A 922,746-nucleotide genomic window follows, 5' to 3' on the forward strand; every position below is an offset into this window, starting at 1 on the left:
CCGGCGAGAACGACGTGACGTCCCGGGGCCCGATGTGAGCGTGACCGCGGGGCCCGTACGACACCGTCCGACCCCGGTGCACTTCCGGCGGCGGCGGCTCGCCCTGCTGGGGTCGGCGTTGCTGGCCGGCGCGGTACTCGTCGCCGTCGGCCTGTACCTGCGCGGCGCCGACGACTACGCCGGTTCCGGGAGTGGATCGGTCGTGGTGCTGGTCGAGTCGGGCGACTCCACCAGCGCGATCGGGGAGACCCTGGTCGGGCTGGACGTGGTGAAATCCCGGGCCGCGTTCGTCGAGGCCGCCGCCGAGGAGCCCGACATCCAGCGGGTCCAGCCCGGCTACTACGAGCTGCGATCGCAGATGTCCGGCGACTCCGCGGTGGAGGGGCTGCTCGACCCGGAGCGGCGCGTCGGGTTCTTCGACGTCAAGGGCGGCGTCCAGCTCGACGACACCCGCGCCCCGGACGGCACCGTCTCCCCGGGCGTGCTGTCCCAGATCTCCCGCGCCACCTGCCTCGGCGCCGCCGACGGGGACGCCCGCTGCACCGGCGTCGACGCGCTGCGCGCCGCGATGGCCGACGCCGACCCGGCCTCGATCGCCGTCCCCGGATGGGCTCGCGCGGGCTACCGGGCGGCCGCCCCCGAACGGCGGATGGAGGGACTGGTCGCCCCCGGGCCGTACGACCTGGACCCGCGCGGCACCCCGGAGCAGGTGCTGCGCCAGGTGCTCACCGCGTCGGCGACCAGGCTGGAGGCCGCCGGGCTGGGTGGGGAGAACGCCTACCGCACCCTCGTCCTCGCCTCCGTCGTGGAGAAGGAGGCGCTCGTGCCCGACATGCCGAAGGTGGCCCGGGTGATCGAGAACCGGCTCGCGGTGAATCAGCGCCTGGAGATGGACTCCACCGTCAACTACCCGCTCGACGTGCAGGCGCTGCGCACCACGGCCGAGGCCCGCAGCACCCCCGGGCCGTACAACACCTACCTCAACACCGGGCTGCCGCCGACGCCCGTCGCCTCGGTGTCCACCGCGGCGCTGTCGGCCGCGGAGTCCCCGGCCGCGGGCCCGTGGCTGTTCTTCGTGCGGTGCACCACCGAGGGCGCCTCCTGCTTCGCCACGACCTACCCCGAGCACCTCGGCAACGTCGACCGCGCCCGCGCCGCCGGAGCGTTCTGACCCATCACCGGGCGCGCATGCAACCTGGGCCCAACCCGTGACGGCGCTCACCCCCCGCCGGTAGACCGGGACCCGACAGCGACGTCAGGCGAGAGGAGCCAGCGATGCGTGCGGTCGTCTACCGGGGACCCGGGGACCTCGACATCACCGATGTGCCCGAGGGCGAGGTGGGTCCCGGCGAGGTCCGGCTGAGGGTCGGGTTCAACGGCATCTGCGGCTCGGACCTGCACGAGTACTACGCGGGCCCGATCTTCATCCCGAACGGGGAGAAGCACCCGCTGACCGGCCGCGAGCTGCCGCTGACCCTCGGCCACGAGTTCTCCGGGACCGTCGTCGAGATCGGGGCCGGGGTCGAGGGCGTCACCGAGGGCGACCGGGTCGCGGTGATGCCGCTCTACACCTGCGGGACCTGCTCACGCTGTTCCGAGGGCCGCTACAACGTGTGCGCGCAGATCGGCTTCCACGGTCTGATGGCCGACGGCGGCATGGCCGAGACCACCGTCGTCCCTGCGCACATGCTGCACCCGCTGCCGGAGAACGTGTCGCTGGAGATGGGCGCGCTCGTCGAGCCCATGGCCGTGGCCTACCACGCGGCGAAGCTCGGCGGGGTGAACCCGGGCGACACCGCGCTGGTGTTCGGCGCCGGGCCGATCGGGATCGGCCTGTGGTTCGCGCTGCGCGGCATGGGCGTGGAGGACGTCCGCGTCGTCGAGCCGTCGGCGACCCGGCGCGGCGCGATCGAGCGGCTCGGCGCGCAGACCCTCGACCCGACCGCGCAGGACGTGCCGGCGATCGTCGCGGACCTGACGAACGGACGCGGCGCCGACGCCTGCTACGACGCCGCCGGTGTCGCCCCGGCCGTCGCGACCGCGCTGGAGTCGCTGGGCGCCGGCCGCCCCATGGTCAGCGTCGCGATCTACGAGACGCCGCTGGTGACCCCGCTGCTCAACCTGGTCCTCGGGGAGTCCCGCATCCAGGGCTCGCTCTGCTACACCCACTCCGACTACCGGGCGGTGATCGAGCTGATGGCGAACGGTCACTACGACACCACCGGCTGGATGGAGAAGATCGCCATGCGCGACGTCGTCGAGGAGGGCTTCGAGGCGCTGCACGCGGGCCGGAAGATGAAGGTCCTGGTCGACCCGTCCCTGGCCTGACCCGGGGGTCACTGCCCCCAGAAGCCCTCCGGGGGCCGGGGCGAGGGTGCGGCGCACGCGTCGGTGACGACGCCCGCGCCGCGCACGAGTGCGCGGGTGTCGGCGTCGTCGAGGACCCGGGCCGGGAACGGGTCCCCGGCCGCCCGGCGGGTCACCCCGGGTACCGGCAGCTCCCGGTCCGACGCGGCGAGCACGAGGTTGCCGAACCGGCGTCCGTGCAGCACGTCCGGGGCGGCGACGAGCGCGAGCTCGGCGAACGCCGCCCCGGCCGTCGCGATCTGGCCGGGCAGGAACGGCCAGGGGGCGCCGTCGCCGAGGTTCGCCACGTGCATCCCGGTCGGCGCGAGCACCCGGCGGACGGCGGTGAGGAACTCCGCCGTCGTGACCTGGGCCGGGGTGCGGGCCCCGGCGAACACGTCGACGACCACGACGTCGAACGACGCGGGCGCGAACCGGCCGAGGGTGGCGCGCGCCTCCCCCGTGACCACGGCCAGCCCGTCGGCGACCCCCGGGCCCGGCAGTCGGTGCGCGACCAGGGCGGCCAGCTCACCGTCGAGCTCGACGACGGTCTGGGCCGACCCGGGGCGGGTCGCGGCGACGTAGCGGGCCAGCGTCCACGCCCCGCCGCCCAGGTGCAGTACCCGCAGCGGCACCGCGGGCGGCGCGGCGAGGTCGACGAGGTGGGCGATCCGGCGGACGTACTCGAACTCGAGGTGCTCGGGGTCGTCGAGGTCCACATGGGACTGGGCCGTCCCGTCGAGCAGCAGCGTCCACGACGACGGCCGCGCCGCGTCCTGCACCAGCTCGGCGACACCGTGGTCGACCTCGGCGCGGACCACCGTCCCGGCCCGGCGGTCACCCTGCGGCGCTCTGGAACCCATTCCGGTCATCCTGCCTGCACCGGGCGGGTTGTCCACAGGCGGGCAACCCGTCGTTCCGGACGGCCCGGCCCGGCCCAGGCTCGAGGCATGGTCACCGTCACCGTCGCTGTTCCCGTCCTGGTCGCCGCCGTCCTCGGCGGGGGCGCCGGCGTCGCGACCCGGCGGTGGCTGGCCCGGCTGCCGCGCGGCGCACCGGTCCCGGCCGGGTGGTGCGAGGCGGCGCTGGCGCTGTGCGGGGCGGTGACGGCGGGGCTGGTCGTCTCGGGGCTGCTCGACCCGCGGTGGACGGCGCTGCTCGCGGTGCTGTCCTGGCTGGCCGTGGCGGGATCCGCGACCGACCTGCTGGTGCGGCGGCTGCCGAACGCGCTCACCCTGCCCGCGCTCGCGCTGGTGCCCGCGGCGCTCGTGCCGGCCGGGGGTGCCGCGGTGGGGCGCGGCCTGGCCGGGGCGGTGCTGCTCGGCGGGGCCTACCTGGTGGTGCACCTGGTCTCGCCACGGGCGATGGGCGGCGGCGACGTGAAGCTCGCCGGCCCGGTGGGCGCCGCGGCCGCCGGTGCGGGATGGGCGGTGCTGCCGGTGGTCGCGGTGCTGGCCGCGGTCGTCTCGGCGGCGGTGGCGCTCGTCGCGGTCGGGGCCGGGCGGGCCGGGTGGGGGAGCAGGCTGCCGCACGGCCCGGTCCTGCTCGGTGCGGCACTGGCGGTCGTGGTGCCCGCGGTCGTGGTGCTGTCGGGGGCCCGGATCCCCGGGTGAGAGGATGGTCGCCGTGCTGCGATGGATCACCGCCGGGGAGTCCCACGGTCCGGCCCTGGTGGGCGTGCTGGAGGGCATGGTCGCCGGGGTCTCGGTCACCACCAAGGAGCTGCAGGCCGAGCTGGCCCGCCGCAAGCTCGGCTACGGCCGCAGCCCGCGGATGGCGTTCGAGGCCGACGAGCTGGAGGTCATCGGCGGCCTGCGGCACGGCCTCACGCAGGGCGGGCCGGTCGCGGTCCGCATCGCCAACACCGAGTGGCCCAAGTGGGAGACGGTGATGGCCGCCGACCCGGTGGACCCGGAGCTGATCGCGCACCGCGCCCGCAACGCACCGCTGACCCGGCCCCGTCCCGGCCACGCCGACCTCGCCGGCATGACCAAGTACGGCTTCGACGAGGCCCGCCCGGTCCTGGAGCGCGCCAGCGCACGCGAGACCGCCGCCCGCGTCGTGCTCGGCACCGTCGCCAAGGCGTTCCTGCAGCAGGCCCTCGGCGTGACGATCGTGTCCCACGTCGTGGGCATCGGCGCCGTCGACGCCCCGGACGACGAGCCGCTGCCCGGCCCCGCCGACCTCGACCGCATCGACGCCAACCCGGTGCGCGCCTTCACCGACGCCACCGGCGCCGCGATGGCCGCCGAGATCGACGCCGCGCACGAGGCGGGCGACACCCTCGGCGGGGTCATCGAGGTCATCGCCTACGGGATGCCGGTCGGCGTCGGCACCTACGTGCAGGCCGACCGCCGGCTCGACGCCCGGCTCGCCGCCGCGCTGATGGGCATCCAGGCGATGAAGGGCGTCGAGATCGGCGACGGCTTCCGCACCGCGCACCGCCGCGGCTCCGTCGCCCATGACGAGATGGTCCCCGCCGGTTCGCCCGGGCAGGGTCCGGCGGGCACCGTGCCGGTCACCCGGCTCACCAACCGGGCCGGCGGCATCGAGGGCGGCATGACCAACGGTGAGCCGGTCCGGGTCCGCGTCGCGATGAAGCCGATCTCCACCGTCCCCCGGGCGCTGCGCACCATCGACACCACCACCGGCGAGGAGGCCACCGCCATCCACCAGCGCTCCGACGCCTGCGCCGTGCCGCGTGCCGGGGTCGTCGTCGAGACGATGGTGGCGCTGGTGCTGGCCCAGGCCGCACTGGAGAAGTTCGGCGGCGACTCGCTCGACGAGACCCGCCGCAACCTGGCCTCCTACCTGGCGGGGCAGCGGTGACCGCGCCGGCCCCCACCCCGGCCCCCGACGCCGAGGGCCGCCCCTGGGTGGTGCTCGTCGGCCCGCCCGGATCCGGGAAGAGCACGGTCGGCTCGCTGCTCGCGCAGCGGCTCGGGCTGAACTTCGCCGACACCGACGCCGCGATCGTCGCCCGCATCGGCAAGCCGATCGCGGAGATGTTCGTGCAGGAGGGCGAGGCCGCGTTCCGCGCGCTGGAGCGCGAGGTCGTCGCCGAGGAGCTGCGCGCCGGGCACGGCGTCCTCGCCCTCGGCGGCGGCTCCGTGCTGGCCGCCGAGACCCGCGCACTGCTCGCGGGGCACCGCGTGGTCGCCCTCGAGGTGGACCTCGCCGACGGGATGCGCCGCACCGGGATGTCCACCGCGCGCCCGCTGCTGGCCGGGGTGAACCCGCGGGCGACGTTCCGGGCGCTGCTCGCCGAGCGGGCCCCGCTCTACGCCGAGGTCGCCACCGTGGCGGTCACGACGGTGCGCCGCAGCCCCAACCAGGTCGTCGCCGCCGTGCTGGCCGAGCTCGGGCACGGCCCGTCCGCGCTGCCCGAGGCCTCCCCGGACGCCGCCGACCCGTTCGACCGGCCCACCCCGCGCCAGGACTCGACACTGCCGGCGCCCGGCTTCGGCTCGCCGCAGCACGGGGCCGGCACCGAGCGGGCGGAGGCCTGATGACGTCCACACCGTCCGGCACGCTGCCCGACACCTCCGGCACCACCGAGTCCGACGGCTCGGTCCGCATCGACGTCCGCACCGAGCAGCCCTATCCGGTGCTCGTCGGCGCCGGGGTGGCCGCGCGGCTGGCCGAGGTCGTCGTCGGTACCGGGGCCGGCCGGGTCCTCGTGCTGCACCCGCCGACGCTCGCCGACCGCGCCGGTGCCGCCCGCGCCGAGCTGGAGGCCGCCGGGCTGGCCGCGTTCACCCACGAGGTGCCCGACGCCGAGGACGGCAAGTCCCTGGCCTCGCTGGCCGACTGCTGGGACGCCTGTGCCGGTGCCGCGCTGACCCGGGCCGACGTGGTCGTCGGGTTCGGCGGGGGAGCGGTCACCGACCTGGCGGGGTTCGTCGCCGCGACCTGGATGCGCGGGGTACGGGTCGTGCACGTCCCGACCACGCTGCTCGCGATGGTCGACGCCGCCGTCGGCGGGAAGACCGGCATCAACACCGCCGCCGGGAAGAACCTGGTGGGCGCCTTCCACGAGCCGTCCGCGGTGCTCGTCGACCTCGACACGCTGCGCACGCTGCCGCGTCCCGAGCTCGTCGCCGGGTCCGCGGAGGTGTGGAAGGCCGGGTTCATCGCCGACCCGGTCATCCTCGACCGCGTCCGCGCCGACCCGGCCGCCGCGCTGGACCCGGCCGGGCCGGTGCTCGGCGAGCTGGTGCGCCGCGCGATCCGGGTGAAGGCCGACGTCGTCGGGGCGGACCTGCGCGAGTCGCACCTGCGGGAGATCCTCAACTACGGCCACACCCTCGGCCACGCCGTGGAGCGCCGCGAGCGCTACCGGTGGCGGCACGGCAACGCCGTCGCGGTCGGCCTGGTGTTCGCCGCCGAGCTGGCCCGCGCCGCGGGGCGGCTCGACGACGCCACCGCCGACCTGCACCGCGAGGTGCTGGAGCTGGTTGGGCTGCCGACGCGCTACGAGCCCGGCGTGCTCGACGAGCTGACCGAGACCATGCGCGGGGACAAGAAGTCCCGGGCCGGGACGCTGCGCTTCGTCGTGCTCGACGGCCTCGCCGAGCCGGGGCGGCTGGAGGGCCCGGACCCGGCGCTGCTGGAGACCGCGTACGCCGCGATCTCCGGCTGAGACCGCGGTCGGTACACCTCAGCCGAGGGCGGGGTGGGTACGCGACCCGAATGCCTGCACGAGCAGCAGCACCCCTGCGGCCAGGGCGAACGCCCCGACCAGCCACAGCATCGCGAGGATGCCGGACGCCGGCCACACGAGCAGCAGGACGCCGAACAGCACGTCGAGCACGGCCCGTCCGGCGATCCACCCCCACGGACCGCCGTGCCGGCGGACCTCGTTGGCCGAGACCGCGGTGACGACTCCGGCGACGATCGCCCAGAACGCGACCACGTACAGGAAGAACAGCGCCGCGGTCCCGGGCAGCGCGAAGGCCGCCAGACCGGCGACGACCGACACCACGCCCTGCGCGACGGCACAGCCCCAGCCGGGTCGCTCGCCCCGGTGCCGGATCCCGAGCACGACCGCGACGACGCCGTCGACCAGCGCGTACGCGGCGAAGACGTAGATCAGCACCAGCAGGGCCAGGCCAGGGGTCACCAGCACGGCCAGCCCGAACAGCAGGACCAGGACACCGCGGAGTACGACGAGTCCGCGGACCCCGTGTGATGTGGCGTCCTCGGCGGTGGGCGCCCGTCCCGTTCCGTCACTCGCGTCGACCATGGTCGTGCTCCGTCCGGGTGGAGGGGTTGTGGCGGGTAACGGTCCCACCCGCACCGGAGCCGCGACCGGGGCGAAGGTCCCCCCGTGGCACCGGCGCTCCGGCGCGGATCGCGATGGGGGCCGTGGGAGAGGATGACCGGGTGCGCGACGTGATCCGGGACGGCCTGCGACGGCTCCGTGAGCTCCCCGCCCGGTCGTCCCTGGTGGGGCACGCCCGCCGGGCCGCCGACCGCTACCGCCACCAGCGCGGCAACCACCTGTCCGCCGCGGTCGCGTTCTACACCGTGATCGCGGCGGTGCCGCTGCTGCTCGTCCTGTTCTTCGCCCTCGGGCTGCTCGTGTTCTGGCGCACCACCTCCCGCGACGACCTGGTCCTCGCCGTCGAGGCGGCGTTCCCGGCCGGGCTGACCGGCGCCGTCGCCCCCGCCGTGGAGGCCGCCGCCGACCGCAGCGGGTCGCTCGTCGGGATCGGTGCGCTCGGGGTGCTGTGGGCCGGGTCGACGTGGACGTCGTACCTGCGGGAGGCGCTGTCGGCGCAGTTCCGGCTGCCCGCCGAGCGGATCGTCTCGCCGCGCCGGGTCCTGTGGGACCTGGGCGCGCTGGCCGTGCTCGGCGTCGCCGTCCTCGCCTCGGTGGTGGTGACGTTCGCCGTGACCGGGCTGGCCGGGTTCACCCTGGAGCTGGTCGGCGTCCGCGACGCGCTCGGCGGCCGGGTCGCGCTGCGGGTGCTCGGCGCCGTCGTGGTGCTGGTCCTGGACTGGGCCGTGTTCTGCTTCGTACTGGCCCGGCTGCCGCGCCGGCCGGTCCCGCCGGGCCGGGTCGTGCGTCCCGCCGCCGTCGGCGCGGTCGCGCTGGAGCTGCTCAAGCTCGGGGTCGCGCTCGTCGTCGGCGCCGTGTCCGACACCGCGGGCGGGGCCGTGTTCGGCACCGTGCTCGCGACGCTGTTCTTCCTGTTCCTGCTGTCGCGGCTGCTGGTGTTCTCCGCGGCGTGGATCGCGACCGACGGGACCGACCCCGCACCCCGGTCAGAGACCGACGTCGTCGAGGACCCGGCGCAGCGGGTCCGGTAGCCCCCGCAGGTCCAGCTCGGCGGCGAACAGCGCGTGCAGGGCGACGATCACCACGTCGGCGGGCGGGTGCCGCGACGCCGCGCGGGGGCCCCGAGCACCGCGGCGTCGCTGGCCCCCTCGACGAGCACCACCGCGGCCGGGGTCACGACCCGGCCGTCACGGTCCGACCGTCATGAACCGAACGCGGCCACGAACTGCTCGGCCGAGGTCGCCCGGTAGACGGTGTTGGTGGCCCGCACGTCGTCGAGCGGGGCGTTCGACGCCGGGGAGTACCGGTGCCCCGGGTAGACCGTCGGGTTGCCCTTCAGCGCGGCCAGCTGCTGCAGCGAGTGGTACATCTGCGCGGTGTCGCCGCCCGGGAAGTCGGTGCGCCCGCAGCCCTGCAGGAACAGCGTGTCCCCGGCGACGAGCCGGTCGCCGTCCGGGCCGGGCACCAGGAAGCACTGGCTGCCCGGGGTGTGGCCGGGGGTGTGCAGCAGCCGGATCGCGACGTTCCCCACCTCGACGACGTCGTCGTGGTCGTGCGGGGTCAGGTCGGTGGCCGACAGCCCGGTCACCCGCGTCACGTAGTCGGCCTCGGCGCGCTGCACGTGGATCGGCACCGGGTGCGACCCGATCAGCTGCGCGACGCCGACGAGGTCGAAGCCCATCATCGTGCCGCCGACGTGGTCGGGGTGGTGGTGCGTGGCCAGCACCCCGGTCAGGCGCATGCCGTCGGCGTCGAGGGTCGCGAGCAGCTCGTCGGGGGAGTAGGCCGGGTCGACGACGACGGCCTCGCGGGTCTCGTCGTCGCCGATCAGGTACGAGAAATTGACCATCTGGGTGGCCACCGGGTCACCCACGGCGTAGTCCTGGCCCGACAGCAGCTGGCGGAAGTAGAGACCCATGCCGGAGACCCTAGACAGCCGCGACACCGCACATAGGGTTCGGGCCATGTCCCACCCCGCCCGGCGCGACGCCCTGCGCGCCCTGCTCCCCGCCGCCGGACTGGACGCACTGTTGGTCACCGACCTGATCGACGTCCGGCACCTCACCGGGTTCACCGGCTCCAACGCCGCCGCGGTGATCGCCGCCGACCCGGGCGGCGACCTGCTCTGCACCGACGGGCGCTACCGGGTGCAGGCCGCGGAGCAGTGCCCCGGCCTGGAGGTCCTCGTCGACCGGCCGAGCGCGCCGGCCGCCGCGGCCCGGGTCCCCGCCGGGCTGACCCTCGGCTACGACTCGGCGACCCTCACCGTCGACGGGCTGGCCGCGGTCCGTGACGCCGTCCCCGGCCGCAGGTTGCGCCGCGCCCCCGGCCTGGCCGGGCGGCTGCGCGCGGTCAAGGACTCCGGCGAGGTCGAGCGGATCGCCGCGGCCTGCGCGCTGGCCGACACCGCGCTGCGCGCCCTGCTCGACGACGGCGGCCTGCGCCCGGGACGCACCGAGGCCGACGTCGCGCTCGACCTCGACGACCGGATGCGCCGCCTGGGCGCCGACGGCCCCGCCTTCGACACCATCCTCGCCGCCGGTCCGCACTCCGCGGTGCCGCACCACCGCCCCACCGGCACCGAGCTGCGTCGCGGCGACCTCGTCAAGATCGACTTCGGGGCGGCGCTGGACGGCTACCACTCCGACACCACGCGCACGTTCTGCCTGGGCCCGGCCGTGGACTGGCAGCGTGAGCTGCACGCCCTGGTCGACGCCGCCGCCGCGGCCGGGCGGGCCGCACTCGTCCCCGGGGCGTCGGTGACCGCCGTCGACGCGGCCGCCCGGGACGTGATCACCGCCGCCGGGCACGGCGAACGGTTCCCGCACGGCCTCGGCCACGGGGTCGGGCTCGCGGTGCACGAGCCGCCGTGGCTCGGGACCACCGCCACCGGTCGGATCGGCGCCGGCAACGTCGTGACCGTCGAGCCGGGCGTCTACCTCGACGGACGGGGCGGGGTGCGGATCGAGGACACCCTGCACGTCGTCGCGGGCGGCCCGGCCGTGCCGCTGACCGGGCTGCCCCGCGAGCTCATCGAGATCTGAGCGCCTCCCGCCACGGCACGGTCGCCCCGATCCGCAGCACCGACCGCTCGTAGACCCGGGCGCCCGCCTTCGCCAGCAGGACCAGCGCCACCAGCATGACCAGGGCCGACCCGGCGACGTGCCAGGCGGTCGCGGACCCGTCGGCGATCATGAGCGGCATCAGCATCGCCGGGAACGGCGGGATCCACGACAGCACGCCGAGCACCGCGGAGTCCGGCGAGCCCAGGAACCAGAACGAGACGCCGTACATCGCGAACAGCAGCATCATCAGCGGCCCGGTGGTGGTGTTGACGTCCTCCTGGCGCGACACGAGGGACCCGGCCGCGGCGTAGAGCACCGCGAAGAACGCGTAGCCGAGGACGAACCAGCCCAGCGCGGCGCCGAACACCCCGAGCGCGGTGCCGGTGATCGTCAGCAGCCCGGTGGCGATCCCGGCGCCGATGCCGACGACGCCGTAGAGCAGCAGCTGGACCAGCCCGACCGCGCCGATGCCCAGCACCTTGCCCCACAGCAGGTGCAGCGGGCGGATCGTCGACAGCAGCAGCTCCACCACGCGGCTGGACTTCTCCTCGACCACGCCCATGGCGACGGTGAGGCCGAAGCCCACGATCTGCATGAACATCACGATCAGCACGGCGAACGACAGCGCGGTGCGCTGTCCGGCCTCGGAGTCGGCAGGATCCAGCGCGTCGACGGTGAGCCCGGCGGGCGGGGTCGCGGCGGCCAGCTCGGCCGGGGTGAGTCCCACCGTCTCCAGGGCGGCCGCGGTGGCCCGGTCGGCGAGCGCGGCGTCGAGCACCGCGCGGGTCGCCGACGGCACGTCCGAGTCGACGACGGCGACCGCGCCCGCCGGGCCGTCCGCGGTCAGGGCGACGTCGAGGTCCCCGGCGGCGACGGCGTCGCGCCCGGCGGCCGCGGACGGCACGTCCCGGACCTCGACGGGCAGGCCGAGCCGCTCCCCGGCGGTCGTGACCGCCGCGGCGAGCGAGGCGTCCCCGGCGACCCCGACGGTGGGACGGTCGTCGCCGCCGGAGCCGAACACCGCGTAGGCGACCATGCCGCCGACGATGACCAGCACCATGATCGCGTTGCTGATCCAGAAGCTGCGCTTGTGCACCTGCACCCGGAACTCGCGACGCGCGACGAGCGCGACCGCGCGGTGCGCGGGCAGGGTGGCGGGCCCGGTCATGCGACGACCTCCCGGTACAGATCGGTCAGCGACGGCGTGGTGACGGTGAAGCCGCGCACCGGCCCGGTGGCGAGCGCCGCGGCGAGGACCCGCTGGTCGTCGGCGCCGTCGCCGAGCGCCAGGACGGTGCGGCCGCGGTCGTGGGTGAGCACGGTGACCCCGGGCAGGCCCTGCGCCCAGCCGGCTGCGGCGGCGGGGGCGTGGACCTCCAGCCGGGTGCCGCCACCGCGGCGCACCTCGCCGACGGTGCCGACGGTCCGCATCCGGCCGGCCACGAGGATCCCGACCCGGTCGCACAGCCGCTGCACCAGGTCGAGCTGGTGGCTGGAGAACAGCACCGGCACCCCGGCGCGGGCCTTCTCCCGCAGCACCTCGCTCATCACGTCGACGGCGACCGGGTCCAGCCCGGAGAACGGCTCGTCGAGCACCAGCACCGCCGGGTCGTGCACGAGCGCGGCGGCCAGCTGCACGCGCTGCTGGTTGCCCAGGCTGAGCGCGTCGACGGTGTCACCGAGCCGGTGGTCCACACCGAGCTGCTCGGCCCAGCGCAGCACCGCCCGGCGCGCCGCGGCCCGGTCGACGCCGTGCAGCTCGGCCAGGTAGGTGAGCTGCTCGCCGACCTTCATCTTCGGGTACAGCCCGCGCTCCTCGGGCATGTAGCCGATCGTGCGGCGCACGTCGAGATCGACCGGGCGCCCGCCGAGGCGGACCTGCCCGGAGTCCGCCGCCAGCACCCCGAGGGCGATCCGCATCGTCGTCGTCTTCCCGGCGCCGTTGGAGCCGACGAAGCCGAAGATCTCGCCCGGGCGGACGTCGAAGCTCACCCCGTCCAGGGCGACCGTGCCGCCGTAGCGCTTGGTCAGCGCGTCGATCTCGAGCGTCGCGCCGGTGCCGGTCACCGGCCCGGCCCGGAGCTGCTGCTGTGCTGTCATCGGTCCCTCCCCGCTCGTGGGGGCCGACGCTACGAGCCGGGTGCCCCTTCGCGGATCGGCGCGCAGGACGAGATCGGCGACGCGGCGGGGTCGTCCTCGCGGACGAGCGGGCTGCGGGGCAGCACCGCGCGGACCGTCCACCCCGGACCGTCGCCGGGGCCGGTGCACAGGTCGCCGCCGAGCAGCGCGACCCGCTCCCGCATGCCGAGCAGGCCCAGGCCGGAGCCGGTCCCGTCGGGCCGGTGGCCGGGCACCGGGCCGTCGTCGTCGACCTCCACGACGACGGGGTCGCCGTCGCCGCCCCGGGTGACCCGCACCCGGGTGGGGGTGGGCCCGGCGTGGCGCAGGGTGTTGGTCAGGGCCTCGGTGACGATGCGCCGCGCGAACAGCTCCGCCTCACCGGGCGTCCCCGCCGGAGCGCCCTCGACCGTCACCTCGACCGGCAGACCCGCCGAGCGGGACGGCGCCACCAGCGCCTCCAGCGCGGCGGGGGACAGGTCCGCGCCGTCCGGGTCCGGACCCAGGTCGGCCAGCGCGGGCAGCGCCTCGGCGACCCGGCGCACCGAGTCGGCGATGTGCCCGAGCGCCTCGGCGCGCGTCGCCGGGTCGGCGGCGAGCCGCGCGGCCCCGGCCTGCACCGCCACCGCGGAGACGTGGTGGGCGACGACGTCGTGCAGGTCGCGGGCCACGCGCAGGCGTTCGCGGGTGAGCGCGTCGCGCACGCCCGCCTCGGTGAGCGCGCGCCGCCGGGCCGCGGTGTCGAGCCGGTGGTGGCGGACCGCGACCCCGGCCGCCCACAGCGGCACCACGGCCAGGAAGTTCAGCACCACCACCGACTCCGGGTAGCCGAGCCGGTCCCACACCCCCGTCAGGACACCCCCGGCGACGACGACGAGCGTCGACACCACCACGGCCACCGCGGACGTCACGACCGGCGCCGTCGTCGCCGCGCCCCAGACCAGCAGCACCCAGCCGGACTCGGCGAACACGTTGGCGCCGTCGAGCAGCCCTGCGACGAACGATCCGGCCCCGGCGAGCAGCAGCGCGGGCACCGGCGCGGACCGCCACCATGCGATCAACGCGAACTGCACCGCGAGCACGACCGCCGCGACCGGATCGCGCCACGGCAGCTGCAGCATGCGCAGGAACCCGTCGACGACGGGCTGCCCGGTGTCCAGGCCGGCCACCGGGGCGACCAGCGCCCCCATCAGCAGTGCCGGGACCACGAACGCGACGAGCGCCCACAGCCCGGCCCGGTCGGGTACCGGCAGCCGGCGCCGCCGCGAGGGAACGGCGGGCTCCGGCACCGCGACGGCGACGGGACCCGGCTCGACGGCGGCGGGCGCGCGGAGCACGCCCAGGACCCGGCGCATCGCGGCCAGCACCGACCGGGCCCGTTCCCGTACGGCACGCAGGTCGGCCTCGGTCGCGCCGGGGCCCAGCGCCCCGGCCTGGGCGACCAGGCCACGCAGACCGCTGAGCACCCCGCCGCCGATCTCCTCGGCGATCCGGGACCGCTCGGCGTCCAGCGCGGTGCCGTGCCGCAGCCGGTCGGTCTCGGCCCGTTCCCGGTCGGCGCGCAGCGCGGCGGACCGGCTCCAGCGCCCTGCGAGGGCGGCGATCACCAGCAGCGGCGCCACCACCGTCGAGCCGCCGACGAGCATCCCCGCCTCGGTCGCCGGATCCGGCGACACCGGGACGCGCAGCAGCCCGGCCAGGCCGAGCGCCCCGAGCCAGGGCAGCGTCACCCAGGCCGCCGCGCCGGCCGGTCCGCGCTGCGGAGCCCGCGCGACGGAGAAGGCCAGCAGCGGCCACAGCAACGTCGCGAACCCGCCGAGGAACGCCATCGCCGGGGCGGCGAGCACGGCCAGGACCAGGTAGGCGCGCCGCGGCCGGTGGCGGCGCAGCAGCACGGTGGCGGCCATCGCCGGGCTCAGCACCGCCGCCAGCGCCACGGACAGCGGCAGGGGGAGCCGGTGGGTGTAGCCGGGGATCTCCAGGACCAGGGCGGTGACCAGCTCCTGGGCGACCAGGATCAGCGCCAGCACCGCCAGCGCGACGTCCCCGGCGCGCGTGCCGGGCAGCGGCGTGGGAGCGGGAGCGGGGGCGTCTGTGCCGGGCTCAGCCGTCGGCACCGGCGGCTCCCACCAGCCCGTGCTCGTAGGCGAACACCACCAGCTGCACCCGGTCGCGCAGCCCCAGCTTGGTGAGCAGGTTCGAGACGTGGGTCTTGACCGTCGTGCCGCCCAGCACCAGCCGGTCGGCGATCTCGGCGTTGGACAGCCCGGCGGCGACCAGCCCGAGCACCTCCCGCTCCCGCTCGGTCAGCCCGGCCGCGGGCCCGGCCGGGGCGGGCGGGTCGGCCGGGACGAACGAGCCGACGAGCCGCCGCGTGACCGACGGCGCGAACAGCTCGTGCCCGGCGTGCACGGTGCGGACCGCGACCTGGAGGTCCTCCGGCTCGACGTCCTTCAGCACGAAGCCGGACGCGCCGGCCCGCAGGGCGTCGTAGACGTGGCGGTCCAGGTCGAACGTCGTCACCACCAGCACACGGATGCCGGGGTCGCGCAGCGCGCGGATCCGCCGGGTCCCCTCGATGCCGTCGGTGCCGGGCATCCGGACGTCCATCAGCACGACGTCCGGGCGCAGGGTCTCGGCCAGCTCGGCGGCCTCCGCGCCGTCCCCGGCCTCCCCGACGACGTCGATGTCCGGCGCCGCCGCGAGCACCGTCCGCAGCCCCGCCCGCACCACCGCCTGGTCGTCGGCCACCACCACCCGCACCGTCATGGCGCCCATCCTGGCAGGTCGCCCGCCCCTCGGGCGGGCCGGTGAACCGGGTGGCGGTACCCTGACCGACGCACGAATCCGAGATCCGAGCAGGAGAGCGCGCACGTGGCGACCACGAACGACCTGAAGAACGGCCTGGTCCTGAACATCGAGGGCCAGCTGTGGACCGTGACGGCGTTCCAGCACGTCAAGCCCGGCAAGGGCGGTGCGTTCGTTCGCACCACGCTGAAGAACGTGATGTCCGGGAAGGTCGTGGACCGGACCTTCAACGCGGGCACCAAGGTCGACACCGCGACGGTGGACCGCCGCGACATGACCTACCTGTACCGCGAGGGCACCGACTTCGTCTTCATGGACGGCGACACCTTCGACCAGATCCCGATCCCGGAGAAGGCCGTCGGTGACGCCGCGCGCTACCTGCTGGAGAACGCCTCCGCCCAGGTGTCGCTGCACGAGGGCGAGCCGCTGTTCATCGAGCTCCCGACCTCGGTCGAGCTGGTCATCTCCCACACCGACCCGGGCCTGCAGGGTGACCGCTCCACCGGCGGCACCAAGCCCGCGACCCTGGAGACCGGCGCCGAGATCCAGGTGCCGCTGTTCCTGGAGAGCGGCACCAAGGTCAAGGTCGACACCCGGGACGGCCGTTACCTCGGCCGCGTGAGCTGAGGTGCGCGCACGCACCAAGGCCCGTAAACGGGCACTGGACATCCTCTTCGAGGCCGAGGCCCGCGGTGAGGACGCCCTGTCCGTGCTCGCCGCGCGCCGCGAGACCGACGACGCGCCGCCCGTGCAGGACTACGCGGCGCGGCTCGTCGAGGGCGTCGCGACCCACCGGGACCGGATCGACCAGCTGATCGCCGAGCACGCCGAGGGCTGGGACGTCGACCGGATGCCCGCGGTCGACCGCGGCCTGCTGCGGCTCGGGATCTACGAGCTGCTGTGGGTGGACGACGTCGACGACCCGGTCGCGATCACCGAGGCCGTCGAGCTGGCCCGGACGCTGTCGACCGACGACTCCCCGCGCTACGTCAACGGGGTGCTCGGCCAGATCTCCGACATCGCCGAGCACCTGCGCGCGACCCTCTGACCAGGGCCTGAACGCACGAAGGGCGGTGGCCGGGGGACTGTGCAGACCCCGGCCACCGCCCGACCGGTCGCGTCACCCTTCCCCTGGGACGCGGCCGGTGGAACAGATCATCCCACGTGCTGCCCGGGACGCGCCTCGGGCGGGAGCACTCCCCAGTCGATGAGCTGGTCGGTCAGCTCGCCGGGGGACATGTCGTAGATGATCGCGAGCGAACGCAGGTCCTCGGCGCGGATCGAGAGCACCTTGCCGTTGTAGTCGCCGCGCTGGCTCTGGATGGCCGCGGCGTAGCGGGCCAGCGGCCCGACCTTGTCCGCGGGGAGCTGCTGCAGCCGCTCCAGGTTGATCACGATCTTCGTCGCGGGCTCGCTGCCGGAGGGGATGCGGCCCTCGGGGAGCAGCTCGGCCACCGGGACGCCGTAGAAGTCGGCCAGCTCGGCCAGCTTCTGCACGGTGACCGCACGGTCCCCGCGCTCGTAGGAGCCCACGACGACCGCCTTCCAGCGTCCGCCCGACTTCTGCTCGACGCCGTGCAGGGAGAGCCCCTGTTGCTGCCTGATCGCCCGGAGCTTGCCCCCGAGCGCCTTGGCGTAGTCGCCCATCGATCTCCTCGTTCCTGACGGTCCGTACCGGTGTGGCCGGACCGGCCGGTCACCGGCGGTGCACCGGTGGCGTTGTCGCGCCTGCCGCGTCGTCGCCCCTGTGGGTGGTCCCGTTCGGGGCGGCAGCTCCGGCGGGTGCCGGCGTCCCGACCGTCCCGCTCGTCGCGGCACTGCTGCACGCGTGCTGATTGATACGGAGAGTAATCCTCCGGGTCCGGTCCGGCACCGTCAAGTTCGACCCCCTGCTCGGGGGGTTGACGAGCGGTTTCCCACACGAACGGGGCAGTCCACGTCCCTCGTCAGCGGTAGCGCAGGGTGTGGGTACGCGATCCCACCACCCGCCCCTGTGGGTGCGCATGGGCAGAATCGGGTATCGCAAGGTGTCGTGCCGGACGGCCGTCGGTCATCGCGCATCGTGACGGGAACGTGACCTCGAACGGGTGACGCGGCTGTGGCGCGGCTCGCGGTGTGACGCGCTGCGGCCGTCCCGCGCGGGCACCCGCCGAGTTGCTAGGTTGGCGCACAGCTCGTGTACGACCGTCCTTTAAGACCCGTCCGGTGAGGCGGGGAAGGAGACCACCTCGTGGCGCAGAACCGCCGCGGGGACGCCGACGCACAGCAGCCCGCACGGGAACTGCTGTCCGCCGCCGACGTCACCCGCACCGTCGCGCGCATCGCGCACCAGATCATCGAGAAGACCGCCTTCAGCGCCGAGAACCCCGACGGGCTCGTGCTCCTGGGCGTCCCCACCCGCGGCGTGCACCTGGCCCACCGGCTCGCCGCCGCGATCACCGACTTCGCCGGCGCCGCACCGGCCGTCGGCTCGGTCGACGCCACCCTCTACCGCGACGACCTGCGCCGCGGCCCGGCCCGTGCGCTGGAGTCCACCGCGGTGCCCGAGGGCGGCGTGGACGACCGGCTCGTCGTGCTCGTCGACGACGTCCTCATGTCCGGGCGCACCACCCGCGCCGCGCTCGACGCCCTGCGCGACGAGGGCCGTCCGCGCGCGGTGCAGCTCGCCGTGCTGATCGACCGCGGCCACCGGGAGCTCCCGATCCGCGCCGACTACGTCGGCAAGAACGTCCCGACGTCGCGCTCGGAGCAGATCCTGGTCTCGCTGACCGAGATCGACGGCAGCGACGGCGTCTGGATCACCCAGGGAGAGGGGGACAGGTGAGACACCTGCTCTCGGTCGCCGACCTCGACGCCGCCGAGGCGACCGCGCTGCTCGACACCTCCGACCGGCTGCGCGAGGCGCTGCTCGGCCGCGAGGTGCGCAAGCTGCCGACGCTGCGCGGCCGCACGGTCATCACGATGTTCTACGAGAACTCCACCCGCACCCGGGTGTCGTTCGAGATCGCCGGCAAGTGGATGAGCGCCGACACCGTGAACGTGTCCGCCTCCGGCTCCTCGGTCTCCAAGGGCGAGTCGCTGCGCGACACCGCGCTGACCCTGTCCTCGATGGGCGCGGACTGCGTGATCGTGCGCCACCCCGCCTCGGGGTCGGCGCACCGGCTCGCGCACTGGGCGGACGCCGACCGCGAGGTCACCGGCACCCCCACCGCGATCGTCAACGCCGGTGACGGCACCCACGAGCACCCCACCCAGGCGCTGCTCGACGCCGCGACCCTGCGCGACCGGCTCGGCGGCATCGCCGGGCGGCGGATCGGGATCGTCGGCGACGTCCTGCACTCCCGGGTCGCCCGGTCCAACGTGCTGCTGCTCGCGACCCTCGGGGCCGAGGTCGTGCTCGTCGCGCCGCCGACGCTGCTGCCCACCGGCGTCGAGTCCTGGCCGTGCCGGGTGTCCCACGAGCTGGACGCCGAGCTGCCCGCGCTCGACGCGGTCATGATGCTGCGCGTGCAGTCCGAGCGGATGCACGGCGGCTTCTTCCCCTCCGCGCGCGAGTACGCGGTGCGCTTCGGGCTGTCCGAGGACCGCGCGAGGCTCCTGCCCGACCACGCGGTCGTCCTGCACCCCGGCCCGATGATCCGCGGCATGGAGATCGCCCCCGCGGTCGCCGACGCCCCCAACTCCGCCGTCCTGGCCCAGGTGCGCAACGGCGTGCACGTGCGGATGGCCGTCCTCTACCACCTTCTCGCCGGAGCTCCCGAATGACCGACCTGCTGATCCGCAACACCCGGCCCTACGGCGGGGACCCGGTCGACGTGCTCGTCGCCGACGGCGTCGTCGCCACCATCGGCACCGGCCTGACCGCGCCCGAGGGCACCGAGGTCCTCGACGCCGACGGCGCCGTGCTGCTGCCCGGCTTCGTCGACCTGCACGTGCACCTGCGCGAGCCGGGCGGCGAGGAGTCCGAGACCATCGAGACCGGCAGCCGTGCCGCGGCGCTCGGCGGGTTCACCGCCGTGTTCGCGATGCCGAACACCACCCCGGTCGCCGACTCCGACGTCGTCGTCGAGCACGTGCGCCGGCGCGGCGAGGAGATCGGGCTGGTCGACGTGCACCCGGTCGGTGCGGTCACCGTCGGCCTCGGCGGCGAGAAGCTCGCCGAGCTCGGCACGATGGCCGCCTCCCGCGCCGCGGTGCGGATGTTCTCCGACGACGGCCGCTGCGTGAACGACCCGCTGATCATGCGCCGCGCGCTGGAGTACGCCTCCGCGCTCGACGTCGTCATCGCCCAGCACGCCGAGGACCACCGCCTCACCGGCGGCGCCCAGGCGCACGAGGGTGCCGTGGCCGCGCGCCTCGGGCTCGCCGGGTGGCCCGCCACCGCGGAGGAGACGATCGTCGCCCGCGACTGCGCGCTGGCCCGCGAGGCCGGCGCGCGCCTGCACGTCTGCCACATCTCCACCGCCCGCACGATCGACGTGCTGCGCGCGGCCAAGGCCCAGGGCGTGCGGGTGTCGGCCGAGGTCACCCCGCACCACCTGCTGCTCACCGACTCCCGGCTGACCGGCTACGACCCGGTGAACAAGGTCAACCCGCCGCTGCGCACCGCCGACGACACCCGCGCGATGCGCGAGGCGCTGGCCGAGGGCGTGATCGACGTCGTCGCGACCGACCACGCCCCGCACGCCGCGCAGTACAAGGACACCGAGTGGCAGGCCGCGAAGCCGGGCATGCTGGGCCTGCAGACCGCGCTGTCGGTGCTGGTCGAGACGATGGTGGAGCCGGGCCTGCTGGACTGGCACGGCGTCGCGCGGGTGCTGTCGGAGCGCCCCGCGGAGATCGGGAACCTGCCCGACCAGGGCCGTCCGATCGCGGAGGGGGAGCCGGCGACGTTCGCGCTGGTCGACCCGGACGGGGTCTGGACGGTCCGCGGTGCGGAGCTGGCGAGCAAGGCGGCGAACACGCCGTACGAGGGAATGCGGCTGCCCGGAACGGTGGTCGCGACGGTGCTGCGGGGACGCATCACCGCGCAGGACGGGAAGGTTGTGCAGTGACCGCGCTTTTGGTTCTCGAGGACGGGCGGATCTTCCGCGGTGAGGCCTATGGCGCCACCGGGCAGACCCTGGGTGAGGCCGTGTTCACCACCGGCATGACCGGCTACCAGGAGACCCTCACCGACCCGTCGTACCACCGCCAGATCGTGCTGCAGACCGCACCGCAGATCGGCAACACCGGCTGGAACGACGAGGACGACGAGTCGCGGGCGATCCAGGTCGCGGGCTACGTCGTGCGCGACCCCGCCCGGCGGGCGTCGAACTGGCGGGCGACCGGCTCGCTGGAGGACGCGCTGCGGGCCCAGGAGGTCGTCGGGATCGCCGGGATCGACACCCGCGCCGCGGTGCGCCACCTGCGCGAGCAGGGCGCCATGCGCGCCGGGATCTTCTCCGGCACCGCCCTCGCCGCCGACGACGAGCTGGTCGAGCGGGTCAGGCAGGCCCCGCAGATGGAGGGCGCCGACCTCTACGGCGCCGTCACCACCGCCGAGACCTACGTGGTGCCCGCGGTGGGGGAGCGGCGCTTCGTCGTCGCCGCCCTGGACGTCGGCATCAAGTTCAACACCCCGCGGATGATGGCCGCCCGCGGCATCGAGGTGCACGTGCTGCCCGCGTCGAGCACCATCGAGACCGTCGAGTCGCTGCGCCCGGACGGCTTCTTCCTGGCCAACGGCCCGGGGGACCCGGCCACCGCCGACGGCCCGGTCGCACTCGCCCGGCAGGTCCTGGAGCGGCGCATCCCGCTGTTCGGGATCTGCTTCGGCAACCAGATCCTCGGCCGCGCGCTCGGCCGGTCCACCTACAAGCTGCGCTACGGCCACCGGGGCATCAACATCCCGGTCGTCGAGCACGCCACCGGGCGGATCGCGATCACCTCGCAGAACCACGGCTTCGCGGTGTCCGGCGAGGCGGGCGAGGAGTTCGACACCCCCTACGGCCGCGCGCAGATCACCCACACCTGCCCCAACGACGGCTGCGTCGAGGGCATGGCCGGGCTCGACTTCCCGGCGTTCTCCGTGCAGTACCACCCGGAGGCCGCCGCGGGCCCGCACGACGCGTCGGACCTGTTCGACCGCTTCGTGGAGCTCATGACCGAGTACCCGGTCGGCTACGCCGGCGTCGCCGGGCAGCGGCCCGAGGGCACCGCGCCCGCGCCGTACCCGCGGCCCGAGGCCGAGAACCACTCCGGCGTCGAGGCCCGGCCCGGGACCGAGCCGGCGCCCGCGCCGGCGATGACCGCCCAGCCCGACCCGGCCACGCCGCCGACGGCGACTGCGGCCCCGTCGGTCGACCTGCGGCCCACCCCGCCCGCCCCGACCCCGGCCCCGGCCGCGGGCGGGTTCGAGCCGGGCAGCCCGGAGGGCCCGCACGGCGGTGCCGACGCCGGACCGGACGCCGCCGACGAGCACACCACCCGGCTGCCCGTCACCCCGCCGGCCGGCTCCCCGGCCACCGGCCGCGACGAGGTCGAGCCGCCCACCAGCCGGATGCCCGCCGTGGGCCGCCCCGGCACCCCGGACCCGCTGACGGCGCCGTTCTCCGACATCGAGGACGCGCTGCGCCGCGACGGCGGTACGTCCGCCCACCCGGGCGCCGCCGCCGCCCCGGACGCCGAGGACACCCCGGCCGACCCGGCACCGGGCGGCGACCCGGTGTCCGGCCGTGCCCGGCCCGTCGACGACCGCCCGTGGCCGCCACCGCCCACCGGATCCCCATCCACCCCGCAGCACCCGGACCGGCACGACCAGGCCCGGCAGGAGGACCACTGATGCCCCGCCGCGACGACATCGACCACGTCATGGTGATCGGCTCCGGGCCGATCGTCATCGGTCAGGCCTGCGAGTTCGACTACTCCGGCACCCAGGCGTGCCGGGTGCTGCAGTCCGAGGGCATCCGGGTCTCCCTGGTCAACTCCAACCCGGCGACGATCATGACCGACCCGGAGTTCGCCGATGCCACCTACGTCGAGCCGATCACCCCGGAGTTCGTCGAGAAGGTCATCGTCGCCGAGCGCGACAACGGCACCCCGGTCACCGCGATGCTCGCGACCCTGGGCGGGCAGACCGCACTGAACACCGCGATCGCGCTGCACGAGAACGGTGCCCTGGAGCGCCACGGCGTCGAGCTGATCGGCGCCGACGTCGACGCCATCGAGCGCGGCGAGGACCGGCTCAAGTTCAAGGACATCGTGATCGGGGTCGGCGGCGACGTCCCCCGCTCCCGGGTCTGCCACTCCATGGAGGAGGTCCGCTCCGCCGCCGACGAGCTGGGCCTGCCCGTGGTCATCCGGCCGTCGTTCACCATGGGCGGGCTCGGCTCGGGCATGGCGCACTCGGCGCAGGACCTGGAGCGCCTCGCCGGCGCCGGGCTCGCCGCCTCCCCGGTCACCGAGGTCCTCATCGAGGAGTCGGTGCTCGGCTGGAAGGAGTACGAGCTGGAGCTCATGCGCGACCACCACGACAACGTGGTCGTCATCTGCTCCATCGAGAACATCGACCCGATGGGCGTGCACACCGGTGACTCGATCACCGTCGCCCCGGCGATGACCCTGACCGACCGCGAGTACCAGCACATGCGCGACGTCGGCATCGCCGTGCTGCGCGCGGTCGGCGTCGACACCGGCGGCTGCAACATCCAGTTCGCGATCCACCCCGAGACCGGGCGCCTGGTCGTGATCGAGATGAACCCGCGCGTCTCGCGGTCCTCCGCGCTGGCGTCGAAGGCCACCGGCTTCCCGATCGCCAAGATCGCCGCGAAGCTCGCCGTCGGCTACACCCTCGACGAGATCCGCAACGACATCACCGGTGAGACCATCGCCGCGTTCGAGCCGTCGCTGGACTACGTGGCGGTCAAGATCCCGCGGTTCGCGTTCGAGAAGTTCCCCGGCGCCGACCCCGAGCTGACGACGACCATGAAGTCCGTCGGCGAGGCGATGGCGCTGGGCCGCTCGTTCCCGGAGGCGCTGGGCAAGGCGCTGCGCTCGATGGAGCGGGAGCGGGCCGGGTTCTGGACCGCTCCCGACCCGGAGGGCGAACCGCAGTACACCGTCCCGGTCGACGGCCGCATCTACGAGGTCGAGCGCGCGCTGCGCTCCGGCCAGTCGGTCGACGACGTCGCCAAGACCTCCGGCATCGACCCCTGGTTCGTCGACCAGATCGCGCTGCTCGGCGAGATCCGTGCCGAGCTCGAGGCCGCACCCGTCCTCGACGCCGACCTGCTGCGCCGGGCCAAGCGCCACGGCCTGTCCGACCGTCAGCTCGCCGCGGTGCGCCCCGAGTTCGCCGGTGAGGACGGCGTGCGCACCCTGCGCCACCGCCTCGGTATCCGGCCGGTCTACAAGACCGTCGACACCTGCGCCGCCGAGTTCGCGGCGAGGACGCCGTACCACTACTCGGCCTACGAGACCGACCCCGCGGCCGAGTCGGAGATCGCCCCGCAGACCGAGGAGCCGAAGGTCCTGATCCTCGGCTCCGGCCCGAACCGCATCGGGCAGGGCATCGAGTTCGACTACTCCTGCGTGCACGCGGTCATGGCGCTGCGTGCCGCCGGGTTCGAGACCGTCATGGTCAACTGCAACCCGGAGACGGTGTCCACCGACTACGACACCGCCGACCGTCTCTACTTCGAGCCGCTGACCTTCGAGGACGTCCTGGAGGTCGTGCACGCCGAGCAGGCCTCCGGCACCGTCGCGGGCGTCATCGTGCAGCTCGGCGGGCAGACCCCGCTGGGGCTGGCCCAGCGCCTCACCGACGCCGGGGTGCCCGTCGTCGGGACCTCCGCGGCCGCGATCGACCTGGCCGAGGACCGCGGCGCGTTCGGCGAGGTCCTGCGCAAGGCAGGCCTGCCCGCCCCGGAGTTCGGCATGGCCACCTCCTTCGAGCAGGCCCGGGGGATCGCCACCCGGATCGGCTACCCGGTGCTGGTGCGGCCGTCCTACGTGCTCGGCGGACGCGGCATGGAGATCGTCTACGACGAGGCGACCCTGGCCGGCTACATCGCCCGCGCCACCACCATCTCCCCGGACCGCCCGGTGCTGGTCGACAAGTTCCTCGACGACGCCATCGAGATCGACGTCGACGCCCTGTGCGACGGCGAGGAGATCTACCTCGGCGGCGTGATGGAGCACATCGAGGAGGCCGGGGTCCACTCCGGGGACTCCTCCTGCACCCTGCCGCCGATCACGCTGGGCTCCTCGGTGCTGGCGAAGGTCCGCGAGGCCACCGCCGCCATCGCGCACGGCGTCGGCGTGCGCGGGCTGCTCAACGTCCAGTACGCCCTGCACGGCGACGTGCTCTACGTGCTGGAGGCCAACCCGCGGGCGTCGCGGACGGTGCCGTTCGTGTCCAAGGCGACGTCGGTGCCGCTGGCCAAGGCCGCCGCCCGGATCATGCTCGGCGCCACCATCGCCGACCTGCGCGGCGAGGGCCTGCTCCCGGCGACCGGCGACGGCGGCGCGCTGCCCGCCGACTCCCCGGTCGCGGTCAAGGAGGCGGTACTGCCGTTCAACCGGTTCCGCAACACCGCGGGCCAGGGCGTCGACCCGCTGCTCGGCCCGGAGATGAAGTCCACCGGCGAGGTCATGGGCTTCGACTCCGCCTTCGGCCCGGCGTTCGCCAAGTCGCAGGCCGCCGCCTACGGCTCGCTGCCGACCTCGGGCACGGTGTTCGTGTCCATCGCCGACCGCGACAAGCGGGCGATGGTGTTCCCGATCCGCCGCCTGGCCGACATGGGCTTCGAGGTCCTCGCCACCGAGGGCACCGCGGAGATGCTGCGCCGCAACGGGATCGATGTCACCGTGGTGCGCAAGCACAGCGAGGGATCCGGACCGGAGACCCCGACGATCGTCGACACCATCCTCGCCGGGGACGTCGACCTGATCGTCAACACCCCGGTCGGGAACCCCGGTCCGCGCGTCGACGGCTACGAGATCCGCGCCGCCGCGGTGTCGCGCGGGGTGCCGTGCATCACCACGGTGCAGGGGACCGCGGCCGCGGTGCAGGGCATCGAGGCGCTCGCCTCGGGCGGGCTCGGCGTGCGGTCGCTCCAGCAGGCGCACGCGGCGCTGAAGGCGAAGGCGTGAGCTTCGCCGCCCGGCTCGACGGGGCCGTCGCCGCCCACGGGCCGCTGTGCGTCGGGATCGACCCGCACCCGGCGCTGCTGGCGGCCTGGGGCCTCACCGACGACGCCGACGGCCTCGCCGCGTTCGCCGACCGCTGCCACGCGGCGTTCGCCGGGGCGGTGTCGGTGGTCAAGCCGCAGGCGGCGTTCTTCGAGCGGCACGGCTCGGCGGGCGTCGCGGTGCTGGAACGGCTGCTCGCCGGGTTCGCGGGCTCGGGCACCCTGACCCTGCTCGACGCCAAGCGCGGCGACATCGGCTCCACCATGGACGGCTACGCCGACGCCTATCTGCGCGTCGGCGCGCCGCTCGCGGCGGACGCGCTCACGCTGTCGCCCTACCTGGGTTTCGGGTCGCTGGAGCCGGCGCTGACCGCCGCCGACGAGGCCGGGCGCGGGGTGTTCGTGCTGGCCCGCACGTCCAACCCGGACGGTGCCGCGGTGCAGTGCGCCACGACGGCGGACGGGGTGAGCGTCGCCCAGCGGATGGTCGACGACGCCGCCGCCCGCAACGCCGGTGCGCAGCCCCGCGGCGCGGTGGGCGTCGTCGTCGGCGGCACCCACGAGCACGGCCTGGACCTGACCGCGTTGAACGGCCCGGTGCTGGTGCCCGGGCTCGGTGCCCAGGGCGCGAGCCCGGCCGACGTGGTGTCGCGGTTCGCCGGCACCGCGGGCCCGGTCCTGCCGGTGTCGGCGCGCGGTGTGCTGCGGGCCGGCCCCGACACCGTCGCCCTGCGGGACGCGGCACACCTGCTCGCGGAGGAGCTGGCCTCCACCGCCGCCGGGGCGCACTGAGCGGGCGCCGGTCCCGATGATCGTCTGCTGTGAGGTGTCCGGTGCCGGATCCGGCACCGGACACCTCACGCGTCGCGATCATGGACTCCGGGACGGCACGGGTCCGGTGGTGGGCAGGCGACGCCGGACCCGCGCCGGGCGGTCCACTCCACCCGCCGGGCGCCCCCGGGCGCACCGGGACGTCGATCGGGCGCGTCCGGTGGCGGGCCGGCTGCCCCGTCCGGCGGGCAGCACTGCGCCGACCCGCCCTACGGGGGAGCCGGATGGCACTCCTGTCGTGGTTCGAACAGGGTGCCGTTGATCACCTCCTGACGGCCGAAACCGGAGGTGGGACCCCCATTGACGCCTCCGTGGAGGTCGTGGGTACGTTCGAATACGACGCCGGGGACGTCCCCCGGACGGGTCGGTGCGACCCACCACCCGATCGCTGACGCGACACCCCGGCGCGAGCCGGGATCACGGCGGCGAGAACGACGAGAACGACACAGGAAAGTACGGAGGAACCAACCGTGGCCCTTCCCCAGCTGACCGAGGAACAGCGCGCCGCCGCGCTGGAGAAGGCCGCGGCCGCGCGCCGGGCCCGGGCCGAGCTGAAGGACCGCCTCAAGCGCGGCGGCACCACCCTCGAGGAGGTGCTGAAGAAGGCCGAGACCGACGAGGTCCTCGGCAAGATGAAGGTCTCGGCTCTGCTCGAGGCCCTGCCGAACGTCGGCAAGGTCCGCGCCCAGCAGATCATGGAGGAGCTGGAGATCGCGACCAGCCGCCGTCTGCGTGGCCTGGGTGACCGGCAGCGCAAGGCGCTGCTCGAGCGCTACCCGAGCTGATCCGGGCGTCCCGTGACCGACACCTCCTCCGTCATGCCCTCCGGCCGGACCGGCCCCGCCCGCGGGCGGCTGCTCGTGCTGGCCGGGCCGTCCGGGGTGGGCAAGAGCAGCGTGGTCGCGGGACTGCGCGAGGCGCTGCCGGAGCTGCTGTTCAGCGTGTCCGCCACGACCCGGCCCGCGCGGCCGGGCGAGGTGGACGGCCGTGACTACCGCTTCGTGTCCCGCGAGGAGTTCGACGCGCTCATCGAGCGCGGCGAACTCCTCGAGTGGGCCGAGGTGCACGGCGGGCTGCAGCGCTCCGGCACGCCCCGGGTGCCCGTCGAGCAGGCTCTCGACCGGGGCCGTCCGGTCCTGGTCGAGGTCGACCTGCAGGGCGCCCGGTCGGTCAAACGGGTCCTGCCCGAGGCCGTCACCGTCTTCGTCGCGCCACCCTCGATGGAGGAGCTGGCCCGCCGGCTCACCGACCGCGGCACCGACACCCCCGAGCAGCGCGAGCGCCGGCTGCGGACCGCCATCGAGGAGATGGACGCCCAGGGGGAGTTCGACGAGGTGGTCGTCAACGACGACCTGCAGGCCGTGATCGGCCGGTTGGTAGCATTGGCGGTCGACCGCGGCGCCGTCTGAGCGCCCCAGGTCCCCCTCGTTCTTCAGGAGTCCACCACGTGAGCACGCCCACCGGCACCGCCACCGCCCCCGAGGGCATCACCTACCCGCCGATCGACGACCTGCTCGGCCAGGTCAGCTCGAAGTACGCTCTGGTCATCTACGCGGCCAAGCGCGCCCGGCAGATCAACGACTACTACTCCCAGCTCGGTGAGGGCCTGCTCGAGTACGTCGGCCCGCTCGTCGAGCCGGGCCCGCGCGAGAAGCCGCTGTCGATCGCGATGCGCGAGATCCAGGCGGGGATGCTCGAGCACACCGAGGGCGAGTAAGACCTCTCGATGGCTCCTCCCGAGGTGCTCCTCGGCGTCTCCGGCGGCATCGCCGCCTACAAGAGCGCCGAGGTGCTGCGTCGCCTGACCGAGTCCGGCCACGCGGTGCGGGTGATCCCCACCGAGTCCGCGCTGCGGTTCGTCGGGGCCGCGACGTTCGAGGCCCTGTCCGGCCGGCCCGTCGCCACCGGGGTGTTCCACGACGTCCACGAGGTGCCGCACGTGGCCCTGGGCAAGGGCGCGGACCTCGTCGTCGTCGCCCCGGCCACCGCGGACCTCATGGCCCGCCTCGCGCACGGCCGCTCCGACGACCTGCTGACCGCGGCGCTGCTGACCGCCCGGTGCCCGGTGGTGCTGGCGCCCGCGATGCACACCGAGATGTGGGAGCACCCCGCGACGGTCGACAACGTCGCCCTGCTGCGCGCCCGCGGCACGGTGGTGATCGAACCCGCCGCGGGCCGGCTGACCGGCGCGGACACCGGCAAGGGCCGGCTGCCCGACCCGGCCGAGATCGTCGACCTGGCCCGGCTGCTGCTGGAGCGCCCGGACGCGCTGCCGCGGGACCTGGAGGGCCGCCACGTGGTCGTCAGTGCCGGTGGGACCCGGGAGGACCTCGACCCGGTCCGCTTCCTCGGCAACCGGTCCTCGGGCCGGCAGGGCTGGGCGCTGGCCCGGGTCGCCGCCCAGCGCGGCGCGCGGGTGACGCTCGTCGCCGGGCACACCGCGGACCTCGGCGCCCCGGCGGGGGTGGACGTGGTCGCCGCGGGGACCGCCGTCGCCATGGAGGCCGCCGTCCGCGGTGCGGCCGTGGACGCGGACGCCGTGGTGATGGCCGCCGCCGTCGCGGACTTCCGGCCGGTCGACACCGCCGCCGACAAGATCAAGCGCGGCGACGCGGAGCCGGCGCCGCTGCGGCTGACCCAGAACCCCGACATCCTCGCCGGGCTCGTGGCCGACCCGCCGCGGTCGGGTCAGGTCGTGGTCGGGTTCGCCGCCGAGACCGGCGACGCCGACGGGGACGTGCTCCACCACGGCCGCGCCAAACTCGCCCGCAAGGGCTGTGACCTGCTGGTGGTGAACGCGGTCGGCGACGGCAAGGCCTTCGAGACCACGGACAACGCCGGCTGGCTGCTCGCCCGCGACGGCGGCGAGGACGAGCTGCCGTTCGGCTCGAAGGCGCTGCTCGCCTCCCGCATCTGGGACGCGGTCGTCCCGCGCCTGCGCTGAGCACCCCCGGACACGACGACGGGCCCGCACCGGAGAACCCCCGGTGCGGGCCCGTCGTCGTGTGCGACCGGACTCAGTCCTCGTCGAAGAAGGAGCTGCGCGTCGGCTCCGCCTCGTCGGAGGAGGAGTCGGACCCCTCGCCCGACCCCTCACCCGACGTGGACGGCGTGGCCGACGAGGTCGACCGCGGCGAGGACGTGGACGGCGTCGCCGAGGAGGTCGAGCGCGGGCTCGACGTGGACGGCGACGAGGTCGACGGGGCCGACCGCTCGGCGCTGCTCGGGGTCAGCGAGTCCTCCGACGACCCGTAGCCCTCGGAGCCGGAGGTCGAGACGTACCGGGTCATCGCCCAGCCGCCGTACTCGGGGAGCTCGACGAACCCGTCCTGGGTCTCTCCGGTCGAGGTGGACTCACCCCGCTCGCACACGCCGACGATCGGCGCGTCGGCCTCGGGCTCGGAGCGGACGTTGACGCTCTGGGTGCAGGTGCCGGTACCGGCGGCCGACGCGGTGCCGGCGACGATGCCGGTGGTGGTGACGCCGGCCACGGCCAGTGCGCCGAGGACGGCTGCGACGCGTCGCGAGTTCGGCTTCATGGTGGAACAACCTCCGTGCCGCCGGGGCCGGGGAGGCCACCGTGCGGATCCGTTCGTGGGCGACCCCGCGGGGCGTGCGAGGTGTTGTCCCGCCCAACGAGCCGACGCCCGTTCGATTCGTGAGCAGAGGGTCAATCACCCCATCCGGCGACACCGGGTAGCGGATTCTCCGGGTGTTGTCACGCTCCGTGTGTGAGTTCCCTCGTGCGAGTCCCGTACGGGCGGCCGGTCTGGACTACCCTGCATCCGAGGGGCGCTCGCGATCATGGTCGTGCGTCCGAGCGAGCGCGACGACGTCGTCGCGCCGGAGCGGAGAACGTTTCCAACGGGATGGAGAAACTGCGCGTGTCCAACACGAGCCGTCGCCTGTTCACCAGCGAGTCGGTCACCGAGGGCCACCCCGACAAGATCTGTGACGCGGTCAGCGACACGATCCTCGACGCCATGCTCGCGCAGGACCCGAGCAGCCGGGTCGCCGTCGAGACCCTGGTGACCACCGGTCAGGTGCACGTCGCCGGTGAGGTCACCACCAACGCCTACGTCGAGATCCCGCAGCTGGTGCGGGAGAAGATCCTCGAGATCGGCTACGACTCCTCCGCCAAGGGCTTCGACGGCTCCTCCTGTGGCGTCAACATCGCCATCGGTGCGCAGTCGCCCGACATCGCCCAGGGGGTCGACACCGCCTACGAGAAGCGCGTCGAGTCCGCCGAGGACGAGATCGCCAAGCAGGGCGCCGGCGACCAGGGCCTGATGTTCGGCTACGCCTGCGAGGACACCCCCGAGCTGATGCCGCTGCCGATCGCGCTGGCGCACCGCCTGTCGCGCCGGCTGACCGAGGTCCGCAAGAACGGCACGCTGCCCTACCTGCGCCCGGACGGGAAGACCCAGGTCACCATCGAGTACGACGGCGACAAGCCGGTCCGGCTCGACACCGTGGTCCTGTCCTCCCAGCACGCCGCGGACGTCGACCTCGACGGCATGCTGGCTCCCGACATCCTCAAGCACGTCGTCACGCCCGAGGTGGAGGCGCTGGGCTGGGACCCGTCGCAGCCGCGGCTGCTGGTCAACCCGACCGGCCGCTTCGTGCTCGGCGGCCCGATGGGTGACGCGGGCCTCACCGGCCGCAAGATCATCGTCGACACCTACGGCGGCATGGCCCGCCACGGTGGCGGCGCCTTCTCCGGCAAGGACCCGTCGAAGGTCGACCGCTCCGCCGCATACGCCATGCGGTGGGTCGCCAAGAACGCCGTCGCCGCCGGGCTCGCCGGGCGGATCGAGGTCCAGGTCGCCTACGCGATCGGCAAGGCCGCCCCGGTCGGGCTGTTCGTGGAGACCTTCGGCACGGAGAACGTCGACCCGGCGCGGATCCAGGCCGCCATCGAGGAGGTCTTCGACCTGCGCCCGGCCGCGATCATCCGCGACCTGAAGCTGCTGCGCCCGATCTACGGGCCGACCGCCGCGTACGGCCACTTCGGCCGCACCGACGTCGAGCTGCCGTGGGAGGACACCTCCCGCGCCGACGCCCTGAAGTCGGTCGCCGGCGGCTGAGCGCCGAGCACGTGCCCCGTGGCCGTCGACCGCCCCGCGCGGTCGGCGGCCACGGGCGTCTCCGGGTGGCGTCGGTGCCGCGTGGTAGACCCTCGACGTGAGCTCTCCGCGTACGGCACCGGCGGCCCGCGCCCGCCGCCCGGGGCGCGACCGGGGGCAGTGGCAGCCCGCCCCGGCCCGTCCGGTCGCGCGGGTGCTGGTCGACGTCGCGCTGCCGCACCTGGACCGGACCTTCGACTACCGCGTCCCGACCCATCTCGACGACGCCGCCGTCCCCGGTGTGCGGGTGCGGGTGCGCTTCGCCGGCCGCCTGGTCGACGGCTTCCTGCTGGAGCGCTCCGACGACACCGCCCACGCCGGGAAGCTCGCCTGGGTCGACAAGGTCGTCTCGCCCGAACCGGTGCTCACCGCCGAGGTGGCCGGGCTGGCCCGGGCCGTCGCCGACCGCTACGCCGGGGTGATGGCCGACGTCCTGCGCCTCGCGGTGCCCGCCCGGCACGCCCGCGTCGAGTCCGAGAGCCCGCGGGAACGCGGCGCCGCCGAGCCTGCCCCGGTCGACCGTGCGGGCTGGGAGGCCTACCCGCGCGGCGGGGCGTTCCTCGACGCGCTGGCGGGCGGGCGCGCCGCGCACGCCGTCTGGCAGGCGCTGCCGGGGGAGGAGTGGGCGGCCCGGCTGGCCGAGGCCGCCGTCGCCACCCGGTCGGCCGGACGCTCGGCCCTGCTCGTCGTGCCCGACCAGCGTGACGTCGCCCGGCTGCACGGCGCCTGCGCGGCGCTGCTCGGCGAGGACGGGGTGGTCGCCCTGACCGCGGAGCTCGGGCCCGCCGAGCGCTACCGGCGCTGGCTGGCGGTGCGGCGGGGGAGCGTGCGGGTCGTCGTCGGCACCCGGTCCGCGGCGTTCGCCCCGCTCGGCGAGCTCGGCCTGCTGGCCGTCTGGGACGACGGCGACGACTCCCACTCCGAGCCCCGAGCCCCCTACCCGCAGGTCCGCGACGTGCTGGTGCTGCGCGCGCACCGCGAGGGCGCCGCGCTGCTGCTCGCGGGGTTCGCCCGGACCGCCGAGGCGCAGCTGCTCGTCGAGACCCGCTGGGCCAGTCCCATCGCGGCCGACCGTGCCGGGGTGCGTGCCCGGATGCCGCGGGTCACCGCGATCGGGGAGACCGACACCCAGCTCGTGCGGGACCCGGCCGCCCGCGCGGCCCGCGTCCCGGGCGTCGCGTTCGAGGCCGCCCGCGCCGCGCTGACCGCCGGGCGCCCGGTGCTGGTGCAGGTGCCGCGGTCGGGCTACCTGCCGTTCCTGGCGTGCGCGTCCTGCCGCGACGCGGCCCGCTGCCGGCACTGCGCGGGCCCGCTGGGCCTGCCGCGTTCCGGCGCGGGTTCCGAGGGTGCACTGCCCGCCTGCCGCTGGTGCGGCCGGGCCGAGCCGGCGTTCCGCTGCGGGCACTGCGGGTCGCGACGGCTGCGGGCCGGGGTGGTCGGCGCCGGGCGCACCGCCGAGGAGCTCGGCCGCGCCTTCCCCGGTGTCACCGTGCGGACCTCCGGCGGGGGCGCCGAGGTGCTCGACACCGTCCCGCCCGGGCCCGCGCTGGTCGTCGCCACGCCGGGGGCGGAGCCGGTCGTCGACGGCGGCGGGGCCGGCTACGGCGCCGCGCTGCTGCTCGACGGCTGGGCGATGCTCGCCCGGCCCGACCTGCGCGTCGCCGAGGAGACGCTGCGCCGCTGGTTCGCCGCGGCCGCCGGGGTCGTGCCGCACACCGACGGCGGACGGGTCGTCGTCGTCGCCGAGGCGTCGGTGCCGACGGTGCAGGCGCTGGTGCGGTGGGACCCGGCCGGGCACGCCGAGGCCGAGCTCGCCGAACGCGCCGAGGTGGGGTTCCCGCCCGCGATCCGGATGGCCTCGGTGGAGGGGCCGCCCGCCGCCGTCGCCGAGATCTGCGACGCGGTGCTCGGCACCGGGCGCGTCGACCCGTCCCCGCCCGAGGGGGTGGAGCTGCTCGGACCGGTCGAGATCGACCCGCCGGACCGGCCCGGCGCCGGTCACGGCACCGCCGACGAGGTCCGCGAGCGCGCGCTGCTGCGGGTCCCGCGCCGCGCCGGTCGCGACCTGGCCCGTGCCCTGCACGACGCGCAGGCCCTGCGCACCGCCCGCAAGGCCCCCGAGACCGTCCGGGTCCGGCTCGACCCCGACGAGATCGACTGAGCGGTGCGCCGCGTCACCGCCGTGACACCGGACGGGACCGGCGGTGCCGCAGTGGCACAATGGAGCGCTGACCACCGCACTCGTCCGCCGTGAGGGGAAGCCCGTGCCCATCCAGCCCGTCCGGCTGTTCGGCGACCCGGTCCTGCGCACCCGCGCCACCGAGGTCACCGACTTCGACGCGGAGCTGCGCAAGCTCGTCAGCGACCTGACCGACACCATGCACGACGAGGGCGGTGCCGGTCTGGCCGCGCCGCAGATCGGCGTCGGCAAGCGGGTGTTCGTCTACGACTGCGACGGTTTCTCCGGGCACCTGGTCAACCCGACCTGGGAGGCCGTCGGTGAGGACGAGCAGTTCGGCATGGAGGGCTGCCTGTCCATCCCCGGGCTCGGCTGGGACTGCCGGCGCAAGCTGCACGTCGTCGCGCGGGGCTGGGACATGCACGGTGAGCCGCAGGTGGTCGAGGGCTCCGAGCTGCTGGCGCGGGCCATCCAGCACGAGACCGACCACCTCGACGGCGTGCTGTTCGTCGACCGGCTCGACGCCGAGACCCGCAAGCTGGCGATGCGCGAGATCCGGGAGGCCGCCTGGTTCGGCGAGCCCGAGCCGGTCGTCAAGGCGAGCCCGCACCCCATGTTCGGCAAGGCCCGATGAGGCTGCTGTTCGCCGGCACCCCCGACCCGGCGGTGCCGTCGCTGCGGGCGCTGCTGGAGCACCCCGGCCACGAGGTCGTCGCGGTGCTGACCCGCCCGGACGCCCCCGCCGGGCGCGGCCGCAGGCTCACCCGCTCCCCGGTCGGCGAGCTCGCCGACGCGGCGGGGATCCCCGTGCTGACCCCCGCGAAGCCGTCGGGCCCGGAGTTCCTCGACACCCTGCGCGCGCTCGCCCCGGACTGCGCACCGGTCGTCGCCTACGGGGCGCTGCTGCCCCGCCCGGTGCTGGACGTGCCCGTCCACGGCTGGGTCAACCTGCACTTCTCGCTGCTGCCCGCCTGGCGCGGCGCGGCCCCGGTGCAGTCCGCGATCCGGCACGGCGACGACGTCACCGGCGCCACCACGTTCCGGCTCGAGGAGGGCATGGACACTGGGCCCACCTACGGCCTGGTCACCGAGACCGTCGGCGCGACCGACACCGCGGGCGACCTGCTGGGCAGGCTCGCCGAGTCCGGTGCCCGGTTGCTCGCCGCGACCCTGGACGGCATCGCCGACGGCACGCTGACCGCCGTCCCGCAGCCCGCCGAGGGGGTCTCGCTCGCGCCGAAGGTCACGACCGCCGACGCCCGCGCCGACTTCACCACCCCGGCCGCCGCGCTGGACCGGCTGATCCGCTCGGTCACCCCCGAGCCCGGCGCGTGGTGCGGGTTCCGCGACGACCGCCTCGGGCTCGGCCCGGTCCGCCCGTTGCGCACCGGTGAGGTCGAGCTCGCGCCGGGGGAGCTGCGGGTCGAGCGCCGCCGGGTGCTGGCCGGGACCGCGACCGTCCCCGTCGAGCTGGGCGAGGTGAAGCCGAAGGGCAAGCGGTTCATGCCCGCACCGGACTGGGCCCGCGGCGCCCGGATCGACGGCGTCGAGTACCTGGGCTGACCCGCCGCCACCCGCCGCGGTCCGGCGCACCGACCTCCCGACACCACACCGACTTCCCGACATCCCGGACGACGGCCGGCCCCCGGCCACGGCGGACCCCGCCGAGGAGACCACGTGAGCGAGCAGGACCCCCGACCCGACCGCGACCGGCCCGACCGGTCCGACCGCCCCGAGCGGCGCGCCGGCGACGACCGGCACCGCGGCGGCGACAGGTCGGGCGGTGACCGGGCCCGCGGGGACCGGTCGCGCGACGACCGCGGCCCGCGCACCGGGTCCGGCTGGGGCGGCGGCCCGGGGTCCGGCGACCGGCGCGGCGGGTCCGGCTCCGGTGGTCCGGGCGGCTCCGGGGAGCGCCGTGGTGGTGGGTGGCGCGACTCCGACCGGCCCAGCCACTCCCGCTCCGGCGGCGACGTGGCCCGACCGCGCGACGGCGGGGACCGGTCGCGCGACGACCGTCCCCGCGGCGACCGCCCGTTCCGGGGCCGTGACGACCGGCCGCGGGGCGACGACCGCGCCCGCGGCGGGGACCGCTCCCGCGACGGTCGGCCCCGTGGGGACCGGCCCCGGGACCGTGACAACCGCTCCCGTGACGACCGCCCGCGCGGCGACCGCCCCGGCGGCGACCGTGCCCACGGCGACGGGCCCCGCCCCGACCGACGTGACGACCGCCCCCGCGACGACCGCCCCCGCGGTGACCGTCCGCCGTACGACCGTGACGACCGCCCGCGTGGCGACCGGCCCCGGGGCGACCGACCCCAGGGCGACCGCGCCCGCAGTGACCGTCCCCGCAGTGACCGCCCGCAGGGCGACCGTCCCCGCCCCGACCGCGGGGACGACCGCCGCGGCGGTCGCGACGACCGTGGGGACCGTGGCGGCGACCGCGGCCCCCGCCGCGAGCGCACCTCCGGCCCCCGCAACTCCGGCCCGCCCCGCGGCCGCAGCGGCCCCGGCAGGCCCCCGGCCGTCGACCCCGCCCGGCAGGCGGCCTACGAGCTGCTGACCGCCGTCCGCGAGCGCGACGCCTACGCCAACCTCGCACTGCCCGGCATCCTGCGCCGCCACCGGCTGCGCGACCGCGACGCCGGCCTGGCGACCGAGCTCGGCTACGGCACCCTGCGCGCCCAGGGCCTGCTCGACACGATCATCGACGCCTGCACCGACCGCCCGCTGGCCAAGATCGAGCACGCCCTGCTCGACGCGCTGCGCCTGGGCGCCTACCAGCTGCTGCGCACCCGGGTGCCCGACCACGCGGCCGTCACCACCTGCGTCGAGCTGGTCCGGTCCGATCACGGTTCGCAGTCGGCCGGGTTCGTCAACGCGGTGCTGCGCCGCATCGGCGAGCACACCGAGGCCGAGTGGCTCGACCGCCTCGCCCCCGACCCCGCCGAGGACCCGGTCGGCGACGCCGCGCTGCGCCACGCCCACCCGCGCTGGATCGCGCAGGCCTTCGCCGACGCGCTCGGCGGGACCGGTGAGGAGCTGACCGCCGCCCTCGCCGCCGACGACACCCGACCGCGCGTGCACCTGCTCGCCCGGCCCGGCGAGATCACCGCCGAGGAGCTGGCCCTCGCCACCGGCGGCGAGCAGGCGCCCTACTCGCCCTACGGGGTGCACCTGGAACCGGGCAGCGGCGACGTCGGCGAGCTCGACGCCGTCGCCGAGGGGCTCGCGATCGTCCAGGACGAGGGCAGCCAGCTCGTCGCCGCCGCGCTCGCCCGGGCCGAGCTGCGGGGCGAGGACACCGGTCGCTGGCTCGACCTGTGCGCCGGGCCGGGCGGAAAGGCGTCGCTGCTGGGCGGGCTCGTCGCCGCCCGGGGCGGGACGCTCGACGCGGTCGAGTCCAGCCAGCACCGCGCCGATCTCGTGCGCCGGTCCGTCGCGGAGCTGCCGGTCACCGTGCACGTCGCCGACGGCCGGGAGGCCCCGCTGCCCGACGGCGGCTACGACCGGGTGCTCGTCGACGCGCCCTGCACCGGGCTGGGCGCGCTGCGCCGCCGCCCCGAGGCCCGCTGGCGGCGCCGCCCCGAGGACATCGCGACGCTGACCCGGCTGCAGCGCGAGCTGCTCGTCGCTGCGCTGCGTCATGTCCGACCCGGCGGCGTCGTCGCCTACGTCACCTGCTCGCCGCACGTGTCGGAGACCGCCGGCGTCGTCGGCCGGATCGTCGGCCGCGACGGACGCCCCGGCCCGGCCGGTGCCGTCGAACAGCTCGACGCGCGCGCCTGGCTGCCCGGCGAGGTCCCCGGCCTCGGGGACGGGCCGACCGTCCAGCTGTGGCCGCACGTGCACGGCACCGACGCGATGTTCCTGGCGCTGCTGCGCCGCCCGCTCGACGACTGACCGCGGTGTGACGGCGGCCTCGCCCACGGGTGCGGGGCCGCCGGCGAGCGGCCAGTAACCTCCTCGGCGTGCACCCGATGATCGCGCCCAGCATCCTCTCGGCCGACTTCGCCCGACTCGGCGAGGAGGCCGCCGCCGTGGGCGGCGACGGGACCGGGAACGGCGCGGACTGGCTGCACGTCGACGTCATGGACGCGCACTTCGTGCCGAACCTGACGCTCGGCCTGCCGGTGGTGCAGAGCCTGCGCGCCGCCACCGACATCCCGCTCGACTGCCACCTGATGATCGAGGACCCGGACCGCTGGGCCCCGGGCTACGCCGAGGCGGGCGCCCGCAACGTCACCGTGCACGCCGAGGCCGCCCACGATCCGGTGATGCTCGCCAAGAACCTGCGCGCCGCCGGGTCCCTCGCCGGGCTGTCGATCAAGCCCGGCACCCCGCTCGACCCCTGGGTCGAGGTGCTCCGCCACTACGACACGTTGCTGGTCATGAGCGTCGAGCCCGGCTTCGGCGGGCAGAGCTTCATCCCCGAGGTCCTCGACAAGGTCCGCACCGTCCGCAACCTGGTCGACACCGGGCACCTCACCGTGCTCGTCGAGATCGACGGCGGCATCAACGCCGACACCATCGACGCGGCCGCCGAGGCCGGCGTCGACTGCTTCGTCGCCGGGTCGGCCGTCTACGGCGCCGAGGACCCGGGCCGCGCCGTCGCCGCGCTGCGCGACAGCGTCCGCCGCGCGAACCCGCACCGCTGGGCCGGCTGAGCCCGCCCCGGCCCCGGAGCGAGGAGCAGTGGACGGCTCGACCGGCCCGGACCGCCGCACGGTGGCGGCGATGCGCCGTGCCCTGGCCGCATCCGTGGAGGTCCACGGCACCACCAGCCCCAACCCGGCGGTCGGCTGCGTCATCCTCGACCGGCACGGCGAGGTGGCAGGTGTCGGCGCCACCGCACGACCCGGCGGCCCGCACGCCGAACGGGTCGCGCTCGCCGCGGCGGGCCCGCGGGCCGCGGGCGGCACCGCGGTGGTCACCCTCGAACCGTGCAACCACACCGGCCGCACCCCGCCGTGCGTGGAAGGTCTCCTGGAGGCGGGTATCGCCCGCGTGCACGCCGCGGTCGCCGACCCGAACCCCGTCGCCGCGGGCGGTCTGGACCGGCTGCGCGCCGCCGGAGTAGATGTGACACTCGGCACGCTCGCCGACGAGGTCGCGCTCGGTCCGCTGCGCGGCTGGCTGCACCGCACGCGCACCGGACGCCCCCACGTGACCTGGAAGGTCGCCACCACGCTCGACGGCCGCGTCGCCGCCGCCGACGGCACCAGCCGCTGGATCACCGGCCCGGCCGCGCGCGGCACGGTGCATGACCTGCGCCGCAGGATGGACGCGATCGTCGCGGGCACGGGTACCGTCCTGTCCGACGACCCGGCGCTGACCGCCCGCCGGCCCGACGGCACCTTGTTCTCCCACCAGCCCCTGCGGGTGGTGGTGGGACACCGCGACGTCCCGCCCGGCGCCCGGCTGGCCCGGACCGACGAAGCCGGCACCGCCGACGTGCTCCACCTCCGCACCCGCGATCCGGGGGAGGTGCTCGCCGAGCTCAGCCACCGGACCGTGGTGGACGTGCTCCTCGAGGGCGGACCGACCCTCGCCGGTGCGTTCGTCGCCGCAGGACTCGTCGACCGGGTGCTCGTGCACCTGGCCCCGGCCCTGCTCGGCGCGGGACCGCACGCCCTCGGTGACGCGGGCGTGGTAACGATCGCCGACATCGTTCGGTTGCACGTGGACGAGATCCACCGCGTCGGCGACGACGTGGTCATCGACGCACGACCGGCATCCGGCCCGACCGGGCCGGACGTGCCGCAGTAGGAGGGACGGGCGATGTTCACCGGGATCGTGGAGGAGGTCGGCGAGGTCGTCGACGTCCGCACCGACGACGACGTCGTCGTGCTGACCGTGCGCGCGGCACTGGCCGCCGAGGTCGGGCACGGGGAGTCGGTCGCGGTGAACGGCTGTTGTCTCACCGCCGTCGTCACCGGGCAGGGCGCGGCCACGCTCACCCTGGAGCTGGTGCCCGAGACGCTGAAGCGGACCTCGCTCGGCGCCGTCGGTGCCGGGTCCGGGGTCAACCTGGAGCGCGCCGTGCCCGCCGGTGGCCGGCTCGACGGCCACATCGTGCAGGGGCACGTGGACGGCATCGGCACCGTGGTCTCCCGCACCCCCGGCGAGCGCAGCGACGAGGTCCGGTTCTCGCTGCCCGCCGAGCTCGCCCGCTACGTCGTCGAGAAGGGCTCCGTCGCCGTCGACGGTGTCTCGCTGACCGTCGCCACCGTGTACCCGGACGGGTTCGGGGTGGCGCTGATCCCGACGACCCTCGCCGAGACCACACTGGGGTCGCGCGCCCCGGGGGACCCGGTCAACCTGGAGGTCGACGTGATCGCCAAGTACGTGGAACGCATGACCGCGGGGTACCTGCAGGGGCCCGGGTCCGGACAGGAAGGGGTCGCCCGGTGAGCGAGCCGTTGACGTCGCCGGTCACTCCGGCAGGCCAGGGGTCGGGCAAGTTGCCGGACGCCCCGCACACCGCGATGTCCCCCTCGGAGCGGGCCGAGCGCTTCGCCCAGATCGAGAAGGCCATCGCCGACATCGCCGAGGGCAAGCCGGTCGTCGTGATGGACGACGAGGACCGCGAGAACGAGGGCGACCTGATCTTCGCCGCGTCGAAGGCGACCGCGGAGCTGCTGGCGTTCACCGTCCGCTACACCTCCGGCTACGTCTGCGTGGCCATCACCGGTGAGGCCTGCGAGCGGCTCGACCTGCCGCCGATGCACCACACCAACCGCGACTCCTTCCGCACCGCGTACACGGTCACAGTGGACGCGAAGGAGGGCGTCACCACCGGCATCTCCGCCCAGGACCGTGCGCACACGATCCGCACGCTCGCGGACCCGGGGACCGACCGGCACGACCTGGTCCGGCCCGGGCACGTCGTGCCGCTGCAGGCCCGTGAAGGCGGGGTGCTGCGCCGTCCCGGGCACACCGAGGCCGCGGTCGACCTCGCCCGGATGGCGGGCCTGCCCGCCGCCGGCGCGCTGTGCGAGATCGTCTCGGAGAAGAACACCGGAGAGATGGCCCGCGGCGAGGAACTCGGCGTGTTCGCCGCCGACCACGACCTCACGCTGATCACCATCGCCGACCTCATCGCCTACCGGCGCCGCTACGAGAAGCACGTCGAGCGGGTAGCTACCGCGCGGATCCCCACCGGCCACGGTGACTTCCTCGCGCACGGCTACGACTGCACCCTCGACGGTACCGAGCACATCGCCATGGTGATGGGCGACGTCGCCACCCCCGCCGACGACGGCGAGGACGTGCTCGTCCGGGTGCACTCCGAGTGCCTCACCGGAGACGTCCTCGGCTCGCTGCGCTGCGACTGCGGCCCCCAGCTCGACGCGGCCCTGGAGGCCGTCGCCAAGGAGGGCCGCGGCGTCGTGCTCTACATGCGTGGACACGAGGGCCGGGGGATCGGCCTGCTGCACAAGCTGCAGGCCTACCAGCTCCAGGAGGCCGGCGCCGACACCGTCGACGCCAACCTCGCGATGGGGCTGCCCGCCGACGCCCGGGACTACGGCATCGGCGCCCAGATCCTCGCCGACCTCGGCGTGAAGTCGATGCGGCTGCTCACCAACAACCCGGACAAGCGCGCCGGGCTGGAGGGCTACGGGCTGCGCGTCGTCGGTCGCGAGCCGATGCCGGTGCGCGCGACCCCGCAGAACCTGCGCTACCTGCGGACCAAGCGCGACCGGATGGGCCACGACCTGCCCGACCTCGGCGAGGTCGCCGACCCGGCGCTCTGACCCGGCCGCGCACCGCCCACCGGGAGACCCCGTGGCGCGGCGCGCGGGCCGAGAGGCGAGAATCGGCCCATGAGCGGTGAGGGCCGGCCCTCCGGGGCCACGCAGCTGGACGCGAGCGGACTGCGGGTCGGGGTGGTGGCGGCCCGCTGGCACGCCGAGATCGTGGACCGGCTGCTGGAACGGGCCGTCGCCACGGCTCGGGAGGCCGGTGCCGAGCCCACCGTCGTGCGGGTGCCCGGCACCGTCGAGCTGCCGGTCGTCGCCCAGGAGCTGGCCCGTGGCCACGACGCCGTCGTCGCGCTCGGTGTCGTCGTCCGCGGCGGCACCCCGCACTTCGAGTACGTCTGCGACGCCGTCACCGCGGGCCTCACCCGCGTGGCGCTCGACGAGTCGACCCCGGTCGGCAACGGCGTGCTCACCACGGACACGGTGGACCAGGCGATCGACCGCTCCGGCGCGCCGGGCGCGGCCGAGGACAAGGGGACCGAGGCCTGCATCGCCGCACTCGAATCGGCGCTGGCGCTGCGCGACCTGCGCGCCGGCGCCCCGACCCGCTCGTGACCCCGACCCGGGTCAGCACAGGGAGACTCCAGTGACCGAGCAGCCGACCGACTCCACCGCCCCCGCCGCCCCGGTGGCGCAGACCCGGACCGGACCCGGACCGGACGCGGTGACCCTGCGCCCGCGGGTCATCCGCTGGACCGCCTGGCTCAGCGCCGCCGGCGTGATGGTGTTCTTCTTCATCGCGGCCTACTTCATGCCCGCCGAGGACACCGGGGTGATCTTCCAGCCGGCCGACCAGGTCGCGATGATGGTCATCGGGGCGTTCGTCGCCGGCGGGCTGCTGCTCATGGCCCGCCCCCGGGTGCGCGCCGACAGCCACGGCATCGAGGTCCGCAACGTCATCACCGCCCGGTGGTACGACTGGGCCGACGTGCACGGCGTCTCGTTCCCCGACGGCGCCGCCTCGGCCCGCCTGGAGCTTCCCGACGACGAGTACCAGTCGGTGCTCGCCGTGCAGGCCGTCGACCGCGGGCTGGCCGTGCGCCACGTCCGGACCCTGCGCACGCTGCACCGCGCCGCCGTCCTGGGGGAGTAGGCCGGCTCAGGCGCCGATGCCCGGCGCCCCGGCCCGGCGGTCCAGGACCGGGCCGCCCAGGTCGGCCCGGTCGGCCGCGGCGGCCCCGTGCCGGAAGCCGCTGCCCGACACCTGCGGGCGGCGGGCGCGGCGCAGCCTGCCGAACTCGGCGTCGTAGGCCCGGTCGACCTCGGCGCCGCGGTCGGCCAGCACCAGTTCGGTCGATGCGGCCGCCCGCCCGGTCTCGGCCTCGGTCTCGCCCAGTGCGGAGCGCTCGGCCTCGCACAGCCGCTCGTACACCCGGCCCGCGAAGCCGTAGATCCAGGACCGCCGGTAGGCCGCCACCGACTCGCCGGGGTCCGGCGGGCGGACCGCGGCCAGCGCGGCCGTGGCCTGCAGCAGCAGCGACGTGTAGAGCAGCTCCACCCGCTCCCGGTCGGAGGCGAACCCGAACACGGTGACCGCGGCGACCGAGCCGCCTCGCTGGTCGTGCATCACCCACCGGCACCGCAGCGCCGACGCCGTCCACCCCAGCAGCCGCGCCTTCGCCCCGCTGTAGGGGTTGTCGACGGTGATCCGGCTCCGGCCGATCGGGTCGGCCCGCGACGGCCCGGCGCCGGGCGCCGCCGCCAGCAGCGCCTCGTCGATCCCGTGCCGTGCCATCAGCGCGAACGCCTTGTCGGTGTAGATCTCGGCCTCGTCCGGGGTGCCGGCCCGCTCCGCCTTCGCCAGCAGCTTGCGGATCCGGTCCAGCCGGGCCCCGGGCACCTGCTCACCCGGCGCGGTGCCGATGTCGGTGCGGGGGCCGGTCTCCTGCGCGGTGCTCACGGCGGTCTCCTCGGGCTCGGTAAGGTCGAACTCGTGTTCGAGGGCGAGGTGTACCGGACCCTACCGACAGTTCCGGTGCGCTCGTGCGCGGTCCCCGGCCGACACGCGTCCCTACACCTCGTCCGGGGCCCGCGCCGAGGCCGGGGCCGGGCCGGAACCGTCGGTGCCCGCAACTACCCTGGGAGTCACCATGGCCGACCCCAGCACCTACCGTCCGGCGACCGGGACGATCCCGGAGTCGCCCGGGGTGTACCGCTTCTCCGACCCCCGTGGCCGGGTGATCTACGTCGGCAAGGCCAAGAGCCTGCGGCAGCGGCTGAACTCCTACTTCGCCGACCTGTCCGGCCTGCACCCGCGCACCCGGCAGATGGTCACCACCGCGGCGAAGGTGGAGTGGACGGTCGTCGGGACCGAGGTCGAGGCCCTCCAGCTCGAGTACAACTGGATCAAGGAATACGACCCGCGGTTCAACGTCCGCTACCGCGACGACAAGAGCTACCCGGTGCTCGCGGTGACGATGCACGAGGAGTACCCGCGGCTGCACGTCTACCGCGGCCCGCGCCGCAAGGGCGTCCGCTACTTCGGCCCGTACGCCCACGCCTGGGCCATCCGGGAGACCCTCGACCTGCTGCTGCGGGTCTTCCCCGCGCGCACCTGCTCGACGGGGGTCTTCAAGCGGCACGGCCAGATCGGGCGGCCCTGCCTGCTGGGCTACATCGACAAGTGCTCCGCCCCCTGCGTGGGCACGGTCACCGCCGACGAGCACCGTGACATCGTCGAGAACTTCTCCGACTTCCTGTCCGGACGCACCGACCGGATGGTCCGCCAGCTCGAACGCGAGATGGCCGAGGCCTCGGAGAACCTCGAGTTCGAGCGCGCCGCCCGGCTGCGCGACGACCTCGGGGCGCTCCGCCGCGCGCTGGAGAAGCAGGCCGTCGTGCTGGGCGACGGCACCGACGCCGACGTGGTCGCCTTCGCCGAGGACGAGTTGGAGGCCGCGGTCCAGGTCTTCCACGTCCGCGGCGGCCGGGTCCGCGGCCAGCGCGGCTGGGTGATCGACAAGGTCGAGCCGACCGACACCGAGCAGCTCGTCGAGCGGTTCGTCTCGCAGTTCTACGGCGAGCAGCACGCCCTCGCGGGCGCCGCCGACGACGCGGCGCAGCCGGTGCCCAAGGAGATCCTGGTCCCGGTGCTGCCCTCCGACACGCCCGCGCTGGAGCGCTGGCTGACCGGGCTGCGCGGCTCCAAGGTGCAGATCCGGGTGCCCCAGCGCGGTGACAAGCGTGATCTGGCCGCGACCGTCGCGCGCAATGCGAAGGAGGCGTTCGCCCAGCACAAGCTGCGCCGCGCCGGGGACCTCACCGCCCGCTCGGCCGCACTGCAGGAGATCCAGGAGAACCTGGAGCTCGACCAGGCACCGCTGCGGATCGAGTGCATCGACATCAGCCACGTGCAGGGCACGAACGTCGTCGCGTCGCTCGTGGTCTTCGAGGACGGGCTGCCCCGCAAGTCCGAGTACCGCCGCTTCGAGATCCGCGACGCCGCACACGAGGGTGACGTCGCCTCGATCGCGGAGGTGGTGCGCCGCCGGTTCCGCCGCTACCTGGCCGAGACCGCCGACGAGCCCGCGCCCACCGAGGGCTCCGGGGAGGTCGCGCCGGGTGACACCGTGCGCACCGGGATCGACCCCGAGACCGGGCGGCCCAAGAAGTTCGCCTACCCGCCGAACCTGCTCGTCGTCGACGGAGCGAAGCCGCAGGTCGACGCGGCGGCCGCGGAGCTGGCCGGGCTGGGGATCACCGACGTCGCGGTGTGCGGTCTCGCCAAGCGCCTCGAGGAGGTCTGGCTGCCCCACGACACCGACCCGGTGATCCTGTCCCGGACCAGCGAGGGTCTCTACCTGCTGCAGCGGATCCGGGACGAGGCGCACCGGTTCGCCATCACCTATCACCGCCAGCGTCGTTCGCAGGGCATGACGGCGTCCGCTCTCGACGGGGTCCCCGGGCTCGGCCCGGCCCGCAAGCAGGCGCTGCTCAAGCACTTCGGATCGGTGCGCAAGCTGCGCGCCGCCGACGTCGACGAGATCGCCGGCGTGCCCGGCTTCGGTCGCCGGACCGCCGAGTCCGTGGTCGCGGCCCTGCACGCCGGAACCGAGGGGGAGAAGGCATGACCGACGACAACGGCGAGGTGACCGCGGGCCCGGGGATCGAGGTCGCGGTGGTCAGCGGCCTGTCCGGGGCCGGGCGCAGCACCGCGGCGAAGGTCCTGGAGGACCTGGGCTGGTTCGTGGTGGACAACCTGCCGCCCGAACTCATCGCCACGATGGTCGAGCTGGGGTCGCGGGCCCGGGGCGAGGTGGCCCGGATCGCGGTGGTGATGGACGTGCGCTCCCGCGCGTTCACCGACGATCTCGGAGCCGTCATCAAGGACCTCGACGGCCGCGGCTACCGGCCGAAGCTGCTGTTCCTGGAGGCCTCCGACGCGGTGCTGGTGCGCCGCTTCGAGCAGAACCGCCGCTCGCACCCGCTGCAGGGCGCCGGGCGCATCACCGACGGCCTGGGCGCCGAGCGCGAGGTGCTGCGTCCGCTGCGCGAGGACGCCGACCTCGTCGTCGACACCTCGAACCTGTCGGTGCACGACCTGCGCACCCGGATCGAGGGCTCGTTCGCCCAGGAGAGCGCGCACGCCGCGACCCGGGTGACGGTGCTGTCGTTCGGCTACAAGTACGGGCTGCCGCTGGACTCCGACCTCGTCGTCGACGTGCGGTTCCTGCCCAACCCGCACTGGATCCCCGAGCTGCGCCCGTTCACCGGCCGCGACCGGGAGGTCAGCGACTACGTGCTGTCCCAGGAGGGCGCGGAGGAGTTCGTCGACCGCTACCTGGAGCTGCTCGACCTCGTCGGCGCCGGGTACCGGCGCGAGGGCAAGCGCTACCTGACCGTGGCCGTCGGCTGCACCGGCGGCAAGCACCGCTCGGTGGCGATCTCGGAGGAGATCGGGCGCCGGCTCGCCGACCGCGAGGGCATCCAGGTCAACGTCGAGCACCGCGACATGGGGCGCGAGTGAGCCCACGCCCACCCGAGCGCACCGGGGGACTGCGGGTGGTCGCGCTCGGCGGTGGGCACGGCCTGCACGCCACGCTGACCGCGCTGCGCCGCTGCCCGCCGGTCACCGACATCACCGCGGTGGTCACCGTGGCCGACGACGGCGGGTCCTCGGGGCGGCTGCGCCGCGAGCTCGGCCTGCTCCCGCCCGGCGACCTGCGGATGGCACTCGCGGCGCTGGCCGGCGACGACGAGCGGGGCCGCTTCTGGTCCGGGCTGGTCCAGCACCGCTTCGGCGGGACCGGCGCCCTGGCCGGGCACGCGGTGGGCAACCTGCTGATCGCCGGGCTGCTGGAACGCGACGGCGACCCCGTGCGCGCACTGGCGACCGTCGGCGAGCTGATGGGCTGCGCCGGACGGGTCCTGCCGATGGCCCGGGTGCCCCTGGACATCGAGGCGGAGGTCGCGCTGGACGGCGTCGACGGCGCCCACCTGATCCGCGGCCAGGTCGCCGTCGCTTCCACCCCGGGCCGGGTGCGCCGGGTCTGGCTGCGGCCCGCCGACCCGCCCGCCTGCGACGAGGCCGTCCGCGCGGTGCGCGACGCCGACGTCGTGCTCCTCGGACCCGGCTCGTGGTTCACCAGCGTGCTCCCGCACCTGCTCGTGCCCGGGCTGCGCGACGCGCTGCTGGAGACCCCGGCGGCCCGGGTCGTGCTGCTCAACCTGGCCCCCGAGCCGGGGGAGACCGCCGGTTTCTCCCCCGAACAGCACCTTGAAGTACTGTCCGGGCACGCTCCCGGTCTGCGGGTGCACGCCGTCCTGGCCGACGCCGGGTCGGTGAGCCTGCCGGACCGGCTGGACGCGGCCGCCGCCGACCTGCTGGTCCCCGGCGGACGGGTGTGGCCGGCCGCCGTCGCCGACGCCCGGGCGGCGACCCCGCGGCACGACCCGGACGCACTGGCCGGGGCGCTCGCCGACGTGTTCGGCGCCCTGACCCCCGGCCGGGTCCCGGCGGAGAACGGCACGCACGACAGGCCGCAGCACGACAGCCCGCAGCGCGGAAGGAGCTCCCGATGGCCATGACCGCCACGGTGAAGGACGAGCTGAGCCGGCTCACCGTCACCAAGCAGTCGTCGCGGCGCGCGGAGGTCGCCTCGCTGCTCCGCTTCGCAGGCGGCCTGCACATCGTGGGCGGCAGAGTGGTGATCGAGGCCGAGGTCGACACCGGCTCGGTCGCCCGCAGGCTGCGCCGCGAGATCCACGAGCTCTACGGCCACACGGCCGACGCGCACGTGATCACCGCGGGCGGTCTGCGCCGCAGCGCCCGGTACGTGATCCGGGTGATCCGCGACGGTGAGGGACTCGCCCGCCAGACCGGGCTGCTCGACAACCGTGGCCGCCCGGTGCGCGGGCTGCCGCCGCCCGTGGTCTCCGGTGACCTGTCCGACGCCGAGGCCGCCTGGCGCGGCGCGTTCCTCGCGCACGGGTCGCTCACCGAGCCGGGCCGCAGCTCCGCACTGGAGGTCACCTGCCCCGGCCCCGAGGCCGCGCTGGCCCTGGTCGGCGCGGCACGCAGGCTGGGCGTCGCGGCGAAGGCCCGCGAGGTCCGCGGCGCCGACCGGGTCGTGGTCCGCGACGGCGACGCGATCGGCGCGCTGCTGACCCGGATGGGCGCCCACCAGAGCGTCCTGTCCTGGGAGGAGCGTCGGATGCGCCGCGAGGTCCGGGCGACGGCGAACCGGCTCGCGAACTTCGACGACGCCAACCTGCGCCGCTCGGCGCGGGCCGCGGTCGCCGCGGCGGCCCGGGTCAGCCGCGCCCTGGAGATCCTCGGCGACGAGGTGCCCGAGCACCTGCAGGCCGCCGGGCGGCTGCGGGCCGAGCACACCCAGGCGTCGCTGGAGGAGCTGGGCCAGCTGGCCGACCCACCGATGACCAAGGACGCCGTGGCCGGCCGGATCCGGCGGCTGCTCCAGACCGCGGACAAGAAGGCCGCCGAGCTGGGCATCCCCGACACCGAGTCCGCCGTCACCGCCGAGATGCTGGAGGAGGAGGGCGGCGGGCGCTGACCGCGGTCACACCCCGTCACGAGGGGGGTGCGGGGTGTCGGGCATGATGCCGCCGTGACGATCCCGGGCTCCACCCTCCTCGCCGTTCATCTCGATCGATCCAGCATGCTGCGGCCGCTCCTGCCCGCGCTGCGCTCCGGTCTCGCGGACCTGCTCGCCGAGCAGGACGCCCACGACGGTCACCTGCAGGTCGTCGTCGCCACCGGGGACGACCTCACCCGCTCGCTGCCCGACGGCACGCACCCGCCCGCCGTCCCGGTCGGTGCCGCCGAGGCCCGCACCGCACTGCCCGCGAAGCTGCGCCCGCTCGGCGGCCCGGACCTGCGCGGCGGCGCGGCCCGGCTGCTCGGCGCCGTCGGCGACGAGCTCGCCGCCCGCGACGAGGCCGACCGCCCCGAGCGGGTGGTCGTCCTGCTCGTCGGGGAGGGCGCCGTCGGCGACACCTCCGCCGTCCGCGAGCGCATCGTCGACCAGCAGAGCACCTACGCCTGGGAGTTCGTGCTGGTCGACGTGACCACCGGCACGATCCCGGCCGCCGCGGGTGCCCGGGCGGCCGCGTCCGGGGAGAACCGGGGCGAGGGCGGGGACGCCGCCGTCGCCGTCGCCGAGCGGCCCGCGGGCGACGGGGCCGAGCGCTTCGGTGTGCCGGTCACCGCCACCATCACCGCGGGCCCGGGCGCGACCGGCGTGACCGCCGCGCTGTCCGCGGCCTCGGCGTTCGTGACCCGGGCCCGCGACGGGCGTCCGCACGAGCCGGTCGAGGGCTTCTCCGACGACGAGCGCGCCGCCGCCGGCGTCCCCGACACCCGTCCGGGCTGGCGCCGCCTGCTCCGCCTGGCCTGAGCACCCCGCGACGATCCCGTGACCCGCCCGGGCACGGGGCCGTCGCGTGTCCGGATACCGGCCGGTACCGGTCCGTCCCCACACCGGGGACCGTCCGGAGCGGCCCGACCGCGCCCGATCCCCGAGCGCGGCGCAGGTCACGGGCCCTACGGGGGTCGCGACGGCCGATGCGCCGATAGGGTGGCTGCCGAGCACGGCACGCGCCGGCGCCCGCCACGGGCGCCGACCCGCGATCGACCTGCCACACCCCACCGCCGGGACCCGGCGGGCCGGGGGAGAAGACGACAGGCACGACGAGCCCTGGAGGCATCTGTGACGGTCCGCGTAGGAGTCAACGGCTTCGGCCGCATCGGCCGGAACTTCTGGCGGGCGGTGGACGCCCAGCGCGCCGCCGGCACCACGGACATCGAGATCGTCGCGGTGAACGACATCACCGACAACGCGACGCTCGCGCACCTGCTCAAGTACGACTCGATCCTGGGGCGCCTGCCCTACGAGGTCACCACCTCGGGCGACGAGATCGTCGTCGACGGCAAGGGCTTCAAGGGCCTGGCCGTCCGCGACCCCGCCGAGCTGCCCTGGAAGGACCTGGGCGTCGACGTCGTCGTCGAGTCGACCGGTATCTTCACCAAGCGCGAGGCCGCGGCCAAGCACCTCGACGGCGGCGCCAAGAAGGTCGTCATCTCCGCCCCGGCGACCGACGAGGACATCACCATCGTCAAGGGCGTCAACGACGGCGACTACGACGGTTCGCAGACCATCGTCTCGAACGCGTCCTGCACCACCAACTGCCTCGCGCCGATGGCGAAGGTGCTCGACGACCTGGCCGGGATCGAGAAGGGTCTGATGACCACGATCCACGCGTACACCCAGGACCAGAACCTGCAGGACGGCCCGCACAAGGACCTGCGCCGCGCCCGCGCCGCCGCCCTGAACATCGTCCCCACCTCCACCGGTGCGGCGAAGGCGATCTCGCTGGTCATGCCGCACCTCAAGGGCAAGCTCGACGGCTACGCGCTGCGGGTGCCGATCCCCACCGGCTCGGCCACCGACCTGACCGTCGAGGTCCGCAAGGAGGTCACCGCCGCGGAGATCAACGCGGCGATGAAGGCGGCCGCGGAGGGCCCGCTCAAGGGCGTCCTCAAGTACACCGAGGACCCGATCGTCTCCTCCGACATCGTCACCGACCCGCACTCGTGCATCTACGACTCGGGCCTGACCAAGGTCATCGGCAACCAGGTCAAGATCGTCGGCTGGTACGACAACGAGTGGGGCTACTCCAACCGCCTCGTCGACATCACCGGTCTGGTGGCGTCGAAGCTGTGAGGACCCTCGACGACCTCGTCGCCGAGGGCGTACAGGGCCGGACCGTGCTGGTCCGCTCCGATCTGAACGTTCCCCTCGACGACGACCGGAACATCACCGACGACGGCCGCATCCGCGCGTCGGTGCCGACGATCAACGCCCTCTACGAGGGCGGCGCCCAGGTCGTCGTCACCGCGCACCTCGGCCGTCCGAAGAACGGGCCCGACGAGAAGCTCTCGCTCGCCCCGGTCGCGCAGCGGCTCGGCGAGCTGCTCGGCGCCCCGGTGCGCCTGGTCGAGCTCGGCACGCCGCTGCCGTCGATGGCCGCCGGTGACGTCGTGATGCTGGACAACATCCGGTTCGACGCCCGCGAGACCAGCAAGGACGACGCCGAGCGCGGCGCGTTCGCCGACGAGCTCGTCGCCCTGGTCGGCGACGACGCGGCGTTCGTCTCCGACGGGTTCGGCGTGGTGCACCGCAAGCAGGCGTCGGTCTACGACGTCGCGCAGCGGCTCGACGCCTACGCCGGCGGGCTCGTCCTGTCCGAGGTCGAGGTGCTCCGCACTCTGACCGGCTCGCCGGAGCGGCCGTACGCGGTCGTGCTCGGCGGCTCCAAGGTCTCGGACAAGCTGGCCGTGATCGAGGCGCTGCTGCCGAAGGTCGACACGTTGCTCGTCGGCGGCGGGATGTGCTTCACGTTCCTCGCCGCGCAGGGCCACGGTGTCGGCTCCTCGCTGCTGGAGTCCGATCAGGTCGACACCTGCCGGACGCTCCTGGAGTCCGGCAAGATCGTCCTCCCGACCGACGTCGTCGTCGCCGACGCGTTCTCCGCGGACGCGAACACGAGGACCGTGCCGGTGGACGGGATCGACGACGGCTGGATGGGCCTCGACATCGGACCCGACTCGGTGCGGGAGTTCGCGGCCCGCATCGCCGACGCGAAGACGATCTTCTGGAACGGCCCGATGGGCGTGTTCGAGCTGGCACCGTTCGCCGAGGGCACCCGCGGTGTCGCGCAGGCGATCGCCGACGGCGACGCCTTCTCCGTCGTCGGCGGCGGGGACTCCGCCGCCGCGGTCCGGGCGCTCGGCATCGCCGAGGACGCGTTCTCCCACATCTCCACCGGGGGCGGCGCGTCCCTGGAGTTCCTGGAGGGCGCGACCCTGCCGGGCGTCGCCGTGCTGGAGGAGGACGCCTGATGGCCACCCGCAAGCCCCTCATCGCGGGCAACTGGAAGATGAACCTCAACCACCTCGAGGCCATCGCGGTGGTGCAGAAGCTCGCCTTCGCCCTGCCCGACCGGTACCTCGACAAGGTCGAGGTGGCCGTCCTGCCGCCGTTCACCGACATCCGCAGCGTGCAGACGCTGATCGACGGCGACAAGCTGCGCCTCGTGCACGGCGCCCAGGACCTCTCCCCGCACGACTTCGGTGCCTACACCGGTGACGTGTCGGGCGTCATGCTGGCCAAGCTGGGCTGCACCTACGTCGCCGTCGGGCACTCCGAGCGGCGCGAGATCCACGGCGAGGACGACGCGGTCGTCAACGCCAAGGTGCTCGCCGCGCTCAAGCACGGGATCACCCCGATCCTGTGCGTCGGCGAGGGCCTGGACGTCCGCGAGGCGGGCACCCACGTGCAGCACTGCACCGACCAGCTGCGCGGGGCGCTGAAGGGCGTCACCGCCGAGCAGGCGGCCGGTCTCGTGCTCGCCTACGAGCCGGTCTGGGCGATCGGCACCGGCAAGGTGGCGGGCCCGGCCGACGCGCAGGAGGTCTGTGCCGCGCTGCGCGCGACGCTGGCCGAGCTGTACTCCGACGAGGTCGCCGGGACGGTCCGCGTCCTCTACGGCGGCTCGGTGAAGTCGTCGAACGTGGGCGAGATCGTGGCCCAGACCGACGTCGACGGCGCACTCGTCGGCGGCGCCAGCCTCGATGCCGAGGAGTTCGCGAAGCTGTCGGCGATCGCCGCGGGTGGCCCGCTGCCGTAGGCGGCTCCGTACCCGTCCCGCGGCCCCGGTCCCCTGTCAGAGGGGCCGGGGCCGCTGGAGTATTCTCGGCCACTCCGGCGAGCGACCACTGATGGGGAAGCGCACGTGATCCTGACCCTCCAGATCATCCTGATCGTGACCAGCCTCCTGCTGATCGCGATGGTCCTGCTGCAGCGCAGCAAGGGTGGTGGTCTGACCAGTCTCTTCGGTGGCGGCGTGCAGTCGAGCCTGTCCGGCTCGGCGGCGGCGGACCGCAACATCGCTCGCTACACGGTCTTCGTCGGCCTCATCTGGCTCATCGCGGTGGTCGGCAACGGCCTGCTGCTGGCCACCGGCTGACGGTCGGACGGACGAGAGGGAGCGGGACATGGCAGGCGGCAACGCGATCCGCGGTACCCGGGTCGGTGCGGGACCGATGGGCGAGAACGAGCGGGGCGAGACCGCCCCGCGCGAGCGCATCCCGTTCTACTGCGCGAACGGGCACGTCAACAACACCTGGTTCGCCGCGGAGGCCGAGGTCCCCGAGACCTGGGACTGCCCGCGCTGCGGGCTGCCGGGCGGACGCGACGCGGAGAACCCGCCCGCCGCGCCCCGCACCGAGCCGTACAAGACGCACCTGGCGTACGTGAAGGAGCGGCGCAGCGACGCCGACGGCGAGGCCATCCTCGAGGAGGCCCTCGGCCGGCTGCGGGCCTCCCGGGAGCTCTGACCCGGTCCCACGGCGCGCCCGGGTCGTGACCGGGCGCACGTCCGGGTTAGATTCGGTGGTCATGAGCCGCTGGACGCTGCCCCCGGACCGGATCCCCTCGGCATGGTTCAACGTCGTGCCGCACCTGCCGACGCCGCCGCAGCCGCCCCTGCACCCCGGGACCCGCGAGCCGGTCGTCCCCGAGGACCTGGCGCCGCTGTTCCCGACCGCCCTGATCGAGCAGGAGGTCAGCGCCGAGCCCTGGATCGACGTCCCCGGTGAGGTCCTCGACATCCTGAGGCTGTGGCGGCCCACGCCGCTGGTCCGCGCGACCCGGCTGGAGAAGGCGCTGGGCACCCCGGCGCGGATCTACTTCAAGGACGAGTCCCTCTCGCCCTCGGGCAGCCACAAGACCAACACGGCCGTGGCCCAGGCGTTCTACAACGCCCGCGAGGGCACCACCCGGCTCACCACCGAGACCGGCGCGGGCCAGTGGGGGACCGCGCTGTCGTTCGCCGCTGCCCAGTTCGACCTGGACCTGAAGGTCTACATGGTGCGGGCGTCCTACGGGCAGAAGCCCTACCGGCGGATCGCGATCGAGACCTGGGGCGGCGAGGTCGTGCCGTCGCCCGTCGACGAGCCCGACCACCCCGGCTCGCTGGGCTCGGCCATCTCCGACGCGGTCCGCGACTGCGTCGGCCGCTCCGACACCCACTACGCGCTCGGCTCGGTGCTCAACCACGTGCTGCTGCACCAGACCATGATCGGTCTGGAGGCGAAGGAACAGCTCGCGCTGGCGGGGGAGCGGCTGCCCGACGTCGTCATCGCGCCGTGCGGCGGCGGCTCCAACCTGGGCGGGATCGCCTTCCCGTTCGTGCCGGACTCCGGCGTGCGGCTGCTCGCCGTCGAGCCGCTGTCGTGCCCGACGCTGACCCAGGGCCGCTACGACTACGACTTCGGCGACACCGCGGGCCTCACCCCGCTGATGCCGATGTACACCCTGGGCCACGACTTCGTGCCGCCGTCGATCCACGCCGGCGGGCTGCGCTACCACGGTGACTCGCCGCTGGTGTCCTCGCTGGTCAAGGACGAGCGGATGGAGGCCGTCGCCTACCCGCAGGGAAAGGTGTTCGAGGCCGCCATCCAATTCGCCCGCACCGAGGGCAAGATCCCGGCGCCGGAGTGCGGGCACGCCATCGCCGCCACCATCGACGAGGCGCTCGCCGCGAAGGAGACCGGGGAGGAGAAGGTGATCCTCTTCAACTACTGCGGTCACGGCTTCCTCGACCTGGCCGCCTACGACGACTACACGAACGGCCGGCTCGACGAGATGGGCTGACGGGATCGGCTGAGCCCCACCCGCACCACGACGGCCCGTCCCCCGGACCAGGGGACGGGCCGTCGCCGTGCGGGCGGTCAGCGGCGCAGACCGCGCAGCAGGGCCGCGGTGTCGCGGCGGCGGGCCCACGCGACCACGCACACCGCCACCAGGGTCAGCGCCGGGAACGCGACCATCGCGGGCATCAGCACCGCGGTGACCGCGGTGGCCCCGACCATCAGCGCGACCTGGCAGACGGCGGCGAGCCCGCACAGCCGCGGGACCAGCAGGGCGACCGCGCCGGCCAGCTCCAGCCAGCCGACCACGACCATGCCGACGGTCCCCAGGCCCAGCAGGTCGAACCCGGCGACCGCGACCGGGTCGGCGTTCACCTTCGGCAGCGCCGCCATCACGAAGACCCCGGCCAGCAGCACCTGCAGCACCCACAGGCCGACGGTGGCGGCCCGCGGACGACGGGTGGCGGAGGTGGTGGACGCGGTCCCGGTACGGGTGGTGGTCATGGCGGGCTCCCCGGTGCTCGCGGTCCCGGGCCGGGGCCGCCGTTGCAGAGGAGACCGGGGCCGTCGCCGGAACTCATCGGTGCGCCCGGTCCGGGTTCGGACCGTCGGTCCCGGCTGCGTCGGGTGTCGCGTCGGCGGTGTCTGCGCGGGCCGTGCCGGATGCCCGGACCCGACACCCACCGGAAACCGCGCTCGGTTGCTCCACGAAACACCGCGGGCGAACCATCCCTGCCGGGGTCGGGGAACTGCGACGACGGAGGACGCGTGGGCGTGAATGCGGGAGACACCGCGTGGGTGCTGGTCAGCGCCGCGCTGGTGATGGTGATGACGCCGGGACTGGCGTTCTTCTACGGCGGGATGACCCGCAGCAAGTCCGTGCTCAACATGCTGATGATGAGCACCGTCTGCCTGGCCGTGGTCAGCGTCCTGTGGGCGCTGTACGGCTACAGCTGGGCCTTCGGCAACGACGTGGGCGGCGGCCTGATCGGCGGCGGGGAGTTCGCCGGGCTGGCGAACACCGTCGGCGCGATGGTCGGCGTCGGCAGCGACTCGGCCCCGTGGCCGGGCACCGACGCCCTGCCCGCGCCGGCGTTCGTGATGTTCCAGCTCATGTTCGCGGTCATCACCCCGGCGCTGATCTCCGGCGCCGTCGCGGACCGCACGAAGTTCTGGGGCTGGACGGCGTTCGTCGTGCTGTGGGTGACCATCGTGTACTTCCCGGTCGCGCACTGGGTGTTCGCCTTCGACGGCTTCACCGGCCCGGACAACGTCGGCGGCTGGATCGCCAACACCCTCAAGGCCGAGGACTTCGCCGGTGGCACCGCGGTGCACATCAACGCCGGTGCCGCGGCGCTCGCGCTGGCGATCGTGCTCGGCAAGCGGCGCGGCTGGCCGCGCGAGCCGATGCGTCCGCACAACCTCCCGTTCGTGCTGCTGGGCATGGCGCTGCTGTGGTTCGGCTGGTTCGGCTTCAACGCCGGTTCCGCGCTCTCCGCGGGTGACCTCGCCGCGACCGCGTTCACCAACACCATGCTCGCCACCGCCACCGCGCTGATCGGGTGGCTGCTCGTCGAGCAGGTCCGCGACGGGCACCCCACCACCCTCGGTGCGGCCTCCGGCGCCGTCGCCGGGCTGGTCGCGATCACCCCGGCGTGCGGGTTCGTGCAGCCGGTCGGGGCGCTGGCCATCGGGCTCATCGCCGGTGCGGTGTGCGCGCTGGCCGTCGGGCTGAAGTTCCGCTTCGGCCTCGACGACTCCCTCGACGTCGTCGGCGTCCACCTCGTCGGCGGCATCGTGGGCACCCTGCTCATCGGCTTCTTCGGCGACAACAGCGTCAACTCCGCCGCCGCCGGCGACAACGGCCTGTTCTACGGCGGCGGGCTGGTCCAGCTGGGCCGCCAGGCGCTCGCCGCGGGTGCGGTGCTGCTGTACTCCTTCATCGTCGCGCTGGTCCTCGGCTACCTGATCAAGGTGACCATCGGGTTCCGCATCGACGAGGAGAACGAGGCCACCGGCATCGACGAGACCGAGCACGCCGAGACCGCCTACGACTTCTCGTCGCTGGGCAGCCGCGCGCTCGCCGGGGCCTCCCGCCCCGCGACGCCGGCCACCCGTGAGCCCGTGGGGGAGAGCCGATGAAGCTCGTCACCGCCATCGTCAAGCCGTTCGCGCTGGAGGACGTCCGCGGTGCGCTCGAACACCTCGGTGTGCTCGGGCTGACCGTCGGGGAGGTCCGCGGGCACGGCAGGCAGAAGGGACACACCGAGATCTACCGCGGCGCGGAGTACTCGGTGGACTACGTGCCGAAGGTGCGTATCGAGACCGTCGTCGACGACGAGATCGCCGACACGGTCGTCGACGCCATCGTCGAGGCGTCCCGCACCGGCAAGATCGGCGACGGGAAGATCTGGGTGCAGCCGGTCGAGACCATCGTGCGCGTCCGCACGGGCGAACGCGGCAGCGACGCGGTCTGAGCCGTCAGCGCGCCGCCGGACGGGCCGTCCGGCGGCGCGCCGCCCCGCCCTCGGGGGCGACGGCGCGCGCGGCGTGCGCCGCGCCCAGGTCCGCCGCTGCGGCGGCGAACACCGGGTCGAAGAACAGGAAGCTGAGCAGCTCCGCGCCGTGGGTGGTGTCGGCGTCCGGTACCGCGCCGCCGACCAGCCGTTCCAGCACGGCCAGCGACGGGTTCCGCAGCGCACGCAGCCCGCCGTACTCGTGGCGGCGCACCGCGTCGGCCAGCTCCGCCAGCTCGGTGGCCCGGTCGGCGGGCGGCCCGGCGAACCAGGTCGCGATCCGGCGGTGCCGCCGGTCCTCGCCGCGGTCGACCAGCGCGTTGACCGCGCGCAGGGTCCGCAGGTCCTCGGTCACCCCGGCGCCCAGCACGATCCGCAGCGCCAGCGCGGCGACCGCGTACACGTCGGGCACCCGGTCCGCCGGGGACAGCGCCGCGGCGGACTCGCCGAACGGGACGTCCGGTGTCGTCGCGACGACACCGACCCGGTCCGCGCCCAGGCGCAGTGCGGGCTTGAGCGGGGTGTTGAGCCGGACCCCGCCGTCGAGATACCAGCCGGCCGCCTCGCCCTCGATGCGACGCGGCGCGAACAGCACCGGCACCGCGGCCGAGGCGAGCAGGTGGTCCGGGCCAAGCCGGGCGTCGACGTAGCGGATGTCGCGACCCGGGTCGTACGGCGGCAGCGCCACGTCCGGCCCGCGCTCGACGAACACCGTGGTCCCGCCGGTGCCGGCGGCGGTGCACGCCACCCCGACGGCGTCGACCCGGCCGCGGGCGACGGCGTCGTGCAGCCGGTCCCAGTCGACGACCCGGTCCACCACCGGGCGCAGCCGGTCGGCGTCGAGGAGGCGGGTCACCCGGTCCGGCACCAGCAGCAGCCTCCGCAGCCACGACGGGACCCCGGCGAGGTCCCCGAGGTAGGCCGCGGTCGCCTCCACCGCCGACGACGGCAGCGCCACGACCTCCTCGGTGCGCACCGACGACCAGCGGGCGACGAGCTCGGCGGCCGCGGCGTCCGGGGCGACGTCGGACAGCCCGGCCAGCGCGGCCACGTTCAGCGCGCCCGCACTCGTGCCGACCAGCACCGACGGCGCCGACCACCGCCGCGCCATCCGCGGCAGGAGCTCGGTCAGCGCACCCGCCTCGTAGGCGCCGCGCGCTCCCGCGCCCGCCACGACGAGTCCGGTCCGTGCCGCCACCCGGACCAGGTTACCCGCGGTACGCCTTCTCCAGGGCGACGGCGTCGAGCTTGCCGTGGGTGGCGTACACGGCCCGCGCGACCCGGGACCGGGCCTCGGCGTCGGGCGAGGTCAGCCACTCCCGCACCCCCGGCGGGATCACCTGCCAGGACACCCCGTAGCGGTCCTTGAGCCACCCGCAGGGCTGCTCGACGCCGCCGTCGACCAGGGCGTCCCAATAGCGGTCGACCTCCTCGACGGACTCGCAGTGCACCTCCATCGAGATCGCCTCGGAGAGGGTGAACACCGGCCCGCCGTTCAGTGCGGTCCAGGGCTGGCCGTTGAGCCGGAACCCCACGGTCAGGACCCGGCCCTCCTGGTCGGGGACCTCCGGGCCGTAGTGCACGACGGTGTCGATGCCCGAGTCCGGGAAGATGCCGGTGTAGAACCGGGCCGCCTCCTCGGCGACTCCGTCGAACCACAGGCACGGCGTGATCGGCTTCATGGTGTCGTCCCCTCCCCGCGACGCCGGCTCTCGGCGTCACACGGGGGAGACCGGCGCGGTGCGCCCGACTCATCGCTCCCGGGGGACCGGGCGCACGAGCCCGGCGGCGCGGGTCGCGCGCTCCCGGGCGGTGTCGGCGTCGTCGGCGTGGGCGACCGCGACGCCCATCCGGCGCCGCTCGGTCGCGGTGGGCTTGCCGAACAGCCGCAGGTCCGCGCCCTCGACCGCGAGCGCGTCGGCGACGCCCTCGTAGGCAGGGGCGTCCATCTCCGTGCCGCCGTAGACCACCGCCGACGCACCGGGGGAGCGCAGCGCGGTGTCCACCGGCAGGCCCAGCACGGCGCGGGCGTGCAGCTCGAACTCCGAGAGCCGCTGGGTGGCGAGGGTGACCAGGCCGGTGTCGTGCGGGCGGGGGCTCACCTCGGAGAACAGCACCTCGTCGCCGCGGACGAACAGCTCCACCCCGAACAGGCCCCACCCACCGAGGGCCTCGGTGATCCGGGCGGACACGTCGCGGGCGGCGGCCAACGCGGCGTCGGACATGGGCTGGGGCTGCCAGGACTCGACGTAGTCGCCGTTCTCCTGGCGGTGCCCGATCGGCTCGCAGAACGCGGTGCCGCCGGCGTGCCGGACGGTGAGCTGGGTGATCTCGTAGTCGAACTCGACGAAGCCCTCGACGATCACCCGCGGGTTCGACACCCGGGCGCCGGTACGGGCGTACTCCCAGGCGGCGTCGGCGTCGTCGGCGCTCTGCAGGACCGACTGGCCCTTGCCGGAGGAGGACATCACCGGCTTGAGCACGCACGGCAGCCCGACCGTCGCGACGGCCTCGCGGACCTCGTCGAGGGTGTCGGCGAACACGTAGGGGGAGGTGGGCAGGCCCAGCTCCTCGGCGGCGAGACGCCGGATGCCCTCGCGGTCCATGGTCAGCTTCGCGGCCCGCGCGGTGGGGACCACGGTCGTCCCGGCCGCCTCGATCTCGGCCAGGGCGCCGGTGGCGATGGCCTCGATCTCGGGAATGACGAGGTCGGGCGCCTCCTGCTCGATGAGCGTCGCCAGCGTGACCGGGTCGGTCATGTCGATCGCGTGCCACCGGTGCGCCACCTGATGGGCGGGGGCGTGCGGGTAGCGGTCGACGGCGACGACCTCCACGCCGAGGCGCTGGAACGCGATCGCGACCTCCTTGCCCAGCTCACCCGAGCCGAGCAGCAGCACGCGGGTGGGGTCCGGGCCGAGCGGGGTGCCGATACGCATGACGGGGACCCTAACCGCAGGTCCACGTGCGACACCCCGCCCGGGCGCGGCATCTCACATCCGGGGGCCGCCGTCAGGAGACCCGGGCGACGAACCCGTCGGGCAGGTCCGAGGCGGCCTCGGTGTCGAGCAGCCAGCGGGTCGTGACGGTGCCACGGGCCCCAGCGACCGGCAGCTCGGTCTCCGGCGTGCCGGTGAGCGCACCCGCGACGGCCGGTGCCTTGCCCGCCCCGGCCGCCACCACCCACACCTCGCGGGAGCGGCGCGCCGCGGCCAGGGTCAGCGAGATCCGGGTCGGCGGCGGCTTCGGGCAGTCGAAGACCGCGACGACCGTCGCCGCCTGCTCGTGCACGGCGGGGGAGTCGGGGAACACCGACAGGGTGTGGCCCTCCTCGCCTATCCCGACCAGGGTCACGTCGAACGCGGGGACGCCGTCGTCGTCGGGGCCGGCCAGCTCGGCGAGCAGCCGGGCGTAGTCGGCGGCCGCGGCGAGGGCGTCGTCGCGGGTGCCGCCGCCCGCCGGGGCTGCGGGCATCGGGTGCACCCGGGCCGGGTCCAGCGGGAGTGCGTCGAGGAGGGCCTCGCGGGCCTGGCGGTCGTTGCGCTCGTCGTCGTCGGCGGGGACGAAGCGCTCGTCGCCCCAGAACAGGTCCACCCGGGCCCAGTCGACGGCGTCGCGCGCCCCGGAGGCGGCGACGTCGCGCAGCAGCTGGATCCCGACCCCGCCTCCGGTGAGCACCAGCCGCGGGACCCTGCCCGCGGCCTGGAGGTCCACCAGCGCGGTGAGCAGCCGGGCCGCGGTCGCCGCGGCGAGTGTGTCCTTGTCCGGGTGCACCGCCACCTGCACCTGCGTCGCGGCGCTCACGCGCGCACCTTCACCGGGGTGCGGCCGCGGGTCACCTTCGCCACCCCGGCGAGGGCCTCGGCGTAGACCTCGTCCGGGTCGAGCCTGCGCAGCTCCTCGGCGAGACAGTCCGACACGTGCCGCCGGGCCAGTGCGATCAGCCGTTCCGGCTGGCCGGGCTGGGTCAGCCGGGCGGTCTTGCCGTCCGGGCGTGCCAGCTCGACGTCACCGGACGGGCGAGTCAGCCGGACCAGCGAGAGCCCGTTGTCCTTCTCCGACGGAGAGCGCTTCACCTTCACCCCCAGGCTCGCGGCGAGCCAGCCCGCGATCAGCTCGGTGGACGGCGACACCGCCTCCCCGGCGACGACCGCGGAGCTGATGTCCTCGTACGGCGGCACGTCCAGCGCGGCCGCCAGCTGGGCCCGCCACTGCGTGAGCCGGGTCCAGGTCAGGTCGGTGTCGCCGGGCGCGTAGTCCTTGCGGCGCGCCTCGAACGCCTTCACCGGGTTCTTCGACGACAGCGCATCGGTGATGCGGCGCTGCGCGAGGCGGCCCACCGCGTCCTCCGACGGCGAGGCGGGCGCCTCGTTCGGCCACCACGCGACGACCGGGGCGTCCGGCAGCAGCAGCGGCATGACCATGCCCGCGCCCGCCTCCTCGGCCGCCAGCGGGCCGTAGCCGCGCAGCACGATGACCTCGCTGGCGCCGGCGTCGCCGCCGACCCGGATCTGGGCGTCGAGCCGCGGCGAGGCCCGCCGCTGCCCGCGGGCCAGGACGATCACCCGGCAGGGGTGCTCGCGGCTGGCCGCGTTGGCGGCGTCGATCGCGCGTTCGAGCTCCGGGCCGTCGTCGGTGACGACGACCAGGGTCAGCACCCGGCCCAGCGCGAACACCCCGCCGGACTCGCGGAGCTCGACTAGCTTGCGGTTGACCGCCGAGGTGGTGCTCGACGGGAGATCGATGATCACGATGGGGTCTCCGTCTTCTCCGCGACTGCCGTCCGTGCGCTCACGGCCGCCTCCAGTGGCGCCCGGTGCGGGCCAGCATCTCCTCGGCCGACGCCGGGCCCCAGGACCCGGCGGGGTAGGAGTCCGGGCCGCGCGCGTCGGCGGCCCAGTGCTCCAGGACCGGGTCCAGGATCTCCCAGGACCGCTCGACCTCCTCGTTGACCGGGAACAGCGACGGCTCGCCGAGCAGCACGTCGAGGATGAGCCGCTCGTAGGCCTCGGGGGAGGCCTCGGTGAAGGCGTTGCCGTAGCCGAAGTCCATCGTGACGTCGCGGACCTCCATCTGGCTGCCCGGCACCTTGGACCCGAAGCGCATGGTGACGCCCTCGTCCGGCTGCACCCGGATCACCAGGGCGTTCTGCCCCAGCTCCTCGGTCATCGTCGCGTCGAACGGCAGGTGCGGGGCCCGCTTGAACACCACGGCGATCTCGGTGACCCGGCGACCCAGACGCTTGCCGGTGCGCAGGTAGAACGGCACCCCGGCCCAGCGGCGGTTCTCGACCTCGCAGGTGATCGCGGCGAAGGTCTCGGTGGTCGACTCCGGGTCGAACCCCTCCTCCTGGGCCAACCCGGGCACCTCCTCGCCGCCCTGCCAGCCGCCCTCGTACTGGCCGCGGGCGGTGGTGGCGTCGAGCGGGTGCGCGAGCTTGACCGCCTTGAGAACCTTGATCTTCTCGGCGCGCAGCTCGTCGGAGGAGAACGACGTCGGCTCCTCCATCGCGGTGAACGCGAGCAGCTGCAGCAGGTGGTTCTGGATGACGTCGCGGGCGGCGCCGATGCCGTCGTAGTAGCCGGCCCGCCCGCCCAGGCCGATGTCCTCGGCCATGGTGATCTGGACGTGGTCGACGTAGTTGGCGTTCCAGATCGGCTCGAACAGCTGGTTGGCGAACCGCAGCGCCAGCACGTTCTGGACGGTCTCCTTGCCGAGGTAGTGGTCGATGCGGAACACCGAGTCCTCGGGGAAGACGTCGTTGACGATCGCGTTCAGCTCGATGGCCGAGGCGAGGTCGTGGCCGAACGGCTTCTCGATGACGACCCGGCGCCACACGTCCGGGTCCTCCTGCGCGGACAGCCCCGAACGGGCGAGCTGCTTGCAGACCACCGGGAACGCGCCGGGCGGGATCGACAGGTAGAAGGCGTGGTTGCCCCCGGTGCCGCGCTTCTCGTCGAGCTCGCGCACGGTGCGCTCCAGCTCGTCGAAGGCGGCGTCGTCGTCGAAGGAGCCCTGGACGAACCGCAGGCCCTCGGCGAGGCGGTCCCACACCTCCTGCCGGAACGGCGTGCGGGCGTGCTCGCGCACGGCCTCGTAGACGACCTGGCCGAAGTCCTGCTGGTCCCAGTCGCGGCGGGCGAACCCGGTGAGGGCGAAGCCCGGCGGCAGCAGCCCCCGGTTGGCGAGGTCGTAGATCGCGGGCATGAGCTTCTTGCGGGACAGGTCCCCGGTCACTCCGAAGATCACCAGTCCGCAGGGGCCGGCGATCCGGGGGAGCCGCTTGTCACGGGGGTCGCGCAGCGGGTTGGTCCGTCCGCCGTTCGCGGTGGGCATCGCCCCTCCTAGTACTGGTGTTCTCGTGATCGGGGCACCGGGGTCACGGCTCTGTCGACGTCTGTGTCGATGTCACAGCCCTGGCCAGGGTGACCAGTCCGGCGAGCCGGTCGGTCAGGTGCAGCCGGAGCACCGGACGTCCCCGGCGTCGCTGGTCGTCGATGACCGCCCGGGCCTGTGCCGCGTGCAGGCTATCCAGTCCCGGCCCGGGCGGCACGGTGTCCGCGCCGACGGACCCCGGAAGATCACCGCCGGGCCCGTTCCCGGTCAGGTGACAGTGCACCGCGACGTCCGGTGCGCCGGTGTCGCCGCTGCGGCAGGCCGGGGCCCAGCCGAACGCGACGGGGAGCCCGAGCCGGGCCACCAGCGGCCCGCGCAGCACCGCGACCGAGGCGTCGGACTCCGGGTCCAGCCAGGCCGAGACGACCGCCGGGGCCCCGTCGGCGACGGCGGCCAGCGCGTCGAGCGCACCGGCGACGGTGCGGGTGCCGGGCGGGAGCCAGTCCCCGGCGTGCACGGCGATCCCGCCGTCGACGAACGACGGCTCGGGGTCGGGACCCTCGGCGGGCGCGGGCGGTGCGGGCGCGAACGGGTCGGTGTCGAGGACCCGCCCGGCCAGCGCCGCGGCGGCCTGCCACAGCACGACCGCGGCACCCGGGCCGGCGTCCAGCCGTACCGCGCCCTGGCCCGGCCCGGGCCGAGGGCCGGTGCCGTCGGCGTGCACGTCCACGACGCCCGCGGGTGCGGTGGGCTCCTGCGGGGCGGGGCCCGCGCCGACCGGCTCGTCGGGCGGCACCGGCACGACGGTGAGCCCGGCGGCGGTGAGCAGCGGAGCCAGCCAACCGGTGAGGGCGGGGGAACGCTCGGCGTCGCGCAGGGCCAGCAGCGAGCCGCGGCCCGCGGCCAGTGCGCCGGCCAGCAGCAGCGCCGGGTTGTCCGGGTCGTCGGCGGCCAGCGAGCGCTCGGCGGCGACGGCGTCGCCCAGGACGGCGGGCACGTCCGCCCCGGCGAGCCCCGCGGGGACCAGCCCGAGCGGGCCCAGCACGCCGAAGCGGCCCGGCACGTCCGCGTCGAGGGTGACCACGACCGGGCCGGGGTCGCCGGGTGTGTCCAGCGGTGAGCCGGGCTCGGTCAGGTGCACGGTGCGCGCGGCGAGGGCGTCGGCGCCGACCTCCTCGGCGATCGCGGCGGCGACCACCCGGGTGACGGCCGCGACGACGGGGTCGGTGCCCGCCGCGTCGGCGACGACGAGGACGGTCTCGGCGAGCTCCCCGGACAGCGCCTCCGCGACCTGCACCGGGTCCGCGGAGTCCAGTGCGGTCAGCCGGGCCCCACCCGGGTCGGTGCCGGCGACGACGCGGGCCGCGGCGACCGCGTCGGGCGTACCGACGAGCAGCACCCGGTGCGCACCGGCGACGGCGAACCGTTCGCGCAGCGCGGCGACCTGCCCGACGAGGGGCCGGCTGCGGGCGGCGAGCCCGGTCCAGCCGGTACGGGGCGGGGCCCCCGCGGCGCGGGGCCCCCAGACACTGGGGTCGGCGTCGGCGAGCCGGGAGGCGACGGTATCGCCGGCCAGCTCGGCGGCGATCCGCCGGGCCGCTCCGGCGAACGGCTCACCGGCGAGCCGCACCCGCACCGGGGACGGTGCGGGTGCGGACGGGCCGCCGGTGGCGGCGGAGCCGAGGTCGGCCCCGTCGCCACCGGGAGTGGCCTCGTTCAACTACTTCGCGGAGTCGAGCTGGCTGCGGACGGTGTCCTGCAGCTCGGTCCAGGACTTCTCGAACTTCTCGACGCCCTCGTTCTCCAGGGTGAGGAACACGTCGTCGAGGTCGATGCCCTGGCCCTCCAGGTCGGTGAAGACCTGCTGCGACGCCCCGGCCGTGTCGGTGACCTTGTCCCCGTCGACCTCACCGTGGTCGGCGAAGGCCAGCAGGGTCTTCTCCGGCATCGTGTTGACGGTGTTGTCCACGACCAGCGCGGACACGTACAGCGTGTCCGGGTAGTCCGGGTTCTTCACCCCGGTGGAGGCCCACAGCGGGCGCTGGGCGTGCGCGCCGTGGGCGGCGAGGGCGTCCCAGCGGGCACCGGAGAACGCGTCGCGGTAGGCGGCGTAGGCCAGCCGCGAGTTCGCGACGGCCGCCTTGCCACGCAGGCCGAGCGCGGTGTCGCCACCGATCTTCTCCAGCCGGCCGTCGATCTCGGAGTCCACCCGGGACACGAAGAACGAGCCGACCGAGTGGATCCGGGACAGGTCCTGCCCGTTCGCCTTCGCCTGCTCCAGACCGGTCAGGTAGGCGTCCATCACGAGCTTGTAGCGCTCGACGGAGAAGATCAGCGTCACGTTGACGCTGATGCCCTCGGCGGTGGCCCGGGTGATGGCCGTCAGGCCCTCCTCGGTCGCCGGGATCTTGACCAGCAGGTTCGGCCGGTCGACGGCCTTGAAGAGCTCGCTCGCCTGCGCGGCGGTGCCCTCGGTGTCGTGTGCGAGGCGCGGGTCGACCTCGAGCGACACCCGGCCGTCGACGCCACCGGTGCGCTCCCAGACGCCGGAGAACACGTCGCAGGCGTGCTGGACGTCGGCGACGGTGATCTCGCGGATCGCGGTGTCGATGTCGGCACCGCGGGCGGCCAGCTCGCGGACCTGCTCGTCGTAGGCGGCGCCGTCGGACAGCGCACCGGCGAAGATCGTCGGGTTGGTGGTCACCCCGACGACGTGCTTGTCCTCGATCAGGGTGGCGAGGTTGCCGCTGGTCAGGCGCTCCCGGGACAGGTCGTCGAGCCAGATGGACACCCCGGCCGCGGACAGTGCAGCCAGTCGATCGTTGCTCATGATTCTCTCCTTGCGATCGGGTGCCGTCGGTTCAGGAGGACTTCTCGGTCGCGGCGAGGGTCTCCCGCGCGGCCGTGGCGACGGTGTCGGCGGTGAAGCCGAACTTCTCGAACAGGGTGGCCTGGTCGGCGCTGGCACCGAAGTGCTCGATGGACACCGACCGGCCGAGCTCACCGACGTAGCGGTACCAGGGCATCGCGATGCCGGCCTCGACCGAGACACGGGCCGTGACCGCGGTCGGCAGGACAGACTCCCGGTACTGCTCGTCCTGGGCCTCGAACCACTCGACGCACGGCATCGAGACGACCCGGGTGCCGACGCCCTCGCCCTCGAGCTGCTCGCGGGCGGCCAGCGCCAGGTGCAGCTCGGAGCCGGTGGCGATGATGATCACCTGCGGGACGCCGGACGCGGCCTCGGCGATGACGTAGCCACCGCGGGCGACGCCCTCGGCGGAGGTCCCGGCGACGGTCGGGACGTTCTGCCGGGTCAGCGCGAAGCCGATCGGGCCGCCGTCGGGCCGCTCGAGGGCCGCCTTCCAGGCGTACGCGGTCTCGTTGGCGTCGCCGGGGCGCACGACCGACAGACCGGGGATGGCCCGGAGCGACGCCAGGTGCTCGATCGGCTGGTGGGTCGGGCCGTCCTCGCCCAGACCGATCGAGTCGTGCGTCCACACGTAGATCGGGTTGGTCTTCATCAGCGCGGCCAGCCGGACGGCGGGGCGCATGTAGTCGGAGAAGACGAGGAACGTGCCGCCGTAGACCCGGGTCGGGCCGTGCAGCGAGATGCCGTTGAGCACCGCGCCCATGGCGTGCTCGCGGACACCGAAGTGCAGCGTGCGGCCGTAGGGGGAGGTGGTCCACATACCCGTCGACGCCGACTTGGGCCCGAAGGAGTCGGCGCCCTTCATCGTGGTGTTGTTCGACTCGGCCAGGTCGGCCGAGCCGCCCCACAGCTCGGGCAGCACCTCGGCGAGAGCGCCGAGCACGGCACCGGAGGCCTTCCGGGTGGCCATGCCCTTCTCGTCGATGTCCCAGTGCGGCAGGGAGTCCTCCCAGCCGTCCGGCAGCCGGCCCGCCTTCAGCCGCTCCAGGAGCTGCTTGCGCTCGGGCTCGCGCTCCGCCCACTCGTCGAAGGTGCCCTGCCAGGAGTCGTGCGCGTCGCGCGAGCGCTCGCCGACCGCGCGGGTGTGGGCGAGCACGTCGTCATCGACGTCGAACTCCTTGTCCGGGTCGAAGCCCAGGACCCGCTTGACCTCGCGGACCTCGTCGTCGCCCAGCGCGGAACCGTGCGCGGCCCCGGTGTTCATCTTGTTCGGCGACGGGAAGCCGATCACGGTCTTCAGCACGATGATCGACGGGCGCCCGGTCTCGGCCTTCGCTGCCTCGAGCGCGGCGAGGATGCCGGTGACGTTCTCGCCGCCGTCGACGACCTGGACGTGCCAGCCGTAGGACTCGTACCGCTTCGCGGTGTCCTCGTTGAAGGCGATGTTGGTGTCGTCCTCGATGGAGATCTCGTTCGCGTCGTAGATCACCGTGAGGTTGCCCAGCTCCTGGCGACCGGCCAGCGACGACGCCTCGGAGGTGACGCCCTCCTCGATGTCGCCGTCGGAGGCGATCACGTAGATCTGGTGGTCGAACGGCGAGGCACCCTCGGGGGCGTCCGGGTCGAACAGGCCGCGCTCGCGGCGGGCCGCGATCGCCATGCCGACGGCCGAGGACAACCCCTGGCCCAGCGGGCCGGTGGTCATCTCGACGCCGCGGGTGTGCCCCCACTCCGGGTGGCCCGGGGTCAGCGAGCCCCACTTCCGGAGCTGCTCCAGGTCCTCCCGCTCCAGGCCGTAGCCGGCCAGGAAGAGCTGGATGTAGAGGGTGAGGCTGGAGTGCCCGGCGGACAGGACGAACCGGTCACGGCCCATCCAGTCGGGGTCGGCCGGGTCGTGCCGCATGACGCGCTGGAACAGCGTGTACGCCAGCGGGGCCAGGCTCATCGCGGTGCCGGGGTGTCCGCTGCCGCACTTCTGGACCGCGTCCGCGGCCAGTACACGGACGGTGTCCACGGCCCTGCGGTCGAGGTCGGTCCAGTCGTCGGGGACGTGCGCGCGGGTGAGCGCGGCGACGGCGCTGTCCCCGGCGTGGGGGGACGTAGCGGTGTCGGACAAGGCGATGGCTCCTGTACTCGCGTCGACGAATGTCGGTCTGCCGGTCGTGGATCCGGATGCCCGCCCGGTGGTCGCGGCCGTTCCGGTGGCGGCGACGTCGGCGGGTGTGTGGTGCGACCCGGATCACCTGGCGGCATCGTCGCCGCCCCGACGCGGAACACCCTACTGCTCACGCCCGCGGCCTGCGGCTTTGCGCCTCGTGGCGATCGGCCGACCGGGCCGCCGGTGACGGCGTACCCGGCGGGCCCGCGACGCATGCCACCGGTTAGCATCGACGCGCTGTAGAACTAGGGAGGCCGCCACCGCGGCGACCACCCCGTGTCCACGGCACCGAGCCGGTGCGGCCCCTCGGGTGGCGCGGCACGGGATCACTACGTCGAACCGAGCGAGGTACGGACAGGTGAGCGCACCCGCGTCAGGGCGGAGCCGGGCCGACGAGGCCGGGATCCCGGCCGAGCACGTCCCGGCCGGACCGGACGCCGCGCCGGCGGCGACGCCCCCCGCGACGACCGTGGTGGTGCCGGCGGCACCGGTCGGGCGTCTCGCGCGCGTCCGCGCCACGGTGGCGGCGTATCTGGGCCTCACCAAGACGCGGATCATCGAGCAGCTGCTCGTGGTCACCGTGCCCGCCATGTTCCTGGCCCAGCGCGGTGTGCCGTCACTGTTGCTGATCGCGGCCACCCTGGTCGGCGGCGCGATGGCCGCGGCCGCGGCGCACGCGCTGAACTGCGTCGTCGACGCCGACATCGACCAGAAGATGGCGCGCACCGCCCGCCGCCCGCTGGCGAGGGGACAGGTCCCCACCCGCAACGCGCTGGTGTTCGGTCTGGTCCTGGCCGCGCTGAGCTCGGTGTGGCTGGGTCTGACCACGAACTGGCTGGCCGCCGTGCTGTCGCTGGCGGCGATCGCGTTCTACGTGCTCGTGTACACGATGCTGCTCAAGCGGCGGACCTCGCAGAACATCGTGTGGGGCGGCGCCGCGGGCTGCATGCCGGTGGTGATCGGCTGGGCCGCGGTGACCGGCACCGTCGAGTGGCCCGCGCTGGTCATGTTCGGTGTGATCTTCTTCTGGACGCCGCCGCACTTCTGGGCGCTGGCGATGCGCTACCGCGAGGACTACGCCGCCGCCGGGGTGCCGATGCTCCCGGTCGTGGCGCCCGCGCCGGCGGTGTCGGTGCGGATCGTGGTCTACAGCTGGGTGATGGTGGCCTGGAGCCTGCTCCTGCTGCCGGCGACGTCGTGGGTGTACCTCGCGGTGGCGCTGCTCGGCGGGGCGTACTTCGTGTTCCGGGCGCACCGGCTGCACCACCAGGTGAAGTCCGGCGGCGAGATCTCCCCGATGCCGCTGTTCCACCTGTCGAACATCTACCTGTGCGTGCTGTTCGCGGCGATCGCCGTCGACGCCGCGCTGGGGCTGCCGGTCCTGTTCTGACCGGTCACCCACGGCCCGGCGCGGGGGCGACCGCCGCGGGCGGGACCACCCGCTCGACCAGGTCCAGCAGCGCCGCATCCGCCCCGTGCCGGGCGACGATCTGCAGCCCGACCGGGCAGCCGTCGGGTCCTGTCCCGGCGGGAACGCTCACCGCCGGGTGGCCGGACAGGTTGAACGCCCACGTCAGAGCCACGTTCATCCGGCCGCCGGGACCGTCGTGGCCGTGCGGGCCGGCGGGCGTGGTCGGGGTCAGCAGCAGGTCCGCCGCCGCGAACACCGTGGCGGGCACGGCCTCGCCGGGTGTCCGCGGCGCGGCTCGTCCCGCGCGCCGCGCCGCCCACACCGGGGCCGGGTCGGGCAGCCGGACCGGCGTCGCGATCTCGGTGATCCCGGCACGGGCGAGCAGGTCCCGGGCGGCCGTCGCGGCGACCGCGACCACCACGGGGTCGGCCGACGGGACGAGCCCCGCGGTCGGCTTATAGCCGAGCACGCCGCACCAGGCCGCGGGGATGCGGACCGACCCGGCGCCGTCCGAGCCGGTGGCCATCCCGACGACTCCGGCGGCGACGGCGGCCGCGGATCCGGCGGAGGACCCACCGGGGGAGCGGTCGGCCCGCCACGGGTTGCGGGTGGGGCCCCGGTCGGTCCATCCCCACGTCTGGTGGCCGCCCGGACGCGGCACCGAGGTCGCCCCGATCGGGACGGCACCGGCGGCGAGCAGCGCGCGCACGGCCGGGGTGCGGTGCCCGTGCAGCCCCTTCACCGCGATCGGCAGGCCGGCGAGCGGACCCGGTACGGCGGGGCCGGGGACGGGCACGTCGTGGTCGTCGTGCCGCAGGAACGCCCGCAGCCAGGGCTCGGTGCGGTCGCGGCGGTCCCGTGCCACCGCGACCGCGCCCGGACCGGTGCTCACCGCAGCAGGTCCGGGGTCTCCCACTCCTCGCCCAGCACGTGGTGGTCCAGGAACGCCCACACCGTCCGGTACCAGACCTTCGCGTGGTTCGGCGCGAGCACCCAGTGGTTCTCGTCGGGGAAGTACAGGAACCGGTGCGGGTTCGCCGCCGGGTCGGCCTGCCGCGACACCAGGTCCCACCAGAGCCGCAAGCCCTCGCCGATCGGGACGCGGTGGTCGCGGTCGCCGTGGATCACGAGCATCGGGGTGACGATCGCGTCGGCGTGGTGGTGCGGGCTGTGGGCCTGCGCCATCTCCGGGGTCATCTCGGTGAGCCAGTAGTCGGCGTGGTCGGTCGTGGGTCCGAACTGGTCGAGCGCCCACAGGCTGGCGTGGGTGACGACCGCGGCGAACCGGTCGGTGTGCCCGGCGACCCAGTTGGCCATGTAACCGCCGAAGGACCCGCCCATCGCCGCGGTGCGGGTGCCGTCGATCTCCGGCCGGGCGACGGCGGCATCGGTGGCCGCCATCAGGTCGGTGAACGGCGTCCCGCCCCAGGCGCCCCAGCCCCGCTGGACGAAGTCCTGGCCGTAGCCGGTCGAGAGCGCCGGGTCGGGCAGCAGCACGGCCCAGCCGCGGGCGGCCATCAGCCACGGGTTCCACCGCCACGACCAGGCGTTCCAGCTGGCCAGCGGGCCGCCGTGGATCCACAGCAGCAGCGGCACCGGGTGCGCGGCGTCGGCGCCGTCGGGCAGGACCAGCCAGGCGCGGACCCGGGTGCCGTCGGCGGCGGTGGTCTCGAGCTCGGTGAGGGTGCCCGGCAGCGCGGGCGCCTGCGCCGGCGCGGGCAGCAGCTCCGGCTCGGCGTCGCGGCCGTCGGCGGACACCCGGACCGGGGTCGGGGGAGCGTCGTAGGCGTGGCGCACGGCGTAGACCCACCGCCCGTCCGGCGACGGGCACGGGTCGGAGTAGGTGCCGTGGTCGCCGGTCAGGCGGGTGACGGTGTCGTCCTGCGGTGTCGGGCCCGGCACGACCCGGAACAGCGGGCCGCGACCGTCCTCGTCGGCGGTCACGACGAGCGCGGCCGAGTCGTGCGTCCAGCGCGCCGAGGTGGGCCAGCGGTCCCAGCCGGGCGCGACCGGGCGCGGCTCGCCGCCGTCGAGCGGGATCAGCACGAGCTCGATCCGCGGCGCGGTCTCCGGGGTGGACACCCGCTCGCGCAGGGCGACGACGGTGCGCCCGTCGGGGCTGATCCGGGGCGCGCCGTACTCGTGGCCGTCGTCGGTGGTGAGGTCGGTGCGCGCGCCGGTGACGGTGTCGACGACGACGAGCCCGGGGCGCCAGGTGCCGTGCCCGTGCGCCCGGTGCCAGCCGGTGACCACGCGCGCCCCGTCGGGGGAGACGGCGAAGGAGGTCTCGTCCAGTGCACGGCCGGGCGCGGGGGTGAGGTCCGTCCAGGGGTCGGCGTCGGTCCCGTCCGGTTCCCCGGAGCCGCCACGGGGGACATCGGCGCGGGGCGGGGCGAGCAGCAGCCGCTCCTCGTCCGGGCCGAGGTCGTGGTCCCAGTGCCGCACCGGGTAGCCGGTGTGCAGGATCGCGGTGACCTTGCCCTCGGTGCGGGCGGTGCGCCGCCGCTCGTCGTCGGCGGTGGTGACCGACCCGGGCAGGGTCGGTGCGGAGACGACCACCGTCCCCGCGTCGGCCGCGACGGCGACGTCCGAGATGCCACCGGGGCGCGACCCCGCCGGTTCGGCCTCGCCGCCGGCGGCCGGCAGCCGCCACAGCGAGGTCGGCGGCTCGGCCTCGCCCGTCGTGTCCGGGTCCGGCCGGGCCGACCGGAACAGCAGGTCACCGTCGGGGGTGAAGACCGGCCCGGACTCGCCGGCCGCGCCCCGGGTCAGCCGCCGCGCCGGGGCCTCGCCCGCGGGGTCGACCTCCCACAGCGCGGTCCGGTAGCGGGTGCCGTCGGCGTCGAGCTCGGCGACCCCGGTGACCAGCCGCGTGCCGTCGGGGGACAGGGCGAGCCCGCCGAGGCGGGGGAGCGCGACGTAGGCGTCGAGGTCGTGGAAGGGGGTGTCGGTCACGCCGTCGGTTCTACCGCACACCGCGCGGCGGACCGACCCCGTTCCGGACCCGTCAGGGGACGAGCAGCACCTTGCCGGTGGTGCGGCGGCCCTGCAGGTCGTCGTGCGCGGTGCGGGCGTCCGCCAGGTCGTAGCGGTGCCCGATCCGCACGTCGAGGCGGCCCGCGGCGACGTCGCCGTAGACGGCGGCGGCGCGGGTGCGCAGCTCGTCGGTGGTGGCGACGTAGTCGAACAGCTTCGGGCGGGTCAGGTACAGCGACCCGGCCGCGTTGAGCCGCTGCGGGTCGAACGGCTCGACCGGGCCGGACGCGGCGCCGTAGAGCACGAGCGTGCCGCGGGGGCGCACCGAGGCGAGGCTCGCGTCGAAGGTGCTGCGCCCGACCGAGTCGAACGCGGCGTGTACTCCCGCGCCGCCGGTGAGGTCGCGGACGGCGGCGGCGAGGTCGTCGACGGCGGTGTAGTCGATCACCTCGGCGGCGCCGGCGCCGCGGGCCAGCTCGGCCTTCTCCGGCGTCGACGTCGTCGCGATCACCCGGGCGCCCTTCGCGACGGCCAGCTGGGTGAGCAGCAGCCCGACGCCACCGGCGGCGGCGTGCAGCAGGATCGTCTCCCCGCCGTGCAGCGGGAAGCAGTCGTTGACCAGGAAGTGGGCGGTCATGCCCTGCAGCGCCGCACCGACCGCGACGTCGTCGGCGACGCCCTCGGGCACCGGGACGGCCTTCGCCCAGGGCACGGCGACCTGCTCGGCGTAGCTGCCCAGGGTGTTGGCCCAGGCGATGCGGTCCCCGACCGCGACACCGTCGACGTCCGCGCCCAGCGCGGTGACCCGGCCCGCACCCTCCAGTCCGGCGACGTACGGCGTCTCCATCGGGTAGATGCCCTCGCGCTGGTAGGTGTCGATGAAGTTCACCCCGGCCGCGGCGACCTCCACCAGCACCTCGCCCGGACCCGGGACCGGGGCGTCGGTGTCGACCACCTCCAGCACCTCGGACCCGCCGGGCTCGCTCACCCGTACCGCACGCATGTGTCCTCCTCGTCGCTCGCCGCTGCTGACGGGCCCGATCATGCCCTCACGCGTCGCGGCGGAGCATCCGGGACACGAGCACGACCGCGGCGGCGGCGAACCAGCCCGCCGCGAGCCCGGTGCTCGACACGAGCCCGGCGGTCGGCAGCGGGTCGCGCAGCACGTCGACCCCGGCGGCCCAGCCGTCGGTGAGCAGGAACGGGCGGATCGGCTCCAGGGCGGGGATCGCGCCGAGCACCCCGGACAGGATGATCCCGCCGAGCACCGAGGACAGCACCACCAGCGGGTGCTCGGTGAACGACGACACCGCCAGCGCCACCGCGCCGACCGCGGCGAGCTGACCCAGCGTCCACAGCGCGGCCAGGGCGATCCGGCCGGCCGCTGACGTCAGGTCCAGCACCGAGCCGGACATCGTCAGCAGCGCGCCGCCGTCGCCGACGACCGCGGGGGGCCCGATCAGCGCCCACCCCGCCACCAGCCCGACCACGCAGACCACCGCGACCGCGACCGCGGCCACCACCAGCACCCCGAACGCCTTCATCGCGACCAGCCGCAGCCGCCCCACCGGAGCCAGCAGCAGCCCGCGCAGGGTGCCGTGCTGGGCCTCCCCGGCGATCGCGTCCGCCGCCGCGACGGTGACCACCAGCGGCAGCAGCAGCGCCATCAGCAGGGTCAGCGCCGCGACGGGCAGGGTCAGCCCGTTGCCGACGGCCTCCGAGAGCAGGCCACGGCGCGGCCCGTCGGCCAGCACGAGCCCGACCGCCATCAGGACCGGCACCGCCCCGAGCAGCGCGACCATCACCCAGGTCCGGGGCCTGCGCAGCACCCAGCGCAGCTCGGCACCGAGCAGCCGACGCCACGACACCGGCCGGGGCGGGGCGCTCACGCGTCGCCCTCGGTGATCCGGGTGAACAGCTCCTCCAGGCCGGTGCGGCGCCGAACCAGCCCGTGCACCGACACTCCGGCCCCGACGAGGCCGGCGAACAGCCGCGGCCCGTCGGCGTCGGCGGCCAGGACGACGGCCGCGCCCTCGGCCCGGGCGTCGGCGCCCGCGGCCCCGAGCTCCCGCAGCGCCGTCGCCGGGTCGGTGGTCGCGATCTCCCAGTCGCCGTCGGCGGCGCCGAGCAGCCGGTCCAGCGGTCCCGTCGCGAGCAGCGTCCCCTGCTTGAGCACGGCCACGTGCGTGCACACCGCCTCGACCTCCGGCAGCAGGTGCGACGACAGCAGCACCGTCGCCCCGCCCGCCCGCAGCTCGGCGACGATCGTCCGGATCTCCCGTGTCCCTGCCGGGTCGAGGCCGTTGGTGGGTTCGTCGAGCACGACGAGCCGCCGCGGGACGAGCAGCGCCGCGGCCAGCCCGAGGCGCTGCTTCATCCCGAGGGAGTAGCCGCGGAACCGGCGCCCGGCGGCCGCGGCCAGCCCGACCCGCTCCAGTGCCGCCTCCACCGCGGGCCGCACCTCGCCCGGCGCGAGCCGCGGCTCGGTCGCCGCGACCCGGCGCAGGTTCTCCCGCCCGGACAGGAACGGGTGGAACCCCGGCCCCTCGACCAGCGCGCCCACGTCGGGGAGCGTCGTGGCGAGCCCACCCGGTACCGGGAGCCCGAGCAGCTCGACGCTGCCCGAGGTCGGCGTGGTCAGCCCGAGCAGCATCCGGATCAGCGTCGTCTTGCCCGAGCCGTTGGGGCCGAGCATCCCGAACACCGACCCGGCCGGGACGTCGAGGTCCACGCCGTCGACGGCGGTGACCCGCCCGAACACCTTGCGCAGGTCCCGGACGCGGGCGGCCGGGTGCTGCTCGTCCGCGGCCCCGTCCGCCACGTGGCCGGCGGGGGCGGTGCGGGTGGTCGTCACCGGGCCAGGGCCTCGCCGAGGACGTCCGGGCCGACGGCACCGGCGGCGACGCGGCCGTCGCCGGCCAGGATCGCCGAGCCCGCGTTCGTGGTGATCTCGCGGCCGGAGCCCCACGGTCCGGACACCGGGGTGCCGAGCCCGGACAGGTCCGGGCCCCGCTGGTCGCCGGAGCGCTGCGGGACGCGGCCGACGACCACGGTGTCCCAGCCCTCGCCGACGACGGTCGGCGCGGCGGCCCGTGCGGGCGTGCCGCCGGGGCCCCCGGGGCCGGGCTGCTCCACCGTCCCGGCGGTGCCGTCGCGGACGGTGGCGCCGGGCGGCGGGGTGAAGGTGAACAGGGCCGGGTCCTGCGGGCCGAACGTGACGTCGTCGAACCCGATCCGCAGCACCGGGTCGGTCCCGGCGCCGAGGACGGTCAGCTCCAGCGGGGTCCGGGTCTGCGCGTCGACGGCGGCGCGGACCTCGCGCAGCACGGTGCGCTCACCGGGCTCCGGCGCCAGGACCAGGGTGTAGGCGGGGCGGCCGGCGACCTCGGTGGTGCCGTCGACCCGCAGCACGCTGGTGGCGCCCAGCCGCGCCACGACGGTCCGGGCGACCTCGGCCGGGTTTTTCGCGGCGTCGGCGTCCGGGGTGTGTCCCCGGCTCGGGAACCGGGTCGCGGTGCGGTCGGTGGAGTCGTAGGCCCAGGTCGTGGCGCCGTCGCGGACGTAGGTGCGCTCGCCGTCGTCGTTGGGGACGGCGAGGCGGCCGTCGCCCGTCCCGTCGGACCAGACCCGCGCGGTGGAGGTGCCGTCGGTCAGCCCGTCGGAGGGGAGTCCCGGCACGGCGGGAAGCCCCAGCCGGTTGTCGACGGCGACGGTGCCGGCCAGCGCGACCGGCTCCGCGGCGACGACCGAGGCGACGAGCTGCTCCGGGGTGACGGGCGGCAGCTCGGGGGCGGCGGAGGCCCGCGTGGTGAGCAGGCCCGCCGACAGCGACGCGGTGAGGGCGACGGCGAGGGCGGCCGCGAGGACCACGGCGATCCCGCCGCGTCGCAACCGGGATGCGGAGGTCATGGCTCCAGAGTGCCCGAGTGTCACCCGATCGTGCAGCGGCCGGTCGGACCGACTCAGACCGACGCGGCGGCGGGCTCCGGCGCGGCGGTGTCCGCCGGGTCGCCGGTCGGGGTGGCGCGGGGGTCGACGGGGGCCGGGCGGGTCGCGGTACCGGCCCACACCCAGGCGGCCGCGGCGGCGGTCAGCCCGGCGCCGAGCACGTGCAGCGACACCAGCAGCTCCGGGACCCCGAGGGCGTACTGGACCCCGCCGAGCGCGCCCTGGGCGAGGACGACCACGACGAGCACCCGGAACCGGCGCACCAGCGCCCGCGGGGCGGACACCGCGTGCAGCAGGAACCCGAGCCCGACCAGGGTGCCGAGGTAGAGGAACAGCGTGTCCACGTGCAGCTGCGCGAGCGCGGGGATCGGCACGTCCAGGCGCGGGGTCTCCGGGTCTCCGCCGTGCGGGCCGGCCGCGGTGACCAGGGTCCCCGCGACGAGCAGGACGCCCAGCACGGCGGTGGAGAACAGCACCAGCCCACGCCCGCCGGCGGGCACGGTGCGGGTCACCGGGCCGTCGGCCTCGCCTGCGGCTCCGACGAGCAGCACCGCGAACCAGACCAGCACCATCGAGGCCAGGAAGTGCAGCATCACCGTCCACCAGGCCAGCCCGAGCAGCACGGTGATCCCGCCGATGACGGCCTGCGCGACGACGCCGAGCGGCATCGCCAGGGCCAGCCCGGTGAGGCGGCGGCGGCGCGGCCGGGTGTACAGCGCGCCGAGCAGCGCCGCGCCCGCGGTGAGCACCACCAGGATGCCGAGCAGCCGGTTGGAGAACTCGATCCACATGTGCAGCGGCGCGATCTCGGCGTGGTCGACCGGGATCATGCTGCCCGGCTCGCACTGCGGCCAGGTCGAGCAGCCGAGGCCGGAACCGGTGACCCGGACCACCGAGCCGGTCACGCCGATCCCGATCTGGGCGACGAGGTTCGCGATCGCCAGCCGGCGCATCAGCACCGGCGGGGTGGAGGGCACGCGCGACAGCAGCACACTACGCATCGTAGAAGACGGGGCTCAGGTCCAGCGCACCAGCCGCGACGCCGCCACCCCGGCGACGACCGCCCAGCCGGTCAGCACCAGCAGCGGCCCGGCCGCGGGGAACTCGCCCGCGCCGAGGGCCGAGCGCAGCGCCTCGGCCAGCGCGCCCGAGGGCAGCCACGGCGCGAGCGCCGCCAGCGGCCCCGGCAGGTCCGCGACCGGCACGACGATCCCACCGGCCAGGAGCAGCGCGAACCACACCAGGTTGGCGACGGCGAGCACGATCTCCGCGCGCAGCGTCCCGCCCAGCAGGATGCCCAGCGCCCCGAACGCGGCCGCGCCCAGCAGCACCGCCAGCGCGGCGCCGTCGAGCCGGGCACCGGCCGGGGACCACCCCAGCAGCGCCGCCAGCACGCCGAGCAGCACCACCTGGATCACGACGACGGCGGCGACCGCGGCCAGCCGCCCGCACACCAGCAGCCAGCGGGGCAGCGCCGTCGCGGCCAGCCTGCGCAGCGCCCCGTAGCGGCGGTCGAAGCCGAGCGCGATGGCCTGGCTGGTGAACGCCGAGCTCATCACGGCCAGCGCCAGCATGGAGGCGAACAGCCACGCCACCCGCGGCTCCGGGGCGGGCACCGCCGGGACGAGCGTGAGCCCGGCGAGCAGCGCCGCCGGGATGAGCAGGGTCAGCAGCACCTGCTCGGCGTTGCGCAGCGCGAGCCGGGTCTCCAGGCCGCCCTGGGCCCGCAGCATGGTCAGCGCGTTGCCGCGGCCGGGGGCGGGGGTGAACAGGCCCTCGGGGAAGGGGGTCGTCACGAGCGCAGCTCCCGTCCGGTGAGGTCGAGGAAGACGTCCTCCAGGCTGCGGCGCACGACCTGGACGTCGTCGGCGAGCACGCCCTGGTCGGCACACCACGAGGTGATGGCGGCGAGCGCGCCCGGGTCGATCCGGCCGCGGACCCGGTAGCGGCCGGGGGAGGTCTCGCAGCTGGCGTAGCCGGCGGGCAGCCGGGCGTCGAGACCGGCGACGTCCATGCCGGGCCGGGCCCGGAACCGCAGCTCGGTCTGGTCGCCCGCGGTGAGCTGGGCGGGCGAGCCGTGCGCGACGACCCGGCCGTGGTCGATGATGACGACGTCGTCGGCGAGCTGCTCGGCCTCGTCCATCAGATGGGTGGTGAGCAGCACCCCGACGCCGTCGCGGCGCAGCGCCCGGACCAGGTCCCACACCAGGTGGCGGGCCTGCGGGTCCAGACCGGCGGTCGGCTCGTCGAGGAACACCAGCTCGGGGCGCCCGACGACGGCGCAGGCCAGCGCCAGGCGCTGCTGCTCCCCACCGGACAGCCGCTTGTACGGGGTGCCCGCCCGCGGGCGCAGGCCGAGCACGTCGATGAGCATGTCGACGTCGAGCGGGTGCGCGGCGCAGTCGGCGACCAGGTGCAGCATCTCCCCGGTCCGCACGGCCGGGTAGGCGCCGCCGCCCTGCGGCATGACGCCCACCCGGGGGCGGACGGCCTCGTCGGCCGGGTCGTGACCGAGGACCCGCACCCGTCCGGCCGAGGGCGCCCGGAACCCGGTGCACACCTCGACGGTCGAGGACTTGCCGGCGCCGTTCGGGCCGAGCAGGGCGAGCACCTCGCCGCGGGCGAGGTCGAGGTCGATGCCGTCGACGGCGGTCGTGGGTCCGTAGCGCACGACGAGGCCGCGGATCTCCAGGGCGGCGCTCACCGGGCGGGCTCCGGGTCCGACGGCGCGCGGGTCCCGGCGGTGGCGTCGCCCGGGGTGCCGGTGCCGTCGTCCGGGCGGGCCGGGTCACCGGCGTCACCGGCGTCACCGGGGGAGCGGATCAGCCGGGCGACCACGTACAGCGCGAGGGTGTACATGGCGGCGCCCGCGGTGATGGCCAGCGGCAGCTGGAACCCGCGGAAGAAGAAGTCGGCGCCGGTGGGCGGCACGGCCAGCGCGAGCACGACCGACAGCAGCAGCAGGCCGCGGCGGTAGAACGGCATCGCCCGGGTCACGACCAGCGGCAGCAGCGCCCAGAACAGGTACCAGGGGTGCACGACCGGGCCGAGCAGCACGACGGCGCCGAGCCCGAGGCCGGTGCCGGTGACCGGGTCGACCTTCCCGCGCAGGCAGCCGAGCAGCAGCACGACCACGATCACCGCGATCGGCAGCACGAACAGGCTGCGCATCAGGCCCATCGTGGTCTCGGTGTGGTCGCCGAGCCCGGCGAGCCGGCCGACCTGCCCGGCGAGCAGCCCCAGGTTGGTGCTGATCGACATGGGCGAGATGAGCACGCTGGGTGCGGACAGCCCGCGCACCCAGTTGAACCCCAGCCCGGTGGCCAGGCTGAAGAAGGTGAGCACGGCCGCGGCGATCGCGGACAGCCAGGCCGTCATCACGGCCCAGTCGAGGAGCCTGCCGCCGCGCCTGCGGACCAGGTACACGCCGACGAAGCCGAGCGCGAGCAGCGCCGGGAGCTTCACCGAGGCCGCGGCGACGATCAGCGCGGCACCGCCGGTGATCCGCCACCACGGCCGGACGGTGTCGTCGCGCCCGAGCATCACCCAGAGCCCGAGCAGCAGCAGCGGCAGCATGATCGACTCGTTGTGGATCCCGCTGACCATGTGGAACAGCACCAGCGGGTTCGCCGCGCCGAGCCACAGGACCAGGCCGGCGTCGAGGTCGAACCGGGAGGCCAGCCGGGGCAGCACCCACACCATCAGGGCGACGCCGAGCAGCGCGAGCAGCCGGTGCTCGAGGATGCCGAGCACCACGTTCTCCCCGGACAGCGCGGTGATCCCGCGGCCGAGGCCGAGGAACAGCGGGCCGTAGGGCGCCGGGGTGTCGCGCCAGACCGTGGGGATCCCGCGGACCAGCGGGTCGTCGATGCCGAGCGCCTGCGCGGGACCGATCGAGTACGGATCGATCCCGCGGGCGAGCGTCGCGCTCTGGGCGAGGTAGCTGTAGATGTCCTTGGAGAACATCGGCGGCGCCAGCGCCAGCGGCACCCCCCACAGGATCGCGGTGCGGCCGAGCTCGCGGCGCTCGGGCGCGGGGTGGTGCGCTCCGCGGGTGGTGAGCATCCGGGCGATCCACAGCCAGGCCGTGACCACCATGAGCAGGCCCGCGTAGGTGACGGCGATCGCGAGGGTGACGTTGCGCGAGGGGAGCCCGATCACGCGCAGCCCGTTGAGCGGGTTCGGTACCGGGAACGCCCCGGAGCCCAGCGCGCTGATCCCCATCAGCAGGGCGCCGGTCAGACCGAGGATCCGCGCGATCCGGGCCTGCTCACGCAGGCCGCGCCGGGCCGGGTGGCCGGTCGACGGCGGTGTGGCGGGGGGATCGGACGGCGCCGCACGCGTCGGGGGGTCGTCGCGCCCGGGCGGGGCGACCTCGGGCGTCACCATGGGAGGAGAGGTTAGTGGTGCGGTGACGGGGGGTCCGGTACCGGCCCTCACCTGCGATCGGAGTGAGCCCGGTCACCACGGCGGGGGGTCTGTTTTGCCGTGCCGGGCCATATACGCAACACTGATGTTGTGAAAACGGACCGGACAGCGCCGCGGCGCCTCGACGACCCTGCCTGCGGGCACGGCGTCGGCGGCGACGCCGTGGTGCCCGTCGGGTCCGGGACGGGTACCCGCGCCCTCGTGGCGCGGGTGCTCATGGAGCAGGGTCCGGTCACGGCCGCCGTCGTGGCGGCCGAGCTGGAGCTCACCGAGGCCGCCGTGCGCCGGCACCTCGACGCGCTGATCGCCGACGGCGAGGCGGAGGTCCGGGCCCCGGCCCGGTCCGCCCGTCCGCGCGGCCGGGGCCGTCCGGCCCGGGAGTACCTGCTCACCGACACGGGCCGGGTCCGGTTCGGGCACGGGTACGACGACCTGGCCACCCAGGCACTGCGCTTCCTCGCCGAGACGGCGGGGGAGGAGGCGGTCGACGCCTTCGCGCGGCACCGGGTGCGCGAGCTGCTCGGGTCCGACCTCGATGCGGTGACCGCCCCGGCGGAGCCCGCAGAACGCGTCGAAGCGCTGGCCCGGGTGCTCAGCGCCCGCGGCTACGCTGCGCAGGCCCGCCACGGCGGCTTCGGGGTGCAGCTGTGCCAGCACCACTGCCCGGTGGCCCACGTGGCCACCGAGTTCCCGGAACTCTGCGAGGCCGAGACGCGTGCGTTCGCCGAGCTGCTGGGTACGCACGTGCAGCGGCTGGCCACCATCGCCCGCGGCGACGCCGCGTGCACCACACACGTCCCGCTCGAGGATCCCGAACTCCTCGCGCGGGCGAGAGGTAAGAAGCAAGGCCGTTCCGTCACCGTGAGTGGGAGACCCACTGCGCAGGTGCGGCAGGTGCAAGAAGAAGGGGGCTCCGCCGACGGCGGGACCCTCTCCCACCACGGTCCCCGAAAGGGAGGCAGTCCTTATGACGACCACTCCTGATGTGCGCACCGAGCTCACGCAGGAGGAGACGATCGCGGCGCTCGGCCGGTACGACTTCGGCTGGGCCGACTCCGACGAGGCGGGCTCCATCGCGAAGCGTGGCCTGTCCTCCGAGGTCGTCGCCGACATCTCCCGCCTGAAGAGCGAGCCCGAGTGGATGCTGGAGTTCCGGCAGAAGGCGCTCGACATCTTCGGCAAGAAGCCGATGCCGCGCTGGGGCTCCGACCTGTCCGGGATCGACTTCGACAACATCAAGTACTTCGTGCGCTCCTCGGAGAAGCAGGCAGCCACCTGGGACGACCTGCCCGAGGACATCAAGAACACCTACGACAAGCTGGGGATCCCGGAGGCCGAGAAGGCCCGCCTGGTCTCCGGTGTCGCGGCGCAGTACGAGTCCGAGGTCGTCTACCACTCGATCCGCGAGGACCTCGAGCAGCAGGGCGTCATCTTCCTGGACACCGACACCGCGCTGAAGGAGCACCCGGAGCTGTTCCGGGAGTACTTCGGCTCGGTCATCCCGTCCGGTGACAACAAGTTCTCCGCCCTGAACTCCGCGGTCTGGTCCGGTGGCTCGTTCATCTACGTGCCGCCGGGCGTGCACGTGGACATCCCGCTGCAGGCCTACTTCCGGATCAACACCGAGAACATGGGCCAGTTCGAGCGGACGCTGATCATCGTCGACGAGGGTGCCTACGTGCACTACGTCGAGGGCTGCACCGCGCCGATCTACAAGACCGACTCGCTGCACTCGGCCGTCGTCGAGATCGTGGTCAAGAAGGGCGGCCGCTGCCGCTACACCACGATCCAGAACTGGTCGAACAACGTCTACAACCTGGTCACCAAGCGCGCCAAGGCCGAGGAGGGCGCGACCATGGAGTGGGTCGACGGCAACCTCGGATCCAAGGTGACCATGAAGTACCCGGCCGTGTGGCTGATGGGCGAGCACGCCAAGGGCGAGGTCCTCTCGATCGCGTTCGCGGGCGAGGGCCAGCACCAGGACGCCGGCGCCAAGATGGTCCACCTCGCGCCCAACACCTCCTCGACGATCGTGTCGAAGTCGGTGGCGCGCGGCGGCGGGCGCACGTCCTACCGCGGCCTGATCCAGGTCAACCCGCGGGCGCGCAACTCCCGCTCGACGGTGAAGTGCGACGCGCTGCTGGTCGACACGATCTCGCGCTCGGACACCTACCCCTACGTCGACATCCGCAACGACGACGTGTCGATGGGGCACGAGGCCACCGTCTCCAAGGTCTCCGACGACCAGCTCTTCTACCTGATGAGCCGCGGTCTGACCGAGGACGAGGCCATGGCCATGGTCGTGCGCGGGTTCGTCGAGCCCATCGCGCGCGAGCTGCCGATGGAGTACGCGCTGGAGCTGAACCGGCTGATCGAGCTGCAGATGGAGGGTTCCGTCGGATGACGACGAGTGACGTTGCCGGCCTCGCGCCCGAGCTGAAGGGCGCCAAGGAGGGGCAGGGCGAGGTCCCGATCGCCTCGGCCGGCGAGCGCTTCCAGTCCTTCGACGTGGAGGCGTTCGAGGTCCCCGGTGGCCGCGAGGAGAACTGGCGGTTCACCCCGCTGCGCCGGCTCAAGGGCCTGCACGACGGCAGTGCCGCGTTCGAGGGCACCGCGCCGGTCTCGGTCACCGAGGCCGCCGGGGTGACCGTCGAGAAGGTCGGCCGCGACGACGCCCGGATCGGCGAGGGCGGTGTCCCGTTCGACCGGGTCGCCGCAGCGGCCTGGTCCGGGTTCGGCGAGGCCACCCTGGTCACCCTGGACGGGGAGAAGCTCGATCCGGTGACCGTCACCGTGGACGGCCCCGGCGAGGGCGTCACGGCGGCCGGCCACCTGCACATCCGCACCACCCCGCACACACAGGCGACGGTCGTCGTCGTGCACCGGGGGTCGGGCGTGCTGGCCGACAACACCGAGGTCGTCCTGGGCGACGGCTCGCAGCTGACGCTGGTCGTGACCGAGGAGTGGGCCGACGACGCCGTGCACGTGGGCGCCGAGCACTACTCGATCGGGCGCGACGCCACCCTGCGGGCCACCACGGTCCAGCTGGGCGGCGACCTGGTCCGGGTCTCCTCGACCGTGCGCTACGCCGGCCCCGGCGGCGACGCCGAGCTCATCGGGCTCGGCTTCACCGACGCCGGCCAGCACCTCGAGCAGCGGCTGCTGGTGGACCACGCGGTGCCGAACTGCAAGTCCAACGTGCTCTACAAGAACGCGCTGCAGAGCCTGACGAAGGACTCCTCGCACGTGGTGTGGATCGGCGACGTGCTGATCCGGGCCGCCGCCGAGAACACCGAGACCTTCGAGTTCAACCGGAACCTGGTGCTCACCGAGCACTGCCGCGCCGACTCCGTGCCCAACCTGGAGATCGAGACCGGCGAGATCGTGAGCGCGGGCCACGCCAGCGCCACCGGCCGGTTCGACGACGAGCAGCTGTTCTACCTGCGCAGCCGCGGCATCCCCGAGGACCAGGCGCGTCGCCTGGTCGTCCGCGGGTTCTTCGGCGAGGTCCTGAACAAGATCACGCTGCCGGAGCTCAAGGAGCGCCTCGAGGCGGCCGTCGAGGCCGAGCTCGCGCTCACCGGCGTCTGAGCGCAGCTCGGCACCGATTCCGCACACTTCCCGAATACGGAGCGACCACCACCGATGTCCACTCTGGAGATCAAGGACCTGCACGCCTCGGTCGAGACCGAGGACGGCCCCAAGGAGATCCTGCGCGGTGTGAACCTCACCGTCCGCGCGGGCGAGACGCACGCGATCATGGGGCCGAACGGCTCCGGCAAGTCCACGCTGGCCTACGCCATCGCCGGGCACCCGAAGTACACCGTCACCGGTGGCGAGGTGCTGCTGGACGGCGAGAACGTCCTGGAGATGTCGGTCGACGAGCGGGCGCGGGCCGGGCTGTTCCTGGCCATGCAGTACCCGGTCGAGGTCCCGGGCGTGTCGATGGCGAACTTCCTGCGCTCGGCGGCCACGGCCACCCGCGGCGAGGCGCCGAAGCTGCGGACCTGGGTCAAGGAGGTCAAGGAGGCCATGGCCGGCCTCGACATCTCCCCGGAGTTCGCCGACCGCTCGGTCAACGAGGGCTTCTCCGGCGGTGAGAAGAAGCGCCACGAGGTGCTCCAGCTCGAGCTGCTGAACCCGAAGTTCGCCGTGCTCGACGAGACCGACTCCGGCCTCGACGTCGACGCCCTGCGCGTCGTGTCCGAGGGCGTGAACCGGTACCGGTCGGGCGGCGAGACCGGCGTCCTGCTGATCACGCACTACACGCGGATCCTGAACCACATCAAGCCGGACCGCGTGCACGTGTTCTCCGGCGGCCGCGTCGTCGAGTCCGGCGGCCCCGAGCTGGCCGACGAGCTGGAGAAGAACGGCTACGTCCGGTTCACCCAGGCCGACAAGGCGGCGGCGGGCCAGAAGGCACTGGCCTGACCATGACCCTCACCCACGGAACCGGGACCACGGCCGGCCTCGACGCCGACGCCGTGGCCCGGATCCGGGCGGACTTCCCGATCCTCGCGCGCACGGTGCGCGAGGAGAAGCCGCTGGTCTACCTCGACTCCGGTGCGACCTCCCAGCGGCCGCGCCAGGTGCTCGACGCCGAGCGCACGTTCCTGGAGCGGCACAACGCGGCCGTCCACCGGGGCGCGCACCAGCTCGCCGAGGAGGCCACCGACGCCTACGAGTCCGCCCGGGCACGCATCGCGGCGTTCGTCGGTGCGAACGACGACGAGGTCGTGTTCGTCAAGAACGCGACCGAGGGCATCAACCTGGTCGCCTACGGCCTGGGCAACGCCTCGGTCCGGACCGGGCTCGACGCCGCCTCCGAACGGTTCGCGCTCGGCCCCGGTGACGAGGTCGTCGTCACCGAGCTGGAGCACCACGCGAACCTCATCCCCTGGCAGGAGCTGTGCCGGCGGACCGGCGCGACCCTGCGCTGGTACTCCGTCACCGACGACGGCCGGATCGACCTCGACTCGCTCGAGCTCACCGACCGGACGCGGGTCGTGGCCTTCACCCACCAGTCGAACGTCACCGGCGCCGTCGCGCCGGTCGCGCAGCTGGTGGAGCGGGCCGCCGCGGTCGGCGCGCTGACCGTGCTCGACGCCTGCCAGTCGGTGCCGCACATGCCGGTCGACCTGCACCGGCTCGGGGTGGACTTCGCGGTCTTCTCCGGGCACAAGATGCTCGGGCCCTCCGGGGTCGGCGTCCTCTACGGCCGCCGGGAGCTCCTCGAGGCGCTCCCGCCGTTCCTCACCGGTGGCTCGATGATCGAGACGGTCCGGATGGAGGGCGCGACCTGGGCGCCGCCGCCGCAGAAGTTCGAGGCCGGGGTGCCGATGACGTCGCAGGCCGTCGGCCTCGGCGCCGCGGTCGACTACCTCGAGGCGATCGGGATGGACACCGTCGCCGTGCACGAGGCGTCGCTGACCGCGGCCGCGCTCGAGCAGTTGTCCGCGATCGACGGGCTGCGCATCGTCGGGCCGTCCGGAGCGGAGCTGCGTGGGGGAGCGGTGTCGTTCGTCGTGGACGGCATCCACGCCCACGACCTGTCCCAGGTGCTCGACGACGCCGGTGTCGCCATCCGCGTGGGTCACCACTGCGCGTGGCCGCTGCACCGGCGCTTCGGCATCGTGGCCAGCGCCCGGGCGTCGTTCGCGGTGTACAACACCCTGGACGAGGTCACCGCGCTGGCCGACGGGGTGCGCGCCGCCCAGAAGTTCTTCGGGACGGTGTGACGTGCAGCTGCAGCAGATGTACCAGGAGATCATCCTGGACCACTACCGCGACCCGCACGGCGCCGGTCTGCGCGAGCCCTACGACGCCGAGACCCACCACGTGAACCCCACCTGCGGGGACGAGGTCACGCTGCGGGTCAAGGTCGACGGGGACGTGGTCACCGACGTGTCCTACGAGACGCTGGGCTGCTCGATCAGCCAGGCGTCGGTGTCGGTGCTGCACGACCTCGTCGCCGGGAAGCCGGTCGGCGAGGCGTGGAAGATCATGGCGTCGTTCCAGGAGATGGCCCAGGGACGAGGCAGGGTCGAGCCCGACGAGGACGTCATCGGCGACGGCGTGGCCTTCGCCGGCGTCGCCAAGTACCCGGCGCGGGTCAAGTGTGCTCTCCTGGGCTGGATGGCATTCAAGGACGCGGTGAGCCGCACCGACGCCCGCATCGAGAACTCCGAGGGGAGTCCGGCATGAGCGAGACCACCGAACAGAGCACCTCCGAGGACGTGGTGCGCGGCGCGGCGGGCATGCCCGAGCCGCCCGCCCGGGCCGACGCCGGTGACGGCGCGACCCTCGAGGCCCTGGAGGAGGCGATGAAGGACGTCGTCGACCCCGAGCTGGGCATCAACGTCGTCGACCTCGGCCTCGTCTACGGCATCGACCGGGACGGCGGGACCGCCGTCATCGACATGACGCTGACCTCGGCGGCCTGCCCGCTGACCGACGTGATCGAGGAGCAGACCCGCTCCGCGCTCACCGCCGGTCCCGACGGCGGCCTGGTCGACGACGTCCGGATCAACTGGGTCTGGATGCCGCCGTGGGGCCCCGAGAAGATCACCGAGGACGGCCGCGAGCAGCTGCGGGCCCTCGGCTTCCGGGTCTGACGACCCCGCACCGACCCCGACGGGCCGGATCCCCACCAAGGGGGTCCGGCCCGTCGTCGTCTCAGGGGAAGTAGACCTCCCGCAGCCGGTCCTCCAGCCCCGCGACGGCGCCGGTGTCGACACCGAGGTGCTCCTCCAGCGCGTCCCGGACCCGCGCGGGAGAGGTGAGGTCGTGCCGCGCCACGTCGCCGTCGGCGGTGCGCACGGTGAGCCGGGTCCCGTCGAGGGTGGTCCGGTGCTCCGGGGTGGTGCGCGCGGCGACGAGCCCGGTCCGGAAGTGCGACGCCGGGTGGTGGGTCAGGTACCAGGAGCCCATCGCGAAGTCGACGTCCGGCGCGGGGACCAGGTCGACGACGTACTGGTCGGCCCAGTCACCGCTGCCGCGCCGCTGCAGGACCCAGGCACCGTGGTCGTCGCGGGCGTAGCGGTAGGTCGCCTGCGGGGTCGGCTGCTCCAGCCCGGCGACGAGCCGCAGCGCGGTGGTCGGCACCGTCGAGCCGAACCCGGCGTCGACGGTGAAGCGGCCCTCCGTGGTGTCGACGAGGGTGAGCCGGTGGGTGCGCGACGTCGGCGGGTCCGCCGGGGCCAGGCCGAGGCGGACCCGGCCGACGAGCGGGGTGACCTGGTACCCCACCGCCGCCAGCACGTCGTACAGCAGGCGGTTGTGCTCGAAGCACCAGCCGCCGCGCCGGCCGTGGACCAGCTTCGCCGCGACCCCGTCGGAGGTGGTCGGCGGCTCGACGCCGGTGAACGGGTCGAGGTTCTCGAACGGGATGGTCGCGTTGTGCGCGGTCACGACCCGGTCGAGCAGCGCCCGGTCCGGTGTCGACCGGTCGACCGCGAGGAGGTCGAGGTACGCGGCGGCGGAGGTGGTCACCGTGCTCGTCATGGTGCCCGAGGCTGTCACCTCGACCCGGGTTCAGGTCAAGGATCAGCGTTCGCGGGCGCCGCGCAGCGCCCACGCCCGCAGGTGGGAGTAGCCGCGGGTGTGCAGTGTCGCGATCCGCCGCAGGTCGAAGCGCGGGTCGTCGCGCAGCGACTCGAACATCTCCTTGTCGACGAGCACCGTGTCCGGGCGGGCCTCGGAGGTGAGCCGGGCCGCGACGTTGACGACCTCGCCGTAGACGTCGCCGTAGCGGGCCAGCACCATGCCGTGGGCGAGGCCGATCCGCAGCTGCGGCAGCGCCGGCTCGGTCCGGACCCGGTCGCGCAGGCCGAGCGCGATGGCCGCGGCGTCGGCGGGGTGCTCGGTGACGTAGAGGACCTCGTCGCCGACGGTCTTGATCACCCGGCCCCGGCCGTTCGCGATGACCTCGGTCGTCACCGAGCCGAACCGCTCGATCATCTCGCCGAGCTCGTCCATGGAACGGCGGCGGGTGGTGCGGGTGAAGCCGACCATGTCGGCGAACCCGACCGACAGCGGCCAGGTGTCGGCCGCGATGTGCGCGGCGTCCAACCGCTGCGCCCCCGCGACCCAGCGCGACGCCGTCGCCGCGAGGTGGCGCCGCCACACGTAGGACTGCAGCGACTCCAGCTCGGGCAGCACGTCGGCGGCGAGCCGGGCCGCGTCGCGCGGGGTCAGCTCGCCGATGTGTGCGGCGGCGACCTGGGCGAGCATGCCGATCTGCCACTCGGCGAGCCGTGACAGCGACTGCGCGACCGCGCGGGCGACCGCCTCGCGGGCGTTCTTGTCGGGCAGCCAGTCCCGGGTGAGGCGGGCGACGGTGCTGGCCGCCTCCAGGTCGGCGCGGGTGTAGACGCGGTCCTCCGGATCGGAGTCCGCGAACCCCAGCGCCCGCCAGAGCCGCCCCGACTCCTCCGGGTCGAGCCCCGCGGCCTCCACCAGCTCGTCGCGGGTGAACTCGCGGGGCGCGCCCAGGATGAACTCGTCCAGCGCCCCGTCGTCGATCTCGCTCCAGTCGATCGAGGCGGGGTCGGGCAGCGGACGGGGTGGTCCGGGTTCGGACGTCACGCGATCACGTGGTGTGCACGACGAGCACGTCCACGCCGGCACGGCGGGTCGCGTCGGCGGGCACCGAGCCGAGCAGCCGCCCGGAGAAGGTGTTCAGACCGCGGTTGCCGATCACGAGCAGGTCGGCGCTGTGCTCCTTGACCGCCTTGCGGAGGACGTCGACCGGCGCGCCGTCCTCGGCGAAGGTCGAGACGTCCTTCGCGCCGGCGGCGGCGGCCCGGTCGGAGGCCTCGCGCAGCGCCTCCTCGGCGGGGGTCCAGCCGGTGACGAGGAAGGCCTCGTCCTTCAGCGCGTCCTCGGCGGCCGAGGTGTCCTCCCGGCTGGCCGGGGTGTAGGCGGAGACGATGACCAGTTTCGCGCCGCTGTCCGCGGCCACCCCGGCTGCGCGCTCGACGGCCGCGAACGACGTCGACGAGCCGTCGGTGCCGACGACGATGGTCTTGTATGCGGACACAGGTGCCTCCCGGGGAACGGTCGCGCGTCGCCGGTCCTGCGGCCGGCGTCACCGCGTGCGACGACGTTACTACGTGGTATCCGATCAACTTGTCCTGAGTCCCTCCCGTCATCGCCCTTTCGAGTGAAATGCGGCGGCTGATCGCAGCATGTGCGCTCGTACGGGTGGCGGGGCGGCCCGGAACACGCCGGCCATCCCGGCAAGGGTGCCGGTCAGGTCGTCGCGGCCGGTGAGGAACGCGCGGCCGCTGCGGCCGGCGAAGAACGCGTCGAAGAAGTCCGGCACCAGCTGCGGCGGCATCTCCAGCACGGTGCGCAGCCCGTGGCGGCGCAGGCGGTGCACCGCGCGGGCCGAGCGGGGCCAGAGCAGCCGGCGGGCCGCCGTCGTCGCGGCGGCGGGGTCGTGCGGCAGGTGCCGGGCCAGCTCGGCGGCCAGCCGCGGGGCCAGTCCGAGCGCGGGGGCGACGCTGAATCCGGTCGCGGGGTGCACCAGCGGGGTCGCCGCCCCGAACCCGACGGGGTGCCGTGGACCGCGCGGGGTGTCGACCGGGAAGCGGACGCGCTCGACGGGGGCGGCGTCGGGCACGGCGACGCCCGCCCCGGCGAGCCGGGCCGCGAGCCGGTCGCGCAGCTCGGGCAGCCCCAGCCCCGGCCGTCGCGCCAGAGAGGTCTCCTCCAGCAGGACGGTGCCGTCGCCATAGGGGACGGCGTAGAGGAACGTCGGCCACTCCGTCCACCCCGGGCGGTGCGGGCCGGGGGAGCGCCAGTCCATGAAGACGGCCTCGCCGGGCCCCACCACCGGCGCGGCCACCCGCTCGTCGACGACGACGCCCCACGCGGTCTGCTCGGTCCCGCCCGCCGGGCCGGGGCGCAGCCGCGACGGGGCCCCGGTGGCGTCGACGACCAGGGCCGCGTCGACGACCCGCGCCGCGTCGTCCCGCGGGGACCCGCCGTCACCGGGGCCGCCACTCCCGCCCCGGCCGCCCGGAGGGTGCAGCCGCACCCGGTACCGGTGGCCGTCGGGCCGGACGTCGTCGGCGGCGGCGCGCCCGGGCAGCACCGTGACCCCGGCGAGCCGCGCGTCGAGGTGGGCGCGCAGCCCGGCGGTGTCGAGCACCGCGTACGGGCCCAGCGCGCGGGTGCCACCACCGGGCAGCACGGCCACCGCCTCCGGCCGGGTCGCGATCATCGCCGCAGGCAGGTGCGGGGGCAGCTCCTCGGGCCACGCGCAGTAGGTCGCCGTCCACGCCCGCTCCGGGGCGGGGTCGGCGAGCGTGGTGCGCAGCCCGGTCTCCGCGCACGCCGCCGCGAGCGCCCGCCCGGCCGGACCACCGCCGAGGACCAGCACGTCGGCCACCGTCGTGCCGGGGGCACCCGACCGGCTCGACGACGCCGTCCCGCTCCTCGTCCCCGTCATCGCGGGCCCGGCCGGTGCCGGCCGGCGGACAGGCTGCCGCCGTCGATCCGCAGGGTGGCCCCGGTGACCCAGGACGCGGCGTCGGAGACGAGGAACGCCACCGCCTCGGCGACGTCCGCGGGCTCGCCGAGGCGCCCCAGCGGATAGCCCGCGACGACGGACGCCTCGTCGTGGGCGTAGAGCGCCTCGGCGAACCTCGTCCGCACCACGGCGGGGGCGACGGCGTTGACCCGGACGCCGGGGCCGAGCTGGCCGGCCAGCTCCTCGGTCAGGGTGAGCAGTGCCGCCTTCGACGCCCCGTAGGCCCCGATGACGCCGGTGGGCCGCAGCGCCGCGACCGAGGCGACGTTGACGACGGCGCCGCCGTGCGCACCCATCCACACCCGGTGCGCCTGCTGGACGAACCCGAGGGCGGCGACCACGTTGACGTCGAGGATCCTGCGGACGGCGTCGAGGTCGGCCTCGACCAGCGGCCCGTGCTGGGGGTTGATCCCGGCGTTGTTGACCAGCACGTCCAGCGAACCGAACGCGGCCACCGTCGTCTCCGCCGCGGCGGCCCGGTGCGCCGCGTCCCCGACGTTGCCGGCGACGGCGAGCACCCGGCCGGTGCCGACCCCCGCGCCTGCCGCGAGCTCCGACGCCGCCGCGTCGAGCTCCGGGGCGCGCCGGCCGGTGATCGTCACCGACGCGCCGCGCGCCAGCAGCGCGGCGGCGACGCCGTACCCGATGCCCCGCGAGGCGCCGGTCACCAGTGCCGCCCGACCGGCCAGGGAGGTGAGATCGGTCATGGGACCCGACCCTACGTGGGGAATCGGGTGGACCCGGCCGGTAGCCTGGTCGCGTGGTCCTGATCGAGTAGACCGGCGTCCGGGCACGACTGTGCCCGCATCCGGTCCTCTCAGCGTCACTCCTCGTCCTCCGTCTGGAGCTCTTCCACGTGATCACCACGACCGACCTCGAACTGCGCGCCGGGTCCCGCATCCTGCTCTCCGGTGCCACCCTGCGAGTGCAGCCCGGCGACCGGATCGGTCTGGTCGGGCGCAACGGCGCCGGCAAGACCACCTCGATGCGGGTGCTGGCCGGAGAGGGCGAGCCGTACTCCGGGCAGCGGAGCGCGAACTCACCGGTCGGCTACCTGCCGCAGGACCCGCGCGAGGGCGACCTGTCGGTCACGGCGAAGGACCGGGTGCTCTCGGCCCGCGGCCTGGACGTGCTGCTGGCGAAGATGGAGAAGGCGCAGACGGCGATGGCCGAGCTGGCCGACCCGGCCGCGAACGACAAGGCGGTCCGCGAGTACGGACGGCTCGAGGAGCGGTTCTCCGCCCTCGGCGGCTACGCCGCGGAGTCCGAGGCCGCGCGGATCTGCACGCACCTGGGTCTCCCCGAGCGGGTGCTGGCCCAGCCGATGCGCACGCTCTCGGGCGGTCAGCGCCGGCGCGTGGAGCTGGCCCGGATCCTGTTCGCCGCCTCCGACGGCGGGTCGCAGTCGGCGACCACGCTGCTGCTCGACGAGCCCACCAACCACCTCGACGCCGACTCGATCACCTGGCTGCGCGGGTTCCTGCAGCAGCACGAGGGCGGTCTGGTCGTCATCAGTCACGACACCGACCTGCTGGCCGCGGTGGTGAACAAGGTCTGGTTCCTCGACGCGACCCGCGGCGAGGCCGACCAGTACAACATGGACTGGAAGCGGTACCTGGAGGCGCGCTCCACCGACGAGAAGCGTCGTCGCCGCGAGCGGGCCAACGCCGAGAAGAAGGCGTCCGCGCTGCACGTCCAGGCCGCCAAGATGGGCGCGAAGGCCACCAAGGCCGTCGCCGCCAAGAACATGGCCCGCCGGGCCGACGCCCTGCTCGCCGGTCTCGACGACGAGCGTCAGGCCGACCGCGTCGCGCACATCCGGTTCCCGACCCCGGCGCCCTGCGGGCGCACCCCGCTCACCGCGGAGAACCTGTCCAAGGCCTACGGGTCGCTGGAGGTGTTCACCGGGGTGGACCTCGCGGTGGACCGCGGGTCGAAGGTCGTGGTGCTGGGCTTCAACGGCGCCGGCAAGACCACGCTGCTGCGGATCCTGGCCGGCACCGAGGAGTCCGACTCCGGCGGGGTCGTGCCCGGCCACGGGCTGCGACGGGGCTACTTCGCCCAGGAGCACGACACGCTCGACATGGACGCCTCGGTCTGGGACAACATCCGCCACGCCAGCCCGGACGCCGCCGAGCAGCAGCTGCGGACCCTGCTCGGGTCGTTCATGTTCTCCGGGGAGCAGCTCCAGCAGCCCGCCGGGACGCTGTCCGGCGGTGAGCGGACCCGGCTCGCCCTGGCCGGTCTGGTGTCCTCGGCGGCGAACGTGCTGCTGCTCGACGAGCCGACGAACAACCTGGACCCGGCCAGCCGCGAGCAGGTGCTCGACGCGCTGCGCCGCTTCGAGGGCGCCGTCGTGCTCGTCACCCACGACCCGGGTGCGGTCGAGGCGCTGGAGCCGGACCGGGTGATCGTCCTCCCCGACGGCACCGAGGACCACTGGTCGGCCGACTACCTGGAACTCGTCCAGCTCGCGTGACCGGTCACCGCACGCAGCGGTGATCACCCGACCGGACCACCAAGATCATCGGAAGTGTCCGGGCCGTACCGCGTGTGGCTCCCGGAATCGTGCACTACCCGTTCCGACGGGGTAATCCTCTGCGCTGCTCGACGGATGACGATTCCGAACGGTACGCGCGGTGCTGCGCCGTTCGGGGTAACCGTTCGCCGATCGCATTTTCCGCGTTCTGGTCATAAATGGTCAACTGGATCATCATGGCCTGATCGTCGCGCCAGATGCGGCGGTCCGCGGGGGCATCCGCGGAGGGGATGAGGAGGGCCGATGGCCGAGCTCAAGAAGGGCGCCCGGATCACCGGGACGCAGCGGGGCAAACTCGCCGCCGACCTGAAGAAGAAGTACGAGAAGGGCGCCAGCATCCGTTCGCTGGCCGAGCAGACCGGGCGGTCGTACGGCTTCGTCCACCGGGTCCTGTCCGAGACGGGTGTGACGTTGCGCGGGCGCGGCGGCGCCACCCGTACCAAGAAGAAGTAGTCCTCTCGTCGGCGCCGCCGACCCGGGTCGAGCAGCGAGCCCGGGGCGGCGTCGTCGTGTGTCCGGGGCGTGTCGCGGGGCGCCGCGCGCGGGACCACCGCGCCCGCCCGCCGTACGCGCCGTAACGTGAACCCTCGCCGTCCACCACCGGCGAAGGGGAACACCGTTGGATCGCCCGCTCGCTCTGATGCGCGGGGTCATCCGGGGGGCGGACTCGACGTCCATCCGCCGTGGCTCCATCGCGCGGGGCACCTGGCCCCGGATCTGGGGCTTCGTCCGGCCCTACCGCCGCTGGCTGCTGTCCTACCTGGCCCTGACCACCGTCACCGCCGTGATCGGCGTCGCGACACCGGTGCTGGCCGGGCGCGTGGTCAACACGATCGTCGCGGCGAACGAGCTGCCCGACGCCGCCCGCGTCGTGATGGTGATCGCCGGGGCGATCGCCGGGATGGCCGTCCTGGAGGCGGTGGTCGGGCTCGCCGGCCGCTGGTTCTCCGCGCGGCTCGGCGAGGGACTCATCGAGGACCTGCGGGTGGCGGTGTTCCGTCACGTCCAGTCGATGCCGCTGGCGTTCTTCTCCCGCACCCGGACCGGGGCGCTGGTCAGCAGGCTCAACAACGACGTGATCGGCGCCCAGACCGCCATCACCGGCACCCTGTCCACGGTGCTGTCCAACAGCATCCAGCTCGTGCTTGCCATCGCGGTCATGATCGGTCTGGCCTGGCAGGTCACCGTGCTGGCGATGCTGCTGCTGCCGGTGTTCGTGCTCCCTGCCCGGCGGATGGGGACCTGGCTCGCCGAGCTGCGCCGCGAGGCCGCCGAGCTCAACGCCACCATGGGCAACCAGATGACCGAGCGCTTCTCCGCGCCCGGCGCCACCCTGGTGAAGCTGTTCGGCGACCCCGACTCCGAGGCCGCCGTCTTCCGGGACCAGGTGTCGCGGGTGCGCGACATCGGTGTCCGGTCGGCGATGGTGTCGCGGTTGTTCGTCACCGCGCTGCAGCTGGTGTCGGCGCTGGCCCAGGCCATGATCTACGGCCTCGGCGGCTACCTCGCGGTGACCGGGGCGATCCCGGCGGGCACCGTCGTCGCGCTCGGGCTGCTGCTGACCCGGCTCTACACCCCGATGACGGCGCTGGCCAACGCCCGCGTCGACGTGATGACCGCGCTGGTCGCCTTCGAGCGGGTCTTCGAGGTGCTCGACCTGCGCCCGATGCTGACCGAGCGGCCCGACCCGGCCGCGCTGCCCGACGGCCCCGTCGACGTCGCCCTGCGCGGGGTCCGGTTCACCTACCCCAGCGCCACCGACGTCTCCCTGGCCTCGCTGGAAGAGGTCGCGGTGCTCGACCAGCGGGTCAACACCGAGGTGCTGCACGGCGTCGACCTGCACGTCCACGGCGGCGGGCTGCTGGCCCTGGTCGGGTCGTCCGGGGCCGGGAAGTCCACGCTCGCCTCGCTGGTCCCACGTCTCTACGACGTCGACGCCGGCTCGGTCGAGCTGTCCGGGGTGGACGTGCGGGACCTGTCGTTCGCCACGCTGCGCGGCGCCGTCGGGATGGTCACCCAGGACGGGCACCTGTTCCACGACACCATCGCCGGTAACCTGCGCTACGCCTCGCCCGACTCCACCGACGACGAGATGATCGACGCGCTGCGCCGCGCCCGGCTCGGCGACCTGCTCGACACGCTGCCCGACGGTCTCGACACCGTGGTGGGGGAGCGCGGCTACCGTCTGTCCGGTGGTGAGCGCCAGCGGCTGACCATCGCCCGTCTGCTGCTGGCCCGCCCGCGGGTGGTGATCCTCGACGAGGCCACCGCGCACCTCGACTCGGAGTCCGAGGCCGCAGTGCAGGAGGCACTGGCGGAGGCGCTGGTCGGGCGGACCGCGATCGTCATCGCGCACCGGCTGTCCACCGTGCGTGCGGCCGACCGGATCGCGGTGCTGGAGGGTGGGCAGGTCGTCGAGTCCGGCACCCACGACGAGCTGCTGGCCGCCGACGGCCGCTACGCCACGCTCTACCGGACCCAGTTCCTCCCGGCGGCGACGACCGCGGGCTGAGCGACTCCGGCGGGGCCGGTGCTCAGGCCCGGCCCGCCAGCGGGTCCGCCACCTCGGCGCCGGGCTCGGCCACCGCGGCGACGGCGGCGAACAGCAGCGCGACGCCGACCGCGCCGGGGTCCGGCGCGCCCTTCGCGCGCTCGCCGACGTAGGACGCGCGGCCGTGCCGGGCCGCGAGCTCCGCGGTCCGCTCGGCGCCGTCGAGGGCCGCGGCCGCCGCGGCGGCGTACCCCGAACGGTCGAGCGCGGTCACGGCCGGGGCCAGCGCGTCGACCATCGTCCGGTCGCCCACCTCGGCCTCGCCGACCCGCTGGATCGCGGTCAGCCCGGCCCGGGCGCCCGCGGCGAACGCGGCCGTGTCGGCCGAGCCGTAGGACAGCGCGCGGGCGATCTCGGAGAACAGCAGGCCCAGCAGCGGGCCGCTGGTGCCGCCGACCTCGTCGAGGAAGACCTCGCCGAGCGCGCCGAACCCGCGCTGCGGTCCGCGCCCGGCCAGCGCGACGGCCAGCCGGACCCCGGCGCGCAGGTTGTCGCCGTAGTCGCCGTCGCCGGAGTGCTGGTCGAGGTCGGTGAGCACACCGTGGCCGTCCTCGACGGCCCGGGCGAAGCGGGCCAGCACGGCGTCCTGGTCGAGGGGGTGGTGGCCGGTCATGAGGTCTCCGTCCGAGGGAAGGCGGCCGTCTGCGCCGGCGCGGCCCACAGGCCCGTCCATTCCGGGCGCATCCGGGTCAGGGTGAGCGAGAACCCGGCCATGTCCAGGGCGGGCACGAACGTGCCGACGAGCAGGCCCACCCGCTCCAGCCCGCGCGCCTCCAGCCCGGCGGCGGCCAGCTCGGCGAGCACGTAGAGCTCCAGCAGCGCCGTGCCCCCCATGCCGTTGACGACCAGGACGACCTGGTCGGGGCCGTCGGGCAGGCCCGCGACGACCTGGTCGAGCATCCGGTCGACGAGCTCCTCGGTGGGTGGCCGGTCGACCGAGCGCCGGGCCCGCTCGCCGTGGATGCCGACGCCGTAGTCGAGCCGCCCGTCGAGGGCGAACGCGGGCTCCCCGGTGCGCATCGAGGTCTGCGCACGGGAGGCGACGGCGAGGCTGCGCGAGGCGGCGGCGACGTCCGCACCGAGCGTCGCGAGCTCGGCCAGCCCGGCACCGCTGTCCGCGGCGGCGCCGAGGATCTTCTCGACGACGACGGTCGCCGCGGTCCCGCGCCGCCCGGTCGCGGTGTCGAGCCCGTCGGTGGCCAGGTCGTCGTCGACGAGGACGCGGGCGACGTCGACGCCCTCCATCCGCAGCCGCTCCGCCGCGATGCCGAAGTTGATCCGGTCGCCGGTGTAGTTCTTGACGATGTGGATCACCCCGTCCGGGCCCGCCGCGGCCCGGGACGCGTACAGCACGGCCTTGTTGTGCGGCGAGGTGAACACCGGTCCGGGGGCGACGGCGTCGAGCATCCCGCGGCCGAGGAACCCGGCGTGCAGCGGCTCGTGGCCGGAACCCCCGCCGGAGACCAGCCCGACCCGCCTGCCGGGGGCCCGGTGGCGCGCGAGGAGGTGGATCGGGTCCTCGTGCAGGGCGACGAGGTCGGCGTGGGCCCGGGCGAACCCGCGGACGGCGGCCGGGACGGGGTCGTCGCCCGCCGGGTGGAAGGGGAACGGCATGGCGCCGATCATGCTGGCCGTGGGCGGTCAGCGCATCAACGGCGCGCGGACGGCGTTCTCCACGAGGTCGAGCACCGGGCCGAGGTCGTCGGCGGGCAGCCCCATCGCCAGGTGCGAGACCAGCCCCTCCAGCACCAGCTCCAGGTACTGGGCGAGCACCGGCACCGGCACGTCGTCGCGCAGCGCGCCGGCCGCGGCCTGACGTTCCAGCCGCGCCCGGGTCGCGGCGGTCAGCGCGCCGGAGTGCTCCTGCCAGCGGGCCCGGAACTCCGGCTCGGTGCGCAGCCGTCGGGAGACCTCCAGGCGGGTGCCCAGCCAGCTGCGGTCCGAGCCGCCGCGCAGCAGGTCGCGCATGACCTGCACCAGGCCCTGCTCGGCGACGACGTCGGCCATCCGGGTGGCGTCCTGCTCGGCCAGGGCCAGGAACAGCGCCTCCTTGTCCCGGAAGTAGTGGAAGATCGCGCCACGGGACAGCCCGGTGTACTCCTCGAGCCGCCGGACGGTGGCGCCCTCGTAGCCGTGGTCGGCGAAGCAGGTCCGGGCACCGGTGAGGATCTGCTGCCGGCGTGCGGCGAGCTGGTCGGTGCTGACGCGGGGCATGGTCCCCAGTATTCCGTACGCTTGTCCTGCATGTGTGGACGGTCGTGTCGCCGGTCACCGGCGGCACCGACGACCACGGTTTCATCGCGTGCGGGTGTCACACCTCGGGGGTAGCGTCGACGTGGTGACCCTGGACGACCAGAGCACCGACGGTGTGCTCCGCAGCGTGGGGGAGGCCGAGGCCTACGTGGCCTCGGTCTGCTTCAAACACGGCCCCCCGACCCTGGCCGGTGTCGAGATCGAATGGATGCTCCACCGACCCGGTCGACCGGCCGACCCGGTCGACCTCGACGCCGTGCGTGCCGCTCTCGGCCCGCACCGCCCGGCCTCCCTGGACCCCGCCTCGCATGCGGCCCCGCTCCCCGCGGGCGGCACCGTGACCGTCGAGCCGGGCGGCCAGATCGAGATCTCCAGCGCTCCCGCTGACTCGCTCGAGGCCCTCCTCCGCGCCCTCGGCGCCGACGCGGCCCACCTCCACGGTCTGCTCGCCGAGCACGGCCTGCGCCCGCACGACCGCGCCGCCGACCCGGTCCGGCCCGCCCGGCGGCTGCTGGACCTGCCGCGCTACGCGGCCATGGAGTGCGTGTTCGACGGCGTCGGCCCGCACGGACGCAGCGGGATGTGCTCCACGGCGGCGGTTCAGGTCAGCCTGGACGCCGGCCCGGCCGCGGGGATCGCCGAACGCTGGGCGGTCCTGCACGAGCTGGGCCCGGTGCTGCTCGCAGCGTTCGCGAACTCGCCGGTGCAGCACGGCCGCCGCACCGGCTGGAAGTCCTCCCGGCAGGCGTGCTGGCTCAGCCTCGACCCCGCGCGGACCGCGCCGCCGCCCACCGCGACGCCCGGTACCGACCCGGCCGCCGCCTGGGCGCGCCGGGTGGTCACCACCCCGCTGCTGTGCGTGCGCGGCACCGGGACCTGGTCGGTGCCGGCCGGGGTCACCTTCGCCGACTGGGTGTCCGGCCGCGCCCGCGGCGGGGTCCTCGACCGGCCGCCGACACTGGCCGACCTCGACTACCACGTCTCGACCCTCTTCCCGCCGGTGCGCCCGCACGGCTACCTCGAGGTGCGCTACATCGACGGTCAGGCCGGCGACGACTGGGCGCTGCCGACCGCGGTGCTGCTGGCGCTCACCTCCTCCGGCCCCGTCGTCGACCGGGTCCGGGAGCTGTGCGAGCCGGTCCGCGACGAGTGGGTCGCCGCCGCCCGTCACGGGCTGGACCACCCGGATCTGGCCGCGGCGGCCGCCGGTCTGTTCCCGCTGGCCTGGGACGTGCTGGCCGCCGCGGACCATCCGCTGACCACTGGGCCGGGCCCGCTGCTGGCCCGGCTGCGCGAGGTCACCGAGCGGCACGTGCTGCAGGGGCGCTGCCCCGCCGATGACATCGACCCCGCCGAGCAGGGTGCGGGCCCGACCGCCGATCCGTTCCCGCCGGGGCTCCATCTGGGTTCCGCCCTGCCCGGCGCGCCCGCCGCACGAGAGGTGACCGGTCGAGAACCCGGCCGGTCCGCCGTCGACACCGCCGACCAGGCTGCCCAGGAGGACGTGGCATGACCGCCGATCCCGCCGTTCCCGCCGGACCGCTGACCGGCCCCGCAACCCCGGGGGAGAGCCCGGAGACGATGCGTACCCGCGTCGCCGCACTGCTGGGCCGCTCCCGCGACCGCAGCACCGCGCTCACCGCCCTCGACGACGGCGAGCTGGCCGCCCAGCACTCGCCGCTGATGTCGCCGCTGGTCTGGGACCTCGCGCACATCGGGTCGATGGAGGAGCTGTGGCTCGTCCGCGACGTGGGCGGCCGCGAGCCGCTGCGCCCGGAGATCGACGGCCTCTACGACGCGTTCCAGCACTCCCGTTCCTCGCGGGTCGAGCTGCCGCTGCTCACCCCGGCCGAGGCCCGCGGCTACGTCGCCGAGGTGCGGGACAAGGCGCTCGACGCGCTGAACCGCAGCCCACTGCGCGGTCGCCGGTTGGAGGCCGAGGGCTTCGCGTTCGGGATGATCGTGCAGCACGAGCAGCAGCACGACGAGACCATGCTCGCCACCCACCAGCTGCGCTCCGGGGGGCCGGTGCTCGACGCCGCCCCGCCGCCTCGCCCGGCCGGAGCGGTCGACCCGGCCGCGGAGGTGCTCGTCCCGGCGGGCCCGTTCGAGATGGGGACCTCGGCCGAGCCGTGGGCGCTGGACAACGAGCGGCCTGCGCACGTCGTGGACCTGCCCGCGTTCCGGATCGACGTGCACCCTGTCACCAACGGCGCGTTCGCGGCGTTCGTCGACGCGGGCGGCTACGACGACCCCCGGCTGTGGACCGACGCCGGGTGGGCGCACCGCACCGACGAGGGACTGGTCGCGCCACGGTTCTGGTCCCGCGACAGCGACGGCACCTGGTGGCGGCGCCGGTTCGGCGTCGTCGAGCGGGTGCCCGACGACGAGCCCGTCGTGCACGTGTCCTTCCACGAGGCGCAGGCCTACGCCCGCTGGGTGGGCAAGCGCCTGCCCACCGAGGCCGAGTGGGAGAAGGCAGCCCGGCACGACCCGGCGACCGGCCGCTCGCGGCGCTTCCCCTGGGGCGACGACGAGCCGCGCGCCGAGCACGCCAACCTCGGACAGCGCCACCTCCAGCCCGCCCCGATCGGCTCCTACCCGGCGGGGGCGTCCGCCCTGGGGGTGCAGCAGATGGTCGGCGACGTCTGGGAGTGGTGCGACTCCGGCTGGCACCCCTACCCGGGGTTCAGCGTGTTCCCGTACCCCGAGTACTCCGAGGTGTTCTTCGGCGGGGACTACGCGGTGCTGCGCGGCGGGTCGTTCGGCACCGACCCGGCGGCGATCCGGGCGACGTTCCGCAACTGGGACCACCCGATCCGCCGGCAGATCTTCGCCGGATTCCGGCTGGTCCGCGACGCCGGTGTGTAGGCACCTCGCGTACCTGGGTGAGCCGGCCACGCTGGCGTCGCTGGTCCTGGAGCCGGAGCACGGGCTGCTCGCCCAGTCCTACGCCCCGGCCGACATGCGCGGCGGCGGCACGATCAACGCCGACGGCCACGGCACCGGCTGGTACCCGCCCGGCAGCACGACGCCGGTACGGGTCCGGTCGGCGTCACCGCTGTGGTCCGACACCTCCTACGCCGCGCTGGCCGCGGCGACGACGTCGGGAGCCGTACTCGCCGCCGTCCGCTCGGCGACGGTCGGGATGCCGGTGACGGCGACCGCCGCCGCCCCCTTCACCGACGGGCGGTGGCTGTTCAGCCACAACGGCGTCGTCCGCGGCTGGCCGGACTCCCTCGCGGCCGCCGCGGCGGCGCTGCCCGTCACCGACCTGATGACCCTCGACGCCCCCACCGACGCCGCGCTGCTGTGGGCGGTGGTCCGGCGCGGTCTCGCCGACGGCGCCGACCCCGCCGACCTGCTGGCCCGGGTCTGCGCCGACACCGAGCGGAGCGCACCCGGCTCGCGGCTGAACCTGCTGCTCACCGACGGCACGACGATCTGGGCCACGGCCTGGCGGCACGCACTCGCCGTCCGGGCCGGACCGGCGGGCGTCACCGTCGCCTCCGAACCCACCCATGCGTTCCCCGACTGGACCCGGGTGCCCGACCGGCACCTGGTGGTGGCCCGACCGGGCCACCACGAGAGTCATGACCTAGGAGCTCCGTGAGCACTCCCGGCGCCATCCAGCTGGACGTCCACCTCTCCGACACCGATGCCGACACCGCGCTGCGGTCCGACGTGCGCCGCGGCCTCGCCGCGTCGCCGAAGGAGCTGCCGCCGAAGTGGTTCTACGACGCCCGCGGGTCCGAGCTGTTCGAGCGGATCACCGAGCTGCCCGAGTACTACCCGTTCCGCACCGAGCGGGCTCTGCTCACCGACTCCGTCGACGACATCGCCCGCTCCTCGGGCGCCGACACCGTCGTCGAGCTGGGGTCGGGGTCCTCGACCAAGACCCGGCTGCTGCTCGACGCGTTCACCCGCGCCGGGACGCTGCGCCGCTACGTGCCGCAGGACGTGAGCGAGTCCGCGCTGCGCGGCGCCATCGACGAGCTGCACCGTGACTACCCGCAGCTGGAGCTGCACGGCGTGGTCGGCGACTTCACCCGCGACCTGGACCGGCTGCCCGGGGCCGACCCCGGCGGGAAGCGGATGATCGCCTTCCTCGGCGGCACCATCGGCAACCTGATGCCCGGCCCGCGCCACGACTTCCTGGTCCACGTCCGCTCGGTGCTGCAGCCCGGTGAGCAGCTGTTGCTCGGCACCGGCCTGGCCACCGACCCGGCGGTGATGGTCCCCGCCTACGACGACGCCGCCGGGGTCACCGCGGAGTTCAACCGCAACGTGCTGCACGTGCTCAACCGCGAGCTGGACGCGACCTTCGACGTCGACGCGTTCGACCACGTCGCCGTCTGGGACGCGGAGAACTCCTGGATCGAGATGCGGCTGCGCGCCACCCGCGACATGCGGGTCCGGATCGCCGACCTCGACCTCGACGTCGCGTTCGCCGCGGGGGAGGAGCTCGCCACCGAGATCTCGGCGAAGTTCACCCCCGCGACGGTCGACGCGTTCGCCGCCGCCGCCGGGTTCGCCACGACGCGGCGCTGGGTCGACCCCGACGCGCGGTTCGCGCTGACGCTGCTCACCGCCGCCTGAGGTCCGGCGGTGCTGCGCCGGCCGGGCGCAGCACCGCCGACGGCGTGGTCCCGGTCTCCCGGCGGAACGCCGTGACGAACGCCGAGGGCGTCGCGTGGCCGAGGTGCCGGGCGACCACGCCGACCGGGCGCCCCGCGACCAGCGGCTCCACCGCGAGCACGCACGGTGCGGGCCGGTCGATCGGGCAGCGGCCGGGCCACAGGTAGATCCCGCGCATCTCGGCGACACGATCCGGCAGCCCAGCGGTTCCCGGCCACCGCGGGTGGCGCCTAGCGTCGCGGACATGGCGATGAACGCGCTGCACCGACGGATCTGCCGCTCCGACTCCTGGGCCGACCGGATGCACGGGACGACGTTGCCCTGGGCCACCCGCGGCGTCGACCTCACCGGCGAGGTCCTGGAGATCGGCCCGGGCTACGGCGTCACCACCCGCTGGCTCGCGGCGCGCACCGGGGCGCTGACCGCGCTGGAGGTCGACCCGGTGCTGGCCGAGGACCTGCGCGCGGGCCTCGGGGGTGAGTTCGGTGTCGACGTCCGGCACGGCGACGGCGCCGCCCTGCCCTTCCCGGACGGCAGCTTCGACGCCGTCGTCTGCTTCACGATGCTCCACCACGTCCCGACGCCCGGCGAGCAGGACCGGCTCTTCGCCGAGGCCGCGCGGGTACTGCGTCCCGGCGGGACGTTCGCGGGCATCGACTCCCGGATGACGCTGCGGTTCCGGACGATCCACATCGGGGACACCCTGACCGCGGTCGACCCGGCGACGCTGCCGCGGCGGCTCGGGGCGGCCGGGTTCGCACGGCCGGAGACCGAGCTGGGTGCGCGGTCGTTCCGGTTCCGGGCCGGCCGCGGCTAGGGTCGGGTGCATGAGCACCGACTGGCGCCACGACGGCGTCCGGGTCATCCCCGGCGACATGCTGGACGCCAACACCCCGCAGACGCCCGGCATGCACCGCGCCGCCGCCGTCACCGGGGACCGGGTCGGCGCGCAGCGGCTGTGGGCGGGCACGGTGACCATCCACCCCGGCGCCCGCACCGGTGCGCACCACCACGGTGAGCTGGAGAGCGTCATCTACGTCGTCCGCGGCCGGGCCCGGATGAAATGGGGCGAGAATCTGGAGTTCATCGCCGAGGCCGGGCCGGGCGGGTTCATCTTCGTGCCGCCGTTCGTGCCGCACCAGGAGATCAACGCCCTCGACGACGAGCCGCTGGAGTGCGTGCTGACCCGCTCCGGTCAGGAGCCGATCGTGGTCAACCTCGACATCACCGGGGTGCCCGACCCCGAGCACGTCCCCTGGGTCGACCCCCTGCACCCACGGCGCTGAGCAGCGTCACCGCGAGGGCGACCGCGAGCAGCGTCCCCAGCACGACGTCGATCACCGGCCACGTCCGCACCGACGGGTCCAGCCCCAGGGTGAACACGGCCAGCGGATCCACGAGCCGCCCGCGGTAGGCGAGCAGCGTCGCCGGTCCCAGCGCGAGCAGCAGCCCCACGACCCGGCCCACGGTGCCCGCCGGCCCCGGGTGCCGGCGACCCCACAGCGCCGCGAGCGCGAGCAGCACCAGCCCCGCCAGGATCGGCGGGAGCCAGGCCCGCCACAGCCCGACCGGCAGCACCGGGACCGGCGTCCCCTGCCGGAAGACCAGGCCCGGAACCTGCTGGAGGACCACCAGGACGGCGACCACCGCGGCGACGACCGGCGTCGCCCGGCACGGCCCTCCGGACGGCTTCCCGCCGGGCGGCTCCTCGGACGGCACGGCGCTCACGGTGGCCGACGATACGGGGCCGTCCCGGCCGTCCGGCCGTCACCGCGTCGGGTGGGCGCCCGCGGGGCGCTCCGACCGGTAGCGTCGGTGCCGATGCGGCGGCGGACGGACGAGCAGGCGGCCGCCCCGGTTCCGGCCGGGGCCCGCGACTCCGGGGCAACCCCGGGGTGCACCGGCACGATGCAGCACGGCGTCCCGCGCGCGGGTGGCAGGACAGCGCTGCCGGCGGCGCGCGGCGGACGGAGAACACCGGTCGACCCCCGCCGCCGCATCACCCCGCTGTCCGTGGGCCGCCGCACGGCACGGGGCCGCTGATGGCGCCGGACCCGGTGGCGATCGCCGCGGCCGCCTGCGCCGGGCGCTGGGGAACGGACCCGCTGACCGAACGGCTCGCCCGGCTCGGCGGCTGGTCGGGCCCCGACGAGCTGGCCGGCGTCGTGGGCGCCCTCGTCGCCCGGCGGCGCCGCGCCCCGCGTGGATCCCCGGCCGGTGTCGAGGCCGAGGTCGCCGCGCTGCTGGCGGGGCCGCGCAGGCACCGGCCGGTCGTCCAGCCCGACCCGGTGTGGCGCCTGCCGGTGCCGCGCTGGACGGACCTGCCCGCCCTGGCCGCCGCCCTGCACCTCGACGACGGCGAGCTCGCCTGGTTCGCCGACCCCGGCGGCTGGCTGCGGCGTACCCCGGACGGCCCGCTGACCCGCTACCGGCGGCACTGGACGCCGTCGCGCTCCGGGACGCCGCGCCTGGTCGAGGCACCCGCCCCGCGGCTCGCCGAGCTGCAGCGCCGGATCGTGCGCAGCGTGCTCGACCGGATCCCGGTGCACCCGGCCGCACACGGCCACGTCCGCGGCCGCAGCCCGCACACCCTCGCTGCGGAGCACCGGGCCCGGCCGATGGTGCTGCGCCTGGACCTGGAGGGCTTCTACTCCCACGTCACCGGCGGCCGGGTCGCCGGACTCCTGCGGGTCGCGGGGTACCCGCCCGCCGTCGCCGCCGCCGTCGCCGGGCTGCTCGTCACCACCACCCCGCCCGGGGTGCTGCGCGTCTGCCCGCACCGGGGCGACCCCGCCCCACGACGGCGGCTGCTCGACCGCCTCGCCGCACCGCACCTGCCGCAGGGGGCGCCGTCGTCGCCGACGATGGCGAACCTGCTCACCTACGGGCTGGACCGGCGGCTGAGCGGCCTGGCCGCCGCGGTCGGCGCCGCCTACGGCCGCTACGCCGACGACCTCGTGTTCTCCGGCGGCGCGACACTGCCGGTGCAGGGCCTGGCGCAGCGGGTGGCCGCGATCGCCGCGGAGGAGGGCTTCCGCGTCCGCCCGGACAAGACCCGGATCATGCCCGCGCACCACCGCCAGCGGATCGTCGGGCTCGTCGTGAACGGCGGCGAGCCCGCGGCGTCGCGTCGCGACCACGACGAGCTCCGCGCGATCCTGCACAACGCGGCCCGTACCGGCCCGGACGCCCAGAACCGGGCCGGGCACCCGGCCTTCCGCGAGCACCTGCTGGGACGGATCGCCTGGGTGGGGCACGGGCGCCCGGCCCGGGCGGCGCGACTGCGGGAGCTGTTCGACCGCATCGTCTGGTGAGCGGCCCGGGAGCGGAAACGGCGGGCGCCGGGGGAGCGCGGCGGCTACGGTGACGGCCGTGAGCAGCCCGGAGTCGAACAGGCGGTAGCCACCGGTCCCCACCGGTGGCGGCGACCTCCCCTGCCCGCTCCCGGTGACGAGGCCGGACCGGCGTCCGTTCCACGACCCCGTCACCCACGGAGTTCCACCGTGCTGCTCGTCGTCCTCGCCTGCGCCGTGTTCGCGCAGACCACCTCGGAGTTCATGCTCGCCGGGCTCGTCCCGGACATCGCCGCCGATCTCGGTGTCACCCCGCTCGCCGCCGGGTCGCTGACCGCGGCGTTCGCCGTCGGGATGGTCGTCGGCGCGCCGCTCGTGGCGCTCGCCGCCCGCCGGCTGTCACCGCGGCTCGCGCTGCGGGGGTTCCTCGCCGCGTTCGTCGCCGTGCACGTCGCCGGGGCGCTGGCCCCCGGACTCGGGGTCCTGCTGGTCACCCGGGTGCTCGCGGCGCTGTGCACCGCCGGGTTCCTCGCCGTCGCCCTGTCGGTCGCGGTCGCCGCCGTGCCCCCGCAGCGCACCGCCCGCGCGACCGCGACCCTGCTGTCCGGCACGACCCTCGCCCTGATCGCCGGCGTCCCGGCCGGAGCGCTGGTCGGGCAGGCGTTCGGCTGGCGGGCGACGTTCTGGTCGGTCGCGGCGGTGGCCGCCGTCGCGCTGGTGGGGGTCGTCGTCGGCGTACCCGCCGGCGACGGCGGCCGGGCACCCGCGCCCGGCCTGCGGGCCGAGCTGACGGTGCTGCGCCGGGGCCCGGTCGTCCGGACACTCGCGCTCTGCGCGCTGGTGAACAGCTCGACGTTCGCCGCGCACACCTATCTGGCCCCGCTGCTGGCGACGGCGGGCGGCCCGCCCGTGGTGCCCGCCGGGCTGCTGCTGTTCGGGGTCGGCGCCGTCGCCGGAGTGGGCGTCGCGGGCCGGTTCGCCGACACCCGCACTCGTCCGCTGCTGCTCGTCGCGGGCGGTGCGCTGCCGGTGGGCTGGGCCGCGCTCGCGCTCGGTTCCGGACATCCGGCGGCGGTGCTCGCACTGGTCGGGCTGGTGGGTGCGCTCGGGTTCGCGGTCGGGTCGACGCTGGTCGTCCGGGCACTGACGCTCGCCCGCGAGGCGCCGACCGTCGGCGGCGCCGTCGCCACCGCGTCGCTGAACGCCGGGGCGACGGTGGGCCCGCTGCTGGGCGGTGCGGGACTCGCCGTCGCCGGGCCCACCGGTCCGGTGTGGACGGCGGCGGCGCTGGCCCTGGTCGCTTCGCCAATGCTGGCTTCGGTCGCCCGCCCGGCCGGCGTGCCGGACCCCGTCATCACTTCCGATGAACGGCCGTCCGGACGATAACGACGTGCTCCGTCCGGAGCGATCCACCGGGCGTACGGGCCGTGTCGGGCGGCCCCGAGGTCGACCGGGGAGACCGCGCGATGATCCTGCACCGCCGCGCACGCCGTTCCGTGCCCCGCCTCGTCCTGGCCGCTGTGGTGCCGGCGACGACGGCTGCCGCGCTCTGCGTCGCGTCGTTCGCGTCGGCGGCGCCGGTGATCGCCGGGCCGACGGCCCTGCGGGCGGCGGCGTCGGGGCCGAGCGCGGTGACGCGGGACTTCCCGGCGCCGGTGGTCCCTGACGGGATAGTGCCCGCCGCGCCACTGGAGTCGTTCGTCCAGGAGCCGGTGGTCTACACCTGTGAGCCGTGGGCCGACGCCGAGTTCGGGGACCCGGCACACCCGGACGACATCACCAACAAGGCCTGCCCCGAGCTGAACGCCGCGAAGGAGCAGGCGCAGCGGGAGTACCTCGAGCAGCAGCGACGGCAGAGTGGCGAGTACGTGGACCCGGCCGAGCTGGTCGCTCGCGGCCAGTACAAACCGGGCGCGGGCTACCCGGTGGGCTCGGCCGAGCGGGCGAGATGTCTGCAGAACCCTCTCGACCCGATCTGCGGGGGCTGAGCCGTGCACGCGACGCTCCTACGGTGGCTCTCACTGGTCGGGGTCCTCGTCGTACTCACGACCGGCGTGGTCACCGCGTTGGTCGTGATGCCTGCCTCGAATCCGGTCGCCGCACCGCCCGCGCCTCCCGCGGTCGCCGTGGTCGTTCCCCCACCGGTCGCCACCGCGGCGTCGGCGACGGGGGTGGACGCGGTCGAGCAGACCCCGCGCACGACGGCTCCCGCCGCGACCCCGGCGCCCGTCCCACCGTCGGCCGTGGCCGGGACGGACCTCGACGGGCTCTGGGCGCGCTGGCAGCAGCTGAACGACGTCTGCCGCGGCGAGACCGGCCCGGACAGCGACCGGGCCTGCGTCGACCGTGCCGAGGTGCAGGAACGCCATGCGCGACGCAGCGCCGACGAGTTCCTGACCGCGTGGCGGGCCGGTGACGCCACCGGGATGCGCCGGCTCAGCGCCGACGACGCCACGGACAACGTTGGCCGCCCCCTGGTGCCGAACCTGGTCGCGTTCATCCCCGCCGAGTCGCGTGTCGAGCTGAACTACGACGTCGTCGGCTCCGGCCGGGTGTCCGCCTTCATGACGACGACTGGCGGCGGCCCCGCCCTCTATCTGGAGTGGGACATGGACTACGAGCGCGGATGGGTCGTGGCGAGCTACGCACCCGACGTGGGCTGACCACCGAGCCGCTCGTCGCCGTACACCGTCCGCGCAGCTCAACGGGCACTCATCGAACGCATGGTCGAGTAGAATCAGATGCGTGGACGAGCTCTGGAAGACCGACGACGAGGACCTTCTCGTCGCGGTCGCGGCCGTCCAGGAACGGATCAACCGCGAGTCCGCGTCCCTGGTCGCCCTCGTCGCCGAGGTCGCCACCCGCGGTCTGGCCGGGGCGAAGGGGTTCCGGGACACCGCGGACCTGCTGCGCACGGTGCAGAACGTCGGGGCGTCCACCGCCCGTGCCCGGGTCGACGCCGCCCGGAAGCTCTCGCCGCTGTTCCTGATCACCGGTGACCAGGTCGACCCCGAGCTGCCGGTGCTGGCGGAGGCGTTCGAGCAGTGCGCGGTGACCCCCGAGCACGTGCGCGTGATCATCCGGGTGCTCGCCTCGCTGCCCCCGCATCTCGGCGAGCACCGGCCGGTGCTGGAGGCCGACCTCGTCGCCCACGCCGGGACCCTGGATCCCGATGCGGTGGACACGCTCGGCAGGCGGGCCGTCGCGCTGCTGGATCCCGACGGGCCGCGTCCGCGGGAACCGAAACCGACCCGCAACCGGCTCGCGTTGCGTCCGCAAGGGTCGGGGTTCGAGGCGCGGGGCTGGCTGGACACCGAGTCCGCCGCGGTCCTGCGCAGCGCGCTGTCGCCGCTCACCGCCCCGGTCCCGCCCGACGGCGCCGGGCAGGCACGGGACGAACGCTCCACGGCCGAGCGCAACGGGGACGGTCTGGTCGAGCTGGCCCGTCGGTTGCTGGCGGTCGGGGACCTCGGCGTCGAGAACGGGCTGCCGGTGGCGCTGACCGTGACGGTGCCCCTGGAGACCCTGACCTCGGGTGCCGGGGCGGGGTTGCTCGGGTTCGGTGCGGGTGGGTTGTCCGCGGCGATCGCGGCGCAGGGCGCTCTGCGGTTGGCGTGTGATGCGCGGGTGGTGCCGATCGTGCTGGCGTCGACGGGCGAGCCGTTGTTCGTCGGCCGGGAGCAGCGGCTGGCGAACCGGGCGCAGCGTCGCGCGCTGGCCCAGCGCGACGGCGGGTGCGCGTTCCCGGGGTGCGAGGCGCCGCCGCAGTGGTGCGTGGCCCACCACGTCCGGCACTGGGCCCACGGTGGATGCACCGACCTGACGAACCTGGTGCTGCTGTGTCCGCACCACCATCGCATGATCCACATCGGGGACTGGGCGGTCGAGATCGACGGCGGGTTCCCGGTGTTCCATCCACCGCCCTGGGTGCCGGGCGGGCCCCGGCGCAACCCGCTCCACCGGCCCGACCTGCCCGTCCCACGAACCCCTCGGCACAGTGCTCCGGTGCTGCTCGACGCCGTCCTGGCCTCGTCGTGAGTGGCCTACGCGCGCGCCGCGGTCACAGCGACTCCCACTCCAGCTCCGGGCCGGGCGGCCGCTCCCACCCGCCCAGTCGCAGCACCGCGTCGACGACGTCGCCGGTGAACCCCCACACCACGTCGTCGCCCACCCGGAACCCGGGGCCCCGCCAGGCCCCGCCGCCGGCCCGGAGCCGGAACCGGTGCGCCGAGCCGGCCAGCACCGCCGGCGGCACGTGCAGCACCGCCTCGGTCTCGGCCGGGTCGACCGCGTGCAGCCGGGTCGGCGTCCGCCAGTGCCCGAGCACCGCGGTCACGTGGAACCCGGTCAGCAGGATCAGACGCGGCAGCATCGCGACGACGTCCACACCGGACGGGTCCAGCCCGGTCTCCTCGGTAGCCTCCCGCAGCGCCGTCGCGGCCGGGTCGGCGTCGCCCGGGTCCGCGCGGCCCCCGGGGGAAGGAGATCCCCCCCCCCGGAGTGGCGCAGCCGCCGGGCCCCACCGCTGCAGGACGACCTCCGGGCCGTCCGGGCCCTGCCCGAGCAGCACCAGCACGGCCGACTGCCGTGGCCCGACGTGGTCGGCCGGCAGGTCGTTCGTGCTGATGTCGCGCGGCCCGGCGTGCTCCAGCCCGCGCAGCAGCGGACCCATCCAGTCCGGGGCCAGTCCGGGGCCCGGCCGGGGTCGGGCCGGGCGGCGTCGAGCCGGCGCCGGGCCGCGGCCACGTCACACGTACGGCCGGGTGATCATCTCCAGATAGTGGCCGGCCGGGTCGAGGAAGTACACCCCGCGCCCGCCGTGACCGTGGTTGATCTCCCCGGGACGCGTGCGCTGCGGGTCGGCCCAGTGCTCCGTCCCATCCTCGACGAGCCGGGCGTACGCGCGGTCGAACAACGCGTCGTCGACGAGGAACGCGTAGTGCTGCGGCTGGATCTCGGGCACCACGTCGAGCGGCAGGTCGGCGAACTGGACGAGGACACCGCCGTCGAGGGCGATGTTGGTGAACGGCCCCCAGGACGGCGCCTGCGCCGCCTCCAGGACGTGCCGGTAGAACGCGGCGGAGGCCACCCGGTCCCGGGTGGCGATGATCGTGTGGTTGAACGTGCAGGCCATACGGGTCTCCTGACGACAGCGGGGACCACGCGAACGACCTGCGGTAGGAGCTGCGCCCGCGGGCCCGTGCGGGACTGGCGAGAACTCCTTCCGGCTGGGCCCATCGGGGGCGCAACGCGGAGGTTATCAGCGCAGGGCCGCGTTGCCGACGTCCTGCGCGGCCCGCAGCCCCGGGCCGACCGGGACCCGGCCGGCGAACAGCTCGTCGAGCGCGGGCTCCATCGCCGTCGTCGCCGCGCCGACCTTCGGGCCGGACGGGGCCGGGGTCGTCGGGCCGTCCGCGACGAACTCCCGGGTGTCGACGCCGCGCCGGGCCCAGTAGTCGAACCAGCCCCGCTGGGCCGCCGTCACCGCGGGCAGCCCGGCGCCGCTGTCGCCCACCGGGGCGGCCCCCTCGGGAGAGCCCAGCCAGCGCAGCACCCGCAGGATCTCCGGGCGCCTCGGGCTGTCGGCGTTGCCGGCGGCCACGATGCTCGACACCACGCTGACCCGGCCCCGCGGACCCTCGACCATGGGGGCGACGCCCCACTCGAACGGGGCGCCCTCGGCGATGTTGGCCAGGTTGTAGGTGCCGCTCTGGAACAGCGCCATCCGGCCCTGCAGGAACTGGTCGCGGCTGAAGTCCGGGTTCTGGTTCGTGTCCGCCGCGGACGGCGCCACCCGCTCGGTGTTGATCATGTCCACCAGGTAGCCGAACGCCTGCTCGCCCGCGGGTGTCGCGACGTCGAAGGTCTCGTCGGGCGCCTGGAGCCGCCCGCCTGCCGAGCCGAGGAAGTCGAGATAGATCGCCTGCAGGTCCCGGGCGGCGTTGAAGCCGTACTGGCGCACGGTGCCCGGGTCGAATCCGGGCGTGCCGGCGCTGCGTCCGGCGGCGTCGCGGGTCAGCCTCCGGGCCGCGGGGAGCAGGGTGTCGCGGGCCGGGTCCGTGGGGTCCCAGCGCAGCGCGGCCGGGTCGACCCCGGCGGCGCGGACCAGGTCCTTGTTGTAGAACACGGCGATCCGGCCGTCGGTCACCACCGGGACGCCCCACAGGGTCCCGCCGCGGGTGTACTGCTCGGCGGCGGCGTCCACCCAGCCGGCGCGCTGGTCGGCGAGCGCGGCACCGACGTCGATCAGTCTCCCGGCGTCGGCGAACGCCCCGAAGTTCGAGGAGTTGACCCAGTAGATGTCGGTCGCGGTGCCGGACGCGACGTCCAGCGGCAGCGAAGTGAAGTAGTCCGAGAACGGAACCTGCACGAGCTCGACCCGGATGTCCGGGTTGGCCCGCGAGAACGCCGCGAACGAGCGCTCGTAGGCCGCCGCGACCTGAGTGTCCCACAGCCTCAGCGTCACCGTGGTGACGCCGTCGTCGTCGAAACGGGACGCCGGCGAGCACGCCGCCAGCAGCAGCACCCCGACCAGCGCCAGGGCGGCGCCCATCCGCCGTCTCACCGGAACCCCGTGATCGTGATCGAGCGGACCACGCTGCGCTGGAACACCAGGAACAGCACGATCAGCGGGACGATCGCCACCGTCGTCGCCGCCATCACGACCGGCCAGTTCCCGTTGTACTGCGTCTGCAGCCCGGCCGTCGCCACCGTCATCACCTGCCAGGTCCGGCCGGAGGTGATGACCAGCGGCCACAGGAAGTTGTTCCAGTGCGTCACCACGGTGATCACCGCCAGCGTCGTGAGGATCGGCCGGCTCACCGGCACCACGACGTGCCGCAGGATCCCGACCGTCCCGGCGCCGTCGAGCCGGGCGGCGTCGATCAGGTCCTGCGGGATGGTCCGGAAGTGCTCACGCAACAGGAAGATCGCGAACGGCGACCCGAGCACGTAGGGCAGCACCAGCGCCCAGAACGTGTTCCGCAGCCCCACCTCGGTCATCATCAGGTACAGCGGGATCACCGTCACCGCCTGCGGCACCATCAGCGTCCCCAGGTACACCCAGAACAGCGCGTCCCGGCCGGGGAACTCCAGCCGCGCGAACGCGTACGCCGCCAGCACCGAGAACAGCAGCTGCCCCACCAGGACGACGACCACCACCTGGGCGGTCACCGCGATCGGGGTCACGAAGTCGTAGTCCCGGCCGAACAGGGTCACGATGTTCTCCACCGTCGGCGGGGCCGGCGGTGACAGCACCGGCGTCGACGCGAACTGCCGGGTCGTCTTCAGCGCCGTCGTCACGCTCAGCACGAACGGCGCCAGCGTCGCCACCGCGCCCACCAGCAGCGCGACCAGCACGGCCGCGTCGACGAGCCTGCCCCGCCTCACGTGTCGAGCTCGTAGGTCGTGCGACGGCTGAACCACCGCTGCTGGGCCACGGTCACCACCACCAGGATCACGAACAACACCACCGCCATCACCGCGGCCTGCCCGACCGCGCGGTTCTCGAACGCCTCGTAGTAGATCCGCCCCGCGACGACGTCGGTGACACCCTGCGGGCCGCCGTTCGGCGTGAGGGCGTACACCGAGTCGAACACCTGGAAGCTGGAGATCACCCCGGTGACCAGCACGAAGAACAGCGTCGGGCGCAGCAGCGGCAGCCGGATCCGCCACAGCAGCTGCCACGCCGAGGCCCCGTCGAGCCGGGCCGCCTCCACGATCGTGTCCGGGATGGCGCGCAGTCCGGCCAGGAAGAACAGGGCGACGTAGCCGACCTGGGTCCAGGCGGTCACCGCGGCGACCGACGGCAGCGCCAGCGCCGGGTCGGCCAGCCACTCGACGCGGATCCCGAGCAGCGCGTTGAGCGCGCCGTCGGTGGGGGACAGGATCCACCGCCACACCACGCCCAGCACCAGCGGCGCGCAGATCCACGGCAGCACGAAGACCACCCGGAACACCGTCGTCCCGGGCAGCCCGCGGTCCAGCAGCAGCGCCGCCGCCAGCCCGAGCACGGTCTGCACCGGGATGACGATGAGTACGAAGAACGCCGTCACCAGCAGGGACCGCGCGAACCGGCCGTCCGCGGCGACCGCGACGACGTTGTCCAGCCCGACGAAGGTCCGCGGCCCGACCAGATCCCACCGGAACAGCGCCAGCCCCAGCACGATCAGCACCGGGACCAGCAGGAACAGCAGCACGCCCACCAGGCTGGGGGCCAGCAGCAGGTACGCGGTGCGGGTGTCCCGCCGGGACCGGCTCACGTCCCGTGGGCGAAGCCCGCGGCCTCGCTCCCGCGGACGGGACCGGCCTGGCGGCGCAGCCGCTCCCGCACCCGCGTCAGGTCGTCGAGCAGCAGCGCGGCCAGGTCGTGACTGAACCCGTTGCGGACCACGATCCGCAGCGCCGCCAGGTCCTCCCGGTTCTCCGGGAACGTGTACGCCGGGACCAGCCACCCCGTCTCGCGCAGACCCGCCGACACGTCGAACACCGAGAACGGCTCGCCGTCGGCGACGGTGAACGCGAACACCGGCAAGTGCGAGCCGTCGGTGAGCAGCCGGAACGCGCCCGTCGCCTCGATCCGCCGGGCCAGCCCGGTCGCGATCTCCCGGCAGGTGCCCTGCACCCGGGCGTAGCCCTCGTGCCCCAGCCGCAGGAAGTTGTAGTACTGGGCGATCACCTGGCCGCCGGGGCGGGAGAAGTTCAGCGCGAACGTCGGCATGTCACCGCCGAGGTAGTTCACCCGGAACACCAGGTCCTCGGGCAGCGCGTCGGTGTCGCGCCACACCGCCCACCCGACGCCCGGGTGCACCAGGCCGTACTTGTGGCCGGAGGTGTTGATCGACGCCACCCGCGGCAGCCGGAAGTCCCACTCCAGGTCCGGGTCGCAGAACGGCGCGACCATCGCCCCGGACGCGCCGTCGACGTGCACCGGCACGTCCAGCCCGGTGCGGGACTGCAGGTCGTCGAGCGCCGCGCACAGCTGCGCGACCGGCTCGTAGCTGCCGTCGAAGGTCGACCCCAGGATCGCCACGACGCCGATGGTGTTCTCGTCGCACAGCGCGACGGCCTCGTCGACGCCCAGGTGCAGCCGGTCGCCCTCCATCGGGACCAGCCGCGGCTCCACGTCCCAGTAGTTCGCGAACTTGTCCCAGCAGATCTGGACGTTCACGCCCATCACGATGTTCGGGCGGTCCGTCGGGAGACCCGCCGCCCTCCGCCGGTGCTGCCAGCGCCGCTTGAGCGCCAGCCCGCCGAGCATGCAGGCCTCCGACGAGCCCGTCGTCGAGCAACCGATCGCGCGGCCCGGGTCGGGGGCGTGCCACAGGTCGGCGAGCATCCGCACGCACCGCTGCTCCAGGTCCGCGGTCCGCGGGTACTCGTCCTTGTCGATCATGTTCTTGTCGAAGGACTCGGCCATCAGCCGCTCGGCCTGGGGCTCCGCCCACGTCGTGACGAACGTGGCCAGGTTCAGCCGGGCGTTCCCGTCGAGCATCAGCTCGTCGTGCACCACCTGGTAGGCGATCTCCGGGTGCATCCCCGTGTCGGGGATGCGGAAGCGGGGGATGTCGACGGGCTCCGCGGCGAAGACCGGGTTGACCGGGACCGCGCGGTCGTCGCCGCGGTCCTCCGAGGGTGAGTGCGCACCGGGCATGATCCGAACCTAGAACCGGACGGCCCGGTCCGCTCAGGTTCCCAGCAGCTTCTTCTGGACCTTGCCCATCGGGTTGCGGGGCAGGCCGTCGAGGAACACGACCTCGCGCGGCCGCTTGTGCCAGGACAGCTGCCCGGCGACGTGGTCGATGAGGACCTGGGCGTCGTGGCCGTCGCCGACGACGTAGGCGACGATCCTCTGGCCGAGGTCGGGGTCGGGGACGCCGACGACGGCGACCTCGGACACGGCGGGGTGGTCGAGCAGGACGGCCTCGATCTCGCCGGACCCGATGCGGTAGCCGCCGGACTTGATCAGGTCGGTGGACTCGCGGCCGACGATGCGGTGGAACCCGCCCGCGTCGCGGACGGCGAGGTCACCGGTGCGGAACCAGCCCTCGCCGGCCCAGCACTCGTCGTTCGCGTCCGGGCGGTTCAGGTATCCGTCGAACAGCATGGGGCCGCGGACCTGCAGGCGGCCGACGGTCTCGCCGTCGTCGGGGACGGTGTCGGCGTCGGTCGGGTCGTCGGTGGCGGGGAGCAGGCGGGTCTCGGCGCCGGGGACGGGGAGTCCGACCCAGCCGGCGCGGCGTTCTCCGGAGGCGTGCGCGGACAGGGTGATCATGGTTTCGGTCATGCCGTAGCGCTCCACCGGCGCCTGCCCGGTGAGCGCGGCGATCCGGTCGAACAGCGATGCGGGCAGGGGCGCGCTGCCCGACACCAGCAGCCGGGCGCGGGACAGGGCGCGGGCGGCGTCGGGTTCGTCGACGATGCGGTTCCACACCGTCGGCACCCCGAAGTACATCGACGCCCCGACCGCGGCGTAGCGGGCGGGCTGCGGCTTCACGGTGTGCACGACGCGGGAGCCGCGGCGCAGTGATCCGAGGACGCCGAGGATCAGGCCGTGGACGTGGAACAGGGGCAGGCCGTGGGCGACGGTGTCGTCGGGGGTCCAGTCCCAGACCTCGTAGAGGGCGTCGAGGCCGTCGGCGATCGCGGCGCCGGAGAGCTGGGCGCCCTTGGGGCGTCCGGTGGTGCCGGAGGTGTAGAGCAGCATCGCGGTGGCGGCGGGGTCGACCGGGCGCGGGCCGATCGGCTGCGCCCCCGGTAGGACCACGGGGAGGTCGACGTCGTCGGGGCGTTCCCCGGCCCAGGCGGTGGCGCCGGAGTCGGTGAGGACGTGGCCGCGCTCGGCGGGCCCGGAATCCGGCGGCACGGGCACGACCGGCACGCCGGCGAGGATCGCGCCGGTGACGGCGACGACGGTGTCGATCGAGGCGGTCGCGTGCACCGCGACCGGGCCGTCGCCGGGGATGCCCGCGGCGAACCGGCCCGCCCGGTCGACGAGCTCGGCGCGCGAGAGCACGTCGTCGCCGACGGTGACGGCGCGGTCGAGGTCGTGGCTGTCGGTGAGCGAGGTGAGGAACAACGTCGTTCTCCTGGTGGTGACGGGGTCAGACCGCCATGGCGGGCAGCACGAGGGCTCCCACCAGCGCGATCGGGCCGATGACGACCATGGACAGGCCCCAGCGGGTCAGCAGCGCGGTCATGCGGGGGCGTTCCTGCTCGTCGACGGTCGTGGCGACCAGCGTCGCGCCCACCGTCGAGAAGGGTGACACGTCCACGATGGACGAGCAGACCCCCAGTGCGCAGATCAGTGCCCAGCCCGGGATCCCGCCCTGCTGGACCAGCGGGATCGCCAGCGGCACCAGCGCGGCGAGGATGCCGGTGGTCGACGCGAACGCCGACACCAGCCCGCACACCGCGCAGACCACCAGGGCGGCGAGCAGCGGGACGGTGAGGCTCGCTGCGAGGTCACCCAGCAGGTCGACCGAGCCGATCTCCTGCAATACACCGACGTAGGTGATGATCCCGCCGACCAGCAGGACGGTGGACCAGTCGATCTCCTTCAGGGCGCCGCGGCCGCTGTCCGGGTCGATCAGGGTGAGCGCCGCGCCGAAGGCGAAGGCCAGCACCCCGACGTCGGGCTCGGCGCCGAGCACCGCCAGCACGACGACCGCCGCGACCAGGCCGAGCATCGCGACGACGGTGATCCAGTGCGTCACGCGGAACGGCTCGCGGGCCGGGGGCTGCTCGTCGCCGGGCACCCCGGGCCCGGCGCCGCCGCCCGTCGTGACCGGGACGCGGCTGCGGGCGGAGAACATCAGGTAGGACGCGCCCAGCAGCACCAGGTTCGCGATGATCGCGACCGCGAACAGGGTCAGCGGGTTGAGGGCGATGCCCGCCGCCGACGCCGTCCCCCAGGTGACGATCCCGAACAGCGACGTCGGCGCGAACCCGCCCGCCGACAGCCCGGTGCCGATCGCCAGCGCCATCAGCATCGGGTCCATCCCGCGCCGGTGCGCCACCGTCATCCCGATCGGCGCCATGACCAGCCCGCCCAGTGGCGAGCCCATCGCCGACACCACACCGGTGAGCAGGAAGAACGTCAGCGGCAGCGCCGCGGTCCGGTCGCCGACGACGACCAGCGCCCGGTCCACCAACCGGCCGATGGTGCCGTTGGACTTCGCGATCCCGAAGAAGAACGTCACCCCGACCAGCAGGACCAGGATGTCGACCGGGAAGCCCGCGACGATGTCGTCGAGCGGCAGGCCCGCGACGAGCAGCCCCATGCCGGCGGCGGCCGCGAACATGACGATCCCGATGTGGGACCGGCGGACCTCGGCGATCACGAAGACCGCCGCGAACACCACCAGCGTGATGACCTGCACCGCCATGCCTACCCCCGTTGGTACGCGCTTGTCGTATCGGTCCATCTGGTGGCACAGTGGTGCGCACAGTGGACCGCCCGGAGCGGACACTAGGTCGCCCGAACGGGGGAGGTCAACACCGACGATGGCTCCGACGAACAGCGTGGTGACCGCGGTCCGCGTCCTGGAGGCGGTGGGGGAGCGTCAGCCCGTCGGGCTGTCGGACCTGGCCCGGGCGGTCGCGTTGCCCAAGAGCACCGTGCAGCGCACCCTGCGCACGCTCGCCGAGGTCGGGTGGTGCGTCACCGACGACACCGCACGCTGGCGGCTCACCTACCGCGCGTTCGCCGTCGGCAACCAGGCCCGCGACGCCCGCGGCCTGCGGGCGGTGGCGGTCCCGGTGCTGCACGAGCTGCAGCTCGCGACGGGGGAGACCGTGCACCTGGCCGCCCCGGACGGCCGCGAGCTGGTCCTGCTCGAACGGCTCGACACCGCGCACCGGCTGCGCGCGTTCCTGCCGTTGGGCCACCGCATCCCGCTGCACGCCTCGGCCACCGGCCAGGCCTACCTCGCCGCCTGCACCCCGGCGGAGGTCGACGCCTACCTCGCCGGCCCGCTGGAACCCTCCACCCGGCACACCGTCGTCGACCCCGACCTGCTGCGGGCCCGGATCGCCGAGGTGCGCGAGCGCGGGTGGTCGGTCAATCCCGAGGGGCTCTCCGACGGCATCGCCGCGGTCGGCGCCCCCGTCCTCGGTCCCGACGGCCGTCCGGTCGGGGCGCTGTCGGTGTCCGGCCCCACGGTGCGCATGTCCGAGGAGGTCTTCGACGACCACGGCCGCGCCGCCGCCGACGCCGCCCGGCGCATCTCCCGCGACCTGGGGGCCCGCCCGTAGGAACGACCCGCAGGAACGACGGAGCCCGCCCCCTCGGTGAGGGGACGGGCTCCGTGTGGTGGTGGGTGCTGTGCGCGTCAGCTCTTCAGCATGCCCCGCAGAACGTACTGCAGGATGCCGCCGTTGCGGTAGTAGTCAGCCTCACCGGGGGTGTCGATGCGGACCTTCGCGTCGAACTCGACGGTCTCGCCGGAGTCCTTCGTCGCGGTCACGTGCACCGACTTCGGGGTCTTCCCGTCGTTCAGCTCGGTGATGCCGGCGATGTCGAAGGTCTCGGTGCCGTCGAGCCCGAGGCTCGTCGCCGACTCGCCGTCCGGGAACTGCAGCGGGACGACGCCCATGCCGATCAGGTTCGAACGGTGGATCCGCTCGAAGGACTCGACGATGACGGCGCGCACGCCCAGCAGCGCGGTGCCCTTGGCCGCCCAGTCACGCGAGGAGCCGGAGCCGTACTCCTTGCCGCCCAGCACGACCAACGGGGTGCCCTGCGCGGCGTAGTTCTGCGCGGCGTCGTAGATGAACGACTGCGGCGCCCCGTCCTGGGTGAAGTCGCGGGTGTAGCCACCCGAGACGTCGTCGAGGAGCTGGTTGCGCAGCCGGATGTTCGCGAACGTGCCACGGATCATCACCTCGTGGTTGCCGCGCCGCGAGCCGAAGGAGTTGTAGTCCTTCTTCTCGATGCCGTGGGAGTCCAGGTACTCCGCGGCCGGGGTGCCCGGCTTGATCGCACCGGCCGGCGAGATGTGGTCGGTGGTGACCGAGTCGCCGAGCAGCGCGAGCACGCGGGCGCCGGAGATGTCGGTGACCGGGTCCGGCTCGCCCTTCATGCCCTCGAAGTACGGGGGCTTGCGGACGTAGGTGGACTGCTGGTCCCACTCGAAGGTCCGGCCCTCGGGGGTGGGCAGCGCGCGCCAGCGGTCGTCGCCGCGGAACACGTCGGAGTAGCTCTTGGTGAACATCTCCGAGGTGATGGAGGAGTCGACGACGTCGTTGATGTCCTCGGTCGAGGGCCAGATGTCGCGCAGGAAGACGTCGTTGCCCTCGGAGTCCTGCCCCAGGGGCTGGTTCTCGAAGTCGAAGTCCATCGTCCCGGCCAGCGCGTAGGCGATGACCAGCGGCGGGGACGCCAGGTAGTTCATCTTGACGTCGGGGTTGATCCGGCCCTCGAAGTTCCGGTTGCCCGAGAGCACCGAGACGACGGTGAGGTCGTTGTCGTTGACCGCGGCCGAGATCTCCTCGGGCAGCGGGCCGGAGTTGCCGATGCAGGTGGTGCAGCCGTAGCCGACCAGGTTGTAGCCGAGCTTGTCGAGGTAGGGCCAGAGACCGGCCTTCTCGTAGTAGTCGGTGACGACCTGGCTGCCCGGGGCCATCGAGGTCTTGACCCACGGCTTGGTGGTCAGGCCCTTCTCGACGGCGTTCTTGGCCAGCAGCGCCGCGCCGAGCATGACGCTGGGGTTCGAGGTGTTGGTGCAGGAGGTGATCGAGGCGATCACCACGGCGCCGTGGTCGAGCACGAACTCACCGCGCGAGTCGGACTTCACGGTGACCGGCTTGGACGGGCGGCCCTCGCAGCCGTCCGCGGCCGACATGACGACCGGCGCGGCGTCGTCGTCGGCGAAGGAGAGCGCCGGGGCGTCGCTGGCCGGGAAGGACTCGTTCGACGACTCGTCGACGCCGGCGAGCGGGCTGGGGGCCACGTCGTCGTCGGTGTAGTCGTGCACGGTCTTGCGGAACGCCGGCTTGGCGTCGGTCAGCTCGATGCGGTCCTGCGGGCGCTTCGGGCCGGCGATCGACGGGACGACCGTCGAGAGGTCGAGCTCGAGGGTCTCGGAGAAGACCGGCTCGTGGTCCGGGTCGTGCCAGAGGCCCTGCTCCTTGGCGTAGGCCTCGACCAGCGCGATCTGCTCGGCGGAGCGACCGGTGAGCTTCAGGTAGCGGACGGTCTCCTCGTCGATCGGGAAGATCGCCGCGGTCGAGCCGAACTCCGGGCTCATGTTGCCGATGGTGGCGCGGTTGGCCAGCGGCACCGCGCCGACGCCGGCGCCGTAGAACTCGACGAACTTGCCGACGACGCCCTGGCGACGCAGCATCTCGGTGATCGTGAGCACCACGTCGGTGGCGGTGACGCCGGTCGGGATCTCCCCGGTCAGCTTGAAGCCGAGCACCTGCGGGATGAGCATCGAGACCGGCTGGCCGAGCATCGCGGCCTCGGCCTCGATGCCGCCGACGCCCCAGCCCAGCACGCCGAGGCCGTTGACCATCGTGGTGTGGGAGTCGGTGCCGACCAGGGTGTCCGGGTAGGCCTGCCCGTTGCGGGGCATGACTACGCGCGCCAGGTTCTCGATGTTGACCTGGTGCACGATACCGGTACCGGGCGGGACGACCTTGAACTCGTCGAAGGCGCCCTGGCCCCAGCGCAGGAACTGGTAGCGCTCCTTGTTGCGCCCGTACTCGAACTCGATGTTCTTCTCGAACGCGTCCGCGGTGCCGAAGAAGTCGATCATGACCGAGTGGTCGATGACCAGCTCGGCGGGCGCGAGCGGGTTGACCTTGGACGGGTCGCCGCCCATCTCGGTCACGGCCTCGCGCATGGTCGCCAGGTCGACGACGCAGGGCACACCGGTGAAGTCCTGCATGATCACCCGGGCGGGGGTGAACTGGATCTCGGTGTCCGGGTCGGCCTGCGGGTCCCAGTTCGCCAGGGCGGTGATGTGGTCCGCCGTGACGTTCGCACCGTCCTCGGTGCGGAGCAGGTTCTCGAGCAGGACCTTCAGACTGAACGGCAGGCGCTTCGAGCCCTCCACCGCGGAGAGCCGGAAGATCTCGTAACCGGTGCCCCCGACGTCGAGTTGTCCTCGGGCGCCGAAGCTGTCGGTGCTGGCCACTTGGTGGTCCTCCCGTGGTGGTGGGCGGTCGCTATGTCCGGTGCGGTGAACGCACCCCGCCCCGCGGGCCGGGGGTGCTCACCTGCGTCGTGCCGGAGTCTCGCGCACCGCCGTGCCGGCAGCAGCGCGGACCCTCGTACCGCAAATAGTACGCCTGTCCTATAAGCCTGGCGAGGCGGGTGTGGCCGGGGTCGCGGCGCCGTCGCGCGGGTGGCGTCCCCCGTGCGGTGGACGGGTCCGGTGTGTCGCACGGGGTTCGGGTGACACGAGTGGCACTGTTCCCAGTCGATTCCCCGTCGATCCCGCCCGCCCCATGGAAGGACCTCCCCGTGACGCGCCAGCCGTCGGCGACCCTCGTCGTGGTGGCCGTGCTCGTCGCGGTCGCGCTGGCCTCGCCCGGGGTGGGCGCGGCCGCGACCGTCGTCGTGCCCGCCGCCGCGGTGCTCCCGGCCCAGCCGCCGCCCCCGCCTCCGCCGAACCCCGGCGACGACGAGCTGGAGCGCAGCCGCCAGTCGGTGCAGGACCGGGCCGCCGAGGTCGGCCGGCTCACCGCCCGCCTCGCCGAGCTCGACGCGCAGGCCGAGCAGCTGCAGATGGAGGTCGCGGGGCGCAACGAGGAGGCGCTCGCCGCCCGGGACACCGCCGACGCCGCCGGTCGTGAGGCCGAGACCGCCGCGGCCCGGGCCGCCGACGCCCGCGCCGCGACCGAGGCCGCGGGCCGCGCCGTCGACGACGCCCGGACCCGGATCGACGCCTTCGTCGGCGACGTCTACACCCACGGTCTCGACCTGGGTCCGCTCGGGCTGCTCTCGCGGGCGACCGACCCGCAGGACCTGATGGACCGGGCCCGGCTCACCGACGCGCTGAGCGAGGACCAGGCCGCGGTCCTGGAGCAGCTCCAGCAGGCCCGTATCGCCCAGGCCAACGCCGACTCCCTCGCCCGTGCGGCGCAGGAGGAGGCCGACCGGCGCCGCGCCGACGCCGAGCAGGCGTCCGCGGCGGCCGACTCCGCCGTCGACGAGGCCGTCGCGGCCGCCGACGCCCAGCAGATCCGGCTCGACGCGGTGCACACCGAACGCACCGACGTGCAGTCCCGGCTCGACGCCGCCGAGAACGCCGACGCCGGGCTGCGCGCCCAGCGTCAGCGCTACGAGGCGTGGCGGGCCGAGCAGGCCCGGCTCCAGGCCGAGGCCGACCGGCGGGCCCGGGAGGAGGCGGCGTCGCGGGTCGCGCAGGAGCCCGCGCCGTCGGACGGCCCCGCGCCGCGGCGCACCGGGTCGGCGGCGATCGAGACCGTGATCGACCGGGCGATGGCCCAGCTCGGCACCATCTACGCCTGGGGTGGCGGCAACTCGCGCGGACCGACCCGCGGGATCCGCGACGGCGGCGTCGCCGACGCCCACGGCGACTTCCGCAAGGTCGGCTTCGACTGCTCGGGGCTGATGCAGTTCGCCTTCGCCGGGGTCGGCGTCGACCTGCCCCGCTACAGCGGCAACCAGGCGAACGCCGGCCGGCTGGTGCCGATCTCGGACATGCGGCGCGGGGACATGCTGTCCTGGGCCGACGGCGGCCGCACCCACCACATCGCCATCTACCTCGGCGACGGGAAGATGCTCGAGGCCCCGTACTCGGGCGCGAGTGTGCGGGTCACCTCGGTCCGCTATGACGGCCTGAACAAGGTCACCCGGCTGCTCTGACGGCCGCGGCCTCGCCGGTCAGCTCGTCGAGCACCAGCCGCACCGCGGGCCGGGTCACCGCACCGCGGGTCACGGCCCGCACCAGGCGGGCGGCCCGCACCCCGGCGAGCGGGCGCAGTGCGAGCCGGGCGCCGTCGCGGTGGTCGGTGGAGTAGCGGGGCAGCAGCGCGACGCCGTGCCCGTGGGCGACGAGCTCCTCGGTGACCGAGAAGTCGTTGATCCGCTGCACCACCCGCGGCACGGTGCCGGTGACCAGTGCGAGCGAGCTGAGCACGTCGTCGACCGGCCACCCGACGGCGACCGAGATCCAGTCGGCGTCGACGAGGTCGGACAGGTGCACCTCGGCGCGGTGGGCCAGCGGGTGGTCCGGGGGCAGGGCGACGTCGAGGGGCTCGCGCAGGAGCGGGTGCACGGTGAGCCGGCCCGTGCGCAGCGGGTCGAGTCGTTCGTCGTGGTGGGTGACGACGACGTCGGCGTCGGCCGCGGCGGCCGGTACCTCCTCCGGGCGCAGGTCGAGGTCACGGCAGGACAGCGCCAGCCCGGGGTGGGCCGACGCCCGGCGCAGCAGCCCGGGCAGCAGCAGCCGGGCCGCCGACGGGAAGAACACCACCCGGACCGTGCCCAGCGGCTGCTCGCGCAGGCCCGCGGTGGTCTCCTCCAGCCGGCCCAGCGCGTCGAGCACCTCCTGCGCTCCGTCGACGACGGCCCGCCCGGCCGCGGTGAGCCGCAGCCCGCGCCCGTCCGGTGCGGTCAGCTCCAGGCCCGCCTCCCGGGACAGTGCCTTGAGCTGCTGGGACACCGCGGACGGGGTGAAGTTGAGCGCCGCGGCGACGGCGGTGACCGAGCCGCGGTCGGCGAGCTCGCGCAGGATCCGGAGCCGCCGCACGTCCATGCAGGAAAGCTACAACATCGTTTCAGTTGTTGTCGCTGGTCTGCACGGTCTCGGGACGGCAGCGTGGACGCCGTGACCGTTCGTGACCGCCTGCTCGCCGTCGTCGTCGCCGTGTTGTGGGGCGCCAACTTCATCGCCATCCACGTCGGGCTCGAGCACTTCCAGCCGCTGTTCCTGGCCGGGCTGCGGATGCTCGTGCTGGCGGTCCCGACGGTGCTCCTCGTGCCGCGGCCGCGGGTTCCGCTGCGCTGGCTCGTCGGCTACGGGCTCGGGTTCGGCACGGTGCAGTTCCTCTTCCTGTTTCTGGGGATGTACGCCGGGATGCCGACCGGGCTCGCGTCGCTGGTCCTGCAGGCGTCGGGACCGTTCACGCTCGTGCTGGGTGCGCTGCTACTGCGCGAGAGGGTGACGCCGCGGCAGTGGGCCGGGATCGGCGTCGCCGTGCTCGGGCTGGGGTGCATCGCCCTCGCCCGAGCCCAGTCCGCGGCGCTGCTGCCGGTCGTGCTGACCCTGCTCGGCGCGCTCGGCTGGGCGGCCGGGAACCTGTGCAGCCGGCTGGCCCAGCGCGACGGCGAGGCGGTCGACCCGCTGCACCTGACGCTGTGGATGACCGTCGTGCCGCCGGTGCCGATGCTGGCCGCCTCGGCCGTGGTGGAGGGTCCGGGCGCCTGGGGCGACGTCGTCGCGATGGTGACCCCCGACGGCGTCGCCGGGCTGGTCGCGCTCGTGTACCTGTCGCTGGTCGCGACCGTGCTCGCCGCCGGGATCTGGACCGGGCTGATGCGCCGCTACCCGGCGGGGCTCGTCGCGCCGCACTCGCTGCTCGTGCCGGTGGTCGGGATGAGCCTGGCGATGGTGCTGCTGGGGGAGCGGCCGTCGGTGACCGAGCTGGTCGCCGGGGTGGTGGTCGTCGGCGGGGTGCTGGTGGCCTCCGCGCCGGCCCGGCGTCGGGTAGAGGTGAGGGTATGAGGCTGCGCTACACGACGCTCGTGGTCGACGACTACGACGCCGCGATCACCTTCTTCGTCGACGTGCTCGGCTTCGAGCTGGTCGAGGACTCGCCCGCGACGACCTCGACGACCGGGGCGGCGAAGCGCTGGGTCGTGGTGCGTCCGCCCGGCGCCGACACCGGCCTGCTCCTGGCCCGCGCCGACGGCGACCGGCAGCGGGCCGCCGTCGGTGACCAGTACGCCGGGCGGGTGGGGCACTTCCTGGAGGTCGACGACGCCGCCGCGGAGTACGAGCGGCTCGTGGCGCTCGGGGTGGAGTTCGAGGGACCGCCGCGGGTGGAGGCCTACGGCACGGTCGCGGTGTTCCGCGACGTCGCCGGGAACCGGTGGGACCTGCTCTCCGGGCCGTGAGTCAGGCGCGCCGGCGCCGTCGGCGGTTGCGGCGACGGCGGCTCGGGACGAGGAACGCCGCCGCGGTCCCGACCAGGACGACGACCCCGAGCGCGACGAGGGCGGTCACGAACGCGCCCGCCGACACAGTGGTCGCCGGAGGCCCGGGCGGTACCGCGGGCGCGGCCGCGACCTCGTGGGTGGCGGTGCAGATGTTGTCCTCGTACGGGCTCGCCGGGTTCAGCGGACGGAACTCGTAGCGGGTCCCGGTGGCGTACGACCGGTCGACCGAGGTCGCGGTGTTCGGTCGGGGGGTGGGGGAGCCGACGACCTGGACGTCGCGGCCGTCGTCGGTACGGACCTGCGCGACGCGGCCGTCGGCGGAGGTCGAGGCGACGGTGCCGGTGAACGCGTGGGCGGAGCGGGGTGGGTCGGCGATGCACGAGGCCCTGGCCGCCGGGCTCGTCGTCCCGCTCGCCGCGGTCGCCGCACCCGTCGCGCTCGTCGGGGCGAGGAGCGCCAGGGCGGCGAGCAGCGGGACGGCGAGACGGGGCACGGGGTCATCCTCGCGCGTGCGGGGGTCGCGCGCCTCCGCCGTCCAGCCGAGTGGTCGGGTCAGGGACGCCGTCTTCGGAGCGGAGCTCGAGTCGTGGTGGGACGGCCTGGCCGTCGAGGCGCGACCGCTGTGCTCCGGCGGGCGCGTCGGTCGGGGGCTCGGGGAGTGGCCGCGGGGGCGCGAGGCCCAGGCGTGATGAGGTCGGGGAGGCGGCGGCGCGAGCCGGTGCGCGGGGATCGTCCGCTGCCGGGCTGCGGCGGACGGGCGGATGCGAGCGCCGAACGACCTGGAAAGGTCCAGCTAGGAGATCTATAATCGAACATATGATCGATCAGGTGGACGTGCTGGACGTGCTGAGCCACACCGATCCCGCCGACGACCCGGCCTGGCTCGAACACCGGCGCCGTCGTGAGGCGGTGGAGGAGGCGATCCGGTGCCCGCACGGTCTCGCGATCGACCTGTGCGGCGAGATGTGTGGTCCCGAGCCCCCGCCCGACCCCTCCGGCGGGATCGACGACGTCGCCTGGGAGGCGCTGCGGTGCCTGGTCGCCGGAGCCCCGCCCGACCGGCTCACCGATCTGCAGGTGCTCGACGTCCTGGAGGGCGCCGAGCACTGGGTGCGGCGCTCGACCGCCCTGCGGATGCGGTCGGTCGCGCAGATCGCGGAGCGCCACCCGGCCGGGAGCGGCGCCGCGCCGCCGGGCGCGGACCCGCGTGCGGTGCAGCCCGTCTCGCGCTGGCTGCCGGACCAGGTGGCGATCGTGCTGCGGGTCCCGCGCGACCACGCGCGGTCGCTGATCGGGCAGGCGCAGCGGTTCGCCCAGGTGCTGCCGGAGACCCTGGCCGCGTGGGAGTCGGGGGCGATCGACCAGGGCGCCGCCGAGGCGATCTCGTCGTCGACACTCGTCCTCGACGACGAGCGCGCCCGCCGGGTGCAGGCCGCGGTCCTCCCGGGGGCTCCGGAGGCGCACCGCCGGTTGCTGCGGGACCGGCTGCGCCGCCACATCGCCCGCGTCGACCCGGACGGCGCCCGCGAGCGCCACGAGCGGGCCCGGTCGGAGCGGCGGATGTCGCTCTCCCCGGGTGACGACGGCATGGGCTCGCTGTGGCTGGGCGGCACCGCCGCGCAGGTGGAGGCGTCGTGGCAGTGCGTCGACCGGCTCGCGCGCTCCCTGGACGACCCGTGCGACGACCGCACCCTGGACCAGAGGCGCGTCGACCTCGCCCACCAGCTGCTGCAGGGCACGCTGACGCTCACCGACGTCGGCACGGTCCGGGACGCGCTCGGGGCGGGCACCGACGAGGACGGCCTGCTCGCAGCGGTCGCGCGGGTGCTCGCCGCGAAGCCGGACCCGGAGGAGGCCGTGGGCCGACACCCGCTGATCCAGGTCGTCGTCCCGCTCAGCACGCTGATGGGCGGCGCGGCACCGGGCGAGCTGGTCGGGCACGGCCCGATCCCCGCCGACCTCGCCCGGGCCCTCGCCGCCGGCGGGGTGTGGCAGCGGCTGGTGACCGACCCGCTGTCGGGCACGCTGCTCGACGTGGGGCGGACCCGCTACCGCCCGCCGGTCGCGATGGCCGACCACGTCCGGGCGCGGGACTGCACCTGTCGCGGCCCGGCGTGCAGCCGACGGGTCCGCGACCTCGACCACCACGTGCCGTGGGCGGCCGGGGACGGGCCGACCAGCGCCGAGAACCTGTTCGGGCTGTGCCGGGCCGACCACGCGCTGAAGGACGCACCGGGCTGGCAGGTGCTCGCCAGGACCGACGGCAGCCTGATCTGGGTGGCACCGTGCGGCCGCCGGGCGACGACGCGGCCGTTCGACCACCGGGTCTTCACCGATCCGCTGCCGGACGCGGCCGACCACGACCACGACCACGACGCCGGCGCCGTCGTCGCGCCCTTCTGATCACCGTGCCGAACGGGCAGGGCGGGGTCGTGGAGCGTCACCGGGAACGCAGTGAGGTCCAGGCGGTCGAGACCGTCCGGGCGGTGCTGCTCGGTGTCCTGGTCGCCGGTGTCGTGCTCACCCTCGTGTGGGCCGTGCGGGCAGGGCTCGACGTCGTGCACCCGTGGTGGTCGTTCCGCACCGGGTTCCCGCTCCCGGTGGCCGGGGCGGTCGCGTTGGTCGTCGTGCTCGTCGTCCTCCTACGGGCGCGTCGCCGGGGGATCTGAGCGCTGCTCAGGCGGCCGGGGCGGCGAGCTGCCAAGACACGCCGAAGCGGTCCTCGACCCAGGCGAAGGGGCCGAAGCCGTAGTCGTCGAGCGGCATGAACTCCCGCCCACCGGTCGCGAGCGCCGCCAGCAGCCGCTCCTGCTCGTCGCCGGACTCGCAGTCCACCCACAGCGAGACGGCGGGGGAGAAGTCCCACTGGTGCACCGGCGGGCTGTCGCTGCACCGCAGGCGCTGCCCGGCGACGACGAACTCGGCGAGAACCACCGCGTTCGGATCGTCGGGGCGGTGGGTGACCGAGACGATCTCGCCGTCGTCGAACAGGGATGTCCAGAACTCCATCGCCTCGCTCGCGCTCGGGCCACGCGGCGGCTGGAAGGTCAGGAACGGCACGGCTCGGGCGGTCATCGGGTCCTCCTGCGCGGGGCGGGGTCGACGGTGCACGGAAACCGGACGACACGGCCGTGCGCCGATGGCTAGGGTCGACACCATGGCACGAGGCATCTGGTCGCAGAAGGTCCGCACCGCCCGCTGACGGCGGCGCCCTTCACCCCTTCCGAACCGCGTCCGCCGTCCCGGTCCCCGCCGGGCGGCGCATCCCGTGCTGCCCGGCTCCGATCTCGGATGCCGTGGAGCCCTCTCGTGCACACCACCCCCGAACCGTCCTCACCCCTGCCCGCCCTCGACGTCGGCGCGGCCGCCCACGTGCGTGCCGAGGACGTCGTCGTCACCCGCGGGTCGCACCGCGTCCTCACCGGCGTGACGCTGACCGTCTCCGCCCGCTCGCGGCTCGCCGTCGTCGGGGAGAACGGGCGCGGCAAGTCCACGCTCCTGCACGTCCTCGCGGGCCTGCTCGCGCCGGACGCCGGGATCGTGCACCGCGCCGGCACCGTCGCCCTGGCCCGCCAGGAGGTGCCCGCCCGCGACGGCGAGACCGTCGGCACCCTGACCGCGGAGTCGCTCGCCGCCCCGCGGACGGCGCTGCGCGAGCTCGACGCGGCGACCGCGGCGCTCACCGACGGCGCGCCCGGCGCCGACGACCGGTTCGCCGCAGCCCTGGACACCGCGACCCGCCTCGACGCCTGGGACGCCGAACGCCGCGTCGACGTCGCCCTCGGTGCGATCGGCGCCTGCACCGACCGCACCCGGCCGCTGGAGACGCTGTCGGTGGGACAGCGCCACCGCGTGCGGCTGGCGTGCCTGCTCGGTGCCCGCCACGACGTCCTGCTCCTCGACGAGCCCACCAACCACCTCGACGCCGCCGGCCTCGACTTCCTGACCCGCACCCTGCGCGCGCACCCGGGCGGGCTCGCCGTGGTCAGTCACGACCGGGCCCTGCTGCGTGACGTCGCCGACGAGTTCTGCGACCTCGACCCGACGCGCGACGGCACGCCCCGGCTCACCGCGGGCGGCTACGACGCCTGGTGGACCGCGCGGGACCGGGCCCGCGCCGCGTGGGAGGCCGAGCACGCCGAACAGCAGGCCGAGCACCGCCGCCTCGCCGACGCCGTCGCCACCGCGCGGGACCGGCTCTCGACCGGCTGGCGTCCGGACAAGGGGACCGGCAAGCACGCCCGCCAGTCCCGGGCCCCGGGGGTGGTGCAGGCGCTGCACCGGCGCCGGGCCGAGCTCGACGCGCACCGGATCGACGTACCGGTACCGCCGTCGTCGTTGCGCCGGCCCGACCTCGACGTGCGTCCTGGCGCGCCCCAGCTGCGCGCGCACGGAGTCGGCGTGCGGGGGCGGCTCGCCGGTCCGGTCGACCTGGTCCTCGACGCGGGCGACCGGCTGCTCGTGACCGGGCCGAACGGGGCCGGGAAGTCGACGCTGCTCGCCGTGCTGGCCGGGTCGCTCGCTCCGGACGCCGGGTCGGTGCGCACCGCGAGCGGCGCCCGGGTCGTCCGGCTGGGGCAGGAGACTGCGGTGCTCGACCCGCGGCGGCCCGCGCGCGCCGTGCTGGAGCACGTCGGTGGTGGCGCACACGGCCTGCTCGACGCGGCGGCGCTGCGGACCCCGGTGGGTCGGCTGTCGGAGGGCCGGCGGCGCCGGCTCGACCTGGCCCGCGCCCTGGCGGAGCGCCCGACGACGCTGCTGCTCGACGAGCCGACCAACCACCTGTCCGCGCGGCTCGTGGACGAGCTCACCGCGATGGTCCGGGACACCTCGGCGGCCGTCGTCGTCGCCACCCACGACCGGCAGCTGCTGCGCGACCTGGCCGACTGGCCGCGGCTGGAGCTCGACCCGGCCGGGTGATCACGGCCGGAGCCCGGCCTCGACGGCGTCGAGGGTGCGGCGCAGCCCGGAGTCGAACAGCGGCTCACCGCCGCCGGGCCCGCGCACGACGGCGCCGCCGAGGAGCCGGGACAGCACCGGCAGGCGCTCCGCCCGGCCGGAGCGGCGGACGTCGTCGAGGGTGGGGAGGCGGTCCCCGGCCAGGGCCGCCGCGCCCCGGACGTAGCCGTGCAGCAGGTGCAGCACCTCGACGGCCGCGTGCAACGGGTGCCCCGCCCCGACGACGTGCGCCAGCAGCGCCTCCGACCACGCGCACTCGGCGGGGCCGGTGGCGCGAGGACCGGCGAGCAGCCCGACGGTCCACGGGTGCTCGTCGAGCACGTCGCGCAGGGCGGCCGCCCAGATCTCGCAGCCCAGCCGCAGCCCGCAGCCCGACAGGTCCGGCGGCTCGCCCAGTGCGACGTCCAGGACGAGGTCGACCAGCGCGTCCTTGCCGGGCACGTGCCGGTACAGCGACATCGGCGCGGACCCCAGCTCGCGGGCCAGCCGCGGCATCGACACCGCGGCCAGCCCGTCGGCGTCGGCGAGGCGCAGCGCCGTGGCGACGATCGAGCCGCGGTCCAGCGTCCGGCGCGCCGGGGCCGGGGGAGCGGCCCAGCGGGGGTCGTCGGCGGCGGTCACGCGTCGATCATGCCACGCATTTCGTAGGAGGCCCTACGCGCACAGCGTAACCCCTACGCGTACTGCGCCCGGAGGAGTGCCGGTGCGCGGTTCGTAGGGTGTCCCGATGGAGTTGTGGGAGGTCGGGGTCATCGCGCTGGCCGGGCTCTGGGCGGGGCTGATCAACACCGTCGTCGGGTCGGGGACGCTGGTGACCTTCCCGGCGCTCGTGGCGCTGGGCTTCCCTCCGGTGACGGCGACGACGTCGAACGCCATCGGGCTGATCACCGGCTCGATCACCGGCGCCGTCGGCTACCGCAAGGAGTGGGCCGGGCACGGCCGCCGCCTCGCGAAGTACGGTGTCGCGTCGTTCCTGGGGGCCGTGGTCGGTGCGGCGCTGCTGCTGTCGCTGCCGCCGGACGCGTTCGAGACGATCGTGCCGGTCCTGGTCGGCACCTCCGTGCTGCTGGTCGCCGTGCAGCCCCTGCTGGCCCGCCTGCTGCGCGACCGCCCGCGTCCGGACCGGACCGGCTCGCCGGTGCTCTACGTGCTGGTGTTCCTGGTGGGCGTCTACGGCGGCTACTTCACCGCCGCCCAGGGGATCATGCTGGTCGGGGTGATGGGGCTGCTCGTCGCGGACCCGCTCCAGCGGCTCAACGCCTTCAAGAACACCCTCGCCTCGGTCGTGAACATCGTCGCCGGGGCGATCTACGCCGTCGTCGCGCCGGTCGACTGGACGGTCGTCGGGATCATCGCGGTCAGCTCGATCGTCGGCGGGCTGCTCGGTGCGAAGGTCGGCCGCAGGCTGCCGCCCGCGGTGCTGCGGACCGTGATCGTCGTGATCGGGGTCGCGGCGATCGTGTTCCTGCTGGTGGAGTGAGCGCCCCGAACTGTCGGGGGTGTCTGCTCTCCTGAGGGCGTGGACGACGACCGCGCTACCGAGCTGGCCGTGGCCCTCGCCTCGCTGGCCGGCCGCGAGATCGGCCCGGACGAGGCGCGTGCCGTCGTCGCGCACGCCCACACCCTGAGTCCGGGCCGCGCCAACGTCATCTGGTCCCGGCACCGGCGCGCCCCGCGCACCGTGCCGCTGCGCGACTACCTGGCGATGACCCTGCGCTTCGTCGACCGGGGCCCGCCGTGAGCTCATACGCCGACGGCCGCGAGCGCCGCGTCGAGGGCGTCGTCGTCGCCGACGTTGCCCGGCACCACCACCTGCACGACCGCGCGCCCGCCCGGCGTCATCAGGTCCCACACCGACACCCCGGGCAGCACCTGCCCGCGCACCCGCGCCGACACCGCGCCGAGGCCGTCGCGGGCGACCTGGGCCCCGGTGATCCCGCCCTTGGTCACCACGACGTCGACCTGCTCGCGCAGGGCCGCGACCGCTCCGACCACCGCCCGCATCACCGACTCCCCGTGGGCCAGGGTGTCGTGCTCGGCGCGGCGCTCCCGCTCGCTGGCCAGGGCCGCCCAGCCGCCGGCGGACAGGTCACCGGCCAGGTCACGGACCAGCCGGGCCGCGGTCGCGTCCGGGTCGGCGAGTGCGTCATCGGTGCCGACCACCACGGGCGCACCGCGCCCGGCGCAGGCGTACGTCAGCTGCCGGCCCGCGGCGGCGGTGTGCGAGCCGCACACCAGCAGCGTGCGGCCCGGGCCCGCGACGGGGGCGTCGAGCAGCCCGTCGCTGCTCACCCGGCAGACCGCGGCCGCCAGCGGCGCCCCGCCGCGCGCGACGATCTCGCGGGTCGCCCACGCCGCGCGCAGGGCGTCGGCGACACGGGCGACGTCGGTGTCGTCGTGCACGTCGGGCAGCACCACGTCGATGTCCCCGGCGCCGGTCAGCACCCCGGTGAGCGCGCCGGAGCGCACGTCGTCGATGCCGACCGTGACCGGTGTGCGCGCGGACTTCTCCCGGACGTAGCCGGGCAGGTGGCCGTCGCGGTAGCCGAACACCGGGTCGCGGGCGAACTCCGTCTCGTGCGCCGGGAGGATCTCGCCGCCGACGCGTACCCGGTGCGTGCCGTCGACGGTCGTGCGTCCGCCGCCGGGGAAGGCGGGGACGAACAGCACCGGCGCGGCCGGGTCGACGGCGTCGCACTCGGCGAACACGTGCCCGCGCAGCGTCGAGTCGCCCCGCAGCACCAGCCGGACCCGCTCGCCGAGCCGCCCGCCCGCGACGTCGGCGTCGGCGCGGATGCCCGACACCAGTGCGACGGCGGCCTGTTCGTCGAGCGCGCGGGTGTTGGTCAGCAGGTACACCGCGTCGGCCCGGCGCAGGGCGTCGGTGAGCACGTCGGCGTCCCACCGGAGCAGGACCTCGACCCCGGTCGCGGACTGCGTGCCGGTCGGGTCGTCGTCGCAGACGAGGATCTTCACCGCTCCCGCCCCGGGGAGTCGAGCAGCGCGTCGGCGCGGGTGCGGAACAGCGCCGTGCCCCACATCATCGCCGCGGCGAGGAAGGCGAGAATTCCCAGCGAGACGACGCCCCACGTCCCGGCCTCGGTCGGGACGGCCTCGTTGATCGCGGTCCGCATGATCGGCGCGACGAAGCCGCCGAGGTTGCCGATCGAGTTGATCAGACCGATGCCGGTGGCCGCCGCGGCTCCGGTGAGGAACGCCGTCGGGAACGACCAGCTGATCGGACCGGCGCACAGGAACGCCGACACCGCCACGGTGATCGCGACGATGCCCAGCAGCGCCTGTCCGTTCGCCCCGGCCCAGGCCGAGGCGAGGATCGCGGCCCCGGTCAGGAGGAAGGCGATGCCGCCCCAGTGGCGGCGCCGCGCGACGGTGTCGGCGTGCCGGCCGACGACGTAGCAGAAGACCAGGCCGACCGCCCAGGGGATCGCCGCGACAAGCCCGACCTGCCAGCCGACGTCGCGCCCGAGCAGGCCCGCGACCTGCTGGGGCAGGTAGAACGTGGTGCCGTAGACGGCCACCTGCAGGCAGAAGTAGATGACCGTGAAGTACCAGACCTTGCCGTTGAGCATCGCCGGGACGATCCCGCGCGGGCCGTCGGCGTCGCGCACGGTGTCCTCGTGCGCCATGACCTCGCGCATCGCGGCCTTCTCGCGCTCGTCGAGCCAGGTCGCCTTCTGCGGGGAGTCGGTCAGCAGGAAGTACGCCGCCACGCCGGCGACGATCGCCATGACGCCCTCGACGAAGAACATGACCTGCCAGCCGTGCCAGGGCGTGAGGGTGTCGCCGAAGCTGATCAGCCCACCCGACAGCGGCGCCCCGAGCATCTGGCTGAACGGCTGGGCCAGGTAGAAGATCGCGAACATCTGCACGCGCTTCTTGTTCGGGAACCACTGCGACAGGAACATGATCACGCCGGGGAACAGCCCGGCCTCGGTGACGCCGAGCAGGAACCGCAGGAACACGAACATCGTGTCGTTCGTGGTGAACGCGAACGCGCTCGCGACCACGCCCCAGGTCACCGCGATCCGGGCCAGCCAGAACCGGGCGCCGAAGCGGTCGAGCAGCAGGTTGCTGGGGATCTCGAAGATCGCGTAGCCGATGAAGAAGATGCCCGCGCCCAGGGCGAACGCCCCGGCGCTGATGCCGCGGTCGACCTGCAGCCCCTCCTCGGCGAAGCCGACGTTGGTGCGGTCCAGGAACGCGACGAAGTAGAGGACCACCAGCATCGGCATGAGCCGGGTGGTGGCCTTGCGGATGCCGGACGCGAGGTGCGGGCTGTCGAGCAGCGCGCGCGGCGTGCGGTCGCCGGTGGTGGGTTCCACGATCTCCCCTTCGAGGTCGTGTGCGGGCGGACGGGTCAGAGGACCAGCACGAGGCCGATCGCGACGAGGACGAGGCCGATCGCGAGGAACGCGACGCGCGACCACGACCAGCCGGGGAACGGTTCACGGGGCACGCGGGCTCCTAGTGCATGTAGAGGCCGCCGTCGACGTTCAGGGTCTGGCCCGTCACGAAGCCGGAGTCGGGCCCGATGAGGTACGCCGCGGCGGCGGCGACGTCGTGCGGGGTGCCGATGCGCGCCACCACGCCGTCGGCGGCCATGGCCGCCTTGCGCTCGGGCGAGAGGGTGCCGCCCATGATGTCGGTGTCGATCGGGCCGGGGGCGATCACGTTCGCGGTGATCCCGTGCGGGCCCAGCTCGCGGGCGACCGAGCGGATGAAGCCCTGGATGCCGGCCTTCGCCGCGGAGTACGGGGTCTTGGAGTAGGTGCCGCCGCCGCGCTGGGCGGAGACCGAGGAGATGCCCACGATGCGTCCGACGCCGTGGGCGACCAGGCTGCGGGCGACCCGCTGGGTGACCCAGTGGGTGCCGTCGAGGTTCACGGCCACGACCCGGCGCCACTCCTGCTCGTCGACGTCGAGGTAGGGGACCGGGGAGGCGACCCCGGCGAACGCGACCAGCGCGACCAGCTGCGGCAGCTGCTGCTCCAGCGCGTCCACCGCGGCGACGGCGGCCTCGCGGTCGGCGACGTCGGCGCCGACGCCCGCGGCGCACACCCCGTGCCGCTCGGCGATCCCGGCGGCGGTCGCCGCGGCCGCGTCGCCGTCGATGTCGATCAGCCCGACGTGCCAGCCGGCCGCGGCGAGGTGGTCGGCCGCATAGCGCCCGATCCCGCGCGGCGAGCCCGCCCCGGTGAGGATCACGGTCCGTTCGGCGGGGAACCCGGTCATCGGTCGCCCTCCTTCCCGAGCGGGGCCGGGCCCAGCTCGTCGATCAGCTGCGCCATCCGCGCGTAGGCCTTGTTGCGGTACGCGACGAGCTCGGGCACCCGCTCGGCGGGGACGTCGAGGAACCCGCCGCCGGACTTGGTGCCCAGCCGGCCGTTCTCGACGTGCTCGGCCAGCGCCCGCGGGGTGGCGAAGCGCTCGGGCCAGCGGCCCTGCAGCGACTCGAAGCAGAACCGGTAGACGTCCAGGCCCGCCATGTCGGCGATCGCGAACGGGCCGAAGAACGGCAGCCGGAACCCGAAGGTGGTCCGGACGATCGTGTCGACGTCCTCCGCGCTCGCGACGCCCTCGTCGACGAGCTGGGACGCCTCGGAGAACAGCGCGTACTGCAGACGGTTGAGGACGAAGCCGTCGGCGTCGGAGATGCGCGCGGGCTGCTTGCCGACCGCGCGCACCAGCTCCTCGACGCCGGGCAGGATCGCCGGGTCGGTGCCGGCGTGCGCGATGACCTCGACGCCGGGGATGAACGGCGCGGGGTTGGAGAAGTGCACGCCCAGGAACCGCTCCGGCCGCGCGACGGCCTCGGCGATCCGCCCGATGAGGATGGTGGAGGTGTTGGACCCGATGACGGTGTCCGGCGCGGCGGCGGCCGAGACCCGGCGCAGCACCTCGTGCTTGATGCCGATCTTCTCCGGCACCGCCTCCTCGACGAAGTCGGCGCCCTCGACGGCGGCCTCGAACGACTCCGCGGCGTGCACGCGCCCGGCGATCGTGTCGGGGGCGTGGGCGGGGAACAGGTCCTCGGCGGCGAAGGCGCGGGCCTCCGCGACGAGCCGGTCGAGGTTGGCGCGGGTGGTGTCGGCGTCGACGTCGGCGATGCGGACCTCGGCCCCGGCCAGGGCCAGGACCTGGGCGATCCCGCCGCCCATGTAGCCGCTGCCGATCACCGCGACGGTGCGTCCCTCGAGAGTCATGAACGGTCCTTCCGGATGGTGGCGAGCAGGCCGCGCAGGTAGTCGCGGTTGGTGGCGCAGACGCCGAGCGAGTCGCCGCCGTACTGCTCCATCAGGAACGGCCCGCGGAAGCCGAGCTCGACGGCGTCGCACACGACCTGGCGGTAGTTGATGAGCCCGAGCTCCATCGAGGTCGGCGTGGAGCTGAACCACGAGCCGTCGCCGGCCTCGTCGCGGGCGTAGTTCTTCACGTGCCAGTACTTCGCGTACGGCAGCGTCCTGGCGTGCATCTCGCGCCAGTCCTCGATGGGGCGGTGCAGCCGGACGAGGTTGCCGATGTCGGGGTTGAGCCCGACGTTGTCGAGCCCGATCTCGTGCACCAGCGCCACGGCGGAGTCGGCGGTGCCGAGGTAGGTGTCCTCGTACATCTCCAGCGCCATCGGCAGGCCGACCGACGCCGCGTGCTCGCCGAGCTCGCGCAGCCGCGCGACGGCGGTGGCCCGGGTCGCGGCGTCGTCGGGGTCCTTCCAGCCGGGCGCGGTCCAGAACCACAGCGCCTTCTTCTGCGCCTCGGAGAACGGGTGGTGCAGGCCGGTGGAGAACACCGTCATGCCCAGCTCGGCGGCCGCGTCGATGGTGCGGTGGGCGTAGTCGAGGTTGCGCTGTTCGCGGCCGGGCTGCAGCACGCTCTGGCGCTGCACGTGCACCGAGATCATCGCGACGCCGTGCTGCGTCGCGATCGCGCGCAGCTCCTCGCGGCGCGAGGGCTCCAGGTCGGCGGGCCGGATGTGGGAGTCGGCGATCTCCAGCTCGGTGAACCCGAGGGCGGCGACCTGGGCGAACACGTCGTCCCAGCGCTCGGCGGGGGCGTCGTGCAGCGCGACCCCGTCGGGTCCCACGGGGGCGAACCCGTGCATGCAGACGGCGATCGGCCAGTCCTCCGGCGCGGGGACCGGGGGCGTGGTGGGCATGGCGGCTCCTTCGGTGCACATGCGATCTTGGATAGATCCTATAGGATTGACGAGCGAGGTCAACCGTTCGGGGGATGTCGATCGGGACGGGCGGGTCAGACCCCGCGCTCGAAGCGCAGCGAGCGCTCGCGCACGTTGTCGAGGTGGCGGCGCAGCGCGGCCACCGGCTCGTCCACGCCGCCGGAGGCGAACGCGTCGACGACGCCGCCGTGCTCCGCGACCGCCTCCTCGACGTCGGGGACCCCCTGCAGCGCGGTCTGGCGCATCCGGTGCACCTGGGCGCCGAGGGTCTCGGACATCTGCACGAGGTAGCGGTTGCGGGCGTGGTGGAGCACGACGTCGTGGAACTCGGTGTCGGCGGCGAAGTACTCCGCGGTCAGCGACGGGTCGACCCGGCCCTGCGCGAGTGCGGCGGCCACGCGCTCGCCGGCCGCGGCGTGGCGGGCGTGCGCGGACCGCAGCTCGGCGAGCATGGCCGGGGTCGCGGGGGCGGCCATGCTCGCGGCGGTGGTCTCCAGCATCAGCCGGGCGTCGAAGAGCTCGGCGAGCTGGTCGGCGGCCAGCGGCGGCGCGACCCGGTAGCCCTTGAGTGCCTCGCGGGTCACCAGGCCGGTCCGCTCCAGCTGGACCATGGCCTCGCGCACCGGGGTGGGGGAGACGTCGAGGTCGCGCGCGATGGTGTCGATGCCCAGCCGCGTGCCCGGCTCGAGCCCGCCGGAGAGCAGCAGCTCGAGGATGCGCTCGTAGACGTGGTCGCGCAGGCCGCGGCGCTCGATCCCGCCGCGCAGCCCCGGGGTGCTGGCGCTCATCGGGCTCCCTCCAGGTCGGCGACCTCGTCGAGGATCGCGGCGACGGCGCGCGGGTCGTGGGCGAAGCGGCCCAGGAACATGCCGTCGACGCCGTCGGCGATGCGGGGCAGCAGGCCCGGCCCGGCACTCCCACCGTAGATCACCGCGGCGCCCGGGCGCCCCGCGACGTGCGCACGCAACGCCGACCCGACCGCGCTGACGTGCGCGGCCGGGGCCGGTTCGGGGGCGCCGATCGCCCAGACGGGCTCGTAGGCGACGATGACCGGACCCGTGTGCCCGGCCGCGAGTGCCGGAGCCAGCGCGTGGTCGACCTGGGCCCGCACGGCGTCGGCGGCCCGCCCCGCCCCGGACCGGTCGGTCTCGCCGACGCACAGGACCGGGGTGAGGCCGTTGCGCAGTGCGGCGAGCGTCTTCGCGGCGACGACGTCGTCGGTCTCGCCGAAGTGGGCCCGGCGCTCGGCGTGCCCGACCTCGGCCAGCGTGGCGCCCACCTCGACCAGCACGGGCGCGGTGACCTCCCCGGTCCACGGGCCGTCGTCGTGCACGGCCACGTCCTGGGCGCCGACGGCGATCCCGGCGGGGCGGGCGATCTCCACGGCCGCGGGGATGGACGGGAACTGGGGGAGCGCGAACAGCGTCGCCGCCCCGGAGGCGACGGCCCGGTGCCCGGCGGCGATCGCGGCGACCGCCCGCAGCCAGTCGCAGGTGCGGGCGTGGCCGAGGTAGGTCTTGAGGCTCGACCCGATCAGCACAGGTGCTCCCCGGCCGTGCGTACGACCAGCGCGAACGACACCGCGCCGGGGTCGGGGGTGCCGACGCTGCGCTCACCGTGGGCCCGCGCGCGGCCCAGGCGGGCCGTGAGCCGTGCGGTGTCCTCGGCGGCCCGCCCGGCGGCGTCGGCGGCGTCGGCCCAGGCGACCGGCAGGTCCTCGCCCGCGCCGACGCGCTCGTCGAGGACGGTGGCGAACGGGACGAGGGCGTCGACCATGGTCTTGTCCCCGACGGCGGCCCCGCCCGCGGCGGCGACGGCCCGCTCGGCGGCGCGGACCGCGGCGGCGACGGCGGCCGTGTCCGGGGTGCCGGTGTCACCGAGCGCGGTGCCGAGCGCGTCGAGCAGGGCGGCCCAGATCGCCCCGGAGGTGCCGCCCGCGCGGTCGCCCCAGGCGTCGGCGGCGTGGCGGAGCACGGTCCCGGCGCCGGCCCCGCGGGCGGCGGCGTCCGCGGCGGCCTCCCGGGCGGCGCGTCCGCCGCGCTGCATGCCGATGCCGTGGTCGCCGTCGCCCGCGACGCGGTCGAGCCGCCCGAGCCGGTCGGCCTCGGCGTCGAGCACCGCGGCGACCGCGTCGAACGCGGCGGCGACCCGCGCACCGCAGGCCCGCGACCCCGGCGATCCCTCGAGCACCGCGGCCGGCGCGCCGGCCGCGGTGTCCTGCGGTGCGGCGGTGGTGCCGTGGTGCCCGGCGACCGCCCCGCGGCGGAACGCGGGGGTGTCGCACGGGGCGGTCCACAGCCGCTCCAGCTCGCCGGGGGCGTCGTCGAGCCAGAGCAGGGTCAGCGAGGCGCCCGCCATGTCGAAGCTGGTGCAGAACTCGCCGACCTCGGGGTCGACGACGGTGAGCCCGGCCTCGCCGAGCAGCCGGTGCACGGCGCCGTAGACGACGTAGAGCTCCTCGTACTTGACCGAGCCGAGGCCGTTGAGGATCGGGACGACGCGGTCACCGGCCCCGGCGGGCCGCTCGGCGAGCAGGCCGCGGACCAGAAGCTCGGCGAGCCCGGCCGCGGTGGGCACGTCGGTCTCGTCGATGCCCGGCTCGCCGTGGATGCCCAGCCCGACCGCCATCCGCCCGTCCGGCACGGTGAACAGCGGCGAGCCCGCGCCGGGCAGGGTGCAGCCGTCGAAGGCGACGCCCAGCGACCGGGTCCGCTCGTTGGCCAGCCGGGCGACGCGCTCGACGCCGTCGAGGTCGTGACCGGCTTCGCAGGCCGCGCCGGCGACCTTGAACACGCACAGGTCCCCGGCGATCCCGCGGCGCAGTGCCGGGTCGGCGGCGCTGGAGACGTCGTCGGTGACCACCACGGTGCGGCAGTCCACCCCGGCATCGCGCAGCCGGGCCTGGGCGGCGTCGAAGTTCAGGACGTCGCCGGCGTAGTTGCCGTAGGACATCAGCACCCCGCGGCCCCGGTCCGCCGCGGCGGCGACGGAGTGGATCTGCTGGGTCGAGGGCGAGGCGAACAGGTTGCCCATCGCCGCGCCGTGCGCGAGCCCGGGACCGACGAGCCCGGCGAAGGCGGGGTAGTGCCCGGACCCGCCGCCGACGACCAGCGACACCGTCGGCCCGTCGGCCTCGGTCGATCGCACCACCCCGCCCGGGACGGCCCGGAGCCAGCGCGCGGAGGCCGCGGCGAGCCCGGTGGTCATCTCGGCGGCGAAGTCGTCCGGGTCGTTGAACAGGCGCGTCATCGCGGTCCCCTCGTCCTGGCGGTGCGGAGGTCATCGATCCTATAGGAAGTAGGACTACCGCGACCAGGCCCGGCGGCCGCCCGCGCGTTTCACCGTCGTCACACGGGCCGCACGGTGGGATGGCTCGGTGAGCACGACTGCCTCGACCGGTCCGGACCCGATCACCCCCGCCCGCGACGCCGAGCGGCTCGAGCGTGCGGTGCTCGAGGTGAAGCGGGTGATCGTCGGCCAGGACCGCCTCGTCGAGCGGATGCTGGTGGGGCTCCTCGCGAAGGGGCACCTGCTGCTGGAGGGCGTTCCCGGCGTCGCGAAGACCCTCGCCGTGGAGACCTTCGCGACGGTCGTGGGCGGCAGCTTCTCCCGGCTGCAGTTCACCCCCGACCTGGTGCCCGCCGACATCCTCGGCACCCGCATCTACCGGCAGGGCCGCGAGGAGTTCGACGTCGAGCTCGGTCCGGTCGTCGCGAACTTCGTGCTCGCCGACGAGATCAACCGCGCGCCGGCCAAGGTGCAGTCGGCGATGCTCGAGGTGATGGCCGAGCGCAAGCTCTCCCTCGCCGGTCGCGACCACCCGATGCCCGACCCGTTCCTCGTGCTCGCCACCCAGAACCCGATCGAGAACGAGGGCGTCTACCCCCTGCCCGAGGCGCAGCGCGACCGCTTCCTGTTCAAGCTGATCATCGAGTACCCGGGCGTCGAGGAGGAACGGGAGATCATCTACCGGATGGGGTCCACCCCGCCGGTGCCCTCCCAGATCCTCACCCCCGAGGAGCTGGTCCGGCTGCAGCGCACCGCGGCGGACGTGTTCGTGCACCACGCCCTGGTCGACTACGTCGTGCGGCTGGTCGTCGCGACCCGGCTGCCGTCCGAGCACGGCCTGTCCGACGTCGCGTCCTGGATCGCCTACGGCGCCTCGCCACGTGCGTCGCTGGGCATCGTGTCCGCCGCCCGCGCGCTGGCCCTGGTCCGCGGCCGGGACTACGTGCTCCCGCAGGACGTGCTGGAGGTCGCCCCGGACGTGCTGCGCCACCGCCTGGTGCTGTCCTACGACGCGATCGCCGACCAGGTGCCGGTCGACCACATCGTCACCCGGGTCCTGCAGACCGTGCCGTTGCCGCAGGTCAGCGCCCGGCCCGGGGGAGGGCCCGAGGGCGCGTCGACGGCGTGGCCGTCCGCACCGGACGCCGGCCAGGGCCCGGCGTGACGGCGGGGTCCGCCGACCTCGTCCGGCTCGAGGCCTCCCTGCGGACCCTGGAGCTCACCGTCCGGCGCCGGCTGGACGGGCTGCTCCAGGGCAACCACGTCGGTCTGCTGCCCGGGCCCGGCACCGAGCCCGGTGACGCGCGGCCCTACCAGCCCGGCGACGACGTCCGCCGGATGGACTGGTCGGTCACCGCCCGCACCACCGCGCCGCACGTGCGCGAGACCGTCGCCGACCGCGAGCTGGAGACCTGGGCGGTGGTCGACCTGTCGCGCAGCATCGACTACGGAACCGCCCGCACCGACAAGCGGCACCTGGCGCTGGCCGGGCTCACCGCGGTCGCCCAGCTGACGACCGGCGGCGGGAACCGGCTCGGCGCCGTCGTCGCGAACGGGGAGTCGACGCAGCGCCTGCCCGCCCGCGGCGGCCTGGCGCACGCCCGCGGCCTGGTCCGCCGGGTCGCGACGATGCCGCCGGCACCCGAGGGCACCCGCGGCGACCTGTCCGGTGCGCTCGACGAGCTGCGCCGCCCGCCGCGCCGGCGCGGGCTGGTCGTCGTGGTGTCGGACTTCCTCGGCGAGCCCACCTGGGAGCGCTCCCTGCGGGCGCTCTCGGCCCGCCACGAGCTGCTCGCGATCGAGGTCGTCGACCCGCGGGAGCTGGAGCTGCCCGACGTCGGGACCGTCGTGCTCGCCGACCCCGAGACCGGGCGCCAGCGCGAGGTCGACACCACGCCGCTGCTGCGCCGCGAGTTCGCCGCCGCCGCCTCCGAGCACCGCGACCGGGTGGCCACCGCGCTGCGCCGCTGCGGGGCCGGGCACCTGACCCTGCGCACCGACACCGACTGGGTGGCCGACATCGTGCGGTTCGCCGTCGCGCGCAAGCACGCCGCTGCTCCGCGGAGGCTCGCGTGACGTTCACCGCCCCCTGGTGGCTGCTCGGGTTGCTCGTCGTCGCCGCGCTCGCGGTGGCCTACGTGTGGCTGCTGCGGCGGCGCCGTCGCGACGTCGTGCGGTTCACCAACCTGGAGCTGCTGGAGTCGGTCGCCCCGAAGCGGCCGGGCCGGTGGCGGCACCTCCCGGCGATCGCGCTGATCGCGGCGCTGGCGGTGCTCACCGTGGCGCTCGCCGGGCCGCAGGCCATGGCGAAGGTGCCGCGCAACCGGGCCACGGTGATGCTGGTGATCGACGTGTCGCTGTCGATGAAGGCCACCGACGTCGCCCCGACCCGGCTCGCCGCCGCGCAGGCCGCGGCCAAGCAGTTCGCCGACCAGCTGACCCCCGGCGTCAACCTGGGGCTGGTGTCCTTCGCCGGGACGGCGGCGGTGCTCGTCTCGCCCACGACCGACCGCAGCGCGGTCAAGAACGGCGTCGACAACCTGCAGCTCGCCGAGTCCACCGCGACCGGTGAGGCGATCTTCACGGCGATGCAGTCGATCGACACCTTCTCCCGCTCGCTGCAGGGCGGCCCGGACGCGGCGGGTGTGCCGCCACCGGCGCGGATCGTGCTGCTCTCCGACGGCACCCAGACCGTCCCGGGGCCGGACGGGGAGACCGAGCCGCGCGGCTCGTTCACCGCGGCCGCCGAGGCGAAGAACCGCGGCGTGCCCGTCTCGACGATCTCTTTCGGTACCAGCTACGGCACGATCGAGCTCGACGGCGGGCGCACCCCCGTCGCCGTCGACGACGCCTCCATGGAGCGCATCGCTCAGCTCTCGGGCGGCCGGTTCTTCACCGCCGCCACCGAGTCCGAGCTGCGCGCGGTCTACTCCGACCTGTCCGAGGAGCTCGGCTACGAGGAACGCGAGGTGGACGCGAGCAGGCCCTGGATGATCGGCGGGTTCGTGCTCCTGATCAGCGGGCTCGGCGCGGGCATCCTGCTCGGCAGGCGACTGCCGTGAGGGTGATCTCCGCTCGCGGGTACCGGCCGGTAGTGCGTTAGGTTCACCCCCCGTGGGACGTAGCGTGCTCGTGACCGGAGGAAACCGCGGCATCGGCCTGGCGATCGCACAGGCGTTCGCGGCGGAGGGCGACCAGGTGGCGGTGACGTACCGCTCCGGGAAGGACGACATCCCCGGCGGGCTGTTGCCGGTGCACTGCGACGTCACCGACGCCGAGTCCGTCGACGCCGCGTTCACCGAGGTCGAGGCCGCACACGGCCCGGTCGAGGTGCTGGTGTCCAACGCCGGCATCACCGACGACGGCCTGCTCATGCGGATGGCCGAGGAGTCCTTCACCAAGGTCGTCGACGCCAACCTCACCGCGGCCTACCGGGTCGCGAAGCGGGCCTCGCGCGGGATGCTGAAGGCCAAGAAGGGCCGGATGATCTTCGTCTCGTCGGTCGTGGGCCTCTCCGGCTCGGCCGGGCAGGTCAACTACGCCGCCTCGAAGTCCGGGCTCGTCGGCCTGGCCCGCTCGGTCGCCCGCGAGCTGGGCAGCCGCGGCATCACCGCGAACGTCGTCGCCCCCGGGTTCGTCGACACCGACATGACCCGCGCGCTGCCCGAGAAGCGGCGCGAGGAGATCCTGGGGACCATCCCGCTCTCCCGCTACGCCGACACCGGCGAGATCGCCTCGGTCGTGGCCTTCCTCGCCTCGCCCGGCGCCGGCTACGTCACCGGAGCGGTCGTCCCGGTCGACGGCGGCCTGGGCATGGGGCACTGAGCGAGGTCCGCGGAGCGGACATCGACGCCGTGCCCACCGGCCCGGGCACGCAGAACTCTCGAAAGGACGTCATGGGACTGCTCGACGGCAAGCGGCTGCTGATCACCGGTGTGATCACCGACGCCTCGCTGGCCTTCCACTCCGCCAAGATCGCCCAGGAGCAGGGCGCCGAGGTCGTGCTCACCGGTTTCGGCCGGATGCGGCTGGTCGAGCGGATCGCGATGCGGCTGCCGAAGCCCGCACCGGTCGTCGAGCTGGACGTGTCGGACCAGGAGCAGCTGGACTCGCTCGTCGAGCGGGTCACCCCGCACCTGGGCGACGAGCCCCGCCTCGACGGCGTGCTGCACTCCATCGGGTTCGCCCCGCCCGGCGCGCTCGGCGAGGGCGCGTTCCTCAACGCGCAGTGGGAGGACGTCGCCACCACGATCCAGGTGTCGGCGTACTCGTTGAAGTCCCTGGCGATGGCGTGCAAGCCGCTGCTCGGCCCGGGCAGCTCGATCGTCGGCATGGACTTCGACAACCGGCAGGCCTGGCCCGCCTACGACTGGATGGGCGTCGCGAAGTCCGCGCTGGAGTCGGTCACCCGCTACCTGGCCCGCGACCTGGGCCGCGACGGCATCCGGGTCAACCTGGTCGCCGCCGGCCCGGTGAAGACGATGGCCGCCAAGTCGATCCCGGGCTTCTCCGCGTTCGAGGACGTGTGGGACAAGCGTGCCCCGCTCGGCTGGGACATGAACGACCCGGTGCCGGTCGCCAAGACCGTGTGCGCCGCGCTGTCGGACTGGATGCCGACCACCACCGGTTCGATGATCATGGCCGACGGCGGGGTGCACGCCGTCGGCGTGTGAGCCGGTACCGGCCCGCGCGCGTCGGCGCGGGCCGGGGTCGATAATCGGGGTCGTGCCCGAACAGTTCGACGCGATACTGCTGCTCAGCTTCGGCGGCCCCGAGGCCCCCGACGAGGTCCGACCGTTCCTGGAGAACGTGACCCGGGGGCGCGGGGTCCCGCCGGAGCGCCTCGACGCCGTCGAGGAGCACTACCAGCACTTCGGCGGGGTCTCGCCGATCAACGCCCGCAACCGCGAGCTGGTCGCGGCGATCGCGGCGCGCACCGAGCTGCCGGTGTACTTCGGCAACCGCAACTGGCGGCCCTACGCCGAGGACACCGTGCGCGAGATGGCCGAGGCCGGCGTCGAGCGGGCGCTGGTGTTCGCGACCAGCGCCTACGGCGGCTACTCCGCCTGCCGCCAGTACCACGAGGACATCTCCCGGGCCCGGGACGCGGTCGGCGACGCGGCCCCCGAGCTGGTCAAGCTGCGCCACTTCTACGACCACCCGGACTTCGTGCGCGCCAACGCCGACGCCGTGCGGACCGCGTGGGCCCAGCTGCCCGAGGACCGTCGCGAGGCGGCGCGGCTGGTGTTCACCGCGCACTCCATCCCGACCTCGGCCGACGCGGCCGCCGGGACCCCGGCCGACGGCGGGCACCGCTACTCCCGCCAGGTCGGCGAGGCCGCGGCGCTGGTCGCCGCCGAGGTGGGCGTCGACGAGTTCGACGTCGTCTGGCAGTCCCGCTCCGGTCCGCCGCAGGTGCCGTGGCTGGAGCCCGACATCGTCGACCACATCGACGACCTGCACGCCAAGGGTGTGCCCGCGGTCGTCGTCGCGCCGGTCGGGTTCGTGTCCGACCACGTCGAGGTCGTGTGGGACCTCGACAACGAGGCGGCCGAGCGTGCCGCCGAGCACGGCATGGGCTTCGCCCGCGCCGCCACCGCCGGACCCGACCCACGCTTCGCCGACATGGTGGTCGAGCTCGTGCGGGAACACTCCGACGGCGTGCCCGCCCGGCGGCTGGGCACCGGCCCGTCCGCGGGGTGTACCCGCAACGGGGCGCCCTGCGCGGTCGACTGCTGCGTGCCGCAGCGGCGGCCCGCCCGGCCGAGCTGATCAGCGCCGCCGCACCCGGGCCAGACGGGCGGGGACCTCGACCCTGGTCCCGGCCGGCTCGCCGTACGACCCGGCCAGGCCGGCGGTCACGCCCTCCGGTAGGAGGCCGGTCCGACGGTCTCCACCGTCGGGAGATTCCGGGCGACCCCGACCTCGTTCGAGGTCGTGCTCCCGGGCCGAAATCGACGATCCGGTAACCGTTTGTCCGTATTCTTGTGATTCGTGCTCACATGGGGTGAGGTTCGGCTCCATGACCTCCGTACCGACCTCGGCACCGCCGCAACCCGGCGTGCTCGAGAGCATCGAGCTGTCCATCAACTCGGTGTTCGACCCGATCTCGACCGGGCTGTCGAACATCGTCTTCTACGAGGTGACGGTCCTCGGTGCCGACTTCCCGCTGATCGTGGGCTGGCTGATCCTGGCCGGGGTGCTGTTTACCCTCTACTTCGGGTTCGTCCAGTTCCGCAGCATCGGGCTCGCCCTGCGGATCGTCCGTGGCCGCTACACCCGGCGCGACGAGCCGGGGGAGATCACCCACTTCCAGGCTCTGGCCTCCGCGCTGTCGGGCACCGTCGGTCTGGGCAACATCGCCGGCGTCGGCGTGGCGGTCACGATCGGTGGTCCCGGCGCGACGTTCTGGATGATCGTCGCCGGGCTGCTCAGCATGGCCACCAAGTTCGTCGAGTGCACCCTCGGCGTGAAGTACCGCGACGTGCACCCCGACGGCACCGTGTCCGGCGGTCCGATGCACTACCTGCGGATCGGTGTCGCCGAGCGCATCCCCAACGCGTTCGGCCGCGGCCTGGGCAAGGTCCTGGCCGCCGGTGCGGCGGTGATGATCCTCTTCTTCGGCGTCGCCGGCGGGAACATGTTCCAGGCCAACCAGACCTTCGCCCAGCTCCGCAACGTCACCGGGGGCGAGACCGGTCTACTCGGCAGCGGCGGCGCCGCGTTCGTCTTCGGTCTGCTGCTGGCCGCGCTCGTCGGGGCGGTCGTGTTCGGGGGCATCAAGTCCGTCGGTGCGGTCACGGGTCGTCTCGTCCCGGCGATGGCGATCGTCTACGTGACCGCATGTCTCCTGGTGATCGCCGTGAACATCGCGCAGGTCCCGACGGCGTTCGGGCTCATCCTCTCGGGAGCGTTCTCCGCGGAGGGCGTGGTGGGCGGTGCGCTCGGCGCCATGATCGTCGGTTTCCAGCGGGCGGCCTTCTCGAACGAGGCGGGCCTGGGCTCCTCGCCGATCGCGCACTCGGCGGTGCGGACGAAGAACCCGGCCACCGAGGGGTACGTGGCCCTGATCGAGCCGTTCGTCGACACCGTGGTCATCTGCACGATGACCGCGCTGACCATCGTGATCGCCGGTACGCCCTTCTGGCAGCAGGCCCAGGCGACCGCCTTCGCCAGCGGCGGCTCCGACGTGGCCGACGGCGTGCTCATCACCTCCGACGCGTTCGCCACGGTGCTGCCGTGGTTCCCCTACGTGCTCGCGGTCGCGGTGTTCCTGTTCGCCGTCTCCACGATCATCACGTGGGGCTACTACGGGCAGAAGGCCTGGACCTACCTGTTCGGCAGGAACATGGTGTCCGAGCGCGTCTACCAGGTGATCTTCTGCTTCTTCGTGGTCGTCGGCTCGGTGCTGACGCTGGGCAGCGTGCTCGACTTCGCCGACGCGGTGCTCTTCCTGCTCGCGTTCTTCAACATCCTGGGCCTCTACGTGCTGGCCCCGGTGGTCAAGAAGGAGGTCCGCGAGTTCCGTGCGAAGCTCGCCTCCGGCGAGGTCGCCGAGGTGGAACCGTCCGAGCGGGCGATGCTCTGATCCGTCGCGTGGGCCCGGTCAGACCCGGGCCCACGCCCGGGCGAGCAGCTCGTAGGACCGCAGGCGGTCGTCGAGAGTGGGGGCGACGGTCTCGACGACGAGCTCGTCGGCCTCCGCGGCCTCGACGATCGCGGCGAGACGGCGCGCGACGGCGTCCGCCCGGCCGACGACGCGGGTCCGCAGGCGGTCGTCCAGCGCGACGTGCTCGTCCGGGTCCAGCGGGGGGAGACCGGCCCGCTCGTCGGCGGTGGGGTAGTGGTGCGCGCCCGCGTCGAGGGCGAGCCCGCGCAGCCAGACGTCGTAGCCGGAGCCCAGTGCGGCGGCCTCGTCCTCGGTGTCCGCGGCCAGCGCCGACACCGCGATCGCGACGTGCGGGCGGTCCCGGTAGGGGCCCGGTACGAACCGCTCGCGGTACAGGTCGATCGCCTCGAGCACGGTGGTCGGCCGGGAGAAGTAGGCGACACCCATCGGCAGCCCGTTGCGCGCGGCGTACTCGGCGCTCTCGCCCGCACCTGCCGCGTGCACCCAGACCTGCGGGGTCACGGCGTCGAGCAGGTCGACCGGCGTGCCCTGCAGCCCCGGCTCCTTGCCGGCGAGCAGGCGCAGGAGCTGGTCGCAGCGTCCGGTGAAGGTGCCCAGGCCGCGTTCGAGCAGCCGGGCCTCGACATGCGGGCGGTCGTGGTCGAGCCCGACGGTGCGCGGCGTGCGGGCGGCGACCGACCGGCCCAGCCCGAGGTCGGTGCGGCCACCGGACAGGGCGGACAGCAGCGTCGCGTCCTCGGCCAGGCGTAGCGGCGGGTGGTAGGCGACCAGGGTGGCGGCGACGCCCAGCCGGATGCGTCCGGTCCGGGCCGCGAGGTGCGAGAGCAGCACCATCGGGCTGGTCGATCCGAGCGCCGGGTTGAGGTGGTGCTCGCCGACCCAGTAGCGCAGCATGCCGAGCGACTCGACGTGGCGTGCGAGCACGATCGCGTCGGAGACGACGTCGGTGGCGGTTCCGCCGGGCCGGACCGGGTTCAGGTCCAGGCACGACAGCGGGATCGTGGACAGGGTGCACTCCTGCGACAGGCGGGGTGCACGGAGTCGGCACCGGGATCGCTCGAATCTAGAGCCGCTGCGGACAGAGGGTCAACGTGTCGGGGGCCGAAGCGCCGCGACTCACGTTGTCAAGGAATCATTGACGCCGACGTGCGGTCAACCGAGCGGCGACACCCGCCGGCTGCGGAGCCGGGGGAGAGGAGACCGGCTCGCGCTGTCGGGCCGGAACGGCCGTGACCGGGCCGGCCGTGCCGGCGGTACCCGGCCGGCGCGAATCATCAGGAGGTCCGGTCCGGTCCGGTCCGGTGCGAGGCCGGGGGCGCGGGTCTGGCCTCGGCTCCCCGGCCCGGCCGGTTGTCGACGCCCGTGCCCGTGTGTCGTCAGGACACGTGGGCGTGCCGCCGGGAGTGGACGGGTTCTCACGTCGATCGCGTCCAGGGCGGAGGCGAGGGCCGTGCGGACGAGCGGCCGCCGGCGGCCCCCGGCCCGGCGTGACGTCGCAGTCTTCGCCGTCAATGAAACATTGACGCCGACGGATCGTCGACGAAACGACGACGACCGAACCGCCCGGACCCGGAGGAGCCGGCGCCGGCCGGGGAGGATCCGGTGGCCCGGCCCGGTGGCCGGTGTGCGGCCGGTGCAGACGCCGGGTCAGCGGGGTCGGTCGACGGCCCGGTCGAGCGCATCGACGACGGCGTCGGTGAACGCCCCGGCGCCGCCGTGCCCGGCGTCGTCGATGATCCGCAGCTCGCTGCCCGGCCAGCGCCGGTGCAGGTCCCAGGCGATGTCCGGGGGACCGCTGACGTCGTACCGGCCGTGGACCAGGGTCCCGGGGATCCCGGCGAGCCGGGTCACGCCGCGGAGCAGGGCGCCGTCGGGGAGGAACGCGGCGTGCCGCCAGTAGTGCGTGACCAGCCGGGCGAAGACGAGCCGGAACTCCGGGTCCTCGTAGCGTCGGCTCGGTCGGTGGCCCGGTGCGAGGAAGACATGGGTGTCCTCCCAGCGGCACCACTCGCGGGCGGCGTCCTCGCGGACGGCCGGGTCGGGGTCGGCTAGCAGGGTCGCGTAGGCGTCCACGAGGCGGATGCCACGCAGGTGGACGGGCACGGCGCCGGCGAAGCGGTCCCACGCGGCGGGGAAGATCCGGCGCATGTCCTCGGTGATCCAGCGGACCTCCCGCTCGGTCGTCGTGGTGACCGCGGCGAGGACGAGCGCGTCGACGCGCTGCGGGTGGGCCTGGGCGTAGGCGAGGGCGAGGGTGCTGCCCCAGGAGCCGCCCCGCACGACCCAGGAGGGGACGGCCAGCAGCTCGCGGAGCCGCTCGATGTCGTCGATGAGCAGCTGCGTGGTCTGGGTGCGCCCCAGGTCGACGGCGGGGTCGGAGGCGAGCGGCCTGCTGCGGCCGCAGCCGCGCTGGTCGAGCAGCACGATCCGGTACCGCTCGGGATCGTAGTACCGGCGGGCCCCGGCCGAGGCACCCGATCCGGGGCCGCCGTGCAGGTCCAGCGCGGGTCGACCGTCGGGGTTGCCGCAGGTCTCCCAGTGGAGGGCCTGGCCGTCGTCGGTGGTGAGGGTGCCGGCGTCGTGGGGCTCGATCGGCGGGTGGAGGGGCACGGCTACAGACCTGCCAGCAGGGCGGCGGAGTTGTCCTCCCAGGCGTTGTCGATGCGGATGTAGGCGCCGACGGTGGCCAGGGAGCGGTGCCGGGTCTGGTGGGCGATGGCCCGGTCGGAGGCGCCGCGCTGGTGGGCGTAGGTGACGTGGCCCGCGCGCAGGGAGTGCGCCGACCAGGGGCCGGGGCCGATGTCGGCACGGGCCACCGCGCGCTGGACGATCTCGTTGACCGACTCCGGGTGCAGCGGCCGGTCGGTCACCCGGTTGCCGCGGGTGACCTTGCGCAGCACCGGGCCCTCGGTGATCCCGGCGGCGTCGAGCCAGGTCCGCAGCGCGGTGACCGGGCAGCGTGCGGACCGGTGCGCGTGCGGGAGGACGACGAGCTCGGGCTCGGTGCCGTACGGGTTGGTCTTGGACCGGGGGATCGACAGGACGCGGCCGCGCGGGTGGTCGGCGACGTCGGCGACGGTGAGCGCGGCCAGCTCGGAGCGGCGCAGCGCGGAGAAGAACCCGACCAGCAGCAGGGCCCGGTCGCGCAGGCCGGCGAGGTCGTCCTCACCCGGGCGGGTCGCGTAGCTGCGCGTGGTGGGGCAGGCGCCGACGACGTCGTCGAGATCGGGGGGCATCAGCGGCCGGGCCTGGACCGGCGGGGCGCCGTGGGTGCGGCGGATGCCTTCCCAGACGGCGGTGACGCGGCGGGCGTCGGTGGGGTCGGGCAGGTCGCGCATGACGTGCACGAACCGGATCGAGGACAGCCGGCGGCTGATGGTCCCGACCTTCGCCCCGGCCCCGGCGAGCTCGGTGATGTAGCCGGACAGCGCCTCGGGGGCGGCAGGCAGCGCCTCGTGCCCGTGCCGGGCGCACCAGCTGCTGAACTCCCGCCAGTCCGAGGCGTAGCCGCGACGGGTGTTGGCCGACCGGGCGGCCGCGACGTAGGCGGCCTCCTGCTCGGTCAGCGGGAGGTCCACCTGCGGCGCGAGCAGCTCGGCGCCGGGGACGCCGGTGGGGGCGGGGTCGGTCACGGGGTCATCCTGCCGGTCCCGGTGCCCGCGCCGTGATCACCACGCCCGGGCCGGTCCGCTCGTCGGGGTGCAGGAGGAGCTCGGCCTCGGGGTGCAGCCCGGCCCGCCCGAGGAGGTCGCGCAGCTGTTCGGGCCGCCACAGGTGGGTGGTCCAGCGGACGGGCACGCCGCCGTAGCACTCGGTGCGTTCGAGCTCGCCGTCGCCGACGTGGGTCGCCAGGATCAGCCGCCCACCGGGGGCGAGGGCGCGGGTGAAGGAGGCCAGGACGTGCGGCAGGACGTCGCGGGGCAGGTGGAACAGCGACCACCAGCCCAGGACTCCGGCGAGCGAGGCGTCGGGGACCGCCAGCTCGGTGGCCGAGCCGACCGAGAACCGGCAGTGCGGGTACAGGCGCCGGGCGTGGGCGATCATGGCGGGGGAGAGGTCCATCCCGGACGCGTCGACGCCGCGCTCCACGAGGTGGGCGGTGACCTGCCCCGGCCCGCAGCCGACGTCGAGGACCGGCCCGCGGCCCGCGACGGCGTCGGCGAAGGTGTCCATGGCGGCCCGGAGCCAGGGGTGGGTGCGGACGTCACCGAGGCCGGTGGCGACGACCATGTCGACGTAGTTGTCGGCGACGCGGTCGTAGGAGTCGCGGACGGCGTCGAGGTCGGGGGGGCGCGGGACCGGGGGCACGGTCAGTGCCCGACCGCGGCGACGACGAGCAGTGCGGCGGCGAACGCCGCCGTCACCACCCGGCCCTGCCAGGTCCGCGGGCGCAGTCCCCACCCGGCCCGCTCCGGCCCGAACCACGGTGTCCTGCCCATCGCTGCTCCTCCCGCCCGGTTCCCGGCCAGGCTATCGTCGGGGATCGTGGCCCGGGTCTGCGCGGCTACGCTCGGCCTCCTCCGCCGCCGGGAGGGCCGGCTCCAGTACTTCCTCCAGCGGGGCCACCCCTGCGCTGCTGCGCACCGAGCAGGAGGCCTGTCCGGGGACTTCCTCGACCGGACCCCGTTGTACCGGCAGCTCCGGGCCCACTGGTCGGCCTACGCCGGGGGAGCGGCCGGGCCCGTCGAGCACCTGGATCTGCCCGCCGCCGGCCGGGCGGGGAACAGCCACATGCCGATGACGGACACCGACAGCGACGTGGTCGCGGCGATGATCGCGCAGTGGTTCGGCGCCTCCGCGCCGGCCTGACCGCACACCCTCCACCGCCCCGGCGGTCCCCCTCCACGACGGTGCCCCGTGTGCTCCCGCGCGCCCCGGCGTCGGTCGGAGCACCCATGGCGCGGACAACCCGGGATTCTCTGCATTATCCCGTGTTGTACAAGTTCAGATTAACAAACCTGAAACCAGGTATCAGTTCGTATAACCGGAACCGCTAGCATGGTCGGCGTGACGGACACGGTGGTGCGGTGCGGATACAGCCGGTGCCGGGCGGAGCTGCCCCCGCCCGGGCCGCAGGGCGGCCGTCCGCGGTCGTTCTGCCGGGACACCCGGTGGGAGCAGGGGCGGACGTGCGCGCAGATGGCCCGCGCCGAGCGGGAGGCCCTCGGTGCTCTCGGCCTCGACACCGGGACCGGGGCGTTCGCGCTCGACGCGGACCGGCTCCGCGAGCACGTCGGCGCGCTCGCCGGGCCGGTGGCCGAGCTGTCCGGGGCGCTGACCGCTGTGCTGGACCGGCTCGACGAGATCGAGCGCGACGCCCTGGCCGCCACCGAGGCCGCCCGCGCGGGCGCCGCCGAGTCCGACGCCGCCCGGCGGCAGGCCGACACCGCCCGGGAGACGGCCGAGCACCGGGCCCGCGAGGCGGAACGGGCCGCGACCGAGGCCCGGCAGGAGCGGGCGGAGGCGGTGACCCGGGCCGAGGAGGCCGCCGCCACCGCGCTCGCTGCGACCGAGGCCCTCGGAGCGGCGCGGCAGCAGGCCGCGGACGCCGTCGCTGCCCGGGACGCCGCCGTCGCCGACGCCCGCGAGGCCCGGGACACCGCCGCGACCGCCATCCGGGACCGGGAGGCCGCGGTGCTCGCCGCCCGGACCGCGGAGCACGAGCGCGATGCCGCCCTCGCCCGCGCCGACGCCGCCACCCGCGACCGGGACCGCCTGGGCGCCGACCTGACGGCGCTGCGGGCCGACCACGCCGCGGTCGTCGCCGACCGGGCGGGTCTGGTCGAGACCGTCGTCGAGCAGCGCAGCCGGCTCGCCGCGCAGCGCGACCTGCTGACCGAGGCCCGCGCCGTCGCCGAGGGGCTGCGCGCGCAGCACGAGAACGCCCGCACCGCGGCCGAGGAGCTGACCCGCCGGCTCGACGACACCCGCCGGGAGCGGGACGGGCTCGCCGCGGAACGGGACCGGCTGCGCGCCGCGGCACCGGAGCCGGGCCCGGCCCGGATGCACCCCGACGACCTCGCGGCCCTCGCAGCGGCGGTGCGGGGGTGAGGCCCGGCGGCCGGCGACCGGGACGGCCGGGCTGCTGGAACTGACCACTACCTGGAGCTCGCGACCGGGGTGACGGTGCTGGTGCCGGCCCTGTTCGCCGTGCTCGCGCACGGCTGACCTCAGCCGCCCGGGACCGCCCCGGGACGGGTGGTGGCCCGCGGCGGTGTGCACACGGTGCCCGCCGCCGGCAGCGTGGTGTCGAGCAGCGTGGCCTCCACCGCGGCGTCGACACAGGGGTCGGTGCCGTACGAGCCGTGCCCGACACCCTCACGGGTCAGCAGGACCGCCCGGTCCAGGGTGTCGGCCGTCCGCTCCGCCCAGGTGTGGGGGGTGACCGGGTCGAGCCGGCCGCCGACCACCAGCGCCGGCGGCGCGCCCGCGCCGGTCAGCGGCGCGGTGACCCGGTCGGTGTTCGGCGCGGGCCACACCGCGCAGGCCAGCGCGCTGTAGGCGGCGCGGGTGCCGATCCGCGGTGCGTGCTCGACCGCGCGCTCGGCGGCCGCGGTGTGCGCGGCGACGTCGGCCGGGGTGGTCCAGTCCGCGCAGCGCACCGCGGTGTGCTGCTCCTGCGTCGCGGTCGGGACACCGAACGGCGAGACCGTCAGGGTGCGGTAGAGCAGGTGGGTGAGGGTGCCGTCGCCCTGCTGCGCGGTCGTCAGCGCCGTCGTCAGCACCGGCCAGAGGGCGCGGTCACCCGCCGCGCCGCGGGCGGTCTCCAGCAGCATCGCGCCGTCGACGACGCCGGCCGGGGCGAGACCCTCCACCGCCCGGGCCGGGGCGGGACGGCGTTCCAGACCGGCGACGAGGTCGTCGAACGCGGCGGCCGGGTCGCCGTCGCCGAACGGGCAGGCCGCGGTGCCCTCCGCGCGGCAGGTGTCGAACCAGGCGTCGAGGGTCCGCTCACTGGCGACGGCGACCTCGTCGAGGAACTCCAGGGAGTCCCCGGTCCACAACGTGGTGTCGACGGGCGCGTCGAGGACCATCTGCCGGACCCGGTCCGGGAACAGGGTGGCGTACATCGGGCCGACGACGGTGCCGTAGGAGATGCCGTAGTAGGTGATCGTCTCCTCACCGAGCGCGGCGCGGAGCCGGTCCAGGTCGCGGGCGACGTTGTCGGTGGACAGGCTCGCCAGGAACGCCGGGGTCCGGTGCGCCGCGCAGCCCTCGGCCAGCGCCCTCGCCTCGGCGATCAGCGTCGGCAGCGGGGCGCCGCCGGGGACGGCGGGGTCGGCGGCGGTGCTCGCGGCGGCCGTGGCGCGCTCGGCGTCGGTACGGCAGCGCACCGCCGACGAGGCGCCGACGCCGCGCGGGTCCATCGCGACGACGTCGAAGCGCGCCAGCACCTCCGGCCCGAACGTGCCCGGCGACCCCGGGGTGGCGGGCATCGCGCGCAGCGTGTCGGTCGTGGCGACCCCGGGCCCTCCCGGGTTGAACAACAGGGTGCCGATCCGGCGCTGTGGATCGGTGGCACGGTGCCGCATCACCGCGAGGGCGACCCGGGGGCCGTCGGGATCGGTGTACTCCTGGGGGACCTCGAGGGTGCCGCACTCCAGGCCGGGACCGCACCCGGTCCAGGCGACCGGGTCGGGCGGCGGAACCGCGGGCGCGGACGGCACGGCGGGTGCGGCGGCGCAGCCGGTCAGGGTCACGGCGACGACGGCCGCGAGGACGGCGAGCGGCCGGAGGAGTCGGTGCAGGGCGTGCATGCGGTGGAGTCTCGGGCGGCCGTCCGGCCGTCCGGATCCGTCCGGGGGAGAGTTCTGCCCGGCCGGGGTCCGTCCGAAGGATGAGCGCGGCCGGGTCGTGGGACGGAGGCGTCCGCGCCGGTACGGGCCCTAGCCTCGGCGTCATGACCGATGTCGCGGCGTACCGGCGGTGGGGCGTCGACGGCCTGGTGGTCGTGGTGACGGCCCTGATCGGGCTGCTCATGGCCCGGTTGCGGGTGGTGTCGTCGCCGGGCGGGCCCGAGGTGCTGCTGGGTGTCGACGTCGCGGCGGGGATGCTGGCCTGCGTCGCGCTCTGGTGGCGGCGCCGGTACCCGCTGCCGGTGGCCGTGGGCGTCGTCGTGCTGTGCACGTTCTCCGAGGTCGCCTCGGTCCCGGGGCTGGTCGCGCTGTTCGCGGTCGCCGCCCGCTGCCCGGCCCGGGTCTCGGCCGCGGTGTTCCTGGGCAGCGTCGCGTCGTTCGCGGTGTACTACTCCTGGCGGCCCGCGCCGGAGGCCCCGTTGTGGCTGCTGGTCGGGGCGTTGGTGGCGGGACACGCGGCGGTGTTCGGCTGGGGGCTGCTCGTGCGCAGCCGCCGGCTGCTGGTCGAGTCGCTGCGCGAGCGGGCCGCGATGGCCGAGTCCGCCGCGGCGCTGCGGGCCGAGCACACCGCGCACGAGGCGCGGGAGGCGCTGGCCCGGGAGATGCACGACGTGCTCGGGCACCGGCTGTCGCTGCTCAGCGTGCACGCGGGGGCGCTGGCGTTCCACCGCGACGCGCCGGCGGAGGAGACCGCGCGGGCCGCCGAGGTCGTGCGGGCGAACGCCCACCGCGCCCTGCAGGACCTGCGGGAGGTCATCGGGGTGCTCCGGGCGCCGGTGGGGGAGCTGCCGCTGCCCGGGATCACCGACGTCGGGGAGCTGCTCGAGGAGACCCGCCGGACCGGGACCGCGGTCGTCCTGCACGACGGGCCCGGCGTGACCACCGGGGAACACCCGGTGCCCGAGACCGCGGGGCGCACCGCCTACCGGCTGGTGCAGGAGGCCCTCACCAACGCGCGCACGTACGCGCCGGGTGCCCCGGTCACGGTGACGGTGACCGGCGGGGCCGGGGACGGGCTCGTCGTCGAGGTGGCGAACCCGGCACCGGCCCGGCCCGCCCGCGCCGACCGGCCGGCGGCCGGGCAGGGGCTGCGGGGGCTGGCCGAGCGGGCGACGCTCGTCGGGGGCCGGCTGGACCACGGCCCGACCCCGGACGGGGGGTGGCGGACCGGGATGCGGCTACCGTGGCCGTCGTGACCGCCTCCGACCCCGTCGCGGTGCTCATCGTCGACGACGACCCGGTCGTCCGCTTCGGACTGTCGATGATGCTGCGCGGCGCCGACGGCCTGACCGTGGTCGCCGAGGCCGGGGACGGTGCCGAGGGGGTCGCGCTGGCCGAGCGGCACCGGCCCGACGTCGTGCTGATGGACATCCGGATGCCGGGCACCGACGGGCTCACCGCCACCGAGACGCTGCGCCGCCGCCCCGGCGCGCCGCAGGTCGTCGTGCTCACCACCTTCGACGCCGACGCCCACGTGCTGCGCGCGCTGCGGGCCGGCGCCGCCGGGTTCCTGCTGAAGGACACCCCGCCCGACGAACTCGTGCTCGCCGTCCGGCACGCCGCCGCGGGCCGTCCGGTGCTCTCGCCGGAGGTGACCCGCCGGCTCATCGACCGGGTCGCCGAGACCGACCGGGACAGCACCCGGGCCGCGGCCCGGCGACGGCTGGAGTGCCTCGCCGAGCGGGAGCGCACCATCGCCCTCGATCTCGGCGCGGGCCGGTCCAACGCCGAGATCGCCGCCCGTCACCACATCAGTGTGGCGACGGTGAAGACCCATGTCTCGGCGATCCTGACCAAGCTGGACCTGAACAACCGGGTCCAGGTGGCGCTGCTGGTGCACGACGCCGGGTTGTCCCCGCCGGTCTGACGCGGCGTCAGCCGGGCGGCTGGCCGGGGGCCGCCTCCAGCTCGTCGAGGCGGGAGCGCAGCCGACGGAGCTCGGCGAGGAGTTCGGCCCAGGTGGCCGGGTCGGGGGCGCCCGGCCCGGCGGGGTCGGGCTCGTCGTGGCGGGCGGCCTCCGTACGGGACCGCTCGATCTGCTCGGTGAACCAGCTGGCGATGGTCGCGGTCACGGTGCCCAGCACGGCGATCCCGGCGATCATCAGGCCGGCCGCGACGAGCCTGCCCTCGGTCGTCACCGGGTAGCGGTCGCCGTAGCCGACGGTCGTGATCGTGGTCAGGACCCACCACAGGGCGTCGGCGAAGGTCGTGATCGTTGCGTCGGGCACGTCGCGTTCGGCCTGGTAGACGCCGAGCGCCGCGACGAACCCCAGCAGCGACACGGTGACGACGAGGTAGGCGCTCACCCGGCCGCGCAGGTCGTCCCGCAGCGTCCGGGTCAGCACCGACACCGCGCCGACGAGCCGGACCAGGCGCAGGAACCGCAGGAACGGGGCGAGCAGGACCAGGACGTCGAGCGGGTTGTCGAGCAGGAACCGCCACCGGTCGCGGGCCAGCGACAGCCGGACCGCGACGTCGGCGACGAACACCGCCCAGAGCACCCACAGGAGGGTCTCCAGGGTCCGCCACGCCGGCGACCCGGTGCGGGTCAGCAGCACCTCGCAGGCGTAGAGCAGCAGGAACCCGGCGGAGAGCACCGTCAGACCGACATCGGTCCGTGCTTCCCACGCCCGCAGGCGCGGTTCCGGTCCGGGCGCGGCACGCGTCATGGGCGGAGACTACGAGGCCGGGACACCGCGGGGCGGTCCGAACCGGAACGCCGGGTGCGACCGCCCGCGGGTCGCGCGGGCGGCGAACCCGTCCAGGAGGCTCGACGTCGCCGTGCTGGGGTTTCCGCACGCCCCGCCCGACGACCTCGACGGACGGGTGCTGGTCGAGTCCCCACTGGTCGCGGCGGTGGCGGCGGACGACCCGTTCGCCGGTCGGGCCGCGGTGACCCTGGACGAGCTCGCGGCCCGGGCGCTGATCTGCCTGCCCCGCGGGCACGGCCTGCGCGCCGCGCTGGACGCGGCACTGGCGGCCCGGTCGCTCACCGCCCGGGTGGGGTTCGAGTCCGGCGCGATGACGCTGCTGCTGCGCCTGGCCGCGCGCGGGGCGGGGGTGGCGGTGGTCCCGGAACCCGCGCTCGGCGCGGCCGGGATGGCGGCCCTGGCCCGGCCGCCGGTCGCGGTGCCGATCACCCCGGAGATCCGGACGCGGCTGCACCTGGTCTTGCGCTCGGGCGGGCCCGGCGGACCGGCGGCGCAGGCGCTGCTGGAGTCCCTGCTCCGGTGGCGCCCGGCGCGGGGATCAGCGGGGGACCGACACCAGGACCCGGACGGCCTCGGCGACCGCGGCGCGCCGCGCGACCCGCACCGCGGTGGCGATGGGGCGGAGCGCGTCGGAGCGGGCGACGGCCGCCGACGCCGACAGCGCGCCGCCGGGCTCGTCGCCGGAGGCGGCGGACAGGATCGCGTCCACCTCGTCGGCCTGCTGCAGCACCCGCAGCGCCTGCGGGGGCATCCCGCCGGGCCACAGCGCCTGCGGACGGCGGCGCAGCCAGGCCGCGATCTCCTCGCGCACGCCGGGCCGGTGCCGGGCCACGCCCAGGTCGGTCAGCGCCGCGGCGGCGGCCCGCACCTGGCCGCGCAGCTCCCGTTCGGCCTCGTTCAGCGCCACGTACTCGGGAACCGGGCCGGGGTCGGCGACGGCGTGCGCGGTCCAGCGGACCACCCCGTCGGCGATCGGTGACGGCACGACGCCGAACCCGGCGTCGGCGAACAGCACGCCCTCGCCCGCGGTGATCGCGGCGTCGGAGAACGGGCCCGGGCCGGGCAGGCCGCGCACGTCCCCGGGGGCCGGCAGCACCAGCCGGGCCTGCCCGCGCGGGGCGCCGCGGCGGACGGCGGCCAGCAGCATCGCCGTCGAGGTCGGCGCCGATCCGGGTCCGGGCAGTCCGGTCGTGGCGGCGGTGACGTCGTCGGCGGCGAGCACGTCGTGCGCCTCCGACCACGGCGCGAGCGCGTCGAGGACGTCGTCGGGTGCGGCGGACCCGGCCAGCCAGGCCGAGGCCCACACGGCGAAGGTCGTGGAGGCACAGGACACGGCGGTCAGGCTAACGGCCCGTCCGGCGTCGCACACCCGGCACGTGGGTGACGCAGCGCTACGAGGGTCACGCTGTGCGTGACCACCGGAGTGTGGGCGTGTCGTGCCGCGGTCACCGACCGGCGTCGACCGATACTGGCTCACCATGAGCCGGACCCACGATTACCGGGGCATGTTCGACACCGCGGGCACCCGTGCGCCGCGGGAGAGCCGGGTGACCGAGGTCGCCGCCGAGCCGGGCCTGGTCGTCGAGGACCCGGCCAGCGGTTTCTGCGGTGCCGTGGTGACCGTCACCGGCTCGGAGGTGACGCTGGAGGACCGCTTCGGCGGCCGGCGGATCTTCCCGCTGCGCCCCGCCGGTTTCCTGTACGAGGGCCGCCCCGCGACGCTGGTGCGGCCGCAGGCCGCCCCCGCGGGCCGCACGTTGTCCGCGTCCGGCTCCGTGCACGTCGCGAACCTGAAGGCGCGCACCGCGCGCGCCGCCCGGATCTGGGTCGAGGGCCTGCACGACGCGGCACTGGTCGAGCAGGTGTGGGGGCACGACCTGCGCGTCGAGGGCGTGGTCGTGGAGCCGCTGCACGGCGTCGACGACCTCGCCGCCGCGGTCCGCGACTTCGCCCCGGGCCCGCACCGGCGCCTCGGCATCCTCGTCGACCACCTGGTGGAGGGCACGAAGGAGACCCGCCAGGCCCGCGAGGCCTACCGGGCGACCCGCGACGCGCAGCAGCACGTCCTGGTCACCGGCCACCCCTACGTCGACGTCTGGCAGGCCGTGAAGCCCTCGGTCGTCGGGATCCGCGAATGGCCGGTGATCCCGCGCGGCACCGACTGGAAGACCGGGGTCTGCGCGGCGCTGCGGTGGGGCGAGCCCGCCGACGGTGCCCGCCGGGTGCTCGGCGCGGTCCGCAGCTACCGCGATCTGGAGACCCCGATGATCGGCGCGGTCGAGCGCCTCATCGACTTCGTCACCGCCGAGGGGGCCTGACCCCGACACCGCGGGCGAACTCCGGCACCGACCGGTAACGATCTGGTCGACCGGTGCGGAGCATCCCGACGAAACGCCGACAGGGAATCGGACATTCTGGCACCCTGGAGCCATGGATCCGGCACTGATCTGGCTGCTCATCGGTCTCGTACTGATCGGCAGCGAGGTCGTGTCCGGAGAGCTGTTCCTGGTCATGCTCGGCGGCGGCGCACTCGCCGCGGCGGCCGGGGCCGCACTCGGGTTGACGCTCCTCCCGGCCGCCGGGGTGGGCGGCGCCGTCGCGGTACTGCTGCTGCTGGCCGTGCGACCGGTGGCGAAACGCAGGCTGCAGGAACACATGGGCACGCTCGAACGCCACCAGGACCGCTTCGTCGGCGCCTCCGCCGAGGTCGTGCAGCGCGTCGACGGCGAGCGCGGGCAGGTGCGGATCGGACGCGAGGTGTGGTCGGCGCGGTCGATGGACGGGGTGGAGGTCCTCGAGGCCGGCGCCACCGTCACGATCCTGCAGGTGACCGGGGCGGCCGTGCTCGTCACCGGTCGGGGGGAGCTACCGCCGTCCTGACCCGCCACCGCGGTGGGACGGCACGACGCCCCGGGGACTCCGGGGCGACACGGGCGCCGGTTCTCCGGCGCGCAGGAGGGGAGAGCACATGGGCGCCGAGTTCATCATCGGCATCATCCTGCTCGTGCTGGTCGTGACGATCGTCGTCAAGTCGGTCGTCATCGTCCCGCAGGAGTGGGCCTACATCATCGAACGGCTGGGCCGCTACCACAGCATCCGGGAGGGCGGCCCCGCCATCCTGGTGCCGTTCGTCGACCGCACCCGCGAGCGGGTCGACCTGCGTGAGCAGGTCGTGTCGTTCCCGCCGCAGCCGGTCATCACGCAGGACAACCTGACCGTCAACATCGACACGGTCGTGTACTTCAAGGTCAACGACGCCAAGGCGGCGGTCTACGAGATCGCCAACTACATCGCCGGTGTCGAGCAGATCACCACCACCACGCTGCGCAACGTGGTCGGTGGCATGACGCTGGAGCAGACGCTGACCTCGCGGGACCGGATCAACACGGCGCTGCGCGGCGAGCTGGACGAGGCCACCGAGCGCTGGGGCATCCGGGTCGCCCGGGTCGAGATCAAGGCGATCGACCCGCCGCCCTCGATCCAGAACTCGATGGAACAGCAGATGAAGGCCGACCGCGAGAAGCGGGCCATGATCCTCACCGCGGAGGGCCAGCGGGAGTCGGCCATCCGCAGCGCCGAGGGCAACAAGCAGTCCCAGATCCTCACCGCGGAGGGCGCCAAGCAGGCGGCCATCCTCGCCGCGGAGGCCGAGCGGCAGTCGGAGATCCTGCGGGCGCAGGGCCGCCGGGCCGCGCTGTACCTCGAGGCGCAGGGTGAGTCGAAGGCGATCGAGAAGAAGTTCGCCGCGATCAAGGCCGGCAAGCCCACCCCGGAGCTGCTCGCCTACGAGTACCTGCAGACGCTGCCGCAGATGGCCGAGGGCGAGGCCAGCAAGCTGTGGGTCGTCCCGTCCGACTTCGGGAAGGCCCTGGAGGGCTTCACCCGGATGCTGGGTGCGCCGGGCGAGGACGGCGTCTTCCGCTACGAGCCCAGCCCCGACGACGGCACCGTCTCCCGGCCCGCCGAGGACGACGGCGTCGAGGACTGGTTCGACACCTCGTCCGACCCGGAGATCGCCAAGCAGGTCGCGGCGGCCACCGCGGCGGCCCAGCAGGAGGTCCCGCCGGTCGGCTCGGACGTCCCGCCGGTCCCCGGCGCCGAGACCGGCAACGGCGGCGGTGCGGCCCCGGCCCGGCTGGAGGCCTCCCGCGAGGTCCCCGGCATCGGCGCCCCGGGCGCGGCGCAGGGCCACCCGAACGGCCAGGAACAGCGCGGCTGACCCCCGGCCGCACCTCACCGTCGAACGGTGACCGCACCGCCCCGTCCGGCTCGCCGGGTGGGGCGGTGGCGCGTCCGGAGCATGCGCGATCTCCCTGGGCGCCCCACTCAGGCAAGGACGAAGCCGTAGGGCAGCTCCAGGCGGTGCCGGGCGAGCAGCTCGGTGTCGGCCAGCAGCTCGCGGGTCGGCCCGTCGGCGACGACGGTGCCCCCGTCCAGCACGACGCTGCGGGGGCACAGCTGCAGCGCGTACGGCAGGTCGTGGGTGACCATGAGCATGGTCCGGCCCAGCCCCAGCAGCACCTCGGCCAGCTCGCGGCGGGCCACCGGGTCCAGGTTCGACGACGGCTCGTCGAGCACCAGGATCTCCGGGTCGCACGCCAGCACCGTGGCCAGCGCGACCCGGCGGCGCTGCCCGCCGGACAGGTGCAGCGGGGAGCGGTCGGCGGCGTCGGCCATCCCCACCGCGGCCAGGGCCTCGTCGACCCGCTCGCGCAGCGCGGGCCCGCGCAGCCCGAAGTTCGCCGGGCCGAAGGCCACGTCCTCGGCAACGGTGGGCATGAACAGCTGGTCGTCGGGGTCCTGGAAGACGATCCCCACCCGGCGGCGGATCTCGCGCAGGTGCCGCTTCTCCACCCGGAGCCCGCCGACCTCGACGGTGCCCGCGGCGCCGTCCCCGCCGCCGAGGATCCCGTTGAGGTGCAGCACCAGCGTGGTCTTCCCGGCGCCGTTCGGGCCGAGCAGCGCGACCCGCTCGCCGGGGGCGATCGTCAGGTCGACGCCGAACAGCGCCTGGTGGCCGTCGGGGTAGGCGAAGGCGAGGTCGGTCAGCCGCAGCGACGGCGGGCTCATGCGGCCACCCAGCCGGACCCGGCCAGCAGCACCGCGACCCCGGCGACGGTCAGCCCGGCCAGCCACTGCCGTGAGGTGGTCGGGGCGTCGCCCGACGGCGGCATGGTGCCGGTCCAGCCGCGCGACAGCATCGCCAGGTGCACCCGCTCGCCGCGTTCGTAGGACCGTACGAACAGCGAGCCGATCCCGCGGGCGGTCGCCCCGGCCTGCCACAGGAACCGCGGGTCGTGGCCGCGGGAGATCCGGGACAGCCGCATCCGGCGGGCCTCGCCGGTGATCACGTCGGCGTAGCGCAGCATCAGGGTGGCGATCGTGGTGACGATCGCCGGGGCGTGCAGGCGTTGCAGGCCGACGAGCAGGTCGCGCATCGGCGTCGTCGCCGCGAGGGTCAGCGAGGTCAGGACGCCGAGGGTGCCCTTGACCAGGATGTTCCACGCCCCGAGCAGCCCCGGCTGGGACAGCGTGAGGCCGAGCCAGTCCAGTGTCGGCGCCGGGCCGGTGAACGGCAGCAGCACCGCGAGCACCACGAACGGCAGCTCGATCACCGAGCGCCGCAGGATCCAGCCCGGGCGCACCCCGGCCAGGGCCCACACCGCGGCCAGCAGCAGCGCGAACCCGCCGAACACCGCGAACGCCTCGCGCGGGGTCGCGACCACGCACACCACCACCAGCAGTGCCGAGACGACCTTCACCTCGGGGGGGAGCCGGTGGACGGGGGAGTCGCGGTGCAGGTACAGCGGGTGCGCGTGCCCGGCGCCCATCAGCCGTCCCGGCGGCGCAGCAGCAGGAACACCCCGCCCGCGACGACGACCGTCACCAGCACCCCCGCCACCCCGGCGACGCCGGTGGTGCCCTCGCCGCCCACGACCGAGTACCCGGCGAGCGGGCTCGATGCCATGGCGTGGTCGCTCTCGTGGGTCGCGATGCAGGTGCCCTCCAGCCGCTCCTCGCCGTCCGGGGTCGCGACGGCGGTGCAGCCGTCCCGGGCGACGGTGTCCAGGCCGTCGGGGTCGGGGGAGGCGAAGGACGAGACCAGCCCGGCCACGACCAGGGACACGATCAGGAACCCGGCGAAGAACAGCAGCGGGCGACGGCGGGCGGTGGCGCTCATCGCGCACCCTCCTCGGAGGTCGAGCGGCGGGCCAGCGGGCGCCCGGTGCCGCGCAGCAGGTACACCAGGTCCGGCCGGGCGGCGGCCACTGCGCCCACGGTGGCCGCGGTGATCACGCCCTCACCGATGCCGATCAGCACGTGCAGCCCGCCCATCAGCGCGAACACCGTGCCGAGGGTGGCGCCGCCGGCGCCTCCGATCGCGTACTCCAGGACGAAGCCCATCGACGCGACGACGGTGTTGAGCAGGGCCGCGACGAAGGCGACGGCGACCAGCCCGCCGCGGGAACGCACCGCGAACCGGCGCAGCGAGCGCGCCACCAGCCAGCCGACGACCACCCCGATCACGGCCATGTTCGTGATGTTGAGGCCCAGTGCGGTGATGCCGCCGTCGGCGAACAGCAGCGCCTGCACGACGAGCACGATCGAGATCGCGATCATGCCCACCCACGGGCCGACCAGGATCGCGACGAGCGCCCCGCCCAGCAGGTGCCCACTGGCCCCGGGCAGGATCGGGAAGTTGATCATCTGGACGGCGAAGACGAACGCCGTGACCAGTCCGGCCATCGGCGCGGTGCGGTCGTCGAGGTCCGCGCGGGCGCGCAGGACGGCCACCGTCAGCGCGATCACCGCGACGACGGCGAACAGCAGCGCCGTCGGGCCGTTCACCAGTCCGTCGCTCATGTGCATGGCGACCGCGTGCGTCTGCATCGCGCCCCCTCACCGGTCGGACCGGCCGCCACCCGGCCGGGTGAGGGGATTCAACGCGACGGCGGTGCTGCCGCAAAGGCCTGGCAGTAGATAGGCGACTGCATGTCCCGGATGTCCGGTATCGACCCCGCCGATCGGGGAGTCCGGGATGCCGTCCGTCCGGACGGCGCGCGGTCGGGCGCCCGCGGTCAGCGGGCGTCGGCCGACGCGGCCTCGTTGCGCTCGGCGATCAGCTTGTCGTCCTTGCGGGCGGCGATGCGCGAGACCTTGAACAGCGCCTTGCGCCGGGCCCGGCCCAGCGGCAGGGCGAGCCGGCCGATCCGCACGTCGATCGGACGGACGTCGAACACCCCGGAGTCGCCCAGCTCGTCGAACAGCAGCTGCTGCTCCTCGGAGATCTGCTGCTCGAACTCCGAGGAGACCGAGCCGCGAGCGATCCGGAACGCGGCCAGGGTCTCCGGGACGCCGAGGAAGTCGCCGTACTGGAGCAGGCGCATCCAGAGGTCGAGGTCCATGATGAAGCGCCGCTCCGGGCGCCATCCGCCCGCGGTGACGAACTGCTCGCGCCGGAACAGGACGTTGCCCGGCTCGCCGATCGGGTTCGCGCCGTTGCGGATGACCCGCCGCGCGACCTCGCTGCCCGAGTGCAGTCCGACCAGGCCGCCGCCGAGGCCGCGGCGCGGGACGATGACCCGGCTCTGCTCGTCGATCATGTGCCGGCGCGAGGCCACCACCGACAGCGACGGGTCGTCGCGCATCGGCGGAACCTGCAGCTCCAGGCAGCGCGGGTGCAGCAGGTCGTCGGCGCAGACCAGCTTCACCAGCGGTGCGCGGCAGAGCTCGACGGCGCGGTTCCAGTTGTCGCCCTGCGGCAGTGTCTGGCGGTTGCGCTCGACCCGGATCCGCGGGTCGCGGAACGAGGTCGCGATCTCCCAGCTCGCGTCGGTGCTGCCGTTCTCCAGCACGACGAGCTCGAAGTCCCGCCAGGTCTGCTCCAGCACGCTGCGGATGGTCTCGGCGAGATAGGTCTCGCCGTTGTGGACCGGGATGCAGACGGACACGCTGGGCACAAAGCCGCCGGGCCTCATCGGGTACCTCGCAGGGGTGGAACGGATCGGACGAGCAGGCGGCGAGCCACGCTACCCGTCCCGGCCGGCGGGCCGGACGGCGGCGCGGACGAGCGACGTCCGAAGGGGACCATCGGGACGGAACGGATACACACCGTGATCATCGGCCGGACGTCCCGCCGCTCGCCGCCCGACGATCACCGCTCGTCGGGCGGGGTCCCGGTGGGCCGGTCCCGCACCGCGGCGGCCCGGACGACGTCCGTAGTATCGGTCGTCGTGTTCGCGTGATCGGTCCACGCCGCGGCGACGGAGTCCGGAGGCCTTGCGTCGTCCGGGCGACACCCGATGCGGTGCGGGTCACGTAACGCGACCGACGGCGCCGGAGATAAGCCGGATGACCCCCGTTGTGGGGTAACGGATCCGGTCGATGTCGGCATCGTCGTCACGACCGGACACGCACTGCTCGCCAACCGCGCGCCAGGACCGATCGATTCGGGGGAGAGACCGGTGAACAAGCGCCCTGACCACGGACCACGTCGTCCGAACCAACCGAGGGTGTCGGTGATCGTGCCGACCCGCAACGAGGCACGGAACCTCGAGGTGGTCCTGCCGGCCGTCGCGGCCGTGCGTCCCGCCGTGTACGAGGTGATCGTCGTCGACGGCGACTCCCAGGACGGCACCGTCGAGACCGCACGCCGTGTCCTGCCCGGCGTCCGGATCGTCCGCCAGACCCGCAAGGGCAAGGGCAACGCGATGGCCTGCGGTTTCGCCGCGGCCACCGGCGACGCCATCGTCATGTTCGACGCGGACGGCTCGGCCGACCCGCAGGAGATCCCGCGCTTCGTCGCCGCGCTCGTCGAGGGCGCCGACTTCGCGAAGGGCAGCCGGTTCACCAAGGGGGGCGGCAGCGACGACATCACGTTGCTCCGCAAGGGTGGCAACGCCGGTCTGAACCTGATCGCGAACACGCTGTTCGGGACCCGCTACAGCGACCTCTGCTACGGCTACAACGCCTTCTGGGCCGACATCCTGCCGCTGCTGGAGCTGCCCGCGGTCGACATGCCGCCGCACCCGGACGGCGGGATGTACTGGGGCGACGGGTTCGAGATCGAGACGGTCCTGAACTGCCGCGTCGCCGCCGCCGGTCTGTCGATCACCGAGGTCCCCTCGGTGGAGAAGGAGCGGATGTTCGGCGAGACGAACCTGCGCACCTTCGCCGACGGCACCCGCGTCCTGCGGACCCTCGCCGCCGAGCGGCGGCGGGCCGGTCGCGACGACAGGCCCGCCGGGCCCGGCACAGCCGGCCCCGGCACGGCCGTCCCCGGCCCCGCCGCGGTCGTCCCGCCCGCCGGGCACCCGGCGGTGCCCGCCACCCCGGCCACGGCGCCGGTGCCGCCCGCGGTGCCCGACCGTGCCGTCCCGGCGGCGCAGCCGCAGCGCCCGGCCCCGCGGCCGCACGCCGACGCACCGCCCCCGCAGCGCCCGCAGCAGCAACCGTCGCGTCCGGCCCCGCAGCCGCAGCCCGGTGCGGGCCGGCCCGCACCGCAGCAGCCGGCCCCGTCGCCGGTCGCCCGCGAGCAGCGCCCCGTCGGCGCCGAGCGCGACGGGTCCGCCCGTCCCGAGCGGACCGGTGTGCGGTACGCATGGGGGGAAGAGGCGTCCTGAGCGCCCCGGGACCGGATCGGGCCCGGTCCGTGCCCCACCGGCCCACGCCCCACGAGGGGCGTGGCGCCGGGAGAACCACCAGTGAAGAGGAGTGAGCCGCGGTGAGCGTGCAGTCCGCAGCTGAGCTGACCCGCGCGAGGACCGCGCGGCGGTACGTGGCGATCCTGCTCGTCGTCGCCGGCGTCATCGCCTGCGGCCTGAGCATCGCCGGGATCAGCGGGGGCGCGCTGGGCGAGTTCCGTCTGCTGGTCACCATCGGCTTCCTGCTGCTCGGTCCCGGCTGGGCCGCCGCGGGCTTCCTGCGCCGCGCGCCCGCCGCGCACGTCTGGCTCCTGACCCTCGGGGTCGGCACCGCCGTCACCCTGATCGGCGGCCAGCTCATGGTCAGCCTGGGGCTCTGGTACCCGAGCGTCGCCCTGTTCGTCGTCACGCTCCTGTCGGTCCCGTTCCTGCTGCGCCACGCCGTGGTGGCCCAGTGAGCGGGACCTCCCGGTGAGGCCGGTCGGGCCGGCGCGTCCCCGCCCCGCCGCGGGTACGGCCGGTCCCGGCCCCGTCCCCGGACCGCAGGCGGCGGGCGTCGATCCGGACGCCCCGACCCAGCGTCTCGCCACCGCCCACGCCCGGGCGCACTCGCGCCGCAACGCCGAGCAGCACACCGAGTACCTCCCGCCGCTGGTCGGGTTGCGCGGGCCCGGCGAGAACCCGCCGACCCCGCCGCCCACCCGACCACCCGGAACGGGCGGTGGCGACGGCGGTGACGACGGCGAGCAGGTCCCGGACCGCAACGGCGGCATCGGCGACGGCATCGCCCTGACCCTGTGCTCGGGCTTCGGCTCGGTCGCCGGGCTGCTCGGCGTGCTGATCGCGACCCGGCTCATGCCCCAGGCCGAGGTCGGCCGGGCCTCGGAGTTCGTGTCGGCCTTCCAGCTGATCGGCGGCGTCGCCCAGCTGAACCTGGGGCTGGCGTTGCTGCGCTGGCTCCCCGGGGCCGGCCGCAGGTCGGTCCGGCTCACCTTCGGCTCGCTGCTGCTGATCATGCCGCTGTCCGGGCTGATCGGCCTGATCTACGGCACGCTCGTGCCCCGGGTCGCGGAGGCCGCGGGTGGCGGATCGTTCGGCTGGGGCCTGGTCGTCCTGGTCCTGACCTGCGCCGGCTGGTGCGTGTTCGTCGTCCACGACTTCGTCATGGTCGCCATCGGGCGGCCGTGGGTAGCGGTGTGGCGCAACGGCACCTTCGCCGTGACCCGGATCGTGCTGCTGCTGGCACTGGGCAGCACGCTCGCCTCCGAGGCGCTGGTGCTGTCCTGGGCGATCCCGGTCGTGCTGTGGATCGCCGCGGGCACCGTGCTGCTCTGGTTCATGGTGCGGCGCTTCGCCCGCGCCGGTGGGCCGGGCACGCTGCCGTCGCGCCCGGAGATGATCGCGTTCCTGGCGCCGACCGCGCTGGCGCAGTGCGGCAACGCGCTGCTCTACAACCAGGTCCCGCTGTTCGCGAACTTCCGGATGGGCAACGAGATCGGCGCGGTCTTCTTCATCTGCTGGCAGGCGGTGACCGTCATCGACCTGGCCGCGACGTTCTTCACCAACTCGCTGACCGTGCAGACCGCCCGGGAGCCGCACCGCGCCGAGGAGTTCGCCCGCGTCGCCCGGCGCCGGATGCTCCTGCTGTTCGTCCCCGCGCTCGGGCTCGGGGCGGCACTGGGCTACCCGGTGCTGTCGCTGCTCGGTGAGGGCTACGCGCCCGGCGCCCCGGCGCTGGCCGTGCTCATGGGCGGCCTGTTCTTCCGGCTGATCGTCGTGTTCGAGCTCGCCCGCCGCCAGGCCGACGGCGACGGAATGGGCTACGCGAAGATCCAGCTGCTCAACACCGGCCTGGTCGTGGTCTTCGCCGGTCTGGTCCCGCTGCCGGACCCCGGAACCGCATCGGTCAGCATGACCATGCTGCCGGTCGTCCTCGGCTACGTCGGCGCGCAGATCCTCTGCGCACTGGCACTCAGATTCGTCCCGGCGTGGAACCGCCGGAGCACACCGGAGGTGAAGTCGTGACGTCGGAGACCCGCCGGACGGGCGGCCCCGACCCGTCCACCCGCGGCCACCGCGGCGAGGAGCCCGCCGTCGCGCGGACCCGCGTCGCGGAGGAGAGCGCGAGCGAGCGGACCCAGTTCGTCACGCCGCCCGGCCCGGACTCGCCGACCACGGCCGTCCGCGGCCCGGTCCCGCGCCCGCCCGGTGACGGCCCGCCGCCGCCCCCGCCGCCCGCACCCGAGACCGCCGAGCCGCTGTCCCCGCTGTGGGTCTGGGGCGCACCGGTCCTGGCCGTTCTCGCGGTGCTGCTGCTGCCCGTCGCCGCCGCGACGACCGACCTGTCCGACCTGGGCGGCTGGGGCCTCGCCCCGGCGCTGAGCCCGTTCGCGTGGGTCGCGCTGCTGCTCGCCATCGGCGCCTGCCTGCTCGAGCTCTGGTCGCGCCGCCCGCGCATCCCGATGCTGGGTGCCGCGACGGGTGTGCTGCTGCTGTGCTCGACCGGCCTGCCCTCGGTCGTGCAGCCCCAGGCCCGGTTCACCACCGCCTGGCTGATCTCCGGGTTCGTCGACGCGGTCGCCAGCAACAACGGCGTCCCGCCCACCGGCGTGGACGCGCGGTTCTACTGGCCCGCGTTCTTCGCCCAGTGGGCGTGGATCCGCGACGCCGCCGGTGCCGACCAGCTCGACACGATCCTGCGCTGGTACCCGCCCGCGGTCACCGCGGTGTGGGCGATCGGCGTCTACGCCCTGGCCCGCTCGATGCTCGGGGGCACCCGCGCGCCGTGGGTCGCGGCCTGGCTGTTCATCGGCCTGAACTGGATCGAGCAGGACTATTTCTCCCCGCAGGCGACCGCGATCGTGCTGCTGCTGACGGTGCTGACCTTCGCGCTCGGCCCGCTGGCGACCCGCCGCGTCGACAACGCCGGGGTCCCGGGCTGGCCGCGGGCCCACCGCGGGGCGCCACCGCTGCCCCGGTGGCGGCGCTGGCTGGTGTCGGCGCTGACTCCGCCGAACACGCCGACGCTGCCCGCCCGGCAGCTGCTGCTGATCTACTTCTGCGCGGCGCTGTGCGTCATCGCCGTCGCCCCGGCCCACCAGCTGACCCCGTTCGCCATCATCGGCCAGCTGGCCGTGCTGGCCGTCGTCGGCCGGTTCCGCGGACGCGGGCTGGTGATCGTCGCGATCGCCGCGGTGACGGTGTTCGTGCTGATCGGCGCCCGCGACTTCTGGATGAACCAGATCAGCATGATCATCGGTAGCGGCGACGACGGCAGCGCGCTGCAGGCCGGTGTCGCGGACCGCTTCCAGGGCGACACGGGCCAGCTCGTCGGCAAGGGGTTCCGGGTCGTGATGACCGGCCTGACCTACGTCCTCGGCTTCGCCGGGGCCTGGGTCTACTGGCGCCGCCGCCGCGACCTCGTGCCGATCCTGCTGGCGATCATCCCCATGGGGATGGCGGTCGTGCAGAGCTACGGCGGCGAGCTGCTCCTGCGCGTGCTGCTCTACGGCCTGCCGATCCTGTCGATCCTGGCCGTCGACGCGCTGCGGGCCTTCGCCCGCGTCGACCGCAAGCGCGAACGGCTGCTCGCGGTGGGCATGGTGGTCGTCTTCGGTCTGCTCATCTTCATCCGCGGCGGTAACGAGGCCTACACCGACGTCACCACCGAGGATGTCCAGATGACCCGCAAGGCCTACGCCGAGGCGCCGCCCGGGGCGACGGTGCAGCCGTTGTCGACGGTCGGGCCCTACGCCCTGGAGGGCGTCGGCGAGAACAACAACATGGCCTCGGGCGGTCAGGGCTGCGCGGTCCTCGCCGCGGACCCGTTCCGCTGCATCGACCAGGTCCAGCCGCAGACGATCCTGTTCTACCCGGCGATCGAGAAGCAGGGCGTCGTCCTGAACGACCGCGAGCCGGGCTGGACGATCGAGATCCGCAACCAGCTCATCGCGTCGGGCCAGTACCGCGCGACCTACGAGAGCGGCTTCGACGCCATCCTGGTGCGCAACGAGCCGCTCCCGGCGCCGGGCGTTCCGGCACCGGCGACGGCCCCGGCCCCGGCGGCCGGTGGGGAGGTGCCGAACCCGTGAACGGATTCCTCCTGACCTGGCTCGCGTTCGGTCTGATGCTGGCCGTGTTCGCCGCCCGCGCCTGGGTGGTGGAGACCAGCCGTGGCCGGTTGGTCGCCAGCGGGTCCGCGCAGCGCGGGCTCACCGCGGCCGCCGTCGCCTCGGTGGCGCTGCTGGTCGTGATGCTGACCCTCAACGGCGGCGTCGAGCTGGTCGAGCTCGTCTCGGGGGGCCGGGCCGACGTGACCCAGCCCGCCGAGCCGGTGCCCGGCCAGGACCCGGCGGTGCCGATCCAGCCGCAGGCCCCGGCCCCGGCGGCACCCGCGGCCCCGGCCAACTGACCGACCCGCGACACACGAGGGCCCCGGCGCCGTACGGCACCGGGGCCCTCGGTCGTGCGTGGGGTCAGCCGCTGTAGCCGATGGCCACGTACTTGGTCTCCAGGAACTCGTCGATGCCGACGGTGCCGCCCTCGCGGCCCAGCCCGGACTCCTTGACGCCGCCGAACGGGGCGGCCGGGTTCGACACCAGACCGGTGTTGAGCCCGATCATGCCGCTGTCGAGGTTCTCGGCGATGTGCAGCGCCCGGTTCAGGTCGCGCGTGTACACGTAGTTGACCAGGCCGAACTCGGTCGCATTGGCCGCGGCCAGTGCGTCGTCGGCGCTGTCGACGACGGTGATCGGCGCGACCGGGCCGAAGATCTCCTCGTGGTTGAGCCGGGAGTTCACCGGCACGTCGGTGAGCACGGTCGGCGGGTAGAAGTAGCCCGGCCCGTCCTGGGCCCTCCCGCCGATCGCGACCGAGGCACCGGCGGCGACGGCGTCGGCGACCAGGTCGGTGACCTTGTCCAGGCCCTTCGCGTCGATGAGCGGGCCCACGTTCACGCCCTCCTCGGTGCCGCGGCCGACCTTGAGCGCGCCCATCCGCTCGGCGAGCTTCGCGGTGAACTCCTCGGCGACGCCGCGCTGGACGTAGAACCGGTTCGCGGCGGTGCAGGCCTCGCCCATGTTCCGCATCTTGGCGATCATGGCGCCCTCGACGGCGGCGTCGACGTCGGCGTCGTCGAGCACGATGAACGAGGCGTTGCCGCCCAGCTCCAGCGACGACCGCATGACCTTGTCCGAGGCCTGGGACAGCAGCAGCTTCCCGACCGGGGTGGACCCGGTGAACGACATCTTGCGGGCGCGGCCGTCGCGCAGGATCGGCTCCATCACCGCGCCGGCGTCGGTGGCGTTGATGACGTTCAGGGCGCCGTCGGGCAGGCCGGCGTCGGCCAGCACCTGCGCGAACGCGAGCATGGTCAGCGGCGTCTGCGGCGCGGGCTTGATCACCGAGGCACAGCCGGCGGCGACCGCCGGGGCGATCTTGCGGGTGCCCATGGCCAGCGGGAAGTTCCACGGGGTCACGAACACGCAGACCCCGACGGGCTGGCGGATGGTGAGGAAGCGGGTCTGGCCGTTCGGGGCGACCTGGTAGCCGCCGTCGATGCGCACGGCCTCCTCGGAGAACCAGCGCAGGAACTCCGAGGCGTAGACGACCTCGCCCTTGGCCTCGGCGAAGGGCTTGCCCATCTCCAGGGTCATGAGCAGGGCCAGGTCGTCGATCCGCTCGTGGAGCAGGTCGTAGGCGCGGCGCAGGATCTCGCTGCGCTCCCGCGGCGCCATCGCGGCGATCGTGGGCTGCGCGGCGTGCGCGGCGGCGAGGGCGTCCATGCCGTCGGCGGGGGAGGCGTCGGCGACCTCGGTCAGCACCTCTCCGGTGGCGGGATCCTCCACCTTCGCGGTCGCGCCGTTCTCCGCCGGCCGCCACCGGCCGCCGATGAACAGGCCGGTGGGGACGGCATCCAGCACCCTGCGCTCGTCAGCATTGGTGGTCATGCCCGGAACGTACCCCGGTGAGTCGGCCCATAGACACCGGCGGCGCCGGCGGGGCTGGGTCATGATGAGGCCCGTGGCAGCGACATCGACACCGGCAGCGGCCCTGCCCGAGCTCGTGCCCGACCCGGTCGAGCTCCCCGCCGGGCTGGCGGACCTGCGGGCCGAGGTCCGGTCTTTCCTCGACGACGAGCGCGGCGCCGCCCGCTGGACCCCGCGTGCGGACGTGTGGCTCTCCGGCTGGGACGAGTCGTTCTCGCGGCGGCTGGGGGAGCGCGGCTGGCTCGGGATGACCATCCCCACCGAGTACGGCGGGCACGGCCGGACCGCGCTGGAGCGCTACGTCGTCACCGAGGAGCTGCTCGCCGCGGGCGCACCGGTGGCGGCGCACTGGATCGCCGACCGCCAGATCGGGCCGTCGCTGCTGCGCCACGGCACCGAGGAGCAGCGTCGCGCGTTCCTGCCCGGGATCGCCCGCGGCGAGGTGTACTTCGGCATCGGCATGTCCGAACCGGACTCGGGCTCCGACCTGGCGTCGGTGCGGACCCGGGCGACCCGCGTCGACGGCGGGTGGCGGCTCTCGGGCACCAAGGTGTGGACCTCCGGGGCGCACCACGCGCACGCGTTCTTCGCGCTGGTGCGCACCGAGCCGCGCGACGACGCGCACCGGCACGCGGGGCTGTCCCAGTTCCTGGTGGAGCTGGACTCGCCCGGGGTGGAGATCCGCCCGATCCCGTTGCTCACCGGGGCGCACCACTTCAACGAGGTCCGCTTCGACGACGTGTTCATCCCCGACGCGCGGGTCTTCGGCGAGCTGGGGAACGGCTGGGCCCAGGTCACCGGCGAGCTCGCGTTCGAGCGCTCCGGACCGGAGCGGTTCCTGTCGACCTACCCGCTGCTGGCGTCGCTGGTCGGCGAGCTCGCCGGGGCGGACCGTGCCGACGCCGGCACCCGTCGTCGCGTCGGGTCGCTGGTGTCGCGGCTGTGGACGCTGCGGGCCATGTCGCTGGCCGTCGCCGGGGCGCTGGAGTCCGGCCGGGCCCCCGAGCTGGCCGCGGCCCTGGTCAAGGACCTCGGTACCCGCTACGAGAACGAGATCGTCGACGCCGCCCGGCTGCTGGTCGACATCCCGCCGGACCCGGGTGCGGAGTCCGGGTTCGCCCGGCTGCTCGCCGACGCCGTGCTGCACGCGCCCGGGTTCACCCTGCGCGGCGGCACCAACGAGGTCCTGCGCGGCATCGTCGCGCGGGGGATGGGACTGCGCTGATGGCCCGCAACAGCGACCTGGCCGACCTGGCCGCCTCGATCCTCGCGGCCGGGTCCGACGACCGTGACGGGACCGGCCTGGACACGGCGGCCTGGAAGGCGTGTGCCGGGGCCGGGCTGACCTCGCTGACCGACCCGGACACCGGCGGCACCCTCGACGACGCCGCCGTGCTGCTGGAGGTCGCCGGCGCCGACGCGGCCCGCCTGCCGCTGGCCGAGACCGACCTGCTCGCCGGGTGGCTGGCCCGCGCCGCCGGGCTCGCCGTGCCGGACGGGCCGTTGGCCGCCGTCGTCACCGACGCGACCGGCGGGGACCGCCCGGCCGGGACCGCCGGGGGGACGGTGACCGGCAGCGGCGGCACGGCCGGCACGGTGTCGGCGGCCCTGACCCGGGTGCCGTGGGGGCGTTCGCTGGCCGCGGTCGTCGTCCTCGACGGCGATCGGGTGCTCGTGCTCGACACGGGCGCGGCGGCGGTCACCGAGGGCGCCAACCTCGCCGAGGAGCCCCGCGACGGCCTCACCCTCGACGGGGTCACGCCGCTGGCCACCGGCTCCGCCCCCGCCGGGGCGGCGGCGGAGCTGACCCTGCGGGCGGCGCTGGCGCGGTCGCTGCTGCTCGCCGGCGCGGCCCGCGGCGCACTGGCCCGCTCGGTCGCCTACGCCGGGGAGCGCACCCAGTTCGGTCGTCCCATCGGCCGCTTCCAGGCCGTGCAGCAGATGCTCGCCGAGGCGGGCGCCGAGGTCGCCGCCGCCTCCGCCGCCTCCGCCGCCGCGACCTCGACCGCGCGGCGCGCGGGGTTCGCCGCCCCGGAGACGGCGTTCGCCGTCGCCGCGGCGAAGGCCCGCTGCTCGGAGGCGGCGACGGCGGTCGCACGGATCGCCCACCAGGTGCACGGGGCCATCGGGTTCACCCGCGAGCACGCGTTGCGGCTGGTCACGACCCGGCTGTGGGCCTGGCGCGACGAGGACGGTGACGAGGCGTTCTGGAACGACCGGGTCGGGGCGGCCGCGCTGGACGCGGGCGCCGACGGGCTCTGGCCGTTGGTGACCGGGCGGCCCTGAACGCCGCCGGTGCGTGCCGGCCGGTCAGGACACCCCGAACTCGCGCAGCTTCCGGTAGAGGGTGTTGCGCCCGATCCCGAGCGTGCGGGCGGCCCGGGTGCGGTTCCCGCCCGCCGCACGCAGGGCGTCGGCCACGGCGTCGCGTTCGGCGGCCTCCAGCAGACCGAGTTCCCGGCGGGCGGTGCGCAGGCGGTCGGGGAGGTCGGCCTCGTCGACCGGTCCGCCGCCGGCGCGGCGGGCCGCCGCCGTGACCACGGTGCGGAGCTCGGCCAGGTCACCGGGCCAGTGCCAGGCCCGGAGCCGATCCAGGGCCGCGCCGGACAGCCGGGACCCCGACGCGGGCGGGGGCAGCTCCGCGAGCAGCGTCTCCACCAGCGCCGGGAGGTGCTCGCGGCCCGCCGCCAGCGCCGGGAGGCGGACGGTGGTGGCGACCTGGCCGAGGAGGGCGGGGGTGGTGTCGTCGGTGGGGTCGGCGTCGGCGGTGAGGACGAACGGGACACCGGTCGCGGCCAGGTCCCGCAGGAGCTCCGGTCGCGGCCCCGGTGACAGGTGCACCCGCCGCAGGACGAGCCCGCGACCCGCGGCCAGCGCCGCGCGGGCCGTCTCCCACCACTCGCGCTCCCGGTGCGGCTCGACGACCACGGCGCCGTCGTGGCCCAGGCGGGACAGCACGCGGCGGGCGGTCCGCAGCTTCCCGCTGCCCCCGGGGCCGGTCACGGCGACGGTCTCCCGGTGGGAGACGGCCTCGCGGAGCCGGTGGTCGACCTCCGGGTCGTGGTGGAGCGCGGCTCCCCGGACGGTGGCCGGGGCCGCCACCGCGGGTGCCGCCCGGCGGGGCGCCAGCCGGACGCTGAACGCGGTCCCCCCGGTGCCCTCGACCGGGGCGACGACCGCGTCGTGCGGGCCGTCGGGCATCGGCACCCGCATCCGGCGTGGCCGGTCCGGACCCCCGTCGCGCAGCAGCTCCCACAGCAGGGCGTGCAGGTCCGGGCCGGCGTGGGCCAGCGCGTGCCGGTCGGCCAGGACGGTGTCGGCGTCGACGACCAGCGCCCCGGTCGTGGCCCGCTCCAGCGCGAGGTAGGCCCGTACCAGCCTGCGACGGTGTTCGCCCGCCTCGTCGAGCAGCCGGGCCTCGATCTGGCGGCCGATGTCGGCGGCCATCACCGCCATGAGCGGGTGCACGTCGCGCACCGCGCAGGCCAGTGAGAGCGAGCCCACCGTCCGGCCGGTCCCGGGCTCGACCAGCGGGGTGCCGGCGCAGGTGAGGTTCTCCAGGAGGGCGTTGTAGTGCTCGGGGCCCCGGACCAGGACCGGGCGTCGTTCGACCAGCACCGTGCCGATGCCGTTGGTGCCCACCGACCGCTCGGAGAAGTCCGAGCCCTCCACCGCGCTCGCCCGGTCCATCAGCGTGCGCTGGCGCCGGACGCCGACGTGGCGGCGGACGATGCGCCCGGTCGCGTCGGACAGCACCATGGCCACCGGGACGTCGGCGAAGCTGTCCACGAGCCGCTCCAGCACGGGCGCCGCGGCCCGGCGCAGCGCGGTGTGGTCGTCGCCGGGGTCGGCGTAGCCGATGCGGTCCGGCGCCGTCGGCACCGCCTCGCCGATGCAGCGCCGCCAGCTCTGCTCGATCAGCGGCGGCACGCCCGCGTGGCCGGGCGGCAGCGCGAGCAGCCCCCCGTCGACGAGCGTCTCGCGGCTGCGCCGGATGCGCAGGCGCTGCCCGGCCGACAGGGCCGGCACCGCCGTGTCCTCGTCCCGACGCGTCATCGCCCCGATCCGCCCCTCGCCGCCCGTTGCGGACACGTCCACGGTGCCCCAGGTCACACCATCCTGGCCAGGGGGAGTGGCCGGTGGGCGTTCCAGAACGGAACACCCGCGGTGCCTCCGCGGTGCCCACCATCGACGGCCACGCCACCGCCGGCGCGGCGCCCGTCGTCGCTCCGGCCGACCGGAGGAGGACCGCGATGACGACGGCACCACCGACCCGCCCGACGGGTGCGTCCACGGAGTCCGACGCGCTGCGCGCGCTCTACGCCGACTGGTCCGCCGTCATCGCGGCGACCCCGGACCTGACCACGCGGCTGTTCCGCAGCATCTTCGACGAGTGGCACCAGGCCACCCGTGAACCCGAGGACGTGACCTACCGGGAGGAGTCCCTCGGGGGTGTCCCGGGGATCTGGGCGCTGCCGGCCGGGGCGGATCCCGCGCAGGTCCTGCTCTACACCCACGGCGGCGGGTTCGCCGTCGGCTCGGCGTCGAGCCATCGCAAGCTCGCGGGGCACGTCGCGCGGGCGGTCGGCGCCACGGCGTTCGTGGCGGACTACCGTCGCGCGCCGGAACACCGGCACCCGGCACAGGTGGAGGACACCGTCGCGGTGTTCGAGGCGCTGCTGGCCCGGGGGACCGCCCCCGCGGACGTGACGACCATCGGTGACTCCGCGGGCGGGAACCTGGCGGTCGCCACCGTGCTCGCCCTGCGCGACGCGGGCCGACCGCTGCCGGGCCGGGTCGTCGCGTTCTCGCCGTGGCTGGACATGGAGAACACCGGCGCCACGCTCGTCACCAACGCCGCCTCGGACGCCCTGGTCACGGTGCCCCTGCTGGAGGGGATGATCGCCGGCGTCCTGGGGGAGGGGCACGTCGACCGGCGGGCACCGCTGGCGAACCCGTTGCACGCCGACCTCACCGGCCTCCCCCGGCTCTACGTCGACGCCGGGGGTGCCGAGGCGCTCCTCGACGACGCCGTCCGGCTCGCCGACCGGGCCCGGGCCGCCGGTGTCGACGTGACGCTGTCGGTCGTCGCGGGCATGCAGCACGTCTTCCCGTTCCTCGCCGGCACCGCGCCCGAGGCCGACGAGGAGCTCGCCGCCCTCGCCGCCTGGTACCGCGGCTGATCCCTCGACACCCACCGGGAGCACACCATGACCACCTCCACCACCCCCGATGTCGACGCCGTCGTCGTCGGCGCCGGGTTCGGCGGCATCTACATGCTGCACACGCTGCGGGACCGGCTCGGCCTGAGCGTCCGCGCCTTCGAGAAGGGCGACGGCGTCGGCGGCACCTGGTACTTCAACCGGTACCCCGGCGCGAAGTCCGACACCGAGGGGTTCGTCTACCGCTACTCGTTCGACCGGGACCTGCTGCAGGAATGGAACTGGAGCACCCGCTACCTGGACCAGCCCGACGTCCTGGCCTACCTCGAGCACGTCGTCGACCGGTACGGGCTGCGCCGGGACATCACGCTCGGCACCGAGGTGACCGCCGCGGTCTACGACGAGGACGCCGGTCTCTGGCGGGTGCGCACCTCCGGCGGCGAGACGGTGCGGTGCCGCTATCTGGTCAACGCCCTGGGGTTGCTGGCCCGCAGCAACGTCCCCGACCTCCCCGGGCTGGGCACCTTCGCCGGGCGCACCGTCCACACCAACGCCTGGCCCGACGACCTCGACATCGCCGGGCGGCGGGTCGGCGTCGTCGGGACCGGCTCGACCGGCGCCCAGTTCATCGTCGCGGCGGCCCCGCGCGCGGCTCACCTCACCGTCTTCCAGCGCAGCCCGCAGTACAACGTGCCCTCCGGCAACCGACCGGTCACCCAGGACGAGGTCGACCGCACCAAGGAGCACTTCCCCGAGATCTGGGACCAGGTGCGCGGCTCGGTCGTGGCCTTCGGGTTCGAGGAGAGCGCCGTCGAGGCGATGAGCGTGTCCGCGCAGGAGCGCGAGCGCGTCTTCCAGGAGAACTGGGACGCCGGCAACGGGTTCCGGTTCATGTTCGGCACGTTCTGCGACATCGCCACCGATCCCGACGCCAACGCCGCGGCCGCCGCGTTCATCCGGCGCAAGATCTCCGAGATCGTCGTGGACCCGGAGACCGCCCGGAAGCTCACACCGACCGACCTCTACGCCAAGCGCCCGATCTGCAACGAGGGGTACTACGAGACCTTCAACCGCGACGACGTCGAGCTGGTCTCGATCCGGGAGAACCCGATCGCGGAGGTCACCCCGGCCGGGGTGCGCACCGCCGACGGTGTCGTGCACGAGCTCGACGTGCTCGTCCTCGCGACCGGTTTCGACGCCGTCGACGGCAACTACCGGGCGATGGACCTGCGCGGCCGCGGGGGCCGCCACATCGACGACCACTGGACCGACGGGCCGTCGAGCTACCTCGGGGTGTCCAAGGCGGGCTTCCCGAACATGTTCATGATCCTCGGGCCGAACGGGCCGTTCACCAACCTGCCGCCGAGCATCGAGGCCCAGGTCGAGTGGATCGGTGAGCTGATCGGGCACGCCGAGCGCGGCGGTATCGGCACGATCGAGCCGACGGCCGAGGCCGAGCAGGGCTGGTCCCGGCTCTGCCGGGAGATCGCCGACGCCACGCTGTTCCCGAAGGCCGACTCGTGGATCTTCGGGGCGAACATCCCCGGCAAGCCGAACGCGGTGATGTTCTACATGGCCGGGCACAAGGCCTACCGCGAGGAGCTGTCCACCGTGGCCCGCGACGGGTACCGCGGGTTCGCGATGCACGGCTCGGGAGGCTCCCGGTGATCACATCTTGCGGAAGTCCCAGCTGGTGATCTTCTCCGGGCGCAGCCGCAGCCACGCGTGCCTTCCGTCGATCACGACCTGGTCGCCGGTGTAGCGCGCGGCGAAGGCCTGCTCGACCCGCTCCAGCTCCGGGTTCGGCTCGCCGGTGCGGGGCACCTCGCCGACGACCTCGACGGAGCCGCGCAGCTCGACCCCGCGCAGCTCGGTGTAGTCGTGCCCGGCGTCGACGACCACGGCGATCCGCGGGTCGCGCTGCAGGTCCGCCCACCGCTGCGAGCGCGAGAGCGAGGTCAGCCAGAGCGCCTCGCCGTCCCACAGGTACCAGAGCGGGGTGGCGTGCGGGCCGTTCACGCCGTTGGTGGCGACCCGGCAGGTGCGCTCGGCGTCGAGGAAGGCGGTGACCTCCTCCGGGGTCATCGCGATCTTCCGGGCGCGGCGCTGCGGCTTCGGTGCGGTCATGGGTCGAACCTAGATCAGCGGCCCGGCGCCCGGAGCGGTCCGGCCGGGCCGGTGCGGGCCCCGGCGGGTCGTGCCCCGGCGGTGGCACGCCACCCGGCCCGGGAGACGATCCCGGTGTGCCCGACACCCTGAGCCCCGGTCTGGAGCGGCTGCTCGCCACCGACCGTCCGACGCCGTACCTGGCGCTGGACCCCGCCGTCGCCGGGGAGCGGTACCGCGCGCTGGCCGCCGCGTTCGGCGACGCCCGGATCCTCTACGCCGTCAAGGCCTGCCCGGAGCCCGCCGTGCTGCGCGCCCTCGTCGCGGCCGGGGCCGGGTTCGACGTCGCCTCCCAAGCCGAGATCGACCTGTGCCTGGCCGCCGGTGCGGACCCGGCGACGCTGCAGCACGGGAACCCGGTGCGCGGCCCCGGTGCCGCCGCCCGGGCCGCCCGCGACGGCGTCACCCGGTTCGTCACCGACAGCGCCGAGGACGTCGACGCCCTCGCCGCCGAGGTCCCCGGCGCCCGGGTGCAGGTCCGGCTCTCGGTCGACGACACCGGCTCGGCGACGCCGTTCCACGGCAAGTTCGGGGCGCCGCCCGACGCGGCCGTCGCGCTGCTGGGGCGGGTCGCCGACCGCGGCCTGGTCGCCGCCGGGGTCACCTTCCACGCGGGCTCCCAGCAGACCCGCCCCGCCACCTACGCCGGGGCCGTCACGCTCGCGCTGGCGACCGCCGGGCGGGCCGGGCTGCGGCGTCCCGAGCTCGACCTGGGCGGCGGCTGGCCGGTGGCCTACCGCGCCGCCGTCGCCCCCGCGGAGGACTACGTCGCGGCCGTGCGCGCCGCGGTGGCCACGGCCGTCGACGCCGGGCACGTGGACGGCGCGACGCTGCTGCTGGAACCGGGCCGCGCGCTGGTCGCCCCGGCCGGGGTGCTGCGCGCCCGGGTGCTGCGCGTGTCCCGCCGCCCGGGCGTGGACCACCGCCGCTGGGTCTACCTCGACGTCGGCCGCTACCAGGGTCTCGCCGAGACCGAGGGCGAGGCGATCGCCTATCCGCTGCGCGTGCCCGGGCGCAGCGGCCCGCGCGGACCGGTCGTCGTCGCGGGCCCCACCTGTGACGGCGACGACGTCCTCTACCGCCGCACCCCGGTCGCGCTGCCGCTGGACCTGGCCGCGGGCGACGTGGTCGACCTGCTCGGGGCCGGCGCCTACACCTCGAGCTACGCCTCGGTCGGGTTCAACGGGTTCGGCCCGCTGGAGGTGCTCGTCGCGGGGGAGGGGGCGTCGCTCCCACATCCCGGTTAACGTGTCCGGACGTGTCATCCTCCACCTCGCCGATCATGTCCGTGCCCGCCGCCGCGGCCGGAGAACTGCATCCGGCCGTCGGGCTCGGGACGGGCGCACCCGCGCTGCCCAGCACGTCGTCACCGGTCGGCAGACACGTCCTGGCCGAGCTCGGTGGCATCGCCCCCGAGATCCTCGACGACTGCGACCGCCTGCGCAGCGACCTGACCGCCGCGCTGACCGAGGCCGGGGCCCAGGTCCGCCAGGTGGTCGTCGAACGGTTCGAGCCGCAGGGGGCGACCGTCGTCGCGGTCCTGGCCGAGTCGCACGCCTCGATCCACACCTGGCCCGAGCACGGCGGCATGCACGTCGACGTGTTCACCTGCGGCGAGAGCGCCGACCCGGTCGACGCCGTGCGCCGCCTCGCCGAGCGTGTCGGCGCGACCGACACCGCGCTGCAGGTCGTGGACCGCGGCGGCGCCCCGCGCACCGTCACCGAGCCCCTCTCGCCCGGCCTGACCCGGCGCTGGGACCTCGGCCGGGTCCACCACGTCGCGCACACCGGGTTCCAGCACGTCGTGGTCGCCGACACCGCGCACGGCGTCACCCTCTTCTGCGACGACGAGCGCCAGTCCACCGAGCACACCCAGCTCACCTACCACGAGGCGCTGGTGTGGCCCGGCGCCCTGCTGGCCCGCGAGCTGGACCGGGTGCTGATCGTCGGCTCCTCCGAGGGTGTCGCGTCGGAGATGGCGGTCGCTGCCGGTGCGAGCCGGGTCGACCACGTCGACATCGACACCGAGGCCGTCCGGATCTGTGCCGAGCACCTGCCCTACGGCTACACCCCCGAGTCCCTCGCCGCGGCCGAGCGCGGCGACGGCCCGGTGCACCTGACCTACGGCGACGGTCGGCAGTTCGTCCTGGAATCCGACGAGCACTGGGACCTGGTGGTCGTCGACCTGCCCGACGAGCGCCCCGACGAGCCCGACGCCCAGATCAACCGGCTCTACGAGGAGGACTTCGTCCGCGCCTGCGCGCAGCGGCTCACCCCCGGCGGGGTCCTGGTGTTCCAGGCGGGCAGCCCGGCGGTGTGGCGGGACGCGACGCTGCGCTCGGCCTGGCAGCGCTTCGCCGCGGTGTTCGGCGAGACCGGCGGGCGCGGGGTCTACATCGGCTGCGAGGAGCACGAGTGGGCCTTCCTCGCCGGTGTCCGCGAGCCGATGGACGACCCCGGCGCGGTCGCCGCCGGGCGGCTCGCGTCGATGCCGTCGCAGCCGGAGCTCTGGGACGCGACCGCGCTGCGGCACCGCCTGGTGGCACCGCTGTCGCTGCGCAGGCTCACCGACTGAGCGAGCCCCGCCCACGGTGCGTGACGGGCCGGGTCGGACCCGGCCCGTCACGTGCGCCGAACGGGGCGTAACCGGTCGGCGACGATGATCGTTGGTCGGTCAGGACCGGCGTGCCCACGCCGGCGACGTCCGACCGGAGGTCCGAGAGCCCGTGCGCCGTCCCCGTCCGTCCCGGTGGCTCGCCGTGGCGACCATGACCCTGCTGAGCTCGGCGGGGATGAGCGCCCTCGCGCCCGCGCAGGCGGAGGCGCCGACCACGTTCGCCGAGACCACGCTGTCCGCGCGCAACCTCGACACCGCCCCGGTCGGGCGCTTCGTCGCCCTGGGCGACTCCTACGCCGCAGGCCCGCTGGTCCCGGTGCAGCAGGGCACGCCGTCCGGGTGCCTGCGCTCCAACCAGAACTACCCGTCGGTGCTCGCGCGCTCGGCCGGCATCGGCCGCTTCACCGACGTGTCCTGCAGCGGCGCGACGACCGAGGACATGACCGCCCCGCAGCAGGTCCAGGCCGGGCCGAACCCGCCGCAGCTCGACGCCCTCGACGGCTCCGAGTCGCTGGTCACCCTGACCATCGGCGGCAACGACATCGGCTTCTCCGGGATCATCGGCGAGTGCGTGCGCCGCTCCTCGGCGAACCTGTTCGGCGCGGCCTGCAAGGACTTCTACACCGCGGGCGGCACCGACCAGCTCGCCGAGCGGATCGACGACACCGAGTCCAAGGTCTCCGACGTGCTCGCGACGATCCGCGACCGGTCGCCCGCCGCACGGGTCGCCGTCGTCGGGTACCCGTCGATCCTCCCGGACACTGGTCCCGGCTGCTACCCGGTCATCCCGTTCAGCCCGGGCGACACCGCCTACCTGCGCGAGACCGAGAAGAAGCTCAACGCGATGCTGGCCGACGCCGCCCGCGACGCCGGTGTCGACTACGTCGACACCTACACCCCGACCATCGGTCACGACGCCTGCACGCTGCCCGGCGTGAAGTGGGTCGAGGGCCTGGTCCCGACCTCGCCCGCCGCGCCGGTGCACCCCAACGCCCAGGGGATGCGCGCGATGGCCGCGGCCGCCGGTGACGTGCTCGGCATCCGGGTCGCCCGGCCCACCTCGCAGCCGGTCCCGGGGGCGACCAACCCGGTGCCGACCGAGTCGCTGCCGCCGCAGGCCCGCACCGCGAACTGAGGTAGGGACCTCCGGCACGCGGTGCGTGTCAGACTCGCACCGTGACGGGGACGGTCGAGCGGGGACGACGTCTGCCGGTGCCGGCCCGGCGGGGCGAGCTGCGGACGTGGGCGGCCGCGGTCGACCCGGGCCACACCCGGCTGCACCTGGCCGCGGTCGCGACCGCGGCGATGCTGCTGGCCGCGGTCGCCGCGAGCGTGCTGCGTGCTCTGACCGGGCAGCCGATCACGATCGTGCTGTTCTCCGTGGTGCTGGCGATGATCAGCAACCTGGCGGTGAACGAGAACGACCTGCGGCGACGGCGGGTCACCACCGCCCTGATGGTCGTGCCCGCCGCGGCGTCGGCGACGGTGTCCGCGCTGCTGTCGACGAACCGGGTCGCGGCCGACGTCGTGTTCGTCCTGGTCATGATGGTCGCCGTCGCGGTCAGGCGGTACGGGCCGCGCGGGGTCGCGCTCGGCATGGCGGCGTTCATGCCGTTCTTCTTCGTGCAGTTCCTGCACGCCGGCCCCGGCGAGCTGCCGTTCCTGCTGGCCGGGGTGGTGATCGGCATCGGCAGCACCTTCCTGCTGCGCTGCCTGGTGTTCACCCGCCGCTCCGAGGCCGTGCTGGACGCGCTGTTCCGGGCGTTCGAGGCGCGCCTGCACGCGCTGCTGCTCACCGCCGTCGAGGCGGTCGAGAACGCCGACGGCGAGCCCGACCTCGACCCGCTGGTGCGCGCCCAGGCCCGGCTCAACGAGACCGCGCTGCTGGTGACCGACCGGCTCGACGACACCGACAGCGGCACCGACACCGGCCCCGACGCCGTGGCCGGGCCCGTCGCGGGCCTGCGGCAGTGGATCATCGACTCCGAGCTCGCCGCCGAACGGGTCGCCATGTCGGTCCGCCGGTCGGTCGAGCACCAGGACCCGATCCCTGACGGCGACCGCGCCGAGCTGGCCGAGGGGTTGCGGGCCCTCGCCGCGGCCACCGCCGTCGGGACGCCCGGCGCGATCGCCGCCCGCCTCTACGACGGCGCACGGTCCGCCGTCGCCGACATCGTGGACCGGCCGGCCGGGGTCGGGCCCGCCGCGCGCGAGCAGCGCATCGGGTTCGCCGTCGTCCGGCTCGCCGACGCGATGCAGACCACCGTCGAGCAGGCCCGCCTGCGGATCGCCGAACACCACGACACCGACCGGGAGACCGCGGGCGGCGACCCGGCACCCGGGCCCGTCCCCGAACAGGTGCCGCCGCCGGCGGGCCGGGACCGGTTCGGCGGGCTCGCGCTGCACACCCGGCAGGCCGTGCAGGTCGGCGTCGCCACCAGCCTCGCGATCGTCGTCGGCGAGCTGATCTCCCCGGCCCGCTGGTACTGGGCGGTGATCGCCGCGTTCGTGGTGTTCGCCGGCACCGCCAGCCGCGGCGACGTCCTGAGCCGCGGCTGGGCCCGCGCGGTCGGCACCGCGGGTGGGGTCGTGGCGGGGATGCTGCTGGCACTGCTGGTGGGCGGCAACGTCGTCGCCAGCCTGGCGCTGCTGTTCGTCTGCGTGTTCCTCGCCCTGTACCTGGTGCGGATCTCGCAGGCGATGATGGCGTTCTGGATCACCGCGGTGCTGGCCCTGCTCTACGGAGTGATCGGCCAGTTCAGCGTGCAGACCCTGGTGCTGCGGGTCGAGGAGACGGTCGTCGGCGGCGCGCTGGGCATGCTCGCCGCCTACCTGGTCCTGCCCACCCGGTCGCGCACGGCCTTCGCCGAGGCCCTCGACGACGCCCTCACCGCCGTCGACGTCTCCCTGCGCACCTCGGTCGACGCGGCGCTGGGCCGCCCCGGCGCCGGTGACCCGCTGGAGAAGGCCCGCGCCGTGGACACCGCGGTGGCCACCGTGCGGACCCGCGCGGTGCCGCTGCAGCACCCCGTCGCCCGCAGGCCGCTGCGCCGCGGGGTGCACCACACCGTGCGGGTCGTCGGCGCCGTCGACCACTACACCCGCCAGCTCGCCGCCCAGGCCGCGACCGCGTCGGTGCCCGGCTGGGCCGCGACCCTGGGCCCCGCGGCCGAGCGGGTCCGCGCCGACCTCGACGGCCTGCGCCGCATCCTCGACGACGCCTGGGGCCCCGCCGACCGGCGCGAGCACCCGAGTGGCGCGGGCCCCGCCGACTACGGCGTCGGCTCCGCGGAGGAGCTGCTCGACGCCGCCGAGGCGGACGCGGCGTCACGGACCGCCGCCGGTCCCGGGACCGAGCGGACGCGTCGGCTGACCGCGGCGCGGCTGCTGCGCCGGATCGACCAGCTCGCCGTCGGGCTGGCCCGCGAGCTGTGCGGGCAGACCTGGAGCGAGCCCTCTCCCGCCGCGCGCGGCGCCGGTCACGCGGACGGGTCCGGGGCCGCGGCGGCGGGTTAGGGTCCGGCAGTGATCTCCGTGAGCACCCACGACGACGTCGGTCTGATCGAGCTGAACCGCCCCGAGCGCCGCAACGCCCTGGACATCGCGACCTGCCGGCAGCTGGTCGACGCCGCGGCCGAGGTCCGCGCGGCCGGCGCGCGGGCGGTGGTCGTCGCCGGGAACGGGCCGGCGTTCTGCTCGGGCGCCGACTTCGGCGAGGTCTACACCGACGAGTTCCTCGACGCGCTCTACACCGGGCTGCACGCGGTCGCCGACCTGCCGATGCCGACCGTGGCCGCGGTGACCGGGCCCGCGATCGGCGGCGGGCTGCAGCTGGCCCTGGCCTGCGACCTGCGGGTCGCCGCCCCGGAGGCGGTGTTCGGGCTGCCGACCGCGCGGCTCGGTCTGGCCGTGGACCCGTGGACGATCGAGCGCCTGGTGCAGATCGCCGGCGGCGGCACGGCCCGCAGCCTGTTGCTGGCCTGCGCCACCGTCGACGCCGTCACCGCCCACGCCCGCGGTCTCGCCGACACCCTCGGCGACCGCGACGCCGCCCACGCCCTGGCCCGGGACATCGCGACCATGGCCCCCCTGACCCTGGCCTACAACAAGCGTTCGGTGGACACGTTCGGCCGTGGCGGCCACACCGACCCGGCGGTGGTCGACGGCCTCACCGAGGAGTTCCGCGGATGCTGGGCCGCCGAGGACATCGCCGAGGGGCGCGCCGCCCGCACCGAGAAGCGCGCACCGGTGTTCCGGGGCCGCTGACCGCGGGACCGGACGACGCAGCGACCGTCCGACGCATCTCGTGCACCGCCGATCGGCGGTATCGGACTCGCCCGTTCAGCTCAAGATCATGTTGGGCTACCGTGGGGAACCAGCCGGTCGCACTGTGCATCCGGTCGGTCCCGACGGGCCGGGGACGTGGGCCGTGCGCCCGGCGGAGGGGCGGACGGATGCGGGCACGGGGACGGAGCCGGACCACCGGACTCCTCGCGGTGGGCGTCGCCCTGACCGGCGCCCTGACCGCCGGGCTCCTGGCGGGCCCCGCCCTGGCCGAGCCGTCGGAGCAGCCCGATCCCACCGACCGGCAGGTCGCCACCGGCGAGCTCGTCCCGGGCACACCGTGCACCTCCTCGGCGCGGGCATGTGTGGATCTGGAGAGCCGCTCCACCTGGCTGTTCGACGCCGGTCGGGTCGTCGCCGGACCGGTCGCGATGCGCCCCGGCGACCCGGAGGCCCCGACACCGACCGGGACCTTCGCCGTGCAGTGGAAGGCCGAGCAGTGGACCAGCCGGGAACGGCTGACCCAGATGCCGTGGTCGGTGTTCTTCGCCCAGGGCGGCATCGCCTTCCACCAGGGCGACCTCTCCACCCCGTCGGCCGGCTGCGTGAAGCTCGCCGAGACCGATGCGCGCCGGTGGTTCGACCACCTGCAGGTCGGCGACCAGGTGCAGATCCACTGAGTCGCGCCCCGGGTGTGTGAGTCATCTCCCGGAGGGGTTCTACGCGCAGTAGAAAGGTTCGCGTAGGATGACCTTCGTGACGAGTCTGGGCGAGTTGGAGCGGGCGGTCATGAACGTTCTGTGGGAGACCGACCGGGACATGACCGCCCGTGAGGTGCAGGACCAGCTCGCCGACCGCGACCTGGCCACGACGACCGTGCTCACCGTCCTCGGCCGGCTCGAGCGCAAGCAGCTGGTCCGGCGGATCCGCGACGGCCGCGCCCACCACTACCGCCCGGTGGCCAGCCGGGAGGACCACGTGGCCGAGCTGATGACCGACGCGCTCGACGACGCGTCAGACCGGGGTGCCGCCCTCGCGCGGTTCCTCGGCTCGATGTCGGAGGAGGAGCGGTCGCGGTTGCGCGACCTGCTCGGCTGAGCCGCCGGCGTTCCACGAGCCCGTCCGGTCGCGGGGGTGATGCAGCGCCGCGCCGCGCACTCCGCGACGATGTGAGGCGATGCAGCTGACCGCGCTCGGACTCGGACTGCTCGGCGTACTGCTCGCCGAGCCGGTCAGTCGTGCCCTGGCCCGGGCGCGCTGGCCCGGCCGCGACCCCGTCGGAGCGCTGCTGCTGTGGCAGGCCGTCGGGCTCGGCGGCGGAATCTCGCTGTTCGGTGCGGGGCTGGCCTACGGGCTGTCGCCGATGGGGCACAGCCTGCCCACCGCGGCGGCGGCGCTGTCGGCATCGGTGGCGGCGGGCGAGTGGCCGGACCGGATGGACCCGCTGCACGTGGGTGCCCTGTTGATCGCGCTCGGGGTGCTGGTGCGGCTGCTGTCGGTCCTGGTGATCACCACGGTGCGGACGCTGCGGGCCCGCCGGCGCCACCGCGACCTGCTCGACGTGCTCGCCACGCCGTGGCCGCACGCCTCCGGTACCCGTGTCCTCGACCATCCCGTCCCGGTGGCCTACTGCCTGCCCGGGCGCAGCTCCCGGCTCGTGGTGTCGGCGGGGGTCTTGGACACCCTCGACACCGCCGGGGTTGTCGCGGTGCTGGCCCACGAGCGGGCGCACCTGCGTGAGCGGCACGACCTGGTCGTGCTCCCCTTCGTCGCGTGGGGGGCGACGGCGCCGTTCGTGCGCGGCATGGTGCACGCCCAGCTCGCGGTGGCCCGGCTGATCGAGATGCGGGCCGACGACGTCGCCCGCAGGCTGTGCGACCCGACCGAGCTGGCGACCGCGCTCAAGGCCGTCGGCGGGTCCGCGCCGGCGGCGGCGCTGTCGTCGTTCACCGACGCGTTGGAGGCCCGCATCGACCGGATCACCGCCCCGCCCCCCGCGCTGCCGCGCGTCGTGCACGGGCTGATCCGGCTGGTCGCCCTCGCGCTGGTCGCGGTGCCGGTGTGGCTGCTGGTCGCCCCATGAGCACTCCGGTGCCCGGCCCGGTCCGTGCGTTCCCCGGGGCGGAGGCGCTGCTGCGGGTGCACGCGGCGTCGCTGCCCCAGCCCGACCAGCTGGCCGGGCCGTTCGTCGCCCGGCTGCTGGTCGCCGCGCTGTCGTCGCTGCCGGCACCGACGGTGGCCGCCTTCGCGCACGCGGCGGGCACCCGGGTGCGGGTCGGCGACGACGTGTCGTCGCGGCCGCCCGGGGCGCCGGCGGACGCCGACTACCTGCGGGGCCTGCCGGTCGCCGCGGACGACGAGCGGGCGGGCACCCCGGTCGCCGGTCTCGGTCGTGCGGTCGAGGAGTTCTCCGGGGAGTCGCTCGCCGCGGTCCCGGCCACGGGGGACTGGACCGCTGCGCGCCTGACCGCGCTGCTCGACGCCGTCACCGCCGTCACCGCCGACGGCCCGGTCGGCGTGCTGGCCGCCCTGTGGACCGGGGAGCTGGTCGCCGCGGCCACCCCGGTCGCCGACCTCGACGCCGGGGTCCGGCCGGGGCCGGACTGGTCGGTCGCGCACGTCGTCGCGCTGTGGGGGAGCCGGGACGGGCCGGGCGGGCCGCTGCTCGCCGTCGCCGACACCTACCCGCAGCTCGGCTCGCCGGACCTCGGGCCGGGGCTGCACCTGCAGCCGACCGACCGGGTCGCGGTCGCGCTGGGCCACGGCGGCGGCCTGGTCCTGGTCGGGCCGGACCGGCGCCGCGACGCGCTGACCGCGGCCGTCGGGGCCGCCGGGCTGTCCCCGTGCTGGTGGGACGACCCGGCCTGACCTCAGGCGCCGTGCGTCTCGAACAGGGAGGGGCCGCCGCGGTCCTCGGCGAGCAGCGCCCGGGTGGCGGCGACGTTGCGGATCCGCGCGGCCTCCAGCGACGCCGGGCTGCGCCGGACCCACCGGCGCTGCACCGCGATCACCCGTCCCAGGACGGCGACGGCCGCCTCCCAGCCGGGGCTGCGCCGCAGACCCAGCCCGGTGGTCACCGCGGCGCCGTGGAAGCGCCGGGCCAGCGCCTGCAGCAGACGGCGTCCCTGGGGCACGGGCAGGCGCAGCGGCTGGACGAGCAGCGCGGCGACGGCCCCGATCAGCGCCCCGGCCAGCGCGCGTGACTCGGGGGCCGGCGGTCCGGTGACGGCGGTGACCAGCGCGTCGAGCTCCTCGGCGTCGGCGTGCGAGGCGACGTCGCGGACCAGCTCGGGATCGATGCCGAGCTGGTGGGCCAGCAGCTGCCAGCAGGCGTAGACCTCGGCGGTCTCGGCGGGGGTGAGCCCGAACCCGATCGTCGCCTCGGCCCGCATCGAGACGAGGGTGAAGTCCAGCCAGGTCCGGACCAGGTCGACCTGGTTGACCGGGGTGCCGTGCACGGCCTCGTCGAGGCCGCGGTCGCGGGCGAGCACGCGCATGTGGGCGTGCAGCATGCGGACCTGCAGGGTGCCGACGTAGCCGGGGCTGCCCGGGCGCATGCCGCCGGGCAGGGTGGCGGCGAGCAGCCAGGTGCCGGTCTCGGTGAGGCGGCGCTCGGCGGACTCCACCAGCCGTCCGGTGGTGCCGAGCAGCACCGCGATCGACGGGGAGCCGTAGGTGCGCAGCAGCGCCCCGGCCGACAGGGACAGGGTGTGCACCGCGGGCGGTGCGGTGAACATGGGCCGGATCCCGGTGTCGAGGATCGCGGGGTCGGTGCCCGCGGGCACCGACTCGGCCGAGGTGAGCAGGGCCGCGAGGGCGGGGGAGGGCCCGGTCAGCGAGGCGAGCCCGTCGCGGATGCCGCGCTGCAGCGCCGCGGTGAGCGCACGGCCGCCCTCGCGGCCCGCGGCGCGGATCTCGGCGACCACGGCGTCGGCGAGCGGGTCGCCCGCGGTCCGGGCGCGCACCGCGAGGTCGGCCCGCCGGGGCTCGAAACGGGCGGCGAGGGCGTCGCGGTCGGGCGCGCCGGGGGATCGGGTGGCGGTCACGGGAACCGGTCCTCCTGGGTCTCGTGCGGGGTCTCCTGCGGCACGGCGTGGTCGTCGTGGGTGGTGAGCCCGGCTCCGGCGAGCAGCCGGGCCATCCGGGCCCGCAGCTCGGGCTCGTCCGGCGGGACGGGGGCGAACACGGCCAGCGCGGACAGCCCGAAGACCCCGGCGAACAGCTCGCGGGCCCGTTCCCGGTTCCCGACGTGGTCCTGGATGAGGTCGACCAGCGCCGCGTCGGGTTCTGCGGCGGCCGGGCCGGTGGCGGTGCCGCCGTGGCCCCGGGCGACGCGGACGCGCAGCTCCAGCATGGTCAGGAACTCCGGGCGGCGGGGGCCGAGCAGGTCGACCAGGTAGGCGGTGCAGGCGTCGAGCAGGGTCAGGTCACCGGAGCGGGCCCGGCGGGTCAGCTCGGCCAGCCGTGCGACGGCGTCGTGCTCCAGCTCGACGGCGACCGCCTCCAGCAGCGCGTCGAGGGTGCCGAAGTGGTAGGTCGCCGACGCGGCCGACGCACCGGCGCGGTCCGCGACCTGGCGCAGCGTCAGCCGGTCGAAGCCGTGCGCGGTGACGACGTCGACGGCGGCCCGCACCAGCGCGCGACGGGTGTCGGCGCCGCGTCGTCGTCGCCCGTCGGGGGTGGGATCGGCCATTCCGACAAACTATCTGTACAACCAGACAGATTCCAGTCCGGCCCGCGGAACACGGTTCCGCGACGACGCGCTGCAGTCCGGAACCGGGCGTAGCGTGGAGATCGTGCCCGTCACACCTGACCTTCCCCGTACCGTCGGTGCGCTGCGTGCGTCCGGTCACGTACAGCGACCCGTGAAGCACGAGATCCGCGACAACCTCCTGGCGGCCCTGCGTGAGGGCCGCGACCCCTGGCCCGGCATCGTCGGCTTCGACGACACCGTCGTCCCGCAGCTCGAGCGGGCGCTGCTCGCCGGCCACGACCTCGTCCTGCTCGGTGAGCGGGGCCAGGGCAAGACCCGCCTGCTGCGGTCGCTGGCCGGCCTGCTCGACGAGTGGACCCCCGTCATCGAGGGCTCCGAGATCGGCGAGCACCCCTACGAGCCGATCGTGCCCGCCTCGATCCGGCGCGCCGCCGAGTTCGGCGACGACCTGCCGGTCGCCTGGGTGCACCGCGACCACCGCTACACCGAGAAGCTCGCCACGCCCGACACCTCGGTCGCCGACCTGATCGGCGACGTCGACCCGGTCAAGGTCGCCGAGGGCCGCTCGCTGGGCGACCCCGAGACCATCCACTTCGGGCTCGTCCCGCGGTCCCATCGCGGCATCGTCGCCATCAACGAGCTGCCCGACCTGGCCGAACGCATCCAGGTCGCGTTGCTCAACGTGATGGAGGAGCGCGACATCCAGGTCCGCGGCTACACGCTGCGGCTGCCGCTGGACGTGCTGCTCGTGGCCAGTGCGAACCCCGAGGACTACACCAACCGCGGGCGGATCATCACCCCGCTCAAGGACCGGTTCGGCGCCGAGGTCCGCACCCACTACCCGCTGGAGCTGGCCCCCGAGGTCGAGCTCGTCGCGCAGGAGGCCGACCTCGTCGCCGAGGTGCCGCGGCACCTGCTCGAGGTCGTCGCCCGGTTCACCCGGCACCTGCGCGACTCGTCCGCGGTCGACCAGGGCTCGGGGGTGTCGGCCCGGTTCGCCGTGGCCGCGGCCGAGACCGTCGCCGCCGCGGCGCTGCGCCGTGCCGCGCTGACCGGCGAGGAGACGGCCTACGCCCGCCCGGTCGACCTGGAGTCGGTCCCGGCCGTGCTCCGCGGCAAGATCGAGTTCGCGTCGGGGGAGGAGGGCCGCGAGGACGAGGTGCTCGAGCACCTGCTGCGCCGCGCGACCGCCGACACCGCCCGCTTCGCGCTGCGCGGCGTCGACCTCGACGAGCTGGCCGTGGAGGTGTCCACCCGCCCGGTCCGCACCGGCGAGCGCATCCCCGCCCGCGACGTCGTCGCCGCCCTGCCGCGGGTCGACGCGCTGACCGAGATCGCCGCGAAGCTCGGCGCCGCGGGCACCGAGGACCCGGGCCCGATGGCCTCGGCCGCGGAGCTGGCGCTGGAGTACCTGTTCCTGACCCGCAAGCTGGCCAAGGACTCCTCCGACGACGGTGACACGGTGTCGTATGGCTGATCCCCGGCGTCGTCGCCGCCGTTACGCCTACGGCCCCTACGCCGGCGGGCCCGACCCGCTGGCACCGCCGTACGACATCCGGGCGGCGATGGACCAGATCGGCCGCGACGTCATGGAGGGCTCCTCGCCGCGTCAGGCGTTGCAGGAGCTGCTCCGTCGTGGCCTCGACGGGCGGCGCGGGCTCGACGACCTCACCCGCCGGGTGTGGGAGCGGCGCCGGGACCTGCAGCGCGACAACCGCATCGACGGGACGCTGCAGGAGGTCCGTGAGCTGCTGCAACGGGCCCTCGACGCCGAGCGCGAGGCGCTGGGCAACGAGGACTCCGACGACGCGCGGTTCCGCGAGATGCAGCTCGACGCCCTGCCGCCCGACACCGGCGGCTCGGTGCGGGAGCTGAACTCCTACGACTGGCGCTCCTCCGACGCCCGCGAGGCCTACCAGGAGATCCGCGACCTGCTCGGCCGGGAGCTGCTCGACCAGCGCTTCGAGGGCATGAAGCAGGCCATGCAGAACGCCACCCCGGAGGACGTCGAGCGGATCAACGCGATGCTCGACGACCTCAACGACCTGCTCGACCGGCACGCCCGCGGCGAGGACACCACCGAGCAGTTCGCCGAGTTCATGGGCAAGCACGGTGAGCACTTCCCGGAGAACCCGCAGAACACCGAGGAGCTGGTCGACGCGCTCGCCGCCCGGGCTGCCGCGGCCCAGCGCATGATGAACTCGATGTCGGCCGAGCAGCGCGCCGAGCTGGCCGAGCTGGCCCAGCAGGCGTTCGGCGACCCGCGGCTGTCGGAGTCGCTGGCCCGGCTCGACGCCCAGCTGCAGGGCCTGCGCCCGGGCGAGGACTGGTCGGGGGAGGGCGACTTCCGCGGCGAGAACCCGATGGGCATGGGCGAGGCGACCCGCGCGATGGAGGAGCTGGGGCAGCTCGACGCCCTGGCCGAACAGCTCGCGCAGAGCTACCCCGGCGCGCGGATGGAGGACATCGACCTCGACGCGCTCACCGAGATGCTCGGCCCGGAGGCCGCCGCCGACGCCCGCACCCTCGCCGAGCTGGAACGCGAGCTGCAGCGCCAGGACCTGTTCCGCCGCGCCCCCGACGGCTCGCTGATGCTCTCGCCCAAGGCGCTGCGGACACTCGGGCAGTCGGTGCTGCGCGACGTCGCCGACCGGATCTCCGGGCGGCAGGGGCAGCGCGACACCCGGCGTGCCGGGGCGGCGGGCGACGCGACCGGGTCGACCCGGCCGTGGGCCTTCGGCGACACCCAGGCCTGGTCGGTGCCGCGGACGCTGCTCAACGCCCAGCTGCGCCGCGCCGGCGGCGACGACCGGGCACTCGACGTGTCCGACGTCGAGATCGTCGAGACCGAGCAGCGCACCCGGGCTGCGGTGACGCTGCTGGTCGACACGTCGTGGTCGATGGTGGCCGAGGGCAGGTGGGTGCCGATGAAGCGCACCGCGCTGGCGCTGCACCAGCTCATCTCCACGCGGTTCCGCGGCGACGACCTGTCGCTGATCACCTTCGGGCGGCACGCTCAGACCGTGGACCTGGCCGAGCTGATCGGGCTGGAGGGCGTGTACATGCAGGGCACCAACCTGCACCACGCGCTGCTCCTGGCCCGGGAGCGGCTGGCCCGCCAGCCCGACGCGACACCGGTTGTCCTGGTGGTGACCGACGGCGAGCCGACCGCGCACCTGGAACCCGACGGCGAGGCGTTCTTCGACTACCCGCCCAGCCCGCACACGCTGCGGGCGACGGTGGACGGCCTGGACCGGCTGATCGGGATGGACGCGGCGTTCACGTTCTTCGTGCTCGGCGACGACCCGGGGCTGCTGTCGTTCGTGAACCGGCTCGCGCGCCGCGCCGGGGGACGGGTGGTGCAGCCCGACCTCGACGGCCTCGGCGCGGAGGTGGTCTCGGACTACCTGCGCCGCCGCACCGGCTGACCGCGCGGCGACCCGTCGCGTGCCCCGGCACCCCACCCGTGGGTCGCCGCGGTACGCGACGGGGCGCCACGGCACGTGACAGGTCACCGTCGGACACGACGGGACGCTGCGGGCACCGGTGGACCCGTGGGATCAGGCGGGACCGGGGGTCAGGTGTTCCGCGGCCCAGGCGCGCAGCGTCGTGGGGGTCGTCGACACCGCGTCGCGGCGCTGCTCGTGGAGGTACCCGGGGGCCGAGAGGCGTTCGGCCATCCCGGCGACCGCGTCGATCTCCGGTGCCGTCATGCCGAGGCCGGCCAGCATCGACCGGAACCCGGCGCGGGGCAGGTGCACCGCGCGGACCGGGTGGCCGAGTACCCCGGTGAGCACTGCCGCGGCGTCGTCGAACGTCAGGTCCGCCGGCCCGTGCACGGCCTGCACCAACCGCCCCGACCACACCGGCCCGAGCAGCCGCACCGCGGCGACGGCGGCGACGTCACCGGGCGCGACCCAGGGCAGCGGGTGGTCGAGCGGCCACGGCGTCGACAGCGTCCCGCCGGCGATCTCGTCGGCCGACATCAGCAGGTTCGACATGAAGTAGCCGCACCGCAGGTGCAGCACCGGGGCGCCGGTCGCGTCGAGCGCCTGCTCGGTCGCGGCCAGGCCGTCGATGTCCCCGGCGCCGCGGCGCACCTCCGCGCCACCGCTGCTCTGCAGCACCGTCGCGCCGATCCCGTTGCAGCGCACGGCCTCCGCGACGACTGCGGCGCAGGCTCCCTGGTGGGCGAGCGGGTCGGTGCCGGGCGGTGCGGGCGGGTTCACCCAGTACAGCCGGTCCGCGCCGAGCGTGGCGCCGACGACGGCGTCGGCGTCGGTCTGGTCCGCGACCACCGGCTCGACCAGCCCGGCGAGGTCCGGGGGCAGCCGGGCCGGGTCGCGGAGCAGGGCCACCGGGTGCAGCCCGGCCTGTACGAGCAGGCGCACCAGCAGGGAGCCGACGGTGCCGGTCGGTGTCGTCACCACGATGCGCATGCCCGCACCGTCGCACAGGGGGCCGACAGCCACACCCGTTCCCCGGCGGCCACACCTGGCGTGACGGGTGTGGCCGCCCGGCAGGGGGTGTGGACTCAGCCGAGCCAGGGGCGGGCGAGGCGGTCCCAGGTGCCGTCGGTGCGCGCCGCGCGCAGCCAGGTGTTCACCCGCTCGGTGAAGGACGGGTCGCCGGCCGGGGTCAGGTAGGCCTTCTCCGACGTGGTGAACGGGGCGTCGGGGTGCACCGCGCAGAGCACCCCGGGGTGCTGTGCGGCCTGCCAGCGGGTCTCGATCGCGTCGGTGACCATCAGGTCCGCGCGGCCGGCCACGATCTCGTCGAAGATCGTGGAGTTGTCCGGGTGGTCCACGAGCGTCGCGCGGGTGAAGGTCTCCCGGGCGAAGCGCTCGTTGGTCCCGCCCGGGTTCACCACGACCCGGACGCCGGGCCGGTCGATGTCGGCGACCGTGCCGTAGCGGGCGACGTCGGGGCAGCGCGCGATCGGCGTCTTGCCGTCGCGCAGGTAGGGCTCGGTGAACACGGCCCGCTCCGCGCGGTCCGGGGTGACCGAGACGCCACCGACGGCGATGTCGCAGCGCCCGGCGACGACGTCGTCGAGCAGGGTCGCCCAGGTCGTGCGGACCAGCTCCGCGCGAGCACCGAGCTCGGCGGCGAGGTCGCGGGCCATGTCGACGTCGATCCCGGACCAGGTGCCGTCCGCGGCCAGTGCGGTCAGCGGCCGGTAGTCCCCGGTGGAGCAGACCCGCAGCACGCGCGACGACGCGACCCGGTCCAGCGTCGGGGACCCCGGTGCGGCGGGCGAACCGCACCCGGCGACCAGCATCGCGAGCAGCAGGACGATCGGCAGGCGGCGCACGGCCCGGGACCCTAGCCGCCGTTCGGGGGTGTCCACGACTCCGGACGGAGGTCTGCGGTGCGGATGCTGCGGACCAGTGCCTCGGCCGGGTCGCTGTGCCGCCGCCCGTGCGCGAGCACCAGCTCGACCGGGCCCAGCTCGGGCAGCCCGGCACGGTCCCCGACGACCTCCAGCCCGTCGGGGACCAGCGTCGCGGCGTGCGCGAGCACACCCAGCCCGGCGAGGGCGGCGGCCCGCAGGCCGGACAGGCTGCCGCTGGTGCAGGCCATCCGCCACGGCCGCCCGACCGCCTCCAGGGCCCCGACGGCGGCGGTGCGCGACAGGCTCGGCGGGGGATAGGCGACGACCGGTACCGGGTCGCCGGGGCCGAGCGGAAGTCCGGGCGCCCCGACCCAGACGAAGCGGTCGCGGCGGACGACCAGCCGGCCGTCGTCGGGGCCGGGGAGACGCTTGGCGAACATCAGGTCCAGTTCCCCGGCGTCGAGGCGGTGTTCGAGCCCGCCGGCCAGACCGACGGTCAGCTCCAGGTCGACCTCGGGGTGGCGGCGGCGGAAGTCCGCGAGCACCGCGGGCAGCCGGGTCAGGACCAGGTCCTCCGACACCCCGAACCGCACCCGGCCGTGCACCCGCGACGCCCGGAAGTGCGCCATCGCCCGGTCACCCGCGTCGAGGATGGTGGCGGCGAACTCCAGCATCGCCTCGCCGTCGACGGTGAGCGACACCGAGTGGGTGTCGCGGTCGAGCAGCGGGCGGCCGACCGTCGCCTCCAGGCGCCGCACGTGCTGGCTCACGGTGGACTGGCCGACTCCGAGCGTGGCGGCGGCCCGGGTGAAGCTGCGGGCACGCGCGACGGCGGCGAACGACCGCAGCTGGACGGGGTCGAGCACCCGGTCATCATAGATCGCGGACACAGTCATGGTGATCAGTCGGTTTCCCGATGGGCGGACGGCTTGCAGGATGGAACCCATGCGAGTCCGTCCCGATCCGTTCCTGGCCTTGCTCCTCGTGACCGTCGGCGTCGCGTCGCTCTTCCCCGCGCGCGGCGCGGCGGTCGGGGTCGTCGACGTCGCCGTCACCGCCGCGATCGCCCTGCTGTTCTTCCTCTACGGCGCCCGCCTCTCCGCCGCCGAGGCGCTGGGCGGGCTGCGGAACTGGCGGCTGCACGGCACCGTCCTGGCGGCGACGTTCGTGCTGTTCCCACTGATCGGCCTGTCGGTGCTGCTGCTGCCGGAGTGGCTGCTGCCCGCGCCGCTCGCCGCCGGCGTCGTGTTCCTGTGCTGTCTGCCGTCGACCGTGCAGTCCTCGATCGCCTTCACCGGCATCGCCCGCGGCAACGTGCCCGCCGCGATCGTCGCGGCGTCGGTGTCGAACGTGCTCGGGGTGGTCCTCACCCCTGTGCTGGCCGCGCTGCTGCTGGCCACCAGCGGCGGGTTCGACGCGTCGAGCTTCGGTGACATCGCGCTCCGCCTGCTGGTGCCCTTCCTCGCCGGGCAGGCCGCACGGCCGCTGATCGGCCGATTCGTGGCCCGGCACAGGAAGCGGCTGTCGCTGGTGGACCGCGGGTCGATCCTGCTCGTCGTCTACGCCGCGTTCAGCGAGGGCGTCGTCGCCGGGATCTGGGGACGGCTCACCCCGGTCTCGCTGCTCGTGCTGCTCGGGATCTGCCTGGTGCTGCTCGCACTGGTGCTCGTGGTGACCTCGCTCGGGGCCCGCGCGCTCGGTTTCGACGACGCCGACCGCATCGCCATCGTGTTCTGCGGGTCGAAGAAGTCGCTGGCCAGCGGGCTCCCGATCGCCGGCGTACTGTTCGGCGGCCCCGCCGGGGCGTTGGTGGTGCTGCCGCTCATGCTGTTCCACCAGATCCAGCTGATGGCGTGCGCGATGATCGCCGACCGGGTCGGCCGGCGCCGCGCGGCGCTCGACACCGACCGGGCCGCCGGAGCACCATCGCGGGCGTGACGCCGACCGCCTGCCGTCTCTGCGGCGCCCCCGGTCCCGACGACGCCGGGGACGCCGCCGTCGCGGGCTGGGTGACCGGCCGCGACGAGCGCGGCCGCGACGGCCGGCTGTGCCCGACCTGCGCACGCCGGCACGTCCGCGACATCGAGGCCAAGCTCGACGTCGAGTGGTGGTGACCGGCACCCCGTCCCGCACCGGAATCTGCGACGGACGCCGCGCGTTCGCATGCGTGACCGCTTCCGAGAGCTAGGTAGGTTTGACCGCATGGAGACCTGGGCCCCGACCGACGTCCCGGCACTGGAGGGCAGCGGCCCGCCGCTGCGCCTGCACGACACCGCCACCGGCCGGGTCCGGCCCACGGCGCCGGGCCCGGTCGCGACGATGTACGTCTGCGGGATCACCCCCTACGACGCGACCCACCTCGGCCACGCCGCCACCTACCTGACGTTCGACCTGGTCAACCGCTACTGGCGCGACCTCGGCCACGACGTGCACTACGTCCAGAACGTCACCGACATCGACGAGCCGCTGCTGGAGCGCGCCGAGCGCGACCAGGACGACTGGGTCGTGCTGGGCCTGCGCGAGACCGCCCTGTTCCGCGAGGACATGGAGGCGCTGCGCGTTCTGCCGCCCCGCCAGTTCGTCGGTGCCGTCGAGGCGATCCCCGAGATCGCCGAGCTGGTCGAGAAGCTCGTCGCCGCCGGCGCGGCCTACCGGATCGACGACCCGGAGTACCCCGACGTCTACCACGACGTGACCGCCACCGGGCACTTCGGCTACGAGTCGAACTACGACCTCGACACCATGCTGAGGTTCTCCGCCGAGCGCGGCGGCGACCCGGACCGGCCGGGCAAGCGCAACCGGCTCGACCCGCTGCTGTGGCGCACCGCGCGCCCCGGCGAGCCCGCCTGGGACTCCGGCCTCGGCCGCGGCCGCCCCGGCTGGCACGTGGAGTGCGCCGCGATCGGCCTGAACCGGCTCGGCCCGCAGATCGACCTCAACGGCGGCGGCTCGGACCTGATCTTCCCGCACCACGAGTGCGGCGCCCTGCACACCGAGTCCCTCACCGGTGAGCACCCGTTCGCCCGGCACTACGTGCACACCGGCATGATCGGCCTCGACGGCGAGAAGATGTCGAAGTCCAAGGGCAACCTGGTCTTCGTCTCCAAGCTGCGCAACGCCCGCGTCGACCCGAACGTCATCCGGGTCGCCCTGCTCGACGGGCACTACCGCACCGACCGGTCCTGGACCGACGAGGTGCACGCGAAGGGCGACCGACGGGTGACCCGCTGGCGCGAGGCCGTCGGCCTCGACGCCGGGCCGGACGCGGCCGAGCTGGTCGCGAAGCTGCGGACCCACCTCGCCGACGACCTCGACACCCCCGGTGCGCTCGCCGCCGTCGACGCCTGGGCCGAGGAGGCGCTCACCCGCCGCGGTACCGACACCGCGGCCCCGCAGCAGGTGCGCACCGCGCTGGATGCGCTGCTCGGCGTGAACCTGTAGCCGGTCCGGTACCCGTCCCGACCGGCAGGGCGGGCGCCCGGCCGGGAGACTCCACGGATGGCCCTCAACGTGCTGGGCGGTGAGCTGGAGACCTGCGGGACCGATCCGGTCACCGGCTTCTACCGCAACGGATGCTGCGACACCGGGGGCGAGGACGCGGGCGTGCACACCGTCTGCGCCCGCGTCACCGCCGAGTTCCTCGACTTCTCCCGCGAGCAGGGCAACGACCTGACGACCCCGAACCCGCGGTTCGGGTTCCCCGGCCTGGTGCCGGGGGACCGGTGGTGCCTGTGCGCGAGCCGCTGGGCCGAGGCGCTGCGGGAGGGCGCCGCACCGCCGGTGGTGCTCGAGGCGACGCACGCCCGCACCCTCGAGTGGGTCGACCTCGACGACCTGCGGGCGCACGCCGCGCGGCACTGACCGGCTCGCCCGGTCAGGTGCCGAGACCCGCCGCGCGTGCCCGGCCCGCGGCGTCGACCCGGTGCGCCACATCCGGGTCCCGGCCGGGAGGGTCGGTCCGTCCGGGCCCGTCGGGACGATCGCTGCGTCCCGGGCCGGGTCAGGACGGTTCCGGGGGCCCGGATCCGTCCGGGCGGCGCCGGGTGCGGACCCCGGTGAGCACCGTCGGCACCCCCGCGGCGAGCAGCGCCGCCGGCACGAGGAATCCCGCCAGCGGATCTGCGTGGTAGACGGGCGTGACCACCACCGGCGACGCCGCGGTCCCGGCGAAGCGCACCGCCTGCACCACCGACACCGCGCCGCCGCTGTTCGGTCTGCCCGACCCCAGGACCAGGGCGTTCACCCCGACGAGGATCAGCTGGCTGCAGATCCCGCCCAGTGCCCAGAGCGCCACGACGACGCCCAGCACCGGCACGGCGCCGATCAGGGCGACCAGCACCCCGCCGCCGATCGCGCCGGTCAGGACGCAGCGCCGCGGCCCGACCCGGTCCACCGCGCCACCGATCAGCCGAGCGGTGAGGATCCCGGCGATGCCGAGCGCGGTCAGCACCAGCCCACGCGGCCCGGCACCGAGCCCGAAGAACTCCTCCAGCCGCAGCGCGAGCAGGAAGTTGAGCCCGGCGAGACAGCCCCAGCCCAGCCCGGCGACGAGCCCCAGCCGCAGCACCGGCCCGGTCCAGGCCGACCGCAGCCGGGGGCGTTCCCCGGCGTGCCCCCGGGACTCGCCGGACGGGATGCCCACGACGGCGAGCAGCAGAGCCACGGCGGCGGCTCCGCCGAACGCCAGCCGCCAGTCCACCTCGGCGCCCAGCCCGCCCACCAGCGGCGCCGAGGTCTGCCCGGCCGCCTGCAGCGACCCGAACCAGCCCAGCGCCCGGCCGAGCCGGTCCGGCTCCACCGCGGCGGCCAGCGCCGCCAGCAGAACCGGGGTGGTGAACGCGTTCGCGACACCCTGCAGCGCCCGCCCGGCCAGGAAGACCGGCCAGGACACCGCCAGCACGCAGGCCAGCGAGGCGACGACGTAGAGCGCGTACCCGGCGACGACGGTGCGTCCCCGTCCCCAGCGGTCTCCGAGGGTGCCCGAGACGAGCATGACCCCGGCGAACGGCAGCAGGTACGCGGTGATCGACACCGACGCCGTCGCCGTCGGGACGCCGAAGTCGGCGCCCAGCTCCGGCAGCATCGCCGCGGTCAGGCCACCGCCGAAGGGCCCGAGGAAGGCGCCCAGGTACAGCGCCGCCCGGCGCAGCGCCACCACGAGCCGCGGCCCGTCAGGAGTTGGGGCCGCGGCGGCGCAGGTAGCGCTCGAAGTCCGCCGCGATGGAGTCCCCGGAGGTCTCGCGCAGCTCGGTGCGGGCCTCCTCGTCGTCGGACTCCGAGGCCTGCTCCTCCAGCTGGCGCACGTACTCGCGGACCTCGTCGTCGGCGTCGGCCATCTCCGACACGGTCCGCTCCCACTCCTCGGCCTTCTCCGGCAGGACGCCGAGCGGCACCTCGACGTCGAGGGACTCCTCGATCCGGTGCAGCAGCGCGACCGCGGCCTTCGGGACCTGGGCCTGCGAGACGTAGTGCGGCACCTCGGCCCAGTAGGAGACGGCCGGGATGCCGGCCTGCACGCAGGCCTGCTGGAAGACCGCGACGATCCCGGTCGGGCCCTCGTAGTTCGACGGCTCGGTGCCCATCGCCTTCTGCGACTCCGCGTCCCAGGAGGTGCCGTTCACCGGCGTCGGTCGGGTGTGCGGGACCTCGGTGAGCAGGGCTCCCAATGTGATGACCTTCGTCACGCCGAGACGCTCCGCGTGGCCCACCAGTTCCGCGCAGAACGTCTTCCAGCGCAGGTTCGGCTCGATCCCGTTCACCAGGACGACATGCCGGTCGGTGCCCGGCAGCGTCGCCCACGACAGCCGCGTGGTCTGCCACTCGATCCGCCGGGTGACGCCGTCGGAGAGCTTGACGTGCGGGCGCGTGACCTGGAAGTCGTAGTATTCCTCGGGATCGATCGAGGTCAGAGGCTTCGCGTCCCAGCTGAGCTCGAGGTGCTCCAGCGCGGTGCTCGCGGCCTCACCGGCGTCGTTCCAGCCCTCGAACGCCGCGATGAGGACCGGGTCGACCAGGTGCGGAGTGCTGTCGCCGCCCGTGGTGCTCGGCTCTCGGTCGGTCATCGCCCCAGCCTACGACCCCGCGGGCGCACGGCCGGGTTCCCTCCCCGTCACCAGGTACCGTGGTTGATCGTGTCAGCTACGACGGGAGCGGATCACTCGGTGGGCATCTCTTCGGACGACCACAGCACGACCCGCCCGATCGACCCCGAACGGGTCGATCGAGCGGCCCGGCGGACCGAGCAGCTGACGGAGCTGCTGGGTCGGCGCATCGGCGTCATCGACGGGGCGTGGGGCACCGTCATCCAGGGCCTCGGCCTGACCCCGGAGGACTACTCCGCGGACTGGCTGCACGGCCACCCCAAGGACACCAACGGCGACCCGGACCTGCTCAACCTCACCCGTCCGGACCTGATCCTCCAGGCGCACCGCAACTACTTCGACGCGGGCGCCGACCTGACGACGACCAACACCTTCACCGCGACCACGATCGGCCAGGCGGACTACGGCCTGGAGTCGAAGGTCGACGAGATGAACGTGGCCGCGGCGCGGCTGGCCCGCGAGGCCGCCGACGAGGCCGAGAAGGCCACCGGCGAGCCCAAGTGGGTGGCCGGCTCCATCGGTCCGCTGAACGTCACGCTGTCGCTGTCGCCGAAGGTCGACGACCCCGCCTACCGTGCGGTGTCCTACGAGCAGGTCTACGACTCCTACGCCCAGCAGATCGCCGCGCTGGACTCCGGCGGCGTCGACGTCCTGCTGATCGAGACCATCTTCGACACGTTGAACTCGAAAGCCGCGTTGCAGGCCGCGCACGACGTCGCCCCGCACCTTCCGGTGTGGATCTCGGTGACCATCGTCGACCGCTCCGGGCGCACCCTGTCCGGGCAGACCGTCGACGCGTTCTGGACCTCCGTGCGCCACGCCGCGCCGCTCGTCGTCGGGCTGAACTGCGCGCTGGGCGCCGACGAGATGCGCCCGCACGCCGTCGCGCTCGCCGAGATCAGCGACGCGTTCGTCGCGACCTACCCCAACGCGGGCCTGCCGAACGCCTTCGGCGGCTACGACGAGACCCCCGAGCAGACCGCGGACTTCCTCAAGGAGTTCGCCGAGTCCGGGCTGGTGAACATCGTCGGCGGCTGCTGCGGCACCGGGCCGGAGCACATCCGCCACATCGCCGACCGGGTCAAGGGGCTGCCGCCGCGGGTGCCGACCGAGGCCCCGCAGCGCACCCGCTTCTCCGGCCTGGAGCGCTTCGAGATCGGCCCCGACACCGGGTTCGTGATGATCGGTGAGCGGACCAACGTCACCGGCTCCAAGCGGTTCCGCAGGCTCATCGAGTCGAAGGACTACAACGGCGCGCTCGACGTCGCGCTGGACATGGTCCGCGGCGGCGCGAACATGCTCGACGTCAACATGGACGCCGACCTGCTCGAGTCCGCCGACGAGATGCGCACCTTCCTCAACCTGCTGGCCACCGAGCCCGAGGTCGCCCGACTGCCGATCATGATCGACAGCTCGCGGTGGTCGGTGATCGAGGCGGGCCTGCAGTGCGTGCAGGGCAAGGGCGTCGTCAACTCGATCAGCCTCAAGGAGGGCGAGGAGCCCTTCCTGGAGCAGGCCCGCAAGGTCAAGGCCTACGGCGCGGGCGTGGTGGTCATGGCCTTCGACGAGACCGGCCAGGCCGACACCGCCGACCGCAAGGTCGAGATCTGCGGCCGCGCCTACGACCTGCTCGTCGAGAAGGCCGGGCTCGACCCGCACGACATCATCTTCGACCCGAACATCCTCGCCATCGCCACCGGCATGGAGGAGCACAACGACTACGCGAAGGACTTCATCGAGGCCTGCCCGCGGATCAAGGAGCGCTGCCCCGGCGCCCACATCTCCGGTGGTGTCTCGAACCTGTCCTTCGCCTTCCGCGGCAACAACGTCGTCCGCGAGGCCATGGACTCGGCCTTCCTGTTCCACGCCATCAAGGCCGGCCTGGACATGGGGATCGTCAACGCCGGCCAGCTCGCGGTCTACCAGGACATCCCGGCCGACCTGCTCGAGATGGTCGAGGACGTCCTGTTCAACCGCCGCCCCGACGCCACCGACCGGCTCGTGGAGAACGCCGACCGGTTCAAGGGCGAGGGCACCCAGCGCAAGGTCGACCTGTCCTGGCGGGAGGCCGACGTCCGCGCCCGCCTGTCGCACGCGCTCGTGCACGGCATCGTCGACTTCGTCGAGGCCGACACCGAGGAGGCCCGCGCGCAGGCCACGCGGCCGCTCGACGTCATCGAGGGCCCGCTGATGGACGGCATGAAGGTCGTCGGCGACCTGTTCGGCGACGGCAAGATGTTCCTGCCCCAGGTCGTGAAGTCCGCCCGCGTCATGAAGCGCGCCGTCGCCTACCTCGAGCCCTTCATGGAGAAGGAGAAGGAGGAGGCCAAGGCCCGCGGCGAGATCGACGCCCGCGGGCACGGCAAGGTCGTCATGGCCACGGTCAAGGGCGACGTGCACGACATCGGCAAGAACATCGTCGGGGTCGTGCTGGGCTGCAACAGCTACGAGGTCATCGACCTCGGCGTGATGGTGCCCGCGCAGACCATCCTCGACACCGCCGTCGCCGAGGGCGCCGACGTCGTCGGGTTGTCCGGCCTGATCACCCCCTCGCTCGACGAGATGGTGAGCGTGGCCACCGAGATGGAGCGGCGCGGCCTGAAGCTGCCGCTGCTCATCGGCGGGGCCACGACCTCCCGCCAGCACACCGCGGTGAAGATCGCCCAGCAGTACCAGGGCGACGTCCTGCACGTCCTGGACGCCTCCCGGGTCGTCGGGGTCGTGTCGGACCTGCTCGACGACGACCGCGCCGAGGTCCTGTCCCGGCGCAACGACGCCGACCAGCAGCGGCTGCGCGAGCAGCACGAGGGCCGGCAGGCCAAGCCGCTGCTGCCCTTCGCCGACGCCGTCGCCAACCGCGAGAGCATCGACTTCGGTGAGCTGCCCGTCCCCGAGTTCACCGGGGTCCGCCCGTGCGAGCCCACGATCGCCGAACTCCGCGAGCTGATCGACTGGCAGTTCCTGTTCCTGGCCTGGGAGCTGAAGGGCAAGTTCCCGCAGATCCTGAACTCGCCCGTCGCCAAGGAGCTCTACGACGACGCCAACGCGCTGCTCGACCAGATCATCGCCGAGGACCGGTTCACCGCCCGCGGCGTCTACGGCTTCTGGCCGGCCCGCGCCGAGGGCGAGGACATCGTGATCTCCCCCGACGGCGGTGACGTGCGGCTGCCGATGCTGCGCCAGCAGACCGTCAAGCCGAAGGGGCGGGCCAACCGCAGCCTCGCCGACTACGTGGCGCCCGACGGGGACCACCTCGGCGCGTTCGCGGTGTCCATCCACGGCGCCGAGGACATGGCCGCCGAGTTCGAGACCGCGCTCGACGACTACAAGGCGATCATGGTGAAGGCGCTGGCCGACCGGCTCGCCGAGGCCTTCGCCGAGTACGCCCACCGGCAGGCCCGCCGCGAGTGGTTCGAGCCCGACGCGAACCAGGCCGTCGAGGACCTGCACGCCGAGCGGTTCCGGGGCCTCCGTCCCGCGTTCGGCTACCCGGCCTGCCCGGACCACACGCTCAAGCGGCCGCTGTTCGACCTGCTGGGCGCCGAGGAGACCGGCGTGGGGCTCACCGAGTCCTTCGCCATGACCCCGGCGGCCGCGGTCAGCGGCATGATGTTCGCCCACCCGGAGTCGCGGTACTTCACCGTCGGCCGGATCGGGTCCGACCAGGTCGCCGACTACGCCGGCCGGCTCGGCGTGGACGTCGCCGTCGTCGAGAAGTGGCTGCGCCCGAACCTGGGGTACACCCCCGATGCCTGAGCCGACGACGACCCGGCCCGCGGGCGTGCTGCTGGACATGGACGGCACGCTGATCGACTCGGAGAAGGTGTGGGAGGTCGCCCTCAACGACCTCATGAAGCACCTCGGCGCCCCGGAGCTGAGCCTCGAGGCCCGGCTGGAGTCCGTCGGCGGCTCGCTCGACTCGTCGCTGCGGATCTGCTTCCGGGAGGCCGGGCGCGACCCCGGCACGATCCCCGCCGACGAGTACCGCGAGACCGGCGAGTGGCTCTACGACCGCGCCGGGGAGCTGTTCTCCCACGGCGTGCCGTGGCGGCCCGGTGCCCGGGAGCTGCTCGGCGCCCTGCGCGAGGCGGGCATCCCGACCGCGCTCGTCACCAACACCATCCGGGTGCTGGTGGAGCGGGCGCTGGGGACCCTGGGCCGGGAGCACTTCGCCGCCGTCGTGCCCGGCGACGAGGTGCGCGAGCCCAAGCCGCAGCCCGAGCCCTATCGGCGCGGCGCCGAGCTGCTCGGGGTCGAACCGCGCGACTGCGTCGCGGTGGAGGACTCGCCGACGGGTGCGCTGTCGGCCGAGCGGGCCGGCTGCGCGGTGCTGGTGGTGCCCTGTGAGCTCGAGGTGCCCGCCGGTCCGCGCCGGGTGCTGCGCGAGACCCTCGCCGGGATCGGGCCGGCCGAGCTCGGGGCGGTCCTCGCGGAGGTCCGGGCCCGCTGAACGGCCCAAGGGCCGGTGTGAGCGGGCCGTTCGCGGCGACGAGCGGCACCCCGACCTGGTCTTGCTCACTCCGGGTGAACCATCCGGCGCGGTCCGTTGCCCACACGGCTTACCGCCCCGGATGCGCCCGGCGTGCGGCGTGGGTCACCGTTCACACTGGTACCCGTGAAGACATTCGACGACTTGTTCGCCGAGCTGCAGGCCAAGGCCCAGGAGCGGCCGGCCGGTTCGGGGACCGTCGCCGCGCTGGACGCCGGGGTGCACGCCCAGGGCAAGAAGGTGCTCGAGGAGGCCGGTGAGGTCTGGATCGCCGCCGAGTACCAGGGCGACGACGAGCTGGCCGAGGAGATCTCGCAGCTGCTGTACCGGCTGCAGGTGATCATGCTCCAGCGGGGGCTCACCCTCGAGGACGTGTACAAGCATCTGTAGGTCGACCCGACCCACCGACACCACCACCGACGACGACCGTCAGGAGAGCGGAAATGCTCCGCGTGGCACTGCCGAACAAGGGCACCCTGGCCGAGCCCGCCGCGACGATGATGCGCGAGGCGGGGTACCGCCAGCGGACCGACTCGCGCGACCTCAGCGTGGTCGACGACGAGAACGAGATCGAGTTCTTCTACCTGCGGCCGAAGGACATCGCGACCTACGTCGGCAAGGGTGACCTGCATCTGGGCGTCACCGGCTTCGACCTCATGGAGGAGTCGGGCAGCCAGACCCAGGAGATCATCCCGCTCGGCTTCGGCAAGTCGCGGTTCCACTTCGCGGCCCCGGCCGACGCCGACTGGAAGATCGAGGACCTCGACGGCCGCAAGATCGCGACGTCCTACCCCCGTCTGGTCCGCTCGTACCTCTCCGGCAAGCGGATCGGCGCGGAGATCGTGAAGCTCGACGGCGCGGTGGAGATCTCCATCCAGCTGGGTCTGGCCGACGCGATCGCCGACGTCGTGTCCTCCGGGCGCACGTTGCGCCAGCACGGTCTGCAGATCATCGGCGAGGCCATCGCCACCTCGCAGGCCACGCTCATCGAGCGGGAGAAGCGGCACGACCGCGCCGAGGACGCCGAGACCACCCGCCTGAAGAAGGTCTTCGCCGACCGGCTGCAGGGCGTCGTCGTGGCCCGCGAGTACCTGATGATGGACTTCGACTGCCCGGAGGGGCTGCTGGAGGCCGTGGAGAAGGTCGCACCGGGCCTGCAGGCGCCGACGGTCTCGCCGCTGTCGAAGAAGGGCTGGGTCGCGGTCCGCACGATGGTGCGCACCAAGGACACGAACCGCGTGATGGACAAGCTCGCCGACATCGGCGCCACCGCGATCCTCACGTCGGAGATCCGGTCCTGCCGCGCGATGACGGTCAACGGCCACGGCCACTGAGCCCCCCCGTCCGACGTCCGTTCCCCCCACGGCGGCCCGCCCCGGTGACTCCGGTGGCGGGCCGCCGTCGTGCGGCCGGGGCGGTGCCGGCGGCCGTACGGCTAGCGGGCCCGGACGGTCAGGGCCTGGGCGATCCGGCCGGTGTGCCCGTCGTCGTCGAACAGGGTGGCCGAGCAGGTGCCCAGCCCGTCCGGCCCGACGACGGTCGCGGCGTCGACGCCGATCCACCCGCCGGCCGGGGCCCGGTGCAGGTGCACCGTCAGCTCGGTGTTGACGAACAACCAGCGCGTCACGTCCAGCGGTGCGGCGAGCCCGTTCGCACAGTCCGCGGCGACCATCAGTCGCTGCGCCGGGCTCGGATCCTCACCCTCGACGAGCGGGACCCGCATCCGGATCCAGCCGCGCCCCGGGCCCTCGTCGCCGAGGCTGCCCCCGTCGAGCCAGGCCCACTCGATCGCGTCGAGGAACCCGGGCAGCCAGCCGTCCGGCCGCTCGGTGCGCACGACGGCGGCGTCCCGCCCGGGCAGCGCGGCTGCCTGCCCCTGCGCGACGACGGCGGTGTCGGACGAGGCGAGCCGCCAGGCCCGGGCCCGGAGCACGTCCCGGTCACCGGCGCGCATCGTCGCCGACAGCAGCTCGATCGTCCGCCCGGGCCGCTCGACGCCCGCGGTGACCGTGACCGGCCCGGCGGGCACCGCCCCGAGCACCTCGACGGTGACGCGGGCGATCCGCCACCCCGCCTCGGCGCCGCCGGGGCGGGACTCGGGCAGCCGTTCGAGGGCGCGGACCAGCAGCGCCGAGGGCGGGCCCATGTGCTGGGCGTCGGCGAACCAGGGGCCGGTCGTCGACGGCGTCGCCTCGAAGGCGGCGTGGGTGACGCCGTCGGCGGTCTGCTCGCCGCGGGGCAGGTAGAACGGGCCGGGCGGGATAGGGGGCGGTGCGCTCACCCGTCGATCATGCCGCGCCGCCCGGCCAGCCGGGATACGGCGGGGGAGTACCGCCCCACGCGGGGCAGTGGGCCTTGTGGTCGCAGGTGCGGCAGGCCGGGCCGGTGCGGGGCCGGAAGTCCCCGGTGGGGGCGGCGAGCCGGATGGCGGTCCACACCGCCTCGAGCAGGCGCCCGAAGCGGGTGAGCTCCTCGGCGTCGGGCCGGTAGGTCAGGGCGGTGCCGTCGGCCAGGTAGAGCAGGCGCAGCTCGTCGGGGACGCGGCCGTGGGTCAGCAGGACGGCCAGTGCGTAGAACTTGAGCTGGAACAGCACGCCGGACTCGTAGCCCTCGCCGGGCGTCGCGCCGGTCTTGTAGTCGACCACCCGCAGCCCGTCGGGACCGTCGTCGAGCCGGTCCAGGATGCCGCGAAGCGGCACCGGCGCCGCGTCGCCGGCGCCGGGCAGGGCCGCCTCGATGCGGGTCTCCACCGCCGTCGCGGAGACGCCGGCCGGGTCCTCCAGGGCGAAGTAGCGGTCGAGCAGCGCGGAGGCCGAGTCCAGCCAGAGCGCGAGCTGCGGGTCCTCCGGGCCGCTGAACAGCGCCGCCGCGGCGGGCTCCGCGGCCGCGAGGTCGTCCCAGCAGGGGCCGAGCAGCTCCCGCGCGGCCTGCGGGGTCCGGTCGGCCGGGTCCCGGGCGAACAGCCGCTCCAGCACCGCGTGCACCAGTGTCCCGCGGACCTGCGCCTGCGACGGCGGCTCCGGGAGCCGGTCGACGGCACGGAACCGGTAGAGCAGTGGGCAGCGGCGGAAGTCCGCCGCACGCGACGGGGACAGGGCGGGGGGACGCCGGGGTGCCGCGACGGGTACGGGGATGACCGTGGGGCCCGGTGCGGCCGGGCCGGGCTCGTCGGCGGGGGCGGCGGTCATGGCGGCAGGCTAGCCGCGACCCCCGACGGTTCCGGGCGCCCCGGGGAGCCCACGTGCCCCGGCGTCGGGGCCGGGGGCGCGCGCGGATAGCGTCGTCGCCCGTGCACGACGCCCCGACGCCCGACGCGCCGACCGAGTCCGCGCCCCTCGACAGCCCGCACGCCGAGGAGCCCGTCGACGCGGACCTCGTCGACGGGGAGCCCGTCGACCCGGAGATCCCTGACACCGTGCCCGCCGCCGCCGAGCCTGCCGACACCGGGTCCACCGACACCGGGACGGCCGACAGTGGCACGCCCGACAGCGGGACCGCCGAGACCGGATCCGCCCCTACGGGGACCGCCGGGACCGAGCCGGCCACCTGGGTGCCCCCGCGCCGCGGCGGGCCGTTCCGCGAGGGCGACCGGGTGCAGCTCACCGACCCCAAGGGGCGCCGCTACACCGTCGTACTCCAGGCCGGCGGGGCGTACCACACCCACCGCGGCCAGATCGACCACGACGACATCATCGGCTCGCCCGAGGGCGGGCTCGTGCACTCCGCGGCGAACACGCCGTACCTGACCATGCGTCCCCGCCTGGCCGACTACGTGCTGTCGATGCCCCGCGGCGCCCAGGTGATCTACCCCAAGGACTCCGCGCAGATCCTCATGTGGGGCGACGTGTTCCCCGGCGCGCGGGTACTGGAGGCCGGCGCCGGGTCCGGCGCGCTGACCTGCTCGCTGCTGCAGGCCGTCGGGCCGACCGGCAAGGTGGTCTCCTACGAGGTCCGCGACGACCACGCCCCGCACGCGGTCACCAACGTCGAGACCTTCTTCGGCCACCGGCCCCCGCACTGGGAGCTGACCGTCGGTGACGTCAGGCAGCACCGCGGCGAGGTCGACCGGGTCGTGCTGGACATGCTCTCGCCGTGGGACGTGCTCGACACCGTCCGCGACTGCCTGGTGCCGGGCGGGATCCTCGTCGGCTACGTCGCGACCACCACCCAGCTGTCGGTGCTCACCGAGGCGCTGCGGGAGATGCAGTGCTGGACCGAGCCCGAGTCCTGGGAGGCGATGGTCCGCCCCTGGCACGTGGTGGGTCTGGCCGTCCGTCCGGAGCATCGGATGATCGCCCATACGGCCTTCCTGCTGACCACCCGGCGGCTCGCCGACGGCGTCACGCCGCCCCGGCAGCAGCGACGGCCGACCGGCCGCTGATCCGGGCGTTCTGTCCGGTTTCGACCGGATCGCCACCGCGACGCGCCGGACCGCGGAACGAGAACGTTACGAACTACCCTCCGTGTGGACGTGGCGGTGACGCCCGTGAAGCCGCAGAGTGACCACATGGTGCCGACCGGCTGAGGCCCGGATCACCGGTTCGACGCACCGTCGCGGTCACCCGTCACGGGTACCGTGGTGAGACGGAACACGGAGGGAGGCTGCCGTGAACCACCCCTACGACGACGGTCCCGGCAACCAGGGTTTCCAGTCTGACCGCGACCTCAGCCCCGCTGAGGCCGCCGAGCACATCCGTCACCTCGAGCACGAGATCTCCTCGCTACGTCAACGGCTGACCGAGACGCCCCGGCACGCCCGAGTGCTGGAACAGCGGCTCGCCGAGACCACGAGCCGGCTCTCCGCGCTCAACGCTCGGAACGAGAAGCTGACCGAGACCCTCAAGGAGGCCCGCGGCCAGCTGGTCGCACTCCGCGAGGAGGTCGACCGGCTCGCGCAGCCGCCGTCCGGCTACGGGGTGTTCCTGGGCCGGTACGACGACGACACGGTCGACGTCTTCACCTCCGGCCGCCGGATGCGGGTCCCCGTGTCCCCGGCGGTCGAGGGCGAGACGCTGCGCAGCGGTCAGTCCGTCCGGCTCAACGAGGCGCTCACCGTGGTCGAGGCCATGGGCTTCGAGCAGGTCGGTGACCTCTACTCGCTGCGGGAGATCATCTCCCGTCCGGGTGAGGACGGCTCGGCCGGTCGCGGCCTGGTCGTCGGCCACTCCGACGAGGAGCGCGTCGTCTGGCTGGCGGCGCCGCTGTTCGAGCTCGGACAGGAGGAGGGCACCAGCCCGCTCAAGTCCGGCGACTCGGTCATGGTCGACTCGCGGGCGGGCTACGCCTACGAACGGGTCGCCAAGGCCGAGGTCGAGGACCTCGTGCTCGAGGAGGTCCCGGACATCGCCTACTCCGACATCGGCGGCCTGTCCCGGCAGATCGAGCAGATCCAGGACGCGGTCGAGCTGCCGTTCCTGCACACCGAGCTGTTCACCCAGTACGAGCTGCGTCCGCCCAAGGGCGTGCTGCTCTACGGGCCGCCCGGCTGCGGGAAGACGCTCATCGCGAAGGCCGTCGCGAACTCGCTGGCGAAGAAGATCGCCAAGCAGCGGGGCGACGACCCGGACGAGGGGCGCGCGTTCTTCCTCAACATCAAGGGCCCCGAGCTGCTCAACAAGTTCGTCGGCGAGACCGAGCGGCACATCCGGCTGATCTTCCAGCGCGCGCGGGAGAAGGCGAGCGCCGGCACCCCGGTGATCGTGTTCTTCGACGAGATGGACTCGATCTTCCGGACCCGTGGCTCGGGTGTGTCCTCCGACGTGGAGACGACGATCGTCCCCCAGCTCCTCGCCGAGATCGACGGCGTCGAGGGCCTGGAGAACGTCATCGTCATCGGTGCCTCGAACCGTGAGGACATGATCGACCCGGCGATCCTGCGGCCGGGACGGCTCGACGTGAAGATCAAGATCGAGCGTCCGGACGCCGAGGGCGCGAAGGACATCTTCTCGAAGTACCTGACCGAGACGCTGCCCATCCACGCCGACGACGTCGCCGAGTTCGGCGGCAGCCGCAAGGCCTGCGTGGACGGGATGATCCAGCGGGTCACCGAGCGGATGTACGACGAGTCCGAGGAGAACCGGTTCCTGGAGGTCACCTACGCCAACGGCGACAAGGAGACGCTCTACTTCAAGGACTTCAACTCCGGTGCGATGATCCAGAACATCGTCGACCGCGGGAAGAAGTCCGCGATCAAGGCGGTGCTCGAGTCCGGCCAGCCGGGGCTGCGGGTCCAGCATCTGCTGGACGCGATCGTCGACGAGTTCGCCGAGAACGAGGATCTCCCGAACACGACCAACCCCGACGACTGGGCGCGGATCTCGGGGAAGAAGGGGGAGCGGATCGTCTACATCCGCACCCTGGTCACCGGCAAGAACGACGCCACCGGCCGCGCGATCGACACCGCGTCGAACACCGGCCAGTACCTGTAGGCAGGCTCCGCACGCACGGGCCCCGCCGCATCCTGCGGCGGGGCCCGTCGTGTGTCCGGGGATCGTCACCCGGTGGAATGATGTCCGGACGAAACGGGCATCCTGTGCACGGAGCCGTGCACGTCCGTGTCGCGGCCCGCCACCACGGAGGTCCTCATGGCCGGCATCATCGGGCGCATCAGCGCATTCCTGAAGAGCCCGCAGGGGCGTCGCTACAGCGACCAGGCCAAGCGGATGGCGAGCGATCCGCGCAACCGCCGGCGGGCGCAGGACATGCTGCGTCGCTTCCGCGGCAAGCGCTGACCGGAGTCCGATCCGTTCACGACGCCGGGCTGCCCGCGGCCTAGCGTGGTGGGCATGGACACCTCGATCGGCGCCGAGCTCGACATGATCGGCATCGTGGTCACCGACATGACCCGCTCGCTGGCCTTCTATCGCCTGCTGGGGCTGGAGTTCCCCGAGGGCTCCGAGACCGAGGCGCACGTGGAGACCACGCTGCGCGGCGGCGTGCGCCTGGCCCTGGACCTGCAGTCGATGGTGGAGGGCTTCCACCCGGGTGTCACCCCGGACGGCCACGGCCGGGTCGGGCTGGCGTTCCGGCTGCCGACCGCCGCGGCCGTCGACGACGCCTGGCGCCGGGTCACCGCGGCCGGTCACACCTCGGTGCTGGACCCGTTCGACGCGCCGTGGGGGCAGCGCTACGCCACCGTCGCCGACCCCGACGGCTCATCGCTGGACCTGTTCGCCTGGACCTGACCTCGCACACGTTCCCCCGACGTCGCCTACCCCGCAGTGGCTGCGACGTCGGGGGAAGCCGTGCGAGGTGCGAGGGACGCCGGCGACACGCCGGCGAGTGCGCGGACCTCGCGGGACAGGTGGGGCTGGTCGGCGTAGCCGGTGCGGGCGGCGACCGCGGCGGGGGAGACGCCGTCGTACAGCAGCGCGGCCGCGGCCCGGAAGCGCAGCACCCGCCGTGCGACGGCCGGTCCGTACCCGAGGGTGGCGACGCAGCGGCGGTGCAGGGTGCGTCCGGTGACGCCGAGCCGGTCGGCCAGCTCCGCGGCGGACATGCCCCCTGCCAGGGCGCGCAGCGCGGGGTGGGGGAGTCGGGTCGGCGTCCGGTCGTCCACGGCCGCCGCGTGCAGGGCGAGGGCCAGCCGGGCGAGCCACGCGCCGTCGCCGTCGTCGCCGGCGGGGGTGGGCCGGAGCAGCCGACGCCGGCCGGGGTCGAGCACGTCGGCGAGCGGGACCCGGCGGTCGCGCAGCTCGTCGGCCGGGACGCCGAGCAGGGCCGGGAGGGCGCCGGGCCGGAAGCGCAGACCGGTGGTCACGCCGCCCGCGGGCGAGGCGGCGAGGTGTGCCGTGGTGTCGGGGCCCGCGACGACCAGCCGGTCCCCGGACAGGAGCAGGTCCATGCAGCCGTCGGGGAGCACCCGCTGGGTGTGCGGCGCGGTACCGGCGTGCGCCCGCCAGGTCACCTCGACGACCGCGCGCAGCGGTCCGGCGGGGGCCGTCTCGGAGTAGCTGCGCACGGCACCAGCCTACGGACGCGGCACGGCCCCGGTGCCGGCGTCGCCGGTCCGGGGCCGTGGCTGCGGGCGCGGGGTCAGGAGGCGCGCAGGACCGCCTGGATCTCCAGCTCGACGCCGACCTTCTCGCTGACGACGACGCCGCCGCCGTCCATCGGCAGCTCGATGTCGACACCGAACTCCGACCGCTTGACGGTGGTCTTCGCGGTGAACCCGGCGCGGGTGCCGCCCCAGGCGTCGGGGCCGAAGCCGTTCAGCTCGAGGTCCAGCTCGACGGGCTTGGTGACGCCCTTGAGGGTCAGGTCGCCGGTGAGCACGTAGTCCTCACCCTTCGCGGCGATCCCGGTGGACCGGAAGGTCCACTCCGGGTACTTCTCGACCTCGAAGAAGTCGGCGGAGCGGATGTGGCCGTCGCGCTGGTCGTTGCCGGTGGTGATCGAGGAGGCGTCGATGGTGGCGGTGACTGTGGAGTCCTCGAGCCGCTCCGCGGTCACGAGCTCGCCGGAGACCTTCTCGAAGCGGCCACGGACCTTGCTGACCATCATGTGACGGACGACGAACGCCACGTCGGAGTGCACCGGGTCGATGTCCCAGGTGCCGACGACGTAGCCGGGGATGGTGGTGGCAGCGGTCATGGTGGTGACTCCTCGGGATAGTTGAACTCTCACTTGTTGAGAGCGATACTAGGTTCAACGAATGCCACGCCCCAATGTTTCGGAGGGTGCTATGAGTCACACACGCTGGCTGGACGACGAGGAGCAGCGCACCTGGCGCGCCTTCCTGGCCGCGCAGCGGCTGGTCTCGGAGAAGGTGGAGCGACGCCTGCAGGCCGGGGCGGGGATGCCCCAGGCGTACTACGAGATCCTGGTCCGGCTCTCCGAGGCGCCGGACCGCACGCTGCGGATGAGCGTCCTCGCGGACTCCGCGCTGTCCTCGCGCAGCCGGGTGTCGCACGCGGTGGCCCGGATGGAGGAGGCGGGCTGGATCGAGCGGCGGTCCTGTCCCACCGACCGGCGCGGTCAGCTGGCCCGGCTGACCGACCGCGGCTTCGAGGTGCTGGCCGGTGCGGCCCCGGACCACGTCGAGAGCGTCCGCGAGGCGGTGTTCGACGGGCTGACCCCGGCCCAGCAGGCCGGGCTGCGCGAGGCGTGCGAGGCGGTCGTCGCGCACCTGTCCGGTGGCGGGGAGTGGCCCGTGACCCGGGACTCGGGACCGGACGGCCCGGACCCGGCCCAGGCGTCCTAGGCTGGGCACATGCCTCATTTCGACGTCGTCGTACTCGGAGCCGGACCCGGTGGATACGTGGCGGCCATCCGTGCTGCCCAGCTCGGCCGCAGTGTGGCGGTGATCGAGGAGAAGTACTGGGGCGGTGTCTGTCTCAACGTGGGCTGCATCCCCTCCAAGGCGCTGCTGCGCAACGCCGAGATCGCGCACATCGTCACCAAGGAGCAGAAGACCTTCGGTCTGTCCGGTGAGGTGTCGCTCGACTTCGGCGCCGCCTTCGACCGCAGCCGTTCGGTCGCGGACGGGCGCGTCAAGGGCGTGCACTTCCTGATGAAGAAGAACAAGATCACCGAGCTCGACGGGTTCGGCCGGTTCACCAAGCCCGGCGAGATCGAGGTCGAGCTGTCGAAGGGCGGCAACGAGACCGTCACCTACGACGACGTGATCATCGCTGCGGGCTCCACCGTCAAGCTGCTGCCGGGCACCGAGCTGTCCGACCGCGTCGTGACCTACGAGGAGCAGATCCTCACCCGCGAGCTGCCGGAGAGCGTGATCATCGCCGGTGCCGGTGCGATCGGCGTCGAGTTCGCGTTCGTGCTGGCCAACTACGGCGTCGACGTCACCATCGTCGAGTACCTGGACCGGCTGCTCCCGCTCGAGGACGCGGACGTGTCCAAGGAGCTGCTCAAGGCCTACAAGAAGCTCGGCGTGACGGTGCGGACCTCCACGAAGGTCGAGTCCATCACCGACGACGGCAAGGGTGTCACCGTCTCGGTCTCCTCGTCCAAGGGCAGCGAGGACCTGCGCGCGGACAAGGTCGTGCAGGCGATCGGCTTCGCCCCGCGGGTCGACGGGTACGGCCTCGACAAGCTCGGCGTGAACCTCACCGAGCGCGGCGCCATCGAGATCGACGACTACATGCGCACCAGTGTGGAGCACGTCTACGCCATCGGTGACGTCACCGCGAAGCTCATGCTCGCCCACGTCGCCGAGGCGCAGGGCATCGTCGCCGCCGAGACCCTGGCGGGCGCCGAGACCCAGGAGCTGAACTACAAGATGATGCCGCGCGCGACCTTCTGCAACCCGCAGGTCGCGTCGTTCGGCTACACCGAGACCGAGGCCCGCGAGCTGGCCGACGAGAAGGGCTGGAAGGTCAACACCGCGACCTTCCCGTTCACCGCGAACGGCAAGGCGCACGGCATGGCCGAGCCCGCCGGCTTCGTCAAGCTGATCGCCGACGACACCTACGGCGAGCTGCTGGGTGGGCACATCATCGGCGCCGAGGCGACCGAGCTGCTGCCCGAGCTGACCCTGGCCCAGAAGTGGGACCTGACCGTCCACGAGATGGCGCGCAACGTGCACGCGCACCCGACCCTGTCGGAGTGCCTGCAGGAGGCGATCCACGGCCTGGCCGGCCACATGATCAACTTCTGATCACGGCCGCGACGGCCCGCATCCCGCTCGGGGTGCGGGCCGTCGCGCTGTCCGGCCCCGCCGCCGGGCCCACGGGAAGCCGCCGGCGGGGCGGGGAGGGTCAGGAGTGGCGGGAGTCCGGCTCGCGGCGGGCGGTGTGCTCGCGACGCGTGGTGGAGCCCGCGGCGCGCTGCTCGTGGCGCTCGGCGGCCAGTGCCGCCTCCACCGCGGCCTGCACGGCGGCGGTGTTGACGTCGGGATCGATCAGCCTGGCGGCGGCGAGGGAACGGGCCGAGACCGAGATGCTGACCATGGGTGACTCCTGGAACTGTCGCGTGGTGGGCGTGGTGGGCGTCGGGGAAGGCCCCACGCTGGGCCCTTCCCCGGGTGGCGTCGCGCGACCCGCCGGGTAGTGACCGATTCAGGTACCGATGTGGGTGACGTATGTTACCCACTGGTAAACGCGCTGGCCCGAGGACCCTAACGGACGAGGTCGGCCAGCAGCAGGCGGGTGACGTACAGGCCGTCGGGGACCCAGGCCCGGTCCGGCGCGCCGATCCGGGCCGCCAGCTCGTCGAGGGTCCACCAGCCGCCCTCGGCCACCTCAGAGGGCTGGTGGGTCACCGGGCCGTCGGAGAAGGCGCGGTAGACGTGCACGTGGGCCCGCAGACCGTCCGGGCCGGTGCCGGGCCCGGTGTCGACACCCAGCGCGGCGGCGTCGAAGGCGACCACGGCCAGCTTCTCCAGCGGCACGCCGGTGACGCCGAGCTCCTCGCCGAGCTCGCGGGCGGCGCACGCGTCGGGGGTCTCGCCCTCGTCGAGGACCCCGCCGGCGAGGCAGTCCCACATCCCGGCCATGACCAGCTTGGTGTCGGTACGACGGTGCACGTAGACCCGCGTGCCGTCGGCGGAGCGGAGCAGGACCGCCGTCGTGGCGTGCCACAGCGAGCGCGCGTAGACCTCGCCGCGCTCGGCGACGCCGGTGGGCGCGCCCCCGGCGTCGAAGACGGTGATGCGCTCACGTGCGGGATCGGTCACGCCACGATCATCCCGCCGGGCCGCGGTGCACCCCGACCGGGGGCGCGGACGGTTAGTCTCGTGCAATGCACTCTCGCGCAGGGGGCCGGTCGTGACGGCCCGCCGGATCATGGGCACCGAGGTGGAGTACGGCATCGCCGTGCCCGGTGACCCCACCGCGAACCCCGTCGTCACCTCGACGCAGGTGGTGCTGGCCTACGCCGCTGCGGCGGACGTGCCCCGCAACCGCCGGGCGCGCTGGGACTACGAGGTGGAGTCGCCGCTGCGCGACGCCCGGGGGTTCGACCTGTCGGCGCCGTCGCTGGCGCCGCAGCTCGACACCGACCTCGACGACCTCGGCGCGGCGAACGTCATCCTCACCAACGGCGCCCGGTTCTACGTCGACCACGCCCACCCGGAGTACTCCACTCCGGAGGTCCTGTCCCCGCGCGACATCGTGACCTGGGACAAGGCCGGCGAGCGGATCATGCTGGAGGCGGCGAACCGCGCAGCCACCGTGCCGGGCGCGCCGCGGATGCAGCTCTACAAGAACAACGTCGACGGCAAGGGCGCCAGCTACGGCTCCCACGAGAACTATCTGATGGCCCGGACGACGACGTTCCCGTCGATCGTCACCGGCCTCACCCCGTTCTTCGTGACCCGCCAGGTCGTCTGCGGCGCCGGCCGGGTCGGCCTCGGCCAGCAGGGTGACGAGGCCGGCTACCAGATCGCCCAGCGCTCGGACTACGTCGAGGTCGAGGTCGGCCTGGAGACCACGCTCAAGCGCGGGATCATCAACACCCGCGACGAGCCGCACGCCGACGCCGACAAGTACCGCCGCCTGCACGTCATCATCGGCGACGCGAACCTGTCCGAGATCTCGACGCTGCTCAAGGTCGGCACCACCGCCCTGGTCCTCGACATGATCGAGAAGGGGCGCTCGTTCGAGGACCTGCGCCTGGCCGAGCCGGTGAAGTCGGTCTCGCGGATCAGTCACGACCCGACGCTGCAGCGGACCGTCCCGCTGGCCGACGGTCGTCACCTCACCGCGGTGCAGATCCAGCAGGAGTACCTGGCCCGCGCGGTCGAGCACATGGAGCAGACCGTCTCCCCGCGCCGCGAGGAGTGGGACCCCGACACCCGCGAGGTCGTCGAGGAGTGGGAGTCGGTACTGGTCGACCTGGAGCGCGACCCGATGCTGACCGCCGACCGGCTCGACTGGACGGCCAAGCTCAAGCTGCTCGAGGCCTACCGCGAGCGCGACGGCCTGACCTGGGGGTCGGGCCGGCTCGGGATGGTCGACCTGCAGTACTCCGACGTGCGGCTGGCCAAGGGCCTCTACAACCGGCTCGTCACCCGCGGGTCGATGCGCCGGCTGGTCACCGAGGAGCAGGTCGCCGCGGCGATGACCGAGCCGCCCGAGGACACCCGCGCCTACTTCCGCGGTACCTGCATGGGCCGGTTCCCGGTCGAGGTCGCCGCCGCGTCCTGGGACTCGGTGATCTTCGACCTGGGCCGCGAGTCCCTGGTGCGGATCCCGACGCTGGAGCCGCTGCGCGGTACCCGCAAGCACGTGGGGGAGCTGTTCGAGGCGGTGTCGACGGCCGAGGAGCTGGTCGACAAGCTCACCGCCTCCTGAGCCCGCCCGCCGGGGGAGCGGATCACACGCCGCTGCGCAACAGGCGATTTTGTCGCCCCCGGTGGGTAGGGTGAACCTGCAGGCAACTCTGCGAGGAGGAGGCGTCATGTCCCAGGAGCAGACCAAGCGCCAGGGTGGCGGCGACGGAGACGACGAGTCCGGGGAGAACGCGTCCGGATCCGGTCAGGAGCGCCGCGAGAAGCTCGGTGAGGACGTCGACACCATCCTCGACGAGATCGACGACGTGCTGGAGGAGAACGCGGAGGACTTCGTGCGGTCCTACGTGCAGAAGGGCGGTGAGTGAGCCCCACGGGGCCACTCACCCTGCCGCACCCCGGCACCAGCAGTACCGTCCCGGCCGGGTCCGCACCTGCGGGCCCGGCCGTGCCGGAAGGGCCGCAGACCCCGCCGACGCGGGGGAGCGGGACCACCGGCGCACGCAGTTCGAACGAAAGGCACGTCCGAGAGATGGAGTTCCGGCCGTCGGTCACCTCCGGGCTGGTGCCCGGGCACCACACGGGTCAGCTCGGCACCTTCCTGACCGGGTCGCAGTCGTTCTCCGACTTCGTCGGCGGCGCGGCCCCGCACCTGCTCCCCGGCGCGGGCCTGGACCGGACAGCCGGTCCCGGCACCTCCGCCGACGCCCTGGGTGTCCCGCACGGCACCACGATCGTCGCGCTGCTGTTCTCCGGCGGCGTCGTGATCGCCGGTGACCGGCGCGCGACCGCGGGCAACGTGATCGCCCAGCGCGACATCGAGAAGGTGTTCGTCACCGACACCCATTCCGCCGTCGGCATCGCCGGCTCCGCGGGGATCGCGCTGGAGATGGTCCGGCTGTTCTCGGTCGACCTCGAGCACTACGAGAAGCTCGAGGGCGTCCCGCTCTCGCTCGACGGCAAGGCCAACAAGCTCGCCGGCATGGTCCGCCAGAACCTGGGCGCGGCGATGCAGGGCTTCGTCGTCGTCCCGCTGTTCGCGGGCTACGACACCGACGCCGCCGACCCGGCGCAGGCCGGCCGGATCGTCACCTTCGACCCCACCGGCGGCCGGTACGACGAGAACCTCGGCTTCCACGCCGTCGGGTCCGGCTCGGTGTTCGCGAAGTCGTCGCTGAAGAAGCTGCACGACCCGGCCGCGGACCTCGACGGCGCGGTGCGCACCGCGGTCGAGGCGCTCTACGACGCCGCGGACGACGACACCGCCACCGGTGGGCCGGACACGGTGCGGCGCATCTACCCGGTGGTCGTCGGCATCACCGCCGAGGGCGCCGTGCGCCGCGACGACGCCGAGATCGCCGCCGTCGTCGACCAGGTGATCGCCGGGCGCCGGGAGCGCCCCGGCGGTCCGGCCCGCTGACCCCCTCCCCGCACGAAGCACGAGCCTGGAGCGCCTCCCCATGACGATGCCGTTCTACTCCTCCGTCGACCAGCTGCTGCGCGACCGTTCCGAGCTGGCCCGCAAGGGCATCTCGCGCGGCCGCAGCGTGGTCGTGCTGACCTACGCCGGTGGCGTGCTGTTCGTCGCGGAGAACCGGTCGACGGCGCTGCACAAGGTCTCCGAGATCTACGACAAGATCGGCTTCGCCGCGGTCGGCCGGTACAACGAGTTCGAGAACCTGCGTACCGGCGGGATCCGGATGGCCGACTTCCGCGGGTTCACCTACGACCGGCGCGACGTGACCGGCCGGATGCTGGCCAACGCCTACGCCCAGGCGCTGGGCACCGCGTTCGTCGAGCAGCAGAAGCCCTTCGAGGTGGAGCTCTGCGTCGCCGAGGTGGGCGTCGAGGCCGCCGGGGACCAGCTGTACCGGATCACCTACGACGGGTCGATCACCGACGAGCCGCGGTTCGTCGTCATGGGCGGTCAGACCGAGCCGATCTCGCAGAAGCTGTCCGAGACCTACGAGCACGGGCTGGAGCTGGGCGCCGCGATCGAGGTCGCGCTCGGCGGGCTGCAGGTGCCCGGCGCGGACCCGGCCACGCCGGGCAACGGCGCGAACGCCCAGCCGCGGGTGCTCGGCGCCGAGGCGCTGGAGGTCGCGGTGCTCGACCGGACCCGGCCGCGGCGGACCTTCCGCCGTCTCGAGGGTGCGGCGCTGACCGACCTGCTGCCGACCGCGAACCGCGGCACCGAGGAGCCCGAGCCCGACGTGGCGGGTGGCGACGACACCCCCGCCGCCGGTGGGGCACTGGGCGGGGACGGGGCGTCCTGACCCGCTTCTCCGCGACCACCGCGTCCGAGGCCGTCGTGACGGCCTCGCGCGACGACGTCTGGCGCGTCCTGACCGATCCCGATGTGCTGCCGACGCTGACGCCGCTGCTCAACCGGATCGACGCCGACTCCGCGTGGGACGCGGCCGTCGACGGCTACGAGCTGTGGCGCTGGCACATGGTGCGGATCGCGGTGCTCGGGGTGGGCATCAAGCCGGTGTTCACCGAGCGGATGACCTTCGTCGAGGGCAAGCGGATCGAGTTCACCCACGCGCCGCCCACCGGGGTGACCGAGTGGGCGGGCGCGGAGGGCTACTACGCGCTGAGCGACGCGGACCCGGAGCCGGACGGCTCGCCGGCGACGCACCTGGAGATCTCGCTGACCGTCGACGTCGACATGCCGCTGTCGCGGCTCGCGGCGCCGGTGGTCACCCGCACGATGAAGGCGACGATGGACGCGACAGGGGACCGGTTCGGGGCGAACCTGCTCCGCCGTCTCGGCGCCCGGGAGCGCTGAGCGAGCTCACCTGCCGTCGGGGTTGTCGACCGGCAGTTCCAGGGTCACGGACCCGGCCCGTTCGAAGGTCAGGGTGACCGGGTAGGTCGGGCCGACCGACAGGGCCTGGCGCAGGTCGTCGAGGGTCACCGCGGCCCGGGTGACCGACGCCGCGCCGGCGGGGACGGCGGACCCGGTGTCACCCACCAGCAGCGTCGCGCCGCCGAGCAGGGACTGCTCGCCGCTGACGTCGACGTCCTCGGCCAGTGGGGAGCTCGCGGAGACCAGCCGGTCGGCGGCGTCGCCGTTGTTGACCGCGACGAGGCGCAGCCCGACGTCGGAGCCCGCGGGGTGGGCGATCCCGCCCTCGGCGTCGTCGGCGGGTGCGATGGCCGCGTCGCGGATGTCGATCGCGCCGATCGAGGTGGCCGCGTCGCCCGCGGTGCCCATCGGGTCGTCCAGGTCGATGGTGGGTGCGGCCGTGCCGCACCCCGTGAGCAGGAACAGGGCCAGCAGCGCGGGCGCGGTACGTCGCATGTGCCCGGGTTCCCCGTTCCGGGCCCCGTCCACGCACGGTCCGCCTCCGTGGCATGATGGTTGAAGAATCAACCATATTGGGGGAGCGGATGAGCGACATCGTCTTCGGCATGGACACCTTCGGCGACGTGCCGGTGGGCGACGACGGCACGCCGCTGTCGCACCCGCAGGCCATCCGCCAGGTCGTCGACGAGGTGGTGCTGGCCGACGGGGCCGGCGTCGACGTCGTCGCGCTGGGGGAGCACCACCGCCCCGAGTACGCCATCACCACCCCGGAGACGGTGCTCGCCGGGATCGCGACCCGCACCTCCCGGATCCGGCTGTCCTCCGGCGTCACCGTGCTCAGCTCGGACGACCCGGTGCGGGTGTACCAGCGCTTCGCCACCCTCGATGCGCTGTCCGACGGCCGTGCCGAGGTCATCGTGGGTCGCGGCTCGTTCACCGAGTCCTTCCCGCTGTTCGGCTACTCCATGAACGACTACGAGCAGCTGTTCGAGGAGAAGCTGGAGCTGTTCGTGCAGCTCCTCGACGAGAAGCCGGTGACATGGCGGGGCGCCACCCGCGCCGCGCTCGACGGCGTCGAGGTCTTCCCGACGACCGGCCGCCGGCTGCCCGTGTGGGTCGGTGTCGGCGGCTCGCCGGAGTCGGTGGTCCGCACCGCCCGCCACGACCTGGGCCTGATGCTCGCCATCATCGGCGGCCCGGCCGGACGGTTCGCGCCCTACGTCGACCTCTACCACCGCGCCGTCGAGCAGTTCGGGCACGCGGCGAAGCCGGTGGGCATGCACTCGCCGGGCTTCGTCGCCGACACCGACGAGGAGGCGAAGGAGATCTTCTTCGCCCCGTACAAGGCGCAGATGGACCGGATCGGCGCCCAGCGCGGCTGGCCGCCGCTGGACCGCGCCCGGTTCGAGGCCGAGGTCTCCGGCGGTGCGCTGCACGTCGGGTCCCCCGAGACGGTGGCCCGCCGCATCGCCGACTCGATCCGCTCGCTGGGCGCGCAGCGCTTCGACCTGATCTACACCGTCGGGCCGCAGCCGGTGTCGGCCCGGCTGCGCGCGGTCGAGCTGTACGGCACGCGGGTCATCCCGATGGTGCGCGACATGCTCGCCTGAACGGATCCACACCCGGTTCCGGGCTCCCACACCCGTTGCGACGGGTGTGGGAGGCGGCCAGGGGGTGTGGTTGCGGACGCGGGGGTCAGGCGGGGGAGATGCGGGCCGCCGCGGTGCGCAGGCCGTCGACGAGGGCGCGCAGGGCGGGGAGGTCGGCGTCGGACCCGCGGGTGGCCAGGACCAGGGAGCGGCCCGCAGCGGGCCGGCAGGACAGCAGGCGGACGCCGTCGTCGGCGGTGGCGGGGACCGGGCCGGTGCCTCCGGGCACCGCCGAGCCCGCCACCGCCATCGCCGGCACGAGCGCGACCGCGAGCCGCGCCCGGACGAGGGACAGCTGGGTGGAGAAGTCCCCGACCCGGTAGCGGATGTCGGGCTCGAACCCGGCGCTGCGCAGCAGCTGCAGCAGCGCCTCGTACGGCTCGGTCCCGATCGGGCCCGACGCCCACACCCGCCCGGCCAGGGTGCGCAGCGGCACCGGGTCGGGCCCGGTGAGCGGGTCGTCGGCGGGGACGGCGAGCATCGCGGGCTCGGTGGCCAGCGCGGTCACCCGGATCCCCGCGGGCAGCCGGGCCGGACGTTGGGTCCAGCTCTCCATGAGCACCGCGTCCAGGTCGCGGTTCTGCAGCGCGGGCAGCAGGTCGACGACCTCGCCGTCGTCGACGGTGGGGACCAGCCGGGGGTGCGCGGCGGCCAGTCCGTCGATGACCTCGGGCAGCAGTGTCCGCAGGGCGCTCGCGACCGAGCCGATCCGCAGGGGTCCGGCGGCGTCGTCGTGCAGGGCGGCGAGGTCGCGCTCGGCGCCGGCGACGGTCGCCGCCGCGGTGGCCGCGTGCCCGGCCAGCACGTGCCCGGCCGCGGTGAGCCGGATGCCCCGCCCGTCCGGTTCGACGAGCCGGGTGCCGGTCTCGCGTTCGAGCTTGCGCAGCTGCTGGGTCACCGCGGGTCCGGTGATGTGCAGCGCGGCCGCGGCGGCGCCGACCGAGCCGTGCTCGGCGACGGCGTCGAACACGCGAAGCCGGTCCCAGGAGATCACACAGCACAGCTTAGCGGTACCAGGTAGGAACAATCATTGGAGCTTCGCGGTTGCGGCGGGGATCGTGGATCGGGTGAACGTACGCACCACCCCCGATCCGCACTCCGCCCTCCTCCTCGTCGCCGGCGCCTCGGTCCTGGCCTGGACCGGCATCCTCGTCGCGCTCGCGGGCGCCGACCCGGCGACGGCGTCGGTCTGGCGGTGCGTGCTCGCCCTGGTCGTGCTGGGGCCGTGGGCACTGGCCGAGTACCGCCGCGCGGGCGGCCTCCCGCTCGCGACGGTCGGCTGGTCCCTGCTGTCCGGGGTGTTCCTGGGGACGGACTTCCTGCTGTGGACCCGCGCGGTGCTCGACGCGGGCGCCGGGATCGCGAACGTCGTGCTCAACATCCAGGTGCTGGCGCTGCCGCTGATCGCCTGGGTCGTCGCGGGGGAGCGGGTCCCGCGCCGGCTGGTCTACGCGGCGCCGCTGCTGCTGGGCGGCATCGCGCTGGCCGGCGGGGTGCTCGGCGCCGGGGTCGGCGGACCGGAGCCGGTGCGTGGTGCGGTGCTCGGCACCCTCGCCGGGGTCGCCTACGCCGGCTTCCTGCACCTGAACCGCTCGGTGTCGCGGGGCCGTCCGCGTCACCTGGTGACCCCGGTCGCGCTGGCGACCGTCGGGGCCGGGGTGACCTGCGGGATCGTCGGCGTCGCCGGGGGCGGGATCGTGGTCGCGCTGCCCGCGACGACGTGGGCCTGGCTGATCGTGCTGGCCCTGGCCGGGCAGGTGGTGTCCTGGGTGCTGATCGGGCGCGGCTCGGCCGGGCTGGCGCCGGGCACCGCGGGTGCGCTGCTGCTGGTGCACCCGGTGCTGTCGGTGGTGCTCGGCATGCTGGTGCTCGGGGAGACCCTGACCGCGTGGCAGGTCGCGGGCTGCGCGCTGGTGGTCGCCACCGTCGCCGCGCTGGTCGGCCCGGCCGGGACCGCGGGGCGGCTGCGCCGGGTGGTGGACCGGCACGAGCGGGCCTGGGCCACGCTCACGCCACGGGCCTGACGCACCTCCCGGCCCTACAGGTCGATGCGCTCGGCCCCGGTGTAGACGTTGCCGGTCCGCCCGCGCAGGAACCCGACCAGGGTCATCCCGGACTCCTCGGCCAGCTCGACGGCCAGCGACGACGGCGCCGACACCGCCGCGAGCATCGGCACCCCGGCCATCACGGCCTTCTGCACCAGTTCGAACGACGCCCGTCCCGACACCATCAGCACGGTGCCGGCGGCGGGCACGCGGCCGTCCATCACCATCCGGCCCAGCACCTTGTCCACCGCGTTGTGCCGGCCCACGTCCTCGCGGGCGGCGAGCAGGCCGCCGTCGGCGTCGAACAGGGCGGCGGCGTGCAGCCCGCCGGTGGAGCCGAACACCTTCTGGTGCTCGCGCAGCCGGTCGGGCAGCTCCAGCAGCAGCTCCCGGTCGATCCGCAGCGGGTCCGCCGCCGGGGAGTGGCGGGTCTTGAGCTTCACCGCGTCCAGCGAGGCCTTCCCGCACACCCCGCACGACGAGGTGGTGTAGAAGTTCCGCTCCACCGACGCGTCCGGCGGGGCGACGCCCTCGGCCAGGTCGACGTCGAGCACGTTGTAGGTGTTGCGGCCCTGCTCGTCGACCGAGTTGCAGTAGCGGGCCCCGGCCAGGTCCAGCCCGGAGCCGATCACACCCTCGGTCAGCAGGAACCCGTGCGCGAGCTCCACGTCGTGGCCCGGGGTGCGCATCGTCACCGACAGCGCCTTCCCCCCGACGCGCAGCTCCAGCGGCTCCTCGGCCACGAGGGTGTCCGGCCGCGAGCGGGTGCTGCCGTCCCCGTTGAGGTGCAGCACCGGGCGCCGCACGGTGAGCCGTCCCATTCCGATCCCCTCCCGCTGTCCACCCTCCAGGGTAGGAGGAGGATCGGCCACGTGCGCGGGTACGGGGGTCGTCGGCCGGGGGCGGGAATCGTGCCGGCGGGCGGTGCGTCCTCGCGGATGGGGACGGCGAAGGCGTCGCTGGACTGGCACGGGGCGGCGCTGCTGACCCGCACCGTCGCCGTACTGGGCCGGGCGGTGGACGGGCCGCTGGTCGTGGTGCGTGCCGCCGGGCAGGAGCTGCCGGAGCTGCCGCCGGGCACCGAGGTCGTCGACGACCCGGTACCCGGGCTCGGCCCGCTGCCCGCGATCGGCGCCGGGCTGGCCGCCGTCGCGGGCCGGGCGCAGGCGGCGTTCGTCGCGTCGGTCGACCTGCCGCTGCTGCACCCCGCCTTCGTCGCCCGCGTGCTGGATCTGCGCGGGGAGCACGACGTCGCGCTGCCCGAGGCGTTCGGGCACCACCAGCCGCTCGCCGCCGCCTACGCCACCGCACTCGCCCCGGTGATCGACGGGCTGACCGCGTCCGGGCAGGGCCGCCCGCCGTCGCTGTTCGACCGGGTCGCGGTCCGCCGGATCGGCGAGCAGACCCTGCGCAGCGACCCGGTGCTGGCCCGCCTCGACCCGGACCTGGCGTCGCTGACCAACGTCAACACCCCCGCCGAGCTGGCCGCGGCCCGGGCCCGCCCGCTGCCCGCGGTGCGGCTGGTCGAGGGGGGCGTGATCCGCACCGTCCGCGCCCGCACGGCGGGGGAGCTGGGGCGCCCGGTGGCCGTCGCGGGCGGGACGGGGCCGCTGCCGCCGTGGTTCCCGCTGGTGACCGGCGACGAGCTCGAAGGGGTGTGACGGGGGTCTCGACCTTGCTACGGTGCGGGGGCCGAAGGTCACCACCACCCCGGAGGTCGACGATGACCGCCACCCGCCCGCAGGGATCGCGCCGGGGCTTCCGCCCCCGCCACGTCCGCCTCACCGAGCCGCTGGTCCGCGAGAACGGGGTGCTGCGCCCGGCGTCCTGGGACGAGGCCCTCGACCGTGCCGCGGCCGGGTTCGCCGGTGTCCCGGGCGACCGCTTCGGCATGTTCAGCTGCTCCAAGGCGACGAACGAGATGAACTACGTCGCGCAGAAGTTCGCCCGGGCGGTGATGGGCAGCAACAACGTCGACAGCTGCAACCGCACTTGACACGCTCCCAGCGTCGTCGGTCTGACGGCAGTGTTCGGTGCCGGCGGCGGCACCTCCGCCTACGTCGAGGCGGAGAACGCCGACCTCCTCGTCCTGTGGGGCAGTAACGCCCGCGAGACGCACCCCATCTTCTTCCACCACGTGCTGCAGGGGATCCGCAAGGGCGCCCGGATGTTCTCGGTCGACCCGCGCCACACCTCCACCGCGCACTGGGCGGACTCGTGGCTCGGTCTCGACGTGGGCACCGACATCGCGCTGGCCAACGCAGTCGGCCGCGAGATCATCCACGCCGGACTGGTCAACCACGCGTTCGTCGAGCGCTCCACCACCGGGTTCGAGGACTACCGGGCCGCGGTGGAGCCGTACACGCTCGAGCGCGCCGAGGAGATCACCGGGGTCCCGGCGTCGTCGATCCGGGAGCTGGCGCACGCCTACGGCCGCGCCGACCGCGCCCAGATCTGCTGGACGCTGGGCATCACCGAGCACCACAACGCCGCCGACTACGTCTTCGCCCTGATCAACCTCGCGCTGCTGACCGGGCACGTCGGCCGCTACGGCTCCGGCCTGGTGCCGCTGCGCGGGCAGAACAACGTGCAGGGCGGCGGCGACATGGGCGCCATCCCGGCCAAGCTGCCCGGCGGCTACGACGTCGGCGACGCCGAGGCCCACGCCCGCTTCCACGCCGTCTACGGCGGCGCGGAGTTCCCCGACCGTCCCGGCAGGCACCTGTCGCAGATGTTCGAGGCGATGGAGGCCGGCCAGATGAGCGCGCTGTACTGCATCGGGGAGAACCCGGCCGAGTCCGAGGCCGACGCCACCCACGCCCGGCACCTGCTGTCCTCCCTCGACCACCTCGTCGTCCAGGACATCTTCCGCACCGCCACGGCCGAGCTCGCCGACGTCGTGCTGCCCGCCGCCGCGGACTGGTGCGAGTACGAGGGCACCGTCACCAACTCCGAGCGCCGCGTCCAGCGGGTCCGCAAGGCCCTCGACCCGCCGGGCCTGGCCCGTCCCGACACCCACATCATCTGCGGCGTCGCGCAGCGCCTCGGGCACGACTGGGGCGAGCCGACCGCCGAGCAGGTGTGGGACGAGCTGCGCTCGGTGTCGCTGAACTGGCACCACGGCATGAGCTACGACCGCCTCGACACCCTCGGCGGCATCCAGTGGCCCTGCCCCGCCGAGGACCACCCGGGCACCCCGCTGATGCACACCCGGCTGTGGGCCGACGACCCGGACGAGCGCGGCGCGCCGGCGCCGTTCACCCCGGTCGAGCACGTCCCACCGGCCGACGAGCTCACCGAGGAGTATCCGATCCGGCTCACCACCGTGCGGCTGCTCGACGCCTACAACTCGGGGGTGCAGACCGGCGGCTACGCCTCGCCGCTGCGCCGCCGCGAGTCGCTGCGCATCGACGCGGCCGACGCCGCCGCGCTCGGCATCACCGACGGCGACCGGGTGCGGGTCACCAGCCGTCGCGGCAGTGTCGAGGCGCCGGTGTGGGTCGACCGGTCGCTGCGGCCGGGGCTGGCGTCGTTCACCCCGCACTTCACCGAGCAGGTCGACGTCAACGTCCTCACCAACGACGCCTGGGACCCCAAGTCGGGGACCTCGGAGTTCAAGGCGACCGCGGTGCGGATCGAGAGGCTGTGAATGGATCTCCACATCTCCACCGCCGCACCGACCGCGGCCGAACGGGACACGATCGACGCCGCGTTCGGGTTGCTCGCCCCCACCGCCGCGGACGCCACCGCCGGGGACCGGCCGACCCGGTCGGCGCACGCCGGGCACGCCGCCCGCTCGCGGCGCCACCTCCTGCTGCCGCTGCTGCACGCGGTGCACGACGCGGCGGGCTGGCTGTCGGAGGGGTCGCTGAACCACGTCGCGCGGACGCTGCAGGTCCCGCCGGCCGAGGTGTACGGCGTCGCCACCTTCTACGCGATGTTCTCGGTGGAGCCGCGCGCCCCGCGGGTGGTGCACGTCTGCGACGACGTGGCGTGCGGCCCGTCCGGCGGCGAGGAGATCGTCGCGGCGCTGGAGCGCGACCTCGACGGCGGGCGCGCCTGCGTGGTGCGCAGCCCCTGCCTGGGACTGTGCGAGCGGGCACCCGCGGTGCTGCACCAGCGCGCGGGCGAACCCGACCTGTCCCAGGCCCCCGCGACCCCGCAGGCCGTCCTCGCCGCGGCGCACGCGCCCGCCGACCCGGCCGGGGAGCAGGCGGCCGACGCCGACCGGGCCTTCGCCGACACCACCGTCTCGGCCCCGCAGACCCGGACCGGGGAACACCTGCGGCTGCTGCGCCGGGTCGGCGTCGTCGACCCCACCTCGCTCGACGACTACCGCGCCCGCGGCGGCTACGCGGCCCTGCGCCGCGCGGTCCGCCTCGGCGCCACCCGGGTCATCGCCGAGCTGAAGGACGCCTCGCTCACCGGGCGCGGCGGCGCGGCGTTCCCCACCGGCGTCAAGTGGGAGGGTGTGGCGCAGTCCCCGGAGCGTCCGCACCACCTCGTCTGCAACGCCGACGAGTCCGAACCGGGCACCTTCAAGGACCGGGTGCTCATGGAGGGCGACCCGTTCGGGCTGGTCGAGGCCATGACGATCGCCGGCTACGTCACCGGCGCCACCGTCGGGCACCTCTACATCCGCGGCGAGTACCCGCTGGCGACCCGCCGGCTGCAGGACGCGATCGCCGCGGCCCGGGCGCGCGGCCACCTCGGCGACGACGTCATGGGGGAGGGCTTCGCCTTCGACATCGACCTGCGCCGCGGCGCGGGCGCCTACATCTGCGGTGAGGAGACCGCGCTGCTGGAGTCGATCGAGGGCTACCGCGGCGAGCCGCGGAACAAGCCGCCGTTCCCGGCCACCTCGGGGCTGTTCGGGAAGCCGACCGCGATCAACAACGTCGAGACCCTCTACAACGTGCTGGAGGTGCTCAACATCGGCGGCGGGGCCTTCGCCTCGGTCGGCGGGGGCCGGTCCACCGGGTCCAAGCTGTTCTGCGTCTCCGGTGCCGTCGGCGCCCCCGGGGTGTACGAGGTCGACTTCGGCACCACCCTGCGCGAGCTGCTCGACCTCGCCGGGGGCACCCGCGGCACGCTGCGCACCGTGCTGCTGGGCGGCGCCGCGGGCGGGTTCGTCCTCCCGCAGGACCTCGACGTGCCCCTCACCCTGGAGGGGGCCCGCGACATCGGCGCCACCCTCGGGTCCGGTGTCGTGCTCGTGTTCGACGACCGCGCCGACCTCACCGCCACCCTCCGCCGGATCGCGGCCTTCTTCCGCGACGAGTCCTGCGGGCAGTGCGTGCCGTGCCGGGTCGGGACGGTCCGCCAGGAGGAGGCACTGGCCCGGCTGGAACGCGGTGCCCCGCTCGGGTCGCGGGAGACCGAGCTGGCCCTGCTCGACGACCTCGCGCGGGTCATGCGCGACGCGTCGATCTGCGGGCTCGGGCAGACCGCGCCGTCGGCCGTCGCCTCCGCACTCGACCTGGGGCTGATCGCGGCGCCGTCGCACTCGTCGAACGGACACGGAGGGCGTCGATGACCACGACCAGCGGGAAGGGCCCGATGGGGCCGGGCGGCGGCTCGCGGGCACCCCGGGCCGGGGAGGTCGACGGCGCACCCGAGGCCGACGCGTCGTCCGGCGACGGCACCCCCGGCGGCGGCCCCGGCGCGGGCGAGGGCGTCGCCGCCCTGCACCGCACGAACGGGGCCGGCGCGGTCGGCGTGACCGTCGCCGACCCGGCGGGCTCCGGTCCCGGACCGGCCGAACGGCTCGCCGGCGGCCCGGTGATGCTCGGCGCGATCCGGCGCACCGTCACCGTCTCCCTGGACGGCACCGAGGTCCGTGTCCCGGAGGACGCGACGATCCTCGACGCCCTGCACCGCGAGGGTTCCCCCGCCCAGGCCGACACCCCCACCCTGTGCTGGGCGCCGAACATGGACCCGATCAACGCCTGCCGGGTCTGCGTGGTCGAGGTCGAGGGCTCCCGCGCGCTGGTGCCCTCCTGCGCGCGGCGCTGCGAGGACGGCATGGAGGTGCGGACCGACACCGACAAGGTCCGGCACAGCCGCCGGATGGTCCTCGAACTGCTGGCGTCGTCGGTGGACATGACCCAGGCGAGCGCCGACGTGGCGCGCTGGATGACCGACTACGGCGTCGACCCCGACCGCTACGGTCCGCCCGCGCCGCCGGCCGCGGCGGGGGAGCGCGACCGCCGCCACGCCGGGCACCACCCGGCCCCCGACGGCGCGACCCGGGCGACGGTCGCCCAGCCCGTGAAGATCGACAACGAACTCTACGTGCGGGACTACTCGCGGTGCATCATGTGCTACAAGTGCGTCAACGCCTGCGGGACCGACGCCCAGTTCACGTTCGCGATCGCCGCCGCGGGCCGCGGGTTCGACGCCCGCATCGCCACCGAGCACGACGTCGAGCTGCCCGGGTCGGCCTGCGTCTACTGCGGCAACTGCATCGGGGTCTGCCCGACCGGGGCGCTGAAGTCCGTCGCCGAGCACGACCGCCGCGAGGCAGGCGACTGGCACCCCGACGAGGAGACCGTCACGACGACGATCTGCTCGTTCTGCGGGGTCGGCTGCAACCTGGAGCTGCACGTGCAGCGGGGCGAGATCGTCAACGTCACCAGCCCGGCGGACCACTCGGTCACCCACGGGCACCTGTGCATCAAGGGCCGGTTCGGGTTCCGGCACGTGCAGAACCTGCCGGAGGCGTGAGCACCGCGGACACGAACCGGGTCAGCTCCCGCTCCACGTGCTCGGCCACCGGCAGCCGGGGGTCGAAGCTCCACCACAGCAGGGTGCCCTGCCAGTGGGTCGCCAGGAGCGCGCCGGCGCCGTCCGGGGCGCCCGGGGTGCCGGCCAGGCACGCGTCGAGGACGTCGGTGAGCGCCTGCCGCCAGGCGGCGCCCCGTCGTCGTACGTCGGGGTCGAGGAGGTCCTCGCGCAGGACCAGCAGCGCGTCGGCGTAGCTGTCGATCCCGCCGTACTGCCCCGACAGCCCGACCAGGAACGCGACGGCGCCCTCCGGCGTGCGCTCCGCCTCGGCCCCGCTCCGGGCGGTCTCGCGGTCGAGCCGGTCCCACGCGTGCAGCAGGGTCCGGCGCAGCAGGTCGGACTTCCCGCCGAAGCGCTGCACGAGCGTCGCCGGGGCGAGCCCGCTCGCCCCGGCGAGCGCGGCGAAGGTGAGCGCCTGCGGACCGCGGGCGTGCAGCACGTCGAGGGCGGCGTCGAGGACGTCCGCGTCGGGGACCTGCTTGCGACGGGGCACGGCTCACCCTCTCAGGCGGGCGGCGCCGTCGACGCCGCGGACCCGGCGAGGCCGGCCGGGTCGGGGCTGTAGGCGACCATCCAGGTCGGCTCGATCCGGTAGAAGACGACCTCGTCCCAGACGAACCCCTCCGGTCCGTAGCAGCGCTGCAGGTGGTCGAGGGTCGCGGGCCACCGGGGGTGCGCGGGCGCGCCGGCCGGGTTGAGCGGGTGCGCGGTCCCGTGCGTGAAGATCCCGAGGTCGTCGCCGCGCAGGTGGGCGGCGCTCACCGCGGGGCGGTCCGCGAGGTGACGTGCCTTCACGGCGCCGGGGTCGGTGCCGACGACCCACGCGCCGTGCAGGAAGTGTCCGTCCACACCACTGACCCGGGGTTCGCCGCGCCGCGTGGTGGTGGCCAGCGCCAGGGTGCAGATCCCGGTGGCGACCCGGACGAGCTGCTCGGCGGTCAGCGTCCGCTCCCCGGGGGTGACGATGCTGCGCAGGTGGTCCCCGGCTCCGGAGACGGAGGCGTCCAGCAGCCGCTGGAGGTCGGTGATCTCGGTGGTCGTCTCGAACATGCCGGCAGTCGGTCCCCTCGTCGGCTCGGATCGGCTCCGGCGAACATAACCGAATGCTCGTTTACAAACAATCCGGTCCCTGCGACGCTGGCCGGTATGACGGACCTGAGGGACAGGGTGGCGCTGGTGGCGGGCGCGACGCGCGGCGCCGGGCGGGGGATCGCGGTCGAGCTGGGCGCGGCCGGCGCGGTCGTGTACTGCACCGGCCGCAGTACCCGCGCGGCCCGGTCGGAGTACGACCGGCCGGAGACGATCGAGGACACCGCCGATCTCGTCACCGCCGCGGGCGGCACCGGCATCGCGGTGCCCACCGACCACCTCGACCCCGGGGCGGTCGGGGCGCTGGTGACGCGGGTCGAGCGCGACCACGGCCGGCTCGACGTGCTGGTCAACGACATCTGGGGCGGCGAGATGATGGTCGAGTGGGACGTCCCGGTCTGGGAGCACGACCTGGACAACGGGCTGCGCACGCTGCGCCTGGCGGTCGAGACCCACCTCGTCACCGCCCACCACGCCCTGGGGCTGCTCTCCCGCACACCCGGCGGCCTCGTCGTCGAGGTCACCGACGGCACCGAGGCCTACAACGCCGAGCACTACCGGCTCAACGTCTTCTACGACCTGGCCAAGATCGCGCCCATCCGGCTGGCCCGGTCCTGGGCGCACGAGCTGCGCGGGCACGGTGGGACCGCGGTCGCCGTCACCCCGGGCTGGCTGCGCTCGGAGATCATGCTGGAGCAGTTCGGGGTCACCGCCGACACCTGGCGTGACGCGTGCGTGGCCGAGCCGCACTTCGCGATCTCGGAGAGCCCGCGGTTCGTCGGCCGCGGGATCGCCGCGCTGGCCGCCGACCCCGACCGGCACCGCTGGAACGGCCGCTCCACCTCCTCGGGCGAGCTCGGGCGGGTCTACGGGGTCGACGACGTCGACGGGTCCCGGCCCGACGCCTGGCGCTACGTCACCGAGGTCCAGGACGCGGGACTGCCCGCCGACACGACCGGTTACCGGTGAGGCTCACACGGACGCGCGCGCGTCGCGCCGCTGGATGACCAGCAGCGCCGCCAGCGCCAGCAGCGCGAGCACCGCGGCCGCGACGCAGAACACGATCCCCGCGGTCCGCAGTCCCCACGCCTGGCTCGACGCCCCCAGCCCGACGACCGGCAGCGAGATCGCCACGTAGACCACCACGAAGTACGACGACGTCGTCCCCGCCCGCTGGTGGGCCTCCACCCGCGCGTTCACCGCGGCCAGGCCCTTGGAGAACGTCATGCCCTGACCGGCCCCGGCGACCACCGCGCCGGCCACCAGCTCGGCCATCGACCCCTGCGCCACCGACAGTGCGACGAGCGCGAGACCGGCCGCCAGCAGCACACAGCCCAGGGCAAGGACCCGCTCGGTGGGCGCGGTGCGGACCGCGAGCTGCGCGAGCACCGAGGCGCCCAGCAGCAGCAGCGACATCGCCCCGGCGACGGCATGGTTCGGGATCCCGATCAGGTCCGACACGATCCGCGGGGACAGCGCGGTGAACAGGCCCAGCACCGCGAACCCGGCGAACCCGGCCGTCGCCGCCGGCACGAACACGGCGCGCACCGCGGGCGGCACCTCGGGGACCTGCGGCCGCAAGGCCGGGTGCGCGGGCCGCCCGGTCACCGTCTCCGGGGCGCCCAGCACGAGCAGCCCGCACAGCGCGACGGCGACCGCGTGCACCGCGAAGGACAGGTGCAGCGGCGCGGGCAGGTACTCCACGGCCACCCCGGCGAGCGCCGCGCCCAGCCCGAGCCCGCCGATGTTCGCGACGGTCGCGACCGCGGCCCCGCGTTCGCGCCAGGACTCCGGCGCGGCCTCGATGACCGCGGCGGTCGCCGCCCCCGCGAAGATCCCGGCCGAGAAGCCGGACAGCAGCCGACCCACCAGCAGCACCCACACCGGACCCGCGACCAGGAACACCAGGCTCGACGCCAGCGACAGCGCCACCCCGGCCAGCAGCACCGGTCGCCGCCCCAGCTGGTCCGACCACCGGCCGGTGACCAGCAGCGCGGCGAGCACACCGACCGCGTAGAGCGCGAAGATCACGGTCTGGACGGTGGGGGAGAACCCGAGCTCGCGCTGGTAGAGCGCGTACATCGGGGTCGGCATCGTCGCCCCGAGCATGACCACGGCGAACGTCACGGCCAGGCAGGCGAAGGCGGCGGCCCGAGGCAGGCGGAGGATGGCGGGACCCCTTCCGGAGGACGTTGCACGGTGCACCGGCCATGATCGCAGCCGGCCGGTGCGACGGCATCCGCACCTGCGCCGCCCCCGGCCGGACGGTCAGGGGCGGCGCAGGACGTGCAGGTCCACCCCGCCCGGCAGTCTGCCGGATGTGACCGTCCAGGTCTCCCGGGCCGCGTCGAGCCAGCGCGGCGCCTCGGGGCGCCCCGGGTCGGCCAGCCACACCTGCCCGTCCGGGCCGGTCACCCGCGGCAGCAGCGCGGTGAGCGCGTCCGCGGCGGCCGCGCCGTAGAGCACGTCGGCGGCCAGGACCAGGTCCCAGCCGCGGCCGGTGAGGGCGTCGCCGGTGCCGTCGAACGCGGCGACCGCCGTCGCGACCCGCAGCCCGGCGCGGCGCGCGGTCGCCGCCACCCACCCCGGTGCGACGGGCGAGCGGTCGGTCGCGAGCACCGGGTGTGCCCCGGCCCGGGCGGCCACCAGCGACGGCAGACCCAGCCCGCAGCCCAGCTCGAGCACCGAGCGTCCGGCCAGCAGGTCGGGACCGGCGTCGTCCAGCGCCGTCGCCAGCGCCCGCCCGGACGGCCACAGCCGTGCCCAGTGCGGCGGGTGCAGCTCCTCCACACCCTCGCCGACGGCGACCGGGTCGAACGCGACGGCCTCCGGGTCGGCGGGACGCAGCAGGTCCAGCGGCCCGCCCGGGAGCCCGACCCGCTCGTGCACCCCCGGGTCAGACACCGGCGCGGTGGGTGAACCGGCCGCCGACGAGCGTCGCCGCGACCGGCATGGCCCGCAGTGTCGCCGGGTCGCAGGAGGTCGGGTCGGCGTCGGTCAGCACGAGGTCGGCGGGCGCGCCCACGACGACCGCGGCGGCCGAGCCGTCGACCACCCCGAACGACGCACCCAGCGCGATCGCCCGGTCGATCTCCTGCTCGGGGTGCCAGCGGTCCCGGTCGTCGGCGGTGCGGTGCACGGCCGCGGCGAGCGCGATCCACGGGTCCAGCGGCGCCACCGGGGCGTCGGAGCCGAGCGCGAGGCGGGCCCCGGCGCGATGGAGCGTCGCGAACGCGAACGCCCGGCCGGTGCGGCCCGCCCAGAGCCGGTCGGCGACGTCGCGGTCGTCGAGGGCGTGCTCGGGCTGCACGCTCGCGACCAGGCCGAGCCCGGCGAAGCGGGGCACGTCGTCGCCGGTGAGCAGCTGGGCGTGCTCGACCCGCCCGCGGGCCCCGGTCCCGGCGAACGCGTCGAGGACCAGGGTGTTGGCGTGGTCGCCGATGGCGTGCAGGGCCGCGGTGAGCCCACCCGCGTGCGCCCGGGCCAGCAGCGGCCGCAGCTGTGCCGGCGGGACCAGCAGCAGCCCGCACGGGTGCTCGAGGGGATTCTCCGGCGGCGCGGGGTAGGGGTCGTAGCAGTAGGCGGTGCGGGTGTTGAGCGACCCGTCGGTGATCACCTTCAGCGGGCCCGCGGTGAGCAGGCCCCCGGTGCCCTCGACGACGTCGCCGCTGCGCAGCCCGGTGGCCAGGGCGTCGTCGAGGCGGTCGGGCCACACCGACGCCTCGACCCGCAGCCCGGTCGTGCCGCCGGCGATCCGGCGCCGCCAGTCCGGCAGCGACCACGGCGCCTCGAAGTCGACGACGCCGACCACCCCGCGCGCCGAGGCCGCGGTGACGGCGTCGGCGACGAACCCGTCGAGGGCCTCGGTCGGTGCGTCCTGGAGCGCGGGGGAGACGACGGCGAAGAACTCCGACTCCCGGATCCGGCCGGTCGGGTGCCCGCCGTGCCCGAAGCGGGCCAGCGCGGCGCCGTTGAGCCACCCCTGGTGCAGGTCCCCGGACACCAGCACGACCGGGGTGTCACCGGTGACCGGGTCGAGCAGCGAGCGGTGCGCCTCGTCGGGCCACAGCGCGTCGCGGAACCCGAACCCGACCAGCACCTCACCGGCGGCGGGCGGTGCGGTCGCCATCCGGGCCGCGACGAGTGCCACGGCGTCGGCGGCCGAGCGGGCGCCGGACACGTCGAGCCTGCGGCGGGCCAGCGCCCACTGCGCCATGTGCACGTGGTGGTCCCACAGCCCGGGGAGCAGCGCCCGCCCGTCGCACCCGACCACCTCGGCGCCGCCCGGGTCGAGCCCGGCGCCCACGGCGCGCACCCGGCCCCCGTCCAGGAGCACGTCGACGGGGTCGCCCAGGCCGTCGCAGCCGGGCCGCAGCGGCCGCACCGACCGCAGCAGCACGGTGCCTCCCGTCGGCACGCCGCTCATCCCTGGAACGGGCGGTCCCGCCCGGTCCAGCGGTCCTCGTCGCGGCGGTAGACCGGGATCGGCTTCTCGGCGACCCGGAAGGTATAGCGCCCGGCCTCCTCGACGACCTCGCCGTCGGTGGCCAGCATGCTCGGCTCCAGCAGCTCGACGTCGAGGCTGGGCACCTCCCGCTGGTGGTAGACCCGGCTGTGCCCCAGGGCCCCCAGGATCAGCGCGAGGACGACCCGCAGCCGGGAGAACCGCACGTCGGCGCGCAGCCAGCGGACGTCGAGCAGGCCCGAGTCCAGCGTCGGACGCCAGGCGGGCACCGCGCCGCGCGGGTGGTACGGGCCGTTGCCCACGAACAGGAACCAGACCTTGTACCAGCGGTCCCCGAGCCGGACCGAGATCTTCTCCGAGCGCTGCAGCACCGTGATCAGTGCCGCGGCGAACGCCGGCCACTTGCCGTAGCGCGGCTGCCACTGCTCGCGCAGCCGCACCAGCTCCGGGTAGGAGCCGATCGAGGCGGTGTTGATGAAGTAGCGGGTGCGGGTGACCGAGACGTCCTCGGGGTCGTCCAGGCGGCCCGGATGGGCCTCGACCAGGGCCAGGTCGACCGCGACGGCCTCGCCGGCCTGGGTGGCGTCGACGGCCTCCTGGGTGTCGTAGACACCGACGTCGCGGGCGAAGTGGTTCAGGGTCCCGCCGGGCACGACGACCAGCGGCAGGCCGTGCCGGTCCGCGACCGCGGCGGCGGTGGCGACGGTGCCGTCCCCGCCCGCGACGCCGACCGCCTGCACCCAGGAGCCGAGCCGGTCCAGGGCGTCGGTCAGCATGTCCTCGACCTTCACCCCGTCACCGACGACGAGGTGGTGCGCGGCGGGCAGCCGCTCGCGGACCTCCTCGGACACGTCCTGGTCGGGCGGCCCGGAGAACGGGTTCGAGACGATGACCAGGCCCTCGCCCTGCGGCAGGACCGGGACGGTGTCGATCGGGCGGGCGCGGGCCTCGTCGCTGGGACGCACCGGCCACCAGCGGTTCGTCAGTTTCGCCACGCCGGTGCCGATCGCCGCCCCGACGAGCACGTCGGAGGTCCAGTGCACGCCCACGTGCACCCGCGACCAGCCCACCAGCGCCGCCAGCGGCACCACGACCGGTGCGGCCCGGCGGTTCTCCATCACCACCGCGGTCGCGAACGCCGCGGCCGAGGCGGCGTGCCCCGACGGGAACGACGACGACGACGGCGGGTCGGCCACCGTCCGGTAGACGGGCAGCTCCGCCGCGGCCGGCCGCCGGCGCGGCAGCAACGGCTTGAGCAGCGCGTTCGCGGTGAGGCTGGTCAGCGCGATGGAGGCGACCCCGCGCATCGCCGCCTTGCGCCCGGCGCCGCGGCGCACCGCCATCAGCGCCGCGATGGTGAACCACAGCACGCTGTGGTCGGCGGTGCGGGTGAGCCGGCGCAGCGAGGTGTCCACCCGGCTCGGCGGACGGCTCGCGATGTAGTCGGTCACCGCCCGGTCGGCCCGGGAGACCGAGTCCACCCCGCGGTCCAGACGACGGGACCTGCGGGCGACGCGTTCGAACCATCCACTCACAGTCGTGACAGTAGAGGGGGTCGGGCGCCTACCCTGAACGGCATGCAGCGTCGGATCTTCGGGGTCGAGACGGAGTTCGGTGTCACGTGCACCTTCCACGGGCAGCGCCGACTGTCCCCGGACGAGGTGGCGCGCTACCTCTTCCGCCGGGTGGTGTCGTGGGGCCGGTCCTCCAACGTCTTCCTCCGCAACGGTGCCCGTCTCTACCTCGACGTCGGGTCGCACCCCGAGTACGCCACCGCGGAGTGCGACTCGCTGACCCAGCTCGTGTCGCACGACAAGGCCGGTGAACGGATCCTCGAGGACCTGCTCGTCGACGCCGAGCGGCGCCTGGTCGACGAGGGCATCGGCGGGGACATCTACCTGTTCAAGAACAACACCGACTCCGCGGGGAACTCCTACGGCTGCCACGAGAACTACCTCGTCGCGCGGCAGGGCGAGTTCTCCCGGATCGCCGACGTGCTCCTGCCGTTCCTGGTCACCCGCCAGCTCATCTGCGGTGCCGGGAAGGTCCTGCAGACCCCGCGCGGCGCCGTGTACTGCCTGTCCCAGCGGGCCGAGCACATCTGGGAGGGCGTCTCCTCGGCGACGACCCGGTCCCGGCCGATCATCAACACCCGCGACGAGCCGCACGCCGACGCCGAGCGCTACCGGCGGCTGCACGTGATCGTCGGCGACTCGAACATGTCCGAGGTGACGACCCTGCTCAAGGTCGGGTCGGCCACCCTGGTGCTGGAGATGATCGAGGCCGGCGTCCAGTTCCGGGACTTCACCCTGGACAACCCGATCCGCGCGATCCGCGAGATCAGCCACGACCTCACCGGGCGCCGCCCGGTGCGGATGGCCGGCGGCCGGGAGGCCTCCGCGCTGGACATCCAGCGCGAGTACCACGCCCGCGCCGTGGAGTACCTGGAGGCGACCGGGCACCCGGACCCGGCGATGGCGCGCGTCGTCGAGCTGTGGGGCCGCACCCTCGACGCCGTCGAGTCCCAGGACCTGTCGAAGATCGACCGGGAGATCGACTGGGCGATCAAGCACCGGCTGGTGGAGCGCTACCGGGCCAAGCACGACCTGGAGCTGTCCAGCGCCCGCGTCGCCCAGCTGGACCTGGCCTACCACGACGTCCGCCGTGGTCGCGGCCTGTTCGACATGCTGCAGCGCAAGGCGCTGGTCGACCGGGTCACCGACGACGGCGAGATCGAGGCCGCCAAGGACACCCCGCCGCAGACGACCCGGGCGAAGCTGCGCGGGGACTTCATCGCCGCCGCGCAGGCCGCCGGGCGGGACTTCACCGTCGACTGGGTGCACCTGAAGCTGAACGACCAGGCCCAGCGCACCGTGCTGTGCAAGGACCCGTTCCGTGCCGTCGACGAGCGGGTGGACCGCCTGATCGCCTCGCTCTGACCGCGGCCCCGGGGTGGGTGGACACCCACCCCGGGGTACGGCTCAGTCGGGCTGGGCGATCCGACCGAACCGCGATTCCTCCGGATCGGCGAACACGTGCAGCCCGAACCGTGACGACAGCTCCCGGCAGACCGCGACGCCGCGCACCGAGTTCCCGTGCCGGTCCAGGCCGGGGGAGTACACCCCCAGCCCGAACCAGCTCGGCAGCACCCCCATGATCCCGCCGGACACCCCGCTCTTGGCCGGGATGCCGACGTCGTGCGCCCACTCGCCTGCGGCGTCGTACATCCCGCACATGCTCATCACACTGATCACCGTGCGCAGGTGCTCGCGGGGCAGCGCCCGTTCCCCGGTCAGCGGGTTGACCCCGCCGTGGGCCAGCGTGGCGCCCATCGTCGACAGCTCCGGTGCGGTGACCGTGATCGAGCAGGCGGCGAGGTAGACGTAGAGGGTGTCGTCGATGTCGCCGTGCAGCATGCCCAGGCTCCGCATGAGGTAGCTGAGCCCGAGGTTGCGGTCGTTGGAGACCAGCTGCTCGTCGAGGACCGCGCGGTCGATCTCCAGCGACGGGTTGCCGGTGTAGACCCGGTTGCGCTCCAGGAGCCGCTCGGCGCGTTCCTCCTTGGTGGCCCCCTTGACCATGTTCGCCGCGACCAGCGCCCCCGCGTTGATCATCGGGTTGAACGGGCGGTGGTGCGTCTCGTCGAAGGAGATGGAGTTGAACGGGTCCCCCGACGGCTCGACCCCGACCCGGCGCAGCGTCTCGGCCAGGCCGTTGTCCTCCAGCGCGAGCCCGTAGGTGAAGACCTTCGAGATCGAGTGCAGCGGGAAGCGGACCTCGCAGTCGCCGACCTGCCACTGCGTGCCGTCGACGTTCGTACCGGCCAGGCCGAACTCCTCGGCCCGGGCCTCCATCTCGGGCGGGTAGTAGCTGACGACCTCCTCGCCGGGCAGCAGGATCCCGCTGCCGGCGGTGCAGGTGCTGCGGAGGTCCTCGAACTGCTGCTGGACCAGTTCGCGTTCGGCCTGCGCGACCATCGGTGTCCCTTTCGTCGGGGGTGTCCGGTCGCACCGTAGCGAGCGCGCGGCTCAGGTGTGGCGCAGCGGCCAGGTCGCCCACACGACCGGAGCGTCACCCGGGCCGGCGCACACGGTCGCCCCACGGCCGTCGGACGTGGCGTCGGCGACGGTCTCCCCGGACGACGACCTGCCGCGGTGCGGTCCGAGCGCGTGCCCGACCCACGTGACGCCGTCGCGACGGGTGCACCACTCCCGGAACGTCCCGGCGACGACCGCCGCGACGGTGTGCTCGAGCTCGTCGGCGACCTGCGACCAGGTGTCGTCGCAGGCGTCGCACCCGCACGGCGGCAGGTGCGCGGACAGCAGGTGCCCGGCCCGGACGACGACGCCCGGGAAATCCGTCCACACCAGGGTCACCGTGGCCGCGTCCGGGTCGCGCGGGCGCAGCGTCGCCACCCGGACCGCGCCCGGCTCGTCCCGGACGGGGGCGTCCTCGTGCTCGACATCGACGTCGTAACGGGCGGCCAGGTGCGCGACGACGGCGTCGGCGACGGTGTGCAGCGGCCGGAACCGCTCGGAGTGGGTCACCACCGAGTAGCTGTCCTCCGGCGGGCCGTCCGGACCCCAGCGGCTCCCGTGCGGGACGACCGTGCCGGTGGCGTCGTGGAACACGGCGGCCGGCACGTCGGGTCGCCGGTAGGTGTCCATGCCCCGCAGGGTGCCGGACCCCGCGGGGCGGCCGCACCCGGATTTCCCTGGCCCGGCTCGGCCATGACACCGGAGCGTCGTCCCCCGGCCGGGGGCGTCCGGCGACCGAACCTACGGGCCGGGCCGCCGCGGGGCCGGGATCCGGGCCGCGGGTCGCCACAGCCGTTCCCAGCCCATGTCCGCGAAGCAGGGGCCCTGGGTGGCCTCGGAGAACTTGATGTCGTTGTGTCCGGCGTTCCACTCCAGTACGACGGGCCGTTCGTCGGCGTCGACGGCCAGGTCCCACCCCACGCAGCGCGCGAACGGCATCCCCCGGTGCAGCTCCAGCACCGCCGCGACGCACCCGTCGAAGCCCGGCACGGTGGTCCCCGTGAACTCCGCGCCGGAGTCGGGGTGGGCATCGACGCGCGTCCAGCGCGGGGTCAGGCCGTGGTCGGCGAGCCGGCCGGTCGTGGTGTCCACGGCGACGCGCACGTGGCTGGCGGAGCGCACGTGGGTGTCGGCGGCGCGCCCGAACCGCAGGTAGGCGGCCCGGACCGAGGCGACGCCGTCGTCGGTCACGACGGTGGTGACCCGCATCGTCGCCACCGAGTCCGGGGTGAACCCCGCGAGCAGCGGGTGCTGGTCGACCCAGCTCTGGAACACCCCCGACGGCAGCCCGCCGAGCTGGTCGGGGTCGAACCCCGACCGGTGCAGCACCCGTACCCCGGCGCCCTGGATCGAGTCGTCGGACTTGAACACCGCCCGGTCGGAGCCGGCGAACAGCACCGACGCGAGCCCGGCGTGGTCGAGGTGGCGCAGGTCGCGGTCGTAGAGGCCGCCGTTGACCCAGTAGGCGACGTCGGCGAACAGGTCGGACTGCAGCACCCGCCGCGACAGCGGCTTGAGCTTCGAGACCTCGCCGTAGGGCCCCTGCACCGCGGGGAGCACGACCCGGCCGTAGTAGTTGTCGGGGATCCAGCCCTCCCGGAACTCCCCGGCCACCGCGGCGTAGACCCGCAGCCAGGGGGCGTAGCCGCGCCAGCCCAGCACGTCGCCGGCCCAGGCGTCGCACGCCCGGGCCGGCGCCGGGTCGGACGGACCGCGCTCGGCCTCGATCGCGGCGAGGATCGCCGCCGCCTCCCCGCGGTGGCGGCGGTGGAACCGGATGGCCCCGGCCCGGCGCAGCGCCCGGTCCGCGACGACGTCCAACGTGGCCATGCGTGCCCTGCTCCCGGTGTCGACGACGATGTCCCGCAGAGGACTCGTCCGCCGCGCCGGATCGTTAGAGCCCGTCGGGTAGCCAGCCGTCGCCGGAGGGGTACATCTCGGTCGCCTCCTCCCGCCGGCCCGGGCGCACGATCCGGCCCAGCCGCGACTCCGACGGGTCGGCGAACACGTGCAGCCCGAACCGGTCGGACAGCTCCCGGCACACCGCGATCCCGCGCACCGAGTTGCCGTGCCGGTCCAGCCCGGGGGAGTAGACGCCGACCCCGATCGCGTCCGGGATCGCCGCCAGGATCGCCCCGGACACGCTCGACTTGGCCGGGATGCCGACCTCGTAGGCCCACTGCCCGGCGGCGTCGTACATGCCGCACATGCTCATCACGCTGAGCACGTCACGGGTGTAGCTCCGCGGCAGCGCAGGCACCCCGGTGAACGGGTTCGCCCCGCCCCGGGCCAGGGTCGCCGCCATCGTCGACAGCTCCGCGGCGGTGACGGTCACCGAGCAGGCCGCCAGGTAGACGTACAGGTTGTCCTCGATGTTGCCGTGCAGCATCCCCAGGCTGCGCATCAGGTAGGACAGCGCGACGTTGCGGTCGTTGGAGACCAGTTGCTCGGCGAGGATGTCCTCGTCGACGGCCAGGTCGGGGTTGCCCGCGTAGATCCGCAGCCGGGTCAGCAGCCGCTCGACCTTCTCCTCCTTGGTGGCGCCGTGCACCAGGTTCACCGCGACCAGCGCCCCCGCGTTGATCATCGGGTTGAACGGGCGGTGGTTGACCTCGTCGAAGCTGATCGAGTTGAACGGGTCGCCGGAGGGCTCGACCCCGACCCGCAGCAGGACCTCCTCGCGGCCGTTGTCCTCCAGCGCCAGGCCGTAGGTGAACACCTTGGAGATCGAGTGCAACGGGAAGCGGACCCCGGCGTCGCCGACCTCCCACTGGGTGCCCTCGATGTCGGTGGCGGCCAGCCCGAACAGCTGCGCCTGCCCGGCCATCGACGGCGGGTAGTACGCGACGACCCGCCCGTCGGGCACCCTGCCGGGGCTCCCGACCGCCCGGTGCAGCTCCTCGAGCTGCCGCTGCACGATCGCGCGCTCGGCCTGCTGCTCCATCGGCGCCCCTCCTCGCGGACCGGTCCGTCCGGTGCGGAGCGCAAACTAGATCACCGGTGCCGGATCACTCGATCCCGGGCATGATCCGGCGGCGCAGCTCGGCCAGCTCGTCCTGTACCTCCGGGTCGGCCGGGCCCGCCTTCTCCGGCGCCGGGGCGATCCCCATCGACCGCAGCAGCCCGGTCGCGGCCGCGGCCGGGTCCCCGGTCTCCCCGAGCACCGGGTGCAGACCCTGGTCGGCCAGGTGGTGGAACACCAGGTTCACCACGGTCCACGGGTTGAACGTCTCCTGCTCACCGGACATGCGCCACCTCCACGTGCCGGTGCGGCCGCGGCGCCGCACCCGGGGTCGAGCCTTTTCCGTACGCGCGTCGCCGTCAACGACCCTGTCGCAGGATGAGACACCCCGGCGCGGTCCCGGGTGCCCGCGGCCCGGGGCGCCCGATCCCTCCCGTCCGGCCTGGCTACGATGCCCGTCGTGTCCTCCGCCCGCGCCGAGCGACTGGTCAACCTGGTGCTCTGCCTGATGTCGACGCGCCAGTACCTGTCCGCGGAGCGGATCCGGTCCATCGTCCCCGGCTACGCCGACGGCACCGGCGACGAGGCGTTCTTCCGGATGTTCGAGCGGGACAAGGCCGAGCTGCGCGAGCTGGGCGTGCCCCTGGAGACCGGCCACAACTCGGTGTTCGACACCGTCGAGGGCTACCGGATCGCCCGGGCCGACTACGAGCTCGGCGAGATCCACCTCGACCCGGACGAGGCGACCGTCGTCGCGCTGGCCGGGAACCTGTGGGACTCCCCGGAGCTGGCCGGCGCCGCGCACGGGGCGCTGGTGAAGCTGCGCGCCGCGGGCGTCGAGGTCGCCGAGACCCCGGCCGCGGCGATCCGGCCGGGCGCCGCCGCGGGCGAGCCGGCCCTCGCGCCGCTGCTGGGCGCGGTGCGCACCGGCCGCGTGGTCACCTTCGACCACCGCCGCGGCGGCCCCACCGGGGAGCTGGTGCGGCGGACCGTCGAGCCCTGGGGCGTGGTGTCGTTCCGGGGCCGCTGGTATCTGGTGGGCCACGACCGCGACCGCGACGACGTGCGCTGCTTCCGGCTCTCCCGCGTCGAGGGCCCGGTGCGTGCCGTCGGACCGGAGGGCGCGGTCACCGTGCCCGACGGTGTCGACCTGCGGGCGCTGGTGCGTGCCTCGGCGGGACCGCAGCCGGTGTCGGGCACCGCACGGGTCTGGGTCGCGGCGGGCCGCGCGGCCGGGCTGCGCCGCACCGGCCGCGAGCGCGGGCCACGCGAGCACGCCGGACGGCCGGGCGTGGAGATCGAGCTGGACCTGCGCGACCGGGGCACCGTCGCGCGGTGGCTGGCCGGGCACGGCCCGGACGTCGCCGTCCTCGACCCGCCGGAGCTGGCCCGCGCGGTGCGCGAGCTGTGGGAGGCCGCGCTCGGTGCCGATGCCCTCAGGACCCGCACGTGAGCCGCCAGGGCGTCGCCCAGCGCCTGCCCCGGCTGCTGTCGCTGGTGCCCTACCTGCGGGCGCACCCCGGGGTACCGGTCGCCGAGGCCGCCGCGGACTTCGGCGTCGACGAGCGGCAGCTGCGCAAGGACCTGGAGCTGCTGTGGATGTGCGGGCTGCCCGGTTACGGGCCGGGTGACCTGGTCGACCTGTCCTTCGCCGGGGACACCGTCGACGTCGTCTTCGACGCCGGGCTGACCCGGCCGCTGCGCCTGACCACCACCGAGGCGACCGCGCTGCTCGTGGCGCTGCGGATGCTGCACCAGACCGCCGGGGTGGTCGACTCCGACGCCGTCGGGCGGGCCATCGCGAAGGTCGAGGCCGCGGTGGGGGAGGCGGCCGGTCCGGGCGGTCTGGTCACCGTCGAGTCCGGGATCGGCGAGCGCGACACCACCGCGGTCGTGCGCCGGGCGCTCGACCGCGGGCGCGCGCTGCGCATCGTCTACTTCACCGCGGGCCGTGACGCGGTGTCCCGCCGCGACGTCGACCCCATGCGGCTGGTGGTCAGCGGCGGGCGCGGCTACCTGGAGGCGTGGTGCCGCCGCGCCGAGGACGTGCGGATGTTCCGCCTGGACCGGGTGGAGCAGGCCGAGGAGCTCGACGAACCGGCCCGCGCCCATCCCGAGGCCCGGCCCGTCGACGTCTCGCACGGGCTGTTCAGTCCGCGCGCCGAGCACCGGTACGCGGTCCTGGAACTCGGCCCGGACGCGCACTGGGTCGCCGAGTACTACCCGGTCGACGAGGTGCGCACCGGCGCCGGTGCGCTGGTCGAGGGCGACCCGCCGCCCGGCGCGCCGGACCCGGTGCCCGCCGCGGCGGGCGGCGACGACCGGCTGCGGGTGCTGCTCCGCTTCGCCGACGACGACTGGCTGGTCCGCCTGGTGCTGGGGCTCGGCGGCGCGGCCCGCATCGTCGAGCCCACGGAGCTGGCGACGGCGGTGCGCGAACGGGCCCGCGAGGCCCTCCGGATCGCCGACGCATCACCCTGAGTCACACCGGCCCCCCCCGGGAGGGGGAATGCGACAGGATGGCGACGACGGCATGAACACCGGGTGACCGGAGCCACGTCCCAGGACGGGGGGACCGGGCGACCGATTCGCCCGTGTCTACACTCGGTGTCGACCCGGCCCGATCGACGCGAGGTGGACCCATGCCCGGTGGCTACGAGTGGCTGATCATCATCGCCGTTCTGCTCCTGCTGTTCGGCGCGAAGAAGCTGCCCGAGATGGCGCGGTCGGTCGGTCAGTCCGCCCGCGTGTTCAAGGGTGAGATGAAGGGCCTCAAGGACGACGACGCCCGCAGCCGGCAGGCCGAGGAGCCCAAGCCCGCCCAGGAGCTGCCCGCCGCCGCACCGGCGCCGCAGCAGACCGCCCCGGCCCCGCAGCAGACGCCGCAGCAGCCGCCGGCACAGGCCACCGACCGGCCCGCCGGTCCGACCGCCTGAGGCACTCCATCCCGTGAAGGCACCGTTCCGTCGGAAGCGCAGGCTCAACCCCGACGGGACCATGACCCTGATCGAGCACCTCTACGAGCTGCGCAACCGGCTCGGCATCTCGCTCGCCGCGATCGTGGTGACGACGGTGTTCGGCTACATCTGGTTCGAGGTCTCGTTCTTCGGTTTCCCGAGCCTGGGTGAGCTGCTCAAGGAGCCGTACTGCTCGCTGCCGCCCTCGGCGCGCGCGTCGCTGACGGCCGACCCGAACGCCTGCACCCTGCTCGGCACCACCCCGTTCGACCAGTTCATGCTGCGCCTGAAGGTCGGGGCGACGGCCGGGGTGATCCTGGCCTGCCCGATCTGGCTCTACCAGCTGTGGGGCTTCATCACCCCGGGCCTGCTGAGGAAGGAGCGCCGCTACGCGCTGGGCTTCGTCTCGGTGGCCGCGGTGCTGTTCGTCGCCGGCGCGGTGCTCGCCTACCTGATCATCCCGCAGGCGCTCGGCTTCCTGCTGACCATCGGTAGCGAGATCCAGACGACGGCGCTGACCGGCACGTCGTACTTCTCGCTGGTCGTGAATCTGATCGTCATCTTCGGGGTCAGCTTCCTGATCCCGCTGCTGGTCGTCGCGCTCAACGCGGCCGGGGTCGTGTCCTACGACCTGCTCCGCCGCTCCCGGCGCGGTCTGATCTTCGGGCTGTTCTGCTTCGCCGCGATCGCCACGCCCGGCCAGGACCCGATCTCGATGCTGGCGCTGGCGTTCGCGCTGACGCTGCTGTTCGAGGGCGCCATCCAGGTCTGCCGGATCACCGACCGCCGCCGGGCCCGCCGCCGCGCCGCCGAGGGCTGGGACTCCCTGGACCCGGACGAGCCCTCGCCGCTGGACACCACGCCGTCGCCGCTCGAGGGGCCGTCCCGGCTCGAACCCCCCGCGCCGGTGTCGACCACCCGGGCCCCCGTCGTCGCCCCGGACCGCGGCACCGCGGGTGCGGGGAACGGCCGCACCGGGGGTGCCGGGACGAACGGGACCGCCCCCGAGCCGCCCCGCTACGACGACATCACCTGACCGGGGCCGGTGCCGCGGATCCCCCCGCGGCCCCGTCCGGCACGGCTCCGTAGGCTTGCCCACCGGATCGGGTCGGGCGGCACTGAGGAGCGGGTCGGGACAGATGAAGTACAACCGGGTGGTCATCAAGCTCAGCGGACAGGCGATGGCCGGTGCCGACGGCTTCGGGTTCTCCGCGCAGGCCCTGTCCCACCTCGCCGACCAGATCCGGCAGATGCGTGCGCTGGGGGTGCAGGTCGCGGTCGTCGTCGGCGGCGGGAACGTGTTCCGCGGCAACCGCTCCGAGACCTGGGGGATCGACCGCGTCGAGGCCGACAACATCGGCATGCTCGGCACCGTGATCAACGGTCTCCTGCTGCGCGGCAAGCTCTCCGCGGGTGGTGAGGAGAACGTCCGCGTCATGACGGCGATCCCGATCAACGCCGTCGCCGAGCCGTTCCTGCGGCTGCGCGCCAAGCGGCACCTGGAGAAGGACGCGATCCTGATCTTCTCCGGCGGCAACGGGCAGCCGTTCATCACCACCGACTACCCGAGCGTGCAGCGCGCCCTGGAGATCGGCGCGGACGCGCTGCTGGTGGCCAAGCACGGCACCGACGGCGTCTACGACACCGACCCGCGCACCAACCCCGACGCGCGCCGCTACGAGCGCCTGCCCTACGACGAGGTGCTGTCGCGCCGGCTGGCCGTGATGGACCAGACCGCGTTCATCCTGGCCCGCGACCACGGCCTGCCGCTGCACGTGTTCGACATCGAGAAGGACGGCCTGATGGCCGCGATCTGCCGTGGTGAGCACCACGGCACGGAGATCAACCCCGACATCGTCGAGGCGGAGTTCGCCCACCCGGAGTAGCCCGGCGGTGCCACGTGGCCCGGCTCACCCTGTGACGGAGCAGGGTGTCGGTGCCGTGTGACAGCCTGGGGCCGTGAATGGTTCCGCCGCCGACCCGGCCGCCGCGTACGCGGCGGCGAAGGCCCGCGCCGCCTATCCGCGGCTGGCCGAGTTCACCGGTCTGATGCCCTTCGACCTGGACCCGTTCCAGCGCGAGGCGTGCGAGGCACTGGAGGACGGCCACGGCGTCCTGCTCTGTGCGCCCACCGGCGCCGGCAAGACCGTCGCGGGTGAGTTCGCCGTGCACCTGGCCCTGTCCGAGGGCCGCAAGTGCTTCTACACCACGCCGATCAAGGCGCTGTCCAATCAGAAGTACGCCGACCTGGTCGCCCGCTACGGCGCGGACGCGGTCGGCCTGCTCACCGGTGACACCGCGGTGAACGGTGATGCCCAGGTGGTCGTGATGACCACCGAGGTGCTCCGCAACATGATCTACGCCGACTCCGACAAGGCGGCGAACCGGCGGCTGGACCACCTCGGCTACGTGGTGATGGACGAGATCCACTACCTGGCCGACCGGTTCCGCGGCGCGGTATGGGAGGAGGTCATCCTCCAGCTGCCCGAACACGTCGCGGTCGTCGGGCTCTCGGCCACGGTCAGCAACGCCGAGGAGTTCGGTGACTGGCTGGTCGAGGTCCGCGGCGACACCCGCGTGGTGGTCGACGAGCACCGCCCGGTGCCGCTGTGGCAGCACATGATGGTCGGGAACCGGCTGTTCGACATGTTCGGTGAGCGGAGCACCCCCGGCGGGCCCGGTGAGGTCGTCGTCGACCCGGAGCTGGTCCGCTACACCCGCGAGATGGCCCGGCGGGACTTCACCACCTCACGAGGCTCGGACCGGGCGGGCGACCGCGGGCCGCGCGGCCGGGGTGGTCCGCAGCGCGGCCGCACCCGGGGCGGGAAGACCGACTCCACGGCCGTCGTCGGGCGGGGGCCGCGCGGGGGCGGCCCGTCGCGCGGTGGGTTCCGGCCGCCGTCGCGGGTGCAGGTGATCGACCGGCTCGACCGCGAGGGGCTGCTGCCCGCGATCACGTTCGTCTTCTCCCGCGCCGGCTGCGACGCCGCGGTCGGCCAGTGCGTGCGGGCCGGGGTGCGCCTGACCGTGCCCGAGGAGGTCGACGAGATCCGCCGGATCGTCGAGAAGCACACCGGCGACCTACCGCAGGCCGACCTCGGCGTGCTCGGGTACTGGGAGTGGCGCGAGGCCCTCGAACGCGGCGTCGCCGCCCACCACGCCGGGCTGCTGCCGGCGTTCAAGGAGACCGTCGAGGAGCTGTTCGTCGCCGGCCTGGTGCGCTGCGTGTTCGCCACCGAGACCCTGGCGCTGGGCATCAACATGCCCGCCCGCACCGTCGTGCTGGAGCGGTTGGTCAAGTACAACGGCGAGGCCCACGTCGACCTCACCCCCGGCGAGTACACCCAGCTCACCGGGCGAGCCGGGCGGCGCGGCATCGACGTCGAGGGCCACGCCGTCGTGCTGTGGGCACCCGGCATGGACCCGGAGCAGGTCGGCGGGCTGGCCTCCACCCGCACCTACCCGCTGCGCAGCTCGTTCCGGCCGGTCTACAACATGTCGGTCAACCTGGTCGGGCGCCTGGGCACCGACGCCGCCCGCGAGCTGCTGGAACGCTCCTTCGGGCAGTTCCAGGCGGACCGGTCGGTGGTCGGGCTGGCCCGGCGGATCGACCGCAACACCGAGGCCCTGGACGGCTACCGGGAGGCGATGAGCTGCCACCTCGGCGACTTCGCCGAGTACGCCGACCTGCGTAGGCGCATCGCCGACCGGGAGAAGTCGCTGCGCCGCCAGAACACCGTCGCCGCCCGCGACGAGGCCTCGGCGTCGCTGCGCGAGCTGCGCCCCGGCGACGTGATCGCGGTGCCCTCGGGCAAGCGCGCCGGGATCGCCGTGGTGCTCGACCCGGGGATCGGGGCGCTGTCGGCCGCGGGCCGCGACGCCGAGGTCCGGCCGCTGGTGTGCACCGAGGACCGCTGGGCGGGACGGTTGTCGGCGGCGGACTTCCCGGACGCGGTAGAGGTGCTGGGCCGGATCACGCTGCCGAAGCGGGTCGAGCACCGGTCCCCGCAGGTCCGCCGGGACCTGGCCTCCTCGCTGCGTGCCTCCCGGCTGGGGGAGGGGCGCGCCCTCGGGCGTCGTCGCCGGCCCGGGGTGCAGGACGACCCGGAGCTGTCGACACTGCGCCGCGCCCTGCGCGCGCACCCCTGCCACGGCTGCGACGACCGCGAGGCGCACGCCCGCTGGGCGGAGCGGCACGCGAGGCTGGAGCGGGAGACCGAGACGCTGCGGCAGAAGGTGCGGGCCACGACGCACTCGTTGGCCCGGGCGTTCGACCGGATCCGGGCGCTGCTCGCCGAGCGCGGCTACCTCGTCCCGGCAGGGGAGGCCGAGCCCGGCGAGGAGGAGATCACCGCACACGGCCGGGTCCTGGCCCGGCTGTGGGGCGAGTCGGACCTGCTGGCCGCCGAGTGCCTGCGGCACGGCGCGTGGGAGGGCCTGGAGCCCGACGAACTGGCCGCGGTGGTCTCGGCGCTGGTCTACGAGTCCCGCCGCGACGACGCACCGATGCCGCGGCTGCCCACCGGCCCGGTGTCCGACGCGCTGGAGCGGACCGTGCGGCTGTGGGAGGAGCTCGACGCCGACCAGCGCCGGCACAAGGCCGAACGCACCCGCGCACCCGACCTGGCCTTCGCCTGGCCGATGCACCGGTGGGCGCGCGGCGAGTCCCTGGCACAGGTCCTGGAGGCCGCCGAACGGAACGGGCACGAGCTGTCCGCGGGCGACTTCGTACGCTGGACCCGGCAGGTCCTCGACCTGCTCGACCAGATCGCCGGGGTCGCCGGGCGGTCGAGCGCGGTCGGCAAGGCGGCCCACCGGGCCTCCGGTGCGGTCCGGCGCGGCGTGGTCGCGGCCGGTATGCAGTAGCAGTCACGAGCAGCACCAGCAGTCACGACGGCACGACGAGAGAGACGGGCGGACGAGTAGGCGATGAACAACCCGCAGGGACCGGACCGGCATCCCGAGGATGCCGCGGAGCGGACCGGGGAGATCCCCGCCTGGGGCACGCCACCGCCCGTCGGGTGGGGCGCCGACCCCGAGACCACCGGAGCCTGGTCCCCCGACCGCGACGACCGCGACGGCTGGGCCGCCCCCGGCGCCGGCGGCGCACCCGTGCAGGGCACCGGCGGCTGGGACGCCGTCCCGCCCGCGGGCGGACGCCACGGCGGCGACACCGGCGGCTGGGCCGCCCACGACGGAGCCGCCGGGGACCCGGCCCGCGGCGAGTCGCTGTGGGGCGACGAGGCGGGCTCCGACACCGGCACCGACGGCGGATGGGCCGTCCCGACCGGGCGCCGCGCCCGTCGCCGGGTCGTCGAGACCGGAGCCCCCACCGACGCCGTCCCCACGTCGTCACCCGGGTCGCCCTGGGCCGATGCGCAGACCACCGCGGCCGTCCCGGCCGACGGCGGGTCCGGGCCGGGCGGGTGGCAGAACCCCGGGCCCGGTGAGGACGAGCCCTGGGTCTCCCGGGACGCGGTCCGCTCCCCGTCGCGGACGCGGCTGTACATCCTGGCCGGGGTCGGCGCCGTGGTGGTGGCCGCACTCGTGGTCGGTGCCCTGTTCTGGGCGGGCGTGCTCGGCAGCGACCGGCTCGACCGCACCGCGCTGCAGGCCGGGGTCAACCAGGTCCTCACCCAGGACTACGGCCTGCAGGTCGGTGCGATCGCCTGCCCGGAGGACGTCGAGGTGTCGGCCGGCACGCAGTTCACCTGCCAGGCCGTCGTCGACGGCGAGCAGGTCGAGGTCCCCGTGGTCGTGACCAGCGACCAGGGCGACTACCAGGTCGGGCGGGTCTGACCGGGCTGCGGTGGCGGGCCGGGTAATCGGCTGGCGCACGGGGCGCGCGGACGCGAGGCTCGTCGGATGTGAGCCCCGATGACCCGTTCGCCCCGTACCCCGCCCCGCCGACCGTCGCCCCTCACACGGTCCGGACCCTGACCGACCCCGCCGACCGGCGCCGCGCGTTCGACCTGTTCCTGGGCACCCTGCACCACGGCCCGGTCACCGACGACGCGTGGGAGGCCCACGGGCAGGCCCCCGACGAGCACTGGCTCGGCGTCGCGGACCCCTCCGGTGCGCTCGTCGGGTCGGCGTACTCCTTCCCGACCCGGCTGACCCTGCCCGGCGGGGCCCGGGTCCCCGCCGCCGCGGTGAGCGGCGTCGGGGTGCGACCCGACCGGACCCGTGCCGGGCGCCTGACCGCGCTCATGCGCGCCCAGCTGACCGCGGCCCGCGACCGCGGCGACGTCGCCGCGGTGCTCCGCGCCTCGGAGGCCGGCATCTACGGTCGCTACGGCTACGGCGTCGCCTCCCGCGCCGACCAGGTCCGCGTCACGGCGGGGGCCGCGTGGCGCCCGGAGGCCCCGGCCGGGGGCACGGTGCGGATGCTCGACCCCGACGAGGCGACCGCGCTGCTGCCCGGCCTGCAGGAACGCCTCGCCGCGGACCGCCCGGGCGGGATGACACGCTCCGCGCGCTGGTGGCGGCGGGCGCTGCGCCCCGCGGGCCCGCCCGCCGGCGAGTACAAGGGCGTGGCGGTGCACACCGGCACCGACGGCGTCGACGACGGGTTCGTGGTGTGGGGTGTCGCGGAGGGCGACCTGGCCACCGGCGGCACGGACGAGGTCCGGCTGCAGCAGCTCTGGGCCGCCGGGCCCTCCGCGACCGCCGGGCTGTGGCGGTTCCTGACCGGCCTCGACCTGGCCGGCGCGGTGACGAGCTGGGCACGTCCCCTCGACGAGGACCTCGATCTGGTGCTGGCCGACTCCCGGGCCCACCGGGTCACCGGCCGCGGCGACGACCTGTGGCTGCGCCTGCTCGACCCGGACGCCGCGCTGCGGGCCCGCGCCTGGGGCCCCGGCGGACCGGTCGTGCTGCGGGTGCACGACGCGTTCCTCGGCGACACCGGCACCTGGCGTCTCGCCGACGGCGCCGCCGAGCCCGCCGCCGGCACCGATCCCGACCTGGAGTGCACCGTCGACGCACTGGCGGCGGCGTTCCTCGGCGACCGGTCGCCGTCGTCGCTGGTGGCGGCGGGCCGCTGGCGCGAGCACACCCCCGGCGCCCGGGTCCGGGCGGACGCGCTGTTCTCGGTGCCCGGACCGGCGCCGTGGTGCGGCACGTTCTTCTGAGCGTCCCCGCCCGCCACGCGGACGCTCAGGCCCGGCGGCGGGCCCGGACGACCGCGTCGTGGCCGGTCACCGTGCTGCCGTCGGGCAGCGTCACCGGCCGCGGCCGCGCGTCGGTGACCAGCACCTCCCACCGGTCCGGGTCGAGCGCACCGGCGAGCTCGTGCTCGTCGGGGAACAGCTCCGGCTCCGGCGGGCGCGGGATCCCGGCGGCCAGGTCGCGCGGGTGGTGCAGCACCAGCAGCAGCGTCCCACCGGGTGCGACGGCGTCGGCGAGCGCGGCGTACAGCGGGCGGCGCACGTCCGGGGGCAGGTGCAGGAACTGGGCGTTGACCAGGTCGTAGACGCCCGCGGCGGGCGGGTCGGAGCGCAGATCGGCGGCGGTGAGGGTGACCGCGTCGGCCCACCCGGCCCGCTGCACGGCGGCCCGGGCCCGCTCCACCGCGACGGGGGAGACGTCGACGGCGTCCACCCGCCAGCCCCGCGCGGCGAGCCAGACCGCGTCGCCGCCCTCCCCGCAGCCGACGTCGAGCGCCCGCCCGGGCGGCAGGTCCGCGGCCTCGGCGACGAGGGCGGCGTTGGCGTCGCCGCTCCAGATCTGCGGTCGGGTGTCGTAGTGGGCGTCCCAGAACGCCGCGGACCAGCGGTCCTCGGTCACGGTGGCTCCTCCGGTGGGTCGGGTGGGCGGGATGGGCGTCGCGGCAGCGGTGGTGGCGGTGGCGGTGGCGAGTCCGTGCACCCGGTCGTCCGCGACGAGCGCGGCGACCCGGCGCTCGGACGCGGCACCGAACGGGTCTGCGGGAGAGGAGGTCATGGCACCACCCTGCGCGCCGCAGCGCGGCACTGGCAAACATCGTTGCCGGGATGGCAAACTGTCGGAGTGGACGAGGCGATCGCGGACACCCTGGCCGGCGTCGGCCCCCGGCTGGCCGGGCTGCGCACCGCGCACGGCATGACCCTGGCCGACCTGTCGGAGGCCACCGGCATCTCGGTGAGCACGCTGTCGCGCCTCGAGTCCGGCGGGCGCCGTCCGACCCTGGAGTTGCTGCTCCCGATCGCGGCCGCCCACCAGGTGCCGCTCGACGAGCTCGTCGCCGCCCCACCGGTCGGCGACCCGCGGGTGCGGCTGCGGCCGCGCCGGGCCAACGGGATGACCGTCGTCCCGCTGACCGAGCGCCCCGGCGGGCTGCAGGCGTTCAAGATGCTCATCCCGTTCCGCGGCGACGAGCCCGACCCGCGGGTGCACGAGGGCTACGAGTGGCTCTACGTCCTCGACGGCAGGCTGCGCCTGGTCCTCGGCGGGCACGACGTCGTGCTCGGCGCCGGGGAGGCCGCCGAGTTCGACACCCACGTCCCGCACTGGTTCGGCTCCGCCGACCGCGACCGCGCCGTCGAGCTCCTCAGTCTGTTCGGCCCGCAGGGCGAGAAGATCCACACCCGCGCCGCGCCGCGTGAGCGCCGCACCGCAGGCCACGGAGGCTGAGCCTCAGTCGAAGAACGCGGGCACGTCCACCGGGCCGCCCGCCTCGGCGAACTCCGCCGCGACCGCCCCGCGCAGCGCCTCGTCGTACAGCAGGTCGGCCACCACCGTCGCCAGCCCGGCGGCGCCGTCGAGCACCGCGCGGTCCCCGGCCGCGCCCGCCGCGGCCTCGGCGAACCCGGTGGTGTGCAGCGCGGTGCCCGGCTCCGCGATCGCGATCATCGGATGGATCGACGGCACCCGCAGCGAGACGTTGCCCAGGTCGGTCGACCCGGTCTCGGACTCCGGCACCACCCCGCGCGGGTACACCGTGCGCCCCCGCCCGGCCTGGTGCACCGCCCAGCGCGCGGCGAGGGTCCGGTTGTGGCGGATCGGCAGGTACGGCGGGCGCGGGTCCCACTCCAGGGTGTGGCCGCAGCCGGTCATCGCCGCCGCCGCGACGGCGATCGCCTCCACCCGCGTGGTCAGGTCCCGCAACGTCTCCGGGCGCTGCGAGCGCAGGTAGTAGCGCGCCGACGCCCGCTCCGGCACGACGTTGGGCGCCTGCCCGCCGTCGACGACGACGCCGTGCACCCGGTCGGCGTCGGGGATGTGCTGGCGCAGCATCGCGATCCCCTGGTAGCCCAGGACGACCGCGTCCAGGGCGTTGCGGCCCCGGTGCGGCTGGGCCGAGGCGTGCGCGGCGACCCCGTGGTAGATGACCTCCAGCTGGCGGCGCCCCAGGAACGGGTGGTCGGCGATGTCGTGGGCGAACGGGTGCAGCATCACCGCGGCGTCGACGCCGTCGAACGCACCGTCGCGGGCCATCGTCTCCTTCCCGCCGCCGCCCTCCTCCGCCGGCGTGCCGAGCAACACCACGGTGCCGCCCACCGGGTGCGCGGCGAGCACCCGCGCCAGCGCCAGGAACGCGCCCACCGCCGCCGAGCAGATCACGTTGTGCCCGCAGGCGTGCCCGATGCCGGGCAGCGCGTCGTACTCGGCGAGCACCGCGACCGTCGGGCCGTCCCCGGAGCCGAGCGTCGCCCGCAGCGCCGTGTCCAGCCCGTGCACGCCGACGGCGGCGTCGACCCCGTGCCCGGCCAGCAGCGCGGCCACCGCGGCGACCGAGCGGTGCTCGGAGAACGCGGTCTCCGGGTGGGCGTGCAGGTCGTGCGACAGCGCCAGCAGCTCGTCCCGCAGCTCCTCGACCGCGGCCGCCACCGCCTCCCGCACCGCGGCGGGGGCGCCGTCGTGGGGGGAGGTGATCGGGTCGGCCGCCGCCGCGCGCACCGCGGTCTCCCGGGCCACGGCCTCGTCGTACGCCGACGACGGCGGGACCGGCAGCCCGTGGTCCGGGCAGGTCACGACGACGCCGCCGCGTCCAGCGCCTTCCGCAGCCGGCCCACCGACGACTCCAGACCCCACCGCCGTGCCAGCTCGTCGAGCCGGTCCGGGTCGGCGAACGACGCCGGGAGCACGTCGTCGCGGCTCAGGTCGACCTCGGCGTCGGTCCGCACCCGCACCACCGGCTCGACGACGTCGAGGTAGTCCCGCGCCGCCGCCAGCTTCGCCCGCGGCCCCGCCCCGATCCGGGCGTCGCCGTCGCCGACCGCGGCCAGCAGCTCCGCCCACGAGCCGAACCGGCCGACCAGCGTCGCCGCCGTCTTCGCACCGACCCCGGGCACGCCGGGCAGCCCGTCGGAGGGGTCCCCGCGCAGCATCGCCATCTCCGCGTACGCCGCGCCCGCCCGCTCCCGGGGCACCCCGAACTTCTCCGCGACGTCGTCCGGGCCCAGGTTCTCGGCCTTGTTCAGCCCGCGGCCGATGTAGAGCAGCCGCACCGGCGGGGCGTCGCGCACGATCTGCATGAGGTCCCGGTCCCCGGACACCCCCAGCACCGGGTCGGAGGCCTCCCGGTGGGCCAGGGTCCCGATCACGTCGTCGGCCTCGCAGCCCACGGCCCCGCCGGTCGCGATCCCCGCCGCGGCCAGCACCTCCATGATCAGCGGTACCTGCGGGGCGAGGGTGTCCGGCACCTCCTCGGGCACGCCGGCCGGCACCTCGTCGCCGGCCCGGCCCGCCTCCACCCGGTGCGCCTTGTACGACGGCAGCGCGTCCACCCGGAACGCCGGCCGCCAGTCCAGGTCGAGGCAGGCCACCAGCCGCACCGGGCGGTGCTCGGTGACCAGCCGCGCGATCATGTCGGTGAACCCGCGCACCGCGTTCACCGGCGTCCCGTCCGGCGCGGTGACGCTCTCCGGCACGCCGAAGTAGGCACGGAAGTACATGCTCGCGGAGTCCAGCAGCATCAGCGGGCGCTCACTCATGCCGCGAGTCTGGCACCGTCGCCGTACCCGGGTGGGCGCCGCACCCGCGCGGACCGTGCAGAATGCCCGGTGTGGAGAACAGCGGAACCACCACGAACAGCGGACCTGCTGCGGTCACCGGGCGCGACGACTGGACCGCCGAGCGGGACCTGTTCGTCGTCACCGAGCAGCGCGGTGGCCCCGCCGAGGACGCCCTGGCCGACACCGGCCCGCTCGCCCGCGAGTTCGCCGCCCTCACCGGCGCCCTGCTCGCCTCCGGCTCGGTCGCCGACGTCCTCGCCCGGGTCGTCGCCGCGGTCCGCCGGGTCGTGCCCGGCGCGGACATGGTCAGCGTCACCCTCCGCGACGACGACGGCCGCTTCCACACCCCCGTCGAGACCGACCCCGCCGCCTCGTCGATCGACGAGGCCCAGTACACCAGCGGCCGCGGCCCCTGTGTCGAGGCCGCCCGCGCCGACGGCCCCGCGCTGGCCTCCTCCGACGACCTCGCCGCCGAGAGCCGCTGGAGCGACTTCGCCCACGCCGCCGTCGAGCACGGGTTCCACTCGGTGCTGGCGGTCTCGCTGATCCCCGACGCCGAGCCGCCGCGGCTGCCCGGCGCGCTCAACGTCTACGCCACCGACCGCCGGGCGTTCACCTCCGCCGACCGCGACCGCCTGATGCTGCTCGCCACGCACGCGTCGCTGGCCCTGGCCACCTGCGTCGCCGTGTCCGACGCCGGGCTCCAGGAGACCCAGCTGCGCCAGGCGATCGCCTCGCGCGACGTGATCGGCCAGGCCAAGGGCATCCTGATGGCGCGCCGCGGGCTCACCGCCGAGGAGGCCTTCGACGTGCTCCGCCGCACCTCCCAGGACCTCAACGTCAAGCTCGTCGAGCTCGCCGGGACCGTCACCGCGCACCCCACCGCACTCGACACCGACTGACCCGCGCTCCGGCTCCGCAGGCGTCCGGTCACGCAGCGCGTCCGGACGCCCACCGGCCTCCGCCCGGCCCACGCCGCGGTGCTCCGGGTGGCGGTCGTGTACCCCCCGTGCCCGCCTACGCTCACGGTCATGACCGATGCCGTCCCCACCGAGCTGCTCGCCGACCGGCTGCGCCGTGCCGGTGAGCACGCCGCCGAGCAGGGCACCGACGTGCTGTTCCTGACCCCGGGAACCGACCTGCGCTACCTGACCGGGTTCGACGGGTCTTCGCACGAGCGCCTGACCTGCCTGATCGTCCCGGCCGCCGGGCACCGGGCGCCGCCCGCGCTCGTCGTCCCGTCGCTGGAGGCGCCCGGGTTCGCCGGTGTGCCGCTGGAGGCGCTCGGCATCGACCTGGTCACCTGGACCGACGGCGAGGACCCGTACCTGCTGGTCAGCGACCTCGCCGGCGGCCCCACCCGGATGTCGGTCGACGACGACATGCCCGCCCGCCACGTCCTCGGCCTGCGCCACGCCTTCCCCGACGTCCCGCAGTACCTCGGCGGCACCGTGCTGCGCGAGCTCCGCATGCGCAAGGACCCGGCCGAGATCGACCGCCTGCGCGAGGCCGGCGCCGCCATCGACCGGGTGCACCGGCGGATGGGCGAGTTCCTGCGCCCCGGCCGCACCGAGGCCGAGGTCGGCGCCGACATCACCGCCGCGATCATCGCCGAGGGCCACGCCGAGGCCGCGTTCGTCATCGTCGGCTCCGGCCCCAACGGCGCCAGCCCGCACCACGACGTCTCCGACCGCGTGATCGAGGCCGGCGACGTCGTCGTCATCGACATCGGCGGACCGCTGCCCGGCGGCTACAACTCCGACTGCACCCGCACCTACGCCGTCGGCGGCGAGCCCGGACCGGACGTCAAGGAGACCTACGCGGTGCTGCAGGAGGCCCAGGAGCGCGCCGTCGCCGCCGTCCGGCCCGGTGCCACCGCCGCCGACATCGACGCCGCCGCCCGCGAGCACATCGCCGCCGCCGGGCACGGTGAGCACTTCATCCACCGCACCGGGCACGGCATCGGCCTCGACGTGCACGAGGAGCCCTACATCGTCGGCGGCAACGACCTCGTCCTCACCGAGGGCATGACCTTCTCGATCGAGCCCGGCATCTACCAGGCCGGCAGGTGGGGCGCCCGGATCGAGGACATCGTCGTCGTGACCGCCGACGGCGTGGAGCGGCTCAACACCACCGCCCGCGACCTCGTCGTCCTGTAACGACCCCCGGGGCGCGTTCGGGGTCACCCTCCGGGTGTTCCCCGAGCGCGCCGGGCCCCGGTGGTGCCAGGGTGGGGGAGGTCCCACCCGCACCACGAAGGAGCACCCCGTGAACATGCCCGTGACCCAGCGTCTCGTCCGTCCCCGCAACGGGAAGGTGATCGCCGGGGTCTGCGCCGGGCTGGCCGACCGTTTCGGGATGGGTCGCAACACCGTGCGGTTCCTGTTCGTGCTGTCCTGCCTGCTGCCCGGCCCGCAGTTCGTCATCTACCTGGCGCTCTGGCTGATCATGCCGAAGAGCACCGTCTGACCGGTGTGAGCGCCGTCGCGGGGCCCCGGTGTGGACCCGTGACGGCGCCCCTGCCATCATCTCCCGCGTGATCGAGCCGACGACCGCCGCCGCCGCGCGCCCCGTGCGCGCCGCCGCGTGTCGCTGTCGTCGGGGTCCGTCCCCGCGCGGCTGACACCGCCGTCCCGGCTCACCGTCCGTGGACCGCTCGCGCCGCCCGGGTACCGACCCGCTCCGGACCCGTGTCCGTACCGGCCGCCCCGGCCCCGCACGCGAAGCGATCACCAGGTGCACACCCTCTCCGGCCAGACCGTCCTGGCCCTGCACGCCCACCCCGACGACGAGTCGATCTTCACCGGCCTGACCCTGCGCCGCCTCGCCGACGCGGGCGCCCGCGTCGTCCTCGTCATGGCCACCGGCGGCGACCTCGGCGGGTCCCGTCTCCCCCTGGAACCCGGCGAGACCGTCCCCGACCGCCGCCGCCGCGAGCTCACCGACGCCGCCGCCCTGCTCGGCGTGCACCGGCTGGTGCTGCTCGGGCACCGCGACTCCGGCCTGCCCGGCGGCCCCGGCCTGCGCCACCCGCGCGCCCTCGCCGGCGCCGACCCCGTCGCGCTCGGCCGCGCCGTCGCCGAGATCATCGACGCCGAGGGCGCGGGCACCGTCCTGCACGACGACGACGCCGGCATCTACGGCCATCCCGACCACCGCGCCGCACACGCCGCGGGCGCCATCGCCTGCTCGCTCACCGGCGCCCACGGCTACCGGATGACCGTCGACCGGGAGCACCTCGCGCTGGCCGCGCGCGACCGGCACCTCGTCCACGGCGCCGCGCACGCCGCGGGCGTCGGCTACGGCCGGGTCACCGCCGAGATCGCCGTGGCCGTCGGGGGCGGCCCGGCCGAGCTCGCCGTGAAGCGGGCCGCGATGCTCGCCCACGCCAGCCAGATCGCCCCGGACGCGGTCGACGAGGCGGGCTTCGCCGCCGCCTACGGCTACGAGTGGTTCCTCCCCGGCGAGAACACCGGCGGCCGGGCCCGCGGCGGTGTCCTGGAGGCGCTGGGCAACGCCCATCTGCTCGCCGGGACCCGCTGACCGCCGCCCCCGTCCCGTGCCGGGTCCGGTCCCGCGTCCGATGCCGCCGCGTCGGGCGGTCGCGGCGCTCCACTACGCTGTCCGCACGACCGCGCTCCGCCGCAGCACGACGAGCGGTGACCGAGCAGGTGCGGTCGGTACGGGTAGGGTCGCCCGGTCGACACCGATCGGGCGGGGGAGAGGACGAGCATGGTCGAACCGCCGGGCCCGGTCCTGGTCGTGGTTCCCACCTACGACGAGCGGGAGAACCTCGGTCCCGCCGTCGCGCGGCTGCACGCCGCGCTGCCCGACGCCGACGTGCTCGTCGTCGACGACGCCAGCCCCGACGGCACCGGAGAGCTCGCCGACGCCCTCGCCGCCGCCGACGAACGCGTCCGCGTCCTGCACCGCTCCGGCAAGGACGGCCTCGGCGCCGCCTACCTCGACGGCTTCCGGCACGCGCTGACCGGCGAGCACCAGGTCGTCGTCGAGATGGACGCCGACGGCTCGCACGCCCCCGAGGACCTTCCCGCGCTGCTCGCCGCCCTGACCGACGCCGACGTCGTCCTCGGCTCCCGCTACGTGCCCGGCGGGCGCGTCGTGAACTGGCCATGGCACCGCGAGCTCCTCTCCCGCGGCGGCAACCTCTACTCCCGCCTCGCACTCGGCGTGCCGCTGCGCGACATCACCGGCGGCTACCGCGTCTACCGGCGCACCGTGCTCGAGCAGCTGCACCTGGACGCGGTCGCCTCCCAGGGCTACTGCTTCCAGGTGGACATGGCCTGGCGGGCCCTGCAGGCCGGGTTCCGGGTCAGCGAGGTCCCGATCACCTTCACCGAGCGCGAGCGCGGCGCCTCCAAGATGAGCGGCGGCATCGTCGCCGAGGCGCTGTGGCGGGTCACCTGCTGGGGCCTGTCGCACCGGCTCGGCCGCGGCACCCCCCAGCGCCCCGCGGGGCCGGTCACCGAGGGCGCCGCACACGGCTGAGCCGCGCGGCGCCCCCGGGTGCGCTCAGGCGCGCGCCGGCAGGGCCGCCAGCTCCGGCACCAGGTCGTCGAGACCCAGCGTGCCCTGCGCGAGCGCGGCGGCGTGCCACGCGGCGAGGTCGAACTCCTCCCCGCGGGCGGCGTGCGCGGCCCGGGCCCGCTCCCGCCCGGTCAGCCAGGCCCGCTCGCCCAGCTTGTAGCCGATCGCCTGGGCCGGTCCGCCGAGGTAGCGCAGCAGCTCCGAGTCGGCCATCGCGTCCCCGCCGCCGACGTGCCGGCCGAAGAACTCCCGCCCCAGCTCCGGGGTCCACCGCTGACCGGCACCGACCGGGGAGTCGTCGGGGACCGGCAGCGACAGGTGCATCCCCAGATCGATCACCACACGCACCGCGCGCAGCATCTGGGCGTTGAGGTAACCCAGCCGCGACCCAGGGTCGGAATGGTGGCCCAGCTCGTCCATCAGCCGCTCCGCGTAGAGCGCCCAGCCCTCCACGTCCGCGCTCACCGCGCCCACCAGCGACGTCTGGAACGTCGACAGCTCCCGGCTGCGCACCGCCCACGACGCCAGCTGCAGGTGGTGGCCCGGGACGCCCTCGTGGTACCAGGTGCTGATCAGGTCCCACAGCGGGTAGCGGTCGTCCTCGCTCGCGGGCAGCCAGGTCCGGCCCGGCCGCGAGAAGTCCAGCGCCGGTGGTGTGTAGTACGGCGCCGCCGCGCTGCCCGCCGGCGCCAGCCGGGACTCGACCTCCCGAAGCCGGCCGGACAGGTCGAAGTGGACACCGTCGAGCTCGGCGATCGTGTCGTCCATGATCTTCTGCAGGTGCGCCCGGGCGGCCTCCCCGCCCACGACGACCCCGGTCGAGCCCCCGTCGGTCTCCAGGAACTCCATCGCCTCGCGCACGCTGCCGCCGGGCACGATCCGCGCGGCCTCGACGGCCATCTCCTCGCGGATCCGGCGGAACTCCGACCAGCCCCACTCGTAGACCTCGACGGTGTCGATGTCGGCGCCGTTCCAGAACCGGTTCGCGATCCGGTACCGGTCGGGGCCCAGGCCGTCCGGGGTCCCCTCCGCCGCCGGCAGGTACTCCGCGGCCAGCCAGTCCCGCAGCTCGCCCAGCGCCGCCGTCGCCTCCCGCGCACCGCGGTCCAGGTCGGCGCGCACGGCGTCACCGACGGAGGCGTCCGCGGCGAACCCGGCGAACCAGCCACTGCCGCCCGCGTCGCCGTTCCAGGCGTCGATCTGCTCGGTCACCCGCACCACCTGGCGCGGTGCGGCGAACAGCCCGCGACGGCGGCCCTCGGCCAGGGACGCCCGGTACCCGGCGAGTGCCTCGGGGACCCGCGCCATCCGCGCGGCGACGGTGGCCCAGTCCTCGTCGCCGTCGACCGGCATGAGGGTGAACGCGGTCCGCAGGGTCGCCAGCGGTCCGAACAGCTCCTGCACCGCGCGCAACGGCTCCCCGGAGGCCAGGTGGTCGAGCTGGGCGCCGAGGCGCTCACGCAGCAGCCGCGCGCAGCGACGCTCGTCGGGGTCGGCGGGCTGCCGGGCGCCCGTGGTGGTGTCCAGCCGCTCCAGGGTCTCCCGGCAGGCGGCGACGAGCGCGGCGGTGCCGTCGGGGGAGAGGTCGGGCAGCTCGTCCTGCCGCTCGGTCCAGCCGAGGTCGCCGGCGAGGACCGGGTCGAGCTCGGCGAGGCGCCGGACGTGGTCGTCGGCGAGGTCGCGGACCGCTCGGGCGGGGCGGGAGGGGCTGGCGGTGCCGGTCTGCTGATCGTTCATCACCGGTCATCATGCCCGCACGCGACGGAGCCCGGACCCCCTGAGGGATCCGGGCTCCGTGGTCACCGGGTGGTGGTCCGGTGTGTGCCTGCGGTGCGGCCGGGATCAGGCGATCTCGGCGCGCCGCTCGCGCAGCAGCTCCAGGCGCTCGTCGAGCAGCTCCTCGAGCTCGGCGATCGACCGGCGCTCGAGCAGCATGTCCCAGTGCGTACGCGGCGGCTTCTGCTTCTTCTGCTCCGGCTCGGTCCCGTCCACCCGACGACCGACGCCGCCCTGCGGGGACTCCCACGTCGCGGGAGCCTCGGCGTCGTTCGCGAACGGCACCTGGAACTCGTAGCCGGACTCGGACACATAACGGACCATCTGCCGCGGCGCCAGGTCGTGGTTGCGGTCCGTCTCGTAGCTGACAGCCCCGAGCCGGCTGCCACGCAGAACGCGGTCGGCCATGCGTCACCCTCCTGTAGCGCGATGTCGAGGGAGCACCTCGACGGTTACGTCTTCGCCACCGGGTGTAACGTACGTGGAGCTACGGTATTCCGGCGGCAGGGCAGAACAGACCCGCTCGAGTTACCTCGCGGTAACCCGCTCTGCGCCCGATGGGCCAGTGTTCCCTATCGCCGCCCGTTACACACTCCGATGTGACGTGTCAGCCATGTGTGACGGTGCCCACCGGGGTGTCGACGAGTGTTCACACAGCCGACCGGAGCGGTGCACGGCCGGGGGAGCGCACCGGCAGCAATGCGACCAGTCCCGCCGCCAGGACCAGCACGATCCCGATCGTCCCGGCCCGGTCCGAGCCGAACACGTAGGTGAACAGGCCGATGAGCGCCGGCGCCAGGAACGACACCGCGCGCCCGGTCGTCGCGTACAGACCGAACAGCTGGCCCTCCTGCTGCGCCGGGCACACCCGCAGCAGGTACGACCGCGACGACGCCTGCGCCGGCCCCACGAACAGCCCCAGCACCAGCCCGAAGATCCAGAACATGGTCGGCCCGGACACGAACAGCAGGATCACACCCACCGCCACACTCCCGGCGAGCGACCCCACCACGACGGCCTTGGGCCCCAGCCGGTCGTCCAGCCGGCCGCCCATCACACAGCCCAGCGCCGCGACCACGTTGATCGCCACACCGAAGATCAGCACCTGGCCCGGCTCCAGCCCGTACACCGTCACCGCCAGGACCCCGCCGAAGGCGAAGACCGCGTTGAGGCCGTCCCGGTACAGCGCGCTCGCCCCGAGGAAGTACACCGTGTGCGGGCTGGCCCGGTAGAGCGCGCGCAGGTCGGTCACCAGTCTGCGGTAGGAACCGGCCACGCCCAGCTTCGGGGCGTCCGGCGCCACCGGTGGAGTCTCGGGCAGCAGCAGGAACATCGGCGCGGCGAACACCGCGAACCACACCGCCGCCACCAGCACCGCGATCCGCACGTCCAGCCCGTCGGCGGTGGGGACACCGAGCAGCCCGCCGTCGCCGGACAGCAGGAACGCGTACACCCCGAGCAGCAGCACGATCCCGCCGATGTAGCCCAGCGCCCAGCCGAAGCCCGACACCCGCCCGACCGTCGTCGGCGTCGACACGTGCGCCATCAGCGCGTAGTACGACACGTACGCCAGCTCGACGAAGATCGACGCCATGCCCAGCAGCAGCAGACCGAGCCACAGGTAGGACCAGTCGTCGCGGACGAAGAACATCCCGGCCATGCAGAGCACGACCAGCGCCGTCCACACCCCGGTCGCCCGCAGCCGCCGCCCCGTGCGGTCCGCGCTCTGCCCGACCACCGGCGCCATCAGCGCGATCAGCACCCCGGCGGCCGCGGTCGACCACGCCAGCCAGCTGTTCGCACTGACCGAGCCCGGCAGGTCCGCCCCGACGGCGTCGGTCAGGTACACCGAGAACACGAAGGTCAGCGCGATGTGCTGGAACCCCGAGGAGCCCCAGTCCCAGAGCCCCCAGGCCCACAGCCGGGATCGGCGGGGCGGGGCCGGCTCTGCGGTCGGAGCGGTCGAGGCGGTCACGGCGCGAGCGTATCGACGCCCGCGGGACCCGGCCTCCGATCATCTACGCAGGCGCCCACCCGGTCAGCTCCCGACGACGTCGAGCAGCCGGTCCGGCCGGTCGGACAGCAGCCCGTCCACCCCGAGGGTCAGCAGCCGTCGCATCTGCTCGGCCTCGTCCACCGTCCACACGTGCACCTCGTGCCCGGCCCGGTGCGCCGCCTCGACGAACCGGCGGTCCGACGCCACCGGGATCGGCCCGAACATCGGCGGGACCTGCGCGAACACCCCCGCCGACGCCGGCAGCAGCCGGCCCGGGACGCCCCACGCACGGGCCCGCAGCGCCACCACCTCGGCCTGCCCCATCGACGTGCACAGCCTCGGCCCGGCCAGCGCCCGGGCGACGCCCAGCCGGCGGACGGAGAACGAGCCCAGGCACACCCGGTCCCAGGCGTCGGCGGCGTCGAGCACCGCCAACGTCGGAGCGACGACCTCGGCCGACTTCAGCTCGATCGTCACCCGCACCCCGGGGACCGCGTCGAGTACCTCGGCCAGCCGCGGCAGCGGCTCGGTGCGCTGTGCCCCGGTGACCCGCACGGTGTCGAGCTCCGCGGCGGGGCGCGCGTCGATCCGGCCGGTGCCGTCGGTGGTGCGGTCCAGCGTCGGGTCGTGGTGCACGAACGGCACCCCGTCGGCGCTGGCGTGCACGTCCATCTCGACGTAGCGCAGACCGTGGTCGGCGGCGGCGATGAACGCGGCGACGGTGTTCTCGCAACCGGACAGCTCCCCGATGTGCCAGCCACGGTGGGCGTAGGCGCGGGGGTGCGGACCGTCGAGGTACGGGTGGTGCACGGCGGTCAGCCTGGCACCCGTCCGATCACGCCACCACGGGGGAGCCGGAAACCCTCGGTGTCGATCAGGGGGTGCATGAGGTCCCCGTGCGTGTCCAGCCGGGCCGGCAGGTCGTCGAGGGTGAACACCAGGTCCGCGGGCTCGCGGCAGCCCTCGACCTCCGCCCACGTCACCGGGGTCGCGACGGTGGGGCGCTCACGGCCGCGCAGCGAGTACGAGGCGATGGTGGTCTTGGCGGTGTTGTTCTGGCTCCAGTCGACGAAGACCTTCCCGCGCCGACGGGCCCGGGTCATCACCGCGATCACCTCGCGACGGTGCTCCTCGGCCAGCCGCTCGGCCACCTCGCGGGCGAATTCACTGGTCCGCTCCGGATCGGTGACCCGCGCCGGCAGGTAGAGTTGCATGCCCTTGCCGCCCGACGTCGACGGGTACGCCACGAGTCCGTGCTCGTCGAGCAGGTCCCGCACCCACAGCGCCACGCGGCAGCACTCCACGATCGTCGTGCCCTCACCCGGGTCCAGGTCGAACACCACCCGGTCCGGCGGGTGGCGGCCGTCGCGCGGGCCGAGGCGCCACTGCGGCACGTGCAGCTCCAGCGCGGCCAGGTTCGCCGCCCAGGCCAGCCCCTCGGCGTCGGCGAGGACCGCGAAGTCCGCGGACTCCGACCGGCCGCCGGGCGTCCCGACGCGGGCGGTGCGCAGCCAGTCCGGCGCGTGCCGGGCCACGTTCTTCTCGAAGAACGACGACCCCTCCACCCCGTCCGGCCAGCGCTTGAGCGTCGCCGGCCGGGCGTCGAGGTGCGGCACCATCGCCTCGGCGACGGCCAGGTAGTGCCCCAGCACGTCGGCCTTGGTCGTGCCGGTGGCGGGGTAGAGCACCTTGTCCGGGTTGGACAGCGACGCCCGCCCGTACCCCTCGCGCCGTGCGGTCCCGCGCTGTGCCGCCCTCCGGCTCGCACCGTCCACCCGGACCTCCCGCCAGTCGTCGCCCGCGCCCTCGGGGTACCGGGAACCGGTCCGGACCGCGACCACCCCGGGCAGGCCCTGGTCGCGCACCGCGTCGAGCAGCCGGGCGCCCGCGTTCGGGTACGACGGCGCCGCCCGCCGGTGCGGCCCGTCCAGGGGCAGCTCCTCCAGCAGCGCGCGACGCTCCTCGGCGGGCAGCGCCCGGACGTCGCGGCCGCCGGTGTGCAGGACGTCGGCCACCCACAGCTCGCCGCGGCCGGTCAGCTCGGCGTCGAGCAGGTGCCCGCCGGCACCCAGCGCGGGCCCCAGGCCCCGCAGCGCACCCGGCGGGTCGAACGGCTCCCCGGCCCGGCCGTCGCCGTCCACGGGACGCAGGGAGAGCCGGCCGCCGTCCACCCGCACCAGTACCCGGCGGCCACCGAAGACCGGGCGGACCGTCCAGCCGTCCCCGGTGGGCAGCCGGTCGGCGGGGCGGGGGACGGCCAGGACGACGTCGTGGGGGAGCGGCTCACCCCCGGCGTCCATGCCGTCGGGCTGGTCCCGGGTGCGGCGCAGCAGCCAGTTGTCCTTCCGTCCGCCGGAGCTGCGGTGCAGCAGCACGAACCGGCCGCGGACGCGCCTGCCGTGCAGGACGAACGCGATCTCGCGGTCGTTCCACTTCTCGGTGTCGTAGCGGCCGTGGTCCCAGATCGCCATCCCGCCGCCGCCGTACTCGCCGCGCGGGATCTCCCCGGAGAACTCCAGGTACTCCAGCGGATGGTCCTCGGTCCGCACGGCCATCCGGATGGTCTCGGAGTCCTCCGGCAGTCCCTTGGGGACCGCCCACGACGCCAGGACGCCGTCGCGTTCGAGCCGCAGGTCCCAGTGCAGCGCCGTCGCATGGTGCTCCTGGACGACGAACCGGTCGCCGACGGTGCCCGGCGGCCCGGCGTCGTGCTCGGGCACCGGCTCGGGCGTGCGCCGCGCGTCGCGCCGGCGGCGGTACTCGTCCAGGGGCACAGCGGCAGCGTAGTGACCGGCACCGACACCGACCGGGTCGCCGTTATGACAGTTCCGGTGGGGCGGGGACGGCTCGACGTGCGGGGAGTGCTGGTCGAAGATACGTTCGACCCATGACCAACGACCACAGCACCGGCGCCGTCGACCCCGGGACGGCCGAGAAGGACCCCGCGGACTGGACGACCGGCGACGAGCCGATGACCGGCCCGCAGCGTTCCTACCTGGAGACGCTGCTGCAGCAGGCCGGGCAGGACGCCCCGGAGAACCTCGACGCGATGACCAAGGCCGAGGCCTCGAAGCGGATCGACGAGCTGCAGGACGCGACCGGCCGCGGGAACTGAGCCGCGCACGCCACGGCGTCACGGTCGCGCGCCGGCGACCGTCGCCGTCGGCGCGCTCCTCGTCGCCACGGCAGCGGTCACACCTGGGCCATGCCGCCGTCCACGCAGAGTTCGGCACCGGTCATGAAGGTGCTGTCGTCCGAGGCGAGGAACAGGGCCGCACCGGCGAGCTCCTCGGGCCGGCCGAGGCGGCCCAGCGGGACGTGCGTCGCCATCCGGGCGCGCAGCGCGGTGGGGTCCTCGCCGAAGTACTCGGCCTGTCCGTCGATGATGGAGGTGTCGAAGGGGCCCGGGGTCAGCACGTTGACGCGCAGACCGCGACCGCCGAACTCGGCGGCCCACACGCGCGCGTAGGACCGCACCGCCGCTTTCGCGGCGCTGTAGGTCGTCGACCCGGGAAGACCCTTGGTGCTCTGGATCGACCCGACGAGGACGATCGACCCGCCGACCGGCATGAGAGGCACCATCGTCTGGACGGTGAACATCGTCCCGCGCGCGTTGATGTCGAAGGTGCGGTCGAAGTGGTCCTCGGTGACCTCGCCGAGGTCGGCTCGCTCGATCATGCCCGCATTGGCGACGAGGGCGTCGAGGCGCCCGGCCTCCCGGCGGATGGTCTCGGCGAGATCCGCGAGGTCGGCGGCCGACGTGGAGTCCGCGGGAACCACCGTGACCTTGCCGGCGATCGACGCGGCCGCGTCGTCGAGTACGTCCTTCCGGCGACCCGTGATGAACACGTGGGCACCCTCGGCCGCGAATCGCGCGGCGATGGCATGACCCAGCCCCGCCCCTCCGCCGGTGACGAGGGCGACCTTGTTGTCGAGACGCATTCCCGTTCCTTCTCCGTTCGACCGAGCAGTAGACACGGACCGAACGGTGACACCGCATTGCCATAGGCACAACTGGCCTGTCACTATGTTTGCCATAGAGAGTATCTATCGAGGTGGTACGGCGTGAACCTGCGGCAGTACGAGTACGCGTTGACCGTGGCCGAGGAGGGCAGCATCACCGCCGCCGCCGAACGGCTGGGCATGGCCCAGCCGTCGCTGTCCCAGCAGATCGGCACCCTGGAGAAGCAGGTCGGGGTGCGCCTGTTCACACGCACCCCGCAAGGCATGAGTCCGACCGTGGCGGGGCGGGCGTTCCTGGCCGAGGCGGAGGTCGCCACGACGGCCTCCCGGCGGGCCTTCATCGCCGCCCGGGCTGCCGGCGGTGATCTGTCGGGCGAGCTCGTGATCGCCGTCTATCTGGGGTTCGGGGCTCGTCAACTTCCTCGCGCGCTCGGCGAGCTGCGCCGCCGGCATCCGCGCCTGCAGGTCACCATCCACGAGGAACCCGACCCGGCGGAGATGGAGCGACTCGCCCGCCAGGGCACGCTCGACATGGTCCTGGTGCACGAGATCCCGCCGGGCTGCCTGTTCGACGTGCGGGAGCTGGGAGAGGAGTCCTACGTCGCCGTGCTGCCCCCGGACCATTCGTTGCTGCGACGCGCCGAGCCGATCGCCCTCGACGACCTCGCGGGTGAGGGATGGGTGCGTTTCCGCCGTGCCAGCAAGCTCGACGAGTACCTGACCGGTCTGTTCGCCGACCACGGGCCGGCCCCGCGAACTGTCGGCCGGGCCTCACAGATCTCGACCGCGGTCAGACTCGTCGCAGAAGGTCTGGGGGTCACGGTGGTGCCGTTCTCCGCGGTACCCGACGGCTGGGAGCACCTGACGCGGCCGCTCCGGCCGGCCCTGTCGGAGCCGGTGCTCGCCGGCGTGCGACGCGCCCCGGGCGGAGCGGAGACGGCGTTGCTCGACCAGCTTATGCAGCAGGACTGGGGACGGACGGTTCACACGGCGCCGGACGCACTGATCCGTTGAGCCGATAATGCACGTTATGACAGTTCGGCCGTTGCGGGCCTGCCCACCGGAGACGATCGTTCTACCCCCCGTACGGCGTCATGCCGCAAGGATCACCCGGCCCCGGTGCCTCCGAGACCTCCCGGCGTCCTAGGTTGGACGCGTGAAGGTCCTGTTGCTGGAAAACATCCACCCCGGCGCCGCCGAGGCGTTCCGACGCGACGGCTTCGAGGTCGAGACCCGACCCGGGTCGCTCGGCGGCGACGAACTGCACGACGCGCTCGCCGGTGTGCAGCTGCTCGGCATCCGCTCCAACACCACGATCACCGCCGAGGTGCTCGACGCTGCCAAGGACCTGCTGGCCGTCGGCTGCTTCTGCATCGGCACCAACCAGGTCGACCTCACCGCGGCGGCCGAGCGCGGCATCGCCGTGTTCAACGCGCCGTACTCGAACACGCGCAGCGTCGTCGAGCTGGTCATCGGTGAGATCGTGGTCCTGGCGCGGCGGCTGACCGAGAAGACCCAGCGGATGCACGAGGGCGTCTGGGACAAGTCCGCCAAGGGCGCGCACGAGTTCCGCGGCCGCACCCTGGGCATCGTCGGCTACGGCAACATCGGCACCCAGCTCTCCAACATGGCCGAGGCCATCGGGCTGCAGGTCGTGTTCTACGACACCGCCGACCGGCTCGCCCACGGCAACGCACGGCGGATGCCGAGCCTGGACGCGCTGTTGGCCGAGTCCGACGTCGTCTCCATCCACGTCGACGGCCGCCCCGGCAACGCCGGCCTCTTCGGCGCCGAGCAGTTCGCCCGGATGAAGCCCCGCTCGATGTTCATCAACGCCTCGCGCGGCATGGTCACCGACGAGCACGCCCTGCGGGAGAACATCCTGTCCGGGCACCTCGCGGGCGCCGCCGTCGACGTGTTCCCGGTCGAGCCCAAGGCCCAGGGCGACGAGTTCGACTCACCGCTGCGCGGCCTGGACAACGTCATCCTGACCCCGCACATCGGCGGGTCGACCCAGGAGGCGCAGGAGGGCATCGGCACCTTCGTCTCGCGCAAGCTGCTCGACTTCGTGCAGCTCGGCGCCACTCCCCTGTCGGTGAACCTGCCGAACGTGGGCGCCCTGAACCCGCCCGGGGTGTTCCGGACCGCCTACCTGCACACCAGCACCCCCGGTGTGCTCGCCGACATCAACCGGCTGCTGGCCGACGCCGGCGTCAACGTCGTCGGGCAGTCGCTGTCCACCGGCGGCGACCTCGGCTACGTGCTGACCGACACCGACCAGGTCCTGCCCGAGGACGTGCTCTCGGCGCTCCGCCGGGCCGCCCAGACCGTCTGGCTGCGGTCCTACCGGCTCTGAGCGCTCAGGCGCAGGCGTTCGCGCCGTACTCCTCGACGTCGGAGGGGTGCATCGGGCCGTGCACCCCGTGGAAGACGACGAACTCGACGCCGGTCGGGCGGTGGAACAGCCCGCCCGTCCGGCGCCGGTACACCAGCGGCGCGCAGCGGTACCCGAACAGGGCGCGCGCCCACCCCTCGGCCTCGCCGCGCGCCAACGGCTCCGACCCGGTGACGGCGAGCTCCCAGATCCCCACGCCGGTCGCCGGGGAGCTCCGGTCCGGTGCGGTCGAGGCCACCAGTGTCAGTTCGCCGGTCCCCCGCATCGCCGGGACGACGGTCTGCGCGCGGTGCCAGTCGGCCACCGGGTGCGGGTACGGGTAGGTCAGCAGACCCTCGCGCAGCGCCGTCACGGGTCCCCCGTGCTGCTCGTGGATCAGCTGCGCCAGGTCCACCGACCGCTTGCGGCGCAGGTCGGCGTTGACCAGACCGGCTTCGACCGTCATCCCCGTGGCCTCATTTCCGTCCCCGCGTCCCGGGACGGACCTCCGGCGCTGAGGCGGCGCGGTGGGGCCCGACGCCCGGGTGGGAGGACCCTCGAACGGTCCGGCGTCGGCACCGTGTTCTACGGCTCGTAGAGCATTCTAGATCACGTCCGGCATCCGGGCGAGAGCGGGATCACATGATCGTCGGATCACACGAGGCGTCGGTAGTGCACGCTCAGCGGATCGACCGGGTGGTCGGCGAACGGCGGGCAGACGGCGAACCTGGGCCCTCCCCCGGCGGGCACGGCCCGAGAATTGCTCGAATACCGCGCCGACCCATTCGGCACGCTCCTATCGTCGGTACATCGCACTTTCACCGGCGGCGGGTGGCCGCGTACCGACCGGCGAGGAGAACACCGTGGGCGCAGTCGTCGCAGTACTGCTGGTCATTGTCCTGATCGGCCTCGCCGTCCTGATCGGAACGCTGCGTGAGGTGCGTCCGACCAGGCCGAGTGTGGTCCGGGCGCGGGAGTTCCGCCGTTCCGCCCGGCCGGGCGCCCACGATTAGGAGAACCTCCGTCGTTATGCTTCCGGCGACCCCGGGTGAATCCGGGGCGGCGAACCGGGAGGAAGTGCAGTGGCGAAGGTCGAGACGATCCGGCTGGTCGACGACATCACCGGCGGCGACGCCGACGAGACCGTCGATTTCGGGCTCGACGGCCGCCGGTTCGAGATCGACCTGACCGCGGACAACGCCGCGGCGCTGCGGGACGCGCTCGCCCCGTTCGTCGGGGTCGCGCGTACCGCGGGGTCCCCGCGCACCGGACGCAACGCGGGCGTGTCCGCGCCGTCGGCCGGGCGCAGCGGTGCGGACGGCTCGGACGCCGCGACCCGCGAGCACAACCGCGCGGTGCGGGCCTGGGCCCGGGAGAACGGCTGGACGCTGTCCGAGCGGGGCCGCATCCCGTCCGAGGTCGTCGAGGCCCACCGCCGCGCCCGTGCCGGCGAGGCCGCGGGCGTCACGCCGCAGGGACCGGCCACCGACGAGCCCGCCACCGAGGCCGTGCCGGCAGCCCGGGCCGTCCCGGACCGCGAGACCGGGGACGAGGGGCCCGCGGAGCGCAGGCAGTCCTCCGCGGCGCCCGCGGTCGAGTTCAGCGGCTGACCCCGTTCCCCGGGCCGTCACCGGCCCGGGCCCGCCGTCACCGGCTCGGTGACGGGATGCCCGGCGGCGGCGCCGGCAGCGGACCGGAGCTGTAGAGCCCGGAACGGTCCACGTCGCGACGTTCCAGGGTCGGGGTGACCGCGTTCGGCCGGTACGGCTGGATCGCCTGCACCTTGCCCCAGTCCCGCCCCGGGTCGCCCTCGAGGTAGGTGGGCAGCTCGGTCTGCTTGCCGATCACGGTGATCCAGCCCAGTGGGCCACCGGCCTGCGGGGACGACCACCCCTCCCCGTCGGCACGCATCTGGCTGCCGTCGGCCTGCAGCCGGTAGGCGGGGACCTCGGCGATGCCGCCGGAGGTCCGGAACGGGTGCAGGCACGGGCTGGCGAGCGACACCGGGTACTCGAGGAACATCGGCTGGTCGCCCACGACCTGTGACAACGGCGCCAGCTGGGGCGCCCGCAGCGGCGCGATGGCGAGCCAGCCGTCGGCGCCGAGTGAGTTGTCCTGCACGACCATCCGGACCTCGGTGGCCGCTCGGGCGGTCTCGGGCAGGTCGAACCGCAGCTCGCGCCACGGCATCTCCTCCACCCGGCCGTCGTCGAGGGTGGTCTGCTCGACGACGCGGACCCGCCCGTCCGACAACCGTGTCGCGTACTGGACGGTGAGCCGGTTCCCGTTGCCCAGGCGCCCGGCTGCCGTGACGACCAGCGGCGTGGTGCCGGCGCGCTGCTCGGCGGTCAGCATCACCCACGGGGTGCGCAGGGTGCCGGTGTTGCGGTCGCTGCGGGGCACGTAGCTGCCGAACGCGGGTGCCGCGTCGCTGCCGAGCCCACCGGACAGGACGTACTCGAACCCGGAGGCGCCGGTGCCGCCGCCGGTCGGCGGGATCCCGTCGCGGACGAAGCCGCTGCCCCCGCTGTTGGGGTCGAGCAGCTGCGCGTCGGGGCTGTTGGCGGGGACCACCCCCGGGGCCAGCGGTGCCGGGGTCGAGGTCGGCTCCCCCGGCGGGGGCGGCGGCGCGACGGTCGGGAGCAGCCCGGAGCGGGCCGGCGCGGCCATCCCGGTCGGTTCCGGGGCGGGGGGCAGCACGCCGTCGACGGGCCTGCGCTCGGCGAACACCTGGCTGGCGAGCCCGCAGGACCCGCCGAACGGGTGCGACAGCGCGTCGGCACCCATCGTCCACGTGCCGGAGCGGTCCTGGACGGCCGAGACCATCGACCACACGTTGAACGTGACGAGCAGCCCGCACAGCACCGCCAGTGGCGCCGAGGTCAGCCGCAGCCGCCGGGTCGCCCGCAGCGCCGATGACGCGTCGCGGCGCCAGTCCCGGGCACGGACCCAGCGCCCGAGCAGCGGGATCCGGCCCAGCGCGCGCTCGACACCCGCCAACTGGTCGGGGTGCCGCTCCTCGCGGATCCCGCGCAGGTGCTCGACCCCGGCCCCCGCGGCGAGCAGCAGCGCGACGAGCAGCAGGATCGTGGAGAGCTCGTAGCCGGCGACGGTGACCTGCTCGCCCGCCCAGGGCACGCCCCAGTTGTTCGTGTACCACCACAGGTTCGGCCCGGCCGCGGACAGCGCCGCCACCAGGAACACCGCCGACAGGAACGCGAGCCGGTTGCGCAGCGAGCGCAGGACGTCCGAGCCGGTGGCGATAGCGGCGAGCGCCACCATGCCCGAGCCCAGACCGACCAGATCCCCGAAGTGGTGGGTCCACTTGGTCGGGGTGAGCGCGAAGATCAGCAGCGCGATCACGGTGCTGCCGATGAGGCGCTGGGCGGGCCCGAGCGCGGCACCGGGGATCCGGTTGCGCCGGATCAGCACGACGACGCACGCCAGCAGGCAGAGGATGACCAGCAGGATCGGGAACCGACGGGCGATGGATCCGTCCGCGAGCCCCTCGAACAGGGGCGCGTAGCGCTGGGCGATCTCGGTGTACCAGGGCCAGTCCGGGCCGATGTCGGACCGCAGTCGGGTGGAGTCGACCACCGCTGCCCAGCTCTGGTCCGCCCAGGCGATCATCAGGATCGCGGTGCCGGAGGCCAGCAGCGGGGCGAGAACGGGGACGGCGCCGGCCGCCCGCACCCGGGCCGACAGCAGGTGCCACAGCGGACGCACGCCGGCGATGAACGGCGCGATCGCGATCAGCCCGGCCGGGTTCGCCCCGACCGCCATCGACGCCGCGAACAGCCCCAGGGCGACCGGCAGCAGCCGCTGCAGGGCCAGCGCCCGCTCCACGCACACCAGGGCGAGCAGCGAGCACACGACGACGACCGGCTCGGGCCGCAGCCCGGAGTTGTAGGCCATCCAGAACGCCAGGAACACCATCCCGGCGGCCCAGGTCGCCGCCCGCGAGCGGCGGGCCTGACGGCCCAGGCGCGGCAGCAGGCCCCGGGAGACCAGCCACCAGGCCATGATCCCCATCAGCACCGAGGGAAGCCGCAGCCACAGCAGCGAGTCCGAGACCCGCACCCACAGCGCGTAGAGATCGTAGAACCAGCCGAACGGCGCCTCCGCGGCGTCGTACCAGCGGTAGTAGTTGCCGACGTAGCCCGAGGTCGGGACGTCGCGGACGATGCCGAGGGTGAACCCGTCGTCGGAGGTCTGGCCCCCGATCGCCGCCCACCCGACCAGCACCACGGTGACGATCAGGTCGATCGGCCGGGGCCTCGCACGGGACCACCAGCGGCGCAGCCGCGGCGGCCACCGCCCGGCGAGACCGCCGATGGCGTCGCGGCCCGCCCGGTGCGGGCTGCGGCCCAGGTGCCGGTCGACGCCGGCCAGCGCGAGCAGCGAGCCCAGCAGCGCCACCGTGGCGACGACGGTGGCCGCGGTCTTCCACACCGACGGGCTGGTGTCGAAGCGGGTGTCCGGGGTGATCCGGACCGCGGTGCCGGCCGTCGGGTCGAGCGCGGTGTCCAGGTCGGAGTAGATCCCCACGACCTGCGGCCGCAGGTCCCCCTCGAAGGTCTGCGCCCCGGAGCCCAGGTCGATCGTGGTGGACGTGCCGTCGGAGGTGATCCGGACCTCCGACGGGCCGGCCCGCAGCGGCGCCGTCGCGAGCTGCTGGCCGCGGTCGACCAGCGCCAGCTGGCCGTCGGCGACGGTCAGGACCATCCCGGAGCGGGCGCCCTCCGGCGACTCCGGCGGGACGGTCGACAGCACCGTGGCGGAGCCGTCGGCGCGGTCGTCGAGGCTGCGGATCGCGTCGGCGGGGACGACCACCGACATCGTCTCCGGGCGCAGCGCGACCAGCGGCGCGTTGACGTCGGCGGTGCCGTCCGCCACCGACGGCCAGACGATCGTGGTCGTGTGCTGCACCACGGGCAGGAAGGGCACCGCGACGGCGAGCACGAACGCCAGGAGACCGAGCCGGCCCGCCCAGTGCAGGCGTCGACGGTCGCGGAGCGTGTCGACCGGAGCCGGCGCGGCGACCGTCGCTTCGGAGGTGAGCACCGAACGACGGTAGCGGCCTCGCTCCGCGTGATCCGGGGAGCCCCCGGGGGTGATCAGCCCACCGGGACGCGGTGCCGGTCGCGGAACCGCCTGCCCTGCAGCCACCACCCCAGCACACGGGTGATCCAGGGCAGCATCACGTACACCATGACCGGGGTCAGGACGATCGTCGTGACCGCCAGCCGCGGCACGACGGGCCAGTCCGCGAGCAGCGCGCCGAGGGTCACCGTGGCCAGGAGGTTCATCGGGAAGAAGACGAGCCAGATCGTCGTCGCCTGCTTCCAGCGCGGCGGTGTGACCTGGGGCGGGCCGGCCGTCTCCACCGCGGTGGGCTGGTCGAACCAGCCCTCGATCCCGGTGCGGCGCTCGGCCCGGGTCATCTCCGCCAGGCCCTGGGCGGACCCGAGCCACCAGCGGCGCTCGGGGCTCGCCTCCCAGCGCCCGAGCGACTCCGGGGAGTCGAAGCGGGCCAGCATGTGCCACTCGTCGGAGCCGTCGCGGCTGCGGACCCAGCCGCCGCCGAGGAAGCCGGGGAACCCCTCGGCCATGAGCAGGCCGGAGCGGATCCAGGCGGTCATCTCCGCGGCGTGACCGGGGTCGGCGCGACGGGTGAACGAGACCGTGACGGGGTCGCCGCCGGTCGGAACGGGAGCGGACGCGGCGGCGGGGGTGGTGCCGTCGGCCCGGTCGCGGGTGTCGAGGGACATGCCCGTCATGGTGACCGCTGACCCGGCGGACTCCCAGCCCGGCCGCACGACATCACTCCGGGACACTCTCCGGAGCCCGCTCCCCCGCCGTCCCGCGGCGAGAGGTCCCGCCGTGCCCGTACCCGTCCTGCGCCGGGCCACGGCCCGTGACGTGCCGGCCGTCGTCGCGCTGCGGGCACGGATCGAGGCCGGCCGGCGCGGCGACGGGCTCGGGGCGACTATGGTCCGGTACGCCGTCGACGAGGCCCGTCGACGTGGCGCGGCGCTCGTCCAGCTCACCTCCGACCGGTCCCGTACCGACGCCCACCGGTTCTACGAGCGCCTCGGGTTCCTCCGGACCCACGACGGCTTCAGCCTCCCCCTGATCTGACGGCCGCTCCCCCGGGGCGGCCTCCGCCTGGTCGCGGCGGTTCGTGTGTCGTCCTTTCGTCGACGTGAAGAGCGCGTCAATGAAACATTGACCGTAGAAGGGACAGGCCACCCCGTTGTCCGGCCCCGGGACCAGCAGCACCACCGGTGCCTCGAAGCCACGGGCATCCACCTCGCCTCGCCCTGCCCTCCTCCGGTACATCGGTCCGCGGGCCCGGCGCCGTCCGCCGCATCCGGGAGGTTCAGCGGGCACAGGACCGGTCTGGTCGTGCGTGTCCGCCGGGGATGCCCGGGCCCCCACCGCGGCGGTCCGCACAGGGCCGTACAGGGCGCTGCCAGCGCCTCCTGGGCCGCCCGCCGGCGACGACCGGCACTCCGGTGTCGCCGGCGGGCGGCATCGCGGCCGTCGTGGCCCACTCCCCCGCGACACGCCGGTGTCGCGCAACGGTTGACCGCGCGTACGCGTCAATGAACCATTGACATCATGAGGTACGAGGAAGCGCAGCGCTGGCTGGAACGGGCCGACCCCTCGATCGCGAAGAAGCGGGAGTCCATCACCGAACAACTGGACGGGATGAAGGGACGGGCGGCCGACGGCGTCCTCACCCACGACGGGGCGGCCGCCTGGTACGCCCTGGTGCAGGAGATGCGCCGGCTGGCCGACTACTACGAGCGCGACCTGATCCGCACCCTGCGGGCCGGCGGGATGACCTGGAAGGAGGTCGCCGACGCCGTCCAGGCCCAGCTGTCGAGCCGACAGGCGGCCCAGGCCAAGTGGAAACGCCTGGTCGACCCGACCCGGCGGACCACCAACGGGAACATGCGCCGCGGCGGACGTCCCCGCCAGGACCAGGTTCCCCGGCACGACGGGACCACGGAGCCGGACGGGAGCACCGGGCAGGATCGGACGGAGTAGCCACCCTTCCCCCGGACGGCCCTGTCCGGTGACGGTGCGCAACCTCCGGTGACCGTCGTCGTTGATCCTCGTGACGACGGCATCCGAGGAGGCGGCTGGTGGCTGGACAGGGCAACGACCGGCGCAGGTGGGCGGCGGTCGTCTCGATCGCGGTCGCGGTGTGCACGGTCGGCCTCGCGCTGGTCCCGCCCGCCCAGGCGGCGGCACCGGAGCCCGAGCAGGTCGCGTCGTTGCAGGACCTGCTGGACCCCTCCCCGCCCGGGTCGAACGACTGGGGCTGCCGGCCGTCGGAGGCGCACCCGGAGCCGGTCGTCCTCGTCCACGGCCTCTCGGCCAACCAGGGGAACAACTGGGCCTACATGGCCCCGCAGCTGGCCCAGCGCGGTTACTGCGTGTTCTCCCTGACCTACGGCCGCAACCCCCTGGCGCCGCCGCCGCTGACCCAGGTCGGCGGGCTCGCCCCGATGGAGGACAGCGCCGCCGAGCTCGCCGCGTTCGTCGACCGGGTCCGCGGGGCCACCGGTGCCGCGAAGGTCGACATCGTCGGCCACTCCGAGGGTTCGCTGATGCCGAACCACTACGTCCGGTTCCTCGGGGGCGCCGACAAGGTCCGGCGCTACGTCGGCCTGACACCGCTCTGGGACGGCACGAGAACCGCCGGGCTGGCGTTCCTCAACCGCACCGGCGAGCAGCTCGGCCTCGGCCCGGCCGTCGGCACCGTCCTCGACCCGCTGTGCGCGTCCTGCCGTCAGTTCCTGCACGGCTCGGACTTCCTGCAGCGCATGAACTCCGACGGCGGACCCCGCGCCGGCGGCGTCGACTACACGATGATCCTCACCCGCTACGACGAGCTGGTCGTCCCCTACACCTCGGGCCTGCTCGACGGCGCGCACAACATCGTCCTGCAGGACGGCTGCCCCACCGACCTCGCCGAGCACGTCGCCGTCGCGTTCGACCCGGTCACGCTGCAGCACGTGCTCAACGCGCTCGACCCCGCCCACGCGAACCCGGTGCGCTGCCTGCCGGTGGGCCCGGACGCACCCGCCGCGTCCTGACCGTGCCACGCTGTCGCCCGTGACGGCGGTGACGACGGCGGAGGACCTGCTCGCGGCGGCCCGGGACGGCGTGGAGGTCGACTCGGCCGTCCTCGACGAGACCGACCTGCGGGAGACCGACCTCGCCGGACTGGTCCTGCGGGGCGGTTCGCTCGCCGGGGCGGATCTGCGCGGCGTGCGGCTGGACCGGGCGCGGATCACCGGGACGTCGCTGGCCGGGGCCGATCTGCGTGAGGCGGACCTGACCGACGCCGTGCTCGGCGGGGTCGACCTGTCCGGGGCCCGGCTGGCCGGGGCGACCCTCGGCGACACCCGGTTCACCGGCTGCCGGATGATCGGCACCGTCCTGCGCGGACTGCGTGGGCTGTCGGCGTCGTTCGTCCTGGACGACTGCTCGCTGCAGCTGGCGGACCTGCGCGACGTGGCGATGCGGGGACTGCGGATCGCCGACTGCGACCTGTCCGAGGCCGACCTGTCCGGCGCCGACCTGCGCGACGTCCGGTTCGAGCGGTGCCGGCTGCGCGGCACGGTGCTGCGGTCCACCCGGCTCGACGGCGCCGACCTGCGGGGCTGCGACCTCGGCGAGGTCACCCCGGACACCCCGCGCGAGCTGCGCGGGGCGATCGTCTCCCCCACCCAGGCGGGCGCGATCTGCGCGGCGCTGGGACTGACGGTGCTCGAGCCGTAGGCCGGGTCAGCCGACGGGGCGGTCGAGGCCGCCGCGGCGCATCGCGTCCTCGACCTGGCCGGCGATCCACGGGTCGTCGTCGCACTGCGGTCCGGCCGCGGTGAGCGGGCCGAGCCGGACGACGTCCGCGGCGCGGCAGAGCGGCGAGGTGCCGGTGAGTTCGTCGTCGCCGGTCTGCTCGTCGGGGACGACGGGGCGCGAGGCGTCCGCGACCCGGTCCTGCCGGGCCGCCTCGTCGCGGTGGTAGGCGGCGAGCTCGGCGTCCCCGGCGGCGCGGGCCGCGTCGGCCCGGGCCCGTGCCTGGTCGCGCAGCTCGGCGGCCACGGTGCTGACCCGGCCCGCGGTCCGTGCGTCGCCCGCCCGGGTGGCGGCGTCGCGGGCCCCGCCGACGGCGTCCAGCACGATCTCGCCGCCTCCGGGGACAGCGACGGCGTCGGTCGCATCGGCCGCTGTGCCGTCGACCGCTGTGCCGTCGGCGGCTGCGGCGGTGGGGGTGATGTCCCGGGCCGGGTCCGTGTCGTCGGCGCCACCGACGAGGGCGGCCGCCAGACCGGCACCGCCGACCAGCGGGACGGTGCCGAGCAGGGCCAGGCGGCCCGGCGTGGTACGAGGACGTCGGTGCCGTGCGCTCATCGTGATCGCCTCCTGCACTGTCGGTAGCCGGAGCCGGAGGGGCTCAAACCTGCCTAGCCCGGCCGGGCCTCAGCAGGGGACGATCACGAACCGGACGACACGACAGACGACGCCCTCGGTGCGCGGGGCGTCGTCGGTCGGGGCGGGGGTCGCGGTCCGGGCGTCGTCGGGCGCGGTGCCGGTCGGCGGGGCCGGGGTGGTGGTCGGGGCGGGCGGGGTCGTGGGTGCCCCGGTCGGGGGGACGGCGGCGCGACGGCGCGCGTCGGCCTGCTCCCGGGCCCGTTGCGCGGCACGGTCCTGCGCCGCGCGCTGCTCCGCGGCCCGGCGCTCCTGTGCGGCGGCCTCGGCGGCCCGGCGCTCCTCGGCGATCCGGCGCTCCTCGGCGATCCGGGCCGTGGCCGCCCGCACCGCCCCGTCGGCGACGGCGGCCGCGCGCGTCTCGCGGGCCGCGACCGGTGCCGTGGTGGGCGCGATCCCGGTGCCGGAGCCGTACCAGCGCGACGGCATCGGGATCGACGAGGCGTCGTCGACGGACGGGCCGGACGCGAAGGTCGGTACCGGGACGTGGTCGTCGACCCGCTGGTCCGCCGGAGCGACCCCGCCGAGCACCCCGGTCCCGAGGAGACCGGCGACGGTGACGGACGCGACCAGCACCACCGGGACGACCCCGGCCAGGGTGACGCGGAGACGCCGGCGGCCCCGCGGCGGCCGGGCCCGGCCCTCGACCGATCGTGGCACCTCCCTTGGGCCGACGGGTGCCGTCGCGGTCGCGCCCCGGTAGCGGGCAGCGGAGCTCGGCCACGCCTCGGGCCCGACGGGGTCCGGGCCGGCCGGGCCGGGCCCGCCCGGCATCCGGTGCCGGCCGGTCACGTGGTGGAGCCGCTCGCCGTGCGCATGGGGTGATCGTCACCGGCGGACGGCGGTACGGCCATGCACCGAACGGGTGCGTCGCCTTCGCGGGCCGTCCCGGTGGGGTGAACTGTGCGCCGCCCGGACGGGCGGCCGGGCTCAGCCCCCGAGCAGCGACAGCGCGGGTCCGGGCACCCGGACGTCGACGGGCGGGGTCTCGGCGATCCGCAGGCGCAGCCGCAGCAGCGCCCCGTCCGCGGCGCCGGTGTCCGGGTCGGCCGGTGTGACGGTGCCCGGGGAGACACCGGAGGAACCGCTGCCGGCCGGGTCGTCGTCCGGCGGCGCGGCGGACCGTGGGGCGGCCTGGGGCGGGACGGCCCCGCGCGGAGCGGGCACCACCGGCCGCGGGACCGTCGGCCGGGACGGGGCGGACCACCCGGTGTCGTCGCCGGGAGCGGCGTCGTCACCGGGAGCGGGGTCGTCGTCGGGTGCGGTGTCGTCGGCCGGGGGCGTGTCGTCGGCCGGGGCGGTGTCGTCCGGAGCGGTGACCTGGCCGGGTGCCGGCGCAGGGCCCGTGCCGGGCGCGACGGCGAGGGGTCCGGGCGCGGTGCGGTCACCGGCCGTGCCGCCACCCGGGCCCGCCGCAGCGGGGCCGTCCGCGCCGCCGGTCGTCGACGGCGGTGCGGCGGAACGCGACGCACCACCCCCGCCGGACCGGACCGGGCCGGACGCGCCGGTGGCCGCACCCGGCGCCCCCGGCTCCCGGGGCGAGCCCGCCGTGGGGTTCCGGGGCGCGGCGGCCGCGGCCGCGGCGGCCGCCCGCACCGGTGCCTGCGCGAGCGGTGCCGGGTCGGCCATCCGCGCCGGGGAGCCACCGCCGGGCACCGCGGGACCGGCGGCGAGCGGCGCGGCCGGGCCGGGGCCGGTCTGCTCCCCCTGCTCTCCCTGCGCCGCGACGGGCTGCTCCCCCGGCGTCACGGTGACGACGACCGCCGCGGCGAGTGCGATCGCCCCGACCACGGGGACCGTCACGGCCAGGACCCGCCTGACCAGTCCGGCCCCCGCCGCCCTCCGGTGCCTGCCGCTCATCGCTCGGCCCTCCCCCACGTCCGGTACCGCCCCGCGTCACCGAGCGTCGAGTCTGGACCAGACGGCGCTGCGGGGCCAGCCCGAACGGGTGAGCGGGAGCGGTGTCACCGCTCCAGTGCGCTGTGCATCCGCGCGAGCCGGTCCTTCCGCTCGGCCCGCAGCGACAGCGCCGTCTCCAGGTCGACCGCCACGAACCGGGTGCGGGTGCGCGGCGCCGACTGGGCGACGACGTCGAGGTCCCCGGAGATCACCGTCGCCACCATCATGTAGCCGCCGCCGGACACCGCGTCCCGGTGCAGCACGATCGGCTCCACACCGCCCGGGACCTGGATGGAGCCGATCGGGTAGGGCGAGTCGACGATGTTCGACGGGTCCTGGCCCGCCCCGAACGGCGGCTCACGGTCGACGGTCTCCAGCTCCCCGCCGGTGTAGCGGAACCCGATCCGGTCCGCGACCGGGGTCAGCGTCCACGTGGTGTCGAGGAAGGTGGCGCGGCCCCGGTCGGTGAGCCGGTGGTCGTAGAGCCCCATCACGACCCGGACCTCGACGTCCTTCGCGAGCGACGGCCGCAGGTCCTCGGGTACGACGAGCCCGGCCCGGCCGGTGCCGGACCCGACGGGCAGGACGTCGCCCTCGGCCAGCGGCCGGCCGTCGAGCCCGCCCAGGGCGCCGAGCGCGTACGTGGCGCGGCTGCCGAGCTTCTCCGGCACGTCGATCCCGCCGGACACCGCGAGGTAGGCCCGTGCGCCGGCCTTGAGGTAGTCGAAGGCCAGCACGTCGCCCTCGGCGACGTCGAAGGACTCCCAGACGGGCACCGCCGACCCGTTGACCTTCGGGGCGATCGTCGCCCCGGCGACGGCGAGGGTCGCCGGGCCGGTGAACACCAGCTCCGGGCCCATGTAGACGATCTCCAGTGCGGCGGCGCCGTCCGGGTTCCCGACCAGCGCGTTCGCGCAGGTCAGCGAGTACTGGTCCAGCGCGCCCGACGGCGGGATGCCCAGGTGGTAGTAGCCGGAGCGGCCACCGTCCTGCACGGTGGTGGACAGACCGGGCTTGCGGACCTCGATGCGTGTCACGCGAGCACCTCCAGCAGGCGCTTGTTGTAGCCGTCGGGGTCGTCGAGGAACGGTTGCAGGTCGAACGCCACCGGACGGGCGGTGATCCGGTACTCCCCCGCCTCGGCGGCGGCGTGGAGCTGGTCGTACTCGTCGCGGTCGATGCCGCGGAACTTGACCATGTCCCCGGGCCGCATGAACACCATGTGCTCGGTGAAGTCGGGCTTGGTCTGGGTCGGGTCGTAGATCGGCGCCGGGGTGATGCCGAACATCTGGTAGCCCCCGGCGCCGCGCACCGAGTAGATGCAGGAGAAGCAGCCGCCGTAGCCGACGGTCTGCTTGGGGGTGTCGGTGCGCGGACGCAGGTACTTCGGCACCACGATCTGCCGGTCCCGGGGCACCATCTGGTACTTGAACGGCAGCCCGGCGACGAAGCCGACCATCGAGGTGAACCAGGGCGAGCCGGAGTGCGCGGCGATGAACTCGTCCACCCCGGCGTAGCCGTTGATGCGGGCCGCGTACTCGATGTCGGTGGCCTCGGGGTCCTGGTGGCGGTCGCGGAACCGCATCAGGGTCTCGGTGGTCCACGGGTCCTGGTAGAGCACCGGGATCTCGACGACCCGGCAGTCCAGGGTGACCCCGAGCGCGTCGCCGACCCGGGTCTCCAGCTCCGTCAGCTGCGCCATCAGGGCGTGCGGGTCGAGCACGTCCGGGTCGTAGCGCACCTGGTAGGAGGCGTTCGCCGGGCAGATCTCCAGGATGCCGTCCGGACGTTCGGAGCGGAGCAGGTTGGTGATCGCGACGGCCTTGAAGTTGGCCTGCAGGCTCATGTCCTCGGCCAGCTCGACGAACACGAACTCGTCGCCGCCCCAGCTGTAGCGGGCGCTCATGAGGTCCCCTTCCCTTCGGCCAGCCAGTGTTCGAGGGTCCCGGTGTGGAAGTCGGCGTCGGCGACCCACGGCTCCCCGGCCAGGGTGCGGAGCAGCCCGGCGGTGGTCGGGATCCCGGCGACGGAGAACTCGTCGAGCGCACGCCGGGACCGGGCCAGCGCCTCGGTCCGGTCGGCACCCCACACCACGACCTTCGCCAGCAGCGAGTCGTAGTACGGCGGGACCGTCCCGTCCGGCTCCAGCCAGGTGTCGCAGCGCACCCACGGCCCCGCCGGCAGCGTGACCCGCCCGACGCCACCGGGCTGGGGCAGGAAGTCCCGTTCCGGGTCCTCCGCGCAGACCCGGAACTCGATCGCGTGCCCGCGCCGGGAGATGCCGTCCTGGGTGAACCGCAGCGGCTCCCCCGCGGCGACGCGCAGCTGCTCGGCGACGAGGTCGATGCCGGTGACGAGCTCGGTGGTGGGGTGCTCGACCTGGATGCGGGTGTTCATCTCGATGAAGAAGAACTCGCCCGTCTCGTCGTCGACGAGGAACTCCACGGTGCCGGCCGAGGTGTAGCCGACCTCGCGGCACAGCGCGACCGCCGCGGCCGTCATCGCCTCGCGCGTCGCCCCGGTGATCCCCGGCGACACCGCCTCCTCGACGACCTTCTGCCTGCGGCGCTGCAGCGAGCACTCCCGCTCGAACAGGTGGACGGCGTCGCGGCCGTCGCCGAGGACCTGCACCTCGACGTGCCGGGCGCGCTCGACGAACCGCTCCAGGTACATGGTGCCGTCGCCGAACGCCTTCTCCGCCTCGGTCGAGGCCTGGCCGAACGCGGTGCGCAGCGCCTCGGCGTCGGCGACGACCCGGATGCCCCGGCCTCCGCCGCCCGCGGCGGCCTTGAGCATCACCGGGTAGCCGACCTCCTGGGCGGCGGCGACCGCGGCGTCGGCGTCGGCGACCCCGCCGGGGGTACCGGGCACGGTCGGGACCCCGGCGGCGCGGGCGACCTCCCGGGCGGCGACCTTGTCGCCCATCCGCTCGATCGTCGCCGCGTCCGGGCCGACGAAGGTCAGGCCCGCACCGGCGACGGCGGCGGCGAACGACGCCCGCTCGGACAGGAACCCGTAGCCGGGGTGGACGGCGTCGGCGCCGGTCTCCTCCGCCGCGGCCAGGATCGCGTCGGCGACCAGGTAGGACTTCGACGCGGGCGAGGGCCCGATCGCCACGGCGGTGTCGGCCAGGCGCACGTGCAGGGCGTCGGCGTCGGCCTCTGAGTGCACCGCGACGGTGCCGATGCCCAGGTCGCGCGCGGCCCGGATGATCCGGACGGCGATCTCGCCGCGGTTCGCGACGAGCAACCTCATGCCGTCTCCACCACCGCCACGGGCTGGCCGGCGTCCACCTCGTCCTCGTCGCCGACCAGGAACTCGACGACGGTGCCGGTGGCGCCCGCCGGGATCTGGTGGAAGGACTTCATGACCTCGACCAGGCCGATCGCCTGGTCGTCGGTGACGGCGGCGCCGTCCTCGGCGAACGGCGGGCTGCCGGGGTCGGGACGGCGGTAGAACACGCCGGGGATCGGGGAGACGACCTCGTGTCGGGGCACTGCGGGTACTCCTTCTCAGCTGCTCAGGTGGGGCTTCAGCGCGTCGTGCACGGCACGGGCGAGCTCGACGGCGTTCGGGGTGTCGGAGTGCACGCAGACCGAGTCGGCGCGCACCGTCAGCTCCTTGCCGTTCTCCGAGGTCGCCTTCCCCTCGGTGACCGCGCGCAGGGCGCGATCCGCGGACCGCACCGGGTCGAACGCCTCGTGCTCACGGGTGATGATCAGCGAGCCGTCGTCGCGGTAGTCCAGGTCTGCGTAGTACTCGGCGACGAACCCCGCGGGCCGGTCACCCCAGACCTGCTCGTGCACGGTGCCGACCATGCCGACCAGCGGGGCGCCGAAGACGTCGGCGGCGTCGGCGATCGCGGCGGCGACCTCCGGGTCCCGGGCGGACATGCCGTAGAGCGAGCCGTGCACCTTGACGTGGTTCAGCTCCATGTCGTGCGCGCGCAGGAACCCCGCCAGCGCACCGATCTGGTAGACGACGCCCGCGGTCAGCTCCTCGCGGTCGAGCCTCATCTCGCGGCGGCCGAAGCCCTCCCGGTCGGGCAGCGACGGGTGCGCCCCCACCTTCACCCCGTGCCGCTTGGCCAGCGCCACGGTCCGGGTCATGACCCGGGGGTCGGAGGCGTGGAAGCCGCACGCCACGTTGGCGACGGTCACCCAGGGCATCAGGCCCTCGTCGTCGCCGCAGTGGTAGATCGAGTACGACTCGCCCATGTCACAGTTGATGTCCACCATGTCCGGTCTCCCTCCCGGTGGGTTCAGGCAGTCTGGCCGGACGCGGCGTTGATCGCCCGCCAGACCGCCTGTGGCGTCGCGGGCATGTCCACATGGGTCACACCGAGGTGGGCGACGGCGTCGATCACCGCGTTCACCACGGCGGGCGAGGAGCCGATCGCGCCGGACTCGCCGATCCCCTTGACCCCCATCGGGTTCGTCGGCGACGGCGTGACCAGCTGCTCGAGCTCGAAGTGCGGCAGGTCGGTCGCGGCGGGCACGGCGTAGGACGCCAGGTTGCCCGCCGTCGGGTTGCCGGCCTCGTCGAAGGTGGCGTGCTCGTAGAGGGCCTGCCCGATGCCCTGGGCGATGCCGCCGTGCAGCTGCCCCTCGACGATCGTCGGGTTCACCACGACCCCGCAGTCGTCGACGGCGACGTAGCGGCGGATCCGGGTGAACCCGGTCTCGGTGTCGACCTCGGTGACGCACACGTGCGTCCCGAACGGCCAGGTGAAGTTCGGCGGGTCGAACGCCGAGTCCGCGGTCAGGTTGGGCTCCATGCCCTCGGGCAGGTCGTTCGCCAGCGACGCCGCGCCCGCCACCTCCTGGATGGTCACCGACGGCCCGGCCGTCCCCGCCACCGAGAACCGGCCGCCGGTGAACTCCAGGTCCTTCTCGTCGGCCTCCAGCAGGTGTGCGGCGATCTGCATCGCCTTGTCCAGCACCTTGCCCGCGGCCAGGTGCACCGCGGTGCCGCCGACGGCGAGGCTGCGCGAGCCGTAGGTGTCGCGCCCGAACGGCGCGACGAGGGTGTCGCCGTGCAGGACCTCGACGTCGTCGGGGTGCACACCGAGGCGGTCGGCGACGATCTGCGACCAGGCGGTCTCGTGGCCCTGCCCGTGTGGGGAGGTGCCGGTGACGACCTCGACCTTGCCGCTGGTCGTCATGCGCACGGTGGCCTGCTCCCAGCCGCCGGACTGCAGCCGGACCCCCGCCGCGACCTTCGACGGCGACAGCCCGCCGGACTCGGTGAAGTTGCCGAACCCGATCCCGATCTGCACCGGGTCCGAGGAGGAACGGCGGCGGGCCTGCTCGGCGCGCAGCTCGTCGTAGCCGACCAGCTCCATCGCCCGGCGCATGCAGGTCTCGTAGTCCCCGGAGTCGTACTGCACCCCGGACGGGACCGTGCGCGGCTCGAGGAACGTGGGGTGCAGGTTGCGCAGCCGCACCTCGGCGGCGTCCATGCCGAGCTCGCGGGCCAGGTCGTCCATGATCCGCTCGTGGCCGTAGGCGGCCTCCGACCGGCCGGCGCCGCGGTAGGCGTCGGTCGGGGTGAGGTTGGTGAACACACCCTTCGCGGTGAAGGAGTAGTGCCCGAAGTCGTAGAGCCCGCAGAAGGTGAACGCGCCGAACACGGCGATGCCCGGGGTGAGCAGCTGCAGGTAGGCGCCCATGTCGGCGAGCAGCTCCACCTTCATCCCGAGGATCTTCCCGTCGCGGGTGGCGGCGACGGAGACGTCCTGGATCTGGCCGCGGCCGTGCGTGGTGGCCTGGTGGTGCTCCGAACGGGTCTCGGTCCACTTCACCGGGGTCCGCAACCGGCGGGCGAGGACGAGGGCGAGGAACTCCTCGGCGTAGACGTTCAACTTCGCGCCGAACCCGCCGCCGACGTCCGGGGCGACGACCCGGATCCGGGTGTCCGGGATGCCGGTGACCGCGGCGAGGATGTCACGCACGAAGTGCGGTACCTGGGTGGCGGTGTAGACGGTGAACCCGGCGCCGACCGGGTCCGGCACGCACACCACCGCGCGCGGCTCCATCGGCGAGGGGACGACCCGCTGCTGCAGGTAGCGCCCGGACACGACGACCTCGGCCTCGGCGAAGGCGGTGTCCACGTCGCCGGTGGCCAGCGGCCAGGTGTAGCAGTGGTTGGTGCCCATCTCCTCGTGCACGACCGGGGCGCCGTCGGCGAGGGCGTCGGCCATGTCGACCACGGCGGGCAGCTCGGCGTACTCGACGTCGACGAGGTCGGCGCCGTCGCGGGCGGCCGCGGCGCTGGTGGCGAGGACGACCGCGACACCGTCGCCGACGTGGTTGACCTCGTCGCGGGCGAGCGGGCGGTGGTCGGGGATCCGGATGTCCTCGGTGACCGGCCAGCCGCACGGGATGCCGGCGAGGAACTCGTCGTCGACGTCGGCGGCGGTGAGCACCGCGCGGACCCCCGGGACGGCGGCCGCGGCGGCGGTGTCGACCGCGACGATCCGGGCGTGCGGCAGCGGGCTGCGCACGACGACCATGTGCAGGGTGCCGGGCGGGGCGATGTCGTCGGTCCAGGTGGCCCGGCCGGTGAGCAGCGCCTGGTCCTCCTTGCGCTGCATGCGGGTTCCCACCCACGGTGCCGCAGCGGTACCGGTCTCCTGCGTGGCGGTCACAACGCTCCTTCTGACGACGACTGCGGTCCGTGCCGGACAGCGTGATCCGGAACACGCCGGCGCGGTAGTGTCCGCACTGTCCAGTTCGATGTCCGGTACACGCCGATCCGGCAGGGGGCCAGATGGCGCTGACGCTGCGCACGCTGTGTGCGAGCCGCAGTCTCGGACTGCGGCTCGCGTGTCCGTCCGCGGATCAGGATCGACCGCTCACGTGGGTGCATTCGAGCGAACTGTCCGATCCGACGCCCTATCTCGACGGCGACGAACTGCTGCTGACCACCGGGCTCGGACCGGCGCCCGACCCGGCCGGCTACGTGGACCGGCTCGTCGCGCACGGCCTCGCCGGGCTCGGGTTCGGCTGCGGTCTGGGACACGACGACCTGCTCCCCGCGCTGCGCGAGGCGTGCGCGCGGGCCGGGCTGGCGCTGCTGGAGATCCCCGAGCGCACCCCGTTCCTGGCGCTGACCAAGGCCGTCGCCGAGGCCCGCGCCGCCGACCGCTACGCCGAGGTCGTCCGCACCGACGAGGCGCAGCGGGCGCTCACCGCCGCCGCCCTGGGCGAGGACGACCCCGACACCGGCACTGCCCGGGTGCTGGACCGGCTCACCGACCGCCTCGGCGCCTGGGCGCTGATCTCCGGGGCCGACGGCCGGGTCCGCCGGTCCGCGCCCGCCGGGGCGGCCCGGCGCGCGGTCCTGCTCCGCGCCGAGATCGACCGGGTGCGGGACCACCCCGGGCCGTCCAGCGTCACCGTCGCCGTCGGGGACGGGCAGGTCGTGCTGCAGCCGGTGCGCCTGATCGGGCCCGCGGTGCTCGTCGTCGGGCGGGACCGGCGCTTCACCCCGGTCGACCGGCAGCTCATCGGGTCCGCGGTGTCGGTGCTGACCCTGGCCCACGCGCGCAGCGCCGCGGCCGGGCGGGCCGAGCGCCGGGTGCGGACCGCGGTGCTGCGGGCGCTGGCCTCGCTGCCGGGATGCGGCGCCGAGGACGTGCTCGCCGAGACCTGGGGCCCGCTGCCCGGCGGGGACCTGGTCGCGGTCGCGCTCGGCGGGCGGGCCACCGGTGCGCCGCCGCACGTCCTGCTCGACGCCCTGGAACGGGCCCCCGGGGTCGCCTTCCACGCCGAGCTCGACGGGCAGGTGGCCGCACTCGTCGGCGCCGGCTCGGTGCCCGCGGTGCTGGAGGCCGCCGGACAGGTGCGCGGGGTGCGGGCCGGGGTGTCGACGCCGGCCCCGGTCGGTGAGCTGGGCCGCGCACTGCGCGAGGCGGGCCGGGCGCTCGACGCCGCCGAACGCCGCGACCGGACGGTGCTGCGCTTCGCCGACCTCGCGGGCAGCGGGCTCGCCTCGCTGGTGCGCCCCGAGGACGCCACCGCCTTCGCCGACGCCGTGCTGGCCCCGCTCGTCCGCCACGACACCGAGCGGCGCGGCGACCTGGTCGCCTCCCTGCGGGAGTGGCTGGCCCACCACGGGCAGTGGGACCCGGCCGCGTCCCGGCTCGGGGTGCACCGCCACACCCTGCGGGCCCGCATCACCCGGGCCGCCGCGCTGCTGGAGCGCGACCTCGACTCCCCCGGCGTCCGCGCCGAGCTGTGGTTCGCCCTGCACACCACCGACCCCGCCTGACCGGGCTCCCCGCCGATCCCTACCGGGCGGCGACCGACCCCACCGTGGCCTGCGGCGGCGCCGGGTCGGCGGAGCACACCGGGCCGGGGCGCGGCACGAACGTCCCGCCGCTGCCCCCGGGCGGGGCGACCCGCAGCCCGCGCGCCTGCTCCGGGACGCAGTCCGCCTCCGGGTACGACGTGGTCGCCCGAACCCGCAGGGGCGCCGTCGCCGCGGCCCCCGGCGCCAGCCGCACCCGCGCCCGGGGCCCGTCGATCGCGGCCCGCGGCCCGACGCGGGTCCCCTCGTTGCCCGCCACGAACGCGACCCCGGGATAGCCGTCGAGCATGCAGGGGGCGCTGCCGGTGTTGCGGAACACCAGGTCGGCGACGGCGGCCGGCCCGTCGGTGCGTGGTGCGGTGGCGGACACGTCGAGGGTGTCGCCGGTGCACGGACCGGCCGGGCCGCCGTCGTCGGCCGGGGCGGACGGGGTGGTCGCCGGGGGCGGGGTCGTCGCGGCCGTGAGGGCCGGGACGGGCGGGCGGGGGGCAGCGACGTCGGGGCCCGCGTTGCCGCAGCCCGCGAGCAGGAGCAGCAGGGCGGCACCCACCCCGGCCTCGCGCGGCCCCACCACCGTGACCCCCGTTCCGACGCAGTTCGCTGCGCCGATCGGCGCCATTGTGACGTGGTCGTGCCCCTCACCGGGCGGCGGGTAGGGTCCTGTGCATCGACAACGAGATGCACCGTCCGTGACCCCGTGGCAGCTGCTCACGCTGTTCGGTGCCGGCATCGCGGCCGGCCTTATCGGCGCCGTCGCCGGCCTCGCGTCGTTGTTCTCCTACCCCGCGCTGCTGGCCGTCGGGCTCCCCGCGACGACGGCGAACATCACCAACACCGTCTGCATGCTGTTCCAGGGGGCGGGCGCGGTCGCCGGGTCCCGCCCGGAGCTGCGCGGCGCCGGGCCGCAGCTGCGCCGCTGGATCGGCCCGGCGCTGCTCGGCGGCGCGGCCGGGGCCGGGCTGCTGCTGCTCACCCCGGCCGGTGGCTTCGAGCGGATCGTACCGTTCCTCGTCGCGGTCGCGGCACTGCTGCTCCTGCGCCCGCCCCGGCCCGCGGCCGAACCGCGACCGCCCGGGCCGGGCGTCGCGGTGGGGGTGTTCGGCGTCGCCGTCTACGCCGGGTACTTCGGCGCCGCGGCCGGGGTGATGATGCTGGCGCTCACGCTGTCGCTGCCGGGCGCGACCCTGCTGCGGGCCAACGCGCTGAAGAACGTGCTGACCTGGGCGGCGAACGCCGTCGCCGCGGTCGGCTTCGCGGTCCTCGGCGACGTCGCGTGGGCCGCGGTGCCCGCACTGGCCCTGGGCCTGCTCATCGGCGGCCGGCTCGGCCCGGTCGTGGCCCGGCGTCTCCCGGCTCGCCTGGTCCGGATCGGCATCGCGGTCGCGGGCCTCGGCCTGGCCCTGCGGCTGTTCGTCCAGGCCTGGCTCTGAGCGGTCCGCCCACGGCCCTGCGCAGCGCCGTGGGCGGACCGGGCCCTCAGCCCCGGCGGTACTCCAGCATCGCGGTGACCGGGCCGTCGGCGCGGTGCCCGTGGCGGCGCAGCCAGCCGTCGAGCTTGCCCTGCACCGTGGGCAGGTCCGGGCGCCGGTGCGGCTCGGTGCGCATCGCCTGCTTGAGCAGCGCCAGGTGCGCGGTCCGGCTCGGCAGGTGGGTCAGCTTCGCCCCCGCCGCGGCCGCCCGCAGCCCGGCGACGGCGTCGGCGGACTCCCCGCGCGGCGGGTGCCCGCTCAGCGCGAACGACACCGCCGCCGCGAGCTGCCAGGCGTCGGAGGCGGGCGAGGCGGGCTTCCCGGCCGCGGCCTCCGGCGCCAGGTAGTCCGGCGTGCCCAGGACGTAGCCGGTCTGGGTCAGCGTGGAGTCGCCCTGCTTGCGCGCGATCCCGAAGTCGATCAGGTGCGGGTGCCCCTGCGGGTCGACGACGATGTTGCCCGGCTTGATGTCGCGGTGCAGCACCCCGGCACGGTGCGCGGTGTGCAGGGCCCCGGCGATGCCGGTCCAGATGCGGGCCGCGGAGATGTCGTCCACCGGGCCCTGCTCGCCGACGAGCTGGCCCAGGGACATGCCGTCGACGTACTGCATGACGATGACCAGCCCGTCCATGCCCTGCAGGCCCGGGTCGGACGAGGCGTGCAGCAGGTCGTGGATCTGCACGCAGCAGGGGTGGCGCAGCGCGCCGAGCGCGGCGGCCTCCCGGCGGATGCGCTCCTCGGTCTCCGGGTCCGCGGCGTGCGCGGACTTGACCGCCACGGTGTGGCCGAGCTTGGCGTCGTGGGCCAGCCAGACCCCACCGAAACCACCGGCACCGAGGCGGCGCATCAGCCGGAACCGGGGCGCCCGCGGCGGACCGCCCGCCACGGGTGCGACGAGCGTGGGCCGGCGCGGCGGCCCCGCCGGGGGCCGTCCCGCACCGGAGACCGGGCCGCGGGCCGCTCCCGGCACCGGGCCGCGCAGCGGACCCGCGGCGGGGTGTGCCGCCGGGCCCGTGAACGGCGGCGGTCCGGCGGGCGGGCGCCCGGCCGGGCCGGGGGCGTACCCGGCGGGCGGCAGCGCGCCGTACCCGGACGGCGGGCGGGGCGCGGCGGCGAACCCGGCGTAGGGCGCGGACTGCTCGACCGAGGACGGCCCGCGGGCGCCGTTGGTCCCGGCGGTGCCCGGGGTCTCGCGGGCGGAGAAGCGCTGGGCGAGGCGCTCGGCGACGCTGGGCGTCGCGGCGGCGCCGGACTGCGGGGCGAGCCCGTCGCCGCCACCGCGCCCGGCCCGCGACGACCCGGTGCCGGTGCGTCCCGCGGCGGGCGGCTCGGCGCGGCGCGGCGGCGCGTCGCGCCCGGCGCGGATCCGCTCGACCGTCGCCCGCGACGGTGCGGGGAACAGCGGGACGATCAGCACCCCGGCCAGGCTCGCGGCGAGGATGCCGACCCACAGGTGCTCGGCGGTGCCCGCGGGGACCCCGCCGGTCAGCACGATCAGCGCGAAGAGCGGGAGCCAGAAGAACTTGGCGGGCCAGCGGGGCCCGCGACGCAGCGCGGTGCGCGCCTGGACCGCGACGAGCACGGTCGCGAGCAGCGGCACGACGCCGAGCAGGGCGACGGAGGTGACCGAGGTGACGACGTCCCCGCCGATGGACCCGGCCACGGTGCCGCGGCCCAGGTAGCTGCTCTGGGTCCCGACGACGCTGCAGGTCTCGACCCGGATCGACGACGTGGCCGACGGGCTCAGCCCGGGGACGGCCGGCACGCCGGCGGTGGCACGGCTGAACACCCCGCCCGCCCCGACGAACACCGCCAGCGGGAGCAGGCCCGCCGACAGCACACCGATCCCGGCCAGCAGCACGGACTCGGCCGAGCCGTAGCCCGACGAGGACCCGGAGCCGATCCCCCGGCGCAGCAGCGCGACCAGCGCCGCACCCGCGGTGGGCAGCAGCCCCGTCAGCGCGCCGAGCGCGGTGACCGACCAGGCCCAGTCCCCCGGGCACACGTCCGGCACACCGAGCCCACGGATGCCCTGCAGAACCCCGGCGACGAGCGCCACCAGCGCGTCCACGCCCGTCCTCACCCCCGAACTCGCTCCGGGTGCGGCCACCCGGACTGCCCACTATCGCATCACCCGGGTGGGGCCCGGCGGAGCAGCGGGTGCACGGGGGCGCGCGCGGTCAGGTGCAGCGGGGTCAGCGCACGAAGAGGTCCAGGTCGGTGTTGAACCGGTCGAGCAGCTCGGCCAGGGAGTCGCGGTCGTGGGTCGGCCAGTGCGCGATGACCTCGCGCAGCGGCGCCAGGCGGGCCTCGCGGACCTGCTCCCGGGCGGCGAGGCCGGCCGGGGTCAGGGTGACGCTGACCGAGCGGGGGTCGCGCTCGTGCGGGGACACGTCGACCAGGCCGGCCCGCGACAGGCGCGAGACCTGGCGGCTGGCGGTGGGCTTGGAGACGCCCAGCTTGCCGGTCAGCGCGGTGAGCGAGAGGGCGCCCTCGTCGTCGAGCAGCATGAGGACCGGGTAGGTGTAGCGGTCCACGGCGTCGTTCGCGCCGTAGCCGTGGGACCACACCGACTCCATGGTGCGGCGGACCAGCAGCGTGATCTGCTTCTCCAGCGAGTGCAGCGGGTCCTGGGTCGCCGTGGCGAGACCGCCGGTCGCCACGGTTGCGTCGTCGTCAATCGGGCCAATCGGACGTTCCGTCATGTTTCGCATGCTACACACGTTGCGGACTGCAACATTGACGATCGCAATCACGTAAGCGGATCGAAAGGTTCGTGCGCCTTCACGCAATGATGCTGCGCCGAACGGGTGTGATCAGCGACGCCCGTCGTCGAAAGCGCTGGACGAACCGCCCATCACCGGACGGAGCGGCCACGTCGTGTTACCCACGTGTTGCGGCTCGCAATCATTAGCGTTGCAATCGATCTTACCGGGCGGCGCGGCCCGGGCCACGAGATCGAGGAGGCGCTCAACCGTGTGCGGAATCTGCGGCTGGATCGACTACCGACACGACCTGGGGGCGGACGAGCACGCCCGCACCCTCGCGGCGATGAACGAGACGATGTCCTGCCGCGGACCGGACCAGCAGGGCGTGTGGGCCCAGGGTCCCGCGGCGCTGTGCCACCGCAGGCTCGCGGTCATCGACATCGAGGGCGGCCGCCAGCCGATGACCCTCGACGAGGGCGGGGCCCCCGCCCTGCACATGGTCTACTCCGGCGAGACCTACAACTTCCGCGAGCTGCGCGAGCAGCTCGCCGCCGCCGGGCACCGGTTCCGGACCTCCAGCGACACCGAGGTCGTGCTGCGGGCGCACCGCGAGTGGGGTGCGAAGGACCCACGGGACGTCGCCCGCCGGCTCAACGGCATGTTCGCCTACGCCCTGTGGGATTCCGGCACGAACGAGCTGGTGCTGGTGCGTGACCGCCTGGGCATCAAGCCGCTGTACTACTACCCCACCCCGCACGGGGTGCTGTTCGGCTCCGAGCCCAAGGCGATCCTGGCCAACCCCGAGGCCGAGCGGGTCGTCGACGCCGAGGGCCTGCGCCGGGCGCTGGCGTTCGTCTCCGACATGTCCAACGCGGTGTTCCGCGGCATGCGCGAGGTCGCGCCCGGCTGCGTCGTGCGGGTCTCGCGGGACGGCGGCGTCCGCGAGGAGCGCTACTGGCAGCTCACCGACACCGGGCACACCGACGATGTCGACACCACCGTGCACCACGTCCGCGAGCTGCTCGAGGACACCGCGCTGCGCCAGCTCTACGCCGACGTCCCGCTGTGCACGCTGCTCTCGGGCGGGCTGGACTCCTCGGCGCTCACCGCGCTGGCCGCGAAGCACGTCGACGGCACCGTGCGGTCCTTCGCGGTGGACTTCGTCGGCTACGCCGACAACTTCGTCGCCGACGACGCCCGCGGCACCCCCGACTCCCCCTACGTGCACGAGGTCGCCGAGTACGTCGGGACCTCGCACCGCGACATCGTGCTCCGCACCGAGGACATGATGGACCCGGCCGTGCGCCGGGCCACGGTGCACGCGCGCGACCTGCCCGCCGGCATCGGCGACATGGACTCGTCGCTGTACCTGCTGTTCTCCGCGATCCGCACGGAGTCCACGGTCGCGCTGTCCGGGGAGTCCGCCGACGAGGTGTTCGGCGGCTACCGCGACTTCCACGACCCGGAGACCGTCGCCGCGGACACCTTCCCCTGGCTGGCCGGGCGGATGATGAACGCCGACCAGTCCGACCCCGGGCTGTTCGACCGGGCCCTGTGGGACAAGCTCGACGTCCCCGGCTACCTCGACGACCAGTACCGGGCCGCGCTCGCCGAGGTGCCGGAGCTGACCGGCCCGGCCGCCGACGACCCGCACGAGCGCCGGATGCGCGAGATCTGCTACCTCTACCTGACCCGCTGGCTGCCGGTGCTGCTGGACCGCAAGGACCGGATGAGCATGGCCGTCGGGCTCGAGGTGCGGGTCCCGTTCTGCGACCACCGCCTCGTCGAGTACGTCTTCGGCACACCGTGGGCGCACAAGACCTTCGACGGGCGCGAGAAGTCGCTGCTGCGCCACGCCACCTCCGATCTGCTGCCCGAGTCGGTGGTCCAGCGGGTCAAGAGCCCCTACCCCTCCACCCAGGACGACTCCTACGAGAAGTCGCTGCGCGACCAGGTCGCCGAGATCGTCGGGCAGGGCGACGACGCGCCCGTCGCGCCGCTGGTGGACCGGGCGGCGGTGCGGCGCCGGCTCGACGAGGGCGGTGGGCACGAGGCCAACTCGATGGGCCGCCGGATGCAGCTGGAGCGCATCATCGACCTGAACACCTGGATCGGCGACTACGACGTGCAGCTCTCGCTGTAGCCCCGTGGCAGGTTCGCCCCGTGGGTGGTTGTGTGGGTACCGACCCGCACGACCACCCACGAGGTGAGGCCACATGGGACTGACCCGCACCGACGGCCCGCTGTCGCCGTACGCGCCGACCACGGTGAACTACGCGATCGACGGCCCGCCGCACAAGCTGCTCATGCATCCGTTCCCGAGGCGGGTGCGGGCGGAGTTCGCCGGGCGCACCGTGCTCGACACCCGCGGTGGGTTCCTCGTCCACGAGTCGAACCTGCTGCCCGTGCTCTACGTCCCCGAGACCGACCTCGACCAGGACGTGCTGGTCGCCACCGGCCACACCACGCACTGCCCGTTCAAGGGCGACGCGTCCTACCGGTCGCTCGTCGTGGGCGACCGGACCGCCGAGAACGCCGTCTGGCACTACCCCGAGCCCGTCGCGGCCGCATCCTGGCTGCGCGGGCTCGCCGCGGTGTACTGGAACGCCGCCGACGCCTGGTACGACGAGGACGAGCAGGTCTTCGCCCACCTCACCGACCCCTACACCCGGGTCGACGTGCGCCCGACCCACCGCGAGGTCGTGGTCACCCACGTCGCGACCGACGGCGTCGAGACGGTGCTGGCCCGCTCGGAGCACCCGTGGGTGCTGTCGGAGACCGGGCTGCCGAACCGCTGGTACCTGCCCGCCGCCGACGTCGCCGTCCCGACCACGCCGAGCGGGCTGCGCACCCGCTGCCCCTACAAGGGCGAGGCGCACTACGAGCACGCCGACCTGCCCGGCGGGACCCGGCTGGCCGAGGTGTTCTGGCACTACCCCGACCCGCTGCCGGAGTCGGCGCGGGTCGCGGGACTGCGGTCCGTCGCGGGCGGCAGCCGGGACGACGGCTCCCGGGTCGTGGTCACCGTCGACGGCGCCGAGGCCTGAGGGGACCCGGCAGCGCTCAGTCGTCGTCGGCGACGATCAGGGCCTCGATCGCGGGCAGCGCGGCCTCCAGCGCGGCGCGCTGGGCGGCGTCGAGCCGGTCGAGCCGGCGGGCGACCAGCGCGGTGCGCTGGCTACGGACCTCGCGCAGCCGGTCGAGTCCGTCGGCGGAGATCGAGATGAGCACGCCACGGGCGTCGCCCGGGTCCGCCGCCCGCTCGACCATGCCCTGGTCGTCCAGCGCGGACAGCACCCGGGACATCGTCGGTGCGGTCACTCCCTCCCGGCGGGCCAGCTCCGACAGGCGCAGCGGGCCGTGCTGCTCGACGGTGACCAGGGTCGACAGCTGCAACGGCGGCAGCGACTCGGAGCCGTCGATGCGGATCCGGCGGTTCAGCCGGCCCACGGCCAGCCGCAGCCGGGATGCCACCTCGTCGTCGCTCGTCTCGAAGCGGCTCGACACCACGGTGCCGCCGGAGCCGCCGGACTCGCTGCCCGATCCCTCACCCATCGCCCCATTCTGCCAAAGAAGTGATGAGCAATGGCATCGGCCCTCGGAGGCGGCGGGGTCGTGGAAGGGTCGCGGAGATGGAGACCCCCGACCCCGTCGCACTCGCCGGCTCGCTGATCACCCTCGACACCCGCGGCGGCGGGGAGCGCGCGGCCGCCGACCTGCTCGCCGGCCTGCTCGACGACGGCGGCTTCACCGTGCGGACCGAGCCCGACCCGGCCGATCCGGCGCGGGCGAACCTGGTGGCGCGCCGCGGCGACGGCCGCCCGCCGGTGACCCTCACCGGGCACCTCGACACCGTCCCCGCCGACCCGGCGGGCTGGTCGTTCGACCCGCACGCCGGTGACGTCGTCGACGGGCGGCTGCGTGGGCGCGGCAGCACCGACATGAAAGCCGGGGTCGCGGCGCTCGTCGTCGCGGCGCTGCGCAGCGACCCGGCCACCCCGCTGCAGCTGGTGTTCACCTTCGGCGAGGAGACCGGCGGCGACGGCGCCCGCCTGCTCACCGGCCTGGAGCCGTCACCGCTGCTGGTGGTGGCCGAGCCGACCGCCAACCGGGTGCTGCACGGCCACAAGGGCGTGCTGTGGCTGCGGCTGGTGCAGCACGGGGTCGGCGCCCACGGGTCGCGCCCCGAGCTGGGCGACAACGCACTCGTCGCGCTCGGCCGGGTCGCGGCGGCGCTGCACGACCACACCTGGCCCGTCAGCGCGACGCACGGCGCCGCCACGGCCAACCCCGGGACGCTGCACGCCGGGCTGCAGCCCAACCTGGTGCCCGACCGCGCCGAGCTGGAGGTCGACCTGCGCCTGGTCCCCGGCCTCGACGCCGCCACCGCCCGCGACGAGGTGGCCGGGATCGCGCGCGCCGCGCTGGCCGCCACCTCCCACCGCGGCGTCCCGGACGTCGAGGTCCGCCTGGACCTGCCCGCCGTCGGGACCGACCCGGCCGACCCGCGGGCGGCCGCGGCCGCGACGGCGCTCGGGTACGGCGGGCCGGCGGCGTTCGCGTCCTACTTCACCGACGCGTCGGTGCTCGTCCCGGCGCTCGGGGACCCGGCGGTGCTGGTGTACGGGCCCGGCGACCCCGAGCTGGCGCACGTCACCGACGAGACCTGCTCCGCGGCCCGGGTCGGCGAGGCCGCCGACGCCCTGGTCCCGGCGCTGGTCAGAGCTTGCGCAGCCGCACCCGCGTGACGTCGTGGTTCGGCCCCTTGGTCAGCACCGCGCTGGCCCGTGAGCGGGTGGGCAGCACGTTCTGCTCCAGGTTGGGCTGGTTGATCGTCGCCCAGATGTGCTCGGCCCGGGCGACGGCCGCGTCGTGGTCCAGCTCGGCGTAGCGGCGGAAGAACGACTGCGGGTCCCGGAACGCGGTCTCGCGCAGGCGCAGGAACCGCTCCACGTACCAGCGGCGGACGTCGGCGGTGGCGGCGTCGACGTAGACCGAGAAGTCGATGAAGTCCGACACGGTCAGCGCGCCCGCGACCGCGGGCTGGAGCACGTTGAGGCCCTCGACGATGAGGATGTCGGGGCTGCGGACCACGAGCTGCTCGTCGGGCACGATGTCGTAGACCAGGTGCGAGTAGACCGGGGCGGTCACCTCGGGGCGGCCCCCCTTGATCTCGGAGACGAACCGCAGCAGCTTGCGGCGGTCGTAGGACTCCGGGAAGCCCTTGCGCTCCATCAGCCCGCGGGCCTGCAGCTCGGCGTTGGGGTAGAGGAACCCGTCGGTGGTGACCAGCTGCACGTCGGGGTGCTCCGGGGAGCGGGCCAGCAGCAGGCGCAGCAGCCGCGCGGTGGTCGACTTGCCGACCGCGACCGAGCCCGCGATCCCGATCACGAACGGGGTGCGGGCCCCGCCCGAGCCGAGGAAGCGCCGGTAGGCCCGGTAGAGCCGCCCGCCCTCCTCGACGTGCAGGTTGAGCAGCCGCGACAGCGGCAGGTAGACCTCGCGGACCTCGTCGAGGTCGACGAAGTCGCCGTAGCTGCGCAGCTGCTCGAGTTCCTGGGCCGACAGCGGCACCGTGGTCGAGGACGCGAGCTGCGCCCAGGAGCGGCGGTCGAAGTCCACGAACGGTGAGGCGCTGCCCCGGGCCAGCCCGGAGCTGCGCCGGCCGCCGTACTGCGCGACCCCCGCGGCCGCGGGGGTCGCGCGCTCCGACGGGGGCGTCGGCTGCGGGGCGCTCACCGCTGCGCCGCGGTCGGGGCCCCGGCCACCGGCCCCCGGCGGCCGTCCGGGGGACCCGGTGGCGCGGGGAGCGGTGCGGAGGGCGACGTCGCCGTGGTCATGGCTGACCAACCTAGACCCCGGTCGCGGCCCGGATCACCGTCGGGACGCCGTGAGATCACTCGCAGCTCCCGTCGGGCGGGCCGGGCGCGGCCGCCGTATCGTCGTGCACCGTTTCTCCCTGATGGAGGCCCTGAGCTCCGTGTCCGTCCTGCTCTCCTGTCTCGGGCTGCTCGCGGTCGTCGCGCTCACCCTGGGAACCGCCGTCTCCGTCGCCTCGGAGTTCTCCCTCACCGCGCTCGAGCGCAGCCGCATCGACGCCGCCGTGGCCCGCAGCGACGACCGGCGGACCCGCTCGGTGCAGCGGGCGCACGCCGGACTGTCGTTCCAGCTGTCGGGCTGCCAGCTCGGCATCACCGCCACCACCCTGGCCACCGGCTACATCGCCGAGCCCGCCGTCGCCGAGCTGATCCGGCCGGTGCTGGAGGCCGTCGGGCTGCCCGCCGGGATCGCCTCGGGCACTGCCACCGTGCTGTCGCTGGTCCTGGCGACGGTGCTGTCGATGGTGTTCGGCGAGCTGGTCCCGAAGAACCTCGCGATCGCCCACCCGATGGAGGTGGCGCGCTCGGTGGTGTGGCTGCAGGCCGGGTTCGCCGCGGCGTTCCGCTGGCTCATCACCGGCCTGAACACCGCGGCCAACGCCATCGTGCGCCGCTTCGGGATCGAGCCCGCCGAGGAGCTGCGCTCGGCCCGCTCCCCCGGCGAGCTGAGCTCGCTGGTCCGGGCCAGCGCCGAGAGCGGCAGCATCGACCCGGGCACAGCGGTGCTGCTGGAGCGCTCGCTGCGCTTCACCGACCGCGTCGCCGAGGACCTGATGACCCCGCGCGTGCGGGTGGAGACCATCGACGCCACCGACACCGTGACCGACCTGGTGGCGCTGGCCCGCCGGTCCGGGTTCTCCCGGTTCCCGGTCGTGGACGGCGACCCGGACGTCCCGCTGGGGCTGGTGCACGTCAAGCAGGCGTTCTCGGTCCCGCCGGCCCGCCGCGCCGAGACCGCCGTGCGGGACCTGGCCCGGCCGGTCGAGACCGTGCCGTCGTCGCTGGACGGTGACGAGCTCATGACCCGGCTGCGGGCGGCCGGGCTGCAGACCGCCGTCGTCGTCGACGAGTACGGCGGCACCGCGGGCCTGGTGACCATGGAGGACCTGGTGGAGGAGATCGTCGGCGACGTCCGCGACGAGCACGACCGCGGCGAGCAGAACCGGGTGCGCCGCCTCGGCGACGGGGTCTGGGCACTGTCCGGGCTGATGCGCGACGACGAGGTCGACGAGGCCACCGGCTTCCGGATGCCGCACGGGGAGTACGAGACCCTCGCCGGGCTGGTCGTGGCCCGCCTCGGCCGGATCCCCGACGTCGGGGACACCGTCGTGGTCGACGGGTGGACCCTCGAGGTCCTGCGCCGCGACCGCAACCGGGTCGCCGAGGTCCGCGTCACCCGCGGCGCCGACGAGCGCACGGCCGCGTCCGGGGCGGTGCCGGCGTGAACGACCTGCTCGCACTGCTCGCCGCCGTCGCCCTGCTCGGGGTGAACGCGTTCTTCGTCGCCGCGGAGTTCGCGCTGATCTCGGCCCGCAAGGACCGCCTGGAGGCCATGGCCGACGACGGGTCCGCCGGGGCGCGGCGGGTGCTCGACGCCTCGCACGACCTGTCCCGGATGCTCGCGGCCTCCCAGCTGGGCATCACCATCGCCTCGCTGCTGCTCGGCCGGCTCGGCGAGCCCGCCGTCGCGCACCTCATCGACGGGCCGCTCGCCGCCGTCGGGGTGCCGGAGGCGTTCGCCTACCCGGTCGCGTTCGCGGTGTCGCTGATGATCGTGGTCGTCGCGCACATGATGCTCGGCGAGATGGTGCCGAAGAACATCTCGATCGCGGGCCCCGAACGCGCGGCGATCCTGCTGGTCCCGCCGTTCCTGGTGTGGACCCGGGTCACCCGCCCGTTCATCGACCTGTTCAACGCGATGGCCAACGGCACCCTGCGCCTGGTCGGGGTGACCCCGCGCGACGAGCTGGAGACCGCGTTCACCACCGGTGAGCTCGCCGAGATGCTGGGCGACTCGCGCCGGGAGGGCCTGCTCGACGACTCCGAGAGCTCCCGGATCGAGCGGACCCTGTCCTCCGCGGAGGCGACCGTCTCCGACGTCGTCGTCGCGCTGGAGGACCTGGTCTGCCTCGACGCGGGCCCCGGCGGGTCGACGACGGTCTCCGCGCTCACCGAGGCCGTGGAGCGGACCGGGTACTCCCGCTTCCCGATCCGCGGCGCCCAGGGCAGGCTCACCGGGTACCTGCACGTCAAGGACGTGCTGGACCTCGCCGACTCCGAGTCGGCGACGATCCCGCCGCAGCGGGTCCGCAGCCTGCCCTCGGTCCCGGCCTCGGCCCGCCTGGACGAGGCGCTGGCGACGCTGCGGGCGGCCCGGGCACACCTGGCCCGCGCCGTCGACGAGCGCGACACCACCGTCGGCGTGGTCACCATGGAGGACCTCACCGAGGCGTTCGTCGGCAGCGTCCGCGACGCCACCCACGCCCCCGGCACCCCGGCCTGACCCGGGCGGGTCGTACCGTCGGACACCGTGCCGACCCCGTCCGCGCCCACCACCGCCGTGCCCGTCCTCGACGGCGCCGCGTGGCGGGCGCGGGCGGCGGCGCACCGGGAGCGGGTCGCGGTGTGGACCGTGCCGCACCGCGAGCGGCGCCGGCGCGGCGAGCCGCACCCGGTGTGGGACTTCCTGTTCACCTACTACTCCCACCGCCCCGCCCAGCTGGAGCGCTGGGACCCGGGCCCCGGCGTGGCGCTGGCCGACGCCGCGGAGCTCGCCGACCGCCCCGGCCACGTCACCCGGCCCGACGGCACGGTGCTGTTCGACCCCGCGGCGGCGCCGGCGCGGCTGCGGACGACGGCGGCGTTCGTGCACCGGCTGCTCACCGCGACCCGCTCCCGGGCGCCCCGGCTGGGCTGCTTCGGCCTGCACGAGTGGGCGATGGTCTACCGCACCGACGACGCCCGGCACCGCGACACGGTGCCGCTGCGCCTCGGGCGGGCGGGCACCGACGCCGTCGTCGAGTCGGCACGGATCAGCTGCACCCACTACGACGCCTACCGGTTCTTCACCGACGCCGCGGCCCCGCGCAACGAGCTCGTCCCGACCCGGGAGCGACAGGCCGAGATGGAGCAGCCGGGCTGTCTGCACGCGACGATGGACCTCTACAAGTGGGCCTACAAGCTCGCCCCGGCGGTGCCGTCGGAGGTCGTGGCCGACTGCTTCGCCCTGGCCGCGGACGTGCGCGAGCTGGACATGCGGGCCTCCCCTTACGACCTGTCCGCCCACGGGTTCGACCCGGTGCCGATCGAGACCCCCGCCGGGCGCGCCGAGTACGCCCGCGCCCAGGCCGGGTTCGCCGAGCGGGCGGCGCCGTTGCGCGAGGAGCTGATCGACCTCGCGGGACGCCTCGCCAGGGCCGATGACCGTCCCGGGAACGACGACGGGGCCGCCGGGGAGGTCCCCGGCGGCCCCGCGACCGCCTAGCTGTTCAGCTCGCGACGAGGTCGTCCAGCAGGCCGTTGCGGGCCGAGGCGACCAGGTCGGCGAACTGGTCCACGCTCATCTGCACGCGCTGGCCGAAGTCGTCGGTGACCACGATGCGCTTCTCCGGCGCGGCGGCGTCGTCGACGTACAGCTCGGGGCATCCGCAGTTGCAGCTGCCGCAGAAGGTGGCGATGTGTCGCACTCGGGTGCTCCTCGTCGTCGGTCCGGGGTGGCCGGACGGGTGCCCGCGCCGTCGTGAGGGGTCGCGCACCCGGTCCCGCCGGTTCCGGGCCTCACCCGATGGGGTCAACCGGTCACCGTCGGAGCACTAGTGCGCCGGGAGGTCGGCCGGGTCGGTGCCCTCGATGAAGAAGTCGATGTCGTTGTGCTCGGAGTCGCCGTACGGGGCGAGGTCGGTGACGCCGTGTGCGGCGAGCACCTCGTCGTCGAGGAAGGTCTGCCCGGTGGGGCGGGCCGGGTCGGTCAGGACGGCCACTGCGGCGTCGGCCATGATCTCCGGGGTGCGGGCCCGCTTGCCGGCGTCGTCGCCGCCGAGCAGGTTGACCACGGCCGCGGTGGCGATGGTGGTGCGCGGCCACAGGCAGTTGGCCCGGATGCCGTCGCCGGCGAACTCGTGCGCCCAGCCCAGAGTCAGCAGCGACATGCCGTACTTGGAGAGCATGTAGGGCGGGAACTCCCCGAGCCACTTCGGGTCGAGGTTGATCGGCGGGGACAGGGTGAGGACCTGCGCGTCGTCGGAGGCCTTCAGGTGGTCCAGCGCGGCCCGGGTCAGCAGGTAGGTGCCGCGCGAGTTGATCGACTGCATGAGGTCGTAGCGCTTGGGCGTGACGTCGGCGGTGCCGCTCATGTTCAGCGCACTGGCGTTGTTGACGACGATGTCGACGCCGCCGAAGGTCGAGACGGCGGTCGCGACGGCGCGGTCCACGTCCTGTTCGACCCGCACGTCGCCGACGACGGCGACGGCCCTCCCGCCGGCCTGCTCGATCTCGGCGACCGCGGTGTGCACGGTGCCGGGCAGCCGCGGGTCGGGCTGGTCGGTCTTGGCCAGGATGACGGAGTTGGCGCCGCGGCGGGCGGCCGCGAGCAGGATCGCGAGGCCGATGCCACGGCTGCCGCCGGACATGACGATGGTGCGGCCGTTCAGGTCCCGCTGGGCAGGCTGGGTCATGGGGTCCTCCGGTGACGGTGCGTCGGTGCACGTGCTCGGAGCGCACTGTAACAGTCAGATCTGACCGTTTCTGTGGAGGTGGGTCACACGCGCCGGTCGCAGTCGGTTCAGGGCGGCCGCGACCTCGTGCCGCCGCGGGACCGCGACGTCCACGGGGGCGCCCCGGGTGATCGCGTCGGGCCCCTCGCGGCGCACCGCCTCCTCCAGCCGGTCCAGGGCCTGTGCGAGGGTGACCCCGCGCAGGTCGAGGGCGGCCAGGGCGCACCCGACGCCGGTGGTCTGGCCGGGGTCGGCGAGCTGGGCGATCGCGGACAGGTCGATGTCGTCGGCGCCGAAGGTGAGCCGGCCGCGGCCACGGGCGGTGACCCGGCGCCGGCCGCGCACCGAGGCGTCCACGCTGCGGGGGTCGAACTCGCGGCGCGCGAACGCCGGGAACGCGGTGTCGCCCGCCTCGTCCGCCCGCCCGGCGATCTCCCGGGCCCGCCCGGTGACCTCGGAGGCGGTGTAGTCCTGCAGCAGGACCACCGTGTCGGCGCGGTCGAGGTACTCCCCCGACCCGCCCATGACGAGCACGGTGGACACCCCGTGCCCGCGGTGCAGCGGCCGGACCCGCTCGACGAACGGGACCAGCGGCTCGGCCGGGATCAGCGCGCGCATCCGGTCGTCGCGGATCATGGCGTTGGTGGCGGCGGTGTCCTCGTCGATCAGCAGCACGCCGGCACCGGCCTCCAGCGCCTCGACCGTGGCGGCGGCCTGGGAGGTCGACCCGGACGCCGACTCCGTCGAGAAGTCGTCGGTGGGATTGCCGGACGGCAGGCCGGTGACGAAGGCCGACACGTCGACGCGCTGCACCGAGCGCTCGTCCTCGGCGCGTACCGACACCGTGTCGGCACGGGCGACGACGAGTTCACGGCCGTCGCCGGGGACGTGGTCGTACACGCCGCTCTCCAGCGCGCGCAGCAGCGTGGACTTGCCGTGGTAGCCACCGCCGACGATCAGCGTGACCCCCTCGGGGACGCCCATCCCGGTCACCGTGCCGCGGTGCGGGACGTCCAGGGTCACCCGCAGCTCGGGCGGGGAGACGAACGGGACCCCGCCGGCCAGCGGCCGGTCGTCGACACCGGAGAGCCGCGGCAGCACCGCGCCGTCGGCGACGAACCCGACCAGGCCACGACCGGCCAGCGCGTCGCGCAGGGCACCCGCGTCCTCGACCGTCTCCACGAACTCCTGCGCCGCGGCGGTGTCGGCGGTCTCCCAGCGCAGCGCGCCGAGCACCGCGCGGGGCAGCACAACCGTCAGCGCGGCGGCCGCGGCCCCGCCGTCGATCCGGCGACCACGGCCGGGCAGCGGGACCGACAGCTCGGCGACGACCGTGCCGTCGGGCCGGATGCGGACCGCGCTGCGGTCGAGCACCTCCTGGCCGCCCGTGTCGACCCGCAGGGTGCTGTGCTCCACGGCGCGGCGCAGGGCGCGGGCGAGGAACCCGCCGAGGGCACGCGCGCGGACGGCGCCGCGGTGCAGGCCGGGCGGCAGTCCCGCGGTCCGGGCGGGCACGGTCACCCGCAGCCGCGACGGCGGCGCGAACGGGTCGGCCTGCACCGTCCGGATCTCGAGGTCGTAGCCGTCCTCACCCGACCAGACGCCGGTGAGGCCCTTGTAGGAGCGGTAGGAGGCTCCGTCGAGGTCCTGCAGCCGGTGACCGAGCGCGGCGACGTCGCCACGCCGGCGGGGCGCGTCCGGGCGGTCGTACGGGGTCATGCGGGGTTCTCTCCTCCACCGTCGTGGCGGTCACCCGCGGACCCCGCCGGGCCCGGTCCGCGGCGGACCGGGCCCGGGTGCGGGTCAGCGCGCGGTGAACGCCTGGATCACCAGCTGGTCCCCGGGCGGGGTGGCGGCACAGCCGGTGCCCTCCATCGGGACGAACAGCGAGTCGGTCTCGCCGGGCGGGTAGACGCGCAGGCCGCGCACGGCCGTCGGGCGGCAGGCCGCCTCGTCGAAGTTGCGCACGTTCACCACCCGCAGTGTCGCACCGGTGGTCCCGCCGGGGGCGAGGCGCACCGGGTCGCCGTGCCCGCCCTGCATCGCGGCGGCCGGGCCGATCTGGTGGCCGTCGCCGCCGCCGACGTAGGACACACCGGGGAAGCCCCGCACGTAGCAGGTGCGGCCGCCCTGGTTGCGCAGCGTCAGGGTCACGTACGACGAGCCCGCGGCGCCGCCGCCCGGGTCGGCCGCGACCGAGCCGGCGAGCTCGGAGGTGTGGCAGCGCTCGTCGCCGCCCGCCTCGGCGCCACCGGTGCCGGTGTGGGTACCACCGTTCCCTGCTCCCCCGGCCGATCCGGCACCCCCGGCGTCGGACACCGGGGCGCTCGTCGTCGGCGCGGCGGCACTCGGGGTGGCGGAGGCGCCACCGGACCCGGCGGCCGCCGGCCAGTCACCACCACCCCCGCAGCCGGCCAGCACGGCGCCGCAGGCGGCGATGGTCACGGCCCAGCGGGCGGTGCGGTGCAGGACGTACCCGTCCATGTCAGTCCCCCGATCGTCATGGTCTGTACGTCTCTTCGGACGTATCGGCACGCAACCGGTTGCCCCGATCCTTCGTGATGCGAACGAGAGTTCACCCGTCCGTCCCCGATCGTCGCCCGGTCGGTACCGTCCTGTCCTGTGTTGTCGCGTATGTCCGGTGTTCATCTGGCCCGTGGGGCCGCGATCGGCGTGGTCGAGACCGTCCCGGGGGTCAGCGGCGGGACCATGGCCCTGGTCGTCGGGATCTACGAGCGCCTGATCGCCCAGGGGGCCCACCTCGTCGCCGCGGCCCGGGGTCTGCTCCCGGGCGCGGCGGGCGGTGACGTGGCGCCCCGCGAGGAGCTGCGACGGCTGGACTGGGGCCTGCTGCTCCCCGTCGCACTGGGCATGGTGCTGGCGGTCGTGGCGGCGTCGCAGGTGCTCCCGGGGCTGATCGAGGACCACCCCGTCGGCGCCCGGGCGGTGTTCCTGGGGATGGTCGCCGCGTCGGTGGCGGTACCGCTCCGGATCACCGGGCGGCTGCGCGGGCTGCGCGAGTGGGCGCTGGTCGTCCTCGCGTTCGCGGCGACGTTCGCGGTCAGCGCGCTCCCCCCGGCCGCCGGCGAGGGCCGCCCACCGATGCCGCTGGTCGGACTGGCCGCGGCGATCGCGGTGTGCGCACTGGTGCTGCCGGGCTTCTCCGGGTCGTTCCTGCTGCTGGTGTTCGGGCTCTACGAGCCGACCCTGCGCGCGGTGCGCGACCTCGACCTGGCCTACATCGCCGTGTTCGGGCTCGGCGCCGTGCTGGGGCTCGCGAGCTTCGTGTCGGTGCTGACCTGGCTGCTGGAGCACCACCGCCGCACCCTGATGGTGATCATGATCGGGGTACTGCTGGGGGCGCTGCGGGCGCTGTGGCCCTGGCAGGACGACGCCCGCGGTGTGCTGGCGCCCGACCCGGGCTGGTGGTGGATGCTGCTGCCGGCCGCGGCCGGCGCGGCGGCCGTCCTGGCGATCATGGCCGTCGAGCGGCGGGTGGACGGGTCGGCGGCGCCGGCCGCCCCGGACGACACCTCCGGCCGCGCCCCCGAGCACACCCCTGACCAGGCCACGACCCAGGTCATGGACCGCGTCCCGGGTCCCGTGTCGGACCCGGGCGCGCACCGCGCCGTGGACCGGACCGCGGACCCGGCCGTGGACCACGCCGACGTGACCCGCCCGATCCCCCGGGTGGAGCCGCCGCCGCGCCGCGACCGCTGAACGGCGGGCCCGGGATCCCGGCGCCCGGGCGCCCGGCTCAGCTCCCCAGCCACTCCGGGCGTCCGGAGCCGCGGGGGACGAGCACCGTGCGGTACTCCCCCGGCGTCGCGCTCATCGTGACCTGGTCGGTCACCCCCTGGTAGTGCCCCAGCGGGGTCTGCGCGGTGAACGTCTCCGGGGCGGGGTAGGCGTGGCGCTCGCCGGTGCCCGCGACCTCGCGGGCGTAGCCGAGGTCAAGGACCCCGAGTTCCAGCATCCACAGCGCGGCCCGGGCCAGCGACACCTCCACCGCCCAGGAACCGCCCTCCACCGCGCGGCGGCGCAGTGCCGCCGCGACCCCGGCGGCGGTCAGCCAGGACACGATGTAGTCGTTGACGACCAGGATCGGTGAGAGCCGGGGCGCCACCGTCGGGTCGGTGGCCGAGCCGCCCTCCAGGGTCATCATCCCGACCAGGGTGCCCGCGGACTGGTCGAACCCGACGCGCTGCGCCCACGGCCCGACCGGCCCGTGCAGGGTGTTCGAGGCGTGCACGATGCCGGGCCGCACCGCGGCGGCCTCCTCGGCGGACAGCCCGAGCCGGGCCAGGTAGCCGGGGCGGCGGTTGGCGTAGAACACGTCGGCGTCGGCGAGCAGCCCGCGCAGCAGCGCGGCGCCGTCGGCGGCGTGCGGGTCCACCGTGGCGGACCGGACGCCGACGTTCGCGGTGACGTAGGTGCTGTCGTGCTCGAACTCCGTGGGGCGCCAGATGTTGAGCACGTCCGCGCCGTGCAGGGCCAGCGCCCGGCCGGTCCCGGCGCCGGCGATGACGTGGCCCATCCCGAGCGCGCGCAGCCCGTCCAGCGGCAGGTCGGCGCGGCGGCGCCGCGGGAACGGCTCGGGCGGGGCGTCGCCGATGCGGCGCAGGGTGATCGGCGGGGTGCCGGCCAGCGCCGCGTGCTGCTCGGTCGCGAGCCACTCGGCGGGCGTGCGGGCCATCGGCATGACGATGCCGGCGTCGCTCGCGGCCGCCTCCAGCTCGGCGGCGTCCCACCGGACGACCGCGTCGGCGACGCCGCTCTCGGGCACCCCGAGGAAGGTCTCGGCCCGGGCACGCAGTGCCGGGTAGGGGTTGAGCGGCATCACCCAGCGGTCGTCGCGGGTGCGGTGGAAGGAGAACCCGAGCGCCTGCGAGGTGATCGCCGGGCTGGCGGCGGGATGGCCGTTCACCAGCTCCCAGCGGCGGTCGTAGAACGGGCAGAGCCGGTGCGGGGCGCGGCGCACGTCGACGGTGACGTCCTGGCCGTCGCCGCCGCGGTCGCGGTGCACCGCGGCCAGCGCGACCGACTTCGCGGCGAGCGCGACGGCCGCACCGCCGCCGAGGCGCAGCGCGCTGGGCACGACCGGGTCGGCGCCGACGAAGCCGACCCGCCCGCCGGCGTCGGCGCCGCTCATCCCGACGCAGCCCAGCAGCCCGTCGAGGGCCGCACCGGGGTCGAAGGCGTCGTCGGTGGCGGGGGACGCGACGTTCGCGAGGATGCGCTCGGCGGTGGCGTCGCCGGTCGTGGCGGCGGGGGTGGTCATGCGGTGGGTCCTTCCACGTGCCGGGCCCGCAGGTACTCGCCCACGGACTTGCCGATCTGGTCCACGCGCAGGTTGGCCGAGCCGCCCGAGCCGAGCAGCCCGACGAGCACCAGGTGCACCGCGCGCAGGTGCGGGAACTCGTGGCGGACGATGCGGCCCCCCGCCTCGGGGAGCAGCGCGGCCGCCCGCCCGGTGGTCAGGGTGGCACGCAGCCACTCCCAGTGCGCGGGGTCGCGGCACCAGACGCCCACGTTGGCGTTGCCGCCCTTGTCCCCCGCCCGGGCCCACGTGTACTCGCCCAGCTCGGCGCGCGGGCCGGTCGGTGCGGGCAGGTCCGGCTCCGGGTGCACCGGCTGCACGGTCTCCTCCGGAGTGGCGGTCCGGGTGGCGCGCGGGACCTCGACCCGGCTGCCGTCGTCGAGGACGGCGTGGTGGTCGAGCAGCGCGGACTCCAGCAGCGCGGGCCAGTACTCGACCCGCGGCCACGGCTGCGACGCCCGTGGCGCGTGCCCGTCGTGGTGGAAGCCGGGGAAGCCCTGCAGGTACAGCGACCCGACGGCCGGTGCGAACCGGAGCAGCGGTTCCTTCTCGCGGGCGGTCGCGATCACCCGGATCGGGACGGTCGCCGCCCACTGGGTCGGCGGGTCGACCGCGGCGACGCCGAGCGGGGTGACCTCGAGGGAGTCGACGTGCCCCTCCAGCGCGGCACGCAGCTGGGTGCGCAGCAGCTCCACCTTGCCCTCGACGTCCGGGGCGGTGCAGAACAGCATCGTGGAGATCTCGTAGCCGATCGGGGCGAACACCGCGACCTTCGCCGTGGGCGGCGGCGGGGACCCGGTGACGGGGCCGATCGCGACGCGGTCCGGGCCCTCCTGGCTCAGCCGCACGGTGTCGAGGTGCACGGTGACGTCGGGATTCAGGTAGCGGGGGCCCTGGATCTCGTAGAGCAGCTGCGCGGTGACGGTGTCCACGGTGACGGTGCCGCCGTCGCGGGCGTGCTTGGTGATCACCGAGGAGCCGTCGGCGGCGACCTCGGCGATCGGGAAGCCGGGGCGCAGCATGCCGGGCACCGACCGGAACCCGGAGAAGTTGCCGCCGGTGGCGTGCGCGCCGCACTCGATGACGTGCCCGGCGGTGACCGCGCCGGCCAGCGCGTCGAACTCGTCGGGGCCCCAGCCGTGCCACCAGGCGGCCGGGCCGGCGGTGAGCGAGGCGTCGGTGACCCGCCCGGTCACGACGACGTCGGCACCGGCGGCCAGCGCGGCGGCGATCCCGAAGCCGCCGAGGTAGGCGTTCGCGGCGATCGGGGCGAAGCCCCAGTCCTTGAGCGGGGCGCCGGTGTCGAGGTGCTCCAGCCCGTGGCCGTCGGTGTGGAAGTCGGCGAGCCGGTCGAACACCCCGTCCCCGGCGACGTGCGCGACCCGCAGCGACAGCCCGGCCGCCGCGATCCGGCCGCGCAGCTCCTGCGCCATCCCGGCCGGGTCGAACCCGCCCGCGTTCGTGACGACCCGGATCCCGCGCCGGGCGATCTCGGGCAGGTGCGGGGTGAGCTGGTCCAGGGCGTACGCGACGTAGCCGGGGCCGCCGCGCCCGGCCGCGGCGGCGAGCGCGGCGAGGGTGATCTCGGCGAGGTAATCGCCCATCAGGACGTCGACCGGGTCACCGGCCATCGCCTCGTCGACGGCGGTGTACCGGTCGCCGAGGTAGCCGGAGACGTTCGCGATGCGCACGGGACGGGAGGCCATGCCGGTCACGGTAAGGCGCCGGTCAGCGCCGCCACCAGGACCGATACGTGCAGGCGGACGTGACCTCTAGGGTCATGCTCCGTGGAGCTGTTCCATCTGCGGTACTTCCTCGCCGTCGCCGACGAGCTGAACCTGACCCGGGCGGCGGCCCGGCTGCACCTCGCCGCGTCGCCGTTGTCGCGACGGGTCCGCGACCTGGAGCGGGAGCTCGGCGCGCCGCTGTTCACCCGGTCCGCGCGCGGGATGGCGCTCACCGCGGCCGGACGGGCGCTGCTGCCGCGGGCCCGCGACATCGTGGCCCGGGTGGAGGCGCTGCCCGGGGCGCTGGCCGCCGCGGACGGGCACCCGGTCGTCGTGGTGGGGATGGCGCCGGACGTGACCGCGGCGGTCCGCGACGGGTTCCTGGAGCGGCTGCGGGCCGCCCGTCCGGAGCTGGCGGTGCGGATCCGGCCCGGGACCAGCGCGGAGCTGGCCCGCGCGGTGGCGCGCCGCGAGCTGGACCTGGCGTTCGTGCACGGCGGGAGCGACGACCCCGGGCTGACCGTGCGGCGGGTGGACACCCGGCCGGCGGCCGTCGTCGTCGGGCACGGGCGCGGCTTCGACGACCGCACCGAGGTCCGCCTCGAGGAGCTGGCGGAGCTGCCGTACGTGTCCATCCGCTACGACGCCGCCCCGGCGGTCTACCGGGCCACCGGGGAGCTGCTCGCCCGGCACGGCGTGCACCGGCGGATCGAGCTCGACACCCACAATCCGGGCGACCTCACCCACGTCGTCGCCGCCGGGGAGGCGTTCACGCTGGTCGGGCTGGGGTCCGGCGCCACGCACAAGGCGTTCGTCGGGGAGCCGGTACACGTGCTGCCGGTGACCGGGGCGCAGGTGCGGCTGGGCACCGACGCGGTGTGGCGCGGCGACCGGGCCGCCGACCCCGGCGACGTCGTCGGGGTGCTGGCGGCCGCGGCCGGGACGCCGGCGGGCCCCGTGGCGTGATGCCACGGGGCCCGGCTGCGGGACGGGTGCGGTCGGGGTCAGACGCGGGCCGGGGCCCGGTCACGGGCCTCGAAACCGGCCTCGATCTCGTCGAGGGACAGGTGCGCGGTCTCCCGGGCCGACCAGGCCGACGCCGCCGCCACCAGGCAGATCACACCGCCGAACACGGCGACCGGCAGCCAGCCGCTGACGCTGTTCGCGGCCAGCGCGGCGGCGATGGTCGGGGCGAACCCGCCGAACGCGAAGCCGATCTGGGTGCCGACGGCCGTACCGGTCAGGCGGACCCTGGCCGGGAACATCTCGCCGTAGAACGAGGGCCACACGCCGTTGGCGGCGCTGTAGACGACGCCCGACAGGAGGATGCCGACGCCGAAGACCAGCAGGTACTCACCGGTGGACACGGCCCACAGGTAGAAGGCGAGCAGCACCGCGCTGCCCAGCGCCCCCGCGATGAACACCGGGCGCCGCCCGATCCGGTCGGCGAGCGTGGCGAACAGCGGGATGGCGGCGAGGGCGACGACGTTGGCGCTCACGACGACCCACAGCATGGTCGAGCGCTCCAGGCCGACGGTGTTGACCGCGAACGACAGTGCGAACACCGTCATCAGGGTGCTGACCGAGGCCACCGTCGCGGCGAGGGTGACACGCAGCAGGTTCGGCCAGTGGCCGCGGAACAGCGCGGCAATCGGGAGCTCGTCCTTCGCCTTCGGTGCGCCCTCGGTGTCGGCGACCTCGGTGGTGAACACCGGGGTCTCGTGCAGCGTCCGCCGGATCAGCACACCGGCGACCATCACCAGCACGCTCGCCCAGAACGGCACCCGCCAGCCCCAGGACAGCAGCGCGTCCTCGGGCAGCAGCGCGATCGGCAGGAACACCGCGGTCGCGATGATCTGCCCGCCCTGGGTGCCGGACAGGGTGAAGCTGGTGAAGAACGCGCGGCGTCCCTGCGGGGAGTGCTCCAGCGTCATCGAGTTCGCGCCGGCCTGCTCACCGCCCGCGGACAGGCCCTGCAGCAGCCGGCAGGTCACCAGCAGCGCCGGGGCGAGCACCCCGACCTGGCCGTAGGTGGGCAGGAAGCCGATCGCCAGCGTCGCGACCCCCATCATCATCAGGGTCGCGACCAGTACCTTCTTGCGCCCCAGCCGGTCACCGATGTGACCGAAGAGCACCGCACCGAGCGGGCGGGCGACGTAGCCGAAGCCGAAGGTGGCCAGCGACAGCAGCGTGCCGGCGACCGGGCTGGAGTCGGGGAAGAACACCTTGTTGAACACCAGCGCCGCGGCGGTGCCGTAGATGAAGAAGTCGTAGTACTCCAGGGCGCTGCCGATCCACGCGGCCAGGGCGGCCCGTGTCGGTTGCGCCTGCGGCGCGGTGGGCGCGGCGGACGGTTGCTGGCTCACGGTGGCTCCCGGCGTGTGCGACGTTGCAGGCACTGGTGTGGACGACGGCTCCCGGGCGGCGGGCCGCTCGCTTATGTACCGTCTGGTTACGTACCGAATAGTGAGTTGCGCAGCGACACCTGTCAAGAGCCGGAGGGACGCCGGTCCCGTCAGTCCTGTCCGACGCGGGCGGTCAGGTACTCCACCACCAGGTCACCGACCATGCGGCGGTAGTGCGCCCGGCGGGCCGGGTCCAGCAGGTCGCGGCCGAAGATGGCCGAGACGGTGTGCCGGTTGGCCACCCGGAACACGCAGAACGAGCTGATCAGCACGTGGACGTCGAAGGCGTCGACGTCGTCGCGGAACATGCCGGTCTCCCGGCCGCGGGCGAGGATCGGCTCCAGCACTCCGACCGCGGGCCCGGCCAGCCCCTCGCGCAACGGGGAGGACCGCAGGTGCTCGGCGTGGTGGATGTTCTCGATCGCCACCAGCCGGATGAAGTCCGGGTGCGCCTCGTGGTGGTCGAAGGTGAGCTCGGCGACCGCACGCACCGCCCGCGCCGGGTTGAGGTCCGACACCGACAGCTGCTGCTCCAGTGCCCGGATCCCGGCGTAGGCCCGCTCGAGAACCGCCAGGTAGAGACCCTGCTTCGAGCCGAAGTAGTAGTAGAGCATCCGCTTGGTGGTCCGGGTGCGCGCGGCGATCTCGTCGACCCGCGCCCCGGCCAGTCCCCGGTCGGCGAACTCCGCGGTCGCCTCGTCCAGGATCTCGGTGCGGGTGCGCTCGGCGTCGCGCTGCCGGACGCCGTCCTCCGGTGCCGCTGCCACTGCGGTACCCCCTCCGCCGGTCCGCGCCGCCGGGATCCCGGCGGCGTCCCCGGACTCTACGGATCACCGGCCGTCTCCCCTGGCCGAGCCGTGCACCGTCCGGTACAACTAACCGTACGGTACATAGATCCGAGGAGGGATCCGTGCGGAGCAGCAGCGAGACCCGGCGCGACACCGGAACCGGCACACGGGTGCGGACGGGGTTGATCGGCGCCGGCATCGGTCCGTCGCTGTCGCCTGCCCTGCACGAGCGCGAGGGCGTCGCGCACGGCCTGGACCTGACCTACCGGCGCTTCGACCTCGACGTCCTCGGGGTCGCGCCGGACGGCGTCGGCGACCTGCTCCGCCGGGCCCGCGCCCAGGGCCACGCGGGGCTCAACATCACCCATCCCTGCAAGCAGCGCGTGATCGGCCACCTCGACGCCCTCGCCCCGGACGCCGCCGCCATCGGCGCGGTCAACACCGTCGTCCTCGGCACGGACGGGTCGATGACCGGGCACAACACCGACTGGACCGGGTTCCGCGACGGCTGGCGGGCCGGGCTGCCCGGCGCCGCGACGGGCCGGGTCGTGCTGCTGGGTGCCGGGGGCGCCGGCGCCGCGGCCGCCTACGCCATGGCCCGCGAGGGCGTCGGCGTCCTGCAGGTCGTCGACGTCGACGGGGACCGCGCCGCCGCGCTCGCCGCGTCGGTGACCCCGCACCTGGTCCCGGGCGCGCAGGCCACCGGCCACCCGTCGCCGGAGCTGGCCGCGCTGCTCCCCGGCGCCGACGGGCTCGTGCACGCCACACCGGTGGGGATGGCCGAGCACCCCGGCCTGCCGTTCGACCCCGCGCTGCTCGCGACCCGCCCGTGGGTCGCCGAGATCGTCTACCGGCCGCTGGACACCGCGCTGCTGGGTGCCGCGCGCGCCGCGGGCTGCCGCACCGTCGACGGCGGCGCGATGGCCGTGCACCAGGCCGCGGAGGCGTTCCGGCTGTTCACCGGCGTCGCACCGGACCCGGCGCGGATGCTCGCCCACCTCGCCGAGCTGATCACCGCCGAGCAGGAGGCCGCCCGTGTCGCCTGAGACCGCGCCCACCGGAACCGCGCCCACCGGAACCGTGCCCACCGGAACCGTGCCCACCGCGACCCCGGCCACCGGGACCGCGCGCCTGTCCCTGGCCACGGTCTGCGTGTCCGGCACGCTGGAGGACAAGCTCGCCGCCGCCGCGACCGCGGGGTTCGACGGCGTCGAGATCTTCGCGCCGGACCTGCTCGCCGACCCCGGGTCCCCGGCGGCGATCGGCGCCCGCTGCCGCGACCTGGGCCTGTCGGTGGACCTCTATCAGCCGCTGCGCGACATCGACTCGACCGACCCCGACCGGTTCGCGGCGAACCTGCGCCGCGCGGACGCGACGTTCGAGGTCATGGCGGGGCTCGGCGCCGACACCGTGCTGGTGTGCTCCTCGGTGTCCCCCGACGCCGTCGACCCCGCCGCCGACGCCGACCTGCTCGCCGCCAGCTGCACACCCTCGCAGCCCGCGCCCACGAGCGCGGGCTGCGCATCGCCTACGAGGCGCTCGCCTGGGGCAGGCACGTCGACACCTGGGACGCCTCCTGGGACGCCGTGCGCGCCGCCGACCACCCCGCGCTCGGCCTCTGCCTGGACTCCTTCCACGTCCTGGCCCGCGGCTCGGACCCGGCCCGGATCGCCGAGGTCCCCGGCGGGAAGCTGTTCTTCCTGCAGCTCGCCGACGCCCGGGAGCTGTCGATGGACGTGCTGTCCTGGAGCCGTCACCATCGGCTGTTCCCCGGTCAGGGCGGGTTCGACCTGCCCGCGTTCCTCGCCCCGGTGCTGGCGGCCGGGTACGCCGGGCCGCTGTCGCTGGAGGTGTTCAACGACGTCTTCCGCCAGTCCGACCCGGTCCGCACCGCCGTCGACGCCCGCCGCTCGCTGATCGCCCTCGCCGAGGCCACCGCGCTGGCCGGTGCCGGGACCGACCCGGTCGCCACCGCGGCGCCGTCCCTCGACGGGACCGCGTTCGTCGAGCTGACCGCGGGCCCGGAGCTGGGCCGGGTGCTGCGTGCACTGGGGTTCAGCCGTACCGGGGTGCACCGCACCAAGCAGGTGGAGCGCTTCGAGCAGGGCGGTGCCCGGCTGCTCGTCAACGCGGCGGGCACCGGGTCCGGTGCGGTCGCGGCGATCGCCGTCGAGTCCCCCGACCCGGACGCCTCCGCCCGCCGGGCCGCCCGGCTCTGTGCCTCCCCGGTCCCCCGCGCGACCGGGCCGGGGGAGGCCGAGTTCGCCGAGATCCCCGCACCGGACGGCACCGCGCTGTTCCTGTGCCGCACCTCCGGCGACGCGGGCCCGGACGCCACGCACGGCCCGCCCTGGCCGCACGACTTCGTCGGCGTCGACGAAGCGCCCGCCCCCGGGACCGGGATCACCGGGATCGACCACGTCGGCCTGACCCAGCCCTACGACGCGTTCGACGAGGCGGTGCTGTTCCACCGTGCCGTCCTCGGCCTGGACCCGGTCGGCGACGGGAAGTACGCGGCCCCGTTCGGGCTGGTCCGCAGCCGGGCGCTCGCCGACCCCCGGCGCCGGGTCCGGCTGGCGCTGACCGTGTCGGTGCTGCGTCGCGGGGACTGGAGCCCGGCCGTCGCCGACCCGCAGTACGTGGCCCTGGCCTGCGACGACGTGCTCGCCACCGCGGCCGCGGCACGGGCCGCCGGGGTGCCGCTGCTCGCGGTGCCCGCCAACTACCACGACGACCTGGCCGCCCGGCTCGACCTGCCCGCGGACACCGTCGCCGCCTACCGGGAGCTCGGGGTCCTGCACGACCGCGACGCGCACGGCGACTACCTGCAGGTCTGCACCGAGCTGCTCGGCGGACGGCTGTTCCTCGCCCTGGTGCAGCGCACCGGCACGCACGACGGGCACGGCTGGCCGGACGCCCCGGTCCGGATGGCGGCCCACCGCCGGTCCCGGCTCGCCCGTGGCTGAGCGGTCCCGCCGGCGTCGCGGCCCTCGTCGGGGAAGTCCCGGCCCCGCGCACGCCGCCCCGCTGCCGGGGACCTGATCGCCCGGTCTCAGGTCGACTGCTCCGGCGACGGCTGCGCGGCCAGGCGCGCCGAGTAGATCGAGTACCCGTCGAGCCACCGGGCCACCGCGGTCGCCACCAGCGTCGCGGCGACCAGCGGGACGGCGATCCCGAACCCGGTGCCGGTCAGTTCCAGCACCAGCACCAGGCCGGCCAGCGGCGCCTGCATCCCGGCCCCGATCATCGCGGCCGCCCCGACCAGGGCGAACGTGCCGACCGGGGTGCCCGGCCACAGCGCCGACCAGGCCACGCCGAGCGCGGCCCCGAGCAGCGCGCCGGTGCACAGCGTCGGGGTGAACAGCCCGCCGGACGCGCCGCTGCCCAGGCACATCGCCGTCACCAACGGCTTCAGCACGGCCAGCGCCGCGAACAGCAGCAGCGCCCCGCCGCCGAGGAAGGCCTGCTCGGCCAGGTCCGCGCCGTTGCCGTAGAGCTGCGGGAACGCCAGCCCGGCCACACCGAGCAGCCCGAACGCGACGACCGGGGCGGCGATCCGCCACCACGTCCGCCGGGGCCCGTGGTGCGACACGAACCCGATCAGCCGGACCCAGCCGGTCGCGAGCACCCCGATCAGCACGCCCGCGGGCACCGCCCACACCAGCAGCGACGGCGTCGCCACCGGGACCGGGAGGCCGGGGTAGACCGGCCCGGTGGGCAGGTACAGCCAGGCGACGACGGTGGCGGTCGCGGTGCAGGCCAGGGCGGGCAGCACCACCGGCAGCCGCACGGTGCCGACGAGCACCTCGGCGGTGAACAGCGCTCCGCCCAGCGGCACGTCGTAGACGCAGGCCAGCCCGGCGCCCGCGCCGCAGGCGACCAGCAGCCGTCGCTGCTCGAGCGACAGCCCGCCCCAGCCGGCCAGGACCGCGCCCCACACCCCGCCCATCAGCTTGGGCGCGGCCTCCCGGCCGAGCGAGGCGCCCAGCCCGACGACCACCTCCGACAGCGCCGCGGTGCCGGTGCTGCGGCGCACCCCGAGCCGCGCGTCGCCGGTCCAGATCGCGTCGTCGACGTCGGTGCGGCCGGGCACGAACCGGCGCAGCAGGTACCCGCCGACCCCGGCGACGAGCCCCGCCACCAGCAGCGGCCACACCCGCCCCCAGGCGTCGGCCCGCTCGACCGCCGCCTGGAACCCCTCCGCCGCCCCGGACCCCCAGGCCCACTCCGACACCGCGTGCAGCAGCGCCATCAGCACGATCCCGGACAGCCCGGCGGCGACCCCGGTCACGACGAGCAGCAGCCAGAACCGGACGGTCAGCGGCGACGCGCCGTCGCCGGTGACGTTGGGCTGGTCGGTGGCGGCCCGCTTCGACCCGACGCGCGTCCGCAGGACGGGGGCGGGGACCCGGAGGCGCTCACTCGGTCGGCGTGACACCCCGCCATGATCCCCGCCCTGTCCGGACATTCGCCCGGCGGGCCGGTGCCCGATCAGGCGAAGGCATCCGGCGGCGGGCAGGAGCAGACCAGGTTCCGGTCGCCGTGGGCGCCGTCGATCCGGCGCACCGGCGGCCACACCTTCCGGTCGTGCACCCCCGGGGTGACCCCGGTCGGGTACGCGGCCAGCTCCCGCGGGTACGGGTGGTCCCACTTGTCGTCGGCCAGGCAGGCCGCGGTGTGCGGGGCGTTCCGCAGCGGGTTGTCCTCGGCGGGCCACTCCCCTGCGGCGACCCGGTCGATCTCACCGCGGATCGACACCATCGCGGCGACGAACCGCTCGATCTCGGCGAGGTCCTCGGACTCGGTGGGCTCGACCATCAGCGTCCCGGCCACCGGGAAGGACATGGTCGGGGCGTGGATGCCGTGGTCGATGAGCCGCTTGGCGACGTCGTCGACGGTCACCCCGGTCTCCTTGGTCAGCGTGCGCAGGTCGAGGATGCACTCGTGGGCGACCGTGCCGTCGGCGCCCGCGTAGAGCACCGGGAAGTGCTCCCGCAGCCGGGTGGCGACGTAGTTGGCGGCCGCCACCGCGGTCAGCGTGGCGCGGCGCATCCCGTCCAGGCCCATCATCCGCAGGTACGCCCAGGAGATCGGCAGGACGCCGGGCGAGCCGTGGCGGGCGGCCGACACCGGGCCGACGCCGCCGTCGGACCGCGGCGTGCGCCCGGGCAGGAACGGCGCCAGGTGCTCGGCCACGGCGACCGGGCCGACGCCGGGCCCACCGCCGCCGTGCGGGATGCAGAAGGTCTTGTGCAGGTTGAGGTGGCTGACGTCGCCGCCGAAGGCCCCCGGGCGGGCGACCCCGACCAGCGCGTTGAGGTTGGCGCCGTCGACGTAGACCTGGCCGCCGGCGTCGTGCACGGCGGCGCACACGTCGCGGACCCCGGCCTCGTAGACGCCGTGCGTCGACGGGTAGGTGATCATCAGCGCAGCGAGCCGGTCGCCGTGCTCGGCGATCTTCGCGTGCAGGTCGTCGAGGTCGACGTCGCCGCCCGGTGCGGTCCCGACGACCACCACCCGCAGCCCGGCCATGATCGCCGAGGCGGCGTTGGTGCCGTGCGCGGAGGCCGGGATCAGGCAGACGTCGCGGTCGGTCGCCCCGCGGCTGCGGTGGTACGCGGCGATGGCGAGCAGCCCGGCGAGCTCGCCCTGGCTGCCCGCGTTGGGCTGCAGCGACACCGCGGCGTAGCCGGTGAGGTCGGCCAGCCAGGTCTCCAGCTGGTCGATCATCTCCCGGGTGCCGGCGGTGTCGGACTCCGGCGCGAGCGGGTGCAGGTCGGCGAACTGCGGCCAGGTCACCGCCTCCATCTCGGCGGCGGCGTTGAGCTTCATGGTGCACGAGCCCAGGGGGATCATCGTGCGGTCCAGTGCGAGGTCGGCGTCGGCGAGACGGCGCAGCCACCGCATCAGCGCGGTCTCGGATCGGAACTCGTGGAACGTCGGGTGCGTGAGGTACTCGCTCGCGCGGCGCAGGCCCGCGGGCAGCGCGTCGGCGGTGTCCCCGTCGAGCGCGGCGACGTCCACCCCGGTGACGCCGAACGCCGCCCACACCGCGTGCAGGTGCGCCACGGTGGTGATCTCCGAGGTGGCGACGCCGACCTCGTCGTCCGAGGCGCGGCGCAGCGCGATCCCGGCGTCGTGCGCGGCGGCGACGACGGCGTCGGCGCGGCCGGGGACGCGGGCGAGCACGGAGTCGAAGAACGCGTCGTGGACGATCTCCACCCCGCCCGAGCGCAGACCTGCGGCGAGCACCGCGGCCATCCGGTGGGTGCGGGTGGCGATGTCGCGCAGCCCGTCCGGGCCGTGGTGCACCCCGTAGCAGGCGGCCATGACCGCGAGCAGGACCTGCGCGGTGCAGATGTTGGAGGTGGCCTTCTCCCGGCGGATGTGCTGCTCGCGGGTCTGCAGCGCCAGCCGCAGGGCGTAGTGGCCGTCGGCGTCGCGGGAGACCCCGACCAGGCGTCCCGGCAGCTGACGGGCGTGGCGCTGCCCGACCGAGAGGTAGCCCGCGTGCGGGCCGCCGAAGCCGAGCGGCACCCCGAAGCGCTGGGTGGACCCGACCGCGGCGTCCGCGCCGAACTCCCCGGGCGGGGTGACCAGGGTCAGGGCCAGCAGGTCCGCCGCGACGGCGACGAGTGCCCCGCGCCCGTGCGCGGCCTCGACCAGCGCCGACGGGTCGGCGACCCGGCCCGACGCGCCCGGGTAGGACAGCAGCATCCCGAAGAACTCGCCCTCGGGCAGCACGCCGTCGCCGAGGTCGGCGACGACCAGCTCGATGCCGAGCGGCTCGGCGCGGGTGCGCAGCACGTCCACGGTCTGGGCCACGGTGTCGGCGTCGACGACGAACCGCGGGCTCGTCGAGCGGTTGGCCCGGCGCAGCAGCGTCATCGCCTCGGCGGCGGCGGTGGCCTCGTCGAGCAACGAGGCGCCGGCGACCGGCAGCCCGGTCAGGTCGGACACCATCGTCTGGAAGGTCAGCAGGGCCTCGAGCCTGCCCTGGCTGATCTCGGGCTGGTACGGCGTGTACGCGGTGTACCAGGCCGGGTTCTCCAGCACGTTCCGGCGGATCACCGACGGGGTGCGGGTGCCGTGGTAGCCGTAGCCGATCATCGGGACGGTGACGGTGTTGCGCCCGGCCAGCTCGCGCAGCTCGGCCAGCATCTCGGCCTCGCCGACCGGCGCGGGCAGCGAGGCACCGACCGGTGCGTCGTCGCGGATGGTGTCGGGCAGCGCGCGGGCGGCGAGCGCGTCGAGGGAGTCGACGCCCAGCACCTCCAGCATCCGGGCCAGGTCATCGGGGCGGGGCCCGATGTGGCGCTCGGCGAACGGGAGCCCCCGCTCCAGCTCGGCGAGGGTGGGACGGTGCTCGGACGTCGGGCTCACGGCGCCTCCGGAGGTCGTCGGGCGGATCGGGGCAGGGCGACTGGCCCCTCCCCCTCTGTCCGTACCCGCAGACCGGGCGCCTGAGAGATTCACCGGAGGCTTCCGGCTTTCCCCGTCGGCGGACGGGCGCCCCGCGTGCGTGTGCGGCCCGTCGCTTTCCAGAGGCGCCTCGACCGCGCGGTCCGTGTGCCTGAGAGATTCCGGGAAGGGGTTGCTCCTTCGGCGCCCGGGCTCGTTCCCCGGGGCTCTCCCGCGCGGCGTCGACGACTACCGGGCCAGCCTACCTGCGTAGTTCTGCGGCGTCGCCGCCTGCGCCGGCTCGTCACACTTCCTGCCATGTCGAACACCAGCGCTCCGAACACCACTCCGGCCACCACCGCCGCGTTCCACACGCAGGCGATGCTGTCCTTCGGCGTGTCGCTCGCGGCCGTCGTCGTCGGAACCGTCTACCTGCCCGTCGACGGGTGGGTGAAGGCGTTCCTCGCCATCGCCGTGCTGTACGCGATCACCTCGGCGTTCACCCTGGCGAAGTGCGTCCGGGACCGGCAGGACAGCCTGACCGTGGTCAACCGGGTCGACCAGGCGCGGATGGAGAAGCTGCTGGCCGAGCACGACCCGTTCCGCGCCGTCGCGTAGGCCTGCCGGAGCGGCCCGTCGACGCCGTCGCGTAGGCCTGCCGGAGCGGCGCATCGACGCCGTCGCGTAGGCCTGCCGGAGCGGCGTCAGGAGATCGCGCGGCGCGCGCGGCGGCGGGCCAGCTCGTCCTCGGGTGCCTCGTCGACGGTGCCGCCGTCGGCCCGCTCGGCCGGGAAGTCCTTGATGACGCCGGAGATCTCGCGCATCGCCCCGGACACCGCGATCCCGAACACGCCCTGGCCGCCCTGCAGCAGGTCGACGACCTCCTCCGGGGAGGTGCACTCGTAGACGGTGGTGCCGTCGGAGAACAGGGTGATGCCGGCCAGGTCGCGTATCCCGCGCCGGCGCAGGTGCTCGACGGCGATCCGGATGTTCTGCAGCGAGACACCGGCGTCGAGCAGCCGCTTCACGATCTTGAGGACGAGGACGTCCTTGAAGGAGTACAGCCGCTGGCTGCCCGACCCGGCGGCGCCGCGGATCGACGGCACGACCAGCCCGGTGCGGGCCCAGTAGTCCAGCTGCCGGTAGGTGATGCCGACGACCTGGCACGCGGTGGGCCCGCGGAAGCCGACCAGGCGGTCGGTCACCCCGTCGAGCCCCTCACCGACGAGCGGGTCCGGGAACAGCTCTCCCTGACCCGGCCCCTCGGGTGGTGGCGTCTGCACCGCGCGTTCTCCCTCGGTCGGGACCGTGACCTCTCCTACCAGGTGACTCTGGGTAGTGGATGAGTTCCACGGATGTCATCAGTCGTGATGACGGTAGGCCCAGTGGCCGAGGCGGTCAACGCGGCTCGCCGACCCGGGCGTACCGGACACCCGCCCGGGTTGCCGGGTACGGAGGGCGTACAGCCGCCGAACGGTCGGTGACGTCGGTGAACGGTCGGACCGTGGTCCATCCGGTTCCACCGCCGGGTCACGGCGGTGGTCACCCGGACGGATCAGCCCGGCTGGGCCCCGCGGAAGTCCTCCGGCGACACGGAGTCGAGGAACTCGCGGAACTTCTCGACCTCGTCCTCCTGCTCGTCGGGGATGACCAGACCCGCCTCGGCGAGGACGCTCTCGTCGGCGTGCACCGGGACACCGGTCCGCAGCGCCAGCGCGATCGAGTCGCTCGGCCGCGCGGACACCGTGACGCCGCCGTCGAAGATCAGCTCGGCGTAGAAGGTGCCCTCCTGCAGGTCGGTCACCCGCACCTGCTCGAGCCGCCGCCCGAGTGCCCCGATCACGTCCTTGAGCAGGTCGTGGGTCAGCGGCCGCGCGGGCTTGACCCCCTGCTGCTCAAGGGCGATCGCCGTCGCCTCCACCGATCCGATCCAGATCGGGAGGTATCGGTCGCCGTTCGTCTCCCGCAGCAGCAGGATCGGCTGGTTCGCCGGAAGTTCGACCCGGACGCCCACGACGCGCATCTCGCTCATCAGCCCGCCTCCCCGGCCCTGTCGGGCCTGTCGGGCCACCCGGGTGGACACGCCACCCCGGCCGCCCTGATCGCCTTGCTCGCCCTGACCCGTGCGGCGGACCCGACGGGCTCCGTGTCGTTGCCACCGCACTGCCACCGACACCTGATGACGCTACACGGCGGTCCGCCCCGACGCGCGCCTCCGGACGGGGAGTGACGGGGTCCGTTCGACGATCGTCACACGCCCGTCGCGCACGGCGTGTCGGCTCGACACCCGCCGGTCCCCGTCCACGCAGAAGGCCCGTCGCACCAGAGGGTACGGGAGCACCCCTGGTGCGACGGGCCGGTCGTCCGCGGGGGTCCGTGAACGGCACCGACGGCGCCGCCGCAAGGACCCGGGATCAGCCCTGGGCGCCCGTCTCACGGGGCCCGGTCAGGAAGACCAGGCGGAACTTGCCGATCTGCACCTCGTCGCCGTTGGCGAGCACCGCCGTGTCGACCGGCTCGCGGTTGACGTAGGTGCCGTTGAGGCTGCCGACGTCGACCACGACGAACTCACCGGCGTCGCGGCGGAACTCCGCGTGCCGCCGGGAGACGGTGACGTCGTCGAGGAAGATGTCGCTGTCGGGGTGCCGGCCGGCGCTGGTGGTCGGCACGTCCAGCAGGAAGCGCGAGCCGGCGTTCGGACCGCGCCGGACGACGAGCAGCGCCGACCCGGCGGGCAGCCCGTCGACACCCGAGACGGCGGGCTCGGCGGCCGGCTGCTCGACGTCGGCGAGGAAGTCCGCCCGGAAGACCGACGTGGTCTCCGGTGCGCGCTCCGGTGGCACGTCGCGCGGGTCGTTCGTGGTCACCTCGGGGACTCCTCCTCGCGGATGCGGTACCCGGACGGTGTCCGGGCGGTCAGGGCGGTGCGGGGCCGGTGTCCCGGTCCCTTCCGGACGGCACGTCCAGGGGATGTGAACCTACCGGTCGGAGCGGCCGGGGCGATACGGAGGGCGGCGCGCCGTGCCGCGTGGTGCGGCGGGCGGACCGGCTCAGGCGCCGTCGGCCAGCTGGCGGTAGGCCTCGGCGTCGAGCAGGCCGTCGAGCGAGGCCCCCTCGGCCAGGCGGATCTCGACGATCCACCCGTCGCCGTAGGGCGCGGAGTTCACCAGCTCCGGGCCCGCGTCCAGCCCGTCGTTCACGGCGACGACCTCGCCGCCGACCGGGGCGTAGATGTCCGACACGGACTTGGTCGACTCGACCTCGCCCATGGCGTCGCCCGCGGCGAGGGTGTCACCGACGGCCGGCAGCTGCACGAAGACGACGTCACCGAGCTGCGACTGGGCGTGGTCGGTGATGCCGACCCGGACCACCCCGTCCCCGCTGCGGCGCACCCACTCGTGGGCCTCGGTGTAGGACAGGTCCGACGGAATCTCCGAGCTCACACCGGGGAGCCTATCCCCCGGCGCCGCCGTGATCGAACCGGGTCGACGGGGCCGGGGCGCCCGGCGCCGGGCGCCGCAGCGCCAGCCGGAACTGGGCCAGGTACAGCAGCCCCGACCACAGGTAGAGGGCCACGCCCCAGATGGCGAAGGCGTTCGCGACGACGCCGACCACGGCCTCGGCGGGTGAGGGGCCGTCACCGAGCAGGAGCAGCGGGAAGGCGTAGAGCAGGACGAAGGTGGCGGCCTTGCCGAGGTAGACGACCTCGAAGGGGCCGTAGCCGCGGTGGCGCAGCACGAACACGCAGACGGCGAGGACGACGTCGCGGGCCACCAGGGCGACCACCGCCCACCACGGGACGATGTCGCGCGCGGCCAGCCCGACCAGCGCGGCCAGGATGTACAGGCGGTCCACGGCCGGGTCGAGCATGGCGCCGAACCGGCTGAACTGGTCGAGGACGCGGGCGAGCTTGCCGTCGAGCCAGTCGGTGAACCCGCCGATCGCCAGCACCGCGACGGCCCAGCCGTCGGCCTCCGGGCCGAGCATCAGCCACAGGAACAGCGGCACCCCGGCCAGGCGCAGCATGCTGAGCGCGTTCGGGACGGTCCAGAGCCGGTCGTCGTCGGTGGGCGGGCCGACGGTGTCGTGCACCGAGTCCCGGACGGTGTCGCGCACCGTGTCCCGGACGGTGTCGCGGGCCTCGCGGACCGAGTCGGCGGCCTCGCGGGCGCTGCGGCGCACCGCTGCCGCCCGTCCGGTGTCGCTCTCCCCGCCCACATCGGGCACCCTAGTCGTCGGGTCGGGGTGTGCGGGCCGCCCCGTCGGGGTGAGGATGGGGACATGACCGATACCAACATCTCCCTGCGCGACATCCAGGCCCCGCTCAAGCAGCAGTACCGCGACGACCCGGAGTCGGCGGTCATCACCCTGAAGGCGGACGGGGAGCTCGGCTCCGGTGTGGCGTGCAAGGTCTCGACCGGCCAGGCGATGGCCGAGGCGGGCCTGCACCCGGCCACCGGCGGCGACGGCACCCAGCTGTGCTCGGGCGACATGCTGCTGGAGGCGCTGGTGGCCTGTGCCGGGGTGACCCTGCGCGCGGTGGCCACCGCGCTGGAGCTCGAGGTGCTCGGCGCCGTGCGCGCCGAGGGCGACCTCGACTTCCGCGGCACCCTCGGCGTCGCGAAGGACGCCCCGGTCGGTTTCCGGGAGATCCGCCTGTCCTTCGACGTCGACGTCCGCGACGGCGGCGCGCCCGCCGCCGAGGACAAGGTCGCGACCCTGGTGAAGCTGACCGAGCGGTACTGCGTCGTCCTGCAGACCGTCCAGGGCAGCGCGACCACCTCGGTCGCGGTCAACCCGGCCGCCTGACCCGCCCGTGGCGCGCCGGACGGTGACCACCCGGACACCGGGTGCCACCGCCGTCCGGCGTGCACCGGGCAGCGCCGAACGGCCGTACGTCCTGGTCGGACCGGGTCCGCCGACCCTGGTCGCCCGCCGGTGGCGATCCGCTCGTCGCGTGTCACCGTCGGTTCGGCGCCCCACACACTCCGAGGTCTCCGGTCCCCGCCGAGGGCCTCCGTACGGTTGATCCGTCCAGGAGTTCGTGACGGGGTGTGCCCGGCGCCGCGACGTGCGGCGGCGGGGCGCACGCGGCAGGTGAGACGTGATCAAACTGGCGGACGCGCTGACGTCCGGCGATCACGTGTGCGCGGTCCCGGACAGTACGGAGCACCTCGGCGAGCTCGCCGCCGCCTACGTCGCGCACGGTCTCGACCGGGGCGAGCGCATCCTCTACTTCGACGACGACGGCGCCGCCGACGTCCTGCTCCGCCGCCTCGTCGAGGACGGCGTCGAGGTCGACGACCCGCTGCGCCACGGCCAGCTGGAGATCCTGCCCGCCGAACGGACCCGGCGCACCTTCCGCACCCCGCTGTCCGAGGTGCACGCCGGGATGTCCGGCGAGGTCGCCCGCTCCCGCGAGCTCGGCTGGAACGGCACCCGGATGACCGGCCAGATGCACTCGGTGCTCGAGGCGGGCGCCGCGGGCACCCTGCCCGAGTACGACGGCCTGCTGGCCCGGCTGATCCGCGAGAGCGCGGGCGGGCTGACCGCGCTGTGCACCTACGACACCGAGCACTTCCCGGCCGAGCAGATCGACATCATGCGGGCGCTGCACCGCGACCACGTCCCCTGCTCCACCGCCTACGACGACGGCCTGCTCCGGATCGTGCGCCTCGGTACCGGCCACGCCCGGCTGGCCGGCGAGGTCGACCACAGCAACCGCTCGAAGATCACCTCGCTGCTGCACTCGGCCCTGGACGCCGCGCTGCGCTCCGCGGACGCCTCCACCGACATCGGCCTGGACCTGGCCTCGGTGCGGTTCGTCGACGTCGCCACCGCGGTCGCGCTGGTGCACGCCGCCGAGAGCTTCCCGGCCACCCACCGCCTGGTGCTGCACCGGGTCCGGCCGCGGGTGCTGCGCGTGCTCGAACGCTGCGGCGCGGCCTTCTCCCCCCAGCTCGTGTTCGACGACCACCCTCCGGCCCCCGAGGTCGTGTACCCGGGAGGACAGCTCCGGTGAAGGTCAACGCCGCACCCCGCCCGCCCGGCTTCCGGCACGCCCTCGTGCACGCCGACGACCCGGTGGAGCTGCTCGCCGCCGTCGCGCCGGCCGCCCGGGCCGCGGCGCGGGACACCGGCGCCCGGGTCACAGTGGACCTGCCCGCACCGCTGGAGCAGGCGCTGCACGACGAGCTCGGCGACGAGGTCGAGCTCGGCAGGCTCACCTCGCTGACCAGCTCGGCCCGGGAGTCCGGACAGACCGTCGCCGCCTGGCGGGCCCGGGAGCTGCGGGCGCTGACCTCCTCGGGCCGCCCGGTGTTCGTGGTGAGCGCGCACGACCCGGACCTCGACGGCGTCGACGGCGGGTTCTGGGTCGAGCTGGAGGCCGCGCTCAACATCTCCCTCGCGGGGCTACCGGTCCTGCAGGTGTGCGCCTACCCCCGGCTACCGCTGCACGGCGCGGTCGGCGAGTCGGCGGTGGTGAACCACCCGCTGGGGCTGCGCGTCTCCGGGCTCACCGAGAACCCGCGGCACCGCCCGCCCGCCGAGGTGCTCGCGGCCCTGCCGATCGCGCCGCCGCACCTGCTCGGACCGCCGGACGTCACGTTGTCCTACAACACCTTCGAGCTGTCCCGGGTGCGCGACGCCGTCGAGGAGGCCGCCCGGGTGTGCCGGTTCGACACCGCACGCGGCGAGGACATGGTGCAGGCGGTCAACGAGGTCGCCACCAACGCGGTCGAGCACGGCTCCCCGGAGGCGGGGCTGTCGGTGTGGGCGCGCGACGGGGAGCTGGTCTGCGAGGTGCAGGACAGCGGGGCGATCGCGCTGCCGCTGATCGGGCTGGCGCCGCCGCACCCGTCGCAGGCACGGGGGCGCGGGACCTGGATCGCCCGGCAGCTCTGCGACAGCCTGCACGTCTGGCGGGCCCCGGACGGGACCCACGTCCGGCTGCTCTCCCGGGCCTGACGCAGATCCCACCATCCGGCCGTACCCGGATCTCACACCGTGGGCACTGCTGGGCTATCCTCGTCCCACGACACCACACGGAGACGCCGCCCGCCGTCCGTGTCGGTGCGGTTCCGTCGTGCCTGCTCCGCGATCCGAGGCCCTCCCGCCCGGCGCGCCCCGGCTCCGTACGGAGCCGATCGCGGGCCGCACGTCACGACCGATCCGGGGAAACGGCCATGTCCGACGATCACTGTCGATCCAGTGAGCAGAGCACTCCCACCTCCACCCCGCACGTGCGGGTGCTGGGCTCGTTCGGGCTGCGCGCGGGCGACCGCGCCGTCCCGCTGCCGGTCGACTCCCGTCGCCTGGTCGCCTATCTCGCCGTCCACCGGCGGCCGCAGCCGACCGCGGCGCTCGCCGCGACGCTGTGGCCCGGAGTCGGTCCCGTCCCCGCGGCCCGGCTGCTCGACGAGGCCGTCGCCGGCGTCGACGTACCGGGCCTGCTCGACGCCGACCACCTCGGCCGGCTGCAGCTCGGCGACGACGTGGTCGTCGATCTCACCGAGGCCATGCTCCTGATCCGCGGGCTGTCCGCGCCCAGCATGCTGCGCACCGTGCGTGAGATCGGCGCGCCGGAGACCGCGCTGCTGGAGGCCGACATCCTCCCGTCGTGGACCGCGGCGTGGATCGCCGTGGAGCGCGAACGGTTCCGCCAGCTGCGCCTGTCCGCCCTGGAGGGACTGGCCGGCACGCTCACCGCCGCCGACCGGCACGACGACGCCGTCGTCGTCGCGCGCCGGGCCGTCGCCACCGCGCCGAGCCGCGAGCGGTCGCGCCGCGCCCTGGTCGAGGCCCTGCTCGCCGGCGGGCACGTCGCCGACGCGCTCGCCGAGTACGAGGAGTTCCAGCGGCTGCTGCGCAACAGCGTCGGCGCCACCCCGGACTCCGAGCTGGACCGCCTGCTCGCCCCGCTCGACGCGGGCTGGCCGCTCGGCCCGGGCCTGCACCGCCCGGCCCGGCGCTTCGCCGTGGGCAGGCCCGGCACCGGCCGCGGCCCGCAGCGCTCGCGCCGGGTCGTCGCGGGGAGCCCGGCCAGCGGGCGCTGACCGAGAACACACACGACGAGGGGGCGCGACCGGACGGTCGCGCCCCCTCGTCGTGTGCGGTGGCTAGTGGAACTGCGGGCGGCGCTTCTCGCCGAACGCGGCGAGCCCCTCGGCACCCTCCGGACCCGCGGCGCAGGTCGCGATGGAGTCCGCCTCGGCCGCGAGCTGCTCGTCGAGCCCCCGGTCCCAGGTCACGCTCAGGAGCCCGCGGATGCGGCCCAGCGCGGCCGTCGGTCCCTGGGCGAGCCGGTGCGCGACCGCGGCGGCCTCGTCGGCCACCCGGTCGTCGTCGACGACAGAGGCGAGCAGCCCCAGCTCGGCCAGCGTCTCGGCCTCGAGGACCTCGTCGGTGAGCAGGACCCGCCGCGCCCGCGCTGCGCCGATCAGCCGCGGCAGCGTCCAGGTCATCCCGCCGTCCGGGGAGAACCCGATGCCGGGGTAGGCGGGGCGCATCCGGGTCGAGGTCCCGCCGACGGCGAGGTCGCAGGCCAGCGCGATGCTCATGCCCGCACCGGCGGCCCAGCCCGGCACGGCAGCGACCGTGGGCACCGGGGAGGCGGCCAGCGGGCGCAGCATGGAGTGGAAGGTGTCGGCGAGGCCGTGCACGTAGGCGTAGCGGTCCTCGGCCCCGGCGAAGGCCCGCACGTCACCGCCGGTGCAGAAGTTCTCGCCGTCGCCGTGCACCAGCACCGCTCCGGTCTCGGCCGGGTCGAGCGCCAGCAGCGCCTCGGTGACCTCGGCCATGGCGGGCCCGTCGAGGGTGCCGTGACGGCCGGTGGAGACCCGGCAGCGCAGCACCCGCCCGTCGCGGGTGACGGCGGCGGCGCCCGTCGCGGCGCTCACGCGAGCGCCCGCAGCTTCGGCGCGACGTCCTCGGTGAACTGCGTCAGGAACCGGCGCTGGTCGTGCCCCGGTCCGTGCACGACGAGGTGGTTCAGGCCCGCGTCGAGGTAGGGCTTGATCTGCTCGACGGCCTCGTCGGGGTCCGACGCGACGATCCAGCGCTTCACCACCTGCTCGATCGGCAACTCGTCGGCCAGGCGCTCCATCTCCTGTGAGGAGTCGACGGAGTTCTTCTGGTCCGCGGTCAGCGACAGCGGCGCCCAGAACCGGGTGTTCTCCCGCGCGGCGTCGGGATCCCGGTCGTAGCTGATCTTGATCTCGATCATCTTGTCGATGGCGCCCGCGTCGCGGTCGGCCTTGCCCGCGCCCTCCTCGACCCCCGGGAGGAGCTTGTCGGTGTAGAGGTCCATGCCCTTGCCGGAGGTGCAGATGAACCCGTCGCCGAACCGGCCTGCGAACCGGGCGACCATCGGGCCCCCCGCGGCGACGTAGATCGGCACCGGCTGCTCCGGCCGGTCGTAGATCATGGCGTCGACGAAGGTGTAGTACTCGCCCTCGATGCTGACCGACTCCTCGGTCCACAGCGCCCGCATCATCTTCACGGCCTCGCGCAGCCGGGCGAAGCGCTCCTTGAACTCGGGCCACTCCCGCCCGGACACCGCGATCTCGTTGAGCGCCTCGCCGGTGCCGACGCCGAGTGCGACCCGGTTGCCGGTGAGCAGCGCCATCGTGGCGAACTCCTGGGCCAGCACCGCCGGGTTGTAGCGGAACGTGGGGGTGAGCACGGAGGTGCCGATCTGCACCCGCTTCGTGCGCTCCCCCACCGCCGCCATCCAGGGCAGTGCGGCCGGGGCGTGCCCACCCTCGTGCCGCCACGGCAGGAAGTGGTCCGACGCCCAGACGCTGTCGAGCCCGAGCTCCTCGGCCAGCACCGCGTACTCGACGAGGTCGCGGGGGCCGAACTGCTCGGCCGACGCCTTGTACCCGATCTTCAGATCCACGGATCCGTCCTTCTCGCGTGATCGCCCGGCGCCCGGTCTGCGAACGCCGCTGGTCCTGCAGGTCTTGCTACACCCCGGGGCCGTCCGGCGCAGCACCGCGGCGCCCGCGACACACGGGCGGTGACCGGGGCCACGCCCCTGGCCCGGGCCCGGGCGCGGTCGGCGGTGCCGCGAGGTGAGTGCCGGGCGGGGCGCACGCGGCGGGGCTCGTACGATCGACGACGTGTTCGACGCCTCCGACCCGGACGAGATCCCGCTCCCGCCCGAGCCCGAGGACGACTACGGCGACGAGCCCCCACCGGAGGACGCCTGGGCCGCCGTGCCCGCCGGGCCGGGGCGGCTGCCGGAGCCGGAGCCGGTCCCGGAGCGGGTGCACAGCAGCGACCCGCACGAGATCCTGCGCCGCGTCTTCGGCTACGACGCGTTCCGCGGCGAGCAGCAGGCGATCGTCGAGCAGGTCACCGGTGGCGGGGACGCGCTGGTGCTCATGCCGACCGGCGGCGGCAAGTCGCTGTGCTACCAGGTCCCGGCGCTGGCCCGGCCGGGCACCGGGGTCGTGGTGTCGCCGCTGATCGCACTGATGCAGGACCAGGTCGACGCGCTGCGCGCGCTCGGGGTGCGGGCCGGGTTCCTCAACTCCACCCAGGACGCCGACGAGCGCCGCCTCACCGAGCAGGAGTTCCTCGCGGGCGAGCTGGACCTGCTCTACCTCGCCCCGGAGCGGCTGCGGGTGGAGTCCACGGTGCGGCTGCTGGAACGCGGCCGGATCGCCCTGTTCGCGATCGACGAGGCGCACTGCGTCGCGCAGTGGGGGCACGACTTCCGGCCCGACTACCTGTTGCTCTCCGAGCTGCCGAAGCGCTGGCCGGACGTCCCGCGGATCGCACTCACCGCGACCGCGACCGACGCGACCCGCACCGAGATCGCGCAGCGCCTGGAGCTGACCGGGGCTCAGGCCTTCGTCGCGAGCTTCGACCGGCCCAACATCGCGTACCGGATCGTCGCGAAGAACGAGCCGCGTCGCCAGCTGCTGGAGCTGCTGCGTGCCGAGCACGCCGGGGACGCCGGCATCGTCTACTGCCTGTCACGGCGCAAGGTCGAGGAGACCGCGGAGTTCCTCACCGCGCAGGGCATCCGGGCGCTGCCCTACCACGCGGGGCTCGACGCGTCGGTGCGCCGGGAGAACCAGTCCCGGTTCCTGCGCGAGGACGGGCTGGTCATGTGCGCGACGATCGCGTTCGGCATGGGCATCGACAAGCCCGACGTCCGCTTCGTCGCCCACCTCGATCTGCCGAAGTCCGTGGAGGGCTACTACCAGGAGACCGGGCGTGCCGGCCGCGACGGCGAACCGTCGACGGCGTGGCTGGCCTACGGGCTCGCCGACGTCGTGCAGCAGCGCAAGATGATCGACGACGGCGAGGGCGACGCCGCGCACAAGCGGCGCCTGGCCCAGCACCTCGACGCGATGCTCGCGCTGTGCGAGACCACCGAGTGCCGCCGGGCGCAGCTGCTGCGCTACTTCGGGCAGAGGCCCGATGCCCAGCGGTGCGGGAACTGCGACACCTGCCTGACGCCGGTGTCGTCGTGGGACGGCACGGTCGCGGCGCAGAAGGTGCTGTCGACGGTGTGGCGGCTGAAGAAGGAGCGCAACCAGGAGTTCGGCGCCGGGCAGGTCGTCGACATCCTGCTGGGCAAACGCACCCCGAAGGTCGACCAGCACCGCCACCACGAGCTGTCGGTGTTCGGCGTCGGGACCGAGCTGACCGACGTCGCGTGGCGCAACGTACTGCGCCAGCTCGTCGCGCGCGGGCTGCTGACCGTCGGCGGGAACTACTCGACGCTGCGGTTCACCGAGGAGTCCCCGGCGGCGATGCGCGGCGAGCAGAAGGTCATGCTGCGCAGTGAGCCGGAACGCGCCGCGCGGTCGTCGCGGTCGCGGGGCGGGTCGAAGCCGGCCGTGGAGATGCCGGCCGAGCTCGCGCCGGTGTTCGAACGGCTCCGGGCCTGGCGGGCGGCGACGGCGAAGGAGCAGGGCGTTCCCGCCTACGTGATCTTCCACGACGCGACGCTGCGGGAGATCGCGACCCGCGCCCCCGCCGACCGGGCCGCGCTGGGCACGATCTCCGGGATCGGCGAGGGCAAGCTCGCGCGCTACGGCGACCAGGTGATCGACGTGCTGCGCGGGGCGGACTCGTGACGCGCCCGCTGATCGGCATCAGCTGCTACAGCGAGCGGGCCGACTACTGGATCATGCGCGACGACGACGTCGTGCTGGTCCCGCGCACCTACGTCGAGATGGTGCTGGACGCGGGCGGGGTCCCGGTGCTGCTCGCCCCGACCGACGGCGCCGTCGAGGCCGTCGACGCCCTCGACGGGCTCCTCCTCACCGGCGGCCAGGACGTCGACCCGGCCCGCTACGGGCAGGTGGCCGGCGCGCACACCGACACACCGCGCACCGGACGGGACGCCGCCGACGTGGCGGCGCTGCACCGGGCGCTCGGCCGCGGGATCCCGGTGCTGGGCGTGTGCCGCGGGCTGCAGCTGCTCAACGTGGCGCTCGGCGGGACGCTGCACCAGCACCTGCCCGACGTGGTCGGTGCACAGGTCGCCGGAGCGCACTCGGCCGGACCGGGGGTGTACGCGCCGGTGCCGGTGCTGACCGAGCCGGGGACCCGGGCCGCGGAGATCCTGGGTCCGGGCCCGGTGACGGTGCGCTGTCACCACCACCAGGGGGTGGACCGCGTCGCCCCCGGGCTGCGGGTGTCCGCCCGCGCCGGGGACGTCGTCGAGGCGCTGGAGTGGAGCGACCCGTCGGGCCCCGGCGGCACCGACGCGCCCTGGGTGGTCGGTGTCCAGTCCCATCCCGAGCGCGACGGCGAGGACCTTCGCCTGGCCGGTGCCCTGGTCGCCGCCGCCACCCGGGCCCGCAGCCGCGCCGTCCGCCCGGCCCGCCTCGCCGGCTGACCCGGATCCACACCCCTGTCCGGTGTCCACACCTGCCGCAACGGGTGTGCCGACCGGACAGGGGGTGTGGACGCGGGCAGTCGGTGTCCGCGATCGGGGCCAGACTGTGGGGTCATGACGGAGATGGGGACGAGGACGGGTGTCGAATGGAACGGCGAGCTGCTCGCGCAGCTGACGTTCCACTGGGAGACCGCGCTGCGCCCGCGGCTGGCCGGGCTCACCGACGACGAGTACCACTGGGAGCCGGTTCCCGGCTGCTGGGGCGTGCGCCGCCGCGGGGAGTCGGTGACCCCGCCGGGCGCCGGGTCCGGCGCCTGGGTGATCGACTTCGCGTTCCCGACGCCGGAGCCGCCGCCGGTCACGACGATCGCCTGGCGGATCGGGCACGTGCTGGTCGGGGTGTTCGCGATGCGCTCGCACTCCCATTTCGGCGGGCCGGCCGTCGACTACGACTCCTACGCCTACCCCGGTACCGCGGCGGCGGCCCTGGACGCCCTGGACACCGAGTACGCCCGCTGGACCGCCGGGGTCGCCGCCCTCGGCGCCGAGGGCCTCGCCCGGCCGTGCGGACCGGCCGAGGGTCCCTACGCCGACGCGCCGCTGGCGACGCTGGTGCTGCACATCCACCGGGAGGCCATCCACCACGGGGCGGAGATCGCGCTGCTGCGCGACCTCTACCGGGCCGGCTGAGCCGAGCGCCGAGCCGAGCTCAGCCGGCCCGCCCGATCCGCTTGAGCACCGGGGGCAGGTCCCCGGAGTGGAGCACCCCGAGCCGCTGGGTGGCCCGGGTGATCGCGACGTAGAGGTCGTTGAGCCCCCGCGGGGACTCGTCCAGCATCTCCTGCGGCTCCACCACGACGACCGCGTCGAACTCCAGGCCCTTGGAGGCCGCGACCGGCAGCACCACGACCGGGGCGTCCAGCTCGGACTCCCCCTCCGCGGGCCCGGGGGTGGTGAGCCCGGCGGCGTCGAGGGCGGCGCGGACCCGGTCCAGTCGGGCCAGCGGTGCGAGGACGACGGTGCGGCCGTCGCCCACGGCGTCGCGCTCGGCCCGCACCCGCTCGGCCAGTACCCGGTCGCCGTCGGCCCCGGCGGGCAGCGCGGCCGCCCACGGCGGCACCCCGGTCGAGCGCACCGACGACGGCGGCCGCAGCGAGGCGTCGATCTCGGCGAGCACGTCGTCGGCGACGTCGGCGATCTCCGACGGCGTCCGGTAGTTGACGGTGAGCTGCTCCAGGCGCCAGCGACGGGCCACGAACGGCGACAGCACCTCGTCCCACGACCCGGCGCCGCCGCGGTCCCCCGTCTGGGCGATGTCCCCGACCAGGGTCATCGAGCGGGCGGGGGCGCGACGCATGACCATCCGCCAGGCCATCGCCGACAGCTCCTGCGCCTCGTCGACGATGACGTGGCCGTAGGTCCACTCGCGATCGGCGGCGGCCCGCTCGGCGGTCGAGTCGTAGCGCGAGACCTGCATGCGCTCGGCCAGCCGGTCGGCGTCGATGATGTCGGTGGCACGCAGCAGCTCGGGGTCGAGGTCCTCCTCCAGGTCGAGCACGTCGAGCACGCCCTGGGCGTACTCGACCTCCTCCCGCAGCGCCGCGGCCTCGGCGGCGGCCCGGGCGGCGCCGTCGTCGCCGAGGAGCTCGGCGGCCTCGTCGAGCAGGGCGACGTCGGCCGGGGTCCAGCGCAGGTCCGGGGGCACGTCGGCGTCGGGCGCCGGGCGCTCCAGCAGGGCCCGCTCGGGTGCCGGGATCCGCCGGGCCACCGAGTTGAGCCGGCGACGGTCGGCGAACAGGTCGGTGAGCAGCTGCTCGGGCGACAGCGTCGGCCAGAGCTCCTCGAGCTGCGTCGCGACCTCGGCGGACTCGGCGAGCTCGTCGCGGATGTCGTCGACGTCGCGCCGGTCCAGCAGGCCGGACTCGCCGCCGCCGACGCGACGGGCGACCTGCTGGGCGAGCAGCCGCAGCAGCTCCTTGCGGAAGATGCGGCGGGCCTCGTTGTGCGGCTTGCGGGAGCGCCGGGCCCGGGTGCGGGCCTGGGCGACGGTGTCCCGGTCGAGGACGACCCGCTGCTGCTCCACGACGAGCTCGACCGGGGTGCGCGGCAGCTGCTGCCGGTCGCGCACCGCGGCGGCGATCACCGGCGCCATCTCGGCGCGGCCCTTGAGCTCAGCGGCGGCCGCGGACTCGGTGCGCCGCGCGTCGAGCCCCGGGAACAGCTGGGCGACGGTGCCGAGCACGACGCTGGTCTCCCCCAGCGAGGGCAGTACCTGGCCGATGTAGCGCAGGAACGTCGGGTTCGGCCCGACGACGAGCACACCGCGCCGGGCGAGCCGGTCGCGGTGGGTGTAGAGCAGGTACGCCGCGCGGTGCAGCGCCACCGCCGTCTTCCCGGTGCCGGGCCCGCCCTGCACGACCAGCACCCCGGACGGCTTCGACCGGATGATCCGGTCCTGCTCGCCCTGGATGGTGGCGACGATGTCGCCCATCCGCCCGGTACGGGCCGAGGAGACCGCCGCCAGCAGCGCGGCCTCGCTGGTGAGCCCCGAGCCCGAGCGCGCCCGCTCCGCCTCGGTCATCTCGGCCAGGTTGAGCGGCTCGTCGTCGACCGCGACGACCTGCCGCAGCCGGGTCCGCAGGTGCCTGCGCCGCCGCATCCCCTCGGGGTTCGCGGCGGTGGCGGTGTAGAACGGCCGGGCGGCGGGTGCCCGCCAGTCCATCAGCAGCGGCTCGTACTCGTTGTCCTCGTCGAGCAGGCCGATGCGGCCGACGTAGCGGATCTCGCCGTCGTCCGCGTCGAGCCGGCCGAAGGCCAGCCCGTGCTCGGCGGCACGCAGACCGGCGAGCCGGTCGGTGAGCATCTCCGCGGCGGCGTCGCGCTGGGTGATGGCCTGCGGGGTGCCGACGGTCTCCTCGCGCAGCGTGTCGGCCAGCCGGCGCGCGGTGTCGCGACGGCGGTCCTCGAGCTGCTCGTAGAGCATGGCCACGTAGGACTGTTCGTGGGCCAGCTCCGGGTCGACCGGCGCGGCGGGGTCGGCCGCGGCAGCCGGGGAGCCGGCAGCGGAAGTGGGTTCGGGCACGGCGCGGGGATCCTCCACCGGGGGGACGTACACGAGGGGTCCGCGCGGTGCCAGGACGAGCCTGTCGCCGACGGAGCGACTGGCCAGGCTACCAGTGGTGGACGGCCTTCCGGTACGTGACGGACCGGGATCAGCCGGCCGGGCCCGGCACCCCCGCCCGCACCCGGAACGTGGCGGTCAGCCGCGGACCCGCGGGGCCCGTCCATGGGGCTGTTCCACCGGCTCCACCCACTCCGGGGTGGGGGTCGGCGCGGTGGCCGGGCTCTCGTCGTCGAGCGCGATGGGCTCGCCGTGGTGGCGCAGCCGCATCGGGGTGCCGTCGGTGAGCCGGTACTCGGTCTCCTCGGGGGTGATCGAGACCCGGATCCGGCGCCCCTGCCACTTCAGGCCGAACGAGATCCGCGACAGCGACGCCGGCAGCACCGGAGCGAACGACAACCCGTCGGCCTCGCAGCGCATCCCGCCGAAGCCCAGCACGACCGCGGTCCAGGTCCCGGCCATCGACGCGATGTGCATGCCGTGGTCGGTGTTGCCCGCCAGGTCCTGCAGGTCGACCAGGGCGGCCTCGGCGAGGTACTGGTGGGCCAGCTCCAGGTGCCCGGTGCGGGCGGCCATCACCGACTGGGTGCACGCCGACAACGACGAGTCCCGCACCGTGATCGCCTCGTAGTAGGCGAAGTTGCGGCGCTTCTGCTCCTCGGTGAACGCCTCCGGGAAGATCTGCATCGCCAGCACGAGGTCGGCCTGCTTGATGACCTGCTTGCGGTACAGGTCGAAGTAGGGGTAGTTCAGCAGCAGCGGGTACCGCTCGGCCGGGGTCTCCTCGAAGTTCCACCGCTGGTGGTCGGTGAAGCCCTCGGACTGCGGGTGCACGCCCAGGCGCTCGTCGAACGGGATGAACATGGCGCCGGCGGCATCGCGCCAGGACGCGATCTCCTCGGAGTCCACTCCGAGCCGTGACGCCGACCTCGGGTGCTTCGCGGCGACCTCGGCGGCGTAGCGCAGGTTCTGCTGGGCCATCAGGTTGGTGTAGACGTTGTTGTCCGCGATCGAGGAGTACTCGTCGGGGCCGGTGACGCCGTCGATGCGGAAGTTGCCCGCCGAGTCGTGGCTGCCCAGCGAGCGCCACAGCCGCGCGGTCGCGACCAGCAGCTCCAGCCCGACCTCCAGCTCGAACTTGGTGTCGCCGGTGGCGTGCACGTGCCGCTTCACCGCGTCGGCGATGTCGGCGTTGATGTGGAACGCCGCGGTGCCCGCGGGCCAGTAGCCGGAGCACTCGTGGCCGCGGATGGTGCGCCACGGGAACGCCGCGCCCTTGAGGCCGAGTGTCTCGGCGCGCTCGAAGGCCAGCGGCAGGATCGACTTGCGCCAGCGCAGGGCGTCCGCCGCCGCCTCCGGGGCGACGAAGGACAGCACCTGCAGGCAGAACGTCTCGGTGTCCCAGAAGGTGTGGCCGTCGTAGCCGTCGGCGGTCAGCCCCTTGGCCGGGATGCAGCGGCGCTCGGCGCGGGCGCCGGCCTGCAGGATGTGGAAGGTCGCCAGCCGCACGGCCTGCTGCAGCTCGGCGTCGCCGTCGATCTCGACGTCGGCGGTGGCCCAGAAGTCGTCGAGGTAGTCGCGCTGCTCGGCGACCAGGCCGTCCCAGCCGGTGTACCGGGCGGCGGCGATGGCGGCGCGCACCTGGTCGTAGACGGCGGGCAGGCTGCGCCGCGAGGACCAGCCGTAGGCGAGGTACTTGACCACGCGCAGCGACTGGCCGGGCTTGACCCGGGCGATGACGGTGGTGCGGGCGAGGTCCTCGTTGGCGTCGGTGGACACCTGGACGCCGTCCGGGCCGAACACCTCGTGCTCCATCGCCGCGCCGCAGCGCAGCTCCGACTTGCGGGTGCGGTGCACCAGGGTGGCCCCGGCGTCGCCGGCGCGGGACTGCTCGGGCTCCAGCACGTTGTCCAGCGCGGTGTCCAGGCGCGGGTCGTCGGCGTCGCGGCCGGGCAGCTGCTCGTTGGCGACGAGCTCGGACTGCAGCACCAGCAGGGCGGCGTCACCGGCGGCGCCGCTGCCGTCGTTGCCGTTGCTGACCAGCTCGACCTCGTAGGAGATCGCGGCGACCGCGCGCTGGGTCAGCGAGACCAAGCGGGTCGAGCGGACCCGGACCCGGCGCCCGGCCGGGGACTCCCACTCGACCTCGCGGTGCAGCGTGCCGGCCTGCATGTCCAGCACCCGTTCGTGCCGGTGCAGGGTGCCGTAGCGCAGGTCGAACGGCTCGTCGTCGACCAGCAACCGGATCAGCTTGCCGTTGGTCGTGTTGATGATCGTCTGCCCGGACTCGGGGTAGCCGTAACCGCCCTCGGCGTACGGCAGCGGCCGGACCTCGTAGAAGGAGTTCAGGTAGGTGCCGGGCAGGACGTGCGGCTCGCCCTCGTCGAGGTTGCCGCGCAGCCCGATGTGGCCGTTGGACAGCGCGAAGACCGACTCGGTCTGGCCCATCGCGTCCAGGTCGAGGCGCGGTTCGCGGACCACCCACGGCTCGACGGTGAAGGTGGGCAGGTGGTCGGGCTTCACGAACGCTCCAGCAGGTCGGCGAGATCGGTGACGACGACGTCCGCGCCGTGCTCACGCAGCGCGTCCGCCTGGTCGAGACGGTCGACGCCGACGACGGCGCCGAAGTCCCCCGCGTGGCCGGCCTGCACGCCGGCCAGCGCGTCCTCGAACACCACCGCGGCGGACCGGTCCACCCCGAGGTCGGCCGCGGCGGCGAGGAAGGTGTCGGGAGCGGGCTTGCCGGGCAGGCCGCGCTCGCGGGCGGTGACGCCGTCGACGCGGTGGTCGATGAAGGTCTCGAGCCCGGTGACCCGCAGGATCTGCTCGGCGTTCGCGCTGGAGGACACGACGGCGGTAATGAGCCCGGCGTCCTTCACCGCCTCCAGGTAGCGGCGCGACCCCGGGTAGACCTCGACTCCGTCGGTGCGGATCCGCTCCTGCACGAGGTCGTTCTTGCGGGTCGACAGGCCCCACAGGGTCTCGGTGTCCGCGGTGTCGTCCGGGGACCCCTCGGGCAGCTCGATCCCGCGCGAGGCGAGGAAGCTGCGGGTCCCCTCGAGACGAGGCTTCCCGTCGACGTACGGACCGTAGTCGGCGTTGACGTCGAACGGGGTGTACCCGTCACCGTCGCGGGAACGGAGGTACTCGTCGAACATCTGCGTCCACGCCGCGGCGTGGACGCTCGCGGTGTCGGTGAGTACGCCGTCCAGGTCGAACAGGCACGCGCGTGTGCCGTCGGGCAGCCCCAGCATGGCGCGCACGCTATCCGGATCGATGAAGGTCCGTCGCCCCGGGCGGTGCACGCCACTCCCCCGCCGGCGGGTGTCACACGACGGGCACGCCCAGCGGCAGGACCAACAGGACGAGCGGGGCGCGGGCGGGCCGCTCGGCCGGGCCCGCCGGATGGACCTCCACCCGGGCCGCGGGCCCGTCGGGGGCGTCCGGGTCCAGCCGCACGTGGACCGCGCCGCCCGCGCTGTGCGGCTCGATCTCCTCGGCCACCCCGCGGCGGACCGCGGCGAGCACCGACAGCGGCGGCACCGCCGACGACGGGTCGACACCGGCCCCGGACGGGTCGTCGAGCTCGGTGGTCAGCCGGGCGCCGAAGCGGGTCCGTTCGATCTGCAGGTACGCCCGCACGGCGGCGAGCTCCTCGTCGAGCCGGATCGAGGGCTCCCCGGCCCGGTCCGCGGCCCGGGACAGGTCGGCGAAGCCGAGCAGCAGCTCCCGGGCCCGTGGCGGGTCGGTGCGCACCAGCGAGGCGATGGTGTTGAGGGTGTTGTAGACGAAGTGCTGCTCGAGCCGCCGCGACAGCGGCCCGTGCCAGGGGCCGTCCGGGGCGGTGGCCGGCGGCACGGGGTCCACGGGGGCGCGCGGGACGGCGTCGCGGACCCGGATGCGGACGGTCTCGTCGGGGGCCGGGGCGCGGTGCGCGCCGGGCCGGGCCGGGCGGCCCTCGTCCGGCGGGGTGTCACGGGCGGGCCGGTCGGGGGCCGCGGTGCCGGCGGGGCCCGGGGCGCGGGCGTCCGGCGGGGCGTCCCCGTCCTCGGAGGCGGGCCGGGTGCCCGGTGCGGCCACGGCACCGGCGCGGGGCAGCACGACGGTCTCCGGGCCGTGCCCGGGTGCGTGCCCGGTCCCGCGGCCCGGGCGGCGCAGCGCGACGGTCGGGCGGACCGCCGACGCCGCCCGGCGCGCCGCGTCGATCGCGGTGGCCAGGTCGTCGTCGTGCTCGGCGGGCGCCACCAGACCGCGCCAGGACGGCAGGGTGAGCCGTCCGGCGGCCGTCCGGCCCCGGTGCTCGACCGCCGCGACCAGGCCGGGGGCCAGCCAGCGGGGGTCGACGCCGATCCCGTCGGGCACCCCGAGCGGCGGAGTCCCGGTGGCGGGGACGCGCAGGACGGTGCGGGCGTCGACGTCGGCGGCGCCGATCCCGACGCGGCCCACGTAGCGGAGCCCGCCGGGCTCGGGCAGCGCCAGCAGCACCGCGCCGATCCGCTCCCGGCCCCCGCCCGGGGCCCCGGCGGGCACCCAGCCCGCGACGAGCACCTGCCGGTGGCGGCGCAGCGGCACCCGCAGCCAGTTCCGGGTGCGCCGCCCGGGCTGGTAGGGCAGGTCGAGCCGCTTGAGGTGCAGCCCGTCGAGGCCGTAGCGCTCCGCGGTCCGGACCACGAGGTCGGCCTCGTCGAGCCCGAACGAGGGCGGGACCAGGATCTTCGGTCCGGCCAGGTCGAGCGCCTCCAGCTCCGCGCGGCGGCGCCGGTAGGGCAGCTCGCACGTGCGGCGGCCGTCGCAGAACAGCAGGTCGGTGACCACGTAGCCGACCGGGACCTCGGACCGCAGGGCCGCGTCCGGGGACACCGTCGCGGTGCGGCGCAGGAGCGGACCGCGCGACGGGCGGCCCGCCTCGTCGAGGGCGACGACGGTGCCGTCGAGCACCATGCCGCCCGGCGGGGCCTGGTCGCCGAGCACGGCGAGCTCGGGGAAGGACCCGGTCACGCTGCGTGCGGTGGAGGACAGCAGCCGGACGCGGCCGGGCCGGGCGTAGGCCACGCAGCGGTGGCCCTCCCAGGCGAACTCGACCGCCCAGCGGTCCGGGTCGCCCGCGTCGGTCAGCTCGCCCGCGGCGGGCAGCATCGGCGGGATGAGGTCGGGCATGGGCGCGCCAGGACCCGCGCCGGCGCGCGCCTGCCCGGCGCCGTGCGTCGCACCGCCCCCCACCACGGCATCCACGCTATCCCCCGCACGGGCGAGTGCGGGCGCCACCTCGGCGCTGCGGCGCCCGGTGTCGGGGGTGTCTGCGACGATCGGTCCCATCATGACGCTCACCGACCGGCTGCCGCGCTCCTCCGACCCCGCGAACCCCCCGGATCCCGCCGCGCTGGTGGACACCTTCGCCGAGTGGGCGTTCGACGAGCGCGGTCTGTCGCTGTACCCGGCGCAGGAGGAGGCGCTGCTGGAGCTGGTCACCGGCGCCAACGTGATCCTCTCGACGCCGACGGGCTCGGGGAAGTCGCTGGTCGCGATCGGCGCGCACGCCGCGGCGCTGGCCCGCGGTGAGCGCAGCTTCTACACCGCGCCGATCAAGGCGCTGGTCAGCGAGAAGTTCTTCGCGCTGTGCGAGGTGTTCGGCGCGGACAAGGTCGGCATGCTCACCGGCGACGCCGCGGTGAACGAGAAGGCTCCGATCATCTGCTGCACCGCGGAGATCCTGGCGAACCTCGCCCTGCGCGAGGGCCCCGGGACCGACGTCGGCTCGGTGATCATGGACGAGTTCCACTTCTACGCCGACCCGTCGCGCGGCTGGGCCTGGCAGGTGCCGATCGTCGAGCTGCCGCAGGCGCAGTTCCTGCTGATGAGCGCCACGCTGGGCGACACGTCGTTCTTCGCGGAGGATCTGACCCGGCGCACCGGGCGGGAGACCGCGGAGATCACCTCGGTGGAGCGGCCGGTGCCGCTGCACTTCCGCTACGTCGTCGAGCCGCTGCACGAGACGATCACCGAGCTGCTGTCGACGCGTGAGGCGCCGGTCTACGTCGTGCACTTCACCCAGCAGGCCGCCGTCGAACGGGCGCAGGCGCTGATGAGCGTCAACGTCACCTCCAAGGAGGACAAGGCCGCGATCGCCGAGACGATCGGGGCGTTCCGGTTCACCTCCGGCTTCGGCCGCACCCTGTCCCGCCTGGTGCGCCACGGGATCGGCGTGCACCACGCGGGGATGCTCCCCCGCTACCGGCGGCTGGTGGAGACCCTCGCCCAGGCCGGCCTGCTCAAGGTCATCTGCGGTACCGACACCCTCGGCGTCGGCATCAATGTGCCGATCCGCACGGTGCTGTTCACCGCCCTGTCCAAGTACGACGGGCGCCGCGTGCGCCCCCTCAAGGCCCGCGAGTTCCACCAGATCGCCGGCCGCGCCGGGCGGGCCGGGTACGACACCGTCGGCACCGTCGTCGCGCAGGCCCCCGAGCACGACATCGAGAACGCCAAGGCACTGGCCAAGGCGGGCGACGACCCGAAGAAGCGCCGCAAGGTAGCGCGCAAGCAGCCGCCCGAGGGTTTCGTCGGCTGGTCGGAGACCTCGTTCGAGAAGCTGCAGCAGGCCCGGCCGGAGCCGCTGACGAGCCACTTCGAGGTCACCCACGCGATGCTGCTCAACGTCGTGTCGCGCGGCGGGGACACCTACGCCGCGATGGAGCACCTGCTCACCGACAACCACGAGCCCCGCAAGCGGCAGCTGAAGCACATGCTGCGGGCGATCGCGATCTACCGGGCGCTGCGCACCTCCGGCGTCGTCGAGCAGTACACCGTGGACGGTGCGACCCGTCCACGGGCGCGGGTGGTCGACGAGCTGCAGCTGGACTTCGCACTCAACCAGCCGCTGTCGCCGTTCGCGCTGGCGGTGTTCGAGCTCCTCGACCGGGAGTCTCCGACCTACGCCCTCGACGTGCTCTCGGTGATCGAGTCGACCCTCGACGACCCCCGCCAGATCCTCGCCGCCCAGCAGAACAAGGCCCGCGGCGAGGCGATCGCGGCGATGAAGGCCGACGGCATCGAGTACGAGGAGCGGATGGCCCGCCTGGAGGAGGTCACCCACCCCAAGCCCCTCGACGAGATGCTGCACGCGGCGCTGGAGACCTACCGCCGCGGCGCACCGTGGGTCGCCGACGCCGTCCTGTCGCCGAAGTCGGTGGTCCGGGACATGAGCGAGCGGGCGATGACGTTCACCGAGTACGTCTCGCACTACCAGCTCGCCCGCTCCGAGGGCCTCGTGCTGCGCTACCTGGCCGACGCCTACCGGGCGCTGCGCCAGACCGTGCCCGAGCACGCCCGCACCGAGGAGCTCACCGACCTCGTGGAGTGGCTGGGCGAGCTGGTCCGCCAGACCGACTCCTCGCTGCTCGACGAGTGGGAGAAGCTCGCCGCCGGGGCGGGTGCCGACGGGGAGATGCTGCCGCCGGGGGCCGAGGTCGCCGTCGCCACGCCGACCGGGGTCACCGGCAACGCCCGCGCGTTCCGGGTCATGGTGCGCAACGCGCTGTTCCGCCGGGTGGAGCTCGCGGCGATGGGCCGCTACGCCGAGCTGGGCGACCTCGACGCCGACGCCGGCTGGACCGCCGACCGCTGGCGGGACGCCCTGGCCCCCTACTTCGCGATCCACGACCGGATCGGCTTCGGGCCGGACGCGCGCGGGCCCGAGCTGTTCGACCTCACCGAGGAGGCCGACCGCTGGCTGGTGCGCCAGGTCCTCGACGACCCGGCAGGCGACCGGGACTGGGCGATCACCGCCGAGGTGGACCTCGCTGCCTCCGACGAGGCCGGTGAGGCCGTCGTGTGGGTGACGGAGGTGACCGACGGGTCGCCGGTCTGACCCGACCGGCCCGTCGCGGGGCGCCGACGTAACCCGGTCGGCCCCACCGGGCGGGTCGGATCGGTTACGGTGTTCACCGATCATCCCGATCATGAGGGAAGTCCCTCCCACCGGAGCGAACGGGGGCGGTGGATGCAGCAGGCCGACGTCGCCGCTGCTCGCGCCGACCACGGACGGGCGCTCGTCCCCGCAGCACTCCCCGACCCCGCCGACCTCGCCGGTCCCTGGGCCTCGGAGCTGGCCCGGCACTCGGTGCTGCCGGCCACCGAGCTCCGCCCGGTCCTCGACCGGGTGACCGGCCAGTTGCGGGAGGCCGCGCTCGCGGAGCGGTACGACCCGGCCCTCCCGGCGGCCGCCGGCGGGGACCTGGTGCGGGCGCGCATCCACCAGCCGGGCTGCCTGGAGATCGGGATGGAGCTGCTGGGGGCGCACCTGGAGCCTGCCGCGGACACCGCCGCCCGGGTCCGGCGGATCGCGGCCGTGCTGGCGGCGTTCGCCCGCGGGTTCACCGAGGCCACCCGCAGCCTGGTCCTCGCCGAGCACGAGCAGGTCACCCGGGCCGCGCTGGAGGCCCGCCGCGTCGCCGAGGAGGCCCGCCGTCGCTCGGACCTGCGGCTGCGGACCGTCGTCGACTCCGCGGCCGTCGGGATCGTGATCTTCGACCCGGACGGGCGGCTCGTCGAGGTGAACGAGACCGCCGCCGTCATGTCCGGGTACACGCCCGCACAGCTGCTGAGGATGCGGGTCACCGACTTCGTGCCCCGGGAGTCGGCGCCGGAGGTGTGGGCGGAGCGGCCGCGGCTCCTCGACGGCTCCCTGGACCGGCTCCGGGTGGTCCGCCCGGTCCGGCGCGCCGACGACAGCGACGTGTGGATCGACGCCGTGGTCACCCTGCTCGGCCCGGTCGGCGGTGACGAGCAGCTGCTCGTCGCGGTGGTGTCCGACGTGACCGACCAGTTGCTGATGCAGGAGAGCCTGGCCCACCAGGCGTCGCACGACCCGCTGACCGGGCTGCCGAACCGGTCGCTGTTCTTCGAACGCCTGCGCACCGCGATCGACGCGGGCTCCTCCGGTGCCCGCCCGGGGGTCTGCTATCTGGACCTGGACGGGTTCAAGGTCGTCAACGACACCCTGGGCCACCAGGCCGGGGACCGGCTGCTGCAGGTCCTGGCCGACCGGCTCCGGGGCGCGCTGGAGCCCGGCGGGCACCTCGTCGCGCGGATGGGCGGCGACGAGTTCGTCGTGCTGGTGCCGCGCACCGCCGACCGGGCCGAGCTGGAGGAGGTCGCGACCCGCGCGCTGGGGACCGTGCGCCGCCCGGTGCGCGTCGACGGCCGCGACATCGTGATCTCGGCCAGCGTCGGGGTGGTGCGCCACGACGGCGAGCTGGGCACCGACGAGCTGATCGCCGCCGCCGACACCACCCTCTACTCGGCCAAGCGGGCCGGCCGCGGGCGCTACGTGCTCTACGACCGCGACCGCCACCGCGACGACGTCGCCCGCTTCGAGCTGTCCTCGCAGATGCCCGAGGCGCTGCGCCGCGACGACTTCGTGGTCGTCTACCAGCCCCTGGTGCGCCTGGCCGACGAGCAGACCATCGGGGTCGAGGCGCTGGTGCGCTGGCAGCGCCCCGACGGGCAGCTGCTGGGCCCGGACCGGTTCATCCCGCTCGCCGAGGAGACCGGGCTGGTCGTGCCGCTGGGCCGCCGGGTCCTCGACGAGGCGTGCCGGCAGGGCCGGGTCTGGGCCGACGCGTACCCGGACAGGCCGCTGACGATCAGCGTGAACGTCGCCGCCCGGCAGGTGACCGAGTCGGACCTGGTCGCCGACGTCGCGGCGACGCTGGAGCGCCACGACTGGCCGCCGGAGCTGCTGCAGGTCGAGCTGACCGAGTCCGACCTGATGGGCTCCCCCGGCCGGCCGCTGGCCACGCTGCGCGAGCTCGACCGGCTCGGCGTGAAGATCGCCATCGACGACTTCGGGACCGGCTACTCCAACCTCGCCTATCTGCGGCACCTGCCGGTGCACCGGCTCAAGCTGGCCGGGCACTTCCTGGCCGGGACCGCCGAGCGCGACGACGTCATCCTGCGCACGCTGATCTCGCTGGCCTCCGCGCTGGACCTGGAGGTCACCGCCGAGGCGGTGGAGACCCGGGAGCAGGCGGCGCGGCTGCGCGAGTACGGCTGCGCCAACGCGCAGGGCTGGTACTACGCACCCGCGGTCGTCGCGGAACGGGTCCCGGACCTGATCCGGGACCCGTTCCTGCGTGCCCTCTGAGCTCAGCCGTTGCGCTCGTCGCGCCAGGCGATCCAGTCCTTCAGCCGGGACAGGTCGTAGCCGCCCTGGCCGTCCTGGCCGACGGTGAACAGGCGCACCCCGGCGTCGTACAGGGCGGCGCCGTCGTCCTCCGGGGCGCCCTCGACGCCGACCGAGCGTTCGATCTCGGCCGGGTCGCGGCCGATGTCGCGGCAGTGCCCGTCGAGGATGCCGCTCTTGCGGGTGACGGTGTCGACGTCGCCGAAGCCGTGCCAGATGCCGGCGTGCTCGGCGGTGTAGCGCAGGGTCTTCTTCTCGCCCCCGCCGCCGATGAGGATCGGGATGTCGCGGGTCGGCGCCGGGTTGAGCGCCGACCAGCGGCTCCGGATGCGGGGCAGGGCCGCGGCCAGGTCGTTCAGCCGGCCGCCCGCGGTGCCGAACTCGTAGCCGTACTCGTCGTAGTCGCGCTGGAACCAGCCGGAGCCGATGCCCAGGATCAGCCGGCCGTCGGAGATGTGGTCGACGGTGCGGGCCATGTCGGCGAGCAGCTCGGGGTTGCGGTAGCTGTTGCAGGTCACCAGGGCGCCGATCTCCACCCGGGAGGTCGCCTCGGCCCAGGCGCCGAGCATGGTCCAGCACTCGAAGTGCTTGCCGTCGGGCTCGCCGTAGAGCGGGAAGAAGTGGTCCCAGTTGAAGACGACGTCGACGCCGGCCTCCTCGGCGGCGGCCACGGTGCGGCGGATGTCGGCGTAGTCGGCGTGCTGGGGCTGCAGCTGCAGTCCGATGCGGACGGGACGGGGATCGGTCATGTCCCCATCCTGGCCCCGGCGCGCGGGCCCCGCAGGACACCCGCGGGCCCGGCGGGTCAGAGCCGGCGCAGCCCGGCCAGCACCCGGTCCATCAACGCGACGCTCGGCCCGTCCTCCGCCGAGGACACACCGTGCACCACCAGGCGCCCCTCGGAGGCGAGGTCGTCGATGAGCACCCGGGCGACGCCCAGCGGCACCGCGGCCAGCGCCGCGACCTCCGACACCGACCGGGGCCGGGTGCACAGCCGCAGCACCGCGGCGCGCTCGACCGAGTCGGCGCGCGGGACGGGGCCGGGGGCGGGCCGCACCGAGACCAGCGTCTCCAGCCGCAGCTCGGCGCGGACCCGGGTACGGCCGCCGGTCATGACGTAGGGCCGGACCGGGGCGAACGCCGGGACCTCGAGCGGCGCGGCGTCCGGCGGCGCGGTGAGCTGGGGCGCCGGGTGCCGGGGCGCGGGCGGGGAGGACGCGGGGCCGGCCGCCGCGGCCGGACGACCCGGTCCCGGCGCGGGGCGGCCGTAGACCACGGGCAGCGGCGCGGTGTCCGCGGGCCCGGGCGTGCCGGTGTCGCCGTCCGGGCCGCGACCGGTGTCCGCCGCCGCGGGGTCACCGGTCGCGGTGCCGCCCACCGTGGTGTCGTCGGCCGGGTGCCCGGCCGACTCCGCGCGGGCCGCCGCACGACGCGCCGCCCGCTCGCGGCGGCTCAGCCGGGTGCGCTTCGCGGAGTGCCCGCCGAACCGGGCCCCGGTCACTCCGACCAGGTTCTCCGGCTCGGACTCCGGCTCCTCCGCCACGACGGTGGGCTCCGGGTCCGGCTCCGGCGGCCTGCCGTGCGGGTACTCCGGGTCGGGGGCGTGCCGGGACGGGGGCGCCCCGAACCGGGCCCCAGTGCGTCCGATCTCCGACCGTGCCATCCACCCTCCGCGCCTCGCGGCCGCGGCGGCCCGCGGGCGCCGCTGTCGTCCGTTCCGTCCCGCGGTGCGGTCGTCGTCACGATGCGCGACCGGGGAGCCACAGGGTGGCGCGGGACGACTACCGCACCGTGTCGCCCGTGTCACATCCGTGTGACGCGACCTCGTCGGTGCAGGTCACGAGCACAGCGGTTCACCCGATCCGGCTAGCGACGCAGCAGCGTGGTGAACGTGGCCAGCGCCTGCCCGGCGATCCGCTCGGCCGCGGGCACGACGCCGAGGAACGCGACGTAGCCGTGGATGAGACCGGGTCCGTCGACCTCGGTGACCTCCACCCCGCCCGCGCGCAGCGCCGCGGCCCAGTCGCGGCCCTCGTCGCGCAGCGGGTCGAACTCGGCGGTGGCGACCACCGCGGGCGCCAGCCCGGACGGGTCGGCGGGCGCGGCGGCCCCCAGCGGCGCGACCTCAGGGTCGGCCGGGGCGGGGCCGGACAACAGGCTGTCCCAGAACCAGCGCATGTCCGCCGCGGTGAGGAAGTAGCCCTCGCCGTTCTCCCGGTGCGACGGCGTCGCCCCCTCCGGCGCGAGGGCCGGGTAGAACAACAGCTGGGCGGCCGGGCGCGGGCCGCCGCGGTCGCGGCAGCGCAGCGCCAGCCCGGCGACCATGCTCGCCCCGGCGCTGTCGCCTGCCAGCCCGAGCCGCCGGCCCGGGAACCGGCCCGCGACGGCGAGCAGCGCGGCCCAGGCGTCGTCGAGCGGCGCGGGGTGCGGGTGCTCGGGCGCGAGCCGGTAGTCCACCGCGACGACGACCGCGCCGGTCGCATTCGCCACCCGCCGGCACACCGGGTCGTGGGTCTCCAGGTCCCCGACGACCCAGCCGCCGCCGTGCAGGTAGAGCACCACGGCCGCGCCGTCGTCGCCCTCGGGGACGTAGGTGCGCAGCGGCACCGGGCCCGCCGGGCCGGGGACGGTGTCGTCGTCGACCCGGCCGACCTGCTCGGGGACGAACCCCGGACCGCGTCGGGCCAGGGCGAGCGACCGGTAGTGGGCCCGGGTGGCGACCGGGTCGCCGTCGCGGACCAGCGGCAGGGCCCCCGCCCCGGCGAGGGTGTCGAGCACGGTCCGGAACGCGGGGTCGAGCGCCATGGCCGTGACGCTAGCCGGTCCCCGGGGGATGCGCAGACACTATTGTTCTAGTACATTGCGAACAAGTTCGGATCACTCGACGAGAGGGACGCCATGACCACACCCGTCGTGCGCACGAGCCGTCGCCGGCTCCTCGCCACCGCACCGGCCACCGCACTGACCGTCGCGGGCCTGGCCGCCCTGGTGGCCACCCAGCCGCCCGGCCGGACGCTCCAGACCACCCTCGCGGTGGTCGTCGTGGGCCTGCTCGCGATCGGGCTGCCGCTGCTGCGGCTGCGCTCCGGGCGGCCCGACGTGGAGCGCCGCGCGGTCGGCACCGCCTGGGCCTTCGCCGTCATCGTGTGGTGGGTGCCCGGCACCCGGCTGGCTCCGCAGGTCCCGGGCTGGGCCTGGACCGCCGGCGTCCTGGCGGCGGTCGCCGCCGCCTACGGCATCGGACACCTGCTGGCCGGGCCGGACGCCCCGCGGCCGTCGGCGACCGGCAGCGCCCCGGCCGGCGCGGTGCGCACCCCGCTCGCGCCCGGTGAGCGGTACCTGTGGGCCCGCACCGTGCTGTCCCGCCCCACCCTGGTCGTCGCGGCGGTGCTGCTCCTGGCCGCCGTCGCCCAGCTGGCGGCCGGCGGCAGCGCGGTGCTGGTCGTCGTGCTCGTCGCCGCCGCCGTCGTCTCGACCGCACTGACCGCCGTCGCCCGGGTCCGTGTCGACGGCGACGGGGTACACGTCCGGCAGGCGCTGCTCGGACGGCCGCTGGCCGAGGCACCGCTCACCGAGGTCCGCGGCGCGCGGTCGGAGCAGCTCGACCCGGAGCGCTTCGGATGGAACGAGTACGGCGTCCTGCGCCGGTCGCCGTCCGTGCTCGGCTACCGCGCCCGGCGGGCCGGGGAGGCGCTGGTGCTCGACCTCACCGACGACCGCCGGTTCGTGGTCACGGTGCCCGACGCCGCCACCGCGGCCGGGCTGGTCAACGCCGAGCTCGACCGTCGCGCCGGGCGCGGCGCGGCCGGCGCCGCACCGTCGTGCTGATCCGGGTCGACCCGTCGTCGCCGGTGCCGCTCGGGGACCAGGTCGCGGCCTCGGTCCGCCGGGCGGTCGCCGACGGCCGGGCCGCCGCCGGGGACCGGCTGCCCCCGGCCCGCGAGGTCGCGGGCGCACTGGGGATCAATCTGCACACCGTGCTGCGCGGCTACCAGCAGCTGCGCGACGAGGGCCTGGTCGACCTGCGGCGCGGCCGCGGGGCCGTGCTCACCGAGCGGGCCACCGGTGGACGCGCCGAGCTGGAGCGCAAGGCCGGTGAGCTGGCCGAACTCGCCCGGCGGCTCGGGCTCGACGAGTCCGACGCCCTCGGCGCGGTGCGGGCCGCCTTCCGCTGACGCCGCGGCGCCGCCGTCAGCCGAGCGGGCTGCGCGGCAGCAGCCGGTCGGAGATGATCTTGCGCTGGATCTCGCTGGTCCCCTCGAAGATCGTGGTCAGCCGGGCGTCGCGCCAGTGCCGTTCCACCTGGTGCTCGGTGGTGTAGCCGTTGCCGCCGTGCAGCTGGATGCCGTCCGCGGTGACCTCGGCGGCCATCTCGGTGGCCAGCAGCTTGACCATCGCCGCCTCCCGCTCGCAGGGCTCGCCGAGGTCGAGCCGGTGCGCCACGTTCTGGTAGAAGGCGCGGGCCTGCTCGACCCGGGCGGCCATCGTCGCGAGGGTGAACCGGACGGCCTGGAAGTCGCCGATCGGGTGCTCGAACTGGTGGCGTCGCTGCAGGTAGCGCACGCAGTCCTCGACGGCGGCCCTGGCGAGCCCGACCGCCCGCGCGGCGGTGTGCACCCGGGCGATGTTCAGCCACGACTGGGCGTCGGCGAATCCCTCGCCGCCGGCGCCGAGCTGGTTGCCGACCGGCACCCGCACGCCGTCGAACTCCAGGTCCCAGGTGACGAAGCCGTGGTAGCCGATCTTGTCGATCGGGCGGCCGGTGATCCCGGCGGGGAAGGTGTCGCGCTCCTTCTCCACGACGACCGTCGCCAGGCCCGCGGAGCGCTTCTCCCCCGGCGCAGGGTCGTCGGTGCGCACCAGCACCTGGATGAAGTCGGCGGCCTTGGCGTTGCCGGTCCAGCGCTTGTGCCCGGTGATCACGAACTCGTCGCCGTCGCGGACCGCGCGGGTCTCCACCCCGGCCAGGTCGGACCCGGCGTCGGGCTCGGACAGCGCGATCGCGCCGATCCACTGCCCGCGGGCCGACCGGCGCAGCAGCTCCGCACGGCGCTCCGGGTCGGTGACGGCGGTCCCGGCGCCCTGCGCACGGGCGATGATCGACCCGACGCTCATCCACGCCCGGGCCAGCTCCTCGGCGACCATGCAGTACTCGAACGCCCCGAGACCCAGCCCGCCGTGCTCACGGTCGACGGTGATGCCGAAGTAGCCCAGCTCGCCCATCTCGTCGAGCAGGTCGCGCGGGATCTCGCCCTTGCGCGGGTCCAGCTCGTCGGCGACGGGCAGCACCCGGGTCGCGGCGAACTCGCGGGCCTGCTTCTGCAACGCCTCGCGCTCGGGGGTGTGGTACGGCGCGGTCAGTACCGGGACAGGCGGCTCGAGAAGATCGTCACTGGCCATGGGCGCAGTATCACCCGTCCCGGCCGACCCCGCCCGGACCCGACCGGCCGACCCCGACCATCGGCACAGGACCGCTGCGGCACGCATCGCCGCGTGCGCATGTCCGTACGGGGTGGGAGGGTCGTCAGCGGGCGACGCGGCCCGACCCGTGGGGGCGCGGGATCGGTGCGGCCGCGTCACCGCCGCGCGGCCGCGACCGCGGTCCGCGCGTCCACGCAGGAGGGGAGCGCACCATGCCCGACAACCGCGTCGTCGTGTACAAGGGACCCGGCGAGGTCGCCGTCGAGTCGATCGACTACCCGAAGCTGGAGCTGCCCACCGACGTCGTCGACGGGCTCGGCATCCAGCGGAAGGCTCCGCACGCGGCGATCCTGAAGATCGTCACCACCAACATCTGCGGATCCGACCAGCACATGGTCCGCGGCCGCACCACCGCACCGGTCGGGCAGTCGCTCGGCCACGAGATCACCGGCGAGATCGTCGAGGTCGGCGACGACGTGCTGTTCGCGAAGGTCGGCGACATCTGCTCGGTGCCGTTCAACATCGCCTGCGGGCGTTGCCGGATGTGCAACGAGGGGAAGACCGGCGTCTGCCTGAACGTCAACCCGGCCCGTCCCGGCGCCGCCTACGGCTACGTCGACATGGGCGGCTGGATCGGCGGCCAGGCCGAGTACGTGATGGTGCCCTTCGCCGACTTCAACCTGCTGCGCTTCCCCGACCGCGACCAGGCGTTGGAGAAGATCCTCGACCTCACGATGCTGTCGGACATCTTCCCGACCGGCTACCACGGCGCGGTGACCGCCGGGGTCACCACCGGATCGACGGTCTACGTGGCCGGCGCCGGGCCGGTCGGGCTGGCCGCGGCGCACGCCGCGCAGCTGCTGGGGGCGGCGGCGGTCGTCGTCGGGGACATGATCCCCGAGCGGCTCGCGCAGGCGCGCAGCTTCGGCTGCGAGACCGTCGACCTGTCCGGCGACGGGACCCTGGCCGAGCAGCTGGAGCAGCTGCTCGGCGAGCCCGAGGTGGACGCCGCCGTCGACGCCGTCGGGTTCGAGGCCCGCGGACACGGGCGCGACGCCGGGGAGGCTCCCGCGACCGTGCTGAACTCGGTCATGGAGGTGACCCGGGTCGGCGGCGCGCTCGGCATCCCGGGGCTCTACGTCACCGGCGACCCGGGTGCCGCCGACGACAAGGCCAAGGAGGGCACCCTCGGCGTGCGGATCGGGCTGGGCTGGGCGAAGTCGCACAGCTTCACCACCGGCCAGTGCCCGGTGAAGAAGTACAACCGGCAGCTGATGCAGGCGATCCTGTCCGACCGGGCGCAGATCGCGAAGGCGGTCAACGCGACCACGATCTCGCTGGACGACGCCCCGCGCGGCTACCAGGAGTTCGACGGCGGCGTGGCCCGCAAGTTCGTGATCGACCCGCACGGCAGCGTCGCGGCGTGAGACCGGCCGGGTCCGGTGCCGCCGTCGCGGTGCCGGGCCCGGCTCACCCGCCCGCCCCGGCCGCGCGCCGGTAGAGCTCGGCGGCGGCGCGGGAGAAGCCGTCGGGCACCCCGGCGGCGGCGAACGCGTCGGCCGCCTCGTCCATCTCCCCCGCCCAGCGCCACGCCTTTCCCGCCATCCGCTCGCGGGCGCGGGCCAGCGCGGCGGCGTGGTCGACCCCGGCCCGGTCCAGCTCGGCGTGCAGGGCCCCGGTGACACCGAACGCCGCGGCGGCCTCCTCGAGCGCCAGCCACAGCATGGGTGCCGCCTTGCTCTGCAGCGCGAAGCAGGCCTTCAGCCCGCTCGCGGCGCCCAGGTCGGTCCCGGCGGTGCCGAGCACCCTGGCGTCGAACGGGCCCGGCTCGAGCAGGGTGGCGGCGGTGTCCGCCCCCGGCCCGGACAGCCACAGCGTCGTGGTGCCCACCGTCCAGGCGGGCGGGCCGATGACGGCGCCGTCGCACACGGTCGCGCGGTCGCCGAGCAGTGTCGCGATGCCGCGGACGGTGTCCGGGGACACCGCGTTGGCCTCGACGTAGAGCGGGCGGTCGGTGCGCCCGGCCAGCCCGGCGCCCACCAGGCCCGCGACCTCGCGCGCGGCGTGCGGCGGGCAGATCGACACGATCACGTCGGCCCGGGCGGCGAGGTCGGCGACGGTCGGCACCGCCTGCAGGTCGGCCAGCTCGGCGCGCTTGGCGGTGGCGTGCGAGCGCCCGGCGTCGGCCCAGATCACCGCGCCCGCGCGGGCCTTGAGCGCCGATCCGAGCGCGGCGCCCATCGCGCCGGGGTGCAGGACCCCGACCACCGGCCGGGCGGGCAGGGACACCGGCTGCGCGGACGGCGACGACATGGGGTGATGATGGCACCCCGCCCCGCCCGTCGCGGCGGGCTCACCCCGTCCCGAGTGCGGCGGCCGGGTCGTCGAGCACCACGCGCGGCCTGCGGGCCCGCGTCGAGGAACCAGGTGTCGTCGTCGACGGCGGTGGTGTGCCGGACAGGCGCCCGGCACACGACGGGACGACGGCCTCGACTGGCGTGTCGGGCGGGCGGGGCGGCACGGTCGTCGCATGACCCCTGATCCACTGTTCACCGGCGACGCGGTCGGTGGCTGGCTGCAGCTGCCCTCCCCCGCCGTCGCCGAGATCGTCGGCTCCGTCGGGTTCGACCTGGTCTGCGTCGACACCCAGCACGGCCTGATCGGCGACGACACCGTCCTGGGCATGCTGCAGGCCCTGTCCGCGACGGGCACGCCGTCGCTGGTGCGGGTCCCCGGCCACGGAGCCGAGGGCATCGGGCGGGCCCTGGACCGGGGTGCCGACGGCGTGATCGTCCCGCTGGTCGACACCGCCGAGCAGGCCGCTGCGGCGGTCGCGGCGTGCCGCTACCCGCCGGACGGGGTCCGCAGCTTCGGGCCGGTCCGCCCCTCGTGGCAGGGCCGCGACGTGTTCGCACCGCCGCGCACGGTGGTGATGGTGGAGACGGTCGCCGCGGTGGCGAACCTGGCCGACATCGTGTCCGTCGACGGGGTCGCGGCGGTGTTCGTCGGGCCGTCGGACCTGGCGCTGGCGCACGGGCTCCCGCTCGCCGCCCAGGGCGACGGCGGCCCGGAGTCCGACAGGCACGCCGAGCTGGTCTCCGGGATCGCCGCGGTGTGCGCGGGGGCCGGGGTACCGGTGGGGATCTACTGCGACTCCCCCGCGCACGTCCGCCGCTTCCGGGCGCTGGGGTGCACCTTCACGATGCTCGCCGCCGAGCAGGCGATCCTGCGGTCGGTGCTGGCTGAGAAGCTGGCCGACGCCCGGCCCTGAGCCGTCAGCCCGCGGAGCGGTCGGGCGCTGCGGGGCGGTCGGGCACAGCAGGCCGGTCGGCCGGGGCGGTGCGGGCGGGCTCCCGGGCGTCGACCATCGCGAGACCGGTGAGCCGGCCGGCCACCCCGCGGTGGCCGGTGCTGCGCCGGAGCCCGACCAGGCCCGCGATCCCCCACAGCAGCCCGAGCACGCCGACCGCGCCGGACGGCCCGGACAACAGCAGGAACCCACCGGTGCCGAGCAGTGCCCGGGCGAGGCGGCGTCCGCGGCCGGGGACGCCGCCGCCGGGCAGCGCAGGCCGCAGCCGCACCGCCCGCTGGCCGACGGTGCCGCCGCGCCCCACCAGGGGCACCACCAGGAACACCAGCAGCGGCAGCCAGAACCCGAGGACGGTGTTCGCGGTGTCGAACCAGTCGGGCAGTGGCCCGCCGGTGTACCCGGTGAGCGCGGTCCCGGCGAGCAGCAGCGAGCCGAGCAGGGACCCGGTCACCCAGACCGCCGCCAGGTCGCAGAGGGCTCCGAGCAGCCGGCGCCCGGCCGTCACCGGGGCCGGCCGGTCGGGGTCGGCGCCCGCGTCCCACGAGCGGGGCCGCACCAGGGCGGCGGCGAGACCGCCGAGCAACGCGCCCGCGGTGTTAGCGATCAGGTCGTCGACGTCGGCGAGCCGGTAGGCGCACGGGAACAGGAACCAGTTGCCGGTGTACTGGGTGGCCTCGACGAGCAGGGACACCGCGAGCCCGGCGGCCACGGTGACCGGTAGCGAGCGGCGGAACACCCCGCGCAGGAACCAGCCCAGCGGCGCGAACAGCGCCACGTTGAGCACCACCTGCTGCACCGCGGCGTTCGCGAGCCAGGCCCGCACCCCGGTCGAGTCCTGGCGGGCGGCGATCCGGGTGACGTCGCCGACGAAGGCGAACGGCCGGGTCTGCAGCGAGTCCGCCGCGGTGCGCCCGGCGCAGAACGCCGCGTCGACCTGGGGCAGCGGGAGCAGGGTGTAGCCGAGGACCGCCAGCCCGTACACCGGGACGGCGACGAGCACGGCCAGCTCGCCGGGCCCGAAGCGACCGCGGCGGCGGTAGGTCAGCGCGACGGCCGGGACGAGCACGGCGAGCACCAGCGCCGACCCGAGCCCGATCGCGAGCACCCCGGGGATGATCCGGTCGTTCACGGTCGCCGACGTTAGCGATCGTCCGGGGTGCGCCCGGGGACCGAAACGGGTGGTTCAGCCCAGGACGTCGAGGATCTGCTGGGCGGCGAGGGTGGGGGTGAGCCCGCCGTCGCGGACCTCGGCGGTGAGCTTCGGGAGCCGCTCGGCCGTCGCCGGGTCGTGCAGCACCCGGTCCATGAGCCGGTCGCGCACCATCTGCCACATCCACTCGACCTGCTGGTCGGCGCGCCGGGTCGCGAGCTCACCGCCCTTGTCGAGGGCCTCGCGGTGGGCGGTGACCTTCTCCCACACGGTGTCCAGGCCCTTCCCGGTCTGCGCGGAGCAGGACAGCACCGGGGTGCGCCAGTGCGCCGAGGTGGGGGTCATCATGTGCAGCGCGCCGGCGAGCTCGCGGGCCGCGGCGCGGGCGTCGCGCTCGTGCGGGCCGTCGGCCTTGTTCACGGCGACGACGTCGGCGAGCTCCAGGATGCCCTTCTTGATCCCCTGCAGCGCGTCGCCGGTGCGGGCGATGGTGAGGAACAGGAAGGTGTCGACCATCCCGGCGACGGCGGTCTCGGACTGGCCGACCCCGACGGTCTCGACGAGGACGACGTCGAACCCGGCGGCCTCCATGACGACCATCGTCTCCCGGGTGCGGCGGGCGACCCCGCCGAGCGTGCCCGCCGACGGCGACGGCCGCACGAACGCGTGCGGGTCGACGGCCAGGCGCGGCATCCGGGTCTTGTCACCCAGGATGGACCCGCGGGTACGGGTGGACGACGGGTCGACGGCGAGGACCGCCACCCGGTGGCCGCGGGCGGTGAGCGTGGAGCCCATCGCCTCGATGAATGTCGACTTCCCGACCCCGGGTACCCCCGAGATGCCGACCCGCACCGCGTGCCCGGCCTTCGGGGTCAGCTCCAGGAGCAGCTCCTGGGCGGCCCGCTGGTGGTCGGGCCTGCTGGACTCGACCAGGGTGATCGCCCGGGCGAGCAGGGTGCGGTCGCCGGCCAGGACCCCGCGGGCGAGCTCCGCGGGGTCGGGGACGCGAGGGGCCATCGGCGGGACTCTCCTTGCGGGTCGGCACCGCGCCCGGTGCGCGGGTGGGCGCACCGGGCGCGGCGACGGCGGCACGATGACGAGCCACCGTGACGGCGGCGGTGGCTCAGTCGGCGTAGACGCTGCCGGGGGCGGACGTGTCCGGCTCGTCGTGACCGAGCGCGGCGGCCAGCTTGCCGAGCAGGTCGACCGCGGCCTCGGCGATGACCGTGCCGGGCGGGAACACCGCGGCCGCGCCCATCTCCAGCAGCTCCGGCACGTCCGCGGGCGGGATGACCCCGCCGACGACGACCATGATGTCGTCGCGCCCCAGCTCGGCGAGCTCGCGGCGCAGCTCCGGGACCAGCGTGAGGTGCCCGGCGGCCAGCGAGCTGGCGCCGATCACGTGCACGTCGGACTCGGCGGCCTGCTTCGCGACCTCGGCCGGGGTCTGGAACAGCGGCCCGACGTCGACGTCGAAGCCGATGTCGGCGAACGCGGTCGAGATGACCTTCTGGCCGCGGTCGTGGCCGTCCTGGCCCATCTTCGCGACCAGGATGCGGGGTTGGCGGCCCTCGTGGCCGGCGAACTCGGAGACGAGCTCGCGGGCGCGGTCGATCGCCGGGTTCTGCCCGGCCTCGGCGGAGTACACACCGGAGATGATGCGGATCTGTCCGGCGTGGCGCCCGAAGACCTTCTCGAGTGCGTCGGAGATCTCCCCGACCGTGGCCTGGTCGCGGGCCGCGTTCACGGCCAGCTGGAGCAGGTTCTCGTCGTCGGAGCGCGACGAGCCCTCGGCGATCTTCTCCGCGGCGCCGGTGAGCGCGCGCAGAGCCTCGTCGACGGCGCGGTCGTCGCGCTCGGCGCGGAGCCGGGCGAGCTTCTCGAGCTGCTCGCGGCGCACGTTCGCGTTGTCGACCTTGAGCACGTCGATCTGCTCGTCGGCCTCGACGACGTACTTGTTGACGCCGATCACCGGCTGGCGGCCCGAGTCGATCCGGGCCTGGGTGCGGGCCGCGGCCTCCTCGACGCGCATCTTGGGGATGCCGGCGTCGATGGCCTGGGCCATGCCGCCGGCCTTCTCGACCTCGTCGATGTGCGCCCACGCCCGCTTCGCGAGGTCGTAGGTGAGCTTCTCCACGTAGTACGAGCCGCCCCACGGGTCGACGACGTTCGTGGTGCCCGACTCCTGCTGCAGCAGCAGCTGGGTGTTGCGCGCGATCCGCGCGGAGAAGTCCGTCGGCAGTGCGAGGGCCTCGTCGAGGGCGTTGGTGTGCAGCGACTGGGTGTGGCCCTGGGTGGCGGCCATCGCCTCGACACAGGTGCGGACGACGTTGTTGTAGACGTCCTGCGCGGTCAGCGACCAGCCGGAGGTCTGCGAGTGCGTACGCAGGCTCAGCGACTTGGCGTTCTGCGGCTCGAACCGGTTCACGAGCTTGGACCAGAGCAGGCGTGCGGCCCGCATCTTGGCGACCTCCATGAAGAAGTTCATGCCGATCGCCCAGAAGAAGCTCAGCCGCGGGGCGAACTTGTCGATGTCCAGCCCGGCGTCGACACCTGCCCGCAGGTACTCCACGCCGTCGGCGAGGGTGTAGGCGAGCTCCAGGTCGTTGGTCGCCCCCGCCTCCTGGATGTGGTACCCGGAGATGGAGATCGAGTTGAACTTCGGCATCTCGCGGCTGGTGAAGCCGAAGATGTCGGAGATGATCTGCATCGACGGCTGCGGCGGGTAGATGTAGGTGTTGCGGACCATGAACTCCTTCAGAATGTCGTTCTGAATGGTTCCGGTCAGCTTCTCCGGGCTCACGCCCTGTTCCTCGGCGGCGACGATGTAGAGCGCGAGCACCGGGAGCACGGCGCCGTTCATCGTCATCGACACCGACATCTTGTCCAGCGGGATGCCGTCGAAGAGCTGGCGCATGTCGAGGATGGAGTCGATCGCGACCCCGGCCATGCCGACGTCGCCGGCGACGCGCGGGTGGTCGGAGTCGTAGCCGCGGTGGGTGGCCAGGTCGAACGCGATCGACAGGCCCTTCTGCCCGGCGGCGAGGTTGCGCCGGTAGAACGCGTTCGACTCCGCGGCGGTGGAGAACCCGGCGTACTGGCGCACCGTCCACGGCTGGTTGGTGTACATCGTCGGGTACGGCCCGCGCAGGTACGGGGTGATGCCCGGGTAGGTGTGCAGGAAGTCGACGCCGGCGAGGTCGTCGGCGGTGTAGAGCGGCTTGACGCCGATCCCCTCCGGCGCCTCCCAGACGTCGGCGGAGCCGGTCCAGGTGGTCGCGGGGGTGGTGTCGCCCAGCAGCGGCACGCCGGTGAAGTCGGGAATGCTCACTTCGAGCCCTCCAGGTGGGTGTACACGTCGTCGAGGACGGCGAGGGCGTCGCAGCCGGCGAACAGGTGGCCGTCGACGCCGGGCACCTCGTCCTTCGGCTTCCCCGCGAGCAGGATGCGCGCGGCACCGGCCTCGCGCAGCGCGGCGGCGGTCTCGGCGGCGCGCTCGTCGTAGACCGTGTCCGAGGAGCAGAGCACCACGACCGGCGTCCCGTCCTTGCCGTAGGCGTCGACGACGTCGGCGGTGGAGTCGGTCGGGCCGGCGTCGACGGTGTCGACGCCGCCGGCGGCCAGCAGGTTGCGGGTGAACCCGGCGCGGGCGGTGTAGACCGCGAGCGGGCCGAGGGTGGCGAGGAAGGCGGTGGGGCGCGTGCCCGTCTCGCCCAGCAGCGCGTCGGAGCGGTCCCGGTGGGCCTCGTAGGCCTCGGCGGGGCGGTAGAGCGGAAGTCCCCCACGCTCGACGGCCGGCGGCAGCGGGGTGCGCTCGACCGGCTTCTCGTTCAGGTCGGGGAACTCCGAGACGCCGGTGAGCGGCGTCCTCCGCTTCGCGACGTCGGCCTCGCGGCGGGCGCGGACCTCGCCGACCCGCTCGGCGACCAGGCCGGAGTCGAGGGCGGCGACGGCGCCGCCCGCGGCCTCGATCTCGACGAAGAACTCCCAGGCCGGCCGGGCGAGGTCGTCGGTGAGGTGCTCGACGTACCAGGAGCCGCCGCCCGGGTCGATGACCCGCGCCAGGTGCGATTCCTCCACGAGCAGGTTCTGGGTGTTGCGGGCGATGCGGCGGGAGAACGGCTCGGCGACGCCGAGGGCGGCGTCGAAGGGCGGCACGGTGACCGCGTCGGCCCCGCCGACTCCCGCGGCGAACCCGGCGACGGTGCCGCGGAGCATGTTGACCCACGGGTCGCGGCGGGTGAACAGCGCCTCGGGGACGGTGGCGTGCTGGGTCTGCGGCACGTCGGTGACGCCGGAGGCCTCCAGCACCCGGGCCCACAGTCGCCGCCCGGCGCGCAGGGCGGCGATCGTCGGGAACTGCTCGGGGGTGGCGGCGTAGCGGAACTCGAGCAGCCGCGCCGCGTCGGCGACGGCGATCCCGGCCGCGTCGAGCGCCCGCAGGTAGGCGACGCCCGCGGCCAGGGACCAGCCCAGCTCCTGGGCGTCGGAGCCGCCCGCCTCGCGGATCACGGTCGCGTCGACGGTGATCGCGGTGACCTTGTCGAAGGTGCCGTGGACGCGGCGGGCGACCTCGACGACCGAGTCGACGTCCGGGCCGGACCCCGCGCGGGCGCGCAGCCCGATCGGGTCCACGCCCAGCGAGCCGAGCAGCTCGGCGTCCTCGACGCCGTTGCGCGCGGCCAGGTCCAGGTAGGCGTGCGCGGCGGCGACCTGCTCGGTCCCGGCGTCCAGGGCGACCCCGGCCAGGTCCAGGTGCACGCCCTCCAGGGCGCGGGCCAGGTCGGCGACGGCGACGCCGCCCTCGCCCACGCGCAGCCACACCGAGGTGACGCCGCACTCCAGGTCGGCCAGCACGGCCTCGCGGACGGCCGCCGGATCGGTGCCGGCGTGGCGCTGGCGGATGTCCCAGCCGTCGGGTACGTGCCCGTCGGTGCGGGCGCCGCGGGTGAACGGCCACGACCCCGGCACGCCGGTGGGCGGCAGGTCGGTGGTGTCCTCGTCGGCGTAGAGCGGCGCGACACGGATGCCGTCGGGTGAGGTGCGGGTCAGGGTCTCGACCCCGGCCCCGAGCTCGGCGTCCTCGCCGATCCGGCCCGACTTGCGCACCACCGCGTCCGCGGCGGCGAGCCACTGGTCACGGGTGACCGGGTCGAAGCCGCCGGCCAGGACCAGCTCCTCCGGCTCCACCGGACCGTCCACGGCAGAGCCCTCCGGACCGGCTGCGCGGTCGACCGCGCTGCGGTCACTGTCCGTCATCCGCTCTGTTCTCCTCACCGGCCCGCGGGGCGGCCTCGTTGCCCGCCGGATGGCGCCGTCGTCGACGCCACCGAAGTGCAGCGGAGTCTAGTGAGCCGGTGCCGCCGGGGGCATGCGCTGTGGCGAGGCGCGCACGGCCTGTGATGCACCCGACTGGCGCAACGGGACCGTCCGGGGGTCTCGCGGCGTACACCCGGCGGTTCCCCGCCGGTAGTCCTCACGGGTAGCCCCGGGCGGCCCCGGACGCCAGTCTGGGGCCGTGTCGACTCCCGGACCCGCACCCGCCGTCCCCGGGCTGACCCCGGTCGCCCGCGTCCACGTCCTGCTCGACCCGCCGCTGGAGGTCGGCCGGACCCCGTTCGGCCGGGAGCGGGAGATCCCCATCGTGGGCGGCACGGTCTCCGGACCCGGCCGCGACGGCGAGGGCCTGCACGGCGAGGTGCTCCGCGGCGGGGCCGACCGCCAGCGGGTGCTCGACGACGGCACCGCCGTGATCGACACCCGCTACACCGTGGCGCTGCGGTCGGGGCACCTGTTGCAGCTGGCCACGGCGGGCTACCGCACCGGTCCGGCCCCGGTCCTCGACGCGCTGCTCGCCGGGGAGCCCGTCGACCCGGCCCGCTACTACTTCCGGGTCGTCGTCGACGCCCGGACCGCCGACCCGGACCTGGCCTGGCTCAACACCGCGGTGCTCGTCGGCTCCGCGGTCCGCACCGCCGACGCGGTCGCCTACGACGCCTACCTCGTGACCTGAGACGGGTGGGAACAACCGGGGGTGGGGGTGCATTGTGATCGGCATGCCCCCCGTGACCCGAGGATTCGTCAGGCGCAGGCCGCGGGACCGGCGGCTGCCACCCGGCCAGTACGACGCCGGTGACCAGTGGCCGGTGCTGACCGCCGAGCGCGCCCCCACCCTGGACACCGCCCGCTGGACCTTCCGCATCGACGGCCTCGTCGAGCGCCCGGTCGAGTGGACCTGGGACGAGATCCGCGCCCTGCCCCGCGAACGCTGGGACGGCGACATCCACTGCGTCACCACCTGGTCGAAGTTCGGGATGCGCTGGAGCGGGGTCGCGGTCGACACGCTGCTGGAGACCGCGGGGCCGCTGCCGGAGGCACGGTTCGCCGTCGCGCACTCGCACTCGGGATACACCACCAACATGCCACTGTCCGACCTCACCGGCGGCCGGGCGTGGCTGGCGTTCGAGGCGCAGGGTGCGCCGCTGACCCGCGAGCACGGCGGCCCGGCGCGGCTGCTCGTGCCGCACCTGTACTTCTGGAAGAGCGCGAAGTGGGTCGCCGGTCTGCGCCTGACCGCCGAGGACGAGCCCGGTTTCTGGGAGCGCAACGGCTACCACGACCGCGGCGACCCGTGGTCCGAGCAGCGCTTCCAGGGCGACTGACCGTGGACACCACCCCGGCCACCACCCCTCGCCGGACCCTGCGCTGGCAGACCGCGACCGTGCTGTCGGTGCACGACGAGGCCCCGGGGGTGCGGACGTTCCGGCTCGGCCTGGCCGAGCCCGCCACGCACCTGCCGGGCCAGTACTACGTGCTGCGCCTGACCGCCGAGGACGGCTACACCGCACAGCGCAGCTACTCGGTGGCCTCCGCTCCCGACGGGCGGCCGGAGATCGCGCTGACCGTCGAACGTCTCGACGACGGTGAGGTGTCGGAGTTCCTGCACGACGTCGTCGTCGTCGGGGACGTGCTGGAGGTCCGCGGCCCGGTCGGCGGCTGGTTCGCCTGGGACGGGGTCTCCCCCGCGCTGCTGGTCGGCGGTGGCTCCGGCCAGGTCCCGCTGGCCGCGATGCTGCGCCACGCCCGCGCCACCGGCCGTCCCGACCTGGTCCGGATGCTGGTCTCGGTCCGCACCCCCGACGACCTGTTCTACGGCGAGGAGCTCACCGGGCCCCCGGTCACCACGGTGTTCACCCGGACCGCCCCACCCGGCGCGGTCCGCCCGGCGGGCCGGCTCACCCTCGACGACCTGGCCCCGCTCGTCCGCGGCGGGGAGACCGCGTTCGTGTGCGGCTCCCCCGCCTTCGCCGCCGCCGCGGCCGATCTGCTCGCCGCCGCCGGGGTCCCCGACCACGCGATCCGGATCGAGCAGTTCGGCCCGACCGGGGCCTGACCCTGCGGCCCGCCGCGGGGGTGCGGCAGGATGACGCCGCCCCGCCCGCGCACCGCAGGAGCCGACGATGACCGTCACCCCCGCCGAGACGTCGTTCCCGAGCGGCGGGCTGCGCTGTGCGGCCTGGCACCTCGCCCCGGTCGGCGACGCGCTCGCGAACGACCGCGGCCGCCCCTGCGTGGTCATGGCGCACGGCTTCGGCGCCACCCGCGACTCCGGGCTGCTGCCCTTCGCGCAGCGTTTCGCCGCTGCGGGCTGCGCGGTGCTCGTGTTCGACTACCGCGGGTTCGGCGCCTCGGACGGCACCGGCGATCCCCGCCTGGACCAGGACGTCCACCACGGCAGGCACCGCGCCGACTACCACGCCGCGATCGCGCACGCCCACACGCTGCCCGGCGTCGACCCCGAGCGGATCGTGCTGTGGGGCAGCTCGTACTCCGGCGGGCACGTCGTCCCGGTCGCCGCCCGCGACGGCCGGGTCGCCGCGGTGATCTCCCAGGGTGCGGCGATGGACGGGACCGCCGCGCTGCTGGAGATCCTGCGCTACGCCGGACCCGGGCAGCTGGCCCGCCTCACCGGGCACGGGCTGCGCGACGCCGCCGCCGGGCTGCTCGGACGCCCGCCGCACCGGATCGCGGTGTTCGGACCGCCCGGGTCGACCGCGGCGATCACCTCGCACGACGCCGAGAGCGGCTACTCCTCGATCACCGGGCCCGGGTTCCGCAACACCATGCGGGCCCGGGGCGCGCTGCGGATCCCGCTGAACCGCCCGGTGACGGCGGCGGCGCGACTGCGGGCGCCGATCCTCGTCGTCGTCGCGGCGCGGGACTCGATCGCGCCACCCGCGTCGGTGCGCGCGGTGGCCGCGCGGGCCGGGGCGGGCTCGGAGGTGCTGGAGCTGCCGTGCGGGCACTTCGACATCTACCTCGGCGCGATGTTCGAGCGGTCCGTGACCGCACAGGTGGACTTCCTCCGCCGCACGCTCGCCGTCGCCTGACTGAGCCGGACGGAGGACCCGGAGGCCCCGGCTGGGGCAGCACCACCTGTGAGCGGCCACACTCCGTAAAACTGAGCACCTATCGCTTACTCGCTCGCCGTAACAGGCCCCCTCCCCCGTGGCGATGTCACGGGGGACCACGGCGGCCTCACCGGTCCGTACCCCTGAACCCACAGGGTGCTCCCCCGCTGGACCGGAGGAAGCGTTCCGTCGCCGTGTAGGGAGATGACGGCACGTGACGATGTCCCCGCCCCGCGCGGGGGTCGCCGTGGCGCGCCCGGCCCCGGCCGGTGCGCCCGCGCGACACCCGGACCGCCTGTACCGGTTCTTCGAGGCCACGGTCGCCCGGACACCACGGGCGGTCGCGCTGCAGGACGGCGGCCTGGAGCTGACCTACGCCGAGCTGGACGCGCGCGCGAACCAGCTCGCCCGCCACCTGGCCGGGCTCGGCGCGGGCCCGGGCCGGCGCGTCGGGATCCTGCTGCACCGGACCTGGCGGACCTACGCGGTGCTGCTGGCGATCGGCAAGACCGGCGCCGCATTCGTCCCGATCGACCCGGCCGCCCCGGCGGACCGGGTCGGCTACATCCGCGACGACGCCGGGCTGGACCTGCTGGTCACCACCTCGGACCTGGCGGGCGAGCTGCCCACGCCCGGGCTGGTGCTGCTCGACACCTGCGTCGACGCCGTCGCCGCGCTCCCCCGTCACCCGCTCGCCCCGGTCGCCCCCGACCCGGACCCGGCGCCGCTGGCCTACATCATCTACACCTCGGGCTCCAGCGGGCGACCCAAGGGCGTCGCGATCGCCCACCCGAGCATCTGCAACTTCGTGCACGTCATCACCCGCGTCTACGACGTCCGCCCGCACGACCGCGTCTACCAGGGCATGACGATCTCCTTCGACTTCTCGATCGAGGAGATCTGGCCGACCTTCGCGGCCGGGGCGACGCTCGTCGTCGGGCCGACGGACTCGCGCCGGATCGGCGCGGAGCTGGGCGACTTCCTCGCCGGCACCGGCGTCACCGTGCTGTGCTGCGTGCCGACCCTGCTGGCGACGATCCCGCGGGAGCTGCCCGCGCTGCGCACCCTGCTCGTCGGCGGCGAGGCCTGCCCGGCCGGCCTGGTGGAGCGCTGGGCGCGCCCCGGGCGGCGGATGCTCAACACCTACGGCCCCACCGAGACCACCGTGACCTGCACCTGGGGCGAGCTGCACCCGGGGAAGCCGGTCACGATCGGGCGCCCGGTGCCGACCTACTCCGCGGTGATCCTCGACGACACCCTGCGCGAGGTCCCCCGCGGCGAGGTCGGCGAGCTCTGCATCGGCGGCCCCGGGGTCGGCATCGGCTACGTCAACCTGCCGGAGAAGACCGCGGACCGGTTCGTCCGCCACCCCGCGGCGCCGGCTGACGGCGACGGGCGGCTCTACCGCACCGGTGACCTCGCCCGGTTCGACGAGCACGGAGAGATCGTCTACCTGGGCCGTGCCGACGACGAGGTCAAGATCCGCGGGCACCGCGTCGACCTGGGCGAGATCGAGACCGTCGCGCTGGAGCACGCCGACGTGGAGAGCGCCGTGGCCGCGGTCGCGAGGACCGACGACGGCACGGGCGAGGAGCTCACCGTCTACGTCGTCCCGGCCGCCGGGCCGGGCGGGCCGGTGGACCGGGCGGCGCTGCACGAGCTGCTGCGGACCCGGCTGCCCGAGTACATGGTGCCGGGCTACCTCGAGGTGCTCGACGCGCTGCCGATGATGCCCAGCGGCAAGGTCGACCGGCCGAAGCTGCCGGCCCCGTCCGGGCCGCGGATCGTGGTGACCCACGGCCCGCACGTCGAGCCGTCGACGGAGCTGGAGACCGGGGTCCGGGCGGTGCTCGCCGAGGTGCTGGCGCTCGACGCCGGCCAGGTCTCGGTCACCGCCGACTTCTTCGACGAGCTCGGCGGGCACTCGCTGCTCGCCGCGCGGCTGGTGACCCTGCTGCGCGAGCGCGGCGTCGGCCGCTCCCCCGCGGTGCGCGACCTGTACGAGCACCCGACGGTCCGCGGCCTGGCCGCGGCACTGGACCCCGACGCGGCGGGCGACGGCGGCGACGGCTCCGTGCCCCCGCCACCGCGCCCGGAGCCGCTGCGCCACTCGCGGCGCCGCTACTCCGCCGCCGGGACCATGCAGGGCGCCGCGCTGTTCGTGCTGATGCTGGTCATGACCCTGCCCGCGGCCGGGGTGTACGCCTGGCACGGCGGCCGGGTCGCCCCGGACGTGCTGGCCCAGCTCGCCCTCGGCGCCACCGCGATCTTCCTGCTGCAGCGTTGGCTGCTCGCCCCGCTCGCGGTGCGCGCGCTCACCGCCCGGGTCGCACCCGGCCGCTACCCCATGTGGGGACGGGTGCACCTGCGCCTGTGGGCCGCGGACCTGCTGCTGTCGATGTCACCGCTGCCGGTGCTGTCCGGCGGTCCGCTCGCCCCGGCCTACCTGCGGATGCTCGGCGCCACCGTGGGCCGCGACGTGCACCTGGGCACCTCGGTGCTGTCGATGCCCGCGCTGCTGCGGATCGGCGACGGCGCCACCGTCGGCTACGGCGCCGCGCTGCGGCCCTGGACGCTGGCCGACGGCTGGGTGACCGTCGCCCCGATCGCGGTCGGCGAGGGCGCCCACGTCGGCGCCAGCGCGGTCGTCGAACCGGGTGCGGTGGTCGGCGCGGACGCCGTCGTCGGGGAGCAGTCCGCGCTCGCCGCGGACCAGGTGGTGCCGCCCGCCGAGCACTGGGCCGGGTCCCCCGCGGTGCCCGACGCCGCCGACGCCGCGGTCGCCGAGCTGACCGAACGCGGCCCGGCACCGTCCTGGACGCGGCCGCAGCGGGCGGCCGCGCTGGCCGGGATCGTCGCGCTGGAGCTGGTGTCGCTGCTGGCGCTGGTCCCGGCGGTGCTGCTGGTGTGGTCGTCGTTGCTGCTGTTCGGCGACGGCCCCGCCCTGCTCGTCGCGGCCCTGGTCGGGCCGGTGTTCGTGGTGACGGTGTGCGTACTGGTGGCTGTCGGCCGGTGGGCCGTCGCGCCCCGCACCGGGCCCGGGGTCTTCGCGGCGCGCTCCGCGCTGGGGCTGCGCAAGTGGTTCGGCGACACGCTGCTCGAGATGAGCCTGAGCTACACCAACTCGCTGTACTCGACGCTCTACACGGTCGGCTGGTTGCGGCTGCTCGGCGCCCGGATCGGGCGCGGCGCGGAGGTGTCCACCGCCTCGCACATCGACCCGGAGATGCTGACGATCTCCCAGGGCAGCTTCGTCGCGGACATGGCGAGCGTGGGCAGCGCGACCTTCCACAACGGCTGGATGGTCCGCCGTCCGACGCTGGTGGGGCGGCGCGCGTTCGTCGGGAACGCCGCCGTCGTCCCGGCCGGGTCGACGCTCGGCGACGAGTCGCTGATCGGCGTCGCGACGGTGCCCCCGGCGTCGGGCGTGCCGCACGACACCACCTGGCTGGGGTCTCCGGCGATGCACCTGCCGGTGCGCCAGGACTCCGGGGACCACCCGGAGTCGCTGACGTTCACGCCCTCACGGCGCCGCGTCGCGGAGCGGCTCGGCATCGAGTTCCTCCGGGCCACGCTGCCCGCCTCGGCGATCTCGGTGTCGATCTACCTGTTCCTGCAGGGGCTGTCCGGCGTGGCCCGCACCGGCGCCGCGTGGCAGGTCGTGCTCGCGGCACCGGTGCTGGCGCTCGCCTCGGCGCTCGCGCTGGTCCTGCTGGTCGCCGCGGTGAAGTGGCTGGTCGTGGGCACCTACCGGCCGCGGACCGAGCCGCTGTGGAGCCGGTTCGTGCGCCGCTCGGAGTTCGTCACCGGACTCTACGAGGCCTCCGCGGTGCCCGGGCTGCTGAGCATGCTGTCCGGGACCCCGTTGCTGCCGCCGATGCTGCGGCTGCTCGGCGCCCGGATCGGGCGGCGGACCTGCGTGTCGACGACCTACCTCACCGAGTACGACCTGGTGGAGATCGGGGACGACGCCGTCGTCGGGCGGGACGTGTCGCTGCAGACCCACCTGTTCGAGGACCGGGTCATGAAGATGTCGACGGTGTCGGTCGCGGACGGCGCGTCGGTCGGGGACCGGGCGATCGTGCTCTACGACGCCGTGGTCGGCGCCGGGGCGCGGCTCGACCCGCTGTCGCTGGTGATGAAGGGCGAGCACCTGCCGCCCGGCTCCCGGTACCGGGGCATCACCGCCCGCGCGGTGCCCGACGCCGCACCGGCCGACGCGGCACCGGCCGTGCCGCCTGCCGTGCTGCCCGCCGTGCAGCCCGCCGCGGCGCCGGAGACCGTGGCCGGGACCGTGCGGGTCGCGGCCGTCGACCCGGAGCGCACGATGGTCCTCACCCGGGTGCAGGGGACCGACGACCCGGGCCGCACGCTGCGGATGCGCTCGGTCCTGGCCGGGCGCCAGGCCCCGCGCCGCGGCAGCACCGGCCGGCACCGCGCGGGTGCCGCCGGCTCGGCCGGTGCCCCCGGGACCGGGCCCGCCGGCGCCGGGCACGACCGCCGTACCCCCGTCCGGCCGGGCAGCACGCCCCGTGCGCGGCACCGCCACGCCGCCGCGGGCGTCCCGGTCCCCGCGGCGCGGTCCGCGGAACGCACCGCCCGGACCCTCCCCGCCGTGCCGCCCCGGCCGGGACCGGGGACTGCACCGCCCCCGGTGCCGCAGCCGCGCGACCACCGTTCCGCCCGCTCCGGGCCGGGCCCGCGGTGAGCCTGTTCGGGCGGCTGCTCGGCCGCCGCGGCCCGGCCCCCTCCGCCGGCGACCGCCCGGTGGCGCTGGTCTACCGCGGACCGGCGTCGCGGCCGACGGGGTGCGCGGAGTCGGTGGCGGCGCTGCTGGCGTCCTCGCGGCACGGGTTCGACGTGCACTACACCGGCCCGCGCGAACGGCTCCCGCTCACCGCGGACACCCTCGCCCGCGCGACGCTCTACGCCCAGCCCGGCGGCGGCACCCTGTCCGCGGCGTGGCGCACGATGCGGCCCGCGGCCGGCCCGCTGCGCGACTGGGTCGGCGACGGCGGCCGCTACCTCGGGTTCTGTCTGGGCGGCTACCTGGCCGGGGCCACCCCCGGGTTCGGCCTGCTGCCCGGCGACACCGACCGCTGGATCGACTCCCCCGGCGCCACCGTCGGCCACGACGGCGACGCCCTGGTCCGGCTCGACTGGCGCGGCCGCGACCGCACCCTGTTCTTCCAGGACGGCCCGCACTTCCTGCTCGACTCCGGGACCGTCCTCGCCCGCTACCCCGACGGGCTCGTCGCCGCCGCCGTGACCCCGTTCGGGCACGGCCGGGTCGGCGTCGTCGGCCCGCATCCCGAGGCCGGACCCGACTGGTTCGCCGACGCCGGGCTTCCCCAGGCCGACGCCCGCGACCTCGGGCACCAGCTGATCGACGAGGTTCTGACATGACCCGACCGCAACCGCCCGGCAGCCACCGCCGCGGCGCCGACCGCCCCGCGCCGCCCCGGCCGCCCGGGCCGCCCGGGCCCACTCTCGGCCCCGTCCCGGGCGCGCCCCGGCGGACCGGCACCGGCACCCACCGCGCCCCGGAGGGACGGCCGGACGCCGCCGCCACCCGGACCGCGAGCCGGCCGCGCCGGCCGTCCGGTCCGCCCGGCACCGCGCCCGCGACGACCGTCGCCGTCCCGGCCCCCCGCACCGCGGGTCCCTCGCCTGCCCCGTCGGCACCCGCGCGGACCCTGCGCACCCCGTCCGCACCACCGGACACCACGGGGACCACGGGGACCACCACCGTGCTCCCGGCCACCACCCGGGCCACGCCCGCCCCGGACCCGGCTCCCCCGGCCGCGCCGAAACCCGCGCCGCCCCGCGAGCGCGCCTCGCGCCTGCTCGGCGTCGACGCCACCCGCGGGGTCGCGCTGCTCGGCATCATCGCCGTGCACGCCCTCGTCGAGGCCACCGACGACGGCACCCCCACGCCCAGCTACCTCGTGTTCGGCGGCCGCTCCGCGGCGCTGTTCGCCGTCCTCGCCGGGGTCTCGTTCGCGTTCATGACCGGGCGCGCCCGGGTCCGCACCCCCGACCTGCGCGCCACGGCGGCGATGCTCGCCACCCGCGCCGGCGTCCTGATGGTGCTGGCACTGGCCCTGAGCTGGACCGACCCGTCGATCGCGGCGCTCATCCTCCCCTACTACGCGATCGCGTTCCTGCTCGCGATACCGCTGGTCGCGCTGCCGACCCGGGTCCTCGCGCCGCTCGCGGTGCTGCTGGGTCTCGGGATACCGGTCGGATCGCACCTGGTGCGCCCGTTCCTGCCGGTGCCCGACCTCGGCAACCCCTCGGTGCTCGACATCGTCACCGACCCCGGCGCGCTGCTGTCGGAGCTGACCCTGACCGGCGCCTACCCGGCGGTGGTCTGGCTCGCCTACATGGCGGTCGGGATCGTGGTCGGACGGCTGCGGCTCTCGGACCGGCGCACGGCGGCGGCGCTGCTGGCCGGCGGCGTCGTCGCGGCGGCGGCGGCCACCGGGCTGTCGATGTGGCTGCTCGGCCCGGGCGGCGGGTACGCCGCGATCGCCGCGGTGGGCCCGCCGGAGATCCTCGACAGCGCGCCGACGATCGCCGATGCCGTCACCGGCTACCCCGACGGCGTCACCCCCACCTCGACGTGGTGGTGGCTGGCGACCGTCGCGCCGCACTCGGGCACGCCGCTCGACGTCGTCCAGACCACCGGGTCCGCACTCGCCGTGCTCGGCGCGGTCCTGCTCCTGGCCTCGGTCACCGTCCGCGGCGCCGGTCCGCTGCTGGGTCACCTGCTGCGCCCGCTCGCCGCAGCCGGGTCGATGACGCTGACCCTCTACGTCGGCTCGATCCTGTTCATGAACTCCCCGCTCGACGACCTGGGCCCCTGGGAGGGCTACCTCTGGCAGATCGCCGTCGCGGTCGGGATCGGGCTCGCCTGGCGGCGCGCGGTCGGGCGCGGTCCCCTCGAGACCGTCGTGTCGGCGCCCGCGCACGCCGTCCGGGACCGGCTCCGCGGCCGGGCCCGCGATCGGGTGGCGTAGCCGGGCGGTGCCGCACGCCGGTCGCCGCCCGTGCGCACCGCGGCTAGCCTCCCCCTCATGATCGACCTGACCCGGCGGCGCCGGGCCCTCGTCGGCGTCGCCGTCGTCCTGGCCGTGCTGGGGGGCTGCGCGGCCGGCGTGCCGCAGGTCGAGCGGGCGGCCCCGTGGCCGCAGCGCCCGGTCGTCGACGCGTCGCTGGACCTCGCCCCGGACCTGTCCTCGGCCACCGGCCGCCAGACCGTCCGCTTCACCCCCGACGCCCGGATCTGCGAGCTGGTCTTCCGGCTCTGGACCAACCGGCCGACCGTCGTCTCCGACGGCGGCTCGTCCCGGGTCACCGACGCGAGCGTCGACGGCACCCCGGTCACCCCGCGCACCGAGCAGGCGGGCGCCCCGGACGGCGCGCCCGGCACGCTCGTCGAGCTGCCGCTGCCGTCCTGCGCCGACGCGGGCACCACCGTCACCGCGCAGCTCGGGTTCACCCTCACCCTCGGCGAGGACTCCACCGAACGCATCGGGCACTCCACGTCGGCGGGCACCGCCTGGCTCGGCAGTCCGCTGCCGGTGCTGGACTGGGTCCGCGGCCGCGGCTGGGTCCGCACCCCCGCGGTGCGGATGTCCGGCGAGACCGTCGTCGCCGAGGACTACCGGCTCGCCTCGCTCGCCGTCACCGCGGCGGCGGACCAGCAGGTGGTCGGGGTCGGGACGGCCACCGGCACCCGCGACGCCGGCAGCGGGCGGCTCACCCGCACCTTCACCGCCGACGCGGTCCGTGACATCGCGGTCGCCGTCGGCGCCTACCGGGTCGCCGAGTCCACGGTCGGCTCCACCCGGGTGCACGTCGCACTGCCCACCGCGGGCCGCGCCGGCGCCCGGCGCGGCGGGGAGCTGCGCGGCTCCGCGCAGGACTGGCAGGGCGAGGTCGCCCGCTTCCTGCCCGCCCTGGAACGGCTGCTGGGGCCCTACCCGTACCCGGACCTGTGGCTGACGGTCGTGCCCACCCAGAGCGACGGCGTCGAGTTCCCGACCCACCTGCAGTTCGGCGACGTCGACGACGCCACCCGCCCGTCGCTGGCCGCGCACGAGATCGCCCACTCCTGGTTCTACGCGCTGGTCGGCAACGACCAGGCCCGTGACCCGTGGCTGGACGAGGCGTTCACGACCTGGGCCCAGGCCCTGGTCGCCGACCAGCGCGACCTGTACCGGATCGGCAGCTTCGGACCCGGCGACGTCGCGGGCCCGATCGGCGCCCCCATGTCGTTCTGGGACTCCCGCGGCGGGTTCACCGACCTCGTCGACGGCGTCTACGACCAGGGTGCCGCCGCGCTGTTCGCGGGTCGCGACGCCGTCGGCGCACAGCGGTTCGACGCCGCGGTCCGCGCCTACGTCGAGGCGAACGCACACCGCGTCGCCGCCCCGGCCGACGTCGAACGGGCCTTCGCCGACCTGCCGGAGGTGCTCGACGTGCTGCGCGAGCACGGCGCCTTCGACCCGCGCACCGGCGGCTGAGCACCTCCGCGACGACCCGCGTGTCGAGGGCCACCGAGCCCGGCCCCCCACCGATCTTCTACTTACGGTAGAACTACTACTGGACGTAGAACTTCGCTCGGGAGGTCCGGATGGACGCGCTCGACCTGGCCCGCTGGCAGTTCGGGATCACCACGATCTACCACTTCCTGTTCGTGCCGCTGACCATCGGCCTGTCGGTGATCGTCGCGTCGCTGCAGACCGCCTGGTTCCGCACGGGCCGGGAGGAGTACCTGCGCGCCACCACGTTCTTCGGGAAGCTGTTCCTGATCAACTTCGCGATGGGCGTGGTCACCGGGATCGTGCAGGAGTTCCAGTTCGGGATGAACTGGAGCTCCTACTCCACCTTCGTCGGCGACGTGTTCGGCGCACCGCTGGCGATGGAGGCGCTCATCGCCTTCTTCCTGGAGTCCACCTTCATCGGGCTGTGGATCTTCGGATGGGACCGGCTGCGGAAAGGCGTGCACCTGGCCTGCATCTGGGCCGCGGCGATCGGGTCCAACCTCTCGGCGTACTTCATCCTCGCGGCGAACGCGTGGATGCGGAACCCGGTCGGCTACGAGGTCGACCGCGCCACCGGACGGGCCCGGCTCACCGACATCGGCGCCGTGCTGACCAACCCGCAGGCCTGGTCGACCTACACCCACGTCGTCGCCGCGGCGTTCCTGATCGCGGGGCTGTTCGTCGCCGCGGTGAGCTCCTGGAAGCTGATGCGCGAACGCTGGAGCCGTCCCGGTGACGCGACGCCGCACCCGGGCGAGCACGCGCTGTTCCGGAAGACCCTGCGCACCGGGTTCCTGGTCACCCTCGTGGCCGGGGTGCTGGTCATCGCCTCCGGTGATCACCAGGCCAAGCTGGCCGCCACCTACGAGCCGATGAAGCTCGCCTCGGCCGAGGCGCTGTGGCAGACCGAGGAGTCGGCCGGGTTCTCGCTGTTCGCCGTCGGCGACGTCCAGGGCAGCCGCAACCACGTCAACGTGCAGATCCCCGGTGTCCTGAGCTTCCTGGCCACCGGCAGCCCGTGGGGCCCGGTGCAGGGCATCGAGAACGTGCAGGCGCAGTACGAGGCGCTCTACGGGCCCGGGGACTACCGGCCCAACATCGCCGTCCTCTACTGGGCGTTCCGGCTGATGATGGGCCTCGGCCTGGCCGGGGTCGCGGTCGCGACGGCCGGGCTCTGGCTGACCCGCGGCGGCCGGCTGCCCGGCTTCACCCGCGACGGCGCACCGGCTCCGGCCGGGCGGCTCCAGCGGTGGGCCTACCGGGGTGTGGTCGCCGCGCTGCCCGCGGCGCTGGCGGGGAACATCGCCGGCTGGGTGCTGACCGAGATGGGCCGCCAGCCCTGGACGGTGCACGGCGAGCTGCTCACCGCGCAGAGCGTGTCCCCCGGAGTGAGCCTGGGCCAGGTCGCGTTCTCCCTGGCCGCGTTCACCGCGCTCTACGGGATCCTCGCCGTCGTCGAGGTCCGGCTGCTGTTCCGCTACGTCGCCGCCGGACCCGCCGCCCCCGCGGCCCCGCCCGGGCCCGCCGACGACGCCGACACCGACGCCGAGCGCCGCCCCGCGGCGTTCAGCTACTGACCCCGGAGGGACGACGATGGACCTGCCCACGATCTGGTTCCTGGCCGTGGCCGTGCTGTGGACCGGCTACCTGGTGCTCGAGGGGTTCGACTTCGGCGTCGGGATGCTGGTCCGCGTCCTGGGCCGCGACGAGGAGGACGACCGCGAGGCCGCCCTCGGCGCGATCGGCCCGGTGTGGGACGGCAACGAGGTGTGGCTGATCGCCGCCGTCGGCGCGATGTTCGCCGCGTTCCCCGCCTGGTACGCCGCCATGCTGTCGGGCCTCTACCTGCCGGTGCTGCTGGTCCTGCTGGGCCTGATCGTGCGCGGGGTCGGGCTGGAGTACCGGCACAAGCGCTCCGACGCGCCGTGGAAGGCCCGCTGGGACCTGATGATCGGTCTCGGGTCGCTGGTGCCGGCGTTCGTGTGGGGCATGGTCCTCGCGAACCTGGTCCGTGGCCTTCCCACCGTGCTCAGTGCCCCGGGCAGCGGGCAGAACACCGTGGTCACCGCGTCGCTCGGGGACCTGCTGAACGGCTACGCGTTGCTCGGCGGCGTCGTCACCACGGCGCTGTTCCTGCTGCACGGCGCGGTGTTCCTGGCACTGAAGACCGACGGGCCGGTGCGGTACCGGGCGCGGCGGTTCGCGCTGCGCGCGGTGGCCCCGGTGCTGCTGGTGACCGTCGCGTTCCTGGCCGCGACGCTCGCGCTGCGCGAGCCGTCCTGGACCACCACGGTCGCCTGGCTCGCCGGCGCGGCCCTCGCCGCGGCCGGGGTGGCGCTGCTGGCCGGCCGCGAGGGGTGGGCGTTCACCGCCACCGCGCTCGCGATCGGCGGGCTGTCGGTCGTGCTGTTCGGCCAGCTGTACCCGACGCTGCTGCCCTCGACGACCGACCCCGCGCACACCCTGACCGTCGCGAACGCGGCGTCCGCGCCGTACACGCTCGGCGTCATGTCCTGGATCGCGGCCGTGTTCCTGCCGCTGGTGCTCGGCTACCAGTCCTGGAGCTACTGGGTGTTCCGCCGCCGCCTCGGCGGGGCGCGGGTCGCCCCGGCCGGGACCTCCGACACTGGTGACACCGCGGTACCGGCCCCACGATGACGACCGTGTCCACCCCGTCCGCCACCGCCGGGGTCCCGCCCGCGGGCGGCCCGCCGGTCGACCCCCGGCTGCTGCGCACGGCGAGCGCGGTCCGGGTGCACCTGGCCGTCGCCGCGGTCTGCGGGGTCGCCGCGACCGGGCTGATCCTGGCCCAGGCCTGGCTGGTGTCGCGGGTGGTGGCCGGGGCGACGCCGTCGTTCGGCCTCGACGGAGCACGCACCGGGCCGGGCGCCGGGCTCGACACCCTGGCCTGGCTCGTCGGGGGCGTCGCCGTCGTCGCGGTGGCGCGGGCGCTGCTGTCCTATGGCGCGGAGTCCGCGGCGCTGCGCAGCGCCGCCCGCGCCAAGTCCCAGCTGCGGATGCAGCTCGTGCGCCGGCTCGCGCTCGCCGCGCCGGACCCGCGGCGGTCCTCCGGTGAGATCGTCACCCTGGCCACCCGCGGCCTCGACGCCCTCGACGACTACTTCGCCCGCTACCTGCCCCAGCTGGTGCTCGCGGTGCTGGTCCCGGTCGCGGTGCTGGTCGTCGTCGCCGACGCGGACTGGATCTCCGCGGTCGTCATCGCGGTCACGCTCCCGCTGATCCCGCTGTTCATGGCGCTGGTCGGGATGCACACCCGGGCCCGCACCGACCGCCAGTGGCGGCTGCTGTCCCGTCTCGGCGGGCACTTCCTCGACGTCGTGCAGGGGCTGCCGACGCTCGCGCTGTTCCGCCGCGCGCAGGTCGTCGCGGGCAAGGTCCGGGAGACGACCGACGCCCACCGGCACGCCATGACCGGCACCCTGCGGGTCGCGTTCCTGTCCGCGTTCGTGCTGGAGGTCCTCGCGACGCTCGCCGTCGCCCTGGTCGCGGTCGAGGTCGGGCTGCGGCTGCTCTACGGGGACCTCGACTACGCCACCGCGCTGTTCGTGCTGGTCCTGGCCCCGGAGGCCTACCTGCCGCTGCGCGAGGTCGGTGCCCGGTTCCACGCCAGCATGGAGGGCGTCGCCGCGGCCCGGCAGGTGTTCGCCGAGCTGGACCGCCCGGCCGGCGGCGCGCCCGGCGGGACCGCACCGGTGCCGGCGGCCGACCCGGCGGGCCGCGGCCTGACCGTCGACGGGCTGCGGGTGCGCTACCCCGGCGCGGACGCCGACGCCGTCGCCGGTCTGTCGCTGGGCCTCGCCCCCGGGGAGACGGTGCTGCTGCGCGGCCCGTCCGGGGCCGGGAAGTCCACCCTGCTCGGCGTGCTGCTCGGCATGGTCGCCCCGACCGGCGGCACCGTCACCGTGCACGGCCGCGACGGCACCGGCGCCGACCTCGCGGACCTGGACCTCGACGCCTGGCGCCGCGGGGTGGCCTGGGTGCCGCAGCAGCCGCACCTGTTCGCCGACACCGTCGCCGCCAACGTCCGGCTCGGCGCCGGGCGGGACCACGCGGGCGTCACCGACGACGCCGTGCGGGCGGCCGCACGCCGGGCCGGGCTCGACGCCGTCGTCGCCCGGCTGCCGCACGGCTGGGACACCGTGCTCGGCGAGGGCGGCGCGCAGCTGTCGTCGGGCGAGCGGCAGCGGGTCGCGCTGGCCAGGGCGTTCCTGCGCGACGCCCCGCTGGTCCTGCTCGACGAGCCGACCGCGCACCTCGACCCCGACTCCGCCGACGCGGTCCGCAGCGCGGCCGCCGAGCTGCTCCGCGGGCGCACCGCGGTCGTCGTCGCGCACGACGCAGGCTGGGCCGAGCACACCGACCGCACCGTCACGATCACCCCGGTCGCGACCACACCCGCCGGACGTCCGCGATGAGCCCCTGGTCGCTCGCCCGCAGCGTGCTGGCGCCCCGGCTGCGCGGCGTCGTCGGCGGGGCGCTGCTCGGCGCGCTCGCCACCGCCTGCGGCGCCGGGCTGCTGTCGCTGGCCGCCTGGCTGCTCGCCACCGCCGCCCAGCACCCGTCGGTGACGGCGCTGTCGGTCGCCGTCGTGCTGACCCGTGCCCTCGGCGTCGGACGCGGGGTGGCCCGCTACGCCGAGCGGCTGGTCGGGCACGACGCCGCGCTGCGCGCGCTGTCGGACATGCGCGGCCGCGTCTACGCCCGGCTCGCCGCCACCGAACCGGTGCGCCGGTTCCGGTCCGGCGAGCTGGTCGCCCGGCTGGTCGGCGACACCGACTCGGTGCAGGACCTGGTGGTGCGCGGGGTGCTGCCGGTCGTCGCAGCCGGGGTCGCCGGGTCCGGTGCGGTGCTGCTCGCCACCGCGCTGTACGTCCCCGGCGGGGCGCTGCTCGCCGCCGGGCTGCTGCTCGCCGGCGTCGCGGTGCCCGCCCTCGCCGCGGCGCTGTCGCGGCGGCCCGCCGAGCGCGCCGGTGTCGCACGGGACCGGCTCGCGACCGCCCTGGTCGACCTGCTCGACGGCGGCCCGGAACTGCTGGCCCACGGCGCGACCGGCCACGCCGTCGACGCCGTCGCCCGCGCCGACGCCGAGCTGACCCGCACCGCCCGTCGCGACGCCGCTCTGCTCGGCCTCGGCGCGGGGTCCGGCGCCCTGGTCGCCGGGCTCACCCTGGCCGGGACGCTGCTGCTGGGCGTCGCCGCCGTCGACGCCGGCACCCTGGGCGCGGTCCCGCTGGCCGTGCTGGTGCTGACCGCACTGGCCGCGTTCGAGATCGTCGCGCCGCTGCCGGCCGCCGCGGCGCGGCTCGCCGCGGTCCGCGCCGGGCTGGCCCGGCTGGTGCCGGTGCTCGACGCCGCACCCGCCGTCGTGCACCGCGCCCCGGGGCCGGGGCCGCTGCCGCGCCGCGGTGACCTGCAGGTCCGCGGGCTCACCGCCGCCTGGCCCGGGCCGGGACCGGACGGGCGCGGCCGCACCGTCCTGCACGGGGCGGACCTCGACGTCGGACGCGGGGAGGTCGTGGCGCTGGTCGGTGCCAGCGGGTCGGGCAAGTCGACGCTGGCCGCGGTGCTGTTCCGGTTCCTCGACCCGCGCGCGGGGTCGGTCCGGCTCGACGGGCACGACCTGGCCCTGCGCCCGCCCGACGAGGTCCGTGCGGTGGTCTCCGGGGTACCCGCCGACCCGCACGTGTTCGACTCGACGGTCCGGGAGAACCTGCGCCTGGCCGCCCCCGACGCCGACGACGCCCATCTCATCGACGTCCTGCGCCGGGTCGGGCTCGCCGGCCTGGCCCTCGACGACGAGGTCGGCGCGCACGGCGCCCGGCTCTCGGGCGGGATGCGGCGACGGCTCGCGCTGGCCCGCGCGCTGCTCGTCGACCCCGCGGTGCTGGTGCTCGACGAGCCCACCGCGCACCTCGACCCGGACACCCGCGACGCCGTCCTCGACGACCTGCTCGCCGCTGCGGCGGGCCGGGCCGTGCTCGTCATCACCCACGACCCGGCGGTGCTGCCGCGGGCCGACCGGGTGTACACGCTGCGCGACAAGAGGGTTCACCTGCGCAGCGGGGCTGCGTGCGGCCCTCGCGAACCGCGGCCCTACTCTGCTCCGAACGTCCGATAGCGGGCCCCGGCCGGCTCCGGGCGTTCGCGAGGTTCTCTCAGTCGGGTCACAGGAGCCCCCTGACACGCTGGGAGCACCTCGCCGGGACACCGTCCCGCGCAGGAGTGCAGGAGTCAGTACGAGCCCGCGCGCGCCACGGCATCCGCCCGGCGCCGCGTCCGGTCAGAACGTGAGGTCACCAGCCCGTGCGAGCGTCACGCCGTCCCTCCCCGACGACGTCCGGACCGAGGTCCCCGTCGCGGCCCCCCCGGTTCCGGCCCGGCCTGCGCCGGACCCCGGCCCTGGCCCTGCTGCTCGCGGGGGTCCTGGCCCTCGCCGCCTGCACCTCGGGGACCGGCGGCACCACCACCGGTGACGCCGTGCCGTCGTCGGCGCTGGAGGCCTCGGCGAAGGCCGTCGACCTGAACGGCTGGCGCTGGGACGAGCAGCCGGGCCCGATGGAGATCGGGGTGACCCACACCCAGGACAGCCTCGACGACACCGAGCCCGCGCAGGCCCGCCAGCGCGGCGTCGACATCCTGTCGAGCCTCGGGCAGGAGTACCAGAACCACCACCTCATGGGCTTCGGCACGCTGAACCCCGAGCCCCGGCCCGGCGAGTTCGAGTGGGGCTCGCTGGACCGCCGGATGCAGCTCACCGAGGAGACCGGCGGCAAGGCGATGCTGACGCTCTGCTGCTCCCCGGACTGGATGAAGGGCGCGCCGCGCGACAGCGGCGCCACCCGCTGGGACCGGCTCGAGAAGGCACCGCTGCCCGAGCACTTCGCCGATTTCGCCAACCTCGCCCGTGAGGCCGTGCAGCGGTACCCGCAGGTCGACCGCGTCCTGGTGTGGAACGAGCTCAAGGGCTTCTACAACCAGGCCGAGAACCGCTGGGACTACGAGGGCTACACGAACTTCTACAACCAGGTCTACCAGGCGGTGAAGTCCGTCCGGCCCGACGTCCAGGTCGGGGGCCCGTACGTCGTGATGAGCAGCGTGCCGGTCGACTCGGGCGACGCCTCGGCCATCCGCGGCCCCTGGGGCGCGCTCGACCAGCGGCCGCTCGACGTCCTGGACTACTGGCTGAAGAACAACGTCGGGGCGGACTTCATCGTCGTCGACGGCTCCACCACCAACCGCGGCCAGCAGGATGCGATCTCACCGGTCGACGTCGGCGCCGAGAAGTTCTCGGTGATCGACCGCTGGATCCAGGAACGGACGCAGCTCCCGATCTGGTGGGCCGAGTTCTACGCCAACGTCCCCGCCGACGCCCAGGCCGGTTTCGCCTCCCCCGCCAGCGCGGTCTCGACGATCGCCGCCCTGCAGGCGATGGCCCGCTCCGGCACCCAGGGCTCGCTGCTGTGGGGTCCCGAGGGCAGCAACTCGCTCGAGTACTCCTCGCTGTGGACCCCCGCGACCGACGAGAACGGCGGTCAGCCGACCCCGCTGACCGAGGCGTGGCGCTGGCTGGTGCCCAGGCTCCGTGAGGGCACCGTCGAGCTGGGCCGGGCGACCGACGGCTCGTCGCTGGGTGGTTTCCGCGCGGCGGACGGCTCGGTGCTGCTCGTCAACTTCTCCGCGGACGCCGTGCCGGTCTCCGGCCAGGACGACATCCCCGGCTGGGCGATCGTGCCGATGACCAGCAGTTCCTGACCCCCGCGACGACCGACGGGCCGGCACCGCAGCAGCGGAGCCGGCCCGTTCGTCGTGGGTGGGTCAGGCCTTCGGGCCACCGGCCACGTAGATGACCTGGCCGCTGACGAACGACGAGCGCTCGTCGACGAAGAACGACACGGTCTGGGCGATGTCCTCGGGCGCGCCGGGGCGCTGCACCGGGATCTCCTTGGCCCGGGCGGCCTTGAACTCCTCCCAGTCCACGCCGATCCGCTCGGCGGTCGCCTTGGTCATCTCCGAGGCGATGAAGCCGGGGGCGATGCAGTTCGCGGTGACGCCGAACTTGCCGAGCTCGATCGCGAGGGTCTTGGTGAAGCCCTGCATGCCGGCCTTCGCCGCGGAGTAGTTCGCCTGGCCGCGGTTGCCCAGCGCCGAGGTCGAGGAGAGGTTCACGACCCGGCCCCAGGCGGCGTCGACCATGTGCTTCTGCACCGCGCGGGTCATCAGGAACGCACCGCGCAGGTGCACGCCCATGACCGCGTCCCAGTCGTCGACGGTCATCTTGAACAGCAGGTTGTCCTTGGTGATACCGGCGTTGTTGATCAGCACCGTCGGGGCGCCGAGGCGCTCGGTGACCGCGTCGACGGCCGCGGCGACGGCCCGCTCGTCGGCGACGTCCGCACCGAACGCGGCCGCGGTCCCGCCGGCGGACTCGATGGCCTCGACGGTGGCCTTCGCGGCCGACTCCTCCAGGTCCAGCACCGCGACCTTGTGCCCGTCGGCGGCGAGCCGGATCGCGGTGGCGGCCCCGATGCCGCGCGCCCCACCGGTCACGACGGCGGTCCTCTGCTGCTGGGTCATGTCTCTCCTCGCTGATCGACGGTGATCTCCGGGTGTCTCCCGCCGCCGATCGTGTCACCACCTACCGCAGAGTCACATCGCGGCCCGTGCGACATCGCTCACCCCCGTTCGGAGGCGCCGGGTGCACTAGCGTCGAGGTGTCCGTTCCCGACCAGGAAGGATTTTCATGGCCGTCGAGCGTTCCGAACCGACCTACCGGCTTGCTCTGCCGGAACCCACGACCTCGTTCGAGCAGGACGCGGAGTACTGCGTGCTGGACCTCGGACACGGGTGGACCGAGTACCGCTTCCACGACTACGACGAACTCTTCAAGATCCCGGGCCTCTACGAGAAGCTGTTCTACGACATCCTGCAGTGCCAGTCCCCGGCCGTGGTGGCCGGTGCGCTGGCCGAGCAGCTCGACGCCGTCGGCGTCGACCCGTCCGGGCTGCGGGTCCTCGACGTCGGCGCCGGCAACGGCATCGTCGCCGAGGAGCTGCGTGCCCGCGGCGTCGGCAAGGTGGTGGGGATCGACATCCTCCCCGAGGCCCGCGACGCCGCCGAACGGGACCGCCCGGGGGTCTACGACGACTACCACGTCGTGGACCTCACCGACCTGGACGAGGAGACCACCGAGACCATCGCCGCGGGCGGTTTCGACGCCCTGACCTGCGTCGCCGCGCTCGGCTTCGGCGACATCCCGCCCGCGGCGTTCCGCGCCGCGTTCGACATGGTCGCGGTCGACGGCTTCGTCGCGATCACCCTGCGGGACGACTTCCTGAGCGACGGCGACACCTCCGGGTTCGCCGGTCTCATCTCCTCGATGCTGGCCTCCGGCGAGCTCGAGGAGCTCGGGTCGACCGTCTACCGGCACCGGCTCGCGACCAGTCGCGACCCGCTGCTCTACCGGGCCGTCGTGGCCCGCAAGCGCCGCCCGCGCGGCTGACCCCGCGCGTTCGCACCGGTCCGCGACGCGTCGGCCGGTGCGAACGCGCCGCGGCGAGATCTTCCGGTCATTTCGGGTTAGGTAAGCCTCGGTTATTGTCCCGATGTGCATCGACGACTGATCCTCCTGCTGGCCCTCGTGGGCCTGCTCACCGCCTGTACGTCCGGCGGTCCCGGCCCGACGGACGCCCCGTCCACCGCCGACGGCGCGTTCCCCGTCCGCATCGACCACGCCTTCGGCGCCGCGGAGATCCCCGCCCGCCCGCAGCGGGTCGTCGCCCTCGGCGTCACCGACGCCGACCCCGTCCTCGCCCTGGGTGTGACCCCGGTCGCCGTCGCCTCCTACACCTTCTACCAGGAGACCGGCGGGCTGGGTCCGTGGGCCCGCGGGCTCGTGCAGGGTGAGGCGCCGCAGGTCCTCACCGAGCCCGAGCCGAACCTGGAACGGATCGCCGCGCTGCGCCCGGACGTGATCATCGCGCTGTCCTCGGGCATCGACCGGGCCGCCTACGACCGGCTGACCGCGATCGCGCCGGTCGTCGCCCGTCCCGCGGGCTCCATCGCGTTCGGGGTGAGCCGCACCGACCAGATGCGCGCCGTCGCGACCGCGCTGGGCGAGACCGCTCGCGGCGAGGAGCTGATCCGGACCGCCGACGCCGCGTTCGCCGACGCCGTCACCGCCCACCCCGAGTTCCGCGGGAAGGTCGGGGCGACGGTGCTGCCCTTCGACGGCACGTACGGCGCCTTCACCGCCGCCGACGCCCGCGGCCAGTTCATGACCGGTCTCGGTTTCGCGCAGCCACCGGCCATCGCCGAGCGCGACGACCGGCAGAGCTTCTACGTCGAGGTCTCCTCCGAGCAGGCCGGTCTGCTCGACGGCGACGTGCTGGTGATGCTGGCCGACGAGGGCGCCGCGAAGCAGCAGGTCGACTCCGACCCGGTCCTGCGCCAGATCCCGGTCGTGGCCCGCGGCGACATGGTCGTGCCCGACGCCGACACCCGCGGGGCGATGACCTACAACAGCGTGCTGTCCGCGCCGTACGCCCTGGAGCGGCTCGTCCCGCAGCTCGCCGAGAAGCTCGCCGGCTGATCCGGGTTAGGGTCGCGGCGTGACTCTGATGGAGCGGTTCCGACTGGACGGCCGGGTCGCCGTCGTCACCGGTGCGTCGTCCGGCCTCGGTGTGGCCTTCGCGAAGGGCCTCGCCGAGGCCGGTGCGGACCTCGTACTGGGCGCGCGGCGGGTCGACAGGCTGGCCGACACGGTGGCCCTGGTGGAGGCGGCGGGCCGGCGCGCGGTCGCCGTCGCCACCGACGTGGCGAAGCCCGAGGACTGCCGGGCGCTGGCGCAGGCCGCCGTCGACGAGTTCGGCCGGCTCGACGTGCTGGTCAACAACGCCGGGATCGGCACCGCCGTCCCGGCCCTGAAGGAGACCCCGGAGCAGTTCACCGGGGTCGTCGACGTCAACCTCAACGGCTCGTACTGGATGGCGCAGGCCTGCGCGGCGCACATGGGCGCCGGGTCCAGCATCGTCAACATCTCCTCGGTGCTGGGGCTCACCACCGCGTCGCTGCCGCAGGCGGCGTACTCGGCGTCGAAGGCCGCCATCGTCGGACTCACCCGGGACCTGGCCCAGCAGTGGACCGGCCGCCGGGGCATCCGGGTCAACGCGGTCGCGCCCGGGTTCTTCGCCTCGGAGATGACCGACCAGTACCAGGACGGCTACCTGGAGCGGATGACCGAGCGGATCCCGATGGGCCGCAAGGGCGACCCGGAGGAGCTGACGGCGGCGGTGCTGTTCCTCGCCTCCGAGGCCGGTGGCTACGTCACCGGCCAGACCTGGGCCGTCGACGGCGGCATCACGATCACCTGACCGACCGCGCAGGCCCGGGGGCGCCGCACGGCGCCCCCGGGCCTGCGCGGTCAGCTGCGGGGCACGTCGTCGGACCGGGGGGTCAGGCCGGAGGCAGGCACGAGGTTCCAGCGCTCGAGCGCCGCCCGGACCTGCTCGGCGGCGTCGATGTTCAGCGGGCCCGAGGTCCACAGGGCGTAGGGCAGGTTCAGGAACCGGTTCTCCCTCACCGCCGGCAGGTCGCGGGTGTCGGGACGGCTCTTCAGGATCGCGACCTTCTCGGCGAAGGTCTGCGGCGGGTAGTCGACGAACAGGAACGCGGCGGGCTGTGCCGTCGCGACCCGCTCCCACGAGACCGTGGTCCAGGTGTCGTCGACGTCGGAGAGGGCGTTGCGCGCCCCGGCCGCCTCGATGATCGCCTGCGGGGCGCCGAACCGGCCGCTGGAGAAGGGGGTGTCGGTGCCGCTGTCGAACAGGAACACCGTCGGCGGTGTCGCGGCCCTCGGTGCCTTCCCGAGCGCGTCGAGCCGGGTGTCGAGGTCGGCGACGACGCGGTCGGCGTCGGCGGTGTGCCCGGTGATGGTGCCGAGGTTCTGCAGGTCCTCGCGCAGCGCCGTCCAGGGGTCGACGATGCCGCGGGCGCTCTGCCCGTCGGCCTGGCGGCAGGACTCGGTCAGCACGTACGGGGCGATGCCCTGCTCGCGCAGCCGGGCCGGGGTGAGGTTCTTCGCCTCGCTGTAGCCGTAGTTCCAGCCGGCGACCATCACGTCGGGGTCGCGGGCCAGGACGGTCTCCAGGGTCGGGTACTCCGGCGCCGCCTGCGCCAGGCCGTCGACGGCGGCGCCGTAGTGGCGGCGCAGCGTGTCGGCGTCGCGCTGCATGCTCGACACCGCGGTGACCCGGTCCTGCGCGCCGAGCGCCAGGAGCATCGAGATCATGTTGCCGTCGTTGACGAACAGGCGCTGCGCCGGCGCCGTGAACTGCGCGGGGGCACCGCAGTTCTGCACGGTGACCGTGCCGGCGGGGTCACCGGCTGCGGCGGGTGCCGGGGCGGGCGCCGAGCAGGCGGCGAGGACGACCACCCCCGCGGCGAGGACGGCGGACAGGCGTGGCGGACGGGTCACGAGCTCTCCCTGAGCGAGTCGAACACGAGGCGGGACCGCCCGGTCACCGGATGCGTGACGCGGGCGGCGGCGACCCCGAAGACCCGAGAGACGGTGTCGGGGTCGAGGTCGGACACGGCCGGGAGGGCCCGGCCGTCGTGCAGGACGACGAGGCGGTCGCACCAGCGGTCGGCCAGGTCGAGGTCGTGCAGGCTCACCACGACGGTCCGGCGCAGCGACCGGACCAGCTCCAGCAGGCCCAGCGCGTGGCGGACGTCGAGGTGGTTGGTGGGCTCGTCGAGCACCAGGACCCCGGCGTCCTGGGCGAGGCCGCGGGCGAGCAGCACCCGGCGCCGTTCACCGCCGGAGAGCCGGTCGACCGGGCGGTCGGCGAGACCGTCGAGCTCGACCACGGCCAGCGCCGCGGTGACCGCGGTCCGCTCGACCGCGTCGCCGCCCGCCCACGGCGGCCGGTGCGGCACCAGGCCGAGCGCGACGACCTCCCCGGCGCACAGGTCGGGGGGCAGGTCCTCCTCCTGGCCGACGAACGCGATCCGCCGGGCCCGCTGCCGGGCCCGCAGCGCGGTCAGCGGTGTGCCGTCGAGCAGTACGCGCCCCGCGGCGGGCTCGCGGATCCCCGCGAGGGCGCGCAGCAGGGTGGACTTGCCGCTGCCGTTGGGCCCGACGACGCCGAGCACCTCCCCCGGCTCGACGGCGAGGTCGACCCCGGTCAGGACGGTGCGGCCGCCGAGCACGCAGGTGAGCCCCTCCGCACGCAGGCTCACGCCGGGCTCCCGGCGGTCCGGTAGCGGCGGCGTCCCATCAGGATCAGGAACACCGGGGCGCCGATCAGCCCGGTGACCACGCTCAGCGGCATCTCGGTGGGCCGCACCGCGATCCGGGCGGTGACGTCGACGACGAGCAGGAACAGCGCGCCGCCCAGCGCGGTCACCGGCAGCAGCACCCGGTGCCGGGACCCGACGAGCAGCCGGGCCAGGTGCGGCACGACCAGGCCGACGAAGCCGATCGCCCCGGACACCGCGACGAGCACGCCGACCGCGACCGCGCACACGGTGAACAGCGCGGCCCGGGCGGCGGTCACCGGCACGCCGAGTGCGGCCGCGGTGTCGGGCCCGGCGGTGAGCGCGTCGAGCCAGCCGCTGAACGCCCCGAGCAGCACCAGCAGGAGCGCCACGGTCACCGCGGGCACCGCGACCCGGTCCCACTGCGCCCCGGACAGGCTCCCCAGCAGCCAGAACAGCACGGACTGGGCGGCGGCCGGGTCGCCGGAGCGGAAGACCAGGTAGCTCGCCGTCGCCGAGAACGCCGAGCCGAGCACGGTGCCGGTGAGGATCAGCCGGATCGGGGTGATCCCGCCCTGGGCGACGGCGATCGCCCCGACGAGCGCCCCGGCCGCGAGGGCCCCGAGGAGCGCGCCGGTGAACAGCGCCCAGGTGCCGAGCGCACCCAGCACCCCGGTGGTGATGACGGCCGTGGCGCCCACGCTCGCGCCGGAGGACACCCCGAGCAGGTAGGGGTCGGCGAGCGGGTTGCGCACGAGGGTCTGCACCCCGGCGCCGGCGAGCGCGAGGCCCGCGCCGACGATCGCGGCGAGCAGCGAGCGCGGCATCCGCAGGTCCCGGACGATCGTCGAGACGGGGCCGGGCCGGTCGTGCAGCACCGCGTCGACGACCTTCGCGACGGGGAGGACCTCGGCGCCGAACGCGAGCGAGCCCACGAGCGCGACCGCCAGCAGTACGGCGAGTGCCGCGGTCACGGTCGCGGACCGCACCGCCCGTCGCTCGAACATTTGCACAGTTCATCATGTGATGGCTGGAGATGGGATGCGGGAAGGATCACCGCGCGGGATGCAGCCGTACCGGTAACGCGGCGAGCCGCGCCCCGACCGGCCCGCCCGGGTGCACCTCGACGAGCCCGGACACGGGACCGGCGGGACGAGCGTCGGGGAACCTGTCCCGCAGCACCTCCAGCACAGTACGGAGCTCGAGGCGGGCCAGGTGCGCACCGGCGCAGAAGTGCGGGCCGTGCCCGAAGGTCAGCGGGTGCCCGACGACCGGGCCGGCGTCGATCCCCCGGACGTCGACCAGCACCGGCGCCCCGGCGGGCAGCGGCACACCGTCGAGGTCGGCGACTGTCCGGGCGAAGCGCCACAGCGAGAACGGGGCGGGCGGGTGGACCCGCAGCACCCCGGCGACCAGCGCGTCGAGCTCCCCGGCGGTGCGGTCGGCGAGCCCGGGGCCCAGGGCGTGGGCGACGACGTACCCGAGCGCGGCGTCGGTGGTGAGCTGCCCGGCGAACACCAGCCCGAAGACGAGGTAGCCGACCTGGGCGTCGGTGAGGTCGGGCAGCGCCGCGCGCAGCCCGGCCGCGACACCGTCGCCGGTCCCGTCGGTGACCGTGGCCGTGCCGATCGCCTGCAGCCGTCCGAACGCCGCTCCCGCCACCGACGGGTCGGGACTCCACATCGCCCTGCAGGCGGCGACGGCGTCATGCGGCGAGCGTGACCGTCGACGCGGACACCTCCGGTCCTCAGTCGAGCAGCACCGTGCGCAGGTCGAGGCGGCGCAGGACCCGGTCGACGGCGTGCGGGTCGACACCGGGCTCACGACGCGCGGCCAGTACCTCGGTCCGGGCGGCGGCCAGCGCCGAGGCCTGGGCCTCGGCGACGGCGGTGCGGGCCTTCTTCACCGCCGCGATCCGGGACCGCTCCTCCTCCGAGGGCGTCTCCCCCGACAGCACCCGCTCCAGCCGCTCGACCCGCTCCCGCATCGCGGTGCCGACCTCCTCGGGCAGGCCCCGCACCGTGCGTTCGAACTCCAGGGTCGCGACGGCGGCCCGGCGCGCCCGCAGCACGATCGCGCGTTCGGCACGCTCCTCGGCGTCGGCCTCGTCGTCGATGTCGAGGGCGCGGACCAGCGTGCCGAGGGTGAAGCCGGGCACGAGCAGCGTCACGAACAGCACCGACACGGCGATGAGGACGAGCTGGTCGCGGGCGGGGAACGGCGCCCCGGACGCGGTCTGCAGCGGCAGCGACAGCGCGAGGGCGAGCGTGGCGAGGCCGCGCATGCCGCACCAGGACAGCAGCACCGCCTCGCGTCCGGTGAGCGGAGCGGCGCCGGCCGCGGCGGCGTCGTCGGCGCTGCGGGACAGCAGCCGCCAGGCGACGACCATCCACAGCACCCGCACCGCGACGACGACCACGCACACGACCGCCGCGTGCGCGAGCATCGTCGGCAGCTCGTCGCCCGCGGCGAGCACGACCTGGCGCAGGTCGAGTCCGATCAGGCCGAACGCGAGCCCCGTGACCAGCAGCTCGACGACGTTCCACAGCGAGGACTGGGTGAGCCGCTCGGCGGCCTCGTCGGCGTCGGCCCCGGCGCGCAGCTGCAGCGCGAGCACGACGACGGCGATCACCCCGGACGCGCCGAGCTCGTCGGCGGCCAGGTAGGTCGCGAACGGCAGGACCAGGGTGAGCGCGCTGCGTCCGGTGGCGTCGGTGAGCCTGCCGAGCACCCGGCGCGCCAGCCAGGCCACACCCAGTCCGATGAGGACCGCGCCGGCGGCACCGAGCACGAACCGCAGGCCCAGCCCGAGCGGGCTCAGCTCGTCGCCGGAGACGGTCGCCAGCACCGCGGCCTGGAACACGACCAGCGCGGTGGCGTCGTTGAACAGGCCCTCGCTCTGCAGCACCGCCACCACCCGGCGCGGGATCGGGACCTGCCCGGCGACGGCCTCGACGGCGACCGGATCCGGTGGGGCGACCATCGCCCCGAGCGCGACGGCGGCGGTGAGTGCGAGCCCCGGCACGAGCAGCCAGACCGTCCCGGCGACGGCGGTGGCGGTGACCAGCACCAGGCCGACGGCGAGCAGCGCGATCGTCCGCCTGCGCGCCCGGAACAGCGCCCACGACGTGCGCTGCGCCGTGGCGAACAGCAGCGGCGGCAGGAACAGCGGCAGGATCAGCTCGGGGTCGATGACGAATGCGTCGGGCAGTCCGGGCAGCAGCGCGACGACCACGCCGAGGACCACCATCAGCGCGGGCCAGGGCAGCCGGAGCCGGTCCCCCACCCCGACCAGGACGACCGCGGCCACCATCAGCCCGACGAGCACGAGCAGCATCTCCACGGACCGACACCCTGCCCTCCCCGCGGCCGGACGGCAGCCGACGCGCCGTGCCAGGATCACGGCGAGACCCACCGCCACCGATCCGAGGAGGTCCGCCCCGTGCCCCGCAACCCCTACGACGAGCTGCCCCCGGTCCCGTCGTTCACCCTGACCAGCACCGACGTGAACGACGGCGCCGCGCTCGCCACCCCCCAGCTGTCCGGTATCTTCGGCGCGGGCGGCGAGGACGTCTCGCCGCAGCTGTCCTGGTCCGGCGCGCCGGAGGGGACGCAGTCCTACGCCGTCACCTGCTACGACCCGGACGCCCCGACCGTCGCCGGGTTCTGGCACTGGGCGGTGTTCGACGTGCCGGCCTCGGTGACCTCGCTGCCGTCCGGCGCCGGTGACGACAGCGGGCCCGGCCTCCCCGAGGGCGCGGTCCAGCTGCCCAACGACGCGAGCCTGGCCCGCTACCTGGGCGCCGCGCCGCCGCCCGGGCACGGCCCGCACCGGTACTACTTCGTGGTGCACGCGGTCGACGTGCCCACGCTGGACGTGCCCGCCACCGCGACGCCCACCTTCCTGGCGTTCACCCTGTTCAGCCACACCGTCGGCCGCGCCGTCCTGGTCGGGACGCACGCGAACCTGAGCTGAGGCCGCCGGCGTGGACACGGACGCGGAGCTGGACCGGCTGTACCGGGTCCCGCCGGAGGACTTCGTCGCCGCACGCGACGACGCCGCCGCCCGTGCCCGCGCCGACGCGGACACCGACGCGGCCCGGGAGATCGCCGCCGCCCGGCGGCCGACGCGGGCCGCGTGGCTGGCGAACCTGCTGGTCGACGACGCCCGCGACGAGGTCGAGGGGCTCCTGGCGTTGGCCCCGGTGCTGGCCCACGCCCAGCGTTCCCTCGACGGCGCGGCCCTGCGGGAGGTGTCCGCGCAGCGCAACCGGCTGGTCGGGGCGCTGGCCCGCCGGGCGGCGGCCCTCGGTCGCGCCGCGGGGGCCCGGGTGGGCTCCGGTGTGGAGCGCGACGTGCGGTGGGTGCTGGAGTCGGCGCTGGCCGACCCGGACCTGGCCGACCGGGTCCGGTCGGGGCGGCTGGAGCGCTACGAGCGGCACAGCGGCTTCGGGCCGCTCGGGGAGGCGGGGTCCGGGGCGGCGGGCTCCACGGCGGACGCGGACGCTCCGCGTCGCGCCCGGTCCCCGCAGCCGGACGGGGGCGGCGAGGGCCGTCACGGCGACGGGGAGCTCGCCGGGCGACGGCGCGACGCCCGCCGGCGGGAGGCCGAGCACCGCGCCGCGCAGGAGCGGGAGCGACGCGAGGCCGAACAGCACGCACGGGCGCTCGCCGAGGCGGAGAAGGCCGTCGAGACCGCCCGGCTGGCCGCCCACGACGCCGGCCGGGAACGCGACGACGCCCGCGACCGCGCGGACCGGGCCGACGGGCGTCGCGACGACGCGCACCGCCGGGTGGACGAGCTGACCGCCGAACTGGACCGCGCCCGCGCCGCCGCCGAGGACGCCGACCGTGCCCGCGACGAGGCCGACCGCGCCGCCCGGGACGCCGCGGGGCGGGCCGAGCGGGCCGAGGAGGACCTGGCCCGGGCCGAGGAGGCGCTGGACGGGCTGCGGTCGGACTGAGCCCCCTCCGCTGCGACGCCCCGCACCCGCCCGCCGGCCCGTGGCATCCTGACCCGGATCCGAGAACGAGGAGCCCCCGTGTCCGACGATCCCCGCCGTCACATCCGTGCCCCGCAGCAGATCAAGCACCTGAACGACGACCTGCTCGCCCGGCGCGACCGTGGCGAGCTGCCGTTCGAGCTGCCCGTCCTGACCGTCCCCGGCCGGCGCAGCGGGACACCCCGGCACACGCCGCTGACGGTGTACGCGACCGGCGGGCAGCGGTTCGTCGTCGGCGGGTTCCCGGGCGCGGACTGGATCGTCAACGTCCGGGCCGCGGGCGGGCGGGCCACGCTGAGCACGGGTCCCGACGCCGACCCGGAGCCCGTCGTGCTGGTGGAGGTGCCGCCGGAGCAGGCGCGCCCGGTGCTGGAGGCGTGGCCGCAGGTCACCCCGGAGGGCGTCGGGATCATGGTGGAGAACGGGGTCGTCGCCGAGCCGACGCCCGAGGCGCTGGGAGCACTGACCGGCATCTGCCCGGTGTTCCGCATCGACCCGCCCCGGTAGCCGTACGACGCCGGCGGCCGCGCGTGGCACGGTGACCGGCATGGACTTCGGCATCGTCTTCCGGCCCGAGCTGCCCCCCGAGGAGCTGCCGGGTGTGGCCCGTGACGTCGAGGCCGCGGGGCTGGACCAGCTGTGGCTGTGGGAGGACTGCTTCCTGCACGGCGGGACCGCCACCGCGGCCGTCGCGCTGGCCCACACCGGCGCCCTCACCGTCGGGGTCGGGCTGTTCCCGGTGCCGCTGCGGAACCCGGCGGTCGTCGCCATGGAGACCGCCTCGCTCGCCCGGCTGTTCCCGGGCCGCTACCTGCCGGTCCTCGGGCACGGCGTGCTCGACTGGATGGGCCAGGTCGGCAACCGGGTCGCCTCGCCGCTGACCCTGCTCGCCGAGCACACGACCGCGGTACGGGACCTGCTCGCCGGTCGCGAGGTCACCCGCTCCGGGCGCTACGTCTCCCTGGACCGGGTCCGGCTCGACCACCCGCCGACGACCGTCCCACCGGTGCTGGTCGGCGGGCGCAGGCCGCGCACCCTGCGGCTGGCCGGGGACCTCGCCGACGGGGTCCTGCTCGACTCGGGCCTGTCCCCCGCCGACGTCCGGTCCTCGCTCGACGCGTGCGGCCCGGGCGGCGCCGCGGACGGGTTCCGGCGCATCGGCTACGTCGCACTGCCGGAGCACCGGGCCGAGGTGGAGGCGGTCGTCCGGAGCCACGCCGCGGCCGGGCCGGACACCGTCGTCCTGGTCCCGCCGGCCGGCGCCCCGGACCCGCGTCCCTGGCTGGAGGCCGTCTCCGCGGCCCGCAGGACGCTCACGCCGGAGCGGTGAACCCCGAGCGCAGCTCCCGCTTGCGGATCTTCCCGGTCGCCGTCCTGGGCAGCGGCTCGTCGGTCCACCGCACGTGCGCGGGCGCGGCGAACTCCCCCACCCGCGCGGCGACGGCGGCGCGGACGGCGTCGTCGTCGCGGGCCGCTCCGGGGCGGGCCCGGACCAGTGCGGCGACCTCCTCGCCCAGGCGCGGGTGCGGCACGCCGAGCACCGCCACCTCCAGCACCCCGTCGACGGTGTGGATCGCCGCCTCCACCTGCGCGGAGTACACGTTCTCCCCACCGCGCAGCACGACATCCTTCAACCGGTCCACGACGTACACCCAGCCGTCGGTCACGTGCCCCAGGTCGCCGGTGCGGAACCAGCCGTCGACGAACGCCTCGGCGTCGGCGTCGGGCCGGTTCCAGTAGCCGCGGACCACGTTCGGGCCGCGGAACCACAGCTCGCCGACCTCGCCGTCGCGCAGCGCCTCCCCGTCCGGGCCGGCGACCCGCAGCCGGGCCCCCGGCGCGGGCCGGCCGACCGAGTCGGGACGGGCCCGGTACTCGGACCCGGTGTTCGCGCAGATCGCCGAGGTCGTCTCGGTCAGGCCGTAGCCGTTCGCGGCCCCGGCGCCGAGGTCGCGCCCGATCCGCGCGACGAGCTCGGGCGGCACGGGTGCCCCGCCCATCCCGACCGTCCGCAACGACGCGAGGTCGGCGGGGTCGGCGCCGTCGAGCAGCTCCGCCGTCGTCGACGGGACACCGTTGGAACGGGACAGCCGCTCGGACCGGACGACGGCCCGCGCCGCGGCCGGGTCCCAGCGGTGCAGGGTCGCGAGCTTCGCCCCGCCGAGCACGGCGCCGACGAGTCCGTTGATGCCGGCGATGTGGAACATCGGGTACATCAGCAGCGTCCCCTGCTGCCCCGGCGGCGGTCCCACCCCAGAGTCGAGCGCGGTGGCGCGGGCCTGCAGCGCGACGTTGAGCAGGTTCGTCACGTGGTTGCGGTGGGTGCCGACCGCGCCCTTCGGTCGGCCGGTGGTGCCGGAGGTGTAGAGGATCGTCGCGTCGTCGTCCGGGCCGGGCGCGGCGACCCCGACCGGGTCACCGGGGCCGTCGGTGCGCAGCCCGAGGTCCTCCCACCCGGTCACCGGACCGGGCGCGGGCGCGCCGCCCCCGCGGACCCGGACGACCGGCACCCCGGTGCCGCTCCCACCGCACAGGGCGGCGCACCGTTCCGGGTCGGCCACGACCAGCCCGGCACCGGAGTCGGCCACCGCCCACGCCAGCTCGGGTGCGCTCCACCAGGCGTTCAGCGGGACGACGACCAGCCCCGCGACCTGGGCGGCGAAGAAGACCACCGGCCACTCCGGCAGGTTCCGCATCGCGATCGCGACCCGGTCGCCGGGGCGCAGCCCGAACCGTCCGGTGAGCACGCAGGCCAGGTCGGCGACCAGGCTCCGGTGCTCGCCGTAGGTGCGACGCTCGCCGTGGTGGACGGTGAACGTGCGCTCCGGCCACGCCGCCGTCGCCGCCCACAGCTCGGCCAGGGTGTGCGGGCCACGCCGGTAGACCCGCATCGCGGCGCCGCGCACGTCGGCGTCGACCAGCTCGAACTCCCCGCCGGGCGCGGTCAGTGCGGCGATCACCGGGCCGAGCCCGGTGGTCGCGGCGGTGTCGTCTCTCGGGGTGTCTCGCATCGGCGCACCTCCTCGTGCCCGTCCGTCCTACCCCGGCGGGGTCCGGAGGGGAAGCCGTGGTCGTTCGCTCTCGACAACGATCGTGTCCCGACTCACCGCGCACCAGTACGCCTGTCCCATTTAGGCTCGGGTCGTGATCACACGGTGAGCCCCCGCCCGTCGCTGTCCGGATGGTGGCGCTGGCTGCTGCTCGCCGCGCTGACCGTGCTCGTGACCGCCGGGCTCGCCGCGGTCGACGTGCCCTCCCCCGCCCTGTTCGCCGGGCTGCTGGTCGCGACCGTCCTCGCCCTGACCGGGCTCGGCCCCGCCCGGGTCGCCCGCCCGGCGACGTCGGGTGCGCAGGCGGTCATCGGCGTCGTCATCGGCCTGCTCGCCCGCCCGGACACCCTGGCCGCGGTGGCAGCCGAGTGGCTGCCGGTCCTGCTGATCAGCCTCGCGACGCTGCTGGTCAGCATGGGATCCGGACTCCTCATGGGTCTGCAGCGCGGGGTCACCCCGCTCACCGGGATGCTCGCGCAGACCGCGGGCGGCGCGTCCGGGCTCGTCGCGATCAGCCGCGAGCTGGGCGGCGACGAGCGCACCGTCGCCGTCATCCAGTACCTGCGGGTCGGGCTGGTCACCGCGACGATGCCAGTGGTCGCCGCGGTCGTCTACGGCGCCTCCCCCGGCGCACCCGCCGCCGCGACCACCGGCCCCGGCGCGCCGTGGTCGGTCGGGCTCGCGGTGACCGCGCTGTGCGTGGGCGTCGGCGTCCCGCTCGGGAAGCTCGCCCGGGTCCCCGCCGGTGCGCTGCTCGGACCGATGGTGGTGGCGCTGGTCATCAGCCTGGCCGGGTTCTCCTTCGCCGCGTCGGTGCCGCTGCCGCTCGTCGACGTCGCCTACGCCGTCATCGGCTGGCAGGCCGGGCTGCGCTTCACCCGGGCCGCGCTCGGCACCGTCGCGCGGGTGCTGCCGCTGGCGACCGCGCTGATCCTGGGCGTCGTCGCGCTCTGCGCCGGACTGGGGCTGCTGCTGTCGCACTTCACCGGCATGACCCCGCTGGAGGGCTACCTCGCGACCACCCCGGGCGGGGTGTACGCGGTGCTGGCGACGGCGATCTCCTCCGGCGTGGACGTCACCTCGGTGGTCGCGGTGCAGGTGCTGCGGGTGATCCTGATGCTGCTGGTCGCGCCGTGGATCGCGCGGCTGGTCGGCCGGCGGCTCGGCCCGGGCGGCGCGGCCTGAGGCCCGCTCAGCGGACCCGCGCGACCCTCCCCGGCGGCGGCGCCGGGACCGCACCGGGGTGCAGCAGGGCGGCGATCGCCTCGACCCCGTCGACCAGGCGTGGACCGGCCCGCACCACGAACGACGCCGAGTCGATCGCGTGCACCGGGACCCCGGCGGGCAGCCACGGCAGCGCCGCGCGGGCCTGGGCGAGCGCGTCGTCGAGGCCGAAGCCGCACGGCGCGACCAGCACGGCGTCGCACGGGGGCAGGTCGGCCGGGTCGACGGCGGTGCTGCGCCCGCCCGGGGCGGCCGCCACCGGGACGCCACCTGCCGCGGTGACCAGGTCGGGCACCCAGTGCCCGGGCAGGAACGGCGGGTCGGTCCACTCCAGCACCAGCACCCGCGGCGCCGGGCGGCCCCGCACGGCGGCGGCGACGGCGTCGAGGCGCGCCGACAGGCCCGCGACCAGCGCGGCGGCCTGGTCCGGCACCCCGGCCGCGGCGCCGACCGCGGTCACCGCGTCGAGCACGTCGGCCAGCCGGTGCGGGTCCAGCGACAGCACCCGGGCCCGGGTCCCGAGCTCCTCCTGCACCTGCGCGACGGTCGAGCCGGGCAGCGCGCACACCGCGCACAGGTCCTGGGTGAGGATCAGCTCCGGGTCGGCGGCGCCGAGCCGGGCGCGGTGGACCTCGTACAGCGGCAGCCCGGCCGCGGCCCGCTCGCGGACGACGGCGTCGATCTCCCCCGGCGACGCGGCGGGCGGCAGCGCGGAGCCGACGACCACCGGCACCCGGTCCCGGACGCCCACCGGGTCGTCGCACTCGAAGGTGACGCCGACCAGGTCGGCGGCCAGGCCGAGCCGCCCGGCGATCTCGGTCCCGGCAGGGAGCAACGACGCGATCCGCACACCGCGGAACGGTAGGCGGTGGCGTGGGCCGCGGCGAGGAGGAAGGATCGCGGCATGACCGTGCACGAGCGCGCCGGGACCCCGGCCCGCCCCGAGGACCTCGTCGACGTCGACGCGCTGCTGGCCGCGTACGCCGCGACCCACCCCGACCCGTCGGTCGACGTGCAACGGGTCGCGTTCGGCACGTCGGGGCACCGCGGGTCGGCGTTCACCGCCACCTTCAACGACGACCACATCGCCGCCACCAGCCAGGCGATCGTCGAGTACCGGGCCGCGCAGGGCACCGACGGCCCGCTGTTCCTCGGGCGCGACAGCCACGCGCTGTCCGAGCCGGCCTGGCGCACCGCGGCCGAGGTGTTCGCCGCCAACGGCGTCGACGTCGTCGTCGACTCCCGGGACGGGCTGACCCCGACCCCGGCGATCTCGCACGCGATCCTCGTGACCAACGCCGGGCGCGACGTCCGGCACCTCGCCGACGGCGTGGTCGTCACCCCGTCGCACAACCCGCCCGCCGACGGTGGCTTCAAGTACAACCCGCCGGACGGCGGCCCCGCCGGCACCGAGGCGACGTCCTGGATCGCCGACCGGGCCAACCAGCTGCTCGAGAGCGGGCTCACGGAGGTGCGCCGCGCCCGGTTCGACGCCGCCGCCGCGCACCGCTACGACTACCTCGGCACCTACGTCGACCAGCTCGACCAGGTGCTCGACATGGCCGCGGTCCGCGACGCCGGCGTCACCATCGGCGCGGACCCGCTCGGCGGGGCCTCGGTCGACTACTGGGGCGTGATCGCGCAGCGCTGGGGCCTGGACCTGACCGTGGTGAACCCCGACGTCGACCCGGCCTTCGGGTTCATGACCCTGGACTGGGACGGGAAGATCCGGATGGACTGCAGCTCGCCGTACGCGATGGCGTCGCTGCGCGCCCGGATGGAGGCCGACCCGGCCCCCTTCACCATCGCCACCGGCAACGACGCCGACGCCGACCGGCACGGCATCGTCACCGCCGACGGCGGCCTCATGAACCCGAACCACTACCTCGCCGTCGCGATCGGTTACCTGTTCGCCCACCGCCCCGGCTGGCCGGCGGCCGCCGGGATCGGCAAGACCGCGGTCAGCTCGTCGATGATCGACCGGGTCGCCGGTGACCTCGGCCGCAGGCTGGTCGAGGTGCCCGTCGGGTTCAAGTGGTTCGTTCCCGGCCTGCGCTCGGGGGAGATCGGCTTCGGCGGCGAGGAGAGCGCGGGCGCGTCGTTCCTGCGCCGCGACGGCTCGCCCTGGAGCACCGACAAGGACGGCCTGCTGCTCGCCCTGCTGGCCTCGGAGATCACCGCGGTCACCGGGTCGACCCCCAGCGAGCACTACGCCCGGCTCACCGAGCGGTTCGGCGCCCCCGCCTACGCCCGCACCGACGTCGCCTGTTCCCGGGAGGACAAGGCGGCGCTGTCGAAGCTGGACGCCGACGCCGTCACCGCCACCGAGCTCGCCGGGGACGCGATCACCGCGAAGCTCACCCGCGCCCCGGGCAACGACGCCGCGATCGGCGGGCTGAAGGTCGTCACCGACGCCGGGTGGTTCGCCGCCCGCCCGTCGGGCACCGAGGACGTGTACAAGGTCTACGCCGAGAGCTTCCGCGGGCCGGAGCACCTGACGCGCGTCCAGGACGAGGCGCGCGGCGTGGTCGCGGCGGCCCTGGAAGGATCGGGGGCGTGAGCAGCACGCACGCACTCGGGTTCGGTATCGACATCGGCGGCTCCGGCATCAAGGGCGCCCCGGTGGACCTGCACAAGGGCCGGCTGGCCGCGGACCGGGTGCGGATCCCGACGCCGCAGCCGTCCACCCCGGAGGCGGTCGCCGAGACCGTCACGCAGATCCTCGACGAGTTCGACTGGCGGGACTCCTTCGGCTGCACGTTCCCGGCCGTCGTCCAGCACGGCGTGACCCGCACCGCGGCCAACGTGGACCGGGCCTGGATCGACTGCGACGCCGCCGCGGTCCTGCGCCGGGTCACCGGCCGGGACGCGCTGCTGGTCAACGACGCCGACGCCGCCGGCGTCGCCGAGGCCGGGTTCGGCGCGGCCGCCGACCACCATCACGGGCTCGTGCTCGTCGTGACCCTCGGGACCGGCATCGGGTCGGCGCTGGTCAACCACGGGAAGCTGGTGCCCAACACCGAGTTCGGGCACCTGGAGATCGACGGGTTCGACGCCGAGTCACGCGCCGCGGACTCCGCCCGCGAGCGCGAGGACCTGGACTGGGAGGAGTGGGGCGGGCGGCTGCAGCGCTACTTCACCCACGTCGAGAACCTGCTGTGGCCGGACCTGATCGTGGTCGGCGGCGGGGTGAGCAAGAAGTTCGAGAAGTGGTCGCCCTACGTGCGGACCCGCACCGAGCTCGTCCCGGCCGGGCTGCTCAACGAGGCCGGGATCATCGGGGCAGCGCTGCTGGCGCACGGCTGACCGGGTCCCCCGGCGCCGGCGCGGCGGCCGCTCCGGTTCCCGCGCCTTCTCCTGTGACACGCGTCCTCCGTCCGGGCTTGCATCATGCAATAGTTTGCGGTGCTCACGAATGTACGAGCACACTGCAGTGACTGCACGACTGCACTCCCCGCACGTTCCGAGGGTGCGAGCCGCGCCGGGACCAGCGGGAGAGGTGGGACGGGCATGATCGGCGAGATGCTGACCGACCAGGAGGCGCACTGCCACGGGCTGCGGGAGCGCAAGAAGGTGCGGACCCGCCAGGCGCTGCGCGCCGCGGCCCTGGAACGCGCGCGCACCCAGGGCCCGGACGCGTTCACCGTCGAGGAGATCTGCGCCGACGTCGACGTCGCGCCGCGCACGTTCTTCAACCACTTCCCGTCGAAGGACGCGGTGCTGTTCGACTGGGACACCACCTCCCTCGACGAGCTCGCCGCCGAGGTCCGCGCCCGGACCGAGGTCTCCCCGCTCGGGGCGGCGACGGCGGTGCTCGCCGAGGTCACCGTGGCACTGACGACCAGCCCGACCTGGCACGGGCAGATGGAGCTGCTGCGCGCCCACCCCGAGCTGCACCCGCGGATCGCCCACGTCGGGCGGACCGTGGAGCAGACCGTCGCGCAGGCGCTCGCCGAGCGCGACGGCGCCGACACCCCCGCGAAGAACCACCGGCTCGCCGCGGCCGGTGCGATGGCGGTGATGCAGGTCGCCGTCGCCGGCTGGCTGGCCGACCCGGCGGGCCCGCCGGCCCGCCGGGTCTACGGCGACGTGCTGGCGGCCACCCGAGAGGCCTTCGCGGCCCTGCCGGACTGAGCGCGCCCGGACTCAGGTGAGCGGCGGACCGTAGGTCAGCCGGACCACGCCGTTCTCGTAGGCCTCGGACTCGCGCAGCCGCAGCGGCACCCGCGCGCCCTCGGCGAACAGCCGCAGCCCGGCCCCGAGCGACACCGGATAGACGAACAGGTTGAGCGTGTCGACCAGGCCGTCGGCGAGCAGCGCACGGACCAGGGTGACGCTGCCGGAGACGTAGATGCCGCCGTCGGTCGCGTCCTTGAGCTGCCGGATCCGCGCCGGGTCGTACGGGCCGAGCACCCGGGAGTTCTCCCACTCCAACGGGTCGGCCAGGGTGGACGTGACGACGTGCTTGGGCGCGCCGTTGAAGAACGCGCCGCCGGACTCGACGTCGTGCCCGCGGGCCGACCATGCCGGGTGGAACATCTCGTAGGTGTTCCGACCGAGCAGGATCGCCGCGTCGGTCAGCCGGCCGATCGCCTCCCCCATCGCGTCAGTGAAGCCGTACTCCGCCGTCCAGGACGGGTCGGAGACGACCCCGTCGAGGCTGATGAACTCGTGCACGTCGATCGTGCCCACTGTGGTCTCCCGGGGTCGAGGCGAGGGGTCATCGGCTACGACCGCAGACGTGTGGGGAACTCATCGGTTCCCCCTGCCGGTCACGCGAGGTCGGCGACGGTCGCCGCGGCGCCGCGGGACCACAGCGACTCCAGCGCCGACCGGAACGCTCCGGCGAACCGCTCGTCGGAACCGAGGTCGCCGAACACCCCGCGGTGGGACAGGAACGACCCCGGGGTGTCCCGCTCGGCCCGCGCGAGCGCGGTCATCTCCTCCGCCAGGCGGTCCTGCTGGGGGATCTCCCGCGCCTGCTCGTCGGCGCCCTCGGCGTAGCGGCACCATCCGGCGACGACGGCCGCGGCCCGCTCGACCGGCCCGCCCGCGGCGAGCTGCTCGCGCACCACCGGCAGGAGGAAGATCGAGATCCGGTCGGAGCTGCCGTAGTTGATCCGCATCAGGGTGTCGGCGACGCCCGGGTTCGCGAAGCGTTCCAGCAGGGTGTCCTTGTACGCGTCGAGGTCGATGCCGGGCACCGGGCGCAGCGTCGGTGTGGCCTCGTCGTCCATGTAGCCGCGCAGGAACGCCGCGAACGTCGGGTCCTGGGCGACCTCGTGCACGTAGCGGTGCCCGGCGAGGTAGCCGAGGTAGCCCAGCGCCTGGTGGGTGGCGTTGAGCAGGCGCAGCTTCATGAACTCGTAGGGGACGACGTCCTCGACGACCTGGACCCCGACCCGCTCGAACTCCGGGCGGCCCGCGGCGAAGTGGTCCTCGAGCACCCATTGGGTGAACGGCTCGCACACGACCGGCCAGCCGTCGCGCAGCCCGAAGCGCCCGGCGAGGGCCTCGCGGTCGGTGTCGGCGGTGGCCGGGGTGATCCGGTCGACCATCGAGTTCGGGAAGGTGACCGACTCCGCGACCCAGGCGCCCAGCTCGGCGTCACGGAGCTGGGCGACGCCGGTGAACACCCGGCGGGCGACGTCGCCGTTGCCCTGCATGTTGTCGCAGCTCATGACCGTGAGTGGGCCGGTGCCGCGCTCCCGGCGGCGCGCCAGCGCCTCGACGACCAGCCCGAACGCCCCGGTCGGGGCGGAGCCGGCGGCCATCGCGTCGAGGTCGGCGCGGATGCCGGGGAAGTCCGGGTCGAACTCGCCGGTCTTCTGGTCGATCGCGTAGCCGCCCTCGGTGATCGTCAGCGAGACGATCCGGGTGTCGGGGTGCGCGATCCGCTCGATGACGGCCTCGGGGTCGTCGGGGGCGTAGAGGTAGTCGACGAGCGACCCGACGACCCGGGGCGTCAGCGTCCCGTCGGCCTCCTTGAGCACGAGTGTGTACAGCCCGTCCTGGGCGGCGAGCACGTCGCGCATCCGGTCGTCGGCGGCGAGCACACCGACCCCGCAGATCCCCCACCCCGGTGCCCCGCCCGAGGCGAGCAGCGCGTCGACGTACATCGCGAGGTGCGCGCGGTGGAAACCGCCGACGCCGATGTGGACGATCCCGCGGCCGACGGTGGCCCGGTCGTAGCCGGGGACCTCCACGCCCTCGATCCCGTCGGTCCAGATCCCGGTCTCGTCCAGCGAACGCATGGTCCCCCTCGCCACGTCCCCGGCGCCCCTCCGCGCCGTCGGGTGAGAGGCCGACCCTACCGCCCACACCGTCCGACGCAAGCGCTTCCGAGAGCAGCTCCCGCGAACTGGTCGACGCACCGGAAACCTCCGGGAAACACCTCGTGTGCTCGAACGATCCGATTCGATGCTTGCGCTCATCGCAAGTCTCGGCCTACGGTCGCCCGGTGACCGACCCCTGTACCCCCCGGACCGCCGAGGACGCGGTGGCCGGGCGGGTGCGCGCCCTGCTGCAGCGGGACGGCTGGACCCAGCGCCGGTTCGCCGCCGCGGTCGGGCTGGAGGAGACCAAGCTGTCCAAGTCGCTCGCCGGGCGCCGCCGTTTCGCCGCCGACGAACTCGTCCGCATCGCCGACGTCACCGGCGAGACCGTGGCCCGGCTGCTGCACGGCCGCGACGGCGCCCGCGCCCGGACCGCGGTCCCCACCGGGGCCGCCGCCGCGGCCGCCGAGCCCGACCCCGGCCGCGAGCCCGGCGGGACCCACGGCACCCGCGGCCGGATCCTCGACGCGGCCTGGGAACTGATCGCCGACCACGGATACCACCGGGTCCGCACCGCCGACGTCGCGCGGGCGGCGGGCACCAGCCCGGCGGCGATCCATTACCACTTCCCCACCCGCTCGGAGCTGCTCGACTCCGCGCTGCGGCACAACGTGCGCCTCGCCTTCGACCGCCAGGTCGCCGAGCTCGACACGATCGCCGACCCGCACGACCGGCTGCTGCGGCTGATCGACCTCCAGCTCCCCGACGGCGCGCTGCTGGAGCGCGAGTGGTCGATCTGGATCCAGGTGTGGGCGGAGTCGGCGATCGACCCGGCTCGGCGCGATCTGTACTGGGACGCCTACGACCGCTGGTTCCGCACCGTCGCCATGACCCTCACCGAGGGCGCCGCCGCCGGGGTCTTCGTCCCCGACGCCGGTGACGCCGCCCGGCAGCTCACCGCGCTGGTCGACGGCCTGGGCATCCAGGTCATGGCGCGTACCCCCGGCACCTCCGCCGCGCAGATGCGCGCGGACCTCGCCGCCTTCATCGATCGGGCCGTGCTCGCGGCACCGGCACGCACGGAGCGAACGGAGAACGGATGAACCGTGACGTCATCATCACCTGCGCGGTGACCGGGGCCGGGGACACGGTGGGCCGCAGCCCGCACGTGCCCGTCACCCCGGCCCAGATCGCCTCGGACGCGATCGCCGCGGCCCGGGCCGGCGCCGCCGTGGTGCACATCCACGTGCGGGACCCGGAGACCGGCAGCCCGTCGCGGGCGGTGGAGCTCTACCGCGAGACCGTGACCCTGATCCGGGACTCGGGCGTCGACGTCGTGCTGAACCTGACCGCGGGTATGGGCGGTGACCTGGTGATCGACGCCGAGGACCCGCTGAAGCCGATCGACGGCACCGACCTGGTCAACGCCCTGGAGCGGCTCCCGCACGTCGAGGAGCTGCTGCCCGACATCTGCACGCTGGACTGCGGCTCGCTCAACTTCGGCGAGGGCAACCAGCTCTACATCTCCACCCCGGACATGCTGCGCACCGGCGCCAGGCGGGTCCAGCAGCTCGGTGTGAAGCCGGAGCTGGAGATCTTCGACACCGGCCAGCTGTGGTTCGCCACCGTGCTGGTCGAGGAGGGCCTCATCGACGCCCCGTCGCTGTTCCAGCTGTGCATGGGCATCCCCTACGGCGCCCCGGCCGACCCGGGCGTGCTGGCCGCGGAGGTGAACCTGCTCCCCGAGGGCGCGAACTTCGCGTCGTTCGCGATCGGGCGCGACCAGCTGCCGTGGGTGGCCCAGTCGGTGCTGGCCGGCGGGCACGCCCGCGTCGGGCTGGAGGACAACCTCTACCTCTCGCGCGGGGTGAAGGCGACCAACGAGCAGCTGACCGAGCGGGCGGTGGAGATCGTGCAGAACCTCGGTGCCTCGGTGGCGACGCCGGACCGCGCCCGGGAGATCCTCGGCCTGAAGGAGCGCACCGGTGCCTGAGCCGCGTCCCGTCACGGAGATCCGGACCGTCGCCTGCATCGGCGCCGGGGTGATCGGCGCCGGCTGGGCGGCGTACTTCCTGGCCCGCGGGCTGCGGGTCCGGGCCTGGGACCCCGCCCCGGACGCCGGGGAGAAGCTGCGCCGGGTGGTCGACGCCGCCTGGCCCGCGCTCACCGAACTGGGCCTGGCCGAGGGCGCCGACCGGGACGCGTTGTCGGTGCACCCGACCGCGGCCGAGGCCGTCGCGGGAGCGGACTTCGTGCAGGAGAGCGCCCCGGAGGACCTGGAGCTCAAGCGCGCCCTGCTGTCCGAGCTGGCCGACGCCGCCGTGGCGGCCGGGCCGGACGTGGTGGTGGCGTCGTCGACCTCGGGGTTCCCGATGACCGACATGGCGACCACCGCGGCCGAGCCGGGCCGGCTCGTCGTCGGGCACCCGTTCAACCCGCCGTACCTGATCCCGCTGGTCGAGGTCGTCGGCGGCGAGAAGACCGAGGCCTGGGCGGCGTCGCGGGCCGCGGACTTCTACCGGCACATCGGCAAGTCGGTGATCGAGATGGAGCGGGAGCTGCCCGGCTTCATCGCGAACCGGCTGCAGGAGGCGATCTGGCGCGAGGCGCTGCACATGGTCGCCGCCGGTGAGGCCACCCCCGAGGAGATCGACCGCTCGATCACCGACGGCCCGGGGCTGCGCTGGCCGGTGCACGGTCCCTGCCTGACCTTCCACCTGGCCGGCGGTCAGGGCGGGATGGCGCACATGCTGGACCACTTCGGACCGTCGCTGAAGGCGCCGTGGACGCGCCTGGAGGCCCCGGAGCTGACTCCGCAGCTGCGCGACGACATGGTCGCCGGCGCCGAGGTCTCCGCCGGTGGGCGGCCGATGGCAGAGCTTGTCGCCGAGCGCGACCGGGCCGTGATCGCGGTCCGCCGGGCGGTCGCCGCGGCCCGGGGGACCGCCCGGTGAGCGCGCCGCCGGTGCACCACGACGTCGTCCGTCCCGAGTGGATCGACTACAACGGCCACCTGTCCGAGCCGTACTACGTGCTCGTGTTCGGCGACGCCACGACCGCGCTGATGGACCGGACCGGGATGGACGCCGGGTACCGCGCGGCCACCGGCCGCTCGCTGTACACCGTCGAGGCGCACGTCCGGTACCTGCGCGAGATCGGCCCGGACGCGGCGCTGGAGGTGCGGACCCGGGTCCTCGGCCGGGACGCGAAGCGGCTGCGCCTGTGGCACGAGCTGTACGTCGACGGCCGCCTGCGGGCGACCGAGGAGTTGATGTGCCTGCACGTCGGCCCGGACGGTGCCGAGCCGTTCCCCGACGACGTCGCCGCGGCCCTCGACGCCCTCCACGTGCCCGGCGAGCCCGAGCACGCGGGCCGGTCCATCGCCGCCGTCGGCCGGGGGGAGGTGCGGCGCCCCTCGACGTGATGTGCCCGAGACCGCGGCCCCGGCGCGACCGGGGCCCTCTGCGAGGAGACACGTTCATGATCAGCCCGACACCGGCGCGCGGCGGGTTCTCCCGCCGCCGCCTGCTGGGTGGAGCGGCCGGCCTCGCCGCGGCGGCCGTCCTGGCCGGCTGCGGCGGGCCGGCCACGGCCCGTGAGGCCGGAGCCCCCCGCCGCGGCGGGGTCCTGCGGGTGGGGGTGACCGGCGGCGGATCGTCGGACTCCCTCGACCCGCACAGCCCCGCCACCAACCCGGACATCGCCCGCGTCGTCAGCCTCTACGAGCCCCTCGTGCGCTGGGACGACGACTACACGCTGCAGCCCGCCGTCGCCGCGTCCGTCCGCCCCGACCCCGGCGCCCGCAGCTGGACCGCGACCATCCGGCCCGGCATCACCTTCCACGACGGGCGCCCGGTGACCCCCGACGACGTCGTCGCGACCTTCCGGCGGATCACCGACCCGGCCGACCCCAAGTCCGGCGCCGCGCAGCTGGAGACGCTCACCGACGTCGTCGTGGTCGGCGACGACCGGGTCCGGTTCGTGCTCAGCGAGCCCGGGCCGGTGTTCGACCAGTACCTGGCCGAGTACAGCTGCGGGATCGTCCCGGCCGACTTCTCCGTCGACCGTCCGGTGGGTACGGGTGCGTTCCGGTTCGAGTCCTTCTCCCCCGGGCAGCAGAGCGCCTTCGTCCGCCACGACGGGTACTGGCGTCCGGACCAGCCCTGGGTCGACCGACTGGAGCTGATCAACTTCAGCGAGGAGGACGCCCGGATCAACGCGCTGCTGTCCGGGCAGGTCGACGCGATCGACCAGGTACCGCTGTCGCTCACCCAGGTGGTCGGCGCCTACGACTCGATCTCCCTGCTCACCGCCGAGACCGGCAGCTGGCTGCCGTTCACGATGCGGGTCGACGTCGAACCGTTCGACGACGTCCGGGTCCGGCAGGCGCTGCGCCTGGCCACCGGCCGCGGCGAGATGGTCGCCCAGGTGCTCTCCGGCCAGGGCGTCGCCGCGGGCGACCTCTACGGCCGCTTCGACCCCGACTACCTGGACCCGCGCCGGGAGCAGGACCTGGAGCGGGCGCGCGACCTGCTGGCCGCCGCCGGGAAGCCGAACCTGTCCCTGGAGCTCGTGACCTCACCGATCCAGGCGGGCTCGGTGGAGTCGGCGCAGGTGCTGGTCACCCAGGCCCGCGCCGCCGGCATCGACATCGGGCTGCGCCGGGTGGACACCTCCACCTTCTTCTCCGACCAGTACCTGCAGTGGGAGTTCGCGCAGAGCTTCTGGAACACCCGCAACTACCTGCCGCAGGCCGGGTCGTCGTCGCTCCCGGACTCGCCGTTCAACGAGACGCACTGGAACGACGCCGAGTACATCCGGATCGTCCGCCGGGCCCGCGCCGAGGTGGACACGGCCCGGCGCGGCGAGCTGGTCCGCCAGGCCCAGCGCATCGAGTACGACCGCGGCGGCTACCTCATCTGGGGCTTCCCGAACCGGGTGGACGCCCACCAGACCTACGTCGGCGGGCTCACGCCCAGCCGCACCGGGCTGTCGCTGTCCGGCTACGAGTTCCGGAAGGCATGGGTCGGCGCATGAGCCTCGTGACGAGAATGATCCTCCGGCGGCTGCTGGTGAGCGTCCTGGTCCTGTTCGTGGTGTCGCTGCTGGTCTTCGCGGCGACGCTGCTGCTGCCCGGCGACCCGGCTCGCGCCATCCTCGGTCAGCAGGCCACCCCGGAACGGGTCGCGGCGCTGACCGAGCAGCTCGGCCTCGACCGCCCGGTCTGGGAGCGCTACCTCGGCTGGCTCGGCGGTGTCCTCACCGGCGACCTCGGCTTCTCCGCCGCCACCCAGGGGCCGGTCACCGAACTGCTCGGTGGCCGGATCACGGCGTCCGCGGTCCTGCTGGTGCTCACCGCGCTCGTCGCCACCCCGGTGGCCCTGGCGCTGGGCGCCTGGGCCGCGGTCCGTCGCGGCACCCGCACCGACTCCGCGCTGTCGGGCACCAGCCTGGTCCTGGCCGCGCTGCCCGAGTTCGTCATCGGTGTGCTGCTCGTCGTGCTGTTCGCGACCTCGGTGCTGCAGGTCCTGCCGTCGGTCACGATCGCCCGCCCCGGCGAGCCCGTGTGGGCCCGCCCCGGGCAGCTCGTGCTGCCGGTGCTGACCCTGGCGCTGGTCGTGATCCCCTACGTCGTCCGGATGACCCGGGCGACGCTGTCGGAGACCTTCGACACCGGGTTCGTCGAGATGGCCCGGCTCAAGGGGCTGCCCGAGCGCACGGTGCTGCTGCGCCACGCCGTCCCGCACACGATCGGGCCGGTCGCGCAGGTGCTGGCACTGCAGCTGGCGTGGCTGGCCGGCGGCGTCGTGGTCGTCGAGTTCCTGTTCCGCTACCCCGGCATCGGGCAGGCGCTGATCGACGCCGTCAACAACCGCGACGTGCAGGTGGTCCAGGCGATCTCGATGCTGATCGCCGCGTTCTACGTCGTGGTCAACCTGGCCGCCGACGTCGCCGGGATCCTGGCCGACCCGCGGATCCGTACCGCCGGAGGTACCCGATGAGCGTCACCAGTCCCCCCGTCACCTCCGGCGCCGCGTCCGCACCGGCCGGACTCGTCCGGCGCACCTTCCGGCGCCGCCAGGCCCGGATCGGCGCAGCGCTGACCCTGGTCGTCGTCGCCGTCGCCCTGCTCGGGCCGACGCTCGGCCCTCTGCTGACCGGCTTCGGCGTCGACGACTTCGCCGGCCGCCCGTTCAGCTCGGACGGGGTTCTCGGCACCGACGACCTCGGGCGCGACGTGGTCGCCCGCTTCCTCGCGGGTGGTGGGCCGGTCCTGCTCTACGCGCTCGCCGCGACCGCGCTGGGCCTGGTCGGCGGTGCGGCCGCCGGCATGCTCGCCGGGTACTCCGGCGGCCGGCTCGACACCCTGATCATGCGGGGCGGCGACGTGCTGCTGTCGTTCCCGCAGCTGGTGCTGGCGCTGCTCGCGGTGGCCGTGCTCGGCTCGTCCGGCTGGCTGCTGGTGCTGGTCATCGGGATCTCGCACATCCCCCGGGTGGCCCGGGTCGCGCGGCAGGCCACGCTGTCGGTCGCCGGGCAGGACTACGTGCTCGCCGCCCGGATGTACGGCGTCCCGCGCCGCCGGATCCTCGGCACCGAGATCCTGCCGAACATCACCGGCCCGCTGATGGTGGAGCTGGGCCTGCGGTTGACCTACTCGATCGGCTACATCGCCTCGCTGTCGTTCCTCGGTCTCGGCGTGCAGCCGCCCGCCGCGGACTGGGGCCTGCAGATCAACGAGAACCGGATCGCGCTGATCGTCGCCCCCTGGGGCGTCCTGCTGCCGGTGCTGGCCATCGCGATCCTCACCGTCGGCACCAACATGATCACCGACGCCCTCGCCAAGGAGTCGGCCGACACCACCGGGGAGGGCGCATGACCGCCACCGCGACACCCACGATCGGCTGCACGGGCCTGCGCGTGTCCACCACCGGCGGGCGGGAGGTGCTGCACGGTGTCGACTACGCGGTCGCCCCGGGTGAGATCCTCGCGCTGGTCGGCGAGTCCGGCTCCGGGAAGACGACGGCGGCACTGGCCGCGCTCGGCCACTTCCGGACCGGGCTCGCGCACACCGGCGGCACCATGGCGTTCCACGGCCACACCGAGACCCACGACGACCTGCTCACCCTCGACCCGGTCACGCTGCGCGGGGTCCGCGGCCGGCTGGTCAGCTACGTGCCGCAGGACCCGGCGCTGTCACTGAACCCGTTGCTGCGGGTCGGCACCCAGGTCGCCGAGGTGCTGGAGGCGCACTCCTGGGACGGTGACGTCACCGGCCGGGTCCGGGAGGTCCTCGCCGAGGTCGGCCTGCCCGACGACGACGCATTCCTGGCCCGCTACCCGCACCAGCTCTCGGGCGGGCAGCAACAGCGGGTCGGGATCGCGGCCGCGTTCGCGAACCGGCCCGACGTCGTCGTGCTCGACGAGCCGACGACCGGGCTCGACGTCACCACCCAGGACCTCGTCCTGGACACCGTGCGGGAGCTGGTGACCCGGTCGGGGACGGCGGCGCTCTACATCACCCACGACCTCGCCGTCGTCGCCGGGCTGGCGGACCGGGTGGCGGTCATGCAGTCCGGGGAGGTCGTCGAGACCGGGCCGGTGGCCCGGGTGCTCACCGCACCCGAGCACCCGTACACGCGGGGCCTGATCGCCGCGGTGCCCGACCTGGACCGGCGTGTCGAGCGGGCACCGGTCCCGAGCGGCGACGCGGGCGGCGAGCCGGTGCTGCGGGTGTCCGGCGCCGGGAAGCGCTACGGCGCGACCACCGTCCTCGACGGGGTGGACCTGGAACTGTGGCCTGGCGAGTGCCTGATGCTGCTCGGCGAGTCCGGCTCGGGGAAGACCACACTGGCCCGCGGGCTGTCCGGGCTGCTGCCGCTGGACGCGGGGACGCTGACGCTCAAGGGCGAGGAGCTGGCCACCCCGCGGTCCCACGCCCAGCTGCGCAGCGTGCAGTACGTGTTCCAGAGCCCGTTCGCGTCGCTGAACCCGCGCCGGACCCTGGCCGGGTCGCTGGAGGTTCCGCTGCGCCACCTCACCGACGCCGACGCCGGCACCCGCCGGGCCCGGGTCCTGGACATGCTGCGTCAGGTACGGCTCGACGAGTCGTTCGCGGCGCGCTACCCGGGGTCGCTCTCGGGCGGCGAGCGACAGCGTGCGGCCATCGCGCGGGCCCTGGTCACCGCACCGGACGTGCTGGTGTGCGACGAGGTCACCTCGGCGCTGGACGTGTCGGTGCAGGCCGCGATCCTGGACCTGCTCGCCCTGGTCCGCCGCGAGCTGGGCACGGCGATGGTGTTCGTGACCCACAACATCGCCCTGGCCCGCGAGGTGGCCGACCGGATCGCGGTGCTGCAGGGCGGCCGGATCGTCGAGCAGGGCACCGTCGAGGAGGTCCTGTCGAACCCCGCGAACGACTACACCCGCGAGCTGCTGGCGCACACGCCGTCGATGGCGGCGGTCCGATGAGCGGAGGGATGAAGGGCACCGTCGCGCCCGGGTACTCCGCCGTCGCGGACGCCTTCGCCGCGGTGCTCGCCGGGAGCCGTGCCGGCGTCGCGTTCTCGGTGGTCCGCGACGGGGAGGTGCTCGTCGAGCTGCACGGCGGGCTCGCCGACCCCGCCACCGGACGGCCCTGGGAGGCGGACACGGTCGCGGTGCTGTTCTCCGGCACCAAGGGTCTGACCGCGGCCGCCTGCGCGGCGGTGTCCGACCGGCTGGAACCGGACGCTCCGGTGGCCCGGTACTGGCCGGAGTTCGCTGCGGGCGGCAAGGAGCGCGTGACCGTCGGCCAGGTGCTCTCGCACACCGCCGGGCTGCTGTACCCCGACCCCGAGCCGGTGGGGGCCGACCGGTGGGACGACCGGGCGTGCGCCGCGGTGCTCGCCCGGCAGGAGCCGCTGTGGGAGCCGGGCACGGCGGTCGCCTACCACCCGACGACCTACGGGGCGATGACCGCGGAGCTGCTGGCGCGGGTCACCGGGCGGGACTCCCGTGCGGTCGTGCGCGACCTGGTCGCGCAGGTCCCCGGTGCCCGGGTGTTCCTGGGTGCGGCCCCGCCGGGACCGGCGCGGATCGTGCGCGACCCGGACTACCGGATCTCGACGTTCCTCACCGACCCGCGGCGTCGACGACTCGTCGAACGGATGTACCGGATGCTGCTCGAGGAGCCGGACCTGCCGAACACGGGCGTCTACCACCGGTCCGGCGGGCTGGCCGGGGCCGGCCTGGCGAGCGCCCCGTCGATGGCCCGGTTCTACGCGGCGCTGTGCCCGTCGGGCCCGGCACCGGGGGTCTCCCCGGTACCGGCCGCGGCGCTGGCCCGGGCCACCCGGACCTGGTCGGAGGGGACCGACGCGGTCAACGACCGGCCGCTGCGGTTCGGCCTCGGCTTCGAGCTCGCCGACCCGATCGGGACCTACGGACCCGAGCCGGTCGCGTTCGGCCACTCCGGCGCGGGCGGCGGGCGGCACGGTGCCTGGCCCGAGCGGGGGCTCGGGTTCTCCTTCCTCACCAACGAGATGCGCGCCGAGGACGTCGACGACCGGGCGTCGAGCCTGCTGGCGGCGCTGCAGACCTGCGGGTGAGCTCGCGGACGCCGAGGGAGCGCCCGCTGTGCGGACGCTCCCGTCGGTGCGGTCGTGGCGCGGTCAGGCGAAGTCGAGCACGTCCGCGGCGTCGAGGCGGGGCAGCCGCGGGTGCCAGGCGTCCGGGCCGGGGTGGCCCAGGTTGACCACGAGCAGCGCGCGGTGCCGGCCGCCGGGGAAGAACTCCCCGGTGACGGCGTCGGCGTCGAAGCCGGCCATCGGGCCGGTGGCGAGGCCGTGCGCGCGGGCGGCGAGCAGGACGTAGCCGATCTGCAGCGAGGCGTTGAACCGGGCCATCGGCTCGCGGCCCTCACGGCCCTGGGACTCCAGTCCCTCGCGGAAGCCGGGCTTGACCGGGAACGTGGTGTCCGAGTGCTCGTGGAAGTCGAGGTCCGCGGCCAGGATCGCGATGACCGGGGCGGCCTCGGACTTGGCCCGGTTGCCCTCGGCGAGCAGCGGCAGCAGGCGCTGCTTCCCCTCGTCGCTGCGGACGAAGGTCACGCGCAGCGGCTGGGTGTTGGCCGCGGTCGGCGGCCACTGGGCCAGGTCCCACACCGCGCGGAGCGTCTCGTCGGTGACGGGCTCGTCGGTGAAGGTGTTGGCGGTGCGGGCCTCGGTGAACAGGGCGGCGCGGCCGGCCTCGTCGAGGCGGGGCAGGAGCACCGGGGAAGCGGTCTCGGCAGTCACAGAAGGTAGAGCGTTCAACGACCTCTCCGGTATTCCACTCCCGGCGATGATCCGGATCACCCGGTGGCGTGGACGCCCCAGCGCAGCACCTGGGACTCGCCGGGGACGAGCTCGATCAGGTCGGTGCCCGAGTTCAGCGCGTCCGGCGGGCAGGTCATCGGCTCGACCGCGATCGCCCGCGACGGCGTCACCGCTCCGTCCGGGCCCTGGCGCGGGAAGTCCGACGGGGTGAAGACCTGCACCCAGCCGAACGCCGCGTCGGCCCACAGCTCGGTGCCGCCGCCGTCCCGGGACCCGACGCGGTGCCGGACCCGGCCGTCGGCGCCGCCGTCCGGGCCGTCGCCGGGGGTGCAGCCGCCGAACGCGCTGTCCAGGACCAGCCCGGCGAGCCGGGTCCGGGAGACCGCGCCGTCCAGCGGCCGCGCCGGGCCGTCCGGGAGCTGGTCGCGCAGCGGCAGCTCGGTCCGGGCGGACAGGGTCAGCTCCAGCTCGTCGGTCGGCACGTCACCGACCCGCAGGTACGGGTGGAAGCCGAGGCCGAACGGGACGGGCGCGTCCCCGAGGTTCTCCACGACCGTGGTGACGGTGAGCCCGTCGCGGCCGACGGCGTAGGTCACCGTGACCCGCACCGGCTGCGGCCAGCCGGGCTGCACCGGCGCGACGGCGGTCAGCGTGATCCGGTCCCCCGCCCGCTCCACCGGGGTCCAGGTCACGTGCCGCAGCAGGCCGTGGATGGCGTTGCCGGCGTCCGGCTCGGTCAGCGCGAGCTGCCTGCGGGTCCCGCGGTGGGTCCAGGCGCCGCCGCGGACCCGGTTCGGCCAGGGCGCGAGCACCGCGCCGGAGCCCTTCGGCGGGCGGGCCGTGGGCGGGTGCGGCTCGACCCGGACCCGGCCGCCCTGGGAGAAACCGGCCAGCGCCGCCCCGACCTCGTCGACCTCGGCCCGGGAGTCGCCGCTGACGATCACGAACCGTTCACCGCACGCGTCCACGTCGGTGAGTCTCCGTGATCGCTCCGCTCAGCCGGCCAGCGGGGTGGCGCGGGCGGTGTCGGCGTCGCCGACGACCTCGACCGGGGCGGGCGGCCCCAGCTCGGCGACGGTGAACCCGACGCCCGCGTCGCGGGCGAGCCCAACGACGTGCTCGTGGTGGGTGAACAGCAGCACCTGCGCGGTGGCGGCCAGCTCCCCCAGCACGGCGACGGCGGCGGCGCCGCGCTCGTCGTCGAAGGTCATGAGGACGTCGTCGAACACGACCGGCACCGTCGGGAGCCCGGCGGCGACCCGGTCGGCCTGCAGCTGCTCGATCCCGGCCAGGCGCAGCGCGAGGTGCACCTGGTCGGCGGTGCCCTCCGAGAGCCGGGTCGGGGCGAGCTCCTCGCCGTCGGCGCGCACCGCGACCAGGCTGCGTCCGGCGCCGCCCGCCTCGGCCGGGGGCCGCAGCGCGACGAACCGGCCGCCGGTGAGGCGTTCGAGCACCACCCCGGCGCGGACCAGCAGCGGGGAGGCGTGGCTGCGCTCGTAGGCCTCCAGCTCGCGACGCAGGATCTCGCGCTGCAGGTGCAGCACCAGGTAGCGCTCCGCGGCGTCGGCGACGCCGGCCAGCTCGGACTGGGCACGGGCGTACAGCTCCGCGGCACCCTCGGCCTCCTCCAGCTCGCGGCGTCGGGCCCGCAGCCCGCCCAGCTGCTCACGGACCTCGTCCTGCTCGGCCCCGAGCTCGCGCTCGTGGGCCTGCGCCCGGTCCAGCGCCTCGGTCAGCGCACCGGGCTCGGTGTCCGGGGCCGCCGCGACCAGCTCGTCGGCGTCGAGGTCGGGCGCGGCGGCGGCCAGCAGGCGCTCCTGCTCGGCGATGCGGGTGTCGAGCCCGGCGACGTGCGCGCCCCGCTGCGCCGCGGCCTCCAGCCCGCCCGGCTCCGGGGCCTCGGTCAGGGCCAGCTCGACGGCGAGCCGGTCCAGCACCGCGGTCGCCGCGGCCGCGCTGCGGGCGGCACGGGCGGCGTCGTCCTCGGCGGCGGTGATGCCGTCGTCGAGATGGCCGGCCGACACCGCGGCCTTGGTGACCTCGCGGACGCGGTCGGCGAGCTCGCCGAGCCGGTCCGCGGACGCGGTACCGGTCGGTGCGGGCTCCAGGTGCCGCTCCACCAGCGCGACGACCGCCCGCCCGTGTGCGGCGACGGCGCGCTCCAGGCGGCGGGCCTGTTCGTCGTCCTGACGGGCGAGCGCCCCCGCGGTCCGGGCGTCGGCGACGGTGTCGCGGCGGGTGTCCCAGCCCGCGGGCTCGAGGTCGGTGGGCAGCCCGGCGCCGCGCAGCGCGAACCGCCAGCGCTGGGCGGCCAGCTCCCGTTCGTGGCGGGCGGCGTCGGCCGCTCCCCCGGCGCGTTCGGCCTCGCTGCGCAGCCGGGCCAGCAGCACCCGACGGTCGCGGGCGTGCTCGGCCTCGGTGGCGAGGTCGGCGGCCGCGACGAGCAGCACGTCCAGCGGGGCGCCGTCGCGTGGGCGCCCGGCCGCGGCGAGCGCGGAGCCCAGCGCCCGTTCCTGTACCTCGGCCTGGTCGCGCAGCCGGGCCAGGCGCTCGTCGGCGCGGGCGGCGTCGTCCTCGGCGCGGGCGGCCTCGGCCAGCGCGGCGACGACGGCGTCGGCGTCGTCCGGGTCCGGGACGGCGACGCCGTGCGCCCGCCACAGCGTCGCCCAGGCCGTGCCGGCGGCGGCGGTGCGCTCCCCGGCCGCGGCAGCGGCGGCCGCGGTCCGGGCGGCCTCGGCGTCGGCGGTGTCGAGCTCGGCGTCGCGGTGGGCCAGCTCGGCGACCCGGTCCGCGGAGGCGATCATGTCGTCGGCGACCCGGTCGGCCCCGGCGAGCGCGGCGGACAGCCTGCCCGCGGCCGCGGCGGCGCCGCCCGGCCCCGCGGCGAGCAGCTGCTCCAGCGCGGTGTCACGGGCGGCGCGGGCCGCGGCGAGCGCGTCCGCGCCGACGGGGCGGCCGTCGGCGGCCACCCCGTCGCGGGCGGCCCGGGCGCGGTGCGCGCGGTCCGCGGCGTCCGCGGCGGCCCGCTCGGCGCCGCGCTGGTCCTGCTCGGCGGTGCGCAGCGCGGCCCGCAGCTCCCGGACCTCGCGGCGCGGCGGGGCCAGCACACCGCGACCGTCGACGGCGGTGCAGTCTGGGGTGCCGTCGGGGGTGCCGCGGTACCCGGCCGCGGCGAGCGCCTCGCCGCGCCGGGTGCGGGCGCCGTCGCGGTCGGCGACGGCGGAGCGGCACAGCGCGGCGGCGGAGCCCTCGGCCTCGATCGCGCGGCGGACCTCGGCGACCCGGCCGACCCGGTCGGCGTCGAGACCGCCCGGGACGTCGGCCACCTCGCGGACCTCGGCGAGCGCGTCGGTGTGCAACCGCTCCGCACGGGTCTGCTCCGCGATCGCCTCGGTGAGGCGGCGGGCGTGCTCGTCGAGGTCGCGGGCCCGGTCGGCCGGCAGGTGGACGGCGGCGAGCCGGTCGGCGGGACTGCGCCCGTCCTCGGCGACCAGCCCGGCCAACGCGGTCTCCGCGCGGCGGTGGGCCTCGGCGGCGTCGGCGCGCAGCCGGGCCGCCCGCTCGGCGTCGCCGCGGCGGGCCTGCGCGGCGGACTCCAGCTCGCGGACCCGGGTGGCGTCGGCGAGCAGGTCCTCGTCGAGGTCGAGCTCGGCGCGGCGGGCCCGCAGTGCGTCGGCGGTGGCACGGTGCTCGTCGCGGGCGGTCTCGGCGTCGGCCAGCGCGGCGGTGGCACGGGTGTACTCCTCCAGCGAGGCCGCGTCGAGGGCGGCGCCGGTCGCGCACAGGGCGGCGCGTTCGGCGCGCAGCGCGGCCAGCTCCCGGGCCGGGTCCTGGCCGCGGACGGCCTGCCGGGCCCGGTCCGCCGCCCCCGCCGCCGCGCGACGGGTGCGGGTCAGCTCCGCGGCGCGGCGTTCCAGACGGGCGATCTCCTCGGCCAGCGCAGTCACCTCACCGGCCCGCGACACCCGCTCCCCCACGGCCTTCTCGGTCTCGGTGAACCGGGCGAACGCCGCGCGCACCTCGACCGACCGGTTACCCCGGTGGTCCTTGAACAGGGCGTCGGCCTCGGTGTCCAGCGCGGCGATCAGGGCGCGGGCGTCGCGGCCGCTGCGGGCGGTGAACACCAGCTCGGCGAGGTCCCCCTCCCCCGCGCACAGTGCCCGGCCGCCCTCGCGCAGCTCCTCGTGGCCGAGCCCGAACCCCTCCCGCCAGCGGCGCCGGGCGTCGGCACCGGACTCACCCCAGGGCGGGTCGGCGACGGCGCCGGTGTCGTCGTGCAGGCCGCGGGTGGTGCGGCGGAGCACGGTCTCAGCCCCCGCAGCGGCGACCCGGGCCGAGACGGCCAGCCGCGACGGGCCGACGGCGTAGGCGTGGCGCACCGGGCGGGGCATCCCCCACAGCAGGTCGGACAGGGCGTCGAGCAGGGTGGTCTTGCCGGCCTCGTTGGGGCCGGACACGATCGTCAGACCGTCGCCGAGGGTCAGCTCGCGGCCCTCGTAGGCGCCGTAGCGCTCCAGGACCAGGGTCCGCAGCCGCGCGGTCGTGCTCACGACCCGCCCATCCGGGCCAGCAGCTGCTGCTCGGCCTGGCGGGCCAGCGCGGCGAGGCGCTCGTCGTCGCGCAGGTCCAGCAGTCCCGCCTCGCGCAGCCGGCGGCCGACCTCGCGTTCCAGCGGGGCGGCGAGCTCGCGGATGCGGTCCGGCTCGGCGGCCAGACCGGCCGCGGCGGCGGACACCGCGGCGGTCAGCTCCGGGTCGACGGCGAGCGCCCCGGCGGGCGGGCGGGTGCGGTTGCGGACCTTCTCCAGCACCGCGCCGCAGCGCTCGGCGAGCAGCTCCAGCTCGGTGCGGACCCCCTCGGCGGAGGTGAGGTCCGCGGCGGCCGGCCCGGCCCCGTGCAGCGTCACCTGGGCGACGACGGTGCGCGGCGCGGCGGCGGCGCACCGCTCGCGCAGCGCGGACTCGACGGCCTCGTAGACCTCGTCCGCGCCGCCGAGTCCGGCGATGTCGACCTCGACGAGCTCCCAGCGGGCGACGTCGAGGACCAGCGGGGTGACCGTCGCCCACCGCTCGGGGGCCGCGTCGACGAGCAGGGCGCCCTTCGCGCCGCGCTCCTGCGGGTGGCGGCCCTGCAGGTTCCCGGAGAACCAGGCCGGGTGCGGGCCGTCGCAGACGGCGCGCTGCTCGTGCACGTGGCCGAGGGCGAAGTACTCGTAGCCGCAGCCTGACAGGTCCTCGGGGCGGCAGGGGGCGTAGGTGTCGTGTCGGTCGTCGCCCTGCACCGAGGTGTGCAGCATGCCGACGTTGACCAGGCCGGGGATCCGGTCGGGGTAGGCGGGGACGAGGTTCTCCAGCACCGCGCGGCGGGCGAAGCCCTGGCCGTGCACGGCCAGGCCGAGGTCGTCGTCGACGACGGTCTCGGGCGCGTCCACCGAGAGCCGGTGGGTATTGGGCGGCAGCCGCAGCGACCGGGTGATCTCGGACTCGGCGTCGTGGTTGCCGCTGATGAGGAACACCGGGATGCCCTCGTCGTGCAGCCGCGAGAGCTGCCGGACGAAGAACGCGCCGGTCGCGTAGTCCTTCCAGTCGCCGTCGTAGACGTCACCGGGCAGCACGAGCGCCTCGGCCCGGGAGTCGACGACCGCATCGACGAGGTTCTCGCAGGCCCGCCGGGTCGCCGCGCGCAGCGTCGTGGCGAGCCCGGAGTCGCCGAGCCGCGACAGGCCGCGCAGCGGGCTGTCGAGGTGCAGGTCGGCGGCGTGCACGAAGCGCACGGAGGAACTCCCGGAGCGGTCGGGTACGGGGAACCGCCGAGTCTAGGACGGGGCCCCCACCGTTCCCCGCCGCGACACCGCCCGCCCGCTCACCGATGACGACACCGCAGGTCAGGTGGGGCGGACCACACAGCGGTGCCGGTCACGTTCCGGTGTCCGGACGATGGCCCGTGGGTAGATCCTGGGCGTCCGATCCCGAGAGAGAGCCGCGAGGTCGAGCCCGATGATCCAGCTCTGCGAGCGCTGCTACGCCCCCGTCGACGCCGCGACCGAACGCGTCTACCGGTTGTCCCACATCGAGTCGGCCGACGCGGCCGGCGAGGTGACCTGGCGCGAGGCCGTCGTGCATGTCGCGGCGTGCGTCCCCGCGGGCACCGTCGTCCCGGCCGGGCGGTGGGCCGCGTGATCCGGGACGCGCTGTGCGAGCGCTGCCTCAACCCGATCGACCCGACCCGCGAGCCGCTGCGGATGTGCACCCACGGCGGCACCGCGGCCGACGGCGGACCGGCCCGCAGCTTCGTGCACGCCCTGCCGTGCGTGCGCCCGGACACCGGTGACTGGGACCGCGGGCGTCGTGGCCTGTCACCGGCCGCGGTGCGGCACGCCGCGGCCCGCGCCGACCACCGCTGACCCGGCGCTCACCCGTCCCGGTGGGGGTCGCCCTCCTGGTAGACGTCCGGCACCCCGTCACCGTCGGCGTCACGCGTCTCGATCTGCTCGATCCGCCGGTAGTGGGCGTTGCGGGCGCGCAACACCACGGTGGCGAGCAGGGCCGCGAGCAGTGAACCGGCCAGCACACCGATCTTGACGTGGTCGTCCTGCGGGGTTCCGGTCCCGAAGGCCAGCTCGCCGACCAGCAGGGACACGGTGAACCCGATCCCGGCGAGCTGGGCGAGGCCGAGCAGGTCCCACCAGGACAGGTCGTCGGACAGCCGGGCCCGGGTGAACCGCTGCACGAGCCAGGTCGCGCCGAGCACACCGACAGTCTTGCCGAGCACCAGGCCGGCGACGATGCCGAGGGTGACGGTGTCGAGCAGGGCGCCGCCGATCCCCCCGCCCTCGCCACCGACGACGGTGACCCCGGCGGCGAAGAACGCGAACACCGGTACCGCGAACCCGGCCGACAACGGGCGCCAGCGGTGCTCGAAGTGCTCCGACAGCGACACCCCGTGCACCCGGCGACGCCCCAGGACCGGCACCGCGAACCCGAGCAGGACCCCGGCGACGGTGGCGTGCACCCCCGACTCGTGGACCAACACCCAGGTGACCGCGGCGAGCGGCAGCAGCACCCACCAGGAACGGATCCCGCGCTGCACCGCGAGGGTGAACAGCGCGAGCGGTACGAGGGCACCGAGCAGCGCGGGCACCGACAGCTGGTCGGTGTAGAAGACCGCGATGATCGTGATGGCCAGCAGGTCGTCGACGACGGCGAGGGTCAGCAGGAAGGTCCGCAGCGCGGTGGGCAGGTGCGTCCCGATGACGGCGAGCACCGCGAGCGCGAACGCGATGTCGGTGGCTGTCGGGATCGCCCAGCCGACCAGCGCGTCGGGGTTCGCGAGGTTGATCGCGACATAGATCAGCGCGGGCACCGCCATGCCCCCGACGGCCGCCGCCACCGGCAGCAACGCCGTGCGCGGGTCGCGCAGGTCCCCGGCCAGGAACTCGCGTTTGAGCTCCAGCCCGACGACGAAGAAGAAGATCGCGAGCAGACCGTCGGCGGCCCAGGTCGCGAGCGACAGGTCCAGATGCAGCGCGGCGGGCCCGACGGTGAACCCGGCGAGCGCGGTGTAGGCGTCGCGCCAGGGCGAGTTGGCGAACAGCAGCGCGACCGCGGCCGCGATGACGAGCAGGACGCCCCCGACGGTCTCGGTGCGCAGCACGTCGGCGACGCGACGGGCCTGCGCCCACGAGCCGCGGGAGAACAGGCGACGGGAGGCGGGGGTGGTGTTCACGGGGCTCCGGGAAGGTCGGGAGGGCAGGGGACAGCGCTCGCCGACCAGACTTCCCGGCACACCGCACGAGACCTTAACGGTCCCGGGCCCCCGCGTCAGCCCGTTCGAGGCGCTCGCCACCTCCCGCACCGGATGCCCGGGGGCGGCCCCCTCGTGCCGTCCCCGGGCATCAGGATCGCGTCAGGACCCGGCCCGTCGGTGTCGCCGCGGGCGCACGATGACGCGATGAGCGACATCGCCGGGTGGGCGCTGATCCTGGTCTATCTCCTGCTGGCCGTGGCGGCGGCCAGGACCGTGCTCGTGGGCCCGCGCCGTCAGCCCAGCGCGGCGGCGGCCGCGGCGAGGCCGCGGATCCGGTCGAACTCCCCCGCGGCGACGGCGTCGGCCGGGGTGAGCCAGGAGCCCCCGACGCAGGAGACGTTGGGCAGGGCCAGGTAGCCCGGTGCCGAGTCGACGGTGATCCCCCCGGTCGGGCAGAACCGGAGGTCCGGCAGCGGCCCGGCGACCGACTTCAGGAACGGGCGCCCGCCCGCGGCCTCGGCCGGGAAGAACTTGCAGGCGGTGTGCCCGCGCTCGGCGACGGCCATCATCTCCGAGATCGTCGCGGTGCCGGGGAGGAAGTCCAGCCCGGAGTCCTCCATCGCGTCGAGCAGCCGGGGCGTCGCGCCCGGGCTGACGAGGAAGCGGGCACCCGCCTCGACCGACCGGCGCACGTCGTCGGGGGTGCGCACGGTCCCGGTGCCGACGACCGCGTCGGGCACCTCGGCCGCGATCCGGCGGACGGCCTCCAGCGCGGCCGGGGTCCGCAGGGTCACCTCGATGACCGGCAGCCCGCCGTCCACCAGGGCACGGGCGAGCGGGACGGCCGTCGCGGCGTCGTGCAGCACGACGACGGGGACGACGGGGGCCAGTTCCAGCAGCTTCTCGCTCATGGTTCCTCTCGGACGGGACGGCCCCTCAGTGGGGCAGGACGACGGTCGCACCGGAGTCGGCGGGCCCGACCGCGGCGCGGAACGCGGCGAACAGCTCGCGTCCGGTGCCCGTCGTCGGGCCGGACGGGCCGGCGGGCCGGGCGGGCTCGCGGGCGTCGAACTCGTCGGCGTCGACCAGCAGGGACAGGGTGCCGTTCAGGGTGTCCAGGCGTACCAGGTCGCCGTCGCGCACGTTCCGCAGCGGTCCGCCCTGCGCGGCCTCCGGGGTGACGTGCAGCGCGGCGGGAACCTTGCCCGAGGCGCCGGACATGCGGCCGTCGGTGACGATCGCGACCTGGTGCCCGCGGTCCTGCAGCAGCCCCAGCGCGGGTGTCAGCTTGTGCAGCTCGGGCATACCGTTGGCGCGCGGTCCCTGGTACCGGACGACGGCGACCAGGTCACGCCCGTCGAGCTCGCCCGCGGCGAACGCGGCCAGCAGGTCGTCCTGGTCGTCGAAGACCACGGCCGGTGCCTCGACGACGCGGTGGTCGGGCTCGACGGCGGAGGTCTTGACCACCGAGCGGCCCAGGTTGCCGTGCAGCACGCGCAGCCCGCCGTCCGGGGAGAACGGGTCGGCGACCGAACGCAGCACCGACTTGTCCAGGCTCTCCGTGGTGCCCTCACGCCACACGAGGGTGTCCCCGTCGAGGAAGGGCTCGCGGGTGTAGCGGGACAGGCCGGGACCGTCGACAGTGCGGACGTCGTCGTGGGCCAGGCCGTGGTCGAGCAGCTCGCGGATGAGTAACTGCATCCCGCCGGCGGCGTGGAAGTGGTTCACGTCCGCCGTGCCGTTGGGGTAGATCCGGGCCAGCAGCGGCACGACGGTGGACAGGTCCGAGAAGTCGTCCCAGGTGATCTGCACGCCCGCGGCGGCGGCCATCGCGACCAGGTGCATCGTGTGGTTGGTGGAGCCGCCGGTGGCCAGCAGCGCGACGATCCCGTTGACCACGGCCTTCTCGTCGACGACCGCACCCATCGCCTTGTCCGGGTCACCCGCGGCGTCGAGCGCGCGGCGGGCGACCTCGTCGGTCAGGGCGTCGCGCAGCGCGGTGCCGGGGTTGACGAACGACGACCCCGGCAGGTGCAGGCCCATGACCTCCATCAGCAGCTGGTTGGAGTTCGCGGTGCCGAAGAAGGTGCATGTCCCCGGGCCGTGGTAGCTGGCCGACTCCGCCTCGAGCAGCTCGGCGCGGTCGGCCTCGCCCGCGGCGAACGCCTGCCGGACGCGGGCCTTCTCCTTGTTCGGCAGGCCCGAGGTCATCGGACCGGCGGGTGCGAGCAGCACCGGCAGGTGCCCGAACGACAGCGCGCCCATCACCAGCCCGGGGACGATCTTGTCGCAGACCCCGAGCAGCACCGCGGCGTCGAACATGTCGTGGCTCAGCGCGACGGCGGTGGACAGGGCGATGACATCGCGGGAGAACAGCGACAGCTCCATGCCGGCGCGGCCCTGGGTGATGCCGTCGCACATGGCGGGGACCCCGCCGGCGACCTGGGCGACCCCGCCCGCGGCACGGGCCGCGGCCTTGATCCGCCCGGGGTAGGTCTCGAACGGCTGGTGGGCCGAGAGCATGTCGTTGTAGGCGGTGACGATGCCGATGTTGCGGGCGGGCGACGCGGTGAGGGTCAGCTTGTCCGGCCCGCACGCGGCGACCGCGTGGGCGAGGTTCGCGCAACCGAGGTCGGCGCGGCCGGGGCCGGCGGCGGGCCCCGCGGCGGCGGCCGCGCGGAGGCGCTCGAGGTAGGCGGCGCGGGTGGTGGCCGAGCGGGCGGTCACCCGTCGGGTGACGGCGTCGACGACGGGGTGCAGCGGCACGGAAGCGGTCACGGTACGTCGATCTCCAGGTGGTGGGGTGCGTGGCGAACCGTTCGATAAGCACTCTACCGACTGACTTATGTACTCACAAGACGTTAGTGAGACCCGATCAGCGTTTCACCAGGTCGAAGCCCTGTGGTTCACTGGACGAATGCGAGGACGCACCCCGACCAGCGCGCCCGCCACGGCGGGCGAGATCTTCCGGCTGGTCCGGGACGGCGTGGCCGGGACCCGGACCGAGATCGGTCGCGAGACCGGCCTGTCCCGGACCGCGGTCGCCGCGCGCGTCGACCGGCTGCTCGCCGACGGCCTGGTCACCGAGGTGGTCGGCGCCGCCGCGACCGGCGGACGGCCCGCCGCGCGCCTGGAGTTCAACGCCGCGGGCGGCACCGTGCTGGCGCTGTCGGTCGGCGTCAGCCGGTCCAAGGCCGCCGTGTGCGATCTGTCCGGCGCCGTGCTCGCCGAGGAGGTCGTGGACATCCCCGCCTCCGCCGGGCCGGAGCACCTGCTCTCCGAGGCGGTCATCCGGCTGGAGAAGCTGCTGCTCACCGCCGGGGTCGACGACGCCACGATCCGCGGCATCGGGTTGTCGATCCCCGGCACCGTCGACGGCGCGCGCGGCTGGTCGGTGGGTGTCCCCGCGCTGCCCGGCTGGGAGCGGATCGCGCTGCCGCCGCTGCTCACCGCCCGCTTCCCCGCCCCGGTGCTGGTCGACAACGACGTGAACGTCATGGCCCTGGCCGAGCACGACGCCCACCCCGACGTCGACGACCTGCTGATGGTCAAGATCGGCTCCGGGGTCGGAGCCGGGCTCGTCTGCGGCGGGGTGCTGCAGCGCGGCGCCTGGGGCGCGGCCGGCGAGATCGGGCACACCCCGGTGCACGACGGGCCGGGCATCGGCTGCGGCTGCGGCAACATCGACTGCCTGGAGGTGCTGGCCTCGGGCCGCGCCCTGGTGCGCGACCTCGCCGAGTGCGGGCAACCGGTCACCGCGATCGCCGACGTCGTCGCCCTGGTCAAACAGGGCGACCCGGACGCGGTACGGCTGGTGCGCATCGCCGGGCGCCGTCTCGGCGAGGTCCTCGCCGCCGCGGTGAACCTGGCCAACCCCGCGCTGGTCGCGATCGGCGGAGACCTGGTCGGGGCGTTCGACCCACTCGTCGCGGGCGTACGGGAGGCGATCTACCGGCGCTCGATGGCCGCGGCCACCCAGAACCTGCGCATCGAGCCGGGCCTGCTCAGCGGGCGGTCGGGCGTGATGGGCTGCGCGATCCTGGTGCTCGACGAGGTGCTCTCCCCCGGCTCCGTCGACGCCGCCCTGTCGGCCTGAGCCGCTCAGCGGTGCGGCGCGCGGAGCAGGTCGAACCGCATCGTGCGCGACAGCGTGAACCCCATCGCCTCGTAGAGCCGGATCGCGCCGCGGTTGTCCGCGGCCGCGTGCAGCACCGGGCGCTCGCCGCGGGCGACGATCCCGGCGGCGACCGCGTCGACCAGGCGGCGGGCCAGCCCCCGGCCCCGGAACTCCGGGGCGGTGCAGACAGCGCTGATCTCGGTCGCCCCGGCGGCGCCCTCGCCGCCGATCCGCATCCGCTCCCCCGCCATCGCGACCAGCCGGCCGTCGTGGCGGACGCCGAGGTAGCGGCCCAGCTCGGCGGTGCGCGCCAGCCAGGGCCCGGGCCGGGTACGACCGGTCAGCTCCGCCATCTCCGCCCGGTCCGACGGTCCCAGCTCGACGAGGTCGTCCGCGGCCGCGCCCGGCACCGCGCCGCCGTCCATCTGCACCCCGGGGAACGCGCGCAGCAGCTCCCAGCCCGCCGGGATCCGCGGCGGCCCGGCGGCGGCGCGCACCACCACGACCTCGCTGCCCGGCGCGCAGAGCGCCGCGAGGTCGGCCCAGTCCCCGGCGCTGCCGTGCCCGTCGGCGTCGAGCGGGAGCGCCGCGAAGGGCGACACCTCCGGGTCGAAGCGCGCCGCGGCACCGCGGGTCGCGCCGAAGCCGGCCAGCCGCCCGCGCAGGGCGGAGGCCACCGGGTCGGTCAGGGCGGTGTCGAGGCGGTCGGGGGCGTCGGGCACGGCCGTCATCGTGCCCCGGCGCCCCGGCCACCCGGCGCAGGGGTCGGCTACCGTGCCCGCGCCCCCGGCCGCCACCTGCCGCGGGATCCGTCCCGACCATGCCACCGACCACGCACCAGTACGTCCGGAGCTGCCATGTCCACCGTCGCCGACGCCTTCGCCACCCGTCACGGGGCGGCCCCGACCGGGGTCTGGTTCGCCCCCGGGCGGGTCAACCTGATCGGCGAGCACACCGACTACAACGACGGCTTCGTGCTGCCCTTCGCGCTGCCGCACCGGGCCGTCGTCGCCGCGGCGCCCGCGGCCGGGGGCCGCAGCCGGGTCCGGTCGGTGCAGGAGCCGGGCGCCCCGGTGGAGTTCTCCGCGGCCTCCGTGGTGCCCGGCGAGGTGCCCGGCTGGGCGGCCTACGTGGCCGGGACCTGCTGGGCGTTCCGCGAGGCCGGCTACCCGGTGGGCGAGGTGGAGCTGGAGCTGGACTCCGACGTGCCGGTCGGGGCCGGGCTGTCGTCGTCGGCGGCGGTGGAGTGCGCGGTCGGCGTCGCGCTCGCCGGGCTCGCCGGGGCCGACGTCGACCCGACCACGCTGGCCCGGATCGCGCGGCGCGCGGAGAACGAGTTCGTCGGCGCCCCCACGGGCGGCATGGACCAGATGGCCTCGATGCACGGGCGCGCCGGCCGGCTGGTGTTCCTCGACACCCGCGGCGACACCGTCGAGCTGGTCCCCTTCGACCTGCCGGCGCACGACCTGGAGCTGCTGGTCATCGACACCCGGGCGCCGCACGCGCACGCCTCGGGCGAGTACGGCGCCCGGCGCGCCGACTGCGAGGCCGCGGCCGCCGCCCTCGGCGTCCCGGCCCTGCGGGACGCGGGCCCGGACGACCTGCCCCGGATCGCCGACGAGCGGATCCGGCGCCGGGCCCGGCACATCGTGACCGAGAACGCCCGGGTCGTCGAGACCGTGCGGCTGCTGTCGGGCGGCGCGGACCCGCGGGCGATCGGGCCGCTGCTCGACGCCTCGCACACCTCGATGCGCGACGACTTCGAGATCACCGTCCCGCAAGTCGACGTGGCCGCCGAGGCGGCCCGCGACGGCGGCGCGACCGGCGCGCGGATGACCGGCGGCGGCTTCGGCGGCTGCGTGATCGCACTGGTCGAGGCCGACGGGGCGGCCGCGGTCACCGCCTCGGTGCGGGAGGCCTTCGCGCAGCGCGGCTGGGCCGAACCGGTCGTGTTCCCGGGCACGCCGTCGGACGGGGCGGGCCGGCTGACCTGACCGGGGTCCCTTCCGCCTTTCGTGAGCGGAACGGAATCGGTACAGTACGGAAGTGCCCGTCACGCGGGCCCTGGCACCGCTCGACCCGCACCCGTTCGCTTACCGAGGAGACGGCTCGTGCCGCACCCCCTTCCCGTCATGGACCCCGCCGACGTCGTCGTGTTCGGCGGCACCGGCGATCTCGCGATGCGCAAGCTGCTGCCGGCGCTCTACCTCCGCGACCGCGACGGCCAGCTCGCCGACGACACCCGCATCGTCGCCGTGTCCCGATCAGGGCTCGACGACCCCGGCTACCGCGACAAGGTCGACTCCGAGCTGCGGCGCACCGCGCCGCGCTGGGCAGGCCCCGACGCCTGCGCCGACGACGCGCAGCACCACCGCTTCCTGGGCCGGCTGCACCACGTGACCCTCGACGTCGCCGACGACGACTGGTCGCTGCTGTCGGAGCTGATCGGGGCACCCTCCCCGAGGCGCACCCGGGTGCTCTACCTCGCCTCCGCCCCGCAGCTGTTCGGGCGGATCTGCGTCGGCAGCGCGGCCGCCGGCATCGTCGACGACCGCACCCGCGTCGTGCTGGAGAAGCCGCTGGGCACCGACCTGGCCTCGGCGCAGGCGATCAACGACGAGGTCGGCTCGGTCTTCGCCGAGGAGCAGATCTACCGGATCGACCACTACCTCGGGAAGGAGACGGTGCAGAACCTGCTGGTCCTGCGCTTCGGCAACTCCCTGTTCGAGCCGCTGTGGAACGCCTCGCAGATCGACCACGTGCAGATCACCGTCGCCGAGTCGATCGGCGTCGGGAACCGCGCCGACTACTACGACGGCTCCGGCGCGCTGCGCGACATGGTGCAGAACCACCTGCTGCAGCTGCTGTGCCTGGTCGCGATGGAGCCGCCGGCCAAGATCGACGGCGAGGGCGTGCGCGACGAGAAGCTCAAGGTCCTGCAGTCGCTGCGGCCGCTCGACGGCCCGGACGTCGTGCGCGACACCGTGCGCGGGCAGTACGCCGAGGGTCTCGTCGACGGCACCGCCGTGCCCGGCTACGCCACCGAGCTGGCCGAGTCGCGCGCCGGGACCCCGCGGGAGCGGGAGCGGTCCTCGACCGAGACCTTCGTGGCGCTGCGCGCCGAGGTCGCCAACTGGCGCTGGGCCGGGGTGCCGTTCTACCTGCGCACCGGCAAGCGACTGGCGACGCACGCGTCGGAGATCGTGGTGCAGTTCAAGCCGGTCCCGCACTCGATCTTCCCGGCGTTCGGTGAGGAGATCCCGGCCAACCGGCTCGTCCTGCGGCTGCAGCCCGACGAGGGCGTCCGCCTGCACATGACGGCCAAGCAGCCCGGCCCCGGCGGGATCCGCCCGATCCCGGCGCCGCTGGACCTGAGCTTCGCCCGCACCTTCGGCGACCGGCTGCCCGACGCCTACGAGCGGCTGCTCATGGACGTGCTGCGCGGCAACCCGACGCTGTTCATGCGCCGCGACGAGATCGAGGCCGCGTGGCGCTGGGCCGAGCCGATCCTGCGGACCTGGGAGGCCACCGACCAGCGGCCCCGCCCCTACTCCGCGGGCAGTCACGGCCCGGCCTCGGCCACCGCGCTGATCGAGCGCGACGGCCGGGCCTGGCACGAGGACTACTGAGCCGGGTTCAGCCCCCGATCCGCCCCAGGGCGAACGTGGTGGCGGCGGTCCGGTCGCTCGCGTAGCGGTAGTGGCCGCCGCCGCTCGCCCCGCGCTGGCAGAAGTTGTCGGTGGCGTTGCAGTAGGAGCGGATCGACGAGGCGTAGGCCGACAGCGCGCCGCGGGAGCGCGGGAACACGCCGTTGCGGGCCGCGGAGTAGCTGCCGGTGTTGTAGCTCTCACGGCCGTTGAACGTCGGGTCGCCGAACAGCACCACCGCCGGGATGCGGTCGGCTCCGGGGACGCCACCGCCGGCCAGGGTGTCCCCGACGACCTGGGCACCCTGCGAGTACCCGATCAGCACGAAGCGGGTGGACGGGCACTGCGACGACGTCGACGACAGCCGGCTGCGCAGCGCGGACACCCCCTGGCGCACGCTGCTCGCGTAGTTGCTCAGCGTCGCCGGGTAGACCAGGTCATGGGTCCGGACGGTCTGCGTCGACCGTGACCGGATCGACGACGCCAGCGGACCGGCGATGCTGCCGCCGCCCTGGGCCTCGGTGCTGCCGCGTACGGCGATCGTCTCGATCTGTGGGCACCCGCTCGGCGGGGCGGGTGCGGCGCCCGCCGTGGGGGCGGCGACGACGCCCGCCAGCGCGATGCCGGCCGCGACCGCGATCGCGGTGACGACACTCCGGATGTGCACGGCTCTCCCCTTCCTACACGGATCCGATCCACCGATCGGGCGTATCAAGTGGGCCATGCGCAGACGCGTCGGATGATCTTTGCGCGCCGAGATCCCGGCTGCGCGCGGCGAGCGGGGGACGGACGGTCGGGCCTCAGCTCCGGCAGCGGTCCGAGCTGTAGAGGTGCGAGTCCGGGAAGTGCCGGGCCGCCAGCGCCTCCCCGACGATGATCACGGCGGTGCGCTGGATCCCGGCCTCGTCGACGGCCTTGGGCATCTGCTCCAGGGTCCCGCGCAGCACGATCTCGTGCGCACGCGACGCGTGTGCCACCACCGCGGCCGGGCAGTCGCCGCCGTAGGAGGGGGCCAGGGCGTCGACGACCTCGGCGATCCGGTGCACGGCCAGGTGCAGCACCACGGTGCCGCCGGCGGCGCCCAGCTTGTCGAGTCCCTCGTTCTCCGGCATCGGTGTCGCGCGCGCGGCGATCCGGGTGAGAGTGACGGTCTGGGCGACCGTGGGGACGGTGAGCTCGCGGCCCAGCGCCGCGGCCGCCGCCGCGTAGGCGGGGACTCCGGGGCACACGTCGTAGGGCACGCCCTCGGTCTCCAGGCGGCGCATCTGCTCGGCCATCGCCGAGAACACCGACGGGTCCCCCGAGGCGAGGCGGGCGACGTCGAGCCCGTGCCGGTGCGCGCGCACCATCTCGTCGAGAATCTCGTCGAGGGTCATCAGCGCGGTGTCGACGGTGCGGGCGCCGGGCGGGCAGATCTCCAGCATCTCCGGCGGCACCAGGCTGCCCGCGTAGAGGCAGACCGGCGCGGCCGCGATGAGGTCGCGGGCCCGCAGCGTCAGCAGGTCGACCGCACCGGGTCCGGCCCCGATGAAGTGCACCGTCACAGCTCGGTCCTCACAGAACGTTCCTCCAGCTCCACAGGGTCACGGGCATGGCGGGGCGCCATCCGTGGAAGCCGCCGACGGGGACGGCGCGGGCGACCTGCACCCGTACGAGGTCCCCGCCGTGTGCGGCGTGGGCGGCGGCCAGGGCCGCCTCGGTCTGGACGGTGACCGCGTTGGCGACCAGGCGACCGCCCGGGCCCAGCGCGGCCAGGCAGGCGTCGAGGACGCCCTCGCGGGTCAGCCCGCCGCCGACGAACACGACGTCGGGCCGTTCCAGCCCGGCCAGTACGTCCGGCGCGGGACCGGTCACCACCCGCAGTCCGGGGACACCGAGCGCCGCGGCATTGGCGGCGACCCGGTCGGCGCGCTCGGGGCGGGTCTCGACGGCGATCGCGCGGCACCGCGGGTGCGCGCGCATCCACTCGATGCCGATCGACCCGGACCCGGCGCCGATGTCCCACAGCAGCTCCCCCGCGCGGGGCGCGAGGTGGGCGAGGGTGACGGCGCGGACCTCGCGCTTGGTGAGCTGACCGTCGTGGTCGTAGGTGTCGTCGGGCAGGCCGGGTGCCTCCCCCGGCGGGACGAGCCCGGCGTCAGGGACGCACTCGAGCGCGACGACGTTCAGCGCGTCCGCGTCGCCCCGCCAGGCCGCGGCGGTGGCGGACACCCGGCGCTCGTCGGGCGCGCCGAGCCGCTCCAGCACCGTCATCCGCGAGTCGCCCCATCCGGCGCCGGCGAGCAGCCCGGCGATCTCGGTGGGTGACCCGGCTCCGGCCGAGAGCACGACCAGCCGGGCGCCCGGGGCCAGCGCCCGGCGCAGCGCGTCGAGCGGGCGGCCCACGACGCTCAGCACCGCCACGTGCTCCGAGCCCCAGCCCAGCCGGGCGCAGGCCAGCGCCACCGACGACGGGTGGGTCAGCACCCGCAGCCGGTCCGGCCCGGCGACGCGGGCCAGCGTGGCGCCGATCCCGAAGAACATCGGGTCGCCGGAGGCGAGCACCGCGACGCGCCGGTCGGCGAGGGAGTCGAGGATCCCCGGCAACGCCGGGACCAGCGGCGACGGCCACGCCCGCCGGTCCCCCGCCACGTCGGCGGGCAGCAGGTCGAGCTGGCGGGGCCCGCCGAGCAGCACCTCGGCGTCGCGGAGCGCGTCGCGGTGGGTCTCCGGCAGCCCGGCCCAGCCGTCGGCGCCGATCCCGACGACGGTGAGCGGGTCACCCACCGGTCTTGTCCGTGACCCCGGCGGCGTCGAAGGTGGCGACGTCGGCCATCGCCCGCGCCGCGCCCTGCAGCACCGGCAGCGCGAGCAGCGCGCCGGTGCCCTCGCCGAGGCGCATGTCGAGCTCCAGCAGCGGCGCGAGGCCGAGGTGGTCCAGGGCGAGCGCGCCGCCCGGCTCGGCGGAGCGGTGCCCGCCCAGGCAGTAGCCGACGACGTCCGGCGCGAACGCGGCGGCGACCAGGGCGGCGGAGCCGGCGATGACGCCGTCGAGCACCACCGGGACGCGCAGCGCGGCGGCGCCCAGGACGAACCCGGCCAGCCCCGCGTGCTCCAGCCCGCCGACGGCGGTGAGCACCCCGAGCGGGTCGGCCGGGTCGGGCCGGTGCAGCTCCAGGGCGCGGCGCACGACGTCGGCCTTGCGGGCCAGGGTCTCGTCGTCGACGCCGGTGCCGCGCCCGGTAGCGACGGCCGGGTCGGCGCCGGTGAACGCGCACACCAGCGCGGCCGCGGCGGTGGTGTTGGCGATGCCCATGTCCCCGGTGAGCAGGCAGCGGTTCCCGGCGGCGACCAGGTCGCGGGCGACCTCGATGCCGTGCTCGAGCGCGGCGCGGGCCTGCTCGCGGGTCATGGCCGGGCCGGTGGTCATGTCGGCGGTGCCGCGGGCGACCTTGCGGGGCAGCAGGCCGGGCACCGGGTCGAGCCCGGCGGCCACCCCGACGTCGACGACGAGGACCTCCGCCCCGAGCTGGCGGGCGAACGCGTTCACCACCGCACCGCCCGCGGTGAAGTTCGCGACCATCTGTGCGGTGACCTCCTGCGGCCACGGGGTGACGCCCTGGGCGTGCACGCCGTGGTCGCCGGCGAAGATCGCGACCGCGGCCGGGGACGGCACCGGCGGCACCTCGGCCCCGGCGATCCCGGCGAGCGCGACGGCCACGTCCTCCACCCGGCCGAGCGCGCCACGCGGCTTGGTCATCCGGTCGAGCCGGTCGAGGGCCGCGGCCCGGGCGACCCCGTCGACCGGTGCGACGGCGTCCACGGTGGACTCCAGCAGGGCGGTGGGCGCGGCGCCGGGCAGCCCGCGGGCGCCCCAGGTGTCCTGGTGCACCGCCCAGTCCAGCGGGCGCCGCCGGGCCCAGCCGTGCTGCTCCAGCTCGGGCCGGTCGGGGAAGGCGTCGACATGGCCGACGCACAGGTAGGCGACGACCTCGACGTGCGCGGGCAGCCCGAGCAGCGCGCCGAGCTCGGTGAGGCCGTCGTCGCCGAAGAACGACACCCAGCCGACCCCGAGGCCCTCGGCGCGGGCGGCCAGCCACAGGTTCTGCACCGCGAGGGCGGCGGAGTACGGACCCATCTCGGGGCGTTCGTGGCGGCCGAGGGTGTGCCGGCCGCCACGGGTGGCGTCGGCGGTCACGACGACGTTCAGCGGGGTCTCGCGGATCGCCTCCACCCGGATCGCGCGCAGCGCCTCGGCGCGGGCGGCGGGCAGCGACGCGGCGTAGCGGTCGCGCTGGGCGGAGACGAGGGCGTGCACGCGCTCGCGGACGCCCGCGTCGCGGACCAGGACGAAGTCCCAGGGCTGGGAGAACCCGACGCTCGGGGCTGCGTGCGCGGCCTGCAGGACGCGGGTGAGGACCTCGTCGTCGACCGGGTCGGGCCGGAAGCCGGTGCGTACGTCGCGGCGGGAGTGCAGGACGTCGTAGAAGTCCGTCACGTCGGCATTCCTCCTGCGGTACACGGCTCGGCGACGGATGAGACGACCACACGTCCGTAGAGGTGGTCAACTGTCCCTTCGGGTCGGTCGGGCACCTCACATGCCGGATGGGGCATGCTCGACGACCGTGCTCTGCCCCTGCGGTACCGGCCGCCCCGAGGACACCTGCTGCGCCCCCGTGCTCGCCGGGCGCCCCGCCGCCACGGCGGAGGCGCTGATGCGCAGCCGCTACACCGCCTTCGTGCGGGGCGACCGTGCGTACCTGCTGGCGTCGTGGCACCCGTCGACGCGGCCGCGACGGCTGCGGCTGGAGCCGGGGTCGGTGTGGACGGGGCTGGAGATCGTGGCGCGCTCGGGCGGGACGATGTTCTCCACCGACGGGACCGTCGAGTTCCGGGCCCATCGGACGGACGGGGTGCTGGCCGAGCGCAGCCGGTTCGTCCGGGAGGACGGGCGGTGGTTCTACGTCGACGGGGACGTGGAGTAGGTAACACCCCGTCCCCCGGCGACGACTCCGCGTGGACTCACGGGTGGGGGACGGTTGGCACGGCACAAGGAGCGCGGCCCGGACGGGCGGTTCGTGAAGGCGAGCACGGGCGTCGGGGCGTTGCTGCTGGCCCTTTGGCTCGCCGTGTCCGGCGGAGGCCTGGGCGGCGGCGCCGCCGGCGGGGTCGCCGGGTCGGGTTCGTCGGCTGCGGCAGGCTCCTCGGGGTCCGGCGCATCGGCCTCGCGGAGCGTCCGGGCGAAGAACCGCAGCCAGGACGGGACGGCACGACGGCTGTCCCGCGCGGGGCGGGAGGTGCACCGCCTCGGCGGCGACGTCCGGACCGACTGCGGGTCCGTGTCCTACGGTCGCGTGCGCGACTTCTTCGTCGGGACCCCGTGTGTCGGGGTCGGCCGGGCGTCGTTCGAGGTGCGGGAGGGTGGCGCGCGGGTGGTGGTGGCCGTCGCCGCGGTCGAGATACCCGGAACGGCCGACGCGATGGGATTGAAGCGCCTCGTCGACACCTACGGCACCGGCAACGTCCGGGAGCTGCGGACACCGCGTGGGGTGCGCTGGACGGGGCGCCACTACACCTCGGGGCGCGATGACGTGACGGTCGTGAACGCCCAGGCCGAGCCGATCGGTGCCTCCGCCGTGGCAGCGCGGCTGGCCGACGCGGTGGCCCGCGACGCCGCCCGAAGCTGAGGTCCGGGATACCGGGGACGGCGAACGGCCCTCCACCTGCGGCGACTGAACTTGTATCGAACATGTGTTCGATTATACTCGGTGGCGTGACCGTGACCCACGAGCCTCCCGTCCACGCCCCCGGCGTGGACGGGCGCGGGTTCGCGTCCGGTGAGCTCGCGCTGCTGCGGCTCCTGATCGACCAGGTCGTCGACGACGACGTCTCCGTGCTCTCCGAGGCCGACCTGATCGACCAGATCCGGCAGATCGAGTCCCTGCAGTCGTCCCTCGCCGCGCTCCAGGCGACGCGCATCCGGGCGTTCGCCCAGGCACACGTCGAGAACAGGCTCACCGACGACCGCGCCGACGCCGACGAGCTCCATCGCAGTGTGGTCGCGCAGGTCCAGCTCGCCTGCCGCGTCTCCACGGCCGAGGCCCGCACCCGGGTGGCGAACGCCCGGGACCTGTACGCCGGGTTCGGTCGTGTCCGGGACCTGCACATAGCCGGGCAGCTCAGCGCCGCGAAGGTCTCCGCGATCGCAGTCGAATGCCGTGACCTCGATGCGCGCCGGCGCAGGCAGGTCGATGCCCGTCTCGCCCTGCACGACCTGACCCGCCTGGGCATCGGACGGCTCCGCGCGATGACCCGCCGGCTGGTCGCCGAGATCGCCCCCGACCGGTTCCGCGCCCGCGTCCACACCGCCCGAGCCGAACGCCGGGTCACGCTGCGGCCGGCGCCGGACGCGATGAGCTACCTGACCGCCTACGTGCCGGTCGAACAGGGCGCCGCCTGCCTCGCCGCCCTCCGGAAAGCCTTCGTCGAGGTCCAGGTCAACCCCGCGCCGCTGACCCGCACCCGCGGACAGGTCCTCGCCGACACCCTCGTCGAACGCGTCACCGGACAGACCACCGCCACCGCGGTGAACCTCGAGGTCCAGGTCACCGTCCCGGTCCAGGCCCTGCTCGACCCCACCTCCCCGCTCCCCGCGGAGATCCCCGGCCTCGGGCCCGTCCCGGCCGATCTGCTCGCCACCTCCGACGGGACGAAGGCGCTGCGCCGGCTGCTCACCGACCACGGTCTGGTCACCGGCGGCGACTCCCGCCGACGCACCTTCACCGGCCTGCTCGCCACCCTGGTGAGGGCCCGTGCGGAGAACCGGTGCACCGAGCCCTACTGCGACGCACCCGTCCGCCACCTCGACCACATCCACCGCACCGCCGACGGCGGCCGCACCGAGCTGGACAACGGGCGGGGGGTGTGTGAGTTCCACAACCACGTCCGCGAACAACCCGGCTGGCGCGTCGCCCGTGGACCCGCCGGGGTCACGACCACCACCCCCACCGGACACACCTACCTCGCACCCGACCCACCGTGAGCCGCGTCGCGACTGTCGCCGGTGCGGCGACGCGGCTAGCGTGCCGGGACGTGGATCATTCCCCGCTCGGCGACGACCCCACCGGCGGACCGCTGGACGGCGTGCTGGTCGCCGACTTCTCCCGCGTCCTCGCCGGACCCTACGCCACGATGATGCTGGCCGACCTCGGCGCGACGGTGATCAAGGTCGAGGGTCCCGGCGGCGACGACACCCGCACCTGGAAGCCGCCGGTGGTCAGCGACCCCGAGCAGGGCGACATCTCCACCTACTACCTGTCGATCAACCGGAACAAGCGGTCCGTGGTGCTCGACCTGACCGACCCGGGCGACCTCGCGGCGGCACGCGAGCTGGCGCGGCGGGCCGACGTCGTCGTCGAGAACTTCCGGCCGGGCGGCGCGGCGCGGTTCGGGCTGGACCACGACAGCGTCTCGGCCGGCAACCCCGGGGTCGTGTACTGCTCGATCACCGGGTTCGGCGCCCGCGGCGGCGCCCACCTGGCCGGCTACGACCTGCTCGTCCAGGCGGTGTCCGGGCTGATGAGCCTGACCGGCGACGTCGACGGGCCGCCGTTCCGCGCGGGGGTCGCGGTGTTCGACGTCCTCACCGGCCTCCACGCCGCACTCGCGGTCGGCGCGGCGCTGCGGCACCGGGAGCGGACCGGGCAGGGCCAGCTGCTGGAGACCAACCTGCTGTCGGTCGCGATGTCCACCCTGGTCAACCAGACCGAGGCCTACGTCGCCGCCGGCGCGGTCGGCCGCCGGATGGGCAACGCCCATCCCAGCGTCTTCCCGTACCAGCCGATGCCCACCGCGGACGGTGACCTCATCGTCATCGCCGGCAACGACGGCCAGTTCCGCAAGCTCGCGACCGTCCTCGGCGACCCGGCCATGGCCGAGGACCCGCGCTTCGCGACCATGTCCGACCGGATCGGCCACCGGGAGGAGATCGAGCAGCGGCTGCGCGCCCGCCTCGCCACCCGTACCGCCCAGGAGTGGTACGACGCGATCACCGCCGCCGGCGTGCCCTGCGGCCCGATCAACACCGTCGACGGCGGTGTCGCCCTCGCCGAGGAGCTCGGCCTCGACCCGGTCGTCCGGGCCGACGACGCCGCCGCCGTCCCGACCGTCCGCAACCCGGTCACCTGGTCGGTGACCCCACCGTCCTACCGCCGCTCTCCCCCGCCGCTGGGCGCCGACTCCGCCGAGGTCCGGGCCTGGCTCGACCAGAACGGATAGCGCCACTCGCCGCCATCGGATAGTCTCAGTATCCACACAGCACCGTGACGAGGGAGTGGACCGATGGCGCCGTACACCCGCACGACCAACGAGCCGACCGACGGGCCGGTCGTCGTGTTCCTCATCGGCATGCGCTTCAACCGGCCCTGGAAGGTCCGGGCCTGGCTGCCGGTGGTGAGCGCGATGTCCGGGATGCTGCGTGAGCTGGAGCGCGACCCCGCCCACGGGCTGCTCGGGACCCGCCCGGGGATCGGCCCCGGCGGCCCGTTCCTCGTGCAGTACTGGCGCGATCGCGAGTCCCTCTACGCCTACGCGAGCGACACCGCGGCGACGCACCGGCCGGCCTGGGCCGCATTCAACCGCCGCGCCCGCCGCTACCCCGGCGCCGTCGGGATCTGGCACGAGACCTTCGTGGCCGGGGAATTCGAGACGATCTACGGCGACATGCCGCCGTCGGGGCTGGCGAAGGCACTGGGCGTGCGGGAGATCGACGCCGCCACCGACGGCGGCCGCCGCCGGCTCGACGCCTCACGACACGCCGCCTGACGTCTCGTGTTGCGGGCCGTAACGGGCCACCGGAGGATCGGCCGATGAGTTCGGGGGCGCAGACGGCGAAGCGGCCGTCGCAGTGGGCGATCTGGTTCTTCGGGGCACTCGGCGGGATCCTGTGGGGGTACGACACGGGCGTCATCTCCGGGGCGATCCTGTTCATCCCCGACGACATCCCGCTGTCGTCGCTGGAACAGGGCACCGTGGTGTCCGGCCTGCTGGTCGGCGCGATGCTCGGGGCGGGCGTCTCCGGCAAGCTCGCCGACACCCTCGGCCGGCGGCTGCTGATCCTGCTCGGCGGGATCGTGTTCGTCATCGGCACGCTCGGCGCCGCCCTCGGGGTGAACGTCGCGATGCTCGTCGGGTTCCGGTTCGTGATGGGCGTCGGCGTCGGCATCGTGTCGGTGGTCGTGCCGATGTACCTGTCCGAGCTGGCCCCGGCCCGCATCCGCGGGCGGCTGACGTCGCTGATGCAGCTGCTGGTGACCGTCGGGATCTTCCTGGCCTACGTCACCGACTTCGCCTTCGCCGAGTCCCGGGACTGGCGCTGGATGATCGGGCTCGGCGTGATCCCCGCGGTCGTCCTCGCCATCGGCATCTACACCCAGCCGGAGAGCCCCCGCTGGCTGGTCGCGCAGAAGCCCGACGGCGGCGAGGAGGACGCGCGGGTCGTCCTGGAGCGGCTGCGCGGTACCCCGGAGGCGGCCGAGGCCGAGCTGTCGGAGATCCGGGAGAGCGTGCGCGTCGAGCGGGAGAACACCGAGAAGGTCGCGATCGGGACGCTGTTCTCCCCGCGGCTGCGGCGGCTGACCCTCATCGGGATGCTGCTGGTGTTCTTCCAGAACTTCGTCGGCATCAACACGATCATCTACTACGCGCCGACCCTGCTCACCGACGTCGGCTTCGGGGCGACCGGCGCGATCGGCGCCAACGTGGGCATCGGCGCGGTGAACATGCTGATGACGCTGCCCGGGATGTGGTTGATCGACCGCGCCGGGCGACGCCCGCTGCTGCGCTGGGGCGCGGTCGGCATGTGCGTGGCGATGATCGTTCTGGCTGTCACCAACCTGGTCGGGTTGGAGCAGGGACCGCTGCTGCTCGGGCTGACGCTGGCCGGGATCGTCGTCTACATCGCCTCGTTCTCGATCTCCTGGGGCCCGGTGCAGTGGGTGCTGCTGCCGGAGCTGTTCCCGCTGCGGGTCCGCGCCGGCGCGGTCGCGTTCTGTGTGACGTTCAACTGGCTGTTCAACATGACCGTCGCGCTGCTGTTCCCGTCGCTGCTCGAGGCGTTCGGCGCGGGCTGGAACTTCCTGTTCTTCGCGATGACGACGGCGGCCGCCTACATCTACGCGACCCGGCTGCTGCCCGAGACGAAGGGCCGCAGCCTGGAGGAGATCGAGCGGGACCTGGCCCAGCCGGTCACGGCGAAGCCGGCGTGACCGGCGGGGTGTGCGCGGTGACCTCCGAGGCCTCGTGGCGGTACGGCTCCACCGCGACCGCGCACAGCTGACCGCTGCACCCCTGCGCGAAGCCCGACGTACCCCGGTCGCGGGTCACGGCGTTCGGGTTGCCGTGCACGCAGAGGCCGTCGTCGCCGAGCTCGGGACGGTCCGGGTCGGGACGCGGGTCCCACCACGCCCCGGTCGGCAGCTGGAGCACGCCGGGCCGGATGTCGTCGGTGACCCGCGCCGCGGCCAGACAGGCGCCCCGGTCGTTGTGGAGGCGGACGACGTCGCCGTCGCCGATGCCGAGCCGGGCGGCGTCGTCGGGGTGGATGCGCACGACCTCGCGCCCGGAGCGTTTCGACCCGGCCGAGTGGGCGCCGAAGTCGAGCTGGGAGTGCAGCCGGGTCGCCGGCTGGTTCGAGACCAGCCAGAACGGGTGCCGGTCGTCGGGGACCTCGGTCGGCTCGATCCACGCCGGGTGACCGGGGTGGTCGGGCAGTCCGAGCGCGGCGATCGGGCCGGACCCGACCTGGACGCGGCCGGACGCCGTCGGCAGCGGGTGCGCGACGGGGTCGGCGCGGAAGCGGGCCAGCACCCCGCCGTCGTCGGGGCGCTGGGGCAGCTCCAGCTCGCCGCGCTCCCAGAACTCCTCGAACGACGGCGCGTCGAGCCCGCGGTCCGCCAGGCCCTTACGGGTGCGGTCGTACATGTGGACCAGCCACTCGTGCGACGTCCGGCCCTCGGTGAAGGCCTCGCCGTGCCCGAGCCGCACGGCCAGGGCGGCGAGCACGTCGTAGTCGTCGCGGGCCTCGCCGTGCCGGGGCACCAGCTGCTTCATCGCGACGACGAGCGGGTCGGAGCTGGTGGCGCCGATGTCGTCGCGTTCGAGGGTCGTCGTGGACGGCAGCACGACGTCGGCGTGCCGCGCGGTGGCCGTCCACATCGGGTCGTGGACGACGAACGTGTCCAGCTCGGCGACCGCGCGTCGCATCCGGCGCAGGTCCTGGTGGTGGTGGAACGGGTTGCCGCCGGCCCACCACGCCATCCGCACGTGCGGGTAGGTGTGCCCGACGCCCTGGTAGGAGTAGGTCTCCCCCGGGTGCAGCAGCATGTCCGCGACCCGCGCGACCGGGATGAACGAGGTCACCGGGTTCGGCGCCCGGGAGAACGTGGGCACCGGCACCGAGTTGCGCGGGCGCCCGTAGTGCCCGAGCGACCCGAGGCCGTAGTTGAAGCCGCCGCCGGGCAGCCCGATCTGACCGAGCACCGCAGCGAGCGCCGTCCCGCCCCAGACCGGCTGCTCGCCGTGCTCGGCGCGCTGCAGCGACTGCGCGACGGTCACCAGGGTGCGGCCGTGTGCGATCCGCCAGGCCAGCTCGCGGATCGTCGCCGCCGGGATGCCGGTGACGCCCTCGGCCCACGAGGCGTCCTTCGCCGGGGCGGCGAACAGGTACTCGCGCAGCCGGTCCCAGCCGTCGCAGTGCGAGGCGAGGAAGTCGGTGTCGGCCCGCCCCGCCTCCACGACGGTGTGCATGAGCGCCAGCATCAGCGCGACGTCGGTGCCGGGCCGGATCGGCAGCCAGGTGGCGTCCACCTCCTCCGGCAGGTCCGGACGCAGCGGGCTGACCAGCACGAACACCGCGCCCCGGTCGCGGGCGGCGCGCATGGCCCCGCGCTCGACGTGCCGGCTGACCCCGCCCGCGGCGATCGCGGAGTTCTTCAGCGCCATTCCGCCGAACGCGACGACGGTGTCGGTCTGCGCCGCGACCTGGTCCCAGGTCACCGCGTAGCGGGTCACCGCGTCGAAGGTGCCCAGCACGTGCGGCAGCACCACCTCGGCGGCGCCGCCGGAGTAGGTGTTGACCGAGCGGGTGTAGCCCCCGGTCAGCGCGAGGAACCGGTGCAGCTGGCCCTGGGCGTGGTGGAAGCGCCCGGCCGACGCCCAGCCGTAGGAGCCGCCGTAGACGGCCTCGTCGCCGTGGGTGGAGCGGACCCGGTGGGTCTCCTCGGCGAGCCGGTCGAGCACGGCGTCCCAGGACACGGTGCGGTAGCCGTCGCGCCCACGACCGGGGTCACGGCCCGGGCCGCGGTCCCACCAGCCGCGGCGCACCGCGGGCGCGGCGACCCGGGCGGCGTGCCCGACGGCCGCGGGGATGTTGTCCAGCACCGGGGACGGGTCCGGGTCGCCCGGGTGCGGGCGGACCCGCAGCCTGCTGCCGTCCCACCGGGCGTGGAACACGCCCCAGTGCGCGCTGTGGGTCCTCACGTTCTCGGTCACCACCGACCACCGTAACCCGCATGCGGGGGCCCGCATACGGGAAAGCCCGTCCCATGACGACGACCGCTGAACTGCTGACCGACCACGTCGGCCGGATCGACGAGCTCGTGCGCGAGGTGGTGGACGGCCTGTCCGAGGCCGACCTCGCCCGCCGCCCGGAGGGTGCGGACGGCCCCGGCAACCCGATCGGCTGGCTGGTGTGGCACCTGCTGCGGGTGCAGGACGACCACGTCGCCGAGGCGTTCGGGTCCGACCAGGTCTGGACCGGCGAGGGCTGGGCGCAGCGCTTCGGCCTGGACCTCGACGTCGCCGACACCGGGTTCGGTCACACGTCGTCGCAGGTCGACGCCGTGCGCACGACCGCGGACCTGCTGTCCGGCTACGGCGCGGCGGTACACGAGCGCACCGTCGGGCACCTCGCGGGCCTCGCGGACGACGACCTGTCCCGCGTCCTGCCGCCCACCTGGGGGGAGAACGTGACCCTCGGCGAACGCCTGGTCAGCGTGGTCGGCGACGACCTCCAGCACGCCGGTCAGGCGGCCTACCTCCGCGGGCTGCTCGGGGTGTGACCCCGCCCGCCACCTAGGCTGGTCCCGATGGCCACCGCACCCGCACGCGTCCCCGACCTGACCGCTCTCGCCCTGCTCCGTGACATCGCCTGCACCGGGAGCATGTCCGCCGCGGCCGAGGGGCTCGGGCTGACGGTGCAGGCCGCGTCCGCGCGGATCCGGGCCGCCGAGCAGCAGGTCGGGGGCCCGGTGCTCGAACGTGCACGCCGGGGGCGGCGGTCCAGCAGGCTCACCACCCGCGGGGTCCTGCTCGTGGAGTGGGCGGGCCCGCTGCTGGCAGCCGCATCCGATCTGGACGTCGCGGTCGCGGCACTGCGCGACGAGCCGGCCGGGGAGGACACCGTCGTCCTGGCCGCGAACCCGGTGGTCGCGGAGTGTCTGCTGCAGGCCTGGCTGGTCGAGCTGCGCGACGGTCCGGGCGGGCGGGTCGTGCTGCGCGACAGCCCGGATCCGGCGGCGGCGGTCCGGTCCGGTGACGCGGCGGTCGGTGTGGTGTCCGCGCCCGGCCCGCTGGAGGACCTGCACGCGGCGACGGTGGGATCGGACCCGCTGGTGCTCGTCGTCGCCCCCGGGCACCCGTGGGCCGGGTCCGACGGCGTCGACGCCGCACAGCTGGCCGGTACCCCGCTGCTCACCCGTCCGCCCGGTGCCGGGGCCCGGCCCGCGCTGGAGGCCGTGCTCGACGCCGCCGGTGCCGGGGAGCCCGTGCCGCCGCGGCGCGAGTACGCCGCGGACGCCGCCCTGCGTGCGGCGGTCCGCGCCGGTGAGGGCCCCGCGGTGCTGGGGCGGGCGGTCGTCGGCGCCGACGTCGCGGCCGGGTCGCTGGTCGTCGTCGACGTCCGCGGTCTCGACCTGACCCGGGAGTTCCGCGCCGTCTGGAGGGAGGGCACCTCGCCCCGCGGCACCGCCCGTGACCTGCTGCGGATCGCCACCGGCGGCCGGATCCGCTGACCCGGCCGGACCCGACCCGGCTCAGCCGGCGGCGGCGGTGAGCAGCGCGTGCCCGGCCAGTGCGGCCGCGACGCCGACGACCGCGCTCGCCGCCGCGTAGCCCACGGCGAGCGCGGTGCGGCCGCGTTCGAGCAGCGACAGCGTCTCCCAGCCGAAGGTGCTGTAGGTGGTGAACGCCCCGCAGAACCCGGTGCCGAGCAGCGCGGCGAACCCCGGCCCGAACAGCGGGGTCAGCGCCACCACGCCGCCGAGCACGAACGACCCGGCCAGGTTGACCACCCAGGTGCCCCACGGGAACGCCGAGGGCGTCCGCGCCTTGATCGCCGTGTCGACGAGGTAGCGCAGCGGCGCCCCGACGGCCGCACCGAGCGCGACGAGCAGCGCCGTCACCGGGCTCCTCCCCCGGCGAGCGCGCGGGCCAGGGTCGCGCCGAGCGCCGTCGCGGCGACGGCGAGCACCGGGGTGCCGACCATCAGCGCCAGCGACCCCGGCGAGCCGAACGCCGGCGCGGCGACGTCCACGGCGTAGGTGGAGAACGTCGTGTACCCGCCGAGCACCCCGACGCCCAGGGCCGGGCGGACGAGCGGGTGGGCCCGGAACCGCTCGGTGACCAGCACCATCAGCACCCCCATCAGGAGGCAGCCGGTGACGTTGATGAGCAGCGTCGTCCACGGGGTGGGTGGGCCGACGAGCCCGAGCAGCCAGCGCGCCTCGGCGCCCACCACCCCGCCGGCGGCCACCGCCGCCGGCACCGCCGGCCGGCCGGGCGCGCTCACGCGGCCGCCTCCGCCCGGGCGACGCGCCGCGCCGTGGGCAGGCCGATCGCGGCCGCGATCAGGCAGGCCACCGCACCCAGGGCGAGTCCGCCGCGACCGCCCCACTGCTCGCTGACCCAGCCGGCGATCGGGCCGCCGATCGGGGTGGACCCGAGGAGGGCCACCGACCACAGCGCCATCACCCGGCCCCGCATGTGCGGGGCCGAGGCCAGCTGCAGCGTCGAGTTGCCGCCGGCCATGAACGCGACGCTGGCCATCCCGACCAGCCCCATCGCGGCCAGCGCGACCCACAGCGCCGGCGCGACCGCGGCCAGGCCCAGGACCAGGCCGAACAGCAACGCGGTCCGCACCAGCATCGGCACCCCGGTACGCCCGTGCCCGGCGACGACGAGCCCCCCGACGACCGCGCCGACGCCCATCGCGCCGGTGAGCCAGCCGTAGGTGGCCGCGTCGCCGCCGAAGGTCTGCGAGGCCACGACCGGCAGAACCACCGGGAACTCGTAGGCCAGGCAGCCGATCAACGCCATCATCACCAGGGGCACCCGTAGCTCGGGGTTGTCGCGCACGTGGGCGAGCCCCTCGCGCAGCTGCCCGGGCGCCCGGGGCGCCGGAGCGGTGGGCATGAGCGCGGAGGTGTCCAGGCGCAGCAGCGAGGTCACGACGGCGACGAAGCTGACCGCGTTCACCGCGAAGCAGATACCGGTCCCGCCCGCGACGATGACCAGCCCGGCCACGGCCGGTCCGACGGCGCGCGCGGCGTTGACCAGGACCGAGTTGAGGGTGACGGCGTTGCGCAGGTCCTCGGGCCCGACCAGCTCGTGCACGAAGGTCTGCCGGGCCGGGTTCTCGACGGCCTTGTTCAGCCCGAGCACCGCGGCCAGCACGTAGACGTGCCAGAGCGCGACGGTACCGGTGAGGGTGAGCACGGCGAGTGCGGCGGCCTGCAGGCCCATCATCGTCTGCAGGCCGACCATCAGCCGTCGCCGGTCGAGGCGGTCCACCCACACCCCGGCGTAGGGGCCGAGGAGCAGGGTGGGCACGGTCTGGACGGCGACGACGGTGCCGAGCACCGCCGCGGACCCGGTCAGCTCGTACACCAGCCAGGACTGGGCGACCGACTGCATCCAGGTACCGACCAGGGAGATCGACTGGCCGCCGATCCAGAGCCGGTAGTTGTGGCCGGACAGCGCGGCGAAGGTGCGGGCGAGCGCCCGGCGGGACGCCTGGTCCGGACCGGCGCTCACCGGGCGTCCCGCAGGGCCCCGGCGAGCGCGTCGAGCGCGGGCAGCGCGGCCCGCAGCCGTGCGGCGTGGTCGGGGGTCAGGGCGTCGACGTGTGCGGCGAGCAGCCGGGTGCGTTCCTCGCGGCGTCGGCGGTGCTCGGCAGCACCGGCCTCGGTGACCGCGACGCGCACGGCGCGACCGTCGTCGGGGTCGGTGTCGCGGACGAGCAGCCCGGCGACCTCCAGCTTGCCCGCCAGGCGCGACAGCATGGTGGGGTTGACGCCCTCGACGGTGGCGAGCTCCCCCATCCCGATCGGGCCGCGGACGGCGACGGTGCCGAGTACCGACACAGCGCTGCGGGTGAGGTCGGAGCCGCGGGTGGCCCGGTCCAGGCCCCGGGCGATCCGGGCCAGGTCCGTGCGCAGCCGCGCCAGCTCGTCGGGGTCGAGGCCGCTCATGCACACTCCATATGTTTGCCTGTCGGCAAGCATATACCTGTGCAACGATCCGCGCCGCGCACGGACGGGGCGGCGCCCCGGTCAGGCGGGAGCGACCTCGGACTCGGCGGACCGGAGCCGGGACGCCAGCCGCTGCAGGTCGTCGCGGAGGCGGAACAGCTCGTCCATCGACATGCCGGTGGCCTCGATGACCTGGTCCTGCGCGGCGGCGGCGTGCTCGCGCAGCGCCTTGCCCTTCTCGGTCAGCGACACCTGCACGGTGCGCTCGTCGTCCGGGCGACGGGCGCGGGTGACCAGCCCGTGACCCTCCAGCCGGGTCAGCATCGGCGACAACGTGCCGCTGTCCAGGAACATCCGCTCGCCGAGTTCCCGCTGGGGCACCGTCTCCTCGGCCCACAGCACGAGCAGAACCGCGTACTGGCTGTAGGTCAGGCCGATGGAGTCGAGAATCGGGCGGTAGCACCCGGTCATCGCACGCGACGCCGAGTGGAGCGCGAAACAGAGCTGCTCGTCGAGCGCCAGCGGCGCAACGGTTCCGGGCTCGGTCATTCCCACAGGGTAAGCGCTCGATGTCGGGAGTTCATCCGAGCCCGCAGGATCGGCTCGGCACCGGGCTCCCGCGGACCGGTCACGACGAGGAACGGGTCCGGGGCGCGACCACCCCCGAAGCGGTCGCGCCTCGGACCCGGGGCCGACGGACCGGAGGGCTCCCCAGCGCCCGGTCCGTGCAGAAGTTCGTGTCGTTCTGTTGTGCACCCCGGATTCCCCGACTCTGCGCGCCTCAATCGCAAACAGCTCCGGTTCACCCGCAGCGCCCAGTGTCGGCGCGCACCGTGACCCGGTCGCCGGTATCCCGCTGCGACAACGGGGTGACGGGGGGCGGTACGACGGCGGTACCGCGACCGCCCGTCAGCGTCGGCGGCCGGGTGGCGGGACGGGCTCGGGAGCGGTCATGTCAGGGCCTCCGTGGGAGGGTGACCCCGGGGTGTCCGCACCCGTCCGGTCCCCGGTCCGGCCGGGGCCGCGGACACCCGGAATCGCTGACGTCCGGAGGCGCCGTGCACGCGGTCCGCACCACCGCCCGGCTGCTGCTGGGCGCCTTCCTCGTCGCCGCGGGCGTCGCCCACCTGCTCGTCCCGGCCGAGTTCCTGGCCCAGGTGCCACCGTTCCTGCCCGCGCCCGGCGCGGTGGTGCTCATGTCCGGGCTCGTCGAGATCGCGGTCGGGGTCGGGGTGCTCCTCGCACCGGCCCGGCTGCGCCCGCACGCCGGGCTGGTCGCGGCGGCGCTGTTCGTGCTGGTGTTCCCCGGCAACGTGGCGCAGTACCTCACCGGCACCGACGCGTTCGGCCTCGACAGCGACGGCGCCCGCGCGACCCGGTTGCTGTTCCAGCCGCTGCTGGTGGTGTGGGCCCTGTGGGCGTGCGGCTCCGGTGCCCTGCTGCGGCGGGGCCGCCGCATCGCCTAGGACTTCTGCACGGTCCGGGCGAGGATGCCCAGGGTCGCCTTGAGCGACGCCGCGGAGATCACCGGGAACAGGTCGGAGTCGCGGTACTGCGGGTGGATGTCGGACCAGTCGCACCACGAGACGACCCGGGTCCCGCCGCCGTCGGCCTCGGCGACCGGCTCCAGCCGGTAGCCGTAGACGTGACCGACCGGCGGGCGCATGACGCCCACGATGGTCCAGGAGATCTCGCGGTCGGGCACGTAGCTCGCGATGTGCACGGTGACGTCGTAGCGGCCCATCGGGCGGTCGCCGAGCGACTCGCGGTCCATGTGCACGACGAAGGTGTCCCCGGCCGCCGAGACCGGCCCGCCCTCGGCCGACATCAACATCCCGGAGCTGTCGACGGCCACGTGCCCGCGCGGGTCGCGGAGCACGGCGAAGATCTCGGACGGGCTCGCGTCGATGATGCGCGAGGTCTCGATCCGCTGGTCGCTCATGGACCCGATCATGCCCCGTCCCGGCCGGTCCGGCCCGGGGACGGGGCACGACGGCGGCGCGATCAGGAGGCGGGGCCGACCGGGAAGCGCAGGACGGCGCCGACGCCGTCGGTGAGCGTGACGTCGTCGTCGGGGTGGACCAGCACGACGGCGGCGCCGGTCGCGGCGGCGGCGCGGACCAGGACGTTCGCGGCCGGACCGGACAGCACCGGGGTGTCGCCGACGAGTTCGTCGGCCTTCTCCCCCACCGCGGCCGGGTCGGAGCCGACGACCAGCTCGGTGCCGGGCACCGCGGCCGGGTCGACCAGCAGCGTCTCGACGGCGTGCGCGCGGGTGGCGCCGGCGACGTCGCCGAGCCCGGTGACGGCGAGCCCGTCGCCGCGCCCGGACGCGGTCGCGAAGCTCGCGACGGCGTCGCCGCGGCGGGTCTCGCGGACCTCGTCGGCGGCGGCGCGCACGGTGTCGTCGACCTGATCGGGCACCGTGCCGCCGGTGTTCTCGATCTCGGCCATGATCCCGGCCGAGGCCGGGGGCAGCTCGTCGCGCAGGCGGGCCCGGGACTCCGCGTCCCCGGCGACGACGAGCAGGCCCGCGTTGCCGGCCCGGACGGACTTCTCCACCTGCTCGGCGACGGCCTGGGCGTTGCGCTTCCAGGTCTCCTCGACCCGGGCGTCCGCGGTGCCCTCTCCGGGGCCCGCGGTGCTCGCCTTGTGGACCGGGCCGCCCGAGTCGGTCGACACCTCGGAGACCGTGCCGTCCACACCGCGGACCCGGCCACCGGTCCGGTCGACCGCGACGACGACGGTCGCCACGTCCTCCCCCACGGCGCCGAGCACGCCCAGCAGGTCCGGGACCGCACCCCAGGCCGCGGTCCCGCGCTCGGGCGGGAACTCGGTGTGCCGGTCGAGCAGGACCCGCGCGGCGTCGGCGACGAGGACCCGCCCGGCCGTGCCGTCGGGGGCGTCGGCGGCGGTCACGGCCTCGTCGAGCACGGCGAGCGCCGACTCGTCGGCACCGTCGTCGGCCAGGCGCTCCCGCAGCTCGCGCCAGCGCAGGCGGTACTGCTCGGTGGCGTCGGCGGTGTCGTGCGTGGCATCGAGCACGACGGTCGCGAAGGGACCGTCGCTGTCGTTCAGGGTTCGGATCCAGTCGGTACGCATCCCCCCGCACCTTCCCGGCACACACGGCGGCAAACCTGGCGCGGCGGCTCAGGTGGACCAGGCTCCCGCGGCGTCGGCGAGGGCGTCGACGACCTCACCCGGCAGCGGCCCGGCACCCCGGGCGGCGGCCGAGAGCGCCCCGGTCACCCGGCCGTCGTGGCGCAGTGCGACCGCGACCGCCGTCGCGCCGGGCAGCAGGGCGCCGCTCGCGCCGCGTTCGAACCCGTCGGCGCGGATCCGGGCGCAGGTGTCGAGGAGCGCGGCGGCGGCGCCGGGATCACCCTCGTGCGCGGCGAGCGCGACCCGTTTGCGTTCGGCCGGGCCGAGGTGGGCGAGCAGGACCCGGCCGGCCGCGGTGTCGGGCAGCGGCGCGCGGACCCGCGCCGACAGCGCCACGTCGAAACCCTCGTCGGCGCCCGCCCAGTCGAGGTAGACGGCGTCGTCGCCGATCCGGGCGGCGAGCAGCACCGGCAGCCCGGTGTGCCGGGCGAGCTGGTCGAGCGCCTCGTGCGGGATCGCCGGGACGGGTGGTTCCCCCGCCCTCGCCGCGAGCATCCAGGGCGCGGGGCCCAGGGTGTACCGACGGTCGCGCTCGTCGAGGTAGCCGGTGGCGACCAGACCGTCGACGAGCTTCTGCACCGAGGACACCGGGGCTCCGACGCGGCGGGCCAGCGCCGACAGGGAGCTGCCGCCGGGCCGGCGGGCGGCGACCTCCAGCAGACCGGCCACCCGGTCCACGGTCCGGTGGTGGTTACGCATATGGGTAAGCCTAGCTCGCAGGGGCGAGGAAAGTTAGCCATGCTCATGGAGAACGTGACGGCGAGCGAGCGGAAGGAGCACGACATGGGTGGCGCACTGGACGGGCTGCGGGTGATCGACCTGGCGTCGGTCGTCATGGGCCCGTACGCCTGCCAGATCCTGGGCGACCTGGGCGCGGAGGTGATCAAGATCGAGCCTCCGGCCGGGGACATGACCCGCCGCACCCTGCCGCAGCGCAACCGCGGGATGGGCGCGCTCGCGCTGAACGTGAACCGCAACAAGCGTTCGGTGGCGCTCGACCTCAAGACCGACGCCGGCCGCGCGGTGCTCGACGACCTGCTCGACACCGCCGACGTCCTCGTGACGAACATGCGCCCGGGTGCGCTGGACCGGCTCGGACTCGACCCCGGGCGGGTCGCCGAGCGCTTCCCGCGCCTGGTCCAGGTCCGCGCGCAGGGCTTCCGCAGCGACTCCGAGCTCGCCGACCGCGCCGCCTACGACGAGATCGTGCAGGCGTCGTCGGGGATGGTGGACCTGATGCGCCGGGCGACCGGCACCCCCTCCTACGCGCCGACGATCCTGGCCGACAAGGTCTGCGCGCTGACGATCGCCTACTCCACGCTGGCCGCGGTGATCCACCAGCGGGCCACCGGCGAGGGGCAGCTGGTCGAGGTCCCGATGACCGACACACTGCTCGCGTTCAACCTGGTGGAGCACCTGTCCGGGCACACCTTCGTGCCCGCGGAGGGCCCGACCGGGTTCAACCGGTCGATGGCCGCCGGGCACGAGGCCGTCGCGACGAAGGACGGCTGGGCCTGCATCCTGCCCTACACCCCGCGCAACATCGCCGACTTCTTCACCGCGGCCGGCCGCGACGACCTCGCCGCCGACGAGCGGTTCGCCACCTCCGCCGCGATGGCCGCGCACCAGCCCGAGCTGTACGCGCTGATCGGCGAGCTGGCCCCCCGGCGCACGACCGACGAGTGGGCGCAGCTGTGCGCGCAGTACTCGGTCCCGTTCGCGCCCGTCCTCGCCGTCGACGACGCCGAGACCGACCCCTACGTCACCGACGGCGGCCTGCTCACCGAGGCCGAGCACCCCACCGAGGGCCGCTACCGGTCCATCGGCTTCCCGGTCCGGTTCACCGCCACCCCGGGCGGGATGCGCACCCCGGCCCCCGCGCTGGGCGCCGACGGCGCCGACGTGCTGCGCGAGCTGGGCCGCACCGACGACGAGATCGCCGCGCTGGTCGCCGACGGGGTGCTCGCCCGATGAGGGCCGCCGACGTCCTCGCCGCCGGAACCACCCCGCTGACCGCGCCCGCGTTCACGCCGGGACCGCACCGGTTCACCGACCGCGAGTACCTGAACGTCGTCTACCGCACCGATCCCGACGCGTTCCGTCGCGCGCTGCCCGAGCCGTTGGTGGCCGGGGAGCCGCTGGTCCGGTTCGAGGTCATGCACATGGGCGACGTCGACGGCTTCGGCCCCTACACCGAGTCCGGGCAGGCGCTGGCGTGCTCCTTCGACGGCGAGGAGGGTGAGTACCTGCACGGCATGTGGCTGGACAACGCACCGGCGACCTTCGCCGGGCGCGAGCAGAGCGCCTACCCGAAGGCGTTCGGCACACCACGACTGGGCGTCGAGGACGGTGCGCTCGTCGGCACCCTGCACAAGGGCTCGCTGCCGGTGGCCGTCGCGACCATGGCCTACCAGCACACCGAGCTCGATCCGGCGGAGGCCGCCGCGCAGGTCGGTGTGCCGACCTTCATGGTCAAGCTCGTGCCGGGCCGATCGGGACCGGTCGACGCCCGGCTGGTCCGCACCCGGATCACCGACCTGACCGTCAAGCGGGCGTTCACCGGACCGGCCCGGCTGCAGCTGTTCGACCACGTCCTCGCACCGCTGGCGGACCTGCCGGTGCGCGAGATCGTCTCCGCCTCGCACGTGCTGACCGACCTCACGCTCGCGCCGATCACCACCGTGCACGACTACCTGGAGGAATCGTGAGGATCACCGAGATCGGTGCCGGCACCATCGGCGTCTCCTGGACCGTGCTGCTGGCCGCGGCCGGACACGACGTCGTCGTCACCGACCCGCGGCCGGACCTGGCCGAGGTCGTCGACGCCGGTGTGCGCCGGTTCGGGTCGGCGGACCTGCTGGAGCGGGTCGTCTGCGAACCGGACCCCGCCCGCGCCGTGGCCGGTGCCGACGTCGTCCAGGAGCAGGGACCCGAGCGCCTGGAGGTGAAGCAGGACATCTGGGCGACCGCGGCCGCGCACGCCCCGGCCGGTGCGCTGCTGCTCAGCTCCACCTCGGGGATCCTGCCCACCGACGTCGCCGCCCGGCTCGACGACGACGCCGCCGCCCGGTTGCTCGTCGCGCACCCGTTCAACCCGCCGCACGTCCTGCCGCTGGTGGAGCTCGTCGCCGGGAAGCGCACCACGCGCGACAACGTCACGCGGGCCGCGGAGTTCCTGCGCTCGGTCGGCAAGGACCCGGTCGAGATCCACAAGGAGGTGTACGGCTTCGTCGGCAACCGGCTGCAGTCGGCGCTGTTCCGCGAGGCCGTCTCCCTCGTCCGTGACGGTGTGGTCTCCCCCGCCGAGCTCGACCGCGTGGTCACCGGCGCGCTCGGTCCGCGCTGGGCGACCGGCGGACCGTTCCTGAGCCTCCACCTCGGCGGCGGCGACGGCGGCCTGCGACACCTGCTCGAGCACCTCGGCCCGGGGATGGCGCGCCGATGGGCCGACCTGGGGGACCCCACCCTCGACCCGGACACCGTCGAGGCGATCAGCACCGCCACCGAGGACGCCTACGGCCCCAGCCGCGAGGCCCTCACCACCGCACGCGACCGCGCCGAGACCTCCGTACTCGCCGCCCGGTCGCAGATGGAGGAGTCATGACCGCACCGCTTCCCGCCGACCTCTTCGGCTACGTCGACCTGCTCCCCCCCGAGGAACAGCAGATCCTCTCCCGGGTCCGGTCCTTCGCCGAGGAGCAGATCGCCCCGATCGCCGACGCGTACTGGGACCGCGCGGAGTTCCCGCACGAGCTGATCCCGGGGTTCGCCGAGCTCGACGTCGTCGGGCTGGCACGGGAGTGGCCGGACCGGCCCGCCTACTCGCGGCTGCTCACCTCGTTCGTGTCGATGGAGCTGTCCCGCGTCGACCCGTCGATGGCCACGTTCTTCGGCGTGCACGCCGGGCTCGCGCTGACCTCGATCGACCTGTGCGGGTCGCCGGAGCAGAAGGACCGCTGGCTCCCGGCCATGCGCCGGATGGAGAGGATCGGCGCGTTCGCGCTGTCCGAGCCGCACGGCGGGTCCGACGTCGCGGGCGGGCTGGAGACCACCGCTCGCCGCGAGGGCGACGAGTGGGTGCTGGACGGCGCCAAGCGCTGGATCGGCAACGGCACCTTCGCCGACCTGGTGATCGTGTGGGCCCGCGACGTGGCGGACGACTCGGTCAAGGGCTTCGTCGTCGAGAAGGACATGCCCGGGTTCACCGCCACCAAGATGGAGGGCAAGCTCGCGCTGCGCACCGTGCAGAACGCCGACCTCACCTTCGACGGCGTGCGCGTGCCGGAGGCGAACCGGCTGCCCGGCGCACAGAGCTTCGCCGACACGAACCGGGTACTGCGGGTGACCCGTGGCGGCGTCGCCTGGAACGCGGTCGGCGCGATGGCGGGCGTGTTCGAGCTGGCCCGTGACTACGCCGTCGAACGCGTCCAGTTCGGGCAGCCCATCGCGTCCTTCCAGCTGGTCCAGGACCACCTCGTGTCGATCCTGGGCGCCGTCGTCGCCTCGCTGGGGATGGCGGTCAGGGTCGCCCAGATGCAGGACGACGGCACCTTCCGCGACGAGCAGGCGGCCCTGGCCAAGCGACAGGCCACCCTGATGCTGCGCGACGCGGTCGCCCGGGCCCGGGAGGTGTTCGGCGGCAACGGGATCCTGCTGGAGAACAAGGTCGGCCGGTTCTTCAACGACGCCGAGGCCCTCTACTCCTACGAGGGCACCAAGGAGATCAACACCCTGGTCGTGGGGCGCGCGGTCACCGGGATCGGGGCGTTCGTGGGACGGAGGCCCGCGAAGCAGTGAGCACCGCCAGGGCGTCGCGCAGCGCCCGCAGCCCGGTGACGGCGGGGTCGTCACCGGGCAGCGCCGCGAGATGGGCGTCGACGCACTCCCGGTACAGGCCCGCCAGGTGGTCGGTCAGCAGGGTCCAGGCCGCCACCCGCTCGCCGAGCGCCCCGTCGCGCCACCGCAGGGCGGCCCGGGCCAGGTCGCGGTGGGCGCCGTCGTAGGAGGCGACGGCGGCGTCGTTGCGGCCGATCTCCCCGGTCGTGAGGGTGTGCAGGAACCGGACCGGGAACAGCACCGTCTTGGTGACCGCGCGCGGCCCGCGGGCCAGCAGTGCGGCCGGGTCGGCGACCCCGGCGAGCCAGGCGTCGTCGACCCGCTCGACGAGGAACCCGGCCGAGCCGCGGACCAGCTCGTCGTGGCCGGGCGGGACGGCCCCGTCGCGGACGTCGGTGCCGTGGCGCAGCACGCCGGAGTCGAGCAGGTCGAGCCGGTCGACGGCGGGCAGGCGGGCCGGTCGGCGCCCGGTCCCGTGGCGCACGGTGTCCGGGTCGGCCCAGAACACCGAGAGCCGCTCGGCGAGCCCGTCGGTGCCCGCGGCCGCGTCCCGGGCCGCGGCGACGACGTCGTGCACCCGCGAGGCCGTGCCGCCGCCGGTCTCCCGCAGCACCAGGGCCAGGTCGACGTCGCTGACGGCGGGGGCGAACCCGCCGTGCGCGAGGCTGCCGAGCGTGTAGGCCGCCACCAGCTCGCCACCGAACTCGCGGCGGGCCGCGTCGGTCGCGGCGGCCAGCACCGCCTCGCCCCGCTCGTCGTCCGCCACCGGGCCAGCCTGCCACGCGGGGCCGTCGGACGACCGCCGGACGAACCGGAGGGCCCACCCGTCCCGCCGCGGGTTGCGCACCGCCGGCCCCCGGGGATGATCAGCGCGTGCTCTACATCGGACCGGTGGAGATCCCCGGGTCGGACGACCACGAGGGGTTCGTCAGCGCGGACACCGCCGACGGCCGCGCGACGGGGATCTGGAGCGACGCACGCCGCGTCCCGGCCGTCGCCTACCGTGCGGCCTGCGAGTGCGGCTGGCGCGACGACGTGGCGTTCGTCCCGGACCGGCTCGGCCACTCCGCGGCGCTGCGCGCGTTCGTGGACCACCACTTCAGCCCGGTCACCGGCGCCCCCGCGCTCGATTCGGTGCGGCACTTCCTCCCGGCCTGGGCCGCCGTCGTCGTCGCGCGGGAGCTCGCGCCCGCGATGGCCTGAACGCCCGGTTCGTGCACCTGCGGCCGGTTGTCGGCAGACTGCGAGGATGTCCGCCCCACACCGCCACGCCGCCCCCGACGTCACCCGCTCCACCCCCGTCCTGGCCCTGCGGGTGCTCGCGACCGCGTCGGTCGTCGTCCTGGCCTGGCAGTTCGTGACCGCCGCCGGCCTGTTCACCGGCGGCGACGTCGGCCCGCACGGCACCGGCGCGATCGTGCTGCACGTCGTCACCGGGCTCGCCGCGGCGGCCGCGGTGTGGCTCTGTGTCGTCACCGCCGGAGCGTGGTGGCCGTCGGTCCTCGCCGCGGCTGTCTTCGCGTTCACCTTCGTCCAGGCGTGGTTCGGCGACATCGCGGGGCTGATCGTGCACGTGCCCGGGGCGATGGCACTCGTCGCCGGGTCGGTGTGGCTGGTCGCCTGGTCGTTCCTCCGGGCCGGCTGACCGGCCCGGACGGCCGGTGACGTGGGTCACCCGAACCACGTGGCCGCTCCGTCCGAACCCGACCGGGGTGGTCTGTCCGATTCGGCGCGCGCGATCACGACGCCCCCCATACCCTCGACAGACCCGGCCCGGTCGTGCCCTCGGCCCCCGACCGGGTCCGGACGCCGACGTCCGGCCGCTCACCACCCCAGGCGACCCGACGGGAGGCCGCGCGATGTTCGTGGAGACCGGGCAGGACCGGCGGCTCGAGCACGTCCCCACCCACCCGGACTGGGTCGCGGAGATCCGCGGCCGGGTCCGGGCCCACGTCGACGAGACCGTGCGGCTCCGATGCGCCGAGCACGTGCACTCGATGCGCGGTGCGGACTTCGTCGCCGGGGTCCTGAGCGACTTCGTCGGCCGAGGCAAGTACCTGCGGTCGATGTTCGGCTACCTGGGCTGGCGGGCCGCGGCCCCGGACTCCCCCGCCGCGTTGGCGGCCGTGTCCGGGCTGGAGCTGCTGCACGCCTTCGCCCTGCTCCAGGACGACGTCATGGACCGTTCGCAGTTGCGCCGCGGCCGGCCGACGGTGCACGTCCAGCTCGCCTCCTGGCACCGCGGCCAGGGCATGTCCGGCTGCCCGGACCGGTTCGGCGAGTCCGGCGCGGTGCTGCTGGGCGACCTGTGCCTGGTGTGGGCCGAGCAGGCGATGCGTGAGAGCGGGCTGCCGCGTGCGGTGCTCGACCGCGGCTGGCCGCGCTACGACGAGATGCGCTCGGAGCTGGCCGTCGGGCAGTTCGCCGACCTGCTCAACGAGGCCCGCCGCGTCCCCACCCTCGACGAGGTGATGGACGTGCTGCGCCGCAAGTCCGGCAACTACACCGTCCGGCGCCCGCTGGAGCTCGGCGCCGCGATGGCCGGGGCCGCACCGGAGCTGCTCGCGGCACTCGGCGACTACGGGACGATGGTCGGCGAGGCCTTCCAGATGCGCGACGACGTGCTGGGCGTGTTCGGTACCGACGCCACCGGCAAGTCCGCGGGCGACGACCTGGCCGAGCGCAAGGCCACCAGCCTGGTCGTGCTGGCCCGCGAGGTCGCCGGACCGGCCACCCGGGGCGCCCTCGACGCGCTGCTGCACGGCTCCGACGAGGCCGACGGCCCGGTCGACGTCGCCGCGGCGCGGATGGCGATCGAGTCGACCGGGGCCCGCCGCCGCATCGAGGAGCTCATCGCCACCCGGGTGCAGGGTGCTCTGCGGCTGGTCGACGGCGCGGTCGCCGACGGGGTGCTCGGCGACGACGTCGCCGCGGTGCTGCGCGCGATGGCCGTGCGCTGCGCCGACCGGGTCTCCTGACCGGGGAAGCCCCCGCGAGTGACTGCGGTGCAACAGGATACGACCCGACGCGCCGTGCGACGCCGGCGGTCCTAGGCTCGCGGACATGGTCGACCGTTCCCCGTCCCGTCCCACCCGCCCCGGAACCGTCGGCCGTGCGGGCCTGCCCCGCGAGCAGGTCCCGTCGCACTTCGACGACGGCGCGGCCGACTACGACCGCCTGGTCGGGATGAACCCCGGCTACCACGACCACCTGCGCGCGTCCGCGGCCCGGATGCGGCTCCCCCGTGACGGCGCCGGGCTGCGCCTGCTCGACGCGGGCTGCGGCACCGGGGCCTCCACCGCGGCGCTGCTCGGGGTCGCCCCGCGCGCCGAGATCGTCGCCGTCGACGCCTCGGCCGGGATGCTCGAGCGCGCCCGCACCAAGCCGTGGCCGGCGTCGGTGCGGTTCGTGCACTCCACCGCCGAGACCCTCGCCGAGAACGGGGTCGAGGGACCGTTCGACGGGATCCTCGCCGCCTACCTGCTGCGCAACCTCGACGACCCGGACGCCCAGCTGCGCCGCTTCCACGACCTGCTGCGCCCGGGCGGGGTGCTCGCGCTGCACGAGTACTCGGTCGCCGACTCCCCCCGCGCCCGGCTGTCCTGGCACGCGGTCTGCTGGGGGATCATCGTGCCGCTCGGCCGGATGACGACCGGCGAGACCGCGCTGTACCGGCACCTGTGGCGCAGCGTGAACACCTTCGACGGCATCGGCCGCCTGCGCGACCGGGTGCGCGCCGCCGGGTTCGACGCCGTGCACTCCGAGACCATGACCGGCTGGCAGAACGGCGTCGTGCACACCGTGCTCGGGACGCGGTCGTGACCGCCCGCCCGACCGACCCGCGCCGCGTCCGCCACGAGCCCGCCGGTGGCCTCGGCGACGCCGGGCAGCTGGGGCGGCGGCCGCGGGCGGTCGTCGTCGGGGGCGGGATCGCCGGGTTGGCCGCGGCGACCGGGCTGGCCGAGCGCGGCGTCGCCGTCGAGGTGCTGGAGCGCGAGCCCTACCTGGGCGGCCGGGTCGGTGGCTGGTCGGAGACGCTGCCCGACGGCACGCCGGTGTCGATGAGCCGCGGCTTCCACGCGTTCTTCCGGCAGTACTACAACCTGCGCGCGCTGTTGCGCCGCGGCGACCCCGGGCTGGAGCGGCTGGTGCCGCTGGAGGACTACCCGCTCGTCGACGCCCAGGGCCGCCGGGACACCTTCCGCGGGTTGCCGCGCACGCCCCCGTGGAACGCCGTGCTGTTCGCGCTGCGCAGCCCCACGTTCCGCCCGTCGGACCTGTTGCGGCTCGACGCCCGCGCCGCCGCGCCGCTGGCCGCGGTCAGCGTGCCCGGCATCTACGAGGCGATCGACCACGTCGACGCGCAGAGCTTCGTCGAGTCGATCAACTTCCCGCCCGCGGCCCGGCACCTGGCCTTCGAGGTGTTCTCCCGCAGCTTCTTCGCGCCGCCCTCGACGATGTCGGCCGCCGAGCTCGCGACGATGTTCCACATCTACTTCCTCGGCTCCTCCGAGGGCCTGATGTTCGACGTGCCCGACGCGGGCTTCGACACCGCGCTGTGGGAGCCGCTGCGCCACTACCTGACCACCCGCGGTGTCACGTTCCGGACCGGGGTCACGGTGTCCTCACTGGAGCGAGGGGGGTCCGTCGACGGTGGACGGTTCCACGTGAATCATTCCGCCGGCGGTACCGCAGCCGACGCCGTGGTCCTCGCGACCGACGTGCGCGGGCTGCGCTCGGTCGTCGCCGCGTCCTCCGACCTCGGCGAGCAGGTCTCCACCGTCGACGGGCCCGGCGCGCTGGACCGCTGGCGCGCCGACGTCGCCGCGCTCGGCAGCGCGCCACCGTTCCTGGTGCAGCGGCTGTGGCTCGACACCCCGGTCGACGCGTCCCGGCCGCCGTTCCTGGGCACCGGCGGGCTCGACCCGCTCGACAACATCTCCGTGCTCGACCGCTATGAGCACGACGCGGCCGGCTGGGCCGCCCGCCACGGCGGTTCGGTGGTGGAGCTGCACGCCTACTCGGCGGCCCCGCCACCCGGCGTCGACGACGACGCCTGGACCGCCGGGCTGCGCGAGCGCTGCGTCGCGCGACTGCACGAGCTCTACCCGGAGACCGCGCGGGCCCGCGCGGTCGGCGAGCTCGTCCAGTGGCGCGAGGACTGCCCGATGTTCGGCGTCGGCGACTTCGCGCGGCGGCCCACCGTCGCCACCCCCGTCGACGGCCTGGTGCTGGCCGGCGACGGCATCCGGATCGACCTGCCGGTCGCGCTCATGGAGCGCGCCGCGAGCACCGGCTGGCAGGCGGCGAACCGGCTGCTCGCCGGCTGGGGCCTGGCCGGCCACCCGCTCGAGACCGTCCCCACCAGCGGCCGCCTCGGTCCGCTGCGGCGCGCCGCCGAGTACGCGATGCGCACCTGACACCCGTCGAAGGACACCACGTCATGACCCTGCTCTCCCGTCTCACCGCGAACTGGCCGTCCCACTGGCCGCTGCAACCGCTGCCGTCCCAGAAGTGGGCGGCGCAGAAGCCGACCTACGCCGGCGCGGACCCGAAGCTGATCTCGGCCGCGCTGGAGCGGGCGCAGGCGCGCCCGTCGGGGAACTGGTTCGTGGTCGCCGCGAGCCGGGAGATCCGCGGCGACCGGCCGCTCGGCGTGCGCATCGGCGGGGTCGAGCTCGTCGCGTGGCGGGAGGAGGACGGGACGGTGCGCGTGGGTCCCGGCGCCTGCCCGCACCTCGGTGCGCCGATGGCTCTGGCGGCAGTCGACTGCGGCGAGCTGGTGTGCCGCTGGCACGGGCTGCGCCTGGGCGCCCGGTCCGGCCCCGGCTGGGCGGTGCACCCCGTCCACGACGACGGGGTGCTCGTCTGGGCGCGGCTCGACGACGTCGGCGGTGAGGAGCCGACCGACGCCCCGGTCGTCCCGGCCCGCCCGGCCGGCGCGGTCCTCGACGCCGTGACCACCCTGGTCGGGGTGTGCGAGCCCGAGGACATCGTCGCCAACCGGCTCGACCCGTGGCACGGCGCCTGGTTCCACCCGTACTCGTTCCAGAAGCTGACGGTGGACTCCGCGCCCGCCGTCACCGACGTCGACGAGTCCGACGACCGCTTCCTGGTCACCGTCACCTTCAAGGTCGGTCCGGGGCTCGGCGTCCCGGTGCGGGCGGAGTTCGTGTGTCCGGAGCCGCGGACGGTGGTGATGCGCATCGTCTCCGGCGAGGGCGTCGGCTCGGTCGTCGAGACCCACGCGACCCCGCGCGGCACCGACCGCGACGGGCGGCCCCGGACCGCGGTGATCGAGGCCGTCGTCGCCGGGTCGGACCGGCCCGGGTTCTCCGTGGCCTCGAAGCTCGCCCCGGCGATCCGCCCGGCGATGGCCGCGGCCGCAACCCGGCTGTGGCGCGACGACCTCGACTACGCCGAGCGCCGCTACGCGCTGCGCGCCCGGTAGGACCGTCGGCGCTGGGCGAAGCCGCGCCGGGCCACGGTGACGGCCGGCACCGAGACGACCGCCACCGACACCATGGAGTACGCCGGTGAGACCGGCGACCCCGTCGTGTCGAGCAGGGTCGTGAACACCAGCGGTGCGGTGCCGCCGACCTGCAGGACGCCGACGTTGTAGGCGATCGACATCCCGGCGGCGTGCAGCTCGTCGCGCACGGCCACCAGTGCTCACGGTGTCGGTCACGGCGGCGCTCAGAACGCATCCGCCGTCCGGGGCATCGTGGCGAGTGGAGCAGGGCCGGCGCGGTGGATCGGGGCCACCGGAGACGGGGCCGGACGTTCATGATCAGTTTCTCGGAGGGGATCGGTGCCACATACGGCACCGATCCCTTCCCGGACGACGATCATGGGTCCCGCCCACCCTGGAGCGTCCACGCAACGCGCAGCCGGTCGCGGACGCGGGGCCGGCGGAGTCGTCAGGCCACCGGCAGCCCGGCCGGTCCGGCCTTGCGCAGCTCCCGCGGAGGCCTCCCGAACCAGCGCCTCGACGCACGGGACAGCGCCGACTGCTCCGCCAGCCCGATCATCGCCGCGACCTGGGTGAACGGGAGGTCGGTCCGCAGGATCAGGCGCTCGGCGGTGTCCCGGCGGGCGTCGTCGACGACCTGCTCGAACGTCGTCCCCTCCACCGCGAGGTGACGTTGCAGGGTGCGGGGGTGCACCCGCAGCAGCCGGGCGACGGAGCCGATCCGCACCGGCCCCGACCCCAGCGACCGGTCGACGGCCGCCCGTACCCGGTCGGTGACGGTGCGCCCGGGCCGGTCGAAGTGGGTCTCCAGGTACTCGATGGCGATGGCGCGCACGGTCTCGTCGCCGCCGGCCAGCGGTCGTCGCACGAGATCGGCGGGTACCCGCAGCACGGCGGCGGGCCGGTCGAAGCGGACCTCGGCGCCGAAGAAGCCCCGGAAGCGGTCGGCGTCGGCGGGAGCGGTGTGCGGCAGGTGCACCGACCGCAGCCCGTAGGGCCCGCCCGACAGCAGCCCGACGATCCGGTGCAGCACCCCCACGCCCAGGTCGGCGACCTGCGGCGGGAGCGGGTCGGTGCTGCCGTACTCCAGCCCGGTCACCCCGGCGACGCCCTCCGGGTCGGCGACGGCGCCGATCGTCAGCGCCGGGCTGTGCACGTAGAGGTAGCGCGAGGCGCAGTCGAGCGCGTCGCCGAGGGTCGCCGAGTTCTGGACAGCGACGGCGAGCGGCCCGAGGATCTCCGGGCCCTGCCGTTGCGCGAGGCGCAGGCCCAGGTCGCCGCACCCGAGCTCGGCGGCCGCGGTCTCCAGCACCCGGGCCACCGACCTGGTCGGGACCAGCGCGTCCGGGTCGGTCCCCTCGACGGCGTCGATCGGGATGCGGAACCGTGCGAACAGCGCCGCTCCGTCGCCGCCCAGCTCGCCGACCAGCGCGACGAGCCCCCGCAACGCCCTCGCCCGGGTGAGTGATCCGGTGCCCATGTCGCACGAGGGTAAGTTGTTGTCGCGCCAGGTCAAGTTACTCCGGGTAGGTTTGGGGCAGACTGGATCTCGGTCGACAGAGGTAGTCAGCGCGGACGCGCCCGATGAGGAGGACCACATGACGCAGGCCGGCACGACGCCCGCTCCGGACAGCACCGCCGTCGAGCACCGCGACGTGATCATCGTCGGGGCCGGGCTCTCCGGCATCGGCGCCGCGGCCCGGCTGCACCAGGAGCTGCCCGGCAAGGACTACGCGATCCTCGAGGGCCGCGAGAACATCGGCGGCACCTGGGACCTGTTCCGCTACCCGGGCATCCGCTCGGACTCGGACATGTTCACCCTGGCCTACCCGTTCCGGCCGTGGCGCGAGCCGAAGTCGATCGCCGACGGCGCCGACATCCGCCGCTACATCACCGAGACCGCCCGCGAGTACGGCGTGACCGAGCGGATCCGCTTCGGCACGAAGGTCGTCGGTGCGTCCTGGGACTCGGCCACTGCGCGCTGGACGGTGGACACCACCACCGCGCAGGGCCCGAAGCGCTACACCTGCTCGTTCCTGTTCATGTGCTCGGGCTATTACGACTACGACAAGGGCTTCCAGCCGGAGTTCCCGGGCCGGGAGGACTTCGCCGGCACCTGGGTGCACCCGCAGTTCTGGCCGGAGGACCTCGACTACACCGGCAAGAAGGTCGTCGTCATCGGGTCCGGCGCCACCGCCGTCACGCTGATCCCCTCGCTGGCCGCGAAGGCCGGGCACGTCACGATGCTGCAGCGCTCGCCGTCGTACCTCACGGTGCTGCCCAGCAAGGACCCGGTCGCCGACCAGCTGCGCCGCTTCCTGCCCGCGAAGGTCGCGCACGCCATCCTGCGGCTGCAGTACGTGACGCTGACCCAGGCGTTCTACCAGCTCGCCCGGCGCCGCCCGGAGCGTGTGAAGAAGGTTCTGCGCGGCCTCGCGCTGAAGTTCCTCAAGGACGAGTCCTACGTGGACAAGCACTTCACCCCGAGCTACGACCCGTGGGACCAGCGCCTGTGCGTCATCCCGGAGGGCGACTTCTACAAGTCGATCAACCGGGGTGACGCCTCGGTCGTCACCGACCACATCGAGCGGATCACCGAGAAGGGCATCCGGCTGCGGTCGGGCGAGGAGCTGGAGGCCGATGTGATCGTCTCGGCGACCGGCCTGTCGCTGAGCCCGCTGGGCGGCATCACGATCCACGTCGACGGCGAGCAGGTCGACATCGGCAAGACCGTCACCTACCGCGGCCTGATGCTGTCGGGCCTGCCGAACCTGGCGTTCTGCATCGGCTACATCAACGCGTCCTGGACGCTGCGCGCCGACCTCGTCGCCCGCTACGTGCCCAAGCTGCTCGCGCTGATGGACCGCGACCGGATCGCCGTCGCCACGCCGGCGCCGACCGCGTCCCCGGACCGGCCGCTGCTCGACATCGAGTCGAACTACGTGAAGCGCTCGGAGCACCTGTTCCCGCGCCAGGGCCGCAAGGACCCGTGGCGGCTGCACCAGAACTTCTTCCTCGACGCCGTCGGGCTCGGCCGCGCCGACCTCAAGCGGGACATGATCCTCACCCCCGCCTCGGCGCTCGGTGCCCGCGACGCCCGCGTCCCCACCCCGACCGCGTCCGGCATCGCCGCGGACACCGTCGCCACCCCGGCGACCGCACAGCAGGAGGTGGCCTCCTGATGGCCCGCTCACCGTTCCGCTTCGCCGAGGGCACCGCCGTCGTCACCGGTGCCGCCGGTGGCATGGGCGAGCACGTGGCCCGCCTGCTCGCCGAGCGCGGCAGCGACCTCGTGCTCGTCGACCGCGACGGCGACCGGCTCGACACCGTCGCGTCGGCGATCCGCGCGAAGCACCCCGGCCTGTCGGTGACCACCGAGACCGTCGACCTGGCCGACCGCGACGCCGTCGACGCGCTGTCGACCCGGATCCTCGCCGGCCACCCGGAGATCAGGCTGCTGGTCAACAACGCCGGCGTCGCGCTCGGCGGGGACTTCGCCCGGCTGACCCTCGACGAGTTCGACTGGGTCATGGACGTCAACTTCCGCGCCCCGGTGCGGCTGACCCACGCCCTGCTGCCCGCGCTGACCGCACGGCCCGGCGCGCACGTGGTCAACGTGTCCAGCCTGTTCGGGCTGATCGCCCCGCCCGGGCAGTCGGCGTACTCGTCGTCGAAGTTCGCGATCCGCGGCTTCTCCGAGGCGCTGCGCGCCGAGCTCGCCCAGGTGGGCACCACCGTCACCACGGTGCACCCGGGCGGCATCAGGACCGGGATCGCCGCCGGCGCCCGGGTCGGGGTCAACATCCCGGCCGAGGAGGCCGAGCGCGGCAAGAAGGACTTCGAGAAGCTGCTGACCTTCCCCGCGGAGAAGGCCGCCGAGCTGATCGTCGACGCGATCGCGAAGCGCCGCCCGCGGCTGCTCATCGGGATCAGCGCGAAGGTCCCGGACCTGCTGGCCCGGCTCGCCCCGGCGAACAGCATCCGGATCTTCGCGAAGCTGGTGGGCGCCTCGGGGAACGCGAAGGCGGCGCGCACGCGATGACCCTCCCGAAGACCCGCTTCGTCGACGTCGGCGGCACCCGGATCCGGGTCCGCGAGACCGGCGACCCCGCCGGTGAGCCGGTCCTGCTGCTGCACGGGATCGGCCGCAGTCTGGAGGACTGGGACCCGCAGCACGAGTTCCTGTCCCGGTACCGGGTGGTCGCGCTCGACCTGGCCGGGTTCGGCCACTCCGACCGGGTGCCCGGCCCGGCGACGCTGGAGAAGCTCGCCGACACCGCGCTCGCCACCCTCGACGCGCTCGGCGAGACCCGGCCGGCGCACGTCATGGGCAACTCGCTCGGCGGCGCCGTCGCGCTGCTGATCTCCACCCGGCACCCCGAGCGGGTCGTCTCACTGGTGCTGGCCGACCCCGCCGGGTTCGGCGCCGAGGTGACCCCCGCGCTGCGGGTCATCGGGGTGCCGCTGCTGGGCCGGTTCCTGCTGGGCCACCTGGACGCCACGGCGGCGCGACGCTCGGAGCGGTCCCTGTTCGTCGACGGCTCCCTGGTCACCGACGAGCGGGTCGCCCGCGCCGTGGAGATCGCGCGGCGGCCGGAGTTCGCCCGGACCTTCGCCGAGGTCGCGGCCGAGCTGGGCACCGTCCGCGGGGTCCGGCCGGGCTGGCGGCGCGCGCTGCTCGACGCGTTCGCCCGCGCCCCGAAGCCGACCCTGGTCGTGTGGGGTGAACGGGACCTGATCCTGCCCGCGGCCCAGCTGCGCGCGGCGGGCCGGCTCCCGCAGGTCACGACACACGTGTTCGGCCGGGTGGGACACATGCCCCAGATCGAGGTGCCCGGGGCGTTCGCGACGCTGGCGTGCGATCACCTCGCCCGGGCGGGCCGGCGGACCAGCATCTCCAGCGACAGCCGCGCCGGCACCAGGTAGGGCAGGACCACGGCGGGCGGGCCGTGCACGGTCAGCCAGGTCCGGGTACCGGCCCCGGACGGCCGCACGCCGTGGTCCAGGCTCAGCCGCACCCGGTTCAGCGGGGAGGCGCCGGCGCCGAGGGCGACGTCCCAGGCCCAGGTGCGGGCGCGCTCGTCGACCTCGGTGACCGCGAAGGACACCGTGACGCCGAGCGGGCCGCGGACCTGCCCGGTCACCCCGGGGCGTATCCGGTCCGCCGCGGTGTCGACACCGAGGATGTAGGGCGCCCACTCCGGCCAGCGGGCGGGCACGGCGTAGCGCTCCCAGACCTCGTCGGCGGGCTGCGGGCCGCGGGCGTGCAGTGTCAGGCGCATCGACGACGATCCTGGCGGCTGCGCGCCCCCGCCGCGCGACGGGCCGGTTGCGGCCGTAGCGTCGGGTTCATGCGGATCGCCCCGTGGCTGGCCGCCCTGGTCACGCTCCCCCTGCTCGCCGCCTGCGGTACCGGCCCCAACCCGGTGACCAACGCGCTGTCCGGCGCCGAGGCCCCGGTCGCCGCGGCGGGCGCGGACCTGGTGCCGGTCACGGTGTCGGTGCCGCCCGGGGCCGCGACCGCCCCGTTCGACGAGCCCCGCGAGGCGCTCGTCCCGGCCGGGTGGACGGTGTCGGTCCTCGCCCGCGTCCCGAACGCCCGGCTGGCCGTCTGGACCCCGGACGGCGAGCTGCTCGTCTCGGTGCCCGACGACGGCCGGGTGCTGGCGCTGTCGCGCACCGGTGAGCAGCGGCCGTTGCTCGACGGGCTCACCCAGCCGCACGGGCTCGCGTTCTCCCCGGGCGGCGGCACCCTCTACGTCGCCGAGTCGAACCAGGTGTCGGCGTACGCCTGGGCCCGCGGCGCGGCGACCGGGCGGCGGGTCGTCGTCCCCGGCCTGCCCGACGCCAACTCCCCCGACCTGCGCGGCGCCTACGGCCACGAGCTGAAGTCGGTCACCGTCGGCCCGGACGGCGCGGTCTACGTCTCGGTCGGGTCGACCGGCAACATCTCGGTCGCCGACCGGGACGCCACTCCCCCGCGCGCGTCGATCCTGCGGATGCCGCCCACCGGCGGGCCCGCCGCGCCGTTCGCGACCGGGGTCCGCAACGGCACCGGGCTGGCCACCGCGCCCGACGGCTCGGTCTGGACCGCGGTCAACGGCCGCGACAACGTGCCCTACCCCTACGACCGGCCCTACGGCGACGCCGGCGCCTCGTCGTTCGGGAAGGTCGTCGACGCCTACGTCACCGACCATCCGGCCGAACCGCTGGCCCGGCTCACCCCGGGCCGCGAGCTGGGCTGGCCGTTCTGCAACCCGGACCCGGACACCGACCCGGGCGTCGCCGGCTCCGCGCAGGACTTCACCGACGTCGGTCTGGTCGCCGACGCCGAGCTGAACCCCGGCGGGCGCGCGATGGACTGTGCGGCGCTGGCCCCCGTGGAGCAGTCCTTCCCGGCGCACTCGGCACCGCTGGGGCTGTCGTTCACCGACGGGGTGCTGCCCGCGCCGTACGCGGCCGGGGCCCTGGCCGGGGTGCACGGCTCCTGGAACGCCGACCCGCCGAGGGCCCCCGAGGTGTCGTTCTTCCCCTGGCGGGACGGGCGCCTCGGCGCGCAGCAGACGCTGGTCGGCGGGTTCCAGGACCCGTCCGGAGCGCGTTGGGGCAGGCCGGTCGCGGCCGTCGCCGGGCCGGACGGCGCGGTCTACGTGACCGACGACGACGCCGGTGCCGTCTACCGGGTGGCGCCACCCGGCCGGTGAGCAGCCCGCCCGTGACCGGGGCCGCAGTCGGCCCGGCCGCCCGCGGCGCCGGGGTAGGTTCACCCCGGTCGCCCGAGGGCGGACGACCGGGGAGGGTACGGGGCGATGCGGATCGTGGACTGGGCCGGCGACGACGAGGGCGGCCCGGCGGTGGTCCTGCTCGACCAGCGCGCGCTGCCCGGCGCGACCGAGCACCTGTACCTGCGCACCGTCGACGAGCTGATCGAGGCGATCCGGTCGCTGGCCGTGCGCGGTGCCCCGAGCCTGGGCATCACCGGCGCCTTCGGGGTCGCGCTGGCCGCGTCCCTGCACGGCACGGCGACGCCGGTCGCCGTCGCCGCGGTGCGGTCCGCGGCCGAGCGGATCGCCGTCGCCCGGCCCACCGCCGTCCCACTGGGGCTGGGGGTGGCCCGGGCCCTGGCGGCGCTCGACGACGGCCCGGCCGCGGTGCTCGCGCAGGCCCGCGCCGTCGCCGCGGAGGCCGCCCGGGTCAACGCCGCGGCGACCGGCCGGGCCGCGGACCTGGCGCAGGAGCTGTGTGCGGACCGTCCGCTGCGGGCGCTGACGGTGTGCAACACCGGCCCGCTGGCCACCGGCGACGGCGGCACCGCGCTGGGGGCGGTCCTGCGGCTGCACGAGCGCGGCGCGCTGGCCGAGGTGCTGGCGTGCGAGACGCGCCCGCTGCTGCAGGGCGCGCGGCTGACCGTCTGGGAGCTCGCCGCGGCCGGGGCGCCGCACCGGCTGTGCGTCGACTCGGCCGGACCCGCGGCGATCGCGGCCGGGCTGGTCGACGCGGTGTTCGTCGGTGCCGACCGGATCGCGGCCAACGGCGACGTCGCGAACAAGATCGGGACCTACATGCTGGCCTGCGCCGCGGCCCGGTCCGGGATCCCGTTCGTGGTGGTCGCGCCGGAGGAGACGATCGACCCGCACACCCCGACCGGGGCCGACATCGTCGTCGAGCAGCGGGGGGCCGAGGAGGTCCGCGAGCACGGCGGCACCCTGCTCACCCTGCCCGGTACCCCGGTCTACAACCCGGCGTTCGACGTGACGCCGTTCGACCTGGTGACCGCGATCGTCACCGAGGAGCGGGCGTGGGGACCGGGCTCGTCGCCCGCACCTTCGACCGCTGGGCCGCGAACCGCCCCCGCACCGCACTGATCTCGGCGTCGGGCAGCAGCCGCGGCTCGCCGACGGCGCGGGCGCGCAGCCAGACGTCGCAGAGCCACTCCAGCTGGCGGGCGCCGTCGTAGGCGGCGCCGAGGGTGTCGCCGAGCACGAGCGTGCCGTGGTGGCCGAGGACGACGGCGGTGGACTCCCCCAGCCCCGCGAGCGCGTTCACGACCAGCTCACGGCTGCCGAACGGCGCGTACTCCGACACCCGCACGCCGTCGCCGAACATCGCGAGCTGGTAGTGCACGGCCGGGACGTGGTCGGACAGCGTCGACAGCGCGACCGCCGCCGGGGAGTGCGTGTGGACCACCGCGACGGTGCCGGGCCGGGCCTGCGCGGCGACGTGCAGCCCGAGCTCGCTGGTCGGCTCCCGGGTGCCGTCGACGACCGTGCCCTCCGCGTCGACGAGCACGACGTCCGCGGCGGTCATCGTCTCGTAGTCCACACCGGACGGGGTGACCGCGATCAGGTCCCCGGTGCGCAGCGACAGGTTCCCCGAGGTGCCGACGACGAGTCCGTCGCGGACCATCCGGCGGGACCAGGCGCAGAGCAGCTCGCGGGCGGGGGTGTGGTCGTGGGGGCTCACCCCGGGAGGGTCCCACGGCGCGGGCGCCCCTCGTTGATCGTCAGTTCTGGGTAGACGCGGCCGGAACTGTCGGGGGTCTCGCTCACCATGGCCGGGTGACACGAACGAGTGAGCCGGCGGCCGGTCCCGGCACGCATGATCCCCGACGTACGCTGTGGGAGCTCCACGCCCGCCACGCCACGCAGAGCTCCGTCCCCGCGGCCGACGTGGTGGAGCACATCCTGTCGTTGACCGACCAGGTGCTGGACGACGCCGACAGGCGGGAGGCGGCGGGCCGGGAACGCCGGCGGGACACGGTACGGATCCGGGTGCTGCTGGGCTCGCTGATCGTCGCCTGCGCGCTCGTGTGCCCGGTCGCGTTCCTCGCCGGAGCGGATGTCCCGCTCCTCGTCGCGGCAGGCGCGGGGCTCGCGACCGGAGTCGCGCTGCTCGTCCTCGATGCCCGGTCGGCAGGTCGGGGACACCGTGGCCGGGCCGGGTGGTCCGGGGTCGTGCTGGCCGCGGGTCTCGCCGGGCCCGTCGCCGGGCTCGTGCCCGGGGGCCTGCTGCCGGTCGGGGTCGGGGTCGTCGCGCTGCTGGTCGCCGCCGGCGGGTTCGTGGCAGCGGGCACCCGGGCAGGTGCGTGAGATGGCGCGCCGGGACGACCAGCAGTGGCTGACCGCCGAGGTCGGGCGGCTCGAGCGGGAGCTGGGCGACGCGCCGTCGCAGGCCGACCTCGACCGCGTCGAGGCCCGTACCTCCGACCACGAGTACCGCCTCGACACCCTCGACGGCGACATCGCCACGCTGCGCGACGCCGTGGCGGAGGCCGACCACACCGCACGGTCACACATCGCGGACCTGGACCGGCGTCTCGACGAGGTCGAGGACTCCGCCGTCGACGGCACCCGGCGGATCGACGACCTGCAGCGGCGGACCCGCTGGCTCGAACACCACCTCCGCGCCGCCGACGGGGTACCCACGGCGGACCTGACCGCAGACCCCGACGTCGTCGGACTGGCCCACGCCGAACGCCGTGCCCGGGAGCGACGGGCCGCGCACCTGCCCGACGCGACGCGCCGTCGACACCACGCGGCCGTCGCCGCGCACGCCGGCTGGGTCCGCCGCCGGGACGAGGTACGCCGCGCCGCGCTCACCGCGAGTCGGGAGATCGCCGGCGACGGGGCGGACGGACCCCACCGTGCGGACCTCGCGCAGCGGTACCGGGAGGCACGGTCCGCCCTCGACGGGCTGGCGGAGCAGGCCGGGTCCGTCCGCCGGCACGCGGACACCGCGCGGGCGGCACTGGAGCGCGACGACGCCGTGCGCACCACCGACGCCGGGACGGTCGCGTCCGGAACAGCCGCCGGCCGGGTCCTGTCGACACGGCTGCGGACCCGGCTGACGGAGATGGTCGGCCGCCACGAACTGCCTCCGGTGTGGTTCGCGACGGTCCTGGGGCTCGGCCCACCCGCCGACTCCGCACCGTGGTTCGACGCTGCTGTCGCGGTCCTGCGGTACCGGGCCGCCTACGACATCGACGACGCGGTGCAGGCACTGGGACCCGAGCCCACCGGCGATGCCGAGCAGTCGGCGCGCCGTCGACAGGCCTGGGACCTGACCGCTCCGTTCCGCGTGCGCTGACCCGACCGGGGGTCACACCTCCGGGTCGACCCGGGCCCGCCGGGGCGCGCCGGACGCCGCCGGAGCCGCAGGATCGTGCCACCGCGGACGCCGGGCTCGGCCGGGACGCCACGCGGAGGGCGGTAGGACCCCGACCGCGCCGGCTCCCGGCGCAGGAAGCGAGCACATCGTGAGGACCGCCCTGCGTGCCGCCACCACCGCGGCAGGCGCCGTCGCCGTCGCACTCGCCCTCGCCGCCGTCACCGCCGGGACGGCGTCGGCGCAGCCCGCCCCGCCCGCCGAGCCACCGCTGAGCCCTGCCGACCAGGCCGCCCAGTTCGCCTGTCTGCAGAAGTACCTGGACTTCGGGGCGCTGCCGGGGCAGTCGCTGGAGGACCCGGTGGCGTTCTCGCTGCTGGTCGCGAAGGTCGCCCAGGAGTGTGACGCGGTCCGTGCACCCGCCGCACCCGCCGCACCCGCTGCGGGGGCCTGAGCGCGGTCACAGCAGGTCGCTGCGGCTGAGCACCCCGACCAGCACGTCCTCGTCGTCGACGACCGGGACGACCCGGAACCCGCGCCGGGACAGCAGGTCCTCGGCATCGGTGAGCGGGTCGGCCGGGTGCACGACCTCGACGTCGCGGGTCATCACCTCCGAGACGGTGCGGGCCCGCAGCCGCCGGCCGCCGTCGAGGGAGCCGTGCATGAGGTCGGCCTCGGAGACGATGCCCAGCAGGTGGTCCCGGTCGTCGACGACCGGGACCGCGGTGAACCGGTAGGACAACAGGACCTCGGCGGTCTCGTCGAGGGCCAGCTCCGGCGGGATCGCCACCAGCCCGCCGTCGGTCATCACGTCCGCGACCCGCAGCGACGACGTCGGCCGGCCGCCGATCCGGCCCGCCCCGCGCGGGGCCATCGCCTCCGGCAGCGGCGCCACCGGCACGACGCCGCCGATCCGGCGGGCGGTGCGGCGCAACCGCCCACCGGAGTGCCGGTGCCGCAGCAGGTCGCTGCGGGTGATCACTCCGACCAGGATGCCCTTGTCGACGACCGGCACCAGCCGCAGCTCGCCGTAGACCCGCATGCGGTGCGCGACGATGGAGATGTTCGTCGTCGGGAGCACCGAGACGACCTGCTCGGTCATCGCGTCGCCGACGACGGCGTGCGGGTCGTCGCGGTGGCGCAGCACGTCGACCAGCGAGATCACCCCGACCAGGGAGAACCGCCGGTCGACCACGGGCAGGGCGGAGAACCGCGACTCGGCCATCCGCTCCTGCGCCCGCGCCAGCGGAGCGTCCGCCCAGATCGTGACGACGCGTTCGGTCATGACATCGCGGGCACGCACCACCATGGACGCACCGTAACCACGGCCACGGTGCGTCCGCCATCGCTCACCGTTCGAGGTGGCCGAACCGGTGCCGGGTGCGGCTGACCGCCTGCTCGCGCAGCACGGACGGCATCTCCCGGCGTCCGTCCAGCACCACCGGGGTGTCCACGACCGACGCGCCCACCTGGGCGGCGGCCGCCCGCAGACCGCCGGGCACGGTGCCCAGGGCCCGGATCCGCTCGCCCGCGACGGGGACGAGCCCGTCGCCGCCGTGCACCCCGCCCGGGACCCCGCCCGGCGGGACCCCCGGCCCGTGCAGCCGGACCGGGACCCCCGCGGTGGCCGCGGCGAGCAGCACCCGCAGGACGTCGGCGCGGGCGGCACCGGTGCCGCACCACAGCGTCGCCGACGGGGCGGGCCGGTAGCGGAACACGTTGGACTCCGCGGCCAGCCCGGTCGGGTCGTGCTCGATCCCGAACTCGGTGTCCCATGCGCGGGCGTCGGAGGCGGCGGCGCGGGCGAGGCGGTCGCGGGCGGCCGGGTCGAGGTCGGCCGCCGCGGCCAGGACGCGGTCCGCGGCCGGGCCGGACGTCGGTCCCGGCCCGGGGAGGTCGCCGTCGTGCCAGGTACCGAACTGGGCGACGTAGTTGGGTCCGCCGGGCTTGGCGCCCGGGCCGAGCACCGAGCCCTTCCAGCCGCCGAAGGACTGGCGCTGCACGATCGCGCCGGTGATGTGCCGGTTGACGTAGGCGTTGCCGACCTCGACGCGGTCGAGCCAGTGCGCGATCTCGTCGGGGTCGAGGGAGTGGATGCCGCCGGTGAGGCCGAAGCCGGTGTCGTTCTGCCAGGCGATCGCCTCGTCGAGGTCGCGGGCGGCCATCAGGCCGAGCACCGGGCCGAAGCACTCGGTGCGGTGGAACCAGCTGCCCGGCGACACCCAGGCCCGCACGCCCGGTGTCCACACCGTCTCCGAGACGCGGCGCGGGCGCACCAGCCACCGCTCCCCCGGCTCCAGCGTGGTCAGCGCCCGGTGCAGCTTCGCCGAGGGCGCCTCGATGAGCGGGCCCATGGTCGTCGCGAGGTCGGTGCCGGGACCGACGCGCAGGGTGGAGACGGCGTCGACGAGCTGGCGGCGCAGCCGCCTCCCGGTGGCCGAGCCGGTCGCGGCGGGGCCGACGAGGATGGCCAGCGACGCCGCGGAGCACTTCTGCCCGGCGTGCCCGAACGCCGAGCGCACGAGGTCGGCGACGGCGAGGTCCGGGTCGGCGGCGGGGGTGACGACCAGCGCGTTCTTGCCACTGGTCTCGGCGACGAGGTTCAGGTCGGGCCGCCAGGACCGGAACAGCGCGGCGGTCTCCGACGAGCCGGTGAGCACGACCCGGTCGATCCCGGGGTGGGTGACGAGCCGGCGTCCGGCGTCGGCCTCGTCGGTGGGCAGCAGCTGCAGTGCGTCACGCGGGATCCCGCCGCGGTGCAGCGCGGCCACGCCGGCCTCGGCACACTCGCGGACCTGCGGGGCGGGCTTGAGCAGCACCGGGGCGCCCGCGGCGAGCGCGGCGAGGCAGCCGCCGAGCGGGATCGCGACCGGGAAGTTCCAGGGCGGGGTCACGGCCACGACCCGGTCCGGGGTGAACGGGGCGCCGTCGAGCTCGGCGGCGCGCTCGGCGTAGTAGGCGGCGAAGTCGACGGCCTCGGAGATCTCGGGGTCGGCCTCGGCGACGGTCTTGCCCGCCTCGTGCAGCATCACCGACAGCAGCGTCCCGCGGGCGGCGGCCAGCGCGCGGGCGGCGCGGCGCAGCGTCGCGGCCCGTTCCGCGGCGGGGACGTCGTGCCAGCCGGAGGTGCGGGCGCGCTCCACCGCGGCGTCGACCGCGGCCGGGTCGGTGACGAGGGGGACCTCGGTCCGCGCGACGGCGGTCGCCGCGGCGCGACGGGCCCAGTCCCGGTTCGCGGGCAGTGACGGATCGGTGTCGGGCTCGGCGCGGAACCCGGCCGGCACCGGGTCCCCGGGCAGCGGGCCGTCGGTCCCGACGGGTGCGGACACGGTGCGGTCCTGGGTGCGGCGCGGGGTGTCGGCGACGGCGTCGCGGTCGCGCACCGAGGCGAGGAACCGCTCCTGGTAGGTCGCCGGACCGCCCGAGCCGGGAGCGAACAGCGTGTACAGGTAGCCCTCCGGCGAGGCGTTCTCCTCCAGCCGCCGGACCAGGTAGGACACGGCGGTGTCGAAGTCGCCGCGGTGCACGACGGGGGTGTAGAGCACCAGCTGCGAGCCCGGCCCGGACTCCGGCAGGTCGCCCGCGACGGCGTCGGCGAACGCGGGGGCCATGCCCTGCAGCATCTCCAGGTCCAGCTGGGGCCGGGCACCGCGGGCGTCGGCCAGTTCCAGGGCGAGCGCGACGTGGTGCAGGTGGTGCGACGCGACGCCCAGGCGCATCCCGTCGGCGTGCGGGCCACCGATGCCGCGGTCGAGGAGCCGAACGTAGTTGGCGTCGACCTCGGCCTTGGTGGCGTAGGGCGCCTGCGGCCAGTCGTGCAGCTCGGCGTCGACCCGTTCCATCGCCAGGTTCGCGCCCTTGACCAGGCGCACCTTGATCGGCGCCCCGCCCGCGGCGGCACGGCGGGCGGCGAACTCCCCGAGCTCGTCCAGCGCGGCGACGGAGTCGGGCAGGTAGGCCTGCAGGACGATCCCGGCGGGCAGGTCGTGGAACTCCGGGCGCGCCAGCAGCGTGGTGAACAGCGCGACGGTGAGGTGGAGGTCCTTGTACTCCTCCATGTCGAGGTTCACGAACACGCCGTGCTCGCGGGCGGCCCGGTAGAGCGGCAGCAGCCGGTCCACGAGCAGGTCCCGGCTGCCCTCGAGGTCCCACGGCACGAGCTGGGCGACGACCGAGGACGCCTTCACCGACACGTGGTCGACGCCCGGCCGGCGCAGCAGCGCGATCGTGCGGGCGAGGCGACGGTCCGCCTCGTCGTGGCCGAGGACCGCCTCGCCGAGCAGGTTGAGGTTCAGCCGGTGCCCGTCGCGGCGGGCCGCGGCGAGGCGGCGGTCCAGGCCGCGCCCGCCCGCGTCGACGATCAGGTGCCCGACCAGGCTGCGCAGCCGCGACCGCGCCGCGGGCACGACGACGTGCGGCAGCGCCGTCGCCAGCCGGCCGCCGGCCCGCAGCAGCAACCGGTCGGTGCCGGTGACGAACGCGGGCAGTGCGGCGCCCGCCCCGGCGAGCCGGGCCAGCTCACGGGCCGCGACCCGGTCGTCGGCGGGGCGGGCGACGCGGTCGACGAAGCGCAGCGTGAAGTCGACCCCGGCGGGGTCGTGCATCAGCGCGGCCAGCCGCTGCGTCGGGTCCGCTCCGCGGCCGGAGCCCGACGACGGTGCGGTACCGGTGCGCTCGGTCCAGCGGCGGACGCGCTCGACGGCGCGCCCGGTCAGCGCGTCGTCGAGGGCGGGGACGGGGTGGGTGGGGTGCACGCTCACCCGCCCAGTCTGGACCCACTGTCAGGACCGTGTCACGTCGACGGTGCTGACAATCCGGTGACGACCCTGGTCAGGACTCCGTGAGATCGGTGCCGGGCAGCGGCCCGAGCAGGGCGAACGCGTCCAGATAGGGCTCGACGTCGCCGCGCTCGGTCCAGGCCCGCAGCTGCGCCGCCGACCGGCGGGTGACCAGGGCACGGGCCAGCTCGAAGTCCGGGGCCCGCACGACGACCGCGGCCCCCGCCTCGTCGCCCGCGGACACCCAGCGGCGGCCGTCGCCGATCAGGGCGATCGGCGCCCGGTCCCCGACCGCGCCGGCGAACCGGCCCAGGAACGTGTCCATGACCGCGTAGAGGCCGGGGGTGTGCTGCCCGCCGGGCTCGCGCAGGGCACCGCGCAGGTCCTGCTCGTGGATGATCACGTCGCCGAGCGGGCGGGTGTTGTGGGTCGCCATCCAGTCGCGCAGCGGGCCGGTCAGCGACTCCCACTCCGCGACGAGTGCCGCCACGTCGTGGTCACGCCGCGCCCGCACCTGCCGGTCCGTCCACTCCTCGTTGTGGTCGTCGGGCTCGTCGCCGCGCACCACGTCCGCACCCAGGCCGACCATGTGCGAGAACAGGTCGCGCACCGTCCAGTCCGGGCAGGACGGGACCGTCAGCTCCGAGCGCTCGGGCGGCAGGTCCCGCACCAGGTCGATGACCCGGCGTTGCGCCCGGGTCCACTCCTCGATCTCGTCGATACCGCTCACGGGCACCGATCCCATCACGACCGGGGCTCCCGCGCCGCCCCATGGGTGTTTTGCCTGGACCGAGCCCGGGCACCTGGGGATCATCGAACCGGACACGACGGCGACGCCGGTCACGGCGGCTCCGCCGGGCGGCACCGCCGGCACCGGGGACCACCCGGTGAGTCGGTGAGGAGAGGACGAGCGTGAGCAGCCCACCCCCGTACCCGGGTCGCCCCGGGGGCCCGCAGGACCCGAACAACCTGGACCAGCCGACGCAGCAGAACCAGCCCTACGGCGGGCAGCAGTACGGCGAGCAGCCCGGTCAGCAGTACGGGCAGCAGCCGTACGGTCAGCAGCCGCAGTACGGGGAGCAGCCCTACGGTCAGCAGCAGTACGGGCAGCAGCAGTACGGGCAGCAGCCCTACGGCGCGCAGGGCCACGACCCGGCCGCCTACCCGGACCGTCCGCCCGCCGGGCCGCCGGGGTGGCCGCAGGGCGGGGCGCCCACGACACCGCCGCGCAACGGCATCGGGATCGCCGCGCTGGTGCTCGGCATCCTCGCCGTGCTGCTCGGGTTCTTCCTGGTCGGCGCCCTGTTCGGTGTCGTCGCGGTCGCGCTCGGCATCGTCGGGATCAGCCGGGCGTCCAAGGGCGCCGCCACCAACCGCGGGGTCGCGATCACCGGGCTCGTGCTCGGCCTGGTCGGCATCGTCATCGCGATCGCCGTCGTCGCCTTCGGTCTCAGCGTGTTCAACCAGGTCGGCGGGGACGAGTACGTCAGCTGCGTGCAGCAGGCGGGCACCGACCAGTCCGCGATCGCGCAGTGCCAGCAGGACTTCGAGGACCGCCTCCAGGGGCAGCTGGACCAGGACGGCAACTGAGCCCGCGCCCGCGGGCCCCGTGGCCGGTCACCGGTCACGCGGGCCCGCGGCGTGGAACGCACCCCCCGCACCGAACACCAGCCGGGCGAACCGCTCCCCCATCCGCAGGTGCGCCTCGGGACACGGGTGCAGCCGGTCGGGCAGCGGCAGCTCCGCCGCGTCGGCGTCGCCGTAGAGCTCACGGCCGTCGAGGTGGGACAGCGCCGGGTCCTCCGGGGCGCGCACGGCCACGATCCGGGCCAGCTCCTCGCGGATCACCGACAGCGTCAGCTTTCCCGCCGCCACCTCGGCCGGGTCGCCGGTCGCGCGGAACCGCAGCCGCCCGTCGACGACCTCCGGCGCGCCCGGGCCCGGGGTGTGCTCGTGGATCGGGCACAGCACCGGGGACACCACCAGCAGCGGGGTGTCGGGGTGCCCGTCGCGGATCGTGTCGAGGAACCCGTGCACGGCGGGCGCGAAGGCCCGTCGGCGCATCAGGTCGGCGTTGACGACGTTGATCCCGATCTTGACGCTGATCATCGCGGCGGGGGTGTCGCGCAGCGTGCGGGCGACGAACGGGTCCAGCATCGCGCTGCCGGAGAACCCCAGGTTGACCAGTTCGACCCCGGCGGTGCGGGCGGCGAGCGCGGGCCAGGTGGTGCTGGGCCCCGCGGCGTTGCTGCCCTGGCTGATCGAGCTGCCGTGGTGCAGCCACACCGGGCGCCCACCGGTCGTGACGACGGCGACCGGCGCGTCGGTGCGCAGCGCGACGACCTCGGTGCTCTCGTTGTGCGGCAGCCAGATCTCCACGAGCGCGTCGCGGCCGGGCAGGGTGAACCGCACCGGGCCGGGTGGGCCGTCGGTGACCGTGACCTCCCCCGTCGCCGGATCGGTCATCAGGAGCTTCCCGCCGGAGGTCGTGGCGCTGCCCGCCGGCCGGCCGTCGACGAGCAGGTCGTAGGCGCCGTCGGGCCGCAGCGGGGCACCGACGAGACCGACCCGGGTGCGCAGGGTCTCCAGCTCGACGGTCCGCGCGGCGGTGCGGAACACGACGCGTACCCCGGACGGCTGGCTCTGCGCGCCGGCCAGCTGCGGGTCGGTGTTGCGGGCGCGGGCGGGGGCGGGCAGCCGCTGCGGGAGCAGGCCCCGTTCGCCGTCGACGGCGTCGAGGACGCCGTGCAGCAGCTCGGGCCCGATCGCGGTGGTGATCACCCCGGCAGCCTGGCACGCGCGCGGCGCCGGTTCACCCGAGAATCGGGCGGTGCTGATCGCCGCCCTCGTCCAGACCGTCGCGACCGTGCTGCTGGCCGGGATCGCCTGGACCGTGCAGGTGGTGGTCTACCCGGCCTTCGCGCTGGTCCCGGCCGGGTCGTGGGCCCGCTACCACGCCGCGCACAGCCGGGCGATCACGCTCGTCGTCGGTCCGCCGTGGGTCGCGCAGGGGCTCGCGACGGCGACGCTGCTGGTCCTCGCGCCCGGCGAGCCGCTGGTGTGGGTGGCCGCGGTGGCGGCCGCCGCGGGTGTCGCGGTGACGCTGCCCGCGGTGTCGCTGCACGGCCGGCTCGACCCGGCCGCGCACCCGGGGGACCTGCGTCGGCTGCTGCGGGTCAACCTGGTCCGTGGGCTCGTGTGGTCGGCCGGGTCCGTGGTGGGGGTCCTGCTGACGACCGCCTCCGGCGCGTGACCCAGGATGGCCGGGTGACTGCGACCGAGGACGAGCGCACGGCGGCCGACGACCGCGCGCACACCGGGGTGGAGCGCGTGCTGGTGATCGCCGCGCACCCCGACGACATCGACTTCTCCTGCAGCGGCACCGTCGCGGTGTGGACCGCGGCCGGGGTCGCGGTGACCTACTGCCTGGTGACCGATGGCGACGCGGGCGGCTTCGACCCGGCCGTGCCGCGCAGCGACATCGCGGGCATCCGCCGGGCCGAGCAGACCGCCGCGGCCGCCGAGGCCGGCGTCACCGACCTGGTGTTCCTCGGCCACCCCGACGGGCGGCTGACCGTCACCCTGGAGCTGCGCCGGGACCTGGCCCGGGTGATCCGGCAGGTCCGTCCGGACCGGGTCGTCGTCCCGCAGCCGGTGCGCGATCTGCGCAGCATGTACGGCAGCCACCCCGACCACACCGCGACCGGCGAGGCGGCCCTCTGCGCGGTCTACCCCGACGCGCGCAACCCCTACGCCTTCCCCGAGCTGGCCGAGGCCGGGTACGAGGCGCACACGGTCGGCGAGGTGTGGGTCCTGGGTCCGGCCCCGGCCGACGACCCCGAGGGGGCACGACACGTCGACATCACCGACACGATCGACGTGAAGATTGCGGCGCTGCGCGCGCACGCGAGCCAGACCGCGCACATGACCGGCCTGGAGGACATGATCGGGCAGTGGTCCGGGTCGCTGGCGAAGCGGGCCGGGTTCCCGTCCGGTCGGCTGGTGGAGTCCTTCCACGCGCTCGACACGCGCTGAGGCCCCCGGGCCCGGGTGCGCTCAGGCGGCGGCGCGGATGCGGACGTGGGTGCCCGCGTCGTCGCCCCAGACGTGCAGCAGGTCGCAGAGCTGGCGGGCGATCCAGATCCCGCGCCCGTGCGCGTGGCCCGGGTCCGGCGGGGTCAGGCCGGGCAGCGGGTCGGCGAGCCGGCCGCCGTCGTGGACCTCGCAGACGACATCCTGCTCGGGCGTCCACAGCATGAGCCGCGCCGTGTGCGTCCCGTGGTGGACGGCGTTGGTGGCGACCTCGTTGACCGCGACGGTGACGTCCTCCGCGCGGCTGTCGGTGAACCCCTGGCCGCGCAGTGCCTCGTCGACGGCGCGGCGCACGTCGCGCAGCTGCGTGGCGTCGAAGCGGAACTCCCGTGCGGGTGCGCCGAGCTCCGCGGGCACCGGGGCGCCGAGGCCGTCGAGCAGCCGGCGCGGGTCGGTGTCGACCCCGGTCGGGACGGGCCTGCCGTCGTCGAGGACGAACGGGTGCGCGCGCCGCACGACCTCGGCGACGGGACCGGGCAGGTCGGCCGGGAAGAAGCAGAGCAGCCGCAGCGGCAGGTCGGCCAGGGCGAGCGCCGCGGCCGCCTCGACCTCGCCCCAGTAGGCGCCGCGCGGGTCGTCGAGATCCGCGGAGTGCTCGACGACGACGGTCACCGGCCCCGCGACGCCGCGGTGGCGGGCGCGCAGGACCCGGGCCAGGCGCGCCGCCTCGGTCTGGCCCGACGGACCGTCGGGCCCGCAGTCGCGGCGCAGCCGCAGCAGCCCGGCGACGGCATCCGCGCCGAGGGCCTCGGCGACCCGGCCGCGCAGCGCGACCTCGGTGACCGGGCGGAGCAGGGTCGCCACCGACCCGCCCGTGGCGAGCGCGTCGAGCACGGTGTCGGCGAGCCGGTCGGTCAGGTCACCGTCGCCGCCGTGCCGGCACAGGGCGTGCACCAGCCCGCTCACTCCGCCGCATCCGCGGCGAGGCCGAGCGCGTCGGCGGGGCAGAGGGCGTGCCGCTCGCGGATGCTCATCTCCAGCTGCGAGGCGAACCCCGCACCGCAGCGTTCGAGCAGCCGGGCCACACCGGGGCGCAGGTTCACCAGCCGCAGCCGCACGCTGACCGGGAGCTCGTCGGCGGCGTGCACGAGGCTGACCGCACCGGCGACGTCGACGAACCGCAGCGCGGACAGGTCCGCGGTCAGCGTGCCCTCGCCGACGTCGCCGCGCACGACCCGGTCGATCAGCCTGGCCAGCACCCGCCGGACCTGGGGCCGGTTGGCGTGGTCGACCTCGCCGGCCAGCCGGACCCGGGCCGGGCCGATCTCGGTGACGCGCAGCAGGCTGTCGTCGTAGAGCGGGGCGGCGGTCAGCTCGGCGGGGTGCAGGCTGCGCATCGTCGCGATGAGCTCGTCGGGGTAGCGCAGGTGGTCGTAGACGCACAGCGCGCGCAGCGGGTGGTCGCGGACGGCGTCGTCGAGCCTGCGGTCGTACTCGTCGAGCACCTGTCCCCCGGGCCGGCGCAACCCGTGGTCCATCTGGCCGCTGAAGCGCAGCCCGGCCCAGCCGTCGTCGAGGGCGGAGGTGATGTTCTGCTCCATCACCCCGGTGAGCTCGTCGAGCGGGGCGTGCAGGGCGGCGCGGGTGAAGTCGCCCGGGACGAGCTGGAACTGCCCGGACCGCAGCGGGCCGGTCACGTCGACGCCGTCGTCGGCCAGGCGGGACAGCACCAGCCCGGCGGTGTCGTCGTCGAAGTAGGCGACCCGCTCCCCCGCCGTGAGCCCCTCGGCCAGGAATGCGGCGACGTCCTCGGCGAGCTGCTCGTCGCTGACCGGCACGGTCAGCACGTGCCGGTGGGGATCCCGTACCGGTGCGGTCACACGTCCCCCCGTCGTGGCGTCCCCGACGGCCCCCCGACAGGTGTGACGCCGCGTACACGATAGGTGATCACGGATCCCACGGCGAACCGACGCTGTCGTTCAGGCGTGCCGAGGCGTAGAGTTAGCCGGACCGAACTCCGGTGTTCGGGGCGCACGGTGCGAGCAGGGTGCACGGGCGCCGATCAGGAGGTGGACGCCATGTTCCGAGCCGCTCCGCAGTCGCGGGCGACCGAGGTGCGCACGGTCGTGCTCGCCGGCGTGCTCATGGTGCTGCTGGCCGTCGCCACGATCGTCTCCGTGCCGCTGGCACCCACCGCCGTCACCCTGGCCCTGGCCGCCGCCGCGCTGGCCGTGCGTCCGCTGGTCGTCGCCCACGTGCGCCGCGGCACCCGGGCAGAGCGGGTCGCCGCGCACCGCTGAGGGCACCTACGGTGGGGTCCCGCGACCCCGAGGAGCCCCATGACGACCGTCGGCGAGGCCGGTTGGCAGGTGCTGACCGCCCACGGCATCGACACCGTGTTCGGCAACCCCGGCTCGAACGAGCTGCCCTTCCTCGCGGCGATGCCCGACGGGGTGCGCTACGTACTCGGCCTGCACGAGGGCGCCGTACTGGGCATGGCCGACGGCTACGCCCTGGCCACCGGCGGCCCGGCGCTGGTCAACCTGCACGCGGCGTCCGGGTCGGGCAACGCGATGGGCGCGCTCACCAACGCCGTCTACTCCCACTCCCCGCTCGTGCTGACCGCGGGCCAGCAGGTGCGGTCCACGGTCGGCCAGGAGGTCATGCTGACCAACGTGGACGCGGCCGCGCTGCCACGCCCGCTGGTCAAGTACGCCGCCGAGCCCGCGTCGGCCCAGGACGTGCCGCGTGCGCTGTCCCAGGCGGTGCACACCGCGCTGCTGGACCCGCGGGGGCCGGTCTACCTCTCGGTCCCCTACGACGACTGGTCCCGCGAGGCGGGCCCGGACACCGCGCACCTGCCGTCCCGGCGTGCGACCGCCGCCGCCGAGCTCGGCGAGGCGGCGCTCTCCGAGCTGGCCGGGGCGCTGGCCGGGGCAGCGAACCCGGTGCTGGTGCTGGGCCCGCAGGTCGATGCGGACCGGGCCAACGACCACGCCGTCGCCCTCGCCGAGCGGCTCGCCTGCCCGGTCTGGATCGCACCGTCGGCGTCGCGGTGCCCGTTCCCGACCCGGCACCCGGCGTTCCGCGGGATCCTCCCGGCCTCGGTGCGCGACGTGTCCGACCGGCTGGCCGGGCACGACGTCGTGCTCGTCGCGGGCGCGCCGGTGTTCCGCTACCACCAGTGGGTCCCCGGTGACCTGCTGCCGGCGGGCACCCGGCTGCTGCACCTGACCGCGGACCCGGCCGAGGCCGCGCGGGCCCCGATGGGCGAGGCGTGGGTCGGCCCGGTCGGCCCGGCGCTGGCCGCGCTCGCCGGGCGGGTGCCCGCCTCCGGGCGGGAGCCGCTGCCGCCCCGGTCCGGGCCGCCCGCACCGCGGGGCGCCGAGGACCACGTGCCGCCGCAGCAGCTGTTCGCGCTGGTCCGCGACGCGGCCCCGGCCGGGACCGTACACGTCTGCGAGTCCACCTCGACCATCGACGACTTCGTCGCCCAGGCCGACCTCACCGAGCCGGGCAGCTACCTGTTCCCCGCCTCCGGCGGCCTGGGGTTCGGGCTGCCCGCCGCCGTCGGGGCGCAGCTGGCCCACGGCGAGGCGCGCCGGGTGGTCGCACTCGTCGGCGACGGGTCGGCCAACTACGGCATCACCGCGCTGTGGACGGCGGCGCAGTACCGGGTGCCGGTGGTCTTCGTGATCCTGAAGAACGGTACCTACGGTGCGCTGCGCGGCTTCGCGGGGCTGCTGGGCACCGGGGAGACACCGGGCCTGGACGTCCCCGGACTGGACTTCGTGAAGATCTCCGAGGGCTACGGCGTCCCGGCGGTGTCGGTGTCCGACGCCGCGTCGACGGCGGCCGCGCTGAAGGACGCGTTCGCCGCCGACGGGCCGCGGCTGGTCGAGGTCGTCACGGCCCCGGGCGTGGCGTAGTCGCTCACACCGTCGCCGCTCACACCGTCGCCGCTCACACCGTGGCCAGCGCGGCGTAGCGGCCCGCGTCGGCGAGCAGCTCGTCGTGGCTGCCGGACTCGACGATCCGGCCGTGGTCGACGACGGCGATCCGGTCGGCGTCGCGCACGGTCGACAGCCGGTGCGCGATGGTGATCGTCGTGCGGCCGTGGGCCAACGCGTCGAACGCGGCCTGCACGGCCCGCTCGGTGCGGGTGTCCAGCGCGCTGGTGGCCTCGTCGAGGACCAGCACCTTCGGGTCGCGCAGCAGCGTGCGGGCGATCGCGATGCGCTGCTTCTCCCCGCCGGAGAAGCGGTGCCCGCGCGAGCCGACGACGGTGTCGTAGCCGTCCGGCAGGCCGGTGATCAGGTCGTGGACCTGCGCGGCGCGCGCGGCGGCCTCGATCTCGGCGTCGGTGGCGTCCGGACGGGCGTGGCGCAGGTTCTCCCGCACGGTGGCGTGCATCAGGTAGGTGTCCTGCCCGACGACCCCGACGATCCGGGTGAGGTCGGCGGCGGCCATGTCCCGCAGGTCCACGCCGTCGATGGTGACCCGGCCCGCGGTCGGGTCGTGCAGCCGCGCGACCAGTCCCGCCAGGGTGGTCTTGCCGGAGCCGGTCTCGCCGACCAGCGCCAGGGTGGTCCCGGCCGGGACGTCGAGGTCGATCCCGGCGACGGCGGCGGCGTCGCTCCCCGGGTAGGCGAAGGTGACGCCCTCGAGGCGCACGTGCCCGCGGACGCGGTCGTGGTCCACCGCGACCGGGTGCTCGGGCTCCACGACGTCGACGGTCAGGTCCAGGTACTCGAAGATCCGGGCGAACAGCGCCAGCGACGCCACGATCTGGACCCCGACGCTCAGCAGCCCCATGACCGGCCGGAACAGGCCGCCCTGCAGCGCGGTGAACGCGACCAGGGTGCCGATGCTCATCGTCCCGGCCGCGAAGGGCAGGCCGGCGGCGAGGTAGATGACCGCCGGGACGGCGGCGAACACGACCTGGGTGACGGCCATCGTCCAGCGTCCGGCGAGCTGGGAGCGCAGCTCCAGCCCGATCAGCCGCGACGAGGAGTCGGTGAACCGCCGGGTCAGCTCCGGTCCGCTGCCGAGGGTCTTGGACAGGGCGACGCCGTCGACGGACAGGCTCTCCTCGACGGTGACGTTGAGGTCGGCCAGCTCCCGCTGCTGGGCGGCGGTGATCGCGCGGCGGGTGCGGGCGACCCGGCGGGTCAGCAGGATCGCCGGGGGCAGCACGACGAGCGAGACCAGGGTGAGCTGCCAGGACAGCGCGAGCATCGCGACCAGCGTCGCGACGGTGGTGGTCAGGTTGGACGCGACCGAGGTCGCGGTGTTCGTGACCACCGACTGCATGCCGCCGATGTCGTTGGTGATGCGCGACTGCACCTCACCGGTGCGGGTGCGGGTGAAGAAGGCCAGGCTCTGGCGCTGCAGGTGGCCGAAGACGCCGGTGCGCAGCCCGTGCATGACCTCCTGGCCGATGCGGGTGGAGATCCAGGTCTGGGCGACGCCGAGTGCCGCGGTGACCGCGGCGACCGCGACCATCCCGCCGGCGAGCCAGGCGAGCAGGGGGACGTCGCGCTGCGGCAGCGCCACGTCGATGACCTCACGCAGCAGGAACGGCGAGGCCATCCCGACGATCGACGAGGCGACGATCGTCGCGACGACGACCGAGAGCGGACCCCGGTGCGGGGCGAACAGGGCGCCGATGCGCCGCAGCGAGACCGCGCGGGCCTGTTCCTTCTCCTCCGGGGAGGAGGTGCGGGTGTCGGGCCGGCCGGGCCGGTTCGGGGGTCGGGGGTCCACGGAGTGCTCCTCACGATGCTGTGGTTACCTCACTATGAGGCAGCAACAGCATCACTTGCTAGTCTGTTCCCGTGCCGGACCGGGACCAGACCAGGCCCTCGCGCAGCGACCTCGTCGACGCGTTCTGGTCGGTCGCGCGGTCGCTGCGCCACGCCTCGGCCGAGCGGCTGGCGGGCTGGGGCCTGACCCCGTCGCAGGCGCGGGCGCTCGGCACCCTGGTCCGTCACGGCGAGATGCGACCCGGCGCGCTGGCCGGGCACCTGCACATCACGCCGCGGTCGGCGACCGAGGTCGTCGACGCCCTGGCCGGGCTGGGGATGGTCGAGCGGGCGACCGACCCGGCGGACCGGCGCGCCGTGCTCCTGCGGGTCACTGAGACGGGCGCGGCGACCGCGCGCGACGTGCGCGCCGCCCGGGCCGACGGGGCCGAGGCGCTGTTCGCGCGGCTGTCCGAGGACGACCGCGCCGAGCTGGCCCGGATCCTCGCCGTGCTGCGCGAGGGAGCCGACGAGCACCGCCCCCGATGAGCTCGGCCGCTCGGCCCGGGGGGTGGCGGACCGGGCCCGTCCCGGTCGATCGCGGGCGGTGTGGCCCGGGCGGTCCGGCCACGCATCAGCGACCGGCGGGATCCGTCCGGTCGTCGCCCGCCGACGTGCGGCCGCGGCGGACCCGCGCCGCCCGCACCAGCGCTCGCACCGCCGTCCCGGCCACCAGGACCACCACCCCGGCCAGCACCGACACCGGCGGCAGCAGCGTCGCGAGCACCACGCAGCCGAGCAGACCGAATCCCGACAGGGCGCGCCGCCACGGCCGGTCGCGGTGCAGGGTGAGCGCCGCGGCGTTGGCGACGGCGTAGTAGAGCAGCACCGCGAAACCGGACAGGCCGATCGCCGTGACCGGGGCCGCGGTGAGCACCAGCAGCAGCACCACGGCGCCGACGGCGAGCTCGGCGCGGTGCGGCACCGCGAACCGCGGGTGCACCGCGGCCAGCGCGCCCGGCAGCTCCCGGTCGCGCGCCATCGCCAGCACGGTGCGGCCCACCCCGGCGACCAGTGCCAGCAGCACCCCGGCCGAGGCGAGGGCACCCCCGACCCGGACGAGCGGCGCCGTCGGGTCCCCGGCCGCGGTGGCCAGCGGCGCAGCGGAGGCCGCCAGTGCGTCCGGACCGGCGGCCCGCAGCGCCGCGACCGCGACGACGGCGTAGACCACCAGCACCAGGCCGAGCGCGAGCGGGATCGCCCGCGGGATGGTGCGGGCGGGGTCGCGCACCTCCTCCCCGAGGGTGGCGATGCGGGCGTACCCGGCGAAGGCGAAGAACAGCAGCCCGGCCGCCTGCAGCACCGCGAGCGGACCGGCGCCGGCCCACCCGTCGAACGGGGAGACGACGGCCGGCCGGGAGAACGCGGCGACGACCACCGCCGCCAGCACGGCGACGGTGCACACGACCAGCAGCCGGGTGACGAGCGCGGTGCGGGTGATGCCGCGCAGGTTGACCGCCACCATCGCGACGACGGCCGCCGCCGCGACCGCGCGGGCGTGTTCCGGCCACGCGTAGGAGCCCAGCGTCAGGGCCATCGCGGCGCACGAGGCGGCCTTGCCGGTGACGAACGCCCACCCGGCGAGGAACCCCCACGTCTCCCCCAGCCTGCGGCGCCCGTACACGTAGGCGCCCCCGGACTCCGGGTACCGGGCGGCGAGCCAGGCCGAGGACATCGCGTTCGCCGTCGCGATCGCCCCGGCCACCAGCAGTGCCGGGAGCAGCGCGGTCCCGGCGATCGCCGCGGCGGGCCCGAACACCGCGAACACCCCCGCACCGAGCATGGAGCCGACACCGAGGACGACGGCGTCACCGGTACCGAGCCGGCGCTGCGGGGTCGTGTGCACGTGCTCACCCTTCCCCGACGTGCGACCGGCCGGTCGGCGGGGTACCCGGCGGCTCATGGGACGGACCGCACACGACCGGCCGCTGACGTTCACCATCGGGCGCGAGGAGCTCGTCGTCCGGCAGCGGTACGAGGTGCTCAGCATCGTCAACGACATCCTGGTCGCGCTGTGGTTCGTGATCGGCAGCGTGCTGTTCTTCCACGAGGCCACCACCTACGCGGGGACCTGGCTGTTCCTCGTCGGCTCGATCGAGCTGATGATCCGCCCGCTGATCCGGCTCGCGCGCCGGGTGCACCTGCGGCGGATCACCGGGGCGCCGCCGGAGGCGGGCCACGACTTCTGACCCGTCCCGCTCAGCCCGCCCGCCGGGTGTCCCCGAGCAGACCGGGGAGCACCGCGACCCCGTCGACGACGTCGGTCGGCCCCGCCGCGCGGAGCTCGGCGCGACCCTGCGCCCCGGTGAGCACCGCGACGACCCGCCCGGCCCGGGCGTTGCGGCCGGCCTCGACGTCGAGCACGGTGTCCCCCGCTGTCAGCACGGCCGCCGGGTCGGCGACCCCGGTCAGCGCCATCGCGCGCCGGATCATCGCCGGGTCGGGCCGTCCGGCCGCGACCTCCTCGGCACAGACCACGGCGTCGAGCTGCCCGGTGAAGCGCCCGGGGAGCGCGGCCAGCAGCGGGTCGGTGACCTGCCGGTCGAATCCGGTGGTCAGCACCACCGCGATCCCCGCCGCGCGCAGCGCGGCCAGCGCCTCGGGGACCCCGGGCAGCGGACGCGGCGGCGACGCGGCGTAGGCGTCGGCGAGGCGGGCGACGAAGGCGTCGTGCAGGCCCTCGACGGCGCGGGCGTCGCGGACGCCGGTGAGCGCGCCGAGGGCCTCGCGCTTGTCGGCCCCCATCCAGCGGCGGATCGCGACGTCGTCGGCCGGATGTCCGGCGCGGGCGACGACGTCGGCGAGGACCCGGTAGACCGCTCCCCCCTCGTCGACGGTGGTCCCGGCGATGTCCAGTGCGGCGAGGCGGATCACGTGTCACTCCCGAGACGGCGGCGGACCTGCGCGGACAGCTGGTCGACCGCGACGATCAGCACCAGCACGACGAGGATGTGGGTGAGCATCTCGTCGAACCGGAACAGCTGGATGGACTGGTTGATGAGGAACCCGATGCCGCCGGCGCCGACCAGGCCCAGCACCAGCGACGAGCGGACGTTGACGTCGAAGCGGTAGAGCAGCAGCCCCACCAGCTGCGGGGTGACCGACGGCAGCAGCGCGTGCACGGCGACCTGCAGCCGTCCGGCGCCCGCGGAGCGCAGCGCGGTGGGCGGGCCGGGGTCGGCGTCCTCGACGGTCTCGGCCCAGAGCTTGCCCATCACGCCGATGTTGTGCAGGACCAACGCGAGCACCCCGGGGAACGGGCCGAGCCCGACCGCGGTGACGAAGACCAGTGCGAACACGACGTCGGGCACGGCACGCAGGAACGACAGCACGCCACGGGCGGCCTGGTAGGTGACCGGCCCGGGGGCGGTGCCGCGCGCGGCGGCCAGGGCGAGCGCCAGCGCGAACGGGATCGACAGGGTGGTGCCGAGCAGCCCGATCCACAGGGTGACCAGGGCTCCCTGCAGGCTCGGCCCCAACACCGCCCAGGACAGGTCGGGCGGGACCGCCTCGGTGAGGAACTCGGCCATCCCGTCGGCGCCGCCGAGCAGCGTCGCGAACGACATCTCGGTGGCGCGCCAGGCGACGACGTGCACGACGAGCAGCACGACGACGACCGTCGCCGCCAGGGCGAGGGTGCGCGGGTCGCGGCGCCGCGGCGGGACGGGGACGCGGCGGACGTCCGGTGCGGTGGTGCTCACGGTGCGGCCTCCAGTGCGGCCGCCGGCCCGCGGTGGTCGGCGGCGTCGGGGTAGAGCGCGCGGACGTCGCCGCCGGGTGGTCCGTCGAGGACGACGTGCCCGGACCGCAGCCCGACGACGCGGTCGGCGTGCCGGGCGGCGAGGTCGGGCTGGTGCAGGACGGCGAGCACGGCGAGGTGCTCGGTGTGGGCGAGCTCGGCGAGCAGGCCGAGCACCTGCTCGGCGGCGGCCGGGTCGAGCGCGGACACCGGCTCGTCGGCGAGCAGGACCCGGGCGCGCTGGCACAGTGCGCGGGCGACGGCGACCCGCTGCTGCTGCCCGCCGGACAGCGACCCGGCGCGGTCGTGGGCGCGGTCGGCGAGTCCGACGCGGTCGAGGCAGCCCATCGCCTCCTCCCGCAGCGCCCGCGGGAACAGGGACGGGACCAGCGAGGACCGCAGCGGGAGCCGTCCCAGAGCACCGGCGCAGACGTTGTCGAGCACGGTGCGCCGGGTGACGAGGTGGATCCGCTGGAAGACCAGCGCGACGTCGAGCCGTCCGCGTGGCCGGCCGTCGACGAGCACCCGCCCGAGGTGCGGGGTCAGCCCGGCTGCTGCGCGCAGCAGCGTCGACTTGCCCGAGCCGTTGGCGCCGAGGACGGCGAGCAGCTCCCCGGCGTGGACGTCGACGTCGACGCCGTGGAGGACCTCGCGGTCGCCGTAGCGCACCCGGGCACCGCGGACCTCCAGCAGCGCGCTCACTGGACGTCCTTCTCGGTCAGGCCGAGCGTGCGGGCCAGCTCGAACAGCGGCGCATAGGTGTCGCGGGTGACCGGGACGAGCTTCCCGGGCGGGGTGACGTCGAGCAGCGCGCCGATCTCCCCCACCGCCTGCGGGTCGAGGTTCAGCAGGGCGTCGGTGACGGCGGCCTTGAACGCCGGGTCGAGGTTGCCGCGCACGGTCACCGGGTCGTTGGGGATCGGCGCGGAGGTCCAGAGCCGGCGGAACCCCGCCGGGTCGAACGTCCCCGACGCGGTGGCCGAGGCCAGCTGCTGGGAGTTGATCTCGGCGGCGTCGACGGTGCCGTTGGTCAGCGCGAGCAGCGCCTCGGGGTGACCGCCGGCGTAGTCGACCCGGACGTCGGCGGGGGCGAGCCCGGCGTCGAGCAGTGCCGTGCGCGGTAGGGCGTCACCGGAGGTGGAGCCGACCGAGCCCAGGGCGAGGGTGCGGCCGCGGAGCTGGGTCACCGTGGTGACCTCGGAATCGCGCGGCACCCAGATCCCGGCGGTGTAGGCGGACAGCTCCCCGGTCGCGGTGCCGAACGAGGCGACCGGCTCGGCCCCGGCGCGCTCGGATGCGAAGACGTAGCCGAGCGGGCCGAAGATCCCGATCTCCAGGCGGTCGTTGCGCATGGCGAGGACCTCGGCCGCGTAGTCCTCGGTGACCTGCACCCGGACCGGGCAGCTCAACCGGCGTTCGAGGGCGTCGCCGAGGATCTCCGCGGCGGGCACGAGCTTCGCCGGGTCCTCGAACGGTTCGATGCCCATCCGGATCTGTCCGCCGGGGCAGGTGGGCGACTCGGCGACGGTGGGGCCGGACGGACCGGCGCAGGCGGTGAGGGCGAGGCTCGCGGCCAGTGCGGCGACGGCGAGCAGGCGGGGGCGGCGCATGGGGGTCTCCCGTTTCAGAGGACGCGGTCGAGCACGGCCGGTGCGAGGCCGAACGCGGTGGTCATGCCGATGCCGGAGGTGACCGCGACGGCGGTCGTCGCCGGCGCGACCGGGCGGATCAGGAGCTCGCCGGGGGCGTCGGCGTAGACGCCCCGCCAGCGGCGGACGACGTCGACGCCGGTCCCGAGCAGCGCCCGGGTCTCGGCGAGCAGCAGGTCGTCCAGGGTCTCGTCGGTCCAGGGCTCGGGTGTGCGGTCGTAGTGGTGGGTGTCGCCGACGACGAGGTCGCCGCCGGGCAGCTGGGTGAGCATGTGGTTGACGCCCGCGTCGAGCAGGTCCGGGCGCTCGGTGCGCCAGCGCTCGCGCAGTGCGGCGGCGCCCGCGGTGCCCGACAGGGCCGGGTAGCGCAGCATCGAGCTGCCGGTGAGCAGGGCCGGGCCGATCGTGAGCGGGGTGTGCGGGCGGACCTGCAGCATCTGCAGGACGCAGCGCCGCAGGCCCGCGTCGTCGGCGAGTCCGGGGACGAGGCGGTCCAGGTCGTGACCGACGCAGAGGAGGACCCGGTGGGCCCGGAACTCCCCGCGCCCGGTGCGGACGACCACCGGGCCGTCGCCGCTCGCGTCCCCGATCCCGCCCGCCCCGGTCTCACCGGACCCGGCGCCGGCCCCGTCGATGCCGTGCACCGGGCAGCCGAAGTGGATCTCGGCACCGGGCCGGCCCGCGAGCCACGCCGCGATCGCCCCGGCCGCCCGGCGCTGCTCGACCCGCAGGTCACGCGGCAGGAACGCCCCGCCGTACAGGCCGTCGCGGGCGACCCGGACCCGGTCGACGACCTGCGCCGGGTCGAGCAGCTCCACGTCGTCACCCCGGATGGCCGCGAGCTCCTCGAGCGCGGCGCGCTCCTCGGCCGACCGGGCGACGACCACGGTGCCGCACTCGGCGACGCCGAACCCGGCCTCGGCACCCAGCCGCAACCAGGTGCCGCGGCCGCGGGTGGCGAGCTCCAGCGCATCGCCGGTCTGGGCGGTGAGGCAGCCGTGGCCGAAGTTGCGCACCGAGGCCCCGACGGCGTGCTCGTCACGCTCGAGCACGGTCACGTCCAGGCCGCGCTCGACGGCCTCGACGGCGTGGGCGAGGCCGACGACGCCGGCCCCGACGATCAGGAGGTCACTCGTCCGGGTCACCGGGGGGACGGTGCCAGCCGGATGTCCCCGACCGCAATGACTTGTCGATACAAGTTGGGATCTGTTCACCTGCCCGACCTCTGGACGTCGTGCTCAGCGCCCTGGCACTTGTAGAGTCACCAGCCGTGGGGACCCCGTTGCACCGCACACTGGCCGACGAGCTGCGCGCCCGGATCCGCAGCGGCGCGATCGGTGTCGGCGAGGCGCTGCCGTCCGAGGCCGAGCTGTGCCGGGAGTTCTCGGCGTCGCGCGGCCCCGTCCGCCAGGCCCTGGCCGCCCTGCGCGACGAGGGCCTGATCGGCGGCGGGCAGGGCCGGCGCCCGGTGGTGCTGGATGCGGTGCCCGCCCAGCCGTTCGAGTCGTTCCTGTCCTTCACCCGGCGCGCGGAGCTGACCGGCCACGTCCCGGGCCAGCGCCTGCACGAGATCGCACTGCGGCACCCGTCGCCCGCGGTGGCGGCGGCGCTGGGCCTGGAGCCCGAGGACTACGCGGTCCAGCTGATCCGGCTCCGCCTGCTCGACGACCGCCCCGCGATGCTGGAGCGGATGACGTACGTGGAGAAGGTCGGGCGCGCCCTGCTCGACGCCGACCTCAACGCCGGGTCGATCTACGCCCTGCTCACCGGCCAGGGCGTCGACCTGCACGCGGCCCGGCACACCTTCGACGCCGTCGCCGCCGACGAGCTCGACGCGTCCCTGCTCGGCGTCGAGGTCGGACACCCCCTGCTCCGCGAACGGCGGCTGACCTGGGACGCCGCCGGGGACGCTCTCGAGTGGTCGGAGGACCGCTACCGCCCGGACGTCGCGACCGTGACGGTGACGAACACCCGCAGCGGGCGGGGTGGGTTCGCGCGGGAATGAGCGGGCGGGAGCGGGTCCACCCGCGGGTGGGCTGCGACGCGCTCCCGCCGGCGACGGCGGTGCCCGGACCGGGGGTCGCACCGCCGCCACCCCTGCCGCCGCCGCTGCCCCTGCCGCTGCCGCTCAGAGGTGCCCCTGTTCTGAATTCGCTTACCGGGTAAGCGAATCGACACACACATCCCCTCCGGAGCCGGGAGAAGGACCGCCCTGCCGCATCGGTTCGTGCGATACCCCGGCCCGGCGATCGGGAGCGACGTCAGGGACGCACGGCCTGGCGCGGCGCCGCACCCGGCAACCCGGCGGCGGCGAAGGCGTCGTCGAGCGCGTCGAGGGACCACGGGCCACCGGTCAGCTCGGCGAACGGGAACCGCGTGTGCTCCGCGACGAGGAACGCGACCGCGGCGGCGAGGTGGCGGGGGGCGTAGTTGTGCACGCCGACGACCGTGTGCAGCCCGCGGACCAGGCGTTCCGGGTCGAGTCCCACCGCGGGGCCGGGCAAGACCGACCCGGCGAGGACGGCGGTGCCGCCGACGTCGAGCGCGTCGAGGCAGGCGCGCACGGCGGCGGGTGCACCGGACAGCTCCAGCGCGACGTCGAACGCCCGCTCCGGCGGGGTCCCGACCGTGTCCGCTGCGCCGAAGCGACGGGCCCGGGCGCGACGGTCGGCGTGCGGGTCGGCGACCACGACCTCGGCACCCGCGCGGGAGGCCATCGCGGCCGCGGTCACGCCGAGCATGCCCGCACCGGTCACCAGCACCCGCGTTCCCGGGCCCGGCGAGCCCGCGGCGTCGAGGACCGCGGCGACCGTGGCCGTCGCGCACGAGGCGGGTGCGGCGACCTCGTCGGGCACCGCTGGAGGGACGACGACCGTCGCCGTGCCCGGGACGAGCAGGCAGTGGGTGGCGAACCCGCCGGTCAGCGGACGAGCCTCGTCCAGCGGGGCGTGGCCGTACTTGTGCAGGTCGGCGCATTTCTGCGGGATCCCGCGACGACAGCGGCGGCACTCGCCGCAGGACGCGGCGACCGAGAAGACGATCCGGTCGCCGGTCCGGACCGGCGCGGCGTCGACGTGGCGCAGGCCCGGCGCCGTCGCGACGACCCGCCCGACCTGCTCGTGCCCGAGCACCCCCGGCACCGGCGACGAGCGATGACCGCGGGTCGTGTGCAGGTCCGAACCGCACACCGTCGCCAGGTCGACCGCCACCAGGACCTCACCCGGCCCCGGCTCGCCGAGCGCCGTCGTGACCAGGCGGAACGGGGTGCCGACCCCGTCCCAGCGGGCGTAGCGGGCGGTCGTCACGGGAGCTGCCATGTCCGCGACGGTCGCACCACCTCGCCGGACCGTCCACCACCCTGTATGGACAAGTTGGTGAACGCACGGCGGCGGGGTTCACCGGCACCGGGCGGGGGTACGCCGTGCGGGTACCGCACGAACGACCCGGAGGCACCCCGATGTCCGACAGCACGCTCAGCAAGGACCCGACCGCGGACCCGGCGGAGCACGAGGCGTACTTCCCGTCGCCGTACTCGCTGGACGCCTACACCGCGCCGAGGACCGACTTCGACGGTCTCGCCACCGAGCGGAACGCCTGGTCCGGCGGCCGCTGGAAGGTGCTCGTGCTGGCCACCGACGAGCGCTACCTGCGCATGGGCAACGGCACCTTCTTCTCCACCGGCAACCACCCGGTGGAGACCCTGCTCCCCCTGCACCACGTCCTGGAGGCCGGGTTCGGCGTCGAGATCGCGACGCTCACCGGCAACCCGGCGAAGTTCGAGTGGTGGGCCTACCCCGGCGAGGACGAGGCGGTCGGCAGCGCCCGCGACACGCTGCTCGCGCAGTGGCGGGCCCCGAAGTCGCTGGCGGAGGTCGTCGAGCGCGAGCTGGGCGAGGACTCGGACTACCTCGCGGTGTTCGTCCCCGGCGGGCACGGTGCGCTGTCCGGGCTGCCGTTCTCCACCGACGTCCGGGACACCCTGGAGTGGGCGATGCGCACCGACCGGCTCGTGGTGTCGCTGTGCCACGGGCCCGCCGCGTTCCTCTCGACCCGCATCGGCCGCGGCCGATCGGCGTTCGAGGGCTACGAGATGTGCGTGTTCCCCGACGCGCTCGACGCCGGCGCCAACATCGACATCGGCTACCTGCCCGGTGAGATGCCGTGGCTGCTCGGCAAGGCCCTCCAGGACGAGGGCGTCCGTGTCGTCAACGACGACATGACCGGCCGCTGCACCACCGACCGCAACGTCATCACCGGCGACAGCCCGCTGGCCGCGAACGAGCTGGGCAAGCTCACCGCGACCGCGCTGCTGGAGCACGCGCGCCGCCGGGGCTGACCCCGCCCCGGCGCCTCAGGACGCCGTGCCACCGGCCGCCAGCCGCCACACCCGGTCGCGGCTGAACGGCTGGTGGTACGGCCGCACCCCCAGCGCCCGGCGGATCGCGTTCGCGACCGCGGGCGCGACCGGGTTGTAGGGCGCCTCGCTCATCGACTTCGCGCCGTAGGTGCCGAGCGCGTCGTGGGTGCGGGCGTACCGCACCTCGGTGTCCGGGACGTCGGCCATCTGCGGCACCCGGTAGGTGCGGAACACCGGGTTGAGGATCTCCCCGGACTCCCCCACGTACACCTCCTCGTAGAGCGCGCTGCCCAGCCCCATCGCGGCGCCGCCCTCGACCTGCCCGCGCAGCTGCTCGGGGTTCAGGACGGTGCCGGCGTCGACGGCCTGCACCGAGCGCAGCACCCGGACCTCGCCGGTCGCGGTGTCCACCGCGACGCGCACGCCGTGGCAGTTCGCGGTGATCGCCCGCGCGGTGCCGGGCTCCTCCCCCGTGGCCACCAGCCCCGCGGGCGAGGACGCGGCGGCCAGCACGTCGTCGAGCGTCCACTCGCCGCCGGGCGCCGTGACCCCGGCCGCGTGCAGCTCCCCGCCGCCGGTGACGGCGAGGATCCGCTCCCGCAGCGCGGTCGCCGCGGCGTGCAGTGCCTTGCCCGCGACGGTGGTGCCCGCGGAGGCGAACGCCCCGGTGTCGTAGCCGCAGGCGTCGGTGTCGCCGTGGTGGGCGTCGACGCGGTCCGGGGTCGTGCCGAGCACGGTGGCGACGACCTGGCGGTGCGTGGTCGTGGTGCCGTTGCCGAACTCGACGGTGCCGGCGCCGAGCCGGTAGCGCCCGCCGGGCAGCAGCGTCACCGTGGTGGTCGCGGCGTGCCCGAACGGGGCCATCGTCGTCATCATGCCCAGGGCGACACCCTCCCCGACCCGCCATGTCGGGCCGTCGGGGACCGGGTCGCCGGTGCCGTCGGCCAGGGCGTCCTGGACGAGGTCGAGGCACTGGTCCATGCCGTAGCTGGTCCAGTGCAGGTCGTGCTCCGGCTCGCCGTGGTGGGCGACGTGCAGCGGGTCCCCGGCGCGCACCATGGTGCGCCGGCGCAGCTCGAACGGGTCGAGGCCGGTGGCGATCGCGAGCTCGTCCATCGCGGACTCGACGGCGAACATCACCTGGCCCAGGCCGTAGCCGCGGAACGCGCCGCTGGGCACGTTGTGGGTGTAGACGACCTCGGCGTCGAGGCGCTTGACGGGGCAGTTGTAGACGCTGACCGACTCGGCGACGGAGTGGAACAGCACCCCGCGGGAGTGGTTGCCGTAGGCGCCGGTGTCGGACAGGACGTCGAGCTTCATCGCGGTGAGGTGGCCGTCGTCGTCGGCGCCGAGGGTGACCGCGACCCGCATCGGGTGGCGCAGCGCGGTGCGGGTGAACTCCTCGGACCGGGTGAACTCGTGGGCGACGGTACGCCCGGTCCGCAGCACCGCGAGCCCGACGAGGTCCTCGGCGAACATCTCCTGCTTGCCGCCGAACCCACCACCGACCCGCGCGGTGTGCACCCGGACCCGGTCCGGGTCGAGTCCGAGGACGCGGGCGAGCTCGCCGCGGGTGAGGAACGGGACCTGGGTGCCCGCCCGCACGACGAGCCTGCCGTCGTCGTCGAGCGAGCCGATCGCGCCGTGGCACTCCAGCTGGGCGTGGGCGACCCGGCTGGTGCGCCAGGTGCCGGTGACGGTGTGCGCGGAGGCGCGCAGCGCGGCGTCGACGTCGCCGCCGTGCCCGCCGTGCAGGGCGAGCACGACGTTGCGCCCGGCGTCGTCGACGCGGTCGGCGGGGGTCCGGTCCGGGTGCACCGACGGCGCACCGGGCCGCCGCGCCGCCTCCGGGTCGAGGACGGCGGGCAGCACCTCGTAGTCGACGGCGATCAGCGCGCATGCCGCCTCGGCCTGCGCCGGGGTCTGCGCGACGACGGCGGCGACCCGCTGCCCGACGTGGCGGACGACGTCGTCGAGCATCCGGGTGTCGTCGGGGTCGTCGGTTCGGTGCTCGTGCCGGGCGGTGGAGTAGCGCAGGTCCGGCACGTCGTGGTGGGTCAGCACCAGGGCGACGCCCGGTGCGGCTGCGGCCGCGGTGGTGTCGATCGACCGGATGCGGGCGTGGGCGTGCGGGGAGCCGAGGATCCGCAGGTGCAGAGCCCCGGTGAGGTCGGTGTCGAAGGTGAACGGCTCGCTGCCGGTGACGATGCGCTCCGCGGCCGGGGGCCGCGCCGAGCAGCCGACGGTGCCGGCGGTCCCGTCCGGGTCGCGCGGGGCGCAGCCGCCACGGACGCCGGTCTCGATCGCCTCGCGGATGCTGCGGTAGCCGGTGCAGCGGCACAGGTTGCCCTTCATCCGCCTCGGCAGGTCGTCGAGGTCGTCGGGGGTGAGCGCGGTGGCGGTGACGATCTGGCCGGCCGTGCAGAACCCGCACTGGAACCCGAACTTCTCCACGAACGCGGCCTGGACCGGGTGCAGCTCCCCGTCCGGCCCGGCCAGCCCGGCGACGGTGGTGACCCGCGCGCCGTCGAGACGCTGGGCGGGGATCAGGCACGAGTGCACGGGCCGGTCGTCGAGCAGGACGGTGCAGGCGCCGCAGTCCCCGGCGTCGCACCCCTTCTTCACCTCGAGGTGCCCGTGCTCGCGCAGGAACGTGCGGGTGCACTGCCCCGGGGCGGGCTCGGCCTCCAGCTCGGTGTCGTTGACGTGCAGCTTCACGACAGCTCCTCCCGGATCTGCTCCAGCAGCACCGCGCTGACCCCGTGGCGCCAGTCCGCGGAACCGAGCGGGTCGGTGTACCAGCCGTCGACGGCGTCGACGTCGGCGCGCAGCCGGTCCGCCCCGGGCACGCCGGCCGGGTAGCGCAGGACGGTGGGAGCCTCGGTCGCGGCGGTGATCACGAACGTGGCGGCGCCGCCGTCGGGTGCGGTGTCGACCCGCCCGGTGAGCACGGCGCCGGAGCGGCCGAGCTCGGCGAGTGCGATCCTGCGGAAGGCGGTGCGGGCGCGGAGTGCGGCGCCGGGCAGCTCGACCGCGCGCAGGACCTCGCCGGGGCGCAGCGCGGTGGTGCCGTTGCCGGTGACGAGCGACGCGACGGGGGCGCGGTACTCCTCGCCGTCGGGGGTCCAGACGACGGCGAGCCCGTCGAGCGTCGCGGCGAGGGCGACCATCCCGGCGGCGGCGTAGGCGCGGCAGATGTTCCCGCCGACGGTCGCGGTGTGCCAGATCTTCCACGACGCGAGCAGGGCGTGCGCGCACTCGGCGAACAGCGGGGTCCCGGTGCGCTCGCCGTACGCGGCGAGGTCGGCGATCGGGCAGGTCGCGGCCACCGACAGGCCGCCGTCGGGCAGGTCGGAGAGGGGTTCCCAGCCCATCGTGGTGAGGTCGACCAGGCCGGTGACGCCGGGCTGCGGCTCGGAGAACAGCCACGTCCCGCCGGCGAGGATCCGCTCCCCCGGCGCCAGCGCCAGGTCGGCGCGCTCGCGGGCGCGCCGGAACCCGGTGACGGTGTGCAGGTCCATCCTGCTCACCCGGCCTTGGCCACGAGGTCGCGGTGCACGGCGGCGCACTCGGCGGCGACGGCGGCGGTGTCGACGGTGAGCACGGTGTCCCGTTCGACGACCGGGCGCCCGTGCACGAGCAGCAGCTCCAGCGGCGGCGGGGTGCCCAGGACGAGGGCGGCGACCGGGTCGGCGACGTCGCGGTGCCGGAACCCGTCGAGCCGCCACAGGGCGAGGTCGGCGAGCTTGCCGGTCTCGATCGACCCGATCTCGTCCTCGCGACCGAGCACCCGGGCACCGCCGAGCGTGCCGAGCTCGAGGGCCTCGCGCACCGACAGGGCGCGGGGGCCGCCCGCGGCGCGGGCGAACAGGACGGCGTGCTTGACGTCCTCCAGCAGGTGGGTGCCCTCGTTGGAGGCGGCGCCGTCGACGCCGATCCCGACCCGGGCGCCCGCGTCGACGAGGTCGCGGACCCGCGCGATGCCCGCGCCGAGCCGGCCGTTGGAGGTGGGGCAGTGCGCGACGCCGGTGCCGGTCGCGCCGATCGTCTTCACCGCGTCGTCGTCGAGGTGCACGGTGTGGGCGAACCACACGTCGGGCCCGGTCCAGCCCAGGTCGGCGACGTACTCGGTGGGGGTGGCCCCGAAGCGCTCCCGGCAGTACGCCTCCTCGTCGTCGGTCTCGGCGAGGTGGGTGTGCAGCCGCACCCCGAGCTCGCGGGCCAGCGTCGCGGACTCGCGCATCAGCTCCGGCGTCACCGAGAACGGCGAGCAGGGGGCCAGCGCGATCCGCAGCATCGACCCCGGCGACGGGTCGTGCCAGCGGGCGACGGCGTCGGCGGACGCGGCGAGGATCTCGTCGCGGTCGGAGACGACGTGGTCCGGCGGCAGCCCGCCCGCGCTGCGCCCGAGGTCCATCGAGCCGCGGGTCGGGTGGAACCGCAGCCCCACCTGCTGCGCGGCGCGGATCTCGGCGCCGAGCACGTCCCCGCCCTCGCGGGGGAAGACGTAGTGGTGGTCGGTCGTGGTGGTGCAGCCCGACAACGCGAGCGCGGACAGCGCGCCGGTGGCGCCGGTGTGCACGGCGTGCTCGTCGATGCCCGCCCACACCGGGTACAGCGTGGTCAGCCACTCGAACAGCGTGTGGTCGACGGCGAGCCCGCGGGTCACCCACTGGTAGAGGTGGTGGTGGGTGTTGACCAGGCCCGGGGTGAGCAGGCAGCCGCGGGCGTCGACCCGGCGGTCGTAGGACCCCGCCGGGGCGGGACCGGGCCCGACGCCCGCGATCCGTTCCCCCTCGACGACGACGTGCCCGCCGGGGATCTCCTCCCCGGTGACGGTGACGACGTGGGCACCTTCGATGGCGGTCCGGTGTGCGGTCCGGCCGGCGCTCGGCTGCTGCATGGACCCAGTGCACCGCGCGCCGGTCACCGGGAGAAGGCACCGCCGTGACGAATCGGGATCCCCCGCGGCGCACCGAGTTGTAGGTTTCTCCCATGCTGCTCTCGGAGCTCGTCGCACGCCCGGAGCTGCGGCTGCGGGTCCTGCACGGCTCGGCGGCCGACCTGGACCGGTCCGTGCGATGGGTCTACCCGACCGACCTGCCCGACCCGTCGCGCTACCTGGGCGGCGGTGAGCTGGTCGTGTCCGGCCTGGTGTGGCGGCGGACGCCCGCGGACTCGGAGCGGTTCGTCGCGGCGGTCGCGCGGTCCGGTGCGGCGGCGCTGGTGGCCGGGGAGGCCGTGTTCGGCGACATCCCGGCCGACGTCGTCGACGCCTGCCGCCGCCACGACCTCGTGCTGGTCGCGGTGCCGGTGGACGTGTCGTTCGGCGCGGTGACCGAGGCGGTGATCGGGGCGCTGTCCGCGGCCCGCGGGGACCGGCTCGCCCACACCCTGGGCCGGCACCGGCGGCTGCTCGCCGCGTTCGCCGGCGGCGCGGAGCTGGCCGAGCTCGCCGCAGCGGTGTCGGCGGGCACCGGCCTGGTCTGCCGGGTGCTGACCGCGGCGGGCGGCCTGCTCGCCGGTCCGGCCCTGCCCGAGGCCGAGCGCGACGCCGTCGTCGCCGGGTTCCTGACCGCGGGCCGGTTGCCGGTGACCGTCCCGGCCGGGCCGGCGGGTGCGGCGCACCTGGTGGTGCCCGCGGCACCGGGGACGGCCCGGGCCACCGGCTGGCTGGTCGCGGCGCAGCTGCCGCCGGGCACGGCGCAGGCGGGGACCGACGCCGTCGACGCCGTCGGCGAGCTGGCCGCGATCGCCGCGCTGGACCGGTCCCGGCGCCGGGAGGGTGCTGCGGTGGCCCGCCCGATCGCCGACGACGCGCTGGCCCGGATCGCCGCCGACACCGGGGACCGCCCCGAGACCCGGGTGCGGCTGCGCCAGGCCGGGGTCGAGCCGGACGGGACCCTCGCCGTGGTCGTGCTGCGCGCCTCGGGCGTCGCGGACCCGGCCGACACCGCGCACACCGTGCTGCTCGACGCGCTGGTCGGCACCGGCCCGGCCGCGGTCGGCGTGCAGGGCGGCGACGCGGTCGCCGTCGTCGCGGTGCCCGGGGCCCGGGACGCCCCGGACCCGGTGGAACAGGTGCTCGCCGCGGTGCACCGGCTCGGACCGGGCCTGGCCGGCGGACGGCTCTCGGCCGGGGTGTCGCGGCCGTCGGCGGCGGACGCGCTGTCCGGTGCACTCGCCGAGGCCGGGCACGCCGCGGGGCTGGCGGCGGCCCGGTCCGGCCCGGTGACCTCGGTGCGGGCCGGGGAGATCACCTCGCACGTCGCGCTGCTGGCCGGGGTCCCCGACGACGTGCGGCGCGGCTTCGCCGCCCAGGTCCTCGGCCCGGTGCTCGACCACGACGCGCGGTCGGGCACCGGGCTGCTGGAGACCCTGGGGGTCTTCCTCGACGAGTCCGGGTCGTGGAACCGGACCGCGGCCCGGCTGCACCTGCACGTCAACACCGTCCGGTACCGGATCGGCCGGGTGGCGGAGCTGACCGGGCGCGACCCGTCGTCGTTCGCCGACCGCGTCGACCTCTACCTGGCGCTGCGCTCGCGCTGACGGCGGCTCAGCCGGACACGAGGTCGTCGAAGCGGTGCCCGGCGACGGTCGCGACGGCGACGAGCGCCGCCGCGTGCTCCTGCGCCGGCGGGTGGGTGAGCCGGCGCCGCGCGGTCGCGAGCAGGGCGCCGCGGTCCCCGGCGTCGCGCAGGCACACGATCAGCGGGAACCCGAACCGCTCCCGGTAGGCCGCGGCGAGCCGGCCGAGCTCGGCGCGGTCGTCGCCGTCGAGCAGGGCCAGACCGGCCCGGTCGCGCAGTGCCGCCGCGCCGGCGCCCGTGGTCGCGGTGCCCCCGTCGCGGGCGGACGCCGGCGCGGCGGAGCCGGTGCCCACCAGACCGCCCAGATCGGGGTAGTGGCCCATCAGCGCCCGCTGCTCCTCGGGCGGCGCGGCGAACAGCTCGTCCTGCACCGCGGCGCGCAGCGCCGTGGCGTCGGTGAAGGGGCCGCGGGCGTGCACCCGCCCGGGCACCGCGGTCGGGCCCTCGAACAGCCGCCCGAGGACCGCGGCGAACTCCCCGGCGTCGGCGCCGGCGAGCCGGTCGAAGGTCACGGTGTCCCCGCCGGCCGTCGCGGGGGCGGCGCCGCGGCGGCGCCCGGTGTGGAAGAACAGCAGGTTGAGCCCGATCGCGACGACGCTGCCCGCGGTGATCCCGGAGCCGAGCACGATGCCCGCCCACTGTGGCAGAGCCTGCGCCACGTCCGGCTGCACGGTCACGAACAGCGCGACCCCGAGCCCGGACCCGACCACGACGACGTTGCGGTGGTCGCGGAAGTCGACCCGCGACAGCGTCTGGATCCCGACGACGGCGACGGTCGCGAACATCGCCAGCGCCGCCCCGCCCAGCACCGGGTGCGGCACGGCCGCGACCAGCGCCCCGGCCTTCGGCACCAGCCCGATGAGGATCATGAAACCGCCCGCGGCGGCGACCACCCAGCGGCTGGAGACCCGGGTGAGCCGGACGAGGCCGACGTTCTCGGCGAAGCAGGTGTAGGGGAAGGAGTTGAGGACACCGCCCAGGGTGGTGGCGGCGCCGTCGGCGCGCAGGGCGCGGGCGACGTCGTCCGGCCCGACCTTCTTGTCCACGATCTCGCCGGTGGCGATCACGTCACCGGTCGTCTCGACCGCGGTGATCATCATGACGACGATCATCGACAGGATCGCGGCGAGCGAGAACTGCGGCCAGCCGAAGTGGAACGGCGTGGTGACCCCGACCCAGTCCGACTCCCCCACCGCGGACAGGTCGACCAGACCGAACGGCACCGCGGCCAGCGTCCCGAGCACGAGCCCGGCGAGCACCGCGACGGTGGCGAGGAAACCGCGGAACAGCCGCTGGATCAGCACGATCACCGCGAGCGTGCCGAGGGCGAGCCCGAGGTACAGCGGGTTCCCGGGGTCGGGGGCGTTCGCGCCGCCGACGGCGTCGGTCGCGGCGACCGGCAGCAGCGCCAGCCCGATCACGGTGATCACCGTGCCGGTGACGACCGGCGGGAAGAAGCGCAGCAGCCGCGCGACGTAGGGCGCGGCGAGGAAGGTCACCAGCCCGGCGACGATCACCGCGCCGTAGATGGTGGTGAGCCCGGCGGTGCCACCACCCGCGGCCAGCCCGATCGCGATCATCGGCGAGACCGCGGTGAACGTGACGCCCTGCAGCAGCGGCAGCCGCACCCCGATCCGGCCGATCCCGACCGACTGCAGGATCGAGGCGATGCCGCAGGTGAACAGGTCGGCGTTGATCAGGTGGATGAGCTGGCGCTCGTCGAGACCGATGGCGTTGGCGAGCAGGATCGGCACGACGACGGCGCCGGCGTAGAACGCCAGCACGTGCTGCATGCCGTAGACGGCGAGCCGTCCGGCGGGCGGCACCCGGTCGACCGGGTGGACGGGGCGGGCGGGATCGGTGGTTCGGCTGGTGGATCGGCGCAGGCGCATCGGTGACCTCGATGGGAGCCGGAGGGTGTGACGGGGCAGGGCGCGCGGAGGGGGCCGGATTGCGACCTGCATCACCATGCGCCCGGGCCGGGACCGCCCGGCACCGCCGTCTCCGACGAACCCCGGGCCGCTCGTCGCGGGGCTTTCGTAGGTTCCGACAGTCGACCCGGTCATCGGGCCCCCGGCGGGACACCGTTCGGAACCTCCCGGCAATCCCGTCGCAACCCGGGTCCGGACACAATGCGGGGCATGCACCTCAGCCCGAGCGAGCGCGACAAGCTCCTCGTCCACGTCGCCGCCGACGTCGCCCGCAGGCGTCGCGAGCGGGGTCTGCGGATGAACTACCCGGAGTCGGTCGCGCTGATCACCGAGCACGTCCTGGAGGGCGCCCGCGACGGCCGCACCGTCAGCGAGCTGATGAGCAGCGGCCGGGAGGTCCTGACCCGCGACGACGTCCTCGACGGCGTCCCGGAGATGCTCGACTCGGTGCAGGTGGAGGCCACCTTCCCGGACGGCACGAAGCTCGTCACCGTGCACGGGCCGATCGCATGACGCCCGGCGAGATCCTCGTCGGCACCGAGCCGGTCGAGCTGCACCCCGGCCGCCCCCGGCTGACGCTGACCGTGGTCAACGCCGCGGACCGCCCGGTGCAGGTCGGGTCGCACTACCACTTCGCCGCTGCGAACCCCGGACTGTCCTTCGACCGCGACGCCGCGTGGGGACACCGGCTTGACGTCCCCGCCGGGACGTCGGTGCGGTTCGAGCCCGGTGTGGAGCGCGAGGTGACGCTGGTGCCGATCGCCGGGGCGCGCCGGGTCCCCGGTCTGCGTGCGGAACGGGCCGGCGCCCTCGACGAGCGGAGCTACGAGCAGTGACCATCGACCGCGCGCGCTACGCCGACCTGTACGGCCCGACCGTCGGGGACCGGGTCCGGCTCGCCGACACGAACCTGCTGATCGAGGTCACCGAGGATCGCTCGCGCGGCCCGGCGTCCGGCGACGAGGTCATGTTCGGCGGCGGCAAGGTGATCCGGGAGTCGATGGGGCAGGCCGCCGTCGCGGCCGCGGACTGCCCGGACCTGGTGATCACCGGCGCCGTCGTGCTGGACCACTGGGGCGTGGTGAAGGCCGACGTGGGCGTCAAGGGCGGCCGGATCGTCGGCATCGGCAAGGCCGGCAACCCCGACACGATGGACGGGGTCGACCCGGCGCTGGTAATCGGGCCCGGCACCGAGGTCCTGGCCGGCAACGGCCGCATCCTCACCGCCGGTGCGATCGACGCGCACGTGCACTTCATCTGCCCGCAGCTGGTCGAGACCGCACTCGCGTCCGGGGTCACGACGCTGTTCGGCGGCGGCACCGGCCCGGTCGACGGGTCGAAGGCCACCACCGTCACGCCCGGCCCCTGGAACATCGGCCGGATGCTGCAGGCGATGGACCACCAGCCGGTGAACCTGCTGCTGATGGGCAAGGGCAACACGGTCTCGGCCGAGGCGCTGCACGAGCAGCTGCGCGCCGGGGCGGGCGGGTTCAAGCTGCACGAGGACTGGGGCACCACCCCGGCGGCGATCGACGCCTGCCTGCGGGTGTGCGAGGAGACCGGCGTGCAGGCCGCGATCCACACCGACACCCTCAACGAGGCCGGGTTCCTGCAGTCCACACTGGCCGCGATCGCCGGGCGCTCGATCAACGCCTTCCACACCGAGGGCGCCGGCGGCGGGCACGCCCCGGACATCATCGAGGTCGTCGGCACCTCGCACGTGCTGCCGTCGTCGACGAACCCGACCCGCCCGCACACCGTGAACACCCTCGACGAGCACCTCGACATGCTCATGGTGTGCCACCACCTGAACCCGTCGGTGCCCGAGGACCTGGCCTTCGCCGAGTCCCGCATCCGCCCGACGACGATCGCCGCCGAGGACGTGCTGCACGACCTGGGCGCGATCTCGATGATGTCGAGCGACTCGCAGGCGATGGGCCGGATCGGCGAGGTCGTCATCCGGACCTGGCAGACCGCGCACGTCATGAAGGCCGCCCGCGGCCCGCTGCCCGGTGACTCCGAGCGGGCGGACAACCTGCGTGCGCAGCGCTACGTCGCCAAGTACACGATCAACCCCGCACTCGCCCACGGCGCCGCCGCGCACGTCGGGTCGGTCGAGGTCGGCAAGCTCGCCGACCTGGTGCTGTGGGAGCCGAAGTTCTTCGGGGTGCGCCCCGAGGTCGTCCTCAAGGGCGGGTTCGCCGTGTGGGCGCAGATGGGCGACGCGAACGCCTCCATCCCCACGCCCGGCCCGGTCTACGGACGCCCGATGTTCGGCTACGCCCACACCCCCGCCGCGCTCGGCTCGCTCACCTTCATGGCGCCGTCGGCGCTGGAGGCGGGCGTTCCCGAGCGGCTCGGGCTGGCGACGCCCGCGGTGCCGGTGGCCGACACCCGCTCGGTGCGCAAGGCCGGGATGCTGCGCAACGACGCCACCCCGGACGTGCGCGTCGACCCGGACTCGTTCGAGGTGACGATCGACGGCGCCGTCGTCGAGCCCGCGCCGGTGAGCGAGCTGCCGATGGCGCAGCGGTACTTCCTGTTCTGATGGCGGGTCTCGCGTCACTGGTGCTCGCCGACGCCCGGTTCCCCGGCGGCGGGCACGTGCACTCCGGCGGGCTGGAGGAGGCCGCCGAGCGGGGGCTGGTCACCGACGTCGCGTCGCTGCACGCGTTCCTGCGGGCGCGGCTGCGCACCGCGGGCCGGGTCGCGGCCTGCGCCGCCGCGGCCGCCGCGCACCCCGCGGGCCGGGACCGGCTCGGGGCGCTGGACGCGGCACTCGACGCGCGCACGCCGTCGCTCGCGCAGCGCGAGGCGTCGCGGGTGCAGGGGAAGGCCGCCCTGCGCGCGGCGCGGGCGGCGTGGCCGTCGCCGGAGCTCGACACGCTCGTCGCGGTCGACCGGCGCCCGCACCATCCGCTGATCGTCGGCGTCGTCGTCGGCGTCGCCGGGGAGTCCCCGTCCGACGCGGCCCGCTGCGTCGGCTACCTCGCCGTCTCCGGGCCCGCGTCGGCGGCGGTCCGGCTGCTCGGGCTGGACCCGTTCGCCGTCAACGCCGCGCTCGTCGCCCTGGACGACGACCTGGCCGTCGTCGTCGACGAGGCCGCGGACCTCGCGGTGGGCGACCCCGCCGACCTCCCGGCGCCCGGCGCGCCGGTCCTCGACCTCATGGCCGAGTCCCACGTCCACCACCACCGCGAGAGGGTGCGTCTCTTTGCCTCCTGAACAGAGCCCGCCGACCGGGCAGACCGGGCAGACCGGGCACGGCCACGGTCATGTGATCAGCTTCGACCCGACGGTCACCGACCACGACCACCACGCACCGGTCCCGGCCGGCGGGCGCTCGGTGCGGATCGGGATCGGCGGGCCGGTCGGGTCGGGCAAGACGGCGCTGGTCGCGGCGCTGGCCCGCAGCCTCGGCGAGCGGGTCCGCCTGGCCGTGGTCACCAACGACATCTACACCACCGAGGACGCGGACTTCCTGCGCCGCAACGCCGTGCTGCCGCCGGAGCGGGTCGAGGCCGTGCAGACCGGCTGCTGCCCGCACACCGCGATCCGCGACGACATCACCGCCAACCTCGACGCCGTCGAGCTGCTGGAGGAGCGCTTCGGCGACCTGGACCTGGTGCTCGTGGAGTCCGGCGGGGACAACCTCACCGCGGTGTTCTCCCGCGGCCTGGTGGACCGGCAGATCTTCGTCGTCGACGTCGCGGGCGGGGACAAGGTGCCCCGCAAGGGCGGCCCCGGCGTCACCACCGCGGACCTGCTCGTGATCAACAAGACCGACCTGGCGCCGCTGGTCGGCGCCGACCTCGGGGTCATGACCGGCGACGCCGCGCGCATCCGCGGGGAGCTGCCGGTGATCGCGCAGTCGCTGGTCGAGGACCCGGGCGCCGGCGACGTCGGCGCCTGGGTGCTCGAGCAGGTCGCCGCGGTCCGGGCGAGCGTCTGAGGTGCTGGCCTGCGCGGAGCTCGTGGTCGTCGCGCGGGACGGCCGCTCGGTCGTCACCACGCTGCGGGCGCAGTCCCCGCTGGCCCTGGTCCCCCGTCGTGGCGTCACCGGTGCGAGCCGGTCCGACGCCGTCGTGCACCTGGTGGGGTCGGCCTCGACCCCGCTGGCCGGCGACGACGTCACCCTCACCGTGACCGTCGGCGCGGGGGCGCACCTGACCCTGACCGGGGTCGCGGCGGCCGTCGCCCTGCCGGGTGGCCGCAGTGCCGACCGCGCGGCCCGGCCGAGCCGGACCGTGCTGCGCTGCAGCGTCGGCGACGGCGGGTCGCTGACCTACCTGCCGGAGCCGACCGTGGTGACCGGGCGGGCCCACCACGAGACCGTGCTCGACGTGGTGCTCGCCCCGACCGCCGCGTTGCGCGCCCGGGACCTGCTGGTCGCCGGCCGCACCGGGGAGCGGCCGGGCCGCTGCCGCGGGACCGTCCGGGTCACCGAGTGCAGTGCCGCCGGGAACGGTGCCGCCGGGAACGGTGCCGCGCCCGGCCGGCCGCTGCTGGTGCAGACCCAGGAGATCGGCGACCCGCTGCTCGACGCCTCCCCCGCCCACCTCGCCGGGCACCGGGTCCTGGGCACCGAGGTCCTGGTCGGGCCCGCCCGCGAGCAGGTCCCCGCGACCTGCGGGGACGGCTGGAGCCTGTCCCCGCTGCCGGGACGCGGGGCGCTCGCGACGGCCGTCGCGCACGACGCCGTCACCGCCGCCCGCCGCCTCGCCGAGGCGGTCCGCGCCGCCTCCTGAGCCGTCGGGCGACCGGCACCGGTGAGGGGCCGGGTGCCGCTCCCCCACCGGTGGCGGTCACACCTGGGCCGGGAGCAGGTGCTTGCCCGTCCGGTCGGTGCTCAGGCACAGCGAGCACACGTAGGCGTCGTGCGCGGGGCACGCCGCCATGTCCGGTCGTTCCAGGTCCTGACCGCACACGTGGCACGGCAGGGTGACGGCCGAGGGGTTGCCGTGCTCGTCGAGCATCGGCAGGTCGATGCCGTCGTCGGTGCGGCGCAGGTACCAGCGGCCCCGGGTGGCGAGCGCGATCACCGGGGGCAGCACCACGCCGAGCACGATCGCGACCAGCGGCGAGAACGGGGCGATCGCCTCGCCCAGCAGCCCGAAGAACGCCGCGATGGACAGCCCGCCCGCGACGACCACCGAGCCGAACCCGACCGGGTTGACCGCGTACAGCATGCCGCGGCGGAACTCCGGGACCTTCGGCGAGATGCCGAGCAGGTACTTGTTCACCACGATGTCGGTGGCGACCACGACGATCCAGGCGATGCCCATGTTGGCGTAGAACCCGAGGATCGCGTTGAGGAAGTCGAACATGTTCGCCTCCATCAGCACGAGCGCGATCACCAGGTTGACGCCGAGGAACACCAGCCGCCCGGGGTAGGTGCCGGTGACCCGGGTGAAGGAGTTGGTCCAGGCCAGCGAGCCGGAGTAGGCGTTGGTGACGTTGATCTTGATCTGGCTGATGACGACGAGCACCACGGCCAGGGTGATGGCCAGCCACGCGGGCATGAGCTCCTGGTAGATGGCCAGGAACTGGTGCACCGGCTCGTTGGCCACCGTCGCGCCGTCGGCCAGGTTCGCGATCAGGTGGACGGCGAGGAACAGCCCGACGACCTGCTTCGCCGCCCCGAACAGCACCCAGCCCGGCCCGGCGAGCAGCGTCGCGGCCCACCAGCGGCGGGCGTTCTCCGGGGTCCTGGGTGGCATGAACCGCAGGTAGTCGATCTGCTCGGCGATCTGGGCGATCAGCGACAGGCACACCCCGGCGGCGAGCATGACCGAGCCGAGACTCGGGGCGCCCGCGCCGTCCTCGCCCTGGTAGGCCAGGAACGTCGACACCGAGTCCGGGTGCGCGAGCAGCAGGTAGCCGAAGGGCAGCACCATCAGGACCAGCCACAGCGGCGTCGTCCACACCTGCAGCGTGGACAGCAGCGACATCCCGTACACCACCAGCGGGAAGATGATCACCGTGGACACGGCGTAGCCGGCCCACAGCGGCAGCCCCAGGCCCAGCTCGAGACCCTGGGCCATGATCGAGCCCTCGAGGGCGAAGAAGATGAAGGTGAAGGTCGCGAAGATGACGTTGGTCAGGATCGAGCCGTAGTAGCCGAAGCCGCTGCCGCGGGTGATCAGGTCCAGGTCCAGGTTGTAGCGGGCCGCGTAGTACGCCAGCGGCAGCCCGGTCGCGATGATCACCAGCGCGAACACGGCGATGCCCCACAGGGCGTTGACCGTGCCGTATGCGATGCCGATGTTCGCGCCGATCGCGAAGTCGGCGAGGTAGGCGATCCCGCCGAGCGCGGTCACCCCGACGACGCCGGGCGACCACCGGCGGTAGCTGCGCGGCGCGAACCGCAGCGTGTAGTCCTCCAGCGTCTCGCGCGCGGCTCCCGCCGGCGCCGCCGCGGTCCGGTCCATCTCCTGCGTCATCGAAGCTCCCACGGTGGCCGGGTCGGAGGACCACCGGTGAGGAATGGTGCGTTCCGCAACGGCGACGCCGGTTGCCGTCGGGTGACGACTGCGTGACACCGGCCCCGGACGATCCGGGCGCCGCGTGACGGCCGGCGGACCGGCCGGGACGACTGCGTGACGATCCGGGCACGACGGGTGCGTCCCCGCGCCGGACCGGCCACCGTGGTGGACGGGGTGGCCGGGGCGGACGGCGGCCCCGTGACGACGGTGGCGACGGGCGAGGGCGGGCGGGGACGCTGGGCGGGCGGTCAGGAGGGCGGGTGTTCCCACATCGTCGTGCGGAACAGGTCCCAGAAGCCCAGCCGGCGGTAGACCGGGTGGCCGTCGTCGCTGGAGATCAGCAGCGACGGCAGCCCGGGCGCGGCCGCGCAGACGGCCGCGGTGACCGCCCCGCCGAACCCGCGGCCCCGGTGCTCCGGCAGCACCGACACCCAGTCGACCTCGACCACGCCGTGGTGCACGCCCGCCCCGGCCGTCGCGACCGGCTCGTCCCCGGCGTACCCGACGACCAGGTGCAGCAGGCCCGCGGACCGCGGGTCCGCGACGGCCGGCCGCCCCACCTCGGCGAAGCCGTAGCCGGCGACCAGGACGCGCTCGAAGTCGGCCGGGTCGGCGTCGGGCACCGTCCGGATCCGCAGGTCCGGCGGAGGCGGTGGCAGCGGTCCCGGCGGGCGGAACATCAGCGGCGGATGGCCGACCCGCACCAGCCCGTACCCGCCCAGGTCGGGCAGCGCGAACAGCGAGAGCAGCACCCACCAGCGGTGCGGCGGGAAGAACCCGGCCGCGTCGTCGAGCACCCGGCGCAGGCCGCCGGGGTCCGGCGGGGCGGTCAGGACGACCGCGTTGTCGTAGCCGAACGGGGACCCGGGGTCGGCCAGGACGGCACCGGCCACCCGTCGCGCCCGCCCGCCGGACCGGGCCGCCATCGCGGTGGTCCGGTCGGCGTAGGCGTGCACGAACCGGCGCGCGAGGCTGTCACCGACCGGGCCGTCCGGCTCCCAACCGGTGGTGAGCGTCTCGGTGGTCATGACCGGGGATGGTCCGCCGGTCCCGCGTGCTCCGGCAGGGCCGTTCGGCCGGGTGACCCTTGACACCCCACCGTCGCGAAACCAACACTGATGACACTTCGGAACCACGATTCCGCATCGTGAAACTTCACGGACAAGTACGGAAGCAGGACCCATGCCGGACGACCTGACCCTCGACCGACTCAACACCGCCCCACCCGACGAGCTGCGCCCGGCCCTGCGTGCCTGCGCCACCTCGCCGGGGTGGGCGGACCGGCTGCTGGCCGGTCGCCCCTACGGCAGCGTCGACGACGCCGTCGCCGCGGCGGAGAAGGCGGTCCTCGCCCTGGACAGCACCGAGATCGACGCCGCGCTGGCCGGGCACCCCCGCATCGGCGAGCGCCCCGGCGGCGCCCATGCCGACGGCGCCGCGTTCTCCCGTTCCGAACAGTCCGGCGTGGACACCGGGGCGGACACCGCCGCCCGGCTCGCCGCCGGCAACGCCGCCTACGAGCAGCGCTTCGGCCACGTCTTCCTGATCCGGGCCGCCGGCCGCGACGCCCGGCAGATCCTCGCCGAGCTGGAGCGCAGGCTGGGCAACGACCCGGCCGCCGAACGCGCCGAGGCCGCCGGTCAGCTGGCCGAGATCACCGCCCTGCGGATGCGGCAGGTGCTGGCATGAGCAGCTTCTCCACCCACGTCCTCGACGCCGCGGCGGGCCGCCCGGCCACCGGCGTCCCGGTCACCCTGACCGGCGCCGACGGGACTGTGCTGGCGTCGGGCACCACCGACGACGACGGCCGCTGGCGCGCCCCGGAGTCCGCCACGCTCACCGCGGGGGTGCTGCACCGGATCACGTTCACGACGCCGAGCCCGTTCTTCCCGGAGGTGTCGATCGCGTTCCGCCCGGAGCACACCGACCGCCACCACCACGTCCCGCTGCTGCTGTCGCCCTACTCCTACTCCACCTACCTCGGGAGCTGATCATGTCCGTCTCGGTCCACCTCGGCGACAACAAGTACGGCAAGGCGGAGGTCCGCGTGGTGCGGGTCGTGCGCGACACCGCCCGGCACGAGATCACCGACCTCAACGTGACCAGCCAGCTGCGGGGCGCCGCCCTGGAGAGCAGCTACCTGACCGGCGACAACTCCAAGGTCGTCGCCACCGACACCCAGAAGAACGTGGTGTACGCCTTCGCCTCCGAGCACGGGATCACCTCGCCCGAGGAGTTCCTGCTGCTGCTCGGCGACCACTTCACCGGCGAGTTCGACTGGATCACCGGCGGGCTCTGGCAGGCCGAGCTGTACGAGTGGGAGCGGATCGTCGTCGACGGCGCCGGGCACGACCACTCGTTCGTCCGGAAGGGCCGGGCCACCCGGCTGGCGACGGTGCAGAAGACCGGCGGGGCCACCCACGTCACCGCCGGGCTGAAAGATCTCACCGTGCTGAAGTCCACCGGCAGCGAGTTCCACGGCTTCCCGCGCGACCGCTACACCACCCTGGTCGAGACCGACGACCGCATCCTCGCCACCTCGGTCACCGCGCGCTGGCGCTACCTGCCCGACGCCGTCGCCGCCGGGATCGACTTCAACGGCGCCTACGACGCGATCGGCGCGGCGATGCTGTCGGCGTTCGCCACCACCCACTCGCTCGCGCTGCAGCAGTCGCTCTACGAGATGGGCCGGGCCGCGGTCGAGGCCTGCGACGGCGTCGCCGAGATCCGGTTCGCGATGCCCAACAAGCACCACTTCCTCTCCGACCTGTCGCCGTTCGGGCTCAAGAACCCGAACGAGGTCTTCCACGCCGCGGACCGCCCCTACGGCCTGATCGAGGGCACCGTCGTCCGTGACGGCGTGACCCCGGCGCCGGAGGCGTGGACCGACGTGCCGTCGTTCGTCTGACCCGCCACTCCCACCGAGGGGATCCGCCATGAGCACGGAACAGGCCACGAGCACGGAACAGGCACTGCGCCCGGAGGACGAACGGCTCGGGATCGGGCCGACGATCGGCTACGGCGTCCAGCACATCCTCGCGATGTTCGGCGGCGTGATCGCGGTACCGATCATCATCGGCGGTGCGGCCGGGCTCACCCCCGCGCAGAGCGCCGTGCTCGTCGCCTCCGGGCTGTTCATCAGCGGGCTCGCCACCCTGCTGCAGACCCTCGGCCTGCCGTTCTTCGGGTCGCAGCTGCCACTGGTGCAGGGCACGTCGTTCGCCTCGGTGTCGACGATGATCGCGATCGTCGGCGACGACGGCACCGACGGCCTGCGCACCGTCTACGGCGCGGTGATCGTCGCAGCCGCGGCCGGGCTTCTCATCACCCCGTTCTTCGCCCGGGTGGTGCGGCTGTTCCCGCCGGTGGTGACCGGGTCGATCATCACCGTGATCGGGCTGTCGCTGATGCCGGTGGCGACCGGCTGGATCACCGGCCGGGAGACCGTCACCGTGGGCGGGGCGACGGTGCCCAACCCCGAGTTCGCCGCGCTGCCCTCGATCGCGCTGGCCGGGTTCACCTTCCTGGTGGTGGTCGTCGCCGGGAAGATCGCGGTGCTCTCGCGGCTGTCGGTGCTGCTCGGGCTGCTGGTCGGGACCGTCGTCGCGCTGGTGGCCGGGCTGAGCGACTTCTCCGGCGTCGGCGGGGCGAGCGTCGCCGCGCTGCCCGCGCCGTTCGCGTTCGGCACCCCGCTGTTCACGGTCGGGGCGACCGTCTCGATGGTCATCGTGGTCCTGGTGATCATGGTGGAGACCACCGCCGACATCCTCGCGGTCGGCGAGGTCGTCGAGACCCGGGTGGACGCCCGCCGGGTCGGCGACGGTCTGCGCGCCGACATGGCCGCCTCGGTGGTCGCGCCGGTGTTCAACTCCTTCCCGGCGACGGCGTTCGCCCAGAACGTCGGGCTCGTCGCGCTGACCGGGATCCGGAGCCGGTTCGCCGTCGCCGCCGGTGGGCTGCTCCTGCTGGTGCTGGGGCTCTCGCCGATGGCGTCCGCGGTGTTCTCGTCGATCCCGCAGCCGGTGCTCGGCGGGGCGGGCATCGTGCTGTTCGGCACGGTCGCCGCCAGCGGCATCCGGACGCTCGCCGCGGTCGAGTACCGCGGGACCAACAACATGGTGATCGTCGCGGCGTCGGTGGCGTTCGGCCTGGTCCCGGTGGTCTCGCCGGACTTCTGGGCGAACTTCCCGGACTGGTTCGCGACGATCTTCCACTCCGGCATCAGCTCGGCGGCGATCGTCGCGGTGCTGCTCAACCTGTTCTTCAACGTGTTCGCCCCCGGACGGCCGTCGGCGCCGTCGGTCGTCGCGGCGGGCCCTGCGGTGCTGGTGCAGACCGGGGAGATCCGGATCCTGGCCTCGGGCGAGGTGCTGGGCCCGGAGTCCTACGAGCCGGTCACGGCGAAGCCGGGCACCCAGGTCAGGGACGACTGAGCGCCGCAGCATGATCGTCGTTCCGGAAGGGCCCGGTGCCGTCCGTGGCACGGATCCCTTCCGCGACGACGATCACCGCTGCCGGTCCGGGGCCGGTCACGCTGCGGCGGCCAGGACCTCACGGACACGGCGCACGCGTGCAGCTCGGCGAAGCCGACGTGACGTTGCAGGGCGCGGTCGAGGAAGCGAGGTCCCGCCACCCGGGGCGGCCTCGCGCACGGTGCACGTCGGCGTCGTCACCGCGACGCCGTGCAGCACCGTCCGGTCGGCCGGGTCCAGGACCCGCCTGCGCAGCGTCACCCCGGGGACGGGGACCCGGGGACGGGGACCCGGTGCATCGTGCGCGGGACCGTGAACCCGATCGTGCCGGGCGGCTCGTCGAGCATCCGGTGCCGGAACGCGGCTGCGGGTCCGCTCAACCTCGCCCGCGGACCGGCCCAGAGCGCCGCCGCTCGGACCCTGCTCTCGTGTCCCGGTCGGTGCCCGGCGACCAGGTAGACCCCGGGGTGCACCATGCACCATGCCCCGGTCGACGCCCGGCGGGCGACGGTGCGCCCCGACATACCGCAGGCGATGGCCTGGGCCCGGCTGATGACGCCGGCCTGCCGGACCAGCAACGCGGCGACCCCTCCGGCCACGCCGGAGGGACCGGCGGAGGGACCGGCGGAGGGACCGGCGGAGGGGATGTCGTGGCCGCTGTCCGGGCTCTCGGTCATCGCCGGAGCATCCGGCCGCGGTGCCCCGGCCGGGCCCGTTCGCTCCGTTCCGGTGGCGATCGCGAACCGCATCCCCGTGGTGATCGAGGACTCGGAAGGGATCGGTGCCGGCAGTGGCACCGATCCCTTCCGGATCTCCGATCATGGTCGGGCCCGTCGGAGTCCGACGGCGTCGGCCGCGGTGTGGACGACGCCGACAGGGGCCCGGCCTCAGACCCCCGCGGCGTCCTGCCGGGCCAGCTCGGTCACCAGCGCGTCGGCCACGGACCGCAGCTTCGGCACGGCGGAGTCGAGGAGCGCGTCGGTCATCCGGGTCGTCGGGCCGGAGATGGACACCGCGGCGGGCAGCGGCCCGTCGAGCGCGACGGCGACGCACCGCACCCCCAGCTCCTGCTCGCCCTCGTCGACGGCGTACCCGGCGGCACGGACCTTGTCGAGCTCGGCGAAGTACTCCTCGGGCGAGGTGATCGTGTTGTCGGTGTGCCGCACGAAGTCGGTGTGCCGCAGCACCTCCCGCGCCCGCTCGACCGGCATCCGGGACAGCAGGGCCTTCCCGACGGCGGTGCAGTGCGGCGACACCCGTCGCCCGACCTCGGTGAACATCCGCATCGAGTGCCGGCCGGGCTCCTGGGCGACGTAGACGACCTGGTTCCCCTCCAGCAGCGCCAGGTTGGCGCTCTCCCCCAGGTCGTCGACCAGTGCGGCGAGCCGGGGCCGGGCCCACATCCCCACCAGACGCCCGGCGGTGTCACCCAGGCGCACCAGGCGGGGGCCGAGGGCGTACTCCCGCGAGGACTGCTGGCGGACGTAGCCGCGCCCGGCCAGCGTCCGGACGAGCCGGTGGATGGTCGGCAGCGGGAGCCCGGAGGTGGCCGCGAGGTGGGACAGGCTGACCGTGCCGCCCGCGTCGGCCATCGCCTCCAGCAGGTCCACGGCCCGCTCCACGGACTGCACGGTCCCCGAGCGGGCCGGTGCCGCTGCGGCGACGTCCGCGGCGGCGCCGACGCGACTGTCGGGATCGTTCTTCCGCATGACGGAAGTCTAGCCCTGCTCGGGCGGTGCGGCCGGGACCTCGGTGCCGTCCGGGGCGCCGGGTGCACCCGTCACCCGCTCCACCGAGCCGCGGCGCAGCAGCCTGCCGTGCGGCTCACCGGACACGTCGACGTCGCGGCCGCCCAGGACGGTGCGCCGGACCACGCCGGACAGCGACCGGCCGGCGTAGGCGCTCACCTTGTTCTTGTGGTGCAACCGGTCCGGGTCCACGACGAAGGCGGCGTCGGGGGCGAAGACGGCGAGGTCGGCGTCGTAGCCGAGCGCGATCCGGCCCTTGGAACGCAGCCCGACCAGGTCGGCGGGCTTCGACGCCATCCACTGGACCACCTGCGCGAGCCCGATGCCGCGCCGGCGGGCCTCGCTCCACACCAGCGACAGCCCCAGCTGCAGCGACGACACCCCGCCCCAGGCGAGCCCGAAGTCCCCGGAGTCGAGCAGCTTCAGCTCGGCGGTGCTGGGCGAGTGGTCGGACACGATGCAGTCGATCGTCCCGTCGAGCAGGCCCTCCCACAGCAGCTCCCGGTTCGACGCCTCGCGGATCGGCGGGCAGCACTTGTGCGTGGTGGCGCCGTCGGGGATCTCCTCGGCGAACAGCGTGAGGTAGTGCGGGCAGGTCTCGGCGGTGATCCGGACGCCGTCGCGCCGCGCGGTCGCGATCATCGGGAGCGCGTCGGAGGAGGACACGTGCAGCACGTGCGCGCGCGCCCCGGTCCAGCGGGCCCGCTCGATGACCTCGGCGATCGCCAGGTTCTCCGCGCCGCGCGGACGCGAGCGCAGGAAGGTGTCGTACTTCGCGCCGTGCGGGGTGGGCGCCTTCTCGATGGCCCGGGAGTCCTCGGCGTGCACGATCATGACGGCGTCGAAGGTGGCGAGCTCGGCCATGTCGCGTTCCATCTCGTCGGCGTCGAGCGGCGGGAACTCGTCGACCCCGGAGTGCAGCAGGAAGCACTTGAACCCGAAGACGCCCTCGTCGTGCAGGCCGCGCAGGTCGCCGAGGTTGCCCGGCACCGCGCCGCCCCAGAATCCGACGTCGACGAACGCCTGGTGCTCGGCGACCTTGCGCTTCACCTCCAGCGCCGCGACGTCGACGGTCGGCGGGATCGAGTTCAGCGGCATGTCGACGATCGTGGTGACCCCGCCCGCCGCGGCGGCCCGGGTCGCCGAGGCGAAGCCCTCCCACTCGGTGCGGCCGGGCTCGTTGACGTGCACGTGGGTGTCGACGAGGCCGGGCAGCAGCACCTCGTCGTCGGCGAGGTCGATCACCCGGGCCCCGTCGAGGGCGTTGCCGAGCGGCTCGATGGCGACGATCCGCCCGCCGGTCACACCGATCTCGCGGGGCTGCTCGCCGGCGGTGGTCATGATCCGCTGCCCGCGGACCACGAGGTCGTAGCTGGTCATGACATCTCCAGGGGGAATCCGGTGATCTTCTTGGTACGGGGTGCCGCGTAGGTGCGGCTCGTCGAGGTGGTCAGGCCGAGCCGGACCAGCGACTCGGCGACGGTGACCGCGGCCTGCACCCCGTCGACGACGGGCACCCCGGTCTCCGCCCGCACCTTCGCGTCCAGCCCGGCCATGCCGCCGCAGCCGAGGCAGATCACCTCGGCATGGTCCTGCTCGACCGCGACCCGGGCCTGCTCGACGATCGCGGCGACCGCGCGATCCGGGTCCTGCTCGAGCTCCAGCACCGCGAGCCCGGAGGCCCGCACCGAGGCGCAGCGCCGGTCCAGCCCGGCGAGCAGCAGCCGGTCGGAGATGAGCGGCACGGTGCGGTCCAGGGTGGTCACCACCGAGTAGCGGTGGCCGAGGTACATCGCGGTGGTCGCGGCGGCCTCGGTGATGTCGACGACGGGCACGTCGAGCATCTCCTGCAGGCCCTCGCGGCCGTGCTCGCCGTAGCCGGCCTGGATCACCGCGTCGAACCGCTCGCCGGAGGCGGCGTAACGCGCGACGGCGTCGGCGACCCCGACCGCGGCCAGGTAGCTCTCCAGGTTGCCCTCGACCGATTCGGCGCCGAACCGGGGCGTCAGACCGACGATCTCGGTACCCGGTGCCGCGACGGCGCGGGCGGAGGCGGCGATGGCCTCGGTCACCGACCCGGTGGTGTTGACGTTGACGACGACGACGCGCATCAGTGCCCCCCGGCCGGTGCGACGGCCAGCGGCTCCCCGGAGACCGCGCGGTAGGTCCGTCCGCGCGGGGCGACGAGCACGGTCAGCAGCGCCGCGACCCCGGCGCCGAGGAACCAGCTGAACGGCGCGACCGGTTCCAGCGCGGGGACGAACCCGACGGCGACGGCGACCACCGCGGACGGCACGAACACCGCGACCGCGCGCCGGTTGACCCCGCCCCGGTAGTGGTAGGCGCCGGTGCTCGCCTCGGTGTAGAGCGCGGGGACGTCGATCCGGCCGCGCCGGACCAGCCAGTAGTCTGCCATCACGATCCCGAACAGCGGGCCGAGCAGCGCGCCGAGCACACCCAGGAAGTAGGTGATCACCACCGGAGAGTCGTACAGGTTCCAGGGCAGGATGATCAGCCCGATCAGCGCGCTCACCACCCCGGCCCGGCGGAAGTCGAGCACCCGCGGGAACAGGTTGGACAGGGCGTAGCAGGGGGCCACGAAGTTCGCCATCAGGTTGACCGCGATCGTCAGGATCAGCAGCGCCGCGGAGGCGACCAGCAGCAGCGGGGTGTTGGGGATGGTGTTGACGACGTCGGCCGGGCTGGAGATCACCTGGCCGCCGATCCGCAGCTGGCCGCCCGCCAGCACCACGACGACGACACCGAAGAACAGCGTGTTCGGCAGGATCCCCCAGAAGCTGCCACGCCGGACCGCGCCGGTGGACACCGCGCCGCGGGTGAAGTCGCAGAAGTTGAGGACGAAGGTGCCGTAGATCGCCGTCCACAGCGACGCCCCGGCGAGGATCTGCACCCACATCGCCCCGCCGGTCAGCGGCTCGGGCACCGACAGCGCGATGTCGCCACCGGTCTGCCACAGCACCCAGCCCGCGAGCACCGCGAGGGTCACCAGCACGATCGGGCCGGCGACGGCCTCGTAGCGGCGGATGCCGTCCATGCCGCGCAGCAGGATCGCCACCTGCACGACCCACAGGACGACGAAGCAGATCCAGCCCAGCACCGACAGCCCCAGGAACGACACCTGCTCCAGCGCACCGGCCGACGGCGCCACGGCCAGGACCATCACGACGAGCACCCGGGTGGCGAGGTAGGTCTGGATGCCGAACCAGGCGATCGCGACCGCGCCCCGCACCAGGGCCGGGAGCTGGGCACCGCGCACGCCGAAGGAGATCCGGCTCATCACCGGGAACGGCAGGCCCGTCCGGTAGCCCATGTACCCGGCGACGGTGAGCAGCACGAACAGCACCAGCGCACCGATGCCGAGCGAGACCAGGATCTGCCAGGCGCCGAGGCCGAGCGCGAACAGGCCGAGGGCGAAGCCGTAGTTGCCCAGGCTGTGCACGTCGACGGCCCACAGGGTGAAGATGTTGTAGGCCTTCCACGACCGTCCCTCGACGGTGGTCGGCGCGAGGTCGCGGTTGTAGAGCCGGGGGCTCGGTGCGTCGGCGCCGTCCTGCGTGACGGGCACGGCGGCCACCCGCTCACCGGTCGGGGCTGCTGCGGGTCGGTCGCTCGTTCCGGGTCCCGTCATCGGGGCCACCTCGGTTCCCACGTCGTGGCGCGTCCAACGTAACGCGCTGATTTCCGCGATGTGAAACGAATCTCTTACGTAGCGGAATCAAGCTATGGCGCCGGTCACGCAAGCGTCAAGGGGTCGCCGGCGACGACGATGCTTGACAGCCCCCTGACGCCGTGGTCCGATTCACACCGCACAACGGAATCACTTTTCCGCATTGCGGAATGATTGGAGGCTCCGGTGACTGCCCTCTTCTGTTCCGGTGACGCGATGCGCGGCGGCCGGCTCCACCACAACGTGTCCGCCCACCCGTTCCTGGGCGGGGTCCGGACCGCTCCGCACTACCGCATGTACTCGGTACGCGACCAGTTCCCGGCCCTGCTGGAGGACCCCTCCGGCGGCGTGCCGCTGGCCGGGGAGATCTACGACGTCCCGCTCTCGGCGATCCGCACCGACTTCCTGCCCGACGAGCCGCCGGAGCTCGAGCTCACCGTCATCGAGCTCGACGACGGCCGCGACGTCCTCGCCGTCGGGTTGCGGCCCGGTGTGCTGGAGCGCCAGCGCGACGAGCTCACCGACATCACCACCCACGGCGGGTGGCGGGCCTACCGGGGACTGCCCGAGCCCGCCTGAGGACCGAGGAGGCCCCTGAAGTGCGCTACACCGTCAACTGCTCCATCGTGTTCCCCGACCTGCCGCTGCTCGACCGGCCCGCGGCCGCCGCGGCGGCCGGCTTCGACGCCGTCGAGTTCTGGTGGCCGTTCGCGGACTCCGTGCCCGGCGACCACGAGGTCGACGCCTTCGTCACCGCCGTCGCCGACGCCGGCGTCACCCTCACCGGGCTCAACTTCACCGCGGGCGACATGCCCGCGGGCGAGCGCGGCATCCTGTCCGACCCGGACCGCGCGAGCGAGTTCGCCGACAACGTCGCCGTCGCCGTCGGCATCGGCGAGCGGCTCGGCACGCTCGGCTTCAACGCCCTCCACGGCAACCGGCGCGACGACCTGGACCCGCGCGTCCAGGACGAGACCGCCGTCCGCAGCCTCGCACTGGCCGCCGACGCGGCCGCCCGCATCGGCGCGGTCGCGCTGCTCGAACCGGTCAGCGGCGTCGACGCCTACCCCCTGAAGACCGCCGACGACGCCGTCGCCGTGCTCGACCGGGTCGGGTCGCCGCACCTGCGGCTGCTGCTCGACGTCTACCACCTCGCTGTGAACGGCGACGACCCCGCGGCCGCGATCGACCGCCACGCCGACCGGATCGGCCACGTCCAGATCGCCGACGCCCCCGGCCGCGGTGAACCCGGCACCGGGGACCTGCCGATCGCCGACCTGCTCGCCCGGGTCGTCGCCGTCGGCTACGACGGCCCGGTCAGCCTCGAGTACAAGCCCGTCACCGCCGACCCGTTCGGCTGGCTGACCAGGGAAGGAGCCTCCGCATGAGCGCCATCGCCTTCGTCGGCCTCGGGATCATGGGCGGCCCGATGGCCCGCCACCTCGTGAAGGCCGGGCACGACGTCGTCGGCCACAACCGGAGCCCGGAGAAGGCGGAGGCCCTCGCCGCCGACGGCGGCCGGGCCGCCACGACGGTCGCCGAGGCGGTGACCGGCGCCGACGTGGTCGCGCTGATGCTGCCCGACTCCCCCGACGTCGTCGACGTCTGCACCCGCGACGGCGGCGTGTTCGACACCGCGGAGCCGGGCACCCTGGTGGTCGACTTCTCCACGATCCGCCCCGACGTCGCCCGTGACCTCGCCGCCCGTGCGGCCGAGCGCGGCCTGCGGATGCTCGACGCCCCGGTCTCCGGCGGCCAGGCGGGCGCCGAGAACGCCGCCCTGTCGATCATGGTCGGCGGGGAGGAGGCCGACGTGGCCGCCGCCCGCCCGCTGCTCGACGTCGTCGGGAGCACCGTCGTGCACGTCGGCCCGTCCGGGGCCGGGCAGACCGTCAAGGCCGCGAACCAGCTGATCGTCGCCGGGAACATCGCCCTGCTCGCCGAGGCGATCGAGTTCCTGCGCGCGCACGGCGCCGACCTCGACGCCGCCGTCCGTGTGCTCGGCGGCGGGCTCGCCGGCTCGAAGGTCCTCGACCAGAAAGCCCCGAAGATGCTGGCCGGGGACTACGCCTCCGGCTTCCGGATCGACCTGCACCACAAGGACATGGGCATCGTCGCCGACTCCGCCCGCGAGGCCGGGGTGGTCGCCCCGGTGGCCGCGCTCGTCGCCCAGCTCGTCGCCGCCACCCGGGCCGCCGGAGACGGCGGCCTCGACCACTCCGCCCTGCACCGCACCGTCCGCCGCCTGAACGGGGAGTCGTCATGACCCGGATGACCGCGGCCGAGGCCGCCGTCCGCATCCTGGAGGCCGAGGGCGCCACGCAGGCGTTCGGCGTGCCGGGTGCGGCGATCAACCCCTTCTACGCCGCGATGCGCGCCCGCGGCACGATCGGCCACGTCCTGGCCCGCCACGTCGAGGGCGCCTCGCACATGGCCGAGGGCTTCACCCGCGCGCGCCCGGGGAACATCGGCGTCTGCATCGGCACCTCCGGCCCGGCGGGCACCGACATGGTGACCGGGCTGTACTCGGCGTCGGCGGACTCGATCCCGATCCTGGCGATCACCGGGCAGGCGCCGGTCGCGCGGCTGCACAAGGAGGACTTCCAGGCCGTCGACATCGCGGCCATCGCGGCACCGGTCACCAAGATGGCGATGACCGTGCGCGAGGCCGCGCAGGTGCCGGGCGCGTTCGCCCAGGCGTTCCACCTCATGCGGTCCGGCCGGCCCGGTCCCGTGCTGATCGACCTGCCGATCGACGTGCAGCAGACCGTCATCGACTTCGACCCCGACACCTACGCCCCGCTGCCGGTGCACCGCCCCGCGATGACCGGCCCGCAGGCGTCGCGGGTGCTGGACCTGCTCGCCGAGGGCGAACGGCCGCTGATCGTCGCGGGCGGCGGCATCGTCAACGCCGATGCCGCCACCGAGCTCGTCGAGCTGGCCGAGATCCTCGGCGTCCCCGTCGTGCCGACCCTGATGGGCTGGGGCACGATCCCCGACGACCACCCGCTCGCCGCGGGGATGGTCGGGCTGCAGACCGCGCACCGCTACGGCAACGCCACCTTCCTGGCCTCCGACGTCGTCGTCGGGATCGGGAACCGCTGGGCCAACCGGCACACCGGTGGGCTGGACACCTACCGGCGCGGGCGCCGGTTCGTGCACGTCGACATCGAGCCCACCCAGATCGGGCGGGTGTTCGCCCCCGACTACGGCGTGGTCTCCGACGCCGGGGCCGCGCTGCGCGTCCTGCTGGCCGAGGCCCGCCGCCGCCGCGACGCCGGGACGCTGCCGGACCGCAGCGCGTGGGCGGAGTCGTGCCGCGAGCGGAAGGCGACGCTGCTGCGGCGCACCGACTTCGGCTGCGTCCCCATCAAGCCGCAGCGGGTGTACCAGGAGATGAACCGGGTCTTCGGCCCGGAGACCCGCTACGTGACGACGATCGGGCTGTCCCAGATCGCGGCCGGCCAGTTCCTGCACGTCTACCGGCCCCGGCACTGGGTCAACTGCGGTCAGGCCGGACCGCTCGGCTGGACCATCCCGGCCGCGCTGGGCGCCGTCGTCGCCGACCCGTCGACCCCGGTCGTCGCGCTCTCGGGCGACTACGACTTCCAGTTCATGCTGGAGGAGCTCGCGGTCGGCGCCCAGTTCGGACTGCCCTATGTGCACGTCGTGGTCAACAACTCCTACCTGGGGCTGATCCGGCAGGCGCAGCGCGCGTTCGACATGGACTTCCAGGTCTCCCTGGCCTTCGACAACATGCACGCCGACGAGGAGCTGACCGGGCTGCCCAAGGGCTACGGCGTCGACCACGTCCGCGTCGCGGAGGGGCTGGGCTGCGTGGGGCTGCGGGTCACCGAGCCCGACGAGATCGCCACGACCCTGCGCCGGGCGTCGCAGCTGGCCTCGGAGCACAAGGTGCCCGTCGTGGTCGAGGTGGTGCTGGAGCGGGTCACGAACATCGCGATGGGCACCGAGATCGACGCCGTCACCGAGTTCGAGGACCTCGCCGAGACCCCCGCCGACGCCCCGACCGCGCTGGCCCACCGCCGGTGAGCGCGATCCTGCTGGCCCCGGACAAGTTCAAGGGCTCGCTGGACGCCGCCGCCGTCACCGACGCGCTCGCGGCCGGGATCGCCGACGTCGACCCGGGCCGTCCGGTGCGCCGCTGCCCGGTCGCCGACGGCGGCGAGGGCACCGTCGCCGCGGCTCTCGCCGCCGGGTGGGAGCCGGTCACGACCGCCACGACCGGCCCCACCGGGGCTCCGCTGACGGCCGTCTGGGCCCGCGACGGCGTGTCCGCGCTGGTGGAGCTGGCCTCGACGGCCGGGCTCGCGGTCCTGCCCGGCGGGGAGCGCGCCCCGGGCGGCGCGGGCACCGAGGGGCTCGGCACCGTGCTCGCCGCGGTGCTCGACGCCGGGTGCACCGACGTCGTCGTCGGGCTCGGGGGCAGTGCCACCACCGACGGCGGCGCCGGGCTGCTGCGCGGGCTCGGCGCCCGGGTCCTGGACGCCGGTGGCGCCGAGGTCGGGCGGGGCGGCGCGGCGCTGGCCCGGGCCGACCGGCTCGACCTGGCCGGGCTGCACCCACGGCTGCGGGACCCGGCCGTGCGGGTCCGGCTCGCCGCCGACGTCGACAACCCGCTGCTCGGCCCGCACGGCGCCGCGGCCGTCTACGGCCCGCAGAAGGGCGCCGACGCCGCCGGGGTCGCCGCGCTCGACGACGCGCTGGCCCGCTGGGTGCAGGTGCTCGCCGCCGCCACCGGCACCGACGCCGACGCGCTCGCCGCGGCGCGCGGCGCCGGTGCCGCGGGCGGGGCGGGGCTCGCGCTGACCGCGGTCTGCGGGGCGCGCGTCGCACCCGGTGTCGGTACGGTCCTGGAGCTGACCGGCTTCGGCGACGAGCTGGCCGGCGCCGGTCTCGTCGTCACCGGGGAGGGCAGGCTGGACGCCCAGACCCTGCACGGCAAGGCCCCGGCCGGGGTCGCCGCCGCCGCCCGCGCGGCCGGGACCCCGGTCGTCGCCGTCGCCGGGCAGGTGACCCTCGGCCCGGCCGCACTGCGGGCCGCGGGTTTCCTCGCGACCTACGCGCTCACCGACACCGCCCTCGACCACCGCGACGCGGTCGACCGCGCCGCCGAGCTGCTGCGTCTGCTCGGCGCCCGGATCGCCACCGACCACCCGTCCCCCACCCGCCCGATGATCAGGAGCAGACCGTGACCGACCCCTCGCTCATCGACCTCGCCTCCCGCGCGCTCGGCGGCTCGGTCGTCGCCGCGAACGACGAGTTCTTCGCCCAGCGCGAGAACCTCATCACCGCCGCCCCGCCCCGCTTCGACCCCGACGAGTTCGGTCTGAAGGGCAAGGTCTACGACGGCTGGGAGACCCGGCGCCGCCGCGAGCCCGGCCACGACTGGGCCCTGGTCCGCCTGGGCGCGCCGGGCGTGGTGGACCACGTCGTCGTCGACACCTCCTGGTTCAAGGGCAACTACCCGCCGGAGATCGCCGTCGAGGCGACCGCCGTCGACGGCCACCCCTCCCCCGACGAGCTGGAGAAGGCGCCCTGGCACGAGATCGTGCCGCGCTCGGCGTGCGCCGGGCACACCGCCAACGTCTATCCGGTGACCGACATCCGCCGGGCCACCCACCTGCGGCTGATCATGCACCCGGACGGCGGGATCGCCCGGTTCCGGGTGCTCGGCCGGGTGCTGCCCGACCCGCGGTTCCTCGAGGGCACCGTGGACCTGCTCGCGGCGGAGAACGGCGGGCACGTCACCGGCTGCTCCGACGAGTTCTACTCCTCCCCCGGCAACCTGCTGCTGCCCGGGAAGGCACGGCACATGGGCGAGGGCTGGGAGAACGCGCGGCGCCGCGACGGCGGCAACGACTGGGTCGAGTTCGCGCTCGCCGCGGGCGGGGTCCCGCGGCACGTGGAGGTCGACACGACCTGGTTCGTCGGGAACGCACCGGGCTGGGTCTCGATCAGCACCCGCGACGAGCGCACCGGCGGGTCGTGGACGGTGCTGCGCGACCGCGAGCGGGTGCAGCCCGACACCCGGCACCGTTTCCTGCTGCCCGGCGCCGCACCGGCCACCCACCTGCGTCTGGACGTGTTCCCCGACGGCGGGCTGTCCCGGCTGCGGTGCTGGGGCGAGCTGGACGAGGACGGCGCGGCCGCCGTGCGCCGCGCCCTCGACGCGGCGGGCTGACGGCCCGGGGCCGGTCGGGGTCAGGTACCGGCGGAGACCGGCCTGCCACCCGTGCGGTCGTCGCCGGCCCGGCGCGGCCCGGGCACGGTCCCGGTTCCACCGGCGGTGTCGGCACGGGCCGCGGTCAGCGTCCGGACGGCGACCTCGGCGGAGGGGAAGGCACTGCAGCGCTGCAGGACCTGGCGGGCGCGCAGCGGCAGCAGCTCCGCCCGGCCGCCGCATCCGGCCAGGTGCAGCCGCACGCCGTCGGCACGCGAGCGGGCGACGACCGCACCGAGCCGCTCGGTGGCGGGACCGTCGAAGGCGTTGACCCCGGAGAGGTCGACGACGACGTGTCCCGGGGTCCGGCCGCACCGCGCCTGCGCGTCGAGCATCCGCGCCAGCGCCTCCACTCCCGCACGGTCCAGCCGCCCGGACACCCGGACCAGCCGCACCCCCGGTCCCGCCGTCTCGACCGCCAGTCCGATCGCCGTCTGCCCCGCCACGTCCGCCTCCTCGCCGCGCCGGGCCCGCCCGGGCCCGGACACCCGCGGCCTTCCCGGTGCTCCGGGGTCTACACGCACACGGACGGCTTGATCGATACCGTCGCCCGGTTCGGGGAAACCGGACCAATCCGGCCGTTCCGCGTGATATACATCACCTCGCGTGAGCCGCCGGCCTCCCACCGGCACGCACCCGCCTCGTCGCGGGCCACGCACCCCGAGGACCCACCACCCGTCGCTGGGGAGCGGACGGGTGGTCGCCCCGGCCGGGGCCGGCGGATTCGGGACCGCCGACCCCGGCCGACTCGGCCCCCACCCACCACCGTCCGGGGCGGTCGCACGGCCCCGTCGGAGGTCAGGCCCGGCGATGCCCCGGCGCGGGTGCGGGCCTGCCGTGGGCACGCGGCACGCGCGGCGGGACACCGGCCCGCTCGGCGGGGTGCAGCCGGTCCGCGCCGATCGCGGGTCGGACCGGCACCGGGCGCAGCCGGCCACGCGCCGCGGCCGTGAGCACCTCCACGACGGCCTCGAACGACGGGTACCGCCCGTCGGGCAGCGGGAGGAGCTGCTGGCGGACCACACCGCTCACCCCCCACGCCTCGGCCTCGGCGAGGACCTGCCAGCGGTGGGCGGGCCAGCGCAGACCGGCCAGCACGCGTCCGAGGTTCTCGCGCAGCCGCTCCAGGTCACCCGATGACACCGGCAGCGGGTCGACCGGCGACAACGCGGTCCGGGCGGCGGGCACCGGCGCGGGGACCGGGCGCAGGGCGCGTCCCGGCACGGGGGGTGCGCTCACGCGGCCCACCCCGTCTCCAGCTCGGGCTGCTGCGCCCCGCTGCACGCCGGGTCACCGTCGAGGTGCCGGTAGGAGAAGGCGGGCCTCTCCAGCGGGGTCGCGGGGTCGGAGTGCCGGAAGATCCGACAGACCGAGCCGTCCGCGACCGACGACCAGCATCGTTCGCAGATGCGGAGCCGGGGAGTGTTCTGCTGCACGATCCACCGCCTGGGGCGATTCCGGGACCCTGCCCGCCCGCCCCGTTCCGGTCGACGTCCGCAGGTCGGCAAGGTCATCTGCACCGAGTGTGGTGTACGACATATCGACGCGCCACTCCTGGGCGTGTACTGGAGTCCGCTCCGCGGAGCCGACGTTTGCGGCACGGGGCGTCCGGGAACTGTTCAGTCCCCCTCCGCGCGGTAGCGCTGCTCCAGCTCACGGACCTCCCCGATCCCGGCGAGCTCGGCGAACGCGTCGAGGCCGCCGAGCCGGTCGATCAGCGACGCCGGGGTGCCCTCGGCCCGCAGCCGCTCCAGCAGCTCCCGCATCCCGGCCGTCGCCGCGAGCAGGGTGCCCACGGGGAACAGGACCAGGGCGAACCCGAGCTCGGCGAGCCGGTCGCGCGACAGCGGCGGGGTGCGGCCGCCCTCGGCCCAGTTGAACACCAGCCGGTGCCCGGCCAGCGCGGTCGCGACGGTCTCGATGTCGCGCTCGGACGTCGGCGCCTCCACGAACAGCAGGTCGGCGCCGGCGTCGGCGAACCGGCGGGCCCGGTCGATCGCCGCGTCCAGCCCGTCGACGGCGGCGGCGTCGGTCCGCGCGATCACCAGCAGGTCCGGGTCGGTGCGGGCGTCGACGGCGGCCCGCACCTTCGCGGCCATCTCCGCGGCGGGCACCACCTGCTTGCCCGCGAGGTGCCCGCACCGCTTGGGCATGACCTGGTCCTCCAGGTGCAGCGCGGCGACCCCGGCCCGTTCGTAGTCGCGGACGGTGCGGATGACGTTGAGCGGGTTGCCGTAACCGGTGTCCGCGTCGGCGATCAGCGGGAGGTCGACGGCGTCGGCCAGCCTGCCGGCGTGCGCGGCCATCTCCGCACCCCCGAGCAGGCCGACGTCGGGCCGGCCGAGCAGCCCGGCCGTCGTCCCGAACCCGGTCATGTAGACGACGTCGAACCCGGCCTGCTCGACCAGCCGCGCGGACAGCGCGTCGTAGGCGCCGGGGGCGAGCACCGGGGTGCCGGCGTCGAGCAGGGCACGCAGGCGCGCCCGGCGGTTCCCGGGTCGGCTGAGGAGGTCGGCCACGGCGGGGTCCCTTCGTCGAGCTGGATTGTGTACACGCATCGCCCACTCTGCCTGTCATCCGGACGTAACAACAGGTGGAGCCTTGTGCGTGACCGGCGGCACTCGTAGGTTGCATACAGCCCGACGCCGGAGGTGACGATGGTCGACACGACTCCCCGGCGCGCCTCCGAGCGCGCCCAGGCCGCGCTGCGCGAGGAGATCCTCACCGGCGCGCTGGCCGCGGGTGCCCACCTGGGCGAGGTCGAGCTCGCCGACCGCCTCGGGGTGTCGCGCACCCCGGTCCGCGAGGCGCTGTCCCGGCTGGCCGCTGAGGGGCTGGTCGAGCTGCACCCGCACCGCGGTGCGCGGGTCGCCACGTTCTCCGAGGCCGACCTCGACGACATCTTCGGGGTCCGCACCGCGCTGGAGCCGCGGGCCACGGCGCTGGCCGCCGCCCGCGCGACCGCCGCCGACCTCGACGAGCTCGACGACCTCGCCGGGCGCATGCTCGCCGTCGGCGGCCCCGGCCCCGGGCAGGACCTCGACGCCCTGGTCGCCCTGAACCGGCGGTTCCACGCCCGGCTGCTCGAGATCGCCGACACCCCCGCGCTCGCCTCCGCGCTCGCCGGCGTGGTGCACGCACCGGTCGTGCTGCGCACCTTCCACACCTACGATGCGGCGTCGCTGGCCCGCAGCCTCGCCCATCACGCCGAGATCGTCGCCGCACTGCGCGCCGGGGACGGCGGCTGGGCCTCCGCGGTGATGGTCAGCCACATCGCCAACGCCCGCGCCGTGATGACCGGGGACCGCCGGTGACCGGGGCCGGGTCGGGACCGCACGGTGCGCCGTTCTCGGGCCGGGTCGGCTGGGGCGCGGCACCGGCCGTCGTCGTGGTGGACCTCGTGGCCGCCTACACCGAGCCGGACGGGCCCTTCTTCCTCGGGGACGCCGCGACCGCGGAGCGCGTCACCGGCGGCTGCGACGCCGTGGTCGCCGCGGCCCGCGCGGGCGGGCACCCGGTCGTCTGGACCGTCGTGCGCTACGCCGCCGACCTCGCCGACGCGGGGTTCTTCGCCGCGAAGGTCCCCGCCCTGTCCTGCTTCGCCGAGGGCGCCCCCGGGGACTGGGGCCGGCTCGTCCTCGACCCGGCGCCGGGCGAGACGCTGCTGGCCAAGCAGCACGCGTCCGCCTTCGCCGGGACCTCGCTCGCCGCGACGCTGCGGGCCCGCGGGGTCGACACCATCGTCGTCACGGGGGTGTCGACGTCGGGCTGCGTCCGCGCCACCGCCACCGACGCGCTCGCCGCCGGGTTCCGCCCGGTCGTCGTCGCCGACGCCTGCGCCGACCGCGACGCCGGCGTCCACGCCCGCAACCTCGCCGACCTCGACGCCAAGTACGCCGACGTCGCCGACCTGCCCAGCACCGTCACACAGCTGTCCACCCCGGAGGTCTGAGTGCACTACGGCGTCTTCATCCCGAACGCGACCAACGGCTACATCCTGTCCACCGGCAGCCCGCAGTACCGGCCGAGCTTCGCCCACAACGTGGCGATCACCCAGGAGGCCGAGCGCCAGGGCCTCGACTTCGTGCTCTCGATGATGAAGCACCGCGGGTCGGGCGGGCCGAGCGACTTCTGGGGCGAGTGCCTGGAGTCCTTCACCCTGTTCGGCGGGCTCGCCGCGGTGACCGAGCGGATCGGGCTCTACCCGTCGGTGACCACGCTGGCCACCCACCCGATCATGGCCGCCCGGATGGTCGCGACGATCGACGAGATCTCCGGCGGACGCTGCGGGCTCAACATCGTGACCGGCTGGAACAAGCCCGAGTACACGCAGATGGGGCTGTGGCCCGGCGACGAGTACTTCGAACGTCGCTACGCCTACGCCGCCGAGTACGTCCGGGCGCTGCGGGCACTGTGGAGCGAGGGGACCGCGACCTTCTCCGGCGAGTTCTTCTCCTTCGACGACGCCGACATGCGCCCCAAGCCGCTGCACACCCCGACGATCGTCTGCGCGGGCCAGTCGCCGGCGGGCCAGGCGTTCACCGCCGAGCACGGCGACCGGAACTTCATCATGGCCGAGCGCTCCAAGGTCGGGGACATCGCCGCCGGGGTGCGCCGGCTCGGCGACGAGGCGGGCCGCGACGTCGGCACCTACGCGCTGTACTGCATCATCGCCGAGGAGACCGACGACGAGGCCGACCGGCTGTGCGCGCACATCGTCGAGAACGCCGACCTCGAGGCCATCAGCTACATGACCACCGGGGCGTCGCTGGACACCAACCAGGACGGCACCTCGGCCCAGCTGCTGGCGTCCCTGGAGCGTCCCGCGTCGGAGGGGAACATGGCGTTCCTGTCCCTGCCGGTGGTGAAGGGCTCCTACGAGCGGGTCGCGGCCCAGCTCGACGAGATCGCCGCGACCACCGGCATCGACGGGGCGCTGCTCACCTGGCCCGACTTCGTCGACGGCGTCACCAAGTTCGGCGAGCGTGTGAAGCCGCTGCTGCGGGAGGCCGCCCAGCCCGCCACGACCTGAGGAGACCCCACTCACGGTGAGTGAGGGGGGTTGTCCCCACTGTCCGTTCTGGTGCGAGCCGGAACCATCGGGGGGTGTGACCGACACCCGGCCCGCGCCGCGCTCCGACTTCTCCGACCGGCTCCGGCATCCCGTTCCGCACCTGTTCGTCTACGCGTTCGCGATCGTCCCGGCGATCGCGCTCGTCGCCGCGGTCCCGCTCGCGTGGGGCTGGGGCCTGACCTGGCTCGACGCCGGCCTCGCACTCGCCCTGTACGTCGTGTCCATGCTGGGGGTGACCGTCGGTTTCCACCGCTACTTCACCCACGGCTCGTTCACCGCGAACCGGCCCCTGAGGATCGCGCTCGCCGTCGCGGGCAGCCTCGCCGTCCAGGGGCCGGTCCGGCACTGGGTGGCCGACCACCGCCGTCACCACGCCTACGCCGACGCCGAGGGCGACCCGCACTCGCCGTGGCGCTACGGCACCTCCCCCGCCGCGCTGGTCCGCGGCTTCTGGCACGCCCACATGGGCTGGATCTTCGACCGGTCGCTGACCGACCAGCGCCGCTTCGCCCCGGACCTGCTCGCCGACCCCGACATCGACCGGGTCCACCGCGGTTTCACCGTCCTGACGATCCTGTCCGTGTTCGGGCCCGGCGTCGTCGGCGGCCTGGTGACCTGGTCCTGGTGGGGCGCGTTCACCGCGTTCTTCTGGGCCGGGCTGGTCCGGGTCGCGGTGTCGCACCACGTCGCGTGGTCGACCAACTCGATCTGCCACCTCGTCGGTGAGCGGCCGTACCGGGCCCGGGACCGCTCCACCAACGTCTGGCTGCTCGCCGTCCCCAGCATGGGCGAGTCCTGGCACAACCTGCACCACGCCGACCCCACCTCGGCCCGGCACGGCGTCGGCCGCGGCGAGATCGACATCTCGGCCGGCACGATCCGGCTGTTCGAGAAGCTCGGGTGGGCGTGGAACGTCCGCTGGCCGACCGAGAAGCGGCTGGCGAAGCTGGCCGCCCGGCCGGACGAGCCCGCCGCCGCCTGAACCGGCCCGGGTGTCCCGCTCAGCGGGGTCCCGGGACGGCGGGCACGACGTGCACGGCACCCCGCGACCGCACGCGGCACCGGTCGCCGGGGTGCGGCACCCGGTCCGTCCCGGCCCGCACCCGCAGCAGGGTGCCCCGGTCCGGGACCCGCCCGTCGAGCAGCACGGTGACGAGCACGGCGTCGCCGACGAAGTCGACGGAGCCGACCCGGCCGGGCGCGCCGGGACCGTCGGCGCCGCCCAGCTCCAGTTCCTCGGGGCGCAGCACCGCCACCAGCGGCGCCACCGGCACGTCCGCGGTGCGGCAGGGTGCGGCGCCCAGCGCGGTCGTGACCGTGCCGGCCTCCACCCGGGCGGGCAGCAGCACCGCGTCGCCGACGAACCCGGCGACCCGGGCCGAGGCGGGGGCGGCGTAGAGCTCGCGCGGCGGTGCGGTCTGCTCCAGGCGGCCGTCGTGCAGGACGGCGACGCGGTCGCTGACCGCCAGCGCCTCCCGCCGGTCGTGGGTGATGAGCACCCCGGTGGCGTCCGCGGCCCGCAGCGCCGCGACGACCTCCCCGCGGACCTGCTCGCGCAGCCCGGCGTCGAGGGCGGAGAACGGCTCGTCGAGCAGCACCACCCGGGGGTCCGGCGCGAGCGCCCGGGCCAGGGCGACCCGGCGGCGCTCCCCACCGGACAGGGCGTGTGGCAGCCGGTCGGCCTCGGCGGTCAGGCCGACCAGCGCCAGCAGCTCCGCGACGCGCCCGCGCGCGGCGGCGGCCGGGCGCCGGCCGGGCCCGCGACGCAGCCCGAACCCGACGTTGCCGGCCACGGTCAGGTGCGCGAACAGCGCCCCCTCCTGCGGGACGAGCCCGACCCGGCGCCGCTCCGGCGCGACGGCGGTGACGTCCTCGCCGTCGAGGTGCACCGTCCCGGCCGTGGGCCGGTGCAGCCCGGCGACCACCCGCAGCAGCGTCGTCTTCCCGCTGCCCGACGCGCCGAGCACCGACACCAGCTCACCCGGAGCGACGTCGAGGTCGATCCCGTGCAGCACCGGGTCCCGGCCGTAGCCCGCCCGCAGCCCGCGCACCGACAACCCGGTCCTCATCGCTCTCCTCCCGGCACGCCCGCGGTGGCCCGGACCAGCAGCGCCGCGGGGACGCACGCCAGCAGCAGCAGCGCCAGCGCCGCGGGGGCGGCCGCGCCGAAGGCCCCGAGCGAGGTCTGCGACCACAACCGGGTGGCCAGGGTGTCGATCCCGGTCGGGCGCAGCATGAGCGTCGCCGGGAGCTCCTTCATCGCCGTCACCGCCACGAGCAGCCCGCCGGCGGCCACACCGGGCGCGGCCTGCGGCGCCGTCACCGACCACCAGGTCGACCACGGCGTCCGGCCGAGGGTGCGAGCGACCTCCTCGGCCTCGACCGGCACCCGCTCGACCGCCGTGCGGGTCGCACCGAGCGCCTTGGGCAGGAACAGGATCGCGTATCCGAACACCAACACCGCCGCGGTCTGGTAGAGCGCCGGGACCAGCACGAGGGACAGGAACACCAGAGCCAGCCCGACGACGACCCCCGGCAGCCCCTGCCCGAGGTAGGCCACCGACTCGGTCGCGGCGACCGCGCGGGACCGGTACCGGGCCGCGAGCACCCCGACCGGCAGCGCCATCGCCACCGCCAGCAGCGCGGCCGCACCGGACAGCAGGAGCGTCCACCCGGCCGCGACGGCCAGCCGCGGCAGGTCGGCGTCCACCCCGCCGGCGGCGACGACCCGGCCGACCAGCACCGCGGGCGGCCCGACCAGCGTCACCGCCGCGACCGCGCCCAGACCGGCGACGACCGCGGCGCCGGCGGCCGGGCGCAGCCGCACCGGCACGGCCGCGGTCGGCGCGGTGCCCGCCCGGGCCCCGGTGAAGCGGCGCCGGGCGGCCCGCTCGGCCGCGACCAGGCCGAGCGTCGCGGCGGCCAGGACCAGCGCGGTCACCGCCGCGCCGGTCCGGTCGACGGTCCCCTCGTAGGCGGCCTGCACCGCCCAGGTGAACGACTCGTAGCGCAGCAGCGCGGGCGCCCCGAAGTCGGCGAGGGTGTACAGCGCCGCGAGCAGCGTCCCGGCCAGCGCGGCGGGCAGCGCCTGCGGGAGCGTGACCCGGCAGAACGCGCTCACCGGGCCGAGGCCGAGGGTGCGGGCGGCGTCCTCCGGCCCGGTGTCGGCGGCGCGCAGGGCGGCGGCCGCGGGCAGCGTCACGTACGGCGTGCAGGCCAGCACCAGCACGACGGCCAGCGGGCCGAGACCGCGGGCCTCGGGCCGGACCGCGAGCACCGCGAACGCGAGCAGGTAGGACGGCACGGCCAGCGGCAGCGCGGCCAGGACCCACCACAGCCCGGGTCGGGGCAGCCGCACGCGGACCAGCGCCGTCGCCGTCGCGAGGCCCAGCAGCAGGGAGCCGGCGCCGACGACGGCGACCAGCACCGCCGAGTTCAGCGCCAGGGTGAGCGTCCGTTCGCGCGCGAGCAGCGCGGCGACCCGCCCGGGGTCGGCACCCGCGACCCGGACGACGAGCCACACCAGGGGCAGCGCGGCGCACGCGGCGACGACCACCGCCGCGCCCAGCAGGGCACGGGGTGGTCGTCGCCGGCGCCGCACCGGGGCCGGCGGGCCGGCCGGCGCGGTGCGGGGCGGGGACCGGCGCAGCAGCACGGTCAGAGCAGCCCGACCTGGGTCATGAGCTGCGTCGTGCCGTCGAGGTCCTCCAGGTCGGCCAGGTCGAGCCGCGGCGCCCGCAGGTCGGCCAGCGCGGGCATGCCGGCGGGCCCGGCGACGCCCGCCACCAGCGGGTACTCGCCGGTCTCGCGGGCGAAGTACTCCTGGGCCTGCGGCGACACCAGGAAGCGGAGCAGCTCCCGCGCCTCGGTGGACTCCGCGGCCCCGGCGAGGATCCCGGCGCCGGTGACGTTCACCAGCGCGCTCGCGGTGCCGGGCGCGCCGAACTTCAGCGCGGTGTTCGCGGGCGGGGTCTCGGCGGCGGCCACGTAGTAGTGGTTGATGAGCCCGACGTCGACGACGCCGCTGTCCACGGCCTCCAGGATCGCGGTGTTGCGCGGGAAGACCTGCACCTCGTTGGCGCGCAGTCCCTCCAGGAACGCGCGGGCGGCGTCGTCGCCCTCCTGGACGCGCAGCGCGGTGACGAAGGCCTGGAACGAGGCGTTGGTCGGGGCGATGCCGACCCGGCCGCGCCAGCGCGGGTCGGTGAGCTCGGTGACGTCGGCGGGGACCTCGGCCTCGGGCACCCGGATGTTGTAGGCCGCGACCCGGACCCGGCCGGTCAGCCCGGTCCAGGTGCCGTCGGTGGCGGTGTAGGGCGCGGTGACCACGCCGCGCACCTCCTCGGGCAGCGGCGCGAACGCGCCCGCCCCGGCCAGCGCGCCCAGCGCGCCGGCGTCCTGGGAGAGGAACACCTGGGCGGGTGTCGCGCCGCCCTCCTCGGCGAGCTGCGCGGCGAGCTCGGTGGTCGAGCCGTAGCGGGTGTCGACCGTGATCCCCGACTGCTGCTCGAACTGCGCCAGCAGCGGGCCGACCAGGTCCTCCTCCCGCCCCGAGTACAGGGTCAGGGTGCGCGGCCCGTCGCCCGCCGCCGGGGCCGGGTCGGCCGGGGCGCCGCCGCAGCCGGCCACGAGCAGGGTGGCGGCGAGGACGGCGCCGGTGAGCACGCCGCGCCGGGTCGGTCGGGTCGTCGATGGGGTCACGTGGTCCTCCGAGGTGCATGGGGGATCCGCCCGGTTCGCCGGGTCGGTCCCTTTTCGAGCGAGGGGAGGCTAACCTCTGGCGAGGACGTCCTGATCTCCCGAGAATTGAGGGGGTGCGCGCAGGTGCTGCGGGTGCTGCTGGTCGACGACCACCGGTCGTACACCGACCTGCTCGCGCTCGGCCTCGCCGTCCACGGTGACGCGGAGGTCGTCGGCGTCGCGCACGACGCGGCGGCCGCCCGGGCCGCACTGGCCGGCGCGGACCCCCGGCGGGCGCCACAGGTCGTGGTCCTCGACGTGCGCCTGCCCGGGGGCGGCCTGACCCTGCTCGGCGACGTCCACGCCGCCGGGGCCCGCGCCCTGGTGCTCACCGCGCACCCGCGGCCCGGTCCGGCCCGCGAGGCCCTCGAGGCGGGCGCGGCCGGGTTCCTGGGCAAGCAGACCCCGCTGGCGGGGATCGTCGCCGCCGTGCGGACGGTCGCCGCGGGCGGCACCGCGCACCCGCCCGCCGCCGCGTCCGAACCGACCGGGGCGACCCTGCCGCGGCTGACCCCACGCGAGCTCGACGTGCTGCGTGGGCTGGCCGGGGGCCGCGACGTCACCCGGATCGCTGCGGCGCACCGGCTGTCGCCGCACACCGTGCGCGACCACGTCCGCGCGCTGCTCGGCAAGCTCGGCGCCCGCTCGCAGCTGGAGGCCGTCGTCGCCGCCGAGCGGCTCGGGCTCGTAGCCCTGGACCCCGGGGGCGAGCCGGTCCCGCGGGCCGCCGGGCAGCCCGTGCCGTGAGCGCACCCGGTACCGCAGGCCCGGACGTCGTCGCCGGTCCGGACCGGCGGCTGCTGGCCCGCACCCTGGCGCGGCACGCGGTCGTCACCGCCGCCGCGGTCGCGCTGGTGTGCGCGCTGGTCGCCGCCGGGGTCTGGTGGCTGGCCCACGCCGAGGCCGAGCGGCGCGCCGAGGAGGTGTCGCGACGGGTGGCGACGGCCGTCGTCGTCGGCCTGGCCGACCGCGACCTCGCCACCGCCGGGCCCGACGGCCGCGAACGACTGCTGGCCGACCTCGCGCCGTTCCGGGCGACCGGGATGGTCAGCCGGGTCAAGGTGTGGTTGGTGGAGGGCCCGACGGCGCGGCTGGTGTTCTCCGACGAGGCCCGCATCGAGGGTCTGACCCGCCGGTTCGATCCCGTCCTCGCCGCCCGGCTCGACGGCGGCGCCGCGGTGGTGCTCCCCGTCCCCGACGACGGCGAGCACCGCTACGAGCGCGGTGGCGGGCTCCGCGAGGTCTTCCTCGGCTTCACCGACGGTGCCGGGCGCCCGGCCCGGTTGGAGGTCTACGTCCCGGTCGACGTCGACGGGGCCACCGCACACGCCGTCGGGCTGCTGCTGCCGCCCGCGGTGGCCGGGATGCTGCTCGTCGCGGCCGCGGTCCTGCCGCTGTCGGTGGCGCTGGCGCGGCGTCGCGAGCGCGAGCGGACCGAGCGCCGCGACGCCGCCCTGTACGGGCTGGCCGCCGGCGAGCTCGCCCGCCGCGACCTGGCCCGCCGCCTGCACGACGACGTGCTGCCGACCCTGGCGGGCGCCGGGCTGATGCTCGACCTCGCCCCGGCCCGGCCCGAGCTGCTGGACCGGGCCCGGGCCACGGTCGGCGACGGCGTCGTCCGGATCCGGTCGGTGCTCGACGCCCTGCACCCGGCCGACGTCGACGCCGCCGGTCTGCCCGCCGCGCTGGCCGCGCTCGCCGCCGGCGGCGACCCGCCCGCGGCAGTCGTCACGACCGGGGACCCCGCCGGGACCCTCGACGACCGCGGCGCGGTCCTGCTGCACCGCGTCGCCTCGGAGCTGCTGCGCAACGCCCGCGCGCACGCCCGTGCCCGCACCGTCGAGGTCGGCCTGCACGTCGCGGCCGCCCGGGCCCGGCTCACCGTGACCGACGACGGCACCGGTTTCGACCCCGGCCGCGGCCCGGCACCCGGCCACATCGGGCTGCTGCTCGTCCGCCGCGCGGTGGCCGACGCCGGCGGGACCCTGGAGGTCCGCAGCGCGCCGGACCGGGGCAGCACCGTCACCGTCGTGCTCCCCCGCCGCGGCTGAGCCGGCCGCCGCATCGGTGCACGGTGTGCGCCGACGCACGTTCGGCAAAGTTGCACAGGCTGCATCTTTGGGCCAGACTCGTTGCGTGACGTCAACTACCCGCCCCGTGCGCACCCCCGAGGAGGCCGCGGCCCACCGCCGCGACGTACTGCTCCCCCTGACCGGCCTGCTGATGGCGCTGTTCGTCGGCGTGCTGTCCAGCACGATCGTGTCGAACGCGCTGCCCCGGATCCTGGGCGACCTCGGCGGGACCCAGGCCGAGTACACGTGGGTGGTCTCGGCGTCACTGCTGGCGATGACGGCCTCGACCCCGATCTGGGGCAAGCTCGCCGACCTCTACTCCAAGAAGCTGCTGGTCCAGGCCGCGATCGGGATCTTCCTGATCGGCTCGCTGCTCTGCGGGCTGGCGGTCTCCACGGGGCAGCTCATCGGCTTCCGGGTCCTGCAGGGCCTCGGCATGGGCGGGCTGCAGGCGCTGACCCAGGTCGTGATCGCGGCGATCATCACCCCGCGCGAGCGCGGCCGCTACATGGGCTACCTCTCGGGGATCATGTCGATCGCCGTCGTCGGCGGTCCGCTGCTCGGCGGCATCATCGTCGACTCGCCGCTGGGCTGGCGCTGGTGCTTCTTCGTCGGCGTCCCGCTGGCCGCACTCTCACTGCTCGTGCTGCAGCGCACCCTGAACGTGCCCACCCCCGTCCGCGCCGACGGCGAGCGCCCCAGCATCGACTACCTGGGCGCCACCCTCATCGCCGCCGCGGTGTCGGCGCTGCTGCTGTGGACCTCGCTGGCCGGCAAGCAGTTCGGCTGGGCCTCACCGACCTCGTTCGGCCTGATCGGCGCCGGCCTGGTGCTGCTGGTGGGCGCGATCGTCGTCGAGCGACGGGCCAAGGACCCGGTCGTGCCGCCGTTCCTGTTCCGCGACCGCACCGTCGTGCTCGCCACCGTCGCGAGCCTGTTCGTCGGCGTCGCGATGTTCGGCTCCACCATCTTCCTGTCCCAGTACTTCCAGCTCGCCCGGGGCGCCAGTGCCACCGAGGCCGGGCTGCTCACCCTGCCGATGATCGTCGGCATGTTCGGCGCGTCGAACGTGGCCGGCCAGCTGATCACCCGCACCGGCGTCTGGAAGCGCTACCTCGTCGGCGGCGCGGTCTCGCTGACCGCGGGTCTGTCGCTCGGGGCGGCGGTCATCTCCTCCACCGCGCCGTACTGGCTGGTCGCGGTCGCGATGGCACTGGTCGGCATCGGCGTCGGCACCACGCAGCAGAACCTGGTGCTCGCCGTGCAGAACACCGTCGCGCTGCGGCACATGGGCGCCGCGAGCTCCACGGTGACGTTCTTCCGCTCGCTCGGCGGCTCGGCCGGCGTCGCGGGGCTGGGCGCGCTGCTCGCCTCCGTGGTCGGGTCCCGGACCGCGGCCGGGCTGGCCGACGCCGGTGTCGACGGCGGGGCGGCCGTCGGCGGCGGGCAGGTGCCGCACCTGGCCGACCTGCCCGAGCCGGTCCGCTCGATCGTCATGGAGTCCTACGGCCACGCCACCTCGATGATCTTCCTGGTGGCCGCGCCGCTGGCCTTCCTGGCCCTGCTGGCGATCCTGGCCCTGCGCGAGGTCCCGCTGCGCGACACCCTCGACATCGAGAAGCCCGCCGACCCCGCGGCCGGTGCCCCGGCCACCACCCCGGCCCCGCCGACCGGTCCGGTGCTGCACGGGTTCGTGCGGGCCGACGGCGCCCCGGCGGGCGGCGCCGTGCTGACCGTCCTCGACGTCACCGGCGACGAGGTCGGCCGCACCCGGGCCGACGCCGACGGGCACTACCGCATCTGCGTCGCCACCGGCATCGTGTCCACCGTGTACCGCTGGGAGGGCCGTCCCGCCGCGCGCCGGGTGACCGTCGGCGCGGGCGGGCTCCGACTCGACGTCGACCTGTCGGACGGCACGCGCACCGCCGGCACGACACGCACCACCGACGGGCATCCGGGCCGGCACGAGCTCGTCTCGGTCATCGAGGCGCCCGAGCGCGAGCGGACGGGGGCCGACCGTGGCTGAGCAGGCCGCCCCCGGGCGTCGCGAGCGCAAGAAGGCCGCCACCCGGGCCGCGCTCGCCGGCGCCGCGCTGCGGCTGTGCAGCACGCACGGCCCGGACGCGGTGACCGTCGAGCAGATCGCCGACGCCGCCGACGTCGCGCCCCGCACCTTCTTCAACTACTTCACCTCGAAGGAGGAGGCGGTCGTCGCGGGCAACGCGTCGTCGGCGGACACCCTGCTGACCGCGTTCGCCGCCCGACCCGACGACGAGCCGGTCACCGAGTCGCTGCGGCACGCGCTGCGCGCCGTGGTCACCGACCCCGGCTATCTCGACCGGGTGCAGGCGCTGCGGGCGCTGCGGGGGCACCCGACGATCGTCGCGCACCAGATGGCCGCGTTCGCCGCCCAGGAGCGGGCGCTGGCCGACGCCGTCGTCGCCCGGACCGGGTCCGACCCGGCCCGCGACCTCTACCCGACCCTGGCCGCGGCCGCCGCGGTGACCGGGCTGCGCGTCGCGGTGCAGCACTGGCTGGGCGACCACGGCACGGACCCTCGCTCGCCGTCGCTGACCCAGCTGGTGGACGAGGCCATGGCCGTGTTCGACGCCGGCCTGCGCGCCCTGGCGGGGGCCCCGGCCTGACCCGGCGGGCGGCCGGGAGAGGATCACCGGCGTGCCCGTCACCACCGTTCTGGACCGCCCGGCCCCGGCACCGCTGGAGCTGACCCTGCACCCGGTGCCCGACCCCGGTGCACCCGTGCTGCTGGTCGTGCCCGCGATGGGGATGCGGGCGTCGTTCTACAGCCCGCTGCTGAGGGCGCTGACCGACGCCGGCGTCGCCGCCGCGGTCACCGAGCTGCGCGGGCACCAGGCCCGGCCCGCTCCCCCGCCCGGGCGCCGCCACGACTTCGGCTACGACGACCTCGTCGGCGACCTCGCCGCCGCCGTCGAGGCGGTGCACTCCGAGCGGCCCGGCGCGCCGGTGTTCGTCGTCGGGCACAGCCTCGGCGGGCACCTCGCCACCGCGTACGCCGCGCGGCATCCCGACCGCGTCGACGGTGTCGCCCTCGTCGGGTCGGGCAGCGTCGACTGGCGGGTCTGGGGGCCCGCGCACCTGCTGCGGACCCAGGCCGTCGTGGCCGCGGCGATGCTGCTCGGACACTTCCCGGGCGATCGGGTCGGCTTCGCCGGGCGGGAGGCCCGCGGGCAGATGCGCGACTGGGGCCGGTGGGCCCGCACCGGGCGGCTCGCGTTCGGCACGCCGCGGGTCGACCACACCCCGTCGATCGCCGCGGTGCACCTGCCGGTCCTCGGGATCGGGTTCGAGCGCGACGGGCTCGCCCCGCCCGCCTCGGTCGACGCGCTGCTGGACATGTTCGGCGCGGCCACGGTGACCCGTCACCGGCTCGACGTGCCCGCGGCACGCCCGCATTTCGGGTGGGCCCGCGAGCCGGGCGCACTCGACGTCGTCGTGCCGGTGCTGACCGGCTGGGCCCGCGACGCCGCCGGGGCGTGACCCCGGCGGCGTCGGCGTGCGGGCGCTGCGGCTCAGACCCCGGTGTTCACCGACTCGTGCCACGGGATGACCAGGCGTTTCGCGGTGGTCACCATCAGGTAGAGCAGTGACCCCAGCACCGCGAGCAGCACGATCACCGCGAACAGGCGTGGCGCGTCGAGGGCGTTGAGGCTCGACACCACCAGGTAGCCGAGCCCGGCGCTGCCGCCGAGGTACTCACCGACGATCGCACCGATCACCGAGAACACGATCGCGACCTCGGCACCGGCGAACACGTACGGCAGGGTCGCGGGCAGCTCCAGGTTCCGGAACGTCGCCCAGCGCGAGGCGCCCAGCCCGGTCATGACGTCGCGGTGCCCACGCTCGACCGAGCGCACCCCGAGCATCACGTTGAGCATGATCGGGAAGAATGCGAGCAGCCCGGCCATGATGATCTTCGAGGTGGGCCCGAAGCCGAACCAGATCACGAAGATCGGCACGAACGCCACCTTGGGCACGACCTGCAGCGCGACCAGGGCGGGCTGCACCGCGCGGCGCAGCCACTCGATCCGCCCGAGCAGTGCGCCGACGCAGACACCGGCGACGAGCGCGGCGCCGAACCCGACGAGGACCTCCAGCAGCGTCACGCCGATGTGGCCCCAGATCGCCGGGTCGGCCAGCAGCTCTCCCAGGGCGCCGACGACGGCGGCCGGTGCGGGCAGGATGAACTCCGAGACCCCGACCACCGAGACGGTGAACTGCCAGGCCCCCACGAGCAGCAGCAGGAGCACCGGCCCGGAGATCCACGGCAGGCGCCGCAGCCAGGGCGACTCCTTCTCGGGGCCGCCGGGGTCGGTCACGGGGGTGGCGGGGTCGGTCGCCGGAGCGGGCCGTTCGGTCGTGGTCATCGGTTCAGTCCTCCCGGTCCAGCTCGGTGCGCAGCCCGGCGACCAGCGCGCCGAACTCCGGTGTCGTCTCGGTCGCGGCGGACCGCGGCCGGGGCAGGTCGATCGTGGTGATCGACCGGATGCGTCCCGGGCGCGGGGTCAGCAGCACGACCCGGTCGGCCAGGAACACCGCCTCGGGGATCGAGTGGGTCACGAACACGACGGTGGCGCCGGAGACCGCGTGGATCTGCTGCAGCTCCAGGTTCATCCGGTCGCGGGTCAGGGCGTCCAGCGCGCCGAACGGCTCGTCCATCAGCAGCACCGACGGGTCGCAGGCCAGGGCGCGGGCGATCGCGGCCCGCTGGCGCATACCGCCGGACAGCTCCCGCGGGTAGGACTCCTCGAACCCGCCGAGCCCGACGGTGGCGCACAGCTCGCCGGCCCGGGCGCGACGCTCGGCACGCGGCACCCCCCGCAGCTTGAGCGGCAGCGCAACGTTGTCGGTGATCGTGAACCACGGGAACAGGTTCGCCTCCTGGAACACCAGACCGAACTCGGCGAAGACCGCGTCGTCACGACGGCCGGCGGCCCACGCGGGCCGTCCGCCCGCCTCGACCAGCCCCGCGGACGGGGCGAGCAGGCCGGACAGGATCCGCAGCAACGTCGTCTTGCCGCAGCCCGAGCGCCCGACCAGCGAGACGAACTCGCCGCGGGCGACGTCCAGGTCGATCCCGGACAGTGCGCGCACCTCCCCCCGCCGGGTCGGGTACACCTTGTCCACACCGGACACCCGCAGGCCGACCGCGCCCCCGGTCGGGGCCGCGTGCGCCCCGGAACGGGTCGCCGTCGCCTGGGTCGCTGTCTCCTGGGTCATGCTCGTCTCCTGCTCCGCTGCCGGGGACCGTCGTGTCGTCGGGGTGCTCATCGGGTGCCCTCCGTGCCGTTGAGGCCGGCGTCGAGCCACTGCGCCGGGTCCAGGCCGGCGGGGACCTGACCGACCGAGGACACCTCGTCGTAGGTGGCCTGCCAGCGCTGCGGGGCGATGCCGGTCGGGCCCTGGCCCGCCGCGTAGCCGTCGACATAGGACGCGAGGGCGGCGCGGGCGACCTCGGGCCGGTCCAGCGCCGAGACCTGGTACTTCGAGCCGATGAGCTGCATGGTCTCGGCGAAGCCGTTCGCCTCGTCGGCCGTGATGAACGCCGTGGCGTCGGCGATCGCCGCGAGGTAGCGGCGCAGTTTGTCCTGCTCCTGCGGATCGGTGGCGGTGGCCTTCGAGGTGGCGTAGATCTGCGACCCGGCGGAGATGGCGTCGTTGGGGTCGTAGACGACGGCCTCGGGCCGGGTCGCCTGCAGCAGCATCGCGGTGTCGAGCGAGACGATGAACGCGTCGACGCGGCCGGTGTTCACCAGGTCGAACACGCCGGGGCTGAGCCCGACGACCTGGCGGCGCAGCTCGGCGGGGGCGATCCCGGCCGACCCGGCGACGAGGTCGAGGGTGATCGAGCTGGTGCCGCCCTCCGACGGCGTCCCGACCAGCTTGCCGCGCAGCTGCGCGGCGTCGGTCACCGGCGCCCGCTGCGAGGAGACCAGACGCAGCGGCCCGTTGTGCACCACACCGCCGATCGCGACCAGCGGTGCACCGCGCTCGCCCGCGGCGACCATCGTCTCGATGTCGCCGATCCGGGAGATCTCCGCGGACCCGGCGAGCAGGGTCTGGATGGCCGGCGCCGAGCCCTGGGTGGCCTCGAAGGTCACGTCCAGACCGTGGGCGGCGAAGAAGCCCTTGGTGTCGGCGATCATCTCGGCGGCGTAGCCGAGCGACTCCATCGGCAGGATGTTGAGGAAGGTGATCCGGTCGCGGCCGTCCTCACCGCCGCCCGCGCCGCATCCGGCGAGTGCGAGGCAGGCGGCGAGCAGGACCGCGGCGAGCCGGGTCGTCGTGCGGGTCATCGGGGGACCTCCGGTGCGTGCTGGGTCGACGCGAGGGACGGCGCGGGTGGGGCGACGGTGTCCGTGCTGCGGTACCACGCGGTGGCGTTGCCGCGGCGGATCGCGGCCCGGGCGGCGGGGTCGAGGGCGGCGAGGAGACGGGCCACCCCGTCGCCGTGGCGGTGCGGGTGGTCACCGGCGTAGAGCAGGAGCCCGGCGGCGCCCAGGACGTCCAGGGCGTCGTGCAGCTCGCCGGGATCGCGCGGCAGGTGGACCGGTGCGGTGGTGAACCGGACCTGCTCGCGGACGTACTCCGACGGCATCCGGTCCACCCACGGCACCTCGCGGCGGATGCCGCGCCACTCCTTGTCCAGGCGCCACAGCAGCGGCGGCAGCCAGGACGAGCCGCACTCGGCGACGGTCACCCGCAGCCCCGGCAGCGCACCGAGGGCGCCCTCGGCGACCAGTGACACCAGCTGGGACTGGGCGACCTGCCCGTGGGACAGGTAGTCCTGCAGGTAGGTGTGGGTGAACCCGGTCGTGGTCGGGGCGCTGCCGACCCGGCCCCAGGCGTGCAGGGTGACGACCAGCCCGGCCGCGGCGGCCGCGGCGAGGACCGGCCGGAACACCGGGTGCCCCCAGCGCAGGTCGTGCCCGCGCACCGGGAGCAGCACCTGTACGAAGCGCGGGTCGGCCGCCCAGTGCTCGATCTCGGCGACGGCCGCGGCCGGGTCGCCGAGCGGCACCGCGACCGAGCCGCGGGCGCGGGGCTCGTGGTCGAGGAACTGCTGCGCGGTCCAGGTGTTCACCGCCCGGCACAGGGCGGCCTCGAAGGCGTGGTTGCGGCTGACGTCGAACGCGGTGGTGCAGGTCAGGACCGCCGTACCGACCCGGCCGCTCCCGGGTGCGGGAGCGTCGAGAACCGCGGCCCGCAGGGCCGCGACGTCGTGCGGGGCGGGCCCGTCGACCATCGCGGGCGGGTAGGCGCCACCCTGGACGGGGTCGGCGCGCAGTGCGGCGCCCGCCGCGTAGTCGCGCCAGTACGGGCTCAGCAGTCCCGCGAGGTCGGCGAACGACGCCGGCGCGACGTGGGTGTCGGCGTCGACGAACTCCTCGGGCGGATCGGCGCTCATTCCTCGCTCCCGGGCAGGGTCAGGCCGTAGAGGCGGGCGGCGTTGGCGGCCGCCATCGGCCGGCGCAGCGCCGCGGGCAGCACCCGCAGCGCCGTGATCGGGTCGTCGAAGTCCCAGTGCGGGTAGTCGGAGGAGAACAGGATCCGGTCGGTCATCCCGGTCTGCTCCCAGGTCGTCGCCAGGTGTGCGGGCACCGGCGGCTCGTCGATCGGCTGGGTGGTGAACCACACCCGCTCGCGCACGATCTCCGACGGCGGGCGGGTCAGCCACGGGACGTCGTCGCGGCACAGCTCCCAGGCGTCGTCGAGCCCCCAGAGCAGCGACGGCAGCCAGGACACCCCGCCCTCGACGAGCACGAACTGCAGGTCCGGCACCGCCTCGAGGACGCCGCCGGCGACCAGCCCGGTCAGCGCGACGGCGACGGCGTTGCCGTACCACGCGTGCTGCTCCAGGTAGAACGACGGCCAGCCGTCCCCGCGGTGGCCCTCGGTGCCGCCGAGGTGGATCGCCACCGGCAGCCCGTGCGCGGCGGCCGCGGCGTAGATCGGCCGGTACTTGGCGTCCGACCACGGCAGGAACGTGCCGCTGGGGAACAGGACCTGCACGAACCGCGGGTCCGCGGCGCGGCGCTCGATCTCGGCGACGGCCTCCGCCGGCGACTCGTGCGGGATGCAGATGCTGGCCCGCAGCCGCGGCTCGGGGTCGAGCCAGTCGGTGACCAGCACGTCGTTGTACGCGCGGCACAGCGCAGCCGCGAACGCGGGCTCCTCGGCGCCCGCGGTGTGGCCCTGCATCGGGATGAGCACCCCGGCGACGACGTCGTAGGGGTCGAGCAGCTGGCTGCGCATCAGGTCCAGGTCACTGCCCGGGGGCCGGACGGCGCTGCCGGGCGGGCCGGCCTCGGGATGGGAGTCGCGGCGCATGCCGCCGTGCCGGACCCGGGGGTAGACCGCGGGCGGCGGCGCGCCGCGCAGCCCGAAGCGCAGGAACCGGCGCCGCCAGGGCTCGGGCAGCGCGGCCGCGAGCCGGTCGGCGGTGACGACCGGGTGGATGTCGGCGTCGACGATCGGGGTCCGGGCGCGACGCCGGGCGGTGGCCCGGCCGGTGACGGGTGCGGTGCTGGTCATGACGCCTCCTCGGTGGTGGGACGGCGGCCGGTGTCGACGACCACCCAGCGGTCCTCGACGGTCACCTCGAAGGTCTCGGCGGTGTACGGACCGGGTGTCATGCCCGGCGGACCCGGCTCGACCGACGCCGGGAGGCTGCGGGCGGGCGCGTCGCCGGGCTGGTAGGAGCGGCCGGTGCGCACGTCGTACTCCCAGCCGTGCCAGGGGCAGGCGACGAGCACGTGGCCCTCGTCGAGCCGCACGTCCGAGGGGCCGGTCGCCACCGGTGCCCCGGCGACGGAGCCGCGGCACAGCGGGCCGCCCTGGTGCGGGCAGTGGTCGGCGAGGGCGTAGTAGTCGTCGCCGACCCGGAAGACGCCGATCGAGCGGGTGCCGACCCGCACCACGCGGTGCTCGCCGGGGGCGAGCTGGTCGGCGGGCAGCACGGCGAGCCTCACGTCCCCTCCCCCGCCCTGGCCAGCAGCTCGACCGTGCCCGCGGTGGCGTCGAGCCGGATGCGGTCGCCGGTGCGCAGGACCTGCACCGGGTCGGCGTCGAGGTCGGCCAGGGCCGGGACCCGGGTGACGACGGCGCCGAGCGCGGCCTTCGTCGTGGTGACCGTGAAGACCATCCCGAGCGGGGCGGTGCCGAGGAGCCGGGTGCTCTGGAAGAAGGCCGACCAGCCCGAGGACCCCTTGGCGCCGGGGAACACGAGGATCTTCCCGGTGAAGCAGACGCCCTGCAGGGCGTGCCGGGCCTCGACGATCGTGCCGGTCGCCGGGTCGATGCCGCCCCAGCCGGAGATGGTCTCGGGGGACACCAGCGCCTCGCCGGTGACCACGCCGGGCACCACGGTCCGTCCGCGCAGGACGGTCCCGACCGTCGCGGTCATCGCAGCTCACCCGACCAGCGGCCGGTGGTCGCGGCCTGCACGCAGTCCTCGGTGGTGCCGAACCACGCCTCGATCCCGAGGATCGCGGGCAGGTAGTGGGCCTGCTTGGCGGAGTCGGTGGCGAACACCCGGGTCCCGGGCGGGGCCAGGCGGGACATCGCCGGGCAGGAGTCGGTGAGGACCTTCGCGCCGGCGGCCTCGATGGTGGCGGTGTAGCCGCTGCGCTCGGCCACCGCGGCCAGCGCCCGCGGCGCCATGATCCACAACGAGGTGCCGTCGTGCAGCCTGCGGCCGTCGAGGAGCCGGGCGACGTCGCGGATCTGGTCGAGCGAGGCGTGCGGGCAGCCGAGCAGGACGAAGTCGACGCACGCGCTGGTGCCCTGGTCGTTGAGCCGGGCGTAGGTGGCGGCCCGCTCGGCGGCGCCGTAGACGACCGCGTCGGCCGGGAGGTTGCCGCTGAACGCGGCCTCGACGGTCGGTGCCTCGGGGGTGACGCCGGGGACGTGGTACATCTCGACCCCGCCGGAGGACGCGGCCGCGGCGCCGAAGTGCTTCAGGTCGGTGAGGTCGGGCAGCGCGAGGTCCCCGGTGACGACGGGGCGGGCCTCCTGCACGACGTCGCCGGTGAAGTAGCCGAGCAGGCCCCAGTCGAGGAACCCGCCGACCGGGGTGTCGACCCGGACCAGGTGGGTGCCGCGCCGGTGTTCGTCGTGGTGGTTGCCCCAGCACGGGATGCGCCCGGTGAGGCTGGCCGCGCCGGTCGACGCGGTGCCCTCGCAGTTCGTGCGGGCGCCGAGCACCGAGTTGGCGTAGACCACCGCGGAGGACTCCATCCAGGCGCAGTGCTCGCCGCGGACCGGGAGGTTCCCGACCTGGTACGGCGTGCAGGTGGCGAGGATGGAGACGCCGCGACGGCCGTAGAAGGTCTCGGCGTCGGCCTGCAGCTCCACGAACTGCGCCGGGTAGGGCGCGACGGCGGCCGCGTCGGCGCCGAAGCCCTGCTGGAGTTGGCAGGTGGGCACCGCCATCGGCGGGATCTCGTGGGTGGTGTCGCTGTCGAGGTTGATCACCGAGAACGCGCGGTCCCAGCCGCCCTCGGCGACCAGGCGGGCCTTGAGCGGGGAGGGCTGGGTTGCGGTCCCGGCCACGTTGCGGACCGAGCAGAGCCGCTCGGCGTCCAGTGCCTCGGCGTAGCGGGTGAGCAGGTCCATCGCGGCGGCGACGGCGGGCCCCTCGGCCCCGTCGAGCATCCTGCGGTCGTCGTCGGTGAGTATCACGGGGCGCCTCCGGGCATCGTTGCCTGTCTCCTCGTGGTGGTGGCGGTGGGACGGGTCAGTCCTCGACGTTCTCCCGGATCCGGTCGGTCAGGGCGTCGGCGGGCACGTCGTGCAGGCTGCCCTGCGGTCCGGCGAGGTCCAGGGCGTGCGCGGCGGCGTGGCCCATCGCCGCGCACGGCCCCATGACGCGCACACTCGACAGCGCCGCGGCGTCCCCGTCGATGCAACGGCCCGCGGCGACCAGGTTCGACGCGGCGGGCGGCAGCATCGAGCGCAGCGGCACGTAGTGCAGGTGGTCGGCGTCGAAGGTCTCCCAGACGTAGCCGTCGGGGCTGTCGTGCAGCTCGATCGGCCAGGCCGTGCGGGCGACGGCGTCGTCGAAGCGGGTCCCGGCGCGGACCTCGTCGACGGTGAGCTGGTGGACGGCGGCGATCCAGCGGGTCTGGCGGCGGCCGGGCAGCCCGTAGGAGCGCACCGTGGCCTTGCCGAACACCTCGGGGAACTCCGCGCGCAGGAACTCGACGACCCGGTCGGCCTGGGCCTTGCCCTCCAGCTGGGCCTCGGCGGCGGCGATCGGGTCCAGCGGCGCCTCGATGTGGGTCATGTTGAGCACCGCGGTGTCGCGGCCGGGGAAGTAGAAGGCGAGGCCGTCGCGACGGAGCAGGCCGTACTGGTCGGCCTTGGCCGCGACCCGGGCGGCGAGCTCGCCGGGCTCCGGCGCGGCACCGGTGTCCAGGTGCTCGACGACGAGCTGCTGGCTGCCGTAGATCTCCCGGTCGGGCAGGCGGCACTCCAGGCCCGCGGCCCAGGCGAGCGCGGCGTCGCCGCTGGCGTCGACGAACCCGGCCGCGGTGACGTCGACCGCGCCGTAGCGGGTGGCGAAGCGGGCGCCGAGGACACGGTCGCCGTCACGCTCGACGCCGGTGAGGGTGGCGTTGGTGAGGACCCGGATGCCGTGGGCACGGACGGTGTCCTCGACCCAGCGGCCGAGGCGCACCTCGTCGTAGCCGACGGTGAGGGTGTGGCCGGTACGGCGGAACAGGTCGCCGCCGGCCTCGAGGTCGGGGAACAGGGAGTCGAACAGGCCGTGGGTCAGCTGCCGGAACTCGGGGCCGTTGCCGTAGACCCCGCAGAACAGCCCGATCAGCGAGTTGACCATCTGCCCGCCGAGGACGGGGGCGGCGTCGACGAGGACGACGTCGCGGCCGAGGCGGGCGGACTCGACGGCGGCGGAGAGCCCGGCGATGCCGGAGCCGACGATGCAGACGTCGGCGGTCACCGCGTGCTCGGCCGGGTCGCCGGCGCGCAGTGGGGCGTCCCGGATCACGGCGTGGACCGGCAGGGGCGTCAGCGGGTGAGGCATGGCTCACACACTAGGAACGGCGCGCGCCGCCCCGGAAATAGAACGTTCGCCTGCCGGACCATCGACCGGACGAATAGTCGCAGCTCTACAGGGTGGCCGACAGCTCGACGATGAGTTCACGGAGCCACCGGTGGGCCGGGTCCGGGTCGAGGTCGGTGTGCCACCAGAGGCGCTCGCGGATCGGTCCGGGATCGCCCGGGCAGGGCAGCACGACCAGCCCGAGGCGGTCGGCGACCTGGCGGGCGAGCCGCTCCTGCAGCAGCGCGACGCGGTCGGTCCCGGCGACCAGGTAGGGCACCGACAGGTAGCTCTCCACCCGCACCTTGATGTCGGGTTCGACGCCGAGCCGGGCGAGCTGGCGGGTCATCGGCGCGGCCGCCGACATGCCGCGGTCCGGGGCGAACGGCACCACCCAGGGCATCGCGGCGAGCTCGTCGAGGTCCAGGGTCGGGTCCGGCCCGGCGGCCACCGGGTTGTCGGCGTCGACGACGCAGACCCAGCGGTCGTCGAACAGGGCGGTGGAGCGCAGCTCGGGCCGTTCGAAGCGGGCGGCGGGCGGGGCGATGAGGCCGTCGATGAGCCGGATCGTCTCGCCGATGTCGGCGGAGAACGACTCGCGGACCAGCCGCAGCCGCAGCTCGATGCCGGGGGCGCGCCGGGCCGCCGCCGCGGACAGCGCGGGCCCGAGCACGGCGACGGTGTAGTCGGCGACGAGCAGGGTGAACCCGCGCCGGGCGCTCGACGGGTCGAAGCCGTGGCCGGTGCCGAACAGCCGCTCGGCGGCCGAGCAGACGCCCTCGACCTGCTCGACGAGCTGGGCGGCGAGCGGGGTGAGGACGTAGCCGCCGGGGTGGCGGGACAGCAGGTCGTCGTCGAAGTGGCGGCGCAGCCGGGACAGGGCCGCACTGGCGGCGGGCTGGGAGATGCCGATGCGGGCGGCGGCGCGCGTGACATTGCGTTCGCGCAGCAGCTCGCGCAGGGAGACGAGCAGGTTGAGGTCGAGGTTGGCCAGCCGGACCGTCGGCGGGGTCGTCACGGCGCCGCAGGCTAGCCGCTCACCCCGTCCGGAGTACCCATCCGGTCACCGTGCCGTCCGCCCTGCCGCTCACCCCGGCGGAACGCGCTCGGGGTGACGCCGCGGACCCGGGTGAAGGCCGCGCTGAAGCCGAACGGGTCGGCGTACCCGACCCGGCGCGCGATCCCGGCCAGCGTCGCGCCGGGCTCGGCGAGGAGCAGGTCCGCCGCCAGGGTCATCCGCCAGCCGGTGAGGTAGGTCAGCGGCGGCTCGCCCACCCGGTCGCTGAACCGCTTGGCCAGCGTCGCCCGGGACACACCGGTGGCGGCGGCGAGCCCGGCGACGGTCCAGGCCGCCGCGGGGTCGGCGTGCAGCAGCCGCAGCGCCCGCCCGACCACCGGGTCGTGCTGGGCCGTCCACCACCGCGGTCGGCCTTCGTCGGGCCGGTCGAACCACTCGCGGAGGGTGCAGACCAGCAGCCAGTCCAGGAGCCGGTCGAGCACCACCTGCCGGCCGGGGGCGTCGACGGCGACCTCGGCGGCGACATGGTCGAGCACCGTGTCCCCGCTGCCCCCGGCACCGACCCGCAGCACCGGAGGGAGCGCGTCGAGCAGCCGGGCGCCGACCTCGCCCCCGGCCGGAGAGGCCCCGGTGATCAGGGTGCTCGCGTCGCTGCCCGGCGCCGGCGCCGGGTCGTGCCAGCCGAGCCGGTGGCGGGTGCCGCCCTGCTCGGGCGTCGCGCAGTCCACGCCGCAGACGATCGGCTCGGCCGGGGTGCCGACCTCGTCGACCACGTGGAAACCGGCCGGGCCGCGCACGACGGCGGTCTCCCCCGCGGCCAGCCGCACCGGGTCGGCACCGGGGACGAGGATCCACCCCGCGCCGGTGAGCATCGCGCACAGGGTCAGCGGTGCGCCGTCGACGAAGTGCAGCGACCAGGGCGGGGTCAGGGTGGTGCTGCCGAACAGCGAGCCGTACGACCGCAGCCCGCGGACGAGGTCACCGAAGGGGTCCACCGCACCGAGATTAGACGAACGGACAGGAGTTCCGGCGTCTCACCCATGTCGTCGTCCGCGCTGGGGTGGTGTCGTGGACCCATGCCCAGCACCGACAGCCGCACCGCACTCACCGACGACGACCGCGTCTTCCTCGCCCGCCCGCTGCACGGTTTCCTGAGCGTCGCGGGCGGCCCGGTGCCGCCGCAACCCCGCCCGGTCTGGTTCGAGGCGACCGACGACGGCACCGTGCAGCTGTTCACCGGACCGGAGTCGCTGCACATCCGCCGCAGGCGGGCGGACCCGCGGGCCTCGCTCGTCGTCGCCGCGCCGGTCGGGGAACGCGAGCGCTGGATCGCGGTCGACGGCTCCACGACCGTCGAGACCGACGGGGCACACGCGCTGGCGCAGCGGCTGGCGCAGCGCTACTGGGACCTCGACGACCCCGCGCGCGCCGCGGACCTCGCGGCGATCCTCGCCGAGGACCAGGTGCGGCTGGTGGTCCACCCCGAGCGGGTGCGCCGGCTGAGGTTCTGACCCCGGTCCGGCCCGGGCGCCCGGATCAGGGGGTGCGACGGCCCGACCACCCGGGCTCGACAGCCGCCCAGTCCTCCTCCCAGGCACGGGCGAACGCGCGCCCGTTCCAGGCGAAGACCAGCCGCCCGGCGACCCACACCACGGCGGCCCACATCACGGCGGTGATGAACCCGGCCGCGACGGCGACCGTGACGGCGTCGGCGGGGGTCGACGGCGGCGGCGCCAGCCGGCCGTCGGTGCCGACCCAGGCCGGCACCCGGTCGCCGACGTCGTAGAGGCCGGGCAGCGTGCTGCCGCCGGAGTGCGGCTGCCCGTCGGGGCCGGTCCAGCTCAGCGTGAGCGACTGCTGGCCGGTCTGCAGGTCACCCACCGCGCTCGCCCGCGCGGTGACCGTCGCGGCGACCGGCACGCGCTGGCGGGCCTCGACCGCGCCCCGTTCCAGGACCGACCCGTGGGCCGCGGCACCGGCGAGCCACGCCACGACCAGCCCGCAGGCGGCCAGCAGCCCGAGCAGCACGGCGAGCAGGTCCTCGCGACGGGACGCCCGACGACGGAGCCGGTCAGCGGGTCCCGGCTCGGAGCCCGGCCGGTCGGCTGCGCGCATCGTTCCTCCTGGGGTCGGTCACGACGGGTCCTCCCCACCACCGCGGGTGAGGAGGCGATCACCGAGGACTACCCCCGTTATCGCCCCGTGACATCCCTGCGGGACGGAGATCACGCCCTCGGACGCCGTGCGGTCCCCTCCCGTACCCGGGCGGTCGGCCGCGCAGCGATCCGCCGCCGGGCCCGCCCTCCACCCGTTCGCCGTGCACCGCAGCCCACTCGCCGCCACGGGGCTCGCCCGGGCAACCGCGGCACCCGGACGGGCGTCTGCCCCGATGTCACCCGGGTGGGTGATCTGTGACGTGGAGGTGGGCATGTCCCGGACCGAGCGGCTCCGTCGCCGTCGTGGCGTTCTGGTGACCGGGCTCGTGCTCGTGGCCGGGGTGGGGCTGGGTGGCACCGCGATCGCCACCGCCGACCCGGAGCAGAGCCGGGTCGCGAAGCAGGCGCACGCCGAGCCCGCCGCCCCCGGGACCCCGTGCGCGGCGTCGGTGCGGGCGTGCGTGGACCTCGAGACGCGGCAGGCGTGGCTGGTCCGCGACGGGAAGGTCACCGGCGGACCGTTCCGGGTCACCACCGGGGGCGAGGGGAAGGCCACCCCCGTCGGGCACTCGTTCCGGGTGTACCGCAAGGAGGCCGACCACCGCAGCGGCGAGTTCCCCGGCCCGGACGGCCGCCCGGCGCGGATGCCGTGGTCGGTGTTCTTCGCCGACGGTGGGATCGCCTTCCACGGCGGCGACCTCAGCCGCGAGTCGGCGGGGTGCGTCAAGCTCGGCGCCCGCGACGCGAAGCGGTTCTTCGACACCCTGCAGGTCGGGGACAAGGTGCAGGTCGTGAACGGGTCGGTGGAGCGCAGGCACCGCGCGGAGGCCCACGGCCGCGTCTGAGCTGCACCGACCCGGTCCGCGGGTCAGCCCGGGAGGACGATCCTGGTGCCCTCGGGCGCCCGGTAGGCGTCGACGACCCGGTTCAGCTCGGTCTGGTAGTAGAGGGTCTGCAGGCCGAACACGAAGCACAGCAGCAGCCCGACGACCGGGCTGCAGGTGACGGGCAGGCCCGCGGAGCGCTGGCTGTCGGCGATCCGCTGCCCCGTGTTGTAGAACGACACGAGCGGCGCCACGACCGTCCAGCCCAGGAACAGCAGCACCAGCAGCGGCCCGGCGACGGGCACCTGACGGCGCGGGTCGAACTCCGCCATCTCGCGGTGGATCCTGTAGTACCAGACGAGCCCGTAGATGCCGAGGGTGATCAGTGGCAGGCCGAGCCACACCGCGACCGGGTTGCGGCGCTTCATCGCCAGCCCGACCGGGGCATGCGGCGGCGCCGCGAGCTCGCCGGGGCGCCACGGGTCCAGCCCCGTGCCAGGGCCGCTGTACGGAACGGGGGCCGGGTACGGCTGCGGTCCTGGAGCAACGCGGCCGGTCGGGGCGCCGTACCCGACGTCACCGGAGGGCGGGGGTCCGACCGGCTGCGGGCCGGCGGGGTGGAGCCGGCGCGGGTCCGACGGGTGCTGCGGGTAGGTCATCGGCGGGGTCCGATCTGCGCGGAGGAGCGACGCGGGCGACCCCGCGTCCGTCCACCGCGACCTCGCCGTCCGTGGCACCGCCGTTAGCCCCGTCCGGCGCAGACACCGACGGCCCGGTGACGACCCGGAGATCGTCCGGGAGGTCACCGGGCCGCCCGGTGGTCGTCCTGACCCGCTCGTGAGCGGTGTCGCTACAGGTCAGCTCGTGCTGGCCGCCCGCCGCGGCAGCACCCAGTTGGGGCGCGGGAAGTGGCAGGTGTAGCCGTAGGGGAACTTCTGCAGGTAGTCCTGGTGCTCCGGCTCGGCCTCCCAGAAGTCACCGGCCGGCTCCACGTCGGTGCTCGCGCGGCCCGGCCAGAGCCCGGACGCGTCGACGTCGGCGATGGTGTCCAGGGCGACCGCCTTCTGCTCCTCGCTCGTGTAGAAGATCGCGGAGCGGTAGCTGCGGCCGATGTCGTTGCCCTGCCGGTCCTTCGTCGACGGGTCGTGGATCTGGAAGAAGAACTCCAGGATCTCGCGGTAGGAGATCCGCTCCGGGTCGAAGACGATCTCGACGGCCTCGGCGTGGTCGCCGTGGCGCCGGTAGGTCGCGTTCGGGGTGTTCGGGTCGCCGGAGTAGCCGACCCGGGTGGACACGACGCCCGGGCGCTCGCGGAGCAGCTCCTGGACACCCCAGAAGCACCCACCGGCGAGGATCGCGGTCTCGGTCATCAGGCTTGAACCTCCCTGTGTCGGGTCTCGACGGCTACAACGGTGCGGGCACCGCCGATGTTCCGTCGCGCACGACGGGTCTCCCGCTCTCGCGCCGGCCCCGCCGATGACCGATGCTCACACACATGGGAGCGGGCACGGGTGAACTGACCACCGAGGAACAGGCCGTCGTGGAGACGGTGCGCGACTTCGTCGACCGGGACGTCCGCCCGGTGGTGCGGGAACTGGAGCACGCGAACACCTATCCCGAGAAGCTCATCGAGCAGATGAAGCAGCTCGGGATCTTCGGGCTCGCCGTCCCCGAGCCGTGGGGCGAGGCCCCGGTGTCGATGCCCTGCTACGCCCTGGTCACCGCCGAGCTGGCCCGTGGCTGGATGAGCCTGGCCGGCGCGATGGGCGGGCACACCGTCGTCGCGAAACTGCTGGTCGCCTTCGGCACCCGCGAGCAGCAGGACCGCTACCTGCCGCGGATGGCGACCGGTGAGCTGCGCGCGACGATGGCCCTGACCGAGCCCGGCGGCGGCTCGGACCTGCAGGCGATGACGACCCATGCCCGTCGCACCGACGACGGCTGGGTGGTGAACGGGGCCAAGACGTGGATCACCAACTCGCGGCGCTCGGGGCTGATCGCGCTGCTGTGCAAGACCGACCCGGCGGCCGAGCCGCGCCACCGCGGCATCTCGGTGCTGCTCGTCGAGCACGGACCGGGCCTGACCGTGTCCAAGGACCTGCCCAAGCTCGGCTACAAGGGCGTCGAGTCCTGCGAGCTGGTGTTCACCGACATGGCCGTCCCCGCCGACGCGGTGCTCGGCGGCGAGCCCGGACACGGCTTCGCCCAGATGATGAAGGGCCTGGAGACCGGCCGGATCCAGGTCGCCGCGCGCGCACTCGGCGTCGCCGACGCCGCCCTCGCCGACTCCCTGGCCTACGCCCAGGAACGCGAGTCGTTCGGCAAGCCGATCTGGCAGCACCAGTCGGTCGGCAACCACCTCGCCGACATGGCCACGAAGATCACCGCCGCACGGAGCCTGATCCTGCACGCCGCCCGGAGGTACGAGTCCGGACAACGGTGCGACATGGAGGCGGGCATGGCGAAGCTGTTCGCCTCCGAGACCGCGATGGAGGTCGCCCTCGACGCGGTGCGTATCCACGGCGGCTACGGCTACTCGACCGAGTTCGACGTCGAGCGGTACTTCCGCGACGCCCCACTGATGATCGTCGGGGAGGGCACCAACGAGATCCAGCGCAACGTGATCGCCGCCCAGCTCGTCAAGCGCGGGGGCCTGGAACGCTGGTGAGCCCTCAGCCCACGCACAGTCGGCACACATCGGGGCCTGCCATGATCGCCACGCACGGGACCGACGGCGGGGAGGGGACGGCGTGGCGGCCGGGATCGTGGAGGCGGCGGCCGACGAGGGGCTGAGTGCGGCGCAGGTCGCCGCGGCGCGCCGGGCGGGCCGGGCGAACGCGCCGGTCACCGCGGGGACGCGCGGCTACGGGCGGATCCTGCGTACCAACGTCTTCTCCTCCTACAACACGATCCTGTTCGCGATCGGCCTGGTCCTGCTGGTGCTGGGCCGCTACGGCGACGCCCTGACCAGCGTCGGGCTCGGCCTGGTCAACGCCGTCGTCGGGGCGGTGCAGGAGATGCGGGCCAAGCGGAAGCTGGACCGGCTGCAGCTGCTCGACGCCGCGGAGGTCACCGTCGTGCGGGACGGTTCCGAGCAGCGGGTGCCGGCCGCCGACGTCGTCTCCGGGGACGTGCTGGTGGTGCGGGCGGGCGAGCAGGTCGTCGTCGACGGGCCGGTGCTGACCGGGCGGGCCGAGGCCGACGAGTCGCTGCTCACCGGCGAGTCCGACCCGGTCGTCAGGACCCCCGGCGACCTGCTGCGCTCGGGCAGCCACTGCGTCGCGGGCACCGCCCGCCAGCGCGCGACCGCCGTCGGCGCCGACAGCTACGCCGGCCGGCTGACGCTGCAGGCCCGCGCGGACACCACCGAGGCGACACCGCTGCAGCGGCGCATCGACTTCGTCGTCCGGCTGACCATGGTGCTGGTCGTGCTGATGAGCGGCGCGATCCTGGCCCAGGCGTTCCTGGAGGGGTTCTCGCTGCTGCGGGTCGTGCAGATCACCGCGGTGCTGTCCGGGCTGGTCCCCTACGGCCTGTTCTTCCTGATCGCCGTCGCCTACACCCGCGGCGCGGCCCGGCTGGCCGGGCGCGGCGCCCTGGTGCAGCAGGTCAACGCGGTGGAGGCGGTCACCCACGTCGACGTCGTCTGCACCGACAAGACCGGCACCCTGACCACCGGCGCGCTGCGCCTGGACGGGCTCGACCCGCTCGACGGGACCGACCCGGGGCCGGTGCTCGCGCGGTTCGCGGCGACGGTGTCCGACCCGAACCTCACCTCCGCCGCGCTCGCCGCGGCGCTGCCCGGAACGCCGTGGGAGCTGCGCGACGAGGTCGCGTTCACCTCGTCGCTGCGCTGGTCCGGGCAGGTCACCACCGGCGGGGAGGCGTTCGTGCTCGGCGCCCCGGACGCGCTCGCACCGCACCTGGACGACCCGGACGCCGTCGCCGACCGGGTGGAGGCGCGCACCGCAGCCGGGCTGCGGGTGCTGCTGCTGGCCCGGGCCGCGCGGGCGGGCGCCGCGCTGCGCGACGGCGACGGTCGCCCCGCCCTGCCCGCCCTGGCCCCGGTGGCGCTGGTGGTGCTGTCCGACGAGCTGCGCCCCGGCGTCGCCGACGCCCTGGAGCGGTTCGCCGCGGACGGGGTCGCGGTGAAGGTGCTCTCGGGCGACGACCCGCGCACCGTCGCCGCGCTCGCGGCGAAGGCCGGGCTCGACGTGGGTGAGGCGGTCGCCGGGTCCGAGGTCGAGGAGCTCGACGACTCCGCCGGGGGCCGGGCCGCGCTCGACGCGCTCGTCGCCCGGACCACGGTGTTCGGGCGGGTCACCCCGGAGCAGAAGGAGCGGGTCGTCGCGAGCCTGCGCCGGGGTGGCGCGCACGTCGCGATGCTCGGTGACGGGGTGAACGACGCGCGTGCCCTCAAACGGGCCCACGTCGGCGTCGCGATGCGCAGCGGCTCGGCGGTGACCCGCGACGTCGCCGACATCGTGCTCGTCGACGACTCGTTCGACGCGCTGCTGCCGGCGCGCACCGAGGGCCGCCGGATCATCGACGGCATCGCCGTGTCGATGTACGTGTTCCTCACCCGGGTCGCCACCCAGGGCCTGGTGATCATGGCCGTGACCATGCTCGGGCTCGGGTTCCCCTACTCCCCCACCCAGGTCGGGCTGACGCTGCTGACCGTCGGCGTGCCCACGCTGTTCCTGACGCTGTGGGCGACGCCGTCCGAGCCGGACCCGGACCTGCTGAGCAACCTCGCCCGCTTCGTGGTGCCGGCATCCGTGGTGACCGCGGGCGCGGGGACGGTCGTCTACACGGTGCTCTACCAGGGCATCCTCCAGGGCTTCACCAGCGGACGGACCCCGGCGCAGGTGATCGAGCAGTTCCAGAGCTACACCGGGCTGACCTACGGCACCGACGCCGACTTCGCCGGTGCGGCCGCGACGCTCGGCGCGCAGACCGGGCTGTCGACGTTCGTGGGGCCGGCGTCGTTCGTGCTGATCCTGTTCCTGCTGCCGCCGCACCGGTTCCTCGCGGCGTGGACGGCACCGGTGTCCGACCGTCGCCCGGCCTGGCTGGTGCTGGGCCTGACCGTGGTGTTCGCGGGCGTGGTCGGGACCCCGGCGCTGTCGTCGTACTTCGGGCTCACCGGCGCGGCGCGGCCGGTGTTCCTGGTGGTGCTGCCGGTCCTGGTCTGCTGGTTCGCCCTGATGTGGGTGGTGCTGCGGTTCCGGCTGATGGACCGGATGCTGGGGACCCACCGGCTGCCCGGGCGGGTCGGTCAGCCGCCGTCCTGACGGGCGGAGTCCGGCGGGGCGGGCACGGCGTCGCCCCCGACGGTCTCGCTGTCGTCCCCGGTTGCCGTGTCGGTCCCGGTCCCGGTCTTTGTGTCGGTGCCGGTAGCGGCGGAGGCCGGGGCCGCGCCGTCGACGGCGGTGACCGGGGTGCCCGCGGCGACGTCGTCCACACCGGAGAACCGGCGGTCCCGCAGGTCGATCTGCTCACCGAGGTAGCGCAGCAGCACCGCGACGACGGCCGCGACCGGCACCGCGAGGAACGCACCGGCGATCCCGGCGAGCGACCCGCCCGCCGTCACCGCCAGCAGCACGACGGCACCGTGCAGCTTGAGGCTCTGTCCCTGCAGGAAGGGCTGCAGCACGTTGCCCTCGATCTGTTGCACCGCCACGACCAGCACCGCCACCGCGACCGCGGTGCCGAAGCCCTGCGTGACCAGCGCGATGAGCACGGCCAGCGAGCCCGCGACGACCGCACCGACGATCGGGATGAACCCGCCGACGAAGGTCAGCACGGCGAGCGGCAGCGCCAGCGGGATGCCCAGCAGCACCAGGCCGATGCCGATGAACACGGCGTCGATGAGGCTCACCAGTGCCTGGACGCGGATGAAGCCGCCGAGGACGTCCCACATCCGGCGCAGCACCTCGGCGATGTGCCCGCCCGCGCTGCGACCGGTGATCGAGGTCAGCCACGGCAGGAACCGGGGCCCGTCCTTGACGAAGAAGAAGGTCAGCACCAGCGCCAGCACCAGCGAGATCAGCCCGGACGCCAGGGTGGACACCCCGGTCAGGACGCCGCCGGCGATGGCGGTCGCGCTCTGCTGCAGCTGCTGGGTGACCTGGTTGACGATGTCACCGATCTGGCCGTCGCCGAGGTTCAGCGGTGGCCCGGTCACCCACTGCTGGATCTGCCCGAGCGCCGCGATCACCCCGGAGGTGATCTGCTGGGTCTGCCCGGCGATCGACGGCGCGATGCTCACGAACAGCCCGGTCACCGCGGCGATGCCGACGAGCAGCACGATCGCGGAGGCCGCCGCGGCCGGCACCCGCCACCTGATGAGCAGCGCCGCGGGCGGACGCAGGACGGTGGCCAGCAGGATCGCGAGCACGACGGGCCAGACGACGACCCACAGCATGCCGATGACGTAGCCGACGATCACCAGTCCGACGGCGATCAGCGCGACCCGCAGGCTCCACGCCGCCAGCCAGGTGAGCCCGTTGCCGATGACGGTGCCGCGGCTGGCGACCGGGGCCGTCGGCGACGGGCTCAGCAGCCCGCCCCCCGCCGGGTCCCGCCGCGCCCCACGGTTCTCGGCGCGCGCGGCCGGTTGCGACCCCGAATCCATGACCCACTCCGTTCGTACCGGTCGACCTGCGGCGGGAACCCTAGCGGCGCAGGAGCCCCGGTGCCCGCCGCAACGCCCACGCCACACCCCGGAGGGCGCTCAGAGGTCGTCGGCGAGATGGCGGAACCCGGCGGGCCGGTCGCGGTGCAGTGTCCACAGGGTCCCGGCGAGTACGGCGGGGTCCTTGCGGGGGTGCCCGGGCTCGATCGCGCCGGGGACGATCAGCTGGGCGACGTGCACGCCGTCGCCGGCCAGCTCGTCGTGCAGCATCGCCGCGAAGGCGCCGAGCCCGGCGAAGGCGATGGAGGTGCCCGCCACCCGCGACGACGGCCGGGCCCCGCTGCCGCCGTTGACGAACAGCACCGTGCCGCGGCCCAGCGCGCGCATCCCGGGCAGCACCTGGTGCACGGCCGCGACCGGCCCGTACACCGACATCTCGACCGGCCCGAGGAGGTCGGCCGGGGTGGTCTCGAGCAGCGGCCGCAGGAAGTCCTTCTGCGGTGCGGGGCTGTACTGCAGCACCTCGACCGGGCCGACGGTCTCCGCGACCCGTTCCAGCGTCGCGGCGAGGGCGGCGGGGTCGCGGGCGTCGGCGGTGAAGGGGTGCGCGGCGACGCCGTCGTCCGCCAGCTCGGCGGCCAGCGCCTCGGCACGGTCGCGGCGCCGCCCGATCAGGGCGACCTCGAACCCCTCGCGCCCGAAGCGCCGGGCCGTCGCCGCACCGAGTCCCGGTCCGGCACCGACGATCGCGATGGTGGTCATGGCGTGATCATGCGGGTCGTGGCGCGGATCCGCACGGTCCGCGGTGCCCGCGGGGTCAGCCGCCCGACAGCAGGGTGAGCCGGTCCGCGACGGCGCCCAGCTGCGTGCTCATCCCATTGAGCTCCTGGGCGGCGTCGCCGAGCAGCCCGGGGTCGCCGAGGGAGGCGCCCGCGATGCAGTGCCGGGCCGCGTCGGCGCCCGCGGCGAGCCCGCCACGCCAGTACACCTGGGCGACGGCGTCCGGGATCGCCGGATACGCCTGCGCGGAGGCGACCTCGTCGCGCAGGTCGCGGCAGGCCTCGGCCAGCGCGACGATCCCGCCGCCGGACCCGGCGCGCGCGATGTCGCGCAGGGCCTCGGTGATCGCGGTGACGTGCACCTGACCGCCCGCGGCGCGCCAGTCGCCGACCGCGGCCGTCGCGGTGGCGGCGTCGTCGATCCCGCGGCCCGCCGCCCCCGCGGCGCCGACGACCACCGCGAACACGACGAGCATCCCGGCGATCCCGGCGGCCAGGCCCGCGCCGACCGCGAGCGGGCGACGGCGGCGCGGCAACAGCGTGGCCGGGAAGCCGGGCAGCCTCCCGTCGGCGCCGGGCCCGGCGGCGGGCTCGACGACGACCGGGGCCGGTGTGAACCAGGGCCGCTCCGGTGCCGGGGCGGGCGGCGCGGGGTGCGCGCCGTCGCGGGGTGCGGGGACGACCGACCACCAGGGCGCGGTGCCGTGCTGGGGCGCGGTGGTCCGCGGTGCCGGGCGGGGCTGCGGGACGGCGATCCGGTGGGCGGGCACATCCTGCTGCGGTGCGGCGGCGCGGTGGCCGTCGACGTCCGGCCGGGGCACGGCCTCGCCCCGCGGGGCGCCCCGCTGCGCCGGGACGGCGATCGTGGGCGGGGTCTCACGCAGGGCGTGCCGCGGGCGGTACGACGTGCCGTCCATGACGTCCCCCTCTCCGGCGTGCGGGCGCCCCACGCAGTGCATCGCGCCGGCGCCGAGATCGTCACCGATTCCCCGACAGTGTCACCAGAAATGGTGACCCGCGCATGCGCTGGGCGCCACCCACCGTTCACCCGACGCTCGTAGCATCACGCCCGTCATGGCCGATCCCGTCCGCCCGCTGCGCACCGGCGCGGCCGCCCCGTCCGCGCACCTCGCACCGGGCCGGACCACGGTGCCGCGCTACACCGGCCCGGCCGGTCGCGGCGACGCGCCGCACCTGGTCGTCGTCGCCGGGTCGGCGCCGGATCCCGACCTCGGGCCCGCCGACCGCCTGGTCCGGCTGCCCACCGGCGGGGACGCGGCGAGCCTGCTGGACCGGGAGCTCACGACGCTGGTCACCGGCACCCGGATCCTGGTCACCGGGCCCGAGACCGTCGTGCAGGCCGTGCGCGCCGCGGCGCTGCACCGGGGCGCCCTCGACGAGGAGCTCGTCCTGGTCCCGACCGACATCGCCGACTCCACCCGGGACCGGACGGTGCACTGCGGACACTGCCACCACCGCGTCGTCGTGCACGCCGACGTCGGGGACGCCGTGGCCTGCCCCGGCTGCCGGCTCGTGCTGCACGTCGCCGGGCACCACTCGCGCCGGCTCGCGGCGTTCCTCGGCGCGCCCACCCCGCAGCGGGCGCCGTGACCCGGCCTGCCGTGCACCTGCGGGTCGCCGCGGTCACCGACGCCGCGCCCGGCGTCCGTTCCCTGGAGCTCGCCGCCGCACCGGGGACCGGGCCGCTGCCCGCGGCCCCGCCCGGCGGCCACATCGGCGTCGAGTGGGCGCCCGGCCGCTGGAACTCCTACTCGCTGACCGAGCCGTCCCCCGCACCCGACCGCTGGCACGTCTCGGTCGCGCGACGACCGGACTCGCGCGGCGGCTCGGTGTGGGCGCACGGTCTCGCCCCGGGCGACGCGGTCGTGGCGACGACGCCGCGCAGCTCGTTCCCGCCGGTCGACACCGCGCGCCATCACCTGCTCGTCGCGGGCGGGATCGGGGTGACCGCGGTCCTGTCCCACGCCCGCTGGCACGCGTTCTGGGGGAACCCGTTCACGGTGCTCACCGTCCACCGCCCCGGTCCCGCGCCCCACCGCGACGAGCTGCGCGCGCTCTGCGGGGACCGGCTGGTCGAGGCCACCGGCCGCGTCGAGGCCCACACCGCGCTGGAGCGGCTGCTGACCACGGCACCGTTCGGCAGCCACGTCCACACCTGCGGCCCGCCCGGTCTGATCGCCGCGGCCGCGCGGACCGCACGCGCCGCGCACTGGGTCGACGCCCGCATCCACGCCGAGGCGTTCGTCCCCGAACCCGGTCCCGGTACCCCGTTCCGTGCGGTGCTGCGCCGCAGCGGTCGCACGGTCGAGGTCGGTGCCCGCGAGACCCTGCTCGACGCCGTGCACCGCGCCGGGGTCGCCGCGCCCGCGATGTGCCGGCGCGGTGTCTGCGGCGAGTGCGTGACACCCGTCGTCGACGGTCGGGTGGAGCACCGCGACACGGTCCTGACCGCCGACGAGCGCGCCGACCGGATGGCGCTCTGCGTGTCCCGCGCCGCCGGGACGGCACTGGAGCTGGACCTGTGACCGGCGTCGACGACTACCCGTTCCCGCTGCCGCACCCGACCTACCGGATCAGCGCGAACGTCGAACCGGCCGGGGTCGAGCGCCGTACCGAGGCCGGCTGCTGGGGCGCGCGGATCGTGCACGACGGCCCGGACCGTCCCGCCGTCGCCGCCGAGCGCGCGTCGACCCTGGACCGCGAACCCGCCCGGTTCGTCGCCGCACCGCACGCCCGCGCCTCCTGCTGGGACGCCTGCCTGTACCTGCTCGGGCGCCTCGCCGCCGAGCAGCCCGGCAGCTGCTCCCTGACCCGCACCCCCGGCCGGACCGGCGGAACGGGCGGCCGGCGGTTCCGTGACGCGGCCACCGGCACCGACCAGGAGTTCGTGTTCGGCGACGACGCCACCCTGCCCGAGCACCCGTTGCGCTGGGTGTCCCGGCTCGTCGCGGAGGACGTGGTGGTGCTCGGCGCCCGCGACGACGCGTTGTGGCTCGACGCCGGTGCCGTCGCGTTCGCCTCGGTCTGGTCGCTCGGGTTCGACGCCGGGATGAGCTTCCGGGAGCTACACGGCCCGGTCCCCGGCAACGGTCCCGGCGGGGTGTTCGAGCGCGCCGAACGCTTCCTGCTGCGGCTGCACCCCGGCGAGGCCTACCGCCGGCTGAACTGGGGGCTGCAGCCCGACGACCGCCGCGACCTGTCCCTCGACGCCGCCCCGCTGTGGCAGCCCGCCCGGACCCGGCTCGACCTCACCGACCCCGGCAGGCAGATCCACCTGCGCACCGAGGTGCAGCACCTGGTGCGGCTGCCGCTGACCGGCGCGGTGCTGTTCCTGATCGGTGTCCGCCTGCTGCCGCTCGACGAGATCGCGCGGGTACCGGCCTGGCGCGAGCGCCTCGCGTCGGTCCTGGAGACACTGTCGCCGGAGGTCGCGGAGTACAAGGAGCTGGAGCCGCTGGCCTCGATCGCCGCGGAATGGTTGCGCGCCGGGTCCTGACCGGCGGTGGCGGCCCCACAGCCCCGTCCCCCTCACGACTCGCCCCGAGCTGTCGGCCCCCTCGGCCACACCGATACGGGCACACGTTCGAGCAGGAGGCCGCGCCGCCCGACCACCCACCGCCCGAACGCGACCGACAGCCGCTAGCCTCGCGCGCCGTGACCGACGCGCCCCGAACCACCGTGCTCGACCTCGTCGCCGACCCCGGGCTGCCGACCGAGCTCGCCCACCGGCTCGTCCGCGACCTGCCCGCCGCGCTCGGAGAGCACGACGACGCCCGCTGGGAGGTCCGTCTCGCCGACGAACCGATCGTCCTGGACGAGCGCGGCGCGCTACCCGCTCTCGACATCGGCGACCGGGTGCGCGAGCGGGACGGCGCCGACGCCGTCGTGCTGCTCACCGACCTGCCGCGCCGCTCCGGGGCGGATCCGGTCGTCGCCGACGGCGGGACCGGGCACCGGGTGGGCCTGGTGTCGCTGCCCGCGCTGGGCGCGATCAACCAGTACCGGCGGTGCCGCGACACGGTGGTCCGTCTCGTGACCGGGCACCTGGTGCCCCCCGACCGCGCGGGCGCCGAGGAGGGCGGGGCGCCGGACGCCGGTCGTGCGGGACCGCTGACCCGGATCGACTCGGGGCCCCGCGCCGGGACCGACGGCGACCACCGCGACCAGGACCGCGAGCAGAAGCGCGACCGCGATCGGGACGACCGGGCGGACGGCGACGCCGCCCGGCGCGGGCCCGCGGACGACTCCGATGCCGGCAGCGGCGGGGTGGAGGACGACATCGACGTCCGCCTCGCGCTGACCGGGCTCCGCGGGCGGGTGCGGCTGCTGGCCGGGATGGTCCGCGCGAACCGTCCGTGGCGGCTGGTACCGAGCCTGTCCCCCGCCATCGCCGCGGCAGCGGCCGGGGCCGCGTTCGGGATCTTCTACTCCAACATCTGGCAGCTGGCGACCGCGCTCGGGACCGCCCGGCAGGTGACGGTCATGCTGATCGCCCTGGTCGGGATGACCGCGTGGCTGATCCTCGACAACCGGCTGTGGGAGTCGCGACGGCACCGCTCGCTGCGCGAGGAGATGCTGCTGTCGAACCTCTCGACGGTGATCACCGTGGCGTGCGGGGTGCTGACGATGTTCGCGCTGCTGTTCGTCCTGGCCCTGGTCGCGGCGGTCCTCGTCATCCCGCCGGACTACCTGTCCTCGACGCTGATGCGCGAGTCCGGGCCGGACGACTGGATCATGATCGCCTGGTTGTCGACGTCCATGGGGACGGTCGCCGGGGCACTGGGTTCCGGGTTCGCCGACGACGGCGCGGTCCGCCAGGCCGCGTACAGCCGCCGGGAGCAGGAGCGGCGGGCACGGCTGGACCGGGCCGACGACGGTGACCGCGGCAGGGACACCCCGGCCTGACCGACACCGGCTCCGCCCGGCGCCGGCAGCGGTCGTGACGGCCGGACCGGCGGCGCAGCGGGCCGCTGTGCGGTGCGGTGCGGTGAGCCCGGAACCGGCGTGGATCCGGCGGGTCAGCCCTCGACGAGGGCGTTCCGCAGAACGCGCAGCGCCGCGGCGTCCCGCGCCTGCCCGTCCGCGGCGGCGTCGAGCCGGGCGACCAGGTCCGCAGGCAGGTCGAGCACGATCCGGACCGGCGCCACGTCCGACTCCGCGCTCGGGGTACCGGCGTCGTCGCCCCCGGCGCCGTCGGAGCCCGCCACCGCGGCAGTGGGTGCCGCCGCCCCGTCGGCCCGCGTACCGGCCGACGCGGTGCCGGCGGTCGCGGCCCCCGTGGTCGTGTTCCCGGCGGATGCGGGCCCGGACGACACCGAACCGGTGGCGGCCCCGGTGGAGCCAAGCTGAGTCCCGGTGGCGGCGGGCTCGGTGGCGGCGGGCTCGGTGGGCGCGGGGTCGGTGGCGGCGGGCTCGTGCCCCCGGCCGCGCAGGACCAGGGCCAGTACCGGCAGGGCGATGGTGCCGAGCGCGTCGACGATCCCCGCGACGCCGAACCAGCGCCAGTACCACTCGCTGTCGCCGACCTCGCCGTCGGTGATCACCGGCAGCGCCAGCATCGTCGCGACGACGGCGATCGCGGCCAGGGTCAGCCCGAGCCCTGCGCGGATCACGGTGCGGCGCCGCTCGGCGAGGAGCAGCAGCAGGTTCGCGTGCGCCAGGCTGATCGCGACGATCGTCGCGACCAGCAGGGTCTTCAGCACCGACCCGTCGCCGTCGCCCTCGAAGAGCTCGTCGCCGCCCCAGACCAGCCACAGCGCGGCCACCGCGGCGACGACGCTCGCCGCCAGACCGGCGAACCCGAGGGCCCGCACGGCGCGGGTGACGACGGCGAGATGGCAGAGCGCCGAGGTGCCGAACGCGGCGACGACCAGCGTGGTCGCGACGATCCGTGCCTGCAGGTCGCCGAAGCCGCCGCCGAGCAGGGCGACGATCCCGCAGAGCGAGGCGACGAGCAGCGAGGCGACCACCGCGACGATCATCGCGCGGCGGGCCCCGCGGACCGGGGAGGCAGCTGGTGCGGTCATGCCGGCGAGGCTAGGGCCATCCGGTGCGGTCGGGCCTCCGTAGGGCTACGGCATCCCGGCGAGCAGGGTCGCGACGCCCTCCCGGTGCTGGGCGACGGCGTCGTCGACCCGCCCGCGCCGGGCCCGGCCCGCCGCCCGGGTGGAGACGAGTACGGCCAGGGTCCGCCCGTCCGGACCGGCGATCTCGACGCGGCCGAGGTCGTGGCCGGTGAGCAGGTCCATGGCGCGGGCCAGCGCGTCGGGCGGGAGCGGCGCGTGGACGTGCAGCCGGGCCCGGGCGCGGCACAGCCGGTCGGGGCTCCACGGGCCCGTGTCGGCGACGCCGCGGTAGAGCTCGTCGAGCCGCGGGTCGCAGCCCGGCAGCCGGACCCGGACGTCGCGATGGGTCTGGTTCAGCACCGCGTCGACGATCTCCACCAGCTCCCACCCGTGCGCGTCCGCGTCGACGGTGGCGAGCACGTCCGGAACCGCGCCGGGCAGCGGTGCGCCGCGCACGCCGGGGTCGGGGACGAGCGCGGCGATCCGGATGCGTTCGCCGTCCTTGCCACCGCCGACGGCGTCGTGGTCCTCCGGGCGGCCACCCCAGTCGGGGCCGTCGTGCCAGGCCACCGCGGACGGTTCGTGGACGAGCAGCGCACCGTTGTTCCAGGCCCGGTAGGCCAGGTCCCAGTCCTCGCCGCCGTAGCCGACGTAGCGCTCGTCGAAGCCGCCGAGGTCGTCGAACAGGCTGCGGTGCAGGGCGAGCACGGCGCTGATGACCAGCTGCCAGTCCGTGCCCGACGCGTCGAGCAGGTCGCGGGTGCGGCGGTAGCCGTCGGCGAGCCAGGCCGGGTCGGGCAGCTGCGGCGCGCCGGCCGGGTCGTCGCCCGGGGCGGTGCCGGACAGGTCCGCGTGCCGGCGACGCCCGACGGCGAGCACGTCCGGGCAGGCCGCGATCCGCGCGGTGAGCGCTGCGACGAAGCCGGGCCCGGGGACGGTGTCGGCGTCGAGGAACACCAGGACGTCACCCTCGACCTGCGCGGCGCCGCGGTTGCGCGCGGCGGCGGCGCGGAACCCGCGGTCGTCCTGGGTCACCACCCGCACCGGGACCGGCCCCGCGAGCGCGGCCGGGTCGGGCGGCTCCGGGGACCCGTCGTCGGCGACGACCACCGACACCGGCGGTCGGGTCTGCGTCTGCAGCGCGGCGACGGTGCGGGCCAGCTGCGCGGGCTGGCGGTAGTGGCACACCACCACCCCCACCGACGGCGGCGGCCCGGTGTGCGGCGCGAGCAGGTCCCAGCGGTTCCCCGGCACGCTCACCGGGCGACCATCCTCCGGTAGAGGGCGGCGTGCCCGGCCCCGGCGTCCGGCCAGTCCGGGACCGGGCCGCGGGTCGCGCCGGACCGGGTCAGGGCGTCGGCGACGAGGGCGTCCCGGCGGGCGTCGTCGTCGTAGAGCGCCACCGCGCCCGGAGCGGCGGCGTCGACCTCGTGGGCGTAGGCACCGGCCGCGGCCAGCGGGTAGCGGCCGTGGGCCAGCCACGCCAGCAGCGAACCGCTGGCACTGACGGTGCGGCTCGGCGCGACCGGGACGGTGACCGCCGCCGCCGCCGCGGCGAGCGCCGCCGGCTCCAGGTGTCCGGTGAGGATCCAGTCCACCCCACGCGACCGGGCGTACCCGGCGAGGGACCGGGCGAGCTCGTCGTGCCCGTCGGACACCGCCCCCGCGGCGACGACCGCGGGCCGGTCCGGGTGCGCCGCCGCCGCGTCGATCACGGCCTCGTGCCCCTTGCCGGGATAGACGAACCCGAGCACGCCGAGCGTGGGGCGCCCCGCCCAGCCCGGCGCCTGCTCGGCCGGCACGACGACCGGCAGCGGCAGCGGCAGGGTCACCGGGTCGGCCGCGCCGAGCGCGCGAGCCTTGTCGGCCTCGTGCCCCGCGGACACGACGACCGCGTCGGCGACGGCGACCACGCGCCGGTAGCCGGCGGACCGGCGGACGTCGCGGGCCGGGTCGGGGTCGGCGCCGGGCAGGTCGTGCAGGGTCACGACGAGCGGTCGTGGCAGGACCTCCGCCTGCTCGACGAAGGCGTCGGCGGCCGCGGCGACCCCGGCACCCCACAGTGCGTCGGTGAACTGGGCGTGGGTGAGGTCGGCCTGGCCGGAACCGACCGGGACCACGCCGTCGGCGACCACCGCGGCGGCGACGGCGGCGGCGTGCCGGACCACGCCGTGCCCGGACGCCCCGGGTGCGACGACCCGCACGGTGACGGTCACCGCGCCACCCCGGCCAGGACGCGGCGGTACTCGCGGGCGTGGGCGTCGGCGACCTCGGCGCGGCGCCGTTCCCGGTCGCCGGGGTCGGCCCGCCAGGTCGGACGGGTCCGGTGCGCCAGTGCGACGGCGGCGCCGAGCGAGGCGCGGTCGGGTCCGTCGTCGGTGAGGGCGTAGGTCAGGCAGGGCGCCTGCTCCCGGAAGTGTCCGACGTCGGGCACCAGCGCGGTCGTGCCGAGGTCGTGACAGGCCTCCAGCCAGCCGGAATGGGTCCCCCACCGGTACGGGAGCACCGACACGTCGAGCTCCTGGAGGTAGGTGTGGAGGGCGTCGTCGTCGAACGGGGGGTGCACCCGCAGCTCGAGGCGGGGCTCGTCGCGCAGGGCGTGCGCCACGGCGCGGCCACGCGCGTCGTCGTGCGCGTCGACCCGCAGCCGGACGTCGGGCGGGGCGGTCGCGGCGAGCGCACGGGCCACCCCGACCGGGTCGGCGTTGGTGCGGTGGCTCTTGGCGTGCAGGCCGACGACGAACCCGTCGGCGCGGCGGGGCCGGGGACGGCGCAGCCACTCCGGCCCGACGACGGCCGGGTGCCCCAGCACCAGCGCCTCGCGTCCCCAGCGTTCCCGGATCCGCGCGGCGGCCCCCGGGGTCAGCGTGACGAGCCCGGCGGCGGCCGGTACCAGCACGTCGAGGGCCGCGGCGTGCGGCGCGGGGTCGGCGTGGTGCGGGTTGCGCAGGTCGTGCACGGTCAGCACCAGCGGGACACCCGTCTCCCCCAGTGCCGCGACGAGTGCGCGCAGCTGGTCGGGGGTGCGGTCGTCGAAGCCGAAGTGGACGTGCAGCAGGTCGACGTCCGCGGCGTGCGCACGCAGGTGGTCGGCGTCGAGCCACGGCGAGGGCCACCACACCCCCGGACGCGCGCCCGGGACCGGCGGGTCCGGGAGCCGGACCACCTCGGGGTGGTGCAGCGATGCCACGTAGGGATGGGCGGTGGGCACGGACGCCACGCGCACGCGACGGCTCCTCTCCTCGGGTCCCCCGGGATGCCCGTCCGGGCGCGGATCAACCGCACGGGCCACGATGACCGGGTGACCGATCCGCGCCGCCGCCACTACGGCGTCCTCTACGGCCTCGAGGCGCCGCCGCCGGGACCGCTCGCCCTGGTGTGGGGCAACTGCCAGGCCGAGTCGGTCCGGGTGCTGCTCGCCGGCGTCGACGGCCTGCCGGTCACCCCCGTGCGCATCCCGCCGGTGCACGAGCTCACCGCCGACGACCTGCCCCACCTGCGCCGGCTGCTGTCCCGGACCCGGCTGCTGGCGTCCCAGCCGGTCCGCGACGACTACCGCGACCTCCCCCTGGGCACCGCCCAGGTCGCCGCCGGGCTGGCGCCGGGGGCGGTCGTCGTCCGCTGGCCGGTGATCCGCCATCCCGCGCTGCACCCGTGGTCGGCGATCGTGCGCCACGCGTCCGACCCGGCCGCCGTCCCGCCGGGGGTGCCCTACCACGACCTGCGGGCCCTCGCGGCCGCCGCGGGACGCGAGCCGGGGCCGCCGCCGACGCCGGAGGCGTTGCGCGAGGTGGGCCGCCGCGGGATCGCCGAGCTCGCCCGGCGGGAGGCCCGCGACACCGACGCCGGGGTGTCCGACGCGATCGCCGGGTTCGGCGCGGCGGCCGCACACACCCTCAACCACCCCGGCAACGGGGTGCTGATGCTGCTCGCCGGGCGGATCCTCGACGCCGCCGGGATGCCGGGCGTCGTGTGTGACCCCGGACGCACCCTGCTCGGCGGGATCCGGTCCCCGCTGCGCGCCGACGTCGTCGACGCCCTCGGGCTGGACACGCCGCCGCGCCCGCACTGGTGCGTCTCCGACCGGGCGATCGGCGAGGACGAGGTCGCCGCCGCGCAACGGGCCTGGTACGCCACGCACCCCGGATGGGTGGACGCCGGGCTGGCCCGGCACGCCGACACGCTGGAGCTGCTGGGGCTGTAGCCGGGCCGGGGGCCCAAGGTCGAGTTGTGGGGGGGCCCGGGGCACCGCATGATCGGGGAACGTCCGGGTTCAGCCGCCAGCTCGCACGGTTCCGCCCCACGAGCCTCGGAGCGTGTCGACCCATGACCCCGCCCGCCTTCCACCGGTGACCGCCCGGATCGCGCTCATCGCCTCCGCCCGCTACCCGATCCGTGAACCGTTCCCGGGAGGGCTCGAGGCGCACACCGCCGGGCTCGCGTCCCGGCTGCGACGCCGCGGTCACGACGTGACCGTCTTCGGCGCGCCCGGTTCCGACCCCGGACTGCGGGTGCGGGAGATGGCGGTGCTGCCTCCCATCTCGCGTGCCGCCCGCAGCGACGTCGGCATGCCGCCGGAGTGGTTCCTCGCCGAGCACCACTCCTACCTGGAGCTGCTGCTGGCGCTCTCGCGCGAACACGGCCGCTACGACGTGGTGCACAACAACTCCCTGCACTACCTGCCGCTGGCGCTGGCCGACACGCTCGACGCCCCCGTCCTGACCACGCTGCACACGCCGCCGACGCCGTGGATGGAGTCCGCGGTGCGGCTCGGCGACCCGCAGCGGCTGCGGTTCGCCGCGGTCAGCGCGCACACCGCCCGCGCCTGGGCGCCGACCGGTGCCCGCGCGACGGTGGTCCGCAACGGGGTCGACACCGCGGCCTGGGAGTACGGGCCGGGCGGTGGGGTCCCGGTGTGGTCGGGCCGCGTCGTCCCGGAGAAGGGCCCGGTGGAGGCGATCCGGGCGGCGCGGCTGGCCGGGACCGGGCTGCGCCTGGCCGGGCCGTGCCCGGACCGGGCGTTCTTCGACTCCTGCGTCGCCCCGCTGCTCGGTGACGGCGTCGACTACCTCGGCCACCTCGACCACCGGGCGCTGGCCCGCCTGGTCGGGGACGCGACCGTCGCCGTCGTGTCGCCGTGCTGGGACGAGCCCTACGGCCTGGTCGTCGCCGAGGCGCTGGCGTGCGGCACCCCGATCGCCGGGTTCGCCCGGGGTGCGCTGCCCGAGATCGTCGATCCGCTCAGCGGGGTGCTGGCCGAGCCCGGCGACGTCGAGGCGCTGGCCGAGGCGATCCGCGCGGCATCGCTGCTCTCGCGCACCGACGCCCGCAGGCACGCCGAGGCGACCTGCTCGGCCGAGGTGATGATCGACGGTTACGAGCGGCTCTACCGGGCCCTGGCCGCGGTATGACCGGCGGCACCGGCCCGGGCGCCACGTCCGGCACGATCGTCTACTACGTGCACCACCACGGCAGCGGGCACGCCCACCGCGCCGCCGCGATCGCCGCGCACTGCCGCACCCCGGTCGTCGGGGTCGGGTCCCGGCCCGCCCCGTACGGCTGGCCAGGCGCCTGGCACGAGCTGCCCCTGGACACCGGCGGCGGCGACACCGCCGGTGGTGACACGGCCGACACCGCCGACGTGACCGCGGGCGGGACGCTGCACTGGGTACCCCGCCACCACGACGGTCTGCGCGCCCGGACCGCCGCGGTCTCGGCGCTGCTCGCCGCGGGCCCGGCCCGGCTGCTCGTCGCCGACGTGTCGGTGGAGATCGCGCTGCTGGCCCGGCTGCACGGGGTGCCGGTCGCCGTCGTCGCGCAGCCCGGGGAACGGCTGGACCGGGCGCACCGCACCGTCTACGACCTGGCGGAGGTCCTGCTCGCGCCGTGGCCCGCCGATCCGCCGCGGCCGTGGCGCCCGGAGCTGACCGGCCGGACGGTGCACCTGGGCGGCCTGTCCCGCTACGACGACCGCACCGCCCGCCCGGGTCCGGGCCGTCGCCGGGTGCTGGTCCTGACCGGCAGCGGCGACGGCGGCGCCGACCCGGCCGCACTCGCCGCCGCGGCGTCCGCCACCCCGGACTGGACCTGGCGGGTCGCCGGCGGCCTGACCGGCGCGCTGCGCGACGCCCCGCCGAACCTCGCCTGCGCCGGGTGGACGGGCGAGGTGTGGGCCGAACTGCAGGACGCCGACGTCGTCGTCGGGCACGCCGGGCAGAACGTCGTCGCCGAGATCGCCGCCGCCCGCCGCGCCGCCGTCATCGTCCCGGCCGAGCGTCCCTACGGCGAGCAGGTCGCCACCGGCGCGGTGCTGCGGGCGGCCGGGCTCGCGACGGTCCGCGACCGCTGGCCCGCACCGGCCGACTGGCCCGGGGTGCTCGACGAGGCGGTGTCCCGCGGCGGGGCGGGCTGGTCGCGCTGGTCCGACGGGCGGGCCGCGGAACGCGCGGCCGCGGTGCTCGACGGGATCGCCGCGTGAGCGCGCCCGGAGCGCGTGTCGCCGTGGTCACCGTGGTCCGCGGCCGCGCCGGCCACCTCGCCCGCCAGCGCCGGGTGCTCGCCGCGGGGCCGCCGGTGACCCACGTCGTCGTCGGGATGGGGGCGGAGCCCGCCACCGCCGGTGCGGGCCCGCCGACCCGGGTGCTCACCGTGCCCGCGCCGGGGCCGTTGCCGCTGGCGGCGGCGCGCAACGCCGGGGCGGGCGCCGCGCTCGCCGGCGGGGCGACGCTGCTGGTGTTCCTCGACGTCGACTGCCTGCCCGGGGACGGCCTGGTCGACGGCTACCTCCGCGCCGCGGCACGACGCCCGGACGCACTGCTGTGCGGGCCGGTCACCTACCTGCCGGCGGGGGTGCTGCCGGAACGGGACCTGTACCGTCACACCGACCCGCACCCGGCGCGCCCGGCGCCGGCCGACGGGGCGCTGGTCGCCGAGCCGCGCCGGGAGCTGTTCTGGTCGCTGTCGTTCGCCGTCACCGCCGACGCGTGGCGGGCCGGCGGCGGGTTCTGCGAGGACTACGCCGGCTACGGCGGCGAAGACACCGACTTCGCGCTCTCCTGCGGGCTGGACCTGGTGTGGGTGGGCGGGGCGCACGCGTACCACCAGCACCATCCGCCGGCCCGGACCGACCCGGCCCGGATCGCCGAGATCGTCGGCAACGCCCGGCTGTTCCACGACCGCTGGGGGTGGTGGCCCATGGCGGGCTGGCTGCGCGAGCTGCACGCGACGGGCGCAGTGGAGTTCGACCCGGTGCGTGACGTGTTGCGGGTCGGGTGAGACCGGCCGGAGCGACGTCCGGGCGAGCGGCAGCGGCCGACCGTCTCAGCGCGGGGTCACTCCGGGCCCTGGGAGCGCAGTTCCTCCACCCGTCCCATCGCCTCGCGCAGGTCGGTCAGCCACTCGTCGGCGTGCCGGCCGACCAGCCGCACCGACCAGGCCAGCGCGTCCGACCGGGACCGGGCCACGCCGGCGTCGACGAGGGTGTCGAGCACCGCCCGCTCGGGCTGACGCAGCCGGGTCATCACCGGCACCGAGATCGTCGTGAACAGCTCGCGCGTCCCGCCGACCCGCGCGCCCCAGGCGACCTTGCGCCGGTAGCGGCTCTCGGCCTCGCGGGCGATCTCGATCCGCCGGTCCCGGGTCTCCTCGCGGAACCGCGAGATCCGCCCGGTCTCGGCGGCCGCGGCGTCGGCCCGTCCCGCATCGGTGTCGGGGTGGTCGCCGCCCGGCGGGGGCAGCTCCCCCACCACGACGATCTCGTCCCGGTCGACCGTCACCTCCGGCGCGCCGGTGAACCACCCGTCGGGCAGCCGTCCGGTGAACCACGCCGCGGCGTCGTCGGCCGGGGGGAGGTCGGCCTGCTGCCAGCCGCCCCGTCCGCGTCCTCGTCCTGTCATCGCGCACCTCCCGCATCGATGATTACAGGATTACACCGTAATGAGCTGGGACGCCAGCAGGACGGCGCCGAGGGTCACCATCGCGGCGCCCGCGACCCGGGACACGACGCGCGCCGCGGCGGGCCGCGCGGCCAGGACGGTGCGGGCGCCGACGCCCACGCCGGTGTAGACGAGGGCACAACCCAGCACGTGCACCAGGCCGAGCAGGAGGATCTGCCCGCCGACGGGGACCGCGGCGGCCGGGTCGGTGAACTGCGGCAGCAGCGCCAGGAACAGCAGCAGCGCCTTCGGGTTGAGCCCGCTGACCCCGGCGCCGCGGACCAGGTCTCCGAGCCCGGACCCGCCGCCGTCCACGGCCGCGGCGGCGGGGCCGGCCGGGCGGAGCAGCGTCGTCGCGCCGAGCACCAGCAGGTAGGCGGCACCGACGGCGGTCAGCACGGTGAGGACCTCCGGCCGGCGCGCGACGACCGCCGCGATCCCGGCCGCGACGAGCGCGGCGAGTGCCAGGTGCCCGCTGAGCAGACCTGCCAGCGACGGCAGCAGCGTCCGCCCGCGCAGCCCCGCGCGGATCATGTACGCCCAGTCCGCGCCGGGTGTCAGGACCAGCAGCAACGACAGGCCGGAGAACCCCAGCACGCTTCCGATCGGCATGCCCCGACGCTAGGCAGGATGCGCCGACAGGTGTTCCCGATGTTCCCATCACACGCCCCGTGTGGTGCAAGAATCCCCTCCGTGGACGCGATTGACCGGAAAATTCTTGCCGAGCTGCAGTCCGACGGACGTCTGACCGTCACCGAGCTGGCCGAACGGGTGCGGCTGTCGGTGTCGCCGTGCCACCGCAGGCTGCGCGCCCTGGAGTCCTCCGGGGCGATCGCGGGCTACCGCGCCCACCTCGACGCGCACCGGCTCGGCCTGGGCTTCGACGCGCTGGTGTTCGTGACCATGCACGAGGCGGTGCAGGACACGGTGCAGGCGTTCGAGTCGGCCGTCGAGGACATCGAGCAGGTCGTCGCCGCGCAGCGGCTGTTCGGCGACCCGGACTACCTGCTGCGGATCATCACCCGGGACCTGCCCGCGTTCCAGCGGCTCTACGACGAGCGCCTCACCACCCTGCCCGGGGTGCAGCGGCTGTCCTCGACGCTGGTGATGAAGGACGTCGTCGCCGGCCGGGGGCTGCCGCTGGAGCACGGGCTCGCCCCCGGCCGGGCCGGGTGAGACGCTGGCGCCCGACCAGCTGAGAAGGGCCGATCATGACGAGCACGTTGCAGAAGACGCTCCACCACTGGGTCGCGGGAGCGCGGGTCGAGGGCACCTCCGGGCGGACGTCCGAGGTCACCGACCCGGCCACCGGCGAGGTCACCGCGCACCTGCCCCTCGCGAGCGCCGACGAGGCCGCCGAGGTGATCGCCGCCGCGAAGGCCGCGTTCCCGGCCTGGCGCGACACCTCGCTGACCACGCGCACCCAGATCCTGTTCCGCTTCCGCGAGCTGCTCGACGCCCGCGCCCCGGAGCTGGCCGCGCTGATCACCGCCGAGCACGGCAAGGTGCTCTCCGACGCCGCGGGCGAGGTCGCGCGCGGCCAGGAGGTCGTCGAGTTCGCCTGCGGGATGCCGCACCTGCTCAAGGGCTCGGCGACCGAGAACGCCTCCACCGGCGTCGACGTGCACTCGGTCCGCCAGCCGCTGGGCGTCGTCGGGATCATCAGCCCGTTCAACTTCCCGGCGATGGTCCCGATGTGGTTCTTCCCGGTCGCGATCGCCACCGGCAACACCGTGGTGCTCAAGCCCTCGGAGAAGGTGCCCTCCGCCGCGCTCTGGATCGCCGAGCTGTGGTCCGAGGCCGGCCTGCCCGACGGCGTGTTCAACGTCCTCAACGGGGACAGGACCGCCGTCGACGCGCTGCTGACCAGCCCGGACGTCAAGTCCGTCAGCTTCGTCGGCTCCACCCCGATCGCCCGCTACGTCTACGAGACCGGCACCGCGCACGGCAAGCGCGTCCAGGCGCTCGGCGGGGCGAAGAACCACATGGTCGTGCTGCCCGACGCCGACCTCGACCTCGCCGCCGACCAGGCGGTCAACGCCGGGTTCGGCTCCGCGGGCGAACGCTGCATGGCCGTCTCCGCGCTCGTGGCCGTCGGCGCCATCGCCGACACCCTGGTCTCGAAGATCGCCGACCGGGCCCGCGCCCTGCGCACCGGCGACGGCCGCCGCTCCTGCGACATGGGCCCGCTGGTCACGCGGGCCGCCCAGGAGCGGGTGTCGGGCTACATCGACGCCGGCGAGTCCGAGGGCGCCACCGTCGTCGTCGACGGCAGGCAGGGCGAGTTCGACGCCGACGGGTCCGGCTTCTTCGTCGGCCCCACCCTGCTCGACCACGTCGGCACCGACATGACCGTCTACACCGACGAGATCTTCGGCCCGGTGCTGTCGGTGGTGCGCGTCGAGACCTACGCGCGCGCCGTCGAGCTGATCAACGCCAACCCCTACGGCAACGGCACCGCGATCTTCACCAACGACGGCGGCGCCGCCCGCTGCTTCCAGAACGAGGTCGAGGTCGGCATGATCGGCATCAACGTGCCGGTGCCCGTGCCGATGGCCTACTACAGCTTCGGCGGCTGGAAGAACTCGCTGTTCGGCGACACCCACGCGCACGGCACCGAGGGCGTGCACTTCTTCACCCGGGGCAAGGTCGTCACCACCCGCTGGCTCGACCCGAGCCACGCCGGGCTGAACCTCGGCTTCCCGACCAACACCTGAGGTCACCCGGCGCCGGTGCATCCGGACACCGTCCGCGGCCGTCCGTCCGGCACACCGACGTACAGCACGATCGCGGGCAGCCGCGGGCGTTCGCCGGAGCAGCTCGGGGGCAGGGTTCCGCGGCCGACCCGCCCCGTCCGCGGCGCCCGACCACGCGGTCCGGGGCCGCACGTGTGAGCGCGGCCGCCGGAGGTACCCCTTCCGCATGACCTCCTTCCTGGGACGACTGGTGGACCGGCTGCGCGGACGCGGCCCGGCCGAGGACGTCGAGCCCGACCCGAACCTGGCCAACTCCCGCGAGACCGGCGGCCTGCCCCGGGAGGACGGCGACTCGGCGTCCACCACCGGCACCGGCGCGTCGGGCGAGTTCGTGGGCCGCGTCGCCGGGCGCGACGAGGGCTACGCTGGCCGGACCGGCGCCGAGGCCCGCGCGGAGGCGCTCGCCGAGGAACACCGCGAGGACGAGGCCCGCTGACCGGTCCCCCGGTCCCGGGACCGGACCCGGGGGCGGTGCCGGGCTCAGGGGGTGAAGAGCACCTTCACCGCACCGTCGGTCTTGTCCTGGAACATCGAGTAGGCCTGGGCGGCCTCCTCCAGCGGCATCCGGTGGGTGGCGAAGTGGTCGACGCCGAGCGGGTCGTCGTCACCGAGCAGCGGGAGCAGGTCGGGGACCCAGCGCCACACGTTGGCCTGCCCCATCCGCATCTGCACCTGCTTGTCGAACAGGGTGAGCAGCGGCAGCGGGGTGGCGCTGCCGCCGTAGACCCCCGACAGGGAGATCGTGCCGCCCCGGCGCACCGCGCCGATCGCCAGCTCCAGCGCCGCGGTGCGGTCGCTGCCCGCGGTCTTCATGACCGTGCGGCCCAGCCCGGAGGGCATCGCGGCCACCACCTTCTGGGCGGCGGCCGCGACCGGGGACCCGTGGGCCTCCATGCCGACCGCGTCGATGACAGCGTCGGCGCCACGGCCCCTGGTCATCGACCGGATCGCGCCGAGCACCTCGTCGTCGCCGTGGCTCAGGTCCAGCGCCGGGATCCCACGCGCCTCGACCCGGGCCAGGCGCTCGGGCACGAGGTCGACACCGACCACCTGCCGCACGCCCAGGTGGGCGGCGATCCGGGTGCACATGTCCCCGATCGGTCCGAGCCCCAGCACCACCAGCGTCCCGTCGGCGGGGGTCGCGGCGTACTGCACGGCCTGGTACGCCGTCGGCAGCACGTCGGACAGGAACAGGAACCGGTCGTCCGGCGGCCCCTGGGGCACCCGGATCGGCAGCGAGTTGCCGAACGGCACCCGCAGGTACTCGGCCTGGCCGCCGGGCACCTGGCCGTAGAGCGCGGTGTAGCCGAACAGGGACGCGCCGGTCCCCTGCTCGCGGTTCTGCGTGGTCTCGCACTGGGACTGCAGGCCGCGCTCGCACATCCAGCAGTGCCCGCAGCTGACGTTGAACGGAATCACGACGCGGTCGCCGACCGACAGCTCGGTGACGGCGGGCCCCACCTCGGCCACCACACCCATCGGCTCGTGGCCGAGGACGTCGCCGGGCGACAGGAACGGAGTGAGCACCTCGTAGAGGTGCAGGTCGGAGCCGCACAGGCCGGAGCTGGTGATCTGCACGACCACGTCGTCAGGCTGTTCGACGACCGGGTCGGGGACGGTGTCCACCCGGACGTCGCGGCGGCCGTGCCAGGTCAGGGCACGCATGGGGTCCTCCTCGGTGTCGCCGGTGGTGCGGGCGCCCGGCTACCCGGGCGCCTCCCGGTGAAACCGGCATGGGCGTCCGGCCGGCGGGTAGGCGTCGGCGGTCGCACCCCCACCACCGGAGGACCGCCATGGAGCCCCAGCCCGTCACCGAGGACCCGGCCGGTCCGGACGGCGGCGTCACGAACCGCCTCGAGCCGTACGTCGCCTGGCTCGCGACACAGATCGGCGACGAGGAGACGCGGCGCCGCTACCGCGAGGTCGCCGAGGCGTTCCTGCGTTTCTCCGCCGCGGACCGGGGTGCGCCGGGGACCCGTGGCCGGCGGTTCGTCGTCGCCCACCGCGACCGGGCCGCCCCGGAGACCACGCGGGCCGCGATGGACCGCCTGGTCGAGTACGACGCCGTCGTGCGGTGCACGCTCCCCTTCGACGCCTGAGGCGGCGGCCGCGGCACCGCGCGCCCGCCCCCCGTCCGCCTCACCGCGGCCCGCGGGCGGCGCCGTGCCCGCCGGACCGGTCGCCGTCACCGGCCGGCTCGTCGCTCCACGCCGCCGGGCCCCTGTCCTCGGTGCCCACGTCGTCGGTGCCCGCGTGCACGCTGCGGTCGCGCAGCCCCGTCACCCGGCGGCCCGCGGCCTCCACCCCGCGCTGGAGACCCGCGTACGGGGCGTCGCTGAACGCGCGTCCGAACACGGCGACCGCGCCCAGCACCAGCAGCAGGACCCCCACCAGCACCGAACCGGCGTTGGTGGCGAACGGCCCGGCCGGGACCAGCCGGAACACGCCGGTCAGGAGTCCGAGCAGGACCTCGGCGGCGCCCAGGAGCATGAGCACCACCCCGAAGCCCCGCGCCCAGGGCAGCCGCGTGGCGCACGGCAGTCCCGCCACGCCGAGGACGAGGTGCACCAGGTCGCGCAGCGGGTCCACCCCGATGCCCAGCAGCTCCCCGCTCGCCGCGGGCAGCCCGGGAAGGCCGCTGTAGCGGAACCCGAGGAGCCCGTAGAGCAGGAGCAGGAACGCCGCGAGGACCACCAGCAGCTGCGGCCAGGGGAACACCGCGTGGCCGTGGGAGTGGTGCTGGGACTGGGTGGGCATACTCGTCCTCCGGGTCGTGCGGCACCGGTCGGCCCGGCATGACGGCGCGGCTACCCGCCCATCGGCAGCGGATGCCGATCGTGACGGGCATGACCTCCGCGGGCCCGGATGGCACGGTGCACGGCGCCCCGCGCGGGCCGCCGGCACGGGAGGGGGAACCGGGTGACCGAACGGGTCGACGCCGTCGTGGTCGGGGCCGGGCACAACGGCCTCGTCGCGGCGAACCTGCTCGCCGACGCCGGCTGGGACGTCCTGGTCTGCGAGGCCGCCGAGGCGCCGGGCGGCGCCGTCCGCTCGGCGGAGATCACCGCGCCGGGCTTCGTCAGCGACCTGGCCAGCGCGTTCCACCCGCTCGGCGCCGCCTCACCGGTGCTGCGCGAGCTCGACCTCGGCGCGCACGGGCTGCAGTGGCGCCACGCCCCCACCGTCCTCGCCCACCCCACCCCCGACGGCCGGTGCGCGGTGCTGCACCGCCGCCTCGACGACACCGCCGCCGCGCTCGACGACGACCACCCCGGCGACGGCGACGCCTGGCGCGCGCTGGTCGCGCAGTGGGACCGGATCGGCGACGACGTCGTCGCCGCCGCACTGCGCCCGTTCCCACCGGTCCGGCCGGCATCGCGGCTCCTGCGCACGCTCGGCACCGGCGACGCCCTGCGGCTGGCCCGGATGCTGGTGCAACCGGTGGCGCGGATGGCCCAGGAGCACTTCGGGGGCCGGGCCGCCCCGCTGCTGCTGGCGGGCAACGCCCTGCACACCGACCTCGGGCCGGACTCCGCGGCGGGCGCCGCCTACGGCTGGCTGCTGGCGATGCTCGGCCAGCGTGTCGGCTTCCCGGTCCCGGCGGGCGGGGCCGGGGCCCTGACCGGTGCGCTCGTCGCCCGCCTGACGGCCCGCGGCGGGCGGATCGACTGCGGACGGCCGATCCGGACCGTCCTGGTCGGACCGTCCGGCCGGGCCTCCGGCGTCGTGGACGCGGCCGGCCAGCGGGTCCTCGCCCGCCGGGCGGTGCTCGCCGATGTCGACGCGCCCCGCCTCTACCGCGACCTCGTCGGGGAGGAGCACCTGCCGGCCCGCTTCGTCGCCGACCTCGCCCGGTTCGACTGGGACTTCTCCACCGTCAAGCTGGACTGGGCGCTCGACGGACCGGTGCCGTGGACCGCGCCGGGTGCCCGGTCGGCGGGCACCGTGCACCTCGGCGCCGACGTCGACGGCCTGCGCCGCTACTCCGCCGACCTGACCGCCGGCCGGCTGCCCGGCGACCCGTTCCTGCTGTTCGGGCAGATGACCACGGCCGACCCGACCCGCTCCCCGCCCGGCACCGAGTCCGCCTGGGCCTACACCCACGTGCCGCGCGGCCTGGGATGGGGCCGCGACGAGGTGCTGCGCTGGGCCGACCGGATGCAGCAGGTCGTCGAGGACCACGCGCCCGGGTTCGGGTCGAGGGTGCTGGCCCGCGCCGTCGCCGGGCCCGCGGACCTGCAGGGCCGCGACGGCAACCTCGTCGACGGGGCGATCACCGCGGGCACCTCCGCGGTGCACCAGCAGCTGGTGTTCCGCCCGGTGCCGGGCCTGGGGCGCGCCGACACCCCGGTGCCGGGGCTGTTCCTGGCCGGGGCGTCGGCGCACCCGGGCGGCGCGGTGCACGGCGGGCCCGGCGCCAACGCGGCGCGGGCCGCGCTGGCCGCGTCCGGGGCGACCGGGGTGCTCTACCGCGGCGCGGTGCGGTTCGCCCACCGGCGGCTGTACGGCTGAGCCCCACCCGGCGGTCGGGTTTGGACCCGCCGGGACCGGACATACGGCAGTCCGTGAGCCTCGACCACCGACCCGACGTCCCCGGCGCCGACCACCGGGGTGGCCGATCCGGGCCCGCCACCGGCGTCCTGGACCCGGTGCCCGCACCCGCAGGCCCCGCCGAGCCGTTCCCGGGCGGGGCCGGGGCCACGCTCGCTGCCGCCGTCGCCGCCGGTGAGCTCGACCTCCCGCTGCCCGGTTCCGGGGCGACCGCGACCCGGTGGGCGCGGCTGGCCCGGATCGCACGACGCGACCTGCCGGTCGCGCGGCTGGCCGAGGGGCACGCCGACGCCGTCGCGATCCTCGCCGACCACCACCGCTCCCCCGTCCCGGGCGCCGGCTACGGGGTGTGGGCGTCGCGGTCCGGCGGCGGGGCCCGGCTCGACGGCGGCCACGACGGGCTGCGCCTGTCGGGCACCGTGCGGTTCTGCTCGGGCACCCACCTGCTCGACCGGGCACTCGTCGTCGCCGGGGCCGGGGACGGCACCCGGCTCGTGGACCTGGACCTGCGCGCCCCGCAGGTGGAACGGGTGACGGCCTGGCGGGCCGCCGGGATGGCCGCCAGCGACACCCACGACGTCGTCCTGCACGAGGTGCCCGTGCCGGCCGAGGCCGTGGTCGGCGGACCGGACGCCTACACCGACCGCCCCGGGTTCGCCCACGGCGGCGCCGGGGTCGCCGCGGTGTGGCTGGGCGCGGCCGCCGCGATCGTCGACCACGTCGCGGCGCCGCTGCGGACCGCCGACCCGGACCCGCACCGGCTGGCCGCGCTCGGGGCGGTGCACGCCGCCGTCGCCGCCGCGGACGCCCTGCTCGCCGTCACCGCCGCCCGGATCGACGCCGACCCCGCCACCGCCCACCACGACGCGGTGGCCACCGTGCGGGCCACGGTCGAGCGGGCGTGCCGGACCGTGCTCGACGCCGCCCCGGAGATCGCCGGGGTCGCCGTGCTGGCCGGGTCGCCGCTGCTCACCGCACGCCTCGCGGACCTGCAGATCTACCTGCGCCAGCACCACGGCGGACGCGACCTCGCCGCCCTCGGGCGCGCCCTGGTCACCCCGGCGACCTGATGGAGCCCGTGCAGTCCCCGGACGTCTGGGAGGACGCGGCCGTGACCCTCGCCCGGCGCGGGCTCGACCCGTCGTCGTTCGGCCGCCTGGTCGTGGTGTGCGCCCACCCCGACGACGAGACCCTCGGCGCGGCCGGGCTCATGCGCGGGGTCGTCGCCGCAGGCGGCACCGTCGAGGTCGTCCTGGCCAGCGACGGGGAGGCCGCCCTGCCCGAGGTCGGGTCGATCGACCGGGCCGGGCTGGCCCGCACCCGCCGCGCCGAACTCGACGCGGCGCTGGCCGAGCTGGGCGTGCCCGCGACGGTGCACCGGCTCGGGCTGCCCGACTCGGCGCTGCGCGAGGACCAGCTCGTCGGCCCCCTGACCGGGCTGCTCGCCGATGCCGACGCGTGGGCGAGCCCGTGGCGCGGCGACCCGCACCCCGACCACGCCGCGGTCGGCCGGGCCTGCCCGGCGGCGGCCCCGGTGACCGCGCACGGTTTCGGGTTCCCGATCTGGGCCCGCACCCGGATCGCGCCGACCGATCCCGGCGTGCCGTGGGACCACGCCCACCGGCTGACGCTGTCCGCCGACGACCGGGACGCCAAGCGCCGCGCGATCGCCGCACACGCGTCGCAGTCCGCGGTGCCACGCGGCGGGACCCGCGCGGTGCTGTCCCCGGCGACGCTCGCCCACTTCCACGGCGGTCACGAGGTCTACTTCCGGGAGCCGCCGCCCTCGGGGGCGCCGCCGGAGCTGTTCGCCGGGCTCTACCGCGACAACGCCGACCCCTGGGCCGTGCGCACGTCGTTCTACGAGCGGCGCAAGCGCGACGTGCTGCTGGCCTGCCTACCGCGGGAGCGCTACGCGCTGGCCGCCGAGCCGGCCTGCGGGCTCGGCGAGCTGACCCGTGACCTGGCGGCGCGCTGCGACCGGGTGGTGGCCTCCGACGTGGTCGACGAGGCCGTCGCCGCCACCACCGGCGCCCTCGGCGGGATTCCGGGCGTCGAGGTCGTGGCGGCCGACGTCGACGACGACCGGGCGGTCCCCGGCGGCGTCGACCTCGTGGTCCTCGCCGAGTTCCTCTACTACCTGCCCGCCGCGCGGGTGGGCGCCGTGCTCGACCGCATCGCGGGCGCGCTGGTGCCGGGCGGCGACCTGGTGCTGGTGCACTGGCGGCAGTGGCCCGCCGAGGCGCCCGCCGACGCCGCCACCGTGCACGCGCGGGTGGTGGCCGACGACCGCTTCGACACCCTCGTCGAGCACACCGACGAGCAGTTCCTCCTGCACGTGGTCCGGCGCCGGTGAGCCGGACCATGCGGCCGGGTGCCGCACCGTCCGCCGCGGGCGTGCTCGTCCCCGCCCACGACGAGGAGGGCACCATCACCGCCTGCGTCCGGTCCGTGCTGACCGCCCTCGACCACGCGCCCGGGCTCACCGCGCGGGCGCTGTGCGTGGTCGCCGACCGCTGCTCCGACGCCACCGCCGCGCTCGCCCGGGCCGCCGCCGCGACGCACCCGGCCGCGGACCGGGTGCGGGTGACGGTGCTCGAGCCCACCGCCGGGGTGGCCCCGCTGCCCGGCTGCCGGTCCGCGCCGCGGCCGCACGAGGTCGCCGGGCCGGTCACGATCGGCGCAGTCCGCGAACTCGCCGCCGTCACCCTGGCCGCGCTGCTGGCCGCCGACGGCGCCGCCCCGGCGACGACCTGGCTTCTCGGCACCGACGCCGACGGCACCGTGGCCCCCGGCTGGGTCGCCGCACACCTGGCGCTGGCCGCGGCCGGCGCCGACGCCGTCGCCGGTGGGGTGGTGCTCGACGTGCCCGGGCTGCCGCGCCCGCCCGGGGAGCCCGCGCCGCCCGAGCACCCGGTGTACGGCGCGAACCTGGGTGTGCGCGCCGATGCGTGGGCCGCGGTGGGCGGGTTCCCGCCGCTGGCCTGCGGCGAGGACCACGGGCTCGTCGCCCGGCTGCGGGCCGGCGGCTACCGGGTCGTCGCGGGTGCGCCCGCGACGGTGCGGACCAGCGCCCGCACCCGCGGCCGGGCCCGTGGCGGGCTCGCCGACCTGCTGCGCGACGCCGGTGCGGCGGCCCTCCCGCAGGCCGGGCCGGGTCAGGCCGGGCCGGGTGTCGGCGCGGGTGGGGCGGGGAGGCCGGTCGCCTGAGCGTGGCCGCCGGGGTCAGCGCGGCGGCTCGTCGAAGTCGTCGGGCGTGGCGGTGTCGAGGAACCGGCGGAACGCCTCCAGCTGGCCGGAGCCGCTGCCCAGCCCCTCGACCACGACCGTCGACGGGTCGACCCCAGCCACGGTCAGCACCGCGTCGGCGACGACGATGTCGGCGCCGAGCAGCAGCGCCAGCACCACCGCGTCGCTGGTGCGCGAGTCGACGCGGGTGCCGTCGTCGAGGTCGAGCTCGGCGTGGAACACCGCGTCGCGCAGGGTGTGCACGCGGACCCGGACCAGGCGGCGGCCCGCGGCGCGCAGCACGGCGCCGATCAGGCGGTGGGTACCGGGGCGGGCGCTCTGCACCCCCTCCAGCGCGGCCGCCGCGGCCAGCGCCTCGGCCTCCCCCACCGCGACGACGACGATCCGCCCCGACCCGGACGTCTCCTCCAGCAGGACGACCCGGTCGGTCGTGGCCGCGTCGGTGCCGACGGCCTTCACCCGTACCTGCGGCATCTGCGCACATCCCGTCCTCGGTGTCGCACGGGGTACCCGCCGGGCGCCGGACCACACCCGCGCGGCGCGCGGAGTCCGACCTCACCGGCCGGCGCCGCGTGGACGCCGGGCGCGTGGGTACCCCGCGCGGATGACGACCCCCGACACCGCGGTGATCGACGTCGACGGCACGCTCGTCGACACCAACTACCACCACACCATCGCCTGGTCCCGCGCCCTGCGCCGGTTCGACGTCACGGTGCCGCTGTGGCGGCTGCACCGTGCGGTCGGGATGGGCGGGGACCAGCTGGTCCCCGCCGTCGCCGGTCAGGGGTTCGAGGACACCCACGGCGACGACGCCCGCGCCGCCTGGAAGGAGGAGTTCGACCCGCTGCTCGGCGAGGTCGTCGCCCTGCCCGAGGCGGCGGAACTGCTCGTCGACCTGCGCGACGGGTTCGGGATGAAGGTGGTGCTGGCCAGCTCGGGCGATCCCGAGCACGTCGAGGCCTACCTGGACCTGTTCGACGGACGCACCCTCGCCGACGCCTGCCTCACCCGGTCCGACGCGCGCCGCACCAAGCCCGACCCGGATCTGGTCAGGGCGGCGGTGCGCCGGGTCGCCGGGTCGACCGCGTTCGTCCTGGGCGACTCCGAGTGGGACGTGCGCGCCGCCGCTGCCGCCGGGCACCCCGCCTACGCGGTGCGCACCGGCGGAGCGGGTGTCGACGAGCTGACCGCGGCAGGCGCCGTCGAGGTCCTCACCGACCTCGCCGCGGTGCGGCAGGCGATCCCGCGGATCCTGCGCGGCTGACCCGGGACCGGGCCGGCAGCATCGGTGCGGGCCGTGGTCGCGTCCCGCGACGGGCAGGACGGGAGCATCGCATGTCGATCATCGCCGTCGAGGAGCACTGGACCTCCCCCGCGCTGGACGCGGCGCTGGCCGCCCTGCCGGCGCACCGTCGGGACCCGAGCACGGCCCTCAACGACATCGGCGACCACCTCGCGCAGCTGCACGACCTCGGCGCGGGCCGGCTCGCCGCGATGGACGCCCAGGGCGTCGACCTGCAGGTGCTCTCGGTCGCCCCGCCGTCGACCGGACCGCTGGACCCGGCGGACGCGGTCGCGCTGTCCCGCGAGCTCAACGACACCGCCGCCGCGGCCGTCGCCGACCACCCGCGGCGCCTGCGTGCGATGGCGACCCTGCCCACCGCGCACCCGTCGGCGGTCGCGGCCGAGCTGGAACGCGCCGCCGACCGGGGCCTGGTCGGGGCGATGGTCTACGGCCGCAGCGGCGACATCCTGCTCGACGACCCCCGCCTCGACGACCTGTTCGCCGTCGCCGCGGCACGCGCGCTGCCGGTGTTCGTGCACCCGCAGGTCCCGCCGCCCGCCGTGCGCGACGCGTCCTACTCCGGGTTCGGCGACACCACCGACCTGGCGCTCGCGACGTTCGGGTGGGGCTGGCACGTGGAGGCCGCCGTCGCGGTGCTGCGCCTGATCGCCCGCGGCACCTTCGACCGGTACCCCGGCCTGACCGTCGTACTCGGACACTGGGGCGAGCTGCTGCCCTACTGGGCCGACCGCGCGAACGGCGTCGCCCGGGTCGCCGGGCTGGAGCGCTCGGTACCCGAGTACGTGCGCGAGAACATCGTGCTCACCTGCTCGGGGATGCTCGACCCCGCGCACCTGCGGCACGCGCTGGCGGTGACGACGCCCGACCGGCTGCTGTTCTCCACCGACCACCCCTTCCAGCACCCGTCACGGGCGGAGGTCGCGGGGTTCCTCGACGGGTTCGCCGCCGCTGACCGCGACCTGTTCACCGAGGGCAACGCGCGACGGCTGTTCCGCATCGAGGGACCGGTCGGCCCGGACCGGTAGCGGCGGTGGTGTCGTCCGCCACCGGTGTGTCACGCGCCGTACGGGCCCGCGCGGGGTAGGGTGGGACCCGGATCAGATCTGCCGACCGTCCCGGGTGTTCCACGGCCGGGTCGTACGGCGGGTCCCGGACACCGTCGACGGCCTGTGGCGCTTCCCGCAGCCGGACCGCCGACCTCCGTGACTGCGATCCCCCACCGGCCGGTTCGTGGTGCGGAGGGGCCATCCGGCCCTTCGTCATGTCGAGCACGTCCGGCCGCGGCCCCCACGGGACGCGGCCACGGACCGGCGCCGCAGGACGTCGACAGGAGCAGTACGTGGCGCGAGGAGGCAGGCCCCGGACCGGGGCTCGCCAGAGCACCCCCCAGCGACGTCGCCGCACGCGCGGCAACGACGTGATGTCGGTGCTGACCGGGGCCGCACGCGAGGTGCGGACCGCCCTGCGGACCGGCCGGGTCACCCCGGCCACCCGCACCAAGTTCCAGACGGTGGCGCTGCTGCTGCGCGACGAACGGGCCCGCGTCCGCGACCGCCACGACGACGCGAAGCGGGCCGAGACCCTGCAGCGTCTCGACGAGATCGCGAAGGCACTGGCGATGGACGCGGTCCGCGACGCGGGCCTGCTGGCGCTGCTCGCCGACGACGCCGTCGTCTCCGACTCGGCACGCGCGCTCAAGCGGGAGATGCTGCGGTCGGCCGGGATCGAGGTCGACGAGCCCGAGCCGGAACCGGAGCCCGTCGAGGTCCCGCTCGTCCCGGCGAAGCCGCAGGTCGTGCCGCAGTCCGTGGTGGCCCGGCAGATGGCCAACCCGTTCCTCGCCCCCGACTTCTCCGCCGCGCCGCCGAGCGGCCCGCGCCCGACGCCGCTGACCGGCTGGGAGCTGCTCGGCCCGCTGCTGCGCTCCTTCGAGCGCGCCGGGGCGGGTGCGCCGGCCTGCATGGAGCTGCCCGAACCCTCGACCAGTCCCGTCCCCGGCGGGCGGGAGCTGATGCCGCACCAGGCGGAGCTCGTCGCCGCCGCGGAGAACGGGCACCGCACCTTCCTGCTCGCCGACGAGCCCGGCCTGGGCAAGACCGCGCAGGCACTGCGCGCGGCGGAGGCCGCGAACGCCTATCCGCTGCTGGTCGTCGTGCCGAACGTGGTGAAGACCAACTGGGTGCGCGAGGCCGCGCTGTGGGCGCCGCGCCGGGCCGCGACCGCGATCCAGGGCAACGGCGACTCCGTCGACGGCTTCGCCGACATCGTCGTCGTCAACTACGAGGTGCTCGACCGGCACATCGGCTGGCTGGGCGACTTCGGGTTCCGCGGGATGGTCGTCGACGAGGCGCACTTCATCAAGAACCGCACCTCGCAGCGGTCCAAGCACGTCCTGGAGATCGCCGAGAAGATCCGGTCGTTCATCCCGCGGCCGCTGCTGATGGCGCTGACCGGCACCCCGCTGATCAACGACGTCGAGGACTTCCTGGCCATCTGGCAGTTCCTCGGCTGGATCGACGCGACCAAGCCGCGCGCCCAGCTGCTCGACGCGCTGACCGCGACCGGCATGACCCCGGCCGACGGGCTGTTCGAGCGCGCCGCCCGCCAGTGCGTCGTCGACATGGGCATCGTGCGCCGTCGCAAGATCGACGTCGCCGCGGACATCCCCGCCCGGCGCATCGCCGACCTGCCCGTCGAGATCGACGGCCCGACCGGCCGGTCCATCCGGGCCGCCGAGAAGGCGCTGGCCCGGCGGATGGTCGCCCGTTACACCGCCGCGCTCGCCGCCCGCCGGTCCGGCCCGACGGTCGAGGGCATCGACCACGGCCTGGTCCGCGACGTCGCGGGCTGGGAGCAGAAGGACGCCGCGGAGGCGGGCTCCGGGGACAACGTGTTCACGATGATGCGCCGCCTCGGCCGGGCCAAGGCCGGGCTGGCGGCGGACTACGCGGTGCAGATCGCGCGCAGCGCGGGCAAGGTCGTGTTCTTCGCCAAGCACGTCGACGTCATGGACGCCGCCGAGCAGACCTTCGCCAAGCAGGGCGTGCGGTACTCCTCGATCCGCGGCGACCAGACGCCGTCGGTGCGCCAGCGCAACATCGACGCGTTCGTGAACGACCCGGGCGTCGCGGTGGCGGTGTGCTCGCTGACCGCGGCGGGGGTCGGGCTGAACCTGCAGGTCGCCTCGAACATCGTGCTCGCGGAGCTGTCCTGGACCGCGGCCGAGCAGACCCAGGCGATCGACCGCAGCCACCGGATCGGACAGTCCGAACCGGTGACCGCGTGGCGGATCCTCGCCGCCCAGACGATCGACGCCCGGATCGCCGACCTGATCGACTCCAAGGCCGGCCTCGCGGCGGCGGCGCTCGACGGCGCCGACGACGTGTCCGGGTCGTCGGCCGACGTACAGCGCGAGGCCCTGGTCGCGCTGCTCACCGAGGCGCTGGAGGCCGACCTGGCGGCGTGAGCGGCCGGGTCAGCTCGCCGGCGGCGTGTAGAACTGCAGGTCGTTGCCCTCGGTGTCGCGGAACGGGAAGATCCGGCCCCAGGAGTGCTCGCTGATGGCGCCCTGGACGTGGCCGCCGCGCTGCTCCAGGTCGTCGAGGGCCTGCTCGATGGACGTCTCCGGGTGGAAGCTGATCACGGCACCGCCGTGGTCGGCGGTCTCCGCGGTCTCCCGGCCGTTGAGCCCGATGGTGAGGCCGCCGGCATCGAGCTCGGTCCAGTCGTCGCTCTCCATCGTCACGGCCAGGCCGAGGACGTCCCGGTAGAACGCGGTCGCCCGCTTCATGTCGGTCACCGGCACCCAGACCGCTGCCACCTGCTTCGCCACGTCCACTCCGTTCCGCCGGCGTGCACCGACGTGTCGCTCGACACCCTGTCCCCGGAGGCCTACCCCGGGGCGGTGCGGCGAAACGACGGGCTCAGGCGGAGCCGCCGAGGTGCTCGGCGAAGTGGCGCTCCATCGCCCGGAACAGCCGGATCCGGTTCTCCGGGTTGGCGAAGCCGTGCCCCTCGTCGGTGGCCAGCAGGTACTCCACCGGCACCCCGCGCTCGCGCAGCGAGGCCACGATGTTGTCCGACTCGGCCTGCACGACCCGGGCGTCGTTGGCGCCCTGGGCGACCAGCAGCGGCGTGCGGATCCGGTCGACCATCGTGATCGGCGAGCGGGCCGCGAGGTCGGCCGCCTGCTCCGGCACGTCCGGGTCGCCCGCGTAGCGGTACCAGGCGTTGACCTGGTACGGCCGGACGAAGTCGGGCAGGGTCCGCATGAAGTTGGCCAGGTCGGAGATGCCGACGTAGTCGACGGCGGCGGCGAAGCGGTCCGGGGTGGCGGTCACGCCGACCAGCGCGGCGTACCCGCCGTAGGAGCCGCCGTAGATGCCGATCCGGTCCGGGTCGGCCCAGCCCTGCCCGACGGCCCAGTCGCAGGCGTCGATCAGGTCGTCGTGCATCGCGCCCGCGAGCTCACCGATCGCGGCGGTGAGGTGGCGGCGGCCGTAGCCGGTGGAGCCCCGGAAGTTGACCTGCAGCACGGCGTACCCGCGGTTCGCCAGGAACTGGACCTCGGGGTCGTAGCCCCAGGCGTCGTGCGCCCACGGCCCGCCGTGCACGACCAGGACCAGGGGCAGGCGCTCGGTGTCCTGCCGAGTCGTGCCGACGGGCAGGGTCAGGAAGCCGTGCAGCGGGAGGCCGTCGCGGGCGGTGAACGACACCGCGTCCATCGGTGCGAGGTCGGCCGGGTCGAGGTGCGGGTGACCGCGGAACAGCTCCCGGCTCTCCCCCGTGGCATGGTCGTAGAGCCGGTACACGCCCGGCTCGCGGTCGTGGGTGTACCCGGCGATCCAGAGCCGCCCGGACTCGTCGGAGGAGACCGACTCCAGTACGCCGTCGGACAGCGCGGACAGGGCCTCGAACACCGGCGCGAACTCCGGGTCGAGGATCTCCAGGTGCGGCCGGCCCCCCACGTACCGGGCGGCGACGACCTCGCCGGTGGCGCTGTCGGTGAGCAGCGTCTGCGGCAGGCCGGGGCCGAGCATCCCCAGCGTGTCCAGGCTCGTCCCGTCGACGGCGGACACCACGGTCTGCTCGCCGGTCTCCCGGTCGATCCGGACCAGCCGCAGGTCGTCGGAGTCCTGGTGGAGGCCCAGGAGCAGGCCCGTGCCGTCGGGGGTGACCATCTGCGGGTACACACCGACCGGATGCTCCGGGCCGCCGACGGTGTGCAGCAGCCGTCGCCCGCCGTCGGGGTCGACCGCGGAGAACTCGTAGTCGCCGGCCTCGGTCATGACCGAGTGGAACGCCGGGCGGCCCTCGCGGTCGGTCAGCCAGGTCTCGCGCAGCCCGGGCTGGGCCAGCTCCAGGGTGGTCTCGCCGGTCGCGAGGTCGACCCGGAACATGTCGATCGACATCGGGTCGGGGTTCATCCAGACCAGCACGGTGCCGGGGCGCTCGTGGGACGGCTCGACCCCGAACACCCTCGAGCCCGGCGCCATCGGCGTGAGGTCGACGGCGGGCTCCCCGGGGGCGTCGAGGTCGACCCGGTACAGGTGCCAGTCCTCGTTGCCGTCGGTGTCCTGCTCGTAGAGCATCCAGCGCGGGTCGCCGGTCCAGTGGTAGCGGGAGATCCCGCGGCGGGTGTCGTGGGTGACCACGAAGGCGTCGGCGTGGGTCTCCTCGACACCCCGGACCCAGAGGTTGTGCCGTCCGTGGTGCGACGCCAGGTAAGCGATGCGCGTCCCGTCCGGCGACAGCGACGGCCCGGCGAACTCCGGGTCGGCGAAGAAGTCCTCGAGGGTGATGCGGGTGCGGGTGGGTGTCCGGGTCGTCGGTGCGTGGGTCATCGGTGTCTCCTCACGGAGCCGGGGACCGTCCCCGGTGCCTGGGCCCCATGGCACCGTCGGCCGTCGCGGCACACTCCAGCGATCGTGACCCGGGTCACCCACCGGCACGGGGCGCGGTGGTCTCCCGGGCACGCCGGCGCGAGCCGAGCCCAGGTGGCGCTCATGCGGCCCGGCCCGCAGGCCGCGCCCTCCCGTCGGTGGTGCGCGACCTGCTCACCACCCCGCGACGGCGCGGGCTACGTCTACCTGCGGACCTCCGGCGCGGGCCTGCGCCTCGACCTCGGCGACGCACATCCGATGCTCGGCCGGGTCGCGCCGGGGTTCCGCCTCGCCGACGGCACCCGGCTCGGCCAGCTCACGGCCACCGGCTCGGGTGTGCTGTTCGGCCCGGGGCCGACCCCGCGCCGGGCGCCGTGGCACACGGCTGGGCGGACCGGATACGCCGCGTCACCGGCCCGCTGCGCGACGACCTCGGCACCGGCACCGTGCTCCTGCGTCCCGACGGCGCCGTGGCCCGGGTCGGCGGGGACCGGCCCGATCCCGCGGCGCTGCGGCGGGCGGACCGCCGCTGGTTCGGGGGGCCGGCCGCCTGACCGGGTGCGTGCCCCGGCGGGCGGACCGCCGGGGCACGCCCGGCTCAGTTGCCGACGCCGTCGAGCAGCCAGTGGTAGCGCAGCCGCAGCGCGCGTTCGGTGCTGGCCAGGGCGGCCGCGACACCGAGCGCGATGTTGAGCCAGATCGGCAGGTGGACCGGCGACTCGAACACCCCGACCGCCGCCGCGACCGGCGGGATCCGGCTGAGCGGCTCCAGCAGCTGCAGCAGGTTCAGCCCGACGCCGACGACCAGCGCCACCACCGAGACGACGCCGAGCACGCGGCTGAGCGAGGGGTGCTCGCGCTCCAGGCGGGCCCGGCGGCCCTCCGCCGAGCGCGGGTCCGGGACGAGCTGCCGGACCGCACCGGCGGCGGTGACGTACCGGCAGCGCTTCACCCCGAACGCGCTCGTCGCGACCTCGATGGCGCCGCCCTCGACCGGGACGACGGCCGGTACCCGCGACGACGCGTGGTGCCGCCCGTCGCGATACACCTGCGCGACGACCTGCCCGGTCTCCCCGCTGCCCTGGTGGCGCACGTCGACGGAGTACCGCACCGGCCGCCCGTCGGCGCCGGTCAGGTCCAGGTGCAGCAGGGCACGCCCCAGGAACAGCTGCCACCAGCGGAAACGCTTCAGCGGGCTGCCGTCGCCCGGTCTCACCCGTCGGACGGCGCGGTGTCGTCGCCACTCGGTCAGCATCCGGTCCCCCCCGAACCCGCGTCCTGACCAACACACTGTATTGGTCCGTTCGGCGGCACGCTAACACGGTGTACTAGTAGCCTGCCAGGGGTGGACGAGACGCAGCGTCGGAGGCTCGGCAGCCGGGACCGGGTGCTCCTGGCCGCGATGGAGCTGTTCGGCCAGGACCCGGGGACCCGGCTGAGCGTGCGCGCGGTCGCCGCGCGGGCCGGGGTCAGCACCGGCTCGCTGCGCCACCACTTCCCGACCCAGCGGGCGCTGCAGGACGAGGTCCTGACCCGCGTCTACGACCTCGTCGCCCCCGACGACGCCATCCACGACACCGCGGTGCCGGCCCGGGACAGGCTCGCAGCCTGCCTGCGAGAGGTGCTGAACCGCACAGGGGTCGGGGAGCAGGCGCGCCGGGCGCTGCGGACCGCAATCGACACCTTCGTCGCACCCGAGCCGACCGAGGAGCTCCGGACGGCCTACCTCGCCATCGAGCGCGAGGTGCGGCGCCGGGTCGAGTACTGGCTGACGACCCTGGTCGACGAGGGCGCGCTCGCCCCGGGCGACAACGCCCGGCGGGCACGGTTCCTCATGACCGTGGTCGACGGGCTCGGCATGGAACGGGCACTGCCCGCCGCGGACCCGATCCTGCGGACCGAGACCGAGACGCTGTACCTGGCCGTGGACGCCGTCCTGGGCGACCCGGGCGGCGGGACCCGGGGCGACGGCCGGTCCTGATCACACGCCCCGCCTCGGGCACGTGCGTCACGCCGGGACCCGCTCCAGGAAGCGCCGCAGGTGGCCGGCGACGACGTCGAGATGGCTCTCGAGCAGGAAGTGTCCGCCGTCCACCAGGTGCACCTCGACGTCCCGGGCGTCGCGGGCGAACGCCCGCGCCCCGTCCGGTCCGAAGATCTCGTCGTTGCGCCCCCACACCGCCAGCACCGGGACCCCGCTGCTGCGCAGGAACCCGTGCAGGCGCGGGTAGAGCGGGCGGTTGGTGCGGTAGTCGCGGAACAGTGCGAGCTGGACCGCGTCGTTGCCCTCCCGGGAGACGAGCGCGTGGTCGTGGTGCCAGGTGTCCGGGTCCACCGTTCCCGGGTCGGGCACGCCGTGCAGGTACTGCCACCGGATGGCGTCGAGGTCGAGGGCGGCGCGGACGGCGGGCTCGGTCCGCGGGCCGGGCGCGTCGCCGTAGGCCTAGACGTCGGTCCAGAACGACTCGACGAAGCCGTCCTCGTAGCCGTTGCCGTTCTGGGTGACGATCGCGGTGATCCGCTCCGGGTGGGCGAGCGCGAGCCGCCAGCCGATCGGTGCGCCGTAGTCCTGGACGTAGAGGGCGTAGCGGTCGACACCCAGCAGCTCGAGCAGCCCGTCGGTGATGCCGGCGAGCGCGTCGAAGGTGTAGTCGAACTCCGCCGCGGGCGGAGCCGCGGAGTACCCGAAGCCGAGGTGGTCCGGCGCGATCACGTGGTGGTCGCCGGCCAGCAGCGGGATCAGGTGCCGGAACATCGACGAGCTGGTCGGGTAGCCGTGCAGCAGGACGATCGTGGGTGCGTCGGCGGGGCCGGCCTCCCGGTAGAAGATCTCGTGTCCGTCGACGGTCGCGGTCCGGTGGTGGACGAGCGGCATGACTAACTCCTTCACGCGATTGATCTGGTTAGACCTCCTCACGGAAGCACGCCCGCGTGTAACCTGTCAAAGGACTCGATGCGGTTAGGAGACGACGTGGACCTGCTGCTGGACCTGCTCAACAGCAGACCCCTGGTCGACGGTGTGGAGCGCGACGTCCTCCGCGACCCCGCCTCCGCGCGCCGCTGGGCGCGGGAGCACGGCGGCGACGGCGGCCCGGAGGAGCTGACGGTCCTGCGCGACGCGCGGGACGCCCTGACCCGGGTCGCCCGGGGCGGCGCCGACCCGGGCGTCGCGCTGGCCCCGCTCCTCGACGGCGTGCACCGGACGCCGGAGTTCACCGACGGGCGGCTGACCTGGCGGACCGTCTCCCCGCCGCACGCCCGGCTCGCCGTCGAGGCCGTCCTGGCCTGGGCCGCCGTCGAGGAGGAGCTGCCCGGCCGGCTGCGCCCCTGCGCGAACGACGCGTGCCGGCTGTTCCTGCTCGACCGCAGCCGCGCGAACCGCGCCCGGTGGTGCTCGATGGCGGTCTGCGGGAACCGCGCCAAGGCGCGCCGGCACTACGAACGGACCCGCTGAGGCGCTCCTCAGCCGGGCCCCTCCACCAGGGCGGTCACCCGGATCTCGACCCGCATGGCGGCGAGCCCGAGCACGGTGACGCCGGTCTGGGTCCAGACCGGGGCCCGCCCGCCGAGCCGGCTGCGGAACTCCCGGACCATGATCCGGTTGTGCTCGTCGCCGATGGCGTCGGCCCCGGCCGCGACCTTGTGGTACGAGTTCACGTGCACGACGTCGGCCCAGGTCGCGCCCGCCTCGGCGAGCGTGCGCCCGACGTTGTCGAACGCCCGCACGATCTCCTGCTCCAGGTCCTCGGCGACGACCAGGTCGTCGTCCCAGCCACCCTGGCCCGAAGTCTCCACCCGGTTGCCGATCCGGACCGCCTGGCTGTATCCGAGCAGATCGCGGGCGGTCACACCGTAGCCCGGCGTGACGTGGAAGGTGGCGGTCTCGCGCTCGATGACTTCATTCATGAATTCAATCTACAAGTCATGGCTTCACCTGTAAAGTACGCTCCGACACCCACGGACGGGAGCGACGGGCGATGACGGACCGGGCGACACCGGAGGCCGGCGGTGACGGGCCGACGTGGCTCGACAGCGGGGAGAAGGCCGCGTGGACGGGCCTGGTCTCGCTGATCATGCTGCTGCCCGGCCGGCTGGAGGCACCGCTGCAGCAGGCGCACGGCCTGACGCTGTTCGAGTACCTGACGCTCAGCCACCTGTCCGAGGCTCCGGGGCGCAGCCTGCGGATGAGCGAGCTCGCCTTCCTGACGAACGGCTCGCTGTCCCGGCTGTCCAACGTGGTCAAACGACTGGAGGGCCGCGGCTGGATGCACCGCTCCCCCGACCCCGACGACGGCCGCTACACCCTCGCCGCCCTCACCGACGCCGGGTTCGACGTCGTGCACGCCGCGGCGCCGACCCATCTGCGCGCGGTGCGTGCCCTCGTCCTCGACCGGCTCGACGCGGCGGACCGGGCGGCGCTGAGCCGGATCGCCGTCGCGCTGGGGGTGCAGGACTTCCCGCCGTCCTGAGCCGGCGCGACGGGACGGCGCGGTCAGCCGTCGCCGAGGACCCGGCGGCCCAGCACGTGGCGGGCGTCGGCGTCCCCTCGTCCCCGAGCCGCGACCGTAGCGGCGGCCCGTACTCACCCCGTTTCCGATCCGGATCCCGCGGAGCGGAAGAGGATGCGCCTCCGGTTCGTTGACGGAGAGGTCACCATGTCGATCGTGAGGTGCTGTCATGCCGCTACCGCTGCCGTTGTCGATCCTGGACCTGGCCACCGTCGCCCGGGGTGAGACCGTCGCCCAGGGCCTGGAGGCCAGCACCCTGCTGGCGCAACGCGCCGAGGAGTGGGGGTTCCGCCGGATCTGGTACGCCGAGCACCACAACATGGGCTCGATCGCGTCGGCGGCGACGAGCGTGCTCATCGCCCACGTCGCCGCGCACACCGAGCGCATCACGCTCGGCTCCGGCGGCGTGATGCTGCCGAACCACTCGCCGCTGCAGATCGCCGAGCAGTTCGGCACCCTCGCCGAACTCCACCCCGGCCGCATCGAGCTGGGGCTCGGCCGCGCGCCCGGCACCGACCAGGCGACCGTCGCGGCGCTGCGGCGGGACCCGCGCGCGTCGGAGACCTTCCCGCAGGACGTACAGGAGCTGCAGGCGTTCCTCGGGACCACCAGCCTGGTCCCGGGCGTCGAGGCCCACCCGGGCCGCGGCACCGGGGTCCCGCTGACGATCCTGGGGTCCTCCCTCTACGGCGCCCAGGTCGCAGCCGCGCTGGGACTGCCCTACGGCTTCGCCTCGCACTTCGCGCCGGACGCCCTGGAGCAGGCCGTGGCGCTCTACCGCCGGGAGTTCCGGCCGTCGGAGCAGCTGTCCGCCCCGCACGTCCTGGCCGGGGTGAACGTCATCGCCGCCGACTCCGACGACGAGGCACAGCAGATCCAGCGTGAGGTGCAGCGGTCCCGGGTCCGGCTGTTCACCGGCCGTCGCGGGGCCTCGCTCACCGACGCCGAGGCCGACGCCGTCCTCGACAGCGCCTCGGGCGGGCAGATCCGGTCGATGACCCGCTACACCGCGGTCGGGACACCGGATACCGTCACCGCGTACCTGGAGGACTTCGCCGCCCACGCCGACGCCGACGAGCTGATCGTCACCGGCCCGGCGCCGCGCCGGGAGAGCTGGTGGCGCAGCTGGGAGCTGCTGGCGACGAAGGTCCAGAACACGAGCTGACGACGACGTCAGCGGGGCGGCGGGCCGACGCTGTCGCGGGACACCAGCACCGGGGCGATCTTCCGGTGCACCGCCTGCGACACGTCCGGTCCGGCCTCGTGGTTCAGCAGCAGGTCGAGCGCCTCGCGGGCGACGGCCTCGAAGTCCGCGCGCAGGCTGGTCAGCGGCGGGATGAGGTGCGCCGAGACGGGCACGTCGTCGAACCCGACGACGCTGACGTCCCCGGGAATGCTCCGGCCGCGGTCGTGGAAGGCGTGGAGCAGGCCGGTGGCCAGCGCGTCGTTCGCGGCGAACACCGCGGTCACCTCGGGCATCCGGGCCATCAGCTCGCCCGCCCGGTACCCGGCGTCCGCGCTCCAGTCCGCGGCCATCACCGGGGGCACCTCGGCCCCGGCCGCGTGCAGTGCCGCGACCCAGCCGGCCGCGCGGCCCGCCGCGTCGAACCAGTCGGTGGGGCCCGCGACGTGCCAGACGGTCGCGTGCCCCGCGGCCAGCAGGTGCTCGGTCGCGATCCGGCCGCCCTCCACCTGGTCGACCGTGGCCATCGGCAGCTGCTGGTCGGGATCGCCGTCGACGGTGACGAGCGGGACGTCACGCGGCACGGTGTCGAGCGCCTCGGCCACCGACGCCACCGGCGCGATCACGACGATCCCCGCGACCTGCCCGTCGAGGTGGCGCTGGACGGCCTGGCGCACCGACCCGCCGTCGATCTCGCGCACCCGCACGACGCTCACGCCGAACCCGGCGCCGACCGCCTGTTCCTCGAACGCGGCGAGCAGCGACACCGGGCCGAACAGGGTGGACCGCGGCGCGACGACGCCGAGCACCCGGTCGCGGCCGGTCACCAGAGTGCGGGCGGCACGGTTCGGCCGGTAGCCGAGCTCCTCGATCGCGGTCCGGACCCGCACCCGGGTGCTCTCCCGGACGTTCGGGTGTGCGTTCAGGACGCGGGAGACCGTCTGGTGCGAGACACCGGCACGACGGGCCACGTCGAACATCGACGGTGCCCGCTGCGGCCTCGGTCCCGGCTCCATCGCGATCCCCACGCCCCTCCCCCTCCGATCGGTGCAGCGTAGCCGTCCGTGATCATCCTCTACGGAGGGCGATCACACCCGCTCAGGCGTCGCCACGGGCGCGCCGCTTGTTCCAGACGTCGAACGCGACGGCGAACAGCAGCACGAGTCCCTTCACGACCGACTGCACGGACTGGTCGACGCCCATGAGCTGCATCCCGTTGCTCATCACGGCCATGATCAGGCCGCCGACCAGCGCGCCCACCACGGTCCCGACACCGCCGGTCACCGCGGCACCGCCGATGAACGCGGCGGCGATCGCGTCGAGCTCGAACATGTTCCCGGCCGCGGGCTGGGCGCCGTTGGAGCGTGCGGAGTAGATGACACCGGCCACCCCGGCCAGGAAGCCCATGTTCACGAAGATCCAGAACGTGACGGCCTTGACCTTCACCCCCGACAGCCGGGCCGCGGCCGCGTTGCCGCCCAGGGCGTAGACGTGCCGGCCGAACACGGTGCGCCGGGTGAGCAGCCCGTAGGCGAGCACCAGAACCGACAGGACGACCAGCACCACGGGCAGCCCGCGGGAGGAGGCGAGCTGCCAGGCGAACGCCATGACGACCAGCCCGACGAGTGCGATCCGGCAGGCGAACAGCGGGAAGGACTCGACCTGTTGCAGGTCGAGCACCTTGGCGACCCGGCTGCGGTAGGCGAGCACCGCGTACCCGGCCACGCCGAGTGCGCCGATCAGGACGGTGAAGGCGTCGTAGCCCTGGCCGCCGATGAGCCCGTTGAGGAAGCCGCCCGCGATCTGCTGGTAGCCCGCCGGGAACGGCGACAGGGAGATGTTGCCCAGTACCTGCAGGGTCAGGCCGCGGAACAGCAGCATCCCGGCCAGGGTGACGATGAAGGCGGGGATGCCGACGTAGGCCACCCAGAACCCGTGCCAGACACCGACCAGCACCCCGACGCCGACGGCCGCGACGACGCCGACCCACCACGGCAGGCCGCCGCCGATCACCAGGACCGCGGCCACCGCACCGGTCAGCGCGACCACCGACCCCACCGAGAGGTCGATGTGGCCACCCACGATGACGATCACCATCCCGATCGCGAGGACCAGGATGTAGGAGTACTGCAGGACGATGTTGGTGATGTTCCCCGGGCTCAGCGAGACACCTCCGGTGAGCACCGCGAACAGCGCGACGATCGCCACGAAGGCGATCACGATCCCGCTCTGGCGGACGTTGCCGGCGAGCAGCCGGCGCAGGTTGCTCGTGCCGGAGTGCAGGGCGGCCGCGCCGGCGCCGGGACGCTCGTCGGAGGAGGGGTCCTTCTTCGGGAGGGTGCTGGTCATGCGGAGCTCTCCGCCTCCTGGGTCATGAGGGTCATCAGGCCCTCCTGGGTGGCCTCGGCGACCGGCACCTCACCGGTGATCCGTCCGGCCGACAGGGTGTAGACGCGGTCGCAGATCCCCAGGAGCTCGGGCAGCTCGGAGGAGATCACCAGGACCGCCTTCCCGGCCTCCACGAGCCGGTTGATGATCACGTAGATCTCGTAGCGCGCACCCACGTCGATCCCGCGGGTCGGTTCGTCGAGGATCAGCACGTCGGGCTCGGTGAACAGCCACTTGGCCAGCACGACCTTCTGCTGGTTGCCGCCGGACAGGGTGCCCACCCCGACGCTCGTGCTCGCGGCCCGGATCCCGAGGTCGCGCCGGTAGGTCTCGGCGACGCGCAGCTCGGCGTCGCCGTCGACCCAGCCGCGGCGGGAGAGCCGGTGCAGTCCCGCACCGGACACGTTGCGCCGGATGTCGTCGATCAGGTTCAGGCCGAAGTGCTTGCGGTCCTCGGTGACGTAGGCCAGCCCGGCCTCGATCGCCTCGGGCACCGAGCGGGCACGGACCTCGCGCCCCCCGACCTCCAGGGTGCCGCTGACCTCGCGGCCCCAGGACCGCCCGAACACGCTCATCGCGAGCTCGGTGCGGCCCGCGCCCATCAGCCCGGCGATCCCGACGACCTCTCCGGCCCGCACCGACAGCGACGCGGCGTCGACGACCTTGCGGTCCTGGGTCGGGTGCCAGACCGTCCAGTCGGTGATCCGCAGCAGCTCGTCCCCCGGGCTGCTCACCCGGTCCGGGTAGAAGGAGGTCAGGTCGCGGCCGACCATCCCGCGGATGATCCGGTTCCGCGGGGCGGGCTCGTCGGCGACGGTGAACGTCTCGACGGTGCGGCCGTCCCGGATGACGGTGGTGCGGTCGGCGGTGGAGACGATCTCGTCGAGCTTGTGCGAGATGATGATCGAGGTGATGCCGTCGTCGCGGAAGCGCCTGATCAGCTCGAGCAGGTGCGCGGAGTCGGTGTCGTTCAGCGCGGCGGTCGGCTCGTCGAGGATGAGCAGCCGGACGTCCTTGGTCATCGCCTTGACGATCTCGACGAGCTGCTGCTTGCCGACACCGAGCCGGCCCACCGGCGTCGCGGGGTTCTCGGTGAGCCCCACCTCGCGGAGCAGGCGGGCGGCCTCGGCGTGCGTGCGCCGCCAGTCGACCAGTCCCAGCCGGCCGCGCCGCTCGTTGCCCAGGAACACGTTCTCGGCGATCGACAGGTGCGGCACCAGCGCGAGCTCCTGGTGGATGATCACGACGCCGTCGGCCTCGGAGTCGCGGATCCCGGTGAACCGGGCGGGCCGGCCGTCCAGCACGACCTCGCCGTCGTAGGTGCCTGCGGGATGCACCCCGGAGAGCACCTTCATCAGCGTCGACTTCCCGGCGCCGTTCTCGCCGCAGATCGCGTGGATCTCGCCGCGGCGCACGGCGAGCGAGACCTCCGACAGCGCGGTCACCCCCGGGAAGGTCTTGGTGATGGCGCGCATCTCGAGGATGGTGTCCGGCGGGTCGCCGCCGGGATCGTGGTCGGTCACGTCGTCCTCCGTCACGGAAGGGGTGGGGCCGGTCGCGGGACTCAGCCCTGGCGGCCGCGGGCGACGTCCTCGGCCGTGTAGTAGCCCGAGTCGACCAGGACCGGCGCGATGTCGGCCTTGAACACCGTCCGGACCGGCAGCAGGTAGGACGGGACGACCTTCACCCCGTTGTCGTAGGTGGTGGTGTCGTTGGCCTCGGGGGTGCCCCCGTCGAGGAACGCCTTCGCGGCGACGACCGCCTGCTCGGCCAGCTGACGGGTGTCCTTGAAGACCGTGGAGCTCTGCACCCCGTCGTCGATCAGCTTGACCGAGGCGATCTCGGCGTCCTGGCCGGTGACGGTCGGCATCGGCTTGGCCGGGGTGCCGAAGCCCGCGTTCTGCAGGGCGGTGAGGACACCGCGGGAGATGCCGTCGTAGGGCGAGAGGACGCCGTCGGGGCTGCTGCCGTCGTTGTAGGAGGAGGTGAGCAGGTCCTCCATCCGCTTCTGCGCGGTCTCCTGCGCCCACCGCAGCGTGGCGGCCTGCTCGATGGTGGTCTGACCGCTCTTCACCCGGACCGTGCCGTCGTCGATCAGCGGCTTCAGCACCGACATGGCGCCGTCGAAGAAGTAGAAGGCGTTGTTGTCGTCCAGCGAGCCGGCGAACAGCTCGACGACGACCGGGCCGCGCTCCGGGCCGGGCGACCCGTCGGCGTTCTGCAGACCCATGCCGCGCAGCAGCGCGTTCGCCTGTGCCACCCCGACCTGGAAGTTGTCGAAGGTGACGTAGAAGTCGACGTTCGGGCTCTCCCGGATCAGCCGGTCGTAGGCGACCACGGGGATGCCGGCGTCCTTGGCCGCCTGCAGCTGCCCGGACAGGGCGGTCCCGTCGATGGCCGCGACGAGCAGGAGGTCGGCCCCGCTGGTGACCATCTGGTCGATCTGCTGGGACTGGGTGGGGATGTCGTCGTTCGCGTACTGCAGGTCCACCTGGTAGCCGGCGGCCGTGAGCTGGTCGCGGACGGCATTGCCGTCGGCGATCCACCGCTCGGAGGTCTGGGTCGGCATGGAGACCCCGACCGTCAGGTCGCCGGGTGCCTCCCCGGCCCCCGCGCCGCCACCTCCCCCGGCGCCCTCGCCGCCGCAGGCGGCCAGACCCAGTACCAGCAGGGCACCGACGGCGACGGTGCGCATCCTCGTGAACACAGGCGATCTCCTCGTCGAGACGGCAGCGGGCGGGACGCGCCCGATCGGGAACTGAACCCGGAAATGTGAACGTTAACCACACCGTCGTCGCCACGGAAGTGGCGTTACCCGTCCGTTATGCGCCGCGTCTTTCCGTCCCGAGCCGGCCCGACGATCCCCGACCACCGCACTTTCTCACCCGACGGCGACCGGAGAGTGAGCGTGCACCGCCGTGAACGGTTCGCAGGGTTCGCTCGTCCGGGGACCATTGAGTCCATATGCTGTTAGCGATAACATCCGCCCGCCGACCGGTCTCCGGTCGGCCGCGTTCGTGACCCGAGGAAGTGCTCATGATCCGACCACCGGTCGACCCCACCGACGCCCTCGTGGTGGGCGTCGACTTCGGGACGCTGTCCGGACGGGCGGCCGTCGTCCGTGCCGCCGACGGGGCCGAGCTCGGCACCGCCGTCCACGCCTACACCCACGCCGTCGTCACCGACGCCCTGCCGGGCCGGCCGGACCTGCGCCTGCCGCCGGACTGGGCGCTGCAGGTGCCGTCGGACTACGTCGACGTCCTGCGCCGCGCCGTCCCCGAGGCGGTCGCCGCCGCCGGGGTGGACCCGGCGCGGGTGGTCGGCATCGCCACCGACTTCACCGCCTGCACCATGGTCCCGACCCTGCGCGACGGCACCCCGCTGAACGAGGTGCCCGACCTCGCCGACGAGCCCCACGCGTACACCAAGCTCTGGCGCCACCACGCCGCCCAGCCGCAGGCCCACCGCATCAACGCCCTCGCCGCCGAACGCGGCGAGAGCTGGCTCCCCCGCTACGGCGGGTTCATCTCCTCGGAGTGGGAGTTCGCGAAGGGTCTGCAGATCCTGGAGGAGGCCCCCGCGGTCTACGCCAGGACCGAGCGCTGGGTCGAGGCCGCGGACTGGATCGTCTGGCAGCTGTGCGGCCGCTACGTCCGCAACGCCTGCTCGGCCGGCTACAAGGGGATCCTGCAGGACGGCGCCTACCCCGGCCGCGACTTCCTCGCTGCGCTGAACCCGGCCTTCGCCGGGTTCGCCGAGACCAAGGTCGCCCACGAGATCGGTGAGCTGGGCGCCGTCGCCGGGACGCTGACCGCCGAGGCGGCAGGCTGGACCGGGCTGCCCGAGGGGATCGCGGTCGCCGTCGGCAACGTCGACGCCCACGTCACCGCCGCCGCGGCGAACGCCGTCCGGCCCGGGCAGATGGTCGCGATCATGGGGACCAGCACCTGCCACGTCATGAGCTCCGACGTGCTGCGCGAGGTGCCCGGGATGTGCGGTGTCGTCGACGGCGGCATCGTCTCCGGGCTCTGGGGCTACGAGGCCGGGCAGAGCGGCGTCGGCGACATCTTCGGCTGGTTCGTCGAGCACGGCGTGCCGCCCGCCCACCACGAGGCCGCCCGGGCGCGCGGGCTCGGCATCCACGAGTACCTCACCGAGCTGGCCGCCGGGCAGGCGGTCGGCGAGCACGGGCTCGTCGCGCTCGACTGGCACTCGGGCAACCGGTCGGTGCTGGTGGACCACGAGCTGTCCGGCGTCGTCGTCGGGCAGACCCTCGCGACCCGGCCCGAGGACACCTACCGGGCGCTGCTGGAGGCCACCGCGTTCGGCACCCGGATGATCGTGGAGACCTTCGCGGCCTCCGGCGTCCCGGTGACCGAGCTGATCGTCTCCGGCGGGCTCACCCGCAACGCCCTGCTCATGCAGATCTACGCCGACGTGACCCGGCTGCCGCTCACCGTCGTCGAGACCGGGCAGGGCCCGGCCCTGGGCTCGGCGATCCACGCGGCCGTCGCCGCGGGGGTCCACCCCGACATGCCCACCGCGGCCGCCGCGATGGGCCGCGTCCGGGAGGGCGCACACCTGCCCGACGAGGAGTCGGCGAAGTACTACGACGCCCTGTTCGCCGAGTACACCCGCCTGCACGACCACTTCGGCCGGGGCGGCGACGACGTGATGCACCGCCTGCGCGCGATCCGCCGCGAGGCGCGCGCCCAGCGAGAAGGAGACCTCGACGCATGACCGACACCCTGGCCTCCCCCGGCGTCGCCGCCACCGTGGCGCGGCTGCGCGAGCAGGTGTGCGCGCTGCACGCCGAGCTCGTCCGCTACGGGCTGGTCGTCTGGACGGCGGGCAACGTCTCGGCCCGCGTCCCCGGCCACGACCTGATGGTCATCAAGCCCAGCGGGGTCTCCTACGACGACCTGACCCCGCAGACCATGGTGCTGTGCGACCTGCACGGCACCCCCGTCGAGGGCGACCTGACGCCGTCGTCGGACACCGCGGCGCACGCCCACGTCTACCGGGCCATGCCCGGGGTCGGCGGCGTGGTGCACACCCACTCCACCTACGCCAGCGCATGGGCGGCGCGCGCCGAGCCGATCCCGTGCGTGCTCACCGCGATGAGCGACGAATTCGGCGGGGACATCCCCATCGGTCCGTTCTCGCTGATCGGCGACGAGTCGATCGGCCGCGGCGTCGTCGAGACACTGGCCGGCAGCCGCTCCCCCGCCGTGATCATGCAGAACCACGGCGTGTTCACCATCGGTGCCGACGCCCGTGCCGCGGTGAAGGCCGCGGTGATGTGCGAGGACGTCGCCCGCACCGTGCACCTCGCCCGCCAGCTCGGCGACACCGTGCCCATCCCCCAGGCCGAGATCGACAGCCTCTGGGACCGCTACCAGAACGTCTACGGGCAGCGTTGAGCGCCGCCGCACCCCGCAGGAGGGACGTCCGATGAGTGGCTCGCTGCTCGACAGCTACGAGGTCTGGTTCCTGACCGGGAGCCAGGGCCTCTACGGCGAGGAGACCCTCGCCCAGGTCGCCGACCAGTCGAAGGTCGTCGCCGACCGGCTCGACACCGCCGACGAGATACCGGTGCGGGTGGTGTGGAAGCCCGTCCTCACCGACGCCGACGCCATCCGTCGGATCTGCCTGGAGGCCAACGCCGACGACCGCTGCCTCGGCGTCATCACCTGGATGCACACCTTCTCCCCGGCGAAGATGTGGATCCCCGGGCTCGAGGCCCTGACCCGCCCGCTGCTGCACCTGCACACCCAGGCCGGTGTCGACCTCCCCTGGTCGGAGATCGACATGGACTTCATGAACCTCAACCAGGCCGCGCACGGCGACCGCGAGTTCGGCTACGTCCAGACCCGGCTCGGCCTGGCCCGCAAGACCGTCGCCGGGCACGTCTCCGACCCGGTGCTCCGGGACCGCATCGGGACCTGGACCCGCGCGGCCGCCGGTGCCGCCGAGCTGCGCTCGCTGCGGCTGGTCCGGTTCGGCGACTCCATGCGCGACGTCGCCGTGACCGACGGCGACCGGGTCGAGGCCACCCGGGTCTTCGGGATGTCGGTGCAGACCTACGGCGTGAACGACCTCGTCGCCGTCGTCGACCAGGTCCCCGACACCGACGTCGACAAGCTCGTCGCCGAGTACGCCGAGGTCTACGCCGTCGTCCCCGAACTGCTCCCCGACGGCGACCGGCACGAGGCGCTCCGCTACGGCGCGCGGGTCGAGATCGGGCTGCGCTCGTTCCTGGAGGCGGCGGGCGCGCAGGCGTTCACCACGAACTTCGAAGACCTCGGCGGACTGCGCCAGCTCCCCGGTCTCGCGGTGCAGCGCATGATGGCCGACGGCTACGGCTTCGGCGCCGAGGGCGACTGGAAGACCGCGGCGATGCTGCGCGCGGTGAAGGTCGTCGCCACCGGGCTGCCCGGCGGCACGTCGTTCATGGAGGACTACACCTACCACCTGCGGCCCGGCCGCGAACGCATCCTCGGGGCGCACATGCTGGAGGTCTGCCCGAGCATCACCGGGTCCCGGCCGTCGCTGGAGATCCACCCGCTGGGCATCGGCGGGCGCGAGGACCCGGTCCGGCTGCGGTTCACCGCCGACCCGGGCCCGGGCGTGGTGCTCGGCATCTGCGACCTCGGAGAGCGGTTCCGGCTGGTCAGCAACGACGTCGAGGTCGTCGACCCGGACGAGCCCATGCCGAGGCTGCCGGTGGCGACGGCGACCTGGGTCCCGGAGCCGTCGCTGGCCACCTCGGCCGAGTGCTGGCTGATGGCGGGCGGCCCGCACCACACGGTGCTGTCGACCGCCGTCGGCGTCGAGGCCCTGGACGACCTGGCCGAGATCGTCGGGACCGAGCTGGTGCACATCGGCGACACCACGAGCCCGCGGACCTTCCTGCACGAGCTGCGGTGGAACAACGCCTACCACCGGCTCGCGCGGGGCTTCTGAGCTCCGCTCCCCGGCCACGGTGCCGGCCGCCTCCGACGGGTGGCCGGCACCGTGGTCCAGGACGGGGACGCGCCTCGCCCACGGCAGGTGGGGACGGCTCGCTTCCGACGCGAGCCGGCGCGCGATCGGTCACCTACCGGCGGCCGGGTCACTGCCTGCGCCCGGGGGTGCGGAACCTCAGGTCGCCCGCCACGTCGAGCCGCGCGAGCTCGGCACGGGAGGTGACGCCGAGCTTGGGGTAGACGCTGCCCAGGTGGTGCCCGACCGTGCGGTGGCTGATCAGCAGCCGGGCCGCGATCTCCCGGTTGGTGAGCCCCTCGGCGGCCAGCTGGGCGACCCGCAGCTCCTGGGCGGTGAGCCCGGCTCCGGCCGGTTCGTGCCGCGCCCCGGACTGCGCGGCCAGGCCCAGCTCCCGCACCGCCCGTGCCCGCAGCGGCGCCGCGCCGAGGCGGGCGAAGGTCTCGGCCGCCCCGGTGAGTTCGTGCCGGGCGTCGGCGCGCCGGCGGACCCGCCGCAGCCACTCGCCGTAGAGCAGCCGGGTGCGGGCCTGCTCGAACGGATCCGGGACGGTACCCGCGCCGTCGAGCGCAGCCCGGTACGCGGCCTCCGTGTCCGGGCCGCCGGCGGCGAGGGCACGGAGACGGTGGGCGGCGGTACGGGCCCAGTGGGCGCCGGTCCGCCGGGCCCACGTCTCGACGGCCACCAGCCGGGCCGCGGCCGTCTCCGTACGGCCCTCCTGCGTCGCGGCCTCGGCGGTGTCCGGGGCGGCGAGCAGCGCGAACGTGGGGTGGGCGGCCTCGTGGCCGGGCTCGCCGAGCGGCATCAGGTGGTGCAGGGCGTCGCGGGGCCTGCCCTCGAACAGCGCGGCCCGGCCCCGCACCCAGTACGCCGACGCGGTGAGCGCGCGCACCCCCTGCAGGACCGAGACGGCCAGCGCCCGGGTGGTGTGGCCGTCCAGTCCGGGGGCGTCGCCGCGGGCCGCGGCCAGGTTGGCCAGACAGAGCCGGCACTGGCTCGCCACGTGGTCCGCCCCGACCTCCTCGGCCAGCCGCAGGCCCTCGGTGGCCCCGGCCTCGGCCGTCTCCCACCGGCCCGCCGCGACGTCGAGGACCGCGCTCTGCGCGAGGACCATCGCGAGCGCGGCGAGCTCGTGCCGCCGCCGCAGCTGCGCGGCCTGCATCCGCAGCACGTCGTGCAGGGGCCCCTCGACCCCGCAGGCCTGGGCCAGCGGCACGGGCGGCAGCAGCTCCCACGGCACGGTCCCGAGCAGGCCGACGGTGGCGGCGTCCGTGGCCGGGAGCGGCCCGGCGGCCCGGCCGGTCCCGTCGTAGCAGGCCCACCAGGACCGCAGCGTCCGCATGACCGGTGCCGGCTCGCCGGCGGGGTCGAGGGCGAGCAGCCGCGCCAGCGCCGTCTGCTGCAGGTCCGGGCGGCCCGCCGACCACGCCGCGCGGGCCGCCACCGTGCCCAGCTCCATCGCCGTGCGCGTCCCGTCGACGACGGCCATGTCCCCCACCAGGTAGTGGTGGGCGCGCTCGGAGAGGCCGACGGTGAACTCGAGGATCCCGCGCAGCCCGCCGCTGCGCCGCACGACGGGCTCCATTCCGCCCAGGCGCTCGGCGTCGTCGAGCAGCCGCCGGGCCCCCTCGGCGTCGCCGGCGTCCCAGGCGGCGCGGGCGGCGAGCGCCAGCCGGCGCGCGGCGTCCACGGGGTCCGGTGACAGGTCGGCGGCCCGCCGCAGCGTGCGTGCCGCCAGTGGGCCGGCGCTGCGCTCCAGGCACCGGGCGGCCGCCTGCTCCAGCAGCACCGCGACGTCCTCGTCGGCGCCGTCCGCGGCGGCCGCCAGGTGCCAGGCGCGGTGCTCGGTGGCCTCGGGTGGCAGCGCCGCGGCCAGCGCGCGGTGCGCGGCCCGGCGGTCCGGGAAGGGGGCGCCGTCGTAGAGGGCGGCCGGCACCAGCGGGTGGCGGAACCGGAGGCGGGGGCCCGAGGCCTGCAGCAGCCCGGAGTGCAGCGCCTCGTCCCAGGTGGAGGCGTCGACACCCCACCCGGCACCGGCCCGGTCGACGACGTGCCGGTCGCCCCGCCCCTCGGCGGCCGCCAGCAGCAGCAACGCCCGGGTGGCCGGTTTCAGCGCCTCGGCACGGGCGCAGAACGCCTGCCGCAACCGGGGCCCCACCGGCATCGGCTCCCCGGACGCCCCGTCGCGGGCGTCGCGGGCGACGGTGGGCAGCTCCTGCAGCGCGAGCGGGTTGCCCCCCGCCGTCGCGACCGTGCCCTCGACGAGGGCCTCGTCGGCGCCGGGGACGGCGGCGGCGACCAGCCGGCGGGCGGCGTCGTCGGTGAGGCCCACGACCTCCAGCGCCGGCACCCCGTCCCACGGCCCCGGGGACGGGGCCGCGTGGTCGGTCAGGATCACCAGGACCGGCTCGGTCCGCACCCGGCGCGCGAGGAAGCCCAGACAGTGCGCCGTCGCCTCGTCGACCCACTGCGCGTCGTCGACGACGACGAGCACCGGCCGCTCCCGGGCCAGGCCGGAGAGCAGCGACACCACGGCCGCGCCGATGAGGAACCGGTTGGCCGGGTCCCGGCTGATCCCGAACGCGCCGCGCAGCGCGGCGGCCTGCGGGTCCGGGAGCTCGTCGAGCCGGTCCAGCACCGGCCACAGCAGCGCGTGCAGTGCGCCGAAGGCGAGCCCCGTCTCGATCCGGGTACCCCGGGTCCGGAGCACCGTGACCCCGGACGCGGCGTCGACGACGTGGTCGACCAGTGCGGTCTTGCCGATTCCCGGCTCCCCCCACAGCACGAGCGCCGCACCCGCGCCGCCGGCCGCGCGTGCCAGCAACCGTTCCAGCGCCGCGGTCTCGGTACGCCGCCCGAACAGCTCCATGATCCCCCGCAGCCCCGTCCCGCCGGCGACCGTGGCACGGCCGATCCGTCGCACCACCGTAACCACGTCGTCCGGATCGTCCCGGCGACCGATCCGGTGACCGATCCGCCGGGACCGGCCGGACCCGACACTCGCCGGGTGACCCGCCCCGCACCCACCGATGCGTCCGCGCCGTCCGGGAGTCCGGACTTCACCGGGCTCCGTGCGACCTACGTCAACTGCACCCTCAACCGCTCCCCCGGCCGCAGCCACACCCAGGGCGTCATCGACCGCAGCATCGAGATCATGGAGGCGAACGGGGTCGGCGTCGACCGGTTCCGCGCCGTCGACCACGACATCGCGACCGGCGTCCGCCCCGACATGACCGAGCACGGCTGGGACACCGACGCGTGGCCCGCACTGCTCGACCGCGTCCTCGCCGCCGACATCCTCGTCATCGGCGGGCCGATCTGGCTGGGCGACAACAGCTCCGTGACGAAGCGGGTCATCGAGCGCCTGTACGGCCACTCGGGCGTGCTGAACCCCCGCGGCCAGTACGCCTACTACGGCCGCGTCGCCGGGTGCCTGCTCACCGGCAACGAGGACGGCCTCAAGCACTGCGCGATGAACATCCTCTACAGCCTCCAGCACATCGGGTTCACCGTCCCGCCCCAGGCCGACGCCGGCTGGCTCGGCGAGGTCGGCCCCGGCCTGTCCTATCTGGACGAGGGTTCCGGCGGTCCGGAGAACGACTTCACCAACCGCAACATCGCGTTCATGACCTACAACCTGATGCACCTCGCTGCGATGATCCGGGGCGCGGGCGGGTTCCCGGCCCACGGCAACCAGCGCACGGCCTGGGACGACGGCACACACCCCGGGCACACCAACCCCGAGTACCGCTGACGCGGGCGACGGCCGACCCACGCCCACGAGGAGACCCGATGAGCAGCACGACGACGAGCTGGCCGAGCCTGCGCGTGGCGGACTGGACCGCCACCCGCGAGACCCTGCACATGTGGACCCAGATCGTGGGCAAGATCCGCATGGCCCACGCCCCGCTGCTCAACCACTGGTGGCAGGTGACGCTGTACGTGGGCCCGCGCGGGCTGACGACGTCGGCGGTCCCGTTCGGCACCGGGGCCTTCGAGATCGAGCTGGACCTGCTGGGCCACCGGCTCGAGGTCCGCAGCAGCGACGGCGGCGCGCTCGGCTTCGGGCTGGCGCCGATGCCGGTCGCCGAGTTCTACGGCACGGTCCTGGACGTGCTCGACAGGCTCGGGGTCTCCGCGCCGATCCGGCCGCACCCCAACGAGGTCGACCCGGCGATCCCGTTCGCCGAGGACCACACCCACGCCTCCTACGACGCCGAGGCGGCCACCCTGTTCTGGCGGCAGCTGCTGCAGGCGAACCGGGTGATCGGTGAGTTCCGGTCGCACTTCGTCGGCAAGGTCAGCCCGGTGCACTTCTTCTGGGGCGGCATGGACCTGGCCTGCACCCGCTTCTCCGGTCGGACGGCGCCACCGCACCCGGGCGGAGTGCCCAACTGCGGCGACTGGGTCATGGTCGAGGGCTACTCGCGGGAGCTGTCCAGCTGCGGCTTCTGGCCCGGTGGCGGCGAGGAGGGCGCCTTCTACTCCTACGCCTACCCCGCGCCCGACGGCTTCGCCGAGGCCCCGGTCGGCCCCGACGGTGCCTTCTACAGCGCGGACTTCCAGCAGTTCCTGCTGCCCTACGAGATCGCCCGCGCCGCACCGGACCCGGACCGCGCGGTCGCCGAGTTCCTCCGCACGACCTACGGGGCCGCCGCGGACCTCGGGCGCTGGGACCGCTCCGCACTGGAGGACGACCCGCTGCGCTGGGCGTGACCGGTGTGCCGGTCGTCCCGCGGCCCGCCCCGGCGGGGCCGCGGGCCGGCCGCGCCGGGGCGCATCGTCCGCGCTCAGACCTGCTCGAACAGGGCGCCGTGCCGCGCCCGGAGCCGGTACTTCAGGACCTTCCCGCCCACGGTCTCGGGCAGGCCGTCCACGAACACGACCGCCTTCGGCGTCTCGTACCCGCCCAGCGTCGCCCGGCAGTGCGCGATGATCGACTCCGCGTCGGCCTCCGCGCCCTCCCGCAGCACGACGACCGCCGTGACGGCCTCGCCCCAGCGGGGGTGCGGCAGCCCGATCACCGCCGCCTTCTCCACGGCCGGGTGCCCGTGCAGGACGGACTCCACCCGCAGGCTGGAGACGTTCTCGCCACCGGACTTCACGATGTCCTTGAAGCGGTCCACCATGATCCGCAGACCGTCCTCGTCGACGGATGCGCTGTCCCCGGAGTGGAACCAGCCTCCGCGGAACGCCTCCCGCGTGGCCTCCTCGTTCAGGTAGTAGCCCGCCGTGACGATGGGGCTGCGGTACACCGCCTCGCCCGGGACGTGCGGGGTGTCCCGGACCGACACCCCGGTCTCGTCGACGACGTCGGAGGCGAGGAGCGGGCTCGGGACGCCGACGTAGTTCACCGACGGAGCCGTCCGCGCGTAGACCTCGCTCCACGTGGCGGGCCAGAACCGGTGGCAGGCGATCGCCTCGGTCTGCCCGAAGATGCCCAGCACCACGAGGCCGGGGGCCCGGTCCTGCAGCCGCGCGTACACGGCCGGTTCGAGGGCTCCCCAGCCGTACACCAGCACGGTCAGGCTGGACAGGTCCGCGCCCGTCCGCTCCGCCACGGCGTCGATCGCGGCGACGAACTGCGGGGAGCCCGCCCACAGCGCGGTCGGGCGCTCCTCGGCGATCGTGGCCACGAGCTGGTCGGGCAGCGGGCGCCGGCCGAGCACCAGGGAGCCACCGGCCAGGAACGCCGAGAAGGTGAAGATCTGGTCGCCGACGTGGTAGATCATCGGCAGCGCGGTGGCGACCCTGAGGTCGGTCTCCACCCGCAGGCCGCGGGTCAGCGAGACCGTGAAGTTCAGCGCGGCGAGGTGGGTCGACCCGTGCGAGATCATCACGCCCTTGGGCATCGCCGTGGTGCCCGAGGTGTAGAGGATCTCCCAGATGTCGTCCGCGTGGATCTCGACGTCGGGCTCGGTCGTCGGCAGACCGTCGAGGAGACCCCCGAAGCTCGGGCTCCCCGCGACGGGCCCGCCGCCGATCGCGATCGTGGCGCCGACCCGCAGGCCGGTGGCGGTGAACGCCTGCTCGGCCCGCGGCCACAGCTCCGCGTCGACGATCGCCAGGCCCGGCTCGGCCTGTCCGATCAGGTGCTCGAGCACGTCCGGGGCGAGGGCGGGGTTCACCGGTACGGCCACCATGCCCGCCTTCGCGACACCGACCTTGGCCAGGTAGGCCTCGACGGAGTTCTCGCAGAACAGCAGCACCCGCGCGCCCGGCTCCAGCCCCCGGGCCGCGAGGGCGTGGGCGACCTGGCTGGTGATCCCGTCGGCCTCGCGGTAGGTGACGGAGGCGAACCGCTCCTCGCCGTAGGCACCGGGCCGGCCGGTGAGCGCGGTCTTCTCGGGATAGCTCCAGGTCAGGCGCTCGAACACGTCCCCGACCGAGGTCCGCTCCCAGCGGTTCACCGCACGTCGTCCGCGCAGGCGCGTGACATCGATCGTCCCGAGCTGTCCCTGCAGGTCCACACCAGCCTCCTTGCCGAGCTCACCTGAGGCGGACAGCATCGCGGCATCACCTGCCGACCACAAGCCCTTAGTCACTCGTCGTTCACAACTTCCCGGGCGCCGGCGCGACGCCGCGGCCGGGCCGCCCACGCGGGTCCGGACGCGCCCGCGCCGGGCCCGGCCGGTGCTGGCGACAGGACTTGCCACCGGCATGGTTAGTGAACGACGATGCACTCGTTGCGGGCGACGACGCCCGGCCGGCCGGATGCGCAGAGGAGTCGATGTGGACGTTCGGGAGAGCTCCGGGCACAGGGACCTCCGGGAACACGGCCGGGGCCCGGCCCGCTCGGACCAGGGGGGACACCCGTGACGACCGTCCTGCGCTCCGCGCTCGACACCTCGGACGAGGTCTACCTCGCCAACCGCGCGCACGCGGAGACGGTCCTGGCCGAGCTCGACGAGCAGGTCCGGACCGCCATCGCCGGGGGCGGCGAGCGCTACCAGCAGCGCCACCGCGACCGCGGGCGACTGCTCGTCCGTGAGCGCATCGAGCTGCTCCTCGACCGCGACGCCGCGTTCCTCGAGCTCTCCTCGCTCGCGGCCTGGGGCACCCCGTTCACCGTGGGCGCCTCCATCGTGACCGGGATCGGCGTCGTCTCCAGCGTCGAGTGCATGATCATCGCCCACGACCCCACCGTCCGCGGTGGCGCGATGAACCCGTACTCGCTACGGAAGACGCTGCGCGCCCTGGAGATCGCGCGCATCAACCGGCTCCCCACGATCAACCTCGTCGAGTCCGGCGGGGCGGACCTGCCCACCCAGTCCGAGCTGTTCGTGCCCGCGGGCAAGATCTTCCACGACCTGACCGAGCTGTCGTCGATGGCGATCCCGACGATCGCGCTCGTCTTCGGCAACTCCACCGCGGGCGGCGCCTACGTGCCCGGCATGTGCGACCACGCCGTGATGGTCGACCAGCAGGCCAAGGTGTTCCTCGGCGGCCCGCCGCTGGTGAAGATGGCCACCGGAGAGGAGTCCGACGACGAGGAGCTCGGCGGCGCCGCGATGCACGCCAAGGTCTCCGGCCTGTGCGACCACTTCGCCGTCGACGAGCGCGACGCCATCCGGATCGGGCGCCGGATCGTCTCCGAACTCAACTGGCGCAAGCTCGGCCCCGGTCCCACGCTGCCCGCCGACGAGCCGGTCCACGACCCCGACGAGCTGCTGGGCATCGCGCCGTCGGACATCAAGGTGCCCTTCGACCCGCGCGAGGTGATCGCCCGCGTGGTCGACGGCTCCCGGTTCGGCGACTACAAGCCGCTGTGGGGCACCAGCCTCGTCACCGGCTGGGCGTCGATCCACGGCTACCCCGTGGGCATCCTCGCCAACGCCCGCGGCGTGCTGTTCAGCGAGGAGGCCAAGAAGGCCTCGGAGTTCATCCAGCTGGCGAACCAGACGGACACGCCCCTGATCTTCCTGCAGAACACCACCGGCTACATGGTGGGGAAGAGCTACGAGCAGGGCGGGATCATCAAGGACGGCTCCAAGATGATCAATTCGGTGGCGAACAGCAAGGTCCCGCACATCACGCTGAACCTGGCCGCGTCCTTCGGCGCCGGGAACTACGGCATGTCCGGACGCGCCTACGACCCGCGGCTGATGTTCGCCTGGCCGGGCTCCCGGCTCGCCGTCATGGGCGCCGCCCAGCTCGCCGGCGTGATGTCGATCGTCGCCAGGCAGTCCGCCGCGTCGTCGGGCCGGGAGTTCGACGCCGAGGCCGACGAGCGCAACCGCGCCGCCGTCGAGGCCCAGATCGAGCAGGAGTCGCACGCCTTCTTCGTCACGGCCCGGCTCTACGACGACGGCCTGATCGACCCCCGTGACACCCGCACCGTGCTCGGCATCGCCCTGTCGACCGCGCACTCGAACATCGTCGCCGGCCAGCGTGGCTACGGCGTCTTCCGGATGTGAGTGAGGCATGACCATCCACAAGCTGCTGGTGGCCAACCGCGGGGAGATCGCCGAACGGATCATCCGCTCCGCGCGGGCCCTGGACATCGTCACGGTCGCCGTCCACTCCGACCCGGACACCGACGCCCTGTTCGTCGAGGCCGCCGACGAGGCGGTGCGGCTCCCCGGCGCCGCCCCGTCGGAGACCTACCTGCGCGCCGACCTGATCATCGAGGCCGCGCTGCTCACCGGCGCCGACGCGATCCACCCCGGCTACGGCTTCCTGTCCGAGAACGCGGGCTTCGCCCGCGCCTGCGCGGCCGCCGGCATCACGTTCGTGGGCCCGCCGGTCGAGGCCATCGAGGCGATGGGCTCGAAGATCGCGGCGAAGGAGCTGATGGAGAAGGCGGGCGTGCCCGTCCTGCCCGGCGCCACGATCGACGACGCCGGCGGGGCCGACGCCGCCGCCGTCTCCGCCCTCGCCGACGGCATCGGCTACCCGCTGCTGGTGAAGGCCGCCTTCGGCGGTGGCGGACGCGGTATGCGCATCGTCCGCTCCGCGTCCGAGGTGGTCGACGCCGTGACCGGGGCCCGGCGCGAGGCCGCGTCGGCCTTCGGCGACGGCACCGTGTTCCTCGAACGGTTCGTCGAGGACCCGCGCCACGTCGAGGTGCAGATCTTCGGCGACACGCACGGCACCGTGGTGCACCTGTTCGAGCGGGAGTGCTCGATCCAGCGCCGATACCAGAAGATCGTGGAGGAGGCCCCCTCCCCCGCCGTCGACGACGCGCTGCGCACCCGTCTCGGGGACGCCGCCGTCGCCGCGGGTGCGGCGATCGGCTACACCGGCGCCGGGACCGTCGAGTTCGTCATGGCGCAGGACGGCGAGTTCTTCTTCCTCGAGGTCAACACCCGTCTGCAGGTCGAGCACCCGGTCACCGAAGAGATCACCGGCCTCGACCTGGTGGCGCTGCAGATCGCGGTCGCCGAGGGCGAGCCGCTGCCCGTGGAGGTCACCGGGGCCACCATCACCGGGCACGCGATCGAGGCCCGGCTCTACGCCGAGGACCCGAGCCGGGACTACCTGCCCGGGTCGGGGACCCTCCACCGGTTCTCCGTGCCCGCCCTGCCCGGTGTGCGCGTCGACACCGGTGTGCGGGACGGCTCGGTGGTCGGGACGCACTACGACCCGATGCTGGCCAAGGTGATCGCGCACGGCCGCACCCGCACCGAGGCCGCCCGGAAGCTCGCGCGGGCGCTGTCCGAGGCCGAGATCCACGGTCCGGTCACCAACCGGGACCTGCTCGTCGCCGTCCTGCGCGAGCCGGAGTTCCTGGCCGGGCGGACCGACACCGGCTACCTCACCCGCCATCAGCCCACCGCACTCGTCGGCACCCCGGCGGAGTCCACCCTCGCCGTGCACGCCCTCGTCGCCGCCCTGGCCGACCAGGCGGGCCGCCGGGCGGGCGCCGCGGTCCAGCAGCCGGTGCCGTCGGGCTGGCGGAACGTCCGCAGCGCCTTCCAGCACGCGGAGTACCGGGCCGGCGACACCGACCTCGACGTGACCTACCGGCTCGGCCGCGGCACGCTCGAGGCCGGCGTGAACGGGACCGCGCTCCCGGGCGCGGCCGTGCTCGCCGCCACCGCGGACCGGGTCGACCTGCAGGTCGGCGGTGTGCGGCGCGCCGTGCGGGTGCACCGCGTCGGCGACACCGTCCACGTCGACAGCGCGCTCGGCGCCACCACGCTGACCGAGCGGGCCCGGCTGCCCGAGCCCGGCACCGACGCCGCCCCCGGCTCGCTGCTCGCGCCCATGCCCGGCACCGTCGTCCGGGTCGCGGCCGGGGTCGGGCAGCAGGTCGAGCGGGGTGCGGTCGTCGTGGTGTTCGAGGCCATGAAGATGGAGCACCTGGTGCGCGCCCCGGTCGCCGGCACCGTCGCCGAGCTGGGCGTGCAGGTCGGGGACACCGTGGAGTCCGGCGAGGTCCTCGCCGTCATCGAGGAGGCGCAGGCCTGACATGAGCGACGTGACCTACGAGGTGACCGACGGCGTCGCCTGGCTGACGATCGACCGCCCCGAGGCCCGCAACGCCCTCAGCAGGGCCGTCCGCGAGGGCCTGTTCGACGGCGTCCACCGGTTCAACACCGACGACACGGCGAAGGTCCTGGTGCTGACCGGCTCCGGGGAGAAGGCGTTCTGCGCGGGCGGCGACCTCAAGGAGATGAACGACGTCGCGCTCCGGGTCCCGCCCCCGGACTTCCTGCCCCAGCTCGGCCGCAACATCGACGTCCCCAAGCCGACGATCGCGGCGGTCAACGGGATCGCCTACGGCGGCGGGTTCCTCCTGGCCCAGCAGTGCGACCTGGTGGTGGCCGCCGAGCACGCCCGCTTCGCGGTGTCCGAGGTCAGGATCGGTCGCGGTTCCCCGTGGGCCGCTCCGCTGTCCTGGCTGGTCCCGCCGCGGGTCGCGATGAAGATCCTGCTCACCGGCGACCCGATCGGCGCGGCCGAGGCGCAGGGCCACGGTCTGGTCAACGACGTGGTGCCCGCCGCCGAGCTGCGCGGGCACACCCAGCGGCTGGCCGAGCGGATCGCGGCCAACGCCCCGCTGTCGGTGCTCGCGGCCAAGCGGACCGTGTACCTGTCGGCGAGCCACACCCGCGCCGAGGCCTACGAGCGTGCCGAGGAGATCTGGGAACCGGTCTACCTGTCGCAGGACGCCCAGGAGGGCCCGCTCTCGTTCCGGGAGAAGCGTGCCCCCGTCTGGCAGGGGGCCTGACCATGGTGACCATGGAGACGGTCCTCCACGACCTGGAGGCCGAGAGCGCGGTCGTCCGCGCGATGGTCGCCGATCTCGACGACGCCGCCATCGGCGGCCCCACGCCGGCCGAGGGCTGGACCGTCCGCGACCAGCTCACCCACCTCGCCTGGTTCGACGAGGCGGCCACCCTCGCGGCGACGGACCCGGCGACCTTCCGCACGCGGGCGGACGGGTTGCAGGAGCTCGGGCCCGGCTTCCCCGACCGGATCGCCGCGGACCACGCGGGTCTGCGGGCCGAGGAGGTCCGGGCCTGGTTCGCCGGGGCCCGCGACGCCCTCGTCAGCACCTTCCGCGGCATCGGGCCGAAGACCCGGCTGCCCTGGTACGGGCCGGACATGAGCGCCCTGTCCTCCGTCACCGCCCGGCTGATGGAGACCTGGGCGCACGGCCAGGACGTCGCCGACGCACTCGGGATGCTCCGGGAGCCGACGGACCGGCTGCGCCACGTCGCCCACCTGGGGGTGCAGACCTTCGGTTTCACCTTCCGCAACAACGGCCGTGAGGTCCCGGAGGCGCCTGTGCGGGTGGAGCTGGTCGCCCCCTCCGGCGCGCTGTGGACCTGGGGCCCGGAGGACGCCGCGGACCGGGTCACCGGCTCCGCCCTGGGCTTCTGTCTGGTCGCGACCCAGCGCAGGCACCCCGACGACACCGACGTGGCCACGACCGGGCCGGTCGCCGCCGACTGGATCTCGATCGCCCAGACCTTCGCCAACCCGCCCGGCCCCGGCCGCGCCCCCGGCGTCGTCACCGCGGCGTTCCCCGCCCCGACCCGTACCCCCGCAGGAGGGCCCGCATGACCCGCGCACCGGTGCGCATCGGCAACTGCTCCGGCTTCTACGGCGACCGCATCACCGCCGCGCGGGAGATGGTCGAGGGCGGGCCGATCGACGTGCTGACCGGCGACTACCTCGCCGAGCTGACGATGCTGATCCTCTACAAGGCGCGGCGGAAGGACCCGACCGGCGGCTACGCGAAGACCTTCCTCACCCAGGTCGAGCACGTGCTGGGCACCTGCCTGGACCGCGGCATCAGGATCGTGTCGAACGCGGGCGGGCTCAACCCCGCCGGGCTGGCGTCCGACCTCACCGCCCTGGCGCAGCGGCTCGGCCTCGCCCCGCGGATCGCCTACGTGCACGGCGACGACCTGGTCGACCGGCTCGACGACATCCAGGCCGCCGGGCACACCCTGGCCCACCTCGACACCGGCGCCACGCTCGCCGACGCGGGGGTGAACCCGGTGTCCGCCAACGCCTACCTGGGCGCATGGGGCATCACCGAGGCCCTGCGCGCCGATGCGGACGTCGTCGTCACCGGGCGGGTCACCGATGCCTCCGTGGTCGTCGGCCCCGCCGCGTGGTGGCACGGCTGGGAGCGCACCGACTTCGACGCGATCGCCGGCGCCATGGCCGCCGGGCACGTCATCGAGTGCGGCCCGCAGGCCACCGGCGGGAACTACTCCTTCTTCGAGGAGATCACCGACCGCCGCTACCCCGGCTTCCCGATCGCCGAGGTCGCCGCCGACGGGTCCAGCGTGATCACCAAGCACGCGGACACCGGCGGGCTCGTCTCGCCGGGCACCGTCACCGCCCAGCTGCTCTACGAGATCGGCGAACCCGCCTACCTCGGCCCGGACGCCGTGGCGCACTTCGACTCGCTGCAGCTCACGCAGGACGGCGAGCACCGCGTACTGATCTCCGGCACCCGAGGCAGCGCGCCCACCGACCGGCTCAAGGTGGCGCTGAACTACGAGGGCGGTTACCGCAACACCATGACCCTCGTGCTCACCGGCACCCGGATCGAGGAGAAGGCCGCCTGGGCCGAGCAGCAGCTCGTCGAGCTGCTGGGCGGGCGGGAGCGCTTCGCCGAGTTCGACGCGCAGCTGCTGCGCTTCGACCACCCCGACGCCCCCACCAACGCCGAGGCCACCGCCCACCTGCGGGTCACCGTGAAGGATCCCGACCGACGCACGGTCGGGCGGGCCTTCTCCAACACCACGATGGAGCTCGCCCTCGGCGGCTATCCGGGCTTCCACACCACGACGCCGCCCTCGTCCGAGAGCGCCTTCGGCGTCTACTGGCCGTCCCTCGTGCCCGCCTCCGAGGTGGAGCACCGGGTCACGCTGCCCGACGGCACCACGACACCGGTGCCGCACAGCCCGGTCACCGCCGGGGTCCCCGCCCCGGCCGAGCCGGTCGTGCCGGCATCCGTGGCGGGGCCCACCCGGCGGCTGCCGCTGGGCGAGATCGCGGCGGCCCGCTCCGGCGACAAGGGCGGGAACGCGAACATCGGGCTCTGGACCCGCACCGACGACGAGTACACGTGGCTGCGCGGCCACCTCACCGTCGAGCGCGTCCGCGAGCTGCTGCCGGAGGCCGCCGGGCTGGAGATCCGCCGCTTCGACCTGCCGAACCTGCGCGCGCTGAACATCGTCGTGATCGGGATCCTGGGGGCGGGCGTCGCCTCCGCCACCCGCCCCGACCCGCAGGCCAAGGGGCTGGGCGAGTACCTGCGCAGCCGCCTCGTCGACATCCCCGTCGCCCTGCTGCGCGGCTGACCGTGGCGGCGGCCCCGCGCCGGGTCAGGGGAACATCGCGCGCAGCTCGGGCCGGTCGAGCTTGCCGCTGCCCGTGCGGGGCAGCGCGTCGACGATCTCGATCCGCTTGGGTCCGTGCATCCCCCGCAGGTTCGGGTCGGCGGCGCACCAGGCGGCGATCTGCTCCACGGTGACACCCGGCTTGGTGGGGACGAGCACCGCGGTCACCTGCTCGACCCAGCGCTCGTGGGCGGTGCCGATCACCGCGACCTCGGCCAGGTCGGGGTGGGCGGCGAGGTGCTCCTCCACCATCTGCGGCAACACGTTCTCCCCACCCGAGACGATCATGTCGTCGATCCGGTCGACGTAGTACAGGTAGCCGTCCGCGTCCTGCGACATCAGGTCACCGGTGCGGAACCAGCCGTCCGCCGACCACTTCTCCGGGACGTCGATGTTCCAGTACCCCGGGGTGACCGCGTCCCCCCGGACCCAGAGCTCGCCGACACCGTCGTCCCCCGGGCGCAGGTCCGGGCCGCCGTCGACGGGTACGAGCCGCGTGCGCACGATCTGCTCCAGCGGGGTGCCCATCGAGTCCGGACGCCGCACGTCGTCCGGGCCGTAGGTGACCACCAGGCCGTTCTGCTCGGTCTGGCCGTAGATCTCCACGCCCGCGATCCCGGTCCCCGCCTCGAGCCGCTCGATCGCGGCCGTGGGGGTGCGGGAACCGCCGAACATGCAGATCCGGAAGGAGTCGAGCACCACCGGCGACCCCACCGTCCGGTTGCCGACGTCGATCATCATCGTGGAGATCAGGCCACCGAAGGTCGGACGTAGCTCCTGGGCCAGCTCCAGCCACCGCACGACGTCCCAGCGCGGCATGAACGTGATCTGCCCGCCGAGCAGCAGCAACGGCAGGCTCGCCAGCTGCAGGCCGCCGACGTGGAACAGCGGCATGCAGTTCAGCACGTGGTCGGCGGCGGTGAGCCGGTAGCGGCCGATGGCGCCCTCCGCCTCGGCGACGAGGTTGCGGTGGGTCTGCCGCACGCCCTTCGGCACCCCGGTCGAGCCCGAGGTGTACATGATGCAGGCGTCCTCGCCGTCGAGCCGGGGCAGCACGTCGGCCGCGGGCTCGTGGGCCGCCAGGGCCGCGGCGAACCCGTCGACCGTCAGCAGCTCCGGGCACTCGTCGCCCAGCAGCGCGGCGGCGCGCTCCCGGTCCGCGGCGGGCAGCACGAGCACCCGCAGCCCCGAGTCGCGCACGACGTGGCGGAGCGCCGCGTCGGGGAACATCCGGTTGAGCGGCACGCCGACCGCGCCGGCTGCCACGTACCGAGCAGCCCGACCAGGTACTCGGGGCAGTTCGGCAGGAGGAACCCGACCCGCTCCCCCGGCTCGACCCCGGTGTGCCTCAGGAACGCGGCGAAGCGGGCGCCGCGTTCGGCGTACCCGGCGTAGTCGACCTCGTCGTCGTCCAGCCGGAGCGCGACGTCCGCCGGGTGGTCGGCCGCACTGCGGCGCAGGAGCGTGGCGATGTTCATCGGCGGGTCCTCCTCGGCCACGACCGCGCTCCGCGCACCCACGCCGTCGTGAGGTGATCGGCTGTTCACTAGCGGAACCTACCGGGAACGACGCGGCACGTCACGTGCCCCGGTGGGCTCCCCGGCGGTCCGTCACGGGTGCCGCAGGCCCCCGGGCGCGTCTGCGCGCGGGGCCGCCGGACCGCTGCGGGTGTGGGGACGCCGCTCCCCGGAGATCGGAGCCGCCCGCGGACGACTGTCGGGGTGTGTGTCCCCCACCGGTCTCCCCGGCCCGCTCGTCGGTCGTCGCGCCGGGGGCGGCCGACGTCGCCCTCGCGCGGGAGCTCGGGGCGGACGTCGTCGGCGGCCTGCGCAACGCCGGGGAGTCGCAGCCGCAGGCGCCCTACCTCGCGCCGTTCCCGGACGGGGTGCTGACGATCGACGAGCTGGAGCCGCTGGCGCTGGAGCGGATCGCGGCGTACCGCCCGGACCGTCGGAGGTGAACGAGCCGAGCCGATGGGGCGCTACGCCTCCGGACCGTCGGACGCCGACGGGACCACCGACGCCTGACCAGCCGTGCCGCGACCGGGCCCGTGCGGCTGCCGCTCGCGGAGCGAACACAGCAGTCCGTGGAAGACGTTCCAGACGGCTTCCCCGTCCCCCGCACGCCCGGACTCGGCCAGCCACAGAGCGGACTCGTTCATCGCGCCGGACAGCAGCCGGGTCAGCGGCTCGACGGGCTGGGACACGATCACCCCGTCATCGACGAGCTGCTGCAGCGACTCCGCCAGATGACGCGCGGAGGTCTGCTCGTCCAACCGGCGCCACTCCGACCAGCCGAGGACGGCGGGCCCGTCGATGAGCATGATCCGCGACAGCTCCGGGTCGTTGGACACCGAGAGGAACGCCCGGCAGCCGGCGACGAACGCGGTCCAGGGGTCCGCATCGGAGGAGACCGATGTGGACACACGGTCGGCCACCTCCGCCTGGACCTGGGCCAGGACCTCGCGGAACAGGCCGATCTTGCCGTCGAAGCTGTGGTAGAGGGCGCCCTTGCTGACGCCCGCGGCGGCCACGATCTCGGCCAGTCCGACCGCGCCGTAGCCACGCTGCGCGAACAGCGTCCGCGCCTCGTGGATCAAGGCCTTCCGCGTCTGCTCCCGTTGCCGGATCCGCACTCCGGTCATGGACCCTCCCGAACTCGTGTACCGACGGTAGGTGAATATGCACCTGGCCGGCCCGGCCATCACCCCGGGCCTCGGCGCCACGGCGCAGCAGATGCTGGGCATCATCGACATCCACGGCTTCATGATCGCCGGCCTGCTCGGCACGATGGGCAGCCTGGGCGACCGCATCGGGCGCCGGGCGGGACATGGCCATCGGGCTGTGGGTCACGATGTTCCCGGTCGGCAGCGCACTCGGCCCGGTGATCGGTGGCGCACTGCGGCAGGTCTTCCGGTGGGCCTCGGTCTTCCTGATCGCGGTCCCGGTCATGCGCTGCTGCTCGTCGCCGGGCCGCTGCTGGTGGCGGAGTACCGCGCCCCGGAGGCGGACCCGATCGACCTGGTGAGCGTCGCCCTGTCCCTCGAAGCGATCATGCCCGTCGTCCACGGCCTCGAGGAGCCGGCGGTCTGCTGATCTCCGTCGTCGGGCCCCTCGGCGAGAGATCGCTCGGCGACGTCCCGGTACGACGGGGATTCGGAGTGTACGACTCCCAGATCCGGGCGCTTCCGTGCGGCGACTACGGCCGTGGCGCGACCGCCCGGGTCGGAGCATCGACGTCACCCTGCCCACCCGGTCGACAGGTACCGACCCGCAGACCCGGTGCGGATGCCAACCCCTCGCGACCGTCGATCTCCAGTTTGCGGTAGACCCGCGTGAGGTGTCCCTCGACCGCCCGCTGTGACGTCCCCAGCACCGCGGCGATGTCCCGGTTGGTCGCTCCCCCTGCGGCCAGCCGGGCGACACCGAGCTCGGCCGGTGTCAGGGAGGACGAGCCGCCGCGCCGCGGCCGCCCGCCGGCGGCCGCGAGCTCGGTGCGGGCGCGAGCCGCCAGGATCGGAGCGCCGCAGTCGGCTGCCAGCTCCAGCCCGTGCCGCAGCAGGGCACGCGCCTCGCCGGCGGCGCCGTGCGCGCGCATCCGCGCGCCCAGGTCCACCGTGCACCGTGCCCGGTCGAGGGCCAGCGGCGAGGCGCCGAGCTCGGCACGGGCCGAATGCAGCGTCGCGAGTCCCCGCTCCCCGCCCTGCACGAGCCCCAGCACCCGTAGCGCCGCACCGCCGTACCCCTCGGGCCCCCACAGCCGGCAGAGCGTGACGTACTCCTCGGCCGCCGCCGTCGCCGCCTCGTGCTCACCGAGCTCGTGGTGGAGCTCGACGGCCCGCCGTCGCCAGTCGAGCACCACCGGGTTGACGATCCCGACAGCCATCAGGCGATGTCCGCACTCCAGCGTCAGCGCGAGCGCCTCGCGGGTCCGCCCGGTCGCCGCGAGGACCGCGGCACGGGCGTCGAGCAGGTAGTTCCACCGCCAGGTCCGGTCGGCGCTGCTCCGGTCGTCGACCGGAGCGAGCAACCGCTCCGCCTCCGCCGTCCGCCCCAGCTCGACCAGGGCCAGTGTCGCCGCGCGGAGCACCATCAACCGGGTCGCACCGGTCAGCACGTCGAGCGAGGCCCGGGCGGCGGCGAGCGCCGCAGGCACCTGCCCGCGCCGCAACAGCAGCATCGCGTCGACCCCACGCAGGAACGCCTCGACGTCCGTCCGGTGCGTGCGGTGGGCGGCGTCGAGGGTCCGTCGACGGACACCGTCGAGACCGGTGGTGGCCTCGGCCCAGCACAGCAGGCCGAGCGCCGCCACCTGCATCGGGTGCAGGTACGCGTCGTCCTCCAGGTCCGCGGGCATCGCCTCGGCGGTCCGGGCAGCCGCCGTCGCGGCGTCGGTGTGCAGGGCCAGCGCGGAGAAGAGCAGGTGGGCGCTGCGCAGCACGTCGGCGCCGGCTCCCGCCCCCAGCTCGCCGGGATCGGTCCGCGCGACCCATTCCCAGACCCGGGCGGCACCCGAGGGGTCCTCGCAGGCGGCGTGCAGCACCAGCGCCTCCAGCCGCTGGCGCAGCTCACGGTCCTGCCCGCTCGTCCCCGTGCCCGCGTCGGCCAGGTCACGCAGGACGTCCTCCAGCAGCGGGGCGAGGTCCACCGCGCCCCCGGGCGACCGGGCGACCGTCCGCGCGAGCAGCTCGGCCCGTTCCCGCGCGCAGGGCAGCAGGGACAGCGCCTCGACCAGGTGGCCGCGGGCCGTCGCCGGGGCGGCGACCCGCTCGACGACGCTGAGGTCCACCAGCAGTGCGGCCCGCCGACGGCCGCCCACCGGCCCGGTCAGCGTGTGCTCCAACAGACGTCTCGCCCGTACGCGGTCACCGCGCTGCTCCGCGCGGGCGGCCGCGACGTGCAGCAGCTCGACCACGCCCCCGTCCCGGGGCGGCCCGGCCGCCAGGTGGTGGTCGGCCACCCGGTCGAGCGGTGCACCCTCGCTGTCGAGCACCCGGGCGGCGCGGGCGTGCAGTCGGCGGCACCGGTCCGCACCGGCGGCCTCGAGAACGGCGGTGCGGGCCGGATCGTGCCCGCACCGGTGCCCGTCGAGCACCCCCAGCTCCACGAGGCGCTCCGCGGCGTGGGCGGCCGCCACGTCGTCCAGCCCGGCCACCCGGGCGCGGGTGCCGGCATCGGCGTCCGGCTCGAGCACGGCGACGGCCCTGGCCAGCTCGACCACGCCGGGCGGTTCGTGGCGCAGCATCGCGGCCAGCCGGTCCCCGGGCGGCGGTGCGCCGCTCCCCGGCCGGTCAGGCGATACGATCGGAACCACTCTCCCGGAGCTGGCGGAGCGCCGCGCGGCCCGGCACCCCCAGCTTGCGGTAGACGCCGGTCAGGTGCTTCTCCACGGCCCGGACGCTGACGGCGAGGTCAGCGGCGATCTCGTGGTTGGTCAGGCCGCGGGAGGCGCGCGTCGCGACCCGTTCCTCGGACCGGGTCAGCGCGGCGGAGGCACGGGAGGTGGGCCGGTGTCCGGGTACGGGCGTCCCGACGGTGTCGTGCAGGCGCGGCGGCGGTCCCGCCGGGTCCCCGGTCCCGGGCGGGAGGTCACCGGGTCCCGGTGGGGCGCGGTGTGCGGTCAGCGCCCTGGTCGCGCGCTCGGCCTCCGACCGGTCCCCCGAGGTCCGCAGGACGATGGTCGCCTGTTCGAGGAGTTCCGCGCCCCGGTCGGTCCCGCCCAGCTGCCCGAGCATCCGCAGGGCCCTGCCCAGCTGTGCCGGTGCCCCCCAGCGGCGTGCCCGCGCCAGCTCCTGCTCGGCGAGTGCCCGGGCCTCGGCCCTGCGGCCGCGCTCGGCCAGGATCTCGACCGCCCACGGACGCCACGGCACGGGGGTGGCGGTCCATCCCGCCTGGTCGAACCGGCGGCCGGCGTCGAGGCAGTACTCCAGCGCGGTCTCCGCGTCGCCGGCCTCGGCGGCCACCCGGGCCCGCAACATCTGCAGGCAGGCCCCGAATCCCGGGGGGACCGACGGCGTCGCGCCGTACCGGGCCAGCACCCGGTCCGCCCCGGGCCCGTGCGGCACCGCGGTCAGCACCGGGGCCAGCACCGTCCCGGGCAGCAGCGAGTCGTCGGCCAGCTCGTCGACCAGCTCGACCGCCGACCGCACCTGCTCGGCGGCCTCCTCGACGCGACCGGAGCACACGAGGACCGCGGCGAGCTCGGCGTGCAGCACCGCCTCGACCACCGGAGCGCGCTCGGCCCGCGCCTGTTCGAGCGCGACCGACAGCCAGGACGGGAGGTCCTCGACCGCGTCGGCCATGCACAGACAGGTCACCAGCATCCCGACCGTGCTGTGGACGTGGTCCGACGACGCCGGCTCACGGGCCAGGACCGCCCGGCAGGCGGCGGCCACCACGCTCGCCGGCCGGTGTCCGCCGACGGCGGCGGAGTGCAGCAGGACGCAGGCGAGCTCCCGCTCCCCCGGGGTCCGGATCGGTAGCCCGTCCGGGAGTGCCTCGAGTTCGTCGAGCCGGGCCGCGGCGGCGGACAGTCCGGCACGGGTGTGCTTGTCGACGTAGTGCAGACGGGCCTCGACCCGGAGGGCGAGCTCGCGGGTCTCTGTGTCCCCGGTGCCCCCGTACCGGCCCAGCTCCTCGGCCACCCCCCGCAGCAGCGCGATCACCGGCGGCGCGGCGCCCTCCAGCGCGAGCGGGGTCACCCGGCACAACGCCGCGGCCCGTTCCCGCAGCGACCCGAGCAACGGCACTGCCTGGACGATCCGGCGCAGGGCGAGCCCGGTGTCGCGCGAGCGCTCGAGGCCCGCCAGGTCGAGCAGCACGGCGGCCCGCCCCGGCTCGTCCGGTCCGGCGAGCAGGGCGTGTCGCAGATAGCGGACGGCGGTCCACGACTCTCCGCGCCGCACCGCGGTCCCCGCCGCGTCGCGGAGCGCCTCGACCGTCCAGGCCGGAGCCGCCCCGCCGGCCGTGAGAAGGTGCGCGGCGATCCGGTCGGACGGCGCGCCCGCGTCCCGCAGCATCCGGGCGGCACGCAGGTGCAGATCGCGGCGCTGGTGCGAGGACTGGACGACTCCGAGGGCGGCGCCGACGAGGCCGTGGCGCAGCCGGTGGCCCTCGGGCCCGGTGAGCCCCATGCTGCGGGTGACAGCACCGGCCACGGCGAGATCGGTCGCGTCCAGCTCGGCGAGCCGGGCCAGCATCACGTCGTCGGCCTTCTCCCCCGCGACGGCGACCGCAGCGAGGTACCGGCGCTCGGTGGCGGGCAGCCGTCGCACGGCGTGGGCGAACCGGTCCCGCAGCCGTGCCGGCGCGGCGCCGGCCACCCGGCGCGCCGGCGGCTCCGTGGTGCACTGCGGCCGGGCAGCGAGCTCCTCCAGCACGCAGGTGAGGTGGAGCGGGTTCCCCTCCGTGGCCGCGGACAGCGCGGCCACGAGCTCCGGGGTCGCGTCCCGCCCGAGTACCGCACGGGCCGTCACCGAGATCGCCTCGTCCGAGAGGGGACCGAGCGGCCGCACCGCGTCGGCCACCGCCGCGAGCTCCGTCGGGAGTCCCCCGGTGGCGCCGCCGTGTCGGGTACCGCCGTCGTGTCCGGCATCGCCGTCGAGCACCGTGAGGACCACCGCCACGCGCAGGCAGGCCCGCGGGCAGCACAGGCGGGCCAGCCAGCGCAGCGACCGGGCGTCACAGCGGGCCGCGTCGTCGACGAGCAGGAGCACCGGTCCGACCGCCGCGCGACCGGCGAGCGCGGCGGAGAGGGCGCCGGTGTCGTCCCCGTCGGGCTCTCCGCAGGGGGGCGACGGGCCGGGACCGCCGCACGCGGCGAGCAGTTCGCGCGCGGTGCCCAGCGGGATGCCACCCTCCTCGTCGGTGCCCCCGGCTCGCGCGACCTGCATCCCGCGGGCGGCGCCCCGGCGCGCGCACTCCTCGAGCAGTGCGGTGCGCCCGATGCCGATCGGGCCGGTGAACACGAGCAGGCTCGCCGTGCCGCCGACGGCCCGCGCGAGCGCGCCGTCGACCTCCGCCAGGTCGCCGGCGCGGCCGAGCAGCACCGGACGGGGCATCAGCGACGGCCCCGCAGTCGGACGACGGGCTCGCGGAGCACCGCGCGGTCCGCCCGACGGACGGCTCCCCAGGGTGGGCCCCCGACACTCATACGACCTCCGTCCGACGGACGTGCACGCGATTCGGTGATCATTTTACCCCGGTGCGTCGTGGAACGGAGCACCACCACGGAATTCGTCGGGAAACACCCAGTTCCTCCTCCATGGACCTGCCCGGGTTCGATCCACGCAGTGGATACTGGTGGTATCCGGGCGACATCGGCGGCATAGTCCTCCCTCGATGACGATCGGGGACGGCCAACATGAACGCATCATGTCGGGAATGCGACGGACCGGCGACGTGGCCGGTCCCGGACTCGTGGGCCGAGCCCGTCCGACACCGAGGGGGATCGACGTGGAACCCGTTCCGGGACTGACCGTCCGGGTGCTCGATACCGGCTGGATGGAGCTGGGCCATCCGAGCCGGTGCGACCGCCTGCTGTGCGACGAGGTCGGCACCGCCATGTGGCTCGCGCTGTGCCGGACGGCGTGGAACCTCGGCGACGCGGCCGCCCACCTGGCCGACCTCTGGGACACCGACCCCTGGGCGATGCGGGACATGATGGACGACTGGCTGGACGACCTGCGCGAAGCCGGCCTCGTCCGGTACTGACGCGACGCCCGGTGCCGCCGGAGCGGTCGTTGCGGCATCGCACGGACGGGCACCCCGGTTGTCCCGCGGACGTTGCGCGCACCCGTGCGAACCACGGTCGGGACCAGCAGAACCCCAGCACCCACACCCCACACCGTAGTGATCTAGATCACATACCGCACCACACCCCACCGAACCCCCGCACTCCGGCGGCCACAGTGTTAAGCGCTTACGCTCCGCTGCCGTTGACCCCTGTCGAGCGGCCCCCATACGGTCGAATCGGTTATCGAGAACGGCTACCGCGACTGTCCGGTCCGCTCCCGGAACAGCGTGTTCCGTTGAACTTCGGGGAGTTATTCGATGCGAGTCCTGCCCTATGACGGCGACACCACCGAGCGCATTTCCCAGGAATCCACCAGTGCCTGCATGGTATCGCTCGACCGAGGCCTGCGCGTCGTCGCGGCGAACCAGGAGATGTTCCGCCGGATGTGCGACATCGGTTCCGGCGACGTGTGCGGATCGGCGTTCTGCGACCTCCTCGACGGAAGCATCCGTACCCGTGTCCGGCACCAGATGGAACGGTTGCTGGACGGTCAGCAGCCCCGTTTCCAGGAGCGGTCGGTCGCGATCGCCGGGGCCGGCTCGTCGCTGCGGGGCGACCTGATGGCGACCGCGATCGCGCGGAACGCGGGCCGGGTCGAGGGGGTCGTCGTCGTCCTGCGTACCGGGGACGCCGAGCCGTCCACGGCCTGGAGCGGACCACGCCGGATCCTGTCGGACATGGACGCCAAGATCCTGGAGGGGGTCGCCTCCGGTGCCTCCACCGTGCAGCTGGCCTCCACCCTGTTCCTCAGCCGCGGCGGCGTCGAGTACCACGTGACCGCCCTGCTCCGGAAGATGCGGGTCAAGAACCGGCCTGCGCTGATCTCCAAGGCCTACTCGATGGGTTTCTTCGAGCTGGGTTCGTGGCCGCCCCAGGTCGTGCCCGATCACGTGAAGTGACTGCTCGACCCGACGACGTCCCGAGGCGAGAGGTGAGAACATGACCGCCACCGACGACATCCGGACGACCGCGGACCTGCGGTCGCGGGTGGCCGAGCTGCACGCGGCCCGCGAGCAGATCCGCTCCGGCCCGTCCACCGCCGCGACCGAGCAGCAGCACGCCCGCGGCAAGCTGACCGTGCACGAGCGCCTCGCGATGCTGCTCGACGAGGGCAGCTTCCGTGAGATCGAGCAGTTCCGCAGGCACCGCGCCACCGGCTTCGGCCTGGAGGACCGCCGTCCGCACACCGACGGCGTCGTGACCGGCTGGGGCACCATCGACGGCCGCACCGTGTTCGTCTACGCCCACGACTTCCGGATCTTCGGCGGTTCGCTCGGCGAGGCGCACGCCACGAAGATCCACAAGGTGATGGATCTGGCGGAGTCCGCCGGCGCACCGTTGATCAGCCTGAGCGACGGCGCGGGCGCCCGGATCCAGGAGGGCGTCACCGCGCTGGCCGGTTACGGCGGCATCTTCCGCCGCAACGTGCGGGCCTCCGGCGTCGTCCCGCAGATCAGCGTCATGCTCGGCCCGTGTGCCGGGGGCGCGACCTACTCGCCCGCCCTCACCGACTACGTGTTCATGGTCCGCGACATCGCCCAGATGTACATCACCGGACCGGACGTGGTGTCCGCCGTGACCGGTGAGGAGATCACGCACGAGGAACTCGGCGGCGCCGAGGTGCACGCCACGGAGTCGGGGGCGGGCGCCTTCGTCTACGACGACGAGGAGTCCTGCTTCGCCGACGTGCGGCACCTCGTGTCGCTGCTGCCGTCGAACAACCGCGAGCAGCCGCCCGTGGCCCCCACCGCCGACCCACCGGACCGGGCCACCCCGTCGCTGCTCGACATCGTCCCGGCCGACACCACCCGCGCCTACGACATGCGGGACGTGATCGCCGAGGTGGTCGACGACGGCGACCTGTTCGAGGTGCACGCCAACTGGGCCACCAACATCGTGTGCGGTCTGGCCCGGCTCGACGGGCACACGGTCGGGATCGTGGCGAACCAGCCGGCCTCGCTGGCCGGGGTGCTCGACATCCACGCCTCGGAGAAGGCGGCCCGGTTCGTCTCCACCTGTGACTCGTTCAGCATCCCGCTGGTCACCCTCGTCGACGTGCCGGGTTTCCTGCCCGGCGGCGACCAGGAGCGCGGGGGGATCATCCGGCACGGCGCCAAGCTGCTCTACGCCTACTGCGCGGCCACCGTCCCGCGGGTCCAGCTCATCCTGCGCAAGGCCTACGGTGGCGCCTACATCGTCATGGATTCGCGCTCGATCGGAGCGGACCTGTCCCTCGCCTGGCCGACCAACGAGATCGCGGTGATGGGCGCCGAAGCCGCGGCCAACGTCGTCTTCCGGCGCGAGATCGCCGCCGCGCCCGACCCCGAGATCGCCCGAGCCCAGCGGATCAAGCAGTACCGCAACGACCTCATGCATCCCTACTACGCCGCCGAGGCCGGTCTCGTCGACGACGTGATCGACCCCTCCGACACGCGCGCGGTCCTCGTCGACGCGCTGTCGATGCTGCGTGCCAAGCGCGCCGAGCTGCCGGTCCGCAAGCACGGCAACCCGCCGACGTGACCACCGCGGCGGGCCCCGGACCGCGGATCCTGATCACCGGTGGCAACCCGACCCCGGCCGAGGTGGCCGCCGTGACCGTGGCGCTGTGCACCCTGGCCGGGCGGAGCCGGGTCGCCGCGGCACCCCACCGGCACCGGCGGGCCGCGTCCTGGCCGGGTGCGGACGGCTACCGGGCCCCGACGAGCTGGTCCGGCCAGGGCGGGTACCAGGCGCCCGCGAGCTGGACCGCGCGCACGTGACGAGCGCCGCCCCCGGCACCGGGAGCGGCGGTCAGTCCGCCCCCCGAAGCGCACTGCGCCCGCTGACCCCGAGCTTGCGGTAGGCGCTGGTCAGCCGTTTCTCCACGGCCCGGCGGCTGACCCCCAGCTCCTCGGCGATCATCTTGTTGGTCGCCCCGCCGACCACCCGGTCCACCACCTGCCGCTCGGCGTCGGTCAGGGCGTCGACGACGCGCCACGCTGGGGACTCCTCCCCGTCGTCGCCGGTACCGGCCGCCGGCTCGACCGTCGGTACCGGCGTCGCGGTGTCCGGGTCCCCGGCCCCGGCCTCCTCGAGGCGGCGCAGACCCCGACGCAGCAGCGCCTCGCCCTCGGGGGCGCCCGTGCCGGCGAGGTGTCGCCCCAGCACGATCTCGGCGCGACCGAGCGCGGCCGTGTCCGCCGAGTCCCTGAGCACCTCGACGGCCTCCCTCAGCTGGGTCGCTCCCGCGGCCCCGCCGACGAGCGAGCCCCGCACCCGCAGGGCACGCCCGAGTGCGGCGGGGGCACCCCACGCCCGCGCCAGTGCCAGCTCCTCGTCGGCCCATTCCAGCGCGGCCCCCGTCGCACCACGGCGGCGCAGCAGCCGGGCCGCCCAGCTCCGCCACGGGAACAGGGCCGGGTTGGACCAGCCGAGGTGCTCCAGGTGTCGCCCGCAGTCGAGCAGGCACTCCAGCGCCAGGTCCTGCCGGCCCGCACGCAGCGCGCCGGCCGCGCGCACGAGCTGGTGGGTCGCGTGCGCGACCAGACCACCGCCGGGCGGCCGCCCGGCGGGCTCCGGGCCGAGTGCCGGCGCCCGGGCCTCGATCGCCGCGGCGATCAGCGCGGTGTGGAAGGCGGCCGATGCGGGGACCCCGCGCTCACGCAGGACCCCACCGGGCAGCGCCGCCGCCGCCGCGGGCCGCCCGCGGGCCAGCAGGACCAGGGCGAGCTCGTCGGCGGTGGCCGCCGCGGGCGATGTCGGGTCGGGGACCAGCCAGTCCTCCAGCGGCCGCGGCCGGTCGGCGGCGACGAGGGCGAGCACCAGCAGGCCACGTGGCCCGTCGCCCGGCGGGATGCCGTGCGGGGGCCGCACCTCGCGCGCCGGTGTGATCCGCAGCAGGCGTTCCCCGAGGTGGGCGACGTCGGCCGCCGGTACCCCGCCGGTCAGCGCCGCGGCGTGCAGCAGCACGCCGACCAGCTCGCGACCGGCCGCGGTGCTGAGGTGCTCGTCCGGTGCGGCCACGACCTCGCGCAGCAGCGCGCAGGACCGGGCCAGCCCCTCCGGGTGCTGCTCGTCCAGCCGCCGGGCGCGGGCACGGATCCGGACGGCCACCGTGCACTCGTCGTCGACGACCGGGTCCGTTCCGGCGTCGGCCGCACGGACCGCCTCCTGGACCCGCGCCGGCACCTCCCGCACCGTCGACGGGTCGATCAGGGTGAGCGCGACCGCCCGGTCCTGCGGCGAGGCGAGCAGCGGCAGCGCCTGGGACACGTGCCGGACGGCGGTGCCGGGCTCGGTGAACCGCTCCGCCGCGGCCAGCTCGACCAGCAGGGCCCCGCGCTCGTGGCCACGCACGTCGCTGTCGAGCAGGGCCCGGCGCAGGTACCGGACCGCGACCGGGTCGTCGTCGTGGTCGTCGGCCGTGTCCGGGCGGAGCGCGGTCGTCGTCTGGTGGGCCGCGGCCCGCAGGACCTCGACGGCCCAGCCGTCGAGCGGGGCGGCGACCGCGAGCAGGTGCGCGGCCACCTCCTGGGCGTGGTGCCCGGTCTCGTGCAGCAGCCGCGCCGCGCGCAGGTGCAGCCGCTCGCGCTCGGCGGGGTCGGCGGCGACGTCGCGGACCAGCGGGTGGGTGAACCCGGTGTGGTCGTCGGTGAGCAGACCCTGTTCCGTCAGCTGCCCCTGCACCGCACGCAGGCCGTGCGGGTCCAGCTCCGCCAGCCGCGCCACGACCGCCGGGTCGGCGGCGGGCCCGAGCACGGCCAGGGCGCCCAGGTACCGGCGCGCCGCGTCGTCCTGTGCCCGCAGGCACCGGGCGAAGCGCTCCCGCAGGCCGGCCGGCCGGGCCGAGCGCACGGCGGGGATGCACGCCGCGACCGGGCCACCGCCGGCCGCGACGACCTCGTCGAGCACGGCGCGCAGCACCGACGGCACACCTCCCGAGACCTCCTCGCACACCTGCAGGAACTCCGGGTCGCCCGCGCGACCGAAGCGCCCGGCGACCATCCCGCGGACCGCGGCGGGTCCCAGCGGCCGGGACCGCAGCGGTACGGCGGACCCGGCCAGACCGCGTACCGGCGGCCGCCCGGCGCCCGGGTCGCCGTGCAGGGTGGTGCCGACGAAGGACACGGGCAGGTCCGGGATCCGCGCGACGAGCCGGTTCAGCCACCGCAGCGACGCCGTGTCCGCCCACTGGAGGTCGTCGACCAGCACCAGGACCGGCCGTTCGGCGCCCACGGTCGCCAGCAGCGCCTGCAGCTCGCGCACCCGGTCCTGCTCCTCGTGGGTCTCCGCCGGGTCGAGCGGTTCCGCCGCGAGCGCCGCGGGCAGCCTCCCGCCGGACGCCGCCAGCCACCGGGTGCGGGCGTCCTCGCCCGCGGCGGCGAGGAGCGGGTCGAACAGCTGCCGGGCGACTCCGAACTCGAAGTCGCGCTCGACGAGCGCCGACGCGGCCCGCAGCACCGTCAGCCCGGCCCTGCCCGCCGCGACCCCCACCGCGTCGAGCAGGGCGGTCCGGCCGCTGCCGACACCGCCGCCGACGACGACGGCCGCGCCGCTCCCGTCGGCGGCCCGGGTGACGGCGTCGCGCAGGGTGCCCAGCTCCCGGTCACGGCCGTGCAGCACGCGCCACCCCGTCCCCGAGCGGCTCCCCGACGGCGGTGGGATCGTCGTCCAGCCCGGCCAGGACCGCCTCGGCCGCCGCGACCGGGGCCGGCGCGCCCCACCGGAGCGCCAGCCGGAGCTCGTCGGCGGCCAACCGGCGGGCGGCCGCGGGCGACCCACAGGCCAGCAGCGAGGTCGCCGCCGCGGACCGCCACGGCGCCAGGACCGGATTGACCCGGCCCCGGTCCAGCAGCAGCCGACCGCACCCCATGTAGTGCTCCACCGCGTCGCGGTGGCGGCCCTGCACCGACCGCACGCGCCCCCGCGCGTACTCCAGCAGGGCCGCACCGGGCCGTACTCCCCCGGCGGCGAGGTCGGCGAAGGCCGCGGCGTCGGCAGCCTCCACGTCGGGCTCCGCCAGGTGCACCAGCACCCGGGCGGCCCCGGCGAGCGGGTCGGGCCCGTCGGAGGAGACCGGGGCGACGGCGGCGGCCCGCAGGTCCCGTCGTGCGCCGTCGAGGTCCCCCGTCCGCAGCTCGACCAGTGCCGACACCGCGAGTACGGCGGGCGGGACCGGGCGCTCCCGGGTGATCTCGAGCAGGAGGTGGTGCATCGCCTCGCCCGCCTCGTCGGCACAGCCCACGGCGTCGAGGGTGAGCGCCGCGACCACCTGCGGTATCGCCGGGAGGACGCCGCTCGGGCCGGTCAGCGTGGCGCGGGCCAGCCGGGTGGCACGGTCCCGGTCGCGGCCGCGCAGGACCAGCGACCACGCGGTGGTCCCGCGGGCGACCGGACCGTCGTCGTCGGAGCCGGCTGCCGCCGTGGCGACCGGGCCGTGCAGCACGGTCCGCCGGTCGAAGCCGAGCTCGTCGGTCAGCCGGGACAACGACAGCAGGTCCGCCCGCGCCGGCGCGTCCTCCGGACATCGACGGACCGCGATGTCCAGCGCCTGCCGGGCCGCACCGACCTCCCCGGCGGACAGCAGCAGGTCGACCGCTCGGGCCCCGTACCGGCTCGCCGCCGGGTCGGTGTCCAGGGTGATCCGCGAGAGCACCCGCGCGGCCGTACCGGGCGCGGTGTGCGAGCGCGACAGCGCCAGCTCCACCAGCAGCGCCCCGCGGAGCGGGTCCGGCAGGGGCTCCTGCAGCGCGCGCTCGGCAGCCGCGCCGGCGTCGGCGGGCCGGTCCTCGGCCCGGTGCCGGACCGCGACCCGGTGCAGGAGCTCGGCCGCCCAGGGCTCGCCGAGCGCGGGAGCGTCGAGCAGGGCGCGGGCGATGCGCTCCTCGGGCAGCCCGGCCCGCGCCGCGAGGCCTACGGCGGAGCCGAACAGCGCCCTCCGGTGCCCCGGCTCGATGCCGGCCAGGACGACGTCGGTGACGCTGCGGTCGGCGGGCAGCGCGTGGTCGGTGCCGCGGACCAGGCCGGTGGCGGCCAGCGCTGCCCGGGCCCCGGCACCGGTGGACGCCACGGGGCCGCCGACCCGGTGTCGCACCGGCTGCAGCTCGGATCCGCACACCGCCGCCGCGCGCAACGCCTCGACCAGGGCGGGGGGCAGCCCGTCGAGGACCCGGGCGACGTGGTCGCGCCGGGCGGTGGCCGCGCGACGCACCAGTTCCGGCACGGCGGCCGCGGTCGGGGGCACCGCGCGGTCGAGCCCGGCCAGGGTCGCCCGCAGCACCGCCGGGTTGCCGCCGGTGCAGCGACGGGCGAGGACGGTGAAAGCGCGGTCGGGAGGCGTCGGGTACTCGGCGGTGACCACCTCCCGCACCGCGCCGAGGGAGAGCGGCCCCGTCCGCAGCACGACGTCCGACGGGCCGGTCGGCGAGACGGCCCAGCCGAGACCGTCGTGCGTGCCGTTCAGGGCGACCAGAAGGCCGACCGGCGCCTCGCGCCGTCGCCGGAGCAGCATCTGCAGCCACTGTCCCGTGTCCTCGTCGGCCCAGTGCAGGTCGTCGACGACCAGGAGCACCGGGCCGGTGCGGGCGAGGTCGAGCACAGCACGGCACCACTCGTGCAGGACGTCGGCGCCCACCGGCCCCGACCGGGGCGGCGCGGGTACCGGGCCGAGCCGCTCGACCAGACCGTGGCCCGTCGCGAGCGGGCACCCGGTCTCGGCGGGGACGGCCCGCGCGGACAGCACCCGTACCGCGCGGTCGGCGGCACGCCCCGACGCACGGCGGAGCAGGGCCGAGCGCCCCGTACCGGGCTCGCCGGTGATCGCGACGAACGGTGATCCCCCCGCCACCAGCGCGTCGAGGGCGCGGTCGAGCTCGGCGCAGGCGGCGTCCCGTTCGCGCAACACGCCGTCGATCATGCGCTGCGGACCCGGGCGGCATCGACGATCCCGGCCAGGGCGGCCCGGTCGGTGACGCCGAGCTTGCGGAACGCGCTGGTGAGATGGACCTCCACGGTGCGCAGCGTGACGAACAGCGCCTCCGCGATCTCGCGGTTGCGGGCGCCCTCGGCGGCGAGGGCGACCACCCGGCGTTCGGCACCGGTCAGCGGGTCCAGCGGGGAGCCGGTGGGCGGGCGCATCCGGCCACCGGCCTGCACGAGCAGTTCCCGGGCGACCCGGGCCGCCCGCAGCGCCCCGCACCGGGCGGCCAGGGTCGCCGCCCGGCGCAGCTGCTCGCGGGCGTCCTCGGCGTGGTCGGACACCAGCATCGCCCGGCCCAGCAGGTGGTGGGCGAGGATCAGCTCGGTCCGGGCGGGCGAGCCCTCGAGCACCTCCACCGCCTCCCGGAGCATGTCCTCGCCGCGCGGACCGGCGGTGACCACACCGCGGGCCAGCAGCGCGAGCCCCCGCCCGCGGCCGGTCCCCCAGCGCGCCGCCCGTTCGGCGCCTCCCTCGACGATCCCGTGTGCCTCGTGCGCCCGGCCGGTGTCGGCGAGCAGGACGGCGGCGTGCACCCACCACGGCGCCAGGACGGGGTTCGCGATACCGGCCGCGTCGAGGCTGTTCCCGCAGCGGCGGTAGGTCGACAGGGCCCGGTCGACGTCGCCGACGTCGGCGGTCGCCCCCGCCCGCGCCATCAGGTAGTCGTGGTACTCCCAGGCGAAGTCCTCGAGCCGGGGCCGGACGATCCCGTCGAGCAGCTCGAGCGCCGCCTCCGGGTCGCCCTGCTGCTGGCGCACGTTCGCCAGTGCGATCGTCGGCACCACGGTGTTCCCCCGCCACGCCTCCTGCTCGGCGATGTCGAGCGCCGTGCGGGCGTCGGCCTCGCCCTCGGCCAGGCCCCCGACGACGACGTGGTTGGTCGCGCGGGTCCCCACGGCGAGGCTGTAGGTCCACGCCGAGGCCTGCTCGCGGCTCTGCACGACGAGCCGGTCGAGCACCGCTGTCGACTCCTCGACCTCGTCGGCCAGCCGCAGCACCAGCGACGAGGCCAGCACCGCCCAGCCGCCGAGGGTGGCCTCGTCGACCAGGAGCACCCGGCGCGCGAGGTCCACGGCCGCGGCCGCGTCGTCACCGTCCATCGCCAGGGTCACCGTCATCATCGCGAGCTTCTGGCGCTCGGCGGGAGTGCGGCCGGCGGGCCGGGCCATCCGTCCCATCCGGTCGATCGTCGCGGCCACGGTCTTCTTCTCGTCGAGCCCGACGACCAGCAGCGCGGCCTCCACGTGCGTGCGCAGCTCGGTCGCCTCGGGACCGGGGTCGGCCGGGAACTCGCGGTCCATCGTGTCCAGGACGTCCTGCAGCACCCGCACCGCACGGGGGGCCTGCTGCACCGCCAGCGAGGTCATGGCCAGCTGCACGGCGGCCTGGGCACGCGAGGGCAGGTCCACGGCCCGGTCGAGCGCGTCGCGCAGCTGCGCGACGGCGCGCTCCGGCTCGTGCTGGGCCAGCGCCGCGGCCAGCCGGGTCCGCGCGCCCACGTCGTCGGGTCGGGCCGCGACCACCGGTTCCAGGTAGCGGGCGACGGCGGGCCGGGCACCGCGGTGCGCTGCGGCGGCCGCGGCCTCCAGCAGCACGTCGACCATCCAGGGCTCGCCGGCGCCGGGCAGGACGAGCAGGACCGCCGCCACCACCTCGGCCGGGCGCCCCGCGTCGCTCAGCACCCGGGCGCCGCGCCGGCGCAGGTCGTCGAGCTCGTCCCCGGGGAGTCCGCGCAGCACCGCGGTGCGCAGCAGGTCGTGCCGGAAGTCCGACCGGTCGGGGGCGAAGACCTCGGTCCGGACGAGCGTCGCGACCGCGTCGGCCACCGACCCGGCGGGCACCCCGGACAGGGTCGCGAGAACCGTGGTCTGCTCGGCACCCACGACCGCGACGGCGGCGGCCACGGCGCGGACGTGCGGCGGGGCGTCGAACACGTGCCGTTCCACGAGGCCGTCGACCACCTCGCGCCCGAGCCGGTGGATCCGGTCGGTCGCGCCGTCGCCGGTCACCGGGCCCAGCTCGGCGACCAGCTGCTCGACCAGCAGCGGGTTCCCGCCGGAGGCCTCGGTGAGCGCGTCGAGCAACGGCGCCTGCGGCGGCTCGGCTCCCGTACCGGCACCGCGGGCCACGGCGAGCCGGGCGACGCCGGACCGGTCCAGCGGGCCCACCTCGGTCACCGCCGCACCGGCCTGGGTGCGGATCTCGGCGAGCCGGTCGGGCAGTGCGCCCGCTCCGTCGGTCCGCGAGGCGAGCACCACCCCGAGCGGGAGACCCTCCGACCGGCGCAGCAGGAATCCGAGGAAGGCCAGCGAGGCGTCGTCGCACCACTGCAGGTCGTCGACGACGAGGACCAGCGGGCCGCGAGCGGTGTGGTTCACGGTGAGCCAGTAGAGGCCGTGCAGCACCGGGTAGAGGTTGTCCGGTCCGGCACCGCCCGTCGCCTCGTCCAGCGCCGGTGCACTCCACCGGGCACCGCCCTCGAGCAGCGCCGGGTCGACCGGGCCTGCGCCGGCCAGGGCCCCGAACAGCTCCCGGACCACGGCGAACGAGATGTCCGAGGTCCGTTCCCGCCCATGGGCACGGGCGGTCCGCACGCCCGCCGGGACCTCGGTGCAGAAGCCGTCGAGCAGCACCGACTTGCCGATCCCGGGCGGTCCGACGAGCAGCCGCACGACGTGTGAGCCGGCGGCGGCGCCGGCACCGGCCGAGGCCAGCCACGCCGACTCGGACCCCCGACCCACCAGGCGCACGCCGCGATCGGTGGCATCGGACATCCTGGGCTACCTCCACGAGCGACCGGTCCCGGCCGGGCGGACCCGGCTCGACGATCTTGAGCCTAGGAGATCCCACCCGTGCCGGATACCGGCCGCCGCGTGTCGGTACGGTGACCGCGCTCGCTCCTGCGGGATCAGGACGACGCGGTGAGGACCGTGCGCAGCATGGCGATGATCGCCGGGGCGTCGGAGCCGAGGAAGAAGTGCCCGCCCGGACGGACGTGCAGATCGAACGGTCCGGAGGTGTGGTCGCGCCAGGACTCCGCCTCGTCCCGTGAGGTCTTCGGGTCGCTGTCCCCGGTCAGGACGGTGATCGGCGCGGCCACGGTGGCCCCGGGGGTGCAGCGGTAGGTCTCGATCGCCTCGTAATCGCTGCGGATGGCGGGCAGGATCATCCGGAGGATCTCGTCGTCGCCGAGCAGCGCGGTGTCGGTGCCCGCCAGCAGCTTCAGCTCCTCGACGACCTGCTCGTCGCTCAGCCGGTGCACGTGCTCGTCACGGACACGCGAGGGTGCGCGCCGGCCGGAGGCGAACAGGTGGGCGATCCGCCCGCCCTGGGCCTCGTGCCGCCGCGCGACCTCGAACGCCAGGGTCGCGCCCATGCTGTGGCCGAAGAAGACCGTGGGGCGGTGGCCCCGCAGCGAGTCCCGCAGCGCGCCGTGGACCTGGTCGGCGAGGGTGTGGAGGTCAGCGGGGCTGGTCTCGCGGCGCCGGTCCTGCCGGCCCGGGTACTGCACGGCGAACACCTCCGCGGTGGTCTGCAGCTGCGCCGAGACCGGGAAGTAGAACGAGGCCGAACCGCCCGCGTGCGGGAAGCAGACGAGCTGCACGGGCCGCTCCGGTGCCGGGTGGAAGCACCGGACCCACAGGCTCTCCTCGGTGGCGGTCGTCGTCATGGGGTTCCTTCCTCGCGGACGCACCCGGCGTGCTGCCGGACGACGTAGCCAGTGAACCGGCACCGCGGCCGGTGAATCCCTAGTCCTGGCCTCGGGGGCGGGACGACCGCGCCGGCCGGCCCGCCCCACGGGAGGCACCTCAGCCGAGCCCGAGCTCGTCGTTGAGCAGGGCGAACATGTCGTCGTCGGAGGCGTCGTCGAGGGTGTCGTCCCCGGCGCCGTCGCCGTCGGGATCCGACGGCCGGTCCTCGGTGTGCAGCCCGGCCCACTTGGTCCGCAGCACCTCGATCCGGCCCGCGACCCGGCGGTGCTCCCCCTCGTCGTCGACGTGCAGGCCCGCGATGGCCCGCTCCAGGCCGTCGAGCGCGGCGAGGACGGCGTCGGCGCCCGCGGGCTCGGCGACGACGAGCCTGCTCCGCAGATGCCGCACGACCTCGGCCGGGGTCGGGAAGTCGAACAGCAGGGTTGCGGGCAGCCGCAGCCCGGTGGCTGCGTTGAGCCGGTTCCGGTACTCGACCGCGGTGAGCGAGTCGAACCCCAGTTCCTGGAACTGCTGACGGACCCCCACCGCGGTGGCGTCGGTGTGCCCGAGCACCTCGGCGGCCCCGCCCCGCACGAGCGCGAGCAGGATCTCGTCCTGCTCGGCCGCACCGAGCCCGGCGAGCCGGCGGACGAGCGCGTCGGCGTCCGGTGCGGTGCCCGCGGCGGCGGTCCGCCGCGGCGTGGTCCGGACCAGGCCCCGCAGCAGCGCCGGGACCTCGTCGAGCGCGCGCAGCGCGGCCAGGCCGAGGCGGACCGGCAGGACCAGCGCCCGGCCGGTGGAGCCGGCCGCGAGCAGCGTGTCGAACAGCTCGAGGCCCTGCTCGGCGGGCAACGGCGGCATCCCGGAGCGGGCCAGGCGCTGTGCCTCGGCCTCGCCCAGGGTTCCGGTCATGCCGCTGCCCTGCTCCCACGGCCCCCAGGCCATGGACAGCCCCGCGAGCCCGTCGGCGCGGCGGCTCGCCGCCAGCGCGTCGAGGTAGGCGTTGCCGGCCGCGTAGTTGGCCTGTCCGGCGCCGCCGAGCACGCCCGCGACCGAGGAGAACAGCACGAACGCGTCGAGGTCCAGGTCCCGGGTCGCCTCGTGCAGGTGCCACGCGGCGTCGGCCTTGGGCCGCAGCACGGTGTCGAGCCGGGCCGCGTCGAGGGAGCCGAGCACGCCGTCGTCGAGCACACCGGCGGTGTGCACGACGCCCCGCAGCGGACGCTCCCGCCCGGCCTCGGCGACCAGCGCCGCCACGGCGTCGCGGTCGGCGACGTCGCAGGCCACCACCCGGACCCGGGCGCCGAGCGCCTCGAGGTCGGCGACGAGCTCCGCCGCGCCCGGTGCGGACGGTCCGCGGCGGCCGGCGAGGACCAGGTCCCGCACACCGCGTCCGGTGACGAGGTGCCGGGCGACCAGGCTGCCGAGCCCGCCGGTCCCGCCGGTGACGAGCACGGTGCCGTCGGTCCGCAGGGCCGGGCGCGCGTCGGATCCATCGGGCTGCTCGTGCGTCGCGGCGATCCGGGCCAGGCGCGGGGCGCGCAGCGCGCCGTCGCGCACCGCCAGCTCGGGCTCGGTGGCGAGCGCGGTCAGCGCCGCGGCCAACCCGGAGAAATCCGTGCCGGCTGCGTCCGGGTCGAGGTCGAGCAGCCCGAAGGTGCCCGGGTTCTCGTGGGACGCCGACCGGACCAGACCACGGACCGCGGCGGCCGGCAGGTCGCCGACACCGCCGTCGTCCACCGTGACGGCGCCACGGGTGACGACCACCAGCCGGGCCGTCGCGAGCTCCTCGGTGGCGAGCCACCGCTGGAGCTGCTCCAGGACCCGGACGGTGCAGGCGCGCACCTCCTCGGGCCGCCCGGTGACGCCCGGCTCGGCCGCGACCGGGAACAGCACCACGTCCGGCACCGGGTCCGTGGCCGACACGAGTGTGGCCAGGTCGTCGACCTGCACGGCGTCCGGCACCGCCCCGGCCAGCCCGAACGGGTCGGCCCCGAGGACGGCGACCACGGGAGCGGCCCCCTCCGCGGCGTCGACGACCGTCCAGTCCAGCCCGAACAGCGCGTCACGGTCGGTCCGGGCGGCACGCAGCTGTTCGGCGCCGACCTGCCGGGTGTGCAGGGCCTCGACGGTCACGACCGGCGCACCGGCCCCGTCGACGGCCCGCACCGACAGGACACCGTCCGCGCTCGGCGCGATCCGCACCCGCAGGGCTGCGGCTCCGCCGGCCATCAGCGACACCCCGGACCAGGAGAAGGGCAACGCCCCGCCGCCGGTGCCGCCGGTGCCGTCGGAAGCGAGTGCCGCCAGCAGCGACACGTGCAGTGCCGCGTCGAGCAGGGCCGGATGCAGGCCGAACCCGTCGGTGCCACCGGCGCCGTCGGGGAGCTCGACCTCGGCGAAGAGCTCCTCGCCACGGCGCCAGGCTGCGCGCAGGCCGCGGAACACCGGGCCGTAGACGAAGCCGGCGTCGGCGAAGGTGTCGTAGCAGCCCTCCGTGTCGATCTCGACGGCGTCCGGCGGCGGCCACACCGCCGCGTCCGCCCCGAGGGGGGCGGCGGGACCGGCCGGCGCCAGCGCACCGGCCGCGTGCCGGGTCCAGGCGTCCTCGCCCGCGCCCTCCGGCCGGGAGTGGATGCCGATGGCCCGGTTCCCGTCGGGGTCCGGCGCGTCGACGGTCACCTGCAGCTGCAGGGCCCCCTGCTCGGGCAGGGCCAGCGGGGCGGCCAGGGTCAGCTCCTCGACCCGGTCGCATCCGACCTGGTCACCGGCCCGGATCGCCATGTCGAGCAGCGCCGTGCCGGGGACCAGTACGTGCCCCAGCACCGTGTGGTCGACCAGCCACGGGTGCGAGCCGCGGGACAGCCGTCCGGTGAACACCACTCCCCCGCCGGACGCGAGCTCCACGGCGGCGCCGAGCAGCGGGTGCTCGGGCGCGCCGAGCCCGGCCGCGCGGACGTCGCCGTCCGCGGTCCGGGCCGCCGGCCAGAACCACTGGTGCTGGAACGCGTACGTCGGGAGGTCGACACGGGCCGGCCGGGTCCCGGTGAACAGGTCGTGCCAGCCGCCGGTGCGCCCGGCAGCGTGCAGCTGCGCCCGCGCGGTGAGCGCGGTCGTCTCCTCGTCGCGGTCGCGGCGCAGCAGGGGCACCGTGACGGCGCCCTCCGGGACGGTCTGTGCGGCCAGTGCCGACAGGACCCCGTCCGGTCCGATCTCCAGGTAGGCGGTGACGCCCGCGGCGTCCAGCGACGCGAGACCGTCGGCGAAGCGGACGGTCTCGCGGACGTGACGCACCCAGTACTCCGGATCGCACAGCTGACCCGGCCGCGCGAGCGCACCGGTCAGGTTCGACACCACAGGCACCACCGGCTCGGCATAGGTCAGCCGCTCGGCGACCGCCCGGAACCCCTCGAGCATCGGGTCCATCAGCGGCGAGTGGAACGCGTGCGACACCTGCAGCCTGGTGGTCCGCCTGCCCTGCTCGGCGAGCCGGGTCCCGACGGCCAGCACGGCGTCCTCGGTGCCGGACACCACCACCGAGGCCGGCCCGTTCACCGCCGCGATCGCGACGTCACCGGTGAGCAGCGGGGTGACCTCGTCCGCCCTCGCCTGCACCGCGATCATCGCGCCGCCGGTCGGGAGCGCCTGCATCAGACGGGCCCGCGCCGCCACGAGGCGGGCCGCGTCGGCCAGCGAGAACACCCCGGCCACGTGCGCCGCGGCGATCTCGCCGATCGAGTGCCCGGCCACCAGGTCCGGCCGCACACCCCACGACTCCACGAGCCGGTGCGCCGCGACCTCGACCGCGAAGAGCGCGGGCTGGGTCCAGCCGGTCTCGTCCAGGCGACCGGACTCCCCGTTGTCGGCAGCCCACATCACCTCGCGCAGCGTGCCGCCGTCTGCCGGCTCCAGCTCGGCGTCCAGCGCGGCGACGACCGCGTCGAACGCCTCGGCGAACACCGGGAACCGGGCGTAGAGATCCCGGCCCATGCCGGGACGCTGCGAACCCTGCCCGGAGAACAGCAGGGCCGTGCGGCCGCCGTCGCTCTCCCCGGTGACCGCCGCCGGGTCGGGGCGGCCGCAGGCGACCGCGTCGAGCGCGGCGAGCGGATCGGGACCGGCCCCGGCCAGGACGACGGCGCGATGGGCGAACTCCGACCGGGTGGTCGCGAGCGCGTGGGCCACGTCGACCCGGCGCGGGCCGGGCTGCTCGGTGAGCGCGTCGCGCAGCCGCGCCGCCTGGGCGCGCACTGCCTCCGGCGACCGGCCGGACAGCACCCACGGCACCACGCGGGGTTCGGGCTCGGCAGGCTCGCCGGGCTCGGCGACGGCGACGGGCTGCTCCAGCACGATGTGGGCGTTGGTGCCGCTGATGCCGAACGACGACACACCCGCCCGGCGCGCACGGCCGGTCTCCGGCCACGGCGTCGGCTCGGTGAGCAGCGCGACCGTGCCGTCGGACCAGTCCACGTGCGAGGACGGCGCGTCCACGTGCAACGTGCGCGGCACCGTCCCGTGCCGCATCGCCAGCACCATCTTGATCACACCCGCCACACCGGCCGCGGCCTGCGTGTGACCCAGGTTCGACTTCACCGAGCCCAGCAGCAGCGGCCGGTCGATGTCCCGGTCCCGCCCGTAGGTCGCGATCAGGGCCTGCGCCTCGATCGGGTCACCCAGCGTCGTGCCGGTGCCGTGCGCCTCCACCACGTCCACGTCACCCACACCCAGGCCGGCGTTCGCCAGCGCCCGGCGGATCACCCGCTGCTGCGACGGACCGTTCGGCGCGGTCAGCCCGTTCGACGCACCGTCCTGGTTCACCGCCGACCCGCGCAGCACCGCCAGGATCTCGTGACCGTTCCGCAGCGCGTCGGACCGCCGCTCCAGCACCAGCATCCCGACGCCCTCGGACCAGCCGACGCCGTCGGCGGCGTCGGCGAACGCCTTGCAGCGCCCGTCCGGGGACAGGCCCCGCTGCCGGGAGAACTCGACGAACGTGCCCGGCGTCGACATCACCGTCACGCCGCCCGCGAGGGCCAGCGTGCACTCCCCCGCCCGCAGCGCCTGCGCGGCCAGGTGCATCCCCACCAGCGACGACGAGCACGCGGTGTCGACGGTGACCGCCGGGCCCTCCAGGCCCAGGGTGTAGGACACCCGGCCCGAGGCGACGCTCGGCGAGCTGCCCTGGCCCTGGAGCCCCTCGAACTCCCGGCCGCCCAGGATCGAGCCGTAGTCGCTGTACATGACCCCGGCGAACACACCGGTGGCGCTGCCACGCAGGGAGACCGGGTCGATCCCGGCCCGCTCGACCGCCTCCCAGGAGGTCTCCAGCAGCAGCCGCTGCTGGGCGTCGGTGGCCGTCGCCTCACGGGGGCTCATCCCGAAGAAACCGGCGTCGAACCCACCGGCGTCGTGCAGGAACCCACCGTGGCGGGTGGAGGAGGTGCCGATGTGGTCGGGGTCCGGGTCGTAGACCGACCCGAGATCCCAGTTCCGGTTCGTGGGGAACCCGGAGACCGCGTCGACGCCGTCGTCGAGCAGCCGCCACAGGTCCTCCGGCGAGGACACCCCGCCGGGGAACCGGCACGCCATCCCGACGACGACGACCGGGTCGTCGGCGACCGCGGCCGGGGCCGCGACGGGGGCCGGCACTACTCCGTCGGCGCCGAACAGCTCCTCGTGCAGGTGCTCGGCGAGCGCGGTGGCGGTCGGGTGGTCGAACACCAGGGTCGCGGTGAGCCGCAGGCCGGTGGCCGTGCTCAGCCGGTTCCGGAGCTCGACCGCGGTGAGCGAGTCGAACCCGAGGTCGCGCAGCGGTGCCCGCTCGTCGACCACGGCCGGGTCCGCGTGCCCCAGGACCATCGCGATCCGGGCGCGGACCAGGTCGAGGAGCTCCCGGTGGCGCGCGTCGGGCCCGAGGGCCACGAGCCGGTCCACCAGGCCGGCGACGGTCGCCGCACCGCCGGCCGCGGCGCGGCGGGTGCGGGTCCGGACCAGGCCGCGCAGGATCGCAGGGACCTCACCGGACTCCGCCAGCGCCGCGGTGTCCAGCCGCACCGGAGCGACGAGCGAGGGACCGTCGGCGGTGCCGCTCACGGCCAGGGCCGCGTCGAACAGCGACAGGCCGTCCTGCGCCGACAGCGGCGGCATCCCGGAACGGGCCAGGCGCGCGGCCTCGGCGTCGTCGAGGGTGCCGGTCATACCGCTGCCCTGCTCCCACGGCCCCCAGGCCAGCGAGACACCGGGCAGGCCGGCGGCACGGCGGTGCGCCGCCAGGGCGTCGAGGAAGGCGTTGCCCGCGGCGTAGTTCGCTTGTCCGGCGCCGCCCAGCACGCCCGCCACCGACGAGAACACGACGAACGCGTCGAGGTCCAGGTGCCGGGTCGCCTCGTGCAGGTACCAGGCCGCGTCGGCCTTCGGCGCCAGCACGGTGCCGAGCCGCTCGGCGGTGAGCGAGGCGAGCACACCGTCGTCCAGGACGCCCGCGGTGTGCACGACCGCGGTCAGCGGCCGGTCCGCGCCGGCGTCGGCGACGAGAGCGGTGACCGCGGCGGGGTCGGACACGTCGCAGACCCGCACGGACACCGAGGCGCCGCGGGCGGTGAGCTCGTCGACGAGCACGGCGCTGCCGGGGGCGTCGGCCCCGCGGCGGCTCGCGAGCACCAGGTGCCGGACCCCGTGGACCTCGACCAGATGGCGCGCGAGCTGCGCGCCGAGGCCGCCGGTCCCACCGGTGACCAGCACCGTGCCGTCCGGATTCCAGACGGCCGGGTCGCCCCCGACGGGCAGCCGGGTGAGGCGGGGGGCACGGATCTCCGCGCCGGAGAGCGTCAGCGCAGGCTCGTCGGAGTCGAGAGCCGAGGCGAGGGCGTCCGCGTCGACGGTGCCGTCACCGCCGAGATCGAGGTGGCCGACGGCGCCGGGGTGCTCGGTCTGCGCCGACCGCACCAGCCCGGCGACGGCGGCGGCCGCGAGGTCGCTGCCGTCGGTCGCACCCCGGGTCACGACGACCAGCCGGGACCCGGCGAGTGCGTCGTGCCGGAGCCATTCCTGCAGCGTCCCCAGGACCTCGGCGGTGGTCCGGTGGGTACCGGACACCGGGTCGCCGGCGCCGTCCACACCGAGGACGACCACCTCCGGGACCTCGTCGCGCGCGGCGATCACGGCGACGTCGGTGCCGGAGCCGACGGGCACACCCGCGTCCGCGAGCGGGCCGGCGAGACCGAGGGGGTCCTCGCCGAGCACCGCGACCGTGCGCGGTGCCCCGGTGGCCGCGACGGGCTGCCGGGTGACCTCGAACAGCGCGTCACCGACGCCGTGGGTCGCCGCGTCGGCGGCGACGGCCCGGGTGACCAGCGAGTCCACGGTGACGACCGGTGCCCCGGCCGGGTCGCTCGCCCGCACCGACATCGCGTCGGCGCCGGACGGGGCGAGCCGCACCCGCAGCGCCGTGGCCCCGGAGCGGTGCAGGGACACGCCCTGCCAGGAGAAGGGCAGCGCCGCCGTCCCGCCGTCACCGAGCCCGGTGAGCAGGGAGGTGTGCAACGCCGCGTCGAGCAGCGCCGGGTGCAGGCCGAACGCGTCGGCGGACCCGGCCGTCTCCTCGGGCAGCGCGACCTCGGCGAACAGCTCCTCGCCGCGGCGCCAGGCCGCACGCAGGCCGCGGAACACCGGGCCGTAGCCGAATCCGGCGTCGGCGAAGGCGTCGTAGCAGCCCTGGACCTCGACCGGCTCGGCCCCGGCGGGCGGCCATTCGGTCGTCGCCTCGCCAACGGCGGGGCTCCCGGCGGTGCTGAGCGCTCCGGTCGCGTGCCGGGTCCAGGTCCCGTCGTCACCGGAGCGGGACCAGACACCCACGGTGCGGCGTCCGGCCTCGTCGGGTGCCTCGACGGCGACCTGGACCTGCACCGACCCGGAGGTGGGCAGGACCAGCGGGGCGCCGAGGGTGAGCTCGTCGACCCGGTCGCAGCCGACCTCGTCGCCGGCACGCACGGCCATCTCCAGCAGCGCGGTGCCCGGCACGACGACCCGGCCGGCGACGGTGTGGTCGGCCAGCCACGGGTGGGTGCGCAGCGACATCCGCCCGGTGAACAGGCATCCGTCGTCGGCGGCCAGGCCGACGGCGGCGCCGAGCAGCGGGTGCCCGGCCGCGCCGAGCCCGACCGCCCTCAGGTCGGCCGTCCCGCCGAGCGGCCCGGCGGGCCAGTACCGCTCCCGCTGGAAGGCGTAGGTGGGCAGCTCGACCCGGCGTCCGCCGGTGAGCAGCGCCGGCCAGTCGACGTCCGTGCCCGCGGTGTGCAGCCGGGCCAGCGCGGCGAGCGCCGCGCCCGGCTCGGGGCGGTCCTTGCGCAGCAGCGGGACGACGACGCCGTCGGCCGTCTGGCTGCTGACCAGCGCGGACAGCACGCCGTCCGGTCCGAGCTCCAGGAAGGTGCCGACGCCGGCGCCCTGCAGGGCGGTGACGCCGTCGGCGAAGCGGACGGTCTCGCGGACGTGGCGCACCCAGTACCCGGGGTCGCACAGCTCCCCCGGCCCGGCGAGCGCGCCGGTCACGTTCGACACCACCGGGATCGACGGTTCGCGGTAGGTGATCCCGGCGGCGACGGCCCCGAACTCGGAGAGCATCGGGTCCATCAGGGGCGAGTGGAACGCGTGCGACACCCGCAGCGCGGTGGCCCGGTGCCCGTCGGCGGTGAACCGGGCGGCCACCTCGCGGACGGCGTGCTCGTCGCCGGAGACGACGACCGACTCCGGGCCGTTGACCGCCGCGATCGACAGCCGGTCGGTGACGTACGGGGCCACGTCGTCCTCGGTCGCGCGGACGGCGATCATCGCGCCGCCCGCCGGGAGCGCCTGCATCAGCGACGCCCGCGCCGCGACCAGCCGCGCCGCGTCGGCCAACGAGAACACCCCGGCCACGTGCGCCGCGGCGATCTCGCCGATCGAGTGCCCGGCCAGGACGTCGGGGGTGATCCCCCACGACTCCACCAGCCGGAACAGGGCGACCTCGACCGCGAACAGTGCCGGCTGCGCCGCCCCGGTCTCGTCCAGCGGCTTCGTGTCGGAGCCCCACACGACCGGGCGCAGGTCCGAGCCCAGCTCGGCCTCCAGCGCGGCCATGACCGCGTCGAACGCCTCGGCGAATACCGGGAACCGGTCGTGGAGCTCACGGCCCATGCCGGGCCGCTGCGACCCCTGACCGGAGAAGAGCACCGCGGTCCGGCCGCTCCGGACGGCCCCGGTGACGACCGCCGGGTCCGGGAGGTCCGCGGCGAGCGCGGTCAGCCCGCGCAGTGCCTCCTCGCGGTCGGCGGCCAGGACGGCGGCGCGGTGGTCGAACAGCGTGCGGCCGGTCGCCAGGGACAGACCGACGTCGGCGGGCCGCAGTCCGGGGCGCCGTTCCAGCGCCTCGGCCAGCTTCCCGGCCTGCCCGGCCAGTGCCTCGGGCGTGCGGCCGGACAGCACCCAGGGCACGGCCCGGTCGTGGTCGGTGCCGTCGGGGGTCGCGACCGGCCCGGATGCGTCCGTGGCCGGCTGCTCCAGGATCACGTGGGCGTTGGTGCCGCTGATCCCGAACGACGACACCGCCGCCCGGCGGGCCCGCCCGGTCTCCGGCCACGCCCTCTGCTCGGTGAGCAGCGCGACCGTGCCGTCGGACCAGTCCACGTGCGACGAGGGGACACCGGCGTGCAACGTCGCCGGCAGGGTGCCGTGCCGCATCGCCTGCACCATCTTGATCACACCGGCGACGCCGGCGGCGGCCTGGGTGTGGCCGATGTTCGACTTGACCGACCCGAGCAGCAGCGGCCGGTCGGTGTCGCGGTCCCGCCCGTAGGTCGCGATCAGCGCCTGGGCCTCGATCGGGTCGCCCAGGGTGGTGCCGGTGCCGTGCGCCTCGACGACGTCGACGTCGCCGGTGGACAGCCCACCGCTGGCGAGTGCCTGGCGGATCACGCGCTGCTGCGACGGGCCGTTGGGCGCGGTGAGACCGTTGGACGCACCGTCCTGGTTGACCGCCGACCCGCGCACCACGGCCAGGATCTCGTGACCGTTCCGGAGCGCGTCGGACTGCCGCTCCAGCACCAGCATGCCGGCGCCCTCGGCCCAGCCGACGCCGTCGGCGTCGTCGGAGAACGCCTTGCAGCGTCCGTCCGGGGACAGGCCGCGCTGGCGGGCGAAGTCGACGAACACGCCGGGGGTCGACATGACCGTCACGCCGCCGGCGAGTGCGAGCGAGCACTCCCCCGAGCGCAGGGCCTGCATCGCCCAGTGCATCGCGACCAGCGACGACGAGCACGCGGTGTCGATGGTGACCGCCGGGCCCTCCAGCCCGAGGGTGTAGGACACCCGGCCCGAGGCGACGCTCGGGGAACTGCCGCTGCCCTGGAAGCCCTCGTACTCGGGCCCGGCGAGCACCGTGCCGTAGTCGCTGTACATGACCCCGGCGAACACACCGGTCGCGCTGCCGCGCAGCGAGACCGGGTCGATCCCGGCCCGCTCGACCGCCTCCCAGCTCGTCTCCAGCAGCAGCCGCTGCTGCGCGTCGGTCGCGGTGGCCTCCCGCGGGCTCATCCCGAAGAACCCGGCATCGAACTCGGCGGCGTCGTGCAGGAAGCCACCCTCGCGGGTGTAGGAGGTGCCGAGGTGGTCGGCGTCGGGGTGGTAGAGGTTCTCCAGGTCCCAGCCTCGGTCGGTGGGGAACCCGGTGATCGCGTCGCCGCCCGAGGTGACCAGGGTCCACAGGTCGTCCGGGGTGGCGACACCGCCGGGGTAGCGCGACGCCATGCCGACGATGACGATCGGGTCGTCGGCGACCGCGGCGGTCCGCACCGGGGCGGCCGGGAGGTCGTCGTCGGTGCCGAACAGGTCGTCGGCGATCACGTCGACCAGCAGGTCGACGGTCGGGTGGTCGAAGACCATCGTGGCGGGCAGTCGCAGCCCGGTGACGGTGTTGAGCCGGTTGCGCAGCTCCACCGAGGTGAGCGAGTCGAAGCCGAGGTCGCGGAACGCGCGCCCGGCGTCGACGTCGGCGGCGCCCGCGTGGCCCAGGACCAGCGCGACCTGGCCGCGGACGAGGTCGAGGAGCACCTCGCGCCGCTCCTCGGGGGTGAGCGGGGCCAGACGGTCACGCAGCCCCGAGGCGGCGGCCGAGCCGGCGACCGCGGCGCGGCGGGAGCGGCCCCGGACCAGCGCCCGCAGGACCGCGGGCACCTCCCCGTGGGCACGCAGCGCGGCCGGGTCGAGACGCATCGGCGCGAGCGCCGGTTCGCCGGTGGCCAGGGCGGCGTCGAACAGGGCGAGTCCGTGCTCGACGGTCAGCGCCGGGACCCCGGAGCGCGCGAGGCGCGCCGCCTCGGCCTCGGTCAGCTCTCCCGCCATGCCCTGTTCCCAGGGGCCCCAGGCCAGGGCGGTGCCGGGAAGCCCCTCGGTGCGGCGCCGCAGCGCCAGGGCGTCGAGGAACGCGTTGCCGGCGGCGTAGTTCGCCTGTCCCGGGTTGCCGAGCACTCCGGCGACCGAGGAGAACATCACGAACGCCGCGAGGTCGCGGTCGCGGGTCGCCTCGTGGAGGTGCCAGGCGGCGTCGACCTTCGGGCGGAGCACCGCGGCGAGCCGCTCGGGGGTCAGCGTCGCGACCAGCCCGTCGTCGAGCACGCCCGCGGCGTGGACCACCGCGTGCACCGGGTGGTCGTCGAGGAGCGCGGTGACCGCGTCGCGGTCGGACACGTCGCAGGCGACGACGGTGGCGCGTGCCCCGGCGTCGGCCAGGTCGGCGACGAGGTCGGCGGCGCCCTCGGCGTCCGGGCCGCGGCGGCTGACCAGCAGCAGCTCACGCACGTCGTGCGCGGCCACCAGGTGGCGGGCGAGCACGGCGCCGAGACCACCGGTTCCGCCGGTCACCAGGACGGTGCCGGCGCCGAGGCCGGCGGCCGCGGTGTCGTCGCCGGCGGGTGCGCGGCGGGCCAGGCGGGCCGCCCGCAGCTCCCCGCCGTGGGTGCGCAGCTGCGGCTCGTCGCCGCCCAGCGCCGCGGCCGGCAGCGTGGCCGCGGCGTGCGGGTCGAGGTCGAGCAGGCCGAACGCGCCGGGGTTCTCCGACTGCGCCGACCGGACCAGGCCCCACACCGCGGCCGCCGCCGGGTCGTGCCCGGTTGTCGCGCCGCGGGTGACGACCAGGAAGCGGGTCCCGGCGAAACGCTCCTGCTCCAGGCGGGCGCGGACCAGGCCGAGCACCCGGGCGGTGAGCGTGTGGGCCGCTGCGGCGGCGTCCTCGCCGCCGGGGTCCGCGGGCGCGGCGACGGGCAGCAGCACCGGTCCGGCGGGCGTTCCGGCCGGCAGGTCGTCGTGGTGCTCGACGGTCGCGCCGAGCTCGGCCAGTGCGCCGGTCAGGTCGAACGGATCGTCCCCGACCAGGACGGCCGTGGTGGCGTCGGGGAGCGGTCCGGCATCGGGGACGGGGGTCCAGTCGAGGCCGAACAGGGCGTCCCGGACACCGGGGGCGACGTCGTCGGGAGTACCGACCGGCCGCATCTCCAGCGCCCGGACCTCGGCGACGGGTGCGCCGCCGGTGTCGGTCGCGGAGACGGTGAGGGTGCCGTCGGGGTCGCGGCGCAGCCGGGCCCGCAGCGCGGACGCACCGGCGGCGGCCAGCGAGACACCGCTCCAGGCGAACGGGACGCCCGCGGCGGTGGTGCCGGCCGTGTCCCCGCCCCGGTCCTCGGCCAGCCATGCCGACTGCAGGGCGGCGTCGAGCAGGGCGGGGTGCAGGGCGTAGGCCGTGGCGGTCCCGTCGGCGGGTTCGGGCAGGGCGAGCTCGGCGAACACCTCGCCGTCGCGCCGCCAGGCGGCCCGCAGGCCCTGGAAGGACGGGCCGTAGGCGAAGCCCTCGGCCGCGCGGGCCGGGTAGAAGCCGTCGAGGTCCACCGGTTCGGCGCCGGCGGGCGGCCAGATCCCGTCGAGCGGGTCCGGGACCGGCGGGAGGGCGGTGACCAGCGTGCCGGTGGCGTGCAGGGTCCACCCGGCGTCGGGGTCCGGGTCGTCGTCGGTGCCGTGGGGGCGGGAGTGGACGGTGACGGGCCTGCGGCCCGCGGCGTCGGCCGCCCCGAGGCGGACCTGGGTCCGGACGGTCTCGTCGTCGGGCAGCACCAGCGGTGCGGTGAGCGTGAGCTCCTCGACGTGGTCGCAGCCGACCTCCTCACCGGCGCGCAGGACGAGCTCGACGAACGCGGTGCCGGGCAGCAGCACCCGGCCGCCGACGGCGTGGTCGGCCAGCCACGGCTGGGTGCGGGTCGAGATCCGACCGGTGAGCACGAGGCCCTCGCCGTCGGCGAGCGCGACGACGCTGCCGGCCAGCGGGTGCCCGGTCGTCCCGGTCCCGGCCGGTGCGCCGATCGCTCCGGACGGCCAGAAGTGCCGGTGCTGGAAGGCGTAGGTCGGCAGGTCGACGTGGTCCGGCCCGGCCGGGAGCAGGGCGGTCCAGTCGACGGGGACGCCCGTGGTGTGCAGCGTGGCGAGCGCGGTGAGGGCGGTGCGCTCCTCGTCGCGGTCGCGGCGCAGCACCGGGACCGTCACGGTCGTGTCCTCGGGCAGGGACTCGCGGGCCATCGCCGAGAGCACCCCGTCCGGACCCAGCTCCAGGAACGTGGTCGCGCCGGCCTCGGCCAGCGCCCGCACCCCGTCGCCGAAGCGGACGGCCTCGCGGACGTGCCGCACCCAGTACCCCGGGACGCACAGCTGACCCGGCCCCGCCAGCGCACCGGTCACGTTCGACACCACCGGCACCACCGGCTCGGTGTAGGTGAGCTGCTCGGCGACGGCTCGGAACTCCTCGAGCATCGGGTCCATCAGCGGCGAGTGGAACGCGTGCGAGACCCGCAGCGTGGTGACCGAGCGGCCCTGCGCGCGCAGCTGTTCCGCGACGGCCAGGACGGCGTCTCGTGCCCCGGCCAGCACGAGCGAGGCGGGTCCGTTGACCGCGGCGACCGCCACGTCGTCGGTCAGGTGCGGGCGCACCTGCTCCTCGGTCGCACGGACGGCGACCATCGCGCCCCCGGTCGGCAACGCCTGCATCAGCGACGCCCGCGCCGCGACCAGGCGCGCCGCGTCGGCCAGCGAGAACACCCCGGCCACGTGCGCCGCCGCGATCTCACCGATCGAGTGCCCCGCCACCAGGTCGGCCCGCACACCCCAGGACTCCACCAGCCGGTGCAGCGCGACCTCGACCGCGAACAACGCGGGCTGGGCCGTGCCGGTCTCGTCCAGCGCCGCGGCGTCGGTGCCCCATACCAGGGCCCGCAGGTCACCGCCGAGCTCGGCGTCCAGCACCGCGACGACGGCGTCGAACGCCTCGGCGAACACCGGGAACCGCCCGTACAGCTCGCGGCCCATCCCGAGCCGCTGCGAACCCTGCCCGGAGAACACCACCGCGGTGCGGCCGGGCCGGGCGGTCCCGGTCACGACGGCCGGGTCGGGGGTGTCCGCGGCGAGCGCGGCCAGCGCGCGCAGGGCGTCGTCGCGGTCTCCGGCCAGGACGGCGGCCCGGTGGGCGAACCGCGACCGGCTGCTCGCCAGTGCCGACGCGACGTCGGCCGGGACGAGGCCGGACCGGTCCTGCAGGTGCGCGCGCAACCGGTCGGCCTGCCCGCGCAGCGCCTCGGGGGTCCTGCCGGACAGCACCAGCGGCGCCAGGCCGTCCCGGGCGGGTGCCGGGGCGACCGCGTCGGCGGGTTCCACCGGCGACGGCTGCTCCAGCACGACGTGGGCGTTGGTGCCGCTGATGCCGAACGAGGAGATCCCGGCGCGGCGGGCACGCCCGGTCTCCGGCCACGGCGTCTGCTCGGTGAGCAGCTCGACCGCCCCGGCGTCCCAGTCGACGTGCGAGGAGGGCTCGGTGACCCCGAGGGTGCGGGGCAGCACCCCGTGCTGCATCGCCATGATCATCTTGATCACACCGGCGACACCGGCGGCGGCCTGGGTGTGGCCCATGTTGGACTTGACCGAGCCGAGCAGCAGCGGCTGCTCGCGGTCCTGTCCGTAGGTCGCGAGCAGGGCCTGGGCCTCGATCGGGTCGCCCAGGGTGGTGCCGGTGCCGTGCGCCTCGACGGCGTCGACGTCGGCGGTGGACAGCCCACCGGAGGCCAGTGCCTGCCGGATGACCCGCTGCTGGGACGGCCCGTTGGGCGCGGTGAGCCCGTTGGAGGCGCCGTCCTGGTTGACCGCCGAGCCGCGGACCACGGCGAGGATGCGGTGGCCGTGGCGGAGCGCGTCGGACTGCCGCTCCAGCAGGAGCATGCCGACGCCCTCGGACCAGCCGACGCCGTCGGCGGACTCGGAGAACGGCTTGGATCGCCCGTCGGGGGCGAGGCCGCGCTGGCGGGAGAACTCGACGAAGGTCTCGGGGCCCGCCATGACGGTGACACCGCCGGCGAGCGCCCGGTCGCACTCCCCGCCGCGCAGCGCCTGCGCGGCGAGGTGCAGGGCGACCAGCGACGACGAGCACGCCGTGTCCACCGTCATCGCCGGACCCTCGAAGCCGAACGAGTAGGAGATGCGGCCCGAGGCCACCGACAGCGCGCTGCCCTGGCCCTGGAAGCCCTCGAACTCGTCGCCGTCCAGACGGGTGCCGTAGCCCGAGTACATGACGCCGGCGAACACACCGGTCCGGCTGTCCCGCAGGCTGTGCGGGTCCAGCCCGGCGCGCTCGATCGCCTCCCACGACGACTCCAGCAGCAGCCGCTGCTGGGCGTCGGTCGCCATCGCCTCGCGCGGGCTCATCCCGAAGAAGTCCGCGTCGAAGCCGGCGGCGTCGTCGAGGAACCCGCCGGAGCGGGCGTAGGAGGTGCCGCGGTGCGCGGGATCGTCGTCGAACAGGTCGTCGAGGTCCCAGCCGCGGTCGGTCGGGAACCCGGCGATCACGTCGGTGCCCTCGTCGAGGACCCGCCACAGGTCCTCGGGCGAGCCGATCCCGCCGGGGAAGCGGCAGCTCATCCCCACGACGACGACGGGGTCGTCGGCCGTGGTGATCCCGGCGATGTCGGCGCCGGTCCCGGAGTCGCCGTCGGCGTCCGGGCCGAGGAGCCCGACGAGCAGGTGCTCGGCGAGCGCGACGACCGTCGGGTAGTCGAAGATCGCGGTGGCGGGCAGCCGCAGACCGGTGGCGGCGCCGAGCTTGTTGCGCAGCTCGACGGCGGTCAGCGAGTCGAAGCCGAGGTCGCGGAAGGCCAGCTCGGGGTCGATGCGGTCACCGCCCGCGTGCCCGAGCACGGTCGCGGCCTCACCGCGGACCAGGTCGAGCAGGGCGGCGCGCCGCTCGGCGCGGCCGAGGGCACCGAGCCGCCCGGCCAGGCCGCCGGCGTCGGCCGCCGTGGTCGTCGCGGCGCGGCGGGCGGGGGCGCGGACGAGCCCGCGCAGCAGCGGCGGGACGGTCCCGCGACGGTGCAGCGTGGCCAGGTCGAGCCGCACCGGGACGAGCGCGGGACGCCCCGTGGCGAGGGCGGCGTCGAACAGGGCGAGGGCCTGCCCTGCGGCGAGCAGCGGCATCCCGGACTCGGCGGCCCGGCGGACGTCGCGCTCGTCGAGACCGGCGGTCATGCCGGCCTCCTGGCCCCACGCGCCCCAGGCCAGGGACACGCCGGGCAGGCCGGCGGCGGCGCGGTGCGCGGCCAGGGCGTCGAGGAACGCGTTGCCGGCGGCATAGTTCGCCTGCCCGGCCCCGCCGAACACCCCGGCCACCGAGGAGAACAGCACGAACGCGTCCAGATCCAGGTGCTCGGTCGCGCGGTGCAGGTTCCACGCACCGTCCACCTTCGGCGCCAGCACCCGCGCCAGACGCCCGGGCGTGAGCGAGGCCAGCACCCCGTCGTCCAGCACACCGGCGGTGTGCACGACGGCACGCAGCGGGTGGCCACCGGGCACACCGGCCACCAACGCGGCGACCGCTTCGGCGTCGGTGACGTCACACGCCGCCACCGACACCTGCGCACCCAGCTCACCGAGCTCGGACACCAGCTCCGCAGCACCCGGCGCGTCCGCACCGGACCGGCTGGTCAGCAGCAGATGCCGCACCCCGTGGGTCGCGACCAGGTGACGGGCGAGCAGCCCGCCCAGGCCACCGGTGCCGCCGGTGACCAGGACGGTGCCCTCGGTGGTCCACGGCCGCGGGAGGGTCAGGACGATCTTGCCGATGTGCTGGGCGGCGCTCATGAAGCGGAACGCGGCGGGGGCGTCGCGGACGTCCCAGGTGCGGACCGGCAGCGGGTCCAGCACGCCGGCCGCGAAGAGGTCCATCAGCTCGGCGAACATGGCGCCGATGGCCTCGGGCTCGACCCAGGCGAGGTCGAAGGCCTGGTAGGAGACGCCGGCCGGCGCGGAGTCCGCGTCGCGGATGTCGGTCTTGCCCATCTCCAGGAACCGGCCGCCGTCGCCGAGCAGCCCCATCGAGGCGTCGACGAACTCCCCGGCCAGCGAGTTGAGGACGACGTCGAGGTCCGTCCCGGCGAAGGTCTCGGCGAACTCCAGGGTCCGCGAGGAGGCGATGTGGTCCTCGGCGACGCCCAGGCTGCGCAGCACGTGCTGCTTGGGCTCCGACGCCGTCGCGTACACCTCGGCACCGAGGTGCCGGGCGATCTGGACCGCGGCCATGCCGACGCCACCGGCACCGGCGTGGACGAGCACCTTCTCCCCCGCCGTCAGGTTCCCGAGCTGGCGCAGGGCGTGCCAGGCGGTGAGGAAGACCAGCGGGACCGACGCGGCGGTCTCCCAGTCCCAGCCGTCCGGGATCCGGGTGAGGCGGCGGGTGTCGTCGACGGCCACCGAGGAGAAGCTGCCCGAGATCATGCCCAGGACGCGGTCGCCCGGGGCGAGCCCGGTGACGTCCGGGCCGGTCGCGAGGACCACCCCCGCCGCCTCGTGGCCGTAGCGGCCGGCGTCGCCGGGGTACATGTCGAGGGACTTGAGCACGTCGCGGAAGTTCAGGCCCGCGGCGCGGATCGCGACCCGCACCTGGTGACCGGTGAGCGGGGCGCCCGCCTCCGGGTGGGGCACGAGGGCGAGGCCGTCGATGCTGCCCGGGGTGGTGCTGTCGAGGCACCAGGCGTCCACCGCCGGCACGACGAGACCGGAGCCGGTCTGCGCCCGGGTCAGGCGCCCGGCGAGCAGGGCACCGTCGCGCACCGCGATCTGCGGCTCACCGGTGTGCAGCGCGGCGAGCAGCAGCGGACCGTCGTCCGCGGCGCCGGCGGTCGCCGGATCGAGGTCGACGAGCACGATGCCGTCGGGGAACTCGGACCGGGCGGAGCGGACGAGGCCGTGCACCGCGGCGGCGGCGACGTCGGTGGGTGCGGTCCCCCCGGCGGCGACGGCGCCCCGGGTGACGACGGCGAGCCGCCCGGAACCGGTCCCGGCGGTCCACTGCTGCAGCAGGTCGAGGACGGCGGCGGTCAGGGTGTGGGCGGCGGTCGCCGTGTCGGCACCTTCACCGTCCACGGTGACGACCACCGTGTCCCCCAGCTCCTCGATCGCCGTGGCGGGGCCGGTGTGGACGGTCGCGTCGGTGCCCGCGGCGGACAGGCCCGCGGCGACCTCGGCGGCTGCGCTGTCCCCGTGGTCGTCCCCGACGCCGATGCCGACGACGGCGACCGTCGCGGGCGCCGGGATGCCGGCCGGGGCGTCGTCGACCGGGGTCCAGTCGAGCGCGAACAGTGCGTCGCCGGTGCCGGTGGGTGCGAGCTGTGCCTCGGCGACCGGGCGGACGGCGAGCGTGTCGACGGTCGCGACCGGGTGGCCCGCCGGGTCGGCGGCGGCGATCGCGATGCCGCCGCCGGTGCGGGTCAGCCGCACGCGCAGCGCGACGGCGCCGGTGGCGTGCAGAGTGACCCCGTCCCAGGAGAACGGGAGGCCTGCGGTGCCGTCGTCGTCGAGCATCCCGGCGTGCAGGGCGGCGTCGAGCAGGGCGGGGTGCAGCCCGAAGCGGGCCGCGTCGTCGGTGGCCTGCCCGGGCAGTGCGACCTCGGCGTAGACGGTGTCGCCGTCCTGCCAGGCGCCGGTCAGTCCCTGGAACACCGGGCCGTAACCGAACCCGGCCTCGGCGAACCGCTCGTAGCAACCCCGGAGCGGCAGCTCGCGCGCACCGGTGGGCGGCCAGGTCGTGGCGTCGAAGCCGGTCGGCTCCGGTGCGGCCGTGGTCAGGGTGCCGGCGGCGTGCTGGGTCCAGGGTGCGTCGCCGGCGTCGTCGGGCCGGGCGTGCACGGTGACGGTGCGGCGGCCGTCGTCGTCGGCGACGCCGACCCGGACCTGGGTCCGCACGGCACCACGGGTGGGCACCACCAGCGGGGCGGCGAGGGTGAGCTCCTCGACGCGGTCGCAGCCGACCTCGTCGCCGGCGCGCAGGGCCAGTTCGAGCAGCGCCGTACCGGGCACGAGGACGGTGCCCCGGACGGCGTGGTCGGTCAGCCACGGGTGGGTCGCGAGCGACAGCCGACCGGTGCAGAGCACGCCCTCGCCCTCGGCGAGCTCGACCACGCCGTGCAGGACGGGGTGCCCGGTGGCGGTGAGTCCGAGCGCGCCGGCGTCGGCCGCCGGGCGGGTCGCGGTGGGCCAGTAGGTGGCGTGCTGGAAGGCGTAGGTCGGGAGGTCGACCCGGCGGCCGCCCGGGAGCAGCTCCGTCCAACCGACGCGGGTGCCGCCGACGTGCAGCCGGGCCAGCGCGGTCAGTGCGGCGTCGACCTCGCCGCGGTCGCGGCGCAGGACGGGCACCGTCGCGGTCGTGTCGTCGGGCAGGGACTCGCGGGCCATCGCCGAGAGCACCCCGTCCGGGCCGAGCTCCAGGAACGTGGTCGCACCGGCCCCGGCCAGCGCCCGCACGCCGTCGCCGAAGCGGACGGCCTCGCGGACGTGGCGCACCCAGTACTCCGGGTCGCACAGCTGCCGGGGCTCGGCGAGCGCACCGGTCAGGTTCGACACCACCGGCACCACCGGCTCGGCGTAGCTCAGCTGCTCGGCGACGGCCCGGAACTCCGCCAGCATCGGGTCCATCAGCGGCGAGTGGAACGCGTGGGACACCGCGAGCCGCCGTGTCCTGCGGCCGGCCAGCTGCTCGCCCACCGCTGTCACGGCATCCTCGTCACCGGAGACGACGACAGCGGACGGGCCGTTGACCGCCGCGATCGCGACGCCGTCGGTGAGGTGCGGGCGCACCTCGTCGTCGCTCGCCTGCACGGCGAGCATGGCGCCCCCGGTCGGCAGCGCCTGCATCAGCGACGCCCGCGCCGCGACCAGGCGCGCCGCGTCGGCCAGCGAGAACACCCCGGCCACGTGCGCCGCGGCGATCTCGCCGATCGAGTGCCCGGCGACCAGGTCGGCACGGACCCCCCAGGACTCGACGAGCCGGTGCAGCGCGACCTCGACCGCGAACAGCGCGGGCTGGGTCGCGCCGGTCTCGTCCAGCGCGGCGGCGTCGGTGCCCCACACGACCGCCCGCAGGTCACCGCCGAGCTCGGCGTCCAGCGCGGCGACGACGGCGTCGAACGCGTCGGCGAACACCGGGAACCGGGCGTGCAGCTCCCGGCCCATGCCGAGCCGCTGCGAACCCTGCCCGGAGAACAGCATGGCGGTCCGGCCGCCGCGGGCACGGCCGGTGACGACCGCCGGGTCGCTGTCGCCGTCGGCGAGCGCGGTGAGAGCACGCACGGCGTCGTCGGCGTCGGCCGCGAGGACGACGGCGCGGTGGTCGAACGCGGACCGGCCGGTCGCCAGGGAGTGGGCGACGTCGATCGGGCGCAGGTCCGGCCGCCCGGTGACGGCGTCGCGGAGCCGGGCGGCCTGGTCGCGCAGCGCCTCGGGGGACCTCGCGGACAGCAGCCACGGCAGCGGGCCGTCGGGTCCGGGCTCCGCCGGGGCGGGGGCCGGGGCGTCGGCGGGCTGCTCGACGATGACGTGGGCGTTGGTGCCGCTGATCCCGAACGACGACACACCCGCCCGGCGGACACGGCCGGTCTCCGGCCACACGGTCGGCTCGGTGAGCAACGCGACGGTGCCGTCGGACCAGTCCACGTGCGAGGACGGCGCGTCCACGTGCAGCGTCCGCGGCAGCACCCCGTGCCGCAGCGCCTGCACCATCTTGATCACACCGGCGACGCCGGCGGCGGCCTGGGTGTGCCCGATGTTGGACTTCAGCGAACCCAGGTGCAGCGGCTGCGCGGGGTCGCGGTCGGCGCCGTAGGTCGCGATGAGCGCCTGCGCCTCGATGGGGTCGCCGAGGGTGGTGCCGGTGCCGTGGGCCTCGACCGCGTCGACGTCCGATGCCCGCAGCCCGGCGCTGGCCAGTGCCTGGCGGATGACCCGCTGCTGGGACGGCCCGTTCGGTGCCGTGAGCCCGTTGGACGCACCGTCCTGGTTCACCGCGGACCCGCGCACCACGGCCAGGATCTCGTGACCGTTCCGCAGCGCGTCCGACCGGCGCTCCAGCACCAGCATGCCGGCGCCCTCGGCCCAGCCGACGCCGTCGGCGGCGTCGGCGAAGGGCTTGGACCGGCCGTCGGCGGCGAGGCCGCCCTGCCGGGAGAACTCGACGAACGTGGCCGGGGTGGACATGACGGTGACGCCGCCGGCGAGGGCGAGCGTGCACTCGCCGGTCCGCAGGGCCTGCATCGCCCAGTGCATCGCGACCAGCGACGACGAGCACGCGGTGTCGACGGTGACCGCCGGGCCCTCCAGCCCCAGGGTGTAGGACACCCGGCCCGAGGCGACGCTGCCCGCGCTGCCCTGGCCCTGGATCCCCTCGTGCTCCGGTCCGCCGAGGTTGTCGGCGTAGTCGTGGTACATGACGCCGGCGAAGACGCCGGTGGCGCTGCCGCGCAGCGAGACCGGGTCGATCCCGGCCCGCTCGACCGCCTCCCAGCTCGTCTCCAGCAGCAGCCGCTGCTGCGCGTCGGTCGCGGTGGCCTCCCGCGGGCTCATCCCGAAGAACCCGGCATCGAACTCGGCGGCGTCGTGCAGGAAGCCACCCTCGCGGGTGTAGGAGGTGCCGGCGTGGTCGGGGTCCGGGTCGTAGAGGCCGTCGAGGTCCCAGCCGCGGCCGGTGGGGAACCCGGTGATGGCGTCGACGCCGTCGCCGACGAGCTGCCAGAGGTCCTCGGGGGACGTGACCCCGCCGGGGAAGCGGCACGCCATTCCCACGATGACGACCGGGTCGTCGTCGAGCGGCGTCACGACCGGGCGCTCCGGTGCGGGCGGGGCCGCGGAGCCGAGCAGCTCGGAGCGCAGGTGGGTGGCGAGCGCGGAGAGGGTCGGGTGGTCGAAGACCGTCGTCGCGGGCAACCGCAGCCCGGTCGCCGTCGCGAGCCTGTTGCGCAGCTCGACGGCGGTCAGGGAGTCGAACCCGAGATCGCGGAAGGCGCGGTCGGCGTCGATGTCGGCGCCGGAGGTGTGCCCGAGCACGAGGGCGGCGGCGTCGCGGACGACGTCGAGGAGGACCTCGTGGCGCCGGTCGTCGTCGAGCCGGGCGAGCCGGGCGACGAGCCCGGCGTCGGTGGCCTGCGCGGCGCCGGCGGCGGTGCGGCGGGGGGCGGTGACCAGTCCGCGCAGCAGCGCGGGGACCGGGGTCCGGGCGCGGAACGCGGCGAGGTCGAGGCGGGCGGTGACCAGCGCAGGGTCGCCGGTGGCCGGTGCGGCGTCGAAGAGGGCGAGGCCCTCGTCGGCGGTGAGCAGCGGCATCCCGGCGGCGGCGGCCCGGGCGACGTCTCGCTGGTCGAGGTCGGCGGTCATGCCGAGGCCCTGCTGCCAGGGGCCCCAGGCCAGCGCGGTGGCGGGCAGGCCGGCGGCGGCGCGGTGCGCGGCCAGGGCGTCGAGGAACGCGTTGCCGGCGGCATAGTTCGCCTGGCCGGCACCGCCGAACACCCCGGCGACCGAGGAGAACAGCACGAACGCGTCCAGGTCCAGACCCGCGGTCGCGCGGTGCAGGTTCCACGCACCGTCCACCTTCGGCGCCAGCACCCGGGCCAGACGCCCGGGGGTGAGCGAGCTCAGCACCCCGTCGTCGAGGATCCCGGCGGTGTGCACGACGGCACGCAGCGGGTGCGCACCGGGCACACCGGCCACCAGCGCGGTGACGGCGTCGGCGTCGGTGACGTCGCAGGCGGCGACCGACACCCGGGCGCCATGGCCCTCCAGCTCGGCGACCAGCTCCGCGGCCCCCGGTGCGTCCGCACCGGACCGGCTGGTCAGCAGCAGGTGGCGCACCCCGTGGGTGGCGACGAGGTGACGGGCGAGCAGACCGCCGAGGCCGCCGGTGCCGCCGGTGACCAGGACGGTGCCCTCGGTCGACCACGTCGTGGCGCCGGTGGGGGCCCCGGCGCGGGTCAGACGGGCGGCGAGGACGTCGTCCCCGCGGACGGCGAGCTGCGGCTCGTCCGGGGACAGCGCGACGGGCAGGGCACCGGTCGCGGGCACGGCGGCGGCCGGGTCGAGGTCGAGCAGGCCGAAGGCGCCGGGGTTCTCGGTCTGCGCGGAGCGGACCAGCCCCCACACCGCGGCGGCGGCGAGGTCGGCGACGGGCTCACCGGCGGCCGTGACGGCGCCGCGGGTGACGAGTACCAGCCGGGAGCCGGCGAGCCGGTCCTCGGTCGACCAGCGCCGGAGCAGGTCCAGGGTCGCGCCGGTGCGGTCGCGCACGTCCCGCGGCGTGTCGTCGCCGGGGCCGGCCGGGAGCGGGGCGAGCACGGTCGCCGGGACGGTGCTGCCGGGGTCGGCGAGCAGGTCGTCGACGGTGTCGTACCGGGTGTGCCCGGCGGCGAGGACGTCGGTTACCGGGTCGCCGGGCGCGCCGAGCACCGCGACCGGCGCCGGCGGCACGGACGGGTCCGACGGCGCCGTGACGGCCGTCCAGTCGAGCCGGAACAGGCCGTCGCGCACGGCCGTCCCGGTGCCGAGGGCGGCAGGGTCGACGGGGCGCGCGCGCAGACGGCCGGCGGTGGCGACCGGACGACCCTCGGGGTCGGCGACGGCGACGGCCAGGCCGCCGCCGTCGGCGGCCGGTGCGAGGCGCACCCGCAGCGCGGTGGCCCCGGCGGCGTGCAGGGTGACGTCCTCCCAGGCCCACGGAAGGCCCGCGGCGCCGTCACCGGTGAGCAGGGCGGCGTGCAGGGCGGCGTCGAGCAGGGCGGGGTGCAGCCCGAAGCGGGCCGCGTCCTCGGCGGTGGTGTCGGGGTCGGGCAGCGACACCTCGGCGTAGACGGTGTCGCCGTCCCGCCAGGCGCCGGTCAGCCCCCGGAACACCGGACCGTAGCCGAACCCGGCCTCGGCGAACCGCTCGTAGCAGCCCTCGACGTCGAGCTCGGCCGCGCCGGTGGGCGGCCAGGTCGTGGCGTCGAACCGCACTGGGCCCGGCGCGAGGGTGGTGAGGGTGCCGGTGGCGTGCTCGGTCCACTCGTCGGAGCCCTCGGGGCGGGCGTGCACGGTGACCGGGCGTCGGCCGGAACCGTCGTCGGCACCGGCGCGGACCTGCACGGTGACGGCGCCACCCGCGGTGGGCAGGGTCAGCGGCGTGGCGAGGGTGAGCTCCTCGACGCCGGTGCAGCCGACCTCGTCGCCCGCGCGGACGGCGAGCTCGAGCAGCGCGGTCCCGGGCAGCACCACGGTCCCGGCGACCGTGTGGTCGGCGAGCCACGGCTGCGCGGACGCCGAGAGACGGCCGGTCAGCAGCGCGCCCGCGCCGTCGGGGAACGCGACGGCGGCGCCGAGCAGCGGGTGCCCGGCGGCGCCGAGCCCGGCGGAGCGGACGTCGCCGGGGGCCGCGGTGGCACCCGGCCAGTAGCGGCGGTGCTGGAAGGCGTAGGTCGGCAGGTCGACGCGGGCGGCGCCGGTGCCGTCGAACACGGCGTCCCAGTCGATCCGTACGCCGCGGACGTGCAGCGCGGCGAGCGCGGCGACGACGGCGACGTCCTCGGAGCCCTCGCCGTGCAGCACGGGCACGGTGACGGTCCCGTCGGCGGGCAGCGAGTCCTGGGCCATGGCCGACAGCACGCCGCCGGGGCCGATCTCGACGAAGGTGACGGCGCCGCGGCCGGCGAGGGTGGTGACGGCGTCGGCGAACCGGACGGGTTCGCGGACGTGGCGCACCCAGTACCCGGGGTCGCACAGCTCGTCGGCACCGGCGAGGTCACCGGTCAGGGAGGAGACCACGGGCACCGCCGGGGCCTCCGGGGACAGGCCGGCGACCACGGAGCGGAACTCGGCGAGCATCGGCTCCATCAGCGGCGAGTGGAACGCGTGGCTGACCCTCAGCCTGCTGGTCCGTCGCCCGCCCTCGGCGAGCGCCGCCGCGACGGCGTCGACGCCGTCCTGCGAGCCGGACACGACGACGGCCGACGGGCCGTTGACCGCGGCGATCGCGACGTCGTCGCGGGTGAGCAGAGCGGCGACCTCGTCCTCGGTCGCCTCGACGGCGACCATCGCGCCGCCGGCGGGCAGCGCCTGCATCAGGGTGCCGCGGGCGGCGACCAGCCGCGCGGCGTCGGCGAGGGTGAACACCCCCGCCACGTGGGCGGCGGCGATCTCGCCGACGGAGTGGCCGGCGACGAGGTCGGGGGCGACGCCCCAGGACTCCAGCAGCCGGTACAGCGCGACCTCCAGCGCGAACAGCGCCGGTTGGGTGGCGCCGGTCGCGTCCAGTGCGGCCCCGGCGCTGTCACCGTGGCCCCAGACGACCGCACGCAGGTCGGAGCCCAGCTCGGCGTCCAGCGCGGACAGTGCGGCGTCGAAGGCGTCGGCGAAGGCCGGGTACCGGGCGTGCAGCTCGCGGCCCATGCCGAGGCGCTGCGAGCCCTGCCCGGAGAACAGGAACGCGGTACGGCCGGTCGCGGTGGTGCCGGTGACGACGGCCGGGTCGGCCTCGCCCGCGGCGAGCGCCGCCAGGCCGCGCAGGGTCTGCTCCGCCCCGGTGCCGACGACGACCGCGCGCTGATCGAGGGCGGCGCGGGTGCGCAGCAGGGACCAGCCGACGTCGGCGGGGTCGATCGCGGGATCGATCGCGGGGTCGACGGCGTGGCCGTCGCGGACGTGGGTGAGCAGGCGGGCGGCCTGGTCGCGCAGCGCGTCGGCGGAGGCGCCCGACAGCGCCCACGGCACGGCGGGCAGCTCCCGGCCACCGACGGTGGCGGTGGTCGGCGTCGGCTCCGGCTGCTCGACGATGACGTGGGCGTTGGTGCCGCTGATGCCGAACGACGACACGCCCGCCCGGCGGGGGCGCCCGGTCTCGGGCCACGGCGTCGGCTCGGTGAGCAGCGCGACCGTGCCGTCGGACCAGTCCACGTGCGAGGACGGCGCGTCCACGTGCAACGTGCGCGGCACCGTCCCGTGCCGCATCGCCAGCACCATCTTGATCACACCCGCCACACCGGCGGCGGCCTGGGTGTGGCCGATGTTGGACTTCACCGACCCGAGCAGCAGCGGCCGCTGCGGGTCCCGGTCCCGCCCGTAGGTCGCGATCAGGGCCTGGGCCTCGATCGGGTCGCCGAGGGTGGTGCCGGTGCCGTGTGCCTCGACGACGTCGACGTCGCCGGTGGACAGACCGGCGTTCGCCAGCGCGCGGCGGATGACCCGCTGCTGGGACGGGCCGTTCGGCGCCGTGAGCCCGTTCGAGGCGCCGTCCTGGTTGACCGCCGACCCGCGCAGCACCGCGAGGATCTCGTGACCGTTGCGGAGTGCGTCGGACCGCCGCTCCAGGACGAGCACGCCGACGCCCTCGGACCAGGCGACGCCGTCGGCGGCGTCGGCGAAGGCCTTGGAGCGGCCGTCGGGCGCGAGTCCGCGCTGGCGGGAGAAGTCGACGAACGTGCTGGGTGTCGACATGACCGTCACGCCCCCGGCGAGGGCGAGGGTGCACTCCCCCGCCCGCAGCGCCTGCGCGGCCAGGTGCATCCCGACCAGCGACGACGAGCACGCGGTGTCGACGGTGACCGCAGGGCCCTCCAGGCCCAGGGTGTAGGACACGCGGCCGGACGCGACGCTGGGGGCGCTGCCGTTGCCGCGGAAGGCCTCGTGCTCGTCGCCGGTCAGCGTGGTGCCGTAGTCGTTGTACATGACACCGGCGAACACACCGGTGGCGCTGCCGCGCAGCCCGGTCGGGTCGATCCCGGCCCGCTCGATCGCCTCCCAGCTCGTCTCCAGCAGCAGCCGCTGCTGCGAGTCGGTGGACAGCGCCTCGCGCGGGCTCATCCCGAAGAACCCGGCGTCGAACTCGGGGGCGGTGTGCAGGAACCCGCCGGCGCGGACGTGGGTGTGCCCGGGACGGTCCGGGTCCGCGTCGAACAGGTTGGCCAGGTCCCAGCCGCGGTCGGTCGGGAACGGGCCGGTCGCGTCGGCACCGTCGCCGACGAGCCGCCACAGGTCCTCCGGGGAGCCGACACCGCCGGGGTAGCGGCACGCCATCCCGACGATCACGACGGGATCGTCGCCGGTCGCGGCCGAGGAAGCGGCGGTCCTGTCGGGGGTGCGGTCGGCGGTGTCGTCGGGGGCGTCGTCGGCACCGAGCAGCTCGTCGCGCAGGTGGCGGGCCAGCACGCCCGGCGTCGGGTAGTCGAAGACCATGGTCGCGGGCAGGCGCAGCCCGGTGGCGGCGGTGAGTCCGTTGCGCAGCTCGACCGCGGTGAGCGAGTCGAAGCCGAGGTCCTGGAACTGACGGCCGGTCTCGACCTGGCCGGGGTCGGCGTGGCCGAGGACGTGGGCGATCCGCTCGCGGACGAGGTCGAGCAGCGCCTCGTCACGGGTGGACCCGTCCAGCGCGCGGAGCCGCTCGGCGAGGTCACCGGTGGACGGCGACGCCTGGGCGGCGGCGCGCCGCGCGGGGCGCCGGATCAGGCCGCGCAGCAGCGGCGCGGGCTCGCCCTGGGCGCGCAGGGCGGGCAGGTCGAGCCGGACCGGGGCGAGCGCGGCGGTTCCGTCGGCGGTCGCCGCGAGGGCGGCGTCGAACAGGGCCGTCCCCTGCTCCGGGGTCAGCGGTGGCATCCCGGAGCGGGCGATCCGCTCCACGTCGACGTCGCTGAGCGAGCCCGTCATGCCGACGACGCGGCTCCACGGCCCCCAGGCCAGCGCGACGGCGGGCAGCCCGGCCGACCGTCGGTGCACGGCCAGCGCGTCGAGGAAGGCGTTCCCCGCGGCGTAGTTGGCCTGCCCGGGGCTGCCGAAGGTGGCGGCGACCGAGGAGAACAGGACGAAGGCGTCCAGGTCCAGGTCGCGGGTGAGCTCGTGCAGGTGCCAGGCCGCGTCGGCCTTGGGGCGCAGCACGGTGTCGAGGCGCTCCGGGGTCAGCGAGCCGATCACGCCGTCGTCGACGACGCCCGCGGTGTGCACGACGGCGGTCAGCGGGTGCGTGTCGGGGATGCCGGCGAGCAGCGCGGCGACCGCGGCCCGGTCGGTGACGTCGCAGGCCACGGCGTGCGCGGTCGCGCCCAGCGCGGTGAGCTCGTCGACCAGCTCGGCGGCGCCGGGGGCGTCCGGACCGCGACGGCCGGCCAGCAGCAGCTGCCGTACGCCGTGCTCGGCGACGAGGTGCCGGGCCAGGACACCGCCGAGGCCGCCGGTCCCGCCGGTGATCAGGACGGTGCCGTCGGGGTTCCACCGGTGCGGCTCGGCGTCGGTGCGGACCCGGACCAGCCGCGGCACGAGCACCGTGTCGGCGCGGACGGCGAGGTCGGGCTCGTCCTCGGTGGCGGCGAGCGCGGCGACCAGTGCGGCGGGGGCCACGACCGGATCGGCGCCGGTGGCGTCGTCGGGCAGGTCGAGGACCGCCAGCCGGCCCGGGTTCTCGGTGCGGGCGGTGCGGACGAGGCCGTGCACCGCGGCGGCGGCCGGGTCGGCGCCGTCGGTGGCGCCGCGGGTGAGCAGCACGAGCCGGGCGTCGGCGAACTCCTCGCCGGACAGCCACTGCTGCACCAGCTCCAGGGCCGCGGTGGCGACGGTGTGCGCGGCGTCGGCGACGGTGCCGCCGCAGGACGCGGCCCCGGCCAGCACGAGCTCGGGGACGGGGTCGCCGGAGGCGGCCAGCGCGGTGAGATCCGGGTAGGTGCGCACGGGGACGCCCGCGGCCCGCAGTGCGGCCGTGCCGACCGGGCCGGGGCCGCCGGTCTCGGCGCCGACGACGGCGACCGCCGCCGGGGTCCGGCCGGCGGGGCCGCCCAGCGGGGCCCAGTCCTGGCGGAACAGGGAGTCGTCGTACCGGTCGGCGCCGGTGTCGGCCGGGACCTCGCGGGAGACCAGGGAGTCCGCCGTCAGCACCGGCCCGCCCGCGGCGTCGTACACCGTGATCGACACGGTGTCCTCGCCGGTGGCCGCGATCCGGGCGCGGACGGTGCCGGCGCCCGCGGCGAACAGCTGGACGCCCTCCCAGGTGAAGGGCAGGCCGCCACGGCTGATCGCACCCAGGTCGCCGTAGGCGGCGGCGTGCTGCGCGGCGTCGAGCAGGGCGGGGTGCAGGCCGAAACCGGTCGTGTCGGTCCCGGCGCCGTCGGGCAGCGTGACCTCGGCGAACACCTCGCCGTCGCGGCGCCACGCGGCGTGCAGCCCCCGGAAGGAGGGCCCGTAGTCGAAGCCGATCCCGGCGAGCCGCTCGTAGCAGCCCTCGAGGTCGACCGGCTCGGCGCCGGCGGGCGGCCAGGCGGTCGTGTCGAGCCCGTCGGGCGCCGTCGTTCCCGAGCCGAGCACACCGGTGGCGTGCTGCGACCAGGGCAGGCCGTCGGCGTCCTCCGGCCGGGAGAACACGCCGAGGGTGCGGCGGCCACGGGCGTCCGCCGGACCGACGCGGACCTGCACCCGCACGCCACCGCGCTCGGGGAGCACGAGGGGCGTGGCCAGGGTCAGCTCCTCCACCCGGGTGCAGCCGACCTCGTCACCGGCGCGCACCGCCAGCTCGACGAACGCGGTACCCGGCAGCAGCGCACGTCCCTGCACGCCGTGGTCGGCGAGCCACGGGTGGGTGCGGACCGAGAGCCTGCTGGTGAACAGCACGCCGTCGTCACCGGCGAGCTCGACGGCGGCACCGAGCAGCGGGTGGTCGGCGGTGGTCAGCCCGGCGGCGGTGACGTCGGCGGCGCCCCGGACGGGCGCGGGCCAGTAGCGGGTGTGCTCGAAGGGGTAGGTGGGCAGGTCGACCCGGGACGCACCGGTGCCGTCGAAGAGCCGGGCCCAGTCCACGGTCGTCCCGCGGACGTGGGCCGTGGCGAGTCCGGTGACCAGCGACAGCTCCTCGGGGCGGTCGCGGCGCAGCAGCGGTACGGCGACGGCGCCCTCGGGCAGGGACTCCTGCGCCATGCCGCAGAGCACGCCGTCCGGGCCGAGCTCGACCAGGGTGGTGACGCCGCGCGCGGCCAGGGCGGTGACGCCGTCGGCGAAGCGGACGGTGCCGCGGACGTGGCGCACCCAGTAGTCGGCGGAGCAGATGTCGGCGACCTCGGCGACCGAGCCGGTCAGGTTGGAGACGACCGGGATCCGTGGCTCGTGGTAGGTGAGTCCGGCGGCGACGGCCCGGAACTCGGCGAGCATCGGCTCCATCAGCGGCGAGTGGAACGCGTGGCTGACCCGCAGCCGGGTGCTGCGCCACCCCCGGGCGCGGGCGTGCTCCTCGACGGCGGCGATCCCGTCGGTGTCCCCGGCCACCACGACCGACGACGGCCCGTTGACCGCGGCGAGCGAGACACCGGCGGTGAGCAGGGGTGCGACCTCGTCCTCGGTCGCGCCCACGGCCAGCATCGCGCCGCCGCGCGGCAGCGCGGCCATCAGCCGGGCGCGGGCGGCGACGAGCGTGGCGGCGTCGTCGAGGGACAGCACGCCCGCGACGTGCGCGGCGGCGATCTCGCCGATCGAGTGCCCGCCGACGAGGTCCGGGACCACGCCCAGCGAGGTGACCAGGCGGTAGAGGGCGACCTCGATCGCGAACAGCGCGGGCTGCGCCCGGCCGGTGTCGTCGAGCGCCTCGGCGTCGGTGCCCCACAGGACCTCACGCAGGGTGGCGTCGTTGTCGGGCAGCGCCGCGTCGAGCAGCGCGGCGGTCTCGTCGAACGCCTCGGCGAACACCGGGAAGCGGGCGTGCAGCTCCCGGCCGGCGCCCAGGCGCTGGGAGCCCTGCCCGGAGAACAGCAGCGCGGTCAGGCCCTCCCCCGCGACACCGCGGGCGATCTCGGTGACCTCGTCCCCGGAGCCGAGCAGCACGGCGCGGTGCTCGAAGGTCGCACGGCCGGTGGCCAGCGAGGCACCGACGTCGAGCGGGCTCAGTCCGGTGACCGATCCCGTGAGCCGGGCCCGCAGGGTGTCCAGTGCGGTGGCGGTGCGTGCGGACAGCGGCCACGGCACCACCGCCGGGGCGGACACCTCGGCGGCAGGTGCCTGCGCGTCGGTGTGCGGGGCCTGCTCCAGGATGACGTGGGCGTTCGTGCCGCTGATCCCGAACGAGGAGACCCCTGCCCGGCGCGGGCGGCCGGTCTCCGGCCAGTCGACGGCAGCGTCGAGCAGTGCCACGGCGCCCGCGGTCCAGTCGACGTCGGCCGAGGGGCGCTCGGCGTGCAGGCTGCGGGGCAGCACCCCGTGCCGCAGCGCCATGATCATCTTGATGACGCCGGCGACGCCCGACGCGGCCTGGGTGTGGCCCATGTTGGACTTCACCGAGCCCAGCAGCAGCGGGGTCGCGCGGTCCGCGCCGTAGGTCGCGAGCAGGGCCTGCGCCTCGATCGGGTCGCCCAGGGTGGTGCCGGTGCCGTGCGCCTCGACGGCGTCGACGTCACCGGAGCCCAGCCGCGCGCTCTCCAGCGCGGCCCGGATCACCCGCTGCTGGGACGGGCCGTTGGGGGCGGTCAGGCCGTTGGAGGCGCCGTCCTGGTTGATCGCGGACCCGCGCAGGACCGCGAGGACCTCGCGGCCCTGCCGGCGGGCGTCGGAGAGCCGCATCAGCACGAGCATCCCGGCGCCCTCGGCCCAGCCGGTGCCGTCCGCGCCGTCGGCGAACGGCTTGCAGCGGCCGTCGGCGGCCAGCCCGCTCTGGGCGGTGAAGGCGACGAACGGGCCGGGGGTGGCCATCACCGACGCGCCACCGGCCAGCGCCGTCGAGCACTCCCCGGCCCGCAGCGCCTGCACCGCCTGGTGCATGGCGACCAGCGACGACGAGCAGCCGGTGTCGACGGTGACCGCCGGGCCCTCGGCGCCCAGGGTGTAGGACAGTCGCCCGGAGATGACGCTCGCGGCGTGCCCGGTGGTCGAGTAGACCGCCACGTCCTCGTCGGAGGCGCGGATCACCTCGCCGTAGTCCTGGCCGGTGGTGCCGACGAAGACCCCGGTGTCGGTGCCGCGCAGCGACGTCGGGTCGATGCCGGCCCGCTCCAGCGCCTCCCAGGTGATCTCCAGCAGGATCCGCTGCTGCGGGTCCATCGCGACGGCCTCGCGCGGGGAGATCCCGAAGAAGCCGGGGTCGAAGCCGGCGACGTCGTCGACGAAGCCGCCGACCTGGGCCAGGCTGCCGCCCTCGCCGTCACCGGCGAGCGCGTCGAGGTCCCAGCCGCGGTCGGTCGGGAACGGCCCGAGGACGTCCCGGCCGTGCGCGACGACGTCCCACAGGTCCTCCGGCGAGGCGACGCCACCGGGGAAGCGGCAGCCGATGCCGACGACCGCGACCGGCTCGGACGCGGCGGCGACCAGCTGCTCGTTCTGCCTGCGGAGCCGCTCGACCTCCTTGAGGGACGACCGGAGTGCCTCGACGTACTTCTGGTCCGACGTGCTCATCAGAATCTCCTGCTTGTCGTTCAGTTCGCCGAGGTCAGTTCGCCGAGTTCTCGGTGACGAGCCGCAGCAGCGCTTCGGCATCCATGTCGTCGAGGGACTCCGCGCCGCCGTCGTCGGTCCGGCCCGCGTCGGGGTCGGGGTCGTCGGCGGCACCGGGTTCGGCGTCGGCGAGGCCCAGCACCATGTCCAGCAGGCCCGCCCGCCGCAGCCGTCCGATGGGGACGGAGGCGAGGACCTCACGGATGTGGGCGTCGGGGTCGTCGGTGCGGGTGGTGCCCTGCTCGCCGGGGGTGTCACCGAACAGCAGCGTCCCCAGGTGGCGGGCCAGGTCGGTGGGTGTCGGGTGGTCGAAGACGAGCGCCGCGGGCAGCGGCAGCCCGAGCCCGCCACGCAGCCGGTTGCGCAGCTCCACCGCGGTCACCGAGTCGAACCCGACGTCGCGGAACGCGCGCCCGGCGGGGATCGCGTCGGCGCCGTCGTGGCCGAGGGTGGCCGCCGCCTCGCCGCGGACCGCCTCGACGAGCGCCCGGGCCCGTTCCGCGGTCGGCAACGCCTCCAGGCGCCCGCGCAGCGGCGGGACGGCCGCGTCCGCGCCGGGGTCGCCGGGGACCGGGGCCGGCCCGTCGGCGAGCGCGGCGACCGCCTCGGGCACCGTGCCCAGCAGCGGGCTGGGGCGCAGCGCGGTGAAGCTCGGCGCGAAGACCTCCCAGTCCATGCGGGTCACCGCCACGCCGGTGTCGCCCTCGCCGAGGGCCAGCTCCAGCGCGGCCAGTGCGTCGGCCGGGTCCATCGCCGGGACGCCCTGGCGGTGCAGCCGCTCGTGCACCTGCGGATCGGTGGCCATGCCGACCTCGCCGAACGTCCCCCAGGCGACCGACGTCGCCGGGAGCCCGAGCCCGCGTCGGTGCGCGGCGAGGGCGTCGAGGTAGGCGTTGGCCGCGGCGTAGCCGGGCTGGCCGCCGCTGCCCCAGACCGCCGCCCCGGAGCTGTACAGCACGAACGCGTCGAGCTCCGTCCCGCGGGTGAGCTCGTGCAGGTTCCGGGCCGCGGTCAGCTTGGCCCGCAGCAGCGCGTCGAGCCGGTCCACGGTCAGGTCCGCGACGGGGGCGTCCCCGTCGGCGACGCCCGCCGAGTGGACGACGGCGGTCAGCGGCAGGTCCGCGGGCAGCTCGTCGAGCAGGGTGGCGAGTGCGTCCCGGTCGGCGGCGTCGCAGGCGGCGATCGTGACCCGGGCGCCGAGCGACTCCAGCTCGGTGCGCAGTGCGGCGGCGCCGGGGGCGTCCTCGCCGCGGCGGCTGGTCAGCAGCAGGTGCTCGGCGCCGCGGCCGGCGGCCCACACCGCCGTCCGTCCGCCGATGCCGCCGGTCCCGCCGGTCACCAGCACGGTGCCGCGGTCGCAGCCGCCGTGTCCGGGGCGCGGCGCGGCCGGGGCCGCGTGAACGAGCCGTCGGGCGAGGACCCCGTGCGGCCGGACCGCCAGCTGGTCCTCGGTCCCGGCCCCGGTGACCAGCCCGGCGACCCGCGCCGCGGTCCGGGGGTCCGGGGTCCCCGGCAGGTCGATCAACCCGCCCCACCGGTCGGGGTGCTCGAGCGCGACGACCCGGCCGAGGCCCCACAGGGTGCCCTGCTCGGGATCGGTGACCGCGTCACCGGGCGCCGTCCCGACGGCACCGCGGGTCAGGCACCACAGCGGCGCCGTGACGTCGGCGTCGCCGAGTGCCTGGACCAGCGTGAGGGTCCGGGCCAGCGCACCGGGGACGCCCGGGTGCCCCGGATGCGGCCGTCCCGTCGGGTCCGGGAGGGCCACGACCGCGGTGACCGGGCCGTCGGCGGCGTGCCGGGCCAGCTCGGCGGCCCACGCGGCGCGGCCGGTCCCGGGGTCGGTGACCGGGACGGCGCCGGGGCCGAACGCCGCGAGCAGCCCGTCGTCGTCGGTGCCGGTCCCCGCGTCGTGGCCGATGACCAGTACCCGCCCGGCCGGCGGGCCCGCGGCGGGCTCGGGGACCGGTGCCCAGTCGACCCGGTAGCGCAGGTCGTTGGCCCGGGTGCGGGCGCGGGACCCGGCGCGCCATGCGGACAGCGCGGGCAGCACGGTGTCGAGTGCGCCGCCGGGCACGCCGAGCGCGTCGGCGAACGCCGCCGGGTCCTGCCCGTCGACCAGTGCCCAGAACGCGGCGTCGTCGGCGGCGCCCGACGGGTCCGCCTTCGGCTCGGGCCAGTAGCTGCGGCGCCGGAACGCGTAGGTCGGCAGTTCGACGTCTGTGCCGCCGGTGTCGGGCAGGGTGGTGGTCCAGTCGACGGTGGCGCCGTGCACATAGGCCTCGGCCAGCGAGGTCAGCACCCGGGCGGGGCCGCCCTCGTCGCGGCGCAGCGTGCCCAGCACGACCGCGGCGGCGGTGCCGTCGGGGTCGGCCGCCTCCTGGGTCTCCTGGACCGGTCCGGCGAGCACCGGGTGCGGGCTGACCTCCACGAAGATCCGGTGCCCGGCCGCGAGGAGCGCCTCGGTGGCGTCCTGCATCCGGACGGTGGTGCGGAGGTTGGTGTACCAGTAGGTGCCGTCGAGGCCACCGTCCTCGGCGGTGTCGAGGCGCCCGCCGGTGACGGTGGAGTAGAACGGCACCGTCGGGGTGCGCGGAGTGATGCCGGCGAGGACCTCGGCGAGCTCGTCGCGCACGGCCTCGACGTGCGGGCCGTGCGAGGCGTAGTCCACCGAGACCCGCCGGGCCCGCACCCCGGCGGACTCGCAGGCGGGCAGCAGCGCGTCGAGCGCGTCCGCGTCGCCGGAGACGACGACCGACGACGGCCCGTTGACCGCGGCGACCGACAGCGCGCCGCCCCAGGGCACGATGAGCTCGGTGACCCGGCCGACGGGCGCCGCGACCGAGACCATCCCGCCGTGCCCGGACAGCCGGGGCAGCGCGCGGCTGCGCAGCGCCACCACCCGCGCCGCGTCGTCGAGGTCGAGCGCACCCGCCACGTGGGCGGCGGCGATCTCGCCCTGCGAGTGGCCGACGACCGCAGCCGGCTCGACGCCGTGGGCGCGCCAGACCGCGGCGAGGCCGACCATCATCGCGAACAGCGCGGGCTGGACCACGTCCACGCGCTCCAGCAGCGCCGGGTCGCCGTCGCCGGTGAGGACCTCGTGCAGCGACCAGTCGACGTGCGGGGCCAGCGCGGCGGCGCAGTCGTCGACCGCGGCACGGAAGGCCTCCGACGTCGTGAGCAGGTCGCGGCCCATCCCCCACCACTGGGCGCCCTGCCCGGGGAACACGAACACCGGGCCGGCGGGGTCCTCGGCGGCGGTGCCGGTGACCAGACCGGCGACCGACGTGCCGTCGGCCAGCGCGGCCAGGCCGCGGGAGAGCTCGTCGGAGGTCTCCCCGACGACGACGGCGCGGTGGTCGAACGCGGCGCGGGTGGTGGCCAGGGCGTGCCCGGTCCTGGCCGGGTCCTGCGGGTCGCGGGCCACGGCGTCGCGCAGCCGGCCCGCCTGGGCGCGCAGCGCGTCGGCCGAACGGGCGGAGACCACCCACGGGACCGGTCCGGGTGCACCGGCCGGCGGGGTCGCCTCGGCGGGGGGCGCCTGTTCCAGCACGACGTGGGCGTTGGTCCCGCTGATGCCGAACGACGAGACCCCGGCCCGGCGGGGGCGGTCGGTCTCCGGCCACGCGGTGCGCCCGGTGAGCAGCTCGACGGCCCCGGTGGACCAGTCGACATGGCTCGACGGCGCGTCGAGGTGCTGGATGCCGGGCAGCTCACCGGCGCGCATGGCGGCCAGCATCGTGATCACGCCGGCGACGCCCGCGGCGGCCTGGGTGTGTCCGATCGCGGACTTCACCGAGCCCAGCCGCAGCGGCTCGTCCCGGTCGCGGCCGTAGGTGGCGAGCAGCGCCTGGGCCTCGATCGGGTCGCCGAGCCGGGTGCCGGTGCCGTGCGCCTCGACGACGTCGACGTCGGCGGCGGTCAGTCCCGCCTCGGCCAGTGCCCGGCGGATCACCCGCTGCTGGGACGGGCCGTTGGGGGCGGTCATCCCGTTCGACGCGCCGTCCGAGTTGATCGCCGAGCCGCGGATCACGCCGAGCACCGGGTGCCCCTTGCGGCGCGCGTCGGACAGCCGCTCGAGGAGGACGACGCCGACGCCCTCGGCGAGGGTCATGCCGTCGGCGGCCTCGGAGAAGGGCTTGCAGCGGCCGTCGGCGGCCAGTGCCCGCTGCCGGCTGAACCCGACGAAGGCCTGCGGGGTCGCCATCACCGCGGCGCCGCCGGCCAGGGCGAGCGAGCTCTCCCCGCTGCGCAGCGACCGGCAGGCCAGGTGCATCGCGACCAGCGACGACGAGCACGCCGTGTCCAGGGTGACCGCGGGACCCTCGAGGCCCAGCAGGTAGGCCACCCGGCCGGACAGCACGCTGGCGGCGGTGCCGGTCACCATGTGCGTCTCGGTGTCGCCCGCGGCGTGCGCGACGGTCGTCGCGTAGTCCTGGTAGGTGGCGCCCACGAAGGTGCCCGTGCTGGTGCCGCGCAGCGAGGTGGGGTCGATCCCGGCCCGCTCGAACGCCTCCCACGAGGTCTCCAGCAGGATGCGCTGCTGCGGGTCCATCGCGACGGCCTCGCGCGGGGAGATCCCGAAGAAGCCGGCGTCGAAGTCGGCCACGTCGTGCAGGAAGCCGCCCTGCACGGAGTAGGTGCGACCGTGCCGGTCGGGGTCGGGGTCGTGCAGCGCGGCCGCGTCCCAGCCGCGGCCGGTGGGGAAGCCGGTGATCGCGTCGACCCCGTCGAGTGCGAGCTGCAGCAGCGCCTCGGGGGTGTCGGCGCCGCCCGGGTAGCGGCAGCTCATCCCGATCACGGCGATCGGGTCGTCGTCCCCGGCCGGAGCGGCCGCGGGCTGCGGCAGCCCGTCCGCGGCGCCGAGCGCGAGCTCCTCCAGGCGGCCGGCGAGCACGGCGGGGCTGGGGTGGTCGAAGACCAGGGTGGAGGGCAGCGTCAGACCGGTCGCGGCGGCGAGCCGGTTGCGCAGGTCGACCGCGGTCACCGAGTCGAACCCGGCGTCGCGGAAGGCGCGGCGCTCGCCGAAGGCGTCGGCGGAGGCGTGCCCGAGGACCGCGGCGGCCTCGGTGCGGACCAGGGTGACCAGCAGCCGGGTCCGCTCGGCCGCCGACAGGGGCGCCAGGCGGCCGGCGAGGGCACCGCGCGGGCCCGCGGCCGGTGCCGCGGCGTGGGTGAGCCGGGCCCGGACCTCCGGGACCCGGTCGAACAGGTGCGAGACCCGGCCGGCGGTGAAGACGTCGTGGTAGACGTCCCAGTCGACGTCCATCAGGCCGACGACGGTCTCGTCGTCGTCGAGCACGCAGCGCAGCCCGGTCAGTGCCCGCTGCGGGTCGAGGTACTCCAGGCCGCTGCGCCGGATCCGGTGCGGGTCGGCCTCCGTGCGCTCGGGGTCGGCGTCGGGCCACTTGCCCCAGTGCACCGAGGTGGCGCGCAGCCCGCGCGCGCGGCGCTGCTCGGCCAGTGCGGACAGGAACGCGTTCCCGGCGGCGTAGGCGGCGTGCACGCCGCTGCCCCACATGCCGGCCGTCGAGGAGTACAGCACGAGGTCGGTGGCCGGGTCGTCGAGCAGCTCGTCGAGGATCCGGGCACCGGTCACCTTGGCGTGCACGACCTCGGCGAACTCGTCGAGGGTCGTGTCGGCGATCGCGGCCAGCCCGATCACCGCCGCGGTGTGCAGGACGGTGCCGACCGTGCGCCCCTGCGCGGCCAGCCGCGCCAGCAGGGCCGCGACCGCATCCCGGTCGGTGATGTCGCAGGCCACCGCCTCGGCCTCGGTGCCGGCCTCGGCCAGCTCGGCGACCAGCGCGGCCGCACCGGGGGCCTCGGGGCCGCGGCGGGACAGCAGCACGACGTGCTCCGCACCGTCGGCGGCCAGCCTGCGGGCCAGGTCGGGGGCCAGGGTGCCGGACCCGCCGGTGACCAGCGTGGTGCCCCGCGGGCTCCAGCGCCGGGCCGGGGCCCGGCCGCCACGATCGGCGCGGACGATGCGGCGCGCGAGCACGCCCGCCGGGCGGACGGCGAGCTGGTCCTCGTCGCCGAGCCGCCCGGCCAGGACGGCGGCGAGCCGGTCACCGGTCCGGGCGTCGAGGACCTCCGGCAGGTCGGCGGTGCCGCCCCGGCGGTGCGGCTGCTCGACGGCGGCGGTCCAGCCGAGCGCGGCGACCTGGCTCTGCAGGGGCCGGGTCACGGTGTCGCCGGGCGCGGCGGTGGCCGCACCACGGGTGAGGTGCCAGAGCGCGACGTCGATCCCGGCGTCGCCGAGTGCCTGGACCAGGGCCACCGACAGGGCGAGGCCGCGGGTGAGCCCCGGGTGACGGGGGTCGTCGTCCTCGGCGGCGGCGAGCAGCGAGACCACACCGGCGATGTCCCCGTCCGCGGTGGCGTCCGCGATCCGGGCGCGCAGCACCTCCCGGTCGGTGTCGTCCCGGTCGGTGCTCTCGTCGAGCACGAGGGGCAGGGCCACGGCGCCGTGGCGCTCCAGGACGCCGACGACGTCGGCGGGGTCGGTGCCGGCGGCGGTGACCACGAGCCAGGTGCCGGTGGGTCCGGTGCGGGGCGGCTGCGGGGTCGCGGCCCACTCGACGCGGTAGCGCCAGGTGTCGAGGTCCGCGCGGTCGGCGCGGGAGCGGCGCCAGGCGGACAGGCCGGGCAGGATCGCGGTGACCGCGTCCTCGTCGGTGCCGAGCGCGGCGGTCAGGGCGGGCAGGTCGGCCTGCTCGACGGCGTCCCAGAACTCGGTGTCCAGGGCACCGGTGTCCGGGGCGGCGGCGGTCGCGGTGCGGGTGCTCCAGTACCGCTCGTGCTGGAACGGGTAGGTGGGCAGGTCGACCCGGGCCGCGGCGGCGTCGTCGAACAGGACCGACCAGTCGACGTCGAGTCCCCGGACGTGCAGCTGGGCCGCGGACAGCAGGAACCGGTCGTAGCCGCCCTGGTCGCGGCGCAGCGTGCCGCCCGCGACACCGGTGATGCCGGCGTCGTCGAGCGCGTCCTGGACGGCCGGGGACAGCACCGGGTGCGCGGCGGACTCGACGAACACCCGGTGTCCGGTCGCGGTGAGCGCGGCCACCGCGTCGGCGAACCGGACGCGGTTGCGGAGGTTCTCGTACCAGTACGCGGCGTCCATCGTCGAGGTGTCCAGCAGCCCGCCGGTCAGCGTGGAGTACAGCGGCACCGCCGAGGGCTGCGGGGACAGGCCCGCGAGGGTCTCCAGGATCTCCGCGCGCAGCTCCTCGACCTGGTGGGAGTGCGAGGCGTAGTCGACCGCGACGCGGCGGACCCGGATCCCCTCGCCGTCGAGCACCGCGCCGAGCTCGTCGAGCGCCTGCGGCTCCCCGGAGACGACGACCGAGCGGGGCCCGTTGACCGCGGCCACCGAGACCCGGCCCGCGTACTCCTCGAGCCGTCCGGAGACCTCGTCGACCGGCAGCGCGACCGACATCATGCCGCCCCGCCCGGCCAGCGACCGTCCGATCGCGCGGCTGCGCAGCGCGACGACCCCGGCGCCGTCGGGCAGCGACAGCGCCCCGGAGACGACGGCGGCCGCGATCTCCCCCTGCGAATGGCCGACGACCGCGTCCGGCTCCACCCCGTGGGCACGCCACAGCGCGGCGAGGGCGACCATCACCGCGAACGACGCCGGCTGGACCACGTCCACCCGGTCGGCGTCTGGTGCCCCCTCGGCGCGGCGCAGCACGTCGTGCAGCGACCAGCCGGTGATCGGGTCGAGGGCCGCAGCGCACTCGGCCATACGCGCGGCGAACACCGGGGACTCCTCGAGCAGCCGTGCGCCCATCCCGATCCACTGCGCCCCCTGGCCGGGGAAGACGAACACGGTGCGGCCCTCGACGTCGGCGACGCCGTGGGCGACGTGCGGGGCGGGTGTCCCCGCAGCCAACGCGCCGACCCCGTCGAGCAGCTCGTCGCGGGCGGTACCGACGACGACGGCCCGGTGCTCGTGCCGGGCGCGGGTGGTCAGCAGCGCGTGGCCGACGTCGTGCGGGTCGGCGGTGCCGTCCTCGCGGAGCCGGGCGTGCAGCGTGGCGGCCCGGTCGCGGCGGGCCTGCACGGTGTGCCCGGACAGGACCCAGGCGAGGACACCGGTGGGCCCCCCGCCCGGCGCGGGCTCCTCCTGGGCGGCGGGGGCCTGCTCCAGCACGGCGTGGGCGTTGGTGCCGCTGATCCCGAACGACGAGACCGCGGCCCGGCGCGGGCGGCCGGTCTCCGGCCACGCGGTGCGCTCGGTGAGCAGCCGTACCGTGCCGGCCGACCAGTCGACGTGCGACGACGGCGTGCCGGCGTGCAGCGTCGGCGGGAGCACCCTGTGCCGCAGGGCCTGCACCATCTTGATCACCCCCGCGACACCGGCGGCGGCCTGGGTGTGGCCGATGTTGGACTTCAGCGACCCCAGGTACAGCGGGCGGTCGGTGTCCCGGCCCCGGCCGTAGGTGGCCAGCAGGGCCTGGGCCTCGATCGGGTCGCCGAGCCGGGTGCCGGTGCCGTGCGCCTCGACGGCGTCGACGTCGGCGGCGGTGAGCGCGGCCCGCTCCAGGGCCTGGGTGATGACGCGTTCCTGGGACGGCCCGTGCGGGGCGGTCAGGCCGTTCGAGGCGCCGTCCTGGTTCACCGCGGAACCGCGCAGGACCGCGAGGACCCGGTGCCCGTTCGCACGGGCGTCGGAGAGCCGCTCGGCGACCAGGACGCCGACGCCCTCCGCCCAGCCGGTGCCGTCGGCGTCGTCGGAGAACGCCTTGCAGCGCCCGTCCACCGACAGCCCACCCTGGGCGCTGAACTCCACGAACACCGACGGGTCGGCGAGGATCGTCACCCCGCCGACGACCGCGAGCGAGGACTCCCCGCTGCGCAGCGAGTGCGCCGCCAGGTGCAGCGCGACCAGCGACGACGAGCACGCCGTGTCCACCGTGACGGCGGGGCCCTCGAGCCCGAGGGTGTAGGACAGCCGCCCGGACAGGACGCTCGCGGCGGTGCCGGTCAGGGCGTGTCCGCCCAGCTCGGTGCCGGCGTCGGCGGACGGGCTGCCCCAGTGGTAGGAGCCGACGAAGACGCCCGCCCGGCTGCCGCGCAGCGAGGTGGGGTCGATCCCGGCGCGTTCGAGGGCCTCCCAGGAGACCTCGAGCAGCAGGCGCTGCTGCGGGTCCATCGCGGCCGCCTCGCGCGGGGAGATCCCGAAGAACGCCGCGTCGAACCCGGCGGCGTCGTCGAGGAACCCGCCGCGGGCGGTGGCGCTGCCGCCGTCGCCGGTGCTCCGGAGCGCGTCGAGGTCCCAGCCGCGGTCGGCCGGGAACTCCGCGATCCCGTCGCCGCCTGCGGACACCAGATCCCACAACGACTCCGGGGAATCGACACCGCCGGGCAGCCGGCAGCCCATTCCGACGATCGCGACCGGTTCGTTCCCGACCGATTCCAATTCGTCGATACGGCGGCGGGCGCGGCGCAGATCCGTCGTGACCCGGCGGAGCGAGTCGACGATTCTGTTCTGCTGGTCCTGCGATTCCTGCATCAGCTCGTCCTCGTCATCCGGTCGCGCGCGGAGGCAGCGAATTCGTCATGCGGTGTCGAACTCTTCGTCGATGATGTCGAGCAGCCGGTCGACCGACACCGAGTCGAGGTCCTCGTCGGGCGGGCCTCCCGGCTGCGCGGCGGGACGGCGCAGCCCGGCGGCCAGCACCTCCAGCCGATCGGCGACGGCCCGGCGGTCCGGACCGTCGCCGGACAACCCGTCCAGCGCCGCCTCCAGCCCGGCCAGTTCGGGCCCGCAGGGCTCCTGCGGGCCCGGTCCGAGCAGTGCGCTCACCTCGCGGGCGGCGAGCTCGGGGGTCGGGAAGCCGAACACCAGCGTCGCGGGCAGCCGCAGCCCGGTGTCGCGGGCGAGGCGGTCGCAGAGCTCGACCCCGGCGAGCGAGTCGAGGCCCAGCTCCTTGAACACGCTGCGGACGCCGATCTCGGCCGGGTCGGGGTGCCCGAGCACGGCGGCGGTGTGCGTGCGGACCAGGTCGAGCAGCGCCCGCTCGCGCACCGCGGGGGGCATCACGGCGTAGCGTGCGCCGGGATCGGTGCCCGCGCGGTCCTCGCCGGGATCCCCGGCCGCGGTCCCGGTAGGTACCGGATCCGGCCGGGCGGTCGCGGAAGCCGGGTTCGTGACGACCCGGGCATCGGGCCCGGGCTCCGTCGCGGTCCGGGCCCCGGAGGCCGGGAACAGGCCCGGCGACCCACCGGGGTTCCCGGGTGTCGGCGGCGCGGGCCAGTACCGCACGCCGCGGAACGCGTAGGTGGGCAGCGGTACCCGGCGAGCGCCGGTCCCGGCGTGGAAGGCGTGCCAGTCCATCGGCACGCCGAGCGCGTGCAGCCGACCCAGCGCGACGGCGAACGACGTCTCCTCCGGCCGGTCGCGGCGCAGCACCGGGACGACGTGCGCCGCGGTGTCCGGTCCGAGGGTCTCCCGGGCCATCGCCGAGAGCACCCCGCCCGGGCCGAGCTCGACGAACACGTCGACCCCGTCGGCGGCCAGGGAGCGGACGCCGTCGGCGAACCGGACGGTCCCGCGCACGTGCCGCACCCAGTAGCCGGGGTCGGTCGCCGCGGTCGGGCCGAGCTCGCCCGTCAGGTTCGAGACCAGCGGGATCCGCGGTTCGCAGAAGGTCAGCCCCGCGACGACGCCGCGGAACTCCTCGAGCATCGGCTCCATCCGCGGTGAGTGGAACGCGTGCGACACCGCGAGCCTGCTGGTACGACGGCCCCGGTCCGCCAGCTCGGCGGCGAGCGCGGTGACGGCGTCGTCGTCGCCGGCGACGACCACCGAGGCGGGCCCGTTCACCGCGGCCAGTGCGACCCGGTCACCGAGCAGCGGCGCGACCTCGTCCTCGGACGCCTCGACCGCGACCATCGCCCCGCCGGCCGGTAGCGCCTGCATGAGTGTGGCGCGGGCGGCGACCAGGCGGGCGGCGTCGTCGAGCGACAGCACCCCGGCCACGTGCGCGGCGGTGATCTCACCGATGGAGTGGCCGCCGACCGCGGCCGGACGCAGCCCCAGCGCCGTGACCAGGCGGAACAGCGCCACCTCGACGGCGAACAGCGCGGGCTGGGTCCAGCCGGTCTCGTCGAGCAGGGCGGCGGCGTCGTCCCCGGTGCCCCAGGCGACGTCGCGGACGGGCCGGTCGAGGTGGGCGTCGAGGGCCGCGGTGACGTCGTCGAAGGCGCGGGCGAATACCGGGAAGCGGGCGGCGAGCGCGCGGCCGGTCCCCAGCCGCTGACTGCCCTGTCCGGAGAACAGCACCGCGGCGCGGCGGGGCGCCGCCTGTTCGCGGGCCACCTCGACGGGGCCGTGCTCGCCGAGCAGCAGGACCGCGCGGTGGCGCAGCGCGGCCCGGCCGGTGGCCAGCGACCAGCCGACGTCGCGCGGGTCCGGTGCGCCGGGCCCGGCGGTGTGCGCCCGCAGCCGCTCGATCTGGGCGTCGAGATCGCGGGCGGCGGCGGCCGAGACCGGCCAGGGCGTCACGGCCGGCGGCGCGGTGCCCCGGTCCGCGGCCTCGGGCCCGTCGGCGGCCGGGGCCTCCTCGACGATCACGTGCGCGTTGGTGCCGCTGATCCCGAACGACGACACCCCCGCGCGGCGCGGGCGGCCCCCGCGCGGCCACGGCACCGGCGCGGTACGCAGCGCGACCGCCCCGGCCGACCAGTCGACCCGGGTGCTGGGGGTGACGGCGTGCCGGGTCGCGGGCAGCAGCTCGTGGCGCAGGGCCTGCACGGTCGCGATCAGCCCGGCGACCCCGGCCGCGGCCTGGGCGTGCCCGACCACCGATTTCAGCGAGCCGACCCACAGCGGGCGGCCCGGGTCCCGGTCCTGCCCGTAGGTGGCGAGCAGGGCGCGCGCCTCCACCGGGTCGCCGACCGGGGTGCCGGTGCCGTGCGCCTCGACGGCGTCGACCTCGGCCGCGGTCAGACCCGCGTCAGCGAGCGCGTCGCGGATCATCCGCTCCTGCGCGGCCCCGCTCGGCGCGGTCAGGCCGTCGGTGGCGCCGTCGGCGGTGAGCGCCGAGCCGCGCAGCACAGCGAGGACCGGGTCACCGTCCGCGCGGGCGTGGGAGAGGCGCTTGAGCAGGACGACGCCGACCCCCTCCGCCCAGGCGGTGCCGTCGGCGTCGTCGGCGAAGACCTTGGCGCGTCCGTCGGGGGCCAGGCCGCCCTGGCGGGAGTGCCCGACCAGCGCGGCCGGGGTGGACATCACGCACACCCCGCCGGCCAGCGCGGCGGTGCACTCCCCCGCGTCCAGCGACCGGATCGCGAGGTGCAGCGCCACCAGCGACGACGACGACGTCGTGTCCACGGTCAGCGCGGGCCCCTCCAGCCCGAGCAGGTGGGCGAGCCGGCCGGAGGTGAGACCGGGGATCAGGCCGGTGAGGGCGTGTCCGGCGAGGTCGTCGGGCGAGTTCTGGACGACGCCCGCGTAGTCCTGCCCACCGGCCCCGACGAACACCCCGGTCCGGGTGCCGCGCAGCGACGACGGGTCGATCCCGGCGTGCTCGACCGCCTCCCAGGCGGTCTCGAGCACGAGGCGCTGCTGCGGGTCGGTGGAGACGGCTTCGCGCGGCGACATCCCGAAGAAGGCCGCGTCGAAGTCCCCGGCGCCGTCGAGGAACCCGGCAGTGCGGGTCGCGCAGCGCCCCGGCCCGTCGCCGTGCAGGGCGTCGAGGTCCCAGCCCCGGTCGTCCGGGAACCCGGAGGCCGTCTCCCGGTCCGAGCACAGCAGGTCCCAGAGGCCGTCGGCGTCGCGCACACCACCCGGATAGCGGCACGCCATTCCGACGACCACCACCGGGTCGCTGCCGTGTCCTGCCGTCATACCTCACCCCTGCACACGAATGCGGTCGTCTCGATGTGGCGCCGACCGTACGGTCGGCGCGGCTGTGGTTTTCCCTAATGAATGCGGCGGGCCGGGACCGAGGACTAGGGATTCCCCGGCGTCGGCCGTGGGATCAACTACCTGATCGCTGCACCGCGCCGCGGTGCGCCACGCGACGGGTCACCCGGCCCGTCACAGTCGGAGAGGGTGTCTACCCATGGGCGCGAATCGGCGGCCGATCCTGTTCGTCAGCTATGCGGAGAGCGGACTGCTCAATCCGCTCCTGGTCCTCGCCGGGGAACTGTCCCGGCGCGAGGTCGGGGACCTGTACTTCGCCGCCGACGAAAAGGCCCGCGACGACGTCGCGGGCGCGAGCACGGGCAGCCCCGTCACCTTCGCCTCGCTCGGCGACACCGTGTCGGAGATGTCGGCGGTGACCTGGGACGACGAGACCTACGCCGCGGTGACCCAGCGGGACCGGTTCCGGGCGCACGCCGCGGTCATCCGGCACTCCTTCGCCCCCGAGTCCCGGATCGAGAAGTACCGGGCGCTCGAACGCGTCGTCGACGAGGTCCGCCCGGCCCTGATGGTGATCGAGAGCATGTGCCAGTACGGCTACGAGCTCGCGATCACCAAGGGGATCCCGTTCGTGCTCGGCGTGCCGTTCGTCCCCAGCAACGTGCTCACCTCGCACGTCCCGTTCGCGAGGTCCTACACGCCGTCCGGGTTCCCGGTGCCGCACTCCGGGCTGCCGGCCACCATGACGCTGCGCCAGAAGATCGCCAACCAGCTGTTCCGGATCCGGACGCTCGGCATGTTCGTCACCAAGGAGACCCGCAAGGTCGTCGAGCGCGACGACGCCGTGCGGGCCGAGCTCGGCATCGCGCCCGAGGCCCGGCAGATGATGGCCCGCATCGACCACGCCGAGCAGGTGCTCTGCTACTCGGTGCCGGAGCTGGACTACCCGTTCGAGCTGCCCGAGAGGATGCGTCTCGTCGGCACGATGGTGCCGCCGCTGCCCCAGGTCGCCGACGGTGGTGAGCTCACCGACTGGCTCGACGCGCAGTCGTCGGTGGTCTACATGGGATTCGGCACGATCACCCGGCTGACCCGGCCCCAGGTCGCGTCGCTGGTCGAGGTGGCACGCCGGCTCGACGCCCGGGGTCACCAGGTGCTGTGGAAGCTGCCGCGCGAGCAGCAGGAGATGCTGCCACCCGCCACCGAGCTGCCCGCGGGCCTGCGGATCGAGAGCTGGGTGCCCTCCCAGCTCGACGTGCTGGCCCACCCGAGCGTGAAGGTGTTCTTCACCCACGCCGGCGGCAACGGCTACCACGAGGGCCTCTACTTCGGGAAGCCGCTGGTGGTCCGCCCGCTCTGGGTGGACTGTGACGACCAGGCGATCCGCGGCCAGGACTTCGGGGTCAGCCTCACCGTCGACCACCCGGAGACCGTCGACACCGACGACGTCCTCGACAAGGTCACCCGGGTCCTCGAGACCCCGGCCTTCACCGAGCGTGCCGCGCGCATGGGTCGGCTGCTGCACGAGGCGGGCGGGCGCGCCGCCGCCGCCGACCTGATCCTGCGCCTGCCCGTGCTCGCCGGGACCGACGCCCCGGCCGCCCGGACCGCCTGACCACGCGCCCCCACCGAACCAGGGAGTCACGATGTCCTTCACCCAACCGGTGTCCAAGCCGTGGCTCGACGGCCACGAGCTCGACTACGTCACCGACGCCGTCGGCGGCGGCTGGATCTCCTCGCAGGGCCCCTACATCGCACGGTTCGAGGAGGCGTTCGCCGCCTGGAACGGCGTCCCGCACGGGGTCGCCTGCTCGTCCGGGACGACGGCGCTGACCCTCGCCCTGCGCGCCCTGGGCGTCGGCCCGGGCGACGAGGTGATCGTCCCGGAGTTCACGATGATCGCCTCGGCGTGGGCGGTGACCTACACCGGCGCGACACCGGTGTTCGTCGACTGCGGCGACGACCTGAACATCGACGTCACGCTGCTCGAGGAGAAGATCACCCCGCGCACCAGGGTGATCATGCCGGTGCACGTCTACGGCCGCCGGTGCGACATGGAGCCGATCCTGGAGCTCGCCTACGAGTACAACCTGCGGGTCGTCGAGGACTCCGCCGAGGCGCACGGCGTGCTGCCCACCGGGGACATCGCCTGCTTCTCGCTGTTCGCCAACAAGATCATCACTGCGGGCGAGGGCGGGATCTGCGTGACCCGCGACCCGCACCTGGCCGAGCAGATGGCGCACCTGCGCGCGATGGCGTTCACCCGCGACCACAGCTTCCTGCACAAGAAGCTCGCCTACAACTACCGCATGACCAACATGCAGGCCGCCGTCGCGCTCGCCCAGACCGAGCAGCTCGAGGGCATCCTGGCGACCCGGCGCGACATCGAGAAGCGCTACGACGACGCCCTCCGCGACGTCCCCGGCATCACGCTGATGCCACCGCGGGACGTGCTCTGGATGTACGACCTGCGCGCCGAGCGCCGCGACGAGCTCCTCGCCCACCTCGCCGCCCGGGGCATCGACACCCGGGTGTTCTTCAAGCCGATGAGCCGCCAGCCGATGTACCTCGACCCGGTCTGGCCGACGCTCAACGCATCGCGGCTGGCTGCCGACGGCTTCTACCTCCCCACCCACACCGGGCTGACCGCCGAGGACCAGGAGTTCATCACCGGGCAGGTCCGCGCGTTCTACGGAGTGGCATGAGCACCGGCACCGCGAGGTCCACGCCGTCGGACACCGCCACCGGCTGCCCCGTCACCGGGGCCGGGGCAGGTGCCGCCACCTGCCCGGTGGCGTTCCCGCTGCGCCGTCCGGGAAGACCGTTCCCGCCCCCGGAGTACGCCGACTACCGCGACGGCGGTGAGCCCGTCCGGTCCGAGCTGCCCAGCGGCCCGGTCTGGCTGGTCACCCGGCACGCCGACGTGCGTGCCGTGCTCACCGACCCGCGGATCAGCGCCGACCCCTCCCGACCGGGCTTCCCGAAGGCGGCCCGGACCGGTGGGGCCCCGTCCGCGGACGAGGTGCCCGGCTGGTTCGTGTCGATGGACCCGCCGGAGCACGACCGGTTCCGCCGGACCCTGATCCCCGAGTTCACCGTCCGCAAGGTGCGCGCGCTGCGCCCGGAGATCCAGCAGATCGTCGACGACCGGATCGAGGCGATCCTCGCGAAGGACGGCGCCGCCGACCTGATCGAGGACTTCGCGCTGCCGGTGCCGTCCCTGGTGATCGCGGGCATGCTCGGCGTCCCGCGGGCCGACCGCGACTTCTTCGAGGCGAAGACCCGCGTCCTGGTCACTCTCAGCTCCAGCGACGAGGAACGCGACGCGGCGACCGCGGCCCTGCTGCGCTACCTGGGCCGGCTCATCCGGATCAAGGAGCGGCGCCCCGGCACCGACCTGATCAGCCGGCTCGCCGCGACCGGGACGTTGTCGCGCCAGGAGCTCTCCGGTGTGGCCATGCTGCTGCTGATCGCCGGTCACGAGACGACGGCGAACAACATCGGCCTCGGCATCGTCCAACTACTGACGAACCCGCAGTGGATCGGCGACGACCGCGTCGTCGAGGAGCTGCTGCGCTACTACTCGGTGGCCGACCTGGTCGCGTTCCGGGTCGCGCTGGCCGACGTCGAGATCGGCGGGCGCACGATCCGCGCGGGCGAGGGCATCCTGCCGCTGCTGGCCGCCGCCAACCACGACGACGACGCCTTCGACGGCGCCGGCGCGTTCGACCCGGAACGCTCCGCGCGCTCGCACGTGGCCTTCGGCTACGGCGTGCACCAGTGCCTGGGCCAGAACCTGGTGCGGCTGGAGATGGAGATCGCCTACCGCACGCTGTTCGACCGGATCCCGACGCTGCGCCTGGCGGTGCCCGCCGATGACCTGCGCGTGAAGTACGACGGCGTGTTGTTCGGTCTGCACGAGCTCCCGGTGACCTGGGGCTGAGCACACCCGCGCCATCGTGACCGCGTGAGGGGAGGCGGGGCCGGTAGCGGCCCCGCCTCCCCTCACGTCGTGCCGGGGCGGGTGTGCCCCGGCCGTCACCAGGTGACGGGCAGCTCCGTCAGACCACCGGACAGTCCCTCGGAGCCGCGGCGCATCTCCTGCACCGGACGGGCCGGGCGCAGGTCCGGCAGCCGGGTGAACAGCCGGGTGAAGGCGGTCCGCAGCGCCATCCGGGCCAGCGGTGCGCCGATGCAGTGCCACATGCCGTGTCCGAAGGTCAGGTGCGGGTTCGACTCCCGGCGGATGTCGAACACCTCCGGCTCGTCGAACACCTGGGTGTCGAAGTTGACCAGGGTGAAGTCCAGCAGCACCAGGTCGCCGGTGCGCAGGGTGACGCCACCGATCTCGACGTCGTCGGTGGCATAGCGGGGCAGCACCGATCCGCCCGCCTTGGCGCAGCGCAGGATCTCCTCGACGCCCTCGCGCATGGTGCGCTCGTCGGCGAGCGCGGCCGCCAGCTGGTCGGGGTGGGTCGCGAACAGCAGTACGCCCAGGTCGACGTGGCTGGCGACGCTGTCGAGCCCGGCGAACAGCAGACCGGCGGCGATCGGGCCGATCCGCTCGTCGGGCACCTGCGCGCACAGCCGGGACACGACGTCGTCGGTGGGCTCGGCCCGCTTGCGCCGGGCGACGGCGGACAGCAGCCCGAACAGCTCGGCCTGGACCGTGGCGACGCGCTCGGCGTCGTCGACCTCACCCATCGTCATGATGGTCCGCACCAGCTCGGGTCGGTCCTGCGGCGGGATCCCGATGAGTTCGCACAGCACCGTCAGCGAGTACGGCATGGAGAACCCGCCGTGCAGGTCGCCGGGGTTGCCCGCGGCGACGAACCCGTCGAGCACCTGCTCGGCGACCGCGGACACCGTGGGCGCCAGGCCCAGCACCCGGCGCGCGGAGAACTGCGGGGTGAGCAGGCGCCGCATCTCGGTGTGCAGGTCCCGGGCCTGCTGGGCGTCGTCGACGACCAGCAGGTCCAGGAACGGGTTGCGCACGTACCGCGGCGCGTTCGCCGGATCGGCGTGCGCGCGGCCGAGGCGCTCGTCGTGCAGCAGTGCTTTCAGCTCGGCGTAGCGGGTGACCAGCCAGGCCTCGTCGCCGGTGGGGGTCCGGACCCGGCACACGGGTGCCTGCTGCTGCAGCTCCCGCAGCAGCGGGCTCAGCCGCAGCACCGGCGGGGTCTGGCCCTCCAGGGACGGCGGGGGCCCGCCGCCGGTGACCGGGCAGGTCGTCGGGCTGGTCATGACGCGTCCTCCGTCGTCGGGGTGGGCAGCTCGGCGAGCCAGGTCTCGATCGCGTCGGCGGTGAGCGCGGAGTGCTCCATGGCCAGCGACAGGTGGTCGGCGTCGATGTCGACCACGGTGTCGGCGGGCACGGCGGAGGTGTCCAGGATGAAGCCCTCGACGTCGCGCGCGGCGCGCACCAGCAGCGTCGGCGCCGTCGTCGGCGGCGAGTCGATCTCGGTCATCGTCATGAACCAGTGCGCCATCGCCGACATCCGCGCGCTGTTGAGGGTGACCGACGGCGAGTCGATGTCGGCCAGGTAGAACCGGGTCGTGCGGTCCAGGTCGTTGCCCTCGGCCGCGTCCCACCGGATCGAGGCGGTGTCGAGCAGCACCACCGCCTCGGGCCGCACCCCCCAGGTCTCCTCCAGCACCCCTGCGGCCAGGTAGGCCAGCGACCCGCCGGTGGAGTGCCCGACCATCACGAACGGCTCGCCGTCACTGGCGAGCAGCACGCTCTCGGCGACGATCCGGGCCGCGGCCTCGCTGGTGGCAGGCAGCAGCTCGCCGGGTGCGAAGCCCATCAGCGGCAGCGCGGACACGTGCCGGCTGCCGCGGAAGTGCGCGGCGATGCGGGCGTACTGGTGCACCCCGCCGGTGGCGCCGGGGGCGCTGACGAAGATCAGCCGGGGGGCGGCGGGCCCCTCGGCGAGCGTGACCGGCTCGGACAGCTCCTCCAGCTCGGCCGGGGACTCGAACATCGGTCGGGTGTTCGCCGCGGCCTTGAGCATCCGCATCGCCTCGACCAGCTTGCCGCCGCGGACGGCGGCGTGGAACAGGCCGACGAGGGTCTCCTCGCCGGGCTGTGCGGGCCGCCCGGCGACGACGGCGGGCGAGGCGCCGGGGGCCGGGGCCTGCTCGACGAGCTCGTGCAGCCGGCGGGCGAGCTTCACCGGGGTGGTGCTGTCGAAGACGATCGACCCGGCCAGCCGCAGCCCGAGGACCTCGCCGAGCTGGTTGCGCAGCCCGACCGCGACGAGCGAGTCGAAGCCCAGCTCGAGGAAGCCGCGCTCCGGGTCGACCGCCGCCGCGTCCTCGTGCCCGAGCAGTCCGGCCGTGTAGCCGGTGACGAGCTCGACGAGCAGTGCCTCCCGGCCGGCGGCGTCGAGGCGGTGCAGCCGTTCGCGCACCGTGACCGGCGAGGAGCCGGCGACGGCGGCGGTGCGGCGGGTGCGGGGCACCAGGTCGCGCCACAGCGCGGGCAGCGCCTGCTGCACGGCGAGACCGGCGACGTTGATCCGGGTCGGGACGACGACCGGTTCCGGGCGGGCGAGTGCGGCGTCGAACAGGGCGAGGCCGTCGGCGGCGTCGAGGGCGGGCAGGCCGCCGCGGGCCATCCGGTCGAGGTCGGCGTCGGTGACCTGCTCGGTCATGCCGCTCCCGCGGCCCCACGGGCCCCAGCCCAGCGACACCGCGGGCAGGCCGAGCCCGGCCCGGTACCCGGCGAGGCCGTCGAGTCCGGCGTTGGCGGCGGCGTAGTTGGCCTGCCCGGCGCTGCCGAGGATCCCCGACACCGACGAGTACAGGACGAAACCGGCCAGCGGCAGCTCGCGGGTCGCGGCGTGCAGGTGCCACGCCGCGTCGAGCTTGGGGCGCAGCACCCCGGCGAGGCGCTCCGGGGTGAGCGAGCCGGTCAGGCCGTCGTCGAGGACGCCGGCGGTGTGCACGACCGCGGTCAGCGGGTGCCCGGCCGGGACGGAGCCGACCAGCGCGGCGACGGCGTCGGGGTCCCCGGCGTCGCACGCGGTGACGGCGACGGCGGCGCCGAGCTCGGTCAGCTCCTCGCACAGCTCGGCGGCACCGGGGGCGTCCGGGCCGCGGCGGCTGGCCAGCAGCAGGTTCCGGGTGCGGCCGGTCGTGACGAGGTGCCGGGCGAGCAGCGCGCCGAGCCCGCCGGTGCCGCCGGTGACCAGGACGGTGCCGTCGGGGTCCCAGTCCGCCGCCGTACGCGCGGTGTCCGGCACGGTGTCCGGCGCGATCTCCGGCAGCCGGGCCAGGCGGGCGGCGCGGACCTCGTGCTCGCGGACCAGCAGCTGCTGCTCGTCGAGCAGCAGCAGGTGCGGCAGGACCCCGGCCGAGCGGAACGTGTCGTCGAGGTCGACCAGCCGGATCCGGCCCGGGTTCTCGGTCTGCGCGGCACGCACCAGACCCCAGACGGCGGCGGCCGCCGGGTCGGTGACGGTCTCGCCGTCGGCGGCGACCGCCCCCCGGGTGACGACGACCAGGCGCGCGTCGGCGAGGCGCGGCTCGGCGAGCCACTCCTGCAGCAGGCCCAGCACCCGGGTGGTGAGGGTGTGCACGGCGGCCGCACCGCCGTCGGGGTCGCCGACGACGGGGATGAGGAAGACGTCGGGGGCGAGACCGGTGTCGCCGACGGCGCCGCCCAGGGACTCGGCGTAGGCGCTGACGGTCTCGTCGGCGCGGTGCATCGCGTAGCCGAGGTCGAGCTCGTCGTCGCCGACGACGGCCCAGCGGGTACCCGCGGCGCGGTCACCGAGCTCGACCGGTGTCCAGTGCAGGCCGAACAGCCCGCCCTGCCCGGTCGCGGCGGGTGCCTGCGTGTCGCCCGTGCCGGTGTGCACGGCGTCGGCGGTGAGCACCGGTGCCCCGGTGGGGTCGGTGGCGACGAGGCCGAACGTGCCGGTGCCGGTCCCGGTGAGCCGCACGCGCAGCGTGGTGGCACCGGTGGCGTGCAGGGTCAGGCCCTCGATGCGCGCCGGGCCCGCCCCGGGGTCCGCGGTGGCGGTCGGGCCACCGTCGAGCGCGGATGCGGTGGCCAGCGCGGCGCCCAGCAGCGCCGGGTGCAGGCCGTAGCCGTCGGCGGCGGCACCGGTGGGCAGGGTGACCTCGGCGAGGACCTCCCCGTCCCGCACCCACACCTGGTCCGGCCCGGTGTCCCGGGCCGGCACCGCGCGGGCGTCGCGGGGTGGCCACTCCCCCGGGTCGGTCGTGCCGACCCGGTCGGCCTCGTGCGCGAGGACGCCGCGGGCGTGCAGGGTCCACGGAGCGTCGTCGGAGGACCGGGCGTGCACGGTGAGGTCCCGGCGGCCGCGGTCACCGGGGGCGCCGACGCCGACCTGCAGGACGGCGCCGTCGCGACCGACGGCCAGCGGCGCGAGGAGGTCGAGCTCGGCGATGTGGGGGGCACCGACCTGGTCGCCGGCGCGGATCGCGAGCTCGGCGAACACCGCGCCGGGCACGTCGACGCGGCCGTCGGTCCGTTCCGGCCCGAGCCACGGCTGGGTACGGGGGGAGAGCCGTCCGGTGAGGACGGTGCGGTCGGCGTCGGCGAGGACGACGGCGGCGCCGAGCAGCGGGTGCCCGGCCGCGGTCAGGCCGAGCCCGGCGGCATCGCCGGTGGCGGCACGCAGCGTCGGCCAGTACCGCTCGCGGTCGAAGGCGTAGGTGGGCAGCGTGACCGGGGCGGCGCCCGGGGTGGTGGTCCCCTCGGCGACGGCCGCCCAGTCGACGTCGGTCCCGCGGGTCCACAGCGCACCGGCCGCGACGAGCAGGGTGGCCTCCTCCCCCGCGCCGCGCCGCAGTGCGGGGACGGCGACGGCGCCGGGGGCGTTCTCGGCGACCAGCGCGGACAGCACGGCGTCCGGGCCGAGCTCGAGGAAGGTCCGCACGCCCAGGCCGGCCAGGGCCGCGACCCCGTCGCCGAAGCGGACGGCGCCGCGGGCGTGCCGCACCCAGTAGCCGGGGTCGGTGAGCTCGCCGGACACCTCGCCGGTCAGGTTCGAGACGACGGGGATCCGTGGCTCGGCGAAGGTGAGGCCGTCGACGACCCGGGCGAACTCGGCGAGCATCGGGTCGATCAGCGGCGAGTGGAAGGCGTGGCTGACGGACAGGGTGCGGATGCGCCGGCCCCGGTCCTCGAACCGGGCCGCGACGGCGGCGACGGCGTCGGCGTCGCCCGAGACCACGACCGCGTCGGGACCGTTGACGGCGGCGATCGCGACGTCGTCGCCCAGCAGCGGGGCGACCTCGTCCTCGCGGGCCTGCAGCGCGACCATCGCCCCGCCCGCGGGCAGGTCGGCCATGAGCCGGGCGCGGGCGGCGACGAGGGTGCAGGCGTCGTCGAGGGACAGGATCCCGGCGACGTGTGCGGCGGTGATCTCGCCGACCGAGTGGCCCCCGACGTGGCCGGGGCGCACCCCCCAGGACTCGACGAGCCGGTGGAGCGCGACCTCGGTCGCGAACAACGCGGGCTGGGTGAACCGGGTGTCGTCGAGCGCGGCCCGGTCGCTGCCCCAGACGACCTCGCGCAGCGACGCACCGAGCCGGGCGTCGAGCAGGGCGACGGTCTCGTCGAACGCCGCCGCGAACACCGCGAACCGGGCGTGCAGCTCGCAGCCTGCGCCGAGCCGCTGCGAGCCCTGCCCGGAGAACAGGACGGCGAGCCCGCCGCGGTCACCGGTGGGGACGACGTCGCGGGCGGCCTCGGTGAGCCCGTCGCCGGTGTGGACGAGCAGCGCGCGGTGCGCGAACGGGGTGCGGGTGGTGGCCAGCGCCTGGCCGACGTCGGCCGGGACGGGCGCCGCCGCGAGGGCGCGGACCCGTTCCAGCTGGGCGTCCAGTGCCGTGGCGGAGCGCGCCGAGACCGGCCAGGCGACGGCCTGCGGGCGCACCGCGGGCCCGGTGGGGACCGTGGACCCCGTGGGCTCCGCCGGGTCGGTGGGAGCCTGTTCCAGCACGACGTGGGCGTTGGTGCCGCTGATCCCGAACGACGACACCCCTGCACGCCGCGCACGCCCGGTGTCCGGCCACGCGGTCTGCCCGGTGAGCAGCCGGACCGCCCCCGCGGACCAGTCGACGTGGCTCGACGGCGCGTCGACGTGCAGGGTGCGGGGCAGCGTCGCGTGCTGCAGCGCCAGCACGGTCCGGATCACCCCGGCGGCACCGGCGGCGGCCTGGGTGTGGCCGAGGTTGGACTTCACCGAGCCGAGCAGCAGCGGCCGGTCGGGGTCACGGTCGGCGCCGTAGGTGGCGAGCAGGGCCTGGGCCTCGATCGGGTCGCCGAGCGCGGTGCCGGTGCCGTGCGCCTCGACGGCGTCGACGTCGGCCGGGGACAGCCCGCCGCTGGCCAGCGCCTGGCGGATCACCCGCTGCTGGGCCGGCCCGTTCGGGGCGCTGAGCCCGTTCGACGCGCCGTCGGAGTTCACCGCGGAGCCGCGGAGCACGGCGAGCACCGGGTGCCCGTGCGCGCGGGCGTCGGCGAGCTTCTCGACCACGAGCAGGCCGATCCCCTCGGACCAGCCGGTGCCGTCGGCGCCGTCGGCGAAGGCCTTGCAGCGTCCGTCCGGGGCGAGGCCGCCGTGCAGGCTGAACCCGGAGAAGTTCGCCGGGGTGGTCATCACGGTCACGCCACCGGCGAGCGCCAGACCGCACTCGCCGCTGCGCACGGCCTGGGCGGCGAGGTGCAGCCCCACCAGCGCCGACGAGCACGCCGTGTCCAGGGTGACGGCGGGGCCCTGCAGCCCGAGGGCGAACGACACCCGGCCGGACAGCACGCTGGCGGCGAGGCCGTTGCCGGCGTAGCCGCCCATGTCGTCGGCGGAGGCGAGGACGAGGTGGGTGTAGTCCTGGCCGTTGGTGCCGACGAAGACCCCGGTGCGGCTGCCGCGCAGCCCCGCGGGGTCGATCCCGGACCGTTCGAACGCCTCCCACGCGGTCTCCAGCAGCAGCCGCTGCTGCGGGTCCATCGCGAGCGCCTCGCGCGGGGAGATGTCGAAGAACGCGGGGTCGAACTCGGCGGCGCCGGGCAGGAACCCGCCCCGCTGGGTGGCGCTCGCCGCGGGACCGTCGCCGGCCAGCGCGTCGAGGTCCCAGCCGCGGTCGTCGGGGAACGGGCCGATGCCGTCGCGGCCGGCGGTGAGCAGCTCCCACAGGTCTTCCGGGGAGCGCACCCCGCCGGGGAACCGGCAGGCCATCCCGACGATCGCGACCGGCTCGTGCCGGGCTGCCTCCGCCTCGGCCAGTCGTCGCCGGGTGTCGTGCAGATCGGCCGTGACCCACTTCAGGTAGTCGACGAGCTTCTGTTCGTCGGGCATGGTCCTGTCCGCCTCTCTCGTTCGTGGGGGTCCGGGGTCAGCGCGCCGACGACCGGCCGAGTTCGTTGTCGATGAAGGCGAGGACCTGCTCGGTGCTCGCCGATTCGAGGCGTTCGTCGACGGCGGTGCGGCCGTCGGGGTCGGCGCCGTCGGTGCGGGCCCCGTCCCACTGCTCCAGCAGTCGGCGCAGCCGGCGGGCGACCCCGCTACGGGTCTCGGCGTCGGCACCGTCGGGGGACAGCGCGGCCTCCAGCCGGTCCAGCTCGGCCAGCGGGGAGGACGCCCCCCGGTCCGCCGAGCCGAGCACCTCCTCGTCGAGGTGGCGGGCCACCTCGGCCGGGGTGGGGTGGTCGAACACCAGCGTTGCCGGGAGCCTGGACCCGGTGGCGGCCGCCAGCCGCATCCGCAGCTCCAGACCGGTGAGCGAGTCGAACCCGAGCCGGCTGAAGTGCCGGTCGGCGGGGACCGCCTCGGCACCGGTGTGCCCGAGCACCGCCGCGGTCTCGGCGCGGACGAGCGCCAGCAGCTCGGCGTGCCGGGCGCCGGGCTCCATCCCGGCGAGCCTGCGGAGCAGACCGCCCGCGCCCTCGGTGGCGGCCGCGGTCCGGCGCCTGCTGCGCACCAGGGCGCGGAGCACGGCCGGGACGTCGTCGACGGCGGTCCCGGCCCCGGCGGCGAACCGGGCGGCGACGGCGAACCGGTCGCCCCGGGCCAGGGCGGTGTCGAACAGGGCGAGGCCCTGCGCGGGCTGCAGCGGCGGCATCCCGGACCGTTCGTGCCGCTCCCGTTCGGCGGCGTCGAGGGTGCCGGTCATGCCGGCGTCGGCCGACCACGGCCCCCAGGCCAGCGAGAGCCCGGGCAGGCCGTGTGCCGCGCGATGCGCGGCGAGCGCGTCGAGCAGGGTGTTGGCGGCCGCGTAGTTGCCCTGGCCGGGGCCGCCGGTGATCCCGGCGACCGAGGAGTACAGGACGAACGCGGCCAGCGGCAGGTCCCGGGTGGCCTCGTGCAGGTGCCACGCCGCGTCGGCCTTCGGCCGCAGTACCCGGTCCATCCGGGCGGCGTCCAGCGAGCCGACGGTGGCGTCGTCGAGTACCCCTGCGGTGTGCACCACCGCGGTCAGCGGGTGGGCGGCCGGCACGGCGCCGACCAGCTCCGCGACCGCCGCCGGGTCGGCGACGTCGCAGGCCGCGAGGGTGACCTCGGCTCCGAGCGCGGCGAGCTCGGCACGCAGCTGCGCCGCGCCGGGCGCGTCCGGGCCCCGACGGCCGGCGAGCAGCAGGTGCCGCACACCGCGTGTGGTGACCAGGTGCCGGGCGAGCAGGGCGCCCAGGCCTCCGGTGCCGCCGGTGACCAGGACGGTGCCGTCCGGGGCCCACGCCGCCGCCGGTGCGGGTGCGTCCGGGGTGGCCCGGGTCAGCCGGGCGACGGTGAGGGCGCCGCCGCGCACGGCGGCCTGGGTCTCCCCGGCCGCGGCCAGGCCGGGCAGTGCCGCCAGTGCGGCGTCGAGACCGGCGCCGGGGTCGGCCGGGTCGAGGTCGAGCAGCAGCATGCTGCCCGGGACCTCCGACTGGGCGGAGCGTACGAGCCCCCACACCGGGGCGGCGCCGAGGTCGTGGACGTCCTCGGCCGGTCCGGTGGCGACCGCACCCCGGGTGACGACGACGAGCCGGGAGCCCGCCGTGCGGGAGTCACCGGACCAGCGCTGCAGCAGCTCCAGCACGGCACCGGTGGTGGCGCGGGTCCGGCCGGGGAGGTCCGCGCCCCCCATGTCCGGTGTCCCGGCTCCCGGCGCCCCGGTGATCGGCGCCCCGGTGATCGGCGCCCCGGTGATCGGCGCCCCGGTGATCGGCGCGAGGACGACCGGGGGCAGCGGGTCGCCGGAGTCGAGGAGCGCGCCGACCGAGCCGGCGCGGACCGGCGGGGTCGGGCCGGACGCGGCCAGGGCGGCGTCGAGCTCGGCGGGCGCGTCACCGAGGATCCCCCACCCGGCCGTGCCCGCCCGGTCCACCGCGGGCGCGGCGGTCCAGTCGAGGGTGAGCAGGACCGCGTCGGTGGACGCGGCCGGGCCGTCCGCGGCGGTGGGCTCGGCCAGGGTCAGCTCACCGGCGGTCAGGACCGGTGCGCCCTGCGCGTCCCAGGCGGCGAGTGCCCGGGTGCCGTCGCCGCGGTCGGTGAGGCGGACCCGCAGCACGGTGGCGTCCGAGGCGTGCAGGGTGAGGCCCCGCAGCGCGGTGAGGTCGGCGACGTCGGTGGCGGCGCCGAACCGGACGGCGACGTCGAGCAGCGCCGGGTGCAGGGTGTAACCGGCGGGCTGCTCGGTGAGCTCGAGCTCGGCGAGCAGGTCACCGTCGTGCCGCCACCCCCCGCGGACCCGCACCGGTCCGACGGTGTCGGGCAGCCCGGTCAGCGCCTCGGCGCCCTGCGGGGGCCACACGGGCTCCGGCTCGGGCACCGGCGCGGCGGCCGCGGACAGCGTGCCGCCGGCGTGCCGGGTCCACGGGCCGTCCGGGTCGTCGGCGGCGCGGGCGTGCACGGCCAGCGTGCGGCGGCCGTCGTCGTCCGGTTCCCCGACGCGGACCTGCAGCAGCTGCGCCGTCCCGCTGCCCAGGGGGGCGGTGATCGTCAGCTCCTCGACGGTCGTCACGCCGGCCTCGTCGCCCGCGCGGACGGCGAGCTCGGCGAGCACCGCCGCGGGCAGCGCGGGCAGGTCGCCGGCGGCCGGGTCCACGAGGGTGGGCGTGAGACGGCCGGTCAGCAGGATCTCGCCGGACCCGGCGACGGTGGTCGCGGCGCCGAGCAGCGGGTGTCCGCCGGCGCGCAGGCCGAGGCCGCCCGCGTCGGCGGGGGCCGTGGCGGCGACCGTGGGCCAGAACCGCTCCCGCTGGAAGGGGTAGGTCGGGAGCGCCACCCGGCCGGCCGCGGTCCCGGCGAGGACCGCCGTCCAGTCCACCCCGGTCCCGGCGACGTGCAGCCTGCCCAGCGCGGTGAGCAGCGCGCGCTCCTCGGTGTCCGGGCCGCGCAGGGCCGGGACGACCACCGCGGTGTCCTCGACGCACGCGCGGGTCGGCGCGGACAGCACCGCGTCCGGGCCGATCTCGAGGAACGCGGTGATCCCGCTCCCGGTCAGTGTCCGCACCGCGTCGGCGAAGCGCACGGTGTCGCGCACGCCCCGCACCCAGTGCTGCGGGTCGCACAGCTCGGTGGTGGCCGCGGCGCCGGTCACCGTCGAGACCACGGGGATCCGCGGCTCGACGGGGTTCAGACCGGCGACGACGTCACGGAACCCGTCGAGCATCGGCTCCATCAGCGGCGAGTGGAAGGCGTGGCTGACCCGCAGCGCCCGCGTGCGGCAGCCGCGGGCGGCGAGCGCGTCCGCGACGGCGGAGACCTCGTCCGTGGGCCCGGAGAGGACCACCGCGGACGGGCCGTTCACCGCGGCGACGGCCACGCCGCCGGTCAGCAGTGGTGTGACGTCGCCGGGGTCCGCCTCGACGGCGACCATCGCGCCGCCGACCGGCAGCGCCGCCATCAGACGGGCCCTGGCGGTGACGAGCGTGCAGGCCTCGTCGAGGGTGAACACCCCGGCCACGTGCGCGGCGGCGACCTCACCGACCGAGTGCCCGGCGACGGCGTCCGAGGTCACGCCCCACGACTCCAGCAGCCGGAACAGCGCGACCTCGACCGCGAACAGCGCGGGCTGGGTGACACCGGTGTCGTCGAGCGCGGTGGGGTCCTCGCCCCACAGCACGGCGCGCACCGTCGGGTCCAGGTGGGCCAGCGTCGTGTCCAGCGCGTCGGCGAACACCGGGTGGCGGGCGTGCAGCGCGCGGCCCATGCCGAGGCGCTGGGCACCCTGCCCGGAGAACAGGAACGCGGTGGACCGTTCGGCCGCCTCGCCGCGGGCGACCTCGGTGACGCCGTCGGCGTCGGCGAGCAGCACGGCACGGTGCTCGAACAGCGACCGGCCGACGGCCAGCGCGTGTCCGACCTCGGCGGCGGTGGTGAGGTCCGGACCGCCGGTCGCGGCGCGGAGCCGGTCGAGCTGGGCGTCGAGCGCGGCCGCCGACCGGGCGGAGACCACCCACGGGGTGACCACGGGCGCCGGTGCCCGCGTGGGCTCCGGCAGCTGCGGGGCCTGCTCCAGCACGACGTGGGCGTTGGTGCCGCTGATCCCGAACGACGAGACCCCGGCCCGGCGGGCACGGCCCGTCTCCGGCCACGGCACCTGCTCGGTGACCAGCTCGACCGCACCGGCGGTCCAGTCGACCCGGCTCGACGGGTCGGTGACGTGGAGCGTGCGCGGCAGCGTGCCGTGCTGCAGCGCGAGGATCATCTTGATCAGTCCGGCGGCGCCGGCCGCGGCCTGGGTGTGGCCGATGTTGGACTTCACCGAGCCGAGCAGCAGCGGGTGCTCCCGGTCCCGGCCGTAGGCGGCGAGCAGCGCCTGGGCCTCGATCGGGTCGCCGAGCACGGTGCCGGTGCCGTGCGCCTCGACGGCGTCGACGTCGGCCGGGGTCAGCCCGCCGGAGGCGAGCGCCTGACGGATGACCCGCTGCTGGGACGGCCCGTTGGGCGCGGTGAGGCCGTTCGAGGCGCCGTCGGAGTTGACCGCCGAGCCGCGGACGACGGCGAGGATGTCGTGCCCGCGGGCGAGGGCGGTCGACTGCCGCTCCAGCACCAGCACGCCGACGCCCTCGGACCAGCCGGTGCCGTCGGCGTCATCGGAGAACGCCTTGCACCGCCCGTCGGGGGCGAGGCCGCCCTGCCGGGTGAACCCGGCGAAGCTGGTGGAGGTCGACATGACGGTGACGCCACCGGCGAGCGCGGCGTCGCACTCCCCCGCGCGCAGCGCCTGGGCCGCCCAGTGCACCGCGACCAGCGACGACGAGCACGCGGTGTCGACGGTGACCGCGGGCCCCTCCAGTCCGAACGCGTAGGCGAGCCGGCCGGAGATGACGCTCGCGGCGAGGCCGGTGCCGGCGTGGCCCTCGACGTCGTCCGGGGAGCGCAGCAGCAGGTTCGCGTAGTCCTGCCCGTTGGTGCCGACGAACACGCCGGTGCGGCTGCCGCGCAGCCGGGCCGGGTCGGTCCCGGTGCGTTCGAACGCCTCCCAGGTGGTCTCCAGCAGCAGCCGCTGCTGCGGGTCCATGGCGACGGCCTCGCGGGGCGAGATGTCGAAGAAGGCGGGGTCGAACCCGGCGGCGTCGTGCAGGAAGCCGCCCTCCCGGGTGGCGCTGCGGCCCTGCCCGTCACCGGCGAGGACGTCGAGGTCCCAGCCGCGGTCGGTGGGGAAGCCGGTGATGCCGTCGCCGCCGTCGGCGAGCAGCTGCCAGAACTCCTCGGGCGTGCTGACGCCGCCGGGGAACCGGCAGGCCGTGGCGACGACGACGACCGGGTCGTCGCCGTCGACCGCGGTGTGCTCGACGGGCCCGGCGCCGTCCGCGCCGCCGGTGTCACCGGTGAGCTCGGTGACCAGGTGTGCGGCCAGCACCCGGGGGGTGGGGTGGTCGAAGACCAGGCTCGCGGGCAGGGACAGCCCGGTCGCGGCGGACAGCGCGTTGCTGAGCTCCACCGCGGTGAGCGAGTCGAAGCCCAGGTCGCCGAACGGTTTCCCGGGGCGGATCGCCTGCGGGCCGGTGTGTCCCAGTACCCCGGCGGCGGTGTCGCGCACCAGGTCGAGCAGGACGGCCCGGCGCTCCTCCGGTCCGGCCGCGGCCAGCCGGGCACCCAACCCGCCGGCGACGTCGTCGCGGCGGCGGCGGGTCTCCTGCGCGGCCCGGGCGATGTCCCGTGCCGCGGGCAGGTCGGCGAGCAGTGGGCTGGGGCGCACCGAGAGCAGCGCCTCCAGCAGGCGCGGGTGGGTGAGGTCGGCGACCACCAGGGTCGGGGCCGGCTCGGCGACCGCGCGGACCAGCGCCCGCACGGCGAGGTCGGGGTCCAGCTGCCCGTCCGGGACGGTGCCGGTGCCGGTGTGCGCGGCGGCCATGCCGGCACCCGCCCACGCGCCCCAGGCCACAGCGGTGGCCGGTCGGCCGTCGGCAACCCGGCGCGCCGCGAGCGCGTCGAGGGCGGCGTTCGCGGCCGCGTAGCCGGCCTGGCCGGGGTTGCCGACGCTGCCGGCCACCGAGGAGAACAGGACGAACGCGTCGAGGTCGAGGTCGCGGGTCAGTTCGTCGAGCAGGAGCGCGGGGGTGACCTTGGCGTGGAACACCCCGGCGAGACGGTCGGTGGTCAGGCCGGTGAGGACGCCGTCGTCGAGGACGCCGGCGGCGTGCACGACGCCGGTCAGCGGCCGATCGGCCGGGATCGCGGCCAGCGCCGCCTGCAGCTGTGCGCGGTCGGCCGCGTCGCAGGCGAGCACCGTGACCGCGGCGCCGGAGGCCTCCAGTTCGGCACGCAAGGCGTCCACGCCCGGCGCGTCCGGACCACGTCGGCCCAGCAGCACCAGGTGCTCCGCGCCGTCGGCGGCCAGCCGCCGCGCGACGTGGCCGCCCAGCGCACCGGTGCCCCCGGTGATCAGCACCGTGCCGGACGGGGTCCAGGCGGGGGTGTCCGCGGTGTCGGGGCCGTCCGCGGGGCGGGTCGGCGCCGGGGTCATCCGGCGGCCGTGGGCACCGGTGGCGCGCAGCGCGACCTGGTCCTCCTCGCCCGCCAGCACCGCGGGCAGCCTGCGCAGGGTGGCGGCGTCGAGCTCGGCGGGCAGGTCGACCAGACCACCCCACCGGCGGGGCAGCTCGAGCGCGGCGACCCGTCCGAGCCCCCAGACCGCGGCCTGCACGGGGGCGGCGGGGCCGTCGCCCGCCGGTGCCACGGCGCCGCGGGTCACGGCGTGCACGCGGGTGGTGACGCCGGTGTCGGCGAGCGCCGCGGCGAGTGCCGCGGTCGCGGCGAGCCCGGCGGGCACCGCGTCCACACCGGGCACCGCGTCCGCACCGGATGCGGCGTCCTGCGGGGCGGACCCGCACGGGGTCTCGTCGAGGGCCAGCAGGGACACGATCCCGGTGAGCCCGGCGTCGGCGTGCCCGGTGAGCACCGCGGCGAGGCCGGCCCGGTCGGTGCCGGTGCCGTCGAGGTCGACCCGGACGGTGTCCGGTCCGAGGGCGTCCACGACCTCGCCGACCCAGGGGTCCCCGGCCGCGACGGCCGGGACGAGCACGAGGTGGCGGCCCGGTTCCACGGCCGTGGGCAGCGTCAGCGGGCGCCAGGACTCGCGGTAACGGAGCCGGTCGAGCGATGCGTCGCTGCGCCGGCGGCTGCGCCAGGCCGCGAGTGCGGGCAGCACGGCGCCGAGCCGCTCGCCGTCGACGTCGAGGTGGGCGGCCAGCAGGCCGAGGTCCTCCCGCTCGACGGCCGCCCAGAACTCGGTGTCCTCGCCGGTGCCGGTGGCCGGGCCCGCGGCGAGCCGCGGCCAGAACCGTTCGTGCTGGAAGGCGTAGGTGGGCAGGTCGGCGCCGGGGCCGGCAGCGGCGCCGCCGAGCCCGGCCGCCCAGTCGACGTCGACCCCGGCCACGTGCAGGCGGGCGAGCGCGGTGAGCAGCGCGGCCGGTTCGCCGTGCCCGGCGCGCAGGGCCGGGGTGACGACGGCGGCGTCGTCGCCGACCGCGGGGAGCACGGCGCGGGCCGGCGCGGACAGCACGCCGTCCGGACCGATCTCCAGGAACGCGGTGGCCCCGCCCGCGGTCAGGGTCGCCAGGCCGTCGGCGAAGCGGACCGTCTCCCGGACGTGGCGCACCCAGTGCTCCGGGGTGGCCAGGTCGTGCGGCGATCCCGCCCCGGCGAGCAGCGACACGACCGGGATCGCGGGCAGCTCGTAGCCGAGGTCCCGGACGACGGCACGGAACTCGTCGAGGACCGGGTCCATCAGCGGCGAGTGGAAGGCGTGGCTGACCCGCAGCGCGGTGGTGCGCCTGCCGCGGGCGGCCAGCTCGGCGGCGACGGCGTCGACCTCGGCGGCCGCCCCGGACACGACGACGGCCGCGGGCCCGTTCACCGCCGCGATCGCGACGCCGTCGGTGAGCAGCGGGGTCACCTCGTCCTCGCCGGCCTCGACGGCGGTCATCGCGCCGCCCGCGGGCAGTGCGTCCATCAGGCGGGCGCGGGCGGCGACCAGGCGGCACGCGTCGGCGAGGGAGAACACCCCGGCGACGTGCGCGGCGGCGATCTCACCGATCGAGTGGCCCGCGAGCCGACCGGGCCGGATCCCCCAGGAGGTGACGAGCCGGTACAGGGCCACCTCGAGGGCGAACAGCGCCGGCTGGGTGTGCCGGGTGCGGTCCAGGGCTTCCGGGTCCTCGCCCCACACGACGTCGCGCAGCGTGCCGCCCAGCTCGGCGTCGAGCAGGGCGACGGCCTCGTCGAACGCGTCGGCGAACACCGGGAACCGGGCGTGCAGCTCCCGGCCCATGCCCAGGCGCTGGGCGCCCTGTCCGGAGAACAGGAACGCGGTGCCGCGGGTGGCGGCGGCGCCGCGGGCGGCCTCGGTGGTCCCGCCGGGCCCGGCGAGCAGCACGGCGCGGTGCTCGAACAGGGCCCGTCCGGTGGCGAGGGTGCGCGCGACGGCGGTCGGGGTCAGGCCGGGAACGGCGGTGCGCAGGCGGTCGAGCTGGGCGTCGAGGGCGGCCTCGGTCCGGGCGGACACCGGCCAGGCGACGACCTCCGGGGCGGCGGCATCCGGGCCGGCGGCGTCCGGGGCGGCGGCATCCGGGGTGGCGGCGTCCGGAGGTGCCGGCTGCGTGGCGGGCGGCTGTTCGAGCACCACGTGGGCGTTCGTGCCGCTGATCCCGAACGACGACACCCCGACGCGGCGGGCGTGTCCGGTCTCCGGCCACGGGGTCCGCTCGGTGACCAGGGCGACGGTGCCGTCGGACCAGTCCACGTGCGAGGACGGCTCGGTGACGTGCAGGGTCCGCGGCAGCTCCCCGTGCGCCATCGACATGATCATCTTGATGAGTCCCGCGGCGCCCGCCGCGGACTGGGTGTGCCCGATGTTCGACTTCACCGACCCCAGCAGCAACGGCCGCTGCGGGTCCCGCTCCCGGCCGTAGGTGGCGAGCACGGCCTGGGCCTCGATCGGGTCGCCCAGCGGGGTGCCGGTGCCGTGCGCCTCGACGGCGTCGACGTCACCGGGCTCCAGCCCGGCGTCGGCCAGCGCCTGGCGGATGACCCGCTGCTGGGCGGGCCCGTTCGGAGCGGTGAGCCCGTTCGAGGCACCGTCCTGGTTCACCGCGGACCCGCGGACCACGGCGAGTACCCGGTGCCCGTGGCGGCGCGCGGCGGAGAGCCGTTCGAGGGTGAGCACAGCCGCACCCTCGGACCAGCCCGTGCCGTCGGCGGAGTCGGAGAACGCCTTGCAGCGCCCGTCGCCCGCCAGCCCGCCCATCCGGGAGAAGCCGGTGAAGTTCGCGGGGGTCGTCATCACGGTGACGCCGCCGGCGAGTGCCATGTCGCACTCGCCCGACCGCAGTGCGGCCGCGGCGAGGTGCAGGGACACCAGCGACGAGGAGCAGGCGGTGTCGACCGAGAGCGCGGGGCCCTCCAGGCCGAGGACGTAGGCGAGCCGCCCGGACACGACGCTGACGGCGAGGCCGGTGGTCGCGTGGCTCGCGATGTCGTCGGCGGAGCGCATCACCAGGCCGGAGTAGTCCTGACCGGACACCCCCATGAACACCCCGGTACGGCTGCCGCGCAGCGTGTGCGGGTCGATCCCGGCGCGCTCGGCGGCCTCCCACGCGACCTCCAGCAGGATCCGCTGCTGGGGGTCCATGGCCAGCGCCTCACGCGGGGCGATACCGAAGAACTCCGCGTCGAAGCCCGCGATGTCGTCGAGGAACCCGCCCTGGCCGGTGAGGTCGGCGGGCTCACCGCCACCCAGCGGCGGGTGCCGGTCCCACTCGCGGTCCGGTGGGAAGCCGGTGATCGCGTCGGTGCCGTTCGCGACGAGGTCCCACAGCTGCTCCGGGGAGCCCACGCCGCCGGGGAACCGGCAGCCGATCCCGACGACCACGACCGGGTCGTCGGCGTCGGCGCGGGCGACCACGGGGCCGTCGCCGACGGGGCCGGTGTCCTCGCCCGCGAGCTCCTCGAGCAGGTAGGCGGCCAGCCGCTCCGGGGTCGGGTAGTCGAAGATCAGCGTCGCGGGCAGGGTCAGCCCGGACGCGCTGCCCAGCCGGTTGCGCAGCTCGATCGCGGTGAGCGAGTCGAACCCGATCCGCCGGAACTCGTGACGGGCGTCGACGCCGTCCCCGGAGCCGAGGCCGAGCACGGTCGCGGCCTCGGTACGGACCAGCTCGACGAGGAACGCGCCCCGGCCGTCGGCGGGGAGCCCGGCGAGGCGCTCGGCCAGCCCGGCCCGGGCGACGCCCGCGGTGCCGGCGCGGCGGCGGCCGCCGGAGCGGACCAGGCCGCGCAGCACGGCGGGGACGCCGCCTGCGGTCGGCGGGGTCCCGCCGCCGGTCAGGCCGAGCGGGACGACGAGGGGCTCCGCGGCGAGGGTCGCGGCGTCGTAGAGGGCGAGCCCGCGCTCCACACTCAGCAGCGGCATGCCGCCGGACCCGACCCGGGCGACGTCGTGGTCGGACAGGCCACCGGTCATCCCGGCGCCCTGCTCCCAGGCGCCCCAGGCCAACGAGGTGGCGGGCAGCCCCAGTGCGTGGCGGTGCGCGGCGAGTGCGTCGAGGAAGGTGTTGCCCGCGGCGTAGTTGCCCTGGCCGGGTCCGCCCATCACCCCGGCGGTGGAGGAGTAGAGGACGAACGCGGCGAGCTCGTGGTCGCGGGTGAGGTCGTGCAGGTGCCAGGCGGCGTCGACCTTCGGGGCCAGCACGGCGTCGACGGCGGCGGGGGTCAGGGAGGTGACGGTGCCGTCGTCGAGGACGCCCGCGGTGTGCACGACGGCGGTGAGCGGGTGCGCCGGGTCGACGCCGTCGAGCAGGGCGGCCAGCGCGTCGCGGTCGGCGACGTCGCAGGCGGCGACGGTGACCTGCGCACCGGCCGCGGTCAGCTCCTCCCGCAGCGCGGTCGCGCCGGGGGCGTCGGGCCCGCGGCGGCCGGCGAGCAGCAGGTGCGCCACGCCGTGGGTGGCGACGAGGTGGCGCGCCAGCGCGGCGGCGAGCCCGCCGGTGCCGCCGGTGATCAGCACGGTGCCCTGCGGGTCGAGCGGCGGCGGGACGGTGAGCACGAGCTTGCCGACGTGGCGGGCGGAGCTCATGAACCGGAACGCCTCGACGGCGTGGCGCACGTCCCAGCTGCGCACGGGCAGCGGGGACAGCGCGCCGTCGGCGAACAGCCCGGCCAGCGCGACCAGCATCTGCTGGATGCGGTGCGGGTCGACGGCGCCGAGGTCGAAGAACCGGTAGGTGATCGCGTCGGGCAGGTCCGCGGGGTCGCGGATGTCGGTCTTGCCCATCTCCAGGAACCGGCCACCGTCGCCCAGCAGGCCCATCGAGGCGTCGACGAACTCCCCGGACAGGGCGTTGAGGACCACGTCGATCCCGGCCCCGGCGAAGGTCCCGGCGAACTCCAGGGTCCGCGAGGAGGCGATGTGGTCCGGTGCGACGCCCAGCCCGCGCAGGACATCCTGCTTGGGCTCCGACGCCGTCGCGTACACCTCGGCCCCGAGGTGGTGCGCGATCTGCACCGCGGCCATGCCGACGCCGCCCGCTCCGGCGTGGATCAGCACCTTCTCACCGGGCTGCAGGTCGGCCAGGTCGACCAGGGCGTGGTAGGCGGTGAGGAACACCAGTGGGACCGACGCGGCGGTCTCCCAGTCCCAGCCGTCGGGCACGGTGGTGAGCAGCCGCTCGTCGGTGACGCCGTGCGGGCCGAACCCGCCGAACAGCATGCCGGTGACGCGGTCGCCGGGGGCGAGCGTGGTGACCTCGGGCCCGACCCCGGTGACGACGCCGGCGGCCTCGGAGCCGAACAGCCCCGCGTCGCCGGGGTACATCCCGAGCGCGTTGAGGACGTCGCGGAAGTTCAGCCCCGCGGCGCGGATCCCGACGCGGACCTCGTGCCCGCGCAGGGGGGCGAGGACGTCCGGGTGCGGCGCCAGCTCGAGGCCGTCGAGGCTGCCCTTGGCGCGGCAGCCGAGCCGCCAGGGGGTCCCGGCCGGCGGGACGAGCGCGGCGCCGGACTCCAGCGTGGCGAGCCGCCCGACCCGCACGGCGCCGTCCCGGACGATCGCCTGCGGCTCGTCGGCGTCGAACAGGGCGGGCAGCTGCGCGACCGCGGCGAGCGACGCCGGGGTGTCGTCGAGGTCGGCGACCAGCAGCCGGCCGGGGTTCTCCGACTGCGCGGAGCGCAGCAGGCCCCACACGGGTGCGGTGGCGAGGTCGAGCGGCGATCCGGAGCCGTCGGCGACGGCGCCGCGGGTGAGTACGACGAGGCGGGTCCGGGCGAGCCGGTCGTCGGCGAGCCACTGCTGGAGCAGTGCGAGGACCTCGCGGGTCAGGGTGTGCGCGGCGGCGGGGCCGGTGTCGCCGGAGCCGGGGGCGGTCAGCGCGACGGCGACCAGGTCGGGCGGGTCGGCGTCGTGGAGGTCCGCGAGACCGGTGACCGTCCGCACGGTCGACACGGCGGCGGGCTCGGCGGACAGTGCCGCGGCGACATCGCCGGCTCCCGCGCCGTCGAGGACCGCCCAGGTCGCCGGGGTGTGCCGGGGGGTGAGGATCTGCGGCACCCAGTCCATCCGGAACAGCGATCCCGGGTCCCGGCGGTCCGGGCCCGCCGCGTCCGGCCCGGCGGCGCGCAGGGTCAGCGAGTCCACCGAGATCACCGGGTTGCCCTGCGGGTCGGCCGCGCTGATCCGGACGGCGTCGGGCCCCGCGGAGGTGACGCGCACCCGCAGCGCGGTCGCGCCGCCGGCGTGCAGGGACACCCCGTTCCAGGCGAACGGCAGCAGGCTGCGGTTGTCCCCGTCCGCGGAGGCGAACACCGTGCTGTGCAGGACGGCGTCGAACAGGGCGGGGTGCAGGCCGAAGTCGCCCGCGTCCTCGGCCCCGGCCGGAGGCAGCGCGACCTCGGCGAGGACCTCGTCGCCACGGCGCCACACCGCCTGCAGGCCGCGGAAGACCGGGCCGTACTGCAGCCCGTTGCCGGCGTAGCGGTCGTAGAGGCCGTCGATGTCGACGGGCTCGGCCCCGGCGGGCGGCCAGGTGCGGGCGTCGAACTCCGCGACCTGCTCGCCGGCGGCGACCCGGCCGGTGGCGTGCCGGGTCCAGTCGGCGTCGGGGTCCTGCGCGGGACGGGCGTACACGCTGACGTCGCGGGTGCCGTCGGGGTCGGCCGCGCCGACGGCGATCTGCATCTGGACCGCGCCGGTGGCGGGCAGCACCAGCGGCGCGGCGAGCATGAGCTCCTCGACGCGGTCGCAACCGGCCTGGTCGGCGGCGCGGACGGCGAGCTCGAGGAAGCCGGTGCCGGGGAAGAAGACCATGCCGCCGACGACGTGGTCGGCGAGCCACGGGTGGGTGGTCAGCGACAGGGTGCCGGTGAGCAGCAGCTCGTCGGACCCGGCCACGGACATCGCGGCGCCGAGCAGCGGGTGGTCGGCGGGGGCCAGCCCGAGCCCGACGGCGTCGCCCGGGCGCTGCACCGCCTTCGGCCAGTACCGCTCGTACTGGAAGGCGTAGGTGGGCAGGTCGGTGCGCCGGGCGCCGGTGCCGGCGTGGACGGCCTCCCAGTCGACGGCGGTGCCGGCGACGTGCAGCGCACCGAGCGCGGCGACGGTCGCCTCCTCCTCACCGCGGTCGGTGCGCTGCAGCGCGACGGCGGTGGCGTCGGGCGCGGACTGCGCGGCCAGCGCGGTGAGCACCCCGGCCGGGCCGATCTCCAGGAACACCCGGGCGCCGGCGTCGGTGAGTGCACCGACGCCGTCGGCGAACCGCACGGCCTCACGGACGTGGCGCACCCAGTACCCGGGATCGCACAGCTCCGCCGTGGCGGGTGCCCCGGTCAGGGTGGAGACCAGCGGGATCCGGGGCTCGGCGTAGGACAGGCCCTCGGCGACGGCCGCGAACTCGGCCAGCATGGGGTCCATCAGCGGCGAGTGGAACGCGTGCGACACCCGCAGCCTGCTGGTGCGCCGGCCCTGCTCGGCGAGCCGGGCGGCGACGGCGAGGGTGGCGTCCTCCTCGCCGGACACGACGACCGACGACGGCCCGTTCACCGCCGCGATCGCGACACCGTCGGTGAGCAGCGGGGTGACCTCGTCCTCGGTCGCCTCCACGGCGACCATGGCGCCACCGCGGGGCAGCGCCTGCATCAGCGAGGCGCGCGCGGTGACCAGCCGGCAGGCGTCGTCGAGGGAGAACACGCCCGCCACGTGGGCGGCGGCGATCTCGCCGATCGAGTGGCCGGCGACGAGGTCCGGGGTCACGCCCCAGGACTCGACGAGCCGGTACAGCGCGACCTCGACGGCGAACAGTGCGGGCTGGGTCGCCCCGGTCTCGTCGAGCGCGGCGGCGTCGGTGCCCCACACGACGTCCCGCAGGTCGTCCCCGAGCAGCGTGAGGACCTCGTCGAACGCGTCGGCGAACACCGGGTGCCGCTCGTACAGCTCGCGGCCCATGCCGAGCCGCTGGGCGCCCTGCCCGGAGAACAGCGCGGCGAGCCGGGGACGTCCGGTGACGTGGCCGAGGGCGACGCCCGGCGCGCTCCCGTGCTCCAGCCAGCCGGCGAGCGCCTCGCGCCCGGCCCGTCCGTCCGGTCCGGTGACGACGGCGAGCCGGTGTTCCTGCACGGCGCGGGTGGTGGCGAGGGAGTACCCGGTGTCCAGCGCGGTCGGGGCGTGGTCGCGCTCGACGTGGGCGAGCAGCGCGGCGACCTGGTCGCGCAGGGCGGCGGGGGTGCGGGCCGAGACCGTCCAGGCCAGCGCCTGCGGGAGGCGGGCGGCGGGCTCGGCGGCGGGCTCGGCCGGGGCAGGCGCCTGCTCGACGATCACGTGGGCGTTGGTGCCGCTGACCCCGAAGGAGGACACACCGCTGCGCCGCGGCCGCTCCACGGCCGGCCACGGGCGCGCCTGCGTGAGCAGCTCGACCGCGCCCGCGGACCAGTCGACGTGGGTCGAGGGGCGGTCCACGTGCAGTGTCCTGGGCAGCTCCCCGTGCTGCATCGCCATGATCATCTTCATGACCCCGGCGACACCGGAGGCGGCCTGGGTGTGTCCCATGTTCGACTTGACCGAGCCGAGCGCGAGCGGCCGCTCGCGGTCCCGCCCGTAGGTGGCGAGGATGCTCTGCGCCTCGATCGGGTCGCCGAGCGGTGTGCCGGTGCCGTGCGCCTCCACGGCGTCGACGTCGCCGGCCGACAGCTCGGCGTTGGCGAGCGCGGCCCGGATGACACGCTGCTGGGACGGCCCGTTCGGCGCGGTGAACCCGTTTGACGCGCCGTCCTGGTTGACCGCGGACCCGCGGACGACCGCGAGCACCGGGTGCCCGAGACGGCGGGCGTCGGACAGCCGCTCCAGCACCAGGATCCCGGCGCCCTCGGACCAGCCGGTGCCGTCGGCGCCCTCGGCGAAGGCCTTGCAGCGCCCGTCGCGGGCCAGCCCACCCTGGCGGCTGAACTCGACCAGCGACCCGGGCGTCGACATGACGTTGACGCCGCCGGCCAGGGCCAGGGAGCTCTCGCCATTGCGCAGCGAGGCCACGGCGAGGTGCAGCGCGACCAGCGACGACGAGCAGGCGGTGTCGACGGTGAGCGCGGGGCCCTCGAGCCCGAGGGTGTAGGACAGCCGCCCGGACACGGCGCTGGCGGCGATCCCGGTGCCGACGTCGCCGGTCGCGTCGTCGAGCGAGCGGACCACCAGGTAGGCGTAGTCCTGCCCGTTGGTGCCGATGAACGCGCCGGTGCGGCTGCCGCGCAGCCCGGCCGCGTCGATACCGGCGCGCTCGATCGCCTCCCAGGCGGTGGTCAGCAGCAGCCGCTGCTGCGGGTCCATGGTGACGGCCTCGCGCGGCGAGATCCCGAAGAAGCCGGGGTCGAAGTCGGCGACCCCGTCGAGGAACCCGCCCTGCATGCTGATCTCGGTGTCGCGGGCGTCGGTGCCGCCGGCGTGCAGCGCGTCGAGGTCCCAGCCACGGTCGGTGGGGAACCCGGAGATCACGTCGGTGCCGGCGGCGACCATGTCCCAGAGCGCCTCGGGCGAGTCGACGCCGCCCGGGAACCGGCAGCCCATGCCGACGACGGCGATCGGCTCGGTGGCCGCGGCCTGGAGCATCCGGTTCTGCCGGCGCAGCCGGTCGGTCTCCTTCACCGCGGCGCGCAGCGCGGTGACGACGTCGTTGCCACCGGCGGTGCCGGACGCGTGCTTCTCGTTCATCGTCTGTTCCCTCACTCGCGCTACAGGTCGTCGGGCCGGCCGTCGAGCGCGGCCCGCACCAGGTCGTCGACGGACATCGCGTCGACCTCGCTGCCACCGGGACCGGCCCCGGTGTCGTCGTCGGCTGCGGTTTCCTCGCCCCGGCCGACGAGCCGCAGCAGCGGCTCCAGCACGCCGAGCTCGCGCAGCCGTTCCAGGGGCACGGTGGCCAGTGCTGCCCGGATCCCGGCCTCCTCGCCGTCGGCCCCGGTGTCGTCTCCGGCCAGCTCGTCGAGCAGGTACCGGGCGACGGCGGCGGGGGTCGGGTGGTCGAAGACCAGCGTGGCCGGCAGGCCCAGGCCGGTGGCGGCGCCGAGCTGGTTGCGCAGCTCGACCGCCCCCAGGGAGTCGATCCCGAGGTCACGGAAGGACCGTTCGGCCCCGACGTCGTCGCTGCCGGGATAGCCGAGGACCTGCGCGGCACGCGACCGCACCAGGTCCACGACCGTGTCCAGCCGCCGCGCGGGCGGCAGTGCCGCGAGCGTCGCGGCGAGGTCGTCCTCCGCCGCGCCGGGCCGGGTCCCGGCCTGGCCTGCGACGAGCTCGGCGTAGCCGGGGAACTCGCGCAGCAGCGGGCTGGGGCGGGTGCCGCCGAACGCGCCGGCGAACCGGTCGAGCTCGACCTCGGCGACGACCGCGGTCGGCGCCGTCCCCGCGATCAGGCGGAGCATGGTCTCGACCGCGAGCGCCGGGTCCATCGCACCGATCCCGGTGCGGCGGGCCGCGTCGTCGGCGGAGCCGGCCCCCGCCATTCCGCCGCCGCCCCAGACACCCCAGGAGATCGAGGTGGCGGCGTCGCCGCGGGCCCGGCGCTGCTCGGCGAGCGCGTCGAGCACGGCGTTGGCCGCGGCGTAGTTGGCCTGTCCGGGGTTGCCGACGGCCGAGGACGCGGAGGAGAACAGGACGAACGCGTCGAGGTCGAGGCCGCGGGTCAGCTCGTCGAGCAGCAGCGCCGCGGTGACCTTGGACCGGAAGACCTCCCGGTACCGCTCCGGGGTGAGGCGGTCCAGGATCCCGTCGTCGAGCACGCCCGCGGCGTGCACGACGCCGGTCAGCGGCCGGTCGGCCGGGATCGCCGCGAGCACCGCGGACAGCTGCCCCCGGTCGGCGGCGTCACAGGCCGCCACGGTCACGCCCGCACCGAGTGCCTCCAGCTCCGCACGCAGTCCGTCCACACCGGGAGCGTCCGGGCCGCGGCGACCGAGCAGCACCAGGTGCTGCGCCCCGTCGGCGGCGAGCCGTCGCGCCACGTGCCCGCCGAGGGCACCGGTGCCGCCGGTGATCAGGACGGTGCCGGTCGGGGTCCACGCCGTCGTCGTGTCCTCCCGCGGCGGGGCCGGGACGAGCCGCCGCGCCAGGACCGCGGCGCCGCGGACGGCGACCTGGTCCTCGTCGTCGAGCCCGGCCAGTACCGCGCCGAGCGCGGCGGCGGCCCGCGGGTCGGGGTCCTCGGGCAGGTCGGCCAGGCCACCCCAGCGCTGCGGGTACTCCAGCGCCGCGACCCGCCCCAGGCCCCAGATCGCGGCCTGCAGCGGCCGTGCCGGGCGGTCGGTGGTCCCGGTGGAGACCGCGCCGCGGGTGAGGCACCACAGCGGGGCGTCGACCCCGGCGTCCCCGAGGGCCTGGAGCAGGCCGGTGGTGAGCCCGACCCCGTCGGGGACGTCGCCGGTGAGCTCGTCGCGCAGCGCGAGCAGCGACACGACCCCGGCGACCGGGGTCCCGGCGGGCAGCTGCGCGGTGAGTGCGGCGGCGACCACCGCGCGGTCGGTGGAGCCGGTCTCGACGGTCACGACGGCGGTGCCGATCCCGTCGAGCACCGTGGTCACCCACGGGTCGACGGCGGTGCCCTCCGGGAGCACGGCCAGCCAGGTGCCCTCGGGGGTGCGGCGCCGCCCGGTCGCGGAGCCGGTCAGCCGCTTCCAGACGATCCGGTGCCGCCAGCGGGCCAGCCGGGCCTCCTGCGCCCGGCGGCTGCGCCAGTCCATCAGGGCCGGCAGCACCGCCGACAGCGCCGCGCCCTCGACGTCGAGCTGTGTCTCGAGTGCGGAGAAGTCCTCCTGCGCGACGGCCTCCCAGAAGGCGGCGTCGATCTCGTCGGGGGTGCCCGGGCCGGCGGGCGCGACCGCCCGGGTCTCCTGGCCGGGCATGACGTCCGGCCAGAACCGGTCGCGCTGGAACGGGTAGGTCGGCAGGTCGACCCGGCGGGTGTCGTGGCCGGCGAAGAACGCCTCCCACCGGGGGCCCGCGCCGTGGGTGTGCAGCCGGGCGAGCGCGGCGACCAGGGTCGCCTCCTCGTCGCGGTCGCGGCGCAGGGCGGGGACGGCGAGCGCGTCCGGCGCGCTGCGCGGCACGAGTGCCGACAGGACCGCGTCCGGGCCGAGCTCGAGGAAGGTGCTGACGCCGCGGGCGGCGAGTGCACGGACACCGTCGGCGAACCGGACGGTGCCCCGGACGTGGCGCACCCAGTACTCCGCCGAGCAGAGCTCGTGCGCCGCGGCGACGGCGCCGGTCAGGTTGGACACCACCGGGATGCGCGGCTCGTGGTAGTCGAGCTCCTCGGCGACCGTGCGGAACTCGGCGAGCATCGGGTCCATCCGGGCCGAGTGGAACGCGTGGCTGACCTGCAGCCTGCTGGTGCGCCGTCCCTCGCCGGCGAGGACCGCCGCCAGGGCGGTCACCGCGTCGTCGTCACCGGACAGGACCACCGAGCCGGGCCCGTTCACCCCGGCGATCGCGACGCCGTCGGTGAGCAGCGGGGTCACCTCGTCCTCGTCGGCCTCGACGGCGACCATCGCGCCCCCGGCCGGGAGCGCCTGCATCAGACGGGCGCGGGCGGCGACCAGCCGGCAGGCGTCGTCGAGGTCGAGGACCCCGGCGACGTGCGCGGCGCTGATCTCGCCGATCGAGTGCCCGGCCACGAAGTCCGGGCGGACCCCCCAGGACTCGACGAGCCGGTACAGCGCGACCTCGACGGCGAACAGCGCCGGCTGGGTCGCCCCGGTCTCGGCGAGGGCGTCGGCGTCGGTCCCCCACATCGTGTCGCGCAGCGGCCGGTCGAGGTGACCGTCGAGCCGGGCGAGCACCGCGTCGACGGCGTCGGCGAACACCGGGTGCCGTTCGTACAGCTCGCGGCCCATCCCGAGCCGCTGCGCGCCCTGCCCGGAGAACAGGGCGGCGCTGCGGCCGCTGCGCTCCAGGCGGTGGGTCGCGACCTGCGGTGCGGTGTCGCCGTGGGCGACGGCGGTGAGCCCTGCGAGGAGCTCGTCGCGGCAGGTGGCGGTGACCGCCGCCCGGTGGTCGAACGTCGCACGGCTCGTGGCCAGGGCGCGGGCCAGGTCGCGCAGCCGCAGGTCCGGGTGCTCGCCGAGGTGGGCGACCAGCTCGTCGGCCTGGGCACGCAGCGCGGCCTCGGTGCGGCCGGACAGCAGGACCGCGACCGCGCCGGGGTCGTCGGGGGTGTCGTCGGCGCGCCGGACGACGTCGGCGTGCGGGGGCTGCTCCAGGATGGCGTGCGCGTTCGTGCCGCTCGCGCCGAAGGAGGACACCGCGGCCCGGCGCGGACGCCCGGTCTCGGGCCACCCGGTGGGCGCGGTGAGCAGCTGTGCGTCGCCCGCGGTCCAGTCCACGTGCGAGGACGGGTTCTCCGCGTACAGCGAGCGCGGCAGCACGCCGTGCTCCATGGCGAGCACCATCTTGATGACGCCGCCGACGCCCGACGCGGCCTGGGTGTGGCCGATGTTCGACTTCAGCGAGCCGAGCAGCACCGGCCGGTCGCGGTCCTGCCCGTAGGTGGCGAGCAGGGCCTGGGCCTCGATCGGATCGCCGAGGGTGGTGCCGGTGCCGTGCGCCTCGACGGCGTCGACCTCGCCCGGGGTGAGCCGGGCGTTGGCCAGCGCCTGGCGGATGACGCGCTGCTGGGCCGGTCCGCTGGGTGCGGTGAGGCCGTTGGAGGCGCCGTCCTGGTTGATGGCCGAGCCGCGCAGCACCGCGTGGACGCGGTGGCCGCGGCGGCGGGCGTCGGAGAGCCGTTCGACGACCAGCATGCCGACGCCCTCGGACCAGCCGGTGCCGTTCGCGTCGTCGGAGAAGGCGCGGCAGCGACCGTCCGGCGACAACGCGCCCTGCGCGCTGAACTCGACGAACCCGACCGGGGTGGCCATGACGGTGACGCCGCCGGCCAGCGCGATCGAGCACTCCCCCGCCCGCAGGGCCTGCGCCGCGAGGTGCAGCGCGACCAGCGACGAGGAGCAGGCGGTGTCCACCGAGACCGTCGGGCCCTGGACACCGAAGGTGTAGGCGACGCGGCCCGACAGCAGGCTGGCGGACTGGGCGGTCTGCCACTGCCCGGCCTCGGCGGGCGGCCGGTAGTCACCGGAGCCGCCGCCGACGAACACGCCGTACTCGGCGCTGCCCCGCAGCGACGACGGGTCGATCCCAGTGCGCTCCAGCGCCTCCCACGAGGTCTCCAGCAGGATCCGCTGCTGCGGGTCCATCACCAGTGCCTCGCGCGGCGAGACGCCGAACGGTCCCGGGTCGAAGTCGGTGGCGTCGTGCAGGAACCCGCCCTGGGCCGTGGCGCTGCGGCCGGGGCCGTCACCGGCGAGGGTCTCCAGGTCCCAGCCGCGGTCGTCGGGGAACGCCCCGACGGCGTCGACGTCGTCGGCCATGAGCTGCCACAGGTCCTCGGGCGAGGCGACGCCACCCGGGTACCGGCAGGCCATGCCGACGATGACGATCGGGTCGTCCCCGGTGGCGGACGCGGCGAGGGTGACGGGCTCGGCGGCACCGTCACCCCCGCCGAGCAGCTCGCCGCGCAGGTGCGCGGCCAGCGCGGCGGGGTTCGGGTGGTCGAAGACCAGGGTGGCGGGCAGCGCGACACCGGTGGCGGCGGTGAGCTGGTTGCGCAGGTCCACCGCGGTGAGCGAGTCGAAGCCGAGGTCCCGGAAGGGCAGGTCGGGTTCGAGCGGCTCGCCGTCGGTCAGACCGAGCACCGTCGTCGCCGTCGCGGCGACGAGGTCGAGCAGGATCGTGTCCCGCTCCGCCTCGGGCTGCTCGGCGAGCCACTGCCCGTACCCGCTCGCGGCGGCCTCGCGGCCGGCCCGCTCGCGGGCCGCGCCGGACAGCGCGGTGCGGGCCTCGGGCAGCGCGTCGAACAGGGTGGTGGCGCGGGCGTCGTGGTGTGCCGGGGCGAAGGTCTCCCAGCGCACGTCGGCCACGGTCTCGGCGACCGACCCGTCGGCGACGGCGCGGCCGAGCGCGGCCATCGCCGCGTCGCCGTCCATCGCGGGCAGGCCGTTCATCCGTAGGTGGGCCGCCGTCGAGCGGTCGGCAAGATCGGTCCAGGCGCCCCAGGCGACGGCCGTCGCGGGGACACCGCGCCCGCGCAGGCTGCGGGCGACTGCGTCGAGGTGGGCGCCCGCGGCGGCCTCGACCGCCCGTCCGCGCACCCCCCAGACCCCGGCGATCGAGCCGAACAGGACGACCGCGTCGAGGTCGTGTGCGGTCGCGGGGCCGGTGAGCGCCGTGGCGAGGGCCTCGACGGGGGCCAGGACGTCGGCGAGGCCGGCGTCGCCGAGCGCCTCACCGGCGTGGACGACCGCGGTCGGGGCGTCGGGGGCACCGTCGAGCAGCGCCGCGAGCGCGGCCGGGTCGGCGGGGTCGGCGTCGGACACGGTGACCGCGACGCCGAGGTCGGCCAGCTCGGCGGTGACGGCGTCGGTGTCGACCGACGCCGCGGCCGAGGGCGCGGTGAGCACCAGGTGCGTGGCGCCGTCGGCGGCCAGCCGGCGCGCGGCGCGGCGGCCCAGCGCCCCGGTGCCGCCGACGACCAGCACGGTGCCGTGCGGGCGCCAGCGGGCGGCGGCCGTGCCCTCGGCACCGCCCGCCCGCACGAGGCGGCGGGCGTAGGCGCCGGTGGCGCGCACCGCGATCTCGCTCTCCCCGCCCGGCTCGGTGAGCAGCGCGGCGAGTGCGGTCGCGGCGGCGGCGGCGACGGCGTCGGGGCCCGCGGGCAGGTCGGCGAGACCGCCGAACCGCTGCGGGGTCTCCAGCGCGGCGACCCGGCCCATCCCCCACAGCGCGGCCTGGCCGGGGGCGGGGGTGGTGCCCTCGGCGGCGACCGCGCCGCGGGTGACGCACCACAGGGGTGCGTCGATCCCGGCCGCGGCGAGCGCGGCGAGCAGCGCCGACGGCCGGGCGGGCCCGGACGGCAGCCCGGACGTCCCGGCGGCGAGCAGCGACACCACCCGGTCCACGGGCCGGTCGGCGTCGTCGAGGACGCCGAGGGCCACGGTGAGCTCGTCGGTGGAGCCGTCGCCGACGACCACGGTCTCGGCGTCGAGCGCGGTCACGAGGGCGTCGGTCCAGGCGTCGGCACCGGCGGACACCAGCACGAGCGTCCGCCCGGTGACCGCGGCCGCCGGGGTCGGGACCGGGGTCCACGTCTCGCGGTAACGCCAGGTCGCGGCCGCGGACTCGGCGCCGTGGCGGCGGCGCCAGGCGGACAGCGCAGGGACCATCGTGGCGAGCGTGTCGCCGTCGACACCGAGCGAGCCCGACAGGCTCTCCAGGTCCTCCCGCTCGACAGCCGCCCAGAAGGCGGAGTCGGCCGGGTCGGCCGGTCCGGCGCCGCCGCCCGGCGTGCCGGGCTCGGGCCAGTAGCGTTCCCGCTGGAACGGGTAGGTCGGCAGCTCGACCGGCCCGCGGGCGGGCAGCACGGCCGCCCAGTCCGGTCCGGCGCCGTGGACGTGCAGGACGGCGAGGCCCTCGAGCAGCGCGGTGCCGGCGTCGCGGTCGCGCCGCTGGAGCGCGACGACCACCGCTGCCGGGCCGTCGGCCGGTGCCACCGTGTCCAGGGTCTGCTGGGCCGGGGCGAGCAGCGCCGCGTCCGGGCCGATCTCGGCGAACACGGTCGCCCCGGCCTCGTGCAGGGCGCGGACACCGTCGGCGAACCGCACGGCCTCCCGCACGTGACGCACCCAGTAGCCGGGCTCGCCCAGCTCCGGCCCGGCGAGGGCACCGGTGAGCGTGGAGACCAGTGGGATCCGCGGTGCGGCGAAGGTGATCCCCGAGATCGCGGCGGCGAACCCGTCGAGCATCGCGTCCATCAGCGGCGAGTGGAAGGCGTGGCTGACCCGCAGCCGCCGGGTCCGGCGGCCGTCGGCCGCCAGCCGGTCGGCGAGCGCGCCGACCCCGTCGGCGTCCCCGGAGAGGACCAGCGAGGCGGGCCCGTTGACCGCGGCGATCGCGACGCCGTCGGTGAGCAGCGGTGTGACCTCGTCCTCGGTGGCCTCGACCGCGACCATCGCGCCCCCGGCCGGGAGCGCCTGCATCAGCGAGGCCCGGGCCGCGACGAGCGCGCAGGCGTCGTCGAGGGAGAGCACGCCGGCCACGTGCGCGGCGGCGATCTCACCGACCGAATGCCCGGCGACCAGGTCCGGGGTGCGCCCCCAGGACTCCAGGAGCCGGTACAGCGCCACCTCGACGGCGAACAGCGCGGGCTGGGTGGTGCCGGTCTCGTCGAGCCGGTCGGCGGCCGCTGAGCCGGGCTCGGCGAACAGCGCGTCCCGCAGCGGTGCGTCGAGCAGGGTGTCGAACCGGGCGAGGACCTCGTCGAGGGCCTCGGCGTAGGCGGGGTGGCGCTCGTGGAGCGCACGGCCCATCCCGGCGTGCTGGGCGCCCTGCCCGGAGAACAGGAACGCCGTCCGGCCGGGGGTGCGGGGTGCGGTGCCGCGGGCGGCCTCGCGGATCCCGTCCGGGCCGGCGAGGAGCACGGCGCGGTGGCCGAACAGGGTGCGGCCACCGGCCAGGGTCGCGGCGACGTCGGTGGCGGTGTGCCCACCGGCAGCGCCGACCACGCGGTCGACCTGCTCCTGCAGGGCCGCGGGGGTGCGGGCGGACAGCACCCACGGGACCTCGCCGGGCAGCTCGGCGGCGGCGGTCTCCGGGGCGGGCGGTGCCTGCTCGACGATGACGTGGGCGTTGGTGCCGCTGACCCCGAACGCCGAGACACCGGCCCGGCGGGTGCCGCCGGTCTCCGGCCAGTCCCGGGCCTCGTCGAGCAGGGCCACGGTGCCGGCGCTCCAGTCGACGTGCGAGGACGGCGTGCCGGCGTGCAGGGTGCGGGGCAGCGTGGCGTGCCGCATCGCGAGCAGCATCTTGATCACCCCGGCGACGCCGGCGGCGGCCTGGGTGTGACCGATGTTGGACTTGACCGTGCCCAGGTGCAGCGGGCGGTCGGTGTCGCGGTCGCGGCCGTAGGTGGCGATCAGGGCCTGGGCCTCGATCGGGTCGCCGAGGGTGGTCCCGGTGCCGTGCGCCTCGACGGTGTCGACGTCGGCCGGGGTGAGCCCGGCGTCGGCCAGCGCCTGGCGGATGACCCGCTGCTGGGACGGCCCGCTGGGGGCGGTGAGCCCGTTGGAGGCGCCGTCCTGGTTGATCGCCGAGCCGCCGATCACGCCGTGCACGCGGTGGCCGTGGCGGCGGGCGTCGGACAGGCGCTCCAGCACCAGCATGCCGACGCCCTCGGACCAGGCGGTGCCGTCGGCGTCGTCGGAGAAGGGCTTGCAGTGCCCGTCCGGGGCGAGGCCGCCCTGGGTGGAGAACTCGACGAACGAGTCCGGTCCGGACATGACCGAGACCCCACCGGCCAGGACCAGGTCGGCCTCCCCGTCGGTCAGTGCCCGTCCGGCCCAGTGCAGGGCGACCAGCGACGAGGAGCAGGCGGTGTCGATGGTGACGGCGGGCCCCTCCAGGCCGAGGGTGTAGGACAGCCGGCCGGACATGACGCTGGCGGTGTTGCCGGTGGCGGCGTAGCCGGAGACGTCGTCGGCCGACCGGCGCAGCAGCGTCGCGTAGTCCTGGCCGTTGGTGCCGACGAAGACGCCGGTGGCCGAGCCGCGCAGCGTCGCCGGGTCGATCCCGGCCCGCTCGACGGCCTCCCAGGTGGTCTCCAGCAGCAGCCGCTGCTGGGGGTCCATGGCGAGCGCCTCGCGGGGGGAGATGCCGAAGAACCGGGCGTCGAAGTCCGCGACGCCGTCCAGGAACCCACCCCGCAGCGTGGCCGAGGCCCCGTCGCCGAGCGCGGCGAGGTCCCAGCCGCGGTCGTCGGGGAACCCGGTGATGCCGTCATCGCCGCGGGCCACGAGCTCCCACAGGTCCTCGGGGGTGCGGACCCCGCCGGGGAACCGGCAGGCCATCCCGACGACGACGACGATCGGGTCGTCCACGGCGGCGCTCGTGCGGACCGGGCCCCGCTGCTCGGGCAGCGTGCCGAGCAGCTCGCCGAGCAGGAACCCGGCCATCTCCCGCGGGGTGGGCCGGTCGTAGACCAGCGTCGCGGGCAGCGACAGCCCGGTGGCGGCGTTGAGCGCGTTGCGCAGCTCCAGGATGGTCAGCGAGTCGAAGCCGAGGTCGCGGAACGCGCGGTCGTCGTCGACGGTGCGCGGGTCGGCGTGTCCGAGCACGGCCGCGACCTGGGTGCGCAGTACGTCGAGCACGACGCCGAGGCGTTCGTCGTCGGGCAGGGCCGCGAGCCGGCCCCGCAGCCCGGTACCGGTGTCCCCACCGGTGGTGGGGGCGGCGAGCCGGGCGACCTCGGGGAGATCGGCGACCAGCGGCATCGGCCGGACGGACCCGAACGCGCGCAGGAACCGCTCCCAGTCCATGTCGGCGATCGCGAGGGTGGTCTCCCCACCTTCCCGGCTCCCGTCGACGGCCCGCAGCAGCGCGACCGCCGCCGTCTCCGGGTCGAGCGGTGCGAAGCCGCCGCGCCGTACGCGGGCGGCGACCTCGGCGGCGTCGGCGACCATGCCGGAGCCGTCCCACGGGCCCCACGCCACCGACAACGCGGGCAGGCCGCGGGCGCGGCGGTGCTCGGCGAGGGCGTCGAGGTAGGCGTTGGCGGCGGCGTAGTTGCCCTGACCGGCGGCGCCGATCATGCCTGCGGTCGAGGAGAACAGCACGAAGGCGGCGAGGTCGCTGTCGCGGGTCAGCTCGTCGAGGTGCTGGGCGGCGACGGTCTTGGCCCGCAGCACCCCGGAGTAGCTCTGCGGGGTCAGCGCGTCGAGGACACGGTCCTCGAGCACGCCCGCGGTGTGGAAGACCCCGACCAGCGGCAGCTCGGCGGGCACCGTGTCGAGCAGCGCGGCGAGCGCCTCGCGGTCGGCGACGTCACAGGCGGCGACGGTGACCCGGGCGCCGAGCTCCTCCAGCTCGGCGCGCAGGGCCGCGGCGCCGGGGGCGTCGGGGCCGCGGCGCGCGGCGAGCAGCAGGTGCGCGGCTCCCTCGCGGGCGAGCCGGCGCGCGACGTGACCGCCGATCCCGCCGGTGCCGCCGGTGATCAGGACGGTGCCGGTGGTGGCGTCGAACGGGGCCGGTGTGGCCCCGGCGCGGGCGGGTGCGTGCACGAGCCTGCGCAGGAAGACCCCGGAGGCCCGCACGGCGACCGCGTCCTCGCCGTCGGTCGCGGCGAGCACGCCGCGCAGCCGGCGGGCGGCCGGTGCGTCGACCACGGCGGGCAGGTCGACGGTGCCGCCGATCCGGCCGGGGAGCTCCAGGGCGGCGGTCCGCAGCAGACCCCAGACGGCGGCCTGGTCCAGCTCGGTGACCTCCTCGGAGCGTCCGACGGCCACCGCACCCCGGGTGACGGTCCACAGCGGGGCGTCGACACCGGCGTCGCCGAGTGCCTGGACGGCGGTCGTGGTGAGGCTCAGCGCGGCGGGCACGCCGGGGTGTCCGGCGTCGCCGTCGGCGAACGGCAGCAGGGACAGGACGCCCGCGAACTCCGGGCCCTCCCCCGCGGCCGCGGTGACCGCCGCGGCCAGCGTGGCGCGGTCGGTGCCGGTCACGGTGACGCGCTCGAGCCCGCCCCCGCCGAGGGCGGCCTCGACATCGGCGGCCCACGCGGCGGTCGCGTCGTCGCGGTAGGTCTGCGGGACCAGCACGAGGCGGCGGCCGTCGAGGTCGCCGCCGGCCGGGGACCCGCCGCGCGGGGCCCAGGTGATGCGGTAGCGCCAGCCGTCCCGGGTGGCCTGCTCGCCGCGGCGGCGACGCCATGCGGTCAGCGCCGGGACCATCGCGGAGACGGTGGCGTCGTCCAGGCCGAGCGAGCCGACCAGTCCCTCGACGTCGTCGCGCTCGACGGCGGCCCAGAACTCGGCGTCGGCACCGGTGCCCTCGGGCACGGCGGCGGCCGCCGTCTCCGGCCAGTACCGCTCTCGCTGGAACGCATACGACGGGAGGGCGACCCGCCCGTGGCCGTACCCGGCGAGCAGCGCCCGCCGGTCGAGGCGGGCGCCGTGGCAGTGGGCGCCGGCGACCGCGGCGAGCACCGTGCGCACCTCGGGGCGGTCCTTGCGCAGCAGCGCGAGCAGCGCGGTGCCCGGCTCGTCGCCGACGGTGTCGCGCGCGGCCGCGGACAGTACGCCGTCCGGTCCGAGCTCGACGAAGGTGCGCACGTCGTGCTGCCCGGCCAGGGTGGCGACCCCGTCGGCGAAACGTACGGTGGCCCGGACGTGCTCGACCCAGTAGCCGGGGTCGGTGAGCCGGTCGGCGGTGGCCAGGGTGCCGGTGACGGTGGAGACGATCGGGATCGCCGGTGCCGCGTAGTCCAGCCCCGAGACCACGGCGCGGAACTCGTCGAGCATCGGCTCCATCAGCGGCGAGTGGAACGCGTGGGAGACCCGCAGCCGGTGGGTGCGCCGGCCCTGCGCGGCGAGCCGGGCGGCGACCGCGTCGACCTCGTCGACGTCGCCGGAGACGACGACCGCGGCCGGGCCGTTCACCGCGGCGATGCCGACGCCGTCGGTGAGCAGCGGCGCCACCTCGTCCTCGGCCGCCTCGACGGCGACCATCGCGCCCCCTGCGGGCAGCGCCTCCATGAGCCGGCCGCGGGCGGCCACCAGGGTGCAGGCGTCGTCGAGGGACAGGACGCCCGCGACGTGCGCGGCGGCGATCTCGCCGACCGAGTGCCCGGCGAGCAGGTCGGGGACGACGCCCCACGACTCGAGGAGCCGGAACAGCGCGACCTCGAGCGCGAACAGCGCGGGCTGGGCGTGCCCGGTGCGCTCCAGCAGGGCGGCCTCGTCGGAGCCGGGCTCGGCGAACAGGACCTCGCGCAGCGGCGGGCCGCCGGCGTCGGTGTCCAGCCGGGCCGCGACGTCGTCGAGGGCGTCGGCGAACACCGGGTACCGGGCGTACAGCTCGGCGCCCGCCCCGGCCCGCTGGCTGCCCTGTCCGGTGAACAGGAACGCGGTGCGGCCACGACCGGCGGTGCCCCGGACGGTCCCGGGCGCGGTGCCGCCGTCGCGCAGCGCGGTGAGGCCGCGGACCAGCTCGTCGCGGTCGCCGGCGACCACGGCGCCACGCTGCTCCAGGGCCGCGCGGGTGGTGCCCAGCGCGTGCGCCAGCTCGGCGGGCCGCAGCTGCGGCCGCTCGTCGAGCAGGTCCAGCAGGCGGCCGGCCTGGTCGCGCAACGCGGTCTCGCCGCGGCCGGAGACCAGCACCGGGGCCACGACGTCGTCCGGGAGCGGCACGGCGGGTGCGGCGGCGGGGACGGCCGGGGCCTGCTCGAGGATCGTGTGCACGTTGGTGCCGCTGATCCCGAACGACGACACCGCCGCCCGGCGCGGGCGGCCGGTCTCGGGCCACGCGGTGCGCTCGGTGAGCAGGTCGATCGCCCCGGAGGACCAGTCGACGTGCGTGGAGGGCTGGTCGATGTGCAGCGAGCTGGGGACGACACCCTCCTGCAGCGCACGGACCAGCTTGATCACGCTCGCGACACCGGAGGCCATCTGGGTGTGCCCGATGTTGGACTTCACCGACCCGAGCAGCAGCGGCCGGTCGGTGTCCCGGTCCCGCCCGTAGGTCGCGAACAGCGCCTGGGCCTCGATCGGGTCGCCCAGCGCGGTGCCGGTCCCGTGGCCCTCCAGGACGTCGATCTCCTCCGGTGCGACCCCGGCCCCGGCGAGCGCCTGGCGGATCACGCGCTGCTGGGACGGGCCGTTGGGCGCGGTGAGCCCGTTGGAGGCACCGTCCTGGTTGACCGCGGAGCCACGCACGACGGCCAGTACCTCGTGCCCGTTGCGGACCGCGTCGGACAGTCGCTCCAGCAGGACCAGACCGACGCCTTCGGCGAGTGTCATGCCGTCGGCGCCGTCGGCGTAGGCCTTGCAGCGGCCGTCCTCGGCCAGCGCGCGCTGGCGGCTGAACCCGACGAACGACATCGGGGTGGACATGATGCTGACGCCACCGGCCAGGGCGAGGGTGCTCTCCCCGGTGCGCAGCGACTGGCACGCCAGGTGCATCGCCACCAGCGACGACGAGCACGCGGTGTCCAGGGTGACGGCCGGGCCCTCGAAGCCGAACAGGTAGTTGACCCGCCCGGACAGCACGCTCGGGAGCGTGCCGGTGATCATGTGGCCCTCGGCCCCCTCGGCGGCGGGCGCCCCGGAGGCATAGTCCTGGTAGCTGGCGCCGATGAACGTGCCGGTCCGGCTCCCACGCTGCGCGGTCGGGTCGATGCCGGCGTGCTCGAAGGTCTCCCAGGTGGTCTCCAGCAGCAGCCGCTGCTGCGGGTCCATCGACAGCGCCTCGCGCGGCGAGATCCCGAAGAACCCGGGGTCGAAGTCGGCGACGTCGCGCAGGAACCCGCCCTGCGTCGAGTAGGTGTGCCCGGCCCGGTCGGGGTCCGGGTCGTAGAGCGATGCGGCGTCCCAGCCGCGGTCGTCGGGGAACCCGGAGATCGCGTCCACCTCGTCGAGGGCGACCCGCCACAGGTCCTCGGCGGAGGCGACCCCGCCGGGGTAGCGGCAGCTCATGCCGACGACGACGATCGGGTCGTCCTGGTCCTGGGCGGCCGCGGTGGACCCGGCGCCGGCCGCGACCGGGGTGGCCCCGGCCAGCTCGGCCCTCAGGAACTCGGCGAGCGCCGCGGGTGTCGGGTGGTCGAAGACCATCGTCGAGGGCAGCGTCAGGCCGGTGACCGAGGCGAGCCGGTTCCGCAGCGCGACGGCGGTCAGCGAGTCGAACCCGACGTCGCGGAACGCCCGCTGGTCGGTGAGGTCGTCGGCGGAGGCCATCCCGAGCACGCCGGCGGCCTCGGCCCGGACCACGTCGAGGACGCGGCGCAGCGCCTCGGCGTCGGTCAGCCCGTCCAGCGTGGCGGCGAACTCGCCCGCGGCGACCGTGCCCGCGGTCCGTTCCGCGGCGGCGGTGAGCGCCACGACCTCGGGGATCTCGTCGTAGAGCCGTGTGGGCCGTCCGGAGGTGTAGACCGGGTGGTAGGTGTCCCAGTCGACGTCGGCGACCGCGACGACGGTCTCGGCGTCGTCGAGGGCCCGCTCGAGCCCGTTCAGCGCGAGCTGCGGGTCCATGAACACCAGGCCGCTGCCCCGGATGGCGGCCGGGTCGACCCGGCCGAGCTTCAGGTCGTCGGCCCAGATGCCCCAGGCGATCGACGTGGTCGGCAGGCCGCGGGCCCGCCGGTGCTCGGCGAGGGCGGCGAGGTGGGCGTTGCCCGCGACGTAGGCGGCGTGCGCCCCGCTGCCCCACATGCCCGCGGTGGAGGAGAACAGGACCACCTCGGCTGGGTCGCCGCCCCGCTCGTCGAGCAGCTCGGTCAGCACCTGCGCGCCGGTGACCTTGGCGTGCAGTACCCGGGCGAGCTCCTCCTGGGTCGTGGCGTCGAGGGTGGCGAGCTCGATGGTGGCGGCGGTGTGCAGGACGGTGCGCACCGTGGCGCCGTGGGCGTCGAGCCGCTCCAGCAGGCCCGCGACGGCGGCGCGGTCGGTGATGTCGCAGGCCACGGCCTCGACCGTGGTGTCGCTGCCGTCGAACTCGGCGAGCAGCTCGGCCGCGCCGGGGGCGTCGGGGCCACGGCGCGACAGCAGCACGACGTGCTCGGCGCCCCGCTCGGCCAGGCGGCGCGCCAGGTGCGGCGCGAGGGTGCCGGACCCGCCGGTGACCAGCGTGGTCCCCCGCGGGTCCCACGTCCGGGCCGGCCGGGCGCCCGCGGGCTCGGCCCGCACGATCCGCCGGGTGAACACCCCGGTGGGACGCAGCGCGAGCTGGTCCTCGGCGCCCAGCTCCCCGGCGAGGACGGCGACCAGCCGCGCGGCCCCGCGCTCGTCCAGGGCGACCGGCAGGTCGATCGTCCCGCCCCAGCGCTGCGGGTGCTCCAGCGCCGCGGTCCAGCCGATGCCCAGGACCTGGGCCTGGACCGGGGCGATGACCTCGTCGGCGCGTCCGGTGGCGACGGCGCCACGGCTCAGTGCCCACATCGGCGCGTCGATGCCGCTGTCGCCCAGCGCCTGGATCAGCGCGACGGTCAGCGCCACCCCGGTGACCAGGCCGGTCCGCGGCACGGTCGTGGTGTCGGCCTCGGCCAGCACCGAGACGATCCCCGAGACGGCGGCCGGGTCGGCGGCGGAGTCGTCCCCGGTCGCCGCGGCGAGCCGCCCGGCCAGGACGGCGCGGTCGGTGCAGGTCTCGTCGAGGACGACGCGGCGCACGTCGGCCCCGTGCGCGGCCAGCGCACCGGCCACCTCGGTGTCGTCGGTCCCCTCGGCCGAGACGACCAGCCAGGTGCCCGCCAGGCTCCGCTGCGGCAGCGACCCGGCCGGTTTCCAGGACACGCGGTAGCGCCAGGAGTCCAGGGTGGAGCGGTCCCGGCGGCCGCGGCGCCAGCTGACCAGCGCGGGCAGGACCGCGGCGACCGCGTCCGGGTCGGTGTCCAGGGTGCTGGTCAGGGCGGCGACGTCGCCGTCCTCGACGGCGGCCCAGAACGCCTCGTCCTGCGGGTCGGCGGCGGCGGTGACCGCGGGGGGCAGGACCCACAGCTGGTCGTGGGCGAACGCATACGTGGGCAGGTCGGTGCGGGACGCGCCGGTCCCGTCGAAGACCCGGGTCCAGTCGACGGCCGCCCCCCGGACGTAGAGCTCCGCCGCGGACAGCACGAACCGGTCGTAGCCGCCCTGGTCACGGCGCAGCGTGCCACCCGCGACACCGGCGACGCCGGCGTCGTCGAGCACGTCCTGCACCGACATCGACAGCACCGGGTGCGGGCTCGTTTCGACGAACGTGCGGTACTCGGCGGCCTGCAGGGCCTCGACCGCGTCGGCGAACCGGACCCGGTTGCGCAGGTTCTCGTACCAGTAGGAGGCGTCCATCGTGGTCGTGTCGAGCCAGTCGCCCGTGACCGTGGAGAACACCGGCACCTGCGACGGCTGCGGGGCGAGCCCGGCGAGGGTCGTGGCGAGCTCGTCGCGCAGGTCCTCGACCTGGTGCGAGTGCGAGGCGTAGTCCACCGCGATCCGGCGGGCGCGGACATCGGCGGCGTCGAACGCGGCGAGCAGCTCGTCGAGCGCGTCGGGCTCGCCGGCGAGCACCGCGGAACGGGGGCCGTTGACGGCGGCCACCGACACCCGGCCCTCGTAGCCGGCGAGGTGCCCCTCGGCGTCGGCGACCGGCAGCGCGACCGACATCATGCCGCCGCGCCCGGCCAGCGACCGCGCGATCGCCCGGCTGCGCAGCGCGACCACCCGGGCACCGTCGCGCAGCGACAGCGCACCGGAGACGACGGCGGCGGCGATCTCGCCCTGGGAGTGGCCGACGACCGCGTCGGGCTCGACGCCGTGCGCGCGCCACAGCGCGGCCAGTCCGACCATGACGGCGAAGGTGGCGGGCTGGACGACGTCGACCCGCTCGACGGGCGGCGCCCCCTCGGCGCCGCGGAGCACGTCGTCGAGCGACCAGTCGGTGAACTCGGCGAGGGCCTCGGCGCACTCGGCGACCCGGTCGGCGAACACCGGGGACTCCTCGAGCAGGCGTGCGCCCATCCCGAGCCACTGCGATCCCTGACCGGGGAAGACGAACACGGTGCGGCCCTCGACGTCGGCGACACCGCGGGCGACGACGCCGGACGGGCCGTCGGCGGCGACCGCGCGCAGCCCGGCCGCCCGGTCCGCGGGGTCGGTCGCGACGACGACGGCGCGGTGCTCGAACGGCATCCGCGCACTCACCAGGGAGAACCCGATGTCGGCGGGGCGGGCGTCGGTCGTCTCGAGGTGGGCGAGCAGGCGGTCGGCCTGGCCGCGCAGCGCGGCGGCACCGCGGGCGCCGAGCACCCACGGCAGGACCGGCTCCGGCGCCGACGGCAGGACGGGCCCCGACGGGGTCGCGGGGGCCACCGGGGCGGCCTCGGGCGCCTGCTCCAGCACGGTGTGGGCGTTGGTGCCGCTGATCCCGAACGACGACACCGCGGCCCGGCGGGGACGACCGGTCTCCGGCCATGCGGTCTGCTCGGCGAGCAGCTCGACGCTGCCTGCCGACCAGTCCACGTGCGAGGACGGCTCGTCGGCGTGCAGCGTGCGGGGCAGCACCCCGTGCCGCAGCGCCATCACCGTCTTGATCACCGAGGCGACGCCCGCGGCGGACTGGGTGTGCCCGATGTTGGACTTCACCGAGCCCAGCAGCAGCGCGCGCGCCGCGTCGCGGTCGCGGCCGTAGGTGGTCTGCAGGGCCTGGGCCTCGATCGGGTCGCCCAGCGGGGTGCCGGTGCCGTGCGCCTCGACGGCGTCGACGTCGCCGGGCTCGAGCCCGGCGTTGGCCAGTGCCTGGCGGATGACCCGCTGCTGGGAGGGCCCGTTCGGGGCGGTCAGGCCGTTGGAGGCGCCGTCCTGGTTGATGGCGGAGCCGCGGATCACCGCGAGGACCGGGTGGCCGTGGCGCTCGGCGTCGGAGAGGCGTTCGACCAGCACGATGCCCACGCCCTCGGCGAGGGTCATGCCGTCGGCGTCGTCGGAGAAGGCCTTGCAGCGGCCGTCGCGGGCCAGCGCGCGCTGGCGGCTGAACGCGATGAACGGGTTGGGGGTGGTCATGACGGTGGCGCCGCCGGCGACCCCGAGGGTGCTCTCCCCGTTGCGCAGCGACTGGCAGGCCAGGTGCAGTGCCACCAGCGACGACGAGCACGCCGTGTCGACGGTGACGGCCGGGCCCTCCAGCCCGAACACGTAGGACAACCTGCCGGACAGCACGCTGGGGCTGGTGCCGGTGACCAGGTGACCCTCGGCGCCGTCACCGGCACCCAGGCCGTACTCCTGGTAGCTGGACCCGATGAAGGTGCCGGTCAGGCTGCCGCGCACGGTGTCGGGACGGATCCCGGCCCGCTCGAAGGACTCCCAGGTGGTCTCCAGCAGCAGCCGCTGCTGCGGATCCATCACCAGCGCCTCGCGCGGCGAGATGCCGAAGAACGACGGGTCGAACTCGTCGGCGGTGTGCAGGAACCCGCCCTGGGTGGAGTAGGTGGTCCCGGGGCGGTCCGGGTCGCGGTCGAACAGCGCGGCGGTGTCCCAGCCACGGTTGACCGGGAAGTCGGAGATCGCGTCGGTACCGGAGGTGACCAGGTCCCAGAGCGCCTCCGGCGAGGAGACGCCGCCGGGGAACCGGCAGGCCATGCCGATGATCGCGATCGGCTCGGCGTCGGCGGCGCCGACGGCGACCGGGCCGGTGCCCTCCGCCGCGGTGCCGAGGATCTCGGCACGCAGGTGCCGGGCGAGCTCCAGCGGGCTCGGGTGGTCGAACACCAGCGTGCTGGGCAGCGTCAGGCCGGTCGCGGCGGCGAGACGGCTGCGCAGCTCGACCCCGGTCAGCGAGTCGAACCCGAGGTCGCGGAACGCGCGCGACCCGGCGACGGACTCGGCCGACCCGTGGCCCAGCACGGCCGCGGCCGCACCGCGGACCAGCTCGGTGAGCAGGCGCATCCCGGCGGGCTCGTCGAGGGCGCGGACCCGGGTGACGATCTCGGTGGCGGCGACGCCGGACTCCGGCTCCGCGAGGTCCGCGAGACCGGCGATCAGTGCGCTCGGCCGGGCCGAGGTGAACAGCGGTGCGTAGCGGTCCCAGTCGACGTCGGCGACGGTGACCTGGGTGTCGGCGTCGACGACGGCGCGCCGCAGCTCGGTCATGGCCGGGCCGGGGTCGAGCAGGCCGAGTCCCTGCCGCTGCAGGGTCGTGGCCACGGACTCCTCGGTGGCCATGCCGGACCCGGCCCACGGGCCCCAGGCGATGCTGGTGGCGGTGGCGCCGCGGGCGCGGCGGTGCGCGGCGAGTGCGTCGAGGTAGGCGTTGGCGGCGCCGTAGGCGCTCTGCCCGCCGCTCCCCCACACCCCGGCGACGGAGCCGAACAGCACGAACAGGTCGAGCTCGCGGTCGGCCAGCAGGTCGTCGAGGTGCGCGGCGCCGGCGATCTTGGCGGCCGTGCGGGCGGCGACACCCTCGACGTCGAGGGTGTCGAGCGCGTCGTAGTGGCCGACGCCCGCGGTGTGCACGACGCCGGTCAGCGGCGCGTCGGCGGGTACGGCGTCCAGCACGGCGGCGAGCGCGTCGCGGTCGGTCACGTCGCAGGCCTCGATCGCGACCGAGGCGCCCAGCGCGGTGAGCTCGTCGCGCAGCTCGGCGGCCCCGGGTGCGTCGGGGCCACGACGGCTGGTGAGCACCAGGTGGGCCACGCCGGAGCGGGCCAGCCATCGGGCGACCTCGGCGCCGAGCCCACCGGTACCACCGGTGACCAGGACCGAGCCGGTCGCGGTGAACGCGGTGGCGGGCGGCAGCGCGTCGACGGTGTGCCGGACGAGCCGGCGCCCGGACACACCGGCGGCGCGCAACGCGACCTGGTCCTCCCCGTCCGGGGTGTCCTTGTCGGCGAGCACCCCCGCGAGGCGCTGGGCGCTGCGCGGGTCCAGCTCGGCCGGGAGGTCGACCAGGCCGCCCCACAGCCGCGGGTGCTCCAGAGCGACGCTGCGGCCCAGGCCCCATGCGGTGGCCTGCACCGGGTGGGTGACCGGGTCGGCGGGACCGGTGGAGACGGCGCCGCGGGTCGCGGTCCACAGCCGTGCGGTCGTCCCGGTGCTGTCACCGGCGTCGGCGTCGGCGAGGGCCTGGACGAGCGCGACGGTCAGGGCGAGGCCGCGGGTCAGCGGGGCGGCGCCCGCAGCGGGGCGCTCGTCGAGCGGCAGCAGGGACAGCACGTGGGCGGGGTCACCGTCGGCGGTGCCCGCGGCCAGCCGCGCGGCGACCGCGGCGCGGTCGGCCGGGCAGTCGTCGTCGAGGACGAGCCGGCGGACCCGGGCGCCGTGCGCGCCGAGGGTGTCGGCGAGCCCGTCGAGCAGCGTGGTCTCGGCGTCGGTGGTGGCGCCGGTGGCGACCAGCAGCCAGGTGCCGTCGAGGACCGGCGCGGCGGGGCGCCGCAGCCGGGTCCACTCGACGCGGTAGCGCAGGGTGTCGAGCCGGGCCTTCTCCCGGTTGCCGCGCCGCCACGTGGTCAGTGCGGGCAGCAGCGGGGTGGCGACGTCGTCGGCGTCGAGGCCGAGGATGCCGGCGAGCTCGGCGGCGTCCCCGCGCTCGACGGCGGCCCAGAGCTGCCGGTCGGCCGGGTCGGTGTCCTCCCCGGCGGACGCGGCGGCCGCGGGCAGCTGCGGCCAGTAGAACTCGTGCTGGAAGGCGTAGGTCGGCAGGGCGGTGCGGCGGGCACCGGTCCCGTGCAGCAGCGCGGCGGGGTCGAGGTCCAGGCCGTGGACCTGCAGCCGGGCGGCGGCCGTCGCGGCGGCGAGCTCCTCGCCCCGGTCGGCGCGCAGGAAGGGCACCAGCGCGGTGTCGGCGCCGTCCCCGAGGGTCTCGCGGGCCATCGCGGTGAGCGGTGCGTCGGGTCCCAGCTCCAGAAGGACGGTCGCGCCCTGGTCGTGCAGCGTGGTGACGCAGTCGGCGAACCGGACCGCCTCGCGCACGTGCCGCACCCAGTACCCGGGCTCGCACAGCTCGGTGTCGGCGGCCCGGGCGCCGGTGAGGTTGGAGACCACCGGGATCCGGGGCGCGTGGTACTCGATCCGCTCGGCCACGGCCCGGAAGTCCTCGAGCATGCCGTCCATGTGCGGCGAGTGGAACGCGTGGCTGACCCGCAGTGTGCGGGTCCGGCGGCCCTGCTCGGCGAACGTCGCGGCGAGCGCGGCGGTGGCGTCGGCGTCGCCGGAGACGACCACCGATCCCGGCGCGTTCACCGCCGCGATCGACACCCGCTCGTCGAGCAGCGGGGTGACCTCGTCCTCGCCGGCCGCGATCGCGACCATGGCGCCACCGGTGGGCAGCGCCTGCATGAGCCGTGCGCGGGCGGCGACCAGCCGGGCGGCGTCGGCCAGGGTGAACACCCCGGCGACGTACGCGGCGGTGATCTCGCCGATCGAGTGCCCGGCCACGAGGTCGGCCCGCACGCCCCAGCTCTCGACGAGCCGGTACAGCGCGACCTCGACCGCGAACAGCGCGGGCTGGGTCCAGCCGGTCTCGTCGAGCAGCGCGGCCTCCGCGGTGCCCCCCTCGGCGAACACGACCTCGGCGAGCGGCCGCTCGAGCAGCGGGTCCAGCGCGGCGCAGACCTCGTCGAACGCGGCGGCGAACACCGGCTGGGCGGCGTACAGCTCGCGGCCCATCGCGGCGCGCTGGCTGCCCTGGCCGGTGAACAGCACCGCGGTCCGGGCACGCCCGGCGGCCTCCCCCTCCACGACGCGCGGGTCCGGACGTCCGGCGGCGAGCGCGCCGAGCGCGGCGAGCAGGTCCTCGCGGTCACCCGCCAGCACGGCGGCGCGCTGGTCGAAGCGGGTGCGGGTGGTGGCGAGTGAGTGGGCGAGGTCGGCCGTGCGGACGCCCGGGTGGTCCCGCAGGTGGTCGAGCAGCCGGCCGGCCTGGGCGCGCAGCGCGGGGCGGCCGCGGCCCGAGAGCAGCAGCGGGACCACGGCCGGGGTGGCCCCGGGACCGGGGTCGGGGGCGGGCGCGGAGTCCGGTCCCTGCTCCAGCACCGTGTGCACGTTGGTGCCGCTGATCCCGAACGACGACACCGCGGCCCGGCGCGGACGGCCGGTCTCCGGCCACGCGGTCTGCTCGGTGAGCAGCTCCACGGCGCCCTCGGTCCAGTCCACGTGCGAGGAACGGGTGTCCGCGTGCAGCGTGCGGGGCAGCACGCCGTGCCGCATCGCCAGCACCATCTTGATCACGCCGGCGACGCCGGCGGCGGCCTGGGTGTGCCCGATGTTGGACTTCAGCGACCCCAGGTGCAGCGGCCGGTCGGTGTCCCGGTCCCGGCCGTAGGTGGCCAGCAGCGCCTGGGCCTCGATCGGGTCGCCCAGCGAGGTGCCGGTGCCGTGCGCCTCGACGACGTCGACGTCGTCGGTGGACAGCCCCGCGCTCGCCAGCGCCTGGCGGATCACCCGCTGCTGGGACGGCCCGTTCGGGGCGGTGATCCCGTTGGAGGCGCCGTCGGAGTTGACCGCGGACCCGCGGACCACGGCCAGGATGTCGTGGCCGTGGCGCAGCGCGTCGGACTGCCGTTCCAGCACCAGCATGCCGACGCCCTCGGACCAGCCGACGCCGTCGGCGTCGTCGGAGAAGGCCTTGCAGCGCCCGTCCGGGGACAGGCCGCGCTGGCGGGCGAAGTCGACGAACGCCGCCGGGGTGGACATGACGGTGACACCGCCGGCCAGCGCGAGCGAGCACTCCCCGGTCCGCAGCGCCTGCATCGCCCAGTGCATCGCGACCAGCGAGGACGAGCACGCGGTGTCGACGGTGACCGCGGGCCCCTCCAGCCCGAGGGTGTAGGCGACCCGGCCCGAGGCCAGGCTCGGCGAGCTGCCGACCCCCTGGAAGCCCTCGAACTCGGGCCCCCCGGCCAGGACGGCGTTGTAGTCGCTGTACATGACACCGGCGAACACGCCGGTCGCGGTGCCGCGCAGCGTCGACGGGTCGATGCCCGCCCGCTCGACGGCCTCCCACGAGGTCTCCAGCAGCTGGCGCTGCTGCGAGTCGGTGGCCAGCGCCTCGCGCGGGCTCATCCCGAAGAAGGCCGGGTCGAACTCGCCCGCCTCGTGCAGGAACCCGCCGGAGCGGGTGTAGGTGGTGCCGGGGTGGTCCGGGTCCGGGTGGTGCAGCGCCTCGAGGTCCCAGTTCCGGTTGGTCGGGAAACCGGAGATCGCGTCGGTGCCCTCGGTGACCAGGCGCCACAGCTCGTCGGGCGTGGACACCCCGCCCGGGTAGCGGCAGGCCATGCCGACGATGACGATCGGGTCCTCGACGTCCACCGCGACGCGGGCGGCCGGGACGGCCTCGGTCTCGGCGCCCAGCAGCTCGTCGGTGACGTGGGCCGCGAGGTGCCGGACCGTCGGGTGGTCGAACACGAGTGTGGCGGGCAGCCGCAGCCCGGTGACGGTACCGAGCCGGTTGCGCAGCTCGACGGCGGTCAACGAGTCGAACCCGAGGTCGCGGAACGCGCGGCCGGCGTCGACGTCGGCCGCACCGGCGTGCCCGAGCACCAGGGCGACCTGGCCGCGGACCAGGTCCAGGACCATCTCCTCGCGTCCCTCGGCGTCCAGGCGGGCCAGCCGCTGGGCGAGACCGTTCGCCGTCGCCGAGCCGGTGGCCGCGGTGCGCCGGGCCCGGGTACGGATCAGGGACCGGAGCAGCGGCGGGACCTCGCCGCCGGCCCGCAGGGCGGGCAGGTCCAGACGGACCGGCACCAGGGCGGGCTCGGGGGCGCCGAGCGCGGCGTCGAACAGGGTCAGCCCCTGCTCCACGGTGAGGGCGGGGGTCCCGGCGCGGGCCATTCGCGCCATGTCCTCGTCGGAGACGCCACCGGTCATCCCGCCGGTCCGCTCCCACGGTCCCCAGGCCAGCGACAGACCTGCCAGGCCCGCGGCCCGACGGTGCGCGGCGAGCGCGTCGAGGGCGGCGTTGCCCGCCGCGTAGTTCGCCTGCCCGGGGCTGCCGAACACCCCGGCGACCGAGGAGAACAGCACGAACGCGTCGAGGTCGAGACCCAGGGCCGCGGCCGCGGTGTGCAGGTTCCACGCGGCGTCGACCTTCGGGCGCAGCACCGCCGCGAGCCGCTGCGGGGTCAGCGAACCGACGGTGGCGTCGTCGAGCACCCCGGCGGCGTGCACCACCGAGGTCACCCGGTGCGCGCCGAGCAACTCGGTCACCGCCGCGGGGTCGCTCACGTCGCAGGCGACGACCTGGGCCCGCGCACCGGCGGCGGTGAGGTCGGAGACCAGCTCGGCCGCGCCGTCGGCGGCCGGGCCGCGGCGCCCGACCAGCAGCAGGTCGGTCACGCCGTGGGTGGTGGCCAGGTGCCGGGCGACGACGGCACCCAGGCCGCCGGTGCCGCCGGTGACCAGCACGGCGCCGTCCCCGAACGACGGGGTGGCGCCGGCCTCGCGCGGGGCGGGGCGGCGCACGAGCCGGGCCGCCCGCAGACCGTCGCGGGTCAGCAGCAGCTCGGGCTCGTCGGCCGTGAGCGCGGTGAGCGGCAGGTCGGCGGGGTCGACGTCCGGGGCGAGGTCGAGCAGCGCGAACCGGCCGGGGTTCTCCGAGCGGGCGGAGCGGAGCAGGCCCCACGCGGCCGCGGCGGCCACGTCGTCACCGGTGGTGGCGCCCCGGGTCACCACGACCAGGCGGGAGCCGTCCAGGCGGTCGGCGTGGTCGAGCCAGGTGCGGACGGCGGCGAGCGCGTCGGCGGCACAGCGGTGCGCCTGCGCGGCCTCCGCTCCCCCGGCCAGGCCGAGCAGCACGACGTCGGGGGCGGGACCGTCTGCGGTCACGAGCGTCGCCAGGTCCGTCGGTCCGGCGACGCCGCCGTGCGCGGCGCCGAGGCCGGGGTGCGTGGCGAGCCCGAGCACGTCGTCGCCGGCGATCACGACGCTGCCGGGGACCTCACCCGCGGGGGTGACGGGCGTCCAGTCGAGCCGGAACAGCGCGTCCCGGGCGACGGCACCGGCGGAGTCGAGGTCGAGCTCGCCGACTCCGCGCAGCACCAGCGAGTCGACGGTGACGACCGGTGCACCGGTCCCGTCGGCGACGGCGACGGCGATCGCGTCGTCGGCGACCGGGGTCAGGCGCACCCGCAGGGTCCCCGCGCCGCTCGCGTGCAGCGTCACGCCCTCCCAGGAGAAGGGCATACCCCCGCGGCTGCGCTCGCCCAGCTCGACGAACCCTGCGGCGTGCAGTGCGGCGTCGAGCGCGGCGGGGTGCAGGCCGAAGGCGTCGACGTCGGTACGGCCTGCCTCGGGCAGCACGATCTCGGCGAGCACGGCGTGGTCGTGGCGCCAGGCCGCGGTGAGGCCGCGGAAGGCGGGGCCGTAGCCGAAGCCGGCCTGCGCCAGGCGGTCGTAGAGGTCCTCGACCCCGAGCGGCTCGGCCCCGGCGGGCGGCCACTCGGTCGCGTCCGGGGTCGCCGGGACGGCGCCGCCCGCGGCGAGGACGCCGGTGGCGTGCGGGGTCCAGGGAACGTCGTGCTCGGCGTCGGCGTCGGTGTCCGGCCGGGCGTAGACGGTCAGGGTGCGGCGGCCACCGGCGTCCGGGGCCCCGACCCACAGCTGGACCGCGACCCCGCCCTCGTCGGGCAGGGCCAGCGGGGCGGCGAGGGTCAGCTCCTCCACCCGGTCGCAGCCGACCTCGTCGCCGGCCCGCACGGCCAGCTCCAGGAAGGCGGTGCCGGGCAGCAGGGTGGTGCCGCGCACGGTGTGGTCGGCGAGCCAGGGGTGGGTCTGCAGGGACAGCCGTCCGGTGAGCAGCGCGCCCTCGGAGTCGGCGAGCGACACCGTGGCCGACAGCAGCGGATGCCGGGCGGCGCCGAGCCCGGCCGAGCGCAGGTCGGCGGCACCGGTCTGGAGGGCCTTGGGCCAGAACCGGCGGCGCCGGAAGGCGTAGGTGGGCAGGTCGGTGCGGCGGGCGCCGGTGCCGGCGAACCAGGGTGCCCAGTCGACGGCGGTGCCGTGGGTGTGCAGCGCGGCCAGTGCGGCGGTGAGGGTGTGCTCCTCGGGGCGCCCGGCGCGCAGCGCGGGCACGGCGACCGAGGCGGGGGCGCCGGGGTCCGCGGCGTCGAGGCAGTCGCGCGTCATGGCGGACAGGGGGCCGTCCGGGCCGAGCTCGAGGAACGCGGTGACGTCGTGGCGGGCGAGCCAGTCGACGCCGTCGGCGAACCGGACGGCGCTGCGGACGTGCTCGACCCAGTAGTCGGCCGAGGTGAGTTGGGCGACGGTCGCGAGCTCGCCGGTCACGTCGGAGACGATCGGGATCAGCGGTGCCTGCAGGTCGAGGCCCTCGACGACGGCGCGGAACTCGTCGAGCATCGGTTCCATCAGCGGCGAGTGGAACGCGTGGCTCACCCGCAGCCGCCGGGTCCGGCGTCCCTGGTCGGCGAGCAGGCCGGCGACGGCGGTGACCGCCTCGTCGGCGCCGGACAGCACGACCGCCGACGGGCCGTTGACCGCGGCGACCGAGACCCGGTCGCGGTACCCGTCGAGCAGGGCCTCGACCTCGGCCTCGGTGGCCTGCACCGCGACCATGGCGCCACCGGTGGGCAGCGCCGCCATCAGGCGGCCGCGGGCGGCGACCAGGGTGGCGGCGTCGTCGAGCGCGAGCACCCCGGCGACGTGTGCGGCGGCGATCTCGCCGACCGAGTGTCCGAGCAGGTGGCCCGGGGTGACGCCGAGGGAGGTGACGAGCCGGTACAGCGCCACCTCGACGGCGAAGATCGCGGGCTGGGCGTACGCGGTGTCGTCGAGCAGCGCGGCGGCGGTCTCGTCGGGGGTGGTGCCGTCGGTAGTGCGCCGGAGGATCTCGCGCAGCGGGCGCTGCAGCTCCGGGTCGAACGCGGACAGCACCGTGTCCAGGGCCTCGGCGAACACCGGGAAGCGGGCGGCGAGCTCGCGCCCGGCGCCGATCCGCTGCGAGCCCTGCCCGGTGAACAGCACGGCGAGCCGGCTGTCCGGCCGGGCCTCGGCGGTCACCGTGTCACCGGCCGCGGCGGGATCGCCCGCGGCCAGCGCGTCGAGACCACCGGCGAGGGCGTCGCGGTCGGCGGCGAGCAGCACGGCGCGGTGGGCGAACGCGGTCCGGGTTGTGGCCAGCGACCACGCGACGTCGGTCAGCGGGGTGTCGGGGGCGGCGGCGAGTGCCTCGCCGAGCGCGGCGGCCTGGGCCTGCAGCGCCTCGGGGGTGCGCCCGGAGAGCAGGACCGGGACGGTGCCGGGCTCGGTCGGGCCGGGCTCGCCGACGGCCGGGCCGTCGTCCTCGGGGGCAGGGGTACCGGTCTCGGGGGCGGGGGCCTGCTCGATGATGGTGTGGGCGTTGGTGCCGCTGATCCCGAACGAGGAGACCGCGGCGCGGCGCGGGGCTCCGGTGGCCGGCCAGTCGGTGTTCTCGGTGAGGATGCGGACGGTGTCCGGGGACCAGTCGACGTGCCGGCTGGGGTCCTCGGCGAGCAGCGTGCGGGGCAGTACCCCGTGCCGCATCGCCATCACCATCTTGATCACCCCGGCGACGCCGGCGGCGGCCTGGGTGTGGCTGATGTTCGACTTGACCGAGCCGAGCAGCAGCGGGCGCTCGACGTCCCGGTCCCGTCCGTAGGTGGCCAGCAGCGCCTGCGCCTCGACCGGGTCGCCGAGGGTGGTTCCGGTGCCGTGCGCCTCGACGACGTCGACGTCGCCAGCCGACAGCCGGGCGTTGACCAGCGCCTGTTCGATGACCTGCTGCTGGGACGGGCCGTTCGGGGCGGTGAGCCCGTTGGACGCGCCGTCCTGGTTGACCGCGGAGCCGCGGACGACGGCCAGCACCTCGTGCCCGTTGCGGCGCGCGTCGGACAGCCGCTCCAGGACGAGCAGGCCGACGCCCTCGGCCCAGCCGGTTCCGTCGGCCGTGTCGCCGAAGGATCGGCAGCGGCCGTCGGCGGACAGTCCTCCCTGGCGGCCCATCTCGATGAAGGTGCCGGGCCCGGACATCACGGTGACACCGCCGGCCAGTGCCAGCGAGCACTCACCGCCCCGCAGGGCCTGGGTGGCGAGGTGCACCGCCACCAGCGACGACGAGCACGCGGTGTCGACCGTGACGGCGGGGCCGACCGTGCCGAAGGTGTAGGAGATGCGCCCCGATAGGACGCTGCCGGTGTTGCCGGTGAGCTGGAAACCCTCGGCGCCGTCCGCCGGGCCGACCCGGTAGTCCTGCGCCATCGCGCCGACGAACACACCGGTGCGGGTGCCCTGCAGCGAGACCGGGTCGATCCCGGACCGCTCGAACGCCTCCCAGGCGGACTCCAGGACGACCCGCTGCTGCGGGTCCATCGCGACGGCCTCGCGCGGGGAGATGCCGAAGAACTCGGCGTCGAAGTCGGGGGCGTCGTGCAGGAACCCGCCGGATCTCGTCGGGGAGCCGGCGAACGCGGCGGTGTCCCAGCCGCGGTCGGTGGGGAACGGCGTGACGCCGTCCTCCCCCGCCTCGACCATCCGCCACAGGTCCTCCGGGCTGCGGACACCGCCGGGATAGCGGCAGGCCATCCCGACGACGGCGATCGGCTCCTGGGCGGCGGACTCGAGCTCGCTCACCCGCCGGCGGGTACGGCGCAGGTCGGCCGTGGCCAGCTTGAGGTAGTCCCGGAGCTTCTGTTCGTTGTCCATTCCAACTCCACCCGTCTCGCCGCCGACGCCCGCTGACAATCGCGCCGGAATTCCGCACACATCCGACAGGAACCGAATCGCCGCCCCGTTCCCGCCGTACGGCGGAGGGGCTCATCGCAGATGATTCTGCGGAGGATCCGGGCCGGAAATCCCTAGTGTGTCGTCCGCCGGTTCACCAGTTGGCGGCCAGCAGCAGGTGGCCGTACTCGTTCTCCCGCGCCACGTGCTCGAGGTCGGAGTCGACCATCATCCGCATGAGCTCGGGGAAGTCGACCTCGGGCGTCCAGTCGAGCAGCCGCCGGGCCCGCAGGCTGTCGGCGCACAGCACCTCGACCTCGGCCGGGCGCACCAGCGCCGGGTCGATGACGACCTTGTCCCGCCAGTCCAGCCCCACGTGCTCGAAAGCGATCTGCACCGCGTCCCGCACCGAGTGCATCTGGCCGGTGCCGATCACGTAGTCGTCGGGCTCGCCCTGCTGCAGCATGAGGTGCATCGCGCGGACGTAGTCACCCGCGTAGCCCCAGTCGCGCACCGCGTCGAGGTTGCCCAGCGCGAGGTCGCGCTGCAGGCCGAGCTTGATCCGGGCGACCGCCAGGGAGATCTTCCGGGTGACGAACTCCTGGCCACGGCGCGGCGACTCGTGGTTGAACAGCATGCCCGACACCGCGTACATGCCGAACGACTCGCGGTAGTTGCGGGTGATGTAGTGGCCGTAGGCCTTGGCGGCGCCGTAGGGGCTGCGCGGGTGGAACAGCGTCGTCTCCCGCTGCGGGGTCTCCGCGGCCTTGCCGAACATCTCCGACGACGAGGCCTGGTAGAAGCGGATCTGCCCGTTCGGCGACGCCGTGCGCGACATCGAGAGGCCGGAGACCATCCGGATCGCCTCGAGCACCCGGAGCACACCGGTGCCGTTGACCTCGGTGACAAGCTCGGCCTGCTGCCAGGACATCGGGACGAACGAGATCGCGCCGAGGTTGTAGACCTCGTCGGGCTGCACCGTGTCGACGGCCGAGACCAGGCTGGCCTGGTCCATCAGGTCGCCGTCGACGAACTCCAGCTCGGACGCCAGCCGGCTGACCCGCGTCTTGCGGGGGTTGGCCTGCCCCCGGATCAGGCCCCAGACCTGGTAGCCCTGCGACAGCAGGTGCTCCGCCAGGTAGGAGCCGTCCTGACCGGTGATTCCGGTGATCAGTGCGCGTTTGGACATCGGGATTCCCTTTCGACCGTTACCGGGCCCGCCCATACGCGTCGACCGGCCGTCGGCACGGCGGCGAATACGCTGTCCGGACGAGAGACACGCCGCACGCTGGCAAGATCGGCGAGACGGTGTCAACGAATCCGCCGGGATGTAGGGAATTCACGAGTGCGGCCGCAGGAAATGGTGAGCAGAACTGGGGGATTCCGGGTCCGCGGTCTGGTCGGCTGTCCTGGCCGGTGTGCCACCGGCATCGTCCACCGGGCGGCCCGGCGGTCGCCGTGAACCGGGGGTGTCCTGACGTGCTGTGGAGACTCGCGCGCACCCGGCTGCGCGGCTACGCCGGGCCGGCGGGCGCCCTCGTCGTCCTCCAGACCGCGCAGATCGCCGGAACGCTGCTGCTGCCGACGCTCGGCGCGGCCCTCATCGACGAGGGTGTGGTCCGCGCCGACCCCGGCCGGATCGCCGAGCTCGGGGTGCTGATGGCCGGCACCGCCGTGGTCCAGATCGCGGCGGCGCTGGCGGCGACCGCCCTGGGGGCACGCACCTCCACCGCGGTGGGCCGGGACCTGCGCGCCGCGGTGTTCGACCGCATCCTGGACTTCTCCGCCCGCGAGATCGGCAGGTTCGGGACGGCGTCGCTGCTGACCCGCACGGTCAACGACGTCCAACAGGTGCAGAACCTCGCCCGTTCCGGGTTCGGTGTCGTCGTGTCCGCCCCCCTGATGTGCATCGGCAGCATCGTGCTCGCGCTGGCGCAGGACGTACCGCTGGCACTGCTGCTGGTCGTCCTCGTGCTGGTCGTCGGGGTGGCCTTCGGTCTGCTGCTGGTCCGGATGGGTGGCCTCTACGGCCGGATGCAGCTCGCCCTCGACGACCTCGGACGGCTGCTCCGGGAGTCGATCACGGGGGTGCGGGTGGTCCGCTCGTTCGTCCGTGAGGACCACGAGCAGGTGCGCTTCACCCGCAGCAACGACGCGTTCCTCGACCTCTCCCGGCAGGTCGGCCGGCTGATCGCCACGATGCTGCCGCTGGTGCTGCTGATGATGAACGTGTTCACGGTCGTCCTGATGTGGCTCGGCGCCCACCGCATCGACGCAGGCGTGATGCAGCTGGGCGCGCTCAGCGCATTCCTGTTCTACCTGTCGTTGATTCTCATGTCGGTCGTGATGCTCGCGTTCGTGTTCCTGCAGGTGCCGCGGGCCCGGGTGGGGGCGGGCCGGATCCTGGAGGTGCTCGACACCGAGCCGGCCGTGGCCGCACCGGCGACCCCGGCTCCGCTCCACGGCCCCGCGGGACGGGTCGAGATCCGGGACGCCGAGTTCCGCTACCCGGGCGCGGAGCGTGCGGTGCTGCGCGGGGTCGACCTGGTCGTCGAGCCGGGCGAGCGGCTCGCGGTGCTGGGCGGCACCGGGAGCGGCAAGTCGACCCTGCTGAACCTCGTGCTGCGGCTGGTCGATCCGACCGCGGGCACGGTCCGGGTGGGTGGCACCGACGTGCGACGGCTCGACCCCGCGGTGCTCACCGGCGTCGTCGGGTTCGTGCCGCAGCGCCCCTACCTGTTCGCCGGCACGGTCGCGAGCAATCTGCGGTTCGGGCGGACGGACGCGACCGACGACGAGCTCTGGGAGGCATTGCGCGTCGCGCAGGCCGACGGCTTCGTCGCGCGGATGCCGGGCGGTCTGGACGCGGAGATCGCGCAGGGCGGCACCACCGTGTCCGGTGGCCAGCGCCAGCGGCTGTGCATCGCCCGCACCCTGGTCCGCCGGCCCGAGATCTACCTGTTCGACGACTGCTTCTCCGCGTTGGACCAGGCCACCGACGCCGCACTGCGGGCGGCGCTGGCCCCGTGGACCGCAGGCGCCACCGTGATCACCGTGACCCAGCGGGTCGCCACCGCGCGCGACGCCGACCGGGTCGTCGTCCTCGACGCCGGACGGCTGGTCGCCGACGGTACCCACGACGACGTCCTGCGCGACAGCCCGACCTACCGCGAGATCGCGAACTCCCAGCCCACCGAGGAGGACGTCGCCCATGGCCTCGCCGGACGTCACTGAGCCCGCCCCGTCGGCGGCCACCCGGCCGGGGGAGGGCCCGGCGGGACCACCCGACGGACCCGCGCCGGGTGACCGCCCGGCGCGCCGGCTCGTGGGGCTGCTGCGGCCGCACCGCGGGCCGGTGGCGCTGGCCGTCCTGACCGGCGTGGCCGGGATCGCGCTCAACGCCGTCGGCCCGCTGCTACTGGGCCGGGTGACCGACCTGATCGCGGTCGGCGTCCTGGGTCCGGGCGGAGCGGGCGGGCCCGCAGCGGGCAGCCCCGGCCCCGCCGACGGTGTCGACTTCGACTCGGTCGCCAGGTTGCTGCTGGTCCTGCTCGTGGTCTACCTGGGGGCGTCGCTGTTCACGCTCGTCCAGGGCCGGATCGTCGCATCCGTGGTGTGGCAGGTGATCCACGACCTGCGGGGCCGGGCCCGGGCGAAACTGTCCCGCCTCCCGCTGCGGCACTACGACCGGCATGCGGCCGGCGAGACCCTCGGACGTACCACCACCGACGTCGACAACCTCCAGCAGACCCTCCAACAGACCCTGGCCGAGCTGATCACCTCGCTCCTGTCGCTGGTCGCGATGCTCACGCTGATGGTGGTGATCTCGCCGTCGCTGGCGATGGTGATGATCCTCAGCGTGCCGCTGGCGGGGCTGCTCGCGGTCGGGCTGGGTCGCCACGCGCACCCGCAGTTCACCACACAGTGGGAGGCCAACGGCGCGCTCAACGCCCACGTCGAGGAGGTCTGCACCGGGCACTCCCTCATCCGCGGCCACCACCGCCGGGACGAGGCGCGGCGCCGGTTCGCCGAGTGCAACGACGCGGTGTACCGGGCCGGGGCGTCGGCCCAGACCTCGTCCGGCGCGATGGAGCCGGTGATGATGTTCGTGGCGAACCTCGGGTACCTGGTGGTGGCCGTCCTCGGCGCGTGGAAGGTGCTCTCCGGCTCGCTCACCCTCGGCGACGTGCAGGCGTTCATCCTCTACGCCCGCCAGTTCAGCCAGCCGATCGTCGAGATCGCCTCGGTGGCCGGGCGGCTCCAGTCGGGGGTGGTGTCGGCGAAGCGGGTGTTCACGCTGCTCGACGCGCCCGAACAGTCGCCCGAGCCGGCCCGCCCTGCCGTGCCCGCGGCACCGGCGGGCCGGGTCGAGTTCCGCCGGGTGTCGTTCCGCTACGTCCCCGACGTCCCGCTCATCGAGGACCTGTCGCTGACCGTGGAGCCGGGCAGCACGGTCGCGATCGTCGGATCCACCGGCGCGGGGAAGACCACCCTGGGCAACCTCCTCGTGCGCTTCTACGAGATCGAGGGCGGGCAGATCCTGCTCGACGGCGTGGACACCGCGACGATGACCCGCGCCGACCTGCGGTCCCGGTTCGGGCTCGTCCTGCAGGACACCTGGCTGTTCGGCGGGACCATCGCCGAGAACATCGCCTACGGCGCGCCCGGCGCGACCCGCGACGAGATCGAGCAGGCGGCCCGCGCCACCTGCGTCGACACGTTCGTCGCGACGCTGCCCGACGGCTACGACACCGTCCTCGACGAGGACTCCGGCGGCGCTAGCGCCGGACAGAAGCAGCTGATCACGGTGGCGCGGGCGTTCCTCGCCGACCCCGCCGTGCTCGTCCTCGACGAGGCCACCAGCTCCGTCGACACCCGCACCGAGCTGCTGATCCAGCGCGCGATGGCCACCGTGCGGACCGGGCGGACCAGCTTCGTGATCGCGCACCGGCTGTCGACGATCCGCGACGCCGACCGGATCGTGGTCATGGACGCCGGCCGGATCGTCGAGCAGGGCACCCACGACACACTGCTGCGCGCCGGTGGCGCCTACGCCCGGCTGCACGCCGCGCGTACCAGCGACGCCGACACCCTGGCCCCCTGACCGTTCCCCGACCGACCGGGAGGACCCACCGTGCCCGAACCCCAGCTGCTCGCCGTCGCCGACCTCCACGTCGTGCACGCCGAGAACCGGGCGCTCGTCGAGTCGCTGCGCCCGTCCACCGAGCGCGACTGGCTGATCGTCGCCGGTGACGTCGGCGAGATGTACGCCGACATCGAGTCGACCCTGCGTCTGCTCGCGAGCCGCTTCGCACGCGTGCTCTGGACCCCGGGCAACCACGACCTGTGGACCCATCCGCAGGACCCCTGCACGCTGCGCGGCGACGCGCGCTACCGGGCGCTCGTCGAGACCTGCCGGGAGCTGGGCGTCACCACTCCGGAGGACCCGTACCCGGTGTGGGACGGTCCCGGCGGACCGGTCGCCGTCGCCCCGCTGTTCGTCGGCTACGACTACTCCTTCCGCGCCCCCGGCGCGACGACGGCGGCGGAGTCGCTCCGGATCGCTCACGACGCGGGTGTCGTCTGTTCCGACGAGTTCCTGCTGCATCCCGACCCCTACCCGGACCGCGCCACCTGGTGCCGACGCCGGGCCGCGCTGACCGAGCACCGCCTGGCCGCGGTCGACCCGGACCTGCCGACGGTGCTGGTGAACCACTGGCCGCTGCTGCGTCATCCGACGCGGGTGCTGCGGTACCCGGAGTTCGCGCAGTGGTGCGGCACCGAGCTGACGGCCGACTGGCACGTCCGGTTCCGCGCCGCGGCCGTCGTCTACGGCCACCTGCACATCCCCCGCGTCACCTACTACGACGGGGTCCGTTTCGAGGAGGTGTCGGTGGGCTATCCGCGCGAATGGCGGCCCCGGCCGCCCCGGGAACCGTTGCGCGCGGTGCTGCCGCTGCCGGTCGCCGGGGGTGTGCGGTGATCGAGCACGTGCTGCCCGGCCGGGTCGTCACCGAGTGCGCCTACGACGACGAGGAGCACCCCGGCGAGGGCCTCTTCCCCCAGGAGCGCGAGCTCGTCGCCCGGGCCGTGGAGTCCCGGCGGCGCGAGTTCACCACGGTGCGCAGGCTCGCCCGCCGCGCGCTGGGCCGGCTCGGCCGCTCCCCCGCCCCGATCCTCCCGAACCGTCGCGGAGCCCCGCAGTGGCCGCCTGGGGTGGTCGGCAGCATGACGCACTGCACCGGGTACCGGGCGGCCGCGGTGTCCTCGGTCGCCGAGTCCGCCGCGGTGAGCATCGACGCCGAGCCGGACGCACCGCTGCCCGCCGGGGTCCTGGAGACCGTCACCCTGCCCTCCGAGCGGGCGCTGCTCGCCGGGCTGGGACGGCGGCGGCCGGACATCGCGTGGGACCGGATGTACTTCAGCGCCAAGGAGAGCGTCTTCAAGGCCTGGTACCCGTTGACCGGTCGCGAGCTGGACTTCGACGAGGCCGAGATCGCGTTCGACGCCGCGGCCGGCACGTTCTCCGCCCGTCTGCTCGTCCCCGGCCCGGTCGTCGGCGGACGGAGCGTGCCGGTGTTCCCCGGGCGCTGGCACGCCGACCGGGGCCTGCTCGTCACCGCGGTGCATCTGCCGCCGCCACCGGCGGCGTGACTCCGGGGTTTTCCCGGCCCCCGCGGTGGTGCACTGGCCGCATGGAGCAGACCACCGGCACGCAGCGGGCCGACGGCCCCGGACAGGAGGCGGATCAGGCCGGTGCGCGGCCGGTCCTGTTCTGCTGTACCCACTCCACCGGGGAGGCCGCCACCAGTCTCGCGCTCGCCGGCGAGCTGGCCCGGCGCGGCGTACCGGACCTCGTGTTCGCCGCCGACGAGAACCTCCGCGGCCCGGTCGAGGAGATCGCCGACCGCAGCGCGGTGGAGTTCGTCTCCCTGGGCCCGGTGAACCCGGCGCTGGCACTCACCATGATGGACGACGCGACCTATGACCGGATCTACCAGCGGTCCCGGGTCCGCGCGTTGCGCGCACGGGCCCGGCAGCTGTTCGACGTCGACCACCTGCTGCAGCGCTACCAGGCCCTCGACGAGGTCGTCGAGCGTGTCCGCCCCGCCCTGATGGTGATCAACCGGTTCGCCACGCACGCCGTCCTGGTCGCGCTGGCCCGCGATATCCCCTACGTCATCACCGCACCGTGCCTGCTCAGCAGCCTCGTCGAGCACGACCTGCCGCGCGGGTTCCCCCCGCCGTCGTCCGGGCTGCCGCTGCGCCGCACCCTGCGCCAGGAGCTGGACCGGATCTGGTTCCGGATCGGCGTGGGCAGCCTGTTCCTCGACCGTTCGGTGCTGCGCAGGGCCGTCCGGCTGCACAAGCGGATGGGCGAGCTCGGGCTCGACCCGCGCACGCTGCGCGCCCCGGTCCAGCAGGAGGGCGCCCGCTCCCTGCTCTGCTTCACCGTCCCCGGGGTCGACTACCCGCTACCGGTCCCGGACCGGGTACGGATGGTGGGGGCGCTCGTCCCCCCGAGCCGCCACGACGAGCGCGACGCGGCCGTCACCGAGTGGCTCGACGCGCACCCGTCGGTCGTCTACGTGGCGTTCGGCTCGGTGACCCGGATGACGGCCGATCAGGTCCGGTCACTCGTCGAGCTGGCCCGCAGGCTCGGCGACGACCACGGCCTGCTCTGGGTGCTGCACCGGGACCAGCAGCGTCTCCTGCCCGCCGAGCTGCCGGCGAACCTGAAGGTGGTGCCCTGGGTCCATTCCCAGCTCGGGGTCCTGGAGCACCCGCACGTCCGGGCGTTCTTCACCCACGGGGGGAGCAACAGCATCCACGAGAGCCTCTACTTCGGGGTTCCCGTGCTGGTCCGTCCCACCCTCGTCGACCAGTTCGACCACGCGGTCCGTGCGGTCGACACGGGGATCGGGTTGACCGTCGAGCGGCCGGACCGCATCGACGTCGACGACACCCACGGCAGGCTGCTGCGGTTGCTGCACGAACCCGGGTTCGCCGACCGCGCGCGGGAGATCGGGCAGGTCCAGCGATCCGCCGGCGGGCTCCGCGTGGCCGGTGACGCCGTGCTGATGGAGCTTCGCGAAGCGTCGGTACCGACCCCCAGCGCCTGACCACCAGCGGGACCACCCGCCGCGCTCGTCCACGGCGTCCTGTCGCGGAAAGCTGTGGCTCGGACGGCGGTGCCCTCGGACGGCTTGCCTGACGCGTTCGCCGATCCGATCCGGTAGCCCATCCCGCGGACCCGCACCTTCTCCGAACCGTGCGGGAGCGGGGACCGGAACACGTCGTGGTCGCCCTACGGGCACAGGCACCGCTCCGTCGAGGCGGAGCGGAGCACCGAACCCCATCCCGCATCGTGGAGCTGCATGCTCCACGTCCACTCCACGCTCAGACCACAATGGACTTGTTCGTGGTCGCTGGCGATCATTCCCCTCGGGCGTCGCCCCGAGGTCGGACGCGGAGAAGGCGGCACCAGCCGAAGGGGATACCGCCTCGTTCCGACCGTCGGGACGGCAGGATTTGATCCTGCGACCCCGTGATGCGTGTTCGAGAGGCCCTCGAGCGGGGTGCTGGTACTGGCGGAGTTCGGCAGTGAAGCGCCCCGGGTTCAGTGCAGGCTCTGGGGTGCCCCGGGTTCAGCCAACGTCGACAACTACACGAGCGGGCCTCGCGATTCCGGAGGTGGGCCGGCCAGCTCAGCAAGCAGCAGGTCGACCCGAGCCGCTATGTCGTCGCGGATCAGGCGCATTCGTTCGAGTCCCTCGATCCCTCGCGCAGAGGGTTCGTCGGTGTCCCAAGTGCGAACCTCGATGTCCCCTCCGTCGACGTGTGCCTCCCGGCCGAGGGTGACCACGAGGTCGACGCGACGGAGCAGCTCGGGGTCGATGGGCTTGGGCGTCTCGCCGGTGATGTCCGCACCGGACTCACCCAGCACCTGCGCGGCCAGGGCGTTGACGGCACTACCCGGGCTGGTACCGGCGGAGTGGACCTCGACCCGGTCCCGGGCAGCGGCCCGCATGAGGCCGGCTGCCATCTGGGACTTGCCGCCGTTGCGGACGCAGACGAACAGGACCGACGGGGTAGCGGTCACGACGGTTTCGCTTCCGCTTTGATACCGGTCAGCTCGCCCAGCAGGGCACGGACCCGGGCATCGATGTCGTCGCGGATCGGCCGTACCTCGTCGACGGTCTTCCCGGCGGGATCGTCGAGCTGCCAGTCGAGGTAGCGCTTGCCCGGGAACACCGGGCACGCGTCGCCGCAGCCCATGGTGATCACGACGTCGGCGGCGTCGACGGCGTCGGTGGTCAGCCGCTTCGGGATCTCGGCGCTGAGGTCGATATCGCTCTCGGCCATGACCTCGCGGACCGCGGGGTTGATGCTCTCGGCCGGTGCGGAGCCGGCCGAGCGGACGCGGACCGCTCCGGCGGCGTGGTGGTCCAGCAGGGCGGCGGCCATCTGGGACCGTCCTGCGTTGTGGACGCAGACGAACAGGACTTCGGGGATGGCGTTGACCATCAGGGTGCTCTCCTGGGATCGGTGGTCAGGGGTGGGATCGATGTCGGACCGGGGCGGGCAGCAGCTCGTCGACGAGTCGGCGGACCCGCTGCTCGATGGCGTCCCGGATCGGACGGACGGCGGCGAGGTCGAGACCGTCCGGGTCGGCGATGTCCCAGTCCTCGTAACGGCGGCCGGGGAAGATGGGGCAGGCGTCGCCACACCCCATCGTGATCACCGCGTCGGCGGCGCGGACGATCTCGTCGGTCCAGGGTTTCGGGAACTCGGAGCTGATGTCGATGCCGACCTCGGCCATGGCCGCCACGGCGGCCGGGTTGACCGTGTGCGCAGGGGACGAACCGCCCGACCAGCCCACGGCCCGGTCCCCGGTCAGGTGTGTGAAGAAGCCGAGGGCCATCTGTGACCGGCCGGCGTTGTGGGTGCAGAGGAACAGCGCGACCGGTCGTCCGTCGTCGTCATGGCCCTCGACCCGTGCCAGGGCCCGCAGCCGCTGGCGTGCGAAGCGCTCGGCCAGCAGCGGCAGGAAGTTCAGCACGACCGCGCGGCCGGCGAACTCGTCGTAGGACGAGTGCAGGAACCGCTCGATGGTCTCCGTGCCGAACGTGTCGTCGAACTCCCGGGCCAGGTTCGTGGCCGCCGTGGTCAGGGCGAGCTGCTGGTCGATCGAGAGGGTGTCGCGGTGCCACGGACCGGTCATGGCGGGCCTTCTTCCTCGAAGGGCGATCGTGGTGTGGACGTGGTGGATCAGGTGCGGGACACGACATCGGGCTGTGCGGGGAACAGACGACGGCGGAGCCACAGGGAGACATAGACCAGCCCGACCAGCACCGGCACCTCGATCAGCGGCCCGACGACGCCGGCGAGCGCCTGCCCGGAGGTCACGCCGAACGCACCGATGGCGACGGCGATGGCGAGCTCGAAGTTGTTGCCCGCGGCGGTGAACGCGAGGGTGGTGGTGCGCTCGTAACCCATGCCGACGGCCCGCCCGAGGGCGTAGGAGCCGGCCCACATCAGGGCGAAGTAGGCGAGCAGCGGCAGCGCGATACGGGCGACGTCGAAGGGCTGTGAGGTGATGGCCTCGCCCTGCAGGGCGAACAGCAGCACGATCGTGAACAGCAGGCCGTACAGCGCGAACGGCCCGATCCGGGGAAGGAACTTCTCCTCGTACCAGTCACGCCCCTTGGCCCGCTCCCCCAGCCTGCGGGTGAGGTAGCCGGCGAGCAGCGGGATGCCGAGGAAGATCAGCACGGACTTGACGATCTCCCACGTGGAGACGTCGAGGTCGGTCACCGGCAGGCCGAGCCATCCGGGCAGGACCGAGAGGTAGAACCAGCCCAGCACGCCGAACATGACGACCTGGAACACCGAGTTCAGCGCGACCAGCACTGCGGCGGCTTCGCGGTCACCGCAGGCGAGGTCGTTCCAGATGATCACCATGGCGATGCACCGGGCGAGCCCGACGATGATCAGACCCGTCCGGTACTCGGGCAGGTCGGGCAGCATCAACCAGGCCAGCGCGAACATCAGCGCCGGGCCGAGGACCCAGTTCAGCAGCAGCGAGGTGAGCAACAGCCTGCGGTCACCGGTGACGGTGTCGAGGCGGTCGTAGCGGACCTTCGCCAGCACCGGGTACATCATGATCAGCAGGCCGAGCGCGATCGGCAACGAGACGCCGTCGACCGCCAGGGCGTCCAGCACCGGGGCGAGCCCGGGTACCAGGCGGCCGAGCAGCAGGCCGACCGCCATCGCCGCGATGATCCAGACCGGCAGGAAGCGGTCCAGGGTCGACAGCCGGGCGACGACAGCGGCGCCGCCGTCGGTGGTGTTCTGGGTGGTCACGTCAGTCCTCGTACGTCAGTTCGCAGGTGCGGTGGTTGCAGGGGCCGTGTCGGTGTCGGCGGCGGGATCGAGCAGGCCCGCGAGACGACCGAGGGCGGCCGGGACCGTGCGGTAGTAGATCCAGGTCCCCCGGCGCTCCCCGGTGATCAGACCCGCCTCGCGCAGCACCTTGAGGTGGTGCGAGATCGTCGGGCCGGACACCTCGAACACGCCGGACAGGTCGCACACACACGCCTCGCCCCCCGCGTGCGAGGCGATCAGCGACAGCAGCCGCAGGCGTACCGGCTCCCCGAGTGCCTTGAACACCCGCGCGAGTTCGGTCGACTCCGGCTCGTCGAGGGGGCGCTCCACGAGCACCGAGCGACAGATCGACTCCTGGTTCGACACTCGTCTATTTTGATCAGCATCGAATCCATCGGTCAAGTGAACGGATGGGGACGGACCGGGTCGCCGCCGTCAGTCCGCTCGACGCGGCAGGGTTCCGCCTGCCAGCGCGGCGGCGACCACCGCGGCTCCGGCGAGTACGACGAACACCTCGGGATAGCCACCCAGCGGACCCGCGAGCGCGCTCCCCGCCCAGGGGGAGATCGCCACCGCGACCATGACCGGTGCGGACAGGATCCCGTTGAGACGGCCGTAGACGCGTGGGTGCCAGCGGTCCGACAACGCCGTGGCCTGCAGGAGGGTGAAGATTCCGCGGGCGGCGCCGGCGAGCATCGCAGCAGCGATCAGTGCCCACACCGGCCCCGGCAGGACGGCGAGCAGGATCGTGGTGGCGCCGAGCGCGGCCATCACGGCGATGCTGCGGCCGCGGACGGTGCTGCGCCGGACGAGGGGGCCGTAGCCGAGCCTGCCGAGGACCTGTCCGAGTCCGCCCAGACCCAGGGCCCAGGCGGCGAGATCGGTCGACATCCCGCGGTCGAGCAGAAGTGGTACCTGGTTGACAGTGACGGCGAAGCTGGTGAACCCGCCGAGAGTGATCACCACGACCAGCAGCCCGAACGCTCTGCTGTGCCGGATCCGTGCCGGATCGTCGTCGACGACCGCCGGAGCGGCGCCGTCGCGGACGGGATCGGCGACCGGGTCGGGCCACGAGCCGCGCAGCCCGAACAGGTGCGCCGGGATCGTGACGACCCCGAGGACGACGGCGAGGACCACGTAGGTCTCCCGCCATCCGAACGGCTCCAGCAGCGCCGCGGCGAGCGGGGCGAACACGGTGCTGGCCAAGCCCGCGACCAGGGTCAACACGGTCAGCGCACGAACCCGGTCGGAACCCCACCACCGGGTCAGGGCCGCGAACGCCGGCGGGTAGAACGTCGCTGCCTGCGCGATCCCGGCCAGCAGGCACGCCACCACGAAGGCCGGGAACGATCCGGCCGTCGCGATCAGGAGAGTGGCCGGCACGCCGACGACCGCGCCCGCGGTCATCACCCAGCGGGGACCGTGACGGTCCAGCACACGCCCGACCGGGATCCCGACCAGCGCGGAGACCACCAGCCCCGCGGAGAACGCCGCGGTGACCGACGGGACGGACCATCCGGTGTCGGCCGCGATCGACGGCGCCAGCACGGGGAAGGCGTAGTAGAGCACGCCCCAGCTGGTGATCTCGGTGACGCACAGGACCACGAGGACCCGCCACCGGCCACGGGACGTCAACCCTCCGCCGGCCCGCCCACCGCGACGGCGAGCGGGCCGGGTCGTCGTCTCGTCGGAGGTCACGACGAGGAGGCTGCCCCGGCCGGATCCGCATCAGGGACGGTGGGACCGCAACAACCGCTACCTGATGCCGTCGCGGCGTCCGACTCGTCGGCGTCGAACAGTCCCGCTCCCCCACAGACACCGGTCTCGTTGAGCACCAGCTCCACGCGTGCGGCAGCCTCGTGATCACCGATCAGGGCGTCGGCGATCGACCGGACCTGTTCGTAGCCGGTGCGGGCCAGGAACGTCGGCGCGCGCCCGTAGCTCTTCATCCCCGCCAGGTAGAACCCCGGTTCGGGGTGCACCAGCTCGGCGGCACCGTGCGGGTACACGGTCCCGCAGGAATGCACGTTCGGGTCGATCAGCGGCGCCAGCCGGACCGGCGCCTGCAGCGTCGGATCCAGCTCGGTCCGCACCTCCGACAACCAGCCCAGCTCGGGCCGGAACCCGGTCAGCACGAGCACCTCGTCCACGCCGGACAGCGTGCGACCCTCGTCCGAGACCAGGACCACCGTCCCGTCGGCCACCTGCTCGATCCGCTCGGTGCGGAATCCGAACACCGGATCCACCAGCCCGGCGTCGACAGCCTCGGACGCCCGAACCCCGAGCGCCCCGCGAGCGGGAAGCTGATCACCCTCGCCTCCGCCGAACACCTGACCGAAGCCCGGCCGGCGCAGTACCCACGAGATCCGGGTTCCCGGCTCCTCACGGGCGAGCGCCGCCAGCCCGGCCAACGCGGTCGACGCAGAGTGCCCCGACCCCGCGACGACGACGTGCCGACCGGCGTAGCGGGCCCGCTGCCCGGCATCGGTCAGGTCCGGGATCACGGCCCGCACCCGCTGCGCGACCTCCGCCTCACCGACCGCGGGCAGACCATCACCGCCGAGCGGATTCGGGCTCGTCCAGGTACCCGAGGCGTCGATCACCGCTCGAGCGGCGATGCGCTGTCCGTCCGCGGTCCGCACGATCAACGGTTCGCTGTCGCGACCGGCGTCGACCACCCGGTCCCGACCACGCCGGGTCACTCCCACCACACGCGCCCCGGTCTGCACTCGGTCCCCCAGAGCAGCGGCCAACGGCGCGAGGTAGCCCGCGACCCACTCCGCACCGGTCGGATAGGCCTCGGGATCCGGACTCACCCAACCGGTCGGGGCGAGCAGCCGCTGCGCGGCCGGGTCGATCAGCCAGCCCCACGGTGAGAACAGCCGGACATGACCCCACTGCAGCACCGACGCTCCCGCGCTCGCCCCGGCCTCCAGTACGAGCGGTTCCACGCCCCGTTCGGCCAGCTCGGCCGCCGCAGCCAACCCGGCCGGGCCGGCACCGATGACCACGACCGGCAGCCCCGCACTGTCGTCCATCCCGCCTCCATCGACGATTATCGATTAATGCCGCCGAATGTATCGACCCACATCGATGGACGCAACCATCGATCGTCGTCGATACTGGGCTCATGAGCGTGCTCCCCACCGACTCGCAGGCGGCACAGCTCCCTGCGGACGACGCCACCACCTACGCGCACTGGTTCGCCTGCCTCGCCGAGCCGGTGCGGGTGCGTCTGCTGCACGCCGTCGCCACGGCCGGGAACCCGGTCCCGGTCGGCCGGCTCGCCGAGCTGGTCGGCATCAGCCAGGCGACCTGCTCGCACCACCTGCGCAAGCTGGCCGAGACCGGCTTCGTCATCCTCCGCAAGGAAGGCACCACCACACAGGTCACGGTCAACCCGAACTGCTGCACCGGCCTGCCTCACGCCGCGGACGCCGTCATGGGCCTGCTCGCCCCCGGCCCCTGCTGCCCCGACGACATCCCCGACGACGTCACCGTCCGCGCCATGACCGACGACGACTGGGACGCGGTGCTCCGGATCTACGGCGAGGGCATCGCCACCGGCCACGCCACCTTCGAGACCGACGTGCCCGACCGCACCGACCTCGACGCCGGCTGGCTGCGCGAGCACCGCTGGGTCGCCGAGATCGACGGCCAGGTCGTGGGCTGGACCGCCGTGCGCCCCGTCTCGACCCGGCCCGTCTACAGCGGCGTCGGAGAAACCTCGATCTACGTCGCCGACGGATTCCGAGGCCGCGGCGTCGGCAGAGCACTCATCCGTCAGCAGGTCTGCGCCGCGGACGACGCCGGCCTCTGGACCCTGCAGACCTCGATCTTCCCCGAGAACCGCGTCAGCCTCGCTCTGCACCGCGCTGCCGGCTACCGCACCCTCGGCGTCCGCGAACGCATCGGACAGCACGACGGTCGTTGGCGGGACACCGTATTCCTCGAACGCCGCTCCGATCACCGCAGCTGACCAGCGAGATTCGCCGTCACAAGGCCGTCAGATCCACTGCGATGATCACGCGATTCATGGGAGAACGAGCACGTGGCCGACGACTCGGTGGGGAGGCGGATCGCCACCTCCCGACGCCGGCGCCCCCGACGACATGCCCGCGTTGCCGGCTCGGTCGTCGTCACCACCGACACGCGGCATCGCTCACGAGTACCGCGTTCTCGGCGTCACTCCCCTGCCCCGGGAACGACGACGACCGGCACCGACGCTGTCCGCAGGCACTCCACGACCGTCGACGCGGCAGCGGTGAGAGCGACCGGGCGGGAGTTGCCGAGCACCAGCATCGCAGCCCCGGCCGAGTGCTCGGTGAGGACAGCGGCCGCTCGGCCGTGGCCGGTCAGCACCGGGACGTCGGCTCCGGCCTGGGCGGCGCGCACCGCGGCCCGGGCATCGGCCAGGGCCCGTTCGGCGGTCTCGGACCGGCCTGCAGCCCGACGCGGCGAGGTCTGAACGGGGCTGTGCCACGCCGTCACACCGACCACCGGGACGCCGGCCGCCCCGCCGTGGGCGAGAGCCCAGCGCAGCGCGGCGCGCGAGGCCGCAGACCCGTCCACACCGACGACAATGGTGTCCGGCCCGATCTCGGCCCCGGCCGAGACGTCCGGGCCACCCTCTGCGACGGATCCGGGATCCCCGCCCGCGCGCGCGGCCTGCTCGGCGGGATCCGGCCCGGGAGCGCGCGCGTCCGGATCCGAGGCGATCCGGTCGACGGGATCGTGGGGGTGCGGGCCCGGGCCCACGCGTCCCCCAGGGCCGTCCGCGGCTTCCATGACGGACTCGTCCTTCGGGAAGTGATGCACCGAGCCTCCTGACCTGAGTTCCTCCGGACGGGCCGCCTACCCGGGCCGGGGCACAGCATGCCTTCCCCGTCGGGTTCCGGCTGGGCCGTAGCGGGCCCGATCGGACCGCCTGCAGGGCCTACGTGCCGGACCGGCCGCACGTCCCGGTGATTGTCCGCGGCAGGCCCGGGTAGCCGCCGCCGGTACGCCACCCCTCGTGAGGAGGATCCCGTGAAGGTCGTCGCCGTCCTCTATCCGGACGACCACCCCGAGCACCACCCCCATGTCGTCGCGAGTGCAGCCCGCGGACTCGACCTCGCCGACCGCCTCTCCGCGGCCGGGCACGAGCTGGTGACCACCAGCGACACCGGTGAGCAGCTGGACCGCGAGCTCGCCGACGCCGAGGTGCTGATCACCACCCCGTTCTGGCCGGTCTATCTCGACGACGACCGCATGGCGAAGGCGCACCACCTCTCGCTCGTCATCACCGCGGGCATCGGCTCCGACCACGTCGACGCCGACGCGGCCACCGCCCGCGGCATCAGCGTCACCGAGGTGACCGGCTCCAACGTCGTCAGCGTGGCCGAGCACAACGTGCTGCAGATCCTCGCGCTCGTACGCAACTTCGTGCCCGCCCACCGTCAGGTCGCCGAGGGCCGTTGGGACGTCGCCGACGCCGCACAGGAGGCGCACGACCTGGAGGGCAAGACCGTCGGCATCCTCGGGCTCGGCGCGATCGGCGCCCGGACGGCGTTACGGCTCAAGGCATTCGACGTGACGATCCTCTTCTACGCGCGGCACCGGCGGAGCCCGGCCGAGGAGGCGACCCTCGGAGTCCGGTACGCCCGGCTCGACGAGCTGGTGCGCACCTCCGACGTCGTCTGCGCCGCCACCCCGCTGACATCCGACACCGGTGCGCTGTTCGACGCCGAGCGGCTCGCGACGATGAAGCCCGGCTCGTGGCTGGTCAACACCGCCCGCGGGGCCATCGCCGACGCCGACGCCGTCCGCGAGGCCTGCGAGTCCGGACAGCTGGGGGGCTACGCCGGCGACACCTGGTACCCCCAGCCCGCGCCGGCCGACCACCCCTGGCGGGCCATGCCGCGCCACGCCCTGACCATCCACTACTCCGGCATGACGGTGGAGGCGCAGGCCCGCATCGCGGACGGGGTGCGGGAGATCCTCGACGCGCACCTGGCCGGGGAGCCCCTGCCCGACGACTACGTCGTCGCCGCACCGCAGAAGTGAACTCGCCCGGCACCCCTTCACACCACGGATAGGGCACCGGGCGCGTCGAGGAACGAGTCGGGGCCGCGAGCCGCGCGTGGTCTCACGCCGGGTCGACGGTCCCGGCTGCTCGTTCAGCGGCGTAGCCGGCCTCGGCATCGGTGATCACCCAGTTCGCGACATCGGCGAGCTTGAGGTTCGTGCTCTGCGAGGACTCGATCAGCATCGTGAACGCCTCGCCGTCGGAGATGCGGAAACGTTCCATCAACACGCCCTTGGCCCTCCCGATGGCTTCACGGTTGATCAGTGCACGTGTCAGCTCGGTCGCCCGCCGCGCCCCGGCGAGCGCGACCGCGGCCTGGTCGGCGAACAGCGCCCCGAGCAACCGCTCGTGCTCGGTGAAGCCGTCCGGCTCACGGCCCCACAGGTTGAGCGCGCCCGCTGAGCGACCGGCGGACAGGTGGAAGGACAGAACCGCGGCGAAGCCCGCCCTGCGGACGTGCGGTACCAGCCGCGGCCACGGGACGACGCCCCCGCCCAGGTCGGGTACGTCGGTGACACCGTCGCCGACGCTGCGCAGGGCGTCGATGCAGGGCCCTTCACCCAGTGCCGCCTGCAACTCGTCGACACCGGCCACCCGATCGTCGGAGGGGGCGTGTGTGGTGATGGCTCCGTGGCGGTCGATCATCGTCACGCTCGCGCCCGCGGCCGACGAAATCATGTCCAGGGCGCTCGCGACGACGGTATGCAGCATCGCCGTGCTGTGCGGCGAGTCGACCCGGGTGTCGACGAGCCGACGAGCGGACGTGGCCAACGCCGTCCGCAGTGACTCACCGAGCTCCGCCACCGTTGGTGCATCGCTCGGGTGCGCGGTGGGCTTCCTGCCCGATCGACCGACATCGAGGTCGGGGACCTGCTCGGCCGCGGAGGTGGGTGCGTCGTAGGAGTTCATCCGGTCGCCCTCACTCCTGTCAGATGTTCGCCGCCGGCACGGCGTGTCGTGGGGCCTGGTGCTGAGCGGTCGATCGTGGCACTGATCAGGTAGAGCGACGGTAGCGGCGACGCGATGATGTGCACAGCGGCACCGAGCCGGACGGAGCTGTCGCCCGGGCCGCGGTCACCTCTCGCGAATCGTCAGGAGCGAGATCGACCGTCGAGGTCCGGTCGACGCAGCCGCCGCGTGTCGCCGGCACCGAGGGCCACGGCGGGCGGCTGTGATCGCACCGGCGACAGTGGAGCGACCCGCCCGGCGCGCGGGCCGGGAGAGCGCTCATCATGCAGACCGGTGGGGCAGGCCCGTGCGGTGAGCGGTCTTGCGGTGCTCCGGTCCTCTTCGTACGTTCAGAGTCCGGGTCATCTCGATCGCGACCCGGCACCGTTGAACACCGCAGCGGAGACGACACCCGTACCGACATCGGGAGCCTCCATGCGGACATCCGTGCTCGTCCCGGCCCAGCGGCAGTCCACCGTCACTCGACGGTCCCGCCGCGACGGCCCTCACGGCTACGACGACCTCGCCCCCGAGCTGCAGCGCCTGGCCGCCATGGCGCCGGACGATCCGGACCGCGGGCCGCTGCGCGACCGCATCATCTGCGAGTTCCTGCCCCTGGCCCGCAACATGTCCCGCCGCTACGTCACCGGCTCGCACGCCGCGGACGACGTCGAGCAGGCGGCCACCCTCGGGCTGATCAAGGCTGTCGACCGGTACGACCCGGGCGCCGCGACCGGCGGCCCGCTCGGCTACCTCGTGCCGACCATCCGTGGTGAGCTGATGCGGTACCTGCGCGACCACAGCTGGGCGGTCCGCGTCCCGCGCGACCTCAAGGAGCTCAGCGTCGGGCTGAACCGGGCGGCACTGGCGCTGACCCAGCGGCTCGGCCGCGCCCCGAAGCCGAGCGAGCTGGCCGAGGAGCTGGACGTCGACGTCGCCCGTGTCGTCGACGCGCTCGGCGCCATGGAGACCCACCACGCCCTGTCGCTCGACGCCCCCGGCCCGGACGGCGAGCCGACGCTCGGGCAGCGCCTCGGCGACGAGGACCCCGAACTGGAGTACGCATCCCTGCGCGGCGAGCTCCGCGCCCGGATCGACGAGCTGCCCGCCCGGGAGCGGCGCATCCTGCTGCTGCGCTTCTACGGCGACAAGACCCAGACCGAGATCGCCGCAGAGATCGGTGTCTCCCAGATGCATGTGTCCCGGCTGCTGAGCCGGATCGTGGCCCGGCTGCGGGAGGAACTGGACGGCTGACCGGGCCGCCACCCGCGACACTAGGAGGACGGGCCCCGCGGTGCGGGCCCGCCCCTCCCTCCGCTGCGGCGGGTCAGCCGGCGACGGCCGAGCGTGCCCGAGCCCGGTCGAGTGCCTGGTCCATCGCCTTTACGCCGTGCGCGCGCCGGTAGGCCGCCTCGACGCGGTTGCGACCGGCCAGACCGAGCGCCTGGTAGCGGGAACGCCCCTTGAGCGCCGTCCGCAACCCACGGGCCAGTGCGGCCGCGTCCCGCGGGGCGACGACGAGCCCGGACACCTGGTCGACGACGAGATCGGTGTGCGCACTCACCTGCGCGCTCACCACCGCGCACCCACAGGCCATCCCCTCCAGAGCGCCGAACCCGGTCGTCCAGTACGGCTCCGGGCAGACGACGACATCGGCCGAGCGCAGCAACCGCGGCACGTCCACACGAGCGACCGGGCCGAGGAACCGCACCCGGTCGGCGACACCACAACGCCGCCAGCGCGAACAGCCGGTCGCGGTCGGCGTCCGGCTCCCCGGCCGGGCGGCCTCCGGCGAGCAGCAGTTCTGCGGCGGGTACCCCGGTGAGGGTACGCACCGCGTACTCGGCGCCGCTGCGCAGGCCGAGGCCACCCAGTGCGACGAGCCGGGGGCGCTCGCCGCGACGGAGGGTGGGGCCTGCGGGGCGGAACTCGTCGGTGTCGACGGTGGCGGGCACGATCTGCAGTCGATCCGGTTCGACGCCGGCGGCGAACAGCCGCCGGCGGTCCTCGACGCTGGTCACCAGCACCCGGTCGACGTCGCGCAGCACGGCCCGCTCCACCGCCCCACGCCCACCGCCGGGTTCCATTGCCGCGCCGTGCACGAGCTGGGCGACCGGGACGCCGGGTGCGGCAGAGCGGGCGGCGAGCACTGCCGTCCAGTGGTGGGTGTGGACGACGTCCGGCCGGCCGCCGCGCCACAACCGGCGCAGCGCCGCGGTCAAGGCCTCCACGACACGGTCCGGCGGGGCGCCGGCCGTTCCTGCGACACGGTGGACGACCCGGCCACCGCCCGGGGGGGCGATGGACGGGTCACCCGGGGCCACGGCGTCGACGTGGTGTCCACCCGCGGCGAGCGTGTCGACCACTTCGCCCAGGTGCCGGGCCCGGCCGCTCCAGTCGGGGCGGTCGGGGGTGGTCCACGGATCGAGTGAACCGGACACGACGGTGATGTACACGCTGACCTCCAGGTGCGCGGCGGACCGCGGAGCCCGCGCAGCAGGGTTCCACGCGTGCGGGTGCGCGGCGTGTACCCGCGCGACGCCGGTTCATTGCCCGTGCCGTGCCGAGACGCTCCGCAGCGTCCCGTCGGCCGGGGGGCCGTCACCTCCGGCCCGTAGTGGTGCACGACCTCGACGTCTCGCGCGGATGCGGGCGACGACGTCATGTGCCATCGGCGGCAGGACGGCCATCGCGCCGCAGTGCAGTCCACGAACGCGTATCCGGCGGTCCTGCCGTGTGACGCGGCCGGGGGCGGGTAGCTGTGGTCGGTCACACACCCGAGAAGCCGAGGAATCACCGTGGATCCCCTGCACACCGGCGAACGACTCGCTCCGTTCGTCGCCTGGCTCGCGACCCGGATCGACGACGAGTCGACCCGCCGTACCTACCGGCAGATCGCCGAGCACTTCCTGCAGTTCTGCGCCGCCGACCGCGGCGAGCCCGACACCCGCCGGCAGCGCTTCGTCCACGCTCACCGCGACCGGGTACCACCCGTGACGACGCGTGCGGCGCTGGAACGGCTCGCCGAACACGACGCGGTCGTACGGCGCACGCTGCCCGTCGACTCCTGAACCGCGCGCCGATGCACCCGGGCGACGCGTCCGGCGACCCGGCCCCGCCCGTAGCCTTCGACGGCGCGGGCCGGCCGGCCGCGCCCATCCCGGCCCGGCGCGACCGAGTGCCAGGGCCAGCTCCCGGACGTGGACCTTCTGTCCGCCGGCATCCGGTCCGCCGGGGTCGACGAAGGGGCTGGCGTGGTTCGGAGACCGCGATACACACGCTGCGGCGTATCCACCGCACCGGCCCGGCCCGGCCCGGCCCCGGGGCATGCTCGGCGTGACCGCGGGTATCGGACCGGGCATGGCCACTCCCTCGAACGACGCCGTGACCTCGGACCCGCCCCGCACCTCGTCGGAGCCGGCAGCGACGAGCGGTCCGGGTCCGCTGCCCGTCCTGTCCCCCGCCGACACCGCGCGGCTGCTCGGCACCGCGTTGGGCCCGATCATCGCCCAGGGCGTCATCGCCCGGCGACCGCGCGTGGTGGCGCTGGCAGGGCGGCTCGGGACCGACGATGCAGCCGTGCGGCTGCTGCAGCAGCTGCGCGCCCGCTACGGCGACGGCCCGGTCCGGGTTCCGCTGCCCGGACGCCCGTTCGCGCTGGTCCTCGACGGCGACGGCGTCCGGCGGGTGTTGACCGAGGGCCCCGAGCCGTTCGCCCCGGCCTCCTGGGAGAAGCGCGGCGCACTCGGCCACTTCCAGCCGCACGGCGTGCTCGTCTCGCACGGCGACGCCCGCGCCGAGCGACGCCGCTTCACCGAGACCGTCCTCGACACCGGGACGCCGCTGCACACCGACGCCGCACACATCGCCGCCGTCGCCCGGGCCGAGACCGGCGCGCTGCGCGACATCGCCGCCCGCACCGGTGTGCTGAGCTGGGACGACTTCGTGCGGTCGTGGTGGCGCACCGTGCGTCGCATCGTGCTGGGCCCGCAGGCCCGCGACGACCACGACCTCACCGACACCCTCACCCGGCTGCGCGGGCGCGGTAACTGGTCCTTCCTCGCCCCCCGCCACGACCACCTGCGCGAACGCTTCGCCGCCGGAGTGCGGCGGCACCTGGATCGGGCCGCCCCGGGCAGCCTCGCCGCCCGGATCGCCGCCCAGGACCCGGGGACGGGGATCACGCCGGAGGACCAGGTCGGGCACTGGCTGTTCGCCTGGGACCCCGGCGCCGCGGTGACCTTCCGGGCGCTCGCGCTGCTCGCCACCCACCCGCAGGTGCGCGGACGGGCCCGCGCCGAGATCGCCGAGGGGGCTCAGGACGGGCCTCCCGAACTGCCGGTGCTGCGTGCCGCGGTGCTGGAGTCGACGCGGCTGTGGCCAACCACGCCGCTGCTGTTGCGCGAGTCCACACGCGCTACGCGGTGGCCGGGCGGCGACCTCGCGGCGGGCACCTCGGTGCTGGTTCCGGCGTGGTTCCTGCATCGCGACGACACCCGCCGCTCCGACGCCGACACCCTCGACGTCGACCAGTGGCTCGACGGTTCCGCCACCGACGACTGGATGCTCACCCCGTTCAGCGGTGGGCACGGGGTCTGCCCGGCCCGTGAGCTGGTGCTCTTCGTGGCCTCCACGGTGCTGGCGGCGCTGCTCGACGGGCACCACACGGTACTGCTGCCGCCGGAGTCGTTCGACCCGTCCGCGCCGCTGCCGCGCGGTCTCAACCCCTACGCCGTGCGGTTCGGTGTCTCCCGCGCGGCGACCACGCCGTGAGCCGGGTCCTGCTGTGGCGCGTCCACGGGTCGTGGACGCGCTCGTCCGTCGCACGACTACCTGCTGGCGCTGCTGCCCGATGGCGGGCCGTGGGGGCGCGGGCGCTGCGGGCGGTCCTGGCCGGACCGGGTCCGCGAGCTGGAACTCGACGAGCTCGCCGGGGCCGCCTTCGACGTCGTGCTGCAGCGGCCCGCCGAGGCCGGGCTGGTCAGCCGCTGGACGGACCCGCGGGCCGGGCGAGCGTGACCTCACCGCAGCCGTCAGCCGCGCGACCGGGCCGCCTGCGGGGGCCGACCTCGGCGGGCGCGCTCACCCCGTCGGACTCGCCGCGCTGGTGGCAGCGGCGAGCCTGCTGGTGTGCGGTGACACGGGTCCCGCGCACCTCACGACGGCCTACCGGACGCCGTCGGTCTTGCTGTTCGGCCACTGTGTCCTCGATCGGCGCGTTCCTGCTCGGGGCGTCGACCCTGCCGTCCCTGTGGAACGTGTTCCGCAGCTACCGCTTCGGGCGGGTCGTCGACGTGGACGACCCGTGGGGGTTCGGCAACTCCCTGGAGTGGGCGACGTCCTGCCCGCCGCCCCGGCACAACGTCACCGAGCTCCCGGCGATGCGTTCCGAACGTCCGGTATTCGAGCTGCACCACCCACATACCGTCGCCCACGCCCGTGGAGAGGGGAGCGAGAACTCGTGACCGACACCGTCGACGCCGTCGTCGTGGGCGCGGGGCACAACGGCCTCGTCGCCGCCAACCTCCTCGCCGACGCCGGGTGGGACGTGCTGCTCTGCGAGGCGTCCGACGCCCCGGGCGGCGCGGTCCGCACCGCTGAGATCACCGCGCCCGGGTTCCGGTCGGACCTGGCCAGTGCCTTCCACCCGCTCGGGGCCGCCTCCCCCGTACTGCGCGAGCTGGACCTGCCCTCCTACGGCCTGGTGTGGCGGCACGCGCCCGCGGTCGTCGCCCACCCGACGGCCGACGGACGCTGCGCCGTGCTGCACCGCAGCCTCGACGACACCGCGGCCGCCCTCGACACCGACCATCCCGGCGACGGCGACGCCTGGCGCGCCATGGTCGCGGAGTGGGACGCGATCGGCACCGATGTGCTGGAGGCAGCGTTGCGACCGTTCCCACCGGTCCGGGCCGCGTCGCGGCTGTGGCGTCGGCTCGGGACCGGGGACACGTTGCGGCTGGCCCGGACCCTGCTGCAACCGGTCGCGCGCATGGCCGCCGAGCGGTTCGGCGGCACCGCGGCACCGCTGCTCCTGGCCGGCAACGCCCTGCACACCGACCTGGGACCGGACAACGCGGCCAGCGCCGCCTACGGATGGCTGCTCGCGATGCTCGGCCAGCGAATCGGGTTCCCCGTTCCCGCGGGCGGCTCCGGGGCCCTGACAGACGCGCTGGTCGCCCGGTTCACCGCCCGCGGCGGGCGACTCGACGTGGGCCGCCCGGTGACCTCGGTACTGGTGGAGGGTCGCCGGGCCACCGGCGTGCTCGACGCCCACGGCGGCCGGGTCCTCGCCCGCCGCGCGGTGCTCGCCGACGTCGACGCACCCCGCCTCTACCGCGACCTCGTCGGCGAGGAGCACCTGCCGGCGAGGTTCGTCGCCGACCTCGACCGGTTCCAGTGGGACTTCTCCACCGTCAAGATCGACTGGGCACTGGACCGCCCGGTCCCGTGGACGGCGCTGAGCGCCCGGTCGGCAGGCACGGTGCACGTCGGCGCCGACGTCGACGGGCTGCGCCGCTACGCCTCCGCCCTGTCGGCCGGCCGGCTGCCCGGCGAACCGTTCCTGCTGTTCGGCCAGATGACCACGGCCGACCCCGACCGGTCCCCACCCGGCACCGAGTCGGCGTGGGCGTACACCCACGTGCCACGCGGGCTGGGGTGGGGTCGCGACGACGTCCTGCGCTGGGCCGACCGGATGGAGCGCGTCGTCGAGGACCACGCGCCCGGTTTCACGAGTGTGGTCCGGGCCCGGTCGGTGGCCGGGCCCGCAGACCTGCAGGACTACGACGGCAACCTCGTCGACGGCGCGATCACCGCCGGCACCTGCGCGCCGCACCAGCAGCTGGTGTTCCGCCCGACGCCCGGGCTGGGCCGCGCCGACACCCCGGTCGACCGGCTGTTCCTGTCCGGGGCGTCGGCGCACCCGGGCGGCGCGGTGCACGGCGGGCCCGGCGCGAACGCCGCCCGGGCCGCGCTGGCCGCATCGGGGCCCGCGGGGCCGCTCTACCGGGGCGCGGTCCGCTTCGCGCATCGACGGATCCACGGCTGAGCCTCCGCGCGGCCCCGGTCACGGGGCTCCCGGTCAGGCCCGCTCGGGCCGGTCCGGGCGCCCCCGGGCGAGGGCGGCGAGCCGGGCCAGGCTCTCCGCGTTGCGCAGCTTCAACAGCGGCGCCCGGACCGGCACGGGGATGAGCCGCCCGGGTCCGGCGACGGCGTCCTCGGTCATCCGGATCGTCGTACCGGCTCCATCGGGGGTCAGCTCCAGGCGCACCCGGGCGGTGCCTCCGGGCCCGGCACGAGCGCGCAGCTGCAGCATCCTTCCGGGCTCGTTCTCCTCGACCACGGTGCGGTCCTCGATCATCAGCGGCCACGCCCCGACGCTGTGCTCGATGGTCGCGCCCGCCCGCGGCCAGTCCGACGAGACCCGCCGGATGTGCACCGCCCCGACCACCCACAGGCCGTAGCTCCAGCCGTCGGTCAGGACCGCATAGACGTCCTCGGTGCGGGCGTGCACCCGCCGCCGTACCTCGATCATCGGACCCGCCTCTCCGTCGCCGACCGGACGATCCGACCCGTACCCACGCTCGGCCCCGTCACACCCCCGCACCCGGGTTTGGACCCACGACCACCGGTGATACATCTGCGGTGACGACCGACCCTGCACCCGACGACCTGATCGACGTCCTCGTCGCCGACCACCGCACGCTGCTGGCCCTGCTCGACCACGCCGCCGCGGCCGACCCCGGCCCGCAGCGCTCCGACCTGGCCGTCCGCGCCGCGAACGCGGTCCGCCGGCACTGCGTCGCCGAGGAGACCCTGCTGCACCCGGCGCTGCGCCGCTGCCTCGAGGACGGTGACCGCTGCGCGCAGGCCGACGCCGAGGAGCACGAGCAGCTCGAAGCCCTGGTCACCGAGCTGCTCGCCGTCGGTCCGGGGTCGCCCGACGCGGAGCAGGTGCTGCACCGGCTCGCCGTGTCCACCCGCTTCCACATCGAGGGCGTCGAGACGCGGCGGCTCCCGGCCCTGCGCCGGCGCCTGACGGTCACGGAGCTGCACGAGCTCGCCCGCGCCGTCCAGGAGACGATCGACCCGCGTGACGACCGCCGCGGCCCCGCCGCCGTCCTCGGGTGAGGCCCGCACCACCACGGCCTGCCGCGCGAGGCGGACACAGCGCCGTCGATCGCGGGCGCGGCCTCGATCCCCGGGCCACCGCGGCTCGACCACCGCCCCAGGCTCGGCGGGCCTGCTCCATGGCACGGCGCCCGGGTGTCGACGCGTTCGGTCAGGGTAGGCGGGCGACATGAGCGTGACGACGACCGGACTGCTCGTGGTCGGCGGCGGCCCCGCAGCCCATGCCGCGGTGATCGCGTACCGCGGGCACGGTGGCCCCGGCCCGGTGCTGCTGGTGTCCGCCGACGACAGCCCTCCCTACCTCCGGCCTCCACTGACGAAAGAGCTCCTGCGCGGGGGAAACCTCGGCGAGGACGACCTGCTGCTCGACGACCTGACCCGGCTCGGCGACGTCGAGGTGCGCACCCGGACCACGGTCGCCTCGCTCGAGCCCGGTGCCCGTACTGCGCGGCTCGGCGACGGCGGCGAGGTGCGCTGGCGGGCATGCGTGCTGGCCACCGGATCGGAGCCGGTGCGCCTGCCCGTCCCCGGCGACGGCGACGCCTACCACCTGCGCTCGCTGGCCGACGCGCGGGCGCTGCTGGCGGGACTGCACGACGCGGGGTCCGTCGTCGTCGTCGGATCGGGGTTCATCGGCTGTGAGGCGGCGGCGTCGCTGGCCGCACGCGGCTTGGACGTGACGGTGTGCAGCACGGAGCGGGTCCCGCAGGCCTCGCGGCTCGGTGACGCCGTCGGCAACCGCATCGCGGACTGGTTGAGAGGGGCGGGGGTCCGTCTGCGCGGCGACGCCGAGGTCACCGGGATCGAGTCGACCGGTGGCGCGCCCGTGGTGCAGATCCGGGACGGCGAGCCCGTCGCGGCGGACCTGGTACTGGTTGCGGCGGGCGCCCGCCCCCGGCTCGGGCCGGCCGAGGCGGCCGGGGTCCTGGTCGAGGACGGCCGAGTCGTCGTCGACGAGCACATGCGGACCGCGGTGCCGGGTGTGTTCGCCGCCGGGGACGTCGCGCGTGCGTTCAACGCGGCCGCGGGCCGGCACATCGGGGTGGAGCACTGGGGCGATGCCGAGGAGATGGGCGCCGTCGCCGGGGCCGTCGCCGCCGGGTCGGACGCGCGCTGGGACGCCGCGCCCGGCTTCTGGTCCGAGATCGGCGACCGCGTGCTCAAGTACTCCGCCTGGGGCGACGGGTTCGACGAGGTCGCTTTGACCACCCACCCCGGCGGCGGGTTCACCGCCTGGTACCAGCGCCAGGGGTTGGTGTGCGGGGCCGCCACCCACCAGGCCGACGAGGACTACGAGCGTGGCTCGGACCTGGTGCGGCGCAACGCGAGGGCATCGGAGGTCGCGGACGTGCCGACCACGGCCGGCCCCCGGGACTGACCCCGGGGACCGGCGTCGGTCAGGTGCCGGGGTCCAGCGCGACCTTGACCCAGCCCGCGCAATGGTCGTCGAACTCCTGGTACGCGGTGACGACGTCGCCCAGGCCCTCCCGCACGGTCACCCCGCGACCGGGGTCGAGCACGCCCGCGGCGACCACGTCGATCAGCTCCGGGATGAGTGCCCGGTGCGGGCAGTTTCCCGCGCGCACCGTGAGGTTGCGGTTCAGCAGGGTGCCGATCGGATAGGACTGCAGGGTCGGCGGGTAGACCCCGCTGACACCGATCGTGCCGGCCTCGGCCACCGCCTGCGCGGTCCACCGCGCGGCCTGCGACGGGTCGTCGCCGGCGTGGCGCCATGTCCGGCATGACCGCCGGGGTCGTGGGTAGGAAGGGCACGCCAACGGGAACGACCGAGGAGGAGGTGGCCGTCATGGCCACAGGCGAGACCGGATTCAGCGACGTCGTGTTCGACCTGGTGTCGGTCCAGTACCACGCGCTCAAGGGCGGCCACGACTACGGCCAGTACGTCCGCGACGCGCGCAACGCGGGCTACGACGACATCGCGGAGTTCTTCGAGCGGGTCATGGAGGAGGACGCGACACGCGCCTCCACCTGCCACGACCTGCTCGCGAAGCTGTCGTCGAAGGAGGACACGGGCGCCGCGGTCTCTTGACCGGTGCTCGGGGCGCCGGCCGGCCAGAGGGGGCCGGCCGGCGCCGACCGGACGGGGTGACCCGGCGTGGTGCCGCCCGGCGGTGGTGTCATAACGTTCTGTCGCAGTGCGCCAGGGGCCTCCGGTCCCGGCCGGCGCCGACCCGGGGTCGAACAGCCGGCCCAGCGTCCCCACCCGTGCACGCCCGCGTGCGTCCCGGGCCGGGGATCCCCCGTCAGTGCACGAGAATGCGCTGCCGGACCGCGCCCCGGCCACGCCCGACGCTCCCCCGAGCCGTCCCCCGCATGCCGACCGCGGCCGGCGGTATCGGAGGACGAGATGCCCCCCGGTGGACCGGAGGCGCGTCTGCTGCGCGCCATCAACGACAACCCGCTGTTCCACACGACCCGCTCGCCGTACGCCGTGCTCGACCGGACACTGCGCATACGCGCGGTGAACCCGGCCTGGCTCGAGGCGACACTGCGCGAGCCCGGCGAGGCCCTGGACCGGCCCCTGTTCGACGTCTTCCCGGACAACCCTGCGGCGCCGGACGTCGGCGCGGTGGCGGCAGTGACGGCGTCGCTGCTGCGAGTGCTGCGCCGCGGCGCCCGCGACGACGTCGGCCTGCAGCGCTACGACGTACCCGCACCGCGCGGGGCCGACGGCTTCGTCGAGAAGTACTGGGTCGGAGCGCACTCCCCCGTCCGTGACCCCCGAGGCCGGCTGGCCGGGATCCTCGTGCACGTCGAGGATGTCACCCCGCTGTGGCCGGTGCGGGCCGAAGTCGACGACGCGGGCGACGGACTCGGGACGCTCGTGGACCGGACACGACGGTGCGGACAGGACGACAACGCTGCGGACGCGCCCGGCGGTCGGACCGGGGGAAACGGCCCCGGGTTCTCCGGGTACGGTCCGGCGGCCCCGCCCGGCTCGCACCTGCCGGCGCTCCCGGCCGACCCGGTCCCGGCGGTCGCGCTCGTCCGCGAGCTCGCCACCGAGGGCGAGGCACTGCGGCTGCGCTTCGGGCGGCACGTCGCCATCGAGCAGGCGAAAGGTGTGCTCATGGCGACCCGCGGCTGCGGGCCGGAGGAGGCGTTCGCGCTGCTGCGGGAGTTGTCGCAGACCACGAACACCAAACTGCGGCAGGTCGCGCTGTCGGTGGTGGAGAACGCCGCGCGGGGCGAGCCCTCGGGCCGGTGCGGCGGCTGAGCGTCCGGCACCGGGCGGGGACGGGGTCCGCGACGTGTGGGTCGGGGTGGGCGGCGCCGTCAACGCCGCCCACCGGTCACCACCGGGCCGGGCCCGACCGGGCGCAGCCCACCTCCACCGCCCCCGCCGTCGTCACCGGGCGGAGGGCCGGTCCACATCCGCACGGTGCTGCCGAACGTCACGACGGCCCCGGCCCGTGGCTCCTGTTCGAGGACGCACCGCTGCGGTGGGTCCTCGCCGGGACGGCGGTGCTCGACGGCGAGCACGCCGCCGTCGAGCGCCACGTCGTGCGCGCCCGCCACGTCGAGACCGGTGAGATCGGGAACCACGACCACCCGCTCGCGGCCGTGTTCGGTCGTCGAAGCCATGGGTTCGCATCACCGCTGCCCGGGCCGCCCACACCTCCCCGGTCGACGACGTCGGTGGATCAGCGGGGCGGCAGCGCGTCGAACGGTGTTCCGGGCGCGTTCGCCGACCCGGTACCGGGGCCCGGGCTCGCCGCGACCCACCGTCCCGTCGACGGCGGCAGCTCCACGGTGTCCCCGCGCCCGACCACCCGCACCCGGTCGCCCATCCCGCGGGCCCGCATCTCCTCCAGGAAGTGTGTGAGTGGGGACCGGAACACGTCGTAGTCGTCGAAGTGCACGGGGACCACGCGACCGGGCCCGACCATCTCCACCAGGTCGCTGCCCTGCGAGGCGTCCAGGGTGACCAGTACACCGCCGACCCGGGTACCGCCGAGGTGGGCGACCATCACGTCGATGTCACCGAACCGGTCGCGGATCTCACGCAGCTCGGGGACCAGGACGGTGTCCCCGGTGATGTAGAGCCGCAGCACCCGCCGGCCCCGGCGCTCGTGGTCGATCACCGTGCCCTGCACCGGCGGCAGGAGCCGGTGTACACCCACCGGGCCGTGCCGCGCCGGTACCGAGGTGATACGGACCCGCTCCTCGTCGTCACCGAGCTCCCAGCTGTCCCAGGTCTCGAGTCCGGTGGCCGCCTCGAACCCCCACCTGCGCAGCCGGCGGCGCGCGTGGGGGGTGGTGAGGACGGGCACCGAACGGTCCAGTCCGTCACGGGCGACGTCGTCGAAGTGGTCCCCATGCAGGTGCGACAGCACCACCGCGTCGAGGCGGGGCAGCTGATCGATGTCCAGCGCCGGGTCGGTTCGCCGCCTCGACGACAGACCCCAACCCAACCGGGCACGCTGCCCCCGATGCAGGAAGTTGGGGTCGGTCAGCAGCCGGAACCGGCCCAGCCGCAGGATCACGGTGGCGGTACCGACGAACGTCAGCGAGGTGTCCACGCCTGCCCGCCTACCCGGCGCCCGCGAGCCAACACCCGACGTGAACCCCTCCACCACCCTGTGCATCGCGGTTGTGCACCAGCGACCCTGGAAGGCGGCTCGGATCGGTACCCGGGAGCCGGATCGTGTCAGGCCCCGGTGGTTGAACACGACAGCCGCCGGGGCCGCCCTCAGGGGCCGTCGAAGTCGTCGGGCACCGCGGTGTCGAGGAACCTGCGAAACGCGTCGACATCGTCGGTCTCCGGCCCCGCATCCTGCACGCTGACCATGCCGGGGTCGATACCGGCCGCGGCGAGCACCGTGTCCCCGACCTCGATCGCCGCACTTTCCTGCAACGCGAGGACCACCGCGTCGCTGGTGCGGGCGTCGATGCGGGTGCCGTCGTCGAGCTGCAGTTCAGCGTGGAAGACGTGGTCGCGCAGGGCGTGCACCCGGACGCACAGCAGCCGGCGCCCAGCTGCCTCGAGCACCGCACCGATCAGCCGGTGGGTACCGGGACGGGTACGGCGGACCCCCTCCAGCTCGGCGACCGCGGCCAGCGTCTCCGCCCCACCGACCGACACTGCGACTATTCGCCCGCGCCCGGCTGTCTCCTCCAACAGGACCACCCGGTCGGCCGTGACCGCGTCGACCCCGACCGCCTTCACCCGTACCTCGACCATGTCCGCTCCCGCATCGTCCGTCGCGCCATCGCGCCTACCCCGGCCTCTGGGACCCACACCCGGCGGCATGGACCGGTGCGGCCCGGGTAGCCGGCCGGACATGCGGCTCGACGGTGCTGTGGTGGTGGTGACGGGTGCGTCCGGCGGGATCGGACGTGCGACGGTGCGGGAGCTGGCGCGCCGTGGCGCCCGGCTCGGGTTGATCGCGCGCGACCGAGCGTCCCTGGAGGACGTGGCGGCGGAGCTGCCCCCGGACCGGGCCCTGGTGGTGCCCTGCGACGTCGCCGACGACGAGGCCGTCAGCGCGGCCGCCGCGCACGTCACCGAGCAGCTCGGCCCGATCGACGGCTGGGTGAACTGCGCAGGCGTCGCCGGGTTCGGCACCGTGCTGTCGACTCCGCCCGCCGACGTGCGACGGCTGCTGGACATCAACATCGGCGGTTGCCTCAACGGCGCTCGCGCGGCACTGCCGTCGATGATCGCCTGTCGGCACGGTGTGCTCGTCAACGTCTCCTCGGTGCTCGGGATCATCCCGGCGCCGTGGGTGACGCCCTATTGCATGTCCAAGTCCGCGGTGCGGACGCTGTCGGCCGGGCTGCGCGCCGAGCTGCGTCGTGCGGGCATCCGCGGGGTCTCGGTGTGCACGGTGCTGCCCGGGGCCGTCGACACCCCGATCTGGTCGACCGCGGCCAACCACACCGGGCGGAAGGTGGCCCCTCCCCCGCCGGTGGACGCCCCGGAGCGCGTCGCCCGGGTGATCGCCGCCCGGCTGCGGCGCCCGCGCCCGAGACGGTCACAGGCGGGATCGCGGTACGGCTGCTGGTCCTCGCGCACCGGTTCGCACCGGGACCGGTCGAGCGTGCGCTCGGGCTCGTCCTGGGCCGCTGGTCGCTGCACGGCGGCACCGCGCAGACCTCGGGGGCGCTGTGGGACCCCGCCCTGTCCGGGCATCGCACCCGCCGCTGAGCCGTGCCGCCGGCCCAGGCGCGCCGGATCCGGCCGGGACCAGGCACGTCCTCCGGCACGTCCGGCGGCGGGTGCGATCGGTCAGGACGCCCGGACCGTCCCCGGCGGTACCGACCCTGTTCGCCGGGGGTTCACCAGGCCGGTCCGCCGTCGGATCCGGCACCCGCCGGGTCCGGACCGGGGAGGTCCCCCGCGGTGACGGCCTCGCCCGGCGGCACGGTGCCGAGATCGCCGCGCTCCTTCTCCGCGGTGCGGGCGGCTTCGCGACGGCGCAACCGATCCCGCTGTGGGACGACGGTGTAGGCCGGGTCCCACGCGGTCGCCATGCCGGCGTCGAACACGCCCCACCGGGTCGCGGCGGACCCGGCGTTGAGCAGGAGTCCGGCCGCGGCGTCGAACCCGCGGCGGCGCCGTCGTGAGCCCGGGCGCAGCCGGTCGAGCAGCGGTCCGGCCAGCGCTGCCACCAGACCGCCGAGGGTCGCGGCGCGGGCGGCGCGCAGCACCCGTCCGGCGCGGCCGGTGCGGTAGGCGTGCGCGCTCATCCCGATCGCGGTCTCGGTGCGGTGGGTGGCGGCCAGCTCCAGCGCCGCTCCGGCGACGGCGATGCGCCGCGGCGGGCCGTCACCGTTCCCGGTGAGCAGCGCCGACCCGCCGCCTGCGGCGAGCGCCGACCCGGCGAACACGAACGGCAGCTCCCGGTAGGCCTCGTGCCAGCCGGGGACGGCGGTGTCGGCGAGCAGCACGGCGGTGTAGGTGGTCATCGCCGGGCCGAGGAGCCCGCCGACCAGTCCGGCGACGCGCCCGGCGCCGGGCAGCAGCCCGGTGACCTCCGAGGCCGCCGCGGCCCCGGTGACGGTGCCGAACGGGGCGAGGATCCAGGATCCCACCGACAACGGCGAGGTCGGCTTGAACACCCGCATCATGTGCAGGAACCGCTCGGGGCGGCCGAGGTCGTGGATGAGGAACGCGACCGAGGCGACCGCCCCGCCCGCGGCGACGAGCCGACCGGAGCGACGCAGTCCGGGCCGGCAGGTGAGGTCGGCCAGCGCCGCCGTGGACGCTGCGACCCCGGCCGCGCCGCCCAGGTAGAGGTAGGCGGGGACGTCGGGCACCTTCCACACCGGCGGCTTGATGATCGGCCGGTCGTGGTAGCTGCGGAAGTCGGCCTCGGGAACCATCAGCCGCTCGCCGCGGCCGCCCCGGCGGCGTCGCCGTCGCTCGGCGCGGCTGGGCGCGGGGCGGGTGTCGTCGTGCCCGGCGGGGGCCTCGTCGGCCACGTCCGGTCCGGGCGCGGCCTGCCCGGCGGCGGGACCGGTGCCGTCGGCGGTCACCGACGGGCTCCGACGAACGCGGCGGCGACCGTGGCCGCGACGGTCGCCGCGGCGACCGCCGCGTGCCGCCACATCGACGGCAGGTCCCGGGTCGTGACCACCGGGTCCGGTGGTAGCCCGTAGGCCTCCGGTTCGTCGAGCAGCAGGAAGAACGCGCCATCGCCGCCGACGCCGTCGTCGGGGTCGCGGCCGTAGAGCCGGGCGCCGTCCACACCCTGGGCCTGCAGCGTCGCCAGCCGCTCGTCGGCACGGGCACGCAGTTCCTCCAGCGGGCCGAACTGGATGGACTCGGTCGGGCACGCCGTCGCGCAGGCTGGGGCGAGGCCGGCGCCGAGCCGGTCCTGGCACATCGTGCACTTGAACGCGCGGCCGTCGCCCTCGCGCTGGTCGATGACGCCGTACGGGCAGGCGGGGATGCAGTAGCCGCAGCCGTTGCAGATGTCCTCCTGCACGAGCACGGTGCCGTGCTCGGTGCGGATCAGCGAGCCGGTCGGGCAGACGTCGAGACACGCGGCGTGGGTGCAGTGCTTGCACACGTCCGAGGACATGAGCCACCGCACCTCGGTGGCGTCGGCGCGGTGCTCACCGGCGTCGACGGAGCCGGGCAGGTCCATCGCCGGCATGCCCAGGTCGGTCTGGGCGGAACGGGTCGCGGGAACGCGTTGCTCGACGAACGCGACGTGCCGGTAGCTCGACGCCCCGAGTCCGCCGGTGTTGTCGTAGCCCATCCCGGCCGACTCGAGGACGTCGCCCCCGGCGCCCTGCGGGGTGACCCCGTCGGCGGGCAGCGCGTTCCACTCCTTGCACGCGACCTCGCACGCCTTGCACCCGATGCAGACGCTGGTGTCGGTGAAGAAGCCGACCCGGTCGGGGTGGTCCTCGGCGTAGCCGGCGTCGGCGGAGGGGTCCGCCAACGGGCCGTACCACGAGTTGCTCACTGGTCCTCCAACCCGGCGGCGCGCCGCCGGTCGGCGAGGTAGGCGACCAGGTCGGGCCCGCGCGGCCGTCGTCCGGGGCGGATGTCGCAGGTCGCGGCCTTGGTCTCCATGATGTGCACGTTCGGGTCGAGCGCGACCGAGAGGATCTCGTTGGCCGCGTCCCCGGTGGACAGTCCGTTCGGGCCCCAGTGCCAGGGCACGCCGATCTGGTGGATCACCGTCGTGCCACCGGAGCCGTCGCCGACCCGCAGCGGTTTCGCCCGCTCGGTGATCATCACCCGGCCCTCGACGGCCGACCGCGCGGTGACCACATGCGCCCAGTCGTTGTCCACCAGGCCACGCTCGGCGGCCAGCTCCGGGGACACCTCCAGGAACATCTGCGGGAACAGCTCGTTGAGGTGCGGCGTCCACCGGCTCATGCCGCCCGCGGTGTGGTGTTCGGTGACGCGGAACGTCGTGAACACGTACGGGAAGTGGTCCCCGGGCGGGTTGTAGGTGTTGTCCGGGCGCGGGAACTGCTGACGCGCCGGGTTGGCCCGGTGCCGGGGGTAGAGCACGTTGGGCACGGGGGACTCCTGCGGCTCGTAGTGCGCCGGCATCGGCCCGTCGAGCAGCCCGGCCGGGGCGTAGAGCCATGCCCGCCCATCGCCCTGCATCACGAACGGCTCGTTGCCGGCGATCGACTCGGCACCGCGTGAGTGCTCGGCAGGGACGTGGTCCGGCGGTGTGCTCACCGGGAAGTCCGGCACGTCCGGCCCGGTCCAGCGCTCCCCGTCCCACCACAGGAGCTTCTTGCGCTCGCTCCAGGGCTTCCCGTCCGGGTCCGCCGAGGCCCGGTTGTAGAGCACCCGGCGGTTCATCGGCCACGCCCAGCCCCACTCGGCGGCCACGAGGTCCTGCTCGCGTCCCGGCCTGCGGCGCGCAGCCCGGTTGACCTCCTCGGCGTAGACCCCCGTGTAGATCCAACAGCCGCCCGCCGTCGACCCGTCGGCCTTCATGTCCAGGTAGGACGACAGGGCGCGGCCGTCGGCGTCGGTGCCGTTGATCTCCCGCAGCACCGCGTCGGCACTCGGCTCGGCGATCCCGGTCGGTCCGACCTCGACCGGGTAGTCCCAGGTCAGGTCCTGCAGCGGGCGGTCGCGCCGGTCCGTGGACCCGGCCAGACGCTCCTTGAGGCGCAACCCGAGCTGGTGGTAGAACCACAGCTCGCTGCGACAGTCCCCCGGCGGTTCGACGGCCTTGTGGTGCCACTGCAGCAGTCGCTGGGTGTTGGTGAAGGTGCCGTCCTTCTCGGTGTGGTTGGCCGCGGGGAGGAAGAACACCTCGGTACCGATGTCCTCGGTGCGCATCTCCCCGGTCTCGACCTCCGGGCCGTCCTTCCAGAACGTGGCGGTCTCGATCATGTTGAGGTCGCGCACCACCAGCCATTCCAGCTTCGCCAGCCCGAGGCGCTGCTGCTTGGCGTTCGCGGTGCCCACGGCGGGGTTCTCCCCCATCACGAAATAGCCCGGCACCTCGCCGCGGGCCTGCGCCATCACCGTCCGGAACGACGAGTGATCGCCGGTGAGGCGTGGGAGGTGGTCGAAGCAGAAGCCGTTGTCGGCCGTGGCGGCGTCGCCGAACCAGGCCTTCAGCAGGCTCACCAGGTACGTGTCCATGTGGCCCCAGTAGCCCTTGTCGCCCGAGTTCGACTCGATGAACGTCGCGAGGTCCTGCTCGCGGTGGGCGTGCGGCATCGGGATGTAGCCCGGCAGCATGTCGTACAGCGTCGGGATGTCGGTGGAGCCCTGGATGGAGGCGTGGCCGCGCAACGCGAGGATCCCGCCGCCCGGCCGCCCGATGTTGCCGAGCAGCGACTGCAGGATGGAGGCGGCCCGGATGTACTGCACGCCCACCGTGTGGTGGGTCCAGCCGACGGCGTAGGCGAACGCCGAGGTCCGCTCCCGCCCGGAGTTGCGGGTGAGCGCGTCGGCGACCGCCCGGAAGTTCTCCGGGGAGATCCCGCAGACCTGCTCGACCATCTCCGGGGTGTAGCGGGCGTAGTGGCGGCGCAGCACCTGGAACACGCAGCGCGGGTGCTGCAGCGTGTCGTCACGGGTCGGGGTCGCGGAGAACGGGGCGCCGCCGGACCCGGAGATCTCGGCGTGCTCGTGCTCCTGCACCATCGCCCGCTCGTCGCGCAGCCCGGCACTGGCCTCGACATCGGCGTCCTCGTACTGCCAGGAGTGCACGTCGTAGGTGCCGGTCGCCGGGTCGAACCCGGAGAACACTCCGTCGAGGTCCTCGGTGTCGCGGAACTCCTCGGACACGAGCATCGGTGCGTTGGTGTAGGCCTTCACGTACTCCTCGAAGTACGCCCCGGTCTCCAGGACGTGCCGGATCAGCCCGCCGAGGAACGCGATGTCGGTGCCGGCGCGCAACGGCACGTGCACATCCGCCACGGCCGAGGTGCGGGTGAACCGCGGATCGACGTGGATCACGGTCGCGCCGCGTCGCTTCGCCTCCATGACCCACTGGAAGCCCACCGGGTGGGCCTCGGCCATGTTCGAGCCCTGGATGACGATGCAGTCGGAGTTGACCAGGTCCTGCTGGTAGTTGGTGGCCCCACCACGGCCGAACGAGGTTCCCAGACCGGGAACCGTGGAGGAGTGTCAAATACGGGCCTGGTTCTCCACCTGGACCGCGCCGAGGGCGGTGTAAAGCTTCTTCATGAGGTAGTTCTCCTCGTTGTCGAGGGTCGCTCCTCCGAGACTCGCGATGCCCATGGTGCGGTGCAGGTGCCGGCCCTCCTCGTCGACGTCCTGCCACGTCCGCTCACGGGTCTCCACGACCCGATCGACGATCATGTCCAGCGCTGTGTCGAGGTCGAGGTCCTCCCACTCGGTGCCGTGCGGGCGCCGATAGCGCACCGTGGTGACCCGCTGCGGGGAGGTGACCAGCGACAGCGTCGAGGAGCCCTTGGGACAGAGCCGTCCGCGGCTGATCGGTGAGTCCGGGTCACCCTCGACGTGGGTGACCCGCCCGCCGCGGGTGAAGACGTTCTGCCCGCACCCGACCGCGCAGAACGGGCAGATCGACTTGGTGACGCCGTCGGCCTCGACGGTCCGGGCGACCGTGCGGTCGGTGCCCGCCGATCGGGACGCCACGCCCCGGCCGAGCGGGTCGGTGCCGGTCAGCTGCCGGGCGACCGGCCAGGACTCGATCCACTCACGCATTCCCACACCCGCCCGTGTGCCCGGTCACCACCGCCCCAAACCCCCGCCGGTCCGACGGGTGGGTCCCCGGGTGTCCCGGGCGGACGTCCGCTCCGGCCGCCGGGTGATCGACGTCGAGGGAGGCGCTGGTCGACACCAGCCGGGCGTCGGTCGTCCCGTGCCGCCCGGTGCCCGCGGACACGACCCCATGCCGGGTTTCGCGCGGTCGGCCCCGGGGAGGCGCCACCCCATGACAGGACCGGCTCATGACGACGGCCCGGACGGGGAGACGGCGGGTCGCGAATGGCTGGTGGTGGGGCTGCTCGCCGACCCCGACCTCGCCGAGGACGTCGCTCGCGACATCGCGCCGCGGCTGCAGGACGAGCTGCCCGGCGAGGTGGCGGGGCGGGCGGTCGGCTGGACCGTCGTCACCGGCCGGGACGCGTTCGAGTCACTCGGCAGCCCGGACACCGACCTGATCGACAAGGCCCGCGAGCGGGTCGCCGACACCGGCTGGGACCTCGCCGTCTGCCTCACCGACGTGCCGCTGCGTTCCGGCGGGCGGACGGTCGTGGCCGATGTCGCCGACGACTGCGTCGCCGTCGTGTCGCTGCCCGCACTCGGCTCACTGCGGCTGCGCGACCGCGCCCGGCGCGCCGTCGGCGACGCGGTGACGACGATGGCCGCCCAACATCTCGACCCCGGGTCCGGCTCCACCGGCACCGTGCCCGCCCGCCGGGGCGGCGCGCTGCGCCTGCTGGTTCGGTGTGCTCTACCCGAGTATCTGGACGCTCGCGGCCTCGATGCCCGGCTGGCGGCTCGCGGTGGCCCTGGCCGGCGCAGTAATGGTGCACGGGGGCTGGCTGGTCGTCGGGCACGGCCTGTGGGAGCGCCGCGGCGACCCGCGCCGGCGCGACCGGCCCAGCACCGGGCTGCGGAACTCGGCGACCGTGGTCACCGTGGTGCTCGGCGTCGCCGCCTACACCGCCGTCCTGTTCGCGCTCGCGCTGGCCGCGCTCCTGGTGATCGTGACCCCCGACTACCTCGGACAGGAGATCGGGCACCGGGCCGGGTTCGGCGACTACCTGGCCACCGCGCTGATGGCGACCGTCGTCGGCACCGTGGCCGGCGCGATCGGGTCCGGGCTCGAGGACGGCGCCGCAGTGCGACGGGCCGCGTACCGGACGCGCACCGCCGAACGGATCCGGGACGGATGACGGTCATCGGAATCATCCTGTCGCTCCCGGGTAGGAGGGCCCCGCCGCAGGAACCGGCGGCGACCCGAGTGGCCAGGAGGTCGACACGTGTTCCGACACACCGAGCTGCTGCAGTGCGAGGCGAAGCCGGACGGTCCGGACCCCACCCGTCGTCGTGTCGGCGCGCCCCACCGCGTTCCGGCGCCACGCATGCGTCCGGGCGTGCCGGGTAGGCGGAGGGCCCCGACCGGAGGTCCGTGTGCTCACCGCTCTCGTCGCCGCAGGTCTGGAGAAGGCCGGCGAGCTGACGATGCCCGCCGCCGAACCGGCTGCGTGGCCCGACCTGCACGTCCACCGCGATCCGGTCCTGCTGTTCGGCGGTTTCGGCACCACAGCCCCGTTCCTGCGCCCGCTCGCGGGCTGGCTGCGCGCCCGCGGCCATCCCGTGGTCGCGGCCGCCGTCGGTGCCGGGTTGGGGTGCGGGCGCGCCACCACCGACCGACTGGAGCTACAGCTCGCCGAACTCGCCGACGCGACCGGGCGACCGGTGCGCCTGGTCGGACACAGCCGCGGCGGGCAGTTCGCCCGCGCCCTCGCCCACCGCCGTCCGGAACTCGTGTCCGGCCTGATCACGGTCGGAACGCCGTTCCGCCTCGTCGGGCTGCGCGCGCCGATGCTCGTCACCGTCGCCGCGCTGACCAGCGTCGGGACCGCCGGCCTCACGGGGGTCGCCCGAACCGCATGCCTCGTGGGACGGTGCTGCCGCGGGTTCCGCGACGCCCAACGCGCACCGGTACCCGCGACGGTGCCGTTCACCTGCATCTACAGCCGTGGTGACCGGGTCGCCCCGCCGCGCGTATGCACCGATCCGCAGGCGGTGAACATGGAGGTTCCGGGTGGACACACCGGGCTCCTGATCGGGGCCCACGCCCGGGAGGCGATCGCCGAGGCCCTCGACCGCGACACCGCACACGACGACTCCGGGACCACCCGGCACACGGAGAGGTGCCCGCTATGACCGTGCCCCCCGATACCGAGGCTGTCCTCGCCGAGCTGCGCGATGCAGCGGCCGGGTTGGTGTCCGCCCGCCACATCACCGACCTCGACGACGCGCTGCGCGGCATCGTCACCGCCGCGGTCGCGACCGTGCCCGGCGCCGAGGGCGGCGGCATCTCCCGCACCCACGGGCGGCGGGTCACGTCGCACCATCCCAGCACTCCCCGAATCGCTCGGCTCGACACCACGCAGAGCCGGCTCGGCGAGGGACCCTGCGTGGACGCCGCCGACCGTCCCCCTGCCTCCGGCGTGGTGCACGCCGACGACCTCGCGGGCCCCGACGCGGCGCGCTGGCCGCGGTTCGCACCGCGAGCCACGCGGCTGGGCTACCGCTCGATCGTGTCGACCGGACTGGCTCACCGGACCGGCCCACACACAGCGCTCAACCTCTACGCCCAGAACCCGCATGCTTTCGGCGACACCGCCCACGCCGTCGCCGGGCTCTTCGCGGTGCAGGCCGCGATGCTCCTGCACGGCGCCGAGCACACCGCCTACCTGCAGCGGGCGCTGGAGAGCCGCGACATCATCGGCCGGGCGAAGGGCGTGCTCATCGAGCGCTTCGGGCTCGACGACGACGCCGCGTTCCGCCGCCTGGTCACCAGCTCGCAGGAGACCAACATGAAGCTGGCCGACGTGGCGCGGTGGGTCGTCGAGGACGCCGTGGCCCGGCGTCAGGAGCGGGGCAGTTCGTCGGCGTAGGGCACCGGATGGTCCGCACCCTGGTCGAGGAACGTCTCGTTCAGGACCTGGGCGATCACGTCGTGCTCCAGCGCGGACATCGGGTGCTCCCCGCGCAGCAGCGCGGACAGACCGTCCGGCCCTCGGGTGCCGCCGAGGGCCAGGTAGTTCGACCACAGGGTGCCGTCGTCGAGGCCGGACAGTTCCAGGCCGAGCAGCAGCGCGCGTAGCGACTCGTCGTGCCGCGCGGGGTCCAGGATGCGTCGCGGGTTCACCCGTCACGGCTACCCGCTCGCGAGCGGTCCTGCACGGATGGGGCGGCGGGGCGATTCCGGACGATTCGCCCGGCCGGGGCCGGGTACCTCCGCACGGAGACGGAGAAAGGGGTGCCATGACGTCGATCGGACAGGCGGTGGACGGCTTCCGCGGGCTGCCCGACGTCGCGGGGCGGTCCGCGTCGACCCGGCGTGAGCTTCGGGAGGCGTTGCGGACCGTCGACCTGCTCGACGACACCCACACCTGGAGCGTGCACGACGACGTCGACGGTGACGGGGTCCTCGTCGACGCCGACGGCCGGGAGGTCCGGACGTGGTGTGAGGAGTACCCCTACACCGAGCGGATGCCGCGCGAGGATTACGAGCGCACCAAACGCGCCCTGCAGATCGAGCTGCTGAAGCTCCAGTCATGGGTGAAGGACTCCGGCGCCCGGGTCGTCGTGCTGTTCGAGGGCCGCGACGCCGCCGGCAAGGGCGGCACCATCCAGCGCTTCACCGAGCACCTCGACCCGCGCGGCGCCCGGGTCGTCGCCCTCGACAAGCCGACGCCCACCGAGCAGGGGCAGTGGTACTTCCAACGGTACCTGGAGCAGTTGCCCACAGCCGGGGAGATCGTGCTGTTCGACCGGTCCTGGTACAACCGGGCCGTCGTCGAGCGGGTCATGGGTTTCTGCACCGACGACGAGTACGAGCGCTTCGTACGCGAGGTCCCCGGCCTGGAGCGCTCGCTGGTCGAGGACGGCATCCATCTCCTGAAGCTGTGGTTCTCCGTGTCGCGCGCCGAGCAGCGCACCCGGTTCGTGATCCGGGTGCTGGACCCGTTGCGCCAGTGGAAGCTCAGCCCGGTCGACCCCGCCGGAATGGCGCGGTGGGAGGACTACACCGCGGCCAAGGAGGCGATGTTCGAGCGCACCCACACCGAGCACGCGCCGTGGACGATCGTCGACTCCGACGACAAGCGCCGCGGGCGGATCGAGGCGATGCGCTGCCTGCTCTCCGGGCTCGACTACCCGGCGAAGGACGTCGCCGTCGTCGCCACACCGGACCCGCTGGTCGTCGGACACCCGGCGACCGGGAACCGCCCCTGACCCCGGTGCGCGGCGGTCACCCCGCGGCGCGGCGCGGCGCGCGCTCTCAGGACGGCCCGAGCACGTCGTCGCGACGCAGCACGGCGTCCGCCAGTCGGCGACAGTCTCGCCACGGCGGTCCGCCGCCTCGCGCAGCAGCACGTGCGCCCGCTCCGGGGGAGGTCGTGCTGCTGGGCCGACCACCCCACGGCCTGCTCGATGCGGGCGCGGCGGTCCACCGCCCGCTGCGGCTGCTCGGCCGGCATGCCGCCCTCGTCGGGCACGCACTGCTGCATGTCCTGCTCCTTCCACGCCCCACGCTGCGGCCGGCAGGTGCGCCGCCGGCCCACGGTGGCACACCGGGGCGATCGCCCGCGGTCGTCGGTCGGTCCCTGCGTCCGGCGGTTCCAGCCGGGCAGGGAGCCTGCGGTCGGCGAGGGCCCGGGCGAGGGCGTCGACGGTGGTGCCGTCGGCGAAGGCCCGGGCGCGCATCAGCAGCAGGGCCTCCTCCGGTGGGAGGTCCAGGGCGTAGGCGGACACGCCGTGCTCGCGGGCGGCAGCGACGAACGCGGGCCACCGCGGGTCGAGGCCCAGGTCGGGAACCAGGACCGGACGGCCGCTACGCAGCGCGTCGACGCAGGGACCCTTCCCCGTGGTCAGCTGCACGTCCTCGGGCCGGCGCCGTTCGAGGGCGCGGCGGCGAGCACCTCGGCGCGCAGGGATCGGTAGCGCTCCGGGTTCACCGGCCGGCTCCTGAGGCGGACACCGCCACGCGCCGTCGTTGCCCATACCGCCGGCTCAGCACGCCTGATTCCCGTCGTCGTTCCACGCTCGTTCCCGGGGCGGCTGCGTTACTGAACCGGTGACGACGAGAGTCCCGTCCGCGCGACGGGCGCGGCGCGTTTCCGGCCGCGGTGTGGCCGGGCCTACGGCGGCGGGTACCGGGTAGGCGCTTGTCATGACCGCTCCGCCCGGGCTGCGTCCCGACGGCGGTGCCTCCTCGGACGCCTGCGACGCAGACGTCGGCACGTCCGGCGAGGACGCAGCGGCCACTCACGGCGTCGCCCCGCTCGACCTCGCCGACGACGACCTGCGCCGCGAGATGACCCACCTGCACACAACCCGCCACGACACCGTCCTCGGTGGGACCGAGGACGCGTTGCAGGTCCACACCACCCGGATGCTCGCGCTGGAAGCGGAATTCCTGCGCCGCCTCCCGGATGAGGCCGCCCCGGATCCGCGCCGCACGCGCGCCGGGAGCCGCTGAGCACCGGACGCGGGCCGCGGGGGCCACCCCTCGCGGCCCGCGCCACTCCAGCCAGACCTCGGTGTCGTCGGGCGGGTCGAAGTTCAGCTCGGGATGGTCGTGGTCGTCCGCCATCGGGACATGGAGTGGCCGTGCGGGTCACGCCGAGCGGGCCGGCTGCGGCTCGGGTCTCGGCCGACCGCTCCCGGCGGAGGCGAGGAACGGGCGCAGCGCCGCGGCCATCTCGGCGCCGTGCGTCAGCGGCGCCATGTGCGCCGCCGAGGCGACGTCGGCGACCTCGGCCGCCGCGGCGGAGGCGGCGAGCCGGACGAGCCAGTCGGCCGAGCAGATCCCGTCGCGAACGCCGCGCAGCAGCAGTACCGGCCCACCGAACCCGCCGACCGCATCGGACAACGGGTGGCGCCGCGTGGCCTCCAGCGCGCGAACGAAGCTGACCATGCCGCTGTAGGTGTAGTCGCGCACCAGCTGCGGCACCTGCCCCGGGCGCTCGGCCACCACGTTGCGCAGCCACCCCCGCACCAACGCAGCCCAGCTCCCGGCACGCGGGTCCGCGGTCGGGCCCACCAACACCAGGGCAGGCACCCGACCCGGGGCGGAACGAGCCACCTCGGCGACGACCTGACAGCTCGCCGAGTGGCCGAGCAGCACGGCGGATCCGATCCCGAGGTCGTCCATCCGCCGCAGCAGCCGCCGCGCCGACGACCGCGGGTCCAGCGGCGCCCGCGGCGAGGCGGGCACCCCGTAGGCGGGCAGCGCCAGCGCCGTCGCCGGGAACGGCAGACCCAGGCACGACAGCGTCGGCTCCCACCCGCGGACCGACAGGCCGAGCCCCGGAACGGCCACGGCCCCGACCTGGCCGAACCGGGCGCCGTCGGGTAGCGGCAGCACCTCCGGCGGACAGATCCGCGCCGGCAGCCTCATCGGTCCCCTCCCCCGACTCCGCGGTTCTGCCGGGGACCGACCGTGGCCCACACCGTCTGGTCCCGCAACCGGCGCATGACACCCCAGCTGGCCACCGAGTCGACGATGGCCGGCCCGCGTCCGCCGAATCCACCCAGCCGCGACCGGCCGACCGTCGGTGATGCCTGCGGAAGCCCGTCATCGACCTCCACGCGCACCTGGACAGGTCGGCGATGCACGTAGATGCGGACGATGTCCACCCCACCCCCCGTGATCATGAGCGTTGGCGATGAGTGCGGTGACGACCAGTTCGGCGTCGATACCCAGGCGCCGATCGACACCACGCAGCTGATCGCGGAGCCAGCCCGGGACAACCGTCACCCGCGACGGGGTGCACCCGTCCAGGGCTGACCGAGGCCGACGCGGCGCTCCACCCCGCCAAGCGCGCGGGCCGCAACCGGGTGGAGTGCGCCTGACCGGCGTCGGCGGACATCCGCCGGGAACGTCACCTCCGCCCGGTGACGGAGGTGATGGCGACCTCGACGGTCGGGTACCAGGTGAGCGCAGCCAACCTCCGCTGCGCGGCGGGCGACAGGAAACGCAGGTCGAAGGTCCCGGCCACGGCGAAGCCGATCCGACGACGGCTACAGGCATGAAGCGCGTGCGCGAGCGCCTCGGGGCCACCTCGGCTGATCGTGTCCGACGCCGACACGTCGATGACGACGATGTCGAGCCGTCGGTGACCGGCCCGGGCCATCTCGATCTCCGCATCGAGGAGGCGCAACAACCGGCCACCGGAGGCCGAGTCGAGATGGCCCCGTGTCCGGATGACCGTCGTGCCGTCATGAGGGTGGGTCACGAACGGTCGCTCCGCGCCCGGTCGGGGCGGTGAGGTACGACCGCCGTGGGTCACAGATCCGAGATTCTCCATGGTCGGCTCCCAGCACAGGTCCGTCGCGCGCGGAGCGCTCCGGGCGGAACGGCGAGCTTGTACTCGACCCGGTGCCGTGCAGCTACCCGAATCGTCGCGGCCCACACCTCACGGCACGAGCCCAGGACCATCCGGGTTCCGCCCGGCCGCAACCCGGTACGTCTGGATCGCGCCCACCGCGACCTGATCGCCGCAGACCGGCGCACCGCGACCGTCGCCGAGATCGCCACGAGGTGGGTTCCGGTGACCCGTCGCGGTTCGCGGCCTACTACCGCGCCGCACACGTGGTGCCACCGAGCCGCACCCTGCGCGAACGTAGCCGAGGCCCGGAACCCGATCCTCCATGTCCGTCCCCGTGCGACTTCTCGCCCGCCGCGCCGCCTCGGCAGCGGCCACCACCGGAACAGTGACCACGGACCCCACCGTCGTCACCTCCGACGACAAGGCCGACCAGCGGCCGGCCGAGCCCGGCGGCGACCGCGACGGTATCCCGTTGCCATGGAGCCAGGAAGGCGCTGGGGCCGCCCCGCTGCACCACCGGTTCCTGCCGCGCCCCGGCACCTCGACCGGCGCCCGGTGACCGGATGCACCGCCGTTCTCGGCGATACTCCCCGCTGTCGCGGGTACAGGACGACGATGTGGACCAGGAGCCGGAAGCCCACGGGGAGCGAGCCCGTCAGCACGCCGCCCGGTCGGTCCGACGCCCGCGCCTGCGGTGCCCGGGCGGCACGAGACCGCCTCTCGCGTCGGTACAACGCCGGCCTGCATCGGAGCGCGACCCGGGATCACGACATGGACCGTCCTCCGGCTGTGGTGCGACGGTCCGGTCCGCCGCGTTCGGGATGTCTGCCGGAACCGACCTCGGCCGCAGGGACCCGGCGGTAGGCGACGATGGAAGACAAGCCGAATCCCGGCCGCAGGACGTACTGGGGCGCGCGATATACCCGCAGCTGGTTCACGATGCTCGTCGGGGCACCCCTGGCGGTTGGCATCTACCTGTCGATCCTGCAGAACACGTCGGCATGGCTGGTGCTCGCGCCGATCACCGTGGTGATCATCGCAGCGCTGTGGCTGGTGCCGGTGGCGGTCGTCTCCGACAGGGGCATCCGGTTCGTACTGTCGGGCACGGCCCTGCCCTGGTGCCGGGTGGCAGCGGTACTCGACCCACGTCCCGGGGACGAGGTGGTGCGGCTCGAGCTGATCGACGGGCGCGTCGTCAGGGTGCCTGGCGTGCCGCCGAGCGCAGCACCCTACCTCCGGACGCTGCGCTCCGGTGGGTCCTGAGCGCACGCGCCGCCACCCGCCGTCCGCTCCGCGTCGCGGTGCGGACTCGTACCGCCCGCAGCTCCGGAACACGCAGGGCTGCTGACGCGCCCTGCGCACGTGGTCAGGCAGTCGCCGGGCGTGGAGCAGCCCGCCCGGCGCCGTAGGTGAGGCGGCGCAGCAGGGCCTCGGCCGGCCCCCGCCGGCCCGCGCGATCCAGAGCAGCGGCGACGACCACGGTGGCCATCCAGGTGGCGACGGCGACCGCGGCAGCCGCGGCGGCGCCGAGCCGGCCGCCGAGGTCGAGCAACGCCGGCTCGGTGGCGACGAACCAGACCGGCGACTGCGCGATGTAGAACGTCATCGACCGGCGACCGCAGGCGACCAACGCGTTCGTGACCGGTCCGCGCCGCCGGCCGAGGCGGTCCGCCACGAGCGCGATCGCGGCCGTGAAGGCCAGCCCCCCGGCGATACCGGTCGCCGCGAACGTCGCCTCGGCCAGCACACCGGCCACGACCGAGTCCGGGGCCCACACACCCACCGCCTGCAGCGCGACCGGCTGCGCGCCCAGCACCGCCACCGGGAAACCGACCAGCACGATCCTGGTCAGGAGACGCCGGTAGCGGTCGGGTTGCTCGAGCAGCCGCATCCGGCCGGCCCAGACCCCGATCAGTACCGCGGGCGCGACGCTCACCCCGGCGAGGGGCAGCACCACGAGGGCAGACGTGCGCAGCACCGCGCTGTCGAGCAGGGTCGCCCCGACGGCCAGCGGAGCGTCCGCGGCGAACTGTTGCAGGGCAGTAGCAGACGCGACCCCGAACACGAGCGTGACCACGAACACCGTCCACAGCCGACGGCCCGACCAGGTCACCACACCGGCGAACAGCAGGGCGAACACGCCGTAGGAACCGATGATGTCACCGCTGTAGAGCAGGACGACGTGGGCGATGCCGAACACGACCAGCCAGGCACCGCGCCGGCGGATCAGCCGCCGCGCGTTCGCGGGGTCCCCGCCCGGGCCGGTCTGGCGCCGGGTCATCTGTACGAGGCCGTAGCCGAACAGGAGCCCGAACAGGGGCGCGGCCCGCCCGTCGACGACGGAGGTCAGGAGCCACTGCACGGCGACGTCCACCGGGCCGCCACCGGCAGGCCTGGCGAGCAGGTTCCCGCCCGCGTGCAGCATCCGGGAGTGGGCGAGGGCGATGAGCAGCAGCATCACCCCCCGCGCCAGATCCGGCGCCAGGAGGCGCTCCGAATCCGGTGTCGGGGAGACCCCACCGACCGCGGTCCGACGGGTTCGCGACATGGGACGCACGGTATTGATCTCATCCGATTCTGCGCATCGTTCCGGCGGAGGACCACGCCCCTACGAAGGGAGGAACGTCGTTCGCTCTTCGACCCACCTGTCATCGGCACACCGGGCCGGGTCCCGGTGCCGCGGTCCGTTCGAGCGTCGGGACGAAGGTCGGGGTGGTGGCCGGCCATGCCGGGGAGGCACGGGCCCGTTCGGGTCGCCGGTGCGGGCGAAGGCGGCCCAGTAGGCGATCATCTGCACGTCCAGCTGTTGCCGGCCGGTGCCGGTGTGGACGGTTGGCCGGGGAGGGCAAGGGTGCATACGACGTCGGAGCCGTGGGCCGCGGTCGGGCGGGACACCGTCTCACCGCTCAAGGTGGGTGCTGGGGATCGGAGAACAGGTAGGTCGAGACAGGTGCGGTACGGGCGTAGTCACGCTCCAGGCCGCCGTGGTCGACCAGGCCACGGAGTAGGAACACACCGGATCTCAGCCGACCCGCTCGCGGGTGTGAACTCGTGTCCAATCCGATGGCGTAGCGGGTGCTGCCGGCCAGCCCGAGCGCAGCGCTGAGAGAGACCCAGTTCGGATCGCGCATGGCCCCTCCATCTCGCGTCCCTCCTGCGGTACCGCGTCAGCGTTCGACTGAGCGCCACGGCGGACCTCCGGGCAGAGAGCCCTCGCCCACGCGAGCCGTCGAGCACAGCCCGACACGGCATGCACCATGCCCGCCGAGGTCCGGTGGGCACCACCTCGAGGGGGGTGTCCACGCCGTGCTGGCCGACTTCACCCTGCCGCCGCCCGGGCTGAACGGACCTACCCGAGCGGAGGCTCCACACCGGTCGTCTGCTCGATGGCCTCCACGAAGCGGCCACGCAGTTCAGATGACGTAGGCCTCGTGTGTCTCGGGCGCGAAGAGCTCAGCGGGGGCGAGCTGGCGGCCGGTCAGGCCCTGCTCGTATGCATAGCGAAGGAAAACGTCCAGCGTCCGGCGGTTCGCATCGAGGCCGTAGGGCCAGAAGTCCCGGCCCAGCAGCGTTCGGGTCCGCTCGACCTCGTCGTAGAGCCAGGGGACGGCGTAGGGGTTCGCCGCCGTTTCCGCCATGCGCGCCATCGAGAGCGACTTGGCCTGCTCGAACGCACTGAGCAGGGAACCGGCCAGCCAGGGCCGCGCCTCGTAGACGTCCCGCCGCAGGACCACGGTGTGCATGATCGGGAAGATCCCGGTGTCCCGGGCGTACTGCTCCTCGACCGCGCGGGGGTCGGCGAACAGGCGTCGCACCTCGGGCCGGCCCTCGAGCACCGGGCGTGGCGTGCGGGGTGCGTAGAGCGCGTCGATCTCACCGGTGACGAGCATGTCCACCAGCGTCCGGTCCGGAGCGATGGGTGCCACGTCGATCTCCGGCGGCAGGTCCAGGGCCTGCTTCTCGACCCGGCCCGGCGAGTGCATGCCACCGGTCCGGTACCGCACCGACGCCACCGGGACATCGTGCCGGTCGGCCAGGATCCCGCGGATCCACACCACGGCCGTCAGCTGGTACTCGGGCACGCCGACCGTGCGGCCGACCAGGTCCGACGGGTTCTCGATCCCACTGTCGCCGTTCACGTAGATGCCGTGGTGCCGAAACGATCGCGAGGGGAACGCCGGGATCGCGATCAGACCGCCGGCGTCCGGTGCGGCCGCGACTGCGGTCGCATAGGACCCCAGTGACATCTCTGCTGCGTCGAACTCCCGGTGCCGGAGCATCCTGAAGAAGGTCTCCTCGACCGGGAGGCTCAGATAGGTGAGGTCGACGCCGTCGGGCCGGACGGTGCCGTCGGCCAGCGCGCGGGTCCGGTCGTAGTCCCAGCAGGCCAGGGTGAGCGGGACGCGGCTCATCGGGGACCTCCGGGTCCGGGGCGCCCCGCGGCGCGTCGCCCGCTCGTCTCGCAGGTCATGTCTTCCTCGCAGATCATGTGCAGCTCCTTCGGGGGGCGGATCCGGGTCGGGCTCGTCGCCGTCGTTCGTGCGACTGCCGGAGTCGGTGAGCACCGCCGGGAGGGCGGGTCAACGACCGCACCGACGGAGCATCGCGTTGACCAGCGGAATGCCGACGTACACCGCCAGCGGGACGAGCACCATGCTGGTGACCAGGGACTGGGCGAGCACCGGCAACGTCGTCACGACCGGGCCGGCGGTGGCGGTGAACACCAAAGAGAACGGGAACAAGCCGGCCCAGACCACCACGGCCGTCCGCCACCGGGGCGGCGCACCGGAAGGCTGCGCCCGGCCGACGGTGACCGGGGCCGGTGCCCCGTCGGTGAGCAGGTCGGCGGCAGCCAGGCACCGGGCCCGCGAGGCGCTCGCCTCCCAGACGGCGAGCGTGGCCGCGCTGTCGAAGACCAACGCGACCGTGACGGCACCGTCGTCGTGGCGCTCGACCTGCGAGTCCAGGTGGCCGAGGACGCGGGAAGCCTCGGCGCCGAGCTCCGCCGCCCAGGCGTGGAGCTGCTCGTGACGCCCGGGCAGAGGCCGGCGGGTGGCCGACACCGTCACCGGGAGCCGCAGCGTCTCCGACACGGCGGACTCAGCGGGCTGCCGGGGGCAGCAGCCCGGGCGGCAGCCCGTACATCTGGTCCTGGACGACGTCCACGATCGCCGGTCCGTCCTGGGCCAGGGCCTTCTCCAGCGCCGGGCCGAGCTCGTCGTCGGCCGTCACCCGTACGCCGTAACCGCCCAGGGACCGGGCGAATTCGGCCAGGTCGGGATTGCCGTAGAAGACCCCGAGATAGCGCCCGGCATGCGCCGCCCGCTGCCGGTCGCGGGTGTTGCCGTAGGCGCTGTTGTTCATCACGACGTTGACGACCGGGATCGACTCCCGGACACAGGTCTCGAAGTCCTGGGCGACCATCCAGAAGCTGCCGTCCCCGCTGACCGCGACCACGCGCTGGCCGGGGCGGGCCAGCGCCAGCCCCATCGCGGCGGGAAGGCCCCACGCCATCGCCCCGCCCGCAGAGCCGAAGAACGACCCGGGGCGGTGCAGGCGCAGGTAGCGGTGGCTCCACGGGCCGAAGCTGGGCGCGTCCTGCACGAGCAGGACGCCGTCGGTGTCGGCGATCCCTTGCAGGGCGGACACCGCGGCCACACTGCTCACGCCCCCGGCGGGATCGTCGTCGGCCAGCGCGGGCGAGGAGAGGGAGGACGCCCGTTCGTACGACTCCCGCAGAGCACTGCGGCGATCGGCGCGGCGCGCGGCCAGGTCCGGTGCAGTCCCGTCCACAGCCTCGGTCAGCGCCCGGGCGGCGAGCGCGGCGTCGGCCACGATGCCCACCTCCGGCAGGTACACCCGCCCGAGCTCCTCCGGGTCGACGTCGACGTGGACCAGCCGGGTGTCCGACGACACCAGGGTCCACCGCTTGGTCGTGAACTCGGAGAACCGGCAGCCCAGCGCGACCAGTACGTCGGCGTCGCGGACCACGTCCTCGGTCACCGAGTGCGCGCCGTAGCCCAGCGCACCGAGGAACGCGGGATGGTCGTGCGGGACGGAGCCCTGCCGCAGCCATGTCGTGAGCAGCGGAGCTCCGAGCCGGTCGGCGAGCTCGAGCACGGCGGCCGGGTCCCCGCCACCACCACCGCCGACCAGCACCACGGGGCGCTCCGCGTCGCGCAGGAGCGCGACCGCGTCCCGCACCGCCGCGGGAGCCGGGCCCGGCGGGTGGTTCCGTGAGCGCACGGCCGGGCGGACAGCGTCGTCCACGACGTCCTGCAACACGTCCAGCGGCAGCGACACCACGACAGGTCCCGGGCGGCCACCGACGGCCGTGCGGACGGCACGTTGCAGCAGCTCCGGTACCCGTTCCGCCTGATGGATCTCGACGGCCCACTTGCTCATCGGCCGGAACGTGGCGACGACGTCGGACTCCTCGAACGCGCGGCGCTCCACGACCCCGGCAGACACCTGCCCGACCAGCAGCACCAGCGGCACCGACTCGTCGTAGGCGTTCTGCACGGCGATCGCGGCGTTGGCCGCTCCAGGGCCACGGGAGACGAGACAGACCCCGACCCCCGCACCGGACCGGGACACACCATCGGCCAGGAACCCCGCCACCTGCTCGTGACGGGTCGAGACGAACCGGACGGCCTGCTGGCGGGCCAGACTGTCGATCAGGTCCATGACCGTCGTCCCCGGCACCCCGGCGACCAGGTCGACCCCCTCTGCAGCCAGGCACTCGACGACGAGGTCCGCCCCCGTCCGAGCCGTGGCCCCGTCCTCGATCTCCATGGATCCCCCTGTCGCCGGGCTTCCCGTGTGTATTGACACAGTCGTGAGTTTGGCAGAAAGTCCTTCTGCATCACAGAGGAAGTTTCCTTCCTGCGGCGAACAACCTCGAAGGGCGGGACCGTGCCGTCCCGGTCGCCGCGCGACCCACCGTCGGCGGGAGAGCCGTGTCCATCCACGTCATCGGCGTCGTGGCCCTCGTACTCGTGTTCATCGTGGGCACAGTCCGACCGGTCAACATCGGCGCACTCGCACTGATCGCGACATTCCTCGTCGGCACCCTCGTCGTCGGCGAGAGCCCCGACGAGGCGATCGCGGGATTCCCCCCCGATCTGTTCGTCCTGCTGGTCGGGGTGACCTACCTGTTCGGCCTGGCCGCGGTGAACGGGACCCTGGAGTGGCTGGTCGATCGAGCCATCGGGCTGGTGGGCGACCGCCCCGTCCTGGTCCCGTGGCTGATCTTCGCCTTCTCCGCGATCCCGACCACGGCAGGCGCACTCGGCCCGGCAGGCGTCGCCATGCTGGCCCCGCTGTGCATGCGCCTGGGTGAGCGCTACGGGATCGACCGCCGGATGGCGGCGTTGATGGTCATGCACGGCTCGTGCCTCGGGAACTTCTCGCCGCTCAACGGCCTTGCGGTCATCGTCCGCCAGACCGCCGAGAACAACGGACTCCAGGTCTCCGCCGCCGAACTCTTCCTCGGCAACGCGGCGTACAACATCATGCTGGCCGTCGTGATCTACCTCTGCTTCGGCGGTCGTGACCTGCTGCGCCGGCGTCACGAGCAGGCGACGAGCGTCGCTGCGCTCGTCCGCGCGGGCAGCGCCGGGACGCATGTGGCCGATGGCGATGCGACGAGCAGCGCGGTCGACGCCGGGCACGGCGGGGCGGCCTCGGGCACGACCTCCACGAGGCCGTCCTTGGACGTCCCGGATCGCACCCGGCTGCGCCTGGACCAGATGGTGACGATCGTCGTCATCGTCGCCGTCGCCGTCGGTGCCCTCGTCCTCGACCTGGAGATCGGGTTCCTGGCCCTGATCGCGGCGGCGCTGCTGCACCTGACGTTCCCGTCCCGTTTCCAGCTGGCCGACAAGCGGATCGTGTGGTCGGTGGTGCTGCTCATCTGCGGCATCGTGACCTTCGTCGGGGCACTGCAGCGCTACGGCACGGTCGACGTGATCGGCGGCGGGATCGCCGCGCTGGGTGCGCCGCTGCTCACCGCGTACCTGCTCTGCCTGGTGGGCGCGTTCACGTCCGCGTTCGGCTCCAGCGCCGGTCTGCTGGGAGTCCTCATCCCGCTCGCGGTGCCGTTCCTCGTCCAGGGCGAGGTCGGTGTGACCGGAATGATCATCGCGCTGTCGATCTCCGCGACCGTCGTCGACTCCACCCCCTTCTCCTCGGTCGGAGCACTGACCCTGGCCACCGCGCCGGAGCAGGAGCGGCGGCCGTTGTTCCGCACGATGCTCGGCTGGGGCGCGGCGATGGTGGTGACGGCACCGGTGATCACGTGGCTCCTGTTCGTCCTGCCCACGAGCTGAGCCGACCCGGGGAGACACCTCCTCCTGCCGCACGTCGGCGACGACACGCCGCCGGCTCGTTCTTCCGGAAGGACTCACCCATGACCGTGTCCGACACCCCTCGCGCCGTCGTCGACGGCCGTTTCGAGGTTCTCCTGGGCGGTCGGCCGCTGGGCGGTACGGCCCGCTACGAGGTGGAGGACCCGACGACCGGCGGCATCCTGACCGACGCCCCGGACTGCTCGGTCGAGGAGGTGGACCGGATCGTGGTGGCCGCCGCCGGGGCACAGCGCGCCTGGGGATCGCTCCCGCCGAGGGCGCGCGCGGCGACGGTGCGCGAGTTCGCGGCTCTACTGCGGGCACACACCGACGAACTCGCCACCCTCGACGCGGTCGATGCCGGGTTCCCGCTGCCGGTCATGCGGGCCGACGTCGATGCGGCGGCGACCCTGCTCGAGATCATGGCCGACCACGCCCTGGCCCTGGGTGGGGCGACCTACCCGCTGTCGCAGAACCTGCACTACAGCCTGCAGGAACCCTACGGGGTGGTGGGCCGGATCGTCCCGTTCAACCATCCGCTGTTCTTCGCCGCCGGGAAGGTCGCCGCTCCCCTGGTCGCCGGTAACGCCGTCGTCCTCAAGGCTCCCGACCAGGCGCCGTTGTCCTCGCTCCGAATGGCCGAGCTCGCCGCCGAGGTGTTCGGGCCCGACCTGTGCGCCGTCGTGTCGGGTCGTGGCGCGGTCAGCGGACGGGCGCTGGTCAAACACTCCTTGATCCGCAGGATCGGCTTCATCGGGGCACCCGACACCGGGCGGCTCATCCAGCGCGAGGCCGCGGAGTCCGGCGTGAAGTACGTGACCCTGGAACTCGGCGGTAAGAACGCCCTGGTCGTCATGCCCGACGCCGACCTCGACGCGGCGGCGGCGAGCGCCGTCTCCGGGATGAACTTCACCGCCACCGCCGGACAGTCCTGCGGATCGACCAGCCGGCTGCTGCTGCACGAGTCGATCGCGGACGAGGTTCTGGCCTCCGTGGTCGAGCAGGTGCGCGCCGTCCGGGTCGGGCACCCGCTGACCGACGGGACCCAGATGGGCCCTGTGATCGACCGCAGGCAGTACGACAAGACGCTCGGTGCGATCCACGCCGCGACCGATGCCGGCGCCGAGGTGGTCGCCGGTGGCGGGCGCCCCGACACCGTCGGCGAGCAGGGCTGGTACGTCGCTCCGACCGTGCTCACCCACATGGCACCGGACAACCCCGCCGCCATGGAGGAGATCTTCGGCCCGGTGCTCTCGGTGCTCACGTTCGCCGAAGAGGCCGAAGCGGTCGAGATCGCCAACCGCACCGACTACGGCCTCACCGCCGGGGTGTGGACGAGCGATGTCACCCGCGCGCACCGGATGGCCGGGCGACTGCAGGCCGGCTACGTCTGGATCAACGGCAGCTCCCGCCACTACTGGGGACTCCCCTTCGGCGGGACGAAGTCCTCCGGCGTCGGGCGTGAGGAGTCCGTCGAGGAACTGCTGTCCTACAGCGAGACCAAGGCCGTGACAGTCGCTCTGCAGGGCTGAACCCGGTTGACGCACCCAGAGCAAGTTGCTCTACTGAACAGAGATGGACTCTTCTAAGCAGAACACGCACCGGGGCGGCCCACGGGCGCCCGAGGGGACGGATCGATGACCGACCAGACCGACGTTCTCGACGCCGTGCGTCGCGGGATGATCCCCGCGCACGTCTACAACGACCGGGAGATCTTCGAACTCGAGAAGGAGCGCGTCTTCTCCCGAGCGTGGGTCTTCGTCGGGCACGAGTCCGAGATCGCCCGGCCCGGCGACTACGTGGTCCGCAGGGTGCTGGAGGACTCGTTCATCGTCACCCGGGACGAGCAGGGCGAGATCCGCGCGCACTTCAACATGTGTCTGCACCGGGGCATGCAGGTCTGCCGCGCCGAGATGGGGAACGCCTCACACTTCCGCTGCCCCTATCACGGCTGGTCCTACCGCAACGACGGCCGGATCGTCGGCCTGCCGTTCCACCAGGACGCCTACGGCGGCGAGGCAGGCTTCAAGCGCAAGGGTCAGCGGCTGCTGCCGGCCCCGAACCTGGCCACCTACAACGGCATGATCTTCCTCAGCATGGACCCGCAGGCTCCTCCGCTGGAGGAGTTCCTCGGTGACTTCCGGTTCTACCTGGACTACTACACCAAGCAGAGCGCCAGCGGCATCGAGCTGCGCGGCCCGCAGCGGTGGCGGGTCAAGGCGAACTGGAAGATCGGCGCGGAGAACTTCGCCGGCGACATGTACCACACCCCGCAGACCCACACCTCGGTCGTGGAGATCGGCCTGTTCCGCGAGCCCAAGGCGGAGAAGCGCAAGGACGGCGCCACCTATTGGGCCGGGGCCGGCGGCGGGACGACCTACAAGCTCCCGCCGGGCACCCTGGACGAGCGGCTGCGCTACGTCGGCTACCCCCAGGAGATGGTCGACCGGATGACGCAGCAGTGGTCGCAGGATCAGCGTGATCTCGTCGGCACCGACGGCTTCATGATCAGCGCGGCGTCGATCTACCCGAACCTGTCGTTCGTGCACAACTGGCCCCGGGTGGCCGAGTCGGACGACGTGCTGCCGTTCATCTCGATCCGGCAGTGGCAGCCGATCAGTGAGGACGAGACCGAGGTGCTGTCCTGGTTCGCGGTCGACGCCGAGGCCCCGGAGGAGTTCAAGGCGTTGTCCTACAAGGCCTATCTGATGTGCTTCGGCTCGACCGGCATGTTCGAGCAGGACGACGTGGAGAACTGGGTCTCGCTCACCAACACCGCCGCCGGCTCGATGGCACGGCGGCTCCAGCTCAACAGCCGGATGGGGATCCTCGAGGACGACACCGAGGTCGTCCCCCAGCTGACGCCCGAGCAGTTCCACGGCCCGGGCTCGGCCCACACGGGCTACAGCGAGTACAACCAGCGGGCACTGCTGCATCGCTGGGCCGACGATCTGGCGACCCCACAGGCGACCGCCGGCACCCTGACCGTCGGTGAGCCTGAGGCGGTGACCCCGGCATGAACAACCCGACCACGACCGCACCGACCGGTCCCGGGACGCATTCGTCGCGGTCCGCCCTCGGCGGGCACGCCTCCCGCGTGCAGCGCACCGGGACCACCATCGGCTTCGGCGACGAGCGCCACCTGACGGCCCACCAGTGGCTGGTCGACGAGGCGTGGCTGCTCGACGCCCAGGCCTACAGCGAGTGGCTCGACCTGCTCACCGACGACATCCACTACCTGATGCCGGTACGGGTCACCACCGCCCTGGGCGCCGGTTACGACACCTCGCCGGGCATGGCCCACTTCGACGAGGACAAGTACTCGCTCTCGCGCCGGGTGGCCCGGTTCCTCACCGAGCACGCCTGGACCGAGGACCCCCCGTCGCGGCTGCGCCACCACCTGAGCAACGTGCGCACGTTCGCCGCCGACGACCCCGATCACCTGGTGGTGGAGTCGGCGACGCTGCTGTTCCGCAACCGGGGCGACGTCCGCGAGGGTTCGTTCGTCTCCGCCGGGCGCGAGGATCTGCTGCGCTCCACACCCGAGGGCTGGAAGCTGGCCCGCCGCACGATCCTGGTCGACGACTCGGTCATGCGGATGCAGAACCTGGCGATCTTCCTGTGACGCTGGGGTGGGAGGGCGAGCAGGCCGACGCGCGGGCCGCGCGCCGGGCCGCGTCCGAGCACGCCGAGCTGCTGGAGAACGCCGCCGGCGAGCCGATCACGGTGGCGAACGAGTTCGCCGAGGTCCGGGTGCGTCTGGTCCGCACCCGCAACGGGGCGCGGCTGCTGGTCGAGTCGCCCAAGTCCGGGCAGTGGGTCACCCTGTGCCCGCTCGAGCTCGAGTCGCTGACCTGGCAGAACACCGCCACGTTCTCCGCGATGATCGGCACCCCGTTCGCCCCGTTGATCCCCGACGAGGACACACCGCCCGCACCGAGCGGGGTCGACTCGTGACCGGGTGGCTGGCGGGCAGGCGCGCCCTGGTCGTCGGGGCCGGGTCGGGCATCGGCCGCGCGGTCGTCGACGTGTTCCGGGCCGAGGGCGCCCGGGTCGCGGTCCTCGAACGGGACGCCGAGAAGTCGGCCGCCCTCGCGGCGGCCCGACCCGAGGTGCCGGTCACCGTCGGCGACGCGACGACCCGCCACGACAACGACCGTGCCGTCGCAGCCGCGGTGGAGGCCTTCGGTGGGCTGGACGTCCTGGTCAACTGCGTCGGGGTGTTCGACTTCTACCGCAGCATCACCGAGCTCGACGCCGACGTCCTGGACACCGCCTTCGACGAGATGTTCCGGACCAACGTCCTGAGCCACCTGCACTCGGTGAAGGCGGCGCTGGGTCACCTGCAGGAGTCCGGACGCGGGGTCGTGCTGCTCACCGAGTCGACCTCGTCCTACTCCCCCGGCCGCGGCGGGGTCCTCTACATGTCCTCCAAGTTCGCCGTCCGCGGACTGGTCACCGCCCTCGCCCACGACCTGGCGCCCGAGGTACGGGTCAACGGCGTCGCGCCCGGCGGCACGGTGGGCACCGACCTGCGCGGACTGCCGAGCCTGGGCACCGCCGACCGCAGCCTCGGTGACACCCCCGGCCGGGAGCAGGAGCTGGCCGCCCGGGTGCCGCTGCAGGTGGCGCTGTCCGGCGAGGACCACGCCTGGAGCTATGTCTTCCTCGCCTCCGAACGCGCGCGCGGCATCACCGGCGGCGTCGTGCACCCCGACGGCGGAACCGGCGTCTCCGCGCCGCGAAAGCGTTCGTGACGAACCCGACCCACCCCACAGAGAGGACCACCATGGCCCGGCTACTGGCCGACGTCGAGGCATGCCAGGGATACGGCAACTGCATCACCGGCGCCCCGGACGTCTACGACATCGACGACGACGGCAAGGTCGTGCTGCTCCGGACGGAGATCGCCGACGAGGACCGCCCGCGGGTGCAGGAAGCGGCCCGCAGCTGCCCGGTCGACGCGCTGGGCATCGAGGACTGATGGACCGGACCACCGGCACCGTCGTCGTGGTCGGCAGCTCCGTCGGCGGCGTACGCACCGCGCAGGCGATGCGCACCGAAGGATTCACCGGCCGGATCGTGCTGGTGGGGCAGGAGGCCGACCTCCCCTACGACAAGCCGCCGCTGTCCAAGCAGCTGTTGGCCGGTACGTGGGACACCGACCGGATCACGCTGCTCGGCACCGCGGCCGCCGAGGCGGCCGGCATCGAGCTGCGGTTGGGCGTCGGCGCGGCGCGGCTCGACGTCGCCGGCCGGCGTATCGAGCTCGCCGACGGCACGGCGCTGGGCTACGACGCCGTCGTCCTCGCCACCGGAGCCGACGCCCGGCCCTCCCCGTGGGTCGCCGGATCCGGGGTGCACGTGCTCCGTTCGCTCGCCGACGCCACTGCGCTGCGCCGTGATCTCGGCGCGCAGGGCCCCGTGGTCGTCGTCGGCGGCGGTTTCATCGGGGCCGAGGTGGCCGCGACCGCCCGCGCACTGGGCCGGGAGGTGACCGTCGTCGATCCGCTGCCGGCTCCGATCGGCCGGGTGATCGGCGACGCCGTGGCGGAGCACGTCACCACGCTGCACCACCGGCACGACGTCGCCACCCGCTTCGGGGTGGGCGTGGAGGACGTGCGCGGGCGGCCCGGAGACCTGCGGGTACGGCTCACCGACGGCACCGAGCTCGACGCGGCCACGGTGGTGGTCGGGATCGGCGCGATCCCGAACGATGCCTGGCTGCAGGACTCCGGCCTGCTGGTCGACGACGGCGTCGTCTGCGACGAGCACGGCCGCGCACCGGGATCCCCCGACGTGTACGCGGTGGGCGACGTGGCCCGCTGGTACCACCCGGGCCTCGAGAAGCACCGGCGCGTCGAGCACTGGACCAACGCCGTCGAGCAGGCCGCCGTCGTCGCGCACAACCTTGTGCACCCCGACGACCTCCGCGCACACCGCCCGGTCGAGTACGTGTGGAGCGACCAGTACGACTGGCGGATCCAGATCGTCGGACGGCCGGGCGCCGCGACCCGGCACGAGCTGCTCGGCGACCTCGACGGCGCGCAGGCGCGCGGCGCCGCGGTCTACACCGACGACAGCGGCCTGCTGTGCGGTGCGGTCACGGTGAACTGGCCGAAGGCGCTGGTCGTCTGCCGCAGGCTGATGGGCACTGCCGCGACGTTCGACGACGCCGTGGCCCAGCTCGCCGGGCTCCCGGCCCGCCGCGCGGCGAGCACGTCGTGACCGACCCGAGCACGGAGCTGGCCCCGCTCCGCCGGCAGGTCGCCGACGCCTGCCGGGTCCTGGCCGCTCGCGACCTGGCCCCCGGCTATCTCGGACACATCAGCCTGCGGATCGACGAACGCCGGCTGCTGGTGCGCTGCCGGGGACCGCAGGAGCGCGGGCTCGCCTGGACCACGGCGCAGGACGTGCACCTGGTCACGCTCGACGGCGAGCCGGGCACCCCGGACGAGCTGCAGGGGTGGGACCCTCCGAACGAGCTGCCGCTGCACGCCGAGGTCCTCCGGACCCGGCCCGAGGTCACAGCCGTCGTACACGCACACCCGGAGATGGTGGTCGCAGCCGACCTCGCCGGGCTGGGTATCCGCCCGATCATCGGCGCGTTCGACATGCCCGGCACGAAGCTGGCCCACGCGGGTGTACCGGTGTATCCCCGCGCGGTACTGATCCGCAACCGCACACTGGCCGCGGAGATGCTGGCCGCCATGGGCAGCTGCCCGGTGGTGCTGCTGCGGGGGCACGGTCTGACCAGCGCCGGCGCCGGCGTGCCGGAGGCGGTACTGAACGCGGTGTCGGTGGAACGGATCGCGCGGCTGTCCCTGACCGTCGTCTCGGCCGGCGGGCGGCTGCGGGACCTGCCCGAGGCCGACATGGCCGAGCTGCCCGATCTCGGCGGCTCGTTCAACCATGACACGGCCTGGCGGCACGAGCTCGCACGGTTGGCCTGACATGAGCGAACACCGGAGTTCGGACCCGGCCACCACCCATGCCGAGTGCGACTCTCTGCACAGCAGACATCGCGTAGGGTCGTGCCATGGACGGAGTCGAGGGCTTTCCGCCCTCACCGGAGTACGGCGAGTCGCCGCGGTATCCGATCGAGTCGGTCGACAACGCGTTGCGGATCCTGCTGCTGCTCGGCGAGCGACCGCGGCTGCGGCTCACCGACGTCAGCCAGTATCTCGACGTCGCCTCCTCGACCGCGCACCGATTGCTGATGATGCTGCAGTATCGCGGGTTCGTGCGGCAGGAGCCCAGCACCCGCGGCTACATCCCGGGGCCGACGCTGGACGGGCTCGCCTTCGGCGTCCTCCGGCGGCTCGATGTACGCACCCGCGCGCGGCCGGTGCTGGAGAGGCTCAACGCCGACCTGAACGAGACGGTGCACCTGGGCCGGCTCGAGGGCAGCGACGTGCATTTCATCGATTCGATCGAGAGCGGCCGGGCGCTGCGCGTCGGGGGCCGGCTGGGCCGGACGATGCCGGCGCACTGCACGTCCAACGGCAAAGCGATGCTGGCCACCCTCACCGAGGCGGACCTGTTCCGGATCTACCCCGACGAGGAGCTGACCCGCCTGACCCCCAACTCCGTGGGGACCCGCACCGACCTGGTGCGCGAGCTCGCCGAGGTTCGCAGCCAAGGTTTCGCGACCAGCCAGGAGGAGAGCGAGGAGGGCGTGAGCTCCCTCGCCGTCGCGCTGTCCTCCGGCCCGACGCCGCTGGCCGTGACGGCCTCCGCCCCGGTCAGCCGGATGACGGCCGGTACCCGCGAAACCGTCCTCGCGCAGCTGCTCGCCGCAGCCGAGGAGATCGACAAGCTCCTGCTCTGACGCTCCACATCGTGGGGCGAAAGACGTCCACACGATCGGAGACCGCACCCGCATGACCATCGAGTCCGTAACCCCGGCGACGACCGACCTCCGCCAGCTGGTGGCCACGTCGTGCCGGGTGCTCGCCGCCACCGGCCACCACGACCTGATCTGGGGGCACGCCTCGGTCCGCGACCCGCACGGCCGCGGCGTCTGGCTCAAGACCGCGGAGTGGGGGCTCGACGAGGTCACGCCGGAGCGGGTGCACCTGGTCGCCCCGTCCGGAACGGTGCTCGAGGGCGACGGCGCACGGCACAGTGAGTACCCGATCCACACCGAGATCATGGCGGCCCGCCCGGACGTCGGCGCGGTCGTGCACACGCACCCACCACATGCCGTCGCCCTGGCCGCCAGCGGGCAGGACCTGCGCCCGGTCAGCCACGCGGCCAACTACTTCGTTCCACCGGCGGTCCCGCGCTTCACCGATACCGCGGACCTCGTCCTCACCCCGGACCTGGGCCGATCGGTCGCGCTCACACTCGGCGACGCCCGGGCGGTGTTCCTGGTCAACCACGGCATCGTGGCCGTCGGTGCAACGCTGCCGGCGGCCACCGTCGCCGCGGTGCTGCTCGAGCAGGCGTGCGAGCAGCAGCTGCGCACGCACGCCGCCGGTGGATGGCCGACCTGGTCGCCGCCCGAGGAGTCGCTGGCCAAGCGGGACCACATCTACAACGACCGCGCCGTGCAGGCAGCCTGGGACTACCTCGTGCGCCGGTGGGGAGGCTGAGCCATGCAGTTCCATCTCGACGGCTACCGGACAGGCGATCCCCTCGTCGAGGACGCGCACCCGTCGGTACGGGAGCGGCCGTCCGGCCTGCCGGACGAGACCGACGTGTTGATCGTCGGCTGCGGTCCCGCCGGTCTCGTCCTGGCGGCGCAGCTGGCCAACTTCCCCGACATCCGGACGGTGGTGGTCGACCGCAAGGACGGCCCCCTCGAGGTCGGACAGGCCGACGGGGTCGCCTGCCGCACCGTCGAGATGTTCGAGGCGTTCGGCCTGGCCAACCGCTTGATCGACGAGGCGTACCGGGTCAACGAGGTCAGCTTCTGGCGTCCGGACCCGGAGGACCGGTCCCGGATCGTGCGCGCCGGTCGTGTCGACGACGTCGAAGAGGGCCTCTCCGAGATGCCGCACGTGATCGTCAACCAGGCCCGGATGCTCGCCCACCTGCGCGAGCACATGGAGCGGTCGGCGAGCCGGACGACACCGTTCTACGGCCTGCAGGCCGGCGACATCGATATCGACACCAGCGGCTCGTCCGACCACCCGGTCACCGTCGAGCTCGTGCACCTCGAGGGCTTGCAGCCGACCGGTGAGTCCTCGACGATCCGGGCCAGGTACGTGGTCGGCTGCGACGGATCGCGCAGCGGTACCCGCCAGGCGATCGGCCGCAGCCTGGTCGGCGATCCGATGAACCAGTCCTGGGGCGTCCTCGACGTCCTGGCGGTGACCGATTTCCCCGATATCCGCCTCAAGTGCGCCGTCCACTCCGCCAACGACGGCAACATCCTGATCATCCCACGGGAGGGCGGCTACCTGGTCCGGCTCTACATCGAGCTCGACAACGTCCGCGACCGGGACATGCTCCGGAACCAGGACGCCACCCCGGAGAAGCTCACCGCCGTGGCGAACCGGATCCTGCACCCGTACACCCTCGAGGTGCACGACGTCGGGTGGTGGGCGGTCTACGCGATCGGCCAGCGCCTGTGCGACAAGTTCGACGACGTCCCCGCCGGCGAGACCGACACCCGCCTGCCGCGGGTGTTCATCGCCGGCGACGCCTGCCACACCCACAGCGCCAAGGCCGGGCAGGGCATGAACGTGTCGATGGCCGACACATGGAACCTCGGCTGGAAGCTGGGCTCGGTGCTCCGCGGAACGGCCCGACCCGAGGTCCTGCACACCTACAGCCAGGAGCGCCAGGAGGTCGCCCAGGAGCTCATCGACTTCGACCGCGAGTTCGCCGCGATGTTCAGCGCCCGCCCCTCGGAGTCCGACGCTGCCGACGGGGACGGCGTCGACCCCGCCACGTTCCAGCAGTACTTCCGCGACCAGGGACGCTTCACCGCGGGCGTCGCCGTCCGCTACCCACCGTCGATGATCACCGCGGCCGGGTCGTCCCAGCACCTCGCCCCCGGGTTCCCGGTCGGGATGCGGTTCCACTCCGCCCCCGTCGTCCGGCTGGCCGACGCCGCACCGATGCACCTCGGACACGTCGCCCGGGCCGACGGCGCCTGGCGCCTCTACCTCTTCGCCGACCGGGCGGATCCCGCCGCCACCCGTTCCGCGCTCCGGCAGCTGTGCGAGGTCCTCGGCTCGGACCGGTCGGCACTGACGCGGTTCACCCCCGCAGGCACCGAGCCGGACTCCGTGATCGATGTCCGGGCCGTGTTCCAGCAGCACCACCGCGACCTGGCCCTTGACCGGATGCCTGCGGTCCTGTTGCCCCGCAAGGGCAGGTTCGGCCTGGTCGACTACGAGAAGATGTTCTGCCCGGACCCCGCCGAGGACGACGTCTTCGACATCCGGGGCGTGGACCGCGAGACCGGATGCATGGTTCTCGTCCGCCCGGACCACTACGTCGCGCACGTACTCCCCCTGCACGGACACGAGGAACTGACCGATTTCCTGTCCGGAGTCCTGCTACCGGCGCGATGAGCTCCGATCACCCCTCACCCGGCGGGTTCCTGGGTGAGGGCGGTGGGACGTACTCGACCCGACCTCGTCTGTCGACTACATTCTATAGAGTGTGACACCAGCTCCCGAGGATCCGCTCGTCGTCGACGGCTCGGCCGGACTGACGACGTTGCGCCTGCAGCGGCCGCACCGCCGCAACGCGCTCGACCACACCCTGCTCGAACGCCTCCTGTCCGAGCTCCGCGCGGCGGCCCGGCGCGGTGACGCCGCACTCGTCCTGACGGGCGGGGACTCCTACTTCTCCTCCGGTGGCGACGTCGCCTCGATGCCCTCCGCCGCGGACGGGCTGTTCGGCCCCGCCTCGCGGCTCGCCCTGGTCCACGAGGTCGTCGAGACGATCGTGCGCACCGACGTCGTGGTGGTCGCCGCGGTCGAGGGCTACGCCGTCGGTGCGGCCTGGGGCCTGGTCCTAGCCTGCGATCTCGTCGTCGCCGCAGAGGACGCCTTCTTCGCCGCCCCGTTCGCCGCGCGCGGCCTCACCGCCGACGCCGGTACCGCCTACCACCTCCCCCGCCGCCTCGGCCCGCAGCGCGCGGCCCGCCACCTGCTGCTCGGCGAGCGGCTCAGTGCCCCGGCCGCGGCCGACGCCGGCCTGGTGAGCGAGGTCGTCCCCGCCGGGACGGCGACGGCGCGGGCCACAGAGATCGCCGCGCGGCTGGCGGCCGGGCCCCGCGGGTCGAACGCCCTGACCAAGCGTCTCGCGGCCCGCGCCCACGCGGGTCTGGCCGACTTCCTCGCCTCGGAGCGGGTGGCCGTGTCGCTGGCAGGCCAGGGCCCGGACGCCGCCGAGGGCCGGGCGGCCTTCACCGAGCGCCGCGAACCCCGCTTCACCTGACTCCCCCGGGCGCCGTGGCCCCGCCACGCGACCGGGAACCGACCAGAGAGAGGACCGGAATGACCGCACTGCTGGAGGGCCGCACCGCCGTCGTGACGGGTGGTGCCCAGGGCATCGGGCTCGCCATCGCCCGCACCTACGTCGCCCACGGCGCCCGCGTCGTGCTCGGCGACCTCGACGAGGCGGCGGCCCGCGCCGCCGCGAAGGAGCTCGGCGGCGAGGAGGTCGCCGTCGGCGTCCGCTGCGACGTCGTCTCCGCCGAGGAGGTCGCCGCGCTGATCGACACCGCGGTGACGACGTTCGGCTCGCTCGACGTCTTCGTCAACAACGCGGGGATCACCCGCGACGCCACGATGCGCACCATGTCGGAGGACGACTTCGACCTGGTGATCCAGGTCCACCTCAAGGGCACCTGGAACGGCACCCGGCTCGCCGCCGCACGGATGCGGGAGCAGAAGTCCGGCGCGATCGTGAACATCAGCTCGCTGTCCGGGAAGGTCGGGATGGTCGGGCAGACCAACTACTCGGCGGCGAAGGCCGGGATCGTCGGGCTCACGAAGGCCGCAGCCAAGGAGATGGCCCACCACGGCGTACGGGTCAACGCGATCCAGCCGGGACTGATCCGGTCGGCGATGACCGAGGCGATGCCGCAGAAGGCGTGGGACCAGAAGATGTCGGAGATCCCGATGCAGCGGGTCGGCGAGATCGACGAGGTCGCGAACGTGGCGCTGTTCTACGCGTCGTCGCTCTCGTCGTACATGACGGGCACGACGGCCGAGGTCACCGGCGGGCGGTTCATGTGACGGGCGGCCCGCTCGTCGTCTCCACCCGGGACGGGCTCGACGCCGCGATCGGCGCCGAGCTCGGCCCGGGGCCGTGGACCACCGTGGACCAGGACCGCATCGACGCGTTCGCCGCGGCGACCGGGGACCACCAGTGGATCCACGTCGACCGCGAGCGGGCCGCGTCCGGGCCGTACGGCCGGACGATCGCGCACGGCCAGCTCACGCTGTCGCTGATCTCCGCGCTGGCCGGCGACCTCTACCGGTTCGAACTGGGGACGGCGCGGCTCAACTACGGCTGGGACCGGGTCCGCTTCCCGGCACCGGTCCCGGTGGGGTCCCGCATCCGGCTGCACGCGACGGTCGCGAACGCCGAGCCTCGCGACCGCGCCGTCCTCGTCGCGATCGACGTCACCGTGGAGCTGGAGCACTCACCCCGCCCGGCATGCGCCGCAAGCAAACTCTCCCTGATCCTCCTGGACTGAGCACCGACCACGACCCGCTCACCGGTCCCGCCGGCGCTCGCCCGATCGCGTGCGCGTCGACGGAACCGGTGATCGTCCGCGGGGTGGTCGGGCAAGGCCGGCGGGGCCGGGACAGCAGACGCCCCGGTCCTGTCGGACCGGGGCACCCCGTGGGGTGGACCGGGTCAGCCGTTGAAGCCGAAGGTCTGGTTCCAGCGCCGGACGGTGTCGGCGCCCTCGGTCTCCGCCTGCTCCGGGGTGTAGACGACGAACGACGGGTCGTCGGCCTTCGGGAGCCGGTAGTCGCCGGTCGGGACCTGCTCGATGTCGGTGCGGGCCCCGATGAACCCCTGCGCGGCGGCGAACTGCTGGCCCGACGTCGACCAGGTCCAGTTCATGAACAGCTTCGCGGCCGGGCTGTCCTGCCCGGTGCTGGTCAGGCCCTGCATGTTGAAGGTGCCGGACACGCCCTCCTCGGGCACGACGAGCTTGATCGGCGCCCCGGAGCGCTCCGCGCCGTAGGTGCTGTTGAAGCCGGCTGTCGCGATCTCGATCTCGCCGCGGGCGAGTGCCTCCAGCTGCACCGAGGTGGTGTCGAAGATCCGCGGTTGCTGCGCGGCGAGCCCGGCCCAGTAGTCCGGCCCGATGACGTCCTCCTGGAACGCGGCCAGGCCCTGCACGGTGCCGCCCGCCCCGGCGTTGACGACGCCCATGCGGCCCTTCCACCGCGGGTCCAGCAGGTCGTTCCAGCTGGCGGGGACGTCCCCGCCCTCGACGGCCCGGTCGTTGTAGGCGAAGGCGTAGGCCGAGTAGTACGACGTGTAGTAGGCCCCGCCGGCCCACGTCACGTTCTCGGTGCCGGTCAGCGTGTCGTGGGTCGGCATCTCGGTGTAGGGCACGAACACGTCCTGCTCGGCGAGGCCCTCGGCGAGCAGCGGGTCGGTGATGGTGACGACGCCCGCCGACAGCCGCCCGGCCCCGGCCTCGCTGAGCACCCGCTCGTTGAGCTTCGCCGACGGCATCCGCGTCACCTCGACCCGGACGCCGGTCTCCGCGGTGAACCGGTCCGCGGTCAGCTCGGCGCTCTCGCTGCCGGACCCGGTGAACCAGACGAGCGTGTCGCCGCGGGCGGCCTCCAGCAGGGCGGCGTCGGCGACCTGCTCGCCGTCGACGACGAGGCCGTTCGCGTCGTCCACGGCGGGCAGCGCGAGCATCCCCTCGGTGACGGTGTCGGTGCCGCCGCCACCTCCCCCGCCGCAGCCTGCGAGCAGCAGGCCGCCCGCCGCGAGCGCGGCGACCAGGCCGCTCGTGCGTGTCCTCTTCATGGGTCAGCTCCTTTGCCGGGACGGACGCCGTCGTCCGCCGGTGTGACTACCGCGCGAGGCGGCGGGGGATGTAGGACAGGACGAACATGAAGGCGGTGTAGATGACGCTCATCGCCGCGGCCTCGCGCAGCGCGCCGCCGTTCTCGAAGGCGTCGTAGATCGCGATCGAGAGGATCTCGGTGTCGCTGGTGTAGAGGAACAGCGGCACCGTCAGCTCGCGCATGCTGAGCATGAGCAGCAGCAGGAACGTCGACAGCAGGCCCACCTTCATCAGCGGCACCGTGACGCTCGTGACGGCACGGGCCCGGGAGGCCCCGAGCATCACCGCGGAGTCCTCGAGGTCCCGGTCGGTGGCGAGGATCGACGACGCCACGCCCCGGAACCCCTGCGGCGACTGCACCGCGAGGAAGGCGATGACCAGGACCGCGAGGGTGCCGTAGAGCGGGACCGGCATGACCAGCCAGGTCCACAGCAGACCCATGCCGAGCACGACGGCCGGCAGCGCGAGGGGGATCATCGAGATCCCCTCGACCAGCGACCGCCCGGTGGACCGGGTGCGGTAGACGAGGTAGCCGCACAGGAACGCCAGCACCACGCCGGCGCTCGCCGCGAACACGCTCACGACGAGGCTGTGCCAGGCCGCCTCCTGGAAGCTCGACGAGACCAGCACGTCGGAGAACGAGCTGAAGTCGAGCCCGCCCGGCTCGGCGAGCTGGGTCAGCGAGGTCAGGTAGGGCGAGCTCTGACCGGCGACGGTCACGAGCGCCAGCACCGGCAGCACGATGGACAGGAAGAAGAAGCCGAGCACGGTGGCGAACACCGGGATACGGGCCCGGCCGAGGGCGACCTTCTTCTGGCGGACGCCCTTGCCGGTGACGGTGGTGAACGACCGCTTCGCCAGCATCCGCTGCTGCAGCCAGGTGGCGAGCAGCACGACGGCGACGAGCACGACCGCGATCGCGGCGCTCTCGTTGCCCCGTGAAGGGCTGGTGTTGAGCAGCCGGAAGATCAGCGTCGGGAGGGTGTCCACCCCGCCCGGGGTGCCCAGCACCTGGGCGACCGGGAAGTTCTCGAAGACCAGGATGAAGGTCAGCATCGCCGAGCCGATGAGCGCCGGGGTGGCGAGCGGGAACGAGACCAGGCCCAGCATCCGGCGCGACGTGGCGCCGTGCACCCGCGCGGCCTCCTCCAGGTCCGGGCTCATCATCGACATCGCGCCGTGCACCAGCAGGAAGGTGTAGGGCGAGTAGTACATCGCGAAGACGACGATCATCCCCGGCACCGAGTACATGTCCAGCGGCAGGGAGAGTCCGAGATCGGCCTGCGCGATGTTGAGCAGGCCGGCGTTGGGGCTGCCGAGCATGGACCAGGCCAGCGCGCCGACGTAGGACGGCAGGAAGATCGGCATCAGGCCGACCAGGTAGACGAAACGCGGGACCGGGATGTCGCTGCGCGCGGCGAGGAACGCGAGGGACCCGCCGATGAGGCAGGCCAGCGCCGTCGAGACGACGCCGATCACCATCGAGTTCCCGAACGCCGTCAGTGTCTGCGGGTCGGTGAACACCCCGAAGTTGCCGAGCGTGAGGTCCCAGGTGATGTTCCCGGGGCGGGGGACGTCGACGCTGAACGCCGCGAGCAGCACCATCGCGGCCGGCAGCACGATGAGCACCGCCAGCACGACCAGGACGAGCACGGTCGGCAGCCGGAGGCGGCGCCGCGCCGTGCGTGCGCGCGGCGGGGGCGCCGCGGTCTCTCCCACGCCGGTGCGGGGCGGCTCCTGGAGGATCGCCACGGCTCAGCCCTCCCGGGTCGCGGCCGCCGCGACCGGCCGGTCGTGCGACGTCCGCGGGGCTGCGTCGCCGGGACGCGCGCGGTCGGCCTCACCGGCGGCACCGGGTCCCGGGGCCGCGGCGGCGGGTCCGGCCTCCCGGGGGAGGACCTGGACGTGGGCGGGGTCGATCTCGACGTGCACCCGGTCGTGCTGGCGCAGCACGACCGACGCGTCCTGGGTCTGGGCCTCCAGCGTCGGCCCGGCGTCGAGCGCGACCGAGCACCGGATGAAGGAGCCCTGGAAGACGCTGACCGTCACGGTGCCCGGCCACGAGTTCGGGCCCGCGTCACGCGGCTCCGTCCGCACCCGGACGTGTTCGGGACGGATGCAGACGCTGAGGTCGTCGCCCGGCGGGACGACGGCGTCGGCGGCGATCTCGACGTCGTGGCCGGCCAGCCGCAGCCGCCGCTCCCCCGCCCGCGGTGCGGCGACCGGGAAGATGTTCGCGACCCCGAGGAACTCCGCGATCGACGCCGACGCGGGGCTCCGGTAGGTCTCCACCGGCGTGGACAGCTGCGAGATCCGCCCATGCTGCATGATCGCGATGCGGTCGGCGAGTGCCAGCGCCTCGCCCTGGTCGTGGGTGACGTAGATCGAGGTGAGCCCGAGCTCGAGCTGCAGCCGCCGCAGCTCCACCCGCAGGTCCTCGCGGAGCCGGGCATCCAGGTTGGACAGGGGCTCGTCGAGCAGCATGACGTTCGGCTCCATCGCGAGGCTCCGTGCCAGCGCGACCCGCTGCATCTGGCCGCCGGACAGCAGGCTGGCGCCCTTGTCGGCGAGGTGGGCCAGCCCGACGAGTTCCAGGGTCTCCAGTGCCCGGGTGCGGATCTCGGCCTTGGGGCGCCGCTTCATCCGCAGCGGGAACGACACGTTCTCCAGCACCGTCATGTGCGGCCACACCGCATAGGACTGGAATACCAGGCCCACGTTGCGCTTGTTCGGTGCGACGTTGAGCCCGGCGGCCGCGTCGAACACGGTCGTCCCGCCGATGGCGATCGAACCACCGCTGGGGTCCTCCAGACCGGCGACGCACCGCATCGTGCTGGTCTTGCCGCACCCCGACTGCCCGAGCAGCACCAGGGACTCGCCGTCGGAGATGTGGAGGCCGAGGTGCTCGACCGCGGTGAAGTCGCCGTAGGTCAGCGACAAGTCGTTGATCTTCACGTCCATGGTGTGTCCTCGGATGTGTGTCGGTTCACGGGCGGGGCGGACGGGTCATGACCGGTCCGCCTCGCGGACCAGGGCGTCGAGGGCGACGGCTCCCTGCCCGCGTCGCCGGACGGCGACCGGGTTGACCTCGGCCTCCACCACGTCGGGCCGGGTCACGGCGAGCCGGGACACCGCGACGACGGTGTCGACGAGCGCGTCGATGTCTCCGGCCGGTCCGCCGCGGAACCCGCGCGCGATGCGCATGGCCGTCACCTCGCCGACCATCTCCCGGGCCACCTCGGCAGTGACGGGGGCGAGGCGCAGCGTGGAGTCGTCGTACAGCTCGGCGTGCACGCCGCCGGCGGCGAGCATCACCAGCGGCCCCACCGTCGGGCTCACCCGATAGCCGACGAGCGCCTCCACGACCGCGTCGCCGACCATCTCCTGCACCAGGAACCCGCCGAGCTCGATCGTCGGGTCGTGCGCGGCGACGTTCGCGGTGATCGTCCGGACGGCGCCGGCGAGCTCGCCGGGCCCGGTCACGCCGAGGACGACCGCACCGGCGTCGGACTTGTGCGGCAGCCGGTCCGACAGCGCCTTCACCACCACCGGCCAGGCGGGCTCCGCGGCGGGCGTGCCCGCGGCGTCGCACGTCGTCGCGGCGGGGAACGCCACCCCGAGCCCGGCCAGGACGACCGCCGAGTCGCTCTCGTCGAGCGTGCGGGCCGGGGCCTCGGCGGCACCGGTGTCCCGGGTGCCGAGCACGGCCGGATCGACCGGGCGCCGGGCCAGGGTCGCGGCGATCGCCTCCGCGCAGGCCTCCGCGGTGCGGAAGGCGGGGACGCCGGCGTCGTTCAGCATGCGGAGCGACTCGAGTGCGTCCGGCAACGCCCAGGCTGCCAGCGGCACCTCGCCGGCGGCGGCCGCCTCGGCGATCGCGGACACCGCGAGTTCGGGGTTGAGCCGCGCCGAGGAGCCGACGACGAACAGGACGAGATCGAACTCACCGCTGGACCGGAGCACGTCCAGCGCTCCGAGCACGAGGTCGTGCCGGGTCCCGGCGAGCGTGAGGTCGACGATGAGGTTCTCGGCCACGTCGAGCCCGAGCGCGGCGAGCCCGCGGAACACCGCGGGGCTCGGCCGGGCCACGGTGACGCCGCGGGTCTCCAGCTGGTCGACGACGATCGCGGCGCCGCCCCCGGTGGAGGTGATCACCCCGATCCGGTCGGCGCGGACCGGCCCGGGCGGGCCGATCCGCCGCTGGAGGGCCTCGGCCTCGATGAGCGCCTCGAAGTTGTCGACCCGGGCGAACCCGCAGGCGCGGAAGAAGGCGTCGGCCTCGTCGTCCTCGCCGGCGAGCGCCCCGGTGTGCGACACCGACAGGGCTGCGGCCGCGTCGCTGCGGCCCAGCTTGTAGACGGTGACGGGCCGGCCGCGCTCGGCGGCGGCCGCGGCGAAACGGGCCAGCGGGCCCGCGTTGTCCATCGACTCCACGAACAGCGTGTACGAGCCGATCTCGGGGTCGTCGAGGGTGGCCTCGCAGATCTCGCCGAGGGTCAGGTCGACCTCGGAGCCGGTGGAGACGAACCCGGCGAAGCCCAGGCCGCGGGCCTTCGCCCGGGTCATCAGCGCGCCGATGACGCTGCCGGACTGGGACGCGACGAACGACGGCCCGACGGGCAGGTCGGGCTCGGCGAACGCGGCGTTGGCGGTGAGCAGCATGCCGTTGCGCGGGTTGACCACGCCGATGCTGTTCGGGCCGACGACGCGGACGCCGTACCGGCGGGCGACGTCGAGCAGCTCCTCGAGCCGTTCCCGCCCCTCGGGCCCGCCCTCGCCGAAGCCGCCGGACAGCACCGTCACCAGCGGTACCCCGGCCTCGCCGCACTCGCGGACGGTGTCGACGACGCGTGCGGTGTCGGTGAGGACGAAGACGTGGTCGGGAACCTCCGGGAGCGAGGCGATGTCGGGCCAGGCCCGCTCCCCCAGCACCGTCTCGCGGCGCGGGTTGACGGGGTAGACGCCGCCGGTGAAGCCGGCCTCGCGCAGGAAGCGCAGGGGGCGGGCGGTCGTCTTCCGTGCGTCGTCGGAGGCGCCGACGATCGCGACGGAGCGGGGGGCGAGCAGCGCCCGGCCCACGTCGGGCCGTGCGGGATCGGCGGCGTCGGCCGGGCGGTCGGTCAGCTGGGTCATGCCGCACCCCGGCAGAGGGCGTCGGTGCGGGCGACGACGTCAAGCGAGGCGAAGGTCCACAGCTCGGCGGCGAGCCCGGTGGCGGCGTCGCGGCCGAGCACCGGCGCGGCGAGCCGGACCAGCTTCGCGGTCATCTCGTCGTCGCTGACCGGGTTGCCCGGCTCCCCGTAGGGGGTCGGGACCCGCTCGGTGAGCTCCCGCCCGTCGTGCAGGGTCAGCGTCACCACGGCGGTGCGCAGCACCGGGTAGTCCGCGTCGGCCTGCTCGTCGGCGCGGACGTGCACCCGGCCGACGAGGTCGAGCAGTGCGGGGTCGCGGCGGGCGCCGGGACCGAACTCGGTGAGGCCCACCTCGTCGTGCACGAGGGCGGTGGCCACCGCGAACGGGATGCTCATCTGGGCGTCGAGCAGCGAGTCCACCTCGGTGCTCGCGTGGTGCGAGGCGACGGTGTAGGTCGCGACGTCGACCCGCGCGACGTCGGCGACGGTCACCCCGTGCTCCGCGCGCAGCGCCAGCACGGCGTCGATCGGGCCGTGCAGGTGCCGGCAGGACGGGTAGGGCTTCACGTAGGAGTCGAGAACGACCCACCGCTCCCCCAGCCCGTCGAGCAGGGTGCCGGCGTCGAAACCGCCGTCGGCGAACGCCTCGACGTAGCCGTGCCGGGTCTCCAGGATCGGCCGCGGCCCGGTCACACCGGCCTCGGCGAGCTCGACGCTGACGATCGCGTCGCGTGCGGCCTTGCCCGGGTGCACCCGCTTGACCTCGGCGTTCTTACCGAGGAAGGCGAACAGCCCGCCGGCGTGCGAGGCCGCGACACCGAGCGCGTCGTGCAGCCGGTCGGCGTCGAGGCCGTGCAGGACGGCCACCCCGCAGGTGGCGCCGACGACACCCGCGAGCGGGGTGTTGTGGAAGTGGTTGCGCCACGTCGCGGGGTGCCCCGCGGCGGCGAGCCGGGACACCGCCTCCAGGGCGACGGCGAGCGCCCGCATCGTCGTGGTGGTGTCGCTGCCCCGGGCCTCCGCCGCGGCGAGAACGGCCGGGAAGCAGACGCTGCTCGGGTGCACGCTGCCGGGGGTGTAGCCGTCGTCGACCTCGAGGCTGTGGGCGCTCGTGCCGTTGAGGAACGCGGCGCCCGGCGCCGAGACCGGTCCGAGGCCGATCGCGGTGGCGGTGCGGCCGGTCGTCCCGTAGGTGCCGGCGACGTGGGTCGCGACCGCCCGCGCGACGTCGGTCGCCGAGCCGGGGACGACGGCGGCGACGTAGTCGACGAGCAGGCGGCGCACGTGGTGCTCGACCTCGGCGGGCAGCGGCGCCGCGGCCGCGGCGACGACCCAGTCGACGAGGACGTCGGTGGCGCCGTCGAGCCCGCGCTGCGCCTGCGGTGCGGTGGTGCCGGTTCCGGTGATGCTCACGCGCCCGTCCCCGCCCGCTGGTCGAAGCGGCGCCCGAAGACGGAGCCGGCGATGGTGTTCTTGAGGATCTCGACCGAGCCGCCGGCGATCATCCAGCCGCGGGTGCGGCGGACGATGTACTCCAGCGGGTACTCCTGGCTGTAGCCCGAGGCCCCGAAGACCTGCATCGCCTCGTTGGCGACCTGGAACGCCGTGCGGTTGGCGTGCAGCTTCGCGATGGCCGCCTCGGTCGCGTCCGGTGCGCCGGCGTCGGCGTTGGCGACCGCCCGCAGCAGCAGCATCCGGGCCGCGTCGAGCTCCACCCTCATGTCGGCGAACTTCCACTGCAGGCCCTGGAACTCGCAGAGGTCCTTGCCGAAGGCCTTGCGGACCTTCGCGTGCTCGACGGCGCGCTCGTAGGCGGTCTCGGCGAGCGCGAGCGCCCGGGAGGCGTTGCCCATCCGCTCGACACCGAAGATCGACAGCATGCTGCGCAGCGCACCGCTGTCGGCGAGGACGTACTCCTTCGGCACCCGGCAGCCGTCGAAGAACAGCTGGCAGTGCGACTCGCCACTCATGTGCAGCTCACGCTTGCCGCGGGTGAAACCGGGGGCGTCGAACGGGACCAGGACCGCCCCGATGTCGCGCGACGACGGGCCGAACCGGCACCAGACGACCGAGTGCGTCGCGTCCGGGCCGTGGGAGTTCCAGCACTTCTGGCCGTCGAGCATGACGTGGTCGCCCTCGTAGCGGGCGGTGGTGCGCAGGTCGGTCAGCGCGCTGCCCGCGTCGGGCTCGCTCATCCCGGCGGTCACGAGCGCCTCGCCCCGCAGGAGCAGCGGCAGCACCTCGCGGCGCACGTGCTCGGAGCCGAACTTCGCGACCTGGCGGATCGCGCCGAAGTTGCTCGCCTGCAGCGCGTCGGCGCTGTGCGGGCAGACCTTGGTGATCGCCATCATCACGAGCACCGCATCGAGCAGCGAGGCGCCCTGCCCACCGACCTCGACGGGCAGGGTGAGCCCGGTCAGGTCGTGGTCGGCGAGCACCTTGAGGGAGTCCCAGGCGAACCCGTCGCGCTGGAAGGCCCGCGCGCCGAATTCGCGTTCGGCGAGCTTGGAGACCGACTCCACGAGCGTGGTCTGCTCGGGGGTGAGGCCGAAGTCCATGGTGGTCGTTCCCTCTCGTCGTACGTCGGTGCTGAACAGCGGGGTGCGGGCCGGGATCAGGCCGGGCCGGTCCGGTCGGTGACGGCCGCGGCGGCTCCGGCCGCGTCGAGGCCGGGGAGGTCGGCGGCCAGCTGCCACAGGCGGTCGGCGGCGGCGCGGGCGTCGGGCACCGCGGCGACCTCCAGGCAGCCGAGGAGCTTGCGGTCGACGGCGTCGCGGTCCGGCCGGGCCGCGCCGGCGCCGGGCATGGCGGCCTCCGCGACGTCGTGGACGCCGTCGGTGGTCTCCAGCTCGACCCGGGCGCCGGACATGACGGCGCTCTCGGGGAGGTCCTGGCGGACCTCGACCAGGGCGGCCGCGGCGGCGACGTCGGCGCGGCCGAGGTCGCGGCGCAGCGTGCCGAGGTCGTAGCGCCCGGTCACCCAGAGCGCGGCGAGCTGCCACGGCAGGGAGAACTGGACGTCGACCAGCGGGGCCCCGCGGTCCTGCCACGGCCGGGCCACCAGCTCGTAGGCCGACCCGGCCGGCAGGTGCGCGATGATCCGCCGCACCGTGTCCATGCCGGGCCGGCGCGCGTGCAGCTGCTCGGCCGCGGCCAGCGCGGCGTGGGTGTAGCGGCAGGCCGGGTACGGCTTGAGGGCGACCGCGTCGAGCTCGGCGGGCCCGCCGAGCAGGCCGGACAGCGTCAGGTCCGAGCCGGGCAGCACGCCGAAGGTCCCGCCGAGCCAGCCGGCCGGTCCGGCGACACCGGCCCGGGCGAGCGACGCGGCCGTCAGCCCGTGGGCGGCGGCGAGACCGGGCTGGAGCCGCTTCGCGACCGACCCGTCGACGACCGCCTGCCGGGTCGACGGCGCGAGCGCCGCCCCCAGGCACAGGCCCATCGCGTCGCCGGTCGCGGCCTCGTCGAGCCCCCAGACCGTCGCCGCCGTGGCGGCGGCGGCGAGTGCCCCGAGGCCGGCCGTCCGGATGACCCCGTGCCGGGGCCCGGTGAGCCGGGCCAGCCGGGACAGCAGCTGGACGCCGGTGGCGAGCCCGTCCAGGACCCGCTCCCCCGGTGCCGGGGCGGTCGCCAGCGCGGCGAGCGCCGCCGGGACGACGACGGCGGCGGTGTGCACGACGGCCTCGTCGTGGGTGTCGTCGAAGTCCCAGGCGTGGATCAGCGTGGACAGCGCGGTCGCCGCCTGCGGCGCGGCGAGGCGCAGCTCCGTCCACGGCACCGCGACGGCGCCCGGAGAGACGGCGGCGAGGCCGTCGAGCACCCGCCGGGCATCGTCGTTCGCGGCCCCGGCGGCGGCGAGACCGAGCGCGTCCACGAGGAGGTGCAGGAGCTGGTCGCGGTGCTCCGGCGTCAGTCCGGCCCACCGGCCCGGTGTCGACGTCGGGACGGGCGTGCTCACCACGGTGCGGGTCACCCTGCTGCCTCCTGCGCTGGTCGGCGGGCCGGTCTGCCGGTGATCGGGGTCACCCGACCGGCGGCCACGAGGCAAACACGACGAAGGAACACGGGTCAATAGATTCTATAAAATCTAATCAACCGACCATCGAAAGTATCGCCGTGCTAGGTTCAGCCCGCCCGCGGTCCGTCCTGCGGGGCCGAACCGTGCCGAACCGGGCCGAGGCCTGCCGACCCACACCAGGAGCGCCGCAGCCGATGAGCGAGATGGACGCGCCGCCGAAGTCGCGCACGGCCTACGTGCTCGACCGGCTCAAGGCCGATCTCCAGCACGGCGTCATCAACCCCGGTGACCAGCTGCGCCAGACCGCGATCGCGAAGCGCTACGGCGTCAGCCCCACCCCCGTCCGTGAGGCGCTGCGGATCCTCGCCGCCGACGGGACGATCGAGTACACCAGCCACCGCGGCGCCACCGTGCGGGACTTCACCCCGGAGATGGCCCAGGACCTCTACCGCATGCGCGCCGAGCTGGAGGGCCTGGCCTGCGAGGTCGCGGTCGAGCGCATGACCGATGAGGGCTACGCGGCGATCGTCGCAGCGAACGAACGGCTGGTCAGGGCCACCGCCGACGGCGCCGAACCGGCGACCCTGTCGCTGCTCAACAAGGACCTCCACTTCGCGATCTACGAGACGGCCTCCTCGGTGATGGTCGAGGGCATCGCGCTGCTCTGGGCCCGGTTCAAGCCCTCGGTCACGCTATGGGGCGTCGGCGAGTTCAGCCGGGCGCTCGACCAGGACCACGACGCGATCCTGGAGGCGCTCGGCCGCCGGGACGGTCCCGCTGCCCGGGCCGCGATGCACGCCCACGTCATGCACGCGTGGGAACTGCGCCAGACCAGCGAGGAGCTGCGCGCCACCGGCCGGGTGGGCGGGGACGCCCCCGGTTCCGCGGCCTCCTGACCACGCCCGGTGGAGCGTCTCCGGCCCCGCTCGCTGCGCGCACCGTGGTTCCCGTGCCTCGTCCTCGCCACGTTGCTCTCGCACGCCGTGCTCGCCGGCGTCCGCACGCTGATCTCCTACCGGGCACTCGCACTCGGCGGTGACGCGGTCACCGTCGGTCTCGTCACCGGCGCGTTCGCGCTCCTCCCCCTCGTCGTCGCGCTGCACATCGGGCGGGCGGTCGACCGCGGGGGCGGGGTGCTCGTCGTCCGGCTCGGGCTGATCCTGACCGTCGCCGCGGTGCTCGTCGCGGCGGCGAGCCCGTCGGCCGGGTTCCTGATCGGCGCCAGCGCGGTGCTCGGGCTGGGCCAGATCCTGCACACGGTGGCGTGCCAGAGCCTGATCCCGCTGTGGTCTCCTCCGGAGAAGGTCGACGACCGGTTCGGGCAGCTGACGCTCGGGGTCTCGGCCGGGCAGCTGGTCGGGTTCCCCGTCGCCGGGTCGGTCGCGACCCTCACCAACGCCGGAGCGACGACGGGCGAGCAGGTCGCCACCACCCCGGCGCTGCTCGTGATGGCCGGGCTCGCCGCGCTCGCCGTGCCACTGGCGTTCTGGTTCGTACCGGCGGAGCGCATCCGGGTCAGCCGCGCCGACGCCTCGGCCGTCCGGCAGAGCACCCTGGCGATCCTCGGCACTCGGGGGATGAAGCCGGCCGTCTACTCGAGCCTGACGGTCCTGACCGGCATGGACCTGCTCATGGCCTACCTGCCGCTGCTGGGACAGTCGATGGGCCTGGGCGTCGGCGCCGTGACGATGCTTCTCACCGCGCGCAGCGTCGCCTCGGTCGTGTCCCGGGCCGCGATGCCGCTGCTGCTGCGGGCCGTCCCGCGTCGGGTGCTGCTGGTATCGGCCACCCTCGCCTCGGGGGCGCCGATGGCGCTCGTGCCGCTCACGACCGACATCGTGCTGCTGACCGTGATGATGCTCGTCGTCGGCTTCTTCTGGGGGCTGGGCCAGCCGCTCACCATGTCCTGGGTGACGACCGTCGCTGACCCGCACAACCGCGCGGCGGCGCTGTCCGTACGACTGGCGGGCAACCGCATCGGACAGGTCGTCGTGCCGCTCGCCGCGGGCGGGCTGGCCGGCATCACAGGCGCAGGCGCGATCTTCCACGCGGGCGGGCTACTACTGCTCTCGTCAGCGCTGTGCACACTGGTCAGCACGCGCGAACCGCCCGCGGAACCCGGGCGGGTGGCGCCCAGCCGCCACGGAGTCCACCCCACGGACGTCACTTCTCGGCGTACCCGGCGAAGGCCTGCCGGCCGATGACCACGCAGACTCCTCGCCGAGGACCCGAGCGTCGTGCTGGCGCGACATGTCCGGGTGCCGTGTTGGTCATGGTCTGCTGCGTTGCTCCCCGGGCTTTCGTCGTCGACGTCGCGAGGACGGCCCTGACCAGGTCGGCAGCCACGCCTCCACTGTCGCGAGTCGGCCGAACCGGACCACAGGCGCACTCCTGTCAATGCTCCGGCTCCTGACCCGGCAGAGGGCCACCCCCTCCCCGGCGGCCTCGTCGACAAGGGCACCAGAAGCAAGCGGGCGCGGTTCATCCCGCTGATCGACGAGGTGCGTGGTCTGGTCCAGCACCGGATCGACGTCGTCGGGGGCCGGCCCGACGCCCGGCTGTTCACCGGACCCCGCGGCGGACGGATCACCACCACGGTGTTCCGGGACACCACCCACTGGGATGAGGTCGTCGCGTCACTCGGGTTCGAGCACCTGCGCCGCCACGGACTCCGCCACACCGGCCTGACGTGGATGGCCGACGCCGGCGTCCGGTGCACGTCACGCCAAGATCGCCGGGCACGGGTCGTTGACCACGACGCAGCGCCACCTGCACCCGGATCAGGCCGCGGGGTCGGCCGCCGGGGACTCGCTGATCGCCTCCCTGCGGGCCCCACGGTCCCCACATGGTCCTCACGAGGCTGCGGGATGACCAGCACGGTGATCGATACCCGGACAGCGAAACAGCCCGCCGACCTGGAGTTTTCCAGATCAACGGGCTGCTGTTCGGCCTGTCGGGACGACAGGATTTGAACCTGCGACCCCTTGACCCCCAGTCAAGTGCGCTACCAAGCTGCGCCACGTCCCGGCCACCCCTCGCGGGGCACGTGAACCTTACCGTACCCACGGCAGCATCCCACCGGGGGTGTCGTCCGTGGCGTCGACGCTGCGTACGAGCGCGACGGCCTCGAGCTGCGACCCGACGTCGAGCTTCGCGAGCACCGCCCTGACCTGCGTGCGGACCGTCGGGAGCGACACGACGAAGTGCTCGGCGATGGCGTGCACCCGCACCCCGCCGGCGAGCAGTTCGAGGACCTCCCGCTCGCGGCGGGTCAGGGTCGCGATGCGTCCGCGGACGGCGCGCTGACGGCGGTCCCACTCGACGTAGCGCTGCACGAGCTCGTCGCGGTGGGCGGCGTGCAGCAGCGACCGCCCGACGCGGGCCTCCCGGATCGCGACGACCAGTGCGGGCATCGAGGCCGTCTTCGACACCCAGGTGAAGCCGCCCTGGTGCAGGGCCGCGCCGATCCGGGTGGGGCTGGAGCTGCCCGAGAGCACGAGAACCCGCCACCCCTGGGCGCGCAGCCCCGGGATGAGCGGGATGGTGTCGATCCGGCGGCCCTCGGCGTCGCGTCCGAGGTCCAGATCGAGGACCAGCAGTCCGGGCTCGACCCCGGCGACGGCGCGGTGCACGTCGACGTGCGAGTGCGCGGGACGGAACGAGGCCGGTTCGCCCTCCGCGCGCAGGGCCAGCGCCAGCGCCGACCCGACGAGCTCGTGGTCGTCGATGATCAGCACCGTCCCGAGCGGTGCGACCGCCACCGTCCGAGGGTGTGACACCCGCCCGCCCCCCACTCGGGCGGGTGTCACGTCAGGGCTCCCAGCGTGAGCAGGCCACGCCCCAGGAGCGCGGTCCGGCGGTCGAGCGCCGCGACCTCGTTCTCGTACTCCATCGGCCGGGAGCGGAGCTCCCACAGCTCGAGGGCCTGCCGCCAGGCGACGTCACGGGCCAGCACCACCGGAACGTCGGCGACGCAGCCGAGCAGCTGCTCGGACAGCGAGGTCTCGCCGGGGTCCTTCCGGTCGAAGCCGTCGAGCAGGCGGACCATGTGCAGCGAGAACACGTCGTTCACGGCCCGGTAGTCGGCCCGCTCGGCCGGGCCGGGGGTACCGCGCCCGAGGACCGTGCAGGTACGCACGACCGCGGGCGCCAGATCGAAGTTGACGTGCGCGTTCACCCCGACCACCGCGTACTCCGCCGGGGAGATCCGGTCGTGGTGGCGGCGTTCCAGCAGCACCCCCCAGGACCGCGGCGGGGTCCCCCCGGTCGCCTCGGCGTACAGGGCCCGGAAGTAGCGGCGGGCGAACTCGACGTCGAGCCGGACCAGGAAGTCCCGGTCGGCGAACAGGTCGTCGTCGAGCTGGTCCCGGATGCCGCGGGTGATGCGCAGGTAGAGCCGGTTGAACGAGGCGACGCCGTCGCCGGGTCCGTACTCGCACTCGAGGATCTCCTGGAGGTGCTCCAGGTGCGCGACGACGCCGTCGATCGTCTCCGGTGGCGTCGCGAGCAGCGCCGCGACGCGCGCCCGGCCCGCCGGGGCCGTCCCCTCCCCGGAGGGCGTCTCGATGGTGGCCGTCATCGTCGCCTCCGTGTCGCTCGATCCGGTGATCAGCCTGGTCGAGCGTGCCCGGCGACGGTATAGGGCGAATGACCTAGATGTCGGTGCGGTGCTCGCGGAGGACGGCCGCGGCGCTGGTGCGGTTGGTGACGTCGAGCTTGGCGAAGACCGAGGCGAGGTGGGCGCCGACCGTCTTCGGGGTGATGAACAGCCGGGCCGCGATCTGCTTGTTGGTGGCGCCGTCGGCGAGGACCTCCAGCACCTCGCGCTCCCGGTCGGTGAGCCGGGCCAGCGGACCGTCCACGGCGACCGGGGCACGACCGTCCGTCGCGACCGCGGCGAGCTCGGGCACCTCGATCCGGGCCCGGTGGGCGACCTCGGCGATCTCGGTGAGCAGCGGACCGGCCCGCAGGCCCGCGGCGAGCCGGGCGGCGCGGCGCAGGTCCGCGGTGCCCTCCTCGGTGCGGCGGCCCGCCAGCAGCGCCTCGGCGCTGCGCAGTCGGGCGTAGGAGCCCGGGTAGGGCTGGCCGAGGCCGTCCAGCAGGTCCGCGACGCCCCGCCAGGTGCCCGGGTCGGACCCCGCGGTGGTCCGGGCGTCCTCGGCGGAGCACATGGCCTCGTAGCTCGCGATCACCCCGCGCAGCGCGGGGGCGGAGCGGTCCCCGCGGTCGACGAGGTCGCGCCGGTGGCGGCGCAGCCGTCGCAGCCCGCTGGCGTCGGGGGGACGTCCGGCGAGGACGGCCTGGGCGTGCGCGCGGGCACCGTGCCAGAGCAGCGGCGCGACCGCGAAGACGTCGTCGACGCCGGACTCGACGACGTCGAGCCCCTTCCCGACGTGGGCGAACGCCAGCTCCGGGTTGCCCCGCCACATCTCCAGCCCGGCGCGCAGGATCAGCAGCGGCAACCGCTGCTTGGGCAGGCCCGCCGACCCGGCGATCAGCTCGGCAGCGGTGAGGTCGACGTCGGAGCCGTCGAGGTCGCCACGGCCCATCCGCAGCCGGGCGCGGGCCAGGCGCAGCTCCAGCATCTGCGCCCCGGACGGGGCGGCCGACCATGCCGTCGCCACCTCCCGCTCGGCCTCGTCCCAGGCACCGGCGCGGAACAGCCCGTTCGCCGCCACCACCCGCAGCGACACCGACGAGGTCCGGCCCAGCCCCAGCCCGGCCATCCGCTCGGCTCCCGCCCGGGCCGCGGCGACGCCGTCGTCCAGGGCGTTGAGCGGGCCGGTCAGCAGCTCCGCGCGCCGGGCCAGGCACTCCCCCAGCGTCTCCGGGTCGCCGTCGGCCTCGGCGACGGCGACGGCCTCGGTCAGCGCGTCGAGTCCGGCGGCGCCGTCGCGGGAGTGCGCGGCACCGAACCCGAGCGTCGCCAGTACCGACGCCAGTGCCCGCGGCTCCCCCACCCGGCGTGCCGCGACCAGCGCGTCCTCGGCGACGGCGCGGGCACCGGCGTAGTCGGCCCGGTCGAGCAGCGCGGCCGCGTAGCCGGCGAGGACCTCGGCGCGAGCGGCGACGGCGGCGACGGCCGGGTCGTCGCCGGCGGGCAGGGTGGCGACGGCACGCCGGTGGGCCTCCTCGGCTTCGGCCAGCTGGCCCGCCGCGCCGAGGTAGCGCCCGAGCCGGGAGCGCAGCACCGCCTGCTCGGTGCCGGGGGCCGCGTCGGGCTCGCCGAGCCGTTCGGCGAGCAGCGCCACGGCCGAGCCGTGGTCGCCCGCCAGGGCCGCCGCGGACGCGGCCCGCTCCAGGTAGCGGCTGCGGTCGCGGACGGCGTCGGGGACCGGCAGCGTCGCCGCCCGGAGCCAGTGCCGGTGCGCCTCGGCGTAGCCGCGCAGCCGTTCGGCCTCCTGCGCCGCCTCGAGGGTCGCCTCCAGCGCCTCGTCCGGGCGCCCGGCGAGCTGCCAGTGGTGGGCGAGGCGGGCCGCCGACCCGGGGACGCGGTGGCCGCCGTGCAGCGCGGTGGCGTAGCGGACGTGCAGCTCGACCCGCTCGGCGGGGAGCAGGTCGGCGGAGACGACCTCGGTCATCAGGCCGTGCCGCAGCGTGTAGCCGTCGGCACCGGCGACGACGACGAACCCGGCGTCGGCCGCCTGCCGCACGGCCGCGGCCAGCTCCGGCCCGTCGACGTCGACGACGGCGGCCAGCAGCGTGTGCTCGACCTCCCCGACCCCGGCCGCCACGGCCCGCACGACCTCCACCGCCCCCGTCGACAGCCCGGCGGCTCCCGCCCGCACCAGCTCACGGACGGTCTGCGGCACGCCCCGCGGGTCCCCATCGAGCACGGCACGGACGGTCTCGCGGGCCAGGAACACGTTCCCGCCGGAGTGCCGCCACACCAGGTCCTCGACGTCGTGGCGCCCCGGTGCCCACTGCGCGACCAGCTCGGCCAGCTCGTGCCGGGGCAGCGGCTCCACCCGGGCGAAGCGCACGCCGCGGTGGCGGCGCAGCTCCCCGGTGAGCCCGAGCAGGTCGATCGGGACGCCACCGGCCGGGTCGTCGCGGTAGGTGCCGACCAGCAGCACCGGCGACGACGACAGCGCCGCCAGCAGGTAGGCGAACAGGTCGCGGGTGGAGCGGTCGGCGCGGTGCAGGTCGTCGACGACGAGCACCACCGGACCCCGGTGGGCCGCCCGCTCGACGACGGCGGCCAGCTCGCCCAGCATCTCGACCCGCCCGGCCGGCCCGTCGGCGCGGTCCAGCCTCGACAGGGCGGCCGCGCACTCTCGGCCCAGCGCGCCGCGGGTGCGGGACTGCTCTCGCAGCGCGGACACGACAGGCCAGAACGGCGGGGCGTCGGCGATGTCGAGCGCGCGGCCGGACAGCACGACCGCGCCGCCGCTCGTCGCGGTGCGGCCGAACTCCGACACCAGTCGGGTCTTGCCGACCCCCGCGTCGCCGCCGAGGAGCACGGCCGAGGCCCCGCCGGCGACGGCGTCACGCAGCGCGTCGGCGAGCAGGTCCAGCTCCGCGACTCGGCCGTGGAACACCTCGGCCGGGGTCTCCCTCACGCCCGGCCACGATAGTGACGGTGTCGTCACCGTTCCAGGGTTCCTGCGGCGACGGTGCGCCGGGCGAGCAGGATCGACAACCAGGCGTGGATGCGGGCGTCGGGTTCGCAACCCCGGCCGTCCCACGGGTGCAGCAGGTCGGCGTACCAGGAGGCCTCGGTGCGGGCGTCGACGACGAGCTCGTCGCCACCGCACAGGGCCAGCGCCATCTCGCAGGCGGCACGCACACGCCACACCCAGAGCCGCTCGAACACCGTCACCCCGACACCGTCACACCCGGGCACTCGTCGGGCCGGCGCCGCTGGTTACAGGCGCGGCGTCACGACCCGGCGACCTCGATCACGACCTTGCCGACCGCCCCGCCGGACCGCAGGTGTGCGACGGCGCCGGGGGCGTCGTCCAGCGACACGACCCGGTCGACGGTGGCGCGCACCCGGCCCGCGCCGACCAGGCCGAGGACCGGCGTCAGCGCGGCGGCGACGGCGGCCCGCTCCTCGGCGGTGCGGACGCTGAAGGTGGTCCCGATCAGGCGGAGTCTGCGGAAGGACAGGGTGTTCAGGTCCAGCGTCGCCGACGGCCCGGCGAGCCGGCCGATCTGCACGACGGTCCCGCCGATCCGCACGGCGGGCAGGGCGGCGGCCAGGTAATCGCCGCCGACGAGGTCCAGCACGACGTCGACGGGCCCGTCGACGTCGCCCAGCGCGTCGGCCCCGACGAGCGGGACCGCCCCGGCGTCGACGAGCGCGGCGCGCTTGGCGGGCGAGGTCGTCGTCGCGAGGACCGGTGCGGCCCCCAGCGCGGCGGCGAGCCGGATCGCGACCTGCCCGACCCCCGTACTGCCGCCGAGCACCAGAACGGCGCCGCCGTCGGTGCCGAACCCGGCCTGGGTGACCAGCGCGTCGTGCGCGGTCTCCAGCGCGACCGGCAGCGCGGCGGCGTCGGTCCAGGACAGGCCGGGCGGGACCGGCAGGGCGCGGCGGGCGTCGACGACGGCGTACTCGGCGAACGCGGCGGGAGCGGACGCGAACACCCGGTCCCCCGGCCCGCGGCCCGGGGCACCGGTGACGCCCGGACCGGCGTCGACGACCTCACCGGCGAGCTCCATGCCCGCGGTGAACGAGCCGTCGTCGTCGGCGTGCGGGACGGGATAGCCGCCGCCCAGCGCCAGCAGGTCGGCCCGGTTCACCCCGGCCGCCCGGACCCGCACGAGCAGCTCCCCCGGGCCCGGGACCGGGGTGTCGATCTCGTCGACCTCCCAGGTCCGGGCACCGGGACGGCCGCGCAGGGCCCGCATCACTTCTTCCGGGGGCGCTTCTCGCGGACCCGGACCGAGACGCGGATCGGCGTGCCGCCGAACCCGAACTCCTCGCGCAACCGGCGCTCGACGAAGCGCCGGTAGCCCGCCTCGAGGAACCCGCTGGTGAACAGCACGAACGTCGGCGGGCGGGTCTGCGCCTGCGTCGCGAACATGATCTTCGGCTGCTTCCCGCCGCGGACCGGCGGCGGGGTCGCGGCGACGAGGTCGTTGAGCCACTGGTTGAGCCGCCCGGTCGGCACCCGGGTGTCCCAGGACTCCAGCGCGCGGTTCAGCGCGGGCGCGATCCGCTGGGTCGACCGCCCGGTCAGCGCGGAGACGTTGACCCGCTCCGCCCAGCGCACGCTGATCAGGTCGCGCTCCAGCTCACGGGTGAGCTGGTGGCGACGCTCCTCGTCGACCTTGTCCCACTTGTTGAACAGGATCACCAGGGCGCGCCCGGACTCCACCACCATCGTCAGGACCCGCTGGTCCTGCTCGGCGATCGGCTCGGAGGCGTCGAGCAGCACCAGCGCGACCTCGGCGGACTCGATCGCGGAGCTCGTCCGCAGCGAGGCGTAGTACTCCATGCCCGAGGCCATCTTGACCCGCTTGCGCAGGCCGGCGGTGTCGACGAAGCGGAACACCTGGCCGTCGAGCTCGACCAGGGAGTCGACCGGGTCGACGGTGGTGCCCGCGACGTCGTGGACGACCGACCGCTCCTCGCCCGCCAGCTTGTTCAGCAGGCTGGACTTGCCGACGTTCGGCTTGCCGACGAGCGCGACGCGGCGCGGGCCGCCCCCGGAGGCGCCGAAGTCGTCACGCGGGGTCTCGGGGAGGATCTCCAGGATCGCGTCGAGCAGGTCACCGGAGCCGCGGCCGTGCAGACCCGACACCGGGTGCGGCTCGCCGAGACCGAGCCGCCACAGGTCGGCGGTGTCGGAGGTGAGCCGGTCGTCGTCGACCTTGGTGGCGCACAGCATCACCGGCACGTCGGCGCGGCGCAGGACCCGCGCGACGGCCTGGTCGGTCGCGGTGGCGCCGACCGAGGCGTCGACGACGAGCAGCACCGCGTCGGCGAGACGCATCGCGGTCTCGGCCTGCTTCGCGACGAACCCCTGCAGGCCGGCGGCGTCGGGCTCCCAGCCACCGGTGTCCATCAGCTTGAACCGGCGGCCGTTCCACAGCGCGTCGTAGACGACGCGGTCACGGGTCACCCCCGGCACGTCCTGCACGACCGCCTCGCGACGGCCCAGCATGCGGTTGACCAGGGTCGACTTGCCGACGTTCGGGCGGCCGACGACGGCCAGGGTCGGGGTCGCCAGCGTCTCGTCGGGGTCGATCCCCGCGGTGACGACGCCCTCCTCGTCGACGGCCACGAACTCCGTCGGGTCCAGCCCGAGCCGGTCCATCTCGGCCCGGTCGGCCGCGTCACCGATCTCGACACCGCTGCGGTACGCCCCGCCGAGGCTCGTTCCGCGTTCGCTGCTCTCGCTCACTGCTCTCTCACGTCCCCGGCCGCGTCGGGCCGTGTCACTTGCCTGTGTTCGTTGTCCAGTTCGCGGACCAGTGTCCGCAGGGCCTCCGTGACCTCGGTGGTCGCGGCGGCCAGGCCGTTCCGTCCCGGCGCCGTCGGCGCCGGCAGCGGGTCGCCGACCAGCACGTCCACCCGGGGGCGGAGGCGGCGGGCCGCACCCGCCGGGCGGTGCGTGCCGCGCACCGCCACCGGGAGCAGCGGCGCCGATGCCGAGCGGGCCAGCCAGGCCGCGCCCTGCCGGGCCCTGCCGATGTCGCTGCCGACCTCGCCGGTGCCGCGGGTGCCCTCCGGGAAGACGGCGACCATGCCGCCGTCGCGCAGGACCTCCAGCAGGGTCGTCAGCGGCCGCCGGTCGACGACGTCCCGCCGCACCGGCACCTGCCCCAACCACCGCAGCAGTGTCCCCACGATCCCGGAGAACATCTCCGCCTTCACGAGGAACACCACGCGGCGCCCGAACATGCCGAACAGCAGCGGTCCGTCGACGAACGCGCTGTGGTTCGCGACGAGCACCACCGGGCCGGTCGCCGGGATACGCTCCCGGTGCCGGATCCGCACCCGGAAGAACGGGACCCACAGCCAGGTGCCGATCCAGCGGCCGAGGTCGTGCAGCCACCCGAGAGCGTGCTCCGGCAGCGCACGCGCCCGGCTCACCCGTCCAGCCCCCGCGCGGAGACGAGCTCGCGCAGCTTCGCCAGCACGGCGTCCGCCGACAGGCGGTCGGTGTCGAGCACCAGCGCGTCCGCCGCCGCGTAGAGCGGCGAGACCCGGCGCGACGAGTCGAGCCGGTCCCGCCGTTCGACGTCGGCGAGGGTGACGTGCAGGTCGGCCTTGCGGCCCGCCTTCTCGTCCTGCCGCCCGCGCCGCGCCGCGCGGACCTCCGGCGACGCCGTCAGGTAGACCTTGAGGGGCGCGTCCGGAACCACGACGGTACCGATGTCGCGCCCCTCGACGACCATCCCGCCGCCGCTCCCGACGGCCGCGCGGATCAGGGCGTGCTGGCGGGCGACCATCTCGGCCCGGACCTGCGGCACCGCGGAGACGGCCGAGACGAACCCGGTCACCTCGGGGCCGCGGATCGGGCCGGAGACGTCCTCACCGTCGAGGGTGATCGTCGGGGCGACCGGGTCGGTGCCCGACTCCAGACGGGCCCCGATGGCGGCGCGGGCGATCTCGTCCTCCGTCGCACCCTCGCCCAGGCCGGCGCGCAGCGCGGCCAGCGTCGCGGCGCGGTACATGGCCCCGGTGTCCAGATAGGCCGCCGAGCAGGCCTGCGCCAGCCGTCGGGAGACGGTCGACTTGCCCGTCCCGGACGGACCGTCCATCGCGACGACGCCCCGCAAGGCCACCTTGTTCCCCCACCGTGTTCGAGTTGCTGCGTCCGGCATTGTCGCCGGTCGGCCCCCGCCACGACGGGGCGGGGTGTCCTACTGGGGCAGATCGGTGCGCAGCGCCCGCGCCCCGTGCAGGTAGACGTGCCGCATCGCCGAGCGCGGCTTCGGGGTGTCGACGTGGGCGAGCAGCCGCAGCACCCGCGGCAGCGCGCCGGGCACCGCCATCTCGGTGGCGCACATCAGCGGCACGTCGGTCAGCCCGAGCAGCCGTGCCGCGTACGCCGGGAACTCGGCGGTGAGGTCCGGGGTGGCGGTGAACCAGATCGAGATGATGTCGTCGGAGCGCAGCTCGTTGCGCTCCAGCACCGCGGTGACCAGCTCGGCGGAGCGGTCGAGGATCTCCTGCCGGTCGTCGGCGTCGACCTGGGTCGCGCCCCGCAGGGCCCGCACGGCCATCAGAGACCGACCGCCTTGTACAGCGAGCCCACCTCGACGCGGTCGAGGGGCCGCAGCTTGCCGGGACGCTGATTGCCCAGGGCGACCGAGCCGACGTGGGTCCGCACCAGACGCAGCACCGGGTGGCCGACCTCCGCGAGCATCCGCCGCACGATGTGCTTGCGCCCCTCGTGCAGGACCAGCTGCACCGTGGCGCGGCCGGGGACGGCGTCGACGAGCTTGAACGCGTCGACGCGGGCGATGCCGTCCTCGAGCTCGATGCCGTCGCGCAGCCGCCGCCCGAGGTCCCGGGCGATCTTGCCCTCGATCTCGGCGAGGTAGGTCTTGGGCACCTCGTAGGACGGGTGCATCAGCCGGTGGCCGAGCTCGCCGTCGTTGGTGAGCAGCAGCAGCCCCTCGGTCTCGGCGTCGAGCCGGCCGACGTGGAACAGCCGCTGCGCGGTGTTCATGATCTCGACGCGGTCGGCGAGCAGGTCACCGATGCAGGGCCGGCCCATGTCGTCGGACATCGTGGAGTGCAGCCCGAACGGCTTGTTCAGCGCCAGGTAGACCTGGTCGTCGCGCAGGGTGACCCGGGCGCCGTCGACGTGGACGACCGCGGTGTCCGGGTCGATCCGGCGGCCCTGCTCACGGACGGTCTCGCCGTCGACCTGCACGCGTCCCTGCGCGATGAGGTCCTCGGCCGCGCGCCGGGAGGCGACGCCCGCGCGGGCCAGCACCTTCTGGAGCCGGACGCCGTCGGGGTCGTGTGTGTTGCTCATGGTGCCTAGCTTTCCAGGTCGTCGATCGCGTCGATGTCGGGCAGCAGCGGTGCCAGCGGGGGCAGCTCGGCCACGGAGGAGATCCCGAGCCGTTCGAGGAACAGCTCGGTCGTCCGGAACAGTGTCCCCCCTGTGTGTTCCTCGGTGCCGGCCTCCTCCACCAGTCCACGGGTGAGCAGGGTGCGGAGCACGCCGTCGCAGTTGACGCCGCGGACCGCGGAGACCCGTGCACGGGTGACCGGCTGGCGGTAGGCGACGACGGCGAGGGTCTCCAGCGCGGCCCGGGTCAGCCGGGCGCGCTGGCCGTCCATCAGCATCTTCTCGACGTAGGGGGCGTAGCGGTCGCGCGTGTAGAACCGCCAGCCCTCCCCCGCGCGGCGCAGGTCGATGCCGCGCCGTTCGGCGGTGTAGGCCAGCGACATCCGGTGCAGCGTCTGCCGGATCCGCGACGGCGTCTGGTGCAGCGCCGTGGCCAGGGACGGCTCGTCGACCGGGGCGTCGACGACGAGCAGCAGCGCCTCCAGGGCGTGCTCGAGCTCGGTGTCGTCGGCGAGCTCGTGGAACTCGGGCCCCTCGGGTTCCGGCTCGTCCTGGGTACCGGGTTCCTCCGCTCGGGGGTCCTCTGCTCCGCGGGCCTTCGGCCCGTTCTCCCGCGCAGCCGAGTCGTCCGGCCCGGCAGCCGGGTCGGGATGGACGGAGTCGCGCCCACCGGGCCGCCCGGACCGGTCGTCCTGGACGTCGAGCGTTGCGGATGCGTCGTTCCGAGCACCGTTTCGCGACGCTCGACCGTCGGTCGACGTGTCCGAGGGGGCGGCATCGCCGGCGGTGGGGTCACCGGACCGGTCGAGATGCACGTTTCCGCCCTCGGCGGGGCCGGAACGTGCGTCTCGATAGCCCGGCGTCGCAGGTGCGGTGGTGACGGGTCCGGAGACCGCCGGCTCGGTGCCGGCGAGCCGGGCCGCCACAGGCTCGGTGTCGGCTGCGGGCCCGGCGTCGGCTGCGAGCCCGGCGTCAGCTGCGGGCCCGGCGTCCCGGGCGGGCTCCGCGGAGCGGGCGAGCTCGGCGTCGGCGGTCGTCGCCTCCTCGTCGGCCTCGTCGGCCCCGTCGGCCCCGTCGGCCCCGTCGGCCCCGTCGGCCCCGTCGGCCCCGTCGGCCCCGTCGGCCCCATCGGCCCCATCGGCCCCATCGGCCCCATCGGCCCCATCGGCCGTAGCCTCCGGCTCCGGAGCGGCTCGGTCGTCCGCGCCGGCCGCGACCTGCGGCGACGCGGTGGCGTGCGGGCTGCGCGGCACCGTGCGGCCGATCAGGCGCAGCAGCTCGGACGGGTCCTCCGGGTCGTCGGAGCCCGGCCGGTCGTCCGGCTCAGTCACCGGTGGTTCCGGTCCTCTCGTCGTCGGGGTCGGGACGGTGCACGTGCAGACCGTCGAGGTCCGCGTCCGGGCCGTCCGGATCCAGATCCGCCTCGTCCGGGCGGTCGAGGTCGGAGTCCGGACCGCCGAGGTCGTCGAGGTCCGCGTCCGGGTCGTCCAGGTCCGTATCCGGATCGTCCAGGCCCGCGTCCCGAGCCTCCGGGTCCGCTCCGGAATCGGAGTCGGCGTCGGGATCGGAGTCGGCGTCGGGATCGGAGTCGGCGGCGGAGTCAGGGGCGGAGCCGGGGCCGGACGCGACCGACTCGTCGACGCGGTTCTTCTTCCGGCGGCGCCGGTTGCGCGCCCGCACCGCCTCCTCGGCGGCCGCGGCCTCGTCCTCCAGCGCGGCGGCGTAAGCGACCGGGTCGTCCTCGCGGTCCGCGGTCCAGGTGACCGTCAGGTCGGCGAACGCCTCCGGCTGCTCCAGGGCCACCGATCGCTCCCGGTACAGCTCCAGCAGTGCCATGAACCGGGCGATGACCTCCAGCGTCGCGACGCAGTCGGCGGTCAGATCGGCGAAGGTGGCCGTCCCGGCGAGCGCGAGCCGCTCCCGCAGGATCGCCGCGTGCTCGGGCACCGACACGTGCACCGCGTGCAGGTGGTCGACGCCGACCTCGTCGGGCGGGCGCGGCCGGAACACCGCGGCGGCGAGCTCGGCGAAGGCCTGCGCGTCGACGCCGAGCAGCACCTCGGGCAGGAGCTCGGCGTAGCGGTCCTCGATCGCGACCGAGCGCGGGAAGCGGCGCATCGCGCCGTTCTCCAGCTCGACGAACAGCGCCGCGGCCTCCTTGTAGGCGCGGTACTGCAGCAGCCGGGCGAACAGCAGGTCACGGGCCTCGAGCAGGGCGAGGTCGTCCTCGTCGTCGACCTCGGCGCCGGGGACGAGCCGCGCGGCCTTCAGGTCGAGCAGGGTCGCCGCGACGACCAGGAACTCGGTGATCTCGTCGAGGTCGGCGTCGTCGCCGAGGTCGGTGAGATGGGCGATGAAGTCGTCGGTGACCTTGTGCAGGGCCATCTCGGTGAGGTCGAGCTCGTGCTTGCCGATCAGCTGCAGCAGCAGGTCGAACGGGCCCTCGAAGTTGTACAGCCGGACGGTGAAACGACGGGTCCGCGGCGCGGCGACGTCGTTGTCGTCGAGACCGTCGCCCAGACCTTCGGGAGCACCGTCGGCGAGCAGCGTCACCGGGCGATGACCTCGCGGGCGAGCATCCGGTACGCCTCCGCGGCGTACGACGTGGGCGCCCACGTCGTGATCGGCTCCCCGGCGACCGTGGTCTCCGGGAACTTGATCGTCCGGTTGATGACGGCGTCGAACACCTTGTCCCCGAACGCCTCCACCACGCGGTCGTGGACCTCGCGGGTGTGCAGCGTGCGGGTGTCGAACATCGTCGGGAGCACGCCGAGCAGGCGCAGGTCCGGGTTGAGCCGCTCGGTGACCTTGTCGATGGTGTCCATCAGCAGTGCCACGCCGCGCAGCGAGAAGAACTCGCACGCCAGCGGGATGAGGACCTCGTCGGCGCAGGCGAGCGCGTTGATCGTGAGCAGGCCCAGCGACGGCTGGCAGTCGATGAGGACGATGTCGTAGTCGGGCAGGAACCGCTTGAGGGCGCGGCCGAGTGCCTGCTCCCGGCCGACCTCGGTGACGAGCTGGACCTCGGCCGCCGACAGGTCGATGTTCGACGGCAGCAGGTCCAGGTTCTCGACGCCGGTGTCCTGGAGCACCTCGTCTGCCTCGACGCCGCGTTCCATCAACAGGTTGTAGACGGTGGACTCGAGCTGGTGGGGCTGCACGCCGAGGCCCACCGACAGCGCGCCCTGCGGGTCGAAGTCGACGAGCAGGACCCTGCGGCCGTACTCGGCGAGCGCGGCCCCGAGGTTGATCGTCGACGTCGTCTTCCCGACGCCGCCCTTCTGGTTCGCCACCGCGATCACGCGGGCCGGGCCGTGCACCGACAGCGGTGCGGGCTCGGGAGCGCGCGCGCTGGTGGTCTGGGTGCCTCGCCCGTGATCCGGCGTCGGCTCGTCGCTCGGGTCGTCGGGCCTGCCCTGGGCCTCCGGCCGCGTCGGGTTCATGCGGTCTCCGGTCTCGTCGCGGGTACCGTGCCGGGTCCCGGGTCCCGGTCAGGGCCTGAGACCGCACTGCAGGAGATGTCCCCACGTGCGGCGACGTCCCCGTCGGGCCACGTCGCGGTATGGATTTCCAGGTCACCCTACCTGCGGGCGGGCGCCGTCCGTCCGACGGTGCGCCCCGGCGTGTCGCGCCTCAGCGGGCGGGCAGGACCGAGACCCCGCCCGCGCTGCTCTTCGCGGTGATCCGGTGGTCGGCACCGGGCTGGTCGGGGACGCCGACCTCGGTCGACCCGGCGGAGGTCTCGGCGGTCACCTCGTAGGCCGGACCCACCGGGACCCGGATCTCGACGCCGCCGGCGCTGGACTCCGCGGTCACGTCCGCGGCCGCCGCGGCGAAGGTCAGCTCGACCGCGCCGGCGCTGGACCTCGCCCGCACGTCGCCCGGTCCGGCACCGGTGGCGCTGACCTCGCCCGCCGACGACGTCAGGTCCAGCGCCCCGGTCAGTCCCTGGACCTCGATGCCGCCCGCACGCAGGTCGACCAGCGCCGACGACGAGGCGGGCGCGGTCACCACGAGACCGGCCTGGCAGCGGTCGCCGCCCTGGTCCGGGCAGCGGACGGTGACCCGCAGGACGCCGCCGTCGACCTTCTGCTCGACCTGCGGGCGGGCGTCGCCGGTCCACCGCAGGTCCTGCTCGACCGACGCCTTCTCCCCCGCGACGAGGCGCAGCGCCCCGGCGTCGGAGTCGACCTCGACCCGGGTGACCGTCCCGTCGACGGGCTCGTTCACCGCCTGCTGCTGCTCCTGCCCGGCGGCGGCACCACCGCATCCGGCCAGGAGGAGTCCCGCCACGACCGCCGTCACCCACGCTCCGTACCGCATGGGCCCCGGAACGTAGTCGTTCGCCGTCCCACGCCGAGCGCCGCCCCCACGATCACGGATCGGGCACCGATCCGGTCGCTCACCGACTCCGACGGTGCCGGATCCGTGATCACCCGGTGGCGAGCCGGAGTGCGCGGCGGATCTCGGCGACCACCCGACCGGGTGCGGTGTCGAGGTCGTGCCAGGTCACCCGCAGGATCGTCCAGCCGTGGCCGGCCAGGACGTTGCCCTTGCGCCGGTCGTTGCGGAACCGCGCGACGTCGCTGTGCCACGCCCACCCGTCGAACTCGACGCCGACCCGTTCGGCCGGGAAGGCGAGGTCGAGCTCGTAGGGGCCGACCCGGTGGGCCCGTACCCACCCGGTCAGACCGGCCTCCCGCAGCACACGCATCAACCGCCGTTCGGCACCGGACCCGGCCCGGTCCCCCGCGGCGATGAGCAGCTCCCGTGCCCGGGGCGCGCCGGTGGCCCCGGTCATCCGGCACCAGGCCGCGTGCAGCGCACCGAACATCATCCCGCGCTGCAGCGCCCGGTCGAGGAGCGCGGCGCCGTCCGGCAGCGCGACGGCGGTCTCCAGCACGGTGAGTGGCCGCGCCGTCACCCCGACACCGCGGCGCACACCCCGGTCGGCCGGGTGCAGGTCCCGGCGGCGCACCCGCACCCCGGGCCGCACGGCGCGACGGGTCCGCCGCGGCACCGTCACCCCGGCGACGACCGGGGCGGCGTCGAGGATCCCGTGCCACCAGGCCGCGGTCGGCCCGTGCAGCACCGCGTCCGGACCCGCCCAGAACGACACCGCGCGCAGCCGGGCCTCGGGGCCGTACGGATGCGTCCGGTCGTGGTGGACTCCGGGCAGCGGGGTCCACCAGTGGCCCGCTGCGACCCGGCGGTAGACCGACCGGGCCGGGACCCCGCAGGCCACGGCCTGCGTCGTCGTCACCACACCGGCCTGTGCACGCAGCAGCTCCCACAGCTCCATCCGGCCACCCTGCCCACCGCCGCCGCCCCCCACACCGGAACCGGACCCCTCCGTCGCGAACGCGAACGCGTGATCACGGATCGGGCACCGGACGCGTCGGTGGGCGACCGGGGCGGTGCCCGATCCGTGATCACCCCCGGGCGCGGGGGTGCGCGGTGGCGTAGACCTCGCGCAACGTGTCGACGGTGACGTGGGTGTAGATCTGCGTGGTCGCGACGCTCGCGTGCCCGAGCAGCTCCTGCACCACCCGTACGTCGGCGCCGCCGGAGAGCAGGTGGGTGGCGAAGCAGTGCCGCAGGGTGTGCGGGGAGACCGCGGCGACGACGTCGCCGGGCAGCCCGGACGCCTCGGCGGCGGCGCGCAGGACGTGCCAGGCGCTCTGCCGGGACAGCCGGTTGCCGCGGGCGTTGAGCAGCAGCGCCGGGCTGCCCGTGCCCCGTCCGGCGAGGTCGGGCCGGGCCCGGACCCGGTAGGCGTCGACGGCGGCCAGCGCGGGGCGCCCGACGGGCACGATCCGCTGCTTGTTCCCCTTGCCGTGCAGCAGGATCGTCCGCGCGTCCGGGTCCAGGTCGTCGAGATCGGCGCCGACGACCTCGGAGATCCGGGCGCCGGTGGAGTACAGCAGCTCCAGCAGGGCCCGGTCGCGCAGCCCGACCGGGCCGTCGGACACGCAGCCGGCGAGGAGCTGGTCGACCTGGTCGACCGACAGCGCGGACGGCAGCCGCGAGCCCAGTGCCGGCGGCGCCACACCGGCCGCGACGTCGGTCGGGGTGAGCCCCTCGTACAGCGCGAACCGGTGCAGCCCGCGCACCGCGGCCAGCGCCCGCGCCGCCGAGGACGCGGCCAGCGGGCGCTCCCCCGTGCGCAGCGCCGTGACGAACGCGGCGACGTCGGCCTCGGCCACCTGGGTCAGCTCCGCGCGTCCCAGGTGGTCGAGGTGGTCGAGGTAGCGCCCGAGGTCGAGCCGGTAGGAGCGCAGGGTGTTCTGCGCTCGTCCCCGTTCGACGGCCAGGTGGTCGAGGTAGTCCTCGGCCACCCGGCGCACGGTCGGCACCGTCAGTCCCGCAGGGCCGGGACGACCTCGCGCTCGAACAGCTCGATGCCCGACCGGTCGTAGGCGGCCTCGGGGAAGTAGAAGATGCCGTAGCTCATGCCGACGGCCTGCAGCGCGGAGAGCTTCTCCACGATCTGCTCCGGGGTCCCGACGCCGGGCATCCCGCGGAACGCACCCAGCGCGCCCTGGGCCTTCTCCGCACCGACGATCGGCTCCAGCCGGGCGACGAGCCGGGCGAGCCGCTCCTCCACCTCGGCCTCGGTGTGCCCGATCGCGACGTTGTAGTTGGCCGAGCGGACGATGGCGTCGTAGTCGGTGCCGACATCGCGGCAGTGGTCGGCGAGCAGCGCCGACTTGTGCCGGAAGCCGTCGAGGGTGCCGTCGAAGTTGGTGTACTGCGCGTACTTCGCGGCGATCTTGAGGGTGACCTTCTCGCCGCCGCCGGCGATCCACAGCGGGATGCCGCCGTCCTGGAGCGGGCGGGGCGCGACGATGGCGTCGTCGACGGTGTAGTGCTTCCCGTGCAGGGTGGCCCGGCCCTCGCGCCAGGCCTGGGCGAAGATCTGCACGCCCTCGTCGAGCATGCCGAGCCGCTCGCCGGGCCGGGGGAAGCCGTAGCCGTAGGCGCGCCACTCGTGCTCGTACCAGCCGCCGCCGATGCCCATCTCGACGCGGCCCTTGGAGATGACGTCGGTGGTGGCGGCGACCTTCGCCAGGTACGCGGGGTTGCGGTAGGCCATGCAGGTGCACATCTGGCCGAGCCGCACCCGCTCGGTCGTCGCGGCGAAGGCGGCCATCAGGCTCCACGCCTCGTGGCAGGCCTCGTCGGTGGGCGCGGGGACGGTGTGGAAGTGGTCGTACACCCAGACCGACTCCCAGACGTCGCCGCGGTCGGCGTGCTCGGCGAGGCCGCGCATCACGTCCCACTGGGCGGCGGGATCGACGCCGACGAGGTCGAGACGCCAGCCCTGGGGCACGAAGAGTCCGAAACGCATGCGCCGAGCCTAGGACGTCCGTCGCGCGGCGACCCGTAAGGGCAGTCTGCACAGTGGTTGGCCCCGGACCGGGCACATCGCCCCGTGACCGGGCTCTGACCTGCACCTACCGTTCTCGCAACCAGCCGAGAGGAGACCGAGATGAGCGGTGGGGTCGGTACGGACGACTACGCCCTGACCAGGGTTCCGGAGCACGCCCGGTACTCGTGGTGGAGCGTGGCGGTACAGCGGTTCGGGCAGGTGTCGGCCCTGAGCCAGTTCCTGCTCGGCTCGACACTCGGGTTCGGGATGGGGTTCTGGGACGCCTTCCTCGCCTTCACCCTCGGCGCGGTGATCCTGGAGCTGGTCTCGATCGGCGTCGGGATCATCGGCTGCAAGGAGGGCCTGAACACCTCACTGCTGGCCCGCTGGACCGGCTTCGGCCACGGCGGCAGCGCGCTGATCGGCGTCGCGATCGGGGTGAGCCTCGTCGGCTGGTTCGGCGTGCAGTCCGGGGTCTCGGCCGAGGGCCTGGTCACGCTGATCGGCGGGCTGCCGGTCTGGGCGTGGTCGCTGGTGTTCGGCCTGGTCGTCACCATGATCGTGCTGTGGGGCTTCGGCTCGATGCAGTGGGTCGCCTACATCACCGTGCCGGCGTTCCTGGTGCTGGTCGGCTGGTCGATCGGCAGCGCCCTGCTCGGCCACGACCTCGGTGCGCTCATGGCGAGCCCGCCGCCGGGGCCGTCGATCTCGCTGGTCGAGGGCACGACGCTGGTCGCGGGCGGCTTCATCGTCGGGGCGATCATCACCCCGGACATGACCCGGTTCAACCGGACCTCCGCCGACGTGGTCAAGCAGACCGTCGTCGGGTTCACCCTCGGCGAGTACGTGATCGGCATGTCCGGTGTGCTGCTGGCGCACGCCATCCGCTCCGACGACATCATCACCATCGTCACGTCGTCGGTCGGCTGGGTCGGGACGCTGATCATCATCCTCGGCACCCTCAAGATCAACGACTGGAACCTCTACTCGTCCGGGCTGGGCGTGGTGAACTTCGCGGGAACCGTGCTCGGGCGCACCGTGAGCCGCCCGATGGTCACCCTCGCGCTCGGCGTGGTCGGCTCGCTGCTGGCCGCGGGCGGCATCCTCGACCTGTTCACCGGGTTCCTGTCGGTGCTGGGCGTGGTGTTCCCGCCGATCGCCGGGATCATGGTCGCCGAGTACTTCGTGGTGAAGCGCTGGCGCGGTGACCTGGAGGCGGCGCGGGCCACCGGTGCACTGCCCGCCACCTCACCGACCTGGGTCCCGGCGACGCTGGCCGTCTGGGCCGCGTCGGCCCTGCTCGGCGGTCTCGTCGACGCCGGGCTGCCCAGCGTGAACTCGATCGTGGCGGCCTTCGTGCTCTACGTCGTCGCCGGACGGCTCGGGCTGCTCCGCGGGATCGGTGTCAGCCGCACCGAGGCGCCGGACCGGGCCGCAACCCCCGCCGTCACGTCCTGACCCGCACTCCGCGCCGCCCGCCCGTGACGTCACGGGCGGGCGGCGCGGCACCACCGAAGGAGCACTCCATGCGTATCGGCATCGACGTCGGCGGCACCAACACCGACGCCGTCCTGCTCGACGACGCCCCGTCCGGCGGTGTCCGGGTGCTGGCCGCCGTCAAGTCCGCGACCACCGACGACGTCACCTCCGGCATCGTCGGCGCGCTCACCGGGCTGCAGGCCGACCACCCGTTCTCCCCCGGCGACGTCGACGCCGTGATGATCGGGACGACGCACTTCGTCAACGCCCTGGTCGAGGCCCGTCGGCTCGCCCCCACCGCGGCGCTGCGCCTGGGCCTGCCCGCCACCGCGGCGCTGCCCCCGATGGTCGACTGGCCGCAGCGGCTGGTCGACGCGATCGCCGGGCGCGGCTACCTCGCCCACGGCGGCCACGAGTTCGACGGCCGCCGCATCTCCCCGCTCGACCCGGACGAGCTGCGCCGCCACGCCGCGGACATGGCGGCCCACGGCGTCCGCTCGGTCGCGATCTCCTCGGTGTTCTCCCCGGTGACCAGCGAGTGCGAGCTGGCCGCCGCGGAGATCATCGCCGAGGAGCTGGGCCCGGACGTGCCGATCTCGCTGTCCCACGAGATCGGCCGGGTCGGGCTGCTGGAGCGGGAGAACGCGACGATCGTCAACGCCGCGCTGCGCGAGCTCGCCGCGCACATCGTCGACGCGCTCGCCGGGGCGGTGCAGGGCCAGGGCATCACCGCGCCGCTGTACCTGTCGCAGAACGACGGCACCCTGATGGACGTCGGCTACACCCGTCGCTACCCGGTGGCGACGTTCGCCTCCGGCCCGACGAACTCGATGCGCGGCGCCGCCGTGCTGTCCGGGCTGGGCACCTGCGCGGTCGTCGACGTCGGCGGCACCACCTCCGACGTCGGCGTGCTGACCGCGGGCTTCCCGCGCGAGGCCGCCGTCGAGGTCAGCGTGGCCGGGGTGCGCACCAACTTCCGGATGCCCGACGTGCTCAGCGTCGGCATCGGCGGCGGCTCCCTGGTCCGCACCGGCTCCCCCGAGCGGCCCGACGGGCCCACCGTCGGCCCGGACTCGGTCGGCTACCGGCTCACCGAGCGGGCGCTGGTGTTCGGCGGCGACACCCTGACCGCGACCGACATCGCCGTCGCGGCGGGCCGGGCCGACATCGGCGACCGCTCCCTGGTCGCCGGGCTGTCCCGGGAGCTGGTGACCGCGGCGCTGGACCGGATCGCCTCCGACGTCGCCGACGTCGTGGACCGGATGCGGATCTCCGCCGACCCGCTGCCGGTGGTCGCCGTCGGCGGTGGCTCGGTGCTGCTGCCCGAGGCGTTCCCCGGGCTGGGCGCGGTGCACCGCCCGGAGAACTTCGCCGTCGCCAACGCCATCGGCGCGGCGATCGCGCAGGTCGGCGGTGAGGTCGACCGGGTGTACGCGATCGAGCCCGGCCGCCGCAACGCCGTCGTCGACGCCGCCAAGCAGGAGGCCGTGGACCGTGCGGTCGCCTCCGGCGCCGACCCCGGCTCGGTCGCGCTCGTCGACTTCGACGAGGTCCCCATCCCCTACCTGCCCGGCAACGCGACCCGCATCCGCGCGAAGGCGGTCGGCGACCTGCGCCTGGAGCGGACGGTGACCCGGTGACGGCGCTGCTGACCGCCGAGGACCTGCCCGCGCTCGCCCGGGGCGCGGCGCTGCTGGGGACCGGCGGCGGCGGCGACCCGTACCTGGGACGGCTGCTGGCGCAGCGGGCGCTGCGGGCGCACGGTCCCGTGCCGCTCGTCGATCCCGCCGACCTGCCCGACGACGCCGCCGTGTTCGTCGTCGCGCAGATGGGGGCGCCGACGGTGAGCGTGGAGAAGCTGCCCGCCTACGACGAGATCGGCCGCGCGGTCACCGCGCTCGCCGCGCACCTGGGGGTCACGCCCACCCACGTGGCGTGCATCGAGGCCGGTGGCATCAACTCCACGATCCCGGTGGCCGGTGCGGCGATGCTCGGGCTGCCGCTGGTCGACGGCGACGGCATGGGCCGGGCGTTCCCCGAGCTGCAGATGGTGCTGCCCGGCGTCGCCGGCGTCCCCGCCACCCCGATGTCGATCACCGATGAGCAGGGCAACACCGGCATCCTGGGCTGCCCGACCGCGAAGTGGGCCGAGGACCTCGCCCGCTGCATGACCATCACCATGGGCTGCACCGCGATCATCTCGAACTATCCGATGACCGGCGCCCGGGCGCGGGAGACGATGATCCGCGGCACCCTCGGGCTCTGCGTGCGGATCGGGCGCGCCATCGCCGGTGCCCGGGCCGGGTTCACCGACCCGGTCGCGGCGGCCGCCACCGAGGTCGGCGGACGGGTCGTGCACACCGGGAAGGTCGTCGACGTCGAGCGGCGCACCACCACCGGGTTCGCCCGCGGGACGGCGACGCTGTCCGGCGGCTGTGTCCTGCGGTTCCAGAACGAGCACCTGATCGCCGAGGTCGACGGCACGACCGTCGTCACCACCCCGGACCTGATCATGGTGCTGGACACCGCGACCGGGGAGCCGGTGACCACCGAGGCGCTGCGCTTCGGGCACCGGGTCAGCGTGCTCGCCGCCCCCGCGGACCCGCGCTGGCACACCCCGGAGGCGATCGCCGTCGTCGGACCGCGGTACTTCGGCTACGACACCGACCCCGTGCGGGTCCACGACACCGTGACGGACGGAGCACCGGTATGACCTGGACCCTGACCCCGGACGACCTGCCCGACCTCGCCCGCGGCGCCGCGCTGCTCGGCACCGGCGGCGGCGGGGACCCCTACATCGGGCGGCTCATGGTGGAGCAGGCGATGCGCGAGCACGGACCCGTCACCGTGCTCGACCCGGCCGACCCCGCCGACCTGACCGACGACCTGTTCGTCATCGCGACGGCGATGATGGGCGCGCCCACGGTGATGATCGAGAAGATCCCCCGCGGCGACGAGCCGGTGCTCGCCCTGCGCCGCCTGGAGCAGCACCTCGGGCGCACCGCCGACGCGACCATCCCGATGGAGTGCGGCGGCATCAACTCGATGATCCCGCTGCTCGTCGCGGCCCGGACCGGGCTTCCGGTCATCGACGGCGACGGCATGGGCCGGGCGTTCCCGGAGCTGCAGATGGAGACCTTCGGGGTGTACGGCGTGTCCGGGTCGCCGATGGTCGTCGCCGGGGACCACGGCGAGTCGGTGCTCATCGACACCGGCACCGACAACCACCGCATGGAGCACCTGGCGCGCGGCGCCGCCATCCGGATGGGCGGGTCGGCGCTGATCGCGGAGTACCCGATGTCCGGCGCCGACGTGCGCCGCACCGCGATCCCGCACACCCTCACCCTGGCGCTGCGGCTGGGCCGGGCGATCCGGGAGGCACGCGAGCAGCTCGGCGACCCGGTCGGGGCGATCGCCGACGCCCTCGCCCCGACCCTGTACCGGCACCTGCGGGTGCTGTTCGCCGGCAAGGTCTCCGACGTCGAGCGGCGCACCGTCGACGGGTTCGCCCGCGGCACCGCGCGGTTCACCGCGTTCGACGGCGGCTCCGAGCTCCGTACCGTCTTCCAGAACGAGACCCTGGTCGCGACCGTCGACGACACCACCGTCGCGGTCGTCCCGGACCTCATCTGCGTGCTGGAGGCCGAGTCCGGGGAGCCCATCACCACCGAGGCGCTGCGCTACGGCCAGCGCGTCGTCGTGGTGGGGATCTCGACGCCGGACATGATGCGCACGCCGGAGGCCCTCGCGGTGTTCGGGCCGGCCTGCTTCGGGCTGGACGTGCCGTTCGTGCCGCTGGAGACCGCGGTCCCGCGGGGAGCGGGCGCCGCGGACCGGGTCTGACCTGGCAGCATCCGCGTCGTGGAGGTGACCGCAGGCGACGTCGACGCCCTCGTCACCGGGGTGCTGCTGCTGGGCTCCGGCGGGGGTGGCGACGCCCGGGTATACGCCCACGTGCTGCGCTCGGTGCTGGCGGCGGGCCCGGTCCGGCTGCACTCCCCCGCCGAGCTCGGCGACGCCCCGGTGCTGCCGGTCGGGATGCTCGGCGGCACCCGGGTGCTGGGCGAGAAACTGCCCTCGGGCGACGAGCTGCCTGCGGCCGTGCGCGCGCTGGTCCGCTGGACCGGGGTCACCCCGGCCGCGGTCATGCCGTTCGAGGCGGCCGGCCTGAACGGGGTGCTGCCGCTGCCGCTGGCCCACCAGCTGGGGCTGCCGCTGGTCGACGCCGACCTGATGGGGCGCGCGCTGCCCCGGGTCGACCAGCTGACCCGGGTCGTCGCCGGGGGTGCGGTGACGCCGATGGCGCTGGCCGAGCCGGCGGGGCAGACCGTCGTCGTCGAAGGTGGGGACCCGGTGTCGACCGAGCTGACCGTGCGCGCGTTCGTCGCCCAGGCGGGCGGCTGGGCCGGGGCCGTGATGGCGCCCGCACCGGCTGCGGCCGCGCTCGGCGACGCCTGCCTGGGCACGCTGGGCCGCGCGCTGGGGCTGGGCCGCGCGCACGCCGGGCTCGGTGACACCCCGGCACCGGCCCGGGTCGCCGACGCGCTCGGCGGTCACCCGGTCGGCGGCGGCCGGGTGGTGGACGTGCGGCGCTCCCCCGTCGGCCGGTTCGGGCGGGCCGCGGTCACCGTCGACGCGCCCGGCGCCGGCGTCCTGCGGATCGAGGCGGAGAACGAGTACCTGCTCGTGCTGGCCGACGGGGAGCCGGTGGCCGCGTCGCCGGAGGTGATCGTGCTGCTGGACCGTCGCTCGGCCGCGCCGATCGCCGCCGACGCCGTCCGTTCCGGCGACGACGTCCTGGTCCTGGTGCTGCCCGCCCCGCCGTGGTGGGCGGCCCGGCCCGACGCCGCCGTCCACGTCGGCCCGCAGGCGTTCGGCCTGGGTCCTGCTGCGGCCGCCCCGCGGCCGGTCCGTCCCGCACCGGCTGCGGAGCCGCCCGCCCCGCACGCGGTGCGGTCCGCCTCCACGGCGGCCGGCACCGGACAGGAGGCACGGCGGTGACCGGCGGCCTGCGCCTGCCCGGGCTGCTCGCCCACCCCGACTGGGCCGCGGTGACGACCCTGGGCGGGCCCGCACCGGACGGCGCGGGCATCGAGCGGGTGGTGACCGTCGCCGACCTGCACGCCGACCCGGGCGACGCACGGGCGGCGCTGCTGACGGTCGCGGTGTCCGCTCCACGCGAGGACTGGCACCTGGACGTGCTGCTGCGCCGCGCCGTCGCCGCCGGGGCCGCCGCGGTGCTGCTCGCCGGGGACGATCCGCTGCACCCGGCGAGCCGGCTGCTCGCCGGGCGGATCGGGCTGCCGGTGCTCGGCGCCCCGGACGCGCTGGCCGCCGCGCTGACCGCGACCCGGCTGCTGCAGGAACCCGACCAGGTGGTCGCGGCACTCGTCGGGCGGACGGCGACCGTGTGCGGGGTCCCGCACGGCGGCGTCGACGACCTCGTCGCGGACCTCGCCCGGACCTGGCGACGCCCGGTGTGGCTGCTCGACCCGGGCGGCTCGGTCGTCGCGGGTGCCGACGCGACGGGCTCGAGGACTCCGCCGCCCGTTCCCGGGGCGGCGCTGCTGGAGGTGGCGTTCGGGTCGGGCCCGCCGGACGGCCGCCTGGCCGTCGCGGAGCCGGAGGGGGTGCCCGCCGAGACCGCCGCGCTGCGGGCGGCGCTGGCGGTCGCCGCGAACTCGGTGCGGCAGCGCCTCGCCGAGCAGCGGCTCGCCGTGGAGCGCGACGCGCGGCTGCGGACGGCGCTGCTCGCCGAGATCCTGCAGGCCGGGGATCCGGTGCCCGGCGGGCTGCGGCGCCGCGCGCTCGACGCCGGCTGGTCGCTGGACGGCTGGCACGCGGGCCTGCGGATCGACGTGCCGTCCTCGGTGGACGTCGTCGCCGCCCGGGAGCAGGTGCTGCGGGCGGTGGAGACGGCGCGGCTGCGGGCGGTCGTCGTCGAGCAGGGGCCGGGGTGGAGCGCCTGGACGACGTTCGACCACCAGCCCACCGCCGGTGAGCTGCAGCAGCACGCGACGGCCGCGCGGCGCACCCAGTGGCTGCTGCGCGAGTCCCTGCCGACCTCGACGGGGGTGGGGCGGGTGCACCGCGGGGCGGGCGGGCTGGCCCGCACCCTCGGCGAGGCCGGGGACGCGGCCCGGCTCGCGGCCGAACGCACCACCAGCGGCCGGTTCGTCCACGTCGACCGGCTCGGGCTGGGGGCGCTGCTGCTGGCCTGGACCCGCACCGACACGTTCCTGCCGGCCGCCCGGTCGATGCTGGAACCGTTGCAGGGCAGACCCGGGGACCTGCTGACGACGCTGACCGCCTACCTGGACGCCGAGTCGTCGCTGACCGAGACCGCGGCGGTGCTCGGGGTGCACCGCAACACCGTCGCGACCCGGATCGAACGCGTACGCCACGTGCTCGGCGTCGACCTCGCCGACCCGGACGAGCGCCTCGCCCTGCATCTCGCGTGTCGCAGCGTGCTGTTCCACAGCTGATCGCGGCTACGGTCGGGGTATGAGCGCGGACCCGATCGGCTACGCCGAGCAGGAGGAGACGGTGCGGGCGCTGTCCCGCCACTACACGGGCGGGGCGCTGGACGTCGACGCGTTCGACGCGCGGGTGCGCCGGGCCCGGGCGGCGACGACGCGGTCGCAGCTGGCGGCCCTGTTCACCGATCTGCCCGAGCCGCACCCGGCGTCGCTCACCGGGGTGGCGCCGTCCTTGTCCGCGGCCGGCGCCGACCCGAGCGGCGGCCCCGCCGGTGCGGATCCCGCGACCACCGGCCCCGCCAGCACCGGTCCCACCGCCGCGGATGCCGCCGCCGCAGATCCAGCCACCACCGGCGCGACCGCGCGCGTCGGCACGTCCACCGGCACGGGCTCCCCGGGCGCCCACGACGACGGGCACAGCGGTGACGCCGAGCGCACCGCGCGCTTCGCGGTCCCCGGCCCGACCCGGGCCACCCCGTACCCGGATCCGTCGGGCCACCCCGCGGCGGGCCCCTACCCGGACCCGTCGCCGACGACCGCCGGTCCCCGCCCCCCGTGGCCGGCCCCCGGGGCGCCCGGCTACCCGGGCGCGGGGTACCCCGGCGGGACGTACCCGTCCGGGCCGTACCCCGACGGCGGCCCCGCGGGCTTGTCCCCCGGCGGCGGGTTCCCCGGCGGGCCGGCGTGGGCCGCCGGTGCGCCGGGCTGGGCGTCCGGGCAACAGCAGTACCCGGGCGCGGCCTACCCACCGCACCCCGGGCCCCCGTCCTACGGCCCCTACGGCTACGACCCGTCCGCGCCGTACGGCCGCGAGCCCTACTCGGGGCTGCCGTACTCCGACAAGCAGAAGATCGTGGCGGGGCTGCTGCAGCTGTTCCTGCCGTTCGGCATCGGCCGGTTCTACTCGGGCCACACCGGTCTGGCCGTCGCGCAGCTGCTGGTCACGTTCCTGACCTTCGGGATCGGCGCGATCTGGTCGTTCGTCGACGGGATCGTGGTGCTCGCCGGGTCGCCCCGGGACCCGGAGGGTCGTCCGCTGCGGCCCTGACCACCGCCCGGCGCGGTCACCGTGGGCGCGGCCGGGCGGACACCGTCGGCGCGGCAGGCCGTCACCCGGAGACCCGGCGCGGTCACGCGTCGCCGCGGCCCGCGGTCACCCGTCGGCGCGGCGGAGGATCACTCGTCGGCGCGGCGGGCGAAGCGGAACGGGCGGTCGGCCCACTCGGCGTCGACCGGGCGGGGGTCGAACTCCCCGGCCAGCACCGCGCGGGCCGCGAGCAGCCCGGCGCAGGACACCGCGTTGACGATCTCGCCGGAGAACACCATCCCGACGGCCTCGGCGATCGGGATCCAGCGCAGCTCCAGGTCGGCCTCCTCGTCGTCGCCCAGGTCGGGGCGCGGCTTCTCGACGAGCTCGCGCGCGAGGAAGATGCGGACCGACTCGTCGGAGAACCCGGGCGAGGGCACGACGTCGAGCAGCACCGACCAGTCCGACGCCGACAGCCCGGCCTCCTCGGTCAGCTCCCGGTCGGCGGTGACCGCGGGGTCCTCCCCCGCCACGTCGAGCAGGCCGGCGGGGAGCTCCCACAGCCGTCGCCGGACGGCGTGGCGGTACTGGTGCAGCATCCGGACCCGCCCGGCCTCGTCCACCGCGACGACGGCGACCGCCCCCGGGTGCTCCAGGATCTCGCGGGTCGCGACCCGGCCGCCAGGCATGACGACGCGGTCCGACCGCAGCGCCATCACGCGGCCGGAGTAGATGTCGGTGGCCGAGCGGACCGGGAAGTCGTGCTCGCCGGGGCGGGTCACCGGGTCACCGCCCGGCGGGTGCGCAGTTCGATCACCCGTCGGACAGTAGCCGCCGGGCCCGGCCCGTGCGGGGCGCGCGGGCCGTGCGGGCCGCGTGCCGCGCCCGGCGGCACGGCCCCGGGCCACCGTGCCGGACCGGGCCACCGTCGGCGGCCCGGCCCGGTCGGGGTCAGCGGGCGGAGGTGCTCTCGGCCCGGGCCACGCCGTTGCCGCCCGCGCCGACGGCGACGTCGTCGCCCTCGACCGTCTCGGCGTCGTCGGCGTCGGTGTTGTCCCGGCCGGGCAGGTGCACCGGCAGCCGGTCCTCGGCCCGGTAGCGCAGCGCCGCCTTCACGAACGCCGCGAACAACGGGTGCGGCCGGGTCGGGCGGCTCTTGAGCTCGGGGTGCGCCTGGGTCCCGACGAAGAACGGGTGCTGCGACGACGGCAGCTCCACGAACTCCACCAGCGTCCCGTCCGGGGAGGTCCCGAACACCAGGCCCGCCTCGGTGAGCTGCTGCCGGTAGGCGTTGTTGACCTCGAAGCGGTGCCGGTGCCGCTCGGAGATCTCGCGCGCCCCGTAGGCCTTCGCCGCGACCGAGCCGGGCTGCAGCACCGCCGGGTAGGCACCCAGGCGCATGGTCCCGCCCATGTCCCGCTCGCCCGCGACGACGTCGCGCTGGGTCGCCATCGTCGAGATCACCGGGTGCGCGGTCTCCGGGTCGAACTCGGTCGAGCTCGCGTCCTCCAGGCCGGCGACGGTGCGCGCGGTCTCGATGACCATGCACTGCAGGCCCAGGCACAGCCCCAGGGCGGGGATGCGCCGGGTGCGGGCGTGGGTGATCGCGCCGAGCTTGCCCTCGATGCCGCGGATGCCGAAGCCGCCGGGGACGAGCACCCCGTCGACGCCGTCGAGCGCCTCGGCCGCGCCGGCCGGGGTCTCGCAGGAGTCCGACGGCACCCAGCGGATCGCCACCTTGGCGTGGTGGGCGAAGCCGCCGGCCCGCAGCGCCTCGGTGACCGAGAGGTAGGCGTCGGGCAGGTCGACGTACTTGCCGACCAGTGCGATCGTCGCGGTCTCCCGCGGGTGGTGGACGCGGTCGAGCAGATCGCCCCACACGGTCCAGTCGACGTCGCGGAACGGCAGCCCGAGCCGGCGCACGACGTAGGCGTCGAGGCCCTCGCCGTGCAGCACCTTCGGGATGTCGTAGATCGACGGGGCGTCCGGGCACGCGGCGACGCCGTCGAGTTCGATGTCGCACATCAGCGAGATCTTGCGCTTCATGCCCTCGGGGATCTCCCGGTCGGCGCGCAGCACCACCGCGTCGGGCTGGATGCCGATGTTGCGCAGCGCCGCGACGGAGTGCTGGGTCGGCTTGGTCTTCAGCTCGCCCGACGGCGCCAGGTACGGCACCAGCGACACGTGCAGGAAGAAGCAGTTGTCCCGGCCGACCTCGTGACGGACCTGGCGGGCGGCCTCGACGAACGGCAGCGACTCGATGTCGCCGATGGTGCCGCCGACCTCGGTGATGACGACGTCGGGGGCCAGGCCCTCGGCGTCGGGCTCGGCCATCGCGAGGACACGGTCCTTGATCTCGTTGGTGATGTGCGGGATGACCTGGACGGTGTCGCCGAGGTACTCGCCGCGACGCTCCTTGGCGATGACCTCGGAGTAGACCTGGCCGGTGGTGACGTTGGCCCGCCCGGCGAGGTCGCGGTCCAGGAACCGCTCGTAGTGGCCGACGTCGAGGTCGGTCTCGGCACCGTCCTCGGTGACGAACACCTCGCCGTGCTGGAACGGGTTCATCGTCCCGGGATCGACGTTGAGATACGGATCGAGCTTCTGCATGGTGACGCGAAGCCCGCGCGCGGTGAGCAACTGACCGAGACTGGAGGCGGTCAGGCCCTTACCCAGCGAGGACGCGACCCCACCGGTGACGAAGAGATGACGGGTGGCGCGAGTCTGCACGGAGTTTCAGCCTACCGATCGGTCATGGGGCGGCGGGAACCGGCCCCACCGTTCCGGCCCCGGAACCGTAGCGGCCGGTGCCTCCTGCCTGTCGTTCGGCGAGCGCGAGCACGGTCGCGACCCGCCCGGCACCGGTACCGACGCCGTCGACGGTGGCGAGCCGGCCCATCGGACCGGCCCCGGACGCGCGGGCGGCGGCGACGGCCGAGCCGTCCGCGGCGTCCCGCCCGGCCAGCACGGCTCCCGCGCCACGACGGTCGAGCTCCGCGGCCAGTGCCGCGGCGGTGGACGCCGAGGCGCCGGCGTCCACGCCGGAGTACGCGGCACCGGTGACGACGACCGCCACCCGTCCGGCCGCGGGACTGCCCTGCGGTGCCTCGGCGAAGCCGCCGCCGGCGAGCCCGGCGAGCACCGCGCCGGCCCCGTCCGGGTCGGGGGCGGGGCCGTCGGGCGGGGCCAGCAGCGCGGAGCCGAGCAGGCCCCCGGCGAGCGCACCGGCGTCGGTGGCGGTGGGGAGCTGGGCCCCCGACGGCAGCAGCCGTGCGGACAGGTCGCGCAGCTGGTCGGCGCGGGCCGGGTCGGTGACGGCCGGGGTGAGCACGACCTCCCCCGCGACGCTGCCCCCCGCGGCGACGACGAGCTCGGCGACCGCGCGCGTGTCGGACGGGTCGGCACCGAGCGCGACGACGGTCACGGGCACCCCGGTGAGCTTCCCGCGCACCAGGTCCGGTCCGACGCGGCCGGCGAACTCGTCACTGGCGTGCAGCTGCGCGGCCAGGGTGTCGCGTTCGACGCTCAGCCGGGCGGTCTCGCCCGTGTCCGTCCCCGAGGCCGCGACGTCGGCGATGCGCTGCGGGAGCCCGACGACGGCGAGGACGAACCCGGCCGCCAGGGCCAGCACGAACACCGCGACCAGGGCGATGCGGTGGTGGCGCCGCGAGATCACGCCGGGAACCATCCGGCGACCAGGGCCCGCAGGCTCTCCAGCACGCCACGCAGCCACTCCAGCACCGCGGGGCCGCCGCCGGACACGAGCACGGCGACGACGACCGCGACCACCGCGGCCGCGACGAGCAGCAGCAGCGGCGCGAACGAGGTCCGGCTCCGGTACATCTGGGCGATCATCGCGCCGTCGACGACGCTGCCCCCCGCCTGCAGCCGGGTCAGGAAGGTCGAGGCGTTGCTGCCCGACCGCCCGCGGTCGAGGAACTCCCCCATCGACGCCGACAGCCCGACCGTGACGATCATCGAGGCGCCGCGGTGGTGGGCGAGCAGCAGGGCGAGGTCCTCGGGGTTGGCCATCGACGGGAACGTCACGGCGCTGGCGCCCAGGTCCTGCACACGGTGCAGCCCCGGGGCGTGCCCGTCGGGGAAGGCCGGGACGACGACGTCCGCGCCGCTGGTCAGCGCCTGGTTCGACACCTCGGACGGGTCGGCGACGATGAGGTCCGGGCGGTGGCGCGCGTTGAGCAGCGCGTCCGCGCCCGCGCCGACGCCGACGAGTACCGGCCGGTACTCCTTGATGTAGGCCTTGAGCCGCTTCAGCACGGCGAGGTGCTCGAACCCGGCGGCGACGACGAGCACCGGCCGCCCGTCGAGGGCGACGTCGACCTCGGGGACGCCGTGCCCGTCGAGGAGCAGCGAGCGCTCGCGGCGCATGAACTCGATGGTGTTCGCGGCGAACGCCTCGAGCTGGTGGGTCAGGCCCTGCTTGGCCTCGTCCAGGGCGTCGGCGACGGTGTCCTCGGTCTGCTCCCGGCCCTCGCACAGCGGCTGCTCGCCGGTGTAGAGCACGCCGTCGTGCAGCCGCACCCGGATGCCGTCCTTGACCGCGCGCAGGGTGTCGGGACCGCAGTCGTCGACGAGCGGGATGCCCGCCTCGACGAGCACCTGCGGGCCGAGGTTCGGGAACCGGCCGGAGATCGACGGGGCGGCGTTGACGACCGCGGCGACCCGGGCGGCGACGAGCGCGTCCGCGGTCGCCCGGTCCAGGTCGACCTGGTCGATCACGGCGATGTCGCCGGGGCGCAGGCGCCGGAGCACCGACTCGATACGACGGTCGGCGCGGGCCGGGCCGGTCAGGCCCGGCAGCTCCGGTCGGGAACGGTGCAGCAGGCCGGACAGCTTCATGTGGCGCACTGTGACAGGTGGGGCGTCCGTGACCACGCAGGCACGCCGCGCGAGACCGCGACGTCACCGGCCCGGACGATCCCCCGTCGCTCCCCGGGTGGCGACGCCCGGACCACGCGCCGCTCACCCACAGCGACGGCGCGCCGCCCGGGCGGCCGTCGGCCGGGCCCGCTCAGCCGGCCCGGCGCCGCCGCGACGCGGCGGCGGGACGGCCCGCGGCGCGGTCCGGGTCGATGCCGCGGGAGTCGGTGCCGCAGGGGTCGGTGCCGCGGGAGTCGGTGCCGCGGGAGTCGGTGCCGCGCGGCCCGGGGACCGCACCCTCCACCGGCGCGGTCGCGACGCCGGTGTCCGTGTCCCGCGCAGTCCGGCCGCGCCGGGACTGCGCGCGACGCGACCGGGCCTCGGCCAGGTCCGCGGGCCGTGCCGCCGCGCGGTCGGCCTCCCGGTGCGCGGTCGCGGCGCTCAGCAGCTCCTCGGCGTGCGCGCGGCCGGTGTCCGTGTCGTCCATCCCGGCCAGCATCCGTGCCAGCTCCCCGGTGCGCTCCTCCTCGGTGAGCCGCCGCACGCTGGAGCGGGTGACGCCCGCCCCGGACGCCTTCTGCACCACGAGGTGCCGGTCGGCGTACGCCGCGACCTGCGGCAGGTGTGTGACGACGATGACCTGGTGGCGGGCCGCGAGCTGCGCGAGCCGGCGGCCGATCTCCACCGCGGCCCGGCCGCCGACGCCGGCGTCGACCTCGTCGAACACCATGGTCGGCACCGGGTCGGCGCCGGCGAGCGCGACCTCCAGGGCCAGCATGACCCGGGACAGCTCGCCGCCGGAGGCGCCCTTGTGCAGCGGCTGTGCCACCGCCCCGGCGTGCGGGACGAGCCGGATCTCGACCTCGTCGACGCCGCTCGACCCGGCCTGGCAGCGCCGCCCGCCGACCTCGAGCACCGGCCCGGTGTCGGCAGCGGGCCGCGGCTGCACGCCGACCTGCAACGTCGCGTCCTTCATGGCGAGCCCGGCGAGTTCCGCCGTCGTCGCCTCGGCCAGCCGGGACGCGGCGGCGGTGCGCGCCGCGGTGATCGCGGCGGCGTGACCGGCCAGCTCACCGGCGAGTGCGTCACGGCGGGCCGACAGCTCGGCGAGCGCCTCGTCGGAGGTGTCGAGCCCGGACAACCGCTCGCGGGCGGTGTCCGCCCAGGCCAGCACGCCGTCGGTGTCCGCGGCGTACTTGCGGGTGAGCGCCTTGAGCTCGGCCTGGCGGGTCAGGACGCGGGACAGCAGCTCGGGGTCGGCGTCGAGCCGGTCGAGGTAGCCGCTCAGCTCGGCCGCGGCGTCGGCGAGGACCGCGATGGCCTCGGTGAGGCGCGGGCCGAGCTCCTCCAGCGCGGGGTCGCCACTGCCCTCGGCGAGCCCCTTGGCCTGCCCGGCGAGCCCGACGGCGCCGGGGGCCTCGCCGTCGTCCGACCCGGACAGAGCGAGGTGTGCGCTCTCGGCGGCGGCTCGCAGGTCGTCGGCCTCGGCCATCCGGCGGGCCTGTTCGACGAGCTCGCGGTCCTCACCGGGCTGCGGGTCGGCGGCCTCGATCTCGGCGAGACCGTGGCGCAGCAGGTCCGCCTCCTGGGCGAGCCGGCGGGCGTTGTCCCGCCGCTCGGCGAGCTCGGTGACCACCTGCAGCCACTCGGTGCGCACCGTCCGGTAGGCGGCCAGCGGGACCGCGACGGGGTCCCCGGCGAAGCGGTCGAGCAGGGCCCGCTGGTCGGAGCCGCGCAGCAGCCGCAGCTGGTCGTTCTGCCCGTGCACCGCGAGCTGGGTCTCGGCGAGCCTGCCCAGCACCCCGTTGGGCACCGACCGCCCGCCCAGGTGGGCCCGGGAGCGCCCGTCGGCCGACACGGTGCGGGCCGCGATCAGCGACCCGTCGTCGTCGGCCTCGGCGCCCACCTCCTCGGCCAGTTCCAGCGCCCCCGGCGAGGCCGCGAACCGGCCCTCGACGACGGCGCGCCTCGCCCCGGCCGACACCCGCGAGGACTCCGCGCGGCCACCGCCGAGGAGGTTCAGCCCGGTCACGACCATGGTCTTCCCGGCGCCGGTCTCGCCGGTCAGCACGGTCAGGCCCGGGTCGAGCTCCAGGGTCGCGTCGTCGATCACGCCGAGGCCCTGGATCCGCATCTCGGACAACATGCGTGGGACCATACGTTCGAACACCGACAGCGTTCGAGCCCCGACACGCGAACGGCACCGAACGGATGTTCCCGTGCGCCGAACGGTCGATCAGGTGTTCGAACCCGGTGGTTGGGTCCGGGCCCCCCGCCAGCCCCGGACGGGCAGGTCGAACTTGCGGACGAGCCGGTCGGCGAAGGGCTGCGCGGCCAGGCGCACCATCCGCACGGGCTCCGACGCACGCCGCAGCTCCACCCGTGCCCCGGGCGGCACCGCGACGGTGCGACGGCCGTCGCAGTCCAGCACGGCGGACGGGCCGTCGGCGGACACCTCGATCGCGACGGTGCTCTCCGGCGCGATCACCATCGGCCGGGCGAACAGGGCGTGTGCGTTGCTGGGGACCACCAGCAGTGCCTGCACCTGCGGCCAGATCAGCGGCCCGCCCGCGGAGAAGGCGTAGGCGGTGGAGCCGGTCGGGGTGGAGCAGAGCACCCCGTCGCAGCCGAAGGAGGACACCGGGCGGCCGTCGACCTCGAGGACGACCTCGAGGATGCGGCCGCGGGTGGTCTTCTCGACGACGGCCTCGTTCAGCGCCCACGCCCGGCCGAGCACCTGCCCGGCGGCGGTGACGACGGCCTCGAGGGTGGTCCGTTCCTCGACCTCGTAGTCGCCGTCGGCGAGCTTCTGCAGCGCCTCGGGCAGGGTGTCCTCCTCGGCCTCGGCGAGGAAGCCGACGTGGCCGAGGTTGACGCCCAGCAGGGGCACGCCGGCGTGGCGGGCGAGGTCGGCGGCGCGCAGCAGGGTGCCGTCACCGCCGAGGACCAGGACCGCCTCGGCGCCGCGGGCGCACTCCGGGCTCCCGGGGACCGGGACCGGCTCGTAGCCCGCCGGGACGTCGGGGTCCGCGGCGAGCTCGGCCCACTCGTCGGCGAGCACCCGGGTGCGCAGGCCGAGCCGCCCGAGCTCGCCCATCACGTGCAGCGCGGTCTTGCGGTTGGTGGGCCGCCCGGTGTGCAGGACCAGCAGGACGTCCCTCATGCGGGGCCGTCCGCGACCGCGGCGGCCAGCATCGGCGCGAGCTCGGGCTGCTCGGGGGCGACGCCGGCCGGGCCGTCGACGGGCCGGCGCAGGTGCAGGAAGTACTCGACGTTGCCCGACGGGCCGGGCAGCGGGCTCGCGGTCGCGCCGAGGACGTGCAGCCCGGCCGAGGCGGCGGCGGTCGCGACCCCGTGCAGTGCCTCGATGCGCAGACCCGGGTCCCGTACGACCCCGCCGGAGCCGAGCCGGTCCTTCCCGACCTCGAACTGTGGTTTCACCATGGGTAGCAGGTCGCCTCCGGGCGCGGTGCAGGCGGCGAGGGCCGGCAGCACGGTGCGCAGCGAGATGAACGACAGGTCGGCGACGGTCAGGTCGACCGTCCCGCCGATCTGCTCCGGTTCGAGGGCCCGGACGTTGGTGCGGTCGTGCACGTGGACGCGCTCGTCGGACTGCAGCCGCCACACCAGCTGGCCGTACCCGACGTCGACGGCGACGACCTCGGCCGCCCCGCGGGTGAGCAGCACGTCGGTGAAGCCGCCGGTGGAGGCGCCCGCGTCGAGGCAGCGCCGTCCGGCGGGGTCGACGTCGGTGAACGCGTCGAGGGCGCCGAGCAGCTTCTTGGCGCCGCGGGAGGCCCAGTCGGGTTCGCCGTCGTCGTCCGGGCGGACGAGCACGGGTGCGTCCCGGTCCACCACGGTGGCGGGCTTCGCCGCCGGCATGCCGTTGACGACGACCCGGCCTGCGGCGATCAGCTCGGCGGCCTGGCCGCGGGAGCGGGCGAGCTTGCGGCGGACGAGCTCGGCGTCCAGGCGGGCGCGGGTGGGGCCCATCGTCACTCCCGTTCCGAGCCGGCGCTCAGCGCGCGGCCGAGCGCGGCGTGCACCCGCTCGAACGCGGCCGGGTGCTCGGAGACCGGACGGTCGTCCAGCGCGTCGAGCGCCGCGACGGCCGCGTCGACCTCGGCACGCAGGGCCGCGACGGGGCGGTCCTGCTCGGGCCGCGGGTCGCCCGGACGGGGTCCGGGTGCGGGAACGCTCATGGATGATCTCCGGGTACGGGGTTCTGACGCCACGGTAGCCGACGGTCCCGACCGCGGCCGCGACGCGGCGTCACCGCCCTGGCCGCTCCGCCAGGCCGAGGTCGGCAAGTGCCGCGGCGGCGGCCGCACCGTCGGAGCGGACGTCGTGGACGCCCTGCTCCCAGGCCACCGCGCACAGGGCACGCAGCGCGTCCACCGTGGGTTCGGGCCCGTCCCCGTCGCCGGACAGGACGAGCGTGCCGCCGTCGGCGCGGACGTCCCAGCCGGACCGCGGCCCGGGGGCCAGCTCGTCCGGTGGGCGGGTGAGCGCGGCGAGGTCGGCGCCGATGTGGGTGGGCCGCAGCTCCGGGGCGGCGGCGAGCAGCTCCGCGGCGCCGCTGACCCCGGTCAGGACCATCAGCGACGGGGCGCCCATGGCGTTGGCACCCTCGATGTCGGTGTCGAGCCGGTCCCCGATGACGAGCGGGGCCTGCGCGTCGCCACACCCCTCGCGGAGCAGCCGGGCGGCGGGCTTGCCCGCCACCTGCGGCCGTGCGCCGGTCGCCGTCCGCACGACCTGGACCATCGAACCGTTGCCGGGCAGCGGCCCGCGCTCGGTGGGAAGGGTGGGATCGACGTTGGAGGCGACCCACAACGCTCCGGCCCGGACGGCGACGACCGCCTCGGCCAGGATCCGCCACCCGGTGTCGGGCGAGTGCCCCTGGACGACGGCGTCCGCGCCCTCGGCGTCACCGACGACGGCGAGCCCGCGGGCCCGGACCTCGTCGGCCAGCGCCGACGTGCCGACGACCAGCACCCGCGCGCCCGGCGGGAGCTGCTCGGCCAGCATCGCGGCAGCGGCCTGTGAGCTGGTGCGGACGTCCTCGACGCGGGCCGGGAAGCCGAGCTCGGCGAGGTGCGCCGCGACGTCGGCGGGGCTGCGCGAGGCGTTGTTGGTGACGTACACCGTGGGCACGCCACGGTCCGCGGCCCCACGCACCGCCTCGACGGCCCCCGGGACGACCTCGGGGCCCCGGTAGAGGGTGCCGTCGAGGTCGGCCAGGAGGACGTCGTGGCGGGACAGCAGGTCGGCGGTCACCGGTCGCCGGCCCCGGTGTCGCGGCCCTGCTGCTGGTCCGCGGAGGGAGCCGCCCCGGAGGCGTCCGGCCTCTCGACCACGGCGCCTCCGTCGGTGTCGCCGCGGGCCTCGTCCGGCCCGCCCTCCTCCGTCCCGCCCGCGTCGCTCCCGTCGGCGCCCGGGACTGCGGTCCCGGACGCGTCGTCGTCGCCGGGGTCGCCGGGGTCGCCGGGGTCGGCTGCGTCGTCGGCTGCGTCGTCGGCTGCGTCGTCGGCATCGCCGGCGTCGATCCGACCGGACGGTGCCGGGGCGTCGGTGTGCGGCGCCTCGACGTGGTCGTCGGCGGCCGGGGGCACGTCCTCCCAGCCGACGGAGAGCTCGTCGTCGGCGCCCTCGAGCTCGTCACCGGTCAGCTCGGCGATGCGCGCGGCGGCGTCGGTCTCCCGGTGCCGGTCGGCGTCGTGTGCGTGGACGAACCACTGCACGGCCTCCGACTCCCGGCCGGCGGCGAGCAGGTTGTCGGCGTAGGCGTAGAACAGCCGCGCGCTCCACGGGTCGCGGCGGACCGCGTCGAGCTCGGGGACCTGGAGCCCGACGACGGCGGCGTCGGCCTCGCCCAGGTCGCGCCGGGCTCCCGCAGCGACGATGAGCAGCTCGATCCGCTCCTCGTGGCCGAGGTCCCGGGCCTCCGGGCTGCGGGCCAGGTCGAGAGCACGCTCGGGACGGCCGAGGGCGCGCTCGATGTCGGCCATGACGTGCACGTGCCCCGGTCCGCCGCCCATCCGGCGGGCGGCGCGGAACTCGCCGAGGGCCTCGTTCCACTCCCCTGCGTGGTAGGCGACGATGCCGGCGGCCTCCCGGACGACCGCGATCCGCGACGCCCGGCGCCGCGCGTAGCGCACGTGCTCGAGCGCCTGCACGGCGTCCTCGTCGACGAGCAGCCCCGCCGCGACGAGGTGCCGCGCCACCACCTCGGCGGTCTCCTTCTGGAGGCCGCGCAGGTCCCGGCGCACGCTCGGGTCGAGCTCGGCGGCCGTCACCGAGTCCGGCAGGTCCGGCTCGGCGACGAAGGTCCGCTCGGCCGACTCCGGGATCGCCCGTCGCGGACGGGCGTCGCGGTCACGGCGGTCGTCGCGGCCACGGTCGTCGCGCCCACGGTCGTTCCGGCCCCGGTCGTCGCGCCTGCGGTCGTCAAGGCCGGAGCGCGGGCCCCGGTCGTCCCGGCCGCCACGCGGGCCACGGTCGTCACGCTCCCGGCGCGGGCCACGGTCGTCACGGTCACGGAGCGGGCGACGCTCGTCGCGCCCGATGGGGCGCTCGGCACGGTCGGTGCGCGGACCGTCGACGGTGTCGGCGTCCGATCCGGTCGTGCCCGGGGCGGTCCCGGTGCGGTCGACGGCGTCGGCCCCGGCACCGGCCCCGCGGGCGTCGGTCACGGGGGTGTCGGTCCGGTCCCCGCTGTCGGACCGGGGGCCGTCGGACGCGGTGCTGCCCGTGCTGACCGCGTCGTCGGTGCGCTCGTCGCGGGTGACCGGCGCGTCGGCCGCCTCCGCGGGCGAGGTCTCCGGAACCCGGGTAGCGGTGTCGGAGGCGGTTGCGCCGGTCGGCGTGGCCGCCTCCCGCGTGTCGGTCGTCGACGGCGTCACGGCAGGCGCGTCACCGGCCGGCTCGGCCTGCACCGCGGCCGGCTGTGCGACGTCCTGGGGCTCGACGGCCGCGGACCGCTCGGACGGGCGGTCGTGCGACGGGCGCTCCTGACGGACGCGGTACGGGCGGTCCCCCCGGTCCCGGGACGGGCTGCGCCGGTCCTCGCCACGATCGTCGCGACCGCGGGGCGCGCGGTCGTCACGGTTCCGGTAGGGACGGGCACCACGGTCGTCCCCGCGCTGCGGACGGGGGCCACGGTCGTCACGGTTACCGAACAGTCGGCCGCCGCGGTCGTCACGGTCCCGGGACGGGCGGCCGGCCCGGTCGTCGCGATCGCGGAACGAACGGCCGCCACGGTCGTCGCCGCGCTGCGGACGGGCGCCACGCTCGTCGCGGTCCCGGAAGGAACGGGCACCGCGGTCACCGGACGGACGTCCCCCGCGGTCGTCACGGTCACGGAACGAACGGCCGCCGTGGTCGTCGTCGCGCTGCGGACGAGGGGCCCGGTCGTCACGGCCACCGAAGGAACGGCCGCCGCGGTCGTCCCGGTCACGGAACGAGCGGGCACCGCGGTCGTCACGGTCCCCGGACGGGCGACCGCCCCGGTCGTCGCCGCCGCGGAACGGACGGCCGCCGCGGTCGTCACGGTCACGGGCGGGACGGCGGTCGTCACGGCCGCCGGAGGAGCGACCGTCACGGCCCCCGGACGGACGTCCCCCGCGGTCGTCGCGACCGGGGAAGGAACGACCGCCACGGTCGTCGCGACCGGAGAACGAGCGGCCATCACGGTCGTCACGGCCGGAGAACGAGCGGCCATCACGGTCGTCACGGCCGGAGGAGGGACGACCGGCGCGGTCCCGAAACGAGCGCCCGCCGCGGTCGTCGTCGCGCTGCGGACGGGCGCCACGGTCGTCGCGGTCACGGTAGGGACGGCGGTCCTCACGGCCCGCGGAGGGCCGGCCACCGCGTTCGTCACCGCCACCCCGGAACGAGTCGCGCCGGCCGGTGCCACCGGAACGGCGGTCGTCGTCACGGGCGGGGCGACGGTCGGCGTCGCGACGCGGCCCGCGGTCGGAGCGGTCCTCGCCGCGGAAGCCGCTGTCGCGCCGGCCGGTGTCGCGTCCACCCCGGTCGGACCAGGAGCGGCCCTCGGTGCGGCGCTCGCCCGGACGTCCCCGGTCGTCGCGCGCACGGTCGCCGCCGCTGCGGTTGCCCCGGTCGTCGCGACGCGTGCGGTCGTCGCCGTCGCGGCGCCGTCCCCGCTGGTCATCGCCGCGCGACCATCCCGACCCGCTGCGCGAACCGCGCTCCTCGCCTGCCCGGCCGTTGCCGGGACGTTCCCCGTCCGTCACGTGGTCAGGGTACAAACGAACACCGTCACTTCCGCGGTCGGCGACCGCACTGGGCGAACCGGTCCGCACAGAGAGGCGGACACGGCTGCAGACATACGAAAAAGGGGAGTCCACAGCGGCTACTACACCGTTGCGGACTCCCCTTTCAGAGGTTGAATGTCGGCGGCGACCTACTCTCCCACACCCTGGCGAGTGCAGTACCATCGGCGCTGGAAGGCTTAGCTACCGGGTTCGGAATGGGACCGGGCGTTTCCCTACCGCAATGACCACCGACAACACTATCCAACTATCACCCCACCCCCCAGAAAACCCCAAGAGGCGGGGGTCGAGCACACAAACCGACCCCACGATCCCCGGATCACCGGGAACATGGACGGTTGTGGACTCAGGGTCACACAGTGGATGCGAACAACTCGTTGTGGCAAGCCCTCGGCCTATTAGTACCGGTCAACTCCACCCCTCACAGGGCTTCCATCTCCGGCCTATCAACCCAGTCATCTACTGGGAGCCTTACCCACTCGAAGGTGGTGGGAGACCTCATCTTGGAACAGGCTTCCCGCTTAGATGCCTTCAGCGGTTATCCCTCCCGAACATAGCCAACCAGCCGTGCCCCTGGCGGGACAACTGGCACACCAGAGGTTCGTCCGTCCCGGTCCTCTCGTACTAGGGACAGCCTTCCTCAAGTCTCCAACGCGCGCGGCGGATAGGGACCGAACTGTCTCACGACGTTCTAAACCCAGCTCGCGTACCGCTTTAATGGGCGAACAGCCCAACCCTTGGGACCTACTCCAGCCCCAGGATGCGACGAGCCGACATCGAGGTGCCAAACCATGCCGTCGATATGGACTCTTGGGCAAGATCAGCCTGTTATCCCCGGGGTACCTTTTATCCGTTGAGCGACACCCCTTCCACAAGGTGGTGCCGGATCACTAGTCCCGACTTTCGTCCCTGCTCGACCCGTCAGTCTCACAGTCAAGCTCCCTTGTGCACTTACACTCAACACCTGATTGCCAACCAGGCTGAGGGAACCTTTGGGCGCCTCCGTTACTCTTTGGGAGGCAACCGCCCCAGTTAAACTACCCACCAGGCACTGTCCCTGAACCAGATCATGGCCCGAGGTTAAGACACCCAATTCGACCAGAGTGGTATTTCAACAACGACTCCACCACCACTGGCGTGATAGCTTCACAGTCTCCCACCTATCCTACACAAGCCGAACCAAGCATCAATACCAAGCTATAGTAAAGGTCCCGGGGTCTTTCCGTCCTGCCGCGCGTAACGAGCATCTTTACTCGTAGTGCAATTTCGCCGAGTCTGTGGTCGAGACAGCGCCCAAGTCGTTACGCCATTCGTGCAGGTCGGAACTTACCCGACAAGGAATTTCGCTACCTTAGGATGGTTATAGTTACCACCGCCGTTTACTGGCGCTTAAATTCTCCGCTTCGCCCCGAAGAGCTAACAGGTCCTCTTAACGTTCCAGCACCGGGCAGGCGTCAGTCCGTATACATCGTCTTGCGACTTCGCACGGACCTGTGTTTTTAGTAAACAGTCGCTTGGGCCTGGTCTCTGCGACCGGCCGTCCCTAGCCCGCAAGGAGCCTCAAGACAACCGGCCCTCCTTCTCCCGAAGTTACGGAGGTATTTTGCCGAATTCCTTAACCACAGTTCGCTCGATCGCCTCGGTATTCTCTACCTGACCACCTGTGTCGGTTTGGGGTACGGGCCGCAACAGCACTCGCTAGAGGCTTTTCTCGACAGCATGGGATCACTCTCTTCGCCTCAATCGGCTACGCATCACCTCTCACCCTTTGATGAGCCCCGGATTTACCTAGGACTCGGGCTACAGGCTTACACCACGACAACCACCGCGTGGCGGAGCTACCCTCCTGCGTCACCCCATCACTTGCCTACTACCAGATCGGATCCCACGCTCCCCCACAAACAACACTCCCGAAGGAGCGAAGGTGGGTTCGGATGGTTAGCATCACCAGCCTCGGCATGGACGCACTATCACGAGCACGGGAATATCAACCCGTTGTCCATCGACTACGCCTGACGGCCTCGCCTTAGGTCCCGGCTCACCCTGGGCGGAACAACCTGGCCCAGGAACCCTTGGTCATCCGGCGGCAGAGATTCTCACTCTGCATTCGCTACTCATGCCTGCATTCTCACTCCCACACCCTCCACCCGTAAATCACTCCCGGGCTTCACCAGATGCAGGACGCTCCCCTACCCAACAACACCTAAGTGTCATTGCCACGGCTTCGGCGGTGCGCTTGAGCCCCGCTACATTGTCGGCGCAGGACCACTTGACCAGTGAGCTATTACGCACTCTTTCAAGGGTGGCTGCTTCTAAGCCAACCTCCTGGTTGTCCGGGCGATCCCACATCCTTTCCCACTTAGCGCACGCTTAGGGGCCTTAGCCGGTGATCTGGGCTGTTTCCCTCTCGACCACGAAGCTTATCCCCCGCAGTCTCACTGCCGCGCTCTCACTCACCGGCATTCGGAGTTTGGCTGACTTCGGTAAGCTTGTCGGCCCCCTAGGCCATCCAGTGCTCTACCTCCGGTGAGAAACACACGACGCTGCACCTAAATGCATTTCGGGGAGAACCAGCTATCACGAAGTTTGATTGGCCTTTCACCCCTACCCACAGCTCATCCCCCAGGTTTTCAACCCTGGTGGGTTCGGGCCTCCACGACGTCTTACCGACGCTTCACCCTGGCCATGGGTAGATCACTCCGCTTCGGGTCTACACCCCGCGACTCACACGCCCTATTCGGACTCGCTTTCGCTACGGCTACCCCACACAGGTTAACCTCGCCACGAAGCATAACTCGCAGGCTCATTCTTCAAAAGGCACGCCATCACCCCGAAAGGCTCTGACGGCTTGTAAGCACACGGTTTCAGGTACTATTTCACTCCCCTCCCGGGGTACTTTTCACCTTTCCCTCACGGTACTTGTCCGCTATCGGTCATCAGGTAGTATTTAGGCTTGACGGGTGGTCCCGCCAGATTCACAGCGAATTTCACGGGCTCGCTGCTACTCGAGAACACGCCCACAACAGAACCCAGTGTTTTCGCGTACGGGGCTATCACCCACTACGGCCGACCATCCCAGAGTCGTTCCGCTAACACAGGCACTTGCTGTCCCATCCTCGGCAGAAGATGAACGACACGTCTCACAACCCCGCACCCGCAACGCCTGCCGGCTTGACACGGACACGGTTTAGCCTCTTCCGCTTTCGCTCGCCACTACTCACGGAATCACTATTGTTTTCTCTTCCTGTGGGTACTGAGATGTTTCACTTCCCCACGTTCCCTCCACGCACCCTATGAATTCAGGTACGGGTAACGCCCCATGACGGGCGCTGGGTTTCCCCATTCGGACACCCTCGGATCACAGCTCGGTTGACAGCTCCCCGAGGCCTATCGCGGCCTCCCACGTCCTTCATCGGCTCCTGATGCCCAGGCATCCACCATGTGCTCTTAACAACTTGACCACAACAAGATGCTCGCATCCACTATGCAACACTCAACCCACAACTACACCCGACCAAGAAACAACCACCACCACCCACACAAGGAAGCGTTAGGAAGCCCTCGACCAGAGCGGCCAAAGAAAACAACCCACAGTTCCGAAGAACCCAGGATGTCCTCTCAGGACCCAACAGTGTGCCAAGCCAGACGGTCCGACGTGCTGCGTTCCACCCAACGCACCCGACCCACGAACGGGGCCGCAAATGCGATTCAATGAAGGAACCACAGACACCCAATAAAGAGCGTGTGGTGCCCCATCACATGATGGGACTCCTTAGAAAGGAGGTGATCCAGCCGCACCTTCCGGTACGGCTACCTTGTTACGACTTCGTCCCAATCGCCAGTCCCACCTTCGACAGCTCCCTCCACAAGGGTTGGGCCGCCGGCTTCGGGTGTTACCAACTTTCGTGACGTGACGGGCGGTGTGTACAAGGCCCGGGAACGTATTCACCGCAGCGTTGCTGATCTGCGATTACTAGCGACTCCAACTTCACGGGGTCGAGTTGCAGACCCCGATCCGAACTGAGACTCACTTTAAGGGATTCGCTCCACCTCACGGTCTCGCAGCCCTCTGTATGAGCCATTGTAGCATGTGTGAAGCCCTGGACATAAGGGGCATGATGACTTGACGTCATCCCCACCTTCCTCCGAGTTGACCCCGGCAGTCTCCCATGAGTCCCCACCATTACGTGCTGGCAACATGGAACAAGGGTTGCGCTCGTTGCGGGACTTAACCCAACATCTCACGACACGAGCTGACGACAGCCATGCACCACCTGCACACCAACCACAAGGGAAGCCCTATCTCTAGGGATGTCTGGTGCATGTCAAACCCAGGTAAGGTTCTTCGCGTTGCATCGAATTAATCCACATGCTCCGCCGCTTGTGCGGGCCCCCGTCAATTCCTTTGAGTTTTAGCCTTGCGGCCGTACTCCCCAGGCGGGGCGCTTAATGCGTTAGCTGCGGCACAGAAACCGTGGAATGGTCCCCACACCTAGCGCCCAACGTTTACGGCGTGGACTACCAGGGTATCTAATCCTGTTCGCTCCCCACGCTTTCGCTCCTCAGCGTCAGTATCGGCCCAGAGACCCGCCTTCGCCACCGGTGTTCCTCCTGATATCTGCGCATTTCACCGCTACACCAGGAATTCCAGTCTCCCCTGCCGAACTCAAGTGATGCCCGTATCGACCGCACGCTCAGAGTTAAGCCCCAAGTTTTCACGGCCGACGCGACACACCGCCTACGAGCTCTTTACGCCCAATAATTCCGGACAACGCTCGCACCCTACGTGTTACCGCGGCTGCTGGCACGTAGTTGGCCGGTGCTTCTTCTCCAGGTACCGTCAATTGCTCTTCGTCCCTGGCGAAAGAGGTTTACAACCCGAAGGCCGTCATCCCCCACGCGGCGTCGCTGCGTCAGGCTTCCGCCCATTGCGCAATATTCCCCACTGCTGCCTCCCGTAGGAGTCTGGGCCGTGTCTCAGTCCCAGTGTGGCCGGTCGCCCTCTCAGGCCGGCTACCCGTCACCGCCTTGGTAGGCCATCACCCCACCAACAAGCTGATAGGCCGCGGGCCCATCCCCCACCGAAAAAACTTTCCACCACCAACCATGCGATCAGTGGTCCTATCCGGTATTAGACCCAGTTTCCCGGGCTTATCCCAGAGTGGAGGGCAGGTCACCCACGTGTTACTCACCCGTTCGCCGCTCGTGTACCCCCGAAAGGGCCTTACCGCTCGACTTGCATGTGTTAAGCACGCCGCCAGCGTTCGTCCTGAGCCAGGATCAAACTCTCCAACAAAACCCTGACTTGCAACAAACAACTGGCCACAACACCCGACGGGATCGAATGCTGCAACCAAACAAACAATTTGGCACAAAACGCCAAACCGAATCAAAATAGCTCGACACACTGTTGAGTTCTCAAAAGACACCCGCACTCGGGGACCGGGCCTGAAGACCGTCGCCCCGGGGCGTCAGAGCTGGCCTCGCTAGGAGGCAACTCTCTTATACTACGTGTACCGAAGCGCAGCGTCAAGCTCTGCTTCAGGCGGCCTGATCTCCACCGAAGTGGAGTTCGTGGGCCGTCGCCTCCGGGCCGGATCCGCGTCCCTGGCCTCTTGGCCGGTCTCGCTCTCGTCCGTCCCGTCCTGGCGACAACGAGAAAGTTACAGGACGGCCCGGAGGCGATTCACAGGGGGGTACCTGTTCGGTGTTCCTGCTGGTCAGCGGCCGATCACGCTGATCCGACCCGCACACCGGCCAGGTTGCGCTTCCCCCGCCGCACCACCAGCCAGCCGCCGTCGAGGACGTCACCGGCACCCGGGACCCACTCCTCGTCGACGATCTTGACGTTGTTGACGTACGCGCCGCCCTCCTTCACGGCGCGGCGCGCGGCCCCCTTGCTGTCGGTCAGGCCGGTGGCGACGAGCAGGTCGACGATCGTGTCGGCCGGGCCGGCGTCGGCCGTCGGCACCTCGGCGAGCGCCGCACCGAGAGTGGCCGCGTCCAGGTCGGTGAGCTCCGCGCGGCCGAACAGGGCCTGGCTCGCCGTCGTCACCTGCTTGGTCTGCTCCTCGCCGTGCACCAGCGTCGTCAGCTCGGCGGCGAGACGTCGTTGCGCACCACGCAGGTGCGGCTTCTCGGCGAGCTCGGTCTCCAGCGCCTCGATCTCGGCGCGATCGAGGAAGGTGAAGAGCTTGAGGTAGGTGATCGCGTCGGCGTCGGCGACGTTCACGAAGTACTGGTACCAGGCGTACGGCGAGGTGCGGTCCGGGTCGAGCCAGACGTTGCCGCCCCCGGTGGACTTGCCGAACTTGCGGCCCTCGGAGTCGGTGACCAGCTGCAGGGTCAGCGCGTGGACGTGGTCACCGGTCACCCGGCGGACGAGGTCCACACCGCCGACGATGTTGCCCCACTGGTCTGAGCCGCCGATCTGCAGCCGCACCCCGAGCTCGCGGTACAGGTGCAGATAGTCCTGGGCCTGGAGCAGCAGGTAGCTGAACTCGGTGTAGGACATCCCGTCGCCGGCGAGGCGGCGCTTCACCGTGTCCCGCGAGATCATCGTGCTGACCGGGAAGTGCTTGCCGAGGTCGCGCAGGAACTCCAGGACCGTCTGCTGCCCGGTCCAGTCCAGGTTGTTGACGGCGACGGCGCCGGTCGGCCCGTCGTCGAAGGACACGAACCTCTCCAGCTGGCCCCGGATGATCCGGGTCCAGTCGGCCACGGTCGAGGCGTCGTTGAGCGTCCGCTCCCCCACGTCGCGCGGGTCCCCGATCATCCCGGTCGCCCCGCCGGCGAGGATGACCGGACGGTGCCCGGCCTCCTGGAAGCGGCGCAGGGTGAGCATCGGGATCAGGTGCCCGGCGTGCAGGCTCGACGCGGTCGGGTCGAAGCCTGCATAGATCGACACCGGGTCGTCGGCGGCGAGCTCCTTCGCGAGCGCGTCGCGGTCGGTGCTCTGCGCGATCAGGCCGCGCCACTCCAGGTCGTCGAGGATGTCGGTACCCACGGTGCCCATCTTGGTCGGGCCGCCGCGGACCGCGCACGCGGGTGGCTCAGGCGCTGCGACGACGGCGTGTCCCGGCCCGGTACGGGCTCACTGCCGGTGAGCCTTCGACCCAGAACCGCCAGGGCAGCTCGGCCGCCGCGGCGACGCCCACCCGAGGTCCGGTCCGGACCAGCTCCGGTGCGACCGGGTCGCCCGCGCGCAGCCGCACCCGTGACGCCGGGTCGGTGACGTCGGTCCCGTTGTCCTCGCGGCGCAGCCCGAGCAGTGCGGCGAGCCGCGCGGGACCGCGGGCCAGGTCGTTGTCGCGGCGGGCGGTGGGTCTGCGTTCCCGCGCGACCCCCGGGTCGGTGAGCAGCTCACCGGCCCGCAGCAGGACCGCGCCCGGCTCGCCGTCGGTGAGGCACGAGACGTTCGCGCAGAAGTGCATGCCGTAGACGAAGTAGACGTACAGGTGCCCGGGCGGGCCGAACATCACCGCGTTGCGCGGGGTCGGGCCGCGATAACAGTGCGACGCGGGGTCGTCGCGGCCCCGGTAGGCCTCCACCTCGACCAGCCGCACCGCGACCGTGCCGTCGGGGGTGTCGGCCTCGAGGACGCACCCGAGCAGCCGCTCGGCGGCGGGCAGGACGTCGACGGCCAGGCCGGCCCGGTCCAGCAGACCGGCGGGGCCCGGCCGGTCGTCCCGGCCGGGCCCCGTCGTGTCGTCGTCCACCGTCAGCGGCGCGCGAGCGCCAGCTGCACGCAGGTCACGACACCGGCCATGGCCTTCTCGACCTCGTCGAGCGGGGGCAGGGTCGGGGCGAGCCGGATGGTCGCGTCCTGCGGGTCCTTGCCGTAGGGGTGCGTCGCACCGGCCGGGGTCAGGACGACGCCCGCCTCCTTCGCCAGCCGTACGACCTCCGAGGCGAGGCCGTCCGGGACGGTCAGGCTCACGAAGTAGCCACCCCGGGGCTTGGTCCACGACACGCCCTCGACGTCGGAGAACGCCTCGGTCAGCAGCCGGTCGACCGCGGCGAACTTCGGCGCGATCAGCTCGCGGTGCGCGGCCATGTGCGCCCGCAGCCCGGCGGCGTCCTTGAGGAACAGGGCGTGCCGCAGGTGGTTGACCTTGTCCGGGCCGATCGTCTTCTTCGACGCCAGCTTCAGCCACCAGTCGACGTTCGCCTGCGAGGCACCGAAGAACGCGACGCCCGCACCGGCGAGGGTGATCTTCGAGGTGGACCCGAAGACGAACGGGCGGTCCGCGTTGCCCGCCTCGGCGGCCAGGGTGAGGACGTCGGCGATCTCGACCTCCTCGGTGGTCAGGTGGTGCACCGCATAGGCGTTGTCCCACATGATGCGGAAGTCCGGGGCAGCGGTCGGCATGGTGGCCAGCCGGCGCACGACCTCGTCGGAGTAGACGGCCCCGTCGGGGTTCGAGTACTTCGGCACGCACCAGATGCCCTTGATCGACGGGTCCTCGGCGACGAGCCGCTCGACCTCATCCATGTCAGGGCCGTCCGCGGTCATCGGGACGGTGACGAGGTCGATCCCGAGCCGCTCGCACACGCCGTAGTGGCGGTCGTAGCCGGGGACCGGGGCGATGAACGCGACCCGGCCGGCGTCGACCCAGCGGGTCGGGGCGCCGGGCAACGCGGTCAGCAACGCGTGCACGAGCGTGTCGTGCATCAGCTCCAGGCTGGAGTTGTTCGACGCCACCAGTTGCCCGACCGGGACCTGCAGCGACGGCGCGAAGATCTCCCGCAGCTCGGGCAGACCCTGGCCGCCGCCGTAGTTGCGGGTGTCGGTTCCGTCGGCCGCGCGGAACTGTCCCGCGCCCGGCAGGCCGAGCAGCTCGTGGGACAGGTCCAGCTGCTGCGCGGACGGCTTGCCCCGCGTCAGGTCGAGCTTCAGGCCGGCGGCCTTGAGCTCCTCGTAGGCTGCGGCAGGGTCGGTCATGCGGTTCCTCCGGTGAACTCTCGCGCTGCTGCGACCGCGGTACGCAGGTCGGTGAGCTGCTCGGCGACCCGGTCGCCGGCCGTCCCACCGCGCGCGTTCCGCGACGCGATGGAGCCTTCCACGGTCAGCACGTCGCGGACACTCGGGTCGAGTGCCGGGTGCACGGCGGCCAGCTCGGCGTCGGTCAGGTCCTCCAGACCGACGCCGCGGGCCTCGGCGGCGCGGACGCAGCCGCCCGCGGCCTCGTGCGCCACGCGGAACGGGACGCCCTGCCGGACGAGCCACTCGGCCACGTCGGTGGCGAGGGTGAACCCGGCCGGGGCCAGCTCGGCGAGCCGCCCGGTGTGGAAGGTCAGGGTGGCCACCATCCCGGCGACCGCGGGGAGCAGGAGCTCCAGCTGCGCGACCGAGTCGAACAGCGGCTCCTTGTCCTCCTGCAGGTCCCGGTTGTAGGCCAGCGGGAGCCCCTTGAGGGTGGTCATGAGCCCGGCGAGGTTGCCGACGAGCCGACCGGACTTGCCGCGGGCCAGCTCGGCGACGTCGGGGTTCTTCTTCTGCGGCATGATCGAGCTACCGGTGGAGAACGCGTCGTCGAGGGTGACGTAGCCGAACTCGGCCGTCGCCCAGAGGATGATCTCCTCCGACAGCCGCGACAGGTCGACGCCGATCATCGCGAGGACGAACGCGGCCTCGGCGGCGAAGTCCCGCGAGGCGGTCCCGTCGATCGAGTTGGCCGAGGACCCGGTGAAGCCGAGCTCGGCGGCGACGGCATCCGGGTCGAGCCCGAGCGAGGACCCGGCGAGCGCGCCGGAGCCGTAGGGCGACCAGGCGCTGCGCCGGTCCCAGTCGGCGAGCCGGTCGACGTCGCGCAGCAGGGCCTGGGCGTGCGCGGCCAGCTGGTGACCGAGCAGCACCGGCTGGGCGTGCTGCAGGTGGGTGCGGCCGGGCATCGGCGCGCCGGGGTGGGCCTGCGCCTGGGCGACGAGTGCGTCGACGACGTCGAGCACGCCGGAGCCGACCCGTCGCGTGGCGTCGCGCAGCCACATCCGGAACTGGGTGGCGACCTGGTCGTTGCGCGAGCGACCGGCCCGCAGCTTGCCACCCAAGTCGGCACCGGCCCGCTCCATGAGGCCGCGCTCCAGTGCGGTGTGCACGTCCTCGTCGCCCGGGTCGGGGCCGAACGCCCCGGAGGCGACGTCGGCGGCGAGCTCGTCGAGCGCCTTGTGCATTCCCGACAGCTCCTCGTCGGTCAGGAGACCGGCGCGGTGCAGGACCCGGGCGTGCGCCTTCGAGCCGCGGATGTCGTAGGGGGCCAGTGCCCAGTCGAAGTGGGTGGACTTCGACAGCGCCGCGAGCGCGTCGGCCGGACCGGACGCGAACCGGCCACCCCACAGCGCTCCGCCACCGGCGACCGCGCCCTGTCGGGGGTCCGCGTCGGTCATGTCGGCTCTCCTTCTCGTTCGTCGTGCGTCCCGGCGGCCGCGTGGGCCCTCCGGGGCAGGTCCTGCAGCCGTTCCGCCAACTCCGCCCCGGTGAGGGGCTCGCGGGCGACGACGATGACCGTGTCGTCGCCGGCGATGGTGCCGACGACGTCGTGCAGTGCGGCCCGGTCGAGTGCGCTCGCGAGGTAGTGCGCCGCGCCCGGCGGGGTCCGCAGGACCGCCAGGTTCCCACTCGCGTCGGCGGACACGAGCAGCTCCCCCAGCAACCGGGCGAGCCGCCCCGTGCCGCCCTCGACCCCGCGCACGGGGCTGCCGTCCTCGGGGATGCGGTAGACCGGCTGCCCGCCGTCCGCGCCGCGGAGCTTCACCGCGCCCAGTTCGTCCAGGTCACGCGAGAGCGTGGCCTGGGTCGTCTCGATGCCGTGCCGCTCGTGGAGCAACCCGATGATCTCCACCTGGCTGCTCAGCTCGTAGTTCCAGACCACGTCGATGACGGCCGCCTGCCGGCTGGCCCGGCTCACCGGGTTCCTGCGGTCGCGGTCCGCCTCACCCATGCCGAAGGAGCCAGGTGAGCAGCGCCTTCTGCGCGTGCAACCGGTTCTCGGCCTCGTCCCAGACGGCGCTGGCGGGGCCGTCGAGGACCTCGTCGGTGATCTCGTCCCCCCGGTGGGCCGGCAGGCAGTGCAGCACGACCGCGTCCGGTGCGGCGCGCTCCAGCAGGGCGGCGTTCACCTGATAGGGCCGGAACGGCGCGACCCGGTCGAGCCCGTCGTCCTCCTGGCCCATCGAGGTCCAGGTGTCGGTGACGACGACCTGGGCGCCGGCGACGGCGGCGACCGGGTCCGCGACGAGCGTGACCGATCCCCCGGTCTGCTCGGCCCGGGTCTTCGCGTCGCGCAACACGCCGTCGTCGGGGGTGAACCCGGCGGGCGCGGCGATCCGGACGTGCAGCCCGGCCGTGGCCCCGCCGAGCAGCAGCGAGTGGGCGACGTTGTTCGCACCGTCGCCGAGGTAGGTCAGGGTGAGCCCGGCGAGACGGCCGAAGCGCTCCCGCACGGTCTGCAGGTCCGCCAGGATCTGGCACGGGTGGAACAGGTCGGTCAGCGCGTTGACGACCGGCACGGTCGCCGCGCCGGCCATCTCCTCGATCCGCTCCTGCCCGCTGGTGCGCCACACGATCGCGTCGACGTAGCGCGACAGCACCCGGGAGGTGTCGGAGATGGTCTCGCCGCGCCCCAGCTGGCTGGTGGTGCCGTCGAGGATGATCGCGGTGCCGCCGAGCTGGCTGATCCCGGCCTCGAACGACACCCGGGTGCGGGTGGAGGACTTGTCGAACACGACCCCCACGGCGCGCGGTCCGGCGAGCGGGCGCTCGGCGAACGGGTCGGCCTTGAGCCGGTCGGCGAGGTCGAGGACCTCGGCCTGCTCGGCCGGGGTCAGGTCGTCGTCGCGGAGCAGGTGGCGGACCATCAGTTCCCCTGCCCCTCGTGCTGGGCGGCGGCCGCGTCGAGCACGGCGGGCAGAGCCGTCAGGAACTCCTCGGCCTCGTCGCCGGTCAGGGTCAGCGCCGGGGCCAGCCGCAGCCGGTCCGGGGTGGCGTTGTTGACCAGGATCCCGGCGTCGCGCGCGGCCGCGGCGGCCGGGGCGGCGACCGGCGCGGTGAGGCCGACGCCGATGTGCAGACCGGCGCCGGAGACGTCGCCGACCAGGGGGTGGCCGAGACCCTCGACCCGGCTGCGGATCTCCTTGCCGAGCCGGTCGACGTGGGCGAGCAGTCCCTCGGCGGCGACCGTGTCGAGGACGGCGAGCGCCGCGGCGCACGACACCGGGTTGCCACCGAAGGTGGTGCCGTGCTGGCCGGGCTCGAGCAGCGCTGCGGCGGCGCCGAACCCGACGCAGGCCCCGATCGGGAGACCGCCACCGAGGCCCTTGGCCAGGGTGATCACGTCGGGGACGATGCCGTGCGCCTGGTGTGCGAACCAGTAGCCGGTGCGGCCGATCCCGGTCTGGACCTCGTCGAGGACCAGCAGTGCGCCGCGCTCGGCGGTGATCCGCCGGGCCTGCGCCAGATACCCCTCGGGCGGCACGATCACGCCGGCCTCCCCGAGGATCGGCTCCAGGAACACCGCGGCGGTCCGCTCGGTGACGGCGGCGTCGAGGGCGGCGACGTCACCGAACGGGATGTGGGTCACCCCGGCGGGCATCGGCTCGAACGGGGCCCGCTTGGCGGGCTGCCCGGTCAGCGCGAGCGCACCCATCGTGCGGCCGTGGAACGCGCCCTCGCAGGCGATGATCTCCGGCCTGCCGGTCCGGCGGGCGATCTTGAAGGCGGCCTCGTTGGCCTCGGTGCCGGAGTTGCAGAGCAGGGTGCGGGCGTCGTCGCGGCCGAGCAGTGCCTGCAGCCGCTCGGCGAGCTGCAGCGCGGGCTCGGTGATGAAGAAGTTCGAGGTGTGGCTCAGGGTACGGACCTGCTCGGACACCGCCTCGACGACGGCCGGGTGCGCGTGTCCGAGCGCGTTGACCGCGATCCCGGAGTAGAGGTCCAGGTACGCGCGGCCCTCGGCGTCCCAGACGCGGGCGCCCTCGCCACGGACCAGGGTCAGTGGCGGGGTGCCGTAGTTGTTCATCAGAGCGGCCTGCCACCGCTGCGCGTGCGTGGTCATGTCGTTCCCCCGGCTGTGGCGTCCGGCAGCACCATGGTGCCGACGCCGTCGTGTGTGAACACCTCGAGCAGGACCGAGTGCGGCACCCGACCGTCGATCACGTGGGCCTGTCCGACGCCCGACCGCACGGCGCGCAGGCAGGCCTCCATCTTCGGGGCCATGCCGCTCTCCAGGCGGGGCAGCATCGGCTCGAGCTGGTCCGCGGTCAGCGAGGTGATGATCGACTCCGGGTCGGGGTAGTTCGCGTAGAGCCCCTCGACGTCGGTGAGCACCACGAGCTTCGCGGCGTCCAGCGCGCCGGCGAGCGCCGCGGCGGCGCTGTCGGCGTTGATGTTGTGGACCTGGCCGTCGGCGTCCGGCGCGATCCCGGCGACGACCGGGATGCGACCCGCCGCGATGATGTCCAGCACCGCGTCCGGGTTGACCCTCGTGACGTCACCGACCAGACCGATGTCGACGGGCTCGCCCCCGACCAGCGCGGTGCGCTTCTCGGCCGTGAACAAACCCGCGTCCTCCCCGGACAGGCCGACGGCGAGCGGCCCGTGGGCGTTGATCAGCCCGACGAGCTCGCGCCCGACCTGGCCGAACAGCACCATCCGGACGATCTCCATCGTCTCCGGGGTGGTGACGCGCAGGCCGCCGCGGAACTCGCCGGGCATGCCGAGCCGTTTCAGCATCGCCGAGATCTGCGGCCCGCCGCCGTGCACGACGACCGGGTGGATGCCCGCGAGCCTCAGGAACACCATGTCCCGGGCGAAGGCCTGCTTCAGCTCCTCGTCGATCATGGCGTTGCCGCCGTACTTGACGACGACGATCCGGCCGTGGAAGCGCTGCAGCCAGGGCAGCGCCTCGGCGAGCACACCGGCCTTCTCCCCCGCCCGCTTCAGCCGGGCCGGGGTCTCCGGGGACGGCGCGATCTGCGGCTGCGGCAGCGCGTCCGGGGCGACCGGCTCAGGAGGAGTAGGCACTGTTCTCCTCCACGTAGGCGTGCGACAGGTCGGTGGTCCGGATCTCGGCGGTGTGCCCGTCGGCCCCACCGGACAGCCCCAGCTCGACCTCGATCAGCACGTCCTTCCCGGACAGGTCGCAGTCGGCCCGGTCCCCGGCGACGACGGCGCCCTTGCACAGCAGCACACCGTTGATCGTGACGTCGAGGCGCTCGGGGTCGATCTCGGCGTCGGCGTACCCGGCGGAGGCGGCGACCCGGCCCCAGTTGGGGTCGGACCCGAACATCGCGGTCTTGACCAGGGAGTCGCGGGCGATCGTGCGGGCGACGGTGACCGCGTCGTCCTCGGAGGCGGCGCCGGTGACCCGCACGGTGATCCGCTTGGTGACGCCCTCGGCGTCGGCCTGCATCTGCTCGGCGAGGTCGCGGCACACGCGGGTGAGCGCGGCGGTGAACACCGCCGGGTCGGCCTCGACGCCGGACGCACCGGAGGCCAGCACCAGCACGGTGTCGTTGGTGGACATCGAGCCGTCGACGTCGAGCCGGTCGAAGCTGTAGCGGACCGCCTCGCGCAGCGCGGCGTCGAGCGTGGCCCGGTCGAGGACGGCGTCGGTGGTGACCACGCTGAGCATGGTCGCCATCGACGGGGCGATCATCCCGGCGCCCTTGGTGGTGCCCCCGACGGTCCAGCCCGCCGGGTCGGTGACCGCGGACTCCTTCGGGACGGTGTCGGTCGTCATGATCGCGGCGGCGACGGCGGACCCGGCCTCGGGCCCGGACGCCAGCTCCGCGGCGGCCGACCGGACCCCGGCGAGCACGGTCTCCCGCGGGAGCTGCTCACCGATCAGGCCGGTGGAGCACACGGCGACGTCGATCGCGCCGCAGCCGACCACCTCGGCGACCTGCTCCGCGGTGGCGTGCGCGACCTGGAAGCCCTCGGCGCCGGTGCAGGCGTTCGCCCCGCCGGAGTTGAGGACGACCGCGCGCAGCGAGCCGGTGGTCAGCACCTGCTGGGACCAGAGGACGGGGGCGGCCTTGACCTTGTTGCGGGTGAAGACCCCGGCGGCCTCGGCGCGCGGGCCGTCGTTGACGACGAGCGCCAGGTCGGCCTTCCCGGACTTCTTGATCCCGGCGGCGATCCCGGCGGCCCGGAAGCCCTGGGCTGCGGTCACGCTCACGGCGCCACTCCCGTCGTCGGCAGGCCGGTGGTCTCGGGCAGCCCGAGGGCCAGGTTCATGCACTGGACGGCGCCGCCCGCGGTGCCCTTGGTGAGGTTGTCGATCGTGGAGACGACGACCAGCCGGGCGGCGTCGACGTCGACGGTGACCTGCAGCGCGACCATGTTGGAGCCGAGGGTCTGCGCCGTGGTGGGCCACTGGCCCTCGGGCAGCAGCCGCACGAACGGCTCGTCAGCGTAGGCCTTCTCGTAGACCGCCCGGATCGCCTCGGCGTCGGTCGCCGGGTCGGCCAGCGGGGCGGAGCAGGAGGCGAGGATGCCGCGCGGCAGCGGCGCGAGCACCGGGGTGAAGCTCACCGACACGGGAGAGCCGAGCGCGGTGGACAGGTTCTGTGCGATCTCCGGGGTGTGCCGGTGCACGCCGCCGACGCCGTACGCCGACAGCGACCCCATGACCTCCGCGCCCAGCAGGTGCGGCTTGAGCGACTTGCCCGCGCCGGAGGTGCCGGTGACCGCGGTGATCACGACCTCGGGGGCCACCAGGCCGGCGACCAGGGCCGGGACCAGCGCGAGGCTGGTGCCGGTCGGGTAGCAGCCCGGCACCGCGACACGACGGGTGCCGGTCAGCGCGGCCCGGGCACCGGGCAGCTCGGGCAGCCCGTAGGGCCAGTGCCCGGCGTGCTCGCCGCCGTACCAGCGGTCCCAGGCGGCCGGGTCGGTGAGGCGGTGGTCCGCCCCGCAGTCCACGACGAGCGTGTCCGGCCCCAGCTGGGCCGCCAACTCGGCGGACCTGCCGTGCGGCAGTGCGAGGAACACCGCGTCGTGTCCGGCGAGGTTCTCCGCCGTGCTCTCGCCCAGGACGCGGTCCGCGAGCGGGGTCAGGTGCGGCTGGTGCTCGCCCAGACGCGTCCCCGCGTTCCCGCCGGCCGTGAGGGCGCCGATCTCCACCTCGGGATGTGCGAGCAGCAGCCGGAGGAGCTCTCCCCCGGCGTAGCCACTGGCTCCCGCCACTGCGATGCGAACCACGTGGATGAGTATGCACGGCCTCGGAAAGCCATGCAATCGGGATTCACGATCGCGATCGGGCGGTGCGGAACCGGGCCCGGCGGCCGCGTGCGACGCCTAGTTTCCCGCGGGTGCGGCGACGGGTGACACGCGGGGTGGGACCGGGCGCGGGCGCGCCCGCACGGAGGCGGTCGGTGGCGCGCACGGCCGCCGTCGCGACGGTGCTCGCGGGGCTGCTCGCCGGGTGCGCGTCGACCGTGTCCGGGACGCCGTGGCCGACGGGTCGAGGACCCGCGCCGTTCTCGTCCGGAGCGGCGCCGACGGAGCCCAGCCGGCGTCCGCCGACGTCGTTCACGGTGCCGGGGCCGCTGTCGAACGGGCCGCTCGCCGCCCCGACCACCGACGGCCGCCCGACGGTGACGGTCCCGCCCGTCCCCGTCCCGCCCCCGTCCGGGGCCCCGTCCGATCCGCCCGACGGCGGGGCCGGCGTGGCGCGCACAGTGCCGCCGGTGCCGGTCGGGGACGGCGCGTCCCGTGTCCCGGACGGCCGGGTCCGGCCCTCCCCGGGTACGGCGCGCGCCACGGCCCGGCCCGCGTCTCCGGCCGCTCCGGCCCCCCTGACCTCGGACGTGGTGGCCGACGAGTGCCTGCTCGACCGGGCAGCACTGACCGGGCTGCTGGGCGGGCCGCCGGTCGCGCCGGCGACGAACGCCGTCGTCACCCGCACCGACGGGACCCGCACCCGGGCCTGCTTCGCGCTCGCCGACGGCGTGACGGTGTCGGTCAACGTGTACACGACGAACCGGGGCACGCCGGCCGGCTACGTCGCCGGCGCCCGGCACGGCAGCGCGGTGAACGGGCTCCCGGCGGGGACCTCCGCGACGGTGCTCGACACCGTCGCCGGGCCGACCCTGCAGCTGGCCACCGCCCGGCACCTGGTGACGGTGGCGGTCGCGGGGCGGACACCGTCCCGCGACCGGTGGCGGGCCGCCGCGGTGGCCGCCGTCGCGGCGGCCCCGCGCTGAGCCGGCCGTGGCCCGGCACGGGCCCGCCACGGACCGGGGGTCAGCGCAATGCGGCTCCGTGCCGGGCGGTGGCCTCGGCGACCGCCGCGTCACGCGCGGCGTTCGCCTCCTCGCTGGTCAGCGTGCGGTCCGCGGCGCGCAGGCGCAGCGAGAACGCCAGCGAGCGGCGGCCCTGTCCGACCTGGTCGCCGGTGTAGACGTCGAACAGCCGCACCGACTCCAGCAGCTCCCCCGCGCCCGCGGTGAGCGCGTCGGCGAGGTCCGCGGCCGGGACCGTCTCGTCGGCGACCAGGGCGACGTCGACGGCGACCGGCGGGAACGGCGACACCCGCGGCACCGGCAGGTTCTCCCGCAGCGGGACCGCGTCGAGGTCGATCTCCGCGGCGGCGGTGCGGGCCGGCAGCCCCAGCGCCTCGACGACCTTGGGGTGCAGCTCCCCGGCGTACCCGACGACGGTGTCGGTGCCCGCGACGACGAGCTCCGCGCACCGGCCCGGGTGCCACGGCGCCCGCTCGGCGCGACGCGGCCGCAGCTCCACCCCGGCGGCGGCACCGGTCAGCCGGGCCGCCTCGACGGCGTCGGACCAGGCGGCGGGACGGCCCCGGCCCCACCAGCCGCGCGGCTCGCGGTTCCCGGCGAGGACGACCCCGACGTGCACGGGCTGGTCGGGCAGCGCGGCGCGCAGGGCGGCGTACTCGGCGTCGGACGGACGGCCGGTGACGGCCGGATCGGGCATCGCGGGGGTGGTCTCCCCCGGCTGCACGACCTGTGCGATCGCGTACAGCGCGAGGTCCTCGGCGCCGCGGGAACGGTTGCGCACCAGCATGTCCAGCAGCCCGGGGAGCAGGGTCGTCGTGAGCCGGGACCGCTCGGCGTCGAGCGGGTTGGTGACGGCCACGGTGCGGCGGCGCTCGTCGTCGGCGGGCAGGCCCAGGTCGTCCCAGACGGCGTCGGAGACGAACGGGAACGGCAGCACCTCGACGTGGCCGGCCTCGGCCAGGGCGCGCGACACCGCGCGACGGCGCTGCTGGGCGGCGGTCAGGCCACGGCCGGCCGGGGCGGTGGGCAGCACGGAGGGGATGGCGTCGTAGCCCTCCAGGCGCAGCACCTCCTCCACCAGGTCGGCGGCCATGGTGAGATCCGGGCGCCAGGTCGGCGGGGTCGCGACGACGACGCCCTCGCCGCCGGCACCGGTGTCCAGCGAGACGGCGCAGCCGACCTGGGTCAGGCGGCGCACGGTGGCCCCGCGCGGGTAGTCGACGCCGGCGACGCGGTCGGGCATCGACAGCGGCATCCGCACGCTCGCGACGGCGGGGACCCCGCCGGCGTCGGTGCGGCCGTCGGCGAGGGTCCCGCCGCCGAGCTCGACGAGCAGCTGCGCGGCGCGCTCGGCCGCGACCGGCGGCAGCGCCGGGTCCACGACCCGTTCGAACCGCTTGGACGCCTCGCTGGGCAGCTTGTGCCGGCGCGCGGCGCGTGCGATTACCGGCGGGGAGAAGTGCGCGGCCTCCAGCAGCACGTCGACCCGGGCGCCGTCGGCGAGGTCCTCGGGGGCGGGGATCTCGGTGGACGCGCCGCCCATCACGCCGGCGAGCCCGATCGGGCCGGAGTCGTCGGTGATGAGCAGGTCGTCGGTGTCCAGTGTGCGGGTGTGGCCGTCGAGGGTCTGCAGCTTCTCCCCCGTCGTCGCGCGGCGGACCTCGATGGCGCCGGTCAGGCGGGTCGCGTCGTAGGCGTGCAGCGGCTGGCCGAGGTCGAGCATGACGAAGTTGGTGACGTCGACGATCAGCGAGATCGGCCGCATCCCGGCCGAGAGCAGCGCGCGCTGCATCCACCAGGGGCTGGGCGCGGCCGGGTCGACGCCGTCCACCCGGCGCGCGACGAACCGCGGGCAGGCATCGGTGTCGGCGAGCCGCACCGGCCACGCGTCGCCGGTGGTGTCCGGGACGGTGACCCGGGTGACCGGGTCGGTGTAGTCGGCGTCGAGCGAGGTCGCGAGCTCGCGGGCGAGACCGCGGACGGCGAAGCAGTAGCCCCGGTCCGGGGTGACGGCGAGCTCGACGACGGGCTCGGACAGGCCGAGGACGTCGAGGGCGTCGTCGCCGGGCTCGGCGGTGCCGGGCGGCAGCACCAGGATGCCGCCGCTCTCGGCGCCGAGGCCGAGCTCCTTCGCCGAGGCGATCATGCCGTCGGAGACCTTGCCGTAGGTCGTGCGTTGCGCGATCGCGAAGTCGCCGGGCAGCACGGCGCCCGGTTCGGTGACGACGACGAGGTCGCCGACGGCGAAGTTGCGGGCGCCGCACACCACGTAGCGGTGACGTTCTCCTTCGAAGCCCACCCGGCAGTACCGGATCGGCTTCTTGAACCCGGTGAGCTCCTCGATCTCCTCGACCCGGGCGACCGTGACCGGCCCGGTGACCGCGGGGGCCGGGTGGATCGCCTCGACCTCCAGCCCGACCCGGACGAAGGCGTCGCCGATCGCCTCGGGACCGGCGGGCAGCGCCGCCGGGTCGATGTGCCGGGCGAGCCAGGACGCGGACACTCGCACTGCTCAGAACTCCTCGTGTGGAAGCGGGGTGGGCCGGGTCAGACGCCGAACGCGGTCGAGAAGCGCACGTCGCCCTCGACCATGTCCCGCATGTCCGGGATGCCGTTGCGGAACATCAGGGTCCGCTCGATGCCCATGCCGAACGCGAAACCGGAGTAGACGTCGGTGTCGACGCCGCAGGCGCGCAGGACGTGGGGGTTGACCATGCCGCAACCGCCCCACTCGACCCAGCCGGGGCCGCCCTTCTTCTGCGGGAACCACAGGTCCACCTCGGCCGAGGGCTCGGTGAACGGGAAGTACGACGGCCGCATCCGGGTACCGGCATCCGGGCCGAACACCGCGCGGGCGAACGCGTCGAGCGTCCCCTTGAGGTGGGCCATGGTCAGCCCGCGGTCGACGGCGAGGCCCTCGACCTGGTGGAACACCGGGGTGTGGGTGGCATCGAGCTCGTCGGTACGGAAGGTCCGGCCGGGGCAGGCCACGTAGACCGGCAGCTCGCGCTCCAGCAGCGACCGGACCTGCACCGGCGAGGTGTGCGTGCGCAGCACCGTGCCCGAGTCCTGCCCGCGCTCGGGGTCACCCAGGTAGAAGGTGTCCTGCATGGTGCGGGCGGGGTGGTCCTTGCCGAAGTTGAGCGCGTCGAAGTTCAGCCACGACGCCTCGACCTCGGGACCCTCCGCGACCTCCCAGCCCATCCCGACGAAGATGTCGGCGATCCGCTCGGACAGCTGTGTGATGGGGTGGCGCGCGCCGCGCGGGCGACGGTCCCAGGGCAGCGTGACGTCGACGGCCTCCTCGGCCAGCACCCGGGCGTCGCGCTCGACGAGCAGGACCTCGCGGCGCGCGTCGAACGCGGCCTGGGCCTCCACGCGGGCGGCGTTGACCCGCTTGCCGGCGTCGGCGCGCTCGGGGCCGGGCAGCTGCCCCAGCGACCGGCGGGCCATCGGGATCGGGGCGCGGTCGCCGAGGTGCGCGGGCTTCGCCGCGGCCAGCGCGTCGAGGTCGCCCGCCTCGTCGAACGCCGTGCGGGCGGCCTCCACCGCGGCCTTCAGTGCATCCGGGTCGAGAGGGCTCGCCGTGTCGTTCTCACTCATGGTGCCCACGATCGTAGAGGGCGGCCGCGAGCCGGTTTCAGTCGCGCGCCGGGGACAGCTGCGGGGCGACGCCCGCGCGGGCCCCGACCGTCGCGTACAGGCAGATCGCCGCGGCGGTGGCGAGGTTCAGCGACTCGGCGCGGCCGTGGATCGGGACGCGGACCCGGTGGTCCGCGGCGGCGTGCACCGCGGCCGACGGGCCGTGCGCCTCGCTGCCGAGGATCCAGGCGACGGGCCCGGCGAGGGTCGGGGTGACGGCGGGGTCGTGCAGGTCGACCTCGCCGTGCCCGTCGGCGACGAGCGTGGTCAGCCCGGCCGCGCGGCACATCTCGACGACGGCGGGCGCGTCCCGGTCGCGGGCCAGCGGCAGATGGAACACGCTGCCGGTGGAGGCCCGGACGGCCTTGCCGTTGTGCGGGTCGACGGTGTCCCCCGCCAGGAGGACCGCGTCACAGCCCGCCGCGTCGGCGACCCTGATCACGGTGCCGACGTTGCCGGGGTCGGAGATGCCGTCGCAGACCGTGACGAAGCCGGGGACCCCGGCCAGCGCGGTGGCGACCGGGACGTCGAGCAGGTCGCACACGGCGACGATCCCCTGCGGGGTGACCGTCTCGGACAGACCCGCGGCGGCCTTGTCCGTCACCGGGGACACCCGGGCGCCGGAGCGCTCCGCGGCCTCCACCAGCTCGGGGTGGCGCTCGGCGGCGACGGCGGTGACGAACAGCTCGTGCACCGTCACGGCGGCGAGGGCCTCGCGGACGGCCTGGGCACCCTCCACGAGGAAACGCCCGGCCCGATCGCGCCCCGCGCGCCGCAGCAGCTTGCGTGCCGCTGCGACGCGGGGAGTCCGCTCGGTACCGGGCGTGGAGTCCGCGGAGCGCTCGCCGGCGCCGCGCGACTCGATGTCGCCTCGGGTCACCTCAGGCCGCGGAGCCCTGCTCGGTGCCGACCGGCAGGTTCTCCTTCGCCACCGCGACGAGCGCGGCGAACGCGGCCGGGTCGCTCACGGCGATCTCGGCGAGGTTCTTGCGGTCGACCTCGACACCGGCGGCCTTGAGGCCCTGGATGAACCGGTTGTAGGTCATGTCGTTGGCGCGGGCCGCGGCGTTGATGCGAGTGATCCACAGCTGCCGGAAGTCGCCCTTGCGCGCACGACGGTCCCGGTAGGCGTAGTTCATCGAGTGGAGCATCTGCTCCTTGGCCTTGCGGTACAGCCGCGAGCGCTGCCCGCGGTAGCCGGCGGCCGACTCCAGCGTGGTGCGGCGCTTCTTCTGGGCGTTCACGGAGCGCTTCACGCGTGCCATGGGGTATCTCCTGGGGCTTCTCCGGCACTACCGCGATGGGGGTACGGCGTGCCGGGGTTCGTGAAAGGGGCGGAAGGTCAGTGACCGAGCAGCTTCTTGACGCGCTTCACATCGGCCTTGGCGAGCTCGACGGTGCCCGACAGGTCGCGCTTCTCCTTGCGCGACTTGACCTCGAGACGGTGCCGCAGCCCGGCCTGCTGGCGCATGAGCTTGCCGCCACCGGTGATGCGGACGCGCTTCGCGGTCCCCTTGTGCGTCTTGTTCTTCGGCATGACGTATCCGTTCGATGTCGGCCCCCGAGGTTCCGGGGGTCGGTGCGGGTACTGCGTGTCCCTCCCGTGCCCGGCTGCGGCCGGGCACGGGAGCGGGCTCACGCCTCGGCTTCGGCGGGGGCGTCTGCCGGGGCGTCGGAGCCGGCTGCCGCCGTCGTCTTGCGCGACGCCGGCTTCTTCGTCGGTGCCAGCACCATCGTCATGTTGCGGCCGTCCTGTTTCGGAGCGGCCTCGACGACGGCCATGTCACCGATGTCCTCGGCCAGGCGCTGGAGCAGGCGGTAGCCCAGCTCGGGACGCGACTGCTCGCGACCACGGAACATGATCGTGACCTTGACCTTGTTGCCGCCTTCGAGGAAGCGGATGACGTGACCGCGCTTCGTCTCGTAGTCGTGCTTGTCGATCTTCGGCCGGAGCTTCTGCTCCTTGATCACGGTGAGCTGCTGGTTGCGCCGGGACTCCCGGGCCTTCTGCGCGCTCTCGTACTTGAACTTTCCGTAGTCCATGAGCTTGCAGACCGGCGGGCGGGCCTGGCCGGCGACCTCGACGAGGTCGAGGTCGGCGTCCTGGGCCAGCTTGAGGGCGTCCTCGATGCGCACGATCCCGACCTGCTCGCCGTTCGGGCCCACGAGGCGGACCTCGGGCACGCGGATGCGGTCGTTGATGCGGGGCTCTGTGCTGATGGGGTCTCCTGTGTGACTCGCTGTGTCGCTACTACCTGCTGCCGGCGACGACAAGCGAAGACCCGTTGATCGGCCCGCGACAGAATGCTGCCGCGGAGCCGGACCATGGACCCGGACACCGTTACGATCACGGCGCGGGTGGGAGCGGGGCTCCACTTGACGCCCGGAACACACGTGTCAACGCGATCCCGGGTGGTCGCATTCCCGAGGGTAACAGGCCGCCGGTGCGCCGGGAACGCGGGGGCCGGGCCGGGACCTGCACGGACCCGGACCGGGGCCGGGCTCAGCCCGCGCTGGCGGCCTTGGCCCGGCTGCGCCGTGCGGTCGTCGGCCGCCCCGCGCCCGCGGTGCCGTTGCCGTTCGACGACGAGCTCCGCCGCCGGACCGGCGTGACCGGGGTGTCGTCCGGGGTGACCAGGTCGCGCAGGAACCGGCCGGTGTGGCTGTCGGGGTGTGCCGCGATCTGCTCCGGGGTCCCCTGGGCCACCACGGTCCCGCCGCCCGAGCCGCCCTCCGGGCCCATGTCGATGACCCAGTCCGAGGTCTTGATGACGTCGAGGTTGTGCTCGATCACGATCACGGTGTTGCCCTTGTCCGCCAGCCCCTGGATGACGGCGAGGAGCTTGCGGATGTCCTCGAAGTGCAGACCGGTGGTCGGCTCGTCGAGGATGTAGACGGTGCGGCCGTTGCTGCGCTTCTGCAGCTCACTGGCGAGCTTGACGCGCTGGGCCTCACCGCCGGACAGCGTCGGCGCGGGCTGCCCGAGCCGGACGTAGCCGAGGCCGACGTCGACCAGCGTCCGCAGGTAGCGGGCGATCGAGGTGATCGGCTCGAAGAACTCGGCAGCCTCCTCGATCGGCATGTCGAGGACGTCGGCGACGGTCTTGCCCTTGTAGTGGACCTCGAGGGTCTCCCGGTTGTAGCGGGCTCCCTTGCAGACCTCGCACGGCACGTAGACGTCCGGCAGGAAGTTCATCTCGATCTTGATCGTGCCGTCGCCGGTGCACGCCTCGCAGCGGCCGCCCTTGACGTTGAAGGAGAAGCGGCCCTCGGCGTAGCCGCGGACCTTCGCCTCGGTGGTCGCGGCGAACAGCTTGCGGACCTTGTCCCACACGCCGGTGTAGGTCGCCGGGTTGGACCGCGGGGTCCGCCCGATCGGCGACTGGTCGACCCGGACGAGCTTGTCGAGTTCGTCGATGCCGTTGATCCGGGTGTGCCGGCCGGGCACCTGGCGGGCGCCGTTGAGCCGGTTCGCCAGCACCGTGGCGAGGATGTCGTTGATCAGCGTCGACTTGCCGGACCCGGACACCCCGGTGATCGACACCAGGCCGCCGAGCGGCACGTCGACGTCGATGCCGCGCAGGTTGTGCTCGCGGGCGCCGACGATGGTCAGCCTGCGGTCGTGGTCGAGCGCGCGGCGCTCGGGCAGCGGGATCGACTTGCGCCCGGACAGGTAGGCACCGGTCAGCGAGGTGTCGTGCGACTCCAGGTCGGCGATGGTGCCGGAGTGCACGACGCGGCCGCCGTGCTCACCGGCGCCGGGGCCGATGTCCACCGCCCAGTCCGAGGCGCGGATGGTGTCCTCGTCGTGCTCGACGACGATCAGGGTGTTGCCCAGCTCCTTGAGCCGGGTCAGCGTGTCGATCAGGCGCCGGTTGTCGCGCTGGTGCAGGCCGATCGACGGCTCGTCGAGCACGTAGAGGACCCCGACCAGGCCGGAGCCGATCTGGGTGGCCAGCCGGATGCGCTGCGCCTCGCCGCCGGACAGCGTGCCCGCGGCGCGGTCCAGCGACAGGTAGTCCAGCCCGACGTCGAGCAGGAAGCCCAGCCGGGCCTGCACCTCCTTGAGCACCGCGCCGGCGATCATGGCCTGCCGGTCGTCGAGGACCATGCCGTTCAGGAACTGCGAGCACTCGGCGACCGACATGTTCGACACCTGCGCGATCGACCGCTCCCCCAGGTCGCGGTGCGGCAGGGTCACCGACAGCACCTCCGGGCGCAGCCGGGCGCCGTTGCAGGCGGGGCAGGGGATGTCGCGCATGTAGCCCTCGTAGCGCTCCCGCTGCGACTCGGACTCGGTCTGCTCCAGGCGGCGCTCGAGGAACGGCATGACGCCCTCGAAGTTCGCGTAGTACGAGCGCTCGCGGCCGTAGCGGTTGCGGTAGCGCACGTGGACCTGGTCGTCGCTGCCGTGCAGCACCGCCTTCCGGGCGGCGGCGGGCAGCGTGCGCCAGGGGGTGTCCATCCGGAACCCGACCGCGGCGGCCAGACCGGACAGCAGCCGGCCGAAGTACTCCGCGTTGTGCCCGGACGACCAGGGCGCGATCGCGCCGTCGCCGAGGGACAGGTCCGGGTCGGGGACGACCAGCTCGGGGTCGACCTCCTTCTTGATGCCGATGCCGGAGCAGGCCGGGCAGGCGCCGTAGGGCGAGTTGAAGGAGAACGTGCGGGGCTCGAGGTCGTCGACGGCGAGGGTGTGCCCGTTCGGGCAGGCCATCTTCTCGGAGAAGCGGCGCTCGCGCTGCGGGTCGTCGTCGGGCAGGTCCACGAAGTCCAGCACGACCAGGCCGTCGGCCAGCCGCAGCGCGGTCTCCACCGAGTCGGTGAGGCGCTGCTTGGCGGTCGCCTTCACCGAGAGCCGGTCGACCACGACGGAGATGTCGTGCTTCTCCTGCTTCTTCAGCTTCGGGGGGTCCGAGAGCGGGTGGACCGTGCCGTCGACGAGGACGCGGGAGTAGCCCTGGGCCTGCAGGTTCCCGAACAGGTCGACGAACTCGCCCTTGCGGGTGCGCACGACCGGCGCGAGCACCTGGAAGCGGCTGCCCTGCTCCATCTCCAGGACCTGGTCGACGATCTGCTGCGGGGTCTGCTTCTCGATCCGCTCGCCGCAGGTCGGGCAGTGCGGGATGCCGGCACGGGCGTAGAGCAGCCGCAGGTAGTCGTGGATCTCGGTGATCGTGCCGACCGTCGACCGCGGGTTGCGGTTGGTCGACTTCTGGTCGATCGAGACCGCCGGGGACAGTCCCTCGATGAAGTCGACGTCGGGCTTGTCCATCTGCCCGAGGAACTGGCGCGCGTACGCCGAGAGGGACTCGACGTAGCGCCGCTGGCCCTCGGCGAAGATCGTGTCGAACGCGAGGCTGGACTTGCCGGACCCGGACAGCCCGGTGAAGACGATCATGCTGTCGCGGGGCAGGTCGATGTCGATGCCCTGCAGGTTGTGTTCGCGCGCGCCACGCACGACCAGCTTCGGCCCGTCCGGGACCGGCGACGCGCCCGGGGACAGGGCGGTGCCGGCGTCGCGGCGGTCGGTGCTGTGGTCGCTCACGTTTCGCGCCTCCTGGGGTGGCGGTGCCGTCCGGGTGATACCCGGTCGTAGCGCCCGCAGGGCTGGGGACATTCCGCGACCGGGCACCTGTGGCCGGTGAGGTTCGTCCCCACGTCCGCCGCCGATGCTAGGTCGACCCACCGACAGCGAGCCCGTCGAGCCGGCCTCGCAGGCGGTCCGGCGCGGTGGATGCACACCGGGACGCGCCGGTCGGTCCGCAGTGCACGGTACTCGCACGTCCGTTCGATCCGTCAGCGGCCCCGTGGGTGCGACCGGCGGGTTCTCCCCACCGCGGGATGTCGGTGCGGGCCGCTACCCTCCCGCTCGTGGACGTCCTGGAGAACTACACCGGTCACACCGACCCCGGCGGCGCGGCCATCCGCCGCGACCTGGAGCGGTTGAGCATCAGCAAGGTCTCGGTCGGCGAGATGGACAACAACGCCTACCTGCTCGTCTGCAAGCGGAGCAACGAGGCGCTGCTGATCGACGCGGCGGCCGAGCCGACCCGCATCGCCGACCTCATCGGCGCCGCCGACGAGCGTCCGGACCTGCGCCACCTGGTCACCACCCACCGCCACGCCGACCACTGGCAGGCACTCGGCGCGATCGCGGGCATGTTCGAGCCGCGGCTGATCGCCCACCCGCAGGACGCCCCGGAGCTGCCGGCCCCGATGGACGAGTTCGTCGAGCACGGCGACACGATCACCTTCGGCGAGATCGAGCTGGAGGTCATCCACCTGCGCGGGCACACGCCGGGCTCGCTGGCGCTGCTCTACCGCGGGGAGGACCGGCCGCACTTGTTCACCGGGGACAGCCTGTTCCCGGGCGGGCCGGGGAAGACCTGGTCGGCGGAGGACAACGCGCAGCTCATCGGCGACCTCGAGGAGCGGGTGTTCGACCGGCTCGACGACGACACCTGGTTCTACCCGGGTCACGGGGACGACTCGACGCTCGGAGCCGAGCGGCCGAGCATCCCGGAGTGGCGCTCGCGGGGCTGGTGACCCTCAGCGCACCGCCGGGCCGCTGCGGGCGTAGCGGCCCGGCGTGACCCCGACCAGCCGGACGAACCGGCGGTGCAGGTGTGCCTGGTCGTGGAACCCCACCGCCGCGGCCGTCGCCGCCGGCGGGGTCCCCTCCAGCAGCAGCGACCGCGCCCGTTCGACGCGGCGGGCGTCGAGGTAGCGGTGCGGCGGCAGCCCGAAGCGCCGCGAGAAGGTGCGGACCAGGTGGCCGGGGTGGGCGTGCAGCAACCGCCCGGCCTCGGCGAGGGTCACTCCGTCGACCAGCCGGGTGTCGAGCAGGTCCCGCAGCCGGCCGGCCAGGTCGTCCGCCGGTGCCCGGCCGGGTCCGGCGGCCGTGTCCAGGTGCCGGGCGAGACGTTCGGCGACGAGCGCGAGCCTGCTCTCGGCGTGCAGCTCCTCCCCCGGCACGAGCAGCGCGCGGTGCAGCTCGTCGAGCCTGCGGCGCAGGACCGGGTCGGCCACGCCCGGCCGGTCGACCGCGGGGCCGACCAGCCCGCCCGTCCCGGCCGCCCCGGGGTCGAGCGCGGCGGGGTCGAGGTAGAGGACCCGCTTACGGAAGCCGGAGCCGCCCGCCGCGCGTCCGTCGTGCGCGACCCCGGGCGGCAGCAGCGTCACCGGGGCCTCCTCGGTCCCGTGCGGGCGCCGGTCCAGGTCGTAGCGGACGGCGCCGTCGTCGACGATCAGGACGGTCCACGTGGAGTGCGCGTGCAGCGGGTACCGGTGCCGGACGAAGCGGGCGTGCAGCACCTCGGCGATGCCCGGCACGCGCTGCGGCCGCCAGGCGGTGACGGCCTCGCCCGGCGCCCACGGCCCGGCACCGTTCATGTGAGGAACGTACAAGAGTGCGGGCGCCCGCCCGTCGAGGATCGACGACGTGACCCTCTCCGCCCTGCTCCCCTCCTCCCCCGCACGCCCCGCCACCAAGATCGCCGTCGTGCTGCGTGACGACCTGCTCGGCTGGCAGGTCGCGAACGTGACCGCGTTCCTCGCCGCCGGGGTCGCGGCCGGCGTCCCCGAGCTGATCGGCGAGCCCTACGCCGACGCCGACGGCACCGCCTACCTGCCGACGCTCGGCCTGCCGGTACTCGTCCGCGCCGGGGACGCGACGACGCTCGCGGCCTGCCGGGCCCGGGCGGTCGGCCGCGGGCTGCCGGTGGCGGTGTTCACCGCGGCGATGTTCTCCACCGGCAACGACCACGACAACCGTGCGGTGGTCGCCGCGGCCCGGGCCGAGGAGCTCGATCTGGTCGGGGTGGCGCTGCACGGGCCGCGCAACGCCGTCGACAAGGTCCTCAGGGGGACGACGACCCATCCGTGACGGCCGGCGGGGCCAGCCCGGCGTCGCCGAACAGCTCCCGCCAGCGCGCCGCCGGGAGCCGGTCCAGCGGCCGGTCGGCGGACGCCCACGCCTCGGCGACGGCGCCGGGCAGCAGGTCCGCCCCGACCAGCCCGGCGTCGGTGAGCTCGGCGAGCAGCTGCGGCACGCGGTGCCCGCCGACCCGGGCGACGGCGGCGTCCCAGTCGGGCCGGGTGATCGGGCGGTCGCGGTCGAGCAGCGCGTTGACGGTGATCTCGTAGAGGGCCTGGCTCACGCGGTCAGGATGCCCCCTCGACCCGGCTCCTCCAGCGCGAGTCCGGTGGAGCGCGGGCCGAGCAGGCCGACATCGAGGCACAGCGGCACGATGAGTTCCGCTGCGCCGCCGAACACCGCGACCGGCTCGGCCGTGGCCGGCCGCGAACACGATGCCGAGCACGCCGATCGCCAGCGCCGTGCCGATGATCAGCCACTTCCGCTCGAACCGATCGACCAGCGGGTCCGACGCGAGCGAGCCGAGCGGGTACCCCGCGAAGCTGAGCGCGGCGTAGCCGAGCGACTCGCTGATGTCGAAGCCGTGGCCACCAGGACCAGCAGCGCGGGCGTGCCGAAACCGTGGTAGGTGACGGTGTACGCCCGGGCCCGACGACACCACCGCCGCCTTGCCGACCGGGCCGAGCGCCCACTCGCGGGCCAGGAGCGGGGCGAGCACGCCGCCGAGGAACACCTCGTACAGGTCGGAGAACGACCCGATCCCCACCAGGACGACGAGTCGCCGGTGCCACCCCGACAGCGGCAGCGACTCCAGCACCGCCGCCGGTCCGCTCGTGGCTGTCGTGGGCCGTGCCTCGGTCATCGCCGCCCCGGCCGTCGTTGGCATTACTCATGATTCCACACCGCAACGATGGCGTGCGGTGACCGGTACGAGACGGGCGGCGTCCGGCAGGACCGCCGGGAGGGGCGCGACGGACGGTCGTCGTGCACGGACGGTCACCGTGACGAGGCGACCGGCCGCCGTTACTGCTCCGAACGGCCGCTGTTCGGGGGCGGTCGACCCACTTAGCGTCCCGGACCGATGAGCGCTCCCCACGCCGACGACCGCACCCCCGCGCGCCCGGAGGGCCGCCGCAACGGGCATCCGACGACGCTGCTGACCGGCGCCGCCCCCACCGACGGCGACCCGGCCCCCGGCACCGCCGCACCTGCGCCCGGCCCGGTCCCCGCCCCGCGCGTCGGGGACGGGCCCGCCGACCCCGCCGGGACGCCGCCGGAGCCCGCACCGGAGCCCACCGAGCTGACCGGACCGGTGGACGTACGGAACCGGCCGGGCCCGCGGACCCCGCCGATGCCCTGGCCCGCCGTGCCCGCCGAGGAGCGGTCGGTGGGCGGGGTCCCCGCACAGCGGACCGGCCCCGGCGGGGCAGGGAGCGACCGGACCCGCGGAGCCGCACCGTCCCCGGCCCGTTCGGCTGCCGGTCCGCACGCGCCGTGGACCGCGGTGCCGGCGCCCGGACGCGCCCCCTTCCCCACCGCGCCCTGGGCGGCACCGGTCCAGGGTGGTGGGCGCGCCGCCGCGCCCGTGCCGGTCGTCTACCCGCCCGGGCACGCCGCGTCCGGGACCCCCGCCGGCCGCTGGGACGCCCTGCGCGACCGGCTGTCCGCGGCCCGGCTCCCCGACGGCGGGCTACGCGGCGCCGTCCCGCACCGGGCCGCGGCGATCGCCGTGGCCGCGACGCTCGCGCTGGCCGCGGCGGTGGTCGTCGCCGCCTACGTGGGATCCGAGCGCACCGGTGACCCCGGTGCGCCGCAGGGGTCCGGCACCGGTACCGCACCGGTCGCGGCGCCGGCGGACCTGGTCGCGGGCACCACCGCGGCCGACCCGGCCGCGTTCGGGTCGCCCGCGTCGTTCACCTCCCCGACCGGCAACATCTCCTGCCGGATCACCGGCGGCGCCGGGGACGGCGCCGTCCGCTGCGACGTCACCGCCCGCACCTGGTCGGCGGGTGACTGCCCGGACGCGGCGCTGGTCACCGGCGGACCGACGGGTGCTCGCACCGAGTGCGGCGGCGCGCCCGTCGGCTCCGGTGCGGCGGTGCTCGACTACGGCACCCACCTCACCGAGGGCGACGTCACCTGCGTGAGCTCCCGGACCGGCGTCGAGTGCCGCGACGCCCGCACCGGCGCCGGATTCACCGCGGCCCGGGCGGCGTACCGGCTCTACTGAGCCGACCGCTAGCGTCACCGGCCGTGAGCACCGCCGACCCGTCCGTTGTCGTCGAGATCTTCACCGACGGTGCCTGTGTCCCGAACCCGGGACCGGGCGGGTGGGGCGCGGTGCTGCGGTACGGCAGCCACGAGCGCGAGCTGCACGGCGGCGAGCCGGAGCGCACGACGAACAACCGGATGGAGCTGACCGCCCCGATCCGCGCGCTGGACGCACTGACCCGGCGCAGCGTCGTCCACCTGCACACCGACAGCACCTACGTGCGCAACGGCATCACCCAGTGGCTGCCGCGCTGGCAGGCCCGCGGCTGGCGGACCGCCGCCGGGGAGCCGGTCAAGAACGACGACCTGTGGCGCGAGCTCGACGCCGCCGTCCGCCGCCACGACGTCACCTGGTTCTGGGTGAAGGGGCACGCCGGGCACCCGGAGAACGAACGCGCCGACCGGCTCGCGGCCCGCGGCTGCGAGGAGGCGGGCGGACGCGCGTCCGGCACCCGGTCCACACGCGTCCGGTGACGCCGCCGGGATAACGTCGGCCGCGTGGCCGACTCGTTCCCCCGCCTGCACGCGCGCACCCGTCGCTTCACCCTCGGGGTCCCCCGTGGGTTCACCGTCGCCCCGGACGGGTCCCGGGCGGTGTTCCTGCGCAGCCGGTCCGGCACCGACCCGGTCACCTGCCTGTGGTCGATCGACGCGGTGACCGGCGCCGAACGGCTGCTCGTGGACCCGGCGTCGGTGCCCGGGCTGCCGGGCGAGGAGGACCTGCCGGCCGCGGAGCGGGCCCGGCGCGAGCGGGTCCGGGAGCAGGCGGGCGGCGTCGTCGGCTACACCACCGACGCCGCGGTCACCCGAGCCGTGTTCGCACTGTCCGGGCGGCCGTTCACCGTCGCGCTGACCGGGGAGCCGGACGTGCGGCCGCTCGACGTCGGCGACATCGAGGCCGTGGTGGACCCGCGGATCGACCCGAACGGCGCCCGGGTGGCCTTCGTCGCCGAGGGCGCGCTGCACCTGCACGACCTCACGACCGGCACGACGACGGCCGTGCTCACCCCCGACGGCGACGACGTCTCCTGGGGCCTGCCCGACTTCGCCGCGGCCGAGGAGATGGACCGCCACCGCGGGTTCTGGTGGTCCCCCGACGGCGGCGCGCTGCTCGTCGCCCGGGTCGACGAGTCGCCGGTCGCGCGCTGGCACATCGCCGACCCCGCGCACCCCGACCGCGTCCCGACCACGGTCCGCTACCCCGCCGCCGGCACCCCGAACGCCCGGGTGGGGCTGGTCCTCGTCGCGCTCGACGGCAGCCGCACCCCCGTGACCTGGGACGACGAGACCTACGAGTACCTCGCCACCGCGGGCTGGGACGCACACGGCCCGCTGCTGTCGGTCCAGCCGCGCGACCAGCGCGAGGTCCGCACCCTGGCCGTCGACCCCGCGACCGGGCGGACCACCACGCTGCACTCCCAGACCGACCCGGTCTGGGTGGAGAACGTGCCCGGCGTCCCGGCGCGCACCGCGTCCGGGGCGCTGGTGCGGGCCGAGGACTCCGGCGGGGCGCGCCGGCTCGTCGTCGGCGACGCCTACCTGACCGGCCCGGAGCTGCAGGTGCGCGGGGTCGTCGGCATCGACGGCGAGACCGTCCTGTTCCGCGCCTCGACGGAGCCGACCTCGGTGGCCGTCTGGTCGGTGACCCCGGGGTCCGAGCCGGTCGCGGTGACGCCGACGACCGGGGTGCACGCCGTCGCCGCGGCGGGGGGCACCACCGTGCGCGTGTCCCAGGACCTCGCGACGGCGCCGCACGCCGTGCTCGCCACCGCCGCCGGGGCCGAGCACCCGGTCGCCGGGCACGCCGTCGACCCCGGGTTCGACCCGGCCCCGGTGCTGCACTCCCTCGGTGAGCGGGAGCTGCGCACCGCGGTGTTCCTGCCGTCCGGCCACGTGCCCGGCACCCGGCTGCCGGTGCTGCTCGACCCCTACGGCGGCCCGCACTCCCAGCGGGTGCTGCAGGCCCGCAACGCGCACCTGACCAGCCGCTGGTTCGCCGAGCAGGGTTTCGCCGTGCTGGTCACCGACGGACGTGGCTCCCCCGGCCGCGGCCCGGAGTTCGACCGCGCGATCCACGGCGACCTGGCGGGACCGGTGCTGGAGGACCAGATCGCGGCCCTGCACGCGGCCGCGGAGGCCTACCCCGACCTGGACCTGGGGCGGGTCGGGATCCGCGGCTGGTCGTTCGGCGGGTACCTGTCCGCGCTGGCGGTGCTGCGCCGGCCCGACGTCTTCCACGCGGGCATCGCCGGCGCGCCGGTCACCGACTGGACGCTCTACGACACCCACTACACCGAGCGCTACCTCGGGGCGCCGGGCGGCGAGCCGTACCGCCGCTCGTCGATCATCGACGACGCCGCGACCCCGCCGACCGCGGACCGGCCGCACCGCCCGCTGATGGTCGTGCACGGTCTCGCCGACGACAACGTCGTCGCCGCGCACACCCTGCGGCTGTCCTCGGCGCTGCTCGCGGCGGGCCGGGCGCACCAGGTGCTGCCACTGTCCGGTGTCACCCACATGACGCCGCAGGAGGTCGTCGCCGAGAACCTGCTGCTCCTGCAGGTCGGGTTCCTCCGCGACGCCCTCGTCGCGCGGACCCGGAGCGCGGACCACTCCGATCCGGTGTGACTCCGGCCACATGAGGCCGCCGCGGCGACCCGGTGCACGGCGCCCGGTCCGGGCACGGTCGAACGGGCGCCGCGCGGCGGGATCCGTCGTACGACACGCTGACGGCACCGGAACGAACGGTACGACGTGCGCCACCGGCGGCGTGACCGACGGACGGACGGGCGGACGGGGCGCCGGCACGCCGCGGGCGGGGCCCGCGCACCATCCCGCCGCCGGGCGCACATCATTGGGTGAAACACCTGTTTCGGCGACGGGCGACCACAGCACGCACCGGGGAATTCACCGGCCGGTCGTCGGACTGCGCCCCGCTCCGACATCGTCCGGCCGGCGTCGGGGATCGGCGCACCGCACGTCAGAGGCTCCGCCGGGGTCCGGAGCCGGATCGCCGTCACCCCTCCGTTCCGTGGGGGAAATGCGTCGGCACTGCCGAGCAAGATTCATTTCGCTGCCATTCCGGCCCGGCCCGACGACATTCTTTCATTGATCATCCGTCGTATGGTGAACGCCGTTTGCGGGTACCTCTGAGCTGCTGGATGTCCCTCTCGCCGCTATCATTGCGATCGGTTCGCAGCGAGCGGAATGCCGGGGTTGACACTCCTCCCCGGTCGGTGTGAAAGTGATCACCCAGCGGCCCGGGGAAATGAGATCCCGGGGGTGGGGTCACCTGCCCTCCCGAACCGGAACCGCACCCCACGATGACGTGAAGGGAGGTGATCGCCATGGAGCCGACCACCGACTGGGAGGCGCCGGAGTTCGAGGAGATCGGCTGCGCGCCCGAGGTGACGATGTACATCGCCCGTACCGAGGCGTGAGGCGACCCGACGGCCGGGGGCGCGCGAACCGCGGGCCCCCGGCCGTCGACACGGGAGGGGTGCGATGAGGATCCGGGTGCTGGGCGCCGCCGCGGGTGGCGGGTTCCCGCAGTGGAACTGCGGTTGTCCGGGCTGCCGCGCGGTCCGCGACGGCACACGGCCGACGGCCCCGCGCACCCAGTCCTCGATCGCCGTCAGCCCCGACGGGGAGCGCTGGTGGCTGGTCAACGCCTCCCCCGACGTCCGCACCCAGCTCGCCGACTCCCCCGCCCTGCACCCGACCGGCGACCGGACCACGCCGCTGCACGGTGTCCTGCTGACCGACGCCGAGATCGACCACACCCTCGGCCTGGTCCTGCTGCGCGAGGGCCGCGGTGTGCACGTGCACGCCACCGCCGCGACGGAGCGGACCCTGCGCACCGGGACGGGCCTGCTCACCACCCTGGAGCGTTTCTGCCCGGTGACCTGGACCGAGGTGGTCCCGGGAGCGGAGCACGACCTCGGCGGGCTCGTCTACCGGGCGTTCGACGCCCCCACCGCCAAGCACGACCGGTTCGCGCCACCGCCGGCCGGATCGGGCACCGGCACCGACGGCACCGGTCGCGTCGTGGGGTACCGGTTCACCGACCCCGCGACCGGGCGGTTCGCCGTCCATCTTCCGGGCGTGCAGGAGCTGACCCCCGCGGTGCTCGCCGAGATCGACGGGGCCGACCTGCTGCTCGTCGACGGCACCACGTGGTTCGACGACGAGATGGTCCGGCTCGGGCTGGCCGCGAAGACCGCGCACGACATGGGGCACCTGCACGTCGGCGGTCCCGGTGGGAGCCTGGAACGGCTCGGCGGGCTGCGCGTGGGCCGCACGGTGTACGTGCACATCAACAACACCAACCCGATGCTGCTGGACGACTCCGACGAACGCGCCGAGGTGGAGAAGGCCGGCGCGCTCGTGGGGTACGACGGTCTGGAACTGGAGGTCTGAGTGACCGCATCCGACGCACTCGTCGAGCGGCTGCGGGCGCACGCCGCGAGCTATCACAGCGCCCACCCGTTCCATGTCCGCATGAACGACGGGACCCTGACCCCCGACCAGATCCGCGGTTGGGTGGCGAACCGGTTCGCCTACCAGGAGGCGATCCCGGTCAAGGACGCCGCGATCCTGTCGAACTGCCCGGACGTCGCGGTCCGGCGGCGCTGGATCAGGCGGATCACCGACCACGACGGGACGGCCGAGGACGGGCCCGAGAGCGGCGGCATCGAGGCCTGGCTGCAGCTGGGTGAGGCCTGCGGGCTGACCCGGTCGGAGATCACCGACCACCGCCACGTGCAGCCCGGCGTGCGCTTCGCCGTCGACGCCTACATCACCTTCGCCCGGACGAAGCCGTGGGTCGAGGCGGTCGCCTCGTCGCTGACCGAGCTGTTCGCGCCCGACCTGATGGCCGAGCGGCTGGCCGCGTTCGAGAAGTACTACACCTGGATCGACCCGGCCGGGCTGCAGTACTTCCGCGACCGGCTGTTCCAGGCGCCCCGCGACTCCGAGCACGCGCTCGAGGTCGTGCTGGCGCACTGCCACACCCCGCAGGAGCAGGACGCCGCGGAGGCCGCCCTGTCGTTCAAGTGCGACGTCCTGTGGGCGGTCATGGATGCGATCGATCATGCCTACGCGTGACAGCGCGACCGGCGCCGCGAAGGTCCCCCCGCAGCGGCGCGGCGACGGCACGGGCCGGCTGCCCGTGGTCACCGGGGAGTCCCGGCCCCGGCTGGGCCGGCACGTGCGGATGCGGCCGGACCGCCCGACCGGCGGCTGGGTGCTGCTCGGGCCGGAGACCGTCGTCGTGCTGAACCGGACGGGGCACGCCGTGCTGCGGCTGTGCGACGGGCAGCGCACCGTCGACGACCTCGTCGCCGCGCTGGTCGAGGACTTCGACGAGACCGACGCGCTGACCGTGGGCGATCAGGTCCGCGATTACCTCGGCCGGCTCGCGGCGCGCAACCTGGTGGCCCTCGGATGACCGCCGCCGCCCCCCGCCCGTTCGGGCTGCTCGCCGAGCTGACCTACCGCTGCCCGCTGGCGTGCGCGTACTGCTCGAACCCCATCGAGCTCGCCCGCTACGACGACGAGATGACGACCACCGAGTGGCAGCGCGTCTTCACCGAGGCCGCCGCGATGGGTGTGCTGCAGTGCCATCTGTCCGGCGGCGAGCCGCTGCTGCGACGTGACCTGCCCGAGCTGGTCCGCACCGCGTCCGAGCTGGGCATGTACACGAACCTGGTCACCAGCGCCATGGGTCTGTCCCGGCCGCGCGCGATCGAGCTGCGCGAGGCGGGCCTGGACCACGTGCAGGTCAGCGTGCAGGCCGACGAGCCCGCCACCTCCGACCGCATCGCCGGGATCCGCTCCTTCGACCGGAAGCTCGAGGCCTGCCGGCTGGTGCGCGAGCTGGGCTGGCCGCTGACCGTGAACGTCGTGCTGCACCGGCAGAACATCGACCGGATCGCCGAGATCGTCGACCTGGTCGAGCGGCTCGGCGCGGACCGGGTGGAGCTGGCCAACACCCAGTACTACGGCTGGGCGTGGCGCAACCGTTCGGCGCTGCTGCCGACGCGCGACCAGCTCGACCGGGCCGAGGAGGTCGTCACCGCGGCCCGCGCCCGGCTCGCGGGCCGGATGGAGGTCGTGCACGTCCTGCCCGACTACTACTCGGCGTACCCCAAGCCGTGCATGGGCGGATGGGCGCAGCGGCAGCTGACCGTCGCCCCGGACGGCGACGCGCTGCCCTGTCCGGCCGCGCAGACCCTGCCCCTGCCGCGGGCCTCGGTGCGCGATGCCGGCCTGGCCGAGATCTGGTCGTCCGCACCGCTGTTCACCGCCTACCGCGGCGAGGACTGGATGCAGGATCCGTGCCGCACCTGCGACCGGCGGGAGGTGGACCTCGGCGGCTGCCGCTGCCAGGCGTTCCAGCTCACCGGCGACGCCGCGGCCACCGACCCGGTCTGCCACCTGTCACCGCAGCACGACCTCGTGACCGACGCGGTCGCCCGGGCGAACGGACCGGAACCGGTGGACGTCGAGCTCGTCCCCCGGCCCCACCGCTGACCACGGAGCGTCCACCACCGTGGACGGCCGATCCGGACCGGCCGCGTCAGCGCAGGTGCCGGACGTCCCAGAACCGGTGGTCCGGGGCGTCGTCGCCGGTGTCCTCGCAGACGGGTGCCGGCTCCGCGAGCAACCGGTGCAGGTAGTCGGCCACCCCCGTCGCGACACGGCGGCGCTCGTCCTCGTCCGGCCCGGCGACGACGACCTGCCCGCGCACGCCGCCCGGCTCCGGCACCGTGTCGACGACCAGGGCGTTGCCGCCGCCGTCGACCGCCAGCGGCCACCAGCCCGGATCCCAGTAGCGGGCCCGCACCGGGTCACCCTCCCGCACCGTGATGTGGTCGTCGTCCCCCTCCTCGATGACGTCGAGCCACCCGCGGTACTGCACGACGGCCTCGTCGAGCGGGACGAAGCGGTAGGTCGCGGGGAAGATGCTCGTCGCTACCTCGGGCCGGGGTCCGGGGGCCCGTGGGTGGTCGTTCAGCTGACCGTCGGCGAGCAGGTAGAGCGCGGCCAGGTCGGCGGGGAACGGCGCTCCGAACACGGCCTCCGCGGCCCGGACCTCCTCCGCCGAGGCCGGCGGGCGGACGTTGGCGGTGGCCGGGAACCCGGCCTCGTCGAGCGCGCGCAGCCAGGCGGTCCACACCTCGGCGAGCCCGGCGGACGACGGGGAGGAGTCGCTCATGGGGGCAGCCTCGCACGGCGGGGCGGGCCCCGGGCGCGGACGGTGGAACCCTCTGGCAAGGTCGTGGCGCACCACAGCCTCCTCCCCGTCCGGCCGGAGGAGCACGTCTCCCAGGAGGGTCTCCCGTGACCGCACCGCAGAAGCCCGCTGTCGAGATCGTCGACGGCCCGCTGCCCACCGAGCTCATGACCCAGGACCTGGCCGTCGGCGACGGCCCCGAGGCCAAGCCCGGGGACACCGTCGCCGTGCACTACGTCGGCGTCTCGCAGTCCACCGGCCGCGAGTTCGACAACTCCTACGACCGCGGCCAGCCGCTGCAGTTCGGCCTCGGCGCCGGCCAGGTCATCTCCGGCTGGGACAACGGCGTCGCCGGGATGAAGGTCGGCGGCCGCCGCCGGCTCGTGATCCCGCCGCACCTGGGCTACGGGGCCCAGGGTGCGGGCGGCGTCATCGCCCCGAACGAGACCCTGATCTTCGTCTGCGACCTGGTGGGCGTGCGCTGACCGCGCTCCTGCTGATCTCCGACACCCACCACCCGAGCCGCGGGGCGGCCCACGCAGGTGGGCTCCCCGGGCCGGTGTGGGAGGCCGTCGACGCCGCCGACGTCGTCGTGCACGCCGGTGACTGGTGCTCGGTGGAGCTGCTCGACCGGGTCGAGGGCCGCGCGGCCCGGCTGCTCGCCTGCTGGGGCAACAACGACGGCGACGCGCTGCGCGCCCGGCTGCCCGAGACGGCGCGGGCGACCCTCGACGGGGTCCGGGTCGCCGTCACCCACGAGACGGGCCCGAAGCAGGGCCGCGAACGCCGGGCGCTCGCCGGGCACCCCGAGACCGACCTGCTGGTGTTCGGGCACTCCCACATCCCGTGGGACTCCACGGCCGACGGGTTGCGCCTGCTCAACCCCGGGTCACCGACCGACCGGCGCCGGATGCCGACCCACACCTGGATGACGCTGACCCTGCACGACGGCCGCATCGACGACGTCGTGCTGCACCACCTGTAGCGCCTCCTCAGTCGTCGTCATCGTCGTCGGGCTGCTGCTGCCCCGGCGCCGGGTCCTGCTGCGCCGGGACGGCCGGGGGCTGCCGGTCGTCGTCGTCCGTCCGCGTGACCGCCGGCGGGCCGCCCGCGTCGTCGTCATCGTCGTCGCGGGCGCCCTCGCCCGTGCCGAACACGAGGACCAGGCCGATCACGGCGGCCACGACCACGAGCGCCGCGGACATCCGGTTCTTGGTGAGCATCGTCCCTCCCTACGGGTGCTCAGTCGTCGACGGGGACGCCGCCGAAGACGGTGAGGCTGATGACGAAGTAGGCGATGTAGAGCGCGAGCAGCACCACGCCGTGCCAGCGGCGGATCCGCCCGGTTCCGAGGAACACCGCGGAGAGCACGGTGAGCGCGAGCAGCACGGGCAGGTGCCAGACCAGGGCCGTCGGGTCGACCACGATCGCCCCGCCGACCAGCAGGATCACCCCGAGCTTGCCGGTCACCGAGAACACGACGCTGCCCAGGACGTTGGCGACGGCGATCTCCGGCGCGCCGCGGCGGGCGGGCTCGACGGTGATCAGGAGGTCCTCCAGCGACAGGGCCAGGGTCGCGATCGTGACCCCGAAGACCGTGCCGCTGATCGCCCAGGTCTCGAGGATGCCCTCGGTGCCCTGCCCGGCGATCAGCGCGCCGACGACGAGCCCGATCAGCGCGATCACGGCGAACAGGATCGTCCGGCCGGGCGGCTGTGCGCGCGCGGCGAGGAAGCCGTCGTCGACGCGCAGGTCCTCGGGCAGCCGGAAGCCGGGCGGTCCGGTGGCCGCGTCGGCCCGGGGCGGACCACCAGGCCCACCCGACCCGGCCGACGCCGTCGCGGTCCCGCCCGCGCCGACACCGGCCTTCTCCAGCTGCTCGTAGACCTCAGCGTTGCGCCAGACGGGCCGCCGGGCCGAGTACTCGCGGTAGGCGATCCAGCCGACGAAGGCGACGAACAACAGGATCAGCACGACGCCGGTGCCGGCGGTGAGCAGCCCGCCGAGCGCGAGCAGGAACATCACCACCGGAGCGGCGACGTAGAGCGCGAGGTAGTCGCGCGGGACCTCGACGCGGGTCGGCGCGATGATCGCGGCGAGCGCCAGCACGACGCCGGTCAGCGCGATCGTGGTGCCGATGACGGCGCCGAGCGCGACGTCGCTGAGGTCCTCCATGTTGAGCACGACGCCGAACGCGAGATCGTCGAACTCGATCCCGGTGAAGACGACGGCGATCAGGAACAGCGAGATCGCCCACCGGCTCGCCACCCCGACCAGATAGCCGATGAGCTTCTCCGCGCTGTAGACCAGCACGGCGACACCCAGAACGAATTCGATCACCGGGATCATGCATCAGCCCCTCGCTACGATGCCAGGATCAACTGATCGTGAACGGGATCACCTGCCGATGCAACACTTGACACGGCAGACGCCATCGTCTCCGCAGGTCACAGGCACGGCGCGCCGAGCAGCGCCGGACACGGGTCCGCCCCGGTGTCCGATGGGGAACCGGACGCCGGGGCGGAGGACTGCCCGCCGGGGAGCGTGGGTCTCAGTCGCGCGGGGGCGCGCTCACCCGGTGGTCGGCCTGCTCGTCCTGGGCCTCGATCCGCGCGGCCTCCTCCTTGGTGCGGGCCAGCGGCGGCGCGGTGATCCCGCTGCCCTGCTCGGCCAGCTCGGGCTTCATCCGGACCGCGACGAGGCTGGCGACCGTGGTGACCGCGAGGACGCCGACGATGACGCCGAGCGAGAGTCCGATCCCGACCTCGGGGACAGGCACCGGCTGCCCGCCGTTGATGAAGGGCAGCTCGTTCTCGTGCAGGGCGTGCAGGGCGAGCTTGACGCCGATGAAGGCGAGCAGCACCGCGAGGCCGTAGGACAGGAAGACGAGCTTGTTGAGCAGCCCGCCGAGCAGGAAGTAGAGCTGGCGCAGCCCCATCAGCGCGAACGCGTTCGCGGTGAAGACGAGGTAGGGCTCCTGGGTGAGGCCGAAGATCGCCGGGATCGAGTCCAGGGCGAACATGATGTCGGTGACGCCGATGGCGATCATCACGATCAGCATCGGGGTCAGCCAGCGCTTGCCGTCGATCTTCACGGTGGTCTTGGCGCCGTGGTAGTCGTCGGTGACCGGGAAGGCCTTGCGGACCCACTGCAGGACCCGGCCCTCCTTCCACTCCTCGTCGTCGCCGCCGGCAGCCTGCTTGACCAGCGAGACGGCGGTGTAGACGAGGAACGCGGCGAAGAGGAAGAACACCCAGCTGAAGCGGTCGATGACCGCCGCGCCCGCGGCGATGAAGATGCTCCGCATGATCAGCGCGATCACGATGCCGACCAGCAGCACCCGGTGCTGGTGGAGGACCGGCACCTTGAACGCGGACATGATGATGAGGAAGACGAACAGGTTGTCGACCGACAACGAGTACTCGGTCAGGTAGCCGGCGAAGAACTCGCCGGCGTAGGTGCCGCCGGAGAAGAACCAGACCCCGCAGCCGAACGCGACGGCCAGCACCACGTAGAAGACGACCCAGCGGGTGACCTCACCCAGGGTCACGGCGTGCGGCTTGTGGTCGTTGAGCCACAGGTCCGCGCCGATCACCAGCACGAATCCGATGATGGTGACCAGCCAGACCCACAGGGGCACGTTCACGAAGTTCCTCCAGACCAGGGCAGCATCAGACAGCCCGAGGTCTCTCCCGCCACGGCAGCCCGTTCCTGCGGCTGCCGGGTGTGGCCGGTGGTGCCGGGTCCGCTCGCGAACCACGCTCGCGACGACACCGTGCTGACGACACCACCGCGGTAGGGATACTCCCCTGCGGTAGGTGAAGTGTCCTCCCTGGTCCGTTGCATGGCGAGTCGGGGTGACCCAGGGCACCCGGTCGGGGCCGGAAGTCGTCCTGTGTGTCCGGTTCAGCGGCGCGCGCGACGGCTGAGCCGGACCATGTCGATCTCCTCGCCGAGGTCGGTGATCGCGTGCACGACGAGACGGGAGTCGGTGCCGCCGGAACCGGGGGCCACCGCGCAGCGCAGGTAGGCGTAGCCGAGGTAGCGGGTCCGCGACCAGGTGACGGTCTCGGCCTGCTTCTGGTCGTCGGGGCCGGCCAGGAAGCTCGTGACCGGCGCCTGCTCGGTCTCGTGGCCGCGGACGCTGTCGGTCTCGCCGGGCTGCCAGCGGTAGCGGGGCCGTCCGCCGGAGCCGACGCAGACATAGGTGGTGCCGTCGGTCTCCGGGTGGACGGTGGAGCGGTCCGGGGCCGGGCGGGTGGGGCGGCCGTCGCGGATGGGGTCGGTGCGCTCGTACTGGTGGTTGTGGCCCTGCACGCACAGGTCGACCCGGTAGCGGTCGCACAGCGGCGCCAGCGCCCGTCGCACCCCGGCGTCGGAGGCGTGCGAGCCCGAGGTGGCGAACGCGCAGTGGTGGAAGAACAGCACGATCCACTCGATGTCCGGGTCGGCGCGCCAGCCGGCCAGGGTCCGCTCCAGCCAGGTCAGCTGGGTCCCGCCGGAGTAGCCGGCGTTGGTCGGGATCTCGGTGGAGAGGTCGTTGGCGTCCACGCTGACGACCCCGACGGTGCCGTGGGTGAACGCGTACACCGAGGGGCAGCCGCGGGGGCCGGTCCCGGGCAGCGCGAGCCGGGCGGCGTGACCGGCGTAGCCGTGCGCGGGGCCGTCGGCCCGGTTCAGGTCGTAGAGCGCCTCCATGTCGTGGTTGCCGGTGGCGAACATCCACGGGGTCGACGCGGCCGAGCGTTCGATCGCGGCGAAGTAGGTGCTCCAGACGGTGGGGTCGAAGCTGTCGTGGGCCTCGTCGTCCTGCGGGGCGCCGTTGCGGACGGGCCTGCCGGCGCCGGAGGGGTCGGCGTAGCAGATGTCGCCGGCGAGCAGGTGGAACGCGGGTGCCTCCGCGGCGACGAGCGCGGTCAGCGCCTCCGCGGGCGCCGGGCTGCGGTGGGTGTCGTCGGGCTTGTAGTGGTTCGGCTCCCCACCGGTGCTCACGCCCTGGTCGGCGAAGGCGGTGAAGGTGAACCGGTGCCGGGTGCCGCGGGGTGCGGCCGTCCGGAACGTGCTGGTGGCGGTGGTCGTCGTCGTTCCGCCGGGACCCTCGATGCGGAACCGGTAGACGTAGCAGCTGCCGGGGGCGAGGCCGTCGGCGCGGGCGTGGGCGAACCACTGGCGGGTGCCGCGGATGCTGCCGTCGACCTGCGGGACGAGGCTCTCCAGGGGGCGGACCTGCACCGGGAGGGTGAGCCCGAACCCGGAGTCGGTGCCGACGTCGACGACCATCCGGCCGGGCGGCGGGGCCGCGGTCAGCTCCCCGGAGAACGACATCGAGCGGGCCGGGTCGGGCCCGTAGGCCAGGTGCCGTCCGACGACGGTGACCGGCGCGGGTGCGGCGGCCGCGGCCACCCCGCGCGCCCAGGACGACCCGGACGCCGCGAGCGTCGCCAGGACTCCGGCGCCGCCGCGCAGCGCGGTGCGCCGGCTGACGGGGTGGCGTCGCAGGAAGGCGGCGAGCCAGTCCTGCTGGTCGGCGATCGTCATGTCGACGGCGAGTGCCCGCGGGACACCGACGCCGGGGGGTCTCTCCGGTGGGGTTGACGCTCACACCCGGTGACGGTGCCGGGCCACGGCTTCCGGTCGGCGTTGCACGGCGGAACGTCGGGTGAACGCCCGGCGACACCCGGGGGTCACGCGCCGTTGGTGCGGCATTCATCCCGGGTGCCCGGTTCGCCGGGGCCGGTGCCGGTTCCCGTGCCGGACCGGTGCCGTGCGGCGGGCGTGGCGGGACGCACCCGCCGCCCGGCGACGCGGTCGCGGCGATCTGCGTAGTTTCGATGACGTGCACGTGCTCCCCCGGACCCGGTGGGTCCGTACCCCGATCGTGGCGGCGACGGTCGCCGCCCTGGTGCTGGCGTTCGCCCCGGCCGCGTCGGCCGCACCCGGTGTCCCGGTCGCCGCGCCGGCGCCCGCCGCGGCGGCCGACGACGGCGGCGCGGTCGCCGTGAGCGAGGAGGAGGTCGCCGTCCCGGCCGGCCCCGGGCAGCCGGGCACGATCGACCTGGACACCTCGCTCTACGTCCCCGCCTCGGCGACCGCGGCCTCCCCCGCGCCCGCGGTGCTGGTGGCGCACGGCTTCGGCGGCAGCAAGGCCTCCGTCGACTCCGACGCCCGCGAGCTCGCCGCCCGCGGCTACGTGGTGCAGACCTGGACCGCGCGCGGTTTCGGCGCCTCCGGTGGCTCGATCGGGCTGGACGACCCCGACCGCGAGGTCGCCGACGCGTCGCGGCTGGTGGACCGCCTCGCCGCGCGCGCCGACGTGCAGCGCGACGCCGACGGCGACCCCCGCGTCGGTGTGACCGGCGGGTCCTACGGCGGTGGCCTCGCCCTGCTGCTGGCCGGGTACGACCGGCGGATCGACGCGATCGTGCCGGTGATCACCTGGAACGACCTGGGCCAGGCGCTGTTCCCGAACAACGCCGTCCCGGCCGGTGCGACGCCGCCGGGCACGCCCGCGGCCGGTGCGGGCGCCGGCGACGGGGTGTTCAAGAGCGGCTGGGCCGGGGTGTTCTTCGGCTCCGGTGGCCGGGTGCCCGCGGGCGGGGACTCACCGGCGGGTGCCGCCGCCGGCTCGTCCGGAGGGCTCGGCGGCTCCGGCTCCGGCGGCTCCGGCGGTGGGGGCGGTTTCGGCTCGTCCTCGGGCGGGGCGTCCTCCTCCGACGGCACCGGCACGGGCACCGCGGGCGTGTCCGGGCCGGACGGCGCCGGCGGCACCGCGGGACCGGGCACCGCCGCCGGGACCGCGGACGGTCCGGGAGACGCCACGGCGACCGGCGCGGCCGCCGGCCGGAGACAGGACGCGTCACGGCCGGGGCCGGACCCGATCTGCGGACGCTTCGCCCGCGACGTCTGCGCCGCCTACGGCGAGGCCGCCCGCACCGGCCGCGTCTCCCCGGAGCTGGCCGAGCTGCTCCGCCGCTCCTCCCCCGCGACCGTCACCGACCGGATCACCGCACCGACACTGCTGGTCCAGGGCGAGCAGGACACCCTGTTCGGCCTCGACCAGGCCGACGCGAACGCCCGCCAGATCGCCGCGAACGGCACCCCGGTGTCGGTGCTGTGGTTCGCCGGCGGCCACGACGGCGGCGGCCCCGACTCCGAGGTCCGCGCCCGCATCGCCGACTGGTTCGACCAACACCTGCGCGGCCTGCCCGCGGCGCAGGGCACCACCGGTGGTCTCGCCGAGGCCCCCTTCGCCTACCAGGTCCGCAGCACCGTCCGCACCCGCGGCGACACCCCCACCGGCCGGACCGTCCTCGCCGGGGCCTACCCCGGCCTGACCGCGGGCTCCGGACCCGCCCCGACGACCGCGCTGCCCCTGGACGGCGGCGAGCAGACCGTCGTCCACCCACCGGGCGGGAACCCGTCGGCGCTCACGTCGCTGCCCGGCCTCGGCTCGGCGCTCGGGTCGCTGGGCTCGCTCGGCGGCCTGTCCGGCCTGACGACGCCGGGCCAGTCCGCCCGGTTCCTCACCGCGCCCGTCGCCGACGCGATGCAGCCCTCCGGGGCGCCGCGGGTGACGGTGCGCGTCGCGCGGGTCGCCGGACAGCCCGCCCCGGACACCGCGGTGCTGTTCGCGTCGCTCACCACGCTCACCCCCGACGGGCGCAGCACGCTGCTGGGCAACGCCGTCGCACCGCTGCGGATCGCCGTCCCCGCCGACGGCTCCCCCGCCGAGGCGACGGTGACGCTGCCCGGCGTCGTCGCGCCGGTGCAGGCGGGCAGCCGCCTGCTGGTGCAGCTGTCGACGACCGACCAGGGCTACGACTCCGGCGCCGACCCTGCGGTGTGGCGGGTCGGGCTCGCCGGGGACACCGCGCTGTCGGTGCCCCAGGTGCCCGGCCGCACCGAGTCGGCGGGGACCGTTCCGCTGTGGCCGGTGCTCGGGATCGCCGCGGTGCTGGCCGCGGCACTCCTGGTGTGGCTGGTGGCGCGGCTGCGGTCGCGCCGGACCGAGCCCTCCGACGACGACGTGCCCGGCGACGCGCCGCCGCTGGTCGTCCGCGGGCTGGCGAAGATCTACCGCAACGGGTTCGCCGCGGTGTCGGACGTGTCGTTCACCGTGCCGCGCGGTGCGGTGCTCGGCCTGCTCGGCCCGAACGGCGCCGGCAAGACGACCGTCCTGCGCATGCTCATGGGCCTGATCGCGCCCACCGCCGGGACGATGACGGCGTTCGGTCGCCCCGTCCGTCCCGGCGCGGCGGTGCTGTCCCGGATCGGCGCGTTCGTCGAGGGCCCCGGGTTCCTGCCGCACCTGTCGGGCGCGGAGAACCTGCGACTTTACTGGGAGGCCACCGGCCGCCCGCCGGAGCAGGCGCGGATGGAGGAGACGCTGGAGATCGCCGGGCTCGGCGACTCGGTGCACCGCCGCGTCGGCACCTACTCCCAGGGCATGCGGCAGCGCCTCGCGATCGCGCAGGCGATGCTGGGCCTGCCCGAGCTGCTCATCCTCGACGAGCCCACCAACGGGCTCGACCCGCCCCAGATCCACGCGATGCGCGAGCTGCTGCGCCGCTACGCCGCGGGCGGCCGGACCGTGCTCGTGTCCAGCCACCTGCTGTCGGAGGTGGAGCAGACCTGCTCGGAGGTCGTGGTCATGCACCGCGGCACGGTCGTCGCCGCGGGGACGGTCGCCGAGCTGATGGCGGCCGGGGGCGGCTCGTCGTTCACCGTGGACGACACCGGCCGGGCCCGGGCCGTGCTGGCCGCCCTCGACGGCGTCACCGACGTCGTCACCGGGGACCAGCCGGGCGTCGTGCACGCCCACCTCGACGGCACCGCCCGCGCCGACGCCGTCGCCGCGCTGGTGTCCGGCGGGGTCGCGGTCAGCGCGGCCGGGCCGCGCGGGCGGCTGGAGGACGCGTTCCTGGAACTGGTGGGCCCCGAGGGGCGCGACGTCGGAGGTACCTCGTGAGTGACGACCGTCAGCTCTCGACCCGCCGCGGGCACGTCGGCGACCTCGTGACCGGCCGGGCCGCGCCGCCCGCCGTCCCGGGACGGACCATGCCGCTGCGCACCGAGCTGGTCCGCCAGCTCCAGCGCCGTCGCACCCAGGTCGCGTTCGCGCTGGTCGTGGCGATGCCGATCATCCTGTGGGCGGCGTTCTCCCTCGGCGACGACGAGCCCGGGGCCCGTGGCCCGAGCCTGGTCGACCTGGCGTCGGGCAGCGCCGCGAACTTCGCGGTGTTCACGCTGTTCGCATCGGCGAGCTTCCTGCTGGTGGTACTGGTCGCGCTGTTCTTCGGCGACACGGTGGCCTCGGAGGCGTCGTGGTCGTCGCTGCGCTACCTGCTGGCCGTCCCGGTGCCGCGGGCGCGGCTGCTGCGGCAGAAGGCCGTCGTCGCGGGGGTGCTGTCGGTGGCGGCGCTGCTGCTGCTCCCGGTCGCGTCGCTCGTGGTGGGGGCGATCGCCTACGGCACCGGCGACCTGGTCTCGCCGATCGGGGAGTCGCTGCCGTTCTGGAGCGCGGCCGGGCGGGTGATGCTCGGCGCGCTGTACGTGACCGTGCAGCTGAGCTGGGTGGCCGGGCTGGCGCTGCTGCTCTCGGTGAGCACCGACGCCCCGCTGGGCGCGGTCGGCGGCGCGGTGATGGCCTCGATCGTCTCCCAGATCATCGACCAGATCGAGGACCTGGGACTCATCCGGGACTTCCTCCCGACGCACTACGGCGACGCCTGGTCGGCGCTGCTGGCGACCGACGTCGACTGGTCGGACATGACCTACGGGACGTTCTCCGCGGTCTGCTACGCGAGCCTGTTCCTGGGGCTCGCGGCGTGGCGGTTCCGCACCAAGGACATCACCAGCTGACCGCGGTGCCGGGCCGGCCGCGCGGCCCGGCACCCGGTCCGCCCTCAGACCATGACCACCCCGCCGTCGATCATGACGGCCTGGCCGGTCATGTAGTCGGAGTCCGGACCGGCGAGGTAGGAGACGAAGGCGGCGACGTCGTCGGCGGTCTGCACCCGGCCCAGCGGGATACCGGCCGCGTACTGCTTCAGCGTCTCGCCCTTCCCCGCGCCGCTGCGGGCGCCCATCTGCTCGTCGATCAGGTCCCACATGTCGGTGCCGACGATCCCCGGGCAGTAGGCGTTCACGGTGATCCGGTGCGGCGCCAGCTCCTTGGCCGCGGCCTGGGTGAGGGCACGGACGGCGAACTTGGTCGCCGAGTAGTGCCCGAGGAGGTCGAAGCCCTGGTGCCCGGCGATCGACGCGGCGCTGACGATCTTGCCGCCGGTCCCCCGGTCGATCATCACGCGGGCGGCGGCCTGCAGGCAGTAGACGACGCCGAACACGTTGACGTCGAAGATGGTGCGCAGATCGTCGGGTGTCACCTCGAGCAGCGGCTTGACCTGGGCGATACCGGCGTTCGCGACCATCACGTCCAGACCGCCGAGCTCCTCGGCGACCTGGCCGACCATCGCGGTGACCGCGCCGGGGTCGGTGACGTCGGCCGGGTAGGCCACCGCGGTCCCGCCCGCCGCGCGGATCTCCTCGGCGACGGCGGTGGCGCCGTGGGCGTCCCGGTCGTTGACCGCGACGGCGTGCCCGTCCCGTGACAGGCGCAGGGCGATGCCCCGCCCGATCCCGCGTCCGGCTCCGGTCACCACGGCGACACCCATGTCGGCCTCCCAGTTCGCTCGCGCGGGCCGCCGGGGGCGGCGTCCCTGCCGCGGCGGGACGTTCCCGCGACCCCAAGTCCAGCCGGTGACGCGGGTCACGGACAGCGTTGCAGCCGGGTTGCAGCGACGGGGTCGCTCAGTCGCGACGCAGGACGGCCACGCCCGGCGCGGTCGACTCCCGCACGACCCGGCTACCGGCCAGCCCCGTCAGGTCCAGCTCGATCTCGGGGGCGATCCGGTAGGGGCGTGCCAGCAGGATCCCGCCCAGGTTCCGGCGCAGCCGCGACATCTCGGCGCGGACGGTGACCAGGTGCGCCCGGTCGCCGTAGA

753 protein-coding genes, 1 tRNA gene, 3 rRNA genes, 12 pseudogenes and 1 riboswitch (1 of these 770 only partly in view) are annotated in these 922,746 nt (G+C 75.0%); of the genes and pseudogenes, 397 read left to right on the forward strand and 372 right to left on the reverse strand.

From position 1 onward, the window contains the following. The first annotated feature begins 76 nt into the window (after window positions 1–76). Both DMP15_RS14655 and DMP15_RS14660 read left to right on the forward strand, forming a co-directional pair. The gene (locus DMP15_RS14655; protein WP_073575276.1) at window positions 77–1,171 is read left to right on the forward strand and encodes an endolytic transglycosylase MltG; all 1,095 of its coding nucleotides are present in this window, start codon (window positions 77–79) and stop codon (window positions 1,169–1,171) included. Between the two features lie 104 nt (window positions 1,172–1,275). Continuing rightward, window positions 1,276–2,328 carry a 2,3-butanediol dehydrogenase gene (locus DMP15_RS14660; protein ID WP_073574678.1) on the forward strand — a complete coding sequence of 351 codons (1,053 nt, stop codon included), beginning with the start codon at window positions 1,276–1,278 and terminating at the stop codon, window positions 2,326–2,328. 8 nt (window positions 2,329–2,336) lie between these two features. Here the strand turns inward: DMP15_RS14660 and DMP15_RS14665 are convergent, their stop codons facing one another. Next, window positions 2,337–3,209 (reverse strand): spermidine synthase, encoded by an 873-nt coding sequence (locus DMP15_RS14665; protein ID WP_073574679.1) that lies wholly within the window; start codon window positions 3,207–3,209, stop codon window positions 2,337–2,339. Between the two features lie 87 nt (window positions 3,210–3,296). On the opposite strand from DMP15_RS14665, the gene DMP15_RS14670 reads away from it, so the two are divergent. The 4 genes from DMP15_RS14670 to aroB are packed head-to-tail and all read left to right on the forward strand — an operon-like array spanning window position 3,297 to window position 6,988. Beyond that, entirely contained in the window at window positions 3,297–3,959 is a 663-nt protein-coding gene (locus tag DMP15_RS14670; RefSeq protein ID WP_073574680.1) for a prepilin peptidase, read from the forward strand. A 13-nt stretch (window positions 3,960–3,972) separates the two neighbouring features. Then, entirely contained in the window at window positions 3,973–5,175 is a 1,203-nt protein-coding gene (aroC, locus tag DMP15_RS14675; protein WP_073575277.1) for a chorismate synthase, read from the forward strand. After that, the gene (locus DMP15_RS14680) at window positions 5,172–5,855 is read left to right on the forward strand and encodes a shikimate kinase (protein ID WP_073574681.1); all 684 of its coding nucleotides are present in this window, start codon (window positions 5,172–5,174) and stop codon (window positions 5,853–5,855) included. The genes aroC and DMP15_RS14680 overlap by 4 nt, the downstream gene beginning before the upstream one ends. Beyond that, the gene (gene aroB / locus DMP15_RS14685) at window positions 5,855–6,988 is read left to right on the forward strand and encodes a 3-dehydroquinate synthase (protein ID WP_083658199.1); all 1,134 of its coding nucleotides are present in this window, start codon (window positions 5,855–5,857) and stop codon (window positions 6,986–6,988) included. The genes DMP15_RS14680 and aroB overlap by 1 nt, the downstream gene beginning before the upstream one ends. 18 nt (window positions 6,989–7,006) lie before the next feature. Here aroB and DMP15_RS14690 read toward each other — a convergent pair whose 3' ends face one another. Next, entirely contained in the window at window positions 7,007–7,591 is a 585-nt protein-coding gene (locus DMP15_RS14690; RefSeq protein WP_073574682.1) for an HdeD family acid-resistance protein, read from the reverse strand. Between the two features lie 140 nt (window positions 7,592–7,731). Between DMP15_RS14690 and DMP15_RS14695 the strand changes: the two genes are divergently transcribed. Continuing rightward, window positions 7,732–8,661 (forward strand): YhjD/YihY/BrkB family envelope integrity protein, encoded by a 930-nt coding sequence (locus DMP15_RS14695; protein WP_073574683.1) that lies wholly within the window; start codon window positions 7,732–7,734, stop codon window positions 8,659–8,661. Window positions 8,662–8,831: 170 nt separating this feature from the next. Here the strand turns inward: DMP15_RS14695 and DMP15_RS14700 are convergent, their stop codons facing one another. Continuing rightward, entirely contained in the window at window positions 8,832–9,548 is a 717-nt protein-coding gene (locus DMP15_RS14700) for an MBL fold metallo-hydrolase (RefSeq protein WP_062395645.1), read from the reverse strand. A gap of 46 nt (window positions 9,549–9,594) precedes the next feature. Between DMP15_RS14700 and DMP15_RS14705 the strand changes: the two genes are divergently transcribed. After that, window positions 9,595–10,674, forward strand: coding sequence for a M24 family metallopeptidase (locus tag DMP15_RS14705; protein WP_073574684.1), 1,080 nt, complete (start codon window positions 9,595–9,597; stop codon window positions 10,672–10,674). Here DMP15_RS14705 and DMP15_RS14710 read toward each other — a convergent pair. From DMP15_RS14710 to DMP15_RS14725, 4 genes are read right to left on the reverse strand one after another with little or no spacing between them, the layout of a single operon-like run. Next, window positions 10,661–11,863, reverse strand: a complete 1,203-nt coding sequence (locus DMP15_RS14710) for an ABC transporter permease (RefSeq protein ID WP_337826031.1) — start codon at window positions 11,861–11,863, stop codon at window positions 10,661–10,663. The two genes, DMP15_RS14705 and DMP15_RS14710, sit on opposite strands and share 14 nt — an antisense overlap. Further along, window positions 11,860–12,795 (reverse strand): ABC transporter ATP-binding protein, encoded by a 936-nt coding sequence (locus tag DMP15_RS14715; RefSeq protein ID WP_073574686.1) that lies wholly within the window; start codon window positions 12,793–12,795, stop codon window positions 11,860–11,862. Before DMP15_RS14715 ends, DMP15_RS14710 begins: the two co-directional genes overlap by 4 nt. Before the next feature lie 29 nt (window positions 12,796–12,824). Further along, window positions 12,825–14,930 (reverse strand): histidine kinase, encoded by a 2,106-nt coding sequence (locus tag DMP15_RS14720; RefSeq protein ID WP_139282731.1) that lies wholly within the window; start codon window positions 14,928–14,930, stop codon window positions 12,825–12,827. Beyond that, window positions 14,917–15,582, reverse strand: a complete 666-nt coding sequence (locus tag DMP15_RS14725; protein ID WP_073574688.1) for a response regulator — start codon at window positions 15,580–15,582, stop codon at window positions 14,917–14,919. Before DMP15_RS14725 ends, DMP15_RS14720 begins: the two co-directional genes overlap by 14 nt. Before the next feature lie 105 nt (window positions 15,583–15,687). Between DMP15_RS14725 and efp the strand changes: the two genes are divergently transcribed. Together efp and nusB are read left to right on the forward strand one after the other, a co-directional pair. After that, window positions 15,688–16,248 carry an elongation factor P gene (gene efp / locus DMP15_RS14730; protein WP_073574689.1) on the forward strand — a complete coding sequence of 187 codons (561 nt, stop codon included), beginning with the start codon at window positions 15,688–15,690 and terminating at the stop codon, window positions 16,246–16,248. A gap of 1 nt (window position 16,249) precedes the next feature. Further along, window positions 16,250–16,669, forward strand: a complete 420-nt coding sequence (nusB, locus tag DMP15_RS14735) for a transcription antitermination factor NusB (protein ID WP_073574690.1) — start codon at window positions 16,250–16,252, stop codon at window positions 16,667–16,669. A 107-nt stretch (window positions 16,670–16,776) separates the two neighbouring features. On the opposite strand, the gene bldD is transcribed toward nusB, so the two are convergent. After that, complete coding sequence (gene bldD, locus DMP15_RS14740; RefSeq protein WP_020625790.1) at window positions 16,777–17,268, reverse strand: transcriptional regulator BldD; 492 nt, start codon at window positions 17,266–17,268, stop codon at window positions 16,777–16,779. Window positions 17,269–17,851: 583 nt separating this feature from the next. On the opposite strand from bldD, the gene pyrR reads away from it, so the two are divergent. From pyrR to coaBC, 10 genes and pseudogenes are all read left to right on the forward strand, one after another. Then, window positions 17,852–18,445 carry a bifunctional pyr operon transcriptional regulator/uracil phosphoribosyltransferase PyrR gene (gene pyrR / locus DMP15_RS14745; protein ID WP_062395627.1) on the forward strand — a complete coding sequence of 198 codons (594 nt, stop codon included), beginning with the start codon at window positions 17,852–17,854 and terminating at the stop codon, window positions 18,443–18,445. Next, complete coding sequence (locus tag DMP15_RS14750; RefSeq protein WP_073574691.1) at window positions 18,442–19,386, forward strand: aspartate carbamoyltransferase catalytic subunit; 945 nt, start codon at window positions 18,442–18,444, stop codon at window positions 19,384–19,386. The genes pyrR and DMP15_RS14750 overlap by 4 nt, the downstream gene beginning before the upstream one ends. Next, entirely contained in the window at window positions 19,383–20,675 is a 1,293-nt protein-coding gene (locus tag DMP15_RS14755) for a dihydroorotase (protein ID WP_337826032.1), read from the forward strand. The genes DMP15_RS14750 and DMP15_RS14755 overlap by 4 nt, the downstream gene beginning before the upstream one ends. Beyond that, window positions 20,672–21,772 (forward strand): annotated as a pseudogene (gene carA, locus DMP15_RS14760) (glutamine-hydrolyzing carbamoyl-phosphate synthase small subunit); the annotation flags it as partial. The gene DMP15_RS14755 and the pseudogene carA, both read left to right, overlap by 4 nt. 671 nt (window positions 21,773–22,443) lie before the next feature. Further along, window positions 22,444–25,755, forward strand: a complete 3,312-nt coding sequence (gene carB / locus DMP15_RS14765; protein WP_337826033.1) for a carbamoyl-phosphate synthase large subunit — start codon at window positions 22,444–22,446, stop codon at window positions 25,753–25,755. Continuing rightward, the gene (gene pyrF, locus DMP15_RS14770; protein WP_073574694.1) at window positions 25,752–26,585 is read left to right on the forward strand and encodes an orotidine-5'-phosphate decarboxylase; all 834 of its coding nucleotides are present in this window, start codon (window positions 25,752–25,754) and stop codon (window positions 26,583–26,585) included. Before carB ends, pyrF begins: the two co-directional genes overlap by 4 nt. Before the next feature lie 509 nt (window positions 26,586–27,094). Continuing rightward, a complete protein-coding gene (mihF, locus tag DMP15_RS14775; RefSeq protein WP_020627642.1) occupies window positions 27,095–27,409 on the forward strand; it encodes an integration host factor, actinobacterial type in 315 nt (104 codons plus the stop codon). A 12-nt stretch (window positions 27,410–27,421) separates the two neighbouring features. Further along, complete coding sequence (gene gmk, locus DMP15_RS14780; RefSeq protein WP_434094383.1) at window positions 27,422–28,033, forward strand: guanylate kinase; 612 nt, start codon at window positions 27,422–27,424, stop codon at window positions 28,031–28,033. Window positions 28,034–28,071: 38 nt separating this feature from the next. Then, on the forward strand, window positions 28,072–28,341 hold the full coding sequence (gene rpoZ / locus DMP15_RS14785) for a DNA-directed RNA polymerase subunit omega (protein WP_073574695.1): 270 nt from the start codon (window positions 28,072–28,074) through the stop codon (window positions 28,339–28,341). A gap of 9 nt (window positions 28,342–28,350) precedes the next feature. Beyond that, a complete protein-coding gene (gene coaBC / locus DMP15_RS14790) occupies window positions 28,351–29,568 on the forward strand; it encodes a bifunctional phosphopantothenoylcysteine decarboxylase/phosphopantothenate--cysteine ligase CoaBC (protein WP_073574696.1) in 1,218 nt (405 codons plus the stop codon). 73 nt (window positions 29,569–29,641) lie between these two features. Here the strand turns inward: coaBC and DMP15_RS14795 are convergent, their stop codons facing one another. Further along, on the reverse strand, window positions 29,642–30,163 hold the full coding sequence (locus tag DMP15_RS14795; protein WP_073574697.1) for a hypothetical protein: 522 nt from the start codon (window positions 30,161–30,163) through the stop codon (window positions 29,642–29,644). 345 nt (window positions 30,164–30,508) lie between these two features. On the opposite strand from DMP15_RS14795, the gene metK reads away from it, so the two are divergent. From metK to DMP15_RS14850, 11 genes are all read left to right on the forward strand, one after another. Continuing rightward, window positions 30,509–31,711: a methionine adenosyltransferase gene (gene metK / locus DMP15_RS14800; protein WP_357437836.1), complete on the forward strand. Its 1,203-nt coding sequence runs from the start codon at window positions 30,509–30,511 to the stop codon at window positions 31,709–31,711. Window positions 31,712–31,808: 97 nt separating this feature from the next. After that, a complete protein-coding gene (locus tag DMP15_RS14805; protein WP_073574699.1) occupies window positions 31,809–33,911 on the forward strand; it encodes a primosomal protein N' in 2,103 nt (700 codons plus the stop codon). Window positions 33,912–34,014: 103 nt separating this feature from the next. Next, entirely contained in the window at window positions 34,015–34,563 is a 549-nt protein-coding gene (def, locus tag DMP15_RS14810; RefSeq protein ID WP_062403164.1) for a peptide deformylase, read from the forward strand. Next, the gene (gene fmt / locus DMP15_RS14815) at window positions 34,560–35,492 is read left to right on the forward strand and encodes a methionyl-tRNA formyltransferase (protein ID WP_073574700.1); all 933 of its coding nucleotides are present in this window, start codon (window positions 34,560–34,562) and stop codon (window positions 35,490–35,492) included. The genes def and fmt overlap by 4 nt, the downstream gene beginning before the upstream one ends. A 993-nt stretch (window positions 35,493–36,485) precedes the next feature. Beyond that, the gene (locus DMP15_RS14820) at window positions 36,486–37,832 is read left to right on the forward strand and encodes an RsmB/NOP family class I SAM-dependent RNA methyltransferase (RefSeq protein WP_073575280.1); all 1,347 of its coding nucleotides are present in this window, start codon (window positions 36,486–36,488) and stop codon (window positions 37,830–37,832) included. A gap of 77 nt (window positions 37,833–37,909) precedes the next feature. After that, window positions 37,910–38,596, forward strand: coding sequence for a ribulose-phosphate 3-epimerase (rpe, locus tag DMP15_RS14825; RefSeq protein ID WP_073575281.1), 687 nt, complete (start codon window positions 37,910–37,912; stop codon window positions 38,594–38,596). A 70-nt stretch (window positions 38,597–38,666) separates the two neighbouring features. Further along, complete coding sequence (gene ribD / locus DMP15_RS14830) at window positions 38,667–39,698, forward strand: bifunctional diaminohydroxyphosphoribosylaminopyrimidine deaminase/5-amino-6-(5-phosphoribosylamino)uracil reductase RibD (RefSeq protein ID WP_337826696.1); 1,032 nt, start codon at window positions 38,667–38,669, stop codon at window positions 39,696–39,698. A 12-nt stretch (window positions 39,699–39,710) separates the two neighbouring features. After that, a complete protein-coding gene (locus DMP15_RS14835) occupies window positions 39,711–40,343 on the forward strand; it encodes a riboflavin synthase (RefSeq protein ID WP_073574701.1) in 633 nt (210 codons plus the stop codon). 74 nt (window positions 40,344–40,417) lie between these two features. Then, window positions 40,418–41,686 (forward strand): bifunctional 3,4-dihydroxy-2-butanone-4-phosphate synthase/GTP cyclohydrolase II, encoded by a 1,269-nt coding sequence (locus DMP15_RS14840; protein WP_073574702.1) that lies wholly within the window; start codon window positions 40,418–40,420, stop codon window positions 41,684–41,686. Window positions 41,687–41,755: 69 nt separating this feature from the next. After that, entirely contained in the window at window positions 41,756–42,247 is a 492-nt protein-coding gene (ribH, locus tag DMP15_RS14845; protein ID WP_337826034.1) for a 6,7-dimethyl-8-ribityllumazine synthase, read from the forward strand. A 31-nt stretch (window positions 42,248–42,278) separates the two neighbouring features. Then, window positions 42,279–42,785, forward strand: coding sequence for a PH domain-containing protein (locus DMP15_RS14850; RefSeq protein WP_376772702.1), 507 nt, complete (start codon window positions 42,279–42,281; stop codon window positions 42,783–42,785). 6 nt (window positions 42,786–42,791) lie between these two features. Here DMP15_RS14850 and DMP15_RS14855 read toward each other — a convergent pair whose 3' ends face one another. Next, complete coding sequence (locus DMP15_RS14855; protein WP_322789648.1) at window positions 42,792–43,592, reverse strand: DUF2786 domain-containing protein; 801 nt, start codon at window positions 43,590–43,592, stop codon at window positions 42,792–42,794. A 190-nt stretch (window positions 43,593–43,782) separates the two neighbouring features. Here DMP15_RS14855 and uvrC point away from each other — a divergent pair, with 190 nt between their 5' ends. The 11 genes from uvrC (at window position 43,783) to DMP15_RS14910 (ending at window position 54,867) form a co-directional block, all read left to right on the forward strand. Further along, window positions 43,783–45,762, forward strand: a complete 1,980-nt coding sequence (uvrC, locus tag DMP15_RS14860; protein ID WP_337826035.1) for an excinuclease ABC subunit UvrC — start codon at window positions 43,783–43,785, stop codon at window positions 45,760–45,762. Beyond that, window positions 45,759–46,658 (forward strand): RNase adapter RapZ, encoded by a 900-nt coding sequence (rapZ, locus tag DMP15_RS14865; RefSeq protein WP_073574705.1) that lies wholly within the window; start codon window positions 45,759–45,761, stop codon window positions 46,656–46,658. Before uvrC ends, rapZ begins: the two co-directional genes overlap by 4 nt. A 29-nt stretch (window positions 46,659–46,687) precedes the next feature. Further along, the gene (locus DMP15_RS14870) at window positions 46,688–47,719 is read left to right on the forward strand and encodes a gluconeogenesis factor YvcK family protein (protein ID WP_337826697.1); all 1,032 of its coding nucleotides are present in this window, start codon (window positions 46,688–46,690) and stop codon (window positions 47,717–47,719) included. Then, window positions 47,710–48,705: a DNA-binding protein WhiA gene (gene whiA / locus DMP15_RS14875; RefSeq protein WP_062395598.1), complete on the forward strand. Its 996-nt coding sequence runs from the start codon at window positions 47,710–47,712 to the stop codon at window positions 48,703–48,705. Before DMP15_RS14870 ends, whiA begins: the two co-directional genes overlap by 10 nt. 105 nt (window positions 48,706–48,810) lie before the next feature. Further along, on the forward strand, window positions 48,811–49,548 hold the full coding sequence (locus DMP15_RS14880; RefSeq protein ID WP_073574707.1) for a hypothetical protein: 738 nt from the start codon (window positions 48,811–48,813) through the stop codon (window positions 49,546–49,548). Between the two features lie 312 nt (window positions 49,549–49,860). After that, the gene (gene gap / locus DMP15_RS14885; protein ID WP_073574708.1) at window positions 49,861–50,874 is read left to right on the forward strand and encodes a type I glyceraldehyde-3-phosphate dehydrogenase; all 1,014 of its coding nucleotides are present in this window, start codon (window positions 49,861–49,863) and stop codon (window positions 50,872–50,874) included. Further along, a complete protein-coding gene (locus DMP15_RS14890) occupies window positions 50,871–52,052 on the forward strand; it encodes a phosphoglycerate kinase (RefSeq protein WP_100877629.1) in 1,182 nt (393 codons plus the stop codon). The genes gap and DMP15_RS14890 overlap by 4 nt, the downstream gene beginning before the upstream one ends. Next, window positions 52,052–52,840 carry a triose-phosphate isomerase gene (gene tpiA, locus DMP15_RS14895; protein ID WP_337826036.1) on the forward strand — a complete coding sequence of 263 codons (789 nt, stop codon included), beginning with the start codon at window positions 52,052–52,054 and terminating at the stop codon, window positions 52,838–52,840. The genes DMP15_RS14890 and tpiA overlap by 1 nt, the downstream gene beginning before the upstream one ends. Window positions 52,841–52,945: 105 nt before the next feature. After that, a complete protein-coding gene (gene secG / locus DMP15_RS14900; RefSeq protein WP_020627703.1) occupies window positions 52,946–53,179 on the forward strand; it encodes a preprotein translocase subunit SecG in 234 nt (77 codons plus the stop codon). A 28-nt stretch (window positions 53,180–53,207) separates the two neighbouring features. Continuing rightward, window positions 53,208–53,549, forward strand: a complete 342-nt coding sequence (locus DMP15_RS14905) for an RNA polymerase-binding protein RbpA (protein WP_020627702.1) — start codon at window positions 53,208–53,210, stop codon at window positions 53,547–53,549. Between the two features lie 61 nt (window positions 53,550–53,610). Next, window positions 53,611–54,867, forward strand: coding sequence for a TrpB-like pyridoxal phosphate-dependent enzyme (locus DMP15_RS14910; protein WP_073574710.1), 1,257 nt, complete (start codon window positions 53,611–53,613; stop codon window positions 54,865–54,867). A gap of 77 nt (window positions 54,868–54,944) precedes the next feature. On the opposite strand, the gene DMP15_RS14915 is transcribed toward DMP15_RS14910, so the two are convergent. Further along, the gene (locus tag DMP15_RS14915) at window positions 54,945–55,367 is read right to left on the reverse strand and encodes a DoxX family protein (RefSeq protein ID WP_337826037.1); all 423 of its coding nucleotides are present in this window, start codon (window positions 55,365–55,367) and stop codon (window positions 54,945–54,947) included. A 270-nt stretch (window positions 55,368–55,637) separates the two neighbouring features. On the opposite strand from DMP15_RS14915, the gene DMP15_RS14920 reads away from it, so the two are divergent. After that, window positions 55,638–57,005: an ammonium transporter gene (locus tag DMP15_RS14920; protein ID WP_337826038.1), complete on the forward strand. Its 1,368-nt coding sequence runs from the start codon at window positions 55,638–55,640 to the stop codon at window positions 57,003–57,005. After that, entirely contained in the window at window positions 57,002–57,340 is a 339-nt protein-coding gene (locus DMP15_RS14925) for a P-II family nitrogen regulator (RefSeq protein WP_337826039.1), read from the forward strand. The genes DMP15_RS14920 and DMP15_RS14925 overlap by 4 nt, the downstream gene beginning before the upstream one ends. Window positions 57,341–57,344: 4 nt before the next feature. On the opposite strand, the gene DMP15_RS14930 is transcribed toward DMP15_RS14925, so the two are convergent. From DMP15_RS14930 to tkt, 9 genes are all read right to left on the reverse strand, one after another. After that, a complete protein-coding gene (locus DMP15_RS14930) occupies window positions 57,345–58,577 on the reverse strand; it encodes a patatin-like phospholipase family protein (protein WP_139282732.1) in 1,233 nt (410 codons plus the stop codon). A 10-nt stretch (window positions 58,578–58,587) separates the two neighbouring features. Next, on the reverse strand, window positions 58,588–59,061 hold the full coding sequence (locus DMP15_RS14935) for a VOC family protein (protein ID WP_073574715.1): 474 nt from the start codon (window positions 59,059–59,061) through the stop codon (window positions 58,588–58,590). Between the two features lie 69 nt (window positions 59,062–59,130). Further along, complete coding sequence (gene purT, locus DMP15_RS14940) at window positions 59,131–60,315, reverse strand: formate-dependent phosphoribosylglycinamide formyltransferase (protein ID WP_337826040.1); 1,185 nt, start codon at window positions 60,313–60,315, stop codon at window positions 59,131–59,133. A 73-nt stretch (window positions 60,316–60,388) separates the two neighbouring features. Further along, the gene (pgl, locus tag DMP15_RS14945; protein ID WP_337826041.1) at window positions 60,389–61,180 is read right to left on the reverse strand and encodes a 6-phosphogluconolactonase; all 792 of its coding nucleotides are present in this window, start codon (window positions 61,178–61,180) and stop codon (window positions 60,389–60,391) included. After that, complete coding sequence (gene opcA / locus DMP15_RS14950) at window positions 61,177–62,127, reverse strand: glucose-6-phosphate dehydrogenase assembly protein OpcA (protein ID WP_100877636.1); 951 nt, start codon at window positions 62,125–62,127, stop codon at window positions 61,177–61,179. Before opcA ends, pgl begins: the two co-directional genes overlap by 4 nt. Before the next feature lie 40 nt (window positions 62,128–62,167). After that, window positions 62,168–63,712 (reverse strand): glucose-6-phosphate dehydrogenase, encoded by a 1,545-nt coding sequence (gene zwf, locus DMP15_RS14955; RefSeq protein WP_100877637.1) that lies wholly within the window; start codon window positions 63,710–63,712, stop codon window positions 62,168–62,170. Window positions 63,713–63,755: 43 nt separating this feature from the next. Further along, the gene (locus DMP15_RS14960; protein WP_073574720.1) at window positions 63,756–65,432 is read right to left on the reverse strand and encodes a hypothetical protein; all 1,677 of its coding nucleotides are present in this window, start codon (window positions 65,430–65,432) and stop codon (window positions 63,756–63,758) included. Further along, complete coding sequence (gene tal / locus DMP15_RS14965; protein ID WP_073574721.1) at window positions 65,433–66,542, reverse strand: transaldolase; 1,110 nt, start codon at window positions 66,540–66,542, stop codon at window positions 65,433–65,435. A gap of 31 nt (window positions 66,543–66,573) precedes the next feature. Further along, a complete protein-coding gene (gene tkt, locus DMP15_RS14970) occupies window positions 66,574–68,700 on the reverse strand; it encodes a transketolase (RefSeq protein WP_337826042.1) in 2,127 nt (708 codons plus the stop codon). A 511-nt stretch (window positions 68,701–69,211) separates the two neighbouring features. Between tkt and DMP15_RS14975 the strand changes: the two genes are divergently transcribed. Beyond that, window positions 69,212–70,132: a heme o synthase gene (locus DMP15_RS14975; RefSeq protein WP_083658454.1), complete on the forward strand. Its 921-nt coding sequence runs from the start codon at window positions 69,212–69,214 to the stop codon at window positions 70,130–70,132. Window positions 70,133–70,136: 4 nt separating this feature from the next. Here the strand turns inward: DMP15_RS14975 and DMP15_RS14980 are convergent, their stop codons facing one another. The 10 genes from DMP15_RS14980 to mptB are packed head-to-tail and all read right to left on the reverse strand — an operon-like array spanning window position 70,137 to window position 81,466. Then, a complete protein-coding gene (locus DMP15_RS14980) occupies window positions 70,137–71,045 on the reverse strand; it encodes an amidase family protein (RefSeq protein WP_073574723.1) in 909 nt (302 codons plus the stop codon). Beyond that, a complete protein-coding gene (locus DMP15_RS14985) occupies window positions 71,042–73,108 on the reverse strand; it encodes a S9 family peptidase (protein ID WP_337826043.1) in 2,067 nt (688 codons plus the stop codon). The genes DMP15_RS14980 and DMP15_RS14985 overlap by 4 nt, the downstream gene beginning before the upstream one ends. 52 nt (window positions 73,109–73,160) lie before the next feature. Further along, window positions 73,161–74,132 carry a quinone oxidoreductase family protein gene (locus DMP15_RS14990; RefSeq protein ID WP_073574725.1) on the reverse strand — a complete coding sequence of 324 codons (972 nt, stop codon included), beginning with the start codon at window positions 74,130–74,132 and terminating at the stop codon, window positions 73,161–73,163. 46 nt (window positions 74,133–74,178) lie between these two features. After that, window positions 74,179–75,018 (reverse strand): ABC transporter permease, encoded by an 840-nt coding sequence (locus tag DMP15_RS14995; RefSeq protein WP_073574726.1) that lies wholly within the window; start codon window positions 75,016–75,018, stop codon window positions 74,179–74,181. After that, the gene (locus tag DMP15_RS15000; RefSeq protein ID WP_304580095.1) at window positions 75,015–75,950 is read right to left on the reverse strand and encodes an ABC transporter ATP-binding protein; all 936 of its coding nucleotides are present in this window, start codon (window positions 75,948–75,950) and stop codon (window positions 75,015–75,017) included. The genes DMP15_RS14995 and DMP15_RS15000 overlap by 4 nt, the downstream gene beginning before the upstream one ends. 29 nt (window positions 75,951–75,979) lie before the next feature. Further along, on the reverse strand, window positions 75,980–77,038 hold the full coding sequence (locus DMP15_RS15005) for a LolA family protein (protein WP_083658207.1): 1,059 nt from the start codon (window positions 77,036–77,038) through the stop codon (window positions 75,980–75,982). A gap of 53 nt (window positions 77,039–77,091) precedes the next feature. Continuing rightward, window positions 77,092–78,078, reverse strand: a complete 987-nt coding sequence (locus DMP15_RS15010) for a COX15/CtaA family protein (protein ID WP_376772704.1) — start codon at window positions 78,076–78,078, stop codon at window positions 77,092–77,094. 15 nt (window positions 78,079–78,093) lie between these two features. Further along, complete coding sequence (locus DMP15_RS15015; protein ID WP_073574729.1) at window positions 78,094–78,873, reverse strand: ABC transporter permease; 780 nt, start codon at window positions 78,871–78,873, stop codon at window positions 78,094–78,096. Then, window positions 78,870–79,781 (reverse strand): ABC transporter ATP-binding protein, encoded by a 912-nt coding sequence (locus DMP15_RS15020; protein WP_073574730.1) that lies wholly within the window; start codon window positions 79,779–79,781, stop codon window positions 78,870–78,872. The genes DMP15_RS15015 and DMP15_RS15020 overlap by 4 nt, the downstream gene beginning before the upstream one ends. Beyond that, entirely contained in the window at window positions 79,778–81,466 is a 1,689-nt protein-coding gene (gene mptB / locus DMP15_RS15025; protein ID WP_167379049.1) for a polyprenol phosphomannose-dependent alpha 1,6 mannosyltransferase MptB, read from the reverse strand. The genes DMP15_RS15020 and mptB overlap by 4 nt, the downstream gene beginning before the upstream one ends. A gap of 201 nt (window positions 81,467–81,667) precedes the next feature. On the opposite strand from mptB, the gene DMP15_RS15030 reads away from it, so the two are divergent. From DMP15_RS15030 to DMP15_RS15060, 7 genes are read left to right on the forward strand one after another with little or no spacing between them, the layout of a single operon-like run. Then, window positions 81,668–82,489: a helix-turn-helix transcriptional regulator gene (locus DMP15_RS15030; RefSeq protein WP_337826698.1), complete on the forward strand. Its 822-nt coding sequence runs from the start codon at window positions 81,668–81,670 to the stop codon at window positions 82,487–82,489. Further along, the gene (gene sufB, locus DMP15_RS15035) at window positions 82,473–83,909 is read left to right on the forward strand and encodes a Fe-S cluster assembly protein SufB (RefSeq protein ID WP_062395386.1); all 1,437 of its coding nucleotides are present in this window, start codon (window positions 82,473–82,475) and stop codon (window positions 83,907–83,909) included. Before DMP15_RS15030 ends, sufB begins: the two co-directional genes overlap by 17 nt. Beyond that, window positions 83,906–85,096 (forward strand): Fe-S cluster assembly protein SufD, encoded by a 1,191-nt coding sequence (gene sufD / locus DMP15_RS15040; RefSeq protein ID WP_073574731.1) that lies wholly within the window; start codon window positions 83,906–83,908, stop codon window positions 85,094–85,096. Before sufB ends, sufD begins: the two co-directional genes overlap by 4 nt. A 54-nt stretch (window positions 85,097–85,150) precedes the next feature. Beyond that, window positions 85,151–85,936, forward strand: a complete 786-nt coding sequence (gene sufC / locus DMP15_RS15045; RefSeq protein WP_073574732.1) for a Fe-S cluster assembly ATPase SufC — start codon at window positions 85,151–85,153, stop codon at window positions 85,934–85,936. 2 nt (window positions 85,937–85,938) lie between these two features. Continuing rightward, the gene (locus tag DMP15_RS15050; protein WP_337826044.1) at window positions 85,939–87,243 is read left to right on the forward strand and encodes a cysteine desulfurase; all 1,305 of its coding nucleotides are present in this window, start codon (window positions 85,939–85,941) and stop codon (window positions 87,241–87,243) included. A gap of 1 nt (window position 87,244) precedes the next feature. Next, the gene (gene sufU, locus DMP15_RS15055; protein ID WP_062395379.1) at window positions 87,245–87,709 is read left to right on the forward strand and encodes a Fe-S cluster assembly sulfur transfer protein SufU; all 465 of its coding nucleotides are present in this window, start codon (window positions 87,245–87,247) and stop codon (window positions 87,707–87,709) included. Beyond that, a complete protein-coding gene (locus DMP15_RS15060; protein WP_020624271.1) occupies window positions 87,706–88,119 on the forward strand; it encodes a metal-sulfur cluster assembly factor in 414 nt (137 codons plus the stop codon). The genes sufU and DMP15_RS15060 overlap by 4 nt, the downstream gene beginning before the upstream one ends. Before the next feature lie 61 nt (window positions 88,120–88,180). Here DMP15_RS15060 and DMP15_RS15065 read toward each other — a convergent pair whose 3' ends face one another. The 5 genes from DMP15_RS15065 to DMP15_RS15085 all read right to left on the reverse strand — a co-directional run bounded on the left by DMP15_RS15065 (window position 88,181) and on the right by DMP15_RS15085 (window position 92,749). Beyond that, window positions 88,181–89,008: an arylamine N-acetyltransferase family protein gene (locus DMP15_RS15065; RefSeq protein ID WP_337826045.1), complete on the reverse strand. Its 828-nt coding sequence runs from the start codon at window positions 89,006–89,008 to the stop codon at window positions 88,181–88,183. A gap of 42 nt (window positions 89,009–89,050) precedes the next feature. Continuing rightward, the gene (locus tag DMP15_RS15070; protein WP_337826046.1) at window positions 89,051–90,091 is read right to left on the reverse strand and encodes an adenylate/guanylate cyclase domain-containing protein; all 1,041 of its coding nucleotides are present in this window, start codon (window positions 90,089–90,091) and stop codon (window positions 89,051–89,053) included. Between the two features lie 4 nt (window positions 90,092–90,095). Then, on the reverse strand, window positions 90,096–90,545 hold the full coding sequence (locus DMP15_RS15075; RefSeq protein WP_062395375.1) for a universal stress protein: 450 nt from the start codon (window positions 90,543–90,545) through the stop codon (window positions 90,096–90,098). 108 nt (window positions 90,546–90,653) lie between these two features. Continuing rightward, window positions 90,654–91,961, reverse strand: a complete 1,308-nt coding sequence (locus tag DMP15_RS15080; RefSeq protein ID WP_337826047.1) for a lycopene cyclase family protein — start codon at window positions 91,959–91,961, stop codon at window positions 90,654–90,656. Further along, window positions 91,958–92,749 carry an SDR family oxidoreductase gene (locus tag DMP15_RS15085; RefSeq protein WP_337826048.1) on the reverse strand — a complete coding sequence of 264 codons (792 nt, stop codon included), beginning with the start codon at window positions 92,747–92,749 and terminating at the stop codon, window positions 91,958–91,960. The genes DMP15_RS15080 and DMP15_RS15085 overlap by 4 nt, the downstream gene beginning before the upstream one ends. A gap of 149 nt (window positions 92,750–92,898) precedes the next feature. Here DMP15_RS15085 and DMP15_RS15090 point away from each other — a divergent pair, with 149 nt between their 5' ends. The 3 genes from DMP15_RS15090 (at window position 92,899) to DMP15_RS15100 (ending at window position 97,093) form a co-directional block, all read left to right on the forward strand. Next, window positions 92,899–94,521, forward strand: a complete 1,623-nt coding sequence (locus DMP15_RS15090) for an ABC-F family ATP-binding cassette domain-containing protein (RefSeq protein WP_062395368.1) — start codon at window positions 92,899–92,901, stop codon at window positions 94,519–94,521. Window positions 94,522–94,824: 303 nt separating this feature from the next. Further along, window positions 94,825–95,034: a helix-turn-helix domain-containing protein gene (locus DMP15_RS15095; protein WP_010240451.1), complete on the forward strand. Its 210-nt coding sequence runs from the start codon at window positions 94,825–94,827 to the stop codon at window positions 95,032–95,034. Between the two features lie 187 nt (window positions 95,035–95,221). Beyond that, window positions 95,222–97,093 (forward strand): ABC transporter ATP-binding protein, encoded by a 1,872-nt coding sequence (locus DMP15_RS15100; protein WP_337826049.1) that lies wholly within the window; start codon window positions 95,222–95,224, stop codon window positions 97,091–97,093. Between the two features lie 22 nt (window positions 97,094–97,115). Here DMP15_RS15100 and DMP15_RS15105 read toward each other — a convergent pair whose 3' ends face one another. From DMP15_RS15105 to DMP15_RS15115, 3 genes are read right to left on the reverse strand one after another with little or no spacing between them, the layout of a single operon-like run. Then, the gene (locus DMP15_RS15105) at window positions 97,116–97,745 is read right to left on the reverse strand and encodes a DAK2 domain-containing protein (protein WP_073574738.1); all 630 of its coding nucleotides are present in this window, start codon (window positions 97,743–97,745) and stop codon (window positions 97,116–97,118) included. Further along, window positions 97,742–98,746 carry a dihydroxyacetone kinase subunit DhaK gene (locus tag DMP15_RS15110; RefSeq protein ID WP_337826050.1) on the reverse strand — a complete coding sequence of 335 codons (1,005 nt, stop codon included), beginning with the start codon at window positions 98,744–98,746 and terminating at the stop codon, window positions 97,742–97,744. Before DMP15_RS15110 ends, DMP15_RS15105 begins: the two co-directional genes overlap by 4 nt. A gap of 27 nt (window positions 98,747–98,773) precedes the next feature. Next, window positions 98,774–99,346 (reverse strand): TetR/AcrR family transcriptional regulator, encoded by a 573-nt coding sequence (locus tag DMP15_RS15115; RefSeq protein ID WP_226357288.1) that lies wholly within the window; start codon window positions 99,344–99,346, stop codon window positions 98,774–98,776. Between the two features lie 124 nt (window positions 99,347–99,470). Between DMP15_RS15115 and egtA the strand changes: the two genes are divergently transcribed. The 4 genes from egtA (at window position 99,471) to egtD (ending at window position 103,984) form a co-directional block, all read left to right on the forward strand. Next, window positions 99,471–100,898 carry an ergothioneine biosynthesis glutamate--cysteine ligase EgtA gene (egtA, locus tag DMP15_RS15120; RefSeq protein WP_337826051.1) on the forward strand — a complete coding sequence of 476 codons (1,428 nt, stop codon included), beginning with the start codon at window positions 99,471–99,473 and terminating at the stop codon, window positions 100,896–100,898. Window positions 100,899–100,966: 68 nt separating this feature from the next. Then, window positions 100,967–102,256, forward strand: a complete 1,290-nt coding sequence (egtB, locus tag DMP15_RS15125; protein WP_435829250.1) for an ergothioneine biosynthesis protein EgtB — start codon at window positions 100,967–100,969, stop codon at window positions 102,254–102,256. Next, the gene (gene egtC / locus DMP15_RS15130) at window positions 102,249–102,998 is read left to right on the forward strand and encodes an ergothioneine biosynthesis protein EgtC (protein ID WP_073574742.1); all 750 of its coding nucleotides are present in this window, start codon (window positions 102,249–102,251) and stop codon (window positions 102,996–102,998) included. The genes egtB and egtC overlap by 8 nt, the downstream gene beginning before the upstream one ends. After that, entirely contained in the window at window positions 102,995–103,984 is a 990-nt protein-coding gene (gene egtD / locus DMP15_RS15135; protein WP_100877655.1) for an L-histidine N(alpha)-methyltransferase, read from the forward strand. The genes egtC and egtD overlap by 4 nt, the downstream gene beginning before the upstream one ends. Here egtD and DMP15_RS15140 read toward each other — a convergent pair. Beyond that, a complete protein-coding gene (locus DMP15_RS15140; RefSeq protein ID WP_073574743.1) occupies window positions 103,971–104,201 on the reverse strand; it encodes an AraC family transcriptional regulator in 231 nt (76 codons plus the stop codon). The two genes, egtD and DMP15_RS15140, sit on opposite strands and share 14 nt — an antisense overlap. 66 nt (window positions 104,202–104,267) lie before the next feature. Here DMP15_RS15140 and DMP15_RS15145 point away from each other — a divergent pair, with 66 nt between their 5' ends. Then, window positions 104,268–104,840, forward strand: coding sequence for a methyltransferase domain-containing protein (locus tag DMP15_RS15145; RefSeq protein ID WP_179762684.1), 573 nt, complete (start codon window positions 104,268–104,270; stop codon window positions 104,838–104,840). A 10-nt stretch (window positions 104,841–104,850) separates the two neighbouring features. Further along, window positions 104,851–105,309: a cupin domain-containing protein gene (locus DMP15_RS15150; RefSeq protein ID WP_073574745.1), complete on the forward strand. Its 459-nt coding sequence runs from the start codon at window positions 104,851–104,853 to the stop codon at window positions 105,307–105,309. Here the strand turns inward: DMP15_RS15150 and DMP15_RS15155 are convergent. After that, window positions 105,248–105,751 carry a hypothetical protein gene (locus DMP15_RS15155; RefSeq protein WP_073574746.1) on the reverse strand — a complete coding sequence of 168 codons (504 nt, stop codon included), beginning with the start codon at window positions 105,749–105,751 and terminating at the stop codon, window positions 105,248–105,250. The two genes, DMP15_RS15150 and DMP15_RS15155, sit on opposite strands and share 62 nt — an antisense overlap. A gap of 314 nt (window positions 105,752–106,065) precedes the next feature. Here DMP15_RS15155 and DMP15_RS15160 point away from each other — a divergent pair, with 314 nt between their 5' ends. The 5 genes from DMP15_RS15160 (at window position 106,066) to DMP15_RS15180 (ending at window position 111,354) form a co-directional block, all read left to right on the forward strand. After that, the gene (locus tag DMP15_RS15160) at window positions 106,066–107,337 is read left to right on the forward strand and encodes a reverse transcriptase family protein (RefSeq protein ID WP_083658213.1); all 1,272 of its coding nucleotides are present in this window, start codon (window positions 106,066–106,068) and stop codon (window positions 107,335–107,337) included. A 189-nt stretch (window positions 107,338–107,526) separates the two neighbouring features. Beyond that, complete coding sequence (locus DMP15_RS15165) at window positions 107,527–108,702, forward strand: MFS transporter (RefSeq protein ID WP_304580061.1); 1,176 nt, start codon at window positions 107,527–107,529, stop codon at window positions 108,700–108,702. Window positions 108,703–108,782: 80 nt separating this feature from the next. After that, window positions 108,783–109,304, forward strand: a complete 522-nt coding sequence (locus DMP15_RS15170; protein ID WP_161151564.1) for a hypothetical protein — start codon at window positions 108,783–108,785, stop codon at window positions 109,302–109,304. Window positions 109,305–109,307: 3 nt separating this feature from the next. Then, window positions 109,308–109,979: a hypothetical protein gene (locus DMP15_RS15175; protein ID WP_337826053.1), complete on the forward strand. Its 672-nt coding sequence runs from the start codon at window positions 109,308–109,310 to the stop codon at window positions 109,977–109,979. Window positions 109,980–110,061: 82 nt separating this feature from the next. Next, entirely contained in the window at window positions 110,062–111,354 is a 1,293-nt protein-coding gene (locus DMP15_RS15180; RefSeq protein ID WP_073574749.1) for an HNH endonuclease signature motif containing protein, read from the forward strand. 22 nt (window positions 111,355–111,376) lie between these two features. On the opposite strand, the gene DMP15_RS15185 is transcribed toward DMP15_RS15180, so the two are convergent. The 8 genes from DMP15_RS15185 to DMP15_RS15220 all read right to left on the reverse strand — a co-directional run bounded on the left by DMP15_RS15185 (window position 111,377) and on the right by DMP15_RS15220 (window position 119,702). Next, the gene (locus tag DMP15_RS15185) at window positions 111,377–111,988 is read right to left on the reverse strand and encodes an NUDIX hydrolase (protein WP_337826054.1); all 612 of its coding nucleotides are present in this window, start codon (window positions 111,986–111,988) and stop codon (window positions 111,377–111,379) included. A 75-nt stretch (window positions 111,989–112,063) separates the two neighbouring features. Continuing rightward, window positions 112,064–112,450, reverse strand: coding sequence for a VOC family protein (locus tag DMP15_RS15190; protein WP_073574751.1), 387 nt, complete (start codon window positions 112,448–112,450; stop codon window positions 112,064–112,066). Window positions 112,451–112,576: 126 nt separating this feature from the next. Beyond that, window positions 112,577–113,869 carry an extracellular solute-binding protein gene (locus tag DMP15_RS15195; protein ID WP_073574752.1) on the reverse strand — a complete coding sequence of 431 codons (1,293 nt, stop codon included), beginning with the start codon at window positions 113,867–113,869 and terminating at the stop codon, window positions 112,577–112,579. Window positions 113,870–113,877: 8 nt separating this feature from the next. After that, window positions 113,878–114,705 (reverse strand): carbohydrate ABC transporter permease, encoded by an 828-nt coding sequence (locus DMP15_RS15200; RefSeq protein ID WP_145982971.1) that lies wholly within the window; start codon window positions 114,703–114,705, stop codon window positions 113,878–113,880. Continuing rightward, window positions 114,702–115,577, reverse strand: a complete 876-nt coding sequence (locus DMP15_RS15205) for a carbohydrate ABC transporter permease (RefSeq protein ID WP_073574753.1) — start codon at window positions 115,575–115,577, stop codon at window positions 114,702–114,704. Before DMP15_RS15205 ends, DMP15_RS15200 begins: the two co-directional genes overlap by 4 nt. Further along, window positions 115,574–116,968 carry a glutamate decarboxylase gene (locus tag DMP15_RS15210; protein WP_073574754.1) on the reverse strand — a complete coding sequence of 465 codons (1,395 nt, stop codon included), beginning with the start codon at window positions 116,966–116,968 and terminating at the stop codon, window positions 115,574–115,576. The genes DMP15_RS15205 and DMP15_RS15210 overlap by 4 nt, the downstream gene beginning before the upstream one ends. Window positions 116,969–117,001: 33 nt before the next feature. Continuing rightward, window positions 117,002–118,393 carry an acyl-CoA synthetase gene (locus DMP15_RS15215; protein ID WP_073574755.1) on the reverse strand — a complete coding sequence of 464 codons (1,392 nt, stop codon included), beginning with the start codon at window positions 118,391–118,393 and terminating at the stop codon, window positions 117,002–117,004. 25 nt (window positions 118,394–118,418) lie between these two features. Next, entirely contained in the window at window positions 118,419–119,702 is a 1,284-nt protein-coding gene (locus tag DMP15_RS15220) for an SLC13 family permease (RefSeq protein ID WP_073574756.1), read from the reverse strand. A 118-nt stretch (window positions 119,703–119,820) separates the two neighbouring features. Between DMP15_RS15220 and DMP15_RS15225 the strand changes: the two genes are divergently transcribed. Beyond that, entirely contained in the window at window positions 119,821–120,570 is a 750-nt protein-coding gene (locus DMP15_RS15225) for an IclR family transcriptional regulator (RefSeq protein ID WP_073574757.1), read from the forward strand. A gap of 77 nt (window positions 120,571–120,647) precedes the next feature. Here DMP15_RS15225 and DMP15_RS15230 read toward each other — a convergent pair whose 3' ends face one another. After that, window positions 120,648–123,455 carry an aconitate hydratase gene (locus DMP15_RS15230; protein ID WP_073574758.1) on the reverse strand — a complete coding sequence of 936 codons (2,808 nt, stop codon included), beginning with the start codon at window positions 123,453–123,455 and terminating at the stop codon, window positions 120,648–120,650. Between the two features lie 329 nt (window positions 123,456–123,784). Between DMP15_RS15230 and DMP15_RS15235 the strand changes: the two genes are divergently transcribed. Continuing rightward, entirely contained in the window at window positions 123,785–125,152 is a 1,368-nt protein-coding gene (locus DMP15_RS15235; RefSeq protein WP_083658218.1) for a C40 family peptidase, read from the forward strand. On the opposite strand, the gene DMP15_RS15240 is transcribed toward DMP15_RS15235, so the two are convergent. Continuing rightward, a complete protein-coding gene (locus DMP15_RS15240; RefSeq protein WP_073574759.1) occupies window positions 125,136–126,044 on the reverse strand; it encodes a LysR family transcriptional regulator in 909 nt (302 codons plus the stop codon). The two genes, DMP15_RS15235 and DMP15_RS15240, sit on opposite strands and share 17 nt — an antisense overlap. Window positions 126,045–126,116: 72 nt before the next feature. Here DMP15_RS15240 and DMP15_RS15245 point away from each other — a divergent pair, with 72 nt between their 5' ends. Beyond that, window positions 126,117–127,013 (forward strand): EamA family transporter, encoded by an 897-nt coding sequence (locus tag DMP15_RS15245; protein ID WP_073575294.1) that lies wholly within the window; start codon window positions 126,117–126,119, stop codon window positions 127,011–127,013. Beyond that, window positions 127,010–127,405 (forward strand): VOC family protein, encoded by a 396-nt coding sequence (locus tag DMP15_RS15250; RefSeq protein ID WP_337826055.1) that lies wholly within the window; start codon window positions 127,010–127,012, stop codon window positions 127,403–127,405. The genes DMP15_RS15245 and DMP15_RS15250 overlap by 4 nt, the downstream gene beginning before the upstream one ends. A gap of 1 nt (window position 127,406) precedes the next feature. Here the strand turns inward: DMP15_RS15250 and DMP15_RS15255 are convergent, their stop codons facing one another. Beyond that, a complete protein-coding gene (locus DMP15_RS15255) occupies window positions 127,407–127,940 on the reverse strand; it encodes a hypothetical protein (protein WP_073574761.1) in 534 nt (177 codons plus the stop codon). Window positions 127,941–128,263: 323 nt separating this feature from the next. Between DMP15_RS15255 and DMP15_RS15260 the strand changes: the two genes are divergently transcribed. Then, window positions 128,264–129,850 (forward strand): HNH endonuclease signature motif containing protein, encoded by a 1,587-nt coding sequence (locus DMP15_RS15260; protein ID WP_073574763.1) that lies wholly within the window; start codon window positions 128,264–128,266, stop codon window positions 129,848–129,850. Window positions 129,851–129,855: 5 nt separating this feature from the next. Then, complete coding sequence (locus DMP15_RS15265; protein ID WP_073574764.1) at window positions 129,856–130,116, forward strand: hypothetical protein; 261 nt, start codon at window positions 129,856–129,858, stop codon at window positions 130,114–130,116. Between the two features lie 7 nt (window positions 130,117–130,123). Here DMP15_RS15265 and DMP15_RS15270 read toward each other — a convergent pair whose 3' ends face one another. After that, a complete protein-coding gene (locus DMP15_RS15270; RefSeq protein ID WP_073574765.1) occupies window positions 130,124–130,522 on the reverse strand; it encodes a VOC family protein in 399 nt (132 codons plus the stop codon). Window positions 130,523–130,756: 234 nt separating this feature from the next. Between DMP15_RS15270 and DMP15_RS15275 the strand changes: the two genes are divergently transcribed. Continuing rightward, complete coding sequence (locus tag DMP15_RS15275; protein WP_253068229.1) at window positions 130,757–132,367, forward strand: ATP-binding cassette domain-containing protein; 1,611 nt, start codon at window positions 130,757–130,759, stop codon at window positions 132,365–132,367. Here DMP15_RS15275 and DMP15_RS15280 read toward each other — a convergent pair whose 3' ends face one another. After that, entirely contained in the window at window positions 132,368–133,027 is a 660-nt protein-coding gene (locus DMP15_RS15280) for a TetR/AcrR family transcriptional regulator (protein WP_073574767.1), read from the reverse strand. A gap of 106 nt (window positions 133,028–133,133) precedes the next feature. Here DMP15_RS15280 and DMP15_RS15285 point away from each other — a divergent pair, with 106 nt between their 5' ends. Together DMP15_RS15285 and DMP15_RS15290 are read left to right on the forward strand one after the other, a co-directional pair. After that, a complete protein-coding gene (locus tag DMP15_RS15285; protein WP_337826056.1) occupies window positions 133,134–133,886 on the forward strand; it encodes a sulfite exporter TauE/SafE family protein in 753 nt (250 codons plus the stop codon). Between the two features lie 39 nt (window positions 133,887–133,925). Further along, window positions 133,926–134,147: a hypothetical protein gene (locus DMP15_RS15290; protein WP_337826057.1), complete on the forward strand. Its 222-nt coding sequence runs from the start codon at window positions 133,926–133,928 to the stop codon at window positions 134,145–134,147. A gap of 2 nt (window positions 134,148–134,149) precedes the next feature. Here DMP15_RS15290 and DMP15_RS15295 read toward each other — a convergent pair whose 3' ends face one another. From DMP15_RS15295 to DMP15_RS15330, 8 genes are all read right to left on the reverse strand, one after another. Further along, a complete protein-coding gene (locus DMP15_RS15295; RefSeq protein WP_073574770.1) occupies window positions 134,150–135,382 on the reverse strand; it encodes a four-carbon acid sugar kinase family protein in 1,233 nt (410 codons plus the stop codon). After that, entirely contained in the window at window positions 135,379–136,749 is a 1,371-nt protein-coding gene (locus DMP15_RS15300) for an MFS transporter (RefSeq protein ID WP_337826058.1), read from the reverse strand. Before DMP15_RS15300 ends, DMP15_RS15295 begins: the two co-directional genes overlap by 4 nt. 142 nt (window positions 136,750–136,891) lie before the next feature. Then, a complete protein-coding gene (locus DMP15_RS15305; RefSeq protein ID WP_073574772.1) occupies window positions 136,892–137,659 on the reverse strand; it encodes an SDR family NAD(P)-dependent oxidoreductase in 768 nt (255 codons plus the stop codon). Continuing rightward, window positions 137,656–138,630 carry a 3-hydroxyacyl-CoA dehydrogenase family protein gene (locus DMP15_RS15310; RefSeq protein ID WP_179762720.1) on the reverse strand — a complete coding sequence of 325 codons (975 nt, stop codon included), beginning with the start codon at window positions 138,628–138,630 and terminating at the stop codon, window positions 137,656–137,658. The genes DMP15_RS15305 and DMP15_RS15310 overlap by 4 nt, the downstream gene beginning before the upstream one ends. Beyond that, window positions 138,627–139,580: a sugar phosphate isomerase/epimerase family protein gene (locus DMP15_RS15315; RefSeq protein ID WP_253068231.1), complete on the reverse strand. Its 954-nt coding sequence runs from the start codon at window positions 139,578–139,580 to the stop codon at window positions 138,627–138,629. The genes DMP15_RS15310 and DMP15_RS15315 overlap by 4 nt, the downstream gene beginning before the upstream one ends. A gap of 95 nt (window positions 139,581–139,675) precedes the next feature. Further along, a complete protein-coding gene (locus tag DMP15_RS15320) occupies window positions 139,676–140,389 on the reverse strand; it encodes a GntR family transcriptional regulator (RefSeq protein WP_179762722.1) in 714 nt (237 codons plus the stop codon). Continuing rightward, the gene (locus tag DMP15_RS15325) at window positions 140,386–141,141 is read right to left on the reverse strand and encodes a triose-phosphate isomerase family protein (RefSeq protein ID WP_217266866.1); all 756 of its coding nucleotides are present in this window, start codon (window positions 141,139–141,141) and stop codon (window positions 140,386–140,388) included. The genes DMP15_RS15320 and DMP15_RS15325 overlap by 4 nt, the downstream gene beginning before the upstream one ends. Next, entirely contained in the window at window positions 141,135–142,850 is a 1,716-nt protein-coding gene (locus tag DMP15_RS15330; RefSeq protein ID WP_179762723.1) for a dihydroxyacetone kinase family protein, read from the reverse strand. The genes DMP15_RS15325 and DMP15_RS15330 overlap by 7 nt, the downstream gene beginning before the upstream one ends. 127 nt (window positions 142,851–142,977) lie before the next feature. On the opposite strand from DMP15_RS15330, the gene DMP15_RS15335 reads away from it, so the two are divergent. From DMP15_RS15335 to DMP15_RS15365, 7 genes are all read left to right on the forward strand, one after another. Further along, entirely contained in the window at window positions 142,978–144,054 is a 1,077-nt protein-coding gene (locus DMP15_RS15335; protein WP_073574777.1) for an AAA family ATPase, read from the forward strand. Then, window positions 144,051–144,965: a DUF58 domain-containing protein gene (locus tag DMP15_RS15340; protein WP_073575296.1), complete on the forward strand. Its 915-nt coding sequence runs from the start codon at window positions 144,051–144,053 to the stop codon at window positions 144,963–144,965. The genes DMP15_RS15335 and DMP15_RS15340 overlap by 4 nt, the downstream gene beginning before the upstream one ends. Next, window positions 144,962–145,951 (forward strand): VWA domain-containing protein, encoded by a 990-nt coding sequence (locus DMP15_RS15345; RefSeq protein ID WP_073574778.1) that lies wholly within the window; start codon window positions 144,962–144,964, stop codon window positions 145,949–145,951. Before DMP15_RS15340 ends, DMP15_RS15345 begins: the two co-directional genes overlap by 4 nt. Before the next feature lie 52 nt (window positions 145,952–146,003). After that, window positions 146,004–146,714 carry a 3-oxoacyl-ACP reductase FabG gene (gene fabG, locus DMP15_RS15350; RefSeq protein ID WP_073574779.1) on the forward strand — a complete coding sequence of 237 codons (711 nt, stop codon included), beginning with the start codon at window positions 146,004–146,006 and terminating at the stop codon, window positions 146,712–146,714. 71 nt (window positions 146,715–146,785) lie between these two features. After that, the gene (fabI, locus tag DMP15_RS15355; RefSeq protein ID WP_073574780.1) at window positions 146,786–147,562 is read left to right on the forward strand and encodes an enoyl-ACP reductase FabI; all 777 of its coding nucleotides are present in this window, start codon (window positions 146,786–146,788) and stop codon (window positions 147,560–147,562) included. A gap of 52 nt (window positions 147,563–147,614) precedes the next feature. Continuing rightward, complete coding sequence (locus DMP15_RS15360) at window positions 147,615–148,661, forward strand: ferrochelatase (protein WP_100877685.1); 1,047 nt, start codon at window positions 147,615–147,617, stop codon at window positions 148,659–148,661. Window positions 148,662–148,911: 250 nt separating this feature from the next. Beyond that, complete coding sequence (locus tag DMP15_RS15365) at window positions 148,912–150,477, forward strand: alanine/glycine:cation symporter family protein (protein WP_073574782.1); 1,566 nt, start codon at window positions 148,912–148,914, stop codon at window positions 150,475–150,477. Window positions 150,478–150,495: 18 nt separating this feature from the next. Here the strand turns inward: DMP15_RS15365 and DMP15_RS15370 are convergent, their stop codons facing one another. The 5 genes from DMP15_RS15370 to DMP15_RS15390 all read right to left on the reverse strand — a co-directional run bounded on the left by DMP15_RS15370 (window position 150,496) and on the right by DMP15_RS15390 (window position 154,958). Next, a complete protein-coding gene (locus DMP15_RS15370; RefSeq protein ID WP_083658223.1) occupies window positions 150,496–151,545 on the reverse strand; it encodes an MsnO8 family LLM class oxidoreductase in 1,050 nt (349 codons plus the stop codon). A gap of 621 nt (window positions 151,546–152,166) precedes the next feature. Then, a complete protein-coding gene (gene pip, locus DMP15_RS15375) occupies window positions 152,167–153,129 on the reverse strand; it encodes a prolyl aminopeptidase (RefSeq protein WP_337826059.1) in 963 nt (320 codons plus the stop codon). A gap of 2 nt (window positions 153,130–153,131) precedes the next feature. Continuing rightward, window positions 153,132–154,151, reverse strand: a complete 1,020-nt coding sequence (locus DMP15_RS15380) for a site-specific integrase (RefSeq protein ID WP_253068511.1) — start codon at window positions 154,149–154,151, stop codon at window positions 153,132–153,134. Window positions 154,152–154,155: 4 nt separating this feature from the next. Beyond that, the gene (locus DMP15_RS15385; protein ID WP_337826060.1) at window positions 154,156–154,827 is read right to left on the reverse strand and encodes a class I SAM-dependent DNA methyltransferase; all 672 of its coding nucleotides are present in this window, start codon (window positions 154,825–154,827) and stop codon (window positions 154,156–154,158) included. Between the two features lie 2 nt (window positions 154,828–154,829). Beyond that, window positions 154,830–154,958, reverse strand: coding sequence for a hypothetical protein (locus DMP15_RS15390; protein WP_255497813.1), 129 nt, complete (start codon window positions 154,956–154,958; stop codon window positions 154,830–154,832). 46 nt (window positions 154,959–155,004) lie between these two features. Between DMP15_RS15390 and DMP15_RS15395 the strand changes: the two genes are divergently transcribed. Beyond that, entirely contained in the window at window positions 155,005–155,328 is a 324-nt protein-coding gene (locus tag DMP15_RS15395; protein WP_073574785.1) for a hypothetical protein, read from the forward strand. A 198-nt stretch (window positions 155,329–155,526) separates the two neighbouring features. Further along, window positions 155,527–156,570: a response regulator receiver protein gene (locus DMP15_RS15400; protein ID WP_304580064.1), complete on the forward strand. Its 1,044-nt coding sequence runs from the start codon at window positions 155,527–155,529 to the stop codon at window positions 156,568–156,570. Between the two features lie 119 nt (window positions 156,571–156,689). On the opposite strand, the gene DMP15_RS15405 is transcribed toward DMP15_RS15400, so the two are convergent. Then, window positions 156,690–158,276: an alpha/beta hydrolase gene (locus DMP15_RS15405; RefSeq protein WP_083658227.1), complete on the reverse strand. Its 1,587-nt coding sequence runs from the start codon at window positions 158,274–158,276 to the stop codon at window positions 156,690–156,692. 143 nt (window positions 158,277–158,419) lie between these two features. On the opposite strand from DMP15_RS15405, the gene DMP15_RS15410 reads away from it, so the two are divergent. Then, window positions 158,420–159,571: a histidine kinase gene (locus DMP15_RS15410; protein ID WP_073574787.1), complete on the forward strand. Its 1,152-nt coding sequence runs from the start codon at window positions 158,420–158,422 to the stop codon at window positions 159,569–159,571. Then, entirely contained in the window at window positions 159,568–160,242 is a 675-nt protein-coding gene (locus DMP15_RS15415) for a response regulator (RefSeq protein ID WP_073575300.1), read from the forward strand. Before DMP15_RS15410 ends, DMP15_RS15415 begins: the two co-directional genes overlap by 4 nt. Before the next feature lie 7 nt (window positions 160,243–160,249). Here DMP15_RS15415 and DMP15_RS15420 read toward each other — a convergent pair whose 3' ends face one another. After that, on the reverse strand, window positions 160,250–161,044 hold the full coding sequence (locus DMP15_RS15420; protein WP_083658231.1) for a potassium channel family protein: 795 nt from the start codon (window positions 161,042–161,044) through the stop codon (window positions 160,250–160,252). Between DMP15_RS15420 and DMP15_RS30350 the strand changes: the two are divergent. Next, a pseudogene (locus tag DMP15_RS30350) lies at window positions 161,043–161,594 on the forward strand (LysR substrate-binding domain-containing protein); the annotation flags it as partial. The gene DMP15_RS15420 and the pseudogene DMP15_RS30350 overlap by 2 nt on opposite strands. A 30-nt stretch (window positions 161,595–161,624) precedes the next feature. On the opposite strand, the gene DMP15_RS15425 reads toward DMP15_RS30350, so the two are convergent. Beyond that, entirely contained in the window at window positions 161,625–162,419 is a 795-nt protein-coding gene (locus DMP15_RS15425) for a hypothetical protein (protein WP_073574789.1), read from the reverse strand. Window positions 162,420–162,564: 145 nt separating this feature from the next. Between DMP15_RS15425 and DMP15_RS15430 the strand changes: the two genes are divergently transcribed. The 3 genes from DMP15_RS15430 to DMP15_RS15440 all read left to right on the forward strand — a co-directional run bounded on the left by DMP15_RS15430 (window position 162,565) and on the right by DMP15_RS15440 (window position 165,305). Continuing rightward, window positions 162,565–163,404 (forward strand): DUF3097 domain-containing protein, encoded by an 840-nt coding sequence (locus DMP15_RS15430; RefSeq protein ID WP_083658467.1) that lies wholly within the window; start codon window positions 162,565–162,567, stop codon window positions 163,402–163,404. 112 nt (window positions 163,405–163,516) lie between these two features. After that, complete coding sequence (locus tag DMP15_RS15435) at window positions 163,517–163,966, forward strand: NfeD family protein (protein ID WP_226357233.1); 450 nt, start codon at window positions 163,517–163,519, stop codon at window positions 163,964–163,966. Between the two features lie 88 nt (window positions 163,967–164,054). Beyond that, window positions 164,055–165,305 (forward strand): SPFH domain-containing protein, encoded by a 1,251-nt coding sequence (locus tag DMP15_RS15440; RefSeq protein WP_337826061.1) that lies wholly within the window; start codon window positions 164,055–164,057, stop codon window positions 165,303–165,305. 107 nt (window positions 165,306–165,412) lie between these two features. Here DMP15_RS15440 and DMP15_RS15445 read toward each other — a convergent pair whose 3' ends face one another. The 5 genes from DMP15_RS15445 to DMP15_RS15465 all read right to left on the reverse strand — a co-directional run bounded on the left by DMP15_RS15445 (window position 165,413) and on the right by DMP15_RS15465 (window position 169,047). Continuing rightward, on the reverse strand, window positions 165,413–166,156 hold the full coding sequence (locus tag DMP15_RS15445; protein ID WP_179759808.1) for an energy-coupling factor ABC transporter ATP-binding protein: 744 nt from the start codon (window positions 166,154–166,156) through the stop codon (window positions 165,413–165,415). After that, window positions 166,153–166,917 carry a cobalt ECF transporter T component CbiQ gene (gene cbiQ, locus DMP15_RS15450; protein ID WP_073574794.1) on the reverse strand — a complete coding sequence of 255 codons (765 nt, stop codon included), beginning with the start codon at window positions 166,915–166,917 and terminating at the stop codon, window positions 166,153–166,155. The genes DMP15_RS15445 and cbiQ overlap by 4 nt, the downstream gene beginning before the upstream one ends. Beyond that, the gene (locus tag DMP15_RS15455) at window positions 166,917–167,267 is read right to left on the reverse strand and encodes a PDGLE domain-containing protein (RefSeq protein WP_073574795.1); all 351 of its coding nucleotides are present in this window, start codon (window positions 167,265–167,267) and stop codon (window positions 166,917–166,919) included. The genes cbiQ and DMP15_RS15455 overlap by 1 nt, the downstream gene beginning before the upstream one ends. Continuing rightward, window positions 167,264–167,977 carry an energy-coupling factor ABC transporter permease gene (locus DMP15_RS15460; RefSeq protein ID WP_174565861.1) on the reverse strand — a complete coding sequence of 238 codons (714 nt, stop codon included), beginning with the start codon at window positions 167,975–167,977 and terminating at the stop codon, window positions 167,264–167,266. The genes DMP15_RS15455 and DMP15_RS15460 overlap by 4 nt, the downstream gene beginning before the upstream one ends. A 188-nt stretch (window positions 167,978–168,165) precedes the next feature. Continuing rightward, window positions 168,166–169,047: a glycosyltransferase family 2 protein gene (locus tag DMP15_RS15465; protein WP_337826062.1), complete on the reverse strand. Its 882-nt coding sequence runs from the start codon at window positions 169,045–169,047 to the stop codon at window positions 168,166–168,168. 558 nt (window positions 169,048–169,605) lie between these two features. On the opposite strand from DMP15_RS15465, the gene DMP15_RS15470 reads away from it, so the two are divergent. From DMP15_RS15470 to DMP15_RS15490, 5 genes are all read left to right on the forward strand, one after another. Next, complete coding sequence (locus tag DMP15_RS15470) at window positions 169,606–170,709, forward strand: glycosyltransferase family 2 protein (RefSeq protein WP_337826063.1); 1,104 nt, start codon at window positions 169,606–169,608, stop codon at window positions 170,707–170,709. Window positions 170,710–170,810: 101 nt separating this feature from the next. Next, the gene (locus tag DMP15_RS15475) at window positions 170,811–171,188 is read left to right on the forward strand and encodes a hypothetical protein (protein WP_139282736.1); all 378 of its coding nucleotides are present in this window, start codon (window positions 170,811–170,813) and stop codon (window positions 171,186–171,188) included. Between the two features lie 13 nt (window positions 171,189–171,201). Then, window positions 171,202–172,755: a lipopolysaccharide biosynthesis protein gene (locus DMP15_RS15480; protein WP_337826064.1), complete on the forward strand. Its 1,554-nt coding sequence runs from the start codon at window positions 171,202–171,204 to the stop codon at window positions 172,753–172,755. Then, window positions 172,752–174,821, forward strand: a complete 2,070-nt coding sequence (locus tag DMP15_RS15485) for a hypothetical protein (RefSeq protein WP_253069128.1) — start codon at window positions 172,752–172,754, stop codon at window positions 174,819–174,821. Before DMP15_RS15480 ends, DMP15_RS15485 begins: the two co-directional genes overlap by 4 nt. Next, window positions 174,818–175,141 (forward strand): hypothetical protein, encoded by a 324-nt coding sequence (locus tag DMP15_RS15490; RefSeq protein WP_337826065.1) that lies wholly within the window; start codon window positions 174,818–174,820, stop codon window positions 175,139–175,141. The genes DMP15_RS15485 and DMP15_RS15490 overlap by 4 nt, the downstream gene beginning before the upstream one ends. A gap of 64 nt (window positions 175,142–175,205) precedes the next feature. On the opposite strand, the gene DMP15_RS15495 is transcribed toward DMP15_RS15490, so the two are convergent. Continuing rightward, on the reverse strand, window positions 175,206–176,678 hold the full coding sequence (locus DMP15_RS15495) for an NAD-dependent succinate-semialdehyde dehydrogenase (RefSeq protein ID WP_337826066.1): 1,473 nt from the start codon (window positions 176,676–176,678) through the stop codon (window positions 175,206–175,208). A 64-nt stretch (window positions 176,679–176,742) separates the two neighbouring features. Here DMP15_RS15495 and DMP15_RS15500 point away from each other — a divergent pair, with 64 nt between their 5' ends. Next, entirely contained in the window at window positions 176,743–177,942 is a 1,200-nt protein-coding gene (locus DMP15_RS15500; protein ID WP_337826067.1) for an acyl-CoA dehydrogenase family protein, read from the forward strand. Continuing rightward, complete coding sequence (locus DMP15_RS15505; RefSeq protein ID WP_337826068.1) at window positions 177,942–179,003, forward strand: acyl-CoA dehydrogenase family protein; 1,062 nt, start codon at window positions 177,942–177,944, stop codon at window positions 179,001–179,003. The genes DMP15_RS15500 and DMP15_RS15505 overlap by 1 nt, the downstream gene beginning before the upstream one ends. Window positions 179,004–179,027: 24 nt before the next feature. Here the strand turns inward: DMP15_RS15505 and DMP15_RS15510 are convergent, their stop codons facing one another. Beyond that, the gene (locus tag DMP15_RS15510; protein ID WP_304580066.1) at window positions 179,028–180,773 is read right to left on the reverse strand and encodes a sigma-54-dependent Fis family transcriptional regulator; all 1,746 of its coding nucleotides are present in this window, start codon (window positions 180,771–180,773) and stop codon (window positions 179,028–179,030) included. A 122-nt stretch (window positions 180,774–180,895) separates the two neighbouring features. On the opposite strand from DMP15_RS15510, the gene DMP15_RS15515 reads away from it, so the two are divergent. Both DMP15_RS15515 and DMP15_RS15520 read left to right on the forward strand, forming a co-directional pair. Continuing rightward, a complete protein-coding gene (locus DMP15_RS15515; protein WP_304580067.1) occupies window positions 180,896–181,900 on the forward strand; it encodes an alpha/beta hydrolase in 1,005 nt (334 codons plus the stop codon). A gap of 27 nt (window positions 181,901–181,927) precedes the next feature. Next, complete coding sequence (locus DMP15_RS15520) at window positions 181,928–183,547, forward strand: flavin-containing monooxygenase (protein ID WP_337826069.1); 1,620 nt, start codon at window positions 181,928–181,930, stop codon at window positions 183,545–183,547. Here the strand turns inward: DMP15_RS15520 and DMP15_RS15525 are convergent, their stop codons facing one another. Next, window positions 183,548–184,006 (reverse strand): pyridoxamine 5'-phosphate oxidase family protein, encoded by a 459-nt coding sequence (locus DMP15_RS15525; protein WP_062395201.1) that lies wholly within the window; start codon window positions 184,004–184,006, stop codon window positions 183,548–183,550. Window positions 184,007–184,122: 116 nt separating this feature from the next. Between DMP15_RS15525 and DMP15_RS15530 the strand changes: the two genes are divergently transcribed. The 9 genes from DMP15_RS15530 (at window position 184,123) to DMP15_RS15570 (ending at window position 193,814) form a co-directional block, all read left to right on the forward strand. Continuing rightward, entirely contained in the window at window positions 184,123–185,292 is a 1,170-nt protein-coding gene (locus DMP15_RS15530) for a type III PLP-dependent enzyme (RefSeq protein WP_337826070.1), read from the forward strand. Between the two features lie 11 nt (window positions 185,293–185,303). Next, window positions 185,304–186,620: an adenosylmethionine decarboxylase gene (gene speD / locus DMP15_RS15535; protein WP_304580069.1), complete on the forward strand. Its 1,317-nt coding sequence runs from the start codon at window positions 185,304–185,306 to the stop codon at window positions 186,618–186,620. A 193-nt stretch (window positions 186,621–186,813) separates the two neighbouring features. Further along, on the forward strand, window positions 186,814–187,797 hold the full coding sequence (locus DMP15_RS15540; protein WP_218899171.1) for an SGNH/GDSL hydrolase family protein: 984 nt from the start codon (window positions 186,814–186,816) through the stop codon (window positions 187,795–187,797). Between the two features lie 41 nt (window positions 187,798–187,838). Then, window positions 187,839–190,178 carry an FUSC family protein gene (locus DMP15_RS15545; RefSeq protein WP_337826071.1) on the forward strand — a complete coding sequence of 780 codons (2,340 nt, stop codon included), beginning with the start codon at window positions 187,839–187,841 and terminating at the stop codon, window positions 190,176–190,178. Between the two features lie 9 nt (window positions 190,179–190,187). Then, the gene (locus DMP15_RS15550) at window positions 190,188–190,928 is read left to right on the forward strand and encodes an enoyl-CoA hydratase (RefSeq protein WP_073574806.1); all 741 of its coding nucleotides are present in this window, start codon (window positions 190,188–190,190) and stop codon (window positions 190,926–190,928) included. 230 nt (window positions 190,929–191,158) lie between these two features. Beyond that, window positions 191,159–191,626: a L,D-transpeptidase gene (locus tag DMP15_RS15555; protein WP_304580070.1), complete on the forward strand. Its 468-nt coding sequence runs from the start codon at window positions 191,159–191,161 to the stop codon at window positions 191,624–191,626. A 76-nt stretch (window positions 191,627–191,702) separates the two neighbouring features. Further along, window positions 191,703–192,044, forward strand: coding sequence for a BlaI/MecI/CopY family transcriptional regulator (locus DMP15_RS15560; RefSeq protein ID WP_100880464.1), 342 nt, complete (start codon window positions 191,703–191,705; stop codon window positions 192,042–192,044). Between the two features lie 79 nt (window positions 192,045–192,123). Beyond that, window positions 192,124–193,029, forward strand: coding sequence for a M56 family metallopeptidase (locus DMP15_RS15565; protein WP_073574808.1), 906 nt, complete (start codon window positions 192,124–192,126; stop codon window positions 193,027–193,029). Further along, window positions 193,026–193,814 (forward strand): DUF6885 family protein, encoded by a 789-nt coding sequence (locus DMP15_RS15570; RefSeq protein ID WP_139282738.1) that lies wholly within the window; start codon window positions 193,026–193,028, stop codon window positions 193,812–193,814. The genes DMP15_RS15565 and DMP15_RS15570 overlap by 4 nt, the downstream gene beginning before the upstream one ends. 2 nt (window positions 193,815–193,816) lie before the next feature. Here DMP15_RS15570 and DMP15_RS15575 read toward each other — a convergent pair whose 3' ends face one another. Both DMP15_RS15575 and DMP15_RS15580 read right to left on the reverse strand, forming a co-directional pair. Next, window positions 193,817–194,992 (reverse strand): oxygenase MpaB family protein, encoded by a 1,176-nt coding sequence (locus DMP15_RS15575; RefSeq protein ID WP_337826072.1) that lies wholly within the window; start codon window positions 194,990–194,992, stop codon window positions 193,817–193,819. Continuing rightward, window positions 194,989–195,639 carry a TetR/AcrR family transcriptional regulator gene (locus tag DMP15_RS15580; RefSeq protein WP_337826073.1) on the reverse strand — a complete coding sequence of 217 codons (651 nt, stop codon included), beginning with the start codon at window positions 195,637–195,639 and terminating at the stop codon, window positions 194,989–194,991. Before DMP15_RS15580 ends, DMP15_RS15575 begins: the two co-directional genes overlap by 4 nt. A 103-nt stretch (window positions 195,640–195,742) precedes the next feature. Between DMP15_RS15580 and DMP15_RS15585 the strand changes: the two genes are divergently transcribed. Both DMP15_RS15585 and DMP15_RS15590 read left to right on the forward strand, forming a co-directional pair. Then, window positions 195,743–197,137 (forward strand): sigma 54-interacting transcriptional regulator, encoded by a 1,395-nt coding sequence (locus tag DMP15_RS15585; protein ID WP_179759821.1) that lies wholly within the window; start codon window positions 195,743–195,745, stop codon window positions 197,135–197,137. Then, entirely contained in the window at window positions 197,130–199,088 is a 1,959-nt protein-coding gene (locus tag DMP15_RS15590; RefSeq protein WP_337826074.1) for a vWA domain-containing protein, read from the forward strand. Before DMP15_RS15585 ends, DMP15_RS15590 begins: the two co-directional genes overlap by 8 nt. A 132-nt stretch (window positions 199,089–199,220) precedes the next feature. Here DMP15_RS15590 and DMP15_RS15595 read toward each other — a convergent pair whose 3' ends face one another. From DMP15_RS15595 to DMP15_RS15605, 3 genes are all read right to left on the reverse strand, one after another. Next, window positions 199,221–200,099 (reverse strand): NAD(P)H-binding protein, encoded by an 879-nt coding sequence (locus DMP15_RS15595; protein ID WP_337826075.1) that lies wholly within the window; start codon window positions 200,097–200,099, stop codon window positions 199,221–199,223. Between the two features lie 95 nt (window positions 200,100–200,194). Next, on the reverse strand, window positions 200,195–200,974 hold the full coding sequence (locus DMP15_RS15600; RefSeq protein ID WP_337826076.1) for a transporter substrate-binding domain-containing protein: 780 nt from the start codon (window positions 200,972–200,974) through the stop codon (window positions 200,195–200,197). Between the two features lie 11 nt (window positions 200,975–200,985). Further along, a complete protein-coding gene (locus tag DMP15_RS15605; protein ID WP_337826077.1) occupies window positions 200,986–201,861 on the reverse strand; it encodes a LysR family transcriptional regulator in 876 nt (291 codons plus the stop codon). A gap of 79 nt (window positions 201,862–201,940) precedes the next feature. Here DMP15_RS15605 and DMP15_RS15610 point away from each other — a divergent pair, with 79 nt between their 5' ends. The 4 genes from DMP15_RS15610 (at window position 201,941) to DMP15_RS15625 (ending at window position 204,856) form a co-directional block, all read left to right on the forward strand. Continuing rightward, window positions 201,941–202,933 carry a bile acid:sodium symporter family protein gene (locus DMP15_RS15610; protein WP_337826078.1) on the forward strand — a complete coding sequence of 331 codons (993 nt, stop codon included), beginning with the start codon at window positions 201,941–201,943 and terminating at the stop codon, window positions 202,931–202,933. Then, window positions 202,930–203,109, forward strand: coding sequence for a hypothetical protein (locus DMP15_RS15615; protein WP_337826079.1), 180 nt, complete (start codon window positions 202,930–202,932; stop codon window positions 203,107–203,109). The genes DMP15_RS15610 and DMP15_RS15615 overlap by 4 nt, the downstream gene beginning before the upstream one ends. A gap of 88 nt (window positions 203,110–203,197) precedes the next feature. Continuing rightward, on the forward strand, window positions 203,198–204,436 hold the full coding sequence (mshC, locus tag DMP15_RS15620) for a cysteine--1-D-myo-inosityl 2-amino-2-deoxy-alpha-D-glucopyranoside ligase (protein ID WP_100877715.1): 1,239 nt from the start codon (window positions 203,198–203,200) through the stop codon (window positions 204,434–204,436). A gap of 57 nt (window positions 204,437–204,493) precedes the next feature. Next, window positions 204,494–204,856, forward strand: coding sequence for a DUF2237 family protein (locus tag DMP15_RS15625; protein WP_337826080.1), 363 nt, complete (start codon window positions 204,494–204,496; stop codon window positions 204,854–204,856). A gap of 139 nt (window positions 204,857–204,995) precedes the next feature. Here DMP15_RS15625 and DMP15_RS15630 read toward each other — a convergent pair whose 3' ends face one another. Further along, the gene (locus DMP15_RS15630) at window positions 204,996–206,153 is read right to left on the reverse strand and encodes an MFS transporter (RefSeq protein ID WP_073574818.1); all 1,158 of its coding nucleotides are present in this window, start codon (window positions 206,151–206,153) and stop codon (window positions 204,996–204,998) included. A 13-nt stretch (window positions 206,154–206,166) separates the two neighbouring features. Further along, entirely contained in the window at window positions 206,167–207,057 is an 891-nt protein-coding gene (locus DMP15_RS15635) for a PAC2 family protein (protein WP_062395159.1), read from the reverse strand. Between the two features lie 138 nt (window positions 207,058–207,195). Here DMP15_RS15635 and metH point away from each other — a divergent pair, with 138 nt between their 5' ends. From metH to hisG, 4 genes are all read left to right on the forward strand, one after another. Continuing rightward, window positions 207,196–210,852 carry a methionine synthase gene (gene metH, locus DMP15_RS15640; RefSeq protein WP_337826699.1) on the forward strand — a complete coding sequence of 1,219 codons (3,657 nt, stop codon included), beginning with the start codon at window positions 207,196–207,198 and terminating at the stop codon, window positions 210,850–210,852. Then, window positions 210,845–211,546 carry an HAD family hydrolase gene (locus tag DMP15_RS15645; RefSeq protein ID WP_073574819.1) on the forward strand — a complete coding sequence of 234 codons (702 nt, stop codon included), beginning with the start codon at window positions 210,845–210,847 and terminating at the stop codon, window positions 211,544–211,546. The genes metH and DMP15_RS15645 overlap by 8 nt, the downstream gene beginning before the upstream one ends. Before the next feature lie 165 nt (window positions 211,547–211,711). After that, window positions 211,712–211,975 carry a phosphoribosyl-ATP diphosphatase gene (locus DMP15_RS15650; RefSeq protein WP_062395155.1) on the forward strand — a complete coding sequence of 88 codons (264 nt, stop codon included), beginning with the start codon at window positions 211,712–211,714 and terminating at the stop codon, window positions 211,973–211,975. A 53-nt stretch (window positions 211,976–212,028) separates the two neighbouring features. Further along, window positions 212,029–212,919, forward strand: coding sequence for an ATP phosphoribosyltransferase (gene hisG / locus DMP15_RS15655; protein WP_100877718.1), 891 nt, complete (start codon window positions 212,029–212,031; stop codon window positions 212,917–212,919). Window positions 212,920–213,020: 101 nt separating this feature from the next. Here hisG and DMP15_RS15660 read toward each other — a convergent pair whose 3' ends face one another. Beyond that, window positions 213,021–213,866 carry a thioesterase family protein gene (locus DMP15_RS15660; protein WP_337826081.1) on the reverse strand — a complete coding sequence of 282 codons (846 nt, stop codon included), beginning with the start codon at window positions 213,864–213,866 and terminating at the stop codon, window positions 213,021–213,023. A gap of 7 nt (window positions 213,867–213,873) precedes the next feature. Then, complete coding sequence (locus DMP15_RS15665; RefSeq protein ID WP_337826082.1) at window positions 213,874–214,773, reverse strand: RecB family exonuclease; 900 nt, start codon at window positions 214,771–214,773, stop codon at window positions 213,874–213,876. Between the two features lie 362 nt (window positions 214,774–215,135). Between DMP15_RS15665 and DMP15_RS15670 the strand changes: the two genes are divergently transcribed. From DMP15_RS15670 to DMP15_RS15685, 4 genes are all read left to right on the forward strand, one after another. Beyond that, entirely contained in the window at window positions 215,136–215,966 is an 831-nt protein-coding gene (locus DMP15_RS15670; RefSeq protein WP_337826700.1) for a tRNA (adenine-N1)-methyltransferase, read from the forward strand. 226 nt (window positions 215,967–216,192) lie between these two features. Then, window positions 216,193–218,013, forward strand: a complete 1,821-nt coding sequence (gene arc, locus DMP15_RS15675) for a proteasome ATPase (protein WP_073574821.1) — start codon at window positions 216,193–216,195, stop codon at window positions 218,011–218,013. 156 nt (window positions 218,014–218,169) lie between these two features. Continuing rightward, entirely contained in the window at window positions 218,170–218,316 is a 147-nt protein-coding gene (locus DMP15_RS15680; RefSeq protein WP_167379050.1) for a hypothetical protein, read from the forward strand. A gap of 54 nt (window positions 218,317–218,370) precedes the next feature. Beyond that, the gene (locus tag DMP15_RS15685) at window positions 218,371–218,769 is read left to right on the forward strand and encodes a VOC family protein (protein WP_073574822.1); all 399 of its coding nucleotides are present in this window, start codon (window positions 218,371–218,373) and stop codon (window positions 218,767–218,769) included. A gap of 26 nt (window positions 218,770–218,795) precedes the next feature. Here DMP15_RS15685 and DMP15_RS15690 read toward each other — a convergent pair whose 3' ends face one another. Together DMP15_RS15690 and DMP15_RS15695 are read right to left on the reverse strand one after the other, a co-directional pair. Further along, a complete protein-coding gene (locus DMP15_RS15690) occupies window positions 218,796–219,545 on the reverse strand; it encodes a helix-turn-helix domain-containing protein (RefSeq protein ID WP_217266867.1) in 750 nt (249 codons plus the stop codon). Between the two features lie 74 nt (window positions 219,546–219,619). Then, complete coding sequence (locus DMP15_RS15695) at window positions 219,620–220,177, reverse strand: YceI family protein (protein WP_062395132.1); 558 nt, start codon at window positions 220,175–220,177, stop codon at window positions 219,620–219,622. 91 nt (window positions 220,178–220,268) lie between these two features. Here DMP15_RS15695 and DMP15_RS15700 point away from each other — a divergent pair, with 91 nt between their 5' ends. Beyond that, complete coding sequence (locus DMP15_RS15700) at window positions 220,269–220,787, forward strand: MarR family winged helix-turn-helix transcriptional regulator (protein ID WP_062395129.1); 519 nt, start codon at window positions 220,269–220,271, stop codon at window positions 220,785–220,787. A gap of 9 nt (window positions 220,788–220,796) precedes the next feature. Then, entirely contained in the window at window positions 220,797–222,200 is a 1,404-nt protein-coding gene (gene lpdA, locus DMP15_RS15705; RefSeq protein ID WP_073574823.1) for a dihydrolipoyl dehydrogenase, read from the forward strand. A gap of 100 nt (window positions 222,201–222,300) precedes the next feature. Here lpdA and DMP15_RS15710 read toward each other — a convergent pair whose 3' ends face one another. Next, a complete protein-coding gene (locus DMP15_RS15710; RefSeq protein ID WP_073574824.1) occupies window positions 222,301–222,492 on the reverse strand; it encodes a hypothetical protein in 192 nt (63 codons plus the stop codon). 167 nt (window positions 222,493–222,659) lie between these two features. Further along, the gene (locus DMP15_RS15715) at window positions 222,660–223,217 is read right to left on the reverse strand and encodes an NUDIX hydrolase (RefSeq protein WP_073574825.1); all 558 of its coding nucleotides are present in this window, start codon (window positions 223,215–223,217) and stop codon (window positions 222,660–222,662) included. A 109-nt stretch (window positions 223,218–223,326) separates the two neighbouring features. Here DMP15_RS15715 and dop point away from each other — a divergent pair, with 109 nt between their 5' ends. The 5 genes from dop (at window position 223,327) to DMP15_RS15740 (ending at window position 227,562) form a co-directional block, all read left to right on the forward strand. Then, complete coding sequence (gene dop / locus DMP15_RS15720) at window positions 223,327–224,835, forward strand: depupylase/deamidase Dop (RefSeq protein WP_073575316.1); 1,509 nt, start codon at window positions 223,327–223,329, stop codon at window positions 224,833–224,835. 106 nt (window positions 224,836–224,941) lie between these two features. Then, window positions 224,942–225,139, forward strand: a complete 198-nt coding sequence (locus DMP15_RS15725; RefSeq protein ID WP_020626587.1) for a ubiquitin-like protein Pup — start codon at window positions 224,942–224,944, stop codon at window positions 225,137–225,139. Window positions 225,140–225,303: 164 nt separating this feature from the next. Then, window positions 225,304–226,191, forward strand: a complete 888-nt coding sequence (prcB, locus tag DMP15_RS15730; protein WP_083658245.1) for a proteasome subunit beta — start codon at window positions 225,304–225,306, stop codon at window positions 226,189–226,191. Between the two features lie 40 nt (window positions 226,192–226,231). Beyond that, complete coding sequence (gene prcA / locus DMP15_RS15735) at window positions 226,232–227,047, forward strand: proteasome subunit alpha (RefSeq protein WP_073574826.1); 816 nt, start codon at window positions 226,232–226,234, stop codon at window positions 227,045–227,047. 35 nt (window positions 227,048–227,082) lie between these two features. Further along, entirely contained in the window at window positions 227,083–227,562 is a 480-nt protein-coding gene (locus DMP15_RS15740) for a hypothetical protein (protein WP_073574827.1), read from the forward strand. Between the two features lie 6 nt (window positions 227,563–227,568). On the opposite strand, the gene DMP15_RS15745 is transcribed toward DMP15_RS15740, so the two are convergent. Continuing rightward, window positions 227,569–228,078 carry a copper chaperone PCu(A)C gene (locus DMP15_RS15745; RefSeq protein ID WP_139282739.1) on the reverse strand — a complete coding sequence of 170 codons (510 nt, stop codon included), beginning with the start codon at window positions 228,076–228,078 and terminating at the stop codon, window positions 227,569–227,571. Window positions 228,079–228,167: 89 nt separating this feature from the next. On the opposite strand from DMP15_RS15745, the gene DMP15_RS15750 reads away from it, so the two are divergent. Beyond that, entirely contained in the window at window positions 228,168–229,193 is a 1,026-nt protein-coding gene (locus tag DMP15_RS15750; protein WP_073574829.1) for an LLM class flavin-dependent oxidoreductase, read from the forward strand. A gap of 85 nt (window positions 229,194–229,278) precedes the next feature. On the opposite strand, the gene DMP15_RS15755 is transcribed toward DMP15_RS15750, so the two are convergent. Continuing rightward, on the reverse strand, window positions 229,279–230,226 hold the full coding sequence (locus DMP15_RS15755; protein ID WP_073574830.1) for a LysR family transcriptional regulator: 948 nt from the start codon (window positions 230,224–230,226) through the stop codon (window positions 229,279–229,281). Between the two features lie 73 nt (window positions 230,227–230,299). Between DMP15_RS15755 and DMP15_RS15760 the strand changes: the two genes are divergently transcribed. Then, the gene (locus tag DMP15_RS15760; RefSeq protein ID WP_073574831.1) at window positions 230,300–231,256 is read left to right on the forward strand and encodes an EamA family transporter; all 957 of its coding nucleotides are present in this window, start codon (window positions 230,300–230,302) and stop codon (window positions 231,254–231,256) included. Window positions 231,257–231,270: 14 nt separating this feature from the next. On the opposite strand, the gene fdhD is transcribed toward DMP15_RS15760, so the two are convergent. Then, window positions 231,271–232,098 (reverse strand): formate dehydrogenase accessory sulfurtransferase FdhD, encoded by an 828-nt coding sequence (gene fdhD, locus DMP15_RS15765; protein ID WP_073574832.1) that lies wholly within the window; start codon window positions 232,096–232,098, stop codon window positions 231,271–231,273. 90 nt (window positions 232,099–232,188) lie between these two features. Here fdhD and mobA point away from each other — a divergent pair, with 90 nt between their 5' ends. From mobA to DMP15_RS15785, 4 genes are all read left to right on the forward strand, one after another. Next, window positions 232,189–232,938 carry a molybdenum cofactor guanylyltransferase gene (gene mobA, locus DMP15_RS15770; protein ID WP_304580097.1) on the forward strand — a complete coding sequence of 250 codons (750 nt, stop codon included), beginning with the start codon at window positions 232,189–232,191 and terminating at the stop codon, window positions 232,936–232,938. A 62-nt stretch (window positions 232,939–233,000) separates the two neighbouring features. Continuing rightward, on the forward strand, window positions 233,001–234,926 hold the full coding sequence (locus DMP15_RS15775) for a molybdopterin oxidoreductase family protein (RefSeq protein ID WP_253068159.1): 1,926 nt from the start codon (window positions 233,001–233,003) through the stop codon (window positions 234,924–234,926). After that, window positions 234,927–236,813 carry an NAD(P)H-dependent oxidoreductase subunit E gene (locus DMP15_RS15780; protein ID WP_073574836.1) on the forward strand — a complete coding sequence of 629 codons (1,887 nt, stop codon included), beginning with the start codon at window positions 234,927–234,929 and terminating at the stop codon, window positions 236,811–236,813. It abuts the gene before it with no gap. Further along, window positions 236,810–238,003: a 2Fe-2S iron-sulfur cluster-binding protein gene (locus DMP15_RS15785; protein ID WP_246352622.1), complete on the forward strand. Its 1,194-nt coding sequence runs from the start codon at window positions 236,810–236,812 to the stop codon at window positions 238,001–238,003. The genes DMP15_RS15780 and DMP15_RS15785 overlap by 4 nt, the downstream gene beginning before the upstream one ends. Here the strand turns inward: DMP15_RS15785 and DMP15_RS15790 are convergent. Beyond that, on the reverse strand, window positions 237,954–238,556 hold the full coding sequence (locus DMP15_RS15790; protein ID WP_161152273.1) for a TetR family transcriptional regulator: 603 nt from the start codon (window positions 238,554–238,556) through the stop codon (window positions 237,954–237,956). The two genes, DMP15_RS15785 and DMP15_RS15790, sit on opposite strands and share 50 nt — an antisense overlap. Before the next feature lie 11 nt (window positions 238,557–238,567). Further along, on the reverse strand, window positions 238,568–239,113 hold the full coding sequence (locus DMP15_RS15795) for a pyridoxamine 5'-phosphate oxidase family protein (RefSeq protein WP_161152272.1): 546 nt from the start codon (window positions 239,111–239,113) through the stop codon (window positions 238,568–238,570). Between the two features lie 96 nt (window positions 239,114–239,209). On the opposite strand from DMP15_RS15795, the gene DMP15_RS15800 reads away from it, so the two are divergent. After that, entirely contained in the window at window positions 239,210–240,121 is a 912-nt protein-coding gene (locus DMP15_RS15800) for an SDR family oxidoreductase (protein ID WP_179759840.1), read from the forward strand. A 3-nt stretch (window positions 240,122–240,124) separates the two neighbouring features. Here DMP15_RS15800 and DMP15_RS15805 read toward each other — a convergent pair whose 3' ends face one another. The 4 genes from DMP15_RS15805 to DMP15_RS15820 form a co-directional block, all read right to left on the reverse strand. Further along, entirely contained in the window at window positions 240,125–241,357 is a 1,233-nt protein-coding gene (locus DMP15_RS15805; protein ID WP_301548884.1) for an MFS transporter, read from the reverse strand. 63 nt (window positions 241,358–241,420) lie between these two features. Further along, window positions 241,421–242,056 (reverse strand): class I SAM-dependent methyltransferase, encoded by a 636-nt coding sequence (locus tag DMP15_RS15810; protein WP_100877738.1) that lies wholly within the window; start codon window positions 242,054–242,056, stop codon window positions 241,421–241,423. Next, on the reverse strand, window positions 242,049–243,569 hold the full coding sequence (locus DMP15_RS15815; protein ID WP_337826083.1) for an amidohydrolase: 1,521 nt from the start codon (window positions 243,567–243,569) through the stop codon (window positions 242,049–242,051). Before DMP15_RS15815 ends, DMP15_RS15810 begins: the two co-directional genes overlap by 8 nt. 5 nt (window positions 243,570–243,574) lie before the next feature. Beyond that, a complete protein-coding gene (locus DMP15_RS15820) occupies window positions 243,575–245,152 on the reverse strand; it encodes a phosphatase PAP2 family protein (protein WP_337826084.1) in 1,578 nt (525 codons plus the stop codon). 42 nt (window positions 245,153–245,194) lie between these two features. On the opposite strand from DMP15_RS15820, the gene pafA reads away from it, so the two are divergent. Beyond that, the gene (gene pafA, locus DMP15_RS15825; RefSeq protein WP_073574841.1) at window positions 245,195–246,556 is read left to right on the forward strand and encodes a Pup--protein ligase; all 1,362 of its coding nucleotides are present in this window, start codon (window positions 245,195–245,197) and stop codon (window positions 246,554–246,556) included. Between the two features lie 42 nt (window positions 246,557–246,598). On the opposite strand, the gene glsA (DMP15_RS15830) is transcribed toward pafA, so the two are convergent. The 5 genes from glsA (DMP15_RS15830) to DMP15_RS15850 all read right to left on the reverse strand — a co-directional run bounded on the left by glsA (DMP15_RS15830) (window position 246,599) and on the right by DMP15_RS15850 (window position 250,902). Then, the gene (gene glsA / locus DMP15_RS15830; protein ID WP_337826085.1) at window positions 246,599–247,594 is read right to left on the reverse strand and encodes a glutaminase A; all 996 of its coding nucleotides are present in this window, start codon (window positions 247,592–247,594) and stop codon (window positions 246,599–246,601) included. A gap of 51 nt (window positions 247,595–247,645) precedes the next feature. Then, a complete protein-coding gene (locus tag DMP15_RS15835) occupies window positions 247,646–248,284 on the reverse strand; it encodes a DUF6226 family protein (RefSeq protein WP_337826086.1) in 639 nt (212 codons plus the stop codon). A 111-nt stretch (window positions 248,285–248,395) separates the two neighbouring features. Then, entirely contained in the window at window positions 248,396–249,484 is a 1,089-nt protein-coding gene (locus tag DMP15_RS15840; RefSeq protein WP_337826087.1) for a sugar-transfer associated ATP-grasp domain-containing protein, read from the reverse strand. A 64-nt stretch (window positions 249,485–249,548) separates the two neighbouring features. Next, on the reverse strand, window positions 249,549–250,598 hold the full coding sequence (gene glsA / locus DMP15_RS15845; protein WP_337826088.1) for a glutaminase A: 1,050 nt from the start codon (window positions 250,596–250,598) through the stop codon (window positions 249,549–249,551). A 64-nt stretch (window positions 250,599–250,662) separates the two neighbouring features. Continuing rightward, on the reverse strand, window positions 250,663–250,902 hold the full coding sequence (locus tag DMP15_RS15850) for a hypothetical protein (protein ID WP_073574845.1): 240 nt from the start codon (window positions 250,900–250,902) through the stop codon (window positions 250,663–250,665). Between the two features lie 174 nt (window positions 250,903–251,076). Between DMP15_RS15850 and DMP15_RS15855 the strand changes: the two genes are divergently transcribed. The 8 genes from DMP15_RS15855 (at window position 251,077) to DMP15_RS15890 (ending at window position 260,706) form a co-directional block, all read left to right on the forward strand. Further along, the gene (locus DMP15_RS15855) at window positions 251,077–252,069 is read left to right on the forward strand and encodes a helix-turn-helix transcriptional regulator (RefSeq protein WP_100880470.1); all 993 of its coding nucleotides are present in this window, start codon (window positions 251,077–251,079) and stop codon (window positions 252,067–252,069) included. Continuing rightward, window positions 252,066–253,097, forward strand: coding sequence for a helix-turn-helix transcriptional regulator (locus DMP15_RS15860; protein WP_337826089.1), 1,032 nt, complete (start codon window positions 252,066–252,068; stop codon window positions 253,095–253,097). Before DMP15_RS15855 ends, DMP15_RS15860 begins: the two co-directional genes overlap by 4 nt. A gap of 161 nt (window positions 253,098–253,258) precedes the next feature. Beyond that, window positions 253,259–253,552 carry a Sec-independent protein translocase subunit TatA gene (gene tatA / locus DMP15_RS15865; protein ID WP_073574847.1) on the forward strand — a complete coding sequence of 98 codons (294 nt, stop codon included), beginning with the start codon at window positions 253,259–253,261 and terminating at the stop codon, window positions 253,550–253,552. A 61-nt stretch (window positions 253,553–253,613) separates the two neighbouring features. Further along, window positions 253,614–254,609: a twin-arginine translocase subunit TatC gene (gene tatC / locus DMP15_RS15870; protein WP_139282777.1), complete on the forward strand. Its 996-nt coding sequence runs from the start codon at window positions 253,614–253,616 to the stop codon at window positions 254,607–254,609. 103 nt (window positions 254,610–254,712) lie between these two features. Beyond that, entirely contained in the window at window positions 254,713–255,459 is a 747-nt protein-coding gene (gene pyrH, locus DMP15_RS15875; RefSeq protein WP_062395067.1) for a UMP kinase, read from the forward strand. Between the two features lie 73 nt (window positions 255,460–255,532). Continuing rightward, complete coding sequence (locus DMP15_RS15880) at window positions 255,533–258,439, forward strand: DEAD/DEAH box helicase (RefSeq protein ID WP_337826090.1); 2,907 nt, start codon at window positions 255,533–255,535, stop codon at window positions 258,437–258,439. Between the two features lie 63 nt (window positions 258,440–258,502). Then, window positions 258,503–259,372 (forward strand): DUF4333 domain-containing protein, encoded by an 870-nt coding sequence (locus DMP15_RS15885; protein ID WP_337826091.1) that lies wholly within the window; start codon window positions 258,503–258,505, stop codon window positions 259,370–259,372. A 68-nt stretch (window positions 259,373–259,440) separates the two neighbouring features. Next, window positions 259,441–260,706, forward strand: a complete 1,266-nt coding sequence (locus tag DMP15_RS15890) for a GNAT family N-acetyltransferase (RefSeq protein WP_073574850.1) — start codon at window positions 259,441–259,443, stop codon at window positions 260,704–260,706. Between the two features lie 25 nt (window positions 260,707–260,731). Here the strand turns inward: DMP15_RS15890 and DMP15_RS15895 are convergent, their stop codons facing one another. Next, on the reverse strand, window positions 260,732–261,517 hold the full coding sequence (locus DMP15_RS15895; protein WP_337826092.1) for an SAM-dependent methyltransferase: 786 nt from the start codon (window positions 261,515–261,517) through the stop codon (window positions 260,732–260,734). Between the two features lie 66 nt (window positions 261,518–261,583). Between DMP15_RS15895 and DMP15_RS15900 the strand changes: the two genes are divergently transcribed. Next, window positions 261,584–262,186 (forward strand): helix-turn-helix domain-containing protein, encoded by a 603-nt coding sequence (locus DMP15_RS15900; RefSeq protein WP_301548889.1) that lies wholly within the window; start codon window positions 261,584–261,586, stop codon window positions 262,184–262,186. Window positions 262,187–262,189: 3 nt separating this feature from the next. Here DMP15_RS15900 and DMP15_RS15905 read toward each other — a convergent pair whose 3' ends face one another. Both DMP15_RS15905 and DMP15_RS15910 read right to left on the reverse strand, forming a co-directional pair. Beyond that, window positions 262,190–263,527, reverse strand: a complete 1,338-nt coding sequence (locus tag DMP15_RS15905) for a M20 family metallopeptidase (protein WP_337826093.1) — start codon at window positions 263,525–263,527, stop codon at window positions 262,190–262,192. Then, window positions 263,524–264,489: a 5'-3' exonuclease gene (locus DMP15_RS15910; protein WP_073574851.1), complete on the reverse strand. Its 966-nt coding sequence runs from the start codon at window positions 264,487–264,489 to the stop codon at window positions 263,524–263,526. The genes DMP15_RS15905 and DMP15_RS15910 overlap by 4 nt, the downstream gene beginning before the upstream one ends. A 71-nt stretch (window positions 264,490–264,560) precedes the next feature. Here DMP15_RS15910 and DMP15_RS15915 point away from each other — a divergent pair, with 71 nt between their 5' ends. The 5 genes from DMP15_RS15915 to DMP15_RS15935 all read left to right on the forward strand — a co-directional run bounded on the left by DMP15_RS15915 (window position 264,561) and on the right by DMP15_RS15935 (window position 269,019). Beyond that, complete coding sequence (locus DMP15_RS15915; RefSeq protein WP_443217631.1) at window positions 264,561–265,412, forward strand: GAF and ANTAR domain-containing protein; 852 nt, start codon at window positions 264,561–264,563, stop codon at window positions 265,410–265,412. Between the two features lie 129 nt (window positions 265,413–265,541). Then, window positions 265,542–266,669 (forward strand): M24 family metallopeptidase, encoded by a 1,128-nt coding sequence (locus DMP15_RS15920; protein WP_073574852.1) that lies wholly within the window; start codon window positions 265,542–265,544, stop codon window positions 266,667–266,669. Between the two features lie 115 nt (window positions 266,670–266,784). Next, a complete protein-coding gene (locus tag DMP15_RS15925) occupies window positions 266,785–266,979 on the forward strand; it encodes a PspC domain-containing protein (RefSeq protein WP_073575328.1) in 195 nt (64 codons plus the stop codon). Between the two features lie 267 nt (window positions 266,980–267,246). Continuing rightward, the gene (locus DMP15_RS15930) at window positions 267,247–268,053 is read left to right on the forward strand and encodes a PIG-L deacetylase family protein (RefSeq protein ID WP_337826094.1); all 807 of its coding nucleotides are present in this window, start codon (window positions 267,247–267,249) and stop codon (window positions 268,051–268,053) included. Between the two features lie 189 nt (window positions 268,054–268,242). Next, the gene (locus tag DMP15_RS15935; RefSeq protein ID WP_337826095.1) at window positions 268,243–269,019 is read left to right on the forward strand and encodes a polyprenol monophosphomannose synthase; all 777 of its coding nucleotides are present in this window, start codon (window positions 268,243–268,245) and stop codon (window positions 269,017–269,019) included. A 24-nt stretch (window positions 269,020–269,043) separates the two neighbouring features. Here DMP15_RS15935 and DMP15_RS15940 read toward each other — a convergent pair whose 3' ends face one another. The 5 genes from DMP15_RS15940 to ligD form a co-directional block, all read right to left on the reverse strand. Next, a complete protein-coding gene (locus tag DMP15_RS15940) occupies window positions 269,044–270,795 on the reverse strand; it encodes a DUF885 domain-containing protein (protein WP_337826096.1) in 1,752 nt (583 codons plus the stop codon). A gap of 105 nt (window positions 270,796–270,900) precedes the next feature. After that, window positions 270,901–271,242 carry an RNA polymerase-binding protein RbpA gene (locus DMP15_RS15945; protein ID WP_020627709.1) on the reverse strand — a complete coding sequence of 114 codons (342 nt, stop codon included), beginning with the start codon at window positions 271,240–271,242 and terminating at the stop codon, window positions 270,901–270,903. Between the two features lie 241 nt (window positions 271,243–271,483). Continuing rightward, the gene (locus DMP15_RS15950) at window positions 271,484–272,809 is read right to left on the reverse strand and encodes an MFS transporter (RefSeq protein ID WP_337826097.1); all 1,326 of its coding nucleotides are present in this window, start codon (window positions 272,807–272,809) and stop codon (window positions 271,484–271,486) included. Window positions 272,810–272,872: 63 nt separating this feature from the next. Further along, window positions 272,873–273,640, reverse strand: coding sequence for a glycerophosphodiester phosphodiesterase family protein (locus tag DMP15_RS15955; protein WP_337826098.1), 768 nt, complete (start codon window positions 273,638–273,640; stop codon window positions 272,873–272,875). A gap of 5 nt (window positions 273,641–273,645) precedes the next feature. Next, on the reverse strand, window positions 273,646–275,604 hold the full coding sequence (ligD, locus tag DMP15_RS15960; protein WP_337826099.1) for a non-homologous end-joining DNA ligase: 1,959 nt from the start codon (window positions 275,602–275,604) through the stop codon (window positions 273,646–273,648). 113 nt (window positions 275,605–275,717) lie between these two features. Here ligD and DMP15_RS15965 point away from each other — a divergent pair, with 113 nt between their 5' ends. After that, entirely contained in the window at window positions 275,718–275,945 is a 228-nt protein-coding gene (locus DMP15_RS15965; protein WP_337826100.1) for a DUF3072 domain-containing protein, read from the forward strand. A gap of 77 nt (window positions 275,946–276,022) precedes the next feature. Here the strand turns inward: DMP15_RS15965 and DMP15_RS15970 are convergent, their stop codons facing one another. Further along, complete coding sequence (locus DMP15_RS15970; RefSeq protein WP_337826101.1) at window positions 276,023–276,772, reverse strand: SDR family NAD(P)-dependent oxidoreductase; 750 nt, start codon at window positions 276,770–276,772, stop codon at window positions 276,023–276,025. A 123-nt stretch (window positions 276,773–276,895) separates the two neighbouring features. Between DMP15_RS15970 and DMP15_RS15975 the strand changes: the two genes are divergently transcribed. Next, the gene (locus DMP15_RS15975) at window positions 276,896–277,807 is read left to right on the forward strand and encodes a LysR family transcriptional regulator (protein WP_337826102.1); all 912 of its coding nucleotides are present in this window, start codon (window positions 276,896–276,898) and stop codon (window positions 277,805–277,807) included. A 142-nt stretch (window positions 277,808–277,949) separates the two neighbouring features. Beyond that, a complete protein-coding gene (gene serA, locus DMP15_RS15980; protein WP_073574861.1) occupies window positions 277,950–279,149 on the forward strand; it encodes a phosphoglycerate dehydrogenase in 1,200 nt (399 codons plus the stop codon). A 4-nt stretch (window positions 279,150–279,153) separates the two neighbouring features. On the opposite strand, the gene DMP15_RS15985 is transcribed toward serA, so the two are convergent. After that, the gene (locus DMP15_RS15985; RefSeq protein WP_337826103.1) at window positions 279,154–279,633 is read right to left on the reverse strand and encodes a hypothetical protein; all 480 of its coding nucleotides are present in this window, start codon (window positions 279,631–279,633) and stop codon (window positions 279,154–279,156) included. 397 nt (window positions 279,634–280,030) lie between these two features. On the opposite strand from DMP15_RS15985, the gene DMP15_RS15990 reads away from it, so the two are divergent. Both DMP15_RS15990 and DMP15_RS15995 read left to right on the forward strand, forming a co-directional pair. Further along, window positions 280,031–280,180 carry a hypothetical protein gene (locus DMP15_RS15990; protein ID WP_167409961.1) on the forward strand — a complete coding sequence of 50 codons (150 nt, stop codon included), beginning with the start codon at window positions 280,031–280,033 and terminating at the stop codon, window positions 280,178–280,180. Between the two features lie 69 nt (window positions 280,181–280,249). Further along, window positions 280,250–280,777, forward strand: coding sequence for a histone-like nucleoid-structuring protein Lsr2 (locus DMP15_RS15995; protein ID WP_308292817.1), 528 nt, complete (start codon window positions 280,250–280,252; stop codon window positions 280,775–280,777). Between the two features lie 37 nt (window positions 280,778–280,814). On the opposite strand, the gene DMP15_RS16000 is transcribed toward DMP15_RS15995, so the two are convergent. Continuing rightward, window positions 280,815–284,231 (reverse strand): arabinosyltransferase domain-containing protein, encoded by a 3,417-nt coding sequence (locus DMP15_RS16000; RefSeq protein ID WP_337826104.1) that lies wholly within the window; start codon window positions 284,229–284,231, stop codon window positions 280,815–280,817. Window positions 284,232–284,284: 53 nt separating this feature from the next. Further along, window positions 284,285–284,938: an antibiotic biosynthesis monooxygenase gene (locus tag DMP15_RS16005; protein ID WP_073575330.1), complete on the reverse strand. Its 654-nt coding sequence runs from the start codon at window positions 284,936–284,938 to the stop codon at window positions 284,285–284,287. A 166-nt stretch (window positions 284,939–285,104) separates the two neighbouring features. Between DMP15_RS16005 and DMP15_RS16010 the strand changes: the two are divergent. From DMP15_RS16010 to DMP15_RS16025, 4 genes and pseudogenes are all read left to right on the forward strand, one after another. After that, a pseudogene (locus DMP15_RS16010) lies at window positions 285,105–285,308 on the forward strand (GNAT family N-acetyltransferase); the annotation flags it as partial. Window positions 285,309–285,791: 483 nt separating this feature from the next. Further along, complete coding sequence (locus tag DMP15_RS16015) at window positions 285,792–286,223, forward strand: hypothetical protein (RefSeq protein WP_083658273.1); 432 nt, start codon at window positions 285,792–285,794, stop codon at window positions 286,221–286,223. A 98-nt stretch (window positions 286,224–286,321) separates the two neighbouring features. After that, window positions 286,322–287,278 carry an esterase/lipase family protein gene (locus DMP15_RS16020; RefSeq protein ID WP_337826105.1) on the forward strand — a complete coding sequence of 319 codons (957 nt, stop codon included), beginning with the start codon at window positions 286,322–286,324 and terminating at the stop codon, window positions 287,276–287,278. Between the two features lie 19 nt (window positions 287,279–287,297). Next, window positions 287,298–287,966 (forward strand): pentapeptide repeat-containing protein, encoded by a 669-nt coding sequence (locus tag DMP15_RS16025; protein WP_337826106.1) that lies wholly within the window; start codon window positions 287,298–287,300, stop codon window positions 287,964–287,966. A gap of 6 nt (window positions 287,967–287,972) precedes the next feature. On the opposite strand, the gene DMP15_RS16030 is transcribed toward DMP15_RS16025, so the two are convergent. The 9 genes from DMP15_RS16030 to DMP15_RS16070 form a co-directional block, all read right to left on the reverse strand. Continuing rightward, window positions 287,973–288,599 carry a hypothetical protein gene (locus DMP15_RS16030; RefSeq protein ID WP_337826107.1) on the reverse strand — a complete coding sequence of 209 codons (627 nt, stop codon included), beginning with the start codon at window positions 288,597–288,599 and terminating at the stop codon, window positions 287,973–287,975. A 69-nt stretch (window positions 288,600–288,668) separates the two neighbouring features. Then, entirely contained in the window at window positions 288,669–289,337 is a 669-nt protein-coding gene (locus DMP15_RS16035; protein ID WP_337826108.1) for a hypothetical protein, read from the reverse strand. Window positions 289,338–289,607: 270 nt separating this feature from the next. Continuing rightward, window positions 289,608–290,480 (reverse strand): hypothetical protein, encoded by an 873-nt coding sequence (locus DMP15_RS16040; protein ID WP_337826109.1) that lies wholly within the window; start codon window positions 290,478–290,480, stop codon window positions 289,608–289,610. A gap of 161 nt (window positions 290,481–290,641) precedes the next feature. Then, a complete protein-coding gene (locus DMP15_RS16045) occupies window positions 290,642–291,613 on the reverse strand; it encodes a biotin-dependent carboxyltransferase family protein (protein WP_073574872.1) in 972 nt (323 codons plus the stop codon). Continuing rightward, entirely contained in the window at window positions 291,610–292,482 is an 873-nt protein-coding gene (locus DMP15_RS16050; protein WP_062395016.1) for a 5-oxoprolinase subunit B family protein, read from the reverse strand. Before DMP15_RS16050 ends, DMP15_RS16045 begins: the two co-directional genes overlap by 4 nt. Further along, window positions 292,479–293,831, reverse strand: coding sequence for an acetyl-CoA carboxylase biotin carboxylase subunit (locus DMP15_RS16055; protein ID WP_337826110.1), 1,353 nt, complete (start codon window positions 293,829–293,831; stop codon window positions 292,479–292,481). Before DMP15_RS16055 ends, DMP15_RS16050 begins: the two co-directional genes overlap by 4 nt. Further along, complete coding sequence (locus DMP15_RS16060) at window positions 293,828–294,073, reverse strand: acetyl-CoA carboxylase (protein ID WP_020625095.1); 246 nt, start codon at window positions 294,071–294,073, stop codon at window positions 293,828–293,830. The genes DMP15_RS16055 and DMP15_RS16060 overlap by 4 nt, the downstream gene beginning before the upstream one ends. A 15-nt stretch (window positions 294,074–294,088) precedes the next feature. Next, window positions 294,089–294,814 (reverse strand): 5-oxoprolinase subunit PxpA, encoded by a 726-nt coding sequence (gene pxpA, locus DMP15_RS16065; RefSeq protein ID WP_337826111.1) that lies wholly within the window; start codon window positions 294,812–294,814, stop codon window positions 294,089–294,091. Window positions 294,815–294,837: 23 nt separating this feature from the next. After that, complete coding sequence (locus DMP15_RS16070; protein ID WP_337826112.1) at window positions 294,838–297,225, reverse strand: xanthine dehydrogenase family protein molybdopterin-binding subunit; 2,388 nt, start codon at window positions 297,223–297,225, stop codon at window positions 294,838–294,840. 122 nt (window positions 297,226–297,347) lie between these two features. Here DMP15_RS16070 and DMP15_RS16075 point away from each other — a divergent pair, with 122 nt between their 5' ends. Continuing rightward, window positions 297,348–298,850, forward strand: a complete 1,503-nt coding sequence (locus DMP15_RS16075) for a PucR family transcriptional regulator (protein WP_337826113.1) — start codon at window positions 297,348–297,350, stop codon at window positions 298,848–298,850. Between the two features lie 19 nt (window positions 298,851–298,869). Here DMP15_RS16075 and DMP15_RS16080 read toward each other — a convergent pair whose 3' ends face one another. Continuing rightward, on the reverse strand, window positions 298,870–299,460 hold the full coding sequence (locus tag DMP15_RS16080) for a DUF4232 domain-containing protein (RefSeq protein ID WP_337826114.1): 591 nt from the start codon (window positions 299,458–299,460) through the stop codon (window positions 298,870–298,872). Window positions 299,461–299,578: 118 nt separating this feature from the next. On the opposite strand from DMP15_RS16080, the gene DMP15_RS16085 reads away from it, so the two are divergent. Next, window positions 299,579–300,319: a sulfite exporter TauE/SafE family protein gene (locus tag DMP15_RS16085; protein WP_073574879.1), complete on the forward strand. Its 741-nt coding sequence runs from the start codon at window positions 299,579–299,581 to the stop codon at window positions 300,317–300,319. A 46-nt stretch (window positions 300,320–300,365) separates the two neighbouring features. On the opposite strand, the gene DMP15_RS16090 is transcribed toward DMP15_RS16085, so the two are convergent. Both DMP15_RS16090 and DMP15_RS16095 read right to left on the reverse strand, forming a co-directional pair. Beyond that, window positions 300,366–302,429, reverse strand: a complete 2,064-nt coding sequence (locus DMP15_RS16090; RefSeq protein ID WP_073574880.1) for a serine/threonine protein kinase — start codon at window positions 302,427–302,429, stop codon at window positions 300,366–300,368. A 124-nt stretch (window positions 302,430–302,553) separates the two neighbouring features. Next, a complete protein-coding gene (locus DMP15_RS16095) occupies window positions 302,554–303,063 on the reverse strand; it encodes a MarR family winged helix-turn-helix transcriptional regulator (RefSeq protein WP_157818225.1) in 510 nt (169 codons plus the stop codon). Between the two features lie 271 nt (window positions 303,064–303,334). On the opposite strand from DMP15_RS16095, the gene asnB reads away from it, so the two are divergent. Next, a complete protein-coding gene (gene asnB, locus DMP15_RS16100; RefSeq protein WP_073574882.1) occupies window positions 303,335–305,209 on the forward strand; it encodes an asparagine synthase (glutamine-hydrolyzing) in 1,875 nt (624 codons plus the stop codon). 73 nt (window positions 305,210–305,282) lie between these two features. Beyond that, window positions 305,283–306,113 carry a DUF427 domain-containing protein gene (locus DMP15_RS16105; RefSeq protein ID WP_073574883.1) on the forward strand — a complete coding sequence of 277 codons (831 nt, stop codon included), beginning with the start codon at window positions 305,283–305,285 and terminating at the stop codon, window positions 306,111–306,113. 16 nt (window positions 306,114–306,129) lie between these two features. Here the strand turns inward: DMP15_RS16105 and DMP15_RS16110 are convergent, their stop codons facing one another. Continuing rightward, complete coding sequence (locus tag DMP15_RS16110) at window positions 306,130–306,621, reverse strand: MarR family winged helix-turn-helix transcriptional regulator (protein WP_083658280.1); 492 nt, start codon at window positions 306,619–306,621, stop codon at window positions 306,130–306,132. Between the two features lie 77 nt (window positions 306,622–306,698). On the opposite strand from DMP15_RS16110, the gene DMP15_RS16115 reads away from it, so the two are divergent. Further along, window positions 306,699–307,814 (forward strand): M20/M25/M40 family metallo-hydrolase, encoded by a 1,116-nt coding sequence (locus DMP15_RS16115; RefSeq protein WP_073574884.1) that lies wholly within the window; start codon window positions 306,699–306,701, stop codon window positions 307,812–307,814. Here DMP15_RS16115 and coaA read toward each other — a convergent pair. Continuing rightward, a complete protein-coding gene (coaA, locus tag DMP15_RS16120) occupies window positions 307,786–308,715 on the reverse strand; it encodes a type I pantothenate kinase (RefSeq protein ID WP_073575332.1) in 930 nt (309 codons plus the stop codon). The genes DMP15_RS16115 and coaA overlap by 29 nt on opposite strands. A gap of 313 nt (window positions 308,716–309,028) precedes the next feature. Between coaA and DMP15_RS16125 the strand changes: the two genes are divergently transcribed. From DMP15_RS16125 to DMP15_RS16135, 3 genes are read left to right on the forward strand one after another with little or no spacing between them, the layout of a single operon-like run. Beyond that, window positions 309,029–310,390, forward strand: coding sequence for a hemolysin family protein (locus DMP15_RS16125; RefSeq protein WP_174565866.1), 1,362 nt, complete (start codon window positions 309,029–309,031; stop codon window positions 310,388–310,390). Then, on the forward strand, window positions 310,387–311,448 hold the full coding sequence (locus DMP15_RS16130; protein WP_073574885.1) for a hemolysin family protein: 1,062 nt from the start codon (window positions 310,387–310,389) through the stop codon (window positions 311,446–311,448). The genes DMP15_RS16125 and DMP15_RS16130 overlap by 4 nt, the downstream gene beginning before the upstream one ends. Window positions 311,449–311,475: 27 nt before the next feature. Then, window positions 311,476–312,429 carry a 3-methyladenine DNA glycosylase gene (locus tag DMP15_RS16135; protein WP_435827724.1) on the forward strand — a complete coding sequence of 318 codons (954 nt, stop codon included), beginning with the start codon at window positions 311,476–311,478 and terminating at the stop codon, window positions 312,427–312,429. A gap of 4 nt (window positions 312,430–312,433) precedes the next feature. Here DMP15_RS16135 and DMP15_RS16140 read toward each other — a convergent pair whose 3' ends face one another. The 4 genes from DMP15_RS16140 to DMP15_RS16155 all read right to left on the reverse strand — a co-directional run bounded on the left by DMP15_RS16140 (window position 312,434) and on the right by DMP15_RS16155 (window position 316,141). Next, window positions 312,434–312,631, reverse strand: a complete 198-nt coding sequence (locus DMP15_RS16140; protein ID WP_073574886.1) for a hypothetical protein — start codon at window positions 312,629–312,631, stop codon at window positions 312,434–312,436. A gap of 126 nt (window positions 312,632–312,757) precedes the next feature. After that, complete coding sequence (locus DMP15_RS16145) at window positions 312,758–313,618, reverse strand: SDR family oxidoreductase (protein WP_073574887.1); 861 nt, start codon at window positions 313,616–313,618, stop codon at window positions 312,758–312,760. A 54-nt stretch (window positions 313,619–313,672) separates the two neighbouring features. Further along, on the reverse strand, window positions 313,673–315,376 hold the full coding sequence (locus tag DMP15_RS16150; RefSeq protein ID WP_073574888.1) for an ABC-ATPase domain-containing protein: 1,704 nt from the start codon (window positions 315,374–315,376) through the stop codon (window positions 313,673–313,675). Between the two features lie 84 nt (window positions 315,377–315,460). Beyond that, complete coding sequence (locus DMP15_RS16155) at window positions 315,461–316,141, reverse strand: DUF4232 domain-containing protein (RefSeq protein WP_073574889.1); 681 nt, start codon at window positions 316,139–316,141, stop codon at window positions 315,461–315,463. A 150-nt stretch (window positions 316,142–316,291) separates the two neighbouring features. On the opposite strand from DMP15_RS16155, the gene DMP15_RS16160 reads away from it, so the two are divergent. Beyond that, window positions 316,292–317,377 (forward strand): DUF368 domain-containing protein, encoded by a 1,086-nt coding sequence (locus tag DMP15_RS16160; RefSeq protein WP_073574890.1) that lies wholly within the window; start codon window positions 316,292–316,294, stop codon window positions 317,375–317,377. Between the two features lie 37 nt (window positions 317,378–317,414). On the opposite strand, the gene DMP15_RS16165 is transcribed toward DMP15_RS16160, so the two are convergent. Both DMP15_RS16165 and DMP15_RS16170 read right to left on the reverse strand, forming a co-directional pair. Continuing rightward, window positions 317,415–318,938 carry a CoA transferase gene (locus DMP15_RS16165; RefSeq protein ID WP_073574891.1) on the reverse strand — a complete coding sequence of 508 codons (1,524 nt, stop codon included), beginning with the start codon at window positions 318,936–318,938 and terminating at the stop codon, window positions 317,415–317,417. After that, complete coding sequence (locus DMP15_RS16170) at window positions 318,935–320,683, reverse strand: acyclic terpene utilization AtuA family protein (protein WP_073574892.1); 1,749 nt, start codon at window positions 320,681–320,683, stop codon at window positions 318,935–318,937. Before DMP15_RS16170 ends, DMP15_RS16165 begins: the two co-directional genes overlap by 4 nt. Window positions 320,684–320,764: 81 nt before the next feature. On the opposite strand from DMP15_RS16170, the gene DMP15_RS16175 reads away from it, so the two are divergent. Further along, on the forward strand, window positions 320,765–321,670 hold the full coding sequence (locus DMP15_RS16175) for a LysR family transcriptional regulator (protein WP_073574893.1): 906 nt from the start codon (window positions 320,765–320,767) through the stop codon (window positions 321,668–321,670). Between the two features lie 38 nt (window positions 321,671–321,708). Here the strand turns inward: DMP15_RS16175 and DMP15_RS16180 are convergent, their stop codons facing one another. Together DMP15_RS16180 and DMP15_RS16185 are read right to left on the reverse strand one after the other, a co-directional pair. Beyond that, window positions 321,709–323,070, reverse strand: coding sequence for an MFS transporter (locus DMP15_RS16180; RefSeq protein WP_073574894.1), 1,362 nt, complete (start codon window positions 323,068–323,070; stop codon window positions 321,709–321,711). Window positions 323,071–323,219: 149 nt separating this feature from the next. Beyond that, window positions 323,220–323,876, reverse strand: coding sequence for a TetR family transcriptional regulator (locus tag DMP15_RS16185; RefSeq protein WP_073574895.1), 657 nt, complete (start codon window positions 323,874–323,876; stop codon window positions 323,220–323,222). Window positions 323,877–324,019: 143 nt separating this feature from the next. On the opposite strand from DMP15_RS16185, the gene DMP15_RS16190 reads away from it, so the two are divergent. After that, on the forward strand, window positions 324,020–324,943 hold the full coding sequence (locus DMP15_RS16190; RefSeq protein WP_337826115.1) for a shikimate dehydrogenase: 924 nt from the start codon (window positions 324,020–324,022) through the stop codon (window positions 324,941–324,943). A gap of 106 nt (window positions 324,944–325,049) precedes the next feature. Next, a pseudogene (locus tag DMP15_RS16195) lies at window positions 325,050–326,863 on the forward strand (TIM barrel protein). A gap of 86 nt (window positions 326,864–326,949) precedes the next feature. Here the strand turns inward: DMP15_RS16195 and DMP15_RS16200 are convergent. Both DMP15_RS16200 and gcvP read right to left on the reverse strand, forming a co-directional pair. Then, window positions 326,950–328,335, reverse strand: coding sequence for a chloride channel protein (locus tag DMP15_RS16200; RefSeq protein ID WP_161151439.1), 1,386 nt, complete (start codon window positions 328,333–328,335; stop codon window positions 326,950–326,952). A 53-nt stretch (window positions 328,336–328,388) separates the two neighbouring features. After that, entirely contained in the window at window positions 328,389–331,280 is a 2,892-nt protein-coding gene (gene gcvP / locus DMP15_RS16205) for an aminomethyl-transferring glycine dehydrogenase (protein ID WP_161151438.1), read from the reverse strand. Between the two features lie 168 nt (window positions 331,281–331,448). After that, window positions 331,449–331,543, reverse strand: a riboswitch (glycine riboswitch). Window positions 331,544–331,616: 73 nt separating this feature from the next. On the opposite strand from gcvP, the gene DMP15_RS16210 reads away from it, so the two are divergent. Continuing rightward, a complete protein-coding gene (locus tag DMP15_RS16210; protein ID WP_062394965.1) occupies window positions 331,617–331,916 on the forward strand; it encodes a YiaA/YiaB family inner membrane protein in 300 nt (99 codons plus the stop codon). A gap of 86 nt (window positions 331,917–332,002) precedes the next feature. Here the strand turns inward: DMP15_RS16210 and DMP15_RS16215 are convergent, their stop codons facing one another. From DMP15_RS16215 to DMP15_RS16235, 5 genes are all read right to left on the reverse strand, one after another. Continuing rightward, the gene (locus DMP15_RS16215) at window positions 332,003–332,581 is read right to left on the reverse strand and encodes a MerR family transcriptional regulator (RefSeq protein ID WP_208623102.1); all 579 of its coding nucleotides are present in this window, start codon (window positions 332,579–332,581) and stop codon (window positions 332,003–332,005) included. A 272-nt stretch (window positions 332,582–332,853) separates the two neighbouring features. Continuing rightward, entirely contained in the window at window positions 332,854–333,330 is a 477-nt protein-coding gene (locus DMP15_RS16220) for a bifunctional nuclease family protein (protein WP_010224693.1), read from the reverse strand. Between the two features lie 382 nt (window positions 333,331–333,712). Next, window positions 333,713–334,165 (reverse strand): glycogen accumulation regulator GarA, encoded by a 453-nt coding sequence (gene garA / locus DMP15_RS16225; RefSeq protein ID WP_073574899.1) that lies wholly within the window; start codon window positions 334,163–334,165, stop codon window positions 333,713–333,715. Between the two features lie 183 nt (window positions 334,166–334,348). Further along, window positions 334,349–334,741 carry a glycine cleavage system protein GcvH gene (gene gcvH, locus DMP15_RS16230; RefSeq protein ID WP_073574900.1) on the reverse strand — a complete coding sequence of 131 codons (393 nt, stop codon included), beginning with the start codon at window positions 334,739–334,741 and terminating at the stop codon, window positions 334,349–334,351. A 10-nt stretch (window positions 334,742–334,751) separates the two neighbouring features. After that, window positions 334,752–335,390, reverse strand: coding sequence for a CDP-alcohol phosphatidyltransferase family protein (locus tag DMP15_RS16235; protein WP_073575336.1), 639 nt, complete (start codon window positions 335,388–335,390; stop codon window positions 334,752–334,754). A gap of 189 nt (window positions 335,391–335,579) precedes the next feature. Between DMP15_RS16235 and DMP15_RS16240 the strand changes: the two genes are divergently transcribed. The 4 genes from DMP15_RS16240 (at window position 335,580) to DMP15_RS16255 (ending at window position 339,355) form a co-directional block, all read left to right on the forward strand. Continuing rightward, on the forward strand, window positions 335,580–336,107 hold the full coding sequence (locus DMP15_RS16240) for an OsmC family protein (RefSeq protein ID WP_073574901.1): 528 nt from the start codon (window positions 335,580–335,582) through the stop codon (window positions 336,105–336,107). A 295-nt stretch (window positions 336,108–336,402) separates the two neighbouring features. Continuing rightward, on the forward strand, window positions 336,403–337,320 hold the full coding sequence (locus DMP15_RS16245; RefSeq protein WP_073574902.1) for an MEDS domain-containing protein: 918 nt from the start codon (window positions 336,403–336,405) through the stop codon (window positions 337,318–337,320). Further along, window positions 337,317–338,267 carry an ATP-binding protein gene (locus DMP15_RS16250; protein ID WP_337826117.1) on the forward strand — a complete coding sequence of 317 codons (951 nt, stop codon included), beginning with the start codon at window positions 337,317–337,319 and terminating at the stop codon, window positions 338,265–338,267. The genes DMP15_RS16245 and DMP15_RS16250 overlap by 4 nt, the downstream gene beginning before the upstream one ends. Window positions 338,268–338,485: 218 nt before the next feature. Next, on the forward strand, window positions 338,486–339,355 hold the full coding sequence (locus tag DMP15_RS16255; RefSeq protein WP_083658288.1) for an AfsR/SARP family transcriptional regulator: 870 nt from the start codon (window positions 338,486–338,488) through the stop codon (window positions 339,353–339,355). Between the two features lie 63 nt (window positions 339,356–339,418). Here DMP15_RS16255 and DMP15_RS16260 read toward each other — a convergent pair whose 3' ends face one another. Both DMP15_RS16260 and fgd read right to left on the reverse strand, forming a co-directional pair. Continuing rightward, the gene (locus DMP15_RS16260; RefSeq protein ID WP_073574905.1) at window positions 339,419–340,198 is read right to left on the reverse strand and encodes an enoyl-CoA hydratase/isomerase family protein; all 780 of its coding nucleotides are present in this window, start codon (window positions 340,196–340,198) and stop codon (window positions 339,419–339,421) included. After that, complete coding sequence (gene fgd / locus DMP15_RS16265; RefSeq protein WP_073574906.1) at window positions 340,195–341,199, reverse strand: glucose-6-phosphate dehydrogenase (coenzyme-F420); 1,005 nt, start codon at window positions 341,197–341,199, stop codon at window positions 340,195–340,197. Before fgd ends, DMP15_RS16260 begins: the two co-directional genes overlap by 4 nt. A gap of 370 nt (window positions 341,200–341,569) precedes the next feature. Between fgd and recQ the strand changes: the two genes are divergently transcribed. The 3 genes from recQ to DMP15_RS16280 all read left to right on the forward strand — a co-directional run bounded on the left by recQ (window position 341,570) and on the right by DMP15_RS16280 (window position 344,853). Continuing rightward, window positions 341,570–343,396 carry a DNA helicase RecQ gene (recQ, locus tag DMP15_RS16270; protein ID WP_139282780.1) on the forward strand — a complete coding sequence of 609 codons (1,827 nt, stop codon included), beginning with the start codon at window positions 341,570–341,572 and terminating at the stop codon, window positions 343,394–343,396. Then, entirely contained in the window at window positions 343,393–344,163 is a 771-nt protein-coding gene (locus DMP15_RS16275; RefSeq protein WP_217266870.1) for a gamma-glutamyl-gamma-aminobutyrate hydrolase family protein, read from the forward strand. The genes recQ and DMP15_RS16275 overlap by 4 nt, the downstream gene beginning before the upstream one ends. A 114-nt stretch (window positions 344,164–344,277) precedes the next feature. Continuing rightward, complete coding sequence (locus DMP15_RS16280; RefSeq protein ID WP_237453730.1) at window positions 344,278–344,853, forward strand: DinB family protein; 576 nt, start codon at window positions 344,278–344,280, stop codon at window positions 344,851–344,853. Between the two features lie 19 nt (window positions 344,854–344,872). Here the strand turns inward: DMP15_RS16280 and DMP15_RS16285 are convergent, their stop codons facing one another. The 4 genes from DMP15_RS16285 to DMP15_RS16300 form a co-directional block, all read right to left on the reverse strand. Further along, the gene (locus DMP15_RS16285) at window positions 344,873–347,146 is read right to left on the reverse strand and encodes a HelD family protein (RefSeq protein ID WP_083658488.1); all 2,274 of its coding nucleotides are present in this window, start codon (window positions 347,144–347,146) and stop codon (window positions 344,873–344,875) included. Between the two features lie 276 nt (window positions 347,147–347,422). Then, window positions 347,423–349,807, reverse strand: coding sequence for a glycoside hydrolase family 65 protein (locus DMP15_RS16290; protein ID WP_337826118.1), 2,385 nt, complete (start codon window positions 349,805–349,807; stop codon window positions 347,423–347,425). Continuing rightward, window positions 349,804–350,538 carry a beta-phosphoglucomutase family hydrolase gene (locus DMP15_RS16295; RefSeq protein WP_337826119.1) on the reverse strand — a complete coding sequence of 245 codons (735 nt, stop codon included), beginning with the start codon at window positions 350,536–350,538 and terminating at the stop codon, window positions 349,804–349,806. The genes DMP15_RS16290 and DMP15_RS16295 overlap by 4 nt, the downstream gene beginning before the upstream one ends. A 73-nt stretch (window positions 350,539–350,611) precedes the next feature. Further along, window positions 350,612–352,441 (reverse strand): ATP-dependent DNA ligase, encoded by a 1,830-nt coding sequence (locus DMP15_RS16300; RefSeq protein ID WP_167379053.1) that lies wholly within the window; start codon window positions 352,439–352,441, stop codon window positions 350,612–350,614. Between the two features lie 160 nt (window positions 352,442–352,601). On the opposite strand from DMP15_RS16300, the gene DMP15_RS16305 reads away from it, so the two are divergent. Then, window positions 352,602–355,151, forward strand: a complete 2,550-nt coding sequence (locus DMP15_RS16305) for a DEAD/DEAH box helicase (protein WP_337826120.1) — start codon at window positions 352,602–352,604, stop codon at window positions 355,149–355,151. 132 nt (window positions 355,152–355,283) lie between these two features. After that, window positions 355,284–357,428 (forward strand): putative bifunctional diguanylate cyclase/phosphodiesterase, encoded by a 2,145-nt coding sequence (locus DMP15_RS16310; protein ID WP_083658291.1) that lies wholly within the window; start codon window positions 355,284–355,286, stop codon window positions 357,426–357,428. A gap of 2 nt (window positions 357,429–357,430) precedes the next feature. On the opposite strand, the gene DMP15_RS16315 is transcribed toward DMP15_RS16310, so the two are convergent. The 3 genes from DMP15_RS16315 to DMP15_RS16325 all read right to left on the reverse strand — a co-directional run bounded on the left by DMP15_RS16315 (window position 357,431) and on the right by DMP15_RS16325 (window position 360,272). After that, complete coding sequence (locus tag DMP15_RS16315; RefSeq protein WP_208820301.1) at window positions 357,431–358,216, reverse strand: LLM class F420-dependent oxidoreductase; 786 nt, start codon at window positions 358,214–358,216, stop codon at window positions 357,431–357,433. Window positions 358,217–358,272: 56 nt separating this feature from the next. Further along, window positions 358,273–359,130: a DUF742 domain-containing protein gene (locus DMP15_RS16320; RefSeq protein ID WP_073574912.1), complete on the reverse strand. Its 858-nt coding sequence runs from the start codon at window positions 359,128–359,130 to the stop codon at window positions 358,273–358,275. Between the two features lie 203 nt (window positions 359,131–359,333). After that, a complete protein-coding gene (locus DMP15_RS16325) occupies window positions 359,334–360,272 on the reverse strand; it encodes an alpha/beta hydrolase (protein WP_073574913.1) in 939 nt (312 codons plus the stop codon). Between the two features lie 93 nt (window positions 360,273–360,365). Between DMP15_RS16325 and DMP15_RS16330 the strand changes: the two genes are divergently transcribed. Together DMP15_RS16330 and DMP15_RS16335 are read left to right on the forward strand one after the other, a co-directional pair. Then, the gene (locus DMP15_RS16330; protein WP_073574914.1) at window positions 360,366–361,295 is read left to right on the forward strand and encodes a hypothetical protein; all 930 of its coding nucleotides are present in this window, start codon (window positions 360,366–360,368) and stop codon (window positions 361,293–361,295) included. Beyond that, the gene (locus tag DMP15_RS16335; protein WP_062394920.1) at window positions 361,289–361,642 is read left to right on the forward strand and encodes a GntR family transcriptional regulator; all 354 of its coding nucleotides are present in this window, start codon (window positions 361,289–361,291) and stop codon (window positions 361,640–361,642) included. The genes DMP15_RS16330 and DMP15_RS16335 overlap by 7 nt, the downstream gene beginning before the upstream one ends. A 16-nt stretch (window positions 361,643–361,658) precedes the next feature. Here DMP15_RS16335 and DMP15_RS16340 read toward each other — a convergent pair whose 3' ends face one another. Further along, a complete protein-coding gene (locus DMP15_RS16340) occupies window positions 361,659–362,867 on the reverse strand; it encodes an acyl-CoA dehydrogenase family protein (RefSeq protein WP_073574915.1) in 1,209 nt (402 codons plus the stop codon). Window positions 362,868–363,100: 233 nt separating this feature from the next. Here DMP15_RS16340 and fdhA point away from each other — a divergent pair, with 233 nt between their 5' ends. Next, window positions 363,101–364,315 carry a formaldehyde dehydrogenase, glutathione-independent gene (gene fdhA, locus DMP15_RS16345; RefSeq protein WP_073574916.1) on the forward strand — a complete coding sequence of 405 codons (1,215 nt, stop codon included), beginning with the start codon at window positions 363,101–363,103 and terminating at the stop codon, window positions 364,313–364,315. 43 nt (window positions 364,316–364,358) lie between these two features. Here fdhA and DMP15_RS16350 read toward each other — a convergent pair whose 3' ends face one another. Then, window positions 364,359–365,201, reverse strand: a complete 843-nt coding sequence (locus tag DMP15_RS16350; protein ID WP_073574917.1) for an NAD(P)-dependent oxidoreductase — start codon at window positions 365,199–365,201, stop codon at window positions 364,359–364,361. A 217-nt stretch (window positions 365,202–365,418) separates the two neighbouring features. On the opposite strand from DMP15_RS16350, the gene DMP15_RS16355 reads away from it, so the two are divergent. After that, complete coding sequence (locus DMP15_RS16355; RefSeq protein ID WP_073574918.1) at window positions 365,419–366,159, forward strand: HpcH/HpaI aldolase family protein; 741 nt, start codon at window positions 365,419–365,421, stop codon at window positions 366,157–366,159. Window positions 366,160–366,163: 4 nt separating this feature from the next. On the opposite strand, the gene DMP15_RS16360 is transcribed toward DMP15_RS16355, so the two are convergent. From DMP15_RS16360 to DMP15_RS16375, 4 genes are all read right to left on the reverse strand, one after another. Continuing rightward, entirely contained in the window at window positions 366,164–367,327 is a 1,164-nt protein-coding gene (locus DMP15_RS16360; RefSeq protein WP_083658294.1) for a VanZ family protein, read from the reverse strand. Between the two features lie 54 nt (window positions 367,328–367,381). Continuing rightward, window positions 367,382–368,365, reverse strand: coding sequence for a methylmalonyl Co-A mutase-associated GTPase MeaB (meaB, locus tag DMP15_RS16365; RefSeq protein WP_073574919.1), 984 nt, complete (start codon window positions 368,363–368,365; stop codon window positions 367,382–367,384). A gap of 106 nt (window positions 368,366–368,471) precedes the next feature. Further along, on the reverse strand, window positions 368,472–370,679 hold the full coding sequence (gene scpA / locus DMP15_RS16370) for a methylmalonyl-CoA mutase (RefSeq protein WP_139282745.1): 2,208 nt from the start codon (window positions 370,677–370,679) through the stop codon (window positions 368,472–368,474). After that, window positions 370,676–372,607 (reverse strand): methylmalonyl-CoA mutase family protein, encoded by a 1,932-nt coding sequence (locus DMP15_RS16375; protein ID WP_083658297.1) that lies wholly within the window; start codon window positions 372,605–372,607, stop codon window positions 370,676–370,678. The genes scpA and DMP15_RS16375 overlap by 4 nt, the downstream gene beginning before the upstream one ends. 259 nt (window positions 372,608–372,866) lie before the next feature. Here DMP15_RS16375 and DMP15_RS16380 point away from each other — a divergent pair, with 259 nt between their 5' ends. From DMP15_RS16380 to DMP15_RS16440, 13 genes are all read left to right on the forward strand, one after another. After that, on the forward strand, window positions 372,867–373,361 hold the full coding sequence (locus DMP15_RS16380; RefSeq protein WP_073574920.1) for a DUF3237 domain-containing protein: 495 nt from the start codon (window positions 372,867–372,869) through the stop codon (window positions 373,359–373,361). Window positions 373,362–373,404: 43 nt separating this feature from the next. Then, on the forward strand, window positions 373,405–374,010 hold the full coding sequence (locus tag DMP15_RS16385) for a sulfite oxidase-like oxidoreductase (protein WP_073575345.1): 606 nt from the start codon (window positions 373,405–373,407) through the stop codon (window positions 374,008–374,010). 2 nt (window positions 374,011–374,012) lie between these two features. Then, a complete protein-coding gene (locus DMP15_RS16390; RefSeq protein ID WP_100877794.1) occupies window positions 374,013–374,741 on the forward strand; it encodes an FAD-binding oxidoreductase in 729 nt (242 codons plus the stop codon). Between the two features lie 67 nt (window positions 374,742–374,808). Next, complete coding sequence (locus tag DMP15_RS16395; protein ID WP_073574922.1) at window positions 374,809–375,738, forward strand: alpha/beta hydrolase; 930 nt, start codon at window positions 374,809–374,811, stop codon at window positions 375,736–375,738. 241 nt (window positions 375,739–375,979) lie between these two features. Beyond that, on the forward strand, window positions 375,980–380,467 hold the full coding sequence (locus DMP15_RS16400) for a Pls/PosA family non-ribosomal peptide synthetase (protein ID WP_083658491.1): 4,488 nt from the start codon (window positions 375,980–375,982) through the stop codon (window positions 380,465–380,467). After that, window positions 380,464–381,165 (forward strand): BPL-N domain-containing protein, encoded by a 702-nt coding sequence (locus DMP15_RS16405; RefSeq protein WP_304580076.1) that lies wholly within the window; start codon window positions 380,464–380,466, stop codon window positions 381,163–381,165. The genes DMP15_RS16400 and DMP15_RS16405 overlap by 4 nt, the downstream gene beginning before the upstream one ends. Beyond that, on the forward strand, window positions 381,162–382,781 hold the full coding sequence (locus DMP15_RS16410; protein ID WP_083658300.1) for a heparan-alpha-glucosaminide N-acetyltransferase domain-containing protein: 1,620 nt from the start codon (window positions 381,162–381,164) through the stop codon (window positions 382,779–382,781). Before DMP15_RS16405 ends, DMP15_RS16410 begins: the two co-directional genes overlap by 4 nt. Window positions 382,782–382,838: 57 nt before the next feature. Beyond that, on the forward strand, window positions 382,839–384,290 hold the full coding sequence (locus DMP15_RS16415) for a M1 family aminopeptidase (protein WP_304580077.1): 1,452 nt from the start codon (window positions 382,839–382,841) through the stop codon (window positions 384,288–384,290). A 110-nt stretch (window positions 384,291–384,400) separates the two neighbouring features. Then, the gene (locus DMP15_RS16420; protein ID WP_337826121.1) at window positions 384,401–385,888 is read left to right on the forward strand and encodes a cytochrome ubiquinol oxidase subunit I; all 1,488 of its coding nucleotides are present in this window, start codon (window positions 384,401–384,403) and stop codon (window positions 385,886–385,888) included. Window positions 385,889–385,904: 16 nt separating this feature from the next. After that, window positions 385,905–386,969: a cytochrome d ubiquinol oxidase subunit II gene (gene cydB, locus DMP15_RS16425; RefSeq protein WP_073574925.1), complete on the forward strand. Its 1,065-nt coding sequence runs from the start codon at window positions 385,905–385,907 to the stop codon at window positions 386,967–386,969. A 5-nt stretch (window positions 386,970–386,974) separates the two neighbouring features. Continuing rightward, on the forward strand, window positions 386,975–388,747 hold the full coding sequence (cydD, locus tag DMP15_RS16430) for a thiol reductant ABC exporter subunit CydD (RefSeq protein ID WP_304580078.1): 1,773 nt from the start codon (window positions 386,975–386,977) through the stop codon (window positions 388,745–388,747). Continuing rightward, window positions 388,744–390,450: a thiol reductant ABC exporter subunit CydC gene (gene cydC / locus DMP15_RS16435; RefSeq protein WP_337826122.1), complete on the forward strand. Its 1,707-nt coding sequence runs from the start codon at window positions 388,744–388,746 to the stop codon at window positions 390,448–390,450. Before cydD ends, cydC begins: the two co-directional genes overlap by 4 nt. A 185-nt stretch (window positions 390,451–390,635) precedes the next feature. Further along, window positions 390,636–392,084: a GH39 family glycosyl hydrolase gene (locus DMP15_RS16440; RefSeq protein WP_083658302.1), complete on the forward strand. Its 1,449-nt coding sequence runs from the start codon at window positions 390,636–390,638 to the stop codon at window positions 392,082–392,084. 63 nt (window positions 392,085–392,147) lie between these two features. On the opposite strand, the gene fabG (DMP15_RS16445) is transcribed toward DMP15_RS16440, so the two are convergent. Next, the gene (gene fabG / locus DMP15_RS16445; protein WP_073574928.1) at window positions 392,148–392,906 is read right to left on the reverse strand and encodes a 3-oxoacyl-ACP reductase FabG; all 759 of its coding nucleotides are present in this window, start codon (window positions 392,904–392,906) and stop codon (window positions 392,148–392,150) included. A gap of 166 nt (window positions 392,907–393,072) precedes the next feature. Between fabG (DMP15_RS16445) and DMP15_RS16450 the strand changes: the two genes are divergently transcribed. The 3 genes from DMP15_RS16450 to DMP15_RS16460 all read left to right on the forward strand — a co-directional run bounded on the left by DMP15_RS16450 (window position 393,073) and on the right by DMP15_RS16460 (window position 395,701). Next, window positions 393,073–393,831, forward strand: coding sequence for a class I SAM-dependent DNA methyltransferase (locus DMP15_RS16450; protein WP_073574929.1), 759 nt, complete (start codon window positions 393,073–393,075; stop codon window positions 393,829–393,831). A gap of 249 nt (window positions 393,832–394,080) precedes the next feature. After that, complete coding sequence (locus DMP15_RS16455) at window positions 394,081–394,920, forward strand: iron-siderophore ABC transporter substrate-binding protein (protein ID WP_376772712.1); 840 nt, start codon at window positions 394,081–394,083, stop codon at window positions 394,918–394,920. Between the two features lie 28 nt (window positions 394,921–394,948). Continuing rightward, on the forward strand, window positions 394,949–395,701 hold the full coding sequence (locus DMP15_RS16460) for an SDR family NAD(P)-dependent oxidoreductase (protein WP_202417911.1): 753 nt from the start codon (window positions 394,949–394,951) through the stop codon (window positions 395,699–395,701). Window positions 395,702–395,751: 50 nt separating this feature from the next. On the opposite strand, the gene DMP15_RS16465 is transcribed toward DMP15_RS16460, so the two are convergent. The 5 genes from DMP15_RS16465 to DMP15_RS16485 form a co-directional block, all read right to left on the reverse strand. Beyond that, window positions 395,752–396,804, reverse strand: coding sequence for an ABC transporter substrate-binding protein (locus DMP15_RS16465; protein WP_073574932.1), 1,053 nt, complete (start codon window positions 396,802–396,804; stop codon window positions 395,752–395,754). Further along, entirely contained in the window at window positions 396,801–397,568 is a 768-nt protein-coding gene (locus DMP15_RS16470; protein ID WP_073574933.1) for an ABC transporter ATP-binding protein, read from the reverse strand. Before DMP15_RS16470 ends, DMP15_RS16465 begins: the two co-directional genes overlap by 4 nt. Next, window positions 397,565–398,593, reverse strand: a complete 1,029-nt coding sequence (locus DMP15_RS16475) for a FecCD family ABC transporter permease (protein WP_073574934.1) — start codon at window positions 398,591–398,593, stop codon at window positions 397,565–397,567. The genes DMP15_RS16470 and DMP15_RS16475 overlap by 4 nt, the downstream gene beginning before the upstream one ends. Window positions 398,594–398,639: 46 nt before the next feature. Next, window positions 398,640–399,269 (reverse strand): cytochrome P450, encoded by a 630-nt coding sequence (locus DMP15_RS16480; RefSeq protein ID WP_139282746.1) that lies wholly within the window; start codon window positions 399,267–399,269, stop codon window positions 398,640–398,642. Window positions 399,270–399,333: 64 nt separating this feature from the next. Beyond that, window positions 399,334–400,923, reverse strand: a complete 1,590-nt coding sequence (locus tag DMP15_RS16485; RefSeq protein WP_202417909.1) for a Na+/H+ antiporter — start codon at window positions 400,921–400,923, stop codon at window positions 399,334–399,336. 105 nt (window positions 400,924–401,028) lie between these two features. Between DMP15_RS16485 and DMP15_RS16490 the strand changes: the two genes are divergently transcribed. From DMP15_RS16490 to DMP15_RS16505, 4 genes are all read left to right on the forward strand, one after another. Further along, window positions 401,029–401,562: a YbhB/YbcL family Raf kinase inhibitor-like protein gene (locus DMP15_RS16490; RefSeq protein WP_337826123.1), complete on the forward strand. Its 534-nt coding sequence runs from the start codon at window positions 401,029–401,031 to the stop codon at window positions 401,560–401,562. A gap of 10 nt (window positions 401,563–401,572) precedes the next feature. After that, window positions 401,573–402,550 (forward strand): hypothetical protein, encoded by a 978-nt coding sequence (locus DMP15_RS16495; RefSeq protein WP_073574938.1) that lies wholly within the window; start codon window positions 401,573–401,575, stop codon window positions 402,548–402,550. A 78-nt stretch (window positions 402,551–402,628) separates the two neighbouring features. Beyond that, window positions 402,629–403,096: a nitroreductase/quinone reductase family protein gene (locus tag DMP15_RS16500; protein WP_083658304.1), complete on the forward strand. Its 468-nt coding sequence runs from the start codon at window positions 402,629–402,631 to the stop codon at window positions 403,094–403,096. Window positions 403,097–403,136: 40 nt separating this feature from the next. Then, window positions 403,137–403,919 (forward strand): LLM class flavin-dependent oxidoreductase, encoded by a 783-nt coding sequence (locus tag DMP15_RS16505; protein ID WP_337826124.1) that lies wholly within the window; start codon window positions 403,137–403,139, stop codon window positions 403,917–403,919. Here the strand turns inward: DMP15_RS16505 and DMP15_RS16510 are convergent. Next, window positions 403,903–405,600, reverse strand: coding sequence for a class I adenylate-forming enzyme family protein (locus tag DMP15_RS16510; protein ID WP_337826125.1), 1,698 nt, complete (start codon window positions 405,598–405,600; stop codon window positions 403,903–403,905). The genes DMP15_RS16505 and DMP15_RS16510 overlap by 17 nt on opposite strands. 144 nt (window positions 405,601–405,744) lie before the next feature. Between DMP15_RS16510 and DMP15_RS16515 the strand changes: the two genes are divergently transcribed. Next, window positions 405,745–406,824 carry an AbrB family transcriptional regulator gene (locus tag DMP15_RS16515; RefSeq protein WP_073574941.1) on the forward strand — a complete coding sequence of 360 codons (1,080 nt, stop codon included), beginning with the start codon at window positions 405,745–405,747 and terminating at the stop codon, window positions 406,822–406,824. A gap of 7 nt (window positions 406,825–406,831) precedes the next feature. Here DMP15_RS16515 and DMP15_RS16520 read toward each other — a convergent pair whose 3' ends face one another. Beyond that, entirely contained in the window at window positions 406,832–407,713 is an 882-nt protein-coding gene (locus DMP15_RS16520) for an ABC transporter substrate-binding protein (RefSeq protein ID WP_073574942.1), read from the reverse strand. Between the two features lie 54 nt (window positions 407,714–407,767). Here DMP15_RS16520 and pgm point away from each other — a divergent pair, with 54 nt between their 5' ends. The 3 genes from pgm (at window position 407,768) to DMP15_RS16535 (ending at window position 410,997) form a co-directional block, all read left to right on the forward strand. Continuing rightward, the gene (gene pgm / locus DMP15_RS16525; protein WP_073574943.1) at window positions 407,768–409,423 is read left to right on the forward strand and encodes a phosphoglucomutase (alpha-D-glucose-1,6-bisphosphate-dependent); all 1,656 of its coding nucleotides are present in this window, start codon (window positions 407,768–407,770) and stop codon (window positions 409,421–409,423) included. Then, complete coding sequence (gene ppgK, locus DMP15_RS16530) at window positions 409,420–410,169, forward strand: polyphosphate--glucose phosphotransferase (RefSeq protein ID WP_073574944.1); 750 nt, start codon at window positions 409,420–409,422, stop codon at window positions 410,167–410,169. The genes pgm and ppgK overlap by 4 nt, the downstream gene beginning before the upstream one ends. A 204-nt stretch (window positions 410,170–410,373) precedes the next feature. Beyond that, window positions 410,374–410,997 (forward strand): TetR/AcrR family transcriptional regulator, encoded by a 624-nt coding sequence (locus DMP15_RS16535; protein ID WP_337826126.1) that lies wholly within the window; start codon window positions 410,374–410,376, stop codon window positions 410,995–410,997. Window positions 410,998–411,009: 12 nt separating this feature from the next. On the opposite strand, the gene DMP15_RS16540 is transcribed toward DMP15_RS16535, so the two are convergent. Both DMP15_RS16540 and DMP15_RS16545 read right to left on the reverse strand, forming a co-directional pair. Further along, window positions 411,010–411,555: a dihydrofolate reductase family protein gene (locus DMP15_RS16540; RefSeq protein WP_062402989.1), complete on the reverse strand. Its 546-nt coding sequence runs from the start codon at window positions 411,553–411,555 to the stop codon at window positions 411,010–411,012. Between the two features lie 80 nt (window positions 411,556–411,635). Next, window positions 411,636–413,117, reverse strand: a complete 1,482-nt coding sequence (locus DMP15_RS16545; RefSeq protein WP_337826127.1) for a mannitol dehydrogenase family protein — start codon at window positions 413,115–413,117, stop codon at window positions 411,636–411,638. 206 nt (window positions 413,118–413,323) lie between these two features. Here DMP15_RS16545 and DMP15_RS16550 point away from each other — a divergent pair, with 206 nt between their 5' ends. Genes DMP15_RS16550 through DMP15_RS16590 form a run of 9 tightly spaced genes read left to right on the forward strand, consistent with a single transcriptional unit; the run spans window position 413,324 to window position 422,728 of the window. Then, window positions 413,324–414,241: a TetR/AcrR family transcriptional regulator gene (locus DMP15_RS16550; protein ID WP_073574947.1), complete on the forward strand. Its 918-nt coding sequence runs from the start codon at window positions 413,324–413,326 to the stop codon at window positions 414,239–414,241. Beyond that, a complete protein-coding gene (locus DMP15_RS16555; protein WP_337826128.1) occupies window positions 414,238–415,131 on the forward strand; it encodes a 3-keto-5-aminohexanoate cleavage protein in 894 nt (297 codons plus the stop codon). The genes DMP15_RS16550 and DMP15_RS16555 overlap by 4 nt, the downstream gene beginning before the upstream one ends. Then, window positions 415,124–416,092, forward strand: a complete 969-nt coding sequence (locus DMP15_RS16560; protein WP_073574949.1) for a 3-hydroxyacyl-CoA dehydrogenase NAD-binding domain-containing protein — start codon at window positions 415,124–415,126, stop codon at window positions 416,090–416,092. Before DMP15_RS16555 ends, DMP15_RS16560 begins: the two co-directional genes overlap by 8 nt. Then, a complete protein-coding gene (locus tag DMP15_RS16565) occupies window positions 416,089–416,562 on the forward strand; it encodes a thioesterase family protein (RefSeq protein WP_073574950.1) in 474 nt (157 codons plus the stop codon). The genes DMP15_RS16560 and DMP15_RS16565 overlap by 4 nt, the downstream gene beginning before the upstream one ends. A 56-nt stretch (window positions 416,563–416,618) precedes the next feature. Then, window positions 416,619–418,175 carry an ABC transporter substrate-binding protein gene (locus DMP15_RS16570; protein WP_073574951.1) on the forward strand — a complete coding sequence of 519 codons (1,557 nt, stop codon included), beginning with the start codon at window positions 416,619–416,621 and terminating at the stop codon, window positions 418,173–418,175. A 5-nt stretch (window positions 418,176–418,180) separates the two neighbouring features. Further along, a complete protein-coding gene (locus tag DMP15_RS16575) occupies window positions 418,181–419,140 on the forward strand; it encodes an ABC transporter permease subunit (RefSeq protein ID WP_073575351.1) in 960 nt (319 codons plus the stop codon). Further along, window positions 419,137–420,018 (forward strand): ABC transporter permease, encoded by an 882-nt coding sequence (locus tag DMP15_RS16580; RefSeq protein ID WP_073574952.1) that lies wholly within the window; start codon window positions 419,137–419,139, stop codon window positions 420,016–420,018. The genes DMP15_RS16575 and DMP15_RS16580 overlap by 4 nt, the downstream gene beginning before the upstream one ends. Then, complete coding sequence (locus DMP15_RS16585; RefSeq protein WP_073574953.1) at window positions 420,015–421,610, forward strand: ATP-binding cassette domain-containing protein; 1,596 nt, start codon at window positions 420,015–420,017, stop codon at window positions 421,608–421,610. Before DMP15_RS16580 ends, DMP15_RS16585 begins: the two co-directional genes overlap by 4 nt. Before the next feature lie 8 nt (window positions 421,611–421,618). Next, window positions 421,619–422,728 (forward strand): serine hydrolase domain-containing protein, encoded by a 1,110-nt coding sequence (locus DMP15_RS16590; RefSeq protein ID WP_073574954.1) that lies wholly within the window; start codon window positions 421,619–421,621, stop codon window positions 422,726–422,728. A gap of 63 nt (window positions 422,729–422,791) precedes the next feature. Here the strand turns inward: DMP15_RS16590 and DMP15_RS16595 are convergent, their stop codons facing one another. The 4 genes from DMP15_RS16595 to DMP15_RS16610 form a co-directional block, all read right to left on the reverse strand. After that, window positions 422,792–423,391: a malonic semialdehyde reductase gene (locus tag DMP15_RS16595; protein WP_073574955.1), complete on the reverse strand. Its 600-nt coding sequence runs from the start codon at window positions 423,389–423,391 to the stop codon at window positions 422,792–422,794. 80 nt (window positions 423,392–423,471) lie between these two features. After that, the gene (locus tag DMP15_RS16600; RefSeq protein WP_100877823.1) at window positions 423,472–424,404 is read right to left on the reverse strand and encodes an aldose 1-epimerase family protein; all 933 of its coding nucleotides are present in this window, start codon (window positions 424,402–424,404) and stop codon (window positions 423,472–423,474) included. Window positions 424,405–424,431: 27 nt separating this feature from the next. Next, complete coding sequence (locus tag DMP15_RS16605; protein ID WP_337826129.1) at window positions 424,432–427,986, reverse strand: AAA family ATPase; 3,555 nt, start codon at window positions 427,984–427,986, stop codon at window positions 424,432–424,434. After that, window positions 427,983–429,209: a metallophosphoesterase family protein gene (locus tag DMP15_RS16610; protein WP_337826130.1), complete on the reverse strand. Its 1,227-nt coding sequence runs from the start codon at window positions 429,207–429,209 to the stop codon at window positions 427,983–427,985. The genes DMP15_RS16605 and DMP15_RS16610 overlap by 4 nt, the downstream gene beginning before the upstream one ends. A 223-nt stretch (window positions 429,210–429,432) precedes the next feature. On the opposite strand from DMP15_RS16610, the gene DMP15_RS16615 reads away from it, so the two are divergent. Further along, window positions 429,433–429,615, forward strand: a complete 183-nt coding sequence (locus tag DMP15_RS16615; protein ID WP_062394822.1) for a hypothetical protein — start codon at window positions 429,433–429,435, stop codon at window positions 429,613–429,615. Next, window positions 429,612–429,839, forward strand: coding sequence for a hypothetical protein (locus DMP15_RS16620; protein WP_139282747.1), 228 nt, complete (start codon window positions 429,612–429,614; stop codon window positions 429,837–429,839). Before DMP15_RS16615 ends, DMP15_RS16620 begins: the two co-directional genes overlap by 4 nt. 8 nt (window positions 429,840–429,847) lie before the next feature. On the opposite strand, the gene nhaA is transcribed toward DMP15_RS16620, so the two are convergent. From nhaA to edd, 3 genes are all read right to left on the reverse strand, one after another. Next, entirely contained in the window at window positions 429,848–431,161 is a 1,314-nt protein-coding gene (gene nhaA / locus DMP15_RS16625) for a Na+/H+ antiporter NhaA (protein ID WP_073574960.1), read from the reverse strand. 314 nt (window positions 431,162–431,475) lie between these two features. After that, the gene (gene eda, locus DMP15_RS16630; RefSeq protein WP_073574961.1) at window positions 431,476–432,093 is read right to left on the reverse strand and encodes a bifunctional 4-hydroxy-2-oxoglutarate aldolase/2-dehydro-3-deoxy-phosphogluconate aldolase; all 618 of its coding nucleotides are present in this window, start codon (window positions 432,091–432,093) and stop codon (window positions 431,476–431,478) included. A 25-nt stretch (window positions 432,094–432,118) separates the two neighbouring features. Beyond that, window positions 432,119–433,960 carry a phosphogluconate dehydratase gene (gene edd / locus DMP15_RS16635; RefSeq protein WP_337826131.1) on the reverse strand — a complete coding sequence of 614 codons (1,842 nt, stop codon included), beginning with the start codon at window positions 433,958–433,960 and terminating at the stop codon, window positions 432,119–432,121. Window positions 433,961–434,099: 139 nt separating this feature from the next. Here edd and DMP15_RS16640 point away from each other — a divergent pair, with 139 nt between their 5' ends. Next, window positions 434,100–435,278: an ROK family transcriptional regulator gene (locus DMP15_RS16640; protein ID WP_073574963.1), complete on the forward strand. Its 1,179-nt coding sequence runs from the start codon at window positions 434,100–434,102 to the stop codon at window positions 435,276–435,278. A gap of 5 nt (window positions 435,279–435,283) precedes the next feature. Here the strand turns inward: DMP15_RS16640 and DMP15_RS16645 are convergent, their stop codons facing one another. Continuing rightward, window positions 435,284–436,021 (reverse strand): GNAT family N-acetyltransferase, encoded by a 738-nt coding sequence (locus DMP15_RS16645; RefSeq protein ID WP_304580079.1) that lies wholly within the window; start codon window positions 436,019–436,021, stop codon window positions 435,284–435,286. Window positions 436,022–436,156: 135 nt separating this feature from the next. Between DMP15_RS16645 and galK the strand changes: the two genes are divergently transcribed. Both galK and zwf (DMP15_RS16655) read left to right on the forward strand, forming a co-directional pair. Then, window positions 436,157–437,293 (forward strand): galactokinase, encoded by a 1,137-nt coding sequence (galK, locus tag DMP15_RS16650; protein WP_337826132.1) that lies wholly within the window; start codon window positions 436,157–436,159, stop codon window positions 437,291–437,293. 117 nt (window positions 437,294–437,410) lie between these two features. Beyond that, window positions 437,411–438,928, forward strand: a complete 1,518-nt coding sequence (gene zwf, locus DMP15_RS16655) for a glucose-6-phosphate dehydrogenase (protein WP_217266871.1) — start codon at window positions 437,411–437,413, stop codon at window positions 438,926–438,928. 7 nt (window positions 438,929–438,935) lie between these two features. Here zwf (DMP15_RS16655) and DMP15_RS16660 read toward each other — a convergent pair whose 3' ends face one another. From DMP15_RS16660 to cobT, 4 genes are all read right to left on the reverse strand, one after another. Continuing rightward, window positions 438,936–439,613: a cutinase family protein gene (locus DMP15_RS16660; RefSeq protein WP_073574967.1), complete on the reverse strand. Its 678-nt coding sequence runs from the start codon at window positions 439,611–439,613 to the stop codon at window positions 438,936–438,938. A 133-nt stretch (window positions 439,614–439,746) separates the two neighbouring features. Beyond that, on the reverse strand, window positions 439,747–440,490 hold the full coding sequence (gene cobM, locus DMP15_RS16665) for a precorrin-4 C(11)-methyltransferase (protein WP_073574968.1): 744 nt from the start codon (window positions 440,488–440,490) through the stop codon (window positions 439,747–439,749). A 10-nt stretch (window positions 440,491–440,500) separates the two neighbouring features. After that, window positions 440,501–441,712 (reverse strand): precorrin-6y C5,15-methyltransferase (decarboxylating) subunit CbiE, encoded by a 1,212-nt coding sequence (cbiE, locus tag DMP15_RS16670; RefSeq protein WP_073574969.1) that lies wholly within the window; start codon window positions 441,710–441,712, stop codon window positions 440,501–440,503. Further along, a complete protein-coding gene (gene cobT, locus DMP15_RS16675) occupies window positions 441,705–443,423 on the reverse strand; it encodes a nicotinate-nucleotide--dimethylbenzimidazole phosphoribosyltransferase (protein WP_217266872.1) in 1,719 nt (572 codons plus the stop codon). The genes cbiE and cobT overlap by 8 nt, the downstream gene beginning before the upstream one ends. A 100-nt stretch (window positions 443,424–443,523) precedes the next feature. Between cobT and DMP15_RS16680 the strand changes: the two genes are divergently transcribed. The 6 genes from DMP15_RS16680 to DMP15_RS16705 all read left to right on the forward strand — a co-directional run bounded on the left by DMP15_RS16680 (window position 443,524) and on the right by DMP15_RS16705 (window position 449,190). After that, window positions 443,524–443,910 carry a YchJ family protein gene (locus DMP15_RS16680; protein ID WP_073574971.1) on the forward strand — a complete coding sequence of 129 codons (387 nt, stop codon included), beginning with the start codon at window positions 443,524–443,526 and terminating at the stop codon, window positions 443,908–443,910. Between the two features lie 54 nt (window positions 443,911–443,964). Continuing rightward, window positions 443,965–444,612: a hypothetical protein gene (locus tag DMP15_RS16685; protein WP_073574972.1), complete on the forward strand. Its 648-nt coding sequence runs from the start codon at window positions 443,965–443,967 to the stop codon at window positions 444,610–444,612. Between the two features lie 86 nt (window positions 444,613–444,698). Next, window positions 444,699–445,967, forward strand: a complete 1,269-nt coding sequence (locus tag DMP15_RS16690) for a DUF222 domain-containing protein (protein ID WP_073574973.1) — start codon at window positions 444,699–444,701, stop codon at window positions 445,965–445,967. 50 nt (window positions 445,968–446,017) lie between these two features. Then, complete coding sequence (locus tag DMP15_RS16695; RefSeq protein ID WP_073574974.1) at window positions 446,018–447,202, forward strand: CaiB/BaiF CoA transferase family protein; 1,185 nt, start codon at window positions 446,018–446,020, stop codon at window positions 447,200–447,202. A 63-nt stretch (window positions 447,203–447,265) separates the two neighbouring features. Next, window positions 447,266–447,748 carry a DUF4188 domain-containing protein gene (locus DMP15_RS16700; protein ID WP_073574975.1) on the forward strand — a complete coding sequence of 161 codons (483 nt, stop codon included), beginning with the start codon at window positions 447,266–447,268 and terminating at the stop codon, window positions 447,746–447,748. 44 nt (window positions 447,749–447,792) lie between these two features. Beyond that, the gene (locus DMP15_RS16705; RefSeq protein WP_337826133.1) at window positions 447,793–449,190 is read left to right on the forward strand and encodes a sugar porter family MFS transporter; all 1,398 of its coding nucleotides are present in this window, start codon (window positions 447,793–447,795) and stop codon (window positions 449,188–449,190) included. Here DMP15_RS16705 and DMP15_RS16710 read toward each other — a convergent pair. Next, entirely contained in the window at window positions 449,171–451,474 is a 2,304-nt protein-coding gene (locus tag DMP15_RS16710) for a molybdopterin-dependent oxidoreductase (protein ID WP_337826134.1), read from the reverse strand. The genes DMP15_RS16705 and DMP15_RS16710 overlap by 20 nt on opposite strands. A gap of 53 nt (window positions 451,475–451,527) precedes the next feature. Here DMP15_RS16710 and DMP15_RS16715 point away from each other — a divergent pair, with 53 nt between their 5' ends. Next, on the forward strand, window positions 451,528–452,043 hold the full coding sequence (locus DMP15_RS16715; RefSeq protein ID WP_073574978.1) for a mycothiol transferase: 516 nt from the start codon (window positions 451,528–451,530) through the stop codon (window positions 452,041–452,043). A 27-nt stretch (window positions 452,044–452,070) separates the two neighbouring features. Then, window positions 452,071–452,994, forward strand: a complete 924-nt coding sequence (locus DMP15_RS16720; RefSeq protein ID WP_179759929.1) for a LysR family transcriptional regulator — start codon at window positions 452,071–452,073, stop codon at window positions 452,992–452,994. A gap of 21 nt (window positions 452,995–453,015) precedes the next feature. Here DMP15_RS16720 and crcB read toward each other — a convergent pair whose 3' ends face one another. From crcB to DMP15_RS16745, 5 genes are all read right to left on the reverse strand, one after another. Further along, window positions 453,016–453,384: a fluoride efflux transporter CrcB gene (crcB, locus tag DMP15_RS16725; RefSeq protein WP_073574980.1), complete on the reverse strand. Its 369-nt coding sequence runs from the start codon at window positions 453,382–453,384 to the stop codon at window positions 453,016–453,018. After that, window positions 453,381–453,770, reverse strand: coding sequence for a fluoride efflux transporter FluC (locus DMP15_RS16730; RefSeq protein ID WP_337826135.1), 390 nt, complete (start codon window positions 453,768–453,770; stop codon window positions 453,381–453,383). Before DMP15_RS16730 ends, crcB begins: the two co-directional genes overlap by 4 nt. Then, window positions 453,767–455,014, reverse strand: coding sequence for an MFS transporter (locus DMP15_RS16735; protein ID WP_073574982.1), 1,248 nt, complete (start codon window positions 455,012–455,014; stop codon window positions 453,767–453,769). The genes DMP15_RS16730 and DMP15_RS16735 overlap by 4 nt, the downstream gene beginning before the upstream one ends. Further along, window positions 455,011–455,451: a MarR family winged helix-turn-helix transcriptional regulator gene (locus DMP15_RS16740; RefSeq protein WP_073574983.1), complete on the reverse strand. Its 441-nt coding sequence runs from the start codon at window positions 455,449–455,451 to the stop codon at window positions 455,011–455,013. Before DMP15_RS16740 ends, DMP15_RS16735 begins: the two co-directional genes overlap by 4 nt. A gap of 81 nt (window positions 455,452–455,532) precedes the next feature. After that, on the reverse strand, window positions 455,533–456,000 hold the full coding sequence (locus tag DMP15_RS16745) for a MarR family winged helix-turn-helix transcriptional regulator (protein WP_073574984.1): 468 nt from the start codon (window positions 455,998–456,000) through the stop codon (window positions 455,533–455,535). Window positions 456,001–456,509: 509 nt separating this feature from the next. Here DMP15_RS16745 and DMP15_RS16750 point away from each other — a divergent pair. After that, window positions 456,510–456,917, forward strand: a complete 408-nt coding sequence (locus tag DMP15_RS16750; protein ID WP_073574985.1) for a DoxX family protein — start codon at window positions 456,510–456,512, stop codon at window positions 456,915–456,917. Here the strand turns inward: DMP15_RS16750 and DMP15_RS16755 are convergent. The 3 genes from DMP15_RS16755 to DMP15_RS16765 form a co-directional block, all read right to left on the reverse strand. Then, complete coding sequence (locus tag DMP15_RS16755; protein WP_337826136.1) at window positions 456,914–457,393, reverse strand: SRPBCC family protein; 480 nt, start codon at window positions 457,391–457,393, stop codon at window positions 456,914–456,916. The two genes, DMP15_RS16750 and DMP15_RS16755, sit on opposite strands and share 4 nt — an antisense overlap. A 62-nt stretch (window positions 457,394–457,455) precedes the next feature. Then, window positions 457,456–458,553 (reverse strand): baeRF2 domain-containing protein, encoded by a 1,098-nt coding sequence (locus tag DMP15_RS16760; RefSeq protein WP_179759935.1) that lies wholly within the window; start codon window positions 458,551–458,553, stop codon window positions 457,456–457,458. 48 nt (window positions 458,554–458,601) lie between these two features. After that, a complete protein-coding gene (locus tag DMP15_RS16765; RefSeq protein ID WP_337826137.1) occupies window positions 458,602–459,312 on the reverse strand; it encodes an IclR family transcriptional regulator in 711 nt (236 codons plus the stop codon). An 84-nt stretch (window positions 459,313–459,396) separates the two neighbouring features. Between DMP15_RS16765 and DMP15_RS16770 the strand changes: the two genes are divergently transcribed. From DMP15_RS16770 to DMP15_RS16785, 4 genes are read left to right on the forward strand one after another with little or no spacing between them, the layout of a single operon-like run. Further along, window positions 459,397–460,587: a CaiB/BaiF CoA transferase family protein gene (locus tag DMP15_RS16770; RefSeq protein WP_337826702.1), complete on the forward strand. Its 1,191-nt coding sequence runs from the start codon at window positions 459,397–459,399 to the stop codon at window positions 460,585–460,587. After that, entirely contained in the window at window positions 460,584–461,321 is a 738-nt protein-coding gene (locus DMP15_RS16775) for an acetoacetate decarboxylase (RefSeq protein ID WP_073574988.1), read from the forward strand. Before DMP15_RS16770 ends, DMP15_RS16775 begins: the two co-directional genes overlap by 4 nt. Then, window positions 461,318–462,217, forward strand: a complete 900-nt coding sequence (locus DMP15_RS16780) for a 3-hydroxyacyl-CoA dehydrogenase NAD-binding domain-containing protein (RefSeq protein WP_073574989.1) — start codon at window positions 461,318–461,320, stop codon at window positions 462,215–462,217. The genes DMP15_RS16775 and DMP15_RS16780 overlap by 4 nt, the downstream gene beginning before the upstream one ends. Beyond that, complete coding sequence (locus DMP15_RS16785) at window positions 462,214–463,410, forward strand: acyl-CoA dehydrogenase family protein (RefSeq protein ID WP_073574990.1); 1,197 nt, start codon at window positions 462,214–462,216, stop codon at window positions 463,408–463,410. Before DMP15_RS16780 ends, DMP15_RS16785 begins: the two co-directional genes overlap by 4 nt. On the opposite strand, the gene DMP15_RS16790 is transcribed toward DMP15_RS16785, so the two are convergent. Beyond that, window positions 463,364–464,215 (reverse strand): hypothetical protein, encoded by an 852-nt coding sequence (locus DMP15_RS16790; protein WP_139282748.1) that lies wholly within the window; start codon window positions 464,213–464,215, stop codon window positions 463,364–463,366. The genes DMP15_RS16785 and DMP15_RS16790 overlap by 47 nt on opposite strands. A gap of 107 nt (window positions 464,216–464,322) precedes the next feature. On the opposite strand from DMP15_RS16790, the gene DMP15_RS16795 reads away from it, so the two are divergent. The 6 genes from DMP15_RS16795 (at window position 464,323) to DMP15_RS16820 (ending at window position 469,900) form a co-directional block, all read left to right on the forward strand. Next, window positions 464,323–464,652, forward strand: a complete 330-nt coding sequence (locus tag DMP15_RS16795; protein WP_073574992.1) for a hypothetical protein — start codon at window positions 464,323–464,325, stop codon at window positions 464,650–464,652. Window positions 464,653–464,698: 46 nt separating this feature from the next. Continuing rightward, window positions 464,699–465,094 (forward strand): hypothetical protein, encoded by a 396-nt coding sequence (locus DMP15_RS16800; protein WP_073574993.1) that lies wholly within the window; start codon window positions 464,699–464,701, stop codon window positions 465,092–465,094. A gap of 214 nt (window positions 465,095–465,308) precedes the next feature. Then, complete coding sequence (locus DMP15_RS16805) at window positions 465,309–466,427, forward strand: polyprenyl synthetase family protein (RefSeq protein WP_337826138.1); 1,119 nt, start codon at window positions 465,309–465,311, stop codon at window positions 466,425–466,427. 85 nt (window positions 466,428–466,512) lie between these two features. Then, window positions 466,513–467,271: a class I SAM-dependent methyltransferase gene (locus DMP15_RS16810; RefSeq protein ID WP_100877852.1), complete on the forward strand. Its 759-nt coding sequence runs from the start codon at window positions 466,513–466,515 to the stop codon at window positions 467,269–467,271. Beyond that, window positions 467,268–468,869 (forward strand): FAD-dependent oxidoreductase, encoded by a 1,602-nt coding sequence (locus tag DMP15_RS16815; RefSeq protein ID WP_337826139.1) that lies wholly within the window; start codon window positions 467,268–467,270, stop codon window positions 468,867–468,869. The genes DMP15_RS16810 and DMP15_RS16815 overlap by 4 nt, the downstream gene beginning before the upstream one ends. A 23-nt stretch (window positions 468,870–468,892) precedes the next feature. Continuing rightward, the gene (locus DMP15_RS16820) at window positions 468,893–469,900 is read left to right on the forward strand and encodes a DUF5914 domain-containing protein (protein ID WP_073574995.1); all 1,008 of its coding nucleotides are present in this window, start codon (window positions 468,893–468,895) and stop codon (window positions 469,898–469,900) included. Here the strand turns inward: DMP15_RS16820 and DMP15_RS16825 are convergent. Then, window positions 469,879–470,115: a hypothetical protein gene (locus DMP15_RS16825; protein ID WP_073574996.1), complete on the reverse strand. Its 237-nt coding sequence runs from the start codon at window positions 470,113–470,115 to the stop codon at window positions 469,879–469,881. The two genes, DMP15_RS16820 and DMP15_RS16825, sit on opposite strands and share 22 nt — an antisense overlap. Window positions 470,116–470,369: 254 nt before the next feature. Next, entirely contained in the window at window positions 470,370–471,401 is a 1,032-nt protein-coding gene (locus tag DMP15_RS16830) for an AraC family transcriptional regulator (RefSeq protein WP_073574997.1), read from the reverse strand. 118 nt (window positions 471,402–471,519) lie between these two features. Between DMP15_RS16830 and DMP15_RS16835 the strand changes: the two genes are divergently transcribed. Genes DMP15_RS16835 through DMP15_RS16845 form a run of 3 tightly spaced genes read left to right on the forward strand, consistent with a single transcriptional unit; the run spans window position 471,520 to window position 474,847 of the window. Next, window positions 471,520–473,103 (forward strand): flavin-containing monooxygenase, encoded by a 1,584-nt coding sequence (locus DMP15_RS16835; RefSeq protein ID WP_337826140.1) that lies wholly within the window; start codon window positions 471,520–471,522, stop codon window positions 473,101–473,103. Then, window positions 473,103–473,963 carry an SDR family NAD(P)-dependent oxidoreductase gene (locus DMP15_RS16840; RefSeq protein WP_073574999.1) on the forward strand — a complete coding sequence of 287 codons (861 nt, stop codon included), beginning with the start codon at window positions 473,103–473,105 and terminating at the stop codon, window positions 473,961–473,963. The genes DMP15_RS16835 and DMP15_RS16840 overlap by 1 nt, the downstream gene beginning before the upstream one ends. Continuing rightward, window positions 473,960–474,847, forward strand: a complete 888-nt coding sequence (locus DMP15_RS16845; protein ID WP_337826141.1) for an alpha/beta fold hydrolase — start codon at window positions 473,960–473,962, stop codon at window positions 474,845–474,847. Before DMP15_RS16840 ends, DMP15_RS16845 begins: the two co-directional genes overlap by 4 nt. Here DMP15_RS16845 and DMP15_RS16850 read toward each other — a convergent pair. After that, a complete protein-coding gene (locus DMP15_RS16850) occupies window positions 474,784–475,203 on the reverse strand; it encodes an SRPBCC family protein (protein WP_073575001.1) in 420 nt (139 codons plus the stop codon). The genes DMP15_RS16845 and DMP15_RS16850 overlap by 64 nt on opposite strands. A gap of 69 nt (window positions 475,204–475,272) precedes the next feature. Here DMP15_RS16850 and DMP15_RS16855 point away from each other — a divergent pair, with 69 nt between their 5' ends. Next, a complete protein-coding gene (locus DMP15_RS16855; protein WP_337826142.1) occupies window positions 475,273–476,625 on the forward strand; it encodes a PQQ-dependent sugar dehydrogenase in 1,353 nt (450 codons plus the stop codon). A 105-nt stretch (window positions 476,626–476,730) separates the two neighbouring features. Further along, window positions 476,731–477,786 carry an S-methyl-5-thioribose-1-phosphate isomerase gene (gene mtnA / locus DMP15_RS16860; RefSeq protein WP_083658326.1) on the forward strand — a complete coding sequence of 352 codons (1,056 nt, stop codon included), beginning with the start codon at window positions 476,731–476,733 and terminating at the stop codon, window positions 477,784–477,786. On the opposite strand, the gene DMP15_RS16865 is transcribed toward mtnA, so the two are convergent. Beyond that, complete coding sequence (locus DMP15_RS16865) at window positions 477,704–478,384, reverse strand: class II aldolase/adducin family protein (protein ID WP_073575003.1); 681 nt, start codon at window positions 478,382–478,384, stop codon at window positions 477,704–477,706. The two genes, mtnA and DMP15_RS16865, sit on opposite strands and share 83 nt — an antisense overlap. Before the next feature lie 95 nt (window positions 478,385–478,479). On the opposite strand from DMP15_RS16865, the gene DMP15_RS16870 reads away from it, so the two are divergent. The 3 genes from DMP15_RS16870 (at window position 478,480) to DMP15_RS16880 (ending at window position 480,479) form a co-directional block, all read left to right on the forward strand. Beyond that, window positions 478,480–479,010: a hypothetical protein gene (locus DMP15_RS16870; protein ID WP_337826143.1), complete on the forward strand. Its 531-nt coding sequence runs from the start codon at window positions 478,480–478,482 to the stop codon at window positions 479,008–479,010. Between the two features lies 1 nt (window position 479,011). Next, window positions 479,012–480,007: a hypothetical protein gene (locus DMP15_RS16875; protein WP_337826144.1), complete on the forward strand. Its 996-nt coding sequence runs from the start codon at window positions 479,012–479,014 to the stop codon at window positions 480,005–480,007. Between the two features lie 169 nt (window positions 480,008–480,176). Next, window positions 480,177–480,479 (forward strand): hypothetical protein, encoded by a 303-nt coding sequence (locus DMP15_RS16880; protein WP_337826145.1) that lies wholly within the window; start codon window positions 480,177–480,179, stop codon window positions 480,477–480,479. 6 nt (window positions 480,480–480,485) lie between these two features. Here the strand turns inward: DMP15_RS16880 and DMP15_RS16885 are convergent, their stop codons facing one another. The 3 genes from DMP15_RS16885 to DMP15_RS16895 all read right to left on the reverse strand — a co-directional run bounded on the left by DMP15_RS16885 (window position 480,486) and on the right by DMP15_RS16895 (window position 485,533). After that, window positions 480,486–481,334, reverse strand: coding sequence for a CBS domain-containing protein (locus DMP15_RS16885; RefSeq protein ID WP_073575007.1), 849 nt, complete (start codon window positions 481,332–481,334; stop codon window positions 480,486–480,488). A 40-nt stretch (window positions 481,335–481,374) separates the two neighbouring features. After that, window positions 481,375–484,785 (reverse strand): proline dehydrogenase family protein, encoded by a 3,411-nt coding sequence (locus DMP15_RS16890; protein ID WP_073575008.1) that lies wholly within the window; start codon window positions 484,783–484,785, stop codon window positions 481,375–481,377. A 70-nt stretch (window positions 484,786–484,855) separates the two neighbouring features. Further along, window positions 484,856–485,533, reverse strand: coding sequence for a maleylpyruvate isomerase family mycothiol-dependent enzyme (locus tag DMP15_RS16895; protein WP_337826146.1), 678 nt, complete (start codon window positions 485,531–485,533; stop codon window positions 484,856–484,858). Window positions 485,534–485,715: 182 nt separating this feature from the next. Between DMP15_RS16895 and DMP15_RS16900 the strand changes: the two genes are divergently transcribed. Then, the gene (locus DMP15_RS16900; RefSeq protein ID WP_337826147.1) at window positions 485,716–486,393 is read left to right on the forward strand and encodes a DUF4190 domain-containing protein; all 678 of its coding nucleotides are present in this window, start codon (window positions 485,716–485,718) and stop codon (window positions 486,391–486,393) included. Between the two features lie 27 nt (window positions 486,394–486,420). Here DMP15_RS16900 and DMP15_RS16905 read toward each other — a convergent pair whose 3' ends face one another. Next, window positions 486,421–487,584 carry an SGNH/GDSL hydrolase family protein gene (locus DMP15_RS16905; RefSeq protein ID WP_337826148.1) on the reverse strand — a complete coding sequence of 388 codons (1,164 nt, stop codon included), beginning with the start codon at window positions 487,582–487,584 and terminating at the stop codon, window positions 486,421–486,423. Window positions 487,585–487,633: 49 nt separating this feature from the next. Here DMP15_RS16905 and DMP15_RS16910 point away from each other — a divergent pair, with 49 nt between their 5' ends. Then, on the forward strand, window positions 487,634–488,056 hold the full coding sequence (locus tag DMP15_RS16910) for a hypothetical protein (RefSeq protein WP_337826149.1): 423 nt from the start codon (window positions 487,634–487,636) through the stop codon (window positions 488,054–488,056). A gap of 14 nt (window positions 488,057–488,070) precedes the next feature. Next, entirely contained in the window at window positions 488,071–488,838 is a 768-nt protein-coding gene (locus DMP15_RS16915) for a PIG-L deacetylase family protein (protein WP_253069497.1), read from the forward strand. Window positions 488,839–488,859: 21 nt separating this feature from the next. Here DMP15_RS16915 and DMP15_RS16920 read toward each other — a convergent pair whose 3' ends face one another. Next, a complete protein-coding gene (locus DMP15_RS16920; RefSeq protein ID WP_337826150.1) occupies window positions 488,860–489,801 on the reverse strand; it encodes an ATP-binding protein in 942 nt (313 codons plus the stop codon). Then, window positions 489,798–490,715, reverse strand: coding sequence for an MEDS domain-containing protein (locus tag DMP15_RS16925; RefSeq protein ID WP_073575011.1), 918 nt, complete (start codon window positions 490,713–490,715; stop codon window positions 489,798–489,800). Before DMP15_RS16925 ends, DMP15_RS16920 begins: the two co-directional genes overlap by 4 nt. A 198-nt stretch (window positions 490,716–490,913) precedes the next feature. Here DMP15_RS16925 and DMP15_RS16930 point away from each other — a divergent pair, with 198 nt between their 5' ends. Both DMP15_RS16930 and mdlC read left to right on the forward strand, forming a co-directional pair. After that, a complete protein-coding gene (locus DMP15_RS16930; RefSeq protein ID WP_139282752.1) occupies window positions 490,914–491,135 on the forward strand; it encodes a hypothetical protein in 222 nt (73 codons plus the stop codon). A gap of 39 nt (window positions 491,136–491,174) precedes the next feature. Next, entirely contained in the window at window positions 491,175–492,764 is a 1,590-nt protein-coding gene (gene mdlC / locus DMP15_RS16935) for a benzoylformate decarboxylase (RefSeq protein ID WP_073575013.1), read from the forward strand. A gap of 34 nt (window positions 492,765–492,798) precedes the next feature. Here mdlC and DMP15_RS16940 read toward each other — a convergent pair whose 3' ends face one another. Beyond that, complete coding sequence (locus DMP15_RS16940) at window positions 492,799–494,601, reverse strand: ABC transporter ATP-binding protein (protein WP_073575014.1); 1,803 nt, start codon at window positions 494,599–494,601, stop codon at window positions 492,799–492,801. 71 nt (window positions 494,602–494,672) lie between these two features. Here DMP15_RS16940 and DMP15_RS16945 point away from each other — a divergent pair, with 71 nt between their 5' ends. Next, the gene (locus tag DMP15_RS16945; RefSeq protein ID WP_073575015.1) at window positions 494,673–495,128 is read left to right on the forward strand and encodes a MarR family winged helix-turn-helix transcriptional regulator; all 456 of its coding nucleotides are present in this window, start codon (window positions 494,673–494,675) and stop codon (window positions 495,126–495,128) included. A gap of 85 nt (window positions 495,129–495,213) precedes the next feature. Here DMP15_RS16945 and DMP15_RS16950 read toward each other — a convergent pair whose 3' ends face one another. Next, window positions 495,214–496,485 (reverse strand): APC family permease, encoded by a 1,272-nt coding sequence (locus tag DMP15_RS16950; protein ID WP_073575016.1) that lies wholly within the window; start codon window positions 496,483–496,485, stop codon window positions 495,214–495,216. Window positions 496,486–496,540: 55 nt separating this feature from the next. On the opposite strand from DMP15_RS16950, the gene DMP15_RS16955 reads away from it, so the two are divergent. Continuing rightward, window positions 496,541–496,828, forward strand: a complete 288-nt coding sequence (locus DMP15_RS16955) for a YrhK family protein (RefSeq protein WP_073575017.1) — start codon at window positions 496,541–496,543, stop codon at window positions 496,826–496,828. A gap of 10 nt (window positions 496,829–496,838) precedes the next feature. Here the strand turns inward: DMP15_RS16955 and DMP15_RS16960 are convergent, their stop codons facing one another. From DMP15_RS16960 to DMP15_RS16980, 5 genes are read right to left on the reverse strand one after another with little or no spacing between them, the layout of a single operon-like run. Then, window positions 496,839–497,513 (reverse strand): phosphonatase-like hydrolase, encoded by a 675-nt coding sequence (locus DMP15_RS16960; protein ID WP_073575018.1) that lies wholly within the window; start codon window positions 497,511–497,513, stop codon window positions 496,839–496,841. Next, complete coding sequence (gene phnE, locus DMP15_RS16965) at window positions 497,510–498,340, reverse strand: phosphonate ABC transporter, permease protein PhnE (protein WP_073575019.1); 831 nt, start codon at window positions 498,338–498,340, stop codon at window positions 497,510–497,512. The genes DMP15_RS16960 and phnE overlap by 4 nt, the downstream gene beginning before the upstream one ends. Further along, window positions 498,337–499,080, reverse strand: a complete 744-nt coding sequence (locus DMP15_RS16970; RefSeq protein ID WP_208622924.1) for a phosphonate ABC transporter ATP-binding protein — start codon at window positions 499,078–499,080, stop codon at window positions 498,337–498,339. The genes phnE and DMP15_RS16970 overlap by 4 nt, the downstream gene beginning before the upstream one ends. Then, window positions 499,077–499,988 carry a phosphate/phosphite/phosphonate ABC transporter substrate-binding protein gene (locus DMP15_RS16975; RefSeq protein WP_337826151.1) on the reverse strand — a complete coding sequence of 304 codons (912 nt, stop codon included), beginning with the start codon at window positions 499,986–499,988 and terminating at the stop codon, window positions 499,077–499,079. Before DMP15_RS16975 ends, DMP15_RS16970 begins: the two co-directional genes overlap by 4 nt. A 14-nt stretch (window positions 499,989–500,002) precedes the next feature. Then, window positions 500,003–501,172 (reverse strand): TIGR03364 family FAD-dependent oxidoreductase, encoded by a 1,170-nt coding sequence (locus tag DMP15_RS16980; protein ID WP_443217633.1) that lies wholly within the window; start codon window positions 501,170–501,172, stop codon window positions 500,003–500,005. A gap of 125 nt (window positions 501,173–501,297) precedes the next feature. On the opposite strand from DMP15_RS16980, the gene DMP15_RS16985 reads away from it, so the two are divergent. After that, a complete protein-coding gene (locus tag DMP15_RS16985) occupies window positions 501,298–502,032 on the forward strand; it encodes a GntR family transcriptional regulator (protein WP_217266874.1) in 735 nt (244 codons plus the stop codon). A 256-nt stretch (window positions 502,033–502,288) separates the two neighbouring features. Here DMP15_RS16985 and DMP15_RS16990 read toward each other — a convergent pair whose 3' ends face one another. Next, window positions 502,289–503,344: an alcohol dehydrogenase catalytic domain-containing protein gene (locus DMP15_RS16990; RefSeq protein ID WP_073575021.1), complete on the reverse strand. Its 1,056-nt coding sequence runs from the start codon at window positions 503,342–503,344 to the stop codon at window positions 502,289–502,291. A gap of 140 nt (window positions 503,345–503,484) precedes the next feature. On the opposite strand from DMP15_RS16990, the gene hchA reads away from it, so the two are divergent. Next, window positions 503,485–504,363 (forward strand): glyoxalase III HchA, encoded by an 879-nt coding sequence (gene hchA, locus DMP15_RS16995; protein WP_073575022.1) that lies wholly within the window; start codon window positions 503,485–503,487, stop codon window positions 504,361–504,363. A 15-nt stretch (window positions 504,364–504,378) separates the two neighbouring features. On the opposite strand, the gene DMP15_RS17000 is transcribed toward hchA, so the two are convergent. From DMP15_RS17000 to DMP15_RS17010, 3 genes are read right to left on the reverse strand one after another with little or no spacing between them, the layout of a single operon-like run. After that, entirely contained in the window at window positions 504,379–507,102 is a 2,724-nt protein-coding gene (locus tag DMP15_RS17000) for a molybdopterin-dependent oxidoreductase (protein ID WP_073575023.1), read from the reverse strand. Further along, entirely contained in the window at window positions 507,099–507,905 is an 807-nt protein-coding gene (locus DMP15_RS17005; RefSeq protein ID WP_073575024.1) for an FAD binding domain-containing protein, read from the reverse strand. Before DMP15_RS17005 ends, DMP15_RS17000 begins: the two co-directional genes overlap by 4 nt. A 5-nt stretch (window positions 507,906–507,910) precedes the next feature. Further along, window positions 507,911–509,287 carry an 8-oxoguanine deaminase gene (locus tag DMP15_RS17010; RefSeq protein WP_073575025.1) on the reverse strand — a complete coding sequence of 459 codons (1,377 nt, stop codon included), beginning with the start codon at window positions 509,285–509,287 and terminating at the stop codon, window positions 507,911–507,913. A 92-nt stretch (window positions 509,288–509,379) separates the two neighbouring features. Here DMP15_RS17010 and DMP15_RS17015 point away from each other — a divergent pair, with 92 nt between their 5' ends. Next, a complete protein-coding gene (locus DMP15_RS17015; protein WP_100877882.1) occupies window positions 509,380–510,933 on the forward strand; it encodes a PucR family transcriptional regulator in 1,554 nt (517 codons plus the stop codon). Between the two features lie 7 nt (window positions 510,934–510,940). Here the strand turns inward: DMP15_RS17015 and DMP15_RS17020 are convergent, their stop codons facing one another. Continuing rightward, complete coding sequence (locus tag DMP15_RS17020) at window positions 510,941–512,866, reverse strand: solute carrier family 23 protein (RefSeq protein ID WP_100877883.1); 1,926 nt, start codon at window positions 512,864–512,866, stop codon at window positions 510,941–510,943. Window positions 512,867–513,115: 249 nt separating this feature from the next. Here DMP15_RS17020 and DMP15_RS17025 point away from each other — a divergent pair, with 249 nt between their 5' ends. The 6 genes from DMP15_RS17025 to DMP15_RS17050 are packed head-to-tail and all read left to right on the forward strand — an operon-like array spanning window position 513,116 to window position 517,653. Beyond that, window positions 513,116–513,418 carry an urease subunit gamma gene (locus tag DMP15_RS17025; protein WP_020622559.1) on the forward strand — a complete coding sequence of 101 codons (303 nt, stop codon included), beginning with the start codon at window positions 513,116–513,118 and terminating at the stop codon, window positions 513,416–513,418. Next, on the forward strand, window positions 513,415–513,741 hold the full coding sequence (locus DMP15_RS17030; RefSeq protein WP_073575028.1) for an urease subunit beta: 327 nt from the start codon (window positions 513,415–513,417) through the stop codon (window positions 513,739–513,741). The genes DMP15_RS17025 and DMP15_RS17030 overlap by 4 nt, the downstream gene beginning before the upstream one ends. Further along, window positions 513,738–515,453, forward strand: coding sequence for an urease subunit alpha (locus tag DMP15_RS17035; protein ID WP_337826153.1), 1,716 nt, complete (start codon window positions 513,738–513,740; stop codon window positions 515,451–515,453). Before DMP15_RS17030 ends, DMP15_RS17035 begins: the two co-directional genes overlap by 4 nt. Then, on the forward strand, window positions 515,453–516,130 hold the full coding sequence (locus DMP15_RS17040) for an urease accessory protein UreF (protein ID WP_100877885.1): 678 nt from the start codon (window positions 515,453–515,455) through the stop codon (window positions 516,128–516,130). Before DMP15_RS17035 ends, DMP15_RS17040 begins: the two co-directional genes overlap by 1 nt. After that, entirely contained in the window at window positions 516,120–516,857 is a 738-nt protein-coding gene (gene ureG / locus DMP15_RS17045; RefSeq protein WP_100877886.1) for an urease accessory protein UreG, read from the forward strand. The genes DMP15_RS17040 and ureG overlap by 11 nt, the downstream gene beginning before the upstream one ends. 1 nt (window position 516,858) lies before the next feature. Further along, the gene (locus tag DMP15_RS17050; RefSeq protein WP_073575032.1) at window positions 516,859–517,653 is read left to right on the forward strand and encodes an urease accessory protein UreD; all 795 of its coding nucleotides are present in this window, start codon (window positions 516,859–516,861) and stop codon (window positions 517,651–517,653) included. A gap of 57 nt (window positions 517,654–517,710) precedes the next feature. Here DMP15_RS17050 and DMP15_RS17055 read toward each other — a convergent pair whose 3' ends face one another. Both DMP15_RS17055 and DMP15_RS17060 read right to left on the reverse strand, forming a co-directional pair. Then, window positions 517,711–519,348 carry a purine-cytosine permease family protein gene (locus tag DMP15_RS17055; RefSeq protein WP_337826154.1) on the reverse strand — a complete coding sequence of 546 codons (1,638 nt, stop codon included), beginning with the start codon at window positions 519,346–519,348 and terminating at the stop codon, window positions 517,711–517,713. A gap of 290 nt (window positions 519,349–519,638) precedes the next feature. Then, window positions 519,639–520,418: a GNAT family N-acetyltransferase gene (locus DMP15_RS17060; protein WP_337826155.1), complete on the reverse strand. Its 780-nt coding sequence runs from the start codon at window positions 520,416–520,418 to the stop codon at window positions 519,639–519,641. A gap of 154 nt (window positions 520,419–520,572) precedes the next feature. Here DMP15_RS17060 and uraD point away from each other — a divergent pair, with 154 nt between their 5' ends. The 4 genes from uraD to DMP15_RS17080 are packed head-to-tail and all read left to right on the forward strand — an operon-like array spanning window position 520,573 to window position 523,823. Continuing rightward, complete coding sequence (gene uraD, locus DMP15_RS17065) at window positions 520,573–521,079, forward strand: 2-oxo-4-hydroxy-4-carboxy-5-ureidoimidazoline decarboxylase (RefSeq protein WP_337826156.1); 507 nt, start codon at window positions 520,573–520,575, stop codon at window positions 521,077–521,079. Continuing rightward, on the forward strand, window positions 521,076–521,381 hold the full coding sequence (locus DMP15_RS17070) for a hydroxyisourate hydrolase (protein ID WP_073575036.1): 306 nt from the start codon (window positions 521,076–521,078) through the stop codon (window positions 521,379–521,381). The genes uraD and DMP15_RS17070 overlap by 4 nt, the downstream gene beginning before the upstream one ends. Before the next feature lie 2 nt (window positions 521,382–521,383). Further along, entirely contained in the window at window positions 521,384–522,298 is a 915-nt protein-coding gene (gene pucL, locus DMP15_RS17075; protein WP_073575037.1) for a factor-independent urate hydroxylase, read from the forward strand. 28 nt (window positions 522,299–522,326) lie between these two features. Continuing rightward, window positions 522,327–523,823, forward strand: coding sequence for a nucleobase:cation symporter-2 family protein (locus DMP15_RS17080; protein ID WP_073575038.1), 1,497 nt, complete (start codon window positions 522,327–522,329; stop codon window positions 523,821–523,823). 296 nt (window positions 523,824–524,119) lie between these two features. Here the strand turns inward: DMP15_RS17080 and DMP15_RS17085 are convergent, their stop codons facing one another. The 5 genes from DMP15_RS17085 to DMP15_RS17105 form a co-directional block, all read right to left on the reverse strand. Continuing rightward, complete coding sequence (locus DMP15_RS17085; RefSeq protein WP_337826157.1) at window positions 524,120–524,539, reverse strand: type IV toxin-antitoxin system AbiEi family antitoxin domain-containing protein; 420 nt, start codon at window positions 524,537–524,539, stop codon at window positions 524,120–524,122. A gap of 210 nt (window positions 524,540–524,749) precedes the next feature. After that, a complete protein-coding gene (locus DMP15_RS17090; protein WP_073575040.1) occupies window positions 524,750–525,571 on the reverse strand; it encodes an IclR family transcriptional regulator in 822 nt (273 codons plus the stop codon). A gap of 9 nt (window positions 525,572–525,580) precedes the next feature. Next, window positions 525,581–526,990 carry an allantoinase AllB gene (gene allB, locus DMP15_RS17095; RefSeq protein WP_237454206.1) on the reverse strand — a complete coding sequence of 470 codons (1,410 nt, stop codon included), beginning with the start codon at window positions 526,988–526,990 and terminating at the stop codon, window positions 525,581–525,583. Further along, window positions 526,987–527,721: an aspartate/glutamate racemase family protein gene (locus DMP15_RS17100; RefSeq protein ID WP_073575041.1), complete on the reverse strand. Its 735-nt coding sequence runs from the start codon at window positions 527,719–527,721 to the stop codon at window positions 526,987–526,989. The genes allB and DMP15_RS17100 overlap by 4 nt, the downstream gene beginning before the upstream one ends. Beyond that, on the reverse strand, window positions 527,721–529,196 hold the full coding sequence (locus DMP15_RS17105; RefSeq protein ID WP_253068132.1) for an NCS1 family nucleobase:cation symporter-1: 1,476 nt from the start codon (window positions 529,194–529,196) through the stop codon (window positions 527,721–527,723). Before DMP15_RS17105 ends, DMP15_RS17100 begins: the two co-directional genes overlap by 1 nt. Window positions 529,197–529,484: 288 nt before the next feature. Between DMP15_RS17105 and DMP15_RS17110 the strand changes: the two genes are divergently transcribed. Genes DMP15_RS17110 through alc form a run of 6 tightly spaced genes read left to right on the forward strand, consistent with a single transcriptional unit; the run spans window position 529,485 to window position 535,503 of the window. Continuing rightward, window positions 529,485–529,877 carry an allophanate hydrolase-related protein gene (locus DMP15_RS17110; RefSeq protein ID WP_062394669.1) on the forward strand — a complete coding sequence of 131 codons (393 nt, stop codon included), beginning with the start codon at window positions 529,485–529,487 and terminating at the stop codon, window positions 529,875–529,877. A gap of 20 nt (window positions 529,878–529,897) precedes the next feature. Next, a complete protein-coding gene (locus DMP15_RS17115; RefSeq protein ID WP_073575043.1) occupies window positions 529,898–530,686 on the forward strand; it encodes a hydroxypyruvate isomerase family protein in 789 nt (262 codons plus the stop codon). Next, complete coding sequence (locus DMP15_RS17120) at window positions 530,683–531,564, forward strand: NAD(P)-dependent oxidoreductase (RefSeq protein ID WP_073575044.1); 882 nt, start codon at window positions 530,683–530,685, stop codon at window positions 531,562–531,564. The genes DMP15_RS17115 and DMP15_RS17120 overlap by 4 nt, the downstream gene beginning before the upstream one ends. Then, on the forward strand, window positions 531,561–533,351 hold the full coding sequence (gcl, locus tag DMP15_RS17125; protein ID WP_073575045.1) for a glyoxylate carboligase: 1,791 nt from the start codon (window positions 531,561–531,563) through the stop codon (window positions 533,349–533,351). The genes DMP15_RS17120 and gcl overlap by 4 nt, the downstream gene beginning before the upstream one ends. Next, complete coding sequence (locus tag DMP15_RS17130; protein WP_337826158.1) at window positions 533,348–534,514, forward strand: glycerate kinase; 1,167 nt, start codon at window positions 533,348–533,350, stop codon at window positions 534,512–534,514. Before gcl ends, DMP15_RS17130 begins: the two co-directional genes overlap by 4 nt. Next, entirely contained in the window at window positions 534,511–535,503 is a 993-nt protein-coding gene (gene alc, locus DMP15_RS17135) for an allantoicase (RefSeq protein WP_073575047.1), read from the forward strand. Before DMP15_RS17130 ends, alc begins: the two co-directional genes overlap by 4 nt. A gap of 20 nt (window positions 535,504–535,523) precedes the next feature. On the opposite strand, the gene DMP15_RS17140 is transcribed toward alc, so the two are convergent. The 4 genes from DMP15_RS17140 to DMP15_RS17155 all read right to left on the reverse strand — a co-directional run bounded on the left by DMP15_RS17140 (window position 535,524) and on the right by DMP15_RS17155 (window position 538,061). After that, on the reverse strand, window positions 535,524–535,988 hold the full coding sequence (locus DMP15_RS17140; protein WP_167379054.1) for a sodium-independent anion transporter: 465 nt from the start codon (window positions 535,986–535,988) through the stop codon (window positions 535,524–535,526). Between the two features lie 352 nt (window positions 535,989–536,340). Beyond that, entirely contained in the window at window positions 536,341–536,781 is a 441-nt protein-coding gene (locus DMP15_RS17145; RefSeq protein ID WP_167379055.1) for a DUF2795 domain-containing protein, read from the reverse strand. Continuing rightward, window positions 536,778–536,978 carry a hypothetical protein gene (locus tag DMP15_RS17150; protein WP_062394657.1) on the reverse strand — a complete coding sequence of 67 codons (201 nt, stop codon included), beginning with the start codon at window positions 536,976–536,978 and terminating at the stop codon, window positions 536,778–536,780. Before DMP15_RS17150 ends, DMP15_RS17145 begins: the two co-directional genes overlap by 4 nt. A 183-nt stretch (window positions 536,979–537,161) precedes the next feature. Continuing rightward, window positions 537,162–538,061 carry an isocitrate lyase/PEP mutase family protein gene (locus DMP15_RS17155; RefSeq protein WP_073575050.1) on the reverse strand — a complete coding sequence of 300 codons (900 nt, stop codon included), beginning with the start codon at window positions 538,059–538,061 and terminating at the stop codon, window positions 537,162–537,164. A 138-nt stretch (window positions 538,062–538,199) separates the two neighbouring features. Here DMP15_RS17155 and DMP15_RS17160 point away from each other — a divergent pair, with 138 nt between their 5' ends. From DMP15_RS17160 to DMP15_RS17175, 4 genes are all read left to right on the forward strand, one after another. Continuing rightward, window positions 538,200–538,856, forward strand: a complete 657-nt coding sequence (locus DMP15_RS17160; RefSeq protein WP_062402948.1) for a GntR family transcriptional regulator — start codon at window positions 538,200–538,202, stop codon at window positions 538,854–538,856. After that, window positions 538,853–539,494, forward strand: coding sequence for an isochorismatase family protein (locus DMP15_RS17165; RefSeq protein WP_073575051.1), 642 nt, complete (start codon window positions 538,853–538,855; stop codon window positions 539,492–539,494). Before DMP15_RS17160 ends, DMP15_RS17165 begins: the two co-directional genes overlap by 4 nt. Then, window positions 539,495–540,574 carry an LLM class flavin-dependent oxidoreductase gene (locus DMP15_RS17170; protein ID WP_337826159.1) on the forward strand — a complete coding sequence of 360 codons (1,080 nt, stop codon included), beginning with the start codon at window positions 539,495–539,497 and terminating at the stop codon, window positions 540,572–540,574. Between the two features lie 76 nt (window positions 540,575–540,650). Continuing rightward, window positions 540,651–541,598 carry an acyl-CoA desaturase gene (locus tag DMP15_RS17175; protein ID WP_435827739.1) on the forward strand — a complete coding sequence of 316 codons (948 nt, stop codon included), beginning with the start codon at window positions 540,651–540,653 and terminating at the stop codon, window positions 541,596–541,598. A gap of 19 nt (window positions 541,599–541,617) precedes the next feature. Here the strand turns inward: DMP15_RS17175 and DMP15_RS17180 are convergent, their stop codons facing one another. The 3 genes from DMP15_RS17180 to DMP15_RS17190 are packed head-to-tail and all read right to left on the reverse strand — an operon-like array spanning window position 541,618 to window position 545,317. Beyond that, entirely contained in the window at window positions 541,618–542,685 is a 1,068-nt protein-coding gene (locus DMP15_RS17180) for an ABC transporter ATP-binding protein (RefSeq protein ID WP_337826160.1), read from the reverse strand. After that, window positions 542,682–544,271, reverse strand: a complete 1,590-nt coding sequence (locus DMP15_RS17185; RefSeq protein WP_337826161.1) for an ABC transporter permease — start codon at window positions 544,269–544,271, stop codon at window positions 542,682–542,684. The genes DMP15_RS17180 and DMP15_RS17185 overlap by 4 nt, the downstream gene beginning before the upstream one ends. A 2-nt stretch (window positions 544,272–544,273) precedes the next feature. Continuing rightward, on the reverse strand, window positions 544,274–545,317 hold the full coding sequence (locus tag DMP15_RS17190) for an extracellular solute-binding protein (protein WP_073575054.1): 1,044 nt from the start codon (window positions 545,315–545,317) through the stop codon (window positions 544,274–544,276). A gap of 123 nt (window positions 545,318–545,440) precedes the next feature. On the opposite strand from DMP15_RS17190, the gene DMP15_RS17195 reads away from it, so the two are divergent. From DMP15_RS17195 to DMP15_RS17215, 5 genes are all read left to right on the forward strand, one after another. Next, window positions 545,441–546,103, forward strand: a complete 663-nt coding sequence (locus tag DMP15_RS17195; RefSeq protein ID WP_167379056.1) for a response regulator transcription factor — start codon at window positions 545,441–545,443, stop codon at window positions 546,101–546,103. Next, window positions 546,100–547,407, forward strand: coding sequence for a sensor histidine kinase (locus DMP15_RS17200; RefSeq protein ID WP_337826162.1), 1,308 nt, complete (start codon window positions 546,100–546,102; stop codon window positions 547,405–547,407). Before DMP15_RS17195 ends, DMP15_RS17200 begins: the two co-directional genes overlap by 4 nt. Window positions 547,408–547,492: 85 nt before the next feature. Next, window positions 547,493–549,454, forward strand: coding sequence for an MFS transporter (locus DMP15_RS17205; RefSeq protein ID WP_337826163.1), 1,962 nt, complete (start codon window positions 547,493–547,495; stop codon window positions 549,452–549,454). Beyond that, on the forward strand, window positions 549,447–550,073 hold the full coding sequence (locus tag DMP15_RS17210) for a TetR/AcrR family transcriptional regulator (protein ID WP_073575057.1): 627 nt from the start codon (window positions 549,447–549,449) through the stop codon (window positions 550,071–550,073). The genes DMP15_RS17205 and DMP15_RS17210 overlap by 8 nt, the downstream gene beginning before the upstream one ends. 31 nt (window positions 550,074–550,104) lie before the next feature. Continuing rightward, window positions 550,105–550,947: an alpha/beta hydrolase family protein gene (locus DMP15_RS17215; RefSeq protein ID WP_337826164.1), complete on the forward strand. Its 843-nt coding sequence runs from the start codon at window positions 550,105–550,107 to the stop codon at window positions 550,945–550,947. A gap of 32 nt (window positions 550,948–550,979) precedes the next feature. Here DMP15_RS17215 and DMP15_RS17220 read toward each other — a convergent pair whose 3' ends face one another. The 11 genes from DMP15_RS17220 to DMP15_RS17270 all read right to left on the reverse strand — a co-directional run bounded on the left by DMP15_RS17220 (window position 550,980) and on the right by DMP15_RS17270 (window position 561,544). Then, window positions 550,980–551,834 (reverse strand): ABC transporter permease, encoded by an 855-nt coding sequence (locus DMP15_RS17220; RefSeq protein ID WP_083474056.1) that lies wholly within the window; start codon window positions 551,832–551,834, stop codon window positions 550,980–550,982. 4 nt (window positions 551,835–551,838) lie between these two features. Continuing rightward, window positions 551,839–552,687, reverse strand: a complete 849-nt coding sequence (locus DMP15_RS17225; RefSeq protein ID WP_083658341.1) for an ABC transporter ATP-binding protein — start codon at window positions 552,685–552,687, stop codon at window positions 551,839–551,841. 47 nt (window positions 552,688–552,734) lie between these two features. Further along, window positions 552,735–553,763 (reverse strand): ABC transporter substrate-binding protein, encoded by a 1,029-nt coding sequence (locus DMP15_RS17230; protein ID WP_337826165.1) that lies wholly within the window; start codon window positions 553,761–553,763, stop codon window positions 552,735–552,737. Next, entirely contained in the window at window positions 553,760–554,875 is a 1,116-nt protein-coding gene (locus DMP15_RS17235; RefSeq protein WP_337826166.1) for an amidohydrolase family protein, read from the reverse strand. Before DMP15_RS17235 ends, DMP15_RS17230 begins: the two co-directional genes overlap by 4 nt. Continuing rightward, window positions 554,872–556,002, reverse strand: coding sequence for an amidohydrolase family protein (locus tag DMP15_RS17240; RefSeq protein ID WP_337826167.1), 1,131 nt, complete (start codon window positions 556,000–556,002; stop codon window positions 554,872–554,874). Before DMP15_RS17240 ends, DMP15_RS17235 begins: the two co-directional genes overlap by 4 nt. Further along, the gene (locus DMP15_RS17245; protein ID WP_337826168.1) at window positions 555,999–556,439 is read right to left on the reverse strand and encodes a Rieske (2Fe-2S) protein; all 441 of its coding nucleotides are present in this window, start codon (window positions 556,437–556,439) and stop codon (window positions 555,999–556,001) included. Before DMP15_RS17245 ends, DMP15_RS17240 begins: the two co-directional genes overlap by 4 nt. Continuing rightward, window positions 556,436–556,873, reverse strand: coding sequence for an aconitase X swivel domain-containing protein (locus DMP15_RS17250; RefSeq protein WP_062394624.1), 438 nt, complete (start codon window positions 556,871–556,873; stop codon window positions 556,436–556,438). Before DMP15_RS17250 ends, DMP15_RS17245 begins: the two co-directional genes overlap by 4 nt. Beyond that, window positions 556,870–558,150 (reverse strand): aconitase X, encoded by a 1,281-nt coding sequence (locus DMP15_RS17255; protein ID WP_073575063.1) that lies wholly within the window; start codon window positions 558,148–558,150, stop codon window positions 556,870–556,872. Before DMP15_RS17255 ends, DMP15_RS17250 begins: the two co-directional genes overlap by 4 nt. 55 nt (window positions 558,151–558,205) lie before the next feature. Beyond that, a complete protein-coding gene (locus tag DMP15_RS17260; RefSeq protein WP_179759996.1) occupies window positions 558,206–559,513 on the reverse strand; it encodes an FAD-dependent oxidoreductase in 1,308 nt (435 codons plus the stop codon). A gap of 85 nt (window positions 559,514–559,598) precedes the next feature. Further along, a complete protein-coding gene (locus DMP15_RS17265) occupies window positions 559,599–560,549 on the reverse strand; it encodes a LysR family transcriptional regulator (protein WP_073575065.1) in 951 nt (316 codons plus the stop codon). 11 nt (window positions 560,550–560,560) lie between these two features. Beyond that, the gene (locus DMP15_RS17270) at window positions 560,561–561,544 is read right to left on the reverse strand and encodes an AraC family transcriptional regulator (RefSeq protein WP_073575066.1); all 984 of its coding nucleotides are present in this window, start codon (window positions 561,542–561,544) and stop codon (window positions 560,561–560,563) included. An 81-nt stretch (window positions 561,545–561,625) separates the two neighbouring features. On the opposite strand from DMP15_RS17270, the gene DMP15_RS17275 reads away from it, so the two are divergent. Then, window positions 561,626–562,060, forward strand: coding sequence for a pyridoxamine 5'-phosphate oxidase family protein (locus DMP15_RS17275; RefSeq protein ID WP_073575067.1), 435 nt, complete (start codon window positions 561,626–561,628; stop codon window positions 562,058–562,060). Window positions 562,061–562,085: 25 nt separating this feature from the next. Here DMP15_RS17275 and DMP15_RS17280 read toward each other — a convergent pair whose 3' ends face one another. After that, entirely contained in the window at window positions 562,086–562,664 is a 579-nt protein-coding gene (locus tag DMP15_RS17280) for an Rv1733c family protein (protein WP_073575068.1), read from the reverse strand. 313 nt (window positions 562,665–562,977) lie between these two features. Here DMP15_RS17280 and DMP15_RS17285 point away from each other — a divergent pair, with 313 nt between their 5' ends. Further along, entirely contained in the window at window positions 562,978–563,550 is a 573-nt protein-coding gene (locus DMP15_RS17285) for a L,D-transpeptidase (protein WP_073575367.1), read from the forward strand. A 23-nt stretch (window positions 563,551–563,573) separates the two neighbouring features. Here DMP15_RS17285 and DMP15_RS17290 read toward each other — a convergent pair whose 3' ends face one another. Beyond that, the gene (locus DMP15_RS17290; RefSeq protein ID WP_253067974.1) at window positions 563,574–564,188 is read right to left on the reverse strand and encodes a DUF4234 domain-containing protein; all 615 of its coding nucleotides are present in this window, start codon (window positions 564,186–564,188) and stop codon (window positions 563,574–563,576) included. A 198-nt stretch (window positions 564,189–564,386) separates the two neighbouring features. Further along, entirely contained in the window at window positions 564,387–564,899 is a 513-nt protein-coding gene (gene msrA / locus DMP15_RS17295) for a peptide-methionine (S)-S-oxide reductase MsrA (protein WP_073575069.1), read from the reverse strand. A gap of 125 nt (window positions 564,900–565,024) precedes the next feature. On the opposite strand from msrA, the gene DMP15_RS17300 reads away from it, so the two are divergent. Then, on the forward strand, window positions 565,025–566,197 hold the full coding sequence (locus tag DMP15_RS17300) for an acyl-CoA dehydrogenase family protein (protein WP_073575070.1): 1,173 nt from the start codon (window positions 565,025–565,027) through the stop codon (window positions 566,195–566,197). Window positions 566,198–566,279: 82 nt separating this feature from the next. Continuing rightward, window positions 566,280–568,823: an HAD-IC family P-type ATPase gene (locus tag DMP15_RS17305; RefSeq protein WP_337826169.1), complete on the forward strand. Its 2,544-nt coding sequence runs from the start codon at window positions 566,280–566,282 to the stop codon at window positions 568,821–568,823. Here DMP15_RS17305 and DMP15_RS17310 read toward each other — a convergent pair. From DMP15_RS17310 to DMP15_RS17320, 3 genes are all read right to left on the reverse strand, one after another. Beyond that, the gene (locus tag DMP15_RS17310) at window positions 568,808–570,166 is read right to left on the reverse strand and encodes an AI-2E family transporter (protein ID WP_073575071.1); all 1,359 of its coding nucleotides are present in this window, start codon (window positions 570,164–570,166) and stop codon (window positions 568,808–568,810) included. The two genes, DMP15_RS17305 and DMP15_RS17310, sit on opposite strands and share 16 nt — an antisense overlap. A 99-nt stretch (window positions 570,167–570,265) precedes the next feature. Then, window positions 570,266–570,928, reverse strand: a complete 663-nt coding sequence (locus DMP15_RS17315) for an SDR family NAD(P)-dependent oxidoreductase (protein WP_073575072.1) — start codon at window positions 570,926–570,928, stop codon at window positions 570,266–570,268. A 55-nt stretch (window positions 570,929–570,983) separates the two neighbouring features. Then, a complete protein-coding gene (locus tag DMP15_RS17320) occupies window positions 570,984–571,862 on the reverse strand; it encodes a hypothetical protein (protein WP_073575073.1) in 879 nt (292 codons plus the stop codon). 157 nt (window positions 571,863–572,019) lie between these two features. Here DMP15_RS17320 and DMP15_RS17325 point away from each other — a divergent pair, with 157 nt between their 5' ends. From DMP15_RS17325 to DMP15_RS17340, 4 genes are all read left to right on the forward strand, one after another. Continuing rightward, window positions 572,020–572,556, forward strand: a complete 537-nt coding sequence (locus DMP15_RS17325) for a dimethylamine monooxygenase subunit DmmA family protein (RefSeq protein WP_073575074.1) — start codon at window positions 572,020–572,022, stop codon at window positions 572,554–572,556. After that, window positions 572,553–573,491: a PDR/VanB family oxidoreductase gene (locus DMP15_RS17330; protein WP_073575075.1), complete on the forward strand. Its 939-nt coding sequence runs from the start codon at window positions 572,553–572,555 to the stop codon at window positions 573,489–573,491. The genes DMP15_RS17325 and DMP15_RS17330 overlap by 4 nt, the downstream gene beginning before the upstream one ends. Beyond that, complete coding sequence (locus tag DMP15_RS17335; RefSeq protein WP_073575076.1) at window positions 573,488–574,462, forward strand: heme-dependent oxidative N-demethylase subunit alpha family protein; 975 nt, start codon at window positions 573,488–573,490, stop codon at window positions 574,460–574,462. The genes DMP15_RS17330 and DMP15_RS17335 overlap by 4 nt, the downstream gene beginning before the upstream one ends. Before the next feature lie 158 nt (window positions 574,463–574,620). Next, complete coding sequence (locus DMP15_RS17340; protein WP_202416424.1) at window positions 574,621–575,871, forward strand: hypothetical protein; 1,251 nt, start codon at window positions 574,621–574,623, stop codon at window positions 575,869–575,871. A gap of 113 nt (window positions 575,872–575,984) precedes the next feature. On the opposite strand, the gene DMP15_RS17345 is transcribed toward DMP15_RS17340, so the two are convergent. From DMP15_RS17345 to DMP15_RS17360, 4 genes are read right to left on the reverse strand one after another with little or no spacing between them, the layout of a single operon-like run. Next, on the reverse strand, window positions 575,985–576,992 hold the full coding sequence (locus DMP15_RS17345) for a hypothetical protein (RefSeq protein WP_139282754.1): 1,008 nt from the start codon (window positions 576,990–576,992) through the stop codon (window positions 575,985–575,987). Between the two features lie 45 nt (window positions 576,993–577,037). After that, window positions 577,038–578,291 carry a glycosyltransferase family 2 protein gene (locus DMP15_RS17350; RefSeq protein ID WP_167379057.1) on the reverse strand — a complete coding sequence of 418 codons (1,254 nt, stop codon included), beginning with the start codon at window positions 578,289–578,291 and terminating at the stop codon, window positions 577,038–577,040. Continuing rightward, a complete protein-coding gene (locus tag DMP15_RS17355; protein WP_073575079.1) occupies window positions 578,288–579,247 on the reverse strand; it encodes a hypothetical protein in 960 nt (319 codons plus the stop codon). Before DMP15_RS17355 ends, DMP15_RS17350 begins: the two co-directional genes overlap by 4 nt. Then, window positions 579,244–580,257, reverse strand: a complete 1,014-nt coding sequence (locus tag DMP15_RS17360) for a hypothetical protein (protein ID WP_073575080.1) — start codon at window positions 580,255–580,257, stop codon at window positions 579,244–579,246. Before DMP15_RS17360 ends, DMP15_RS17355 begins: the two co-directional genes overlap by 4 nt. A gap of 75 nt (window positions 580,258–580,332) precedes the next feature. Between DMP15_RS17360 and DMP15_RS17365 the strand changes: the two genes are divergently transcribed. The 4 genes from DMP15_RS17365 to DMP15_RS17380 all read left to right on the forward strand — a co-directional run bounded on the left by DMP15_RS17365 (window position 580,333) and on the right by DMP15_RS17380 (window position 584,306). Then, complete coding sequence (locus DMP15_RS17365) at window positions 580,333–581,235, forward strand: WcbI family polysaccharide biosynthesis putative acetyltransferase (protein ID WP_139282755.1); 903 nt, start codon at window positions 580,333–580,335, stop codon at window positions 581,233–581,235. Window positions 581,236–581,380: 145 nt separating this feature from the next. Further along, the gene (locus tag DMP15_RS17370) at window positions 581,381–582,442 is read left to right on the forward strand and encodes a glycosyltransferase (protein WP_073575082.1); all 1,062 of its coding nucleotides are present in this window, start codon (window positions 581,381–581,383) and stop codon (window positions 582,440–582,442) included. Beyond that, window positions 582,439–583,509 carry a glycosyltransferase gene (locus DMP15_RS17375; RefSeq protein ID WP_073575083.1) on the forward strand — a complete coding sequence of 357 codons (1,071 nt, stop codon included), beginning with the start codon at window positions 582,439–582,441 and terminating at the stop codon, window positions 583,507–583,509. Before DMP15_RS17370 ends, DMP15_RS17375 begins: the two co-directional genes overlap by 4 nt. Then, window positions 583,506–584,306 carry a hypothetical protein gene (locus DMP15_RS17380; protein ID WP_073575084.1) on the forward strand — a complete coding sequence of 267 codons (801 nt, stop codon included), beginning with the start codon at window positions 583,506–583,508 and terminating at the stop codon, window positions 584,304–584,306. The genes DMP15_RS17375 and DMP15_RS17380 overlap by 4 nt, the downstream gene beginning before the upstream one ends. 56 nt (window positions 584,307–584,362) lie before the next feature. Here the strand turns inward: DMP15_RS17380 and DMP15_RS17385 are convergent, their stop codons facing one another. Together DMP15_RS17385 and DMP15_RS17390 are read right to left on the reverse strand one after the other, a co-directional pair. Next, a complete protein-coding gene (locus DMP15_RS17385) occupies window positions 584,363–584,926 on the reverse strand; it encodes a hypothetical protein (protein WP_073575085.1) in 564 nt (187 codons plus the stop codon). 30 nt (window positions 584,927–584,956) lie between these two features. After that, window positions 584,957–585,577, reverse strand: coding sequence for a LysE family translocator (locus tag DMP15_RS17390; RefSeq protein ID WP_073575086.1), 621 nt, complete (start codon window positions 585,575–585,577; stop codon window positions 584,957–584,959). Between the two features lie 81 nt (window positions 585,578–585,658). Between DMP15_RS17390 and DMP15_RS17395 the strand changes: the two genes are divergently transcribed. The 3 genes from DMP15_RS17395 (at window position 585,659) to DMP15_RS17405 (ending at window position 588,157) form a co-directional block, all read left to right on the forward strand. After that, entirely contained in the window at window positions 585,659–586,141 is a 483-nt protein-coding gene (locus DMP15_RS17395; protein WP_073575087.1) for an Lrp/AsnC family transcriptional regulator, read from the forward strand. Between the two features lie 35 nt (window positions 586,142–586,176). Further along, on the forward strand, window positions 586,177–587,682 hold the full coding sequence (locus DMP15_RS17400; RefSeq protein WP_337826170.1) for a CoA-acylating methylmalonate-semialdehyde dehydrogenase: 1,506 nt from the start codon (window positions 586,177–586,179) through the stop codon (window positions 587,680–587,682). Between the two features lie 205 nt (window positions 587,683–587,887). Beyond that, the gene (locus tag DMP15_RS17405; protein WP_157818236.1) at window positions 587,888–588,157 is read left to right on the forward strand and encodes a hypothetical protein; all 270 of its coding nucleotides are present in this window, start codon (window positions 587,888–587,890) and stop codon (window positions 588,155–588,157) included. Between the two features lie 44 nt (window positions 588,158–588,201). Here the strand turns inward: DMP15_RS17405 and DMP15_RS17410 are convergent, their stop codons facing one another. After that, window positions 588,202–589,386, reverse strand: a complete 1,185-nt coding sequence (locus DMP15_RS17410) for an alcohol dehydrogenase catalytic domain-containing protein (protein ID WP_073575089.1) — start codon at window positions 589,384–589,386, stop codon at window positions 588,202–588,204. Window positions 589,387–589,514: 128 nt separating this feature from the next. Here DMP15_RS17410 and DMP15_RS17415 point away from each other — a divergent pair, with 128 nt between their 5' ends. Further along, window positions 589,515–589,820, forward strand: a complete 306-nt coding sequence (locus tag DMP15_RS17415) for a hypothetical protein (RefSeq protein WP_073575090.1) — start codon at window positions 589,515–589,517, stop codon at window positions 589,818–589,820. Between the two features lie 40 nt (window positions 589,821–589,860). Here the strand turns inward: DMP15_RS17415 and DMP15_RS17420 are convergent, their stop codons facing one another. Further along, complete coding sequence (locus DMP15_RS17420; RefSeq protein WP_073575091.1) at window positions 589,861–590,478, reverse strand: DUF4383 domain-containing protein; 618 nt, start codon at window positions 590,476–590,478, stop codon at window positions 589,861–589,863. 108 nt (window positions 590,479–590,586) lie between these two features. On the opposite strand from DMP15_RS17420, the gene DMP15_RS17425 reads away from it, so the two are divergent. The 4 genes from DMP15_RS17425 to DMP15_RS17440 are packed head-to-tail and all read left to right on the forward strand — an operon-like array spanning window position 590,587 to window position 595,482. Next, the gene (locus DMP15_RS17425) at window positions 590,587–592,233 is read left to right on the forward strand and encodes a phytoene desaturase family protein (protein ID WP_083658352.1); all 1,647 of its coding nucleotides are present in this window, start codon (window positions 590,587–590,589) and stop codon (window positions 592,231–592,233) included. A gap of 53 nt (window positions 592,234–592,286) precedes the next feature. Continuing rightward, complete coding sequence (locus DMP15_RS17430; RefSeq protein ID WP_304580086.1) at window positions 592,287–593,342, forward strand: acyl-CoA dehydrogenase; 1,056 nt, start codon at window positions 592,287–592,289, stop codon at window positions 593,340–593,342. An 8-nt stretch (window positions 593,343–593,350) separates the two neighbouring features. Continuing rightward, complete coding sequence (locus tag DMP15_RS17435; RefSeq protein WP_253069581.1) at window positions 593,351–594,628, forward strand: bifunctional PIG-L family deacetylase/class I SAM-dependent methyltransferase; 1,278 nt, start codon at window positions 593,351–593,353, stop codon at window positions 594,626–594,628. Beyond that, window positions 594,625–595,482, forward strand: a complete 858-nt coding sequence (locus DMP15_RS17440) for a glycosyltransferase family 2 protein (RefSeq protein ID WP_139282756.1) — start codon at window positions 594,625–594,627, stop codon at window positions 595,480–595,482. Before DMP15_RS17435 ends, DMP15_RS17440 begins: the two co-directional genes overlap by 4 nt. A gap of 15 nt (window positions 595,483–595,497) precedes the next feature. On the opposite strand, the gene DMP15_RS17445 is transcribed toward DMP15_RS17440, so the two are convergent. Then, window positions 595,498–595,995, reverse strand: a complete 498-nt coding sequence (locus tag DMP15_RS17445; RefSeq protein WP_073575093.1) for a bifunctional nuclease domain-containing protein — start codon at window positions 595,993–595,995, stop codon at window positions 595,498–595,500. Window positions 595,996–596,125: 130 nt separating this feature from the next. On the opposite strand from DMP15_RS17445, the gene DMP15_RS17450 reads away from it, so the two are divergent. From DMP15_RS17450 to DMP15_RS17460, 3 genes are all read left to right on the forward strand, one after another. Continuing rightward, the gene (locus tag DMP15_RS17450) at window positions 596,126–596,785 is read left to right on the forward strand and encodes an HAD family hydrolase (RefSeq protein WP_179760020.1); all 660 of its coding nucleotides are present in this window, start codon (window positions 596,126–596,128) and stop codon (window positions 596,783–596,785) included. Window positions 596,786–596,856: 71 nt separating this feature from the next. Further along, window positions 596,857–597,852: an amidohydrolase family protein gene (locus DMP15_RS17455; RefSeq protein ID WP_073575095.1), complete on the forward strand. Its 996-nt coding sequence runs from the start codon at window positions 596,857–596,859 to the stop codon at window positions 597,850–597,852. A gap of 395 nt (window positions 597,853–598,247) precedes the next feature. After that, window positions 598,248–600,293 carry a DEAD/DEAH box helicase gene (locus DMP15_RS17460; RefSeq protein ID WP_202416385.1) on the forward strand — a complete coding sequence of 682 codons (2,046 nt, stop codon included), beginning with the start codon at window positions 598,248–598,250 and terminating at the stop codon, window positions 600,291–600,293. A gap of 9 nt (window positions 600,294–600,302) precedes the next feature. On the opposite strand, the gene DMP15_RS17465 is transcribed toward DMP15_RS17460, so the two are convergent. Together DMP15_RS17465 and DMP15_RS17470 are read right to left on the reverse strand one after the other, a co-directional pair. Further along, a complete protein-coding gene (locus tag DMP15_RS17465) occupies window positions 600,303–600,659 on the reverse strand; it encodes a VOC family protein (protein WP_139282757.1) in 357 nt (118 codons plus the stop codon). 91 nt (window positions 600,660–600,750) lie between these two features. Beyond that, on the reverse strand, window positions 600,751–602,670 hold the full coding sequence (locus DMP15_RS17470) for a S9 family peptidase (RefSeq protein WP_337826171.1): 1,920 nt from the start codon (window positions 602,668–602,670) through the stop codon (window positions 600,751–600,753). Between the two features lie 47 nt (window positions 602,671–602,717). Here DMP15_RS17470 and DMP15_RS17475 point away from each other — a divergent pair, with 47 nt between their 5' ends. Next, on the forward strand, window positions 602,718–603,263 hold the full coding sequence (locus tag DMP15_RS17475; protein ID WP_337826172.1) for an aromatic-ring hydroxylase C-terminal domain-containing protein: 546 nt from the start codon (window positions 602,718–602,720) through the stop codon (window positions 603,261–603,263). Between the two features lie 44 nt (window positions 603,264–603,307). Here the strand turns inward: DMP15_RS17475 and DMP15_RS17480 are convergent, their stop codons facing one another. After that, on the reverse strand, window positions 603,308–603,925 hold the full coding sequence (locus DMP15_RS17480) for a hypothetical protein (RefSeq protein ID WP_253068325.1): 618 nt from the start codon (window positions 603,923–603,925) through the stop codon (window positions 603,308–603,310). Window positions 603,926–604,054: 129 nt separating this feature from the next. Here DMP15_RS17480 and DMP15_RS17485 point away from each other — a divergent pair, with 129 nt between their 5' ends. After that, window positions 604,055–604,690, forward strand: coding sequence for a TetR/AcrR family transcriptional regulator (locus DMP15_RS17485; protein WP_337826173.1), 636 nt, complete (start codon window positions 604,055–604,057; stop codon window positions 604,688–604,690). A 27-nt stretch (window positions 604,691–604,717) separates the two neighbouring features. Here the strand turns inward: DMP15_RS17485 and DMP15_RS17490 are convergent. Then, a pseudogene (locus DMP15_RS17490) lies at window positions 604,718–605,584 on the reverse strand (alpha/beta fold hydrolase). A gap of 96 nt (window positions 605,585–605,680) precedes the next feature. Here DMP15_RS17490 and DMP15_RS17495 point away from each other — a divergent pair. Continuing rightward, entirely contained in the window at window positions 605,681–606,163 is a 483-nt protein-coding gene (locus DMP15_RS17495; protein ID WP_179760026.1) for a CGNR zinc finger domain-containing protein, read from the forward strand. 8 nt (window positions 606,164–606,171) lie between these two features. Here the strand turns inward: DMP15_RS17495 and DMP15_RS17500 are convergent, their stop codons facing one another. Continuing rightward, the gene (locus tag DMP15_RS17500) at window positions 606,172–606,615 is read right to left on the reverse strand and encodes a Rid family hydrolase (RefSeq protein ID WP_073575101.1); all 444 of its coding nucleotides are present in this window, start codon (window positions 606,613–606,615) and stop codon (window positions 606,172–606,174) included. A gap of 71 nt (window positions 606,616–606,686) precedes the next feature. Here DMP15_RS17500 and DMP15_RS17505 point away from each other — a divergent pair, with 71 nt between their 5' ends. Both DMP15_RS17505 and DMP15_RS17510 read left to right on the forward strand, forming a co-directional pair. Next, a complete protein-coding gene (locus tag DMP15_RS17505) occupies window positions 606,687–607,178 on the forward strand; it encodes a MarR family winged helix-turn-helix transcriptional regulator (protein WP_073575102.1) in 492 nt (163 codons plus the stop codon). Window positions 607,179–607,386: 208 nt separating this feature from the next. Beyond that, the gene (locus tag DMP15_RS17510) at window positions 607,387–608,382 is read left to right on the forward strand and encodes an LLM class flavin-dependent oxidoreductase (RefSeq protein WP_073575103.1); all 996 of its coding nucleotides are present in this window, start codon (window positions 607,387–607,389) and stop codon (window positions 608,380–608,382) included. An 8-nt stretch (window positions 608,383–608,390) separates the two neighbouring features. Here DMP15_RS17510 and DMP15_RS17515 read toward each other — a convergent pair whose 3' ends face one another. The 4 genes from DMP15_RS17515 to chvE all read right to left on the reverse strand — a co-directional run bounded on the left by DMP15_RS17515 (window position 608,391) and on the right by chvE (window position 613,483). Next, a complete protein-coding gene (locus tag DMP15_RS17515; RefSeq protein WP_253068320.1) occupies window positions 608,391–609,428 on the reverse strand; it encodes a LacI family DNA-binding transcriptional regulator in 1,038 nt (345 codons plus the stop codon). A 70-nt stretch (window positions 609,429–609,498) separates the two neighbouring features. Then, window positions 609,499–610,749, reverse strand: coding sequence for a multiple monosaccharide ABC transporter permease (gene mmsB / locus DMP15_RS17520; RefSeq protein ID WP_073575104.1), 1,251 nt, complete (start codon window positions 610,747–610,749; stop codon window positions 609,499–609,501). Beyond that, complete coding sequence (locus tag DMP15_RS17525; RefSeq protein ID WP_073575378.1) at window positions 610,746–612,263, reverse strand: sugar ABC transporter ATP-binding protein; 1,518 nt, start codon at window positions 612,261–612,263, stop codon at window positions 610,746–610,748. Before DMP15_RS17525 ends, mmsB begins: the two co-directional genes overlap by 4 nt. Window positions 612,264–612,352: 89 nt before the next feature. After that, entirely contained in the window at window positions 612,353–613,483 is a 1,131-nt protein-coding gene (chvE, locus tag DMP15_RS17530; RefSeq protein WP_062402894.1) for a multiple monosaccharide ABC transporter substrate-binding protein, read from the reverse strand. A gap of 341 nt (window positions 613,484–613,824) precedes the next feature. Between chvE and araB the strand changes: the two genes are divergently transcribed. The 3 genes from araB to araA are packed head-to-tail and all read left to right on the forward strand — an operon-like array spanning window position 613,825 to window position 617,754. Beyond that, entirely contained in the window at window positions 613,825–615,528 is a 1,704-nt protein-coding gene (araB, locus tag DMP15_RS17535) for a ribulokinase (protein ID WP_337826174.1), read from the forward strand. After that, the gene (locus DMP15_RS17540; RefSeq protein WP_073575106.1) at window positions 615,525–616,211 is read left to right on the forward strand and encodes an L-ribulose-5-phosphate 4-epimerase; all 687 of its coding nucleotides are present in this window, start codon (window positions 615,525–615,527) and stop codon (window positions 616,209–616,211) included. Before araB ends, DMP15_RS17540 begins: the two co-directional genes overlap by 4 nt. Before the next feature lie 31 nt (window positions 616,212–616,242). Then, window positions 616,243–617,754 (forward strand): L-arabinose isomerase, encoded by a 1,512-nt coding sequence (araA, locus tag DMP15_RS17545; RefSeq protein ID WP_073575107.1) that lies wholly within the window; start codon window positions 616,243–616,245, stop codon window positions 617,752–617,754. A 148-nt stretch (window positions 617,755–617,902) separates the two neighbouring features. On the opposite strand, the gene DMP15_RS17550 is transcribed toward araA, so the two are convergent. After that, complete coding sequence (locus tag DMP15_RS17550; protein WP_337826175.1) at window positions 617,903–620,698, reverse strand: helix-turn-helix transcriptional regulator; 2,796 nt, start codon at window positions 620,696–620,698, stop codon at window positions 617,903–617,905. 81 nt (window positions 620,699–620,779) lie between these two features. On the opposite strand from DMP15_RS17550, the gene DMP15_RS17555 reads away from it, so the two are divergent. Further along, a complete protein-coding gene (locus tag DMP15_RS17555) occupies window positions 620,780–621,526 on the forward strand; it encodes a flavodoxin family protein (RefSeq protein ID WP_073575108.1) in 747 nt (248 codons plus the stop codon). A gap of 38 nt (window positions 621,527–621,564) precedes the next feature. Next, window positions 621,565–622,488, forward strand: coding sequence for a DUF5996 family protein (locus DMP15_RS17560; protein ID WP_073575109.1), 924 nt, complete (start codon window positions 621,565–621,567; stop codon window positions 622,486–622,488). Window positions 622,489–622,562: 74 nt separating this feature from the next. On the opposite strand, the gene DMP15_RS17565 is transcribed toward DMP15_RS17560, so the two are convergent. Beyond that, window positions 622,563–624,281 carry an AMP-binding protein gene (locus tag DMP15_RS17565; RefSeq protein WP_337826176.1) on the reverse strand — a complete coding sequence of 573 codons (1,719 nt, stop codon included), beginning with the start codon at window positions 624,279–624,281 and terminating at the stop codon, window positions 622,563–622,565. A gap of 306 nt (window positions 624,282–624,587) precedes the next feature. Here DMP15_RS17565 and DMP15_RS17570 point away from each other — a divergent pair, with 306 nt between their 5' ends. From DMP15_RS17570 to DMP15_RS17590, 5 genes are read left to right on the forward strand one after another with little or no spacing between them, the layout of a single operon-like run. Further along, window positions 624,588–626,189 (forward strand): acyl-CoA carboxylase subunit beta, encoded by a 1,602-nt coding sequence (locus DMP15_RS17570; protein ID WP_337826177.1) that lies wholly within the window; start codon window positions 624,588–624,590, stop codon window positions 626,187–626,189. A 7-nt stretch (window positions 626,190–626,196) separates the two neighbouring features. After that, window positions 626,197–628,185 carry an acetyl/propionyl/methylcrotonyl-CoA carboxylase subunit alpha gene (locus DMP15_RS17575; protein WP_337826178.1) on the forward strand — a complete coding sequence of 663 codons (1,989 nt, stop codon included), beginning with the start codon at window positions 626,197–626,199 and terminating at the stop codon, window positions 628,183–628,185. Between the two features lies 1 nt (window position 628,186). Further along, on the forward strand, window positions 628,187–628,948 hold the full coding sequence (locus tag DMP15_RS17580) for an enoyl-CoA hydratase/isomerase family protein (RefSeq protein ID WP_337826179.1): 762 nt from the start codon (window positions 628,187–628,189) through the stop codon (window positions 628,946–628,948). An 11-nt stretch (window positions 628,949–628,959) separates the two neighbouring features. Next, complete coding sequence (locus DMP15_RS17585) at window positions 628,960–629,787, forward strand: TIGR03084 family metal-binding protein (RefSeq protein ID WP_337826180.1); 828 nt, start codon at window positions 628,960–628,962, stop codon at window positions 629,785–629,787. Then, window positions 629,784–631,544: an acyclic terpene utilization AtuA family protein gene (locus DMP15_RS17590; protein WP_337826181.1), complete on the forward strand. Its 1,761-nt coding sequence runs from the start codon at window positions 629,784–629,786 to the stop codon at window positions 631,542–631,544. Before DMP15_RS17585 ends, DMP15_RS17590 begins: the two co-directional genes overlap by 4 nt. A 24-nt stretch (window positions 631,545–631,568) precedes the next feature. Here DMP15_RS17590 and DMP15_RS17595 read toward each other — a convergent pair whose 3' ends face one another. Then, complete coding sequence (locus tag DMP15_RS17595; RefSeq protein WP_337826704.1) at window positions 631,569–631,922, reverse strand: AMP-binding enzyme; 354 nt, start codon at window positions 631,920–631,922, stop codon at window positions 631,569–631,571. A 117-nt stretch (window positions 631,923–632,039) separates the two neighbouring features. Then, a pseudogene (locus DMP15_RS17600) lies at window positions 632,040–633,061 on the reverse strand (class I adenylate-forming enzyme family protein); the annotation flags it as partial. 245 nt (window positions 633,062–633,306) lie between these two features. On the opposite strand from DMP15_RS17600, the gene DMP15_RS17605 reads away from it, so the two are divergent. Next, window positions 633,307–633,543, forward strand: a complete 237-nt coding sequence (locus DMP15_RS17605) for a hypothetical protein (protein ID WP_337826182.1) — start codon at window positions 633,307–633,309, stop codon at window positions 633,541–633,543. A gap of 21 nt (window positions 633,544–633,564) precedes the next feature. Here the strand turns inward: DMP15_RS17605 and DMP15_RS17610 are convergent, their stop codons facing one another. Then, a complete protein-coding gene (locus tag DMP15_RS17610) occupies window positions 633,565–634,227 on the reverse strand; it encodes a TetR/AcrR family transcriptional regulator (RefSeq protein WP_337826183.1) in 663 nt (220 codons plus the stop codon). A 31-nt stretch (window positions 634,228–634,258) separates the two neighbouring features. On the opposite strand from DMP15_RS17610, the gene DMP15_RS17615 reads away from it, so the two are divergent. Next, complete coding sequence (locus tag DMP15_RS17615) at window positions 634,259–634,678, forward strand: hypothetical protein (RefSeq protein WP_253067737.1); 420 nt, start codon at window positions 634,259–634,261, stop codon at window positions 634,676–634,678. Window positions 634,679–634,781: 103 nt separating this feature from the next. Here the strand turns inward: DMP15_RS17615 and DMP15_RS17620 are convergent, their stop codons facing one another. Both DMP15_RS17620 and DMP15_RS17625 read right to left on the reverse strand, forming a co-directional pair. Beyond that, window positions 634,782–636,827 (reverse strand): helix-turn-helix transcriptional regulator, encoded by a 2,046-nt coding sequence (locus tag DMP15_RS17620; protein ID WP_337826184.1) that lies wholly within the window; start codon window positions 636,825–636,827, stop codon window positions 634,782–634,784. Window positions 636,828–636,873: 46 nt separating this feature from the next. Continuing rightward, a complete protein-coding gene (locus tag DMP15_RS17625) occupies window positions 636,874–639,642 on the reverse strand; it encodes a LuxR family transcriptional regulator (protein ID WP_337826185.1) in 2,769 nt (922 codons plus the stop codon). A gap of 394 nt (window positions 639,643–640,036) precedes the next feature. Between DMP15_RS17625 and DMP15_RS17630 the strand changes: the two genes are divergently transcribed. The 4 genes from DMP15_RS17630 to DMP15_RS17645 all read left to right on the forward strand — a co-directional run bounded on the left by DMP15_RS17630 (window position 640,037) and on the right by DMP15_RS17645 (window position 643,135). After that, window positions 640,037–640,294, forward strand: coding sequence for a PqqD family protein (locus DMP15_RS17630; RefSeq protein WP_139282759.1), 258 nt, complete (start codon window positions 640,037–640,039; stop codon window positions 640,292–640,294). A 339-nt stretch (window positions 640,295–640,633) separates the two neighbouring features. Further along, window positions 640,634–641,275: a helix-turn-helix transcriptional regulator gene (locus tag DMP15_RS17635; RefSeq protein ID WP_073575121.1), complete on the forward strand. Its 642-nt coding sequence runs from the start codon at window positions 640,634–640,636 to the stop codon at window positions 641,273–641,275. A 40-nt stretch (window positions 641,276–641,315) separates the two neighbouring features. Further along, entirely contained in the window at window positions 641,316–642,896 is a 1,581-nt protein-coding gene (locus DMP15_RS17640; protein ID WP_073575122.1) for an acyl-CoA carboxylase subunit beta, read from the forward strand. Beyond that, window positions 642,893–643,135 (forward strand): acyl-CoA carboxylase epsilon subunit, encoded by a 243-nt coding sequence (locus DMP15_RS17645; RefSeq protein WP_073575123.1) that lies wholly within the window; start codon window positions 642,893–642,895, stop codon window positions 643,133–643,135. Before DMP15_RS17640 ends, DMP15_RS17645 begins: the two co-directional genes overlap by 4 nt. 31 nt (window positions 643,136–643,166) lie before the next feature. Here DMP15_RS17645 and DMP15_RS17650 read toward each other — a convergent pair whose 3' ends face one another. The 7 genes and pseudogenes from DMP15_RS17650 to DMP15_RS17680 form a co-directional block, all read right to left on the reverse strand. Next, window positions 643,167–645,977, reverse strand: a complete 2,811-nt coding sequence (locus tag DMP15_RS17650) for an AAA family ATPase (RefSeq protein WP_337826186.1) — start codon at window positions 645,975–645,977, stop codon at window positions 643,167–643,169. Continuing rightward, window positions 645,961–648,258 carry an ATP-binding protein gene (locus DMP15_RS17655; RefSeq protein ID WP_337826187.1) on the reverse strand — a complete coding sequence of 766 codons (2,298 nt, stop codon included), beginning with the start codon at window positions 648,256–648,258 and terminating at the stop codon, window positions 645,961–645,963. Before DMP15_RS17655 ends, DMP15_RS17650 begins: the two co-directional genes overlap by 17 nt. Window positions 648,259–648,266: 8 nt before the next feature. Next, the gene (locus DMP15_RS17660; protein WP_337826188.1) at window positions 648,267–651,107 is read right to left on the reverse strand and encodes an AAA family ATPase; all 2,841 of its coding nucleotides are present in this window, start codon (window positions 651,105–651,107) and stop codon (window positions 648,267–648,269) included. Window positions 651,108–651,241: 134 nt separating this feature from the next. Beyond that, the gene (locus DMP15_RS17665; RefSeq protein WP_337826189.1) at window positions 651,242–652,003 is read right to left on the reverse strand and encodes a thioesterase II family protein; all 762 of its coding nucleotides are present in this window, start codon (window positions 652,001–652,003) and stop codon (window positions 651,242–651,244) included. A 139-nt stretch (window positions 652,004–652,142) separates the two neighbouring features. Then, window positions 652,143–684,773, reverse strand: coding sequence for an SDR family NAD(P)-dependent oxidoreductase (locus tag DMP15_RS17670; RefSeq protein WP_337826190.1), 32,631 nt, complete (start codon window positions 684,771–684,773; stop codon window positions 652,143–652,145). 34 nt (window positions 684,774–684,807) lie between these two features. Further along, complete coding sequence (locus tag DMP15_RS17675; protein ID WP_337826191.1) at window positions 684,808–694,335, reverse strand: type I polyketide synthase; 9,528 nt, start codon at window positions 694,333–694,335, stop codon at window positions 684,808–684,810. Window positions 694,336–694,380: 45 nt separating this feature from the next. Then, window positions 694,381–697,653: pseudogene (locus tag DMP15_RS17680) on the reverse strand (type I polyketide synthase); the annotation flags it as partial. A 238-nt stretch (window positions 697,654–697,891) separates the two neighbouring features. Here DMP15_RS17680 and DMP15_RS17685 point away from each other — a divergent pair. From DMP15_RS17685 to DMP15_RS17695, 3 genes are read left to right on the forward strand one after another with little or no spacing between them, the layout of a single operon-like run. After that, complete coding sequence (locus DMP15_RS17685) at window positions 697,892–699,307, forward strand: glycosyltransferase (RefSeq protein ID WP_073575130.1); 1,416 nt, start codon at window positions 697,892–697,894, stop codon at window positions 699,305–699,307. Window positions 699,308–699,338: 31 nt separating this feature from the next. Continuing rightward, entirely contained in the window at window positions 699,339–700,397 is a 1,059-nt protein-coding gene (locus tag DMP15_RS17690) for a DegT/DnrJ/EryC1/StrS family aminotransferase (protein WP_073575131.1), read from the forward strand. After that, entirely contained in the window at window positions 700,394–701,635 is a 1,242-nt protein-coding gene (locus DMP15_RS17695; protein WP_202416219.1) for a cytochrome P450, read from the forward strand. Before DMP15_RS17690 ends, DMP15_RS17695 begins: the two co-directional genes overlap by 4 nt. A 95-nt stretch (window positions 701,636–701,730) precedes the next feature. On the opposite strand, the gene DMP15_RS17700 is transcribed toward DMP15_RS17695, so the two are convergent. The 5 genes and pseudogenes from DMP15_RS17700 to DMP15_RS17720 all read right to left on the reverse strand — a co-directional run bounded on the left by DMP15_RS17700 (window position 701,731) and on the right by DMP15_RS17720 (window position 755,073). Further along, entirely contained in the window at window positions 701,731–702,936 is a 1,206-nt protein-coding gene (locus tag DMP15_RS17700; RefSeq protein ID WP_073575132.1) for a cytochrome P450, read from the reverse strand. Further along, window positions 702,933–709,028, reverse strand: a pseudogene (locus tag DMP15_RS17705) (type I polyketide synthase); the annotation flags it as partial. The pseudogene DMP15_RS17705 and the gene DMP15_RS17700, both read right to left, overlap by 4 nt. A gap of 37 nt (window positions 709,029–709,065) precedes the next feature. Beyond that, window positions 709,066–725,343 carry a type I polyketide synthase gene (locus tag DMP15_RS17710; protein WP_337826192.1) on the reverse strand — a complete coding sequence of 5,426 codons (16,278 nt, stop codon included), beginning with the start codon at window positions 725,341–725,343 and terminating at the stop codon, window positions 709,066–709,068. A gap of 20 nt (window positions 725,344–725,363) precedes the next feature. Continuing rightward, on the reverse strand, window positions 725,364–753,866 hold the full coding sequence (locus DMP15_RS17715; protein WP_337826193.1) for a type I polyketide synthase: 28,503 nt from the start codon (window positions 753,864–753,866) through the stop codon (window positions 725,364–725,366). Window positions 753,867–754,038: 172 nt separating this feature from the next. After that, a complete protein-coding gene (locus tag DMP15_RS17720) occupies window positions 754,039–755,073 on the reverse strand; it encodes a GDP-mannose 4,6-dehydratase (RefSeq protein WP_073575136.1) in 1,035 nt (344 codons plus the stop codon). A 290-nt stretch (window positions 755,074–755,363) separates the two neighbouring features. Here DMP15_RS17720 and DMP15_RS17725 point away from each other — a divergent pair, with 290 nt between their 5' ends. The 5 genes from DMP15_RS17725 to DMP15_RS17745 are packed head-to-tail and all read left to right on the forward strand — an operon-like array spanning window position 755,364 to window position 762,007. Further along, window positions 755,364–757,118, forward strand: coding sequence for an ABC transporter ATP-binding protein (locus tag DMP15_RS17725; RefSeq protein ID WP_073575137.1), 1,755 nt, complete (start codon window positions 755,364–755,366; stop codon window positions 757,116–757,118). After that, window positions 757,096–758,988: an ABC transporter ATP-binding protein gene (locus DMP15_RS17730; protein ID WP_337826194.1), complete on the forward strand. Its 1,893-nt coding sequence runs from the start codon at window positions 757,096–757,098 to the stop codon at window positions 758,986–758,988. Before DMP15_RS17725 ends, DMP15_RS17730 begins: the two co-directional genes overlap by 23 nt. Window positions 758,989–759,018: 30 nt before the next feature. After that, entirely contained in the window at window positions 759,019–759,867 is an 849-nt protein-coding gene (locus tag DMP15_RS17735) for a metallophosphoesterase family protein (RefSeq protein WP_073575138.1), read from the forward strand. Then, on the forward strand, window positions 759,864–760,538 hold the full coding sequence (locus tag DMP15_RS17740) for a 4'-phosphopantetheinyl transferase family protein (protein WP_073575139.1): 675 nt from the start codon (window positions 759,864–759,866) through the stop codon (window positions 760,536–760,538). The genes DMP15_RS17735 and DMP15_RS17740 overlap by 4 nt, the downstream gene beginning before the upstream one ends. Before the next feature lie 41 nt (window positions 760,539–760,579). Continuing rightward, window positions 760,580–762,007, forward strand: coding sequence for a glycosyltransferase (locus tag DMP15_RS17745; protein ID WP_083658368.1), 1,428 nt, complete (start codon window positions 760,580–760,582; stop codon window positions 762,005–762,007). A gap of 542 nt (window positions 762,008–762,549) precedes the next feature. On the opposite strand, the gene DMP15_RS17750 is transcribed toward DMP15_RS17745, so the two are convergent. The 7 genes from DMP15_RS17750 to DMP15_RS17780 all read right to left on the reverse strand — a co-directional run bounded on the left by DMP15_RS17750 (window position 762,550) and on the right by DMP15_RS17780 (window position 768,310). Continuing rightward, window positions 762,550–762,987 (reverse strand): arsenate-mycothiol transferase ArsC, encoded by a 438-nt coding sequence (locus tag DMP15_RS17750; RefSeq protein WP_073575140.1) that lies wholly within the window; start codon window positions 762,985–762,987, stop codon window positions 762,550–762,552. Next, window positions 762,984–763,412, reverse strand: coding sequence for an arsenate reductase ArsC (locus tag DMP15_RS17755; RefSeq protein ID WP_337826195.1), 429 nt, complete (start codon window positions 763,410–763,412; stop codon window positions 762,984–762,986). The genes DMP15_RS17750 and DMP15_RS17755 overlap by 4 nt, the downstream gene beginning before the upstream one ends. Window positions 763,413–763,437: 25 nt before the next feature. Then, entirely contained in the window at window positions 763,438–764,109 is a 672-nt protein-coding gene (locus tag DMP15_RS17760) for an arsenate reductase ArsC (RefSeq protein ID WP_073575142.1), read from the reverse strand. A gap of 47 nt (window positions 764,110–764,156) precedes the next feature. Further along, a complete protein-coding gene (arsB, locus tag DMP15_RS17765; protein WP_337826196.1) occupies window positions 764,157–765,251 on the reverse strand; it encodes an ACR3 family arsenite efflux transporter in 1,095 nt (364 codons plus the stop codon). Window positions 765,252–765,266: 15 nt separating this feature from the next. Continuing rightward, entirely contained in the window at window positions 765,267–765,638 is a 372-nt protein-coding gene (locus DMP15_RS17770) for an ArsR/SmtB family transcription factor (protein ID WP_179760058.1), read from the reverse strand. A 69-nt stretch (window positions 765,639–765,707) separates the two neighbouring features. Then, window positions 765,708–766,877, reverse strand: a complete 1,170-nt coding sequence (locus DMP15_RS17775; RefSeq protein ID WP_337826705.1) for an MFS transporter — start codon at window positions 766,875–766,877, stop codon at window positions 765,708–765,710. A gap of 89 nt (window positions 766,878–766,966) precedes the next feature. Further along, window positions 766,967–768,310 (reverse strand): FAD-dependent oxidoreductase, encoded by a 1,344-nt coding sequence (locus DMP15_RS17780; RefSeq protein WP_337826197.1) that lies wholly within the window; start codon window positions 768,308–768,310, stop codon window positions 766,967–766,969. Between the two features lie 92 nt (window positions 768,311–768,402). Between DMP15_RS17780 and DMP15_RS17785 the strand changes: the two genes are divergently transcribed. Beyond that, a complete protein-coding gene (locus tag DMP15_RS17785; RefSeq protein ID WP_337826198.1) occupies window positions 768,403–769,251 on the forward strand; it encodes a helix-turn-helix domain-containing GNAT family N-acetyltransferase in 849 nt (282 codons plus the stop codon). Between the two features lie 206 nt (window positions 769,252–769,457). Here the strand turns inward: DMP15_RS17785 and DMP15_RS17790 are convergent, their stop codons facing one another. Then, entirely contained in the window at window positions 769,458–770,060 is a 603-nt protein-coding gene (locus tag DMP15_RS17790) for a universal stress protein (RefSeq protein ID WP_255497739.1), read from the reverse strand. Between the two features lie 240 nt (window positions 770,061–770,300). Here DMP15_RS17790 and DMP15_RS17795 point away from each other — a divergent pair, with 240 nt between their 5' ends. Beyond that, window positions 770,301–771,317, forward strand: coding sequence for an NAD-dependent formate dehydrogenase (locus DMP15_RS17795; protein WP_337826199.1), 1,017 nt, complete (start codon window positions 770,301–770,303; stop codon window positions 771,315–771,317). Window positions 771,318–771,399: 82 nt separating this feature from the next. Here the strand turns inward: DMP15_RS17795 and DMP15_RS17800 are convergent, their stop codons facing one another. After that, a complete protein-coding gene (locus DMP15_RS17800; protein WP_083658374.1) occupies window positions 771,400–772,248 on the reverse strand; it encodes a GAF and ANTAR domain-containing protein in 849 nt (282 codons plus the stop codon). 474 nt (window positions 772,249–772,722) lie between these two features. Here DMP15_RS17800 and DMP15_RS17805 point away from each other — a divergent pair, with 474 nt between their 5' ends. Beyond that, entirely contained in the window at window positions 772,723–773,541 is an 819-nt protein-coding gene (locus DMP15_RS17805; protein ID WP_073575149.1) for a sigma-70 family RNA polymerase sigma factor, read from the forward strand. 73 nt (window positions 773,542–773,614) lie between these two features. Here DMP15_RS17805 and DMP15_RS17810 read toward each other — a convergent pair whose 3' ends face one another. Together DMP15_RS17810 and DMP15_RS30355 are read right to left on the reverse strand one after the other, a co-directional pair. After that, complete coding sequence (locus tag DMP15_RS17810) at window positions 773,615–774,157, reverse strand: glycosyltransferase (protein WP_202417588.1); 543 nt, start codon at window positions 774,155–774,157, stop codon at window positions 773,615–773,617. Between the two features lie 118 nt (window positions 774,158–774,275). Continuing rightward, window positions 774,276–774,743: pseudogene (locus tag DMP15_RS30355) on the reverse strand (glycosyltransferase); the annotation flags it as partial. A gap of 342 nt (window positions 774,744–775,085) precedes the next feature. Between DMP15_RS30355 and DMP15_RS17815 the strand changes: the two are divergent. The 5 genes and pseudogenes from DMP15_RS17815 to DMP15_RS17835 all read left to right on the forward strand — a co-directional run bounded on the left by DMP15_RS17815 (window position 775,086) and on the right by DMP15_RS17835 (window position 779,338). Further along, window positions 775,086–775,358: a hypothetical protein gene (locus DMP15_RS17815; RefSeq protein WP_083658379.1), complete on the forward strand. Its 273-nt coding sequence runs from the start codon at window positions 775,086–775,088 to the stop codon at window positions 775,356–775,358. A 289-nt stretch (window positions 775,359–775,647) separates the two neighbouring features. After that, entirely contained in the window at window positions 775,648–777,060 is a 1,413-nt protein-coding gene (locus tag DMP15_RS17820; protein WP_083658381.1) for a cytochrome P450, read from the forward strand. A 79-nt stretch (window positions 777,061–777,139) separates the two neighbouring features. Further along, window positions 777,140–777,436, forward strand: a pseudogene (locus DMP15_RS17825) (hypothetical protein); the annotation flags it as partial. 49 nt (window positions 777,437–777,485) lie between these two features. After that, a pseudogene (locus tag DMP15_RS17830) lies at window positions 777,486–777,752 on the forward strand (cytochrome ubiquinol oxidase subunit I); the annotation flags it as partial. Continuing rightward, complete coding sequence (locus DMP15_RS17835) at window positions 777,749–779,338, forward strand: phytoene desaturase family protein (protein WP_073575390.1); 1,590 nt, start codon at window positions 777,749–777,751, stop codon at window positions 779,336–779,338. The pseudogene DMP15_RS17830 and the gene DMP15_RS17835, both read left to right, overlap by 4 nt. Window positions 779,339–779,371: 33 nt before the next feature. Here DMP15_RS17835 and DMP15_RS17840 read toward each other — a convergent pair whose 3' ends face one another. Next, window positions 779,372–779,824, reverse strand: a complete 453-nt coding sequence (locus DMP15_RS17840) for an SRPBCC family protein (protein ID WP_073575151.1) — start codon at window positions 779,822–779,824, stop codon at window positions 779,372–779,374. A gap of 110 nt (window positions 779,825–779,934) precedes the next feature. Here DMP15_RS17840 and DMP15_RS17845 point away from each other — a divergent pair, with 110 nt between their 5' ends. Beyond that, window positions 779,935–780,420 carry a hemerythrin domain-containing protein gene (locus DMP15_RS17845; RefSeq protein ID WP_073575152.1) on the forward strand — a complete coding sequence of 162 codons (486 nt, stop codon included), beginning with the start codon at window positions 779,935–779,937 and terminating at the stop codon, window positions 780,418–780,420. 169 nt (window positions 780,421–780,589) lie between these two features. Next, window positions 780,590–781,798: an NAD(P)/FAD-dependent oxidoreductase gene (locus DMP15_RS17850; RefSeq protein ID WP_337826200.1), complete on the forward strand. Its 1,209-nt coding sequence runs from the start codon at window positions 780,590–780,592 to the stop codon at window positions 781,796–781,798. A 19-nt stretch (window positions 781,799–781,817) separates the two neighbouring features. Here the strand turns inward: DMP15_RS17850 and DMP15_RS17855 are convergent, their stop codons facing one another. After that, entirely contained in the window at window positions 781,818–782,099 is a 282-nt protein-coding gene (locus DMP15_RS17855; RefSeq protein ID WP_073575154.1) for a hypothetical protein, read from the reverse strand. A 128-nt stretch (window positions 782,100–782,227) separates the two neighbouring features. On the opposite strand from DMP15_RS17855, the gene DMP15_RS17860 reads away from it, so the two are divergent. After that, a complete protein-coding gene (locus DMP15_RS17860; RefSeq protein ID WP_073575391.1) occupies window positions 782,228–782,470 on the forward strand; it encodes an acyl carrier protein in 243 nt (80 codons plus the stop codon). 318 nt (window positions 782,471–782,788) lie between these two features. Continuing rightward, entirely contained in the window at window positions 782,789–783,658 is an 870-nt protein-coding gene (locus DMP15_RS17865) for an ANTAR domain-containing protein (RefSeq protein ID WP_073575155.1), read from the forward strand. A 59-nt stretch (window positions 783,659–783,717) separates the two neighbouring features. Here DMP15_RS17865 and DMP15_RS17870 read toward each other — a convergent pair whose 3' ends face one another. From DMP15_RS17870 to DMP15_RS17880, 3 genes are all read right to left on the reverse strand, one after another. Beyond that, entirely contained in the window at window positions 783,718–784,026 is a 309-nt protein-coding gene (locus DMP15_RS17870; protein ID WP_073575156.1) for a PASTA domain-containing protein, read from the reverse strand. Between the two features lie 59 nt (window positions 784,027–784,085). Further along, on the reverse strand, window positions 784,086–784,964 hold the full coding sequence (locus DMP15_RS17875; RefSeq protein ID WP_073575157.1) for an MBL fold metallo-hydrolase: 879 nt from the start codon (window positions 784,962–784,964) through the stop codon (window positions 784,086–784,088). 170 nt (window positions 784,965–785,134) lie between these two features. Then, on the reverse strand, window positions 785,135–785,626 hold the full coding sequence (locus DMP15_RS17880) for a bifunctional nuclease family protein (protein WP_073575158.1): 492 nt from the start codon (window positions 785,624–785,626) through the stop codon (window positions 785,135–785,137). A 100-nt stretch (window positions 785,627–785,726) separates the two neighbouring features. On the opposite strand from DMP15_RS17880, the gene DMP15_RS17885 reads away from it, so the two are divergent. Beyond that, a complete protein-coding gene (locus DMP15_RS17885; RefSeq protein WP_073575159.1) occupies window positions 785,727–786,791 on the forward strand; it encodes an SDR family NAD(P)-dependent oxidoreductase in 1,065 nt (354 codons plus the stop codon). Here the strand turns inward: DMP15_RS17885 and nrfD are convergent. The 3 genes from nrfD to fdh all read right to left on the reverse strand — a co-directional run bounded on the left by nrfD (window position 786,724) and on the right by fdh (window position 792,082). Beyond that, window positions 786,724–787,770 carry an NrfD/PsrC family molybdoenzyme membrane anchor subunit gene (nrfD, locus tag DMP15_RS17890; protein ID WP_083658517.1) on the reverse strand — a complete coding sequence of 349 codons (1,047 nt, stop codon included), beginning with the start codon at window positions 787,768–787,770 and terminating at the stop codon, window positions 786,724–786,726. The genes DMP15_RS17885 and nrfD overlap by 68 nt on opposite strands. A gap of 149 nt (window positions 787,771–787,919) precedes the next feature. After that, the gene (locus DMP15_RS17895; RefSeq protein ID WP_073575160.1) at window positions 787,920–788,861 is read right to left on the reverse strand and encodes a 4Fe-4S dicluster domain-containing protein; all 942 of its coding nucleotides are present in this window, start codon (window positions 788,859–788,861) and stop codon (window positions 787,920–787,922) included. Beyond that, window positions 788,858–792,082, reverse strand: a complete 3,225-nt coding sequence (gene fdh, locus DMP15_RS17900) for a formate dehydrogenase (RefSeq protein ID WP_083658389.1) — start codon at window positions 792,080–792,082, stop codon at window positions 788,858–788,860. The genes DMP15_RS17895 and fdh overlap by 4 nt, the downstream gene beginning before the upstream one ends. A gap of 740 nt (window positions 792,083–792,822) precedes the next feature. On the opposite strand from fdh, the gene DMP15_RS17905 reads away from it, so the two are divergent. From DMP15_RS17905 to DMP15_RS17915, 3 genes are all read left to right on the forward strand, one after another. Continuing rightward, window positions 792,823–793,272, forward strand: a complete 450-nt coding sequence (locus tag DMP15_RS17905; RefSeq protein ID WP_139282764.1) for a hypothetical protein — start codon at window positions 792,823–792,825, stop codon at window positions 793,270–793,272. A 238-nt stretch (window positions 793,273–793,510) separates the two neighbouring features. Further along, window positions 793,511–794,269, forward strand: coding sequence for an esterase/lipase family protein (locus DMP15_RS17910; RefSeq protein WP_073575162.1), 759 nt, complete (start codon window positions 793,511–793,513; stop codon window positions 794,267–794,269). After that, the gene (locus DMP15_RS17915) at window positions 794,266–795,006 is read left to right on the forward strand and encodes a GAF and ANTAR domain-containing protein (RefSeq protein WP_083658394.1); all 741 of its coding nucleotides are present in this window, start codon (window positions 794,266–794,268) and stop codon (window positions 795,004–795,006) included. The genes DMP15_RS17910 and DMP15_RS17915 overlap by 4 nt, the downstream gene beginning before the upstream one ends. Here the strand turns inward: DMP15_RS17915 and DMP15_RS17920 are convergent. Continuing rightward, window positions 794,979–795,260, reverse strand: a complete 282-nt coding sequence (locus tag DMP15_RS17920; protein WP_073575163.1) for a hypothetical protein — start codon at window positions 795,258–795,260, stop codon at window positions 794,979–794,981. The genes DMP15_RS17915 and DMP15_RS17920 overlap by 28 nt on opposite strands. A gap of 116 nt (window positions 795,261–795,376) precedes the next feature. Between DMP15_RS17920 and ppk2 the strand changes: the two genes are divergently transcribed. Both ppk2 and DMP15_RS17930 read left to right on the forward strand, forming a co-directional pair. Continuing rightward, window positions 795,377–796,348, forward strand: a complete 972-nt coding sequence (gene ppk2, locus DMP15_RS17925; RefSeq protein ID WP_083658396.1) for a polyphosphate kinase 2 — start codon at window positions 795,377–795,379, stop codon at window positions 796,346–796,348. Between the two features lie 937 nt (window positions 796,349–797,285). Then, on the forward strand, window positions 797,286–797,594 hold the full coding sequence (locus DMP15_RS17930) for a DUF6158 family protein (protein WP_073575165.1): 309 nt from the start codon (window positions 797,286–797,288) through the stop codon (window positions 797,592–797,594). A 138-nt stretch (window positions 797,595–797,732) separates the two neighbouring features. Here the strand turns inward: DMP15_RS17930 and DMP15_RS17935 are convergent, their stop codons facing one another. Both DMP15_RS17935 and DMP15_RS17940 read right to left on the reverse strand, forming a co-directional pair. Continuing rightward, window positions 797,733–798,515: an alpha/beta fold hydrolase gene (locus DMP15_RS17935; RefSeq protein ID WP_073575166.1), complete on the reverse strand. Its 783-nt coding sequence runs from the start codon at window positions 798,513–798,515 to the stop codon at window positions 797,733–797,735. 484 nt (window positions 798,516–798,999) lie between these two features. After that, window positions 799,000–799,353, reverse strand: coding sequence for an STAS domain-containing protein (locus DMP15_RS17940; protein ID WP_073575167.1), 354 nt, complete (start codon window positions 799,351–799,353; stop codon window positions 799,000–799,002). A 478-nt stretch (window positions 799,354–799,831) separates the two neighbouring features. On the opposite strand from DMP15_RS17940, the gene DMP15_RS17945 reads away from it, so the two are divergent. Together DMP15_RS17945 and DMP15_RS17950 are read left to right on the forward strand one after the other, a co-directional pair. After that, window positions 799,832–800,005 (forward strand): hypothetical protein, encoded by a 174-nt coding sequence (locus DMP15_RS17945; RefSeq protein ID WP_157818245.1) that lies wholly within the window; start codon window positions 799,832–799,834, stop codon window positions 800,003–800,005. Between the two features lie 311 nt (window positions 800,006–800,316). Continuing rightward, the gene (locus DMP15_RS17950; RefSeq protein ID WP_139282766.1) at window positions 800,317–800,709 is read left to right on the forward strand and encodes a hypothetical protein; all 393 of its coding nucleotides are present in this window, start codon (window positions 800,317–800,319) and stop codon (window positions 800,707–800,709) included. Between the two features lie 103 nt (window positions 800,710–800,812). On the opposite strand, the gene DMP15_RS17955 is transcribed toward DMP15_RS17950, so the two are convergent. The 4 genes from DMP15_RS17955 to DMP15_RS17970 all read right to left on the reverse strand — a co-directional run bounded on the left by DMP15_RS17955 (window position 800,813) and on the right by DMP15_RS17970 (window position 806,241). Continuing rightward, window positions 800,813–801,994 carry a DUF418 domain-containing protein gene (locus DMP15_RS17955; RefSeq protein WP_073575169.1) on the reverse strand — a complete coding sequence of 394 codons (1,182 nt, stop codon included), beginning with the start codon at window positions 801,992–801,994 and terminating at the stop codon, window positions 800,813–800,815. An 865-nt stretch (window positions 801,995–802,859) separates the two neighbouring features. Then, on the reverse strand, window positions 802,860–803,858 hold the full coding sequence (locus DMP15_RS17960) for a 4,5-dihydroxyphthalate decarboxylase (RefSeq protein ID WP_073575170.1): 999 nt from the start codon (window positions 803,856–803,858) through the stop codon (window positions 802,860–802,862). A gap of 168 nt (window positions 803,859–804,026) precedes the next feature. Continuing rightward, the gene (locus tag DMP15_RS17965; protein ID WP_073575171.1) at window positions 804,027–804,539 is read right to left on the reverse strand and encodes a hypothetical protein; all 513 of its coding nucleotides are present in this window, start codon (window positions 804,537–804,539) and stop codon (window positions 804,027–804,029) included. 7 nt (window positions 804,540–804,546) lie between these two features. Further along, window positions 804,547–806,241: a thiamine pyrophosphate-binding protein gene (locus DMP15_RS17970; RefSeq protein ID WP_179760118.1), complete on the reverse strand. Its 1,695-nt coding sequence runs from the start codon at window positions 806,239–806,241 to the stop codon at window positions 804,547–804,549. A gap of 164 nt (window positions 806,242–806,405) precedes the next feature. Here DMP15_RS17970 and DMP15_RS17975 point away from each other — a divergent pair, with 164 nt between their 5' ends. The 15 genes from DMP15_RS17975 (at window position 806,406) to DMP15_RS18045 (ending at window position 820,464) form a co-directional block, all read left to right on the forward strand. Further along, complete coding sequence (locus DMP15_RS17975) at window positions 806,406–807,776, forward strand: SLC13 family permease (protein WP_073575173.1); 1,371 nt, start codon at window positions 806,406–806,408, stop codon at window positions 807,774–807,776. Window positions 807,777–807,856: 80 nt separating this feature from the next. Next, complete coding sequence (locus DMP15_RS17980; protein ID WP_073575174.1) at window positions 807,857–809,326, forward strand: aldehyde dehydrogenase family protein; 1,470 nt, start codon at window positions 807,857–807,859, stop codon at window positions 809,324–809,326. 105 nt (window positions 809,327–809,431) lie between these two features. Continuing rightward, window positions 809,432–810,814, forward strand: a complete 1,383-nt coding sequence (locus tag DMP15_RS17985; protein WP_073575175.1) for a Rieske 2Fe-2S domain-containing protein — start codon at window positions 809,432–809,434, stop codon at window positions 810,812–810,814. Then, window positions 810,811–811,419: a 3-phenylpropionate/cinnamic acid dioxygenase subunit beta gene (locus tag DMP15_RS17990; RefSeq protein ID WP_073575176.1), complete on the forward strand. Its 609-nt coding sequence runs from the start codon at window positions 810,811–810,813 to the stop codon at window positions 811,417–811,419. The genes DMP15_RS17985 and DMP15_RS17990 overlap by 4 nt, the downstream gene beginning before the upstream one ends. Further along, window positions 811,416–811,751, forward strand: a complete 336-nt coding sequence (locus DMP15_RS17995; protein WP_179760123.1) for a hypothetical protein — start codon at window positions 811,416–811,418, stop codon at window positions 811,749–811,751. Before DMP15_RS17990 ends, DMP15_RS17995 begins: the two co-directional genes overlap by 4 nt. Then, on the forward strand, window positions 811,748–812,551 hold the full coding sequence (gene hcaB / locus DMP15_RS18000) for a 3-(cis-5,6-dihydroxycyclohexa-1,3-dien-1-yl)propanoate dehydrogenase (RefSeq protein WP_337826202.1): 804 nt from the start codon (window positions 811,748–811,750) through the stop codon (window positions 812,549–812,551). Before DMP15_RS17995 ends, hcaB begins: the two co-directional genes overlap by 4 nt. A gap of 32 nt (window positions 812,552–812,583) precedes the next feature. Then, window positions 812,584–812,778 (forward strand): ferredoxin, encoded by a 195-nt coding sequence (locus DMP15_RS18005; protein WP_010223632.1) that lies wholly within the window; start codon window positions 812,584–812,586, stop codon window positions 812,776–812,778. After that, window positions 812,778–814,022 (forward strand): NAD(P)/FAD-dependent oxidoreductase, encoded by a 1,245-nt coding sequence (locus DMP15_RS18010; protein ID WP_073575179.1) that lies wholly within the window; start codon window positions 812,778–812,780, stop codon window positions 814,020–814,022. The genes DMP15_RS18005 and DMP15_RS18010 overlap by 1 nt, the downstream gene beginning before the upstream one ends. After that, the gene (locus DMP15_RS18015; protein WP_073575180.1) at window positions 814,019–814,747 is read left to right on the forward strand and encodes a class II aldolase/adducin family protein; all 729 of its coding nucleotides are present in this window, start codon (window positions 814,019–814,021) and stop codon (window positions 814,745–814,747) included. Before DMP15_RS18010 ends, DMP15_RS18015 begins: the two co-directional genes overlap by 4 nt. An 86-nt stretch (window positions 814,748–814,833) precedes the next feature. After that, window positions 814,834–815,625: an IclR family transcriptional regulator gene (locus DMP15_RS18020; protein ID WP_073575181.1), complete on the forward strand. Its 792-nt coding sequence runs from the start codon at window positions 814,834–814,836 to the stop codon at window positions 815,623–815,625. 52 nt (window positions 815,626–815,677) lie between these two features. Next, complete coding sequence (locus DMP15_RS18025; RefSeq protein ID WP_073575182.1) at window positions 815,678–816,391, forward strand: class II aldolase/adducin family protein; 714 nt, start codon at window positions 815,678–815,680, stop codon at window positions 816,389–816,391. A gap of 3 nt (window positions 816,392–816,394) precedes the next feature. After that, entirely contained in the window at window positions 816,395–818,323 is a 1,929-nt protein-coding gene (locus DMP15_RS18030) for an FAD-dependent monooxygenase (RefSeq protein WP_073575183.1), read from the forward strand. Between the two features lie 91 nt (window positions 818,324–818,414). Next, window positions 818,415–819,197, forward strand: a complete 783-nt coding sequence (locus DMP15_RS18035) for an enoyl-CoA hydratase-related protein (protein ID WP_073575184.1) — start codon at window positions 818,415–818,417, stop codon at window positions 819,195–819,197. Window positions 819,198–819,256: 59 nt separating this feature from the next. Then, the gene (fabG, locus tag DMP15_RS18040; protein WP_073575185.1) at window positions 819,257–820,000 is read left to right on the forward strand and encodes a 3-oxoacyl-ACP reductase FabG; all 744 of its coding nucleotides are present in this window, start codon (window positions 819,257–819,259) and stop codon (window positions 819,998–820,000) included. After that, the gene (locus DMP15_RS18045) at window positions 819,997–820,464 is read left to right on the forward strand and encodes a MaoC family dehydratase (RefSeq protein ID WP_073575186.1); all 468 of its coding nucleotides are present in this window, start codon (window positions 819,997–819,999) and stop codon (window positions 820,462–820,464) included. Before fabG (DMP15_RS18040) ends, DMP15_RS18045 begins: the two co-directional genes overlap by 4 nt. Window positions 820,465–820,628: 164 nt before the next feature. On the opposite strand, the gene DMP15_RS18050 is transcribed toward DMP15_RS18045, so the two are convergent. From DMP15_RS18050 to DMP15_RS18080, 7 genes are read right to left on the reverse strand one after another with little or no spacing between them, the layout of a single operon-like run. Continuing rightward, window positions 820,629–821,768, reverse strand: a complete 1,140-nt coding sequence (locus DMP15_RS18050; protein ID WP_073575187.1) for an ABC transporter substrate-binding protein — start codon at window positions 821,766–821,768, stop codon at window positions 820,629–820,631. 46 nt (window positions 821,769–821,814) lie between these two features. Continuing rightward, entirely contained in the window at window positions 821,815–823,560 is a 1,746-nt protein-coding gene (locus tag DMP15_RS18055) for an ABC transporter permease (protein WP_083658398.1), read from the reverse strand. Window positions 823,561–823,563: 3 nt separating this feature from the next. After that, window positions 823,564–824,769: an ABC transporter ATP-binding protein gene (locus tag DMP15_RS18060; RefSeq protein ID WP_073575188.1), complete on the reverse strand. Its 1,206-nt coding sequence runs from the start codon at window positions 824,767–824,769 to the stop codon at window positions 823,564–823,566. 45 nt (window positions 824,770–824,814) lie between these two features. Beyond that, window positions 824,815–826,941: an acetate--CoA ligase family protein gene (locus DMP15_RS18065; protein WP_337826203.1), complete on the reverse strand. Its 2,127-nt coding sequence runs from the start codon at window positions 826,939–826,941 to the stop codon at window positions 824,815–824,817. Next, window positions 826,938–828,353, reverse strand: a complete 1,416-nt coding sequence (locus tag DMP15_RS18070) for an MmgE/PrpD family protein (RefSeq protein WP_010225721.1) — start codon at window positions 828,351–828,353, stop codon at window positions 826,938–826,940. Before DMP15_RS18070 ends, DMP15_RS18065 begins: the two co-directional genes overlap by 4 nt. Then, window positions 828,350–829,498 carry an acyl-CoA dehydrogenase family protein gene (locus DMP15_RS18075; RefSeq protein ID WP_073575190.1) on the reverse strand — a complete coding sequence of 383 codons (1,149 nt, stop codon included), beginning with the start codon at window positions 829,496–829,498 and terminating at the stop codon, window positions 828,350–828,352. Before DMP15_RS18075 ends, DMP15_RS18070 begins: the two co-directional genes overlap by 4 nt. 56 nt (window positions 829,499–829,554) lie before the next feature. Continuing rightward, window positions 829,555–830,910, reverse strand: coding sequence for an MmgE/PrpD family protein (locus DMP15_RS18080; RefSeq protein WP_073575191.1), 1,356 nt, complete (start codon window positions 830,908–830,910; stop codon window positions 829,555–829,557). Between the two features lie 239 nt (window positions 830,911–831,149). Between DMP15_RS18080 and DMP15_RS18085 the strand changes: the two genes are divergently transcribed. Together DMP15_RS18085 and DMP15_RS18090 are read left to right on the forward strand one after the other, a co-directional pair. Next, window positions 831,150–831,851, forward strand: a complete 702-nt coding sequence (locus tag DMP15_RS18085) for a GntR family transcriptional regulator (protein ID WP_073575192.1) — start codon at window positions 831,150–831,152, stop codon at window positions 831,849–831,851. Window positions 831,852–831,860: 9 nt separating this feature from the next. Further along, window positions 831,861–833,159, forward strand: a complete 1,299-nt coding sequence (locus DMP15_RS18090) for an MFS transporter (RefSeq protein WP_073575193.1) — start codon at window positions 831,861–831,863, stop codon at window positions 833,157–833,159. A gap of 749 nt (window positions 833,160–833,908) precedes the next feature. Here DMP15_RS18090 and DMP15_RS18095 read toward each other — a convergent pair. The 18 genes and pseudogenes from DMP15_RS18095 to DMP15_RS18180 form a co-directional block, all read right to left on the reverse strand. Beyond that, window positions 833,909–833,982: transfer RNA gene (locus DMP15_RS18095), tRNA-Pro, on the reverse strand. 26 nt (window positions 833,983–834,008) lie between these two features. Then, window positions 834,009–834,716, reverse strand: coding sequence for a LuxR C-terminal-related transcriptional regulator (locus tag DMP15_RS18100; RefSeq protein WP_304580093.1), 708 nt, complete (start codon window positions 834,714–834,716; stop codon window positions 834,009–834,011). 44 nt (window positions 834,717–834,760) lie between these two features. Further along, the gene (locus DMP15_RS18105) at window positions 834,761–835,534 is read right to left on the reverse strand and encodes a DUF5995 family protein (RefSeq protein WP_073575208.1); all 774 of its coding nucleotides are present in this window, start codon (window positions 835,532–835,534) and stop codon (window positions 834,761–834,763) included. 73 nt (window positions 835,535–835,607) lie between these two features. Further along, window positions 835,608–838,517, reverse strand: a complete 2,910-nt coding sequence (locus tag DMP15_RS18110; RefSeq protein WP_139282767.1) for an AAA family ATPase — start codon at window positions 838,515–838,517, stop codon at window positions 835,608–835,610. A 26-nt stretch (window positions 838,518–838,543) separates the two neighbouring features. After that, complete coding sequence (locus DMP15_RS18115; protein WP_073575209.1) at window positions 838,544–838,777, reverse strand: hypothetical protein; 234 nt, start codon at window positions 838,775–838,777, stop codon at window positions 838,544–838,546. Window positions 838,778–838,836: 59 nt separating this feature from the next. Next, window positions 838,837–839,811, reverse strand: coding sequence for a quinone oxidoreductase family protein (locus DMP15_RS18120; protein ID WP_073575210.1), 975 nt, complete (start codon window positions 839,809–839,811; stop codon window positions 838,837–838,839). Then, entirely contained in the window at window positions 839,811–841,223 is a 1,413-nt protein-coding gene (gene der / locus DMP15_RS18125) for a ribosome biogenesis GTPase Der (RefSeq protein ID WP_073575397.1), read from the reverse strand. The genes DMP15_RS18120 and der overlap by 1 nt, the downstream gene beginning before the upstream one ends. Before the next feature lie 83 nt (window positions 841,224–841,306). Further along, window positions 841,307–842,002: a lysophospholipid acyltransferase family protein gene (locus DMP15_RS18130; RefSeq protein ID WP_073575211.1), complete on the reverse strand. Its 696-nt coding sequence runs from the start codon at window positions 842,000–842,002 to the stop codon at window positions 841,307–841,309. Then, window positions 841,999–842,697 carry a (d)CMP kinase gene (gene cmk, locus DMP15_RS18135; RefSeq protein WP_083658409.1) on the reverse strand — a complete coding sequence of 233 codons (699 nt, stop codon included), beginning with the start codon at window positions 842,695–842,697 and terminating at the stop codon, window positions 841,999–842,001. Before cmk ends, DMP15_RS18130 begins: the two co-directional genes overlap by 4 nt. A 78-nt stretch (window positions 842,698–842,775) precedes the next feature. Beyond that, on the reverse strand, window positions 842,776–843,138 hold the full coding sequence (gene aroH, locus DMP15_RS18140) for a chorismate mutase (RefSeq protein ID WP_073575213.1): 363 nt from the start codon (window positions 843,136–843,138) through the stop codon (window positions 842,776–842,778). Further along, entirely contained in the window at window positions 843,138–843,899 is a 762-nt protein-coding gene (locus DMP15_RS18145) for a pseudouridine synthase (protein ID WP_073575214.1), read from the reverse strand. The genes aroH and DMP15_RS18145 overlap by 1 nt, the downstream gene beginning before the upstream one ends. 5 nt (window positions 843,900–843,904) lie before the next feature. Further along, the gene (scpB, locus tag DMP15_RS18150; protein ID WP_083658524.1) at window positions 843,905–844,753 is read right to left on the reverse strand and encodes an SMC-Scp complex subunit ScpB; all 849 of its coding nucleotides are present in this window, start codon (window positions 844,751–844,753) and stop codon (window positions 843,905–843,907) included. 868 nt (window positions 844,754–845,621) lie between these two features. Further along, window positions 845,622–846,485 (reverse strand): annotated as a pseudogene (locus tag DMP15_RS18155) (segregation and condensation protein A); the annotation flags it as partial. 2 nt (window positions 846,486–846,487) lie between these two features. Further along, the gene (locus DMP15_RS18160) at window positions 846,488–847,381 is read right to left on the reverse strand and encodes a ParA family protein (protein ID WP_073575215.1); all 894 of its coding nucleotides are present in this window, start codon (window positions 847,379–847,381) and stop codon (window positions 846,488–846,490) included. A 190-nt stretch (window positions 847,382–847,571) separates the two neighbouring features. Beyond that, window positions 847,572–848,243 carry a DUF4097 family beta strand repeat-containing protein gene (locus DMP15_RS18165; protein ID WP_073575216.1) on the reverse strand — a complete coding sequence of 224 codons (672 nt, stop codon included), beginning with the start codon at window positions 848,241–848,243 and terminating at the stop codon, window positions 847,572–847,574. A 127-nt stretch (window positions 848,244–848,370) separates the two neighbouring features. Beyond that, complete coding sequence (locus DMP15_RS18170) at window positions 848,371–849,240, reverse strand: type IV toxin-antitoxin system AbiEi family antitoxin domain-containing protein (RefSeq protein ID WP_073575217.1); 870 nt, start codon at window positions 849,238–849,240, stop codon at window positions 848,371–848,373. A gap of 130 nt (window positions 849,241–849,370) precedes the next feature. Then, complete coding sequence (locus DMP15_RS18175) at window positions 849,371–850,285, reverse strand: site-specific tyrosine recombinase XerD (protein WP_392567391.1); 915 nt, start codon at window positions 850,283–850,285, stop codon at window positions 849,371–849,373. Between the two features lie 11 nt (window positions 850,286–850,296). Next, window positions 850,297–851,289, reverse strand: a complete 993-nt coding sequence (locus tag DMP15_RS18180) for an LLM class F420-dependent oxidoreductase (protein ID WP_073575219.1) — start codon at window positions 851,287–851,289, stop codon at window positions 850,297–850,299. Window positions 851,290–851,430: 141 nt separating this feature from the next. Between DMP15_RS18180 and DMP15_RS18185 the strand changes: the two genes are divergently transcribed. The 7 genes from DMP15_RS18185 to DMP15_RS18215 all read left to right on the forward strand — a co-directional run bounded on the left by DMP15_RS18185 (window position 851,431) and on the right by DMP15_RS18215 (window position 860,316). After that, window positions 851,431–852,768 carry a purine-cytosine permease family protein gene (locus DMP15_RS18185; protein WP_073575220.1) on the forward strand — a complete coding sequence of 446 codons (1,338 nt, stop codon included), beginning with the start codon at window positions 851,431–851,433 and terminating at the stop codon, window positions 852,766–852,768. A gap of 68 nt (window positions 852,769–852,836) precedes the next feature. After that, window positions 852,837–854,429, forward strand: a complete 1,593-nt coding sequence (locus tag DMP15_RS18190) for a hydantoinase/oxoprolinase family protein (protein WP_337826204.1) — start codon at window positions 852,837–852,839, stop codon at window positions 854,427–854,429. Beyond that, window positions 854,426–855,502: a DUF917 domain-containing protein gene (locus DMP15_RS18195; protein WP_337826205.1), complete on the forward strand. Its 1,077-nt coding sequence runs from the start codon at window positions 854,426–854,428 to the stop codon at window positions 855,500–855,502. Before DMP15_RS18190 ends, DMP15_RS18195 begins: the two co-directional genes overlap by 4 nt. Beyond that, window positions 855,499–856,632 (forward strand): DUF917 domain-containing protein, encoded by a 1,134-nt coding sequence (locus DMP15_RS18200; RefSeq protein WP_073575223.1) that lies wholly within the window; start codon window positions 855,499–855,501, stop codon window positions 856,630–856,632. The genes DMP15_RS18195 and DMP15_RS18200 overlap by 4 nt, the downstream gene beginning before the upstream one ends. A gap of 18 nt (window positions 856,633–856,650) precedes the next feature. Continuing rightward, complete coding sequence (locus DMP15_RS18205) at window positions 856,651–857,790, forward strand: DUF917 domain-containing protein (protein WP_337826206.1); 1,140 nt, start codon at window positions 856,651–856,653, stop codon at window positions 857,788–857,790. Continuing rightward, window positions 857,787–859,274, forward strand: coding sequence for a PucR family transcriptional regulator (locus DMP15_RS18210; protein ID WP_337826207.1), 1,488 nt, complete (start codon window positions 857,787–857,789; stop codon window positions 859,272–859,274). Before DMP15_RS18205 ends, DMP15_RS18210 begins: the two co-directional genes overlap by 4 nt. A gap of 19 nt (window positions 859,275–859,293) precedes the next feature. Beyond that, window positions 859,294–860,316, forward strand: coding sequence for an NINE protein (locus DMP15_RS18215; protein ID WP_083658416.1), 1,023 nt, complete (start codon window positions 859,294–859,296; stop codon window positions 860,314–860,316). 128 nt (window positions 860,317–860,444) lie between these two features. On the opposite strand, the gene DMP15_RS18220 is transcribed toward DMP15_RS18215, so the two are convergent. The 23 genes from DMP15_RS18220 to argC form a co-directional block, all read right to left on the reverse strand. After that, complete coding sequence (locus DMP15_RS18220; RefSeq protein ID WP_073575225.1) at window positions 860,445–861,077, reverse strand: NUDIX domain-containing protein; 633 nt, start codon at window positions 861,075–861,077, stop codon at window positions 860,445–860,447. A gap of 169 nt (window positions 861,078–861,246) precedes the next feature. Continuing rightward, window positions 861,247–863,025, reverse strand: coding sequence for a CTP synthase (locus tag DMP15_RS18225; protein ID WP_337826208.1), 1,779 nt, complete (start codon window positions 863,023–863,025; stop codon window positions 861,247–861,249). Window positions 863,026–863,047: 22 nt separating this feature from the next. Continuing rightward, the gene (locus DMP15_RS18230) at window positions 863,048–863,971 is read right to left on the reverse strand and encodes a copper transporter (protein WP_337826209.1); all 924 of its coding nucleotides are present in this window, start codon (window positions 863,969–863,971) and stop codon (window positions 863,048–863,050) included. Beyond that, the gene (gene steA / locus DMP15_RS18235) at window positions 863,968–865,155 is read right to left on the reverse strand and encodes a putative cytokinetic ring protein SteA (protein WP_179760165.1); all 1,188 of its coding nucleotides are present in this window, start codon (window positions 865,153–865,155) and stop codon (window positions 863,968–863,970) included. The genes DMP15_RS18230 and steA overlap by 4 nt, the downstream gene beginning before the upstream one ends. Before the next feature lie 172 nt (window positions 865,156–865,327). Continuing rightward, window positions 865,328–867,322: a DNA repair protein RecN gene (gene recN / locus DMP15_RS18240; protein ID WP_083658418.1), complete on the reverse strand. Its 1,995-nt coding sequence runs from the start codon at window positions 867,320–867,322 to the stop codon at window positions 865,328–865,330. 90 nt (window positions 867,323–867,412) lie between these two features. Next, entirely contained in the window at window positions 867,413–868,339 is a 927-nt protein-coding gene (locus DMP15_RS18245; protein ID WP_073575229.1) for an NAD kinase, read from the reverse strand. Then, on the reverse strand, window positions 868,336–869,169 hold the full coding sequence (locus DMP15_RS18250; RefSeq protein ID WP_073575230.1) for a TlyA family RNA methyltransferase: 834 nt from the start codon (window positions 869,167–869,169) through the stop codon (window positions 868,336–868,338). The genes DMP15_RS18245 and DMP15_RS18250 overlap by 4 nt, the downstream gene beginning before the upstream one ends. A gap of 2 nt (window positions 869,170–869,171) precedes the next feature. Then, window positions 869,172–869,378: a hypothetical protein gene (locus DMP15_RS18255; RefSeq protein WP_062402852.1), complete on the reverse strand. Its 207-nt coding sequence runs from the start codon at window positions 869,376–869,378 to the stop codon at window positions 869,172–869,174. A 70-nt stretch (window positions 869,379–869,448) separates the two neighbouring features. After that, a complete protein-coding gene (locus tag DMP15_RS18260) occupies window positions 869,449–870,456 on the reverse strand; it encodes an HAD-IIA family hydrolase (RefSeq protein WP_073575231.1) in 1,008 nt (335 codons plus the stop codon). Further along, on the reverse strand, window positions 870,453–873,434 hold the full coding sequence (locus tag DMP15_RS18265; protein ID WP_337826210.1) for a hypothetical protein: 2,982 nt from the start codon (window positions 873,432–873,434) through the stop codon (window positions 870,453–870,455). Before DMP15_RS18265 ends, DMP15_RS18260 begins: the two co-directional genes overlap by 4 nt. A 157-nt stretch (window positions 873,435–873,591) precedes the next feature. Next, window positions 873,592–873,708 (reverse strand): 5S ribosomal RNA (rrf, locus tag DMP15_RS18270). Between the two features lie 143 nt (window positions 873,709–873,851). Beyond that, window positions 873,852–876,934: ribosomal RNA gene (locus DMP15_RS18275) — 23S ribosomal RNA — on the reverse strand. A gap of 315 nt (window positions 876,935–877,249) precedes the next feature. Next, window positions 877,250–878,769 (reverse strand): 16S ribosomal RNA (locus DMP15_RS18280). Together the 16S, 23S and 5S rRNA genes form the textbook arrangement of a ribosomal RNA operon. 435 nt (window positions 878,770–879,204) lie before the next feature. Beyond that, complete coding sequence (tyrS, locus tag DMP15_RS18285) at window positions 879,205–880,479, reverse strand: tyrosine--tRNA ligase (protein ID WP_337826211.1); 1,275 nt, start codon at window positions 880,477–880,479, stop codon at window positions 879,205–879,207. Window positions 880,480–880,525: 46 nt separating this feature from the next. Then, window positions 880,526–881,191 carry a DNA-3-methyladenine glycosylase gene (locus tag DMP15_RS18290; protein ID WP_374210152.1) on the reverse strand — a complete coding sequence of 222 codons (666 nt, stop codon included), beginning with the start codon at window positions 881,189–881,191 and terminating at the stop codon, window positions 880,526–880,528. A 2-nt stretch (window positions 881,192–881,193) separates the two neighbouring features. Next, window positions 881,194–882,417: an aminotransferase class I/II-fold pyridoxal phosphate-dependent enzyme gene (locus DMP15_RS18295; RefSeq protein WP_073576949.1), complete on the reverse strand. Its 1,224-nt coding sequence runs from the start codon at window positions 882,415–882,417 to the stop codon at window positions 881,194–881,196. After that, the gene (gene argH, locus DMP15_RS18300; RefSeq protein WP_337826212.1) at window positions 882,414–883,859 is read right to left on the reverse strand and encodes an argininosuccinate lyase; all 1,446 of its coding nucleotides are present in this window, start codon (window positions 883,857–883,859) and stop codon (window positions 882,414–882,416) included. The genes DMP15_RS18295 and argH overlap by 4 nt, the downstream gene beginning before the upstream one ends. Then, a complete protein-coding gene (locus DMP15_RS18305) occupies window positions 883,856–884,413 on the reverse strand; it encodes an arginine repressor (RefSeq protein ID WP_073576951.1) in 558 nt (185 codons plus the stop codon). Before DMP15_RS18305 ends, argH begins: the two co-directional genes overlap by 4 nt. Then, window positions 884,406–885,329: an ornithine carbamoyltransferase gene (argF, locus tag DMP15_RS18310; RefSeq protein WP_073576952.1), complete on the reverse strand. Its 924-nt coding sequence runs from the start codon at window positions 885,327–885,329 to the stop codon at window positions 884,406–884,408. The genes DMP15_RS18305 and argF overlap by 8 nt, the downstream gene beginning before the upstream one ends. Beyond that, a complete protein-coding gene (locus DMP15_RS18315; RefSeq protein WP_073576953.1) occupies window positions 885,329–886,522 on the reverse strand; it encodes an acetylornithine transaminase in 1,194 nt (397 codons plus the stop codon). Before DMP15_RS18315 ends, argF begins: the two co-directional genes overlap by 1 nt. Next, window positions 886,519–887,439, reverse strand: coding sequence for an acetylglutamate kinase (gene argB / locus DMP15_RS18320; protein WP_073577117.1), 921 nt, complete (start codon window positions 887,437–887,439; stop codon window positions 886,519–886,521). Before argB ends, DMP15_RS18315 begins: the two co-directional genes overlap by 4 nt. A gap of 34 nt (window positions 887,440–887,473) precedes the next feature. Next, on the reverse strand, window positions 887,474–888,646 hold the full coding sequence (gene argJ / locus DMP15_RS18325; RefSeq protein ID WP_167410064.1) for a bifunctional glutamate N-acetyltransferase/amino-acid acetyltransferase ArgJ: 1,173 nt from the start codon (window positions 888,644–888,646) through the stop codon (window positions 887,474–887,476). Further along, the gene (argC, locus tag DMP15_RS18330) at window positions 888,643–889,677 is read right to left on the reverse strand and encodes an N-acetyl-gamma-glutamyl-phosphate reductase (protein WP_337826706.1); all 1,035 of its coding nucleotides are present in this window, start codon (window positions 889,675–889,677) and stop codon (window positions 888,643–888,645) included. The genes argJ and argC overlap by 4 nt, the downstream gene beginning before the upstream one ends. 167 nt (window positions 889,678–889,844) lie before the next feature. On the opposite strand from argC, the gene DMP15_RS18335 reads away from it, so the two are divergent. Beyond that, complete coding sequence (locus DMP15_RS18335; protein ID WP_337826213.1) at window positions 889,845–890,675, forward strand: hypothetical protein; 831 nt, start codon at window positions 889,845–889,847, stop codon at window positions 890,673–890,675. A 40-nt stretch (window positions 890,676–890,715) separates the two neighbouring features. On the opposite strand, the gene pheT is transcribed toward DMP15_RS18335, so the two are convergent. From pheT to uvrA, 7 genes are all read right to left on the reverse strand, one after another. Next, window positions 890,716–893,223 carry a phenylalanine--tRNA ligase subunit beta gene (pheT, locus tag DMP15_RS18340; protein WP_337826214.1) on the reverse strand — a complete coding sequence of 836 codons (2,508 nt, stop codon included), beginning with the start codon at window positions 893,221–893,223 and terminating at the stop codon, window positions 890,716–890,718. 38 nt (window positions 893,224–893,261) lie between these two features. Then, on the reverse strand, window positions 893,262–894,317 hold the full coding sequence (gene pheS, locus DMP15_RS18345; protein ID WP_337826215.1) for a phenylalanine--tRNA ligase subunit alpha: 1,056 nt from the start codon (window positions 894,315–894,317) through the stop codon (window positions 893,262–893,264). 37 nt (window positions 894,318–894,354) lie between these two features. Next, window positions 894,355–895,221: a TrmH family RNA methyltransferase gene (locus DMP15_RS18350; RefSeq protein WP_179762788.1), complete on the reverse strand. Its 867-nt coding sequence runs from the start codon at window positions 895,219–895,221 to the stop codon at window positions 894,355–894,357. A 16-nt stretch (window positions 895,222–895,237) separates the two neighbouring features. Then, window positions 895,238–895,621: a 50S ribosomal protein L20 gene (gene rplT / locus DMP15_RS18355; RefSeq protein WP_020623392.1), complete on the reverse strand. Its 384-nt coding sequence runs from the start codon at window positions 895,619–895,621 to the stop codon at window positions 895,238–895,240. 77 nt (window positions 895,622–895,698) lie between these two features. Beyond that, window positions 895,699–895,893, reverse strand: a complete 195-nt coding sequence (gene rpmI / locus DMP15_RS18360) for a 50S ribosomal protein L35 (protein ID WP_020623393.1) — start codon at window positions 895,891–895,893, stop codon at window positions 895,699–895,701. Between the two features lie 98 nt (window positions 895,894–895,991). Further along, window positions 895,992–896,630 (reverse strand): translation initiation factor IF-3, encoded by a 639-nt coding sequence (gene infC / locus DMP15_RS18365; protein WP_100880393.1) that lies wholly within the window; start codon window positions 896,628–896,630, stop codon window positions 895,992–895,994. A gap of 229 nt (window positions 896,631–896,859) precedes the next feature. Beyond that, entirely contained in the window at window positions 896,860–899,862 is a 3,003-nt protein-coding gene (gene uvrA / locus DMP15_RS18370) for an excinuclease ABC subunit UvrA (protein WP_179762789.1), read from the reverse strand. Window positions 899,863–900,230: 368 nt separating this feature from the next. On the opposite strand from uvrA, the gene DMP15_RS18375 reads away from it, so the two are divergent. Further along, a complete protein-coding gene (locus DMP15_RS18375; protein ID WP_100880988.1) occupies window positions 900,231–900,905 on the forward strand; it encodes an MBL fold metallo-hydrolase in 675 nt (224 codons plus the stop codon). A gap of 3 nt (window positions 900,906–900,908) precedes the next feature. On the opposite strand, the gene DMP15_RS18380 is transcribed toward DMP15_RS18375, so the two are convergent. Continuing rightward, complete coding sequence (locus DMP15_RS18380) at window positions 900,909–901,751, reverse strand: AraC family transcriptional regulator (protein WP_337826216.1); 843 nt, start codon at window positions 901,749–901,751, stop codon at window positions 900,909–900,911. Window positions 901,752–901,800: 49 nt separating this feature from the next. Here DMP15_RS18380 and DMP15_RS18385 point away from each other — a divergent pair, with 49 nt between their 5' ends. Next, a complete protein-coding gene (locus tag DMP15_RS18385) occupies window positions 901,801–902,244 on the forward strand; it encodes a DUF2000 domain-containing protein (RefSeq protein WP_304580171.1) in 444 nt (147 codons plus the stop codon). On the opposite strand, the gene DMP15_RS18390 is transcribed toward DMP15_RS18385, so the two are convergent. After that, window positions 902,219–903,097, reverse strand: a complete 879-nt coding sequence (locus tag DMP15_RS18390; RefSeq protein WP_337826217.1) for a hypothetical protein — start codon at window positions 903,095–903,097, stop codon at window positions 902,219–902,221. The two genes, DMP15_RS18385 and DMP15_RS18390, sit on opposite strands and share 26 nt — an antisense overlap. 219 nt (window positions 903,098–903,316) lie before the next feature. Here DMP15_RS18390 and DMP15_RS18395 point away from each other — a divergent pair, with 219 nt between their 5' ends. From DMP15_RS18395 to pqqE, 8 genes are all read left to right on the forward strand, one after another. Next, on the forward strand, window positions 903,317–904,465 hold the full coding sequence (locus DMP15_RS18395; RefSeq protein ID WP_337826218.1) for a hypothetical protein: 1,149 nt from the start codon (window positions 903,317–903,319) through the stop codon (window positions 904,463–904,465). A gap of 23 nt (window positions 904,466–904,488) precedes the next feature. Next, a complete protein-coding gene (gene rnhA / locus DMP15_RS18400) occupies window positions 904,489–904,980 on the forward strand; it encodes a ribonuclease HI (protein ID WP_073576963.1) in 492 nt (163 codons plus the stop codon). 24 nt (window positions 904,981–905,004) lie between these two features. After that, window positions 905,005–907,134, forward strand: coding sequence for a prolyl oligopeptidase family serine peptidase (locus tag DMP15_RS18405; protein WP_100880389.1), 2,130 nt, complete (start codon window positions 905,005–905,007; stop codon window positions 907,132–907,134). Between the two features lie 719 nt (window positions 907,135–907,853). Continuing rightward, complete coding sequence (pqqA, locus tag DMP15_RS18410) at window positions 907,854–907,946, forward strand: pyrroloquinoline quinone precursor peptide PqqA (protein ID WP_073577122.1); 93 nt, start codon at window positions 907,854–907,856, stop codon at window positions 907,944–907,946. A gap of 64 nt (window positions 907,947–908,010) precedes the next feature. Next, window positions 908,011–908,925 (forward strand): pyrroloquinoline quinone biosynthesis protein PqqB, encoded by a 915-nt coding sequence (gene pqqB, locus DMP15_RS18415; RefSeq protein ID WP_073576965.1) that lies wholly within the window; start codon window positions 908,011–908,013, stop codon window positions 908,923–908,925. Then, window positions 908,926–909,612 carry a pyrroloquinoline-quinone synthase PqqC gene (gene pqqC / locus DMP15_RS18420; protein ID WP_073576966.1) on the forward strand — a complete coding sequence of 229 codons (687 nt, stop codon included), beginning with the start codon at window positions 908,926–908,928 and terminating at the stop codon, window positions 909,610–909,612. It abuts the gene before it with no gap. Next, window positions 909,599–909,955, forward strand: coding sequence for a pyrroloquinoline quinone biosynthesis peptide chaperone PqqD (pqqD, locus tag DMP15_RS18425; RefSeq protein WP_073576967.1), 357 nt, complete (start codon window positions 909,599–909,601; stop codon window positions 909,953–909,955). Before pqqC ends, pqqD begins: the two co-directional genes overlap by 14 nt. Next, on the forward strand, window positions 909,952–911,040 hold the full coding sequence (gene pqqE, locus DMP15_RS18430; RefSeq protein ID WP_073576968.1) for a pyrroloquinoline quinone biosynthesis protein PqqE: 1,089 nt from the start codon (window positions 909,952–909,954) through the stop codon (window positions 911,038–911,040). The genes pqqD and pqqE overlap by 4 nt, the downstream gene beginning before the upstream one ends. Window positions 911,041–911,086: 46 nt before the next feature. Here the strand turns inward: pqqE and DMP15_RS18435 are convergent, their stop codons facing one another. Beyond that, window positions 911,087–911,725: an SMI1/KNR4 family protein gene (locus DMP15_RS18435; protein ID WP_337826219.1), complete on the reverse strand. Its 639-nt coding sequence runs from the start codon at window positions 911,723–911,725 to the stop codon at window positions 911,087–911,089. Between the two features lie 185 nt (window positions 911,726–911,910). On the opposite strand from DMP15_RS18435, the gene DMP15_RS18440 reads away from it, so the two are divergent. Next, window positions 911,911–912,228, forward strand: coding sequence for an FKBP-type peptidyl-prolyl cis-trans isomerase (locus DMP15_RS18440; protein WP_073577123.1), 318 nt, complete (start codon window positions 911,911–911,913; stop codon window positions 912,226–912,228). Next, a complete protein-coding gene (locus tag DMP15_RS18445; protein WP_337826707.1) occupies window positions 912,225–912,728 on the forward strand; it encodes a metallophosphoesterase family protein in 504 nt (167 codons plus the stop codon). The genes DMP15_RS18440 and DMP15_RS18445 overlap by 4 nt, the downstream gene beginning before the upstream one ends. Before the next feature lie 7 nt (window positions 912,729–912,735). Here DMP15_RS18445 and DMP15_RS18450 read toward each other — a convergent pair whose 3' ends face one another. The 4 genes from DMP15_RS18450 to DMP15_RS18465 all read right to left on the reverse strand — a co-directional run bounded on the left by DMP15_RS18450 (window position 912,736) and on the right by DMP15_RS18465 (window position 917,281). Further along, window positions 912,736–912,966 carry a hypothetical protein gene (locus tag DMP15_RS18450; RefSeq protein ID WP_337826220.1) on the reverse strand — a complete coding sequence of 77 codons (231 nt, stop codon included), beginning with the start codon at window positions 912,964–912,966 and terminating at the stop codon, window positions 912,736–912,738. Window positions 912,967–912,985: 19 nt separating this feature from the next. Next, a complete protein-coding gene (locus DMP15_RS18455) occupies window positions 912,986–914,092 on the reverse strand; it encodes a sodium:calcium antiporter (RefSeq protein ID WP_073576971.1) in 1,107 nt (368 codons plus the stop codon). A gap of 202 nt (window positions 914,093–914,294) precedes the next feature. Next, window positions 914,295–915,389, reverse strand: a complete 1,095-nt coding sequence (locus tag DMP15_RS18460) for a TerC family protein (RefSeq protein ID WP_073576972.1) — start codon at window positions 915,387–915,389, stop codon at window positions 914,295–914,297. A gap of 260 nt (window positions 915,390–915,649) precedes the next feature. Beyond that, window positions 915,650–917,281, reverse strand: a complete 1,632-nt coding sequence (locus tag DMP15_RS18465; protein WP_100880985.1) for a metallophosphoesterase — start codon at window positions 917,279–917,281, stop codon at window positions 915,650–915,652. A gap of 298 nt (window positions 917,282–917,579) precedes the next feature. Between DMP15_RS18465 and DMP15_RS18470 the strand changes: the two genes are divergently transcribed. Together DMP15_RS18470 and DMP15_RS18475 are read left to right on the forward strand one after the other, a co-directional pair. Beyond that, complete coding sequence (locus tag DMP15_RS18470; RefSeq protein ID WP_100880384.1) at window positions 917,580–920,711, forward strand: alpha/beta fold hydrolase; 3,132 nt, start codon at window positions 917,580–917,582, stop codon at window positions 920,709–920,711. Then, window positions 920,708–921,604: an ABC transporter permease gene (locus tag DMP15_RS18475; RefSeq protein WP_301549224.1), complete on the forward strand. Its 897-nt coding sequence runs from the start codon at window positions 920,708–920,710 to the stop codon at window positions 921,602–921,604. The genes DMP15_RS18470 and DMP15_RS18475 overlap by 4 nt, the downstream gene beginning before the upstream one ends. Before the next feature lie 44 nt (window positions 921,605–921,648). On the opposite strand, the gene DMP15_RS18480 is transcribed toward DMP15_RS18475, so the two are convergent. Together DMP15_RS18480 and DMP15_RS18485 are read right to left on the reverse strand one after the other, a co-directional pair. Next, window positions 921,649–922,416 (reverse strand): acetoin reductase, encoded by a 768-nt coding sequence (locus DMP15_RS18480; protein WP_100880383.1) that lies wholly within the window; start codon window positions 922,414–922,416, stop codon window positions 921,649–921,651. Window positions 922,417–922,552: 136 nt separating this feature from the next. After that, on the reverse strand, window positions 922,553–922,746 hold the end of the coding sequence (locus DMP15_RS18485; RefSeq protein ID WP_301549223.1) for a GAF domain-containing protein. 1,093 nt of this gene lie beyond the right edge of the window; only the last 194 of its 1,287 coding nucleotides appear in the window; its start codon lies beyond the right edge, outside the window — the gene reads right to left on this strand; it ends in the stop codon at window positions 922,553–922,555.

The organism is Pseudonocardia sp. UM4_GMWB1 (assembly GCF_017312155.1).
GTDB lineage: Bacteria > Actinomycetota > Actinomycetes > Mycobacteriales > Pseudonocardiaceae > Pseudonocardia > Pseudonocardia alni.

Excerpts from the sequence above, each read along its gene's own strand:
- DMP15_RS14660 (WP_073574678.1), top strand. The coding sequence starts at position 1,276 with ATGCGTGCGGTCGTCTACCGGGGACCCGGGGACCTCGACATCACCGAT.
- DMP15_RS14665 (WP_073574679.1), bottom strand. The coding sequence starts at position 3,209 with ATGGGTTCCAGAGCGCCGCAGGGTGACCGCCGGGCCGGGACGGTGGTC.
- DMP15_RS14670 (WP_073574680.1), top strand. The coding sequence starts at position 3,297 with ATGGTCACCGTCACCGTCGCTGTTCCCGTCCTGGTCGCCGCCGTCCTC.
- aroB (WP_083658199.1), top strand. The coding sequence starts at position 5,855 with ATGACGTCCACACCGTCCGGCACGCTGCCCGACACCTCCGGCACCACC.
- DMP15_RS14690 (WP_073574682.1), bottom strand. The coding sequence starts at position 7,591 with ATGGTCGACGCGAGTGACGGAACGGGACGGGCGCCCACCGCCGAGGAC.
- DMP15_RS14700 (WP_062395645.1), bottom strand. The coding sequence starts at position 9,548 with ATGGGTCTCTACTTCCGCCAGCTGCTGTCGGGCCAGGACTACGCCGTG.
- DMP15_RS14705 (WP_073574684.1), top strand. The coding sequence starts at position 9,595 with ATGTCCCACCCCGCCCGGCGCGACGCCCTGCGCGCCCTGCTCCCCGCC.
- DMP15_RS14710 (WP_337826031.1), bottom strand. The coding sequence starts at position 11,863 with ATGACCGGGCCCGCCACCCTGCCCGCGCACCGCGCGGTCGCGCTCGTC.
- DMP15_RS14715 (WP_073574686.1), bottom strand. The coding sequence starts at position 12,795 with ATGACAGCACAGCAGCAGCTCCGGGCCGGGCCGGTGACCGGCACCGGC.
- DMP15_RS14725 (WP_073574688.1), bottom strand. The coding sequence starts at position 15,582 with ATGACGGTGCGGGTGGTGGTGGCCGACGACCAGGCGGTGGTGCGGGCG.
- bldD (WP_020625790.1), bottom strand. The coding sequence starts at position 17,268 with ATGGGCGACTACGCCAAGGCGCTCGGGGGCAAGCTCCGGGCGATCAGG.
- DMP15_RS14755 (WP_337826032.1), top strand. The coding sequence starts at position 19,383 with ATGACCGACCTGCTGATCCGCAACACCCGGCCCTACGGCGGGGACCCG.
- carB (WP_337826033.1), top strand. The coding sequence starts at position 22,444 with ATGCCCCGCCGCGACGACATCGACCACGTCATGGTGATCGGCTCCGGG.
- coaBC (WP_073574696.1), top strand. The coding sequence starts at position 28,351 with ATGGCTCCTCCCGAGGTGCTCCTCGGCGTCTCCGGCGGCATCGCCGCC.
- DMP15_RS14795 (WP_073574697.1), bottom strand. The coding sequence starts at position 30,163 with ATGAAGCCGAACTCGCGACGCGTCGCAGCCGTCCTCGGCGCACTGGCC.
- fmt (WP_073574700.1), top strand. The coding sequence starts at position 34,560 with ATGAGGCTGCTGTTCGCCGGCACCCCCGACCCGGCGGTGCCGTCGCTG.
- rpe (WP_073575281.1), top strand. The coding sequence starts at position 37,910 with ATGATCGCGCCCAGCATCCTCTCGGCCGACTTCGCCCGACTCGGCGAG.
- ribD (WP_337826696.1), top strand. The coding sequence starts at position 38,667 with ATGCGCCGTGCCCTGGCCGCATCCGTGGAGGTCCACGGCACCACCAGC.
- DMP15_RS14835 (WP_073574701.1), top strand. The coding sequence starts at position 39,711 with ATGTTCACCGGGATCGTGGAGGAGGTCGGCGAGGTCGTCGACGTCCGC.
- DMP15_RS14840 (WP_073574702.1), top strand. The coding sequence starts at position 40,418 with ATGTCCCCCTCGGAGCGGGCCGAGCGCTTCGCCCAGATCGAGAAGGCC.
- ribH (WP_337826034.1), top strand. The coding sequence starts at position 41,756 with ATGAGCGGTGAGGGCCGGCCCTCCGGGGCCACGCAGCTGGACGCGAGC.
- uvrC (WP_337826035.1), top strand. The coding sequence starts at position 43,783 with ATGGCCGACCCCAGCACCTACCGTCCGGCGACCGGGACGATCCCGGAG.
- rapZ (WP_073574705.1), top strand. The coding sequence starts at position 45,759 with ATGACCGACGACAACGGCGAGGTGACCGCGGGCCCGGGGATCGAGGTC.
- whiA (WP_062395598.1), top strand. The coding sequence starts at position 47,710 with ATGGCCATGACCGCCACGGTGAAGGACGAGCTGAGCCGGCTCACCGTC.
- DMP15_RS14880 (WP_073574707.1), top strand. The coding sequence starts at position 48,811 with ATGCTGCGGCCGCTCCTGCCCGCGCTGCGCTCCGGTCTCGCGGACCTG.
- tpiA (WP_337826036.1), top strand. The coding sequence starts at position 52,052 with ATGGCCACCCGCAAGCCCCTCATCGCGGGCAACTGGAAGATGAACCTC.
- DMP15_RS14905 (WP_020627702.1), top strand. The coding sequence starts at position 53,208 with ATGGCAGGCGGCAACGCGATCCGCGGTACCCGGGTCGGTGCGGGACCG.
- DMP15_RS14910 (WP_073574710.1), top strand. The coding sequence starts at position 53,611 with ATGAGCCGCTGGACGCTGCCCCCGGACCGGATCCCCTCGGCATGGTTC.
- DMP15_RS14915 (WP_337826037.1), bottom strand. The coding sequence starts at position 55,367 with ATGACCACCACCCGTACCGGGACCGCGTCCACCACCTCCGCCACCCGT.
- DMP15_RS14925 (WP_337826039.1), top strand. The coding sequence starts at position 57,002 with ATGAAGCTCGTCACCGCCATCGTCAAGCCGTTCGCGCTGGAGGACGTC.
- DMP15_RS14935 (WP_073574715.1), bottom strand. The coding sequence starts at position 59,061 with ATGAAGCCGATCACGCCGTGCCTGTGGTTCGACGGAGTCGCCGAGGAG.
- purT (WP_337826040.1), bottom strand. The coding sequence starts at position 60,315 with ATGCGTATCGGCACCCCGCTCGGCCCGGACCCCACCCGCGTGCTGCTG.
- zwf (WP_100877637.1), bottom strand. The coding sequence starts at position 63,712 with ATGCCCACCGCGAACGGCGGACGGACCAACCCGCTGCGCGACCCCCGT.
- tal (WP_073574721.1), bottom strand. The coding sequence starts at position 66,542 with ATGAGCAACGATCGACTGGCTGCACTGTCCGCGGCCGGGGTGTCCATC.
- DMP15_RS14990 (WP_073574725.1), bottom strand. The coding sequence starts at position 74,132 with ATGCGTGCGGTACGGGTGAGCGAGCCCGGCGGGTCCGAGGTGCTGGAG.
- DMP15_RS15005 (WP_083658207.1), bottom strand. The coding sequence starts at position 77,038 with ATGACCTCCGCATCCCGGTTGCGACGCGGCGGGATCGCCGTGGTCCTC.
- DMP15_RS15010 (WP_376772704.1), bottom strand. The coding sequence starts at position 78,078 with ATGCGTAGTGTGCTGCTGTCGCGCGTGCCCTCCACCCCGCCGGTGCTG.
- mptB (WP_167379049.1), bottom strand. The coding sequence starts at position 81,466 with ATGGTGACGCCCGAGGTCGCCCCGCCCGGGCGCGACGACCCCCCGACG.
- sufB (WP_062395386.1), top strand. The coding sequence starts at position 82,473 with ATGACGACCACTCCTGATGTGCGCACCGAGCTCACGCAGGAGGAGACG.
- sufD (WP_073574731.1), top strand. The coding sequence starts at position 83,906 with ATGACGACGAGTGACGTTGCCGGCCTCGCGCCCGAGCTGAAGGGCGCC.
- sufC (WP_073574732.1), top strand. The coding sequence starts at position 85,151 with ATGTCCACTCTGGAGATCAAGGACCTGCACGCCTCGGTCGAGACCGAG.
- DMP15_RS15050 (WP_337826044.1), top strand. The coding sequence starts at position 85,939 with ATGACCCTCACCCACGGAACCGGGACCACGGCCGGCCTCGACGCCGAC.
- DMP15_RS15060 (WP_020624271.1), top strand. The coding sequence starts at position 87,706 with ATGAGCGAGACCACCGAACAGAGCACCTCCGAGGACGTGGTGCGCGGC.
- DMP15_RS15065 (WP_337826045.1), bottom strand. The coding sequence starts at position 89,008 with ATGACGAGCACGGTGACCACCTCCGCCGCCGCGTACCTCGACCTCCTC.
- DMP15_RS15080 (WP_337826047.1), bottom strand. The coding sequence starts at position 91,961 with ATGACGGGGACGAGGAGCGGGACGGCGTCGTCGAGCCGGTCGGGTGCC.
- DMP15_RS15085 (WP_337826048.1), bottom strand. The coding sequence starts at position 92,749 with ATGACCGATCTCACCTCCCTGGCCGGTCGGGCGGCACTGGTGACCGGC.
- DMP15_RS15095 (WP_010240451.1), top strand. The coding sequence starts at position 94,825 with ATGGCCGAGCTCAAGAAGGGCGCCCGGATCACCGGGACGCAGCGGGGC.
- DMP15_RS15100 (WP_337826049.1), top strand. The coding sequence starts at position 95,222 with ATGCGCGGGGTCATCCGGGGGGCGGACTCGACGTCCATCCGCCGTGGC.
- DMP15_RS15105 (WP_073574738.1), bottom strand. The coding sequence starts at position 97,745 with ATGACCGGCCACCACCCCCTCGACCAGGACGCCGTGCTGGCCCGCTTC.
- DMP15_RS15110 (WP_337826050.1), bottom strand. The coding sequence starts at position 98,746 with ATGCCGTTCCCCTTCCACCCGGCGGGCGACGACCCCGTCCCGGCCGCC.
- DMP15_RS15115 (WP_226357288.1), bottom strand. The coding sequence starts at position 99,346 with ATGCCCCGCGTCAGCACCGACCAGCTCGCCGCACGCCGGCAGCAGATC.
- egtB (WP_435829250.1), top strand. The coding sequence starts at position 100,967 with ATGCGTACCCGCGTCGCCGCACTGCTGGGCCGCTCCCGCGACCGCAGC.
- DMP15_RS15140 (WP_073574743.1), bottom strand. The coding sequence starts at position 104,201 with ATGCGCGGGATCTACCTGTGGCCCGGCCGCTGCCCGATCGACCGGCCC.
- DMP15_RS15145 (WP_179762684.1), top strand. The coding sequence starts at position 104,268 with ATGGCGATGAACGCGCTGCACCGACGGATCTGCCGCTCCGACTCCTGG.
- DMP15_RS15150 (WP_073574745.1), top strand. The coding sequence starts at position 104,851 with ATGAGCACCGACTGGCGCCACGACGGCGTCCGGGTCATCCCCGGCGAC.
- DMP15_RS15160 (WP_083658213.1), top strand. The coding sequence starts at position 106,066 with ATGGCGCCGGACCCGGTGGCGATCGCCGCGGCCGCCTGCGCCGGGCGC.
- DMP15_RS15170 (WP_161151564.1), top strand. The coding sequence starts at position 108,783 with ATGATCCTGCACCGCCGCGCACGCCGTTCCGTGCCCCGCCTCGTCCTG.
- DMP15_RS15185 (WP_337826054.1), bottom strand. The coding sequence starts at position 111,988 with ATGGGTCCGCTGCTGCGCGGGCTGGAGCACGCCGGGCCGCGCGACATC.
- DMP15_RS15190 (WP_073574751.1), bottom strand. The coding sequence starts at position 112,450 with ATGGCCTGCACGTTCAACCACACGATCATCGCCACCCGGGACCGGGTG.
- DMP15_RS15195 (WP_073574752.1), bottom strand. The coding sequence starts at position 113,869 with ATGGGCGCCGCCCTGGCGCTGGTCGGGGTGCTGCTGCTGGCGGCGTGC.
- DMP15_RS15210 (WP_073574754.1), bottom strand. The coding sequence starts at position 116,968 with ATGCCCGGTGCGCACTCACCCTCGGAGGACCGCGGCGACGACCGCGCG.
- DMP15_RS15220 (WP_073574756.1), bottom strand. The coding sequence starts at position 119,702 with ATGGCGGTGCAGGTCATCACGCTGGTGGTGTTCGCGGCGGTCTTCGTG.
- DMP15_RS15225 (WP_073574757.1), top strand. The coding sequence starts at position 119,821 with ATGGCTCCGACGAACAGCGTGGTGACCGCGGTCCGCGTCCTGGAGGCG.
- DMP15_RS15240 (WP_073574759.1), bottom strand. The coding sequence starts at position 126,044 with ATGGACGTGCGGCGGCTCCGGATCCTGCGCGAGCTCGCCGACCGCGGC.
- DMP15_RS15250 (WP_337826055.1), top strand. The coding sequence starts at position 127,010 with ATGAGGCTGCGCTACACGACGCTCGTGGTCGACGACTACGACGCCGCG.
- DMP15_RS15260 (WP_073574763.1), top strand. The coding sequence starts at position 128,264 with ATGATCGATCAGGTGGACGTGCTGGACGTGCTGAGCCACACCGATCCC.
- DMP15_RS15270 (WP_073574765.1), bottom strand. The coding sequence starts at position 130,522 with ATGACCGCCCGAGCCGTGCCGTTCCTGACCTTCCAGCCGCCGCGTGGC.
- DMP15_RS15285 (WP_337826056.1), top strand. The coding sequence starts at position 133,134 with ATGGAGTTGTGGGAGGTCGGGGTCATCGCGCTGGCCGGGCTCTGGGCG.
- DMP15_RS15305 (WP_073574772.1), bottom strand. The coding sequence starts at position 137,659 with ATGACCGGGTTCCCCGCCGAACGGACCGTGATCCTCACCGGGGCGGGC.
- DMP15_RS15310 (WP_179762720.1), bottom strand. The coding sequence starts at position 138,630 with ATGACTCTCGAGGGACGCACCGTCGCGGTGATCGGCAGCGGCTACATG.
- DMP15_RS15315 (WP_253068231.1), bottom strand. The coding sequence starts at position 139,580 with ATGCCCACCACGCCCCCGGTCCCCGCGCCGGAGGACTGGCCGATCGCC.
- DMP15_RS15320 (WP_179762722.1), bottom strand. The coding sequence starts at position 140,389 with ATGAGCGCCAGCACCCCGGGGCTGCGCGGCGGGATCGAGCGCCGCGGC.
- DMP15_RS15330 (WP_179762723.1), bottom strand. The coding sequence starts at position 142,850 with ATGACGCGCCTGTTCAACGACCCGGACGACTTCGCCGCCGAGATGACC.
- fabI (WP_073574780.1), top strand. The coding sequence starts at position 146,786 with ATGGGACTGCTCGACGGCAAGCGGCTGCTGATCACCGGTGTGATCACC.
- DMP15_RS15365 (WP_073574782.1), top strand. The coding sequence starts at position 148,912 with ATGACCTCCGTACCGACCTCGGCACCGCCGCAACCCGGCGTGCTCGAG.
- DMP15_RS15390 (WP_255497813.1), bottom strand. The coding sequence starts at position 154,958 with ATGGGCAGGACACCGTGGTTCGGGCCGGAGCGGGCCGGGTGGGGACTG.
- DMP15_RS15405 (WP_083658227.1), bottom strand. The coding sequence starts at position 158,276 with ATGCACGCCCTGCACCGACTCCTCCGGCCGCTCGCCGTCCTCGCGGCC.
- DMP15_RS15410 (WP_073574787.1), top strand. The coding sequence starts at position 158,420 with ATGACCGATGTCGCGGCGTACCGGCGGTGGGGCGTCGACGGCCTGGTG.
- DMP15_RS15420 (WP_083658231.1), bottom strand. The coding sequence starts at position 161,044 with ATGACGCGTGCCGCGCCCGGACCGGAACCGCGCCTGCGGGCGTGGGAA.
- DMP15_RS15430 (WP_083658467.1), top strand. The coding sequence starts at position 162,565 with ATGAGCCGGACCCACGATTACCGGGGCATGTTCGACACCGCGGGCACC.
- DMP15_RS15435 (WP_226357233.1), top strand. The coding sequence starts at position 163,517 with ATGGATCCGGCACTGATCTGGCTGCTCATCGGTCTCGTACTGATCGGC.
- DMP15_RS15440 (WP_337826061.1), top strand. The coding sequence starts at position 164,055 with ATGGGCGCCGAGTTCATCATCGGCATCATCCTGCTCGTGCTGGTCGTG.
- DMP15_RS15445 (WP_179759808.1), bottom strand. The coding sequence starts at position 166,156 with ATGAGCCCGCCGTCGCTGCGGCTGACCGACCTCGCCTTCGCCTACCCC.
- cbiQ (WP_073574794.1), bottom strand. The coding sequence starts at position 166,917 with ATGGGCGCCGGGCACGCGCACCCGCTGTACCTGCACCGCGACTCCCCC.
- DMP15_RS15455 (WP_073574795.1), bottom strand. The coding sequence starts at position 167,267 with ATGAGCGCCACCGCCCGCCGTCGCCCGCTGCTGTTCTTCGCCGGGTTC.
- DMP15_RS15460 (WP_174565861.1), bottom strand. The coding sequence starts at position 167,977 with ATGCAGACGCACGCGGTCGCCATGCACATGAGCGACGGACTGGTGAAC.
- DMP15_RS15495 (WP_337826066.1), bottom strand. The coding sequence starts at position 176,678 with ATGACCACCAATGCTGACGAGCGCAGGGTGCTGGATGCCGTCCCCACC.
- DMP15_RS15500 (WP_337826067.1), top strand. The coding sequence starts at position 176,743 with ATGAGGCCCGTGGCAGCGACATCGACACCGGCAGCGGCCCTGCCCGAG.
- DMP15_RS15505 (WP_337826068.1), top strand. The coding sequence starts at position 177,942 with ATGGCCCGCAACAGCGACCTGGCCGACCTGGCCGCCTCGATCCTCGCG.
- DMP15_RS15510 (WP_304580066.1), bottom strand. The coding sequence starts at position 180,773 with ATGACGCGTCGGGACGAGGACACGGCGGTGCCGGCCCTGTCGGCCGGG.
- DMP15_RS15520 (WP_337826069.1), top strand. The coding sequence starts at position 181,928 with ATGACCACCTCCACCACCCCCGATGTCGACGCCGTCGTCGTCGGCGCC.
- DMP15_RS15525 (WP_062395201.1), bottom strand. The coding sequence starts at position 184,006 with ATGACCGCACCGAAGCCGCAGCGCCGCGCCCGGAAGATCGCGATGACC.
- DMP15_RS15540 (WP_218899171.1), top strand. The coding sequence starts at position 186,814 with ATGACCCTGCTGAGCTCGGCGGGGATGAGCGCCCTCGCGCCCGCGCAG.
- DMP15_RS15565 (WP_073574808.1), top strand. The coding sequence starts at position 192,124 with ATGCAGCTGACCGCGCTCGGACTCGGACTGCTCGGCGTACTGCTCGCC.
- DMP15_RS15570 (WP_139282738.1), top strand. The coding sequence starts at position 193,026 with ATGAGCACTCCGGTGCCCGGCCCGGTCCGTGCGTTCCCCGGGGCGGAG.
- DMP15_RS15580 (WP_337826073.1), bottom strand. The coding sequence starts at position 195,639 with ATGGCCGATCCCACCCCCGACGGGCGACGACGACGCGGCGCCGACACC.
- DMP15_RS15590 (WP_337826074.1), top strand. The coding sequence starts at position 197,130 with ATGGCTGATCCCCGGCGTCGTCGCCGCCGTTACGCCTACGGCCCCTAC.
- DMP15_RS15595 (WP_337826075.1), bottom strand. The coding sequence starts at position 200,099 with ATGCGCATCGTGGTGACGACACCGACCGGCACCGTCGGCTCCCTGCTG.
- DMP15_RS15610 (WP_337826078.1), top strand. The coding sequence starts at position 201,941 with ATGCGAGTCCGTCCCGATCCGTTCCTGGCCTTGCTCCTCGTGACCGTC.
- mshC (WP_100877715.1), top strand. The coding sequence starts at position 203,198 with ATGGAGACCTGGGCCCCGACCGACGTCCCGGCACTGGAGGGCAGCGGC.
- DMP15_RS15625 (WP_337826080.1), top strand. The coding sequence starts at position 204,494 with ATGGCCCTCAACGTGCTGGGCGGTGAGCTGGAGACCTGCGGGACCGAT.
- DMP15_RS15635 (WP_062395159.1), bottom strand. The coding sequence starts at position 207,057 with ATGACCGACCGAGAGCCGAGCACCACGGGCGGCGACAGCACTCCGCAC.
- DMP15_RS15645 (WP_073574819.1), top strand. The coding sequence starts at position 210,845 with ATGCCTGAGCCGACGACGACCCGGCCCGCGGGCGTGCTGCTGGACATG.
- hisG (WP_100877718.1), top strand. The coding sequence starts at position 212,029 with ATGCTCCGCGTGGCACTGCCGAACAAGGGCACCCTGGCCGAGCCCGCC.
- DMP15_RS15665 (WP_337826082.1), bottom strand. The coding sequence starts at position 214,773 with ATGACCGCCGCCCCCGCCGACGAGCCCGGCCCGGCCGCACCGGGCCCC.
- DMP15_RS15680 (WP_167379050.1), top strand. The coding sequence starts at position 218,170 with ATGGCCGGCATCATCGGGCGCATCAGCGCATTCCTGAAGAGCCCGCAG.
- DMP15_RS15685 (WP_073574822.1), top strand. The coding sequence starts at position 218,371 with ATGGACACCTCGATCGGCGCCGAGCTCGACATGATCGGCATCGTGGTC.
- DMP15_RS15695 (WP_062395132.1), bottom strand. The coding sequence starts at position 220,177 with ATGACCGCTGCCACCACCATCCCCGGCTACGTCGTCGGCACCTGGGAC.
- DMP15_RS15700 (WP_062395129.1), top strand. The coding sequence starts at position 220,269 with ATGAGTCACACACGCTGGCTGGACGACGAGGAGCAGCGCACCTGGCGC.
- lpdA (WP_073574823.1), top strand. The coding sequence starts at position 220,797 with ATGCCTCATTTCGACGTCGTCGTACTCGGAGCCGGACCCGGTGGATAC.
- DMP15_RS15710 (WP_073574824.1), bottom strand. The coding sequence starts at position 222,492 with ATGGTCAGCATCTCGGTCTCGGCCCGTTCCCTCGCCGCCGCCAGGCTG.
- dop (WP_073575316.1), top strand. The coding sequence starts at position 223,327 with ATGGGCACCGAGGTGGAGTACGGCATCGCCGTGCCCGGTGACCCCACC.
- DMP15_RS15725 (WP_020626587.1), top strand. The coding sequence starts at position 224,942 with ATGTCCCAGGAGCAGACCAAGCGCCAGGGTGGCGGCGACGGAGACGAC.
- prcB (WP_083658245.1), top strand. The coding sequence starts at position 225,304 with ATGGAGTTCCGGCCGTCGGTCACCTCCGGGCTGGTGCCCGGGCACCAC.
- prcA (WP_073574826.1), top strand. The coding sequence starts at position 226,232 with ATGACGATGCCGTTCTACTCCTCCGTCGACCAGCTGCTGCGCGACCGT.
- DMP15_RS15745 (WP_139282739.1), bottom strand. The coding sequence starts at position 228,078 with ATGCGACGTACCGCGCCCGCGCTGCTGGCCCTGTTCCTGCTCACGGGG.
- DMP15_RS15750 (WP_073574829.1), top strand. The coding sequence starts at position 228,168 with ATGAGCGACATCGTCTTCGGCATGGACACCTTCGGCGACGTGCCGGTG.
- fdhD (WP_073574832.1), bottom strand. The coding sequence starts at position 232,098 with ATGGGACGGCTCACCGTGCGGCGCCCGGTGCTGCACCTCAACGGGGAC.
- DMP15_RS15780 (WP_073574836.1), top strand. The coding sequence starts at position 234,927 with ATGGATCTCCACATCTCCACCGCCGCACCGACCGCGGCCGAACGGGAC.
- DMP15_RS15785 (WP_246352622.1), top strand. The coding sequence starts at position 236,810 with ATGACCACGACCAGCGGGAAGGGCCCGATGGGGCCGGGCGGCGGCTCG.
- DMP15_RS15795 (WP_161152272.1), bottom strand. The coding sequence starts at position 239,113 with ATGTTCGAGACGACCACCGAGATCACCGACCTCCAGCGGCTGCTGGAC.
- DMP15_RS15800 (WP_179759840.1), top strand. The coding sequence starts at position 239,210 with ATGACGGACCTGAGGGACAGGGTGGCGCTGGTGGCGGGCGCGACGCGC.
- pafA (WP_073574841.1), top strand. The coding sequence starts at position 245,195 with ATGCAGCGTCGGATCTTCGGGGTCGAGACGGAGTTCGGTGTCACGTGC.
- glsA (WP_337826085.1), bottom strand. The coding sequence starts at position 247,594 with ATGGTCGCGCAGGCCGAACGCGAACTGGTCCAGCAGCAGTTCGAGGAC.
- DMP15_RS15835 (WP_337826086.1), bottom strand. The coding sequence starts at position 248,284 with ATGGACACCTACCGGCGACCCGACGTGCCGGCCGCCGTGTTCCACGAC.
- DMP15_RS15840 (WP_337826087.1), bottom strand. The coding sequence starts at position 249,484 with ATGGCCACGTTGGACGTCGTCGCGGACCGGGCGCTGCGCCGGGCCGGG.
- glsA (WP_337826088.1), bottom strand. The coding sequence starts at position 250,598 with ATGGAGCAGCAGGCCGAGCGCGCGATCGTGCAGCGGCAGCTCGAGGAG.
- DMP15_RS15850 (WP_073574845.1), bottom strand. The coding sequence starts at position 250,902 with ATGTCCGGTGAGCAGGAGACGTTCAACCCGTGGACCGTGGTGAACCTG.
- tatA (WP_073574847.1), top strand. The coding sequence starts at position 253,259 with ATGCCCGGTGGCTACGAGTGGCTGATCATCATCGCCGTTCTGCTCCTG.
- tatC (WP_139282777.1), top strand. The coding sequence starts at position 253,614 with ATGACCCTGATCGAGCACCTCTACGAGCTGCGCAACCGGCTCGGCATC.
- pyrH (WP_062395067.1), top strand. The coding sequence starts at position 254,713 with ATGAAGTACAACCGGGTGGTCATCAAGCTCAGCGGACAGGCGATGGCC.
- DMP15_RS15885 (WP_337826091.1), top strand. The coding sequence starts at position 258,503 with ATGAACAACCCGCAGGGACCGGACCGGCATCCCGAGGATGCCGCGGAG.
- DMP15_RS15895 (WP_337826092.1), bottom strand. The coding sequence starts at position 261,517 with ATGACCTCCTCTCCCGCAGACCCGTTCGGTGCCGCGTCCGAGCGCCGG.
- DMP15_RS15910 (WP_073574851.1), bottom strand. The coding sequence starts at position 264,489 with ATGAGTGAGCGCCCGCTGATGCTGCTGGACTCCGCGAGCATGTACTTC.
- DMP15_RS15920 (WP_073574852.1), top strand. The coding sequence starts at position 265,542 with ATGACCGATGCCGTCCCCACCGAGCTGCTCGCCGACCGGCTGCGCCGT.
- DMP15_RS15925 (WP_073575328.1), top strand. The coding sequence starts at position 266,785 with ATGCCCGTGACCCAGCGTCTCGTCCGTCCCCGCAACGGGAAGGTGATC.
- DMP15_RS15935 (WP_337826095.1), top strand. The coding sequence starts at position 268,243 with ATGGTCGAACCGCCGGGCCCGGTCCTGGTCGTGGTTCCCACCTACGAC.
- DMP15_RS15940 (WP_337826096.1), bottom strand. The coding sequence starts at position 270,795 with ATGAACGATCAGCAGACCGGCACCGCCAGCCCCTCCCGCCCCGCCCGA.
- DMP15_RS15945 (WP_020627709.1), bottom strand. The coding sequence starts at position 271,242 with ATGGCCGACCGCGTTCTGCGTGGCAGCCGGCTCGGGGCTGTCAGCTAC.
- DMP15_RS15965 (WP_337826100.1), top strand. The coding sequence starts at position 275,718 with ATGACCAACGACCACAGCACCGGCGCCGTCGACCCCGGGACGGCCGAG.
- DMP15_RS15970 (WP_337826101.1), bottom strand. The coding sequence starts at position 276,772 with ATGCGTCTCGACAACAAGGTCGCCCTCGTCACCGGCGGAGGGGCGGGG.
- DMP15_RS15985 (WP_337826103.1), bottom strand. The coding sequence starts at position 279,633 with ATGACGGTCGAAGCCGGTCTGGTCAACGCCGACCTGCGCCGCAAGCGG.
- DMP15_RS16005 (WP_073575330.1), bottom strand. The coding sequence starts at position 284,938 with ATGTCCCTCGACACCCGCGACCGGGCCGACGGCACCACCCCCGCCGCC.
- DMP15_RS16015 (WP_083658273.1), top strand. The coding sequence starts at position 285,792 with ATGAGGTACGAGGAAGCGCAGCGCTGGCTGGAACGGGCCGACCCCTCG.
- DMP15_RS16030 (WP_337826107.1), bottom strand. The coding sequence starts at position 288,599 with ATGAGCGCACGGCACCGACGTCCTCGTACCACGCCGGGCCGCCTGGCC.
- DMP15_RS16050 (WP_062395016.1), bottom strand. The coding sequence starts at position 292,482 with ATGAGCGCCCGCTACAGCTGGGGCGGCGACGAGTTCGTGTTCGTCGAG.
- DMP15_RS16055 (WP_337826110.1), bottom strand. The coding sequence starts at position 293,831 with ATGAGGTTGCTCGTCGCGAACCGCGGCGAGATCGCCGTCCGGATCATC.
- pxpA (WP_337826111.1), bottom strand. The coding sequence starts at position 294,814 with ATGGTGGACATCAACTGTGACATGGGCGAGTCGTACTCGATCTACCAC.
- DMP15_RS16075 (WP_337826113.1), top strand. The coding sequence starts at position 297,348 with ATGGCGCTGACGCTGCGCACGCTGTGTGCGAGCCGCAGTCTCGGACTG.
- DMP15_RS16095 (WP_157818225.1), bottom strand. The coding sequence starts at position 303,063 with ATGACGGAACGTCCGATTGGCCCGATTGACGACGACGCAACCGTGGCG.
- DMP15_RS16105 (WP_073574883.1), top strand. The coding sequence starts at position 305,283 with ATGGGACTGACCCGCACCGACGGCCCGCTGTCGCCGTACGCGCCGACC.
- DMP15_RS16110 (WP_083658280.1), bottom strand. The coding sequence starts at position 306,621 with ATGGGTGAGGGATCGGGCAGCGAGTCCGGCGGCTCCGGCGGCACCGTG.
- DMP15_RS16115 (WP_073574884.1), top strand. The coding sequence starts at position 306,699 with ATGGAGACCCCCGACCCCGTCGCACTCGCCGGCTCGCTGATCACCCTC.
- DMP15_RS16125 (WP_174565866.1), top strand. The coding sequence starts at position 309,029 with ATGGAGGCCCTGAGCTCCGTGTCCGTCCTGCTCTCCTGTCTCGGGCTG.
- DMP15_RS16145 (WP_073574887.1), bottom strand. The coding sequence starts at position 313,618 with ATGACCCAGCCTGCCCAGCGGGACCTGAACGGCCGCACCATCGTCATG.
- DMP15_RS16150 (WP_073574888.1), bottom strand. The coding sequence starts at position 315,376 with ATGACCCCGTACGACCGCCCGGACGCGCCCCGCCGGCGTGGCGACGTC.
- DMP15_RS16155 (WP_073574889.1), bottom strand. The coding sequence starts at position 316,141 with ATGGACGGGTACGTCCTGCACCGCACCGCCCGCTGGGCCGTGACCATC.
- DMP15_RS16160 (WP_073574890.1), top strand. The coding sequence starts at position 316,292 with ATGTCCGGTGTTCATCTGGCCCGTGGGGCCGCGATCGGCGTGGTCGAG.
- DMP15_RS16165 (WP_073574891.1), bottom strand. The coding sequence starts at position 318,938 with ATGACCACCCCCGCCGCCACGACCGGCGACGCCACCGCCGAGCGCATC.
- DMP15_RS16170 (WP_073574892.1), bottom strand. The coding sequence starts at position 320,683 with ATGGCCTCCCGTCCCGTGCGCATCGCGAACGTCTCCGGCTACCTCGGC.
- DMP15_RS16210 (WP_062394965.1), top strand. The coding sequence starts at position 331,617 with ATGTCGAACACCAGCGCTCCGAACACCACTCCGGCCACCACCGCCGCG.
- DMP15_RS16220 (WP_010224693.1), bottom strand. The coding sequence starts at position 333,330 with ATGAGCGAGATGCGCGTCGTGGGCGTCCGGGTCGAACTTCCGGCGAAC.
- DMP15_RS16240 (WP_073574901.1), top strand. The coding sequence starts at position 335,580 with ATGACCGATACCAACATCTCCCTGCGCGACATCCAGGCCCCGCTCAAG.
- DMP15_RS16255 (WP_083658288.1), top strand. The coding sequence starts at position 338,486 with ATGTCCGACGATCACTGTCGATCCAGTGAGCAGAGCACTCCCACCTCC.
- DMP15_RS16280 (WP_237453730.1), top strand. The coding sequence starts at position 344,278 with ATGACGGAGATGGGGACGAGGACGGGTGTCGAATGGAACGGCGAGCTG.
- DMP15_RS16285 (WP_083658488.1), bottom strand. The coding sequence starts at position 347,146 with ATGCTCTACGAGCAGCTCGAGGACCGCCGTCGCGACACCGCGCGCCGG.
- DMP15_RS16295 (WP_337826119.1), bottom strand. The coding sequence starts at position 350,538 with ATGCTGGGGCTGCCCGACGGCACACGCGCGTGCCTGTTCGACCTGGAC.
- DMP15_RS16300 (WP_167379053.1), bottom strand. The coding sequence starts at position 352,441 with ATGCCCGACCTCATCCCGCCGATGCTGCCCGCCGCGGGCGAGCTGACC.
- DMP15_RS16305 (WP_337826120.1), top strand. The coding sequence starts at position 352,602 with ATGACGCTCACCGACCGGCTGCCGCGCTCCTCCGACCCCGCGAACCCC.
- DMP15_RS16310 (WP_083658291.1), top strand. The coding sequence starts at position 355,284 with ATGCAGCAGGCCGACGTCGCCGCTGCTCGCGCCGACCACGGACGGGCG.
- DMP15_RS16315 (WP_208820301.1), bottom strand. The coding sequence starts at position 358,216 with ATGACCGATCCCCGTCCCGTCCGCATCGGACTGCAGCTGCAGCCCCAG.
- DMP15_RS16320 (WP_073574912.1), bottom strand. The coding sequence starts at position 359,130 with ATGGCACGGTCGGAGATCGGACGCACTGGGGCCCGGTTCGGGGCGCCC.
- DMP15_RS16325 (WP_073574913.1), bottom strand. The coding sequence starts at position 360,272 with ATGGCGCTCGACCCCGCGTTCCGGACCGTGCTCGACACCCTCGCCGGG.
- DMP15_RS16330 (WP_073574914.1), top strand. The coding sequence starts at position 360,366 with ATGACCACACCCGTCGTGCGCACGAGCCGTCGCCGGCTCCTCGCCACC.
- DMP15_RS16340 (WP_073574915.1), bottom strand. The coding sequence starts at position 362,867 with ATGGCCAGTGACGATCTTCTCGAGCCGCCTGTCCCGGTACTGACCGCG.
- fdhA (WP_073574916.1), top strand. The coding sequence starts at position 363,101 with ATGCCCGACAACCGCGTCGTCGTGTACAAGGGACCCGGCGAGGTCGCC.
- DMP15_RS16350 (WP_073574917.1), bottom strand. The coding sequence starts at position 365,201 with ATGTCGTCGCCGTCCGCGCAGCCGGTGTCCCTGCCCGCCCGGCCGGTG.
- DMP15_RS16355 (WP_073574918.1), top strand. The coding sequence starts at position 365,419 with ATGACCCCTGATCCACTGTTCACCGGCGACGCGGTCGGTGGCTGGCTG.
- meaB (WP_073574919.1), bottom strand. The coding sequence starts at position 368,365 with ATGGCCCCTCGCGTCCCCGACCCCGCGGAGCTCGCCCGCGGGGTCCTG.
- DMP15_RS16375 (WP_083658297.1), bottom strand. The coding sequence starts at position 372,607 with ATGACGGACAGTGACCGCAGCGCGGTCGACCGCGCAGCCGGTCCGGAG.
- DMP15_RS16385 (WP_073575345.1), top strand. The coding sequence starts at position 373,405 with ATGCCCCCCGTGACCCGAGGATTCGTCAGGCGCAGGCCGCGGGACCGG.
- DMP15_RS16395 (WP_073574922.1), top strand. The coding sequence starts at position 374,809 with ATGACCGTCACCCCCGCCGAGACGTCGTTCCCGAGCGGCGGGCTGCGC.
- DMP15_RS16400 (WP_083658491.1), top strand. The coding sequence starts at position 375,980 with ATGTCCCCGCCCCGCGCGGGGGTCGCCGTGGCGCGCCCGGCCCCGGCC.
- DMP15_RS16410 (WP_083658300.1), top strand. The coding sequence starts at position 381,162 with ATGACCCGACCGCAACCGCCCGGCAGCCACCGCCGCGGCGCCGACCGC.
- DMP15_RS16415 (WP_304580077.1), top strand. The coding sequence starts at position 382,839 with ATGATCGACCTGACCCGGCGGCGCCGGGCCCTCGTCGGCGTCGCCGTC.
- DMP15_RS16420 (WP_337826121.1), top strand. The coding sequence starts at position 384,401 with ATGGACGCGCTCGACCTGGCCCGCTGGCAGTTCGGGATCACCACGATC.
- cydB (WP_073574925.1), top strand. The coding sequence starts at position 385,905 with ATGGACCTGCCCACGATCTGGTTCCTGGCCGTGGCCGTGCTGTGGACC.
- cydC (WP_337826122.1), top strand. The coding sequence starts at position 388,744 with ATGAGCCCCTGGTCGCTCGCCCGCAGCGTGCTGGCGCCCCGGCTGCGC.
- fabG (WP_073574928.1), bottom strand. The coding sequence starts at position 392,906 with ATGACCCAGCAGCAGAGGACCGCCGTCGTGACCGGTGGGGCGCGCGGC.
- DMP15_RS16450 (WP_073574929.1), top strand. The coding sequence starts at position 393,073 with ATGGCCGTCGAGCGTTCCGAACCGACCTACCGGCTTGCTCTGCCGGAA.
- DMP15_RS16460 (WP_202417911.1), top strand. The coding sequence starts at position 394,949 with ATGGAGCGGTTCCGACTGGACGGCCGGGTCGCCGTCGTCACCGGTGCG.
- DMP15_RS16475 (WP_073574934.1), bottom strand. The coding sequence starts at position 398,593 with ATGTTCGAGCGACGGGCGGTGCGGTCCGCGACCGTGACCGCGGCACTC.
- DMP15_RS16480 (WP_139282746.1), bottom strand. The coding sequence starts at position 399,269 with ATGTGGAGTCCCGACCCGTCGGTGGCGGGAGCGGCGTTCGGACGGCTG.
- DMP15_RS16485 (WP_202417909.1), bottom strand. The coding sequence starts at position 400,923 with ATGCTGCTCGTGCTCGTCGGGCTGATGGTGGCCGCGGTCGTCCTGGTC.
- DMP15_RS16505 (WP_337826124.1), top strand. The coding sequence starts at position 403,137 with ATGGACTTCGGCATCGTCTTCCGGCCCGAGCTGCCCCCCGAGGAGCTG.
- DMP15_RS16510 (WP_337826125.1), bottom strand. The coding sequence starts at position 405,600 with ATGCGAGACACCCCGAGAGACGACACCGCCGCGACCACCGGGCTCGGC.
- pgm (WP_073574943.1), top strand. The coding sequence starts at position 407,768 with ATGACCGTGCACGAGCGCGCCGGGACCCCGGCCCGCCCCGAGGACCTC.
- DMP15_RS16535 (WP_337826126.1), top strand. The coding sequence starts at position 410,374 with ATGATCGGCGAGATGCTGACCGACCAGGAGGCGCACTGCCACGGGCTG.
- DMP15_RS16545 (WP_337826127.1), bottom strand. The coding sequence starts at position 413,117 with ATGCGTTCGCTGGACGAGACCGGGATCTGGACCGACGGGATCGAGGGC.
- DMP15_RS16555 (WP_337826128.1), top strand. The coding sequence starts at position 414,238 with ATGAACCGTGACGTCATCATCACCTGCGCGGTGACCGGGGCCGGGGAC.
- DMP15_RS16570 (WP_073574951.1), top strand. The coding sequence starts at position 416,619 with ATGATCAGCCCGACACCGGCGCGCGGCGGGTTCTCCCGCCGCCGCCTG.
- DMP15_RS16580 (WP_073574952.1), top strand. The coding sequence starts at position 419,137 with ATGAGCGTCACCAGTCCCCCCGTCACCTCCGGCGCCGCGTCCGCACCG.
- DMP15_RS16585 (WP_073574953.1), top strand. The coding sequence starts at position 420,015 with ATGACCGCCACCGCGACACCCACGATCGGCTGCACGGGCCTGCGCGTG.
- DMP15_RS16590 (WP_073574954.1), top strand. The coding sequence starts at position 421,619 with ATGAAGGGCACCGTCGCGCCCGGGTACTCCGCCGTCGCGGACGCCTTC.
- DMP15_RS16615 (WP_062394822.1), top strand. The coding sequence starts at position 429,433 with ATGATCCAGCTCTGCGAGCGCTGCTACGCCCCCGTCGACGCCGCGACC.
- eda (WP_073574961.1), bottom strand. The coding sequence starts at position 432,093 with ATGAGCGAGAAGCTGCTGGAACTGGCCCCCGTCGTCCCCGTCGTCGTG.
- DMP15_RS16640 (WP_073574963.1), top strand. The coding sequence starts at position 434,100 with ATGCGAGGACGCACCCCGACCAGCGCGCCCGCCACGGCGGGCGAGATC.
- galK (WP_337826132.1), top strand. The coding sequence starts at position 436,157 with ATGTCCACCGTCGCCGACGCCTTCGCCACCCGTCACGGGGCGGCCCCG.
- DMP15_RS16680 (WP_073574971.1), top strand. The coding sequence starts at position 443,524 with ATGCCGGATGGGGCATGCTCGACGACCGTGCTCTGCCCCTGCGGTACC.
- DMP15_RS16700 (WP_073574975.1), top strand. The coding sequence starts at position 447,266 with ATGGCGCCGTACACCCGCACGACCAACGAGCCGACCGACGGGCCGGTC.
- DMP15_RS16705 (WP_337826133.1), top strand. The coding sequence starts at position 447,793 with ATGAGTTCGGGGGCGCAGACGGCGAAGCGGCCGTCGCAGTGGGCGATC.
- DMP15_RS16715 (WP_073574978.1), top strand. The coding sequence starts at position 451,528 with ATGACGACGACCGCTGAACTGCTGACCGACCACGTCGGCCGGATCGAC.
- DMP15_RS16720 (WP_179759929.1), top strand. The coding sequence starts at position 452,071 with ATGGCCACCGCACCCGCACGCGTCCCCGACCTGACCGCTCTCGCCCTG.
- DMP15_RS16740 (WP_073574983.1), bottom strand. The coding sequence starts at position 455,451 with ATGAGCGGCCTCGACCCCGACGAGCTGGCGCGGCTGCGCACGGACCTG.
- DMP15_RS16745 (WP_073574984.1), bottom strand. The coding sequence starts at position 456,000 with ATGACCGAGCCCGGAACCGTTGCGCCGCTGGCGCTCGACGAGCAGCTC.
- DMP15_RS16755 (WP_337826136.1), bottom strand. The coding sequence starts at position 457,393 with ATGAGCGACCAGCGGATCGAGACCTCGCGCATCATCGACGCGAGCCCG.
- DMP15_RS16760 (WP_179759935.1), bottom strand. The coding sequence starts at position 458,553 with ATGCGTACCGACTGGATCCGAACCCTGAACGACAGCGACGGTCCCTTC.
- DMP15_RS16765 (WP_337826137.1), bottom strand. The coding sequence starts at position 459,312 with ATGCGTAACCACCACCGGACCGTGGACCGGGTGGCCGGTCTGCTGGAG.
- DMP15_RS16770 (WP_337826702.1), top strand. The coding sequence starts at position 459,397 with ATGGGTGGCGCACTGGACGGGCTGCGGGTGATCGACCTGGCGTCGGTC.
- DMP15_RS16775 (WP_073574988.1), top strand. The coding sequence starts at position 460,584 with ATGAGGGCCGCCGACGTCCTCGCCGCCGGAACCACCCCGCTGACCGCG.
- DMP15_RS16785 (WP_073574990.1), top strand. The coding sequence starts at position 462,214 with ATGACCGCACCGCTTCCCGCCGACCTCTTCGGCTACGTCGACCTGCTC.
- DMP15_RS16800 (WP_073574993.1), top strand. The coding sequence starts at position 464,699 with ATGTCCGCCCCACACCGCCACGCCGCCCCCGACGTCACCCGCTCCACC.
- DMP15_RS16805 (WP_337826138.1), top strand. The coding sequence starts at position 465,309 with ATGTTCGTGGAGACCGGGCAGGACCGGCGGCTCGAGCACGTCCCCACC.
- DMP15_RS16810 (WP_100877852.1), top strand. The coding sequence starts at position 466,513 with ATGGTCGACCGTTCCCCGTCCCGTCCCACCCGCCCCGGAACCGTCGGC.
- DMP15_RS16820 (WP_073574995.1), top strand. The coding sequence starts at position 468,893 with ATGACCCTGCTCTCCCGTCTCACCGCGAACTGGCCGTCCCACTGGCCG.
- DMP15_RS16830 (WP_073574997.1), bottom strand. The coding sequence starts at position 471,401 with ATGGGCACCGGATCACTCACCCGGGCGAGGGCGTTGCGGGGGCTCGTC.
- DMP15_RS16835 (WP_337826140.1), top strand. The coding sequence starts at position 471,520 with ATGACGCAGGCCGGCACGACGCCCGCTCCGGACAGCACCGCCGTCGAG.
- DMP15_RS16840 (WP_073574999.1), top strand. The coding sequence starts at position 473,103 with ATGGCCCGCTCACCGTTCCGCTTCGCCGAGGGCACCGCCGTCGTCACC.
- DMP15_RS16845 (WP_337826141.1), top strand. The coding sequence starts at position 473,960 with ATGACCCTCCCGAAGACCCGCTTCGTCGACGTCGGCGGCACCCGGATC.
- DMP15_RS16850 (WP_073575001.1), bottom strand. The coding sequence starts at position 475,203 with ATGCGCCTGACACTGCACGCCCGCGGCCCGCAGCCCGCCGACGAGGTC.
- DMP15_RS16855 (WP_337826142.1), top strand. The coding sequence starts at position 475,273 with ATGCGGATCGCCCCGTGGCTGGCCGCCCTGGTCACGCTCCCCCTGCTC.
- mtnA (WP_083658326.1), top strand. The coding sequence starts at position 476,731 with ATGCGGATCGTGGACTGGGCCGGCGACGACGAGGGCGGCCCGGCGGTG.
- DMP15_RS16875 (WP_337826144.1), top strand. The coding sequence starts at position 479,012 with ATGGCGCGCCGGGACGACCAGCAGTGGCTGACCGCCGAGGTCGGGCGG.
- DMP15_RS16885 (WP_073575007.1), bottom strand. The coding sequence starts at position 481,334 with ATGGTGGTGCGTGCCCGCGATGTCATGACCGAACGCGTCGTCACGATC.
- DMP15_RS16930 (WP_139282752.1), top strand. The coding sequence starts at position 490,914 with ATGTTCCGAGCCGCTCCGCAGTCGCGGGCGACCGAGGTGCGCACGGTC.
- mdlC (WP_073575013.1), top strand. The coding sequence starts at position 491,175 with ATGACGACCGTCGGCGAGGCCGGTTGGCAGGTGCTGACCGCCCACGGC.
- DMP15_RS16955 (WP_073575017.1), top strand. The coding sequence starts at position 496,541 with ATGGGACGGACCGCACACGACCGGCCGCTGACGTTCACCATCGGGCGC.
- DMP15_RS16975 (WP_337826151.1), bottom strand. The coding sequence starts at position 499,988 with ATGCGCCGCCCCCGCCTGCTCGCCGTCGCCGCACTGGCCGCGAGCCTC.
- DMP15_RS16990 (WP_073575021.1), bottom strand. The coding sequence starts at position 503,344 with ATGGCAGCTCCCGTGACGACCGCCCGCTACGCCCGCTGGGACGGGGTC.
- hchA (WP_073575022.1), top strand. The coding sequence starts at position 503,485 with ATGTCCGACAGCACGCTCAGCAAGGACCCGACCGCGGACCCGGCGGAG.
- DMP15_RS17005 (WP_073575024.1), bottom strand. The coding sequence starts at position 507,905 with ATGGACCTGCACACCGTCACCGGGTTCCGGCGCGCCCGCGAGCGCGCC.
- DMP15_RS17010 (WP_073575025.1), bottom strand. The coding sequence starts at position 509,287 with ATGCAGCAGCCGAGCGCCGGCCGGACCGCACACCGGACCGCCATCGAA.
- DMP15_RS17015 (WP_100877882.1), top strand. The coding sequence starts at position 509,380 with ATGCTGCTCTCGGAGCTCGTCGCACGCCCGGAGCTGCGGCTGCGGGTC.
- DMP15_RS17020 (WP_100877883.1), bottom strand. The coding sequence starts at position 512,866 with ATGCGCCTGCGCCGATCCACCAGCCGAACCACCGATCCCGCCCGCCCC.
- DMP15_RS17025 (WP_020622559.1), top strand. The coding sequence starts at position 513,116 with ATGCACCTCAGCCCGAGCGAGCGCGACAAGCTCCTCGTCCACGTCGCC.
- DMP15_RS17030 (WP_073575028.1), top strand. The coding sequence starts at position 513,415 with ATGACGCCCGGCGAGATCCTCGTCGGCACCGAGCCGGTCGAGCTGCAC.
- DMP15_RS17040 (WP_100877885.1), top strand. The coding sequence starts at position 515,453 with ATGGCGGGTCTCGCGTCACTGGTGCTCGCCGACGCCCGGTTCCCCGGC.
- DMP15_RS17055 (WP_337826154.1), bottom strand. The coding sequence starts at position 519,348 with ATGACGCAGGAGATGGACCGGACCGCGGCGGCGCCGGCGGGAGCCGCG.
- DMP15_RS17060 (WP_337826155.1), bottom strand. The coding sequence starts at position 520,418 with ATGACCACCGAGACGCTCACCACCGGTTGGGAGCCGGACGGCCCGGTC.
- uraD (WP_337826156.1), top strand. The coding sequence starts at position 520,573 with ATGCCGGACGACCTGACCCTCGACCGACTCAACACCGCCCCACCCGAC.
- DMP15_RS17070 (WP_073575036.1), top strand. The coding sequence starts at position 521,076 with ATGAGCAGCTTCTCCACCCACGTCCTCGACGCCGCGGCGGGCCGCCCG.
- pucL (WP_073575037.1), top strand. The coding sequence starts at position 521,384 with ATGTCCGTCTCGGTCCACCTCGGCGACAACAAGTACGGCAAGGCGGAG.
- DMP15_RS17080 (WP_073575038.1), top strand. The coding sequence starts at position 522,327 with ATGAGCACGGAACAGGCCACGAGCACGGAACAGGCACTGCGCCCGGAG.
- DMP15_RS17085 (WP_337826157.1), bottom strand. The coding sequence starts at position 524,539 with ATGACCGAGAGCCCGGACAGCGGCCACGACATCCCCTCCGCCGGTCCC.
- DMP15_RS17090 (WP_073575040.1), bottom strand. The coding sequence starts at position 525,571 with ATGCGGAAGAACGATCCCGACAGTCGCGTCGGCGCCGCCGCGGACGTC.
- allB (WP_237454206.1), bottom strand. The coding sequence starts at position 526,990 with ATGACCAGCTACGACCTCGTGGTCCGCGGGCAGCGGATCATGACCACC.
- DMP15_RS17100 (WP_073575041.1), bottom strand. The coding sequence starts at position 527,721 with ATGCGCGTCGTCGTCGTCAACGTCAACACCACCGGGTCGGTGACCGAG.
- DMP15_RS17120 (WP_073575044.1), top strand. The coding sequence starts at position 530,683 with ATGAGCGCCATCGCCTTCGTCGGCCTCGGGATCATGGGCGGCCCGATG.
- gcl (WP_073575045.1), top strand. The coding sequence starts at position 531,561 with ATGACCCGGATGACCGCGGCCGAGGCCGCCGTCCGCATCCTGGAGGCC.
- DMP15_RS17160 (WP_062402948.1), top strand. The coding sequence starts at position 538,200 with ATGGTCGACACGACTCCCCGGCGCGCCTCCGAGCGCGCCCAGGCCGCG.
- DMP15_RS17180 (WP_337826160.1), bottom strand. The coding sequence starts at position 542,685 with ATGAGGACCGGGTTGTCGGTGCGCGGGCTGCGGGCGGGCTACGGCCGG.
- DMP15_RS17220 (WP_083474056.1), bottom strand. The coding sequence starts at position 551,834 with ATGACCACGACCGAACGGCCCGCTCCGGCGACCGACCCCGCCACCCCC.
- DMP15_RS17225 (WP_083658341.1), bottom strand. The coding sequence starts at position 552,687 with ATGACCCAGGAGACAGCGACCCAGGCGACGGCGACCCGTTCCGGGGCG.
- DMP15_RS17230 (WP_337826165.1), bottom strand. The coding sequence starts at position 553,763 with ATGACCCGCACGACGACCCGGCTCGCCGCGGTCCTGCTCGCCGCCTGC.
- DMP15_RS17235 (WP_337826166.1), bottom strand. The coding sequence starts at position 554,875 with ATGAGCGCCGATCCGCCCGAGGAGTTCGTCGACGCCGACACCCACGTC.
- DMP15_RS17240 (WP_337826167.1), bottom strand. The coding sequence starts at position 556,002 with ATGACCAGCACCGCACCCGTCACCGGCCGGGCCACCGCCCGGCGTCGC.
- DMP15_RS17250 (WP_062394624.1), bottom strand. The coding sequence starts at position 556,873 with ATGACCGCGACGGTCGGGACCGTCCTGCGCGGACGGACCGTGGTGCCC.
- DMP15_RS17260 (WP_179759996.1), bottom strand. The coding sequence starts at position 559,513 with ATGCCTCACCCGCTGACGCCCCTGCCGGTCCACGCCGTGATCCGGGAC.
- DMP15_RS17275 (WP_073575067.1), top strand. The coding sequence starts at position 561,626 with ATGCCCAGCACCGACAGCCGCACCGCACTCACCGACGACGACCGCGTC.
- DMP15_RS17280 (WP_073575068.1), bottom strand. The coding sequence starts at position 562,664 with ATGCGCGCAGCCGACCGGCCGGGCTCCGAGCCGGGACCCGCTGACCGG.
- DMP15_RS17285 (WP_073575367.1), top strand. The coding sequence starts at position 562,978 with ATGTCCCGGACCGAGCGGCTCCGTCGCCGTCGTGGCGTTCTGGTGACC.
- DMP15_RS17290 (WP_253067974.1), bottom strand. The coding sequence starts at position 564,188 with ATGACCTACCCGCAGCACCCGTCGGACCCGCGCCGGCTCCACCCCGCC.
- msrA (WP_073575069.1), bottom strand. The coding sequence starts at position 564,899 with ATGACCGAGACCGCGATCCTCGCCGGTGGGTGCTTCTGGGGTGTCCAG.
- DMP15_RS17300 (WP_073575070.1), top strand. The coding sequence starts at position 565,025 with ATGGGAGCGGGCACGGGTGAACTGACCACCGAGGAACAGGCCGTCGTG.
- DMP15_RS17310 (WP_073575071.1), bottom strand. The coding sequence starts at position 570,166 with ATGGATTCGGGGTCGCAACCGGCCGCGCGCGCCGAGAACCGTGGGGCG.
- DMP15_RS17315 (WP_073575072.1), bottom strand. The coding sequence starts at position 570,928 with ATGACCACCATCGCGATCGTCGGTGCCGGACCGGGACTCGGTGCGGCG.
- DMP15_RS17320 (WP_073575073.1), bottom strand. The coding sequence starts at position 571,862 with ATGGACGGCACGTCGTACCGCCCGCGGCACGCCCTGCGTGAGACCCCG.
- DMP15_RS17325 (WP_073575074.1), top strand. The coding sequence starts at position 572,020 with ATGGCCGATCCCGTCCGCCCGCTGCGCACCGGCGCGGCCGCCCCGTCC.
- DMP15_RS17345 (WP_139282754.1), bottom strand. The coding sequence starts at position 576,992 with ATGACCGCACCAGCTGCCTCCCCGGTCCGCGGGGCCCGCCGCGCGATG.
- DMP15_RS17375 (WP_073575083.1), top strand. The coding sequence starts at position 582,439 with ATGACCGGCGGCACCGGCCCGGGCGCCACGTCCGGCACGATCGTCTAC.
- DMP15_RS17385 (WP_073575085.1), bottom strand. The coding sequence starts at position 584,926 with ATGACAGGACGAGGACGCGGACGGGGCGGCTGGCAGCAGGCCGACCTC.
- DMP15_RS17390 (WP_073575086.1), bottom strand. The coding sequence starts at position 585,577 with ATGCCGATCGGAAGCGTGCTGGGGTTCTCCGGCCTGTCGTTGCTGCTG.
- DMP15_RS17400 (WP_337826170.1), top strand. The coding sequence starts at position 586,177 with ATGACGAGCACGTTGCAGAAGACGCTCCACCACTGGGTCGCGGGAGCG.
- DMP15_RS17405 (WP_157818236.1), top strand. The coding sequence starts at position 587,888 with ATGACCTCCTTCCTGGGACGACTGGTGGACCGGCTGCGCGGACGCGGC.
- DMP15_RS17410 (WP_073575089.1), bottom strand. The coding sequence starts at position 589,386 with ATGCGTGCCCTGACCTGGCACGGCCGCCGCGACGTCCGGGTGGACACC.
- DMP15_RS17415 (WP_073575090.1), top strand. The coding sequence starts at position 589,515 with ATGGAGCCCCAGCCCGTCACCGAGGACCCGGCCGGTCCGGACGGCGGC.
- DMP15_RS17420 (WP_073575091.1), bottom strand. The coding sequence starts at position 590,478 with ATGCCCACCCAGTCCCAGCACCACTCCCACGGCCACGCGGTGTTCCCC.
- DMP15_RS17425 (WP_083658352.1), top strand. The coding sequence starts at position 590,587 with ATGGCACGGTGCACGGCGCCCCGCGCGGGCCGCCGGCACGGGAGGGGG.
- DMP15_RS17445 (WP_073575093.1), bottom strand. The coding sequence starts at position 595,995 with ATGCCGCAGGTACGGGTGAAGGCCGTCGGCACCGACGCGGCCACGACC.
- DMP15_RS17450 (WP_179760020.1), top strand. The coding sequence starts at position 596,126 with ATGACGACCCCCGACACCGCGGTGATCGACGTCGACGGCACGCTCGTC.
- DMP15_RS17455 (WP_073575095.1), top strand. The coding sequence starts at position 596,857 with ATGTCGATCATCGCCGTCGAGGAGCACTGGACCTCCCCCGCGCTGGAC.
- DMP15_RS17460 (WP_202416385.1), top strand. The coding sequence starts at position 598,248 with ATGTCGGTGCTGACCGGGGCCGCACGCGAGGTGCGGACCGCCCTGCGG.
- DMP15_RS17470 (WP_337826171.1), bottom strand. The coding sequence starts at position 602,670 with ATGACCCACGCACCGACGACCCGGACACCCACCCGCACCCGCATCACC.
- DMP15_RS17475 (WP_337826172.1), top strand. The coding sequence starts at position 602,718 with ATGGCACCGTCGGCCGTCGCGGCACACTCCAGCGATCGTGACCCGGGT.
- DMP15_RS17500 (WP_073575101.1), bottom strand. The coding sequence starts at position 606,615 with ATGAATGAAGTCATCGAGCGCGAGACCGCCACCTTCCACGTCACGCCG.
- DMP15_RS17505 (WP_073575102.1), top strand. The coding sequence starts at position 606,687 with ATGACGGACCGGGCGACACCGGAGGCCGGCGGTGACGGGCCGACGTGG.
- DMP15_RS17510 (WP_073575103.1), top strand. The coding sequence starts at position 607,387 with ATGCCGCTACCGCTGCCGTTGTCGATCCTGGACCTGGCCACCGTCGCC.
- mmsB (WP_073575104.1), bottom strand. The coding sequence starts at position 610,749 with ATGACCAGCACCCTCCCGAAGAAGGACCCCTCCTCCGACGAGCGTCCC.
- DMP15_RS17525 (WP_073575378.1), bottom strand. The coding sequence starts at position 612,263 with ATGCGCGCCATCACCAAGACCTTCCCGGGGGTGACCGCGCTGTCGGAG.
- chvE (WP_062402894.1), bottom strand. The coding sequence starts at position 613,483 with ATGCGCACCGTCGCCGTCGGTGCCCTGCTGGTACTGGGTCTGGCCGCC.
- araB (WP_337826174.1), top strand. The coding sequence starts at position 613,825 with ATGATCCGACCACCGGTCGACCCCACCGACGCCCTCGTGGTGGGCGTC.
- DMP15_RS17540 (WP_073575106.1), top strand. The coding sequence starts at position 615,525 with ATGACCGACACCCTGGCCTCCCCCGGCGTCGCCGCCACCGTGGCGCGG.
- araA (WP_073575107.1), top strand. The coding sequence starts at position 616,243 with ATGAGTGGCTCGCTGCTCGACAGCTACGAGGTCTGGTTCCTGACCGGG.
- DMP15_RS17560 (WP_073575109.1), top strand. The coding sequence starts at position 621,565 with ATGAGCAGCACGACGACGAGCTGGCCGAGCCTGCGCGTGGCGGACTGG.
- DMP15_RS17565 (WP_337826176.1), bottom strand. The coding sequence starts at position 624,281 with ATGCTGTCCGCCTCAGGTGAGCTCGGCAAGGAGGCTGGTGTGGACCTG.
- DMP15_RS17575 (WP_337826178.1), top strand. The coding sequence starts at position 626,197 with ATGACCATCCACAAGCTGCTGGTGGCCAACCGCGGGGAGATCGCCGAA.
- DMP15_RS17580 (WP_337826179.1), top strand. The coding sequence starts at position 628,187 with ATGAGCGACGTGACCTACGAGGTGACCGACGGCGTCGCCTGGCTGACG.
- DMP15_RS17585 (WP_337826180.1), top strand. The coding sequence starts at position 628,960 with ATGGAGACGGTCCTCCACGACCTGGAGGCCGAGAGCGCGGTCGTCCGC.
- DMP15_RS17590 (WP_337826181.1), top strand. The coding sequence starts at position 629,784 with ATGACCCGCGCACCGGTGCGCATCGGCAACTGCTCCGGCTTCTACGGC.
- DMP15_RS17595 (WP_337826704.1), bottom strand. The coding sequence starts at position 631,922 with ATGTCGCAGGACGCGGACGGCTACCTGTACTACGTCGACCGGATCGAC.
- DMP15_RS17610 (WP_337826183.1), bottom strand. The coding sequence starts at position 634,227 with ATGACCGGAGTGCGGATCCGGCAACGGGAGCAGACGCGGAAGGCCTTG.
- DMP15_RS17620 (WP_337826184.1), bottom strand. The coding sequence starts at position 636,827 with ATGCTGCGCCACGAACCGCCCGGCGTGGTCGAGCTGGCCAGGGCCGTC.
- DMP15_RS17625 (WP_337826185.1), bottom strand. The coding sequence starts at position 639,642 with ATGCCCCGTCCGGTGCTGCTCGGCCGCGCCGGCGACCTGGCGGAGGTC.
- DMP15_RS17635 (WP_073575121.1), top strand. The coding sequence starts at position 640,634 with ATGCGAGTCCTGCCCTATGACGGCGACACCACCGAGCGCATTTCCCAG.
- DMP15_RS17640 (WP_073575122.1), top strand. The coding sequence starts at position 641,316 with ATGACCGCCACCGACGACATCCGGACGACCGCGGACCTGCGGTCGCGG.
- DMP15_RS17660 (WP_337826188.1), bottom strand. The coding sequence starts at position 651,107 with ATGTCCGATGCCACCGATCGCGGCGTGCGCCTGGTGGGTCGGGGGTCC.
- DMP15_RS17665 (WP_337826189.1), bottom strand. The coding sequence starts at position 652,003 with ATGACGACGACCGCCACCGAGGAGAGCCTGTGGGTCCGGTGCTTCCAC.
- DMP15_RS17670 (WP_337826190.1), bottom strand. The coding sequence starts at position 684,773 with ATGAGCACGTCGGACCAGAAGTACGTCGAGGCACTCCGGTCGTCCCTC.
- DMP15_RS17675 (WP_337826191.1), bottom strand. The coding sequence starts at position 694,335 with ATGCAGGAATCGCAGGACCAGCAGAACAGAATCGTCGACTCGCTCCGC.
- DMP15_RS17685 (WP_073575130.1), top strand. The coding sequence starts at position 697,892 with ATGGGCGCGAATCGGCGGCCGATCCTGTTCGTCAGCTATGCGGAGAGC.
- DMP15_RS17690 (WP_073575131.1), top strand. The coding sequence starts at position 699,339 with ATGTCCTTCACCCAACCGGTGTCCAAGCCGTGGCTCGACGGCCACGAG.
- DMP15_RS17695 (WP_202416219.1), top strand. The coding sequence starts at position 700,394 with ATGAGCACCGGCACCGCGAGGTCCACGCCGTCGGACACCGCCACCGGC.
- DMP15_RS17700 (WP_073575132.1), bottom strand. The coding sequence starts at position 702,936 with ATGACCAGCCCGACGACCTGCCCGGTCACCGGCGGCGGGCCCCCGCCG.
- DMP15_RS17710 (WP_337826192.1), bottom strand. The coding sequence starts at position 725,343 with ATGAACGAGAAGCACGCGTCCGGCACCGCCGGTGGCAACGACGTCGTC.
- DMP15_RS17715 (WP_337826193.1), bottom strand. The coding sequence starts at position 753,866 with ATGGACAACGAACAGAAGCTCCGGGACTACCTCAAGCTGGCCACGGCC.
- DMP15_RS17720 (WP_073575136.1), bottom strand. The coding sequence starts at position 755,073 with ATGTCCAAACGCGCACTGATCACCGGAATCACCGGTCAGGACGGCTCC.
- DMP15_RS17730 (WP_337826194.1), top strand. The coding sequence starts at position 757,096 with ATGGCCTCGCCGGACGTCACTGAGCCCGCCCCGTCGGCGGCCACCCGG.
- DMP15_RS17745 (WP_083658368.1), top strand. The coding sequence starts at position 760,580 with ATGGAGCAGACCACCGGCACGCAGCGGGCCGACGGCCCCGGACAGGAG.
- DMP15_RS17755 (WP_337826195.1), bottom strand. The coding sequence starts at position 763,412 with ATGGTCAACGCCATCCCCGAAGTCCTGTTCGTCTGCGTCCACAACGCA.
- DMP15_RS17760 (WP_073575142.1), bottom strand. The coding sequence starts at position 764,109 with ATGACCGGTCCGTGGCACCGCGACACCCTCTCGATCGACCAGCAGCTC.
- DMP15_RS17780 (WP_337826197.1), bottom strand. The coding sequence starts at position 768,310 with ATGGACGACAGTGCGGGGCTGCCGGTCGTGGTCATCGGTGCCGGCCCG.
- DMP15_RS17785 (WP_337826198.1), top strand. The coding sequence starts at position 768,403 with ATGAGCGTGCTCCCCACCGACTCGCAGGCGGCACAGCTCCCTGCGGAC.
- DMP15_RS17790 (WP_255497739.1), bottom strand. The coding sequence starts at position 770,060 with ATGGAAGCCGCGGACGGCCCTGGGGGACGCGTGGGCCCGGGCCCGCAC.
- DMP15_RS17800 (WP_083658374.1), bottom strand. The coding sequence starts at position 772,248 with ATGAACTCCTACGACGCACCCACCTCCGCGGCCGAGCAGGTCCCCGAC.
- DMP15_RS17805 (WP_073575149.1), top strand. The coding sequence starts at position 772,723 with ATGCGGACATCCGTGCTCGTCCCGGCCCAGCGGCAGTCCACCGTCACT.
- DMP15_RS17820 (WP_083658381.1), top strand. The coding sequence starts at position 775,648 with ATGGCCACTCCCTCGAACGACGCCGTGACCTCGGACCCGCCCCGCACC.
- DMP15_RS17840 (WP_073575151.1), bottom strand. The coding sequence starts at position 779,824 with ATGATCGAGGTACGGCGGCGGGTGCACGCCCGCACCGAGGACGTCTAT.
- DMP15_RS17850 (WP_337826200.1), top strand. The coding sequence starts at position 780,590 with ATGAGCGTGACGACGACCGGACTGCTCGTGGTCGGCGGCGGCCCCGCA.
- DMP15_RS17860 (WP_073575391.1), top strand. The coding sequence starts at position 782,228 with ATGGCCACAGGCGAGACCGGATTCAGCGACGTCGTGTTCGACCTGGTG.
- DMP15_RS17865 (WP_073575155.1), top strand. The coding sequence starts at position 782,789 with ATGCCCCCCGGTGGACCGGAGGCGCGTCTGCTGCGCGCCATCAACGAC.
- DMP15_RS17870 (WP_073575156.1), bottom strand. The coding sequence starts at position 784,026 with ATGGCTTCGACGACCGAACACGGCCGCGAGCGGGTGGTCGTGGTTCCC.
- DMP15_RS17880 (WP_073575158.1), bottom strand. The coding sequence starts at position 785,626 with ATGGTCGAGGTACGGGTGAAGGCGGTCGGGGTCGACGCGGTCACGGCC.
- DMP15_RS17885 (WP_073575159.1), top strand. The coding sequence starts at position 785,727 with ATGCGGCTCGACGGTGCTGTGGTGGTGGTGACGGGTGCGTCCGGCGGG.
- nrfD (WP_083658517.1), bottom strand. The coding sequence starts at position 787,770 with ATGGTTCCCGAGGCCGACTTCCGCAGCTACCACGACCGGCCGATCATC.
- DMP15_RS17915 (WP_083658394.1), top strand. The coding sequence starts at position 794,266 with ATGACCGTGCCCCCCGATACCGAGGCTGTCCTCGCCGAGCTGCGCGAT.
- ppk2 (WP_083658396.1), top strand. The coding sequence starts at position 795,377 with ATGACGTCGATCGGACAGGCGGTGGACGGCTTCCGCGGGCTGCCCGAC.
- DMP15_RS17930 (WP_073575165.1), top strand. The coding sequence starts at position 797,286 with ATGACCGCTCCGCCCGGGCTGCGTCCCGACGGCGGTGCCTCCTCGGAC.
- DMP15_RS17935 (WP_073575166.1), bottom strand. The coding sequence starts at position 798,515 with ATGAGGCTGCCGGCGCGGATCTGTCCGCCGGAGGTGCTGCCGCTACCC.
- DMP15_RS17950 (WP_139282766.1), top strand. The coding sequence starts at position 800,317 with ATGGAAGACAAGCCGAATCCCGGCCGCAGGACGTACTGGGGCGCGCGA.
- DMP15_RS17955 (WP_073575169.1), bottom strand. The coding sequence starts at position 801,994 with ATGTCGCGAACCCGTCGGACCGCGGTCGGTGGGGTCTCCCCGACACCG.
- DMP15_RS17960 (WP_073575170.1), bottom strand. The coding sequence starts at position 803,858 with ATGAGCCGCGTCCCGCTCACCCTGGCCTGCTGGGACTACGACCGGACC.
- DMP15_RS17970 (WP_179760118.1), bottom strand. The coding sequence starts at position 806,241 with ATGGAGATCGAGGACGGGGCCACGGCTCGGACGGGGGCGGACCTCGTC.
- DMP15_RS17980 (WP_073575174.1), top strand. The coding sequence starts at position 807,857 with ATGACCGTGTCCGACACCCCTCGCGCCGTCGTCGACGGCCGTTTCGAG.
- DMP15_RS17985 (WP_073575175.1), top strand. The coding sequence starts at position 809,432 with ATGACCGACCAGACCGACGTTCTCGACGCCGTGCGTCGCGGGATGATC.
- DMP15_RS17990 (WP_073575176.1), top strand. The coding sequence starts at position 810,811 with ATGAACAACCCGACCACGACCGCACCGACCGGTCCCGGGACGCATTCG.
- DMP15_RS18005 (WP_010223632.1), top strand. The coding sequence starts at position 812,584 with ATGGCCCGGCTACTGGCCGACGTCGAGGCATGCCAGGGATACGGCAAC.
- DMP15_RS18010 (WP_073575179.1), top strand. The coding sequence starts at position 812,778 with ATGGACCGGACCACCGGCACCGTCGTCGTGGTCGGCAGCTCCGTCGGC.
- DMP15_RS18020 (WP_073575181.1), top strand. The coding sequence starts at position 814,834 with ATGGACGGAGTCGAGGGCTTTCCGCCCTCACCGGAGTACGGCGAGTCG.
- DMP15_RS18025 (WP_073575182.1), top strand. The coding sequence starts at position 815,678 with ATGACCATCGAGTCCGTAACCCCGGCGACGACCGACCTCCGCCAGCTG.
- DMP15_RS18030 (WP_073575183.1), top strand. The coding sequence starts at position 816,395 with ATGCAGTTCCATCTCGACGGCTACCGGACAGGCGATCCCCTCGTCGAG.
- fabG (WP_073575185.1), top strand. The coding sequence starts at position 819,257 with ATGACCGCACTGCTGGAGGGCCGCACCGCCGTCGTGACGGGTGGTGCC.
- DMP15_RS18050 (WP_073575187.1), bottom strand. The coding sequence starts at position 821,768 with ATGAAGAGGACACGCACGAGCGGCCTGGTCGCCGCGCTCGCGGCGGGC.
- DMP15_RS18060 (WP_073575188.1), bottom strand. The coding sequence starts at position 824,769 with ATGGACGTGAAGATCAACGACTTGTCGCTGACCTACGGCGACTTCACC.
- DMP15_RS18065 (WP_337826203.1), bottom strand. The coding sequence starts at position 826,941 with ATGACCCAGCTGACCGACCGCCCGGCCGACGCCGCCGATCCCGCACGG.
- DMP15_RS18075 (WP_073575190.1), bottom strand. The coding sequence starts at position 829,498 with ATGGACTTCGGCCTCACCCCCGAGCAGACCACGCTCGTGGAGTCGGTC.
- DMP15_RS18085 (WP_073575192.1), top strand. The coding sequence starts at position 831,150 with ATGAGCGAGATGGACGCGCCGCCGAAGTCGCGCACGGCCTACGTGCTC.
- DMP15_RS18105 (WP_073575208.1), bottom strand. The coding sequence starts at position 835,534 with ATGACGGCCACCATCGAGACGCCCTCCGGGGAGGGGACGGCCCCGGCG.
- DMP15_RS18120 (WP_073575210.1), bottom strand. The coding sequence starts at position 839,811 with ATGCGGGCCCTGCGCGGCCGTCCCGGTGCCCGGACCTGGGAGGTCGAC.
- der (WP_073575397.1), bottom strand. The coding sequence starts at position 841,223 with ATGGACCGGCTCGGGCTGGACCCGACGGAGTTCGTGGCCGTCGACGAG.
- aroH (WP_073575213.1), bottom strand. The coding sequence starts at position 843,138 with ATGGCCGTGCGGGCCCTGCGGGGCGCGACCCAGGTCGACGCCGACGAC.
- DMP15_RS18145 (WP_073575214.1), bottom strand. The coding sequence starts at position 843,899 with ATGAGCAACACACACGACCCCGACGGCGTCCGGCTCCAGAAGGTGCTG.
- DMP15_RS18160 (WP_073575215.1), bottom strand. The coding sequence starts at position 847,381 with ATGAACCCGACGCGGCCGGAGGCCCAGGGCAGGCCCGACGACCCGAGC.
- DMP15_RS18170 (WP_073575217.1), bottom strand. The coding sequence starts at position 849,240 with ATGGAGCTGTGGGAGCTGCTGCGTGCACAGGCCGGTGTGGTGACGACG.
- DMP15_RS18180 (WP_073575219.1), bottom strand. The coding sequence starts at position 851,289 with ATGCGTTTCGGACTCTTCGTGCCCCAGGGCTGGCGTCTCGACCTCGTC.
- DMP15_RS18185 (WP_073575220.1), top strand. The coding sequence starts at position 851,431 with ATGAGCGGTGGGGTCGGTACGGACGACTACGCCCTGACCAGGGTTCCG.
- DMP15_RS18190 (WP_337826204.1), top strand. The coding sequence starts at position 852,837 with ATGCGTATCGGCATCGACGTCGGCGGCACCAACACCGACGCCGTCCTG.
- DMP15_RS18200 (WP_073575223.1), top strand. The coding sequence starts at position 855,499 with ATGACCTGGACCCTGACCCCGGACGACCTGCCCGACCTCGCCCGCGGC.
- DMP15_RS18215 (WP_083658416.1), top strand. The coding sequence starts at position 859,294 with ATGAGCGCGGACCCGATCGGCTACGCCGAGCAGGAGGAGACGGTGCGG.
- steA (WP_179760165.1), bottom strand. The coding sequence starts at position 865,155 with ATGAAGCTGTCCGGCCTGCTGCACCGTTCCCGACCGGAGCTGCCGGGC.
- recN (WP_083658418.1), bottom strand. The coding sequence starts at position 867,322 with ATGTTGTCCGAGATGCGGATCCAGGGCCTCGGCGTGATCGACGACGCG.
- DMP15_RS18245 (WP_073575229.1), bottom strand. The coding sequence starts at position 868,339 with ATGAGGGACGTCCTGCTGGTCCTGCACACCGGGCGGCCCACCAACCGC.
- DMP15_RS18250 (WP_073575230.1), bottom strand. The coding sequence starts at position 869,169 with ATGGGCCCCACCCGCGCCCGCCTGGACGCCGAGCTCGTCCGCCGCAAG.
- DMP15_RS18255 (WP_062402852.1), bottom strand. The coding sequence starts at position 869,378 with ATGAGCGTTCCCGCACCCGGACCCCGTCCGGGCGACCCGCGGCCCGAG.
- DMP15_RS18295 (WP_073576949.1), bottom strand. The coding sequence starts at position 882,417 with ATGACCGACCCTGCCGCAGCCTACGAGGAGCTCAAGGCCGCCGGCCTG.
- argH (WP_337826212.1), bottom strand. The coding sequence starts at position 883,859 with ATGACCGACGCGGACCCCCGACAGGGCGCGGTCGCCGGTGGCGGAGCG.
- DMP15_RS18305 (WP_073576951.1), bottom strand. The coding sequence starts at position 884,413 with ATGGGTGAGGCGGACCGCGACCGCAGGAACCCGGTGAGCCGGGCCAGC.
- argF (WP_073576952.1), bottom strand. The coding sequence starts at position 885,329 with ATGGTCCGCCACCTGCTCCGCGACGACGACCTGACCCCGGCCGAGCAG.
- DMP15_RS18315 (WP_073576953.1), bottom strand. The coding sequence starts at position 886,522 with ATGACCACGCACGCGCAGCGGTGGCAGGCCGCTCTGATGAACAACTAC.
- pheS (WP_337826215.1), bottom strand. The coding sequence starts at position 894,317 with ATGAGTGAGAACGACACGGCGAGCCCTCTCGACCCGGATGCACTGAAG.
- rplT (WP_020623392.1), bottom strand. The coding sequence starts at position 895,621 with ATGGCACGCGTGAAGCGCTCCGTGAACGCCCAGAAGAAGCGCCGCACC.
- rpmI (WP_020623393.1), bottom strand. The coding sequence starts at position 895,893 with ATGCCGAAGAACAAGACGCACAAGGGGACCGCGAAGCGCGTCCGCATC.
- DMP15_RS18380 (WP_337826216.1), bottom strand. The coding sequence starts at position 901,751 with ATGAACGGTGCCGGGCCGTGGGCGCCGGGCGAGGCCGTCACCGCCTGG.
- DMP15_RS18390 (WP_337826217.1), bottom strand. The coding sequence starts at position 903,097 with ATGACCGAGGCACGGCCCACGACAGCCACGAGCGGACCGGCGGCGGTG.
- DMP15_RS18395 (WP_337826218.1), top strand. The coding sequence starts at position 903,317 with ATGAGCGCTCCCCACGCCGACGACCGCACCCCCGCGCGCCCGGAGGGC.
- pqqA (WP_073577122.1), top strand. The coding sequence starts at position 907,854 with ATGGAGCCGACCACCGACTGGGAGGCGCCGGAGTTCGAGGAGATCGGC.
- pqqB (WP_073576965.1), top strand. The coding sequence starts at position 908,011 with ATGAGGATCCGGGTGCTGGGCGCCGCCGCGGGTGGCGGGTTCCCGCAG.
- pqqD (WP_073576967.1), top strand. The coding sequence starts at position 909,599 with ATGCCTACGCGTGACAGCGCGACCGGCGCCGCGAAGGTCCCCCCGCAG.
- pqqE (WP_073576968.1), top strand. The coding sequence starts at position 909,952 with ATGACCGCCGCCGCCCCCCGCCCGTTCGGGCTGCTCGCCGAGCTGACC.
- DMP15_RS18435 (WP_337826219.1), bottom strand. The coding sequence starts at position 911,725 with ATGAGCGACTCCTCCCCGTCGTCCGCCGGGCTCGCCGAGGTGTGGACC.
- DMP15_RS18440 (WP_073577123.1), top strand. The coding sequence starts at position 911,911 with ATGACCCAGGACCTGGCCGTCGGCGACGGCCCCGAGGCCAAGCCCGGG.
- DMP15_RS18450 (WP_337826220.1), bottom strand. The coding sequence starts at position 912,966 with ATGCTCACCAAGAACCGGATGTCCGCGGCGCTCGTGGTCGTGGCCGCC.
- DMP15_RS18455 (WP_073576971.1), bottom strand. The coding sequence starts at position 914,092 with ATGATCCCGGTGATCGAATTCGTTCTGGGTGTCGCCGTGCTGGTCTAC.
- DMP15_RS18465 (WP_100880985.1), bottom strand. The coding sequence starts at position 917,281 with ATGACGATCGCCGACCAGCAGGACTGGCTCGCCGCCTTCCTGCGACGC.
- DMP15_RS18480 (WP_100880383.1), bottom strand. The coding sequence starts at position 922,416 with ATGGGTGTCGCCGTGGTGACCGGAGCCGGACGCGGGATCGGGCGGGGC.